Annotated in this window: 818 protein-coding genes, 19 tRNA genes, 2 rRNA genes, 1 other RNA gene, 11 pseudogenes, 1 CRISPR repeat array and 3 riboswitches (2 of these 855 running past the window's edge); of the genes and pseudogenes, 530 read left to right on the top strand and 321 right to left on the bottom strand. The window is 58.7% G+C overall.

Translation table 11 applies throughout. The annotated features are described in order from the left end of the window. Both JOE56_RS05095 and JOE56_RS05100 read right to left on the bottom strand, forming a co-directional pair. A 23S ribosomal RNA gene (locus tag JOE56_RS05095) occupies nucleotides 1–2,276 on the bottom strand; it reaches 813 nt to the left of the window's first position. Nucleotides 2,277–2,585: 309 nt separating this feature from the next. After that, a 16S ribosomal RNA gene (locus JOE56_RS05100) occupies nucleotides 2,586–4,109 on the bottom strand. The 16S and 23S rRNA genes sit together here, the layout of an rRNA operon. Before the next feature lie 518 nt (nucleotides 4,110–4,627). Between JOE56_RS05100 and JOE56_RS05105 the strand changes: the two genes are divergently transcribed. Together JOE56_RS05105 and JOE56_RS05110 are read left to right on the top strand one after the other, a co-directional pair. Further along, complete coding sequence (locus JOE56_RS05105) at nucleotides 4,628–5,182, top strand: hypothetical protein (RefSeq protein ID WP_204515121.1); 555 nt, start codon at nucleotides 4,628–4,630, stop codon at nucleotides 5,180–5,182. 125 nt (nucleotides 5,183–5,307) lie between these two features. Next, nucleotides 5,308–6,351, top strand: coding sequence for an LLM class flavin-dependent oxidoreductase (locus tag JOE56_RS05110; RefSeq protein WP_204515122.1), 1,044 nt, complete (start codon nucleotides 5,308–5,310; stop codon nucleotides 6,349–6,351). A gap of 37 nt (nucleotides 6,352–6,388) precedes the next feature. Here the strand turns inward: JOE56_RS05110 and JOE56_RS05115 are convergent, their stop codons facing one another. Continuing rightward, nucleotides 6,389–7,906 (bottom strand): glutamate-cysteine ligase family protein, encoded by a 1,518-nt coding sequence (locus JOE56_RS05115; protein WP_204515123.1) that lies wholly within the window; start codon nucleotides 7,904–7,906, stop codon nucleotides 6,389–6,391. A 106-nt stretch (nucleotides 7,907–8,012) separates the two neighbouring features. On the opposite strand from JOE56_RS05115, the gene JOE56_RS05120 reads away from it, so the two are divergent. Both JOE56_RS05120 and menC read left to right on the top strand, forming a co-directional pair. After that, nucleotides 8,013–9,146 carry a M20 family metallopeptidase gene (locus JOE56_RS05120; protein ID WP_204515124.1) on the top strand — a complete coding sequence of 378 codons (1,134 nt, stop codon included), beginning with the start codon at nucleotides 8,013–8,015 and terminating at the stop codon, nucleotides 9,144–9,146. Between the two features lie 69 nt (nucleotides 9,147–9,215). Beyond that, nucleotides 9,216–10,340 carry an o-succinylbenzoate synthase gene (menC, locus tag JOE56_RS05125; RefSeq protein ID WP_204515125.1) on the top strand — a complete coding sequence of 375 codons (1,125 nt, stop codon included), beginning with the start codon at nucleotides 9,216–9,218 and terminating at the stop codon, nucleotides 10,338–10,340. A gap of 64 nt (nucleotides 10,341–10,404) precedes the next feature. Here the strand turns inward: menC and JOE56_RS05130 are convergent, their stop codons facing one another. Together JOE56_RS05130 and JOE56_RS05135 are read right to left on the bottom strand one after the other, a co-directional pair. Further along, the gene (locus JOE56_RS05130; RefSeq protein ID WP_204515126.1) at nucleotides 10,405–10,935 is read right to left on the bottom strand and encodes a hypothetical protein; all 531 of its coding nucleotides are present in this window, start codon (nucleotides 10,933–10,935) and stop codon (nucleotides 10,405–10,407) included. A gap of 61 nt (nucleotides 10,936–10,996) precedes the next feature. Beyond that, nucleotides 10,997–11,449: a DUF3817 domain-containing protein gene (locus tag JOE56_RS05135; protein WP_204515127.1), complete on the bottom strand. Its 453-nt coding sequence runs from the start codon at nucleotides 11,447–11,449 to the stop codon at nucleotides 10,997–10,999. Between the two features lie 125 nt (nucleotides 11,450–11,574). On the opposite strand from JOE56_RS05135, the gene JOE56_RS05140 reads away from it, so the two are divergent. The 3 genes from JOE56_RS05140 to JOE56_RS05150 all read left to right on the top strand — a co-directional run bounded on the left by JOE56_RS05140 (nucleotide 11,575) and on the right by JOE56_RS05150 (nucleotide 14,143). Continuing rightward, nucleotides 11,575–12,648 carry a VIT1/CCC1 transporter family protein gene (locus tag JOE56_RS05140; RefSeq protein ID WP_204515128.1) on the top strand — a complete coding sequence of 358 codons (1,074 nt, stop codon included), beginning with the start codon at nucleotides 11,575–11,577 and terminating at the stop codon, nucleotides 12,646–12,648. A 247-nt stretch (nucleotides 12,649–12,895) separates the two neighbouring features. Next, a complete protein-coding gene (locus JOE56_RS05145; RefSeq protein WP_204515129.1) occupies nucleotides 12,896–13,795 on the top strand; it encodes an aminotransferase class IV in 900 nt (299 codons plus the stop codon). 51 nt (nucleotides 13,796–13,846) lie between these two features. Further along, complete coding sequence (locus JOE56_RS05150; protein WP_102239516.1) at nucleotides 13,847–14,143, top strand: DUF4235 domain-containing protein; 297 nt, start codon at nucleotides 13,847–13,849, stop codon at nucleotides 14,141–14,143. Nucleotides 14,144–14,154: 11 nt separating this feature from the next. Here the strand turns inward: JOE56_RS05150 and JOE56_RS05155 are convergent, their stop codons facing one another. The 16 genes from JOE56_RS05155 to dcd form a co-directional block, all read right to left on the bottom strand. Then, nucleotides 14,155–14,946: a type I 3-dehydroquinate dehydratase gene (locus JOE56_RS05155; protein WP_204515130.1), complete on the bottom strand. Its 792-nt coding sequence runs from the start codon at nucleotides 14,944–14,946 to the stop codon at nucleotides 14,155–14,157. 25 nt (nucleotides 14,947–14,971) lie between these two features. Next, nucleotides 14,972–16,240 (bottom strand): Dyp-type peroxidase, encoded by a 1,269-nt coding sequence (locus JOE56_RS05160; protein WP_204515131.1) that lies wholly within the window; start codon nucleotides 16,238–16,240, stop codon nucleotides 14,972–14,974. Further along, nucleotides 16,233–16,940, bottom strand: a complete 708-nt coding sequence (locus JOE56_RS05165) for a copper chaperone PCu(A)C (protein ID WP_204515132.1) — start codon at nucleotides 16,938–16,940, stop codon at nucleotides 16,233–16,235. The genes JOE56_RS05160 and JOE56_RS05165 overlap by 8 nt, the downstream gene beginning before the upstream one ends. Beyond that, nucleotides 16,903–17,472 (bottom strand): hypothetical protein, encoded by a 570-nt coding sequence (locus JOE56_RS05170; RefSeq protein WP_204515133.1) that lies wholly within the window; start codon nucleotides 17,470–17,472, stop codon nucleotides 16,903–16,905. The genes JOE56_RS05165 and JOE56_RS05170 overlap by 38 nt, the downstream gene beginning before the upstream one ends. A 68-nt stretch (nucleotides 17,473–17,540) precedes the next feature. Beyond that, on the bottom strand, nucleotides 17,541–17,930 hold the full coding sequence (locus JOE56_RS05175) for a cysteine hydrolase family protein (protein WP_204515134.1): 390 nt from the start codon (nucleotides 17,928–17,930) through the stop codon (nucleotides 17,541–17,543). A 12-nt stretch (nucleotides 17,931–17,942) separates the two neighbouring features. Further along, nucleotides 17,943–18,620 carry a hypothetical protein gene (locus tag JOE56_RS05180; protein WP_204515135.1) on the bottom strand — a complete coding sequence of 226 codons (678 nt, stop codon included), beginning with the start codon at nucleotides 18,618–18,620 and terminating at the stop codon, nucleotides 17,943–17,945. Next, complete coding sequence (locus JOE56_RS05185) at nucleotides 18,617–20,083, bottom strand: sensor histidine kinase (RefSeq protein ID WP_204515136.1); 1,467 nt, start codon at nucleotides 20,081–20,083, stop codon at nucleotides 18,617–18,619. The genes JOE56_RS05180 and JOE56_RS05185 overlap by 4 nt, the downstream gene beginning before the upstream one ends. Before the next feature lie 8 nt (nucleotides 20,084–20,091). Next, nucleotides 20,092–20,823, bottom strand: coding sequence for a response regulator transcription factor (locus JOE56_RS05190; RefSeq protein WP_102239508.1), 732 nt, complete (start codon nucleotides 20,821–20,823; stop codon nucleotides 20,092–20,094). Beyond that, complete coding sequence (gene mnhG, locus JOE56_RS05195; RefSeq protein ID WP_338028627.1) at nucleotides 20,820–21,212, bottom strand: monovalent cation/H(+) antiporter subunit G; 393 nt, start codon at nucleotides 21,210–21,212, stop codon at nucleotides 20,820–20,822. The genes JOE56_RS05190 and mnhG overlap by 4 nt, the downstream gene beginning before the upstream one ends. An 11-nt stretch (nucleotides 21,213–21,223) precedes the next feature. Further along, nucleotides 21,224–21,625 carry a monovalent cation/H+ antiporter complex subunit F gene (locus tag JOE56_RS05200; protein ID WP_204515137.1) on the bottom strand — a complete coding sequence of 134 codons (402 nt, stop codon included), beginning with the start codon at nucleotides 21,623–21,625 and terminating at the stop codon, nucleotides 21,224–21,226. Further along, a complete protein-coding gene (locus JOE56_RS05205) occupies nucleotides 21,622–22,221 on the bottom strand; it encodes a Na+/H+ antiporter subunit E (RefSeq protein WP_204515138.1) in 600 nt (199 codons plus the stop codon). The genes JOE56_RS05200 and JOE56_RS05205 overlap by 4 nt, the downstream gene beginning before the upstream one ends. Further along, nucleotides 22,221–23,798 (bottom strand): Na+/H+ antiporter subunit D, encoded by a 1,578-nt coding sequence (locus JOE56_RS05210; protein ID WP_204515139.1) that lies wholly within the window; start codon nucleotides 23,796–23,798, stop codon nucleotides 22,221–22,223. Before JOE56_RS05210 ends, JOE56_RS05205 begins: the two co-directional genes overlap by 1 nt. Next, nucleotides 23,795–24,295, bottom strand: coding sequence for a Na(+)/H(+) antiporter subunit C (locus tag JOE56_RS05215; RefSeq protein WP_204515140.1), 501 nt, complete (start codon nucleotides 24,293–24,295; stop codon nucleotides 23,795–23,797). Before JOE56_RS05215 ends, JOE56_RS05210 begins: the two co-directional genes overlap by 4 nt. Further along, the gene (locus JOE56_RS05220) at nucleotides 24,292–27,318 is read right to left on the bottom strand and encodes a Na+/H+ antiporter subunit A (RefSeq protein ID WP_204515141.1); all 3,027 of its coding nucleotides are present in this window, start codon (nucleotides 27,316–27,318) and stop codon (nucleotides 24,292–24,294) included. Before JOE56_RS05220 ends, JOE56_RS05215 begins: the two co-directional genes overlap by 4 nt. Before the next feature lie 113 nt (nucleotides 27,319–27,431). Continuing rightward, on the bottom strand, nucleotides 27,432–28,298 hold the full coding sequence (locus JOE56_RS05225; protein ID WP_204515142.1) for a hypothetical protein: 867 nt from the start codon (nucleotides 28,296–28,298) through the stop codon (nucleotides 27,432–27,434). After that, nucleotides 28,295–28,885, bottom strand: a complete 591-nt coding sequence (dcd, locus tag JOE56_RS05230) for a dCTP deaminase (RefSeq protein WP_102239500.1) — start codon at nucleotides 28,883–28,885, stop codon at nucleotides 28,295–28,297. Before dcd ends, JOE56_RS05225 begins: the two co-directional genes overlap by 4 nt. 175 nt (nucleotides 28,886–29,060) lie before the next feature. Between dcd and JOE56_RS11440 the strand changes: the two genes are divergently transcribed. Both JOE56_RS11440 and JOE56_RS05240 read left to right on the top strand, forming a co-directional pair. Continuing rightward, nucleotides 29,061–30,923: an LPXTG cell wall anchor domain-containing protein gene (locus JOE56_RS11440; protein WP_204515143.1), complete on the top strand. Its 1,863-nt coding sequence runs from the start codon at nucleotides 29,061–29,063 to the stop codon at nucleotides 30,921–30,923. A gap of 7 nt (nucleotides 30,924–30,930) precedes the next feature. Continuing rightward, nucleotides 30,931–31,959, top strand: a complete 1,029-nt coding sequence (locus JOE56_RS05240) for a hypothetical protein (RefSeq protein ID WP_204515144.1) — start codon at nucleotides 30,931–30,933, stop codon at nucleotides 31,957–31,959. A 12-nt stretch (nucleotides 31,960–31,971) separates the two neighbouring features. On the opposite strand, the gene JOE56_RS05245 is transcribed toward JOE56_RS05240, so the two are convergent. Further along, nucleotides 31,972–32,991 carry an acyl-CoA thioester hydrolase/BAAT C-terminal domain-containing protein gene (locus JOE56_RS05245; RefSeq protein WP_204515145.1) on the bottom strand — a complete coding sequence of 340 codons (1,020 nt, stop codon included), beginning with the start codon at nucleotides 32,989–32,991 and terminating at the stop codon, nucleotides 31,972–31,974. Nucleotides 32,992–33,100: 109 nt separating this feature from the next. On the opposite strand from JOE56_RS05245, the gene JOE56_RS05250 reads away from it, so the two are divergent. Then, complete coding sequence (locus JOE56_RS05250) at nucleotides 33,101–34,054, top strand: hypothetical protein (RefSeq protein WP_204515146.1); 954 nt, start codon at nucleotides 33,101–33,103, stop codon at nucleotides 34,052–34,054. 43 nt (nucleotides 34,055–34,097) lie between these two features. On the opposite strand, the gene JOE56_RS05255 is transcribed toward JOE56_RS05250, so the two are convergent. Then, complete coding sequence (locus tag JOE56_RS05255; protein ID WP_204515147.1) at nucleotides 34,098–36,014, bottom strand: NHL domain-containing thioredoxin family protein; 1,917 nt, start codon at nucleotides 36,012–36,014, stop codon at nucleotides 34,098–34,100. Between the two features lie 139 nt (nucleotides 36,015–36,153). On the opposite strand from JOE56_RS05255, the gene JOE56_RS05260 reads away from it, so the two are divergent. From JOE56_RS05260 to JOE56_RS05285, 6 genes are read left to right on the top strand one after another with little or no spacing between them, the layout of a single operon-like run. Beyond that, a complete protein-coding gene (locus JOE56_RS05260) occupies nucleotides 36,154–37,461 on the top strand; it encodes a molybdopterin molybdotransferase MoeA (protein ID WP_204515148.1) in 1,308 nt (435 codons plus the stop codon). A 44-nt stretch (nucleotides 37,462–37,505) separates the two neighbouring features. Then, nucleotides 37,506–38,054, top strand: a complete 549-nt coding sequence (moaC, locus tag JOE56_RS05265; protein WP_204515149.1) for a cyclic pyranopterin monophosphate synthase MoaC — start codon at nucleotides 37,506–37,508, stop codon at nucleotides 38,052–38,054. Continuing rightward, a complete protein-coding gene (locus JOE56_RS05270; protein ID WP_204515150.1) occupies nucleotides 38,047–38,448 on the top strand; it encodes a TOBE domain-containing protein in 402 nt (133 codons plus the stop codon). Before moaC ends, JOE56_RS05270 begins: the two co-directional genes overlap by 8 nt. 39 nt (nucleotides 38,449–38,487) lie before the next feature. After that, nucleotides 38,488–39,237, top strand: coding sequence for a molybdate ABC transporter substrate-binding protein (gene modA, locus JOE56_RS05275; protein WP_204515151.1), 750 nt, complete (start codon nucleotides 38,488–38,490; stop codon nucleotides 39,235–39,237). 14 nt (nucleotides 39,238–39,251) lie between these two features. After that, complete coding sequence (locus JOE56_RS05280; protein WP_204516072.1) at nucleotides 39,252–40,067, top strand: ABC transporter permease; 816 nt, start codon at nucleotides 39,252–39,254, stop codon at nucleotides 40,065–40,067. Further along, the gene (locus JOE56_RS05285) at nucleotides 40,064–40,723 is read left to right on the top strand and encodes an ATP-binding cassette domain-containing protein (RefSeq protein ID WP_204515152.1); all 660 of its coding nucleotides are present in this window, start codon (nucleotides 40,064–40,066) and stop codon (nucleotides 40,721–40,723) included. The genes JOE56_RS05280 and JOE56_RS05285 overlap by 4 nt, the downstream gene beginning before the upstream one ends. Here the strand turns inward: JOE56_RS05285 and JOE56_RS05290 are convergent. Continuing rightward, nucleotides 40,720–41,874: a ThiF family adenylyltransferase gene (locus JOE56_RS05290; RefSeq protein WP_204515153.1), complete on the bottom strand. Its 1,155-nt coding sequence runs from the start codon at nucleotides 41,872–41,874 to the stop codon at nucleotides 40,720–40,722. The genes JOE56_RS05285 and JOE56_RS05290 overlap by 4 nt on opposite strands. Then, nucleotides 41,871–42,854, bottom strand: a complete 984-nt coding sequence (locus JOE56_RS05295) for a molybdenum cofactor biosynthesis protein MoaE (protein ID WP_204515154.1) — start codon at nucleotides 42,852–42,854, stop codon at nucleotides 41,871–41,873. Before JOE56_RS05295 ends, JOE56_RS05290 begins: the two co-directional genes overlap by 4 nt. A 39-nt stretch (nucleotides 42,855–42,893) precedes the next feature. Here JOE56_RS05295 and moaA point away from each other — a divergent pair, with 39 nt between their 5' ends. From moaA to JOE56_RS05320, 5 genes are all read left to right on the top strand, one after another. Then, nucleotides 42,894–44,036 carry a GTP 3',8-cyclase MoaA gene (moaA, locus tag JOE56_RS05300; RefSeq protein ID WP_204515155.1) on the top strand — a complete coding sequence of 381 codons (1,143 nt, stop codon included), beginning with the start codon at nucleotides 42,894–42,896 and terminating at the stop codon, nucleotides 44,034–44,036. A gap of 1 nt (nucleotide 44,037) precedes the next feature. Beyond that, a complete protein-coding gene (locus JOE56_RS05305) occupies nucleotides 44,038–44,331 on the top strand; it encodes a MoaD/ThiS family protein (RefSeq protein ID WP_239530375.1) in 294 nt (97 codons plus the stop codon). 72 nt (nucleotides 44,332–44,403) lie between these two features. Beyond that, nucleotides 44,404–45,249: a fumarylacetoacetate hydrolase family protein gene (locus JOE56_RS05310; protein ID WP_204515156.1), complete on the top strand. Its 846-nt coding sequence runs from the start codon at nucleotides 44,404–44,406 to the stop codon at nucleotides 45,247–45,249. After that, nucleotides 45,246–46,469 (top strand): MalY/PatB family protein, encoded by a 1,224-nt coding sequence (locus tag JOE56_RS05315; protein WP_204515157.1) that lies wholly within the window; start codon nucleotides 45,246–45,248, stop codon nucleotides 46,467–46,469. The genes JOE56_RS05310 and JOE56_RS05315 overlap by 4 nt, the downstream gene beginning before the upstream one ends. Further along, on the top strand, nucleotides 46,466–47,182 hold the full coding sequence (locus tag JOE56_RS05320) for a YggS family pyridoxal phosphate-dependent enzyme (RefSeq protein ID WP_204515158.1): 717 nt from the start codon (nucleotides 46,466–46,468) through the stop codon (nucleotides 47,180–47,182). The genes JOE56_RS05315 and JOE56_RS05320 overlap by 4 nt, the downstream gene beginning before the upstream one ends. A gap of 15 nt (nucleotides 47,183–47,197) precedes the next feature. Here JOE56_RS05320 and mmsB read toward each other — a convergent pair whose 3' ends face one another. The 10 genes from mmsB to rpmB form a co-directional block, all read right to left on the bottom strand. Beyond that, the gene (mmsB, locus tag JOE56_RS05325) at nucleotides 47,198–48,106 is read right to left on the bottom strand and encodes a 3-hydroxyisobutyrate dehydrogenase (protein WP_204515159.1); all 909 of its coding nucleotides are present in this window, start codon (nucleotides 48,104–48,106) and stop codon (nucleotides 47,198–47,200) included. A 70-nt stretch (nucleotides 48,107–48,176) separates the two neighbouring features. Beyond that, entirely contained in the window at nucleotides 48,177–49,061 is an 885-nt protein-coding gene (locus JOE56_RS05330) for a LysR family transcriptional regulator (protein WP_204515160.1), read from the bottom strand. Nucleotides 49,062–49,171: 110 nt separating this feature from the next. Further along, entirely contained in the window at nucleotides 49,172–49,936 is a 765-nt protein-coding gene (locus tag JOE56_RS05335) for a 3-hydroxybutyrate dehydrogenase (protein WP_204515161.1), read from the bottom strand. Next, nucleotides 49,933–51,282, bottom strand: a complete 1,350-nt coding sequence (locus tag JOE56_RS05340) for an MFS transporter (RefSeq protein WP_204515162.1) — start codon at nucleotides 51,280–51,282, stop codon at nucleotides 49,933–49,935. The genes JOE56_RS05335 and JOE56_RS05340 overlap by 4 nt, the downstream gene beginning before the upstream one ends. A 136-nt stretch (nucleotides 51,283–51,418) precedes the next feature. Further along, a complete protein-coding gene (locus JOE56_RS05345; RefSeq protein WP_204515163.1) occupies nucleotides 51,419–53,539 on the bottom strand; it encodes a bifunctional copper resistance protein CopD/cytochrome c oxidase assembly protein in 2,121 nt (706 codons plus the stop codon). Nucleotides 53,540–53,574: 35 nt separating this feature from the next. Then, a complete protein-coding gene (locus tag JOE56_RS05350) occupies nucleotides 53,575–54,441 on the bottom strand; it encodes a nitrilase-related carbon-nitrogen hydrolase (RefSeq protein ID WP_204515164.1) in 867 nt (288 codons plus the stop codon). A 140-nt stretch (nucleotides 54,442–54,581) separates the two neighbouring features. Next, on the bottom strand, nucleotides 54,582–54,866 hold the full coding sequence (locus JOE56_RS05355; protein WP_005882699.1) for an HU family DNA-binding protein: 285 nt from the start codon (nucleotides 54,864–54,866) through the stop codon (nucleotides 54,582–54,584). 60 nt (nucleotides 54,867–54,926) lie between these two features. Further along, nucleotides 54,927–55,232, bottom strand: coding sequence for a 30S ribosomal protein S14 (gene rpsN / locus JOE56_RS05360; RefSeq protein WP_102239482.1), 306 nt, complete (start codon nucleotides 55,230–55,232; stop codon nucleotides 54,927–54,929). A 3-nt stretch (nucleotides 55,233–55,235) separates the two neighbouring features. Beyond that, the gene (gene rpmG / locus JOE56_RS05365; RefSeq protein ID WP_005882695.1) at nucleotides 55,236–55,403 is read right to left on the bottom strand and encodes a 50S ribosomal protein L33; all 168 of its coding nucleotides are present in this window, start codon (nucleotides 55,401–55,403) and stop codon (nucleotides 55,236–55,238) included. After that, a complete protein-coding gene (gene rpmB / locus JOE56_RS05370; RefSeq protein WP_102239481.1) occupies nucleotides 55,403–55,639 on the bottom strand; it encodes a 50S ribosomal protein L28 in 237 nt (78 codons plus the stop codon). The genes rpmG and rpmB overlap by 1 nt, the downstream gene beginning before the upstream one ends. Nucleotides 55,640–56,035: 396 nt before the next feature. Here rpmB and JOE56_RS05375 point away from each other — a divergent pair, with 396 nt between their 5' ends. Then, nucleotides 56,036–56,851, top strand: a complete 816-nt coding sequence (locus JOE56_RS05375; protein WP_204515165.1) for a hypothetical protein — start codon at nucleotides 56,036–56,038, stop codon at nucleotides 56,849–56,851. A gap of 138 nt (nucleotides 56,852–56,989) precedes the next feature. Here JOE56_RS05375 and JOE56_RS05380 read toward each other — a convergent pair whose 3' ends face one another. The 6 genes from JOE56_RS05380 to JOE56_RS05405 all read right to left on the bottom strand — a co-directional run bounded on the left by JOE56_RS05380 (nucleotide 56,990) and on the right by JOE56_RS05405 (nucleotide 62,876). Then, the gene (locus JOE56_RS05380) at nucleotides 56,990–58,357 is read right to left on the bottom strand and encodes a dihydrolipoamide acetyltransferase family protein (RefSeq protein ID WP_204515166.1); all 1,368 of its coding nucleotides are present in this window, start codon (nucleotides 58,355–58,357) and stop codon (nucleotides 56,990–56,992) included. 9 nt (nucleotides 58,358–58,366) lie between these two features. Beyond that, complete coding sequence (locus JOE56_RS05385) at nucleotides 58,367–59,341, bottom strand: alpha-ketoacid dehydrogenase subunit beta (protein WP_204515167.1); 975 nt, start codon at nucleotides 59,339–59,341, stop codon at nucleotides 58,367–58,369. Nucleotides 59,342–59,343: 2 nt separating this feature from the next. Beyond that, nucleotides 59,344–60,480, bottom strand: a complete 1,137-nt coding sequence (gene pdhA / locus JOE56_RS05390; RefSeq protein ID WP_204515168.1) for a pyruvate dehydrogenase (acetyl-transferring) E1 component subunit alpha — start codon at nucleotides 60,478–60,480, stop codon at nucleotides 59,344–59,346. 142 nt (nucleotides 60,481–60,622) lie between these two features. Beyond that, nucleotides 60,623–62,065: a lipase family protein gene (locus tag JOE56_RS05395; protein WP_204515169.1), complete on the bottom strand. Its 1,443-nt coding sequence runs from the start codon at nucleotides 62,063–62,065 to the stop codon at nucleotides 60,623–60,625. Beyond that, nucleotides 62,065–62,625: a hypothetical protein gene (locus JOE56_RS05400; protein ID WP_204515170.1), complete on the bottom strand. Its 561-nt coding sequence runs from the start codon at nucleotides 62,623–62,625 to the stop codon at nucleotides 62,065–62,067. The genes JOE56_RS05395 and JOE56_RS05400 overlap by 1 nt, the downstream gene beginning before the upstream one ends. Beyond that, on the bottom strand, nucleotides 62,622–62,876 hold the full coding sequence (locus JOE56_RS05405) for a hypothetical protein (protein ID WP_204515171.1): 255 nt from the start codon (nucleotides 62,874–62,876) through the stop codon (nucleotides 62,622–62,624). Before JOE56_RS05405 ends, JOE56_RS05400 begins: the two co-directional genes overlap by 4 nt. Nucleotides 62,877–63,121: 245 nt before the next feature. Between JOE56_RS05405 and purB the strand changes: the two genes are divergently transcribed. Then, a complete protein-coding gene (gene purB, locus JOE56_RS05410; RefSeq protein WP_204515172.1) occupies nucleotides 63,122–64,540 on the top strand; it encodes an adenylosuccinate lyase in 1,419 nt (472 codons plus the stop codon). Nucleotides 64,541–64,633: 93 nt separating this feature from the next. Here purB and JOE56_RS05415 read toward each other — a convergent pair whose 3' ends face one another. The 5 genes from JOE56_RS05415 to JOE56_RS05435 form a co-directional block, all read right to left on the bottom strand. Next, complete coding sequence (locus JOE56_RS05415) at nucleotides 64,634–65,359, bottom strand: response regulator (protein WP_204515173.1); 726 nt, start codon at nucleotides 65,357–65,359, stop codon at nucleotides 64,634–64,636. Between the two features lie 103 nt (nucleotides 65,360–65,462). Further along, nucleotides 65,463–67,217, bottom strand: coding sequence for an ATP-binding protein (locus JOE56_RS05420; RefSeq protein ID WP_204515174.1), 1,755 nt, complete (start codon nucleotides 67,215–67,217; stop codon nucleotides 65,463–65,465). After that, nucleotides 67,214–69,367: a heavy metal translocating P-type ATPase gene (locus tag JOE56_RS05425; protein ID WP_204515175.1), complete on the bottom strand. Its 2,154-nt coding sequence runs from the start codon at nucleotides 69,365–69,367 to the stop codon at nucleotides 67,214–67,216. Before JOE56_RS05425 ends, JOE56_RS05420 begins: the two co-directional genes overlap by 4 nt. Then, nucleotides 69,368–69,574: a heavy-metal-associated domain-containing protein gene (locus JOE56_RS05430; protein ID WP_005882667.1), complete on the bottom strand. Its 207-nt coding sequence runs from the start codon at nucleotides 69,572–69,574 to the stop codon at nucleotides 69,368–69,370. A gap of 67 nt (nucleotides 69,575–69,641) precedes the next feature. After that, complete coding sequence (locus tag JOE56_RS05435; protein WP_102239468.1) at nucleotides 69,642–69,899, bottom strand: hypothetical protein; 258 nt, start codon at nucleotides 69,897–69,899, stop codon at nucleotides 69,642–69,644. A 46-nt stretch (nucleotides 69,900–69,945) separates the two neighbouring features. On the opposite strand from JOE56_RS05435, the gene JOE56_RS05440 reads away from it, so the two are divergent. From JOE56_RS05440 to JOE56_RS05450, 3 genes are all read left to right on the top strand, one after another. Beyond that, a complete protein-coding gene (locus tag JOE56_RS05440; RefSeq protein WP_146004689.1) occupies nucleotides 69,946–70,566 on the top strand; it encodes a hypothetical protein in 621 nt (206 codons plus the stop codon). Between the two features lie 68 nt (nucleotides 70,567–70,634). Further along, nucleotides 70,635–71,435, top strand: a complete 801-nt coding sequence (locus tag JOE56_RS11575) for a response regulator transcription factor (RefSeq protein ID WP_102239466.1) — start codon at nucleotides 70,635–70,637, stop codon at nucleotides 71,433–71,435. A 45-nt stretch (nucleotides 71,436–71,480) separates the two neighbouring features. Continuing rightward, nucleotides 71,481–72,686 carry a sensor histidine kinase gene (locus JOE56_RS05450; RefSeq protein WP_338028628.1) on the top strand — a complete coding sequence of 402 codons (1,206 nt, stop codon included), beginning with the start codon at nucleotides 71,481–71,483 and terminating at the stop codon, nucleotides 72,684–72,686. Nucleotides 72,687–72,704: 18 nt separating this feature from the next. Here JOE56_RS05450 and JOE56_RS05455 read toward each other — a convergent pair whose 3' ends face one another. Continuing rightward, the gene (locus JOE56_RS05455) at nucleotides 72,705–73,277 is read right to left on the bottom strand and encodes a hypothetical protein (protein WP_204515177.1); all 573 of its coding nucleotides are present in this window, start codon (nucleotides 73,275–73,277) and stop codon (nucleotides 72,705–72,707) included. A gap of 112 nt (nucleotides 73,278–73,389) precedes the next feature. On the opposite strand from JOE56_RS05455, the gene JOE56_RS05460 reads away from it, so the two are divergent. Genes JOE56_RS05460 through JOE56_RS05475 form a run of 4 tightly spaced genes read left to right on the top strand, consistent with a single transcriptional unit; the run spans nucleotide 73,390 to nucleotide 76,137 of the window. Continuing rightward, nucleotides 73,390–74,034, top strand: coding sequence for a hypothetical protein (locus JOE56_RS05460; RefSeq protein WP_204515178.1), 645 nt, complete (start codon nucleotides 73,390–73,392; stop codon nucleotides 74,032–74,034). A 25-nt stretch (nucleotides 74,035–74,059) separates the two neighbouring features. After that, entirely contained in the window at nucleotides 74,060–74,632 is a 573-nt protein-coding gene (locus tag JOE56_RS11580; RefSeq protein ID WP_204515179.1) for a winged helix-turn-helix domain-containing protein, read from the top strand. Nucleotides 74,633–74,668: 36 nt separating this feature from the next. Then, nucleotides 74,669–75,718, top strand: a complete 1,050-nt coding sequence (locus tag JOE56_RS05470) for a serine hydrolase domain-containing protein (protein ID WP_204515180.1) — start codon at nucleotides 74,669–74,671, stop codon at nucleotides 75,716–75,718. Continuing rightward, the gene (locus JOE56_RS05475; protein ID WP_204515181.1) at nucleotides 75,715–76,137 is read left to right on the top strand and encodes a hypothetical protein; all 423 of its coding nucleotides are present in this window, start codon (nucleotides 75,715–75,717) and stop codon (nucleotides 76,135–76,137) included. The genes JOE56_RS05470 and JOE56_RS05475 overlap by 4 nt, the downstream gene beginning before the upstream one ends. A 45-nt stretch (nucleotides 76,138–76,182) precedes the next feature. Here the strand turns inward: JOE56_RS05475 and JOE56_RS05480 are convergent, their stop codons facing one another. From JOE56_RS05480 to JOE56_RS05490, 3 genes are read right to left on the bottom strand one after another with little or no spacing between them, the layout of a single operon-like run. Continuing rightward, entirely contained in the window at nucleotides 76,183–76,593 is a 411-nt protein-coding gene (locus JOE56_RS05480) for a Rieske (2Fe-2S) protein (RefSeq protein ID WP_204515182.1), read from the bottom strand. A gap of 31 nt (nucleotides 76,594–76,624) precedes the next feature. Beyond that, complete coding sequence (locus JOE56_RS05485; RefSeq protein ID WP_204515183.1) at nucleotides 76,625–77,698, bottom strand: phosphotransferase; 1,074 nt, start codon at nucleotides 77,696–77,698, stop codon at nucleotides 76,625–76,627. 14 nt (nucleotides 77,699–77,712) lie between these two features. Then, the gene (locus tag JOE56_RS05490) at nucleotides 77,713–78,546 is read right to left on the bottom strand and encodes a trimeric intracellular cation channel family protein (protein WP_204515184.1); all 834 of its coding nucleotides are present in this window, start codon (nucleotides 78,544–78,546) and stop codon (nucleotides 77,713–77,715) included. 152 nt (nucleotides 78,547–78,698) lie between these two features. Here JOE56_RS05490 and udk point away from each other — a divergent pair, with 152 nt between their 5' ends. Next, nucleotides 78,699–79,304, top strand: coding sequence for a uridine kinase (gene udk / locus JOE56_RS05495; protein ID WP_204515185.1), 606 nt, complete (start codon nucleotides 78,699–78,701; stop codon nucleotides 79,302–79,304). Between the two features lie 23 nt (nucleotides 79,305–79,327). Here udk and JOE56_RS05500 read toward each other — a convergent pair whose 3' ends face one another. Then, nucleotides 79,328–79,936: a MerR family transcriptional regulator gene (locus tag JOE56_RS05500; RefSeq protein ID WP_204515186.1), complete on the bottom strand. Its 609-nt coding sequence runs from the start codon at nucleotides 79,934–79,936 to the stop codon at nucleotides 79,328–79,330. An 83-nt stretch (nucleotides 79,937–80,019) separates the two neighbouring features. Between JOE56_RS05500 and JOE56_RS05505 the strand changes: the two genes are divergently transcribed. Further along, nucleotides 80,020–80,559 carry a DUF2306 domain-containing protein gene (locus JOE56_RS05505; RefSeq protein ID WP_204515187.1) on the top strand — a complete coding sequence of 180 codons (540 nt, stop codon included), beginning with the start codon at nucleotides 80,020–80,022 and terminating at the stop codon, nucleotides 80,557–80,559. Between the two features lie 50 nt (nucleotides 80,560–80,609). Here JOE56_RS05505 and JOE56_RS05510 read toward each other — a convergent pair whose 3' ends face one another. Then, nucleotides 80,610–80,933: a hypothetical protein gene (locus tag JOE56_RS05510; RefSeq protein ID WP_204515188.1), complete on the bottom strand. Its 324-nt coding sequence runs from the start codon at nucleotides 80,931–80,933 to the stop codon at nucleotides 80,610–80,612. Further along, complete coding sequence (locus tag JOE56_RS05515) at nucleotides 80,912–81,100, bottom strand: hypothetical protein (RefSeq protein ID WP_204515189.1); 189 nt, start codon at nucleotides 81,098–81,100, stop codon at nucleotides 80,912–80,914. Before JOE56_RS05515 ends, JOE56_RS05510 begins: the two co-directional genes overlap by 22 nt. 290 nt (nucleotides 81,101–81,390) lie before the next feature. Between JOE56_RS05515 and JOE56_RS05520 the strand changes: the two genes are divergently transcribed. The 3 genes from JOE56_RS05520 to JOE56_RS05530 are packed head-to-tail and all read left to right on the top strand — an operon-like array spanning nucleotide 81,391 to nucleotide 84,649. Next, nucleotides 81,391–82,557 (top strand): DUF1611 domain-containing protein, encoded by a 1,167-nt coding sequence (locus JOE56_RS05520; RefSeq protein ID WP_204515190.1) that lies wholly within the window; start codon nucleotides 81,391–81,393, stop codon nucleotides 82,555–82,557. Then, a complete protein-coding gene (locus JOE56_RS05525; RefSeq protein WP_204515191.1) occupies nucleotides 82,544–84,154 on the top strand; it encodes an ABC transporter transmembrane domain-containing protein in 1,611 nt (536 codons plus the stop codon). Before JOE56_RS05520 ends, JOE56_RS05525 begins: the two co-directional genes overlap by 14 nt. Before the next feature lie 42 nt (nucleotides 84,155–84,196). Further along, nucleotides 84,197–84,649, top strand: a complete 453-nt coding sequence (locus JOE56_RS05530; RefSeq protein WP_204515192.1) for a hypothetical protein — start codon at nucleotides 84,197–84,199, stop codon at nucleotides 84,647–84,649. 23 nt (nucleotides 84,650–84,672) lie between these two features. Here JOE56_RS05530 and JOE56_RS05535 read toward each other — a convergent pair whose 3' ends face one another. The 6 genes from JOE56_RS05535 to JOE56_RS05560 all read right to left on the bottom strand — a co-directional run bounded on the left by JOE56_RS05535 (nucleotide 84,673) and on the right by JOE56_RS05560 (nucleotide 92,143). Then, nucleotides 84,673–85,353, bottom strand: coding sequence for a response regulator transcription factor (locus JOE56_RS05535; protein ID WP_204515193.1), 681 nt, complete (start codon nucleotides 85,351–85,353; stop codon nucleotides 84,673–84,675). A gap of 5 nt (nucleotides 85,354–85,358) precedes the next feature. Beyond that, on the bottom strand, nucleotides 85,359–86,798 hold the full coding sequence (locus JOE56_RS05540) for a sensor histidine kinase (protein ID WP_204515194.1): 1,440 nt from the start codon (nucleotides 86,796–86,798) through the stop codon (nucleotides 85,359–85,361). Between the two features lie 79 nt (nucleotides 86,799–86,877). Next, nucleotides 86,878–88,251: a replicative DNA helicase gene (gene dnaB, locus JOE56_RS05545; RefSeq protein ID WP_204515195.1), complete on the bottom strand. Its 1,374-nt coding sequence runs from the start codon at nucleotides 88,249–88,251 to the stop codon at nucleotides 86,878–86,880. A gap of 50 nt (nucleotides 88,252–88,301) precedes the next feature. Beyond that, nucleotides 88,302–89,810 carry an ABC transporter permease family protein gene (locus JOE56_RS05550; protein WP_204515196.1) on the bottom strand — a complete coding sequence of 503 codons (1,509 nt, stop codon included), beginning with the start codon at nucleotides 89,808–89,810 and terminating at the stop codon, nucleotides 88,302–88,304. 12 nt (nucleotides 89,811–89,822) lie between these two features. Then, on the bottom strand, nucleotides 89,823–90,635 hold the full coding sequence (locus JOE56_RS05555) for an ABC transporter ATP-binding protein (RefSeq protein WP_204515197.1): 813 nt from the start codon (nucleotides 90,633–90,635) through the stop codon (nucleotides 89,823–89,825). 107 nt (nucleotides 90,636–90,742) lie between these two features. Continuing rightward, nucleotides 90,743–92,143, bottom strand: a complete 1,401-nt coding sequence (locus tag JOE56_RS05560; protein ID WP_239530376.1) for a DUF445 domain-containing protein — start codon at nucleotides 92,141–92,143, stop codon at nucleotides 90,743–90,745. Between the two features lie 161 nt (nucleotides 92,144–92,304). Here JOE56_RS05560 and JOE56_RS05565 point away from each other — a divergent pair, with 161 nt between their 5' ends. Next, entirely contained in the window at nucleotides 92,305–93,225 is a 921-nt protein-coding gene (locus JOE56_RS05565; RefSeq protein ID WP_204515198.1) for an endonuclease domain-containing protein, read from the top strand. A gap of 96 nt (nucleotides 93,226–93,321) precedes the next feature. Here the strand turns inward: JOE56_RS05565 and rplI are convergent, their stop codons facing one another. From rplI to JOE56_RS05605, 8 genes are all read right to left on the bottom strand, one after another. Then, nucleotides 93,322–93,780, bottom strand: a complete 459-nt coding sequence (gene rplI / locus JOE56_RS05570) for a 50S ribosomal protein L9 (RefSeq protein ID WP_204515199.1) — start codon at nucleotides 93,778–93,780, stop codon at nucleotides 93,322–93,324. A 17-nt stretch (nucleotides 93,781–93,797) separates the two neighbouring features. Continuing rightward, nucleotides 93,798–94,037, bottom strand: coding sequence for a 30S ribosomal protein S18 (gene rpsR, locus JOE56_RS05575; protein WP_040347790.1), 240 nt, complete (start codon nucleotides 94,035–94,037; stop codon nucleotides 93,798–93,800). A 24-nt stretch (nucleotides 94,038–94,061) separates the two neighbouring features. Continuing rightward, nucleotides 94,062–94,712: a single-stranded DNA-binding protein gene (locus JOE56_RS05580; protein WP_204515200.1), complete on the bottom strand. Its 651-nt coding sequence runs from the start codon at nucleotides 94,710–94,712 to the stop codon at nucleotides 94,062–94,064. An 88-nt stretch (nucleotides 94,713–94,800) separates the two neighbouring features. Continuing rightward, nucleotides 94,801–95,091 (bottom strand): 30S ribosomal protein S6, encoded by a 291-nt coding sequence (gene rpsF, locus JOE56_RS05585; protein WP_102239448.1) that lies wholly within the window; start codon nucleotides 95,089–95,091, stop codon nucleotides 94,801–94,803. Nucleotides 95,092–95,243: 152 nt separating this feature from the next. Continuing rightward, on the bottom strand, nucleotides 95,244–96,488 hold the full coding sequence (locus JOE56_RS05590) for a hypothetical protein (RefSeq protein ID WP_204515201.1): 1,245 nt from the start codon (nucleotides 96,486–96,488) through the stop codon (nucleotides 95,244–95,246). A 24-nt stretch (nucleotides 96,489–96,512) separates the two neighbouring features. Further along, a complete protein-coding gene (locus JOE56_RS05595; RefSeq protein WP_204515202.1) occupies nucleotides 96,513–98,837 on the bottom strand; it encodes a transglycosylase domain-containing protein in 2,325 nt (774 codons plus the stop codon). A 215-nt stretch (nucleotides 98,838–99,052) separates the two neighbouring features. Next, on the bottom strand, nucleotides 99,053–100,765 hold the full coding sequence (locus JOE56_RS05600; RefSeq protein ID WP_102239445.1) for an AMP-binding protein: 1,713 nt from the start codon (nucleotides 100,763–100,765) through the stop codon (nucleotides 99,053–99,055). A gap of 42 nt (nucleotides 100,766–100,807) precedes the next feature. After that, a complete protein-coding gene (locus JOE56_RS05605; protein ID WP_180965391.1) occupies nucleotides 100,808–102,325 on the bottom strand; it encodes a CCA tRNA nucleotidyltransferase in 1,518 nt (505 codons plus the stop codon). A 107-nt stretch (nucleotides 102,326–102,432) separates the two neighbouring features. Between JOE56_RS05605 and JOE56_RS05610 the strand changes: the two genes are divergently transcribed. The 7 genes from JOE56_RS05610 to JOE56_RS11585 all read left to right on the top strand — a co-directional run bounded on the left by JOE56_RS05610 (nucleotide 102,433) and on the right by JOE56_RS11585 (nucleotide 111,736). Then, nucleotides 102,433–102,924 (top strand): NUDIX hydrolase, encoded by a 492-nt coding sequence (locus JOE56_RS05610; protein ID WP_102239443.1) that lies wholly within the window; start codon nucleotides 102,433–102,435, stop codon nucleotides 102,922–102,924. After that, nucleotides 102,921–105,044 (top strand): DUF6049 family protein, encoded by a 2,124-nt coding sequence (locus JOE56_RS05615; protein ID WP_204515203.1) that lies wholly within the window; start codon nucleotides 102,921–102,923, stop codon nucleotides 105,042–105,044. The genes JOE56_RS05610 and JOE56_RS05615 overlap by 4 nt, the downstream gene beginning before the upstream one ends. A 54-nt stretch (nucleotides 105,045–105,098) precedes the next feature. Next, nucleotides 105,099–106,712, top strand: coding sequence for a murein biosynthesis integral membrane protein MurJ (murJ, locus tag JOE56_RS05620; RefSeq protein WP_239530626.1), 1,614 nt, complete (start codon nucleotides 105,099–105,101; stop codon nucleotides 106,710–106,712). Nucleotides 106,713–106,809: 97 nt separating this feature from the next. Beyond that, on the top strand, nucleotides 106,810–109,188 hold the full coding sequence (locus tag JOE56_RS05625) for a hypothetical protein (RefSeq protein ID WP_204515205.1): 2,379 nt from the start codon (nucleotides 106,810–106,812) through the stop codon (nucleotides 109,186–109,188). Nucleotides 109,189–109,258: 70 nt separating this feature from the next. Then, entirely contained in the window at nucleotides 109,259–110,197 is a 939-nt protein-coding gene (gene trxB / locus JOE56_RS05630) for a thioredoxin-disulfide reductase (RefSeq protein WP_204515206.1), read from the top strand. Between the two features lie 14 nt (nucleotides 110,198–110,211). Then, the gene (trxA, locus tag JOE56_RS05635; RefSeq protein ID WP_204515207.1) at nucleotides 110,212–110,532 is read left to right on the top strand and encodes a thioredoxin; all 321 of its coding nucleotides are present in this window, start codon (nucleotides 110,212–110,214) and stop codon (nucleotides 110,530–110,532) included. A gap of 82 nt (nucleotides 110,533–110,614) precedes the next feature. After that, complete coding sequence (locus tag JOE56_RS11585; protein WP_338028670.1) at nucleotides 110,615–111,736, top strand: N-acetylmuramoyl-L-alanine amidase; 1,122 nt, start codon at nucleotides 110,615–110,617, stop codon at nucleotides 111,734–111,736. Nucleotides 111,737–111,791: 55 nt separating this feature from the next. Here JOE56_RS11585 and JOE56_RS05645 read toward each other — a convergent pair whose 3' ends face one another. The 8 genes from JOE56_RS05645 to rpmH all read right to left on the bottom strand — a co-directional run bounded on the left by JOE56_RS05645 (nucleotide 111,792) and on the right by rpmH (nucleotide 116,935). Next, nucleotides 111,792–112,901, bottom strand: a complete 1,110-nt coding sequence (locus JOE56_RS05645; RefSeq protein WP_204515208.1) for a ParB/RepB/Spo0J family partition protein — start codon at nucleotides 112,899–112,901, stop codon at nucleotides 111,792–111,794. Then, the gene (locus tag JOE56_RS05650; protein WP_239530379.1) at nucleotides 112,894–113,790 is read right to left on the bottom strand and encodes a ParA family protein; all 897 of its coding nucleotides are present in this window, start codon (nucleotides 113,788–113,790) and stop codon (nucleotides 112,894–112,896) included. The genes JOE56_RS05645 and JOE56_RS05650 overlap by 8 nt, the downstream gene beginning before the upstream one ends. A gap of 163 nt (nucleotides 113,791–113,953) precedes the next feature. Then, nucleotides 113,954–114,583 carry a 16S rRNA (guanine(527)-N(7))-methyltransferase RsmG gene (gene rsmG / locus JOE56_RS05655; protein WP_204515209.1) on the bottom strand — a complete coding sequence of 210 codons (630 nt, stop codon included), beginning with the start codon at nucleotides 114,581–114,583 and terminating at the stop codon, nucleotides 113,954–113,956. A 2-nt stretch (nucleotides 114,584–114,585) separates the two neighbouring features. Next, on the bottom strand, nucleotides 114,586–115,089 hold the full coding sequence (locus JOE56_RS05660) for a Jag family protein (protein WP_102239433.1): 504 nt from the start codon (nucleotides 115,087–115,089) through the stop codon (nucleotides 114,586–114,588). 6 nt (nucleotides 115,090–115,095) lie between these two features. Continuing rightward, entirely contained in the window at nucleotides 115,096–116,052 is a 957-nt protein-coding gene (gene yidC / locus JOE56_RS05665; protein ID WP_204515210.1) for a membrane protein insertase YidC, read from the bottom strand. A gap of 11 nt (nucleotides 116,053–116,063) precedes the next feature. Continuing rightward, entirely contained in the window at nucleotides 116,064–116,363 is a 300-nt protein-coding gene (gene yidD / locus JOE56_RS05670; protein WP_239530627.1) for a membrane protein insertion efficiency factor YidD, read from the bottom strand. 89 nt (nucleotides 116,364–116,452) lie between these two features. After that, nucleotides 116,453–116,797: a ribonuclease P protein component gene (gene rnpA / locus JOE56_RS05675; RefSeq protein WP_102239430.1), complete on the bottom strand. Its 345-nt coding sequence runs from the start codon at nucleotides 116,795–116,797 to the stop codon at nucleotides 116,453–116,455. Beyond that, nucleotides 116,798–116,935, bottom strand: a complete 138-nt coding sequence (gene rpmH, locus JOE56_RS05680; RefSeq protein ID WP_102239429.1) for a 50S ribosomal protein L34 — start codon at nucleotides 116,933–116,935, stop codon at nucleotides 116,798–116,800. It abuts the gene before it with no gap. 454 nt (nucleotides 116,936–117,389) lie between these two features. Here rpmH and dnaA point away from each other — a divergent pair, with 454 nt between their 5' ends. From dnaA to JOE56_RS05725, 9 genes are all read left to right on the top strand, one after another. Then, on the top strand, nucleotides 117,390–118,820 hold the full coding sequence (gene dnaA, locus JOE56_RS05685; protein WP_204515212.1) for a chromosomal replication initiator protein DnaA: 1,431 nt from the start codon (nucleotides 117,390–117,392) through the stop codon (nucleotides 118,818–118,820). A gap of 471 nt (nucleotides 118,821–119,291) precedes the next feature. Further along, the gene (dnaN, locus tag JOE56_RS05690; protein WP_239271231.1) at nucleotides 119,292–120,431 is read left to right on the top strand and encodes a DNA polymerase III subunit beta; all 1,140 of its coding nucleotides are present in this window, start codon (nucleotides 119,292–119,294) and stop codon (nucleotides 120,429–120,431) included. Nucleotides 120,432–120,443: 12 nt separating this feature from the next. Continuing rightward, on the top strand, nucleotides 120,444–121,562 hold the full coding sequence (recF, locus tag JOE56_RS05695) for a DNA replication/repair protein RecF (RefSeq protein WP_204515213.1): 1,119 nt from the start codon (nucleotides 120,444–120,446) through the stop codon (nucleotides 121,560–121,562). Beyond that, the gene (locus JOE56_RS05700; RefSeq protein WP_204515214.1) at nucleotides 121,562–122,083 is read left to right on the top strand and encodes a DciA family protein; all 522 of its coding nucleotides are present in this window, start codon (nucleotides 121,562–121,564) and stop codon (nucleotides 122,081–122,083) included. Before recF ends, JOE56_RS05700 begins: the two co-directional genes overlap by 1 nt. Before the next feature lie 206 nt (nucleotides 122,084–122,289). After that, nucleotides 122,290–124,284 carry a DNA topoisomerase (ATP-hydrolyzing) subunit B gene (gene gyrB, locus JOE56_RS05705; RefSeq protein ID WP_204515215.1) on the top strand — a complete coding sequence of 665 codons (1,995 nt, stop codon included), beginning with the start codon at nucleotides 122,290–122,292 and terminating at the stop codon, nucleotides 124,282–124,284. A gap of 60 nt (nucleotides 124,285–124,344) precedes the next feature. Beyond that, nucleotides 124,345–126,993, top strand: a complete 2,649-nt coding sequence (gene gyrA, locus JOE56_RS05710) for a DNA gyrase subunit A (RefSeq protein WP_204515216.1) — start codon at nucleotides 124,345–124,347, stop codon at nucleotides 126,991–126,993. Then, entirely contained in the window at nucleotides 126,990–128,279 is a 1,290-nt protein-coding gene (locus tag JOE56_RS11590; protein WP_338028629.1) for a DUF3566 domain-containing protein, read from the top strand. Before gyrA ends, JOE56_RS11590 begins: the two co-directional genes overlap by 4 nt. Before the next feature lie 164 nt (nucleotides 128,280–128,443). Next, a tRNA-Ile gene (locus tag JOE56_RS05720) sits at nucleotides 128,444–128,517 on the top strand. A gap of 163 nt (nucleotides 128,518–128,680) precedes the next feature. After that, nucleotides 128,681–128,753 (top strand) — tRNA-Ala (locus JOE56_RS05725). Between the two features lie 226 nt (nucleotides 128,754–128,979). Here the strand turns inward: JOE56_RS05725 and JOE56_RS05730 are convergent. Both JOE56_RS05730 and JOE56_RS05735 read right to left on the bottom strand, forming a co-directional pair. Further along, entirely contained in the window at nucleotides 128,980–129,570 is a 591-nt protein-coding gene (locus JOE56_RS05730; protein WP_204515217.1) for a dihydrofolate reductase family protein, read from the bottom strand. Between the two features lie 174 nt (nucleotides 129,571–129,744). After that, nucleotides 129,745–132,021 (bottom strand): 5'-nucleotidase C-terminal domain-containing protein, encoded by a 2,277-nt coding sequence (locus JOE56_RS05735; RefSeq protein WP_204515218.1) that lies wholly within the window; start codon nucleotides 132,019–132,021, stop codon nucleotides 129,745–129,747. 288 nt (nucleotides 132,022–132,309) lie between these two features. Between JOE56_RS05735 and JOE56_RS05740 the strand changes: the two genes are divergently transcribed. Beyond that, entirely contained in the window at nucleotides 132,310–132,993 is a 684-nt protein-coding gene (locus JOE56_RS05740) for a metal-dependent transcriptional regulator (protein WP_204515219.1), read from the top strand. Here the strand turns inward: JOE56_RS05740 and JOE56_RS05745 are convergent. Genes JOE56_RS05745 through JOE56_RS05755 form a run of 3 tightly spaced genes read right to left on the bottom strand, consistent with a single transcriptional unit; the run spans nucleotide 132,969 to nucleotide 135,549 of the window. Then, entirely contained in the window at nucleotides 132,969–133,871 is a 903-nt protein-coding gene (locus tag JOE56_RS05745) for a metal ABC transporter permease (protein WP_204515220.1), read from the bottom strand. The genes JOE56_RS05740 and JOE56_RS05745 overlap by 25 nt on opposite strands. After that, nucleotides 133,868–134,623, bottom strand: coding sequence for a metal ABC transporter ATP-binding protein (locus JOE56_RS05750; RefSeq protein WP_204515221.1), 756 nt, complete (start codon nucleotides 134,621–134,623; stop codon nucleotides 133,868–133,870). Before JOE56_RS05750 ends, JOE56_RS05745 begins: the two co-directional genes overlap by 4 nt. Then, nucleotides 134,620–135,549: a metal ABC transporter substrate-binding protein gene (locus JOE56_RS05755; protein ID WP_102239403.1), complete on the bottom strand. Its 930-nt coding sequence runs from the start codon at nucleotides 135,547–135,549 to the stop codon at nucleotides 134,620–134,622. Before JOE56_RS05755 ends, JOE56_RS05750 begins: the two co-directional genes overlap by 4 nt. Nucleotides 135,550–135,773: 224 nt before the next feature. On the opposite strand from JOE56_RS05755, the gene JOE56_RS05760 reads away from it, so the two are divergent. The 5 genes from JOE56_RS05760 (at nucleotide 135,774) to JOE56_RS05780 (ending at nucleotide 140,732) form a co-directional block, all read left to right on the top strand. Continuing rightward, nucleotides 135,774–135,926, top strand: a complete 153-nt coding sequence (locus JOE56_RS05760; protein WP_204515222.1) for a hypothetical protein — start codon at nucleotides 135,774–135,776, stop codon at nucleotides 135,924–135,926. A 102-nt stretch (nucleotides 135,927–136,028) separates the two neighbouring features. Next, the gene (locus tag JOE56_RS05765; protein ID WP_204515223.1) at nucleotides 136,029–137,156 is read left to right on the top strand and encodes a hypothetical protein; all 1,128 of its coding nucleotides are present in this window, start codon (nucleotides 136,029–136,031) and stop codon (nucleotides 137,154–137,156) included. A gap of 117 nt (nucleotides 137,157–137,273) precedes the next feature. Further along, nucleotides 137,274–137,915, top strand: a complete 642-nt coding sequence (locus JOE56_RS05770) for a hypothetical protein (RefSeq protein ID WP_102239401.1) — start codon at nucleotides 137,274–137,276, stop codon at nucleotides 137,913–137,915. Nucleotides 137,916–138,150: 235 nt separating this feature from the next. After that, the gene (locus JOE56_RS05775; RefSeq protein ID WP_102239399.1) at nucleotides 138,151–138,936 is read left to right on the top strand and encodes a YcnI family copper-binding membrane protein; all 786 of its coding nucleotides are present in this window, start codon (nucleotides 138,151–138,153) and stop codon (nucleotides 138,934–138,936) included. Continuing rightward, nucleotides 138,933–140,732, top strand: a complete 1,800-nt coding sequence (locus JOE56_RS05780) for a copper resistance protein CopC (RefSeq protein WP_102239398.1) — start codon at nucleotides 138,933–138,935, stop codon at nucleotides 140,730–140,732. The genes JOE56_RS05775 and JOE56_RS05780 overlap by 4 nt, the downstream gene beginning before the upstream one ends. A gap of 24 nt (nucleotides 140,733–140,756) precedes the next feature. Here JOE56_RS05780 and JOE56_RS05785 read toward each other — a convergent pair whose 3' ends face one another. Further along, on the bottom strand, nucleotides 140,757–141,146 hold the full coding sequence (locus tag JOE56_RS05785; RefSeq protein ID WP_005886114.1) for a DUF4870 domain-containing protein: 390 nt from the start codon (nucleotides 141,144–141,146) through the stop codon (nucleotides 140,757–140,759). 126 nt (nucleotides 141,147–141,272) lie between these two features. On the opposite strand from JOE56_RS05785, the gene JOE56_RS05790 reads away from it, so the two are divergent. After that, on the top strand, nucleotides 141,273–141,755 hold the full coding sequence (locus JOE56_RS05790; protein WP_102239397.1) for a mycothiol transferase: 483 nt from the start codon (nucleotides 141,273–141,275) through the stop codon (nucleotides 141,753–141,755). A gap of 102 nt (nucleotides 141,756–141,857) precedes the next feature. Here the strand turns inward: JOE56_RS05790 and JOE56_RS05795 are convergent, their stop codons facing one another. Next, nucleotides 141,858–142,469, bottom strand: a complete 612-nt coding sequence (locus JOE56_RS05795; RefSeq protein WP_204515224.1) for a TetR/AcrR family transcriptional regulator — start codon at nucleotides 142,467–142,469, stop codon at nucleotides 141,858–141,860. A 182-nt stretch (nucleotides 142,470–142,651) separates the two neighbouring features. Here JOE56_RS05795 and JOE56_RS05800 point away from each other — a divergent pair, with 182 nt between their 5' ends. Beyond that, complete coding sequence (locus JOE56_RS05800; protein WP_204515225.1) at nucleotides 142,652–143,362, top strand: GAP family protein; 711 nt, start codon at nucleotides 142,652–142,654, stop codon at nucleotides 143,360–143,362. A gap of 210 nt (nucleotides 143,363–143,572) precedes the next feature. Here JOE56_RS05800 and JOE56_RS05805 read toward each other — a convergent pair whose 3' ends face one another. The 3 genes from JOE56_RS05805 to JOE56_RS05815 all read right to left on the bottom strand — a co-directional run bounded on the left by JOE56_RS05805 (nucleotide 143,573) and on the right by JOE56_RS05815 (nucleotide 145,143). Continuing rightward, complete coding sequence (locus tag JOE56_RS05805; protein WP_204515226.1) at nucleotides 143,573–143,833, bottom strand: hypothetical protein; 261 nt, start codon at nucleotides 143,831–143,833, stop codon at nucleotides 143,573–143,575. Beyond that, on the bottom strand, nucleotides 143,830–144,093 hold the full coding sequence (locus JOE56_RS05810) for a hypothetical protein (protein WP_204515227.1): 264 nt from the start codon (nucleotides 144,091–144,093) through the stop codon (nucleotides 143,830–143,832). Before JOE56_RS05810 ends, JOE56_RS05805 begins: the two co-directional genes overlap by 4 nt. A gap of 135 nt (nucleotides 144,094–144,228) precedes the next feature. Continuing rightward, the gene (locus JOE56_RS05815; protein ID WP_204515228.1) at nucleotides 144,229–145,143 is read right to left on the bottom strand and encodes a DUF1206 domain-containing protein; all 915 of its coding nucleotides are present in this window, start codon (nucleotides 145,141–145,143) and stop codon (nucleotides 144,229–144,231) included. Nucleotides 145,144–145,241: 98 nt separating this feature from the next. Between JOE56_RS05815 and JOE56_RS05820 the strand changes: the two genes are divergently transcribed. Further along, complete coding sequence (locus JOE56_RS05820; protein ID WP_204515229.1) at nucleotides 145,242–146,252, top strand: hypothetical protein; 1,011 nt, start codon at nucleotides 145,242–145,244, stop codon at nucleotides 146,250–146,252. Nucleotides 146,253–146,290: 38 nt separating this feature from the next. Further along, the gene (locus JOE56_RS05825; protein ID WP_204515230.1) at nucleotides 146,291–146,650 is read left to right on the top strand and encodes a GntR family transcriptional regulator; all 360 of its coding nucleotides are present in this window, start codon (nucleotides 146,291–146,293) and stop codon (nucleotides 146,648–146,650) included. Nucleotides 146,651–146,756: 106 nt separating this feature from the next. On the opposite strand, the gene JOE56_RS05830 is transcribed toward JOE56_RS05825, so the two are convergent. Continuing rightward, entirely contained in the window at nucleotides 146,757–148,883 is a 2,127-nt protein-coding gene (locus JOE56_RS05830; RefSeq protein ID WP_204515231.1) for an MMPL family transporter, read from the bottom strand. 212 nt (nucleotides 148,884–149,095) lie between these two features. Between JOE56_RS05830 and JOE56_RS05835 the strand changes: the two genes are divergently transcribed. From JOE56_RS05835 to JOE56_RS05860, 6 genes are all read left to right on the top strand, one after another. Then, nucleotides 149,096–149,743 (top strand): hypothetical protein, encoded by a 648-nt coding sequence (locus tag JOE56_RS05835; RefSeq protein WP_204515232.1) that lies wholly within the window; start codon nucleotides 149,096–149,098, stop codon nucleotides 149,741–149,743. A gap of 280 nt (nucleotides 149,744–150,023) precedes the next feature. Beyond that, nucleotides 150,024–151,355 (top strand): M20 family metallo-hydrolase, encoded by a 1,332-nt coding sequence (locus JOE56_RS05840; protein WP_204515233.1) that lies wholly within the window; start codon nucleotides 150,024–150,026, stop codon nucleotides 151,353–151,355. Nucleotides 151,356–151,471: 116 nt separating this feature from the next. Beyond that, a complete protein-coding gene (locus JOE56_RS05845) occupies nucleotides 151,472–152,602 on the top strand; it encodes a hypothetical protein (protein ID WP_204515234.1) in 1,131 nt (376 codons plus the stop codon). After that, the gene (locus tag JOE56_RS05850) at nucleotides 152,586–154,199 is read left to right on the top strand and encodes a substrate-binding and vWA domain-containing protein (protein WP_204515235.1); all 1,614 of its coding nucleotides are present in this window, start codon (nucleotides 152,586–152,588) and stop codon (nucleotides 154,197–154,199) included. Before JOE56_RS05845 ends, JOE56_RS05850 begins: the two co-directional genes overlap by 17 nt. After that, complete coding sequence (locus JOE56_RS05855) at nucleotides 154,196–155,011, top strand: hypothetical protein (RefSeq protein ID WP_204515236.1); 816 nt, start codon at nucleotides 154,196–154,198, stop codon at nucleotides 155,009–155,011. Before JOE56_RS05850 ends, JOE56_RS05855 begins: the two co-directional genes overlap by 4 nt. Before the next feature lie 31 nt (nucleotides 155,012–155,042). Then, the gene (locus tag JOE56_RS05860; protein WP_204515237.1) at nucleotides 155,043–156,257 is read left to right on the top strand and encodes a toxic anion resistance protein; all 1,215 of its coding nucleotides are present in this window, start codon (nucleotides 155,043–155,045) and stop codon (nucleotides 156,255–156,257) included. Nucleotides 156,258–156,407: 150 nt separating this feature from the next. On the opposite strand, the gene JOE56_RS05865 is transcribed toward JOE56_RS05860, so the two are convergent. After that, the gene (locus JOE56_RS05865; RefSeq protein WP_204515238.1) at nucleotides 156,408–156,947 is read right to left on the bottom strand and encodes a PadR family transcriptional regulator; all 540 of its coding nucleotides are present in this window, start codon (nucleotides 156,945–156,947) and stop codon (nucleotides 156,408–156,410) included. Between the two features lie 105 nt (nucleotides 156,948–157,052). Between JOE56_RS05865 and JOE56_RS05870 the strand changes: the two genes are divergently transcribed. Next, the gene (locus tag JOE56_RS05870) at nucleotides 157,053–157,931 is read left to right on the top strand and encodes a CPBP family intramembrane glutamic endopeptidase (RefSeq protein ID WP_204515239.1); all 879 of its coding nucleotides are present in this window, start codon (nucleotides 157,053–157,055) and stop codon (nucleotides 157,929–157,931) included. Between the two features lie 346 nt (nucleotides 157,932–158,277). Next, a complete protein-coding gene (locus tag JOE56_RS05875; RefSeq protein WP_239530380.1) occupies nucleotides 158,278–159,012 on the top strand; it encodes an NYN domain-containing protein in 735 nt (244 codons plus the stop codon). Between the two features lie 9 nt (nucleotides 159,013–159,021). Here the strand turns inward: JOE56_RS05875 and JOE56_RS05880 are convergent, their stop codons facing one another. The 3 genes from JOE56_RS05880 to bioB form a co-directional block, all read right to left on the bottom strand. Beyond that, nucleotides 159,022–159,867 carry a hypothetical protein gene (locus JOE56_RS05880; protein ID WP_204515241.1) on the bottom strand — a complete coding sequence of 282 codons (846 nt, stop codon included), beginning with the start codon at nucleotides 159,865–159,867 and terminating at the stop codon, nucleotides 159,022–159,024. Between the two features lie 37 nt (nucleotides 159,868–159,904). After that, on the bottom strand, nucleotides 159,905–160,135 hold the full coding sequence (locus tag JOE56_RS05885; RefSeq protein ID WP_204515242.1) for an amphi-Trp domain-containing protein: 231 nt from the start codon (nucleotides 160,133–160,135) through the stop codon (nucleotides 159,905–159,907). Nucleotides 160,136–160,278: 143 nt separating this feature from the next. Beyond that, nucleotides 160,279–161,670 (bottom strand): biotin synthase BioB, encoded by a 1,392-nt coding sequence (bioB, locus tag JOE56_RS05890; protein ID WP_204515243.1) that lies wholly within the window; start codon nucleotides 161,668–161,670, stop codon nucleotides 160,279–160,281. A gap of 180 nt (nucleotides 161,671–161,850) precedes the next feature. Here bioB and JOE56_RS05895 point away from each other — a divergent pair, with 180 nt between their 5' ends. From JOE56_RS05895 to JOE56_RS05915, 5 genes are all read left to right on the top strand, one after another. Next, nucleotides 161,851–163,308, top strand: a complete 1,458-nt coding sequence (locus tag JOE56_RS05895; RefSeq protein ID WP_204515244.1) for an APC family permease — start codon at nucleotides 161,851–161,853, stop codon at nucleotides 163,306–163,308. A gap of 64 nt (nucleotides 163,309–163,372) precedes the next feature. Next, nucleotides 163,373–164,989 carry a serine hydrolase gene (locus tag JOE56_RS05900; protein ID WP_204515245.1) on the top strand — a complete coding sequence of 539 codons (1,617 nt, stop codon included), beginning with the start codon at nucleotides 163,373–163,375 and terminating at the stop codon, nucleotides 164,987–164,989. 266 nt (nucleotides 164,990–165,255) lie between these two features. Continuing rightward, complete coding sequence (locus JOE56_RS05905; protein ID WP_204515246.1) at nucleotides 165,256–166,593, top strand: Fic family protein; 1,338 nt, start codon at nucleotides 165,256–165,258, stop codon at nucleotides 166,591–166,593. 73 nt (nucleotides 166,594–166,666) lie between these two features. Beyond that, nucleotides 166,667–167,575 carry a DUF2268 domain-containing putative Zn-dependent protease gene (locus JOE56_RS05910; protein WP_204515247.1) on the top strand — a complete coding sequence of 303 codons (909 nt, stop codon included), beginning with the start codon at nucleotides 166,667–166,669 and terminating at the stop codon, nucleotides 167,573–167,575. 27 nt (nucleotides 167,576–167,602) lie between these two features. Beyond that, entirely contained in the window at nucleotides 167,603–168,382 is a 780-nt protein-coding gene (locus tag JOE56_RS05915) for a MerR family transcriptional regulator (RefSeq protein ID WP_204515248.1), read from the top strand. A 62-nt stretch (nucleotides 168,383–168,444) separates the two neighbouring features. On the opposite strand, the gene JOE56_RS05920 is transcribed toward JOE56_RS05915, so the two are convergent. The 3 genes from JOE56_RS05920 to JOE56_RS11245 form a co-directional block, all read right to left on the bottom strand. Next, nucleotides 168,445–169,611 (bottom strand): GTP-binding protein, encoded by a 1,167-nt coding sequence (locus JOE56_RS05920; protein ID WP_204515249.1) that lies wholly within the window; start codon nucleotides 169,609–169,611, stop codon nucleotides 168,445–168,447. A 122-nt stretch (nucleotides 169,612–169,733) separates the two neighbouring features. Further along, the gene (locus JOE56_RS05925) at nucleotides 169,734–170,222 is read right to left on the bottom strand and encodes a DUF4411 family protein (protein WP_204515250.1); all 489 of its coding nucleotides are present in this window, start codon (nucleotides 170,220–170,222) and stop codon (nucleotides 169,734–169,736) included. After that, nucleotides 170,222–171,010, bottom strand: coding sequence for an ImmA/IrrE family metallo-endopeptidase (locus JOE56_RS11245; protein WP_338028630.1), 789 nt, complete (start codon nucleotides 171,008–171,010; stop codon nucleotides 170,222–170,224). The genes JOE56_RS05925 and JOE56_RS11245 overlap by 1 nt, the downstream gene beginning before the upstream one ends. A gap of 524 nt (nucleotides 171,011–171,534) precedes the next feature. Between JOE56_RS11245 and JOE56_RS05935 the strand changes: the two genes are divergently transcribed. The 3 genes from JOE56_RS05935 to JOE56_RS05945 are packed head-to-tail and all read left to right on the top strand — an operon-like array spanning nucleotide 171,535 to nucleotide 173,892. After that, a complete protein-coding gene (locus tag JOE56_RS05935) occupies nucleotides 171,535–172,161 on the top strand; it encodes a hypothetical protein (RefSeq protein WP_204515252.1) in 627 nt (208 codons plus the stop codon). Next, nucleotides 172,158–173,420: an NAD(P)/FAD-dependent oxidoreductase gene (locus JOE56_RS05940; protein WP_204515253.1), complete on the top strand. Its 1,263-nt coding sequence runs from the start codon at nucleotides 172,158–172,160 to the stop codon at nucleotides 173,418–173,420. The genes JOE56_RS05935 and JOE56_RS05940 overlap by 4 nt, the downstream gene beginning before the upstream one ends. A 4-nt stretch (nucleotides 173,421–173,424) precedes the next feature. Beyond that, nucleotides 173,425–173,892, top strand: coding sequence for a DUF488 domain-containing protein (locus JOE56_RS05945; RefSeq protein WP_204515254.1), 468 nt, complete (start codon nucleotides 173,425–173,427; stop codon nucleotides 173,890–173,892). Between the two features lie 149 nt (nucleotides 173,893–174,041). Here JOE56_RS05945 and JOE56_RS05950 read toward each other — a convergent pair whose 3' ends face one another. Next, the gene (locus JOE56_RS05950) at nucleotides 174,042–176,588 is read right to left on the bottom strand and encodes an ExeM/NucH family extracellular endonuclease (RefSeq protein WP_204515255.1); all 2,547 of its coding nucleotides are present in this window, start codon (nucleotides 176,586–176,588) and stop codon (nucleotides 174,042–174,044) included. Between the two features lie 212 nt (nucleotides 176,589–176,800). Between JOE56_RS05950 and JOE56_RS05955 the strand changes: the two genes are divergently transcribed. Both JOE56_RS05955 and arsB read left to right on the top strand, forming a co-directional pair. After that, nucleotides 176,801–177,220: an arsenate-mycothiol transferase ArsC gene (locus JOE56_RS05955; RefSeq protein WP_204515256.1), complete on the top strand. Its 420-nt coding sequence runs from the start codon at nucleotides 176,801–176,803 to the stop codon at nucleotides 177,218–177,220. A gap of 115 nt (nucleotides 177,221–177,335) precedes the next feature. After that, nucleotides 177,336–178,337 (top strand): ACR3 family arsenite efflux transporter, encoded by a 1,002-nt coding sequence (gene arsB / locus JOE56_RS05960; protein WP_239530381.1) that lies wholly within the window; start codon nucleotides 177,336–177,338, stop codon nucleotides 178,335–178,337. Nucleotides 178,338–178,389: 52 nt separating this feature from the next. Here the strand turns inward: arsB and JOE56_RS05965 are convergent, their stop codons facing one another. Next, complete coding sequence (locus JOE56_RS05965; RefSeq protein ID WP_204515258.1) at nucleotides 178,390–179,022, bottom strand: DUF6891 domain-containing protein; 633 nt, start codon at nucleotides 179,020–179,022, stop codon at nucleotides 178,390–178,392. Nucleotides 179,023–179,219: 197 nt separating this feature from the next. Then, the gene (locus JOE56_RS05970) at nucleotides 179,220–179,606 is read right to left on the bottom strand and encodes an iron chaperone (protein WP_204515259.1); all 387 of its coding nucleotides are present in this window, start codon (nucleotides 179,604–179,606) and stop codon (nucleotides 179,220–179,222) included. 367 nt (nucleotides 179,607–179,973) lie between these two features. Here JOE56_RS05970 and JOE56_RS05980 point away from each other — a divergent pair. Next, a pseudogene (locus JOE56_RS05980) lies at nucleotides 179,974–181,210 on the top strand (IS3 family transposase). A 450-nt stretch (nucleotides 181,211–181,660) separates the two neighbouring features. Here the strand turns inward: JOE56_RS05980 and JOE56_RS05985 are convergent. Then, a tRNA-Leu gene (locus JOE56_RS05985) sits at nucleotides 181,661–181,744 on the bottom strand. A 268-nt stretch (nucleotides 181,745–182,012) separates the two neighbouring features. On the opposite strand from JOE56_RS05985, the gene JOE56_RS11595 reads away from it, so the two are divergent. The 7 genes from JOE56_RS11595 (at nucleotide 182,013) to pknB (ending at nucleotide 191,669) form a co-directional block, all read left to right on the top strand. Beyond that, complete coding sequence (locus JOE56_RS11595) at nucleotides 182,013–182,948, top strand: FhaA domain-containing protein (RefSeq protein WP_204515261.1); 936 nt, start codon at nucleotides 182,013–182,015, stop codon at nucleotides 182,946–182,948. After that, complete coding sequence (locus tag JOE56_RS05995) at nucleotides 182,945–183,475, top strand: FHA domain-containing protein FhaB/FipA (protein WP_204515262.1); 531 nt, start codon at nucleotides 182,945–182,947, stop codon at nucleotides 183,473–183,475. Before JOE56_RS11595 ends, JOE56_RS05995 begins: the two co-directional genes overlap by 4 nt. Then, entirely contained in the window at nucleotides 183,472–185,055 is a 1,584-nt protein-coding gene (locus tag JOE56_RS06000) for a BofC C-terminal domain-containing protein (protein ID WP_204515263.1), read from the top strand. The genes JOE56_RS05995 and JOE56_RS06000 overlap by 4 nt, the downstream gene beginning before the upstream one ends. After that, the gene (locus JOE56_RS06005; RefSeq protein ID WP_204515264.1) at nucleotides 185,052–186,632 is read left to right on the top strand and encodes an FtsW/RodA/SpoVE family cell cycle protein; all 1,581 of its coding nucleotides are present in this window, start codon (nucleotides 185,052–185,054) and stop codon (nucleotides 186,630–186,632) included. The genes JOE56_RS06000 and JOE56_RS06005 overlap by 4 nt, the downstream gene beginning before the upstream one ends. Continuing rightward, a complete protein-coding gene (locus tag JOE56_RS06010) occupies nucleotides 186,625–188,094 on the top strand; it encodes a peptidoglycan D,D-transpeptidase FtsI family protein (protein ID WP_204515265.1) in 1,470 nt (489 codons plus the stop codon). Before JOE56_RS06005 ends, JOE56_RS06010 begins: the two co-directional genes overlap by 8 nt. After that, the gene (locus JOE56_RS06015; RefSeq protein WP_204515266.1) at nucleotides 188,091–189,734 is read left to right on the top strand and encodes a protein kinase domain-containing protein; all 1,644 of its coding nucleotides are present in this window, start codon (nucleotides 188,091–188,093) and stop codon (nucleotides 189,732–189,734) included. Before JOE56_RS06010 ends, JOE56_RS06015 begins: the two co-directional genes overlap by 4 nt. A gap of 78 nt (nucleotides 189,735–189,812) precedes the next feature. Beyond that, the gene (gene pknB / locus JOE56_RS06020) at nucleotides 189,813–191,669 is read left to right on the top strand and encodes a Stk1 family PASTA domain-containing Ser/Thr kinase (protein WP_204515267.1); all 1,857 of its coding nucleotides are present in this window, start codon (nucleotides 189,813–189,815) and stop codon (nucleotides 191,667–191,669) included. A 24-nt stretch (nucleotides 191,670–191,693) separates the two neighbouring features. Here pknB and JOE56_RS06025 read toward each other — a convergent pair whose 3' ends face one another. From JOE56_RS06025 to JOE56_RS06035, 3 genes are read right to left on the bottom strand one after another with little or no spacing between them, the layout of a single operon-like run. Continuing rightward, nucleotides 191,694–192,344 carry an anthranilate synthase component II gene (locus JOE56_RS06025; protein WP_204515268.1) on the bottom strand — a complete coding sequence of 217 codons (651 nt, stop codon included), beginning with the start codon at nucleotides 192,342–192,344 and terminating at the stop codon, nucleotides 191,694–191,696. Further along, a complete protein-coding gene (locus JOE56_RS06030; protein ID WP_204515269.1) occupies nucleotides 192,341–192,565 on the bottom strand; it encodes a hypothetical protein in 225 nt (74 codons plus the stop codon). The genes JOE56_RS06025 and JOE56_RS06030 overlap by 4 nt, the downstream gene beginning before the upstream one ends. Further along, on the bottom strand, nucleotides 192,565–193,860 hold the full coding sequence (locus JOE56_RS06035) for a class E sortase (RefSeq protein ID WP_338028631.1): 1,296 nt from the start codon (nucleotides 193,858–193,860) through the stop codon (nucleotides 192,565–192,567). Before JOE56_RS06035 ends, JOE56_RS06030 begins: the two co-directional genes overlap by 1 nt. A 211-nt stretch (nucleotides 193,861–194,071) precedes the next feature. Between JOE56_RS06035 and JOE56_RS11600 the strand changes: the two genes are divergently transcribed. The 6 genes and pseudogenes from JOE56_RS11600 to JOE56_RS06065 form a co-directional block, all read left to right on the top strand. Further along, nucleotides 194,072–194,836: a cell division protein CrgA gene (locus tag JOE56_RS11600; RefSeq protein WP_338028632.1), complete on the top strand. Its 765-nt coding sequence runs from the start codon at nucleotides 194,072–194,074 to the stop codon at nucleotides 194,834–194,836. Nucleotides 194,837–194,905: 69 nt separating this feature from the next. After that, nucleotides 194,906–195,520: a membrane protein YczE gene (gene yczE / locus JOE56_RS06045; protein WP_204515270.1), complete on the top strand. Its 615-nt coding sequence runs from the start codon at nucleotides 194,906–194,908 to the stop codon at nucleotides 195,518–195,520. A 102-nt stretch (nucleotides 195,521–195,622) separates the two neighbouring features. Then, nucleotides 195,623–196,660: an IS481 family transposase gene (locus JOE56_RS06050; RefSeq protein WP_204515271.1), complete on the top strand. Its 1,038-nt coding sequence runs from the start codon at nucleotides 195,623–195,625 to the stop codon at nucleotides 196,658–196,660. Nucleotides 196,661–196,811: 151 nt separating this feature from the next. Further along, a complete protein-coding gene (locus JOE56_RS06055) occupies nucleotides 196,812–197,114 on the top strand; it encodes a hypothetical protein (RefSeq protein WP_204515272.1) in 303 nt (100 codons plus the stop codon). Nucleotides 197,115–197,178: 64 nt separating this feature from the next. Beyond that, nucleotides 197,179–197,400, top strand: a pseudogene (locus JOE56_RS11265) (FAD-dependent oxidoreductase); the annotation flags it as partial. Nucleotides 197,401–197,587: 187 nt separating this feature from the next. Further along, a pseudogene (locus JOE56_RS06065) lies at nucleotides 197,588–198,358 on the top strand (IS481 family transposase); the annotation flags it as partial. Here the strand turns inward: JOE56_RS06065 and JOE56_RS11605 are convergent. Together JOE56_RS11605 and JOE56_RS06075 are read right to left on the bottom strand one after the other, a co-directional pair. Then, nucleotides 198,355–199,077, bottom strand: coding sequence for a rhomboid family intramembrane serine protease (locus JOE56_RS11605; RefSeq protein WP_204515273.1), 723 nt, complete (start codon nucleotides 199,075–199,077; stop codon nucleotides 198,355–198,357). The pseudogene JOE56_RS06065 and the gene JOE56_RS11605 overlap by 4 nt on opposite strands. Before the next feature lie 8 nt (nucleotides 199,078–199,085). Then, complete coding sequence (locus tag JOE56_RS06075; protein ID WP_102239340.1) at nucleotides 199,086–199,619, bottom strand: peptidylprolyl isomerase; 534 nt, start codon at nucleotides 199,617–199,619, stop codon at nucleotides 199,086–199,088. Between the two features lie 230 nt (nucleotides 199,620–199,849). Between JOE56_RS06075 and JOE56_RS06080 the strand changes: the two genes are divergently transcribed. Both JOE56_RS06080 and JOE56_RS06085 read left to right on the top strand, forming a co-directional pair. Continuing rightward, nucleotides 199,850–200,728, top strand: coding sequence for a hypothetical protein (locus JOE56_RS06080; RefSeq protein WP_204515274.1), 879 nt, complete (start codon nucleotides 199,850–199,852; stop codon nucleotides 200,726–200,728). Between the two features lie 448 nt (nucleotides 200,729–201,176). After that, nucleotides 201,177–203,054, top strand: coding sequence for an acyl-CoA dehydrogenase (locus JOE56_RS06085; RefSeq protein ID WP_204515275.1), 1,878 nt, complete (start codon nucleotides 201,177–201,179; stop codon nucleotides 203,052–203,054). A 231-nt stretch (nucleotides 203,055–203,285) separates the two neighbouring features. Here the strand turns inward: JOE56_RS06085 and JOE56_RS06090 are convergent, their stop codons facing one another. Both JOE56_RS06090 and JOE56_RS06095 read right to left on the bottom strand, forming a co-directional pair. Further along, nucleotides 203,286–204,467, bottom strand: a complete 1,182-nt coding sequence (locus JOE56_RS06090) for a phosphotransferase family protein (protein WP_204515276.1) — start codon at nucleotides 204,465–204,467, stop codon at nucleotides 203,286–203,288. Then, nucleotides 204,464–205,255, bottom strand: a complete 792-nt coding sequence (locus JOE56_RS06095) for an SDR family oxidoreductase (protein WP_204515277.1) — start codon at nucleotides 205,253–205,255, stop codon at nucleotides 204,464–204,466. The genes JOE56_RS06090 and JOE56_RS06095 overlap by 4 nt, the downstream gene beginning before the upstream one ends. A gap of 219 nt (nucleotides 205,256–205,474) precedes the next feature. Here JOE56_RS06095 and JOE56_RS06100 point away from each other — a divergent pair, with 219 nt between their 5' ends. From JOE56_RS06100 to JOE56_RS11610, 5 genes are all read left to right on the top strand, one after another. After that, the gene (locus JOE56_RS06100) at nucleotides 205,475–206,110 is read left to right on the top strand and encodes a TetR/AcrR family transcriptional regulator (RefSeq protein WP_204515278.1); all 636 of its coding nucleotides are present in this window, start codon (nucleotides 205,475–205,477) and stop codon (nucleotides 206,108–206,110) included. Between the two features lie 248 nt (nucleotides 206,111–206,358). Continuing rightward, on the top strand, nucleotides 206,359–206,613 hold the full coding sequence (locus JOE56_RS06105) for a type II toxin-antitoxin system Phd/YefM family antitoxin (protein ID WP_204515279.1): 255 nt from the start codon (nucleotides 206,359–206,361) through the stop codon (nucleotides 206,611–206,613). 2 nt (nucleotides 206,614–206,615) lie between these two features. Beyond that, nucleotides 206,616–206,879: a Txe/YoeB family addiction module toxin gene (locus JOE56_RS06110; RefSeq protein WP_204515280.1), complete on the top strand. Its 264-nt coding sequence runs from the start codon at nucleotides 206,616–206,618 to the stop codon at nucleotides 206,877–206,879. A 136-nt stretch (nucleotides 206,880–207,015) separates the two neighbouring features. Beyond that, on the top strand, nucleotides 207,016–207,873 hold the full coding sequence (locus JOE56_RS06115; RefSeq protein WP_239530382.1) for a crotonase/enoyl-CoA hydratase family protein: 858 nt from the start codon (nucleotides 207,016–207,018) through the stop codon (nucleotides 207,871–207,873). Between the two features lie 24 nt (nucleotides 207,874–207,897). After that, the gene (locus JOE56_RS11610) at nucleotides 207,898–208,833 is read left to right on the top strand and encodes a 3-hydroxyacyl-CoA dehydrogenase NAD-binding domain-containing protein (RefSeq protein WP_204515281.1); all 936 of its coding nucleotides are present in this window, start codon (nucleotides 207,898–207,900) and stop codon (nucleotides 208,831–208,833) included. A 5-nt stretch (nucleotides 208,834–208,838) separates the two neighbouring features. On the opposite strand, the pseudogene JOE56_RS11730 reads toward JOE56_RS11610, so the two are convergent. Beyond that, nucleotides 208,839–212,121: pseudogene (locus JOE56_RS11730) on the bottom strand (proline dehydrogenase family protein). Between the two features lie 666 nt (nucleotides 212,122–212,787). Further along, complete coding sequence (locus JOE56_RS06130) at nucleotides 212,788–212,949, bottom strand: zinc transporter permease (RefSeq protein WP_239530383.1); 162 nt, start codon at nucleotides 212,947–212,949, stop codon at nucleotides 212,788–212,790. Between the two features lie 175 nt (nucleotides 212,950–213,124). Between JOE56_RS06130 and mgtE the strand changes: the two genes are divergently transcribed. The 6 genes from mgtE (at nucleotide 213,125) to JOE56_RS06160 (ending at nucleotide 219,499) form a co-directional block, all read left to right on the top strand. Continuing rightward, complete coding sequence (mgtE, locus tag JOE56_RS06135) at nucleotides 213,125–214,489, top strand: magnesium transporter (protein ID WP_204515283.1); 1,365 nt, start codon at nucleotides 213,125–213,127, stop codon at nucleotides 214,487–214,489. An 18-nt stretch (nucleotides 214,490–214,507) separates the two neighbouring features. Next, on the top strand, nucleotides 214,508–215,548 hold the full coding sequence (locus JOE56_RS06140; RefSeq protein ID WP_204515284.1) for a beta-eliminating lyase-related protein: 1,041 nt from the start codon (nucleotides 214,508–214,510) through the stop codon (nucleotides 215,546–215,548). Between the two features lie 139 nt (nucleotides 215,549–215,687). Further along, nucleotides 215,688–216,104, top strand: a complete 417-nt coding sequence (locus JOE56_RS06145) for a hypothetical protein (RefSeq protein WP_204515285.1) — start codon at nucleotides 215,688–215,690, stop codon at nucleotides 216,102–216,104. A gap of 240 nt (nucleotides 216,105–216,344) precedes the next feature. Further along, nucleotides 216,345–217,817, top strand: coding sequence for an MFS transporter (locus JOE56_RS06150; RefSeq protein ID WP_204515286.1), 1,473 nt, complete (start codon nucleotides 216,345–216,347; stop codon nucleotides 217,815–217,817). Between the two features lie 21 nt (nucleotides 217,818–217,838). After that, nucleotides 217,839–218,459, top strand: a complete 621-nt coding sequence (locus tag JOE56_RS06155; RefSeq protein WP_204515287.1) for a universal stress protein — start codon at nucleotides 217,839–217,841, stop codon at nucleotides 218,457–218,459. A 95-nt stretch (nucleotides 218,460–218,554) separates the two neighbouring features. Continuing rightward, on the top strand, nucleotides 218,555–219,499 hold the full coding sequence (locus JOE56_RS06160; protein WP_204515288.1) for an acyl-CoA thioesterase: 945 nt from the start codon (nucleotides 218,555–218,557) through the stop codon (nucleotides 219,497–219,499). Between the two features lie 84 nt (nucleotides 219,500–219,583). Here the strand turns inward: JOE56_RS06160 and JOE56_RS06165 are convergent, their stop codons facing one another. Continuing rightward, nucleotides 219,584–221,065 carry an MDR family MFS transporter gene (locus JOE56_RS06165; protein WP_204516081.1) on the bottom strand — a complete coding sequence of 494 codons (1,482 nt, stop codon included), beginning with the start codon at nucleotides 221,063–221,065 and terminating at the stop codon, nucleotides 219,584–219,586. Between the two features lie 248 nt (nucleotides 221,066–221,313). Then, nucleotides 221,314–221,934: a TetR/AcrR family transcriptional regulator gene (locus JOE56_RS06170; RefSeq protein ID WP_239530384.1), complete on the bottom strand. Its 621-nt coding sequence runs from the start codon at nucleotides 221,932–221,934 to the stop codon at nucleotides 221,314–221,316. Nucleotides 221,935–222,144: 210 nt separating this feature from the next. On the opposite strand from JOE56_RS06170, the gene JOE56_RS06175 reads away from it, so the two are divergent. Continuing rightward, nucleotides 222,145–223,788 carry an MDR family MFS transporter gene (locus JOE56_RS06175; RefSeq protein WP_204515290.1) on the top strand — a complete coding sequence of 548 codons (1,644 nt, stop codon included), beginning with the start codon at nucleotides 222,145–222,147 and terminating at the stop codon, nucleotides 223,786–223,788. Nucleotides 223,789–224,075: 287 nt separating this feature from the next. Next, nucleotides 224,076–224,672: a TetR/AcrR family transcriptional regulator gene (locus JOE56_RS06180; protein ID WP_204515291.1), complete on the top strand. Its 597-nt coding sequence runs from the start codon at nucleotides 224,076–224,078 to the stop codon at nucleotides 224,670–224,672. Between the two features lie 78 nt (nucleotides 224,673–224,750). Here JOE56_RS06180 and JOE56_RS06185 read toward each other — a convergent pair whose 3' ends face one another. Both JOE56_RS06185 and JOE56_RS06190 read right to left on the bottom strand, forming a co-directional pair. Further along, the gene (locus tag JOE56_RS06185; RefSeq protein ID WP_204515292.1) at nucleotides 224,751–226,025 is read right to left on the bottom strand and encodes a dicarboxylate/amino acid:cation symporter; all 1,275 of its coding nucleotides are present in this window, start codon (nucleotides 226,023–226,025) and stop codon (nucleotides 224,751–224,753) included. A gap of 35 nt (nucleotides 226,026–226,060) precedes the next feature. Next, nucleotides 226,061–226,669, bottom strand: a complete 609-nt coding sequence (locus JOE56_RS06190) for an RraA family protein (RefSeq protein WP_204515293.1) — start codon at nucleotides 226,667–226,669, stop codon at nucleotides 226,061–226,063. A 130-nt stretch (nucleotides 226,670–226,799) separates the two neighbouring features. On the opposite strand from JOE56_RS06190, the gene JOE56_RS06195 reads away from it, so the two are divergent. After that, nucleotides 226,800–227,975: a pyridoxal phosphate-dependent aminotransferase gene (locus JOE56_RS06195; protein ID WP_204515294.1), complete on the top strand. Its 1,176-nt coding sequence runs from the start codon at nucleotides 226,800–226,802 to the stop codon at nucleotides 227,973–227,975. A gap of 73 nt (nucleotides 227,976–228,048) precedes the next feature. On the opposite strand, the gene JOE56_RS06200 is transcribed toward JOE56_RS06195, so the two are convergent. Both JOE56_RS06200 and JOE56_RS06205 read right to left on the bottom strand, forming a co-directional pair. Further along, entirely contained in the window at nucleotides 228,049–229,248 is a 1,200-nt protein-coding gene (locus tag JOE56_RS06200) for a M14 family metallopeptidase (protein ID WP_204515295.1), read from the bottom strand. A gap of 310 nt (nucleotides 229,249–229,558) precedes the next feature. Continuing rightward, complete coding sequence (locus JOE56_RS06205; protein ID WP_204515296.1) at nucleotides 229,559–232,393, bottom strand: choice-of-anchor M domain-containing protein; 2,835 nt, start codon at nucleotides 232,391–232,393, stop codon at nucleotides 229,559–229,561. A 249-nt stretch (nucleotides 232,394–232,642) separates the two neighbouring features. Here JOE56_RS06205 and JOE56_RS06210 point away from each other — a divergent pair, with 249 nt between their 5' ends. The 3 genes from JOE56_RS06210 to JOE56_RS06220 all read left to right on the top strand — a co-directional run bounded on the left by JOE56_RS06210 (nucleotide 232,643) and on the right by JOE56_RS06220 (nucleotide 234,434). Further along, the gene (locus JOE56_RS06210) at nucleotides 232,643–232,888 is read left to right on the top strand and encodes a hypothetical protein (protein ID WP_204515297.1); all 246 of its coding nucleotides are present in this window, start codon (nucleotides 232,643–232,645) and stop codon (nucleotides 232,886–232,888) included. 144 nt (nucleotides 232,889–233,032) lie between these two features. Then, on the top strand, nucleotides 233,033–233,692 hold the full coding sequence (locus JOE56_RS06215; RefSeq protein ID WP_204515298.1) for an SMI1/KNR4 family protein: 660 nt from the start codon (nucleotides 233,033–233,035) through the stop codon (nucleotides 233,690–233,692). A 124-nt stretch (nucleotides 233,693–233,816) separates the two neighbouring features. Beyond that, complete coding sequence (locus JOE56_RS06220; protein ID WP_204515299.1) at nucleotides 233,817–234,434, top strand: hypothetical protein; 618 nt, start codon at nucleotides 233,817–233,819, stop codon at nucleotides 234,432–234,434. 42 nt (nucleotides 234,435–234,476) lie between these two features. Here JOE56_RS06220 and JOE56_RS06225 read toward each other — a convergent pair. Together JOE56_RS06225 and JOE56_RS06230 are read right to left on the bottom strand one after the other, a co-directional pair. Beyond that, a pseudogene (locus tag JOE56_RS06225) lies at nucleotides 234,477–234,692 on the bottom strand (type I restriction enzyme endonuclease domain-containing protein); the annotation flags it as partial. 504 nt (nucleotides 234,693–235,196) lie between these two features. After that, nucleotides 235,197–235,658: a hypothetical protein gene (locus tag JOE56_RS06230; protein WP_102239362.1), complete on the bottom strand. Its 462-nt coding sequence runs from the start codon at nucleotides 235,656–235,658 to the stop codon at nucleotides 235,197–235,199. A 210-nt stretch (nucleotides 235,659–235,868) separates the two neighbouring features. Here JOE56_RS06230 and JOE56_RS06235 point away from each other — a divergent pair, with 210 nt between their 5' ends. Both JOE56_RS06235 and JOE56_RS06240 read left to right on the top strand, forming a co-directional pair. Next, a complete protein-coding gene (locus JOE56_RS06235; protein ID WP_338028672.1) occupies nucleotides 235,869–236,204 on the top strand; it encodes a DedA family protein in 336 nt (111 codons plus the stop codon). 41 nt (nucleotides 236,205–236,245) lie between these two features. After that, on the top strand, nucleotides 236,246–237,436 hold the full coding sequence (locus JOE56_RS06240; protein ID WP_204515300.1) for a L,D-transpeptidase family protein: 1,191 nt from the start codon (nucleotides 236,246–236,248) through the stop codon (nucleotides 237,434–237,436). Nucleotides 237,437–237,531: 95 nt separating this feature from the next. On the opposite strand, the gene JOE56_RS06245 is transcribed toward JOE56_RS06240, so the two are convergent. After that, nucleotides 237,532–238,239: a DUF1345 domain-containing protein gene (locus JOE56_RS06245; RefSeq protein WP_204515301.1), complete on the bottom strand. Its 708-nt coding sequence runs from the start codon at nucleotides 238,237–238,239 to the stop codon at nucleotides 237,532–237,534. Between the two features lie 185 nt (nucleotides 238,240–238,424). On the opposite strand from JOE56_RS06245, the gene JOE56_RS06250 reads away from it, so the two are divergent. Next, nucleotides 238,425–238,586, top strand: coding sequence for a hypothetical protein (locus tag JOE56_RS06250; RefSeq protein ID WP_204515302.1), 162 nt, complete (start codon nucleotides 238,425–238,427; stop codon nucleotides 238,584–238,586). A gap of 110 nt (nucleotides 238,587–238,696) precedes the next feature. Here the strand turns inward: JOE56_RS06250 and JOE56_RS06255 are convergent. Beyond that, nucleotides 238,697–239,933, bottom strand: a pseudogene (locus JOE56_RS06255) (IS3 family transposase). 504 nt (nucleotides 239,934–240,437) lie between these two features. Here JOE56_RS06255 and JOE56_RS06265 point away from each other — a divergent pair. From JOE56_RS06265 to metE, 13 genes are all read left to right on the top strand, one after another. After that, nucleotides 240,438–241,871: a purine-cytosine permease family protein gene (locus tag JOE56_RS06265; RefSeq protein ID WP_204515303.1), complete on the top strand. Its 1,434-nt coding sequence runs from the start codon at nucleotides 240,438–240,440 to the stop codon at nucleotides 241,869–241,871. Between the two features lie 343 nt (nucleotides 241,872–242,214). Further along, on the top strand, nucleotides 242,215–243,951 hold the full coding sequence (locus JOE56_RS06270) for an alanine/glycine:cation symporter family protein (protein ID WP_204515304.1): 1,737 nt from the start codon (nucleotides 242,215–242,217) through the stop codon (nucleotides 243,949–243,951). A 283-nt stretch (nucleotides 243,952–244,234) separates the two neighbouring features. Next, nucleotides 244,235–245,929, top strand: coding sequence for a urocanate hydratase (hutU, locus tag JOE56_RS06275; protein ID WP_204515305.1), 1,695 nt, complete (start codon nucleotides 244,235–244,237; stop codon nucleotides 245,927–245,929). A 7-nt stretch (nucleotides 245,930–245,936) separates the two neighbouring features. Next, complete coding sequence (gene hutI, locus JOE56_RS06280) at nucleotides 245,937–247,250, top strand: imidazolonepropionase (protein WP_204515306.1); 1,314 nt, start codon at nucleotides 245,937–245,939, stop codon at nucleotides 247,248–247,250. Nucleotides 247,251–247,290: 40 nt separating this feature from the next. Further along, entirely contained in the window at nucleotides 247,291–248,877 is a 1,587-nt protein-coding gene (gene hutH, locus JOE56_RS06285; protein ID WP_204515307.1) for a histidine ammonia-lyase, read from the top strand. 103 nt (nucleotides 248,878–248,980) lie between these two features. Continuing rightward, nucleotides 248,981–250,201 carry an allantoate amidohydrolase gene (locus JOE56_RS06290; RefSeq protein WP_204515308.1) on the top strand — a complete coding sequence of 407 codons (1,221 nt, stop codon included), beginning with the start codon at nucleotides 248,981–248,983 and terminating at the stop codon, nucleotides 250,199–250,201. Continuing rightward, entirely contained in the window at nucleotides 250,198–251,571 is a 1,374-nt protein-coding gene (locus tag JOE56_RS06295; RefSeq protein ID WP_204515309.1) for a formimidoylglutamate deiminase, read from the top strand. The genes JOE56_RS06290 and JOE56_RS06295 overlap by 4 nt, the downstream gene beginning before the upstream one ends. Then, entirely contained in the window at nucleotides 251,571–252,332 is a 762-nt protein-coding gene (locus JOE56_RS06300) for an IclR family transcriptional regulator (protein ID WP_204515310.1), read from the top strand. Before JOE56_RS06295 ends, JOE56_RS06300 begins: the two co-directional genes overlap by 1 nt. A gap of 348 nt (nucleotides 252,333–252,680) precedes the next feature. Beyond that, nucleotides 252,681–259,085 carry a YPDG domain-containing protein gene (locus JOE56_RS06305; protein ID WP_204515311.1) on the top strand — a complete coding sequence of 2,135 codons (6,405 nt, stop codon included), beginning with the start codon at nucleotides 252,681–252,683 and terminating at the stop codon, nucleotides 259,083–259,085. A gap of 94 nt (nucleotides 259,086–259,179) precedes the next feature. After that, a complete protein-coding gene (locus JOE56_RS06310; RefSeq protein WP_204515312.1) occupies nucleotides 259,180–260,358 on the top strand; it encodes a folylpolyglutamate synthase/dihydrofolate synthase family protein in 1,179 nt (392 codons plus the stop codon). Between the two features lie 158 nt (nucleotides 260,359–260,516). Beyond that, nucleotides 260,517–261,605, top strand: a complete 1,089-nt coding sequence (locus JOE56_RS06315) for an isopenicillin N synthase family dioxygenase (protein ID WP_204515313.1) — start codon at nucleotides 260,517–260,519, stop codon at nucleotides 261,603–261,605. A 7-nt stretch (nucleotides 261,606–261,612) separates the two neighbouring features. Further along, nucleotides 261,613–262,620, top strand: coding sequence for a methylenetetrahydrofolate reductase (locus JOE56_RS06320; protein WP_204515314.1), 1,008 nt, complete (start codon nucleotides 261,613–261,615; stop codon nucleotides 262,618–262,620). Continuing rightward, entirely contained in the window at nucleotides 262,617–264,956 is a 2,340-nt protein-coding gene (gene metE, locus JOE56_RS06325; protein ID WP_204515315.1) for a 5-methyltetrahydropteroyltriglutamate--homocysteine S-methyltransferase, read from the top strand. The genes JOE56_RS06320 and metE overlap by 4 nt, the downstream gene beginning before the upstream one ends. Before the next feature lie 3 nt (nucleotides 264,957–264,959). Here metE and JOE56_RS06330 read toward each other — a convergent pair whose 3' ends face one another. The 3 genes from JOE56_RS06330 to JOE56_RS06340 are packed head-to-tail and all read right to left on the bottom strand — an operon-like array spanning nucleotide 264,960 to nucleotide 267,289. Then, nucleotides 264,960–265,616 carry an HdeD family acid-resistance protein gene (locus tag JOE56_RS06330; RefSeq protein WP_204515316.1) on the bottom strand — a complete coding sequence of 219 codons (657 nt, stop codon included), beginning with the start codon at nucleotides 265,614–265,616 and terminating at the stop codon, nucleotides 264,960–264,962. Between the two features lie 46 nt (nucleotides 265,617–265,662). After that, complete coding sequence (locus tag JOE56_RS06335; protein WP_204515317.1) at nucleotides 265,663–266,499, bottom strand: glutamate racemase; 837 nt, start codon at nucleotides 266,497–266,499, stop codon at nucleotides 265,663–265,665. Next, on the bottom strand, nucleotides 266,492–267,289 hold the full coding sequence (locus JOE56_RS06340; RefSeq protein ID WP_204515318.1) for an HAD domain-containing protein: 798 nt from the start codon (nucleotides 267,287–267,289) through the stop codon (nucleotides 266,492–266,494). The genes JOE56_RS06335 and JOE56_RS06340 overlap by 8 nt, the downstream gene beginning before the upstream one ends. Nucleotides 267,290–267,377: 88 nt before the next feature. Here JOE56_RS06340 and JOE56_RS06345 point away from each other — a divergent pair, with 88 nt between their 5' ends. Beyond that, a complete protein-coding gene (locus tag JOE56_RS06345; protein ID WP_204515319.1) occupies nucleotides 267,378–268,844 on the top strand; it encodes an amidase in 1,467 nt (488 codons plus the stop codon). A 60-nt stretch (nucleotides 268,845–268,904) separates the two neighbouring features. Here JOE56_RS06345 and JOE56_RS06350 read toward each other — a convergent pair whose 3' ends face one another. Together JOE56_RS06350 and JOE56_RS06355 are read right to left on the bottom strand one after the other, a co-directional pair. After that, nucleotides 268,905–270,380, bottom strand: coding sequence for an APC family permease (locus JOE56_RS06350; RefSeq protein ID WP_204515320.1), 1,476 nt, complete (start codon nucleotides 270,378–270,380; stop codon nucleotides 268,905–268,907). 117 nt (nucleotides 270,381–270,497) lie between these two features. Then, nucleotides 270,498–271,811, bottom strand: coding sequence for a DNA methyltransferase (locus tag JOE56_RS06355; RefSeq protein ID WP_204515321.1), 1,314 nt, complete (start codon nucleotides 271,809–271,811; stop codon nucleotides 270,498–270,500). Nucleotides 271,812–271,942: 131 nt separating this feature from the next. Here JOE56_RS06355 and lhgO point away from each other — a divergent pair, with 131 nt between their 5' ends. The 4 genes from lhgO (at nucleotide 271,943) to JOE56_RS06375 (ending at nucleotide 275,557) form a co-directional block, all read left to right on the top strand. Further along, nucleotides 271,943–273,172, top strand: a complete 1,230-nt coding sequence (lhgO, locus tag JOE56_RS06360; RefSeq protein WP_204515322.1) for an L-2-hydroxyglutarate oxidase — start codon at nucleotides 271,943–271,945, stop codon at nucleotides 273,170–273,172. A gap of 430 nt (nucleotides 273,173–273,602) precedes the next feature. Then, complete coding sequence (locus JOE56_RS06365) at nucleotides 273,603–273,992, top strand: universal stress protein (RefSeq protein ID WP_204515323.1); 390 nt, start codon at nucleotides 273,603–273,605, stop codon at nucleotides 273,990–273,992. 280 nt (nucleotides 273,993–274,272) lie between these two features. Beyond that, on the top strand, nucleotides 274,273–274,629 hold the full coding sequence (locus JOE56_RS06370; protein ID WP_204515324.1) for a hypothetical protein: 357 nt from the start codon (nucleotides 274,273–274,275) through the stop codon (nucleotides 274,627–274,629). A gap of 7 nt (nucleotides 274,630–274,636) precedes the next feature. Further along, nucleotides 274,637–275,557 carry an inositol monophosphatase family protein gene (locus JOE56_RS06375; RefSeq protein WP_204515325.1) on the top strand — a complete coding sequence of 307 codons (921 nt, stop codon included), beginning with the start codon at nucleotides 274,637–274,639 and terminating at the stop codon, nucleotides 275,555–275,557. Between the two features lie 65 nt (nucleotides 275,558–275,622). Here the strand turns inward: JOE56_RS06375 and JOE56_RS06380 are convergent, their stop codons facing one another. From JOE56_RS06380 to JOE56_RS06395, 4 genes are all read right to left on the bottom strand, one after another. Then, nucleotides 275,623–276,375, bottom strand: a complete 753-nt coding sequence (locus tag JOE56_RS06380; protein ID WP_204516083.1) for an ATP-binding cassette domain-containing protein — start codon at nucleotides 276,373–276,375, stop codon at nucleotides 275,623–275,625. 251 nt (nucleotides 276,376–276,626) lie between these two features. Then, entirely contained in the window at nucleotides 276,627–277,661 is a 1,035-nt protein-coding gene (locus tag JOE56_RS06385) for an iron chelate uptake ABC transporter family permease subunit (RefSeq protein WP_204515326.1), read from the bottom strand. Then, nucleotides 277,658–278,770: an ABC transporter permease gene (locus tag JOE56_RS06390; protein WP_420867784.1), complete on the bottom strand. Its 1,113-nt coding sequence runs from the start codon at nucleotides 278,768–278,770 to the stop codon at nucleotides 277,658–277,660. The genes JOE56_RS06385 and JOE56_RS06390 overlap by 4 nt, the downstream gene beginning before the upstream one ends. Nucleotides 278,771–278,795: 25 nt before the next feature. Beyond that, nucleotides 278,796–279,776 (bottom strand): siderophore ABC transporter substrate-binding protein, encoded by a 981-nt coding sequence (locus JOE56_RS06395; RefSeq protein WP_204515327.1) that lies wholly within the window; start codon nucleotides 279,774–279,776, stop codon nucleotides 278,796–278,798. Between the two features lie 138 nt (nucleotides 279,777–279,914). Here JOE56_RS06395 and JOE56_RS06400 point away from each other — a divergent pair, with 138 nt between their 5' ends. From JOE56_RS06400 to JOE56_RS06425, 6 genes are all read left to right on the top strand, one after another. Then, on the top strand, nucleotides 279,915–281,573 hold the full coding sequence (locus JOE56_RS06400; protein WP_204515328.1) for an amidohydrolase: 1,659 nt from the start codon (nucleotides 279,915–279,917) through the stop codon (nucleotides 281,571–281,573). Between the two features lie 118 nt (nucleotides 281,574–281,691). Then, nucleotides 281,692–281,783: riboswitch (glycine riboswitch) on the top strand. A gap of 102 nt (nucleotides 281,784–281,885) precedes the next feature. Next, a complete protein-coding gene (gene gcvP / locus JOE56_RS06405) occupies nucleotides 281,886–284,858 on the top strand; it encodes an aminomethyl-transferring glycine dehydrogenase (RefSeq protein ID WP_420867785.1) in 2,973 nt (990 codons plus the stop codon). A 27-nt stretch (nucleotides 284,859–284,885) separates the two neighbouring features. Then, nucleotides 284,886–286,022: a glycine cleavage system aminomethyltransferase GcvT gene (gcvT, locus tag JOE56_RS06410; protein WP_204515329.1), complete on the top strand. Its 1,137-nt coding sequence runs from the start codon at nucleotides 284,886–284,888 to the stop codon at nucleotides 286,020–286,022. Between the two features lie 101 nt (nucleotides 286,023–286,123). After that, nucleotides 286,124–286,513, top strand: coding sequence for a glycine cleavage system protein GcvH (gene gcvH / locus JOE56_RS06415; RefSeq protein WP_204515330.1), 390 nt, complete (start codon nucleotides 286,124–286,126; stop codon nucleotides 286,511–286,513). Between the two features lie 111 nt (nucleotides 286,514–286,624). Further along, nucleotides 286,625–288,154, top strand: a complete 1,530-nt coding sequence (locus tag JOE56_RS06420; RefSeq protein WP_204515331.1) for an L-serine ammonia-lyase — start codon at nucleotides 286,625–286,627, stop codon at nucleotides 288,152–288,154. After that, the gene (locus JOE56_RS06425; protein ID WP_239530646.1) at nucleotides 288,154–288,795 is read left to right on the top strand and encodes a DNA-3-methyladenine glycosylase; all 642 of its coding nucleotides are present in this window, start codon (nucleotides 288,154–288,156) and stop codon (nucleotides 288,793–288,795) included. Before JOE56_RS06420 ends, JOE56_RS06425 begins: the two co-directional genes overlap by 1 nt. Nucleotides 288,796–288,962: 167 nt before the next feature. On the opposite strand, the gene JOE56_RS06430 is transcribed toward JOE56_RS06425, so the two are convergent. Genes JOE56_RS06430 through JOE56_RS06465 form a run of 8 tightly spaced genes read right to left on the bottom strand, consistent with a single transcriptional unit; the run spans nucleotide 288,963 to nucleotide 295,753 of the window. Then, nucleotides 288,963–289,616, bottom strand: coding sequence for a hypothetical protein (locus JOE56_RS06430; RefSeq protein WP_204515333.1), 654 nt, complete (start codon nucleotides 289,614–289,616; stop codon nucleotides 288,963–288,965). Between the two features lie 27 nt (nucleotides 289,617–289,643). Continuing rightward, nucleotides 289,644–290,822: an aminotransferase-like domain-containing protein gene (locus JOE56_RS06435; RefSeq protein WP_239530386.1), complete on the bottom strand. Its 1,179-nt coding sequence runs from the start codon at nucleotides 290,820–290,822 to the stop codon at nucleotides 289,644–289,646. Between the two features lie 59 nt (nucleotides 290,823–290,881). Beyond that, nucleotides 290,882–291,865, bottom strand: a complete 984-nt coding sequence (locus JOE56_RS06440; RefSeq protein WP_204515334.1) for an asparaginase — start codon at nucleotides 291,863–291,865, stop codon at nucleotides 290,882–290,884. Further along, entirely contained in the window at nucleotides 291,862–292,743 is an 882-nt protein-coding gene (locus JOE56_RS06445; protein ID WP_204515335.1) for a prenyltransferase, read from the bottom strand. Before JOE56_RS06445 ends, JOE56_RS06440 begins: the two co-directional genes overlap by 4 nt. Then, on the bottom strand, nucleotides 292,743–293,087 hold the full coding sequence (locus JOE56_RS06450; RefSeq protein WP_204515336.1) for a lycopene cyclase domain-containing protein: 345 nt from the start codon (nucleotides 293,085–293,087) through the stop codon (nucleotides 292,743–292,745). Before JOE56_RS06450 ends, JOE56_RS06445 begins: the two co-directional genes overlap by 1 nt. Continuing rightward, nucleotides 293,084–293,395: a lycopene cyclase domain-containing protein gene (locus tag JOE56_RS06455; RefSeq protein ID WP_204515337.1), complete on the bottom strand. Its 312-nt coding sequence runs from the start codon at nucleotides 293,393–293,395 to the stop codon at nucleotides 293,084–293,086. The genes JOE56_RS06450 and JOE56_RS06455 overlap by 4 nt, the downstream gene beginning before the upstream one ends. Next, nucleotides 293,392–294,906 carry a phytoene desaturase family protein gene (gene crtI, locus JOE56_RS06460; RefSeq protein WP_204515338.1) on the bottom strand — a complete coding sequence of 505 codons (1,515 nt, stop codon included), beginning with the start codon at nucleotides 294,904–294,906 and terminating at the stop codon, nucleotides 293,392–293,394. Before crtI ends, JOE56_RS06455 begins: the two co-directional genes overlap by 4 nt. Beyond that, complete coding sequence (locus JOE56_RS06465; protein WP_204515339.1) at nucleotides 294,899–295,753, bottom strand: phytoene/squalene synthase family protein; 855 nt, start codon at nucleotides 295,751–295,753, stop codon at nucleotides 294,899–294,901. Before JOE56_RS06465 ends, crtI begins: the two co-directional genes overlap by 8 nt. Before the next feature lie 58 nt (nucleotides 295,754–295,811). Here JOE56_RS06465 and JOE56_RS06470 point away from each other — a divergent pair, with 58 nt between their 5' ends. Together JOE56_RS06470 and JOE56_RS06475 are read left to right on the top strand one after the other, a co-directional pair. Further along, on the top strand, nucleotides 295,812–296,360 hold the full coding sequence (locus JOE56_RS06470) for a hypothetical protein (RefSeq protein ID WP_204515340.1): 549 nt from the start codon (nucleotides 295,812–295,814) through the stop codon (nucleotides 296,358–296,360). 54 nt (nucleotides 296,361–296,414) lie between these two features. Further along, the gene (locus tag JOE56_RS06475; protein WP_204515341.1) at nucleotides 296,415–296,966 is read left to right on the top strand and encodes a hypothetical protein; all 552 of its coding nucleotides are present in this window, start codon (nucleotides 296,415–296,417) and stop codon (nucleotides 296,964–296,966) included. A 19-nt stretch (nucleotides 296,967–296,985) separates the two neighbouring features. Here JOE56_RS06475 and JOE56_RS06480 read toward each other — a convergent pair whose 3' ends face one another. Beyond that, the gene (locus JOE56_RS06480) at nucleotides 296,986–297,705 is read right to left on the bottom strand and encodes a DUF2568 domain-containing protein (RefSeq protein WP_204515342.1); all 720 of its coding nucleotides are present in this window, start codon (nucleotides 297,703–297,705) and stop codon (nucleotides 296,986–296,988) included. Nucleotides 297,706–298,000: 295 nt separating this feature from the next. Here JOE56_RS06480 and JOE56_RS06485 point away from each other — a divergent pair, with 295 nt between their 5' ends. Beyond that, entirely contained in the window at nucleotides 298,001–300,145 is a 2,145-nt protein-coding gene (locus tag JOE56_RS06485; RefSeq protein ID WP_204515343.1) for a RecQ family ATP-dependent DNA helicase, read from the top strand. A gap of 70 nt (nucleotides 300,146–300,215) precedes the next feature. On the opposite strand, the gene JOE56_RS06490 is transcribed toward JOE56_RS06485, so the two are convergent. Together JOE56_RS06490 and JOE56_RS06495 are read right to left on the bottom strand one after the other, a co-directional pair. After that, nucleotides 300,216–300,992, bottom strand: a complete 777-nt coding sequence (locus JOE56_RS06490; RefSeq protein ID WP_204515344.1) for a DedA family protein — start codon at nucleotides 300,990–300,992, stop codon at nucleotides 300,216–300,218. Continuing rightward, nucleotides 300,989–302,560 (bottom strand): carboxylesterase/lipase family protein, encoded by a 1,572-nt coding sequence (locus tag JOE56_RS06495; protein ID WP_204515345.1) that lies wholly within the window; start codon nucleotides 302,558–302,560, stop codon nucleotides 300,989–300,991. The genes JOE56_RS06490 and JOE56_RS06495 overlap by 4 nt, the downstream gene beginning before the upstream one ends. Nucleotides 302,561–302,882: 322 nt before the next feature. On the opposite strand from JOE56_RS06495, the gene JOE56_RS06500 reads away from it, so the two are divergent. After that, on the top strand, nucleotides 302,883–303,440 hold the full coding sequence (locus JOE56_RS06500) for a peptidoglycan-binding protein (RefSeq protein ID WP_102239279.1): 558 nt from the start codon (nucleotides 302,883–302,885) through the stop codon (nucleotides 303,438–303,440). 84 nt (nucleotides 303,441–303,524) lie between these two features. On the opposite strand, the gene JOE56_RS06505 is transcribed toward JOE56_RS06500, so the two are convergent. Both JOE56_RS06505 and JOE56_RS06510 read right to left on the bottom strand, forming a co-directional pair. Beyond that, entirely contained in the window at nucleotides 303,525–304,196 is a 672-nt protein-coding gene (locus JOE56_RS06505; RefSeq protein ID WP_338028636.1) for an HXXEE domain-containing protein, read from the bottom strand. A gap of 179 nt (nucleotides 304,197–304,375) precedes the next feature. Further along, nucleotides 304,376–305,612: pseudogene (locus tag JOE56_RS06510) on the bottom strand (IS3 family transposase). Between the two features lie 411 nt (nucleotides 305,613–306,023). On the opposite strand from JOE56_RS06510, the gene dnaK reads away from it, so the two are divergent. The 4 genes from dnaK to JOE56_RS06535 all read left to right on the top strand — a co-directional run bounded on the left by dnaK (nucleotide 306,024) and on the right by JOE56_RS06535 (nucleotide 310,181). Further along, the gene (gene dnaK / locus JOE56_RS06520; RefSeq protein WP_204515346.1) at nucleotides 306,024–307,892 is read left to right on the top strand and encodes a molecular chaperone DnaK; all 1,869 of its coding nucleotides are present in this window, start codon (nucleotides 306,024–306,026) and stop codon (nucleotides 307,890–307,892) included. Continuing rightward, a complete protein-coding gene (locus JOE56_RS06525) occupies nucleotides 307,892–308,617 on the top strand; it encodes a nucleotide exchange factor GrpE (RefSeq protein WP_204515347.1) in 726 nt (241 codons plus the stop codon). Before dnaK ends, JOE56_RS06525 begins: the two co-directional genes overlap by 1 nt. Before the next feature lie 70 nt (nucleotides 308,618–308,687). Then, on the top strand, nucleotides 308,688–309,725 hold the full coding sequence (locus JOE56_RS06530; protein ID WP_204515348.1) for a DnaJ C-terminal domain-containing protein: 1,038 nt from the start codon (nucleotides 308,688–308,690) through the stop codon (nucleotides 309,723–309,725). Nucleotides 309,726–309,788: 63 nt separating this feature from the next. Next, on the top strand, nucleotides 309,789–310,181 hold the full coding sequence (locus tag JOE56_RS06535; RefSeq protein WP_239530652.1) for a heat shock protein transcriptional repressor HspR: 393 nt from the start codon (nucleotides 309,789–309,791) through the stop codon (nucleotides 310,179–310,181). Nucleotides 310,182–310,213: 32 nt separating this feature from the next. Here JOE56_RS06535 and JOE56_RS06540 read toward each other — a convergent pair whose 3' ends face one another. The 10 genes from JOE56_RS06540 to JOE56_RS06585 form a co-directional block, all read right to left on the bottom strand. Beyond that, nucleotides 310,214–310,963: a maleylpyruvate isomerase family mycothiol-dependent enzyme gene (locus JOE56_RS06540; protein ID WP_204515349.1), complete on the bottom strand. Its 750-nt coding sequence runs from the start codon at nucleotides 310,961–310,963 to the stop codon at nucleotides 310,214–310,216. A 72-nt stretch (nucleotides 310,964–311,035) separates the two neighbouring features. After that, nucleotides 311,036–312,676 (bottom strand): DASS family sodium-coupled anion symporter, encoded by a 1,641-nt coding sequence (locus JOE56_RS06545; protein ID WP_338028638.1) that lies wholly within the window; start codon nucleotides 312,674–312,676, stop codon nucleotides 311,036–311,038. 179 nt (nucleotides 312,677–312,855) lie between these two features. Beyond that, nucleotides 312,856–314,556: a hypothetical protein gene (locus tag JOE56_RS06550; RefSeq protein WP_204515350.1), complete on the bottom strand. Its 1,701-nt coding sequence runs from the start codon at nucleotides 314,554–314,556 to the stop codon at nucleotides 312,856–312,858. Nucleotides 314,557–314,761: 205 nt separating this feature from the next. Further along, nucleotides 314,762–316,888: an HNH endonuclease signature motif containing protein gene (locus tag JOE56_RS06555; protein WP_204515351.1), complete on the bottom strand. Its 2,127-nt coding sequence runs from the start codon at nucleotides 316,886–316,888 to the stop codon at nucleotides 314,762–314,764. A 333-nt stretch (nucleotides 316,889–317,221) separates the two neighbouring features. After that, nucleotides 317,222–318,646: an LPXTG cell wall anchor domain-containing protein gene (locus JOE56_RS06560; RefSeq protein ID WP_204515352.1), complete on the bottom strand. Its 1,425-nt coding sequence runs from the start codon at nucleotides 318,644–318,646 to the stop codon at nucleotides 317,222–317,224. Between the two features lie 199 nt (nucleotides 318,647–318,845). Then, nucleotides 318,846–320,030 (bottom strand): hypothetical protein, encoded by a 1,185-nt coding sequence (locus tag JOE56_RS06565; RefSeq protein ID WP_204515353.1) that lies wholly within the window; start codon nucleotides 320,028–320,030, stop codon nucleotides 318,846–318,848. Between the two features lie 193 nt (nucleotides 320,031–320,223). Continuing rightward, nucleotides 320,224–321,642, bottom strand: coding sequence for a hypothetical protein (locus JOE56_RS06570; protein ID WP_204515354.1), 1,419 nt, complete (start codon nucleotides 321,640–321,642; stop codon nucleotides 320,224–320,226). A gap of 128 nt (nucleotides 321,643–321,770) precedes the next feature. Further along, on the bottom strand, nucleotides 321,771–323,087 hold the full coding sequence (locus JOE56_RS06575) for an MFS transporter (RefSeq protein ID WP_204515355.1): 1,317 nt from the start codon (nucleotides 323,085–323,087) through the stop codon (nucleotides 321,771–321,773). A gap of 36 nt (nucleotides 323,088–323,123) precedes the next feature. Next, nucleotides 323,124–323,519 carry a MarR family transcriptional regulator gene (locus JOE56_RS06580; protein WP_204515356.1) on the bottom strand — a complete coding sequence of 132 codons (396 nt, stop codon included), beginning with the start codon at nucleotides 323,517–323,519 and terminating at the stop codon, nucleotides 323,124–323,126. A gap of 192 nt (nucleotides 323,520–323,711) precedes the next feature. Beyond that, complete coding sequence (locus JOE56_RS06585; RefSeq protein ID WP_204515357.1) at nucleotides 323,712–324,839, bottom strand: diacylglycerol/lipid kinase family protein; 1,128 nt, start codon at nucleotides 324,837–324,839, stop codon at nucleotides 323,712–323,714. A 92-nt stretch (nucleotides 324,840–324,931) separates the two neighbouring features. Here JOE56_RS06585 and serS point away from each other — a divergent pair, with 92 nt between their 5' ends. Together serS and JOE56_RS06595 are read left to right on the top strand one after the other, a co-directional pair. Continuing rightward, entirely contained in the window at nucleotides 324,932–326,218 is a 1,287-nt protein-coding gene (serS, locus tag JOE56_RS06590; RefSeq protein WP_204515358.1) for a serine--tRNA ligase, read from the top strand. A gap of 25 nt (nucleotides 326,219–326,243) precedes the next feature. After that, nucleotides 326,244–327,077, top strand: coding sequence for an HAD-IIB family hydrolase (locus tag JOE56_RS06595; protein ID WP_204515359.1), 834 nt, complete (start codon nucleotides 326,244–326,246; stop codon nucleotides 327,075–327,077). On the opposite strand, the gene JOE56_RS06600 is transcribed toward JOE56_RS06595, so the two are convergent. From JOE56_RS06600 to JOE56_RS06610, 3 genes are read right to left on the bottom strand one after another with little or no spacing between them, the layout of a single operon-like run. Then, nucleotides 327,032–327,598 carry a hypothetical protein gene (locus tag JOE56_RS06600; RefSeq protein WP_204515360.1) on the bottom strand — a complete coding sequence of 189 codons (567 nt, stop codon included), beginning with the start codon at nucleotides 327,596–327,598 and terminating at the stop codon, nucleotides 327,032–327,034. The two genes, JOE56_RS06595 and JOE56_RS06600, sit on opposite strands and share 46 nt — an antisense overlap. Nucleotides 327,599–327,601: 3 nt before the next feature. Further along, nucleotides 327,602–328,315, bottom strand: coding sequence for a proteasome activator (locus tag JOE56_RS06605; protein WP_204515361.1), 714 nt, complete (start codon nucleotides 328,313–328,315; stop codon nucleotides 327,602–327,604). Continuing rightward, on the bottom strand, nucleotides 328,312–329,328 hold the full coding sequence (locus JOE56_RS06610; protein WP_204515362.1) for an NAD(P)H-quinone oxidoreductase: 1,017 nt from the start codon (nucleotides 329,326–329,328) through the stop codon (nucleotides 328,312–328,314). The genes JOE56_RS06605 and JOE56_RS06610 overlap by 4 nt, the downstream gene beginning before the upstream one ends. 55 nt (nucleotides 329,329–329,383) lie before the next feature. Between JOE56_RS06610 and ilvA the strand changes: the two genes are divergently transcribed. Continuing rightward, a complete protein-coding gene (gene ilvA / locus JOE56_RS06615) occupies nucleotides 329,384–330,685 on the top strand; it encodes a threonine ammonia-lyase IlvA (RefSeq protein ID WP_204515363.1) in 1,302 nt (433 codons plus the stop codon). Between the two features lie 69 nt (nucleotides 330,686–330,754). Then, nucleotides 330,755–332,986: a maltokinase N-terminal cap-like domain-containing protein gene (locus JOE56_RS06620; protein WP_204515364.1), complete on the top strand. Its 2,232-nt coding sequence runs from the start codon at nucleotides 330,755–330,757 to the stop codon at nucleotides 332,984–332,986. A gap of 33 nt (nucleotides 332,987–333,019) precedes the next feature. Here JOE56_RS06620 and JOE56_RS06625 read toward each other — a convergent pair whose 3' ends face one another. Beyond that, on the bottom strand, nucleotides 333,020–335,716 hold the full coding sequence (locus JOE56_RS06625) for an alpha-amylase family glycosyl hydrolase (RefSeq protein ID WP_204515365.1): 2,697 nt from the start codon (nucleotides 335,714–335,716) through the stop codon (nucleotides 333,020–333,022). A gap of 170 nt (nucleotides 335,717–335,886) precedes the next feature. Between JOE56_RS06625 and JOE56_RS06630 the strand changes: the two genes are divergently transcribed. Beyond that, nucleotides 335,887–335,974 (top strand) — tRNA-Ser (locus tag JOE56_RS06630). Between the two features lie 129 nt (nucleotides 335,975–336,103). Continuing rightward, nucleotides 336,104–337,198 (top strand): C45 family autoproteolytic acyltransferase/hydrolase, encoded by a 1,095-nt coding sequence (locus JOE56_RS06635; protein WP_204515366.1) that lies wholly within the window; start codon nucleotides 336,104–336,106, stop codon nucleotides 337,196–337,198. Nucleotides 337,199–337,215: 17 nt separating this feature from the next. Here the strand turns inward: JOE56_RS06635 and JOE56_RS06640 are convergent, their stop codons facing one another. Further along, nucleotides 337,216–338,181, bottom strand: a complete 966-nt coding sequence (locus JOE56_RS06640; RefSeq protein ID WP_204515367.1) for a hypothetical protein — start codon at nucleotides 338,179–338,181, stop codon at nucleotides 337,216–337,218. Between the two features lie 50 nt (nucleotides 338,182–338,231). Beyond that, a complete protein-coding gene (locus JOE56_RS06645) occupies nucleotides 338,232–339,005 on the bottom strand; it encodes a TetR/AcrR family transcriptional regulator (protein WP_204515368.1) in 774 nt (257 codons plus the stop codon). A 197-nt stretch (nucleotides 339,006–339,202) separates the two neighbouring features. Between JOE56_RS06645 and JOE56_RS06650 the strand changes: the two genes are divergently transcribed. Then, nucleotides 339,203–341,968, top strand: a complete 2,766-nt coding sequence (locus tag JOE56_RS06650; protein ID WP_338028639.1) for an MMPL family transporter — start codon at nucleotides 339,203–339,205, stop codon at nucleotides 341,966–341,968. Continuing rightward, on the top strand, nucleotides 341,968–344,601 hold the full coding sequence (locus JOE56_RS06655; RefSeq protein ID WP_204515371.1) for a YhgE/Pip domain-containing protein: 2,634 nt from the start codon (nucleotides 341,968–341,970) through the stop codon (nucleotides 344,599–344,601). Before JOE56_RS06650 ends, JOE56_RS06655 begins: the two co-directional genes overlap by 1 nt. A 6-nt stretch (nucleotides 344,602–344,607) precedes the next feature. Here JOE56_RS06655 and JOE56_RS06660 read toward each other — a convergent pair whose 3' ends face one another. Both JOE56_RS06660 and JOE56_RS11620 read right to left on the bottom strand, forming a co-directional pair. After that, nucleotides 344,608–346,548 (bottom strand): FAD/NAD(P)-binding protein, encoded by a 1,941-nt coding sequence (locus tag JOE56_RS06660; protein WP_239530389.1) that lies wholly within the window; start codon nucleotides 346,546–346,548, stop codon nucleotides 344,608–344,610. After that, nucleotides 346,548–348,653, bottom strand: coding sequence for an LCP family glycopolymer transferase (locus tag JOE56_RS11620; protein ID WP_204515373.1), 2,106 nt, complete (start codon nucleotides 348,651–348,653; stop codon nucleotides 346,548–346,550). Before JOE56_RS11620 ends, JOE56_RS06660 begins: the two co-directional genes overlap by 1 nt. 272 nt (nucleotides 348,654–348,925) lie before the next feature. Between JOE56_RS11620 and JOE56_RS06670 the strand changes: the two genes are divergently transcribed. The 7 genes from JOE56_RS06670 to JOE56_RS06700 all read left to right on the top strand — a co-directional run bounded on the left by JOE56_RS06670 (nucleotide 348,926) and on the right by JOE56_RS06700 (nucleotide 357,317). Continuing rightward, nucleotides 348,926–349,014: transfer RNA gene (locus JOE56_RS06670), tRNA-Ser, on the top strand. A gap of 582 nt (nucleotides 349,015–349,596) precedes the next feature. Further along, the gene (locus JOE56_RS06675) at nucleotides 349,597–352,326 is read left to right on the top strand and encodes an esterase-like activity of phytase family protein (RefSeq protein WP_204515374.1); all 2,730 of its coding nucleotides are present in this window, start codon (nucleotides 349,597–349,599) and stop codon (nucleotides 352,324–352,326) included. A 208-nt stretch (nucleotides 352,327–352,534) separates the two neighbouring features. Further along, on the top strand, nucleotides 352,535–354,007 hold the full coding sequence (locus tag JOE56_RS06680; protein WP_204515376.1) for a hypothetical protein: 1,473 nt from the start codon (nucleotides 352,535–352,537) through the stop codon (nucleotides 354,005–354,007). A 163-nt stretch (nucleotides 354,008–354,170) separates the two neighbouring features. After that, the gene (locus JOE56_RS06685) at nucleotides 354,171–354,662 is read left to right on the top strand and encodes a hypothetical protein (RefSeq protein ID WP_204515377.1); all 492 of its coding nucleotides are present in this window, start codon (nucleotides 354,171–354,173) and stop codon (nucleotides 354,660–354,662) included. Continuing rightward, complete coding sequence (locus tag JOE56_RS06690; RefSeq protein ID WP_204515378.1) at nucleotides 354,662–355,438, top strand: ATP-binding cassette domain-containing protein; 777 nt, start codon at nucleotides 354,662–354,664, stop codon at nucleotides 355,436–355,438. Before JOE56_RS06685 ends, JOE56_RS06690 begins: the two co-directional genes overlap by 1 nt. Continuing rightward, nucleotides 355,438–356,742: a hypothetical protein gene (locus JOE56_RS06695; RefSeq protein WP_204515380.1), complete on the top strand. Its 1,305-nt coding sequence runs from the start codon at nucleotides 355,438–355,440 to the stop codon at nucleotides 356,740–356,742. Before JOE56_RS06690 ends, JOE56_RS06695 begins: the two co-directional genes overlap by 1 nt. Then, the gene (locus JOE56_RS06700; RefSeq protein WP_204515381.1) at nucleotides 356,739–357,317 is read left to right on the top strand and encodes a hypothetical protein; all 579 of its coding nucleotides are present in this window, start codon (nucleotides 356,739–356,741) and stop codon (nucleotides 357,315–357,317) included. The genes JOE56_RS06695 and JOE56_RS06700 overlap by 4 nt, the downstream gene beginning before the upstream one ends. Nucleotides 357,318–357,462: 145 nt before the next feature. Here the strand turns inward: JOE56_RS06700 and JOE56_RS06705 are convergent, their stop codons facing one another. Beyond that, complete coding sequence (locus tag JOE56_RS06705; RefSeq protein ID WP_204515383.1) at nucleotides 357,463–359,292, bottom strand: phosphoenolpyruvate carboxykinase (GTP); 1,830 nt, start codon at nucleotides 359,290–359,292, stop codon at nucleotides 357,463–357,465. 343 nt (nucleotides 359,293–359,635) lie between these two features. Between JOE56_RS06705 and JOE56_RS06710 the strand changes: the two genes are divergently transcribed. From JOE56_RS06710 to JOE56_RS06720, 3 genes are all read left to right on the top strand, one after another. Beyond that, a tRNA-Arg gene (locus JOE56_RS06710) sits at nucleotides 359,636–359,711 on the top strand. 70 nt (nucleotides 359,712–359,781) lie between these two features. Next, nucleotides 359,782–360,642, top strand: coding sequence for a hypothetical protein (locus JOE56_RS06715; RefSeq protein WP_204515384.1), 861 nt, complete (start codon nucleotides 359,782–359,784; stop codon nucleotides 360,640–360,642). Between the two features lie 142 nt (nucleotides 360,643–360,784). Further along, the gene (locus JOE56_RS06720; protein ID WP_204515385.1) at nucleotides 360,785–362,167 is read left to right on the top strand and encodes an NAD-dependent succinate-semialdehyde dehydrogenase; all 1,383 of its coding nucleotides are present in this window, start codon (nucleotides 360,785–360,787) and stop codon (nucleotides 362,165–362,167) included. A gap of 103 nt (nucleotides 362,168–362,270) precedes the next feature. Here JOE56_RS06720 and JOE56_RS06725 read toward each other — a convergent pair whose 3' ends face one another. Then, nucleotides 362,271–363,038, bottom strand: a complete 768-nt coding sequence (locus JOE56_RS06725) for a nuclear transport factor 2 family protein (RefSeq protein WP_204515386.1) — start codon at nucleotides 363,036–363,038, stop codon at nucleotides 362,271–362,273. A 182-nt stretch (nucleotides 363,039–363,220) separates the two neighbouring features. Here JOE56_RS06725 and JOE56_RS06730 point away from each other — a divergent pair, with 182 nt between their 5' ends. The 3 genes from JOE56_RS06730 (at nucleotide 363,221) to JOE56_RS06740 (ending at nucleotide 367,710) form a co-directional block, all read left to right on the top strand. Beyond that, a complete protein-coding gene (locus JOE56_RS06730; protein ID WP_204515387.1) occupies nucleotides 363,221–364,711 on the top strand; it encodes a malate:quinone oxidoreductase in 1,491 nt (496 codons plus the stop codon). Nucleotides 364,712–364,873: 162 nt separating this feature from the next. Continuing rightward, nucleotides 364,874–366,505 carry a PrsW family intramembrane metalloprotease gene (locus JOE56_RS06735; protein WP_239530390.1) on the top strand — a complete coding sequence of 544 codons (1,632 nt, stop codon included), beginning with the start codon at nucleotides 364,874–364,876 and terminating at the stop codon, nucleotides 366,503–366,505. Nucleotides 366,506–366,507: 2 nt separating this feature from the next. Beyond that, nucleotides 366,508–367,710: a MarP family serine protease gene (locus JOE56_RS06740; RefSeq protein WP_338028640.1), complete on the top strand. Its 1,203-nt coding sequence runs from the start codon at nucleotides 366,508–366,510 to the stop codon at nucleotides 367,708–367,710. 35 nt (nucleotides 367,711–367,745) lie between these two features. Here the strand turns inward: JOE56_RS06740 and JOE56_RS06745 are convergent, their stop codons facing one another. The 3 genes from JOE56_RS06745 to upp all read right to left on the bottom strand — a co-directional run bounded on the left by JOE56_RS06745 (nucleotide 367,746) and on the right by upp (nucleotide 370,327). Beyond that, nucleotides 367,746–368,651: an endonuclease/exonuclease/phosphatase family protein gene (locus JOE56_RS06745; protein WP_204515388.1), complete on the bottom strand. Its 906-nt coding sequence runs from the start codon at nucleotides 368,649–368,651 to the stop codon at nucleotides 367,746–367,748. Nucleotides 368,652–368,763: 112 nt separating this feature from the next. Further along, nucleotides 368,764–369,543 carry a winged helix-turn-helix domain-containing protein gene (locus JOE56_RS06750; RefSeq protein WP_239530391.1) on the bottom strand — a complete coding sequence of 260 codons (780 nt, stop codon included), beginning with the start codon at nucleotides 369,541–369,543 and terminating at the stop codon, nucleotides 368,764–368,766. Nucleotides 369,544–369,691: 148 nt separating this feature from the next. Continuing rightward, a complete protein-coding gene (gene upp, locus JOE56_RS06755; protein WP_204515390.1) occupies nucleotides 369,692–370,327 on the bottom strand; it encodes a uracil phosphoribosyltransferase in 636 nt (211 codons plus the stop codon). An 85-nt stretch (nucleotides 370,328–370,412) separates the two neighbouring features. On the opposite strand from upp, the gene JOE56_RS06760 reads away from it, so the two are divergent. From JOE56_RS06760 to JOE56_RS06770, 3 genes are all read left to right on the top strand, one after another. Then, nucleotides 370,413–370,952: a tRNA adenosine deaminase-associated protein gene (locus tag JOE56_RS06760; RefSeq protein WP_204515391.1), complete on the top strand. Its 540-nt coding sequence runs from the start codon at nucleotides 370,413–370,415 to the stop codon at nucleotides 370,950–370,952. 16 nt (nucleotides 370,953–370,968) lie between these two features. Then, entirely contained in the window at nucleotides 370,969–371,427 is a 459-nt protein-coding gene (gene tadA / locus JOE56_RS06765) for a tRNA adenosine(34) deaminase TadA (RefSeq protein WP_275577333.1), read from the top strand. 43 nt (nucleotides 371,428–371,470) lie between these two features. Next, nucleotides 371,471–371,558, top strand: a tRNA-Ser gene (locus JOE56_RS06770). Nucleotides 371,559–371,615: 57 nt separating this feature from the next. Here the strand turns inward: JOE56_RS06770 and JOE56_RS06775 are convergent. Next, nucleotides 371,616–373,157 carry an AMP-binding protein gene (locus JOE56_RS06775; protein WP_338028642.1) on the bottom strand — a complete coding sequence of 514 codons (1,542 nt, stop codon included), beginning with the start codon at nucleotides 373,155–373,157 and terminating at the stop codon, nucleotides 371,616–371,618. Nucleotides 373,158–373,272: 115 nt separating this feature from the next. Further along, nucleotides 373,273–374,292 carry an alpha/beta hydrolase gene (locus JOE56_RS06780; protein ID WP_204515393.1) on the bottom strand — a complete coding sequence of 340 codons (1,020 nt, stop codon included), beginning with the start codon at nucleotides 374,290–374,292 and terminating at the stop codon, nucleotides 373,273–373,275. Between the two features lie 77 nt (nucleotides 374,293–374,369). Between JOE56_RS06780 and JOE56_RS06785 the strand changes: the two genes are divergently transcribed. Then, on the top strand, nucleotides 374,370–375,473 hold the full coding sequence (locus JOE56_RS06785; protein ID WP_204515394.1) for a histidinol-phosphate transaminase: 1,104 nt from the start codon (nucleotides 374,370–374,372) through the stop codon (nucleotides 375,471–375,473). Further along, nucleotides 375,470–376,888: an FAD-binding oxidoreductase gene (locus JOE56_RS06790; RefSeq protein WP_204515395.1), complete on the top strand. Its 1,419-nt coding sequence runs from the start codon at nucleotides 375,470–375,472 to the stop codon at nucleotides 376,886–376,888. The genes JOE56_RS06785 and JOE56_RS06790 overlap by 4 nt, the downstream gene beginning before the upstream one ends. Here JOE56_RS06790 and JOE56_RS06795 read toward each other — a convergent pair. After that, a complete protein-coding gene (locus JOE56_RS06795) occupies nucleotides 376,854–377,705 on the bottom strand; it encodes a GDSL-type esterase/lipase family protein (protein WP_204515396.1) in 852 nt (283 codons plus the stop codon). The genes JOE56_RS06790 and JOE56_RS06795 overlap by 35 nt on opposite strands. Further along, nucleotides 377,695–379,827: a M3 family metallopeptidase gene (locus JOE56_RS06800; protein WP_204515397.1), complete on the bottom strand. Its 2,133-nt coding sequence runs from the start codon at nucleotides 379,825–379,827 to the stop codon at nucleotides 377,695–377,697. The genes JOE56_RS06795 and JOE56_RS06800 overlap by 11 nt, the downstream gene beginning before the upstream one ends. Nucleotides 379,828–379,849: 22 nt before the next feature. Between JOE56_RS06800 and JOE56_RS06805 the strand changes: the two genes are divergently transcribed. Next, nucleotides 379,850–381,115 carry an MFS transporter gene (locus JOE56_RS06805; RefSeq protein WP_204515398.1) on the top strand — a complete coding sequence of 422 codons (1,266 nt, stop codon included), beginning with the start codon at nucleotides 379,850–379,852 and terminating at the stop codon, nucleotides 381,113–381,115. A gap of 4 nt (nucleotides 381,116–381,119) precedes the next feature. On the opposite strand, the pseudogene JOE56_RS06810 reads toward JOE56_RS06805, so the two are convergent. The 3 genes and pseudogenes from JOE56_RS06810 to ffs all read right to left on the bottom strand — a co-directional run bounded on the left by JOE56_RS06810 (nucleotide 381,120) and on the right by ffs (nucleotide 384,194). Then, nucleotides 381,120–382,367 (bottom strand): annotated as a pseudogene (locus JOE56_RS06810) (APC family permease). A gap of 94 nt (nucleotides 382,368–382,461) precedes the next feature. Then, entirely contained in the window at nucleotides 382,462–383,991 is a 1,530-nt protein-coding gene (locus tag JOE56_RS06815) for an Ig-like domain-containing protein (protein ID WP_204515399.1), read from the bottom strand. 107 nt (nucleotides 383,992–384,098) lie between these two features. Continuing rightward, an RNA gene (gene ffs / locus JOE56_RS06820) (signal recognition particle sRNA small type) lies at nucleotides 384,099–384,194 on the bottom strand. Between the two features lie 62 nt (nucleotides 384,195–384,256). Between ffs and JOE56_RS06825 the strand changes: the two genes are divergently transcribed. The 3 genes from JOE56_RS06825 (at nucleotide 384,257) to JOE56_RS06835 (ending at nucleotide 387,825) form a co-directional block, all read left to right on the top strand. Next, nucleotides 384,257–384,341: transfer RNA gene (locus JOE56_RS06825), tRNA-Ser, on the top strand. Between the two features lie 688 nt (nucleotides 384,342–385,029). Beyond that, nucleotides 385,030–386,820 (top strand): BCCT family transporter, encoded by a 1,791-nt coding sequence (locus JOE56_RS06830; protein ID WP_204515400.1) that lies wholly within the window; start codon nucleotides 385,030–385,032, stop codon nucleotides 386,818–386,820. Nucleotides 386,821–386,934: 114 nt separating this feature from the next. Beyond that, a complete protein-coding gene (locus tag JOE56_RS06835) occupies nucleotides 386,935–387,825 on the top strand; it encodes an alpha/beta fold hydrolase (protein WP_204515401.1) in 891 nt (296 codons plus the stop codon). 59 nt (nucleotides 387,826–387,884) lie between these two features. On the opposite strand, the gene JOE56_RS06840 is transcribed toward JOE56_RS06835, so the two are convergent. Next, nucleotides 387,885–389,507 carry an inorganic phosphate transporter gene (locus tag JOE56_RS06840; protein ID WP_204515402.1) on the bottom strand — a complete coding sequence of 541 codons (1,623 nt, stop codon included), beginning with the start codon at nucleotides 389,505–389,507 and terminating at the stop codon, nucleotides 387,885–387,887. Between the two features lie 212 nt (nucleotides 389,508–389,719). On the opposite strand from JOE56_RS06840, the gene JOE56_RS06845 reads away from it, so the two are divergent. After that, nucleotides 389,720–390,541: an aldo/keto reductase gene (locus JOE56_RS06845; RefSeq protein WP_204515403.1), complete on the top strand. Its 822-nt coding sequence runs from the start codon at nucleotides 389,720–389,722 to the stop codon at nucleotides 390,539–390,541. A gap of 2 nt (nucleotides 390,542–390,543) precedes the next feature. Beyond that, nucleotides 390,544–390,873 (top strand): DUF4190 domain-containing protein, encoded by a 330-nt coding sequence (locus JOE56_RS06850; RefSeq protein ID WP_102238390.1) that lies wholly within the window; start codon nucleotides 390,544–390,546, stop codon nucleotides 390,871–390,873. A gap of 32 nt (nucleotides 390,874–390,905) precedes the next feature. Here the strand turns inward: JOE56_RS06850 and JOE56_RS06855 are convergent, their stop codons facing one another. After that, on the bottom strand, nucleotides 390,906–391,367 hold the full coding sequence (locus tag JOE56_RS06855; RefSeq protein WP_102238391.1) for a flavodoxin family protein: 462 nt from the start codon (nucleotides 391,365–391,367) through the stop codon (nucleotides 390,906–390,908). Nucleotides 391,368–391,419: 52 nt separating this feature from the next. On the opposite strand from JOE56_RS06855, the gene JOE56_RS06860 reads away from it, so the two are divergent. Then, the gene (locus tag JOE56_RS06860) at nucleotides 391,420–392,274 is read left to right on the top strand and encodes a Sir2 family NAD-dependent protein deacetylase (protein WP_204515404.1); all 855 of its coding nucleotides are present in this window, start codon (nucleotides 391,420–391,422) and stop codon (nucleotides 392,272–392,274) included. Nucleotides 392,275–392,291: 17 nt separating this feature from the next. Then, complete coding sequence (locus JOE56_RS06865) at nucleotides 392,292–392,900, top strand: TIGR03085 family metal-binding protein (RefSeq protein WP_204515405.1); 609 nt, start codon at nucleotides 392,292–392,294, stop codon at nucleotides 392,898–392,900. Between the two features lie 16 nt (nucleotides 392,901–392,916). Here JOE56_RS06865 and JOE56_RS06870 read toward each other — a convergent pair whose 3' ends face one another. Next, nucleotides 392,917–393,237, bottom strand: coding sequence for a hypothetical protein (locus JOE56_RS06870; protein ID WP_204515406.1), 321 nt, complete (start codon nucleotides 393,235–393,237; stop codon nucleotides 392,917–392,919). Nucleotides 393,238–393,309: 72 nt separating this feature from the next. Between JOE56_RS06870 and JOE56_RS06875 the strand changes: the two genes are divergently transcribed. The 7 genes from JOE56_RS06875 (at nucleotide 393,310) to JOE56_RS06905 (ending at nucleotide 401,965) form a co-directional block, all read left to right on the top strand. After that, nucleotides 393,310–395,958 carry a DNA polymerase III subunit gamma and tau gene (locus JOE56_RS06875; protein ID WP_204515407.1) on the top strand — a complete coding sequence of 883 codons (2,649 nt, stop codon included), beginning with the start codon at nucleotides 393,310–393,312 and terminating at the stop codon, nucleotides 395,956–395,958. Then, complete coding sequence (recR, locus tag JOE56_RS06880; protein WP_180965306.1) at nucleotides 395,955–396,569, top strand: recombination mediator RecR; 615 nt, start codon at nucleotides 395,955–395,957, stop codon at nucleotides 396,567–396,569. The genes JOE56_RS06875 and recR overlap by 4 nt, the downstream gene beginning before the upstream one ends. 123 nt (nucleotides 396,570–396,692) lie before the next feature. Continuing rightward, nucleotides 396,693–397,988, top strand: a complete 1,296-nt coding sequence (locus tag JOE56_RS06885; protein WP_204515408.1) for an aspartate kinase — start codon at nucleotides 396,693–396,695, stop codon at nucleotides 397,986–397,988. Continuing rightward, nucleotides 397,985–399,019 (top strand): aspartate-semialdehyde dehydrogenase, encoded by a 1,035-nt coding sequence (locus JOE56_RS06890; protein WP_204515409.1) that lies wholly within the window; start codon nucleotides 397,985–397,987, stop codon nucleotides 399,017–399,019. Before JOE56_RS06885 ends, JOE56_RS06890 begins: the two co-directional genes overlap by 4 nt. A 96-nt stretch (nucleotides 399,020–399,115) precedes the next feature. Beyond that, complete coding sequence (locus JOE56_RS06895; RefSeq protein WP_204515410.1) at nucleotides 399,116–400,258, top strand: metal ABC transporter solute-binding protein, Zn/Mn family; 1,143 nt, start codon at nucleotides 399,116–399,118, stop codon at nucleotides 400,256–400,258. Continuing rightward, a complete protein-coding gene (locus JOE56_RS06900) occupies nucleotides 400,245–401,072 on the top strand; it encodes a metal ABC transporter ATP-binding protein (RefSeq protein WP_102238398.1) in 828 nt (275 codons plus the stop codon). The genes JOE56_RS06895 and JOE56_RS06900 overlap by 14 nt, the downstream gene beginning before the upstream one ends. Continuing rightward, a complete protein-coding gene (locus tag JOE56_RS06905) occupies nucleotides 401,072–401,965 on the top strand; it encodes a metal ABC transporter permease (RefSeq protein ID WP_102238399.1) in 894 nt (297 codons plus the stop codon). Before JOE56_RS06900 ends, JOE56_RS06905 begins: the two co-directional genes overlap by 1 nt. A 163-nt stretch (nucleotides 401,966–402,128) precedes the next feature. Here JOE56_RS06905 and JOE56_RS06910 read toward each other — a convergent pair whose 3' ends face one another. Next, entirely contained in the window at nucleotides 402,129–402,407 is a 279-nt protein-coding gene (locus tag JOE56_RS06910) for a recombinase family protein (RefSeq protein WP_239530393.1), read from the bottom strand. 183 nt (nucleotides 402,408–402,590) lie between these two features. On the opposite strand from JOE56_RS06910, the gene cmtR reads away from it, so the two are divergent. The 7 genes from cmtR to JOE56_RS06945 all read left to right on the top strand — a co-directional run bounded on the left by cmtR (nucleotide 402,591) and on the right by JOE56_RS06945 (nucleotide 408,724). Next, complete coding sequence (gene cmtR, locus JOE56_RS06915; protein ID WP_204515411.1) at nucleotides 402,591–402,950, top strand: Cd(II)/Pb(II)-sensing metalloregulatory transcriptional regulator CmtR; 360 nt, start codon at nucleotides 402,591–402,593, stop codon at nucleotides 402,948–402,950. Continuing rightward, nucleotides 402,951–403,544 (top strand): cadmium resistance transporter, encoded by a 594-nt coding sequence (locus JOE56_RS06920; protein WP_204515412.1) that lies wholly within the window; start codon nucleotides 402,951–402,953, stop codon nucleotides 403,542–403,544. It abuts the gene before it with no gap. A gap of 190 nt (nucleotides 403,545–403,734) precedes the next feature. Next, entirely contained in the window at nucleotides 403,735–404,631 is an 897-nt protein-coding gene (locus tag JOE56_RS06925) for a metallophosphoesterase (RefSeq protein WP_204515413.1), read from the top strand. A 57-nt stretch (nucleotides 404,632–404,688) separates the two neighbouring features. Next, on the top strand, nucleotides 404,689–407,016 hold the full coding sequence (locus JOE56_RS06930; RefSeq protein WP_204515414.1) for a transglycosylase domain-containing protein: 2,328 nt from the start codon (nucleotides 404,689–404,691) through the stop codon (nucleotides 407,014–407,016). 76 nt (nucleotides 407,017–407,092) lie between these two features. Continuing rightward, nucleotides 407,093–407,254, top strand: a complete 162-nt coding sequence (locus JOE56_RS06935) for a Sp36 family protein (RefSeq protein ID WP_180965307.1) — start codon at nucleotides 407,093–407,095, stop codon at nucleotides 407,252–407,254. Between the two features lie 2 nt (nucleotides 407,255–407,256). Further along, nucleotides 407,257–407,712 carry an Atu1372/SO_1960 family protein gene (locus tag JOE56_RS06940; protein WP_204515415.1) on the top strand — a complete coding sequence of 152 codons (456 nt, stop codon included), beginning with the start codon at nucleotides 407,257–407,259 and terminating at the stop codon, nucleotides 407,710–407,712. Nucleotides 407,713–407,803: 91 nt separating this feature from the next. Then, nucleotides 407,804–408,724, top strand: coding sequence for an NUDIX hydrolase (locus JOE56_RS06945; RefSeq protein WP_204515416.1), 921 nt, complete (start codon nucleotides 407,804–407,806; stop codon nucleotides 408,722–408,724). Between the two features lie 23 nt (nucleotides 408,725–408,747). Here JOE56_RS06945 and JOE56_RS06950 read toward each other — a convergent pair whose 3' ends face one another. Both JOE56_RS06950 and JOE56_RS06955 read right to left on the bottom strand, forming a co-directional pair. Beyond that, a complete protein-coding gene (locus tag JOE56_RS06950) occupies nucleotides 408,748–409,554 on the bottom strand; it encodes an MBL fold metallo-hydrolase (protein ID WP_239530394.1) in 807 nt (268 codons plus the stop codon). 201 nt (nucleotides 409,555–409,755) lie between these two features. Beyond that, nucleotides 409,756–410,433, bottom strand: a complete 678-nt coding sequence (locus JOE56_RS06955; protein ID WP_102238405.1) for a Crp/Fnr family transcriptional regulator — start codon at nucleotides 410,431–410,433, stop codon at nucleotides 409,756–409,758. 196 nt (nucleotides 410,434–410,629) lie between these two features. Between JOE56_RS06955 and nth the strand changes: the two genes are divergently transcribed. After that, the gene (gene nth, locus JOE56_RS06960) at nucleotides 410,630–411,391 is read left to right on the top strand and encodes an endonuclease III (RefSeq protein ID WP_204515417.1); all 762 of its coding nucleotides are present in this window, start codon (nucleotides 410,630–410,632) and stop codon (nucleotides 411,389–411,391) included. After that, entirely contained in the window at nucleotides 411,384–412,073 is a 690-nt protein-coding gene (locus JOE56_RS06965) for an NUDIX hydrolase (protein ID WP_204515418.1), read from the top strand. The genes nth and JOE56_RS06965 overlap by 8 nt, the downstream gene beginning before the upstream one ends. Nucleotides 412,074–412,140: 67 nt before the next feature. On the opposite strand, the gene JOE56_RS06970 is transcribed toward JOE56_RS06965, so the two are convergent. Further along, nucleotides 412,141–412,548 carry a phage holin family protein gene (locus JOE56_RS06970; RefSeq protein WP_102238407.1) on the bottom strand — a complete coding sequence of 136 codons (408 nt, stop codon included), beginning with the start codon at nucleotides 412,546–412,548 and terminating at the stop codon, nucleotides 412,141–412,143. Nucleotides 412,549–412,663: 115 nt separating this feature from the next. Then, a complete protein-coding gene (gene acs / locus JOE56_RS06975) occupies nucleotides 412,664–414,592 on the bottom strand; it encodes an acetate--CoA ligase (RefSeq protein WP_204516095.1) in 1,929 nt (642 codons plus the stop codon). Nucleotides 414,593–414,804: 212 nt separating this feature from the next. On the opposite strand from acs, the gene JOE56_RS06980 reads away from it, so the two are divergent. From JOE56_RS06980 to JOE56_RS11295, 9 genes are all read left to right on the top strand, one after another. Continuing rightward, complete coding sequence (locus JOE56_RS06980) at nucleotides 414,805–417,495, top strand: hypothetical protein (protein WP_204515419.1); 2,691 nt, start codon at nucleotides 414,805–414,807, stop codon at nucleotides 417,493–417,495. Nucleotides 417,496–417,710: 215 nt separating this feature from the next. Beyond that, entirely contained in the window at nucleotides 417,711–418,739 is a 1,029-nt protein-coding gene (ssd, locus tag JOE56_RS06985) for a septum site-determining protein Ssd (RefSeq protein ID WP_204515420.1), read from the top strand. 6 nt (nucleotides 418,740–418,745) lie between these two features. Further along, complete coding sequence (locus JOE56_RS06990; RefSeq protein WP_204515421.1) at nucleotides 418,746–419,885, top strand: TadA family conjugal transfer-associated ATPase; 1,140 nt, start codon at nucleotides 418,746–418,748, stop codon at nucleotides 419,883–419,885. Nucleotides 419,886–419,922: 37 nt separating this feature from the next. Next, the gene (locus JOE56_RS11625) at nucleotides 419,923–420,747 is read left to right on the top strand and encodes a type II secretion system F family protein (RefSeq protein WP_204515422.1); all 825 of its coding nucleotides are present in this window, start codon (nucleotides 419,923–419,925) and stop codon (nucleotides 420,745–420,747) included. An 11-nt stretch (nucleotides 420,748–420,758) separates the two neighbouring features. Further along, complete coding sequence (locus JOE56_RS07000) at nucleotides 420,759–421,415, top strand: type II secretion system F family protein (RefSeq protein ID WP_338028644.1); 657 nt, start codon at nucleotides 420,759–420,761, stop codon at nucleotides 421,413–421,415. 169 nt (nucleotides 421,416–421,584) lie between these two features. Next, a complete protein-coding gene (locus JOE56_RS07005) occupies nucleotides 421,585–421,770 on the top strand; it encodes a DUF4244 domain-containing protein (protein WP_102238411.1) in 186 nt (61 codons plus the stop codon). Nucleotides 421,771–421,961: 191 nt separating this feature from the next. After that, on the top strand, nucleotides 421,962–422,303 hold the full coding sequence (locus JOE56_RS11630; protein ID WP_204515423.1) for a TadE family type IV pilus minor pilin: 342 nt from the start codon (nucleotides 421,962–421,964) through the stop codon (nucleotides 422,301–422,303). Between the two features lie 52 nt (nucleotides 422,304–422,355). After that, complete coding sequence (locus JOE56_RS07015; RefSeq protein WP_338028645.1) at nucleotides 422,356–422,742, top strand: Rv3654c family TadE-like protein; 387 nt, start codon at nucleotides 422,356–422,358, stop codon at nucleotides 422,740–422,742. Between the two features lie 286 nt (nucleotides 422,743–423,028). Then, nucleotides 423,029–425,488 (top strand): HNH endonuclease signature motif containing protein, encoded by a 2,460-nt coding sequence (locus JOE56_RS11295; RefSeq protein ID WP_239530395.1) that lies wholly within the window; start codon nucleotides 423,029–423,031, stop codon nucleotides 425,486–425,488. A gap of 272 nt (nucleotides 425,489–425,760) precedes the next feature. On the opposite strand, the gene JOE56_RS07025 is transcribed toward JOE56_RS11295, so the two are convergent. Continuing rightward, entirely contained in the window at nucleotides 425,761–428,040 is a 2,280-nt protein-coding gene (locus tag JOE56_RS07025; protein WP_204515424.1) for a DEAD/DEAH box helicase, read from the bottom strand. Nucleotides 428,041–428,113: 73 nt separating this feature from the next. On the opposite strand from JOE56_RS07025, the gene JOE56_RS07030 reads away from it, so the two are divergent. Beyond that, on the top strand, nucleotides 428,114–429,697 hold the full coding sequence (locus tag JOE56_RS07030; RefSeq protein WP_204515425.1) for a DUF7059 domain-containing protein: 1,584 nt from the start codon (nucleotides 428,114–428,116) through the stop codon (nucleotides 429,695–429,697). Nucleotides 429,698–429,763: 66 nt separating this feature from the next. Beyond that, nucleotides 429,764–432,580, top strand: a complete 2,817-nt coding sequence (topA, locus tag JOE56_RS07035; RefSeq protein ID WP_204515426.1) for a type I DNA topoisomerase — start codon at nucleotides 429,764–429,766, stop codon at nucleotides 432,578–432,580. Here topA and JOE56_RS07040 read toward each other — a convergent pair whose 3' ends face one another. Then, complete coding sequence (locus JOE56_RS07040; protein ID WP_204516099.1) at nucleotides 432,581–433,330, bottom strand: lipoate--protein ligase family protein; 750 nt, start codon at nucleotides 433,328–433,330, stop codon at nucleotides 432,581–432,583. A 51-nt stretch (nucleotides 433,331–433,381) separates the two neighbouring features. On the opposite strand from JOE56_RS07040, the gene tmk reads away from it, so the two are divergent. Next, entirely contained in the window at nucleotides 433,382–435,862 is a 2,481-nt protein-coding gene (gene tmk / locus JOE56_RS11635) for a dTMP kinase (protein WP_338028646.1), read from the top strand. Next, a complete protein-coding gene (locus tag JOE56_RS07050) occupies nucleotides 435,859–437,052 on the top strand; it encodes a DNA polymerase III subunit delta' (RefSeq protein ID WP_204515427.1) in 1,194 nt (397 codons plus the stop codon). Before tmk ends, JOE56_RS07050 begins: the two co-directional genes overlap by 4 nt. Here JOE56_RS07050 and JOE56_RS07055 read toward each other — a convergent pair. Further along, a complete protein-coding gene (locus tag JOE56_RS07055; RefSeq protein WP_204515428.1) occupies nucleotides 437,039–438,181 on the bottom strand; it encodes a M20 family metallopeptidase in 1,143 nt (380 codons plus the stop codon). The genes JOE56_RS07050 and JOE56_RS07055 overlap by 14 nt on opposite strands. Before the next feature lie 112 nt (nucleotides 438,182–438,293). Here JOE56_RS07055 and JOE56_RS07060 point away from each other — a divergent pair, with 112 nt between their 5' ends. The 7 genes from JOE56_RS07060 to JOE56_RS07090 all read left to right on the top strand — a co-directional run bounded on the left by JOE56_RS07060 (nucleotide 438,294) and on the right by JOE56_RS07090 (nucleotide 443,009). Then, nucleotides 438,294–438,914 carry a DUF4178 domain-containing protein gene (locus JOE56_RS07060; protein ID WP_204515429.1) on the top strand — a complete coding sequence of 207 codons (621 nt, stop codon included), beginning with the start codon at nucleotides 438,294–438,296 and terminating at the stop codon, nucleotides 438,912–438,914. A 1-nt stretch (nucleotide 438,915) separates the two neighbouring features. Next, nucleotides 438,916–439,521, top strand: coding sequence for a DUF2617 family protein (locus JOE56_RS07065; protein ID WP_204515430.1), 606 nt, complete (start codon nucleotides 438,916–438,918; stop codon nucleotides 439,519–439,521). After that, nucleotides 439,518–439,841 (top strand): hypothetical protein, encoded by a 324-nt coding sequence (locus tag JOE56_RS07070; protein WP_204515431.1) that lies wholly within the window; start codon nucleotides 439,518–439,520, stop codon nucleotides 439,839–439,841. Before JOE56_RS07065 ends, JOE56_RS07070 begins: the two co-directional genes overlap by 4 nt. 41 nt (nucleotides 439,842–439,882) lie before the next feature. Beyond that, a complete protein-coding gene (locus tag JOE56_RS07075) occupies nucleotides 439,883–440,308 on the top strand; it encodes a DUF350 domain-containing protein (RefSeq protein ID WP_102238423.1) in 426 nt (141 codons plus the stop codon). Beyond that, nucleotides 440,305–441,897, top strand: a complete 1,593-nt coding sequence (locus JOE56_RS07080; RefSeq protein ID WP_204515432.1) for a polyamine aminopropyltransferase — start codon at nucleotides 440,305–440,307, stop codon at nucleotides 441,895–441,897. The genes JOE56_RS07075 and JOE56_RS07080 overlap by 4 nt, the downstream gene beginning before the upstream one ends. Nucleotides 441,898–441,939: 42 nt before the next feature. Further along, nucleotides 441,940–442,012 (top strand) — tRNA-Thr (locus JOE56_RS07085). A 79-nt stretch (nucleotides 442,013–442,091) separates the two neighbouring features. Further along, entirely contained in the window at nucleotides 442,092–443,009 is a 918-nt protein-coding gene (locus tag JOE56_RS07090; protein WP_204515433.1) for a universal stress protein, read from the top strand. Between the two features lie 44 nt (nucleotides 443,010–443,053). Here the strand turns inward: JOE56_RS07090 and JOE56_RS07095 are convergent, their stop codons facing one another. Further along, nucleotides 443,054–443,659, bottom strand: coding sequence for a TetR/AcrR family transcriptional regulator (locus JOE56_RS07095; RefSeq protein ID WP_204515434.1), 606 nt, complete (start codon nucleotides 443,657–443,659; stop codon nucleotides 443,054–443,056). Between the two features lie 98 nt (nucleotides 443,660–443,757). Here JOE56_RS07095 and JOE56_RS07100 point away from each other — a divergent pair, with 98 nt between their 5' ends. The 9 genes from JOE56_RS07100 (at nucleotide 443,758) to JOE56_RS07140 (ending at nucleotide 454,594) form a co-directional block, all read left to right on the top strand. Beyond that, nucleotides 443,758–445,371, top strand: coding sequence for a carboxyl transferase domain-containing protein (locus JOE56_RS07100; protein ID WP_204515435.1), 1,614 nt, complete (start codon nucleotides 443,758–443,760; stop codon nucleotides 445,369–445,371). A 7-nt stretch (nucleotides 445,372–445,378) separates the two neighbouring features. After that, a complete protein-coding gene (locus tag JOE56_RS07105; RefSeq protein ID WP_204515436.1) occupies nucleotides 445,379–447,349 on the top strand; it encodes an acetyl/propionyl/methylcrotonyl-CoA carboxylase subunit alpha in 1,971 nt (656 codons plus the stop codon). Continuing rightward, the gene (locus tag JOE56_RS07110) at nucleotides 447,346–448,521 is read left to right on the top strand and encodes an acyl-CoA dehydrogenase family protein (RefSeq protein ID WP_204515437.1); all 1,176 of its coding nucleotides are present in this window, start codon (nucleotides 447,346–447,348) and stop codon (nucleotides 448,519–448,521) included. Before JOE56_RS07105 ends, JOE56_RS07110 begins: the two co-directional genes overlap by 4 nt. Before the next feature lie 40 nt (nucleotides 448,522–448,561). Further along, nucleotides 448,562–449,449 (top strand): polysaccharide deacetylase family protein, encoded by an 888-nt coding sequence (locus tag JOE56_RS07115; RefSeq protein WP_204515438.1) that lies wholly within the window; start codon nucleotides 448,562–448,564, stop codon nucleotides 449,447–449,449. 19 nt (nucleotides 449,450–449,468) lie between these two features. Next, nucleotides 449,469–449,984, top strand: a complete 516-nt coding sequence (locus tag JOE56_RS07120) for a MaoC family dehydratase (protein ID WP_204515439.1) — start codon at nucleotides 449,469–449,471, stop codon at nucleotides 449,982–449,984. A gap of 5 nt (nucleotides 449,985–449,989) precedes the next feature. Then, a complete protein-coding gene (locus JOE56_RS07125) occupies nucleotides 449,990–450,814 on the top strand; it encodes an HpcH/HpaI aldolase/citrate lyase family protein (protein WP_204515440.1) in 825 nt (274 codons plus the stop codon). 100 nt (nucleotides 450,815–450,914) lie between these two features. Next, on the top strand, nucleotides 450,915–452,945 hold the full coding sequence (locus tag JOE56_RS07130; RefSeq protein ID WP_204515441.1) for an N-acetylmuramoyl-L-alanine amidase: 2,031 nt from the start codon (nucleotides 450,915–450,917) through the stop codon (nucleotides 452,943–452,945). A gap of 72 nt (nucleotides 452,946–453,017) precedes the next feature. Beyond that, complete coding sequence (locus JOE56_RS07135; RefSeq protein WP_204515442.1) at nucleotides 453,018–453,662, top strand: type IV toxin-antitoxin system AbiEi family antitoxin domain-containing protein; 645 nt, start codon at nucleotides 453,018–453,020, stop codon at nucleotides 453,660–453,662. Nucleotides 453,663–453,796: 134 nt separating this feature from the next. Continuing rightward, nucleotides 453,797–454,594 carry a nucleotidyl transferase AbiEii/AbiGii toxin family protein gene (locus tag JOE56_RS07140; RefSeq protein WP_293879358.1) on the top strand — a complete coding sequence of 266 codons (798 nt, stop codon included), beginning with the start codon at nucleotides 453,797–453,799 and terminating at the stop codon, nucleotides 454,592–454,594. Between the two features lie 62 nt (nucleotides 454,595–454,656). Here JOE56_RS07140 and JOE56_RS07145 read toward each other — a convergent pair whose 3' ends face one another. From JOE56_RS07145 to cas3, 10 genes are all read right to left on the bottom strand, one after another. Further along, nucleotides 454,657–455,049 carry a hypothetical protein gene (locus JOE56_RS07145; RefSeq protein WP_204515444.1) on the bottom strand — a complete coding sequence of 131 codons (393 nt, stop codon included), beginning with the start codon at nucleotides 455,047–455,049 and terminating at the stop codon, nucleotides 454,657–454,659. Between the two features lie 175 nt (nucleotides 455,050–455,224). Beyond that, nucleotides 455,225–455,551 (bottom strand): transcriptional regulator, encoded by a 327-nt coding sequence (locus tag JOE56_RS07150; protein ID WP_204515445.1) that lies wholly within the window; start codon nucleotides 455,549–455,551, stop codon nucleotides 455,225–455,227. Between the two features lie 85 nt (nucleotides 455,552–455,636). Next, a CRISPR array of direct repeats spans nucleotides 455,637–458,655; the repeat unit is 29 nt; unit sequence GGGCTCATCCCCACGGGTGTGGGGAACAC. Between the two features lie 66 nt (nucleotides 458,656–458,721). Next, on the bottom strand, nucleotides 458,722–459,084 hold the full coding sequence (cas2e, locus tag JOE56_RS07155; protein WP_102238436.1) for a type I-E CRISPR-associated endoribonuclease Cas2e: 363 nt from the start codon (nucleotides 459,082–459,084) through the stop codon (nucleotides 458,722–458,724). Further along, nucleotides 459,081–460,028 carry a type I-E CRISPR-associated endonuclease Cas1e gene (gene cas1e, locus JOE56_RS07160; RefSeq protein WP_204515446.1) on the bottom strand — a complete coding sequence of 316 codons (948 nt, stop codon included), beginning with the start codon at nucleotides 460,026–460,028 and terminating at the stop codon, nucleotides 459,081–459,083. The genes cas2e and cas1e overlap by 4 nt, the downstream gene beginning before the upstream one ends. A gap of 2 nt (nucleotides 460,029–460,030) precedes the next feature. Continuing rightward, the gene (gene cas6e, locus JOE56_RS07165) at nucleotides 460,031–460,738 is read right to left on the bottom strand and encodes a type I-E CRISPR-associated protein Cas6/Cse3/CasE (protein ID WP_204515447.1); all 708 of its coding nucleotides are present in this window, start codon (nucleotides 460,736–460,738) and stop codon (nucleotides 460,031–460,033) included. Continuing rightward, entirely contained in the window at nucleotides 460,738–461,442 is a 705-nt protein-coding gene (gene cas5e / locus JOE56_RS07170) for a type I-E CRISPR-associated protein Cas5/CasD (protein WP_204515448.1), read from the bottom strand. The genes cas6e and cas5e overlap by 1 nt, the downstream gene beginning before the upstream one ends. A gap of 1 nt (nucleotide 461,443) precedes the next feature. Next, the gene (cas7e, locus tag JOE56_RS07175) at nucleotides 461,444–462,586 is read right to left on the bottom strand and encodes a type I-E CRISPR-associated protein Cas7/Cse4/CasC (protein ID WP_204515449.1); all 1,143 of its coding nucleotides are present in this window, start codon (nucleotides 462,584–462,586) and stop codon (nucleotides 461,444–461,446) included. Between the two features lie 26 nt (nucleotides 462,587–462,612). Beyond that, nucleotides 462,613–463,206, bottom strand: coding sequence for a type I-E CRISPR-associated protein Cse2/CasB (gene casB / locus JOE56_RS07180; protein WP_204515450.1), 594 nt, complete (start codon nucleotides 463,204–463,206; stop codon nucleotides 462,613–462,615). After that, nucleotides 463,206–464,849, bottom strand: coding sequence for a type I-E CRISPR-associated protein Cse1/CasA (gene casA, locus JOE56_RS07185; protein ID WP_204515451.1), 1,644 nt, complete (start codon nucleotides 464,847–464,849; stop codon nucleotides 463,206–463,208). Before casA ends, casB begins: the two co-directional genes overlap by 1 nt. After that, entirely contained in the window at nucleotides 464,846–467,884 is a 3,039-nt protein-coding gene (gene cas3, locus JOE56_RS07190) for a CRISPR-associated helicase Cas3' (RefSeq protein ID WP_204515452.1), read from the bottom strand. Before cas3 ends, casA begins: the two co-directional genes overlap by 4 nt. A gap of 293 nt (nucleotides 467,885–468,177) precedes the next feature. Between cas3 and JOE56_RS07195 the strand changes: the two genes are divergently transcribed. From JOE56_RS07195 to JOE56_RS07220, 6 genes are all read left to right on the top strand, one after another. Next, nucleotides 468,178–468,891 (top strand): peptide deformylase, encoded by a 714-nt coding sequence (locus JOE56_RS07195; RefSeq protein WP_204515453.1) that lies wholly within the window; start codon nucleotides 468,178–468,180, stop codon nucleotides 468,889–468,891. A 51-nt stretch (nucleotides 468,892–468,942) separates the two neighbouring features. Continuing rightward, a complete protein-coding gene (locus tag JOE56_RS07200) occupies nucleotides 468,943–469,803 on the top strand; it encodes a hypothetical protein (protein ID WP_204515454.1) in 861 nt (286 codons plus the stop codon). After that, nucleotides 469,800–470,336 carry a peptide-methionine (S)-S-oxide reductase MsrA gene (gene msrA / locus JOE56_RS07205; protein ID WP_204515455.1) on the top strand — a complete coding sequence of 179 codons (537 nt, stop codon included), beginning with the start codon at nucleotides 469,800–469,802 and terminating at the stop codon, nucleotides 470,334–470,336. The genes JOE56_RS07200 and msrA overlap by 4 nt, the downstream gene beginning before the upstream one ends. After that, a complete protein-coding gene (locus JOE56_RS07210) occupies nucleotides 470,333–471,586 on the top strand; it encodes an MFS transporter (protein ID WP_204515456.1) in 1,254 nt (417 codons plus the stop codon). Before msrA ends, JOE56_RS07210 begins: the two co-directional genes overlap by 4 nt. 106 nt (nucleotides 471,587–471,692) lie before the next feature. Further along, entirely contained in the window at nucleotides 471,693–475,058 is a 3,366-nt protein-coding gene (locus JOE56_RS07215) for an efflux RND transporter permease subunit (protein WP_204515457.1), read from the top strand. After that, a complete protein-coding gene (locus tag JOE56_RS07220; RefSeq protein ID WP_204515458.1) occupies nucleotides 475,048–475,827 on the top strand; it encodes a CPBP family glutamic-type intramembrane protease in 780 nt (259 codons plus the stop codon). Before JOE56_RS07215 ends, JOE56_RS07220 begins: the two co-directional genes overlap by 11 nt. Nucleotides 475,828–475,854: 27 nt before the next feature. Here the strand turns inward: JOE56_RS07220 and JOE56_RS07225 are convergent, their stop codons facing one another. Next, nucleotides 475,855–476,499, bottom strand: coding sequence for a VOC family protein (locus JOE56_RS07225; protein WP_204515459.1), 645 nt, complete (start codon nucleotides 476,497–476,499; stop codon nucleotides 475,855–475,857). Nucleotides 476,500–476,600: 101 nt separating this feature from the next. Further along, nucleotides 476,601–477,089: an inorganic diphosphatase gene (locus JOE56_RS07230; RefSeq protein ID WP_204515460.1), complete on the bottom strand. Its 489-nt coding sequence runs from the start codon at nucleotides 477,087–477,089 to the stop codon at nucleotides 476,601–476,603. 132 nt (nucleotides 477,090–477,221) lie between these two features. Between JOE56_RS07230 and dacB the strand changes: the two genes are divergently transcribed. The 16 genes from dacB to JOE56_RS07310 all read left to right on the top strand — a co-directional run bounded on the left by dacB (nucleotide 477,222) and on the right by JOE56_RS07310 (nucleotide 494,783). Beyond that, a complete protein-coding gene (dacB, locus tag JOE56_RS07235; RefSeq protein WP_239530397.1) occupies nucleotides 477,222–478,646 on the top strand; it encodes a D-alanyl-D-alanine carboxypeptidase/D-alanyl-D-alanine endopeptidase in 1,425 nt (474 codons plus the stop codon). Then, nucleotides 478,643–479,641, top strand: a complete 999-nt coding sequence (locus JOE56_RS07240; RefSeq protein ID WP_204515461.1) for a zinc-dependent metalloprotease — start codon at nucleotides 478,643–478,645, stop codon at nucleotides 479,639–479,641. Before dacB ends, JOE56_RS07240 begins: the two co-directional genes overlap by 4 nt. After that, entirely contained in the window at nucleotides 479,634–480,614 is a 981-nt protein-coding gene (gene tilS, locus JOE56_RS07245; protein ID WP_204515462.1) for a tRNA lysidine(34) synthetase TilS, read from the top strand. Before JOE56_RS07240 ends, tilS begins: the two co-directional genes overlap by 8 nt. Before the next feature lie 36 nt (nucleotides 480,615–480,650). Then, nucleotides 480,651–481,202, top strand: coding sequence for a hypoxanthine phosphoribosyltransferase (gene hpt, locus JOE56_RS07250; protein ID WP_204515463.1), 552 nt, complete (start codon nucleotides 480,651–480,653; stop codon nucleotides 481,200–481,202). Between the two features lie 43 nt (nucleotides 481,203–481,245). Beyond that, a complete protein-coding gene (ftsH, locus tag JOE56_RS07255; protein WP_204515464.1) occupies nucleotides 481,246–483,492 on the top strand; it encodes an ATP-dependent zinc metalloprotease FtsH in 2,247 nt (748 codons plus the stop codon). Continuing rightward, nucleotides 483,492–484,058, top strand: coding sequence for a GTP cyclohydrolase I FolE (gene folE / locus JOE56_RS07260; protein WP_102238456.1), 567 nt, complete (start codon nucleotides 483,492–483,494; stop codon nucleotides 484,056–484,058). The genes ftsH and folE overlap by 1 nt, the downstream gene beginning before the upstream one ends. Before the next feature lie 5 nt (nucleotides 484,059–484,063). Then, nucleotides 484,064–484,855 (top strand): dihydropteroate synthase, encoded by a 792-nt coding sequence (gene folP, locus JOE56_RS07265; RefSeq protein ID WP_239530399.1) that lies wholly within the window; start codon nucleotides 484,064–484,066, stop codon nucleotides 484,853–484,855. Beyond that, nucleotides 484,848–485,786 (top strand): 2-amino-4-hydroxy-6-hydroxymethyldihydropteridine diphosphokinase, encoded by a 939-nt coding sequence (folK, locus tag JOE56_RS07270; RefSeq protein ID WP_204515466.1) that lies wholly within the window; start codon nucleotides 484,848–484,850, stop codon nucleotides 485,784–485,786. The genes folP and folK overlap by 8 nt, the downstream gene beginning before the upstream one ends. Then, nucleotides 485,783–486,244 (top strand): DUF3180 domain-containing protein, encoded by a 462-nt coding sequence (locus JOE56_RS07275; protein WP_204515467.1) that lies wholly within the window; start codon nucleotides 485,783–485,785, stop codon nucleotides 486,242–486,244. Before folK ends, JOE56_RS07275 begins: the two co-directional genes overlap by 4 nt. Then, nucleotides 486,241–486,705, top strand: coding sequence for a PH domain-containing protein (locus tag JOE56_RS07280; RefSeq protein WP_204515468.1), 465 nt, complete (start codon nucleotides 486,241–486,243; stop codon nucleotides 486,703–486,705). Before JOE56_RS07275 ends, JOE56_RS07280 begins: the two co-directional genes overlap by 4 nt. Before the next feature lie 8 nt (nucleotides 486,706–486,713). Continuing rightward, a complete protein-coding gene (locus tag JOE56_RS07285) occupies nucleotides 486,714–488,438 on the top strand; it encodes a PH domain-containing protein (protein WP_204515469.1) in 1,725 nt (574 codons plus the stop codon). 8 nt (nucleotides 488,439–488,446) lie between these two features. After that, nucleotides 488,447–489,340, top strand: a complete 894-nt coding sequence (locus JOE56_RS07290; RefSeq protein WP_204515470.1) for a Rossmann-like and DUF2520 domain-containing protein — start codon at nucleotides 488,447–488,449, stop codon at nucleotides 489,338–489,340. A 33-nt stretch (nucleotides 489,341–489,373) separates the two neighbouring features. Continuing rightward, nucleotides 489,374–490,876, top strand: coding sequence for a lysine--tRNA ligase (lysS, locus tag JOE56_RS07295; RefSeq protein ID WP_204515471.1), 1,503 nt, complete (start codon nucleotides 489,374–489,376; stop codon nucleotides 490,874–490,876). 247 nt (nucleotides 490,877–491,123) lie between these two features. Continuing rightward, nucleotides 491,124–491,450 (top strand): histone-like nucleoid-structuring protein Lsr2, encoded by a 327-nt coding sequence (locus JOE56_RS07300; RefSeq protein ID WP_204515472.1) that lies wholly within the window; start codon nucleotides 491,124–491,126, stop codon nucleotides 491,448–491,450. Between the two features lie 119 nt (nucleotides 491,451–491,569). Beyond that, complete coding sequence (locus JOE56_RS07305; RefSeq protein ID WP_204515473.1) at nucleotides 491,570–494,173, top strand: ATP-dependent Clp protease ATP-binding subunit; 2,604 nt, start codon at nucleotides 491,570–491,572, stop codon at nucleotides 494,171–494,173. 43 nt (nucleotides 494,174–494,216) lie between these two features. Further along, nucleotides 494,217–494,783 carry an amino-acid N-acetyltransferase gene (locus JOE56_RS07310; protein ID WP_204516102.1) on the top strand — a complete coding sequence of 189 codons (567 nt, stop codon included), beginning with the start codon at nucleotides 494,217–494,219 and terminating at the stop codon, nucleotides 494,781–494,783. Here JOE56_RS07310 and JOE56_RS07315 read toward each other — a convergent pair. Next, complete coding sequence (locus JOE56_RS07315) at nucleotides 494,757–495,581, bottom strand: HhH-GPD family protein (RefSeq protein ID WP_338028647.1); 825 nt, start codon at nucleotides 495,579–495,581, stop codon at nucleotides 494,757–494,759. The two genes, JOE56_RS07310 and JOE56_RS07315, sit on opposite strands and share 27 nt — an antisense overlap. 152 nt (nucleotides 495,582–495,733) lie before the next feature. Here JOE56_RS07315 and JOE56_RS07320 point away from each other — a divergent pair, with 152 nt between their 5' ends. After that, on the top strand, nucleotides 495,734–496,498 hold the full coding sequence (locus tag JOE56_RS07320) for a hypothetical protein (protein WP_204515475.1): 765 nt from the start codon (nucleotides 495,734–495,736) through the stop codon (nucleotides 496,496–496,498). A gap of 99 nt (nucleotides 496,499–496,597) precedes the next feature. Here the strand turns inward: JOE56_RS07320 and radA are convergent, their stop codons facing one another. Further along, nucleotides 496,598–497,938: a DNA repair protein RadA gene (radA, locus tag JOE56_RS07325; protein WP_102238469.1), complete on the bottom strand. Its 1,341-nt coding sequence runs from the start codon at nucleotides 497,936–497,938 to the stop codon at nucleotides 496,598–496,600. Between the two features lie 35 nt (nucleotides 497,939–497,973). On the opposite strand from radA, the gene JOE56_RS07330 reads away from it, so the two are divergent. Next, nucleotides 497,974–498,291: a putative quinol monooxygenase gene (locus tag JOE56_RS07330; protein WP_204515476.1), complete on the top strand. Its 318-nt coding sequence runs from the start codon at nucleotides 497,974–497,976 to the stop codon at nucleotides 498,289–498,291. Here JOE56_RS07330 and JOE56_RS07335 read toward each other — a convergent pair. From JOE56_RS07335 to JOE56_RS07350, 4 genes are all read right to left on the bottom strand, one after another. Then, a complete protein-coding gene (locus tag JOE56_RS07335; protein ID WP_204515477.1) occupies nucleotides 498,288–499,067 on the bottom strand; it encodes an energy-coupling factor transporter transmembrane component T family protein in 780 nt (259 codons plus the stop codon). The two genes, JOE56_RS07330 and JOE56_RS07335, sit on opposite strands and share 4 nt — an antisense overlap. After that, nucleotides 499,057–500,442, bottom strand: coding sequence for an ABC transporter ATP-binding protein (locus tag JOE56_RS11640; RefSeq protein ID WP_204515478.1), 1,386 nt, complete (start codon nucleotides 500,440–500,442; stop codon nucleotides 499,057–499,059). The genes JOE56_RS07335 and JOE56_RS11640 overlap by 11 nt, the downstream gene beginning before the upstream one ends. Continuing rightward, entirely contained in the window at nucleotides 500,439–501,053 is a 615-nt protein-coding gene (locus JOE56_RS07345) for an ECF transporter S component (protein WP_204515479.1), read from the bottom strand. Before JOE56_RS07345 ends, JOE56_RS11640 begins: the two co-directional genes overlap by 4 nt. Nucleotides 501,054–501,078: 25 nt before the next feature. Beyond that, nucleotides 501,079–501,181: riboswitch (TPP riboswitch) on the bottom strand. A 69-nt stretch (nucleotides 501,182–501,250) separates the two neighbouring features. Then, on the bottom strand, nucleotides 501,251–501,790 hold the full coding sequence (locus tag JOE56_RS07350) for a DUF4916 domain-containing protein (RefSeq protein ID WP_102238829.1): 540 nt from the start codon (nucleotides 501,788–501,790) through the stop codon (nucleotides 501,251–501,253). A gap of 182 nt (nucleotides 501,791–501,972) precedes the next feature. On the opposite strand from JOE56_RS07350, the gene JOE56_RS07355 reads away from it, so the two are divergent. The 9 genes from JOE56_RS07355 (at nucleotide 501,973) to JOE56_RS07395 (ending at nucleotide 511,926) form a co-directional block, all read left to right on the top strand. Further along, nucleotides 501,973–503,268, top strand: a complete 1,296-nt coding sequence (locus JOE56_RS07355; protein ID WP_204515480.1) for a purple acid phosphatase family protein — start codon at nucleotides 501,973–501,975, stop codon at nucleotides 503,266–503,268. 201 nt (nucleotides 503,269–503,469) lie between these two features. Next, a complete protein-coding gene (locus JOE56_RS07360) occupies nucleotides 503,470–504,966 on the top strand; it encodes an MmgE/PrpD family protein (protein ID WP_204515481.1) in 1,497 nt (498 codons plus the stop codon). Next, nucleotides 504,966–505,871, top strand: a complete 906-nt coding sequence (gene prpB, locus JOE56_RS07365; protein WP_204515482.1) for a methylisocitrate lyase — start codon at nucleotides 504,966–504,968, stop codon at nucleotides 505,869–505,871. Before JOE56_RS07360 ends, prpB begins: the two co-directional genes overlap by 1 nt. Next, a complete protein-coding gene (locus JOE56_RS07370; RefSeq protein WP_102238478.1) occupies nucleotides 505,868–506,986 on the top strand; it encodes a bifunctional 2-methylcitrate synthase/citrate synthase in 1,119 nt (372 codons plus the stop codon). Before prpB ends, JOE56_RS07370 begins: the two co-directional genes overlap by 4 nt. Nucleotides 506,987–507,091: 105 nt before the next feature. Next, nucleotides 507,092–507,862: an enoyl-CoA hydratase/isomerase family protein gene (locus tag JOE56_RS07375; RefSeq protein ID WP_204515483.1), complete on the top strand. Its 771-nt coding sequence runs from the start codon at nucleotides 507,092–507,094 to the stop codon at nucleotides 507,860–507,862. Nucleotides 507,863–507,915: 53 nt separating this feature from the next. Continuing rightward, complete coding sequence (locus JOE56_RS07380; RefSeq protein WP_102238480.1) at nucleotides 507,916–508,887, top strand: Ppx/GppA phosphatase family protein; 972 nt, start codon at nucleotides 507,916–507,918, stop codon at nucleotides 508,885–508,887. Between the two features lie 2 nt (nucleotides 508,888–508,889). After that, nucleotides 508,890–509,798, top strand: coding sequence for a sugar phosphate isomerase/epimerase family protein (locus tag JOE56_RS07385; protein WP_204515484.1), 909 nt, complete (start codon nucleotides 508,890–508,892; stop codon nucleotides 509,796–509,798). An 11-nt stretch (nucleotides 509,799–509,809) separates the two neighbouring features. Further along, complete coding sequence (proC, locus tag JOE56_RS07390) at nucleotides 509,810–510,625, top strand: pyrroline-5-carboxylate reductase (protein WP_204515485.1); 816 nt, start codon at nucleotides 509,810–509,812, stop codon at nucleotides 510,623–510,625. Next, nucleotides 510,622–511,926 carry a DUF2079 domain-containing protein gene (locus JOE56_RS07395; RefSeq protein WP_204515486.1) on the top strand — a complete coding sequence of 435 codons (1,305 nt, stop codon included), beginning with the start codon at nucleotides 510,622–510,624 and terminating at the stop codon, nucleotides 511,924–511,926. Before proC ends, JOE56_RS07395 begins: the two co-directional genes overlap by 4 nt. Nucleotides 511,927–511,947: 21 nt before the next feature. Here the strand turns inward: JOE56_RS07395 and JOE56_RS07400 are convergent, their stop codons facing one another. Continuing rightward, nucleotides 511,948–512,622: a potassium channel family protein gene (locus JOE56_RS07400; RefSeq protein WP_102238484.1), complete on the bottom strand. Its 675-nt coding sequence runs from the start codon at nucleotides 512,620–512,622 to the stop codon at nucleotides 511,948–511,950. Further along, nucleotides 512,615–514,012, bottom strand: a complete 1,398-nt coding sequence (locus tag JOE56_RS07405; protein WP_308409938.1) for a TrkH family potassium uptake protein — start codon at nucleotides 514,010–514,012, stop codon at nucleotides 512,615–512,617. The genes JOE56_RS07400 and JOE56_RS07405 overlap by 8 nt, the downstream gene beginning before the upstream one ends. A 48-nt stretch (nucleotides 514,013–514,060) precedes the next feature. On the opposite strand from JOE56_RS07405, the gene JOE56_RS07410 reads away from it, so the two are divergent. The 14 genes from JOE56_RS07410 (at nucleotide 514,061) to JOE56_RS07475 (ending at nucleotide 528,901) form a co-directional block, all read left to right on the top strand. Beyond that, nucleotides 514,061–515,254 carry an acetoin utilization protein AcuC gene (locus tag JOE56_RS07410; RefSeq protein WP_204515487.1) on the top strand — a complete coding sequence of 398 codons (1,194 nt, stop codon included), beginning with the start codon at nucleotides 514,061–514,063 and terminating at the stop codon, nucleotides 515,252–515,254. Nucleotides 515,255–515,375: 121 nt separating this feature from the next. Further along, complete coding sequence (locus tag JOE56_RS07415; RefSeq protein ID WP_005504750.1) at nucleotides 515,376–515,474, top strand: 30S ribosomal protein bS22; 99 nt, start codon at nucleotides 515,376–515,378, stop codon at nucleotides 515,472–515,474. A 61-nt stretch (nucleotides 515,475–515,535) separates the two neighbouring features. Next, nucleotides 515,536–515,811 carry a glutaredoxin family protein gene (locus JOE56_RS07420; protein ID WP_204515488.1) on the top strand — a complete coding sequence of 92 codons (276 nt, stop codon included), beginning with the start codon at nucleotides 515,536–515,538 and terminating at the stop codon, nucleotides 515,809–515,811. A 79-nt stretch (nucleotides 515,812–515,890) separates the two neighbouring features. Beyond that, the gene (gene hemC, locus JOE56_RS07425) at nucleotides 515,891–518,353 is read left to right on the top strand and encodes a hydroxymethylbilane synthase (RefSeq protein WP_204515489.1); all 2,463 of its coding nucleotides are present in this window, start codon (nucleotides 515,891–515,893) and stop codon (nucleotides 518,351–518,353) included. Then, complete coding sequence (locus tag JOE56_RS07430) at nucleotides 518,350–519,945, top strand: uroporphyrinogen-III synthase (protein WP_204515490.1); 1,596 nt, start codon at nucleotides 518,350–518,352, stop codon at nucleotides 519,943–519,945. Before hemC ends, JOE56_RS07430 begins: the two co-directional genes overlap by 4 nt. Beyond that, a complete protein-coding gene (gene hemB, locus JOE56_RS07435; RefSeq protein ID WP_204515491.1) occupies nucleotides 519,945–520,916 on the top strand; it encodes a porphobilinogen synthase in 972 nt (323 codons plus the stop codon). Before JOE56_RS07430 ends, hemB begins: the two co-directional genes overlap by 1 nt. Further along, the gene (locus JOE56_RS07440; protein WP_204515492.1) at nucleotides 520,913–521,407 is read left to right on the top strand and encodes a MarR family winged helix-turn-helix transcriptional regulator; all 495 of its coding nucleotides are present in this window, start codon (nucleotides 520,913–520,915) and stop codon (nucleotides 521,405–521,407) included. Before hemB ends, JOE56_RS07440 begins: the two co-directional genes overlap by 4 nt. A gap of 18 nt (nucleotides 521,408–521,425) precedes the next feature. Beyond that, nucleotides 521,426–522,754 (top strand): glutamate-1-semialdehyde 2,1-aminomutase, encoded by a 1,329-nt coding sequence (gene hemL, locus JOE56_RS07445; protein ID WP_204515493.1) that lies wholly within the window; start codon nucleotides 521,426–521,428, stop codon nucleotides 522,752–522,754. A 2-nt stretch (nucleotides 522,755–522,756) separates the two neighbouring features. Then, nucleotides 522,757–523,416 (top strand): histidine phosphatase family protein, encoded by a 660-nt coding sequence (locus JOE56_RS07450; protein ID WP_204515494.1) that lies wholly within the window; start codon nucleotides 522,757–522,759, stop codon nucleotides 523,414–523,416. Further along, on the top strand, nucleotides 523,413–524,000 hold the full coding sequence (locus JOE56_RS07455) for a TlpA family protein disulfide reductase (protein WP_204515495.1): 588 nt from the start codon (nucleotides 523,413–523,415) through the stop codon (nucleotides 523,998–524,000). The genes JOE56_RS07450 and JOE56_RS07455 overlap by 4 nt, the downstream gene beginning before the upstream one ends. Then, nucleotides 524,000–524,779: a cytochrome c biogenesis CcdA family protein gene (locus JOE56_RS07460; RefSeq protein ID WP_204515496.1), complete on the top strand. Its 780-nt coding sequence runs from the start codon at nucleotides 524,000–524,002 to the stop codon at nucleotides 524,777–524,779. Before JOE56_RS07455 ends, JOE56_RS07460 begins: the two co-directional genes overlap by 1 nt. Beyond that, complete coding sequence (gene resB, locus JOE56_RS07465; RefSeq protein WP_239271385.1) at nucleotides 524,779–526,320, top strand: cytochrome c biogenesis protein ResB; 1,542 nt, start codon at nucleotides 524,779–524,781, stop codon at nucleotides 526,318–526,320. Before JOE56_RS07460 ends, resB begins: the two co-directional genes overlap by 1 nt. Further along, nucleotides 526,320–527,345, top strand: a complete 1,026-nt coding sequence (ccsB, locus tag JOE56_RS07470; RefSeq protein ID WP_204515497.1) for a c-type cytochrome biogenesis protein CcsB — start codon at nucleotides 526,320–526,322, stop codon at nucleotides 527,343–527,345. Before resB ends, ccsB begins: the two co-directional genes overlap by 1 nt. Nucleotides 527,346–527,557: 212 nt before the next feature. Next, complete coding sequence (locus tag JOE56_RS07475; protein WP_204515498.1) at nucleotides 527,558–528,901, top strand: MFS transporter; 1,344 nt, start codon at nucleotides 527,558–527,560, stop codon at nucleotides 528,899–528,901. Here JOE56_RS07475 and JOE56_RS07480 read toward each other — a convergent pair. Next, on the bottom strand, nucleotides 528,894–529,331 hold the full coding sequence (locus JOE56_RS07480) for a hypothetical protein (protein ID WP_204515499.1): 438 nt from the start codon (nucleotides 529,329–529,331) through the stop codon (nucleotides 528,894–528,896). The two genes, JOE56_RS07475 and JOE56_RS07480, sit on opposite strands and share 8 nt — an antisense overlap. Nucleotides 529,332–529,420: 89 nt before the next feature. Further along, nucleotides 529,421–529,759 carry a PLDc N-terminal domain-containing protein gene (locus tag JOE56_RS07485; protein ID WP_204515500.1) on the bottom strand — a complete coding sequence of 113 codons (339 nt, stop codon included), beginning with the start codon at nucleotides 529,757–529,759 and terminating at the stop codon, nucleotides 529,421–529,423. A gap of 65 nt (nucleotides 529,760–529,824) precedes the next feature. Between JOE56_RS07485 and JOE56_RS07490 the strand changes: the two genes are divergently transcribed. After that, nucleotides 529,825–530,109, top strand: coding sequence for a DUF4229 domain-containing protein (locus tag JOE56_RS07490; RefSeq protein ID WP_204515501.1), 285 nt, complete (start codon nucleotides 529,825–529,827; stop codon nucleotides 530,107–530,109). A gap of 190 nt (nucleotides 530,110–530,299) precedes the next feature. Here the strand turns inward: JOE56_RS07490 and JOE56_RS07495 are convergent, their stop codons facing one another. Genes JOE56_RS07495 through JOE56_RS07505 form a run of 3 tightly spaced genes read right to left on the bottom strand, consistent with a single transcriptional unit; the run spans nucleotide 530,300 to nucleotide 533,450 of the window. Continuing rightward, nucleotides 530,300–531,235, bottom strand: a complete 936-nt coding sequence (locus JOE56_RS07495; protein ID WP_204515502.1) for a 1,4-dihydroxy-2-naphthoate polyprenyltransferase — start codon at nucleotides 531,233–531,235, stop codon at nucleotides 530,300–530,302. Nucleotides 531,236–531,257: 22 nt separating this feature from the next. Beyond that, the gene (locus tag JOE56_RS07500; protein WP_204515503.1) at nucleotides 531,258–532,517 is read right to left on the bottom strand and encodes an AMP-binding protein; all 1,260 of its coding nucleotides are present in this window, start codon (nucleotides 532,515–532,517) and stop codon (nucleotides 531,258–531,260) included. 15 nt (nucleotides 532,518–532,532) lie between these two features. Next, nucleotides 532,533–533,450: a 1,4-dihydroxy-2-naphthoyl-CoA synthase gene (locus tag JOE56_RS07505; RefSeq protein WP_204515504.1), complete on the bottom strand. Its 918-nt coding sequence runs from the start codon at nucleotides 533,448–533,450 to the stop codon at nucleotides 532,533–532,535. Between the two features lie 30 nt (nucleotides 533,451–533,480). Between JOE56_RS07505 and JOE56_RS07510 the strand changes: the two genes are divergently transcribed. Then, nucleotides 533,481–534,491 (top strand): o-succinylbenzoate synthase, encoded by a 1,011-nt coding sequence (locus tag JOE56_RS07510; RefSeq protein ID WP_204515505.1) that lies wholly within the window; start codon nucleotides 533,481–533,483, stop codon nucleotides 534,489–534,491. Here JOE56_RS07510 and JOE56_RS07515 read toward each other — a convergent pair. Both JOE56_RS07515 and JOE56_RS07520 read right to left on the bottom strand, forming a co-directional pair. Beyond that, nucleotides 534,488–535,204, bottom strand: a complete 717-nt coding sequence (locus tag JOE56_RS07515; protein WP_204515506.1) for a sensor domain-containing protein — start codon at nucleotides 535,202–535,204, stop codon at nucleotides 534,488–534,490. The genes JOE56_RS07510 and JOE56_RS07515 overlap by 4 nt on opposite strands. Nucleotides 535,205–535,280: 76 nt before the next feature. Next, entirely contained in the window at nucleotides 535,281–536,261 is a 981-nt protein-coding gene (locus tag JOE56_RS07520; protein ID WP_204515507.1) for a CPBP family intramembrane glutamic endopeptidase, read from the bottom strand. 35 nt (nucleotides 536,262–536,296) lie between these two features. Between JOE56_RS07520 and JOE56_RS07525 the strand changes: the two genes are divergently transcribed. Beyond that, nucleotides 536,297–537,862, top strand: a complete 1,566-nt coding sequence (locus tag JOE56_RS07525) for a thiamine pyrophosphate-binding protein (protein ID WP_204515508.1) — start codon at nucleotides 536,297–536,299, stop codon at nucleotides 537,860–537,862. On the opposite strand, the gene JOE56_RS07530 is transcribed toward JOE56_RS07525, so the two are convergent. Further along, a complete protein-coding gene (locus JOE56_RS07530) occupies nucleotides 537,846–539,216 on the bottom strand; it encodes an isochorismate synthase (protein WP_204515509.1) in 1,371 nt (456 codons plus the stop codon). The two genes, JOE56_RS07525 and JOE56_RS07530, sit on opposite strands and share 17 nt — an antisense overlap. Nucleotides 539,217–539,268: 52 nt before the next feature. On the opposite strand from JOE56_RS07530, the gene JOE56_RS07535 reads away from it, so the two are divergent. The 3 genes from JOE56_RS07535 to JOE56_RS07545 are packed head-to-tail and all read left to right on the top strand — an operon-like array spanning nucleotide 539,269 to nucleotide 542,318. Continuing rightward, on the top strand, nucleotides 539,269–539,988 hold the full coding sequence (locus tag JOE56_RS07535; protein WP_204516104.1) for a demethylmenaquinone methyltransferase: 720 nt from the start codon (nucleotides 539,269–539,271) through the stop codon (nucleotides 539,986–539,988). Next, entirely contained in the window at nucleotides 539,989–541,284 is a 1,296-nt protein-coding gene (locus tag JOE56_RS07540) for a geranylgeranyl reductase family protein (protein ID WP_204515510.1), read from the top strand. It begins immediately after the preceding gene. Further along, nucleotides 541,281–542,318 (top strand): polyprenyl synthetase family protein, encoded by a 1,038-nt coding sequence (locus JOE56_RS07545; RefSeq protein WP_204515511.1) that lies wholly within the window; start codon nucleotides 541,281–541,283, stop codon nucleotides 542,316–542,318. The genes JOE56_RS07540 and JOE56_RS07545 overlap by 4 nt, the downstream gene beginning before the upstream one ends. A gap of 31 nt (nucleotides 542,319–542,349) precedes the next feature. On the opposite strand, the gene rarD is transcribed toward JOE56_RS07545, so the two are convergent. Continuing rightward, entirely contained in the window at nucleotides 542,350–543,312 is a 963-nt protein-coding gene (gene rarD, locus JOE56_RS07550) for an EamA family transporter RarD (RefSeq protein WP_204515512.1), read from the bottom strand. 159 nt (nucleotides 543,313–543,471) lie between these two features. Between rarD and JOE56_RS07555 the strand changes: the two genes are divergently transcribed. Further along, a complete protein-coding gene (locus tag JOE56_RS07555) occupies nucleotides 543,472–544,872 on the top strand; it encodes an FAD-dependent oxidoreductase (RefSeq protein ID WP_204515513.1) in 1,401 nt (466 codons plus the stop codon). A gap of 17 nt (nucleotides 544,873–544,889) precedes the next feature. Here JOE56_RS07555 and JOE56_RS07560 read toward each other — a convergent pair whose 3' ends face one another. The 4 genes from JOE56_RS07560 to solA are packed head-to-tail and all read right to left on the bottom strand — an operon-like array spanning nucleotide 544,890 to nucleotide 549,074. Continuing rightward, nucleotides 544,890–545,633: an ABC transporter ATP-binding protein gene (locus JOE56_RS07560; RefSeq protein WP_204515514.1), complete on the bottom strand. Its 744-nt coding sequence runs from the start codon at nucleotides 545,631–545,633 to the stop codon at nucleotides 544,890–544,892. Next, nucleotides 545,630–546,703: a FecCD family ABC transporter permease gene (locus JOE56_RS07565; RefSeq protein ID WP_204515515.1), complete on the bottom strand. Its 1,074-nt coding sequence runs from the start codon at nucleotides 546,701–546,703 to the stop codon at nucleotides 545,630–545,632. The genes JOE56_RS07560 and JOE56_RS07565 overlap by 4 nt, the downstream gene beginning before the upstream one ends. Next, the gene (locus JOE56_RS07570; protein ID WP_204515516.1) at nucleotides 546,700–547,869 is read right to left on the bottom strand and encodes an ABC transporter substrate-binding protein; all 1,170 of its coding nucleotides are present in this window, start codon (nucleotides 547,867–547,869) and stop codon (nucleotides 546,700–546,702) included. The genes JOE56_RS07565 and JOE56_RS07570 overlap by 4 nt, the downstream gene beginning before the upstream one ends. Nucleotides 547,870–547,874: 5 nt before the next feature. After that, nucleotides 547,875–549,074 (bottom strand): N-methyl-L-tryptophan oxidase, encoded by a 1,200-nt coding sequence (solA, locus tag JOE56_RS07575; RefSeq protein WP_102238516.1) that lies wholly within the window; start codon nucleotides 549,072–549,074, stop codon nucleotides 547,875–547,877. 224 nt (nucleotides 549,075–549,298) lie between these two features. Between solA and JOE56_RS07580 the strand changes: the two genes are divergently transcribed. Continuing rightward, a complete protein-coding gene (locus JOE56_RS07580) occupies nucleotides 549,299–550,465 on the top strand; it encodes an LLM class flavin-dependent oxidoreductase (RefSeq protein ID WP_102238517.1) in 1,167 nt (388 codons plus the stop codon). Between the two features lie 5 nt (nucleotides 550,466–550,470). Beyond that, nucleotides 550,471–551,130 (top strand): NAD(P)H-dependent oxidoreductase, encoded by a 660-nt coding sequence (locus tag JOE56_RS07585; RefSeq protein WP_102238518.1) that lies wholly within the window; start codon nucleotides 550,471–550,473, stop codon nucleotides 551,128–551,130. Between the two features lie 15 nt (nucleotides 551,131–551,145). Here JOE56_RS07585 and JOE56_RS11645 read toward each other — a convergent pair whose 3' ends face one another. From JOE56_RS11645 to JOE56_RS07600, 3 genes and pseudogenes are all read right to left on the bottom strand, one after another. Next, on the bottom strand, nucleotides 551,146–552,345 hold the full coding sequence (locus JOE56_RS11645) for an amidase family protein (RefSeq protein ID WP_204515517.1): 1,200 nt from the start codon (nucleotides 552,343–552,345) through the stop codon (nucleotides 551,146–551,148). Continuing rightward, complete coding sequence (locus JOE56_RS07595) at nucleotides 552,342–553,643, bottom strand: MFS transporter (RefSeq protein WP_102238520.1); 1,302 nt, start codon at nucleotides 553,641–553,643, stop codon at nucleotides 552,342–552,344. Before JOE56_RS07595 ends, JOE56_RS11645 begins: the two co-directional genes overlap by 4 nt. A gap of 129 nt (nucleotides 553,644–553,772) precedes the next feature. Continuing rightward, nucleotides 553,773–554,263, bottom strand: a pseudogene (locus JOE56_RS07600) (YajQ family cyclic di-GMP-binding protein). A 130-nt stretch (nucleotides 554,264–554,393) separates the two neighbouring features. Between JOE56_RS07600 and JOE56_RS07605 the strand changes: the two are divergent. The 13 genes from JOE56_RS07605 to JOE56_RS07665 all read left to right on the top strand — a co-directional run bounded on the left by JOE56_RS07605 (nucleotide 554,394) and on the right by JOE56_RS07665 (nucleotide 563,974). Beyond that, the gene (locus JOE56_RS07605; protein ID WP_239530401.1) at nucleotides 554,394–555,386 is read left to right on the top strand and encodes a Bug family tripartite tricarboxylate transporter substrate binding protein; all 993 of its coding nucleotides are present in this window, start codon (nucleotides 554,394–554,396) and stop codon (nucleotides 555,384–555,386) included. After that, entirely contained in the window at nucleotides 555,383–555,973 is a 591-nt protein-coding gene (locus JOE56_RS07610) for a tripartite tricarboxylate transporter TctB family protein (RefSeq protein WP_204515519.1), read from the top strand. Before JOE56_RS07605 ends, JOE56_RS07610 begins: the two co-directional genes overlap by 4 nt. Then, entirely contained in the window at nucleotides 555,973–557,499 is a 1,527-nt protein-coding gene (locus JOE56_RS07615) for a tripartite tricarboxylate transporter permease (RefSeq protein ID WP_204515520.1), read from the top strand. The genes JOE56_RS07610 and JOE56_RS07615 overlap by 1 nt, the downstream gene beginning before the upstream one ends. Nucleotides 557,500–557,581: 82 nt before the next feature. Continuing rightward, a tRNA-Tyr gene (locus JOE56_RS07620) sits at nucleotides 557,582–557,663 on the top strand. Between the two features lie 135 nt (nucleotides 557,664–557,798). Then, nucleotides 557,799–559,139 carry an NADP-specific glutamate dehydrogenase gene (gene gdhA, locus JOE56_RS07625; RefSeq protein WP_204515521.1) on the top strand — a complete coding sequence of 447 codons (1,341 nt, stop codon included), beginning with the start codon at nucleotides 557,799–557,801 and terminating at the stop codon, nucleotides 559,137–559,139. After that, nucleotides 559,139–559,939: a glycerophosphodiester phosphodiesterase gene (locus tag JOE56_RS07630; protein WP_204516105.1), complete on the top strand. Its 801-nt coding sequence runs from the start codon at nucleotides 559,139–559,141 to the stop codon at nucleotides 559,937–559,939. The genes gdhA and JOE56_RS07630 overlap by 1 nt, the downstream gene beginning before the upstream one ends. A 149-nt stretch (nucleotides 559,940–560,088) precedes the next feature. After that, nucleotides 560,089–561,315, top strand: coding sequence for an amidohydrolase family protein (locus tag JOE56_RS07635; protein WP_204515522.1), 1,227 nt, complete (start codon nucleotides 560,089–560,091; stop codon nucleotides 561,313–561,315). A 104-nt stretch (nucleotides 561,316–561,419) separates the two neighbouring features. Then, a tRNA-Thr gene (locus tag JOE56_RS07640) sits at nucleotides 561,420–561,492 on the top strand. 27 nt (nucleotides 561,493–561,519) lie between these two features. After that, nucleotides 561,520–561,596: transfer RNA gene (locus JOE56_RS07645), tRNA-Met, on the top strand. A gap of 109 nt (nucleotides 561,597–561,705) precedes the next feature. Then, the gene (locus JOE56_RS07650) at nucleotides 561,706–561,912 is read left to right on the top strand and encodes a hypothetical protein (protein WP_204515523.1); all 207 of its coding nucleotides are present in this window, start codon (nucleotides 561,706–561,708) and stop codon (nucleotides 561,910–561,912) included. A gap of 67 nt (nucleotides 561,913–561,979) precedes the next feature. Beyond that, a complete protein-coding gene (locus JOE56_RS07655) occupies nucleotides 561,980–562,435 on the top strand; it encodes an FAS1-like dehydratase domain-containing protein (RefSeq protein WP_204515524.1) in 456 nt (151 codons plus the stop codon). After that, nucleotides 562,428–562,901 (top strand): MaoC/PaaZ C-terminal domain-containing protein, encoded by a 474-nt coding sequence (locus tag JOE56_RS07660; RefSeq protein WP_204515525.1) that lies wholly within the window; start codon nucleotides 562,428–562,430, stop codon nucleotides 562,899–562,901. Before JOE56_RS07655 ends, JOE56_RS07660 begins: the two co-directional genes overlap by 8 nt. Further along, nucleotides 562,898–563,974: a UDP-N-acetylmuramate dehydrogenase gene (locus tag JOE56_RS07665; protein WP_204515526.1), complete on the top strand. Its 1,077-nt coding sequence runs from the start codon at nucleotides 562,898–562,900 to the stop codon at nucleotides 563,972–563,974. The genes JOE56_RS07660 and JOE56_RS07665 overlap by 4 nt, the downstream gene beginning before the upstream one ends. A 35-nt stretch (nucleotides 563,975–564,009) precedes the next feature. Here JOE56_RS07665 and JOE56_RS07670 read toward each other — a convergent pair whose 3' ends face one another. Further along, a complete protein-coding gene (locus JOE56_RS07670) occupies nucleotides 564,010–565,065 on the bottom strand; it encodes an adenosine deaminase (protein WP_204515527.1) in 1,056 nt (351 codons plus the stop codon). A gap of 131 nt (nucleotides 565,066–565,196) precedes the next feature. Here JOE56_RS07670 and JOE56_RS07675 point away from each other — a divergent pair. The 6 genes from JOE56_RS07675 to JOE56_RS07700 all read left to right on the top strand — a co-directional run bounded on the left by JOE56_RS07675 (nucleotide 565,197) and on the right by JOE56_RS07700 (nucleotide 573,157). Beyond that, a tRNA-Trp gene (locus JOE56_RS07675) sits at nucleotides 565,197–565,269 on the top strand. A 36-nt stretch (nucleotides 565,270–565,305) separates the two neighbouring features. Next, nucleotides 565,306–565,566, top strand: a complete 261-nt coding sequence (gene secE, locus JOE56_RS07680) for a preprotein translocase subunit SecE (protein WP_204515528.1) — start codon at nucleotides 565,306–565,308, stop codon at nucleotides 565,564–565,566. A gap of 49 nt (nucleotides 565,567–565,615) precedes the next feature. Continuing rightward, nucleotides 565,616–566,428 carry a transcription termination/antitermination protein NusG gene (gene nusG / locus JOE56_RS07685; RefSeq protein WP_204515529.1) on the top strand — a complete coding sequence of 271 codons (813 nt, stop codon included), beginning with the start codon at nucleotides 565,616–565,618 and terminating at the stop codon, nucleotides 566,426–566,428. A gap of 177 nt (nucleotides 566,429–566,605) precedes the next feature. Then, complete coding sequence (gene rplK, locus JOE56_RS07690) at nucleotides 566,606–567,043, top strand: 50S ribosomal protein L11 (protein WP_005885886.1); 438 nt, start codon at nucleotides 566,606–566,608, stop codon at nucleotides 567,041–567,043. Between the two features lie 59 nt (nucleotides 567,044–567,102). Then, nucleotides 567,103–567,798 (top strand): 50S ribosomal protein L1, encoded by a 696-nt coding sequence (rplA, locus tag JOE56_RS07695; RefSeq protein WP_102238536.1) that lies wholly within the window; start codon nucleotides 567,103–567,105, stop codon nucleotides 567,796–567,798. 253 nt (nucleotides 567,799–568,051) lie between these two features. Next, the gene (locus JOE56_RS07700) at nucleotides 568,052–573,157 is read left to right on the top strand and encodes an LPXTG cell wall anchor domain-containing protein (protein ID WP_204515530.1); all 5,106 of its coding nucleotides are present in this window, start codon (nucleotides 568,052–568,054) and stop codon (nucleotides 573,155–573,157) included. A 182-nt stretch (nucleotides 573,158–573,339) separates the two neighbouring features. Here JOE56_RS07700 and JOE56_RS07705 read toward each other — a convergent pair whose 3' ends face one another. After that, on the bottom strand, nucleotides 573,340–574,131 hold the full coding sequence (locus JOE56_RS07705; protein WP_204515531.1) for an MBL fold metallo-hydrolase: 792 nt from the start codon (nucleotides 574,129–574,131) through the stop codon (nucleotides 573,340–573,342). A 300-nt stretch (nucleotides 574,132–574,431) separates the two neighbouring features. On the opposite strand from JOE56_RS07705, the gene rplJ reads away from it, so the two are divergent. The 6 genes from rplJ to JOE56_RS07735 all read left to right on the top strand — a co-directional run bounded on the left by rplJ (nucleotide 574,432) and on the right by JOE56_RS07735 (nucleotide 580,776). Further along, complete coding sequence (gene rplJ, locus JOE56_RS07710; RefSeq protein ID WP_102238539.1) at nucleotides 574,432–574,968, top strand: 50S ribosomal protein L10; 537 nt, start codon at nucleotides 574,432–574,434, stop codon at nucleotides 574,966–574,968. A gap of 57 nt (nucleotides 574,969–575,025) precedes the next feature. Next, nucleotides 575,026–575,415, top strand: coding sequence for a 50S ribosomal protein L7/L12 (rplL, locus tag JOE56_RS07715; RefSeq protein WP_102238540.1), 390 nt, complete (start codon nucleotides 575,026–575,028; stop codon nucleotides 575,413–575,415). Nucleotides 575,416–575,626: 211 nt separating this feature from the next. Beyond that, nucleotides 575,627–576,826: a cobalamin-independent methionine synthase II family protein gene (locus JOE56_RS07720; protein ID WP_204515532.1), complete on the top strand. Its 1,200-nt coding sequence runs from the start codon at nucleotides 575,627–575,629 to the stop codon at nucleotides 576,824–576,826. 145 nt (nucleotides 576,827–576,971) lie between these two features. Further along, nucleotides 576,972–578,018, top strand: a complete 1,047-nt coding sequence (locus JOE56_RS07725; protein ID WP_239271368.1) for an ABC transporter substrate-binding protein — start codon at nucleotides 576,972–576,974, stop codon at nucleotides 578,016–578,018. Beyond that, complete coding sequence (locus JOE56_RS07730; RefSeq protein WP_338028649.1) at nucleotides 578,015–579,697, top strand: ABC transporter permease; 1,683 nt, start codon at nucleotides 578,015–578,017, stop codon at nucleotides 579,695–579,697. Before JOE56_RS07725 ends, JOE56_RS07730 begins: the two co-directional genes overlap by 4 nt. Then, nucleotides 579,694–580,776: an ABC transporter ATP-binding protein gene (locus JOE56_RS07735; protein WP_204515533.1), complete on the top strand. Its 1,083-nt coding sequence runs from the start codon at nucleotides 579,694–579,696 to the stop codon at nucleotides 580,774–580,776. The genes JOE56_RS07730 and JOE56_RS07735 overlap by 4 nt, the downstream gene beginning before the upstream one ends. A 17-nt stretch (nucleotides 580,777–580,793) precedes the next feature. Here the strand turns inward: JOE56_RS07735 and JOE56_RS07740 are convergent, their stop codons facing one another. Further along, the gene (locus tag JOE56_RS07740; RefSeq protein WP_204515534.1) at nucleotides 580,794–583,835 is read right to left on the bottom strand and encodes a hypothetical protein; all 3,042 of its coding nucleotides are present in this window, start codon (nucleotides 583,833–583,835) and stop codon (nucleotides 580,794–580,796) included. Between the two features lie 47 nt (nucleotides 583,836–583,882). On the opposite strand from JOE56_RS07740, the gene JOE56_RS07745 reads away from it, so the two are divergent. From JOE56_RS07745 to JOE56_RS07755, 3 genes are all read left to right on the top strand, one after another. Continuing rightward, on the top strand, nucleotides 583,883–584,128 hold the full coding sequence (locus tag JOE56_RS07745) for a hypothetical protein (RefSeq protein ID WP_204515535.1): 246 nt from the start codon (nucleotides 583,883–583,885) through the stop codon (nucleotides 584,126–584,128). Between the two features lie 426 nt (nucleotides 584,129–584,554). Then, nucleotides 584,555–588,037 (top strand): DNA-directed RNA polymerase subunit beta, encoded by a 3,483-nt coding sequence (gene rpoB / locus JOE56_RS07750; RefSeq protein ID WP_204515536.1) that lies wholly within the window; start codon nucleotides 584,555–584,557, stop codon nucleotides 588,035–588,037. A gap of 42 nt (nucleotides 588,038–588,079) precedes the next feature. Continuing rightward, a complete protein-coding gene (locus tag JOE56_RS07755; protein WP_204515537.1) occupies nucleotides 588,080–591,955 on the top strand; it encodes a DNA-directed RNA polymerase subunit beta' in 3,876 nt (1,291 codons plus the stop codon). A 148-nt stretch (nucleotides 591,956–592,103) separates the two neighbouring features. On the opposite strand, the gene JOE56_RS07760 is transcribed toward JOE56_RS07755, so the two are convergent. After that, on the bottom strand, nucleotides 592,104–593,129 hold the full coding sequence (locus JOE56_RS07760; RefSeq protein ID WP_204515538.1) for a 6-phosphofructokinase: 1,026 nt from the start codon (nucleotides 593,127–593,129) through the stop codon (nucleotides 592,104–592,106). An 84-nt stretch (nucleotides 593,130–593,213) separates the two neighbouring features. After that, on the bottom strand, nucleotides 593,214–593,975 hold the full coding sequence (locus JOE56_RS07765) for a DUF1707 SHOCT-like domain-containing protein (protein WP_204515539.1): 762 nt from the start codon (nucleotides 593,973–593,975) through the stop codon (nucleotides 593,214–593,216). Between the two features lie 402 nt (nucleotides 593,976–594,377). Between JOE56_RS07765 and rpsL the strand changes: the two genes are divergently transcribed. The 24 genes from rpsL (at nucleotide 594,378) to rplO (ending at nucleotide 608,522) form a co-directional block, all read left to right on the top strand. Beyond that, on the top strand, nucleotides 594,378–594,752 hold the full coding sequence (gene rpsL / locus JOE56_RS07770) for a 30S ribosomal protein S12 (RefSeq protein ID WP_005881551.1): 375 nt from the start codon (nucleotides 594,378–594,380) through the stop codon (nucleotides 594,750–594,752). Next, nucleotides 594,752–595,222, top strand: a complete 471-nt coding sequence (rpsG, locus tag JOE56_RS07775) for a 30S ribosomal protein S7 (RefSeq protein ID WP_005881550.1) — start codon at nucleotides 594,752–594,754, stop codon at nucleotides 595,220–595,222. Before rpsL ends, rpsG begins: the two co-directional genes overlap by 1 nt. 73 nt (nucleotides 595,223–595,295) lie before the next feature. Further along, the gene (fusA, locus tag JOE56_RS07780) at nucleotides 595,296–597,401 is read left to right on the top strand and encodes an elongation factor G (protein ID WP_204515540.1); all 2,106 of its coding nucleotides are present in this window, start codon (nucleotides 595,296–595,298) and stop codon (nucleotides 597,399–597,401) included. A 97-nt stretch (nucleotides 597,402–597,498) separates the two neighbouring features. After that, nucleotides 597,499–598,692, top strand: coding sequence for an elongation factor Tu (tuf, locus tag JOE56_RS07785; protein WP_204515541.1), 1,194 nt, complete (start codon nucleotides 597,499–597,501; stop codon nucleotides 598,690–598,692). Nucleotides 598,693–599,085: 393 nt separating this feature from the next. Then, nucleotides 599,086–599,394 (top strand): 30S ribosomal protein S10, encoded by a 309-nt coding sequence (rpsJ, locus tag JOE56_RS07790; RefSeq protein WP_040347502.1) that lies wholly within the window; start codon nucleotides 599,086–599,088, stop codon nucleotides 599,392–599,394. Nucleotides 599,395–599,408: 14 nt separating this feature from the next. Further along, nucleotides 599,409–600,083, top strand: a complete 675-nt coding sequence (rplC, locus tag JOE56_RS07795; RefSeq protein WP_204515542.1) for a 50S ribosomal protein L3 — start codon at nucleotides 599,409–599,411, stop codon at nucleotides 600,081–600,083. A 6-nt stretch (nucleotides 600,084–600,089) separates the two neighbouring features. Continuing rightward, nucleotides 600,090–600,761, top strand: a complete 672-nt coding sequence (gene rplD / locus JOE56_RS07800; RefSeq protein ID WP_204515543.1) for a 50S ribosomal protein L4 — start codon at nucleotides 600,090–600,092, stop codon at nucleotides 600,759–600,761. Further along, the gene (rplW, locus tag JOE56_RS07805; protein ID WP_102238555.1) at nucleotides 600,758–601,057 is read left to right on the top strand and encodes a 50S ribosomal protein L23; all 300 of its coding nucleotides are present in this window, start codon (nucleotides 600,758–600,760) and stop codon (nucleotides 601,055–601,057) included. Before rplD ends, rplW begins: the two co-directional genes overlap by 4 nt. Before the next feature lie 30 nt (nucleotides 601,058–601,087). Continuing rightward, complete coding sequence (gene rplB / locus JOE56_RS07810; protein ID WP_102238556.1) at nucleotides 601,088–601,924, top strand: 50S ribosomal protein L2; 837 nt, start codon at nucleotides 601,088–601,090, stop codon at nucleotides 601,922–601,924. A gap of 15 nt (nucleotides 601,925–601,939) precedes the next feature. Further along, nucleotides 601,940–602,221, top strand: a complete 282-nt coding sequence (gene rpsS, locus JOE56_RS07815) for a 30S ribosomal protein S19 (RefSeq protein ID WP_005881532.1) — start codon at nucleotides 601,940–601,942, stop codon at nucleotides 602,219–602,221. A 37-nt stretch (nucleotides 602,222–602,258) separates the two neighbouring features. Continuing rightward, nucleotides 602,259–602,633, top strand: coding sequence for a 50S ribosomal protein L22 (gene rplV, locus JOE56_RS07820; protein ID WP_005881530.1), 375 nt, complete (start codon nucleotides 602,259–602,261; stop codon nucleotides 602,631–602,633). Continuing rightward, a complete protein-coding gene (gene rpsC / locus JOE56_RS07825) occupies nucleotides 602,633–603,439 on the top strand; it encodes a 30S ribosomal protein S3 (protein WP_102238557.1) in 807 nt (268 codons plus the stop codon). Before rplV ends, rpsC begins: the two co-directional genes overlap by 1 nt. Nucleotides 603,440–603,442: 3 nt before the next feature. After that, a complete protein-coding gene (gene rplP, locus JOE56_RS07830) occupies nucleotides 603,443–603,859 on the top strand; it encodes a 50S ribosomal protein L16 (protein ID WP_102238558.1) in 417 nt (138 codons plus the stop codon). Nucleotides 603,860–603,861: 2 nt separating this feature from the next. Then, nucleotides 603,862–604,113, top strand: coding sequence for a 50S ribosomal protein L29 (rpmC, locus tag JOE56_RS07835; protein ID WP_005881525.1), 252 nt, complete (start codon nucleotides 603,862–603,864; stop codon nucleotides 604,111–604,113). Beyond that, entirely contained in the window at nucleotides 604,113–604,397 is a 285-nt protein-coding gene (gene rpsQ, locus JOE56_RS07840) for a 30S ribosomal protein S17 (RefSeq protein ID WP_102238559.1), read from the top strand. Before rpmC ends, rpsQ begins: the two co-directional genes overlap by 1 nt. Before the next feature lie 137 nt (nucleotides 604,398–604,534). Beyond that, nucleotides 604,535–604,903 (top strand): 50S ribosomal protein L14, encoded by a 369-nt coding sequence (rplN, locus tag JOE56_RS07845; RefSeq protein WP_005881521.1) that lies wholly within the window; start codon nucleotides 604,535–604,537, stop codon nucleotides 604,901–604,903. A gap of 2 nt (nucleotides 604,904–604,905) precedes the next feature. Beyond that, the gene (gene rplX, locus JOE56_RS07850) at nucleotides 604,906–605,271 is read left to right on the top strand and encodes a 50S ribosomal protein L24 (RefSeq protein ID WP_102238560.1); all 366 of its coding nucleotides are present in this window, start codon (nucleotides 604,906–604,908) and stop codon (nucleotides 605,269–605,271) included. Further along, nucleotides 605,271–605,843: a 50S ribosomal protein L5 gene (gene rplE / locus JOE56_RS07855; protein WP_102238561.1), complete on the top strand. Its 573-nt coding sequence runs from the start codon at nucleotides 605,271–605,273 to the stop codon at nucleotides 605,841–605,843. The genes rplX and rplE overlap by 1 nt, the downstream gene beginning before the upstream one ends. 66 nt (nucleotides 605,844–605,909) lie before the next feature. Continuing rightward, a complete protein-coding gene (gene rpsH, locus JOE56_RS07860; protein WP_102238562.1) occupies nucleotides 605,910–606,308 on the top strand; it encodes a 30S ribosomal protein S8 in 399 nt (132 codons plus the stop codon). Between the two features lie 17 nt (nucleotides 606,309–606,325). Next, nucleotides 606,326–606,862 (top strand): 50S ribosomal protein L6, encoded by a 537-nt coding sequence (gene rplF, locus JOE56_RS07865; protein WP_204515544.1) that lies wholly within the window; start codon nucleotides 606,326–606,328, stop codon nucleotides 606,860–606,862. A gap of 2 nt (nucleotides 606,863–606,864) precedes the next feature. Further along, nucleotides 606,865–607,245, top strand: a complete 381-nt coding sequence (gene rplR, locus JOE56_RS07870) for a 50S ribosomal protein L18 (RefSeq protein WP_204515545.1) — start codon at nucleotides 606,865–606,867, stop codon at nucleotides 607,243–607,245. Continuing rightward, nucleotides 607,242–607,886, top strand: a complete 645-nt coding sequence (gene rpsE / locus JOE56_RS07875) for a 30S ribosomal protein S5 (protein ID WP_293877765.1) — start codon at nucleotides 607,242–607,244, stop codon at nucleotides 607,884–607,886. Before rplR ends, rpsE begins: the two co-directional genes overlap by 4 nt. Next, the gene (gene rpmD, locus JOE56_RS07880; protein ID WP_102238566.1) at nucleotides 607,886–608,068 is read left to right on the top strand and encodes a 50S ribosomal protein L30; all 183 of its coding nucleotides are present in this window, start codon (nucleotides 607,886–607,888) and stop codon (nucleotides 608,066–608,068) included. The genes rpsE and rpmD overlap by 1 nt, the downstream gene beginning before the upstream one ends. A 1-nt stretch (nucleotide 608,069) precedes the next feature. Beyond that, on the top strand, nucleotides 608,070–608,522 hold the full coding sequence (gene rplO / locus JOE56_RS07885) for a 50S ribosomal protein L15 (protein ID WP_102238567.1): 453 nt from the start codon (nucleotides 608,070–608,072) through the stop codon (nucleotides 608,520–608,522). Between the two features lie 122 nt (nucleotides 608,523–608,644). On the opposite strand, the gene JOE56_RS07890 is transcribed toward rplO, so the two are convergent. After that, a complete protein-coding gene (locus JOE56_RS07890; RefSeq protein ID WP_204515546.1) occupies nucleotides 608,645–608,869 on the bottom strand; it encodes a hypothetical protein in 225 nt (74 codons plus the stop codon). Nucleotides 608,870–608,976: 107 nt separating this feature from the next. Here JOE56_RS07890 and JOE56_RS07895 point away from each other — a divergent pair, with 107 nt between their 5' ends. The 7 genes from JOE56_RS07895 (at nucleotide 608,977) to JOE56_RS07925 (ending at nucleotide 618,498) form a co-directional block, all read left to right on the top strand. Further along, nucleotides 608,977–609,804, top strand: coding sequence for a hypothetical protein (locus JOE56_RS07895; protein WP_204515547.1), 828 nt, complete (start codon nucleotides 608,977–608,979; stop codon nucleotides 609,802–609,804). A gap of 162 nt (nucleotides 609,805–609,966) precedes the next feature. Next, nucleotides 609,967–611,268 carry a preprotein translocase subunit SecY gene (gene secY, locus JOE56_RS07900; protein WP_102238570.1) on the top strand — a complete coding sequence of 434 codons (1,302 nt, stop codon included), beginning with the start codon at nucleotides 609,967–609,969 and terminating at the stop codon, nucleotides 611,266–611,268. A gap of 20 nt (nucleotides 611,269–611,288) precedes the next feature. Further along, the gene (locus JOE56_RS07905) at nucleotides 611,289–611,852 is read left to right on the top strand and encodes an adenylate kinase (RefSeq protein ID WP_204515548.1); all 564 of its coding nucleotides are present in this window, start codon (nucleotides 611,289–611,291) and stop codon (nucleotides 611,850–611,852) included. Continuing rightward, a complete protein-coding gene (gene map, locus JOE56_RS07910; protein ID WP_204515549.1) occupies nucleotides 611,852–612,676 on the top strand; it encodes a type I methionyl aminopeptidase in 825 nt (274 codons plus the stop codon). Before JOE56_RS07905 ends, map begins: the two co-directional genes overlap by 1 nt. Before the next feature lie 90 nt (nucleotides 612,677–612,766). Next, nucleotides 612,767–615,622: an alpha/beta hydrolase gene (locus JOE56_RS07915; RefSeq protein ID WP_204515550.1), complete on the top strand. Its 2,856-nt coding sequence runs from the start codon at nucleotides 612,767–612,769 to the stop codon at nucleotides 615,620–615,622. A gap of 67 nt (nucleotides 615,623–615,689) precedes the next feature. Next, nucleotides 615,690–616,115 carry an META domain-containing protein gene (locus tag JOE56_RS07920; RefSeq protein ID WP_239271427.1) on the top strand — a complete coding sequence of 142 codons (426 nt, stop codon included), beginning with the start codon at nucleotides 615,690–615,692 and terminating at the stop codon, nucleotides 616,113–616,115. 169 nt (nucleotides 616,116–616,284) lie between these two features. Further along, nucleotides 616,285–618,498 (top strand): LPXTG cell wall anchor domain-containing protein, encoded by a 2,214-nt coding sequence (locus tag JOE56_RS07925; RefSeq protein ID WP_204515552.1) that lies wholly within the window; start codon nucleotides 616,285–616,287, stop codon nucleotides 618,496–618,498. Between the two features lie 117 nt (nucleotides 618,499–618,615). Here the strand turns inward: JOE56_RS07925 and JOE56_RS07930 are convergent, their stop codons facing one another. Continuing rightward, nucleotides 618,616–619,590 carry a C2 family cysteine protease gene (locus tag JOE56_RS07930; RefSeq protein WP_204515553.1) on the bottom strand — a complete coding sequence of 325 codons (975 nt, stop codon included), beginning with the start codon at nucleotides 619,588–619,590 and terminating at the stop codon, nucleotides 618,616–618,618. Nucleotides 619,591–619,777: 187 nt separating this feature from the next. Between JOE56_RS07930 and infA the strand changes: the two genes are divergently transcribed. The 6 genes from infA to rplQ all read left to right on the top strand — a co-directional run bounded on the left by infA (nucleotide 619,778) and on the right by rplQ (nucleotide 622,850). After that, a complete protein-coding gene (gene infA, locus JOE56_RS07935) occupies nucleotides 619,778–619,999 on the top strand; it encodes a translation initiation factor IF-1 (RefSeq protein WP_019159374.1) in 222 nt (73 codons plus the stop codon). A gap of 65 nt (nucleotides 620,000–620,064) precedes the next feature. Then, a complete protein-coding gene (gene rpmJ / locus JOE56_RS07940; protein ID WP_005885790.1) occupies nucleotides 620,065–620,178 on the top strand; it encodes a 50S ribosomal protein L36 in 114 nt (37 codons plus the stop codon). A gap of 163 nt (nucleotides 620,179–620,341) precedes the next feature. Continuing rightward, nucleotides 620,342–620,710, top strand: coding sequence for a 30S ribosomal protein S13 (gene rpsM, locus JOE56_RS07945; protein ID WP_102238576.1), 369 nt, complete (start codon nucleotides 620,342–620,344; stop codon nucleotides 620,708–620,710). Nucleotides 620,711–620,737: 27 nt separating this feature from the next. After that, the gene (gene rpsK / locus JOE56_RS07950; protein WP_102238577.1) at nucleotides 620,738–621,139 is read left to right on the top strand and encodes a 30S ribosomal protein S11; all 402 of its coding nucleotides are present in this window, start codon (nucleotides 620,738–620,740) and stop codon (nucleotides 621,137–621,139) included. Between the two features lie 88 nt (nucleotides 621,140–621,227). Then, nucleotides 621,228–622,226, top strand: coding sequence for a DNA-directed RNA polymerase subunit alpha (locus JOE56_RS07955; protein WP_204515554.1), 999 nt, complete (start codon nucleotides 621,228–621,230; stop codon nucleotides 622,224–622,226). Nucleotides 622,227–622,247: 21 nt separating this feature from the next. After that, on the top strand, nucleotides 622,248–622,850 hold the full coding sequence (gene rplQ / locus JOE56_RS07960; protein ID WP_204515555.1) for a 50S ribosomal protein L17: 603 nt from the start codon (nucleotides 622,248–622,250) through the stop codon (nucleotides 622,848–622,850). 64 nt (nucleotides 622,851–622,914) lie between these two features. On the opposite strand, the gene JOE56_RS07965 is transcribed toward rplQ, so the two are convergent. From JOE56_RS07965 to JOE56_RS07980, 4 genes are read right to left on the bottom strand one after another with little or no spacing between them, the layout of a single operon-like run. Then, a complete protein-coding gene (locus JOE56_RS07965; RefSeq protein WP_204515556.1) occupies nucleotides 622,915–624,018 on the bottom strand; it encodes a hypothetical protein in 1,104 nt (367 codons plus the stop codon). Next, nucleotides 624,015–625,193, bottom strand: coding sequence for a hypothetical protein (locus JOE56_RS07970; RefSeq protein WP_204515557.1), 1,179 nt, complete (start codon nucleotides 625,191–625,193; stop codon nucleotides 624,015–624,017). The genes JOE56_RS07965 and JOE56_RS07970 overlap by 4 nt, the downstream gene beginning before the upstream one ends. Continuing rightward, nucleotides 625,190–625,678: an antibiotic biosynthesis monooxygenase family protein gene (locus JOE56_RS07975; RefSeq protein ID WP_204515558.1), complete on the bottom strand. Its 489-nt coding sequence runs from the start codon at nucleotides 625,676–625,678 to the stop codon at nucleotides 625,190–625,192. The genes JOE56_RS07970 and JOE56_RS07975 overlap by 4 nt, the downstream gene beginning before the upstream one ends. Before the next feature lie 32 nt (nucleotides 625,679–625,710). Beyond that, a complete protein-coding gene (locus JOE56_RS07980) occupies nucleotides 625,711–627,315 on the bottom strand; it encodes a phenylacetate--CoA ligase family protein (protein ID WP_239530403.1) in 1,605 nt (534 codons plus the stop codon). 98 nt (nucleotides 627,316–627,413) lie between these two features. On the opposite strand from JOE56_RS07980, the gene JOE56_RS07985 reads away from it, so the two are divergent. The 3 genes from JOE56_RS07985 (at nucleotide 627,414) to JOE56_RS07995 (ending at nucleotide 631,082) form a co-directional block, all read left to right on the top strand. Then, entirely contained in the window at nucleotides 627,414–628,565 is a 1,152-nt protein-coding gene (locus JOE56_RS07985; protein ID WP_204515559.1) for an acyl-CoA dehydrogenase family protein, read from the top strand. A 355-nt stretch (nucleotides 628,566–628,920) separates the two neighbouring features. Further along, the gene (gene glyA / locus JOE56_RS07990) at nucleotides 628,921–630,204 is read left to right on the top strand and encodes a serine hydroxymethyltransferase (protein ID WP_204515560.1); all 1,284 of its coding nucleotides are present in this window, start codon (nucleotides 628,921–628,923) and stop codon (nucleotides 630,202–630,204) included. Beyond that, nucleotides 630,201–631,082, top strand: a complete 882-nt coding sequence (locus JOE56_RS07995; RefSeq protein WP_204516109.1) for a bifunctional methylenetetrahydrofolate dehydrogenase/methenyltetrahydrofolate cyclohydrolase — start codon at nucleotides 630,201–630,203, stop codon at nucleotides 631,080–631,082. The genes glyA and JOE56_RS07995 overlap by 4 nt, the downstream gene beginning before the upstream one ends. A gap of 603 nt (nucleotides 631,083–631,685) precedes the next feature. On the opposite strand, the gene JOE56_RS08000 is transcribed toward JOE56_RS07995, so the two are convergent. Further along, on the bottom strand, nucleotides 631,686–632,171 hold the full coding sequence (locus JOE56_RS08000) for a GNAT family N-acetyltransferase (protein WP_204515561.1): 486 nt from the start codon (nucleotides 632,169–632,171) through the stop codon (nucleotides 631,686–631,688). A 104-nt stretch (nucleotides 632,172–632,275) separates the two neighbouring features. Here JOE56_RS08000 and xth point away from each other — a divergent pair, with 104 nt between their 5' ends. Beyond that, complete coding sequence (xth, locus tag JOE56_RS08005) at nucleotides 632,276–633,094, top strand: exodeoxyribonuclease III (RefSeq protein WP_204515562.1); 819 nt, start codon at nucleotides 632,276–632,278, stop codon at nucleotides 633,092–633,094. A gap of 101 nt (nucleotides 633,095–633,195) precedes the next feature. Here xth and JOE56_RS08010 read toward each other — a convergent pair whose 3' ends face one another. Then, nucleotides 633,196–633,399 carry a YbdD/YjiX family protein gene (locus JOE56_RS08010; RefSeq protein ID WP_204515563.1) on the bottom strand — a complete coding sequence of 68 codons (204 nt, stop codon included), beginning with the start codon at nucleotides 633,397–633,399 and terminating at the stop codon, nucleotides 633,196–633,198. Continuing rightward, the gene (locus JOE56_RS08015) at nucleotides 633,392–635,629 is read right to left on the bottom strand and encodes a carbon starvation CstA family protein (RefSeq protein ID WP_204515564.1); all 2,238 of its coding nucleotides are present in this window, start codon (nucleotides 635,627–635,629) and stop codon (nucleotides 633,392–633,394) included. The genes JOE56_RS08010 and JOE56_RS08015 overlap by 8 nt, the downstream gene beginning before the upstream one ends. Nucleotides 635,630–635,815: 186 nt before the next feature. Between JOE56_RS08015 and trpS the strand changes: the two genes are divergently transcribed. Together trpS and JOE56_RS08025 are read left to right on the top strand one after the other, a co-directional pair. Continuing rightward, on the top strand, nucleotides 635,816–636,829 hold the full coding sequence (gene trpS, locus JOE56_RS08020) for a tryptophan--tRNA ligase (RefSeq protein ID WP_204515565.1): 1,014 nt from the start codon (nucleotides 635,816–635,818) through the stop codon (nucleotides 636,827–636,829). Between the two features lie 36 nt (nucleotides 636,830–636,865). Then, a complete protein-coding gene (locus tag JOE56_RS08025) occupies nucleotides 636,866–637,900 on the top strand; it encodes a phosphatase domain-containing protein (RefSeq protein WP_204515566.1) in 1,035 nt (344 codons plus the stop codon). Nucleotides 637,901–637,921: 21 nt separating this feature from the next. On the opposite strand, the gene mobA is transcribed toward JOE56_RS08025, so the two are convergent. Genes mobA through sdhC form a run of 6 tightly spaced genes read right to left on the bottom strand, consistent with a single transcriptional unit; the run spans nucleotide 637,922 to nucleotide 643,161 of the window. After that, on the bottom strand, nucleotides 637,922–638,524 hold the full coding sequence (mobA, locus tag JOE56_RS08030; protein ID WP_204515567.1) for an NTP transferase domain-containing protein: 603 nt from the start codon (nucleotides 638,522–638,524) through the stop codon (nucleotides 637,922–637,924). Next, the gene (locus JOE56_RS08035) at nucleotides 638,521–639,741 is read right to left on the bottom strand and encodes a D-alanyl-D-alanine carboxypeptidase (RefSeq protein ID WP_204515568.1); all 1,221 of its coding nucleotides are present in this window, start codon (nucleotides 639,739–639,741) and stop codon (nucleotides 638,521–638,523) included. Before JOE56_RS08035 ends, mobA begins: the two co-directional genes overlap by 4 nt. A gap of 1 nt (nucleotide 639,742) precedes the next feature. Then, nucleotides 639,743–640,537: a succinate dehydrogenase iron-sulfur subunit gene (locus JOE56_RS08040; protein WP_102238594.1), complete on the bottom strand. Its 795-nt coding sequence runs from the start codon at nucleotides 640,535–640,537 to the stop codon at nucleotides 639,743–639,745. Further along, nucleotides 640,537–642,297, bottom strand: coding sequence for a succinate dehydrogenase flavoprotein subunit (gene sdhA / locus JOE56_RS08045; protein WP_204515569.1), 1,761 nt, complete (start codon nucleotides 642,295–642,297; stop codon nucleotides 640,537–640,539). The genes JOE56_RS08040 and sdhA overlap by 1 nt, the downstream gene beginning before the upstream one ends. A 31-nt stretch (nucleotides 642,298–642,328) precedes the next feature. Then, nucleotides 642,329–642,778: a succinate dehydrogenase/fumarate reductase transmembrane subunit gene (locus JOE56_RS08050; protein WP_204515570.1), complete on the bottom strand. Its 450-nt coding sequence runs from the start codon at nucleotides 642,776–642,778 to the stop codon at nucleotides 642,329–642,331. Between the two features lie 5 nt (nucleotides 642,779–642,783). After that, nucleotides 642,784–643,161: a succinate dehydrogenase, cytochrome b556 subunit gene (gene sdhC / locus JOE56_RS08055; protein WP_102238597.1), complete on the bottom strand. Its 378-nt coding sequence runs from the start codon at nucleotides 643,159–643,161 to the stop codon at nucleotides 642,784–642,786. A 234-nt stretch (nucleotides 643,162–643,395) separates the two neighbouring features. Between sdhC and JOE56_RS08060 the strand changes: the two genes are divergently transcribed. From JOE56_RS08060 to JOE56_RS08075, 4 genes are all read left to right on the top strand, one after another. Continuing rightward, on the top strand, nucleotides 643,396–644,502 hold the full coding sequence (locus JOE56_RS08060; protein ID WP_204515571.1) for a mannose-1-phosphate guanylyltransferase: 1,107 nt from the start codon (nucleotides 643,396–643,398) through the stop codon (nucleotides 644,500–644,502). A 114-nt stretch (nucleotides 644,503–644,616) separates the two neighbouring features. Continuing rightward, nucleotides 644,617–645,783, top strand: coding sequence for an amidohydrolase (locus JOE56_RS08065; RefSeq protein ID WP_204515572.1), 1,167 nt, complete (start codon nucleotides 644,617–644,619; stop codon nucleotides 645,781–645,783). Nucleotides 645,784–645,800: 17 nt separating this feature from the next. Further along, nucleotides 645,801–646,907, top strand: a complete 1,107-nt coding sequence (locus JOE56_RS08070) for an adenosine deaminase (protein WP_204515573.1) — start codon at nucleotides 645,801–645,803, stop codon at nucleotides 646,905–646,907. Further along, nucleotides 646,904–647,365 (top strand): hypothetical protein, encoded by a 462-nt coding sequence (locus JOE56_RS08075; protein ID WP_204515574.1) that lies wholly within the window; start codon nucleotides 646,904–646,906, stop codon nucleotides 647,363–647,365. The genes JOE56_RS08070 and JOE56_RS08075 overlap by 4 nt, the downstream gene beginning before the upstream one ends. A 102-nt stretch (nucleotides 647,366–647,467) precedes the next feature. Here the strand turns inward: JOE56_RS08075 and JOE56_RS08080 are convergent, their stop codons facing one another. The 4 genes from JOE56_RS08080 to JOE56_RS08095 all read right to left on the bottom strand — a co-directional run bounded on the left by JOE56_RS08080 (nucleotide 647,468) and on the right by JOE56_RS08095 (nucleotide 650,819). Beyond that, nucleotides 647,468–649,030, bottom strand: a complete 1,563-nt coding sequence (locus JOE56_RS08080; protein ID WP_204515575.1) for an AbgT family transporter — start codon at nucleotides 649,028–649,030, stop codon at nucleotides 647,468–647,470. A 190-nt stretch (nucleotides 649,031–649,220) separates the two neighbouring features. Then, nucleotides 649,221–649,409: a hypothetical protein gene (locus JOE56_RS08085; protein WP_204515576.1), complete on the bottom strand. Its 189-nt coding sequence runs from the start codon at nucleotides 649,407–649,409 to the stop codon at nucleotides 649,221–649,223. A gap of 122 nt (nucleotides 649,410–649,531) precedes the next feature. Continuing rightward, nucleotides 649,532–650,248, bottom strand: a complete 717-nt coding sequence (locus JOE56_RS08090; protein ID WP_204515577.1) for a hypothetical protein — start codon at nucleotides 650,246–650,248, stop codon at nucleotides 649,532–649,534. 82 nt (nucleotides 650,249–650,330) lie between these two features. Continuing rightward, on the bottom strand, nucleotides 650,331–650,819 hold the full coding sequence (locus JOE56_RS08095) for a MarR family winged helix-turn-helix transcriptional regulator (RefSeq protein WP_204515578.1): 489 nt from the start codon (nucleotides 650,817–650,819) through the stop codon (nucleotides 650,331–650,333). A gap of 338 nt (nucleotides 650,820–651,157) precedes the next feature. On the opposite strand from JOE56_RS08095, the gene sucC reads away from it, so the two are divergent. Together sucC and sucD are read left to right on the top strand one after the other, a co-directional pair. Next, the gene (gene sucC / locus JOE56_RS08100; RefSeq protein WP_204515579.1) at nucleotides 651,158–652,324 is read left to right on the top strand and encodes an ADP-forming succinate--CoA ligase subunit beta; all 1,167 of its coding nucleotides are present in this window, start codon (nucleotides 651,158–651,160) and stop codon (nucleotides 652,322–652,324) included. Nucleotides 652,325–652,344: 20 nt separating this feature from the next. Next, a complete protein-coding gene (gene sucD, locus JOE56_RS08105) occupies nucleotides 652,345–653,244 on the top strand; it encodes a succinate--CoA ligase subunit alpha (RefSeq protein ID WP_204515580.1) in 900 nt (299 codons plus the stop codon). Nucleotides 653,245–653,609: 365 nt separating this feature from the next. On the opposite strand, the gene JOE56_RS08110 is transcribed toward sucD, so the two are convergent. The 3 genes from JOE56_RS08110 to JOE56_RS08120 all read right to left on the bottom strand — a co-directional run bounded on the left by JOE56_RS08110 (nucleotide 653,610) and on the right by JOE56_RS08120 (nucleotide 654,464). Then, nucleotides 653,610–653,682 (bottom strand) — tRNA-Lys (locus JOE56_RS08110). A gap of 154 nt (nucleotides 653,683–653,836) precedes the next feature. Further along, entirely contained in the window at nucleotides 653,837–654,181 is a 345-nt protein-coding gene (locus tag JOE56_RS08115) for a GroES family chaperonin (protein WP_338028650.1), read from the bottom strand. Nucleotides 654,182–654,185: 4 nt separating this feature from the next. Further along, complete coding sequence (locus JOE56_RS08120; RefSeq protein WP_102238610.1) at nucleotides 654,186–654,464, bottom strand: DUF3618 domain-containing protein; 279 nt, start codon at nucleotides 654,462–654,464, stop codon at nucleotides 654,186–654,188. Between the two features lie 74 nt (nucleotides 654,465–654,538). On the opposite strand from JOE56_RS08120, the gene bcp reads away from it, so the two are divergent. The 6 genes from bcp (at nucleotide 654,539) to JOE56_RS08150 (ending at nucleotide 662,884) form a co-directional block, all read left to right on the top strand. Further along, on the top strand, nucleotides 654,539–655,009 hold the full coding sequence (gene bcp / locus JOE56_RS08125; protein ID WP_204515581.1) for a thioredoxin-dependent thiol peroxidase: 471 nt from the start codon (nucleotides 654,539–654,541) through the stop codon (nucleotides 655,007–655,009). A gap of 101 nt (nucleotides 655,010–655,110) precedes the next feature. Next, a tRNA-Leu gene (locus JOE56_RS08130) sits at nucleotides 655,111–655,192 on the top strand. Nucleotides 655,193–656,347: 1,155 nt separating this feature from the next. Then, nucleotides 656,348–657,826, top strand: coding sequence for a SpaH/EbpB family LPXTG-anchored major pilin (locus JOE56_RS08135; protein ID WP_204515582.1), 1,479 nt, complete (start codon nucleotides 656,348–656,350; stop codon nucleotides 657,824–657,826). Nucleotides 657,827–657,940: 114 nt separating this feature from the next. After that, nucleotides 657,941–658,945, top strand: a complete 1,005-nt coding sequence (locus JOE56_RS08140; protein WP_338028651.1) for a class C sortase — start codon at nucleotides 657,941–657,943, stop codon at nucleotides 658,943–658,945. Between the two features lie 19 nt (nucleotides 658,946–658,964). Beyond that, nucleotides 658,965–659,753 carry an isopeptide-forming domain-containing protein gene (locus tag JOE56_RS08145; protein WP_204515583.1) on the top strand — a complete coding sequence of 263 codons (789 nt, stop codon included), beginning with the start codon at nucleotides 658,965–658,967 and terminating at the stop codon, nucleotides 659,751–659,753. Next, a complete protein-coding gene (locus JOE56_RS08150; RefSeq protein ID WP_204515584.1) occupies nucleotides 659,750–662,884 on the top strand; it encodes a SpaA isopeptide-forming pilin-related protein in 3,135 nt (1,044 codons plus the stop codon). Before JOE56_RS08145 ends, JOE56_RS08150 begins: the two co-directional genes overlap by 4 nt. 253 nt (nucleotides 662,885–663,137) lie before the next feature. Here the strand turns inward: JOE56_RS08150 and JOE56_RS08155 are convergent, their stop codons facing one another. The 3 genes from JOE56_RS08155 to JOE56_RS08165 form a co-directional block, all read right to left on the bottom strand. Next, complete coding sequence (locus JOE56_RS08155; protein WP_204515585.1) at nucleotides 663,138–664,109, bottom strand: class C sortase; 972 nt, start codon at nucleotides 664,107–664,109, stop codon at nucleotides 663,138–663,140. A 233-nt stretch (nucleotides 664,110–664,342) separates the two neighbouring features. Next, nucleotides 664,343–665,986: a hypothetical protein gene (locus tag JOE56_RS08160; RefSeq protein WP_204515586.1), complete on the bottom strand. Its 1,644-nt coding sequence runs from the start codon at nucleotides 665,984–665,986 to the stop codon at nucleotides 664,343–664,345. Between the two features lie 71 nt (nucleotides 665,987–666,057). Further along, nucleotides 666,058–667,707 carry a hypothetical protein gene (locus JOE56_RS08165; RefSeq protein ID WP_204515587.1) on the bottom strand — a complete coding sequence of 550 codons (1,650 nt, stop codon included), beginning with the start codon at nucleotides 667,705–667,707 and terminating at the stop codon, nucleotides 666,058–666,060. 187 nt (nucleotides 667,708–667,894) lie between these two features. On the opposite strand from JOE56_RS08165, the gene JOE56_RS08170 reads away from it, so the two are divergent. The 3 genes from JOE56_RS08170 to JOE56_RS08180 all read left to right on the top strand — a co-directional run bounded on the left by JOE56_RS08170 (nucleotide 667,895) and on the right by JOE56_RS08180 (nucleotide 669,746). Further along, nucleotides 667,895–667,970, top strand: a tRNA-His gene (locus tag JOE56_RS08170). A 159-nt stretch (nucleotides 667,971–668,129) separates the two neighbouring features. Next, nucleotides 668,130–668,242: riboswitch (SAM riboswitch) on the top strand. Nucleotides 668,243–668,281: 39 nt separating this feature from the next. Further along, nucleotides 668,282–668,803 carry a hypothetical protein gene (locus JOE56_RS08175; protein ID WP_239530406.1) on the top strand — a complete coding sequence of 174 codons (522 nt, stop codon included), beginning with the start codon at nucleotides 668,282–668,284 and terminating at the stop codon, nucleotides 668,801–668,803. Between the two features lie 172 nt (nucleotides 668,804–668,975). Continuing rightward, the gene (locus JOE56_RS08180) at nucleotides 668,976–669,746 is read left to right on the top strand and encodes a polysaccharide deacetylase family protein (RefSeq protein ID WP_204515588.1); all 771 of its coding nucleotides are present in this window, start codon (nucleotides 668,976–668,978) and stop codon (nucleotides 669,744–669,746) included. 457 nt (nucleotides 669,747–670,203) lie between these two features. Here JOE56_RS08180 and JOE56_RS08185 read toward each other — a convergent pair whose 3' ends face one another. Both JOE56_RS08185 and orn read right to left on the bottom strand, forming a co-directional pair. Next, entirely contained in the window at nucleotides 670,204–671,958 is a 1,755-nt protein-coding gene (locus JOE56_RS08185; RefSeq protein WP_204515589.1) for a glycosyltransferase family 2 protein, read from the bottom strand. 127 nt (nucleotides 671,959–672,085) lie between these two features. Then, nucleotides 672,086–672,679: an oligoribonuclease gene (gene orn / locus JOE56_RS08190; protein ID WP_239530716.1), complete on the bottom strand. Its 594-nt coding sequence runs from the start codon at nucleotides 672,677–672,679 to the stop codon at nucleotides 672,086–672,088. Between the two features lie 222 nt (nucleotides 672,680–672,901). On the opposite strand from orn, the gene JOE56_RS08195 reads away from it, so the two are divergent. The 3 genes from JOE56_RS08195 to JOE56_RS08205 all read left to right on the top strand — a co-directional run bounded on the left by JOE56_RS08195 (nucleotide 672,902) and on the right by JOE56_RS08205 (nucleotide 677,368). After that, nucleotides 672,902–674,623, top strand: a complete 1,722-nt coding sequence (locus tag JOE56_RS08195) for a DUF8094 domain-containing protein (protein ID WP_204515591.1) — start codon at nucleotides 672,902–672,904, stop codon at nucleotides 674,621–674,623. Nucleotides 674,624–674,720: 97 nt separating this feature from the next. After that, entirely contained in the window at nucleotides 674,721–675,695 is a 975-nt protein-coding gene (gene trxA, locus JOE56_RS08200; protein ID WP_204515592.1) for a thioredoxin, read from the top strand. Further along, nucleotides 675,695–677,368: a DUF8094 domain-containing protein gene (locus JOE56_RS08205; RefSeq protein ID WP_204515593.1), complete on the top strand. Its 1,674-nt coding sequence runs from the start codon at nucleotides 675,695–675,697 to the stop codon at nucleotides 677,366–677,368. The genes trxA (JOE56_RS08200) and JOE56_RS08205 overlap by 1 nt, the downstream gene beginning before the upstream one ends. A 28-nt stretch (nucleotides 677,369–677,396) precedes the next feature. On the opposite strand, the gene JOE56_RS08210 is transcribed toward JOE56_RS08205, so the two are convergent. Beyond that, entirely contained in the window at nucleotides 677,397–677,858 is a 462-nt protein-coding gene (locus tag JOE56_RS08210; RefSeq protein WP_204516113.1) for a hypothetical protein, read from the bottom strand. 11 nt (nucleotides 677,859–677,869) lie between these two features. Then, complete coding sequence (locus tag JOE56_RS08215) at nucleotides 677,870–678,220, bottom strand: hypothetical protein (RefSeq protein ID WP_102238623.1); 351 nt, start codon at nucleotides 678,218–678,220, stop codon at nucleotides 677,870–677,872. A gap of 34 nt (nucleotides 678,221–678,254) precedes the next feature. Between JOE56_RS08215 and JOE56_RS08220 the strand changes: the two genes are divergently transcribed. From JOE56_RS08220 to ligA, 4 genes are read left to right on the top strand one after another with little or no spacing between them, the layout of a single operon-like run. Then, a complete protein-coding gene (locus tag JOE56_RS08220) occupies nucleotides 678,255–679,487 on the top strand; it encodes a cysteine desulfurase family protein (protein WP_204515594.1) in 1,233 nt (410 codons plus the stop codon). Continuing rightward, complete coding sequence (gene mnmA / locus JOE56_RS08225; protein WP_204515595.1) at nucleotides 679,484–680,647, top strand: tRNA 2-thiouridine(34) synthase MnmA; 1,164 nt, start codon at nucleotides 679,484–679,486, stop codon at nucleotides 680,645–680,647. Before JOE56_RS08220 ends, mnmA begins: the two co-directional genes overlap by 4 nt. Before the next feature lie 4 nt (nucleotides 680,648–680,651). Then, the gene (locus tag JOE56_RS08230; RefSeq protein WP_204515596.1) at nucleotides 680,652–681,710 is read left to right on the top strand and encodes a hypothetical protein; all 1,059 of its coding nucleotides are present in this window, start codon (nucleotides 680,652–680,654) and stop codon (nucleotides 681,708–681,710) included. Further along, on the top strand, nucleotides 681,707–683,929 hold the full coding sequence (gene ligA, locus JOE56_RS08235; protein ID WP_204515597.1) for an NAD-dependent DNA ligase LigA: 2,223 nt from the start codon (nucleotides 681,707–681,709) through the stop codon (nucleotides 683,927–683,929). Before JOE56_RS08230 ends, ligA begins: the two co-directional genes overlap by 4 nt. Before the next feature lie 4 nt (nucleotides 683,930–683,933). Here the strand turns inward: ligA and JOE56_RS08240 are convergent, their stop codons facing one another. Beyond that, the gene (locus JOE56_RS08240; RefSeq protein ID WP_204515598.1) at nucleotides 683,934–685,559 is read right to left on the bottom strand and encodes a penicillin-binding transpeptidase domain-containing protein; all 1,626 of its coding nucleotides are present in this window, start codon (nucleotides 685,557–685,559) and stop codon (nucleotides 683,934–683,936) included. A 108-nt stretch (nucleotides 685,560–685,667) separates the two neighbouring features. Between JOE56_RS08240 and JOE56_RS08245 the strand changes: the two genes are divergently transcribed. The 9 genes and pseudogenes from JOE56_RS08245 (at nucleotide 685,668) to JOE56_RS08280 (ending at nucleotide 698,055) form a co-directional block, all read left to right on the top strand. Further along, complete coding sequence (locus JOE56_RS08245; protein WP_204515599.1) at nucleotides 685,668–686,447, top strand: tRNA threonylcarbamoyladenosine dehydratase; 780 nt, start codon at nucleotides 685,668–685,670, stop codon at nucleotides 686,445–686,447. Then, on the top strand, nucleotides 686,444–687,268 hold the full coding sequence (locus tag JOE56_RS08250; RefSeq protein ID WP_204515600.1) for a TatD family hydrolase: 825 nt from the start codon (nucleotides 686,444–686,446) through the stop codon (nucleotides 687,266–687,268). Before JOE56_RS08245 ends, JOE56_RS08250 begins: the two co-directional genes overlap by 4 nt. 47 nt (nucleotides 687,269–687,315) lie before the next feature. Beyond that, nucleotides 687,316–687,621, top strand: a complete 306-nt coding sequence (gene gatC / locus JOE56_RS08255) for an Asp-tRNA(Asn)/Glu-tRNA(Gln) amidotransferase subunit GatC (RefSeq protein ID WP_204515601.1) — start codon at nucleotides 687,316–687,318, stop codon at nucleotides 687,619–687,621. A 3-nt stretch (nucleotides 687,622–687,624) separates the two neighbouring features. Further along, on the top strand, nucleotides 687,625–689,127 hold the full coding sequence (gene gatA, locus JOE56_RS08260) for an Asp-tRNA(Asn)/Glu-tRNA(Gln) amidotransferase subunit GatA (protein WP_204515602.1): 1,503 nt from the start codon (nucleotides 687,625–687,627) through the stop codon (nucleotides 689,125–689,127). Between the two features lie 9 nt (nucleotides 689,128–689,136). Further along, on the top strand, nucleotides 689,137–690,615 hold the full coding sequence (gene gatB, locus JOE56_RS08265; RefSeq protein ID WP_204515603.1) for an Asp-tRNA(Asn)/Glu-tRNA(Gln) amidotransferase subunit GatB: 1,479 nt from the start codon (nucleotides 689,137–689,139) through the stop codon (nucleotides 690,613–690,615). 383 nt (nucleotides 690,616–690,998) lie between these two features. Further along, nucleotides 690,999–692,644: pseudogene (locus JOE56_RS11650) on the top strand (adhesin domain containing protein); the annotation flags it as partial. 216 nt (nucleotides 692,645–692,860) lie between these two features. Next, a complete protein-coding gene (locus tag JOE56_RS08270) occupies nucleotides 692,861–696,007 on the top strand; it encodes a G5 domain-containing protein (protein ID WP_338028673.1) in 3,147 nt (1,048 codons plus the stop codon). 337 nt (nucleotides 696,008–696,344) lie between these two features. Next, nucleotides 696,345–696,899 (top strand): hypothetical protein, encoded by a 555-nt coding sequence (locus tag JOE56_RS08275; protein WP_239530408.1) that lies wholly within the window; start codon nucleotides 696,345–696,347, stop codon nucleotides 696,897–696,899. 118 nt (nucleotides 696,900–697,017) lie between these two features. Then, nucleotides 697,018–698,055, top strand: a complete 1,038-nt coding sequence (locus tag JOE56_RS08280; protein WP_204515605.1) for a hypothetical protein — start codon at nucleotides 697,018–697,020, stop codon at nucleotides 698,053–698,055. A 98-nt stretch (nucleotides 698,056–698,153) separates the two neighbouring features. On the opposite strand, the gene def is transcribed toward JOE56_RS08280, so the two are convergent. Further along, entirely contained in the window at nucleotides 698,154–698,735 is a 582-nt protein-coding gene (def, locus tag JOE56_RS08285; protein WP_204515606.1) for a peptide deformylase, read from the bottom strand. 175 nt (nucleotides 698,736–698,910) lie between these two features. Here def and cysK point away from each other — a divergent pair, with 175 nt between their 5' ends. The 5 genes from cysK (at nucleotide 698,911) to ilvD (ending at nucleotide 704,047) form a co-directional block, all read left to right on the top strand. After that, nucleotides 698,911–699,843, top strand: a complete 933-nt coding sequence (gene cysK / locus JOE56_RS08290; RefSeq protein ID WP_204515607.1) for a cysteine synthase A — start codon at nucleotides 698,911–698,913, stop codon at nucleotides 699,841–699,843. Continuing rightward, nucleotides 699,840–700,496, top strand: coding sequence for a serine O-acetyltransferase (gene cysE, locus JOE56_RS08295; RefSeq protein WP_204515608.1), 657 nt, complete (start codon nucleotides 699,840–699,842; stop codon nucleotides 700,494–700,496). The genes cysK and cysE overlap by 4 nt, the downstream gene beginning before the upstream one ends. Nucleotides 700,497–700,591: 95 nt before the next feature. Then, a complete protein-coding gene (locus JOE56_RS08300) occupies nucleotides 700,592–701,245 on the top strand; it encodes a DUF998 domain-containing protein (protein ID WP_204515609.1) in 654 nt (217 codons plus the stop codon). Nucleotides 701,246–701,282: 37 nt separating this feature from the next. Then, complete coding sequence (locus JOE56_RS08305; RefSeq protein WP_204515610.1) at nucleotides 701,283–702,236, top strand: 2-hydroxyacid dehydrogenase; 954 nt, start codon at nucleotides 701,283–701,285, stop codon at nucleotides 702,234–702,236. 104 nt (nucleotides 702,237–702,340) lie between these two features. Beyond that, nucleotides 702,341–704,047: a dihydroxy-acid dehydratase gene (gene ilvD, locus JOE56_RS08310; protein WP_204515611.1), complete on the top strand. Its 1,707-nt coding sequence runs from the start codon at nucleotides 702,341–702,343 to the stop codon at nucleotides 704,045–704,047. A gap of 74 nt (nucleotides 704,048–704,121) precedes the next feature. On the opposite strand, the gene JOE56_RS08315 is transcribed toward ilvD, so the two are convergent. The 6 genes from JOE56_RS08315 to JOE56_RS08340 all read right to left on the bottom strand — a co-directional run bounded on the left by JOE56_RS08315 (nucleotide 704,122) and on the right by JOE56_RS08340 (nucleotide 710,251). Then, nucleotides 704,122–705,360: an ABC transporter permease gene (locus tag JOE56_RS08315; RefSeq protein WP_204515612.1), complete on the bottom strand. Its 1,239-nt coding sequence runs from the start codon at nucleotides 705,358–705,360 to the stop codon at nucleotides 704,122–704,124. After that, complete coding sequence (locus tag JOE56_RS08320; protein WP_204515613.1) at nucleotides 705,357–706,043, bottom strand: ABC transporter ATP-binding protein; 687 nt, start codon at nucleotides 706,041–706,043, stop codon at nucleotides 705,357–705,359. Before JOE56_RS08320 ends, JOE56_RS08315 begins: the two co-directional genes overlap by 4 nt. A 14-nt stretch (nucleotides 706,044–706,057) precedes the next feature. Continuing rightward, a complete protein-coding gene (locus tag JOE56_RS08325; RefSeq protein WP_204515614.1) occupies nucleotides 706,058–707,311 on the bottom strand; it encodes an efflux RND transporter periplasmic adaptor subunit in 1,254 nt (417 codons plus the stop codon). Nucleotides 707,312–707,316: 5 nt separating this feature from the next. Beyond that, nucleotides 707,317–708,234, bottom strand: coding sequence for a hypothetical protein (locus JOE56_RS08330; RefSeq protein ID WP_204515615.1), 918 nt, complete (start codon nucleotides 708,232–708,234; stop codon nucleotides 707,317–707,319). Between the two features lie 127 nt (nucleotides 708,235–708,361). Further along, nucleotides 708,362–709,027 (bottom strand): hypothetical protein, encoded by a 666-nt coding sequence (locus JOE56_RS08335; RefSeq protein WP_204515616.1) that lies wholly within the window; start codon nucleotides 709,025–709,027, stop codon nucleotides 708,362–708,364. Between the two features lie 33 nt (nucleotides 709,028–709,060). Beyond that, nucleotides 709,061–710,251, bottom strand: coding sequence for a methyltransferase domain-containing protein (locus tag JOE56_RS08340; RefSeq protein ID WP_204515617.1), 1,191 nt, complete (start codon nucleotides 710,249–710,251; stop codon nucleotides 709,061–709,063). A gap of 287 nt (nucleotides 710,252–710,538) precedes the next feature. On the opposite strand from JOE56_RS08340, the gene JOE56_RS08345 reads away from it, so the two are divergent. The 3 genes from JOE56_RS08345 (at nucleotide 710,539) to ilvC (ending at nucleotide 713,975) form a co-directional block, all read left to right on the top strand. After that, the gene (locus JOE56_RS08345; RefSeq protein WP_204515618.1) at nucleotides 710,539–712,365 is read left to right on the top strand and encodes an acetolactate synthase large subunit; all 1,827 of its coding nucleotides are present in this window, start codon (nucleotides 710,539–710,541) and stop codon (nucleotides 712,363–712,365) included. 2 nt (nucleotides 712,366–712,367) lie between these two features. Continuing rightward, a complete protein-coding gene (gene ilvN / locus JOE56_RS08350) occupies nucleotides 712,368–712,877 on the top strand; it encodes an acetolactate synthase small subunit (RefSeq protein WP_204515619.1) in 510 nt (169 codons plus the stop codon). Nucleotides 712,878–712,946: 69 nt separating this feature from the next. After that, nucleotides 712,947–713,975 carry a ketol-acid reductoisomerase gene (ilvC, locus tag JOE56_RS08355; protein ID WP_204515620.1) on the top strand — a complete coding sequence of 343 codons (1,029 nt, stop codon included), beginning with the start codon at nucleotides 712,947–712,949 and terminating at the stop codon, nucleotides 713,973–713,975. Between the two features lie 217 nt (nucleotides 713,976–714,192). Here ilvC and JOE56_RS08360 read toward each other — a convergent pair whose 3' ends face one another. Then, on the bottom strand, nucleotides 714,193–715,746 hold the full coding sequence (locus tag JOE56_RS08360) for an acetolactate synthase large subunit (protein WP_204515621.1): 1,554 nt from the start codon (nucleotides 715,744–715,746) through the stop codon (nucleotides 714,193–714,195). 48 nt (nucleotides 715,747–715,794) lie between these two features. Continuing rightward, a complete protein-coding gene (locus JOE56_RS08365) occupies nucleotides 715,795–716,472 on the bottom strand; it encodes a TetR/AcrR family transcriptional regulator (RefSeq protein ID WP_204515622.1) in 678 nt (225 codons plus the stop codon). Nucleotides 716,473–716,584: 112 nt separating this feature from the next. Between JOE56_RS08365 and JOE56_RS08370 the strand changes: the two genes are divergently transcribed. After that, on the top strand, nucleotides 716,585–717,496 hold the full coding sequence (locus JOE56_RS08370) for an NAD-dependent epimerase/dehydratase family protein (protein ID WP_204515623.1): 912 nt from the start codon (nucleotides 716,585–716,587) through the stop codon (nucleotides 717,494–717,496). 152 nt (nucleotides 717,497–717,648) lie between these two features. On the opposite strand, the gene JOE56_RS08375 is transcribed toward JOE56_RS08370, so the two are convergent. Continuing rightward, nucleotides 717,649–718,905, bottom strand: a complete 1,257-nt coding sequence (locus tag JOE56_RS08375; protein ID WP_204515624.1) for a CPBP family intramembrane glutamic endopeptidase — start codon at nucleotides 718,903–718,905, stop codon at nucleotides 717,649–717,651. Between the two features lie 92 nt (nucleotides 718,906–718,997). Here JOE56_RS08375 and JOE56_RS08380 point away from each other — a divergent pair, with 92 nt between their 5' ends. Beyond that, nucleotides 718,998–720,284: a GNAT family N-acetyltransferase gene (locus tag JOE56_RS08380; RefSeq protein WP_204515625.1), complete on the top strand. Its 1,287-nt coding sequence runs from the start codon at nucleotides 718,998–719,000 to the stop codon at nucleotides 720,282–720,284. Nucleotides 720,285–720,442: 158 nt separating this feature from the next. Here JOE56_RS08380 and JOE56_RS08385 read toward each other — a convergent pair whose 3' ends face one another. From JOE56_RS08385 to JOE56_RS08400, 4 genes are all read right to left on the bottom strand, one after another. Continuing rightward, entirely contained in the window at nucleotides 720,443–722,929 is a 2,487-nt protein-coding gene (locus JOE56_RS08385; RefSeq protein ID WP_204515626.1) for an ABC transporter permease, read from the bottom strand. Next, the gene (locus JOE56_RS08390) at nucleotides 722,926–723,672 is read right to left on the bottom strand and encodes an ABC transporter ATP-binding protein (protein ID WP_204515627.1); all 747 of its coding nucleotides are present in this window, start codon (nucleotides 723,670–723,672) and stop codon (nucleotides 722,926–722,928) included. Before JOE56_RS08390 ends, JOE56_RS08385 begins: the two co-directional genes overlap by 4 nt. Before the next feature lie 193 nt (nucleotides 723,673–723,865). Further along, nucleotides 723,866–724,531 (bottom strand): response regulator, encoded by a 666-nt coding sequence (locus JOE56_RS08395; RefSeq protein WP_204515628.1) that lies wholly within the window; start codon nucleotides 724,529–724,531, stop codon nucleotides 723,866–723,868. Beyond that, entirely contained in the window at nucleotides 724,528–725,745 is a 1,218-nt protein-coding gene (locus JOE56_RS08400; protein WP_239530410.1) for a sensor histidine kinase, read from the bottom strand. The genes JOE56_RS08395 and JOE56_RS08400 overlap by 4 nt, the downstream gene beginning before the upstream one ends. Nucleotides 725,746–725,909: 164 nt before the next feature. Here JOE56_RS08400 and serA point away from each other — a divergent pair, with 164 nt between their 5' ends. Continuing rightward, the gene (serA, locus tag JOE56_RS08405; protein ID WP_204515630.1) at nucleotides 725,910–727,493 is read left to right on the top strand and encodes a phosphoglycerate dehydrogenase; all 1,584 of its coding nucleotides are present in this window, start codon (nucleotides 725,910–725,912) and stop codon (nucleotides 727,491–727,493) included. 1 nt (nucleotide 727,494) lies between these two features. On the opposite strand, the gene JOE56_RS08410 is transcribed toward serA, so the two are convergent. After that, nucleotides 727,495–728,352: an HpcH/HpaI aldolase/citrate lyase family protein gene (locus tag JOE56_RS08410; RefSeq protein ID WP_204515631.1), complete on the bottom strand. Its 858-nt coding sequence runs from the start codon at nucleotides 728,350–728,352 to the stop codon at nucleotides 727,495–727,497. A gap of 90 nt (nucleotides 728,353–728,442) precedes the next feature. On the opposite strand from JOE56_RS08410, the gene JOE56_RS08415 reads away from it, so the two are divergent. The 6 genes from JOE56_RS08415 (at nucleotide 728,443) to JOE56_RS08440 (ending at nucleotide 734,895) form a co-directional block, all read left to right on the top strand. Further along, the gene (locus JOE56_RS08415) at nucleotides 728,443–729,483 is read left to right on the top strand and encodes a 3-isopropylmalate dehydrogenase (RefSeq protein ID WP_204515632.1); all 1,041 of its coding nucleotides are present in this window, start codon (nucleotides 728,443–728,445) and stop codon (nucleotides 729,481–729,483) included. Between the two features lie 48 nt (nucleotides 729,484–729,531). Beyond that, nucleotides 729,532–730,623 carry a branched-chain amino acid aminotransferase gene (locus JOE56_RS08420; protein ID WP_204515633.1) on the top strand — a complete coding sequence of 364 codons (1,092 nt, stop codon included), beginning with the start codon at nucleotides 729,532–729,534 and terminating at the stop codon, nucleotides 730,621–730,623. Nucleotides 730,624–730,834: 211 nt separating this feature from the next. Beyond that, a complete protein-coding gene (locus JOE56_RS08425; protein ID WP_204515634.1) occupies nucleotides 730,835–732,217 on the top strand; it encodes an MFS transporter in 1,383 nt (460 codons plus the stop codon). A 65-nt stretch (nucleotides 732,218–732,282) separates the two neighbouring features. Further along, on the top strand, nucleotides 732,283–733,362 hold the full coding sequence (locus tag JOE56_RS08430) for a lipoate--protein ligase family protein (protein WP_204515635.1): 1,080 nt from the start codon (nucleotides 732,283–732,285) through the stop codon (nucleotides 733,360–733,362). Between the two features lie 68 nt (nucleotides 733,363–733,430). Beyond that, a complete protein-coding gene (gene thyX, locus JOE56_RS08435; RefSeq protein ID WP_204515636.1) occupies nucleotides 733,431–734,216 on the top strand; it encodes an FAD-dependent thymidylate synthase in 786 nt (261 codons plus the stop codon). A gap of 13 nt (nucleotides 734,217–734,229) precedes the next feature. Beyond that, entirely contained in the window at nucleotides 734,230–734,895 is a 666-nt protein-coding gene (locus JOE56_RS08440; RefSeq protein WP_204515637.1) for a maltokinase N-terminal cap-like domain-containing protein, read from the top strand. Nucleotides 734,896–734,897: 2 nt separating this feature from the next. On the opposite strand, the gene selB is transcribed toward JOE56_RS08440, so the two are convergent. From selB to JOE56_RS08460, 4 genes are all read right to left on the bottom strand, one after another. Continuing rightward, complete coding sequence (gene selB / locus JOE56_RS08445) at nucleotides 734,898–736,670, bottom strand: selenocysteine-specific translation elongation factor (RefSeq protein ID WP_204515638.1); 1,773 nt, start codon at nucleotides 736,668–736,670, stop codon at nucleotides 734,898–734,900. Nucleotide 736,671: 1 nt separating this feature from the next. Continuing rightward, a complete protein-coding gene (selA, locus tag JOE56_RS08450; protein ID WP_204515639.1) occupies nucleotides 736,672–738,018 on the bottom strand; it encodes an L-seryl-tRNA(Sec) selenium transferase in 1,347 nt (448 codons plus the stop codon). Nucleotides 738,019–738,032: 14 nt separating this feature from the next. Beyond that, a tRNA-Sec gene (locus tag JOE56_RS08455) sits at nucleotides 738,033–738,127 on the bottom strand. Nucleotides 738,128–738,158: 31 nt separating this feature from the next. Next, a complete protein-coding gene (locus tag JOE56_RS08460) occupies nucleotides 738,159–738,344 on the bottom strand; it encodes a hypothetical protein (RefSeq protein WP_204515640.1) in 186 nt (61 codons plus the stop codon). Nucleotides 738,345–738,468: 124 nt separating this feature from the next. On the opposite strand from JOE56_RS08460, the gene selD reads away from it, so the two are divergent. Next, nucleotides 738,469–739,470 carry a selenide, water dikinase SelD gene (selD, locus tag JOE56_RS08465; RefSeq protein WP_204515641.1) on the top strand — a complete coding sequence of 334 codons (1,002 nt, stop codon included), beginning with the start codon at nucleotides 738,469–738,471 and terminating at the stop codon, nucleotides 739,468–739,470. A gap of 127 nt (nucleotides 739,471–739,597) precedes the next feature. Next, nucleotides 739,598–741,304, top strand: coding sequence for an ABC-F family ATP-binding cassette domain-containing protein (locus JOE56_RS08470; protein WP_204515642.1), 1,707 nt, complete (start codon nucleotides 739,598–739,600; stop codon nucleotides 741,302–741,304). A gap of 38 nt (nucleotides 741,305–741,342) precedes the next feature. On the opposite strand, the gene nrfD is transcribed toward JOE56_RS08470, so the two are convergent. Genes nrfD through glsA form a run of 7 tightly spaced genes read right to left on the bottom strand, consistent with a single transcriptional unit; the run spans nucleotide 741,343 to nucleotide 752,525 of the window. After that, the gene (gene nrfD, locus JOE56_RS08475; RefSeq protein ID WP_204515643.1) at nucleotides 741,343–742,431 is read right to left on the bottom strand and encodes an NrfD/PsrC family molybdoenzyme membrane anchor subunit; all 1,089 of its coding nucleotides are present in this window, start codon (nucleotides 742,429–742,431) and stop codon (nucleotides 741,343–741,345) included. Beyond that, nucleotides 742,428–743,510 (bottom strand): 4Fe-4S dicluster domain-containing protein, encoded by a 1,083-nt coding sequence (locus JOE56_RS08480; RefSeq protein ID WP_204515644.1) that lies wholly within the window; start codon nucleotides 743,508–743,510, stop codon nucleotides 742,428–742,430. Before JOE56_RS08480 ends, nrfD begins: the two co-directional genes overlap by 4 nt. Beyond that, entirely contained in the window at nucleotides 743,510–746,797 is a 3,288-nt protein-coding gene (fdnG, locus tag JOE56_RS08485) for a formate dehydrogenase-N subunit alpha (protein ID WP_239530411.1), read from the bottom strand. Before fdnG ends, JOE56_RS08480 begins: the two co-directional genes overlap by 1 nt. 28 nt (nucleotides 746,798–746,825) lie before the next feature. Continuing rightward, nucleotides 746,826–747,713 carry a 3-methyladenine DNA glycosylase gene (locus JOE56_RS08495; RefSeq protein WP_204515647.1) on the bottom strand — a complete coding sequence of 296 codons (888 nt, stop codon included), beginning with the start codon at nucleotides 747,711–747,713 and terminating at the stop codon, nucleotides 746,826–746,828. Between the two features lie 3 nt (nucleotides 747,714–747,716). Next, entirely contained in the window at nucleotides 747,717–748,709 is a 993-nt protein-coding gene (locus JOE56_RS08500; RefSeq protein ID WP_204515648.1) for a malate dehydrogenase, read from the bottom strand. A gap of 52 nt (nucleotides 748,710–748,761) precedes the next feature. After that, complete coding sequence (locus JOE56_RS08505) at nucleotides 748,762–751,218, bottom strand: ATP-dependent RNA helicase (protein ID WP_204516114.1); 2,457 nt, start codon at nucleotides 751,216–751,218, stop codon at nucleotides 748,762–748,764. Next, on the bottom strand, nucleotides 751,218–752,525 hold the full coding sequence (gene glsA, locus JOE56_RS08510; RefSeq protein ID WP_239530412.1) for a glutaminase A: 1,308 nt from the start codon (nucleotides 752,523–752,525) through the stop codon (nucleotides 751,218–751,220). The genes JOE56_RS08505 and glsA overlap by 1 nt, the downstream gene beginning before the upstream one ends. Before the next feature lie 19 nt (nucleotides 752,526–752,544). Between glsA and JOE56_RS08515 the strand changes: the two genes are divergently transcribed. The 3 genes from JOE56_RS08515 (at nucleotide 752,545) to JOE56_RS08525 (ending at nucleotide 756,224) form a co-directional block, all read left to right on the top strand. Next, entirely contained in the window at nucleotides 752,545–753,354 is an 810-nt protein-coding gene (locus tag JOE56_RS08515) for a fumarylacetoacetate hydrolase family protein (protein WP_204515650.1), read from the top strand. A gap of 117 nt (nucleotides 753,355–753,471) precedes the next feature. After that, nucleotides 753,472–754,890 (top strand): glutamate--tRNA ligase, encoded by a 1,419-nt coding sequence (gene gltX / locus JOE56_RS08520; protein WP_239530727.1) that lies wholly within the window; start codon nucleotides 753,472–753,474, stop codon nucleotides 754,888–754,890. Nucleotides 754,891–754,955: 65 nt separating this feature from the next. After that, nucleotides 754,956–756,224: an alpha/beta fold hydrolase gene (locus JOE56_RS08525; protein WP_204515652.1), complete on the top strand. Its 1,269-nt coding sequence runs from the start codon at nucleotides 754,956–754,958 to the stop codon at nucleotides 756,222–756,224. 175 nt (nucleotides 756,225–756,399) lie between these two features. Here the strand turns inward: JOE56_RS08525 and JOE56_RS08530 are convergent, their stop codons facing one another. Continuing rightward, nucleotides 756,400–756,678 (bottom strand): hypothetical protein, encoded by a 279-nt coding sequence (locus JOE56_RS08530; protein ID WP_204515653.1) that lies wholly within the window; start codon nucleotides 756,676–756,678, stop codon nucleotides 756,400–756,402. A 154-nt stretch (nucleotides 756,679–756,832) separates the two neighbouring features. Between JOE56_RS08530 and JOE56_RS08535 the strand changes: the two genes are divergently transcribed. Next, nucleotides 756,833–756,904: transfer RNA gene (locus tag JOE56_RS08535), tRNA-Gln, on the top strand. 16 nt (nucleotides 756,905–756,920) lie between these two features. Continuing rightward, nucleotides 756,921–756,993 (top strand) — tRNA-Glu (locus tag JOE56_RS08540). A gap of 84 nt (nucleotides 756,994–757,077) precedes the next feature. Here JOE56_RS08540 and JOE56_RS08545 read toward each other — a convergent pair. Together JOE56_RS08545 and JOE56_RS08550 are read right to left on the bottom strand one after the other, a co-directional pair. Further along, nucleotides 757,078–757,716, bottom strand: a complete 639-nt coding sequence (locus tag JOE56_RS08545; RefSeq protein ID WP_204515654.1) for a DUF4282 domain-containing protein — start codon at nucleotides 757,714–757,716, stop codon at nucleotides 757,078–757,080. A gap of 107 nt (nucleotides 757,717–757,823) precedes the next feature. Continuing rightward, complete coding sequence (locus JOE56_RS08550) at nucleotides 757,824–758,543, bottom strand: IclR family transcriptional regulator (protein ID WP_102238688.1); 720 nt, start codon at nucleotides 758,541–758,543, stop codon at nucleotides 757,824–757,826. A gap of 138 nt (nucleotides 758,544–758,681) precedes the next feature. On the opposite strand from JOE56_RS08550, the gene leuC reads away from it, so the two are divergent. From leuC to JOE56_RS08585, 7 genes are all read left to right on the top strand, one after another. Beyond that, a complete protein-coding gene (leuC, locus tag JOE56_RS08555; RefSeq protein WP_204515655.1) occupies nucleotides 758,682–760,085 on the top strand; it encodes a 3-isopropylmalate dehydratase large subunit in 1,404 nt (467 codons plus the stop codon). Between the two features lie 32 nt (nucleotides 760,086–760,117). Next, entirely contained in the window at nucleotides 760,118–760,717 is a 600-nt protein-coding gene (leuD, locus tag JOE56_RS08560; RefSeq protein ID WP_204515656.1) for a 3-isopropylmalate dehydratase small subunit, read from the top strand. Nucleotides 760,718–760,784: 67 nt separating this feature from the next. Continuing rightward, entirely contained in the window at nucleotides 760,785–762,104 is a 1,320-nt protein-coding gene (murA, locus tag JOE56_RS08565; protein ID WP_204515657.1) for a UDP-N-acetylglucosamine 1-carboxyvinyltransferase, read from the top strand. Further along, entirely contained in the window at nucleotides 762,101–762,835 is a 735-nt protein-coding gene (locus JOE56_RS08570; protein ID WP_204515658.1) for a lysophospholipid acyltransferase family protein, read from the top strand. Before murA ends, JOE56_RS08570 begins: the two co-directional genes overlap by 4 nt. Next, nucleotides 762,832–763,836, top strand: coding sequence for an NAD(P)H-dependent glycerol-3-phosphate dehydrogenase (locus tag JOE56_RS08575; RefSeq protein ID WP_204515659.1), 1,005 nt, complete (start codon nucleotides 762,832–762,834; stop codon nucleotides 763,834–763,836). Before JOE56_RS08570 ends, JOE56_RS08575 begins: the two co-directional genes overlap by 4 nt. 31 nt (nucleotides 763,837–763,867) lie before the next feature. Next, the gene (locus JOE56_RS08580) at nucleotides 763,868–764,416 is read left to right on the top strand and encodes a YbhB/YbcL family Raf kinase inhibitor-like protein (protein WP_102238694.1); all 549 of its coding nucleotides are present in this window, start codon (nucleotides 763,868–763,870) and stop codon (nucleotides 764,414–764,416) included. Between the two features lie 2 nt (nucleotides 764,417–764,418). Next, nucleotides 764,419–765,528, top strand: a complete 1,110-nt coding sequence (locus JOE56_RS08585; RefSeq protein WP_204515660.1) for a D-alanine--D-alanine ligase family protein — start codon at nucleotides 764,419–764,421, stop codon at nucleotides 765,526–765,528. Nucleotides 765,529–765,550: 22 nt separating this feature from the next. On the opposite strand, the gene JOE56_RS08590 is transcribed toward JOE56_RS08585, so the two are convergent. Further along, nucleotides 765,551–766,060, bottom strand: a complete 510-nt coding sequence (locus JOE56_RS08590) for a DUF3515 domain-containing protein (protein WP_204515661.1) — start codon at nucleotides 766,058–766,060, stop codon at nucleotides 765,551–765,553. Nucleotides 766,061–766,079: 19 nt separating this feature from the next. Between JOE56_RS08590 and thiL the strand changes: the two genes are divergently transcribed. The 9 genes from thiL (at nucleotide 766,080) to mutM (ending at nucleotide 774,362) form a co-directional block, all read left to right on the top strand. Next, nucleotides 766,080–767,066, top strand: a complete 987-nt coding sequence (gene thiL, locus JOE56_RS08595; RefSeq protein ID WP_239530413.1) for a thiamine-phosphate kinase — start codon at nucleotides 766,080–766,082, stop codon at nucleotides 767,064–767,066. Beyond that, nucleotides 767,063–768,562, top strand: coding sequence for a DAK2 domain-containing protein (locus tag JOE56_RS08600; RefSeq protein WP_204515662.1), 1,500 nt, complete (start codon nucleotides 767,063–767,065; stop codon nucleotides 768,560–768,562). The genes thiL and JOE56_RS08600 overlap by 4 nt, the downstream gene beginning before the upstream one ends. Before the next feature lie 2 nt (nucleotides 768,563–768,564). Continuing rightward, the gene (locus tag JOE56_RS08605) at nucleotides 768,565–770,766 is read left to right on the top strand and encodes an ATP-dependent DNA helicase RecG (protein WP_204515663.1); all 2,202 of its coding nucleotides are present in this window, start codon (nucleotides 768,565–768,567) and stop codon (nucleotides 770,764–770,766) included. Further along, on the top strand, nucleotides 770,767–771,312 hold the full coding sequence (gene rsmD / locus JOE56_RS08610; RefSeq protein ID WP_204515664.1) for a 16S rRNA (guanine(966)-N(2))-methyltransferase RsmD: 546 nt from the start codon (nucleotides 770,767–770,769) through the stop codon (nucleotides 771,310–771,312). Between the two features lie 3 nt (nucleotides 771,313–771,315). After that, nucleotides 771,316–771,810, top strand: coding sequence for a pantetheine-phosphate adenylyltransferase (gene coaD, locus JOE56_RS08615; protein WP_204515665.1), 495 nt, complete (start codon nucleotides 771,316–771,318; stop codon nucleotides 771,808–771,810). 161 nt (nucleotides 771,811–771,971) lie between these two features. Then, nucleotides 771,972–772,481 (top strand): YceD family protein, encoded by a 510-nt coding sequence (locus JOE56_RS11300; RefSeq protein WP_005884974.1) that lies wholly within the window; start codon nucleotides 771,972–771,974, stop codon nucleotides 772,479–772,481. 2 nt (nucleotides 772,482–772,483) lie between these two features. Further along, complete coding sequence (rpmF, locus tag JOE56_RS08625; RefSeq protein ID WP_040348679.1) at nucleotides 772,484–772,687, top strand: 50S ribosomal protein L32; 204 nt, start codon at nucleotides 772,484–772,486, stop codon at nucleotides 772,685–772,687. Between the two features lie 10 nt (nucleotides 772,688–772,697). Beyond that, the gene (gene rnc / locus JOE56_RS08630) at nucleotides 772,698–773,390 is read left to right on the top strand and encodes a ribonuclease III (RefSeq protein ID WP_204515666.1); all 693 of its coding nucleotides are present in this window, start codon (nucleotides 772,698–772,700) and stop codon (nucleotides 773,388–773,390) included. 30 nt (nucleotides 773,391–773,420) lie between these two features. Beyond that, on the top strand, nucleotides 773,421–774,362 hold the full coding sequence (gene mutM / locus JOE56_RS08635) for a bifunctional DNA-formamidopyrimidine glycosylase/DNA-(apurinic or apyrimidinic site) lyase (RefSeq protein ID WP_204515667.1): 942 nt from the start codon (nucleotides 773,421–773,423) through the stop codon (nucleotides 774,360–774,362). Here mutM and JOE56_RS08640 read toward each other — a convergent pair. Continuing rightward, on the bottom strand, nucleotides 774,289–775,521 hold the full coding sequence (locus tag JOE56_RS08640; RefSeq protein ID WP_204515668.1) for a sensor histidine kinase: 1,233 nt from the start codon (nucleotides 775,519–775,521) through the stop codon (nucleotides 774,289–774,291). The two genes, mutM and JOE56_RS08640, sit on opposite strands and share 74 nt — an antisense overlap. Nucleotides 775,522–775,645: 124 nt before the next feature. Between JOE56_RS08640 and JOE56_RS08645 the strand changes: the two genes are divergently transcribed. The 4 genes from JOE56_RS08645 to JOE56_RS08660 all read left to right on the top strand — a co-directional run bounded on the left by JOE56_RS08645 (nucleotide 775,646) and on the right by JOE56_RS08660 (nucleotide 779,545). Continuing rightward, nucleotides 775,646–776,407: a hypothetical protein gene (locus JOE56_RS08645; protein WP_204515669.1), complete on the top strand. Its 762-nt coding sequence runs from the start codon at nucleotides 775,646–775,648 to the stop codon at nucleotides 776,405–776,407. 74 nt (nucleotides 776,408–776,481) lie between these two features. Beyond that, nucleotides 776,482–777,702, top strand: coding sequence for a hypothetical protein (locus tag JOE56_RS08650; protein WP_204515670.1), 1,221 nt, complete (start codon nucleotides 776,482–776,484; stop codon nucleotides 777,700–777,702). 17 nt (nucleotides 777,703–777,719) lie between these two features. Continuing rightward, nucleotides 777,720–778,907, top strand: a complete 1,188-nt coding sequence (locus tag JOE56_RS08655; RefSeq protein ID WP_204515671.1) for a hypothetical protein — start codon at nucleotides 777,720–777,722, stop codon at nucleotides 778,905–778,907. After that, on the top strand, nucleotides 778,904–779,545 hold the full coding sequence (locus JOE56_RS08660) for a response regulator transcription factor (protein WP_204515672.1): 642 nt from the start codon (nucleotides 778,904–778,906) through the stop codon (nucleotides 779,543–779,545). Before JOE56_RS08655 ends, JOE56_RS08660 begins: the two co-directional genes overlap by 4 nt. A 53-nt stretch (nucleotides 779,546–779,598) precedes the next feature. Here the strand turns inward: JOE56_RS08660 and JOE56_RS08665 are convergent, their stop codons facing one another. Both JOE56_RS08665 and JOE56_RS08670 read right to left on the bottom strand, forming a co-directional pair. Continuing rightward, complete coding sequence (locus JOE56_RS08665) at nucleotides 779,599–781,179, bottom strand: SLC13 family permease (protein ID WP_204516116.1); 1,581 nt, start codon at nucleotides 781,177–781,179, stop codon at nucleotides 779,599–779,601. A 103-nt stretch (nucleotides 781,180–781,282) separates the two neighbouring features. Continuing rightward, on the bottom strand, nucleotides 781,283–781,666 hold the full coding sequence (locus JOE56_RS08670; protein ID WP_204515673.1) for a hypothetical protein: 384 nt from the start codon (nucleotides 781,664–781,666) through the stop codon (nucleotides 781,283–781,285). A gap of 137 nt (nucleotides 781,667–781,803) precedes the next feature. Here JOE56_RS08670 and smc point away from each other — a divergent pair, with 137 nt between their 5' ends. The 6 genes from smc to JOE56_RS08700 all read left to right on the top strand — a co-directional run bounded on the left by smc (nucleotide 781,804) and on the right by JOE56_RS08700 (nucleotide 789,772). Next, nucleotides 781,804–785,316, top strand: coding sequence for a chromosome segregation protein SMC (gene smc, locus JOE56_RS08675; RefSeq protein ID WP_204515674.1), 3,513 nt, complete (start codon nucleotides 781,804–781,806; stop codon nucleotides 785,314–785,316). A 195-nt stretch (nucleotides 785,317–785,511) separates the two neighbouring features. Further along, the gene (locus JOE56_RS08680; protein WP_204515675.1) at nucleotides 785,512–785,892 is read left to right on the top strand and encodes a hypothetical protein; all 381 of its coding nucleotides are present in this window, start codon (nucleotides 785,512–785,514) and stop codon (nucleotides 785,890–785,892) included. An 83-nt stretch (nucleotides 785,893–785,975) separates the two neighbouring features. After that, entirely contained in the window at nucleotides 785,976–787,109 is a 1,134-nt protein-coding gene (gene ftsY, locus JOE56_RS08685) for a signal recognition particle-docking protein FtsY (RefSeq protein WP_204515676.1), read from the top strand. 81 nt (nucleotides 787,110–787,190) lie between these two features. Then, nucleotides 787,191–788,870: a signal recognition particle protein gene (ffh, locus tag JOE56_RS08690; RefSeq protein ID WP_204515677.1), complete on the top strand. Its 1,680-nt coding sequence runs from the start codon at nucleotides 787,191–787,193 to the stop codon at nucleotides 788,868–788,870. Nucleotides 788,871–789,062: 192 nt separating this feature from the next. Next, nucleotides 789,063–789,536, top strand: coding sequence for a 30S ribosomal protein S16 (gene rpsP / locus JOE56_RS08695; RefSeq protein ID WP_204515678.1), 474 nt, complete (start codon nucleotides 789,063–789,065; stop codon nucleotides 789,534–789,536). Nucleotides 789,537–789,538: 2 nt separating this feature from the next. After that, entirely contained in the window at nucleotides 789,539–789,772 is a 234-nt protein-coding gene (locus tag JOE56_RS08700) for an RNA-binding protein (RefSeq protein ID WP_204515679.1), read from the top strand. A gap of 78 nt (nucleotides 789,773–789,850) precedes the next feature. On the opposite strand, the gene JOE56_RS08705 is transcribed toward JOE56_RS08700, so the two are convergent. From JOE56_RS08705 to JOE56_RS08715, 3 genes are read right to left on the bottom strand one after another with little or no spacing between them, the layout of a single operon-like run. Next, a complete protein-coding gene (locus JOE56_RS08705; protein ID WP_204515680.1) occupies nucleotides 789,851–791,344 on the bottom strand; it encodes a PQQ-binding-like beta-propeller repeat protein in 1,494 nt (497 codons plus the stop codon). Between the two features lie 51 nt (nucleotides 791,345–791,395). Further along, nucleotides 791,396–792,862, bottom strand: a complete 1,467-nt coding sequence (locus JOE56_RS08710) for an outer membrane protein assembly factor BamB family protein (protein WP_204515681.1) — start codon at nucleotides 792,860–792,862, stop codon at nucleotides 791,396–791,398. 10 nt (nucleotides 792,863–792,872) lie between these two features. Beyond that, entirely contained in the window at nucleotides 792,873–794,357 is a 1,485-nt protein-coding gene (locus JOE56_RS08715; RefSeq protein WP_204515682.1) for an outer membrane protein assembly factor BamB family protein, read from the bottom strand. Nucleotides 794,358–794,461: 104 nt separating this feature from the next. On the opposite strand from JOE56_RS08715, the gene rimM reads away from it, so the two are divergent. From rimM to JOE56_RS08770, 11 genes are all read left to right on the top strand, one after another. Continuing rightward, nucleotides 794,462–794,959, top strand: a complete 498-nt coding sequence (rimM, locus tag JOE56_RS08720; protein ID WP_204515683.1) for a ribosome maturation factor RimM — start codon at nucleotides 794,462–794,464, stop codon at nucleotides 794,957–794,959. Nucleotide 794,960: 1 nt separating this feature from the next. Continuing rightward, nucleotides 794,961–795,803: a tRNA (guanosine(37)-N1)-methyltransferase TrmD gene (gene trmD / locus JOE56_RS08725; protein WP_204515684.1), complete on the top strand. Its 843-nt coding sequence runs from the start codon at nucleotides 794,961–794,963 to the stop codon at nucleotides 795,801–795,803. 181 nt (nucleotides 795,804–795,984) lie between these two features. Beyond that, nucleotides 795,985–796,326 carry a 50S ribosomal protein L19 gene (rplS, locus tag JOE56_RS08730; protein ID WP_102238717.1) on the top strand — a complete coding sequence of 114 codons (342 nt, stop codon included), beginning with the start codon at nucleotides 795,985–795,987 and terminating at the stop codon, nucleotides 796,324–796,326. Nucleotides 796,327–796,337: 11 nt separating this feature from the next. Continuing rightward, nucleotides 796,338–797,030: a signal peptidase I gene (gene lepB / locus JOE56_RS08735; protein WP_204515685.1), complete on the top strand. Its 693-nt coding sequence runs from the start codon at nucleotides 796,338–796,340 to the stop codon at nucleotides 797,028–797,030. Nucleotides 797,031–797,041: 11 nt separating this feature from the next. Next, nucleotides 797,042–797,764 carry a signal peptidase I gene (lepB, locus tag JOE56_RS08740; protein WP_204515686.1) on the top strand — a complete coding sequence of 241 codons (723 nt, stop codon included), beginning with the start codon at nucleotides 797,042–797,044 and terminating at the stop codon, nucleotides 797,762–797,764. After that, complete coding sequence (locus JOE56_RS08745) at nucleotides 797,761–798,456, top strand: ribonuclease HII (RefSeq protein WP_204515687.1); 696 nt, start codon at nucleotides 797,761–797,763, stop codon at nucleotides 798,454–798,456. Before lepB (JOE56_RS08740) ends, JOE56_RS08745 begins: the two co-directional genes overlap by 4 nt. Nucleotides 798,457–798,501: 45 nt before the next feature. Beyond that, nucleotides 798,502–798,816: a DUF2469 family protein gene (locus JOE56_RS08750; RefSeq protein ID WP_102238721.1), complete on the top strand. Its 315-nt coding sequence runs from the start codon at nucleotides 798,502–798,504 to the stop codon at nucleotides 798,814–798,816. Between the two features lie 145 nt (nucleotides 798,817–798,961). Then, nucleotides 798,962–800,233 carry a dicarboxylate/amino acid:cation symporter gene (locus tag JOE56_RS08755; RefSeq protein WP_204515688.1) on the top strand — a complete coding sequence of 424 codons (1,272 nt, stop codon included), beginning with the start codon at nucleotides 798,962–798,964 and terminating at the stop codon, nucleotides 800,231–800,233. Nucleotides 800,234–800,380: 147 nt separating this feature from the next. Beyond that, nucleotides 800,381–800,734, top strand: coding sequence for a YraN family protein (locus JOE56_RS08760; RefSeq protein ID WP_204515689.1), 354 nt, complete (start codon nucleotides 800,381–800,383; stop codon nucleotides 800,732–800,734). Further along, nucleotides 800,731–802,260, top strand: coding sequence for a YifB family Mg chelatase-like AAA ATPase (locus JOE56_RS08765; protein ID WP_204515690.1), 1,530 nt, complete (start codon nucleotides 800,731–800,733; stop codon nucleotides 802,258–802,260). Before JOE56_RS08760 ends, JOE56_RS08765 begins: the two co-directional genes overlap by 4 nt. After that, nucleotides 802,257–803,441: a DNA-processing protein DprA gene (locus tag JOE56_RS08770; RefSeq protein WP_204515691.1), complete on the top strand. Its 1,185-nt coding sequence runs from the start codon at nucleotides 802,257–802,259 to the stop codon at nucleotides 803,439–803,441. The genes JOE56_RS08765 and JOE56_RS08770 overlap by 4 nt, the downstream gene beginning before the upstream one ends. 181 nt (nucleotides 803,442–803,622) lie before the next feature. Here the strand turns inward: JOE56_RS08770 and JOE56_RS08775 are convergent, their stop codons facing one another. Both JOE56_RS08775 and JOE56_RS08780 read right to left on the bottom strand, forming a co-directional pair. Next, nucleotides 803,623–804,966 carry an MFS transporter gene (locus JOE56_RS08775; protein ID WP_239530414.1) on the bottom strand — a complete coding sequence of 448 codons (1,344 nt, stop codon included), beginning with the start codon at nucleotides 804,964–804,966 and terminating at the stop codon, nucleotides 803,623–803,625. A gap of 50 nt (nucleotides 804,967–805,016) precedes the next feature. After that, a complete protein-coding gene (locus JOE56_RS08780) occupies nucleotides 805,017–806,045 on the bottom strand; it encodes a hypothetical protein (RefSeq protein WP_204515693.1) in 1,029 nt (342 codons plus the stop codon). Between the two features lie 150 nt (nucleotides 806,046–806,195). Between JOE56_RS08780 and JOE56_RS08785 the strand changes: the two genes are divergently transcribed. Then, nucleotides 806,196–807,071 carry a LysR family transcriptional regulator gene (locus tag JOE56_RS08785; protein ID WP_204515694.1) on the top strand — a complete coding sequence of 292 codons (876 nt, stop codon included), beginning with the start codon at nucleotides 806,196–806,198 and terminating at the stop codon, nucleotides 807,069–807,071. A gap of 109 nt (nucleotides 807,072–807,180) precedes the next feature. Here JOE56_RS08785 and JOE56_RS08790 read toward each other — a convergent pair whose 3' ends face one another. The 5 genes from JOE56_RS08790 to JOE56_RS08805 form a co-directional block, all read right to left on the bottom strand. Continuing rightward, on the bottom strand, nucleotides 807,181–807,345 hold the full coding sequence (locus JOE56_RS08790) for a hypothetical protein (protein WP_204515695.1): 165 nt from the start codon (nucleotides 807,343–807,345) through the stop codon (nucleotides 807,181–807,183). Between the two features lie 164 nt (nucleotides 807,346–807,509). Further along, entirely contained in the window at nucleotides 807,510–808,220 is a 711-nt protein-coding gene (locus tag JOE56_RS08795) for an ASCH domain-containing protein (RefSeq protein ID WP_204515696.1), read from the bottom strand. Nucleotides 808,221–808,765: 545 nt separating this feature from the next. Next, on the bottom strand, nucleotides 808,766–808,900 hold the full coding sequence (locus tag JOE56_RS11480) for a hypothetical protein (RefSeq protein ID WP_275577224.1): 135 nt from the start codon (nucleotides 808,898–808,900) through the stop codon (nucleotides 808,766–808,768). Between the two features lie 46 nt (nucleotides 808,901–808,946). Beyond that, nucleotides 808,947–810,206: an MFS transporter gene (locus tag JOE56_RS08800; RefSeq protein WP_204515697.1), complete on the bottom strand. Its 1,260-nt coding sequence runs from the start codon at nucleotides 810,204–810,206 to the stop codon at nucleotides 808,947–808,949. Nucleotides 810,207–810,345: 139 nt separating this feature from the next. After that, nucleotides 810,346–810,504: a hypothetical protein gene (locus tag JOE56_RS08805; protein WP_204515698.1), complete on the bottom strand. Its 159-nt coding sequence runs from the start codon at nucleotides 810,502–810,504 to the stop codon at nucleotides 810,346–810,348. Between the two features lie 402 nt (nucleotides 810,505–810,906). Here JOE56_RS08805 and JOE56_RS08810 point away from each other — a divergent pair, with 402 nt between their 5' ends. The 7 genes from JOE56_RS08810 to JOE56_RS08840 all read left to right on the top strand — a co-directional run bounded on the left by JOE56_RS08810 (nucleotide 810,907) and on the right by JOE56_RS08840 (nucleotide 815,125). Beyond that, a complete protein-coding gene (locus JOE56_RS08810) occupies nucleotides 810,907–811,494 on the top strand; it encodes a type IV toxin-antitoxin system AbiEi family antitoxin domain-containing protein (RefSeq protein ID WP_204515699.1) in 588 nt (195 codons plus the stop codon). Between the two features lie 47 nt (nucleotides 811,495–811,541). Further along, nucleotides 811,542–812,303 carry a nucleotidyl transferase AbiEii/AbiGii toxin family protein gene (locus tag JOE56_RS08815; RefSeq protein WP_204515700.1) on the top strand — a complete coding sequence of 254 codons (762 nt, stop codon included), beginning with the start codon at nucleotides 811,542–811,544 and terminating at the stop codon, nucleotides 812,301–812,303. 42 nt (nucleotides 812,304–812,345) lie between these two features. Continuing rightward, on the top strand, nucleotides 812,346–812,861 hold the full coding sequence (locus JOE56_RS08820) for an EXLDI protein (RefSeq protein ID WP_204515701.1): 516 nt from the start codon (nucleotides 812,346–812,348) through the stop codon (nucleotides 812,859–812,861). Between the two features lie 201 nt (nucleotides 812,862–813,062). After that, nucleotides 813,063–813,476, top strand: a complete 414-nt coding sequence (locus tag JOE56_RS08825) for a BlaI/MecI/CopY family transcriptional regulator (protein ID WP_204515702.1) — start codon at nucleotides 813,063–813,065, stop codon at nucleotides 813,474–813,476. Continuing rightward, nucleotides 813,469–813,708: a hypothetical protein gene (locus JOE56_RS08830; protein WP_204515703.1), complete on the top strand. Its 240-nt coding sequence runs from the start codon at nucleotides 813,469–813,471 to the stop codon at nucleotides 813,706–813,708. The genes JOE56_RS08825 and JOE56_RS08830 overlap by 8 nt, the downstream gene beginning before the upstream one ends. Before the next feature lie 56 nt (nucleotides 813,709–813,764). Then, nucleotides 813,765–814,448 (top strand): FtsX-like permease family protein, encoded by a 684-nt coding sequence (locus tag JOE56_RS08835; protein ID WP_204515704.1) that lies wholly within the window; start codon nucleotides 813,765–813,767, stop codon nucleotides 814,446–814,448. Then, on the top strand, nucleotides 814,382–815,125 hold the full coding sequence (locus tag JOE56_RS08840; RefSeq protein WP_204515705.1) for an FtsX-like permease family protein: 744 nt from the start codon (nucleotides 814,382–814,384) through the stop codon (nucleotides 815,123–815,125). The genes JOE56_RS08835 and JOE56_RS08840 overlap by 67 nt, the downstream gene beginning before the upstream one ends. A gap of 205 nt (nucleotides 815,126–815,330) precedes the next feature. Here the strand turns inward: JOE56_RS08840 and JOE56_RS08845 are convergent, their stop codons facing one another. The 3 genes and pseudogenes from JOE56_RS08845 to JOE56_RS11735 all read right to left on the bottom strand — a co-directional run. Continuing rightward, entirely contained in the window at nucleotides 815,331–815,582 is a 252-nt protein-coding gene (locus tag JOE56_RS08845) for a hypothetical protein (RefSeq protein WP_204515706.1), read from the bottom strand. A gap of 77 nt (nucleotides 815,583–815,659) precedes the next feature. Beyond that, nucleotides 815,660–817,969 carry an ATP-binding protein gene (locus JOE56_RS08850; RefSeq protein ID WP_239530415.1) on the bottom strand — a complete coding sequence of 770 codons (2,310 nt, stop codon included), beginning with the start codon at nucleotides 817,967–817,969 and terminating at the stop codon, nucleotides 815,660–815,662. Between the two features lie 90 nt (nucleotides 817,970–818,059). Beyond that, nucleotides 818,060–818,971, bottom strand: a pseudogene (locus tag JOE56_RS11735) (AfsR/SARP family transcriptional regulator); the annotation flags it as partial. On the opposite strand from JOE56_RS11735, the gene JOE56_RS08855 reads away from it, so the two are divergent. From JOE56_RS08855 to JOE56_RS08865, 3 genes are all read left to right on the top strand, one after another. Beyond that, nucleotides 818,876–819,634: an ABC transporter ATP-binding protein gene (locus JOE56_RS08855; protein WP_338028654.1), complete on the top strand. Its 759-nt coding sequence runs from the start codon at nucleotides 818,876–818,878 to the stop codon at nucleotides 819,632–819,634. The pseudogene JOE56_RS11735 and the gene JOE56_RS08855 overlap by 96 nt on opposite strands. A 29-nt stretch (nucleotides 819,635–819,663) precedes the next feature. Then, nucleotides 819,664–822,180: an FtsX-like permease family protein gene (locus JOE56_RS11305; RefSeq protein WP_204515708.1), complete on the top strand. Its 2,517-nt coding sequence runs from the start codon at nucleotides 819,664–819,666 to the stop codon at nucleotides 822,178–822,180. 113 nt (nucleotides 822,181–822,293) lie between these two features. Next, complete coding sequence (locus JOE56_RS08865) at nucleotides 822,294–823,283, top strand: tyrosine recombinase XerC (RefSeq protein ID WP_204515709.1); 990 nt, start codon at nucleotides 822,294–822,296, stop codon at nucleotides 823,281–823,283. A 68-nt stretch (nucleotides 823,284–823,351) separates the two neighbouring features. On the opposite strand, the gene JOE56_RS08870 is transcribed toward JOE56_RS08865, so the two are convergent. Both JOE56_RS08870 and JOE56_RS08875 read right to left on the bottom strand, forming a co-directional pair. Next, nucleotides 823,352–824,014, bottom strand: coding sequence for an SDR family oxidoreductase (locus JOE56_RS08870; RefSeq protein WP_204515710.1), 663 nt, complete (start codon nucleotides 824,012–824,014; stop codon nucleotides 823,352–823,354). 80 nt (nucleotides 824,015–824,094) lie between these two features. Next, nucleotides 824,095–825,093, bottom strand: a complete 999-nt coding sequence (locus JOE56_RS08875) for a D-alanyl-D-alanine carboxypeptidase family protein (protein ID WP_204515711.1) — start codon at nucleotides 825,091–825,093, stop codon at nucleotides 824,095–824,097. A gap of 381 nt (nucleotides 825,094–825,474) precedes the next feature. Here JOE56_RS08875 and rpsB point away from each other — a divergent pair, with 381 nt between their 5' ends. The 9 genes from rpsB (at nucleotide 825,475) to JOE56_RS08920 (ending at nucleotide 833,119) form a co-directional block, all read left to right on the top strand. Further along, a complete protein-coding gene (rpsB, locus tag JOE56_RS08880) occupies nucleotides 825,475–826,431 on the top strand; it encodes a 30S ribosomal protein S2 (RefSeq protein ID WP_204515712.1) in 957 nt (318 codons plus the stop codon). A gap of 54 nt (nucleotides 826,432–826,485) precedes the next feature. Continuing rightward, nucleotides 826,486–827,313 (top strand): translation elongation factor Ts, encoded by an 828-nt coding sequence (tsf, locus tag JOE56_RS08885; RefSeq protein ID WP_204515713.1) that lies wholly within the window; start codon nucleotides 826,486–826,488, stop codon nucleotides 827,311–827,313. A 198-nt stretch (nucleotides 827,314–827,511) separates the two neighbouring features. After that, entirely contained in the window at nucleotides 827,512–828,144 is a 633-nt protein-coding gene (locus JOE56_RS08890; protein WP_204515714.1) for a peroxiredoxin, read from the top strand. Between the two features lie 84 nt (nucleotides 828,145–828,228). Next, entirely contained in the window at nucleotides 828,229–828,981 is a 753-nt protein-coding gene (pyrH, locus tag JOE56_RS08895; protein WP_239530416.1) for a UMP kinase, read from the top strand. Between the two features lie 95 nt (nucleotides 828,982–829,076). Next, a complete protein-coding gene (frr, locus tag JOE56_RS08900) occupies nucleotides 829,077–829,598 on the top strand; it encodes a ribosome recycling factor (RefSeq protein ID WP_420867794.1) in 522 nt (173 codons plus the stop codon). Then, entirely contained in the window at nucleotides 829,588–830,535 is a 948-nt protein-coding gene (locus JOE56_RS08905) for a phosphatidate cytidylyltransferase (RefSeq protein ID WP_239530417.1), read from the top strand. Before frr ends, JOE56_RS08905 begins: the two co-directional genes overlap by 11 nt. A 75-nt stretch (nucleotides 830,536–830,610) precedes the next feature. Beyond that, complete coding sequence (rlmN, locus tag JOE56_RS08910) at nucleotides 830,611–831,942, top strand: 23S rRNA (adenine(2503)-C(2))-methyltransferase RlmN (RefSeq protein WP_420867786.1); 1,332 nt, start codon at nucleotides 830,611–830,613, stop codon at nucleotides 831,940–831,942. A 9-nt stretch (nucleotides 831,943–831,951) separates the two neighbouring features. Continuing rightward, on the top strand, nucleotides 831,952–832,509 hold the full coding sequence (locus tag JOE56_RS08915) for a DivIVA domain-containing protein (protein WP_204515716.1): 558 nt from the start codon (nucleotides 831,952–831,954) through the stop codon (nucleotides 832,507–832,509). Then, a complete protein-coding gene (locus JOE56_RS08920; RefSeq protein ID WP_204515717.1) occupies nucleotides 832,502–833,119 on the top strand; it encodes a hypothetical protein in 618 nt (205 codons plus the stop codon). Before JOE56_RS08915 ends, JOE56_RS08920 begins: the two co-directional genes overlap by 8 nt. A 100-nt stretch (nucleotides 833,120–833,219) precedes the next feature. Here JOE56_RS08920 and JOE56_RS08925 read toward each other — a convergent pair whose 3' ends face one another. Next, nucleotides 833,220–834,413, bottom strand: a complete 1,194-nt coding sequence (locus JOE56_RS08925; RefSeq protein WP_204516120.1) for an acyl-CoA dehydrogenase family protein — start codon at nucleotides 834,411–834,413, stop codon at nucleotides 833,220–833,222. A 154-nt stretch (nucleotides 834,414–834,567) separates the two neighbouring features. Here JOE56_RS08925 and dxr point away from each other — a divergent pair, with 154 nt between their 5' ends. The 6 genes from dxr (at nucleotide 834,568) to JOE56_RS08955 (ending at nucleotide 840,473) form a co-directional block, all read left to right on the top strand. Further along, nucleotides 834,568–835,767, top strand: coding sequence for a 1-deoxy-D-xylulose-5-phosphate reductoisomerase (dxr, locus tag JOE56_RS08930; protein WP_204515718.1), 1,200 nt, complete (start codon nucleotides 834,568–834,570; stop codon nucleotides 835,765–835,767). Continuing rightward, nucleotides 835,764–837,251 (top strand): M50 family metallopeptidase, encoded by a 1,488-nt coding sequence (locus JOE56_RS08935; protein WP_204515719.1) that lies wholly within the window; start codon nucleotides 835,764–835,766, stop codon nucleotides 837,249–837,251. Before dxr ends, JOE56_RS08935 begins: the two co-directional genes overlap by 4 nt. Nucleotides 837,252–837,332: 81 nt before the next feature. Further along, nucleotides 837,333–838,478, top strand: coding sequence for a flavodoxin-dependent (E)-4-hydroxy-3-methylbut-2-enyl-diphosphate synthase (gene ispG, locus JOE56_RS08940; RefSeq protein WP_204515720.1), 1,146 nt, complete (start codon nucleotides 837,333–837,335; stop codon nucleotides 838,476–838,478). A gap of 38 nt (nucleotides 838,479–838,516) precedes the next feature. Next, nucleotides 838,517–839,308 (top strand): GNAT family N-acetyltransferase, encoded by a 792-nt coding sequence (locus JOE56_RS08945; RefSeq protein ID WP_204515721.1) that lies wholly within the window; start codon nucleotides 838,517–838,519, stop codon nucleotides 839,306–839,308. Nucleotides 839,309–839,383: 75 nt separating this feature from the next. Beyond that, nucleotides 839,384–839,554, top strand: coding sequence for a hypothetical protein (locus JOE56_RS08950; RefSeq protein WP_204515722.1), 171 nt, complete (start codon nucleotides 839,384–839,386; stop codon nucleotides 839,552–839,554). Continuing rightward, complete coding sequence (locus JOE56_RS08955) at nucleotides 839,496–840,473, top strand: cytochrome b/b6 domain-containing protein (protein ID WP_420867787.1); 978 nt, start codon at nucleotides 839,496–839,498, stop codon at nucleotides 840,471–840,473. The genes JOE56_RS08950 and JOE56_RS08955 overlap by 59 nt, the downstream gene beginning before the upstream one ends. Before the next feature lie 15 nt (nucleotides 840,474–840,488). Here JOE56_RS08955 and JOE56_RS08960 read toward each other — a convergent pair whose 3' ends face one another. After that, complete coding sequence (locus tag JOE56_RS08960) at nucleotides 840,489–840,881, bottom strand: RNA-binding S4 domain-containing protein (protein ID WP_239271650.1); 393 nt, start codon at nucleotides 840,879–840,881, stop codon at nucleotides 840,489–840,491. Between the two features lie 84 nt (nucleotides 840,882–840,965). Between JOE56_RS08960 and JOE56_RS08965 the strand changes: the two genes are divergently transcribed. Together JOE56_RS08965 and JOE56_RS08970 are read left to right on the top strand one after the other, a co-directional pair. Continuing rightward, nucleotides 840,966–842,795, top strand: a complete 1,830-nt coding sequence (locus JOE56_RS08965; RefSeq protein ID WP_204515724.1) for a proline--tRNA ligase — start codon at nucleotides 840,966–840,968, stop codon at nucleotides 842,793–842,795. Between the two features lie 2 nt (nucleotides 842,796–842,797). After that, a complete protein-coding gene (locus JOE56_RS08970; RefSeq protein WP_204515725.1) occupies nucleotides 842,798–843,628 on the top strand; it encodes a TSUP family transporter in 831 nt (276 codons plus the stop codon). 541 nt (nucleotides 843,629–844,169) lie between these two features. On the opposite strand, the gene JOE56_RS08975 is transcribed toward JOE56_RS08970, so the two are convergent. After that, nucleotides 844,170–845,363, bottom strand: a complete 1,194-nt coding sequence (locus JOE56_RS08975) for a YbfB/YjiJ family MFS transporter (protein WP_204515726.1) — start codon at nucleotides 845,361–845,363, stop codon at nucleotides 844,170–844,172. Next, nucleotides 845,350–845,583: a carboxymuconolactone decarboxylase family protein gene (locus tag JOE56_RS11655; RefSeq protein WP_338028655.1), complete on the bottom strand. Its 234-nt coding sequence runs from the start codon at nucleotides 845,581–845,583 to the stop codon at nucleotides 845,350–845,352. The genes JOE56_RS08975 and JOE56_RS11655 overlap by 14 nt, the downstream gene beginning before the upstream one ends. A gap of 317 nt (nucleotides 845,584–845,900) precedes the next feature. On the opposite strand from JOE56_RS11655, the gene JOE56_RS08985 reads away from it, so the two are divergent. Continuing rightward, nucleotides 845,901–846,263: a VOC family protein gene (locus JOE56_RS08985; RefSeq protein ID WP_204515728.1), complete on the top strand. Its 363-nt coding sequence runs from the start codon at nucleotides 845,901–845,903 to the stop codon at nucleotides 846,261–846,263. A gap of 2 nt (nucleotides 846,264–846,265) precedes the next feature. Here JOE56_RS08985 and JOE56_RS11740 read toward each other — a convergent pair whose 3' ends face one another. The 4 genes from JOE56_RS11740 to JOE56_RS09000 form a co-directional block, all read right to left on the bottom strand. Continuing rightward, the gene (locus JOE56_RS11740) at nucleotides 846,266–846,919 is read right to left on the bottom strand and encodes a Gfo/Idh/MocA family protein (RefSeq protein ID WP_420867788.1); all 654 of its coding nucleotides are present in this window, start codon (nucleotides 846,917–846,919) and stop codon (nucleotides 846,266–846,268) included. A 12-nt stretch (nucleotides 846,920–846,931) separates the two neighbouring features. Beyond that, nucleotides 846,932–847,183, bottom strand: a complete 252-nt coding sequence (locus JOE56_RS08990; protein WP_204515729.1) for a Gfo/Idh/MocA family oxidoreductase — start codon at nucleotides 847,181–847,183, stop codon at nucleotides 846,932–846,934. Nucleotides 847,184–847,995: 812 nt separating this feature from the next. Next, nucleotides 847,996–849,015 carry an aminoglycoside phosphotransferase family protein gene (locus JOE56_RS08995; protein ID WP_204515730.1) on the bottom strand — a complete coding sequence of 340 codons (1,020 nt, stop codon included), beginning with the start codon at nucleotides 849,013–849,015 and terminating at the stop codon, nucleotides 847,996–847,998. Between the two features lie 8 nt (nucleotides 849,016–849,023). Then, the gene (locus JOE56_RS09000) at nucleotides 849,024–849,956 is read right to left on the bottom strand and encodes a hypothetical protein (RefSeq protein ID WP_204515731.1); all 933 of its coding nucleotides are present in this window, start codon (nucleotides 849,954–849,956) and stop codon (nucleotides 849,024–849,026) included. 107 nt (nucleotides 849,957–850,063) lie between these two features. Between JOE56_RS09000 and JOE56_RS09005 the strand changes: the two genes are divergently transcribed. From JOE56_RS09005 to JOE56_RS09070, 14 genes are all read left to right on the top strand, one after another. Continuing rightward, nucleotides 850,064–850,525, top strand: coding sequence for a ribosome maturation factor RimP (locus JOE56_RS09005; RefSeq protein WP_204515732.1), 462 nt, complete (start codon nucleotides 850,064–850,066; stop codon nucleotides 850,523–850,525). Between the two features lie 94 nt (nucleotides 850,526–850,619). Next, nucleotides 850,620–851,582: a transcription termination factor NusA gene (gene nusA / locus JOE56_RS09010; RefSeq protein ID WP_204515733.1), complete on the top strand. Its 963-nt coding sequence runs from the start codon at nucleotides 850,620–850,622 to the stop codon at nucleotides 851,580–851,582. Nucleotides 851,583–851,633: 51 nt separating this feature from the next. Continuing rightward, nucleotides 851,634–851,861, top strand: a complete 228-nt coding sequence (locus tag JOE56_RS11745; protein WP_420867795.1) for a YlxR family protein — start codon at nucleotides 851,634–851,636, stop codon at nucleotides 851,859–851,861. A gap of 129 nt (nucleotides 851,862–851,990) precedes the next feature. Then, nucleotides 851,991–854,996, top strand: a complete 3,006-nt coding sequence (infB, locus tag JOE56_RS09020) for a translation initiation factor IF-2 (protein ID WP_204515735.1) — start codon at nucleotides 851,991–851,993, stop codon at nucleotides 854,994–854,996. Between the two features lie 17 nt (nucleotides 854,997–855,013). Then, nucleotides 855,014–855,451, top strand: a complete 438-nt coding sequence (gene rbfA, locus JOE56_RS09025; protein ID WP_102238762.1) for a 30S ribosome-binding factor RbfA — start codon at nucleotides 855,014–855,016, stop codon at nucleotides 855,449–855,451. Between the two features lie 107 nt (nucleotides 855,452–855,558). Beyond that, the gene (locus JOE56_RS11310; protein WP_239530419.1) at nucleotides 855,559–856,389 is read left to right on the top strand and encodes a VldE C-terminal domain-containing protein; all 831 of its coding nucleotides are present in this window, start codon (nucleotides 855,559–855,561) and stop codon (nucleotides 856,387–856,389) included. A 3-nt stretch (nucleotides 856,390–856,392) separates the two neighbouring features. Beyond that, the gene (gene truB / locus JOE56_RS09035) at nucleotides 856,393–857,355 is read left to right on the top strand and encodes a tRNA pseudouridine(55) synthase TruB (RefSeq protein ID WP_204515736.1); all 963 of its coding nucleotides are present in this window, start codon (nucleotides 856,393–856,395) and stop codon (nucleotides 857,353–857,355) included. Nucleotides 857,356–857,420: 65 nt separating this feature from the next. After that, the gene (locus JOE56_RS09040) at nucleotides 857,421–858,044 is read left to right on the top strand and encodes a MarR family transcriptional regulator (RefSeq protein ID WP_204515737.1); all 624 of its coding nucleotides are present in this window, start codon (nucleotides 857,421–857,423) and stop codon (nucleotides 858,042–858,044) included. Continuing rightward, entirely contained in the window at nucleotides 858,034–858,486 is a 453-nt protein-coding gene (locus JOE56_RS09045; RefSeq protein WP_204515738.1) for a hypothetical protein, read from the top strand. The genes JOE56_RS09040 and JOE56_RS09045 overlap by 11 nt, the downstream gene beginning before the upstream one ends. Before the next feature lie 61 nt (nucleotides 858,487–858,547). Then, complete coding sequence (locus JOE56_RS09050; protein ID WP_204515739.1) at nucleotides 858,548–859,498, top strand: bifunctional riboflavin kinase/FAD synthetase; 951 nt, start codon at nucleotides 858,548–858,550, stop codon at nucleotides 859,496–859,498. Nucleotides 859,499–859,642: 144 nt separating this feature from the next. Continuing rightward, a complete protein-coding gene (gene rpsO / locus JOE56_RS09055) occupies nucleotides 859,643–859,912 on the top strand; it encodes a 30S ribosomal protein S15 (RefSeq protein WP_204515740.1) in 270 nt (89 codons plus the stop codon). Nucleotides 859,913–860,137: 225 nt separating this feature from the next. Next, nucleotides 860,138–862,390, top strand: coding sequence for a polyribonucleotide nucleotidyltransferase (locus JOE56_RS09060; RefSeq protein WP_204515741.1), 2,253 nt, complete (start codon nucleotides 860,138–860,140; stop codon nucleotides 862,388–862,390). 16 nt (nucleotides 862,391–862,406) lie between these two features. Next, a complete protein-coding gene (locus tag JOE56_RS09065; protein WP_204515742.1) occupies nucleotides 862,407–863,696 on the top strand; it encodes a M16 family metallopeptidase in 1,290 nt (429 codons plus the stop codon). Nucleotides 863,697–863,800: 104 nt separating this feature from the next. Beyond that, nucleotides 863,801–864,427: a superoxide dismutase gene (locus JOE56_RS09070; RefSeq protein WP_102238770.1), complete on the top strand. Its 627-nt coding sequence runs from the start codon at nucleotides 863,801–863,803 to the stop codon at nucleotides 864,425–864,427. 65 nt (nucleotides 864,428–864,492) lie between these two features. On the opposite strand, the gene JOE56_RS09075 is transcribed toward JOE56_RS09070, so the two are convergent. Further along, entirely contained in the window at nucleotides 864,493–865,776 is a 1,284-nt protein-coding gene (locus tag JOE56_RS09075; RefSeq protein WP_204515743.1) for an MFS transporter, read from the bottom strand. A gap of 42 nt (nucleotides 865,777–865,818) precedes the next feature. Here JOE56_RS09075 and dapB point away from each other — a divergent pair, with 42 nt between their 5' ends. Next, entirely contained in the window at nucleotides 865,819–866,562 is a 744-nt protein-coding gene (gene dapB, locus JOE56_RS09080) for a 4-hydroxy-tetrahydrodipicolinate reductase (protein ID WP_204515744.1), read from the top strand. Next, nucleotides 866,562–867,014 carry a tetratricopeptide repeat protein gene (locus tag JOE56_RS09085; RefSeq protein ID WP_204515745.1) on the top strand — a complete coding sequence of 151 codons (453 nt, stop codon included), beginning with the start codon at nucleotides 866,562–866,564 and terminating at the stop codon, nucleotides 867,012–867,014. The genes dapB and JOE56_RS09085 overlap by 1 nt, the downstream gene beginning before the upstream one ends. An 11-nt stretch (nucleotides 867,015–867,025) precedes the next feature. Here the strand turns inward: JOE56_RS09085 and JOE56_RS09090 are convergent, their stop codons facing one another. Beyond that, nucleotides 867,026–868,312, bottom strand: a complete 1,287-nt coding sequence (locus tag JOE56_RS09090; RefSeq protein ID WP_204515746.1) for a heparan-alpha-glucosaminide N-acetyltransferase domain-containing protein — start codon at nucleotides 868,310–868,312, stop codon at nucleotides 867,026–867,028. Nucleotides 868,313–868,404: 92 nt separating this feature from the next. Between JOE56_RS09090 and dapA the strand changes: the two genes are divergently transcribed. Genes dapA through JOE56_RS09105 form a run of 3 tightly spaced genes read left to right on the top strand, consistent with a single transcriptional unit; the run spans nucleotide 868,405 to nucleotide 871,743 of the window. Next, entirely contained in the window at nucleotides 868,405–869,322 is a 918-nt protein-coding gene (gene dapA / locus JOE56_RS09095; protein WP_204515747.1) for a 4-hydroxy-tetrahydrodipicolinate synthase, read from the top strand. Between the two features lie 56 nt (nucleotides 869,323–869,378). Beyond that, entirely contained in the window at nucleotides 869,379–871,064 is a 1,686-nt protein-coding gene (locus JOE56_RS09100; RefSeq protein ID WP_102238776.1) for a ribonuclease J, read from the top strand. Between the two features lie 52 nt (nucleotides 871,065–871,116). Further along, a complete protein-coding gene (locus JOE56_RS09105) occupies nucleotides 871,117–871,743 on the top strand; it encodes a helix-turn-helix domain-containing protein (RefSeq protein WP_102238777.1) in 627 nt (208 codons plus the stop codon). Here JOE56_RS09105 and JOE56_RS09110 read toward each other — a convergent pair. From JOE56_RS09110 to JOE56_RS09120, 3 genes are all read right to left on the bottom strand, one after another. After that, entirely contained in the window at nucleotides 871,702–872,208 is a 507-nt protein-coding gene (locus JOE56_RS09110) for a DUF2938 domain-containing protein (protein WP_239530420.1), read from the bottom strand. The genes JOE56_RS09105 and JOE56_RS09110 overlap by 42 nt on opposite strands. Nucleotides 872,209–872,323: 115 nt before the next feature. Then, complete coding sequence (locus tag JOE56_RS09115; protein WP_204515748.1) at nucleotides 872,324–873,052, bottom strand: IclR family transcriptional regulator; 729 nt, start codon at nucleotides 873,050–873,052, stop codon at nucleotides 872,324–872,326. 9 nt (nucleotides 873,053–873,061) lie between these two features. Beyond that, entirely contained in the window at nucleotides 873,062–874,972 is a 1,911-nt protein-coding gene (locus JOE56_RS09120; RefSeq protein ID WP_204515749.1) for an L-lactate permease, read from the bottom strand. Between the two features lie 294 nt (nucleotides 874,973–875,266). Here JOE56_RS09120 and JOE56_RS09125 point away from each other — a divergent pair, with 294 nt between their 5' ends. The 6 genes from JOE56_RS09125 to JOE56_RS11315 all read left to right on the top strand — a co-directional run bounded on the left by JOE56_RS09125 (nucleotide 875,267) and on the right by JOE56_RS11315 (nucleotide 883,340). Continuing rightward, nucleotides 875,267–876,631 (top strand): FAD-binding oxidoreductase, encoded by a 1,365-nt coding sequence (locus JOE56_RS09125; RefSeq protein ID WP_102238781.1) that lies wholly within the window; start codon nucleotides 875,267–875,269, stop codon nucleotides 876,629–876,631. Nucleotides 876,632–876,677: 46 nt separating this feature from the next. Continuing rightward, complete coding sequence (locus JOE56_RS09130) at nucleotides 876,678–877,097, top strand: GlcG/HbpS family heme-binding protein (RefSeq protein WP_102238782.1); 420 nt, start codon at nucleotides 876,678–876,680, stop codon at nucleotides 877,095–877,097. A gap of 73 nt (nucleotides 877,098–877,170) precedes the next feature. Continuing rightward, the gene (gene aceB, locus JOE56_RS09135) at nucleotides 877,171–878,766 is read left to right on the top strand and encodes a malate synthase A (protein ID WP_102238783.1); all 1,596 of its coding nucleotides are present in this window, start codon (nucleotides 877,171–877,173) and stop codon (nucleotides 878,764–878,766) included. Between the two features lie 208 nt (nucleotides 878,767–878,974). After that, a complete protein-coding gene (locus tag JOE56_RS09140; protein WP_102238784.1) occupies nucleotides 878,975–879,382 on the top strand; it encodes a (deoxy)nucleoside triphosphate pyrophosphohydrolase in 408 nt (135 codons plus the stop codon). Beyond that, complete coding sequence (locus JOE56_RS09145) at nucleotides 879,375–882,494, top strand: DEAD/DEAH box helicase (protein WP_239530421.1); 3,120 nt, start codon at nucleotides 879,375–879,377, stop codon at nucleotides 882,492–882,494. Before JOE56_RS09140 ends, JOE56_RS09145 begins: the two co-directional genes overlap by 8 nt. A gap of 48 nt (nucleotides 882,495–882,542) precedes the next feature. Beyond that, nucleotides 882,543–883,340, top strand: coding sequence for a DUF3152 domain-containing protein (locus tag JOE56_RS11315; protein WP_102238785.1), 798 nt, complete (start codon nucleotides 882,543–882,545; stop codon nucleotides 883,338–883,340). A 57-nt stretch (nucleotides 883,341–883,397) separates the two neighbouring features. Here JOE56_RS11315 and JOE56_RS09155 read toward each other — a convergent pair whose 3' ends face one another. Beyond that, nucleotides 883,398–884,885, bottom strand: a complete 1,488-nt coding sequence (locus tag JOE56_RS09155; RefSeq protein ID WP_102238849.1) for a DUF1846 domain-containing protein — start codon at nucleotides 884,883–884,885, stop codon at nucleotides 883,398–883,400. Nucleotides 884,886–885,073: 188 nt separating this feature from the next. Then, a complete protein-coding gene (locus tag JOE56_RS09160) occupies nucleotides 885,074–886,342 on the bottom strand; it encodes a hypothetical protein (protein WP_102238786.1) in 1,269 nt (422 codons plus the stop codon). Nucleotides 886,343–886,619: 277 nt separating this feature from the next. Here JOE56_RS09160 and JOE56_RS09165 point away from each other — a divergent pair, with 277 nt between their 5' ends. The 10 genes from JOE56_RS09165 to dapF all read left to right on the top strand — a co-directional run bounded on the left by JOE56_RS09165 (nucleotide 886,620) and on the right by dapF (nucleotide 896,654). Beyond that, the gene (locus tag JOE56_RS09165) at nucleotides 886,620–889,490 is read left to right on the top strand and encodes an FtsK/SpoIIIE family DNA translocase (RefSeq protein WP_343833380.1); all 2,871 of its coding nucleotides are present in this window, start codon (nucleotides 886,620–886,622) and stop codon (nucleotides 889,488–889,490) included. Between the two features lie 24 nt (nucleotides 889,491–889,514). After that, on the top strand, nucleotides 889,515–890,321 hold the full coding sequence (gene pgsA / locus JOE56_RS09170) for a CDP-diacylglycerol--glycerol-3-phosphate 3-phosphatidyltransferase (RefSeq protein WP_102238787.1): 807 nt from the start codon (nucleotides 889,515–889,517) through the stop codon (nucleotides 890,319–890,321). Beyond that, entirely contained in the window at nucleotides 890,311–890,826 is a 516-nt protein-coding gene (locus tag JOE56_RS09175; protein ID WP_102238788.1) for a CinA family protein, read from the top strand. The genes pgsA and JOE56_RS09175 overlap by 11 nt, the downstream gene beginning before the upstream one ends. Before the next feature lie 100 nt (nucleotides 890,827–890,926). Beyond that, nucleotides 890,927–891,253: a helix-turn-helix domain-containing protein gene (locus JOE56_RS09180; RefSeq protein WP_102238789.1), complete on the top strand. Its 327-nt coding sequence runs from the start codon at nucleotides 890,927–890,929 to the stop codon at nucleotides 891,251–891,253. 71 nt (nucleotides 891,254–891,324) lie between these two features. Then, nucleotides 891,325–891,555, top strand: coding sequence for a DUF3046 domain-containing protein (locus JOE56_RS09185; RefSeq protein WP_102238790.1), 231 nt, complete (start codon nucleotides 891,325–891,327; stop codon nucleotides 891,553–891,555). 178 nt (nucleotides 891,556–891,733) lie between these two features. Next, nucleotides 891,734–892,786, top strand: coding sequence for a recombinase RecA (gene recA / locus JOE56_RS09190; RefSeq protein WP_102238791.1), 1,053 nt, complete (start codon nucleotides 891,734–891,736; stop codon nucleotides 892,784–892,786). A gap of 6 nt (nucleotides 892,787–892,792) precedes the next feature. Beyond that, nucleotides 892,793–893,344: a regulatory protein RecX gene (locus tag JOE56_RS11320; protein ID WP_102238792.1), complete on the top strand. Its 552-nt coding sequence runs from the start codon at nucleotides 892,793–892,795 to the stop codon at nucleotides 893,342–893,344. A gap of 39 nt (nucleotides 893,345–893,383) precedes the next feature. Next, complete coding sequence (gene miaB / locus JOE56_RS09200) at nucleotides 893,384–894,850, top strand: tRNA (N6-isopentenyl adenosine(37)-C2)-methylthiotransferase MiaB (RefSeq protein ID WP_102238793.1); 1,467 nt, start codon at nucleotides 893,384–893,386, stop codon at nucleotides 894,848–894,850. Nucleotides 894,851–894,852: 2 nt separating this feature from the next. Further along, nucleotides 894,853–895,755, top strand: a complete 903-nt coding sequence (gene miaA / locus JOE56_RS09205; RefSeq protein ID WP_102238794.1) for a tRNA (adenosine(37)-N6)-dimethylallyltransferase MiaA — start codon at nucleotides 894,853–894,855, stop codon at nucleotides 895,753–895,755. After that, nucleotides 895,752–896,654, top strand: a complete 903-nt coding sequence (gene dapF, locus JOE56_RS09210; protein WP_204515750.1) for a diaminopimelate epimerase — start codon at nucleotides 895,752–895,754, stop codon at nucleotides 896,652–896,654. The genes miaA and dapF overlap by 4 nt, the downstream gene beginning before the upstream one ends. On the opposite strand, the gene JOE56_RS09215 is transcribed toward dapF, so the two are convergent. Then, complete coding sequence (locus JOE56_RS09215; protein ID WP_102238796.1) at nucleotides 896,626–897,255, bottom strand: class I SAM-dependent methyltransferase; 630 nt, start codon at nucleotides 897,253–897,255, stop codon at nucleotides 896,626–896,628. The two genes, dapF and JOE56_RS09215, sit on opposite strands and share 29 nt — an antisense overlap. 63 nt (nucleotides 897,256–897,318) lie before the next feature. Here JOE56_RS09215 and hflX point away from each other — a divergent pair, with 63 nt between their 5' ends. Both hflX and JOE56_RS09225 read left to right on the top strand, forming a co-directional pair. Then, a complete protein-coding gene (gene hflX, locus JOE56_RS09220; protein WP_239530423.1) occupies nucleotides 897,319–898,794 on the top strand; it encodes a GTPase HflX in 1,476 nt (491 codons plus the stop codon). A gap of 5 nt (nucleotides 898,795–898,799) precedes the next feature. Further along, nucleotides 898,800–900,821 carry an ATP-dependent DNA helicase gene (locus tag JOE56_RS09225; RefSeq protein ID WP_102238797.1) on the top strand — a complete coding sequence of 674 codons (2,022 nt, stop codon included), beginning with the start codon at nucleotides 898,800–898,802 and terminating at the stop codon, nucleotides 900,819–900,821. Here JOE56_RS09225 and lexA read toward each other — a convergent pair. Further along, nucleotides 900,805–901,479 (bottom strand): transcriptional repressor LexA, encoded by a 675-nt coding sequence (gene lexA / locus JOE56_RS09230; RefSeq protein WP_219722381.1) that lies wholly within the window; start codon nucleotides 901,477–901,479, stop codon nucleotides 900,805–900,807. The two genes, JOE56_RS09225 and lexA, sit on opposite strands and share 17 nt — an antisense overlap. A 282-nt stretch (nucleotides 901,480–901,761) precedes the next feature. Between lexA and JOE56_RS09235 the strand changes: the two genes are divergently transcribed. Genes JOE56_RS09235 through JOE56_RS09265 form a run of 7 tightly spaced genes read left to right on the top strand, consistent with a single transcriptional unit; the run spans nucleotide 901,762 to nucleotide 906,520 of the window. Continuing rightward, nucleotides 901,762–902,055, top strand: coding sequence for a LysM peptidoglycan-binding domain-containing protein (locus JOE56_RS09235; protein WP_102238799.1), 294 nt, complete (start codon nucleotides 901,762–901,764; stop codon nucleotides 902,053–902,055). Between the two features lie 9 nt (nucleotides 902,056–902,064). Further along, nucleotides 902,065–903,195: a histidinol-phosphate transaminase gene (locus JOE56_RS09240; protein WP_102238800.1), complete on the top strand. Its 1,131-nt coding sequence runs from the start codon at nucleotides 902,065–902,067 to the stop codon at nucleotides 903,193–903,195. Next, complete coding sequence (gene hisB, locus JOE56_RS09245; protein ID WP_102238801.1) at nucleotides 903,192–903,791, top strand: imidazoleglycerol-phosphate dehydratase HisB; 600 nt, start codon at nucleotides 903,192–903,194, stop codon at nucleotides 903,789–903,791. Before JOE56_RS09240 ends, hisB begins: the two co-directional genes overlap by 4 nt. Then, a complete protein-coding gene (locus tag JOE56_RS09250) occupies nucleotides 903,788–904,384 on the top strand; it encodes a hypothetical protein (protein ID WP_102238802.1) in 597 nt (198 codons plus the stop codon). Before hisB ends, JOE56_RS09250 begins: the two co-directional genes overlap by 4 nt. Further along, complete coding sequence (hisH, locus tag JOE56_RS09255; protein WP_102238803.1) at nucleotides 904,381–905,004, top strand: imidazole glycerol phosphate synthase subunit HisH; 624 nt, start codon at nucleotides 904,381–904,383, stop codon at nucleotides 905,002–905,004. The genes JOE56_RS09250 and hisH overlap by 4 nt, the downstream gene beginning before the upstream one ends. Beyond that, entirely contained in the window at nucleotides 905,001–905,744 is a 744-nt protein-coding gene (gene priA / locus JOE56_RS09260) for a bifunctional 1-(5-phosphoribosyl)-5-((5-phosphoribosylamino)methylideneamino)imidazole-4-carboxamide isomerase/phosphoribosylanthranilate isomerase PriA (RefSeq protein ID WP_204515752.1), read from the top strand. Before hisH ends, priA begins: the two co-directional genes overlap by 4 nt. Next, a complete protein-coding gene (locus tag JOE56_RS09265) occupies nucleotides 905,741–906,520 on the top strand; it encodes an SseB family protein (protein WP_102238805.1) in 780 nt (259 codons plus the stop codon). Before priA ends, JOE56_RS09265 begins: the two co-directional genes overlap by 4 nt. Here JOE56_RS09265 and JOE56_RS09270 read toward each other — a convergent pair. Next, on the bottom strand, nucleotides 906,498–907,988 hold the full coding sequence (locus JOE56_RS09270; protein ID WP_102238806.1) for a catalase: 1,491 nt from the start codon (nucleotides 907,986–907,988) through the stop codon (nucleotides 906,498–906,500). The genes JOE56_RS09265 and JOE56_RS09270 overlap by 23 nt on opposite strands. A 152-nt stretch (nucleotides 907,989–908,140) precedes the next feature. Between JOE56_RS09270 and JOE56_RS09275 the strand changes: the two genes are divergently transcribed. Beyond that, complete coding sequence (locus JOE56_RS09275) at nucleotides 908,141–909,514, top strand: M20 family metallopeptidase (RefSeq protein WP_204515753.1); 1,374 nt, start codon at nucleotides 908,141–908,143, stop codon at nucleotides 909,512–909,514. 81 nt (nucleotides 909,515–909,595) lie between these two features. After that, nucleotides 909,596–911,176, top strand: coding sequence for an AbgT family transporter (locus JOE56_RS09280; RefSeq protein WP_102238807.1), 1,581 nt, complete (start codon nucleotides 909,596–909,598; stop codon nucleotides 911,174–911,176). Between the two features lie 118 nt (nucleotides 911,177–911,294). Here JOE56_RS09280 and JOE56_RS09285 read toward each other — a convergent pair whose 3' ends face one another. The 3 genes from JOE56_RS09285 to ykgO all read right to left on the bottom strand — a co-directional run bounded on the left by JOE56_RS09285 (nucleotide 911,295) and on the right by ykgO (nucleotide 912,465). Then, nucleotides 911,295–911,735, bottom strand: coding sequence for a hypothetical protein (locus JOE56_RS09285; RefSeq protein WP_146004648.1), 441 nt, complete (start codon nucleotides 911,733–911,735; stop codon nucleotides 911,295–911,297). After that, nucleotides 911,732–912,217: a hypothetical protein gene (locus JOE56_RS09290; protein ID WP_102238809.1), complete on the bottom strand. Its 486-nt coding sequence runs from the start codon at nucleotides 912,215–912,217 to the stop codon at nucleotides 911,732–911,734. Before JOE56_RS09290 ends, JOE56_RS09285 begins: the two co-directional genes overlap by 4 nt. A gap of 125 nt (nucleotides 912,218–912,342) precedes the next feature. Next, complete coding sequence (gene ykgO / locus JOE56_RS09295; RefSeq protein ID WP_005883678.1) at nucleotides 912,343–912,465, bottom strand: type B 50S ribosomal protein L36; 123 nt, start codon at nucleotides 912,463–912,465, stop codon at nucleotides 912,343–912,345. A gap of 168 nt (nucleotides 912,466–912,633) precedes the next feature. On the opposite strand from ykgO, the gene JOE56_RS09300 reads away from it, so the two are divergent. Next, on the top strand, nucleotides 912,634–913,668 hold the full coding sequence (locus JOE56_RS09300; protein WP_102238810.1) for a GTP-binding protein: 1,035 nt from the start codon (nucleotides 912,634–912,636) through the stop codon (nucleotides 913,666–913,668). A gap of 20 nt (nucleotides 913,669–913,688) precedes the next feature. Here the strand turns inward: JOE56_RS09300 and JOE56_RS09305 are convergent, their stop codons facing one another. Continuing rightward, complete coding sequence (locus JOE56_RS09305; protein ID WP_239271609.1) at nucleotides 913,689–914,111, bottom strand: DUF1844 domain-containing protein; 423 nt, start codon at nucleotides 914,109–914,111, stop codon at nucleotides 913,689–913,691. Nucleotides 914,112–914,337: 226 nt separating this feature from the next. On the opposite strand from JOE56_RS09305, the gene infC reads away from it, so the two are divergent. The 8 genes from infC to pheT form a co-directional block, all read left to right on the top strand. After that, the gene (infC, locus tag JOE56_RS09310) at nucleotides 914,338–914,997 is read left to right on the top strand and encodes a translation initiation factor IF-3 (protein WP_239271608.1); all 660 of its coding nucleotides are present in this window, start codon (nucleotides 914,338–914,340) and stop codon (nucleotides 914,995–914,997) included. A gap of 71 nt (nucleotides 914,998–915,068) precedes the next feature. Continuing rightward, a complete protein-coding gene (gene rpmI, locus JOE56_RS09315; protein ID WP_102238812.1) occupies nucleotides 915,069–915,275 on the top strand; it encodes a 50S ribosomal protein L35 in 207 nt (68 codons plus the stop codon). Between the two features lie 70 nt (nucleotides 915,276–915,345). Continuing rightward, nucleotides 915,346–915,735, top strand: a complete 390-nt coding sequence (gene rplT / locus JOE56_RS09320; RefSeq protein ID WP_102238813.1) for a 50S ribosomal protein L20 — start codon at nucleotides 915,346–915,348, stop codon at nucleotides 915,733–915,735. A 538-nt stretch (nucleotides 915,736–916,273) separates the two neighbouring features. Next, nucleotides 916,274–917,527 carry an MFS transporter gene (locus tag JOE56_RS09325; protein WP_146004649.1) on the top strand — a complete coding sequence of 418 codons (1,254 nt, stop codon included), beginning with the start codon at nucleotides 916,274–916,276 and terminating at the stop codon, nucleotides 917,525–917,527. A 681-nt stretch (nucleotides 917,528–918,208) separates the two neighbouring features. After that, a protein-coding gene (locus JOE56_RS09330; protein WP_204514702.1) for an IS3-like element IS3502 family transposase occupies nucleotides 918,209–919,401 on the top strand; the annotation gives its coding sequence in 2 pieces (ribosomal slippage) (nucleotides 918,209–918,497 and nucleotides 918,497–919,401; 1,194 coding nt in all). Nucleotides 919,402–919,490: 89 nt separating this feature from the next. Next, the gene (locus JOE56_RS09335; protein WP_180965400.1) at nucleotides 919,491–920,414 is read left to right on the top strand and encodes a TrmH family RNA methyltransferase; all 924 of its coding nucleotides are present in this window, start codon (nucleotides 919,491–919,493) and stop codon (nucleotides 920,412–920,414) included. Between the two features lie 66 nt (nucleotides 920,415–920,480). Then, nucleotides 920,481–921,527 (top strand): phenylalanine--tRNA ligase subunit alpha, encoded by a 1,047-nt coding sequence (pheS, locus tag JOE56_RS09340; RefSeq protein ID WP_102239613.1) that lies wholly within the window; start codon nucleotides 920,481–920,483, stop codon nucleotides 921,525–921,527. Beyond that, nucleotides 921,527–922,746 carry the 5' portion of a phenylalanine--tRNA ligase subunit beta gene (gene pheT / locus JOE56_RS09345; protein WP_102239612.1) on the top strand. 1,339 nt of this gene lie beyond the right edge of the window, so the window shows 1,220 of its 2,559 coding nt (coding positions 1–1,220); its start codon is at nucleotides 921,527–921,529; its stop codon lies beyond the right edge, outside the window. The genes pheS and pheT overlap by 1 nt, the downstream gene beginning before the upstream one ends.

The following is a 922,746-nucleotide window of genomic DNA, read 5'->3' on the forward strand; positions in this document are numbered from 1 at the left end:
GGTCTCGGGGTCTTTCCGTCCTGCTGCGCGTAACGAGCATCTTTACTCGTAATGCAATTTCGCCGAGTTCGTAGTAGAGACAGCAGAGAAGTCGTTACGCCATTCGTGCAGGTCGGAACTTACCCGACAAGGAATTTCGCTACCTTAGGATGGTTATAGTTACCACCGCCGTTTACTGGGGCTTAAATTCTCCGCTTCACCCAAGGGTTAACGGGTCCTCTTAACCTTCCAGCACCGGGCAGGCGTCAGTCCGTATACATCGACTTACGTCTTCGCACGGACCTGTGTTTTTAGTAAACAGTCGCTTCTCTCTGGTCTCTGCGACCACCACCAGCTTTCACCGCAAAAGGCTAATACCAGGATGGTCCCCCTTCTTCCGAAGTTACGGGGGCAATTTGCCGAGTTCCTTAACTACGATTATCTCGCTCGCCTTAGTATTCTCTACCTGACTACCTGTGTCGGTTATCGGTACGGGCGGATCAAACCTCACGTCGATGCTTTTCTTGGCAGCATAGGATCACCAGATCACTCCACCACGTGGAGTGCCCATCAGCTCTCAACCATAAAGTCATCCGGATTTACCAAGATGACGGCCTACAACCTTAGACTGCGACAACCATCGCGCAGCCTGGCTACCTTCCTGCGTCACACCTGTTAACACGCTTACCTACAACACGCTCAGGTCCTACCCACACCCACAACCACACCCCGAAAGGTGTTCGGTAAGTGTGAGTAGTTAGTCTCACATGATTCGGTATGGACGGTTTTTCACCGGTACGGGAATATCAACCCGTTATCCATCGACTACGCCTGTCGGCCTCGCCTTAGGTCCCGACTTACCCAGGGCGGACGAACCTGCCCCTGGAACCCTGAGTCATCCGGCGGACGGGATTCTCACCCGTCTTTCGCTACTCATGCCTGCATTCTCACTCGTATAGCCTCCATCACTCGTTCACACGGCAACTTCACCGGCCACACGACGCTCCCCTACCCAACACCACGGCCGTTAAACCTTTTAACGTGGTGTTGCCACAACTTCGGCGGTGTACTTAAGCCCCGCTACATTATCGGCGCGGAATCACTTGACCAGTGAGCTATTACGCACTCTTTCAAGGGTGGCTGCTTCTAAGCCAACCTCCTGGTTGTCTTCGCAACTCCACATCCTTTCCCACTGAGCACACGCTTAGGGGCCTTAGTTGATGGTCTGGGCTGTTTCCCTCTCGACTACGAAGCTTATCCCCCGCAGTCTCACTGCCACGCTTACACTTACACGCATTCGGAGTTTGGCTGACGTCAGTAACCCGATAGGGCCCATCAGCCACCCAGTAGCTCTACCTCGCATAAGCAACACGCAACGCTGCACCTAAATGCATTTCGGGGAGAACCAGCTATCACAGAGTTTGATTGGCCTTTCACCCCTAACCACAGATCATCCCCCCAGTTTTCAACCTAGGTGGGTACGGGCCTCCACGACGTCTTACCATCGCTTCACCCTGCCCATGGCTAGATCACTCCGCTTCGGGTCTAGAACACGCGACTATACCGCCCTATTCGGACTCGCTTTCGCTACGACTACCCCACACGGGTTAACCTCGCCACGTATCACTAACTCGCAGGCTCATTCTTCAAAAGGCACGCCATCACCCCAACTTGGGGGCTCTGACGGATTGTAAGCACATGGTTTCAGGTACTATTTCACTCCCCTCCCGGGGTACTTTTCACCATTCCCTCACGGTACTATCCACTATCGGTTACCAGGAAGTATTTAGCCTTACCAGGTGGTCCTGGCAGATTCACACAGGATTACACGAGTCCCGTCCTACTCGGGAATCAGTCACACCACAACACACGCATTTCAGCTACAGGACTCTCACCCACTACGGTTAGCCATCCCAGACTATTCACCTACACGCACACTATGGCACCACTCCATGCTGAGAGCAGAAAAACCAACCCCACAACACCATGCATGCAACACCAGCACGCTTACACACACACGGTTTAGGCTCATCCACGTTCGCTCGCCACTACTAGCAGAATCATTATTATTTTCTCTTCCTATGGGTACTGAGATGTTTCACTTCCCCACGTTCCCCCCTACCACCTATACATTCAATGGCAGGTCACTACACATCACATGCAGCGGGGTTCCCCCATTCGGACACCCTCGGATCACCGTCCGTTCACCAACTCCCCGAGGCTTATCGCAGGTCACCACGTCCTTCATCGGCTCCTGATACCAAGGCATCCACCATGCGCTCTTACACACTCACCACACTTTATAAACGTGCAGCAAACCAGATAACACACAACAACAAACAATCACGACGATCATTCATCAGATGCTCGCGTCCACTATTCACAAACAAAAACAACAACAAGAAAAACACACAACAGTCTGTTCCCCCACAACCCAACAACGTGCCCACCCATGCACTACATGCCCCATCCAAAGAGCACACAACACACGCACACAACACACCACAAAGAATGCACTGTGAGAGTTTTTGTGACGTTCCACCCAAAAATAAGCACCACACACAACACGCGTGGCTTACCCACCCAAACGGGTGGTTGCTCCTTAGAAAGGAGGTGATCCAGCCGCACCTTCCGGTACGGCTACCTTGTTACGACTTAGTCCCAATCACCAGTCCCACCTTCGACGGCTCCCCCCACACAGGTTAGGCCACCGGCTTCGGGTGTTACCGACTTTCGTGACTTGACGGGCGGTGTGTACAAGGCCCGGGAACGTATTCACCGCAGCATTGCTGATCTGCGATTACTAGCGACTCCGACTTCACGTAGTCGAGTTGCAGACTACGATCCGAACTGAGACCGGCTTTAAGAGATTCGCTCCACCTCACGGTATCGCCACCCTCTGTACCGGCCATTGTAGCATGCGTGAAGCCCAAGACATAAAGGGCATGATGATTTGACGTCATCCCCACCTTCCTCCGAGTTGACCCCGGCAGTCTCCCATGAGTTCCCACCATCACGTGCTGGCAACATAGAACGAGGGTTGCGCTCGTTGCGGGACTTAACCCAACATCTCACGACACGAGCTGACGACAACCATGCACCACCTGTACACCAGTCAAAAAGAAAACCACATCTCTGCGATGGTCTAGTGCATGTCAAGCCTTGGTAAGGTTCTTCGCGTTGCATCGAATTAATCCGCATGCTCCGCCGCTTGTGCGGGCCCCCGTCAATTCCTTTGAGTTTTAGCCTTGCGGCCGTACTCCCCAGGCGGGGCACTTAATGCGTTAGCTACGGCGCAGAATCCGTGGAATGGACCCCACACCTAGTGCCCAACGTTTACGGCATGGACTACCAGGGTATCTAATCCTGTTCGCTCCCCATGCTTTCGCTCCTCAGCGTCAGTAACAGCCCAGAGTCCCGCCTTCGCCACCGGTGTTCCTCCTGATATCTGCGCATTTCACCGCTACACCAGGAATTCCAGACTCCCCTACTGCACTCTAGTCCGCCCGTACCCACTGCACGCGCACCGTTAAGCGGCACGTTTCCACAGCAGACGCGACAAACCACCTACGAGCTCTTTACGCCCAATAATTCCGGACAACGCTAGTACCCTACGTATTACCGCGGCTGCTGGCACGTAGTTAGCCGGTACTTCTTCTGCAGGTACCGTCACTTTCGCTTCTTCCCTACTGAAAGAGGTTTACAACCCGAAGGCCGTCATCCCCCACGCGGCGTCGCTGCATCAGGGTTTCCCCCATTGTGCAATATTCCCCACTGCTGCCTCCCGTAGGAGTCTGGGCCGTGTCTCAGTCCCAGTGTGGCCGGTCGCCCTCTCAGGCCGGCTACCCGTCGTCGTCTTGGTAGGCCATCACCCCACCAACAAACTGATAGGCCGCGAGCCCATCCCTTACCAAAAAATCTTTCCTACACAACCATCCGATCACGCAGAATATCCGGTATTAGACCCAGTTTCCCAAGCTTATCCCGAAGTAAAGGGCAGGTTACTCACGTGTTACTCACCCGTTCGCCACTAATCCACCCAGTGCAAGCACCAAGCTTCATCGTTCGACTTGCATGTGTTAAGCACGCCGCCAGCGTTCGTCCTGAGCCAGGATCAAACTCTCCACAAAAAACAAGAAAGAAAAACCCCAGCACCCAAAAAGAAAAGACAAGAAAAATAATCAAGCCAAATCAATCTGAGAACCAGAAAAAATAAAAAAACTGGCATCACAAAAACAAACAAACACGCTATTGAGTTGAAAAAGAACAGACGCACAGCAACCTTCTCACCAGGAGTTTTGGTGTTCCAGCCGCGGCGGCCGAGTCACTACTCTAAACCATTTAGATCTCATTTCGCAAATCAGCTGAAAGTGAGTAAATGCACACAGCTAAATTCGTCGATTCATCGAATCTATCGAAATGGAATCTGCTTGATTGGCGCTCGGTTCCAGTGGAAGCGGGGCCACGCTTAATTCTGATCGAATTTTGTCTTGGGGCCCGCTCGCTTCGGTGTTTTCCCGCCTGAGCAGTGGTAACTAATTTACACACGTCCGACGCCCAACGCAACTCGAAATCGTGTGATCTGCACCTCACTGGATTTCGGCCCTTACATGCGTGCCAATTTATATCTATTGGGTATTCTATCTGCATGAAAATTAAATCACTTTCGGGCCTTGTCGCCGTGGCCCTCATTGGCGCCCTCTCAGCGTGCTCTTCTGGCGACCCTGTACCAGCCGAGAACGCGGTTGCAGAATCGACTCCTGAATCAGATTCCCAATCTGATCCCGTTCAGTTTGGCAATGAGCTAGAGATTGCTGGGGCAACAGTAAAGGTAACTAATCCAAAGAGGGTTAAAGCAACCGACGAGTTCAACCCCGAGGCCAACGTGGGTGACGAACTAAGCATTATTCATGTGAAGCTCGATACCGCCTCCAGCTCTGCTGATACCTACATGTCAACTATCACTGTGTATGCCGGTGAGGATGGCGAAGAAGTTGAATCCGTGTGCGATGGCGCAGTCGGTACCGAGAACTGCGGAAATGTTGGGGCAGAAACGCCGCCGGGAATCGTGACAACGTCGAAGTTCGGCTACAAGGTCTCGGTCAAAGAGAAACTGACAGTCATGGTGTCAGTGGACAAGAAAATCGGGCCTAACGAAATCGAGCAAGTTGGTGTCGCAACCTTCACTGGCTTCGCCAAGTAGCTAACGCGCACAGTAAGCGCTAATTACCCTCATGTGCTCTGGACTGAAACACGATCCAGAGCACATTTTTTGGGAACGCCTACGCCCGAGCGCCCGCCCTTGATTCCCACACCTTTAGTGACACCATGAAGAGTATGAGTGCAACCACAGCAGACAACAGTTACGAGCCCAGCCCAGACAAAACACCTTTGTCCCTGATCGACTTTGCAACGATCTTTTCCGGAGAGCGCCCCGCAGACTCCTACGCGCGCTCGGTCACTCTTGCCCAACGCGCCGAAGAACTCGGTTACTCACGCATCTGGTACGCCGAACACCACAACATGTCCACGATCGCCTCGGCGGCCCCCGCGGTTCTTATTTCGCACGTGGGCGCACACACATCGCGCATCCGCCTGGGCGCTGGCGGGGTCATGCTCCCCAACCACTCGCCACTCGTCGTTGCGGAACAGTTCGGCACTTTGGCGGAGCTGTACCCAAACCGAATCGACCTCGGCCTTGGACGTGCCCCCGGCACCGACCAACGCACCCTGCTGGCACTTCGCCGCGACGCCAGTGCAGCCGACCACTTCCCCTCAGACGTCGCCGAACTCGCCGGTTATCTAAGCGACGAATCGCGCATTCACGGCATCAGTGCCGTCCCCGGGCAAGGCACGCACGTGCCACTCGTCATCCTGGGGTCATCGCTGTTTGGCGCCAACCTGGCCGCGCAAATGGGACTGCCGTACAGCTTCGCCTCGCACTTTGCGCCGCAGGCACTCGAAGAGGCCGTGGCCCACTACCGCGGCAACTACCAGCCATCAGAGCGCTTCCCGGAACCGTACGTCATCGCTGCCGTCAATGTGACGGCCGCAGATACCACCGAGGTCGCTGAAGAGCACGCTGAGCACGTCCGTCGAGGTCGTGTCAAGGCGTTCTTGGGACGGCAGGTTGGGCGTCGGCTTTCCGACGAAGAAATCGACATGCTGGTCGAATCACCACAGGGTAAGCAGATTATTGCCATGCTCAAGTACTGGGCGATTGGTACCGGTGACCAGGTGCGTTCGTACCTTAAAGACTTCACTCAAACGGCGCGCGCAGATGAACTCATGATCTCGCTCCAGTCCCCGGACACCGACTCAACCATGCGCTCCCTCGAGATCTTGGCCGACGCGTGGGGCATCAACAGCTAACTGGAGCGAGCTCACTGCCTGCGGCCCCTAGCGACGCTCAGTTGGAACGGTGCTCCGGATCAATAATGGGCCACGTGTGTACCGGCTTGCCTGACTCCTGATTTTCAATGTACAGATCCACCAGGCGGGCCAGCGCGTCACGGCGAGTCTCGGTGTCGGGTTTCGACACGCTAGGGTTCATCGCTGACAACGTGCGCATCTGCCACACCGCACCGTTTTGGCGTGTGGCGGCACGTTGCTCGATGATACCCAAGTAGTAGTCGATGAGGTCCTGGTCGACTTTGAGGTCTTGAAGACCCTTCTGTGCCCGCTCAAGCAGGTGGTTGCGCACCAACTTCGCCACGTCGATCTTGCCCAACGTGGGCCATGTGATGCGCGCGAACATACCGTTGCGACACCCCTCATAGAAGTTGGAGCGCGCTTCGTTGAACGACAGTCGCGACCACACCGGCCGGTTCTGCTCACTTAGGTAATTGACCATGCCGTAGTAGAACGCGGCGTCGGCAACCATGTCGGTTGCGGTGGGCCCTGCTGGGAGCAGACGGTTTTCCACCCGCACGTGCGCGGTTCCGTCTCCTGAATCGCTGGGCGCATAGATTGGCCGGTTCCACCGCCACACAGTTCCGTTGTGCAGGTTCAAGTAGTGCAAAGCAGGTGCTTTGCCCTTCATGATGGGTGAGCCTGACTCTTCACGCGACTCCGGCAGCAACGGCGGGAAGTACCGGACGTTTTCTTCGAAAAGGTCAAAGATCGACGTGATCCAGCGTTCCCCAAACCACACCCGAGGTCGTACACCCTGGGCGACGAGTTCCGGGGTTCGCGTGTCGATGGACTGCTCAAACACTGGGACCCTGGATTCGTGCCACAGCTTGCGTCCCATGAAAAGTGGGGAGTTAGCACTCAGAGCTGCTTGCACACCCGCGATCGCCTGCGACGCGTTCCACGCGTCGGCGAATCGGTTGGGTGCTACCTGCAAGTGCAACTGCATCGATGTACACGCCGCTTCCGGGGCCACGTCATTGAACTCTGCCGAAAACGATTCGCGGTTGCTTAGGTCAATGTGAACGAGTTCTCCACGCGACTGCACCACCATATTGGACAGTGCCCGGTATCGGTTTTCATCCGTGATCCACTCCGGAGCGTCCAAGAACTCCTGGGTCAGCGTGGGCAACGTGCCGATCGATGCAACGCGCGCGCCACATTTCTTTGCCCCAGCACGCGCAGCCATGAGCCTGGCATCTAAGCCATTCTCCAAATTCTTCAACCCTGCACCAGCAACCGACAACACAGGGTGGTTGAGCTCGAAGTTGAACGAACCGATCTCGGTCTGAAAGTCAGGGTTGTCGATGACGTCCAACACCTGCTGGTTCACGGGAGCAGGCTGCTGGTTCTCATCCACCAAGTTGAGTTCGAGTTCCAAGCCGATCGTTCCCCGTGCCAAAAAATCCGCGTCCTGCAAGTACGCGTCAAAAGTTTCGAGGTCGTGGCCAAGCTGTTTGCGATAGTCAGTCCGCTGGCGGGGCGTGTAGCTCTGCGCGGAAATTGCGTCACCCATACTCATAGCCTTGCATAACTTGTCACGAATGTGGGACCCACAACATTAAAGAAAACCGCGAGACTACTATGAAGAGAGCGACGTTTGACAAGGGAGGAAACCGAACATGAATTTTGAAAACATTTTGCAACAGTCACACCACCGACTCCCCCAGATGCTCGCCGACATCGAACGAGTCATCAACATCGAAACCCCGTCCTCGGACAAAGAAGCCGTCAAACGCGGGGCAGAAGACTTCGCCGCACTCATGCGTGAACGACTGGGCGTCGAACCGGATCTCATTGACATCGACGGTGTGACCCACGTGCGCTTGCGATTTGGCGACGGAGACCGCAAAGTCATTCTGGTCAACCACCAAGACACCGTGTGGCCCCACGGCACCTTGGACCGCCTACCCTTCAGCAATAAAGACGGTGTTCTGCGCGGCCCCGGCGTTTTCGACATGATCACCGGCGCCATCATGAGCGTCCACGCCACTGCAGTTCTACAGGAAAACGGAACAGACTTAAATGGACTCACCATCCTGGTCACGGGAGATGAAGAAGTGGGGTCGACCACCTCGGCGGACTTCATTGTCAACGAAGCGAAAGGCGCGTCCGCAGCGTTCGTCTTGGAAGCCTCCCAACACGGCGCACTCAAGGTGGAACGCAAAGGCTCGTCAATCTACACGGTGAACGTCCACGGAAAGGCAGCCCACGCTGGACTCGAACCAGAAAAGGGCATCAACGCCGGACTCGAACTTGCCCACCAAATGCAGGTCATCGCAGGATTTGCCAACCCCGAGGCCGGCACCACCGTGACACCCACCGTATTTTCCGGCGGGACCACCACCAACACCGTGCCCGCACACGCGAAAGTCAACGTGGACGTGCGCGCGAAGACCGTAGAAGAACAAGAACGCGTGGACGCACTCATGCGCGGGCTCACGCCGTCCATGGAAGGCGCGCGGATCGAACTCGAAGGTGGCATCAACCGACCCCCAATGGAACGCAACATGGCGCAAGGACTGTTCGACCGGGCGGTTGAGCTGGCCCAAAAACTGGGCATCGAAACCCCAACTGCGGTTGCCGTGGGCGGCGGCTCAGACGGAAACTTCACCGCCGGTGCCGGCGTCCCCACACTGGACGGCCTGGGCGCGGTAGGAGACGGCGCCCACGCTGAACACGAACACGCGCTGGTCGACCAGATTGCACCTCGGACGGCTCTGCTGGCCACCCTGATCGCAGACCAGCTCGCCTAACGGGCACGACCGCCAGAACTTCTCACCCATTCAACCACCTACTCAAGCACCCACACCTCAGGAGGAACCGTGAAACTGTCATCCATCCGACTGCACAACGTAGCCGTACCGCTCGTCACCCCGTTCGAAACGTCGTTCATGCGCGAAACCGAAAAAGAGTGCTACCTCATCGAGGCGACCTTCGATACCGACTCTGGCCAAATCACCGGCTGGGGCGAATCCGTAGCGATGTCGGCGCCGCTGTACTCCTCCGAGTACGTGGAAGGCGGGATCGACGTGACCCGCCGATGGATCGCCCCCATCTTGTTTGATGTGGAAGACCTGCGCGCCGAGCGCGTCGCCTGGCACCTGCGCCACATCGTTGGCCACCAGATGGCCAAGTCAGCCATGGAAATGGCGGTCCTGGACGCTCAACTGCAGGCCACGGGGCTGTCCTTCAAGGACTACTTGGGTGGCGTGACAGACACGGTTCCATCCGGTGTGAGCGTGGGAATCCAAGACTCCATCCCCGAACTCCTCAAGGTCATTGGCGGGTACATGGAAGAGGGCTACGCCCGCATCAAGCTCAAGATCAAGCCGGGCAAGGACATCGAACCCGTTGCGGCTGTGCGAAAGGAATTCGGTGACGACTTCCTGTTCCAGGTCGACGCCAACGCCGCGTACACCCTGGTTGACGCCGCTCACCTGAAGAAGCTGGACGACTTTGGGCTTCTGCTCATCGAACAGCCACTGGGCGAGGCCGACATCCGCCAGCACGCGCTGCTTGCCAAGCAGATGAGCACGCCCATGTGCCTGGACGAATCGATCGTGTCCGCCGAAGCCGCCGCCGACGCGATCTCGCTGGGTGCCGCCGATGTCATCAACATCAAGCCTGGCCGCGTTGGTGGTTACCTCGAAGCGAAGAAGATCCACGACTTGGCATCGGCCCACGGTGTCGCGGTGTGGCACGGTGGCATGCTGGAACTGGGAATCGGGCGTGCTGCCAACGCGGCAATGGCATCTCTGCCCGGGTTCACGCTGCCCGGTGACATTTCTGGATCCAAGCGCTTCTTCCACGAAGACATCACGGAAGAAATCGTTCAGCACGACGGTGTTGTCGACGTTCCTACCGGCCCAGGGTTCGGTGTCACCGTCAACCGCGAAACGCTTGCAAAGTTCACTCGCGAAACAATCGACATCACGCCTCAGAAGTGACGGGTTGAGTGGGGCGAAACGGCGCAAAGTGAGCGAGACGACGCGTTATATTGCGTAGTTTTGCTCACTTTGCGTCGTCTGAGTCGTCCGGTTCGTCTTCCGGACCATCCTCAGCGCGACCGGTGTCGTCGGAGTCCTGCCCGCCGCGACCTCGGCGGTCACGTTCCGCCAGCGCGTCGCTGATGAACTTAGCTATCTCAGCCGCACCCGGGTATGAGTGTGGGCGGGGCTCCTGTTGCGACTCCGGTTGTGAGTCTGAGCGGGATTCCGGCCGAGGTGGTTCCTGGGGTTCCGCGGAGAAACCCGCCCTGCGTGATGGGCGCGGGTCTTCTCCTTGGGCAAACGGGAAGTCTCGCAGGAAATCACCTAGGAGTTCCTGCATGTGTGCCGACGGCGTACACCAATCTGAGTGGGTTTGAGGTTCGCGCTGGTCTGCGACTGACTCGCCCGTCTTGCCTGCCCCGCCCGACTTCTCGCCACTATCTGCCTGATCCACGTCTCCCAAGTGGCGTCGCAGGGAGGCTACTTCGCGACGGAGTGACTGCAGTTCTGCTCGGATGTGCGTGAGTTCATACATGATGTCGTTGGAGTCCATGCCTCAAGGCTCCCACATGCACCCGGCACTCGCGATGCAGTTTTCCTCCGTTTAACGCGAATCAGTTTTGCGGAATGGGTGGCCCCAGAATGAGCAGAACGGTAAACAGAACGGCAACACCCACGAACCCAACAAGAACTGCCAGGAATGGGTGGGTGATTGCCCAACCGCACAGACGTTCAAACCAGTTGCGCGCCTGCCGGTTGTGGGGCAGTTGCCAGTCGCCATCTAGAACGCCAGCCTTGTTGACGTTGATTTCAAACGGAATGGTTGCGTACGGCACAATCGCGCTCACCAGTCCAAGCAAGGTCCGCCCCAGCTTCCAGCGCTGCGAGGTTCCCACCAGAACCGTCACCACGCAGTAGGCCAGGAACACGAAACCATGGATACTTCCACCGATTCGCACGCCCACTTCCGTCACGCCGGTGTACTTCAGGATCATCCCGGCGATCAACAGCGTCCACGTTACGGCTTCAGCAAAAGCGAAGAGAGAAAAGAGTTTTTTCGGAGTCACGCAGATAAGTATGACGGACCTGCCTGACAACCGGATCAGCCAAACGGTTGATCTCCGCAACTCCACTACATTTAATCAATTGCGCAAATGTTGAAATCATTAACCAATGCTCATACAGTTATGCCGTGAGCACTCAAGCCCAAGACATTCGTCGATGGAAAAAACACCTAGCCAATGAACGCGTCGAAGAGCGCGTATACCGCTCCCTAGCCCAAAAGCGCCAGGGCGAAGAACGTGAAATCCTCCTCGAGCTGGCCGACGCCGAACGGCGTCACCAAGACCACTGGATCTCCCGACTGGGCGAACACGCGAATGACACGGTGCGCCCGTCACTCGACATTCAGCTCCTTGCCCTCATGGCGAGGCTGTTTGGGTCGATTTTCGTGCTCGCCCTTGCTCAGCAGGCAGAAACCCGCTCGCCCTATGAAAGTGAATCCGGCGCCACACCTCAGATGGCTGCTGATGAGAGGGTGCACGCCGAGGTCGTTCGGGCTCTCGCAGCCAAGTCGCGCGCCCGAATGTCGGGAAACTTTCGAGCGGCAATCTTTGGAGCTAACGATGGGCTAGTGTCCAATGTGGCCTTGGTGCTGGGTGTGGGCGCCGCCGGCGTGAGCCCGCACATCGTTCTGCTCACGGGCGTGTCCGGCTTGCTGGCAGGCGCGCTTTCAATGGCGGCCGGGGAATATATTTCGGTGTCTTCACAACGTGAACTCATCGAAGCGGGAAACCCTGACCCACGGGCTGCTGACGGTCTGACCAGTCTAGACATTAACGCGAATGAACTGGCATTGGTGTTCCGCGCGCGAGGCATGGACGCCGAGGAATCTGACCTAGCAGCGCGAACCGCGATCAGCAAAGCGAACTCGCACCGCAACCCAACGTTTCTACCGAAAAACATGACATCGAATGACACTGAGGACTTGGGCACTGCGATGGGTGCAGCAATGAGTTCGTTCGTGTTTTTCGCAACCGGAGCAATCATCCCCATCCTGCCCTATATCTTTGGCATGCAAGGGATCCCGGCGATGGTCGTATCCGCTGTTCTGGTGGGAATTGCGCTCATGTTCACAGGTGGAGCGGTAGGCGTGTTGTCCGGGAAGGCACCCACACCTCGGGCATTCCGCCAACTTGCGATTGGCTATGGCGCAGCCCTGGTGACGATTCTTCTGGGCATGCTTTTTGGAACCGTAGCGGGATAAGACAGTAGGGACAACACAGCAACGGGACAAAAGCGCAAAGTGTGACGGCGCAAAGCGAACAAAACTACGCAATATAACGCGCCATATCGCTCGCTTTGCGCCATCTGGACACTAACGACCACACAAGCTCGCGCGTCAACGCCCCAAAAAAGACCGCACCCGAAGACAAACCTCACCCGGCACACCTCACGCCATCAACCCGCAAACCCACTCGTCTATCAGCCCTTCACCTGCTTAAATGAGGCGTATGACCGTGAAAAACACCGCTGCACTCATCGACGTTGAAGCGAACACCTTCATCCTCAGCGATCCGTCACATTTGTTGCTTTCTCTTGACGATTTGGCCGCCCATCGCGGTGACGGCATCTTTGAAACTGTCCTGGTGACGTATCGCGATGACAGCACGCTCATTCACAACCAAGCACTACATTTTGAACGCTTCATTGAGTCGGCCCGTACGCTCGAACTCCCCACCCCTGACCCCAAACTGTGGGAAGAAGCCCTACGCGCCACGGCCAAGCAGTTCAAAGAGCTCAACCCAGACGCCCACACCGCATCGATTCGCTACACCTTGAGCCGTGGGCACGACAGCGACACCACAACCCACACTCCTCACGGATGGACAGTCACTTCCCATGTACCGCGCCCCGAACCCACGGAAATCACCGTGGTCGCTTTGAACTCTGGTTTCACCTCGGACATTGCAGAAGCCGCACCATGGCTACTCCGCGGCGCAAAAACCCTGTCGTACGCCACCAACCAGGCCGCAAAACGGTACGCACTCAACAACGGCGCTGACGACGCGCTCTTCCACACCAGCGACGGCTACGCCTTAGAAGGCCCCAACTCCACACTTATCCTGCGCGTAGGCGACCAACTCATCACCCCGGACCCCAAAATCGGAATCCTGCACGGCACCACCCAGCGCTGCATTTTTGAAAACGCAAGCAAACAGGGCCTCCTCACCCAATACAGCAACGTCAGCATGGACGACCTCGGCAAGGCCCAGGCAGCGTGGCTCGTATCCTCAATCCGCGGATGCCGGCCCATCTCAACGATCGTCACCACCGCCTCGGACACAGCCACCCACATCCCCGTGGATCACGACCTCACTGAACACATATTGCAGTGGGTTCTGTCCAGCTGACAGAACGCGATAGCCTGGGTTTGTACAGACATCGATTCAAGAAGGTCTCTCATGGGAAAACTTGCGTATCAGTTGCTTGGTGTTGGTGGAGGCGCGCTGGCAGCTCTGGCTGCACGTAAAGCGCTCACGGTCGTGTGGGAAAAGACCATGGACCGCCCAACTCCTAACCAGGACACCGACGACGACTCGACCCTGGCTGAAGCACTCGCCTGGACCATCGTTTCCGGTGTGGGCGTTGCCGTGGCTCAGCTGGTCGTTCAGCGTTACGCAGTCCAGACTGTGCGTAACAACTTTGGCGAAAGCGCGCTGCCAAAGAAGCTACGCAAGAAGAACGAAGACGAGGCTTAAGCCTCCAAATCTTACGGCTTCAGCACCTGGGCTAGTTGTCGCACCTGCGCAACTGAGTACTGCCCAGGAGCCGAAGCCCCTTGCGGTCCTGTTGCAAACGTTGCGCAGGACCCAAATTCGGCACCCATGAGGCGCGTGACGGCGCCCATCCGCCCCATGGAGATCGCTATTACGGGGATGGCCAGCTCTGCCTGCGCCCGGTGAGCCACGCGCAAAACGCTGAGCACATCGTCCATGTTGGTGGGTGTAACCGCGATTTTCGCTACGCTCGCACCGGCCTGCTCCATGGCGTGCATGCGTTCAAGCAGGTCCGGTGGCGTGGCACAGAAGTCGTGAAATGACGCGATCACGTGCGAGCCCTGTGCGCGTGCCTTCTCGATCAAGGCGCGCGAATCGGGTCGCGCCACCTCCACGTCTAGCGCTATCTGGACGCCTGTTGCTCCGGGGTTGCCCCCGCGTGAGTCGTTACCTTCACCCGCGCACTGTATGAGTGCCTCCACCGCCGAGGTGTACGCCCCTTCCGCGCACTGCCCACCTTCCGCTTCCGACCGCACGGTGAGAATCAGCGGAAGTTGGGTGCGGGCACGCAGGGCTGTGGCCACCTCGGCGATTTTCCCACCGAGGTCACCCCCACCTGCCGTCAGCGCGCTCACCAGAGGATCAACCCGCCACTCCAGAACGTCAGGACTGGTGGTGCCGGGAGTGAACCACATGCCATCCACGGCGTGAACGTCCTCCACACTCATGCACGTAACTGACGAAATGATTGCGGGCGTGCGCGAACAGAACGGGAGCGGTTTCATACCCATAGCCTACGTGGCGACGCAACTACGCAAACAGGGTCTGCCCCACAAATCCGCCCTCGCTGGCACCGGGCGGAATCAACCACACGGTAGAGCCCACAGGCGTGGTCCACTCGTTAAGCAGGTCCGCTTGTGCTAATCGCTGCTGGATGGGCAGGAACTGGCGGTCGATGTTTGCCTGGTATGACGCAAAAATCAGCCCGGTCGCACCCAATCCTTCCTGGTAGGAGTAGACGCGCCGGTAGATCTGCTCCGCTGGGTCTTGAGAGTTTCGTGACCGTGCCACGTGGCTCACGGGCGAAATCACCGACAGGCCCAGCTCGTTCTTCGCGTCCAAGTCAGGGATGTCGTGTTCGTCCGTACCCGTCAGCGGTGCGCCGCGCGCCATGTCTCGGCCAACGGCGAACTCGCGGGCTGGACGGTCAGCCTGGTCCCACGTAGACATGTTCATTTCGATGTCGCGGATCACCAGAGTGGTTCCGCCTTCTAGCCATGCGGGGTAATGGTCGGCAAGGTCCCGAGGTGGTTCCCCGCGGGCGGAAAACACCGCCGGGGTTGCCCCAGTAGTTGTACCCCACACAAGACGGGCGAAGTCCTCTGAGCCGGGACCGGGGTTCGCGGTTCCGTCGACCTGCCCAAACGGGTTGCGCACCGTGGTCCCTTGCGGGTCCGAGCCATACGCACGACGGAAACCTTCGCGCGTCCACGCCACATCGGTAAAGGCGCGGGCGTCCTTTATGAGCATGCGCACTGCGTGGGCCACAGTGGCTGGGTCGTCACTGCACACTTGTAGCAACAAGTCCCCGTCCGTGCGACCCGGTTGGAACCGGTCAAAGTCGAAGCGCGGTAGGGGTTTTAGCCAGTCGGGTGCAGAACGCACGCGCTCCACTAAACGTTTCCCGAACCCAAACGTGACGGTCAAGCGCGCCGGCCGTTCTGTCAGTTCCGGTTCGGTATCTCCCAGTGGCGGTTTCCCCTGCGTGAGGGCCGCCGCATCATCCGACAGTAAGGTCAGCAGGCGACGCACACCGTCACGGTCCACGTTTTCACGAAGTGTGAGCGCAATAAACATGCCGTGTGCTTGCGGAGGTGTTTCCACTCCCGCTTGATGTTCACCGTAGAACGGGACGGTCTCTTCACCGTTTAAACCGCGGGTATCCGGGCGGGGGCGTTGGGGTTCTGCCGGTGCGGTTGCGCGTCCAGTTCCGAATCCCACCGCCCCGGCAACTCCCACGGCCCCCACAACCGTCGCACCCATCAGGGTGCGACGGTTAGGAGTGGGCTGATTAGCCATTGTGCTCGTCGCCACCTTCACCGTGGTCGTGCCCACTGCGCTCCCCATGTTCACTATGGTCACCAGGAGCGTAGTTCTCTTTAGCCCCCGCGAATTCCTTTGCCGTGAACTCGAGCGGGATGTCACCTTGCGTGGACGTCACTGTAATCGTGACCTTCTCACCAGGCTCGATCGCCTTGGTCATCTTCATGAGCATGATGTGATCCCCGCCGGGCTCAAACGTCTTTGATTCCCCCGGTTTGATGGTGAATCCGTCTTCTTTGTGCTTCATCTCCATTCCACCGGCACCGTCCGACACGGTTTCGTGCATTTCCACGACGTCCGCATGGTCGGACTTTCCGCCGGTGAGTGTCAGGTCTTCGTCCGAGGTGTTTGTCACCGTTCCGAAAGCGGCTGTCATACCGTCTTCGGCGGCTTTAATCCACATGTCTTTTGTTTCAACTGGCGAAGAGTTCGCCTCCTCGTGAGCGCTCGTTGACGCCTGATCTTCCGGCTTCGACGAACCGCATCCAGCCAACGCAAGGGCCGATCCGGCAACGACGGCAACAGGAATGAGGGCAAGTTTTTTAAGGTACATGATGTCTCCGTATGTTGAGGTTGCGCGGATTCGTGATCCACGCATGAGAGTGCGGATGAACTGATCCGCGTCAGGAATGTGAAGGTTAAACGGAGACAGGTGGAGCTCGAGGCTGGAGCTCATATGAGCTGGCCTGCGAGCGCAACACCGCCACTTCACCGACAACCGCCGTGTACACTACTCCCACTGCGGGACGTACCCACGTAACACACGAGAGCGCGGTACCTGCCACCTCGGCGGCTACAGCGGCAAGGAGCTTTTCACCCCAACGGAAAATCGCAACTGTCACGACTGTTGCGAAAATGTGTGCGAACAGCATGGCATTACCGCCACCCGCGTGGTGGCTTGCGTTGCTCAGGGTGTGATCGTGGAAGAGGTGACTGCTCTCAATAATTGCGCCGGTTCCAGCGGCATGCGCAGGAATGAAACTCATGAGCCAGTGCATCGCGAACTGCGCGACACCCACGATGAACGTGAGGGCGACAGTCCCCCATGCGCGCCCGGCAAGCAGGACACTCAACCACAGAGTCACCACAAACGTCACGGCTACGGACAGGACGCTGGAGGCTCCTCCACCCGAAGCGTGAAACGCCCACGCAACGATCGTCGCAGTCATCGCTGCGACCGTTGCGCGCACAATTCGGGTCTGATTCACACTGCGAATTCTACTTGATGTCGCACTAAACGTAGGGCACCGGGCTCACTGTCACCGGCACCACACTGTTACATGCGTAGCCACACGTCAGTGCTGATTTGCGCACCCGACTCAACGGCCTGCTTTACGTGTTCGCTGGTTTCTGCCACGATGACGGCTTCAAAACCAAGCACAATCGCCGCAGTTGCAGTCTGGTCTATCGCCTCATCAGCAACATCGCCAACAAAAATCACACGGTCGACGCCCATCGACTCCAGGCCAGGAGCAAGGTCATCAACGCCGTCGAAAACATCGGGGACCTTGCTGTGTACCACCAGAGTGTCGAAGTCCTCGTCAGTCACGCTTTGTGGCTCGAGGTCGCCTGTGAAGGCTTCGACGACCACGCCTCCGGCGACAACCGCCTTGTTGAGAAGTGGAGACGTGGAATCAGTGACATTGATGAGCATGAGAGCGTCCATGCTCACAGCATGTCACATATCTTTCCAGTCGAGAGTCTTGAGCTTGTGCCCATCGACGGAAATGTGGTCAATGACGGTTTGGTGTTTCTTGGTTCGCGCCTGGTCGCCCCAAATGCTGGTCCCCTCGACCTTCAATTCCCATAGCGCGCCGTCGGCATAACCCACGTAGATCGTGCCCACCATCTGCACGTCTGAGGACGTGGCGTAGATTTCACCTTTAGCCAGTTTCACTTGGAATACACCAGCAACCGCACCGTCGACATCGTACCTGTTCTGCAAAAGTACGTCTGACTCCGGTTTATTTACCAGATAGTCCATGTGACTGTCGCGGGCCTCGTTCAGCGATCGGCCAAAGGACTTCTTACAGTTAACAACGATCTTCTCGTCCAATTTGGTGAAATCGTCGGTGTAGACCGCCAAGCCTGTCACTCCGCCAGTCGATTTGTAGTCATCGGGCATCACCATTGAGACATCGAACGGGCAGTCACCCTCATAGGTTACTTTTTCGAACCCGTCCGGAACTGGTTCTTCGGTTGGTTCTGAGTTCGAAGCAGGGCCCTTCTGCGCGGAAACGCCCACTTTGACAGGGCCGCCGTCGTTCTCTGCGACACGTATGCCGAGGCTTCCACAGCCAGCTAGAAGGGCCGCGCATGTAAGCGCTAAGGCAGACCTCACGATTCGTTTAGTCACTGCTGCTCCTCATTCGACCGTGGCTGGGGCGGGTTCGAAGGCATTGGTGGCGCAAAGTGCGGGTCAGTCCGGTTGCTGTACTCACGCTCAACGTGCGCTGGTCCCTGTGGCCCGCGAGGATGCTGCCCATAGTCCTGCTGGCTGGGCTGCGTCCACTCCTGTTGCCCGTGGTAACCGTGTTGCTCAGGCCCGCCGAGGTGTTGGCCGGGTTGCGCACCTGGCTGCTCTCCTGGTTGCCCGCCGGCTTGTGGGCCAGGCTGGCCACCGGCATGAGGGCCGGGTTGCGCACCTGGGTGGGCGACGTGGCTTCCGGGATGACCTTGGACGCCTGGACCGCCGTGTCCACCCGGGGCACCTTGAGGACCGGGCCCTCCAGGTGCACCGGGGGCCTGCGAATCAGGAATGACCGGGTGCGGATCGTCAGGGGTTCCAAACGTCTCACCCGTATTGGTATCGGTGAGCTGCCCGTCGATCATCTGCAGACGACGCTTCGACGTACGGCGCGGAGTACCCAGAACCTCACCGGCCTTCTTCGCAGCACGCGCGTTGCGTTGCCCTGCAACTGCCTGTGCCACGCCGTGCGTGGACTGATCGGGTGCCAAGACCGGAAGGATAACGCGAACTGAAGTCCCCACGCCTTCCTGGCTGTACAGTTCAACCGACCCGCCGTGACGCTGAATGATCGACCGCACAAGCGCCAAGCCCATACCGGAACCAGGCACGGACCGCACGTGCTTTCCACGCGACAGTTCTTCCCACACGTTCGCCTGCTCGTCCACAGGGATTCCAGCCCCGGTGTCGGCAACTTCAATGACGACCCAGCGGTGGTTATCGATCACCTGTTCATTTGCACGCAACTCAACGACATCGGTGTCAGACGAGTACTTGATAGCGTTCGCAAGCAAATTCAGAATTGCCGACAGCAGCAGATCTTCCTCACCTGCCACCTCGGGAAGCTTCCACGGCGCACGCGCAACTGTCACCACAATCATGCGGTCTTCCGCACCTGGGGCGGTCCGCGCGTCTTCCACCGCCTGATGCACCAGACGGTCCATGTCGATGCGCTGGAAGTCGATGTGGCGCGACTCGACATCAGCGAGTTTGCGCAGATCAGCAAGCAGACGAGCGACCCGCCTGGACGACACGTCAAGCTGTTTCACGGAGTCCAGGGTGGCGTCGCGGTCTATAGGCTCGTCCTGGACAAGGGACCGCACGGTTGCTGCCGAGGTGCGCAGGGCTGTCAGCGGGTTCTTCAGTTCGTGGTCCAAGCGGATGAGCATCCGGTTGCGGTTGGCAAGGGCCTCGGCCTCGGCAGCTTCGTGCGCCTGAGCACGAATGTTTTCTTCCCGCTTCTTCCACCAGCGCCACGCGAAGAAGACGACCGCGGCAAGTGCTATCAGCCCCAAAAACAGAAGGAGCAGAAAGAGCCAAATCTGGATTTCAAAAACAAGGAACTGTCCCATGCTTAGTCCTACTCGTGCGATCCGGTGACGTCAGCGACAAACTTGTACCCACGACCCTGAACTGTAGCGATCCAACGAGGCTCGGTGGCATCTTCGCCCAGGACACGGCGGAGTTCTGCGACACGCGAATCCACTGCGCGTGTACCCACGGCGTCGTCGAAGCCCCACAGAACTTCCAAGAGGCGTGACCGCTCAATAAGTTCGTCCTTGTGAACCATGAGGTATTCCAGAAGCGTGAAACCCTTTGGCGTGATGACCAGTTCGCGGTCACGCAACCATGCACGCCTACTCACCCGGTCAATCTTGAGCCCAAACGTTGACGTCAGGATGCTTGCCGTGGCAAGCGGTGGTTCACCTGCCCGGGTACGACGGAGAACAGCACGCACACGAGCCACGAGTTCATGCGGGTCAAACGGCTTGTTGATGTAGTCGTCCGCGCCTTCTTCCAACGCCATTGCGCGTTCAACCGCTTCGCCCACCTGGGTCAGAAGAACCACAGGCACCCAGTTTTCTTCGCGGCGCAGTGTACGTAAGACTTCACGACCGTCAGCGCCGGGCATCAAGACGTCCAAAACACAGGCGTCTGGGTTGTGCCGACGAATCTCGTCAAGCGCGAGTTTTCCATCGCTGGCACTGATCACACGGAAACCAGAACGGCTCAAGAAGGGAACGACAGCCCCCAGAACGTCGGGTTCGTCGTCGGCCACCAACACGAGTGGTCGAGTATCTTGTTCGCTCATCGCTCTCCCTCTGATTTCTCTGCTGCACGATCGCGTGACTTAGGCGACCGCTGAGCAATGTCACGAGCATCTGCTTTCGCAACAGCTTCCGCTAATTGGTCTTGGTACAGCATGGAACGCCGCAAGTGCTTTGTCCTGTACCCTGCTCTTCCTACCATATGAGTACCAACAGGTGTTGTCGCCATCTGAAATAGAACAATAAGAAATAAAGTGGTGACAACCCCAAACACGGGCGCTTGGATGGCAATTGCAATCATTGCCAACACGAGCCCCAAAATCTGTGGCTTGGAACCGGCATGCAAACGCGACAGGAAGTCAGGAAAACGCAAGAGTCCCATGGCCGCAACAATGCTCAACAACGCGCTGAGCACCAGCAAAACAGCTGACACGATGTCCAGTATCACAAGCGCACCTGCTTTCCGTCGGCTCCACGAGCAGATGCGTGATGGGGCGATTCGCTGTGGTCGAATTCGTCAGCATCAAGGGCGTCGTGCGCCGTCCCTCCGGCGAAGTCGGTGAGTTCCGAGGTGGGTGTACGACTCACATAGCGTGACACTGAAACGGATCCAACGAATCCAAAGAGCGAGAACACCAGCAACACCACCAAGAGGTCGTGCCTGCCAGTGAACGCGATATATCCGCCCAGCCCGCACATGATGGTGGCCAGCAGAACGTCTGTTCCCACCACACGATCCAGAATGGCTGGGCCACGAATGATTTTGATGACTGCAGTGATGGCCGCAACAGAGAAGAGGATGCCTATTACGGGCCCAAAAAATTTGGCTACTTCCGGATCAATCATGAACGCCTCCTGCGGTTTGCCAGCGACCAGCTCTTAAGGATTGGTTCTTTGCCTTCGCTCACCAAGTAGTCGTTCATCACTTCGATGTCGTGAGGCGAGCCCATTGCTTTGATGAGTAGGACTTCAATTTTTCGGGTCTGTTGAATGTTTGCTTCGATCGTTTCAGGGGTGTTGCAGTTGAGCACGTGCAGGTACAGAACTGAGTGAGCGCGATCAATTTCCGTGACAAAGGTGCCCGGGATGAGCCCGGAGATCTGTCCGACAAGTGTTGTGAGTAGATCTGAACGGGTGTGCAGTTCCACTGCGATAACACTGCCCGGGTTTACCGGCTTAGGTCGCACCGCCACCCACGCGACCTGAAGGGATCCATGGACCATGGACACAATGAACCAGCCCAGCAAGTAGACAAAGTGGAAAACGTTAAATCGTGCGGGAAGTTCGACCGGTGGCAGGTAAAACAGTCGCGTAGTCAGGATGGCCACAAGCAGACCCGTGACCACGTGCGTGAAGGTGAACGAATCCCACAAGAAGATCCACAGTGCTACCAGAAGCACGACAAGAAGAAGCTGCCTGACGATTTCTCGTACTTTGCTCACTACCGCTCCTCTACGTGGGACGTGAGTGAGGTCGATACGTAGTTCCCGGCGTCACGCATATTGTCCCCGGCTCGCTGCGAGAAGTCCCACAGCGGCCCGGCCACCACGGTGAGCAGGCAGGAAACGACGACTATGGTGGCCGTGGCTCCCACCATCATGGTGGGAAGGCGCGGACCCCGAGGTCGTTTCTCGTTCTTCTGGATGGCTGAGGTGACCTGTTGGAATTCGGTAACCAGTTCGGGGGTTGGAGATTCGACCTCGGCAGGGTCGTTCCAGAACGCCAGACTCCAGGTTCGAGTCACCACGTACAGCGTGAGAAGTGACGTCAGGGTACCGACGATCACCACCACGATTTCCAACCAGTTTCCACCGGAGATCGCGGGAGTGAAGAGCCCGATCTTGCCCAGGAACCCTGAGAACGGCGGGATTCCACCCAGGTTGAGCGCTGGAATAAAGAAGAGAAGTGAGATAAATGGAGCCAACCGTGCGAGCCCACCCAGTTTGCGGGTAGACGTCGTTGATACGCGCTGTTCGACCAAGCCCACGGCAAGGAACAGGGCTGTTTGCACAATGATGTGGTGAACCGTGTAGTAGACGGTGGCCGAAAGTGATTCGACCGTTCCCATCGCAACCCCAAAGAGCAGGTACCCGATGTGGGAAATGAGGGTAAACGACAGCATGCGCTTCATTTCGGTTTGCGCAATGGCACCCAGAATTCCCACGATCAAGGTCAACGCTGAGACGACAAGGAGTGGCACCTTCATCGATGACTCGTGGAACAGAAGGGTTTCTGTTCGGATGATCGCGTAGATCCCCACCTTTGTAAGCAGTCCGGCGAAAACGGCGGTAACAGGTGCCGGTGCTGTGGGATACGAGTCGGGGAGCCAAAAGGACAGCGGGAACACCGCGGCTTTGATCCCAAACCCAATGAGCAGCGTAACGTGAAGGAACAGTTGAACGTCCGGCGGGAGTTCCGCAATGCGCTGTGACAATTGCGCCATGTTGACCGTTCCGGTGGCACCGTAGATCAAACCGATCGCAGCCAGGAACACGATTGAACTCAACAGTGACACCACAATGTACGTGGCTCCGGCTCGAATACGACCGGGGGTTGCTCCAAGCGTGAGTAGAACATAGGACGCGGACAGAAGCATTTCAAAGCCAACGTAGAAGTTGAACAAGTCCCCTGCCATGAACGCGTTCGATACACCCGCACACAGAATGAGGTACGCCGGGTTAAACACGCTCACGGGCGATTCTCGGTTGGTGTCTGCCATTTCCTGGCTGATGGCGTACACCAAAACGCACAGTGTCACGATCGAGGACACCACCACCATGATGGCGCTCAAACGGTCTACGACGAGGGATATTCCAAAGGGAATTCCCCATCCGCCCACGGCGACCACCTGAGTGCCGTGCGCGTCGACGTGGAACATCATATTGATTTCGAAGCACAAGGTGATGACGATCGTAAGAACCGTCACGATGTTTTGGACTCGTGTCTTGCCCAGCAGAAGAAGTGAGAGTCCGGCTCCTAAGAGTGGCAGAACAACTGGAAGAGGCACTAAAGCTGTCATGTGCTCTCACCTCTTTCTTCCGGTGTTCCGTCATCGTCCAAATCAACCGCACCAGGAACCGGGTGGTCGGCTTCGTCACCGAATTCGGTGTCGTCCTGGTTCTCGCTGGTCTGTGCTTCTTCAGCAAGGCGGAGACTCTGTTCTTGAGCCGTTGCCAAGTCTTCGATGTCGTCGTCGATGGTTTCGGCACGCACCAGACGCCATGACCGGTAGATGAGCGCGAGCATGAACGCTGATATTCCGAACGTGATGACGATCGCGGTGAGGATAAGCGCGTGTGGAAGTGGGTCACTCATACCGACGGTAGATAAGTCAACACCGTCGGTAATTGGCGGGTTTCCCGGTGGTCCTGCCGTCAGCATGATGAGGACGTTCACTCCGTTCCCCAAGAGAAGAAACCCAATGAGAACGCGCGTGAGTGAACGGTCCAGCATGAGGTACACACCGCACGCCATGAGGACTCCCATGGTGATGAGGAGAATCAATGAGGTGCTCACAGACCATCACCTCGTCGATCGATCCGGTCACGCAAACTGTCGATTCGGCCCATAATCGCAGAGAGCTTGCGCCTGTCTGCCTGTTCGTCGCCTTCGGCAAGAACCTCGGCCAAGCGCTGCTCATCTGCTTCTTGGTGGCGATCGACTTCAGCGCCCAAGGAACGCAGGATGTCGAGCATGAGACCCATGACCACAAAGTACACGCCGATGTCGAACAGAGTCGACGTGCCCAACGACAGTTCTCCTAGAACCGGCAGAGTGGCTGACCAGTATTCCGATTGCAGGACCGCCTCACCCCAGAAAAGTCCTCCCAGAGCCGTGAGCATGACTATTGCGAGGCCCGTACCCAGTAGACGGCCGGCGTCGAAGACTGCCGCTTCAGCCAACTCATATCGCCCACCTGCCAAGTACCGCACGGTGAACGCCAGGCCAGCCACCAGTCCGGCAGCAAAACCTCCGCCTGGCGCGTTGTGTCCTGCAAACAGCAGGTACACGCTGATTACCAGCATGGCGTGGAAGATCAGGCGCACAAGAACTTCCAACATGATGGACCGGTTACGCGGGGCTAGCGTTCGACCGGCCATGAGCCAGGCGTTGCGTTTGGATTCTTGGTCGCTATTGTTTGGTTTGTCGTCGGCTGTGTCGTCTGAGTTCTTTGGCAGGATGTCCTCTGCGACCGGGACGGTAAACCGACGAAAGCCTGATGGGATATCGGTTGGGAAGTCGACACGCTGAAGTTTTCGTTCACGCGATTGAACAAAAATGAGGCTCGCAATTCCCGTAGCAGCAACGACGACTACGGATAGTTCGCCCATGGTGTCCCAAGCGCGAATATCGACCAGCGCGACGTTGACGATGTTCTTTCCGTGACCCACGTTATATGCGAGTTCACCCCACGCATCTGACACCGGCGTGTGAATGCGGTTGCCCATCGCTACGACCACGCCCACCATCATGAGAATCCCGAATGAGGCACCGATGATCGCACGCACTGGCGGGGAGAAGTTCTTCGCAGGGTCACCGGCCATGTTTACTGGCAGGCGCCGCAAGACCAGAATGAACACCACAATCGTGATGGTTTCGACCAGTGCTTGTGTCAAAGCGAGATCCGGCGCACCCTGCATAGCAAAGAATGCGACCATCCCGTACCCCGTGACCCCAACAATCAAAACGGCTTGGAACCGCTTCCTGGCGATGGTCGCAGCAAGCGCTGCTGGAACAATAATGGCCGCGACTGCAACCTGCCCCCACGACTGCGCAAATTCAGGCACCACACCCCACGAATTGTTTGCAAGAAGCGTGATGCCCATTCCAGCGATCGCTACCGCGTAAATCACTGATTGGTAGAACGGCATTGAACCACGTTGGGTACGTGAGGTGACATAGGCGGCCGTCGACACAAGTCCCTGGATAATCCTGCTATACGCCCGCGGAAAGTCGATGATGGTGGGCATGTGGCTTTGGAACTGTGAAACGTACGGTCCCGCATAAATGAGCACTGCACCTACCGCAAAAATGGCGCCAGACAACGCGAGTGCTGGTGTGAAACCGTGCCACAGAGCCAAGTGATAGCTGTGGCCGGAAAAATCATGTGTGTACGCTGCAAACGGACCGTTGAGAACAAAGCTCAAGGGACCCAAAACAGTAAGCGCGACTGCGAGGAAAACGGGTGAAACCATGAGGAGTTTACTGGTCGAGTGCCCGGATACGGGTTCGATGTTTTCCTGGGTGGCAAAGGCTCCGTAGACAAAACGCCACGCATAGCCCACGGTCATGACTGAGCCTAAGAGGATACCGGCGAGCGCGATGTATCCGGCTTTCGACTGGGTAGCCAAAATGGTTTCGATAACTGCTTCTTTTGCTACAAAACCGTACAGGGGCGGGACACCAGCCATCGAGGCTGCTGCCACGATTCCCACACCCGCAAGCCACGGGTCACGCTTGCCGTACCCAGACAGCTTCCTCAAGTCACGCGTACCCACCGCGTGGTCAATGATTCCCACGGTAAGGAACAAGGTGGATTTGAAAAGTGCGTGGGAGACCAACATGGCAAGAGCCGCGATGGTCACACCTCGGGTACCAAACGCAGACACCGCTGTGAGGAATCCCAGTTGGGACACGGTCCCGTATGCCAATACGAGTTTGAGGTCGAACTCTCGAAGCGCCTGCCACGCCCCAATCAGCATGGTTCCAACACCTACTGTGACGAGCACAGGCACCCATCCTGGCATGGTGTAGAAGCTGGGAGAGAACCGCAAAATGAGGAAGATTCCGGCTTTCACCATGGCAGCGGCGTGAAGGTACGCACTGACCGGGGTGGGCGCGGCCATGGCACCTGGAAGCCAGAAGTGGAAGGGAACAAGCGCAGACTTCGAAATCGCGCCAATGAGGATCAGGTACATGGCAATAGCGACGACCACGTTGCCCTCGAGATAACCGCGCGTCGTGATGTCTGAAATGCGACCCGTACCGTACTCATGGCTGAGCATCAGCATTCCCAGCAACATGATGAGCCCACCGAACGTGGTGACGACGAGAGCCTGAAGTGCGGCACGACGACTTTGCTGACGGGTCGATGAAAACCCGATGAGGAGATAGGAAAACACCGTGGTGCCTTCCCAGAACATGAACAAGACAAGAAGCTCATCGGCGAGCACGAGCCCGTACATCATGCCGGCAAACGCGGTCAGATTAGCGGCGAACTCACCCAACCCCGGATCGCGCTCGCTGAAATAGCGGGCGCAATACACAAACACCAACGTCCCCACACCGGTCACCATGAGGCTCAGGATCCAAGACAGCGTGTCCATGCGGAAGATGATGCTCATGTCCAAAACGGGGAGCCAGTCGTAGAGCTCCCACGGTGGCCGACCTGCCAAAACGGCCGGCGCTTGGATGATCGAAAACATGAGGCCAGTAAGTGGCACCGCCGCCAGAAGCAGGAACGCGTTACGGCCCAGAAATCGAAACAGGAGAGGAGCGAAGCACGCGGCGACAAAGAAGGTCGAAAGGATTGCGCCCACGTGTCACCCTCCTCTCAACTCGTCGAACCCCTATTTTTTCACACTTTCCTTACGACCAACTGACTCGTTCATCATGCGAGGCGTGAAATAGATGTTCGAAATAAGCGTCACGTTCAAGTTCCGCTGAGTTGTGATTCGGTCACCAAAAAGCCGTCGGCGTCGATTCCAATTCCGGCCGTTGCACGCATGAGCGCCCCGGCAATCCGCTCCAGTTCGACCACTACTTGGGCCCTCACGTGCGGCTCCAGCTGGGGATCCCCCATGGAGTCCGGTGAGATCCACCTGACCAGGTACGAAATCAGGGGCGCCTGCGCGTACTGGTCCACAGCGGGAGGTAACCGGTCTTCCACCAGGACGACGACCTCGGCGGGGTAATCCGGGCCAGCCGTCAGGGTGGCCGTCACCGAATATCCGTCCAGCAAGATGGGTTCGTCAGCCGCGATGGTGGACGCGTCCAGGGTGAACTGTTCGTGGGATTGGACGTCCGGCATCACCTGTCGCACCGTGTCCGCGCACACTCCCGGGTCCAGCCAGTAGCTCGAAAACACGGTGTAGACGGGGTGTTGGTCAGGGTCTGGGGTCACCGTTCGGGGCGCCGAGGTGTCCCCCGCCAAACGCACCGACCCGTGGAGGCGGCGCGCAAGTGCCATGAGGAGGTCGATGTTGCGTTCTTCTTCTTTGACAGGCAAGCCGTGCGGGAAGAATGTGTCGAGGGGGCCGTCACCCACGGGAGGTGTGGCCTCACGGTCAGTGGGTCCCCACAGGGCGAACACCACGCTGTCAGGTTCGCACCCAAGCTGGGCACAGTCCTGCTCACTGAGTGCGATGGGCCCTTCGAGGCGCGAGTGACGCGACAAATGGACTGTTCCCGTGTCCGCGTCGACGTCTATACGCGGGCGCACGTTCCGGATCAGTGTGAAGACGTCCGTGGGTTCAGTATGGGCGTCTGCGATCAACACGTGGGCAGACGTGTAGGTCATACCGATGGGCTCCGGTAGAAGTTCTGGAAACTGCGCGAGGCGGTGGGGCCCCTCTGACCCTGGTACCGGTTAGCGGTGGCTGGGTTGGAGCCGTACGGGTTGTTTGTGGGCGAGCTCAAGTTAAAGAAACACAGCTGACCAATTTTCATGCCCGGCCACAGTTTGATGGGCAACGTGGCCATGTTGGAGAGTTCCAATGTCACGTGGCCCGAGAATCCAGGGTCAATGAAACCTGCCGTTGAGTGGGTGAGAAGACCCAAACGACCCAGCGACGACTTGCCTTCCAAGCGGGCGGCGACGTCCGTGGGAAGTGTCACCACCTCGGCCGTGGAGGCCAACACAAATTCGCCCGGGTGCAGGATGAACGGCTGGTCGGTCTCAACTTCGACGAGCCGGGTGAGTTCGGGCTGTTCGACCGAAGGGTCAATGAACGAGTACTTGTGGTTGTCAAACAGACGAAACGATCTGTCTAAGCACACGTCCACGCTGGCCGGCTGAACAAGCACGGGGTCGAACGGATCCAACGCGATCCGGCCGGCTTCAATCTGGGAAATAATGTCGCGATCTGAAAGCAAACTCACAACCATAGAGTACCGTTTTTGCTTCGACATGCGCGGAAAACACTTGGACACGAAGCCGGGTGTGCTCTACAGTTGTCGTGTACTACGCCCGCGCTTTCGGTGCCTTCCCCCTTAGCCAACGCGGATTCGGTGGGTAGTGCACTGGCTTTGCGGTCGACTCTACAACCGAAAGGCCAATACTGTGAAGACTTTACCGAGTCTTGTGCTTGCCCCCGCAGTTGCAGCCGCGGTTACCGGCATGATTGCCGCGCCCGCTGTCGCTACTTCTACGAGTCCTGCACCAAACCAAGATCCAACGAGTGACGACGCATCAGCAGCGTCGAATGAATCCTCGCCGAAAAAGATCACTGTCACTGACACCACAGTGTCTGTTGCTGACATTTCAGACTCCAAAAAGGGTGTGACGTTCAAGGGCGAAAACTTCAAGCCCAACACGACCGCCCGCGTGTTTGCTACCGGACCTAACGGCCAGCAGTACCCTGCCAACACCGAACTGTCCGTAAACGACAAGGGCGAAGTCAACGGAACCTACTACTTCACCGTCGAAGAAGGTGCTGAAGTACCCGTTGGTCGGTACTCGATCGCTTTGCGTTCGATGGCAGACGAAAAGAACACTGATCCTGCAACATTCAGCGTGACTCAGGACGGCGAAGAGCCTGCTCCAGAGGCAACTCCAGCTCCGGAGCCAACGCAGGAAGAGACGCCTAAGCCTGAAGCAACACCGGAGCAGACACCGACCGAACAGCCAACCCCGGAAGAGACGAAGACCCCGGCAGAGACGCCAACCGCGGAGCCTACGCCGGAAGCACCAGCGACCGAGACCCCGTCGCCAGAAGCAACACCGGAAGAGACACAGACCCAGGAACCAACACCTGAGCCTAAGCAGACACCAACTGAAACACCGTCTGCACAACCTTCCGAAACTCCAAAACCGGAACCAACCCCGAAAGAGACACCAACCCAGGAACCGACACCGGAAGCACCAGCGACTGAAACCCCGTCGCCAGAAGCAACACCGGAAGAGACACAGACCCAGGAACCAACACCTGAGCCTAAGCAGACACCAACTGAAACACCGTCTGCACAGCCCTCCGAAACTCCAAAACCGGAACCAACCCCGAAAGAGACACCAACCCAGGAACCGACACCGGAACCTAAGCAGACACCAACTGAAACACCGTCTGCACAACCTTCCGAAACTCCAAAACCGGAACCAACTCCAGAAGAGACACCGACCTCGGAAGCAACCCCAGAAGCACCAGCTGCTGACGCTTCACTGTCGATCTCGCCGACGAAGATTTCGGCTGAAGCCTTTGGTGACAAGAACAAGGGTGTCAACGCAACTGTGACCGGCTTGAAAGCAGGTTCGAAGTACACCTTTAAGTTCGAACACAGTAAAGGCAAGACTTCCGCTTACGAAGTCACCAAGACTGCCGATGAGAAGGGTGTAGCTACTGCCGGTGTGGCCGCTGGAGAAGGTTCAGAAGTACACCCAGGAACGTACACCGTGACGGTGACCGGGGATGACCTCGACAAGCCACTCACTGGTTCGTTCACGGTGCTTCCTCCTCAGGACGACGCGCCAGACGACAAACCTGAGGACAGCAAGCCTGAAGACAAACCTGAGGACAGCAAGCCTGAAGACAACGCGCCCGAAGACACACCCGGAACGTCAGATGACGGTGGGCACTCCACCGAAATCGACAACTCTCGGGATGACCAGGGTGACGCGTCAGAGGACGAGCAGGAAGACTCGGAAGCTCCCGCTGAAGACGACTCTTCAGGTGAAGACACCGACGCAGCTGACAGCGACGAGAGCTCGGACTCAGGTGAAAGCGAAGACTCGACTGACACCTCGCGCCGTCCTGCGGAAGAACGCGCGCCACGTCACGGCGAGAACACGCCAGCGCCAGAGTCGAACAATGACCTGCCACGCACCGGTACTGAACTGACCGGCCTGGCATTGGGTGTTGGTCTGATCGTCGTAGGTGGGGCGGCTGTCGTTGTGACTCGCCGCAAGGCCGCGACGGACGGAACCTTCTAAACCAACAGTGGCCATTTCTGAAGGGCTCCCCCAGGACCTTAGCGACCTCAACCGAATCGTTCTCATGGGGCAAAGTGAGGACGTTGACGTCGCTTCGACGCTCCTGGGGGAGCGCCCGTATGTCACCCCCGCGATTACTCCGAAACCTCGGTATTCCGGGGCCCGTGTCGCGCGCGTCATCCGTGACGCGTGTCGCGCACACGTGTCCGCCAGCACCCAACTCGACCGCGCAATCGACGCGACATGCACGCTCTGGGGCGTTCCACCTCGGGCGCGGGTGCGCGACGTCGACGCCCGGTTGCTTCCATTGATCGCCGGATTCGCACATGCGCAAGCGACGAGCGCGACCCATGTGTTACTCGCCGACCCACTTCACGGACTCACGTCGAGCGCTCGCACGTCCCTGCGTAACCGCATTCTTGACACGTGCGAACGGCTGCACCTGGGGCTGATCATGTCGACGTATTCACTCACCGACGCGCATGTTATCGGCGGGTGGACGATCGTGGTGGAGAAGGACCAGGTGGCCGATCAGGGGCCGTTAGAGGCACAGCTGGCCACGCCGAGGTCGAACCTGGCAGCCGCGCACCGGCGGGTGAACGTGTTTTCAGGTTTGGCGCGCAAAGGGTGGCTTTCTATTGGGCATTCGCAGGTCCGGGCCCGTACCCAGTTGGATGGGAAGGTGTTTGTCACTATCCCGGTCAACGCTGTTGCGTTGTCATTCGACGAGTTTGACCCGATTTTTACTGACGAAACGGTATTCGAAGCGCTCATTACGCAGGTGCGTGACGCTGGCGAGCGCGTCCAGGTGGTCCTGTCCCCTGTGGATACCGAGGTGGGTCTTGCTATGACTGCCGATCTGTGGGATTTCTCGGGTCAGGGTCAGCCGTCCTCGGTCTTGCACCCCGCTTTAGGTACCGAGGTGAGCGAGCAAGCCACGCGTGTGCGCGCCGGCACGCACGTTTTTGTGCAGGTCGATACGGAGCACATGGAAGCGTACCCAGTTGAAGACGCGGCACCTACCGCCGTGACGTGACGTTGCGCGACGTTACCTACCCGCGTGCCACTCCGACAACTTCTTGATGACTAAATCCATCGACTCGTTGGCTGCTTTCGCATTGCCGTCGACGGTGCCACCAAACATGATCTGCCAGCCGTTGCCCATGGATTCAATATCTTCCACGAACAAGTGTCCGGCGCCGGGGTAGATGACGCTTTCGAATGCAGGCGACTGCTCAGCGAGTGCTTTAGAAGCTACTTCGCCCTGCCACATTTTGTCTTGGTCACCGGCAAGGAACAGCGCGTTGCCGTCAAATGAAGACAGGTCGATTGCCGCGTGGTCATGGGCATGTTCGGCCGCGTTTTCGTAGGTGGGGCGGTACTCGGGTGGGTATGCGGTGATCATGTCCCACATCATTTTCATCCCCACTGAGACGTTGCCACTCCTGAAGGTTGCGAAGGGAACCGGTTCACCGTTGTGCGTAAATGACGGCTGTTCCTTTTGAGAGCTGAAGTCCAGCCCGGAGTAACTGTAGTGAGCCGGCGTGAAGTTGATGAGGTTGTCCACCGGGTAGCCATGAGCGGCCAGGTTCGCCGTGAACTCTGCGCCTTTAGACGTGCCAATGACTGTAATGGGGGTTGGGTTCTCGATGGAGTTTTGGGCGTACTCAACGACTTCGTTGAACTGCTCAAGAGGCACCTGGGCAAGCGACGGTTTCTGGTTGTCTTGCCCAAAGAAGTAGAGAGCCAGGACTTCAAAGCCCTGTTCGCTAAGAGCTTTCGCTTGTTCGTATGCGGGCGATCCTTCGGACCCGCCGTAGACCACCACAGTGCCCTTATGCGAACGTTCTTGGGGTTTGAAGTGGAATCCGTTGAGGTACTCCCCTTTTATTGGTCGAATGCGGTCATTCGTGGGGTAACCGTTCTTGTCGTGGAGGTCAGCGCTGGCCTGAGTCACTGGGTACTTCCTTGTGTTGTACATGCGAAGACCAAAAATGGTGGCACCACACACCGCCAAGGTGAGCACCACGCCACCGGCAATACGACCCGTCCACTTCCGAAACTTCACACGCTCATTATAGGTTTCTCGTGCGGTTATGCATTTGTTCTGTAAGCTCTACCTGATGGTCTAAAGGATTACTGCAGGCCCGCAGACACAGCTTTCGGAGGGGGTGAGCATGCGGCGGAAATGGCCAATCGCACTGATCTGCACCGGAATCGTTCTGTGCTTGAGCACCATGCTCTCCGTGCCCATCCTCAACTTCACGGTTCACGTGCCTGGCAGAGCCGTGCTCACGTATTTCAAAGCACTCGAAAAACACGACACCAACCGAGCGTTGACCATGCTGGACATCCCGCATGAACGCATGTTGGACGGTGTCAGCGACGACATTCTTTCCGGTGCGGCCAGTGTGCCTAAGCAGGCGAAAGTCCTTGACTCAAAGCGTGTGAACGAGAACGAATACGACGTGAAAGTCTCGTATGTCCAAGGTTCCGACACACGTGAAACCACGTTCCGGGTGAAGCGTGACGCGCGCACCTTTGGCACCATCCAAAAGTGGTCCATCAAAGTCGATCAGTGGCCCGTTATCGCGATCGACGCTGGTGGCGCACCCACCGCGCAACTCAACGGCGTATCCGTGCCCGCGGGAGAAACACGCGTCCTGTTCCCCGTCACCTACACGGTGGGCTTCAACAGCACCTACCTACGTTCGGACTACCAAACGGTCGATGTGACGGAGCCTGCTACCACCTCGGACGTCCATTTGACGGGCAAACCCACGAAGGAACTCACCAAGAAGGTCGCTGACATTATCAAAAAGCAGATCGACGAATGCATGCAAGCCACGACCCTCATGCCCGCCGGCTGCGGTTTTGGGAAAGAAACCAACAACCAGATCCTGGGCGACGTGAAGTGGAAGGTGAAGTCCTACCCTCACGTCACGTTAGAAAACGGTGCCTCAGGAATCGAGATGGCGCCCACCAACGTGGAATTCACCGTAAGTGGAAAGCAACGCGACGCCGTCACGGCGTTTGAATCCACGTTTACCGACACGGTCACCACTCGCATGAGCGCCAAGGTCCGCATCGAAGGTAACAACGTCACCGTGATACAGGAAGAAGCGAAGTAGGCGCCGGCCCACAAAAACCCCGCCGGCGCGCCTAAGCCCCGCCTTACGCCCCGCGCAAGTCCAGCGCCAGGTCGTTTGGCCCGTCCGGCACCACCGCAACCGGGATTCCCCAGTCCTGTTGGTACAGGTGGCACGCAGCGTGGAGTGGAATCTCTCCACCGGGTTCGCCATCGCAGGCCGCCGCGCGGGCGGTGACGTGCAGAACACCGGAGGTCACCTCGGGGTTGAGGGTCACCGTACGCTGGGTGCCCTCCTTGCCACCTGCCCCGTCGACAATGAGGTTCTCAGGGGTCGAGGACACCTGCAGAAACGTGGGGTCACCCCAACGGTCATCGAGCTTCTGACCTGCGGGAACGGTAAACGCGACAGTGATGTCCAACGGTCCGGGACCGATCTCCGTGACCGGCCTCTTGGTCTGCTGAGCCCCTTCGTTAACCTCCAGCGCCTCTTCCGGAATGGGCACGGCGGTGAGTTGGTGAGCCGCGGATTCGGCGACCAACAGGTAGCCCGAGGTGGTGTCGTCTCCCTGCACGACCAGGATGTCCGAGGGTTCCTTCAGGCCGCGCGCCAGGGTGGACACGGTGTTGGCCTGGGGGTCGAAGCGACGGATGGCGCCGTTGTAGGTGTCGGCAATGGCGACGGTGCCGTCTGGAAGTTCGAGCGCACCCAGCGGGTGTTGCAGACGGGCGGATTCGGCTGGCCCGTCCTGGAATCCGAAGTCGAACAGCCCCAGGCCCACGTATGACGTGACGGCTCCGGTCGATGGGTCGAGTTTGCGCAGTGCCGAGGTTTCGGAATCCGCCACCCACACGTCACCGTCGCTGGCCAGCCGCACGCCGGACGGTTGGGCGAACCATTCGTCTAAGTCAAACGGGGTTGCCGCGTCCGAGGTGTCCCGCAGCCCTTCGTTAAGAGACCCGGAAATGTGCGCGACGGTTCCGGCTACCGGGTCGAAGGTCCACATGGTGTGGTTACCTGCCATGGCGATGACCACATTGGACGTCTTGGGCGCGTACACCACGTCCCAGGGGCTGGAGAGTTTCACGGCCGTGGCTGGACCGTCGTAGCGTCCGGAAAAACCGGGCTGATCAGGAACGTTGTCGCTGGCGCCCACCATGTATTGTTCGCCAGTTCCGGCCACGGTGGTTACGGTTTGGGTCTCTAGGTTGATTCCGCGCAGCGTGTGGTTGACCGTGTCTGCTGCGACCAGGTGGTAGCCCACTTGTTGCGCGATTTCTGGCGGAAGTTGGGCCACGCCACCGGGTTCTGAGAACTGGGCGGTGGCGAAGTCGCCGTCGGCGTTTCCGCGTTCACCGGAGCCGATGCGTCCCAGCAGGTTCGCGCCTTCGCTGTCGTAGAGCGCGTAGCTGTGGTGGCCGGAGTCGGCGACGATCAACCGGCCGTCGTCCAGGCGCACCACCTTGCCGGGGTAAAACAGGTCCCCTTCCCGAGGTGCGGGAGGCACATAGGGGGCGTCACCTCGGCGGAGGGTCCCTTTGGCTTCGTGCTCCGCGGCGACTTCTTCGATGAGGCTGATGAGGCCCGAGGTGTGCCCCTCCCCCGACATGGACGCGACGATGTAGCCCTCTGGGTCGATGACGACCAGGGTGGGCCAGGCGCGTGCGGTGTAGGCCTTCCAGGTCTCGAGGTTGGGGTCGTCGAGCACGATGTGTTCGACTTGGTAGCGTTCGACTGCCCGGTCGACGGCTTCGATTTCGCGTTCAAACTCAAACTTGGGTGAGTGGACACCAATCGTGACCAGGACATCCGCGTATTCTTCCTCGAGCGGGCGCAGTTCGTCGAGCACATGCAGGCAGTTGATGCAGCAGAACGTCCAAAAGTCGAGGAGGACGATCTTCCCGCGCAGATCTTCCAGGCTTAGGTTTTCTCCGCCGGTGTTGATCCAGCGTCGGCCAACGAGTTCGGGGGCACGCAGTCTTACGCGGTTCGCATTGCTCATGCTCTCATTGTCCCAAACTCTTGAGGGAGCGTGTGTTTGTGTGTCACACATGGACATGGAGGGGCGTGCTCTGCGGCGTGCGGACTGGGCGGCGAGGCACGCTCTGGCGCGCGTGCGATACGGGCCGTAATCTACTGACATGGTCTCGATTGCGGATTATCGCGAAAAGCTTTTCGACTTCCTCCTGCTCCTGAGTAGTTGGGAGTACCGCGATCTCGCTCAGGTGGCCACCCACCCCATGCCGTTGCGGGCAGCCCAGCACGTTAAGTCCGCTGAGCAGGTTCCCCGGTTCAACAACTCCCAAATGGACGGGTTTGTTGTGCATCCCAACGATCCCGAGGTGGTAGCAGGTAAGCCCGTTCCTCTCCTTCCCATGGTTGCCGCCGGGCACAACCCCGAACCGCTCACACCGGGCTTTGCGATGCCCATTATGACGGGGGCGAAGATTCCCGAATGGGATGGCCCGGCGTTCGACGATGACGGATGCGATCTGTGTGTGGTTCCGGTGGAAGAAACGGTGGCTGGTTTCGATGACCTGACACATGTGACGTTTACGCCCCAGGCGACTTTTGAGTCGGGTAGGTTCGTTCGGTACCGGGGTAGCGACATCGACTATGACGATGAGTTGTGCGCTGTTGGTGATCACCTCACGCCGGCGCGAACCGGGTCACTCGCGTCCGTGGGGCTCACACAGATTGCCGTGTTTAAACCATTGCGGGTTCTGGTGGTGTCCACGGGTGACGAAGTGTGCCAGCCGGGTCTGCGCCCGGGTGCGGCGCAGATCTACGATTCCAACACCTCGGCGGCGGTGGCGGCACTTTCAGTAGCGGGAGCCCACGTGGTAGGCACCCTGCACGCCCCCGACCATCCAGACTTGCTCCTGGATGCGGTGCGTTCGTGGCAGGCAGATGACACCCGGCGCGCCGATGTGGTTGTGTCGATGGGCGGCATTTCCATGGGGGCACGCGAAGTCATTCGATTGGCCTCAGAGCTGGAGGTACAGCAGGGAGTCGAGAACTGGTACGGTGGCGCGCAGTCTCCCAGGCTCCCAAACAGTGGCATGGAGTTCTGTCGCCTTCCCATGCAGCCGGGAGGCCCACAAGCAGTGGGCCAATTGGCAGGGGTTCCGTGGGTGGGGTTGCCCGGAAATCCGGTGTCCACACTGGTGAGCATTGAGGTGTTATTGCGTACCTCGATGTTTGGAGCACCGCCCCGCAACCGCATGAGCGTCACGGTACACACTCCCGACGGTGATCCACTGAGCAGTCCCGTGGGCAAAACCCAGATGCGATTCGCGCGCCTTGATGCTGATGGAAGCGTTCGGTTGGAATGGAGCAACAGTTCCCACTTGTTACACATGCAGGCTGATGCGACCGTGCTGGTGATGATTCCCCAAGACGTCTCGGCCATCGAAGACGGTGACACGTTTGAGGCGCTCGCGCTCTGAGCTAACGGGGTTTGCAGGCACCGGAACCTGCTAGCGTGTGCCTCATGACAGGGAGTTCTGAGCACAGCGCACCCCAGTTGTCCCACGTAGACGAATCCGGGGCCGCGCGCATGGTAGACGTGGGCGGCAAATCCGTGACAGCCCGCCGGGCCGTAGCAAGTGGCACGGTGATCACCACGCCCGAGGTCATGGAGCTGATTGCGTCGGGAAACCTACCTAAAGGAGAAGCCCTGCCCATTGCTCGCATTGCTGGAATCATGGGGGCAAAACGCACATGGGACCTCATTCCGCTGTGCCATCCGCTGGACCTTTCCGGAATCGACGTGACGTTCAGCCTTGAGCACGACCGTGTACACATTCAGGCTGTGGTGAAAACTTCGGGCAAAACAGGCGTCGAAATGGAGGCGCTTACGGCTGTTTCGCTCACTGCGCTGACCATCTACGACATGATCAAAGCCGTTGACAAGCACGCGGTTCTCACGAACATCAAGGTTGACGCGAAGTCCGGTGGTAAATCGGGCGACTGGTCCCGTAAAACCGAGCACCACCTCGGGCACAACCACCCATCACTACCCCAGGATTCACATGACTGACACACCTATGTACCGCGTTTCCGAAGCTGCCCGCTTCCTCGACGTGAGTACCGACACGGTACGGCGCTGGATCGCAGCCGGCACGCTCACCCACCGCACTGACTCAGCGGGGCGCACGGTTGTCGACGGGGTGGAGCTGGCTCGCCACGCCCGCAAAATCACGGCCCTGCCCGAAGACCCGCGTCACGTATCCACGAGCGTGTCGAACCGGTTTTATGGCATTGTCACCGACGTGAAGCGCGGTGATGTCATGTCGATGGTGGAAATCCAAGCTGGCCCGCACCGGATCTTTTCCCTGGTGGGCACCGACGAGATTGATCGGATGCAACTAACCCCGGGGAACGCTGTGATCGCCAGCGCCCTGGCACAAGTGATTGCACTGGAACGGATTTAAGGTGCGCTTGGCGTGTACCCGCGCCGTACCATCGGAAGCATGACAATGATGAAGCCACTTGCTGCAGTTGTAGCCCTCACGCTGACGTGTTGCGCGCTCACTTCATGCGGTAAGGCAGATCCAGAAACGTCCCTCACCGTTTTCGCTGCAGCTTCGTTGAAGAAGTCGTTTGAAACAATCGGGAAGGATTTCGAAGAGGAAACCGGCACCGATGTGACCTTCAGCTTTGCTGGTTCGTCTGGGTTGGTTGAGCAGATGAAGTCCGGGGCTCCGGCCCAGGTTTTCGCCTCCGCCGATGAGCCCACCATGGACACAGCTTCCCAAGCCGGGCTTGTTCAGGAGCCCCAGATTTTCGCTACGAACACCCTCACGATCGCCGTGCCTGAAGGCAACCCTGCGAACATCGCGAGCCTGGAGACGCTTACACGGCCGGGCGTCAAGGTCGCCGTGTGTGCCCCCGCCGTTCCGTGCGGGAATGCCACCAAGCAGGTGCTTGATCGTGCTGGCGTGACTTTGACCCCGGCAACGGAAGAGTCCAAGGTGACGGCCGTGCTCACAAAAGTGGAGTCTGGTCAGGTTGATGCGGGGCTAGTGTACGTGACTGACGCCCGCGCGTCAGACAAGGTGGAGGCGGTGGATTTTCCGCAGGCCGCCGAGGTCGTCAACCGTTACCCTATCGCCGTCACCTCCCACGGTAAGAAGACTGCGAGCGCTGCGCAGTTCGTTGAGTTTGTTTTGTCTGATCGTGCTCAGCAGGTGCTTCACGCGAACGGTTTTGGGCAACGGTGAAACCAGACGCTGACATGCGGTCGCGGGCTGACGTGCAGTCGCGGGCTCAAACACCGTTTCCTCGGTGGATGTGGGTGCCGGCTGTTGTTGCGGCGAGTTTCGTGGTGCTCCCCGTTGTGGGCTTGGTGGTTCGGGCGAATTGGCCGGAGTTTTTCTCACTGATCACGGCCCCGTCCGCACTTCAGGCGTTGCGCCTGTCGCTCATTACAGCCACGTGCGCAACAGTGTTTTCGGTGCTATTGGGCATTCCCTTGGCGTTGTTGACGGTCCGCGAGTTTCCGGGTGTGCGGTTGTTGCGCACGGTGGTGCTTTTGCCTTTGGTTCTTCCGCCGGTTGTGGGAGGCATTGCTCTTCTTTCGACGTTTGGGCGCGCGGGGCTCATTGGTTCTTCGTTGGAAGCTGCGGGTGTTTCGATCGCGTTCACCACGGTTGCGGTGGTTGTGGCCCAAACCTTTGTGGCGATGCCGTTCGTGGTGCTCACGGTCGAAGGCGCGCTCACCTCGCTGGACCCTGGGTTCGCCAAAGTCGCGACGACATTGGGCGCTGGCCCAACCCGCACACTTTTTCGGATTGTGTTGCCGCTCATTCGTCCCGCACTCATTTCTGGCGCGGTGTTAGCTTTTGCGCGTGCTCTGGGCGAGTTCGGTGCCACCGTGACGTTTGCGGGTTCCCTCCAGGGGGTGACGCGCACGCTTCCGCTCGAGGTGTACTTGCTGGCCGACTCCGGTGACACGGCCGGGGCGGTAGCGGTGTCCGTGGTTCTCATGGTTGTGGCGTTCGTGGTGGTGGCCACCATGTATCGCAAGACGTTCCGAGGTGTCCGCCAGTGACCCTCCATGTTGCGTTTTCGTTGCCCCAGCGGGGTATGGACATTGATTGTGACGTCCCGCTTAGCGGTATCACTGCGGTGATTGGGCCCAATGGTGCGGGGAAGTCCACCACGTTCGACGTGATCGCCGGTCTACTTCCGGTGCGTGGTGCCACCGTGCGTGTGGGGCAACGGGACTTCACCTCCGCCCAGGTCCCGGCGCATAAGCGCAGGATCGGCTATGTCATGCAAGACCCACATGTGTTTCCCCACATGAACGTGGAGGCGAACGTGGCTTTTGGGTTGCCACGTGGTGAGAAGGCGCGCGCGATTGAGGAACTGAAGCGTTTTCACGTAGACGACCTGCGCGCACGCATGCCCAGCACCCTGTCTGGCGGACAAGCAGCCCGAGTTGCCCTGGCCCGCGCACTTGCTCCACGTCCGGAACTGCTGTTGCTGGATGAACCGTTCGTGGCTTTGGACGCACCGGCACGAACCGAGCTTCGAACTCACCTGCGCTCGCTCAGCACTCCCGTGCTTCTCATCACCCACGACCGAGCCGATATTAAACTCGCAGATCACATCGTGGTTCTTGAGGCCGGGAAGGTTGTGCAAGTGGGCACCACCGCCGAGGTCGCCGCCCAGCCCCGCGGCATCGCCACCGAGCTCGTGGGTTAGTTGCCTGCGTCTTCCTGCACAACCGGTAGCCCGGCCCCCGTCCATGCGTACATACCGCCGATCACGTTGGTGAGGCGGACGTGCTGCACGCTCGGTTGAGAGTGGAACATCTGGATCGCGTATTGCGAGCGCACGCCGGCCTGACACATGACAAAAACGTGCGGGTCCGGCATGTGTTCAACCTCTAACGCAAGTGCGTGTGCCGACCCTTCCGGGTTGTCCATGATCGTTGACAACGGCAACAGACGGGCACCCGGCGCGTGCCCCGAATCGAACTCGGATTCTTCCCGCACGTCCAGAACAAAGGCGCCGGCGGGAATTTCCGCAGGAACGACCTCGGCAGCGCGGGTCTGCGCAGACTCCTCCCGGGACGTTGAGCCAGTCTCAGGCTGCGGCGCCCCACCGGAGCCAACCAACGGCACATATTCCCACATGCCTGTGAGCATGTCGTAGACTCCCACCTGCCCCACTAAAGGCTGACCCAGGCCGGTAATGAGTTTGAGGGCCTCGGCCGCTTGAGCCACCCCCAGCTGACCGGGAACAACCCCCAGAACCCCGGCTTCGGCGCACGTGGGAACATCATTAGGGGCAACAGGGTAGAGGTCGCGGTACGTGGGCCCGTCAGGCATGAACACCGACATTTGCCCGCCGGTCGTCAGCACGGCCGCCCACACGTGTGGAATCCCTACGTCCCGGCAGGCGTCTGAGATGACGTAGCGGGTGTCGAAGTTGTCGGCCCCGTCCAGGACCACGTCATAACCCTGCAGAATCTGACGAGCGTTGTCCGCGGTGAGCCGTTCACGGTGCGTCACCACGTGGACGTCTGGGTTCAGGGCCGTTAAATGCGCCGTCGCCGATTCGACCTTAGGTTCCCCCACCGACTCAGTCATGTGGAGCGGCTGGCGGTGCAGGTTCGACATCTCAACTACGTCGTCATCGATGAGCCCCACCGTGCCAACACCCGCGCTGGCCAGGTAAATCGCCGCCGGGGAGCCCAAGCCACCAGCACCGACGACCAGCACGCGAGCCCGCGCTATCGCCTGCTGCCCGGTCAGGCCCACAACGTTGAGCTGCCGCATGTAACGCCCGCTCACACGGGTCTGCCCTTCAGTCACGCCCGCAGCCGCGCCCGCTGCCATTTCATCCGTCACTGTAGGCCCACCCAGTCGTGTCCGCCGGTGTCGTAGTGCTGCTGCTTCCAGATGGGCACACGGGCTTTGACCTGGTTGACCACGTCTTCGCAGCAGTCGAACGCGGCCTTCCGGTGCGCCGCGGCCACCGCAACCACGATCGCCACGTCGCCCACCTGCAACGATCCCACCCGATGTTCGCACAAAACCCGAGTCCCCGGGTGCGCTTGAGCGACCTCGCCCACCACCTGCGCGAGCACCTTTTCCGCATCCGGGTGGCACGTGTAGTCCAGGCCCACGACGCCACCTCGGCCGGAGTCGTGGTTACGGATGACTCCGCTGAACTCCACGACCGCCCCGCATTCTGGGGTGACGACCGCGCTGGCCGCGTCGGTCAGGCACGGGTCCCGGGTGATCCGGGTTGCCACCACCGCCGAGGTGGTGACCGGCTGGGCGGGCGCGCCCCCGGAAGCCTCCACCGAGCCAGGCGCGTCCAACGCGGCCTCGTCGACACCTCGGCCGTGGGTGCGCACATCCGCAATCTGCTCACACGCGTGCGGCACCACAGGCGCAAGCGTGACCATGGCGTCGCGAACAGCCGACCGCGAACCCGGAAGATTGATGACCAGTGTCGACCCCGCGACCCCGGCGATTCCTCGACTCAAAGCGGCATGAGGAGTGTGTTCCAGACCCTGCGCGATCAACGCCTGCTCAATCCCAGGAACCCGGCGCTCAACAAAACGGGCCGTCATCTCAGGTGTCACATCGTCCGGGGTCAGCCCGGTTCCACCCGTCGTGATCACCACGGCAGGCGCGTCACGCAAGATCCGCTCAAGCGCATCGGCAACCGCGTGCCCGTCGCTCACACGCACCGGGTCAGGAGTCGCAAAGCCAAGCCCCCGCAACCATGCGGCGAGTTCGGGCCCCGTGGTATCAGTCGCGTCACCGCGAGCAACTGAACTCGACACCACCAGAACATACGCAGCGTCATTTTTCCTCATGCGCTTAACACTACCTGCGCTCGCCGATACCCTAGTGAGATGAACGTGTCACTGGGAATGCCGTCGATCCGCACAGAAAGTGTCGCCGACCGCGCCTCGCACACCCGGGACACCTTGGAGCGACGGGCGCACGACGCCCCCACCTCGGGCCCACTGGCCGACACCTTCGGGCGCACAGGCACTGACCTGCGGGTTTCGCTCACGGATCTGTGCAATCTGCGCTGTACGTACTGTATGCCCGCGTCCGGAATGACGTTCCTACCCAAGGACGCTGTCCTCACCGCCGCCGAGGTGGTTCGGCTTGTCCGTGTCGCAGTAGACGTTCTGGGGGTGCGTGAGCTTCGGCTCACCGGCGGAGAACCGCTGTTGCGTCAAGATCTGGCACACATAGTTGCGAGTATTCGTGGCAACCACCCGGACCTGCCGATCGCCATGACCACCAACGCTATTGGTCTTGAAAAACACCTACCCACGCTTCACCAAGCCGGCCTGAACCGCATAAACGTTTCGCTGGACACCGTTGACCCCGCGACGTTCGCGCAACTGTCCCGGCGCACCAAGTTCTCCGAAGTCATGGACGGGCTCAACGCGGCCCTGCGCCTCCGCGACCAAACCGCCGGGGATAGCGCTCCATTTGGGGTGAAAATCAACAGCGTGCTCATGCGAGGCGTAAACGACCACCAGGCTGTAGACCTTGCCCAGTTTGGAATCGACCACGGAATCACGGTGCGGTTCATTGAACAGATGCCGCTCGACGCCGACCACGGTTGGACCCGCCAGAATATGGTCACCGCCCACGATACCGCCACCCAGCTACAACAGCGGTGGGGGCTACGACCTCGGGCGGGGCGCGGGAGCGCACCTGCGGAACTCTTCGACCTGGTGGACTCCCGCGGAGTTGCCGGGCAGGTGGGGATCATCGCGTCGGTGACTCGTCCGTTCTGCTCAGCCTGCACGCGCACGCGCATCACGGCCGAAGGCAAGATCCGGTCGTGCCTGTTTTCCCACGAAGAGTTCGACCTGGCTGCGCTACTGCGCTCCGGGGCCAGCGACGACCAGATTGCGCAAGCGTGGCGGCAAGCCATGTGGCTCAAACCCAAGGCTCACGGAATGGGTGAGGCTGGCCTAGATTCGGACGCATACGAACAGCCCAACAGGTCCATGAGCGCGATTGGAGGATGACATGAGTGAAGGTGCCCAAAATCAGGTGTCAGTTCGCTACTTCGCCGCTGCCCGGGCCGCAACTGGCGTCGAACAGGAAGACGTTACTCTGGACGGTCAGTTGAGTAGCGGCGCAACCCGTGAACAGTTCATTGAACTGCTCGTCTCCCTTCACCCCGAGGTGCCCTCCGGCGAACCGCCACTGTCACGAGTTCTGCCACAATGTTCGTTCCTGGTTGACGGTGTCGCGTTGACCGACGGCACCGTGGCGACTGGGAACCGCGTCGATGTTCTACCCCCGTTTGCGGGCGGCTGAGCACCCGCCGTGCCCGCCGGCGATCGACGCCCGGATGCCTCTACCCCACCCCGTACTCGTGAAGGAGAACTCATGGAACTCATGCGTGTTGGCCCGCGTGGCCAGGAAATCCCTGTAGTGAGGCTCAGCGACCGCCACTACGATGTGCGGCCTCTCACCGGCGACTTCAACGCTGAGTTCTGGGCGCACGGGGTGAACACCCTGACCACGGCCCAAGTCAAAGACTGTCAAGAAATCAACATTGACGCCAGGCGGATCGGAGCCCCCGTAGCCCAGCCGGGCGCGATCATCTGCATCGGCACCAATTACGCCGCCCACGCCGCCGAAGCGAACCTCCCCACACCAACCCACCCCGTGGTTTTCCTCAAAACCCCCAACACGGTCGCCGGCCCCTACGATGAGTTGGAACCACCTCGGCGATTTTCCCAACTGGACTGGGAAGTTGAACTTGCCGTGATCATTGGCCGGGCCGCCCACAACCTCGACTCCCCCGAACAGGCACGGGAACACATTGCCTCGTACACGGTTGCCAACGACCTGTCCGAACGGGTGTTTCAAACCCAGGAATCCGGCGGGCAATGGTCTAAAGGCAAGTGCTTCCCCGGGGCGCTGCCACTGGGTCCGGTCGCGGTGAGCGCCGACGCATTCGACCCTACGAACGCCCGTCTGACCAGTCATGTGAACGGGGAGCCACGCCAGGACTCGTCCACGGCTGACATGATTTTTGACGTGTTTCACCTGGTGTATGACCTGTCGCAGTACATGCGGCTGGAACCCGGGTACGTGATCGCGACGGGAACGCCGCAGGGTGTCGCCATGTCCGGGCAGTACCCCTACCTGGAAAGTGGCGATGTCGTCGAGGTAGCGATCGAAGGACTAGGTACACAACGCACACAGATTGGCATAATGGCCCCATGAGCTACGACGACATCACAATTGACTCCCTTATTGAAAAGGGAAGCTTCAAATGGTCTGCCTACCCCGGCACGATTGGCGCCTGGACGGCAGAAATGGACTTTGGGGTAGCGCCAGCGATCCGCGCCACTCTTGAACAGTTGGATGCCAGCGACCTGTACGGCTACTCCACGCCTGCGCTCATACGCGACATGGCGCAGGCGACCGCACAGTTCTACAACGACACCTACGGCTGGGACGTCAATCCCGAATGGGTCTCGCCCGTGTCTGACGTGCTCACCGGTATGCAAGCGGTGCTGAGCTTCTACACCGAACCGGGCGCCAAACTGGTGCTACCCACTCCTGCGTACATGCCGTTCTTGACCATGCCTAAGATTCATGGTCGCGAAATCGTCGAAGTTCCCATGTTGCGGAATGAATTCGGGTCTGGCGACGCTAAGCCCACGTGGACCATGGACTTCGAGGCGATCGACCGCGCACTGTCCACCGCAGGTGCCGACGGCGGGTCCGGTGGTCTGCTGGTGCTGTGCAACCCGCACAACCCCATTGGTCGCGTGTACACCCGTGGTGAGCTGGAAGAACTGTCCCGTATCGTTGAAAAACACGGGGCCCGCGTGTTCTCCGATGAAATCCACGCACCACTGACCTTCACCGGTCACACCCACGTGCCGTATGCGTCAGTGAACGACGTGGCCGCGAACCACACCGTCACGGTCACCTCGCACTCCAAGAGCTTCAACACCCCCGGGCTCAAATGCGCGCAAATCATCTTCTCCAACGAAGCCGATTTCGCCATATGGGGCACACACGGCATGTTCACCGGAAAATCGGCCGCCAACCCAGGGTTGCTGGCAGCCGTGGCAGCCTACCGCGACTCGCGCGACTGGCTGGCGGACACCTCGGCGTACTTAGAACGCAACCGCGACGCACTGCCCGGCCTTTTGGAACGCCACCTGCCACAGGCCGTGTACGAACCACCAGAGGGGACGTACCTCGCCTGGATTGACCTGAGTGCCTACGACCTGGGCGATGACCTGACGTCGTTCTTTGTGGACCGGGCGCGCGTGTCCATCATTGACGGGGCGCTGTGTGGAGAAGCCGGCCGAGGCTTCATCCGACTCAACATGGGGACGCCGCTTCCAATCCTGGAAGAGATTGTGGAGCGGCTGGGTGCGGCTGTCGCTGGCAAGCCCGTTGCTCCGGTTGGGGAGGGGTCCGCGTGAGTGAGCCGGTAAGTGCCCACCAAGCTGAGCAGATTCGGAGCAAACTAGACGATGTGGCAGAGCGTGTGCGGGCGGCGAGTGAAGCGTCGAAACACGTCGACCGCGTGCAGATCCTGCTGGCCACGAAAACGCAGCCGGCGAGCAAAATCCGGGTTGCGTTGGAGCACGGGTTCACGTTGATTGGTGAGAACCGGGTGCAGGAACTCAACGAGAAATTCGACGACCTGGCTGATATTCCGCACGAAACGCACCTCATTGGCCCGTTACAACGCAACAAGGTCAACCACACGCTGGGTCAAGCGTCGTGTATTCAGTCGATCGATTCGATGAAGCTCGCCACCAAGATTCACAACCGTTTGGAGCTTCTAGACCAGACCGTCGAGGCGTTTGTGCAGGTCAACACCAGTCGTGAGGACACCAAATCAGGGGTGGCGCCGGAGCAGCTGGGCGAATTGCTCACGGAGATTGCGCCGTTAGAGCGGATTCGGTTGCGCGGGCTCATGACGATTGGGCTACCAGGGTCAACCGAGGCCGAGGTGCGTCCGTCGTATGCCGACCTTCGGAACCTCCGCGACACCCACCTTGATTCCGGGCTTCTACCAGAACACGCGACCGAACTGTCCATGGGCATGAGCAACGACTTCGAGCTTGCGATTGCCGAAGGCGCCACCATGGTGCGGATTGGCTCGAGTGTTTTTGGTGCGCGGGCCTAAGCCCGCGCACACGGTTTAGTCCTGGGGCAGGCCTTCAGCGTTCTCGTCGACCAGCCCGATAATCGCGGAGCAGTCGAGGTCGCCGTTTCCGTCGTCAATGAGCTGCTGGAGTCGGCTGTAGACCAATTCAGCCGCTGACAAGGTGACGCCCTGGGTCTTCGCACCGTCGAGCGCCAAGCCCACGTCCTTGTGCATGAGCATGGTGGAGAACCCGGCCTCGAAGTTGTTGTTTGCAGCGGCCGTGTCGACCACGCCCGACACTGGGTACCAGGTGCGCAGTGGCCACGAGTCACCCGATGAAACCTTTGCAATGTTGTAGAACACTTCTGGCTTAAGACCAAAGCGCTGCGCCAGAACGGCACCTTCGACAACACCCTGCAGGCTGATCGCCAACAACATGTTGTTCACAATCTTGGCTGCCTGACCAGCGCCTTCACCGCCTGCGTGGAAAATGTTTCCGGCCATAGGCTCAATAAATGTCTTCGCGTTTTCAACATCGACGTCATCCCCACCGAGCATGAAGGTCAACGTTCCAGCTGCTGCACCGGAAACACCACCGGAAACCGGACCGTCAACGAATTTGAATCCACGGTCGCGTGCTTCTTTGTGAAGTTCCGTTGCGGTGTCGAAGTCGATCGTGGACGAGTCAACGAGCAGCGTCGAGGTGGACGCGTTTTCAAATACGCCGCCCTCACCCAAGTACACAGTCTTAGCGTGCTCGCCTTTAGGCAACATCGAGAAGACAATGTCGGCACCTTCAACGGCTTCTGCGATTGAACTCTTAGCTACAACACCGTGGCCCGCAGCCGCTTCAACCGCAGCTGGGACAACATCGAATCCGTTGACTGTGTGACCTGCAGCGATCAAGTTCTTTGTCATAGGGCTTCCCATACGACCGAGCCCGATCCATCCGATTACTGCCATGTTTGCCTCCTTGCAGGGACTTTCTTCTTTTGACGACTACCTTATGCCGTAGGTCACACCTTGAGACTCATCAGGACGGCGGAACTTGCGCACTACGTGTGTGCGCAAGTGCACGAACCACCTCGACGACCACCTGGCGCCGCGCCGATTCGTTCCGCACAACCGCCCAATATTCCATGGGCGCGGAAAACTCGGAAACCACCCGCACCAGACCCTGAGATGCGAAGTCCGGGAGCAGACCCACACCGATTCCAGCTCGGGTGGCAGCTACATGCAGACGCACAGAATTTGACCGGAAGAAGCCAGCAGGACGTGGGAATCCAGCCGGTGCCCCTTCGAGCCCCTCAACACCCAAGGAGTGCTCCGGATAAAACACAAACCGGTGCTGGCTTAAGTCCTCGATCGTTTCAGGGACTCCTCGCTCACGCGCATATTCCTGGGAGACGTATAGCCCCAAAGAATAATTGCCCATCCGTTGTAACTGCGAGTGAGGCGCAGACGGTTCTCCCACCACAATCTCAATATCAACACCCGACCTGTACTTACTGGCTCGTTGCGTGGCCGTCACCAAGTCGATCTGCACATCCGGATACGCCTTCTGCAGGGCCATGATTCGATCAAAGCCCCCATAATCCACGAACCCTTCCGGGGCAGCGATCCGAACAACACCGCTCACCCCCGACATTCCACGCACTTTGCCGGCCTCTTCCAGGGCGGTCTCAACGGCCTCGGCCGCGGAAATCAACTGCTCCCCCGCCTGGGTGACTTCCCACCCGTCAGGCGAACTTGCCAACACAGGCTCGCCAACCGATTTTTCCAGCGCCGCAATGCGCCGAGACACGGTGGTGTGATTCACTCCCAGCACTTGAGCAGCAGCCGTGTACTTGCCCAAACGGGCCACAGTCAACAGGGTGAGAAGGTCGTCGGGAGCAATCCGACTGCGAGCGCTGATCATGCCCAAAGTTTATCGGCACGGTGGCTCGAACTGTGACCTAGTCAATACCTTCCGCGTGTATGACATGGATATACGCCACGCCGAATACTGGGCGCTTGCTTACTGGGCTACTACTGGGCGGCCCACCCTCCGTCAATCGAATGTGCCGATCCGTTGATCACACCGGCAGCGTCGGAACACAAGAACAGGGCCAGGCGAGCCACTTCCTCTTCAGTCGCCAATCGCTTGACCGCCGAGTGGCCCAAGAACACCTGGTCCAACACCTCGTCTTCAGAAATGTTTCGCGTGCGCGCTTGGTCAGCGATCTGCTGTTCAACCAGTGGCGTCATGACGTAGCCAGGGTTGATCGCATTACATGTCACGCCCTTGGGCCCACCCTCAAGCGCAGTGGTCTTGGTCAGGCCCATGAGCCCATGCTTAGCGGCAACGTACGCGCTCTTGAACGCTGAAGCACGCAAACCGTGAACCGACGACACGTTGACAATCCGACCCCACCCGCGCTCATACATGCCGGGAAGCACCGCTTTCGTCAGCACGAACGGAGATTCGAGCATGAGCCGGTTGATCAGGCGCCAATCGTCGAGCGGAAACTCCTCGACCGCGTGGATACGTTGGATACCCGCGTTGTTGATGAGGATGTCGGTGTCGATCCGTGTGCCGTCCAGGGCGTCAGTGTCACTGAGGTCGACTTCCCACGCCTCGCCTTCGATCGCGCTCGCTACTTCACGGGCAGCCTCGCCGTTGAGGTCGGCTACCGTCACCTGGGCGCCCGCTGATGCGAGCGCGTGCGCCATGGCTTTCCCCAATCCCGAGGCGGCTCCCGTGATGAGCGCAGATCTTCCGGTTAGATCTGCGATTGGTTGGCTACCGGTCATCCGATTCGCACCTCACGGTTCTCTCGGTCTGCGGCGTCAATCTCAGCAAAGTCGACGCCTCGGGTCTCACGTGTGAATACCAACGCCACGATGGAGATTGCACAGGCGATAAGCAGGTAAACCGCAATAGGTACGGACGATTCAAATTCGCGCAACAGGAACGTCGCAATGATGGGGGCGAAGGATCCCGCAACAATCGACGTCACCTGGTACCCAGTGGACACACCTGAGTTGCGCATGCGGGTGGGGAACATCTCAGCCATGATTGCAGGCTGGCCCGCGTACATCAGAGCGTGGAACAACAGGCCGATCACCAGGGCAATAAAGATGTTGAGTGGTTGCGCCGTGTCGTACAGCGGGAAGGCGAAGAAGCCCCACGTTGCCGTCAGCACGATCCCAATGAAGTACGGAGGTTTACGGCCAAAGATGTCAGCTAGGCGTCCCACGAACGGAACACACACGGCGTGGATCGCGTGGGCGCCCAGGAGCAAGCCCAGGATCTCGTGCGACTTGATGCCCACCTGAGTGCTCAGGTACGTAATCGAGAAGGTCACTACCAGGTAGTAGTGGATGTTCTCCACCAAACGCAGACCCATTGCGCAGAACACTCCGCGCGGGTAGCGCTTGAACACTTCGAAGAATCCGTAGGACTTGTCTTCGTGGTGGATTTCCTTTTGGGCTTCCTGGAAGATCGGGGCATCAGATACTCGGGTGCGAATGTACCAACCGATCAGCACAATGATTGCGGAGAGCCAGAAACCGACTCGCCAGCCCCATGCGATGAACTGTTCGTCAGGAAGAACTGCCGTGAGCACGAACAGAACGGCCGTCGCCAGGAGGTTACCCAGTGGAACCCCAGATTGCGGCCATGAGGACCAGAACCCGCGGCTTTCTTTAGGCGAGTGCTCTGCGACAAGGAGAACAGCTCCGCCCCACTCGCCACCTACCGCGAAACCTTGAACAAAGCGCAAGAGGACCAGAAGGATCGGTGCAATTGCACCAATCAAGTTGTAGGTGGGCAAGCATCCCATGAGGAACGTCGAAACACCCACCAAGATGATCGACAGCTGGAGCAGCTTCTTGCGCCCGTGCTTGTCGCCGAAGTGGCCGAACACAATACCGCCGATAGGGCGGGCGATGAAGCCGACTGCGTAGGTTGCAAACGCGAGAAGAATAGGTGTAAGCGGGTCGTCGGCTGGTGGAAACAGAATCTTGTTAAACACCAAGGTTGCGGCCGAGGCGTACAAGAAGAATTCGTACCATTCGACGACGGTACCTGCCATGGATGCCGCAACAACGCGCGAAAGCGTGCTTGTATCGGCCGTCTTTTGAGTAGGCGTGCTCATTCAAACTCCATCACGTCATTGTGCACACGCACATGTTTGTACAGCTGCACATAAAGCTAACCCCACAGGCCATGTGATGTCAGCAACTTCACGCACTACTAATTCGCAGAACCAGTGTGCTTATGTGCGCAGCGGGTTACTTCTTCTGCGCTTTGTTGAGGCGTTCGAGCATTTCGTTGTACGCGCGAAGTTCCGCGTCGCCTGTGCGGTCTTCCGACCTGTCCCGGCGCTTCGCTTCACGTTCGGACTGCTGGTTCCAGTGGACAGCAGCGATGATTGCCATGAGTAACGTTGGAAGCTCACCGATTCCCCACGCGATACCGCCACCCAGTTGCTGGTCGTCGATCGCCGAGATCCACTCTTGTCCCATGTTTCCGAACCAGTCACCTTCGATGAGCACTGTGGCGCCCATGATCGAAATACCAAAGAACGCGTGAAACGCCATGGTGATAAGCAGGATGAGGAACGAAATCGCCGGTGGGTAACGCTTTGTTCCCGGGTCAATTCCCACCAGAGCAGCCGAAAACAGGTACCCCGCCGCCAAGAAGTGGACGATCATGATTTCGTGACCCACGTGCGTTTTGAGTGCCGGCCACATAAGACCGCCCCAGTAAAACACCACCAGGGAGCCCGCAAAGTTGATTGACGCGACAATCGGGTGGGCCCAAAACCTCAAATAGCGGGAGTGGATGAGTAGCAAGATCCACTCGCGGAAACCTCGGGACCCATCTTGCCGAGTAGGGGCCGCCCGCATGAGGAGCGTGATTGGCGCGCCCAGAACCATGGGCAGGGGAACCACCATAACCAAAAGCATGTGCTGGATCATGTGTCCAGAGAACAGCACGCGACCGTACACTACGGGACCACCGCACGTGACGTACACCAACAGCGCCATACCGGTAATCCACCAGATCACTCGCATAACGGGCCATTCGCCGCCCTTCTTACGAATTGCCAGATAACCGCGAATGTACAGGTACGAGGTGCCTACCGCGACGACCAGCCACAGCGGATCCCACAACCATTGGGTGAAGTAATTGGAGAAGGTGGGTTCCGGGGGAAGCGACTCGTAGGACAAAATTTCCGCCGGCGTGGGAGCAGGAGGTGCTTCCTGAGGAATGGGTGGTTGCGATCGGGCCAGTGCGATCCCAGCCCCCAACGTTGCTGCCAGGAGCGCCGTTTCAACCAGGAGAAGTCGCCAGAACTCTACCCGTGCCGACACCTGGTCATCGGTGGGTTGAGCACCACGCTTCGCACGAAGCTGAGCTCGCGTGTTGAGCGACTCACCCAAACGCCCGATCACAAACTTCCTGTGCCACAGACCAATCACAGCGACTGCGATGGTGGCGACGGTTTTGGCGATGATGAGCATGCCATAAGGTGTTTGCCAGTCGCTCAAGGATTTCACGCGCAGAATTGCGTTCATGAAACCCGAAAAGCCCACCACCAGAACCGCGGCCAGGGCCAGCTGCGAGTAACGTTCCACGATGTTGCGCAGATCCGCCCGGTGAATCAGGCGCGGTGCCAGAAGCGCTAAAACAAGGATTCCGCCCACCCACATGATGACGGCCAAAAGGTGCAGGCCCAGACTGTTGACAGCCTGCGTGTGCCCGGACGCTCCAACCGTGTGACCCATGAGCGCCAATGGGATGAGGGGGAAAAGCGAAAACGCGGTGGCCCATGCAATACCGGCAAAACTCCGCACCGCAAAAATCACCGTGGAAGTGACAGCTGAGGCGAGGACAATCGTGAGCCACAGACGCCCCGAATCCACCTGGCTCACGTACTGGCCCAACTGTGCAGAAAAGTTGCCAGCATACGCTTGCCCACCGGCGGTTGAGACATAGGTCAGCACCAACACCGCAACACCGGCCACGGTCCACACAACGGATGCCACCTGCGCGATCTGCACAGACCCCAACCAAACCGGGTCGAGGTTGTCCTCACCAGTCGTAGCGCCCTTGCGATCGCGGGTTATGGCGTCGGTGCGAGGGAACACCATGGAGGCCATGATGAGGCTTGCCAAGGCGAGTGTCATGGCGGAGTTAAAGACGAACTTGGCAACCGGCAGACCAAGCCTGGCTAGCGGTCCGGCATCACCGATGAGGGTGGGTGCCCACGCACCGGTGAGGACCATCGCAGCAGCCCCACCCAGCAAACCAAATACCACGTAAATGGGCATGACCCATGTGCGTGCGCCCTTTCCCGAGGCGGTCGCAGTGGTTTTCGTGTCAGTCCGGGTGGTCAGTGTCGTCATTCAGTGAGTGTTGTCGTTGAGTCAGAAGGTGGTCGTTAGTTGAGCGTGTAGTTGAGGCGACGGTCGTCCAGCGCGGGGAATCGTTCGCGGCGGGTCTCGGTCGCGTCGAGGTCAATGGTCGCAGTGATGATGGTCTGCGCTTCGCCTGCTTCTGCCAACGGTAGGCCAGCAGCGTCGAGAATCACCGAATGCCCACCCATCTGCGTACCACCGTGGTACCCGGCGGTGTTGACCGCGACGATGGGGAACAGGTTTTCAATGGATCGGGCGCGCAAGAGTGCAGACCATTCGCGCACGCGGGGTGCCGGCCATGCAGCCGGAATGATAAGACCTTCTGCGCCCTGGGCGACCATTTGGCGGAACAGTTCTGGGAACCGCAGGTCGTAGCACGTGGCAAGTGCGAATTTGGTTTCCCGGCCGTCGATGTTGAGCGTGGGAATCACGATTTCGGTTCCGGGTTGTAAGAGTTTAGGTTCCCCGGATCCGAATCCGAACCGGTGGATCTTGCGGTAAGTCGCCTGGATCTGCCCGTCAGGGTTAATAAGGACCGAGGTGTTCCACAGTCCGCGTTCGTCGTCAGGAAGTACTGGGAGGGCTTTGACGTCGTAGTTGGCTTCTTTGAGCCGGTCCAGCGCGTGGGGGCTTGCTTCGATGATGGATCCGGCGTGTACATATGCGCCCACTGAGCGCGCGGCGTGGGCGATCCGTTCGATCACAGGGCCGTCTACTGCTTGAGCTGCCTTACCCCACTTGGTGTAGTCGAAACCTGTGGGCGCCCACAGTTCCGGAAGAACGATCAAATCAGCTTCACGTTGAGATTCCACCGCGTGGGCGGCGCGCACAACGCGATCCTCGAGGCTTTCACTGTCCGAATAACCGAGCTGAATAGCAGATACACGCATGCATACCAGGATACCGCGCCCGGTTTTGGCAGAGCCAAACGGCGCAGGAACGCCCCAGCAACCACCTCGGCGGGAAACAAAAGTTGCTCCCCACCAAGAGGCGGGGAGCAACTCAACACAAAACCGTGGAGGTTTACATATCAGGGCTTGCCAGCAGCAGCCTTGAGCTTGGAGCCAGCCGACAGCTTAACGGAGTAGCCAGCTGCGATCTGGATTTCTTCACCGGTCTGTGGGTTACGACCCTTGCGAGCTGCACGTTCGGTGCGCTCAACGGAGAGCCAGCCAGGAACGGTGAGCTTTTCACCCTTGGAAACAACGTCTGCGAACGAGTCGAAAACGCCGTCGAGGACGTCAGAAACCTGCTTCTGGGTGAGGCCAGTCTTTTCTGCTACTTCAGCTACGAGTTCGCTGCGGTTCTTAGCCATGTAAGTGTTCTCCTCTTATAGGACGGTTAATCGGCTTCTCCGATAGTAACGGAGTTCAGACTACCAGCTCGACTTAGTAACACCAGGGAGTTCGCCTCGGTGTGCCATCTCGCGGAAGCGAACACGGCTGAGACCGAACTTACGCAGGTAACCGCGTGGACGACCGTCTACCTGGTCGCGGTTGCGCAGACGCACTGGTGAGGCATCGCGAGGAAGCTTCTGGAGACCCAGGCGTGCTTCTTCGCGCTGTTCGTCTGTGGAGTCGGGGCTGACCAGCTGACGCTTCAGTTCAGCGCGGCGCTCCGCGTAGCGCTCAACGATTTCGAGGCGCTGCTTATTACGAGCGATCTTTGACTTCTTAGCCATGAATTAGCGCTCCTCTCGGAAATCGACGTGCTTGCGGACCACTGGGTCGTACTTCTTGATGACGAGACGGTCGGGCGTGTTGCGACGGTTCTTGCGCGTCACGTAGGTGTAACCCGTGCCAGCGGTTGACTTGAGCTTGATGATTGGGCGTACGTCCTGTGCTTTTGCCATTAGAGCTTCACTCCCTTGGCCAAGAGTTCAGTGACAACCGCGTCAATTCCGCGGCGGTCGATGATTTTGATTCCGCGTGCGGACACGGTCAAGGTGACGTTGCGACGCAGGGACGGTACGTAGTACTTCTTCTTCTGAATGTTCGGATCAAACCGGCGCTTGGTGCGGCGGTTCGAGTGGGACACATTGTGTCCAAAACCGGGGGTGGTCCCGGTTACCTGGCAGACAGCTGCCATGTCTCTCCTCCAGTTCACTAATTAGACATCAGGTTCACCGGGCCGAATCCTTCACGCGAAAGCATGACTATGGTTTCTTGCGGTGATGTGTATGCCCGGTGAGGGCCGTGTTTAAGCAAGTTGGATGGCTCGCTTAAAACAGATGTCACACCAGCGGGGAAAAGCTGATGGCCTGTGAGAGAGGGCCGAGCTCGTTGTTCGCCGTGTGAGCACAGTTGACCATTGGTCAACACAACAGTCATTCATAATAAGTGGAAAGCCACATACCCCGCAAGTTGGCACATAACAACTCAACACGCCACGGGTGTGGTTCGTTGGAGCGGGGTTCACCTGCGACACACTCCTATTACTGGCCGGTAGTTGCTCATTGCCTCGGGGCGTGCAAAAGTTGAAAGCATGCACAACGGTGACGGCTCACGGCCTCGGATCCGTCCAGCAGTCAGCAATCGGTTCGACAACTCGTCCTACTACGAGTACCTCGAAAAGCTAACCGCGAACTCGGATCAACAGGCCCAACCTGCTCAGCACAAGCAGGTCGCACAACCGTCCCAAATCTCACAGCAACAACCCGCCCCACACCCACAGAATCAGCAGCAGGGGCCATCACACGGCCAGCCGGAGCCGGGCAATCAGCAGCAACCACCTCGGCGATCTAAGACCTTTATGTGGCTCACTGGCATCGCAATACTTGCGATCGTCGCGCTTGTTGTCACGGTGGTTTTCGTGCTCCTGGGCCCAAACAAAGGTGTGGAGCCCACAGCACCTCGGTCGGCCCCCACAACAGAGCCAAACGACTCAGCAAGCTCTTCCCAAGAAACCGAGTCCCCCAACGAACGAGCCAAGAGCGAGCTCGAAACAATTGTCGCTGATAGCGAAGCTGAGCTGAGCAAGATTGAAGAGAAGTGGGTCATACAGTTGTCCGCCAAACGCCCCGGTGAGGGCACCGGTGACGACGAGTGGAACTACGCAAAAATTCTGCAAGAGTACCGCGACAACGAAAAGCAGTACGGCAAAGTCGCCATGCTGAAAAGTGAAAAATGGTCGTCGTTCCGAGTCAAGGATTTCTGGGTGACGGTCATTCCCACCGGGTACGACTCCCCCGAACCGGCGTTGAAACAGTGCGAAGAGTTCAAGCTCGACCGCGATAACTGCTTTGCTAAGCGTCTCAGCCACACGAAGGGCCCAGACGGCTCCACCAAACTGCGCGAATAGACGCCTGCCGGCCGCACAGACACACATAGACGCTACCGGCTAAAAACGAACAAACACATGTGGGCCACGGGAATCAATCCCGCGGCCCACACACGTAGTTAGCAGAGTCGCCCTAGCAAGAGCGACTTTGGCGCACTCTTACACCATCAGAAGCGTGGGGTCTTCCATGACGCGAGCTACGTCGGCCAAGAACTTCGAAATCACTTCGCCGTCGACAACTCGGTGGTCGGCGGAGACTGCCAGCGTGGTGATCTCGCGTGGCACGATGTCGTCGCCCACGACCCATGGGCGCTTGCGGACCTGGCCAAAGGCCAGGATCGCTGCTTCGCCCGGGTTGATGATAGGAGTTCCGGTATCGATTCCGAACACCCCAATGTTGGTGATCGAGATGGTTCCACCCGCTTGAGCCGCCGGTGTGGTCTTTCCGGCACGCGCGGTGCGGGTGAGCTCGCCCAGTTCGGTAGCCAGCTGGCTCAGTCCCATGGCGTGCGCGTTCTTGATGTTTGGCACGATGAGTCCGCGTGGCGTGGCCGCCGCAATGCCCAGGTTTACGTACTTCTTCACGACGATCGAGTCACCGTCAAGAGCCGAGTTGATCCGCGGATTGCGCGCAACAGCCCAGCACACAGCCTTGGACAGGATGAGCAGTGGCGAAACCTTGACGCCTTCACCCAGGGTTTCGTTGGCCTTGAACTTCCGCACTAGGTTCATGGTTTCGGTGACGTCCACGTCCACAAATTCGGTGACGTGCGGAGCGGTGAACGCGGAGTCGACCATGGCCTGGGCCATGAACTTGACGACTCCCTTGAACGGGATGCGTTCTTCCGTGCCGTCCAAAGCACCGCTTCCAACCGGGGTAGCCGCCTGGGCTGGGCTTTCCGTGGCTCCCTGCGCCGAGGTGGTTCCATGGTTGAGGACGTCATCGCGAGTGATCTGGCCGTTGGGTCCAGTTGGCGTGACGTCGCCTAGGTCGATTCCCCGGTCCTTTGCCAGTTTGCGCACCGGCGGTTTGGCCAGTGGCTTGTCCGGTGTTGAGGTGCGGGTCTCCGCGGACGCGCTTGGGGTGGCTGCGGGTGCCTCCGGTGCTGGCGCCGGGGTTGCTGGTGTGGCCGAGGTGGCCGCAGCTGGCGCTGCACCTCCCTTGCGTGGGCGACGCTTTGTGGAGCTGGCTTTGGTTCCGTACCCCACGAGGTTGGGGCCACTTTCCTCATCGCCCGCGGATTGGGTTTGGTCGACGTCCTTGGCGGTGTCGGGGGTTGCCACTCCCTGGGCGCCACCGAAGCGGATGATTGGCGTGCCCACTTCCACGGTTTCGCCTTCTTCCACCAGGATCGCTTCAATGGTGCCGGCCTGTGGGCTGGGGAGTTCGACAAGCGATTTGGCGGTTTCGATTTCGACCAGGATTTGGTTGACGGTCACGGTGTCGCCGGGGGCTACTTTCCACGAAACGATGTCAGCTTCAGTGAGCCCTTCTCCGACGTCGGGAAGGTTAAATTCGTTAGACATGTAGTCCTCTCAGTATGCGAGGGCGCGGTCCACGCCATCCAGGATGCGGTCGAGGTCAGGGAGGTAGTGTTCTTCGAGTTTGGAGCCCGGGTATGGAGTGTGGAATCCACCCACGCGGATGACGGGGGCTTCCAGGTTGTAGAAGCATCGTTCGGTGATGCGGGCGGCAATTTCTGACCCCAGCCCCAGGAACACAGGTGCTTCGTGGGCGACAACCAGGCGTCCAGTGCGCTTAACAGAGTCTTCAATCACTGAGAAGTCGACGGGGTTAAGACCACGAAGGTCAATGACTTCGAGCGATTTACCTTCTTCTTCAGCAGCTGTGGCCACGTCCATTGCGGTGGGCACCAGCGGACCATACGTGACAAGCGTCAGGTCGTTTCCTGGGCGCACAATCTGCGCGCTGTATGGGTCCAGACCACGGTTTGCTTCGTCCACATCGCCACGCAACCAGTAACGGCGCTTGGGTTCGAAGTACATGACCGGGTCGGGGCTGTGGATCGCTTCTTGGATCATCCAGAAAGCGTCGTGCGCGTTGGACGGGCTCATGATTTTAAGTCCAGCGTGGTGCGCAAAAACTGCCTCTGGGCTTTCCGAGTGGTGTTCGGGGGATCCGATTCCACCGCCGTAGGGCACGCGAATGACGACAGGCAGGTTTTCTGTCCCGCGGGTGCGGGCGTGCATTTTTGCCAACTGGGTGACGATCTGGTCGTAGGCGGGGAAGATGAACGCGTCGAACTGGATTTCCACTACGGGGCGGAAGCCACGCTTTGCCATCCCGATTGCCGAACCCACGATCCCGGATTCAGCCAGTGGAGCGTCAATGACGCGGTGCTCACCAAAGTCTTTTTGCAGACCTTCTGTCACACGGAAAACTCCTCCGAGCTTTCCAATATCTTCACCGATCAGCACAACCTTGGGGTCGTCTTCCATGGCCTTGCGCAGACCGGCGGTAATGCCTTTTGAAAGGGGCATTGTTGTCATTGTTAGTTGTCCCCTTCTACGTCTTCGAACGAGGCCAGGTATTCCTTGTATTCGCGCTGCTCTTCTTCGATCATCGGGTGTGGTTCCACAAAAACCGAGTCGAAGATTTCGTCAACCGGTGGCGGTTCCATGTTGACGCACGCGCTTCTGATGCGTTCTGCCAAGGCATCAGCTTCGTCGTCGATTGCAGTGAAGAATGCTGCGTCTACGTCGTTGGTGTTTTCCAGGTACTTACGCACGCGCAGGATTGGGTCCTTGGGCTTCCACGCGTCGACTTCGGCGGAGTCGCGGTACTTGGTTGGGTCGTCGGCGGTGGTGTGTGCGCCCATGCGGTACGTGTATGCCTCGATGAGCATGGGGCCCTGTCCCGAGCGGATGCGGTCGGCGTATGCGCGGCACACGGAGTACACAGCCAGGATGTCGTTTCCGTCCACGCGCACACCTGGCACACCAAATCCCTGACCACGTGTGTAAAGAGGGACCGAGGTCTGCACCGTGTTGGGTTCGGAAATAGCCCACTGGTTGTTCTGGACATAGAAGAGGACTGGCGACCGGAAAGCGCCCGCGAAGGTCAGCGCTTCAGAGACGTCACCCTGGCTGGTGGCACCGTCACCGCAGCAGGCCACGGCGATGGTGTCGCGGTCCATGTCACCGGTTCCAACTGCGCCGTCCATTTGCACACCCATGGCGTAACCGGTCGCGTGCATGACCTGTGAACCGATCACGATCGTGTACACGTTGAAGTTGTTGTCCTTGGGGTCCCAGCCGGAGTGGTTCTGTCCGCGGAAGATTCCCAACAGCGTTTCTGGTGCGACACCTCGGCACCATGCGACACCGTGTTCGCGGTAGGTGGGGAAGACATAGTCTTGTGGGCGCAGTGCGCGTCCCAGTCCGATCTGCGCGGCTTCCTGACCCAACAGTGGCACCCACAAGCCCAGCTGGCCTTGGCGCTGGAGGGCGTTGCCTTCGGCGTCAACGCGACGGATCAGCACCATGTCGCGGTAGAAGCCTTTGAGGTCGTCAACGGTGAGTTCGTGAGCGTATGCGTCGAAATCGCTGTTGGGTACGCGAGTTCCGTCGGGCGTCAACATCTGGACTACATCGTCCACACCCATTGTTGGATTAGACGTCGATGTCATGCCTTCTCCTTAGCGTCAGGGCTGGGTCTTGGGTTAAGTCAGCCAAACGAGGTGGACTATGCAGCTTGTGGCGCGCAAGTCCAAAGTGAGCTATTTCATAAGGTGATACATAATCTAACGGAAAGTTGTGTTTCACACCACTCTACGGACGGGTTCCTTCATATTGGTGTGACTCTGTTACAGTCCCCGCAAAAAATTCACCTCGTTTGCGTTTGAACGCCTGCACATCTGGGTCGTTTTCGATCCCTGCAATGGCCTCCGCATAAACGTCACCGCTGTGTGCGTCTTGGGCTTGCTGGCCGGTCCCGAGGTGGGGCGAAGTGGTCACGGTTGTCCAGTTGTGCTGGTCGGGGTTCTTCCGTCCGTCGAGTTGGGGAACCAGGTCGTGGTCGTGTTCGATCGACAGCACTTCCACACTGTCGGGAACCCTGTAATCCGAAACGGGGGACCCCACGGTCACAACTGTGGTGACGTTGTATTTTGACGCGAACTCAGCGTCATCCGCCAGTGACATCGCGACGATCCCGCCCTGGGAGTACCCCACCAGCATGATCTCGGTTGAACCGTCTACACCAGCGTCTTCAAGTGCTTGCCTCACGACCTTTCGCATGGCGGAATCCTTGCCCGCTATGGTTTCCAGGTTCGTTTGCATATCGGTTCCGTTTCCGCTTCCAACCGACCAGTCCGTTGTCGCCGGAACGTACACAACCACACGTTCAACACCATCAGCACCACGGACCTTATCGACCCGGACTCGGCCATTGTCACGGCCGGAATGCACTGAACGTTGACGCGCATAGAGTTCACTCAAGTCTGTGGGGTGAACCTGCCTCGCGAGCGACTGCTCGACCTTAGTTACCGTGACGCTGGAGTCAAACACGCCCACCGTGTATCCCGTGTTCACCATCATGGTGGTGACCTGTTCTGAGGAGTGAGGTGTGCGAAACAGGTTTTGGATATTGGGAGGAAATCCCGCGAAGCCTCCGACAAAGCCGGGGATCACATGCTCGATGACCCGCCGGCTTACGCCGGGATGCGTAAATGCCTTCTGAGTCAGGTTGTCAATGCCACGTTGCGCAATATCACGAGCGTTTTTTGCAAGTGCTCGCGTCAAAACGAAGTCCGGACCCTCAACCCCTAGAAATCTGCGCACGAAATTCACCTGAAGATCCACCGCGAGAATCGGTAGGTATGCAGATATGACAAACGAAGGAAGTAAGACAAGCGCACCTCGCACTGCATGCCCCGCGATGTTGCCCACGGCAGTCAGGGCGTCATCAATGATGCGTTCGCTGGCGCGCTGGGCCTGGCGGTACGCCATCACACTCGCCCGCAACGCCACTGCGGTCGCTTCCAGTCGCGTAGCACTAGCCCCCACAAACACTGTAAATTCGCTCATGCTCTTACGCACTTCAAACCAGGTGGGAGCAGACGCAATGACACTAACCCCCAGTTCAGGGTCCCTTTGAGACACCAGCGACCGCGTCCCGACATGCGCTAACTCACGCGCCAAACGCTCCAGTTCGTCTGCTGTTTTCTCCATGTCGTCGAGGTGGGCGCTCACACCTCGTGCTCCACCGCTCATCACGTGCTCGCATGGTTCACGGTGTCGACGTACATTCCCACGTTGCGCATGTGAGTGCGCACCGCAGCTTCAACTAAAAATTCCAGAGCTTGTGCCTCACCATTCGCTACTAAAGGGGTATCGGACCACGGGATCTTCTGCCCGGCTCGTTCCAGAACCGCCGGCCCAGGACGGATCAAACCCGTGACGTTCATATGTCCCTGAGGCGGGACGTTTTCAGAACACAGGACGGGAAAGTACGCAGGCTCAATCGCGTAGCCCACCACCATGCGACGTTTTTCCACACATTCGGCACAGTCGTCACCGGCGTATTGCATGAGCGCCACACATATCGGGCCAGACATATACGCGCAGCACCTGAAGTCATGTTCGCCTGTGAACCGCACGTGAGCGACGATGTCCGCTGCGTTCATGACAGCCAAAAAACCGTAGACCACGTCATGGTGGTACTCGCGCGGGCCGTCACTTTTAGGGTTCTTAGGTCGCATCGACTCCGGCCAACACTGCGTCAAGTCATCTGGAAAGTCTGCCAAAACATCTGTGTTGATCCCTAGGATCATCTGCCCAGCACCACCTTCGAGACCGTTTCAACGGCTTGTCCGTGAACCGCAAGCGCATGACTCACGTTTTCCGCAAGGTTCGCCGCCGTATGAAAATCCGTGGCCCGCGCTGCAACGTCACGCCTAAACGCGTCTGCTGAAATCGAGTGCCAAGCGATCCCTTGAAAGCTGCTGGTCTGATGAGCGTGTGTGCGCAAAGTGTCTGCGATGTACATCCATTCCTTAATCGCAGTTTCAAACGAAGTATCCATGCAAAACAGAATCCGCCTGCACGCCCAAGAGCACCACCGCACAATCACCGCCTGTGGAAAACCTCCACCCATCCACAGACCGTGTGCCACCCACACGCTCGCCCGGGAACGACCTCGGCGGGACAAAACCCCACCTCACCCCACCGACCCTGGCGCTCGCTTGCCCGCTCCACAGGAACGCGCCACCGCAACACCGCACAATCCACACGCGACTGGCCACTCAAGAGCCATGAAACAATGGCGGTATGACTCGTGTGACACTTGCAGATCTCGAACCCGCAATCGCTCTGGGCCCACTCGATGGCCGTTACCGTGGCGACGCCGCCCCACTCGTTGACTACCTGTCAGAAGCAGCACTGAACCGCAACCGGATTCACGTCGAAGTTGAGTGGTTCATTCACTTGCTCGAATCCAATGTGTTCGAAGGTGTCCGCACACTCCACGACGACGAGAAACGCCAGTTGCGCGGACTCGTCGAAACGTTCGACCACACAACAATTTCGCAGTTGGCGACCTTTGAAGCGGTCACGGTACACGACGTCAAAGCCGTTGAATACCTCATCAAGGAATCGCTGTCGCAGATCGGCGCCGACGACCTGAGTGAACTCGTCCACTTCTGCTGCACATCAGAAGACATCAACAACTTGTCCTACGCCGTAGGTCTCAAAGGCGCTATCGAAGACGTGTGGCTCCCACGCGCTCGCGCCCTGATCGACACGCTGGCCCAAATGGCTGAAGACCTGGCTGACACTCCCATGCTCAGCCACACTCATGGTCAGCCGGCAACCCCGTCCACGATGGGTAAAGAGTTCGCCGTGTTTGTTCACCGCCTGGCCCGCCAGTACCGTCGCATCGAAAACACTGAGTACTTGGGCAAGATCAACGGGGCTACAGGCACCTACGCTGCCCACACCGTGGCTGCTCCTGGCGTTGACTGGCCACACGTTGCGCAGACGTTTGTCGAGAAACTGGGCCTGACCTTCAACCCGTTGACCACCCAGATCGAATCCCACGACTTCCAAGCGGAGCTCTACGCTGACCTGGCACGTTTCAATCGGATCGCGCATAACCTGGCCACGGACATGTGGACGTACATTTCGATGAACTACTTCATCCAGATTCCCGTCGAAGGGGCCACTGGTTCGTCCACGATGCCACACAAGGTCAACCCCATTCGTTTTGAAAACGCGGAAGCGAACCTGGAGCTCAGCTGCGCGCTTCTTGACTCGCTGGGATCCACGCTTGTCACCAGCCGGTTGCAGCGCGACCTCACCGACTCCACCACGCAGCGCAACATCGGTGTGGCGTTTGGCCACTCGGTGCTGGCGCTGAACAACCTGGTCAAGGGCTTGGGCCGCCTGGCAATCAACACTGACGCGCTCAACGCCGACCTCGACTCCAACTGGGAAGTCTTGGCTGAGCCCATCCAGTCAGTCATGCGCACGGCGTACCTTCAGGGTGTTCCCGGAATGGACAACCCGTACGAAAAACTCAAAGAACTGACTCGCGGTCACCGCATTACACCGGAGCAAATGCGTGAGTTCGTCGCGGACCTGGGCCTTCCGGCGCACCTTGAAGAAGCGCTAGTCCAGTTGACGCCTGCAACGTACACGGGTGTTGCTGCTGACCTTGCCCGGGCCGAGGTCGCTGCCTGGCGCGCGTGACACGCACCTTAGCGCGTCACCGCCACCTTAGGGTGTCAACCGGGGGCATCGGAAACTTCCGAGGCGGTGACCACCCCGGGTGATCCACCTGGGTTACTCTTCTTCGTCGTCCGGCAGGGTGTATTCCAATACCGGCCGGCCGGCAGAGCCGTACCGGGGTTGCCGTTTCAGAATTTCGGCGTCGGCCATCGCTTCTAAGTACCTGCGAGCGGTTACGCGAGATACCCCCATAAGATCGCCCGCCTCGGCCGCGGAAAAAGCCCGCCCACCCTTCATCGCAGCGAGGACGGCGTGCTGGATGTCAGCCGGGACTTTCTTGGCAAGCCGGACTTTGGGCTTGCTTGCAAATGAGGACATGAGGGCGTCAATGTCTTGTTGTGACGCTTCTTCTGGTGAGTCTTCCAGTGAGCGTCGGTACGCAACATAGGCTTCCAGTTTGGCCTGGAAAACCGGGAACGTGAACGGTTTGACGATGTACTGGAATACGCCCAGGCTCTTCGCGTTATGAACCACGTTGACTTCACGTGATGCGGTCACTGCAATCGCATCGACGTTGACGCGGTGTGTGCGGAATGCTCGCAACAGCTGGATTCCATGGCCGTCACCCAGGTTCATGTCCAGGAGAATCAAGTCGATTGCTTTCGCGTCGATTGTGGGAACCTGGCCCAGCATGACAGCCAGCGCCTGGCTGGCATTCTTAGCAATACCGACGACGTAGAAGTCATCTAGTCGACTCACATAGTTCGCGTGTGCCCGTCCGGCGATGGCTTCGTCCTCAACGACAAGTACGCCAAACTTTTGTTCACTACTACGCGACATCGGTTCCTACACTTTGCACGACCAGTTGTTCTTGTTTCGAACTATAGCCAACGGTAGTAGTAAAGTCTGCCATTTTGTGTGGCAAGGGCGACACATCTGACCATCAATCGGTCACATCTGACTCGCTCGGTAACCATACTGAGAACTCCGCTCCGCGTAGTTCACCGTGCTCTGCTTCGTCGCCAAGTCCTCCGTCTACGTCGATTGCGCCACCCAGCCGTTTGACGGCCTGAACCACAATGTCGAGCCCCACTCCACGCGATCCGTCGCTTTTGGTCCCCTGCCCCGTATCGTGTTCCACGCCGTCGTGCTTGGTTGACCAGCCACGTTCAAAAATTTGGTCCACGGCCTCGTCCGGGATTCCGGGTCCGTCGTCGCGTACGGTCACAATGTATCCCGAGGCGGAAGACCCTGACATGGTAAGTTCCACCTGCTTGCGTTCGGCTGGAATATCGGACCGGCTTACCGCATCAAAAGCGTTGTCGAGCAAGTTGCCAATGACGGTCACCAGGTCGCGTTCATCACCGGGGATTCGGCTTTCCAAATTGGACGCATCAACGTGGAGATCGATGTTGTCTTCTTTAGCTTGAGCAAGCTTGGTGTACACAAGCGCCGCGATAACAGGCTGGTTAAACCCGCCCAGCAGGTCTTCCGGCGCAGTCGAGGTGTGAGCCACAGACTGGGTGGCAAACTCCAGCGCTTCGTCCGGGCTTCCCGTCTCGATGAGGGACGCAATGATGTGCATCCGGTTAGCGAACTCGTGAGTCTGCGAGCGCAACGAGTCCGAGAACGATCGAATGGACACCAGCTCACCGGTAAGTTTGCGCAGTTCAGTGTGGTCACGAACCGTGACCACCCACGTGTCAACGTCCAGCTCTTCTTGCATGTGCTCTCGTGCCGGCTGCTGATTGACCAAGAGCACCCGGTTTGAGGTGTAGTGGATTTCATCGCGTACAAACCGGCCCGAGGCAATCAAGCTACGAAGCGTTTCAGGCACGGGCAACTGGTCGAATTGAATGGACGTTTCGGTTTCCGGCAGCCCCAAAAGTTCACGCGCCGGGTCGTTATACAGAACGATCCCCTCGTTACGGTCAACCAACAGCAACCCGTCGTTCACTGCTTCAAGAACGGACCTGTAATACGCAATCAGGCGCGCCAACTCAGTTGTTCCATAGTCGCCGGTGACGCGTTTAAGCCCGCGTGACGTCAGCCAAATCGCCGCGGTGCCCAACACGAAAGTGAACGCACCACTGGCAATGAGAAGGTTCCCAACCGGTTGAAAACTCGCCCGGACCGTTGACCTGTCGATCCCGGCCACAATCACCGCGCGCTTATAACCCGGCGGAGTGGGTTTGACCGGCACCAGCGTGTAAAGCGTTCCACCGTGTTCATTGGCCAAATACACGGTAGCCGTGTGCCCGGCTTCCACTTGCTTGACAATGCTGGGGGAAAAATCGGGCAACTGGTCCAAGTTGTCACCGGTGGGTGACTGGGTTCCAATCCGGTGAACATTCTCGTCCCCCACCACGTCTTTAGGATCGCTGACACTGAGTTTGCCGCTTTCAAGTTCGTTAAGCGGAACAGATGCCAACAGATCAAGCTCATTGAGCCGCTTGAACTCAGACAAAGTTCCCGAAAGCTGGGCACGCCCCATACCGTGCAGATCAGTGGTGGTGGCGACGACCTCGGCGGTGGCAATCACGCGCTCTTCTTCCTCATGCGCATGCCGGTCCGAAAAGAAAATATACAGCACCGTGGAGATGACAATCACGATCCCCAGAAGCAAAACGGACGACGCCAGCAGGATTCGCCCAGCGACACCCATGGGCAACCAGCCCGTTTTTTGCGTGGTGCTCACGCGTTCCCCTGCATGGTTTTCGCAAGCACGCGTGACATCGGAACCACAGAAACAAGGGACATAAGAACCACCAGGATCGAGCTCATCGCCATCGCTTGACCCGCGAGCATGGGGTCGAGTTTTCCGAACATCGCGAATGGGATCATGACCAGGTTATAACTAAAGGCCCAGAACAGATTGATTTTGATGAGTGCAACGCCCATGCGGGCTAGGCGGATCGCGGCCGGAATGGCGGCGGGGTCTGAGCGGGTGAGGGTGACGTCCGAGGCGGCAATTGCCGCGTCTGTCCCCTCGCCCATGGCTACCCCCAGGTTGGCCTGGGCTAACGCGGCTGCGTCGTTGACTCCGTCGCCCACCATGGCCACGTGCTCACCAGACTTTTGTAGCTGATCAATGTGGTCGAGCTTGTGCTCAGGCCGAACGTCCGCGATCACCGTGTCAATGCCCAGTTCGTTGGCAACGGCGTTGGCGGGTCCAGGGGCGTCGCCAGTGAGCATCACGGTTTTCAGCCCCAACTTATGCAGGCTGGCAATCGCGTGGGCTGAACTGTCTTTGATGGTGTCGGCCACGTCAATCGCACCCGCGTATTTCCCGTCGATAGCAACTGCCACTCGCGTGGTGTCGCTTGGCGGAATCTGCGCGCCGGTTTCTTCGCTCACAAGTTGCGGGCGGGCCACCAAAACGGAATGCCCGTCCACCGTGGCGCGCACTCCCCCACCCGGGATACTGGTGAAGTCGGTGACGTCGAGTTCTTCCGTGCTGGCTTCGGCCAGCGCACGCGCAATGGGGTGCTCGCTGTTGCGTTCAGCGTTCGCGGCAAGGGTGAGCTCACGCTCGCCGAGGTCGTGGCTGACGACCTGCATGTGTCCCCGTGTGAGCGTGCCGGTTTTGTCGAGCACAACGGTGGTCACTTTGCGTGCGTGCTCCATAACCTCTGGCCCAGAGACCACAATTCCGTTTTCAGATCCCAGCTGAGAAACGGTGACGACAGCAATGGGGGTTGCCAGTCCCAGAGCACACGGGCACGCAACGACCAGGACGGCGATCATGGCGTAGAGGCCACCGGTCCAGTCTCCCTTGACGCCCCACAAAATAAGTGTGAGGAGGGCAATGACAATGACGACGGGGACGAAAATTCCGGAGATTTTGTCGGCCAGCCGTTGCATAGCTGGTTTGCTGGTCTGGGCGCGGGATACCAGCTTGGCGATGTGAGCAAACGCGGTGTCCTCCCCCACGCGTGTTGCCCGCACAACCATGGACCCAGTGGTGTTGATTGTTGCACCGGTGACGGTGGACCCCGGACCTACGTCAACCGGAGTGGGCTCACCTGTCAGGGCGGATTCGTCGACTGCGGATTCGCCACTGATCACTTCACCGTCAGTGGCAATCGTTTCGCCTGGACGCACGCGGAACTCGTCACCCACGCTGAGCTTTTCGACCGGGACTTTCCATTCGCGTCCGTCACGAATGACGTTCGCAGAGCTCGCTCCCAGTTCAAGTAGCTCTTTGAGTGCGCGCGTAGCGCGGTTCTTTGCTCCTTCTTCGATCAGGCGTCCCAGCGTGATGAACACGATGATGGCGACAGCAGATTCAAACCACACATATTCGTGGGGTGAAATCGCAAAACCCTGTGTGCTCACTGCCCGGATAAGCCGGTAGAACGAATATCCGCAGGCTGCCCATACACCCAAGGTGATGAGCGTATCCATGGTCCCTAAACCACCTCGGGCGGCTTTATACGCAGCCACATAGTATGGCCAACCACCCCACGTAATGATGGGCAGGGCGAGTGCAAGAACCACCCACTGCCACCCGGGGAAGTGGACGAACATCGAAATGACGACCACGGGGATACCCAGAATGAAGCCCACGAGTAACCGAGGCCTGAACCCTCGGGGGTCAGGGTTGTCCGGGACTGGATCGACTGGGTTGTGAACCGTGGCCGAATATCCGGCTTTTTCGACAGTCGCGAGGAGCAGGTCGTTGGGAACGTCTGGACCGACTTCCACCAAAGCGGAGTTCAGAGGCAGGTTGACGGTAGCCTGAACCCCGTCGAGTTTGTTGAGTTTCTTTTCGATTCGATTGGCACACGACGAACACGTCATTCCTGTGATGTCGAGTTCAACGTCGCGTGTACGCGTGCCAGACATTTAGACGACCTCGTATCCGGCCTCGTCGATTGCCGCTACAACGTCCTGGTGACTGATGGGTTCCGTCGACTGCACGGTCACGGTCGACGGGGTGCCCAGCTCAACCTCGACCTGCGTGACGCCACTGATGTCACCGACTTCTTGTTTCACCGCACGTACGCAGTGCTCGCAGGTCATTCCGGAAACTGAAAAAGTACTGATTGGCATATCGCTTACTCCTTTTAACTTGTGTGCTTCACATGTGTGCCACTCATCGTTGCTGGAGCGCGGGTCTCTAGTGCAGCACGGGGCCGTCTTGCGTGTCACTCTCATGGCGCTGCTTGGCGACCACCGCGTTGAGACCCATAGCGATCAGCGTGACCACAACGAAAGTTCCGGCGGAAAAGCCCACGGCGAGCAACAGTGCCTGAGACGATTTCCACGCGCCCATCGAAACGATCGTCACGATCAAAACAACCCAAGCGCAAATCACTCCAAAAATCACTGCATGTTTGTACGGAGCTGCGACCGGACGCTTGTGCGCGGAAGTCATACCTTCACCATTTTCTCTTGACATGTTTCGTCACTACACTGAGAACATGGTATCGACGCCGTATATTCCCGCGCACTTCAAGGCGTCTTTCCGCTCTTCTTATCGAACTCTCGTCACCCTTGTTTGCACGCTGGGACTGGCTGGTTCACTCACGGCGTGCGGACCCGATACCAGCCTGCGTGTCGAAGAAGAGCACGTCGACAACGCACCAGAAGCTCCTCCCACCTCGGAGGCGGGACCCCGCGACCAACCCTTCAGCGCCACCCAAATCCGCGACGAACTCCTACAAAACCCGTCGGTGAGCAATGTCAAGGGCTTTGATGAGATTCACGACATTGTGCTGGCGTGTGAATCATGTATGGAAATGGACCCGGCTCTGGTTGTTCTTGGCGACAAGTTTCAAATGGCCAAAATCAACACGCCGGCTGACCGAAAGTCTTTTGCCACTGTGGTGATTGGAGAACGCGAAGGGCAACCCAATATCGAGCTCATCTTGGTGGGCAACGAACTCACCGTGACACCCGGGCGGGGTGGCACGCTGGTTGCGCAAGAGTCCGTGTTCAAGCCCAATGACGAACCGTGTTGCCCGTCTGGATGGGCCGTTCGAGTGTTCCGCTACCACGACGGAAAGTTTGAAGCGGGTCAGCGTATCAGCCGGCTTGATTAAAACTTGACGCCAACTCAACTAGACTCGGCTGGACTAGTATTAGTTAAAGCTTGTGAAAGGGGGCGCGCGTGCACATTGTTCTTGTCGAAGACGACGAGGTGATTCGTGAGACCACGCAGATCGCTCTCGAACGCTTTGGGTACACCGTCACCGGATTTGAAGATGGCCGCGACGGATACGAATTCATTGCGTCGCAGGGCGCCGACGTTGTTTTGCTGGATCTGATGTTGCCCACCATGAACGGCGCGTCCATCACTCGCGCTATCAGGGAACGCTCTAACGTACCCATCATTGTCATCTCTGCGCGCTCAGAGCCCATCGACATTGTTCAGGCGCTGGAAGCAGGCGCCGACGACTATCTGACCAAACCGTTCGACATGCAGGTGCTCAACGCTCGCATTCGCACGGTGGTGCGACGCTTCATTACCGCGGAAAGCGCGCAGATGGGTTTTTCTCCACAGTCGGAGGACCCGGAAGAAGAGAGCTCCGTGTCACTGGACACGCAGGGTATCCCGGAAGTCTTAGGACCCACGCCGGGGCACACCAACCCCACGCCGCGCCAGCAGTCGTCTACGGAAATCCGTGTAGAGAACCGACTAGGCACCTTGGTTTTGGACACCGCTCGTTGCATGGTCTACGTCAACGGTGAAGAAATCCACTTAACACCCACCGAACTCCGGATCCTCATGTTGCTGACCGAAGAAGTGGGGCACGTGTCTTCGCGCGAAAAGATCGCATACACCGTGTGGGGCTACGAATGGGGTGGCGACTCCCGCGTGGTAGACGTTCACATTCAGCGACTCCGCAAGAAGATCGGTGCCGCCATGATCGAAACCGTGCGCGGTTTCGGCTACAGGTTCTGCGCGTAACCCATGCGACTTCGCCCTGCCTCACTCAGGTTCAAAATCCTGATCGTGATTGTCACGAGTGTGGTCATCGCGGTGCTCACGTGCGGTCTTATTGTGCGCCAAGCCGCCGCGCGCGCCGAAGACAACCGCATGCGCGACAACATTTCCAGCCAGTTGCGCGAAGCCTCATCGATCTACTCTGAAACCGGTGTTCTCACGCTCAACGCAGCAATCGATGACCCGGCGTTGCCACAGGCGGCCAAGGAAGCTGCTCTCAATGGTCAGTCCGTGACCATGCGGTCAGAAATTGATAACACCGAGGTCGTGTGGGCTGCCGCTCCCATCAAGGTGGGTTCGCACACGGCGGTCATTTCGGTGCGGACAACGACGGCGGAGTCGCGTGAGTTGGTTGGCGACATCGACCGCGCGATCCTGATTTCCATGCTGGTCTCAGCTGTGGTGATTGGTGGAATTGGGTTTGTTGTTGCAGGTCAGATTAGTCGCCGCCTGACGCTGGGGGCACAGGCCGCACGTCGGATCGCTTCAGGTGACACCACGGTCCGCATTTCTGATGTGGTCGAACACGGCGACGATGAGGTGACCGCGTTTGCAGAAGCTGTTGATACCGCGGTCGAGCGCCTTGCTGAACGACTCGATTCTGAACAGCGGTTTACGGCAGACTTGGCGCACGAAATGCGCACGCCTTTGACGGGTCTGGTGAATGCGGCGAATCTTTTGGAGGAGGATTCTCGTCCGGCTGAGTTGGTGCGTGAGCGGACTGAGCGTCTGCAGACCCTCGTTGAGGATCTTCTGGAGGTGTCGCGCCTGGACTCCGGGAGCACCACGCCGGATTTCGAGACGGTGAACATCAACCACATGCTCAAGTCCTTACTCCTGAATCTGCGGTCGTCAGGGCTCATTGTGGATCACGAGATCCAGGAAGTGTATGCAGATCCGTCCCCGCAGATCACTACAGATCCGCGTCGCTTTGAACGCATCGTGTCTAATCTGATCGCCAATTCGATCAAGCACGGGGCCGACCCCATCCGGATCGAAACCACGCCACATTCAGTGATTGTGACCGACACCGGCCCGGGCTATCCGGCGGACATCATCGCCAAGGGGCCCACCCGTTTTGTGTCCTCCGGCGGTGGAGGTATGGGCTTGGGCCTGGTGATTGCGCAGGGCCAGGCGAAGCTGTTGGGTATGCGCATGGAGTTCAGGAACGCTCCTGAAGGGGGCGCCCAGGCCGAGGTGGTTTTCCCCGAGTAGGGCCACGCTAGTTGGCGGTTAAGAGTCTTTGTGGCCCTGTTTGCGTCGCGTGAGTCCCCCCAGAATGTACAGGACACCTGCGATAAGGACGGCCGCCGAGGTGAAACCGATGATGGTGAGGGCTCCGAAATTGTTGCCGAACAGTAGGAGAATTCCCAAGAGCGCGTGTGCAATTCCGGAGTACAGGTAGTCTGACGCTGACGCCGTTCCGCGCATGTCTTTGTACATCCACAGTTCAAGTGCCGCGTGCAGGAGTGCCCACCCCATAACGGCTGCGCGGAGTTGACCAGGGTAGCTGGCGAACATAAGGAAAACCAGGGCCGGGATCGCAATGACGGCTTGACCCCACAGGTGAGTGCGTAGCGGTTTCGTGGCGGAACCCTGGCCCACCAAAAGGAGCGCATTCAGCCCGATGTAGCCCATGAGCAGATAGTCGACAAAGTCGACACGGAGGGCCAGCTGAGCAACGGAACCTAACTGTTCACGAGGCACGAACGCGGCGACGATTGCAAAGATAACGCCCAAAACACCTCGGGCGATCATCCACGGGGCGGTGGCAAGCTGAACTTCTTTTTCTGACGTTTGGGTCACCCCACTAGTGTAGGGCCCACTGAAGTTCACCGGAGCGACCCCTGAGGTTTGCGATCCGGTCGTGTGGCATCACTAAACTTTCGTCGAATCCACCATGTGACGAGTGATAACTGTGCGCGCAAATTCTTCGACAGACTTCAGCCGAAACCTGCCATTGGGCCGGTCGGCGCTGTGGTTGTGCGTGGGTTACGGTTTAGGCGCGGTCATCGGATGGGCCGTCCACGTTCTGTTCAACGTGGGGCATCCGCAGTACTCATCAGCTCTCACGCTCACGTGGCCACTGCTCATTGGTCTGATGGGCGGGGTTCTCCTGGTGATTGGAACCATGCCGGCTTCGCGAATTGCGATCAGTATGAGCACTGCGAACGCGATCGAGCAGGAGGGCACGCCGGGACTTGCGCGTATTCGCTACCTGAACTCCACAACGAACGGGTCATTTAAGACTTTGACTGTCTCCCTGGACGTCGCAAGTAGCTCGAGCCGGGTCTATAGGTCGGAGCTGGTGTGGAAACTGTCAGCGGTTGACGCATTGAAGTTACGGCCGGGAGCCACGATCCCGGTGCGCATTGACCCGCAAGCGCCATCCCGCGTGGTGTTTGATACACGCGCTACCTCGAACGATTTGGGCCCCGACCCCAACGAAGTGTTTAGCGTGCGCAACCGCTTCCGTCGCAGGCTGTCGATGATCCGGCCGGCTTCGTGTATCGCCACGCTGGTGGGATTCGTTATCGGACTGGGAATTGGGCTATTTACGTAATTACGGAATTATGTATTATTAGTGTGTGAGCACTTCTTCCGATGAACTGCGCGCGCTGCGCGAAGAGATCACGCAACGACTGTCCCGGCTCGATGCACGCTTACGCGATGTTGAAGAACGGCTGAGCGGTGAACCCCGTGAGACGCAGCCGCGTTCACATGACGCTGGAGTCACACAGTCGCAGCTGCCCACGGAATCTGGCGATCCCGAGTTTTGGGCGCTCAACGAACTGGCTCAACGCTACGACCAGCCTGCTGTCATGTTCGCTGGAACGGCAGAAACCAAAGGCGGCCCGGTCAAGTGGCAGTACGAACGCTTTGCTGACAACCTCATGGACACCGATGCCTTTGCGGTATCGCCTGCTCTCGAGGCCATTGCCCACCCCATCCGCCTCACCCTCCTGCTGGCGATCATCAACGGGACCACCACCTCGGCGAAATTGGCAGAACTTGAACAGGTTGGCACGTCAGGGCAGGTGTACCACCACTTGAGCCAGCTCAACGCAGCGGGGTGGATCCGGTCCGTGAAGCGCGGCCAGTGGGAGGTCCCCGCAACCAAAGTCATTCCCCTTCTCACCATCATTTTGGCCGCCCAGTAATAACAGGACTCACCTCAACCACCCCAAGGAGCACTCATGAAAAGAACACTCATAGCTGGAGTCGTAGCGTGTGTCGTTGTCGCCGTTGCTGCGATCTGCGTGCCGTGGTCGTTTGGTTTTCCGCACCGCGGATCCGGCGATCAGCACGTGCTTGACACCACCGGACCATACTTGTCACACGGGTACCGACGTGAAGCCGCGGTAGCGATCATTCCCCCGTCTGGCGAACCGTCGTTCGCAGGTTGGGGAGCCGATGAGAACACGGTGTTTGAGATCGGTTCGATCACGAAAACGTTCACAGCACACCTGCTTGCTGACGCGATTGAGCGTCAAGAAATCAGCGCGGATACCCGAGTTGACAACGTTTTCGACGAACTGAAGGGGACTTCCGCAGGGAAGGTGACCATGGAGCAGTTGGCGACGCACACCTCGGGACTCCCCCGCATTACCAACGTCAGCATGAGTAGCAACTTCACGCGAAAAGACCCGTACACCGCTGACTTGGGCGAATTCCTCGACACGGTTTCCGATCTTGAAGTCACACCGGGTGAGATTGCGTACTCGAACACGGGATATGCGCTGCTGGGGCAGGCGGTTGCCAAGAAAGCCGGCAAGGACTACCCCACCCTGGTGCGCGAACGGTTGCTGGAACCGTTAGGCATGGACCAGACAACGGTTCCCAGTACGCCGGAAGACTTGCCAGCTGACCACCCCACGGGGTACACCGCTAAGGGTCTTCCGGCAGGAGCGTGGACCATGCACGCGTACGCTCCTGCCGGGTCAATCCGGTCAACAACCAAAGACATCAGCACGTGGCTCATTGCGGTCAGGGACGGGAAAGCGCCGGGGTCGTCAGTTGAACCTACAAAGGTCCGAGCTGAAGAAGATACAAAGAAACTGGGCCTGGCATGGAACACAAAAGAAGAGGATGGTGCAACGGTGATTTGGAAAAACGGAGGAACCGGCGGATACACGTCATTTGCCGGATTCAACGCAAACGGCGACGGCGTGGTCGTTCTCAACAACACCGCTACCAACTCTGACGATGTCATTGACTACTTGTTCGATGCGGAGGACAAGAAATGATTCAGCTTCTTATTCCCTTTTTTGGTGTCATCGTTCTGCTTGTGGGTTTAGGTTCACACGCTTGGCAAGTTCGCCCCACACGAGGTGAACATAAGCCCAAAGCCCGCAAACACCTCACCCGCGGTGGGCTCTTGGCGGTAGGTGCCGGTGCGGTTATGTACTTTGTGCTGGTTCGTATCTTCTTTATGTTTGACGGAGTACTGGGTATTGCCTGGATCGTGGCGATTCTGTTGCTGGGCTTCATCGCGTTCCGGGTGGTGCAACTGTGGCCGTCTAAAGAAGACAACGCGCAGTTGGTGGCATCGCTTCAGGGCGACGGCGTGAAGGTGAGTAGCTACCTGGGTATTGGCACAGTCATCGCCGCTGCAGTTCTTGTGGTGCTTGCCGTTCTGTACTGGTTCGCACCAGTGATGTTTTAGCGCTGGAACCGTTCTTAGCGCGGGCTACTCTAGCGCTGGAGCGGCTTAGCCTTCCAGCGGCCCCACTTGCAAGGAGTCGCCGTTATCAGCGACCTTGGCTTTCTTCAGTCCATCATTCGCGGGGCCGTACAGCTTGGCTCCATCTTGGGTTGAGAAGCCAGAAGAGTGGCACGGACACACGATCTCTTCTTCCGTGATGGTCCGCACCAGGCACCCTTGGTGCGGGCACACCGCGGTGTATGCCTTGAACTCGCCTTTCGTGGGTTGAACCACCACGTAGCTTCCGGCAACAACCCCGGAGCCCTCCGGCACTTTGTCTTTTGCGACGGTTTCCGGTTCAGCGTCCTCGGTCTTCGATGAGTCGCTAGCGCACGCTGAAAGCCCACCGGCGACCGCAACGGTTGCGGCAACGCCGCCCGTGGCTTTGAAAACTTGACGTCGGCTGTGCTGGTTCATCTTGTTCCTCTCTGATCACTGGTCCGGATGTTTACTGCGCCAGTTGTTCGATGACGGGCCACGTGCGGTCCAAACGCTTCTGGCCGTATGCGTGTGCAGGTTCTTGGGGTCGGGTGGTGAGCACGCGCGCAGCCCACGTACACGCACCCAAACACAGCCGGGCGATCGCCGCTGTTTCTAGAGCGTCAAGCTCCGTGCTGGACAAGTGCTGATCGGTGCCCTGGGTGGCAGCTTGGTAGGCGGTCGCTACGCGGGAAATAACGTCCCGAGGTGGTTCCCCGCCCCCGCTCCCACGCACCGTAAGGACGTAGGAGGAAGCGATTGCCACCTCGGCCATTCGAGCGGCAACCCGGCAGTCCCCAAAGTCCAGCAACCCGGTGATTTTTCCGTCGCTGACCAGCACGTTCAGGTCGTTGATGTCTTGGTGGAGGACCTGCTGCGGGAAGTCGTTCAGCACGGGTTTGACGGTGGTTTCGAAGTCGTGAGCCGCATGGCGTGAGAATGCGAGCACGCGGGTGAGCGACGTGCCGATATCGGCGGGAACGTGCCCGGAGGCCTCCCAGGTTTGGAGTCGTTCGGACGCGAACTTGGCGTTCACGCCGGTGGATTCGAACGCCCACGGGTGCAGGATCATGTCGGGGGCCGCGGGCACACGTGCCAGGGCGGTTGCCACGTGGCCGGCAAGGGTTCCCACCTGGGTTGGGTAGTCATCGGTCAGCTGTGCCGTGGCCGCTTCTGTTCCGGCGAGGAAGCTTTGTAGGCGCACAACCACCGGTTCGTCATTGACGTGCGCGAGCGAAACGAACCCGGACGACTGTCCCGAGCTCGCCTGAAAGGGTTGTGTGGCCGGCATTTGCTGAGCCACCGGAACGCCCGATTCATATGCAGCCTGGTGGACAGTGCTCAGCCAATCGGCGTATTCGGGGGTCATGGTGCGTGACGGGTATTCGGCCTTAAAAACAAAGGCTGTGTTTTGAGATGTGACGCGAGCATTGATCGCAGTTTCGCCAGACAGAAAGCGTTCCAAATGGACGTCGAGGCCAAAGTTGTCGCTGACGAGCACACGGATGTCTTCATCGGTGAGTGTGCGAAGTGACCGGCTCATACTACAAGACTACGTCACTGGGGCGGTTGGTCTGGGTTGGACAGGTCTGGGTTAGTTGGGTCTGGGTTGGTCGGGCCGGCTGCGCCGGGCCCTCCGTCACCATCGACCCGCCGAGGTGGGAGATGCTGCTGACTGGAACGACCTCGGGCAGGGTTGGTTGCGCGCCGTAAGCGCGCCAAATCACGCAGGCGGCGGGCTTTTTCAGTCAACCGGGGATACGTCCAGCCACGAACGGTGGACGGCAGTTGCCAGCGAAAGTAGATGGCCAGAAGGCGCACGGTGACAACCAGAACGATCATGCCGAACATGATCCAGTACGACCAGATTCCGTTGGAGTACAGGATCGCGGTGAGCAGGGCACCGATAAACGCAGGTGTGAGGTACAGGTCGGAGGCGTTGAACAGGGCGGGGTTCTGGTTGGCGACGACATCGCGCAGTAGTCCACCGCCCGTTCCGGTGACGATTCCTAAGAACACTGCCGAGACCAGGTGGAGGTCGTGAGTAAGCGCAATAATGGTGCCGGACACTGCGAAGAGGCCCAGCCCGCATGCGTCGAAGAAGATGATGGATCGGCGGGTGCGCAGAGCGGGTGTGCCGATCAGGTACACGAGGACGGTAGCGATTGCCGGTGGCAGCAAGTAGATGGGTTGTTGGAGAGAAGCAGGGACTTCGTTGAGCATGAGGTCACGTGTAATTCCGCCGCCCAGGCTGACCAGCAGACACAGCATGAAACTTCCCGTGATGTCGTAGTTTTGGCGTGCTGCAGTGACCGCTCCGGACAGAGCGAAAAAGAACACGCCAACGAGGTCAGCGAGGAGAAGAACAAGCTGCGCGCTGGGAAGATCCATGTGTTCCTTTGGGTGTTGAAGGCGGGTGAGCGGGCTGTGGCGTGGCGGTTCACTGTGAGGCGACCGGAGCCGGCAATGCTTTCGCGTGGCGCATTAAGTGTAGTGCAGTAGATTGGTTGCAGTTAAATGCTTACGCGGGGTGAGGAGCGGGTGTGCCTATCGTCATTGGAATTGCTGGTGGAACCGGCAGTGGGAAGACCACGCTGACGCAGGCTCTGGCGGAAAAGTTTTCTGGACGCACCACAGTGATCTATCAGGACAACTATTACAAGCGCCAGGATCACTTAACGTTTGAGGAGCGCACGCGCGTCAATTACGACTCACCCGAGGCATTCGACATCGACCTCATGGCTGCGCACATTGAGGACCTCAAGGCGATGCGTCCAGTGCAGGGGCCGGTGTACGACTTCAGTAATCACAACCGCACAGATGAAACGGTGGATATTCAGCCGGAAAGCGTGATTCTGGTTGAAGGGATTTTACTGTTACACGAACCGCGCTTGTGTTCCCTTTTGGATATCAAACTGTTTGTGGACGCCGATGCTGATGTGCGTATTCTTCGACGGATCAAGCGCGATGTGTTAGAGCGTGGCCGGTCGATCGAGTCGGTGGAGAAACAGTACTTGGAAACTGTGAAGCCCATGCACGAACTCTATGTCGAAACCTCAAAGCGCAATGCCGACCTCATTATTCCCGACGGTGGTCACAACCTGGTTGCTTTGGACATGCTGGTACACCGGCTGTCACGCGAATTGTAGGGTTTTGTTGTAGACCGCGCGAGCTAACGACTTAGGCTGCGGGAGGTGTGGGCGAGCGCGCTGATTGCGTTTTCGAGGTCACGGCTCAGGCGCACTCCGCGGATGACCTGAATAGCCAGTTCGTCCGGTTCGCGGGCCGTCAAGGCGTAGGCCACGTTGTGTGACGCGACTTTCGCAAACGCACGCGCGTGCTCCAGCAGGTAGTCGTTGTCAACGTTTAGTCCCTTATCACCGAGCCTACGTAAGACCACCACCAGTTCCTCCCGCGCCCAAGAGGGCACATCGGGCCAGCCCAGCTGTTCGCTAATGGCGCGCACGCGTTGGTGCTCTGGCGAGTCTTGGTTCTGTGGCGGATGTGTCAGCCGCAGCGCTAAGCACTGACTCTTTTCCATGATGCGGGTGTTGGGAGCGTGCGTGTCTATGAGGTGGGTGAGCTCTCGGATTTCATCAATCGGGGTGTCGAGGTCGTCGCGTAGCAAGTGAATGAGATTCAGGCGTGCAAGGTGTCTGTCTGTGTAGTCGGCTGTGGTCGCGTTGCGTTTAACCCCCGCAGGCAAAATCCCGGCTCGGATCCAGTATTTGATCGTGGCGACACTGATTCCGCTACGGGTGGCGAGTTCGGCGAGTTTCATTTGTCACGCTCTCAATCAGATAGTAGAAGTTCGTTCGACTATCTACGTTGGCACCAGTTGGATAGTGCAATTATCTTATAATCATGAACAGCATTTTCACCGGGCTCACGCTGGCCACGGTCACGGTCCACCCCGGTTTCACTCATACCGTCATCACGATTCATGCCATCGCGGCTTCCCTTGTTGTTCTCATCGGTCCCGTCAACGTGCTGCGCAAGAAAAAAGACTCTAAGCACAAAGCGTTGGGTCGCTCATGGGTTGTGGCTATGTACGCCACGTGCGTTTCCGGCATGTTCATATACACCATCTCAGGTGGCTTCACAATTTTCCATGCACTCGCGATCTTAACCTTCATCACAACAACTCTGGGCGTGATAAGCATTCGTCGCAACCGGGTAACGGCACACGTGGGGAACATGGTGGGAGGCTACGTAGGCGCGTTGATCGCTGGCGGGTTCGCCGCGTTCGTTCCGGGCCGATTTATTCCCGTGCTCGCGGTCCAGAATCCGGTTCTTTTGTGGTCGGTGATCGTGGTGGTTGTGGTTCTTGCTACAGCTTGGGTGCTCTACGTTCTGACGCTGTTCAAGCCTCGCATAACGCGTCGACGTGGTCTTGCCACATAGCAGGTAGGTCGTTGTCTCGGCCTGGCACCGCACGTCTTTGTACACCGCACTCATAGTGCAACCACCTCGTAGCGGAAAAGAGGGTCTGACTCTGCGCCTGGCCCGGCTACTACTGCTACAGAAGATTTCAGAACCTTCAAGTACGAATTCTCGCTGTCCCACGAACACGTATAGCATACGGTCAACGTAAGTGACGCACCCCGCTTAGCTTTGACGCTCACCCCTTTGCCACGGTTCGTGACAACACACTTCTGTGTTTCTTCGTACGTAATTGCGCGTAGTTCAACATTTGAGTCAGCAAATGCTGAGAGACTACGTGCAAGTTGTCCGGCAAATTCCTTAGCGACTTTTTCTAATTCATCGATCGAAGCCACTGCAAGTCTTCGATTCTGCAAAGGATCCGGAATTTGTCGGCTTCCAAGACATGAGCCTGAGCCATCGCTTTGGCAACGTCTAGCGGCATGCCTAATCGGTCCTTAAGCCGCACAAGCTCATCCTCAAGCTCCTCTTTGGACAGTGATTCGAAAACTACTGATCCCATGACTCTCCCCTCTTTTCTACTATGACACAGTACGTCCAGGGTCTGACACAGTTTTGAGAACACCTGCTCCCTACCGTGACAACCTCTCTCTGAAGGAACCTCCCCGATCGCTTGGACGGTCTGGGTAGGAAAACCAGTACTCTTGCTAGACGCCGGGGCAAAACACGCAATCGTTGCACACATCACTTACATGAAATCTTTTTAATTTGGCCCTCATTGCAGTTTCATCTGCGGGTACTTGACTGAAATGTGAAAGATGTTCCACCACCTCGGTCAAAAGAGAGGCCCCGATGACACTTACTGACGTTCCACACGTAGCTCCACAGTCAATGGCACAGGACGCAACCCTGGTCGACCCTCAGGCGGCCCTCAAGCGAGCAAAGTACGCATACTCAACCCGCTTCATCCACGCTACGAAAGACGACAGCGACTTCGTTGTCGATCCAGACAAAACTCAGAAGCCCAGCGCTGGCGATGTCGTGCTTGCCCGTGTCACCGAAATTGGGAAGCACAAGCGTCTCGAAGGACACAACTCGCGTAGGCAAACGCTGTTTCTTGGCGACACGATTGTCGTGTCATACGGAAGCCGCTACGCCGCAGACCAGTTTCTCGCCGTCCTGCCTAACGACCTCGGCCCTTGCAACTTGGCAGCCGCAGGGGGACTGGCTGCAGAAGTCATTGAACAGCACGATCGGATTGACTTCGCAACAGAGCTCGAACCGATCGGGCTCTTGAAGCGTGCCGACGGACAACGCGTAAACGTGCGCGATTATGCACCCCACACGATCGGCACTTCTTCACTCAACGCTCTTCCAGCCACTGATAACTCGTCGACTGTGCCCGTTGTCAGTGTGCTTGGCACGTCCATGAACTCTGGTAAATCGACAACCCTGGCATGCCTTGCACGCGGGCTCGTTGAGGCTGGACTACGCGTTCACGTTGGTAAAGCAACGGGAACTGGCGCGGGTAACGACACTCACCTGTTCGCTGATGCAGGAGCTCATCGCGTTCTCGACTTCACGGACTTTGGTTTCTCAACCACATTCGGACTTTCGTTCACAGAGGTTGAAAAAGTCTTCACGTCTCTTGCAACTGAACTCTCGAAGGACACGGGCGAGGGACGCCCAGACATCGTCCTCATCGAGATTGCCGACGGAATTTTCCAAGGCGAAACTCGCGAACTCCTCACCAGCACAAACTTCGTAAACCGCGTCAACAAGGTTCTCTTTTCCGCTGGCGATGCGCTGGGGGCAGTTGGAGGAGCCTCAATCCTGACGGATCTGGGACACCGACCACTCGCAGTATCCGGAGTGCTCACGGCATCGCCTCTTGCAACTCGTGAAGCCACAGCGGCCCTCGACGTTCCCGTACTTCCCACTTACGACCTCTGCGAACCGCACGTGGCCTCTTCATTGATCGCGAATCTAGACAACCTAATCCGGAATGACACCAAATAAGATCACTTCCACTAACACGCTTGTTCGACTGTGGCACGGTGTTCGCCGAAAATGGTTCGCGACCCTCGTTGCTTTAGGAATCGGACAAGCCGCGTTGAGCATGATCATGGCGTGGGCCATGATCGAGCTCAACCGCTCGAACGGTGCAGCGTCTATCGTGCTGTCACTTGTGACCATGGCGCTCGTTGCTCTGGGGATTGGAGCATTACGGGTAAATGAACGTGTCGTGGCTGAGCGTTTGGGCCAAGATTACGTTCACGACATTCGACGCGAACTGGTGCGCTCTGTTCTTACACCTGGTGATTCCAGTTCGCTGGGGATCACTGTTGCACGGACAACGAACGACCTGTCATCTGTGCGCAATTGGATCTCGCAGGGGATCGCGCCTTTAGTAGTCGCCGTACCGCTACTGAGCGGAGTGCTTATCGCTTTCGCGATACTTGACTGGCGACTCGCGATCGGTGCGGCCATTCCCCTTGTGGTCCTGGGGGTAGGTGTCGCTCTATGGACCCGCGACGCATACGCGAAATCACGTGCGCTACGACGCACCCGTGGCGCAATGGCTTCGCGGATAGCCGAAACCACCCTGGCAGCAGAATCAGTTGTTTCCGCAGGTGGCGCACACCGCGAGTTAAAAAACATTGACACGATCGCCAAGCGACTCATCGACCGCGCTGTCACTCGTGCAGAGACACTAGGTCTGCTACGTGCAACCGGTCTCGTCGCCGGGACTCTCATGACCATGGTCGTTGCTACATTGGGCATCATCCTGGAAATGCCACCGGAAAAAGTGGTGGCCGCCTTGGCAATCGCTGGTATCGCCACCACCCCACTCATGGACATGGGTCGGATTGTGGAGTTCCGGCAGAGCTACCTTGCGGCTTGTGCCGTTCTCATTCCTTCTCTTGAAGACGCACGTGCAAGGAGGTCTCAAGCTCAAGAACACCGCGAGCGAGCGGTGCCACACATCGAAGCGACTTCGAGCCGTCACGTGTACCTCGACATTTCAGACCATCTGATCTCACCGCTGGACTTGGCCCCACGAGATCGGGTTGTGTTCACCGGCGACCAACGTGCTGTGACGGAAATGCTCATGCGAACTCAAGGTCTACTTGTACCTTCGACGTCCAGTTCTGACGTGGTTGCTGTAGGCGATAAAAACCTTGTTGCGCTACAAGCGCGTGAAAGAAGAGCGTACATTGGCCACGCCCATTCAGGTATGACCTTTGAACGCGGGACTGTTCTGCGTGCGATCCGGTATCGCAATCCCTCATTGGATAAGCAACTGGCCGTTGACTTGTTCAATCGAGTGGGACTGGATGAGTTAGAAGACGGGACACAGACTTTCCTTCGACGCGGAGGTGAAGCATTAACACCGAACCAGCGAGCCCGACTATCACTTGCTCGCGCTCTGTACGGCGAGCCACCACTTCTGATTATTCAGGGGCTCGAAGCTGACCTTGACGACAACGGACGCGAACTGCTGTGCAAAACCGTACAGCAATACCCCGGCGTGGTAATTCTCGTAAACTGCCCACACACAGCCTCGGAACTCGAAACGCGTTCAGTTCCAGTGATGAGCACGCAAGCAGCCTAAGTAAGCCCTCGCTCACGAACTGATTTTTAGGAGCACATCACCATGCGTACCACCTTGACTGTCTTCGTCCTTGCTCTTGTTGCCGTGAGTAGCACCTTGCTCATTACAACCCGGAACAATGAACCTGACCGTGGCCCTAAAACCGGTGTCAACGTGCAACATGAGCCTCACCAAGACGCCTCACCCAAACCAAGCCCTTCAGCTGATACCAAGGAAGTAGATACCAAAGACAGCCACGACTCTGAAACCCACAACAACCCTGCTTCCGACCACAAGAAGGAAAAGGCTCAGGCTGAACTTTCAGATCCAAAGAAGAACAGTGACTCCAAGCAAAAGTCGACCGCTCCTAAGCCACGCAAAGAGTCAGAACCGAAGAAAAAGAACAAACCTAAACCCCAACGTCCAGCACCCCCGCAAGGTCTCTGCGAATGGGACGACGACGAATGGGAATGTGAAGACTCGGACGACGACGATGACGACGAAGACGACGACTGAAAACCGACAGTAGACACAACCGCCTAAACGTCGATCAGTTTGTACCCGGCTCCACGAACCGTGACAAAACGTTCTGCACCTAACTTTGCGCGCAGTGATTTCACGTACACATCGACGACGTTTGATGAGCCGTCGTGGTCGTGCCCCCACACCCGCGACAGTATTTGAGAGCGGGTGAGAATCTGATTGGGGTTCTCCAGAAACATACACACGAGCCCAAATTCACGGCTCGAAAGTTCAACACGCTCTTCACCTGAACCACCACTGACCGTTGCGGTCCGATTCCGGACATCAACCGTAAGGCCACCAAGACTCAAGGTGCTCTGGTCTTCATCATCGGAATCTTGAGCATCTGCCAACCGCGCTTGAATGCGCGCGAGCAACTCTTCAAATCTAAACGGCTTGGAAATATAGTCGTTTGCCCCGGATGCAAACCCTTGAACAGTATCTTCGACTGCGGTCCGAGCGGTCACCATAATGACCGGGGTGTTCACACCCAGCGAACGCATGTTCTTCAGCACAGTGAAACCGTCCATACGCGGTAGACCCACGTCCAGGATGACCAGGTCAATGTCGTCCGCCGTCGCTTGATCGAGCGCGTGAATCCCGTCGGAAACAACTGCACAGGTGAATCCGTGAGAAACGAGCCCCTTCTTGATAAACCGTGCAATTCGTTCTTCATCTTCTGCAATCAAAATGTGCATAGCGTCTATCCACTCATTCCTTTCACGGGGACCCGCGGAACCACGATGCTAAACCGAGACCCCTTACCCAAAGCGGATTCCACCTCAACCGAACCGCCGTGCGCATCCGCAATCGCGCTCACAATCGACAATCCCAAACCTGAGTTACCGAGCGAGCGTGATTGCTCCACTCGAATGAAACGTTCGAAAATCCTTTCGTGATCCTCTGGGCTGATTCCACACCCATAGTCACGAACGGAAAATACGACATGTCTTTGATCGTCTTGCGTTTCTATCGACAGTTCAATGTCAGAGTTCGCATCACTGTACTGCACCGCATTCGTCGCTAGCTGTACTATCGCCTGCATCATTCGTTGTCTGTCGAAATAAGCGGTCGTATCGACAACGGAAGAGAGTTTCCACGGGCGGTCGTCAATTCTTTTCACCGTGGATAGTGCCGCCTCGGCGAAGCTACGAGTGTTTTCGGATTCGAGGTGCACAAAGTCCGGTTGTTCGGCCTGCGCCAGAACCGAGAGATCTGCGACAATGCGGGCCATCCGATCAAGCTCTTCAAGCACAATCTCTTTCGACTCATCAAAATCTTCGTCATCTGCGTCGAGCACCTCGACTGTTCCACGAACGATCGTGATTGGTGTACGTAGTTCATGCCCGGAATCACGCAAGAACTGTCGCTGGTTGATGTAACCCGCCTCCAACCGTTCCAGCATGCTGTTGAATTGGGTGGCAAGAACCGTAACCTCATTGTCCGCGTTCGGCACCTCTACACGCTTTCCGAGGTCGTCGACAGTGACGTGCTTCGTGGCCTGGGTTAGGCTCTCCAGCGGGCGAATAATCTTCCCCATCACGATCCATGCAGCGGATCCCACCAAGAGCAAAGTCAGAAACGAAATCACTCCGTAGAACGACGCCGTTTGCCACAACACTTGGCGCTCTTCTTCAACGGCATATGCAACGACATACGTCCCGACCGTGGGGTCGCCGTCGACCGTGACGGAAGCGATGATCAGCTTGAGTTCTCCATACTGGGGACTGTGGGCCGTAGCAAAAACAGTTTCCCCTGGAGTGTGTTCTTCACGGATAACACTGATAACCGCGTCAGTTGTGAGGTCAAAGTCTTGTGGCTGGGGACGAAACTTGGGCTGTTCGTTAGTCAGAGCCAGGACTGACTCATGACGACTTGGAACCGCCGCTTTCGTTGCTGTTTCCAGCAGGGATGTGACATCCCTAAAAGGATCTCCAGCGGCAGAGCGTTGATCCGCAATTGCCTGGAGTTCATCGATCTCTTGTTCCAGCTCACGCACAACGCGTTCTTCGTAGCGGTTAAACATAGTCGAGAACGTCAAAGTTCCCGCTACACCGAGCCCCAACACAGTAAGCACGATCGCAACACACACGATGCGCAGACGTAAACTGCGATGCGGTTGGAACGACTTAAACCAGGGCATAATACGAGCTTAGTCGTCCGGTAAAACGAACTTCGAACCACGTAGCGCAAACCTTCTGCGCTACGTGGCACGGCCTTCCCTACCTGGGCATGTTCGCAAACCGCGAGCGCGCACCTTGGAACGCCACAGTGATTTCACCAGTGGGTCCGTTACGGTGCTTTGCCACCATGATGATGGCCTCACCGGCGTGCGGAGACTCCTTGTCGTACATGTCTTCACGGTGAATCAGCAGCACCATGTCCGCGTCCTGTTCGATCGAACCCGATTCACGCAGGTCCGAAACCATGGGGCGCTTGTCATTACGCTGTTCCGCCGAACGGTTCAGCTGCGACAGCGCGATCACAGGCACTTCCAGTTCCTTCGCCAGCAGTTTGAGCGAACGCGAAAACTCGGAAACTTCCTGCTGACGCGACTCGACTCGCTTACCGGAGGTCATCAGCTGCAAGTAGTCAATGACGACCATCTTCAGATCGTGCTGTTGCTTGAGGCGGCGACACTTTGCACGAATCTCAGTCAGCGCCATGTTGGGCGAATCATCAATGAACAACGGTGCGTCGTTGATCTTGCCCATGGTGTTGGCCAGTGTGGTCCAGTCGCGTTCGTCGTCCAGTTTCCCCTGGCGCAACTTCTGCAACGGGATACCAGATTCCGCCGACAACAAACGCGTGGTCAACTCGATGCGTCCCATTTCCAGTGAGAAAATCACCGTTGTCTGTTCATGGTGAATCGCTGCCGCCCGTGCAAAGTCCAACGCCAAGGTGGATTTACCCACACCAGGACGCGCTGCAATCACGATCATCTGGCCGGGGTGCAGACCATTGGTCAGCTCGTCGAACTCATAAAATCCGGTGGGCACCCCAGCGGTGTCGCCGTCGTGCGACCCCGAGCGCTCAATCTCTTCGATCGTGGGCTGCAGTGCTTCCGACAGACGCACGTAGTCTTCCGTGGTTCGCCGTTCGGTGACTTGGTAGACCTCGGACTGTGCACGGTTGATGAGGTCGTCGGTGTCGCCCTGTGCGTCGTACCCCATCTGCACGATTCGGGTTCCTGCTGTCACCAAGCGGCGTAGAAGGGCAAGTTCCCGCACAATCTCGGCGTAGAAAATGGCATTCGCCGAGGTGGGAACCGACTGGATCAGTGTGTGAAGGTACGCTGCCCCTCCGATCCGAGCTAGGTCACCGGACTTCGACAAAGCGTTCGATACGGTGACCGCGTCAGCTGGTTCACCAGACGCGTACAGGTCCAGGATCACGTCGTAGATCGTTTCGTGGGCCGGCTTGTAGAAGTCTTCACCACGTAGGTGTTCGACCACGTCAGCGATAGCGTCCTTGGACAACATCATGGAGCCCAAAACACTGGTTTCTGCATCCAGATCCTGCGGTGGAGTGCGTACACCCGATTCGGCTCGTTGCCAGTTGTCCCCGGACCACTCGTTACCCTGTTGCGAACCCACGCCTCACCTTTCTCCCGATTGCCTACTCATCGTAGCCGACCTCGGGAAGGTCAGGAACGGGCAATAACTTTCGCAATAAGTGGGTTTGTAATGGCCAAACCAGCACGTACCACAAGCGCTCCAACAAGCACCATGCTGACGATCGTGAAGAACGAATACGGCGACAACACCGCCGCGATCCCGGCAGAGGGAAGCGCGAGGAACAGGCCCAGGCCAGCAGAGATGGCGCTTATCCACACAACCGGCAACATCACAGATGCCACCGAAATTTTCCGGATGGTCCTGTTATCCATTCCTGCTGCATTGAGCTCCTGGAATGTGCTTGCACGGTCGTAAACATCAGCAGCTTGATTGATCACCGCAGACACCGTGATGAACACGAACGCGATACCTAATGTGAGGAGAATCCCCGTAAATGTATCTGTTAGCAACAGGGTGTCTTCACGGGTCAGTTTATCGGCTCCCACTCCCGTCTTGACTGTCTGCATTAACGCAACTCCACTCCCGCAGAACGTGGCAATGAACGAAGTTAAAGCTAAACCGGAAACCCGTCGCCAGTACGGCTTAGGAGATGCACTGACCAAACGCGAGGCCACCATCACGTGGATCTTTTTACTTCCTCGGCGGATACGAGCTACTAGACGCAACACAAGCACACCAACAACGTCGATCACCAGAAGACCAGCAAGCACCATGCCAAAGAACCCAGTAAGTACGATCGTTAAAGTGCCACCCATTCTAGACATTCCGAACCCAGCTGCAACGCACATCATGAGCACAGCACAGGCCACAATTCGACCCCACGGGAACGAAGGTTTTAATGATTTAGTGCGTACACCCAGTGGTGAAATGACCACCTTTCGCAGTCCCATCAGAGCTGCCAAAGTACTGACTCCGATGAGAGCAACAACAGTCGCCAGGATCATCCACCACGGCAGAATCATGTTGCCGTACCCCAATGGTTCGCCACGCAAATGCATCATGCTCATCGGAAGGGCTAATACGAAGTAGCCCACAACTCCGGCCAATGCTCCCACAGTCGCTGCCACCAACGGTTCGGTGAGTGCCGCGGCCACGATTGTTGACCTCGGAGCTCCTAGAAGCGCCAGCGTTGACAGCTGTTCGTCCTGCCTGCGCGTAGCCAAGGTCGCTGCCGATTGACCCAGAGTGAACGCCGGCACCACCAGTAGGGTCGTTGCTAATGCAGCTAGCAAACGATAGCTGCCAACAACTTCGTCGGAGGTGTCCCATGCAAAAACTGCGAAAGTTCCAGCGGCCACTGTCAGTAACAGCGCCGAGGTCGCCGCAAACGCCAGCATCATCAGCACCGTTGGGGTGCGCTTGAACCTGCGGAGCGAGAACAGGGCTGGGAGGACTCGGGCTGTGAGTGTGAAAGGTGAGGTGCGGGTTGGGACTGGCGGGTTTGAGGTTGGCTCTTTAGTATCCACGTTTGATCGTGTTTCGTTTCTAGGTGCCGGTTGCGTCACTGATGTTGTCTGCGAGTACACGTGGTCTCCGTACTGGTAGTCGGGCTCTGCGTAGGAGTTCTGCAATTTCATGGCCGCCCCTGGTTAAAAGCTCTGGTGAGCCGAGTAAAAGGTGGTTGGAGCCGGATGGTTCTGTGGTTGATGGGGCACCTGCGCCGAGGTGGTAGCTGGCCCGCTGTGAGATGCAACTGAGCCGGTGGGTGGGGCGGTGTCTGAGACAATCTGCCCGTCGCGTAGACGCACGGTTCGCGTACACGTGGCAGCAACATTTTCGTCGTGCGTCACCATAATCAAGGTGCGGCCACGGCCGGTGGTCGTGGAAAGGAGAGTGTGCAAGACCTCGGCGCCGGTTTGCGAGTCCAGCGCACCGGTGGGTTCATCCGCGAAAACCAGAGCAGGATCAGTGACCTGAGCGCGAGCAATCGCAACACGTTGCGCCTGCCCGCCGGAGAGCTGCCCGATGAGTTTGGAACTGTGTTCCGCAAGGCCCAGGCGGTTGAGCCAGTCACCGGCCATTGCCATGGCTTGCGGACGCGGGGCGCCTTTGAGCATGGCGGCCATGGCCACGTTTTCGACTGCAGTGAGTTCGGGCAACAAGAGGCCCTGCTGGAATACAAACCCGAACACCTCGCGACGCAAACGGGTGCGGCCAGATTCGTTGAGAGCGGTGATGTCGGTCTGTTGTGTGTGGGCAGTCGCACCCAACTGGACGCGACCGTGGTCAGTCGAGATCATGCCGGCCAGGGCGTGAAGCAACGTAGTTTTACCGGAACCAGACGGCCCCATGATGGCAAGTGATTCACCTTCGCGAACGTCCAGACTGACACCGCGCAGAGCGTGAGTATTACCGTAGGATTTTCCGAGTTCAGAAGCAGTGATAACCGATGAAGTATTCATGCTTCTATCGTTGTACGTGGCCCAGAACACCACTACGAAGATGACCGTCAGGTTGAGGTGGGGAAAACCTCCGTGGCTGGATGCGGGAATCCTGCGCGGGTGTTGCTCTACAGTCCGGGCACCAGCACCGTAATCGCGTGAATGAGCAGACCCACCAACGCGCCCACAACGGTTCCGTTGATGCGGATGTACTGCAAGTCTTTGCCCACGTAGAGCTCGATCTTGTTTGCAGCTTCCTTAGCGTCCCAGCTTGCGATCGTATCTGAAATGACTGACGCGAGCTCAGGACCGAACGACTCCGTGAGATCCCCAGCCGTCGTGGCCAACTTCTGGTCAAGCATGGTGGCAAACTCAGTGTCGTTCTGCATGCGGTCTGCGGTTTCAGTAAGAAGCTGGCGAACGCGAATCTTCACTTCACCGTCGCTGTCTTCAACAGCCGCATACAGCAAACGCTTGAGAGACGTCCAGATGTCCAAAACAGACTCCACCACGCCATCCTGAGCCAACAGATCATCAAAAACGACCTCGGCGCGCTGGGCGATTGACGTATCCTCACCCAGGTCACGCGACAGCTCAAGCAACCATCGATCTAAGGCCTGCCGTGCCTGGTGGTAGCGGTCGTCGCGAACGTCAGCAACCCAGCCCAACACCTCGGTCTGAAGGCGGGAGGCGACCGTGCGGTTGACGAACTTGGGCATCCACTCCGGGGAGCGATCGCCCACAATCTGTTCAATGACCTGCGGGTTACGCTCCAGCCATACGTGGGCTTCGTACACCACCAGATCCACCAGCCGATGGTGCGCGCCGTCCCGCACGATTTCGGTCAGCAGCCGCCCCACCACAGGCGACTTGTGCGTAGCGATGAGTTTAGGGACCAGCACGTTACGGGTGAGCGACTCGATTGCAGAATCATCGACCCTGGCCAGCACATAGTTGATGCCCTGGCCGGCCCGCTCAACCACAATGTCCTGGTTTCGCTTCACCGACAACCACGCGCCCACACGCTTCGTCACCTGCGCGGAACGGATCTTGGGGGCAACGGTTTCAGCGCGCAAGAAGTTCATGGCCACAAACGTCGACATGGACTCTCCCAGCACGTCCTTCTTGCGCGGAATGATCGCGGTGTGCGGGATGGGAACCCCAAGGGGGTGCCTGAACAGTGCGGTGACGGCGAACCAGTCGGCCAAGCCACCGATCATCGCCGCTTCAGACGCCCTGGACACGAACCCCCACACACCGGTCTGGTCAGTGAACAGGTGGACGGTGATGAAGATTAGGGCTGCCAGGATGAGCAACCCCGTTGCGACCGCGCGCATGCGGGATAGCGCCGCGCGTCTGGCTTGTTCGTCTTCGGGTGTCTCCCCCGGCGGAGTGGCCAACGACGGTGGGGTGTTCTGGTTCATGTGTTCCGCGTCCACTCCACCAACTCTAGTCCTTGGGGTGGGTTTGGGGTCGTAGCGGGGTTCATTCCATTCGTTTCGATACACTCCACGAGCCAGTTCGAACATGAGTGTAGCCAAAAGCGCCCAAATTCACGGTTTTACCCCTAAAAACACTTAAATTCCGTTCATTTGGCTACACTCCACGTTTCGGAGTGTAGCCAAATGAGTTATCCACAGAACCAAGACACCCCCTAGTAAGCAACCCCGGATAGCGCTAGCTTCAGTGCATGGAACACCACACCAGCAGGCAACGCGAACTCGCGATTCCACTGAAGCTCTCTAACGCCCAAGCGCTTGGCTTGCGCCAGTCAGACATCAAACCAGTGACCTTGCACGGGCAAAAACTGCACGGTGTTTACACGTCTAAACGGCACACGCAAACGATCACTGTCCCGCAGTGGGCTACTGAAAACCCGCTCTGGTGGACACTATTTACCCAGCTCAGAGCGGTAACGGCTGGTCTTCCTCATGCGATGGTCACCGGGAATAGTGCCGCATATTTGCGTGGGCTCCCGGTCAAACTCAGGCCACAACTCGACATCGCCGTGCCCAAACGTTCAGGCGTCATCAAACGTCCTGGCGTCAATACTTTCCGCGTCTCCAACACGGCGTCAGTGGAGAAAGCAGGCCTGCGGGTTCACGACCTCGGCGGGATTCTCAGCATCATTGCACGGCAGGAACCTGTGGAAAACCTAGTCACAGTTCTTGACGCGGTCCTGGGTCCGTGGCGCAGGCCAGCTGAAATGACGCGTGCTGAACTTCAAGCGCTCATCAACTCTCTCCCCCGAGGCCCCTCCTTGTCCACGCTCAAACAGGCGTGTGCGTTAGCGCGCGAAAAGGTCGCGTCACCACAGGAAACTCGGTTGCGGCTGGCATTGGTGCGGGCTGGCGTACCGGAGCCGGAGGTGGCGCCCCCGGTGTGGATTGAAAAGTTTGGCCGGTTCGTCCACCCGGACTTAGCCTTCTCGTTTGCAAAGCTCGCAATCGAATACGAGGGTCGCCACCACTTTGAGCTCACCCACCAGGTACTGAGAGACACTGAGCGGTACTACGAGCTCAGCCTGCTGGGGTGGACGGTAATCCGGGTGACGTCGTTGCACAGTTTCGACTCAGTGGTGGCCAAGGTGAAGGATTTTTTGGGGCTGTAATTCGCCGAGGTGGCAGCCGGCTTTAGAAACGCCACGGGCGTCACAGCACCTGCTGTGACGCCCGTGGCGTTTCCCGTATGTGGGTAAGTTGGCTCGTTAGGCCTTACCGATCACGTCGAACTTTGCGTTCGCGGTGATTTCGTCGTGAACGCGCACGGTTGCAACGTAGGATCCAGAGGTCTTGACGTGGCCGGTCAGGGCTACCTGACGGCGGTCAAATTCGTGACCGGTGGATTCTTTGAGTGCGTCGGCAACGAGGACGGGGGTGACGGCACCAAAGAGGCGTCCGCCCTTTCCGGCCTTCATTTCGATGCGTGCAACGGTGGACTCGAGCTTGTTCTTGAGTTCCACAGCGGCTTCGCGGTCAGCGATCTGGCGTGCCTGGCGTGCTTTACGCAAGGTCTCAACCTGCTTTTCTGCGCCTGCGGTCCATGGTGAAGCCCAGCCGCGAGGAATCAGCAGGTTGCGTGCGTAACCAGCCTTGACGTCGACGACGTCGCCAGCTGCACCCAGTCCATCAACTTCCTGGTTAAGAATGACTTTACGAGTAGGCAATGTTCTTCCCTTCTACCTCAGCGGTTTGAGCTCGTGTAGGGCAGAAGTGCCATTTCGCGAGCGTTCTTAACTGCCTTGGCGATCAGGCGCTGTTCCTGGACGGATACACCAGTGACGCGACGCGCACGGATCTTTCCGCGGTCAGAAATGAACTTGCGCAGAGTTGCTGTGTCTTTGTAGTCGATCGAAGCGGCTTCGCCCGGCTTGAGCGGGTTTGCCTTCTTCTTGATCGGCTTCCGGATTTCCGGCTTTGCCATTTTTATCTCCTGTTGAAAAGTTTGTTAGAACGGTGGTTCTTCGTTCGTGGGGTTGCCCCATCCGCCTTGGTTGCCCTGTGGCCGTGATGACTGCCACGGGTCGTTGTCCTGGTTTCCGCCGCCACTTGCTGAGTTGTTCCAGCCTCCGCCGGACTGCCTCTGGCCGTCATAGCCACCGGCCCCGCCGGAGTTGTTCCAGCCAGAGCCACCCTGGTTACCCCAGTTGCCCTGACCACCCTGGCCGCCTTGGCCGCCTTGGCCGCCTGCGCCACCGGGTCCGCCCTGGTTTCCGCCTCCGTATCCACCGCTACGTTCGTTGCGTGACACGTTCGCGGTTGCGTATCGAAGGCTCGGACCCATTTCGTCGACGTCGAGTTCGAAGACGGTGCGTCGGTCTCCCTCTTTCGTGTCGAACGTGCGCGACTTAAGTCGTCCCTGTACCACCACTCGGGTGCCGCGGGACAATGACCCAGCCACGTTTTCGGCGAATTCGCGCCACACTGAGCAGCGCAAGAAGAGGGTTTCTCCGTCTTTGAACTCGCCCGAGGCGCGGTCAAAGGTGCGTGGAGTTGATGCCACGGTGAAGTTGGCTACTGCAGCACCGTTGGGGGTGAATCGCAGTTCAGGGTCAGCGGTCAGGTTTCCTACAACGGTGATGACGGTGTCGCCAGCCATGGGCACTCCTTTGAGAAGACGTTTTCAGTTAATCTACGCTCGTTTTATCAAACGATAGTGAGATTAAGCGGATGTGTGCGAGCTAGTTTTACTTAGCGTCCGGGCGAACAATCTTGGTACGTACCACGGTTTCGTTGATGCCGAGCTGGCGGTCAAGTTCCTTCGTGGTGTCTGGGGTTGCAGTGAAGTCGATAACCACGTAGTAGCCTTCTGACTTCTTCTGGATTTCGTACGCGAAGCGACGACGTCCCCAGATGTCTACGTTGTCCACGGTTCCGCCTTCTGCGGGGATGACGTGGAGCAGCTTTTCAACAGTGGATTCTACGGAACGCTCGTCGAGTTCCGAGTCCAGAATGAGCATCAGCTCATATTTACGCACGTGTAACCCACCTCCTTTGGTCTTTACGGCCATGGTCGGTCCATGGCAGGAGGGTAAATGCGTGTATGTGGGCCCTCAATTGCCAAGAGCACACAGACCTGTCAATTCTAGTTGGCTTGTGAATATAGGGCAACCGCCGAGGTGGTGGTCACCTAGGAGCCTACTTTCGGCCTCACAGAGGTCGCGGGCTCGGAGTCCACGACAGTGCGAACGCGGCCCCCACGTTCACTGCACACGTACGACACCATGACACCAACTAGCCCCAATCGCACGATCGTCAAAAACGCCAGCCACGCGTCACTGAGTCCTGTGGCTTTTTCCATATGAAACGCAACGTTGAGATTCACCGCAATAAGGAGGGCCACCTCGGCGAGATTCCATGCCAGATGCGCCCACACCTGCGGGACAATCAACGCAAAGAACGGCAGGGCCCACAGCGCCAAGCTGGTTGGCGACGATGGCAGGGCCAGCAACCCCCACCCCACACAGACGCTGACAAGCAACGGAAACGATGGTCGGGCCACACCGACTCTCCGCAACAACACCACCGTCAGCGCCACGGCCACTACCCACGCCACGAACGACACCACCACAAGCACGCTGTGATCAATCCGTGAGCCCACCAAGGAGCCCACCGAACCCCACGTGACAGCAGTCGAAAAAGCCTGCCGAATCCGCTCGGTGAGTGCGGCGTCGAGCATCACCAAAAGACCCAAAAGAATGGTCGCCACGCCAGCGAGGCTCATCGCATCGCTCTTTCGCCCAGCCCACAAAAGCCACGAGACAAGTGCGGCCCCCACAAACAAAGCGAACGGTTGCACGAGGATCGCCACCATGACACCGATTCCGGCCACAATGGCCGCCCCGTCGCGCCGCTCCAACAAAAGAAACCACGCACCAACAATGAACGTAATTCCCACTGGATCGAACGACTGACCAAGCGTCAGCGCAATCATCGGCGAGGCAAAAACGAACACCAGCCATTGGCGCCCCACAACCGCAAAGATCCGAAACAGCAAACACCCCGTGACGATCCACGCCACTGCGTTCACCCCCACGACCAGCATCATCGCTATAGTGGCACCACCGTCTGATCCAAACGCGCGCACAAAGTAATCGGTGAACACACTTGTTGCGATCAACTGTTTAGTGGCATCCGTGTTGGGGATGCCGGGTGCGCCCAGGGCTGTAGCCAACGGCGACTGACACACTCGAAACACCGCGCCGGGAAGTTCGTATCCGTTGCCAAAGCACGGTGCCTGTTTAAAAACACCCGCAATTACGTTGAGGAACAACAACGCCAGCAACGTAACCGCATTCGTGATCGAGTAGCGGCGGTCCGCCGGACCTACGAATTTTCCTCGCGGTATGCCCGCAAGTTCAGCAGGTGAGTACATGGATGTCGCCTTCACTCGTTACTTCTACTCCGAGGAAGTTGAAGATTTCGAGGACTTCGATTTACTACTGGAGCTACTCTTGGATTTTGACTTCTTAGGTTCCTTTTTCTTAGGCGGAGTGTTACCTTTTTCGCCACTCGACTTGTCTCCACCCGACTTCTTCTTTTCGGAACCGCTATCTTCGGACCCACCAAAGTCGCCCGACTCGCTACCCGAGTCCTTACCCTTGTCACCCGAGTCTCCGGAATCGCCGGAGTCATCCGAATCGTCCGATTCCTTCTGGTCCTCTTCAGGCTTCTTTTCCTCGTCCTTCTTGCCCTCGTCGTCCTTCTTGTCTTTCTTGCTGTAACGCTTCTTGTTAGACGAACCAGACGAGCCGCTATTAGACGAAGACTTAGACACACCAGACTTGTTCTTTGGTCGATCCTTGTCAGGCAGATCAGGTCGCTTAGGGAATTTGCTCTTGGGCTGCCCCTCCAAAGCGTCGCTCATGTAACGCGTCCACACTTGGATAGGAAACGACCCACCTGTCACTTCACCGCGTCCACCGTAGGAACCGATCTTCTGCCAACGTCCCTCTTCGTCTTCACGGAACAGCGACACGGCAGTCGCGAGTTCCGGGGTATATCCCACGAACCATGCGGAATACGCATCCGACGACGTACCCGTCTTACCGGCCGCTGGACGTCCCAGGTTCTGCGCGTACGATCCCGACCCACTCTGAACCACCTGCGACAGGGCATAGGTGGTTTCAGCCATGATGTCTTGTTCGAACTTGCGTTCACCCTTGGTGTCGGGTTTGTACAGCGATTCACCGCTCGAATCGACGGCTTCGCGCACAAAGTGAGGTGACCGGTACACCCCTTCAGCTGCGAAGGTAGAGAAAGCCGAAGCCATTTGCAGCGTCGTTGGGCTGGCAGTACCTAGCACGTTTGAAGCATTGTCGTCGAGCCCGGGCGTGTCTTTAGGCAAGCCCGCACGAACAGCTACATCCCGGGTCTTATCCGGTCCAACATTGATGTTGAGCTGCGCGTACGCCGTGTTGATGGAGCTCTGTGTCGCCTTGAGCAACGTCACCGAACCATAGGACGCACCACCGTAGTTCTTTGGCGTCCACGGGCGACCGTTGTTGGGGAAGGTGACGGGCGATCCGCGGAACGAGTCATTTAGGCGGTAGCCAGCTTCCAACCCCGCTACTAGCGCAAACGGCTTAAACGTGGACCCCGCCTGTGCGGTGTCCTGCGTGGAGTTGTTCTGCATCCGCTCAAAGTACTTGGGCCCACCGTAAAAGGCTTTGACCTCACCAGTTGCAGGGTCAATCGACGTCAAACCTGCGTGCATACCCTTTTTCATCTTGGGTAGCGTGTCGATCGCGTCCTGAGCGTCACGCATCCGGTCACGGTTGAACGTGGACGTGATCTTCATTCCGCCACGGTCAATCTGGTCGTCGGTCATCCCCTGGTTCTTCAGTTCGGAACGAACGGCGTCCATCATGTAGCCAGCCTGTCCCAAACGTTCGTTGTCAGACCGCGGCTTTTTCACCTCGGGCAGTTGCGCGTTCTTCGCGTCTTCCTTGGTGATGTAGCCGTTTTCAGCCATGTTGTTCAGCACGTACCGGAAGCGGTCTTCGTACCGTTCCGGATTTTCGGACGGGTCGGCCAGGTTGGGTCGCTGGATCATCGCTGCCAGCAGGGCGGACTGCTCTACCGTAAGTTCTTTCGCCGAGGTGTCAAAGTAGTTGTGTGCCGCGACTTCAACTCCATAGGACTTGCGTCCCAAGAAGATGGTGTTGAGGTAATCGGCCATGATTTGGTCTTTTGACTTCTCTTGGTCGATCTTGATCGCGATGAACATTTCTTTGAGCTTACGCGTAAGCGTTTTTTCGTTCGTCAGATAGTAGTTCTTGACGTACTGCTGAGTGATTGTGGAACCACCACCGGCGTAGTTGTCGGTGATAACACCCACGGCGGCACGAGACAGACCCTTGACACTGATACCGCGGTTTTCATAGAACGACTGGTCTTCAGCAGCGATCGCGGCCTGTTGCATGGTGGGTGAAATGTCCTGAATGTCTACGCTCTTCCGGTCTTCAACTTTGAAGGTACCGATCACGGTTTTACCGTCGTCGTAGTACACGGTCGACGTCTGCCCGGCAGCCGCGGCGTTGGGCTCAGGAATTGACGTGCTGAGGTAACCAACAGTGAAAAGACCAATGATCAGAACGAAACCGGTCAAAATACCCAAGCCAATCAGGCGCAACGACGGGAACCATTTGGCCAATCCCGTGTACCCGGCCCGCGGGTAGTTCAGCAGGCTCTTGGTCTCATCTTTTCGTGTCCGCGTCCCCACGCGTCTCCCTTCACCACAACAGTCAGTGCGTTTAGCCCCACTACTCTGCCATTCAAAGTTGAGAGTTTACTTGGTTTAACTTTGTATGAGTCTTGGAGCGTGTTCGGGACCCGGTACAACACAAGCGGTCCACTCACATTGTCTCATGTGAGTGGACCGTTTGGTGATTAAGTGACCCCCGCCGAGGTGTGTGTCACCTTACGTTGAAAAGCGAGCTAGCCCTTGAGTTCCGGGAAGTCGGTGTCCGCGTATTCCTGTCCCGTCACGGTGGGGTCACCGAAGTCTGGGTGCAACTGCTGTTCGCGTGTGCGCAGTTCAACACGGCGGATCTTTCCCGAAATGGTCTTGGGGAGTTCTGTGAACTCGATGCGGCGGATGCGCTTGTATGGTGCCAGTTCCGCGCGGCAGAAGCGCAGGATTTCCTTTGCGGTTTCTGGACCAGGTTCAATTCCGGGAGCCAGCACCACGTACGCCTTAGGCACAGCGAGTCGAACTGGGTCAGGCGAAGGAACAACCGCTGCTTCGACCACGTATTCGTGTTCGATGAGCACGCTTTCGAGTTCGAACGGTGACAGACGGTAATCCGACGCCTTGAACACGTCATCTGCGCGGCCCACGTAGGTGATGTAACCATCAGCGTCCCTGGCTGCGACGTCACCGGTGTGATAGACACCGTCAGCAAAAGCCTCAGCGGTCTTGGCTTCGTTGTTCCAGTAACCCTGCGTGAGGCCCACTGGGCGAGGGTCGAGGGTCAAGCAGATTTCACCTTCGTCACCCAGTTCCCCTGTGGCAGGGTCACGCAGCACCACATTGAAACCAGGCAACTGGCGTCCCATGGATCCGGGTTTCATGTGCTGACCTGGGGAGTTACCGATCTGCAGAGTCGTTTCCGTCTGACCGAAACCGTCGCGAATGGTGACGTTCCAGTGGTCTTGAACGCGCTGGATAACTTCCGGGTTGAGCGGTTCACCGGCACCCAATGCCTTGGTGGGCGGGGTCTTCAGTTCGCGCAAATCAGCCTGGATGAGCATGCGCCATACGGTGGGAGGCGCACAGAATGAGGTCACTCCCACCCGCTCCATGACGCTCATGAGCTTGGAGGCGTCAAAGCGCGAGTAGTTGTAGAGGAATACACACGCTTCCGCGATCCATGGGGTGAAAATGTTGCTCCACGCGTGCTTGGCCCATCCGGGGGAGGCGACGTTGAGGTGAACATCGCCGGGTTCCAGTCCCATCCAGTACATGGTGGAAAGGTGCCCCACCGGGTAGGACACGTGGGTGTGTGCCACCATCTTGGCTTTCGATGTGGTTCCCGAGGTGAAGTACAGCAACATCAGATCGTCGGCTTTGCTCTGACCTTGGGGGTCGAACTGGGTTGGCGCGTCCACATAGTTCGCGTATGCGAAGTCACCTTCGCGTGCAGGTTCGGCTCCTACCACAATGCGTACGAGTGGGTGTTCGACGTCGTCGAACTTGGCGCAGTCCTGTTCGTTGGCAACGACGAACTGAGCCTCTCCGCGTTCTGCACGGTCAGAAAGGTCAATGGGCCCCAACTGTGTGGTGGTAGGCATAATGACGGCGCCCAGTTTGATCCCTGCGAGCATGGTTTCCCACAGTTCTACCTGGTTAGTGAGCATGACCATGATGTGGTCGCCGCGCTTGACCCCACAACTGCGCAGGTAGTTTGCCAGTTTGTTGGATCGCTCAGAAAGCTCCTGGTAGCTCCACTTGCCTTCTGCTCCGTCTTCTTCCACGATCCACAGGGCAGGGTTGTTGTTGCCTTGAGCGATCTGGTCAAACCAGTCGAGAGCGAAGTTGAAGTTTTCAAAGCGTGGCCAGCTGAACTGTTCACACGCCGCATCGTAATCTTCGCGAAGTTTGATTAGCAGGTCACGTGCCTCACGAAACTGCTCTGTTTGTGGGTTCATCCGGCTCTCCTATGACGAATGTGCTCTAACGCACAATATACCTTACGGGTTCCGCTCCGCCTTTGAGTCAGGTTCTACAGTTTCCCACCAGTTGAGAAGCTGAACCCGAGCTTCGTCATACGACAGTGGCCCGTGTTCCATCCGAATCTCGAGCATGTGCTTATATGCACGACCAACGACCGGCCCCGGAGTGATCCCCAGGATCTCCATGATTTGCTGACCGTTGAGATCTGGGCGAATCGCACCAATCGCTTCCTTCTGTGCGAGCGCTTCGATTCGACGCTCAAGATCGTCATACGCAAAGGCTAAACGTTCAGCCTTACGACGGTTGCGGGTCGTGACATCCGACCGGGTCAGGATGTGTAACCGAGTAAGCAGGTCACCGGCATCGGTGACATAACGTCGTACGGCTGAGTCGGTCCAGCCTGCGTCGCCATAACCGTAGAACCGCAAGTGAAGTTCAACCAGGCGAGCCACCTTGGTGGTGGTTTCCTTATCGAAGTTCAAGGCCTTCATGCGGGAGCGTGTGAGCTTAGCGCCCACCACATCGTGATGGTAGAACGTCACCGCTCCCCCAGGTGCAAACTTCCGGGTTGCAGGCTTCCCCACATCGTGCATGAGCGCTGCAAAGCGAACAATGAAGTCAGGGGCCGTGAACTCGGGATCCACGGTGGCTTTCTTCGCGGTGTCTTGAGCCTGCTCAGCTACCGACTCACCCACGTCGCCTTCGGCGTTGCGCATCGCACGCTTGGCGTACTCTGTTTCAAGCTGAACCGCTTGCCGCAACACCGTGAGGCTGTGCTGATACACGTCCTTGTGGCGGTGGTGTTCATCGCGCTCCAAACGCAATCCAGACACCTCGGGAAGAATATGGTCAGCCAAACCTGTATTCACAAGGGCGTCAATTCCAGCCCACGGTTCAGCACCCACAATGAGTTTGGTCAACTCATCGCGCACGCGTTCAGCTGAAACGATCGCAATGCGGTCTGCCATATCGGACATAGCCGCACGCACCTCGGGCGCCAATGAAAAACCCAACTGCGACACAAACCGCGCCGCCCGCATCATGCGCAACGGGTCATCAGTAAAACTGGTCGTAGCACTCCCAGGGGTAGTGATTGTGCGACTCTCTAGCGCACTCAGTCCGTTGTACGGGTCCACGAATGTGCGGCTCGGCAGGCGCACCGCCATGGCGCCGATCGTGAAATCCCTGCGCACCAAATCGTCGTCCAGATTGTCGCCAAATGCCACGGTGGGTTTACGGGATTGCGGGTCGTAAGAATCGGCACGATACGTGGTGATCTCTACCTGATAACCCCGCTTCATCATGCCAATCGTGCCGAACTTCCGGCCAATGTCCCAGTAGGTATCGGCCCACGGTGCAATGATCTTCTCAATGTCATCGGGGCGGGCGTCAGTGGTGAAATCTAAATCTGGGATCTCCCGCCCCAGCAACGCATCGCGTACCGAACCACCCACCAAAGCAAGCTCAAAACCTGCCTGGTCAAAACGGTTACCAAGCTCGCCCACAATTGGATCGAGTGAGTCCAGTACATCCATGAGCCGGACATGAGCTTCCGCAGCAAACACGAGGTTCCTTTCTTCCTGCGTCCCATGAAAGATTACACGCCTAGGGAATCTTCAAACTAGCAACGTAGGGTGGAAGCATGAGCAGACCACGTCCACGACCGGGCCATTTCCCGGCCCTGTCACGCACAGTGGAGGAAACCTCCGCTGGTGGAATCGTGGTCAACCTCAACTCTCCAGCGCTTGAAGTCGCAGTTATTGCGCGAATTAACCGTGCCGGTCGCCTTGAATGGTGCCTACCTAAGGGACACTTGGAGGGTGAAGAAACACCCGCCCAAGCAGCAATGCGCGAAGTCGCAGAAGAGACCGGAATAGTGGGAAAAGTTTTAGCGCCCTTAGGCAGTGTGGACTACTGGTTTTCCGCGGCAGGTTTCCGTGTACACAAGGTCGTCCACCATTTTCTGCTCCGCGCAATCGGTGGCGAACTCACCATTGAAAACGACCCCGACCAAGAAGCTGTTGCCGCCGCATGGGTGCCATTCGACGAACTGCCCCAACGCTTGTCATTCGCTAACGAACGACGCATCGTCATCGCAGCCCGCCACACTCTCCCGCGCTTCGACCTGTCATGAAAATCCTGACCACGCTAGGCTCACTGCTTCTAGCCTTACTGCTCATCGTCACGCCTTCCACCGGGGCCATAGCACAGCCCAACACCCCCACCCCAAAGCCCACTAGTAGCGAAGAGGCGGCCACCACCTCGGCGACCATTCACATCACCGACGTCACCCCGTGGATGGACGAAAACGGCACCTTTAAACTTGCCGGAAAGATCGAAGCGAAAGCCAACATCAAGGACCCACGGCTGAGCTTGCGTATGACCCGCAACTCACTCCCAAGCGTGGACTCAGCACGGACGTGGCAAGAAGGAAAGATCACCGGGACCCGCCAAATCGCCACCGCCCAAAAACTCCCCAACGAACTGCGGGCGGGCACCACCACCTCGTTCACCTTCGAACTCAAACCAACAGAGATGGGGCTGCGCGAAGGGAGCCCCTTAACCTCGTGGGGCGTTCGCGGGCTGGCAGTCACCTTGAGCGGCGACAGCGAAGACGACACAGTTGCGAAACCTCGGACCACATTCACCACGTGGTACCCCCACCCCAAAATCGACCCCACGCGCATCAACATGCTGGTGCCCATCACCATGACCGGGTACAGCGAGGACGGGCTCATCAGCCAAGACGAACTCGCCAGTGCCACAGAAAGCGGACCGCTCAAGACCGCACTAGACGTCGCCCGTGCCTACCCAGACACCACGCTGGCGATCGACCCCAGGGTGATCGAGTCGGTCGATCGGGTCCTCAACCCGCCACAGGTTGAACAACCGGAACAAACTGCGGAACCACAGGACCCGGAAGAACCGCCCAGCAGCATCTCTACCTGGTGGGACGAGCTGAAGAAAGAAGCCGAATCTTCACAGGTCATAGCCCTCCCCTGGGCCGACGCCGATCTGGTTGGCCTGCAACAACAGGGCTTAGACAACTACCATAAGGAAGCCCTGCGCTCACGCTCCGTCGTGAAAGACCACTTCCCCAACGCCCTCGACTCCTGGGCGTGGGCCGGGACGGGGAGCGCCAGCATGCAAGGTCTGGCCCAGTTCGCCAACGACGGCGTCACCAACGTCATGCTCAGCGACGCTCAGCTCCCCACCCGCGACGGTGGATCCGTGAACGCCGTCCAACACCTCTGGAAACGCGACAGCGCAACCGTCCCACTCACTCCCGTTCCACGAGAACGCAAGCCGGACATGACAACCGTTGCCACCTCGGCGAGCTTGGGCGAAAGTTTTGTCACCCCCGATTCCACCCGAGCCACCCGCGTCGCTGAACTCACAGCCAAAAGCGCACTCATCACCAACGAGCGCCCATTTGACCAGCGGTCCCTGGTTGTAGCGCTCCCCCGAGGTGGCGCCCAGAAAACGTGGACCGACCAGGTTCGCACGCTGTCGTCCCTGCCGTGGGTCAAGCCACAGTCATTTGACGACACCCTAAAAGCCGAACCCGGCACTCGCCTTCCACTCGAAGACGGCAACGTGCCGCCCAACATCAGCACCGCACTCAACGACCTCAAGGAACCGGGGGCACACTTGAGTGAATTCTCGTCATTGTTCACGGAACGCGAAGACGTGCGACGGGAGTTCAACCGGTCGGCTCTGACGTGTGCATCGGTGTCCTGGCGAACCCAACCCAGTGTGAAGACGTGTGCCAAGAACTTCAAGAAGTCGGCAGACTCCATCATGTCGGGGCTCAGCATTGAACGCGGGTCGAACGTCCTTTTGGTCACGGGCGAGAAGACCACTATCCCCGTCACGATTCACAACACCACCCGACACTCAGCCCGGTTGCGCGTGCGCATCAGTTCCGCGTCCCCGCAACTGAAGGTGGGTGACTCTCCCCTGGTTGACATTCCGTCCGGGCAACGAGCTCGTGTCGAAGTACCCGTCACGGGAATCGCAAACGCAAACCTCAACACCACGATCCATATCGTCGCGACCGACGGCTACACCGTGCGTGACTCGTCTCCCCTGCAAGTCCAGGTGCGAGTTGACTGGGAAAACATCGGTATAGCGGCCATTGGTATTTCGCTGTCGGTCGTTTTTGTGGTTGCATTGTTCTTCTCTGTGCGTCGCGGTCGCCCCAAGATTCCAAAGAGTCAGCTCGAGGCTGCTCTGGCCCGCGCCGAACAGTAGCTGTAGTTTTTACTCACGTTTTTCTGACAGTCGAAAGGGCAGTCCGTGGCATCGATGTCATCGCTTGCGAAATCCTCAGCGCTCATGACCGCGGGTACGCTGGTTTCGCGCGTTCTGGGTCTGGTGAAGACTGTTCTCCTCACCGCCGCGATCGGGTTGGCAATTGGTGGTGCCGCTGACGCTTTCGACGTCGCCAACAAGGTGCCCAACAACCTGTACATGTTGCTGGCTGGCGGTATTCTCAACGCGGTTTTGGTGCCGCAGATTGTCCGCGCGTCGAAGCAGGCTGACGGTGGGGCCGACTACATCAATCGCCTGCTCACCCTGTCGATTCTGCTTCTGGCCGGTTTCACCGCGATCGCTACTCTGGCGGCGCCTCTTCTTGTGCGCATATACGCCAGCCCCACGTGGGATGCCGACAAGATCGCACTGGCGGTCGCCTTTGCCTACATTTCTCTGCCCAAGATCTTCTTCTTTGGTCTGTACACCATGTTGGGTCAAGTGCTCAACGCAAAGGAGAACTTTGGGCCGTACATGTGGGCTCCCGTTCTTAACAACGTGGTGTCCATTGCGGGCCTGGGATTGTTCATTTTCTTGTTTGGCCCCGGCGACATGGGGCAACACGCGGTGGGGACGTGGGATGCCACCAAAATTTGGGTGATTGCCGGAACCGGAACCCTGGGCGTTGTGGCCCAGGCGCTCATTCTCATTTGGCCGTTGAAGAGGATCGGCTTTAAGTACACCCCTACTTTCGGGTTCCGAGGTGTGGGTTTGGGTACCGCTGGCAAGGTAGCCGGATGGACGTTCGCCGCCGTGCTGGTGGGTCAGTTGGGCTTCATTGTGACCTCGCAGGTTGCGTCTACCGCGTCGTCCACCGGCACCGAGGTGACCCCCTCCTTGGCGGCGTACACGGCGGCTTACATTACTTTCATGCTTCCGCACTCGCTGGTCGCGGTATCACTTTCTACCGCTCTGTTTACTGATTTGTCGCAGTCGGCAGCTGACTACAACGACGAGAAGCTGGTTGATACGTATACCCAGGGTGTACGGGTTGTAGGGTTTGTCAACACGTTCTTCACCGTGGCGTTTATTGTGCTGGCGGCCCCCATGTCCATGGTCATGGCCGGTGCAAACCAGACGCAGGCACACGCGGTGGGGCTTATTGTCATCGCCATGATTATTGGGCTCATTCCGTTCAGCGGGATGTACCTCACGCAACGTGTCTTCTATGCGTATGAAGATGCTCGGACACCGTTTTGGATTCAGGTCCCCCAGATGATTGTCCAGTCGGCTGGAGTGATCGCATCGGCTTTCCTCCCCAAGCAGTACATCGTCGCTGGAATTGGTGCGTCTATGTCCGTGGGATACATTTTCGCCCTGGCTCTGGCCGTGTGGTGCTTGCGCAAACGTCTGCCGTCACTTCCGATTGCACCTACCCTGTTTGCGCATATTCGCTTTGGACTCGCTGGTGTGGTCAGTGGCGCGGTTGGGTTCGCTATGATGTGGTTCCTCCCAGACCCCATGTGGGCTGGGCGTGGACGCGCGTTCATTGTGTGCGCTGTCATCGGTTGTGTCATGTTGGCGGTGTTCATGCTGGCTGCGTGGCTGATCCGGGTTCCGGAAATGCGTTCTTTGGTCACAACGGTTCGCGCCAAGTTAGGGCGATGAGCAGTGCCTTGCGCGACGGGGCGAAACTGTTTGCCATGTTCAGCTCAGTGGCGGGACGAACGGCGTTTGCAGTCCGTTAAGATGACATGAGCAGGAGGTGAGGAAACTGCCACAGATTCAACGAGGCACAGCCATTGCGGACCGGTACGTCGTGTCCGAAATTCTGCGTCCCTGGCTGGTGGATTTCCCCGAACGCGGATCAATCCTTTTAGCACTCGACGCCATCTTGGATGTTCCTCGCATCGTCTATGTTTCTCCTACTGAATACTCCGGGCCACTGCTCGAACGGGCCGGGCGTAGCGCGCTCCTCACTGACCCTCGTGTGCCAGCCATTGAAGACGCGGGCACGTGGAATGACTTCGACTATGTTGTGGTCGAACGCACCGGTGGCACATCGCTTGCCCGCGTACTCGCCCATGGCCCATTAGACGCGTCCGTTGCAACCGCCGTGGTAGGTGAACTCGCCACTGTTTTGACGCACGCAGCTTCCCGAGGTCTCCACCACGGAGTCCTAGGACCTGAGTCTGTTGCAATCACCGCCGACGGTGACGTTGTCATCCGGGGAATCTCCATCGATTCGGCCGTTGCCCAGGAACCCCTCAACCTGGGCACCGAGCACATGACCGAATCCGAACTCAGCCGAACGGACGCACGCTCGCTCGTCGCTATCCTCTACGCGTGCCTCACTGGAAAATGGCCGGGTGACGAAGAACGGGCGGGACTTGCCGCCTCGGGACGCAAGAACAACAGAATCTTGCCCGTGAGCCACTTTGTGGACACGGTGCCCGAATCAATCGAAGAGTTCGCCTCCGGAGTCATGGGTGAACAGGACCCCGGGCCCCGCTCCCCCAGTGAAGTTGTGCGGTTCTTAGAGCCGTGGGACGCCAGGCTCCTCACCACGATCGACCAGTCTTCACGCACTGAAGATGAACTTTTTTCGGTTCGTGACCACGACTCACAAACCGTTGTGGCGCCCGAAACGGAAGGCGACGCAAAGTCCGACCACTCCCCCGGCGCGTCACCGGCCCAACTTGCGGTGGCGCTGGAACGCATTGGGCTCACTCGTCCCGGAATGCACGGGGCGGCCGCCGGAGTTAACTCCAGTCACCCGGAACGCTACGCCGACCGCATCCAGATGCGACGCGCAAGCACGTTCCCCATTGCTGCCGACAAGTTGCCGCAAGTCGACGAATGGTCGGAAGAACACCCGCAAGGGCCCGGTGACGTGTCAGAGACCGACCCGCACCAGACCGCACGCATTATGGATCGCGATGCAGCGTTTGGCGACCGTGCCGATAGTGACCGGGGTGACGTCGACTGGTCAGACGGTGACTGGGAGACCAGCAGTGAGGTTGACGACGCGGGTGTTGCGTCTGTCGACGGTGCCGTAGCAGAGGCGGATGCTCTCGGGGACTCCGTTGATGCCGGTCCTGCGTCTGAGGACGCCCAAGGCGATTCCGACAGCGGAAACGACTGGTTCATGGGTGGCGTTTTCCAAACCCGTGAACAGGTCTTTGCTCGGCAACAAGCCGAATTTGAACGCGAACGCCAACTGGAACGGCAGGCACGAGAACGTGCCCAGCAGGCACAGGCGGCGACCGCCTCGGCGGCGGCCACACCGGCTAACGACAATGGGGACAATGAGACCGAGGTGGCTCACGCCTCTGAGAACGACCGCGACGCACGGCCCGCTGGTGTTGCTTCCGCTGGCGCGGGTTCTGCCGAGGTCGCAGCAGCAAGCACTTCGAGCGCCAAAGCCCAGAAGTCAGCAGAGCAACCGGCTGGTTCGGAGCCTGCTCACACATCCCAGGCGCACCCCGACAAACGTGGGAAGCGTCGTTTTGGTGTGTTGTTTGGGGTTGTCGCAATCATCGCGGCGCTCGTCTTGGTAGGCGTAGTGATTGTGCGATCAGTGGGGTCAGGGTCTGACGAATCCGCTACCGCACCACAGGAGAACCACCAAGAGCCTCAGGAAAAGGGCCAGGGAGACGACCAAGGTGACGACACTGGCGAGCAGGAACCGCCTGCGGAAGAAGAACCACAGGGCCCTGCACCTCAGATCAAGAAGGCCACTCCCCTAGATCCCGAAGGTGATGGCAAAGAGGGAAACTCGAAAGCGAAGAATCTGATCCCTGGTGAGCGTGGCAGTTGGGAGACCGACCGTTACAACTCCAAGGACTTTGGCCAGCTCAAAAAGGGAGTGGGAATTGCCCTTGAGCTGAAGGAACGCACCAAGGTGAAAGAAGTTGGTGTTGAATCTGAAGTCGGCGGTGGCTCCTTCGACATCCTTGTTGGAACCGACAAGGATGTCGACAAGGCTCAAAAAGTGGGGTCCGGCGAGTTCCAAAAAGGTAAAGTGACCACTGTAAAGATTGATGAACCCGCTGAAGCTACCCACGTGTTCATCTGGGTTTCCGAACTTCCCAAAGCCGGCAACGGTTACCGAGCCGTCATTCCCAACGTCTCACTGTCTTAAGTTGTTGGGTAGCTGGTATACGGAATAACTCGGTAACGCACAGTGTTGCCTTGAGCGACAAAGGAGATCAATGACTCAGACACAACTCGTCATCGTAGGTTCAGGGCCAGCCGGCTACACCGCTGCCGTCTATGCTGCCCGTGCCGGCCTATCCCCCGTCGTTATCGCTGGATCAGTGACAGCCGGTGGTGAACTCATGAACACCACTGATGTCGAAAACTTCCCCGGGTTCCCAGAAGGTATCCAGGGGCCGGACCTCATGGAGAACATGCGCCAGCAAGCTGAGCGCTTTGGTGCACAGGTCGTGTATGACGACGTAGCTTCGATTGACTTCGCACCAGGAGCACACAAGCTGACCACCGCACTTGGAAGCGAATACACAGCGCAAGCAGTCATTCTGGCTACGGGTTCGGCCTACCGTCACTTGAACGTACCCGGTGAAGACCAGCTATCCGGACACGGTGTTAGCTGGTGCGCCACCTGTGACGGTTTCTTCTTTAAGGACCAGCACATCGCGGTTGTAGGTGGAGGCGACTCCGCACTTGAAGAAGCGACCTTTCTGACCCGTTTCGCTTCAAAGGTGACACTCATCCACCGCAGGCAGGAATTCCGCGCTTCAGTGGCTATGCAAAAGCGCGCTCAAGAAGACCCCAAGTTGGAGTTCCTCCTGGATTCCGAGGTGGCAACTATCAACGGTGACACCTCCGTGACCGGACTGACCATTCGCAATACAGTCACCGGGGAAGAATCTGAACTGCCCGTCACGGGTCTGTTTGTAGCAATCGGCTCAGACCCACGCACTGATCTGTTCAAAGATACTCTTGACCTGCGCGAAGACGGCTACCTGGCCGTTGATGGACGTACTTCCAAGACGTCCGTCGAAGGTGTTTTCGCAGCAGGTGACGTCATTGACCCCGTCTACCGTCAAGCAGTCACAGCAGCAGGATCTGGCTGTGTGGCAGCCCTTGATGCTGAACACTACCTAGCCCAACTCACCGACCAGTCATAAGCAAAGGAGAAAACATGGCACAGGAAGTTACTGACGCAACATTCAAGGAAGAAGTCCTTTCGAGCGACCTTCCTGTTCTTGTGGACTTTTGGGCTCCATGGTGCGGTCCATGCCGCATGGTGAGCCCAATCGTTGACGAAATCGCCCAGGAACAAGCCGACAAACTCAAAGTCGTGAAGTTGAACACCGACGAGAACCTGGAAACCGCCTCGGCGTACGGCATCACCTCCATTCCAGCGTTGTACGTTTTCAAGGGTGGCGAGGTCGCCAAGACCATCGTTGGAGCACGTCCAAAGCCGGCATTGGAGCAGGAACTGGCCGAATTCATCGGCTAGTTCGTTGAGAACTCTTTCAGGGTGCCTGTTATAAACTCAACAGGCACCCTTCTTCACGATAAGGAGCACGACAGTTTTCACCATCCGTCCGGGCGATTCGAGCCCGTTAGTCGCAACAGTCAAAGCCCAGCTTCAGCGGTTGGGTTATGAGTGCGACCCCTCGTCGGAATTATTCGATCACCAGTTCGAATCTGTCATTTGTAGCTTCCAGCAATCACGTGGAATCGTTGTCGACGGCGTTATTGGACCCGAGACGCACAAAGAGCTTGATATTGCGCGCTACAAGCTGGGTGACCGTGTCCTTCGATATGACCCAGTGCGCCCATTGCAGGGTGACGATGTCACTGAGCTTCAACACCGGCTTTCGCGTTTGGGTGTCTATACCGAATCAGTCAGTTTTGAGTTTGGTCCTGCTACGTATAACGCAGTGCGGGAAATCCAGAAGGAACTGGGCCTCTCCCCCGATGGCGTCGTTGGACCGTCCACGTTGTCGGCCCTTTCGGCTGTGTATCGCCAGTCGTCGCATGGCAATCTGTGGGCACTCCAAGAACGCGCACGTGTGACTGCTTCGGGCGAGTCATTGAGCGGGCGCACTATTGTGATTGAGGCCGGCACAACTGCACGCGATTTTGTAAATACTACTGCCACCTCAGAAGCTCTCGAACAGGAGAGAATCTGGAGTGGCGACATCGCTTCACGTGTAGAGGGCAGATTGGGTGCTCTTGGAGCGTCGATCGTACACATCCCAAGTGACAAGCCGCATCTGGCGGATGATCTCGACGCCGCTGCGGTCGTCACCGTGAATCAGGACCACGCCCTCTCCCCTGCCCCAAACGGCATTGCTACCTTCTACTTTGGCCAGCACAAGGATTCCAATATGGTCTCCCCTATTGGCCGTTCTCTGGGTGGTCTCGTTCACCGCGAAGTCGTAGCTCGCACATCGCTTCTGGACTGTGGCGTTCATGCTCGCACATGGAAGAGCTTGCGAAACGTCGATGCTCCTAAGGTCCAGGTGTTTGCTGGATACATGTCTAATGCACACGACTGCGAACTGCTTTCTCAAACTTCAGTGCGCGACTCGATCGCTGAAGGCGTTTCAGTCGCCGTTCAGCGGTTATTCCTCCACAAAGATAATGACCACGACACAGGTACGCTCAACGTTCAAACGATTCGTGAGATGCGTAACTTGTTCGCTAAGCGATAGTACACAATAGAGAAACCGCCGGTCGCTATGACCGGCGGTTTCTTGTTGCCTGCGTTTACTTACTAAGTCCTAAGACCTTCAAAATTCGCTCTAGATCCTCTTGATTAGCGAAGTCGACGGTGATCTTGCCCTTCCGCTTCCCCATCACAATGTTCACTTTCGTGTCGAGTTTGTCCCCGACACTCTGTGCGAGTGTAGCCAGTTCTGGGTCCTGCTTCCGTGTTTCACGTGAAACATTCTTCTGTTCTCCACGATTCAGCAGAATAACTGCTTCTTCAGTTGCGCGAACAGAAAGTCCCTCTGCGACGATCCGTTGTGCAAGTTCTTCCATGTGTGACGGGTCGTCCAGCCCAAGCAACGCGCGCGCGTGCCCTTGAGACAAAACGCCTGCTGCTACTCGACGCTGCACCAATCCCGGCAGACGAAGAAGGCGGAGTGTGTTAGCAATTTGCGGACGCGACCGCCCGATCCTTTCCGACAGCTCTTCCTGTGTGCATTTAAAGTCGTCTAGCAGTTGCTGGTATGCCGCGGCTTCTTCAAGCGGATTGAGGTCTGATCGGTGCAGGTTCTCAAGCAGAGCGTCGCGCAACAGGTCGTCATCACTGACTTCCCGGACAATAGCTGGAATTTCAGTCAGCCCAGCTAACTTGGAGGCGCGAAGCCTTCGCTCACCCATGATCAGCTCATACGCTGGCTTCTTTGTATCAACAACTCGAACCACTACGGGCTGCAGAACTCCCACCTCTTGGATCGAGGTGACAAGCTCGTCGAGGTCATCTTCGTCGAATACTGTACGTGGCTGACGTGGGTTTGGCGCTATGGTCTCCAGTTTCAGCATTCCGAACACAGTGCCGGGAACTTCCACTAACTCTGTTTCACGTGAAACATCGCGGCTATTCGACGATTTCGATGGTGATCTCGTCGAAGACTTGGACTTTGACGCAGTCTTGGTTTCCGGTTTTTGGACCTTCTCGTCGGACTTGCGGGGGAGTGGCTTCTTTGAAGCGCGAGACTGTCTCATCGACTCCGCGGGGTCCTTGGATGTTTCACGTGAAACATTCTTTTTGGATTGAGGAAAAAACACATCGACAGGGCGGTCCTCGTTGATCACATCAGGAATGAGCGAACCGATCCCGCGCCCTAGTCCTCGTTTACGCTCAGCCATTCTGTGCTCCTCGTTCAGCTATTTCCTCAGCTACCTCTCGATATGAGAGCGCTCCGGAAGAGTTTGGGTCATAAGTTATGACGGTCTTCCCATAGGAAGGCGCCTCTGAAATACGTACGTTGCGGGGGATAGGGGTGTTCAGCGTCTGCTGAGGGAAGTGCGCGCGAACGTCTTCCGCTACTTGCGAACTCAAGTTTGTGCGTCCGTCATACATCGTCAAAAGGATCGTGCTCACCGACAGCTGTGGATTCAGATGCTTCTGAATAAGCTGGATGTTCTTAAGCAGCTGGCTAAGGCCCTCCAGAGCGTAGTATTCACACTGAATCGGAATCAGCACTTCTTCCGCAGCGACAAATGCGTTAACGGTGAGCAACCCCAGGCTTGGGGGACAGTCAATGAACACATAGTCCACTGGGTTTCCGTCTGCTTTTCGCAGTTCCAAGTAGTCTTCAAGGGCCCGCTTCAGGCGGAATTCACGCGCGTGGACCGATACCAGCTCAATCTCTGCTCCTGCAAGATCAATCGTTGCTGGCACACCGCTCAAGCCTTCAATGTCCGGGCACTCACTGACAACCTCGGCCATGTTCATGCCATCAAGAAGCACCTCATATACCGAATTCACGTCCGTTGAGTGCTCGATCCCGAGGGCTGTGCTCGCATTGCCTTGTGGATCAATGTCGATGACCAAAACCTGCAACCCGTGCTTAGCTAATGCAGCCGCAATATTTACAGTTGTCGTCGTTTTTCCGACTCCACCTTTTTGGTTTGCGATGGTGAAGATGCGTGTACTCTGCGGTTTGGGGAAGCGCTTCGCCGCTAGACGCTCAGCTCGCTTGTTGTTGCGAGCGATCTCGGCGCCTAGGGGAGTCGAATCATCCAAAATGGGCATTTTGACTCCGTTCGTATCGTAACTACTCCATTCTAAGCCACGTGCAGAGCCATGTTTATGACAGTTCAATCAGGAAATGTTTCACGTGAAACACTGAAAAATGGAGCGTCAAAGCCTCACCGCAAAGCGAGCCACGCAGTACTCGTTTAGAACATATATTCTATTATCGACGAGTTGTTTCCACTACTCGTGTAGGGATCTCGAGGAACTCTGCACCCATCTGCTTAATCACCGGGGGAGTCATCTTGTGTCGCTTAAGAACCTTCTTGGCTTTATCGATCTCTTCTTGTGCCTTCTGTCCCTTGAGCGCCAGCAACCTGCCGTTAGGGCCAAGTACTGGCGCGGCCCATTCAACGAGTACGTTCAAGGCTTTGACAGCGCGTGCAGTCACAACTGTGAAGACTTCTTCGTCAACTAGCTCTTCAACGCGACCTCGGACAATACGAACGTTGTCGAGGCCCAAGTCGTCGACAACCATCCGTAGCCAATCCACGCGCCTTTCCATAGCCTCAATGAGCACGAATGAGGCTTGCGGCTGTGCAAGGGCCAATACAAGGCCAGGTAGACCAGCACCCGAACCAATATCACCCACAACGTCATCATCGTGGATAAGGGGAACAACAACTGCGCAGTTCAGAATGTGACGGGTCCACAACCTATCGAGCTCTCGCGGGCCAATAAGGCCCCATTCCACACCAGTGGTCGCCAAGTGTTGGGCATAGGTGCGGGCAAGGGGGAGACGTTCTCCAAAGATCTGTTCCGCGCACGCGGGTACTGGTTCTACCTGAGACATCATTATTCAGCGGAGATAACCACGTGCCTGCGGTCGCCTTCGCCTTCCGATTCGGAAACCAAACCGGCTTTGGAAACCTGATCGTGAATGACCTTACGTTCGAACGAGTTCATGGGCTTAAGCGAAATTGGTTCGCCTGATGCCTTCACCTTTTCGATGTATTCGCGCGCCATTTCCTTCAACGCGTCACGGCGACGGTTGCGGAAACCGTCGATATCCAGCATCATCCAAGAGCGCTGACCGGTGGCAGACTGAACGGCCAACCGAGTCAACTCCTGAAGGGCTGCGAGTGTACGACCCTCCTTGCCTACCAAAGTGGAAAGGTTCGAGTCCTTCTCATCGCAGATAATGGCGACCTGTGGGCGACCCTCTTTGACGTCGATGTCAATGTCTCCGTCAAGGTCAGCGATGTCGAGCAGTTCTTCGAGGTAATCAGCGGCAATGTCGCCTTCTTCTTCAAGAAGTTCGGCGCGTGTGGGCTTCTTTTCAACGATTTCGTCAGTCATGCTTCTCTACTTCTTCTTTTTCTTCTTTTGACGAGCCTTGCTCATGGGTTGTTGACGCTGGCCGGACTTAGGCTGTGTTTCCGACTCAGCGGCCTTCTTCGGCTGCATTGATTTAGGAAGCGGTTTGCCCTGGCGTTCACGGCGAGCAATGAGTTCTTTTTCGGCCTTGGAACCGGGGGTAGGCATATTGCGAATCACGATGAACTGCTGAACCATGGTCCATACGTTTGAAACGAGCCAGTACACAATCAAACCAAGTGGGAAGTAAATACCACCCACAGCGAAGATAATCGGCATCATGTACAGAAGCATCTTCTGCTGTTGCATGAACGGGTTGTTCATGGCTGCTTCCGACATGTTCTTCGCCATGATCTGGCGTTGCGTGATGAACTGGGTAACACCCATAATCACGATCAGGATCGCAGTGAGGACCTTGGTTCCAAGGTCGCCCTGAAGGAAGGTGTCAGAAAGCTCTACACCGAAAATCGAGGCGTGCGTTGCTTGGCTTGCAAGCTCCTGTGTTAGACCACCGATGGGTGGAATGTCACCGTTACCAATTCCTTCAGTGTTGCGAATAACGCGGTACAGCGAAAAGAAGATTGGCATCTGAACCAAGAGTGGCAAACACGAAGCGAATGGGTTAGTCCCGTGCTTCTTGAACAGCGCCTGCTGTTCTTCTGCCATCTGTTGCCTGGAGAACTGGTCGCGCTTACCCTTGTACTTCTTTTGCAGCTCCATCATTTCTGGTTGCAGAAGCTGCATCTTGCGCTGCGCCTTAATCTGGTAGACAAACAGCGGAATCAGCACAGCACGCACAACGATCGTCAAGCCTGCAATCGATGCGACCCACGTCCACCCGGCGGTTGGGCTCATTCCCAATGCGGTGAAAGCCATGTGGAAGAATGCAAGAATCCAAGCGACGACCCACTCAATGGGCAGAAGTAGCTTGCCTAGCCAGTCCATGTAGTAATCTCCTAGACGCTGCGAGAAGCGTCATCTGTAAAAGCGTCAGGCACCATTGTGCCATTGTTCGCTCGCTTCATTTCCAAACTCCGCTGGTGAAGCACCGACCCGTGTACATAGTCGACGCCACCTTGCGAAAAGGGGTTACACCTGAGCAGTCGCCATACTGTCATGGCCGACCCCATAAACAAACCTTTAACTTCGAACGCATCCAGTGCGTATTTGGAACACGTGGGGTAGTACTTACACACGTTCCCGTATAGTTTCGACACAGTTCCGCGATACCCGCGCATAAACCATACCGCCGGCATCCGTGGCGCTATCACGCACGCATGACCGATCTTCGCCCACACGCCACGTGGCCACGGAGGAAGCGATGACGGCGTGGTTTCCAAGCTCTTCACTGGTGGTCCTCTGGCAGTACGCGACTCAGCGCTACGTCGAAGTCACGTTCTAAATGAATGAACTCACTGCGAGATGACTGGGGGAGCGCACGTACCACGTAAATGCCTGGAGACATCTGCGTTAATCGTTCGTGTGCAATGGCACGTAGCCGACGTTTCACACGGTTACGGGTAACCGCATTTCCAATACTTTTAGAGACAACAAACCCCACGCGCGGGGCGTGGGATTCCGAGTCGAGTGCTACGTGAAGGATCAGGTTCCGGGTCCCGGCCTTCAGACCGGAGCGAAATGCGCGCCGAAAGTCCTCAGAGCTCCGAACCCGGTTCCCGACCGGTAACACTTAGGCTGAAAGGTTAGCGCGACCCTTGCGACGACGAGCAGCAAGAATGCTGCGTCCGGCGCGGGTACGCATACGCAGGCGGAAGCCGTGGGTCTTGGCACGCTTACGGTTGTTTGGCTGGAAGGTACGCTTGCTCACTTTAGTTCTCCGTCTATGTCGAAACTGTTTTGCGGTGCCATGGGCTGGCACGGTGCGCTATCTACGGCGCTCCTGCGACCAGGCCGAATCAGTCACATCATGCAAAGGCCCGCAACACAGGACACTCAAGCATAAAGCGTGTGCGACTGGTTGGTCAAACCATACGGGCTCAAAGGTGCGTAGGTTCACATTTTCGTCATATGAGCTTTGCTTGAGCGGTTCTCGCTTTACCTGATGTACACATCAAGTCTTCTTTTCAATTACATCAGTGTAGTTAAACAGGGTTATAAACACCGACTTCCACAAATGACAACCATGTAGTTATCCACAAACTTGTCCACCGATGTGGATAATTCAAGGGTGACGGGTTGAGAATTCCACATTGTGTGGAAAACTATGTGGAAGTAGAACTATCTCTATCCACACGTGTGTTCACGCACCCTTTAGGAACCACATGAGCAACGAAAACGAGAACCTTCAACAGATCTGGACGGATGTCGTTGAAGGAATGCGCGCCGACTCTCAACTTCAACCCCGCTTGAAAGGCTTTTTGGGACTAGCAGCACCCAAAGCGATCGTTGAAGACTTGGTGGTGATCTCGGTCCCCAACGACCTGACCCGCCACACGTTTGAGCGGGAACTCCGACAACCGCTGGGGCAGGCTTTCAGCGAAGCTCTGGGAAGGCACGTGTCGTTCGCGTTCGCGCTTGATTCCAACATGAACACAGACCCCGCACCTGCAGAGGAACCTGCGACGACCTCGGCGCCGGAACCCCAGGCCGTGGCACCCGCTGAACCTACGCTGGCAGCGCCTGCAGACTTTCCCGAGGTGGGAAGCTCAGATCTGAACCCCAAGTACACGTTCGACAGTTTCGTTATCGGTGCGTCCAACCGTTTCGCTCACGCAGCCGCATTTGCGGTAGCCGAATCACCCGCCAAGGCGTACAACCCGCTGTTCATTTATGGGGATTCGGGACTGGGCAAGACCCACTTGTTGCACGCTGTGGGGCACTATGCACTCCAGCTGTATCCCAAGATCAGGGTGCGATACGTGTCCAGTGAGGAGTTTGTGAACGACTTCATTAACACGGTTGGATCGCAGGTGACCTCGAACACGTTGCGTCCTGCGTTCCAGCGCCGGTACCGGGAAGTCGACATCCTCATGATTGACGACATCCAGTTCTTGCAAGGCAAAGACGCGACGGTAGAAGAGTTTTTCCACACCTTTAACGCGCTGCACGCGGAAAACAAGCAGGTCATCATCACGTCTGACCAGCCACCAAAAATGCTGAAAGGCTTTGAGGAGCGTCTGCGTTCAAGGTTTGAGTCTGGGCTTCTTACCGATGTCCAGCCGCCGGACCTCGAAACTCGTTTTGCGATTCTTCGGAACAAAGCCGCTAATGAGAACCTGGCCGTGCCAGATGAGGTCTTGGAATTCATCGCCTCGCGAGTTTCCTCAAACATTCGAGAACTGGAAGGGGCTCTCATTCGTGTCACCGCGTTCTCGAACCTCAACGAACAAGTCATTGATGTGGGACTTGCCCAAACAGTTTTGAAGGACTTCATCACCCATGATGAAACGCCTGAAATCACTGCGACCGACATCATGGGGCAGACCGCCCAGTACTTCAACCTGTCGATCGAGGATTTACAGGGGTCGAGTCGTTCGCGCACGTTGACTACTGCTCGGCAGATCGCCATGTACCTGTGTCGTGAACTCACGGATCTGTCGCTTCCCAAGATTGGTGAAGCCTTTGGCGGGCGCGACCACACAACGGTCATGCACGCCAACCGCAAGATTGGTACGCAGATGGCTGAACGTCGTGCGATCTACACACAGGTCACGGAACTCACCAACCGGATCAAGCAACAGCACCGGCTTTAGGGTTCATACTCGCGTCTGCCCGGGGCAGTCCCCGGGCAGGGGCGACCTCTGTAAACGTGCGCACGCACGCAATTAACACAAACAACACGTTGTTCACAATTGTGGAAAAGCCTGTGCATAGTAGTTGTTTTCCTGTGGGGTTATGAATGAACTTTTCACTACCGTCGGTGGATGTCTGTGTAACTACCTCGATGTAACTCACAAGCGTCCACTGGTACGTGGATCTTTACGCACACACGTGTACACACGGCACAAATCTCGTTTGAGCGCATAAACGCTCGATGACATTCATGTAATTCCACAGTTTCCACAACGCCTACTACTGCAAATATTTTCAAGTTGAGTAACAAGAAGCGACGCCGCGCCCTGCTGAGAACCGAACTGCGAGCCACGAATTACAAAAAATTGCCCGGGGTATAACCGGCGTGTAAAGTTGCAATCTGCGAATAAGTACGAACTTTGGGGAGAGACGTGAACGCAGACAACACCGTTAAGTTCAAAGTTGAACGTGACGTCTTTGCCGACGCAGTTACTTGGGCAGCCAAGAACTTGCCTCAGCGTCCAATCATCCCTGTTCTCACAGGTGTTTTGGTCACTGCTGAAAGCGACGGAACTGTCCGCTTGGCGTTCTACGACTGGGAAGTTTCCCAGCGCATCACGATAGAAGCTGAAGTTGACGCGCCTGGAACGTTCCTGGTTTCTGGTCGCCTTTTGGCTGATATCGCGCGTGCGTTGCCACCTCAGCAGGTAGTTCTTGAACTGAACAACGGCAAAGTGGATATTTCGTGTGGTTCCTCGCGCTTCTCGCTCATGACCATGCCGGTTGAGGAATACCCTGACCTGCCAACAATCCCTGACACCACGGGTGTTGTGAGTGCATCCACATTCCAGCACGCAGTGTCACAGGTTGCTGTGGCTGCTTCTCGTGACGACACTCTGCCTATTCTGACGAGTGTTCGTATCGAGATTGAGGGTGACAAAGTCACGTTGCTGGCAACTGACCGTTACCGTCTGGCCGTTCGCCAGTTCACATGGAACCCACGCACACCGGACTTCTCTGCAAACGCTTTGCTTCGCGGTAAGACGCTCACCGAGGTTGCCAAGTCAATGTCGGGCGATGTCGAAATCTCGCTGGCGGAATCCAACGGCAAGGAAATGCTGGCGTTTTCGTCTGAAGGCCGAGTAGTGACTTCGCTTCTCATCGAAGGTGACTACCCCAAGGTGCGTTCGTTGTTCCCCAAGGAGTCGACAATTTCGGCTGTTCTGCAGGTGGGAGCGCTCCGCGAAGCAGTTCGCCGTGTGTCACTTGTCGCTGAACGCAACACTCCTATCAAGTTTGAGTTCGCTGATGGCTCTCTTGTTCTTCGCGCCGGCGCTGGAGATGACGCGCAGGCGAGTGAAGCGCTTCCGGCCACAATCGAGGGCGGCGACATTCTCACGGGCTTCAACCCGAACTACATTTCCGAGGGACTCAACGCAATTGATACCCCGTATGTGCGCTTCAGCCTGACTGACCCTAAGAAACCAGTGGTGATTTCTGGTATGCAGGAACCGGACGGTGAAGTCGATTCGGCTTACCGCTACTTGCTCATGCCGATTCTGCGTTTCTAAGCGAGGTTAAACATGTGGGTTTCGCAGCTGCGTCTGCGTAACTTTCGATCTTACGAGTCCTTCGACGTTGCTCTAGAAAAGGGCGTAAGCACGTTCGTGGCCCCTAATGGGTGGGGAAAGACCAACCTTGTCGAAGCGTTGGCTTATGTTTCGCATTTGAAGTCACACCGGGTTTCCCAGGATCTGCCGTTGGTGAGGTCTGGATGTAATGAGGCAACGGTTGCCGTTCTTGCTCACCGAGGTGCCCGTCAGTTGGCCTTAGAAGTCACCGTTCGTGCTAAAGGGGCGAATTCGGCTCGTATTCAGCGGCAGTCGGTGCGGCCACGTGAGTTGGTTGGTCTTTTGCCATGTGTGGTGTTCGCGCCCGAAGACTTGGGCCTGGTGAAAGGGGAGCCGGCCCAGCGCCGGGACTTCCTCGATGATTTACTGGTGACTCAGTCGCCTAGATTCGTGGCCGTGCGAGCCGACTTTGACCGAGCGCTCAAGCAACGCAACGCCTTATTAAAGGAACTGAAAAATAACCGCGATCCAGGTCTTGAAGCAACGCTTGCCATTTGGGATGAGGCATTTGCCGAGGCTGCGTCCCAGCTGGTGGTGGGGCGAATGGACTTGGTGAAGCGACTGACTCAACCTTTGCAGCAGGACTTTGCCACCCTGGCGCAGGATGCCAACGCGGACCGCAAAACCGTGAGCGCAACCTATTCCTCACGGATCGATTATTTGGGTATCGAAAATACCACTGATGCCAAGAACGCAGTTATTGAAGCGCTTCAGGCCAGGCGGGTTCCCGAAATTGACCGTGGGCTGACCCTAGTCGGGCCACAACGCGATGACCTTGAACTGGAGATCGGCGGAGTTTCGGCTAAACACTACGCTTCGCACGGTGAGTCGTGGTCGGTGGCGTTGGCGTTGAAATTGGCCGGCTGGCACGTATTACAAGAGGACAACAGTGGCCCAGACGACTCCGCTGTTTTGGTCCTCGATGACGTTTTCGCTGAACTTGATGAAGGTCGCCGCAACAGGCTGGCGGGAATGCTCGAACCCGCGCAACAGGTCCTTATCACGGCAGCCGTCCCCGGTGACGTTCCAGAGTCCTTGCACTCGACCATCATTGACCTGCAGGACGCGTAGTGGGGGAGTACACCCTGGGGGATCCAACCACCTCGGTGGCGGTTTTGGAGGCGTTGGACCGGGTGCGTCGAATGGGAGACGGGGCGGACTTGGCAGCTGGCGTACAGCGTTCGTGGCGTAGTTATACCCGCGCCGAGGTCGTTTATTCCGGACCCGGTAAGGATCCCCGGGATCCGCAGAAGTTGGGGGCCAGCCTGGCTGCGCTGACGAAGAAGTTTGGGTGGAAGACCCAGCTCGATGTGGGTGAGTTGATGGGTAGGTGGCCGCAACTTGTGGGCGCCAACGTTGCCGAGCACTGCGTGCCGGTGATCTGCGAACCACCCAAGCTGGTGGTGCGCGCAAGTTCGAGCACGTGGGCCACGCAGATGCGCGTGATGTCGGCCATGCTTTTGGACCGGCTGGAGAAAGAGCTGGGCCGGCGAGTCATTGATGAGATTGAGATCATGGGGCCTGCGCAGAAATCGTGGAAACGTGGTCGCCGTTCGGTCAAGGGCAGAGGTCCCCGGGACACGTACGGGTAACAGGCGTGACTAACACGTACGGATAGTCCGCAATTTGTGAAAGCTCTGAACGCCCAAATAACGGCCGCACACCCGTAGAGCTAAGGGGCGGTGTGTGAATCGGGATAAACTTCCAAATTTGCCCGGTTTAAACGCCTTATATAAAGGTGTGAGGGTCGCGAACACGATACTATTGAGCAGTACGTATTGTTCAGACGAGGAGACCCATGACAGCGGACGACAACCGGCATTATGACGCGGACGATATTACCGTCCTAGAAGGTTTAGAAGCGGTTCGTAAGCGTCCCGGTATGTACATCGGGTCAACATCCGAACGAGGTCTGCACCACCTGGTTTATGAAATCGTCGACAACGCGGTTGATGAAGCTTTGGCCGGGTTTAACGACACGATTCACGTCACCATTTTGGCTGATGGGGGAGTGCGGGTAGAAGACCGAGGTCGTGGTATCCCGGTTGCCATGCACTCCACTGAGAAGGTCCCCACCTTGCAGGTGGTTCTGACGATCTTGCACGCCGGAGGTAAGTTCGGTGGCGGTGGATACGCAGTGTCCGGTGGTTTGCACGGTGTAGGTTCTTCCGTTGTAAATGCGCTGTCGAAGAAGATGGACGCAGAAGTCCACCGTGACGGGTATGTGTGGCGCCAGAGTTACGAGCGCGGTGTTCCCACAGGCGAGGTCACCAAGGGTGAAGTCGCAGATCACACCGGAACCATCATTACGTTCTGGCCGGACGAGGAAATTTTTGAAACCGTCCAGTTCAACTTTGAAACGCTTCGCGCTCGCTTCCAGCAGATGGCGTTCTTGAACAAGGGACTCAGTATTACTCTGCGCGACGAACGCGCAGAACAGGTCAACGACGACGACGTTCAGCTAGAAGAACAAGAAGAAGAGTTCAAGCCACGTGAAGTCACGTTCAAGTATGACAACGGACTCTTTGATTACGTGCAGTACTTGAACTCTACGAAGAAGTCCGAGCCCGTTCACGAAGACATCATTTCTTTCGAGGCTGAAGACACTGAAGAAACCATTGCGCTCGAAGTGGCCATGCAGTGGACGTCGAGTTACGCAGAATCCGTTCACACGTACGCGAACACGATTAACACTCACGAAGGTGGAACCCACGAAGAAGGTTTCCGAATTGCGTTGACCAACCTGATCAACGCGTACGCGCGTGAGCAAAAGCTCCTCAAGGAAAAGGACACGAACCTCACTGGTGACGATGTCCGTGAAGGACTCACGGCTGTCATCTCAATCAAGCTGGGTGAGCCTCAGTTCGAAGGTCAGACTAAAACCAAGCTGGGGAACTCTGAAGCTCGCGGGTTCGTGCAGCGGGTAGTCCGCGACCACCTCGGCCACTGGCTGGAATCCAACCCCATGCAAGCCAAAGAGGTTGTACGTAAGGCCATTCAAGCATCCCAAGCACGGATGGCTGCCCGTAAGGCACGCGAAGCGACGCGCAGGAAGTCGCTGCTGGAATCTTCGGGTCTGCCCGGAAAGCTCAAGGACTGCCAGTCGAAGGACCCGTCGATTTCGGAAGTGTTCTTGGTGGAGGGTGACTCGGCTGGTGGTTCGGCGGTGCAGGGTCGTGACCCGCTGACCCAGGCGATTTTGCCTCTGCGTGGAAAGATCCTCAACGTTGAAAAGGCCAGGCTGGACCGCGCGCTGTCGAACCTGGAAGTGCAGTCGATGATTACGGCGTTCGGAACCGGAATCGGCGACGAATTCGACATGGAGAAACTGCGCTACCACAAGATTGTGCTCATGGCCGACGCCGATGTTGACGGCCAGCACATCACCACGCTGTTGCTCACGCTGATTTTCCGTTACATGAAGCCGCTTATTGAGCGTGGTCACGTGTACTTGGCGACTCCGCCGCTGTACCGCATCAAGTGGTCGAATGCGTCGGACGAATTTGCGTACACAGACCGGGAACGTGACGCGCTTTTGGCCGATGGGCGTGCCAACGGGAAGCGGTTGCCAAAGGAACTGGGTATCCAGCGCTACAAGGGTCTGGGTGAAATGAACTACCACGAACTGTGGGAGACCACCATGAACCCTGATAACCGTTTGCTCAAGCAGGTCACGCTGGATGACGCGATGGTGGCCGACGAGATTTTCTCGGTGCTCATGGGCGATGACGTAGATTCGCGCAAACGCTTCATTCAAGAGAACGCGAAAGACGTTCGCTTCCTAGACATTTAAGACATACGACGTTGCCAGCTCGCGGGTGCGAGTCAGCGTTCAGACACGAGGAGGGCTTAAGTGGCCGACGAAACTCACGGTGAGGACCAGACACCAGAAGAATCGCAAGGTGTAGTGGCCTCACGGGTTGAAAAGGTTGACCTCAACCTTGAAATGCAGCGTAGTTACTTGGACTACGCAATGAGTGTGATTGTGGGGCGTGCGCTTCCCGACGCCAGGGACGGTTTGAAGCCGGTTCACCGTCGCGTTCTCTATGCGATGTACGACGGTGGGTACCGTCCTGACCGCAACTACTCCAAGTGCTCACGTGTTGTGGGTGACGTGATGGGTCAGTACCACCCACACGGTGACTCCGCGATCTACGACGCATTGGTGCGTTTGGTTCAGCCGTGGGCCATGCGCTACCCGCTCATTGACGGGCAGGGTAACTTCGGTTCGGCTGGTAATGACGGGGCGGCTGCTCCTCGTTACACCGAATGCAAGATGGCGCCACTGTCCTTGGAGATGGTGCGTGACATCGAAGAAGACACGGTCGACTTCCAGGACAACTACGACGGGCGTAACCAAGAGCCTGTGTACTTGCCGGCGCGGTTCCCTAACCTGTTGGTCAACGGTTCGGCCGGTATTGCGGTGGGTATGGCCACGAACATTCCGCCGCACAATCTGCGGGAAGTAGCAGCAGGTGCTCAGTGGTTGTTGTCGCACCCGGATGCCACAAACGAAGAGGCGCTTGAAGCGCTACTGGGCATTATCAAGGGGCCAGACTTCCCCAATGGCGCCACCATTTTGGGGCGCAAGGGGATTGAAGACGCTTACCGTACTGGTCGTGGGTCGATCACACAGCGTGCAGTTGTGGAAGTGGAAGAGATCCAGGGGCGCACGTGCCTGGTGGTGACTGAACTTCCGTACATGGTGAACCCGGATACGTTGGCCAACAAGATCGCGTCGTATGTCAAAGACGGCAAGGTGGCCGGTATTGCTGACCTGCGTGACGAGTCCTCTGGACGTACCGGCCAGCGCTTGGTCATCGTCCTGAAGCGCGATGCGGTTGCCAAGGTCGTGCTGAACAACCTGTACAAGCACACGCAACTGCAGGAAAACTTCTCGGCGAACATGCTGGCGCTGGTGGACAACGTGCCGCGTACCTTGTCCATTGACGCGTTCTTGCGCCTGTGGGTGAAGCACCAGATTGACGTGATTGTGCGTCGTACGCGCTTCCGTTTGAAGAAGGCAGAAGAACGCGCGCACATTCTGCGCGGTTACCTCAAGGCTCTGTCTGCTCTTGACGAAGTGATTGCTTTGATTCGTCGTTCGCCGTCTTCAGATGAGGCGCGGACCGGCCTGATGGAACTGCTGGATGTCGACGACATCCAGGCAAATGCGATTTTGGACTTGCAGTTGCGTCGTCTGGCAGCGCTTGAACGTCTCAAGATTGAAGAAGAAGCGCAGAAGATCGAAGAGCTGATCAAGGACTACAACGACATCCTGGAAACGCCTGCGCGTCAGCGTGAGATCGTGTCGGAAGAGCTTGACGCGATTGTGCAGCGCTACGGAGACGACCGCCGTACCAAGATTCTGGCTGGGTTCGACGGGGATGTGTCCATGGAGGACCTCATCCCTGAAGAGGAAGTTGTCGTCACCATTACTCGTGGAGGGTATGCAAAGCGCACCCAGTCTGCGTTGTACCGGGCCCAACACCGAGGTGGTAAGGGCATCACGGGTGCCCGCCTGCGTGGGGACGATGTGGTGGAGCAGTTCTTCGTAACGTCGACGCACAACTGGTTGTTGTTCTTTACCAACACAGGGCGTGTGTACCGGGCAAAAGCTTATGAGCTGCCAGAAGGTATGCGTGACGCTAAGGGTCAGCACGTTGCGAACCTGTTGGCGCTCCAGCCGGATGAAGAGATCGCGGAAGTCCTGTCGATCCCGGACTATGACGCGGCGCAGTACTTGATGCTTGCCACGAAGTCTGGTCTGGTGAAGAAGACACGGTTGTCCGAATACGACTCCAACCGTACGGGTGGTGTCATTGCGATCAACCTGCGCGAAATGGCAGATGGAAAGCCAGACGAACTGGTTTCAGCGCGCTTGGTTGACGCTGACGACCACCTGCTTCTGGTGTCCCGTAAAGGTATGTCGATCAGGTTCGCCGCGGACGACTCGACAATCAGGCCGACGGGGCGTGCCACCTCGGGCGTCACCGGAATGAAGTTCAAAGGTGACGACACCTTGCTCACCATGGACGTCCTCACCCCAGGCACGTACGTGTTCGTAGTGACGGAGGCCGGATTCGCAAAACGCACCCCGGTTGAGGAATACCGTTTGCAGGGACGTGGCGGATTCGGAATCAAGGTCGCTAAAATCACTGAGCAGCGCGGAGATCTGGTGGGCGGACTGATCGTGTCTGAAGGTGACGACGTGTTCGTTGTCATGGAAATGGGCAAGGTCGTGCGTTCTAAGATCGACGAGGTTCCCGCGAAGGGACGCAACACGATGGGAGTCGTGTTTGCGAAGCCGGGTAAGAAGGACCGTATTATTGCGGTGACTCGGGGACCGGAAGCTGAAGACATTCTGGATGAAGTCGAAGAAGGTACGGTTTCTGACGCTGAGAATGATGGCCAGTCAGTAGACTCGGACCAGTCAGAGGCAACTCAAGACGGCCAGTCAGCGGAAACCCAATCAGCAGACGAAGGTGATGGACACCAGTGAGCGATAACGAGAACAAGCCAAGGATCCTCAGGACCTCAGCAGGGAAGACCCGCTTGACGGCAGGGTCGTCTGACACTGGGCAGTCGCAGAGTGGTGCTGCTGAAAACAAGCGCGAAACGTCTGTGGCTGGCAGTGCTCAGCCGGCGCAGGCACAGCAGCCGGCGCAGGCTGGGCAAGCTGGTCAGCGTGGCCAGGTGGGGAAGCCGACGGAGAAGCCTGGACAGGCTGGGCAGCCGGTAGCAAAGCCAGCGCAGGCTGAGAAGCCAAAGCAGGCGGGGCAAACTGGGAAGACTGGTCCGGTAGGGCAGGCCGGTCAGTCCGCAAGGGCGGCACAGCCCGAGAAGCCAGCAAAACCTGCCCAGGCGCCGAGTGGTGGTGCATCAGGCAACCCCCAAAACGTTTCTGACGCGAAAACCTCTGACGCTTCCAAACCAAAGAGCTCGGGTGTGCGTTCCACGTCGCAAGGTGTGCGCTTGGGTGGTTCCAAGTCAGACGCCGGGAAGACACCGGTGGTTGCGACCTCGGCCGGATCTGGTAGTGGCGGTACTGGTGGTACCGGTGGGGCCGGCGCGACCGGAGCTGGCGCTGGTGGTACCGGTGGCGGTGCCGCCGGACGTGGCTCCGAGGTGCCAATCCAGCAGGGTTCGGGGCCGGATACGTCCCGTGACCGAGGTGGCGAATCGCAGTCGTCCTCGCAGGCTGAGCGTGGGTCCGCTCCAACGCAGGTCGGTGGTGTGGGTGCTGCAGCCGGGGCAGGCGCGGGTGCGTCTGCGACGGCAGGTGCTGCGACCTCGGCGACGGCAAACCAGACAGGGTCCGGGCCGGACCACTCCAACGTTGCACAGACAAGCGGCGCGAAGAAGTCCAAGGATGGCGTGCGCGCAAGTTCTGCCGGCGTGAAGATGAAGGGCAACAAGAAGTCCGGGCCGCGGAGCGTGAACCTGACGGTTGCGAGCGTTGACCTGTGGTCGGTGTCGAAGATGGCGCTGTTGCTGTCGGTGGCGTTGGGTATTGCGACGATTGTGGCGTTCATTATTCTGTGGCTGGTGATGCAGGCGACGGGAACGCTGGAGAGCATCCGTGGAACCATGGGTGAGATTGCGGGTCCTGAGTCGGCAGAAGAGATGCTGAAGCTGCTTGGGTTTGGGCCGGTTGTGAGCTTTGCGGTGATTCTGGCCGTGGTGAACGTGGTGCTCATGACGGCGCTAGCGACGCTGTTTGGGTTCTTGTACAACATCGGTGCGAAGATGGTGGGCGGATTCCGCTTGACGCTGGTCGACGACTGAGGTTGATTGTGTGGCTGTGGCCCTGGCCGGCGGTTGAAGCTGGCTAAGTTTGTGAGCTCTCGCTCGGATGCTGTGTGCAGTGTCCGGGCGAGAGTTGTTTTTGGGGGTGCGAGAACGTATTTTGCAAAGTGCTTGAAACGTGTGTATATTAGATTTTCGGTTCAGGGCCTATAGCTCAGGCGGTTAGAGCGCTTCACTGATAATGAAGAGGTCCCTGGTTCAAGTCCAGGTAGGCCCACGTAACCACATCCGATCGGAGGAAACGACGTGAAGAAATGGTTGCCGGTCACACTGTTAGCGGCCCTTCTGGGTTGTGTGTTGCGACTAAGATCACAACGCCAGCGTGGCCACCAGGAGTGGAAATCTTACACCGACTCGGTATAGAGTAGATTTCACCGCTTGGGGGTATGGCGCAATTGGTAGCGCATCTGCTTTGCAAGCAGAGGGTTAGGGGTTCGAGTCCCCTTACCTCCACTCGAGAAGCTAGTGAGACAGCACTCGTAGAACAAAAGCCCTGGTGGGTTATCCCACCAGGGCTTTTGCGTTTCGTATGTGAGTTTTTGGGTTAATGCGGGTTAATGCTCAAAATGTGTGTATGGGTCGGACGTGTCAACGGCGCAAGCTGATCGTTACGGCGCAATATATTGCGCAGTTTCGCTCACTTTGCGCTAGCTTCTGCACGGCCCTGGTCTTCGAAGCCTCAGCTCTTGGCTCGGTAGGTCGCGATAATTACACCTGTCGTGGTGATAGTGGGCTCTCCAACAAGCTCCAGATCCTCCGAAACCGCTCCGTCAGGGAACTGTCGCAACCCCTTGCCGAGCACCAGTGGATGAATCATCAGCTGGTACTCATCGATAACCCCGGGTTTAGCGCGCAACGACTCAACCAGTTTGTTGCTTCCCATGATGAGCAAATCTGGCCCGTCTTGCTGCTTAAGTTCCTCCACGGCCTCAGTCACATCGCCCTTAAGCAGAGTCGAATTCTCCCAGATCAACGGCTCTTCAGCGGAGGTAGAAGCGACATACTTGGGTGTGTTATCAAGCACTTGGGTGAAGGGATTTCCAGTTTGCCCGTGCCACGCAGAATAGAAGTCTTCATAGGTGCGTCGGCCCAACAGGAGTTCGGCCCCACTGGCCATGCCGGCACCCATAGCCGCACTCTTCACGTCATCGTTGTATTCTTGCGCCCATCCGCCACGATCGAAGCCGTTCCGTTCATCTTCGTCGGGACGTCCAGGGGCTTGCATTACGCCGTCCAAGCTGACGTTGTTAAGCACGATTACTTTGCGCATATTTTCCTCCAGAAATCGTATTACAAGCATAAAGGAGGCCGTCCACTCCTCAAGAGAGAGCGGACGGCCTCGTAACCAGAACTAGCTACCGAATCTCGCTGGTGAAACCGAGATAGTGCCGTCGAGACGATGAACAACTATGCTTGACGACCTAGCTTCATCGTTCGAGTACTGTCACTTGCGAGTTCTGCGAGTCCAAGCAACGGTGACTACACCCATGCTGATCAGAATGAGAGCCACGGTAGCGCTTTGAACGATGTTGGCACCTGTGCGTGGCATGTCACCGCTGTCCTTTTCAGCGTGAGCAGGAGCGTCAGAGGACTGATCATCGGAGGGTTCGTCACCTGGTGTTTCTGACGGGCCAGCGTCTGAACCGTCTTTGTCGTCATCCCGGGAATCCCCATCATCGGTGGGGCGTGGTTGCGTTTCCGCGCCACAGTCGATCTCCGTTTTGAGCTGGTCAGGTGAGACCGAGGGGCCAAAGTCGGTAGCCACGGCGACAGAGAAATCTTGCCGTCCTGTGCGAGTGCCACAGACCTCTTCCTTCTTGAACGACACCTGAGCTTGTCCGGCGCCGTCAGTGGTGATGATCGAGTCCGTTGTGTTGGCCTTCGGTTCGACAAGCGAGTTATTCACGTCCGCTGTGCGCTCCACGTCACCGATGGTAACCGTGACCTTTTTAGTCACGCCCGGACCTTCTGAGAAGGAAAGTCCGCGCATGTCGACTGGAATGTCACCCTGTTTATTAGGAGCACCGACAGTGACTCCCACAGAGGACTTCTGGGCTCGCGGTTCGCGCACCTTTTCACCCAGATACTTCGCCAGCTGGTCACGGTCCAGGTTACCCATGTTCACAAGGTTCTTGCCTGCGGTGAGAGCGTCAAACGAGTCTCCACCTTCAAGCAGGAACGTGACAGAGCCGATCGTGTACTTGCGTTTAAGGTCCAATGGCTCGTCATTGACGTACACGGAGGTAATCCGCTCACCGTACTTGGCACTAGGGTCGTAGGTGTATCGCACATTGGAAGAGAGACCCAGCTTGAGAAGTGGTCGCGAGTTCTGCGAATTGAGATCCGTCTTCCATTGCTGCTCGAGTGCCTTCTTGAAATCGGCGCCACTCACAGTGACGTACCCCAATTCGTTGCCAAATGGAGCCACGTCGAATACCTGACGGTAGCTGATTGAGCCGTCTTTGCGCGGACGCAGATCTTCTCGCAAACCACCAGCATTGATAATCCCAATGTCGACCTTGGAGCCGTCCTTGGTGAGTACGGTGTCTTTCATCGAGTCGGCGACCATGTCACCCAGGGTGGATTCGATTCCGCGGTTTGAACCCGGGACGGGGTTTTCTTTGTCGTTCGCGGCGAAAACTCCACGCGCAAAGCCTTGCTTGTACCCTTGGGCAACGGGCTTTTCGCCTTCTTTGTCTGCCTTCTTCTTAGCGGTCGCAACCATTTGCGCGACGCTTGCGTCCTCGCCACACTCGGCTACCTTCGCAGCAGGAATCAGTTCGACATCAGACGACAGGACCTTCTTGGTTTTGGTATCAAACTGAACAGATACTTTGGACAGATTGTCCATGTATGAACCGGAGGCCGTGGCTACCAGGGTATTGCCCTGTGAACCCTTGACGTTCTCAAACTTGTACGGCACGTGCGTGTCACCGCCCATGAGGGCATCGACGTACTTGCCCATCTTAGGGTAGGTGTTTGCCGCATCGTCATCGATCATGGCGACAACGACATCCGCTTTTCCAGATTCCTTCAGTTCCTGCGCCTGCTTGTTTGTCACTTCTGCTGGGTCGGCGAACTTCATGCCAGCGGTTGTGCCCGGGGACAGCTTGTATGGCACGTCTTGTGCGATTCCACCAATGAAAGCAACGCGGACGCCAGCAGCGGTGGTAACGATTTTGTGGTCACCGAGCACGTCATCAAGCGATCCGCTGACGTTGGCGGCTAAATAGGGAAACCCAAACTTGCTGTATGACACACCGTTGACGGTTGCGCCCTTTGTTCGCGCACGGAATACGTCCTGGCCGTCGTCCAGTTCGTGGTTTCCAATTGTCGAGGCGGCAGGGTTGAGGGCGCTGAGCGCGTCGACTGTGGGGTTGTCGTGGAGGATGCCCGAGGTGAAGGTGGAGGCACCGATGTTGTCCCCAAGCAAAGTGAAGGTCGAGTTGGGGTTGGTGGTGCGGGCGCGATCAAGATAGCACTTCATAGATGCTGCGCCAGCCTCGACGATGTTGCCGTCGTCGTCCGTCTTTTGTTCGATATGACCATGCACGTCCGTAAGGTTGTACAGGTCCAGCGATACAACGTCAGCTGACGGGGTAGCTGAATCGGCAGCTGCTGTAGGCGATGGAACGCTAGCTGCGTGAGCGGCGGTCGGTCCCATGGCCACAGCGAGCGCGGCGATCCCGGCGAGCACAGACCGGTAGACAGGTAATTGCACGAGTACTCCTGGAGTCGAATGCTTTGTCATGTGTACGAGCTGTGGACCGAAGGGGCCAAATACTTCAGGTAATGCCACCGAGATCGATAGCCCGCAAAAAAATAATACGCCACGGCGAACTTCTATGTTGTTGAAGAGATGTACTGTAAGTTACTAATTAACAAACTTATGAAAATGGGTGGCCATGGCGTCCCGTCCCACTGTGATACGTCGGTATCATCAGCGCGCTTTTCGAGACCATCGCGTGTGCGTAGCTCGCTCCGTGCGTTCTGACGGTAACCTGGAGGTATGTCTGTCTCTGAGCTGTCCACGAGTGCCCAGAATTACCTAAAGGTAATCTGGGGTTTGACGGAATGGAGTTCGGAGCCCGTTACACCTACACGGATCTCCGAACGCATTGGCCTAAAACTTTCATCGGTTTCCGATGCTGTTCGGCGTCTGGCCAGTCAAGGTTTGCTGACCCACGCACCCTACGGATCTGTTGAACTAACGGAGTCTGGTCGCAAGTATGCGCTTGCGATGATCCGCCGGCACCGGCTCATTGAGACTTTCCTTGTTGAAACGCTGGGCTATACCTGGGACCAGGTACATGACGAGGCTGAAAGCCTCGAACACGCCGTTTCGGACTTCCTCATCGACCGCATTGATGCACTTCTCGATCACCCAACACGAGACCCTCACGGTGACCCGATCCCGTCCAAAGAGGGTAAGCTCGATGTCCCTGATGCTCAAACATTGTCCGAGGTCGGCCCGGGGAAAGACGTTATAGTTGAGCGAATCTCCGACAGTGACCCCGCCCTTCTGCAGTATTTTTCCGAGCAGGAAATCTGTGTAGGCGTGCGTCTTGCAGTCGCCGAGGGTGGTCCTTTTTCTGACGCGTTGCTGGTGACTCCTGCCCGCCGAGGTGCCAAGACCGTACCGCTGGGTCGCTCGGCTACCGATGTGCTTTACGTATCGCTTGCGGCCAGCTGAGGTTTGGTCGTCGACTGGGTAGCGCGAGCACTTAGCCGACTTCGGCGCCAGTTCGCGATGAGTCCGTGCCGTGGTGCGCATAAATAAGCACATGTGAACACGCAACCCTGAGTGAGGACGATAAGGCCACCGGGCGAGGCGTCAAACCAGTAGCTCAGGTAGATGCCCGCAATTGAACAGCCTGCCGACAGCGTCGGGGCAATGACCAGCATTCTGCTGAACTTTTCGGTCACTAGACGAGCCGTTGCACCGGGGATGATGAGCATTGCCACGACGAGCACGACCCCCACAATCTGAAGGGCAATGACGGTTGTCAGCGCGAGGACGCCGAGCAGGAGAGCTCCCAGGCGCCGGGGAGAGATACCAATGACACGCGCGTGAGTCGGATCGAAGGCGAAGAGAGTGAGATCACGCCGTTTGATGACAAGGATGGCTAAAGCAACTGCCGCAAGCACACCAATCTGTACGAGATCACTGGTAGAGATACCCAGAATGTTGCCGAACACAATGTGACCGAGGTGGGTTTGGCTGGGCGTCACTGAAATGAGCACAAGTCCACCTGCGAAAAGCGTCGTGAACACGATGCCTATGGCCGTGTCCTCTTTGATCCGGGTGTTAAACCTGACTGCACCTATGAGACCAACGGTGATAAACGCGAAGACAACTGCTCCCAGGGCGAAAGGAAGACCTAAAATATAGGCCAGAACAACGCCTGGTAGCACCGCGTGCGACACCGCGTCCCCCATGAGCGACCACCCAATGAGCACTAACCAGCATGAAAGGAGCGCACACACCACTGAAGCAATAACAGTAGCCACAAGAGCGCGACTCATGAATTCGTAGGAAAGCGGCACCAACAGCAGATCGTAGATCGTCATGCTACCACCTGACCGTCCCACGAACCCTTGCCCAGGGGATTGAGCCCAAAAGCCTCGGTGAGCCGCTGAGGTGAGAGCACCTCGGCGACAGAACCCGAATACAGAACCGTGCGCTTGAGCAGGATCGCCTCGTCAGCAAGACCAGGTAAGGAGTGGAGGTCGTGCGTGGAGACCAACACCGTTCCGCCTGTGGCTGCGAACTCCCGGAGCAGCCGCACGATTGTTGCTTCAGAGCGCTTGTCGACCCCTGCGAACGGTTCGTCAAGAAGCACAATGTCTGCGCCTTGGGCCAGACCACGAGCCAAGAACGCGCGCTTTCGCTGGCCACCGGAAAGCTGCCCAATTTGCCTCTTGGCGAAAGGTTCGAGGTCAACCCGGTTGAGCGCTTCGGTGACGGCTTCACGGTCAGCTGCTCGCGGCCGGCGTGTGAGTCCGAGGCGACCATAGCGACCCATCATAACGACCTCGGCGACGGAGAGGGGGAAGGACCAATCGACATCTTCGCTCTGAGGAACGTACCCGAGGAGCCCCTTGCGGCGGGCCCGTGCTGGTGTTTGACCATCGAGCAGGATCGTTCCGGAGGTCGGCTGGACCATCCCGGTGAGTGCTTTGAAGAGCGTCGATTTTCCCGAACCGTTCATGCCGATGAGCCCCGTGACTTTGCCGGCAGCGACTGTCATCGACGCGTTTTCAAGAGCACGAACGCTGCCGTAATCGACAGTTAATTGTGAGGTTTCAATTGCGGTGGTCATGAATTCTTCCCCGTAAGCCCAGCGGCAATGGTGCGGACGTCGTGACGCATGAGATCCAGGTAGGTGGGAACAGGGCCGTCAGCCTCGGACAGCGAATCGACGTACAGCGTTCCTCCGAACTTTGCTGGGGTCGCGTCGACAACTTGCTGCATGGGTTTGAGCGAGACGGTCGATTCACAGAACACTGCTGGAACGGAGTTCTTTTTAACGAACTCAACGGCGCTCGCCACCTGTTTTGGAGTTCCCTCTTCTTCCGCGTTGACCGGCCACAAGTACTTTTCGGTCAGACCTGCATCGCGGGCCAGGTAGGAAAACGCTCCCTCGCATGTCACAAGAGCACGCTTCTCTTTGGGAACGTCAGCGAGTTCGTGCGTGAGCTCGTCATGGATTCCCTGCAGGGACTTCTTGTATTCCTTGGCGTTGCTGGCAAAGTCGTCAGCGTGCTCAGGGTCAAGCTCGCTGAAGGCCTTCACCATATTGTCCACATAAAGCTGGACGTTTTTTGGACTCATCCAGGCGTGTGGGTTTGGCTTGCCCGCGTAGGCGTCCTCGCTAATGTTCATCAGTTCCACGCCTTCAGAGACAACTGCGTGGGGCACCTTTGCTTCTTCAACGAACTGTTCGAACCAACGTTCGAGGCCAAGTCCGTTGTCGAGGATGAGGCTGGCCTGTGAAGCCTTCCGCACATCACCGGGTGTCGGTTCGTAGTCGTGGATCTCCGCACCTGCCTTAGTGATCGACTCGACCTGCAGATGGTCACCCGCAATGTTCTGCGCTATGTCCTGTAGCACGGTGAAGGTTGTAAGCACCGTTGGCTTCCCGCCGTTCGATGCTTTCGCTCCATTCTTGGCGTTGCCACAGCCGGTGAGTGTGAGTGCCAGGATGGCGCAGATGGCCACCAGAACTGTTCCGATTTGTTTCCGCATTCCGAACCTTCTTTTCCAAAACTGCGTGAAAGAAACGCAAACAATATGTATAGACGAATCATAATGTTCGTCGAGGCGTAGTTACAACCCTAGTGTATGCGAAGTGACAGTCGGGATAATGAACCTGGTTGATACTGAAACAGCACAGTGATCGACGGCTGGGGTCTACACGAGGCCTTGGATAACACCACGTATCAGCCACCTCGGCCCGCTTGGTGCGGGGTGTGATCGCCGCTGTTTTTGCTACATTCACCGCACTGTTTGCACACGTAGTGGGTGGCGCCCCCATGCCTGGATGGTTGGGTATTGTCGCTCCGCTCATTCTGTCGATCTTCTTGTGTACTGTGCTGGCGGGCCGTCACGTTGACCGGTCATGAACGCGAAACCACTCACTGCCTCAGCAAGAGTGCCGAAATCGAGAAGTGGGCTGAGCGCGTGCCCAGTTTTGAGGAAACTGTGTCCCTGTTCATACTTGTTTCATGCATGAACAGGATCGCCAGCACCGCTTGGCGGATGCGTTGTTAAGCGGCCCACGCGGTCGGCGGCTGTTACTGGAATACGCGCTCGCCTCGGAACGGATCGAGGGCAAGGATGAGCGAGACGATTCACTCAGCTTGGCGGTGTTCATCGCGTCCTATCACCTCGATTTGCGCAGTGGATCGACTTCAGGCGCGCTGATGGGTCCAGGTGCCGAGGAGATAAGAAAAACGGTGGTGACGCCGGAGGAGACTGCCGCACGTTTAGAGGGCGTGGTTTTGGCAGAGGTGACGCCGAGGTCTTTGCTGTCGAGCCTGTTGCCGGCGGTGGAGATGGCGGCATATTGGCAGGAGCCCCAAGGTGACGATGTTCTGGCTGCGACCGACCCCATGCGGGCCGGACTGCGCCGGGTCGCCGAACACCTTGCAGCTTCGACGCACACAGACTGGTGGACCACTCCAGTGGAGGAGTCCTCACAATGCACTGTGCAGTGGGACGGTGAACTTCGCAGGGTTCCGGCAGACCCGTTGCGCGTGTTGCGCAAAGCGCGGGCAAAAGACGGAGACGAGGAGAAGTTGGCTGCCCGCGAGCGCCCCACGGATCCAACAGCATCGTGGAGCGGGATTTGGTGGTCTACGCCTCCACGGGAACTCCCGTCGTCGACTCGGGAGATGTTCGATACGAGCCCGGTGGGATTGTGGCTGGTAGAGGACAGTATGGGGTGGGAGACCGCAGAAACCCTACGGCTGGAAGTTCCTGAGGGACTCCGCGTGTATGAGATCGATTCGGCAGAGGCGTGGGCTGAACTGTGCAGGCGGTTCCCGTTTGAGCAAACGGCACAAAAGCGTCATGACTGGTATCTGACCACCGGGCGAACCGGAAAGTGGGTGGTCCCAGACTGGTCAAAGGTCGCTGAGCATTACGATGCAGTACACCTCCAGGTCGCTGCGTACCTTGCGGTTGCGGGGACAGCGATCCCTGTTGATGCTGACACAGCGACAGTGATCGCTGGGTGGGGGCCAGACGAAACCTATTGGTTCACGCCGCGTGTCAACCACCTCGGCACCCCTACCGAGTGGATCCTTACAGAAGACAGTGCCGACTACCTTTGGGAGCGCCGGTCCACCTAGCGGCCACCTCGGCCCTATTGGTGCCGTATGCGTAACGCAGTTCGCGCTCGCGTGTGACTAATTGCCCGTCAGGGTCTCAGTTTGGTGGGGAACTGTGCGAGAGTTCATACTTGTCCCATGCAAAAACAGGCTCGAGTGTTCCGCTTGGTGCGGGGTGTAATCGCCGCTGTTTTTGCTACGTTTATTGCGCTGTTTGCCCACGTGGTGGGTGGCGCCGAGGTGCCTGGATGGTTGGGTATTGTCGCTCCGCTCATTCTGTCGATCTTCGTGTGTACTGTGGTGGCGGGCCGGATGTTGCCGTTGTTGCGACTGTCCGTGTCCGTTATCGCGAGTCAAGTGTTGTTCCACTGCCTGTTCATGTTGGGCACGCCAAGCTCAACTTCTTCGGGTCCCACGAACATGGCGATGGGTCACCATCATCACGGGCATGGAGCAATGTCCATGCCAGAATCCATGTCTGGAGTCGCGGACCATGCAGCGCACATGCACGCTGGTCCGAGCATGTGGATCGCCCACTTAGCGGGTGCGGCGTTTACGATTCTTTTTCTTCACAAGGGTGAGCAGATCCTGATCCACCTGTGGACGCTGGCCATTCGGCTCGCGCGCAAAGTGGGGCTTGGACTTCCGTCACCTTTCCGGCCGCTCATTCCGCTGTTTAGCGCGCGGATTCGGCCTCCTGAGACACGGCACCTCGCGCCGGTTTCGCAAATCTCCATTTCTCTTCTGTGGTGGCGTGGACCACCCATGGGTGTGCGCTAGCAAGAACCACCTCACCCGAGGTGCGCTAGATACTTATCCCTCGCTGGAGACAAGACCTCCTGCGAGATGTGTGTGATTCATCCCGAGGACGCTGCCCGCACCGGGACTCGTTTGCGTGCGACGGTTCGTGCGCAGAAAGTTCGTATGCACGCGTTGTGCGTGTGCTTCTGCGTCGTCGATTTCCACCTCGGGATCCACAGCAAACCCATCACGAATTTCAGAAAGATCAAGAAACATGCACAAGAAAACTCTTAATAAAAAGTCACTGTTGTCCCGCACTTTAGGTGTCACTGCTGCGGCCGCGGCTCTATCCATCGCGGGTGCTATGCCTGCAAGTGCTCATGTGACTGTGAAAACTGACAATGCCGCTGCCGGTTCGTACACGGTCTTGCAGGTGAGCGTGCCACACGGGTGCGACGGTTCCGCAACCACGAAGGTCTCTATCAAAATTCCAGAGGGCATCAACATGGTGACCCCAACGCGCAATGGTTTCTACTCGGTAGAGAAGGTGATGAAGGATCTTCCTGAGCCAATCACCGATGGACACGGAAACAAGATCACCCAGCGTGTGGACGAGGTCGTGTACACGGCTAAGACGCCATTGCCAGCAGACCAGCGTGACGTTTTTGAGCTGTCGACCAAGTTGCCCGAGGACGCAGCCGGTAAAACCCTGTACTTCCCGACAGTGCAGAAGTGTGAAAAGGGAGAAACCGCTTGGGTGCAGATACCGGCTGAAGGGCAAGACCCGCACGAGCTTGAAAACCCGTCACCGGAACTTGAAGTGACTGAAGCCGTTGAAGATGGTCACGGACATGCACACGGTGCTCATGGGCACAACCACGCTGACGGCCACGACCACGGACATGAGCATGGCTCTGATGAGAAGTGGGTAGACGCTCAGCCAGCGAGCCAGAGTGGGGAAGGAAACAATACGCCTCTAGTGGTGACCTCGCTCATCGTGGGCATCCTAGGTTTGGCAACCGGCGTCTGGGCGCTTCTGCGGGGCCGTAAGAAAGCATGATGAGAACCGTCGCTGGAAAACAGATGTCTCGCGTGGAAGTGCGGCTTTCAGTGTCGCGGGCGCTGGCTGTGGTGTTACTCGGCACGCTTTTTATGTGGCTGGGAGCGGCGCCAAGCTTTGCTCACGCACAGTTGTTGTCCACGGATCCAGCCGATGGTTCCAGCTTGGAGGCTGCTCCATCGCAGGTTCGCTTGACGTTCAACGAGCCCGTACAGGCAGTTGAAGGTGCGACGCGTTTGTTTTCCAGCGACGGTAACTCCACAGTCATGACGGCTCACGCCGTTGACTCCACGGTCACCGTTGACTTGCCTGAGGACTTGCCGGACGGTGGGTACTCGCTGACCTATCGCATCATTTCTGCTGATGGGCACCCAGTGGGTGGATCGGTGACCTTCGAGGTGGGGCACGGTGAGCACCCGAGTCCCCACCCTTCTGGTGGTGATCCCAATGACAGCGTCAACACTGTGGTTGCTTCACTCTTAACTGGAGTGCACTATCTTGGCCTGCTCGTGCTTGCTGGGCTTGTGTTTTTCGAGGTCCTCATTGCTCGAGTCCATGTTCCGCCGGTGACTAAGGTGCTTCGCTACGCCTACGGTTGCGCGTTAGCTTCCGCGGCTCTCCTGTTGCCCGTGTCAGGCGCCAATGTTGCCGGAACTGATCTTGTGAACACCGCGCTGGGAGCGGACACCCCGTTGTTCCTTCCCCTGGATCGTTGGGTGCCATTTGTTCCTGTGCAGCAGTGGGTGTCTACCGGAGTGGTGTTTGTCGCTGGGTTGGGAGCGGTAGTCTTCACCGCACTCTCTGCTGTGCGTTCGAGTAACGTCATCTGGCGAGTTTTCGCGCTGATCTGCGCGGTGGGGGCACTCATGACGCCTGTTCTTACCGGTCACAGTCAGACTCAGAAACCTCTGTGGGCGATGATGACTTCGGATGTCGCTCACCTCGTAGCGGGAGCAGTGTGGTGTGGCGGTCTCGTGGGGCTCGTGTTCATGATGACTCGTACGCAACTGGGGGCTCGGAACCAACCCGGTGCCACCTCGGCGGGGGAACCCAAAGTTTCGCCCACCGTGCCGGCAACGTGCACACCGGAATTTACGGCCGAGGTGGTGCGCAGGTTTTCGGGGTGGGCGCTCGCCTGTGTTGTGGGCGTTGCTCTGACTGGTGTGGTCATGGTTTTGCTTATCGCTGACGACCTGGTTGCGCTGGTGTCTTCGAGTTATGGCCGACTTTTGGTGCTTAAGTTGGGGCTCGTGGCTGTTGTCGTGCTGTTGGCAGGCTGGAATCGTTTTCGGCTTTTGCCTCGCGTCATCAAGGAGCCTACGGTTCCGTTGCGCTGGAGTGCGTTGCGGCGTGTAGTTGCTTTGGAAGCCGCCGTGCTGGTTGCGGTGCTGTTAGTTACCGGGTTCCTGAGTAATGCAAACCCCTTTGTCGACAGTGGTTCGAAAGCAGGTTCGGCGGGTGGTTCTGAGGTTTCTCAGGAGGCACGTTTTGAGGCGGAATCACAGGGGTTGCGGATTGCCGGCGACGTGAAACCTGCAGCTGTTGGAACGAACACCATGACGTTCATATTGGAGTATGAGGGAAAGCCGATTACCAGCGACGATGTCACCGTGACGCTACGACTACCTGAACAGAACCTCGGCCCGCTAAACGAAGAAGCCCACTGGGACCCGGACGCGGGTCATTATGAAGCTAGTATGCAGGTTCCCGCATCCGGGAAGTGGAGTTTGCAGGTCGCGGCTCGAGTTGATTCATACACGGAGCCGATTGTTGTGGTGCCCTTCGAGGTTCGGTAGTGGCGGGTCTGGTGTCCGCCGAGCTTAGCGAAGCAACGGGAGCGTGAGTGGGTAGCGGTACATTTCGTGGCGGGAAGCAGCCATCGCTGCCAAGATTGGGATCACGATGCTGACGATGTAGACGATCGCCCAGATGATGAAAGACACGGGCAACAAAATGACAGTGAAGGCGAGGACAGTGGCGGCCGCTGAGGCGAGCGCCAGGGTCACTGCAAAATTGAAGGATCCTGCGGCCGCATTGCGCACGAAGTCGCTTTTGTCTTTGTAGATGAACCACACGATGAGCGGTCCCACGAAGGAGAGCATTCCCACACTCACCACCGAGGAGATGATGAGTGAAAGGTGGGACAAGATTGCCCAGGTACGTTCGGTCGACGGGTCGGTGGTCTGGTGAGTGCTGTATGTCTCGTTCATGTCTTCTATTCTTCCGTGCGCGGCTGGGTGTGACTATGCGGTTTTCCTCCAAGTTCTAGCGGATGCAACCCGGAAAAGACGTGCCTGCGGTATCTTTGGGCGCAATACACGCTGGAGGAAAACGACATGCCCACCACTGCGAAGCCCTTTTCCGCGCTCACTGATCAGATCCAGCGCCAACTCGAATCGATCGTCGAAATGGCCGTTCAAGTCGACCGATCAGGTGTGACTCATGTTCCCCTTCGTAGTCACTGGACCGTTGCGGGGCTTCTGAACCATCAGCGGTACGTCATTCGCTTTTGGATCGCGAATGTTGTGGTCGGAGCTGATCTTCCGGTCCCGTGGACCGATGACTCGCCACATAAAGACTGGAATGCCGACCCTGAGGTCGCACTCGAGACCTTCGTCAATGCCCTTCAACAGGAGTGGAAGGATGCCTTGTCTTTGCTTGCCGCGTACCCACCGGGAGAGCTTGCGTCCCAAGCTGACGATGACGGCAACCGCCCCACGGTCGACTGGGTGTTATCCCATCTACTAGCCGAAGTAGCCCGGCACGCCGGCCACATGGACGCCGTTTGCGAGATACTTAAACTTTCACCCGCCGAATAAAATCCAAAAGTTGGTGAAGGGCACAGTGTCTCAGCACCGACATGGATCGGCGGATTTCCTGAACATGAAACGACATGCTTGTCTTCCAGCCCGCCTGCTGTTTCAGCTCTTAGGCGACCCGGGTTCCACAATCAGCGCGAGTCCTGAAGCGAGGTCTTCTAACAGCTGCATCGCTGAGTCCACAGGAGCGTTGAGGTAGTCGATCGTCAGGCCGTTGACCAGTGCAGTGACAAGACGAGCTCCTTGCTCAGGCGACAGCCCGCGGGCCAGCTTTCCAAAACGTTGCGCTGCTTCGAGACCTTCAGATACGCGCGCTCGAAAGCTCGTCACCTCAGCGTCATATAGGTCAGCCAGCCATTCGCGTGTCGAGGCGGCAGCCCCCACAATGACCCACACAGCGGAATCCTCGCGTTGGACGGGTCCAATCGGCAAAAGCTCGGCCAAGCGACCGTGGATAACCGCGTGAAAATCCGTCGCATCCGTTTGCGTGAGGGCCCGCGACTCCTGGCGCTGCAACGACCTGACAATAGCTTTCGCGATGATGTCGTCCCGTGTACCCATCTGGTATTGGACGGTCCCAGGGGCCACGCCCGCTTCCGCGGCGACATTGCGCACGCTCAGGGCATCGAGGCCCTGGCTGACCATCACGCGAATGGCGGCATCAGCGACCACTGCGGCGGTGCCGGTGATGAGTGTATTGCGATCGACGGACATGGGGCTCCAATCTTCCGTGGCTCCGGTGCGGTGAGTCACTCATGAGCGTAGTTGCACTCGCTTTTGGCGTCTTATACGATCGTATCAATTCGTGTTCATACGAACGTATTAAAACGAGGTCAAAGCCTTCCTTGAAGCTGAGGCCAACCCCTCGCGTGAACATCCGATTATTGGAGAATGCCATGACAGACTTCCTTCCTCTTGCCGGCCTTGCACTCGTAGATAGTTTGAGCGCAGGTACCCTTGTCATTCCGATCGCCCTGATTTTTATGTGGCGACGAGTCCGGGTGGGCCTGTTGGGCACCTACCTCGCGACGATCGCCACGGCCTACTTCGGCCTCGGGGTTGCGTTGCTACTGGGGTTCGATGCGGCAGTTAGACGGTTTTCTGGAGTGAGCGAAACTGACTGGTTCCGGTGGGTGACGCTTGTTCTTGGCGCGGGACTTTTCGTCTTCGGCGTGTTCTCGCCAAACCCCAAAAAGCACACGGCCACGCAGTCCGCCGGCGCCGAGGTGCCGGAGGGTCGGGCTTCTCGCCTCGCCAAGAGTGCGTCGCTGAGTGTGACCGGCATGGCGGGGCTGGCGCTGGGTGCTGCAGTCGTCGAGGCGGCGACGATGTTGCCCTACTTAGGCGCGATGGGGATTATCCAGTCTATGTCCTTTGGATTTAGTGGCAAGGTCGCGCTTATTGCGGGTTATTGCCTCATTATGATCCTGCCGGCGATTCTCGTGGCTGTCATTGCCGGTGCCGCGGGACCAGCCATTTTTCCGCGGTTGGAGCGCGCAATGCGACGGTTGGAATATGAAGCGAAGGTGACGTTGCTGTGGATCGCGGCAATTGTGGGAGGCTACATGGCGATGTCGAGCGCAGTAAGGCTCGGACTGATCGGTTGAGTGTCAGGTTCAGCTTTGAGCGGTGTCGTTGACAGCAGAGCTCTGAGCAAAGGAATCCGACACAATGAGACTGGGCTACGAGGTGTTTCATCCTGATGTGAACACAGTCGTTCGTTTCTGGTGCGATGTACTGGAGTTTGAACTGGTCCCTCGCTCAAAGGTTTAGTTGGCGAGTGGAGAAACTCTGTGACGATTTCTGTACCTGTGGCTCTAGGCGCTGAGGCTACGGGTTAGTGCTTCCCTCGTGTATTCACTTGTAGACATACCACGGCGCTTCGCTTCGCTCTCAACGAGCTTCCAGAGGCGTGCTGGTACCCGCACGCTATGTACTTCCATGGGGTCAGTTCGCACCCAGGTCGGTGTTTCTTTGGTCAACGTTGAGTTGGGGAATCCTGCTTCGGCCTCGTCTGCCCAGCGTTCCACGTCAGCGTCGGTAAATGCGACGCCGTTGACATCAGTGTATTTCGTCATCGTGCGTTCCTCATTTCTTGCTCGAAGCCCTTTGTGAGGTAGTTCGCGTGAATGACGAACACCCCGCCGGGGACATGGATTACTACTAATTCGACGCTACGGCCAACGTGATCGAAACCGATCACACCCCAGCGTTGCGGTTCCGTGTTGGCATCACGGCGCCTGATTCGCGCGAAATCCATACCCGTTTCGATCGCCGTGACGATCTGCTCTTCTGTCAGTCCATGTTTAAAGGACCGTGGGTGGATGCCTATTCGCACACTTACAGTTTACAGAACGTAATACGCACAGTAAACACCACTAGTGACTAGCTAATCTCTTCTTTCAATATCTTTAGAGAGGACTTTCCTAGGTTAAAAGCTTTAGCGCACTGTCCTTTGCGAGCCTCGTGCCAATCATTCTGCTTTTTCATGCCGGGCATTAAACGCCCACACCAAGCAGAAACATCCGAAAGCGACGATCCCTAACGCCATTACCGTCAGCAAGTACGGTCCGAACGGCTGATCGACCAACGTGCGCAATGCCGAATTCGTGCCGCCGGCCGCCTCGGGGTCATGCGTGATTGATGACCACATGAACAGACCGCCCACAAAAATGATCGCGGTCCCTTTAGTGATGTAACCGACCTGGCCCAGACGCTTCACCCACTGAGCGACGCCCCCATCCAGGTCATCCTCAAACGACTTTTTCACCCCAGAAACAATCTGGCCCACACCAACGGCAGCAATCACAACACCGGCCACAGCGATGATCACGACGCCGCCAGGCATGCCCAGCACCTGGCCCACCATGGACTCTTGCTTTTCTTCACTACCCCCACCAGTACCCGCAACGGCTTGAACGGCACTGGCACACAAGAACGCGTACACGGCACTGCGACCCACTGACGCAATCCTTTTGAACAACCGCTTTGCACCCGAATACTGCTGATTACCAATCGCCGCTTCAATGAGCTGCCACACCACCAGCGCAGCCAGTCCAACCGCACACACAATCAGCACCACGTATCCAAACGGTTGTTGTGCAATTTGCTGAGTCGCCCCGGAGTTAGACGCCTCCTGTCCGCTGGCACCTCCGCCCCACGCGATCTGCACACAGATGAACGCAATGACCAAGTGCACTACGCCGTAGGCAAGTAGACCTACTGTGACAAACCCGCGATACACCGGATTCTGTTGAATCACCTCACCGGCTTTTTCGGCCGTCTCACTATGCGCGTCACCTGCTTTGTGGGCGACGTTTTCCGCTTTGTCTGCAACGTCTTGTGCCTGGTCAGCCACGTCTTTGGACTTGTCTGTGAGGTCGCTCATGCCTCTAATTTACTGAAGCATTGCGGAAAACCACTTGCAATCGAGTTTGTATCAGTACATACTATGTATTGATACATACAGCTATGGAAGGAAGTGACATGAACACCGCGATCTGGTGGATCATCATTTCGGTTGGGGTTCTCTTTGCTACAGCCCCCGTCACTGGCGGTATGCGCAAAGTGAATGAAAAAGAACTCGCCAAATACGCAAACAAACAGAAACTTCCAACCCCTAACCACCTCCGCCCTGCGCTCATTGAACGAATCACGCAACGTGAACGCGCGGCCCTCATTTGCGGAATTGCTGGAATCGTCATCAGCTTCGTGATCGGTGCCATTCTGCAGACCGCGTTCGGTGGCTGGGACGCCGACATGCCAATCGCTGGCCCAATCACCCTCATGGGTGTGGCTTTCGGTGGAGGACTGGGCGGCCTCGTCGCCACCTACCGAACCAAACCGCTCGCCCCTGAACAACCTCGGGTAGCCCGCCCCATTGAAACAACCCTTGGCGACTACGTCAGCAAAGGTGAGCGGATCGCACTGTGGCTCGCGCCCGTCAGCATCGCTCTGAGCACCGCCACCATGTGGATCATCGCCGCAAGTACCCCTGGAGTGATTGCGGAATACAGCAACCAGTTCGTGATGCTCACCGTTGTTGCAGGGTTCCTGCTGTTGCTGTGGGGAGCCATGCTGTTCGCCTGCACGCACATTCTCAACCGCCCACAGCACGCCGGCGATGACCTGGAACTCGCCTGGGACGACGCCGAACGTACCGTTGCACTACGCGGACTCATCGACAATGCAATCGCTATGGCGATGGTGTCATCCCTGGTGACATTGGTGGGCGTTGCCAACGTGATCATCAGCCCTCAGGTGCGCGAAGGCGCCCAAGACCTCACCGCTGGACTGGGAGGACTGGCGTTCATTACTGGTCTGGTCTGCTGGGCGATCGTCCTGATTCCCTTCCTCACCGGTCGTTTCAACCCCACACCATGGCGCAAACTGTGGGCCGGAAAAGACTTCGGAACCACCTCGGGGGAAGCAGCTCACACGGACGTAGCCGGTACCCACGCTGCGAACACCGCAACCACCTCGGACGATAACGCCTGACGACCACCCTGCCAGACCTGACAGAAAGGACGGATGCCATGTTGCGCATTGACCCCGCAGGTGCGACACCTCCGTACGAGCAGCTTCGTTCGCAGCTCATCCAGCAGATCGAGTCCGGAGAACTCCCGCCCGGTTCCCGCCTCCCAGCCGTGCGACGTTTAGCTAGCGACCTGGGAATCGCACCCAACACGGTCGCCCGCACCTACCGCGAACTCGAAACCCAGGGATATGTGAAAACCGCGGGCCGAAGGGGAACGATCGTGAGTGAAGACACCTCGGCCACGCCTGCACTCACGGCCACCCGTGACTTCGCCCGCCAGCTTGTGGACATGGGTATTGATGCGGAGTCGGCGGTGAGGATGCTTCGCCGGGCCTTCGCCGAGGTGGCACAGCGTTAAGTGCCTCCCTTACGTGAGTGCCCCGTGAGTGGGTAGTGCCCCCGAGGTGGATGTTCCGCCTCGGGGGCACTGGGCTTTTTGCGCGGTTGTGTGGGTGGGGTGCGGGTTAGCGCGCGCTGGCGTTGGGCGCTTTGCTTGGCCACCAGATCTTGTCGCCCATGAGGGTGAAGATCGACGGCACGATCACTGCGCGCACCACCAGGGTGTCGACGATAACGCCTACTCCCACGATCAGACCCAGCTGGCCCAGTGTGACAAGCGGCAGGATTCCCAATGCCGCGAACACCGCTGCCAGCACCACACCGGCGCTGGTGATCACGCCACCGGTGTGGGTGATCGCTTCGACCATGCCATCGCGTGTGCCGTGGACCTTCGCTTCATTCCGGGCCCGGTGGACAAGGAAGATCGTGTAGTCGATCCCCAACGCCACAAGGAACAGGAACGCAAGCAACGGCACCTGCAGGTCAAGGGCTTGCTGACCGAGGAAAACTCGGCTGAGCCACGCGCCGGCACCAATCGCTGCAACCGTACTTGTGAGGTTGACCAGCAACAGCAGCACTGGCGCCACGATTGAACGCAGCAACACCAGAAGCACCACGAAGCATACGCCCAGAATCAGTGGGGCGATCAGGAACAGGTCTCGCTTATTTCCGTCGCGCGCATCTAAGTCCTCAGCGACAGCGCCGCCGACGACCGCCTCGGCGTCAGAAACCTCATGGACAGCCTCACGCAAGTCCCGGATCTGGGCCAAACTTTCCGCAGTGCTTGGCGCGTATTCACTGGTCACCATGACTTTGGTGAGCGTGCCGTCCTCTGTTTCGTCAACCGGGTGCGCACGCACGATGCCCTCAACCGTCTCCGCTTTGTCGACGACGCCCTGGGCCTTGTCGCTGTTGGCGACCACCCAAATGGGCTGGGCCTCGCCCGGTGCGTAGTGCTGGGAAAGGACCTCGAACCCGGTGGCCGATTCGGACTTCACCCGGAATTTTTCAATCTGATCCAGCCCCACCGAGGTGCCCAGCAACCCGGTCGCCATGATGCCCAGGAGTGCCAGTCCCGCAAGCAGGCTCACGGCAGGTTTGCGCACCACGTTGCTGGCCGCCCAGCGCCAGAAGGACCGTTTCTGTGTTGTGGCGTTCTGTGAAGTGGCGCGGGCCCCGCCCGAGGTGGTTGCTGGGGTGTCTAATGTCGTTGCGTTCTGTTCCGGCTTTGGAATGAACGGCCAGAACGCTTTTCGCCCACTGACGGCAAGCAGAGGCGGGAGCAGGAACAGCACCGCTGCGAGCGCGATCACCAGGCCGATCGCTGAGGCAATCCCAATACCGCGGGTACTTGGAATCACTGCGACCACCAAGATCAGGAGCGCCAGAACAACAGTGAAGTTCGAGGCCAGAATCGCCGGCACTGTACCGCGCCACGCGTTGCTCAAAGCGGTTCGGTGGTTTGGCGTGCACAGGAGCTCTTCGCGGTAACGAGAGATGAGGAGCAGCGCGTAGTTCGTTCCGGCACCGAACACCAAAACACTAATGATCCCCGCATCGAACTGCAGGTCCCACGCGGCGCCGGCGGCTGCGGTGACTCGGCCAGCAAGACCGTCGGCCATGCCCACTGCGAACAGCGGCAAGAGCCACAGAATAGGGGAGCGGTAGGTCAGGATCAGCAGAACCGCCACGATCCCAATCGTGATCGACAACAGCAAGAAATTCGCGCCATCGAACGCGCCAGCCACGTCCGCACCAAACGCCGGACCACCCGTGACCTGCAATGACAGACTGGCCGGCACCTTGTCAGCCAGGGTGGCACGCAGGCCGTTAACGACCTCGGCGTTTTCAGTAGACGCCTCACTTACCTGCATGTCAGTGACTAGCAGGGCTGCCTTCTTGTCTTCACTGGGCAGCGGTCCGCTGGATTCAGCGCCGAGGTGGTCATCAAGTACCGGCAGAAGTTCCTTCAGCTGGGCGAGCTGGTCCTCAGTGAGCTCGGCGCCGTCGTCACGCGTTGCTACGACCAGGATCGTGCCGCGATCCGCTTCTGGGAACTTTTTCATGAGTTCGGCCGTTTGCATGGATTCGGAGTCAGCGGGGGCGAGGTTCGTGCCCACCGGGGCCTTCGCCTTTCCGAACACGCCAAACAGGGCCACGAGTATCAACAGCGAAACGCCCAGTGTGATCCACGCGCCGCGGCGGGATGTGAGGCGATCCGCAAAGGATTGAGTGTTAATTGAGGTAGTCATACCTCCAGCTCACCAAGGTTTGCGCGTGGGCACATCGCGCCAGTGGTTGAACGTGGAATCCACCAAAAGGTTGATTGGGTGCGGGTTTTGGGTGGTGGTTTGGGGTGGGCTGGGGCCGGAGTTTTAGGGCGGGTTTGGGTCCGGCACCCCGAATAAAAAGTGCCGACAACACATGGGGTGAAAGCACAAGTCTATTTTGCAAAGGAGAAATAATGCTTTCACGTAAAAACCTCAACACGATCATTGGTCGCCTGGCAGATGCAGAACCTGATGTGGTTGCCGAAGCCTTAAGTGAGCAGTTCGGTGTCCTTGTCATGTGTGTGGGCGATAACTGGAACAGCCCAATCTTGTATGTGGGGTCGGATGGGGTTCAGAAGAACCTGCTCCTTCCCGTTATCGATGCAGACGAGTGCGGTCCGGATCAAGACCTTTCCGAAGTTGCTGCGCACTACTGGAATGAGGTCAGTGAGAAGCGTCTGTGCCACACCGATGGTGAGAAGCGCAAAGAGGACCGTCCCCGCAGAACCGACATTGAGGTTCTGGTGTCACTTCTGGAGGAAAAAGAGCTTCCCGAGGTGCTTTCCGGCCTCAGTGCTCTCACCATGCTGAACTATGTGGACTTTGGTGATCGTGAAGGTGACCTGTACGTTTTGGTGCGCGATGGCCAGGTCATCAATAGGCCACTGTTGTTGATGGTTCTCTCAGAGGACACTCCTGAAGCGGACGATTCTACGGGCTGTACTGGGGAGGAGCTCACCTTGGACCCGGACACGTGGCTGGATGTTGAAGAGTTTGCGCACCGGAACCCGCACTTGGAGAGTGAAGAACTCAAAGAAGCGCTGCGCTATTTGAAGGAGTGAAAACTGCGTTTGGCTACAGTCCAGTTCTTGGAGTGTAGCCAAACGACCGGTTTTGTTCGCTCAGAGTGAAAAAACTGGGTGTTTCGCTACACTCGACTCGAACTCCGGTGCTCGAGTGTAGCGAAACGCACCCACGAGACTCGCACCCCCACGACTTAGACCCCATACACAAAGCACATCAAGAACTACAGTCTGGACACGAACCTCGCTTGGATCCGCTCATGGTTACGATCGGGAACCAATACCCAATGAGCCCAGGCCACGTCAGTGAGGTTGTGCAATGTCGCAGAGTCATGAGTCCAGAACCCCCAGCTCTGGTGCAATAAAGCCCAGCATCCACAACACCCGTCCCATTGAACCGGATGCGGAAGCGCTGGAATCAGCCATCAACCAACTGTCCACTTACACCGACTCCGCACAAGACGGCTGGACCCGTCAAGTACTCAGCGAACCGTACAAGGCAGCCCGCGAATTCGTGGCTAACCGCATGAAAAGCGCGGGCCTGGAAGTCCACACTGACGGTGCGGGAAACATCATCGGTCGGCTGCCTGGTCTGGCTAGCGAACGTGGTGCCAGGCTCAAACCGCTGGTGACGGGTTCGCACACGGACACAGTTGCCTCAGGTGGCCGGTTCGACGGAATCGTGGGCGTGCTGGGTGCCATTGAAATGGTCGAAGCCATGCGACGCACAGGAAGTCGTTTCGAACGCGACCTCATTGTCATCGACTTCTTAGGCGAAGAAGCCAACGACTTTGGAACCATGTGCGTGGGATCAAACACCCTGGTGGGAGGCGTCACCCCGGCCATGCTGGACTACACCGACCCCACTGGCGCAAAGTTCGGCGACGCCCTGGCACGCTTTGGTGTGGATCCCAACGCCGCGCTCAACAACGCGTGGCAACCGGGTTCCTTCCACGCCTACATCGAACTGCACATTGAGCAGGGGCCACAGCTGGAACGGCACAACACCCAGATCGGTGTGGTTACAGCGATCACGGGCATTTCGCGTTTCATCGCTCAGTTCAGCGGCCGCAACGACCACGCCGGAACCACACCCATGGACGTGCGCCACGACGCTCTCATGGCCGCGGCCGCCTCGGCTTTGACGGTCGAACGGGTCACGTGCGGCGCACCCAATCACGGAGTGGGAACCGTGGGGCGGATGGACGCATGGCCTGGCGCGCTCAACGTGGTGCCTGGCCGGGCAACGCTCGAAGCTGAGTTCCGCTCCGTTGACAGCGACTGGCTGGGCGTTGCTCAGCGCAACATCGCTGAACAGATCGCCCAGGAAGCCCACACCCGAGGTGTCGAAGTGGATCTCGAGTGGCTCGCCACCATGGAGGCGGTCCCCACCGTTCCGGCTATCCGCGACGAGATTGCCAACGCCGCCCAAACTGCCGGTCTCACCTGGGAAGCGATCCCTTCCGGTGCTGGGCACGACGCGCAACACATGGCCGCGCTTGGTCCCATGGGCATGATTTTCGTCCCCAGCGTGGACGGGCGCTCGCACTGCCCTGAGGAGTTCAGCCACACCTCGGACATTGCCAACGGCGTGCGCGTCCTTGCCGCCGCCCTTGCCCGCCTTGACGCTATGGACGTCATTCGCCAGTAGCCTGGGACGTCCGCAGCCCCGCCCGAGGTGGTGGCAACCGGCCGTGCACCGCCGCCTCCTTGGGGGAATTTCGTTCACACACTATTCACCAAGCGTCTTTAAGCTTCAAAAGTACTATGAAAAACAAAAAGATCGCTGCCATTGCAGGTGCGGCCATCATCGTTGTTCTTGTTGCGGTGCTTGGCATAGCTGTTGCCAGCCGATTCGGCTTTAGTCTCTTTGGCAAGCCCAAAACTGAAGTCACTGCGGTTGTAGGTAGCGAGAAGGAAGCCTTCTTTAAAGACCAGCGCGTGGTCGAAGCGTTCGCTGACAAAGGCTTCACAGTGAAGGTCTCAACTGCTGGCTCACTTGCAATGGCGAAGAGTGATTCCACAGCTAACAACGACTTCGCTTTCCCATCATCTGAATCCGCTGGTCAGGCGGTTCAAAAAGCGTTCAAAGACAAAGCGCGTAACTCGTACACGCCATTCTTCTCACCCATCGCAATTGCAACGTTCGAACCCGTCGTTCAGGTGTTAGCCAAGAACGGCGTTGCCCACGAAAACCAGGGCATTTGGGAAATCGACATGGCCAAGTATCTTGAACTGGTCAAAGACAACAAACGGTGGAGCGACCTCAAAGACAACAAGGCGTACAAGCCCCAGCGCAACGTGCTCATCACCAGCACTGACATCCGGAAGTCTAACTCCGCGGTAATGTACATGACGCTGGCCAGCTACGTCATGAACAACAACTCGGTTGTCACTGACAAAGGTGCGGCTGAATCACAAGTCGATGACCTATCCAAACTCTTCCTCAACCAGGGGTATGCACAAGGGTCATCAGCCGCTCCGTTTGAACGCTATTTGAGCCGCGGAATGGGTGAAGCGCCCATGGTCATCGCCTACGAAGGTCAGTTCCTGGGAGAAGAAACCGCACAGAACTCACGTATCCGTGACAACATGGTGCTCGCCTACCCAAGTCCAACGGTCTTCTCCACGCACACCGCTGTGACGTTTACGGAAAACGGCGACAAGGTCATGGACCTGTTGTCCAACGACGAAGAACTGGCCAAACTCCTCGCCGAACACGGGTTCCGCAGCAACGGTCCGCACTCCGCTGCGTTCGATAACTGGGTGCAAGAAAAGAACTTGAGCGACCGGTACCGCCCAGCAGGCGACTTTGTTGAGCTTGCGCAGATACCGTCCAGCGAAATCACCACGTTCCTCGTCGACAACATCGGGAGACGCTATGACTTGGCCAACTAGGTCTGCAACCAGCACGAAAACCAAGCCCTGGCACATCATCCGCACCCTGATCGCTGTGCTCACCGTGGGTATGCTCACGTTCGTGACCGCTGCGTGCGACGGCGGTGGCTTCGGAGGAAACGCAAACAGTCTGAAAGTTTTAGCAGGTTCCGAAGTCAAAGACTTAGAGCCGATCCTTAACGACATGGCCAAAGAAACCGGTGTAAGTTTCGACATCACCTACGCCGGAACCCTTGAAGGCACCGAAAAACTGGTCAACGAAGGTCAGGGCGATTTCGACCTCACATGGTTCCCATCCAACTACTATCTGTCGTTGTTTGAGCAGTCGAAATCACTCGTTGGTGAAGAAAAATCAATCATGTCTTCGCCAGTAGTTCTGGGCCTCAAGCCTGAAAAAGCTAAGCAACTCGGCTGGTCAGAAGACAAGCAACCAGCATGGGCTGATGTTGCACAAGCCGCAGAAAAAGGCGATCTGAAGTTCGGCATGACCAGCCCGCTGTCGTCCAACTCCGGTTTCTCAACTGTTCTGGAAGCTGCAACAGCACTCTCTGGTTCAGGTAACGCGCTACAAACCAAAGACGTTGAAGCTGCCACAGAAGGACTTTCCAAATTCTCCAAAGGAACCTCTCTCACCTCGGGAAGTTCCGGGTGGCTAGCGGAAGCCTTCGCAAAAGACCAGTCCAAAGCAGACGGAATCATCAACTACGAATCCGTACTCAAAGGCATGGACTTTGGGGGCCAACCACCCGTGCTGATCGCACCCTCAGACGGCGTGGTCACTGCTGACTACCCACTGACCCTGCTTGACGGGGCAGACGGCGACACCAAGGAAAAATTCAACAAGGTCACCGAACACCTGCTCAGCGATGAAGTCCAGCAACGCATCACGGACGAAACACACCGTCGCACAAAGGTCTCAAACCCAGACGAATTCCCCACAACCTTTGAAACCCCGTACCCAGCAACCCTGGACACGGTCCAGAAACTGCTGGAAGCGTGGGTGGCAAACGGACGCAAACCCGCCACGATGTTCTTCCAGATTGACACCTCGGGCTCCATGCGCGGGGAGCGGTTGGAACAACTCAAAACAGCGTTGGGAATCTTGAGCGGAACCAGCGCAAAGAACGACACCGAACGCTTCCTTGCGATCCAGCCACGTGAAAAGCTCAAACTGGTGGAGTTCTCGCACGAAGTCAAGAGCACCGACGGATACAGACTGACTGACAACGGTAGCGCTGACAAGGTGCGCAAGGACCTCGACACCAAGATCCAGACGCTGACGGCTGAAGGCGGAACAGCCATTTACTCCACGTTGCAAACCACGCTGGAATCGGCGAAAAAAGAAAAGTCGGATGACAAGATCACCTCAGTGGTGGTGTTCACCGACGGCATGAACGAACACGGCATCTCATTCCGCGCGTTCAAAGACTGGTACAGCAATAACCCGGACGTCCAGGATATCCCCGTGTTCGCGGTGAGCTTCGGAAATGCCGACTCAGACGAACTACAGGAACTGGTCTCACTCACTGGGGGCCGCGTGTTTGACGGCAACGCCGACCTCACCGCCGCGTTTAAGGACATCCGAGGCTACCTGTGAAAACTCGTACGCAGGCCATGATCGCTGGCGCCAGTGGAGTGCTGCTGGGCGCAACCAGTGCTGTCTTGGGGCTGGGTAGTTTTGCCGGCGCGGTTGGGGTTGCGGGTGTCGCCGTGGCTGCAGGAGGCGCAATGGCTGCCGCCGTTGGTGTCTTTCTCCACGCAATCACTCCCGCGCCCAGCCTGCTCGTAACCACCTCGGACGGGGTCAATGAAAGCACCGCCACCATCCTGGAAAACGTGCTGAACTCCACCCGCGACATAAGGCGCAAACTCGACGAATGGCGCAGCGAACTGCCCCGGATCGAACGGAACCTGCGCGGACAGCGAGGGGCGGGTGGCACCTCGGCGGGGATGGCCCCAGGGGTCACCTCCGGAGTTGAGGCGGCGCCGGGAGTTGGGGCGACCTCGGGCCGGTATGGGGGAGCCTCACGGCCGGCCGAGGTGTTAGACCAGCTGGCAGGGATCCTCACCCGGATCGACGGGTTAGCCCAGACCGAAGCCGTGCAAGAACGCGACCCCAGCGACGGGGACCTGCTCATGTTGGAGGGGATCGCCTGCCGGTACATTCCGGAGCTCATGGACGCGGTTGATGACACATTCGACTTCCTGGCTAAGTTCAGCGGGGATGCGCTTAAGGACGTGCAGAAGAACCTCGAGACGATTCACAGTGAGTTCGGCGTCATGAGCGAGACTCTGGAACAGCTGGAACAGGACGTGGTGCGTGGCGTGAGCCACTCCCTGGAAGTGCATTCGGAGTTCATGCGTAGGCGCCTGAAAGCTTCTGACACCCCATCGATTATTGATATCTAGCTCTCATCTAAACCCACCCGAAAGGACCGTCATGACTCTGCAACCACCAGAACCAGCTCCAGCTCCCGTAGCTGAACCACCCGTTGAAGAAGTTAAAGACGACAAAGCGCTTTCCATGCTGGAGCCGCTTGACCAGGCGGTTTCCACGGAGCTGAGCCAGCGTGCCGAAAAATGGTTGAACACCGTGGCAGCTTTGAACCCGCACAGCCAGGAGTTCCAGACGCAGATTATTGCGATTGGGAACGTGGCGCGTAAGACGTTTGAGTCTACCGCGCAGACGTCCAGCCGGTTCATGGAGAAGTCGCTGCGTGACGCCAAGGCAGAAGGCAGCAAGAGCCAGCAGCAGGTGTCGAGTTCGCTGCTGGAACTGCGCACTGTCATGAACGACCTGGCGCCGTCGGATAAGACGTTTGCGCAGAAGGCCCTGGGGTGGGTGCCTGGGTTTAACGCGATCAAGAAGTACTTCAACAGTTTTGAGTCGAACCAGAAGCAGTTGAATTCGGTGTTGCGGTCTTTGGACGCAGGTCAGGAGCAGTTGCAGCGCGACAACGCGGAGCTTGCCGTGGAGCGTCGCAACTTGTGGGAGGACTTGCACGAACTGCAACGTGCGGAAGGTCTGTTGGAGCAGATCGACGGGCAGGTTGTGGGCAAGATTGAAAGCCTGAAGTCTGAGGGTCAGGCTGAGCAGGCAGGGATCCTGGAGAAGGACCTGCTGTTTGCTGTGCGTCAGCGTCGTCAGGACATTCAGACGCAGATCGCTGTGACCATTCAGAGCTACCTGTCCATGGGTATCATCGACGCGAACAACCGCCAGCTCATCCAGGGTGTGGACCGTGCCAAGACCACCACGGTGACGGCGCTGCGCACCGCCGTGATTACGGCTGAGGCGCTGGAGAACCAGAAGCTGGTGCTTGACCAGATTGACGCGGTCAACAAGACCACGAATGACCTGATCAACCGCACGTCTGACATGCTGGCGCAGAATTCGGTGCGCACGCAGAAGCAGGCTGTGGAGTCCGGTGTTGCTGTTGAGACGCTCAACCGGGCGTTCGATAGCGTGTTCAAGACTATGGACGGGATTGACCAGTTCCGCATTGAAGCGAACAAGAACTTCGCACAAACCATTGACGTGCTGAAGTCGCAGGTGGACCGCGCGCAGCCGTACCTGGAGCGCCAGAACGGTAATGCGCAGGTTGACGAGCTGGTCTCAAACCCCGACAACGCCCAGAACCTTCTGGAGATTTAATGGCTGGTTGGGCTGGTTCCACCTCGGGCTGGCCCTCTTGCCCGGAAAATCGTTTGGCTACAGTCCAACTTTTCGACTGTAGCCAAACGAAGCGAAACTACCCTTCCCGAGGTGTAAAAGAGTTTCCGTAGAGCCTGCGGCTTTGCGCCTTTATTTCAAGTCAGCCCGTGCCTGCACGATGAGCTCTGCCAGCCACGTGAGCGCGGTGTCGTGTGCGCGGATCCCAAAGTCCAGCGTGGCTGTGCTGTAGTGCGCAACTGAGGCGAGTTCGGCTGGTACGCTTTGGCCCGCCACCTGTGTTTGAGTGTGCGCAAGAGTCGCGGCAGAACGAGAGACCGCGTCACGAATCGATTCCAGGACGGAGATGCGTTCGGGTTCGTCCAAAAGCCCCAAGAAGTAGATGCGGGTGAGAGCCGCCGAGTCCAGGTCCGCGTTTTCCGGCGGTGACATCATCCAGGTGTGAAAACTTGTGCGTCCCTGTGGTGTGATGCCGTAGATTTTGCGCTTGCGGCCCGTGGTTTCTTGGGATACCACGTGGACGTCATCGCGTTTGAGGAGGCCGTCGAGCGCGCGCTTAATGCTGCCGGCGCTGGCCGAGTAGAACAACGAAGTTCCTTGTTCCATAGCTTTGATGAGGTCGTAGAGACTCATATTGCCCAAGAGAAGTAACCCCAGAATCACATGTGCCATGACATCAAGAGTACCTCTTGTGTCGCTTAAACATGTCTGATAGACATATCTCATAGAGATATGCGAGTAAGGGTCTCGCGCTCAAAGCTCTGGGGAGGGCGCGTCATGAATTGGTTTATTGGAATCACAATCGTCACATTGGCTAGCGGATGGATCGGTGCAGGTATCAACGAACTTCTGGGGCAACCAAATTCCGTGGACTCACTGGGCTCACTGATCTGGCTCACCACCCCGTTTGTGCTGGTGGTGGTCGCGCGAGTGACAAAGCAGGTGAGTGCGCCGGGTCGGTGGAAACCTCGGCTCAAACAGTCATGGCCGTGGTACGTGCTTGGGCTGTTGGTGTACCCCGCCATCTGTGTGTTTTCGAGTGTCGCAGGCGTGGGTTCGGGTATCGCCACGTTTAATGGGATTGACATTAGTGCCCTCAGTGGAGCAGTGGCCGTTCCATTTATCGCGATGTTCGTGAAAAACATTTGCGAAGAGTCCGTGTGGCGTGGCTTCTTTGTGGGTGAAATGGATCGCCGTGCCAGTGACTGGATGGTGTACGCGATCAGCGGTGGTGTGTGGGGCCTGTGGCACTTGCCGTACTACCTGTTCTTCCTGCCGGAAGAGCAGATGCGCACCGTAATGGACGTGTCACGTCCCGTGTTTGCGCTGTTCGCGTGCGGTGTGATGGTCCTGTGGGGCGTGCTGTTCGCAGAACTGTTTCGGCTCGCGGGGTCGATCTGGCCGCTGGTGTTGCTGCACGCAGTTGAGGACGTCACGGTTAACCCGCTGGTCTTGGAAGGTCGTTTGGTGATCCGGCCGGGCTTTGAGTGGCTGATCTCGCCTGTGGTGGGGATCCTGCCGGCACTGTGTTTGTGTGGTCTGGGACTTGTATTGCGTTGGTACCGCATTAACCGGGTTCGTGGTTCGGAAATCAGCCCGAGGTCGGAGTCCCTTCCGCGTGTTTCGGAACGTTCGGAACAGGGTGCGGCTGTGTGAGGAAAGCCCAGACGGCGCAAAGCGAGCAAGACTACGCAATATAATGCGCCGTATCGCTCGTTTTGCGCTGTTTCGCCCTACGGCCCTACGGCAAATACAACCGGGCTGTAGCTGGTGGTTGGTATGCGACTGTGGATCGCGCATTGCCGAAATCTTACAAGGTTTCGGGGCTCCTTCATTGTCTGAATCTTGGATGCATGGAGCTTATGCCATAAAATATGACACATCAGCTTCAGCCGTTGACCCTCCACGATAAGGAGAGCGCCGATGACTGAAGCTTTTCTATAACGATGGAGTTATGGTGAAAAACCAGAGGCGTTCAAAAAAGCAAAGTCACCGACTACCTATGCGTGCAATCACGACCGCAATTTTGGTTGATGGTGGGTTCTACAGACAGCGTGCATTAAGACTGTTCGGAAAAAAGACGCCCGAAGACCGCGCCAAAGAGCTTGCAGAGTACTGCCGTCGCCATATTGCAGCATCCCAAGCATGCTTGTATCGAGTCTTCTATTACGACTGCCCGCCGTCAGAGAAAGTGGTTTTTCATCCACTGACTGGGGAACACGTCAATTTGGCGAAAAGCGATCAATACAGGTGGGTTCGATCGTTTCATCAGCAGCTCGTGCGGAAGCGAAAGTTTGCTTTCCGGCGGGGTGAAGAGCTTGAGTCGCAAAATCACTTTTCACTCAAGTACGACAAACTGAAAATACTCTGCAGTGGCAAAATTTCAGTTTCTGATCTGAAACCTGAAGACTTTGATTTGGATATCACGCAAAAAGGCGTTGATATGCGAATCCGTTTAGACATTGCTTCACTTGCTGAACGGAGACTGGTCAATCAGATTGTCATGATTTCCGGCGATAGCGATTTTGTTCCTGCTGCCAAGCATGCGCGTCGCTCCGGAATTGACTTCATTCTGGATCCAATGTGGGCCAAGATTACTGACAGCTTGAACGAACACATTGATGGAATCCGAGAGTGCGTCCGTGCCGAACCACAGAATCGCAACGACCCGCTCCACGTTGAGTATCGTTCTGAGTCTGGCAAGTCTGAATTAGACACGTGTGAAGATGACTACTAACCAAGCGCCCTACGGCAGCTGAAGACCGTCGATATCGACCTTGGTGCCCGCCTTCAACCACGCTGGGCTGGACGTGTAGATGATGCTGAACGGCACCTCGGCGCCTTTTTCCGTGAACCACAGAACCACGGGCCCGCGCTCGCCAAACGTGCGCTCCGGCGGAGGTGTGAGCGAGGCACTAGCGAACATGGCCGTCTGCGCGATCACACGAGCTCCCGTCTCATCGAAAGCCGCCGCGAACTTCTGCAGCACACCCGTCAGATCCCAGTCATCAACGTGGCTGACCTGGGGTGACGCCATATACGTGAGCTGCTGGGCAGGGATCGTGACCAGGGCGGTGTAGCGCTCAGCCTTCTCCCACCTGTCTCGCGTGCGCAAAGCCAGATCGGTGAGCGCGCGGGCATCGGCGCTGGTGAGCTCGTTGGGAAGTTCCGCGAACCACACGGTGAGGGCCTCGTCGTTCTCAGTGAGCATGTCCACGCAGGTGACTCGCGTGTCACCCATGTCAGCGACGGCCAGGCGGCCCAGATCCACCCCGTACTTTTCCTCACCCGTGTAGTCCGTGAAATCGACCGCCTTGGGTGTAAACGTGCCCCGGTCCCAGCGCAACCGGCGGGTGTCCACGGTGGCCACGACCGAGGTGGGAATTCCCTCCGCTGGCTCGGTCGCCACCGTGGCGAGCTGGGTGAGGATGGGAGACTGCGTGCCGGCCACGTTGGGCAACAGGTGGACGGTGCCACCGCGGTCAGACAAGGCCTGGGCGGCCAGTCGCAGGCTCACCGGGTCAAACGCGGCCACGCCACCGTCGATGGGGAGTTCCGTGTCAACGTTTTCGAGGTCGTACTTCAGGCTCACGCAGTTTCTCCTGTCCGCGAGTTGCGTCTACAAAGGCTTACTTCCAGGCGAGTTTGACCTCGATTTCGGACTTCCCGCCCTGCTTCACTTCGATTTCGTACTCGTAGCTAACGGTGTCGGGGACGTCTACGGTGACGTCGTGGTCGCCCGTCTGCACGCGCACTTCGTTCTGGCGTTCGATCGCATCGGCGAGTTCGCGCAACTTCTTCGCCGCCTGCTCGCGGGTCATCGATTCTTCTGATTCGTGTTCAAACAGTTTTTCGCTCATGCCGATATTCAATCAAGCGAGTCTGAACGGAAGATGTCCCAGCGAATTGAAGGAGTCCCAGCGGCCCACTCTCGGCACGGGAACCGTCGGTAACGGAACCCTCGGTAAGGGCGGGCCGCCTGAACATGCGCGTTGGGTGGGAGTTATGCGTTGGGTGGGAGGTCGGTGCCGGCACCTCGGCGGCGGATCACTGGAACGGTGGGCGTTCCCGGTACCTCTCCGCGGCTCTTGGGGCACCCGCCCGAGGTGGGAGCGGTTCCGTTTGCCGCCTCGGCGGAGGTTCCCGCAGGGATCGCACCCGGCTGACCTGCAGACCCACCGGCCTGCGCACCAGCACCACCGGCGCACGGCAAACCAGCCCCGGCCACACCGGAAGCCCCGCCAGCAGGGCCGGTCCCACCAACCTCAGTGCCACCCTGGGTGCCGTTGACCGCAGCCAGGTGGGCGTTCTTGCTGGCCAGGATCTGGTCGCGCAGCGCCTCGGTGTCCTCTTGGCCCAAGATGGAGAAGCCGCCGTCCACAATCATGTCGAGGTCGGCGATGGCGTCTTGGCCTTCACTGGTCAGGTAGTCGCCCAGGAACAGCGAGTTGGCCACGTGCAGGCTCAGCGGCTGCAGCGTGCGCAAGTGCATTTCACGTCCACCGGCGATGCGAAGTTCCTTGTCAGGGCACATGAATCGCACGGCAGCCAGGATGCGCATCGAGTGCTGTGGAGTCAGGTGGTGCACGCCTTCCATGGGGGTGCCTTCGAATGGGATGAGGAAGTTCACGGGGATCGAATCGGAGTCGAGTTCGCGCAGGGAGTCGATCGCTTCGATGACCTGTTCGTCCGATTCGCCCATACCCACGATCAGGCCCGAACACGGCGACAAGCCCCCAGCCTTCGCCTTCTTCACGGTGTCCGTGCGCTGTTCAAACGTGTGGGTGGAGCAGATTTCTTCGTAGTTCGATTCGGCGGTGTTGAGGTTGTGGTTGTACGCGTCTACGCCGTATTCCTTGAGGCGTTCGGCCTGGTTGTCCTTGAGGAATCCCAGGCACGCGCACACTTCCAGCTGCGGGTTGTTGTCCTTGATTGACTTGGTGATTTCACCCACCCGGTCGATGTCACGGTTCGACGGCCCGCGTCCGGAGGCCACGAGGCACACGCGACCCGCGCCACCTTCCATCCCGAAGGTCGCCTGGCGGGTGGCGTCCTTGGTGCTCAGCCACGAGTACTTGAGGATTTCCGTGTCAGATCCCAGGCGCTGTGAGCAGTACCCGCAGTCTTCGGGGCACAGGCCGGACTTGAGGTTGACCAGGTAGTTCACCTTCACGGTCATGCCAAAGTGCTTCCGGCGCACTCGTGCCGCGGCGGCGACGACGTCAAGGAGGTCTTCGTCGGCTGTGCGCAGGATGGCCAGCCCCTGTTCCGAGGTGGCAGGGGTCCCAGCGAGCACCTGCTTGGCAAGTGCGTCGGGGTCGATGGGGGCAGGGGAGTGCGAGGTTACAGTGCCCGGCTCGGCTGATGTGGCCGGTGAAGCGTTATCTACAGACATGGAACAAGTCTTGAACACTGTTCAACCGAATGCAAGTGGGGTGCGGTGTGCGTCGCCTGCGCATCCCGCTCTGCAGTACCAAGTTTTAACAGGTGAAACTTTTCATTCGCGATGTATATTCTGGGGTGTGACGTAGGTAATATCGATCGGTCACTGTCGACCCACAAGAAGGACATAAACATGGCGGAACTCAAGAAGTCGCTGAACATGTTTCAGCTCTTAGCCTTCGGCGTCGCCGGCGTCGTGGGCACCAGTTGGATTTACACCAACTCCAAACTCTTTGCCGAATACGGTGCTGGCGGTGTGGTCTTTGGTCTGATTGCTGGTGTGCTGCTGGCTGCGTGCGTGGCGCTCGCATACTCGGAACTGACCACCACGTTCCCGCGTGCCGGTGGTGAGGTGGTGTACTCCTACACCTCCATGGGCCGAGGTGCCGCATTCCTTACCGGCTGGATGCTGTTGGGTGCGTATGTGTCGTCCTTGGCGTTTTACGTCACCGCGTTCGGATTCCTGTTGGCGAAGTTCGTGCCGTGGGTCAACACGATCCCGCTTTACACCATTAACGATGAAACCGTGTATCTTCCGGTCCTGCTCATTGGTATCGCCCTCACCGCCGTCTTCTTCCTGCTCAACTGGTTTGGGATCGAAGTGGGCGCGCAAGTGCAGATGGCCATGTTCGCTGCGATCGTTGTGATCGGTGTGGCGCTGGTCGTGGTCGGGTTCACGACCGGATCACCGCAGAACTTCTTCCCTGCCTACGCGCCTGATGCGCAACCGGTGGCGGACACTCTACGCTTCATCATCCCGGGCATGACTTTCTTGGCAGGTTTCGGTCTGGTGGCTGTTTTAGCCGAGGATGCGAACATGTCCGCGCGTAAAGTCGGCCGCGCCGTGGGGTTCACCGTGCTTGCAGCGGGAGGTTTCTACTGCCTGGTGCTGGCAGCTACCGCTTGGGTTCTGCCGTGGCAAGACGTGGCAGAGATGGACTTGGGAACCGTGTCGGCCTTCCGTGAAGCTGGGTTCGCTTGGCTGGGTGCTGGTGCCTACCTCATTGCGTTCTTGGGTCTGCTGACAAGCTTCCTCGGGCTGTTCGTAGCCAGCTCCCGCATCATGGTGGCGATGGGGCGCGCCCACTTGCTGCCACCTCGGCTGGGGGATATTGACCAGCGCACAGGAACCCCGCGCAAAGCCCTCATTGCGACCGCGGTCGTCACGCTGGGACTGGGATGGTTGGGACCCGGCGCGGTGGTGTGGTTCCTGGACACCGGAGGCGTGTACTTGGGGATCGTATGGTTCATGGTGGTGTTGGCGAAGTACCTGATGCCTCGGCGGTATCCGGAACTGGAGCGCCCCTACCGCACCCGGTTGAGCTTCCTGCCCGCGATCGGTGGAGTGGGTGCGCTGCTGGTGATCGTGTGGGCGATTGTGCCGGGTACGGGATCGTCGCTGGTGTGGCCGTCGGAGTACATCATTCTGGGTGTGTGGTGTGCGATCGGTGCCGTGCTCTATGTGGTGGCGTCCAAGAAACAGATCAGCCGATCCGAAGGTCTCAAAGCGCTTTTGGGTGACTCGTACGCTCACCTTCACCGGCACGAGGTCGAGGCTCAACAGCGCAAGACGGAGCCGCCACAGAAGTAAGCGCAAACATCAGCCCTTACGTCCATAACTGAAACACTCGCTCCTACTTACGAAAGGATTTACTGTGTCATTCGCCCCGTCCGTGCTCACTCAGGTGTGCGAAGAGTTAGAGGCTGAGGCATCAGCGGGAGGTGTCACGCAACTTGCCTACGGGATTGTGTCCGGTGGCCAGTTGGTTGCTCAGCGTGACCCGGATGCGATTTTCCGGATCGCGTCCATGACGAAGTCTTTTACGGCGGCGACGGTATTGGGCGTGTGCCGAGGTGTCATCCCGGTGACGGGTGTGGCACCTTCGTTGGATGACGAGTTGGTGGACTGGTTGCCTGACCTGCGGGAATCGGCGTGGGCTGACGGGATGACGGTGCGTGATGCGTTGACCATGTCGACTGGTCTACCCAATGACGACCCGTGGGCGGACCGCTTGGAGTCCTTGAGCGACGCCGGCATGCGTGATCTGATGAGGCGGTCTGCGGGCACCAACTTCGTGACGGGTACCGGGTATGAGTACGCCAACTACGGGTATGCGTTGTTGGGTGCGTTTGTGGAGGCGGCCACGGGCCGGGAGTTTACCGAGGTGGTCGCCACTCATCTGCTCACGCCCCTGGGGTTGGAGTCCACAGGGTTTGATGTGCGTGAGCTGGACCAGGACAGGCTGGTTACGGGGTATCGGAAGAATCTGGCGGGCGAACTGGAGCCGCAACCGTTCACGTTGCCCGGTGCGTTTTCGGCGATTGGTGGGTTGGCGTCCTCGGTGAGTGATGTTGCCCGTTGGATCAGTGTTCTCATGACGGCCGTGGACGGAACCGCGGTAGCAGGTGAGTCGGCTGGTGACGCCGCTGGGCTGGCTACCGCGGCAGGTGAGGCCAGCGGGGAAGGTGGGAACGACCTCGGCGGTTTTCCCTTGGGTGCCAACCCGCGCGAGCAGCGCGCGTGGCGCCGGATTCTGGCCGACCTGCAACAAGCGCACCGGCTCATCAGTGTCACGCGCAACGAACGTGACGCCGTGGTGACCGCGGGTTACGGGTACGGGCTACGGTGTTATTTCGACACGCAGCTGGGGCACAGTGCCGGGCATTCGGGCGGGTACCCCGGGTTTTCGCTGCACATGAGGTGGCATGCGGCAAGTGGCACGGGGGTCGTGCTGTTGGCGAATGTGACTGGTTTCCCCGCCGAGGCGGTCGCCACCAACGCTTTAGACGCGCTGGTTTCGGATGTGCGCGACCGAGGTGACGGTTCGGTTGCGTGGCCCAGGGCTGAAACGGTGGAGGCGACTCCGGCACGCAAGGGTGCGGGTGCCTCTGGGGCTGGTGTCGTGTATGCGGTGGACCCGGTGTGCAGTTTTGCGCCGTCTCAGGTGGCGCGTGAGCGGGTTGCGCAGGCCGAACGGATGATTGCTGCGTGTGATGATTCGGGGGCTGACCAGGTGTTTTCGGCCAACATGGACATGGATGTGCCCCGGGCTGAGCGCCTGACGCACTGGGCCGAGGTGCGTGAGTACGTGGGCGGTGAAGGTTCGGTGGCTGCCGGGCTGGAAGGCGTTGAGGTCACGTGGATCAATGCGCACGAGGCCACCTGGAAAGTGTGGGGCGAGGAGCGTGACGGTCAGCAGTGTGGGCGCGAAGTGACCATGAAACTTAACGCAGCCGGGCTGATCCAAAAGCTAAAGGTGAAGAAGCTTTAGCTGGGTAGTGTTTTCAACTTCCCACTTAACTTCCCACTCGACTTAACACTTTGGGAAGCTGAGTGGGAAGTTAAGTGGGAAGCTGTGGGAAGTTCGAAAATTCGACGCGGAAAGGCTTCCAAGCCACCTTTCCAAAGATCGTGTTTAACCTGGGCGGGATGAGCTAGAAACCAAAGGATAATGCTTATCCTTTGGTGTACGCGCGCTTAATCCAAGGATAGACATTATCCTTGGATTCAATGGTGGTTGATGAAAGGCTTTCGCGTATGTCTTGGTCAGTTGGGGAGTGGACTCCGCCCGACGACGAGCGGCGTCCACGCGACCGCTGGGGCGGGACGTACTGGTCGTATCAACCGTTTTCGCTCATTGAACCTGACTGGCGTATTGATCCCGAGGCGGCTACTGAAGCCAGTCGGGTAGAAAGACGCATCCGAGCTCAGAAGTTCCATGAGTCAACTGGAAAGCTCGAAGCAATATCGCGTTACCTCCTGCGGAGCGAAGCAGTATCGAGCTCCTACATAGAGGGCCTGCGCTCTAATGCTCAGAACATTGTCTTCGAAGAACTCAAGCGGCTCGAGCGCACCGGGACTGTCGTTACCAACTCCGGGAACACCTCGGCGGCGGCTGAAGTTGCGGACAACATCGCCGCACTCACAAGCGCTGTTAATCGCCTGGGCGCGGCGGAGAGCATCACGTGGTCCGACATTGAGGCGTTGCAGGCAGAACTTGTGCCCGAGCTGAGTCAGCCGGGTACGCGCGACAGACAGAACTGGGTGGGTGGCAGCGACATCCACCCAGGTCAAGCGGAGTTCATTCCGCCCGCACCGGCGGATCTCATGCCGGCAGTGCAGGACCTGGTGGAGTTTATGAACGGCGCGGCGACGGGTTCTCTTATTCAGGCTGGAATGGTACACGCGCAGTTCGAAACTTTGCACCCGTTTGCTGATGGCAATGGGCGTATTGGGCGAGCGCTCATTCACACTGTGTTGGTTCGCGGTGGTCTGACGGAAGGTTCGGTGTTGCCGATCAGTCAGGTGCTTCTGACCCGTTCAGATGAATATGTCACCGGGTTGATGGCTTTCCGTGGCATCCCGCATGGTGCCGATTTGGCTACCGAGTCTGAGCCTGCGCGTGAGTTAAGCATCAGTGAAGGCGTCAACGCGTGGCTTGCGCACTTCATCTCTGCGGCAGATGACGCTGTGAATTTAGCGACCGCGCTTAAGGCTGAGCTCGATGAGTTTGACCGTGATAGCCGTGAGATCATTGCGGCCCATGCGCAACGGACCGGGACCAGAATTCCTCGAAGCGATTCAACCGTGTGGAAGATCCTCGATGTGTTGCCGAAACTTCCAGCGTTGACGATCGATGTGGCCGCTCGGCTGACCGGCACAACAGCAACGTCGGCGCAGAGCGCCCTTGAACACCTTGTGGTGGCCGGCGTTTTGGAGAAGCGAAGTGTCGACAAGGGTAAACGCGGATACGTGTCTAACGACCTCTTGAACTTGCTGAACTCAACTCAGCGGAAGTGGGCGAGCACACGGTTCGATACACGAATAAGCCCACCGGGAAGGCCAGCGCCGGGAAGTCTGCCTGAGAGGCGCTAGTTGTAGTGACCGGGGACGTTGATTGAAGCGGTGGTTGACCTTGTCCCAGCGTCAATGTTTACAGTCAAGCGTTATGACCATTTCATTGATTGACAGCGCCTCTGCGATGGCGCAGATTTTGGATGTAGCCCCCGATCTGCGGGCGGATCTAGTGAGAGAGATGTGGGCGCCCATGGCCGGCATGTACCACTTCATTCCTGACGGGCTAGATATGGCGTCCGTCCACCGTCAAAACCTCGGTTTCGACTGGGAGAACACTACGGACCAGCTACACGAGGGTTTGAAGGTACTGGTGGAGGCTGATGCGTGGAAGCGAGTCGCTGGGGCGCTTGAGGCGGGAGTCGCCGCTTTGCAGGACGCCGATCCGAGCGTGATCGTGCCGGATCTCAAGGTGTTGCTCCTGCTCGGCGATCCAACCAACGACCATTTTCTCAATGAGGTTCAGGGCTTGTCGGGGTTCGGCGGAATCAGTGGCTACATAGCAATCACGGTGTGGCCCACCCAGCGCGTCCTCGACCGGCTCGAAGCCATCGCCGTCCATGAGCTCCATCACAATGTCCGCTATTCGCCCGGCGGTATCGTATGGAACCCCAACACAGTGACGGTTGGGGAGCACATCATCTCCGAGGGCCTCGCAGACACATTCGCCGCAGAACTCTACGGCGACACTGGATACACTCACTTCGTGGCGGATGCGACCCGCTCTGATGACCAGGTTCTTGCGAAGGTCGCGACCGGGCTTGATATCACCGGGATGCAGGACTTCGCGGCGTGGGTTCTCGGCGATGCCACAGCCCAACGTTTCGGTGGTTCGCCGGTGGGCCTGCCCACCGGCGCTGGGTATGCTGCCGGAGCGAGGCTGGTTGCCGCGTACGTCGAAGCCGAAGGCACGACCGCGGCGCAAAACGTACGTACCCCCGCGGCGGAAATCCTGTTGCAGGCTCTGCCTCGCCTTGGTCTTGCACCGTCCGGGCGCGGCTGACGACTAAGACGTGATGAGGAGTACGTGATGGAGTGGACCGTTAAGGAACTCGCCGAACGAGCAGGGATAAGCGGTCGCGCATTGCGCTACTACCATCGCATCGGGCTGCTTCAGCCCGACCGTGTCGGGTCCAACGGCTATCGCTACTACGGACGCGAGTCGGTCGCACGCCTACAGCACATCCTTCTCCTTCGAGACACAGGGATGGCTCTTACCGAGATTGCCACGGTACTCGACGCGCAGGATACCCCCAACGCTGAGATAGAAGCGCTTCAGGCCCACCTTCGGCGACTAGAAGCGGACAGGCAGACACTTGAGCGTCGCATTACCGCAGTTCAGCACACGTTGAAGATGCGCCGAGAAGGTCGCGCGCCTCAGATGGACGTGATGCTCCAGGGCTTCAACGATGACTACGAAGCCGAGGTTGTTGAACGTTGGGGACGCGACGCGTTCGAAGCATCAAATCAGTGGTGGCATGGTAAGTCCGTTCGCGAACAACAGACATGGAAGGCTGACACGGAGGCACTCCTGGCGCGCTGGCGCGAACTCCAGGAAGCTGGCCACGAGCCCGATTCCACAGCCGCCCAAGAACAGGCGTCCGCGCACATGAACTGGTTCGCTCAAATCCCTGGAACGCCAACACATTCCGGCGACAAAGAGAAGTCCACCGCGATGGTTCTCGGAGTCGCGGACCAGTACGAATCGAATCCCGATTTTCATCTGACTTTCGGTAGCGAGGCTGCTGCACGATTCGCTGCCGACGCGCTCCGCAATCACATAAGGCACCTGCCGGAACACCGTGGCTAAGACGGCGAGCAGGAACGCTGCGATGCGTTCAAGAACAGGTGGCCTGTACCGAACCTGACACGCTAACTGTGGAGTCGCACCAGGGTACGCAAACGCTCCAGCCCAGGGGAGGCGGGGCCGTGAGCGGGAAGTTCCGTTAGAGCGGTCCGGGTTGCCACCTCGGCGGTGTGTTCATCCAGGTCAGCGCCGATCACCACCAGCGCGCTCCCGGCCACAGTGTCTTTTGCGCGAGAAGCAAAAACGTTGGGCCCCACCGCCTGCACCACGAACGCTTGCGTGCCCCGGCCGGTGGGCACGGTGACAAACCCCTTCGCCCGATACGCACCCGGCGGAAGATTCTCAAGGAAGTCGAGAATCACCTCGGCGTTGACCGCCCCAGGCACCTCCACGGTGACGGAGTGGGCGTGCGTGTGGTCGTGAGCGGGTGCGTCGATTGCGGCAAGGCGCGCTTCGTCGCGCTCGCGGTAGGAGGCCATGAAGAGGTCGTGGAGGGGAAGTTCGGTTTGTTGCCACTGGGGGTTGGTGGGGTTGGTTTCCCCGGCCGAGGTGGTAGCGGCTTTGGTGTTGGGTCCGGATGAGCCGTCAAAGAGGAGGTGCGGGTCGATCCTGCCCAGGACGGTGCCCACGACGTGTGCGCGAGGGTTGCGACTGTGCACACGGTCGCGGATCTTGCTCATGTGTGCGTCGCGCTGACCGGGTGGAATCAGGTCGAGTTTGTTGACGAGCAGCAGGGTGGCCACTGCATAGCGAAGAGGTGGGATGCCGCCGTGATCGACGGTGGAAAAGTGTTCGGACGCGTCGATCACGTCGATGACGCCGCCTAAGCGGAAACGACCTCGGCCCCAGCGGGAGACCAGGCGGGCTAAGGTGAGTGGTTCGGCGAAACCGCTGGCTTCAACCACGATCGCGTCGAGTTGATGTTTGGGTGCGGCCATGGCGGCGAGGGCGTCCTCGAGGCCACCGGCATCGGTGAGGCAACAGATGCAGCCGCCAGAAATGGCGACTGGTTCGTTGACCTGATTGCTGATCAGTCCGGCGTCGATGTTGAGTTCACCAAAGTCGTTGACAATCACTCCCACTCGCGCGCTGGGGTGACGGAGCAGGTTGTTCAGCACGCTGGTTTTGCCGGCACCCAGGTAGCCGGTCAGCAGGATCACCGGGACGGGTGAGCGCACGTGGGTGAGGTGCGTGGCGGAGTGGGTGCCGTGGCCCTGGTTCGTGTGCGTCACGCGATACAGGGTAATGAATCGCTAGTGTGGGGGCTACCAGGTGCGGTGATGGGACATGCTTGGCGGTGAGTGTGCTCATGCGTTTGGTGGTGGCTACAGCGCAGGAACTCGCTCGCAGCTTACTAAGGCTGCAGAATTAGTCGCGCGCCAGTCTTTCTGAGCATCCCAAACGTATCGACAGTGTTTACTTTCATTGCCTTACACACGTCGGGTATGAGGATTCGTCTACGTGCCTTTGGTTGCGGTTTTTCCATGGTGACAATTGTGTGTCCGTGTGCCATGGCATACGCAATTAGTAGGTAATCGGCATGATTGCTAGTGAACTCCGTGACTGCCGAAGGCTTGAAATTCTGCGAATGTGCCCAGGTTGAAAGATGGGCAAAATGTTGTGTGGTTTGTTGGTCGATCTGCCTGAAGAATGAGGCATGGGTGTCTGCCCATTCGGCGAGCTCGTCATCGCCTACGAGAAGTTCACTACGCACCGCCTCGATACTGCAGGCAATAGATTGCTGATGAACCAGCTCAAGCCACGTCCAAAAACCAGGAGCGATATCAGCTGCGTAGTATCGGTTCTTGGCCTCGATGAAAACATTGGAGTCGAGCAAGTACATTAGGCAATCCCCAGTTCGCTTGCCATGGTGTCAAACGTCGAGCGTTTCTTTGTGCCTAGTAATTGATACGCCTGACGATATGCCGTGGACCCTTCCATAGCACTTGCAATAACGGCGCTGGCAAACGTGCGACTAAGCCGAGTGAGCTGAGTGTTGTAGAAATTACCCCCAGGTTTTGAAGGTTTTCGGGAGGCTAAAATCTCACCGATTCTCTTTTGTTCGGTTACATAGCGTGCGCGGTACTCTTCCCACGTAATCAAGTGGGCGTCGAAAAGCCGCTTGAGAATAACCAAGGTACTGACCTGGAACGTGTTGGACAAACGTTCGAGCTCCTCAACAGATTCTTCGCCGGAAAAGTCATGTTCTAGAGCATCGAGCGGTACTAGAACTTCGGCGGCAACCTGATTGCACCACTCTTCTTCACGCATGCCGTTTTCCAGGTGCGTGGAAGCGTCAGACAAGGCGCTGGAGCCCAGAATGATGTGTGCGAACTCGTGAATCAGGGTAAAAATCTGTGCCGCTTTTGTGTCAGCACCGTTGACGAAGATCAACGGTACTAAGGGGTCTGCAAGTGCAAAACCTCGAAACTCTTGCGGGTTGAGTTTACGGTGGGTGTTCGTACCAACAACGCCGTTGATCATGACTAAGACCCCAAGGCTTTCAATACGGTCAATTAGTTGGCGAATCGTCTGCTGCCGACTTAGGGCACTGTTGTGATCTAGGCTCGGCAGACCTAGCTTCTCCCTCATGTGACGTGCCACAACTGTAGCTGGTGTTGCAGTAGTCACGTGTGGGATGAGGCTTGGCGGTTCTACATCGTTCGTCTGCGCGTATGTGCGGTACCAGTCCTGTCGATCCTGACACGAATAAATCGTGTCGAGCAGATCCACCGAGGGCCGTGGTACTTGCTTATTGCCAAACGTTCGCATGTCGGGAATGGGGACGGTTTCTTCCGGCGGTTCCGGTAAGAACATGAGTCCTATGGGAGCATGAGTATCGCGAGCGAACTTTTCGAGTTGTTTTAGTGTGGGTTTTTTCACTCCAGCGACCCAGTCGCTAAAGTTTGGTGCGCGACTGATTGTAGTTTCGCGGTCCCATCCCGCTCGTTCGACTGCCCACTTCAAAAGCCTGGGCTGAACTTCAACTCGAACGCTCATCGTTTGCACCTCCCTTCATGACTCTGTGTAGTGTGCGTGCCTCTTCAATGCGCATAACTTTACCGGCCCAAAAACGGCAACACCGGGTTTTCCACAGGCCAGTGGCAACTAGACAAACCATTCCCTCATGGACCACATTTAGCTACGCTTTTCGTATGGGACTGACAACATCACTGATCCTCACAACAGAACCCGTAACGGCTGAGCAGCTCGAGGCCTGGGGACTGACCCCCACACAGGACAAAGGCGATCTGTGGACTGCATTCCATGACCCGGCGAACCAGTTCTTTGCGGTGGCACGCCCCAGCGACTGGACCATCCTGTGGGACCCGGAAATGCTGATCGCGCCCCACTTCGAAACCGACTCGATCACCCTGCCTGGCACCTGGCACGTCGCGAGCACCGTGTCCTCCATGAGCTTCGTGGATTACCGGGTGTTCGTCGATGGCACACTCGTCAGACACCTGCTTGCCGGTGATGAGGAGCTCAACGAAGGCACTCCGGTCGTTGATGAGTCTGCGTTCGTGTTCCGTGAGGAAGGTGGGGAAGAACCGGCCGAGGTGGATGGCGACCTGCTTATCCAAGAACTTCCGCGCGCCGCGGGTGCAGTGGGCTCAGGCGAAGACGTGTTTGCCGTTGAAGGGCAGTACTTCACGTACCAGAAAACTGAGCCGGACCCCAACGCAGAGCCGTTTGCGGACCCGCAAAGCGAGGGCGACCTCGGCGGCGGGGAAAAGCCCCAGAAACAGTCCTTCTTTGGCAGACTGTTTGGTAAGAAATGAGCTCGCGCACTACGCCTAACCTGCCCAACCCGCGCCCCACGCCCAACCAACAGTCGATCATCATCGTTGGTGGCGGAATCGTCGGCAGTTATCTGGCGTATGAGTGCGCGCTCGCCGGGTGGGAAGTGGACGTTTTTGACCCCCAGCCAGAGCCGGTCGCCTCGTACGCGAACGCCGGCATCATGGCGCTCAGTTACGCCCAACCTATGTCCAATCCGCGTGCTCTTGTCACCGGAGCCAGGGCCGTTCTTGCAGGTGGGGGAGGCATCGAGCTCGCCACCCCGATGCCACTGAGCACGCTGGGTTGGTTGTCGAAGCTCGCGTGGGCCTCACGCCCCGGACACGCCAAACGCCACATCCGCACCATCTACAACATGGCACGCACCAGCGTGGACCTCTACGCCGAACTCGAGCAACGCGAATCGACCGACCTGCACCTGCGCCGAACCGGCTGGCTCTACGTGGCCACCTCGCCGAAAGCCCTGCGCGCTCAAGCCCGCGAAGCCGCCACCGTGGCCCCCGCCGGGGTTCGTAGCCAGTTCCTCGACGCCGCTGAAACCCGCGCCTGCGAACCCGCGCTCGCCAGTGACATCGCCGGAGGAGTGTTCTACCCCGACGACGTTTCCTTCCACCCCGGCCACGTCACCGCAACCGTGCGCAACGCCGCCCAATCCCGAGGCGCCCGCTTCCACACAGCGACTGTCACCTCGGGGCGTGCAGCTTCAGATGGGAGAGTGGCGTGCGTGGAGACCGACCTCGGCGAGCACCACCGCGCCCGCCACGTCGTCATTGCTGCCGGTGCGCAAAGCGACGAGGTTGCCCGCCTTTTTGGCGGTCGCGTAGCGGTGGAACCCGGCGTGGGCTGGAGTGTGGAGATTCCCACTGACGGGCCGGTGGCCTCGCGGGCGCTCATGAGTATTGAGGACCACGTGGTAATCAACCCAGCGGCCACGTGTGTGCGTTTATCTGGTGGAATGCGGTTTGGCGGTAAGCCGCGTACGGCACCAACGCCTGCCGAGATTGACGCTCTGGTACGTGCGGCCACCCGCGTTGTCCCGGCGGTGGGTGAGCTGGACCGGGAGGCTGCGGTTGCGCGGATCGGTAGCCGTCCCATGACCGCGGACGGGTTGCCAATCTTTAAAGAAATCGGCCGAGGTGTCGCTGTCCTTACCGGTCACGGCACCTTGGGAATGACGTTGGCGCCGTTTACGGCTCGGCGGGTGTTTGATCTGCTGTGTAATGCCACGCGCCTAGACTGAAGTCATGAAACGGGTTGAAACAGCCAAGATCCATGACCTGCGATCCGGTGAGGTGGATTACCGGGGCACCGAAATCCTGGTAGACCGTTTGTGGCCACGCGGGGTGAAAAAGGACTCAGTGAATCTCCTCGCGCACCTTCCCAAGGTAGCGCCGTCACCTGAGCTACGTAAATGGTTTGGGCACGACCCAGATAAGTTCGAAGAGTTCAGTCAGAGGTACTGCCATGAACTCGGTCAACAGCTGGCCGAACTCAACGAAACTCAGGGCCCTCACCAACCGAACACCAGCGCGAACACTAACGCGGGCCCACGAAACATAGATATACCCGACGACGACCTCGGCCAACTATCCATTCTCATCGATACAGTGCGCACCAGCGACACCCCAGTGGTGCTTGTGTATGCAGCCAAAGACCGCACTCACAACCACGCCAACGTGCTCGCCGAGTGGCTCAACGAACACATTTCGTAGCAACGGCTTCACCGAAACACTCCGCGGAAACTGCGACGACCTCGGGCGGATAATGCCCGAGGTCGTCGCAGGTAGTCAGTCGACTTCTGTCAGAGTAGGGTCGGGCCAGCTGCCTGCGTGGCAGCCAACCAACCCGCCCCCGTATCCCTCTACTTCAAGTCGAAGTCCACGATCGTTGGGTCGTGGTCGGATGACCTAAACGGTGATGGGTCGTAGAAGTTGGTCACGTTGTAGTTGTAGCGGGAGTACTCCAGAGCCACGGACTCGCGCGAGTTGATGGTCCAGGTGTACGCCCCCTTCAACCCCTTGGCAGCGGCTTCGTTTGCCAGCACGTGGTCCAAGCTGCCCAGCTGACCGCCGAACACGTAAGTCGGCTCAGCTTCAAACTTTTCGCCTGCGTCAACGTAGCCGGCCTTGTAGAACTCCTGCATGGGGTCTTCCTGCGTGTAGGAGTTGAAGTCACCCAACAGGAACACGTTGTTAGTCTGTGCCTTCTTCTTCATCGCGTCAGCGAACGTGACCAGGGCCTTAGCCTGCTTCACACGGTCAGCGTTGGAGTTGCCCTGACCGTCACCAGAGTCCTCGTTGCCCGGTCCTTTACCTGAACCCTTCGACTTGAAGTGGTTCACGACCGCCACGAACGATTCCCCCGTTGCCTTCCCGTCCTTCTTCAGCACGAACTCCTGCGCCAGCGGTGCGCGCGCGTTCGAGAACGCCGGGTCATCCAGGATCTCCGAGGCGCCCTCAGTGTCCGCCAGCGCCGGCTGGTAGATGAAGCCGGTGCGGATCACGTCGTCACCTGTAGCTGGCACCGACTTAGGCGACGTCACAGCCGCCCACTTGCCGTACCCAGCCTGCTTGTTCAGCTGACGCACCAGGTAGGTGATCGCGAAGTCGCGGTTCTTGCCGAACTTCTCCGAGTTCTCCAACTCCTCCAGCGACAGCACCGCAACGTCCATCTGGTTGATCGCGTTGAGGATCTTGATCTGCTGGCGGCTCAGCGACTCGAGGTTCGCCGCACCGCGCGCGTCACAGCCTCCGTTGACCGTGACGGGGTTGCCTTCGCGGTCCTTGTAGTAGGAGCAGCCGTTGAGCTGGTCACCGGTGGTGGGGAAGAAGTTGAGCACGTTGAAGCTCGCGAGCTTCCCGCCTTGCAGTTCGGGGGACCCGTGGCGACTGTTGCCGAACTTAGCAGGTTCGTCGACCCCCGCCTCGGCGTCCGTGAGTGCCCCCACAGGCTGCAAGCGCCAGGCTTCGTGGCCGTAGCTGAACACTGCCGCCGAGGTGAACGTCACCTCAGCGCCGACCCTCACCGGCCGTTCGTTGTCCAGGTAGGAAACCGGGGTGCCCTGGCCCTTGGTGAGGAAGTTCAGGGTGGATCCGTCGTCCAGCAGGTAGCTGCGCTCGCTGTTGCGTTTAGCGAGGTCGGTGGCTTCCTTTGAGCCCGGACGGAACTTGTCCGTGGGCTGGTAGAGCGCTTTCTTGCCGTTGACGAGCGCAACTTCGCCGAACTTATTCGTCGAGTAGTTGTCCGTCACCGTGATGTCGCCGGTGGGCTGTACCAGCATGCCTTCGAGCGATTCGCGGTTCTCGTCACCGGTTGGGATTTCGCCTTCGAACGGTTTGACTTCCGGTGCCGCTTCCTTCAGCTGCTTCATGCCACCAGCCTTCACGGAGATCTGGGTGAGCCCGTAGAACTCGCTCACTTGCCCGTTGACCTGCACAAAGTCGCCACGCTTGACGTCCTTGACGGTGTCTGAGGAGTAGACGAAAAGCCCGTCAGATGGCCCGCCGAGGTCGTGCTCAGCCCCTCCTGTCCCCGGGGTTTGGATGTAGTACCCGTTGAGCCCACCGGTGGGGTAGGTGGCGGTGACGATTCCGCGGGTGGTCACGGACTTGCCCACCATGGGGCTCTTGTCGCTGGTGCCCTGAATGTCGCGGATCGGTGTCACGTCACCTGGTTCGCTGGGGTCTGGGGTCGGTTTTGGAGTTGGTTCAGCAGTGGGCTCGTTTGTTGGTTTCGGGGATGGTTCTTTCGTAGGTTCGTCGGTCGGCTTAGTTGTCGGCTCGTCTGTTGGTTCAGGTGTGGGCTCTGGTGTGGGCTCCGATGGGTTCGGGTTGCCTGCCCCTTCAGGTAGCGTGCCTGGGGTGGGGTTACCTTCGACCCATTTCCCGTTGATCAGCGCGATGGACTTCCCCTTGCCGGCGGTCGCGCCGGTGGAGGTGGCGCGGTTGCCGGCCAACACCTCGGGCGTGTGGGCGCTGGACCCGGCTTCTACGCCGGGCTTACCCGCGTTGCCACCGATCGTGTCAAAGGACACGATCTTGCTGTCAGGGCTGATCAAGAATGCCGAGGCGCCATAAGCTCCGTCGGTTTGCGCCCCGCTTTTGACGGTGTTGGTGATGGGGATGTCTACGGTGACAGCCCCGGACTCGCCCACGATGGTGTTGGCGAGCGTGCGAACGTTGGTGGCGTCTTGGACGGTACCACCTCGGGTGACAGAGCCGACCTTCCAGCCGTCCAGCTTGGTGCCTGCAGGGGCTGCGATTTCGATGAAGTCGCCGGTGTTGTCGGCGTATGCGATTTCTGAAATGTAGATTTTGTTAGCCGCCAGAGCTGGTAGCACAGGAAGTGCTACTGAAGCGACCACCAGGGCTAACACTGCGAGCAGTGAGCGGGTTTGTGTGTGCGACATGAGTGTCCAAATCGTCGGTGATGGGGGATGGGTGCCTGAGTTTTGACGTCTCGACGCTAATCGATTCCGCGCCCAGGTAGGTGGTGTGATGTTCAACCTCAGTTGAACAGTTGGTTACGTGAGGTGATCGGTTCGACAGTGTGTCGAGTGCCCGGTCATTACAATGACACTAGGTGTTTTAGAGTCGACCCATTCGCCATGTGAGGAAATCCATGAAGAAACCAAGCGTTCTTTTTGTGTGCGTCAAGAACGGTGGCAAGAGCCAGATGGCTGCAGCGTTGACACGCAAAAAAGCGGCGCACGCGATCGATGTGTTTTCAGGCGGAACCCAACCGGGGGATTCCTTGAATGAGGAATCGCGTAAGAGTGTTGAAGCGGTAGGGGCGTCGTTCGACGGTGAGTACCCCAAACCTATTGACCCTGATCTTCTTCGGTCGGTGGATCGTGTTGTCATCGTCGGTGGAAGTGCCAAGGTCGATCAGGTTGAAGGTATGCGTGGATCGGTCGAAACGTGGGACATCGCCGAACCTTCTCTACGAGGAATAGAGGGCGAAGAACGTATGATGCTCATTCGAGATGAAATCGGTAAGCGAGTCGATACCTTGATCGCTCAACTTACACCGCGCCGCTAAACTACACTTCTGCTTCAATATGAATCCTGTGTCTACGCCGTCTACACCGTCTGCATCTGAAACTCCAAAACTTTCCACACTAGACCGCCTGCTTCCAGTTTTTATCCTGTGTGCAATGGGGGTGGGTGTCGCTCTAAGCGTGTGGGTCCCTCAGAGTTCAGATTTTCTTAACCGTTTCAAGATCAGCGATATTTCGCTTCCGATTGCACTTGGCCTGCTCGTCATGATGTACCCGCCACTTGCAAAGGTGCGCTTCGACAAAGCGCGGGAAATCGCGCGCGATCGCAGATTGATGGTTCTTTCTCTGCTTCTCAATTGGGCGGCGGGGCCGTTACTCATGTTTGTTCTTGCGTGGGTGTTTCTGCCTGATGAGCCGGAACTACGAACTGGTCTCATTATCGTTGGTCTAGCGCGATGCATCGCCATGGTGCTTGTGTGGAGTGATCTGTCCTGTGCAGACCGTGAAGCAACCGCCGTGTTGGTAGCCATAAATTCAGTGTTTCAGCTACTCATGTTTTCGGTTTTGGGCTGGTTTTACCTGCAGATCCTTCCGGGCTGGCTTGGTTTGGACACGGCCAGTGTCGACTTCTCGTTTTGGGCAATCGTGAGAAGTGTTTTGATCTTCCTTGGAATCCCGTTGGCTTTGGGAGTCCTTTCGCGAGTATTGGGTGAGCGGCTGAAGGGAAGACAGTGGTTTGAAAACCACTTCATTCCACGTGTTTCACCGTTGGCCATGGTGGGACTTCTCTACACGATCGTTGTGTTGTTCTGTCTTCAAGGAACACAGGTTCTGAACAATCCGTTGAGCGTGGCGCGTGTTGCTGTGCCGTTGTTGGTGTATTTCGTGGGCATGTTTGCTGTAGCACTGATTGCGTCTCGTGCAGCAGGGATGAACTACGCGCAGAGCGCGTCGACGGCGTTTACTGCCGCGGGTAACAACTTTGAGCTTGCAATCGCGGTGACGATCGGCACGTTTGGTGCCACGTCACCGCAAGCCCTTGCTGGAACCATCGGACCATTGGTTGAAATTCCCGTTTTGGTTGGCCTGGTGTACGTGATGCGTGCGCTTGGCCCGCGCCTGTTCCCAGGGGACGCTTCGGTTCCGTCCCCGAGGTGACACCCACCTCGGCGGTGGGAGGCACGCTTAGCGGTCCGGTGGCCCTACCGGGTCACTGAGACGGGAAGTCGTCAGCGAGCGCGAGCTCAAAGCGCAGGCCCGAACATTCGATGCGCGCTCCCGTATTGCCGTCCCACACGGGGTGAAGGCCTTGTTCTTTAAGCACTTCGCACACTCGGTGGCCGATGGTGCGGGTTTCTTCTTCCTGCCCGCTGACGGCGGAAAAGCCTACGTAGAGTGTGCCGGTGTGAATGAGCCGGTCAATGTCTTGCAGGGTGCAGTAGGCGTAGCCGTCGGCGTTGATTTCGCGGGCTTTTTCTACGCCCTCATCTGCGGCTTCACCTTTGTCCCAGCCTTCGTCAAAGGACCAGGCGAGGTTGCGTTGTTTGAACGCGTCCTCAAGGCCCGCGATTTTTGTGGCGTCCTCCGAGGCATGCGGGACGGCCCGTTTGTACTCCTCGCTGACCATACGGATGAGCTTTTCGAGAGATTCCGGTTTGGGGTCGATGTCCGATTCCCGGTCCTGCCACGGGTCATCCTCAGGGTCTTGCGTGTAGTAGGCGTGCACCTCGTCGTAAGGGTCGCCATGGCACAGCATGAGCGCGATGTCTTGCTCGATGGTTTGGGGGAAGTAGGAGTCTTCAGATGGGGGATATGCAGAGTTCAGCATGGCATGAGGGATCATGCTTTGATCTTACGCCGGGGGGCTTTCGGTTGAGTTACCCAATTACTCAACTACCCAACACAGCTGACTGGATTGCCCCAAGTTGTGGTGGGTAACTAGCCGATTTTCACCCAAAAACGTGAACAAAACGAACAAAAGTGGTGTTTACTCAACGAATCGATTCGAGTTGTGGTGGGTAAACGGGTTCAGCCCGCTTCTCACGCGTCGTTAGGCATCCAGAAACTGGTGACGTCTTTCTTGGCCTCAAGCTGGTAGTCGATGAACGCGGTGGCCAGTTCGTAGTCGAACGGTTGCGTCCACGGGTGCCGGGTCAACATTTTGCCGTGATCAGTGCCCCGGCTTTTTAGCAGCTCTTCAAAGTGGATCATGGTGAAGCGTTCAGGAGACATTGCCATGTGCTTCGACGCGGCTGAAAATCCGATGATGAACGTCCCGTGGTGGGTGAACATGGGCTGGCTCCAGGCGATGCGCAGCTCAAGTTCTGGGTAGGTGGACGCGACCCAGTCGAGGACTTCGACCATGCGGTCGCGCTTGTCGTCTTGAGGAATCGTGTCGAGGAATTCGTCCAGTGTTTTCAACGCCATGGCTCAAACGTATATGAGAGATGCCGTGCCAGAGTTAAATCGCATGGCGGTGGGGTGTTAGTTGTGCGGGGTTCGCCTCCACTCAACTACCCAACACATCGAACTGGTTTTCCCCGAGCTGTGGTGGGTAATGAACAGATTTTGGGCCGAAAACGTGAACAAAACGAACTAAATTGGTAGTTAGTCAACACAGCATTTCTGGACTGCTCCCCATTAGTTGGACTGACGAGGATCAGTTGTTTACTAGTGAGGAGTATTTCTATGCGTGCAGATAGTACGTTGACTGCGAGTCAGCGGGAAGAGTTGGTGGCCTTGTTTGAGCAGGGTTTTAGCTACGGTGCTGCGGCTAATCGTGTCGGGGTTCGTCATGGTCCTGCTAAGAACTTGTACCAACGGTTTAAGTTGCGTGGCAGGCTATGTCTTGTGAGGAAACGTAGAAAGCAGGAATACTCCTTCGAGGTTAAAAAAGCAGTCGTTGAGCGTTATCTCGCTGGAGAGGCCCAGCTGGATATCGCTCGTGAGTTTGGTTTGTGGTCTGATCAGCAGGTTAAAGATTGGGCAGTGAAGTGGCGTAAGGGCGGCGATGAAGCGTTAAAACCTAGGCCCAAAGGCCGACCAAGAAAGTCAGGCAAGCCGAAGGTGCTTACTGAAGAAGACGCGCTACGGCGTGAAAACGAACTGTTGCGGGCGGAGAATGCGTATCTAAAAAAATTGCGGGACTTAAGGGATCAGGGACACGCCTAAAGGTCCAGGCGATCGTCGCCCTTAAGTCTGACCACCGTTTAAGCGACCTTTTGTCTGTTGCCGGTATGGCCAGATCGACATTTTTCTACCACCAGAAACGTCTCACGAGCCCTGATAAACACGCAGTCCTTAAGACCGCGATTCGGCACAGCTTCGAGTCCAACAAGCACCGTTACGGGTACCGCCGCGTGTGGCGCGACCTGCGCAACAAAGGCTGGGTAGTCAATCACAAGCTGGTATACAAACTCATGGACCAGATGGGGCTGAAAGCCAAGATCAGGCGCCGTCGATCGTATGTCTCCTACGCGGGCACGGTCAGCCGTATCGCCCCAAACATCCTTGATCGCAACTTCACCCGGGATAAACCCAATACCGCCTGGGTCAGTGATATCACCGAGTTCAACATTACCGGCCGCAAAGTGTACTTGTGCCCGGTCATGGACCTGTTCGACCGCACAATCATCTCCCACACCGTGTCAACCTCAGCAGCGACAACATTTGCCGTGTCATCGCTGAAAGAATCGATCACGGCCCAGGCCCCGGAACCTGGATGGATCATACATACCGATCAAGGATTCCAGTTCCAGCACATAGCCTGGCGCACCTTGGTCGAAAAACACGAGGGCAAAGTATCGATGTCTCGCAAGGGCAACTGCTACGACAACGCCGTAATAGAGAACTTCTTTAGCCACCTGAAAACAGAGATGTACCACGGCGAAACCTTCAACAACATCAAAGAGTTCACCAACGCAATCGATGAGTACATCAACTGGTACAACAACCAACGACTACAAGAAAGACTCAAAGGCCAAACACCCATGCAATACCGAAACCAAACCCTTCAAGCCCTAACCGCCTAAAATAAAACCAGTCCAACTTTCAGGGGCAAGTCCAGATCCAGTGTGTTGACTACACACCCTTTTTGTTCGTTTTGTTCACGTTTTCGGCCCAAAAACAGCCAGTTACCCAACACATCACACGAAAAACAACTCACGTGCGGTGAGTAACCCGCGATAACCGCATTAACACGCGGGGCCTCCCCCACCTCGGCCCCTAGAACGCATTTGGATACACTCCAATTTGTGGACTGTAGCCAAACAACCCCAAAACACCCCTAAATAGTGACCCACACCACAGTTTTAGGCTCTTTTGGCTACACTCGAGCCCCAGCATCGAACTCGACTGTAGCCAAATGACGCATCCCGGCGACTCCCGCACAGGCGACTCCCCGACCCCGGGCAACGCGATTTCGCACGTAAACACAAAAATTTCGGGGCCTCACCAACAGGTGAGACCCCGAAAAAATTTTGTGCGCGAGGGGGGACTTGAACCCCCACGATCTTGCGATCACTGGCACCTGAAGCCAGCGCGTCTACCAATTCCGCCACTCGCGCGAGCGACAAGTGATAACTGTACACGTACAGGCTACAAACAACAAAATCCAGTGCTTTATCCAACTAATTGGCTACCATAAACATTTGAAGCACTGGTGATAGCGCCATGCGGCCATGCGGGAGCATTCGCACACACAGCTACACACAGCTATACACAACTGAAAGCACAGGCACAGGCTGATGAGCGAAACCATCCGCACGTCACATCACAATCGTGACGCGGTTATACTATTCGCCCAGCAGTGCAGTTACTACCGAGTTACTACGTGTGGCAGAAACAGCTAACGGCACACAGCCTGACAGCGAACAGGGGGAAGCGAACGTGGGCGTACTAGACCGATTCGAAAAAGGTATCGAACGCGTCGTCAACCAAACCTTCGCAAAAGCCTTCCGCTCCCAGGTTGAACCCGTTGAACTCGCCGGCGCACTCAAGAAGGAAGCAGACACACACGCCGCTGTGGTGTCCCGCGGACGCACGCTCACCTCGAACAACTACGTGATCGAACTGGCCGCCAGTGACTTCGAACGCCTCGACTCCTTAAGCGACGAACTCACCGCCGACCTGCGCCAAGTCGTTGGCGAACACGCCATTGAACAGGGCTACAGCTTCGTTGGCCCCGTGACCGTCACACTCGAGCCAGCAGAAGACCTGGACACCGGCATCTACCGCGTGCGCGCCTCAACACGCCGCCCAGACGGCACGTTGGCAGCGCAACCTTCCGGCCGAGGTGGCTACGACCCACCCAGCCGCTCCAACCCCATCGTGCCCGAGGTGTACGAAAGCGCCCAGAACGCGCACCGCACGGGCGCCAACCCGGTGGTGGCCAGCTCCGCTGCGACAGCGCCAGCCGCTTCCACCTCGGGAATGACCGGCCGAGGTGGCGCCAACCCCGCCCGCGGACGCACCGCACCACGTTTCGGAGTGAAGGTCAACGGACAGTTCACCCCGCTTAAGCAAGGCACCACTGTGTTCGGACGCAGTTCGCAGTCCGCTGACTTCGTATTGGACGACCCGGGAATTTCGCGCCGCCACTTCGAAATCACCATCGACGGAACGCACGCAACTGCCACCGACCTCGGATCCACCAACGGCACACTTCACAACGGCCACCGCATCACCTCCATCACACTCACTGACGGCGTGACTCTCACCGCGGGTGATACTTCGGTAACCTTCTGTTCCATGGAGATAGGACGTCGATGACCGAATTTACCGTTGTCGCGCTACGGTTCGGCCTGTTTATCGCCATGTGGGTGTTCGTGTTCATGGTGGCAGGCGTGCTCAGTCGTGACTTGTTCGGCCCGCGTAAAGTCAAGGCCGGCAAGCGTCGCAAGCGAGCCAAAGCACAACAATCCGCCCAGGCAACCAAGCAGCCTGTAGGCGCAGGTGCCACCCACGGCGACGCCTCGGACTCCTACGCTCACCAAGCCTCCGATTTCGTCAGCGAACTGGTGGTCACCTCGGGCCCTCTTTCTGGGACGGTTATTGCATTAGGCGATGCGCCCATTACGCTTGGACGTAGCCGCGAGAACACTCTGGTCCTCGATGATGACTTCGCAAGTGGTTTTCATGCCAAGATCGCCCCGGACGGCCGAGGCGGTTGGTATGTGGAGGACCTGGGGTCAACGAACGGCACGTACATGGGGCAACATCAACTTGAGGCGCCCACCTCGCTGGGAGTACATATGCCGGTGACAATCGGTAACACCACTGTGGAGTTACGTTCGTGACCGATTTTGTATTCAACAGCGCTGTACGGTCCAACGTGGGTCTGGTTAGGAAGAACAACCAGGACTCCGGATATGCGGGCCGTAACTTTCTTCTCATTGCCGACGGCATGGGCGGCCATGCCGGCGGTGATGTCGCGTCTGCAATTACTGTTGCGCGCCTAGCGTCGCTGGACCACCCGGACCACAACGGCGAAAGCCTGGACTCGTTGCGCTCCACCATCCTGGACGCAAACGACCGGATCGCTCGCGCGGTTGACGACGAACCGCAGCTGGGTGGCATGGGAACGACTGTCACCGCGCTTTTGCGTTGCAACGACCGCCTGGCCCTGGCTCACATCGGTGACTCGCGGGCGTACCTGTTGCGCGACGACTCGTTCACGCAAATGACCACCGACCACACATTCGTGCAGATGCTGGTCGACGAGGGTCGCATCACCCCTGAAGAGGCTGAATACCACCCGCAGCGCTCCGTTGTGATGCGCGTTTTGGGTGACGTTGGTGCCCCACCTGAACTTGATATGTCCGTGCGCGAGGCGCGAATTGGCGACCGTTGGATGCTGTGTTCTGACGGCCTCACCGGCTTCGCCGACCTGGACGTCATCGAAGAGGCCCTGCGTTCGATCGACGACCCGGGTGACTGCGCTGAGAAGCTGGTCAACATGGCGCTTGAGGGCGGGGGCGCTGACAACATTACGGTGGTGATCGGCGATGTCATCGACGCGACCGACCTCACCGCTGAAGACCTGGCTGCGCCCGGCGCGTTCGGCGGTTCGGTTGAGATCAACCCGCAGTATGCGCAGCTGGGCTCGACTGACAATGACACCCAGCCCGTCAACGAGCCCAAGGCTGTTGAGGACTTAGAAACTGAGGCGTTGCCTCAGGTTGATGAGAAGACCGCCGAGGTGTCATCCGACTCGGCGAGTGCGCCCGAAGAAACCAAGGAAGGCGCTGACACAAACCCGGCCGAGGCGGCTTCGGCTACCGCTGTTGGTGCGGCCGCAAGTTCGGCCGCGTCGGTTGCTGATGCCAGTAAGCGGGGCGGTCGGGGAAAAGCGCGAGCGACCTCGGGTCGCAAGCGTAAGGAACTTGGCGCTGACACCGACGATTTTGACGATTTCTCTGACGAGGAACCTCGCCGACACTGGATTCCGTGGGCGATCGCTGCAGCCGTCATTGTTGTGCTCATAGCAGCCGGATTCGCTGGAAAAGCATTTATACAGTCGCAGTACTACGTCACCGAAGAAGACGGCAAGGTTGCAGTCTATCAGGGCATTTCGCAGAACCTCGGCCCTTTTGAGCTGTCCAATCTGCGCGAAACCACTGACATCGAAGTCCAGTACCTTCCCGCGTACTCACAAAGCAGGCTAAAAGAGACGATCCCTGCGTCCAGTGAGGACGAAGCAAAGAAGATCGTTGAAAATCTGCGCTCCTCTGCCGAAAAAGCGCGCCAGCAAAGCGTGAGCGGCGGCGCCACCGACGGCAACAGCAGTGACCCTGCACCGTCGGCACCGGGTCAGCAGAACCAACCGCAGCAGCAACAACAGCCTGCGCAGCAACAAGAACAGGGTGAAAACCCATGAGTGTTGCCACGTGGAATGTCGACGCCGGTGAAAACCAGGGTACGCATCACAACGAGCACGCCCCGTCACCTAAAACCAAGGGCCCTCGCACGTACCGAATAGCGGAACTTTTTCTGATTCTGCTCGCTATCGCTGTGTCCGCAGGTGCGTACGCACTGGTGGGCTTGGGAACCGACAAGCAGATTCCAGCCAACGTCATCGAATACTCAGTGTGGTTGGCCGCACTAAGCATCATTCTTCACGTGGTGACGTGGTGGCGCGCCAAGTACGCCGACCCCGTGATCGTCCCCATCGCCGTGTTGCTCAACGGCTTGGGCTTGGCCATGATCTTCCGGCTTGACCAGGCAAAAGGCACACACGTGGCCGTCAACCAGCTCATCTGGATGACACTGGGTGTACTCCTGGCCACTGCCACAGTGATCTTCGTGCGCGACCACCGCATTTTGCGTCGCTGGACCTACACGTTTGGCCTGGCAGCGTTGTTTCTCCTAGTGCTACCCCTGGTTCCAGGTCTTGGGAAGACCATTAACGGTGCCCGCATTTGGATCCACCTGGGACCGTTCAGCTTCCAGCCTGGCGAGCTCGCCAAAATTTTCCTGGCCATTTTCTTCGCCGGGTACCTTGTGACATTCCGCGACCAGCTCACCGCGGCCGGCAAGAAATTCCTGGGGCTGAGCTTCCCCCGTTTGCGCGACACCGGCCCTATCGCAATCGCGTGGGTCGCGTCAGTCGGAATTTTGGTGTTCCAACGTGACCTGGGAACTTCCCTGTTGTTCTTTGGACTGTTTGTCGCCATGCTCTACATCGCTACGAACAAGAAGTCGTGGATCATCATTGGTCTGTCGCTGTTCGTGGTCGGTGCGGTCGTGGCTTCGCAGATCTTTTCGCACGTCAACCAGCGTCTGAGCGGTTGGCTCAACGCCTTGAGCCCCGAGGAATACAACAAGTCCCCCGGTGGCTCCTACCAGCTGGTCCAGGGCTTGTTCGGCATGGCTAAAGGTGGCCTGGTGGGCACTGGCCTGGGCGAAGGACGCCCCAACGTGGTGCCCTACGCCGAATCCGACTTCATCTACGCCTCCCTTGGCGAAGAACTGGGCCTGATCGGGCTCTTCGTAATCCTGATCCTGTACGTGATCCTCTTCCAGCGCGGGTTCAAAACCGCGTCCGAACTGCGCGACGGATTCGGCACCCTGCTTCTTGCGGGCCTGTCGTTCACTGTGGCTCTGCAAACGTTCATCGTGGTGGGTGGCGTGACTCGCCTGATCCCGCTGACTGGTCTGACCACGCCATTCCTGGCCGCCGGTGGTTCGTCCCTGGTCGCCAACTGGATCATCATTGGCCTGTTCCTGCGCGCCTCGGACAACGCCCGTCGCCCCGCTGAAGAACTCGCTACGGGCGTGTTGCGGGTCGCGCGCGTGAGTGAGCCTGAGAATGAGTCGGGTTCCAACGCCGAGGTCGCCCCCTCTTCCAGCGCACGTTCCGCTTCCGCTGACGAGGACGCCCCGACTGTCCAGACTGACCAAGCTGGGTCGGAAGCACCCACCACCGTTTTGAACCAGAGGAGGTCGAATGAATAAGCCACTCAAGCACGTCGCTGTCGTGGGCTTTGTCATGTTCGCCTTCCTGTTTGGTTCCACCAGCTACGTCCAGTACTTCGCAGCAGAGTCCCTGAATGAAAACTCGCTGAATAACCGCACGGTGATCGAGGAACTGTCACGCAACCGCGGTCCAATCCTGGTCGACGGCGAACCCGTGGCTCTGTCCAACCCGGTCGACGACCAGTTCAAGTTCCAGCGGACTTACGGCTCCAAACAGCTTCCCGCCAAGATGTACAGTCCCGTGACAGGTTTCTTTTCAATCACCTCGGGCGCTACCGGACTTGAACGCACGGAAGGCAGCCTCCTGGCTGGGACCGACGACAAACTTTTCTACGACCGCATCTCCGGCTGGCTCACCGGGCAGGAACCCACGGGAGCCGCGGTTGAGCTGACCCTCAACCCCAAGGCCCAGCGCGTTGCGTACCAGGCACTGGAAGGCCAGAAGGGCGCGGCCGTGGCCATGAACCCCAAGACCGGCGAAGTGCTGGCTATGGTTTCCACCCCTGGGTTCGACCCCAACGACATGGCAACGCATGACCGGAAGGACGCCGAGGCGGCGTACAAGTCGGCGTTGAAAGACCCCGACAAACCGCTGTACAACCGTGCGATCGGCGGTAACTTGTACCCGCCGGGAAGTGTGTTCAAGCTGGTGACAGCGGCGGCGGCACTCGAGTCGGGCGATTACACGGAAGACACTGAGATCGACGCGCCCAACGCGCTGAAACTGCCTCAGACCAGCCACACCATTAAGAACGCCGGTGGTTCTACGTGTGCCGACGGGAAGAAGGCCACGCTTAAACACTCGATCATGAAGTCGTGTAACACCCCCATCGCCAAACTGGGTATGGATCTGGGTGCCGACGCGATGAACAAACAAGCCGAAAAGTTCGGATTTGGCGACAACTTCACCATGCCGCTCAAAGTCAGCGCATCGACCTTCCCCGAGTCGCCGAACGAACCAGAACTCGCACAGTCAGCAATTGGACAGTTCGAAGTGAAGACCACTCCTCTACAGGTGTGCATGGTGACCGCGGCGATCGCCAACGGTGGCACAGAAATGCGCCCCAACCTGATCTCCGAGGTTCGCAATGCGCGCACGCTCGAAACCATTGATAAGCCCAAGCCTCGCGAATACTCGCGCCCGATCTCTAAGGACACGGCACGTCAGCTCTCCGACATGATGGTCGACGTCGTGGAGAAGGGAACCGGAACGGCTGCGTCGATTTCGGGCGTGAAGGTGGCAGGAAAAACCGGAACAGCCCAGCACGCACAAGGAGCAGCACCACACGCGTGGTTTACCGGCTTTGCTCCAGCAGATGACCCGCAAGTGGCTGTCGCGGTTGTCGTAGAATCCGGTGGAAACGCGGGTAACCAGGCGTCTGGCGGTCGAGTAGCGGGACCAATTGCGAAGAAAGTCATGGAAGCGGTGGTGAACGAATGAGGCCTCAAAAGGGAACTCGACTGGGTAACAGGTACGAGCTCACCGGGCGGATCGCCGTCGGTGGAATGGGTGAAGTCTGGCGTGGTGCAGACACCGTGCTCGACCGTGAAGTCGCCGCCAAGATCATGAAGGAAGAGTACCGGTCAGAACCGGGCTTCCTGGCACGTTTTAAGTCCGAAGCACGCTCCATGGGCTCGGTTTCCCACCCCGGAATCGCCGCTGTGTACGACTACGGCGAAGAAGAGGGCGCACCGTACCTGGTCATGGAGTACGTGCCCGGTGAAGCACTCTCCACGATCCTGGAACGTAACGGTGGCCTGCCCGAAGGCGACGCGCTTGAAATCGTGGCGCAGGCTGCCGAAGCACTGGACGCTGCGCACAATGCCGGGGTTGTTCACCGCGACATTAAGCCGGGCAACCTGCTCATCACGCCTGATTTCAAAGTCAAGATCACCGACTTTGGGATCGCGCGTGTGGCTGACCAAGCTCCGCTGACCAAGACCGGCCAGGTCATGGGTACCGCACAATACCTTGCGCCAGAACAGGCCACCGGTAAGGGGTCGCGCCCGCAGTCCGACCTGTACTCGCTGGGCGTCATCTTGTACGAAGCCCTAGCTGGAGTGCGCCCATTCACCGGCGAATCTCAAGTCGAAATCGCGATCGCGCAGGTCAACCGCAAACACCCACCGCTTCCGCAGTCGGTGTCCGAACCGGTGCGCCGCCTCGTCGACGCGACTCTGTCGAAGAAACCAGAAGGACGCCCAGAAAGCGGTAAGGCTCTCGCAGCTGCGGCTCGCGCGCTCATCGCCGGTGACGTCGCTGCCGCCGAGGCCGCGGTTCCGCAGATGAACCCGCGTCCCGAAAGCGCCTCGGAAGCGGTCACACGGGTTTTCAACCAACCCACACCTACGCAAGCCAACCAGGTCCTCCCCCAGACCGCAGTCAACCCGGTGGTGGAAGACCCTGAGGAAACGACCTCGGGCAAGGAAGAACCCCCAAGGAAGTCCAAAGGTGCCGCGATTGCGATCGTCATTTTGTCGATCCTGGCGATCGCAGCGATCGCGTGGGCCGTATGGCAGTTCGCAAAAACAGACGAAGAACCACAGCCAGGCGCCACCGCAACAGCGACGCCCACGGAAGAAACCAAGACCGTCACCATCAACCCCGACGACTACGTGGGTCAAACAGCGACCACCGCTGAGCGTAACCTCGAGAACCTGGGGCTGAAGGTCAAGCACGTGGATGTGGAATCCTCGGAGCGCTCCGGGCGCGTGGTGAGCGTGCGCGAAGGCAACCAGGGGTACACGTTCGAAGAAGGCGACACCGTCACGCTCGAAATCTCCACCGGACCTAGCGAACCGGAACCCGAGCCCGAACCTACCAAGGAAGAAAAGCCCGAACCCACGGAAGAAGCGCCAGACGAGGGTGAAGACGAAGGCGATGACACCTCGGGCGACGATGGCGGAACCGGCGGAGTTGAAGGCTCCGAACCCGGCGGCGACCAGGACGACACCGGATCCGGAAACAACGGTAACGGAAACGGTAACGGCAAGGATAAAGGCGGCAACGGAAACGGCAACGACAACCCTGGTGGCAAAGACAAAGCGCCAAAGCCTGAAAAGACAGCAGGTGGAAACTAGGCGTGGTCAACAGGCAAAACGTTTCTGAACATGACACAGTAAAGTTGAACATTCACAAAGTTTGGTTAGGAGGTCAGCATGAGCACACCGCGCGTCTTGTCGGGTAGATATGAGATCAAAGAGCTACTCGGCCGCGGAGGCATGGCGGAAGTTCACGCTGGGTGGGACACCCGGCTGGGACGTCGTGTCGCGATCAAACTGCTGCGCTCCGACCTGGCACGTGACCCTTCGTTCCACGAACGCATCAAGCGGGAAGCACAGTCAGCAGCCCGCCTGAACCACCCGGGCATTGTGGGTGTCTACGACTCCGGTGAAGAAACGTTTACCGAAAGTGGTGGCGGGGAAGTTCAAGTTCCCTTTATTGTCATGGAGTTTGTTGAAGGACAAACTCTGCGCGAAGTCATCACGCAGCACGGACCGCTCACCACGCAGGAATCGCTTGACGTGATCGCCGGTGTTCTGGCTCCGCTCGATTATTCGCACCGCAAGGGCATTGTTCACCGTGACATCAAGCCCGCCAACGTCATGCTTACCCCTGAGGGCGACATCAAAGTCATGGACTTTGGGATCGCGCGTGCGCTCGAAGACACCAGTTCACTGACCCAGACGCAGTCGGTTGTGGGTACAGCGCAGTACCTGTCACCTGAACAAGCAAAGGGTGAAGTGGTTGACGCGCGGTCTGACCTGTATTCAACCGCGTGCCTGCTGTACGAACTCCTCACCGGGCGTCCACCGTTCGTGGGAGACTCGCAGCTGGCCGTTGCGTACCAGCACGTGGGCGAGACGCCTAAGGCCCCCTCCGAGCTCAACCACAAACTGAGCCCGGCCATTGACCGTCTGGTCATGCACTCGTTGCAGAAGGACCGGGACGCGCGCTACCAGGACGCGTTCACGTTCCGTGAGGACGTGCTGTGTGCGCGCGATGGTCGACCCATGAGCATCGACGACGAAGCGACCACCCAGGTCATGTCGCAGCCGTACTCGCAGGAGCCGGCTACGCGGGTGATGTCTTCGCCTGCCGAACACCAACCGGACTACGGTTCCCAGCCGGGGGCAGAGCCAGGGATTATGACCTCGGCGGTGGCGACCGTTAAGGAAGACCAGCCGAACCCTGACCAAGACCGCAAGAGGCGCGGCCTCATGTGGACCGGAATCGCCATGATTGTTTTGGTGCTTGCCGGGTTGGCGTTCTGGATTTACCAGACGTCCAAACCGCCGGAGATCGTCACGGTTCACCTGGCTGACCTTTCCGACAAGCCAGCAGCTGAAGCGAAGAAGTACCTGCAAGAGAACAACCTGGTGGCAGAAGAGAAAGAGGTTGCCGACAACGAGGTCAAGGAAGGCAATGTTGTCAGCACTGACCCCGGCCCGGGTACCGACGTGCCCGAAGGTGAAACGGTTGTTCTAAAGGTGTCGACCGGCCCCGAGGACGTTAAGGTGCCTGATTTGAAGGGCATGAGTGAAGCTCAAGCCAGGCAGGAACTGGAAAAGGCTGGGCTCAACGCTGGGTCCAACATTGAAGAGAACTCACCCGATGAAGACAAGGGCACAGTTCTCAGTACCGAGCCTAAGAAGGACTCGACCGTGAAGGCTGGGTCTACCGTGGACCTGGTGCTGTCCAGCGGAAAGGTCGAAGTGCCTGACGTGGTTGGCATGACCAAGGACGACGCGTGCAAGGCCCTTGAAGACAAGAAGACGCAGCTGAAGTGTGACGTTAAGGAAGTCGAAACCAGCGATCACGCTGAAGGTGAAGTCTTCGAGCAGTCGCTGCAAGGCGGGTCCACGGCCGAACAGCACTCGACGGTGACGATCCGTATCGCCAAGGCGCCACCACCGCCTCCTTCGCCGTCACCGTCGCAGGCACCGGAGCCATCACGCCCGCCGTTCTTCCCGCCGGCACCTTCAGAGAACGACGTGCGGCAAATAGTTCCATAGGGTCTTGGGGCGGTCGCTTTGCGCCTACTTGTTCAGCGACGCACTGGCTACAGGTGACCTGCCCGAGGCCTTGGCAGGCGCATCTTCATGCCCGCACCGGGCCAAGAAGTTCCCCACCATGAGGTAGCCGTCTTCCGTGCGCACAGACTCGGGGTGGAACTGCACTCCGGCAAGGGGTGCGTGGCGGTGCTCGATCGCCATGATGACACCGTCGTCGGTGTGGGCGGTCGCTTCGAAAACATCAGCAGGAAGCGTGCTGTCGACAATCGCCAGCGAGTGATACCTGGTCGCAGTCAATGGGTTCCTGCACCCGGCAAAAATGCCCGCCCCGCTGTGCCGAACAAGCGACGTCTTCCCATGCATCAGAACAGGTGAGTGGGCAACGGTGGCGCCGAACACCTCGGCCAGAGCCTGGTGCCCCAAACACACCCCAAACATGGGCAGGGAATGCGCCTCACACCAACGGATCACCTGGGGGCACACGCCCGCATCCGCCGGCGTGCCCGGTCCGGGCGACACCAAAACCCCGTCGAACTGGGGAAGGTAGTCATCCAGCTGGTCGGCATCCACGTGGTCGTTGCGGATGACCGTGGTCTGGGCACCCAGCTCCTGTACATAGCCCACCAGTGTGTACACGAAACTGTCGTAGTTATCGATCACCAAAATGTGGGTCATCGCAGCAACCCCGTCAGGTGCTGCGCCAGCCCCTGCGCCGGCCCCTGCGCCGGAGCGAACGCGCCCTCTTCAACCGTGGCGTCGTTAAACGGCATGTACGGCGCGATCACCGGGAACACGTACTGCATGAGCACAAACACGATCCCGGCGATCAAAATGAGCGAGATCAGAGTCTTCACAAACCAGTTGCCCGGCAGAATCCGCCAAATCAGTTCATACATCACTGACCACCAGCCTTCTTAAATGCTGCGGAGTCCTTAATCGCATCAGGAGGTCCCTCAGACGCGGGACGCCATTCGGTGAGCTCAGCGTAAATCACGTACCGCTCACGCGCCGAGAACATGGGGTTGCACGCCGTCAGCGTCATCAGCCGCTCCTTACCCTTGTACTCAGGGAAGGCGGGAACGGGGGCGAGCACCTCGGTCGCATCAGGCAGAATGATTTCAAAGTTACGCATGGTGTACGTGTAGAAACCTTCTTGGGTCTGAATCACCACGGGGTCGCCGGGGCGCATTTCAGCAATGAGGTTCAGGGGCTTACCGTAGGTCACTCGGTGCCCGGCCATGGCAAAGTTGCCCACTTCACCGGGTCGCGCGGTGGACGGGTAGTGGCCCATTCCCATGCGGTTCAGAACGGGTTCCAGCTGCACACCTTCAGCAATGGTGCGGTAGTAGTCATCGCCGAACCGCGGCACGTACATGATCCCGAACGCCTTGTTTTCTTCAGGCGTCTGAGCGACCACGGGAGTGTCTGGGTCGTTAGGGAGTTTGTCGCGCGGGTTGTCTTTCCACTGGGTGACCAGGGTCGATGCCAGGTTTTCGTTGTCGCGGTTGGCTTCGATGTCGGTCCACCACAGCTGCCACACCACGAACAGAATCATGATGAGCCCGGCGGTGATGCACAGTTCGCCGAACGTGCGGATGGTTCCGCGCACCACTCCCAGAGGTTGGCGTTCGGGCTTCTGCTTGCGGTGGTGGCCGCGGGTTTCCGCGCGCTCTTCCGCCTGGTCCTGGGCGCGCTTTTGGGCGCGGGTGGGAAGGGGTTCGTCCTGCACGCGCGGCTGGACTACGGTTTGGGTTGTGTATTCCCCGCCCGAGGTGGCCCCCGCCGGGCCAGCGTGCGGCGCCTCTTGCGGAACGCCGTGGAAAGGTTGAGATTGGGCGCCGTATTGGTTGTTGGGGGTTCCCGAGGTGGCGCTACGTTCGGCGGGTCGGATGAAAGGGCGCGAGGCAGCTGGGGCCTGGTAGGCGGTCTGTGGCAAGGTCACCGGTGCGAACTGTTCGGTTGGCTGGTCCGACTCCGGGGTTGGCTGACTTTCGTGGGGCGCCCGCTGACTGCCGCCTGCCTGCGCAAAGGCTGGCTGGTGTACCTGGGTTTCTTGATCGTGCGAGGGTGTGGAGTTCTGCGCAGGCATCTGGACTGTAGCGTCGGGTTGTGATGCTTGGCGAGCTTGCTCGGCTTCTGCGCGGGCACGCTCCATTTCGCGACGTTCCCTGCGGGTTCTGGGCTGTTCCACGAACACCTCACCATGCCGGGGACCGGCATTTCCTGTTAGACGACCAAACGCGAACTCAGTATGTTCTCATCACCGAATGGTCTACAGAGGTCTACACACCGAGTTTCTCCCCATATATATTACGGTCTACTCTTAGAAGTCGGTGTAAACATGCGGTAATTCGACTCGTACCAAGTACAATCTTTGAGGACTTAACGAAAAGAGGAGAATCGTGGCTAAGCCCAACCGAGTGCAAAGGACTTCGCGAAACAAGGCAACGCAGAACTCGCGGGATGCCAAGGCAAAGGACACCGCGAAGCAACCGGTCGATTCCTCCATCGCTGAGGACACTGAGAACGTAGAGACCGCCGAGGTGGAAGACACGGACGTCGAGCCTGCAACTGACGCTGAAGCGCCCGAGGTGAAAGACGCTGACGCTGAGCCTGAGGCCGACGCTGATGAGGCTTCCGACAAAGGCGCCTCTGGCGCCGACGACTCTGCTGACACTGGCGCCGGCAGCACGGCCGTAGGTGCCAAGGCCGCCAAGGAAAAGGCTGACGGGAAGTCGAAAACGACCTCGGCGAAGAAAGACACCTCAGCAAAAAAGGACTCAGCTTCGAAGACTTCTAAGTCCGCGTCCTCCAAGGGTGGCAAGAACGCCAAGGGCAGCACGGACGACAAGGGCAGCAAGGGCGACAAGGGCGAGGCGAAGAAGGGCTCCGCGAAGCGCACCTCGCGGTCGGGCAACCCGGCAAAGCGCGCCTCGGGACGCAAGACGTCCACCTACTCCTCTGCCGACCACGGCAAGGTAACCCGCCCCAACCCGCGCTGGTTCCTGCCTGTCATGCTGGGGATCCTGTTGCTGGGTCTTGCGTGGCTGATCGTGTTCTACATTTCGAGCGGTAAGTGGCCGGTCGAGGCGTGGGGTAACTGGAACCTGCTGGTCGGGTTCGGCATCATGGTCGTGGGGCTAGGCATGTCGACTAGATGGCGATGACCAGCACCGTTTAGACTTCCCCTCGTGGGAGCTTCCGGAAAAAACTTCAGATTGCTAGCAAGCGCACCGATGTGGGTGCGCTTGTTCGCGTTGTACGGCGGGCTGGTGTTGTACGGGCTGTCGTGCCGGTTGTTGCTGCAATCCGATCTGGGAAACATGCCGTGGGACGTTCTGCACCAGGGCATGGCGAAGCGCCTTGGAGTCAGTGTTGGGACCTGTACCATCACGGTGTCGATGCTGGTCATGTTGCTGTGGATTCCCATCCGCAAGCACCTGCGCGTGGGATTGGGGACGATTTCAAACGCCCTGCTGGTGGGGATTTTTGTTGACCTGTGGGGGCTCGTTATTCCGGTGGCGCCAAATCTGGTGTGGGCAGTGGTGCTCATGGTTGCAGGAATCGTGGTGAATGCGCTTGCCACGGCGTTGTACATTGTGCCCAACTTTGGGCCAGGGCCACGAGACGGCCTGATGACTGGCCTGGTCAGCGCCACGGGGCGGCCGGTGTTCTTGGTACGTTCCGTTATCGAGGTCTTGGTGATGGGGCTGGGGTTCCTGATGGGCGGACGGCTGTTTATTGGAACGATTCTGTACGCGTTGTTTGTTGGGCCGTTGACCCAAGTGTTCTTGCGCATGGGCGAACAGATGATTGGTCCTGCCAGCCCGTTTGACTCCGACGACGCTTAGCTAGGTGTAGTTCCTCGGGAGGTTGTGAACGGGATTTGAGGTCAGAGAAGACCCCCGGTATCGAGGTGGGTAACGACACGCACCCTGACCCGGAGGTCTTCCATGACACACCGTAACGCCCCGATGACCATCGAGGGTAGGCGCCGGCTCGTCTGTCTTGTTGTCGATCACGGCTGGCCCCAGCGACGCGTTGCTGAACGCTTCCAGGTGTCCCCGGCAACGGTGTCTCGCTGGGTGAGCCGGCATCGGGCAGGGACCGGTTTGGCTGACCGCTCGAGCCGTCCGCACTACAGCCCGAACAGGCTCAGCGCACGTACCGAGCGACGGATCATCGCGCTGCGGTTCAACCGCCGATGGGGGCCGCACCGGATCGGCTATCACCTGCGCGTGCCACGCTCGACCGTCGGGCGGGTCCTGGCCCGCTACCGGATGCCGAAGCTGGACTGTATCGATCAGGCCACCGGCCTGCCGGTCCGCCGGCCGGCACCTCACCGGTATGAGGTCGATCAGCCTGGCAAGCTGGTCCACGTCGACATCAAGAAGCTTGGCCGCATCCCTGACGGTGGCGGCTGGCGGGCTCATGGCCGCGGATCGGGCCAGGACCGGAAGGTCCAGTCCTCACGGGGCAAAGCCGCGCGTGCCGGGCAGCCTTCGTCGCGGGGGTATCGGTACCTGCATCACGCCGTCGATGACTACTCCCGGCTGGTGTACTCCGAGATCCTCAATGACGAGAAGAAACACACCGCAGCAGGCTTCTGGAAGCGGGCGAACAGGTTCTTCACCAGTATCGGTGTCGCGATCGAAGCAGTCATGACCGATAACGGGGCTTGTTACCGGTCCGGAGACTTCCAGCAAGCCCTCGGAGATGGGGTCAGGCACAAGCGGACGAGGCCTCGCCGTCCGCAGACGAATGGGAAAGTCGAGCGGTTCAACCGGACGCTGATGAACGAATGGGCCTACGCGAGACCGTATGCCAGTGAGAGTGCTCGCGAGGATTCGTACGCAGCGTTCTTACATGACTACAATCACCACCGAGCCCACACCGCCATCGGGGGACTCTCACCAGCCGACCGCGTTCACCCTCGCCGATCGAAGCATCGTCCTCGAGGACGGCCGGGTCGGGGCGTTCGGGGATCATGATTCACTCATGCGCGAGAACGATCTCTACCGTCGGCTGGTGAGCGAGTCGACCGACGCCGGCGCTGATCGATGAAGCGATCCGCCCGGTTGAGTTCGCCCACTGTTCACTCTCGCGGCGGTGCTGCCCGCAAAGCCCGGGTGTAATCTGACCGTGACGGAAATTGCAGGTATCGCCCGGTTCGGGCATGTGATCCCGGCAGGCATGTACCGCTCCCCTCGCTCGAAAGGTTCGACCATGGCCAAGAGTCCCTACTCCACGAAGAACGCAGCATGGATCGTCGTTCTCATCGTCATCGGCATCGCCGTCGTCAGCATGTTCTTCGGCATCGCCGGTGAAGAGCTTTGGCGGCAGCTCCTCGGTGCCGGCATCCTCATCATCGTCGCACTCGTCGTCATCTACTTCTGGCGCCGCGACACCGGAAAGCGCTCGCGCACCGACGACACCACCGTGTGAGTTCCATCCTGCTCTGTCAGGTGCTGCGGAGGCTCGGGGGTCTAGCTGTGAATGACGGCCCGCAGTGACGTCCGCGATCGTCGTCGGCAGCGGTCCGAACGGACTCTCCGCCGCTCTCACCCTTGCCCGCAGCGGCATCGAGGTCACCGTGCTCGAGGCCGCTGCGCAACCGGGCGGGGGTGCCCGATCGGCGGAGGCAACGCTCCCCGGACTTCTCCACGATGAGTGCTCCGGCTTCCATCCGCTGGCCGTCGACAACGCCTTCAGCCGCTCCGTCGACCTCGCGGCCCACGGTCTAGCCTGGGAGTGGCCGGAGATCCAGTACGCCCACCCGCTCGACCACGGCGGGGCGTCGGCGGTGCGCGATGTCTTCGCGACCAGCCGGACCCTGTTCGATGACGGCAGCGCGTGGGCCCGGGTGTTCGGAACCGCAGCCGGCGATTTCCGCGGCCTCACCGACGACCTACTCCGCCCGATGCTCCGCATGCCGGGGAACCCGGCGAGCCTCGCTCGGCTATCACCTGCGCGTGCCACGCTCGACCGTCGGGCGGGTCCTGGCCCGCTACCGGATGCCGAAGCTGGACTGTATCGATCAGGCCACCGGCCTGCCGGTCCGCCGGCCGGCACCTCACCGGTATGAGGTCGATCAGCCTGGCAAGCTGGTCCACGTCGACATCAAGAAGCTTGGCCGCATCCCTGACGGTGGCGGCTGGCGGGCTCATGGCCGCGGATCGGGCCAGGACCGGAAGGTCCAGTCCTCACGGGGCAAAGCCGCGCGTGCCGGGCAGCCTTCGTCGCGGGGGTATCGGTACCTGCATCACGCCGTCGATGACTACTCCCGGCTGGTGTACTCCGAGATCCTCAATGACGAGAAGAAACACACCGCAGCAGGCTTCTGGAAGCGGGCGAACAGGTTCTTCACCAGTATCGGTGTCGCGATCGAAGCAGTCATGACCGATAACGGGGCTTGTTACCGGTCCGGAGACTTCCAGCAAGCCCTCGGAGATGGGGTCAGGCACAAGCGGACGAGGCCTCGCCGTCCGCAGACGAATGGGAAAGTCGAGCGGTTCAACCGGACGCTGATGAACGAATGGGCCTACGCGAGACCGTATGCCAGTGAGAGTGCTCGCGAGGATTCGTACGCAGCGTTCTTACATGACTACAATCACCACCGAGCCCACACCGCCATCGGGGGACTCTCACCAGCCGACCGCGTTCACAACCTCACGGGGAAGTACAGCTAGGGGTGTTCAGGTGGCCACAGCCTCAGCGCACCCAAAACAAACCCCACGATCAGCCCACCAAGGTGAGCTTCCCACGCGATGTTGGGCTCAACGAAGAGCATGAGCGCGTTCAGCAATACGAACCCCACGACTCCGCCCCAGTTGCGGTCCAGCCGTTTGGACGGCACAAGCAACACGCCCACGAGCCCAAAAACCGCACCAGACGCACCCACGTACAACGCGAACGGGTGCGCGATTCCCGCCAGGGCAAGCAGCCACACCATGACCGAGCCGCCCACTCCAGACAACACATACGTCACGGCAAAGAACACCGAGCCCAACGTGCGCTCCAAGAACGTCCCAAACAGCAGAAGCCCCATCATGTTGAACAGCACGTGCGCGGGGCTGGGCTGAGAGTGAACCAGCATGGTGCTGACAAAACGCCACGGCTCGTCCAACGCCCACAGCGGAACAAACGCCAGCTTTTCCTGCACGTGCCACGCGGGAACGAACTGGGTCAGCCACACGGTCACTGTGACCACGGCAATGGTCACAGTGACCGGGCTGCGCCGAAGCGCCTGCACAGCGGGCGAGCGCGGGGCAGTCTGAGCCTGCCCCACCTGGGGCCAATCCCGAGGTGTCCGCCCACTTCCGGCCGCACCCACCTCGGGAGAATTCTGCGAAAACGAAGACCGCCCACCATTGGTGGGCGGCTCGTTGTGATCAGGATGATCGGTCACGGTCGGTTTTACTTGATGATTTCAACCGACTCGATGACGACTGGTTCCTGTGGGCGGTCCATTGCGCCGGTGGGGGTTGCTTCGATGTCAGCGACGACCTTGGCGGATTCTTCGTCAGCAACCTCGCCGAAGATGGTGTGCTTGCCGTTGAGCCATTCGGTCGCAACGGTGGTGATGAAGAACTGTGAACCGTTGGTGCCCTTGCCGCCGCGAGTTCCAGCGTTGGCCATTGCCAGCAGGCCAGGCTTGGTGAACTGAAGTTCAGGGTGGATTTCGTCGTCGAACATGTATCCGGGGCCACCGGTTCCCTGACCCAGTGGGCAACCGCCTTGGATCATGAACTGCTTGATGATGCGGTGGAAGCCCAGGCCGTCGTAGTAACGGGTGGGGTTGGTGCGGCCCGCGTCGTCCTTGTATTCGCGGGTGCCTTCGGCCAGTTCAACGAAGTTGGCCACGGTCTTTGGCGCGTGGTTTCCGAACAGGTTGAGTTTGATGTCGCCCTTGTTGGTGTGCAGGATCGCCTGCTGCGTTGCAATACTCATGGCTTCATTGTGTCATGACCAGCCTGTGACGTTGTCAAGTTTCATTCAGGGTGGTGGGTTGAGGTTTTCGCCTGGGCCGAGCTGGACTCAGCCGGGCCGAGGTGCGCCCGACGGCATGCAGTTGGCACACAGCAAAGACTCAGTCTCAGATGACTCGATCAGGTGGCACTGCACACTCAAACACGTAGGATAAAGACAACGAGTTTTTATTCTCGAGCTTGAGAGGGGCCATGTTTAAGAAATCACCGGCTAAAAAAGTAGCTAAGAAGTCGACTACAACCGCAAAATCATTCTTGGAAGAGGTTAGTGACGTGGCATCGCAGATTGGTAAGACTGTTCGAGAAGGTTCCGCACAGGCCATTGAGGCCACCGGCCCAGGCCTGGAACGTGCCAACGAATTCATTCACGACATCACCGACGCAGCTGGCCCCAAGCTGACTCAGACCAGCGACCGTCTTCACGAGGTTGCCGACCGTGTCCGTTCCCAGGCTGGCCCTCGCCTGCAGGAACTGTCCGAACAGGGTCGCGACCGCGCGGCTAAGGCAAGCGAACGCGTAACTGGTTACTCCACCAAGGCAGCTTCCGACGCAAGCAAGCGTTTCGCTGACACATCGTCGCAGGTCGCTGGCCTGTTGGCTTCCGCATCTGCTCCTAAGGGAGTAGAAGAACTCGTGGGTCGCGTGACCGGCGACAAGAACACTGTCAAGAAGGCTCAGAAGGCTGCGGCTAAGCGCGCTAAGGACCTGTCCAAGCAGGCGTCTAAGACCTCGAAAGAACTGGCCAAGTCCAACAAGAAGAGCAACGGTTGGAACTGGGTCGTGTGGGTTCTGGCACTGGGTGCCATTGGCGCGATCGGTTACTACGTGTGGAAGAAGCTCCAGCCAGTTAACGACCCATGGTCGGAACCACTGCCTGGCAACCGTCCAGCCGACGCTCGCCCGCTGGGTTCGCACGACGCTGAAGAGTCCACCGCGACCGCTCCTATCGTGTCCGAGGTGGAAGTACCTGCAGGTCACGGCGACGAAGAAGAAAAAGACGCCGAGGTGGTCGCATCCGACCTCGAAGACGTCAAGGACGCTGACGCTTCGGGTACCCCTGGCAAGCACTGAGTGTGAAGGGCTTGGGTGACTAGCCCTTAATCACTGGCCGGCCGTGTGCATGTGTTGCACACGGCCGGTTTGTTGTGTGTGCAAGTTCGGCGTGCGCTTGTCTCATCTGGCCGTTCCAGTCTTATGATCAATTCGCGTAGCGTCGTTTAGCTACACTCCAATTCAATTTTGTGCGTCGAGTGTATCTAAAAGCCCCCAAAAGAGTGATGTAGGTCACTAAATGGGGGTGTAATGAGGTCGTTTAGCTACAGTCAAACTTTTCGAGTGTAGCTAAACGGCTTTCCGGGTGAAGAGCTCCGGGCAACCTAGCCAAGCCCACACGGCGCAAAGCGAGCGAAACTACGCAATATAAAGCGCCGTCTTGCTCACTTTGCGACGTCTCGACTGGCGCCACCGCCAAAAACTGTAGGATGACCCCATACTTAACAATCGATCGCAAAGGAGCGACATGTCTAAGTCCGTCATTTTCAACGAACGCGACGCACAGTTTCTCTTGTACGAATGGCTCAAAGTCGATGAGCTCACCCAACGCCAAAGGTTCAAGGAACACTCACGTGAAACGTTCGACGGAATCCTGGACGTGGCAAAGCAGATCGCGCTGGAGCACTTCGAACCGCACTACCAGAAGCTCGACGCGAACGAACCGCGCATGAACGCGGACGGGAAAGTCGAACTCATCGACGACGTGAAGAGCGCACTCGACGCGTTTTCCGCGGCAGACCTGATGTCAGCAGCCATGGATGAAGAGGTGGGCGGGTTCCAGTTGCCCATGACCGTGACTCGCGCGGTGTACATGTGGTTCCAGGCTGCGAACGCCTCGACCTACGCCTACGCCGGGCTGACCACCGCAGCCGCCCAAACCCTCTACCAGCACGGATCGCAAGAGCTGATTGACCGGTTCGTGCCACACATGGCCTCGGGCCGCTTCTTTGGCGTGATGGCGCTGTCCGAACCAGAAGTCGGCTCGTCCCTGGGCGACCTCACCACACGTTGCGAACCGCAACCGGATGGCACGTATCGACTGTTCGGCACCAAGATGTGGATTTCGGGTGGCGACCAGGAAATCTCGGAAAACATCGTGGCCCTGGTGCTGGCCCGCCACGCAGGTGAGAACGCACAGCCCGGACCAAAGGGCTTGAGCCTGTTCGCAGTACCCAAATTCATCACTGACGACAACGGCGACCTGGGCGAACGCAACGCGATCACCCTGGTGGGGCTCAACCACAAAATGGGTAACCGCGGAACCACGAACACGCTCCTGGAGTTCGGCGACGACAAACACAGGCCGGCAAACGCGCAAGGTGAGCCCACCTCGGGCGCGGTGGGATACCTCATTGGACGCGAAGGCGAGGGCCTGGCGCTGATGTTCCACATGATGAACGAGGCGCGAGTGTTCGTGGGCGCCGCGGCGGCCTCAGTGGGGCAGCGCTCGCACCTGACTGCCGTGCGGTACGCGGGCGAGCGGCGCCAGGGTCGCCTCCCGCAAGACAAGGGGCAGGGCGGGCCCATGGTGCCCATTGTGGAGCACGCAGATGTGCGGCGAATGTTGCTGGCGTCGAAGTCCTACGCCGAGGTGTCAGTCGCGTTGGTCATGTACTGTTCCCGGTTGCAGGATGAGGCGCAGACGGCGGAGCGTGCGGAGGACCGTGAGGCGGCGGCGCTGTTGCTTGATGTGCTGACACCGGTCGCTAAGTCATTCCCGTCGCAGTACGCGGTTAAGGCGTCTGACCTGGCCATTCAGGTACATGGTGGGTACGGGTACACGCGCGATTTCCCGGTGGAGCAGTTGTATCGGGACAATCGGCTCAATCCGATTCACGAAGGCACGCACGGCATTCAGGCCAACGACTTGTTGGGGCGCAAGGTGGCCATGCGTGGCGGGGCCGGGTTGGATCTGCTGGTCAGGCGCATCGCGCAGACGTGTGAGGCCGCTGGTGGTGGGGCTGATGGCGCTGGGGCCGGTGGGGCCGGGGCCGCGGCCGCGGCTGACACTCAGGCGTGGGCTACCAAACTGCGCGGCGCGGTCGAGCGGGCAGTTCAGGTGACGCGCAAGGTCCACGGTAGGGACAGTGCCAATGCGGCATTGAAGGACGCCGCGCTGTACTTGGAGGCGATGGGGCACATCGTTGCTGCGTGGCTGTGGCTGGACATGGTGAACACGATTGACGGAGCCTCATCCACTGGAAGCGACGCCTCTTTCTACGCAGGGAAGCGGGCGGCAGCGCAGTACTTCTTCGAGTATGAACTCCCCCACGCGATGACGCTGCTCGCTGTCATGGAAAACGCCTCGGACATCTTGCTCGACGTAGATCCCAAAGGCCTGTAACGCTTAGACCTTCCAGCATGTGGCACGTTTTCATACCCACCGAAGCCCATGCACTAGAACTCGTTTAGCTACAGTCCAATTCGTGGACTGTAGCTAAACGCCCCCTTTTCACCCCAAATGTGTGACCTGTGCCACATCTTTGGGCACTTTTAGCTACAGTCGAGACTCAACATCCAACTCGACTGTAGCTAAACGAAACGGAACCAGCCCACTAAAACAAGAAGCGTCGCCTTACACCCACCCAAGCCCGCGGGCGGCGAGTTGCGGAACTCCTTGCTCCAACCTCGGCGCAAAATCATCACCGGGACGCTCGCCAGCCTTCCACCGAGTGAACATCGCCTCGAGGAACACACACGACTTGAACAGCGCCAACGCCTTATACCAGTCGATCCGAGACAGGTCAGGGGCGCTGCCTGACACCTCGGCGACCCCTGCGCTATACCGCTCCACCACCTGGTCTGGGGACAGATACCCCTCCGAGGTGGTCACGCGCGACAGCTCCATGACGGTCATCTCTCGGCCGCCAGGTTGCCCGGCCCCGGGCTCAGCGTAGGTCGCCAGGAAGTACCCCAGGTCGGCCAGCGGATCACCCAGCGTGGCCATCTCCCAGTCCAGAATCGCCATGACGTCCGGCATCCCTGACGGCCGCACCATCACATTGCCCAGCCGGTAGTCCCCGTGAACAACTGCGTGGCGCTGCGAGGTGGGGATGTCGGCGGCAAGGCGGCGGCCCAGCTCAACAACATCGGGCACCTCGCGCTTGGAGTTGACCTCCCACAGGCGCGTGAACGTGGCCACCTGACGCTCCAGGTATCCCTCCGGCTTGCCCAGGCGAGCAACATCGGGGTCCGCCACGTCCACCGAATGCAGCTTTACCAGCGAATCCACAAAAGACTCCATGACGTGCGCACGATCCGCAGGCGCGGTGACGTTCGCAGGCTCGGAGGAATCGATCACGAACCCGTCCAGGAACTCCATGATGTAGAAGTTCACGCCCAGGATCGACTCGTCTTCACCCACCGCCAAAATCTTTGGCACCGGTACGCCCTGCGCGGCGACGGCCTGCTGCACGCGCGCCTCACGCACCATGTTGTGCGTGCCCTTGGGCAGTGGCGGCCGAGGTCCGCGTCGCAACACGAACTTCTCCCCACCGCGCGACAACACGAACGTGATGTTCGACTGCCCGCCACCCACGCGCTCCCACTCGACGGGCCCTGCGCCCAGGCCGTGCTCGTCCAAGAATGCTTCGATCCGGTCCAGCACCAGCACAGGGGCCGCGGACCCGGTGGGGACGCCGTCAAAGGTGGGAACGACCTCGGCCGAGGTGGCCTCAGACTTCCCCGGGGTGTCCGCCTTGGGTGCGTGTTGGTTGGTCGTGGGCGTGTTCTGCGAGTTTGAGGTGGTGTGGCTCATGCTGTGCCTCCCGCTGCGGTGAGGCCGCCGTCGACCAGTAGCACCTGTGCGGTGATCCAGCTGGCGTTGTCGGAGACGAGGAATGCGACGGCTTGGGCGATGTCGGCGGGGACGCCCAGGCGGGCCATGGGGTAGGCGCTTGCGACTTCTTCTTCCTTGCCTTCATACAGGGCTTTTGCGAAGTCGGTTTTGACTACGGCGGGGGCGACGGCGTTGACGCGGATGTCGGGCCCGAGTTCCACGGCAAGTGTGCGGGTCAGGTGCGATACGGCGGCCTTGGTGACGCCGTAGAAACCGATCCCGGGCGGAGGTGTTTCGCCCGCGACGGACGACAGGTTCACAACCGAGCCCTTGCGTTCGCGAAACTTCAGGTCCGGGTGCTTGAGTGCTGCCTGCACCCACGCCAGTTGCGCGAGCACGTTGACTTCGAAGATTTTGCTGGCGGCGCCCAGGTCCAGGTCTTCGAGCTTGCCGTAGACCGGGTTGATGCCGGCGTTGTTGATGAGGATGTCCAGGCCGCCGAACTCTTGGGCGGCGGTGTTGAGAACGTGGGCGCGGTGTTCGGGGTCGTGGGCTTTTCCGGCGATTCCCAGGGCTGAGCCACGTGGCATTGTGCTCACTGCTGCGTCGAGGTTTTCTTGGCCGCGCGCGGTGATGATGACGCGAGCGCCTTGTGAGACCAGTTCTTGTGCGATCGCCAATCCGATTCCGCGGCTACCACCCGTGACGACCGCGACCTTGCCGGCCAGGGTGCCTGAAGTGTCTGCAGCGTTTGAAGCGTTGTCCATTGCAAATCTCCCTTGTTTTGCTGTGCCTGGCGCGGGTGCGGAAACGCCCACCCCATCTACACCGATCGATCAAACACTACACCGATCGATCGCTCGGTGTTCTTCAAATACCTATACTTTGACCATGGGGTTAACGCCTTGTCAACCGGTGATTGCCAGTCAAACGCTTGGGAACCGCCCCTCTTTTGCCGCACGGTCACACGTCTAATCGAGAAATGAATGAACAACGAAACCAGCTCAAACGAAGCCAGCTCTAGCGCAATGTGGCGCGACTACAGCGACAACCCGTGGACCCCAGTGCAGGGGGCGGCACTTAGGTGCTTTGCACGAGCTGGGTATCACGGCACCTCGATCCGCAACATCGCAACTGAAGCGAACTTGTCCGTGCCTGGGCTGTATCACCACTGGCGGTCCAAGCAGGCGATCCTGCAGGCACTCCTATCGCAGGGCATGGAGGAGCTGTGGTGGCGCACCGAGCTTGCGCGCGAAGAGGCCGGGGCCGACGATCCGCTAGCCCAGTTCACCAACGTCATGAACTGCATGCTGTGGTTCCACACTGTGCGCAAAGACGAAGCACTGGTCAACGCTTCAGAAGCCAGGTCTTTGGATGCGGAAGGTTTAGCGATGCACCGGAAGAATCGCTTGCGGCAACAGAAGCAGATCGACGACATCGTGGTGGCCGGGGCCAAGGCTGGTGTGTTCACTGCACCGTACCCGCTGGATGCGTCACGAGCCGTTGTGTCCATGTGTGTTTCGGTTGCGTCGTGGTTCCAACCGGACGGCGACCTGAGCGCAGCCCAGGTTGTGGACCGTTACACGGATCTGTGCCTGCGCACTGTGGGTGCGGTTCGGTAGGTCGGCGAGGCTCGTTGGGGCCAAGTGAGTTTCCCGACGGTTTTGTCTACAACCCAATGCGCTTTGCCCCGAGGGTTGTAGAGTAATGCACCGATTTTGGGCCAAAAACGTGAACAAAACGAACAAAAGGGGCGTTTACTCTACACGCCAGTTCGAGGTTTGTAGAGTAATGCGGCTCCGCGTCGATCGACACCCAAAAAGCTACTGTACAATTATCTGTACATCTATCTGCTTGAGGAGCCGCCAGCATGAAAACGATGAGCTACACGGAGTCCCGCGCAAACTACGCAAAAGTCCTTGACGCCGTGGTAAACGACCGCGAAGAAACGATCATCACGCGCGCGGGCCACGAACCCGTCGTGATCGTTTCTCTCACCGAGTACGAGTCGTTGCGCGAAACCGCACACCTACTTCGAACACCAGCCAACGCCCGTCGCCTGCTCGATTCAATCGAACGGCTTGAAAAGCGTGGTGGAACAAGGCATGACCTCATCGAGGACTAACCATGGCACTCCTAGTGTGGGATGAAAACGCATGGGATGACTATGTGTGGTGGCAGAAAGAAGATCGCCGGACACTCAAACGCATCAACCAGCTCATTCGCGACATCGCGCGCAACGGAAACGACGGGATCGGTAAGCCTGAAGCCCTCAAGCACAGCCTGTCAGGTTACTGGTCACGCAGGATCACCGGTGAGCACCGGCTCGTTTACAAGGTCATCAATGATGAGATTCGCATAGCAAGCTGTCGGTATCACTACGAACCCTAGCCGGGACCACACAAACTGGCCCACACCTCGGCACCAAACCCACCCCAGCACACTCTGTGAGACAGCGCACAGAAAAATAGCTCGGGGCGCAGCTCAACGCATAGGCTGGACGAAACCCGCGATCGAAGGAGATCCAATGACCCAGAACGAATCCTCGGCAACCAACCCGGCAACTAACCCAGCGACCACCTCGGCGGACGCCCCTGCGAACACCGCCCCAACCACCCCAGAAAACCAGGTGGTACTCACCGAGGTCGTTGACAACGTCCTCGTCATCACCCTCAACCGCCCCGAGGCAAAGAACGCCGTCAACCAGGACGTGGCCCAGGGTGTCGCCGCCGCGATTGACCGCTTCAACGACGATGACGCACTGGCCGTGGCCGTGATTACGGGGGCTGGTGGGACGTTCTGTTCGGGCATGGACCTCAAGGCGTTCGTGCGCGGGGAGTCCCCGTCCGTTGAGGGTCGCGGGTTTGCCGGGCTGACCGAGGCGCCCCCAGCCAAGCCGCTCATCGCAGCTGTCGAAGGGTTCGCGTTGGCGGGCGGGTTTGAGACCATGCTGGCGTGCGACCTGGTGGTGGCCGCGGATAACGCTAAGTTCGGGCTTCCCGAGGTGAAGCGCGGTCTGGTTGCTGCGGCAGGTGGCGTGTATACGCTTCCGGAACGCACGCACCGGGCGATTGCGATGGAGATGGCGCTGACCGGTGACCTCTACCCCACTGAGTTTGTGGCCGGTCACGGGCTGATCAATCGGGTCGTTCCCGCAGGTCAGGCGTTGGAAGGTGCACTTGAGTTGGCACGTACGATCGCTTCGAACGGGCCGTTGGCGGTGCGCACGTCCAAGCAGATCATCGTGGAATCCGCTGACTGGGCGCGCGACGAAAAATCGGCCAAGCAGGAACCGCTCACACGCGACGTGTTCAACTCGCACGACGCAATCGAAGGATCAAAGGCGTTCGCTGAAAAGCGTGCACCTCGCTGGACTGGTAAGTAGCCCTCCCACCCCAAAGGAGTTCTTGTGAAGAAAGTCGCTGTTGTAGGTTTCGGAGTCATCGGTCAATCGTGGGCACGTTTATTCGCCAAGAACGGACTCGACGTCACAGTGTCTGATGTTCGTGAGGACCTCGACCAGGTCATCGCCAACATCAACGCAGACCTCCCCGACGACGCGCAGCTCACAACTGCGCCCCTCGAGGAAGCCGTCAAAGACGCCGACCTGGTTCAAGAGTCCGGCCCCGAACGCGAGCAGATCAAAAAGGACCTGTACGCAACCATGACGCAGGTGGCCAAGGATTCCACGGTCTTCGCTTCTTCGTCCTCGGGCATCCCATCCTCTGTCGTGGCACAGGACCTGCCCGCTGACATGGCCGCCCGCATCCTCATTGCCCACCCCTTCAACCCACCAGAGCTCCTGCCCCTGGTCGAAATCGTGCCCAACGACCACACATCGGAAGACGTACTCAACACCGTCACCGACTTCTACACACAACTGGGCAAGGTGCCGGTCCGACTCAACCGCGAAATCCCCGGCTTCGTCATCAACCGCCTGCAGTGGGCCATCATGAAAGAAGCGTCCTACCTGGTCAAACAGGGAATCGTGAGCCCCGTCCAGCTGGACACCGCGGTGCGTAACTCGGTTGGTGCGCGCTGGGCATCCGTTGGGCCTTTTGAGGCATTCCACCAAGGCTCGGATCACGGCTTCCGCGGCCTGGTAGAACACGTCTTGTCCACATTCGACTCCTTCGAAACCGAAGCCACCACGTTCGGCGACGACTCCTACACCCCCGTCGTCGATGCCGTCGAAGAATCGTACGGCACCACCGCAACAGAAGAGTCAAAGGCAGCCCGCGACCGTCGCCTCATCGCGGTCAGCGATGCGCTGACCAGGGCCGACGGCAACAATCGCCTCGTCGCAGTCACCGAAACACAGAGCCAGGCAGAAAGCGAAAAGTAGCGCCCCTACCTCAACCGCTTCGCCAGCTCCTGGAAGTCGCGGTCCGGGTTTCCAAACCGGTGCATGGTCATCGACACGGCCTGTTCACGCACGTAGTACCGCTGCTCCACCCGGCCACTCACGGTCACCGGCTCGGTGATCAGCGTGACGTTGATGTGACGCGCCGCCGCCTCAACCAGCTCCTGTGGCACCTCGCCGATCATCCGCACCCGCACACCCATCGGGTCACTCACGGAATCCAAGCGAGAGGCAAACGTGTCAGCGTCGCTAACGTCCACCTCGGGCGCCATCAGACCCTCATCCACGCCCGCGCGAATCTTCTCAATCACGCCCTTGACCTGGGAAAACACGTCCGCGTCCACTGACCACTCGATGGGCGCACCTACCCGCGCAGCCGCGAGCGCACACCGGCGCATCTGCGCCTCCAGGCCGGCCGCCACCTCGGCCGTAGCCCCAGCCGCACCCGCGTCGCCAGGAGCCCCAGCCGCACCCACGGCCCCGGCATCCTCCGCACTCACGCGCAGGATCACTGGGCAGGGCCGGTAGCGCAGAATGTTCGCCTCGGCGTCGAAGCCGTTGGGGTCGTGCGCCACGCCAAATTCGGTGTCCCACGCCTCCCGGTCGCTCTCCAGCGCCCGGTCCAGCCACGCCGAGGTCGCCGCCGCCCGGTCTGTCCACGTACCGAACATCATGAGGTAGTTCGGGCCCCCGGCCTTGGAACCGAGCCCCACCGTGGATTTCTTCCACCCGCCAAAGGGTTGCCGCTCCACGATGGCGCCCGTGATTGACCGGTTGACGTACAGGTTGCCCGCGTCCACACGGTCCAGCCAGGTCTCGACCTCGGCGGTGTCCAGGGAATGAATACCTGCCGTGAGCCCGTATTCCACAGCGTTCTGGAGTTCGATCGCGTGGTCCAGCGAGTCGGCGCGCATGAGCCCCAGCACCGGCCCAAAGCATTCGGTGAGGTGGAAGAACGACCCCGGCTTCACTCCAGTTTTCACACCCGGCGACCACAGGCGCCCTGAGTCGTCCAACTGCCGCGGCTCAACCAACCACTCTTCACCCTCTTCAAGCTGGGTGAGCGCGCAAGAGCTTATCCGTCGCATCGACCGTGAGCGGCCCCATTTCCGCACGCAGATTCGTGGGCACGTCCACCACCAGCGACTTCGCGGCATCAACCAGCTGCTTCCGGTAGCGTTCGGACTCATACACCGACCCCACCATGATCCCCAACGAGGCCGCCGAACACTTCTGCCCCGCGTGCCCAAAAGCGGAATACACCAGGTCGGCCACGGCCAGGTCACGATCGGCAGACGGGGTGATCACAATCGCGTTCTTCCCACTGGTTTCCGCGTTGACCGGCAACCCCGGACGGAACGACTTGAACAGCAACGCCGTGTCAGACGCACCCGTCAGGATCACCCGGTCGACCGCCTCGTGCCCAATCAGTGCCCGCCCCAGGTCGCCTTCCATCGACGGCGCCAACTGGAGCGCGGACTTGGGCACGCCGGCCTCCCACAAGCATTCGGCAATCAGGGCGCCGCAACGCGCAACTGCTCCGGCTGGTTTGAGGATCGCCGAGGCGCCCACCGCCAACGCTGCCACCGCACCTCCCGTGGGGATCGCCACCGGGAAATTCCACGGCGGAGTCACGATGACGACGCGGTCGGGCTCGAAGTGGACGCCGTCGCGTTCCTGGATGCGTTCGAGTTCGCACGCCTGCCGCGCGTAGTAGCGGATGAAGTCGATCGCTTCGGAGACCTCGGGGTCCGACTGCGCCAAGGTCTTACCCGCCTCATGCGCCATGACGCTTAAGAACTGCCCACGTTTGGCGGCGAAAATGTCTGCCGCCCGATCCAAAACTTCCAACCGTTCCGTAGCGCTCATGGCGCGCCATTCGTGCTGGTCACGGGCGGTCTGGACGCACCTGTTAACGTCCTCAACCGAGGTGAACGGCTCGGCTTTCGGTTGCTTATCCAGCCAGCCTGGCGCGCTCGACTTCTCCATGAACTCCCGCACCCACGCCTGGTTGGCCGGAAGGGAAATGTCGGTGTCGGGTTCGTTGCTGAAAGTGACGGGGCTGGTCTCGCTGGACCCCGCACCTTCCTTACCCCGGTCTTGGGTGCGGTTGGGGGTGGGCGGTTCGCCTGTGGCCAGCAACTCGCCGAGGTCGTTCACGGACGCTCGGAACCTCGCCTCCTCCTTTTGGAAGGCGGGGCTGCCGTTGGCGATCTCGAAAATTGAGGCCATGAAGTTCTGTGGCGAAGTATTTTCTTCAAGCCTGCGCACCAGATAGCTCACGGCCGCGTCGAACTGGTCGGGATGGACTGCCGGCACGTAAAGGAGCAGGTCTCCAACGTCAGCCGAGATCACCTCGGCCTGCTTGGTGGCCATCCCTTGCAACATCTCAAACTCAACGCGGTCCGTGAGCCCCCGAGCCACGCTGAGCTCATGCGCGAACGCGATGTCGAACAGGTTGTGCCCGGCGACCCCTAAGCGCAGTCCGGCAGTGTTTTCCGAGGTGAGCGTCCAGTGGAGGATGCGTTTGTAGTTGGCGTCGGTGGCCTGTTTGGTGGGGTTGACGGTAAGCGGCCAGTTTGCGAGTTCCGCGTGGACGCGCTCCATGGCCAGGTTTGCGCCCTTGACGAGTCGCACTTTGATTTCCGCGCCACCAGCCTCAACACGTGAGCGCGCAAATTCGCTCAGGCGCTGGATCGCAGGCAGGGCATCCGGGAGGTATGCCTGGATGACGATCCCGGCTGACAGTTGGTGGAACTCTTCTTCCGACAGCAGCCGCATGAACACATCGATGGTGAGGTTGAGGTCGTTGTACTCCTCCATGTCGAGGTTGATGAACTTGGCGCCTCGGGCCGCCTGCTCTTCACTGCGCGCCTGCTCCATTGCTTGCCGGTACAGCGGACGCAACCGGTCCACAACGTAGGTGACCGTTTCGTCGTAGGACCACATGTTGATGCGGCTGGCCACGGACGACACCTTAATCGACACGTAGTCAACATCGTCGCGGGCTAGCAGATCGTGGGTCTGTTCCAAGTGGTTGTCGGCTTCTTCTTCACCCAGGACGGCTTCGCCCAGCAGGTTGATGTTGAGCCGGTGGCCGCCGCGTTTCAGCGTGGCCACAGTTTTGCCGAACTGTTCCGGGCGCGCATCGACCACCATGTGTCCCACCATGTTGCGCAGGCGGGCCCGTGCTGCGGGGATGACGAGGTCGGGCATTGCGGTGGCAAGTGTGGCACCTGCTTGGATCTGCGCGCGATCCGCAAGTGACATGCTCTCTGGGGTCAGGCGCGCCACTTCAGTGAGTGCGCGTGCGGCGGCTTTGGTGTCTTCGATCCGGATCACACGGTCCACAAATCCGCTGGTGAACGGCAACCCGTTGGGATCAGACAGCACGGCAGCCAGGCGTTGTTCTTGTTTGAGCGCCTGGGTGCTTGCGTGCCGAGGTGGTGAAGACTTCGCGCGCCCTGCTGACTTTGCGGTGGACAAGCGCAACCAGCGTCGCACCCGGTCAACTGCCTTGTTTGCCAACTCGGCCAGTTCGCTGTTGGCCGGGTTGACCAGATCGGTTGGGTCCGTTTGGAGGTCGCCCTGCGTGTGTGGAGCGTGATTCACAGTGCATCCTAACTGGGAAACTCACCCCGCTGAGCACAGCCAGCGAGCAGGGCCTGCTGGTGTTTAAACCAGCAGTCCTACCAGCGACTTTGCCAGCAAGAGCAAGCGTCCCGTAACTCGTTTATTCGTCTTTGAAAATCGATTGTTAGAACGTTCGCTTTTCGTTCGGTGATCCCAGGCTACCCGCCGCACGGCGCAAAACGAGCAAAACTACGCAATATATTGCGCCGTATTGATCGCTTTGCGCCGTATCGCCCAACCAAAAAGCTCAAGCCCGACACATCGCGTGCCGGGCTTGAGCTTTTATCTAAAGATCAGTGCAGATCAGTGCTCGTCGTAGTGACCTTCGTGTTCTGCGTGGCGGTGTCCGTCGTGAACGTAGTCAACGTGGTCACCGTGCTGAACGGCTTCGTGGCCACAGTTTTCGCCGTGCTTGTGGTCTTCAACGGTGTGTTCTGCCTGGTTGTGTTCGGTTCCAGCGATCATGACTGCCTCCATGTAGTCAGTTACCTAAGTCAGCTCGGGCGAGCTGTTCTCACACCTCAATTCTGACACACTTATAAGCGCATGGCAATATGTTTATACAAAATCATCGCGCACCCCCACTCCCACCCACTCAACCGACCCCTAAAATGAATGTGGTCCAGTGGGAGGAGCCAACATGACTGTTAATGTGCACGACGCAATTGAGCAGCTCGAAGACGAACTCGCCAGTTCGCATCTGGATTCGGCGCACCTGGATGTCATCAACAGTCTGGCCAAACAGATTCCCACTCACGAACTCACGCGCCTTGTCAGCAACCGCCCCATCGTCCAGTCCGCGGTCCTGTTCCGGGTGCTCAAGAAGGACGAAGCCCTCACGGTCTTCGAAAACCTCCCACCCAGCTACCAAGCTGACTTAATCCAGGCGCTCCGTGGCCCCGACGTCACCGAAATCATCGAAGGCCTAGACCCCGACGACCGCGCCGAACTCTTCGGCGAACTCCCTGCCATCGTCGTGAAGTCCATGATGAAGGGTCTCTCGCACGACGAACGCACCAAAACCTCGATCGTGCTGGGCTACCCACGTGACGCGATCGGCCGCTACATGTCGCCGGAAGTCCTGTCACTTCACGAAGATTGGGACGCTCGCCGCGCCTTAGAGGTTGTGCGGGAACGCATTTATGAACCAGAAACCGTGTACCTCCTACCCGTCCTCGCCCGAGGTCGCACCCTGGTTGGCGTCGTGTCCCTCCGTACGTTGGTGGGGGCTTCACCTGATACACCCGTCACCGAGCTGATGCGTGAACCGTCGTCTGTTGAAGCCATGACCGACCGTGAAGATGCAGCGCGTAGTTTCTTGGATCAGCGGCTCATTGCGATGCCCGTGGTTGACGCTGAAAACCGCCTCTTGGGCATCCTCACTATGGACGACGCCCTGGACATTATTGACGAAGAAGACGCCGAGGACGCCGCCCGCGGATCCGGTTCGGAACCTCTGGACCGTTCCTACATGTCCTCGAGCATCATGAAGATCGTCAAGAGCCGCATTGTGTGGCTGTTGGTGTTGGCCGTTTCAGCCGTTCTGACGGTGCAGGTGCTTGACCTGTATGAAGATCGCCTGGCTCAAGTCGTGGCTCTGGCCCTGTTCATCCCGCTGCTCACGGGTACCGGTGGTAACGCTGGCAACCAGGCGGCAACCACGGTGACGCGCGCGCTTGCCGTTGGTGAGGTGCGTGTGCGTGACTTGATGATGGTGATGTGGCGTGAGGTTCGCGTGGGCGCCTCTCTGGGGTTGGTGCTGGGAAGTCTGGGCTTCCTGATCTCTGGTCTCATTTACGGGTTCCAGCTGGGTTCCGTCATTGGACTCACCCTGTTGTGTATCTGCACGATGGCCGCGTCCGTGGGCGGGCTCATGCCCATCTTGGCGAAAAAAGTAGGCGCCGACCCTGCCGTTTTCTCCAACCCGTTCATTTCGACATTTTGTGACGCAACGGGCCTCATCATTTACTTCACGATCGCTACTGTAATTTTGGGCCTGCACTGACCCCATCAGGAGGAAACCGTGAAACAACTACACAACAGCGAACTCGTTCACTTTGGGTCAGACAACTATGCGGGAGCGCACCCCGAGGTGCTCGATGCCTTGAGTGTCGCCTCGGGCGGGCATGTGCCTGGGTACGGCGAAGACCCGTACACGGAACGTTTGCGCGAGTGGGCCCGCGAAACCTTTGGAGCCGACGCCCTGATTTTCCCCGTATTTAACGGCACGGGCGCCAATGTCGTTTCCCTCGCCGCGCTCAACCCCAGGTGGGGGCACGTGATCGCGGCCCCCTCGGCGCACATCAACACTGATGAAACCGCGGCCCCGGAGACTTCGATCGGCATCAAGGTCAAGCCGGCGCCTGCCATTGACGGCAAGCTCACCCCCGAGGCCGTCACCGGCGCACTGTCTAGCCGGAATTTCGTGCATGAGGCTCAAACGACCTCGGTCAGCGTGTCCAACTCCACTGAGTTGGGCACCGTCTACCAGGTGGAGGAGTTCCGGGCCATCGCCGAGGTGGCCCACACGTCGGGCTTGTCGGTCCACCTTGACGGCGCGCGGCTTGCGTGCGCGGCGGCCGCCACGGGGGCGGGGTTGGAAGAATTGACCCGTGGCGCTGACGTCATTTCTTTGGGTGCGACGAAGAACGGCGCGTTTGGCGCGGAGGCGGTCGTGGTGCGCAATCCCGAGGCGGTTTCTGGGATTCAGTATCTGAATAAGTCGCTGTTGCAGTTGCCGTCGAAGGCTCGGTTTATTTCAGCGCAGTTGCTGGCCCTGTTCGATGGTGATTTGTGGTTGCGCAACGCCGAGCACGCGAATGCGCAGGCGGCGAAGTTGGCGAAGGGTCTCATTGAGGCCGGTTTCAGTGTGCCGGTGAAGACGCAAGCGAACGCGGTGATTGCCAGCGTTGAGCCTGACGTGGTGGAGCGTGTGCTGTCGCAGGGCGTGATTTTTTATGCCTGGCCGTTTGTGGAAAACGGGATTCGCCTCATGACTGCGTGGGACACCCCGGACTCTGCAATTGATGAGCTGATCAGCACATTTGTTGCCGCACGGGGTTAGAGGCCAGGGCCCGCAAGGGGTTCAGTAGCGGATTGCGTAGCGGATGGTGTGAAAAACTGTGTCAGTGCCACGTGTTTAGATCCCACATGTATAGGTGATGGCCTTTAACCCGAAGGCCACGGACTTGATTGGAGTCACCATGCCCGCACAGAAGAATCAGCCAGTTCACCAGTCCACACCCATGTTTCACAGCTTCGAAGCTTGGGAAGAGCAGCCTCTTGAGAACAAGTGGGTCTACACGTTTGACACACGAAACTTCTACCCGCTCAAGAGCGCGTCACAGATCATGGACTTGATCCAGGGTCTGCAACACGACGAATTCCTGACCATTGAGAATGTCCAAGACCCATCGCGCTTCACCCAATGCAAGCGTCAGGACAGCGGATTCATGGCCGAAGCAGCCATGCCCCACCAGCTCACCGGCTTTGGAGACAGCCCTGAACGTCTAGTTGTTTCCATGGCCACGTGCTACCAGATCATGTCCCATTACGTGACGTCTAACGGGAGCGCACCGGCGTTTGATTCGCTTTACACGTTCCCCATTGACACGTACTAGCCAAAAGGTGGGTTGTAGCGACCAGCCTCACCGGGAGTGACTGGTCGCTACAACCCATCTGGCTGGCATTAGTTGGGTGCTTTGATTGAGTCCCTAACTCGAATGTGTGACTTATCACGTTTGTGTTGAGTTTTACGTGCTATATCTAGAAATTACTTCGTCGCGCCAGTAACCCCAGTCACATGACGCGACGAACACAACCGAACACTCCCATCTGAGAAGTCAGCAGAAGGTGATCGCATGTCGACAGCGCAGTCAGCGACCGACAAGCCAATCAAGACCAGCATCCCCATCCGCATGCACGATATGCCGTGGTCACGGTTCCACTGGATGGTCATCGTCGGCTTGGGTACCGCATGGATTCTTGACGGCGTTGAAGTCCAGATTGTTGCAGCCGGAGGTTTCGAGTCCTCGCTCAACATGACCACGTTGCAGGTCACATTCGCTGCGACCATCTACCTGCTTGGCCAGGTCACGGGAGCGCTTCTGTTTGGGCGACTCACCGACACGCTGGGTCGCAAGAAAATGTTCGTACTCACGCTGTTCTTGTACCTAATCGCATCACTGATCTGTGCGGCTTCCCCAGCACCGTGGTTCTTCTATATTTTCCGGTTCATCGCCGGTATGGGAATCGGCGGTGAGTACTCCGCTGTGAACTCCGCGATCGACGAACTGATCCCCGGCAAACAACGCGGACGCGTTGACCTCGCGATTAACGGAACGTATTGGTTGGGTGCGGGTATTGGCGCTGCGGTCAGTAGCGTGTTCCTCAACGAGGGGTACTTCGACCAAAACATTGGTTGGCGTCTCGCGTTCCTTGTGGGCCCAATCCTGGGTCTGGGAATCATTTACCTGCGCCGTCACATTCCGGAAAGCCCGCGCTGGTTGGCCAAGCACGGTCGTGAAGAAGAGGGCGAAAGGATCGTGCAAGCCATTGAGCAGGAGGTCAAAGACTCCGGCCGTGAACTCCCCCAGCGCACTAAGGACGACTACATTTGGCTTCGTCGCACTGAGGGCCTGAACTTCAAGCAACTCATCTGGGTGTTCTTCAAGCTCTACCCCACGCGCACAGTGTTGGGTGCAACCCTGATGATCACGCAGAGCTTCCTCTACAACGCCATCTTCTTCACGTACTCGTTGGTTCTGCAGAACTTCTATGACCTGGAGGCGGCGGAGGCCGCACTGTACTTCTTCCCGTTCGCGCTTGGTAACCTGCTGGGCCCCGTACTGCTTGGCCCACTCTTTGACACGGTGGGTCGCAGGAAGATGATCGCCGGGTGCTACAGCATCTCCGGCGTGGTATTGGCAGTCTCGTCACTCATGTTCGTCAACGACATGCTTAACCCGCTGACCCACACATTGTTCTGGTGTATATCGTTCTTCTTCGCATCCGCCGGCGCTTCAGCGGGATACCTGACAGTGTCTGAAATCTTCCCTCAGGAAGTCCGCGGACAAGCGATCTCATACTTCTTCTCGATCGCCCAGATCGCTGGCTCGTTGGGACCCGTCTTATTTGGTGTCCTTATTGGTGACGGAACCTCGCGCGAACCCATGATGTGGGGATACCTGCTGGCAACCGGTGTCATGCTCATTGGTGCCGCAGTCGCCGCCGTGTGGGGAGTCGACGCAGAAGGTAAGTCGCTCGAAGAAATCGCGCCACCACTGATCGAATTCGACGATGATGGTAACGAGATCTCACACCTGCCCAAATAAGTTTCATGAAAGGGTAAAGCTATGACCACCGACCCACGCTCACAAAACATGCAGAACCAGGCAGAGAAGACCTCGGAACCACCTGCCACGGGAGTCACCGAAGAGTCCCGCGAATACGTGGTGGTTGTGGGGGTGTCAGACACGTCGAATTCACCCACAGCACTGGCGTGGGCCATGGATATGGTCCGCGCCCGAGGTGGTCGACTGATCGCGGTGCGCGCATCTACCGCTGGGGGCGGGTTCAATGCGTACGCCTCGGCGCCGGCTACCGGCCGCAGGCCCTTGGAACCGGAAGTGGCGAAGCTGAAGGCCGATGTGATTTCGGTTCTTGGCGCGGAAGCCGTCGAAGGCCCTGATTCTGTGGTTGACGTGCACGTTTTCCGTGGTGAAACGTCACGGGTGCTGCGCAACGTGAGTAAAAACGCCAGCCTGCTGGTGCTCGATGCGCCACGCAACCCCGTCACCCAGCCACTGTTGGCGCCGCGGGTGGTGTACAACGTGGACTGCCCTGTGGTGATGATGCCACCTACCATTTCTGGCGACCGCCCCAGTCGCTGGATGCGGGCGTTTGACTCGATGGGTCGGGCGATTGCACGAGGCACTGGCACCGCGGGCCGTCCCGGATTGGGTGGACACCTCTAGGTCGCCGTCCCGAACTAGGTGGGCACCTCTAGGAACGGGCGCTCCTCGTGGCACAATAGTCGGAACTTCCGTATCCACAGTCAGAGGATTCCCCTATGCACGACCGCATCACTCTCCGGTTTCTTGCGGCCCCCACAGATGAAACAAAAGACGGCTTAAGCATTCAGGCGGGACGAGTTCTCGAGTGGATCGACAAGGCGGGATTCGCGTGTGCGGCCGGGTACAGCGGACGCTATTGCGTCACTGCGTACGTGGGTAATGTTCACTTCTCACAGCCCATCCGCCCTGGTGAGTTAGTGGAAGCGTCTGCGCGGATCATCTACACGGGACGCACCAGCATGCACGTGTTGGTCACGGTGGAATCGGCGAACCCGCGCACGGGCGAGTTTGCGTTGGCAACGCACTGCCTTCTGGTGTTCGTGGCCATGGACGACAACCGCAAGCCAGTCGAGATCCCTAAGTGGCGCCCGCGCACACGTGAAGACGAAGAGCTGTCAAAGGATGCGTTGGAACGGATCGAAGCGCGCAAAGCGATTCACGACGTTACGCTCGCCCAAACCTTCAGTAATGAAGGCACGACACCGGAGCTGACGTTGCGGTTCTTGGCGAACCCGTCGGACGTGAACTGGGGCGGTAATGCGCACGGTGGCATTGTCATGCGTTGGCTGACCGAATGCGCGCAGGCACTGTCCACCAGTTTTGTTGGGCAACCCACCGTGTGCGTGTATACCGGTGGTGTGCATTTCCACGGCCCCGTTCACATTGGTGATGTCGTGGAAGTCGACGGGCGAATCATCCACACCGGGCCTCATTCGGTACACATTTCGCTGCGCGTGCGTTCTGCGAACCCCCGCGATATGAAGTTCCGGCTGACCACCCGTTGCACCATGATTTTTGTTCACATCAACGAACACAGAAAAGCGTCCGAGGTGCCCCAGCTGGAACTCAGAAGCGAAGAGGACCGGCTACTGGATGCTCACGCCCTGGATCTGATTGCGCGCCGCGAGCGCCTCCCTCGCCTGCCACTCCCCAGGCGGTGACCCCCGCCGAGGTGGTCCGCGGGGCGCAGAGGTGGGGCACCTGGGTGTCTGACACCTCGGGACACTGCCCGGAGAATTACACGGCTACTCGTCCGCGATGACGGCGCGGTTTTGCGGTTCGTCTTCTTCGGGCTTGCGCACAAAGATGGAAAGCACCACGGCGACCATCGCGATGATCATGGCGAGGCGGAAGGCCGAATGTGCTCCCGGTTCGCCAGCTTGGACCACGGTCAGACCGGCGGTGGCACCCGAGTTGAGTGAGGCCGAGTAAATGCCGATGAGCAACGCGGTTCCTGCCGCACCGGCCACTTGTTGCAACGTGTTGAGCACTGCTGATCCGTGCGAGTACAAGTGGCGTTGCAATGAGCCCAGAGAAGCCGAAAACAGTGGGGTGAAGGATCCGGCCAGGCCAAGGGCCATGACGATCTGCGTGGATACGATCCACCACACGGGGGTTTGCGAGCCCACGGTCGAGTATGAAAACAGTGCGGCGGCAACGAAGATAGTGCCGGGGATCAGTAGGACCTTGGGGCCTCGGGCGTCGTAGATGCGTCCCATGAGTGGGCCCAGTAGGCCCATCAGGATTGAACCTGGAAGCATCACCAGGCCGGACTGGGTTGCTTTCAGCCCCACGACTGACTGCAGGTATAGGGGTAGGAGTGAGAACGTTCCGAACATGGACAGCGCGATGATGGCCATGATGGCTACGGAGACCACGAAGTTGCTGGACAAGAACACGCGTAGGTCCAAAAGCGCGCCGTCGCGTTTTTGCAGGGACAGTTGTCGCAAAATAAACAGCACCAAGATCAGGAGGCTGGCGCCAAGAATCGTCCACGTTCCAAGTGGTGAGGAAAGGAAGCTACCCAACTCTCCCCCGCTGGAGCTGCCGGGGGCAGATTCGGGTGGGGTCACCTCGGCGGCGGAACCTCCCTTTGCGAACTGGTTGAGAGCAAACACGATCCCGCCAAACGCGAACGCGGACAACACCACGGAGAGCACGTCAATGGGCGCGGTGGTGGTTTCACCCAGGTTGGCGAGCCAGCGCCAGCCCAGGATGAGCGCGACGATCGCGATGGGCAGGATGATGCCAAAAAGCCAGCGCCAGCCCAGGGTGTCCAGCACGATGCCCGACATGGTGGGGCCGATTGCGGGGGCGAGTGAGATGACCATGCCTACTCGGCCCATCATGCGTCCGCGCTGGTGAGAGGGCACGACTTCCATCATGGTGGTCATGAGGAGGGGCATCATGATGCCGGTGCCGGAGGCTTGGATGACGCGGCCGGCCAGCAGAGGGACGAAGCCGTGGGACACCATGCACACGGCGGTTCCCAGACCGAATAGGCTGGCGGCGGCCAGGAACACTTGGCGGGTGGTGAAGCGTTGGATGAGGAACCCGGTGGTTGGGATCACCACTGCCATGGTGAGCATGAATCCGCTGGTGAGCCACTGGCCTTGTTCAGGTGGGATGCCCAGGGTTTTGTTCAGGGTGGGAATGGCGATCGCCATGGTGGTTTCGTTGAGGATTGACACGAAAGCGGCGACGAGAAGCAGCCAGATAGCGCGCATTCCGGCAGGGTCGATCGCATCGTTGTGTTGGTTGGGTTGACTGCGGTTGGTGGAATGGTTGCGGTCAGGGCCGGGTGAGTTGTTGCGACGACGCGATAGCACAAACAAACTCTACGCCACTGGCGGGCTAGGTTGCTTGGTGACGCTCAACACGCGCCGAACACGCACCTAAAAAGATCCAGCCCACTCCCAACGAATGTCGGGGTGGGCTGAACGATTGCATTAAGTATAGCCCCGCCCGCACTCACCTACGCACGTGAAAACGCAAGCAACCCGTCCGCCCGGTAGGCGTTGATCCGTGCGAGCGCTTCGAACAAGTCGATGTCATGTCGCATGGACAGAGCAAAAGCAGCGCGGACAGTTGCAAACATGTCGTATATGGCAACGGTCGCCAAGTCATGTGCAACATCCTGGTCAAAGTCGGCTTCCAAACGCCCAGCCAGGGTTTCAATCAGTGACCGCTGCACATCGTTGTGGTAGTTGATTGACATTTGTGCCAGTTGCGGTTCGCGCCGCATCACCTTGCGTTTGAGTGTGCGGATAGATCGGTCTGGAGTTGCGGATTCAAGGTACGCCCGTTGCACTACTGCCAAGGATTCGGCAACGTCTTCGTCTGCCGGGCGGCCCTGCAGAACTTTGACAAGTGCCACGTCCGAGGCGGGCTCGGCTCCCAGTACCACGGCCTCTTTACTGCCCCAATAGTTGAAGAGGGTGCGGGCGGACACACCTGCGCGTTCAGCGATCTGTTCAACCGTGACGTTGCTCAACCCGTGTGCGCTGACCAGTTCGAGTGCCGCACGGTGCATGGCGTCGCGGGACTCACGTTTCCGTTTCTCGCGTAGACCCTGGGGTTGTTCTTGAGTGTCCATGTTGTTCCTCGCACTCATGCTAGACAAGCACCTGTTCATGCGTGGCATTCGCTCCCCGGCTCAGTGGCGAACTCAGCCGAACGGTCGCGCAGAAGCAAGCGTTTCGTTCGTCACAATTTTGGGTGCTACTACTTCACTTTTCAACCACGCAGGCATAAACTCAATCCGTCACAAACTTTCAGAGACTGCAAGTTTTTCAGGACGGAGTTCATGGCCGAACGTTCCCACGCACCGCAAACCAACGAACGTACCCAAAGTGCAACGAGTCGCACCCGCATTGAGCTTCCTGACGAGACCACTGCCCCCGACACTGCTGTCCGTGGCTCCACCCAAACCCCGCGCGAGTTCACGGGGCTTGACCGCCAAGGCAAACTCGTCATCGCAGGGCTCATGTTGGGGATGTTCGTGGCTGCGATTTCCCAAACCATCGTGGGGCCCGCGTTGCCAAGGATCGTCGCTGAGCTCGGTGGCATGGAGCACTACTCGTGGATCGCTACCGCCGCAATGCTGATGTCAGCGGTGACCGTGCCCATCGTGGGAAAACTGTCAGACATGTACGGGCGCAAAACCTTCTACATCGGCGGTCTGGTGGTGTTCATGCTGGGAGCAGCGCTTGCAGGAATGGCCACCAATTTTTGGTTCCTCGTGTTCGCTCGCGCCCTCCAGGGCGCGGGGATGGGAACCCTCATGCCGCTGAGCCAAACGATCATCGGCGACATCATCCCACCTCGGCAGCGGGGCAAATACCAGGGACTGATGGGGGCGACGTTTGGGATCGCCTCGGTCGCGGGGCCCCTCTTGGGTGGCTGGGTGACAGACACGCTGGGGTGGCGCTACTTGTTCTACCTGGCGTTGCCCATTGGGGTCGTGGCCCTGCTGTTTCTGGCAAAGTTCATGCACGTGCCTCAGCAGCGGTCACAGGGCAAACTAGACTACCTGGGCATCATCACCCTGACGCCGGGGCTGGTGATTGGGTTGCTGGCGATCTCGTGGGGTGGAAACACGTACGAGTGGACCTCACCGGTGATTCTTGGCATGGGTGCCGTGGCCGTTGTGTTGCTGGCAGCGTTCGTGTGGGTTGAGACCCGGGTGGAAAACCCGCTGATTCCGTTGCGCATGCTGCGGAGTTCTACCGTGTCGTTGTCGATTCTGGCATCGTTCTTTATTGCGGTGGCCATGTTTGGGGCGATCATTTACATCCCGGTTTATGCGCAGGGTGTGTTGAGTGTTTCGGCTACGCAGTCGGGGGCGATTCTGATTCCGCTGAACGTGGCCATGATTGTGACGTCGATTCTGATGGGCGTCGTCATTACCAAGACTGGCAATTACAAAGTGATTTTGATTGCCGGCGCCATGATGCTGTTGGGCGGGTACGTGCTGTTGTCGATGCTGACGTGGCAGTCGAACCTGTGGGATCTCACGCTTGCGATGACGGTTGTGGGGATGGGCTTGGGCATGTCCATGCAGACGTACACCCTGGTGGTGCAGAACGCGGTTGATCGCGCTGAGCTTGGGGTGGCAACTGCGGCGGTGCAGTTCTTCCGCAACGTTGGGTCAACGATTGGGATTGCGGTGTTGGGGTCGATTATGAGTTCGGCGATGGTGCCCAAGATTCAGGAGCACCTGCCTGCAGGGGCCAAGGGGATGGGCGGTGCCATGGGTGCGGACTCAGGGGTGGGTTCGGCTTTGGATCCGGCAAAACTTGAGTCCTTGCCAGGGCCAATTGTCGATGCCATTCACCAAGGCATGGGTGAGGCCATGCACTTGGTGTTCGTCAGTGGCGTGCCTTTTGTTGTGGCCGCCCTTGTGCTGGCGTTGTTCGTCAAGCAGCTGACTCTACGGACAACCCACTGAGGGGGTTTGCTTCTTCTCTACTCAACTTAACCAAAAATCGTGGCAACGAATTCATCACGCTCGGTTGCTCACCAGTTTGTGGTTGGTTTGGTCCTGAATACTACATTTCGCCCAGTTAGTCGTCTTGTTGGCTTAGTACTGGTAACAGTCATTGAAGACGATCACGTTGGGGTAGAAACGTTACTGTTTATGTGACGCTCTTTTCTGTGGAGTGACCCTTCGGGACTAGGCGGGTGGCTACTCAGTACGGTTGATAGTTAACAGTTGGCAAAGTAGAGGACGTGGCCATGGCGGAGCAACGCAGTAAGCGTAGGATTGACGCGGTACGCAACCGAGCACGTCTGATTGATGCGGCAGGTTTCTTGTTTCGTGATCATGAGAACGCAACAATGCCTGAAATCGCAAAACGCGCCGAGCTGTCCGTGGCAACTGCATACCGATTCTTTCCGAGCTTAGATGACCTACGTACAGAGTATCTACGTCTTGTGATCGTGGAGCTCGCAGAGTACAGCCAAAGCTGTAGCTCAGTAGGCAAAGACCTCTTTGCCGATGTGCTTGGGGAGTGGCTACGTATGCAAAGTACGTATGGGGACGCAATTATCCGTCTGCGTTCCCGCGAAGGGTACCTGAGTCGCCTTCATGCAGGAGATCCGGTTATCACTACTGTCCGTTCTGCATGGGAGCGTCCAATATCGCACCTTCTTGACGCATTGAAGTTGAATTCCATCGACCTTGAGGATGCGCTATACCTACACAACATCATGTTTGACCCGCGAGAGCTTCGCGACCTGCGTATGCAACGTAAGTGGTCAAACCAGGAAATCGCAACGCGTCTTTCGCATTCCTACTGTGCGCTTCTTCGGTCGTGGACTAGCAATGATTAAGCCGAGACCGCACCTTAACTTGATAGCAAATGTTTCATTGGTACTCGGACGGCCTCGGCTGAATCACAACCGAACGTTTTACTGTTGACGCGCATCAGATTTTGCGGTTGTTTGATGCATACCGACAGTTGGAGCGTTCAATATTTTCCGGTCAAGTTCATTCGTTTGCGCTGCTACTGTTGCGGTGCCGGCCAGGTCGCTGGTTATGTTCAAACCTGTATGCGCGACGTCGATGATGGGCCAAATTGCTGCCAACAATGGGATGAGATCCAAGGGCAATCCAAGGGCTTCAAATAGTACCGCGGACATGACGATTCCAGCGCCACGTACACCGGCCGCACCGAGCGACAAAGCCAGGCCCAAAAGGATGATTTGCACGATAAGGCCCACTGTAATTTTCATGTCAAAGGCATCGGCCGCGAAGATCGAGATAACACCAAGTGCAACGGCAAATCCATCCATGTTTGCGGTGGCACCGAAGGGGACAGTAAAGCCGTAGATTTTCCTAGGTACCCCAAGGTTGTCCTGCGCAACCCTCATGGATACTGGGATCGTGGCCGCACTACTAGACGTGGTCATGGCAAACATCGTTGAAGGCCACGCTTTGCGATAGAAACGCAACGGATTTATTCGAGCGAAGGTCATCAAGACAGATGGGTACACAACAACGGCTACCAACAAAATGCCGGCCACATCTGCGACGACAAATTTTGTTGCAGCCTCAAGCATTTCGGTGCCGGTTGTTCCGACAAGTACCGCGAGTAGTGCAAACACACCATAAGGCGAAACTTGGATGATCATGTTAGTAAGTTTGAGCATGACCTCGGTTCCCTCACGGACCATCGCAAAGATACGTGGCAACCGCTCCTCTCCGATGAGCATCATCGCAATCGCAAAAAGGATTGTGCCGATGATCAGTGGGATCATGCTTGTTTCGGACATTGCGAGAAAAAAGTTGTCTGGCACCCAGCTAAGTAACTGCTCAGCAAAACTGAAGTCTTCGGTTTCGACTTCTTCGGCATCGATCGACGCCAAATCTAAACCCTTTCCTGGGCGCAAAAGTAGCGCCATTCCAACACCAAATGCGGATGCGATGAGCGATGTGACTGTTAAATACGCAAAAAACCTAGCCCCAACGTTGCCCAGCTCACCAACAGAGCGCATCTGCAAGACTCCCGACATGAGAGTTGCTATTACAAGTGGCACCACAAGGAATTTCAGCAAACGCAGGAAGATTTGCCCAATTGGATCGAGGATCATTGCGTTTTCCCGTAGAGCAATACCCGCGATAATTCCCAATACTGCGCCTATTAGGACTTGTGTGTGTAGCTTTTGACGGAACCACCACTTCATAAGTTGCCTCTTTCTGATTGTTTAGCAGGTCAGCTTCATCGCAGACCAAGAAGATCTACTGTTCGTGCGCCACGACCGATTTGCTCAACCCAGTCGGCCTCTTTATCCTCGCGAGCTTGCGCGGCCTCCAGCGTCTTTGTGACTGAGTCCTGTGGTACCGCGACAACACCATCAACATCACCAACAATGAGGTCACCGGTACGAATGTTGACTCCATCAATCGTTACGGCTTCGCCGATAACTCCATCATCGAGTTTTGTTGTGCCCTTGATGGAAAGCGCTTTTGCAAACACTGGAAATTTGAGTTTCTTGATCGTAGCTGCGTCACGGGCTGCACCATTGATAACAACCCCTGCGAGCCCAATCTGCTGTGCAGCGGCAGTAAGCACATCGCCCCACACGCCTGCTTCCTTCCATCCCCAAGCATCAATAACAAGTACGTCACCTGACTGGGCTTCCAGTAGAGCAAGGTGCAATGCGCGATTATCTCCAGGGCGGGTAAGAACAGTTAAGGCGCGACCGGCCAAGGATAAGGACGGGTCTAGGGGTTTGATCTCATGAGACAGTGCTCCAGCTTTTCCCTGAGCTTCATGAATGGTGGCCGCTCCTAGTTCGGCTGCAGCTGTGAAAACGTTGTTGTTCATCGTGGTCTCCATTGGTCACATTCCGATAAGTAATAGCTAACTCTCAAATGAGAGAGTACTCTATGTTACGTCATTTTGTAACCCACGCCACAGAAAATGTTCCGCTCTGAGCACTAAGCAAAGGATTACTATGAACCCACTCATCTCCCCCGCACTTCAACGAATCCGTGAAACTTCCTTGCGCCCCGCCGGCACCCGACCATTGCCAGGCGCGGTCGACCTTTCAATGGGAGAGCCGGATTTCGACGCCCCACGGCCGGTCATAGAAGCCCTCTATCAGGCACTCTTGGATGGCCACACACACTATGGAAATTTAAACGGTGACCCAGAGTTGCGTTCTCTGATCGCTCAGCAGGCAACTGACGCGCGGAGGCAGACGAGCATTGCCGTCGATTCACACGAACGAACCGCGGTAACACCAGACCAAATCTCTATTGGGCATGGTGCTACCGGCATCTTGGCGGCAATAATCCTCGCGCTTATTGGAAAGGGCGATCGGGTTGCATTACCGGAGCCTACATATTCGCTGTACAGCGATCTGGTTGAAATGGTTGGTGGCGAAGTTGTGTGGGTACCGCTCGACCACAATCAGCATGTGGTACTCGAAAGCACATTGGCTGCTGCCCGCACAGCGAAAATGCTCATCCTATGTAACCCAGGAAATCCAACGGGCGCAGTTGTGCCAAAAGAAACACTTGAAGCGTTAGGGAAAGGACTTGCAGATACCGACACGATTATTGTGAGCGATGAAGCTTACCGGGCTTTTACATACGGCACCAGCTTCACCTCCGCACTTGAAATCCCAGAACTAGCGGAGAGACTGATCCAGGTAGACACCTTGTCGAAAACATACGCGCTTACGGGTTTTCGGCTTGGATGGTCTGTGGCACCAGAACCAATTGCCAAGGCAATTTCACAGGTAGGACGAACCATCGCTGGCGCCCCAAACGCAGCAGTTCAAAAGGCAGCTATATCCGCGTTGCGGTCAGGCAAAGAACTCTACGCGCCAATGTTGAGGGAGTACGTTTCTCGACGAAACGTAGTTGTGAAAGAACTCAGCGAAGTGCCGGGTGTGGAGTTCTCTGATCCGGAAGGTGCCTTCTATGTGTTCTTTCGCCATGGGCTTTCCATTCCATCCGCTGAAGTATGTGCAGCCTTAGCGAATAAGGGTGTTCTTTTGCGTGCAGGAAGCGAATACGGGCCGTCAGGTGAAGGGTACTTGCGTATGTCGTTTGCGACTTCCGTGCCGCAAATTCAAGAAGGAATTCATCGGATCAAACAAGGTCTTGCTGAGCTCAAAAAGTGATGCTTAGACATTTTTCAAGGGGTTGGAGAGAATCCTCTCCAACCCCTCTGGCTCAAGTTAAGGACTTGATGCCTTAGTTCTCCGGATAGGTGGTCTCAGGGATACTGTCGTAGTCCTTAGGCTCGTAGGATTCCACTGAACCATCAGCGACGCTGTGGACAATTCCGGTCAGCCCAGTTTCAACCGCCTTCACCAACTGCCCCTTCTTTTTGGCACCCCATGATTGTGTCTGCCCGCGGACTTCGAAAAGAACTGTTCCAGAGCCGTTGAGAGCGAAAGAACCAAGGGCTGTTCCTGGAAGGTCAATGTTCTGGTCGTAAAGCGAGATCGTGCCATACGGTGAGTTTCCCCGGTTGTTAAGAGAGTCCTCTGCCGCGAGGACCAGCTGTTTGGAGTAGTCGATGCGGTAATTCTCGGCGTAGTCCGAGTGACTATCGATTTCCACGAACTTGCCGGACAACGACAATGTGACTTGCTTTCCTGTGTCACCAGCCTCGTAGCAGGGTCCCTGGTGGTGGAGGTCGACAAAGGTGTCAACATTTCCGAACTCGCCCTTCAGACTCTTGTACAGATCCCGGATTGCTTGCGACTCAGGGTGGATGTACCACCCAGAGTCTGCCGAGGTTCCAGGGAAGTCCTCTGCTTTAGGCACATAGTCAAGGTTGGGGTTGAAATCACGGTTGACGTCAAAGCCAGGTTTCGTCGCGTAGTCATCCCCCTGAACTTCTTTCTGGTAGTAGTTCCACGGTGACTTTGCGTTCTTGAGCTGCGGGAAGTCGGCGACGACTTCTTCCCATGTCCGTTCGTTGGCACGACGGTCAAGCTCGGAAGCATCAGGATTCATCATCGGAACGGCAACAACGGTCACCTGTTCGCGAAGCTCCTGTGCTTTTCGAGTATTGCTTGTAAGTGTCTTCAAAAGGTTAAGAAGTGCAACGGTTCCGGTCTTTTCATTGCCGTGAATCTCACTCTGAACAAGAATCACTTTTGGCCCGGTACCAACGCGAGCCGCCTTTATTGAACGACCCTGATTAGATTCGCCAATTGTGAAAAGCTTCATGGCGCCCTTTGACTGGCGCTCCAGTTTGGTGAGTTCTTTCTGAAGCTCGGAATAACTGGTCCAAGCTTTGGTTCCTGTGTCTCCGGTTTCGGTTCCGCAGTGCGGGACGCCGGTCTTCCCTTCAGCAAGAGCTGGTGAACCTATAGCGAGTCCTCCGGCGAACAGCCCGAGGGCAAGAGCACTGGCAGACAGCCTAGTTGCGGGGTGTCGCATCGTTTCTTCCTTGAAACGGTGGGTTAAAGCGGGAGTGTGGAACCAGTTTAGAAGTCATGTTTGCATTCCACATCCTGGCGTGGCTGTATCCCACGGAGTAAGAAGTGCTTCGTACCGCAAAAAGCGTCTAATCTGTACATTTTTGCAATCACGTCTCGTCGATGCTTCGGATCAGATCAATCTGTCACTGAGGAGAGTCACGAAGCTCAACCGAATAAGAGGAACGAAGGTCACAAAATAAAAAGACAGTGCTTCGGGCGAACCTACCCGGAGCACTGCCTTTAACTATTCAGTTGCGCTTAAGCCTGTCTCATGAGCGACGGCGCACAGCTGCAATTAGCGCAGCACCAGTGACAACGAGCAATCCCGCAGTCAGGCCGATCGGCAGGACCGACGCACCCGTACGTGGCAGGAAGCCACCGTCGTTCGAAGCTGTGCCGTTCGAACCATTCGAGCCGCTGTCACTTGAACCGCCCGAGGTGTTGTTCGCACCGCTGTCCGAACCGCCCTCGTTGACATCGGCAGGGGCTTCAGTCTGCTTGTCATCAGGCTTACCAGTGTCGTCAGTGTCGGACTCACCAGGCTTGGCCGGGTCGTTTGGTTCCTGCGACGGATCCTTACCTGGCTCCTCACCAGGCTGCTCTTCCGAAGGTGCTTGAGTTGACCCCTCACCAGGTTCTTCACCCGACTGCTCCTCACCCGGCTCTTCCGAAGGCGCCTGAGTTGGTTCCTCACCGGGCTCCTGCGAAGGTTGTTCACCTGGTTGCTCCGTAGGCTTTGGTGCAGGTTCCTGCGTTGGTTCGTCAGAAGGGGCCGGTGCTGGCTCCTGCGAAGGCTGTTCAGACGGCTCCTGCGACGGCTGATCGCCGGGCTTTTCACCTGGTTGCTCGCCTGGCTCCTCACTCGGCTGTGCGCTTGGCGCCTCGCTTGGCTTTTCACCGGGCTCCTCACTCGGAGGAGTCGAACCGTCACCGTCATCACCAGCTGACTTGTGGTCCACGACGAACGTGAGCCGTTGCGTCTTAGCTGTCGCGTCACCACCGGCGCTTCGCGCACCACCTGTGGCCTGCTTTGCGCGCGCCGTCACATCGATCGTGTACGTTCCAGGCTTGGTGAACGCCCATGCGGTGTGCATGTGTGTGCCAGGTGGGAGTGGAATGTCAGAAGCCTTGTCGCTCGACGCGTACATGGTCTGAATGGCACCCAGGGTCTCTGTGTAGGCAAACCACTTGCCACCCTTAGGAGCGCTCACTGGTGTGAGAGTCATCGTCGCACCATCGGGATACTTCGTGCGGTCCAGAGTTTCGCTTGAGAAACCTGGCCACACACGACCTGGCTGTTGAGCCTGCGGAAGAATGTAGAGCTCGGCGCCTTTAGGACCAAGGACGTCGTAGCTTGGGTTAGCGAGCACGTCGCCTTCACGCTTAACTTTCGCAAGCTTCGTCACTTCCAAGGTCGTTGAGTCGATCGTACGGTTCACGGACTCCGTGGCGTGCTGGCGCGAATCGTCACCAAGCGCTACCGAAAGTTCGCCATTGACGTCCATGGCGCGCAAGTCCACATGCCCGTTGTTGATAGTGACAGGCGTATTCAGGAGACTTTCGTCAGAACCGTCGTTTCCGTCATCCGGGTTGGGCGTTTCGTTGCCCTCTCCTGGGTCCGGGGTGGTGGTAGCTCCGCCGTCAGAGAACTGGGTCTGGACAGGTTTGCCCGTGCCACTGACTTGTCCAAGGTCAATAGTTTCCGTATTGCCAATGGTGGCGCGTGGCTGCGGCTCCAATGTCAGCCGGAGCGTGTACTGATCTCCCTTGCAGTATTCGCGATCTACCTGGAGACTGCGACGCCCAGGACCACTTACGACATCCACCGAACAGGTCGGTTCGTCGAAGCCTTTTTCGTAAAAGCCACCGGTCACGTTGTAGATGAGCGAGTCATCTGCGGGCTTCGTGTCGATTGTGACCAGATTGCCGTCACCTTGCGTGTGCGCGTTGACGGACACGTCACGCGAGCTGACCTGCACTTCGCCAGTAGAGAAGTCACCGGCGGGTGCGTCGGGGGTTTCCTTGGGGAACTGCCCTGCGTTCTGTGTGGTCACTGCTTTTTGCCCGGTGCTTGATGTTAGAGGCGCACTGATCCAGCGTGCTGCCCCCTTGGTGGGCACAAAGACGGCCTGGAATGCCGAGGTGTTGGACCCGATCATTTCGCTCCACGTTGCCTTGCCACCTTTGACGGGGATTTCGGCGAGGTGGTAGCCGTCGATGTAGAACACAACCGTACCTTCAGCGGCGTCGTTACCGGCGTTGAAGGTGAGGTCGGTGAGGTTCTTGTCGCCGTCTTTTTCGCTACCGGCGTGTGGGGCGATGGTGAAGCTCGGAGCGGAAGGACCGGTGACGCCTGCGGCTTTGTCGTAGGCGGTCTTAACGTCGCCGAGTTTTTCGTCAGCAGGGTTCGTACCGCCCACGCGCCACACAAGCGTGGTTGGTTTCGAGGCGGTGAAGGCACCGGCAGTCGTCCGCGCACTTGCGTCGAAAGTGACTTCGTAGCGGCCCGGCTTGGTGAAGGTCGTGATGTTGTGGGTGTGCGTACCCGGGTCGAGCCACACGGTACGTGAAACCTTGTCGTGGGAGGAGAACAAGCGAGTGACGGGCAGGTTGCCGAACGTCGAGTAGTTAAACATGTTCATCTCGCCGGGGCCGTTGAAGCCTACGAGTTCCAGGGCAAAGTTCTTGTCACGGAACTTTTCAATAGGAACGCCGGTGTCAGCGCCAAAGCCTGACCAGATGGGGCTGTTACCGGGCCCGGGGACCTGTGGCGCCATGTAGAGAAGCTGGCCGTTCTTGCCAAGGAAGCCGAGGCGGTGGTCGTCTGTGACCGGGAAGATGTAGTTCTGGCTACCGTCGTCGTTGTAGCCACGGCCGACCCAGTTGGAGGTCTTGTCCAGCGGAGCTGTTTTCCCGTTGGACTGTGAGTTGATGTCGAATGTGTTCGTCGCTTTGTTCCAAAAAACTTTGGGCGCGTCAATGTGTGCCTTCGTCTCGACGCTGCGATCGTCATCTGGCCCCGCGAAGGCAGGAACAGCGGCGAACGAAAAAGCAGTGATCGCAACAGCCGCGAGCGAGGCACAGGCTGCACGAAGTGCGCGCATGAACCCCTCCTTTAGTGGTAAGAACTCTCACTGACAAGAGCCAGCGAAATAACATTATCTTGACACAAGGATCCTTGCCACATAAATAAGTACCCACGAATGCTATGCAGGGTTGCTTATACGCCGTGCTGAGCAGATCGGCAGGTGAGTGAAACGCACCAAAATTTCACTCAAAAGTACCTGCCGTTCACCCTCGTTATATACGTTCAAACCAGGAGAACTCCCAGACGTGAGCAGCGAGGAGCACGCATGGATATGCTTAGTGAACCGATCATGATCGGTGTCGCCGCTGTTGTGGCGATTGTTCTGCTCATGCTGGCTGTGAAAGCGTTCCGCTCTACAAGCAGGGATGACGCGGAAGTTCGCGAGTTGGAATCGGTGGCCGTCCAGGGAACGAACAAGGGGAAATCCGGCGTGCTCGCGTCTTGCACCAAAGCCGTATTGCCCGCGGGCTTTCGGAACCAGCCTCTCCAGAGCTTGAGCCCTACGGTGTGACCGCTCAGTTCTCAAGAATGTCCACGTGGGCATGGTAGTTCCTGTTGTGAAGTACCTGCCACAGGACCGCTCGAAGTTTATGATCGAAGTTCCCTTTAACCAGTAAGATCCCTTTCAATAGCGTGTGTGAGGTCAGGAGCATTCATGACAAACGTGAGCGATTTCCAAGCAGTCTCCGCTCGGTACTCCCGTGAGTGGCCGACTGAGTTTCTGCGCCTGGTAGCAGACGGGATGCTGGACGTGTCAGCTGATGAGCACGCCATTCCGTTGCTGCACTTCAGCACCAACTATGAGCTGCTCGATCCCACCCAGATTGCCAAACGACTTGACATGATGGCCGAGCCGGATGACTACCGCCACATTGACCCGGACCTGGGGCTCTTGCCTTTCGCCATGGAACCCGGGGGCAATCTGTGCTGTTTTCTTACTCAGCAGGCACACGGCGACTCCGCTCCTGTGGTTGTGCTGATCAACGACGAAGATGAAGACGAATACCTCGCCGACGATCTTGCGGGATTCATTTTCTCTGACATGGTCACATCCGCCAGCGATTTCTATGATGATGACCCCGTGGGCGAAGGCAACCCTGCGGAGAACGCGCAGGCATGGCTAGCGAAGTACCGGCAATACATGAAGCCTGAACAGGTGAGCGCACTAGAAGACCTGTTCGCGAACCCGGTTGAGGAACGCGATGACGATTCGCTGGGCTTTATCAGCTATGAGGACGCAGAAGAGCTGATCGCACGCGTCCTGGGCGGTGGCGCTCGTGACGAAGAACTAGTGCTGTGGGAGCGCGACATTTAACCACGTGAACACATCACGTGCGGTGATGGAGACGGAGACAGCAGTTTTCTCAAACATGATTAACCGTAAAGTAGTGCAGGCTTCAGACCTGCACCTTAAGTGGAAAGCCTGATTAGGGGAATACGTGGCTCTTACATCGCTGACTGTACTGCAGGCAAATAAGCAGTCGGACAAGAAAGCATTCCTGCGGATTGTTCCTGAAGGTGAAGACCCCTTCGTTCTTCCCCACGAGGACGCTTTTCGGGCAGTTCAGTTACCCAAGGGTCTGGTGGTGGGGCCGCTCTTGGCGATCAGCTTGGGTATTGTTGCGCTCGTTGTGGTGCTGAGTTGGGATGGCATTTCACAAAGTTTCGGTGATGATTCTTTGACCGTGACACAGAGGGTTCTGCCTCTGCTCCCTGTGGTTTTGGCCGTGGTGGTGACGGCGTTGTTGACGGTACTGGTCCTTGTGAGGAAGCCATCGGACCAGGCCAGCAAGAAGAACTTCTTTGAGGTGTATAGGACTGCCGGACCTAGTATTCAGCCTGTTCCGGCTCGAGCGGTGAAGGTGTGGACCAATGTGGCGGAAGGTTCACTGCTCATTTATGCGGTGTTGCTTCAGTTGCCGGGTGGGCAGTTATTGGTGCGACACACTACGGGTGGGGCTCAGCCATTCGAGGCTCCCACACAAGATGCCACGTTTTACGTGTGGGAACTGCCCGACGGTTGGAAAGTTGTGCAAGTAGCCAAACGCACGGCGTAGCGGCCAAACCAACCCAGACCGTGCGCCTAGCCCTTCTACCCGCTACGCCACATCCGACCAGCGGGGAGCGAAGCGCTCCATCTGTTCCATAACCAAAATGACGGCCCCGGTGCGTTTTTCGATCGGATAGCCGTACTTGCGCAGGAGAGTTTTGATTGAGCGACGCAGCTTAGCCCGCACGTCATCGCGCACAGTCCAGTCGGTTTTCGCATCACGGCGCAGGGTTGCCACCAGGTCGCGGGCAATCTGGGCGAGGAGGGGGCCGGCTACGGGCCCGCCACATATGACCTGGAACTCTGCGACGAAGGGTGGCATCCGCTGCTGCCGGCGCCGGCAGCCCAGAGCTCCGATGTGGCCTGGGAACTCGTCCGGGAGGCGGGCACGGCACCTGCGTCCGTGGTTGCTCCGAACGGCAGGGCTTCTGTGCCAACGGACTGGTCCGCTGCCGCCGAGGTCACGGTGAGCGCCCCCGTGCTGGTGTGCGCGGGCCGTCCCGCCGGTTGTGGGGTCACGGCCGCCCGTGTGGAGACCCCGGGACCGGTCCCGAGCAGAGCCGCGACGTCGCCGTAGGAGACCAGCCGCCCGGGCGGCACCAGCTCCACTGTGCGCAGCACCAACTCGGTGAGGGTCTCGTCCATGGGTCGACGCTACCGCTGTCGCCAGACGCTACCCCTGTCTGCAGGCACTGCCGCTGTGTGTAAAGCCCGCCGGTATGCGGGCGGGGTCTGAAGCGGACGGTAGCTTCTGGAGCCAACGGCAACGTCAGCGAGTCGGAGCATCAGGAGTACGCGCAGCGAGGATCTTCACCAAGGCGTGAGTGCCGACCGAGATGGCCGGGACCAGCAGGACGGCGGTGAGCATCCAGATTCCCAGGCTCACGAGCATCTCGGAGGCTTCGGCCTGCACCCCCGTCGCCCATGTCAAGACGAGCACCACGGCCACGACTGCTGCCAGTAGAGCGATCCAGCGCCAGGGTGAGGGCGACACCCTGCGCAGCTCGCGCAGCAACTTCGTCTGCCACCAACTGGCAATCGCCAGCAGCACCAGACACAGCACCAGCATCGTGCCGAACGCGACCCGGACCGCGAGGACCCTGTCGCCCGGCCACGGCATGGTCAGCGCGGCGAGCACCAGCCCCATTAGCAGGCAACCCAGGTACAGGATTATCCAGAGTAACGGAACCTGCTGCTCAGATGTCCATCGAGGGTTTGCGTAGTTGGTCACTGGCCCATTATGTCACGCCCTGAGTCCAGGCTCCTGAACCTGTCGGGTGGTACCGTTTCTGGAATGGTTCGTGGAGGAGAAGGGCAACCTTGAGGACGCCGAGACTGCAGTGCGGGGCGTCCACTCATCGACGAGTGCCATCCAGTTCAATGTTGCGGCCGACACCAATCTTGCTGCCGTGAACGCCGTCTGTTCAAGGACGACGCCCGCATCTTACGCACCGACAGACTCGCCACCGCAGAAGCATTCTTCAACCGCCGCGGCCCTCTAGCCCTGGTCATTGGCCGATTCGTTCCCATCGTGCGCACCTACGTGCCCGTCGCAGCCGGCACCGCCCAGATGCCATACCGCAACTTTGTCATCTGGAATGTAGGCGGGGCCCTCGCATGGGTGGGTTCAATGGTGCTGATCGGCGCCCTCCTTGGCCACATCCCAGGCATCACTCACTCGATCGACGGGATCATTCTCCTCATCCTCGGAATCTCCATGCTCCCCGTAGCAATCAGCGCCACCACCTCATACATCAAGAAGCGACGCGCCACATAACGCTCCCCGCCCACCATCCGCAGAATCTATACACTTTCCGTATGAACACGCTTCCCCATCGTTCTGTTGTGCTGACTATTGCCTTCTGCGCCCTGTTCGCACTTTTCACACCAGCCATTGCTGCAACGCCTGCCCACGCTGCAACACCTCGGCAGGCCACCAGCCAGATCAACGCCGCGGCAAAGAAACACGCAAAGAAGTTAGGCAAAGCAACCGGCAGCATCCGCTGCGGCCTCCCCCGAGGTGGTTGCTACCGCGCCTTTAAGAACGGCTCCATCCATTGGTCACCTAAGACCGGCGCCCACCCCACGTGGGGCGGGATCCGAAACGAGTGGAAACGTACCGGCTGGGAACGCGGCAAACTCGGCTACCCAGTGTCCAGCGAGCGCTGCGGCCTACGTGGCGGCGGGTGCTACCAGAAGTTCCAATACGGCTCCGTCCACTGGTCACCAAAGACCGGCGCCCACGCCACGTGGGGTGCGATCCGCTGGATCTGGCAGAACAACAACTGGGAACGCGGCAAATACGGCTACCCCACCGGTAGCGCGTGGATCGGCAACGACGGGAAACTCCGCCAAAAGTTCCAACACGGAACCATCACCACTGGCGTGCTCGCATACGGCCTCCCACACGGAATCAAACCCAAAGGCGGCCGGCAGCTCGTCGTCGCACACACCTCGGCCCGATCTTCCACAACCGGCACCGTGGAACTGTGGGAACTCCGCAACGACGAACGCTGGCACCGCACACACACCTTCAAAGACGCCCGGTTCGGGTACAAGGGGCTGGCGACCGCCTCGGGCAAACGCGAAGGCGACGGCAAGACGCCCATGGGGCAATACCGCATCCCCTTCACCTTTGGAACCAAAGCAAAACCCAAGGGCACCAAGATCGAATACCGCCGCGCCGACCGCAACGACCAGTGGTGTGCACGGTCTGGCTCGCGCCACTACAACACCTGGATGAGCGCGCCTAACCGTAGTTGCCCCGCAAAGCACGCCGAGGTGTTCTCCAAAATCCCGCAGTACAGTCACGTGGCCGTGGTGGACTACAACTCGGCGAGGAAGGCGGGGCGCGGTTCGGCGATCTTCGTTCACAAGCACGGGAAAGGTTCGACCGCCGGGTGCGTATCCGTGACCGAGAAGCAGATGGTCACGCTGGTTACCTGGTTGCGGCCGCAGTACAACCCGCGGATTGTAATCGCTCCCCGGGGTGAACTGAAGAACCAGTAGGGGCTGCGGGGGCTGTACATCGAGCACTAGACGATCCAGCTCGAACACCCCGGGCACCGTCGTGTGCGGCACACAGGTGCTCGGTGGCTGACCCGTCACCGAGTCAGGGCGGAGATGGTGACCGAGACGATCATCGCGAGCACGAGTGAGTTGAACCCGAAGGCGACGATGACATTGGTGCGCATCTGCTTCCAGGCAGCCTTCGTGCGGATCTCTGCTGAAAGGCCGGCGGCCATGGTCGAGGCGAGCACTGCCAGGGTGAGATAGTCGTCGAAATCCTCGGGCGGTTCGCCGTGGAAGCGGATGTGGCGCTTCTCGGCATCGGGCAAGTTGAGGTGCATGTAAGCAGCGGCGAAGGCAAAGATCATGAACACCCAGGCGGCGGCAACGGCGTGGACACCGAGTGCGAGGTACAGCGGCGACTGGCGCACCATCTCAGTCTGGGCGAGCACAACGGTCAGGAAAATGGCGAAGGCGGCAGCGGTGACGGCGAAGTTCGTCGCACCAGTGAACCCGAACGCCCGCGCCCACCAGCGCTTCTGCGTCCGGACTTCGCGACGCACCTGGCCGATGAGCGCCGATCCGCTTAGGGGCTTGTAGCACCGCATCGTCCACGAGACGTAGATGATAACGAAAAGGTTCCAGAAGAGCAGATAGAAGAGGACGAGGAGCTCTGTCCGCAGCGATCTGCCCGGCGGGTCCGGGCGCAACAGGTAGACCCAGGCCGTTTCGATCAGCACGCTCAGGAGGATCGCCGAAACGGTCGAAACGAAGTAGCGGACGGCATCGGTCGCACTCTTCAACGGCTTATCCTCACTCGCATCGCAGATTCGGTGCTGAGAACAGTGTAGCAAGGTAGGAGCGCTGCGCCGGGCAACAGCAGACCTCTATAGAGGCCGGTGCGCACCACGGTGAAGAGACCTCGGTCTCATCCGGAGCGACTAGAGTACTTCCGTCGACATCAGGCGTCGGCGCAGGAAGGAGGACCATGGGCCTGGTCAAGTTCTACGGGCAGCAGTTCGTCATCGCCGTGCTGATGCTCCTGCTCTTCGCGGCCCTGGCCACCGGTGTGGCCACGCCCGTGCCGGAGCTCGCCGGGAGGGTGGCCGCCGCCGGCCCCCTCGACCTGAGCAGAACCCGCGGATTGTGATCGCACCCCGAGGTGAGTTGAAGAAGCAGTAGAGGTGTGGGTGCGGGCTGAACCCAGTTACCCACCACAACTCGAATGGACTTGCCCCTGAAAGTTGGACTGGTTTTATTTTAGGCGGTTAGGGCTTGAAGGGTTTGGTTTCGGTATTGCATGGGTGTTTGGCCTTTGAGTCTTTCTTGTAGTCGTTGGTTGTTGTACCAGTTGATGTACTCATCGATTGCGTTGGTGAACTCTTTGATGTTGTTGAAGGTTTCGCCGTGGTACATCTCTGTTTTCAGGTGGCTAAAGAAGTTCTCTATTACGGCGTTGTCGTAGCAGTTGCCCTTGCGAGACATCGATACTTTGCCCTCGTGTTTTTCGACCAAGGTGCGCCAGGCTATGTGCTGGAACTGGAATCCTTGATCGGTATGTATGATCCATCCAGGTTCCGGGGCCTGGGCCGTGATCGATTCTTTCAGCGATGACACGGCAAATGTTGTCGCTGCTGAGGTTGACACGGTGTGGGAGATGATTGTGCGGTCGAACAGGTCCATGACCGGGCACAAGTACACTTTGCGGCCGGTAATGTTGAACTCGGTGATATCACTGACCCAGGCGGTATTGGGTTTATCCCGGGTGAAGTTGCGATCAAGGATGTTTGGGGCGATACGGCTGACCGTGCCCGCGTAGGAGACATACGATCGACGGCGCCTGATCTTGGCTTTCAGCCCCATCTGGTCCATGAGTTTGTATACCAGCTTGTGATTGACTACCCAGCCTTTGTTGCGCAGGTCGCGCCACACGCGGCGGTACCCGTAACGGTGCTTGTTGGACTCGAAGCTGTGCCGAATCGCGGTCTTAAGGACTGCGTGTTTATCAGGGCTCGTGAGACGTTTCTGGTGGTAGAAAAATGTCGATCTGGCCATACCGGCAACAGACAAAAGGTCGCTTAAACGGTGGTCAGACTTAAGGGCGACGATCGCCTGGACCTTTAGGCGTGTCCCTGATCCCTTAAGTCCCGCAATTTTTTTAGATACGCATTCTCCGCCCGCAACAGTTCGTTTTCACGCCGTAGCGCGTCTTCTTCAGTAAGCACCTTCGGCTTGCCTGACTTTCTTGGTCGGCCTTTGGGCCTAGGTTTTAACGCTTCATCGCCGCCCTTACGCCACTTCACTGCCCAATCTTTAACCTGCTGATCAGACCACAAACCAAACTCACGAGCGATATCCAGCTGGGCCTCTCCAGCGAGATAACGCTCAACGACTGCTTTTTTAACCTCGAAGGAGTATTCCTGCTTTCTACGTTTCCTCACAAGACATAGCCTGCCACGCAACTTAAACCGTTGGTACAAGTTCTTAGCAGGACCATGACGAACCCCGACACGATTAGCCGCAGCACCGTAGCTAAAACCCTGCTCAAACAAGGCCACCAACTCTTCCCGCTGACTCGCAGTCAACGTACTATCTGCACGCATAGAAATACTCCTCACTAGTAAACAACTGATCCTCGTCAGTCCAACTAATGGGGAGCAGTCCAATCGAGCTGTGTTGGGTAAACGGTTTGTGTGCGTGTGGCGGGGTGGCATCTGCAGGGTGAAAGTGCGGCTGGTTTTCGCTCGCTTTGCGCCGTTTCGCCTGCGGTGGGGGTGCCTGCGGGAGACTCGGGTCATCCCGGACAAGCCCCAATAACACGCAAAACCTCGCACCCCCAACCAATAAAGCAACTTCTGTCCGGCAACATGGATAGTTTCTTGTGTCGGACAAAAGTTACCGTCTGGACCCTCTAGAAATCGGGATTTGTGAGCCCCATCACGTGCTAGCATTAACCGTTCCTAATGCGTAAATGCGCGTCCAACACCAGTGAGGAGTGCTCATGGCAGACACAAAGTCCACGAGCGGTCTCGTTGAAAACCGCACCATTGACTGGGTCCCCCCAAATGAGCGGCACGGAACCCCGTTTTCGCAGTTCACCCTGTGGTTTGGGTCGAACACGCAGATCACCGCAATCGTCGACGGCGCGCTCGCGATCGCCGTCTTCAAGTCCGACGCCCTGTGGGCCATCATTGCCTTATTAATAGGGAACATCCTGGGTGGAACCATCATGGCGTTGCACTCGGCGCAGGGTCCCACGCTGGGCTTGCCGCAGATGATTTCGTCACGCGCGCAGTTCGGTGTGATCGGTGCGATCTTCCCGCTGGTGTTGGTTGTGCTCATGTACATCGGCTTCGCATCCACGGGTGCGGTGCTGTCTGGCCAGGCAGTCAACGGCATCTTGGGTATCACCGCTAAAGAATTCAGCTGGGTGGGTATCGTCATCTTCGGTGTGCTCACCGCGATCATTGCCTTGCTCGGGTACAAGTACATCCACTTGCTGGGCCGCATTTCTTCGGTCACCGGCTTGTTGGGCTTCCTGTACCTCACAGTGATCGTGCTGGTGACAGTCGACATTCCAGCTGTCCTCGCCAACAACCAGTTCAGCGCACCAGTGTTCTTGAGCGTGGTTGCGCTGTCAGCCGGATGGCAGCTCACCTACGGCCCATATGTCGCTGACTACTCCCGCTACCTGCCAGAAAACACTCCCCGCCGAGCCACCTTCTGGTTCACCTTTGGTGGTTCGGTCATTGGTTCGCAGTGGTCCATGACCCTAGGCGTCCTCATTGCGGCAACGGCGTTGTCGCAGGGTGGCGAGGCGTTCCTGGACAACCAAGTTGGCTTCATCGGTGACCTGGCCGGCGGTGGCGTGCTAGCTCTCCTCATCTTCATTGTGATCCTCCTGGGTAAGCTCACGGTCAACACCCTGAATGCGTATGGCGCATTCATGTGTGTGCTAACTATCGTCACGTCGTTCCGCAACCGAGTGAGCGTCACCAAGGTCGCCCGCGCGATCTTCGTGGTCACCATTGTTGCGCTCACCATCGTGGTCGCCCTGCTTGCGTCCGCTGACTTCCTGGCCAACTTCAAGAACTTTGTTCTGGCGCTGCTCATGGTGTTCACGCCATGGAGCGTGGTGAACCTGGTGGACTACTACTTTGTATCTAAGGACCGTTTCGATATTCCCGCGTTGTATGACCGCCGAGGTCGTTACGGGGATTGGAACGTCGGCGCCTTGGTTGCGTACGTAGTGGGTGTTGCGGTGCAGATTCCGTTTATGGATCAGACGATCTACACGGGCCCTTTGGTGGAGGTGCTCGGCGGTGCCGATGTCTCCTGGATTATTGGCATCATCGTCACCACGGCGATCTATTACCCCTGGGCCATGAAGACCAACGTGGCACCTGCGCACACGATCTACCCAAAGGCAGACTGACCCCGGAAGTTAGCTACCGCCTCGGGTGACCTACCCGGAATGAAACCACCACCTCGGGAAGGGTAGCCAAGTCCAGACAGCGCAAAGCGAGCAAAACGGCGCAATATAACGCGCAGTTTCGCTCGCTTTGCGCCGTTTCAGCCTCGCTTATGTAACGAAAGCGTAACAACAGTGCGTTCGTCGTGTTCCGCCTCACACTGGGCCAAAGCCCAACTGCAACCGCGTGAAAATCGGGCAATGAAGCGGATTCGCGGTGCCAAACTCTAGGCGATCGTTAAGATTGGGAGCGGTGCCCGAAGCCGGATCAACCCTTCGGCCGTAAATCTACCCTCGCACCGATTTTATGAGTCATCATTTATTTGCAACCGCGGCAAACGCGGCTCCGTTTGGTTCGGAAAACCTACTCTCGATTGACGTTCTCGCTGAGTCTGCAGCTGCAGCTGAAAAGTCGGGCATTGACCAGTTCCTCGACAAGGTCTTCGCCCCATTTGCTCAAGTTCTTTCAGACATCGTGTTCTTCGCGCTACCGCTCCCCGGTGGTGCTGAACTCCCCTTGATTGTTGTGTGGCTGATGGCCGCAGCTATCTTCCTCACCGTGTACCTGCGCTTCCAGCCCATTACCGGTTTGACGCACTCGCTTGAAGTAATCCGCGGAAAGCTGACGCGTAAGACTGACCCGGGTGAGGTTTCATCTTTCCAGGCTTTGGCAACTGAGCTGTCTGGAACCGTGGGACTCGGAAATATCGCCGGTGTGGCTGTCGCTATTTCCGTCGGTGGACCGGGTGCAGCCCTGTGGATCATTTTGTTTGGTCTTCTAGCCATGAGCGTGAAGATGGCTGAAGCCACACTGGGTGTGAAGTACCGCGTGGTTCGTGAAGACGGAACCACGGCCGGTGGTCCCATGTACTACCTCAAGGCCGGTCTTGCGGAAATCGGTCGCCCAAAACTGGGTAAATTCCTTTCGACGTTCTACGCAATCGCCGCTCTGATTGGTGTGTTCGGTGCAGGTAACCTGTTCCAGGCCAACCAGGGTGCTGCGGTTCTGGTCAACGCTACCGGTGGTGAGTCCAGCTGGTTTGCTGACAAGCTGTGGCTCATCGGTGTGATCATGGCTGTTCTGGCTGGTCTTGTGATCATCGGTGGAATTAAGAAGATTGCTGACTACACCTCGGCTATTACTCCGCTCATGGCGATTCTGTACATGATCGGAACCATCGCTGTGATCCTGGTGAACATCACCAGCGTGCCCACGGCTTTCGTTGAGATGTTCTCTGGCGCGTTCACGGGTCACGGTGTTGCCGGTGGTTTTGTTGGTGTGGCCATCATTGGTATCCAGCGTGCGTTATTCTCGAACGCTGCCGGTGTTGGTTCCGCTGGTATGGCCCACTCGGCGGTGAAGACTTCGCGTCCGGCGACCGAAGGTTACACGGCTATGTGGGAGCCTCTGGTTGACTCGGTGATCGTGTGTACGCTGACTGCGCTGGCCATCATTACCACTGGCCTGTACAAGCAGGAGAATGACGGTTCGGACGCTGCCGGTGTTGAGTTGACCTCGAGCGCTTTCAGCACTGTTGCTAGCTGGTTCCCGGTTCTGCTCACCATTTGCGTGGTTCTGTTCGCGTTCTCGACTGTTCTGTCGTACTCCTACTACGGCCAGAAGGCGACTGACTTCTTGACTGGTGGTAGTGAAGTTGCTCAGCGCGTATTCCAGGTTGTGTGGATTCTGGCGATCATTGTTGGTGCGTCGATTGGACTGGAGAGCGTTGTGATGTTCTCCGACGCCATGTTCTTCCTGATGAGCGTGCCTAACCTGCTGGGTATCTACTTCCTTGCGAAGGTTCTGCGCCAGGAGATTCTGCACCACAAGGTTCGTGCTGACACCGGCACGCTGCCTGAGATTCCTGAGGATCTGCAGGTGGGTCTTCGCGACCACGAGCCCACGCAGGAACAGGTTTCCTCGGAGGCTAAGCGCATTGCCAAGAAGGAAGCCCGTGAGGACGCCGTGCGTCAGGCCTTCCATGAAAAGACTGAGGAACGCGCCCGAGGTCGTCGCATGTGGAAGCGCGGTCGCAAGGACTGACCGTGTGGCTGAGTTTCGATAACTCGCCAATTCGCATGGCTGTGTGCAGCTAACCGCGCGACCAAACAGCGCGGCCAAGCAGCGCAAAGTGAGCGGTACGGCGCAATATAATGCGCCGTACCGCTCGTTTTGCGCCATGTGGACGTCCAGCATTTCGGACACTTACAGTGTGGCTCCCGTCGCATTTTCAGCGAAAACCGGAGACGATTGAACAAACTCCATGTGGTTTGCTCGGGTGCGTGAGCACAACCGGCACAACCAGAGAACAGCAGAAAGGTTCATCATGTCCTTTACACGTCACGACCCTTCGCGTGTGATCCGCGCGCCTCGTGGTTCTGAAATCACTGCTAAGAACTGGCAGACCGAAGCCGCTAAGCGCATGCTCATGAACAACCTGGACCCAGAGGTTGCTGAACGCCCTGAAGACCTGGTGGTTTACGGTGGCACCGGCCGCGCCGCCCGCAGCTGGGAGGCCTACGACCAGATCGTGTCCACTCTGGACGACCTGGAAGCAGACGAAACTCTGCTCATCCAGTCGGGTAAGCCTGTTGGTGTTCTCAAGACTCACGAATGGGCGCCTCGCGTGCTGATCGCTAACTCGAACCTGGTGGGTGACTGGGCTAACTGGGAGCACTTCCGCAAGCTCGAAGCTGAAGGTCTCATGATGTACGGCCAGATGACGGCCGGTTCCTGGATCTACATCGCAACCCAGGGAATCTTGCAGGGAACCTACGAAACCTTCGCCGCAATCGCTCGCAAGCGTTTCGACGGCACTCTGGCTGGAACCCTGACTGTAACCGCCGGTTGTGGTGGTATGGGTGGTGCGCAGCCACTGGCTGTCACGCTCAACGGCGGTGCCTGCCTCATCATTGACGTTGAGAAGGAGCGCCTGGAACGCCGTAAGGGCAAGCGTTACCTGGACGAAGTTGTGACCGACCTGGACGAAGCGCTCAAGCTGGTCATTGACGCGAAGAAGGAACGCAAGCCACTGTCCGTGGGTCTGGTTGGCAACGCAGCTGATGTTCTGCCTGCCTTGCTGGACCGTCCCGAGGCGGCAGAAGTTGACATCGTCACTGACCAGACCTCGGCTCACGACCCACTGTCCTACCTGCCCGTTGGCGTGTCCGTTGACGACTGGCAGACCGAAGCAGAAGACGACCCAGAGAAGTTCACTCTGCGTGCAGAAGAGTCCATGGCTAAGCACGTGCGCGCCATGGTCGAGTTCCAGGACCGCGGTGCTGAAGTATTCGACTACGGTAACTCGATCCGTGACGAAGCCCGCAAGGCTGGCTACGACCGCGCGTTTGAGTTCCCAGGCTTCGTTCCTGCCTACATCCGCCCACTGTTCTGTGAAGGTCTTGGACCATTCCGCTGGGTAGCCCTGTCTGGTGACCCTAAGGACATCGAAGTCACCGACAAGGCGCTGAAGGAACTGTTCCCTGAGAACGAATCTCTGCACCGCTGGTTGGACGCGGCTGCTGAGTACGTGGAGTTCGAGGGTCTGCCTGCACGTATCTGCTGGTTGGGCTACCGCGAACGCGAAAAGGCTGGTCTGCTCTTCAACAAGCTGGTTGCTGAAGGCAAGGTTTCGGCACCTATCGTCATTGGTCGTGACCACCTCGACTCCGGTTCGGTTGCATCGCCTTACCGTGAAACTGAAGGCATGCTCGACGGCACCGACGCCGTGGCTGACTGGCCACTGCTCAACGCTCTGGTGAACACCTCGTCCGGTGCTAGCTGGGTGTCCCTGCACCACGGTGGTGGTGTGGGTATGGGTCGTTCGATCCACGCCGGTCAGGTGTCGGTTGCTGACGGAACTGAGTTGGCGGCTGAGAAGCTTCAGCGCCTGCTCACCAACGACCCAGGTATGGGTGTTCTTCGCCACGTGGACGCTGGTTACGACCGCGCTGTTGAGGTTGCCGAAGAACGTGGTATCCGCGTCCCTGCAGTAGAAAAGTTGAACAAGCGAGCAGACTGAGGCATTCATGCTGATCATTACGAACATTTCGGAACTGGTCACCAACAACCCGGCCCCTAACGCAACCCCCGCTGACCCGCACAGCGACTTCCTGGGTGTCGTCACTGACGCCACCCTGGTCGTTGAGGAAGGCAAGGTTGCGTGGGCGGGTCCCACTTCGGGCCTGGAAGCGGGTCACCCGCAGGCCGCCGAGGTCGTTGCCACCCAGGCGCGGCAGGCACCTTCCGCGGTCACCGCGGAAGGGCAAGAAGACGGCCCGGCAGACAGTGATGGTCACCGCGTGATCGACGCGGCGGGCCGGGCGCTCATCCCAGGGTTTGTGGACTCCCACAACCACACGGTGTTCGCCGGTGACCGTTCCGAAGAGTTCGCGGCACGCATGGCGGGGGAGTCGTACTCCGCCGGTGGTATCGCCACAACGGTGAAGGCCACGCGCGCTGCAAGTGATGATGAGCTGGAAGCGAATCTGGTACGACTCATGCGTCAGGCCCAGCACTCGGGTACCACCACGTTCGAGGTGAAGTCGGGGTATGGGTTGGACGTTGAGTCGGAGCTCAAGGCGCTTGAGCTGGCTGCGCGTCACACGGATGAAGTGACGCTCATGGCGGCTCACGTGGTGCCTGCTGAGTTCAAGGATGATCCGGACGCTTACGTGGACCTGGTCATCAACGAAATGATCCCTAAGGCCACCACGCACGCCAAGTGGATCGACGTGTTCTGTGAAAAGGGCGCGTTCACAGAAGAACAGACCGCCCGCATTTTGCAGGCCGGTATTGAACACGGTTTGCGCCCGCGTTTGCACGCCAACCAGCTCACTGACGGTGGCGCCCTGCAGTTGGCGGCCAAGTTCAAGTGCGCGTCTGCTGACCACGCGACCTTCGCCAGCGACGCAGATCTGGCCGCGGCTGCCGAATCCGGCACAGTGCTGACCTTGTTGCCCAGCATCGAGTTCTCCACCCGCCAGCCCTACCCTGACGCCCGCCGGTACTTTGAGGCCGGCGTGACGGTTGCGATCGCCTCGGACTGCAACCCGGGAAGCGGGTTCTCAAGCTCCATCCCGTTCTGCCTGGCAATCGCGGTGCGCGACATGCACTTCACGGTGGACCAGGCGCTGTGGGCAGCCACTGAAGGCGGGGCAAAAGCCCTGGAACGTGAGGACGTTGGACACTTGCGCCCGGGCGCACGCGCCGACTTCTCAATCCTGGATGCCCCCAGCTACCGGTACCTGGTGTACCGCCCGGGCGTGCAACAGATCGGTGCGGTGTTCTGTGAAGGCGAATTGATCGCGTCCAACCCGCAACCGTACAGTGTTTCTGCATAAGTTTGCATGATGTAGTGCACCCCAACTGTCAGGAGTTTTGATGAACCCAATTGCGCTTGAACCCGATGAGCTAACGTTTGCGCAGGTGGTTGCCGTTGCGCGTGAGAACGCGCCGGTCGAATTGCCTGAGCACGTCCGCGAAGAGGTCGCAAAGACGCGCACCCACGTGGATGACCTGGCTCAGGCCCCTAAACCGGTTTACGGTGTGTCCACTGGGTTTGGTGCCTTGGCGCAGCGTCACATTCCGCACGATCTGCGCTCGCAGCTGCAGAAGTCGCTGATCCGTTCCCACGCCGCGGGTATGGGGGAGCCAGTGGAGCCCGAGGTGGTTCGCGCCTTGATGCTTCTGCGCGCCCGCACGCTGGCTACCGGGCGTACCGGTGTGAAGGTTGAAACGCTGGAAGCTTACGTGAACCTGCTCAACGCGGGCATCACCCCGTGGGTGTACGAGCACGGTTCGCTGGGTTGCTCAGGTGACTTGGCGCCGTTGTCCGCATGCGCTCTGGTGGTCATGGGCGAGGGTTATGTCCACGATCCTGAAGGCGGTTCGGAACCGGTTGAGGCGGGTCCTGTTCTTAAAGCAGCGGGCATCACGCCGGTTGAACTGGAAGAAAAAGAAGGCCTAGCGCTCATTAATGGTACGGACGGCATGCTGGGAATGCTCATCATGGCGTTGTATGACTTGGAGAAGCTGCTCACCACTGCTGACCTCACAGCCGCGATGAGTGTTGAGGGTCAGTACGGTACTGACCAGGTGTTCCGCGACGAACTGCACCACCCGTTGCGCCCGCACCCAGGGCAGACGGCCAGTGCGCGCAACATGCTAGACGCTTTGCGCGCTTCCCCAATTGTGAAGTCCCACTTCGATTCCACCCACTTGGTGCAGGATGCCTACTCCTTGCGGTGTTCGCCCCAGGTGACCGGTGCTGCCCGTGACGCCGCAGCCTTCGCGGCTCAGGTGGCTGCACGCGAAATCCGTGCAGCTGTTGACAACCCAGTGGTTTTGCCTAACGGGGAAGTGTCGTCTAACGGTAACTTCCACGGCGCCCCTATTGCGCACCAACTGGACTTCTTGTCCATTGTGGTGGCCGATGTCGCCTCAATTGCCGAACGTCGCACTGACCGTTTCATGGACCCTGCGCGTAACCAGGGACTCAACTCGTTCTTGGCCGATGACCCAGGCGTGGACTCCGGGCTCATGATCGCCCACTACACGCAGGCTGCCATGGTGGCTGAAACTAAGCGTTTGGCCACACCGGCCTCGGTTGATTCGATTCCGTCCTCAGCGATGCAGGAAGACCACGTATCGATGGGATGGGGAGCGGCCCGCAAACTGCGCACCGCGATTGAAAACCTCACCCGTGTGCTCGCGGTTGAACTGTACGCGGCAGCCCGTGCCATTGAGTTGCGTGAACCAGAACCGGGAGCTGTGACCGGTGCAGTGATCGCAGAACTCCGCAAAGACGTTCCAGGACCAGGCACTGACCGTTTCATGTCACCAGAGCTGGCTACAACGTACGAGTTTGTGCGTTCGGGCCGTGCCCTTGAAGTCGCAAGCGGGGTGCACCAGTTTGTGCATACGCTCACCGACACAGACGGAACTGTTCTTAACGGTTACGCACTGTAAATACTTAACGGCCCACTCCCACAGGGGTGGGCCGTCACCATTTATCCAGTCACCTTTTAACCACACATACATCCGCTTGATGCGCTGATAATTCGGAGGATCCATGTCAGACGTAGTTTCCCTTCTCAACGACATTTGCGATGTGGGGCGCGATCCGCGTGGCCCCGGATACATGCGACCCGGATTCAGTTCCACCGAACTCAACCTGCGCGAATGGTTCGTGGGCGAAGCGCAGGCGCGTGGCTTGGACATCGAAATTGACCGCAACGGGATCACGTGGGCGTGGGTGACCGCCCCGGGCGACAATGCTGTGGTGACCGGTTCGCACCTGGACTCTGTTCCAGGTGGAGGTGAGTTTGACGGGCCGCTGGGGGTCGCCTCGGCGTTGGCAGCCGTTGACCAACTGAAGGCGGACGGCCGGCTGGAACAGCTTAACCGCCCACTGGCGTTGGCAGTGTTCCCGGAAGAGGAAGGGTCCCGGTTTGGGGTCGCGTGCCTGGGGTCACGGTTGATCACTGGCGTGATCGAACCGGATCGTGCGTTGGGGCTCAAGGATGCTGAGGGGAAGACTTTCGCCGAGGTGGCTTCCGAGGTGGGTCTGAACCCGGACTCGGTGGGGCAGGATAAGGAACGGTTGTCAAGGATTGGTTCGTTCCTTGAGCTTCACGTGGAGCAGGGTGTGGGTCTGATTGATATTGGGCAGCCGGTGGCCATTGGGTCCTCGATTGTGGGGCACGGCCGTTGGAGGTTCACGTTCGCGGGCCAGGGTAACCACGCCGGAACAACACCGATGACCAAACGTGCTGACCCGGTTGTTGCTGGTTCACAGGTCATTGGTGCGATCCCAGCTGTGGTGGCCGGTGTGGATGGTAAGGCCGTGGCGACTGTGGGTCGGACCATTCTGCACCCAGGCGGTACCAATGTGATCGCGTCGAGCATGGATTTCTGGCTGGACATTCGCCACCCGGATGACGGCGTTGTGGGTGCAGTGTTGCGCGCAATCACGCAGCGGGCGCAAGAAGTTGGGCACGACTTGGGTGTCGAGGTGACGGTAAGCCAGGAGTCATATTCGGCGACAACGCACTTCAACAGCGCGTTCAACCAGCGTCTGCAGGGAGTGCTGCCGGAGGCGCCGATTCTGGATTCGGGTGCGGGGCACGACGCGGGAATCTTGGCAGGGTTTGTGCCGTCTGCCATGCTATTTGTGCGTAACCCTACGGGTGTTTCGCATGCGCCAGAAGAAGCCTGTGAAGAAGACGACCAACGTGCTGGTGTGAAGGCGCTGGCTGATGCGTTGGCGATGGAAGCAGGAGTGCAGGCGTGAAAACTCTGTGGTTTGAAAACCTGTATGTAGACGGCCAGGTGATCAACAGCGTGGCCGTGCTTGTTGCCGATGACGGGTCTGTGGCAGAGATGCGGGCTGGAGTGAGCGCGCCACCTGAGGCTGTTACCTACAGTGGTTTGGCACTGCCGGGTGCGAACAACGCACACTCGCACGCGTTTCACCGGCTGTTGCGCGGGCGTACCCACGCCGACGGCGGGACCTTTTGGACGTGGCGAAAAGTCATGTACCGGGCCGCCGAACAGCTCACGCCAGAAAACTACTACCTGCTGGCACGCGCGGTGTACGCGGAAATGCTCACGGCGGGGTACACCTCGGTAGCGGAATTCCACTACGTCCACCACCAGGTAGGCGGCACTCCTTACGGTGGCCACGACATGGAGCTGGCGTTGGCGCGTGCAGCCCGTGACGTGGGGATTCGCCTGGTGTTGCTGGACACGTGTTATCTGACCGGTGGCATTGGGCAGGAGCCCAACGAGCAGCAGGCGCGGTTTAGCGACGGTTCGATCGACGGTTACCTGGAACGTCACGCGGGGCTTGCGACCGCGTTGGCAGATGACCTGGGTGGCGCTTTTGGCGGGCATTCGACGGTTGGGTACTCCGGTTCAGAGGACCCGCTGGTGACGCTGGGTTCGGCGATTCACTCCGTGCGTGGTGTGGCTAAGCCTGATCTGCCCGCGTTTGCTGGGCTGGACGGGCCGTTGCACGCTCACTTGTCTGAACAGCCGGCAGAAAATGAAGCGTGCCTGGAGCACTACGGTGTGACTCCGACCCGTTTGTTGGCCGATGCTGGTGTTGTGACTGACCGGCTGTCAGCGGTGCACGCCACCCACTTGACGGATGAGGACATCAGGTTGTTGGGGGATGCGCGTTCCGCTGTGGTCATGTGCCCTACGACCGAGGCGGATCTGGCCGACGGTATTGGGCCGGCTTCAGCTTTGGCTGGGGCCAGTGCGGTGATTTCGCTGGGTTCAGATCAGCATGTGGTGCTTGATCCGCTGTTGGAACTCCGGGCTTTGGAGGCTGGTGAACGGCTGGGTAGTGGTGAGCGTGGGCGCTTCAGCCCCGCTGAACTGATTGCTGCACTGACTTCTGGTGGTGCGTATTCGATGCACATTCGCCCGGGGGTGGGTGCTGGTGAAACTCAGGTGGCTGATTTCGTTGTGGTGGACACGGAGTCGGTACGCACGGCTGGTTCGGTTGGCGAACAGGTGGTGTTGGCTGCGACTGCCACGGATGCGACTCACGTGATCGTGGGTGGGCGCGAGGTGGCAGCTCATGGTGAGCACGCGCAACTGGGTGACGTGGCGCAGTTGTATGGTGCTGCGTTGCGTGAGTTTGAGCTGGACTGATGTCTCAGGTTCCTGCGCTCAGGCGTGCCGTGGCGATTCTGCGTCATTTAGCGGCGTCGAACCGCCCCATTAGTGCAGGCGCAATTGCGCGGTCTGGGAATGTGCCCAGGTCTTCTGCATATGAGATTTTGAATGTGTTGGAAGAGCTGGGTCTGGTCACCAAGGTCGATGCGGGCTACTTGCTTGGACCCGGGGTTGCGGAGTTGGGGAGCGCGTATTTGCGGATCAACCCGTTGCAGCGCGTGGCGCAAAAGGACGTGCGTGCGCTGGCTGAGCGTGCGCGAGGGGTGGCGCAGCTGGCGGTGATCCGTGGGTGGGAGACCGTGTATGTGCTCAAAGAGCAGTCGGTTCATTCGATGGCGGTGATTACGGCGGCTGGTGTGCATATGCCAGCGTATTTGACTGCGACGGGCCGGGCCATCATGGCGACGATGGAAAAGCGGGATGTGTTAGCGGCGTTGTCGCGTGAGGTGGCGTTTGTGAACCGGACGGGGAAGGGGCCAAGGTCGGTTCATGATCTGATGGGCGAACTGACGCGGGTGCGTACGCAGGGCTACGCGATTGAAACCGGTGAGGTGACGCCAGGAGTGTGGACGGTAGCAGCGCCGGTTTATGACGCGGCTGGACGGGCCGTGGCAGCTGTGGGACTGACGCTGCCGGACAGCGACTATTCACAGGACCGGGTCAGTGAAGCAGCAACGATGTGTACCCGTGCGGCATCCAACGTCACGCAACTCATTGGCGGGGGTTTGAAGACGTAGAGGCGGGAGTTTTTCGCTGGCTTGTTACCCGCGAGGAAACTTTTGGTCATTTTGTTCACATGATGGACGTTGACTGTGCGTTCCGTGGCGAAGACGGCTCGTTGCCTGCCCGTTACCCTTCTGACCAGCAAGTTTACTGATCGGTAAGGAGGTGAAGGTTGCTGTGACACCGCTGGGATCGCCTGTTTTATGCGGTTTGGGTGGCGGTTATTCATGAGCTGTTCAACATCTCCGCGGGTGAAGCGTCTTTATTTTGTTACGATTATGAACGACGTTTAAAGAAGTTTGTGCATTCACTGTGTGTGGGCATTGAGCAATGGTGCCCCGGCAAGAATGGGAAGGAAAAGAATGCGTCCAATATCACGTAAGCGGAGTCTCCGCGTTGCGGCAACTGGTCTGACTCTCGCAATGGCAGCGGCATTCGCGCCCGGTGCTGTCCCGTCTGCACTTGATGCCCCAGCGGCTGCGAATACGCTGCTCGAGCCAGACGCTGTCAATTCGCCTGGTGAAAGAAATGCACGGCAGACTGTCAACGGCAACGTCTACTGGGACCGTGAAGGAACCCAGTCGACTAAGTCGGGAATCGACACTCCTCTTGAGAACGTCACGGTCTACGCCCAGTGGATGGATGAACGTGTCAAGGGCTATACCGTTTCGCCTGTCTACAAGACGACTACCCGTGCAGACGGCTCATACACGGTGCACTTCCCAACCTATAAGGATGCGGCCGGTGTCGAGCACAAGTTCACCGCAAATCCATATCAGAAGCTACGAGTGTGGATCGAAAATCCAGATGCCGATCGCTTTCAGGTTTCCTTCCAGGAAGGCGACGGAGTATTCAAAGACTCCGTCAACCGGTACAACTCCACGTGGGATGTTGCAACGAACCGAGTTAACGAGCAAAACATTGCACTGACCGAACGGCCACAGACCTGGCTAAGCCTGCCTGAAGCGCAGCGTACCGAATCAGAGGCCGAACAGGACCGTGGAAATATCAAAGGGCGTGTCTTCTGGGATCAGCAAAATTATATTGGTGGCGGAGATGTTCCTTCATACAACTTTGCTCACGGCGACGTTGCCATTCCCAAAGCTAAAGTTATCGGGTCGTACCTCCGGGACGAAGTAGTCAATGTTCTGGAAAAGTGGAAGAAAGACAACCCTGGTTACACTCGCGAACAGTTTGTCCAAGCGCAGAAGGACGCAATAGCTAAGTTTGAGACCGACAATCCGGGTAAGTCGGCAATTGCTGAAACCGTGACAGCTACTACGGACGCCCAAGGACGGTACGTTCTTCAGTTCAAGGGTACGTATGGAGTCTCATCGACGAACATCGGGACTCTTCCAAATGAGGAAGCCAAGAAACTCTTCCACACCGTCGCCGACTCTGCCGCCGCTGGACGATGGGCCACATCGGGAGGAGACGTTGCTCAAGGCGTGGGTGCAGGGAAAGTCTCAAAGCACATCAACCGCGACTACGTATACGTGTATCTGGAGACAGATGAGTCTGCGAACGTCAACCCAGATAACTTCCGTCAAGCCTACTTCCAGGATCCAGCATGGGATGCACGGTATGCAACAAAGCCTGAGTATGGTGACATCGAAAACTCAGACTTTGCACTGAAGCCCTCAAAGCCGGGCTTTGATGTTGTTGATTACAACACCACCGACAAGCCTGCTTTCAAGGGCACCACGGTGCAGACCAGGACTGTTGGCCTCGTGCCGAATTCGCCGTACACCATCCAGTGGTACGACGCCGCCGGAAATAAAGTCGGAACCAAGTGCGATGTCACCACCGATAACTTCGGCGCAGCTAAGTCGTGTCCGCTGACCGTTCCGGACACTGCTAAGGCCGGAGACGTCTACACCGCTATGGTGCTTCTCCCTGACGGTACGCCGTACCTGGATGATTCGTTTATCGTCCAGGACCCGATTGCAAATTCCATAGACCCCGAGTACGAAGGCAAGTTCGTTGTTCCGGGTGAGGAAACGAAGTCGTCTCCGACATTTAAGGACAAGGACGGTAAGGACGTCAAGGCTCCTGAGGGTTCGAAGTTCTCGATTCCTGAAGACTTCGAGGTTCCTGAGGGCTACGAAGTTTCGATTGATGAGAACACTGGTGAGATCACCGTTACGTTCCCGGACAAGTCGAAGCTGAACAAGGACACTGTCGAAGAGTTCGATGTTCCTGTCACGGTGACCTACCCTGACGGCAGCACCGACAAGACGGATGCGAACTTCAAGCTGGACACCGATGGTGACGGTGAGCCTGACGTTACGGATCCGGATGATGACGGTGACGGCATCCCGGATGATGAGGACAGCAACCCGAAGGTTCCTAACCAGAACACCATCTACGAGCCTGGTTACGAAGATGGTTCGGGTAAGCCTGGTGAAGACGTCAAGATTGACGAACCGACCTTTAAGGACAAGGACGGTAAGGACACCAAGGCTCCTGAGGGCACCAAGTTCACCCCTGGTGAGAACGCTCCTGAGGGTGTGACCATCGATGAGAACACCGGTGAGATCACGGTTCCGATCCCTGAGGACGCTAAGCCTGGTGACAAGATCACTGTTCCTGTGGAAGTGACCTACCCAGACGGTTCGAAGGACACTGTTAACGTCACTGTGACCGTTGAGAAGCCTGACACTCCTGCGCCTTCTGAAAAGGACAACGAGAAGTTCGAGCCTGGTTACGAAGATGGTTCGGGTAAGCCTGGTGAAGACGTCAAGATTGACAAGCCTGAGTTCAAGGACAAGGACGGCAACCCAACTGAGGCTCCTGAAGGAACGAAGTTCACTCCTGGTGAGAACGCTCCTGAGGGTGTGACCATCGATGAGAACACCGGTGAGATCACGGTTCCGATTCCTGAGGACGCTAAGCCTGGTGACAAGATCACTGTTCCTGTGGACGTGACTTACCCAGACGGTTCGAAGGACACTGTTGACGTCACTGTGACCGTTGAGAAGCCTGACACTCCTGCGCCTTCTGAAAAGGACAACGAGAAGTTCGAGCCTGGTTACGAAGATGGTTCGGGTAAGCCTGGTGAAGACGTCAAGATTGACGAACCGACCTTTAAGGACAAGGACGGTAAGGACACCAAGGCTCCTGAGGGCACCAAGTTCACCCCTGGTGAGAACGCTCCTGAGGGTGTGACCATCGATGAGAACACCGGTGAGATCACGGTTCCGATTCCTGAGGACGCTAAGCCTGGTGACAAGATCACTGTTCCTGTGGACGTGACTTACCCAGACGGTTCGAAGGACACTGTTGACGTCACTGTGACCGTTGAGAAGCCTGACACTCCTGCGCCTTCTGAAAAGGACAACGAGAAGTTCGAGCCTGGTTACGAAGATGGTTCGGGTAAGCCTGGTGAAGACGTCAAGATTGACAAGCCTGAGTTCAAGGACAAGGACGGCAACCCAACTGAGGCTCCTGAAGGAACGAAGTTCACTCCTGGTGAGAACGCTCCTGAGGGCGTGAAGGTTGACGAAAACACCGGTGAGATCACGGTGCCGATTCCTGAGGACGCTAAGCCTGGTGACAAGATCACTGTTCCTGTGGACGTGACTTACCCAGACGGTTCGAAGGACACTGTTGACGTCACTGTGACCGTTGAGAAGCCTGACACTCCTGCGCCTTCTGAAAAGGACAACGAGAAGTTCGAGCCTGGTTACGAAGATGGTTCGGGTAAGCCTGGTGAAGACGTCAAGATTGACGAACCGACCTTTAAGGACAAGGACGGTAAGGACACCAAGGCTCCTGAGGGCACCAAGTTCACTCCTGGTGAGAACGCTCCTGAGGGTGTGACCATCGATGAGAACACCGGTGAGATCACGGTGCCGATTCCTGAGGACGCTAAGCCTGGTGACAAGATCACTGTTCCTGTGGACGTGACTTACCCAGACGGTTCGAAGGACACTGTTGACGTCACTGTGACCGTTGAGAAGCCTGACACTCCTGCGCCTTCTGAAAAGGACAACGAGAAGTTCGAGCCTGGTTACGAAGATGGTTCGGGTAAGCCTGGTGAAGACGTCAAGATTGACAAGCCTGAGTTCAAGGACAAGGACGGCAACCCAACTGAGGCTCCTGAAGGAACGAAGTTCACTCCTGGTGAGAACGCTCCTGAGGGTGTGACCATCGATGAGAACACCGGTGAGATCACGGTGCCGATTCCTGAGGACGCTAAGCCTGGTGACAAGATCACTGTTCCTGTGGACGTGACTTACCCAGACGGTTCGAAGGACACTGTTGACGTCACTGTGACCGTTGAGAAGCCTGACACTCCTGCGCCTTCTGAAAAGGACAACGAGAAGTTCGAGCCTGGTTACGAAGATGGTTCGGGTAAGCCTGGTGAAGACGTCAAGATTGACAAGCCTGAGTTCAAGGACAAGGACGGCAACCCAACTGAGGCTCCTGAAGGAACGAAGTTCACTCCTGGTGAGAACGCTCCTGAGGGCGTGAAGGTTGACGAAAACACCGGTGAGATCACGGTGCCGATTCCTGAGGACGCTAAGCCTGGTGACAAGATCACTGTTCCTGTGGACGTGACTTACCCAGACGGTTCGAAGGACACTGTTGACGTCACTGTGACCGTTGAGAAGCCTGACACTCCTGCGCCTTCTGAAAAGGACAACGAGAAGTTCGAGCCTGAGTACAAGGATGGCTTCGGCCAGCCTGGTACCAAGGCTCCGATTGACGCTCCGACCTTCACTGACAAGGACGGCAACAAGGTCATCGTTCCGGAAGGCACCAAGTTCGGCACCGACAAGGACGGCGTGGAAGTTGCTGAAGACGGATCACTGAAGGTCCAGATTCCGGCTGACGCTAAGCCTGGTGACGAAATCAAGGTTCCTGTGACCGTGACTTACCCAGACGGTTCGAAGGACAACGTCGACGTGACAGTTACTGTCACCGACCCTGACAAGAAGCCTGAATGGGGCGACGACGAAGGTGCACCCGGTGACAAGGTAACTGTCCCGAACGAAGGTGGCGACGTTCCAGAAGGTTCAACCACTGAAGTCGAGGGTCCTGGTAAGGCCGAAATCGATGAAAACGGCAACCTTGTCGTTGACATCGAGGAAGACGCCAAGCCTGGTGACAAGATCGTTGTCGAGGTGAAGGACCCAGAAGGCAACACGATCGACGAATCGACCGTGACTGTTACCGAACCGCCCGCCCCTGCTGAAAAGGACAACGAGAAGTTCGAGCCTGAATACGAAGACGGCTCGGGTAAGCCTGGTGAAGACGTCAAGGTCGAGAAGCCTGAGTTCAAGGACAAGGACGGTAAAGAAACCAAGGCTCCTGAAGGAACGAAGTTCACTCCTGGTGAGAACGCTCCTGAGGGCGTGAAGGTTGACGAAAACACCGGTGAAATCACCGTTCCGATTCCTGAGGACGCTAAGCCTGGTGACAAGATCACTGTCCCTGTGGACGTGACTTACCCAGACGGTTCGAAGGACACTGTTGACGTCACTGTGACCGTTGAGAAGCCTGACGCTCCTGCTGAGAAGCCGGACTGGAAGGACGACAAGGGTAAGCCTGGCGACAAGGTCGAAATTCCGAACACCGGTGGCCCAGTCGAGGACGGCACCACCGTTGAAACGGAAGGCCCTGGTAAGGCTGAAATCGATGAAGACGGCAAGATCGTTGTTGACATCAACGATGACGCTAAGCCTGGTGACAAGATCAAGGTTGTTGTTAAGGACAAGGACGGCAAGGTGATTGATGAAGTCACCGTGACCGTCGAGAAGCCTGGCGACAAGAAGCCTGAGGCTCCTGCTCCTGCTGAGAAGCCGGACTGGAACGACAACAATGGTAAGCCTGGTGACAACGTTGTGATCCCGAACGAGGGTGGCAAGGTTGAAGATGGCACCACGGTTGAGGTCGAAGGTCCTGGTAAGGCTGAAATCGACAAGGATGGCAACATCCGCGTCGGTATCGACAAGGACGCTAAGCCTGGTGACAAGATCAAGGTTGTTGTTAAGGACAAGGACGGCAAGGTGATTGATGAAGTCACCGTGACCGTCGAGAAGCCTGGCGACAAGCAGCCTGACGCTCCTGCTCCTGCTGACAAGCCGGACTGGAACGACAACAAGGGCAACCCTGGTGACAACGTTGTGATCCCGAACGAGGGTGGCAAGGTTCCTGACGGCACCACGGTTGAGGTCGAAGGTCCTGGTAAGGCTGAAATCGACAAGGATGGCAACATCCGCGTCGGTATCGACAAGGACGCTAAGCCTGGTGACAAGATCAAGGTTGTTGTTAAGGACAAGGACGGAAAGGTGATTGACGAAGTCACCGTTACCGTCAACGATCCAAAGAAGACCGACGCTGAAAACTACCAGCCTAAGTGGAACGACAGCACCATCAAGCCAGGTGACACCATCACCTTGCCAAACATTGGTGACAAGCTCCCGAACGGCACCACCCTTGAAATCAAGGGCAAGGACCTGCCAAACGGCTGGGGTGTACAGATCGACAAGAATGGCGCCATCAAGGTAACTGCCCCAAGCTGGGCGAAGCCAGGCGACAAGGTCACGATCCCTGTCCACGTCACGTACCCAGACGGATCGACTGAAGTTGTATACTTCACCGTCACCGTTACAGGCGACGCAGACAAGGGCGGAAGCAACGACAAGGGTGGCCCACTGCCACGAACCGGTGTGGAAGTTGGAGCAGCACTTGCTGCAGCAACCGCACTGATCGCAGGTGGTATCGCACTCATCGCGCGCTCACGCCGTCGCAACAACTAAAAAGCCACGGCGCAAGCCATAGCTAACAAACCTTAGGGCGTCCCTCACACGAGGGGCGCCCTAAGCGCTTCCAGCCACCCATAAACTAAACACCATGGTTGCCACAAACGACCCCCACGACGAACCGTTCTTCCGCGAATGGAACGCCCACAAACAGCTCACCCGGTCCCGTACCAGATCAACCCAACTCCAACAAGCACTCGACCTCACCCGCACACTGCCCGTCCCAGCCATCCTCATCGTTGGCTCCAAAGGCAAAGGAACAGCGACAGCGGCAGCCACCTCGGCGCTGGCAAAAAACGCCACCGTAGGCACCATCACCAGCCCACCACTACGCCACAACCGCGAACGCATCCGCATCAACGGCCGCGCAATCAGCCACGCAGAATACGCGTGCATCTCCGAAATCGCGCACAACGCAATCCACTCCCTGCCACCCGTCACCGACGGATACCTGCCACCATCGGGCATATACACACAAGTGGGCATCGCATACCTACTCCAACAAGGCGTCGACTATCTGGTCATCGAAGAAGGACTGGGCGGACTCAGCGACGACGTCTCCCTCTTCGACTACCCCACTGTTGGGATCACCCAAATCTTCATGGAACACGGCGACATCTTGGGCAACTCCATTCGTGCGATCACCCGTGACCTGCTGGGAACCATCACACCCGCAACCACCAACATCGTCACCCACTACAACCAGCCACAAGAAGTGTGGGACTATCTAGAGGGACGCGAACCTGAACTGCCAGAACTGGAGCTACCGGAACCAGAACTTGTGCACGCGTCCACCATGACAGCGACGAACCTTGAAATCGGGGCACGGGCCGCCGCCACGCTCACCGGGCGATACGTGCCGATCGGTGAACAGGAGCTCATACTGCCTGCCCGCGCATCAACACACACGCCACCGCAATCTGACGCCCTGTGGATGGTGGACGCTGGAATCAACCCCGAAGGCATCCAGCACGCACTCACCCGTGCAACAGAAGAGCTAGGCCACTTCCACGTGCTCGCAGGACTCCCAGATGTCAAAGACGTAGACGCGTGCCTGGAAGTCCTGGAGCCACTGCCTGTCACGTTCGTAGGTGCAGGACGCGACTACCTGGACTACACGCACCTGGCCACGTACGGGCCAGTGCTCACGGTCGAAGGCGCCTGCGAACAAGCCCTGGCATCAGGGAAAAACATTCTGGCCGTGGGCACCATGTCGTTCGCGGGGGCAGTCCTTGAGTTCCTCGACGCCCCCACCCACTTCTGGTGGTAAGGGGATCCGGGCGTGATGGCCCGTTTTTGACGCTACGTGACACACTGTTGCACGCATGTGACACCAAAAGACGCGGTGTGACACCACTGCCAGCGCACCTGCTTCTCTAAACCTAGCGTAGGCTCCACAGTCACTCACCTCAGACCAAGGAGCACGCAATGTCACTGTCTAGCCTTCCAATCCTCGATCTGTCACTGGCTGACGATCCACAGCACGCGGACGACTTCCGTCGACAACTCCGCGACGTCACCCACTCAGTAGGGTTTTTCTACCTCACCGGGCACGGCATTCCCGCCTCGGACTTCACTGATCTCCTGGAGACCGCCCAGCGGTTCTTCGCCCTGCCAGAAAAAGACAAACTCAGTATCGAGAACACCAATTCGCCCCACTTCCGCGGCTACACCCGCGTGGGCGGGGAACGCACGCTGGGTAACGTGGACTGGCGCGAACAGATCGACATCGGCCCACACCGTGAACCCATCAGCGAACCACTCCACACCTACGACCGGCTCACCGGCCCTAACCTGTACCCGGAATCACTCCCAGAGCTCAAAACCGTCACCGACGCATGGCACAAAAAACTCACCGTCGTAGGCGAACGCTTGCTGTCTGAATGGGCTCTGAGCCTGGGGCAGCCCGCAGACGTTTTCGCCTCTGCTTTCGCCCACGACCCAGAGTCGTTCATCAAAATCATCCGCTACCCGGCACCTACCGTGACGCCTGCTGAAGTGACCGCCGAGGCGGCAGCGACCAACGCTTCCAAAGAAGGAACCGCTGAGGAAAGTGCGATCACGCAAGGTGTGGGTGCGCACCGTGACGGCGGTGTGCTCACCTTGCTGTACCCTCAACCCGGCACCACCGGGTTGCAGGTGAACTACCAGGACACATGGATCGACGTCGAACCCATCGAAAACACCTTCGTGGTCAACATTGGCAAACTGCTGGAAGTGGCCACCGGAGGGTACTTGCGCGCAACCGTCCACCGGGTGCTGCCCACACCTCCTGGCCAAGACCGCATCTCCGTTCCGTTCTTCTACAACCCGTCCCTGCGTGCCAGCCTGCCAGAGCTCACACTTCCTGAAGAGCTCGCCTCCCAGGCACGCGGCGTAAGTGCTGACGAACGCGACGCGCTCTACGCCGTCTACGGCGAAAACGCGCTGGAATCCCGGCTCCGTTCCCACCCGAACGTCGCCGCCATCCACCACGCAGACCTCCTTGACACCCCCACCCGTACCCACGCGAGCTGAGGTACCAGTGACCACACTATCTGCTTCAGCACCCCTCGATACCCACACCTCGGGACCTTCTGCGGGAACCACGCTGGTGGGCGCTTCGCAAGAAAAGGTCCGCCAGCAAGCGGAATCACGTCTGGCCTTGTCCTTCGAGGTCATGCCACCCAGGAGCGCGGAACAGAAGGAACGGTCAGGGGAACTCCTGGACCTCCTGGCGTCCTATGACCCCGACTATGTGGCGGTCACCTCGGCGGTGCGTACCGGATGGTCAGCAGGAACAGCTGCGTTCATTTCGCAACTGTCAGCCACCACGCGCCTGCGCCCACTAGCCCACCTGGCATGCACCGCAGCGCCACGCGAAGAACTGGTCACCTGGATCGAACGCTACATTGACTCAGGTGTACGCGGGTTCTTGGCGATCCGCGGCGACTTGGCGCCGGGGGCTACCGCTCCTCCCGCCGGGCACTTGGCGCATGCCGACGCGCTGGTCACGCTGTTGCGCTCGGTCGAACGCAACCAGGTGGCCCGCCTGTGCGCAGGTCGCTTCGCTATTGGGGTCGCCGCGTACCCCAGCGGACACCCCGAGTCCAAGCGGCCAGAAGAAGACATCGATGTGATGGCTGCCAAACAACGCAACGGCGCCGACTTCGCCATCACTCAACTGTTTTTCAACCCCGCCCAGATCACCACAATGTCCCGCCGAGCTGACCTAGCCGGCGTCACCCTACCGATCATTCCCGGCATCATGCCCATCACCGGAAGTGCCCGGCTCACACGCATGTGCCACCTGTCAGGCCTCACCCCGCCGGCGTACATCGCGCAGGCTTTGGCCGCGGCGGGTAGCCCGGCTGAAGAGTACGAAATTGGGTTGAGCCTGACCGCCGACTTCGTCGAAGCCTTGGTCGAGGTAGGGGTTCCCGGCCTGCACTTCTACACCTTCAACGACCCAACAACTATCACCGAACTACTGGCACGCCTGAGCCCCCAAACCCGCGCCAGGCTGACAAACAACCGAAAGGACACACCATGACCAGCACCTCGAGCACCCCATTCCCTCACGCAACAGTGACCGGACTTCCACGGATCGGCCCACGCCGTGAACTCAAGCGCGCACTTGAAGCGCTGTGGGCCGGCACTATTGACGAAACCGAATACGCAGAAGCAGCACACAGCCTGCGCCTGTCCTCCTATGACCGGCAGCGTGACCTGGGCCTTGTGGCCGACTATGCGATCCCCGGCGACTTCTCCGCCTACGATCAAGTTTTGGACGCGGCACTGACCGCTGGGCTCGTGGGGGAGGACCCCACCGGCACTGACCTGGGTGAGTACTTTGCGCTGGCCCGTGGCACGGCCCAGCAGGCGCCATTGGAAATGACCAAATGGTTCGACACGAACTACCACTACCTAGTGCCCGAGGTCGCTGACGACCGCACGTTCACCGCCCGCCCCCAGCGGATCCTGGAACTCGTCGACGAAGCGCGCCAGGCAGGGCACACGATTCGCCCCGTCCTGTTAGGGCCGGTGACCCTGTTGGCCCTGTCGAAACCAGCTGAGGACGCTACCCGGCAACCACTTGACCGGCTCGACGAACTGGTAGACACCTACGCTGAACTGCTCACAGCCCTGCACACCGCTGGGGTGGAATGGGTGCAGATCGACGAACCGATCCTGGTGACCGACCTCGACGAGATTTCAGACGAGGACCTCGCACAGCGCGCAGGCCAGGCGCACGCACGGCTGCTGGCCGCTACAGACCGCCCGCAGGTCCTCATCACCGCCCCCTACGGTTCCCTGCGCGCAGGGCTGGACAAGCTACTTGAGGCGGGCCCCGAGGCGCTCGGCGTTGACCTTTCCGCTGCCACCCGCCGTGTTGACCCTGACTGGCTAGACCGGTTGAAGGCCACGGACTTTGGGGATGCCCGCCTGGTCGCCGGCGTGATTGACGGCCGGAACATTTGGGCAGCCGATCTCGAAGCTGAGCTTGCCGTACTGACATCCTTGCAAGGTGGCGGCCACGATGTCTCTGTGTCCACCTCGACCTCCTTGCTGCACGTCCCGTACATGGTGAGCGCGGAAAAACGACTCCCCGTGGACGTGGCCGGTTGGTTGTCCTTTGCAGAAGAAAAAGTCACGGAAATTGAAGCGCTCGCAGCTGCCTTGGATGCCCATGGTGAGGGTGCTGCGGACCCTGTCAGCGTCCGTGAGGCTGCTTTCAGCCGCTCAGCCCGGGCGGTGCGCACGCGCGCCGAATCCGAACGCGTGGTTGATGAGCAAGTGCGGGCGCGGGCGGCTAGCATTGGTGAGCGCCGCACACGCGTTGGCAGTGTTGAAGAGCGCCGTCAGGCCCAGGAGTCCCTTGGCCTGCCGCTGTTGCCCACCACAACGATTGGGTCGTTCCCTCAAACGCCCGAGGTGCGCCAAGCTCGCGCCGCCCTGCGCAGTGGCCGTATTTCTGAGGACGAATACACGGAAACCATGCGTGCAGAGATCGCTCAGGTCGTGAAGTTACAAGAGGAGCTTGGGTTCGACGTCATTGTTCACGGTGAACCCGAGCGCAACGACATGGTGCAGTACTTCGCTGAGCACCTAGCTGGTTTCGCAGTGACCGATAACGGTTGGGTGCAGTCATACGGAAGTCGCTGTACCCGCCCACCCATCCTGTTTGGTGACGTTCACCGGCCAGAACCCATCACGGTTCCCTGGTCGACCTATGCTGCCAGCTTGACCGATAAACCGGTCAAGGGGATGCTCACCGGCCCGGTGACGATCCTGTCGTGGTCGTTCGTGCGCGATGATGTGCCACTGTCAACGGTGGCTGAGCAGATCGGGTTGGCACTGTCCGACGAGGTTGCTGAACTGGAATCGGCTGGAGTGCGGATCATTCAGATTGATGAACCGGCGCTTCGCGAGTTGCTACCGTTGCGTGCAGATAACCGTGCGGACTACATCGCTTGGGCAGTGGATGCGTTCCGCTTGTCGAGCATCAGTGTGGATCCAGGTACGCAGATCCACACGCACTTGTGCTATTCGGAGTTTGGCCAGGTGATCGCTGCGATCGACGCTCTGGACGCGGATGTCACCAGTATTGAAGCTGCTCGGTCACGCATGGAACTGTTGGCCAGCCTGGACCCTGAGGAGTTCGATCGGAGCGTGGGCCCAGGTGTCTATGACATCCATTCGCCACGTGTGCCTACGGTAGAAGAACTCACTGGTTTGCTCGAGGCTGCGATCACGCACGTGCCACGTGAGCGTCTGTGGGTGAACCCGGACTGTGGTCTTAAGACTCGTAAGTATGAAGAAGTGCGCCCAGCGTTAGCGAACCTGGTAGAAGCGCGTAACGAGGTGCGCGCCAAACTTACGGTGTGAACGTTAGCGATTGATCTCTGGCGGGGTGTCGTCGTTGCCCGTGTCTTCTACGGTGCCTTCGATGACGTCGCCTCGGCCGTCATTGTTGGGGTTGGAGTACGCGCGCTCACGGTCTTCCAGGTTCTGCGCGGTGTTGCCGAACTTGAAGCCCAACGCCAAGCACGCAGCGCCAACGAGGAGCAGGACCACGGACACCAGTGTCAGCAACGCCAGAGTGCTTTCACGTGGGAACATCAAGATCACGACCGAACCCACGAATGCCAACACGCCACAGACCACAAACGCGATCCACGAACGGTTCCCCGTAGGTTTAAGGACCAAACCGGTCATGAGCAGTCCCGCACCAATGAGGAACACAGCCAGGGACACGATCACCAGAATGATCGACGCGAAAACACCGGGCATCATGGCGATGATGATGCCCAGGAGGATTTGAATGATCCCCTTACCCACTGACAGTTGAGCACCGGGCATGCGCCGTGCGCGCCACCATAAGAAGAGCGAAAAGAGACCGTCAGCGAACAACCAACCGGCGAAAATGTATGCCACGACAACAAACGACTGCCCCGGCCACACCAGGATTGCCAACCCGGCTAGTACTGCGAAAATACCCTGCGCTAAGAAAAAGTTACGCGCCTGACGGTAAATCAGCGAGAACATGTCACTCCTTTAAGCATGTACCTGTAAAGCGCTATACGACTCTGAATTATTCCGTTTTATCCTGTAACGCCAACAGCTCACGCCCCACACCGTAGGCCCCCACTGCTGGGGGTAAATGCCCTGGTCGGCCGGACAAAAACACGTGTGTGAGCCGGCCAGCCGAACTACTCGAAAGGGGAAGGGGCGCGGGTGCTGGAACGACCTCGGCGGGGCCCTCAGAAACCACCTCAACGGCGAGCCTGCGCGCCAACTGACGGGCAACCGCCTGGGGTGAATCAAACAGGGTGACGGGACGGTCAAACGCTGCCTCAATGCGGTCTGCCACCAGCCCGTAGTGCGTGCACCCCAGCACAATGGACTGGGCTTCCCGAGGTGTCGCGGTGACGGCGGCGGAAAGGGCGATGTCGATGGTTTCCGGGCCGGCGGAGTCGATGGCCTGGGCCAGTCCGGCGCACGCCACCGGGTACACGTTGATATCGCCCGCGTACATGCTGATGAGCGAGCGTTGGTACGCGCTCCCCGTGGTGGCTGTTGTGGCCCACACCGCGAACGGAGCGCCGGTGGCCGCCGCAGGTTTCACCGCTGGGACCGTGCCGATCACCGGGATGTCGGGTTCGAACTGTTCACGCACCGCCGATAGCGCGTGCACACTGGCCGTATTGCACGCGATCACCAAGGCGCGGGCTCCCGCGTCAACGAGCGTGCGGGCGGAAACCAGTGCGCGTTCCTCGATCTGTGCCGAGGTGAGCGCGCCATACGGGGCAAAGTCAGGGTCCAGCGCAAGGGCCAGGTTCACAAGGGGGAGTTCATGGTGTACGGCCACCGCGAACGGCACCAAACCCAGGCCCGAGTCCAACAGGCCGACGGTGGGGGAGCTACTCATTTGAGCTCGGAGCGGTAGGTGTGTCCGGGTCTGGGCCCGCGTGCGGGGTGCTGGCCGAGGTCTCTGGGTCCGGTCCCGCGTGCGGGGTGTTGGCCGGGGTCTCCGGGTCTGGGCCCGCGTGCGGGGTGGGCTCCGGGTCGAACGTAGGTTGGGACGTGTCCGATTCGCGTTCAGCGTCAGTGTCGCTGTCTGCGTCATGCGCCGGGGCAACCACGAAGTCACTGGTGTTCATGGGCTCCGAACCGCTAGGGCGCGGGTACGAAAAATCTTCAATCGACGTGACCTGCTCTTCAGTTAACCCGAACTGAAACTCCGGTGCGATCAACAGCATCCGGTTCCGATACGTCTGCTCGAAATACTGGCGCGTGTTCTCATGCGCCAAGTCGTCATCGACCCACACCGCGCGCTTGCCCGGGTTGTCAGCCAGCCACTGTTTTATGGCAAGGGACTTCCACCACTTGGTGTGATCCCCGGCGTGACGGTTATACGTGGCATCCGGCATCTCGATGATGGGATAGGAGCGTTCAAACTTGAGCTTGGGCTCAATCTCAGTGCGACACAACGCCGACCACGTTGACAGCCACACGATGTCAGCGTCGCGAGTCTTCACGATCTTCTCTAGCGCCTTAATGATCTTGGGCCGAAAATGCAGAATGTAATTCCACGCCTGCACTTCTTTACGGCCCTCTTTTTTGAACCGCTTACCTTCAACGGGAAACGAGTTCAGCACACCGTCCACATCCAGAAAAATTGTGATGTGACGCGCCCTGCGACGGGCAGAATCCTTCATGTGCGACTCCGAGCGAATTTGGCAGGCTTAGCTTCCAGTGTACGGGCGATAATGCATGGGCAGTGAACGAATATGCCACACTACGTGTATGAGTGACCTACATTACATGGGCGTAAAAGAAGTTCTCCAGGCATATCAGCAAGGATTGTCACCCGTTGAGCTCATTACGCACCTCCTTGAACGTATCAAACACGTCAACCCCCACATCAACTGTGTCATTGATACTCTGCCTGACTTGGCACTCGAAGAGGCCCACCGTGCCGAGGCGGTGCTCCGCTGGCAGTCGGAAGGCACCTCGGGCGCGAGGGAAGGGGGAGTGGGGGACACCTCGGCGGTATTTGCTGACAAACCCCTTCTGGGCGTGCCATTCCTTTTGAAGGAGCAGCATGACCTGGCCGGGTACTCAGCAACGCGCGGGTCCCAGACGCTGGCCGGCGCGGTGGCGGAGGCCGACCACCCGATCGTGGCGCGACTGCGGGCAGCCGGTGCGATCCCCCTGGGACGTACCACCACGCCGGAGTTTTCCTGCGCCACGTTTAGCCACACGCGCGAATGGGGGATCAGTCGCAACCCGTTTAACCTCGATAAGACGCCGGGTGGTTCGTCCGGTGGATCAGGGGGTGCGGTGGCTGCCGGGTTGGCGCCGTTTGCCACCGCGTCAGACATTGCGGGTTCCACGCGAATCCCCGCCGCGTTCAACGGGTTGCCCGGGTTTAAGTCGCCTTTTGGGTCCACGCCGGGGACGCACCCTTCGAACAATGACTGGTACCGTGGCGACCACGTTTTGGCGCGCAGTGTTGCCGACACCGCTTATGTGTTCAACGCGATCGCCGGGGTTGATCCGTACGACAACGCGACGGTCCCGGTAGAGGACTACCCGCACGAGTTTGGTGAGGCTGGGCAGTTGCTTGCTGGTAAGCGCGTGGCGGTCAGTGCTGACCTGGGGGCGTACACGCTCGACCCAGTTGTGGCAGCGGGTGTCGACCGCGTGGCGCAGGCGCTAGCCGGTGCGGGTGCGGTGGTTGAGACCGTGGACGTGGGGCTTGACTTGGAGACCATCACACGGGCGTCGATGAGCCACTTCGGGCACATTTTTGGGGCGAAGCTGTTCCAGTCCGTGGATGGGTATTTGAGTGGTTTCGAGCCTTACACGCGCCTCATGGTCGAGTCGACCACGCAGGCCGCCCGTGAAACCAGCCTGGTGGACAGCCTGGCGTTGGAGTCCCAGATCCAGGACACCCTCACCCGCGCCATGGAGGGGTACGACGTGTTGGTGACGGCCACCTCGGCGATTGAGGACCTGGACGCCGGTTGCGACTACCTAGGTGAGGTGGAGCGCGAGGCCGGGAACCTGGACTTCTACTGGGAAGGGCACATGACGGTGCCGTTCAACATTGCCAACCGCAGGCCAGTCATGGCAATGCCCAGCGGCGTGGGGAGCGCGGGTGTGCCCACGAGTGTGCAGATCGTGGGGCACCCGTATGACTGCGCGCCGGTGTTTGAGGTTTCGGCGGCGCTTGAGCAGTTGGTTCCTGTGCCGCGGCCTGAGGTGTAAGAGGTAGCTAGGTGAATGTGTGGGTACACGGTTGGTGCCACCGTGTACCCACACGTCTCGTTAGTGGTTCTTGCCCAGTTTGGCGAGCAGATCGTGCTCCGCGTTAGGACCTGGTGTTACACCGCCCGGGAGGCGGAACATCATCACGACTCCAGCAATGAGCCACAGTCCGAACATTGTCCACGACGGCCACGCCAGCTCAGCTGACCACGGTGTCACCGGGAGGTAAAGGACAAACAAGAGCAGGCACAGGACCGCAGCGATCGCACCCACCACGATTCCGACATTGCCTTTGCCTCCAACTCGCATGGGGCGTTCCATGTCAGGTTCACGCTTGCGGAGCAGAACAAACGCTACTGACACCAGGAAGTACGTGATGACAATCATGGGTGAACCGGCATCCACGACCCAACCCAACATCTTCGAACCCAAGAACGGTGTCACAACCGACAATGCCCCGATAAACAGGAGCGCATTGGCTGGAGTGCGGTAACGTGGGTGAATTTTGCCGAACCACGCAGGGATCATTCCCGAATTAGCCATTGCCCACATGAGTCGTGACGCACCCATCAGGAACGCGTTCCAACTGGTAATGATCCCGGCGAGCCCTCCAGCGATCACGATTTTGCCCCAAATGGGGTGGCCCAACATCGCGGTGAGGGCATCGGCTGTGACCAGACCGTCTTCTGCGTTGAGTGCAGCAATTTCGTCGTGGGGCATGGACACCGAGGTGGTGAAAATAATGACGACGTACCAGGCCACGGCCATGAGAACCGCGAACACGACGAGTTTGCCGATCTGGCGCGGTTTGACGTTGATCTCTTCTGCGGCTTGGGGGAGTACGTCAAAGCCCACGAAGAGGAATGGAACGGCCACGAGCACCGTGACAAAGCCGCTAAAGCCCCCAGAGTAGAGGGGTTCAACATATTCCATTTCGCTGCCGGTGAAGGACCCGAAAACCAGAAGCAGACCCACGATCAGCAAGAACGAGACGACAAACGTCTGAACAAGTGAAGCGACTTTGACGCCTCTGATGTTGATGTACGTCAGCACAACCGCGGTGATGACACCCACGAGTGCCCACGTGAGATAGACATCGAATCCCGCGATTGTCCACAGGTAAACCTTATTGAGGTCAGGGAACAAGTACAGTGCCGTTTTGGGTACGGCTACGGCTTCGAACATCACCACCGTGATGTATCCGCCCACGATGCACCACGAGCCAATCATGGCGATCTTTGGCCCCATGCTGCGCATCAGATAGTTGTGCTCTCCACCGGCCAAAGGCATGGCAGCGACGAGTTCGGAATACACGACACCAACAAATGCCATGATGACACCGCCACCAACAAACGCGAGAAGCGCTCCTACAGTGCCGGCCTGTTCAATCCACCCTCCAGCGAGAACAATCCAGCCGAAGCCGATCATGGCGCCGAAGCCTACAAACAGTGCATCGAGACGGCCCATTGCTTTGTTGAAAATTGAGTCACGTGACTCATGTGTGTAGCTACCGGGATGTTGGTGTGGCTCACTCATGCGTATCTCCTTTGATCCTGCCGTGGGGCACACACTAGTTCGGTTTACGCATGATGTGTGCAGTGGCTCACACGTTGATATCGAATTGTTTTGTTCAGTTCGGGCGCACGCCTGTGGTCAGTCAAGGCGCACATCTGTGAGAGCCGCCGGGTCGCAACCCGTGGCCTTCGCAGCAGCCACCACTCTGCGCCTCGCCAACTCACTGATGGTGATGGAGTCTGGGGTGGCGGCCTCTTTCGAGTCCAACTCGCCAGCGGAGGGCCGCAACACCTCGGGCTTTTGTACCAGGATGAACTCACGCCGTCCGCCGTCTTCAGCGTTGAGCTCCATGACAGCCTGCCCCGTAGTCCCGGAACCGGCAAAGAAATCCAGGATTACCGCCTCGGGATCAAAGAACGTGCGCGAACGCACCAACGTGCGCATGAGCGACACCGGTTTGGGGTACGTGAACAGGCCGCCCAACCCCAGGGCCACCAGGTCGTTGCGCCCCTCATGCCCCAGCGCGCGCACGATCGAATACATTTTGGACGCCGCCTGTTCCGCGGGCGTGATCCGCACGACCGCATGCTTGCCATCACCCCACGGCCGCAAAATGTGAGTGCCGGCAGCCAACCACGCATCGACCTGCGCCTTCTTCGCCGGGCCGCGCACCGCCTCGATGTCCTCATACATCAGCCGCCGCTCCGTGCCACGCTCATACCGGCCAAACGTGGTGCGCAAAACATCGTCCTCAACCAGGTAGCGCGCACCGTCGATGGTTTCGTACTTGGCAGGCGGGCGTTTTTCCTGCCAAAACCCGTCCACCAGTGACGCGTCCTTGGCCCACACCGCGATGTAATCGTGCCCGCGAATCCACGTCCGAGCCTGGCCTCCACCCCTGGCGCGCTGGTGCACAAACGACCCCAAGAAGTTCTCTTCCCCAAAAACCTGGTGGCCCACCAGCGTCAAAAACGCGTGCTCACGGTCGTCAATGGACACGAAAATGACACCGTCTTTACGCATCAGATCACGGGCAACAATAAGCCTGGGTAACATCATCGACATCCACCCCGCGTGCCCAGCCACCCCAAAAGTATCGCGGTACGGCAACGCGTTTCCCGTGTTGTACGGCGGGTCGATGTACACCACTGATACGCGGTCTTTGTGGGTTTGGCGCAGGTGCTTGAGTGCGTCCAGGTTGTCGCCCTCGACCACCATGGAACCCGTGGACGGAAGTGTGGGGGTGGGCCCGCTGGGAGTTGCGGTTCCGGCGGGGGCGGGTGCCGCCTCGGTACTGGTTCCGCTGGGAGCTGCGGTTCCGGCGGGGGTGGGTGCCGCCTCGGCCGAGGTGTCCCCCAACACCCCCACATACCCCACCTCCGCGCGGGGAGGGGTGTGGGCGGCCGCTACTGCGTCAGCGCGGCCGGTCCAGTCGAGTTCGTAGGTGCTCACGCCCCAAAGTCTATTCAGTTCGTGTTGAGCGGGGCCAAAAGGCAGGCGAAACGGCGCAAAACGAGCGAAACCGCGCAATATACTGCGCAGTTTCGCTCGTTTTGCGCCGTCTGGGCTGGCACACTTGAACCATGGAGCTAAAGCGCATTGCAGTTGTTGGCGGCGGAATCATCGGAACGGCAGTTGCGCGTGAACTTACGCGCAAACAACCACAAGCACACATCACCCTGATCGAAAAAGAATCGCAGTTGGCGCAGCACCAGTCGGGCCACAATTCGGGCGTGGTCCACGCGGGGCTGGACTGCGAACCTGGTAGCACGAACGCCAAACTGCACCGGCGAGGCGTCGAACTCCTCACCGCGTACACCACGCAGAACGGGCTGCCCTTGAACGAGTGCGGGAAACTGGTCGTCGCACAAGACATGGACGAGCTCGAACGCCTGGACACCATGTTTGAACGTGCGCAAGCCGGCGGCGTGCCCGGCGTGCGCATGCTTGACCGCCCCCAGATGCGCGAAGTCGAACCCGGCGTGCGCGGAATCGCCGCCCTGCACTCGTCCCACACGGCCATCACCGACTACAGCAAGATCACTGACGCGTTTGCCCGCGACCTCGAAGCCGCCGGCGGCCGAATCATGTACGACTCGGAAGTCAAACGCATCGACGCCATGGGTAATGAGGCGCGCATCCGCCTGGCCCTGCCCGGTGCGCAGGAATCGACCATGACCGCAGACGGTGGCACATATGACCTGGTCATCGCCTGCGCCGGCCTGCAAGCAGACCGCTTGGCCGAACACAGCGGACTGGACCCGTACCCCAAAGTCGTGCCGTTCACGCGCGACTACTTCGAGATCAACGGCGAATCCACCAAGGCAGTCCGTGGCCTCATCACCGCAGTGCCCGGCACCCCCAACCCGGTCCACCTGACCCCCACCACGCACGGCGCACTCATGGTGGGCCCGTACGCGTCCTTGTCACTGGGCCGTGAAGGCTACTCACGCGGGCTGTCCGGCTTCAAGTTGGACGACGTCGCGTCCACGCTGGGCTTTGGCGGGTTCTGGAAGTACGCGTCCAAGAACTTTCAGAGCGCGGCCCGCGAAGCGCGCACAGCCGTCTCGCCCAGTTCGTATTTGGAAAGCGCGCGCAAGTATGTGCCGGACCTGAACGTGTCCGCCGCGCGCCCCGGCCCCCGAGGTGTCCGCGCCCGAGCCATGACCGCTGACGGTTCGTTGGTGGATGACTTTGTGGTTTCTGCCCGAGGTCGCCTCACCCAAGTGCGCAGCGTACCTGCTGCTGGGGCCACCTGCTCGATGGCGATTGCTGAGCACGTTGTAGACCAGGCGCTTGCGCAAGTTTCGTAAGGCGACTCGCTGAAGAGTGCGTGTCCTGAGAGCGCTGCGCCCTGCGGTGCGGAACGCGTTTAGCTACAGTCCAGAAATTGGACTGTAGCTAAACGCGCCCAGATCAAACCATTTAGTGACCTATGTCACTGTTTTGGGGTCCTTTGGCTACAGTCGGAGCGCAAGATCGAGCTCGACTGTATCCAAATGACTCGGCCCCCACCCGCCGAGGTGTGAAGAAGTGACCCTGGACGTGCAGTTGCGGGCAGGTGTGGTTGTCCTGTGGGGTGGGCGCCAGGGCCAGACGGCGCGAAACGAGCGAAACTGCGCAATATAATGCGCCGTATCGCTCGTTTCGCGCCGTCTCACCCGCCTCAAGTTCCCCAAATGTTAAACCCGGACGCACGCTGAGCGCGCTAAGTGGGAAACATGTCATCGATATACTGAACGTATGACTGTTCTCATCGGCTACCTCCCGGCTCCAGAAGGTAAGGCTGCACTTGAAGTGGGTTTTCGTGAAGCCCACGTGCGCGGAACTGACGCGATCGTGATCACGTCGCCTCGCAAAGGAGCCCCGGACGTTATCACGAATCTGAACGAGCAAGCACGTGAAGACATCCTCGCGGTGGCCAAAAAGCACCAGGTGCAAGCGCGAATCGAACAGCCCACACACGAAGACGACCTGGTGGGAACGTTTAACGACTTCGCCGCTGAACACGGATGCGACCTGATCGTGATTGGCCTGCGCAAGCGTTCAGCAATTGGCAAGTTCATTCTGGGCTCGCAAGCCCAGCGGATTCTCCTCGAAGCTGACGTGCCCGTGCTGACCGCAAAGGCGTAGCGGGCGCAAGCGCCTGCAAGTCGTGCGCCACTCGTCTCAAAAAATGTCTCGCGCAACGTTCGCCATCCACCATTGTGCAGTGATGTGTAATAGTTGTTCACTGTGGGTGTCTTAGTGTTTGAACAGTCTCAAATTGCAGACACGCACGGTGTCAGTAAGAAAGAAATTTGGGGTAGCTCGCGGGGAAGCGGGCCACGGAAGCTCCACGAGCAAGAAGCGGGAGTGTGAAGAACGAATGTCACGCCGTCCTAAACCGCTGTCTACCGAGCAAAAAGCGCTCGTGTCTTCAGTCCGTCGGATTTCAAAACAGCGGTCGCGTATCAACGCCGCCTACATTGCGTCCGTTGTGAAGGCGCGAGAAGCAGGAGTGACTTTTTCGGTCATCGCCGAAGCTGCAGGCATGTCATCGCAAGCAGCACAAGAGATCGTGCGGCGTCACGGCTCAACCGGCAAAACTTCCTCAACCGACCAAAGCCAGGACCCAAACAAGGACCCAGGCGACCCAGACCCAGCCAACCAAGACACCAACGAAAGCAACGAAAAGTCCATCGGAAGCACCAGCGGAGTACAAAGTGGCGTGCCTCAAGGCGCCGCAGCTGTTAGACATGAGGTAGGAACTCAAAACCCTAGCGAATAGGACGCACGTGGATCAGCCCACCGCCACTCACACCTCGGCCCACCAAAACCCCTACGCGCCCCTCCTCGTCATCGCCCGCAACGCCGCCGTCATGGCGTGGGAACGGATGAACCATTGGTCCGCCCAACTCAGCGACGCAACCGTCGACGCGAAAGACAACCCAAATAACCTTGTCACAGTGGCCGACGCCCAAATCGAAAGCATCGTTACCGGCTACCTCAACCACGTTCGCCCAGGTGACACGGTTGTTGGCGAAGAGAAGGTGGAGCCCACGCCGTTCGACCCGTCCGCATGGCCCGGCCTCCTCGACATCCCAGACCACACCCACATCCCGGCCTGCGAATGGCACATCGACCCCATCGACGGGACCGTGAACTTCGTCCGTGGCATCGAGCACTACTGCTTCTCGGCCGGCGTGCGCCTCGCCAGCCCTGACCACCCGGCCCAGGGCACGTGGCTCGCCGGTCTCGTCGCCGCGCCAGTCATGAACACCACCTGGTTTGCCACCTCGGGGGCGGGCGCGTGGATGACCGCAGGTCTCCCTGACATGCAACGGATTCTCACCCCCGCCGAGGTGGGAGTCGCCCGCCTTTCCGGCACCCCCGCGGGGAGGCGAGGCAGCGTGGTGGCCACTGGATTCGGTTACGGGAAGGAGCGGCGTGACCGGCAATTCCGTGCACTGATCGACATTATGGAACGGTTCGACGACGTTCGGCGCATGGGCTCAGCGGCAATCGACCTGTGCCAAGTAGCGCAAGGGCGCGTCAACGCGTACTACGAACGGGGCCTGGGCGTGTACGACTGGGCCGGGGGAGCGGTGATCGCCCGCGAAGCCGGCTGCCACGTCCACATACCCACGGAACGGGACATGCCAGTGGTGGCGGCTGACACCTCGGACCTTTTGGAGTTCCTCACCAGTACGGCTTGAGGCCAGGCGCGACGCACGGCGCCAAAACCTGCAGCGCCGCTACCAAGCCAACTCAGTCCACGTACTTAGTGGTACACCGCGATCTTGCCGCGCGGCCCGTCCAACACCTGGATGGGGGTGTTGAAAACGCCGGTGAGGATGTCGTCGCGCATGATCTGTTCCGGAGTGCCGAACTCCACCACCTGACCGTCTTTCATGGCACAAATGTGGTCCGCGTAGGTGGCGGCGAAGTTGATGTCGTGCAGGACAATCACCACGGTGCGACCCAGCTCGTGCGCAGCCTGGCGCAAGTGCTTCATCATGGTCACCGAGTGCTGCATGTCCAGGTTGTTCAGCGGTTCGTCCAACAGAACGTAGTCCGTGTCCTGCGCCAACACCATGGCAACGTACGCGCGCTGGCGCTGACCACCGGACAGTTCGTCCAAGTAGCGACCCTCAAGTTCCGTCAGACTCAGAAAGTCGATCGCGTCGCTGATGATCTTTTCATCGTGCTTGGTGAGGCGGCCCTTTGAGTGGGGGAAGCGCCCAAAGCTCACCAGCTGTCGCACTGTAAGGCGAGTGACGAAGTGGTTTTCCTGACGCAGAATCGACACCACCTTGGCCAATTCTTTAGACGGGGTTGAGGTCACGTCGAAGCCACCCATAGAAATGGTGCCCGTGTCCATGCCCATGAGGCGCCCCATCATGGTGAGCAACGTGGATTTTCCGGCCCCGTTGGGGCCTACCAGCGCGGTCACGCCGCATCCGGGGATCACCTGGGAGACCGGGCCGATCGCCACCGAGTCGGAATACCGGCGTGTGACGTTCTCAATCCGAATGGCCAGGCTGGGGTCCGGGCCACCAAACTCGCACGAGTCGCACCCGTCGCCAGCGCACGCCCCAGGCTTAGCCAAGGATGCCGCGGACCCCGTGGATCCCTTGGACTCCCTGGGCTGGAGTGACAGGATGGTGCGGCCCTGAGGAGGTGTCACAGCCTCGCCCTGGCCCGCGCCCGCGCCCGCGCCTGCATCAGCAACCGCGCCCGCGCCTTCGTGTTCAACCTCACCTCGGTTCGCCTGTTTGCTTAATGTCACAGTCGTCCCCTCTTGAGAATGTATGCCAGGAAGAACGTGCCTCCCACCAGCTCAATGATGATGCCCACGGATCCTTGGGCGTAGAAAATGTTTTTCAAAATAAAGTGCGCTCCTCCCAAAACCACGAACCCGGTGAGCCATGAAACAGGGAAGACTCGGTAGTGGTCGTAGGTGTCGGCGAGTTGGTACGAAATCATGGCCACCAGGAACCCAAAGAACGTCAGTGGCCCCACAAGTGCTGTGGTCATGGCCATGAGCACGCTGACCAGGCCCAGCACCATGATCAAGTTTTTCTTGTAGTTCAGCCCCAGGTTTACAGCAGTGTCACGCCCCAGGCCCAGCAGGTTCAGTCGCCCGCTCATCAGCACCAAGAGCGTCACCGCTACCAGGCACACGGGCACAGCGATCGCCAGGTATTCCGCGTGGGCTGACGCAATCGACCCCACCAGACGCGCCGTCAGCACGTCGAATTCGCTGGGCGTGAGCAGTCTCTGCATGAACGTCGAAGCAGCGCCCAAGCCGCCCCCAATGACCAACCCGATGAGCAGCGTTGTCTGGAGGTCACCTCGGCGGCCGGACAGCAACCACGAATACAGCAACACCGCGAATACCACCATCACCACGGTCTGCAGAACAAACTGCGGCGTGCCACGCAGAACCGACCCTCCAGCGATCCCAAACAAGAACACCGAACCGGTCTGGATGAGCGTGTACAAGGACTCAAAACCCATGATCGACGGGGTCAGAATGCGGTTGCCGGTCACGGTCTGAAACGCCACGGTCGCAGTCGAGTGGCACAGCGCCACCAACGCGATCACCAGCAAGTTCTGGACTCGCAGCTGCGCGATCAGCCAGAACCCCTCGGAGCCAAACGGCATGGGGTTGTCCCACGAAAGTGTGCCAAATGTGATCCCTGCAGTCAGCGCAATCAGCACCCCAACGATGATGGCGTACCGGCGCCTGGCTCGTGGGGTGGGAAGTGGGTGGGTTGAACGGGCCGAGGTGTCCGTCACCTGAGTTGTTTTGCTCACCGTCCGCGCCTCCTTTGGAGGAGAAGGGCCACGAACACGATCGACCCGATGATGCCCAGGATGAGTGACACGGGAACTTCGAACGGTGCGATGATGGTGCGTCCTACCAGGTCGCATATGGTGACCAGGCTGATTCCGGCCAGGCACACCCACGGCAGGTTGGAACGTAGGTCATCGCCACGGAACAGCGACACCACGTTGGGCACTACCAGTCCCAGGAACGGCAGGTTCCCCACGACCACCGTGACCAGGCCAGAGGCCAGCGCAACCAGTGCGGTTCCCAACAGGATGATGCGGTTGTAGTTCAGGCCCACGTTGGTGGCGATGTCTTTACCCAGGCCAGCAACCGTGAAGCGGTCTGCAGCAATGAAAATAGCGATGACCACGGCAACCACAATCCACAGCGGTTCGTACTGGCCACGCAAGACCGAGGTGAACGACCCGGCAAACCAGATCCCCAGGCTTTGGAGCAGGTTGGTTTGAAGAGCAATGAAGTTCGACAGCGCACCCACAACCGCGCCCAGCATGAGCCCCACAATGGGCACAATTACTGAACTGCGAAGCTGGATGCGACTCAAGAACGCAAAAAAGATCAGCGTTCCCACAAAAGCAGACGCCACCGCGATGACCATGCGGGTGAGAACACTGGCGTCCGGGGCTATCACCATGGTGAGCAGGAGGCCCAGGCCGGCCCATTCGGTAGTTCCGGTGGTGGTGGGTTCCACGAACCGGTTCTGCGTGAGCATCTGCATGACCAGACCACTCATGGCCATGGCCGCCCCGGCTAACACCAGAGCGATCGTGCGGGGGATACGGGTGATCTGGAAGATCGACGCTCCGTCTTGGCCCGAAAAAATGTCATATTCGCCCACGAACAGACTGACCGTCACCAAGGCTGCGGTGACAATGACGCCAATAATGAGTGGCCACGTAAACAGCCTTCCCGCCGGGGCGCGGTTGCCCTTGTCAGCACGGTTACCCTCACCGGCACGGTTGCTGGCACCACCTCGGGAGCTTGTACCACCTCGGGCGCCTTTAGAAACGCGACTACCCGCGGTGGGAGCCGTGCTCCGTTCCGCGGGTGTCGCTGATTTGTTGTGAGACTTCACTCAAAGTCTCCGCAGTTGGTGTGCATTACTTCTTTTCCATTGCATCGGCCAGCTGGTTGTAGAACTCGGTGTACGTCTGCAGGCCTTCGTTGAGGTAGGTGTCCTGCGGCATGTACACGATGTGCTTGTTCTTCACCGCGTTGACGTTCTTCAGGGCCTCCGACCCTGCAATGAGTTCGTTTGCAGGAGTGTACTTTTCGCCTTTGTTTGCGCTAATCGACGCGTCACGGTCCATGACCATGATCCAGTCTGGGTTGGATTTAGCGATTGCTTCAACCGAAATGTCGTCGCCTTGGTGATCACTCGATGAGTCTTTCACTTCCAGGGACGGAGTAAGCCCCAGCATGTCATATGCCGGTCCCAATGTGCGACCGCTGTGCGGGGCCGCGAAGTTGATGTTGCCACCAGTTGTGATGACGGACAGGACTTTTTCGTCCTTGTTGTATGCGTCCTTGACGCGCTTGACGGACGCGTCAAAGTCCTCGTTGAGCTTCTTGGCTTCGTCCTGCTTGCCAAAGATTTCGCCCAGCGTGGTGGTCTGGCGCTTGAGCTCTTCGCCCAGGTCTTCGCCTTCGCGTGGTTCAAGGTTCACAACCGGAGCGTCGCCAGCGTACTTCTTGACCTCTTCACCGTGGTCGCGGAAGCGCTGGCCGGTGATGACTAGGTCGGGCTTGGAGGCCACGATCACTTCGAAGTTGGGCTCACGGTGGTTTCCCACTTCTTGAATGGAGTCATCTTTTTTCTGTGGGTTGTCCGCCGGCATGAGCTTCTTTGCAGCAGCGACAGGTTTGATTCCCCAGCTTTCCAGCGTTTCAAATGAGCGGTTGTCCAGAGCGACCACGCGCTTAGGGTCTTTGGGGACTTCAACTGTTCCCGAGTTGTCCTCAATCGAGATGGTTTCCCCGGACGCGTTTTCTTCTCCTGGGGTGCCCGAGCCGCACGCGCTCATAGTGAGGGTGAGCGCCGTGGCGGTCGCAAGTGCCGCTGTGAGCCGGCGAAGTTTCATATCGTCTCCTGATGATCTGACGTGTAAGTAAGGTTAGGTTATCCAAACTTTAGTGAATATAGCAATTCTTTTGTGCGCTAATTCGCATTTCGGTTGAGTGAGACGGCGCAAAGCGAGCGGGAGCCCTACACTGGCCCCATGACCCAACTTTTCGTCAACGCGAACATCCACACGTTCGACCCCGCCAACCCGCACGCCACCGCTATCCTCACGGACGGCGAAACCATCACAGCGGTGGGCGATGCGAAAGATTTGAAGGCGAACACCTCGGGCGTGGAAACCGTTGACTTAGGCGGCGACACGGTCATTCCCGGCTTTGTGGACGCCCACCTGCACGCGCTCGCCCACGCGGAATCCCTAGCGGAACTCAACGTTTCTAAAACCACCTCCCTGCCCGAGGCGGTCGAGGCTATCCGCGCATTCGCCGCGATCCTGCCCCAGGGTCAGTGGGTGACCGGCGGACGTTGGGATTACAGCAAGTGGGGGCTGCGGCACCAGCCCGATAGGTCGTTGCTGGATGTGGCGTTGCCGGATCGGCCCGTGGCGCTGTGGTCGATCGACTTCCACACGCTGTGGTGCAACGGGGCGGCCCTACGTGCCGCCGGAATTGACCGCAACACCCCGGACCCGCGCGGTGGAAAAATCGTGCGTGACGAACACGGCGAACCTACCGGGATTCTGCGCGAAGACGCGGCCACGCTGGTTGAGCGCGTCATTCCGCACCTGCCAGAAGAGACGCTGGGCGAACTCATGCGCAACGCACAAAAGCAGTGGTTGCAAGAAGGTCTGACCGGGCTGCACGACATCGACGGTGAGTTCTCCAAACGCGCGTGGAACCAGTTGCGCGCAAGCGGTGACCTGAACATGCGCGTAGTGAAGTACCTGCGCCTGGACGAATACGACTGGGCCAAAGATACTGGGTGGACCACCGGATCGGGTGACGACTGGTACCGCCACGGCGGGCTCAAGCTGTTTTCTGACGGGGCCCTGGGATCACGATCCAGCTACATGTCCTCCCCATATCCAGCCGAAGGTGAACTGTATGAGACCGGAAGTGACGCCGGGCAGAACTATGGCATGCAGATCACCACGGAAAACGTGCTGATTGAGCAGATGCGGGATGCGTACGCTCACGGAATTGTGCCAATCGTCCACGCAATTGGCGACCAAGCGAACCATCACGTTCTCAACGCATTCGAGCAGACACAAACCGACCGCCAAGCCGCTGAAAAGCGCTTAGGGTATCCATTGCGCGCCCGGATCGAACACGCGCAGTTCGTGCAACCACAGGACGTTGCCCGGTTTGCCAAGCTCGACATCATCGCATCTATGCAGCCACGGCACTGTATTTCGGACCTGCACCTGCTCAACGCGCTGCGCCCAGACCCCAACCTGGCCGCATACGCATGGACCGCGCTCCTGGACGCAGGCGCACACGTGGCCTTCGGTTCCGACGGGCCGGTGGAACCCACCACCCCATTCGCGGCGATCTACGCCGCCATGACACGCGCCGACATCGCCGGTGACCCCACCACAACATTCCAAGCCCAGAACCGCATGGGAGCCTACCAAGCGATCAGGTGCCATACAGCGGGACCGGCGTTCGCCTCGGGCATGGAAACCCGGGCTGGCGCACTCAAGCCGGGCATGAACGCAGACTTCATCGCCATCAACCACGACCCCTTAAGTGTGACCGAGTTTGGCGACGACGACGCCCTGTTCGAACACGCAACCGCGATCCGCGACACCGTCGTCAACACCACCGTGGTGGGCGGTCGCATTCAGTTCCGCAGATGACGCCCGTTCCGCAGGTGAAGCGCGCGAAACCCCGCACGCGCCAGAACGTGATTAAGATAGACAGCAACTAAGATAAGTGAACAACTGACAACTGAATAACCCAACTCAATAGCCGTTTTAACGTGCTTGGGGAGAGGCGCACACGCTGCGTCGCCGAAGGGGCAATTCCCTCCCCCGGAAACTCTCAGGCCAACACACCCAAGCACAAAGGCATTCTGAAGCCCGATCCACGCCAGTCATCGAAGCACGTGCGCGGATCAGGTGACAGAGCGGGGAGGAAACCGATGTAATCGTTCCTACGTGAGGACTCATATGACCACCGGTTCCCACCAACCTGCAACATCGATGGCCGTCACTTCCGCCGTAACAGGGGATGCACCTCGGCCATTTTCTGACCGCCACATTGGCGCCCGTGCCCACGAAACCCAGCAGATGCTCGACGCGATTGGCGTGGACACGCTCGAAGATCTGGTTCGTCAGGCGTTGCCACAAAACGTTCAGTTCGAAGGCGAACTTGATCTGCAACAGGGTCTGGATGAGCACGTGGTTCTGGAGCAGTTGCGGGAAATCGCGGGCAAGAACCAGATGCGTGTGCAGATGATTGGTCAGGGGTACTACGACACCATCACCCCAGCCGTTATTCGCCGCAACGTTGCCGAAAACCCAGCCTGGTACACCGCATACACCCCGTACCAGGCTGAGATCTCCCAGGGTCGTCTGGAAGCGCTCATGAACTTCCAGCAGGTCGTCATCGACATGACTGGTCTGCCCATCGCCAACGCTTCGCTCCTGGACGAAGCCACCGCAACCGCAGAAGCTGTTTTGCTCATGCGCCGGGCCAACAAGAAGGGCTCCACGGTTGTTCTGGACTCCGAACTGCACCCGCAGGTCATCTCGGTTGTGCGCACCCGTGCGCATGCCATGGACTTCCAGGTGCAGGTCGCTGACCTGTCCCAGGGGCTGGTGGGTGACGACGTGTTTGGCATCGTGTGCGCCCAGGTGGGTACCTCGGGTGAAATCCGGAACTTCGACGACGCTGTGCGGGGTGCCAAGGAACGCAACGCGTTGGTGGTGTTCGCGACCGACCTTCTGGCTCTCACCCTCATGAAGTCGCCTGGTGAGCAGGGCGCCGACATCGCCGTTGGGTCCGCCCAGCGCCTGGGTGTGCCGCTGTTCTTTGGTGGGCCGCACGCCGGTTTCCTATCAGTCACCAGCAAGCTGCGCCGTCAGCTGCCAGGTCGTCTGGTTGGTGTGTCAACCGACCCTGAAGGCAAGGCCGCTTACCGCCTCGCCCTGCAGACGCGCGAACAGCACATTCGCCGCGAAAAGGCCACCTCGAACATCACCACCGCGCAGGCTCTGCTCGCTGACATGGCCGGGTTCTACGCGGTCTACCATGGGCCGGCCGGGCTGACGCGCATTGCCAGCCGCATTCACCGTTTGGCGCACGCGTTCGCACAGTGCGCGGCAAGTATTTCCGGCGCCGAGGTGGTAACAAGTACGTTCTTTGACACCGTGACGCTCAAGGTTGCAGACGCCGCGGCCGCTGTCGCAGCCGCGGATGAAGCAGGCATCAACATCCGCCACATCGACGCCACTCACGTGGGTGTGTCATTTGGTGAGTCACACGACGTGGCTGTGGCAAACACCCTGCTTGAAGCACTGGGTGCCAGCGAATCCATTGACGCTGACGAGTTCGACAAGGCCGGCGAAGGAACGTTCGGGCCGGGGCACGTGGCAGCGCCGCAGTTGCCGGAAAACCTGGTGCGCACCTCGGAGTTCCTCACCCACCCAACCTTCAACTCCTACGGCTCCGAATCCGACATGATGCGCTACATGCGCGAACTCGCCGACCGCGACCTGGCGCTGGACCGCACCATGATTCCGCTAGGTTCATGCACCATGAAGCTCAACGCGGCAGTCGAGATGGAACCCATCACGTGGCCGGAATTCGCGTCCATCCACCCGTTCGCACCAGCCCAGCAGACTCAAGGCTGGACCCAGTTGCTCACGGAACTGGAAGAGATGCTGGCCGAAATCACCGGGTACGACAAAGTATCCCTGCAGCCCAACGCGGGATCACAGGGTGAGCTTGCGGGTCTGCTTGCGTTCAAGGCGTACCACGAAGCAAACGGGCAGTCACAGCGCGACAAGATCCTCATTCCGGCTTCTGCTCACGGAACCAACGCGAGCTCCGGTGCGTTGGCTGGGTTCGACGTGGTGACGGTTGCGTCCGCTGAAGACGGGTCGATCGACGTGGAAGACTTGGGCGCCAAGATCGCTGAACACGGTGACCGGGTCGCCGGAATCATGATCACCTACCCTTCCACCCACGGGGTTTTCGAAGCTGACGTGCGCAAAGTGTGCGACATGGTTCACGAAGCCGGTGGCCAGGTCTACATCGACGGGGCGAACCTCAACGCCACGATCGGTTGGGCCAAGCTGGGTCAGATCGGCGGGGATGCTTCGCACTTGAACCTGCACAAGACCTTCGCTATCCCACACGGTGGCGGTGGCCCCGGTGTTGGGCCTATCGCGGTAGGTGCTCACCTGGCCGAATACCTTCCAGGCAACCCACTGGACGAACAGTACGTGGACGGAAGCAACGCGGACGGACTGCCTGTCTCCGGTGCCTTCCAGGGCTCGGCTGGTGTGACCCCGATTTCCTGGGCATACATCAAGCTCATGGGGCAGCAGGGACTGCGCGTAGCAACCGAGCACTCACTGCTCACCGCCAACTACGTGTCTCGTGAACTGCAGGACTACTTCCCAACCCTGTACACCGGTAACACCGGGTACGTGGCACACGAATGCATTCTGGACTTGAAAGAGATCACCGCTCAGTACGGGGTGACCGCTGAAGACCTGTGCAAGCGCCTCATGGACTTTGGGTTCCACGCACCAACCTTGGCGTTCCCCGTTGCGGGAACCGTGATGTTCGAACCAACCGAATCCGAATCTAAGACCGAACTGGACCGCTTCATTGTTGCGATGAAGAAGATCCACCAAGAGATCACGGCGATTGGTTCTGATTACAGCTACGAAGAGTCGCCTCTGGCACACGCCCCACACACTGCAACCGTGGTGTTGGGCGAAGAGTGGGACCGCAAGTACAGCCGTGAGCAGGCCGTGTACCCAGTGTCCAGCCTCAAACGCAACAAGTACTTCCCACCTGTGGGACGTATCAACAACGCGATGGGTGACCGCAAGCTGGTGCCGTTCTGCCCGCCACTCGAAGCGTTCGACGTCGATGCGAACTTCGACCTCGTCGCAATCTCGATCTAATCAACCTCACACTCAAAGGAGTCGACGATGACCAAACACACTCCGCTGTATGACATCCATGAAAAGCTGGGCGCTTCGTTCACCGACTTTGGTGGCTGGGAGATGCCACTGAAGTACCAGAACGAACTGGACGAACACCGCGCAGTGCGTGGCACCGCCGGTCTGTTCGACCTCTCCCACATGGGAGAAGTCCGCGTGAAAGGTGCCCAGGCTGGGGACTACCTGGACTACGCGATGTTGTCCAAGTACTCCTCCATGAAAGTGGGCAAGGCTAAGTACGGTCTGCTCATTGATGAAAACGGGCACCTGATGGACGACCTCATCACGTACCGTCTGGCAGAAGACGAATACCTGATCGTGCCCAACGCGTCGAACACCCCGGCTGACGTGGAAGCGTTCACGAAGCGAGTAGATGCGTTCCTGGCCGCTAACCCCGGTGCCGACGTCACGGTAACCGACGAATCGGCCGACACCGCATTGATCGCAGTGCAGGGGCCCGCTTCTGAAGACATTCTGCTGTCCACGCAGGACTCCGACGAAGCCCGCAACGCCATCAAGGAACTGGCCTACTACGCATGGGCACCACTGAAGGTAGGTGGCCTGGACATTCTGTTGGCCCGCACCGGGTACACCGGCGAAGACGGATTCGAACTGTACCTGCCCAACGCAGGCGCAGAAGAGCTGTGGAATGTGCTGACCGAGGTCGACGCAACGTTCGATCTGGTGCCAGCCGGCCTGGCTGCGCGCGACTCACTACGCCTGGAAGCCGGAATGCCACTGTTCGGCAACGAACTCACCAACGACATCACCCCAGTCGAAGCAGGCATGGGTGGCATGGTCGCAGGTGCGCTGAAGAACAAGACAGAATTCGTAGGACGCGAAGCACTCGAGAAGCTGGACACGTCGAAGGTCAGTCGCACCCTGGTTGGCCTTAGCTCGTCCGGCCGTCGCGCCGCCCGCAGCGGTGCCGAAATCAAAGCTGGCGAAAAGACGGTAGGGACGGTCACCTCGGGACAGCCTTCCCCCACCCTGGGACACCCCATTGCCCTTGCATACGTGGACGTGGACCAGGCAGAAGCGGGAACCGAACTGGAAGCCGACATCCGCGGCAAGCGCTACCCCTTCACCGTGGTAGAAACCCCGTTCTACCGTCGCGAATCCTGACCCGAAAAGTTAGAACTTTTTGCACTGAACAACCCATACATGAGGCACACTTGAAGTGATGCCCATCGTGCCCCAGCTCGGGCACCACGAAAGGAACACACATGGTTAACCTTCCAAAAGAACTGTCCTACTCCGCAGACCACGAATGGGTCAACGCAGCTCCTGACGCAATCGCTGGGGCGACCGTGCGCGTTGGTATTACCGAAGTCGCATCGGATGCGCTTGGTGAGGTCGTATTCGTAGACGCACCCCAGGTTGGTGACAGCATCACCGCTGGTGAAGCGTGTGGTGAAATCGAATCGACCAAGTCGGTGTCCGACCTCATCTCACCAGTTTCCGGTGAAGTTGTAGCCGTCAACGAAGCACTCGAAGACAACCCAACCCTGGTAAACGACGACACCTACGGTGAAGGCTGGATCTTCGAAGTCGCCGCAACTGAAGCCGGCGAACTCATGGACGCAGCCGCATACGCAGAACAGAACAAGCTCTAAAACGTTCACAGGGGGTGCGAGACTCGCTCACGCAGAGTCCCGTACCCCCTTTTTGGTGCTTGTTTTGAGAGTTCGGCGTGGAACCGTCGAGGTGGAACAGGGAGGACAACGATGCCAGTAAGTGTTTTCGAACTTTTCTCAGTAGGAGTGGGGCCATCGTCGTCACACACGGTAGGGCCCATGCGTGCCGCAGCCAGTTTTGTTGAGCTGGTGGGGGAACGGGTAGACGAGCTCGCCTCTGTGCGTGTGGACGTGTTCGGGTCCCTGGCGGCAACAGGGCGTGGCCACGGCACATTCGACGCGATCCTGCTGGGACTCGAAGGGTGTAAGCCCGAAGAAGTCGAAGCCAACGACATGGACCAGCGCAAAGCGCGCATGGCCCAGACGGGTGCCGTCCGCTTTGGCGACGTGCGCGACATCAAACTCACTGAAGACGACATGGTGAAACGGCCACTCACCGTGCTCGAACGTCACACCAACGCCATGACGCTCACCGCGTTCGACGCCGCTGGAGAAGAACTAGCGAAGGAAACGTATTACTCCGTTGGTGGCGGGTTCGTGGTCGCAGAGTCCGACGAAAACGAACCCATTGGTGGTGAACTCCACACCCCCGACGTCATCCACGAAACCCACGACCACATCGCTGGAACCACCGTCCTCGGTGAGGACCTGTCCCAGCTTCCAGAAGAAGATGCGGCTACTGAACCCACCAACGCGGAAGCCGGGGGTGCCGGGTCAGAGGGAACGACCTCGGCGCCGGTATACGAATACACTTCCGCAGCCGACCTTCTGCGCATTTCTAAGGAAAACAACCTGGCGCTGTGGGAGATCGTGATGGCCAACGAGCTTCAAGAGCGCACAGAGGAGGAGATCCGCGAAGGGCTGCTCCACATTTACTCCGTGATGGACGAATGTGCGATGTCGTCGCTGGACCGCACCGGGTACCTGCCGGGCGGGCTGAAGGTGAAGCGGCGCGCCCACGACTGGTTCCTGCGGTTGAAAGCCGAGGACCCCAACAACGACCCCAAGTTCTACCAGGAGTGGGTCAACCTGATCGCGTTGGCGGTGAACGAGGAGAACGCGTCCGGCGGGCGGGTCGTGACTGCGCCCACCAACGGGGCTGCCGGGATCATCCCTGCGGTGATGTACTACGCGCTGCACTTTGTGGACCGGGTCGTGGACGCTGGGCCGCAGGGGCGCGCGGACGCGATCGTGGAGTTCCTGCTGACCGCGGCCGCAATTGGCGGGTTGTACAAGGAAAAGGCTTCGATTTCTGGCGCCGAGGTGGGATGCCAGGGTGAGGTAGGTTCGGCTTCGTCGATGGCGGCTGGGGCGTTGGCACAGGTCATGGGCGGGACCCCTGAACAGGTGGAAAACGCGGCCGAGATCGCCATGGAGCACAACCTGGGGCTCACATGCGACCCGATCGCCGGCCTGGTACAGGTGCCTTGTATTGAACGCAACGCAATTGCTGCCGGCAAGGCCATTAACGCGGCCAAGATGGCGCTGTGGGGCGACGGGACGCACCGGGTGAGCCTCGACGAAGTGATCGAAACCATGCGGTCCACCGGTGAAGACATGAGCCACAAGTACAAAGAAACCGCGATGGGTGGTCTGGCGGTCAACGTCGTCGAGTGCTGATGGACGCGGGTGGTCCTGTGGGGAGCCGGCCGGACGGGCCGGTGGGCGCGTGCGATTGGCTCAGCCCTGACGCGCGTGCCAGTGCGCGTTTGTTGCTCGGGTGCTTTTTGGCCACCCCAGATGTGACGGTCCGGATCACCGAGGTCGAAGCGTACGCGGGCACCGACGATCCCGCGTCTCACGCGTACAAGGGCCAGACTGCGCGTAACGCTGTCATGTTTGGGCCTGCGGGGCACTTGTACACGTACACCATGCATGGGCACACGTGTTGCAATGTGGTGTGTTCCCCCGCTGGTGTGGCGCAGGCGGTGTTGATTCGGGCCGGTGAGGTGGTTGACGGGGCCGAGGTGGCTTACAGTCGGCGCCGGCCTGGAGTGAGTGCTACGCACCTTGCGCGGGGGCCGGGAAACTTGACCCGCGCGCTGGGTGTGACCATGGATCACTCTGGGGTTGATTTGTGTGATCGTGGCTCTGAGGTGAGGCTTGTGCGTGGCGAGTTGCGCGCAGGTGAGTTGGTGGCTGTGGGGCCGCGTGTGGGAGTGAGCCAAGCGGCCGATGACCCTATGCGTTTCTGGATTGAGGGTGATCCAACGGTTTCGGCGTATCGGCGCTCGCCCCGGGCGCCTAAACCTTCGCGTTGAACAGGTGTGCGAGGGCGTTTACTCTACACTCCTCGAAGTAGTCTGTAGAGTAAACACCCTTTTTGTTCGTTTTGTTCACGTTTTTGGCCCAAAATCGGCGAGTTACCCACCACCCCTGAGAGGAAACAACTGACTTGTGGTGGGTAATTGGGTGGGGGCAGCCCCACCTAACCCAGGCCCTTGAGCCGCTTGGCCAACTTAAACGCCCGCGCCCGCCGGAACTGTTCACTCACCGCCCGGCGATCCGGCTCCATCCACCACTCCTGGCAATACTGCTCATACAACCCACGCCACGTGTCCACGAAATGCGCGCGACACACCTCGGCCTGCGAATCCCACAACCGCACCAAAAGCGCGTCACCGGTCACCAGCTCATAGCCACGCTCAGCCTTCTCATCCACGTGCGACGACACGGGCTTAAACGCGCGCACATCATTGCTGACCAGCACATCCATCCTGCCCTGCCACGCGGCAACATCAAGGTGCGCATCGTCGGGGTCCTTGACGAAACCCCTCCGAGTCATGTCCATGCTGGCCATATCCAGGTGCTGCATCGACTGCCGTCGCGCCTCAAACGCGCCCCCAATCTGTAGGCGGGTCCGCTCCCGGTACACGCGCCTGAGCGCCGGCCGTAGTTCTTCTAAGATCGCCGAGGTCGTAAACAGTTCCAGCGCGACGCCGCCCCGCGCGCCGTCACCCCGGCCACCACCTCGGCCGCTTCCCTGGGAAACACCACCCAGTTCACGCATCGTGAGCAACCCCAGCCACAGAAGATCCGACACCAGCACGCTGGTGTCGACCAACGCCCGAAGCCTCGCCACTAAACCGACCCCACTACAACACCCGCACTAGAACACTGTGGCCAGACGTGCCACGCCTTCTTCGATGACATCCGGTTCCGCAGAAACGAACGTTAAACGCATGGACTGGTAATTGGGGTTTTCCATGTAGAACGGTGCCCCCGGCACAAAAATGACACCAGCGTCAATAGCCTTGTACACCAGTTCAGACGTGTCGTAGCGCTCCGGCAGGTACACCCACACGAACATGCCACCTGAGGGTTCGGCAATGTAGGACCCGGTGGGCAACACCCGGTCCAGCGCATCAACCTGGGTGCGCATGCGCTGGCGGTAGGTTTCACGCACCGGCTCCAGTTTCTTGTCCAGGTCGTTCGTCTCCAAGTAGTGCGCAACCGCTAACTGGTCAATCGTTGAGGACTGGATGACGGTACCCTGCTTGGTCACGGTGACACGTTCCAGGATTTCGTCGGGCCCGTGGATCCACCCAATACGCACCCCAGGCGAGAGCACCTTAGACAAAGACCCCAGGTAGAACGCCCGGTCAGCAACCCGCGGGTCGGCACTAATCGGTTGCACCCGCTCGTCCGTGAACCGCAACTCCGAATACGGGTCGTCCTCAATGAGCCACATGTCCGACTCGGACAGCACCTGCGCAATGTGATCCCGCCTGGACGCCGGCATGGTGATCCCGGTGGGGTTCTGAAACGTGGGAATCGTGTACAGCGCTTTGGGGCGGTAGTAGTGGATCGCCGCCTCAAGGGCTTCGGGCACGATGCCACCTTCGTCGGTGTCGATCGCCACGAACTCGATCCCGTGCATCCCAAACGCCTGCAGGGCAGACATGAACGTGGGATTTTCACACAAAAGAACGTCACCCGGGTTAAACAGGGTGTGCGCCAGCAGGGAAATCCCCTGCTGAGAGCCCGAGGTGATAAGGACGTTGCTCGCTTCTGCACTGATCCCGGTTCCGCGAATCCGCTGCGCTGCGGCTTGGCGAAGTTCCCATTCTCCGTCGGTGACACCGTACTGCATGGCGCGCCCACCTTGCGTGTCGAACACGTGTGAGTACGCGGCCTTCATCCCTTCAACGTCGAAGAGTTTTTCGTCTGGGTGCCCACCGGCGAAACTAATGATGGCCGGGTCGTGCGCGATCCTAAACAGTTCCCGAATAGGGGACGGTGGCATCTGTGAAATGCAGTCATTTAGACGCGCTCGAATTGGTTCCATGTGAGTCATGGTAAACCGAAAATCCGAGGTGTAAAGAATCCGCTAAGGGCGGCAAAAAACTACTGTCTGAAGTAGCTAAATACGTCCTCAATTTTTGTGCCCGACTCCAACGCCAGAATGGTGAGAATTCGGGCTTTTCGGGCGTCCAACCGGCCGGCGGGAATCATGCCGGCAGCCTGCAAATCGAGTTCCGCGCCGGGGTATCCGTAGGTCGTCTCCAACGTGCGCCCCGCGCCGGTTCGCGCGCAGTACACCACCGGCATCTGCGTGGCCAGCGCCGTGACCCGCTCAAGCACGTTGACGGAAACGTGCCCGCCACCCACACCGGCGAGCACCGCCGCGCTGTACCCGGCCTGCTTGAGGAAGTCGACATAGGCCAGCGAGTCGTCCAGCGTGGCCTCCACGAGTGCCACCTGCGCCTTTTGCCCCGAGGTTGCGCGAGTGAGCGTGCCCGGCAGGGTCGCGGGCATGTGGAGGAACACCAGGCGGTCTTCGCTCACCCAGCCCAGTGGGCCTGCCCCGGGACCGGAAGAAAAGGGCGCGGCCGAGGTGGTATGAGTCTTGCGTACGAGCGACGGGTCGTGGACCTCATCTGCGAAAACGAGAACGGCGGGCAACATGTGAAGGCGCGGGTCCGCTGCTGTGATGATGGCTGAACGCACGTTCGCCGGGCCGTCAGTCCCGGGAAGCGTGGGGTTGCGCATCGCGCCGGTGGTCACGATAGGAATACCCGAATCGTTCATGAGCGACAGCGCGAACGTGGTCTCTTCTAACGTGTCGGTGCCTTGCGTGAGTACGACCGCCGTGGCGCCTTCTTCGCGCGCTTTCTTAGCCGACTCGACAACCTGACTCACGTGGTCCAGCGTGATCGACCCGGACCCCACCTGCGCCACTTGTTCGTACGTGACGTCGACGGGGAAGGGGAGCGTGTCGATCCGAGCGGTTTCGACGATCGCCTGCGCGGTTGCGCTGGGCGCGACCCCACCAGTGTCGCTGGCCGTTGACGCGATGGTTCCACCAAGAGCAGCAATGTGAATCCTCATGCTCTCACCATACTGCTCCAGATCATGAGCATGGTGACGAAGAATCCCACGGCGTAGTTGAGCGGAATGAACAGTTTCCAGCCCGCATTGGCCGCCCCCGAGGTGGTATCAGTGACCTGCCAGAACCGTCCCGTGTTGAGAATGTACGGAATGGCAAGGAGCGCGCCCAACCACACGGGGAACGGCGTGAACAACACCAGCCCGCCAGCCACAACGTAGAGCACAACCGCTAACCGGACCGTGGCACGAGCCCCCAGTACTGTGGCAATGGACGCTAAACCACCCTCACGGTCAGGCACTACGTCTTGAACCGCGCCAAGCGCATGGCTGGCACATCCCCACAGGAAGAAAGCAAGCAGGGTGAGAACGACCTCGGCGGTGGGGGTGGCCCCCACCAGCGCCAGACCAAACCATGCGGGGGACGAAAAGTGGGTGGACGAGGTGAGCGAATCAAGGAACGGGACCTCTTTAAACCGCAGGCCCGCCACCGAATATGCCACCACCGCGAACATGCTCAACACGAAGACGCCCAGCGCCCACCAGTTCCCCTGCTCCAGTCCCACGATTATGGACCTGACCAGGAAATACGCCACAAACGGCAGGGCGCTCACAGTGGCTGAGACCAGGATGAAACGGTGCCGTGCGGGGTTGACGAGCGCGCCTTCGACCCCGCCTTTGCGCGGGTTGTGGACGTCCGAGGCGTAGTCGAACACGTCGTTGACCCCGTACATCACCAGGTTGTACGGGATTAAGAAGAACAGGCAGCCCAGCCACAGGTCCAGTCCCAGGGGCCCGCCGGCCAGCACGTACGCGGCGCCGAATGGGAACGCGGTGTTGATCCACGAAATCGGGCGGCTGACCTCGAACAACGTGCGCACTATGAGTCCTTCCGGTCGTGGCGGGCTGTGGTGGGGGTGCCTGCGCGGTCGCCACCTGTGCCCAGCAACTCCCACAGGGCGGGTAGTGCCAGTGCAGTGAACACCACGTAGGCCAGGTCTTCGACCGGCATGAGGCCCAGGCGGATCCCCAGCGTGTGTTCGTTGGCGTAGAAGAACAGGCCCGCGGCGATCATGAGGTTGTCGAAAATCACCGTGAGTATCACCAGTCCCACCAGGCACGCCCAAAAACCGCCCCGCGAGTAGCCCGGTGTGCGTGCCCTGGCCAGCATCAGGAGCGCGACCGCGGGAATGAGGAAGAACACGTTGAAAAGGGTGTAGGTCATGGGCGGGCCACCAACTTCGCCAAACCGTAGAGGTTCATGGTGAGCCAGCACAAGAAAAACAAGAAGAACAGCTCTTCGACCGGCAAGTGCGGGGCCACGTTTATCCCGGTCATGTAGGGGGAGTCGCCTCGGTGGAAAACGCCTGCGCCGATTCCCACGAAATCCCACGCCAACAAGCTGAAAAACCCCGCCCCGTGGACCACGGCAGCTCGGCTGGGGTGCGCGAACCAAAACAGCTTAAACCGCGCATCCAGGATCGCCATTCCGGCGATGGAAAATAACAGGAAGCCCAGATACGCCCAGCTCACAGCGCCTCCACCGCGTTGTGCGCGCTGATCAGACACATGGGCAACCCAACCCCGGGGGCCGCGAACGCGCCCGCATGAACCAGGTTGTCCACGTGCGGTGCGCGCACGGGATACCGGAACATCGCCGACTGAAACAGTGTGTTCGCCGGTCCCAACGCCGTTCCTTGCCACGCATTGAACTGCGTGGTGAAGTCCCCCGGCCCCCTCACCTTCTTCACCAGCAAGTGCGACTCCAAATCCGGCACACCCACCCGCTCACCCAGCGACTCGATCACCCGGCTGGCATAGTCACCCAACTGTGCGCCCGTAAGATGTGCGCTCGCCGGTGCAGGAATGAGCACGAACAGGTTCTCACACCCCGGCGGCGCCACCGTGGCATCCGTGCGACTGGGCGCGCACACATACGCCGAGGCCGGCTCCGGCAACTGCCCATCGACGAAAATCTGGTCGAAGTTCGCGTCCCAGTCGCGAGTGAAAAACAGATTGTGATGCTCCAGCGCGTCCAGTTTGCGATCCACTCCCAGCAGAAGCGTCACCGCACCAATCCCCGGGTCGCGTTTACCCCAGCCGCGGACGCTGCGGGTGCGCCTACCGGGTGGCAAGAACGCGGTGTCCAGGTGGTGCAGATCGCACGCCGCGATCACGTTCCGAGCCGGAAATACCTCCAGCCCAGCCCCGCCCGAGGTGGTACCCGGCACGGTCCTGGCGACCACCTCGGCGATGGTGCGACCTTCCAACGAAAGCGACACCACCTGGGTTGACGTGCGAATATCCACCCCGCGGGCCCTAGCCAGGCGAGTGAGTGCCCGCACGATCTCATACATGCCACCGCGGGGGTAGCGCACGCCGTCCACCAAATCCAGATAACTCATGAGGTGAAACAGCGACGGGGCGCGGCGCGGTTCGGTTCCCAAAAACACCGCCGGGTACCCCAAAATCTGGCGCAAAAGCGGGTGTGTCACGGTGCGCGAAACCATGGTGCTCAGCGGGGTGGCCAGGAACCTCGGTAGTCGGTGGGCACGCCGTGCCACCTGGGGTGACACGAACTCCCGCACGGATGCAAACCGGGTGTACAGGAAGTGCTCAAGCGCTAAGTCGTGGGTGTCGCGCGCGGACTCAACGTAGGCGTCCAACGCCGGACCCACGCCCGGCTCCAGCTGCTCAAACAGCGCGCGCACGCCCGCGTAGCCGTGCGGAACATCGACGGTGAGTTGGGGTGCGGAGTCCAAGAGACCTCGGTCGCTCACCCGGTACCCGGGATCCAGGGTGACCAGGTCAAGGTGCTCAGCAATATCCTCACCCACCGCGGCGAAGAACCGCTCAAACACCTGCGGCATGAGGTACCAGCTGGGCCCGGTATCAAACGCGAACCCGGCCTCGTTGCGCAGCCCGGCACGGCCACCCACCTGCGGATTCTTCTCCAGGAGCGTCACCTGATGTCCCCGGTCAGCGGCCAGAATTGCGCTCGCCAGCCCGGCAACCCCGCCACCAATGACCACGGTGTCACTCATGTGCCCGCCCCCGCCGAGGTGTCGCCCGGCTCATCGCTTTCGCGGCCAGTGCCGCTTTTTTGGCTGACGGGACTGAGATGCGTGTGCGCATGAGTTCACTGGCGGGAACCTGTTCGATGCGGTCGGTGAGTTCAGCGAAAAGGTCGTGTGCGATGAGCACACCCAAACGGGCGCGACCGGGGAGCAGGTCGATTGCCGGGCGGGCCACCGCGAGTTTCTGTCTGATGCGCGCGATCTCTTCACGTTTCACCTGGTCAGTGAGTTCTTGGGCCACATAAGTGCGGTTGAGTACGCGGGCGTCGTGCCCGTAATCGCGTAGGAAGTTGATCCGTTGGAACGCGTTACCCAAGGCCCGCGCACCTTCTTCCACTTGTAGCGATTCTGGAGGTGCGCCACGGAAAAAGATACGGACGCACATGAGGCCGACGACCTCGGCGGACCCATGGATGTACCTGTCCAGATCCAGGGGCGGCTGACCTTCGATGTCAGAACGCATCGCGTCAAAGAACGGGGCCCACAGTTCGCGGGTGATACCGCACTGCCGGGCAGTGTGCGCGAACGCGTGAACGGGCATGTCCGTGGAGAAGCCGGTGCGTGCTGCGGACTCGAGCCGGTCCTGGAAGTCATTGACCAGCGTGAGCTGATCGTGTGGGGAGGCGGGGGCTGCGCCGTCGACGATCTCATCGGTGATGCGCACAATCGCGTACAGTGCGCGAATGCGGTCGCGGTCGGGGTTCTTCAAGGCCGAGGTGGCTAAAGAGAAAGACGTGGAGTAGCCACGGATCACGCGGCTGGCAACCGAATAGCTCACCCGCGTGTATGTATCGAACCCGGAACCGAAACTCATGGCCCCATCTTTTCATGTGCCCGTACAGTGGAGACGGAGCACTAACGAAAGGACTGGAATGCGGCTGGCCGGAAAGATCATTTTCTTCATAGGAATTATTGGGCTCGTGCTTGTGATTGGCGGCGCGATTTTCATGGGTGTGTTCAGCTTTGGCAAAATCTCCTCAACGACTGACAGCCTGAAAACGTTCAATACTGAGACGACCATTGATCACGACGGTGAATCGAACCTCACGGTCTACGCACGGTCATCTGGGGCAGCGACTTCGGTGTCGACCGACTGCACGGTCGAAGGGCCAGGTGGCGAAGCCATGTACAAGGGTGGTTCGTCAGGCCATTACTCCAGCGGTTCGGATGGAGAGTGGCACTACGCCGGTTCGTTCGAAGCGAAAACCGCGGGGAAATACACCGTCACTTGTGGCGGAGCGTTGAGCGATGAACAGCTTATGGTGGGTCCTCCGATCGGGCTAGGGTCAATCTTTGGTCTAACAGGGGCCGTGCTGATTGGAATTTTTGGCGGCTTTGCCTTTGGTGGTCTGACCATCCTGGGGCTCATCTTGTGGATCGTAGGACGCAACAAGCAGAAGAAGCAGTTTGGCCCTGCCTAAAGTACAGCGTTTCTTCATGCGCGGTCACGCGGGCACAAGTTTGAAAGGAAAACTGTGGAAAAAGCCGGACGGATCTTCTTCTACGCAGGAATCATTGGGCTTCTGCATGTGTTTGCTGGCGCGAACATCGTGGGCGGTTTCTGCGGTGTGGTATTGGCAGCGCCCGGTGCCCAATTGAAGCCGTTCACCAACCAGATCACCTTCGAACACGATGGCGAATCGTCCTTCGCTGTTTACGGGTCATCGCGTGCTGCAGCGGATGCGGTGTCAAAAGAATGTAAGGCCCAAGGGCCAAAATACAGAGCCAAACATTGGGGTTATGGGTCAGGCACAGTCATTAGTGTTCGTGGCCAAGGGTGGCACTATGACGGCAGTTTCTCTGACAGCGCTCCTGGAACATACACCATCACGTGCGGTGGGGTATTGAAAGATCAGCAGCTCATGTTTGGTCCCCCAATGCATTGGGCAGCCAAAGTGGGAAGAGTGATGAACATGGTGGCCGGCGTGACCGGAATCGTTGTGTTCGCCGGGGTCACCGCCTTGGGATTCATCATGTGGATTAGAGGGCGCGAAGCACTGGATCAACCGTCACCGCTATTTGGGTAAACATCAGCGTTTCAGATGTTCAGCGTTTCTTCTTGCGCGGCCGCTTAGGCGTTTCACCAACGATGCGGGCGGAGGTCGATCCACCGGTGTGCTCGTTGCCGGCTTTACCGTTGCCGACTGTACTGTTTCCGTTTTGCCCGTTGCCGGCTTTCACCTCACCAGCCTGCGCCGTTGATTCTGGCTTCCCACCGGCATCAGCTCCGCCGTCCTTCGCTTGAGCCTCGCGGGCCAATCGGGCTTCACGCCGGGACATGAACTGCCCGGTTCGTTGCTCACCCGAAGTCGGCTGCACCCCAGGCACAATGCGGGGGCCACGGTTGGAAGGCGCGCGACGTTCGGCAGTTTTAGGGTTCCCGTCTGACACCAACCTAGCCTGACCGCCACTGTGCGGGTGTAAGGCCGGGTGGGCTTTAAACCCAATGAGGATTCCTTCTGTGAGCACCAGAAGAACAGCCAAAATGATCGCTTCGATATGTAACCCGGCTACTACTAGCCCTGCAACAGCTAACGCGTAAAGCAGTACACGTGATGCCACGACCGCGATGGGGCTGCGGAAAAATGCGCGAGACGACGCGAACAGAGACCACACCGAGGTAGTAGCGATCAGCGCCAAACCTCCACACAGAATGCCTAACCATCCGCGCCCAAAAATGAGGAACGCAGAGTACGTGATGGCTCCCCAGCTGAGTGCCTCGGCAAAGTAGTGGAGCGTGTGAACGACCTTAATGAACTGCGTCATATCGCGCATTCTACGCTCTCACATGTGCTCAAGCACGGCCAGGGTATTTAGAGCCGCGGGTATGGCTTCGCTACCCTTATCTTCTGACGCCCCGGGTCCACCGGAAGATCTCCACATCCACCGCGTTGCCACAACGGCAACGGGTGCTGACTGCTTAACGATGATCCAGATTTTGACCGTCGGTCTCGGATTTTCACCGTCCCCGGAACTTGTGGATAAACATAGCCCTGTAGCCAGGGGAAAGCAATTCGTGTGTAGCGCGGCGAGTAGTGTGGAGATAACCGGGAGGAACCACATGACAGCATCTGAGCCCCTGCACCAGAGAGCGCGCGCGATCCTGACCGAACTCACGGGCAACCCTGGCGCCCAGTTCCGTGACGGCCAATTCGAGGCCATCGAATCTCTGGTGGATCAGCGCTCCCGCGTGTTGGTGGTGCAACGCACCGGGTGGGGTAAGTCTGCCGTGTACTTCGTGGCTGCCCGCCTGCTACGCGAACAAGGCGCGGGCCCCACGCTCATCATTTCACCGCTGATTGCGCTCATGCGCGACCAAGTGAACGCGGCCACGCGGGCCGGAGTAAAAGCCCTCACTATCAACTCGGCCAACGCCACCGAATGGGATGACGTGCTCCACCAGGTGCGTGCCGGTGAGGTGGACGTGCTCCTCATATCGCCCGAACGCCTCACCAACCCCACGTTCGTCAACACGGTGCTCACTCCGCTAGAAAACACGCTGGGCATGATCGTGGTCGACGAAGCACACTGCATTTCCGACTGGGGACACGACTTTAGGCCCGACTACCGCCGAATCGGAGCCCTCCTCGAACACCTGCCAGCCAACACCCCCGTGCTGGCCACCACCGCAACCGCCAACTCTCGCGTCGTTGACGACGTCGCCGCCCAGTTAGGCCACAACACCCGCGTCATCCGTGGACCCTTGTCCCGCGCAAGCCTGCGCTTAGGGGTAGCCCAGACCACCTCGGCGGCCCACCGGATCGCGTGGCTCACCGAACACCTCAACGACTTCACCGGCAGTGGAATCATCTACACGCTCACCAAATCCGCGGCCCAAGACATTGCCACGGCGCTCAGCCACGCGGGCCACACGGTCGCCGCATACACCGGCGGGACCGACCCGGAAGAACGGGTCGAACTTGAGGACGCTCTCAAGGGGAACGCGCTGAAGGCGCTGGTGGCGACCTCGGCGCTGGGGATGGGGTTCGACAAACCGGACCTGGGGTTCGTCATCCACGTGGGTGCGCCCAGCTCAGCGGTCGCGTACTACCAGCAGGTGGGGCGCGCTGGGCGCGCGACCGACTCCGCGGACGTGCTCCTGTTGCCCGGGCACGACGACGAAAACGTGTGGGAGTACTTCGCCAACGCCACTATGCCCAACGAGCAGGACGCCACCGCGGTGTTGGATGCGCTGGGGGATGAGCCGCGGTCAGTCCCCGCACTGGAACCACTGGTGGGCATCAAACGCAACCGGTTGGAGCTACTGCTGAAAGTGCTCACGGTGGACGGGGCGGCCCAGCGGGTACGTGGGGGATACGTGCGTACCGGGGTGCCGTGGACGTATGACGCTGGACGTTACGCAGCCGTGGCCCAGACAAGGGCGGACGAGGCCCGCGAAATGCTCGCGTACGAAAAGACCACGCAGTGCCGAATGGTGTTCTTGGCGGGGACGCTGGACGACGAAACGGCCACGGCGTGCGGGCGGTGCGACACATGCGCTGGCGTGTGGTGGAACGAAACCGTGAGCGCGCAAGCACAAACCGTGGCCCGCAGTGAACTCGACCGGGTGGGCCTCATCATTGAACCGCGCAAACAGTGGCCGGCGCACCTGAACCGGATCGGCGTGAACCTCAGCGGCAAAATCCCGGTGGACCAGCAGTGCGAGCCGGGGCGTGCCGTTGCCCGGCTCAGCGACCTGGGGCCGGGGCAGGTTTTGCGCGAATTCCTGGCACCCGGCGCGCCCGACCAGCCGATCCCAAACCACATCGGCCAGCTGGTGACTCAAGTCCTCGCGCAGTGGGGATGGAAGGCCGGCGGGGGCGAGGGAGGTGGCAACGGAAGTGGTCCGGGAGGCGGCGCGCCACCTCGGCCCGAGGTTGTTGTAGCCGTGCCCGGTTTCACCCGCCCTAACACGGTCGAATCCCTGGCCCGAGGCATCGCCACCACCGGGCGCATGGAATACGCAGGAGCCCTGGGCGCGTTGAAAGACCCCGGCAGTCCGGACGTCAACTCGCCTTTCCGGGTGAAAAACCTGCATGACGCCTTCGCGGTGAGCCCGGAGCTGGCAGCGCGTGTGAATGGGCGGGCGGTGTTGCTGGTGGACGCCGAGGTCGTTTCCCGCTGGACCTTCGCCATCACCGGACGCTTGCTACGGGAGGCGGGGGCCACCTCGGTATTGCCGTTCGCTTTGGCTCAGAGAGGGTAGGGCTTCCCAGCAGACGGGCGCCAGGAGGGCGCGGACAGGAAGGTGCGCCAACGCTCACACCGGCGCTTGTTTAGGAAGCCTGGCGCTTCTTGTTGCTACGGATGCTGGACCAAGCAACGAGCCCAAAGATCAGCGCCAAGGAAATAAAGATTGCGTACTTATCGACGACTTTGAGCACGTCGACGGCAGGCTGACCAATCACGTAGCCCAATGTGGCGAGCGCGATCGAAATGACGAGTGCCCCGGCGGCGGTGACGAGGAAGTACGGCAAAAAACGCACGCGGCTCCAACCTGCGATGAGCGCGATGATCGGGCCTGGAACACCAGGGAAACGGCTGAGGAACAGCATGATGTAGAGCAGCCACCGTGGCATGCGCTTGATTTTTTCGAACTGGCGCTTTTGTGCAGGGGTCGTGGCGTACAGCCTGAGCACACCTTCGCCCCACATTTTGCCGGCCAACCAGAACAGCCAGTCGAACTTCAGCATGCCAACGAGCCCGGCCAGAATCACCAGGGTGAGTGAACGGCCTTCAACTGCGGCGAATGCCCCAGCGCCTGCGATGACTGTTCGCGCACCAGTGATGAGGGCCAGAACGGTGGGGATTTTCGCAATGAGGAAGGGGCGGAACGGCAGCAGCACCATGTAGAAGGCGGGTACCCCGAAGAGAAACCACAGGAGAACCTTGTCGCCAGTGCGGGCCTCACCTTCCCACGGTTTCAAGTCTTTGAACGACTGTGGGCGTGGGTCAGTCTCGTGCGACTGCTCTTGTTCTGCCTGCGCGTCTGCCTGCGCCTGAGGCTGCGAGCCTGGCTGTTCTTCTGGGGTTGTGTTGTTCGGTTCGGTCATGAGGCCCTCTCGTTACTACCCAGTAAGGGTAAAGCGCGCGAAGGCGCATGGTCAAAGGCCGTGAACCGATCCATGAACGGGTGGGCACGCGTGCGGTCCTCGTGGCCAAAGACTCGGGTTGTGGGCTGCTCGCGCGTCCAGGGTTCCCAACCCGGGTCGCCGGTGCGGGCAAACTGAACCCACGCCTCCCGCATGCGCTGACCCAAGGCGTGGTCCGCGTCAGAAGGGTTGGGGTACAGCAACTTGCCGTGGAAGGAACGGAACGAACCAAACAGCGGCGGAAGGTCGGCCACGTGGGGTGAACCCATGCCACCGTCCGGGTCGACTGCCAGCAGGTACGAGTACGCGGGTGCGCCTCGCTTCTGCGCGGCATCGGCGACCAGAAGGGTGGGCACGGTAAACATGTAGTCGGTTTGGACCCATTCGAACAGCTGCTCAGGTGTGACATCGCCCAGAGCCTTGACGTATTTCATGCTCAGTTCGCGCGCCTGTGACTGGGCGGCCTCAAGATCCCCGGTGTCGCCCTGCGCGTCCTCCAGGAGCTGCGAACCCGGCCCCACCATGCCGACCCGCTCATACGCGCGCTCCTTGGTCACCTCGCCGCTCATTAGGTTGGTGAACAGCCGGAACTCGTCGCGCGTGTGCCCCACCAGAACATCCACGCCGTCAGGGAGGGACAGCGACCACGGATCGGCGGGCAACACAGTGCCGTCGACCACTGGAACCAGAGGTGGGGTGAACGCGGCCGCTTTGCCCCACCTCGGGAAATACCGGCCCTGACCCTGCGAAAACGCAACCATGAGTTCTTCGCCCTGCTCAGGCGTGAGGTTGGCAAAAGACTGTGCGGTGGGTTCCGTGACGGGCAGGCCCATCTGGGCGGCGTGGGCGGCGAATTCCGCGGTCACGTCTTGCGCTAGTTCTTTTTCCAGCACCATGGCGGGCGGACTTTGGAGGATTGCGCGGTCGCACAGCCCCTGGGCTTCAGGCATGACCAGCAGGCAGTGAATAGAGCCGGCGCCGGCGGACTCACCAAAGACCGTCACGTTCGCTGGGTCCCCGCCAAAGGCCTGGGCGTTCTCCCGTACCCACCGCAGCGCTTGCGCCTGGTCGAGTAAGCCTCGGTTCGATGGTGCGTCCGGGAACTCCATGAAACCTTCGATGCCCAACCGGTAGTTCACCGACACGAAAACCACGCCCATCTGCGCAAACACCGCGCCCATGTACAGCGGGTTCGCCGCCGAGCCTTCCACGTACGCACCCCCGTGGATCCACACCATCACCGGGGCATTTTCAACCGGTTCGAGCGGCGCCCACACGTTGACGGTCAGCCAGTTGGGGTCCTCGGTCCGCTTGGGTCCGTCGCCCATGGGGTTGAACTGGGGGACAGGGTTAGAGAACCGCGTTGCGGGGAGGGGGTCGTTGTTTGTGGGGGCTTCAAAAGGCCGAGGTGTTTGAAACCGGTCTGCTCCCACCGGCGGGTGCGCGTAGGGGATTCCGGACCAGCGTCGGGTGTCGCGTGAGGTAGTTCCTTCGAAAGTGCCCGAGGTCGTTGTCACGGTGAGGTTCATGTGTCTAAGCCTACGCGGGTGAGGGATTCATTGAAGGTGCGGACAATTTTCAGGTGAGGGCCAGGGAGCATCTCAAAATGTGATGGGCTTTCGTGTGTGTTTCGCATGTGCAAGCTGTGCGTGGTGGTGGTTCGGGTTTCGCACGGTCATTGATCGGCCAAGAAACGGTGAGATTCCTTTGATGAAAAATCGGTTGTTGAGGCCTCTGACCTGTGTGAACGTAGACATTGGCTCCGAGATTCGGTTCCTCGACTTCCCCGGCAGTTCAGCATGAGCGCACTGCAGATGACGCGAACTGGGGCCAAGGAAACGAGAACAATCCATGACAGGAGCGAACATCGTGAAGACCATTACCCGCATCACAACGAGCACCGCTATTGCAACCGGAATTCTCGCTGCAGGCGTCCTGGCAACGGGCCCAGCCATGGCAACCGAAGGCACCAAGCCAGCTTTCCCCGACGCGCAGGCTGTTGCCGCTGCTGACCTCAGCCCAGAGCAGGTTGAGAACGCAAAGACCATCATTCAGGTGGGTAAGGAAAACGGCATCAGCCGTCAGGGCATCAAGATCGCCCTCATGACTGCATCGCAGGAGTCCAACCTCATTAACGTCAACTACGGTGACCGTGACTCCTTGGGTCTGTTCCAGCAGCGCCCATCGGCAGGATGGGGAACTCCTGAGCAGGTTCAGGACCCAGTGTTCGCTGCCAAGTCGTTCTACGGCGTGAACCCTGAAGTATCGCCAAACGGTCTCCTTCAGATCCAGGGGTGGGAGCAGATGGCACCTGGTGACGCTGCTCAGGCAGTTCAGGTTTCCGCCTTCCCTGACGCTTACGCCAAGTGGGAAGGTCAGGCTGAAGAGCTTCTCAACCAGCACTTCTAAGTTGTGCTTTAAGGCGAGCGGCCCTGCGCAGAGTGTTGCGCGGGGCCGCTTGTTTTGTGTTTTGGGATGTATCAGTGCTACGTGTCAGCACTGGTTTGGGCGACGCGGTGCGAAACGATCTTCGAGTGCACGTGCGGGTCCGAGCGAGCCTTCTTGCAGTAACGCGGCGGAGATCAAGTGGACGCCTACGGTGAGGGGAATAGCGGCAAGCGCGGTGGCGATGACTCCCCGCGTGGAACCCTCGACTCCATTCTGTTGGAGAACACGTTGAGCGATGAACCAGTAAGGCAAGACGACCACCGGTGCGGTCGCAACGCCAGTCGTGTAACTGCGTGTGGCGACACTACTGAGCAGGTGGGTAAATCCGTGTACTCCAAAAGCGAGTAGTCCGCCTCGGAACCAAGGAGATTTGCCGTTCGTCTTGACCCCTGCGACGGCCGATAGTGCTACGGGCACGGCCATGAGGCCAAGTGACACGTTCACATGTTTCTGAGATAACCCGCGCTCGCGAAGTGATTGTGGGATGGGGAGAAAATCGGGCAGCTGGCAAAAGACTCGGCGGGACGTAGGTGCCATCGTCACTAACTCTTCTGCGTCGTGGACAGCCCAAGCGGCGAACAATCCCAGACTGATTGCTGTCGTTGGTTTGAGAAGTCTCGGGACAGTGTTCGGCCGATGTCCCGAGACTTTTATCTGTGTATGTGTGTTGATGTGTCGCGTCATAGTTCCCTTTTGTGGGTGGGTGTTTCGGGACATTGTTCCTCTTTTTGGGTATACAACCCCTCGGTTACTCACCACAAGTGAGCTGTTTTTGGGTGTGCTGTGTTGGGTAACTAGGCGATTTTGGGCTAAAAACGTGAACAAAACGAACAAAAAGGGTGTGTAGTCAACACACTGGATTTGGACTTGCCCCTGAAAGTTGGACTGGTTTTATTTTAGGCGGTTAGGGCTTGAAGGGTTTGGTTTCGGTATTGCATGGGTGTTTGGCCTTTGAGTCTTTCTTGTAGTCGTTGGTTGTTGTACCAGTTGATGTACTCATCGATTGCGTTGGTGAACTCTTTGATGTTGTTGAAGGTTTCGCCGTGGTACATCTCTGTTTTCAGGTGGCTAAAGAAGTTCTCTATTACGGCGTTGTCGTAGCAGTTGCCCTTGCGAGACATCGATACTTTGCCCTCGTGTTTTTCGACCAAGGTGCGCCAGGCTATGTGCTGGAACTGGAATCCTTGATCGGTATGTATGATCCATCCAGGTTCCGGGGCCTGGGCCGTGATCGATTCTTTCAGCGATGACACGGCAAATGTTGTCGCTGCTGAGGTTGACACGGTGTGGGAGATGATTGTGCGGTCGAACAGGTCCATGACCGGGCACAAGTACACTTTGCGGCCGGTAATGTTGAACTCGGTGATATCACTGACCCAGGCGGTATTGGGTTTATCCCGGGTGAAGTTGCGATCAAGGATGTTTGGGGCGATACGGCTGACCGTGCCCGCGTAGGAGACATACGATCGACGGCGCCTGATCTTGGCTTTCAGCCCCATCTGGTCCATGAGTTTGTATACCAGCTTGTGATTGACTACCCAGCCTTTGTTGCGCAGGTCGCGCCACACGCGGCGGTACCCGTAACGGTGCTTGTTGGACTCGAAGCTGTGCCGAATCGCGGTCTTAAGGACTGCGTGTTTATCAGGGCTCGTGAGACGTTTCTGGTGGTAGAAAAATGTCGATCTGGCCATACCGGCAACAGACAAAAGGTCGCTTAAACGGTGGTCAGACTTAAGGGCGACGATCGCCTGGACCTTTAGGCGTGTCCCTGATCCCTTAAGTCCCGCAATTTTTTTAGATACGCATTCTCCGCCCGCAACAGTTCGTTTTCACGCCGTAGCGCGTCTTCTTCAGTAAGCACCTTCGGCTTGCCTGACTTTCTTGGTCGGCCTTTGGGCCTAGGTTTTAACGCTTCATCGCCGCCCTTACGCCACTTCACTGCCCAATCTTTAACCTGCTGATCAGACCACAAACCAAACTCACGAGCGATATCCAGCTGGGCCTCTCCAGCGAGATAACGCTCAACGACTGCTTTTTTAACCTCGAAGGAGTATTCCTGCTTTCTACGTTTCCTCACAAGACATAGCCTGCCACGCAACTTAAACCGTTGGTACAAGTTCTTAGCAGGACCATGACGAACCCCGACACGATTAGCCGCAGCACCGTAGCTAAAACCCTGCTCAAACAAGGCCACCAACTCTTCCCGCTGACTCGCAGTCAACGTACTATCTGCACGCATAGAAATACTCCTCACTAGTAAACAACTGATCCTCGTCAGTCCAACTAATGGGGAGCAGTCCAATTGAGCTGTGTTGGGTAGATGGTTCTTCGCATCTGCGGGGTGGGGCAGTCCAGGTGAAGAGCTCCGGACGATTAAGCCCATGGCCAAACGGCGCGAAGAAAAGTTTTTGCGTAGCGGAATAAAAGGCGCGCCTCCAAAGTTGAGTCTAGTGAACGCAAGTTTCCTGATATGTGGTTTGACATGTCAGGTAGAAGGTTTAAGGCTTGAGTCAAAAGCACTCAACTCTGAGGAGGAATGATTTTATGGCACGCGCAGTTGGTATCGACCTCGGTACAACAAACTCAGTAGTGGCTGTCTTGGAAGGTGGAGAGCCCAAGGTTATTGCTAACGCCGAAGGTGGACGCACCACCCCATCGGTCGTGGCTGTCAACAAGAACGGTGACTCGCTGGTTGGTGAAATCGCAAAGCGCCAGGCAGTCATGAACGTCAAGAACACGGTTGCTTCAGTTAAGCGCCACATGGGAACTGACTGGACCACCGAACTGGACGGCAAGAAGCTCACTGCTCCAGAAGTTTCGGCACGTATTCTGCAGAAGCTCAAGCACGACGCTGAAGAATACCTGCAGGAAGAAGTCACCGACGCAGTGATTACCGTTCCCGCATACTTCAACGACGCTCAGCGTCAGGCAACCAAGGACGCAGGTCAGATCGCTGGTCTGAACGTTCTGCGCATCATCAACGAGCCAACCGCGGCAGCTCTCGCATACGGTCTGGAACGCGGTAAGGAAGACGAACTCATTCTGGTGTTCGACCTCGGTGGCGGTACCTTCGACGTGTCGCTTCTGGAAGTTGGCAAGGACGATGACGACTTCTCCACGATTCAGGTGCGTGCCACCTCGGGAGACAACAAACTGGGTGGTGACGACTGGGACCAGGCGATTGTTAACTGGCTGGTTGAAAAGGTCAAGAGCGGATACGGCGTTGACCCAACCAAGGACTCCTCGGCAATGCAGCGTCTGAAGGAAGCAGCTGAACAGGCCAAGAAGGAACTGTCCAGCGCAACCAGCACCAACATCAGCCTGCAGTACCTGTCCATGAGCGAAAACGGCCCAATCCACTTGGACGAAAGCCTGTCCCGCGCCAAGTTCGAAGAACTGACCCACGACCTACTCGAGCGCACCAAGGCTCCGTTCCAGGCAGTCATCCGTGACGCTGGTGTGGACGTCAAGGACATCGACCACGTTGTTCTGGTTGGTGGTTCGACCCGTATGCCAGCAGTCGCTGAAGTCGTGAAGGACCTGACTGGTGGTCGCGAACCTAACAAGGGTGTGAACCCAGACGAGGTTGTCGCAATCGGTGCAGCTGTTCAGGCTGGTGTGCTCAAGGGTGAACGTAAGGACGTTCTGCTCATTGACGTCACCCCACTGTCCCTGGGTCTGGAAACCAAGGGTGGCGTGATGACCAAGCTCATCGAACGCAACACCCCAATTCCAACCAAGAAGTCGGAAACCTTCACCACGGCCGAAGACAACCAGCCTTCGGTTTCGATCCAGGTGTTCCAGGGTGAGCGTGAGTTCACGCGCGACAACAAGGCACTGGGAACCTTTGAACTGACCGGAATTGCGCCTGCGCCACGTGGTTTGCCACAGATCGAGGTGTCTTTCGACATCGACGCCAACGGTATCGTCCACGTGTCCGCAAAGGACAAGGGCACTGGTAAGGAACAGTCCATGACCATCACTGGTGGTTCGGCTATTCCTCAGGAAGACATCGAACGTATGGTGCGTGAAGCTGAAGAGCACGCGGAAGAAGACAAGAAGCGTCGCGAAGCAGCCGACAAGCGCAACGTTGCTGAAAACATGGCTTACCAGACCGACAAGCTCATCAAGGACAACAACGACAAGCTTCCTGAAGACGTGAAGAAGGAAGTTCAGGCCGACGTTGACGAGCTGAAGGAAGCGCTCAAGGGCGACGATGACGCAGCTGTTGAGAAGGCACTGGAGAAGCTCCAGACCTCGCAGACCAAGCTGGGTGAAGCACTCTACGCACAGCAGTCTGCTGACGGTGCCGCAGGTGCCGACGCTACAGGTGCCGGTGCGGCTGACTCCGCAAACGCGGACGACGACGTGGTAGACGCTGAAGTGATCGATGAGGACGAGGAGAACAAGTAATGTCCACCGAGAAACCGTTCGACAGCGCTGGGGAGCCTGCTGAACAGGGCTTCTCGTTTACCGACAAGCGCCGTGTGGACCCCGAAACCGGTGAAGTGCGCGCCCCTAAGGACGCGCAGGAACCGGCAGGCGGACAGCCAGTAGGCGAAGAACCAGCGGCCGAGCCCGCTGGGGCCGAAGCCACAGAAGCTGGAGAGCCAGCAGCTGGGGAACCGGCAGCCGGAGAGCCAGCGGCCGACGCGAGCGACCTCGGGGTAGATATCCCCGAGGACGCCTCGGAACTCAGCGACAGCGAAGGTGTGGAAGTGTCAGCGGAAGCTGCGCAGCACCTCGAGGATCTGCAGCGACTCAACGCCGAATACGCGGCGTACCGTCGCCGTTCCGAACGTGAGCGCGACCGCGCCCACGAAAACGGAATGGTCAAGGTGACCGAGGCGCTCATGCCGATCCTGGACGAAGTGCGCCTGGCGCGCGAGGCCGGCGACGTCGAAGGGCCGTTCGCAAAGCACGTCGACAGGCTGTTCGAAGCCCTGAACAAGCTGGGCATTGAACAGTACGGCGAAGTCGGTGAAGTGTTCGACCCGAACGTTCACGAAGCGCTTATGCAACAACCAAGTGAGGAAGTCGAAGAACCCACGGTTTTCCTAGTTATGCAGCCGGGATACCGGATGGGCGAACGAGTCCTCAAAGCCGCACGTGTGGGAGTTCACGTACCCGCAGAGTAAGACGGGCGCGTGCTACGGCCTAAGGTGCCGTAGCACGCGAGCGGCAATGTAAGAAGGAAGGAGGTGCCAGATGAACTCGGGACCTCAGAACGAATGGTTTGAAAAGGACTACTACGCAACCCTGGGGGTCTCTAAGGACGCCTCCGCCTCGGAAATAAAGAAGGCCTACCGCAAACTGGCCCGCAAATATCACCCGGATGCCAACCCGGGCGATAAAGCTGCGGAAGAGAAGTTCAAGGACGTCAGCGCCGCTAACCAGGTGCTGTCGGATCCGGAAACTCGAAAGCAGTACGACCAGGTTCGGGCCATGGGGTCCGGCGCACGTTTCAGCGCCGGATCCGGTGGCTCCGGCCAGGGGTTCGAGGATATTTTCTCTGGCCTGTTTAACACCGGTGGTGGCTACACGACCCGTGGAACCGGCGGTCCTGGTGGACCTGACCTGGGAGACATCTTCGGAAACTTTGGCGGGGGAAACTTTGGCGGAGGATACTCGCCGGGAGGCTTTTCCGGTGGAGGGTACTCACCAGGTGGATTCTCCGGTGGAGGATTTGGCCCGCAGAAGGGTGGCGACTTCAAAGCTTCGACGCGCTTGTCGTTTAAAGAAGCGGTTGAAGGCGCAACGGTGAAACTGACGATGCCAGGTGGTAAACCGCTGACCGTGCGCACCCCGGTGGGGGTGAGTGACGGGCAGAAGGTTCGCTTGGCAGGCAAAGGCAAGCCGGGAACCAACGGTGGCCCAAATGGAGATGTGATCCTCACGGTTCACGTTGACAAGCACCCCGTGTTCACCCGCGATGGCAACAACCTGCGCATGAACTTGCCGGTGACGTTTGCGGAAGCGGCTCTGGGTGCGACGGTCGACGTTCCAACCTTGGGCGGCGGTTCCGTGCGCATGCGGGTGCCGGCGGGCACGCCGTCTGGACGGGTTCTGCGCGTCCGTGGCAAGGGGATCAACGGTAAGCAGACCGGTGACTTGCTGGTCACCATTGAGATTGCGGTGCCACGCAACCTGAACGCGGATGCAAAAGCGGCCGTGGAAGCCTTCGCAAAAGCCACGGAAGGCGAGGACCCGCGTGAGGGACTCGCATCCAAGGCAAGCCGAGGATGATGCGCCGTGATTAGTTCAAGCGCAGCAGTGTATGTCATTTCGGTGGCAGCGGACCTTGCTGGGATGCACCCGCAGACGCTTCGCCAATATGACCGGCTTGGCTTGGTGATCCCTGAGCGGACTGCCGGCCGAGGTCGTCGCTACTCCGCTGACGACGTTGCCAAGTTGCGGCTCATCCAGCAGCTGAGTCAGGACGAAGGCATCAACCTGGCCGGTATCAAGCGGATCCTCGAGCTTAGAGAGGAAGTTGACGAAGCCCGTCGCCAGCTCAGGGCCATGGAAGAGAAAGTAGAGGCCGCGCGTCAGCATGCCGCCGCGGTGGACCGAGTGTTCGCCGCCGGTTCAGCGGGAGACGTGGTGTCGATTCTCAAGGGGGAACGACCTCGGACGCGGATTGCGGGAGCATTGCTCCCGCCAGCACGTTCAGGCCGACCCACGCTAGTACACAGGCGGTAGGTAGAGCCTTAGATAGATAGAGCCTTAGAACCTTACAGCCACTGAGGGGGCGCAGGGAGATCTCGAGGAGTCGAGTCACCCGCGCCTCCTTTTGCGTTGTCATCGCGCCCGGACACTGGCCAACCGCGGCCCAGCAGGTGTTGGAGAACCTCGGCTTTGTGGCCGGTCACCTGGACCTGTTGGGTGTCTTCGCTGGTGCACATGTGTAGGTCTTCGCCCGTGTCGGTGAAGTGAAGCAGATAGTTCACGGGTTCGCCCCGGTCCTCCCATGTGGAGGTGACGTCGGTTAGGAGCCGGTCGGTCACCTCGGCGGGGAAGTCCAGCGCAGTCATCCCAATGTTGAGGTCAAGCGCGTGGATAAAGCACTCACGGGCACGCAGCCACGGAATGTCAGAGGCGGGGATAGTGGCCCCGCGTCCGCTGACCACCTGGGTTTCCCAGCGGTCCTGGGGGAGGAGGCCGAGGTCGTGGGCGAGTTCGTCTGCAACCTCGTGTGACATGGTGATGACGTCACCGTTTTCGAGGTGTTTGACGTCATCTTCGATGGCTTGGTCGCGGGCGTCGCGGGACGGGTACATGGGGGTCTTTTCGCCGGTGCGCGCCCAGTGGAGCAGACGCATGAATCCTTCTGCGTTGTGCATCATGTGTACGGCCACGTGCTTGCGTGACCAGTCTGGTAGGAGTGACGGTTCGTCCAGGTTGGCCCTGGAGAGCTGGTCGAGGGTTTGAAGGTAGAACGCTTCAGCCAGCGTGCGGAAGTCGAGGTCTTTTTGAAGAGACATGAATGTACCTTTGTGAGGTGGGTTGGTTGGCCGTGGGCCGGAGCGCCCGGGGTGGGCGCCCGGGCGCGTGCCTTAGACCAGGCCGATCCACTTCCAGTAGGTGGCTGAAAGTAGCAAGACCAACAGGTACCCGACCACGGTGATGGGGATACCGGCCTTGAGGAACTGCTTGGCTGTGAACGCACCGGTTCCGTACGCCAGCATGTTCTGTGGCGCGGAGATGGGGAGCAGGAAGCCGAAGCAGATGAGGAACTGCTGGATGATGACGAATCCGATGCCCCCGTTTGCCGCGCCGGGTACGGACTGCGCGAGTGCGATGAACACGGGGATGAGGGCGGAGCTGAGCGAGGTCGCTGAAGCGAAGCCCAAGTGGATGAGAATGGTGAAGAGGCCGACGATTGCGATCATGGCGAGCATTGGCATGTTCGTGATGCCGATTGCGCCGAAGGTCTTTTCTGACAGCCATTCTGCGGCGCCGGTCTTAAGGAGAAGGCTACCGAGCGAGATTCCCACGGCGAACACGATGAGGGTTCCCCAGTTGATGAGCTTTTCGGCGGTCTTCCACGAGAACACGCCAACCTTGGGGAGGAGCAGGAAGCCGATGGCGACGATGGTGACCGTTGCGGAGTCGAATGGGTGGAGGGACTTTTCGGTTGCCCACAGGAAGAGCAGGATGACCGCGACGATGATGAGGCGGATTTCTTTACCGGTGATGGGGCCGAGTTCTTTCAGATTGCGTTCGATGACTGCGCGACCACCTTCGATGTGGTCGACTTCGGGTTTGATGGCCCATCGCATGATGAAGTAGAGAGCGATGCTCATCAGGACCGACCATGGGGCGGCCCACATGAACCACTGACCCCAGGACACCTGCTGTTGCATTGAGGTCTCGATGAAGTTGGTAGCGACAATGTTCTGTGCGGCCGCGGTCTTGATGCCGACATTCCACACGGAAACCGCTTGAGCGGCGGTGATGATCAGCAGGGCTCCCAAGCGGGAGTTGGTCGCCAGGCCGAATGCGGCGACCATACCCAGGAGGATGGGGACGACTGCTCCGGCGCGTGCGGTGGCTGAGGGAACGAAGAACGCCAGGATTGTGGAAATGGCGATGGCACCGATGAGGACGTTGCTGGTCTTTTCACCGGCGAATTTGAGGACGAGGAGGGCGAGGCGTTTGTGGAGGCCGGTGGCCTGCATGGCGGCGGCCAGTGCGAGGGCGGCTGCGACGAGGGCTACTGCTGAGCTGGCAAAGCCGCTGAGGGCTAATTTGATGGAGTCACTTGTGCCCATGGCATCTGCGGTTTCGCCTGTGAGTGGCGGGGCGAACGACAGAGCAATCGTGATGATGCCGACGATGAGAATTGAGGACACCGTGTAGCTGACGGCTTCGGTGACCCACATGATGATGGCGAACGCCAGGATGGCGAGGGCTTGTTTACCTGCGAGGGTGAGGCCATCGCCGGTGGGGATGAGCAGGATGCCAAAGAGGGCGATGAAGGAGACGGCAAACCAGATGGGTTTGAGGTTGAGGTGGGCTAGGAAGCCGTCGGGGTGTTTGTTGGATTCTTCTGCGCTTGCGCGTGCTACCGCCTCTTTTTCGCGTTTGACCTCGGCGGAGGCTTGCGAGCGTTGTTCAGCCTTTTTACGAAGTGAGCTTTTGGCGGGCTCGGCCATGGCGTTCCAATCTTTGGGTGCGGGTGTTCCTGCAGTCACCGAAGAGGATACGCCCCGTGCGTGACATTTTCGTGAACTGTCACATTGTGGGTGAGGGCTTCTACGTATGTGGGCAGGCGCTGAATTTGGGGTGTGGATGTGCAAGAGGGCCGAGGCTGTTTTGTGTGCCCCGGCCCTCTTGCGTGCCGTATTTAGTTGTTGCGTTGCTTTACTGGGTTTTACTTGGTGCGACGGCGGGTGATCAGCACGGTTGCTGCGCCTACGGTGAGGAGTGCCCCACCGGCGAGCAGGCCTGTGAGTCCTGCACCGGTGCGTGGGAGGTCCGAGGAGTTGCCGGCGCTGGAGTCGTTGCCGGAACCTGAACCGTTATCCGAACCGCTGCCCGAGCCGTTGTCGCCTGCTTCAGCGTCATCGTCGTTGTCGCTCTTCTTGCCGTTGGTGACGGTGAAGTGGTCGGTCAGTTCGCCTTGTTCGCTCTTGATGGTGACCTTGTACTTGCCGACGAAGCTTTCAATGCTTTGGCCCCTTTGAACACCGTTAAGCGTGGTTCCCCAGCGGCCTTCTTTGTCAGCGGTTGCTTCGTTTTCGTAGTCTTCGACCTTGCCTTCGCCGTCAACTTTGGTGACCGAGTAGGTGAACTTCTCGTTTGACTTGAGGCCGATGACACCGATCTGAACGCCGGATTCCTTGTCGAGGAATTCTTTTGCGGTCAGTTCGTGGCGGTCCAGTTTCAGTTGGTACCGGACTTCGTGTTCGTCCGGGTTGCCACTGTCTTCACTGTCTTTGACTACGGTGAACTTGGTGACTGAATCCAGGGTGGTGCCGTTTTCATCCTCGAGTTTCACCGTGTATTCGCCAGGGAGGACGCTTTCGTCGGTGTCGCTAGGAACTTCGACGTAGAACGTGCCATTTGCTTCTTTGGCGGTAAACGTGCCGGTGGAGCTGATTTCTTCGCCACCGTGGATGCTCCAGGTGTACTTCTTGCCAGGTTCCAGGTTCTTGTACTCGACGGCGTGCCCGTTGTCGCGGAACGGTGTGGCGCGTACCTTGTCGTGTTTAACCGAGATTTCTGGTTTTGGTGCGTCAGGGTTGTCGCCGTCGCCTGGGTTCTCGTCACCTGGGTTCTCGTCGTCACCGATTACTGAGAACGTGGCGGTGCCGACGGTCTCACCGTTTTCGTCCTTGACGGTCACGGTGTAGTTAGCGATCAGGGCGTCTGCCGCTCCATCCTGGTTTGGAGGTGTGACAGTGAAGTTCCCGTCGCTGTCTTTGGCGGTGAAGGAGCCTGGGTGTTCAATGTTGTGGTCGCTGGTGAGCGTCCACGAGTACTTCTTGCCGGATTCCAGGTTCTTGAAGTTGACGGTTTGCCCGTTGTCGCGGAAGTCGGTGGCCTGCTTCTTCTTGTTCTCAACTGAAAATTCAGGCTTGGAAGCGTCTGGGTTGTCACCGTCGTCTGGGTTCTCGTCACCTGGGTTCTCGTCGTCACCGATTACTGAGAACGTGGCGGTGCCGACAGTCTCACCGTTTTCGTCCTTGACGGTCACGGTGTAGTTAGCGATAAGGACGTCTGCCGCTCCGTCCTGGTTTGGAAGTGTGACAGTGAAGTTCCCGTCGCTGTCTTCGGCTGTGAAGGAGCCTGGCTCTTCAATATGGTGGTCACTGGTGAGCGTCCACGAGTACTTCTTGCCGGATTCCAGGTTTTTGAAGTTGACGGTTTGCCCGTTGTCGCGGAAGTCAGTGGCCTGCTTTTTCTTGTTCTCAACTGAAAATTCTGGCTTGGGTGCTTCCGGCTCGTCTGTTGCTGAAGCGGGTGCGGAGCCGGGGTTTGTGGCCTCTGGGGTTGCGATTGCCGCGGGGCCAGCAAACGCTACAGATCCCGCTACGATTGCAACGGCTGGGGCGAGGATGATTTTCTTCATGACATTCCTTCCACAGTTCTTTCGCGTGTAATACTCACTATGGTTTTCTTCTGACGTCGCAACAATATTTGTAAGTTTTGTTCGTCACATTTTTCGCGGTCTCCAGTGAATCTTCAGTTGTTAAGCAGGTCACACGGATTGCGGGTTGTGTTACTGAGAAGCGCGTGTGAGCCCACAGGGCAGCCGGACGACGGGAGCCAGGCAACTAGAACGGTGGCGGGTCATCGCCGGGCTGCGGGCTAAACGCTTCCCATGGATCCATGGGTGCTGATATTGGCGCTTGTGCGGTGGCGACAGCTGCATGCGGGGCGTGGATGACAACTTGCGGGACGTGCTGGGTGGTTGTTTCTGTGGTTGTTTCTGTGGCCCCCGTTCGTTCACGAGCTTCGCGCTCCTCGGCAAGGAACTTGTCGATGCTGTGGCTGACGTCGACCTCGCCGGTGTCAAAGTATTCAAGGAGCTGCTCAAAGTGAGCCTGGTTGATTCGTGATTCCGGAGGGTAAACCAGCGTGGTACCAATCCGAGGGAATTCCCAAGCGAGTGCCCCGTCCTCTCGTCTAGTCACGCTGATTCGTTTTTGTGTTTTCTCTTGATGGTGCTTCTTGCAGAGTGGGTGTAGGTTTTCGAGCACGGTCTGCCCGCCTTGCGTGGGCTTAGCGTGATTGAACGGCTCGATGTGGTCTTTTTCACACACTCTGGCTGGTACAGGGCACCAGGGCACAGAGCAGTCATCCCACCTGGCTTCCAAGGTGCGTTTCAGTGGTGCGGTTACTCGGTATTTGGTGGGCGTCGATTCGAGTACCACGCCGGTTTGCGGGTCAGTGAAAAGTCGGTACACCCATGTTGCGTCCATGAGCACTTGGTCTGCAGTTTGCGGGTCGATGGGTATGCGGTTGTTCAGCATGACTGGCACATGCACTCGATCTTTAAGCGCTGGCTGAAGCGCGTGCTCATCAGGCACGATTCCATGTATTGAGTTTTCATCGAGTCGCATTAATTGAAGGTGTTTACCCGGCGGGCTTTCCTTGTTGAGCCCTTGGCGTGAGACTTTGCCAGGTGGTTTTTCTCTGACCATGTGTATGAGGGGAACCGTCAGGTTGATGCTGGCTTGGGATTTCAACCACTCTTCGTCGGTGGGCATCGAAATGTACAGCTCGAGTTCGTGTACGTTCTGTGCCCGGTTCGCTTCCCATCGATCTTCGAACACGGGCATCTGGGTGAGTCCCGAAGCTCCTTCGCGACCGCTCTTGCGCTCGGACTTTTCAACGCGTGCGGGTGCCTGCTGGCGAGTGGGAATGATCCGGGCCCGCACAGTAGTCGATGGTTTGGAGCCGAGAAGCAAATCAAACATCAGCTGGTTCATCAGCCGCTCGTCGTCGATCACTACCTTGCCGAGATCACCCACTCGCATCTCGGTCTTTCCGCTCGATGGGCGTGTGAAGAATACCTTGTGGTCTTTTTCGTCAAGGGTCGTGGTGAACGGGTCGATGTGGTTGGATTTGATCGCTTTGGCGGACCCGCGAAGTCGTTGAAAAAACGCTTGAACGCGAAGCGTGGGACCGGTGACTCTGAGCGTGGAAGTGCCGTCGCCGTTGTCCCAGCACTGGACAGTTCGGTTTCGTGTGGCGTCATCATTCCGCGACTGTGGCGACGTGAGCATCGCGAGGATCTCATTGACATGTTTCCGGTACGTCTTGTTGGTGACATCGACGCGCTTGGCGGTCAGTAATTCATCAAAGCGAGGGATGCATACGCTGGTATAGCTGACCCGGCTGACGGTGTACATGAGCCGGTCAAAACTGACCACCCCTTGCTTCACAAGAGACCAGAGCTTGGGCATCAAAAGCGTTGCGGTTATTATTTTCCGCGCTCGAGTTATCACATTTGGTCCGGTGCAATCCATGATTTCGGCTAACGCGCCAATCGTGGATGACGGCAGTGTCTCCACCAGTTTTTCTATTGCTTTAACGGCGAATGTTCCACGGTTGGGTACGACCACGCACGCCACCGTGTCTTCCAGGTAAACAGTAGGTCGATGTTTGCTCTTGAGTCCGAACGCGGCTCCTTGGCCCGAATCGCTGCCGGCCCCTGTGGTAGCAACTTGGCCGGTGATGGTAGGTGCGACGCCAGGTTCGGAGTTAAACACGGCCCGCAGTTCCGTGGAGTCTTGGTTGAGTGGGGAGAGGTGAGAAATAAGGATCTCGCTGAGTGCTTCTGCGCGTTGGACCTCTATTAAATGGGCCTCACGCTCAACTTCCCTAAATGCATCGAATACGCCGTCGTCCGGGTAGTTGTATGCATCCTCAGTCGATTCGTTGTGTGCGTATAGCATCTTTGCTCACCTCCTTGTGTGTACATTCTATTATCGTTCTAAAATGATGTCAACTCACTATAGCGCTAAAATTAATCAGGTTCGAATCTCATTCGAATTATCTCCTGCGCAAACCGAGCAAAACGGCGCGTTATATTGCGCCGGAACGCTCACTTTGCGCGGAACAGAAGTGGGGCTCGAGCATTCCGCTCGAGCCCCATAACAGACTCCGCCACTTTCGCAGCGGTTCACTCACTCGTTCACTTACTCCCGCGACGTTAAACGGGGGAGGTGGCTACCACCTCGGCGGGGGCGGGGAAGCCGGCTCACCCACCCGAGGCGGCAGACGCACGCCTACTTGTTACGGCGGCGCGTCACCAGGACGGTTGCCGCACCTACCGTGAGGAGTGCCCCACCGGCGATCAGGCCAGTGACACCCATACCGGTGCGGGGCAGGTCGCCAGCCTCGCTAGCGTCACTGCCGGCCCCACTGTCTCCGGCCCCACTGTCCCCAGAGCCACTGCCGTCGCCGGCCTCGGCATCTTCCTCTGAACCAGAGCCGTCACCGGAGTCACCACCGTCGCCACCCTCGGCATCGCCACCTTTGCCTTCGTGGACAACCGTGAAGGTTTCAGTCAGTTCGCCTTGTTCGCTCTTCACCGTGATTTTGTATTTGCCGGCGAAGCTCTCGGCGCTCTGACCTTTCTGAACGCCGTGAATGGCGGTGCCACCGCGGCCTTCTTCATCGGCGGTCCCTTCGCCTTCGAAGTCCTCAACTTTTCCGTCACCGTCAACCTTGGTCACGGTGTACGTGAACTTCTCGTTTGGCTTCATGCCCACAATGCCCACCTGAATGCCAGAATCTTCGCTCAGGAACTCCTTGGTGGAGATCTCGGGGCGGTCAAGCGACATCATGTAGCGCGGTTTGTCTTCGTTGTTGTTACCGGCTTGCTCATCGTCCTTGACGACCTGAAACTCAGCGGTCGTGTCCACCGGTTTGCCGTTTTCGTCGTCCAAGGTCACCGTGTAGTTGCCCAGCAAGGCGTCCAGCTCAGTGTCGGACGCGACCTCAACGTAGAACGAGCCACTGTTCTTTTCAGCGGTGAAGGTGTCGGAGTTTTCGACCCCCGCTTCGCCACCCTTGAGGTTCCACGTGTACTTCTTGCCTGGCTCCAGGTTCTTGTAACGCACGATGAAACCTTTATCGCGGAACGGCGTCACATGGATTTTGGTGTCTTCAACCGCAATGCCTGGCGTAGAGCCGTCGGGTCCAGAACCTTCATCGTCGGTAACCGTGAACGTCTCTTCGAGGTTCAGGTCGCTACCCGTGACAGTGACGATGTATTCGCCGGTAACGTCCTCGAGGTCGTTGAAAATCGAGTGGGCAGTGAAGTTTTCCTTGACCTCTCCCGATGGGCCACTGCCCAGGGTCTTGGTCCACGGCTTAACGTCGCTTCCCTTCTTTGTCACCTTGTAGGTCACCATCTCGTTGGGAGACAGGCCGGTGATGTTAATGGTTACGGTTTTGTCGATGTCCTGGAAGTCCACCGCCGAAATGTTCTTCGGCGTAATCTTCAACTTGGGTTCGGACGGTTTTTCGTTTTCGCCCGCCGGCTCTGAGCTTCCTTCGTTTCCTTCCTTGGAGGTGGGAGCGTCAGTTGCCTTCTGTTGGGCGGGTGTTTCGTTAGGGGTCGCCGAGGTGGCAACGGCTGCGGGACCTGTAAATGCTACGGATCCAGCAACGACTGCGACAGCTGGTGCGAGAAGTAGTTTCTTCATCACTATCCTTTGCTCGTGGGTACAGGTTCCCTTTCACCATGCGCATGGATGTGTGACGCAAACAACTTTTGTAAGTTTTGTAGGCGCGAAAAATGCGGGGTCTGAGCGAACACTCAGACCCCGCACACTGTCGCTTAATGTGGCGACGAGTTTTGTGCTAATAGCCCCGTACTGCGAATGACAGGACTGGTGCTTTGCCTTAGTTGGTGCGGCGGCGGGTGACCAGAACGGTTGCTGCACCCACGGTGAGGAGCGCTCCACCTGCGATCAGGCCGGAGAGTTCCATACCGGTGCGTGGCAGCGTGTTCGAGGACTTTCCGTCACCCTTAGCGTTGTTGCTCTTACCGGAGTCGTTGCCGGTGTTCTTTGCGTCGCTGTTACCGGAGTTGTTGTCTCCGCCCTTAGCCTCGCCCTTACCGGTGTTCTTACCGTCACCCTTGTCGCCTGGCTTTGCTTCGTCCTTCTTACCAGGGGTGTTGGTGACCGTGAAGGTGTCGGTGAGTACGCCTTCTTCGCTCTTAACGGTGACCTTGTAGGTTCCCAAGAAGCCATCGATGCCAGCGCCAGCTTCGCGACCGTAAACGGTGTATGCCCACACGCCGTCCTTGTTGGCCTGAACATGCTTGAAAACGTTTTCGACTTTACCGTTACCGGCCTGCTTGGACACCGAGTAGGTGAACTTCTCGTTTGGCTTCAAGCCGGTCACAACGAGGTCCACACCCTTGTCCTTCTTTACGAAGTCACCAGGGGTTACTTCCTTAGGCGAAACCTTCAGACCGTACTTTGTGGCTTCCTTTTCAGGCTTGTCACCTTCACCAGGCTTAGGGGCCTCTGGCTTCGGAGCTTCAGGCTTAGGTGCCTCTGGCTTTGGCTTCTCAGGCTTAGGAGTGTCGTCCTTCTTGCCGGAGGTGTTGGTGACTTTGAAACTGTCGGTGAGTGCGCCTTCTTCGCTCTTGACGGTGACCTTGTAGGTTCCAACAAAGCCCTGCAGGTCAGCGCTACCTTTTTGACCGTATACGGTGTATGCCCATACGCCGTCCTTGTTTGCCTGGACGTCGTTGAAGAGGGTTTCTACCTTACCGTTACCGGCCTGCTTGGACACCGAGTAGGTGAACTTTTCGTTTGGCTTCAGGCCAGTGACAACAAGCTTGACACCCTTTTCCTTCTTTACGAAGTCACCAGGGGTTACTTCCTTAGGCGAAACCTTCAGAGCGTACTTAGCGGCTTCTTCCTTAGGCTTGTCACCTTCAGCAGACTTAGGGGCGTCTTGCTCGACTTTTGGTGCTTCTGGAGTCGGGGCGGTAGCAGCGAATGCCACGTTACCAGCGAGGGTCATGGAACCGGCTACAACTGCAACCGCTGGGGCAAGCAAGAACTTTTTCATCTCTGTCCTTCGTTATCGCTAAAAATTACTTGGAAAGCATATGAGCATTATCCAAATATCGCGACTTTTGTAACTTTTGGTCGCACAAGTGCTGAAAACGGCCAGTGGCCCGAGCGCGATGCTCGGGCCACTGGCCGTGGTTGCTAGTGCCGTTTGGGTTGCCTTGTGTTACGAGTTACGGCACTGTTTTGTCTTATTTGGTGCGACGGCGGGTAACCAGAACGGTTGCCGCACCCACGGTGAGGAGCACTCCACCAGCAACCAGGCCGGAGAGTTCCATACCGGTGCGTGGCAGGGTGTTCGAAGACTTACCGTTGCCCTTAGCGTTGTTGCTCTTACCGGAGTTGTCGCCGGTGTTCTTTGCGTCGCCCTTACCGGAGTTGTTGTCTCCGCCCTTAGCGTCACCCTTGTCTTTACCGTCACCCTTGTCGCCTGGCTTTGCTTCGTCCTTCTTACCGGGGGTGTTGGTGACCTTGAAGGTGTCGGTGAGTACGCCTTCTTCGCTCTTGACGGTGACCTTGTAGGTTCCAACGAAGCCCTGCAGCCCAGCTCCAGCTTCGCGACCGTAAACGGTGTATGCCCATACACCGTCCTTGTTTGCCTGAACGTCGTTGAAGAGGGTTTCTACCTTACCGTTACCGGCCTGCTTGGACACTGAGTAGGTGAACTTCTCGTTTGGCTTCAGGCCAGTGACGACAAGCTTGACACCCTTTTCCTTCTTTACGAAGTCACCAGGGGTTACTTCCTTAGGCGAAACCTTCAGAGCGTACTTAGCGGCTTCTTCCTTAGGCTTGTCACCTTCACCAGGCTTAGGGTTGTTCGGCTGTGGTGTACCAACATCTTCACGGTCACCGACCACAGTAAACGAAACTGAAGCGTCAAGCGTCTTACCCGACTCATCCTTCAACGTAAGGGTGTACTTACCTTTGAGTTCAGAGTCGGACATCTTGTCAGCACCTTCTACCTTGGCATAGAAGGTGCCACCATTCTTTGAAACACTGTTTGAGTTGAAGGTTCCAGTCGAAGTCTTACCGGATTCCTCGTGCTTGAGAACCCAAGTGAATTCCTTGCTACTCTCGAGGTTCTTGTACGACACCACCATTCCGGCTGCGCGGAAGGCGCCCACGTGGTACTTGTCGAACTGAGCCGACAGCTCAGGGTCACCGGCAGCTTCCTTGTCCTTGTCGATGTAGCGAATAACACCGGCGTTGACCTTGGTGCCGTCTTCGAGGGTGACAGTGACGGTGTAGTCCCCGTTAGGGTTCTTAACGCCGTCGCCACCGCCCGTGACGCCGTCCACGCCGTAAACCTCGAACGTCGGTGTTTCAGCAAGTTCGTCAACGCGAGTGACCAGCTTGAGGCTTGGGTCAGCGCTGTTAGGAGCGTCCACCGACTTGATCTTGGCGCCCGCAGGCAGGTTCGAAACGCTGATCGAAACCTTCTGAGCTTGAACCTTGTCAGCGTCAAGCTTGATGGTGCACTGTGCCCCCTGCTTAGCGTTCAACGTGTTGTTGGAGCATTCGGCAGTGGGGGCGGCGAATGCAGGAGTGCCGGAAAATGCGATAGCACCAGCGACCAAAGCAACGGCCGGTGCAAGAACGAGCTTCTTCATGCGAGTCCTTAGGTTCAGTGAGTAGTAGATTCGAGGGGTCAGAAGTGACTTCTCACACTTAGCATCAACCCGTCGCCAGATCTGCGCAACTTGTGGTCATTTTGGTCACAGCTGAGCGTGTTCGCGTGCTAGACCTCGTCGCCCGCCGTAATAGCTGAAGCCTCTTCTTGTGAGGTGACGTGCGGGCGGCCGATGTCCGTAAAAAGTCTGCGTCCGCTGACGAGAATAGCCATTGACCCAAGCACAGCGACTGTTGCTACGCAGTAGGGTGCTCCCGCACCTGCCATTTCTGCGAGTGGGCCAGTAACGAGAGGCGCGACTGCTCCACCTAAGAACCGGACGCCGGAGTACGTTGAGCTTGTGATGCTGCGTGGAAGGTCAGTGGCCTCCATGACCGCCTCAGTGAGCGCAGTGTTGAGAACGCCGAGAAATAATCCGGCCGCGACGACTGTGCTAACAAGTGTCGGCAAGCTATGGGCTCCAATTGCCATGGTGATGAGGCACGCGGCAAACATGGCAAAGTTGATCGAAAGTACCGGGAGGAGTCCGAACCTGCGGGTCAAGCGCGGAGCTGCGAGCACCGAGGTGAAAGCAAGTGCAAGACCCCACCCAAAGAACACCAGCCCCAGCTCGTGTGCACCAAACGAAACTCCGACACTCTTTGCGGCTGCTTCGAGAGGGTACGGCGAGTAGGCGAGGAGTGTGAAGAATCCGAAGTTGTAACACAAGGCTACGATGCTCAAGAGGAGTAGTTGCGGGCGACGAAGCGCTTTAAACCCTGCCCAAAGAGAAGCTTTTGTCGCCGTGTTGGTGGGTTTTGGTAAAAGGGCGATAACCGCAGCAAGCCCAATCGCCATAAGCGCTGCTGTACCAAAGAACGGCATTCTCCACGAGATCGAACCGAGTGCTCCCCCGACAAGTGGGCCGACTGCTAAGCCAACTCCGAGCGCTGCCTCATAGAGGATGATAGCCTGGCCCGCTCCTCCTGAAGCCGCGCCAACGATTGCCGCGAGCGCGGTCGAAATAAAGAGTGCGTTGCCGAGGCCCCAACCGGCTCGGAAACCGATAATCGCGTCGACGCTCCCTGCGGTACCCGCGAGTGTCGCGAAAAGCACGATGAGAGCCAATCCTGCAGTGAGCGTGCGCTTCACGCCTAGCCGGCTTGAAATGAAGCCGGCGAAGAACATTGCAGCGGAAGTGACTAGAAGGTAGCTCGTAAACAGGAGCATCGTTTGGGAAGGAGTCGAATTCAGTTCGCGGCTGATCGCGGGAAGAATCGGGTCGACGAGACCAATTCCCATGAACGACACCATGCAGGCGAAAGAAATTGCCCACACAGCGATCGGCTGATCGAAGATTGATGGCTGTTTTCCTTTCTTCTGAGCTTCTGTGTCGCGGAGTTTGGTGCTGTTTGGCTTTTTGGAGTTAGGGGGTGTGGGTGACATGCGGATATGGTCTCCAATCGAAGTGCGTGGCTTGCGTTATTCGGAGAGGGCGTCGCCGAGTTTGCCGAGGAGGTTCGCTGCGCGTTGAAGGATTTCGATGTCGTCGGGGCTGAGAGTCTCGAGCGCAGGGCGTACGGATTGAGCGGCTGCAGTGCGAGCCTGCTCGAGTTCCTGCCGACCGGCATCTGTCAGCGTGACCGCGCTTGCGCGAGCGTCCTGGGCGTCGGCGCGACGTTCCACGAGGTTATCGGCTACAAGGCGGTTGACAATCCCGGTCATTGTGGGCTGGGTGACCGCTTCACGCGTGGCGAGTTCGCCTATGCGAAGTGGCCCTCCGGATTGCAGATTGGCAAGGACCCGAATTGCAATGAGGGAGCGCCGTCCATCTAGTCCGCGTGCGTACGCACGTCGAAAACTTGAACTGTGCGCCACCAGCTCATAAGCGAGGCTGTCCAGTGTTGTCCCGTCGTGGTTCAAAGGCGTCCGGCAGTATGCATAGCGACACTATATAGGGAGGCTATGTAAATTATCAATCTTGCTCGGCGCAGATAATTGACGTTAAAAACGTTTAGCGCTGGGCATTCGAAAAACTACGCCCAACACAATCGACTCAATGCCAGAGAGCTACCTACCGATTCCCAGCGACAGTGAGTCCAAACGGATGTTGCGTTCCTGCTCAGGGCTGGGCGTGCGCACCGTCAAAGCGTTCGGCAGAACCGACAACTCCAGGTAGTCGGTCTCGCCCAACACGTCTCCGTCGACCTGCACATCCAGTTCCTTCTCCGTGCGTACCTTCACAGCAGCGCACTTCGTCACATCGGCGTGCATACCTTTACGAGAACGCCCAGCAATCGACGTGACCACGCTGACCCACTCAGCTACATTGCGTGGCGTCACCGTCAGCACGTCCAAGTGCCCGTCATCGATCACCGCACCGGGAATCAACTCAATTCCACCCTGCACTTTTCCGCAGTTTCCACCCAGAATGGACCGGATCTTCCGGGTCTCTTCTTCTCCGTCATCAAACTGGATACGCACCTCGGTGGGCTTGCCCAACAACTGGCGCGACCCTTGCCGCACGTACGCCCACCAGCCCATGCGCGACTTGGCATCTTCGCTGGTATTTGACATCACCGTGGCGTCGTACCCGATCCCCGCCATCACGGTAAACAGCGTGTCCTCACCGTCCGGCGACGTGCGCAACCGCGCCGCATCAATCACCCGATCCTGCCCCCACAGGGCCACACGCATAGCCCACTCGAACCGGTTGAGCGGAATCGACAGGTTCCTCGCGAGCAGGTTGCCCGTTCCCATCGGAATGATGCCCATGGGGACGTCGGTGTCAGCCAACGCCTCCGCGATCGCACGCACGGTGCCGTCTCCGCCGGCCGCGATCACCACCTCGGCGCCCTTTTCACGCGCCTCATGCGCCATGGACGTTCCGGGGTCATCCTTTGTGGTCTCAATGAACAGCGGCTCGTCCCACCCTTCGTTGCGGCACACGGTCGTGGCCACGGACTTCAACGTGTCCATCTCGTTTTTTGTGGGGTTGTAAATGATGGCGGCTCTGCGCCGTGGCGGCTGGGGTGCGGTGTCCGGGGTTTCCACCGCCGAGGTGGTCGCCGCCGTGGTCTGCTCCGCCTCCTGGGGGGCGGGGCGGGCGCTCTTGCTTCGCGTGCCACCTACGAGGTAGCCCACGACGAACGCAACAACAACAGCAACAGCCAGAACGATCCACGCAGTGAGGGTCATAGTCGCTAGTACATCAGATTTGTCTGAGTGCTTGCCTGGGGTTTTTGTGATGTGGTCACCAGCCGTATGGGCTGAACAGGTAGGCTAAAGACGTGATCGATCTAGTGCAGCTCAGAGAGAACCCGGAAATTTTCAAGGCTTCACAGCGTGCGCGTGGGGCCAGTGTCGAACTCGTCGACCAGATTTTGGCAGCCGATTCAGCGCGACGATCCGCTATCGCGGAGTTTGAAGAGATCCGTGCTCAGCAAAAAGCGTTCGGCAAGAAGGTCGCGTCTGAAAAAGACAAGGACGCAAAAGCCAAGCTCGTTGCTGAAGCCAAAGAGATGTCGGACCGTGTCAAAGCTCTGCAGGCTGACAACGACGAAGCTCAGCAGAACTTTGAACGCATCCTCATGAAGCTTCCCAACCTCATCATCGACGGTGTGCCATCCGGTGGCGAAGAAGATTCGGTTGAACTGCGCCGGGAAGGCGCTGTCCGCGACTTCTCTGCCGACGGTTTCGAGCCTGCCGACCACTTAGAAATCGGCGAACGCCTCCACGCCATCGATACCACCCGCGGCGCCAAAGTTTCCGGTTCACGCTTCCACTTCCTCACCGGTTTTGGTGCGCGCTTGGAGATGGCGATCCTCAACCTCGCTATGGACACCGCGCTGAGCGCCGGTTTTACCCCCATGGTTGTGCCTACCCTGGTGAAACCAGAAGTCATGGGTGGCACCGGGTTCCTGGGCGAACATGCCGATGAGGTATATCGCCTGGAAGCTGACGACCTGTTCCTGGTCGGAACCTCCGAAGTTCCACTGGCTGGTTACTTCATGGACGAAATCATCGACCTGTCAGACGGGCCCATTCGGTTCGGCGGCATTTCGTCCTGCTACCGTCGCGAAGCCGGCTCCTACGGCAAAGACACCCGGGGAATCATTCGCGTCCACCAGTTCCAAAAGGTCGAAATGTTCGCCTACGTCCACCAGGACGACGCCGAAGCCGAACACCTCCGCATGTTGTCACTTCAAGAACAAATGCTGCAGGCATGCGAACTGCCTTACCGCGTCATCGACATCGCTGCCGGTGACTTGGGTGACTCCGCTGCCCGCAAATACGACTGCGAAGCCTGGGTCCCAACACAGAACACGTACCGTGAACTCACCTCAACCTCGAACTGCACCACGTTCCAGGCGCGTCGCCTCAAGATCCGTGAGCGCACCTCGGAAGGGCAGACCATTCCCGTGGCCACACTCAACGGAACCATGGCCAACACGCGCTGGCTGGTCCCTATCCTGGAAAACCACCAGCAGGCCGATGGCTCTGTCGCAATCCCCGCCGCCTTGCAGCCATACCTGGGTGGAATGAAGGCATACGGCCCCGACGGCGAAATTTTCTAGTTCCCACTCATCCCCAGGAGGCTTTGTGACACCGCACCTGATTGCGCTCGACATCGACGGCACGATTGTCGACTATGACGACAAACTTTCCGATCGTGTCCGCGGAGTCGTGCGGGCCTGCCGGGCGCAAGGTCACCACATTGTGATCTCCACGGGTCGTTCGCTCTCTGGCGCGTTAGATGTGGCGAACAGGCTGGGCCTCACTGAAGGATTCGTCGTGGTGTCCAATGGTGCGGTCATCGCCTCCCTCAACCCGGACACTGAAAACGGCTACGAACTGGTCCACGTGGAGACCTTCAACCCTGGCCCGGCGCTTACCCGAATGAACCACGCTCTGCCCACCTCGCTGTGCATGGTGGAAGACGCGAACCTGGAACGCTGGGCGTCGGCAGATTTCCCCGTTGGTGATCTGGCAGCCGGCGATGACCTCAACATCGTGCGGTTCGCAGAACTCAAGACCCTACGCGCCACTCGCATCGTGTTGCGGGAACTGCACGGGTCCCGCGAAGAGTTTGCAGACGCGGTCGAAAAGATCGGCCTTCACGGCGTCACCTATTCGGTGGGCTGGAGCAACTGGTTGGATATCGCTCCCGAAGGCGTTTCCAAAGCCAGCGGACTCGCCCGGGTCGCAGTAATGCTGGGCATTGACAAGCAACACACCGTGGGCGCAGGCGACGGCACCAACGACCACGAAATGATGGAGTGGGTCACGCACGGAATCGTCATGGGACAGGCCGGGCAGAAGCTCAAAGACCTGGGGACGGTCATCACCGGGACCGTTCAAGAAGACGGCCTGGCCACGGCGCTTCAGGATTACTTCGAACTGTCAGAGGACGCGATCCGTTCCGCCATGCGGTGACATTCCTCCGCCAACCTGGCCGCGTCGCCCACGTACCTGCAGGCCGCGCTGACCCCAGCCACCTGACCCGGGACTGTCTCGCTATTTTCAGTTACCCCGCCCGAGGTCGTCCGCACCTGGGCGCGCACCATCGCCGCAGCTTGGGCCGCCTCGGCGACCTTGGTGGCCGCGCGAGACATAAGCTCCGGGAGCGTACCCACCTGTGTGCGTACCTGCGCGGGAATCGTCTGCTCATTGACGGGCACGTGCGTGTGAAGCGTGCGCGCACAATCGTCGACCTGTTGCGCCACCTGGTTCAGCGTGTGCGTGAGCGCGGCCAGGCTCTCAGTGGCCTGTACGTGCGCCTCCTGGGTGCCCGCGCCCGCGTTGGCCTCTTCATGTAGCCGGCTCGCGGTGACAAAAAACCGGTCCACTGCACGGTTGAACCGGTCGCGGTGTTGCCGCCAGACACCCGTTCCGTACAGGTCGTCCGGTTGCGGCTCCTTCTTCCGCAACCCCTGGAAGAATCTCGCTATCCCCACGGTTTACAGGTAGTTGCCCGGGCCGTAAGCGCCTTCGGGGTTGTGCTTCACCGGGTGCTCAGGGTTCGCAGGCGAGTCGTCGTGCATCGCCTGACGCGCCATGATCGCGGTCTGGATCGACTGGAGCAACCCTTCGATCCACCCCACCAGGCCCGCTTGCGCTACCAGCAGTTCGCTGTGGCTTGGCGTGGAGTAGGACGACAGCTTAGGCGTGAAACTCAAGAACTCATCCTCGAGGTCCTGACCCAACGCCTCCTTCATCGCCTCGATCGTGTTCTCGTGGATCTGTGCCAAACGTTTGCGCCCCGCCGGGTCGGTGTCCGCCGACTTGAGCTCCTCCAAGATTTTCGCGTGCATGTGCCCCAAGCGCACGAGCTTGCCCGGGTTCGTAATGTCCGGCTCGTCCTTCTTGTCGTCAGCGTCCTTGCTGTCGCTGTCGTTTTCGTCGCCGTCAGCTTCGCCAGCGCTGTCCGCGTCCCCGGCATCGTCGGGTTGCGCGGTCTCGTCAGTGGTGTCACCTTGGGCTTCGCCCGGCTCGGCTACCGTCTCACCTTCATCGTCCCGAGGTGGTTCCGGCTGTTCGCCCGCCTCGGCTGTCGTGAGGTCCGGAAGGATCGCCTGTTCCTCGTCTTCGGGGATATCCGGCTGGTCAGCGTTGGTGGTCTGGACCGCCTCCGACGTTACGGCTTCGTCCTGCTGTTCAGGGTGCTCGCTCACGGGTTTACCTCCAAAACGATCTTGCCAAAGTGTGGCTGGTCCATGTGTTCGTGCGCTTGCACGCAATCGTCAAGCGCAAACACGCGATCCACAATGGGGCGAATCTTGCCACTGGCCACGGCCGGCCACACGTGTTTGCGCACTTCAGAAACAATATGTGCTTTTTGCTCGTCTGGACGCGCACGCAACGTAGTCCCCATGACCGAACGCCGCAAGGGGAGCAGGTCACCAAGGTTAATCTGGGCCTTGGTTCCGCCCTGCATGCCAATGATGACCAAACGGCCGTCAGCCGAAAGCGCCTGAATGTTGCGCTCCAGATACTTCGCACCAATGATGTCCAAAATGACATCCGCGCCCGGAACACGCGCAGCCGCAGAACCGTCCGCACCTGCACCGTCACCCGTGATCTCACGAATCCGCTCAACAAAGTCTTCTTCGCGGTAGTTGATCACTGCGTCGGCGCCCAGATCAGCGCACTTGCGCGCACGGTCGTCACTGCCAACTGTTACCGCTACGCGCGCCCCCACGTGTTTCGCAATCTGGATGGCCATGGTGCCAATCCCGGACGCGCCCCCGTGGACCAAAAGCCAGTCGCCCTCACTCAACCCCGCCGCCATGACGACATTGGAGTACACGGTGGCAACGACCTCGGGTAGGGCCGCAGCCTCTATAAAACTCATCCCTTCAGGCACAGGCAAAACCTGCCCTGCTGGGACCGGCACGTACTCCGCGTACCCGCCACCGGTGAGCAACACGGCCACCCGGTCACCCACCTGCCACTCCTCAACCCCGTCACCAACCTGGTGGACGGTCCCGGCGGCTTCGAGGCCCAGGATCTGCGTGGCGCCCGCAGGGGGAGTGTAAAAGCCCATGCGCTGGAGGACGTCGGCGCGGTTCACACCAGCGGCCTCCACCTTCACAACAACCTCGCCAGGCTGGGCGGAGGGAACGGGGGAATCGGAAAGTTTCAGGGCGTCTGGACCGCCCGGCTGAGGAGCTGTAATCGAGCGCATACGAACCACCCTACCTGTACGATTGGCGGACGCGACCGGCAAACGCGCCTTTTTCATGCACAATGGAGGAGTGCTAGTAGAGGGACAGAAGACGACAAATCCACCCACCGTGTCTGACATCGAAGACGCCGCCAAGCGAATCGCTGACTGCGTCATCACCTCCCCGTTGCACATTTCCGAACGGCTCTCCGACCTCACCGGTGCCACCGTGTACCTCAAACGCGAAGACCTGCAGCCGGTGCGCTCCTACAAGATCCGAGGCGCGTTCAACTTCCTCCTGCAACTCGACGCGAAAGAGCGGGAACACGGCGTTGTCTGCGCATCCGCCGGTAACCACGCGCAAGGATTCGCGCGTGCCTGCAACACACTGGGCGTCGAAGGACGCATCTTCGTCCCCAAGACCACGCCTAGGCAGAAGATCGACCGGATCCGTCACTTCGGCGGCGACCGGATCTCCATCACGGTAGCCGGTTCCACCTACGACGACGCCTCTGAACTTGCAAAGAAACACGCCGCCACCTCGGGGGCGCTGGTCGTATCCGCGTTTGACGACCCGCGCACCATCGCCGGTCAGGGAACCATTTCCGCTGAAATCACCGACCAACTGGGCTTTGCTCCAGACACCGTGGTGGTCCCGGTAGGCGGGGGTGGCCTGCTGGCTGGAATGGCCGAATACTGTCACCACCGCACCCCGGACACTCGCGTGATTGGTGTTGAACCGGCAGGGGCGGCGTGCATGACCGCAGCGCTCGCAGCGGGAGCCCCCGTGCAACTGGGCACTGTGGACTCCTTCGCCGACGGTGCCGCGGTACGCCGGGCCGGTGACCTGACGTACGCGATGGTCCGCGACCTCGGCCTGCCCATCACCACCGTAGACGAGGGCCGCGTGGCAAAAGAAATGGTGGACCTGTACCAGGTCGACGGGATTATCGCCGAACCCGCCGGCGCCATTTCACCGGCCTCCGTGGGGCCTGCTGACGCTGAAGTGCCGGTGCCCATTGAAGCCGGATCAACTGTCGTGTGCGTCATCAGTGGTGGTAACAACGACCTGTCCCGCTACGCTGAAGTGCTCGAACGTGCCCTGGTGTGGGAGGGGCTACAGCACTACTTCATCGTGAACTTCCCACAAGAACCCGGGGCGCTGCGCCGCTTTTTGGACAATGTGTTGGGCCCTGACGACGACGTCTCCATGTTTGAGTACGTGAAACGATCCGACCGCGAAATTGGTCCCGCGTTCGTGGGCATCACCTTGGGTCGCGCTGAGGACCTCACGGGGCTCCTCGAACGCATGGACGAATCGCTGCTCGAAATCGAACGCGTTTCGCAGGACTCGCCGCTGTTCAGGATGTTCGTCTAATCGAATACCAGGGCAGATAAAGTGGTGACGTGACCGTCATCGTTCGATATCAAGGAAGAGGGTTCGCTCATGGCGATGAGCAGTGAACTCGAAGGTCTGCTTGCGCAATGGTTGCCACGCCAGGCCTGGTTTCCAGTGACGTCTTTTGAGCTGGTCGGCACACCGGACGTCGTCCCAATGTCCGACACCCAGGTCTTTGAGCTGGACTTCCCGCTTCAGGACGATGAAACGCTGACCGTCCAGGGCTGGATCGCAGTCGTGGGAATTGGGAGTGGTGACAACGTTCGCCGCATCAGTGTTCCGCTGACCCTGCGCACGCGCGAGGAAGGGCCTCTGCGCGAACATCTTATTGGCCAGATCGACGACTTCATGTTGGGGCCGTGCTACGTATACGACGCGGTCGCCGACCCTGTTTTCGTTCTTTTCGCCGCTACCGCCATGGCCACCGGTGACGCCAGCTTCGCGTTGGGGCGCGAGGCGGCTTTCGACGACCTCGGGACGCCTTCTGAGGATGGCGAAGAACACAAGGACCCCATGGCCGAGGCGGCCGCCGGGATGCGTGCCGACGCGGACCTGAGTGCGGAGCCGGTGAGTGTCAGCGAGGCCTTTGACAGCCAGTTTGAGAACTCCGACCACTCGCAGCTGACTGCGTTGCGCGTGGGGCGTGGCGGGCGCGACTTTAACGACCTGACGAACATTTCGGTGCTGTGGCACCGCGCCACCACCACACAGCTGAAGTTCGACAATTCGCGCAAGGGTGAAACCGCGGTTCTGATCGACGACCACGCATTCCCTAGCGTGCTGACGTTTTTCAGGACACTCGACATCAGTGACGTGCCCGAATCAGTGCGGTTGCCCATCATGCTCACGATCGCCGAATCACAAGCCGTTGCGCCCGTTCTGGGGTGGATGGCGTCGCGGTGGTTCGACGGCACTGACCTACACACGCACACTGCTCCAGTTGCTATGCTGACCCGTTCGGAAGCTAGCGCGGTGAGCGCATGGAACGAAGCCGTAGGAGCGGCGCGGAACGCTGCGGAGGCGACGGGGTACGCGCGACAAGCGCACGACCTCGGTGGCCGGGTTGCCAGCCTACACGTAGACCTGGGCCGTGAACTTGGCAAGGCTGAAGGCACCGGCGAACCTACCGCGAACTGGATCAAGAAGTGGTCCGACCGCGTGGACTGGGCGCTGGCCCGCGCCACGCTGGCACTCAAGCCTCTAGAGAAGCAGCTGCGCGCCCACAAACGGGCATTGGCTGACATGTCATCAGTGGGGAACCTGCAACGGATTCACGGCGGGCTCACCCTCAATCACGTGGTGAAAGCACCGGTCCACGGGTACACGGTTGCAAACTTTTCGGAGACTTCGGAACTGCGTCCACCAACATTCGACCTAGTGGCGCTGTTGCGTAGTTTGGACTACGCGGCAGGGTACGCATTCTTGGCTCGCACAGGAGCCCTTGACCCCAAGGCCACGCCCAGCACCCTGGGTGCGACCGGACTGGTGGACGACGACCTGATTGCTCAAGTCGACGGGGCGCCCGAAGCCCGCTGGTCACACGAATCCCAAAAGGCTCTCTTGGCCGGGTACTCACATGTTGGCGGCGCCGATTTCAGCATGAAGGACCCCGTGTTGCGGGCCATGCTCATTGACCGCCTGCTCGTTGAGGGCGTGAGCGAGTTGCGCAACCGGCCCACGTGGCTGATCGTGCCACTGTCCGAACTCAGGCGCCTTCTGACCACCGACACTGAAGTGGCTACCGAACCGGCACGTCTCAACCCACGCACGTCCACCGAGGCGACGCGCGCTGGAATTGAAGAACGCCTAGCCGAACACCGAAAAGCACAAGAAGAAAAGGTTGCGCACGCGCGGGCGGCTGCGGCCAAGGCGCGACAGGAGAACGACAGACTTGTCGAAGCGTCACAGGTCGCGAAGAAGGCCGGCCACGGGATTGAGGCGCCAGTTGCCAGCAACGCTGAGACGAAAGTGCAGGACGCCGAGGTGGCAGTCGGTGTCACTAAGCGCAAAGCTGGCGTGGCCGAAACCGCGGAAACTGTGCCCGCCGAGGTGGCGGATTCAGTGGAACCCACCACAGAGCCCCAAGGGGCGGGTGGCTCTCGCGCAGTGACACCTCGGCCTTCTTCCGAGACGCCCGCTACACCCACTTCCGGTGACGAAAGCACGGCGGTTCCTGCAACGTTCGACCCTGCCGATGATCCAGCGGACGACATTGTCGACGACACGGACGGAGAAATCGAGCCGCCCTTCGCACCTAAATCGGCGCGCACGCTACGCTAGCCCCGCGCCAAAGCGGGCGCTAGCCCCCGAACTCTAAACCCGCTCAAGGACGGTAACAGGGTGGGTGCCAAACACCTCGGCGACGGAGAAATCCAACCCCGTCCACGTGCGGCCAGAAAGCACGTCACGCCACGTGGGTTCAACCTCCTCGCGGATCACGGGCAAGGCCATGGTTTGCATCGTAGAAGCGGTCTGCGCCGGCTCCTCTTCGTCATTGACCGAGGTGGGTATGTGGAACCGCGTGTCACCCCACCCGCCGGTGGCGCGCAAGGTGATGGGCAAGCGTTCGACCACAACGACGACCTCGGGGAACTGTGTGTCGCCAAAGTGCGCCAACCCAAACGCGTGTTCAGCGCGCTCGCCGGTGATGGCAACGCGGGTGGGCGAAGTGGGGTTTGTGAAGATGTGCGGGTGGCGCGCGCGAACTGTCAAGCCCGCTCGAAGCAACAGGTCGCCAGGGTTGTTGTCGACCAGCCGTTCGCGTGGGCTCAAGAACAGCGGGTCGAACACCTCGGGGGTGCCAGGGGAGAACAGCTGCAACGCGCGTGCCACTTGGCTGTTGCGGTCACCTGCGTGACGCACGATGGCGACCATGCGGTCGATCCGGGCAACGACCTCGGGCGTCGTGAGCGCCGTGTGAACGGCGTTGCGCACCGACTCAACGAACCGCTCATCCGAGCCACCATGCCGCCGGGCTGCTCGAACCGACCGTTTGATCAGCCGGTCCACGTTCAAGTGCGAGTCCCACGCGCCCATCACGGACTGCCACAGCAGAATGTCGAAGCTGGTGTCCGAGGTGGCGGTGGCTGGGGCGTCTGAGTTGCCTGCGCCACCTGGGGTGCCGGAGACGTCCGGCTGCGTGACCGTGTAGTCCAGCGGCACCAACTCCCGCATGTCTGCAACGAACTCCATGAACTTCTGGGGGATCTCAGACAGTGCGAGGATCCGGCAGCGCTCCGCCCGTGAGTATTTGGTAACCGGGCTGGTGAGCCCGTTGATGACCGGCGCCGAGGTGGTAGAAGTTTGGATTTTAAACTCATCCAGAATGCGGTCGGGGTGGCCGGGTTCGGACGGGAATCCACCCACTTCGTTCAGCGCAGCGAGCGTGCAGTAGCGGTAGTGCGCACGTTCCGTCACACCCAGGTTGAGCACCTCGCTGGTGGTCTGCGAAAACAGGGTGCTCACGGGGCATGACGGGGTGGTGAGCAACAGGCCAACATAGGCCAGGAGGCGGTCTGAAGCCGTACCCGAAGGCACTGTTGACCGCACTTTCGCCAACGCCCTCGGCACCACCATGGAACCCGCGGTCATGACCGGGACTTCACCTGTGCTGTTCCGGCCAAGGAAGTCGTCCGGATCCGACTCTGACAGGGCTGACAAGAACCCCTCGCGAACGACCTCGGCATCTTCATCCAAACCGAGTTCAGGGCGCGCAACGGTCACGGACGCCACAACGATCCCCAAAATCAGAGCCAGCGTATCCACGTCCACCTGGGCGGTGGGGTCGGTGCGGATGCTGGCGCGGGTGGACTCGTCCAGGCTCGCCCATGCGTTCTTGGTGGTGATAGCCAGGTCCACCATTTCGTTGTGCATGAGCGTGTTGGTGACTTCTTTCTTGCACCGCGCTTCCTCAAGCGTGAGCAGCCCGGTCACCGAGGTGGGGTTGAAGCGGAGCTGCTTTGCGGTAGTGGACAGTTCGCGGCGGTCCCGTGGGTCCAGGCCTGCAGCCAAGTGCTGGCGGAACGATTCGAGCTCGTAGAAGCCGATAGGGTGCGTGAGCGCACCGTCGATTGCCGAGATGAGCGGGTACGTGGTGGACGCGGCACCTGGCCACGACGAGGGAGTTACTTCGCGCTGGCCTTCAGGGTTGAGCGTGAAGCGTTTCTCCGTGATGATATAGCCGCCGGTGAGGTCCTGCAGCTGGTCGAGGTACGCCTGGGGGTCTGCGATCGAGTCGATGTGGCGCACACTCACCCCGTCGATGAGGCCGGTGTCGAACCAGCGGGCGAGCTCGCGGTGAGTTTCCGTGAAAACGCGCGGGTCGTTCACCCGGATGGTGGCCACGTGCGAATCGGCGTTGACGCGACGGTAGTTGAGCGTGCGTGTGGTGCTTGTCTTTTCAACGCACGTGTAGTTTTGTGCGGCCAGGAGCTGCTGGGGGTCTTGGTGGTTTTGGGGCTCTTGTGGGTCTTGGGGCTGCAGGGTTTCCGGGTTGACCGGGTAGATCGAGGAGCCGATCTGGAGTACCGGTTCGTTTGTTGCGGGGTTGGTGGTCAGGGTTGCCGTGCTCGTGGGCTGGTCGACCACCACCGTGACTTTGCCTTGTGCCCACTGGATGTCGAACCAGTCGGCGTATTGGGACTCTTGGCCGTGCAACAGCACATCCCACCAGTAGGGGTTCATGCTGGGGTGCGCGACGTGGAGTGCGCCAGGCACAAAGTCGACGATGACGCCCATGTTCGCGTTGTGCGCGGTTGTTGAGAGGGCTTCCAGCCCTTCGATTCCGCCGAGGTGTGGGTCAATTGCGTTGGGATCTGTGGGGGCGCCGGTTTCGTTGGCGGTGCTGGAGGCCGTAATGGGGCTGATGCGAATAGCGGTGAAACCGAGTTCAGCGATGTCCGGGATTACGTTTGTGACGTCAAAAAGAGTGACGTTGCGGTCGACCGGCACACGGTAAATCGATGTTGGGCGCCAGCGGTTGCGACCTGTTCTGTGGAGGTGTCCGCTCATTGTGTCCCTTTCATCGACAGCCACATACGACGATACCCGTAAACCGGTGCCACTGAGGTGTAAGAGACGATTTTTGACACTGCATTCAGGAGGTGTTCAACCGGCGAGATTGTTGCCCTCGCGCGAAGTGTGGAATAATCGTTTTTTGCGTCGCGTACTTGTGGCGCCTAGGTGAGTTGACAGAGCGGCCGAATGTGACGGTCTTGAAAACCGTTGTAGGGCAACCCCCTACCGTGGGTTCAAATCCCACACTCACCGCGTTGTGAAGTCTCGGGACATCGTTCACTCGATGTCCCGAGACTTTTGCGTAAACGACTTGGGTGCACCATTTCGTTACAGCCAACGACTCCCATGTATCGTGTCCAGAAAGTGCCACTGGGAGGATCAATGAAGAAAAACCAACCGCACCTGGTTCGAACCGAGACGATCTACGTAGAAGGAAACGACCCCAGGCAACGGGGAATGGCCAGGGCATCGCAGATTGCTCCCCACATCCGCTCCACTGTGCGCGCGTACAGCGAGCTCTACTCCTCGCTCGGTATCTCCGAATCAGACGCCACCGCAGCCGCGCGCACCTCCATGGACGCAATCCGTGACTGGGACCCTGACCAGCACCTCGAACTTCTAGGCGTCGCCGCCGGATCCGGTATCACCGCAACAGACCTGGGCCACATTGTGGGGCGGACCGAAATCCTCACGCTTGCCAAACAGCAACCACAAGAATGTAGCACGGTGACGTTCCAGCAACCCGGCCGAACCATGTCGGCCCAAACCTGGGACTGGAAACCTGAACTGGTGCGCAACTGGCACTTCCACCGCGTAGCCGCACTCCCAGGTGGTCACGCTTATGCAGGCTTCGCAGAACACGGCATGACCGGAAAAATCGGGCTCAACTCCGCCGGCATAGGCGTCCACCTCAACATCCTCAAGAACACTGACGACGCTCCCGGCGGCGTGCCCATCCACGCGGTGCTTGCCCGGATTCTCGGCACTGCCGGCTCCGTCGACGAGGCCATCAACATCGCCAAGGACGCGCCCACCTCGGCGTCCTCAATCATCACCGTCCTCGACCGCGACCGGGCCGTCAACATGGAAATCAACCCACACCAGGTGGCCCTCAACTCTCGCGACGGGTGGGCTCTGCGCACCAACCACTTCGCGTGCCCCAGCCAAGCGGACGGCGCGCAACTCCTCACACCCGACTCCAACACGCACGACCGTATGGACTACCTGGAGTCGGCGACCACCTCGGCAGGGGAGCCACACGACCTGGACGACATGCTGCAGGTTCTGTGCTCACCGCTGGAAGATGGCCTGGTGAGCGTGCTCCCGGACCCGGCCGCGCCCAACAAAGGCGCCACGCTGGTGACCGTCCGGATCGACCCGGCAAACCACACAATCGAGATGAGCCCGGGCGCACCCCAATACGCATCGGCCATGACCGTGCGCTTCACCGTGCCGCAGGGCCACCCAGGCCACTAGCTAGGGCTCACGCCCTCTCATTCGGAAGCAGTGCCCCCGGCGCCCACTTGCGAACGCAGTGCGTCTAGGGCCTCGGCGGATGCTTGCGTGTCTTTGAACGCCGAGGTGAGAATCGCCCACGGAACCACGTCCACCTCGATCTGGGAGAAGTGGACGTACGGCTGCTTCTGTCGCGGGTCGTCGTTGTCAAACCGTGTTCCGTAGCGCCATGTGCCCTTGCCGGTTCGGCGGAAGGTCTCGCCCGCAAACCGCAGGGCGCCTTGAATGTAGAAGTCCGACCGGTCGGCGAGCATCTCGTTCACCGTTGAGTACCGTGCCACCAGCTGCTTGCTGAGTTTGAGCAGGCCGTCGCCGTCATACGACCACTCGTTCGGTGCTGCCTGATCCTGAATCCACGCGGCAACCCCGGACTCAACCGTGGGGAGGAACGTGCCCAAGAATTCGCGTTCCTCATCTTCCATGGGGGCCCCACCGGCGGCACTGTCGTCCACTGCTGAAGACGAGCGACGCGGACCGTCTTCCCCGAACTTCTCCAGCTCCTGCGCATAGCGGCTGACGAACACCTGCCCGTTGCGCGCCTGGAGCGCGGTCATCACCAGGCCGATCATCGAAATCGGTTCACCCTCACAGTCCCCGTCTTGCGAATCTGGGCGAATAAACGGGAAGCCTTCGCCCACCTCGCCGGATTCGTCGTAGTCCCACGCGCCACCCAGCCCGCGCAAGAAAACTTCGCCCACATACCGCATGAGGTTTTCCGTGAACTTCTGGTTTTCCGGCGCTACGGCCACCGCGGGTGAAGCCAATGCAGAATTGGCGAATGCCTCGACCCACGGGAGCGAGGCAGGGGAGAGGTCTTTGCGGAACTCGCGCGTTTCGTCGTTCTCAAGCGTCACCGATTCGGGTAGGTCAGACTCGATGAACGTGGAAAGTCGCAGGGGCATGCTTGCCATGAAGGCCGAAAATTCATTCGCGTGATCACTCATGTTTTCAGCCTAACTGGGTTGCGCGCCTAACGCGGGTTTGCGCCGCGCCCCTAGAACTCCACCATCATGCTGAGCAGGTCCAAAACGGGGCCCAGTTCGCGTTCGACCGGGTGCAAAAGCGAATCTTCAGGCAACTTCGACGTGTCGAACTCTGCTCCCGGCTGGCCCATGATCTCTGCGATCAGCTCGCTGGCGTCCGGCGTTGGTGCGTTTTCAACCGCCCGAGGTGGAATGGACTGCCGTGCTGCCCGTATATCGGTTGCGGCGAGGTGTCGGATTGCGGTTTGGGTGGGGATCGTGGTGCGTGCCCCGTGCCTTGAAAGGAGCTGTTCAACTTCCACTCCCACAGCGCGCACCTGTGCGTTCTGCAGCTCCAGGTAGCGGGAACGCACGTCTGGGTTGCGGATTGAGTACAGTTCGATCTCCGCTTCCGTGATCGCCCACGCGACCGAGGTGGTCCAGCCCAGGCGCTGCGTGGCAAAGGCGGTTTTGGCGGATTGGCGCAGGTTGGTGAATCGGCAGTGTGGGTCCGAGGTGTTTGTAGTCCGGTCTGTTGAGTATGTGTCTTCGGTGGTCGCGATGATTCCGCGGATTCCGGCGATCGTGTGCTCAACGGCACAGTCAATGAGATTGACCACCAATTCGTCGATCGATTTGAAGTTCGAGTAGAACGCCCCACGTGTCATTCCTGCTTCTTCGCAGAGTTCTTCGATGGGCGTGCTGACGATGCCACGGCGGGCGAAAGCGATCACAGCGGCACCCAGAAGGCGGTTGCGTGTGCGCTGTCGACGGGCGGTTGGTGCCGCGTCAGGGGCGATGGTCATTGGGGTTCTTTCTGAGTGATTCTTCAAAACAAAAATGTATTCGATACAGTATTGTATTCAGTGGAATCTTAAAGTTCACAACCAGTGGTCGAGTCCGCTTGGCTCGATCTCCCCATGCAACCGAAAGCGAACTTGTGTCTTCTTTTCTCTATGGATTAGGTCGCGCAACATTCCGGCACCGCCTGTCAACTGCCGGAGTGTGGCTGCTGATCATCGTGTTGATGGGTGCTTTTGTTGGGCTCTTCGCCAACAAGTTCGACGACAAGTTTGAACTGCCAGGCGCGGAGTCACAGGAAGCCCTCGACTCGATGAGACTGACGTTTCCGCAAGCGTCCGGTGCTCGCGGAGACATCATTGTGGTGAGCGCAAACAAGGAGCGCGTGGATCAGGGCACCTATAAAGAAGAGATCGAAAACGCGGTTGAGCGACTCGAAGACGTGGGCAACGTTGAGGGCGTGACGTCGCCGTTCAATGAACACGTACATGGCAATATCAATGACGACAAGAACGCGGCCATCATTAACGTGTCGTACGACTCGCCTGTTGAAGAACTCACAGACGAAGACCGTGAAACCCTGCACAAACAAACCGAACAACTCCGCGACGCGCTCCCTGAAGGATCCACAGTCAGTGCAGGTGGAGAAGTCTTCAAAACCACCAGCGTTCACGTTTCGTGGGTAGAAGGAATCGGTGTAGCGATCGCGTTCTTCGTATTGCTTTTCACCTTTGGCTCTGCACTGGCCGCCGGTGTTCCTCTACTCACCGCAGTCGTAGGTGTGATGATTGGACTCTTGGGAATCGTGGGGCTCACAGCGTTCTCGACCGTGTCATCCACCGCCCCCATGCTGGCACTCATGCTGGGACTAGCGGTGGGTATTGACTATGCGCTGTTCATCATTTCCCGCGCCCGTTCCTTCATGCTCGAAGGCCACGACGCAGAAGAATCGGTAGCGCGCGCAAACGCTACAGCTGGATCGGCCGTGGTGTTCGCGGGGATCACCGTGATTATTGCTCTTGTGGGGCTTTCGCTCACCGGAATGCCATTCCTGGCAGTCATGGGATTCGGTGCCGCTGCGACGGTGGCGGTTGCGGTTGGAGTGGCTCTGACTCTTGTTCCCGCAATCCTGGGCTTCATTGGCGAACGCATCAACCCGCTACGCAAGGCTCAGAAGAAAGCCCAGAAGAAAGCGGCCAAACGCAACGGCACCCAAAACCGCCAGAACGAGTACACCAGCTCAGCAACCACCTCGGCGGAGGAATCCCACACCGCCCAGAAGGAAACATTCGCAACCAAGTTCTACCGGGGCTGGGTGACGGTGGCGACCAAGTTCCCACTCATCACCATCATCGTGATCGTGGGTGCCTTGAGCGTTTTCGCGATCCCGGCGTCCAAACTGCAACTCGCGCTACCGGACAACGGGGGCCAACCAGAGGGGACCCCGGCGCGTACAACCTTTGACTTGATCGACAAGGAATTCGGCCCCGGCCACAACGGGCCACTGGTCATGACCGCTGAGATTGTCACCAGTGACGACCCGCTGGACGATGTCGAAAAGATCGAAGACGAAATCAAGAAGATCCCCGGGGTCAAGCAGGTCATTCTGGCCGTGCCTAATGAAAACGCTGACACGGCCATGTTCCAAATCATTCCCGAAACCGGCCCCAGCGACCCTGAGACCGAAAAAATCGTTGAAGCGCTCCGTGACATGGAGCCCAAGATTAAAGACGAATACGGCTACCAAACCGCAGTGACAGGTGCGACGGCTGTTGCGATTGACGTGTCAGCTCAGCTGGGGCGCGCGCTTGTGCCTTTTGGTCTGTTCGTTGTGGGGCTGTCGCTGGTGCTGCTCATGATGGTGTTCAGGTCGCTGTGGGTGCCCATTAAAGCCACCGCAGGGTTCCTTTTGTCGGTGGTCGCCGGCTTTGGTGTGGTGGAGCTGGTGTTCATTGAGGGCCACGGCGCAAGTGCCTTCAACCTGGACCACATTGGCCCGGTCATCAGCTTCTTGCCCATTATTCTCATGGGTATCTTGTTTGGTCTGGCCATGGACTATGAAGTGTTCTTGGTGTCGGGTATGCGTGAGGCTTATGCGCACGGTACGCCTGCTCGTGAGGCTGTGAAGAAGGGTTTCATGAGTTCGGCGTCTGTGGTGACTGCCGCTGCGGTCATCATGTTCTGCGTGTTCGCGGCGTTCGTGCCCGCTGGTGAGGCGATCATTAAGTCGATCGCGTTGGGCTTGGCCGTTGGTATTGCCGTCGATGCGTTCCTTGTACGCATGACCCTGGTCCCGGCGGTCATGACCTTGTTGGGCGAACACGCATGGTGGTTGCCCAAGTGGCTCGAACGCATCCTTCCACACTTCGACGTGGAAGGTGAGGGCCTGTACCACCAGGTGAAATTGCAGAACTGGCCAGAAACCGACACCGAATACCGGATCTACGGCGAAAACCTGAGCGTGTACGGCACCGGTGGGCCTCTGTTTGAAAACGTCAATGTGGCGTTGCAACCGGGTGAGCTGTTGGCGGTCAGTGGCCGAGGTCGTTCCGCCTTGCTTTTGGCACTCGCCGGGCGTGCGCCGCTGGAAGATGGGGAACTGAAGGTAGGCGAGTATGTTTTGCCGGAGCAGGCGAACAAGGTTCGTCGTTCTACCCCGTTCTTGACGTTGCGACACAGTGAGGAATCTTTGGTGCCTAAACCGGAGTACATCCGCGGCTTCATTAAGAAACTTCCACCCGTGGTTGTCATTGACCACGCTGATACCCCGCACGACCACGCCACTGCGAAAGCAGTTAAGAACCTGGTGGACGTTGCGGCCGCCCGTGGGTCCGCGGTGATTCTGGGGCTACACAACCCTGACGTTGACTGGATGATCCCCAGTGGAATGGACTACACCTTGTTGAATTTGGACGATCACAACCGTACCGAACACGTTCCCGCTCATGCGTTTGGAGGAGCACAGTAATGCCAATCCTAGAAAGAGCAGCTTCAGGGAAACGAGTGACCCTGTGGTCGCTTGTTGGCCTCATCCTTGTGCCGGTACTCATTGCGGGTGGCTTTGTTCTGGCCACTCGCGGCGCCGACACCCGTTTTGGTGAGATCACGGCGGCCATTGTGAACAACGACGATGGAACCGAAGTCAACGGTAAGCGGGTACCCATGGGGCGCCAGCTTTCCGCTGCGCTGGTCGACCTGGATACCGAGAACTACCGCTGGGTGCAATCAACCGACGAAGACGCCCAAGAAGGGCTCGAAAACGGTAAGTACGCCGCAGTCGTCACGATCCCAGAAGGTTTTTCACGCGAAGTTCTCTCCACCGCAAAAGACGACCCCATGGACGTCAAACAGGCAACGATCCAGGTGCAAACCTCGGACGTGTCCCCGGTGAACAACGCAGTGGTTTCGCGTGCTCTGGTCGATGCGGCGCGCACCAAGTTCAACACGGACATGAGCGAAAAGTTCCTGGACAACGTGTTCGTCGGTTTCAACGACATGAAGGACCAGATGCGCACCATGGGTGACGCGGCAGCTGAGCTCGACGACGGTGCCGGGCAGTTGTCCAACGGGACTTCAGAACTCGCTGACGGGACAGGGGAACTGTCTGACGGCCTCGGCAAACTTGACGCCAACGGCGGCAAGCTCACTAGCGGTGCGACACAGCTTGCCAACGGTGCAGGGGAACTCTCCAAAGGTGCGGGAAGCCTCGCCGACGGGGCAGGGGAACTGTCTGACGGCCTCGGCGAAATGAAGACCAAAACCCAGGACCTACCCAAGCAAAGCAAGCAACTTGCTAACGGTGCAAAGGACCTGTCAGACGGTGTTGAGAAATACACCGGTGGAGCAGACAAACTTGCTGGCGGGGCGGGCGAACTGTCCAAGGGAGTGAACGAGTACACCGGCAACATCGACGAAGTCGTGCTCAAAGTCCGTGATTTCACCAATGAGCTCGACAAGATCGACCTGGATGAGCTGCGTAAGCTTCGGGGCTCTGACAAAGCTAACAAGCTCGAAGACACCGAAACGCACCTGGACCGGTTTAAGAAAGGCGTGGAGGGCCTCAAACGTGAGGTCAAGGACTACCAGAAGGAACTCCGCGCTCAAGCGAAGAAAATCGAGTCCAGCGATGTTGCGAGCCTGAACCAGGCTGTGAAGCTGGGCATGATTTCGCAGGATCAAGCGAAGCAAATTCGCGGCAAGATCTGTAAGAAACTCCCTGATGGCGCAAAAGACCCAGCCTGCGATGTGGTTGAAGGCGCATACGTGTCTGGTCTGGCAACTGGTTACGTCAAGGGACTGAAGTCGGCGGCAGACGCGCTCGACAAGAAGGACCCGTCAACAGGCGAGTCAATCATCGACGGGTGTGACTCCTTGGATGAGGCAGCTAAACGCATCAATGACCGCGTCGCTGAGATCACCAAGGTGCTCGAAAAGTACAAGAACCTGGACCTGGATAAGGTCGGCAAGAACTTGGACGAACTCGAGAAGAAACTGGACAAGTTCAAGGCCGGCACCGACAAACTTCTGGACGGTTCCAAGAAGTTGCGCAAGGGGGCCAGCGACCTGTCTGACGGTGCAAACGAACTGTCCGACAACGGCGACAAGCTGGTGGACGGCTCCAAGAAACTGGCTGACGGAACCGACAAGCTCGCGAAGGGCACCGGCCCGCTGGTCGACGGAATCGGAAAGGCCGCAGACGGGTCTAAGAAGCTGTCAGACGGCGCTGTGAAACTCTCCGATGGTGCGGACAAGCTCTCAGACGGTGGCCACGAACTGTCCCGAGGTCTGCGCCAGTATGTCTTTGGTGTTTCGCAAGCCTCCGACGGGGCGCAGAAGCTCAACACCGGAGCACGGCAACTGGCCGACGGTGCTGACAAACTCTCAGACGGCACCGGCAAGTTCGCTGAAGGAATCGAAGAAGGTAAGGAAAAAATCCCAAGCTACACCGCGCCGGAACGCGACAAGCTGTCTGCTGCAGTGTCATCTGCGATCGACGGGTCTAGCACCAAGTTCGTGAACGCGGCACTGGCCCAATCCGTTGCGCTCATGCTGATTCTTGCTCTGTGGGTGGGCTCGCTCATCACTTACACAGTGGTGCGCGCGGTCTCAGCGACCGCACTGACCTCGCGCCGGAGCAACGTGGCGATCATGCTACGCGGTCTGGTTCCCGGCCTGGCAGTTGCTGTCGTGCAGGCGTTGCTGGTGACGGCGCTCGCGGTTCCAGTGATGGACATTCCGCTTTCTAACGGCGTTCACCTGTTCGCGTTTGCACTGTTTGCCAGCGTGGTGTTTACGGTGCTGAACTTCGCGCTCGTGGGACTTTTTGGCGCTGTTGGGCAGATGATTTCACTGTTCATGATTGTGGTAGCCGTGGCAGCGCACTTGTTTACTACCCCGCCCGAGGTGCTCACCAGCTTGGCAGGGTTCACCCCGCCTGCCACCGGAATTGAGGGTGCGGTTGCGATTGTGACCGGTACACCGGGCGCCGGTGGCGCCTGGGGCACGTTGTTCCTGTGGCTACTGCTAGGTGTTGGTGCGTCGATTGTTGCAGTTGCGCGCGCCCGCAGTGTGAAGTCAGCAGCGTCGATCGCTCATGCGTAGTCAGAACTAACGGTCGGCCAGCCCGTAAATGTGGCGGGCAATGCTGTGGGCATCGCGGAGGGTCCGGGCGTTCGTGTTCGGATTTGCCGCGATCGCCAAGCCCAGCTGCAGTGACGACAACTGAATCGACATGACGTACCGGTGTGGGTGGACCCGGCCACGGGAGTCGACCGTGCGTAGGGTGTCCCGTTCGACCAACGGTCCCGAGGTGGGTAACAGGGTTCCTTCATCGCTGGTGATCGTGGCGACAGTGAGTTGCCCGCGGTCCAGCATGGACGTGATTAAGTTGTCGTCGGCTAACCGGATGTGGTTCGTGGGCGATGCCGCGTCGATGAGGTTCCGGGCGACGATGTCCCCGTCTACGACCGGTGTCGAGGCAATAAACGCTGGTTCGTCAGCGCTGGTGGCGATTTTCACCTGCGGACCCACATAGGTGACGAGGCCTGCTCGGCTCAACGCCAGCAGTTCAGCGAACCGTTGCGGTGGAGGCCCATCACAGATGCCGGAAACAAAGGACTCAAACCAGCCACGCACCTCGGTCGCAAAACTAGTGGGGCTAATCCGGCTGTCAGCCACTAGTTCCTTCAAGAAACCGCGTGCGGTCCACAAAACCGCGAAAATCGCTTTACTTGGAGCCAGCTCCGGGCCCGCGTACGCATCCCGAAGCTCCTGTTCCAGAAAACTGTCGATCCACGCGGTCAGCTGCTCTCGGTTCGCAAACTGTTCTTCGTTGAGCGGGCGCAAGAGCGCCTGGAGATCCAACTGGTGCTCGCGGGGGACAACTGAGTCGAGAACCTCGTGAAGCGCGGGAGCCTCATGAGTCTCACGTCCAGTGGCACGCCCCTGGGTTTCCGCGCCAGAGCGACGGGCAAGGTGACGGTCGACCGCCTCGGTCAGGGCCTCCTTCAGTGGGGCCGGGTCACGCAAGAACAACTCCGGCCGGCTGCGGTACAAGGCCGCGTACCACGCATACCGCAAGTCGGTGAGGATGAGCGGCCACAGCTGATCGTCAAAGTGCAGAAGCTTACCGCTGGAAAGTTTGGTGACGTTGTCTTCCGTGAAAAACCGCAACGGGTACGGCTTCATAGGGTGGCTGGGCGTGACGGGTTTACACCGGTACGGAATACCCCGTCGTGAACTGGGCGCAAGAACAGGTTCCCGGCCACTGGGGACATATTCCAACTCCCAGGGCTCGCACTCGCCAGGACGGTCAGGGGAGGGTTCGCGCGGGACGAAAGTGCCGCCTCGGCCGTGGGTAAACAACGCCTGCAAGTCAAAATAGTTGAGCCCGAACCCGCGAAAAATCACGGTCTCACCTGCGGGTACCCGGTCAACGGGAGTTTCTGCCGGGAGTGAGGGCGGACAGTAGTTCAGGTCGTTGTCCGCGGCGTAGCGCTCCAACTGGATGCGCTCATCGGTGAGGCGGGACGGAATGTGACCCACGCACAGCACCACCGCGTCGACCGTTACCGAGGTGTCATCGGACAGGCGCACAATCTGGGTCACCTCCACTGGGGACCCCGGGTCAGCGATACGCAGGGCCTGTGCGCGGTGGACCTGGATGGTGACGTTTTGGGGCGCGTTTTCGCGGACTCGGGTGAACGCGTCAGCCAGGTATTCGCCGTACAGGGTGCGCGAACAGAACGTGGTGTCAGGGTCGTCTGTTCCGTCCGTGGCTAGGTACCATTCGCGCATGGACGGCCCGGTGTTGGTGGGGGAGACGTCGCACGAGTTGTCGGGGAAAATGGTTTGCTCACTGATGGTGGTGTTCATGAGCAGCTCAGGGGACTGCTCGGTGTCCCACACGCGACCCGGACCCGGTGCATACGGGTCGATCACGTGGATCGTGACGGGGTGCTTGTACTCAGGTGCCAGCGCGGTCAAGCGTTCGCACACGGACAGACCGCGTGGACCGGCACCAATCACAGCGACGCTGAGATGTGCCATCAGTGCTCTCCGTGGTTACCTGGCCCAGGGTAGCCGGGCCAAGGGTCACCGGGGTTGTAGCCGGACGGGTAGCACTTACCCTCGTTGTCTTCGATACCTGGTGCTGGGGCACCGGTTTCTTCAGTGGGTTCCTCGGTGGGTTGAGGCTCTTCTTCTTCCTTGTCGCCGCCGCCTTTGGTTTCTTCTTTTTGGCTGGGCTTTTGTGGGTCGATCTGGTCCTTGACCCACTGGTGAAGTTTGTCGTAATCCGGCCGATACGTGGGGGTGACCTCGTTGTTGATCTGCGCGGACTTGATCTTAGTGTTCTTCATTTCCCACGCCAGCTCCACAAAACCGCCCAGTTCCTTCTGGTTGACGTCCGTGGCGACGTTCTTCGTGGAGGAGTTCGCCAGCTGGGGGAACTTCAGTGCGAGTTCGGACGGGTTGACTTGCTCCAGCGTGGTTTTGAGCATGCGTTGTTGGCGGCACATGCGGTCATAGTTGTCTGAGCCGTCACGTGAACGCACGTACCACAGGGCCTGCATCCCGCTGAGTTTTTGTTCGCCAGGGTCGATCCAGCCGAAGATCCGGTTCTTGGCTCCCGTGTGCTGGTTCTCGCCACCGCCCATGGGGATGGGGCGTTCGACGTCAATCTTGACCCCGCCCATTGCGTTGACCAGGTCACGGAAGCCCTGCATGTCTACAGAAGCCCAGTAGTCCAGGTTGATGCCTAGCGAGCCTTCGACTGCCTGCATGGTTGCCCACATGCCGGTTTCCAGTCCGTGCGGGTCGCCCACTGATTCAGGGTTGTCTTCTGCCCACGACCACACCGAGTTGATAAGGCTTTCCTCGCCCAGAGCGTTGAAACCGTCAGGGAATTCTTGCGCCAGTTTCGAATCTTCCGGGAAGACGGGGTACGTGAGGTTACGTGGCACGGAAATGAGCGTGCTCTTGCCGCTTTGAGTATCGATCGATGCGACCAGCATGGTGTCTGGGCGCGTTCCGGTGCGGTTTTCACCGTTGTCTCGTCCAATAAGGAACACATTGATCCGTGGTTTGTCAGCCCATATCTGTTCTTTGCTTGGTCCCACTGGTGCGCCGCCGTTGCCGAAGATCTTGGACACAGTGTGACTGGAGACCTTTGAGTAAGCGCCACCCACGCCCAGGGGGATCGCGACGATCAGCATGAGTGACACCACGAGCACGCCGGACAAGATCCGTTGCTGATCCGACATCTTGGTGCCACGTGAACTGACGATGTAGGACCGGATGATGACCAGCACCCAAATGATCAGTCCCGCCAGAAGCAGGAACGCCAGGATGTTCAGGATAGTAGGGCTGGAGATGACGCGTGCGACGACGCGGATTGGTCCCAGCGCCAAGGTCATGATTCCGGTAACGAGGATTCCTGCGAAGAACCCAATGAGCAAGAACCAGCCGAGTTTGCTGTTGCGGTTCTTACGGATCATCGCGAGACCAGGAAGCAGGGTTCCCAGACTGGTCCATCCCACAACTTTAGGGAATGCGTCGTAACGCTGTTTCGTGTGGCGCTCGCCTTCCGTGGGTTTGCGAGTGCGCAAGTTGTCCAGCGTGGAGCGCGTGCGGGTGCGCAGGTTGCCTACTGTTGCGCGGGCACGTGAGCCTGCAGAGGGACGTGGCTGCTGCGCATTGACGTGGTCCTGTGCGTTTACAGACTGTGGTCGGTTGCGCGGTGCCGGCGGTTCCGGTTGGTGGGGCGCACTAGGTGCTTGGGGGGTTGATGCTTGTGGTGCAGTTTGTGCGGCGGCAGGCGTTGTGGTGGCCTGCGGGGGAGACGCCGGCGGCGGTGTCGTGGGAGTGGGTGGTGCGCTAGGCGCGTTTGGTGCGTGGGCCGAGCGGCGGTTTTCGTTAGCCAGCCGTTCGCGCCGGGTGCGGAACTGAGGCGTAGCGCCACTGTTGCCAGCGGAGTTTGCAGACGCGTTGTTGTTTGTGGAGTTTGATGTTGAGCCGTGGTTGGGGTTGTTGCCTGCACTCTGGCTTGCTGATGCCGAATGCTGACCGCGAAAGCTGGGCCGTGACGAAGCGCGGAACTGCTTGACGGGTTTTGACGTGCCCGATTGAGGTTGTTCCTCGCTATTTTTCGTCACACGTACTCCTCGATTGACAAAACACAACTCAAACTACTTTAGGCTCTTTGAGTCCACGGGTATTTTAGTCGCTTTTATTGCGAACTGTATGAATACGCTCCGTGTGGATGCAAAGCGTCCATTTTGGTGACTGGGGGTGCCGGATGGGGTGAAGATGGGGCATGTCCGAGGTGCTGTGGGTATCGCGCGTTTTGCTCGATGCGGAGCCCTTGGGTAACCTTTATGTGGTTACGCGCTTTTTCGACCCCGTGTTGATGGGCGTTGTGGCACTTGGAGTCGTGGCTGAGCGGCCGAAAGCACCACCCTGCTAAGGTGGAGTCCCTTGAACTGGGGACCGTGGGTTCAAATCCCACCGACTCCGCGTTGTGAAATCTCGGGACATCGTTCACTCGATGTCCCGAGTTTTTTTTGTGTTCAGGGTGTTGATGTGTCACGTCATCGCGCTCTCTTTTTGATCCGCAACCCAGTTACCCACCACAAGTACGAGGTTTGCGCATAGGGGTGGTGGGTAACTGGCCGATTTTGAGCCGAAAACGTGATCAAAACGAACAAAAAGGGTGTTTACCCACCAACCCTGTTCGAGGGGTGGTGGGTAAACGGTTTTTGTGCGCGTGGCGACGTGGTATCTGATTGGTGTGTCACATCTGCTCGGAAGAGCAGTCCAAGTGAAGCACTCCGGGTGATTTGGCCAGGTCCAGACGGCGCAAAGCGAGCGAAACTGCGCAATATAATGCGCAGTTTCGCTCGCTTTGCGCCGTTTCGCCTGGTGCCAGCACCAATTCGAGTCTGTTAACCCCAGTGCAAGATCTATGCAAGGAACCGTTCACCGTCGCTAGATAAAAACGTGTGATGAAGTGACTGCGATGTGTCCACAGCGAGGCGCGTCGCTCACACGGATCCAGCTAACACGTAGGGCGCACACGCCTGTAGAAGGAGCACATAGATGTCGCGCAAAATCAGCACCAAACTAGTGGCCAGCGGACTGGCCTGCGGAATTGTTGCTTCGGGAGTTGCTTTTGGCACCCCAGCTCTTGCAGAGATTGTTGACCAGAACGGTGCAAACAACTCAATGGCAGGCCCATTCGTGCGCACCGCAACCTACCCCGTGTACCAGAACGTGCCTAAGGGTGTAGACCCTGCAGACGAAACCGTAGCTGAAATCTCAAGCGTCAGTGGCGACGGAAAAACCATGATCTACACCGATGCTGCGGGGAAGCGCATCGGATTCCTCGACATTTCCGACCCGGCTAACCCTAAGGGTAAGGGGAGCCTCGACCTCGCAACCTTGGGCAACGCGGACGACCAACCCACCTCGGTAGCGGTAGCCGGCGACTACGTGCTGGTCGTCATCGACGAAACCGGCGGAAACTTCACCGAACCAAAGGGTCGTGTGGACGTCGTCAAACTCTCCGACCACTCCCGTGTGGCATCGATCGATCTCAAGGGACAGCCTGACTCCATCGCCATCAGTGAAGACGGTAAGCACGCCGCTATCGCAATGGAGAACCAGCGTGACGAGGAAAATGAAGAAGTCGACGGAGGTCTTCCACAGCTCCCCGGCGGATTCGTTCAGACCCTGAAGCTGGACGGCGACCCAAGCTCGTGGGCAGCTACACCTGTCATGTTCAATGATGAGGACGGTAAGCCACTCCCAATCGTCGAAAAGGCTGGCCTGGACACCCCAGAAGACTTGGAGCCCGAATACGTCTCGTTCAACTCGGGCACCAAGGTGGCAGTGACCCTACAGGAAAACAACGGGATTGCGATCCTGGATGCTGCAACCGGTGAAATCGAGTCAGTATTTAGCGCCGGCGACGCCACCGTCAAGGGTGTCGACGCAACCAAAGACGGACTGATCAAGGCAAAAGACTCCATCTCAGGGCCACGCGAACCTGACGCAATCGGATGGATCGACGACTCGCACATCGCCACGGCAAACGAAGGTGACTGGAAGGGCGGAACCCGCGGCTGGACCGTGTTCGACACCGAGGGTAACACCGTGTGGGACGCTGGAAACTCGCTGTCTGAAATTGCAATCCAGCATGGTCTGCACAACGAGAAGCGCGCAGAAAAGAAGGGGTCAGAGCCTGAAGGCATCGCGCTAGCGACCATGAACGGTAAGCGCTACGCGTTCGTCGGTTCAGAACGCTCCAACTTCGTGGCCGTGTATGACGTTGACACTCCAGCTAAGCCAAAGTTCGTACAGCTGCTCTTCACCACCAACGGCCCAGAAGGCATCCTGCCTATCCCAGAACGCAACATGCTCGCCGTGTCCTCGGAGGTGGACGAAGCTGACAACGCCGTGCGCTCCTCGGTGGGCATCTACCAGCTGGACGGCGACCAGCCGGAAGTTCCGCAGCCATCCATCGTGTCGGACAAGGCGGAAAGCCAGTACATCGGCTGGACCGCGCTGGGCGCTCTGACCGCAGACCAGAAGGACGCAACGAAACTCTTTGCCGCCTCGGACTCCGCGCTGTCACACGGGCAGGTCTACACGGTTGACGCTTCCCAGACACCAGCGCGCATCACCGAAGCTCGTACGGTGATGGACCAGGGCAAGCCAGCTGAAGGCTTGGACATCGAAGGCCTGGCAACCCGCAAGGACGGCGGATTCTGGCTGGCCTCCGAAGGCAAGACCGGTGCTGAAAACGCGCTGATCCGCACCGACGACAAGCTCAACATCGAAGAGCGTGTGTCGCTACCGGAAGAGATCTCGAAGCACATCGGCAAGTGGGGTCTGGAAGGCGTGGACAGCCACGTCAACGCGGCTGGCGAAGAAGAAGTGTTCTTCGCTGTGCAGCGTCCGCTGTGGGAAGACCCGGAAGCTGATGACCGCAAGGCGCTCGAAGGTGAAAACACCACGCGGATTGGTAAGTACAACGTCAAGACCAAGGAGTTCGACTGGTTCAGCTACGAACTCGAAGGCACCGACACCAAGGGTGACTGGATGGGACTATCCGAGATCACCGTGATCGACGACAAGACCGTTGCAGTTATTGAGCGCGACAAGCTCAACGGGCCAAACGCCAAGGTCAAGCGCGTTGTCAAGGTGACGCTGCCAGACGTTCCTGACGCAGACGCCGGCGGAGTCCCACCAGCACAGCCGGTCACCAAGGCTGACGCTGTTGACGTGCTCCCATACCTCAAGGCCACAAACGGCTGGACGCAAGAAAAGCTCGAAGGGTTCACCATCGCAGCTGACGGCCAGGCCTACGCTGTGACTGATAACGACGGACTGGACGACGCGACCGGTGAAACCGTGTTCTTGCGCCTGGGCAAGATTTTTGACGCCGAGGAGCCTCCCGCAGAAGAACCGGGCGACGACGCAACGGACGAACCTTCCGACGCACCTTCGGAAGCTCCAGGTGAGGAGCCGGGCGAGGGCCCATCTGAAGAACCGGGCGAGGACGCAACTGACCGCCCATCTGAAACCCCGGGTGAAGAACCGGGCGAGGACGCAACCGACAAGCCCGCGCCATCGGACGACCCTTCGGAAGCCCCAGCCCAGCCGGGTGACGGTTCGGAAGATGATTCCACCTCGGGACAGGGAGACAGCAACGACGGCAAGCCACTTCCACGCACGGGTGTGAGCGTGGCCGTGAGCCTGGGACTCGCCGCCCTCCTGGTAGGAGTCGGTGGGGCCGCTGTGCTCCTGGCACGTCGCAAGAAGTAAGTAGCGCTGGCGTAACGCTTAAAGGCTCGCCCCGCACTGGGTTAGTAGTGCGGGGCGAGCCTTAGCGTATTAGTGGGGCGGTTGGCGTCTCCGCCGGTGCGGGGCGCCTCTCAGAACAGCCCGAGGTGTACCCGACTGATGACGTACGTGCCCGTTTGGGAACAGGCGGCGACACCGATTGTGGCCGGGGTCGCCATAACCTGAACACATGAGAGCAAAACTGTGGGCACGAACTCGAATCGTCGCGATTGCCATGAGTGTGTTTCTGGTGGCTACGGCAGGGACGGCATGTGACGTGCTGGTGCCCGGACGTGATCCTGGACCCCACCCTGCGCCGCTGCCATTTTCCACGAGCGCGCCTCAGCACATGACCCGTGAAGAGTTCCGCGACTTTGCGAAGTCGCAGAAAGGCATCAAAGATGCCGAGGTCAAGGGTGACCACATTCGCATTGAGGTCGATGAGAAGGCTTCGCCAGGGGAGCTTTCGTCGACCATGGACAAGCTTGAGGAAAAGTATCGCAATGCGAGTATCGGCAGTGATGTGAACCTTGTGATTGTGAGTGGCGTGTTTGAAGCTAAGGTGACGTACGTTGACCCAACGAGCTCCCCGTCTATTCCGCGCCGTGCTTTTCCCTCATTCGACCTTGTACATAAGCTTGCGGGGCACAAACACATCACTAGTGGCACGATCCAAGGAAAAAGCGTGTCTGCAACTGTGGATAAGGACCCGTTTGACTGGATGCGCACTGAAGCAAAAGACGTCGACGGTGTTTTCACCGCGACGAACGGGGAGAAGGAAGAGGCAAAACTCACCACTGTCACCATGAACCCGCACGATGCGGCTCAGCAACGCCTCGCAGATGCGCTTCACGGGGAGGTCAAAAATAACGGCGGGGAGTTGCGGGAGCTTGTGGTGGGATTCGAACCCCAGACCAGCTCCGATCATGTATCCGTGAACGCGAGCTTCCCAGATGCGAAAGCTGTGGACAAAGTGAGCGGGGCATTCGCAAAGGACCACAAGGACGTGTCAACCAGTTTTACCGCCTCGGGCCTCCAGGTTATCCAGAGCGCTGAAGGTTCGTTGCCGCATTACCGCAAACATATCGGCTCCGAACAGGCGCTGGGCGTGTATCGCCAGTTGACAGCAAAGAACATCAATGTGGAGATAGTTGACCTGTCAGAGGCGCGGTTTGAGGTTGCTCTAGAGACGTCGCAACAGATAAGAACAACACTTTCGGAAGTGAACGGACTTCCAGCGGGCGTGGGCTCCGTGTCCGTGCGGCACAAGGATCAGAGTGCGGACAGGGACACGTATCTGAACCGCGATGAATGGGGTCAGTACGAATCCGTTGTTGCGAACATGTGGGATGCCGGGTTCTACGATTTCACGTTGTCTGCGCGTGGCGAGCGGAATGCGAAGTTCAGCGTGGATTTCGAGACTCCAGTGGACGGGCCGGCCTTGAGGCCGAGTCACGCGCGAGCCGGTATCCAAGCCCTGCGCGCAAGCGGGTACGACGGGTTGGCCTACATCAGCGTGAACGAGGGTAACCACCTGGACTTTGTATCTACCGTGTGTGGCAAAGCGAAGAAAGCGCGGAACGCGCTCAGTGGCGCGCCATCCAAACCTGACGGTGCTGAACGCGCGTTCCTTGACGAATGGAACCGCACGGCTACGTGTTAGTGGCCCGAGGTGGTCCCAAGTGGGGGCTGTCACGGCACCGTACTGCTGGCCGCGGGACGGATCATGTGAGCGAAACTTGCGACGACCTCGGCGGGAGAATGGGGAGCGACAACCTCTTTTCAAACACGACAGTGAAACGAAAGAGAACAAAAGATATACAAAGATGGCTGATTCTTCGCGTGCGAGGGCTTTTCCGTCCGAAAATCGTGTATTCTTTTTTCAGTTTCACTTCGTGGAGGTATTTATGAAACTGCCATCGATTCTCTCTGCCACGCTCATCGGGGTGCTCCTTGCGTCTGTAAGCGTGACCCCAGCATTTGCAGAAGGAAGCTGGAGCTCTCACATCAAGGGTTGGGCAACCGGCATAACGTCTCGTAATTGGACCGACCGAGCTACTGACAAAGCATCCACCCGTACTGTACTTTCCAAGTGCAGCCAGGAAGGCGGTGCCAGATTCAAGTCAGTTACCTTGCGCCTTTATGCGAAACGCGGTCTTTTGCCTGACAGAAACCAAGGAGACCGGACAATTTCGTGTGGCACTGCAAGCTGGGGTGCAATGCCGAAGAAAGATGACTTTTACTTCAAATTGGTGAAGATAAATGGTTCAGAGAGAGGCTACAAATTTTCAGCTAAATCTGTGAAGCAATACTACTGATGGCCGTTGTTGGCATTGAAGGACTGTCATTTTCGCGGTCGCGTTCACGTGAGGTCTTCGTAAACTTCTCCGCTCGCTTCGAACCAGGAAAAACACTGTTGTTGGGTCCGAACGGTGCCGGGAAGACCACGCTCATTGAAATTCTCGCGACCGTGCTACGTGCCCAGCGAGGTGATATTTCGCTTGTTTCGTCCAAAGGGTCGATAAGCATAAAGAACGATGTGCGTCGCTATCGGCAGGCTGTTGCATGGATGCCTCAGCACTTTTCGCCAGTCCGAGGGCTCACCGTTGAAGAACACGTTCAGTATGTCGCTTGGTTGCACGGTGCGCAGAGTCAAGAAACGAAGCCCCGCGCAACGCATGCATGTGATCTCGTTGGTTTAGAAGGGATGAAAACTGCACCTGTGACCGCTCTGTCAGGTGGTCAGAAACAACGGTTGGGTCTCGCTGGTGTTCTGGCCACTGGTGCAGACGTTCTTTTACTCGATGAACCAACTGTCGCTTTGGATCCGGCCAGTCGCGAACGATTCATGGAAATACTTCGCGAGCTACCTGAAGATAAAACAGTCATTCTTTCAACGCACCAAACTGACGACGTTGCGCAAACTTTTGACCATGTAGCGGTGTTGCAATCAGGCAACTTGCAGTTTCAAGGAAACATACATGAGTTTCTTCAGCGTGGTCGCGTTGCCTCCGAACCTGAGTTGACGGTGAAGAATGCTCACGCCGAAGACATTGGCCGGTCGTATGTGGCCATCATCCAGAGGGAACTCTAGTGCTCAGGCTGAAGCGAAGGCCAGCATGGTGGATTGCTGGGGTCGCCGCAGCTTTGGCAACCCTTTATCTGTTGGCGTATGCGGACAGGGATTTTCTTGTAGCTAACCGCATAGCGTCCGTGACTACCGGGTCATTTATTTTGCTGTTTTCCTGCGCTACCGCTTCCCTGTCAAGTGCGATCGAGGCGGGACGCGAACGCGAAAGCCGAGGCGTTTTCGAGAATTCGCGCCGACCGTTCACCACGCAGGTTATAGAAAGAACCTGGCCAGGAGTTCTTTCCGGTGTTCTAGTTCAAGTTGCTGGCGTCGCAATTCTTCTAGTGCTTGCGGGCAGTTCTGACCGGGGAATCCCGTGGCTTCTCATTGTGGGTCAGGTTCTTGCTGTGGTTATGCACGGAATGTTGGGGTATGCGCTTGGAGTTTGGCTCCGGCCAGTCTTAGCAATTCCACTCAGCGTTGTGGTTCCATACGTGTGGATTGGGGCAACGTGGTCAATTGACTTTTTTGGAATCCGGTATTTAGCGGGACTGGCGTTTGAAGGATGTTGTACTCCCACCTCGGTGCTCGATCCCAAAGCCGTGGCGGGCTTCATAGTGTTTTCAGCAGTCGCGACCGTAGCGTGCTTTCTCGCTATCAATAGTCACCGGTATTCAAGACAACGCGACCTTCCGCGCTCGTGGGTTCGAGCCTCTGGTTCGGCGCTTGTGCTGATAGTAGGACTTGTTCTGGGCTTAGGCTTGACCGCTGGTGTGGGCCCTGACCCAGATAACCCGCGACCTACAACTGAATTGGTGTGTGACCAGTCCGAGCCACAGGTGTGTTTCTTTCCGGGGCAGTTTTCACGAAACGACAACCGCGCGGTGTACGCGCATGTTTTCAGTCAGGCGAATGAGACAGGGCTACCGAAAGTGGTGCGCATCGAATCGACCGCGGACCCCTCAATCTTGATGGCTGGTCCAAACGGCGACTGGACGGTGAACGTTGTCGCTCAACCAACGTTTGACGTTTATGACTCTGCGCTGGCAGCGGCAAGTTCTTATGCTGCGCATGTTGTTAACACCGACTGTTCTGACGACAACGTGCACGCTCAGATGAGTGCGGTGACCGCCTGGTTGTGGACCAAAGGTTTGCAGGCTTCAGGGGTTCGCGCAGATGTTGAGGATGCAAAGGCAATTCTTGATCCATCCGCTGAAACAACCTTGCAGCGACTCTTACAAGCTAGCAAGTCAGAAGCAGGTGCGTGGGTTGCTCAGACTTTTGATTCGGCCACGCGCTGTGAACGTCCAAAGCCATTCGCATCGTGACGTACCTTCTGAAGGCTCGCCAGTGGCCAGTTCTGCTTGTCATCAGCGTAATTACGGGTGTGATCGCGGGAGGTTTCGCCGAGGTCGATATTCCACTGCCGTTATTGAGCGTCGCTGGTTTACCGCAACCGGTGCTTCCTGCACTTGGATTTGTCATCGTTGTGTCCGCATGTGTTCACCGCGCTGAGGAGTCCTGGAGTTGTGCATCGGTTCGTAACACGTTCGCGCACTCTCACGTGGTAGTGGTAGGTGCGCTTGTGTTCGCGGTTCTTGTGGGCGTGGTGTCTTCAAGCTTCTCTGCCCAAAACTCAGTATTGATCCTGCGCGATTTTGTTGGTCTTACCGCGCTGGCGCTGGTAGGGCGTCTAATGATCAACGGCCGTTACGCGAGTTTGATCCCTTCTACATATGTGATCGTCGCAGGCGCATTTGCACGTGATCGATTGGGTGAAATACGTGCCTGGTGCTGGATTGTTGACCGTGACATTTCCAACCCGTGGGCGTGGCTCACGTGTTGTATAGGGGCGGTTGCTGCTATCGCTTGTCAAACACGGCGCATGCCCATCTTTAACTGACGAGCGGACCTCGCTACGACCTCGGCGGGGGAGTGGGGTGCGCGGGCGCAACGGGGCAGCAAAGCCGCCCCGGGAACACAGAAGCGGGCACTGTTCTGGCTCAAGAACAGTGCCCGCTTCTTCGATCAGCGCTGACGCGGGGGCTTTACAGTCCCAGACGCGTCCGCAACTGGTCGACTTCGCCCTGCAGTTCTGCAGGAACGTCATTGCCTAGCTGGGCGTACCACTCTTCAATCGATTCGAGTTCGTCAGCCCACTCTTCTGGCTTGATCGCAACAGCCTTGGCGATCTGCTCAGGCGTAACGTCGAGGCCGTCGAGGTCAAGAGCGTCAGCGGAAGGAGTGTTTCCAACTGGGGTTTCTTCAGCGTCAGCCTTGCCGTCGATGCGCTCAAATACCCACTTGAGCACGCGCGAGTTCTCCGAGAACCCTGGCCACAGGAACGAGCCGTCTTCATCGCGACGGAACCAGTTGACGTAGAAGATCTTAGGAAGCTTCGCGCCTTCCGTCTGACCAATGTTGAGCCAGTGCTGGAGGTAGTCGGTGACGTTGTACCCGATAAACGGACGCATTGCCATTGGGTCGCGACGAACCACGCCGACCTTACCGGTAGCGGCAGCCGTGGTTTCAGACGACAGGACCGAACCCATGAACACGCCGTGCTGCCAGTCGCGGGTCTCCGTGACCAGTGGCATCGTGGTCTTGCGACGGCCACCAAACAGGATCGCCGAAATTGGCACACCGTTAGGGTTGTTGTACTCCTCAGCCAGCGTTGGCACGTTGGTGATAGGCGTGCAGAAACGCGAGTTCGGGTGAGCGGCCGGAGTTTCGGACTCAGGGGTCCAGTCGTTTCCGCGCCAGTCAGTGAGGTGTGCAGGCGTTTCGTCCGTCATGCCTTCCCACCACACGTCACCGTCGTCGGTGAGCGCGACGTTCGTGAAGACGTTTCCGCCTGCTTCGATTGCGCGCATAGCGGTTGGGTTGGTGGAGTAGCCGGTTCCTGGTGCTACACCAAACAGCCCGTATTCAGGGTTGACGGCGTACAGCTGGCCGTCTTCACCAAAGCGCATCCACGCGATGTCGTCACCCAGGGTTTCAGCCTTCCAGCCAGGGACCGTGGGTTCAATCATGGCTAGGTTGGTCTTACCGCACGCGCTTGGGAACGCGGCAGCGATGTACTTGGATTCGCCTTCAGGGTTAGTGAGCTTGATGATGAGCATGTGTTCTGCCATCCAACCCTCTTCGCGAGCAATCGCTGAAGCGATGCGCAGCGCGTAGCACTTCTTACCAAGCAGAGCGTTACCGCCGTAACCGGAACCGAACGACCAGATCGCACGGTCCTGCGGGAAGTGGGTGATGTACTTAGTTGGGTTGCATGGCCACTTGACGTCTTCCTGGCCTTCTTCGAGAGGCGCACCTACCGAGTGGACACACTCCACGAATTTGCCGTCGTGGTTCTCGATCGCACGCAGAACTTCGTTGCCGCAACGTGCCATGACCAGCATGGACAGGACCACGTATGGGGAGTCGGTGACCTCGATGCCGAACATGGGCTGGTTAGCTTCCGTGTGTCCCATGACAAATGGGATCACATACATGGTGCGACCCTTCATGGACCCGGTGAACAGGTCGTTGAGGATCTCCTTCATCTTGGCTGGGTCCATCCAGTGGTTGAGCGGGCCAGCGTCTTCTTCCTTTTCGGAGCAGATGAAGGTGCGGTCTTCGACACGGGCGACGTCGTCAGGGTCAGAAGCCGCGTAGTAGGAGTCTTTTTGCTTATCGAGCTTTACCAGGGTCCCAGCTGCGACCAGTTTGTCAGCGATTTCGGTGCGCTGTTCTTTGCTCCCGGTGATCCATTCGATCTGGTCTGGGGTGCTGAGCGACGCTACACGCTTAACGAACTGAAGGATCGTTTCGTTCTGGGTTGGTGCGTTCTTGAGAAGGTCTTCGACTGAGCCAGGGTCGAGGACGGTCATAAGTGACTCCAAACTGTTGAGTTGTGAAATGTTGCCTATTCACCGTACGAAGTTGAGAGAATGGGAATAGCTGGTTTGAGGGCTGTGTGGCTGAGCGCTAGATCACAATGTGGTGGGTTATGGCGTATGTGAATCATTTGTGTGACGTGTTTTTTCATGAGCTGGCATATTTGTGTCACAGGCGCTGTGGGTCACGGCTTTCCCGCCGAGGTTGCCTGCCCTTTCTGGGTATGTGGCGCGTTGCGAGTGAGGGGTGCGTGGGTTGGTGTGCGGAACGTCACTTGAGGCGCGTTGTGAAGTTGGGAGAAGTTGTGTAAAGTAGTCCGAGTTGGTTTACCAACGGGCGCCACTAGCTCAACGGATAGAGCATCTGACTACGGATCAGAAGGTTGGGGGTTCGAATCCCTCGTGGCGCGCCAACTGAAATCGCGCTGTACAGCACCGACTGTATCGCGCGATTTGTGTTTCAACGCAATTAGTATTGGCAACATGATCCGTCGTGGCCAGCAGAAGAAGCGTGACCTTCGACGCGCCAAGAAAGTAGCCGATGAGCAAATTAGCCAAACTCGAGGGACGTACCAGCCGCCACCTAGGAAGGACTGTGCGGAAAGGCGCTACGAGCGCCCCATTGGTGACGAAGGGCTCTTGCAACTCCTCGTAATGTTTTGGCGGCATAAAGGTAGCACCGTAGACTTCGCACTCATTATTCAGAAAAGGACTTGGGAAGCGTGGGAAAATACCGCACGAATAGACTGTGCACACGGAACCTGCCATGTCCACTACAGTGATGATGCTCCGGCGTCGAAGCATCTGTTGACGCTTAATTCAGCAACGGACGTTGAGACAGCGATGGCCCTAGCCTTAAAAGAGATACACAAGATCGCAGATATGATAATGCAAGGGAGGAGGGAAGCGATGACTAGTAAGACTGCTGAAAAACTGAAAAAGTTTACCCACGAAATTGATAAACAGTTAGCGTTCGGGATGTGGGCGGATAAGGATTTGCCAGTCGTAGGCAACGACGGCAACAGCAAAGTAGTCACCGCGCTTGCTGAGGAGAAGCTGTTTCACCTGTTTAAGCGCGTGGAAAATGTTGGCGGTAACGCAAACATTTTTATTGACATGGGTGATTACGTCACGCTGATAACCTCCGTGCAAAGCGTTTGCGCTATCGACGCTCGTAATGCAGACGATATGACTGGCGACGACCGCCCTTCACTCGACGCTCCGGTGGGACTGTTCGTGGAATATCTATCTAGTCAAGATGGTGCCGGAGTAAAGTTGCCGAGTTTCAACAGTTACAACCAGCAGGAAGTAAAAATACAAGAGCGACAGCTATCGCACGCCTAGCGTCCTGCGCGTGGTGGTGCCACAGACCCGCAGGAAACCTCCCCACTCAAAGAAGCCTCAGAACCAAGGCTCAGCCCCTCCACACTGCTAAAGCGCGGTGTTAGCCTGACCGTACATGCGAGTCAACCTTCAAGGAGATGTGATGGCTAACGGTTACCGCGTAGAAAACCCCGAAACTAGTGACGTTGTTGAAACCTTCGACAACGCAACCGACGCACAGATTGAAGAAGCTCTCGCCCTCGCGCACGACGCGTATAAAGAATGGTCGGCACGCCCCATGTCAGAACGAGCTGACATCGTGGCTAAAGTAGCCACCCTGTTCGACGAGCGAAAAGACGAACTCGCCGACATCATCGGCCAGGAAATGGGTAAGCGCCACTCTGAAGGCGCTGAAGAAGCCGAATTCTGCTCCGCCATCTTTGGTTACTTTGCCACCAACGGTGAAAAGCTCACCGGCGACCTTGACCTTGAGGTCGACGGCGCACACGCTGTCCTGGAGCGTCGCCCAATCGGAACGATCCTGGGCATCATGCCGTGGAACTTCCCCTACTACCAGGTCGCCCGCTTCGCCGGACCTAACCTGGTGCTGGGTAACACCATCCTGCTCAAACACGCTGAAATCTGCCCCAAGTCAGCCGCCGCAATCCAGCAGATCATGGACGACGCTGGCGTACCAAAGGGCGTGTACCAAACCCTGTACGCAACCCACGACCAGATTTCCACCGTGATCGCTGACAACCGTGTTGCAGGCGTTTCCCTCACCGGTTCGGAACGCGCCGGCGCCATTATCGCGGAGCAGGCCGGTAAGGCACTCAAGAAGGCCGTGCTTGAACTCGGTGGCTCCGACCCATACATCATTCTCGACACCGACAACGTCAAGGAAGCAGCAGCCAACGCGTGGGCTACCCGCATGTACAACACCGGTCAGGCCTGCGACTCGAACAAGCGCATGATCGTCATGGACGACATCTACGACGAATTCGTCGCCGAACTCGAAGCACTCGCCTCCAAAATGACCCCAGGCAGCTACACCTCGGACGACGAAACCGTGTTCCAGCCACTGTCCTCACGCTCAGCCGCTGAGCGCCTGGCCGGACAGCTGGAAGACGTCAAGAAGGCCGGCGGCAACATTCGCGTGGGCGGTGAGCTCTCCGACAAGGGCGCGTACATCAGCCCCGCTGTTGTCACCGACATTCCACGCGGCTCCGACGTGTACTACGAAGAGTTCTTTGGCCCAATCGCCGTGGTCTACAAGGTGTCCAGCGACGAAGAAGCCCTGGAACTCGCTAACGACTCGCAGTTCGGCCTGGGCGGTTCCGTGTTCTCGCAGGACAAGGAACGCGCAGAGAAGGTCGGTTCCCAGCTCGAAGTTGGTATGGCCAAGATCAACACCCACGCTGCTGAAGGCGAAAGCATTCCGTTCGGTGGTGTGAAGCGCTCCGGTTACGGACGCGAACTGGGACCCGTTGGTATGGACGAATTCGTCAACAAGCGCCTGTACTGGGTTGGCGATGAAGGCGCCTAACCGCGCCCCGGCTTCCAGCCGCCCCCACCAGTACCGCGCATAGAAGAACGGGCCCGAGGTCGGAGCAACGACCTCGGGCCCGTTGGGTTTGTGCGGGAATGGGTTAGAAAACCCCGTGGTTGTGAACAGCTTGGTCGTCTGCAGGGACCTCACTGATTGCGTCCCACAGTTCGACGATCGCGCCGTCTTCAACGCGCCACAGTTCGCAGTACGCGTGACGGGTGCCGGCGATGCTGCCTTCCGAGTGGGTGAGCACGAAGTCGCCCTGCGCTACCGTGCGGTGGATCCTGTCATATTCCAAACCTTCGCCAGCGTCGCGGAGCTTCTCCAGGAAGTCGATAACGGCCGTAACGCCGTCGGCGATGTCGGGGCTGTGCTGGTCGAAGCGCCCGTCCTTGCTGTACGTCTCAAAGCCGGAGTAGTCGCCACCCACCAGGGTCTTTTCGAAGAATTTGACCACCAGGGCGCGGTTCGCTTCCGTGTCAGAAGACATATCCGGGTCAGTTGGACCGTCTAGCTGTGTGCGCCCTGATGCGTTGGGGGCAGCTTCAGGAACCAAGCTGTCCCAGTGTTCAGCAATCTTGCCGTCGTTCACCCGGTAAATGTCGAAGCCCACCAGAACGTCTTCATCAAGTCCCGTGAACTTGCCGTGCAAAGCAACGAAGTCACCGTCTGAAATCACACGTGCGTTTTCGTATTTCAGGCCCTCACCGGCTTCTTCCACCAGCTTCTTCAGGCCCGCGCGGTCACCGGCCACGAGTGGTGAGTGCTCCACGAAATCGTCCGTGAAGTGCGTGTCTAGAACTGACGTGTCGTGCTGGTGAAACAGTCGGGTGTGAGTGTTGAGTACGAACTGTCCATGGTCTGCCATGACTTACGTCCTTCCACGTAGCGGTGCAGAGTGAACTGCTTGCTCTTGCAGTGTAAACACATGAAGATGTGCGGTGGAACCCTCAGACCTGAGCCAGTGTTTAGCCCGTGGCGTTAAAGGAGTAGAGTTTGTTGAGGAAGCAAGCCCTATACACAGGGTCACCCGGCTTGAGAAGGGTAAACATGTCCTACACGAAAGAAAACGTCGACGTTGTGCTGATCGGCGGTGGCATCATGAGCGCCACCTTGGGCACAATGCTTGCCGAACTCCAGCCCGAATGGTCTATTCGTGTTTACGAACGCCTCGACTACGTTGCGCGCGAAAGCTCAGACCCATGGAACAACGCGGGTACCGGCCACGCCGCTCTGTGCGAGCTGAACTACACGCCACAGCAGTCAAACGGTGACATCGACATCACAAAGGCTGTCAACATTAACGAACAATTCCACGTGTCACGCCAGTTCTGGTCGTACCTGGTAGACGAAGGCGTTCTGACTACCCCGTCGTCTTTCATCAACCAAGTTCCACACGTGTCCTACGGCCGTGGCGAAAAGGGACGTGACTACATCCGCGCCCGTCGCGAAACACTTGTGCAGAACCCACTGTTCCGGGACATGGAGTTCACCGACGACCCTGCTGAGCAGGCCGAGTGGCTACCCCTCATGTTTGAAAACCGCGGCCCAGGTCAGGTCAACGGTCTTTCGCGTATCAAGGAAGGTACCGACGTTGACTTCGGGTCGCTTACCCGTCAGCTTCTGACCCACATGGGAACGCGCGGAGCACAGATCCGCACGGGCCACTCCGTATCCGACCTCGAACGCACCGCTGATGGCTGGAAAGTCAGCGTTCACGACCACACTGGCGCGGAATCGTTCGATGTCAACGCCAAGTTCGTGTTCATCGGTGCTGGCGGTGGAGCACTTCCACTGCTCCAGAAGTCCGGAATCGCTGAAGCCCGTGGCTACGGTGGATTCCCCGTTTCTGGTTTGTTCCTGCGCACCGCAAACCCAGACCTGGTTGAGCGTCACCACGCTAAGGTTTACGGCCAGGCATCGGTCGGTGCTCCACCCATGTCGGTTCCTCACCTGGACGCTCGCGTGGTTGGCGACAAGAAGTACCTCATGTTCGGCCCCTACGCCGGATTCAGCCCCAAGTTCCTCAAGGGCGGATCGATTCTGGACCTCCCATTCAGCGTGCGTGGCAACAACCTGCCCGTCATGCTCAACGTGGCTAAGGACAACTTCGACCTCGTCAAGTACTTGGTCACTCAGCTGGCTGAAACCAAGAAGGGACGCTTTGCAGCTCTCGCTGACTTCACCCCAGACATCAACCGTGACGACTGGGAGATGCTGGTGGCAGGTCAGCGCGTTCAGGTCATGAAGCGTGACCCCAAGAAGGGTGGCGTACTGGGCTTCGGTACCGAAACCGTCGCAGCCGCCGACGGTTCACTCGCCGCACTGCTGGGTGCATCCCCAGGTGCTTCCACCGCAACACCCATCATGGTGGAACTGCTCAAGCGTTGCTTCCCACAGCAGTACACCGGTTGGGAAGCTAAGCTCAAGCAGATGATTCCATCGCTGGGTCGCAAGCTACACCAGGACGAAACCCTGCTCAACGAGGTGTCCGAATACACCGCCCGCACCCTGCAGATCCAGTCACCTGACAATGACTAATTTGTAGGCCCTACTTACAGATCACGCCGAGGTCGTAGCGACTACCGCTACGACCTCGGCGTTCTTGTGGCAAAAGAAGTAGCGGACCTGTTACCTCCCAGTTCACGGCTTGTTGGGTGAAAGCACTTATGCTTGTGTCAGCAACCAACGTGAAGGAAATGAATGTCGCACCAGTACGATCCTTACGGTCAGGGAAACCAGGGCAACGGTAACCAGCCGTTCGGCAACCAACCCGGTGGTCAGCAGTACGGGTCCCAACCCGGCGCCCAGCAGTTCGGTAACCAGCAGTACGGCTCGCAGCCTGGTGGCCAGCAATACGGTGGCCAGCAGTACGGTTCGCAACCGGGAGCCCAGCAGTTCGGTAGCCAGCAGTACGGTAGCCAGCCAGCTGACAACCAACGCTTCAGCCCCGGCGGCCAGCAACAGCAGCCGGCCAACTTCAATCAGTACGGCGGTCACCAGTACGGGTTCCAGGATCACACCTCGGACCAGGTACACCAACGCACATACGACGAAGGACGCTTCGCACCTTCACACACGCAGGCTCTCCGTATCCAAAACCGCGTTGAGACCCACCAGGGGGCGCCCGCGCAAGCCCCGTGGACCACGCAAGCGATCAGCGTCACCCCAAGCGTTGTAGAGAAACCCAGCGACACCGGCGACATTGTCCGTTTGGTCATCGCGCTAGCCTTGGGTGGCCTGCTTCTGCTGGGCTTTGCCATCATTTTCTTGCTCATGACTCTGTCGTCGGGTCTCGTGACGTTTGTGGCGATGTTCCTGTCGTTCTTCCCGCTTCTCCTCATCATCGGAATGGTGTTGTGGTTTGACCGCTGGAAGCCACAGCCTAAAGTCGCAATGGGCTTGTGCGTTCTGTGGGGTGGCGTGGCCGCGGTCATTTTGACGCTGGTTTTCCAGTTCCCGCTACAAGTCGTGATGGCGGGCGCAGGTGTTACCGACGACAGCGGTGCGATTGGCGCGGTTGTCATGGCACCGATCTTTGAAGAAACCACCAAGGGCATGATCTTGGTGGCGATTGCGCTGGCGGCCCGCCGCTACTTTGAAGGTCCTCTGGATGGTTGGGTATACGGTTCGCTAGCTGGGGCCGGCTTCGCCTTTACCGAAAACATTTTGTACTTGTCGGGCGCGTTCGTGGAGGGCTCGCAGCAGGGCCAAGGTTTTGGTACGGCCGCACTGATCATGACGTTCATTGTGCGTTGCTTGCTGTCACCGCTCCTGCACTCCACGTTCACCATGTGCGCAGGTGTAACTATTGGTCTGGCGGCTCGCCGCGGTCAGTGGTGGGCGATCATCCTCATGTGGATTCCTGGTCTGCTCGCCGGAATGCTGCTCCACGCGCTGTGGAACGGTCTGGCCACGTTCTTGAACCCAACAACGCTCCTCCTGGGACTCGTATGCATCATCGTTCCGTCGTTGCTTATTTCGTCGATCTGGTTCGCTCTGGCGATCTTCCTTCAGTTCAACGAAACCAAGCAGACTCGCGCCAACTTGGGTGACTACGCAAACGCTGGTTGGCTCACCCACGCCGAGGTGGAAATGCTTGGCACGTGGAAGGGCCGTCGCGCTGGTAAGCGTTGGGCGGGCCGATACCCGTCGGGCAAGCCTCACATGAAGAAGATGATTAAACTGTCAGCTGCCTTGGCGACCACTCGTATGCGTATCATCGGTGGAATTGGTGGCACCGGCGAGCAGGAACGTGAGCGGTACCTGCTGGATCAGTTCACCAAGGAGCGTTCGGCACTCATGCACGCTGCCGGCCAACCCGGTGGTTTCTGACGGTGCATTCACCTGACCTCGTCCTCGCCATCGTGGGCGTTTTTATGGGCTTCGGAGGGTGGAGACGAGGTCTGGTTGTTTCGCTGTGTTCCCTTGCCGGGTTCGTTGCCGGGTTTGTGCTGGGCCGGGTTCTGGCAGGTCCAGTTATCGGTTGGGTGAATGAAAGTTCCAACGCCGAGGTCATTCCCTCCTGGGTTGTTCCGCTGGCCCCGCTGATTGTGGGTTTTGTGGTTGCCGGTGTTGGTAGCGGGCTGGGGACGTGGCTACGGCGTGCTTTGCACAAGACTCCTGGGAAATGGGTAGATGCAGGGTTGGGCGCGTTTGTTGGTGTCGTCGCGTTTTTGCTGTGCGTGTGGTTAGCCGCCACATGGATTAGGACGACACCTTTTGTGCAGTTGAACCGCGCTGTGGCCGAATCACGCATTGTTGCGATCGCTGACTGGATTATGCCGGCTGATCCGAGCGTGGTTGTTGGCACGCTGGATAAGGCTCTTGTGGACTATGGGTTCCCCACGGTTTTCAAGGGGCAACCGGAGCGTATCCGCGGGATCGGTGAGCCCAACCCTGAAATGGTTGATGTGGGTAAGTCGGTTAGTGCATCAGTTGTCAAAGTGAGAACTGAAGAGACAGCGTGTGACAACCTGCAGTCCGGAACTGGTTGGGTGTTCGCGCCGGAACACATTGCGACGAATGCTCACGTGGTTGCGGGTTCGTCTGGGGTCACGGTCCAGGTGAACGGAAAAGGGAAGGTGTTCGACGCTGAACTGGTGGCATTTGATGCCAAACGTGACGTCGCTGTTCTGCGGGCACCTGGTCTGAGTGCGACACCTTTGCAGACCGGCGCAGACCTCAGCGCTGGTGCCGACGCTGTTGCTGTTGGTTTCCCCGGCAACGGGGCCTACACGATCTCGCCGGCGCGCACGCGCGAAACGTTGAGGGCCCGCGGCACAGACATTTACGACGACGAGTCGGTTACCCGTAATGTCTACTCGCTTAGAGCGATCATTCGCCAAGGGAATTCAGGTGGCCCGTTGCTGGATGACAAGGGGCAAGCCGTGGGAATGGTTTTTGCCACGTCGCTGAACGACGAAGAGACTGGTTACGCGCTGACAATTGGCGAGGTCGAATCTGTTCTGCGTGACGGGCGCGATGCGGAAAAGCCCGTCCCGTCAGGGAAATGCCCCTTGGTGAAGGGGAAAGGTTGATGTTGGGGCGTGGGCCCTGGTCCCGGCCCGGCGGGTTACTTGCTCAGGTTGATGCCCGCAACGATTGCTCGGTGATCTGACGTCCCGCGCGGCAAAACCGTGTCCGACACTGGGTCCATGCCACGGACCATGATGTGGTCAAGGCGCGCCACCGGGAACGTGGCCGGCCACGTAAATCCGAAACCTCCACCGGTTGCGCGCCGAGTATCGGTGAGCGAATCGTTGAGGTCAGCAAAGTAGCGGTCAGTGCTGGTTGAGTTGAAATCGCCAGCAACAATAACCCTTTGGGCCGGGTCCTCCGACACTTTTTGCGCCACCGTCTGGAGGGCAGCGTTACGTAACGACTCCCGACCTGGGCGCACCGACGGCATGTGAACCGAATACACGCGCACGCTCCCGTGGTCCGTTTCAACCGTGGCGGCGAACGCGCGTGGCCAGGACAAGCCCAAATCGATTTCTTCGGTGTCCTTGATGGGCCACTTGGACCACAGGCCCACGGTGTCACTCACTTTGTTGTGCTTGAAGTTCTTGTCCATCTGTTCTCGAATGATCTTGCCGGAAAGCGACTCGATCTCCTGGAGCGTCACGATGTCGGGTTTGCGTTCAATAATGCGTAGCGCTGTCGCTGACGGCTCTGGCAAGCGCGCGCCCACGTTTTGGGTAGCAACAACAATGTCTGTGTGTTCGGGCTCGCTGGAAGGCTTAAGGTACGCGCCAAACACCTGCCCCCACACAAGCGCTGGAACCACCACACCAATGATCGACCACACAGAGAACCTGATAAGCCCCACGATCAGAAGTATGACGATCAAAGCTCCCGTCCACGGGAGCACGCTTTCCACCACCAAAGCGAGCCCACGGGTGGTGGGAATTAGATGGTGGAGCAAAAGCAGGGCCGTGAGCCCCGCCCCGATGAGAAAAACAACAGTCCCTTTGCGCATTGCCCTTCAACTCTACGGCCACACTCTGACCGCGGTTATAAGAACTTTTGCAGGGTTTATAAAGGTTGGCCGGCGCAACAACAGGCGCTCGGCACTCGCACCTCGCTGACGATTACTTCACTGCTGTTGCGAGCCACACGGAAACATCCGGGTGCTCGTCGAATCGGTAACCCACACCTCGGAGGGTCCGCACCACGCCGGAGTAAGGGCCCAGACGGTTCCGCAGGCGGCGGATGTGTACGTCAACAGTGCGTTCGTCGGTGTCCTGGCCGGCCCACACCTGTTCGATGAGTTCCTCGCGTGACAGCGACTCACCTGGGTGGCTCACCAAGGTTGCCAACAGGTCGAACTCTTTAGCCGTGATCTTCTGCGGCTCGCCGTCCACGTAGATCTCGCGGCGGGGAATGTCGACTCGCAGGCCCAAGTCCTCGCGCGTGGCTGGGGGCTGGATGCGGGAGGGGATACGCGTACGAAGGGGCCCATGCCGACCGGCCGTTCCGCCAGTCGCCGCTGGGGACCCACTCAAGGCGGCGCGCACCGCTTCCAGGTCACGACCTCGGCCTTCAGGGGCCAACGCAATGACCGCCGAGGTCTCAGCCTGGGATGCGAGCTCCTTTGCGTAGTCCTGGAGGGCCTGAGCGATCTGGGTGAGGTTGGTTCCGTCCTGTGCGGCCTTTTCTTCGTCCAGGCCGATGTAAATGGCGATGCCTCGGGCAGCGTGAGGGGTTTGAGTGACGCCAGCAGGGCCGAACGTGCGGGGTGCCTGTTCGGCGTCGACCGGTGCAAGGCGTGACCCCTGGCGACGCATCGCAACGGCGCTTCGAGGGTGCGCTGCGCTTGCTGATGAGGGACGACGCTGGGGGAGCGGTCCGCTGTTCCGTTGCTGTGTCATATCGTCATTGTTCTTCATACGAGGATCCGAGGCTCATTCACCATGTCATAAATGATGACTTTATGAAGAATTGTGACACTATGTGACATCCCGAGGTGGTGCCGGGTAGGTCTGGTGCGCGCCCTGAGCGTGTTGGCTGCGGGTGTGGTTACACGACGCCGTACAAGCGGTCACCGGCGTCGCCCAGCCCTGGAACGATGTATGCGTCGTCGTTCAGGCCCTCGTCATATGCGGCGGTGTGAATTGAGATGTTTGCGCGTCCTTCAAAGCGGTCGCTGACAGCCTTCACGCCCTCAGGTGCCGATACCAGGCACACTGCTGTCACCTCGGACACCCCGCGTTCCAACAAGTACTCAATAGCCATGATGAGCGTGTTTCCAGTGGCCAGCATGGGGTCGACAACGTACACCTGGCGGTTCTTCAGGTCGCTGGGCAGTCGTTCCGCGTACGTAGTCACTTCGAGGGTTTCGTCGTTGCGCACCATGCCAAGGAACCCCACTTCTGCAGTGGGGATCATGCGCATCATGCCGTCGAGCATCCCCAGCCCAGCGCGCAGAATTGGCACGACCAGTGGGCGTGGGGTGGCCAGCTCGACACCCACAGTTTCTTGAACGGGTGTGCGAATGTGCTTGTCCGTCACGCGAATGTTGCGGGTCGCTTCGTATGCGAGGAGCGTGACGAGTTCGTCGGTGAGCTGACGAAAACGCGCGGAATCGGTTCGTTCGTCGCGCAGAACAGTGAGCTTGTGGGCAATCAGGGGGTGGTCGGCAACATGAAGTTCCATGTCAAAAATTATGCCTTATATGCATTGCGTAATTCGCGTCACTCGCGGGGGTGCGCCAAGCAGAATCATGGGTAACAATTGGGGTATGTCATATTTCACTGCAGCCGTTGCTCAGGCAGGCGACGAATACCGCCCCGTAGATATCGACGTTGAAGAATGGTCAGACCTGGACGAACTGGCCGAAACCCTCCGTTCTGTTGCAGGTGAGGACTGCGAAGTTGTCGCGATTGTCGAACGCGAAGACGAATGGTTCGCCATTGTGCGCCTCACCGAAATCGACAACATCAAAGTGTTTATTTCTGACATCGAAGCCGCGCAGGCCAGCCCATATGCCGATCTCTTCGAGGACTACCTGGACTCACCCCTTGATGAGTATGAGCTTGAAGACGGCGACGACTTTGACGACGACTACGAAGAGCCCAGTGACGATGACGAAGCTGAGTCCGCCATGTTCCCTGACGAGGACTCCACGTGGGGTGGCGACTCGGACATTTTCGACGACCTCGGGGTCAGTGCTAGCGACCTGCTGGACCAGTGCGAAAAGCACTCTGCCGACCCAGCCCGAATCGTCGCCCACGTAGGTGAAATCGTGGGCTTCGACGAAGCCCTTGAGGCGGCCCGCTAAGACCCTGGTGAGCCCCCTGCAGAGTCGGTCTGACCACCGCACGTGGATGCAGATCGCGCTAGACGAAGCCCGCGCATGTGCCGCCAGCGGCGATGTTCCGGTTGGTGCTGTTGTTGTGGTGGACGGTGAAGTTGTGGGGCTGGGGAGGAATCGTCGTGAAGCTGACGGGGACCCCACCGCCCACGCCGAGGTCGTAGCTCTGCGCGCTGCGGCTGCCCGGTTGGGGAGGTGGCGGTTGGATGGCGCGACCCTGGTGGTCACTCTTGAACCGTGCGCAATGTGTGCGGGCGCAGCGGTAGGTGCGCGCGTGGACGCGATTGTTTTTGGGGCGTTTGACGAAAAGGCCGGGGCCTGCGGGTCCCAGTGGGATCTGCCGCGCGACCGCGGTTCCTTGCACCGGCCCCAGGTCTATGCGGGCGTCCTGGCGGATGAAACTGCTCACGTGTTGGAGGAGTTCTTCGCAACCCGCAGGTGAGCGGGTTTGACTTGAATGCAGCGCTCACAATAAAGTATTCCGCGGTAGCGTGTCCGAGCGGCCGAAGGTGCAACACTCGAAATGTTGTGTAGGGCAACCCCCTACCGTGGGTTCAAATCCCACCGCTACCGCGTTAGAAAATCGCGCGACACAGATTGTTCTGTGTCGCGCGATTTCGTGTTTCGCCCTCAGTCTTCGCGCTTGCGCAACTCCCCGCGGCGCAGTTTGCCGCTTGGCGTCTTAGGCAGCGCATCCACAAAGTGAACTTTGCGTGGGTACGCGTGGGCGGAGTACCCTTCCTTGACCAAGCGCTTGAGCTCTTCAGCCAGCTCCGGGGTAGCCTCAACGCCGTCACGCAACACCACATACGCTTCTGCGAGTTCACCTCGGACGCCATCCCGGTCCGGTTTACCCACAACCCCAACATCAACCACGTCAGGGTGCGTGATCAGCACGGACTCCACGTCGAATGGCCCAATGCGGTAACCGGCCATGAGGATCACGTCGTCGTCGCGGCCTTCGAAAAAGAAGCTGCCGTCGTCGTCCTTGTACCCGGCGTCACCGGTGAGGTACCACGTGCCGTTTTCGCTGAAACGCTCAGCCGATTTCTGCGGGTCGTCCTGGTAACCCGTGAACCACAGGAGCGGGCTGTTAGGAACGTTGATGACGATTTGGCCGTTCAGAATGTCAGCCTGGTACCCCGCAATCGGTTTACCCATGGATCCAGGCTTGAGTTCTTTACGTACCTCGTCGTTCCACTGGTTGCAGATCACCATGCCCAGTTCGGTCTGGCCGTACTGGTCATAGACTTCGGTGCCCAGCTGTTCTTTAGCCCAGTCGATTACATCAACCGTGAGCGGTTCACCCGCGGAAGATGCCCGGCGCAATGTGAACCCGGTTTCCAGCCCGGACTTAGAAAGCGTGCGGTACACGGTGGGCGCGGACGCGTAGTTGGTCACGCCCTGGTCGCGCATGAGTTGCAGAGTTGACTCCGCAGAGAACTTCTCCTGCTGCATGAGGTTGGGCAGGCCAATGACCAGTGGCCCCAGCACTCCGTAGTACAAGCCGTAGGCCCAGCCTGGGTCGGCTGCGTTCCAGAACACGTCTTCGGGGCGAACGTCCAGGGAGTAGTGCATGTAGCAGTGGAAGCTGGCCAGTGCGCGTACCGGGACTGCAACCCCTTTGGGGTTGCCGGTGGTGCCCGAGGTGAACAGCTGTACCAGCGTTCCGTCGCCTCCCAGCGCAACCGAGTCCTCGTATGGTTCCGGTTCGGTTTGCATGCGGTCGTAGTCCTCACCTGTGGTGATGACGTTGAGCCAGTCGAGAGGCTTCACCTTGTCTTCTTGCGACGGTTCGGTGATGACGAGTTTGCTGTTAGCACCCTCCATGCGCACCTTGATCGCGCCGGTGGCAAACGCTGTGAACAGCGGAACGTACACGGCTCCAAGCCGTGCCAGCGCTAGCAGCGTGATGGGCATTTCGGGGCACTTGGTGAGCAGGACACCCACGCGCTCGCCCTTCTCAACACCCTTGTCCTTGAGCGCCGTGGCAAGTCGCTTGGACCTGTCCGACAGTTCACCATAGGTCAGCTTCGATACCGTTCCGTCGTGAGCGATGAACGTGAAAGCCGTGGCCTGTGGATCGTGACGGTCGCACAGAAGATACGAAGCATTTGCGTCTTCTGCAGCGTAGGTTTCGAGCCATTCTTGAACGAGCTGATCCGATTTCACTCGTGCCTCCTGGGTGTTGGGTTTCCTTGTTGTGTTCACCATAGCGCTGGGGATTTTTCGACTTGCGCGCAGGGTAACCTAAGCCACATTTTTGGCCCCCACAATCAGCACGCCCTCACGCGCACACGTCGCCAAGATACCCGCGAACAAACTGCATGATGTGCTTAAACGCCTGGTCACGCACGGCTTTTTCAGACAGGTACACGTCGTGCATAGCGCCTGGAACACGGTCCACAACAACGGTGTCGGCAAGGTCAAGAGCCCGTTTGGCCAGGATGTCCACGTCGAGCACAACATCGGCGTGCGCCATTTGTGGCGCGTAGTTCACGGAACGCAAGGAGGCTCGTGACATCTGCACCAGCACGGGCACGTCCAGCCCAAGCCCTCGTTCCACCCGCTTGTGCCCATCAAACACCGCCCGGAGGAACTGCGGATACACGGGGAACGACTCGGGTGGTTTGAGTCGAAGATCGAACGGCGTATCCCCGTGGGCTTGCGCAACCGCCAACACGTAGTAGTTAGGTAGGGCAATACGAAGCGGGCTCACCGGATTCCTCGCCGCCATGAGTGGCCCTAAAAGTTTTCGCACACTGGCGGAGTATTGAAACTCCAACCACGGCGAGTTCAGCACCAGGCCCGCGACTCGCCCAGGGTTGTCCGCGGCCCACAGCGCGGCCGTGAGCCCGCCCGTCGAGTGTGCGCTCATTACCACCCGGCAGTGGGGGTGAAGCTCCGCGATCACGTTCAGGCAGGCGGAAATTTCTTCGTCATACGCCCCGAGGTCGTCGATGAGTCCCGGGGTTCGTTCGGGGTCGGAAAGGTCCAGGTTTCTGCCGTAGTTGCGCAGGTCCACGGCGTAGAAATGGGCGCCCATGTGGGCCCAAAATCGTGCCAAGTCGCGGTGGTAGAAGTAGTCTGACCACCCGTGAATGTAAAGAACGGCAGTGTTGTGTAGCTCCACGGGAGGGGCGCCGGCCAGGTGGGGGACACCTCGGGAGGGGTTTCTATCAACCTGGGGCAGGTACCTCACCAGGGTTGCCCGGTCCCCGCTGGGCAGGTTGAGGGGCAGGGATTCGAACCCCGGGCCAAGAATGTCCGGAAGCCACTGCGACTGCGTAGGTGGGTTGGGGCTCATGCCCCTATTGTGCCAGGTGAGACAACTGCGCAACAGGGTTCTGGGAACGTACTTGCCACGGTGTTTACTATGGTCGTATGGAGTTTCGAGTACGGTCAGCAGTCGCTGACACCCCCGCGTATGTGCCCGGCAAGCCTGCTGCTCCCGTGGCTGGACAGAAGGCGTACAAACTGTCATCCAATGAACACTTCATGAGCCCGCTTCCCGCTGTTGTCGAAGCGGCCACGAAGTCCTTGGAGACCATGAACCTCTATGGCGACCCAGGTGTTTTCGACCTCACTGAAGAGATGGCGCAGCACCTGAGCGTTGAGACGAACCAGCTGGTCTTTGGGGCCGGTGCCTCTGAGATCCTGGCTGCGTTGGTACACATCACTGCAGAACCCGGTACCGAGGTGGTTTTCCCCTGGCCGTCGTTCGAAATGTATGTGCCGCTGACGTTGCTCGAAGGGGCCACCCCGGTCAAAGTGCCGTTGCGCGATGACTTGGGGCACGACCTCGGCGCGATGGCAGACGCTATTAACGACCGCACCCGCCTAGTGATCCTGTGCAGCCCCAACAACCCCACCGGTGGCCCGGTGGAGCGTGAAGAATTCGAAGAGTTTATGGCGAAGGTGCCCCGCGATGTGCTCGTGGCCCTGGACCAGGCGTATTTCGAGTACATGGTCGAAGGTGGTTTCGACGGAATGGACGCGCTGCCGTCGCACCCCAACCTGGTGGTCGTGCGCACGTTCTCGAAGGCCCACGGCATGGCGGGTCTGCGCGTGGGATGGGCAGTCGCCCACCCCGATGTCATCAGTGCCATGCGCACCGCAATTCTGCCGTTTAGTGTGTCGCGAGTCGCGCAGGCCGCTGCTTCTGCGTCCTTGCGTTTGGCCTCGGATGTGGATGTGCGGGCAAAGGAAGTTGCCCGGATTCGTGACGACATGCAGGCGCGGTTGCGGGAAATCGGTGTCCCGGTGGCTGAGTCCCAAGGCGGGTTCCTGTGGCTCCCTCTTGAAGACAAAGCAGAAGAGTTTGAACTCGCATGTCGCGAGGTGGGTGTGGCTGTTCGCCAACTCACCGGGGGAGTACGTGTGAGCATCGGTGAAGAAGAAGCGATGGACCGTGTCGCCCATGTAGCCGGCGAAATGGTTGCCCGCGGACACGCAAACGGGGAGACGACCTCGGGCCAGGACTCATGAGTACCCGCGGACTGCCAGACCTCAACGAACTCGCAACCGAATTAAGCTCCAACGCGCTGGTCACGGACACTGACGTCATCGCAGCTCACTCCAGTGACCGCGCGCTGTTCTCACCCGTGGGGAATGCGCTCGCGTTAGTGCGTGCCACGTGTGTTGAAGACGTGCAGGCGACCGTGCGGTTCGCGGCCAAACACGCGATCCCCATCATTCCCTCGGGTGCACGTACTGGGCTTTCGGGAGGTATCAACGCGCTCGACGGGTGCATCCTGTTAAGCGTTGCCAAAATGAACCGGATCCTGGAAGTGAACACGCTGGACGGCACCGTGACGGTGGAACCGGGGGTCATCAACCTGGATCTGAAGAAGCACCTAGCCGAGTTCAACCTGTCGTACCCACCAGACCCCGGTTCGGTAGCGATTTCCACAATTGGCGGGAACGTGGCCACCAACGCGGGCGGTATGTGCTGTGTGAAATACGGCGTGACCAGGGACTTTGTGCGCAGCCTCAAAGTGGTGACCGCAGACGGTGAAGTCACCACGGTGGGGCGGAACACGGCAAAAGGTGTCGCCGGGTTCGACCTCGCGCAGCTGTTCATCGGTTCGGAAGGCACGCTGGGCGTGATCGTCGAAGTCACGCTGCGTACCGTGCCCAAACTGGCCGACCCGCTCACCTCCGTGGCGCTGTTTTCCGATCCCGTCCACGCCGCCCGCACGGTCACCGATTACTTGGGCGCGGGCGCCACCCCGTCGCTACTGGAGTACATGGACGGCGGCACCATCGAAGCGGTCAACGCGTACCAGAACTTCGGGTTGCCAAGCGGCGCGGGCGCCATGCTGATCGTGCAGTCGGACGGTTCGGGCTCCATGACGCGCGCTCAGGAAGACCTGGAACTGTTCCAACAGGTGGCGCAAGATAACGGCGCAACAGACGTGATGTACTCGGACGATCCGCGTGATTCGGAGTCTCTGGTTGCCGCGCGCCGCGCGGTCGCCCCGGCAAATGAAAAGTTGGCCCACTCCCGAGGTGGTGGCGAGCTGGTCGACGATGTGTGCGTTCCGCGGGGTCGCCTTGCTGAGTTCTTTGAACGCCAAGCTCAAATTGCACAAAAGTTCCCCGACATTCTGGTGATCGCGTGCGGTCACGCGGGTGACGGAAACATGCACCCCAATGTCATTTTTGACGCCAGCGACCCAGTTTCGACCCAGCACGCGAAAGAAGCCTTTGGCATGATCATGCAGGCCGGCTTGGACCTGGGCGGAACCATCACCGGGGAACACGGCGTGGGAGTTCTGAAGGCTGAGTGGTTGGCACGCGAACTGTCGCCGTCAGCGCAAAAGATGCACGTGGCGATCAAACAGGCGCTGGACCCGCAGGGGATCTTCAGTCCTGGGAAGATGCTTTCGCACTTAGGTTAGAAGCTTGGGCTTCTTCTGCCTCCCGTGCCTCCTTCGCAAGCGCGCGCTTGGCGGCTCGTCGGACAGCCGGCCACAGGGCAGAGGCCCACGCCACGTACCCACGCTCTGACGGGTGGAAAATGTCGCCACCCGTGTACAGCAGGTAGCGCCACAGGCCCAGTTCGTGGGTGGTCGAAAACAGATCCGCCAGTTCCAAGTCGTACAGGCGTGCCTCACGTTCGATGATCGCGTTGGCGGCACGCACTTTTGGCTCGAGCCACGGAAGGCCAAAACTGGGGATCGTTGACACGACGGTGCCGGCAGGAAGGCGCTTGTACAGGCGCGTTGCCGTCCACTCGAACCCCTCAAGCGTGTAGGCCGGGTCGATCAAGTCATTAGCCCCAATAACGCACATGGTGATGTCGGCTTGAGGCAGGTCGTCCAAGAGCGGCAGTTGCTTTTCCATGAGTAGCCAGGAACTGGCCCCGGGAACAGATATGTTCGTGACGGAAACTCTGCGACCGGTCTCTTCTTCCAGCCGCTGTTTCAAAAGGCCCACGTACGCGCGCTCGGGTTTGGACGCACCCACGCCGCTCGCTGCCGAATCTCCCAGAACGTTAACCGTCAGCGGTGGAAGCTCCTGCAAGGATTCGTCCAGCTCAAGCTGCGTGCGTGCAGACTCAGCCCAGAACTTTGGGAACAACGCCGATTGGATACGCACGCGCACAACCGCGATTCCGTAACCGGCCCCCAGACCCAGGGTCACACCGCCCACAGCCGTGGCGGCCTTTAAACCGGCCTTCAACACCGATTTCCCGGCACCCACGTCAGTCTGCACCCTCTACCAAGTCACCATCCACCTCGGGCGAACCATCAGCCACCTCGGGCTGGTTGTCTGGCAAACCTCGACGCCGCAACAGTGGCTCTACACCCGGCTGCTCGCCAAAGAAATCTACGATCGTTTCGCCCGGGTCTGTCGAGTACCCAGGAGCCAAAACCGCGGTGCGGAATGCGTCGCCAGCATCAGGGTTGAGCCCGCCCTTGGAGTTGAACCATTCGGTGACATACGCGGCGAGCTTCTCCGACCACAAGTACGAGTAGTAGCCGGCAGAGTATCCCAACGCGAACGTGTGCTGGAAGTACGGCGTGCGGTACCGAGGTGGCACCAGCGGGTTGAAACCGGTGCCAGACAGCACGTCGCTTTCGAAGTCGAGCACCGACTCCACCTGCTCACCAGGTTCCAACGAGTGCCAGCTGAGGTCCAGAAGGGCTGCCGCGAGGTACTCAACCGTGGCGAAACCCTGCCCAAACGCCTGGGACTTCTTGATGCGCTCAACGAGTTCGTCTGGAATCGGCTCGCCCGTGTGAACGTGGACGGCGTAGTGGGGGAGCACCTGCGGGTGCAACGCCCACATTTCGTTGAGTTGGGACGGGAACTCCACATAGTCCCTGGGCACCGAGGTGCCTGAGCGGGTTTCGTACGTGGAGTTAGCGAACAGCCCGTGCAGCACGTGCCCGAATTCGTGGAACAGCGTGCGCACGTTGTCCAGGCTCAGCAGGGCAGGTTCGCCGGCGGCCGGTTTGGGAATGTTCATGGTGAGGCTGATGACTGGGCCCAAGCCGGAAACTCGGCCCGGGGACACCAACTGGTCCATCCACGCCCCGCCACGCTTTGACGAACGCGCAAACGGATCCACGCAAATCACGCCCAGCGGACGGTCGCCGTCGAACGCGCGGTACACAACCACCTCGGGATGCCAGGCGGTTTCATCCGTGCGCTCAAACCGCACACCGTACAGCTGACTTGCCGCAAACAGCACGCCGTCGTTGAACACCTTCCACAGATCGAAGTACTCAGCGACCGAACCCAGCTGGTACGTATCCTGTTTGTACCGCTTCAGGTAGTACGCGACGTCCTCAGCTTCCAAGCGCTGGGGCTGGTAGGTGGTGCGGATCGTGTCCAGCTCGGATTCGAGCTGCGCGAGCGCTGGTTCCAGCAAGTCCACGACCAGCGCGGTCGCGTTTTCGCCGTTGCCTGCGTCCTGTTGGGAAATCACGTAGTCCTTGTACGACTTGTATCCCATGAGGCCAGCCAGGCCAGCGCGCAGTGCCGTGAGGTCGGAGACCACCCCGCGGGTGTCGGTTTCAGTTCCGCGCGCGCCTCGGTTGGTGGAGGCGTGGAACACCGCTGTGCGGGTTTCCGGGTCGTCCAAGTCCGAGGTGATGGGCTGTTGCGTTGTTGACTCCAGGGTGATGAGTGCCCCCGTGAGGCCACGCTGAGCTGCGTGGGATTCGACAGTGCCCAGTTTCGCGTCAGACAGGCCTTTAAGTGACAGCTCTGACCCGTGTGGAATGTGGACGGCTGACTCTTGGGTTTCTGCCAGCACGCACTGGCCGAATTCTGTTTCTAGCGCCGAAATTTCTTCCGCGAACGCCGCGACGCGCTCTTGGTTGTCTTCGGTAAGGCGGGCACCAGCATGGGCGAAGTCGGCGACCATGAGGTCATGGTGACGGGCGTCTTCTGGGTTTAGGGCGGCGGTGCTGACGCTTTCTAGACGGGCGAAAAGTTCCGCGTTGAGGAACACGTCAAGTTCCGCGCGGGTAAGCACAGCGGCCGCGTCTGTTGCCATGGACTCTACGGCGTCTGACCACAAGCTGGATTCGTACAAGCGAATAAATGGCTGCAAACGGAACACCAAGCTACGGGCCGCGTCGATCGCCAGAGTGGTGTTGTTGAAGTCTGCCGGCTCAGAGTTTTCCAGGATCGCGTCAATGGACTGTTCTTGGAACGTGATGGCCCTGGCCAGAGCATCCATGACGAGTTCAGGTGTGACGCGGTCAAAATCCGGTAGCGTCAAGGGTTCCGGCTGGCTCACAAAGTTCCACAGATGATTAGGTGATTCTGTTTCTGGGACGTGGCCGGGATGAAGGTCTTCGGCACCCAAAACTTTCTCCTGCACTGTTGAGGTCTATGGTGAAAGGGTGAGCGAATACATGGGTACTGGCGCAGGCGATCCACGCACTCGACGAATCAAGGCCGGGATCATGCTAGCCGGTCTCGCTACCTTTACACTGCTCTACAATACCCAAGCAATCTTGCCGGACCTCACACGCGACTACGGAATTACGCCATCTGTGGCCGCGATGTCGGTGTCCATTGCCACTGCTGGGGTCGGTTTAGGGCTGCTGGTTGCGGTGCCTATTAGTGAACGGATCGGCCGAGGTCGTTTAATTCGCTGGTCTGTCATTGTCGCTGGCGTCATGGCCGCTGGGGTGGTTTTCATCTCGGATTGGAACCTGTTCTTGGTGGCCAGGTTCGTGATGGGGTTCATCCTTGCGGGGCTGCCCGCGACTGCCACGGTGTACTTGCGTGAAGAGATCCACCCGTCGATCGTGTCCTCAGTCATTGGGGTGCACATTTTTGGAAACACCTTGGGTGGTTTGGGAGCCCGCATTATCCCTTCCACCACGATCGAGGTGTTCGACTGGTTAGGGATCGAAGGCATCCTGGGTCTAGATAAGTCGCACTCAGCCATGTTCACTGCGTCACTTGTGGGGCTGTTGGCGGGCATTGGGTGCTTTTTCTTGTTGCCACCGGCGCAAGGGTTCGTGCAACACCGCGACTCGTTTAGCGTTCTGGTGAAGAAATTTGGGCGGGCGTTCACCGACCCTGTTCTGCTGGGGCTTTTCGTTGTGGGGTATTTGGGTGTGGGCTCGTTCATTGGTGCGCTCAACGTAATGGGTTTCCGCCTAGAAGGCGATCCGTATTTCATTCCGATTGGGCTCATTGGGCTCATCTACTTTGTGTACCCGTTGGCCGGGTGGGCATCTGCGATAGCCGGCAAAATCGCTGACCGCACATCGCTTCGCGCGGTCATGTCCTTTGGCCCGCTCATTGGGCTAGTAGGTGTTGCGCTCATGATGATTCCCAACGTGGTGTGCATCGTCGCGGGCCTGGCGATTCTTGCAATCGGGTTTTTCACAGGGCACTCCATCGCGGCGTCCTGGGTCGCTGGCCGGGCAAGCCGATCGGTAGGCGTGCCCGCACAGGCCGCCTCCATTTACATGGTGTGCTTCTACCTGGGTTCGTCCGTGACCGGGAACCTCACGCCACTTGCGTGGACACACGCCGGATGGGGTGGTGTCACCGCGATCATTGGAAGTCAGATGGCCCTGCTTCTGATCCTTGCGCTCATTCTCAAACGCACACCAGTCGCACCCGCCGGCACTCGGGCGGTCCAAAAATAACCAACTACGAACGACCTCGGCGGTTGGAAACCAACGCCACCCCTGCGATCACCACAGCCGCGCCTGCGCCCAGGAGCAGGCCGGGCAACGAAACGGTGAACCCGATCGCAACGCACAACACCACACCCAGAACCTGGAGGGCTCTGGGGTACATGCGGTGTTCGCGGTCTTGCGTGAACGCGGCCAGGTTGGCGATCGCGTAGTAGAGCAGCACGCCGGTTGACGAGAAGCCAACGGCCTGCGTTACGTCGACCGAAAAGACCAGAGTGATGGCCAGGACGCAGAACAGGATTTCGGCGCGGGCAGGGGTGGAGTGGCGCTCGCTCACGTGGGCGAAAAACGTGAAGTGGCGTGAGTCCCGGGCCATCGCCAAACACGTGCGTCCCAAACCGGCCATGAGCCCCAACAAGGCGCCCAGACACGCCAAGGCCGCAACGACCTGGACAACCAGTTTCATCCACGGCACCTGCACGGCGTCAAAAATTGGAGCCGTGGAGCCGGCGAGGGTTTCCTGATCCAACGTGTGGGTCAATGTGAACGTGATGACAACGTACACGACCAACGTCAGGCCCAGTGCCCACATGATGGCTCAAGGGATTGTGCGGGTGGGGTTGGTTACCTCTTCACCCAAGGTCGCTACACGGGCATAGCCAGCAAACGCGAAAAACAAGATGCCCGCACCCTGCAAGATACCCAACGGAGCGGAAGGTAAGTAGGACGCGGAAGGGGCGGCGACCTCGGCGGGGGTACTCAACCACGACGTAGCCACGAAAAGCGCAAGCCCGGCCAGCACGATCAGCACGATGACCTTGGTGACCGTGGCCGTTTTAGACACTCCCAAAATGTTGACGGTGGTGAGCGCGATCAACGCGAGCGCCGCCGCACAGGACAGCATGAGCGGGGGAGCGCCAGGCAGAGCGTAGTGCGCGAACGTCATTGCCATCGCAGCGGCTGAGGCGGTCTTCCCCAACAGGAACGCCCATCCGGCCGTAAGCCCCCACGCGGGGCCCAACTGTGCCCGCCCATACGCATAAGTGCCACCGGCAACTGGGTATTGTGCGGCCAGTTGACCCGAGGACGTGGCGTTGCACAAGGCCACCAGAGCGGCCAGGCCCAGGGCGATGTAGATGCCTGACCCGGCGTGGGCAGTAGCTGGGGCCACGGCGACGAAAATGCCGGCGCCCAGCATGGAACCTAGGCCAATCATGATCGCGTCGCTTAACGTGAGCGAACGCTTAAGAGAAGACATCATGACTGTGTAGGTACCAGGCCAAGGCAAACACCAGGTGACCTGGTGTCATGGCGGGGTTGGGGTGCCTGCTGGCGCGGGGCTGGCCCCATGCCCGCTACTTCTTGATGGAGCTCATCTTCTGCCACTCTTCCCACGTGTACACCCAGTCCTTGATGTCACCAGAGCTGGTGGTCAGGGAAACGCGGGAGCCGGTCACTTCAACCGGATCGCCAAAGAGTGCGGAGTTGAAGTATTCCGTGGCGTTAGCCGTAGACAGGTTGACACATCCGTGGGACACATTTGCCCGTCCCTGCGAACCTACCGACCATGGAGCCGCGTGGATGAACTCACCGTTGTTGTGGATGCGGACGGCGTGGGTGACGGGGGTGGAGTAGCTCCAGCGTTCGGATTTCATGGTGTAGTTGCGGGACTTGGACATCACGATGTGCATGCCGTTGTACGACGGGGAGCGTGCAGCCCCCAGCGACGCCGGGAAGTCCATGACAGTTTTTCCGGAGCGCTTCACGGTGAGGCGGTGCTTCTTGGCGTCGGCCACGGTGATCTGCTCGCGGTCGATTTCGAAGTCCAGCGTCATGTCCTTCGCGCCAAAAGTGTCGTCGGAGAACGGCACGTCTTTCACAGGTGCGTCGACGTGAATCTTGGAGTGTTCTGGCCAGAACTCTTTGGGGCGGTAGTGGATGCGGGAGTGCCCGTCGTCGTCTGGCAACCATGCCCATGAGCCTTCGACCTTGCGTGGCTTGTCGTCCTTGTCGGTGACTTCCACGCTCAGGCGGCTTTCGATGCCCGGGCGGTATTCCTTGGGGATCTTGTGCGCGAAGTTGAAGATGATGGGAGCGCCCACGCCCACTTTCATGTCGTCGTCGAGAAGGGTACGCATGCGTGCACCTTCGCCGTTAGGTTCAGGAGTGTCCACGGTTCCGGTGGATTCGTGGGTCTTGCCGTCGGGTGAGACGGTTGTGGCTTTCCACGTGTAGGACGAGGAGCCTGCGAGCGTGAAGTTGGACTCCCACGACGTGCCCTTGGGGTTGTTGTCGGCCGCGCCACCTTGTGCGCCGTCCTGTGGGTCGTCGGTGGAGTCGGGGTCAGCTGACGGGTCGTCGCTGGAGTCGGGGTCAGCTGACGGGTCGTCGCTGGATTCGTCGGTTGCGTCGTCCGCAGGTTCGTCAGTCGCCGAGGTGTCCTCTGGTTGATCTGTTTCCTCAGCTGCTTCGTCTTCTGAGTTTTCGCTGTCCTGTGAGTTAGCGCCGATGTTGCCACCGGCTTCTGCGCTGTCGTCGGCGTCTTCGTCGCTGTCTGCGTTGTCGGTCGCGGGGTCGGATGCAGAGTCGGTCGCGGGGTCGGATGGGTCCGCGGATGCCGAGGTGGTTTCAAAGGTGCCAGCGTCTACTGGGATTTCTTTGTGGTCGTCATCGGTGAGCTCAACAGAGACGAACTCGCCCTTGTCGACAGAGAGCTGGAGCTTCTCGCCAGGAGCGGCCTCGGAAACTACGCTGACAACCGGTTCTGGGTCGGGTTCCTTCTCTTTTGGAGCAGAGTTGTTGCCACCGGGCGCGCTTACGGAACAAGCAGAAGCGGCCACGAGACTCAGAGCGATAGTCGACGAGACGAGAAGACGACGAAACACGAGCTTGAACCTTCGGTAGAGCTGTTGAAAATTCGACTGCCCTTCGAATTTAGGAGGGCGTGAGATATAAGCATACCGGAATGCATCAGGAAACATTTCGTGTTTATAGGAAGGACCCTCCGTGCACCCGCCAGAGCCTCCTTACCCTTGCTACCTTCCGGTCCTGGGGGATTCGCAGGATAAACGCCACACGAAGGGCCACCGATAGTGTAGCCGAGACAGGTGCGATTAGTAAAAGTCGCATGAGTCCGTTAAGCTACTCTGCGGAGGATTCGCCTAGCGGCCTATGGCGCACGCCTGGAACGCGTGTTGGGTTAACGCCCTCAGGGGTTCAAATCCCCTATCCTCCGCGTTGTGAAGTCTCGGGACATCGTTCACTCGATGTCCCGAGACTTTTGCTTTGCGCCGTTGATGTGTCGGGTCATCGTCCCCCCTTGCATGCCTCCCCCCAGTTACCCACCACAAGTACGAGGTTTGCGCATAGGGGTGGTGTGTAACTGGCCGATTTTGAGCCGAAAAAGTGAACAAAACGAACAAAAAGGGTGTTTACCCACCAACCCTGTTCGAGGGGTGGTGGGTAAACGGTTTTTGTGCGCGTGGCGACGTGGTATCTGATTGGTGTGTCACATCTGCTCGGAAGAGCAGTCCAAGTGAAGCACTCCGGGTGATTTGGCCAGGTCCAGACGGCGCAAAGCGAGCGAAACTGCGCAATATATTGCGCAGTTTCGCTCGCTTTGCGCCGTCTATAGCACCTCTATAGGACCTCATAAGGACCGTGTTTGGCGGGCGCCTCGGTATGCCACTGGGTCACGTCTCGGGTTTTCATCGTTTAGCTACAGTCGGCAGATTTGACTGTAGCTAAACGCGCTTCGGGGTCCGAGGTGGCGTGCGGCTTTTGCTCACTTTGCGCCAATCTATAGAACCTCTTTAGGGCCGTGAACTGCTCCTCGTCAGTGAGTGAAGCAGTTTTTTTTAGCGTATTCCCAAGGTTTCGTTAGACTCGATGGGTTATTTGTGACTCCAAACTGGGAAGAGTTTATGTCTTCAGCACTCGGTGAAGAACACGAAATTGAGCATCAAGTTCAGGACCAAGTAAAGAACAAAGTCCAAGAGGGTGACTCGGACGAAGTCATCATTGAAAAACTGAAGCGCCAGGGTGTGCGGATCTCGAAAGGCGGAGTGACCCCCTTCGTCTTTTGGCCTTCGCTCATCGTGGTCCTTGCGGTTGCCATCATCGCAATCGCTGCCCCTGAAGCCACCGGTGACGCACTCGGCGCCATGCAGGGATGGATCGTAGGCACACTGGGCTGGTGGTACATGCTGGTGATCGCCGCCTTCATTGTGTTTTCCCTGGCCGTAGCGTTTTCCAAGTACGGTTCCATCAAACTGGGCCAAGATGACGACAAGCCAGAATTTGGTCTCTTGTCGTGGTTTGCCATGCTGTTCGCAGCTGGTATGGGAATCGGTCTGGTGTTTTACGGTGTGGGTGAACCGCTCATCTACGCAACCGTTGACCCTAAACCAGGCTGGCCAGAAAACCAGGCCATGCGTGGCCAGCTCGCGATGGCACAGACCTTCGTGCACTGGGGGCTCCACCCGTGGGCGATCTACGCCGTGATTGGTCTTGCGCTTGCGTACGCGGTACACCGTCGCGGTCGTCCCGTTTCGATTCGCTGGGCACTGGAACCAATTCTGGGTGAACGCGTTAAAGGCTGGATGGGTGACGTCATTGACAACCTCGCGGTGTTCGGAACCATCTTCGGTATTGCCACCTCGCTGGGTCTGGGCGTTCAGCAGATCGCAACCGGTCTGGCAGAACTCGGTGTTGTCGGTGAAGCTGACAACCGCCTCCTCGTCATCCTGATCGTTGCTATCACGTTCCTAGCCACCATGTCTGTTGTGAGTGGTCTGGGAGCAGGTATTCGTTGGTTGTCGAACATCAATCTTTCTCTCGCGGGAATCCTGCTCATCAGCGTGCTTTTGGTGGGTCCCACCCTGTTCCTGTTCCAAAACTTCATCGAATCGATCGGCGTGTACTTGGCCAACGTGCTCAACATGACCTTTGACGTGGGCGCGTACACCGGTGAAGAAGGTGCCACGTGGAACTCATCGTGGACCATCTTCTACTGGGGTTGGTGGATTTCCTGGGCGCCATTCGTAGGTGTTTTCATCGCCCGTATTTCCCGAGGTCGTACCGTCCGCCAGTTCATCGCCGGTGTGCTCCTGGTTCCGTCGATCGTGGGCTTCTTCTGGTTCTCCGTCATGGGCGGGGCGGGTATTTACCGCCAGTTCTTTGGCGCAGGCGATCTGATCAATGAAGAAGGCAAAGTTGTGGCTGAAGCAGCGCTGTTCCACGTGCTGTCCGACCTTCCATTGGGCTCGATCCTGTCAGTGATCGCGATCATTTTGGTGACGATCTTCTTCATCACATCCTCCGACTCCGGTTCGCTGGTTGTAGACATGTTGGCATCGGGTGGTCACCCCAACCCACCTGTGTGGTCGCGCGTCCTGTTCGCGGTCCTGGAAGGTGCACTTGCGATCGGGCTGTTGCTGGCTGGTGGCCTGGCATCTCTGCAGGCGGCCGCACTTGCCACAGCTCTCCCGTTCAGTGTTGTGCTGCTATTCATGTGCGTTGCAACGCTACGTAGCTTCAAGGCTGACGTTTCGGCGATTGAGCGCGAACGTCTACGCGATGTTTACCGAAGCATTAGCGAATCCCTGGTGGATGACTTCGACGAGAAGTTCGGTCGCCCGGTCGATGCGCGTATTGACGAACGGATCGACTACCGAATCAGTCGTACTCGTAGCGGCTTCGAACGAAAGAAGTAGCGCCTAAGCTGTTCAGTTAAACAACCGGACACATAAAAGCGAGCGTTACTGCACGTTATAGAGTGCAGTAACGCTCGCTTTGTTTTTGTACCGTCACGATCTCAAGGAGGAGACATGACCAGCCAAGCGCACCCGTATGCCGACCTGGCCGCCCGGCTCGGCGGCCACGCAACCACCTTCAACACGCCGGAAGGCAAACTCACCGGCTACACGGCCGGCGACCTCGGCGCTTCAACCCCGGTGATCCTGGTCCACGGCTGGCCGGAGTTCGCGTCATGCTGGGAGCCCATTGCAACCGCACTCCTTAACGCCGGCCACCCCATCCTGGCCTACGACCAGCGCGGATACTCACCCGGCCTGCGCCCCGATGCGCTGGAAGAATACACGGTCGAAAAACTGGTCAACGACCTCGGCGAGGTTGCCAATGCGGCAGGCATCAAACGTTTTCACCTAGTGGGCCATGACTGGGGCGGCGTGATGGGTTGGGCGGCTGTTCCCCACATGCCCCGCCGGATCCAGACCTTCACGTCGCTGGCCTCGGCGCACACGCGGGCCCACGGCGAGATAATTGCGCGCGACCCCGACCAGTACGAACGCATGGAGTACCTGCGCAAGATCCGCCACCACCCGGAGCAGATCGTGACCAGTATGTTGCGGGATGACGCCGCGAAACTTCGGGCCGTGTACCAAGGTGCGATTCCGCGGCACATCGAAGATGCGTACGTGCAACGCCTCAATGACCCCGAGGCGCTAGCCGCGAGCCTCAAGTATTACCGCGCGCTGGGGTTGGGAACGGACATGCCCACGCAACCCATCACCGTCCCTACGCTGTACGTGTGGGGGAGTGAGGATGCGGCGTTTGCGCGCAGTTCCGCTGAGCTCACCGGCCAGTATGTGGAAGGGCCGTATGAGTTCGTGGAACTCACCGGGCGCTCGCATTGGCTGCCGGAAGAAGCGCCCGAGGTCGTTGCGGCTCATCTGCTCAAACACTTTGCGCGGGGATAGCCACCTGGCTACCCCCGCGCGTACGTGTTTGGTTGTGTGCGCTTTTACTTGTGTGCGTTTTAGCCGAAGACTGCGCGCAGAGTCAGAACACCAACCGCACCAATTGCAGCCGCTGCAGGTACCGTGATCACCCAGGCGAGCGCGATTGGTTTCATGAGGTTCCAGTTCGCTGCCTTGTTCACGATTCCCACACCCAGAACCGCACCAATGAGGATGTGAGTCGACGACACCGGCAGACCCAGCACCGAAGCCAACATGACCACACCTGCGGCAGCGAGCTCCGCGGTGAAACCGGAAGCCGGGTGCATTTCGGTGAGTCCCGATCCCACGGTCTTGATGACGAATCGACCAATGAACCACAGACCCGCGATCAGCGCCACACCGGCGGTGACCATCACCGCTGCGGGCACTCCCGCTTCGTCGTTAATGCTGTTGGTCTTGAGCACGTCCAGAATCGCTGCGAACGGTCCAATCGCGTTTGCGATGTCATTAGATCCGTGGCTGAACGCGAACGCCGATGCCGTGAACACCTGCATCCAGCTAAACAGCAGGAACGTGGAGCGTGACAAGTCCTGCTTCTTGAGCGTGCGAGCAAAAATGAACACTGCCATCCATACGGACGCAGCGATCATGCCCAAGATCAAGAAGTTACCCACCGAACCCAAGTCCAAGTGCAGGTTCTTCAAACCCTTGAACAACAGCATCGAACCAATGACCACAGCACCGAACGCAGCCAGCAGAGGAACCCACGTTTCCAGTGCGCGGTGGGCGTTGATTTCCTTTGCGCGTTCTTCAATCTGGTGAAGATCGCGGTAGTAGTCGGATTCGAGCTCTTGCGGGTCGTAGTTGTCCCGCAAGTACACTTCAGCATCACGTGCCATGGCGTTGGTGTACGAAATCTGCTGAAGTTCGTCCAGTCGTTCGAACGCCTGCTTGTGCGTGGTGCGAAGCTCAGCGCGTTCACGCTTGAGCTCGCGCAGCTTCTCATCCATGCGGTCGTTGAACACCAGAATGTGCTTCTTGATTTGGCCAAATAGGAGCCACGCAACCAACCCACCCAAGAGAGGTGACAGCACCCACGACATAACGATCTTGCCGATTTCTGACCACTGCACCATGGACCATCCACCGGTGCCGGTAACGAATCCCAGCGTGAGCGAGGCACCCACAATACCGCCCACAATCGAGTGGGTGGTAGACACTGGCCACCCCATACGGGTTGCAACCAGTAGCCACAGTGCCGCTCCCAGCAAAGCAGACATCATGATGAACACGAAGTCCATGGGTGCGAGGTCAAACGCGTTCAAGTCCACAATCCCTGAACGCACGGTTTCGGTGACTTCACCACCGGCCAGCACGGCACCACTCACTTCAAAGATCGCCGCGACAACGAGCGCCTGCTTCATGGAAAGCGTTCCGGCACCCACACTGGTTCCAAACGAGTTTGCAACGTCGTTACCACCGATGTTGAAGGCCATAAACAGGCCAAAGAGAATTGTGGTGATGAGGAGGATGCGGTTTGCGCTTGGGTCGACGTAGCCAAACGACCAGAGAGTGAACGACACCAGTGCGATCGCCATAAGAGCACCGAACGCGATGTGCCACCAACGGTCAGGTCCTAAGAAACCAGACGTTTTTGGTTTGGCTGACGTGCCTGACTTTTGGTCAACAGATTCAGACATAACAAACCTTTCGTAGTACGTACACATCGTGGCGCTGGTGGTTAACCCAAAAGACAGAAAGGGGTGAATACTGAGTGACGAATGTGTTTACTTTTTGCGCTTTTCGAATAGACACGTTCGTGGTGAGTATCAGACTGTTACACAGGGCATGAAACCAACGCCGGTGAGTGGTAAAAAGAGAATCCGGGGATCTCGTTGAGAAAGGAACGGTCATGACAGTCCCACAGCTGACGTTGAACGACGGAAACACCATCCCGCAACTGGGATTTGGCGTGTGGCAGATTTCCACTGACGACATCGTTCCGGCCGTTACCACCGCGTTGGAGACCGGATACAGGCACATCGACACTGCTGCGATCTATAAGAACGAAGAGGGCGTTGGGCAAGCCATTGCCCAAAGCGGAATCGACCGTAAAGACCTCTTCGTGACCACCAAACTGTGGAACAACCGCCACTCGGATGCGCGTGTTGCACTCGAAGAAAGCTTGACCAAACTGGGCCTGGACTACGTAGACCTTTACCTCATCCACTGGCCAGTACCCGAGCAGAACAAGCGACTCGAAGCATGGTCGGCACTTGAGCAGGCGCAAGCTGACGGTCTGGTGAAGTCACTTGGCGTGTCCAACTTCCGTGAAAGTGACCTCTACGAACTGGCAAAACACGCTTCGGTTCGCCCGGTCGTCAACCAGATTGAGCTCCACCCCACGTTCACGCAGGTTGAGCTGAGCGCGGACAACGCACGATACGGTGCGGTGACCCAAGCGTGGTCGCCACTGGGCCGGGCGCACGACCTGGAGAACCCCACCGTTACACAGATCGCTGAACGCATCGGTCGCACGCCAGCACAAGTGGTGCTTCGTTGGCACCTGCAAGCCGGCCGGATCGTCTTCCCTAAATCCGCGACGGAAAGCCGCATTCGCGAAAACTTCCAGGTGTTCGACTTCGCCCTGTCAGACGGCGACATGGCCGCGATCAGCGGGCTCAACACTGACAACCGAATTGGTCCTCACCCCATGGACCTAGGCGCTGAGTAAACATGTCAGACGACTCACCCGAAAAGCTCGACGCACGTGAAACTGACCCCCACGCGCCCTTGGGGGTTGTCGCGTTCGTCGCGTCGCTGTCCTGCCTGATCGGGTTTGCGTTCATTGGGCCAATCGCCGGAATCATCATGGGTGGAATGGCGCGCAAGCGTTCGCGTGAAGACGGTTTTCCGGACAATAAGTTCGGGCGCTGGGCCGTGACCTGGGGAATCATCTTCCTCATCGTGAGTGTGGTGCTCACGGCCGTGATCGTGGGAATCCTGATCGTGTCGTTCGTTCAAGACCCATACGGGGCTCCCGGCCCCGGCACGCCAGCCAAGTAACCAGTCCCAGTCACCCGCCCCAGCCGCCAGCGTTACATGACGGTGGCAGCTACGGTGCCGGCGACCTCGGCGATGGCGTCCGTGTGCGACTCCTCAACTTCACCGGTAAACGTCACGGGCTCTGCAACCAACTTCCACCCCAGACCGGTGGTGATCGCTTCCATGGCACGCTCTGCGCCCGTGGTGTCAAAGCCACCGTGGATGAAATAGCTGAACGGGCGTCCCGAGGTGGGCTCCCGGACATCGTTGTACGTTGTGTCGAAGAAGTGCTTGAGTGCCCCGGAAATGTATCCGAAGTTCGCGGTGGTGCCCAGAATGTAGGCGTCGGCGGACAGAACGTCCTCAGTCGTTGCCTCGAGCGCAGGTTTCTCAACGAGCGTGACGCCGTCGAGTTCGGGTAGCGTGAAGACATCGCGCACCGCTTGGGCGAGCTGCTCCACACGCGGACTGGGCGAATGGTGGACGAACAACACAGTTGGTGTAGTGCTAGGCATAGTGCCACGGTACAACGGACGTGAAAGACGTGCGCACGCGACAGGAGAACTCATGGCCCGCATCAAGGACCCGCTAGCCGGGCTCACCAGGCCAAACCCAAGCCACACTGATGAACAGATCGCAACGGTTTTGCACTCGATGCCAGCCAGCGACTGGGTGGTCCTGACCGGTGCGGGAGTCTCCACGGACTCCGGCCTACCCGACTACCGCGGCCCCAACTCTCCCCGCCGCACCCCGATGACCATCCAAGCTTTTCGCGCCTCGGCCAGTAACCGCCGCCACTACTGGGCCAGGTCGTTCTTAGGCTGGGACAAAATCCTGGACGCACGCCCCGGCCCGGCGCACCACGAACTTGCACGCATAGCCCCGGGCGGACTCATCACACAGAATGTCGATGGACTCCACCAAGCCGCAGGCAGCGAAAATGTCATCGATCTGCATGGACGCCTGGACCGGGTGATCTGTCTGCGGTGCGAAAACCTGTTCGACCGCCAGTGGGTCCAAGACGAACTGCACGCCCTCAACCCGGACTTCGCGCGCCAGCTGGGCGTATCGGCCGAAATGCTCGAAACCGCACCGGATGGCGACGTGGCTGTTGACGACACGCAAGGCTTCGTTGTCCTGCCGTGTCCCGTGTGCGGAGGTGACCTCAAACCCGATGTCGTGTTCTTTGGTGACTCCGTTCCAGCGGAACGTAACCGGGAAGCTCACGCTATTGCCGGCCGAGGTCGCGGCCTGGTTGTGTTGGGGAGTTCCCTTGCCGTGTTGTCGGGGTTGAGGTTCGTGAAGAACGCGTTTAAAGAAGGCAAACCCATCGTGGTTGTCACTGATGGCCCCACGCGGGGCGATGAACTGGTGACGTATCGGTCAGTTTCGCGGGTCAAGGACTTCCTCCCGCTGTGGTAAGGCTCTAGGCTTGAAATATGACGAACTTTGCTCGCGCAGAACGCCTGTCAGTCGCCGCTCTACTTCGTGAAATTGGCCCCGATGCCCCCACCCTGTGTGAAGGGTGGACCACCTTGGATCTTGCGGTTCACCTGGTGATCCGCGACCGTTACCCAGCAGCGTTGCCAGCCAACGCCAGCGACAAAGCGGGCAAAGTCGAATTCTTTGCCAAGCGCACCGCGATGCGCGAATCAGAATTGAAGGCTCTCCCGTGGGACAAACTGGTGGGCATGGTTGCCGCCGGGCCGGGCGTGCTTTCGCCTATGGGGTGGACCCCGGTGGATGTGCTGACCAACACCGGCGAGTTCTACGTCCACCACGAGGACATTCGTCGCGCACGCAAAGGTTGGGAACCACGCAATATCCTTCCTGAATTGGAAGCCCAGCTGTGGAACGTGTGCAAGCCGTTGGCACACTCGCCCAGCGTTCGCAACGAGGGCCCGCTGATTGTGCGCGCTCCCGGGCACGGTGAGCTTCACGTGGGAAATACTGACGAGGGTGCGGCGGTGCTGGAGGGTAAGCCGTCGGAACTGGTGATGTATCTGTTCGGGCGTAAGGACCACGCGCAGGTTTCGTTGCGCTCATAAGTGGGTGGGCGCGGTTTTAGCCCGAGGTGTCCGGCCTGTCTGGCTTCCCCGCAGTTCCGTTTGTGTTGGGTGGCACGTCTGCGCGAGGGTCGTTCGGCAACAGGTGCTCTGATCCCTCCTGTTGCCGGCGCATCTCTTCTTCGCGCTTGACCATTTTCGCCCCAATGTAGGCGTCTGGTCGGTTCATGGTGCGGTGAATGAGGTACCAGCCACCAAAAAATGCCACCGCGAAGCAGGCGGCCACAATGATGACTGCAAGCATTTGAGGCTCGTCCACGGTCTCTCCTTGGGTGGGCTTCGGGGTGTGCGCCCGAGGTGGTTCGCTGATGGACATCATACGCCCCCTTTTTGCGGGGCGGGAGGGGCTACAGACTCCACTGTGTCAGTGGGTGGCATTAGGCTAGTAAATGTGTCTACCGCTCTTTACCGTCGCTACAGGCCCGATACGTTCAATGACGTTATTGGGCAAGACCATGTCACTGGTCCGCTGAAGGCTGCCCTCGACAATGGGCGGGTCAACCACGCGTACCTCTTCTCTGGTCCGCGCGGGTGCGGAAAAACCACCTCGGCCAGAATCCTTGCCAGGTGCCTCAACTGTGAACAGGGACCCACGTCAACCCCGTGCGGGCAGTGTGCGTCGTGTCGCGACCTGGCCACGGGAGGGCCGGGGTCGCTCGATGTGGTGGAGATTGACGCGGCCAGCCACAACGGTGTGGACGATGCGCGTGATCTGCGTGAACGAGCGGTGTATGCGCCGGCGCGTGACCGGTTCAAAGTGTTCATTTTGGACGAAGCCCACATGGTCACACCGCAGGGATTTAACGCGCTTCTGAAACTGGTGGAGGAACCGCCTCCGCACGTGAAGTTCGTTTTTGCGACCACTGAGCCGGAAAAAGTCATTGGAACCATCCGTTCGCGTACCCACCATTACCCGTTCCGGTTGGTGCCACCGGACATCCTCACGTCTTATCTGACGGAACTGTGCCAACGCGAAAACGTAGCGGTGGGCAAAGGTGTCCTGCCGTTGGTTGTGCGTGCAGGTGGGGGATCGGTCCGTGACACCCTGTCTGTTTTGGACCAGCTCATGGCCGGTGCGGGCCCTGACGGTTTGGATTACACGACGGCCGTGGCGCTGTTGGGATACACGCCGGAGTCCCTGCTGGGCGACATTGTCGACGCGTTCAGCGCAGGTGACGGGGCAGCCGTGTTCCGCGTTGTCGACCGCGTGATTGAGTCGGGGCAGGACCCTCGCCGTTTTGTCGAAGACTTGCTCGAACGATTTAGGGACCTCATCGTGGTGGGCACGGCACCTAACCAGGCTCGTGCGTTCCTACCGGAAGCCCCGGACGACCTTCTTGAACGGCTCATTTCACAGTCCCAACAGTACGGAGCGGCTGAACTTTCGCGGGCCGCCGACATGCTCAACGAAGGCTTAAGTGAAATGTCGGGCGCAACCTCCCCGCGCCTGCAACTGGAACTCATGTGCGCGCGGGTTCTACTGCCGTCGGTGGAGTCGGCCCGGCGCGCAGTTGTGTCCCGTGTGGAGCGTTTGGAACGCCGGGTGGGTATGTCGCCCACCGGCCGTGCAAGCAACGTGCCACCCGAGGTTCCAGCGCAGGCTGAGGGGAACGCGCCCGAGGTGGCCCAGACTCCCGCTGCTACCCAGTCACCTGCGGTTCCTCAGTCAGAGGGACAGGGAGGCGCTCAGTCTCAGGGGAGTGCTCAAAAACCACAGGCCGATCTCGACTCGATTGCAGACTTCGCATTCGCCGCTGAAGAGCTCGCAACGGCCGATCAGCAGACTGATACTCAACAGACGCCGGAGCCACAGAGGCAGGCTGAACCACCTCGGCGGGAAGAGCCACAGCGCCAGCCGCAACCACAGCAACACTCTGAACCGCAGCGCCAGCCGGAACCAACTGCGAACGCTGGCAATAACGAGATCGATGCGATCCGCAGGAGCTGGCCACACATTCTCGATGCACTCACCGGGAAGAGTCGGTTGGTGCGCGCGATCCTGTCTGGCAACGCGGTTCCGCAGGCGTTCCGAGACGGTGCGCTGGTGTTGGGATTCAATAACCAGTGGTCAGTGGCCAGCTTCGACCGGCCCGGAAACAGCGACAAACTTGCGCAAGCGATCAACGAGGTGCTGGGAATTCGGGCGAATGTGGTGATCGGCGATGTGGGCGTAGATACGGAGGTTCGCGCGCAGCAGCCTGAACCCGCTCACAGCCAACCCGGGCCTGGTCCACAGAACTCGTCGCAACCAAACCGGCCACGTCCAACGCAGGAAGAAGTCGATGCGGTGGTGGGGCCGCGCGCGGTCGACCAAGCTCCGGTAGACCGTGAAAAATACTGGAACCTCGACGCCGAAACGCCTCCTAACCGTAACCGAGAGTCCTCCGATTCACCGGAGGGCGACCATACGGACGATACAGGTCATGAAAGCTCCGGCGGTAGGAAAACTGGGGGAACAGGCGACATAGCTGACAGCCAACCGGCGAGCGCGGAACCGAAACACGAGCCAGCTTCCGACACCCACAGTTCGTACGGCGATTACACCGAATCTGACACCTCGGCGGGGCACGGAGCCGTTGATGTGCCACAGGTTGTGGTCCCGCCCCCAGTCGACGAACCCAACGAACTCGAAGACTACCTAGGCGCCTACGCCGACCCCAACCTGGGCTACGACGAGCCAGGGCCCGCACCCAAGTCCCAGCCCAAGCAGGAGTCCAACAACGAGCCATGGGCAGACCTGGGGAAGCGTGAACCGAAAAAACACGTCCCCGGATCCACCTCGGGAGAGGAGACCGTGGCGACAGCGGGTGTGGGAACAGAGTCAACCACCGCTTCGGAAGCGGAAGGCCCAGAGCACACTGACGCTCAACCGGCAGGCGCGCAGGCAACCGAGAACCCCGCGACCGAGGGGCCGGACGTCACCAACTACGACGACTACGACACCGAAAGCGACCCAGAGATCACAGAGGCCCGCGACATAGGGGTGCCCGTGTTCTTAAGAGTGATCGGTGGCGAGATTTTGGAGGAAGTTGACGAATGAGTGCCATCTACGACGGTGCCCTCGCCGACCTCGTCGACGAACTGGGAAAACTGCCAGGAATCGGACCCAAATCTGCGCAACGCCTGGCATTTCACATCCTGCAGTCTCCCGCTCAGCAAGTCGAAAAACTAGCCAGCGCGCTCACTGAGGTGAAACGGCGCGTCAACTTCTGTGAAATCTGCGGAAACGTCGCCGAGGGTGAAAAGTGCGCGATCTGCCAAGACTCACGCCGTGACCAGAGCGTAATCTGTGTGGTCGAAGAAGCCAAAGATGTCGTCGCGATTGAGCGCACTCGCGAATACCGAGGGCTCTACCACGTGCTGGGCGGGGCAATCGACCCCATGGCTGGGATCGGCCCAGACCAGTTGCGTATCAAACAGCTCCTCACCCGGCTCCAAACCGGCGACGTGCGCGAATGCGTGATCGCAACCGACCCCAACCTCGAAGGCGAAGCGACCGCAACTTACGTGATCCGCCTGCTTTCTACCGTGGGTGTCAACGTCTCCAAACTGGCCAGCGGACTACCCGTAGGCGGTGATCTCGAATATGCCGACGAAGTGACTTTGGGCCGCGCCTTCCAAGGACGTACGCAAGTACACACCAGCGAATAACCCGGCGACCACCTCGGGCAACGCAAAATTCACAAGTGTGACACGAGTACGCCCGGCACAAACGCGTTCCTCTACAATGGAGCCATTGCGCAAGCGTCGTCCTATTACACAGAAAGAACAAGTGTGAGCTTAGTTGTTCAGAAGTTCGGTGGATCATCGGTTGCCGACGCCGAATCAGTCAAGCGAGTAGCTCGCAGGATCGTCGAATACCGCAAAGCTGGTCACGACGTTGTCGTAGTCGTATCAGCTATGGGAGATTTCACCGACGACCTCATCGACCTGGCAAACCAGATTTCGCCACTTCCACCGGCCCGCGAACTCGACATGCTGCTCACTGCGGGCGAACGCATCTCCATGGCAGTACTCGCAATGGCGATTGCCAATCTAGGTTTCGAGGCGCAGTCCTTCACCGGCTCCCAAGCTGGAATGATCACCGACGAATCTTTTGGTCGTGCACGGATCGTTAACGTTACACCAATGCGTGTTAAAGAGGCGCTCGATAACGGCAACATCGCAATCGTTGCCGGGTTCCAGGGGGTCTCGCACACCACCAAGAACATCACCACCCTAGGCCGAGGTGGTTCAGATACTACCGCTGTTGCGCTCGCCGCATCGCTGGGCGCGGATGTGTGCGAAATCTACACCGACGTAGACGGAGTGTTCACAGCTGACCCGCGGATCGTGTCATCTGCCCGTCGAGTCAACCACCTGAGCTACGAAGAAATGCTCGAAATGGCCGCCTCGGGTGCGAAGATCTTGCACCTGCGAGCCGTCGAGTACGCCCGCCAATACGATGTGCCACTACACGTGCGTTCATCCTTTAGCCACAACCGCGGAACCTGGGTTAGCGACTCGCCCATTCCCCCTAAATTCGCTCCTGAAGAAGAGGAAACAAGCATGGAACAGGCTGTAATCTCTGGTGTTGCCCACGACCGACAAGAAGCGAAACTCACCGTTGTGGGCGTTCCCGACATCCCCGGTAAAGCCGCAGAGATCTTCCGGGTGATCGCGGAAAACGAAATCAACATCGACATGATCGTGCAGAACATTTCCACGCGCGATCCTGGGCACACGGACATTTCGTTCACATTGCCCATGTCTGACGGCGCGACTGCCACGCGAGTGCTCAACGACGTGCAAGAAAGCATCGGGTTTGATCACCTGCGCTATGACGACCAGATCGGAAAGCTGTCTGTGGTTGGAGCAGGTATGCGTTCCCACCCGGGTGTCACCGCCACACTCTTTAACGCACTTTCGGAAGCGCACATCAACATCGACATGATTTCCACATCAGAGATTCGGATCAGTGTTGTGACGCGCGCAGACCTGCTCGACGACGCAGTGAAGGCTGCGCACACGGCATATGGCCTGGACAGTGACTCAAACGAAGCGATTGTCTACGGAGGTACCGGACGATGAGCCTGAAAGTTGGCGTGGTCGGAGCAACCGGCCAAGTTGGTCGTGTCATGCGCGAACTCTTGGCCAACGACCCTGGCTTTGACATTGATGACATCCGTTTCTTCGCCTCTGCCCGCTCAGCTGGCACGGAACTGGAATTCAAAGGTCGCACGGTTGTCGTTGAAGACACAGCGACCGCTGACCCGTCAGGTTTGGACGTGGCCCTGTTCTCGGCTGGGGGCGCCACGTCTAAAGCCCACGCGCCACGCTTTGCAGAAGCCGGCGTCATCGTGGTGGATAACTCGTCCGCATGGCGCTCTGACGACCAGGTGCCACTGGTGGTCTCTGAGGTCAACCCAGAAGCGTTAGACCGGATCCCCAAGGGGATCGTTGCCAACCCGAACTGCACCACGATGGCGGCCATGCCTGTGCTCAAACCTCTGCACGAAGCCGCCGGATTGACTCGCCTGGTCATCAGCACGTACCAGGCCGTGTCAGGTTCCGGAGTTGCCGGTGTCGACGGGTTGGTGAGTGAAACTGAGGCCGCCGTTCCCAATGCACGCGGTCTTGCCCTGGACGGTAAGGCGGCCGGCTGCGCCGCGACCGTGTACACCGAACCGATTGCGTTTAACGTGCTGGCGCTCGCCGGTGACATGGTGGACGACGGTGACGGCGAAACCGTCGAAGAGAAGAAGCTGCGTAACGAATCACGCAAGATCCTGAACATCCCGGAACTTTTGGTGTCCGGTACGTGCGTGCGCGTTCCCGTTGTCACTGGCCACTCACTGTCCATCAACGCGGAGTTTGAACGCGACATCACACCTGACGAGGCAGCCCAGATCTTGGCGCAGGCGCCAGGCGTGGAACTTGAAGACGTGCCAACGCCACTCAAGGCGGCCGGCGGTAACACCAGCTTGGTGGGTCGAATCCGACGCGACCAGTCAATCCCCGGGAACAAGGGCTTGGCCCTGTTCGTGTCGAACGACAACTTGCGCAAGGGCGCTGCCCTGAACACAGTGCAGATCGCTGCCCTGCTCGACCAGCGCAAATAGAGCTTCACGCATAGAGGCATGCTTATATAACTATTTGTCAATAATTGGGGTGTGCGGCTACTTTCTGGTTGTTTCATTTAGCTAGAAAGGTCTTCTATGAAGTCGCTTCGCGCTACGTCAGTTGCGATCATTGCAGCAGGTGCCCTCGTTTTGTCCGCGTGCGGATCCCAGTCTGGTGATTCCGGCGATGACAAGCTCAACGTGGTGACATCGACCAACGTCTACGCCGACATTGCTCAGACGGTTGGCGGTGACGCTGTAGATGTCACGCCGATTATTGACGACCCGTCGAAAGACCCGCACTCCTATGAGGCGACTACTGAAGACCAACTTAAGCTGTCCAAAGCAGACGTAGTTGTGCAAAACGGCGGTGGTTACGACGCTTTCATGACCACGCTGTTGGAGGCTTCTGACTCCAAGCCCGAGGTGGTTGACGCAGTTTCGATCTCCGGCCTCCCGGGTTCGGAGGGACTGAGTAACGAACCTCACGACCACGGCCATGACCACGAGCACGGCGAAGAGGGCCACGAGGGTCACGACCACGAGCACGGCGAAGAGGGCCACGAGGGTCGCGACCACGAGCACGGCGAAGAGGGCCACGAGGGTCACGACCACGAGCACGGCGAAGAGGGCCACGAGGGTCGCGACCACGAGCACGGCGAAGAAGGTCACGAAGGTCACGACCACGAGCACGGCGAAGAGGGTCACGACCACGGCGCGTTCAACGAGCACGTGTGGTACTCCGTGCCCACCATGATCAAGCTGGTTGACGAAGTCGCTGCAACCATGAGCGAGAAGTCACCTGAGCACAAAGACGAGTTCGAGAAGAACGCCGACGACCTGCGTGGCAATCTTGAAGATCTGAATACAAAGATTACTGACGCCAAGTCGCAGAATGAAGGCAAGAAAGCTGCAGCAACTGAACCAGTGCCTCTGTGGCTGTTTGAAGACATGGGGCTCGAACCAGCGACCCCACCAGAGTTCTTGTCTGCAATTGAAGAAGGTAACGACGCACCTCCTCTGGTGTTCAAGAAGGCTCAAGATCAGCTGAAGAACAAAGAGGTTGTCATCCTGGGCTACAACACGCAGGCAACTAACGAACAGGCCGAATCTCTGAAGAAGGCAGCTGAAGAAGCTGGTATTCCTGTCGTGGACATGGCTGAAACCATGCCCAAGGGCTCAAACTACGCCGATTGGATGTCCGGCTACGTCGACGAAGTAAACAGTGCCCTCAAATAAGCACGAGAGTCCGTCGCGAACCTCTGTTTTGGAGATTCGCGACGGACTCCTCAAATTTGGTGAGCGCGTCCTGTGGCATGGCCTCGACCTTGCGGTAGAACCGGGAGAGTTCATCGCCGTTCTAGGACCAAACGGCAGCGGTAAGACGTCCCTGCTCAAAGTGCTACTGGGACAGTACAAACTGTCTGGCGGCTCGATCCGCGTGGGCGACCACGGAGTGCGCAAAGGCGACCCGGATATTGGCTACGTGCCACAACAGCGGTCCGTTGACCCGGCTACGCCGTTGCGCGCTCGTGACATTGTGGCCCTGGGTGTAGACGGGCATCGTTGGGGGCTGCGCCTGCCATCTTCGAAGTTCCGGAAGCGTATCGACCACCTTCTTGATCTCGTGGGAGCCGGTGACTACGCAGACGCACCCGTGGGCACCCTATCCGGCGGTGAGATGCAGCGCCTGCGTTTGGCGCACGCGTTGGCCAGTAGCCCGCGCTTGCTCTTGTGCGACGAACCTCTTCTGAGCCTGGACATCCCACACCAGCACTTGGTGGCGTCGTTGTTGGACAAAGAACGCAAAACAAACGACACCGCGATCCTGTTTGTCACCCACGAAATCAACCCGATTCTTCCCTACGTGGACCGCATTATTTACATTGTGGGCGGTCACTTCTTGGTGGGCACGCCCAACGAAGTGATGAATTCTGAGGCTCTTTCGCACTTGTTCGACAGCAAGGTAGAAGTGCTCAACATCGGTGGCCGCGTGGTTGTTGTTGGTGGCGAGGATCAACATCACCATCCCGAACCAGAAAGCGTCGAGTAGTGGAACAGCTGACTCAACTTTTTACGTTCGAACACTACGGTGAGCTCGTGGTTCTCCTGCGCAACTCCATTCTGGCGTCGGCGGTGCTGGGAATGGTGGGTGGCTTGGTGGGCTACTTCGTCATCATCCGTGATATCCCGTTTGCTGTTCACGGTGTTGCCGAACTGTCTTTCGCAGGTGCTGCTTTTGCGCTCTTAGTGGGATTTGACGTGGTGTTCGGGTCCATTTGTGGATCGCTCATCGCGGCTTTCCTCATTGGTGCAGGTGGCGTTCGCGCGTCCGATAAGAACTCGATCATCGGCGTTCTGATGCCGTTTGGCCTGGGCTTGGGAATTCTTTTCTTGGCGCTGTACCAGGGTCGCGCGGCTAACAAATTTGGCCTGCTCACCGGTCAGATCGTGGCGGTCAACCCGGGCCAACTCAAAGTCCTCATGGTGTGTGCCGCTGTTGTGGTTGTCGTGTTGGCAGTGATCTGGCGCCCGTTGGCGTTCGCGTCTATTGACGCCGAGGTCGCCCGCGCCCGAGGTGTCCCAATCGGCTTCCTGACGATCACCTTCATGCTGGTGTTGGGTCTTGCTGTCGCGTTGAGCGTTCAGGTTGTTGGTGTGTTGTTGGTGATGGCACTGCTGGTGACCCCAGCGGCTGCGGCCACGCAGATTTCTTCGAACCCGTACCTGGTGCCGGTGTTGTCGGTGGTGTTTGCCACGGTGTCCTCGGTGGGTGGTGTGCTGATTGCTCTGGGTTCGCCCGTCGTGCCTATCAGCCCGTTTGTCACTACCATCAGCTTCCTCATTTATGCGGTATGCAGATTGATCGGTCGTAGTCGCGAAAAGCGATACGCGCGCCAACGCAATCGTCGTTTGGCTGAGCTCGATGCAGAACACCGGGTGTAAGCGTTGGGTGTGCTGTCAGAGCCAGAAGTCGTTGGCACAGATTCCGAGAGTCATCCTGTCGCAATGCCCGGTTATGTGGACTTCGAGGGGTCCTTCTGCCGCGTAGGTAATACCCCAGTTTCTTTGCGCAGCGCCCGCCGGAGGAGGAAGTGTCGATGTTTTCCTACAGCGACCGAAACTCCACTCCCCGCTCCTGGTGGCCGGCGAGTTGATCAATCAGATGCCTAATTGACCGGCCCAATCTATCCAGGCGCCAGACCACCAACGTGTCACCGGGGCGAAGTTGATCGAGCAACTTGTCGAGTTCAGGACGCGACTCCAACGATTCGGAAGCGGTGTCGGTGAAAATCCGGTAGCAGCCGGCCGCGGTGAGAGCGTCGTGTTGGAGTCGGGCGTCCTGGTCGCCGGTGGAGACCCGGGCGTAGCCGAAATCATGTCCCATACTCAAAAACGTAACGCACCCACCTTTACGCATGGGGCCATTTCGGAAACCGGGTTTTTGCGTCAAGAACGAACGATTTCGACACGGGCAGTACCGAAGGGTGCCGCCTGTGTCACACATCACCGTCGGGCCGACGTTCGATTCTCGTTGCAACAGTTCAGCAGCCGCTGTATAGTTCAGTACATGCTGACTATTGCTTCGCGCTTGGACGTGATGAACCGATTGGGTCGAGCGATGGCCGATCCCACCCGATCCCGTATTCTCCTGACCCTGCTGAGCGGCCCGGCCTACCCGGCCGCTCTCGCCCGGGAGTTGGAACTGACGCGGTCAAATGTGTCGAACCACCTCACTTGCCTACGGGACTGCGGAATTGTGGTCGCCGAACCGCAGGGGCGGAAGACCCGCTACGCGATCGTCGACGCCCATCTTGTCCAGGCGTTGAACTCACTGCTGGATACCACTCTGGCTGCCGACGAGAATGCCCCGTGTATTGACTCGGCATGTGACGTGCCCGGGTGCGCCACCGGAGAGGGGAACAGGTAAGTGGTAGCTGGTCTCCTGGGGGCGGTTGGTCTGTTTATCGCTACCAATATCGACGACATCATCGTGCTCTCGCTGTTCTTCGCCCGTGGGGCCGGCCAAGCAGGGACCACACTTCGGATCCTGGCCGGGCAGTACCTTGGTTTCGCGGGCATCCTCGCAGCCACGATCCTGGTCACCCTAGGGGCGGATGCTTTCTTGCCCACCGAGGCGATCCCCTACTTCGGGCTAATCCCCCTGACCCTGGGACTGTGGGCGACCTGGCAAGCCTGGCAGGGAGACGATGACGACGATGACGCGAAAGTCAGCGGAAAGAACGTAAGCGTCTTGACCGTCGCCGGGGTGACCTTTGCCAACGGTGGCGATAATATCGGCGTCTATGTCCCGGTTTTTCTCAACGTGGATACCGCCACTGTTATCATCTACTGCGTCGTCTTTCTGATCCTGGTGGCGGGCCTGGTCCTGTTGGCGAAGTTCGTGGCCACCCGCCCACCCATCGCGGAGGTTCTCGAACGCTGGGAGCATGTGCTGTTCCCGATCGTTTTGATCGGCCTGGGTATCTTCATCCTCGTCAGCGGCGGCGCCTTCGGCCTTTAATAAGCTCATCCCCGTGCTCCCAGGGCCTCTCTAGGTTTCCTCACCGGCATCAACTGAACCGCCTATGAAGTTGTGAAAGGCCGCTGCCGCAGGGACTCGACCACGCTAGGGCGACAGAAATTCTAAAACTGCCCTATTGGGGTGTAACTCGCACCAACATTCGCCCGTCATTTCGGGGTAGCGTAAAAGGGTGGACACAAAGAACATTCTTCGCTTGGCCGTGGGTGTAGGTGGAACGTGCGCCGTCGCAGCAGGTGTGTGGGGCGCGTGTATCGAGCCGCACCTGTTTACAGTGCGCCACTTGACATGCCGGGTTCTGCCTCAAGGAAGCGCGCCTTTGAGGGTTTTGCACATCAGCGATCTCCACGTTGCGCCGTGGCAAAAGCACAAGATCAACTGGGTTCGCGCGCTGGCAAAACTCCAACCAGACCTGGTGATTAACACGGGCGACAACTTTGGGTTCAATTCGCTCGACACCGTGATCCACACGCTTGCCCCGCTCACAGCGTTCCCCGGAATCTTCGTGTTTGGGTCAAACGACTTCCACGGCCCTGCTGTGAAAAACCCGGCCAGATACCTCATGGGTCCTAGCGAGGTAAAAGAGGCTGAGCCTGACCTTCCGGCTGACGACCTTCGCCGGGCGCTCACATTGCGCGAGTGGAACTTCGTGGACAACTGCAACGCAACTCTCGAGGTCAAAGGGGTGAAAATCAGCGTCTCTGGTCTGGGCGATGCGCACATGAACAACGCGCACATCAGTCAAGAACACCCACACTTCGAAACCGGTGCCGATCTCAACGTGGGCGTGACCCACTCACCTTATTCCACCTCGGTCGACGCACTGATCGACGCGGGAGCTCAGATGGTCTTTGCCGGTCACACCCACGGCGGCCAGATCCGCATCCCCGGATACGGGGCGCCCGTCACCAACTCTGACCGACCTCGGGACGAAGCGCGCGGCCTGTTTACACGCTCAGGAGTCCCTGTTCACATCAGTGCAGGACTGGGCTTTTCGATCTTCGCGCCGGTGCGATTTGCATGCCCACCCGAGGTGACTCTCATGGAGCTTGTGGCACGCGAATCCTGAGCGGATACTCAGTTTCAGCTGAGCCCAAGTATTTGCGGTCGTCGGTACAATGATCGCATGGTGTCTTCTGCGTCCAACATAAAAACCAACGGAATGTCTCTGATCCTGCAGTTCATTGCGGTCAGTGCAATCGCGGGAATTGTGGGTGCCGGTTTGGCGATTCCTTCGGTGGGTGTCGCCTCGGTCGGTGCTAAGAACGTTGCCGAAATCTTCGAGTCGCTCCCGGCTGAGCTGGAAGAGCGGCCGTTGGCTGAGCAGTCCAAGATGCTCGCCGCCGACGGTTCGGAGATCGCTAGCTTCTACTGGCAGAACCGTAAAGAAGTTCACGTCGACGACATTTCGCAACACATGCAGGACGCGACTGTCGCGGTTGAAGACGAACGCTTCTTTGACCACGGTGGTGTGGACCTGCAGGGTATTTTCCGCGCGTTGGTACACAACACGTTTTCTGATTCCAAACAGGGTGGTTCCACGCTGACGCAGCAGTACGTGAAGAACGTGCTGTCAGAAAACGCGCACTCGCAGGACGACTCCGACGGTGTGGAAGCAGCGACAGAAGCCGACGGCGCTGCCGGTTATGCGCGTAAGTTGCGCGAGATTAAACTCGCAACCGCACTTGAAAAGAAGTACCCCAAGATTGAGATTCTCAACCGCTACCTGAACATCAACAATTACTCCGGTTCGCCACGTGTGTACGGTGTTGAGGCAGCTGCCCACCACTACTGGGGCATCAAGGCAAAAGACCTGAATATCGAGCAGTCGGCCCTGCTGGCTGGTGTGGTGAAGAACCCTGCGGCATACAACCCAGAACGTTTCCCCGACCGCGCGCTACAGCGCCGAAACATCGTGTTGGGGCAGATGCTCAAGTACGAGTACATTTCGCAGGAAGAACACGACAAAGCGGTCAAGACTGACCTTGGCCTGAAGATTCACAACACGCCTAACGGTTGTGCTGCGGCTAAGGACGCTGCGTACTTCTGCGACTACGTTCAGCGCGTCATCGAAAACGACCCGGTTTTCGGTAAGACTAAAGAAGAGCGCGCTAACGTCCTGGCCCGAGGTGGTTTGACGGTCAAGACGACCCTCAACCGGGACATGCAGAAGGCTGCCGATAGCACCGTGAAGAAACGTATTCCGGTTGGTGACCCATCGGGTGCGGGGCACTCGATCGTGTCCGTTGAACCAGGGACCGGAAAGGTCCTGGCAATGGCCCAGAACCGTAACTACTCGGTGACTGAAGGCAAGAAGAACTTCGACACCCAGCTGAACTACAACGTGGACCGTAAGCACAACGGTGCGAGTGGGTTCCAAGTGGGTTCGACGTGGAAGCCGTTTGTGCTGGCTGAATGGTTGCGCGAAGGTAAGAAACTTAACACCACGGTCAACGCGACCAAACGAACCTTTTCAGCGGGTTCGTGGAAGTACGACGGTTGTCCTGCTGTTGGTGGTAGCTGGAACCCAAACAACGCCGGTGACGGTCTCGGATCCAGCGGCATGAGTGCATTGCAAGCCACCAAGAAATCGGTGAACACTGGTTATGCGGCTATGGGTAACCAGCTCAATATGTGCGGGATCATGAAGACCGCGCAGTCGTTGGGCTTGAAGTACGGTAACGACGAACCGCTCGACCAGCCGCAGGAAAACTGGAAAAAGGAACGGAACCTCTACATTTCCACGATGCCATCTTCGATCCTGGGAACCACGCCGGTTGCTCCGATCGACATGGCTGCGGCATACGCGGTGTTTGCCTCAGGTGGTACGTACTGCAAACCATCACCCATCGACAGCATCAAAGATGCTGACGGTAAAGACGTTAAGACTCCAGACCCCGACTGTCACGAAGCAATCGAACCTGATGTCGCTAAAGGTGTGGCTTACGCGCTTACACAGACCTTCCACGGAGGTACTACGACACGGTTGAAGATTGGGGCGCCTGCAGGTGCCAAGACCGGTACTACTAACTTCGAGGTTGGTCACACGTGGTTGTTGGGATTCACATCCAAACTGTCGACAGCAGTGTGGGTAGGTGACCCTGACGGTGTGCGTGACTGGCGTAAGAACTCTAAGGGTAAGGTTCGCGGGCGCATTTACGGTGGAACCATCGCTGGACCTTCGTGGCAGGCGTATATGAACAAAGCCATTAAGCACACGAAAGGTAATGAAGGGTTCCGTGCACCCAGCTCCATGATGGGCTCCGGCGGTGGAGGCGGAGGTGGCAACGGCGGCGGAGGTAACAGTCGCCCCGCCCCTAAGCCAAAGAAGAAGCCGTCCAACAAGGGCGGTGGCGGCAGCAAAGGCGGCGGCGGTAACGGCGGCGGTGGAAACAAAGGCGGCAACGGTGGCGGAGGTGGCGATGGCGGTGGCGCAAACACCATCGTTGGCTAACCTCGCCGGCTACACACCGGGGCCCTAGGCCCTGACAACCGAGCGTCCTGCGGGGCGCACAAAGAAAGGTGACGACATGCAAAAATGGGAATACGCGACTGCCCCTCTTCTTATCCACAACACCAAGCAGATCTTGGACATGTGGGGCGAAGACGGTTACGAACTGGTTCAGGTTGTCCCAGGCCCTGATGGTCAGGGACTGGTTGCATACTTCAAGCGTCCTAAACAGGAGGGCTGAACGTGACGGTCGCGGAAAAGCTCGCGGAGCTGGGCATCGAACTGCCCCAGGTGCCAGCGCCTGCCGGTGCGTACGTCCCGGCCCTGGTCGACGGTGACCATGTGTACACCTCGGGACAGTTGCCGTTTGTAAGCGGTGAACTGGTCAACCCTGGTGTTCTGGGCGACTCAGTTACGGTAGAGGAAGGCTATGATGCCGCCAAGCTGTGCGCTATTAACGCGCTTGCAGCGATCAAGTCGGCCGTGGGTGATCTGGAACGTGTCAAGCAGGTGGTGAAGGTTGTGGGGTTTGTTGCATCAGCTCCCGGCTTCGACCAGCAGCCGCGTGTGATCAACGGTGCATCCGAACTGTTGGGCGAAGTGTTCGGTGAACGTGGTCAGCACGCACGCTCGGCCGTGGGTGTGTCAGCGTTACCATTGGGCACCTCGGTCGAAGTTGAAGTCACGGTACGAATCTAGGGTCAGCGCCGAGCTACCCACGTAAGGACATCCCCTGCCACACCGTTCACACACGATCCCCGCGTCACAGGGGCTCGCGAAGATCTTGAACATGTTCGAAGGTGGACAGCGAACGCTGACACCTCCTCAACCGCTACCCGCTGCAGCGATTGTTTTGATTCGCGACTCTGCGCATGGCGTCCAGATGTTTATGACTCGCAACGTCGACGAACCGGGGCAGGATGACCGTAACCGGTGGGACTTTCCTAGTGGGCACGTGCGCCCGTCTGACTCTCGGTGGTTGCCCATGGCTGGGGCCAGCCCGGAACGGTGCGCGCGTATGTTGCGCAAAACCAACGTGACCCGTTCGCTGGCGTACTTCGTGGCGGCCGGGCGGGTTGCGCTGGAGCTCGCGGGAGTGCTTGTTGCGCAGAGTGCGGATGGAACGATCGCAACGGACACTGACGTGGCGTATGTGCGTGACGCGCGGGCAAAGTTGTTCCAGAAGAAGGTGGCGTTTCGCGACGTGCTGGAGACGCGCAACCTGGAGTTCCGCCCGGACATGTTGCGACCGTGGCTACGGTGGGTCAACACCGAATGGCAACTCAAACGCTTTGACACGGTGTATTTCACCACCGTGATGCCACCTGATCAGAGCGTGAACTTCGAGTCGATCACAGGCGCGTGGGGCGGTTGGGTGAGCCCGGCCGAAGTTCTGTCGATGTGTGGTGAACATTCCAGCGACTTCATCAGTGGTCCCGTGCGACTCATCTGCGAATCGTTACTGGGCGTGCCCAGCGTGGCTGCGGCGATGTGCAAGATCCGCAATGTCACCCCCATTACCCCCGAGGTGTTTAAGAGAGACGGGACATGGTGGGTGTCCCTGGATCCGCTCGCGGACCCATCCGAGCGGGGACGGACGCGGCAGACCGAGGTGGTTGACACCTCGGGCGACGAAGAAGGCGAGGACCCCCAGTCCTTGACTTCAGAGCTGGAAGAAGTCGAAAGCCCGGCAAGCCCCACCGAGGTGTGAGTGGGCCGGGCCCGCGGTCGGGGCTAGCCTTCCAGCAGGTACTCCAGTTGCGCCGACACTGACGACAAGACGGCGGGGCGCAGTTTCTGAGGTACGTCCGCGTAGACGAGGTCGGCGACCCGGCCGGCGTATTCTTGCGAGATAGCGTCGGTTTCATCGAGCTCAATGGTGCCTACGCGCTCAACGGCCGCGATGACCTGGTCGAGGCGTTCTTTGCGGTGCGAAATGTAGTAGTCGACAACCGCGCGGGGGTTTTCGACGGTGGGGCCGTGGGCAGGCTCGATGGTCTCAACGGTGTGATCGACCAGGTCAGAGATCCGTTGCATGGAGTCCAGATACTGTCCTACGGAGCCTTCCGGGTACATGATGACGGTGGTGCCTTCACCCAGGATGGTGTCCCCAGAGAACAGGGTGTTGCCGTGGAGCACGCTGATGGAGTCCGCGGTGTGGCCCGGCGTGGGAATGAGGGTGAGGCGGTCGCTTTCGTGCGAACCGAACTCGACCACGTGCCCTTCAGGCGGTAACGACGTCAGGGCCGGTGCTCCCTTTGCGAAGGCTTCATCGACTGCGTAAATGGGCACACCCGGGGCCCATTCGTGGGCGGTGCCCAGCATTTCGGAGTGGTCGGCGTGGTGGTGGGTGAGCACGATAGCCGTGAGCGTGGCGCAGTCGACGGCGTTCTCGAGTGCTCGCTTATGTGAGCTGAGCTCAGGACCCGGGTCGATCAGGGCAACAGAACAGAGGTCGCTCGACGGGACGATGTATGAGTTAGTGCCGTCGAGCGTCATAGGGGACGGGTTTTGGGCTGTCACGCGGATGTGTGGCTTCATTGCCTCTCTCTCCTCACGTGGACGATCAGTGCTTTCATGGTACGTACACGTTCCACGATTACTGAACTGGTGTCCACAGTGTGACTATCGCAAGGCGGGGTGCCGGGTGTGTGGCGGGGCCGAGGTGGCAAGAGCACCCGCTCGCGAGGCAAGCGGGTGCTCCATTAGTTGTGGGTGCCCGGACGCTTTTTGGGTAGCGCGTTAGTGGGCGCGGTGGGTCAGGCGCTCCAGGTCAAGGATGACGACCGAGCGTCCTTCGAGGCGGATCCAGCGACGTTCCGCGAAGTCAGCCAGTGCCTTGTTCACGGTTTCACGGGAAGCGCCAACGAGCTGTGCGAGTTCTTCCTGGGTGAGGTCGTGCGGCACCAAGATGCCGTCTGGTGCAGGCTTTCCGAAGCGGTTCTTCATGTCGAGGATGGCCTTAGCGACACGGCCAGGAACGTCGGAGAACACCAGGTCGCCAACGGTTTCGTTGGTGCGACGCAGACGCTGTGCCAACGCCTTCAGCAGATTCATTGCGGCCTGTGGGCGTTCTTCGAGCCAGCTGAGCAGGTCTTCGTGCTTGAGGCTCAAAACCTCTGACTGTGACACGGCGGTTACCGTGGATGAACGCGGGCCCGGATCGAACAGTGCGAGCTCACCGATGATTTCGCCGGGGCCCACAACCGACAGCAGGTTTTCGCGTCCGTCTGCGGATTCGCGACCCACCTTGAGCTTTCCAGTGGACACGATGTAGAGCTCGTCTCCGCTGTCGCCTTCGTGGAAAAGGGGAGTGCCGCGACGGATGCTGCGCGGTTTCATAAACTTCATGAGGGCGCTGGTCGATTCTTCATCTAGTCCGGCGAACAGGGTCGCACTGCGGACGACTTCGATGTCCACTATCTACCTCCGTGTGAAAATGTCCTTGATACAAACCTACCCCCTTTGAGGCGCTTGTCACATGTCAACAGGCGATTTGTAGTTTTCTTTTAAACGACGTTCGCTTGAGGCGTACAACTCAGGCTCACGTCCTTGCCTCTGATCCCTTGTCTGTTTCTTTCTCTGCTTCCGGTGTCGTATTGCATAAGCTGGAGGAATGAAGTCACTCATCCCAGCCCGCAAGCGACGCCAGTTCGCCCAGGAAACACGTTTGGCAAAGGTACGCCGAGCGCGCAAGATCGACAGGATCCTGGCGAGGGTGTTCCCGAATGCACGCGCGGAGCTCGACTTCACTAACCCATTTGAGCTGCTCATTGCCACGGTGCTGTCGGCGCAGACCACGGACGTGAGGGTTAACCAAGTGACGCCGGAACTGTTCGCACGTTATCCCGGTGCGCATGAGCTGGCCGTGGCTACGCGCGAAGACGTTGAGGCGATCATCCGGCCCACGGGCTTCTTCCGATCCAAAGCAGCCAACGTCATCGCGCTGGCCATTCAGTTGGTTGAGCGCCACGGCGGCGAGGTGCCACGCACGCAAAAGGAACTGGTCAAGCTTCCAGGTGTGGGCGTGAAGACAGCGAACGTGGTGTTGGGCAATGCGTTCGACACCCCGGGGCTCACCGTGGACACACACGTGGGGCGCCTGGCCCGGCGCATGGGGTTCACAACTAACACAGATCCGCTCAAAGTCGAGGCGGACCTACAAGATCTCTATGACCCGCGGGACCTCACCCTGGTGTCGCATCGGCTGATCTTCATGGGACGCCGAATCTGCCACGCGCGCAGGCCCGCGTGTGGCGCGTGCCCAATCGCGAACCTGTGCCCCAGCTACGGTGAGGGTGAGCTCGACGAGCAAACGGCCGCATCACTGTTCGCATACGGCCTGACGTATCCGGAAGGCGGGTGGGACTTTGACTGACGACGCGCACTTGCGCTCGCTGCTGAGCGCGCTGCCCACCACCATTACCGAACCGCACTGGCTGGGCGCTCGCCTGGCCCGAGGCGGGTTCGAGTTGCGCGACGCGGCGGTCCTCATGCTGTTCGCCCGTGGACAGAAACCCAGAACGCTGGCAGGTAAGCGGGAGGTAGCCAGGTTGGACGACCTCGGCGTGGGGGATGTGGACGTGCTGCTTTTGCAACGCGCGGCGACCTTGCGTCAGCACGCGGGGCAGCCGGCGTTTCCCGGTGGGAAGAAGGATCCCGAGGACGTGTCGCCTGTTGCTGCCGCGTTGCGAGAGGCACGTGAAGAGGTGGGGGTGGAGCCCGGGTCGGTGGATGTGCTGACGCAGATCGACCCGATTGCGGTGCCCGTGAGCCGGCACAGCGTCACGCCCGTGGTGGGTGTGTGGACGCAGCCGGGGCCGGTCAGGGTGGTTGATACTGCGGAGTCGACGCGGGTGTATAGGGTGTCGGTTGCGGATCTGGTGGCGCCTGCTAACCGTGGAGTGTTTTATCCGGCGAATCGGGCGTATACGTCGCCGGTGTTTGATGTGGGCGTGTTGCAAATCTGGGGTTTTACGGCCGGGTTGTTGGATTTTGCGCTCACCGAGCTGGGGTGGGCCACCGAATGGGACCGCACGTACATGCACATTGACGTGTAAAACGGCGCAAAGCGAGCGTCACGGCGCGATATAACGCGCCGTGACGCTCGCTTTGCGCCGTTTGGTATCAGTAACGAGGGCCGGTGGGGTTCTTCAGGGCGCGCAGAATAGCGTCCTTGACAGAGTTTCCGCGGTCGATCGCAGCGGTAGGCGTGGGGTTGCCCTTCTTGAAGAGCGGAATTGCCACACCCACCAGGATTCCTGCAATGACAACAAGGATCCCGAACACGATCAGGAAGCTCGCCCACCAAGGCAGGTGCGCGACCTCGTGGAAAACAGCGGAGAGGGCGAAAATTGCCATGAAGCTCGACAGGAACAGAAGGAACAGGGCCGCAACGGCGAGCCCGCCACCGATTCCCAGGTTCTTGGCACCGGCCTGCGCTTCGGTCTTCGCTAGAGCGATTTCCTCTTGCGCCAGGGCTTGACTGTCATCCTTAATGTCTTGGATGAGCTGAGACAGGGACCGTTCGGTCATGGAGTGTCCTCCTGCAGAAGGCTTCTTACGAATTTCTTTTTCAAGGATATGCGCTATTTACTCCCGAGGTGAAACCGCGCCTGATTTTGTGCTGAAACCAAGGTGAATGCTTGGTTTACTTTTTGTCGCGGTTGACCGACGCTGCGATCGCGTCCATGACCGAGGCGTCGGCCAGGGTGGAGGCGTCGCCGGCTTCGCGGTTTTCGGCGAGGTTCTTCAGGAGTCGGCGCACGATCTTCCCTGAGCGTGTCTTGGGGAGTTCGTCCACGATGTACACGCGCTTGGGTTTGGCGATGGGGCCGATTTCTTGGCCCACGTGGGCGCGGAGTTCCTGCTCGATCGATTCGGAGTCTTGTGCGTCGCCGCGCAGAATGACGAACCCGATAACTGCCTGGCCGGTGGTTTCGTCCGTGGCACCCACGACTGCGGCTTCGGCAACCGATGGGTGGCTGACCAGTGCGGATTCGATTTCCGTGGTGGACAGGCGGTGCCCGGATACGTTCATCACGTCGTCGACGCGACCCAGGAACCAGATGTCGCCATCTTCGTCGTAGCGGGCTCCGTCGCCGGCGAAGTACATGCCGTCGAAACGTGACCAATAGGTTTCCTTGAAGCGTTCAGGGTCGCCGTAGACGGTGCGCGCCATGGAAGGCCACGGTTCTTTGATGACCAGCAGACCCACCTGGTTGGGGCCGATCTTCTGGCCGTTGTCATCCACGACTTCCACGGTGATCCCGGGAAGTGGGGTTTGCGCTGAGCCGGGCTTCAGGGCGGTGACGCCAGGAAGAGGCGCGATCATGTGCGCACCGGTTTCGGTCTGCCACCACGTGTCCATGATGGGCAGTTCGTCACGGCCAATGACGCGGCGGTACCACATCCACGCTTCGGGGTTGATGGGTTCGCCCACGGAGCCCAGCAAGCGCAGGCTGGACAGGTCGTACTTCTGTGGGATCTCTTCGCCCCACTTCATGAACGTGCGGATTGCGGTGGGGGCGGCGTACAGGATCGTGGCCTTGTACTTTTCGACGATTTCCCACCAGCGACCCTGGTGAGGAGCGTCCGGGGTGCCTTCGTAGATCACCTGGGTGGCACCCGCGGCAAGGGGGCCGTAGGTGACGTAGGTGTGGCCGGTGATCCAGCCGATGTCGGCCGTACACCAGAACACGTCGGTCTCTGGTTTGATGTCGAACACGGCGCGCATGGTGTACGTGGCTTGCGTGAGGTACCCGCCGGACGTGTGCAGGATTCCCTTGGGCTTGCCTGTTGTGCCCGAGGTGTAAAGGACAAAGAGCGGATTTTCGGCTTCGAAGAATTCGGGGGTGTGGGTGGTGGGCTGGTCGCCCACAACGTCGTGGAACCACTGGTCGCGGCCTTTGACCATGTTGGTGTCTTCGCCTGTGCGCTTGACGACCAGGACGTGCTTGACGGAAGTTTCTGACTTGTCCAGGGCGGCGTCGACCGTGCCTTTGAGGTTCGAAGGCTTCCCGCGACGGAACCCGCCATCAGCGGTGACGACGACCTCGGCCTGGGCGTCTTCAATACGGGAGTGCAGAGCGTCAGCCGAGAACCCGCCAAACACCACAGAGTGCGCCGCACCCAGGCGGGCGCACGCAAGCATGGTGATGACCGCCTCGGGAATCATGGGAAGGTAAACCGCAACCCGGTCACCCTTCTTGACGCCCAGGGAGGCGAGCGCGTTGGCGGTCTTGCAGACTTCTTCCGTGAGCTGAGCGTAGGTGTAGGAGCGGGAGTCACCGGGCTCGCCTTCGAAGTGGATGGCGACACGGTCGCCGTTGCCGGCTTCCACGTGACGGTCAAGACAGTTGTATGCGACGTTGAGGGTGCCGTCGGCGAACCACTTGGCAAAAGGCGGGTTGGACCAGTCGAGGACCTGGGTGAACGGCGTGTCCCACGACACGAGTTCGCGTGCGTTATCCTCCCAGAACTTGAGTCGGTCTGCTTGTGCGCGTTGGTATTCGTCTTGGGTGACGTTCGCGACCGAGGTGGTCTGTTGCGAAGGGGGGAAGGTTCGGGTTTCGTCCATCAGGCTGGAGCTGTTCTGCGTAACGTCGTTGTTCGGTGCCACTGGTTTCTCCTTCGTCGTTGAGGTGAATGGGGCCTGTGTAGTCACCCTACATGCGGACAAATGAGGGCGTCCATGGTCACCATATAACGAAACTTTTGAAACTTTTCTTAGTGCGATCGCGCAAATTCTGACAGTATGAGACTGAACGTCCGATTAAGGAGTATCCCTGTATGAGTCATCCAAACCCGTCATCCCCGTGGGGCGCACCCGGCCACGGACAGCAGCCTGGCGTACCGCAACCAGGTGGGCAACCTGGTGGAGCGCAGCCAGGAGCACACCCTGGCCAGCCGCAGTCCGGTGCGCAGCCTGGCGGGGTACAGAATCCAGGTAGTACACCCGACGCTGCATACTCAGGCGGCCAGTACGGTCAGCCGGGTGGGCAGTACCCAGGTGGGCAGGCCGGTCAATCGGCGCCTGGTCAGGAAAGTGGCTACGCCGGAAGCCCGTGGGGCGCCTCGGGATCCGGTCAGCAACACGGTGGAGAGCACGGTGGTGCATGGCAGGCTCAAGGGTCTGCGCCTCAGGAAGCCGGTTATGGCTCAGCACCTCAGCAACCTGGATACGGTAGCGCGCCGCAGCAGCCCGGGTATGGGTCCGCGCCACAGCAGGCAGGTTATGGAAGTGCGCCGCAGCAGGCAGGTTATGGAAGTGCGCCGCAGCAGGCAGGTGGCTTCGGTGGTCCCAACCCAGGTGTGCCTATGCCGGAAACTGTGGGCAAGAAGGCTAAGGGACCCAAGAAACCTAAGGCGCCGGGAGCGGGCCTCATTGGGCCGTTGACCCTGCGTGACATTTTGCTTTTGGTGGCTGGTTTGTTTGCGCTGGTAGCGCTGGCCACCCCGGGGTTCGCCGTTCGTGTGCAGGGAATTTCGGGGAACGCCGAATGGTTCGTGCAGCGGTGGTCGGCCTCGACGATCGGGTACGTGGTGCTGGGAGTCCTGCCGATTCTGGCAGCCGCAGTGCTCACATTGGTGAATAAGCTGACGGGAAGCATTCGGTTGATCGGATCGCTGAGCGTAGACCAGCTGATTTCGGTGCTGGCCTCGGTAGCGTTCGCGATGAACTTCGTGTGGCTCGCGACGATGGCGGTTAGTTTCCACGTGGGGTCCGTGTTTGGCTTCTTGGCCGCGATCATCGCTTTTGTAGCTGGAACGCTGACCGTTATTCCGGTGTTTGGTAAAGAGTTCGCGTACCGTGCGGCTACAGATGCGCACCCCAAGGCTCGCCCGTACAGCAAGAGTGGTGCGGCACAGGGGCCGGTTGTGGGCGCGCAAGGTGGACCGAACGCTCAGGTTTCTCACGTGGCTCAGCCGGGGATTACGGGCCAGGAGCAGGGCGCAGGCCAGGCGCACGGTGCGGGTCAGGCGCATGGTGTGGGTCAGGCGCAAGCCGGATCGCAGCCAGCCGGTGGCTTTGGTTCGCAGCCGGGTTCACAGTTCGCACCTGAGCAGGGTTCGCAGCCAGGTTCAGAGTTCGCGCCCGGTCAGGGTTCGCAGCCGGCTTCGCAGTCGGGTGCTGGTGCTGATGAGTCGGCATCACAGCCCGCTTCCGGTCCTAGCCAGCCGTGGGCACAGCCCAGCGGTCAGCAGGTGACTGCCGGTGGTGGCGCGGGATACGGTGCAGGGCACGGTGCGTTTGCGCCACAGAACGACAGCCAGAGCGCTGGAGCTCAGCCTGGTCAGGCTCAGCACGATGGCCAGGCAGCTCAGGGCGAAACCCCGGGACAGCCGTGGGCACAGCAGAGCCAGCCTGGCGAACAGACCAGCCAGCCGTGGGCACAGAACGGCGGACAGCCTGGCGAGCAGACCAGCCAGCCGTGGGCACAGAACGGCGGACAGCCGAACCAGCCAGGGGATCACGGCCAGCAAGACCAGGGCGACAAGGGTCAGAGTGGCCAGGGTCAGAAGGACGAAGACACGTTCTACACCTCTGATGACGAGCAGGCGTACCTGGGCCGTCACAGCGCCAAGGAACCTCGCTACGCGCAGAACCAGCCCACACAGGCATTCATGACCGGTGGTAAGGAAAACCAGACGAGTGACCAGCCAGGTGGGCCGTGGGCGCAGAGTGCTGCGACCTCGGGCAGTGCGGTAGGCGAGTCGCACAAGACCGACGCGTCACGGAACACCGACGCATCGCAGGAGGCAGACGAGCCACAGAAGGCTGACCAGTCTGAGGCCGCCGCAAAACCCAAGGACGCTTCTGTGGCAGACGGTGCAGAGGGCGCAGGATCGCGTTCGGCCGGAGCTGCCGCGGGAGTCGCCGGAGCAGGTGTGGCCGCAGGAGTGGCCGGTGTTGCGGGTGCGGCGGGAGCCTCGGACGCTACTGGTTCGACGGGCGCTGCAGGTGCCACGGGCGCGACCGGGGATGCGCAACCGCAGAACCCATGGGCCAAGCCAGGAGCGCCAACCGAGGCGGGTCGTGAGCATGAGGTGGCGAACACCTCGGGCGCGGGAGCGAACGCTCAAGATGACGCACCACGCGAGCCCGATGCGCGCGGCGACGCGGCGTCTCGCGTGGCCGATGACAACGAGCCAACGCAGTACTTCCGCCCGTATGAGTACTCGGAGCAGGGCTTTGAGCCGGTGGACGGGTCGGGAGACCAGGAGACGCAGCTGGCACACGCCGTGCAACCACAGCAGGGCAATGAGGCGCAGGCGCAGGCGCCGGCTTCCGAGCCATTCTGGTTTGCGGTGCCGGAACCGCGCCCGGCCGTGGACGAAACCACGGGCGAGACCGTGTTCATGGTGACACCTGGCGAGTGGTTCTTGGCACAGGAGGACCGTGGCACGTCATACGTTGTGCACAACAGTGCGCAGCAAGAAGGAATTTTGCACAATGTGTCCGATGTGATCCTTCCGTAAACACGCACTAGAAGCACCCGCACTGTGGATAACTCCCAGTGCGGGTGCTTTTTTGTGCGCTCGCGGGTGGGGCCGGCCCGCGAATTGCCAGGGCGTGCGCGACTCCTTGGCACAGACTTACGACTGATGTACACAATCGGTGGGTGCCACCTCGGTTTTCCACAGATGTGTGACCGGCTCTAGAAAGCGAAGGCACGGCGTCACACAGTGAAGCTATGCAAGTAGTTTTATTCACGCACGTGCGAAGTCTGATTGAACATTGTTCCGCGCTGGCCGACGGGGTGGGAGTGACGCTGGAAGTCCGTAGCCCCGACAGCGGTGGGTGGCAAAATGCCGTCCTCATTCTGGTGGGCGAGGACGTCACCCACGCGCCCGCGACCCCCGGAATCCCGAGTGTGCTGGTGGGAGCCGAAGGCGCTGGGGATGACGTGTGGCGGGCGGCGGCTCGGCTGGGGGTGGACAACGTGGTGGTGCTGCCCGCCGGTGCCGAGTGGTTGTCGCAACGCATGATCCAGGCGGTCGAACCACCTCGGAAGCCGGCGCTCACCCACGGGGTGATTGGGGGAACGGGAGGTGCGGGCGCGTCGGTGTTGGCGTGCGCGGTGGCCAGGCAGAGCGCGGAGTCCGGGGTGTCTACGGTGCTGGTCGACGCCGATGCGTTAGGTGGCGGGCTCGACGTGGTGCTGGGGTGCGAAAACATTGAGGGGCTGCGGTGGCCCGCGTTGGCGAGTTCACGTGGGCGTTTGCGACCGTCGACGTTGCAGGATGCGTTGCCCAGGCAGGGGAATCTGTCGGTGTTGTCGTGGGATCGGACGCTTGAAGCGGACGCGTCGAAGATCACGGAGGGTGTGTTCGACGCGGTGATTGCGGCGTCGCAGCAGGCGTTCGACTTTGTGGTGATCGACCTGCCCAGGCACGCGCCGATCGAGTGGGCGGCCACATGCCACAGCATGACGGTGGTGACGCCGGGGCGGGTGCGGGCCGCGGTGGCAACGGCGGCGGTGGCGGGTCGGCTCACGCAGGTCCACTCGTCGATCCGGGTGGCGGTGCGGGAAAGCGGACGCGGTGGGGTGGACGCGGATCTGCTGGCTAAAGCGGTGGGCGTGGACTTGGCGGGCACGTTCCGGGACGATGCGGCGCTGGGGGAGAAGCTCGACCGAGGTGAGGGGCTGCCTCGCGGGCGCACGCACCTGGCGAGATTCGCCAGTTACCTGTTTGACGACGTGTACGCCGAGGAGCGGTGAGTGGTCATGAAGGAGTGGCTTGATGACGACCTCGTAGCCGAGGTCCGCGACTACTTGCTGGAAAATCCAGGGCCGGTGACCACCTCGGCGGTGGCGAGCGCGCTTGCGCGATCCGGGAGGGTCTTGGGGTCAGCGGCGGTGCTGGAACTGGTGGCGAAGATCTCCGCGCAGTTGGCGGGGGCGGGGCCGTTGCAGCCGTTGTTGGACGACGCGTCGACGACGGACGTGTTTGTGAACGGGCCGCGGGATGTGTGGGCGGACCACGGTGAGGGGTTGTGCCGGGTGCCGGTGTCGTTGGGCACCGAGGCGGATGTGCGGGCGCTGGCGGTGCGGTTGGCGGCGTTGGGCGGGCGGCGGTTGGACGACTCGCAGCCGCTGGTGGACGTGCGGTTGCCCGACGGGGTGCGGTTGAACGCGGTGATCCCGCCGTTGTCGGGGGATGTGACGGTGTTGTCGTTTAGGATTCCGCGGCATCGGGGGTTCACGTTGAGTGAGTTAGTGGGGTCGGGGACGGTGGTGCCGGACGTGGCCGACCTGCTGTTGCACGTGTTGGAGCGGCGGAAGAACTTCTTGATTTCTGGTGGGACGGGTTCGGGGAAGACGGCGTTGTTGGGGGCGTTGTTGGCCGAGGTGGATCCGGGGCAACGGTTGTTGGTTGTGGAGGATTCGCGGGAGTTGAGTGTGGCGCATCCGCATGTGGTGCAGTTGGCGGCGCGACAAGCGAACGTGGAGGGCATGGGTGAGGTGTCCATGGCTGACTTGGTGAAGAACGCGTTGCGGATGCGGCCGGATCGGCTGGTGGTGGGGGAGTGCCGAGGGGCCGAGGTGCGCGACATGCTCACCGCGCTGAACACGGGGCATGAGGGTGGGTGCGCCACGATTCACGCGAATGCTGCCAGTGCGGTGCCGGCGCGGTTGGAGGCGCTGGGGGCGTTGGCGGGGATGGCGCCGGAGTCGGTGACGTCGCAGGTGAGCACGGCGTTAGACGTGATTGTGCACGTGACGCGGGGGCCTAGGGGCCGGGTGGTGTCGCAGGTGGCGGTTCCGGTGTTGGAGCGGGGCGTGCTGTCGACGGTGCCGGCGTGGGAGCTGGGCAGTGGCCGAGGTGCCGGCTGGGCGGATTTGGCTGCGCGGTTGCGGGAGTAGGGATTTGGACTAGGGCTGGGGCTAGGACTAGGGCTGGGTGATTGGTGTGTTTGCGTTGGTGGCGTTTGGTGCGGGGCTGTGTGTGGCGGCCGCGGTGTGGCTGTTTATGGGGCCGGGTGCGGGGGTGCGGGTGCGCCGGATCTTTGGTGGGGGCGTTGGTGAGGCTGGCCGGGGCCTCGGTGGGGCTGGCAGGGGAGCTGGGACTCTGAGCGGGGGCTTCGGTGAGAGCGGGGCCGGCCGAGGTCGTTTCGGGGACCGCCTGCGCGCGTTCGTGATGCGGGTGCGCGGAAGGGGAGACGGTGCGGGCGCGGGTGGTGAGAGCGAGGATTCGCCCATGATCGCGGTGATTGACCGGGCGGTGCAGTTGTTGAAGGTGGGGATTGAGCCGGCGCGGGCGATGACGCTGGTGGCGGACTTGCCGGACAACGAGGTCGCGGAGCGGGTGTTGCGCAAGGTGGCGAGGGCCATGGAGCTGGGTGAGAAACCGGATCAGGCGTTGCGCATGTACGCCGGTGAGCTGGGTGATGAGGATGCGCGGATTCTGACGGGGATGGCGTCGGTGTGGTTCGTGTCGGAGCAGGCGGGTGCGCCGGCGGCCGAAATGCTGGCGTCGTATGCGTCGACGTGTAGGGATCGGGCGGATGCGATGCGGGAGCGCGATGTGGCGTTGGCGGGGCCGATTTCGTCGGTGATGGTGTTGAGTTGGCTACCGATCATGTCCTTGGGGTTGGCGGTGCTGGTGGGTGCCGATTTGGTGGAGTTGGTGACGTCAGTGCCGGGTGCGCTGAGCATTTGTGGTGGTTTGGTGCTGTTGATTGTGGGGCGGATCTGGATGCGGTCCATGTTGGCAGGAGCGAGGTAGAGGTGGGCGTTGTGGCTGTGTTGAGTGTTGCGCCGGTGGGTGCGGGAGCGCTGGGGCCAGTGGCTGTTCTTGTTGCGGGGGCGTGCGCCGGGTGCGTGGTGTGGCTGTTGTGGCCCAGGTCGTCTGGGAGGTTGAGCCAGCTGTCGCAGCCGAGGCGGGTGCGCCGGGGCAGTGTGCTGGTGCGGATCTGGAAGTGGGCGTTTGGGCAGCTCACGCTGGGTGAGAGCCAGGTGGAGCAGTTGGCGTTTGATTTGGACTTGGTGGCGATTTGTCTGCGGGCGGGGTTGCCGATTCCGCGGGCGTTTGAGTTGGCGGCGAGGGCTACGCAGGACCGGTCGGGGTTGGGGCGGTTAGGTCGTTCTTTGGCACTTGGGTCTGTGGATAACGCGTACGTGGGAACGCAGGATTCTGTGGCCGAGCACCGCACGGTGGTGTCGTTGGTGGAATTTTCGAGGTCGACGGGGGTGGCGTTGGCGCCGCTGCTGTCCGGATTGGCGTCCGATATGCGGCGGGCAGAGCGTAGGCGCCGACAGATGGCGGCTGCGAAATTGGGCGTTCACCTGGTCATTCCGTTGGGAGTGTGCGTTTTGCCGTCGGTGATTCTCACGGGTGTGGTGCCGGTGGTGATCACGCTGGTGGGCGATATGTCGGCGATTTTTGTGCGGTGAGCGTTGGGCGGTTGTGGGGTGCATGACCTGTGGATACTGCACGCGTTGGAGTGGCCCGCGGCATGTGGAAGAAATGGCGTTTTCCACAGTTGCGAATGGGGCTCTTTCTGAGGGGGAGTGCGGTGCGAGACGCTCAAAGTCCATCGCACACAAAGAGAAAGGAAAGACGATGGAGTCGAAAGAAATCATGCGAGTTGACCTGCGTGACGAAACCGGGGCGACCACAGCTGAATACGCGATTACGACGTTAGCTGCGTGTGGCTTCGCGGCGTTGCTGGTGGTGTTGCTGAAGAGTGAACCGATCAACAACATTCTGCTCAACCTCATGCAAACCGCATTGGGAATGGGGCAGTAATGCGATGGCTCGTCCCACTGCGAGGATCGGTGCAGGAATGGGTTAAGCATATTGGGTGCTGTGCTGGGTTCGGCGGGCACGAGGCTGTGGCATCGAGCGGTGTGCTTGGTGATCGCAGGGGTGTGTCGGGTGAGCGTAGGACAGGCTCTGGCCAACGCAGGGCAAAGGTGCGGAGCAGTGAACGTGGCACGGTGACTGCTGAGTTCGCTGTGGTGCTTCCTGCGTTGGTGTTGGTGCTGATCCTCGTGGTGGGTGCGGGCGTCATTGGGATTGCGCAGGTGCGGGTGTACGAGGCGGCTCGGGCGGGCGCCAGGGAAGCGGCCCGAGGTGAGCCCTCGCAAGACATTGAGAAGGCGGCTAAGCGTAAGGCTGGGCCGGGTTCGACAGTGACCGTGTCGCAGGGTGGAGGATACGCGAAGGTGCATGTGAAAACTACGTTACCCAAAGCGTTGCATCCGGTGATGAAGGAAGTTGAAGCGTCAGCCGAGGCCCGGACGGAAGGTGAAAGCCATGGTTCGCTCGATGGGCATTAGAGCCGAGGCGGGTGGTTTGCGTTCTGTGGCGGGAATGTGGAGAGCGCGTTCTGTGAGGCGAGAGAGCGGTTTGCGTGAGCGGGGGCGTGGCACACATGAGCGGGGGACCGCGACCGTGATGGCCGTAGCGCTGACGGCGTTTGCGTTGGTGCTGATGGGCGCGGTGGGGTTCGCTGCGCGAAGTGCGTTGATCAAAGCGCATGCCGAGGGGACCGCGGACCTGGCGGCGTTGGGTGCGGCTGATGCGGTGCGCGGCAAAGTGCCCGGCGAGCCGTGCCAGGTGGCCAAGGAGATGGTGAAACGTGAAGACCTCGAGATGGTCGACTGTGTCGCGCGTACTGACCTGGGCACTGTGAAGGTGGAAGTGAAAGCTGAGATGCCCAAACCGCTCAAGGCCATCAAGGTGACCGCGGTTGCGGGAAACCCACAGGGTAACTGAGGGCGGGGTGTTGCTTCGGTCGCGCGAGAGACGACGTTGGTTGTCTAAGGGGCTGCCGAGCGCGGGTGTTTGCGCACTTCGAAGCTAGGGGTCACTTAGGGGATCGACGTCGATTGCGCGCGGAACTTTATATCACCTCGGCGCCGGTCTTCTAGGGTTCGACCGATTTAGCTCCTATTGCGCGTAAGTCGAACATATATCGAATAGTAGTAAACAAATGGTGATCTAGATATTGAATATGTGTTCTAATAGTGGTAAGATTGAACCACGAAGGAGGTGAGAAGCGATGTTTCATCCAGGCTTAGAAGAAGACACGGCCCTCTATTGCGAACCCAGCGATGCGGTATTTGAGGCTTTCGGGCAAGTTGAGCGCGAGGTCAATGACGCGACCATTAAGCGCGCCGAGGCCTTGGTTTCTGTCATCGTTGCTCACCTCGACCCAATGCCGGATGACTCATTGGAGCTACGTACAGTTTTCGATGCCGAGGCGGGCGCGGCTCCTACTGTCGTCGGGAAGGTGCCCAGTTTCGCTGGTGAAACTCGGGTAGATGCGTTTGGCCAAGTGCGCGAACAGGCACCCAGGGTGTCGATTGATGACACTGTCGTGTGCGTAACTAGGCCGAGTGGTGGTGTGGTTTCAGTAAAAGACGTGGAACGGTTGCTTGACTCGTTGCCTTCCCCAACGGTGGGAGTGCTTTCGCAGTTCATGGACTGCACTGGACCGCAGGTGGTCACTGAGGCTCGCCGGGTGGTGACAGGGGCGCTGTTCATGCCCAAGCTGTGGGCGTTGGCGAAAGCCGGTGTCGTCGGATACGACCGGGTGTCATATGTCGCCCGAAGGTTGTCGCACTTGGGGATCTGTGTTCCACAGTTTGATGAGCTGCTCACGTCACGGCGACTGGACGTGACCTTCAAAACGTTTAGAAAACACGTCAATGAGATCATTGCGATGCTGACCACCCCAAAGAGCCGAAACGAAGACGCGGTGCGAAACCGGTGCGTGCGGTACTGGGACAACGGCGACGGTACGTCCACGGTGACGATGACCGGCCCAACCCTGGTTATGCACGCGTACTTCGCGCGTTTAAGTGGTTGCGCGCGGGCGGTTAAGAAAAACGATATCGACCCGTTCATCGCCACGCTTTCGGACAAAGACCGCGAAATCCTTGTCCCCGGCGAATCTGGTGAAAAGGTTAAACTCCGAGTCGGTGACCTGGGTGACGTGGAAATCGACGACGACCGGTTGATGGACCAACTCTTATTCGACATGGCTGTCGGCGCTATTCCCAGTACTGAAGTACGCGCAAAAGTTGTACCCACGGGGCAACGGAAACCGGCCAGCGTGGAGCATGAGGAAAGCGTTGACGTTGCAGGTGAAGGAGCCAAGGGGCTAAGTAGCGTTCCCGTGTTTAATGACAAATGGGAAGCCAACAATGCGCAGCGCGTGTATGAAATGGAACTGTGCATCTCCATGCCAATCAACGAGGAATGGTTAAAAGCTCAGGCCAACATCAACGTCACAGTCCCCGTGGTCCACTTCCTCAAAGATCAAATGCCGGGACTCATTGAGCTGGATCTGGAAGCTAATGGCGTGAAGATGCCTGGTGGTGACGGTCGGGCTTCGGGAGATCGGCCACCGGGAGGAACGGATCCGGGTGGTGAAGCGCCGGGCGTGCAGCAATCAGCCGGAATGAACACAGACGGTAAACCACAAGCTGAAGATCCTCCGGATAGAAACGGTTTAAGCGGAGCCACTCCGGTTGGAGATCCGCCTAATGACAGTGCGCTCGCGGGCAGTGGGCCAAATGAAGGTGCGCAAACTGATAGTGCGCAAGGTGGCAATGCGCCTAATGAAAGTGTGCAAGGTGCGAGACCGCCAGAAGAGGATGGTTCGCACGAGACTGTGACGCGCGAGAGTGACGGGAATATGGCTCGCCCAGTTTTGGTACGGGAACGCCTGAACGTGCCCGCGATGGTGAATAATCGCACTCCGATTGATGACCAGACCGCTGATGAACTGATCTCCCGGGCAACGTGGGTGTATCGGATGTTTACCGATCCAGACACTGGTGTCGTGCTTCAATCGACCCCCACAAAGTACCGCGTGACAGCGCCACTCAAACGCGTGATTGAAGCTCGGTCAGTGATGTGCTCGGTGCTATGGTGTCCGGTGCCGGCTCGGGTGTGCGAAAAAGACCACATAGAGCCGTTCAACCATGCGGATCCTAAACGTGGCGGGCAAACTGTGCTCGAGAACCTGCACCCGTTGTGTAAGAAGCACCACCAGGAGAAAACCAACAGGCGCATCAGCATCACCACACGTGACGACGGAGGACTGGCGGTTGAGTTCCCGCACATCGGCACGACGCTGGTGTATCCGCCGGAGTCCAGAATTAATCAGGAGCAGTTCGAGCAGTTGGTCCAGTTCTTCGACGCGGGGAAGTTGGATGTGAGTCGCTCGGTGGGTGGCTTTCTGGACGCTGAACATGCAAAGGCGGGGGTTGCGGCTTCGAAGCAGTTCGTGACGCAGAAAGAAATCACCAAGCCAGTCGAGACAGAAGAGGTAGATGAGTCGGCAGACGACGGGGTAAACCCTGGGGTAGGAAGATCTGCTGAGGGTGCAGAACGGAAGCCTGCTGGCCAATCGAGGACACCCCGGGAAGGCAAAGCTAGGTGTGACGAGAGGTCCGTCTGGGAGTATGCGCCGGTGCCGGGAGAGCTGGTCGGCGATGCGCCACCGTTCTGAGAAGACAGTTTTCCTTAGGAAAGTGTTTGCCTCAGTAGGGCGTCACCAGCTAGGGGGGGATTTGAAGGACCTTGGTAGGGGAATCCGAGGTCGGTAGAACTGGTTGGTGACGCGCCACCGTTCAGACGTTCTGACCTTAGTAGAAGCCGGGTTGGTGACCTCCCGTCGTTCTGAGAAAAGGCCAGCTGGCAACTCGAAGAACTGGGCTAGGGGAAGCTAAGGCCAGGCTAGGGAACCGGCTGATGTTGCGAAGGCTCGTCTGGCCTCAAAACTTACCCCAGCACCTCCCGCAGCAACCGTAGCGACGCGTCCTTATCAAGAGGCTCGTTGCCGTTGCCACACTTGGGGCTCTGCACACAGGATGGACAGCCAGCAACGCACTCGCAGGCGTCAATCGCATCCAGCGTGGCCCGTTGCCATTGCTCAAAAACCTCAAAGCCACGCTCGGCAAACCCAGCACCGCCGGACTGGCCGTCATACACAAACACTGTCGCCTGCCCGGTGTCGGCGTGCCGGGCGGTAGAAACCCCGCCAATGTCCCACCGGTCACACCCCGCAAACAACGGCAACAGCCCAATCGACGCATGCTCAGCCGCGTGCACGGCGCCGGGCACGTCACCGGCAACCACCTCGGCGTCCTCCACCACCGAATCCGGCGCCGTCCACCACACCGCATGCGTGCGCAACGTCTGCGCCGGCAAATCCAACGGCCGCTCACCCAACACCACGCCCGTGCCGTTCTGCCGCATGATGTACCCCGTCACCTGGGTCGTCACCTCAACAGCCCCACGAAACACCCGGCACCCACTGGGCAACCCGCGCGACCCCTCGGTGCCCACCACACGAATCTCCGTCACCGACCTCGCCTGTGTCGTGTAATCCACCGTCGCGGGCGCCACCAACGCCACCCGCTCGGCCAAATCCAACTCCAACACCGAAAACGTCTCACCCTGATGCACATACACCGCACCCGGGAAACTCTGCCGGGGCGCAGCCGCATCATCCACCGTGCCCAACAACATGCCCGTCGCCTGATCCACCAGCCGCACCTGCTCGCCACCAGACCCGCGAATATCCGTCAACGCCGCCGCCGACTCCGCCTTTGCCCAAAACCACCCCGTGGGGCGCGCACGCAAATACTTCGCCTCGGCCATCTCGCGCGCCACCTCAACGGCCCGCTCGCCAAACCACAACCGGCAGTCATCCTCCGTCAACGGCTCCTCAGCAGCCGCCGCCAACAAATGCCCCGCCATTACATACGGGTTCTCCGGGTGAATCACGCCGGCCTCAACCGGGGCGTCAAACACATGCTCCGGGTTATGCACCACAAACGTGTCCAACGGGTCGTCCCGGGCGATCAACACCGCCAACCACTCGTGCCCGGCCCGGCCCGCACGCCCGGCCTGCTGCCACAACGACGCCAACGTGCCCGGCCAGCCTGCGATCACCACCACGTCCAAACCGCTGATGTCGATCCCTAACTCCAGCGCGCTCGTCGAGGCCACCGTCCGCAACTTGCCCCCGCGCAAGCCCATCTCCAAGGCCCGGCGCTCCTCCGGCAAGTACCCGCCCCGGTACGCCGCGACCGAGGTGGTCAACTCCGGCGCTATCTGCCCCACCTGGTTACGTACCGAGTCCGCTAACGCCTCGGCTCCCGCGCGCGACGCAATGAACGCAATCGACCGAACCCCTGCGCACGTCGTATCCACCAGCATGCTCGTGGCCTCACTGATCGTCGACCGGCGCTGCGCCTCCTCACCAGCCACCAACGGCGGCTCCCACAAAAGAAACGTGCCAGCAGCCTTAGGCGACGTATCCTCCGTCACCGCATACGCCTCCCGGCCCGTAAACCGGCCAAACGCTCCCGCCGGGTCAGCCATCGTCGCAGACGCCCCCACAACTACAGGCCGCGCCCCGTACAACGCCGCCACCCGCAACAACCGGCGCAACACCAACGCCACATGCGACCCGAACACGCCTCGGTACCTGTGCGCCTCGTCAACAACCACAAACCGCAAATTCTTAAACCACCGGCGAAACCGCTCATGACCAGGCAAAATGCTGCGGTGCAACATATCGGGGTTGGTGAAAATGATGTTGCCGTGCTGCCGGGCCCACTGCCGGTCCGCCTCCGAGGTGTCGCCATCGAAACTGCCCGCCCGCACCCCCTGCAACGGCAGCGCCACGAGCTTCGACAACTGATCGTGCCCCAACGCCTTCGTAGGGGAAATATATAGAGTCGTCGCCACCTTGGTAGGCAATGCACCCCGACACTCAAACGCCGCCTGCGTCACCGGCAACCAAAACCCCAGACTCTTCCCACTGGCCGTGCCCGTAGCGATGACAACATCATCGTTCTCCCACACCCGCTGCGCTGCCTCCACTTGGTGCCGCCACGGACGCTCGATGCCTGTGACCTGCCACGCGTGAACGACCTCGGGACTCACCCACTCCGGCCAATCCGCAAACTGCGCCTCCCGGGCAGGAAAACTGCGCGCATGCGTCACGCGGTCAGCCCGCTCGCCAAACGCAGTCACCAGATCAATCAGCACACCCCAACCTTAGCTGTCACGCCAAACACAGCTCCGTAGCCCGCACCCCAAACCGCCCCGTAGAGTAGTGCCCGTGCTCACGATTGATCAGACCACCGGCAACACCCTGCGCCACGCCCTGAACCACCACCGGTTCACCCCCACCGGCCTGCGCGAACTGTGGGGCGCAGACATCGACGACGCCCTCACCCGCAACAACGCCGCCCCCGCCCGCTGGTTCCTGACCGGTCGTACGGACCCGCTTTCGGTGCTGGCGAACCTTTTCGTGTGCGCGACCACCATGGACGCCGAGGTCGTCCGCACCTCCCTTGGCGCCCACCTTTTCGACTCGGCAGCCGCAACCGGCGCTCTTCTCGAACGCGACGGCACAGTACACGCCCCCTTCGCCCTCCGCGCCATCGAAGTGCCACCGGGGCTAAGCGACCAAGCAAACGAACCCACCCCTGACAGCGCATCAGACCACATCTGGCTCTTCTCCGACCACGGAACCCTCACCCGCGACGAACCCGTCGCCGGTGACTTCGTGTTAGGCGTGGGCGGTGCCGGGCGCACCCTCCTCAACATCACCCCACGCACCCCCGCGCGCACCGCGCTTGACCTGGGTGCCGGGTGCGGCATTCAAGCCATCGCGCTAGCCCGCCACTGCGACCACGTCATCGCCACCGATATCTCGCCCCGCGCGCTCGCCTTCACCCGCGCCAACGCCACGCTCAACGGCGCCCACAACATCGAAACCCGCCAAGGCTCCCTCTTCGAACCCACCCCAGAACAATTCGACCTCATCGTCTCCAACCCACCCTTCGTCATCACTCCACAAGGCCATACCACCACACTGGAATACCGCGACGGCGGCCACACCGGCGACCAACTGATGCGCACGCTGCTAGCCCAGCTGCCGGACCATCTCACCACCTCGGGCGTGGCATGCCTGCTGGGCAACTGGGAAATCACGCACGCCACCAACGAAGACCCCGCAAACCCCACAGACCCCACCGAAGCCCCCACCCACTGGGTCCCCAACACCGTCGACATCAGCGTCATCGAACGCGAACAACTCACCCCCGCCCACTACGCTGAAACGTGGATTCGCGACGGGGGAGTGGTGCCCGGCAGCTCCCGCTGGAACGCGGACACGGACGCGTGGCTTGACGACTTCGCCTCCCGAGGTGTCACCCGGATCGCGTTCGGGTGGATCCAGGTGCGGGCCCGGGCTGCGGAAGCCGAAGGTGCAACAGGTGCCCCCATCCGCCACTTCGAATTCCGCCCCGGCCCGCTGGGCGCCAACCCCGGAGGAATCGCACAGTTCCTCGACGTGCGCTTCGACCTCATCCAGTGGCTCAACCAGGCAGACGACAACGAACTGCTCGACACCGCGTTCATCCGCAACGAAGGCGTTGTCGAACACCGCCACTTCACCCCCGGCGACGAATCCCCCACCACCATCACCATCGAAGTCGGAACCGGGTTCGCCCGCGAAATGACCGTGGACACCGCGTTCGCCGGTTGCATCGGAGTCGCAGACGGCAGCCTCACCCTCCGGGCAGTGGCCCACGCCCTCGCCCAGTTGCTTGACGTGGAGCCTGATATGCTCGCGTCGCAACTCGTAGCGCAGGTTCGTGAAGCGGTTGTCAGTGGTATCTTGTACCCCAACTCATAAAACCGCGCACATCACTAGTGCTACATTCAAGTGGACGCGTACACACTTGCGTGAGAAAGGACTCTCGTGCCAACCACTCAGCCACGTCGCCTCGTTATTGTGGAGTCACCCACAAAGGCCCGCACAATCGTTGGATACCTGGGCGACGGCTACGATGTGGAAGCGTCCGTAGGCCACATCCGTGACCTGCCCCAACCTTCAGAACTCCCGGCCGACATGAAAAAAGGCCCCTACGGCAAGTTCGCCGTCGACGTGGACAACGGCTTCGACCCCTACTACCGGGTGGACCCCGGCAAGAAGAAAAAGGTCACCGAACTCAAGAAACTCCTCAAGGACGCCGACGAACTCTACCTCGCAACCGATGAGGACCGCGAAGGTGAAGCCATCGCATGGCACCTCATCGAAGTGCTCAAACCAAAGATCCCCGTCAAGCGCATGGTCTTCCACGAAATCACACCGGAAGCCATCAACCGCGCACTAGAAAACACGCGCGAACTCGACATCAACCTCGTCGACGCCCAAGAAACCCGCCGCATCCTCGACCGTCTATACGGCTACGAAGTATCGCCGGTTCTGTGGCGCAAGGTCCGCGCCGGGCTGTCCGCCGGTCGCGTCCAGTCCGTTGCCACCCGCCTGGTCGTTGAGCGTGAACGTGAACGCATGAAGTTCATCCCCGCCGACTACTGGGACCTCGACCTGGCACTATCCCTGCCCGACGCCGCCGACGGTGAAGAATTCGCCGCCAAACTCACCACCTACCTGGGCCAAAAGGTCGCCGCTGGGCGCGACTTCGACGACGCCGGTCAGCTGAAAAAGGCCAGCTCACAGGTGGTCGTGCTGGGCAAGGACGACGCCACCAAACTCGCCACCGTGCTCAACGCCGGCGCGCCTCTGAGTGTTTCCGGGCTCGAAACCAAACCGTACTCACGCCGGCCCGCCGCCCCGTTCACCACCTCAACCCTGCAACAGGAAGCCGGCCGTAAACTCCGCATGAGTTCCCGCCAGGCCATGCGCGTTGCCCAGTCGCTGTATGAAAACGGGTACATCACATATATGCGTACGGACTCCTCGGCCCTGTCCGCCGAGGCCGTCGCCGCGGCCCGCAAGCAAGTCACCGAACTCTACGGGCCCGAATACGTCCCCGGCTCCCCACGGATGTACGCCAAGAAACAGAAGGGCGCGCAGGAAGCGCACGAAGCGATCCGTCCCGCAGGTGACTCGTTCCGCACGCCCGCCCAGGTGCAGGGCAAACTGTCCAGCGACGAGTTCAAGCTCTACGACCTGATCTGGAAGCGCACGGTCGCCTCCCAGATGGCCGACGCAAAAGGCTCCACCGCCACCATGAAAATCACCGCCGACCTCAGCACTCACCTCGGGGACGGGGCAACGGCGGGCATGACCGCCTCGGGAACGGTCATCACCTTCCGCGGATTCCTCGCAGCCTACGAAGAAGGCCGCGACGCAACCCGCTACGACTCCGGTGACGCCGGTTCACGCCTCCCACAAGTCACGGAAGGCCAAGAACTCGCCGTCCACTCCGCAGAAGCCGCGGGGCACACAACCGCGCCACCACCTCGGTACACGGAAGCCAGCCTGGTCAAACGGCTCGAAGAACTGGGGATCGGGCGCCCGTCCACCTACGCCGCCATCATCTCCACGATCCAAGACCGCGGATACGTGCGCCCGCGCGGAAACGCTCTGGTGCCCAGCTGGCTCGCGTTCTCCGTGGTCAGGCTGCTTGAAGAACACTTCGGCGGGCTGGTGGACTACCAGTTCACCGCCGACCTGGAAACGGAACTTGACCACATCGCCGCAGGTGAACTCGACCGCACGCAGTGGCTCTCCGACTTCTACTTTGGAACCGGTGCCGCCGGCGCTACGGTCACTGACGGCCCTGGCGGTGACCAGCCCGCTGGCGACCACCCGGGACTCAAACCAACCGTGGACGACCTCGGTGACATTGACGCCCGCGAAGTCAACACAGTACAGATCGCTGACGACGTGACCCTGCGCGTGGGACGGTACGGACCATACCTGGAAGTCCCCAGCGACGACCCAGAAAAACCCAAGCGCGTTTCCGTGCCAGACGACCTGGCTCCGGACGAACTCACGGCCGAAAAAGCCCGCGAACTCATCGAAACCCAGGGCGACGGCGACCGCGAACTTGGCGTGGACCCGGAAACCGGGCACACGATCGTTGCTAAGAACGGGCGCTTTGGCCCCTACGTCACCGAGGTGCTACCAGAATCAGACACCCCCGCCAAACGCGGCACCAAGAAGCCAAAGCCACGCACCGCCTCGCTGTTTAAGTCCATGGACCTGCAGACCGTGGGGCTCGAAGAAGCACTGAAACTTCTGAGCCTGCCCCGGGTTGTTGGCCAGGACCAAGAAGGCGTGGACATCACCGCGCAAAACGGACGCTACGGGCCGTACCTGAAGAAGGGAACCGACTCGCGATCGTTGGAATCCGAAGAGCAGATTTTCAGCATCACAGTCGAAGAAGCACTGGCGATCTACGCGCAACCCAAGACGCGCGGCGGGCGCAAAGCGGCGACTCCGCTCAAGGAATTCGGCGAAGACCCCGAAACCAAGAAGCCCGTCGTTGTCAAAGACGGTCGCTTTGGCCCCTACGTCACCGACGGCACCACCAACGCGACCCTGCGTAAAGACGACTCGGTAGAGACCATCACCGCAGAACGCGCATTCCAGCTCCTAGCCGAAAAACGCGCCAAGGGGCCCGCCAAGAAGCGCACCACCGCGAAGAAGACGACTGCAAAGAAGAGCACAGCGAAGAAGACCACCGCGGCCAAGAAGTCCACTACCCGCAAGACCACAGCGACTAAGACCACTGCCAAGAAAACAGCAACCACCAAGAAGAGCTAATCACTCCACCCGGTGCCTCTCGTCATATGCGCGGGAGGCCTGGGTGACATCGCTGGTGAGCGCAGTTTCGCGAATATCCCACTCCGTGGCGTAGGCGGCCAGGAACGCGTCTTTGACGTCCTCAACCGTGATGCCCGGGTGGAGCTCACTCAACGCACCACCGGTCTGCGGGTCCCAGTCCACGCCCAGGGCGGCTTCGACATCGGTCAGACACGCGCGGATGGGCTGCGGGTCCGTCACAATCACCGAGGACGAAAACAGCCACCCCTTGTTGGTCACCCGTTGCGCTGTACCAATGATCTTGATGCGCCCGGCCGCGTTGACCGAAAACTCGCCCGGGCAGTACTCACCCGGAATCTCGCCAATGCGCGCATCCACACCCAGCGTGCGCAACGCTGAGGCGTAGAGATCACCAAACTGTGTGAACCGCTCCTGGGTCTTGCCGTACAGCGTGCTGGCCGGTTCCAAATGGTCAAGCACTAAACTCCCGAGGTGGTACGCCGCCGCGCGTCCCCCAAGGGTCCGCAGTGCAGGGGTAAAACCGTGAGCGCGGGCCGCCTGGGTTGCCTGTGGGAAACCGTCTGCGAACCGGTCCCGGGCACCAAACGCCACCGTGGGTTGGGGTTGGTAGATCCTCAGGGTAGGTCCGCGGGTTCCGTTTCGGATGTCGTCAAGAAGGGCCCGGGCAACGCCGAGGTCGCGAATAGCTCCCGCGCTGGTGTCCGCTATGTAATCCAAGTTCTGTGACATCACTGCTTAACCTTACGCGGTAACGTGGGCTGGGCGAGTAGGCTTAGCCATGTGGATACTCAAACTGTTCTATCTAAGCCACACGCCGGAACTATTGGCCACGCTGCGCTCGAAGTTGGGGCGTGGCTCGTCGCACTGAGTTCAGCGGCGATTTCGTTCGCAATCGTGGGTATTCACGGGTTCGGCGGGGCCATGGAGATCAGCCGCTACGGCGAACTCACCCAGCTCCAACGTGACGGCGGGTTCAACTCCTCATTTGCTGTGCCAGGCCTGCTCGCGTTCTTCGCGCTTTCAGTAGTGGGCGTTCTCATTCCGCCTAAAAAACTGACGCAACTGAAAGAATCCATCCGCTCTCAGCTACTTACGCTCTTTGCGGCAGCAACTGCGTGTGTATCAGTCGTTGTCGTATTCATCCCCACGTACTGGCTGACCTTGGTCGTGGCCGCACTGCTGGGCATGTTGGTGGGCGTGCTCGCGGCCCACGCGCCTGAACTTCACACCAAACCGTGGCGCACCGGTGGTCTGGCTGTTGGTATCTTCCTGCTGGTCACGTACTACTTTGAGCTCGAACACGGTGTCCCAGCCGGCGCCCACGCTCTGCGCTGGCTGTTGTTCGTAGGTGCGATCCTGCTCATCGCAGCAGCACTCATGGTGCTGGTGTTCCCGCTGTCCTCAAACCGCGACATCGACGACCTTCACACATTCCCGCACACGCTGGCCATCAAACGCTCCCGCGGTCACATGTCGATCGCGTTCCCATGGGCCTGCTACGCACTGTTTGCTGTCCTGGGTGCGCTGTTCATTCTTCCTCTGCCTGCCACCGTGGACGGTGGTTACGGGCAGGGTGCTGTTGGGTTGATGATCGCAGCCGTGCTCTTGGGATGGGCCGCCGGATACGAATCAGGCCCGACCTTCGCACCCGGCATGACCCGGCCACGTCTGACAGCGTTCGCGCTGGTCGCTGCCGGTCTGTTCATGATCTTTGCGGGTCTCATCAACGAACTGTCCGGAAAAGCCGTCGTCATGGCACTCACCGCGTTCAGCGTAGGCGTGGGTGTACGTGCGCAAAAATACGAATTCTCACGACGTGTAGGCCTTGCCGTGGGCATGCTTTTGGCCACGCTACTCTGTGGCCTCAACATCACGTTCGACCTCAACTTGTCACCCGTGACCACCTGGGTGCTCTCGGCATCGGGAGTTGCCTTCAGCGCGATCGGACTTCTGGCCTTTGCAACCGGAATCTTGGCGATCTTCTTGTTCTCACCCATGGGCGTGCGCGGAATGGGTGTTGACCTCATGAACGCGTTCCAAGTGCCCGGCGACACCTCATCCAACGTCGCACCACAAGCCCTCGCAGTCTCTGAAGACCAAGAAACACGCGTGCTGCCAGGTGCTACCGCCTCGGCGGACGAACCTAAGGAAACCGGCGCCAACTCACTGGCGGTTCCAGAACCCGTCGCGCCCTCCACTGGGCTGTTCATCGCGATCGAAGGTGGGGACGGGGCCGGCAAAACCACCCAGATCCGCAACCTAGTCGACCACCTGGAATCCCGCGGATTTGAGCCTGTCATTGCGACCCGCGAACCCGGTGGCACACCTGTGGGGCAGTCGATTCGCAGTGTGCTGCTCGATGGTGAAGCCGTTTCGCCGAAGTCTGAAGCGCTGCTCTACGCAGCCGACCGCGCGCACCACGTCGCGACCCTCATCAACCAGCACCTGGACCAGGGTGGGGCTGTCATTACCGACCGCTACATCGACTCCTCGCTTGCGTACCAAGCCGGAGGTCGTGAGCTGTCTGAGGACGATGTGTTGTCGCTGTCGCGGTGGGCGACCTCGGGGCTGGTGCCAAACCTGACGCTGGTTCTGGACATTGACCCGCGGGTGGCCGCCGAACGCATGGGTAGCCGTGAGGACGCAAACCACCTGGACAAACAGAGCCTGGAATTTAAGGACCGTGTGCGCCAAGGGTTCTTGCGGTTGGCAGAAGCCGAGCCTGAAAGGTACGCGGTGATTCCGGCGGGACGCTCAGTCAACGAGGTAGCCGAACACATCCAGCGCGTCGTCGACGCCGTGATCGACGGGGGTGAATCCGCAGACGTCGCCGACACGTTTGAACCGATCGCCCCCCGCGGCGTGTTCGAAGGTGTTCCAACCGAACGGATGTCACCTGAAGACGCCCAAAAAGCAGTCGACGAAAACCGTTACGCTGAACCTCCACAGTTCCTCACCGAACCGATCGACGTTGACGGTGCTGAAGACGCTGACAGCGCGGAAGGTACTGGCAGCACTGAAGACACAGAAAATGCTGCCACCACCGTTCTGCCACAGCGACCCAAACCTGAGGTCGTGCCAAAATCTGCGGGATCAAAGGGATCAACTCGCGCTATGGCAGAGCCGGAAACGCCAGAGACTCCAGAGAAACCTAAAAACACGGCAGAGTCCGATGAAACCTACCGCGCCAAGTTGCAGCGACAGTCCATGATCGAACAGCAGGCGCGTCAACGCCTGCGTGATGCGCGCCGGAATTCATGACGGCTGACACTCACTCCCAAATGGCCGGAACCGTGTGGGCCGACCTCGTGGGCCAGGACGCGGCGATCGCAACCTTGGCACGAGCCGCCAGCGAACCGCAGGCCATGACGCACGCGTGGCTGCTCACTGGGCCGCCAGGATCGGGTCGGTCGAATGCGGCCAAAGCGTTCGCCGCTGCACTCCTGACCCCAGATCACGGCGCAACACTAAGCGCACAAGCCAAACGCGCGCTGGCGGGCACCCACGAATCCATGACGGTGATGTCCACGCAAAAGTCGGTCATCTCAATCGACGAAGTCCGGGATATTGTGGGGCAAGCGCAAGCCTCGCCGGTAAACGCTGACTGGCGTGTGGTCATCATTGAAGACGCCGACCGCATGACAGAACGCACGTCGAACGTGCTACTCAAAGCAATCGAGGAACCCCCACCGGCTACCGTGTGGATCCTGTGCGCGCCCAGCCCCCAAGATGTTCTGACAACCATCCGCTCACGGTGCCGCAACGTGAACCTGCGTATCCCGCCGGTTAAAGCGATCGCACAGTTGCTCAGCACACGCAACGGCATCGACCCGGAAGTGGCGGCGTGGGCGGCATCGGCAGCCCAAAACCATATTGGGCGCGCCAAATACCTAGCGACCAACGCTCAAGCACGTGAGGTGCGGGAACAGATCCTGCGGATCCCACTCAAACTCGACTCCCTGGGCGCTACCGTGCGCTTGGCTGGCGAAATCCTGGACCAAGCAGCAACACGCGCCAGCGACCGCACCAAGGACCGCAACGCCAAGGAAAAAGAAGAACTCCTGCACACGCTTGGAGTCGAACCGGGCAAGAACCCGCCGCCGGCAGTGCGCTCGCAAATCAAACGCCTAGAAGATGAACAGAAGCGACGCGATTCGCGCGCCCGAAACGACGAACTCGACGCCATGTTCCTCGAACTGCTCGCGCTTTACCGCGACGTCCTCATGTGGGGGATGGGCGAAAAAGAGAACCTCATCAACGTGGGAGATGAGCAACTGATCTCGAGAATTGCAGACTCGTCAGACCCAGTGACAACGCTCAAGCAGATTGAAGTTCTGCAACTAGCCCGCACCCGCCTGCAAACAAACACGGCACCGCTCCTCATCGTGGAAGCCGCGTTCATCGGGCTGTCTCGTCCGTGGAGTCCCGCCGCGCAGGCTACCGGTCGCTAGTCAGCAGGTCCACCACCAGTCCGGCAGTGAGGTCGATGCGCGGCAGAATCGAATCGATGCGCGCGTGCTCGTCCACCGCGTGCGATCCGCCACCCACAGTGCCCAAACCGTCCAGGGTGGGCGTGCCCAGCGCGGCCGTGAAGTTCCCGTCGGAACCGCCGCCCACCATGATGGGTTTGAGCTCGTCCTGCCCCAGCTCTTGGGCCACTTTGCGGGCTCGCGCAAACAGGTGCGCGGACACCTTGCGTTCCCACGGTGGGCGGTTGATCCCACCGTCGAGGTGGAGCTGTGCGCCGGGGATGACGGGGCGCAGCCTGCGTAGTGCCTTGTCTACGCGTTGTTGTTCGCGCGCCGAGGTGGCTCGTGAGTCAATCGACAAAGTCGCCTTTGCGGGCACCGTGTTGGTGGTGGTTCCGGATTGCATGAAAGAAGGGACCACCGAGGTGCCGGCTTCTGGGTTGTTGAGTCCGGCGATCTTGACGACCTGCGATGCGATTTCGGTGGTGGCGTTGATGCCTTTTTCTGGTTCAACACCCGCGTGGGCGGCGCGTCCAGTGACGTTGAGGTGGTAAATCGCCACACCCTTACGGGCCACCTTGACTTCACCGTTGGGCCCACCGGATTCAAAAACCAGTGATGCGCGCGCGTGAGCGGATTCGCGTTCGATGAGGTCCCGGGAGGTCAGGGAGCCCAGCTCTTCGTCACCGGTGATGAGAAGCGTGACGCCGTCCAGAGTGCCCAGCCGCTCTTTCACTTTTTTGAGCGCGTGCATTGCGATGAGCACGCCACCCTTCATGTCGTCGGTACCGGGCCCACGAATGATCCCGCCAGAGATGGTGAAGGGCATGTCGTCAATGGTGCCCATGGGCCACACGGTGTCGTGGTGACCAACGAGCACGACGCGCCGGGGACCGTTGCCAAACCGCCACACCAGGTGAGGGAAGCCGTCGATGACTTCCATGTGCGCGGCTTCGCCCATCAGGCCCTCGCCTAGTGCATCGAACAGGCGAGCAGAACGGTGAAGTGCGGCCTTGTCGTTTGAAGGGGACTCAGTTTCCACCGTTTGGTGGAACTGGTGAATAAAAAGCTCTAGATCAGCGGTCGTGGTTAAATTCGGGTGAGCAGACATTAGTCATTACTGTACCGAATGTGACACATCCCTCTGCGAGCGAGGTACCAAGCGATCGCGACAGAGTACATTGGTTGTGAAACAGCCAGCCACAAGCAGGATCAGACTAGCCATGAAATTTTTCTTGCTCTTTATCCTCATTGCGCTCATCATCGGTTCAGTGATTTACATTGTCACCACCATGAGAAAAGCCCGGCGCCGCGAGGAAACAGAGGAAACATACGGGGCGACTGAACGGACACCTCGGGACCCTTTTGCCACCGAGCAAGACACAACCGGCGACCCCTTCAAAATCCGGGCCGGGGACATGCTCCAGTTTGGTGACGACAAGTATTTTGTGCGCGGTTCCATCCACTTCTCTGAGGGTGTGTACACGTGGCACGAGCACTTCTTTCAGGCGGATGCGAACGCTACGCGGCGGTGGCTGTCGGTCGAAGCCGACCCCGATCTTCAGATGGCACTGTGGCAGGATGCGCCTGGTTTGAGTGCTCAAGCGGGCGCCGCAGTGGTGACGTACAACGATAAGCAGTTCCGGTTGGACGAATCGGGGCAGGCGAATTTCACAACAGAAGGCACCACGGGTCTGCCACAATCCGGAGTTGCGCAGTATGCCGACTATGAGTCGGACGACGGGACACTCTTGAGCTTTGAAAAGTTTGGCAACGGGGAATGGGAAGTGAGCATTGGCCGGCCGTTGCCACGCGGAAGCTTCACCATTTACCCGGGGTCCTGACATGGCAGTGACGACTTTGGAGACGGGTATATACACGGCCCCCGCCCATATTGACTTCGTTGACACCAGGGCCGACCAGCTGGTGTATTCGCTTGATGAACCCAGGATCACGCCCGTGCTGGCCCGCGACTTCACGTTTACTCACGTGGGGGTGCCGCTGGAGGTCGAACTCGCAGTGTTGGGATGTTCACACCAGGTCACAGTGCGCAACGAAGGACGGGAGTTGGTGCGCGAAACCCTAGCGTGCATTTCGGACCGCGAGCCGTGGGTGCCGTCAACCAGTTCCCATGTGTTGGCCCGCGGTGGTCAGCTCACATTCGACTCCACTGTCGTGAAACCGGCAGATTTCTTGAGTGAAGTCGGCCGCCTCGAAAGCCAACTTGCGGACTCTTACGCCCAGTGCAGCGTGAAGTTTCCGGGCCAGCCTGGCGCGGTTACGGCTCTGACATGCTCTGCTAGTAGCAACGGGCTCGAGTGGCGCACATGGCACTGCTATCCGCAAAACGGCGAAGTGGTGGAAACCCGGTCGGTGCTGAGCGTCGATGCAGCGCTGAGCATCGATGAACAACACGTCCAGCGCGTGCCGGGAAGTGAGCACGTGCGATGAACATGTACTCGTTGATGCCGTACTACCTCAGCGAGCAAGAAAAGAGAGGCATCTGGATCGCGATCCGCGTGATCATAGTGAGCTCCATTGCAGCCGTATGGATCCTTGCTACGACGGGGACTGGCTCGAGTCAGTGTGGCGACTACACGTTGAAAAACGGAAGCTACATCTACACCAAAGACCGAGGCGAATACGACCGAGAAGGCACCAGCTACTTTTACGTCGGGTGTAAGAAGTCGCGTGGCGGGTGGTTCTTTGGGGTCCCAGGTTCCGGCTCCGGTTCCGGGTACCGAGGTGGCGGCCCGGGGACCGGTAAATAACGGTGAGGGTATAGGAACGAGAGAATAGAGAACGGGGAGCTATGTGGATTGATGTGCTTCGCGACAGCGCGAGCGTGGCCATGTATTCGGTGATTGGGTTGCTGTTGATGATGGCGGGATTCTTCATCGTTGACCTGCTGACACCGGGGAATCTGAAGAAACTGCTGTGGGAAGAACGCTCAAAGAACGCCGCGCTGTTTGTGGGGTCAAAAGCGCTGGGTGTATCCATCATTGTGTGTGCAGCGATCTACGCAAGCGCTCACGACCTACTTGCAGGACTGGTTTCAACACTGGTGTACGGGGTCATGGGCATCATTGTGATGGCCGTGAGCTTCCTGCTGATCGACCTGTTTACGCCGGGCAAACTGGGCGACTTGGTACACGACCCTGAACTTCACCCTGCCACGTGGGTGTCAGCGGCAACCCACCTCGGGGTGGCGCTCATCATTAGCGTGGCGCTTTTGTGACTACTGAGCGGACGCAGTCTCCCGAACCCACATTCCCGTCCACTCCCGTGAAGCCGGGTTGGGCGCGGTTCACGATCCTGTTTGCGGTGTTCCTGTGCGCCGCCTGCGGCATGGTGTACGAGCTTGCGCTCATCGCGCTGGGTTCGTACCTGCTGGGCAACACGATTGTGCAGGCGTCCATTGTCCTGTCCGTGATGGTGTTTGCCATGGGCGTGGGCTCGGTTGCCACCAAACGCTTGGTCCGGTGGGCGGCAGTGTCGTTCGCTCTTATCGAGGTGCTGCTCAGCGTCATTGGTGGGCTGAGCGTGCTCCTGCTGTACCTGGCATTCGCCTACATGGACCTGTACATGGTGGCGCTGGTGGTGTGTGCGTTCACCATTGGTGCGTTGATTGGTGCAGAAATCCCGTTGCTCATGGAGCTGGTCCAGTCCATTCGCAAGCAACGCGCCTCGAGTGCCGTGGCGGATCTGTTCGCCGCGGATTACGTGGGTGGCCTGTTGGGTGGGCTGGCGTTCCCGTTCCTGCTTTTGCCACTGCTGGGGTTGGTGCGGGGCACCATTGTGACTGGTGCGATTAACGCGCTCACAGGTGTGGTGATTGTCCTGTGGCTGTTCCGTCGTAGCCTGGCGCGACGTGCCACGGTCGCGGTCTCAACCTGTCTGGTGGTGGCGCTGGGTTTCCTAGCGGTCGCGTGGGCGTTGGCCGACACGATCGAGGTGTCAGCGCGTCAGAAACTCTACCGGGACCCGATTGTGGCGGCGGAGCGCAGCGACTACCAAGAGATCGTGCTGACAAGGGACCCGCGCACATCTGACACCCGCCTGTTTCTCAACGGTGATTTGCAGTTCGCATCCCTGGACGAGCACCGGTACCACGAATCTTTGGTGCACCCGGTGATGAACGGGAAGCACGCAAAGGTGCTCATCTTGGGTGGTGGCGATGGGCTGGCTGCCCGAGAAGTGCTTAAGTATCCGGACGTGGATGCGGTGACGTTGGTTGATCTGGACCCTGCGGTCACCGGTTTAGCTAAGAGCGACGATCGTCTGCGTAAGTTCAATCAAGACGCGCTCAACGATCCGCGCGTGAAGGTGATCAACGCGGACGCGTTTTCGTGGGTACGCACCGGCCCGCCGCGTGAGTTTGACGCGGTGATCGTTGACCTGCCTGACCCGGACGACGTGCCCACCGCCAAGCTGTACACGATCGAGTTTTACGACTTGGTTTCGCATGTGATGGCACCTGGCGCTCGGATGGTGGTGCAGGCGGGGTCCCCGTATTTCGCACCTGAAGCATACTGGGGGATAGGGGAGTCTGTTGCCCAGGCCGGGTTCACCACGACGCCTTACCATGTGGACGTGCCCAGTTTTGGGGACTGGGGGTATTTCTTGGCGGGCAAGGGTGCCACCCCGGAGGTGAAGGTCAGTGACGCGGTTGCCCCGCAGGTTTCTTTTATGACGCCCGAGGTGGCCCGTGCTTCCGTTGTCTTCCCACCTGACCGTGATCGTGGGTCGGTGAAGAACGTGGAGGCGTCCACTCTTCTTCGCCCTAAGGTGCTAGATGCGGAGCGCCGAGGCTGGGTGGGGTACTGAAGTTTGACGAGCTGAAGCCACCCCACTAGAATCTGTCTGGTTGCCTCCTTAGCTCAGTCGGCAGAGCGTTTCACTCGTAATGAAAAGGTCGTCGGTTCGATTCCGACAGGGGGCTCTCTTTGACTCCTCACAGCGTGATCGTCACCACTCGGCTAAGCTGGGCATAATCCGGTTGTTCGACTTCGAGGTGGATCATGAAACTGTCGCGTGACAGCGTCGTTGTGGGTATTGATGACTCGGATTCCGCACGTGAAGCGGCCCATTTTGCCCTAGCTCACTTCGCAGACGCACGCGAAATCGTGCTGGTGGCCGTGATCCCAGACGGAACGCGCCCCGTGTTGCCCGCACCTAGTGACGTAACCACCCCGTATACCGGCTCCCTGCCTGCAGTTCAGCCAGCAACACCCAGCGAAGAAGATCGCCAAAAATGCCAAGCCATGCTGGACGATCTACGCGCTCAACTCGAAGCCACACGCGAAGACTCCGAAACCACCTCGGCGCCCATCAAAACCCGCGTCCTCGCAGGCGACCCTGCAGAACAACTCGCCACGCTGGGTGACGACGCAGGCCTCCTGGTGATCGGCCACCACGGTGCGGACCAGGAATTCGCCGGCCGAATCGGACGCACCAGCCGTGGACTCCCCGGCCACTCGCTGTGCCCCGTGCTCATCTACCGGCCAGGCGACACCGGCGACTCGGTCGTCGTGGGCATGGACACCTCCGAATACTCCAGCGTGGCCGCCCTGGACGCCGCCGACTTCGCCGTCAACGCCGGCCTGCCCCTGCGCGTGGTCGTGGGCGTCGACCCTCTGGGCGACAGCGAACGCACCCACGCGCAAACGGAGTTCGACCTCACCTGGTTGCGCTCGGAAGTGCCCGGTCTGGACGTGTCCGTTGAGTACGCGCAGGGTCCCGCCGCCGAGGTGCTCATCGCCGCATCCTCAAACGCCCGCCTCCTCGTCATGGGTAAGCGCGGCCTGGGTCTCTTCGCCGGAATGGCAGTTCAACTGGGTCGCACAGCCAGCCAAGTGATCGACGCCGTCAACACCTCACTCATGCTGGTGTCGTTCCGCGACGACCCGCGCCTAGCCAACCGCCGGATCGTCGACTAAAGGCACGCCACACCTCGGGGATGCCACCTCAACCAGCCAGCCACTCACGCATCCGGGTCGATCTCAAGCGACGCCAACGCCGCCCGGCGCAACTGTTGCCGAATCACTTCCTCCGGCTTGCGGCGCACCACATACGGCGTGGAGTTGAGCATCCCAAAAATCGCGTGGACCCGCACAGTGGCTTCATCACGAGTCAGATCAGACATCGCGGTCACCACGCTCACCCACCGATCGACATATGCCCGCTGCAACGCACGCACGCGGTTCTGCCCATCAACAGGCAGGCTTCCCAGGTCGCGATCGTGAATCCGAATCAGCTCAGACTCCGTAACCGCGAACGTCAAGTGGAAATCGATCAGCTTAATCAAGATGTCTTTGGACGAGGGAGCCTTCCAATTCTCAACAATGTGCCCGCCACCTGCTTTGAGGTAGTTGGAGATCCCCACCAGCAGTTCTGACAGTATTGCTTCCTTTGACGGGAAGTGCCGGTACACCGCAGGACCCGACACTCCTGCGCCGTGTCCAATGTCGTCAATGCTCACCGCCAAGAAGCCGTGACGGGCGAACAGCACCTTCGCCGATTCCATGATCGCTTCGCGTCGCTGCGCCTTTGCAAGCTGGCGGGAAATTCCCTTGTCTGACGTGACCATGCGAGCTAGTATAGCTTTCAGTTAGTGATCATTCACTGAATGATCGTATGGTGAACGTTGCTGGCCCCGGTGCCGGCACAAGAACACAGGAGTTCACAATGCGCGCCATTGGTACACCTCCGGACCCCAGCACAGCGGAAGAATTCGCGCACGCGCACAGCCAGCTCATCGACGAACTGCGCGCTCGCACTGCCCAGACCGCGCTGGGTGGTTCGGAACGGTCCAGGCAAAAACATCTGGATCGCGGCAAACTTCTCCCACGTGACCGCGTGGAACGTCTGCTGGACCCCGGTAGCCCTTTCCTCGAGTTCTCCGCGCTGGCAGCCAATGGCATGTACAACGACGACTCGCCAGGTGCGGGAATCATCACCGGAATGGGGCTAGTCAACGGGCGTATCTGCGTGATCGTGGCCAACGACGCCACGGTCAAAGGTGGAACGTACTACCCCATGACCGTCAAGAAGCACCTGCGCGCACAAGAAATCGCACGCGAAAACAAACTCCCATGCATCTACCTCGTGGACTCCGGGGGAGCGAACCTACCCAACCAAGACGACGTGTTCCCCGACCGTGAACACTTTGGTCGCATCTTCTACAACCAGGCCACCATGTCGGCGGCCGGAATCCCTCAGCTCGCCGCGGTCATGGGGTCGTGTACCGCCGGTGGTGCATATGTGCCCGCCATGGCAGACGAATCCATCATCGTCAACGAACAAGGAACCATCTTTTTAGGCGGCCCACCCCTGGTGAAAGCCGCCACCGGTGAAGTCGTCACAGCAGAAGAACTCGGCGGGGGAGCGCTCCACGCACGCACCTCGGGCGTTGCCGACCATCTGGCCGCCAACGACGACCACGCGCTCGAAATCATGCGCGACATCGTGGCCACCCTGCCCGCAGCACCTGCCCCCGCATGGGAACGGGCTGAACCACAAGAACCCAAATACACCTCGGACGAACTCACCCACGTGGTACCCGCGGACCTCAAAACCCCGTACGACGTCCGCCAGGTCATCGCACGCATCGTTGACGGATCTGAGTTCCACGAGTTTAAAGCCGAATACGGCAACACGCTCATCACCGGGTTCGCCCGCATCGACGGCCACCCGGTAGGCATCATCGCAAACAACGGTGTGCTGTTCGGCGAATCTGCACAGAAGGGCGCACACTTCATCGAACTGTGCGACCAACGTGACACCCCACTGGTGTTCCTCCAGAACATCACCGGATTCATGGTGGGACGCGACTACGAAGCCGGCGGAATTGCTAAACACGGCGCCAAAATGGTCAACGCTGTGGCCACCGCGCGCGTACCTAAGTTCACCGTCATCATCGGCGGGTCCTACGGCGCCGGAAACTACTCCATGTGTGGTCGCGCCTACTCGCCTCGGTTCCTGTGGATGTGGCCCAACACGCGCATCTCGGTCATGGGTGGTGAACAGGCCGCCAGTGTTCTGGCAACCGTCAAACGCGACCAGATGGAAGCCCGTGGCGAAGACTGGCCAGTCGAAGAAGAAAACGCGTTCAAGGCCCCCGTACTCCAACAGTACGAAGACCAAGGAAACCCCTACTACTCAACCGCTCGCCTGTGGGATGACGGGATCATCGAACCGTCGCAGACCCGTCAAGTGCTAGCGCTGGCACTCGAGGCTGCGCGCTACGCCCCACTTGAGCGTCCGCTTAACTCTGCTGGCTACGGCGTTTTCAGGATGTGACATCGACATGTTTACCAAAATTCTTATCGCCAACCGCGGTGAAATTGCACTCCGCGTCATTCGCACGTGTCAGCGTTTGGGCGTGCAAACCGTGGCCGTGTACTCCGACGCCGACGCCCACGCCCCGCACGTCAAACTCGCCGACCAAGCCGTGCGCCTGGGCCCAGCTGCTGCTAGCGAGTCGTATCTGAAGATCGACCGAGTCATTGAAGCCGCCCAGTCCACCGGCGCGCAAGCGATCCATCCCGGCTACGGCTTCTTGAGCGAAAACGCCCAGTTCGCAGCGGCCTGTGAAGACGCCGGCATCGTGTTCCTGGGCCCCACCGCCAGCGCAATCCGCACCATGGGTGACAAGATCACGGCCAAGCAGGCCGTCGCATCCCGAGGTGTCCCGCTGGTTCCCGGTGTCGCAGAGTCCGGCTTGAGTAACGACCAGTTGGAAAAGGCAGCACTCGATGTGGGCATGCCGGTGCTCATCAAGCCATCAGCCGGTGGTGGTGGAAAAGGTATGCACGCCGTGTTCAAGCAAGAAGACCTGCGCGAATCACTCGAGGCCGCACGCCGTGAGGCTGCCAGCTCTTTTGGTGACGACACCCTGTTCCTTGAACGCCTCATCTCCACCCCACGCCACATTGAGGTGCAGGTTCTGGCAGACGAGCACGGAAACGTCATCCACCTAGGCGAACGCGAATGTTCGCTCCAGCGCCGCCACCAGAAGGTCATCGAAGAAGCCCCCAGCGCGCTGCTCGATGAGGAAACCCGCGCCCGGATCGGCCAGGCCGCGGTAGAGACCGCCCGTTCCGTTGGATACAGGGGCGCGGGAACCGTTGAGTTCATCGCATCTGCTGACAACCCCGATGAATTCTTCTTCATGGAGATGAACACGCGCCTGCAGGTCGAACACCCCGTGACCGAACAAGTCACCGGGGTCGACCTCGTGGAATGGCAGCTGCGGATCGGTGCTGGTGAAGAACTCACCCTGAAACAAGAGGACATCACCCTCACCGGGCACTCCATCGAAGCGCGTATCTACGCCGAAGACCCCGCCCGCGGCTTCCTTCCCACCGGTGGTACCGCGATCGACGTGGTGTTCGGCAACGACAACGACCCAGGGCTGCGTGTCGACGCGGGCCTGGAGGCCGGCCAGACGATCGTGAGCGACTACGACCCCATGATCGCCAAGGTCATCACCACCGCGCCCACCCGTGAAGAAGCGCTCGCCAAGTTAGATGACGTGCTCGCCCACTCCGCAGTGCCGGGAATCGTGACCAACATCGATTTCCTGCGCATGCTCATCACCCGCGACGACGTCATCGCAGGTGACCTGGACACAGGGCTGATCGACCGCCTCACGGAAGACGACCTGGCCCACGCCCCACAACCCGTCGACGCCCTGCTCGCAGCGGTTGCGGTCACCCATGGCGTAGGACAGCGCACAACCACCGCACAGCGGGGGCAGGCAACGACCTCGGCCCCTTCAGCCTGGAACGTCACCGGCTGGCGCAACGCCAGCCCCATCAACGAACGCGTGGACCTCACCTACCAGGGTGAGCCCGTGGACGCCGTGTACGCGGGGGAGCCCGCGCGGGTGCGTCCAGTAGGAACCGGCGCCGAGGTCGTCGTCACCTGCTGCGGGTCCGACCACCGGGCGCTCGTGTGGGTGACACCGGCAAACGTGTGGGTGGCGAGTACGCGCGGCGTGTTCATGTTCGGACGCCCGCAGGCCGACACCACCCTGGGTGCGGCCGGTGCAGGCGCCTCGATCACGGCTCCTATGCCGGGGGCCGTGACATCGGTGCGGGTTGCCGACGGCGACACAGTAGAAGAAGGCCAGCCAGTGCTGGTACTCGAAGCCATGAAGATGGAGCACGTCCTGCGTGCGCCGGTCACAGGGGTGGTGCAACTGGCAACGGCTGCGGGCACCCAGGTGGCCTTGGACGAAGTTTTAGCAACGGTAGTTGAAGAGGAAGAACAATGATCACATTTATGCCCGGCCAATTGCCGGAAGAATACGAATCCCTACGTCAGCAGGTTGCGAAGTTCTCAGACGAAGAAGTCGCACCGGTCAGCGCGGAACTCGACGCCAAGCACGAATTCCCCTACAAGCTGGTCGCAAAAATGGGCCAGATGGGTCTGTTCGGTCTGCCTTTTGACGAGAAGTACGGCGGAATGGGCGGAGACTACTTCGCCCTGTGCTTGGCGATTGAAGAGCTGGCGCGCAACAACCAGTCGCTGGCCATCACGCTGGAGGCTGGGGTTTCGCTGGGTGCTATGCCCATCTACCGCTTTGGAACCGAAGAGCAGAAGCAGGAATGGCTGCCAAAGCTCACCGACGGTTCCGGGTTGGCTGCGTTCGGGTTGACCGAGGCCGAGGCCGGCTCCGACGCCGGTGGCACCAAGACGAAGGCTGTTTTGGAAAACGGCGAATGGGTCATCAACGGATCCAAGCAGTTCATCACGAACTCCGGAACCGACATCACCCGCCTGGTCACTGCCACCGCAGTCACCGGGACCCGTACGGGCCGTGACGGTAAGGAAAAGCCAGAAATTTCGACCATCATGATCCCTACCGGAACCTCTGGTTTCACCGCTGAACCCGCATACGACAAGGTGGGGTGGAACTCCTCAGACACCCACCCGCTCACCTTCGACAACGTGCGTGTTCCTGAAGAAAACCTGCTGGGTGAACGCGGCCGAGGTTACGCGAACTTCCTGCGCATCCTGGACGAAGGTCGTATTGCAGTGGCCGCTCTGTCCGTGGGTGCCGCGCAAGGGTGTGTGGATGAGTCGGTGCGGTACGCGAAGGAACGTGTGACCTTCGGTAAACCGATCGCCAACTACCAGGGAATCCAGTTCAAGATCGCACGTATGGAAGCCCGCGTCGTGGCAGCCCGCGCGGCGTACTACCTGGCTGCTTCACGCATGGAATCCGGCCTTCCGTTCAAGAAGGAAGCTGCTGTTGCCAAACTGATCGCCGGTGACGCGGCGATGGACAACGCACGTGATGCCACTCAGATCTTCGGTGGCTACGGCTTCATGAACGAATACCTGGTTGCACGCCACTACCGTGATTCCAAGATCCTGGAGGTGGGCGAAGGAACCACTGAGGTCCAGTACATGCTCATTGCCCGCGAACTGGGCCTTGCATAAGCGTTTGAAAGCACGTTCCGTTTTTGGAAACAATATGAGCGTGAAACGCGCAATTTTTTCGAGTGTGGTTGTCGGAACCTTGGTCCTGTCAGGGTGCGGGTCCAACGGTTCCGAAACCACCTCGGGAGATGGGCAGGGAGCCCAGACCACCTCGGCGGGCCCTGAAAGCACGCCCACCCCAAGCCCAACGCCCGACCCCACTGAGCTGAAGCCGGGAACCAACCATTCGTACGAGGCGGCGGAATACGCATACGAAGCCAAAGACGTACACAACTGGTTGCACGGGGAAAAGACCCAGGCGGCCAACTACCCTGAGAAGAAGATCGCCTTCCTCACGTTCGACGACGGCCCCACGAACATCACGCCAAAGGTGCTTGAGGAACTCAAGAAGGCTGGCGCTCCTGCCACGTTCTTCGTGATCGCCGGCGAGCTGGGAGTCGAAGGGCCCGACGGCGATAAACACCTCAAACAGACCATTGAGGACGGGAACTCGGTGTGCATCCACACGTACTCGCACAAGTACTCGTACCTGTACCCAGGGCGCCGGGCCAACGCCGAAAACATCTCAAAAGACTACGACAAGGCCCTTAAGTCCGTGCGCAAGGTTTTGGGTGAGGACTACGAGGTACACGGTTACCGTTACCCGGGCGGACACGGATGGCGCAAAATGGGGGCTGCGGACAAAGCTCTCGAAAAGAAGGGTTCGTACTGGATCGACTGGAACTCTGAAAATGGGGACGGTACCGATTCGGCGAGCTCAACGGGTGAAGGCCGTGCCAAGCGAGCCCTGTCGACCTTGTCGGACTCCCCGAACGTCGCCGTCATCCTCATGCACGACTACCAAGACAACGACGCGACCGCCGAAGGAGTAGCCCCGCTGGTCAAGGAACTCAAGAAGCGGGGCTACGAATTCGGGGTCATCAACTAAGCACGGGTAATGTGAAGATATGACGCACAACACACATGAAGAACATGGGTCGGCAGTGGTCCAGCAACGTGGACTGTGGTTCGACGAAATGGAAGTGGGCACCGTTTACAAGCACGCCCCGGGCCGTACCATCACCGAAGCAGACAACACGTGGTTCACTGCGGTCACCATGAACACGCAGGCGTTGCACTTGGACGCGGCTTTTGCTGGGTCGGAGCCGTTTGGTGAGCGGTTGGTGAACTCCATGTTCACGCTGGCCACGTTGGTGGGGCTGTCTGTCAGTCAGCTGACCCAGGGCACCATCGTGGGGAACCTGGGGTTCTCCGAGGTGGCATTCCCTAAACCGCTGTTCCACGGGGACACGCTGTATGCGGAAACCAAGATCCTGGACAAGCGTTTGTCGCGGTCACGCCCAGGGCAGGGGATTGTCACCCTGGAACACATTGGACGTAACCAGGACGGTGCGATCGTAGCGAAAGCCGTGCGTCAAACAATGGTGTTTACATCTGACCACGCAGAACAGAACGAAGGGTAAGTGACATGGCAACAACAGTGAAGCCCGCTTGGTTGTTCGTCCCCGGTGACCGTAACGACCGTTATACCAAGGCGGCGGAACGCTCAGACGTGGTGATCGTGGACCTTGAAGACGCCGTCTCACCTGCCCACAAAGCCGATGCGCGCAAGGCGTTCCTGGACTTCCAGAACAGCGACCAAGCGCTCGACCCCACCACGACCGTGGTGCGCATCAACCCGGTGGGGTCTGAATGGTTCCACTCGGACCTCAAGTTGCTCTCTGAACTGCCCGGTAGCGGGTATTCGGTTATGTTGCCAAAGGTCGAGGACACGGAAGCGCTGGAGCACATCCGTGGGCTCAAGGTGTATGCGCTGATCGAAACCGTGAAAGGTGTCGTCAACGTAGACACCATCGCGGCACACGAAGGCGTGACCGGACTGATGTGGGGTGCCGAGGACCTGTTCGCGTCCTTGGGCGGCGGTCACTCCCGCACGGCGGCCGGCGACTACCGGGCACCAGCGGTCTACACCCGTGCTCGGGTGCTCATGGCCGCTAAGGCGCACGGAAAACTCGCCATCGACTCGGTGTGGACGGACATCGATAACTTGGACGACCTCGGCGTGGAGGCCGATGACGCAGTCAACTGCGGTTTCGATGCCAAGGCGCTCATCCACCCCAAGCACGTGGAAGTTGTGCGGGATGCGTTTAGGCCTTCAGGCGAACAACTCGAGTGGGCGCGAGGCGTGATCCAGGCGGCTTCGAATGCGGACGCCGGTGCGTGGACGTACCAGGGCCAGATGATTGATGAGCCGTTGCTCCAGCAGGCGCGGAACATTTTGGCACGCGCGTAAGAGCCACGCGCATAAAAGCGTGGTGTAGCCCACACGCGGGAGCTGAAGCTACAATAATCGAAGAAACATTGTAGGTCATGAGTGACAGGAATTTGCTCCTATGGCGTCTTCACTCCCGCGCATTCTTACGTCAATTGCCCTTGCTATTGGTCTCGTCGTTGCACCGCTACCCACCGTGGTGACTCAAGCCAAGGGGCCCGAGACAAAAACACGTGAAATCAGCGTTTCACGTGGGCAAACAAAGAAGGTTGAAACCCCCAAAGCCAAAGTGTCTGTAGTGGGCGCTACCTGGCGGGGCAACACCGGGGTCGAAAAGGCCGAGTACCGTTCCAAGGACAACAACGGCCAATGGAGCGGGTGGAAAGAACTGCCGGTTGACGACGCAGACGGGCCGGACGCCGGTACGGGTGAAGCTGGGAAGTCACTCCAGGGTACTGAGCCGCTAGTCGTGCCAGAGGGTACGTCGGTTGAGATTCGTACCGCGCAAAAGTCTGACCTGTATGTGGCCGAGACCGGGATAACTGGCAACGTGCGACCAGGTGGGGCTGTCGCGGGCGCTGCGCCGGCGCACGCTGCAGGCGGATCGAAGATTGGTGGGTTCACGTACACCTCCCGCAAGGACTGGGGAGCGAAGGGGCCACGCAAGGGTTGCCCGGTGGAGAAGACCAAAGTTAACAAGGCAGTGATCATCCACCACACCTCGGGATCCAATTCCTACTCACAATCCCAGGTGCCATCCATTCTGCGCGGTATCCAGGGGTACCACCAGAACGGTCGCAAGTGGTGCGACATTGGGTACAACATGATTGTCGACAAGTGGGGCAACATTTATGAGGCACGTTCCGGCGGGCTGACCGACGCAGTGATTGGGGCGCACGCCGGTGGGTTCAACACCAGCACGTTTGGTGTTGCGGTGCTGGGTACGTACAGCAAGCCGGTGAATTCGTCGACGTTGAACTCGCTGAAGAAGATCGTGCGTTGGCAAGGTGAGCTGTGGGGGTATGACCCTAGTGGCAAGGTCAAACTGACGTCCAAAGGTGGCACGTCAAAGTACAAGAAGGGTACGGAGCGGACTCTGCCGCGCGTGTTTGGGCACCGAGACGTGGGGAACACGGACTGTCCGGGTAACGGGTTGTACAGCCAGTTGCCAAAGTTGCGGATTTCCCAGCCGGTGAAGCCGGGCGCACCTATCGTGTCGGATGGGATTAAGAAGTACTACAGCAAGCACAAGGATGAAACCGGGCCACCGCAGAGCCCGCAACGCAAGACCGGTAAAGGTGTGTTGCAGAACTTCAAGAACGGCGTGGTGTACCAGTCAAAGCAAGGCGTGTACTTCACCGCGTACTCGGCGCCCATGCGTAAAGTCTGGTCGCAGCATGGCTGGGAAAACGGACGGTTGGGATTCCCCAAGTCGGACCGTTACAAGTTTGGTCACGGGTGGCGACAGAGTTTTGAAGGTGGCGCGATCATTGAGCACTCGCGTGGCACCTACCCCGTGTGGGGCGGGATCCAGTCCAACTGGGAGCGCAACAAGGGGGCTGTGAAGTATCCCGTGAGTGTTGAAAAGAAAATTGGTGGGAAGAAGCCTGGCTCGTACCAGCACTTTGAAAACGGGAACGTCCACTGGTCCAAGAAGACCGGTGCGCACTACACGAACGGCGGGATCCGTAACACCTGGAGTAAACACCGGTGGGAGCAGGGACGGTTAGGTTATCCCACCTCGGACCCATTCAAGAGTGGGGACCGCGTGCGTCAGAACTTTGAAGGTGGCGCCATTATCCACTCCAAGCGGGGAACGCACCCGCTCTGGGGAGGTATGAAGGCGAACTGGGAGCGAAATAAGGCGACGTTGCGGAACCCGGTGAGCACTGAGAAGAAGATCGGTGGGAAGAAACCCGGTGCGTTCCAGCACTTTGAACACGGGAGCGTCCACTGGTCTAAGAAGACCGGTGCGCATTACACGAACGGTGCGATTCGTAACACCTGGAGCAAACACGGATGGGAACAGGGTCGCCTGGGCTACCCCAAGACAGACCCATACAAATCAGGTGACGAAGTGTGCCAAAAGTTCCAAGGTGGAACGGTTGTGTACCACAAGAATCGGGGCACCTACGTGGCGTGGGGCCGCTGAGCGAGCTGTAGCTGGGGAGACCACTGCTGGCGGGGCGGTTCCGTTAATGCCTGCTGGCGGTATCATTGTGATATGTCGTATGGGACTATCGTAAAAATCGGTCGACTTGCGGAGACTCGTCGTGGCCTCATCACCGCCGAATGGCTCAACGAAGCAGGGCTGTCAGCATCGCAAAAAACTGCCCTGGTTAAATCCGGCTACCTTGAACGGGTCACGCGCGGTGTATATAAGGTTGCAGGTGCCCCGTCGACGCGGTTCACGGAAATACTGGCGCTGTGGATGAGGCTTGGAGACAACGATTACACGTCAGATCCGCCCGTGCTTGTTGCTGCAGGTGCAACGGCGGCGTACCTGCACGATATCGGTGACATGTGGCCCGACCCATACGACTTCATCACGGCGCGTCCCTTGCGCACGCGAGAACCTGGTGTGGTGCTACGACACGAGACTGTTGATCCGCGTGATGTTGAAGTCGTTGAAGGTATCCCGTGTTTGAGTCCCGTGGCTACGCTTGTTGACTTGATTAAGGACCATGGAGATCTTTCGCTTGTTGGCGATGCCGTGGTCGATGCGCGCACACGTAACTACCTGAATGCACACACTGAGCCGGATTTTGTGCGTCGGTTGGGGCCGCTCGCTGCGGAAAATGATCTACCAGAGGGAGAAGGCGAGAAGCTTTTGGAGCTTATCACCCAGTACCACCAGGGGGTAGCGTGAGCCGGCCTGGAGAACCGTACCATGATGACCACGCGTTTGTTCAGGCGCTGACGCATGCTGCAAAAGTGGAAGCTAGTGCAAACGGAAAGCCCGTCAATAGAGTATTGACAGAGGGGTACTTTGACCGAGTCTTGGTGCGAATCTTCAAAGATCCCAAAAGGGAGTGGTTCGTAAAAGGCGGGACTTCTCTACTTGCTCGTGAGCCTTTGGCCCGGGAAACCAGGGATATTGACCTGGCTACGAGTGAGTCTGATTTCGAAACTGCGCTTGTTGAACTACAAAATGCCGTTCAGGAAGATGCAGGTGACCATCTCAGAATAGTTGCGAAATTCGATAGGCCTCTCGCTATGCCGACTGCCTCACAGGGCACGGCGGGTGGGAGGCTTATTGTTACGATTTCAGCCGTGGGAAAGGTCGTCTCCCGTTTCGGCATTGACATGGTGGTGTCTGAGCCTCCTGTTGGGGAGATCGAAACAATGGCTCCTCGAACTCGCCTTCACCTGCCTCGGCCTGTGTTTACCGCGGAATACAGGCTTTATCCGATACCGGATCAGATTGCAGACAAAATTTATGCCACGGTCGCGCCACGTAAGAACTCTCCCGTTCCATTTAGTACTCGCGTTAAGGACCTCGTTGATTTGGCAATCTATGCGCGTACGCAGACTGTGTACATGCGCCCGTTGAGGGCTGCGTTGAAGCAACGACTAGCGACATTTCAAACGCCGCCGACGCAGTTCAGCGTCCCGGAAGACTGGCGCCGTCGCTTTGGGTCCAGAAAGTTGCGCACGCCGTTGGTTGACCCAAACGATTATGACGGGGCTGTCCGCGTTGCTACAGAGCTATCTGCGGCCGTGTTCGACGAATCAGTTTCGGATGATGCGGTGTGGACTCCTGAACAGGGGTGGACGCTATCGCCACGTGGTTCCGGATAGGCGGCATATCTAGGAGAGTTTTCCAATGAATGCGTCAGTCAGTGTGGCTGTCAGCATCTGTTTTATGCGCGCGAAATTCCCCGGAAGGTGACAAAGATTCCGTGTTTGCGGAATCCAGGGACGCCGTCGAACTGGGCCTCTGTTCGGTCGAACTCAATGAGGTCGGGAAACCACGGGTCAGTGAACCGCTCAGAGTTATTTAACCAGTCCGGTGGCGTCCATCCATCAGTTTGTGCCAAGTGCTCTGCCAGGCCTGCAAACGCAGCATCGATTCTGCGTGAACCTGTCAAAGGTGGTTCGGCGTCGAAAACGCTCTTAGCATGGTCGACGCCCCCGTGTTTTAGGGCGCTACGATAGTTGTCTAATGTTTGGAGAATCGCAAACCGCCAGGCTTCGTCGTCACTCAGTCCCGCGCGAATATCCTCGGTGACCTGTAGAGCGTTTCTTGCCGCCATTCCGTAACGGGACTTTGCTGGTAACGGAACACATGCGTGATCGAGCGGGTCATCTGTGAATAAAGATGATAGGTCAACCCGTGTGCCCGACATCTTTGTATACCTCCACAACGGTTAACCACAAGCCACTGCGACCTACGCTACGTCACCATCACTCTTGTCGCCATCGCGTGGGTCATCCCCACGGGTGTGGGGAGCACCTCAGCTCAGGGAAGCGCCCTTCCCACAGGTCCCGTACACGGGAATCGAGAATCAAATGTGGCCATACCTGAAGCAATCTGTCTTTGTTTATCAGTTGCGCCTGGATCTCGGCGGTACCTTCTGCAAGAAGGGCTTGATAGGCGAGGCGCGCTCCGCCGAGCTCAGTCACATCAATGTCGCCGTCGTCAATCCACCGAACCCAGATCGGCAGGCGGATAGGCTCGTGCAATGGCCCTTTCAAGTCGTCGAGACTGTCAACGACCTCATATGGTTTCAAATCCCGGAAACGTACTCGATCCACGTGTACTCCCTAACTTCATAAAAAACCAAAGGAAACCCCGGCACCTTCCACTCGATCCACGTGTACTCCCTAACTTAGCGTGACTGGGCTCATCCCCACGGGCGTGGGGAACACAAGCACCGCTGGCCTACCGGGCAAGAAGCACCGGGCTCATCCCCACGGGTGTGGGGAACACTCCTGTGTTAGTTCTGATGCAGCAGATGTTGTGGGCTCATCCCCACGGGTGTGGGGAACACTCAACAGGCGCTGGTACGTCGTGTATCGAGATGGGCTCATTCCCACGGGTGTGGGGAACACGAGGGTAAAGCGAACGAAGGACAGCCATTCCTGGGCTCATCCCCACGGGTGTGGGGAACACCTGTCAGTGTTCCGGTCGCGCCGAGTTTCATGGGGCTCATCCCCACGGGTGTGGGGAACACGGGCTTCAACGTGGTTTGAAAAGACCCCGCCGGGGCTCATCCCCACGGGTGTGGGGAACACGATGATCCCGAAAGTGGATATTGGTACTGGTACGGCTCATCCCCACGGGTGTGGGGAACACCGCCACGTTGAACATGCCCGGCTGGTTCTGTGGGGCTCATCCCCACGGGTGTGGGGAACACCGGTCCCGATAACGCCACTGCTCCAAAGTCTGGGGCTCATCCCCACGGGTGTGGGGAACACTACCCGTGCTGGTTGGTGGACGAACAACGTCGGGGCTCATCCCCACGGGTGTGGGGAACACACGCACTTACTGACACCATGCAGGACAACAACGGGCTCATCCCCACGGGTGTGGGGAACACGAGTCGCCACCACGGGTCTGCAGAATCGCACTGGGCTCATCCCCACGGGTGTGGGGAACACGGGCTTCAACGTGGTTTGAAAAGACCCCGCCGGGGCTCATCCCCACGGGTGTGGGGAACACTCACCCGCGCACTTACCGACATCACCGAAGCCCGGCTCATCCCCACGGGTGTGGGGAACACCCCAAGACGTTCTTGAAGAACCAGACGAGTGCGGGCTCATCCCCACGGGTGTGGGGAACACACCATGATTTTGTGCTTGCTCAAAAGCTGACCGGGCTCATCCCCACGGGTGTGGGGAACACGTTTGAGCTAAATCAGCCATTTGTTCACGAGTGGGCTCATCCCCACGGGTGTGGGGAACACGCCGACAGGTCGTGGCGCACCGTCACGAACCAGGGCTCATCCCCACGGGTGTGGGGAACACCTTGAAAACAGCTTGGACTGCTCCAGCGGCCTGGGCTCATCCCCACGGGTGTGGGGAACACCTATGCGGTCAGCCGGCGCGATTACCGGCATCGGGCTCATCCCCACGGGTGTGGGGAACACGTCGCATGGTGTCGCTGACCCGCGTGTAAATCGGGCTCATCCCCACGGGTGTGGGGAACACGTGTGGTGAGTTCGTCTAAGAGTTGCTGGTTTGGGCTCATCCCCACGGGTGTGGGGAACACGATGTTGATGGTGTCGAGTATGAAGACGTCGAGGGCTCATCCCCACGGGTGTGGGGAACACTGTTCCAGGAAATGCGCCGTTCGGACGGGCAAGGGCTCATCCCCACGGGTGTGGGGAACACTTGGAACTGGGGGACGTGCAACTTCTGCGCGCGGGCTCATCCCCACGGGTGTGGGGAACACCCGGGCATTGTGCCCTGGTAGCACTTGTCCCTGGGCTCATCCCCACGGGTGTGGGGAACACACCAGGACATCGCGGACGCGCTCGACATCAACGGGCTCATCCCCACGGGTGTGGGGAACACGCAGATCACCGACCGAATCCGATTCGCGTGGGCGGCTCATCCCCACGGGTGTGGGGAACACGCGGCGCGTTCTGTTGCGAGGTATTCGAGCACCGGCTCATCCCCACGGGTGTGGGGAACACAGTGACTGGCCCGACGCCGTAGCTGGCGCGTACGGCTCATCCCCACGGGTGTGGGGAACACTCTGGTGAGGCACCGCCGTTGAACCCTTCGTAGGGCTCATCCCCACGGGTGTGGGGAACACCGCCTGAAGCCTGGCGATCAGGTGAGGTACACGGGCTCATCCCCACGGGTGTGGGGAACACTGCCGGAAGAATACCCAGGCGTTCTGTTCGTCGGGCTCATCCCCACGGGTGTGGGGAACACGTCACTGACACTGACGGTATGGATCAGATCACGGGCTCATCCCCACGGGTGTGGGGAACACTGATCACGGGGCCGTCTGGGTGGCGGCCCCTCCGGCTCATCCCCACGGGTGTGGGGAACACGCGAGCTCTGCGACGTCCTGGCCGAAGTCTTTGGGCTCATCCCCACGGGTGTGGGGAACACCCCAAGACGTTCTTGAAGAACCAGACGAGTGCGGGCTCATCCCCACGGGTGTGGGGAACACACCATGATTTTGTGCTTGCTCAAAAGCTGACCGGGCTCATCCCCACGGGTGTGGGGAACACGTTTGAGCTAAATCAGCCATTTGTTCACGAGTGGGCTCATCCCCACGGGTGTGGGGAACACGCCGACAGGTCGTGGCGCACCGTCACGAACCAGGGCTCATCCCCACGGGTGTGGGGAACACACCACACCTGGGGCGCGCTGACTGACACGCTGGGGCTCATCCCCACGGGTGTGGGGAACACCACAAGCATGGAAGCCGCATGGTAGGCGATGTGGGCTCATCCCCACGGGTGTGGGGAACACCGTTTTGCGATGATTTTTGACTCGGTGTTTTCGGGCTCATCCCCACGGGTGTGGGGAACACGGTGGGGTTGTTGGTGGTGGTGGAACAAGTTTGGGGCTCATCCCCACGGGTGTGGGGAACACCCCGTCGCTATTTTCTCGGTAGTAATCGCGCCAGGCTCATCCCCACGGGTGTGGGGAACACGGATCACCGAAAACCACCCAACCCGCGTCAGAGGGCTCATCCCCACGGGTGTGGGGAACACCCCACGAAGGACATGAAGCAGGGTGACTTGTGGGGCTCATCCCCACGGGTGTGGGGAACACACGTAGGGCAACGCACCGAAACCTATAGGCGCGGGCTCATCCCCACGGGTGTGGGGAACACGCTTTCACGCCGTCTCTGAACCATGCGCATTTGGGCTCATCCCCACGGGTGTGGGGAACACACTAATTGATCAGCAACGATACCAGGATTGCATATCTAGCTCATTCACTTTCGGTTGAAGAAAGACCTACCTATATTTGGAGTACTTAGACGCGTTTCTAATGGCACGCGCTTTGCTCCAACCGCCTTGCATGGTTTTTCGCCCGTACCCGGACTCTGGTGCGGGTCGTCTCATAAAAGTGAGCCCGTCTAAGTCGACAGGTTCCCATTTGTGTTCTTTTGTTCTGAATTGCAACCGTTGCTCGTTTTGCGCTGGCCACACCATGAGCGCTTGCCCGGTGCCTGCTGTTTCTTCGATCCGTTGCCACAGCAGCTCCCTGACTCGCGCACTCACGTTGCCAACGAAAACGCCTGCTGAAACCTCAAGCGCCCACTTGGTTAAGTCGCCTCGTAAGCCGGTTGGGCATGACGAAAGCACAATGACAATCATGAGAACCGCTCCCAATGGTTCTCGCCGCTGGGCAAACGCTGTTCGCCTCGACCAGACCACAGCGACAGCTCATCGTTGTAGAAGTACTCTGGTTCGTCTTCAACCTCGCTAGCTTCTAAAAACAACAACTGCAAGATTTTTACGAGCCTGTCCATCACGCCAGCCCGCACTAAACGGTCACGAAGCAACGCCCTTACCGTACGATCTGGTTGACCGTCTGCATGCGCGACAGCATCAAACGCGGCCGGAATACTCGTCTCTGCTTTCACTAGGTCAGCTACGTCATAAGTAAAACTCTGCGTGTTTCCAACGTGCACGAAACCGAGCCCAGGCGTCATTCCCAGTGCATTGATTACAGCTGTAACTGTTCCGTATAGGCATGCATTCGCTGCTGACAGTGCGCGGTTAATGTCGTCCCCAGCGTCGAACGCCGTGGGGTCGAAGTCACGCCTATCCCACTCAACACCGGTCCGAGCGGACTCATTGCGGTAAAGCGCACGGACTCGAGCTCCTTCGCGCCCCCGCAACTGCTGCATCGTAAGTCCAGATACGTCTTCACCGGGAAACCGCAACTCATACATTTGCCTCGCGACACGCAAACGTTCTGACTGGTTTGAAAACGCTCGAGCTTGAGCTTCAAGCATCCGCGATGATCGGGCAAGGGGCCGGCCGGTGGCATAGCATCGGACCGCCCCTTCCCCAATCCACGCAACGGTGACACCGCAGCTACCTAGCAACGCCACGGCTGCATGGGACGCACGAACCCCGGGCCCGATCAGTAGCGCCCCCACCATTGCAGCTGGAATGTGTACGGTGCCTTGCTGATCTGTTGCCGTAATTGCGTTCGAGTCACGATGTAAGACACACCGCTCGACATACACAAACGACAGCCGATCACGAACTCTGCCTAGCTCCTTTACAGAAGGCGGAACGATCTCAGCCATTGCTACACGCGAGCCAATGTCATAAGACCGCATCCGTACGCTTTAGCTCTCCCCATTCCGTGACAAAGTGCGTGCCTTAACTGTTCGGCATCAGTTACCTCAAGAAGACCCTCGAACGTCGCCACCCGATGCACAACGCGGTCACGGCCTGCATGGCTGTTCTTCCGGTTGAACCGCAGTTCTTCACGACGCACAATGTTCACATTTGCTGGGATTCCGTTCAGCGAAGACTCTTCTCCCACCGCTGTGTTCTGATCATCATGGGTAGAATTTGCGATTCGAAAACCCCACCCTTCTACGCGGTCGAGAAACCACTGCATTTGGTGTTTCGCTGAAACATGCGGAACCTTGTGGCGTCTGCCCTGCTCGTCCTTGATCGCTTTCACCGGATTCAATGTCACTTTGAAAGCAAACTCCTGACCACGCGTCAGACTGTCAAGGAGCCGGACGTAATCCGTAGTCTGGGCAGGGGCTGAAGGCCACCCAACTTGCTCCACAATGTGGTCGAGCCTGGGCAGTACAGGGGTAACTAAATACAGTGCTGTCTCGGTGTCATTGCGGTCAATTCTCCACAAGATTCGACCATCGTCAGAGCTTTGCAAGTGCGGTGGGACCGCCTTTGTCGCCATCCCGTGAGTGATATGTGGATCGGCCAGCATAGCGCGACTCTTCCGCAGCTCAGGATTAATCAGTACTTTGCTGAAATACATCACGCCTCCTGCACTGTCTGGAAAAACGGATCTGCGTACTTCACGCCTACGTCGTTGCGTACGAGCACTGGCTCCGGTCGCACCACTATTCGCGCGTCATACTTGCGATGGCGCGGATCAAAACTCACTGGAACGTCGTAGACTGACTCACCGATTTCACCTGGACGAGCATCACGAGCAATCGGCAATCGCACCTCTGTAGGAGCATTCTTGCGGTACTGCTCAGAGGCTTGCCACGGAGCGGCGGAAAGGTCACGTAAGACCTCCTCGGCATCACCCTTATCTACAAGGCCGCCTACCAGGTTCAGAGGCGCGGGGCATGAACGCCGTCCCATATAGAGCGGAAACTTGGGCTCTCTGAGTGCATCTGACAGGCCGGCTACGAGCTCGTCGTTACCCGTAACAGTGGCCACATAAGCGGCATCAGACCGGTAGTGACGCCACGAAAGGTTCGAGCTCTGGGAGCGCGGAGCGCGTGCAGTGTGGAAGTCTTCGACTAGCTCACCTGGCATGTCGACTCGCACTGCCAAAGAAAGTGCTGCCAAGTCGTCAAGAGATGCTTCACGAGGTCGTCCTTGCGCTGCTGCCAGCAGTCCAAGCACGCCTGATTTGCTGGGCTCTGTTTGCGTCGAGCGTCGACTAAACCGTGATCCCACCCCCCACGACTGCAGTGGACCACTGAGGTTGAGTACAAGAGTTTTCATCTTACTCACCAGCGCGGTCGTTAAGTACCTCAGCAACCGTTTGCGAAATGTCAGCGATGAGCGCTTCAAAGTTCGTTGACTCGCCGAGGTCGTTCAAGCTTTCGTTGGTTGCGTCAGGGGCGATGTACCACGAGTGGCTTGGCACGTAACCGTATAGGTGTGAGACCTGCTGTGCTTCTTTGGCCATTGCACGACCAGCCTTTGTGGCGGTGCTTTCGTCTCCGTCGGGTTTGATTGCAAGTTCGAAAGCGTTGACATAACTGACCGGACGCTTCCGTACGGCTACGCTCACTACGTCAGGAAGTGTGTGTGCTGCAAAGGAATTCTGGTAGCCAGTTGGCAGAGATTGGATGAAGGTGCGGGCGTACGCTTCCACTGCGCGCAGTGTCGCCTCGACGGAGCCGAGGTTGTGCACGAGCTGGTCAATATTCAACGTTGAATAACGGTAGAACGTTGACGACATCATTTCGATAGTGCCCATCATGCCTGCGCCGGTTTCTTCTTCTCGCTCACTTACATCATCGACCGCAGTAAAGAAGTCGAAGTCTGGCTGAGCTTCGGTAACCCCAATCGCGTGTGCTGTCTGGACAGCAGCATCAACGTTAAGTGAAGCGTCATCAGCGAGCATGCGGCCAAACAAGGACACGTCTACGGCATGCTCTGTGTCAATGATTTCCACAACCTCTTTTTTGCTGAATGCTTCCCCATTTTTCTTCACAATGGCATCTGCGAGGCGGTCGAGCTGGTGATTGCCGATGAATACGAGGTAACCAGTTTGTTCGGCGGTAGGAGCGCTGTCTTCGTCGTCGCTCTTCGCGCTTGGTTTGGGAACCGTTAGCTTCAACCCTGCTTTCTTGAATGCGTCGGCTGCCCGTTTCTGTGCGTCTTCCAGACTCACATCTGGGTTGAGTTTAATAACTCGGTCTGCAACCTCGGCGGCGATCTGCTTAGTGCGGATGCCCAGCTGTGAATCGTCGAGCAAGTCTTTGAAATCACGCCGTTGTGCTGATTTCAATGCTTGTGAAGAAATCCTTTGGCGCCGTTTTCCACCAAAAACGGCGCTCTTGGGTGCACCGTCTTCTCCTCGGTTGATGTTTGAAGGAGGAAGGGTTTGAAGTGCGTGAAAGTCGATAAAAGTAGTCATTTTTGAGGTACCTTTCTTTTCTTGTGTTACTTAGATTCGTTCTTTGGAGTAAAAGCGTAGGACTGGTAGAACTGTCGCCCCCATTCGCGCTGTATACCGGGCCGACTGTCTGTGCGCTGTAGGTGTACGAGGTCGTTTGCGAATCGCCCATAATCGAAACCGATGCCGTCAGTACTGAGAAGGCCGACGAGCGAGCGAAGGTGATAGCGCTGAGCATCAAATGTTGTGGCTGTGAGAACGGCATCAAACCGCCTCTTCATGGATGCCGTCCGCTGACGAACAAGCTGTCCCGTGGCCTTTGCGAACGGTATTCCTGGCACGTGCATGGGAGTGTTCTTTCCACGTTGATGCACGGCATAAAGTGTTAACGCGGTGAAAGCTGCCAGTTCGCTGTAGTTGGGTTTGTCAGATGTTCCGGTCCACCGCTCTGGTACAGCTTCCATAGTCATAAACCAGACGTGTGGATTGATACCCGGTTCTTCGTCTACGGCTTTGCGAAGTTCTGCAAGCGCACCGCGTGCGCTGGGGACTCCTGCCAGGTATTGCGCCTGTAGCTTGTAGATCTGTTCGCTGACACGTGACTGCAATGAGTCATCTTTATCTTGGTGCTGCATTCTCATCAGTCCTCATTCTTTTGTGTTAGAGGTTTTTCAACTTGTGTAAGCTCTCGGATTCTTGCGCGAATCCACAGTTCGTACCGTGCGGCATTGTGAAGTGTTTCGTTACCGTTTTCATCGGTAATAACTACTCCAATAGCTGCTCTAGGTCCGGCTGCTTCAACTGCGGCTCGGACTGTTTCAAGCGTCACTGTTCTAACAATTTCAAGCCATCGTTTGAGTGCTTCTTCGGCGTCAAAACCAAGGTTGAGGGTCGAAAGCCAGTGCGTGAACTCAGCTTCTAGTCGGGACATCCACGCCCCTAGAGGAGCTTCGAAGTCGTGGTCAGAAGAGCCACCTAAACTGTGCTCTAAACCGCGGTAGAACCACCGCAAATTGCCACGAAGTTTGAAAACGATGTCGATCGCTTCAAGAGCACTTTGACGCAGACGCTGTCCGTCGTGTGTGAGCAATCCCAGATGGATAGGAAGCGTTTCTGAGATTTCATCTGCGAACGAAGACTGTTGCGCGCCATACGTCATCCCCACTAGCCACAGTCCCACGAGTTTGCCGGCATATGCCTCACCTATCGCAGCTCCAACCTCGCCTCTCAACTGTTCAACCGCAGGCGCCACTTTGTCATTCTGCTGTTGCCCACCGCTCATCAAAGTCGCTTGTACGCCTCGCCATACTGTTAAGTCGGGGTCCAGGTCTCGCGCAAAGTAGACATCGACGCCCTTTTTCGACTTTGCTTTTGAGTAACGCTGGGCGGAGTAGGGCTCACCAAAGCAGTTTTGTGGATTAATACGGTCACCATTTGCGATGAGTACCTCATTCACTGTGGTGCCGTCTGCCGACAGAAAGAGGCGAATGCGACGCTGTTGCCACGTGAGAATATCTACAACCCCGTTAGGCTCAGTGAAGTCCGCCAATGTGCGCGGGTGTGCAGTATCTGGTTCTCTTTCCCACGGTGCTAAATCTTGCGCAATCGCGGATGTGCCATCGGGGAAAATTGCCCTAACTGGCAGGTTGAGAAGTAAAAGGTCTTTGAGCGTAGCTCCGGTAAGTACGGTATGACCTAGATTCCCTGCCCATCCGGGGCCAATTGGGTAACCTTTTCCACCCTTAATCCGTGGGTCGCCTTCGACGCCTGTCTTGATTCCAGAAAAGTCATAAGCTTGTCGGTGCACTAACAAACGTGCTGCTAAATCAAGGGGGAGCTGGTTGGCGGTTTCGCGTGTTTGAGTGGAAAAAAGAGAAGGACCAGCGTCGGGCACGAGCTCTGCTGCTGACTTGTACTCGCCCTTTTTCGTGTGGAGATCAGCCACTTGGAAGAACGGGGTGACTGGCGAAATCAGCCAGAACCTGTCTCGGTGTTCCTCTAGGTACGCGCAAACTTCGTCACCCATTTCGGCGTCGTCGGAGACCGCCTCCCACAGTTCTTTTTCGGAAAGGTCTGCCCATGCGTCGAACTGCCGGATCGTCTGAATACAGATGGTCATGAGAAGACGGAAAATAGCGACGTTTTGAGTCGGCGTCTCTCCGTCGAACGTCGCGAGCTTGTCCCACCTCTTAAATAATTCTTTGAGGCCCACGACCTCGGCGTCTCCGTGCAGGGTTCTCACTTTTATCCATGGCTCATCCAGCAGGTTAAATGTCGGTTTCATGAAAGATCGCCTCCGCAGTCGTAGGGATAGTCGAGGTGTTCGTCATAGAAATCTCCTTCGGGTGCTCGCGTTACAAAATCAAACTCATTAACGTGATCAGGTTGGACGAATCCAGTAGCAGGTAGATAAAAGAAGTTTCGGCCCAAGAGTTGTCCGCTGAAATCATGTCCGACGCGCAGCAATAGCTGGCCTCTCAGACGAAAATCGTCTTGCCACGCGGCAACGCCTTGTGCCTCTAATTCGTCAATCGCAGGATCAATAGACCACTCGGGCACTAGCCAGTGCGGAATCTTGACTACTGATTCGGCGAGCAGACGGGAAATTTTCCGAGGTGGCAGTTGGGTTTCGCTTAGTGGCACCAGTTCTGTTTCGTTGTCGAGTAGCCATGGCAACGGGTAAATGTATCCGTCGTTTTCCCAAAGCAGGATTGCTTCCAGCGTAGGCTGGATATCGCGCACACTTGCGACGGCTTTACGTTGATCTCGATCAGCATCGAGCTTGCTAGCAGAGCCAAGCGCTTGTGTCAGATCAGCTCCAGCTTTCCGCGGAGTCGGCATCTGAAACTTTTCCGCGCGTACTCGTGCTTCCTTCTTATCGTGGTCGTAGGCTTTCTTGGCCTCTTCAAAACGAGTGGCCCACACTTCTGGAATGTCTGGTGTATGCGTATAGACGGCTTCAATTTTCGGATAAAGGTCGTGCCTAATGCACCAAGGGGAACCGTTAACGTGAGTACGCAGAACAGCAGCTGTGGCGAGGAGCAAGTACTGCCCATAAATTTTCTGTGCACCTGATTCGAATTCTGGAACGGTGGCAGACGAAATTCCATCGCGGTCGAGTCCTCGCACTAGCATTTCGGGTTCTCGCAAGGTCAGGGGCCGGTCGTGCGCAGGTCTCCCATGACGATGGAGTCGTCCAGCACGTTGGGCCAACAGGTCAACCGGCGCGAAGTCTGAAACTAGCAGGTCGAAGTCGACGTCAAGAGACTGCTCTAACACCTGTGTGCCAACCACAAGGCGCCGGAAAGGCCGTTGAGTTTGTGCGTCAGAAGGTTGCCTGCGCCCATTTTTACCGAGGTCGTTTACAAGTTGGCGTTCAAGGCTCGATCTTTCGGCGATGGTAAGTTGCGAATGAAGCAATACGACATCTTCGCCGTATTCCTTCCTGAGCGCAGAGAACGCTTGTTGTGCCCTAGAGACGGTGTTGCATACAACTCCCACAACCCCTCCGTCCCTTAGCCGGGTGGAAAGCGCGGACTGCAAATCCTCCAATGAGTCTTCAAGAGTCGTCAGGCGTACCTCTCTGGACTTCTTTTCAGCCTCGACGGGCATACGTTTTGTGCCAGCCTGTGAGGTGACGGAAACTGATGGGAAAGTGAACGTTTCAGTCGGTTGGGGCAGTTCAACCTTTCGTTTCACCCGCTTGCCCTGCGTGGGCTTTTTCTGCTCGACTCCCTCCGTATAAGCTTTCTCAAATTCAGACTGAACCGACGACGCGAGGGTCGCAGACAACAAGATGACGCTGGTTCCGTGAGCTGCGAGCCATGTGAGGGTTTTCTCCAGGTACGAGCGGGTGTAGTGGTCATACGAGTGAACCTCGTCAATGATGACGATTTTCCCCGCAAGTCCAAAATGCCTGAGCGCGACGTACCTGCTTTGGAGCGCCAGCATGAGGACTTGATCTACCGTCGAAACAGTAAATTCAGAAAGTAGCCCTTTACGCCCGCTGAACCATTGATGGGCAATCACTTCATCATGGTCGGTCCCGTCACTAATCGCACGTGTGCGATGGATGAGCGACTCAAACTCAGGACTCAAATGCGCGTTTGAGTGCATGAGGCGAAGAGAATGTGGTGACTCTTGATCCAGCGACTCCACCCAGTGAGTAATGCGGGGCAACATTGCATTTGAGGTCACTTGGCTAGGCAAAGCGAAGGCAGTTCCACCTGCGCCCGTATGCCCCGCTGAAATTTCGGCTGCGAGTAGCGCGGCCTCAGTCTTCCCTCGCCCCATTTCGTCGCAAATGATGAATAGCGCGGGTCCCGTTTGTTCCATAGCTGCTTCAACTGCGACCTGCTGACACTCACGCAGATGAGAGCCTTGGGGCCACCCAAACCGTCGTTCAAATGGTGGCACGGCGTCGCGTTTTGCTCTCCACGGAGGTGTAAGAGCAAGCTGTTCCAAAGCATCGCTTGCGCGTGACTGGTCGGATGTGTGGCGCCCACTTTCGGTAAGTTCGAACAGTTCTTGGTTCGACGCGATCCAGTCTGCAATGCTTACGAGCCCGGCCAAAAGCATCTGGTCGGTGATGTCTAGACCGCCTTGGTTCAGAACCTGTGCAAGCGCCGAAGTTGCCTGTGTGCGTTCGAGGATGTCCTCGACGAGTTCGCTCCATGCGTGTGCCCATACGGGGCCATGACGGTCAAGGTACTGGTTAACGGTAGTTAGACGTTCACCACCTAATGGGCCGTCATGCATGGGTAGTTCGCTGGGGCGGCCATGATGAGCGCCAGCCGCCGAGGTGAGAGTGCAGATCGCTGTGTACTCAGCCTCAGGGAATATGCGGGCGAGCTCTCGTCTGAGAATGGCGTCAGAGGCCAAACTGTGTGGCGGTTTAAAGGCAGGGTTCACAAAAGGGGTGAAACTGTCGTGTGACATAGCGCGCCGAGCTTGATTCGCCAACCACTCCAGTTCGGGGACGTCCGCAATTTGATCCGTAAACGTTTTTGTCGCTTTACCGGCATCATGCGTTCCCGTGAGAAATCCGATCAGGGACGTAAGTTGTTTTTGAGTGAGTCGGTTTTTCCGGCAAAGGCGCTCACGTACTGACTCCGGAATCCAAGAAGCAGAAAGGGTCATACCTACATCTGCGCTGTCACGCAAATGCTGTGGAACCGAAAGCCAAAGAGACTCGCGCAGGTGTGCGAATGACGGGTCAGCACTATTGAAGGTCTTAGCCCAAAGCAAAAGCGCTGGACTCGTAGGGGATAGTGCCACATCTGCCTCCGGTTGCTTCGTTTCCGGGATGTTTAGAATCATCGTACACCAAACATTGATATTGGACTTCGTCAAACACTAAAGAGTTAAAAAATAATTTAGTTCGAGGTTACCGCATGACTTGAACCGGAAACGAAATGCGAACGGGCGCCTTGAAAGTAGGCGCCCGTATCCCCACAGAGGTGGGGAGTAGATCGTCTTTGGTACTTCTTCAAAAACGAAAGATGGCTCATGCCACGTGCGCGGCAAAAGAAACGCGTGGTTCCATATATTCAGTAGCCATGCTTCCCCAGCGTCTCAAACGTTCTTTGCTCAACACAAGTAGAGTTACACCCGTGAATACTTCCATGACTCAGCCACGCTCCAATGACGGAAGCCATGGCAACGAGATCTCGGCGCAGACCATCCGCGAACAAGTCGACCGGGCCCTAACCGCGGCTGCGAACAACGACGGCGTCATCCCCATCGTCACCGCAGGTGACCCCGTTTTGCGCACCACCACCGCGCGCTTTGACGGCCAGATCGACGACGCGACCCTGCTGGAACTGCTCACCGCCATGCGCACCACCATGCTCGCAGCCCCCGGCGTGGGACTCGCTGCCCCACAAATCGGCATCAGCCTCAGACTCGCCGTGTGCGAAGACCCGGGCACCACCTCGGCCGAACATGCGACAGCCCGCGAACGCACACCCCTGCCATTCACCGCACTCATCAACCCCACCTACAAGCCCGCCACCGACCAACTCGTCGCCTTCTACGAAGGGTGCCTCTCCATCCCCGGCTACCAAGCCGTCGTGGCGCGCCCGCGCACCATCGCCCTGACCGCACACGACCACGAAGGCGCCACCATCACCAAGGACATCACCGGCTGGGCCGCGCGCATCATCGCACACGAAACCGACCACCTCGACGGCATCCTCTACCTGGACAAAGCCGAAATGCGCTCCCTGGCCACCGACGAACAAGTCGCGCGCTGGTGGAACCAACCCACCACACAACAGGCAGCTGCCGCTCTGGGCTTCGAACTGCCCGCCCCACCGGCCCTGTAAACCACCAGCCCGCCAGCCCTCCACGCCGCCCCACAAACTCAAGGACACTCCATGACCACATACATTCCCGACGACGTTCCGCCGTCGCGCGCACTTGACCGCGTCCTCGACATCGCCAACGCGGGGCTGTCCGCGGTCCGCTCACATCACGTGCCCGCCAAATACCAGCCCGCGCTGCGGCTAGGCACGTCACTGGCTACAGGGCTCGTGGCAGCCGGTTACGTGCTCAACACCCGGGACATCTGCCGCACCTCCGCTGGCACCATCGCAGGTCTTGGCGCAGCCACGGCCGCCCTCACCTACGCCACCTGGGGGCTCTCCGACCGCGTTGACAAGGCTGTGGACCGGCGCCTGCGCGCGTGGGGTATCCCCGCTCCCGAGGTGGCAACCGGCCTGGCAGCGTTCATCGCCTTGCGAGCGTTTTCGGCGTGGGATGAACGGCAAGAAAGCGACTTCGAATGGATGGCGGTCGCTGGCGAGGGCTACGAACGTGACTTGCCCAGTGACCTCCGCGACTTTCTCACCGGTTTTGCGCACCCTGAACTCAACCTCACTCCGGGTGCGGCCCAGGCGCTTGCCACTCAGGTCCAGGTCTTGCGTGCGACCATCTATGTCCCGTCGGACCAGGACTTTTCAAACTTCCTCGACGACTGTTACCTTGAACTCACACTTCCAGCAGATGCAGACGTCAGCTTGATTACCCCGCGAACACACACTTACCCCGTTTACGCCCGCGCTACTTTCAACGGTGTTGAACACCGCCTGAACCTTGAGGTGCGCGAAGGCTACGCATCCGAGTTGCAGCTTGCTGAATTTGACGAAGAGTCGCCTACGCTGTCCGAGTGGATTACCGCATACCGCGCCGGCGCAGTTGAGTTCATCAGCGAGTTCGAAGAGGAGACCGCCCAGTGACCCACGATCATTACCGCACCATCACCTTGGCGAACGGGTGTTTCTGGTGCTTCGACGCCGTGGTGCGCCGCGCACGTGGCGTCATCGACGCGGTGTCCGGGTACACCGGTGGCCACGTGGACAACCCCACCTACCGCCAAGTCTGCGCTGGTACCACCGGTCACGCTGAAGCCGTCGCTGTCACCTACGACCCAGACATCATTCCCGAACACGTCATCCTTGGCATGTTCTTCACCACCCACGACCCCACCAGCCTCAACCGCCAAGGCCACGACGTGGGCACCCAGTACCGGTCCGCCATGTTCTACCAGGACCGGGACCAAAAGGAACGCTTCCAGCACGCCATCGACCAGGCCCAGCAGTTCTACGACCGCCCAATCGTGACCACACTCGAACCACTGAGCACGTTCTTCCCCGCAGACTACATGCACCAGGACTTCTATAGTCGTAACCCCAGCAACGGGTACTGCTCATTCGTCATCGACCCCAAACTGGCGCAGGCACGCCAACAGTGGGCAGACTGGATCCAATGACACAAAAGCAACCCAAAACCGCCATCCCAGCCGACATCTGGGTCATGGTCATCGCCGCGTTCATCGTGGCTATTGGTTACGGAATCATCGCGCCGGTCTTGCCGCAGTTCGCAAGCTCGTTCAACGTTGGCGAAACCGCCGCCGCGGTTGTTGTCAGCGCGTTCGCATTCTTCCGCTTAGTGTCCGCCCCAGCAGGCGGCTCCCTAGTAAACCGCCTGGGCGAACGCCCCATCTACGTCACCGGCCTGCTCATCGTGGCCGCATCAACCTACGCCGTAGCGTTCGCCCAGACCTACTGGCAACTCCTCATCTTCCGTGGCCTAGGTGGCTTGGGCTCCACCATGTTCACGGTGTCGGCCATGGCTATCATCGTGAAACTCGCCCCACCTCACGCCCGCGCCCGAGCCACCGGCCTCTACGCCACCTCATTCCTTATCGGCAACATCGCCGGGCCCATCGTGGGTGGTCTGCTTGCCGGATTTGGGCTCAAGGTTCCCTTCATCATTTATGGCACCGGACTGGTGATTGCCGCCGCCGTCGTCCACGTGAAGCTGGCAAGCTCCACCCGGGTTGCCCGCGCCGAGGTGCGCGCCACCGTATCCCCAGGCGACACCTCCCAGCGTGACACCTCCAGTGCCACCCTGGCGCCCATGCGCGTGCGTGAAGCGTGGCAGGTGCCGGCCTACCGTGCCGCCCTCCTTGGTGCCACAGTGTCCGGGTGGTCGGCCATGGGGATCCGCGTCGCGATCTACCCGCTGTTCGCCCTGAGCGTTCTCAAGGTGGGCCCCGAAGCCGCCGGGCTGGCTCTCACATTCTTCGCACTGGGCAACGCAATCGCCATCAACGCCTCGTCCCGATTCGCCGACACCTACGGCCGCGTCCCATTTGTATCCGCCGGTTTCGCTGTCATGGGAATTGCCACCCTGCTCTTAGGAGTCTGGCCCAACCTGCCCATGTTCCTTGCCTTGTCTACCGTTGCCGGTATGGGCGCAGGACTCATTATGCCCGCGCAGCAAGCCGCAATTGCCGATGTCGTCGGCAGTGAGCGCCCCTCTGGAAAAGTGCTTTCACGTTTCCAAATGGCCATGGACTTCGGCTCGATCGTGGGCCCAATCGCCACCGCTGCACTCGCCCAGAACGTGTCCTACGCGGTGGCATTCGCCGTTGCCGGCGCGTTCTGTCTACTGGCAAGTGTGGTGTGGCTGTGTACGCCCGAACCCATGAACAAGCCGTCCCGCAACAAGCGGTAGCGCAGAAATGCAGACAACCTGATGTGAAGTGTGGGGAAAACCGCACCATGTGACGCCCGCCCCAAACATAGGATTGAGCTGAAGCCCAGATCTGAAAGAGGAACTTGTGAAACATCTTGTGAGACTGAGCTTGCGAAACCGCTCGCTCATTGCGCTTGTCACTGTCGTCGCCATCATCTTTGGAACCATCGCCACGTTCAGTCTCAAGAAGGAACTTTTCCCTTCCTTTAACGTGCCGCAGGCGCTTGTGCTCAGTCAGTACCCTGGCGCCGCCCCCGAGGCGGTCGAACGGGAAGTGACGGACCCTCTGGAGTCCGCTCTGGCTGGCGTGCAGTCGGTGGACGAGGTGTCCTCGTCATCGTCCACGGGAAACAGCCAGATCACGGTCGAAACGAAGTACGGTACCTCCTCGGACGACGTCGTTCGCGAGCTCCAGCGTGCCGTTTCGCAAGTCGAAAGCGAACTTCCCGACGGCGTGACCCCCACCGTGGTCGCCGGGTCAGTTGATGACTTCCCAGTCCTCGTCATGTCCGTGTCCGGTGACGACGTTGAAAAGCTGTCGAAGGACCTCGAGGACATCGCTGTCCCAGAGATCAAGAAGATTGACGGTGTTCGCGACGCCTCCGTTTCGGGCCAAAAGCAAAAACAAGTTGAGATCCGCGTCAAGTCAAAACAGATGAAAGACAAGGGCGTTCAGCTGGATGAACTCGCCCAGATCCTCAAAACCAATGGTGTTCCGGTTTCTGCCGGTGAGCTCAAGGCATCGAACGGCGCCGCGCCCGTTGAAGTGGGAAAGCGTCTCACCAGCGTTGAAGACATTAAGAACCTCTACGTCACGGGTGAAATGAACGGCAAGCCAAAGCCCATCAAGGTCCGCGATGTCGCCGACATTGAACTCAAGGACGAACCCACCACGTCGATCTCTCGATCAAACGGTAAAGACGCTCTGACGCTTCAAGTGCTCAAGAAACCGGACGCCAACACGGTAGACGTGGCTGAAGGCGTTCAAGACGCTTTGCCTGAGCTGGAAACGAAGATCGGCAACAATGTCGAGTTCACCACGGTCTTCGACCAGTCGCCGTTCATCAACCAGTCCATCGAAGACCTGGTGCGCGAAGGTGGCCTGGGCCTGATCTTCGCCGTCCTGGTCATCCTGGTGTTCCTGCTGTCATTCCGCGCAACCGCAATTACAGCGATCTCCATTCCGCTGTCCTTGCTGGTCACCATGATCGCGATCTGGCGCACCGGCTACTCGCTGAACATGCTCACGCTGGCAGCACTGACCATGTCGATCGGTCGTGTTGTGGATGACTCGATCGTGGTCATTGAATCTATCCGCCGTCGCCAAACCTTGGGTGGTACAAAGTTCGCGAACATCTACGCCGCCGTATCCGAGGTCGCCGGCGCCATTACCTCGTCCACCCTGACCACGGTCGCGGTGTTCATTCCGCTCGCGTTCATCACAGGACAGACCGGTGAGCTGTTCCGTCCATTCGCGCTCACCACCTCGATCGCGCTGTTGTCCTCGCTGCTGGTGTCACTCACCATCGTTCCGGTGCTGGCGTACTGGTTCCTGCGTGCGCGTGAATCGCGCGTCAAGCTCACCCGCTCGGACAAGAAGGAAATCCGTTCCCTGCGCAAGGAAAACCTCAAGCAGTGGAAGAAGGAACGCAAGGAAAGCCGCAAGCGTGCGCGCGCCGGGGGAACCGGGCCGCGCAGGGCCACCTCGGAAATGCCCGTGGTTGGCAAGACCGCGGCCTCTGTGTTGGGTGAAGATGAAGGTTCCGCCGCCGAGGTCGACGAACTCGCCAGCCTCAAGCCACCTGTGACTCGCCTCCAGAAGACCTACACGCCCGTAGTGGGTTGGGCTACCCGTCACCCAGTCATCACGATTGTGGTCAGTGTGGTCCTGCTCATTGGAACCTTGGCCATGACCCCGCTGCTCAAGACCGAATTCTTGGGTGACACCGGCGAAGACACCGTTCAAGCTCAGCAGACGTTTGAGCCCGGCGTTGGTCTAGAGGAAGCCGGCAAACAGGCAGAAAAAGTCGAAGAAGTGCTTTCGAAGACGCCTGGTGTGGAGTCCTACCAGTTCTCCATCGGTGACGCAGGACTGTCGTTTGGCAGTGACGGAGGCGGACTTTCTGGAGACTACTTCATCAACCTCGAAACGGGGGCAAACACCTCGGAGGTATCTGCCGACATCCAAAAACGCTTCGACGAACTTGACGGTGTAGGCGAACTCGAAGTCAGGTCCTCCAACGCAGGACCCGGTGGGGACTCGATCGACCTGACACTCACCTCGAACGACTCGAAAGCCCTGGAAGACGGTGTCAAGAAACTGACGGAAGAGCTTAAGGACGTCGACGGCGTGCAAACCGTCACCAACGACCTGCAAGCCGTGCAGCCAATTGTTCAGGTCACTGTTGACGTGAAGAAGGCTCAAGAAAAGGGCCTGACCGAAGCTCAAGTCAGTGAGTACGTACAGCGTGCGGTGGAAGGTCAGGACATCGGTGACCTCATCATCGACTCGTCAACACGAAGCGTGAAACTGTTTGACGGATCCGCTGATACCGTCGAAAAACTGGAAGACCTCAAGATTCCGTACACGGAGCAGACGGTTCAGGCTTCTCCAGTTCCGGGAATGCCTGGAACGCCAACGACGAAAAACAAGAAGATCAAACTGTCCAAGATCGCCAAGGTCGAAGAAGTGAAGACCGCGCCGGTGATTCGCCACTCTGGTGGACTGCGATCCGCGCAGGTAAGCGTCACACCTACAGGCGATAACCTGGGTCAGGTTGTTCAAAACGTCAACCAGAAAGTCGACGAAACCGAACTGCCCAGTGGCGTAACTCAGGCCACGTCTGGTGTGGGTGCCGAACAGGCCGATGCGTTCAAGCAGATGGGTCTGGCCATGCTGGCCGCGATCCTGATCGTGTTCGTGATCCTTGTGGCAACGTTTAAGAGTCTGATCCAGCCGCTCATCCTCCTGGTCTCGATCCCATTCGCGGCCACCGGATCGATTGGGCTTCTGTTGCTGACAGACACTCCACTGGGACTGGCCTCGTTGATTGGTCTGCTTATGCTGATCGGTGTCGTGGTCACTAACGCGATCGTGTTGATCGACCTCATCAACCACTTCCGTGCCCACGGCGTGGACCTGCGTACCGCGGTGATCAACGGTGCTCGCTTGAGGTACCGCCCCATCATCATGACCGCTGCTGCGACGATCTTCGCGCTGATTCCGATGGCACTTGGACTCACCGGCGGTGGTGGCGTGTTCATCTCCAAGCCACTTGCCATGGTGGTGATCGGTGGACTTGTGAGCTCGACCCTGCTGACCCTGATCCTGGTGCCCGTGCTGTACCAGCTGATCGAAGGCTTCAAGGAACGTCGACGCGAAAAGAAGATCATCAAGGAAATGGCCCGGTCCAGCGTGATCGACAAGGCCGAAGCACGTAGTGAAAGCTGACCGTTCCCGCTGGGGAACTGAGCTCGCGCTGATCGCGGCTGTCTCACTGGGGCAGTCCGCGATCTACGCGATTGTGCGCTTAGTCGACATCACCACCCGTGGTCCCATCTCTGACGCACAGGCCAAACTCAACACCTCGGAGTCCGTCCGCCCGTTCTTTGACCTGGTGTACCAGCTACTAGGAATCGGGTTTGCGGTGGTGCCGGTTGTCTTTGCGCTGTGGCTCATGAACCGCGACCGGGACACCGCCCCATCCACCCCGTCACTGCGGGCGCGCATGGGGTGGCCCGGCAGTTCACGCGACTGGCTGGTTCAAGTTCTTTGGGGTGTGGGCCTGTTTGTGGTGATCGGGGTGGGCACTCTGGGCATCTACTTCCTTGGCCGCACCCTGGGGATCACAGCAGAGATCAAGCCCAGCAACTTAGGCGCGTACTGGTGGACCGTTCCCGTGCTCATCTTGCACGCACTCAAGAACGGGGTTTTAGAAGAGGTCCTGCTTCTGGGCTACGCAACCGACCGTCTACAGAAAATGAGCATAAGCCCGTGGGTGACACTTGTCGCCCTGGCACTGTTCCGAGGTTCCTATCACCTGTACCAGGGGATCGGACCCTTTGTGGGCAACGTGCTAATGGGCCTGCTTTTTGGATACCTGTTCTTCTTTGGCCCACGGTCCGCCCGCGGAACCGTGATGCCTTATGTGTGGGCGCACACGTTCATCGACGCGGTGGGCTTCATCGCACCTGGGATACTGCAGGCTGTGGACGCGTAAAACGCCTCGCTTTAAACGGCGCTTGTCTTAAACGACAACCTCGCCCTGCGGTGTGGTGAACGTCACCGAAATGAGTCCAGGCGCCGCATTGGGTGCCGTCCAGTCGATCCCAATTTCTGGAATCGGCTTAGGGTCGTCGGTACCCAACCAGTCACGCACCCTGTCGCGGTTACCCGCAATCTGCAAGGACTTGATCGCAACGTCGCTGCTAGGTGATTTCCAATGCGCCGGGTGATCAGCTGTAGGGGACAGCCAGTGAATGAAGTACGGCAACTGAGGGTCTGCCATGAGCCCCTTGACGCCGATCTGCTTCCACTCGAGTTCCGGCCCGCCCACGGCCTGACGGTTACCGTCAACAGCCTTGCGTCCCAAACGCTCTTCTACGCTGGACAGGTCGTCGGTGCGGACACACCAACCCATCCAGCCACCACCCAGTTCAGACCGTGCTCGCACAGCCTGCCCGTACGGAGTTGCTAGAGCTGCTGGGTGCTCAAGGGCTTCCACCACTTCAACGTAGTGACCACGCGTGAGCGGGAAGATGAGGTTACGAGTTCCGAACCGTGGATGCACTCCACCGTCGTAAAAGGACAATCCAAGTTTCTCAGCCAAACGTTCTGCCGTTGCCTGATATCCGTCTGACTGTGCCGCAAACGAAAGATGATCCAAGTGCATGTGTGTACTGTGACACACGGCATTTGGATCATCTTGTTAGGTCACCCTAACTATGAGACTGTCTGCTGGCGCTCCGCGTGAGTGAAGCGCGAACCTTTAGCTTAGTGACCTTCGGACTTGAAGCGTTCGATCGATTCGTTCACGATGCGCTCAGCCTCTTCACGGCCAGCCCATTCGGATCCCTTGACGAACTTGCCTGGCTCAAGGTCCTTGTAGTGAACGAAGAAGTGCTCAATCGCGTCGAGCTGGAACTTCGAAATGTCCTTCACGTCAGTGATGTCTTCGAAGCGTGGGTCGTCAGCGAGAACGGCCAGAACCTTGTCGTCGCCACCAGCTTCGTCAACCATCTTGAAAACGCCAATCGGACGAGCGTCGAGCTGGCAACCAGGGAACACCGATTCGTGGAGCAGAACCAGAACGTCAAGCGGGTCACCGTCTTCACCCAGGGTGTCTTCGAAGTACCCGTAGTCCGTGGGGTAAGCCATTGAGGTAAACAGGTAACGGTCCAGCTTGACCCGTCCGGTTTCGTGATCCACTTCGTACTTGTTGCGCGAACCGGCAGGAATTTCAATTGTGGCCAAAAGCTCCATGAATGCTCCATTTCTGGCTAGTAGGCATGCGCGAAAACGCGCCTGAGAGGTACCTCCCTTAGCATAGAGAATAATAAGCGGAGTGTACTGGTGAAAGCACCACCCCTCACCCACAATCCCAAATGGAAGAGTATGTCCAGTCGAAAAGCCCGTCGTCACCAAGCGCGCAAGCGCAGAACAGGTCTGATGATCACAAGCGCCGGAGTGGTCGTCGCGCTCGCCGGTTACCTAGCCCTAGACGTGGCGGACATCGCTCCCGGTTTCCTCACCACCAAACCACCCATCGAAGTGCAAGCGCTTCCGCAACCCGGGCCCGAATCCCACAGTTCGGTGGACATGCCAGCGCTTGCCGACGACGCGCCCGTGCCACACGACCTCAGGCAACGGCTCGACCCCATCTTTGGCTCTGCAAAGGACCCCTCAAAGTTCTCCGCTGAAATCCGTGACGCCAAAACGGGCGACACACTCTATGACAAGGACGCCAACCGGGCCAGGACCCCCGCCTCGGTCACAAAAGTCCTCACCGCCACGGCAGCCCTGGACGCGCTGGGACCTTCAACACGGTTCACAACGGAAGCCCTCCTCGACGGCGACACCCTGTTCCTCAAGGGCGGGGGAGACGTCCTTCTTGGAGCCGGCGAATCCGACCCCAACTCCATCATCGGACACGCGGGGTTGGGCACCCTGGCAGAAACCACCTCGGCGTTCTTAAAAGACCGAGGTCGCACCTCCGTGACGCTACGCGCGGACGTCTCCCGGTATGAGGGCCCGGACTTCCGTAAGAAATGGGACCGCGCAGACATAGGCAACGGCTATATTTCTCCCGTCAAACCACTCATGGTGGACGCAGGTTTGGTGAAACGCGCGCGTTTTTCTACGCGCGAACAGGACCCTGTGAACCGTGCCGTCAAGGACTTTGAGAAGGCCCTCAAGGACCGCGGGATCGACGTGAAGGTGGAAAAGCCCCAAACAGCGCCGGAGTCGGCGGAAAAAGCAGCCCAGGTGGAATCGGCCCCGGTCAGTAGCGTGATTCGGTACATGCTGTTGCACTCCGACAACGTAGTTGCCGAAAACCTGGGCATCGAAGTGGCCGTCAAGCGTGGAGACAAGCCCGGGCTCGGGGCCTCGCCTCAAGCGGTGCTCAACCAGCTCAAGGACATGAAACTCGACACCGCGTCGATCACCCTGGGTGACACGTCGGGGCTCAACTACGACAACCGCATTTCGCCCAACGAACTCACTCAGATCATCACCAGCGTTGCCCAGCGTGAAGACCTGGCCGAACTCCTCCCCAACATGCCAGTTGGGGGTCTGTCCGGAACGCTCATCAAGCGGTACAACGACCCAGAAACCGAGCCAGCGGCAGGAGTCGTCAGCGCCAAGACTGGAACGCTGGCCACCGTCACCAGCCTGTCAGGTGTGGTCACCACCAAAGACGGTCGCCTCCTCACCTTCACCATCATGGCCGACGGCCTTGAACGCGGCAGCTCCAACGAGGCGCGCAAAGTTGTAGACCGGGCTGTGACCGCACTAGCCGAATGCGGGTGTACCGGGTGAACGAAAAACCTTTCCACGTGCCCACGATCGTGCGCACCGGACGTGAACTCACAGCCCCGGGCCCCATCCCAGACGCCCACACCGCCCGCACTCTGGTGCAGGATCTACGCGAAGCGGCGGACACCTCGGTCGATTTGGTTCTTCGCACCGTCAACCTGCCACGGGAGTGGGAGGACAACGTCCGCAACACCGTCACCGGCGACACCGTTCTAGTGGTCGACCGCGTGGGGTGGCTCACCGCTAACGCGCAGACATTCGCCGAGCTGGGCGCCAGCCTGATGACCCCGCCCAAACCGTCAATGTTTCGCATCAATCCGGTGGTCCGTGTGGGTTCGGCGCAACTGGGCACAGTGCTCGCCGTTCTTGCCGGGCGCGTGCTGGGTCAGTTCGACCCGCTGGGCTCCCACCGGCGACTCATGCTGGTGGCACCAAACGTGCTGGAAGCCGAAAAGCGTCTCGAAGTCGACCCCCGCGACTTCCGCCTGTGGGTCACCTTGCACGAAACAACCCACCGCGTGCAGTTCGCCATGGCCCCGTGGCTACGCGACTACATGATCGAGCGGGTGAGCGTCCTGGTACGTAAGTCCACACAGGACGAAAACTGGATCGAAGCACTCAAAGGCGGATCCCTGCTCGACGCCATCACCACCCCCGACAAACGCCAAGCAGTCAACGAAATCACCGCCGTCATGAGCGTGCTCGAAGGCCACGCGGACGTCGTCATGGACTCGTGCGGACCTTCCGTGATCCCCACCGTCGCCAAAATCCGCCGCGCATTCGACCGCAAACGCGCCACCAGCGTCAACGGGCTCAACCGCCTGCTGGGTTTCCAAAACAAACTGGAGCAGTACACCACGGGTGCCGCGTTCATCCGCGGAGTCGTCAAACACCGCGGGCACGCCGGCCTGCACCCACTGTGGCAAAGCCCGGAAAACCTGCCCACCCAAACGGAACTCGACAACCCCGAACTCTGGCTGGAGCGCATCCGTGCCTAGACGACCCAGGCTGGACCCCGCCTCGGCGAAAATTCGCAAGGCCGTCGAAGACGCGCTGGAACCCGGACACACCTACCTCATCGCGGTATCCGGGGGAGCGGACTCCATGAGCCTGGCCGCCGCGTGCGCGTTCCTGACCCGCAAGGACTACCAGTTTGTTGCGGTCACCGTCGACCACGGGCTACAGGAAGGAAGCGCCGAGGTCGCAACCCGCACACAGCGCGCGCTCACCGACCTGGGGCTCACCGCAACTGTCGAAACGGCGGAGGTGACGGCAACCTCGGACGGCTTGGAAGCTGACGCGCGCACTGCCCGATACGCGGCCCTGGACCGGGCAGCCAAGGTGCATGGCACCTCGGGGATCTTGCTGGCCCACACACAAAACGACCAGGCCGAAACCGTGCTCCTGGGGCTTCTTCGTGGCTCCGGCGCGCGGTCCTTGGCTGGCATGAGGCCCCGCACCGGCCCGTACATCCGCCCGCTTTTGGGCATTACCCGGGCCGAAACCGAAGCTGCCACCACCGCCCAAAACATCCCCGTGTGGAACGACCCCATGAACACGGACCCCAGCTTCACACGCGTGAAAGTTCGCACCCAACTGATGCCTGCGCTCGCCGAGGTCGCAGGCCCTGGCGTGTACGCCAACCTGGCGCGCACTGCCCACCTTCTGGCTATGGACTCCGACGAACTCGAATCCCAAACGGATGCCCAAGCGCACATCCGCGGCGACACACTTGTGAGCACCGCAGCTAAGTTGCCCGCAGCGTTGCGCACGCGCGTGATCCGTGACTGGCTGTGGCAATTCTCACCCACCAACGAAGCGGGCTTCCATCACGTCACCGCCATCGATGACCTTCTGACGGGAGCGCGGGCTGGGGCGGTGTCGTGCCCTCCCGCCGCCGAGGTGGTCCGCACCCGCGCCGGCGACGTGCAGTTCCGCAGGCGTGACGGGCGAGCACCCATTTACAGGTAAGCTAAAACGAGCAGCGAAAACAAGAAAGGACGCAACGTGGATCAGCGCGACCTGGGCGATGACATCGAAGAGATCCTGGTAACCGAAACACAGATCAAACACCGACTCACTGAACTCGCAGCCGACATCGACCGGGACTACGAAGGTAAAGACCTTCTGGTAGTGGGAGTCCTCAAGGGCGCTGTCATGGTGATGGCGGATCTAGCGCGCGCTTTGCACTCGCCTGTGCGCATGGACTGGATGGCTGTATCTTCCTACGGCTCCGGCACCAAGTCCTCCGGTGTTGTCCGCATTCTTAAGGACCTGGACACTGACCTGAAGGATCAGCACGTTCTGATCGTTGAAGACATTATTGACTCCGGTCTGACCCTTTCGTGGCTCCTAGCTAACTTGAAGTCCCGTGGTGCAGCGTCAGTCGAAATCTGCACCATGTTGCGCAAACCTGAAGCACTCAAGGTTGACATTGATGTGCGTTATGTAGGCTTTGACGTTCCTAACAAATTTGTTGTGGGATACGGGCTAGACTACGCCGAGAAGTATCGCAACGTGCCATTCGTCGCAACACTCGCGCCACACGTCTACAGTTAATAGACCCACACAACTGACCCGCAAGTACGTACAGAGAGAATTAATGACGGACAAGAACAACGATCTGAAGCGTCGGGACCCTAAAGGATCCGACGACAAGGATTCCAATAAGTTCGGCGTGAAGAAGCTGACGCGCGGACCCATCGTTTGGATCGTGCTGGCAATTGTCATCGTTTCTATTGGAATGCTGTGGTTGTCCGGTGGTGGCTACCAGCGCATCGACACCAAACAGGGACTCGAACTGCTCAACGGCAAGACCGTGGAGCAGATCAAGGTCGTTGACGGTGATCAGCGCGTCGACATGGTGCTGACTGAAGACTACAAAGTCGACGACCGCAACTACGGTAAACGGGTTCAGTTCTTCTACGTTGAGCCTCGTGGCGATCAGGTCATCAAGGCGATCAACGACGCGGACATCAAGAAGGGCTACACGGACGAGGTTCCTAAGCGGTCGTTCCTCACCTCTCTGCTTCTTAACGTCATTCCGTTCGTCATCATCCTGGCCATCTTCTGGTTCCTGCTTTCGCAGATGTCCGGAGGCGCCAAGGGGATCATGAACTTTGGTAAATCCAAAGCCAAGCTGGTCAACAAAGAACACCCCGATGTCACGTTTAAAGATGTCGCCGGTGTAGACGAAGCATTGGAAGAGCTCCAAGAAATTAAGGAGTTCTTGGCTGAACCCAAGAAGTTCACCGACTTGGGAGCCAAAATCCCTAAGGGTGTTATGCTCTACGGCCCTCCCGGAACCGGTAAAACGCTTCTGGCCCGCGCCGTAGCTGGAGAAGCGGGCGTACCGTTCTTCTCCATCTCTGGTTCTGACTTTGTTGAAATGTACGTGGGTGTGGGTGCCTCACGTGTCCGTGACCTGTTTGAGCAGGCCAAGAACAACTCACCCGCCATCATCTTCATCGACGAAATCGACGCAGTGGGTCGTCAGCGCGGTGCCGGAATGGGTGGCGGTAACGACGAACGCGAACAGACACTCAACCAGTTGCTGGTGGAAATGGACGGTTTCGACGCCACCACCAACGTGATCCTCATTGCGGCAACCAACCGTCCGGATGTCCTGGACCCAGCTCTGTTGCGTCCTGGACGTTTTGATCGCCAGGTCAATGTGGAAGTACCCGATATGAAGGGTCGCCAGCACATCCTGGGAGTCCACGCGCGCAACAAACCGCTCGCGCCTGAAGTGGACCTCGCTCAAATCGCTAAGCGCACCCCCGGTTTCTCCGGTGCTGACCTGGCGAACGTCCTCAACGAAGCGGCCCTGCTCACGGCGCGCTCGGGTCGAACACAGATCGACAACCGTATCCTGGACGAAGCGATTGACCGTGTCATCGCCGGGCCACAGAAGCGCACCCGTTTGATGAACGACAAGGAACGTCTGGTCACCGCATACCACGAAGGCGGCCACGCGCTTGTGGCTGCTGCCATGAACCACACCGACCCAGTCACAAAGGTCACTATCCTTCCACGTGGTCGTGCACTCGGATACACCATGGTGCTTCCAAGCGAAGACAAGTACTCCACCACGCGCAACGAACTCTTGGACCAGCTCGCGTATGCGATGGGTGGGCGCGTGGCAGAAGAAATCGTGTTCCACGACCCAACCACCGGTGCCAGCAATGACATTGAAAAAGCCACCAGCACGGCCAAGAAGATGGTCACGCAGTACGGCATGACGCAAAGCGTTGGAATGGTCAAGATCGGTGACGTGTCCTCTGAGCCGTTCGCCGGACGCGGACCAGGAACAGAAGCCCACGCATCCGACGAAACCTACCGCCAGATCGACTTGGAGATTCGCGCGCTCGTCGACGCGGCACACGCCGACGCCTACCGCGCGCTGAATGAAAACCGCGACATTCTGGACCGTCTGGCCCACGAACTCCTCGAAAAGGAAACCCTGGACCAGGCGCAGTTGGCAGAAATTTTTGCCGAGGTGAAGAAGGCCCCCAAGCGTGATGTGTGGCTGGCTGACCCGTCGCGTCCGGTTTCCAACATTCCGCCTATCGAGGTTCCGGAGCGTGTGCGCCCCGAGAACCCCGAGGTGTGGGAGGCGCCTCTCGACGCTCCTGAAACCAAACCAGGGGAGCCGGAGCAACCGCCCATTGACCCGCACCCAACCCCAGGTAACCAGCCACCTCAGGCAGGCCCGGGCACACCGGAGCCGGGCGCACCTCAGCCGCCGGTGGACTCGCCCCAGGAACCACCTCGGCCACCTCAGACTGGCCCTGGCGACCAGCCCGGGGCCAACCCTGGCGACCAACAACCACCGTGGACTGACCGCTAATGGTGGACCAGCCGCGCATTGAGGCAGCGGTCCGCGAAATCCTGCACGCGATTGGCGAAGACCCGGGCCGCGACGGGTTGCAGGAAACACCCGGGCGGGTTGCCCGCGCGTATGCGGAACTGTTCGCCGGAATCGGACAAGACCCGGCAGAAGTGCTGTCGACTACGTTCGAAATCGGGCACGACGAAATGGTGCTGGTGCGCAACATCGAAATGTTCTCCACGTGTGAACACCACTTGTTGCCGTTCCACGGGATCGCCCACGTGGGCTACATCCCCAACACATCAGGACGCGTGACCGGGCTATCAAAACTGGCGCGCTTAGTCGAACTGTACGCGCGCAGACCACAAGTCCAAGAACGGCTCACCGGCCAGATCGCCGACGCGCTCATGGAACACCTTGAACCCCGGGGTGCAATCGTGGTGATCGAAGCTGAACACCTGTGCATGTCCATGCGCGGGGTCGACAAAGCCGGTGCGTCCACAATTACATCAGCGGTGCGCGGTAGCTTGCGCAAACCCACATCGCGCGCCGAAGCTATGAGTTTGATCCGAGGCACAACATGAAAATCATGGGGATTTTGAACGTCACCCCAGACTCGTTCTCCGACGGCGGACGCTACTTCGACACCACAAGCGCGCTCGACCACGCACACCAGATGGTGCAAGACGGCGCGCACATCATTGATGTGGGAGGGGAATCGACACGCCCCGGTTCGGCTCGGGTGGGCGAAGAAGAGGAACAGCGTCGCGTGCTTCCCGTGGTTACAGAGCTTGCCAAACAGGGGATCGCGGTCAGCGTGGACACCATGAACGCCTCCACCATGCGCGCCTGCCTCGAAGTGGGCGCGCGCTATATCAACGACGTGTCAGCCGGTCAGATGGACCCAGATATGTTGCGCCTGGCGGCCGAAACGCACAGTGAAATCATCCTCATGCACTGGCGTGGCCTGTTGTCTGACGCCGGTGCTGTGTTCCACTACGACGACGTGGTAGAAGAAGTGCGTGAAGAACTGACCCAACGCGTCGACGCCGCCGTGGACGCTGGTGTGAATCCCGGTCGCATCATCGTGGACCCGGGGCTGGGCTTTTCGAAGAACGCACAGCACAACTGGACGCTCATGTCTCACCTCGACCGGTTGGTCAGCATTGGCCCCCGGCTGCTGGTGGCAGGTTCGCGCAAGCGTTTCCTGTCCTCGCATCTGGAGGAAACCGCCGCCGAGGTGGACGAACGCAATCTGGATACTGCCACCTCGGCGTTGACCGCCCTTGCCTGCCACGCGCGCGCCTGGGGCGTGCGCGTCCACGATGTGCGCACCTCGGCGGTGGTCGCCAGCGTCACCGAACGGGTCCTCAATGACTGACGACCGCATCACGCTGACCGGGTTGAAAGCGCGCGGTTACCACGGTGTTTTCGACTTTGAAAAACGCGAAGGTCAGGACTTTGTGGTCGATGTGGTGTTGCACACCGACCACACGCAAGCTGGGGAGTCGGACCGGTTAGAGGACACCATCAACTACGCGGACGTCGCACAGATTGTGGCAGACCGCATCACCGGTGAGCCCTTTGACTTGATTGAAGCTCTGGCGTGGGCAATTGCCGGGGACTTGTTGCGTGTGGCGGGCTCGGTGGAGGTCACGGTTCACAAGCCCCAGGCGCCCATTGACCAGGACTTCCAGGATGTTTCAGTCACCGTGCGCAGGTCTGGTGCGGAGTGGCAGGGTGAGCGGCAGGGTCAGCAGCGTGAGCGGTTGGTGCGCGGTGGGCAGGCCGTGATCGGTGTGGGCGCTAACATGGGGAAGCCTGCTGAGACCGTTCAGAGTGCCATGGATGCGCTTGATTTGCACCCGCATATCACGGTCTTGCAAAGGTCCTCGCTATATAGGTCCGCGCCCGTTGGAGGAGTCGAACAAGACGACTTCATCAACGCGGTGACGACGGTTGAGACCACGCTGTCTGCGTATGAACTGTTGGGCGTGTGCCAAGGTGTTGAACTGGCGCACGGTCGCACGCGCGACGTGCGGTGGGGGCCACGCACATTGGATCTGGACCTCATTCGGTTCACTCCGCATGAGGGGCTGGGCCGGGGCGCGGGCTTAGGCGATGCTGGCGCCCAACTGACACTTAACGACCCGGTGCTCACACTGCCTCACCCAGAAGCTTGCAACCGGGCATTTGTGCTCACACCCTGGCATGAAATCGATCCCAGCGCGACAATAGAGGTAGACGGCACAACGCTGACGCTTCGTGAACGACTGGAAGAACTTGGCGACCAGGGGGTTGAACGAGCATGAGCCAGACCAAACCCAAGACGCTTGCGATTGCAGGTTTACTTGGGCTGGCACTTGCCTACGTGTTCAACTTCATGTGGGAATCCTACGGGCAAGTGTTGCCAGGAATCCCGTGGCTGGCAATCGTGGGAATGATGATCCTGTCGGTTGTTCTTCTGATTGTTGGCCTTCCCATTAAAAAGTGGAACGAAGGCGACCGAACCCGCGTCCTCGACCCACTTAAGGCCGCTCGCGTGGCCATCATGGCCAAAGCTGCGGCACTCGCCGGGGCGAGCCTCACCGGGTGGTACGCGGGAAGCGCGGTGTATTTGTTGACTACCGGCGGTGGTGCGCGCAGTTCTAGTGGGGCTGGAATGCTTCTGGCAGTAGCCGCCGCAGCTGTTTTGATGATCGTGGGCCTTATCGTAGAGTCATACTGCCAGTTGCCGCCCGATGACCCAGAAGGAACCGAACCGGCATGAATGATCAGATTGTTCCAGTAAACAGCAAACTGTTCTACGTGTGGCTGGTGAACGGTCTGTGGTCCATTGTCGTCGCTGTTGTTGCGTGCGTGATGGCAGCAGTTTTTCTTCCCTGGTGGGTTCCAATCGCTGTTGGTGTTGCCGCTGTCATCGGAATCGTCTGGTGGGTCATCGTCGCCTACCGGCAGGTGAAGAACCTGGGGTACGCAATCCGGGAAAATGACCTGCTCATCCAGCGGGGGATCATGTTCCGAAGCACCACGGTCGTGCCCTTTGGACGCATGCAGTTCGTCGACGTTTCTTCCGGGCCGGTGAGCCGTTTCTTTGGGCTGGCAACAGTGGAACTTCACACCGCCTCGGCATCCTCAGACGCGACCATCCCCGGGCTTCCTGCTCAAGATGCCGACCACCTGCGCGAACTTTTGGCGCAGCGCGGTGAAACTCACCTGGCCGGATTGTGAGGCCACCGGTGTCACAGGAAAACCTAGACGCACAGAACGCCCCTGCCACAGAGGTAGACGCGCAGCCAGACCACCTCGACTGGCACCGAGTCCACCCCGCCACCCCGTTCCTCGACGTGGGACTGGGGCTGATCGCGCTCGTCGTGGCGTTCGTGTCCTTCTCGTTCAACCAAGTTCAGGACCTGATTGAACTGGTGGTCTTTGCCGTCGAACACGGAACGCTCGACTTTATTGTCAAGAACCTCGCCTGGTTGCTGGTGGTTGTTCTGGTGTTTGCAGGGATCATTGCCCTCAACTGGTGGTCGTGGCGGGTGCGCGCATACGCGATTGATCACAACGCGGTGTATTCGCGCTGGGGAATCCTCAACAAGCAACTGCGTAAAGCGCGCTTGGACCGCGTACAGTCGATCGACATCCGGCAACGGTTCATGCCACGCATCTTCGGTATGGCCGAACTCACCTTCGACGTGGCCGGTGGTGAAGGCTCGGAAGTCACCATCAAGTTCCTCACGAAACGACAGGCCGAAGACCTGCGTGAAGACATGCTCGCGCAAGTCCGTGCCGCGAAAAGTGAGAAAGCCGCGCCTGTGGAATCACCGGCCGAGGTCGCCCCGACTGACCCCGCCACTGAAGGTACCCCCGCGCACAGTCCTCACACCGAGGCCCCGGGAACGACCTCGGCGGACCACGAGAAAGCCCACCGCCACGGCGCACCTGCCGGAAGCCGCATCACCGCGAGTCTGAGCACCGGGATCAGCACGGTCGCGGAAGATTTAACGGAGACCGTGGACTCCGTCCTCATGCCGTACCGCATCAAATCCAATGTGAGCGCCGACGGTCGGTTGCTCATGGTGCCGGCGCACCGCGTGATTCTTTCGCGCCTGGTTTCTACGACGACGCTTGCGTTGGTCCTCTGCACGTTGGCGGTCCTCGTGGCCATTGCTGTGATTGCGCTGCTTCCCAACACGTCGTTCAGCTTTGGTGGGCTGGCCGGTCTCGCCGGTCTTGTCGCAGGTCTTGCCTCAGTGGTGAAAAAGGGTTTTGCTGAATCCAACTTTGCTGTGTCGATCACTGGTGACGGCCTGGCGATCACCTCCGGGCTGCTGGATACGCGCCGGAGCATGATCCCTTTGGACCGTATCCAGGCGGTGGAGCTGAACCAGAGTCTGCTGTGGCGACCATTCGGGTGGTGGCGTGCCACGTTCAACCTGGCCGGAACATCTGAGACTGGCAAAGAATCTGTTCTTTTGCCCGTGGGAACGCTCGATGAAGTAATGGTGCTTCTGGGATTGGTGCTTCCCGACCCCGGAGTTCCTGAGGACATTCACGGTGGTGACCTGATCCGTGAAGCGGCCCTGAAGAAGTCCAAGGGTGAGCCGGTGGGGCCGGCCGCGCGCATGTTCACGCACCAGCCTGCGTCGTCCAAATGGCTGGACCCGATTTCGTGGAAATCCAACGTGTTCGCTTTCACCGACACCATGCTTGTAGTGCGTAGGGGAGTGTTGGAGCGCACGGTTCAACTGGTGCCGCACGCCCGTGTGCAGTCGCTGGCGTTAGAGGAAGGGCCGCTTCAGTCTGCGCTGGGGCTCAAGTCGATCAGTATTCACTCCACCAGCGGCCCGGTTCATCCGCACATATATCACTTCGATGGCTCCAACGGGCACGCTTTGCTGAATGACTATGCGGAACGTACCGTGCGCGCACGTCGTGTGCTTGACGGAGTCGAAGCTTAGAAGGACATATGGACCAGACACGTTTAGGCGTTGGCATCGTTGGAACCGGTCGCGTGGGTGCCGTGATGGGGCGCGCGCTGCGTGAAGCCGGGCACGCGATTGTGGGATGCACTGCTAGTTCTGATGCGAGCCGTGACCGTGCTTCTGCCATGTTGCCCGACGTCCCCATTTTGGACGTTGAAACGGTGGTTGAACGTAGCGAGCTGGTGTTGTTCACGGTTCCAGATGACATCCTCCCTGAGCTGGTGTCTGGGTTGGCTAAGTTGGGGAAGTTCAACTCTGGTCAGATTGTGGCCCACTGCGCGGGCCGCTACGGGACCGAGGTGTTAGAACCTTCTGGCGCCATTCCCCTTGCGTTGCACCCGTCTTTGTCGTTTACCGGGACCAGTATTGACTTACCGCGTCTTCGCCAGGCCACGATCGCGGTAACGGCACCCAAGCCGGTTTTGCCGATTGGGCAAGCGCTCGTGGTGGAGATTGGGGCCGAGCCAGTGATTGTGGCTCCTGCGGACAGGCCGTTGTACCACGCGGCTATTTCACACGCGGCCAATCACACGGTCGTGATCCTCAGCCAGGCGTTAGAGCTGTTGACGAGTGTGGGGTTGGATAACCCGGCTCAGGTTCTGCACTCGCTCGTCGACGCGAGTGTGAACAACACTCTGCAGTCCGGCCCTAGAGCGCTCACCGGCCCGGTCTCTCGTGGAGACATCGGAACAGTGGAAGCGCACCTGGGCGCCTTGTCCGAGTTCAGCCTTGCCCAAGAAGGCGTGGCTACCCGTGACACGTATGTGGCCATGGCGCGCGCAACTGTTGCTCGTGCTCTCACCAACGGCACGATCTCTGACGCACAAGCCACCGCTTTGCTGGATCTGTTGCAGTCCTCTAGCGCAGATCCCAAATAGGAGCTGAACATATAAACGCGGTAGCCTAAGACCATGCCTACCGATCACGAAGAACACCTCGACCCTGAACAGTTGCGCATCCGCAAAGAAAAGCGTCAGCGCATGCTCGATGCGGGTGGTGAAGCGTACCCCGTTTCTGTTGCACGCACCCACACCCTGGAAGAAATCCGCCAGGCGTATCCGCATCTGGAAGCCGGAGAAGAAACTGACGACCGGGCTGGAGTCGTTGGTCGTGTCGTGTTCTTCCGCAACACCGGAAAGCTCTGCTTTGTGACCCTGCAGTCAGGTGACGGCACCCGCTTGCAAGGAATGCTGTCACTTGCCGAGGTGGGTCAAGAGGCGCTGGACGCCTGGAAAGCCGACGTCGACTTGGGTGACCACGTTTTCCTGGAAGGGCGCGTGATTTGCTCTAAGCGCGGCGAACTGTCGATTTTTGCCTCCCGTTGGGAGATGGCAGCCAAAGCGATTCGTCCGTTGCCACCGCAGCACACTGAGTTGGGTGACGAAGGGCGCATGCGCCAGCGGTACCTGGACCTGATCATGCGTGACGATGCGCGCAAGACGGTTCACATTCGTTCGGACGTGATGAAGTCACTGCGCAAAACATTCGACGAACGCGGGTTCCTCGAAATTGAAACCCCTATGTTGCAGACAATTCCATCTGGAGCGGCGGCACGTCCGTTCTCAACGCATATGAATGCGTACGACATGGAACTGTATTTGCGTATTGCGCCTGAGCTTTTCCTCAAGCGTGCTGTTGTTGGCGGATTGGAAAAGGTTTTCGAAATTAACCGCAACTTCCGAAACGAAGGTGCTGACTCTACACACTCTCCGGAATTCGCAATGCTTGAAGCGTATGAAGCATATGGCGATTATTCGACAATCGGGGAATTAACCAAAAAGCTTGTTCAGAATGCTGCTTTAGAAGCGACTGGTTCTCTTCAAGTGACTCTGGCCGACGGAACCGAATACGACTTCGGTGGCGAGTGGGCTACCGTCAGCATGTACGAAACACTTTCCGAAGAGTGCGGGGAAACTGTTACGCCAGAAACCACCGTCGACGAACTGCTGGCAATTGCTAAGAAGTGTGACATCGACGTGGAGGGTGTCTTCCGAGGGCACGGAAAACTCGTGGAAGAAATGTGGGAGCACTTCTACCAAGACAAGCTGTGGGAGCCTACGTTTGTCACAGACTTCCCCGTCGACACTTCGCCCTTGGTGCGTGAACACCGCGATAAGCCGGGCGTTGTTGAAAAGTGGGACCTCTACGTGCGTGGATTCGAGCTGGCCACGGGATATTCAGAGCTCGTGGACCCAGTCATCCAGCGGGAACGTTTTGAAACGCAGATGCGTAATGCCGCAAAGGGTGACGACGAAGCGATGCCTTTGGATGAAGATTTCCTCACGGCAATGGAATTCGGAATGCCTCCTACTGGCGGGATGGGTATGGGAATCGACCGACTCCTCATGGCTCTTACCGGTTTGGGAATTCGTGAAACAATTCTTTTCCCGCTTGTGAAGCCAATTGAAAATTAGTAATTCCTGAAAATAGAGACGGAAGTCTAAGCGCTAGGATAGACAGTGGAATACATTAAAGTATTGCTTCCTTCGATCGTTGTCGGATTGATTTTTTGGTACGTAATTCGAGCCATTATTCGATCGGACAGCATCGAGCGCAAACAAATGGATAAGTATTACGCTCAGCTAGCTGAATCCGAAGGAGCTTCACCGGCACGTTCAGGCTCCCACAGGGATCAGACTGACCAATCGGAAGGTGACTCACATGGCGCGCACGATGAAGGTCGTTCTCACTGACGACATTGACGGAACCCCCGCAGACGAAACTGTCGAATTTTCAATTGACGGCACTGACTATGAAATTGAACTGAACAGCGACAATGCTGCGAAGTTCAGGGAAGTGCTTGAACCATATATCTCTAAGGCGCGACGAGTCAGTGGCTCGCGCACGTCCAAGAAGAAGGCAACAAGCAGCCGTTTCGACCCAGTGAAGGTCAGGGACTGGGCCCGCGACAACGGGCTCGAGGTCTCGGAACGGGGCCGCCTGTCCAGCGAAGTGATCGAGGCATACGAAAAGTCGCTGACCAACTAGGTCACTGAGGATCCACAAAATTTCGCCATCAGCCGAACTGTTTCGGCTGATGGCGAAACTGCAAATAAAACACTGGCCCGCATGGTTACAGTCTTAGAAATCCAGAAACAGGAGGGCAAATGTTTGAACGGTTTACAGATCGTGCCCGTCGAGTCATCGTGCTGGCACAGGAAGAAGCCAAGCTTCTTAAGCACAACTACATCGGAACCGAACACATTCTTTTGGGGCTCATTCACGAAGGTGAAGGAATCGCTGCCAAAGCGCTCGAAGGAATGGACATTTCCCTCGAGGGTGTACGCGAACAGGTAGTCGACATTATTGGTGAGGGTCAACAGGCTCCCACCGGTCACATTCCTTTCACACCGCGTGCAAAAAAGGTGCTAGAGCTCAGCCTGCGAGAAGCCCTGCAGCTGGGTCACACCTACATCGGTACCGAACACATTCTTTTGGGCCTCATTCGCGAAGGTGAGGGCGTTGCCGCCCAGGTGCTTGTGAAACTGGGCGCCGACCTCGGCCGGGTGCGACAAGAGGTCATCAAACTCATTTCCGGTTACCAGGGCAAGGAACCTGCTTCTACTGGTGCGCGGGAAGAAGGAACGCCGTCTGGCTCGCTGGTTCTTGACCAGTTTGGGCGCAACCTCACCGCAGCTGCTCGGGAAGGCAAGCTGGACCCGGTTATTGGTCGCGAAGAGCAGATGGAACGCGTCATGCAGGTGCTGTCGCGTAGGACCAAGAACAACCCCGTTCTCATCGGTGAACCCGGTGTAGGTAAGACGGCTGTGGTTGAAGGGCTTGCGCAGGCGATCGTGGCCGGCAGCGTTCCTGAAACGCTCAAAGACAAGCAGCTCTACACCTTGGACTTGGGGTCGCTCGTTGCAGGCTCCCGCTACCGCGGTGACTTTGAAGAGCGCCTCAAGAAGGTCCTCAAGGAAATCCGCACACGCGGAGACATCGTCCTGTTCATCGACGAAATCCACACCCTGGTGGGTGCAGGTGCGGCCGAAGGTGCGATTGACGCCGCGTCGATCCTCAAGCCCATGCTGGCTCGTGGTGAACTCCAAACAATCGGTGCCACCACGTTGGACGAGTACCGTAAGAACATCGAAAAGGACGCGGCTCTGGAACGTCGTTTCCAACCCATCCAGGTGCCTGAACCTACGCTCGATATCGCTGTCCAGATTCTGCGTGGACTGCGTGACCAGTACGAAAACCACCACAAGGTGACCATCACTGACGGTGCACTCGAAGCAGCAGTCAACCTCTCTGACCGCTACATCAACGACCGCTACCTGCCGGACAAGGCGATTGACCTCATTGACGAAGCTGGTGCCAAACTGCGCATCACCCGTATGAGCGAACCGCAGGAAATTAAGGATCTCAACGAGAAGATCGCAGAAGCTCGCAAGCGCAAAGAAGTTGCAATCGACAAGCAGAACTTCGAGCTCGCAGCCGATGAACGCAACACTGAGATGGAACTCACAAAGGAACGCGACAAGGCCGAAAAGGCGTGGCGTTCAGGTGCCCAAGGTGGCGGAGCGATCGTTGACGAAGAACTGATCGCTGAAGTGCTGGCGAAGGCCACAGGCATCCCAGTGTTCAAGCTGACGGAAGAAGAGTCGTCACGACTTCTGCGCATGGAAGACGAACTGCACAAGCGCATCATTGGTCAAAACGATGCGATCAAGTCAGTATCGCGGGCGATCCGTCGTACGCGCGCTGGGCTGAAAGACCCCAAGCGTCCATCCGGTTCGTTCATCTTCGCCGGACCTACCGGTGTGGGTAAGACTGAGCTCGCTAAGGCTCTTGCCGAGTTCTTGTTCGGTGACGAATCTGCGCTGATTAGCCTGGACATGAGTGAGTTCTCTGAGAAGCACACCGTGTCGCGTCTCTTCGGTTCACCTCCCGGATACGTGGGATACGAAGAAGGTGGGCAGCTCACCGAGAAGGTGCGTCGTCGCCCATTCTCTATCGTGCTGTTCGACGAGGTTGAAAAGGCTCACGCAGACATCTTCAACTCGCTGTTGCAGATTCTGGAAGACGGCCGTTTGACGGACTCGCAGGGTCGTGAGGTGGACTTCAAGAACACCATCATCATCATGACCACGAACCTGGGTACCCGCGACATCAACCGTGGAACCCCCATGGGATTCCAGGCTGACAACGACACGGCCACCAGCTACGACCGCATGAAGCAGAAGGTCAACGAAGAGCTCAAGCAGCACTTCCGCCCTGAGTTCCTCAACCGTGTCGATGACACGATCGTGTTCCCGCAGCTCCAGAAGGACGAAATCGTCAAGATTGTGGACCTGTTCTTGACCCGTCTGGACACGCGTCTTGCTGACCAGGGCATGAGCATCGAGGTGTCTGCAGACGCCAAGAACGCTCTTGCTGACCGTGGGTTCGACCCAGTTCTGGGTGCGCGTCCTCTGCGTCGCACCATCCAGCAGGACATCGAAGATCCGCTGTCGGAAAAGATCCTGTTCAACGAGTTGCACTCGGGACAGCGCATCTACGTTGACGTGGAAGGCGAAGGGCCTCTGGCCACGTTCACCTTCCGCGGTGAAATGGACGACCGTGTGCTCACTCGTTCCAAGGACGAAAAAGACAACACGGGCGCGATACCGGAAGCTGGTCCCGCTAACGACGCGGCCGGCAAGCCGGAAGCCACGGAAGACTCGGACGGAAAAGCGGTAGCACAGGCTAACCAAACGACCGAAGAATAAGAGGATCTAGCATTGGTGTGTGACTTCTTCTGAACCCACCAAGCTGGAACCCCACGGTGCGGGTACCGGCCAACGATGCCAGCAACTGACATCCGGTTTGCTTATCAGGCCGGCCCGCACCTCGGACGTGGCCGCTATCCGGGCGCTGTGCCAGCCGCTCATTGACGAGCGGATCCTGGTGCCCAAAGACCACGTGAACTACTTTGAGAACATTCAAGAGTTCATGGTGGTGACAGACCCAGACGGCACTTTGGCCGGCTGCGCCGCCCTCCACGTGTTTTGGGAAGACCTCGCAGAGGTGCGGACCGTGGCAACCAGCGCACAGTTCCGTCGCCGAGGCGTGGGTCGCGCGCTCATCGAAAGTCTCCTTCAGCGCGCAAAAGACCTGGGCGTGGACCGCGTATTTTGTTTAACATTCGAACGCGATTTCTTTGCATCCCTGGGGTTTGAACAGATCACAGGAACCCCGGTGTCTCCTGAAGTGTTCGCTGAACTGTTGCGTTCACAGGATGAAGGTACGGCCGAATTCCTGGACTTGGCCCGCGTAAAACCCAACACGCTGGGCAACTACCGGATGATGATTTCACTGGGGCAAACTGAGAACACCTGAGTCTCGGGTGGCAAGTCCGTCGCTCACCAGGTCATCGATGAGCCGGGCAATCCGGTCATGCGTCCCCAAAGCCCGCACGCGCGTCAGGGACGAACCCACCGGTTCGGGAAGCTCTGTGATGACGGTGTCCTCAAAATCAGCGGCAGGAGCCGTAAAGTAATCTTCCCGCAGTGGACACCCCTGCACGGTGGATTCTTTGAGCGTTGCCATGATGGCGCCACGTAGCTGACGGTCGGTGCCGTGCCACGCTTGGGTTTTAGGTCGGGCGCCACTTGCCGGTCGCCCGGATTCAAGCCACGCGCAGTGCTTGGCCAGCGGGCAACCGTCACACTTAGGGTTGCGGGACGTACAAACCAAGGCGCCCAACTCCATGGCCGCGGCGTTGAACTCAACGTGGTGGTCCTGGGGAACGAACTGCCTGGCCCACGCATGCTCTTTCTTACTCAACGCCGGCTTGGGGTGGTCAACGCCGGCGAACACCCGCGACAACACACGCCGCACGTTCACGTCGAGCACGATCGTCCGCTGGCCAAACGCAAACGACGCAACCGCAGCTGCCGTGTACGGGCCCACACCTGGTAGGGCCAACAAACCTTCTTCAGTGCGCGGAACTTCGCCGTCCCCAATCGCCCGGGCACACTCCTGCAAACGCAACGCCCGCCTGGGGTAACCTAACGAACCCCACGCGACTAGCACCTCGGCGGTGGGGGCGTCAGCCAGCGCGCGGGGAGTGGGCCAGCGTTCCATCCACGCCCGCCATACCGGTTCCACCCGGCTCATGGGGGTCTGGTGAGACATGATCTCAGAGACAAGCACCGCCCAGGCCGAGGTGTCCGCGGCTCTCCAGGGGAGGGGTCGCTGTGCGCTGGCGAACCAGTGAGTGAGTGCGCGAGCGACTTTTTGGTGTGTCAAGGTTTAACATCTCCGGCTGGCGGTTTAGGCTTCAAGTGATGTCTCAGAATAACAACTCCCGTCCTGGTCGACTGCCCGCGTCTGTGTACCGCAGGCGGCGCATTACTGTGCTTGGGTTGGCGGTTGTTGTTCTGGCCCTGTTTACCGTGGGTATTGTGCTTTTGGCGCAAGGGCTCACCAAGAACACGGCCGGGCCCGGGGAGCCACAGGCACAGACCCAGCCCGGTGAAGAGCAGGGCCAAGGTGGGCAGGAAGGTGAGTCGGATGGCTCGGGTGAGGCAGGGGAGTCTGGCGAATCCGGAGGTTCTGGTGACCAGCCTGCTGGACCGGGGCCCGATGAGTCCTCAGGCAAGTGCCCAACGGAAGCTGTTGAGATCTCTGCCAAGACCGACAAGCCCAGCTATAAACCCAATTCGGTGATCAAGCTTGAGCTGGGTGTGACGAATAAGCACAAGGCGTCGTGCGCAATCGACGTGGGGCCCCAGAAGCAGACGTTCACCGTGAAAAAGGACAAGGACACCGTGTGGAGTTCCGCGTTCTGTGTGAGCGGTCAGCAAAAGGACCAGACTCAGGTGTTTGTGTCGGGTGCCAATAAGAAGTCGGTTTTGCCGTGGGACATGATCCCCACGGACGACAAGTGCAACCGCACAAAAGACACGCTGGACCCCGGCGAATACACGCTGGTGACCAAGCTAGGCGACATCGAGAGCCAACCGGCTAAGTTCGTGGTCGAAAAGCCGGAAGCGAAGAAGCCCGAAGGTGGGGATAAGCCTGAGGGTGAGAAAAAGACCAAGGGCAACTGAATCTTGCCACGAAACGTGGCGCGAAACGGCGCAAAGCGAGCAAAACTACGCAACATAATGCGCCGTATCGCTCGTTTAGCGCTGTCTGGTCCGGCTCACCTACCGCTTCAGCGTCAACTCGATCGCTTGAGCCAGGTTGCTCACTTCCTTCACCCGAATACCTTTGGGCAGGGTCACATCGGCAAGCGACCCGCTAGCAACTACGGCAGTGTCGATTCCCATGCGCGCAGCCTCTGCCAGCCGTTGCCCCACGTTGGGCACGCGCCTGATTTCGCCGGACAGGCTCAATTCGCCAATCGCCACCAAACGTGAATACTGAGGTTTGTCCGCCGCAGCCGACGCCAGCGCCAAAGCCACTGCCAGGTCAGCCGCCGGTTCTTGAATCTTCGCCCCACCCACGGTCGATACGAAAACATCAGACCGGGCCAGATTCATGCTTTTCGAGGCCACCGCAATGAGCATGGCCACACGGTTGAAATCCATTCCACTCACGGTTCGCCGAGGATTCCCACCGGCAGCCTCCATAGTGAGGGCCTGCACCTCGATGACCAAAGGCCGTTTACCGTCCAGCGTCACCGTCAAACACGTGCCCGGCGCGTTAGTTTGCGACCGGGAAAGGAACAACCCAGAAGGGTCGGATTCGCTGGTGATACCTTCCTCGGTCATGGCAAAACAGCCCACTTCATCGGTTGGGCCAAAGCGGTTCTTAATCGCCCGCAACATGCGTAGACGCGTGTGCTTATCGCCTTCGAACGAACACACCACATCGACCAAGTGCTCCAAAAGCCGAGGCCCCGCGACCGTCCCGTCCTTGGTGATGTGCCCCACCAGCACGGTGGGCAGGTTGCGCGCTTTCGCGGCCCTGATCACCGCGGACGCAACTTCGCGCACCTGCGTGACACCGCCGGGCACGCCTTCCACCCGGTCAGAGGCCAGGGTCTGTACGGAATCCACGATGAGCAGTTCCGGGTCTTCCACCTCGATGAGCCCCAAAACCGCCGCCAAATCAGTTTCGTTGGCCAGCAGCAGATTGTCTGACAGCGCCCCTGTGCGTTCAGCGCGCAGACGTACCTGCCCCTGCGATTCCTCGCCGGTGACGTACAGGACGCGCCTGCCCGCCTTCGCGGCCTTCGCGGACACGTCGAGCAACAGCGTGGACTTACCCACCCCAGGTTCGCCGGCCAGCAGGATCACGGCACCTGGCACCAGCCCGCCTCCCAGCACGCGGTCAAGTTCGCTCACCCCCGTTGATGTCGCCGAGGCGGTCGTTGCGTCCACCTGTGTGACCGGGGTGGCGCGTTTGCCAGAAAAAGTGGCTTGGGTTTTGACGGACACACCTGGGCCGGCGTTTTCTTCCAGGGTTCCCCACGACTGGCACTTGGGGCACTTGCCCATCCACTTGGGGGTTGAAGATCCGCATTCGCTACACGTGTACGCCATAGATCTATGTTCCCACGACACCTACACTGGGGACTATGTACTTCATTGTCGTGAAATATGACGTCAAACCAGAATCTGTAGACCAGTGGCCTGAAATCGTTCGTGAGTTCACTGAGGCCACTCGTGCTGAAGAAGGAAACCTGTTCTTCGAGTGGTCCAAGAGCCTGGAAAACGACAACCAGTACGTACTGGTTGAAGGGTTCACCGACGAAGGCGCTGAACCTCACGTCACCAGTGACCATTTTGCCAAGGGCCTCGAAGCTATGCGCCCGCACCTGGTTTCGACCCCGCAGATCATTTCTCGCCAGGTCGAAGGCAACGGCTTCGAAGATATGGGCGAACTGAAGATCTAACTCAAAATAAAGTTCCAATGCCCGGTGACCACGGTCGCGGTGATGCATGTAGCCGCCAGCACAGCGGCACACCCCATCGCAACCCAGTCACCGACACCCAGGCTTACACGCCGGGTCCACGTGCGACCCTTGGTGCCAAACGCACGCCCCTCCATAGCCATCGCTAAGCGCACTGCTCGCCGGATCGCCTCGGTGAGCAGTGCGAACGCGATAGGGAAGAAATCGCGAAGGCCACCCAAGAAACCTCCGTGGGAGACACCTCGGGCACGGCGGGCAAACCGGATCGTCTCCAACTGTTCTGACAACAGCCCCGCCAACCGCGCGGCTCCCAACGCCCCCAAAACGAATCGTTCAGGCATTTTCCATAGCTGAACCAGGGAATCAGCCAGTTCAGTGGAATCGATCGAAAACGCTAAAACAACACACGGCAACGCCATTGCCAGCGACCGCAAGAACAGCGCAAAGCCCAGTTCAACAGACCTGCTCGTCACCTCATACGGTCCAAAGGTGAACAGGACTGGGCCAGCCCCTTCAGCCAACAGAACAGTTGCCCACCCCGTTGCAAACGCGGCCAGCGGAATGAACCACAAATGGGTAAACAACCGCTTCACCGGAAACCCAGTCAGCGGGAAAAACACAATCACAAACACCATCATGAGTGACGCGCTGACCACGTCAATCGACAGGACAACCCCCACCGTAATCAGCAACATAATGGCGATCTTGGTGAGCGGGTTGGTGCGCGTGAGCGGAGTTGAACGAACCTCAAATCCCATACTCGTCAGCCCCCACTGCGTGAATAAAATCCGGGTCGTGCGTGACCGTCAGCAGGGCCGCCCCGCCATCAACCGCTTCGTTGAGTAACCGGGCCAGCTCGCGCCAGCTGTGCGCATCTTGCCCAAACGTGGGCTCGTCCACAATGAGAACGGGCGCGGCCAGCATGCACGCGACACTCAACCGCCGCTTCTCGCCACCGCTGAGTGTCGACGGGTGCGCTAATGCCACATGGTCAAGTCGTAACCGCTCCAACACCGAGTCCGGGTCCACCCCGCCCAACACCAACTCGTCACGCACCGTGCGAGTGACGAACTGGTGCTCAGGAGTCTGAAACACCTTCCCAATCCTGCGCGCCAACGCCCGCGCTTTCCACTTTTGTGGGCTGGCGCTACGTACGGGAAACTCTGGCGCCCAGGCTTGTAGTTCAGGGCTTGCTGTGACCTGCCCCGCCCGAGGTCGTAAAAGCCCAGCCGCCGTCAGGGCCGCAGTGGACTTCCCGGCCCCGTTGGCCCCCGTGATCGCTAACGCTTGGCCTTGGGCCAGGGAAAACTCCACGTGGTTGACGTCCGTTTGACGTCCCACGGTGGCGTCGACTTCCAGCATCTGCGGACCAGTGGCCTCGCGTAACTTGCGACGCTTTGGGCGCACGTGGCTGAGCCACAAGCCGGCGTCTTCCAACTCCTGACGATGTGTTTCCATGATCTGATGCGGTGGACCATCGGCAATCACCCCGGTGGGGGAGAGGACCACCATACGATCCACATGGTCTGCCCACAGATCCAGCCGGTGCTCCACCACCAAAAGCGTCGCGCCGGTCTCATCGGCAGCCCTGATAACAGCGTCCCTCAATCCAGGAGCTGACTGCGGGTCAATGTTTGCCGTGGGCTCATCCAACAAGATGATCGACGGGCGCATCGCCAGTACACCAGCGAGAGCCACCCGCTGTTTCTGCCCACCCGACAGTTTGGACGTGGGCCAATCCTGCGGAAACGGCAACCCCACCGTGTCTAGAGCCCACTGCACGCGGTCAGCGATCTCCCCGACTGGAACACGCAGATTCTCGGCCCCAAACGCAATGTCAGGGCCAATCCGCGACAATACTGCCTGCGAATCGGGATCCTGCAATACCAGGCCGGTACGACCTCGGGTAGGGTCCGGAGCCGTTCCGTCGATAAGCAACTGCCCAAACTGAGTTCCCGACTCGCTGGGCAGAACACCGGCCACAGCGTGCAAGAACGTAGACTTGCCGGCCCCGGACGCCCCTGCGATCAGAACACGCTCGCCAGCCTCAATCTCCACCGAAATCCCGGTGAGGGCGGCACGTTTACGGCCGGCGTGCTTCCACCCAAAATCGGTTGCGCTGAGGTGACTCACACCTCGCGCCCGGTGTTGCCAGACGCAAACGCGTTAAGCGCTCCAGCTGATGCGAGCATGCGCGTGAGCAACCACGGGATCACCCCAGCCAAAACTGCTGATGACAGCACGGCAAGACCGGTGTAAGCAACCCGGAAGCCTAGCGACCATTCCGCAAGGTAGATGATCGATTCGTGAACACCCATGAACAGTCCCGCGAGCATGGCAGCCAGAATGCTCACGGGGAGCGTGAACTTGCGGTACCTGAACGCGGCAAAAACGAGCTCTGCGCCGAGCCCCTGTAGGAACCCGGAGAACACCGCAACCACACCAAAGTGGGAGCCCAAAACAGCCTCGAAAATCGCGGCCAGCAGCTCACAGAACAGCGCGGCACCAGGCTTGCGGATGATCATTGCGGCCAGCGGGCCCGCGAGCACCCACACGCCACCAAACAGGGCCACAGCAGGCGGGAAAGTCGTGGCAAATAGCAACTCAAAACCACTCCACAGAGCTGCCCACAAGGCAAACAAAAGCCCGACCGCAACCGCGATTACGGCGCACACAACAATGTCAACAACTCGCCACGAGTACGTGTGAGCCTGAGTCTTTTCAGTCGCTGTCGTCGATGACATGTATCCTCCCAAGGATTCAGGAGGGGTAAAGAGAATCTCGACTCCCTTCGGCGGTCCTAACCGCATCAGGTTCGAGGGTCTGCATAAGCACTCTCAGCGCCCCTGATGGCGCTCCCCTGTCGCGGATCACACATTACACATAAACGGAGTATGAATAAACTTCTGGGAAGAAACTGCCCGAGGTGTTCCCCGGCTTTCTAAGGCAGGATCCCCAGGTGCGCAAGGGCTGCCTTGACGATGTGGTGCTGGCCGTGGCACATGTCGGCGATGATGTCGTCGCGCAGAAGTTCTTGAGGGGTGAACCAGTCGAAGCTCAACGCGTCTTGGCGGGGAGTGCATTCGCCTCGCACCTGCAGGATGTAGCACAGGGCCACTGCGTGCTGGCGAGGGTCGTAATAGTTGCTCACGCCTTGAGTGGGGAAGTATTCGGCCACATGGAACGGGGTAAGCGAGGTGGGAAAAACCGGTAGCGCAAGAGGGCCCAGGTCCTGTTCGCAGTGCCGGGCGAGTGCACTGCGCAGAGTTTCGTGGAAGCGGACACGACCACCGACGATTTCGCGGCCCAGGGTCTGGTCTGGAAGGGTGCGCAGGAGCAGACCAATCCGTTCAACCTCGCCACTGTCACTCACTTGAACGGGTACTCCGTGTACATATGTGAGCGGGAGCTTGCGCCTGAGGCGGTTGAGCTCTTCAGGTTCGAGCCAGTTTTCGTCATAGTCCAAAGCGGTGCGCGTCATACCGGCAATTTTTGCACAAATTTCGCTCACAGCGTACAAGCGTTTCACCGCGAAAACATCACGTGACTGCGCACAGGTCACCTGCGGTGCACCCAAAGGTCGAACGCAGTTAACCCAAAACGGTCACTATATGGGCCGTTGTCAGTTGTTGTAGCTAGACGCCTGCCCAGAGGAGCTTTCGAATGAAGATCAAGTCGCTTGCCACCACGCTCGGACTCGTTGCATTGCTGTCATCCGGGGGTCTGAGTCCCGCCCTGGGTACGGGCGCCGAGGCGACGAAAAAGGCCGACATCTACAACCTCGGCATGCAGGTGGGCGACCGCAACACCGACCGCGCCTTCACGTGGTACACCAAGAAGATCGGCGAACAGAGCGTCAAGATCGCTCCCGTCAAGGAAATGGTGGGTGGCAAACTTCCGGAAGGCGCTCGCACGGTCAAAGAAGAAAAATCGGGAGTGTCAATTGACCGCGCTCGCCTCTACCACCAGGCGCACGTCATGGGGCTGAAAGCGAACACCCGGTACGCATACCAGGTTGGGTCCGACAAAAACGGATGGTCGGACGTCTACACGTTCTCGACCCCAAAGTCTTTCGCCGCTGACAACGGTGAATTCCTAGCGGTAGGCGACCCACAGATCGGCTCCGGCAACGGAAAGCCCAACGATGCAGAAGGCTGGAACCGGACAGTCACCTCGGCCGCTAAGGCACACCCGAACGCACGATTCCTCTTGAGCCTCGGCGACCAGATCGACACCGGCACGGGCAAACAGTACGACGCGTTCTTCGCGCCAGACGTCATGCGCACACTCCCGCACATGACAATCAAGGGCAACCACGAAATGCTCAACCCCGTTAGCCACATCCAACACTTCCGCCAGCCAAACCAGAAAGGCATTGGCGACTACTGGTACAAGGACGCTGGGGTGCTGTTTATCGTCCTGGACAGCAACAACCCCAACTGGAAGAAACACGGCCAGTTCATCAAGGACGTCAAAGCCGACCAGGGGCGTGACGCAAACTGGACGGTCGTCGCCTTCCACCACGCGCCATACTCGTCCGGCCCGCACCGCGACGACGCTGACGTGAAACTGTTGCGCGAAAAGCTTCCAAAATATATCGCCGAGGCCGATGTCGACCTCGTGATGAATGGCCACGACCACGTGTACACCCGTAGCTACCTGACAAACGGAGACGGTGCCAAAGTCGCAGGCGCGAAGGGTGGTAGCAAGCAGGTCAAGAAGAAGGGCGAGGCGATCTACATGACCGCAACCTCATCGAGCGGTTCTAAGTTCTACAGCAACAAGGATGGCGCCGACTGGGCTGCTGTGGCCAAAGGCAACAAGGTGCCCGGCTACGTGGGTGTGAAGGCACAACGTTGCTCGTTGCGCGTGACTGCGTACGAGGTTTCAACGACAGGCAAGCGGGGAACGCTCGACACCTTTACCCTGACTGACCGGTCAAACCGCGGCTGCAAGTAGGCCGACAAATTCGACGACAAATCCGACCTGCATTTGGGAAACGCCGACCGCGTCGTTTATCTTGATGTCGAGATACTTGTGAAGTGCCTCACTGATGTTCGGGCCACAACCAGGGGCCCGGTGCTATGACGCTTCTCATAGGTAATAGAGTGGTAGACACCACATACGAATGCGGACCAACCCGCGCGAAGGAGACCTCGCATGATCAATCACGAAGTTCGTACGTACAAGTCCTCAGAGAACCTGCCACGTGAAGAGCAGCTGGCCTACAAAATCGCCCAGGTTGCTGCTGACCCGGTAGAAGTTGACGCCGATGTCACTGACATGGTGATCAACCGCGTTATCGACAACGCCGCTGTTGCCGCCGCATCCGTGTTCCGTTCGGCCCCTAAGCACGCACGCGAACAGTCCCTCGCCCACAAGCTGGAGCCAGGCTCCACCGTATTCGGTGTTTCCAACGACACCCACATCTCACCTGAATGGGCGGCATGGGCAAACGGTGTCGCCGTTCGTGAACTCGACTTCCACGACACCTTCCTGGCAAAGGAATACTCCCACCCAGGTGACAACATCCCAGCGATTCTGGCTGTTGCACAGCACAAGGGAATCGGCGGTAAGGACCTGGTCAACGGTATTGCTACCGGATACGAAATCCAGGTCGACCTGGTCAAGGGCATCTGCCTGCACGAGCACAAGATCGACCACGTCGCTCACTTGGGCCCATCCGCGGCTGCCGGAATCGGTGCGCTTCTCCACCTCCCAACCGACGTCATCTACCAGGCCGTAGGCCAGGCTCTGCACGTCACCACGGCAACCCGCCAGTCACGTAAGGGTGAAATTTCGTCCTGGAAGGCTCACGCTCCAGCATTTGCAGGCAAGATGGCCGTTGAAGCTGTTGACCGCGCTATGCGTGGCGAAGGCGCTCCAAGCCCCATCTACGAAGGTGAAGACGGCGTTATCGCATGGATCCTTTCCGGCCCTGAAGCCCGCTACACCGTTCCGCTGCCAGGTGAAGGCGAATCGAAGCGCGCGATCCTGGACACCTACACCAAGGAACACTCCGCGGAATACCAGGCTCAGGCACTCATCGACTTGGCTCGCAAGATGGGTCGCGAAATCGATGACCTGTCGCAGATCGAAAAGATCACCATCCACACCTCACACCACACGCACAACGTGATTGGTACCGGTGCGAACGACCCACAGAAGATGGATCCAAAGGCGTCGCGTGAAACGCTCGACCACTCGATCATGTACATCTTCGCGGTCGCTATGGAAGACCAGGGCTGGCACCACGAAAAGTCCTACGCACCTGAGCGTGCGGGACGCCCAGAAACCGTTGAACTGTGGCACAAGATCGAAACCCGCGAAGACCCAGAGTGGACCCGTCGCTACCACTCCACCGACCCCAACGAACTGGCATTCGGTGGTCGCGTGGAAATCGTGTTCAAGGACGGCTCCACCAAGGTTGACGAAATCGCTGTTGCCGACGCTCACCCCAACGGTGCTCGTCCGTTCGTGCGCGAAAACTACGTTCAGAAGTTCCGCACGCTTGCCGAAGGCATCGTTTCGGAAGCAGAGCAGAACCGCTTCATCGAACTCGCCGAAAACCTGCCAGACTTGAGCGCTGACGAAGTTCGCCAGCTCAACTTCGTGGTTGACGGTGCAGACGAAATCACATCGAAGGGTATTTTCTAATGCTAGGTGCACAGACTCCCGCTCACGTTCGTCGTGAGAAGTTCCGGGAGCTGCTGGCCGGCGACAAGCTGGTCCAGTTCCCCGGCGCAATCAACCCCATCAACGCGCAGCTCATTGAGCAGGCTGGCTTTGAAGGCGTCTACATTTCCGGTGGTGCGTTCTCGGCAGCCCAGGGGCTGCCTGACATTGGGTTGACTACCCTGACCGAGGTCGTCGACCACGGCCGTAACATCTCGCGGGTGACGAACCTGCCCACCTTCATCGACGCTGACACCGGATGGGGCGAAGCGATGAACGTCGCTCGTACCGTTCAGGAGTTTGAAGACGCCGGTGTTGCAGGGATGCACCTGGAGGACCAGGTCAACCCCAAACGCTGTGGCCACTTGGACGGAAAGGAAGTCGTTTCCACTGCTGAGATGGTTAAGCGAATCTCGGCTGCAGTCAAGGGGCGCCGCGATTCGAACTTCGTCTTGTGCGCACGCACCGACTCGCGCGCCAAGGAAGGTCTGGACGCGGCAATTGACCGTGCGAAGGCGTACGCCGACGCAGGTGCCGATCTCATCTTCCCGGAAGCAATGAGCGACCTCGGCGAATTTGAAGCCATGGCAAACGCTCTGGACGTTCCGATCCTTGCGAACATGACCGAATTTGGGAAGAGCGAACTGTTCACCACCGAACAGCTCGCTAATGCTGGTGTGAAGCTGGTGATCTACCCGGTGACCACGTTGCGTATCGCTATGGGAGCCATCAAACGTGGCCTCGAAGTGATCCGCCGCGAAGGAACACAGGAGTCGTTGGTCGAGGGAATGCAGACACGCGCCGACCTCTACGACACGATCGACTACGCTTCCTACAACGAATTTGACGCTGCCGTATTCAACTTTTCACAGGAGAACCACTCATGACCGAAGACATTAAGAAGGGGCTTGCCGGCGTCGTCGTCGACAGCACCGCTGTATCGAAAGTCGTTCAGGAAACCAACTCGCTCACCTACCGTGGTTACCCGGTTCAGGAACTCGCAGCGAACTGCTCGTTTGAAGAAGTCGCCTACCTGATCTGGAACGGTGAACTGCCTAACGCGCAGCAGCTCGAAGAGTTCGTTGCCCGCGAACGCGGTCAGCGCGCAATCGACCAGGAACTCGTCGACATCATCCTGGCTCTGCCCAAGGACACTCACCCCATGCACGTTGTGCAGACAGCCGTGTCATACCTGGGTGCCGTTGACGAACAGGCCGAAGACAACTCTCCAGAAGCCAACCAGGCAAAGGCAGAGCGCCTGTACGCCCAGCTGCCCACCATCGTGGCAATCGACCACCGTCGTCGTCACGGCCTGGACCCGGTCGCACCTACCAGCGACCTGAGCTACGCAGCTAACTTCTTCAAGATGGTGTTTGACGAAGTCCCAGCCGACGAAGTCGTGCGCTGCTTCGACATCTCGATGATCCTGTACGCAGAGCACTCCTTCAACGCATCCACCTTCACTGCTCGCGTGATCGCTTCCACCACCTCGGACCTCCACTCTGCAGTTGCCGGCGCCGTGGGCGCCCTCAAGGGACCCCTGCACGGTGGTGCCAACGAAGCGGTTATGGCCATGCTCGAAGAAGTTGGAACCGCCGACAAGGCATCCGCATGGATCGACAACGCGCTTGCCAACAAAGAAAAGATCATGGGATTCGGACACCGTGTCTACAAGAACGGTGACTCGCGCGTTCCAACCATGCGTGCAGCGTTCGAAGACATGGTCAAGGTCAAGGGCGCAAACGACCTTCTGGACCTGTACAACACGTTCGAAGAGGACTTCGTGGGCCGCAAGGGAATTTACCCCAACCTCGACTACCCATCGGGTCCTGCATACCATCTCATGGGCTTCGACACCCCACAGTTCACGCCCATCTTCGTGATGAGCCGCATCACCGGTTGGACCGCACACATCATGGAACAGCACGCCAACAACGCGCTGATCCGCCCGCTGAGCGCGTACCACGGTGAAGCTCAGCGCGAGGTTCCAGCAGAACGCTAAAACCCTAAACGCAACGAGGCGGAGATCTACCTAGGTCTCCGCCTCGTCGCGTAAGAGCTACTTCCACATCCCTGGCCACAGCTGGCCCCTGTCCGAGGAGACACCATGACGCACGATGTTCCGCTCGTCCCAGGTTTTGAGTACAGCGTTGAAAACGGAATCGCTGTTCTGACAATTTCGCGTGTTGAAAAGCGCAACGCCCTGTCGCGGGAAATGTGGAAGGCTCTGCCCGGAATTGCGAAAGCAATCGACACCGACCCAGATGTCGACGTGCTCATCATTACGGGCGCGGGCGGGCACTTCTCTGCAGGGTCGGACATCAAAGACCTCAACGTGCCGCTGGAAGAGTTCTGGCAGACCAACTCCCAAGCAGAAGAAGCCATCGCCAGCCTGGACATTCCCACGATCGCTGCGATCGAAGGCAACTGCGTGGGCGGTGGAACTGAGATTGCGGCTGCCTGCGATGTGCGCATTGCAAAGCCGGGCTCAATTTATGGTGTGACGGCGGCGCGTCTGGGCCTTGTGTACCCGCCGGGGCCCACTAAGCGCCTCGCGCAGATCATTGGCACGTCGTGGGCCCGCTACATCCTGCTGTCAGCTGAGATCGTCGATTTCGATCAGATGAACCAGCTGGGATTCTTCCACCAAGTTGCGGAAGATCCGTTGGCTGCCGCCAAGGAGCGCGCCGAGGTGATCGCCAGCAGGTCTGCCCTGTCACAGACGGGTGCTAAGCGGATTCTGCGCGGTGACACGTTTGAAGCACAAGGTTGGGTGAGGGACGCGTACGCAGAAGAAATTGTGCGCGGCCAAGAGGCGTTCTTTGAACGTCGCTCGCCTGAGTTCGCGATCAACCGAACCGACTGGCCCACGGACTAGATCACGCCGGGCCCGAACAAGACCACTACACGACTCGGGGTAAACTTTCGCATATGCGTTTAGCCGTCCTAGACATCGGATCCAACAGCATCCACCTCCTCGTCGTTGACGCAGGAGTAGGTGCCCCGCCACTTCCCGCTACTTCCCACAAAGAAGTACTGCGCCTTGCAGAACACTTAAAAGAAGACGGATCGATCACCACATATGCGCGTGAACGTCTCATGCAGTTCTGCAAAGAAGCAATCGAAATCGCAGAAGAACAAGGTGCCGAACAGATCCTGGCGTTTGCCACCTCGGCACTGCGGGACGCACCCAACGGCGAAGCCACCATCGAAAAGATCTACAAGGAAACCGGGCTCACACTCAACGTCATGAGCGGTGAGGACGAAGCCCGCGTAACATTCCTGGCCGCCCGCCGCTGGTTCGGATGGTCAGCCGGAAAGCTACTCTTGCTCGACATCGGTGGTGGATCCTTGGAGATGGCAGCCGGGCAGGACGAATACCCAGACGCGGCGGTGTCCGTCCCCTTGGGTGCTGGACGCATGTACTCCGAATTCCTCAACGGGGGAGAGGTCACAACCCCCGACCAGATTGCGGCCCTTCGCCGTCACGCCCGCCAACTCGTTGGTCGCTACGCCGGACTCATCAACCGGGTCGGCAAACCAGACAACGTCGTGGGATCGTCCAAGACCTTCCGGTCGCTGGCCCGTCTGGGCGGAGCAGCCCCCAGCGGAAGCGGAATTTACGTACCGCGCCAGCTCCACCGCAAGGACCTCCCAGGCATCATTGATCAGCTGGCCAGCCGCAACGCTGCTCAACGTGCAGAACTCCCAGGCGTATCCGAATCGCGGTCCGGCCAGGTGCTCGCAGGTGCCGTGCTCGCAGAAACCGCATTCACGATTTTCAACATCGACACCATGCTCATTTCGCCGTGGGCTCTGCGTGAAGGCATCATCATGCGTAAGCTCGACCTGCTCGATTCCTCAGAGACGCTGTCGCGCCCCGCTGTGGCACTCCCACGATAAACATGCCTGATCGCAAGGCGTTTACACGCAAGAACTCGGCTAAGAAGAGTTCTGTGCGCCACCGCGAACACTTCGCACAGAACCCCGTGTACGAACACGGGGTCACACACGTCTCAACCGAGCGGATCAGGGTCGCCCTATCCACGTCCTCGGTCTACCCCATGGATGTGCCCACGTGCTTCAACGTGGCACACGAACTGGGGTACGACGGGGTCGAAATCATGATCACCCACAACCGCACAACCCAGAACCCGCTACTGATCCAAAGTGAAATGCGGCGCACGGGCCTGCCGGTCGTATCGTTCCACGCACCCACGTTGTTGTTCCTACCTGGCGTGCTGGATAAAGACCACTGGACGAAACTGCGCAAGACCTGCGACCTTGCGCTCGAATGTGGGGCAGAATCGGTTGTTCTTCACCCGCCATTTAGGTGGCAAGGTGACTACGCAAAAGGGTTCGTGGACGGCGTGCGTGAACTGGTGAAAGAAACCGGGCTGAAAATCGCTGTAGAGAACATGTACCCGTGGCGCGCGGGCCTGCGGGAAGTCCTGGTGTACTACCCGGACTGGAACCCGCTCGACGAAGACTACGACCACATGACCTTCGACTTTTCCCACGCGTCAACCGCAGGCATGAACGCGCTTGAAACCGTCGCTGACATTCAGGACAAGCTCGCAATCGTCCACCTCACCGACGGATCCGGCTCTCTGCGTGACGAACACCTGGTGCCCGGACGCGGCAAAATGCCGGTCGCCGAAACCCTGCAGTACTTGGCCAAACACAACTGGTCCGGCGACGTTGTTGTCGAAGTGAACACACGGCTCGTGGCCAAAAAATCTACGCGCACCGCTATGCTCAAGGAGTCCCTCGAATTCGCCCGAAAACACTTAGGGCTCAACGAAGCAACGTAAGGAGCTAACGCGTGCGTATTGCCTTTGTCGGAACCGGATCCATGGGATCAGCTCTTCTGGAAGGCGTACAAGCCTCCACCGATGCGCAGATCGTCGCAACATGCGCATCTGCTGCCTCAGCAACCCGCCTTCACGAACGGCTCGGGATCGACACGCTGGCAGTTGAAACGACCTCGGACGCTAACCTCCAAGCCATCCGTGGCGCCCAATTCGTATTCGTGGGAGTGAAGCCGTGGATGCTAGCGCAGACGCTGAAAGAAATCGCACCTCACCTGGAACCGCAGGCAGTGGTGATCTCCATGGCCGCAGGGTTCTCGCTCGCAGACATGGTCAAGCACGTGCCCAACAACCCCGTTGTGCGCATCATGCCCAACACGCCCTCGCAAGTGGGCCGAGGTGTCATTGCGCTGTCCGCGGGTCAGGGAGTGAGTGATGAGCAGGTGCAGACGCTCACCGAACTGCTCACTGGCGCCGGGCTGGTGTTCCCGCTTGAAGAAGAACAGATCGGGGCGATGACCGCGATTTCCGGTTCTGGTGTTGCCTATTTCTTCCTGCTGGCCGAATCGCTTGCGAAAACTGGCGTGGAATTGGGTTTGGACGAAGAAACCGCAAACCGCATGGTTGCCCAAACCGCACTGGGAGCCGGGTTGCTGTTGGACTGCACGCCTGAACCCGCTGATCTGCGCAAGGCCGTGACCAGCAAGGGCGGGACCACTCACGCGGCAATCGAAACCTTCCGCGCGCACAACTTCGACGACATCGTTTTCAGAGCTGGAACAGCGGCCGTTGAACGTGGAAAAGAAATGGAAAGAGAGAACGCTGAATGAGCAAGGACGCCCAGGTTCAGCGACTTGGAGTGGCTGGCGCTGTATGTTTGCTAGGTTTTGCCCTCTACGCCACCCTTTCGGTCATGATGTGGCGGGGCTTCATCAGCCCGTCGTGGGACTTGGGCATTTTCACGCAACTAGCTGATCAGTACGCGCATTTCCGTGCCCCCGTGGTGAATATTAAGGGCGACGGGTACAACCTTTTAGGTGACCACTTCCACCCCATCCTGATCTTGCTTGGACCCATCTTTCGGATCTTCCCGTCAGGGCTTACGCTGCTCATCATCCAGTCTGCTCTGTTCGCGCTTTCGGCATGGCCACTCACGCGCTTAGCTCTTGAGCGATTTGGCACGACCGGTGGCTCGCTTTTGGGGGCTTCGTACATTCTGTCCTGGGGTTTCATTAACGCAGTGTGGTCCCAGTTCCACGAAATCGCATTCGCAGTGCCACTAATCGCGTTTGGACTGGTGTGGTGGATGCGCGACAAACGCATCCACGCAGCTGTCGCGATTGGTCTGTTGGTGTTCGTGAAAGAAGACCTGGGCCTGACGGTTCTGATGTTCGGGCTTGCTGTTCTGTTGAAAGACCGCAAGGACTGGCAGTGGGCAACCGGCTTCGCCACGTGGGGAATCCTGTGGTTCGTGCTCACGGTGAAGGTCATTCTTCCCGCACTCAACCCAATGGGACAGTACGACTACACCGACAACGTGTCCGTTGCTGAAACACTCACGCAGTCGGTCGACACCAAGTTCGCCGTTGTGTGTGTACTGGTTCTGGCCGCTGGTGTGATCGGGATAAAGAGCCCCTTCATGCTCATGATGCTTCCCACCCTGGCATGGCGCTTTGTTGGAAACGTCGAGTACTACTGGGGCTTTGACTTCCACTACTCCGCCGTCCTCATTCCAATTGCCGTGGCGTCGATGATTGACGCCGCTCCTCGCCGGTTCTTCAAACTAGCGCCAGCGGTTGCGCTGGTGACTGCGTGCGCAATGTTCGCCCAGTCGCAGATCAACCTGTTGTGGAAATACGACCGCTACGCATCACCCAGCGCGCAGAGCGCAATCGAAGTTGCCTCGGAATACGACACGGTGGCCACCGACATTTACCTGCTCGCATACACGGTTCCGCACACCAACACGTACTGGTTCGGAACCATTGGTGACGTTCAACCCGACGCAGTGCTCTTCAACACCACCAAAACCGACTACTCACCGGAATCGTGGGCGCAAAGCAAGTACGGTGGCGTGTGGAACATCGTGTTCGACGACGGCACCTACAAGGTGGCCGCGCGCCAAGAGTGAGGCTTACGGGCCGTATTCGGTTTACGGGCGATCGGCAAAACGGGCCAAAAGCTCCACATGGCCTGCCACGATGAGCACATCGTGTGGCCCAATCCGGCTCGACGGTTCGGCGTACGTAAAGTCTCGTCCCGGTCCTTTCACACCCACAACGGTGACACCGTACTTTTGGCGAATATCGGACTCTTCCAGAGTGAAGTCTTGCACCTCTTTAGGCGGACGCATCTTCACAACAGCAAACTGACCGTCGTCGAATTCGATGAAGTCAAGCATGCGCGAGGACACGAGGTGGGCCACACGCGCTCCAGCTTCTGACTCTGGGTACAGAACGTGTTCAGCACCAATGCGCTTGAGGATTTTTCCGTGTGCCAACGAAATGGCTTTTGCCCAGATCTGCTCAACACCCAAGTCAACCAAATTAGCCGTGGTGAGCACGCTCGCCTCAATGGACGTTCCGATCCCTACAACCGCAGTATTGAAATCCTGGGCACCCACCTGACGCAGAGCTTCAATGTTGGTGGAATCCGCCTCAACAACGTGGGTGAGCTTCCCCATCCACTCACTGACGACCTCGGGGTTGCGTTCCACCGCCATCACCTGCCGGCCCAGCTTCATAAGATTGGACGCAGTGGAAGCGCCAAAACGACCCAGCCCGATGACCAGGACGGAACTGTTGTCGCGGGAGTCTTGTTTAGCCAATGATCGGCCTCTCTTCTGGGTACCTGAACAAGCGCTTTGTGGATCGGCTGGACACTGCCGCAGCGAGGGTAATCGTACCTAAGCGACCCAATAACATTAGCGAACTGAGAATGTACAGGCCAGAATCCGGGGCTGTGCTGGTGATCCCTGAAGACAGGCCCACGGTGCCAAATGCAGAAATCACTTCGAACAGCACCATGTCCAGTGACTCGTGGGTGACTTGGAGAAGCGCAATCGTGCCAACAAGAACCAAGGCCAGACCTGCGAAGACGACTGAGATCGCGACTCGGACCACGTTGTGTCCGATCCTGCGACCAAACGCAGTGACATCGTCATAACCGCGTGCTTCAGCCCACGCCGCCATGACCAACACAGCTAGAGTCGTGACTTTGACACCACCTGCGGTTGACGACGAACCTCCACCAATGAACATGAGAATGTCTGTGACCAAGTGGCTCGCCGGGCTCAGAAGAGCCATATCGATCGTGTTGAACCCGCCCGATCGGGTCATCACCGACATGAACAACGTTTCCCAGAAAGTGGCCCCGAACCCTTTGTTTCCAAGCGTGTCAGGATTGTTGTACTCGAGGCCAAAGTAGAGGAAAAAGCCCACGGCCACCAAGACCGCCGAGGTGGTGAGAGTGAGTTTGGTGTGCAGATCCCACGAGCGCGGCTTGTTCCACAAAATGGTTGCTACCAGGATGACCGGGAAGCCCAAGGAGCCCACAAACACCGAAAGCATGAGTGTGAACAGGATCCACGGGTCGTCGGCAAAATAGGCAATGCCTCCTGGGTGGATTGAGAAACCCGCGTTATTGAACGATGACACGGAGTAGAAAACTGAGTACCAGACAGCTGTGCCCACTTCCTCACCTCGCATGAGGAAGCGTGGGAAAAGCATCGCAAAAATCACGCTTTCGACAGCGAGCGCTGTCATGATGACCGCGCGGAGAAGCGACCCCACTTGCCCCAGTGATCCTGTATTCGTCGCTTGCATGGCAATGAGGCGTTGTCGAACCCCGAGGCCCTTGGACACAACCATCCCAAGGACTGATGCCAGAGTGAGGATTCCCAAGCCACCCACCTGCACCGCGACAACAATAGTGACCAGCCCAAACCCAGTCCAATAGTCTTGAAAATCAACCGGTGTTAAGCCCGTGACGCACACTGCTGACACAGTCACAGTGAGCGACCGTGCAAATGAAATTTCGCCAGGGTTCTGATGCGCAATGGGCAGCAACAACAACACAGTAAAAAGTGCGACTACCGCTAGGAACGAAAAGATCGCCAAACGCGCCGGCGACGCTTCGGCAACCCGGTCAATGAAGTCGCGCGTGCGTCGCCCTGGCGAAAACACAACCTCAGAAAAGGTTCGCTTGGGAGAACTCACGAATGACAGCATAGTGGGATCGGCGCACTGAAGGGCTAGAGTGGTGACATGAGCCACGATGTTTTTGTTGTCTGGGACGAATCAGTGACCGAATACAACTTTGGTCCCTCCCACCCTATGCATCCGTTGCGCTTAGATTTGACCGCCAAGCTGGCAACGGATCTCAATATTTTTGACCACCCCCGCGTCCACCTCGGCGCAATTCCTCAGGTTGACGACGTCGCACTGAAGAAACTGCACTCTGCCGACTTCATTGAGGCAGTGAAAGACGCCGGACGTACCAGTGAACTTTCGAAAGAGATCATTGAGGCCTACGGGGTGGGTACGGAAGACGTTCCACGGTTCGACGGAATCCACGAAGCCTCCGGTCGCCTTTACATGGGGTCGATCGCAGCCGCTCAAGCCGTCATCAAGGGCTCATATGTGCGGGCCGTGAACTTCTGTGGCGGAATGCACCACGCGATGCCCGGCAAAGCCGCAGGATTCTGCGTGTACAACGACGTGGCTGCCGCGGTCCAAGAGTTCCTCGACAACGGGTACGAACGCGTTGCCTACATTGACCTCGACGCTCACCACGGAGACGGGGTCGAACACTTCTTCTGGGACGACCCGCGGGTACTCACCGTTTCCCTCCACGAAAACGGTCGGTTCCTGTTCCCCGGGACCGGTTTCGCCGCCGACATCGGAGGCCTCCAAGCAGCCGCGAGTGCCATGAACGTGGCGCTCCCACCTCGGACGTCCGACTCAGACTGGTTGCGCGCACTCGACGCCACCGTCCCGCACGTACTCCGGGAATTCAAACCGCAAGTGATCGTGTCGCAACACGGGTGTGACGGGCACAGACTGGACCCTCTCACGCACCTGCGCCTCTCCGTTGACGCGATGCGCCGAGGTGCCGAATGGGTGCGTGACCTCGCCGACGAACTGTGCGACGGAAAGTGGGTAGCAACCGGCGGCGGTGGGTACGCCATCATCGACGTTGTGCCACGAACTTGGTCACAGATCGTTGCGATAGCCGCCGGAATCGACCTGGAGCCCGGCACGGAAATCCCGCAACGGTGGCGCGACTACGTCATGACACTCACCGGCAGGGAAGCCCCCGTTCGCATGACGGATGGTGGCACCAACGACTACCAACCGTGGACGCAAGGCTACGATCCGGAAGCGGACATCGACCGCGCTGTCATTGCCACGCGCAAAGCGATCTTCCCGTTCTACGGCCTGGACCCGTACTACGACTGACCGCGTTATTTTGACCACACTCGTTTGAGATGGATACCCGCCTACCGATACACTAACGTGGTTATGTTCAGCTCGTGGGCACCTAAAGTTCACGAGAAGTTGCCGAGTATTGAGGTACCTTATGGGTTCAGTCATTAAGAAGCGTCGCAAGCGGATGTCGAAGAAGAAGCACCGCAAGCTTCTGCGTAAGACGCGTCACCAGCGTCGCAACAAGAAGTAATCTACGTGTCACAAATCCCCGTCGATGAAGCGTCGGCGGGGTTTCGTGCGTAAACGAAACCATGTCGGGAAACACAGTGACGTTTGTGGACCGCGCAGGTTGTCACCTGTGCGACGAAGCAAAAACAACAGTCACTCACGTCATCGACCAAGTGGCCCAAGAGACGGGGCACACATGGACGCTCAATGTGGTCGACGTTGATAGCGACAGCGAATTGCTGGAACGCTACGACTGGGAAGTTCCGGTCGTGCTGGTCAACGGTCGGCAACACAGCTTTCACCGAGTAGATGCGCGTCGGTTGAAGGCCTCGCTCATTCGCGCATCCAACACAAACTAAAGCTAGCCAGATTTAGTCCGCACAAGATCTAGTCCACACAACATATCCGCACAACCTAGTTGCGTTTGAGGGGTTCTCAGTGTCGTTGCTCGTCCTAGGTGTTTCACACCGCACCGCTCCTATGAGCGTGCTCGATGCGTTCGCCTTTGACGCGCCCGCAGTCGAGCAATTGCGCTCGCGGGTCTGTGCAGGCGAATACGTCATGGGTGTAGTTGTGCTGGCGACGTGCAACCGAGTCGAAATCATCGCCGATGTCTCCGGCTTCCACGGCGGGCTCGCCGATCTGGGTTCCGCCTTGGTCGACATGACGTCTTTCGACTGGAAAGAGCTGGCCGGTCACCTGTTCGTGCGCTACGAAACGGAAGCGTATGAACACCTGTTTGAACTCACCACGGGCCTGGACTCAATGGCGATTGGTGAGGCGCAAATCCTGGGCCAAGTGCGCACTGCACTCAACGAAGCCCGCACTGCTGGCACCTTGACTGGTGATCTGGAACGCGCGGTCAGTCGAGCGTTAGAAATCGGAAAGCGAGCCCACACCGAAACCGCACTCGACACCGTCTCAAACTCGCTTTTGGACACTGCTCTCTTTGCCGCCCGTGAACACCTGGGCGAAATCAGTGGAGCCCGCGCACTCGTCGTGGGTGCCGGTGCCATGTCAGGACTGGCCGTCGCCACGTTGGTGCGCTCAGGAGTCTCATCACTCACGGTCATCAATCGGACATCAGAGCGTGCCCTTCGCCTGATCGAACACGCCGAAGAGCTCGCACAACAACTGGGCACGTACCTCACCACCTCGTTCACCGAGCTGTCAGAAGGCTCACTCGTCGACGAAATCCGCCACTCCAACCTGATCGTCAGCGTAACGGGTGCGCGCGGAACCGTGATCAACACCGACACCGTGGTGAAAGCCATGAGCTCCACCCCGGAACCGCACAAGCGTGCGTTCATCGACCTCGCAATGCCCTTCGACATTGAGCACAGCGTTGCCGACATTCCGCACGTGAGCCTCATGGGGCTGGAACAACTGTCCATGGAATTCGCACAGAGCAACCTAGCCGCGGACTCCCGTGCGGTCGACGCGCTGGCACAAGTGCGCGCACTCATCCGCCAAGCCATGAACCAGGTCGCAGCAGATAAAGCGGCGTCCAAGATCAACCCCACCGTGGTTGCCCTGCGCAAACGCGCCAGCCAAATCATCGATGCTGAATACACCCGCCTGGTGAACAAACTGGGGGATGACGTCAGCGAAGACGTGCAAGCCGAAATTCGTAAATCCCTCAACCGCACAGTCGACAAGATCCTGCACAACCCCACCGTCCGGGTGAAGGAACTCGCGCTCACCGAAACCAGTACGGACTACGCGGCTGCGCTGTCCACGCTTTTCGACCTCACCGCAGCACCTGAAACCTCAGAGCTCCCAATCGTCAAAGCCAAGAACCACAGCACCAACCAAAGCAAGGCCAAGAACAACACGGCGAAGAGCAGCCCAGCCAAATCCACCACAACCGACGGAACCACACCAGTTGGCGACCACACGCTCGACGTGGTGGAGCCAGAAGGATGGACACGAACGGTCCGGCTGGGAACTCGCCGATCGAACCTGGCGCGCTCGCAGTCAGTGGGAGTCGCTCACGACATTGCCGCACACACCGGGTGGCGCGTGGAAATCGTCGAGGTCGTCACAGAAGGCGACGTCAACATGACCCCGTTGGCCAACATGGGCGGAACGGGCGTGTTCGTGTCTGCAGTGCGGCAGGCCCTGCTGTCAGGCAAAATCGACATCGCCGTCCACTCACTCAAAGACCTTCCCACCGCGCAGGCGCCGGGAATTACCTTGGCGGCTGTACCACCTCGGGTAGACCCGTCCGACGTCCTTGTGGCCCGCGACGGACTCACCTTCGACCAGCTTCCCCAGGGCGCGATCGTGGGAACCGGTTCGCCGCGCCGTGCCGCGCAAATGCGTGCAGTCCGCCCGGATCTGGACATTCGTGGTGTGCGCGGAAATGTGGGCACCCGCATCAAGTACGTCACTGACGGCCGCATCGACGCCGTCGTTCTGGCCGCCGCCGGTATGCGCCGGTTGGGGCGCCTAGCCGAGGTGACCGAGACCTTGGCGACCGACCTTATGTTGCCAGCCCCGGGGCAGGGGGCGCTGGCGATCGAGTGCCGCGCAGAAAACGCGGACCGCGACCCGTTCGACGCGAAACTGCGGTCAGGGCTGTTGGCAATCCACGACGAAACCACGTACCGCGCGGTCGTCGCTGAACGCGCCATTTTGTCGCGTGCGCAGGCCGGATGTTCAGCTCCGATTGGTGCGCTTGCGAACGTGACTGAACGGTCCATTGAACTGTCTGCCGTGATGGCCGACGATGCTGGTAAGCTGGCGCGAATTACCCGGTCAGTGGCTAACACGGGTGTCAACGCCGCGATCGACGTGGGAACCCAGATCGCCGATGAACTTCTCGACACCTTGGGCGTTGTTCCAGATACGTTGACCGGTGCGAATGCTCCGAAAGCTCAACTTGAGGTAAAACCATGAGTGCTTCAACGGTGTTTCCACTGATCCCGCAAAAACCGCTGGTTGTTTTTATGGGAACCGGGCCGGGTGACCCCGGACTGCTACCTGTGCGTTCCGCCGACATTCTGGCCAGCGCGCAGGTCGTTGTGTATGACCCGGCTTTTCACACTGACATTGTCGACACGTACGCGCCTTCTCAGACCGCGCGGGTTGAAGAGACGTCGTTGGGTCAAACGGCGTCCACACGTGGTCGGAAGATGGGTGAACTGGCCAAAGAGCATGGCCTGGTTGTGCGGTTGTACGCGGGTGACGGCGTTCTGTTTTCGGCTCTGAACTCTGAAGGTGTTGCCGTGCGTCGCACGGGCACCGGTATCGAGGTGGTCCCCGGGGTTGGCCTGTCGGCCGCCGTGGCATCGTTTACGGGAACCCCAATCACCACCAACCGCGTGCGGTCCCTGCGGTTTGTCGAAGCCGGAGAAATGACCCACACGGATGTGTCCAAGCACCGCAACACTGCCCACGTTTTGTCTGGTGACAGCGAAAACACGGTCGCTGCGATCCGGTCGCTCCTCAACGACGGGTGGGACCCGGCCACACGCGTGCTCGCAGTTGTGCGGGTGTCCCGCGTGCGTCAGGTGTCCGTGGACACCACTTTGGGTGCTTTGGAACAGCGTCTGGAGAACGAGCCCGTTCCACAGGAAACGATTGTCACGATCCTGGGCGCGGGAATTGAGGACCGCGGCCCGCTTTCGTGGTTTGAAACGAAGCCCCTGTTCGGATGGAACGTGCTGATTCCGCGCACCCGTGAGCAGGGTGAGATCACCGCCCAGGTGCTCCATGAGTACGGCGCGGAGTCCGAGGTCGTTCCCACGATCGCTATCCAACCACCTCGGACGCCGGGGCAGATGGAGCGCGCGATGCGCGGGCTTGTCGACGGGGACTACCAGTGGGTTGGGTTCACGTCGATCAACGCGGTGCGCGCCGTGCGGGTCCTGTTGGGTGACCTGGGGCTGGACGTGCGCTCCTTAGCTGGCGTGCGCGTTGCCGCTGTGGGGGCGCAGACCGCGGCTGCCTTGCGGGAGTGGGGGATTGAGCCGGAGCTCGTTGCTACGACCGAAGAGTCCGCGCGCGGGCTGGCCGCTGACTGGCCGGTGTTTGACGACGTAGAAGGTTTCAACCGTGTGTTGTTGCCGCGGGCGGATATTGCGACCGAGGTGTTGGTCAACGGCCTGCAGGAAAAGGGTTGGAAGGTCGACGATGTGACGGCCTACCGGACCGTCCGTGCCGCCCCGCCACCGGCTCCTACCCGTGAGGCGATTAAGCGTGGCGATTTCGACGCTGTTCTGTTTACGTCGTCATCGACCGTGCGCAACCTTGTGGGTATCGCAGGTAAGCCACCGGCAACCACGGTCGTCGCCTGTATTGGACCGGCCACTGCGCAAACTGCGGAGTCTCACGGGCTGGTCGTCGACATTGTTTCTCAGGAAGCTAACGTCAAATCTTTAATTGAGGACCTCGCTGAATATGCGCGCGATCTGCGGGATCGTGCGGAAGCTCAAGGCGAGCCCGCTCTTCGGCCCTCGGAGCGTCGCCGTACCAGGAGAAAGTCATAATGTTCCGTCCACGTCGTCTTCGTAGCACGCCAGCAGTACGCAGGCTTGTACAAGAGAACAGGCTTCATGCTGCTGACTTGATTGAAACGCTCTTCGTCAAGGAGTCGTTGACCGAGCCGGCTCCATTGACGTCCATGCCAGGGGTTGTGCAGCACACGCTCGATTCACTTGTGGAAGCGTCACGCAACGCCGTTGACGCGGGCGTGGGTGGCATCATGCTGTTTGGGATTCCGAGCCACCGTGATGAAACGGGTTCTCAGGCGTTGGCTGAAGACGGGATTCTGAACCGTGCAATCCGTGCGGTCGTGGAGGCCGTGGGTGACCAGACGGTGGTCATGGCGGATCTGTGCCTGGACGAGTTCACGTCACACGGCCACTGTGGTGTTCTCACGGACACGGGTGAAGTGGACAACGACGCCACGGTTGAGCTGTATGCCCAGATGGCAGTGGCCCAGGCGCGTGCGGGCGTTCACGTGATTGGCCTGTCCGGCATGATGGACGGTCAGGTGGCGCGAGTGCGCGAAGCGCTTGACGAAGCTGGTTTCATCAACACAATTATTATGGCGTACGCCGCTAAGTACGCTTCGGCGTTCTACGGGCCATTCCGGGAAGCAGTTGACTCGCAGCTGAAGGGTGACCGCCGTACATATCAGCAGAACCCGGCTAACGGTCGCGAAGCTCTCACGGAGGTCGCGTTGGACGTCGACGAAGGCGCCGATATCGTCATGGTGAAACCTGGCATGCCGTACTTGGACGTGCTCGCTGAAGTGAGTGACGCAGTGACCGTTCCCGTGTGGGCGTACCAGGTCTCTGGTGAGTACGCGATGATCGAGTTCGCGGCCGCCGCGGGAGCGATCGACCGCGACGCCGCAATCATGGAAAGCCTGACTGCGTTTAAGCGCGCAGGAGCCGACGCGATTTTGACCTACTGGGCGACCGAGGTTGCTTCCCGGTTGAATGGCCAATCATGACGGCCGCTCAGAGTCCAGTAAATTCTGACGCAAACACTGTCCAATGGCTTGACGATTCTGAGCAACTCGCATGGCGCCACATGGTTGAGTCGTGGCGCTTGATGATGGCTGTTTTGGATAAGGACTTGCGCGTCGCGTACGGGATCGGGATTCCGGAGTACGAGGTGTTGGTCCGCTTGTCGGAATCCGAGGACTGGTCGTGTCGCATGTCGGAGTTGGCGTACGAGATCGGTATGTCGCGTTCTCGCCTGACCCACATTGTTGCCAGGATGGAAAAGCGGGGTCTGGTAGAGCGGGAGTCCGCAGTGGGTGACGGCCGAGGTGTCCGTTGCTGTATGACGGACGCCGGCTGGGAACTGTTACAGGAGGCCGCTCCCACACATGTCACGGGTGTGCGAGAAAATTTTGTTGATGTGTTGGACCCGGTTGAGCTTAAAGCGCTGGGCGAAATGTACGAGAAGGTTCACACACACCTTCGCGAGTTAGCCTAGATACGAGGAGGATTTTTCATGTCCCACGTAACTTCTGAGTCGGAACGTCTATTTGCCCGAGCCCAGTCTGTTATTCCTGGCGGAGTGAATTCCCCGGTTCGTGCGTTTAAAGCAGTAGGGGGAACGCCACGCTTCATCCGTAGCGCTAAAGGCGCGCTGTTGTACGACGCAGACGGCAACGAGTACGTCGACCTCATTGGTTCGTGGGGCCCCATGATCCTGGGACACTCGCACCCGCAGGTTCTCGACGCGGTTCACGCGGCTGCTGACCAGGGTTTCTCTTTTGGTACCCCGTCTGAAAACGAAGTCGCGCTGGCAGAAGAAATCGTTGCTCGCGTAGACCCGGTTGAGCAGGTGCGCTTGGTGTCGTCAGGAACCGAAGCGACCATGAGCGCGATCCGTTTGGCCCGCGGTTTCACTGGACGGTCACGCGTGGTGAAGTTCGCTGGTTGCTACCACGGGCACGTCGACGCTCTTTTGGTTGCGGCCGGTTCAGGTGTCGCTACCTTTGGTCTGCCCGACACTCCTGGCGTGGTCGCCGGGGAAGCGTCAGAGACCTTGGTTGTTCCGTACAACGACGCGCAAGCGCTCACGGAAGTGTTCGAGAAGTACGGCGACTCGATCGCATGCGTCATCACGGAGGCCTGCCCCGGAAACATGGGTATTGTGCCACCTCGGGACGGCTTCACCCAGCTCATTCGCAAACTCACACGGGAACACGGTGCCCTCATGATCTCGGACGAGGTCATGACAGGTTTCCGCGTGTCTGAGGCCGGATGGTACGGCTATGAATCTGGTCTAGGTGAGGGTTACCCGGACGGACCTGCCGATCTGTTCACGTTCGGAAAGGTTATGGGTGGCGGTTTCCCCACGGCTGCTTTCGGTGGACGCGCCGATGTCATGGCACACCTCGCCCCAGCCGGTCCCGTGTATCAAGCGGGAACCTTGTCTGGGAACCCTGTTGCAACGGCCGCAGGTTTGACCACGTTGAAGCTGACCAAGGAACTCGATGTGTACAGTCACATCGAATCGGTTGCCGACCAGTTGCGCGCAGCAGTGACCCAGGAGCTGACACGGGCCGGTGTGCCTCATACGGTGCAGAGCGCGAACTCCATGTTCTCGGTGTTCTTTACCGACCGCCCCGTGATCAACTACGCTGACGCTCAGTCACAGAACAGTGACGCGTATGCGGCGTTCTTCCACGCGATGCTCGACCAGGGTGTGCACTTGCCACCAAGTGCGTATGAAGTGTGGTTCTTGTCGTTGGCACACACTCCCGAGGTCGTTGACCGGATTGTGTCCGCGTTGCCTGCCGCTGCACGTGCCGCCGCTCAAGCGAAAGGCTGAAAATGATTATCCGTGTTCACCTGAATCGACACGGCGAAGTCCACAACCCTGAAGGTATTTTGTACGGTCGCCTTCCCGGTTTTGGATTGTCTGAAGTTGGCCGTCTCATGGCTCAACGCGTCGCTGAGCACTACACCGGGCCGGATTTTATGGTCCGGGACCTGGTGCGTTCCCCGCTTTTGCGGACTAAGGAGACCATCGCTCCGCTTGCTAATGCGGTGAACATCGAACCTCTGGTTGACGAGCGGGTCATTGAAGCGGAAAACCAGTTCGAAGGCACCAAAGTGGACCGCCATTCGCTCATGCAACCGCAGAACTTGCAACGCTTGTACAACCCGCTTAAACCGTCGTGGGGTGAACCGTATGTCAATCAGGTGCGCCGAATGCGAGCGGCTGTCGCCAGTGTGCACCGCCGTTTAGAGGACATCGCGCGAAGCGAGAAGCTTGAGGTGGTTGACGGCGTGATCGTGTCGCACCAGCTTCCCATTTGGGTGACTCGCTTGGACGCGGAAGACCGTCCGCTGGTCCACGACCCACGCCACCGCGAATGCTCGCTGGCTTCATCCACGACTCTCACATTTGAAAATGGTTCACTCGTCGATGTTGGGTACAACGACATCGCGAAGGATCTGCAACCGGTGAAAGGGGTTGCTGGGGCATGACCGTGAACCGTCGTAAGGCTCTCACTGCAACGTTGGCGACAGCAGTGCTGGTGGCCACCAGCGCCTGTTCAACGGAATCCGATTCGCTTGCCGATCAAGCTGGATCCGGCCAAGGCTATGTTTCTGGTTCAGGTGTTGTCACGCAGATTCCGGAAGCGGAACGCGGAGAACCCGTCGATTTCGACTTCACGCTCTTGGACGGAACAGAAGGCTCGGTCAAGGACTACAGGCCCAAGCTCGTGGTGGTGAACTTGTGGTACGCGTCGTGCCCGCCGTGCCGTAAAGAAGCCCCTGCACTCAATGAGGTTGCCAGCAAGTTCGCCGACGATGCGGAGTTCTTGGGCGTTAACGTCCGGGACGGAAAAGCGGCAGCAGAAGGCTTCACCAAGACCTTTGATGTGAAGTACGCAAATACCCTCGATACTGACGGTTCGATTGTTGCGTCTCTTTCCAAAGTGCTACCCCCACAAGCCACTCCGTCCACGGTTATCCTCGATAAGGAAGGACGGCCGGCAGCACGCGTTGTGGGTGCGGTAGAAGAATCGACGTTGCGAGGTTTGATCGAAGAAACCATGGGCCATTGATGCCCGTGAACCTAATCGCGTCTGCCGGACAGTCGTTCGCCGACACCGTTCTCAACGGCCCCATTCTGTTAGCAATGGCGGTCGCGCTCCTGGCTGGACTCGTGTCGTTTCTTTCGCCCTGTATTCTTCCTTTGGTACCCGGCTACGTGGGCTATGTGACCGGGCTGACCGGAACGCACGTCAAGGACAAGAAAACCTGGACAGTACTCGCAGGCGTGGGACTGTTCATCCTGGGTTTCGCCACCGTCTTCGTGGCGATTGGGATCCTGTTTTCCGGACTGGGTGCCTTGGTATCACAGTGGATTGATGTCGTCACCCGGATTTTTGGTGTCATCGTCGTGATCCTGGGAATCGCTTTCCTGGGCGGTTTCCAGCGTCTGCAGAACGATGTGCGGATCTCGAAACGACCTCGGGCGGGGCTCTTAGGAGCGCCCCTTTTGGGCGCGACCTTCGCCTTAGGCTGGACCCCGTGTATTGGGCCCACGCTGGCAGCGGTGCTGGCCATGTCCACCAGCTTTGGAGGAACCGGAAACGTGCTTCGCGGAGCGGTGCTGACCTTTGTGTACTGCTTGGGAATCGGGATACCGTTCCTCATCGTCGCGTTTCTCATCCACAAGGGAATGGGCAAGCTCGAATGGGTTCGCCGTCACCAACGGGGTATTGTGCGGGCAGGCGGAATCATGCTGATCGTGCTGGGCCTGGCCATGGTGACTGGGCTATGGAACCTCATGATGAGCTATATGCAACTGTGGGCTAACGGATTCGAGTTGGTGGTGTAGTGAGTAAGAACACGCAAGCTCCTGCAAACATTGGTGCGGTAGGAATGCTGCGCTGGGCATGGCGACAGCTCACCACCATGCGTTTCGCCCTTATTCTGCTCTTGGTACTGGCCATGGCAGCGGTTCCTGGCTCCCTGTTGCCACAACGCATTCAAGACCCCGGCAAGGTGCGCACGTTCATTGAGGACAACGGCACTTTGGGTGAGGTGCTCGACAAACTGCAGATGTTCGACGTGTATTCGTCGGTGTGGTTTTCTGCCGTGTACATCCTGCTCATGGTGTCGTTGGTGGGCTGTATTGTTCCCCGGTGCGGCCAGCACTTTAAGGCCATGCGCATGGCCCCGCCCAAAGCACCGCGCAGGCTCACCCGTATGCCTGCTCACCAGGAGTGGGAACTTGAAGATAGTGACACTGACGACTTCTTGGACCGTGCGCAGCGCGTCTTGAAGAAGGCCGGGTACCGCACAGTGCGCAACGATGACCACGTTGCGGCTGAACGCGGGTACTTGCGCGAAACCGGAAACCTGTTGTTCCACTTTTCGATCTTGTGGGTCGTTGTGGTATTCGCTCTGGGTGCGCTCGTGTCGTATTCGGGGCAACGGATTCTGGTTGAGGGTGAAACGTTCTCCAACTCGCTGGTGTCCTATGACGACTTCAAACCGGGCACCTACTACAACCCGGACAATCTGGACGACTTCCGCATCACACTCAACCGTTTTGACGCCACGTTCGACAGTGAGTCGGTGGGACCACAGTTTGCTCAGCCCCGGCACTTCGCCGCAAATGTGACCACTAACTACCAGGGTGTTGAAGAGACCAAGGTTCTGCAGGTCAACGAGCCCGTGCGCTTTGGTCGCACCAGCGTGTATCTCACGGGTAACGGTTACGCTCCCGAGGTGACGGTGAAGAACGCGAAGGGCGACGTCACCTTCTCCGGTCCCGTTGTGTTCCTGCCGGTTGACGGAACGTATGCCTCCCGAGGTGTCGTCAAGGTTCCGGATACCGGTGGCGAACAGTTGGGATTTGGGGGAGTGTTCCTCCCTACGGCGGGATTCAATGACCAGGGTGAGCTGATTTCGACGTTTCCCGCGGCCGATCAGCCGTACTTGGTGATGAGCGTGTACGAGGGCGACCTGGGATTGGACGACGGGATCGCTCAGAACGTGTATGAACTCGATACCTCGAAGATGCGCGCGGTCACTGGCAAGGACGGTAAACCCGTCACGCTTCAGATGGCACCGGGAGAGACCGTCGAGTTGCCAGACGGTAGGGGCACGGTGACGTTTGATGGCGTGAAACGCTTCGTCGCTGTCGACATCCACTCCAACCCCACGCAGGTTGTGCTCTTGGTAGGTGCGGTTCTGCTCATGGTGGGACTGGGGCTGTCATTGTTCATTCCGCGCCGTCGTATGTGGGTGCGCGTCACTGATGGGCGAGTCGAAGTTGCGGCGCTTGCACGTGGCGAAGACCCCAGGGTCAAACACGCAGTAAAAACGCTTGCCGTACACTTGAATGAATCTGCGCGTGAAGAGGAAGATTAATGGACGTTTCTGTTGTTTGGGCTAGCTGGTCCAATCTGCTGATTTATTCGGCCATGGCGGTCTACGCGATCGCATTCATCATTTACTCTCTGGACCTTTTTGGCGACACTGCTCAGGACAAGAGCCAAGTAAAGAACAACACCAAGACCACCGCAAAAGCCAGCGCGGTTGCACGTACCTCACGTAATCGCGGTGGCGGGGTAGCGGTAGCTGAACGCGACGAGGATTTTCCAGTTCCGGTAGCTGAAACACATGACTTCAGGCGCTGGGCACGCGTTGGAACGGCGCTCACAGTCCTGGCTGTTCTCATGCACGTGGGCGCCGTCGTCACACGCACCATTGCAGTCATGCGTGTCCCGTGGGGCAACATGATGGAGTACGCGCTGGTTGCGTCCGCCCTGGCTGTCATCACGTACCTGGCCGTGTTGAAGTTCCGCGACCTGCGCTTCATGGGAACGTTCGTCGCAGGTTTCGCGCTGATCACTCTGGGCCTGTGCATTACGGTGTTCTACACTCCGGCGGCTCAGCTCATTCCTGCTCTTCAGTCGTACTGGATTTACATCCACGTACCCATTGCGATCCTGTCTACCGCCCTGTTGACCGTGTCCGCCGTGATCGCGATCTTCCAGTTGCTCACCATCAACTACGAAAAACGTGTGAAGGAAGACCGGCCCATTCCTAAGGCACTGCGGTTCTTGGCTCGTACGCCGGCTTCTGACCGTATTGAGATCGTGTCGTATCGCTTGGCCGCGGTTGGGTTCATCACATGGACCTTCACGCTGATCGCTGGAGCGATCTGGGCCGAGGTCGCGTGGGGCCGTCCGTGGGGCTGGGACACCAAAGAGATCTGGACGTTTGTTGTGTGGGTCATCTATGCCGCGTACCTCCACGCACGTGCAACCCGAGGTTGGTCGCAACGCGCAATCGCGATCCTCAACCTGGTCGGTTTCTCTACAGTTCTATTTAACTTCGCGGTGGTCAACATCTACTTCAACGGTCTCCACAGCTATTCTGGGCTCAAGTAATAAAACGAACACAGTATGTGTAAACCCTGGGAGTAGGAAACACTCTCAGGGTCGTTTTATTTCGTAAACCGTGGTTTACGTGCAGTGATGGCGGTTTTTGTAGATTTCCGTTCCTTAACAAAACTTGTGCAAACATGGCTTTCCGTTGAGAAAACAGTGAGCAGTTGAAAGCGTTGATATCTGGATAGCTACATCGCACATGAGGAGTTGTTGTGAGTCAACCGCAGTTGAAGGAGCCGGACACCTCTACTGTTCGAAAGGCCGTCGCGGCTTCTGCAATCGGTAACGCGACTGAATGGTTCGACTACGGTATCTACGCCGTTTCCGTCACCTACATCACGCAACACTTTTTCCCGGGTGAGTACGGAACCATTCTGGCGCTCGCGACCTTCGCGTTTTCATTCCTGGTGCGTCCGCTGGGAGGTATCTTCTGGGGGCCAATGGGAGACCGCCTCGGGCGCAAGCACGTCCTTGCACTCACCATCCTGATGATGGCAGGCGCCACCTTCCTGATTGGTGTGCTCCCCACTCACGAAACCATTGGTATCGCAGCCCCGATTCTGCTTGTGATCCTGCGCGCCGTGCAAGGGTTCTCATCCGGTGGTGAATACGGTGGTGCGGCCACCATGATGGCCGAATACGCACCCCGTAACCGCCGTGGATTCTGGGGAAGCTTCCTGGAGTTCGGAACCCTGGCTGGTTTTGCCCTGGGCTCGCTCATTGTGTTGATGGGTGAACTGACGATCGGTAACGAAGCAATGATGGATTGGGGATGGCGCGTGCCGTTCCTGATTGCCGGTCCGCTGGGAATCGTGGGTCTGTACTTGCGAAGCAAACTGGGCGAATCGCCAGTGTTCGAAGAAATGGACGAAAAAGGTTCCGACGAAGGATCGACAGGCAAGGTCTTTGGCTCACTGTTTAAGAACCACTGGCAGCAGATCCTCATTATGACCGGGCTGGTCACGGCCGTAAACGTCGTGAACTACACGCTCTTGTCATACATGCCCACCTACTTTGAAAACAGTGTAGAGCTGTCCTCGCAGACGACGCTGACCATTATGTTCCTCGCGCAGTTCGGCATGATGCTGCTGATGCCTATTGGCGGGTTCTTGAGCGATAAGTTTGGGCGTAAGCCTATGTGGGCATTCTCCATGATCGGACTGATTGTGGCTTCCGTGCCCATGTACATGATCATGCCAAACGGTTTCTGGTTTGCTCTGCTGGGTATTTTCGTCCTGGGAGTCCTGTACATCCCGCAGCTGTCGTCGATTTCTGCGACATTCCCAGCCATGTTCCCCACCCAGGTGCGTTACGCAGGTTTCGCTATCACGTACAACGTTGCCACCGCAGCGTTTGGTGGTACCGCGCCTTCCGTGAATGAATGGTTGATTGGGGAGACCGGTTCGCCGCTGGTGCCCGCTTTCTACATGATGGGCGCGTGCGTGATCGGTTTGATTGCAACCCTGTGCATGAAGGAGACTGCGGGGGCTACGATCCGCGGAAACCAGCTCCCCGAGGTGGGTGTCGAGGCGAAGTTCGAAGCAGACGCTAAATAGTCTGGGCACGCTCGATGTGAGCGGTGATGGCTGCGTAGACCTCTTCCATGGGGTCACGCAGCACCGCTTGCCCGTACGCGCGACGACGGTACCCGGGGCATTCGAGGGTTAGAGTTCCAAAGCGACCACGCTTGAAGCTAATGCGCGTCTGTTCCAGGGGCCATGATTCAGCGGCTCTGATGCGGCCGATTTTAGGGTACTCGACCGTGGTGCCGGTGACCGTGAAATGCACGCCAGATTCCAGCGGTCCCGTGGACATTGACCGCTTCATACGCGCCGCAAATATGGAGAGCGCAGAAAGCGAAAACAACACCAAGCACGCGACACCTGATTCCACCCAGTTACGTGATTCGGGCTCCGTGGCGAAAGTGACCCACACGATGAAGATGCCCAGCAGGCCAAAAATCACTGCTCCAGTCCACAGCAACATGAGGTTGAAAAACCTGGAGACTTGCAGGTTTTTCGAAAGTGATTCTCTAACCCGAACTTCGTACCGTACGTGAGGGGAGTGTTCCACGGTCACTCCTCGCTATGAGGTTCGCCGGTCTCACCGGGTTCATCAGGGTTGTTGCGTCCCTGCTTCTTGCGACGCTCCCAGTCCAAGTCTTCTGAAATTTTGCGTAGGTAGTCCGGGTCGTCATCGGGGGCCACTCCGCGGGCGGGTGCGCTCGCGGTCGTGCCTCGGCCAAACAGGAACCACAAGAGCAGCCCCACCAGTGGGACCAGAAGAATGACGGCAATCCACGCGATCTTGGGCATGATCCGAATCTGGTCTTTGTCACGGAGCGCGGCATCAAAAACCGAGTACAGAGCCACAGCGACGTAAATGACGATGGCACCTAGCAGGATTCGAGACATGCCACCCAGTTTATGTGATGGGTGATCTTCGCCGGCTACGTGGACTGAAGTAAACTCGTTACATCATGCGTGACTATGTGCTGTACTTGCTGGCCCGCCTGGCCGTTCTGGTTATTGTCGTGGCGCTGACTATTTGGATTTTTGGGTTCAACCTGATCTCGATGATTTGCGCGATCCTCATTTCAGCGTTTGTGAGCTACCTTGTTCTGGCTGGCTTGCGGATGCGCGCCACTGACGGGCTTATTGAGCGAAACAAGAACCGGAAAGCCCGCGCGCCTAAGGCCAAGAAGGTCAAGAAAGACTCTGACGAAGCCATTGAAGACGCGCAGATAGACGGGTCTCAGGAATAAGCGCAGGTTCGCGTCTAGCGTGCTCATTTAAAGGGCGCCCGCCCAGTACCCACCACAAGTGAGAGGTTTGCGGTTAGGAGTGTTGGGTAAAGTGCCGATTTTGGCCTGAAAACGTGAACAAAACGAACAAAAGTGGTGTTTACTCACCACCCCTGTTCGAGGGGTGTTGGGTAAACGATTTTTTGCTCGCTTACAGAGCGAGCCCCAAACCGACAAGCGCCCCATATGCCAAGGCGGTAAACCCGGTGGACTTAATGCACGGAATGAGGTCCAACCCGGAGCGACCGTTTAATACGGTGCGTAGCGGGGCAATGACCAGGGCACATGATATGACCGCGATGAGCGCTGCGATGTGCCCGTCAAGAACAGGGAAGAGCAACAGTGCATACGGAACAAGCACCATGACGGCGTAGGTGACGCGGGCACCTCGGTCTCCCAAAACTACCGCCAGCGTTGTCTTGCCTGCTTGCGTGTCAGTGGGGATGTCGCGCACGTTATTCACCATGAGAACGGCGCATGCGAACAGGCCAACCCCCACAGCGGCCGCCCACATGGACAGTGTCATTGTTCCTGCTATTGCGTACCCGGTTCCCACTGTGGCGACCAGACCAAAGAAGATGAACACAAACACTTCACCTAGTGCGTAATAGCCATACGGGTGGGAGCCTCCCGTATAAAACCACGCTGCGAGAACCGCTAGCACGCCCACTGGGATAAACCACCATGCTTGTGCAACCAGTGTGAGTGCAAGACCAGCAACACCGGCTGTGGCAAAGGAAAGCATGGCGGCACGCTTGACTCGCTGCGGGGGAACAAGGCCACTGGCTGTTAAGCGGGTGGGGCCCACACGTACATCGTCAGTACCGCGCACACCGTCGGAGTAGTCGTTAGCGAAGTTCGAGCCAATCTGCAGGGCCAGTGCCACGATGAGTGCCAAAACAACGCACACAATCACGTGGAGGTAGTTGATCGTGGGGGAATCGCCCTGCAGTGGCGAACCTATGATCAGGTCCGACACTCCGCCCAGCGCGCCAATAGCCGCCCCCGCTCCCGCCAGTACCGGCGCAAATGCTAGCGGCAGAGTGCGCAAGCGGGCACCTTCAACCCACTGACCAAATGTGGCCATGACCTACCTCCTCGAAACTTCTCTAGTCTACCCGCCCGGCTGCCAGCGTTTGGGCCAGGTCACGGGCCGCTCTGCGGTCTGGCTTGCCGATCCCTTTCAGCGGAATCCGGTCAACCAACCATGTGCGGTGAGGAAGATCAGCAGGTCCCAGTTCCGTGCCAGCCAGCAGCGACTTCACGCGCGCACTCAACTGGGTGTGAGACAACTGCGCGAGCGAACTCGACGAACCGGCCATGAGCAGGACGGCCCGCTCACCAAACTCGAGGTCGGGCAGGGAGGTGAGGACCACCTCGGCGACCCCCAACGGCTCCAGTTGTCGCAACGCCACATTTTCTACCCGCAACGGCGACACATTGACGCCGCCGGAAATAAATACGTCGTCAGCCCGACCCATGATGCTCAAAACACCGTCGGTGATGGACCCCAGGTCCGAGGTGAGGAAAGTGTCGCCGTAAAACCCACTGGGCGCTCCCGGGGGAACCGCGCCGGCCGGGTGGTCGATGGGCGTGATTGTGAGGCTGCTATCAGCTCCACCGCCACGGCCAGCCCCATTCTGGCCGGGGTCGCGTTGCTCAATCCGCACGTACCCGTCGGCAAGAACGGGTCCAGAAATCATCACGCGCGACTGGGCGTCGAGCGTCAGGGTCACCGCGTCGAACGGCACTCCGTCATACACGCACCCGCCGCCGGTTTCACTCATGCCGTAGGTACGCACGATGCTCAGCCCCGCGTCGTGCGCGCGCTCCAGCAAGGCCGGCGAAATCGCTGCACCGCCCAAAAGGATCGTGGCGAAGCGACGGGCGACTTGGGTGGCCCGGGGTGACTGCAGAATGCGCACCAGCTGGGTGGGCACCAGCGACACGTACAGGGGGAGGTCACTGGTGAGCTTCTGGGCAGCCTGGGCGAACGAGTCCGCCGAGAACGCGCCTGTGTGGACGACCGGCTCGGTGCCCGCCTGCAGGGATCGGAGGATCACCTGCGCGCCGGCAATGTGGGTGTGGGGGAGTGCCAAGAGCCACTGGCCGGGGCCGTGGAGGAACCGTTCGGTGGAACGCGCCGAGGTGGTCAGCGCTGACGCTGAAAGTGCGACTGCCTTGGGTGTCCCCGTGGAGCCCGAGGTGTGAACGACCAGCGCTGGACCGGGGGTTGCGCCCGAGGCGGGGGCGCTGGCCGGGTGAGTAACCGCGGTGAGTTTGGTGACGGGCCCACCTGGTAGCACGAGTGTGTGCGTGCCGTCCAGGGCCCCTGCGAACAGGTTGAGGACAGACGAAAAGTTGGTCACTGGTTCAGTGGTGCCTCAGTAGTACCACGGGAAGGGGGACCAGTCGGGGTCGCGCTTTTCCAAGAAAGCGTCGCGACCTTCAACGGCTTCGTCAGTCATGTAGCCCAAACGTGTGGCTTCACCCGCGAACACTTGCTGACCAATCAGCCCGTCGTCAACTAGGTTGAACGCGAACTTGAGCATGCGTTGCGCGTTGGGGGACTTGCCCATGATTTCGCGCGCCATGTGCAGGGCTGCGTCTTCAAGCTCAGCGTGGGGCACAACTTCGTTGACCGCGCCCATGTCATACATGTCTTGAGCAGAGTACATGCGGCCCAGGAAGAAGATCTCGCGGGCACGTTTCTGCCCCACCATCTTGGCCAGGTACGCCGACCCGTAACCGGCGTCGTAGGAACCCACGTCAGCGTCGGTCTGCTTAAACTTTGCGTGTTCCTCGCTGGCGATTGTCATATCGCACACCACGTGCAGACTGTGTCCGCCACCGGCCGCCCAGCCGGGAACCACGGCGATCACCACTTTGGGCATGGTGCGAATCAGGCGCTGAACCTCAAGAATGTGTAGCCTGCCCGCACGGGCCGGGTCGACGGTTTCAGCAGTTTCTCCACCGGCGTATTGGTAGCCGGAACGACCTCGGATTCGTTGGTCTCCACCGGAACAGAACGCCCACCCACCGTCCTTGGGGCTGGGGCCGTTACCTGTGAGTAAAACGCACCCAACGTCGGGTGTTTGGCGTGCGTGGTCAAGTGCCCGATACAGTTCGTCGACTGTGTGCGGGCGGAAAGCGTTGCGCACGTGTGGTCGGTCAAATGCGATGCGCACGCACCCGAAGTCTGAGCCGTCGGGGTTGATGGCGCGGTGGTAGGTGATATCGGTGAAGTCGAATCCCTGAACCTCACGCCACTTGGTGGGGTCGAAAATGTCTGAAACAGTCATGAAGCCAGCATAGTGGCTACAGTTCTGTGCATGGACGCACGCGATCTTCCACTCGAACCCGGCGAACTGTTCAGCGAAATGCACGTGGTGACCCTTCCCATGGTCACACGGTTCCGCGGAATCACTGAGCGGGAACTCATGGTGGTCAAGGGGCCAGCCGGGTGGGCGGAGTTTTCGCCGTTTGTGGAGTATCGCGTGGATGAGGCGTCGCAATGGTTGCGTGCCACGGTCGAAGCGGCCACGACTGAGTTCCCCACGCCTGTCCGTGACACGGTGCGCATCAACGCGACCGTGCCGGCATGTCCCGCACATGAGGTCGGCGGGATTTTGGGTAGGTTTCCCGGCGCCGAGGTGGTAAAAGTGAAGATCGCTGCTCGCGGTCTTGACAGTGTGGAAGAGGACGTGGAGCGGGTGAGCGCCGTGTTGAGGCTCAGTTCCGCGCGGATCAGGTTGGATGCCAACGGGGCGTATTCCGTTTCGGAAGCCGTGAATGCCATACGAAGGTTTACTCACGTTCCCGGGTTTGTTGAACGGGTGGAGTACATCGAACAGCCGTGCGCACGTGTAGAGGACTTAGTGGCTGTGCGTGAACAGGTGGAGGGTGTGCGGATTGCTGCCGATGAGTCGATTCGTAAAGCCCAAGACCCGTTGCGGGTTGCGCGGTTGGGGGCCGCCGATCACATCGTCGCCAAGGTGCAGCCGTTGGGCGGTGTGCGAGCAGCTATCCGCGTTGTTGAGCAGTGCGGGTTGCCGGCCACAGTGTCTTCCGCTCTTGAGTCCTCGGTGGGGCTCAGCGCTGGGGTAGCGCTCGCAGCGAGCCTCGAGGACGAATCGGCCGCAGGTTTGGGCACGGCAGCGCTGTTGTCAGCCGATGTGGTGACGAATCCGTTGCGCGCTCGCGAAGGCGTGTTGCCGGTTGGGCGGGTGGAACCGTCGCAGCTCTTGTTGGAAAAGCATCGTGCCCAGCCCGCGCGTACCGAATGGTGGGTTCGGCGATTGCGCGCGTGCTGGGCACGGTTGCGTGAGAGGCGTGAGGACTAGCCTAGTTTTTCGAGAATAGTTTGAACTTCTTTCGACATTTCAGCGTCGTCAGAGCCACTGCCAGCGGACCCTGTGCCGAACGTAGTACCACTCACCAGCACGTTACCTTTACGGGTGGTGACTGTAGAGATAGGGCCACTGCCTATGTCTTTGAGTTCCATGCTCATGACCAGAGCCTCGTCAGCACCGTCTACTGAACCGTCTTTTGTCTCCGTTGTAACGGTGAGCTTTTGGCCACCAACGTCCATGGTGATGGTGGAGCACTTGCTTATGCCGTCTTTGGAGTTCGCCAGTTCTTTTTTGGCTTCATCTTCAGAGCCATAAACAACTCCAGATGCGGCTGCCTCCTGACCTTTAGTTCCCACAATCGTTTTGTCGGAAGTTGTTTCGTCGATGCGCTGAACCTGATTCAAGAGAACCCCTTTACATTCTTCGGGTTCAACCTTTGCCTGCTCCAAATTTTTCATGGTTGGTGGCTGCGAGTTGGCCTGGAGCTCATATCCCGCGTCTTTGAAAGCCTGCTCGACCTGTTCCTTGGTGTAGGCGCTGTTTTGTGCCTGATCGTCACTTGAGTCTTGGCTCTGATCCTGGCCTTGTTCTTGGCCCTGGTTGTTGCCTTCTTGTGGGGCGCCGGGCTCACCTGTTGAGCAGGCGGCCAGAGTAAGGGATGCGCCGATCGCGACGGTTGCAAATGCGGTTCGAATGGTTTTCATGTTGTACCTCCGCGAAAAACGATAGCAATGGGTAGAGACCTACGGCACATTGTTCATGCGAAATTGGTGCGATGTTTCAGGGTTGGAACACGCGCTGTTCGCGCTTGACCGAAGGCTTGAGCATCCCGTGGGTGCGTGCGAGAACCAGCATGAGGATTCCAGCGGAAAGCGCGATGACAATAGTGATCACGGACGCTTCAACCCCCATGTCGCCACCGGTGAGCCATGCGGGTCCTTCCCACTTTGCGTTGAGGAGCCCCGCGGTGTCGCCGGTTCCAGAAACGTCAGAGCTGAAGATGCCAGCTTGCGCGAAATTCCACCCCGTGTGGATTCCGATCGCCAGCCACAGGCGACGGGTCAGGAAGTACGCGGCGCCCAACAGAACTCCTGCTTCAAGGGCGATTGCGAACGCCCCAAAAAGCGAAGCCTCGGGGTTTGTGATGTGGACGAGTCCAAAGGTCAGCGAGGTCACCAGCAAAGCCGGGAGCCATCCCCACCACGCGTCCAGAATGCGTAGCCCGAAACCTCGGAACAGGATTTCTTCCATGAAACCCGGCCCAAGTCCCATCGCGACAGCAACCAGAAGAGCGGGCAACAGAGTTGCGCCCACATGGATGCCGGTCACCGAATATCCGCCCAGGATCCAGATCACGGCCACGGCCAGGGCGATCAGAACGATTCCCGTTCCCACCCCCAGAATGAACTCCAGGAACTTACGTTTACCTTTCATACCGTTGCCTGGGGTGCCACCCACTTTGCCCACGATGAACAGGTATCCACCCACCGAAAACGCTATTCCGAGTGCCACTCCCACGCACAGAAGAACCGTGGGAAGAAGTTCAGGGGATCGCCCGCTGAAACCAATCATGTTGGGAATCTCTTCAGGCTGCCCCACGGCGGTCGCGTACACCGCAACCGGGATGACCATCAGGGTCTGCGAAACAACGAACAGCACGATCCCCAGAACGAGTTGCACACCACGCCGATTGTCGTTTCTGTGTACCGCGGGTTCGTGTGGCACAGCCGAGGGGGCGTACGGGGAGGGAGGGTATTTCATGTTTCAAGTCTAGCGAAGCGTGATTGAATCGAGACGTGAACATCTCCACTGCTACCGCCCGCGAAATTGCACGTGACTGCGTGCGTTTAGGGATGAAACACGTTGTTGTGTGTCCCGGTTCTAGGTCCGCGTCGCTCACGTACGCTTTCGCCGAGCTGGACCGGCAGGGCATCATCACGGCCCACGTACGCATTGACGAACGGTCGGCTGGATTCCTCGCTTTGGGGATCGCCAAGGGTCTGCGAGCGCAGCAGGTTCCGGGGCCGGTTGGGGTGGTCACCACCTCGGGAACGGCGGTGTTGAACCTGGGGCCCGCCATCGCCGAGGCCGCCTACAGCCACGTGCCCATCGTCGCCTTGACGGCGGACCGGCCGGCGCGCCTGCGGGCAACGGGAGCTAACCAGACGCTGGATGACCAGTCTCGTGCTTTGCCGGAGGTGTTAGCCGCCTACGATGTTCCGGCAGGTGAGCCTGCCCCGGTTGCAGACGCGTTGTCGGTGGCAATGGGTGAAACGGGTCTGCCGGGGCCGGTGCAACTGAACGTGCAGTTCGATGTTCCTCTGGTGCCAGAAGCAACGGACTTCCCGTGGGACGTGCCTGTGGAGAGCGCCAGGGCCTTCCGCGTCCACCCGGGGGAACAGGACATTCAGGCGCTCGCAGATGCGTTGGACGCACTGAAGAAACCGGGAACTGTTGCAGTAGTGGGTGACTGTTCAGGTTTCGACGTTCCTCACGGAGTGGTGCGGGGCATGCTGGCGGGGGTTCCGGTGTTTGCCGAGCCCACCTCGGCGCTCATTGACATGTCCGTGCCCGTGCCACACCGGGTGCTGGACGCGCGGGGTTGGGAGGACGTGACCACCGTGGTGCAGTACGGAAAAGCCACACTGTTTAGACCTACCGCCAAACTGTTGGCCCAACGTCCGGTGCTCACAATCCCGCTCAACGTGGAGTGGTGGCCGGAGGAAGCGATTGAGCGGTCGCGGGCCTTGAGCGCGGAGCCTGGGGAAGGTTTAGACAGCCGCGAACCGCGGGTGGAGTTCGCGGGGAACTGGCCGGCAGAACTCAGCGTGGCTGAAAGTATCGTGTCAACGATCGCGGCGGGCAGTTCCCACATGTTGGTGGGAAGCTCGAACGCCGTGCGGTACCTAGCGAATGTGCCTCCCACCGGCTGTTACATTCACGCATCTCGGGGGCTGGCTGGGATCGACGGGCTCATTTCGACCGGGATCGGAATCGCAAAGGCGGGGCAGAACAAGCGCCCCCAGCGCGGCGACCCCCTGGCAATCGTGATCGGAGACGTGACCGCCCTACACGATATCGGGGGACTTCTGCTGGAAACAGGTGAAAACCTGCCACCGGTACAGATCTTCATTCTCAACGACGACGGCGGGTCCATCTTCGCTGGACTGGAACACGGCCAAGACCACCTCGCGCCGTACTTTGACCGGTTCTTCGCTACCCGCCACGGCCGGAACTTCGACCACTTGGCCACCGGCTACGGCTGGCCCTACCGGTACATCAACACCATGAGTGACCTGCAGGTTGCTGTCGACGGCAAACAGCCTGGGGTGTATGAAGTGGTGTTTACACCTGATCAATAAGGTGGGCCACACCCAGCGCGGTCATCATGGGGGTGAGCTTGGCGCGGGTTTCAGCAAGTTCAGAAGCCGGGTCAGAATCCGGCATGATCCCGCAACCGGCCCACAGACGAATCCTGTTTCGGCTTTCTAACTGACCGCATCGCAATGCGATTCCCAACTGGCCATCCCCGTTGCCATCGATCCATCCGACGGGACCTGCGTAACGACCTCGGTCTGTTTTCTCCACATGAGCGATGTGCTCCCAGGCCGCTTCCCGAGGCGCCCCACCCACCGCGGCAGTAGGGTGAACGGCTTGCGCAACGTCCAGCAACGTGTGGCCCGGCTTCACAACCCCGTGGGCATCGGACGCCAAGTGGATGACGTTCGACAAGGCCAGCAAGTGTGGCTCAGGGTCCACCTCGAGCTCAGAGCACAAAGGCGACAGCGTCTGGGCCAGCGAGTCAATCGCGTAACGGTGTTCTGCCGCGTCCTTCGCCCCACCCAACTGGGCGCGGGCGGCCGCCAGTTCCGACCTCGGGTCATGTGCCACCCGGTACGTGCCGGCCAGCACCCGGGACTCAACTCGGTTGCCAGAACGGGAAATGAGGAGCTCCGGGGTCGCGCCCACCATGCCGGCCACGCAGAACGTCCACGTGGACGGGTATGACCGGTTTAGCGCACCTACCAGGGCACGCACGTCAATGTCGTTGCTGGTTTCGACCACGGCGTCCCGGGCCACCACGATCTTGCTGGCACGCCCTGACTGCATGATCTCGATGGCCTGGGTGACGGCGCGCGTGTAGCGCTCGCCAGACACATGCCCGTCGTGTACCCGCGGGGCCCGAGGTGGTTGCAGCGCCGCGTCGCGAAGTTTGAGTTCCGTGTGGGGAGCGCCGGTGACGTTGACGGCGGTGAGCCACACACGCCCGTCACGCCTGCCCATAATGAACTGGGGAATGTCGATAACGGATTCGGCTTGCGAGTCCTCAGCGAACGCGATCGTGGTGAAACCCACTAGCCCGGAACCCGGCAAGCGAACCGGGTTGTCGACCGTGGCGTTGTCAGAAATCGAGCGCCACACGGTAGACAGATCCGAAAACCGGCTACCACCTCGGGCGCGGATCCGCACAGCGCGACCAAAGCCCACCAACCCACTGTTGCCCCGCACCCAGCAGGCCAAAGTGTCCGTGGGCAACTGGGTGAGGAACTCGATGCTGGTGGCGGGGAGGCCACCCACGAAAGGGGCGGGTGCTTCTGGGGTGACACCGTCGACAAACCACGACCGGACAGACAGCGTGGGCGCTGTGTCGCCGGGTCGCACTGTCAGAGTTTCTGCCAGGGTTTCTGCGTTTGTCTCACCGTTCACGTCCTTCATGGTATCGGGAAGGAATTTCGCTAAGCCACGCCAGACCTGCGAAGATAAAGGAATGAGCCGCGCCCACTTAGATAAACAGAAATCGGACGTCGCATCGATGTTTGACGCCGTTGCCCAACGCTACGACCTCACGAACGATGCCATGACGTTCGGTTTGTCGCGGTGGTGGCGCGTGGAAAACACGCGGTCGGTGGACCCGCAACCGGGTGAAAAGATCCTGGACTTGGCAGCCGGTACGGGGTCTAGTTCCGTTCCGTATGCCCAGGTTGGCGCGCACGTCATTGCCGGCGATATCTCTGAAGGCATGTTGGAAGTGGGGCGCAAACGCCACCCGGACATTGAGTTTGTGTATGCGGACGCGCTGGACCTGCCGTTTGAAGACAACGAATTCGACGCCGTGACCATCACCTACGGGTTCCGCAACGTGCAGGATCCCGCGCGTGCGTTGTCCCAGATGCTGCGGGTGCTCAAACCGGGTGGGCGGCTGATCATCACGGAGTTTTCCACGCCCACGTTTGCGCCGTTCTCAAAGTTGTACAAGCAGTACATCATGCGCGCGCTTCCCGCTGTGGCCAAAGTCGTGTCCTCCAACCCGGAAGCGTACGTGTACTTGGCGGAGTCGATCCGCGAATGGCCCGCGCAGTTGGACCTGTCGTACATGATTCGCGACGCTGGCTTTGACCAGGTTAAATACCGCAACCTCACGGGTGGGATCGTTGCGATCCACCACGCTGTTAAACCGGGGGCTATTCAACCGGGAGGCCAGTCGTAAGTGGCTGACTTTGACGTCATTGTTGTAGGTGCCGGCCCGGGTGGTTCAGCGGCTGCCACACATTTGGCCCGAGGTGGGTTACGTGTGGCGCTGGTAGAAAAGGCCGGTTTCCCGCGCGACAAGATTTGTGGTGACGCGCTGACCCCGCGGGCGGTGCGTGAGCTGGGGTATCTAGGTTTTGAGAACCCGGGGTGGCACGAGAATCGGGGCCTGCGCCTGTTTGGTGGCGGGCACCGGGTGGAGCTCGAATGGCCGCGCGTGTCCGGCATGCCCAACTACGGGCTCACCGCCCCTCGCGTTGTTTTGGATGAAGCCTTGGCCCGTCACGCACAGTCCAGCGGTGCGCACCTATTTGAGAACACGCAGGTGACGGAGGCGTTCTTTGAAAACGGTTGGGTTGCTGGCGTCTATGCGGAAGTGACTGATGACCGAGGTCGTCGAACGGGGGAGCGGGTGACGTTCCGGGCGCCATTGGTAGTTGCGGCTGACGGGGTATCGTCCAGGACCGCGGTGAAAATGGGTATCCGGAAGCGTGACGACCGGCCCATGGGTGTCGCGGTGCGCACGTACTTCGAGTCCCCGCGCCATGACGACGACTTCATCGAATCGTGGCTCGAACTACGAGCAGACGCAGGCAGTGGGGGCAGTGGTGAACCGCTGCCCGGTTATGGGTGGCTGTTTCCCCTGGGTGACGGCACGATCAACGTGGGACTGGGCATGCTGAACACGTCCCCCGATTTCCGTAGCGTGGACTACAAGAAGACACTGCACCGGTGGGTGGGGTCCGTGGGTCAACGCTGGGGCATCGACCCCGACGCGGCGCTCACAGACGCGAAGAGCGCTGCATTACCTATGGCATTTAACCGCACACCGCACTTCAAAGACGGAGTCATGCTGGTGGGGGATGCCGCGGGAATGGTGAACACATTTAACGGCGAAGGCATCGACTATGCAATGGAGTCGGCACGCATTGCAGCCGATATTGTGGTGACCCACCACGGCTACCCAACCGGGGCGTGGAAGTCGGCGGTGAGTGCGTACCCGGCGATCGTGCGGGAAGCGTACGGGTCGTATGTGACGATGGGTCGAGCGTTCGCAAACCTGATCGGACATCCCCAGATCATGAAACTGGGGCTAAAGTACGGTATGAGCAGTTCCACGCTGATGAAGTTTGTGGTGAAACTGTTTGCAAACGTGTACGAAGAACGTTCCGGCAAGGACATCCTCGACCACGTCATTGCAGGCCTTGAACGGGTGGTGCCTGCAACAAGCAACGAAACAGGAATGGGGACATGACAAGCACCTCGACGCCAAAGAATCACGGGCGACTCGCGCTTGATGCTGTGGGCGGGTCTCTGTCCGACGACGTGTCGAACATGCTTGTCGACGAACTCCAGAAAGTCGAAACGGTCCTTGACGCCTCGGTGAGTCAGACCTCGGCCTTTGCTGACGAAACCTCCCACCACCTCATGCGGGCCGGAGGAAAACGCGTACGCCCCATGCTGGTTTTGCTGTGCTCACTTTTGGGCGATGGAGTTTCACCCCGCGTGCATACGGCAGCGGCCGCGGTGGAACTGGTCCACTTGGCCAGCCTGTACCACGACGACGTTATGGACGAAGCCCCCAAACGCAGGGGCGCGCTGTCTGCCCACGAAAAATGGGGTAACAACGTCGCGATTCTGACCGGCGACTTGCTGTTTGCCCGAGCTTCGCAGCTGAGCCTGGAAGTGGGCGCAGAAGCCATGCAGGTGCAGGCCGAAACGTTTGAGCGCCTGGTCCTGGGGCAGTTGCACGAATTTGTAGGAGCCACCGAATCGGACGATTCGATTGAGCACTACCTGTCAGTCCTGGCCGACAAAACGGGGTCCCTGATTTCTGCGTCGTGCCAGTTCGGAGTGATCGCGTCTAACGGGCCAGCCGAGTTGCGCCCGGTTGTGAAAGAGTACGGCGAGGCCGTGGGGGTCGCGTTCCAGCTTGCTGACGACGTCATCGACCTCACTGTAGACGGAAAGGACTCGGGGAAGACCCCGGGTACTGACCTGCGTGAAGGGGTGGCAACGCTGCCTGTTCTGTTGGCGCGCAAGGCGGCAGAAGCCGGGGATGAGTCCGCCGCCGAGGTCGTCGCCAAGGTGGACTCCGACCTCACCGAAGATGCGGCGCTCGAAGAAGCCCGCCAAGCTTTGGCCGGACACCAGGTGCTTGAACAGACCCGGGCAGAAGCGCGCGCATGGGCCGACCGTGCGGTAGAAGCATTGGCCCCGTTGCCCGACGGCGAAATCAAGGACGCACTTTCTACCTTCGCATACGGGACGGTTGAGCGGGCGCGGTGAACCACCTCGGCGGCGGTTAGCGGAGCGTCAATTAGCGGAGCCGGCGCCTACGGCGGGCGGCCATCACGCCGTCCACACATACCAGCACCACGGTCACCCAGATGATGCCGAACCCTGCCCACCGCGACGGTGTCATGTGCTCACCCATGATGATGACTCCCGTGATGAACTGCATGGTGGGGGTCACGTATTGCAACATGCCCACCCAGGACAGCGGGATGCGTGAAGCCGCGCTTCCGAACAGGATCAGCGGGATCGCGGTGACGGGACCCAGACAGAGCATGAGGATGACGTGCAGTGGGCCGTTGGTTTCGAACTGCGACTGCCCCTGTGAGACCAGGTAGAGGACGTAGACCAGGGACGGGATGAACAAGACGATCGTTTCGATGGTCATCGCTTCGAGAGCTCCGGCGCGGCTACCCACACGTTTCTTGATAAGGCCGTAGAGGCCAAACGACAAGGCGACGCCCACGCCCAGGAGGGGGAACCGGCCGTTGCCTACCGCGATAACCACGACGGCGACCGCGCCGATTCCCATGGCTAGCCACTGGAGTGGGCGGAGTTTTTCTTTCAGGAACAGCACGCCCAAGAGCACGGAGATCAGAGGGTTGATGTAGTAGCCCAGGGAGACTTCAACCACGCGGCCGATGTCCACGCCTAAGACGAAAATGAACCAGTTGATGGCAACGGTGATCGCCGCCAAGGTGAGGAGTCCTAGGATGCGCGGGGTGCGCAACAGGCGCCACAGGCGGGGGAAACCGCGTGCGAGCAGGAGCAGGATCAGGCAGAAGAACAGCGACCAGACGATTCGGTGGGCCAGGATTTCCAGTGGGCCTGCCGGTTGGATGATCGTGAAGAACAGGGGCAGGGCTCCCCACATGAGGTACGCGCCGAGGCCAAAAAGGAGGCCGGCCTTTCGGCGGGCCTGTTCGTCATCCGGGATGCCTTGGTTTGGTTCCGGGGTGTTTGGTTCGTTGTTTGGGTGCGCGTTCACACGGGAAGTTTATACACAAGTTTCGCCGAGGTGTGTGCCGTGTTTGCGGTGTGAGTTTGGGATGTGAGTCCGCGCACGAATGCTGGCTCTGAGCGGGAAAAATTAGCGGGCTATCAGGCAATGTACTTAGACTTGGGTGCGACTGAAGAAAGGTGTGACATGAATCGACCACTTCGCGTAGCAATTGTGGGCGCAGGGCCGGCGGGAATCTACGCCGCTGATCTGTTTACAAAGGCAGAGCGCGATTTTGAGGTCAGCATTGATTTGTTCGAACGCCTCCCAGCACCGTTCGGTTTGGTGCGCTACGGAGTTGCTCCTGACCACCCGCGAATCAAGGGAATCACCAACGCATTGGTGAAGATTCTTGACCGTGGGGATATTCGCCTGTTCTGCAACGTGGATTTTGGATCCGACATCCACTTGGAAGACCTGCAGAAGCTCTACGACGTGGTGATCTTCTCAACGGGTTGTTTCATTGACGCGAACTTGCGCATTCCGGGTGTTGAACTGCCTCGGTCCTATGGGGCAGCAGAGTTCGTCAACTGGTATGACTCACACCCAGATGTGTCCCAGGAGTGGCCGCTAGATCAGAAGAGCGTGGCTGTCATTGGTAACGGAAACGTGGCGTTGGACGTGGCGCGCATGCTGGCCAAGCAAGCTGATGACTTGTTGACGACCGAGATTCCTGATCATGTGTATCAAGGGTTGAAGAAGTCCCAGGTGACGGATGTGCATGTGTTTGGACGCCGTGGGCCTGCGCAGGCTAAGTTCACGCCACTGGAGATCCGTGAGCTGGGCCAGGTAAAGGACGTGGACATCATTGTGTACCCGGAGGACTTTGAGTTCGACGAAGGGTCAATGAAGTCGATCAAGGAGTCCAACCAGGTCAAGCAGGTGACCAAGACGCTCACCGACTTCACGCTCCGTGAACCAACTGGAGCCAAGCGTCGCCTGCACTTGCACTTCTTGCACTCGCCCGTTTCGATTCTGGGTGACGAGGAGACTGGAGTCACTGGCCTGCGTACCGAGCGCCAGGAGCTGGACGGTACCGGCAACGTGACCGGAACCGGTGAGTTCCACGACTGGGACGTGACCGCGGTGTACCGCGCGGTTGGATACTTTGGAACGCCTCTGCCACAGCTTCCGTTTGATGCCCGTAAGGGTGTGATCACCAACGTTGAAGGTCGCGTGGTGGACGGCGAGAGCCAGATGACTGCGGATGAAGCGCCGGTTGTGCCGGGTGTGTATGTCACGGGGTGGATCAAGCGTGGCCCGGTGGGGCTCATTGGTCACACCAAGGGTGACGCACTGGAAACGATTGGGCATGTGATTACCGACTTTGTCGAAGGGAAACTGCCGGAGCCAGACGACGCGTCCGAGGACGCGATTGTTGAGTTGCTGAAGGGTCGGGGAGTGGGCTTCATCGACTGGGAAGGTATCCACCGGCTTGAGGCGGCGGAGCGCGCATTCGGTGCCCCGCACGGCCGCGAACGTATCAAGGTAGCGACTCGTGAAGGCATGCTCGCGGCCGCCCGTGAAGCAGTGTCGAACGAGGAGTAGTTTGAAAGTGAGCCGGCTTAGAGGGCTTTAGAAACGTCGATGCTTAGGCCACCGTCAGGGCAACTATCCACACGAGAGTGCACTCGGTAGACATCTCTGAGCATCGGGGGTGTGATGACATCGCGGCCCGGTCCTTCTGAATGCACCGATCCTTGATGAAGCACTACCACGTTGTCGGCGAAGCGGGCAGCATGGCTTAAATCGTGGATTGCGACGATCACCACGGCAGGTTGCTCTCGCGCGAAAGTCAGTACGTGGTCGAGCAAGACGAGTTGATTTCGCAAGTCGAGCGCACTGCTTGGCTCATCAAGCAAGAGAACGGAAGGTTTTCTCACGACAGCTTGCGCAAGGCTTACTAGTTGTCGCTGGCCACCAGAAAGTTGGTCCATTGCACGGTTGGCAAATTCAACTAGACCTAAACGTTCAATGACCTCCTGAACGCGACAACGCGCAGAATGAGTAACGCGAAGATGCCCAATACCGGATTTTCCTTGTTGGTGCGCAACTAAAACGGATTCAAAAACTGACAGCGACGATGGAGGAGGCGGATCTTGTGGAAGGTACAAGATCTCTTCCGGATGTGCGGGACGGTAGTTCTTTTCCAAACCTGCCACACAACGTAAGAACGTCGACTTTCCTGCGCCGTTGGGCCCAACAACAGCCGTGACAGATCCGGGCTGACATGGTTTGATGCTGACGTTGTGAAGAATCTGAGTCTTTCCGCGTCTGCACGAAACGTTTTGGATCGTCAGTTCGTTCATGACCAAACCTTTCTTCTTCGGCTCAAAATCAAGGTGAGAAAGACGGGTACACCTACAACGGCTGTAATGATTCCCACGGGTAGAATCACTCCGGGCTGAATGATTTTTGCCACCATCGATGCAGAGGTAAGAAGCAATGCGCCAGTCATGGTTGAAGCAGGCAAGAAGAATCGCTGATCTTCGCCTACCAAAGTCCGGGCTATATGAGGGCCAATCAACCCGATAAAACCAATTGTTCCGGCCATAGATACTGCGGTCGCAGCTAATAACGAAGCTACTAGTAGGGCCTGAGAGCGTGTGCGTTCTACAGGTATGCCCATCGAGCGGGCGCGATCGTCTCCCATTCGGAAGGCGGTCAGTGTCCACGCCTTTGAGACAAAAAAGAATCCCCCAATCGTCAGCATGACTCCCATGAGTGCGATTTGTGGCCATGTCGCACGGGTCAAGCTGCCAAGCGTCCAAAAGACGACCTGCTCAAGTTCAACAACGGATGCCATGTACTGCATGAGGGCCAGGAGTGCGTCAAAAAAGAACACGATGGCGATTCCCACAAGAATCATGCTTTCGGCGCTCGGGCCGCGTAGTTTTGCGATTCCCAGGATGATGCCATAGCCAATAATGGCGAATACCCAAGCGGATCCTGCGACGCCCAGGACTGACCCAAGTGCGGTAGAACCAAATCCCGTGACTACCGCCAATGATGCGCCAAAACTTGCCGCCGAGGCGATGCCGAGCGTGTACGGCTCTGCCAGGGGATTTCCTAAGGTTGTTTGCATCTGTGCTCCGGACATCGCCAAGGCGGCGCCGCAGGTTATTGCTGTTGCGGTCATGGGCAAGCGCACATCCCAAACGATTTGGGTATCGATTTTTTCGCTGGTCGCGGGACTTATCAGCGCATGGAAAAATGCCTCGGCGGGCATTGGGGCGCCCCCAATCCAAGCATCTGCACATCCAACAACAATAAGAAGTGCGGCAAGCAGACCGAGGACGCCCAAACGTCGTTGTGTAGAGCGAATATGAGCATGTACCGAAGCGCCCTGTTCAGTTGCTGTTCTGCTATGAAGAATCACGGTAGACCTGTCCAGAACGTTCCGTTTGCGTCAACGGGGAGAAAACGTGTGTGTAGCTCTTGGAAGTCTCGTTCGGGCTCTAGGTCCGCGAACTCGCGTGGATGAATCGCTTGTGCAAACCATTCGACGGCAAGGAAGTTGTATGGGGAGTCGTAGAAGTGATGCCACGCAACATACGCGCGCTTGTTTTTCACCGCTTGAACTTGGTTGATGACAGTCTGCTTTTCAAGTACCGTTTTCCACTCTTGGGCTACGCTCTTCGGGTCTGCTGAATATCCGAGAGGAACATACGTGCCCGGCTTTGCGGGGCTTGACTCGCTTGACCAGTTTGCTCCTGTTGCAATGACGACATCGGGTGCCGCTTTTGCTACTGCTTCTGGCGAAAGGGTGCCCTGCTGGCTACTGAGCAGGTTGTCACCTAGATTCTTGCCTCCTGCTGCCGTGACAATTTTTGCGAGGTTAGACTCTTTAAAGGTTTGGCAACAGTCAAAGTAGCCTGGGGCGCGCCATAGAAAAACGCGTTGTTCCTGAGGCTTTGTGCGTTCCAACGTGTCGGTGACATTCTTGATTTTGCTTTCGTAGAACTTGACGAATTCTTCAGCGCGCTGTTGCTGTCCAAACAGTTGACCCATGATCCGGATGCTTGGCACGGTGTTCTTGATTGGTTCAACAAAGTAGTCAATGACGACGGTTGGGATTCCAGCCTTTTCGAAACCGCTGATGATGCCTGCTTCTTCAGCGGCTTTAAAGCTTGAAGCGCTGATAACGAAAACTTGCGGTCGGGTTTGCAATGCTTGCTCAAGTGAAAATGAGTTGTCCCAGATTTCGCCTGTCGTCTGTATCTCTTTGAGCTTTGGAAACTTTTCGGCGTATGCGTGGTAAGTGTCGGGGTCATTTTCAAGCAAATCATTGGGCCAAGCGACGATCTTGTCGAGGGGATTGTCCGGGTTAAGGATGGCCGTGGTGTACAACTCCCGCTGTCCACCAAGCAGAATTCGGTCGGGGTTCTTAGGTATTTCGACGGTTCGACCAAGCGCGTCGGTCAGTGTTTGGGTGCCGGTAGCCGAATCGGCCGATTTCTGTGGTGAGCAGGCCGTGAGGGTAAGAACGAGGGCCACAATAGTGGCGATGATGGTCCTGATGGACGAGTGTTTTGATTGTGTCATAGTGATCATGCCTCGGTTGGTTGGAATAACGGTGTTGCGGGTGTGCTCCAGCGAAGGTGGCGCAGACGTTTGGGTGAGAATGCCGAGATGTCGGTCTCAGTTGAGCTATCCAAAGCAAGGAGAGCGCCAAGTTCGCCGATAGCGGGGGCATACTTGAACCCTTGACCGCCAAACCCTGCCAGAACCGTGGTGTTCGGGTAGTTCTGTGCTGGACCGACGATGAATTGGCCGTCTGGTGTTCGTGCATTCATGCATGGATGCCCCGAAGTCTGTGCATCTGCGAGTTCTGGAATAGCTTGGGCGCATGCCTCGATCGCAGGGGCGATATCGGAGGGGCGGGCAGGTGTCCAGTTGTGTTCGACCTCGGTGAGCCACGGTTTTTGGGCGTTCTTTACGCCGATCTTGACTCCCTGGCCGTCAACGTCGGGAATTCCCCACAAGTTGATTTGGTGGCTGTCGCGGATAAAGAGCGGAAAGTGTTGTGGGCCGTAATCATGTGTACGATCGGCCGATGTGCGGAAGTGAACTGGGACAGTTCGTTGTACCCGAATCGGCATGTGTTCGTCTGGGAGGAGCTGTGTGCTCCATGCGCCCGCGGCTACGATGACGCGCCGGGCAGTTATGGTGTGGGTTGACGTGCTGATAACGCAGTGTGATTTCCGTGCAGTCAGAGAAGTGACGTGTGCGTCGGTTAACAATGTGGCGCCTGCACGCGTAGCAGATTCAACGGCGGCCCGAATGCTGTGCTCGGGATGAAGCACGCAGGCGTTCGGTTCAAACAGGCCGCAGTCGTCTGAAAAGAGCGCATGTTGAGGGAATCTCGCGCGTAATTCCTCGCGACTGAGTAACTCCACTTCTGCTCCGCCTGCGTGGGCAGCTCGTTGAGCGTCATTCAGAAAATCGCTATTGGCAGCACCGATGGTCAAGCCGCCAGTCTGAATGCGCAACTGTGAAGTGGATGACTTGTCGAGCTCGTCCCACAGCTCGAGTGCGCGACGTGCGAGAGGGACATAGTGGGACCCTTCGAATACAGTGCGTCGGAAAATTCGCGATCCTCCGTGAGAAGATCCCCTGTCATGGCCCGGTTCGAACCTTTCGATTCCAACGATGGAATCGTGCGGTGCTAAGCGAGTGATCTGCCACAGCGCCATGGATCCCATTGCACCAAGCCCTATTACGGCGATATCAAAATCAGTTGCGACCATGTATGGCCAAGGCCCTTCCTTTGTCTCGTGTCGTGTGAAAAACGATCGTGGTTTAACTTAGCTTAGGCTAACCTAACTCATTGAGAAGGGAAAGTGATCACTCGAGCGGAAGTCGAATGGTCGATATCGATTCCGCCGATTAGCATTGCGGGCGACGCGCGAGGGAATAAATCACAGCAGACAGCGTTGATTGAAGTATCAACTATGTGCGTGATGGAGGTGCCATGGAGTTCGGGCTGTTTTCGGTCAGTGATGTGACGCGTGATCCTGTTTCGGGAGAAACCCCAAGCGAAGGTGAGCGGATTCGTAGCCTGGTTCAGCAAGCGGTGTTTTCTGAAGAAGCCGGCTTCGACGTCTATGCGATCGGTGAGCACCACAATCCGCCGTTCGTGTCGTCAAGCCCAACCACGCTGTTGGCCACGATCGCTGCGAAGACAACGCGCCTGAAGGTGTCCACGTCGACAACCCTCATCACCACCAATGACCCGGTGAAAATCGCTGAAGATTACGCCATGCTCCAGCACTTGAGTGACGGGCGCATGGACCTCATGCTGGGGCGCGGAAACACGGCACCCGTATACCCGTGGTTCGGACAAGACATTCGCGAGGGGTTGCCGCTTGCGCTGGAAAACTACAACCTGCTCCACCGCTTGTGGCGTGAAGACGTGGTCGACTTTGAAGGTTCGTTCCACACGCCGCTGAACGGGTTCACCTCAACACCTCGGCCACTGCACGGCGTGCCACCGTTTGTGTGGCACGGGTCCATTCGCACGCCCGAAATCGCTGAGCAGGCCGCCTATTACGGCAACGGGTACTTCGCCAACCACATTTTCTGGCCGTCCGAACACTCGCAACGCCTGGTCAACTTCTACCGTCAACGATACGAACACTACGGACACGGCTCGGCAAAACAAGCCATCGTGGGGCTGGGAGGGCAAGCGTTCGTTGCGCGGAAGTCACAGGACGCGTGGAATCGCTTCCGACCGTACTTCAACGAAGCTCCCGTGTACGGGCACGGGCCATCGCTCGAAGAATTCGTCAACCAAACGCCCCTGAGTGTGGGAAGCCCGCAGGAAATAATCGAGAAGACTTTGACGTTCCAAGAAACGTTTGGAGACTACCAACGCCAAATGTTCCTCGTGGACCACGCGGGCATGCCCCACAGCATGGTCATGGAACAGATCGAACTACTGGGATCAGAAGTCCTGCCCGTTTTGCGGGCAGAGCTCGAGTCCCGCCGCGACCCGGAAGTCCCCGATGCCCCAACCCACGAAAGCCTGGTGCGGGCCCGCTACGGTGACAAACCACCTCGGGAGCCACGACCTCGGGCCAACCGAGGTGACAACGTCACCGGAGGTTCGCCATATCTCGATACTGAGCAGGAAGGATAGCCGCGATGCAGGACGCCACGGTGGTGGTGATCAACGCAGGAACCAGCGAAACATCGTCGACCGCGACGTTGCTTTCGCAGATCGCGAAGAGTGTTCACGGCGCGGAAGACAACGTCACGTGTACGTTCATCAACGTGCGCGACGTGGCCCAGGACGCGATGACTGTGCTGGTGAGCGGGCACAAGTCACCTGCGCTTAAGGAAATCGAGGCCACGTTGCTCGACGCCGACGCGCTCATCGTGGGTACGCCGGTGTTCAAAGCCGGCGCCAGTGCCGTTTTTATGGCGTTCTTCCAAGCGCTGGATAACGACCTGCTCATTGGCACCCCGGTTCTGCTGGCGGGCACGGCTGGAAGCCAACGCCACGCGCTGGTGGTCGACGACCAGATCCGCGGACTGTTCGCCTACTTGCGCACATACACGACACCTACCTCGGTGTTCGCGGCCCCAGAAGACTTCAACGACCCCAAACTGCGTACCCGGTGCGCACGGGCGGCAGGCGAGTTGCTGGCGCTCATCCGAGCTGACGTGCGCGGGGCCGCGCGGAACAATACGTGGGACCACTACCAGCATTCGTATGGTTCGGCCGGTGATACGGAGCTGTCGATCGACCTGGGCAGCGACCTCATGCGACTGGCCACCGGCAACGGGTACAGCGGGCAGTAGCGGGGGCGTGCGCTCTTAGTTGCCCGCCCCGGCAAACGCCATAGCGAACGTGAGCAGCTCAGCGTCCTTTCCAGGGTGGGCCACAATCTGTATCGACTGTGGGTACCCGGCACTGTCGGTGGTGTGCCACGGAACCACAACGGCCGGCCAACCCACAACGTTAAACGGCTGACTGTAATGCATGTATGCCCCGCGCACGCCAGGGTCCGAATCTGCTAGCTCCCACGTGGCGAGCGGCCCATCGACAGCGGGGGTGACAATGAAGTCGACGCTGGCGAACACCTCGGCGGCCTCATCTTGCAGACTGCGCACCTGGGTGAGACCCTGCTGGTACTCTTCTTCGCTGACGTCGAGGGCGTCTTTGAACTTCGCCAAGACCTGCGGCTGGTAGTCGTGGGCCTGCGTGTTCATGAGGTCGCGGTGAACCTGGGCTGACTCGAACTTGCGCACCACGTCGTAGATGTGGGCGGCGCGGGTGCAAAGTTCCTCGCCCGAGGTGGTGAGGTTGTGCGCGTCCGGCAGGTTCCCGGTGACGGCGCGGATGGTGCCGCGGGCGTCGACGAACCCGATCCGTGGCTGGTCCGGTGCCGGGGGTGCTTCACGTCCGGTGAGCGCGGAAAATACGCGAGCGACCGTGGCCGGCTCGCGGGCGAACAGACCTGCGGTGTCGAAGGTGGGGGAGAGCGGGAAGATGCCGTCGACGGGGAGTACTCCAAATGTGGGTTTGAAGCCGGTGACGTGACAGCACGCGGCGGGCACGCGCACGGACCCGGCGGTGTCGGTGCCCAGTGCGACGTCCACCACCCCAGCTCCCACCAACGCGGCCGAACCAGAGCTGGACCCGCCCGTACACAGGGCGGGGTCAACGGGGTTGATGACCCGGCCGAACGCGCTGGCGTCACCCAGGATCCCGTGCGAGAACTCTTGGCAGTTGGTCTTGGCAACTGCGACCGCGCCCAGTTCGGTGAGTTGGGAGACGATCGGCGCCGAGGTGGTCGCCGGTTGAGTGCCGGGAACCGTGACGTTCGAGCCCATGGAGGTGGGCACACCGGCGACGTCGATGACGTCCTTTACCGCGAACGTGAGCCCGGCCAGCGGGCCAGGCTGCTTTGTGTGGGCGTTGGTGCTCTGGCTGGTTTGTGGGTCTGTGGAAGGGTTCAGGAATGCGGTGACCGCGTTGAGTTCAGTTGCGCGGGTGGATAGTTCAGTGTTCACGATTCGTCCTTATCTGCCAGCGCACAGAACGCGGCTGCTATGAGGTTTGCGACTACAAGGTATCCTGCGACTGCAGCCCACGTTCCGAACTGAGCGTAAAGCAGGGTAGAAATCACCGGGGCAGGAGCCGATGAAATGAGTCCACCTACTTGATACGCCACAGAAGAACCGGTGTATCGCACTTTTGGTGGGAAGAGGTGCGCCACGAAGCCCGATGACGTTGCGTACACGATCGAGTGAGCAATTGGGAATGCGAGCATCATCGCCAGCATCGCACCCCACACGGTTCCGGTCGACATTGCGAGGAAAATGGGGTACGCAGCTAGCGCCGTAACGATATTGCCCACGACCATCATGGTTCGGCGCCCGTGGCGATCTGCAAAGGTGGCTACGGCTGGAATTGCGATAACGTCGGCGGCCGCTCCCACGGCGATGGCGAGGAGGACGTCGCCTCGGGACAAGTTAGTGTTAGCTGGTGCCCAGGACAAAAGGTACACGGTAGCAAGGTAGAACAACGTGTTAGATCCGACCAGGCAGAAGATTCCAATGAGCAAAGACTTCTTGGAAGTGCGAACGACTTCGAATACGGGAACCTCAGCTTCAGAACCCGTGTCTTTTACCTCAGCGAATTCGGGTGACTCTTCAAGTTTCATACGGATGAAAAGGCCGATTCCTACCAGAACTGCTGACAGCAGGAATGGGATTCGCCAACCCCACGCAAAGAACTGTTCGTCTGGCATGAGCTGCACGGTGAAAAACACCAAGCTCGAAAGTACTGACCCTGCGGGTACACCGGCTTGCGGCCAGCTTCCGTAGAACGCGCGTTTGTGCTTGGGTGCGTGCTCGACGGCCATGAGAATGGCCCCGCCCCACTCACCACCGACGGCAAAACCTTGAATAATGCGAAGCACAACCAACAGGATCGGTGCAGCGATGCCGATGGTTTCATAGTTTGGCAGCGCACCGATCAGGAAGGTGGAGGAGCCCATCATCAGAAGGGACAGCACCAGCATGCTCTTGCGGCTGAGGCGATCACCAAAGTGGCCAAAAATCAGTCCGCCCAAAGGTCGGGCGACGAAAGCAACACCAAACGTGGCAAGGGACGCGAGCTGTCCAGCTAGCGGATTGAGCGACGGGAAGAACTGGGTATTCAGTACCAGCACGGCGGCGGTGCCGAACAGAAAGTAGTCGTACCACTCAACGGTTGTTCCTATGAAGCTAGCGAACGCGACTTTTGCTGGATTGTCACCGGTCTTGCGGTCTGGGGGAGCAGTGGTGCCGGTTGGTGAGTGAGTCATTGTTCGTCCTTGAGTGTGTTTTCGGTCAGTGTGAATCAGCCCGAGGTGGTCAGGAGTTTTCGTTTAGACCGTGAGACGGGCATAAAACAGCGCGAGGCGGTTTCCCACCTCGCGCTAGGGGGTATGGAGTCAGCGGTAATTCGTGAACTGCAGGTCCACATCCAAGTCCTGGGACTTGAGCATGGCGATGACGGCCTGCAGGTCGTCGCGCTTCTTAGAGCTCACACGCAGTTCATCACCCTGAATCTGCGCCTTGACGCCTTTGGGGCCCTCTTCGCGAATGAGCTAGCGATCTTCTTGGCATTCTCCTGGTCGATGCCTTCTTTAATGGCAGCTTCCAGCCGGTATTCCTTACCGGACGCATACGGCTCGCCCGCGTCCAGTGACTTCAACGAGATGCCGCGACGTACCAACTTCGACTGGAACACATCCAAGACAGCCTTCACACGGTCTTCGCTGACTGCCTTCATCATGATCTTTTCGCCAGACCACTCAATCGAAGCGTCAGTGCCTTTGAAGTCGTAGCGTGAGTTGATTTCTTTCGCCGCCTGATTCAGCGCGTTGTCCGCTTCCTGCCGGTCAACCTTGCTCACAATGTCAAAACTCGAGTCGCTCGCCATGTTGTCTCCTCTTCAGCGTGATCAAACCACAGTGTAACCTGTCTCACCGTAGCGAACAGGTGCTGCAAATTTTGACGAAACTCTCAGGGTGATCTACGCTACTTGCACTTTTGAACAGAACGGAAACCTAATGAAACAACGCAAACGCCCTGTTGGGCTGCTGGTCTTCGCGGTGATCACCGCGATTGCGCTGGTCGCCGCCATGACGGTATCGATCCAGCGCGCCAGCGCATCAGATAACGTGCGCGCTAACCTCACCCTCATCGCACCGGCAGGTGCCGGCGGTGGATGGGATGGGTTCGTGCGTGAACAGCAACAGGCCATGCGCCAGGCAGGCCTGGTTGGAAACGTGCAAGTCGTCAACATCCCGGGAGCGGGAGGAACCATTGGCTTGGGGCGTTTCTCCACCATGCACGAACGATCCGACACCCTCCTTGCCACTGGCTCGGCCATGACGGGTGGAATCCTCATCAACAATTCCCCGGTTGGATACGACGACGTGGTGCCACTTGCCAAAATCGCTGAAGACTACGACGTGGTGATCGTTCCTGCGGACTCCCCGCTTGAAACCATTGACGATCTGCTCAACGAGTGGAAAGAAGACCCCAAGGGACACCCGTGGACCGGTGGGTCGGCAGGGTCCATGGACCACCTCGTGGTCGCCAACCTGGCCCAAGAAGCCGGACTGAAAGGATCCGAAACCACGTTCATCCCTAAGTCCGGTGGTGGTGAAGCAATTGCCGCGCTACTCAACGGCACCGCTGACTACGCGGCGACCGGGTACAACGAAGTAGCTGACCAGGTCGGAGCAGGCCGTGTGAAGGCATTGGGTGTGACCGGCCCTGAACGGATCGAAGGTGTTGACATTCCCACTATCTCGGAACAAGGCCACGACGTGGTTTTGGCGAACTGGCGCGGCATGTTGGCAGCCCCAGGAGTCAGCGACGAAGTTGCTAAACAACAACTGGAACTACTCAAGGAAATGCGCGACACCCCCGAATGGCAGGACGCTCTGAAACGCAACGCGTGGGCCGACGCGTGGGAAACCGGGGACGAGCTTGCGAAATTCCTCGAAGAAGACCAGAAGAAAACCGCTGAACTACTGAAGGAGCTGGGCCTGTGAGCGGATCACGCGCAGTTGACCCGGTTAAACCGGGCGAGGATGACCAGATCGAGATCCTGGGGTACGAAAACCTCAAGGACCGAGGTTGGTGGACCGGCCGTGCGGGACTAGTGATGCCCGCGCTCATGGCAGCAATTGCCACGTACATGTTGCTTGGCCAGTTTGCGATGAAAGTCCCGGAAAGTGTGGACCTCCCAGGACCACAGTTCTTCCCGTGGATCGTCATTATTGCCCTGTACGTGCTGGCCGCTGTGCTCGCGGTTGACATCATCCGCAAGCCACAGCTCCCTGAGCTCGCACCCGCAACCGAACCAGAAGACCTAGAAGAACGTGCCTGGTACACCGACTGGCGTGCCCTGGCCTGGGCCGTAGGCGGGCTGGTTCTGTTCATCGCACTAATCGTGCCAATCGGATGGATCATTTCAGCCGCCTTGATGTTCGTCATGGTGGCCCACGCGATCGGTTCACGACGCTGGCTCATGGACGTGCTAGTTGGGTTCTTCTTATCAAGTGTTATCTACCTGATTTTCGCAGTGCTCTTAAGCGTTGACCTGCCATCAGGACTGATTTTTGCAGGAGGCCGCTGATGGATGCCGTAAGTTCACTCATTGATGGGTTCGGTTCCGCACTCATCCCAATCAACCTGGTCTGGGTGCTGGTTGGATGTTTGCTGGGTACCGCGGTGGGAGTGCTCCCTGGTTTGGGTTCGTCAATGGCAGTGGCGCTGTTGTTGCCCATGACCTTTGCGCTCGAGCCCACCGGAGCTTTCATCATGTTTGCCGGTGTGTACTTTGGTGGGTTGTTCGGGGATTCGACCATGGCGATTCTCATGAACACGCCAGGGCAGTCCTCCGCGATCGCCTCAACGTTCGAAGGTCACAAGATGGCCACCTCGGGCCGGGCGCCGCAGGCGCTGGCGACCGCCGCGATTGGTGCGTTCATAGGTGGAATGATCGCCAGCGTCCTGGTGGTGTTCTTGGCACCGACCCTGGCAAACCTGTCCACGTACTTTGGCCCGGCCGAATACTTCGCGCTCGCCTTGTTCGCGTTTGTCGCAACGTCGTCGGTGGTCTCGGATTCGGTGGTCAAGGGGCTGGGCTCGCTGGCGTTGGGCCTGGCGATCGCGGTCGTGGGAATCGACTCTGTGTCCGGTGTTGAGCGGTTTACCGCTGGCGTGCCGGAGCTGTTTGACGGCATCTCGATTGTGACCGTGACCGTGGCTGTACTTGCCCTGGGTGAGATCCTGCGGGTTGCTGGCCGGGCCAGCCGTGAGCGAGACCAGTTCAAGGTGCTGGCTGCAGGGCGTCCGTTTTTGTCCCGCGCCGAGGTGCGTCAGGCTTTGCCTGCATGGTTGCGCGGTACTGCGATCGGGTTGCCGTTCGGTGTCGTGCCCGTGGGTGGTTCCGAGGTGCCGACGTTCATGGCGTATGGGCTGGAGCGCAGGATTGATAAGAAGTCTGGGCGCAACCAGTTTGGTAAGGGTGCGATCCAAGGTTTGGCTGCTCCCGAGGCGGCAGGTAACGCGACCACGGGTATGGCCATGGCGTCGCTGTTGGCTTTAGGGTTGCCGGTCACCGGAACCGCGGCGATTCTGTTGGCGGCTTTTAAACAGTATGGTCTGCAACCTGGGCCGTTGCTGTTTGACCGCTCACCTGAACTGGTGTGGGGTCTGCTGGCAAGCTTCTTCATCGCCATGGTGGTGTTGCTGGTTCTCAATCTGCCGTTTGCCCCACTGTGGGCGAAACTGTTGCTGATCCCTAAGCCGTACCTATACGCGGGCATCACCATGTTCTGTGTGCTGGGTATTTGGGCGACGTCGAACTCGGTGTTCGACCTGGCCATGCTGTTGGGCATTGGGATCATCGGTTGGATGATGCGACGCTTTGGCATGCCCATTGCGCCACTGATGATCGGAATGGTGTTGGGGCCGTTAGCGGAAACGAACCTGCGTGACGCTCTGCTCAGCTCGAACGGTGACGTGTCTGTCCTGTTCGGATCCAGCATCACGATCGTGCTGTACGTGGTTCTAGCCCTAGTCGTTGGAGCCGCCATTTACAGCCGAGTTCGCAAGAAGGGGACGTTCGAAGAACACCCGGAAACCACCTCGGCGTAGGTAGGGGAGTGGGGCACCTGGGTGCGGATTTTTAGTTTGGTGAAACTTCCGCTAATATTGCTCAGGTGCTTCACGCACTCCTGGCAGGTTGCCCGAGCGGCCAAAGGGAGCTGACTGTAAATCAGCCGGCATTGCCTTCATAGGTTCGAATCCTATACCTGCCACAGGAAACAGGGGCCCGATCAGACTTAAAACTGGTCGGGCCTCTTGGCATTCATGCACAAAATTTGAGACCGAAAAGTGAGCGACCCTGTTTTCTCATAGATTGAGAGCCTAAGTCGAATCCAAAAGGGGTAGCCATGTTAGACGACGCAATCGATGAACTCTATAGCAAGGTTCTCAAACGCAACCCGGCTGAACCGGAATTCCACCAGGCGGTAAAAGAAGTTCTCGCCAGCCTTCGAGCTATGGGCGACCGCCACCCCGAATACGCTGACGCGCGCATCGTCAGCCAGATGTGCGAACCGGAACGCCAAATCATCTTCCGCGTCCCCTGGATCGACGACAACGGCGTCATCCAAATCAACCGCGGATTCCGCGTCGAGTTCAACTCCGCCTTGGGGCCATACAAGGGCGGTCTGCGTTTCCACCCGTCGGTCAACTTGGGAATCATCAAGTTCCTGGGCTTCGAACAGATCTTCAAGAACTCGCTGACCGGCCTGCCCATCGGTGGCGGTAAGGGAGGCTCCGACTTCGACCCACACGGCAAATCCGATGACGAAGTCATGCGTTTCTGCCAGTCATTCATGACCGAGCTCTACCGGTATATCGGCGAATACACCGACGTCCCTGCAGGTGACATCGGTGTGGGCTCACGCGAAATCGGGTATCTCTTTGGCCAGTACAAGCGCATCACCAACCGGTACGAATCCGGCGTGCTCACCGGAAAGGGCCTGACCTGGGGCGGCTCCTTGGTGCGCACCGAAGCCACCGGATACGGTGCAGCCATCTTCGCCAACGAAATGCTCAAGTCCAAGAACTCCAGCCTGGACGGAACCACTGTAGCCGTCTCCGGAGCCGGAAACGTCGCCATCTACGCGATCGAAAAAGTCCACCAGCTAGGCGGGAAAGTCGTGACCGCCTCCGACTCATCCGGGTACGTGTACGACAAACAGGGCATCGACCTCGACCTCCTAAAAGACATCAAACTCAACCGGCGCGGACGCATCGGCGAGTATGTGGAGACCCGCACTTCGGCTCGGTTCGTTCCCAACAACTGCCCGTGGGACGTGCCCGTGGACGTGGCCCTGCCATGCGCCACCCAGAACGAACTCCTGGGCTCCGACGCAAAGAAACTCATCAAGAACGGCGTGCAAGCGGTAGCAGAAGGCGCGAACATGCCCTGCAACGAAGAAGCCGTCGAAGCGTTCCAGAACTCGGACGTCCTCTACGGCCCAGGTAAGGCCGCGAACGCAGGTGGGGTTGCCACCTCGGCGTTGGAAATGCAACAAAACGCGCAACGCGACTCCTGGACCTTCGACTACACCGAAGACCGCCTCACCCAAATCATGCAGAACGTCCACCGTCGTTGCCTTGAGACCGCTGAAGAATATGGACACCCCGGCGACTACGTCATGGGTGCAAACATCGCAGGATTCCGTAAAGTAGCAGATGCCATGCTTGCATTCGGAGTTGTGTGATGTTTTCTGACTATCTGCGTGAACGTGAAATCGATGAAGTTCCCGGCCGAGGTGTCAAACCCTGGGTGATCGCCCACCGCGGGTATTCGGGGGCGGCGCCTGAGAACACTATGGCAGCCGTGGATGCTGCCCGGCTGATCGGGTGCGATTTCATTGAGGTCGATCTTCACGTCACCGCAGATGGTGTGCCCGTTGTGGTGCACGACCCCACGTTGCAACGCACCACCGACATTCAAGGCACCATCGCGCACATGAGCTACGACCGAATCTCGCTGGCAGACGCGGGATACGGTCGCGGTCTGGGGTACGCCGGCCAGCGCATCCCACGTTTGGACGCCATGCTGAAGAACGTTGCGGAAATGGGCGGTCGGATGCTGTTGGAACTCAAAGGCGAATGGAGCCCGGGCGCGGTGGCCCGGGTTGGGCAAGAAATTGCCGAGGTGGGAATGGCTGACCGTGTCATCCTCCAGAGTTTCAACGTGCGTTCAGTAGAAGTGTGCCGGGATATTGCTCCGCACGTGCCGCGTGGGCTGTTGCGCCTGATTCCGCGTGAAGAGGACATGGGGATTGCCCAGCGGCTTGAAGTTGTCGCGGTGAACCCGTCGATTCGTGGGTTCCACGCGCGCCGGGATTTCGTTGAAGAAGTGCTGGGCCGTGACCTGGCCGTTTTTGTCTACACCAGTGACACCCCGCGCGACTGGGAGAAGCTCGTGGGTGCCGGTGTCACAGGGATCATCACTAACCAGCCGGGGCGCCTCCAGGGCTTCTTGGCCGCAAAGTACGACATCGCGCATTCATAAGGGGGCGCTCCCTCGCATGTCATAAGGGGTGCGCTCGCATGTCATAAGGAGGCGCGCCCGCCCATTTCACATGGGGATACCCTCGCGCACGGATCTTCACACCTGCCTAATATGACTGCCAACGCATAGGTTGTTTCGAAGGAGAAAACGTGGCACACAAAGCAGACGTGTTGGTGACGAACGTTGCACTGTTCGACGGGGAAACGTTTAAAGACGGAACCTACGACGTGCGCGTCGAGAATGGGCGTTTCAGTGCTGTTGAACCCGCGGGAACGCTTGCGAAACGCGAGTCAGAAACAGTTGTGGACGCAACGGGCCACACCATGACCCCAGGAATCATCGACTGCCACATTCACTCGCTCGTCAACAATGCGGGGTCGCTCGAAGGGTTCACTGAACCGTTCTCCCTCCAGTTCTACCGAGGTGTCGAAAACTTGCGTGTGACGCTCGAGGCGGGTGTCACCTCGGCCAGAGACGCCGGCGGAGCCGACGCTGGTGTGCGCGAAGCCTTGGAACGCGGGCTAGTCCGTGGGCCGCGACTCAAAGTGGCCGTCACCATCATGAGTCAGACCGCTGGGCACGGCGACGGAATGCTGCCCTCAGGTGCGTGTACACCCATGCTGATGGCCCACCCCGGGCGCCCGTCCGGTGTGGCCGACGGCGTCGCTGGTGTGCAGGTGAAAACGCGTGAGCTGATCCGCGCGGGTGCTGACCACATCAAAATCTGTTCAACCGGGGGAGTGCTGTCTGCAGCCGACGACCCGCGCCACTCACAGTTCACGGTGGACGAAATCTCCACGATCGTTGCAGAAGCCACCGCGCAGGGACGCCGGGTCATGTCGCACGCGCAGGGGACCGCAGGCATCAAGAATGCGGTGCTGGCTGGGGTCGCGTCGATCGAACACGGCATCTACTTGGACGACGAAACCATTGATCTGATGCTTGAACGCGACTGCGTTTTGGTTCCCACGTTGCAGGCTCCGCTGGCGGTGATTCGCGCAGCTGAGTCTGGTGTGCCGATTCCTGAGGCTATGGTCGAGAAAGCGCGCCGAGTGGCGGAGCGTCACCGCGAATCCGTTGCTATGGCTCACCAAGCGGGTGTGCGGATCGCCATGGGAACCGACGCCGGGGTAGGCGTTCACGGGCAGAACTTGGAGGAGCTGGAACTCATGGCCGGTGTGGGGATGAGCACCGCCGAGGTGTTGCGCGCCTCCACGGTCAACGGCGCGGACTTGATGGGTGATGACTCGGTGGGGCGGGTGCGTGTGGGTAACCACGGTGACTTTGTGCTGTTTGAGGGAAGTTTGGAAGAGCGCGGTGTTGGACAGTTGCGCACTGTTGATACACGTGTCTTCCAAGGTGGCGTGGCTGTTTAGAACGTGGCATTTTCGCTGTGCGAGGTGATGCGAATACGGGGCTGTGAAAGTACGTCCCCAAATTTTGCATCACCCCGCGCGGGTGTGTATAGTTTTCTTTCGTTGCCCCAATAGCTCAGTCGGCAGAGCGTTTCCATGGTAAGGAAAAGGTCAAGGGTTCGATTCCCTTTTGGGGCTCTCGTGCGAATTACGATTCGTGCCTATGGCGGGGTAGCTCAGCTGGTTAGAGCGCACGACTCATAATCGTGAGGTCGCGGGATCGAGTCCCGCTCCCGCTACCACATAAACAAGGTCAGCTCGAAAGCGAGCTGACCTTGTTTTGTTTCGTCCAAACGCGTCGAACTCCCACTTGCGCTAGTGTGAAACCATCCCCAACACTAAGGACTGAGCATGATCGCTACTCTTCTTGCCGTCGACATCCCCCTCATCATATTCATCGGGATAGTAGTCCTTCTAGCGCTCGGATTTATTGTGGGAGTTTGTTTCCTCTTTTTTGTTCTCCCCGGCAAATCTGAAGCCAGGCGTCGACGCGAACGGCGTGAAAACCGTCGTCGCATGCTCGCTGAGTTCGTGTTTGACATCCTTGACCGCAGGTAGTCGAACGCGTCACCCCTCGAGGACCAACCAACCTGACCTCCGAGAGGCAAAACGATAGGCTTAAGTTATGTCAGTGAATACAGACCTCCAAGGGTCCAGCTACCAGTTGGAAAACCCGGTTGAAGTGGGCCAAGAAAAGATCGCAGAGTTCGCGCGCGCAGTCGGCGCCACCCACCCCTCGCACTTCGACGCTCAAGCCGCGAAAGACCTCGGCTACAGCGCCCAGGTAGCCCCACCCACCTTCCCGGTGACGATCGCGCAGCGAGCGGAGGCTCTTTACATCGGGTCAGAAGAGGCGGATATTGACTTTTCGCGTGTTGTTCACGGTCAAGAGCAGTTCACGTACACCCGCCCGGTTGTTGCAGGTGACCTGCTGAACGCGGAGTGCTTTGTCGACGGAATCCGGGAAGCCGGTGGTCACGCAATGATCACCACTCGCACGGAACTCACCGACGCACGCACGGACGAACCAGTTGTGACCGTGGCGTCCACGATCGTTGTACGAGGAGGCGAGGATGCCTAACATCACCCCAAACGTCCAGGTTGAGGCTGCTTCGGCAAGCACGCTGGAAGTGGGCCAGGAAGTGCTCACTGCGACCGTTGAACTTTCCCGCGCTGACCTGGTGAAATACGCTGGCGCGTCCGGTGACTTCAACACGATCCACTGGAACGAACGCTTCGCAAAAGAAGTGGGGTTGGACAACGTGATTGCACACGGCATGCTCACCATGGCCACCGCTATCACACCTCTGACCGACTGGCTGGGCGACCCGGGCGCCATCCTGGACTACCGCACCCGCTTCACCAACCCAGTAGTGGTCCCTGACGCAAAATCCGGCAGCCCCGAACAGCCAACGGTGACTCTCACCTCGGCCATTCGCGTGGGCGCAGTCGACGCCGAAGCTGGCACTGCGCGTTTTGACGTGGATGTCAAAGTAGACGACACCGCTGTTCTGGGCCGTACGCAGGTGAAGGCTCGAATCAAGTGAACCTGTCTGAACTGACCACGTTGCGGGTGGGAGGTCCGGCGCCACGGCTGACCACGGTCACCACCCGCGAGCAACTCATTCAGTTCTGTTCTGATCATCCTTTGGCGCCTGGCTCGGAACCCGTTTTGTTCATTGCTGGCGGGTCAAACCTGCTGATCAGCGACGACGGATTCGCCGGTCCCGTGTGCCTTATTCGTACCCAGGGCATCACTGAAACCCCTGGTGAGAACGAGCGTGTGCGTGTGCGCGCCCAGGCTGGGGTCACGTGGGACGAATTCGTGAAGCACACGGTTGATTCTGGGCTCAGCGGGCTAGAGGCTCTGTCTGGGATTCCCGGGTCTGTGGGTGCCACACCCGTGCAGAATGTGGGGGCTTACGGCGCCGAGGTCGCAGAACTGATCTGTTCCGTCACCCTTTTCGACAGGTTCGAAGGCGAGGTACGTGAGTGCGCACCGGACGAACTGGAGTTTGGGTACCGCACGAGTCTGCTGAAGACTACGGCAGCCCAGTTGGGGCAGCCACGCTACATCGTCCTCGACGTCGAATTTGAACTCGAGCGGGCCGTGGAGTCCGCTCCGGTCCGATACGGGCAATTGGCGTCAGCTTTGGGTGTGGAGATCGGTGAACGTGCCCCGCTGGCTGGGGTGCGCGAAGCGGTGCTGCAGTTGCGCGCCTCAAAAGGCATGGTGCTCGACGCCCAAGACCACGACACGTGGTCGGCCGGGTCGTTCTTCACCAACCCCATCCTGCCCGCCAACCCCGAACCCGGTGACCCGCACGTGCCTGAAGGTGCACCCACCTACCCAGTCCGTAACCCCACCACAGGTGAGGTGGACGAAAAAGTGGTGAAGACCTCGGCAGCGTGGCTCATTGACCACGCGGGATTCGACAAAGGATTCGCGCTCAACGACCGCGCATCCCTGTCCACTAAGCACACGCTTGCGCTGACTAACCGCGGTCAGGCGAAGGCGGAGGACATTGTGGAGCTCGCGCGGCACATCCGCGACGGAGTGGCCCAGACTTACGGCATCACGATGCACCCGGAACCGAACTTCGTGGGCTGCCAGATTTAGGGGTTGCGCTTGGTTGTGAGGGCCTGTGGCAGTGCTTACTGGCCCTGGCCGGTCACGCGCGCTTCCCATGCGTCGATGTCGGCGTGTGCGCGGGTGACGATGTGGCGGGGTGCCGTGGAAATGGTGAACGAGTCGCGTGCCAGTTGCGCCAACTCCGAGGTGGTAAACCCCATCCGGTGCGCGATCGCGTACTGTTCGGTGATGCGCGGGCCAAAGATCAGTGGGTCGTCGGCGCCCAGCGCCACCTTCGCGCCTGCGCGTACCAACGTGCGAAGCGGGACGTCCTCGGCAGTGGGATACACCCCTAACGACGCATTCGAGGACGGGCAGACTTCCAAACCCACACCTCGGGAAACCAGGGCGTCTAATAACTGTGGGTCTTCTGCTGCGCGGACTCCGTGCCCCAAGCGGGTGGGGTTCAGGGCGGTTAGTGTGGTGCGGATGTGATCCGGGCCCAGGAGTTCGCCACCGTGCGGAAATGAGGCAAGGCCAGCATTGCGGGCGATCTCAAAAGCACGGGCGAAAGAGGCGGTGTCGCCGGAACGTTCGTCATTGGACAGGCCAAAACCAACAACAGAGCCGGGTCCTTTACCTGCGTGTCGGGCGGCCAACCGGGCCAGCGTGCGGGCGTCCAGCGGGTGTTTCATGCGCGAGGCGGCGACGATGATCGCCACCCCAAAGGTGTCATCCGACTGGTTGCAGGCTTCGTCGAGGACGACCTCGAGGGCGGGCGTGATGCCACCCATTTTGCCCGCGTAGCCCGTGGGGTCCACCTGGAGTTCGAGCCAGCGGACACCTTCGGCCCTGTCTAGGGCGGCGGCATTTGCCACGACTGCGCGCAAAGCGTCTTCACCTTGCACGACCGTGCGGGCCGAGTCGTAGAGGCGCTGGAAGCGGAACCATCCGCGCCGGTCAGGCGAGAGGCGCATAGGGTCGTGGCGCATGAGGACCCGGGGGAGGCGCACATTGCGGGCCTGAGCCATCTCCTGGAGTTTCGCTACCGTCAGGGAACCTGTGAAGTGCAAGTGCAGGTGGGCTTTGGGAAGCTGGTTCAGCTGTTCGGTAGTGACGGGTGCCAGATCATTCACCATGGCCCCAGTGTAGGCGGTTGGGTGTCGTGGGAGCGGGCCGGTTCGACGAAACGGCGGTAAACCATGTAAGCTTTCAGTTCGGTAGATTCACTCGGTGTGTATCGGGTGGGTTTCTCAGCCGCACAAGGCTTAGGGGTGTGGCGCAATTGGTAGCGCAACGGTCTCCAAAACCGTAGGTTGCAGGTTCGAGTCCTGTCACCCCTGCTCAGGAAAGCAAATCGACTACATCAGTGAGGACGCGTGGCAGAATCAGGCAAAGGCTCCGAAGCCGTAGACCACAAGCGTCGCGGTTTCTTCGGTACGATCGCTCGTTTTTTTGCGGAAGTCATGTCGGAGCTGAAGAAGGTCGTTACTCCAACCCGCAAAGAACTGATCAACATGTTTGGTGTAGTTCTGGGCTTCGTCGTTGTGATGATCGTGATCGTCTTGACAGTTGACTTCGTCTTCGGCAAGCTCATTGGCTTCGCGTTCGCACGTACGCCTATCTGGCCGCTGTGGTAAGCGACTGCGACTGCCACACCACCCTAAGTAACTCATAAAAGGAGAAACGTTGTCGGAGAACATCTCGGAAGCTGACGAGACCGCACAGGCCGCGGAAGCGACGGAAGTTGCCGAGACCGCGCAGGATGTCGAAGCTCAGGCACCTGCGGACAGCGTCACGGAAACCACCGCTGACGAGACCAACGCTGATGACACCTCGGACGCGGACAGTGCTGACGTCAGCAACGCTGATGACACCTCGGACGCCCGCGAGGAATTCCTGCGAGAACTTCGCATGAAAGAAGGCGACTGGTACGTCATCCACTCCTACGCGGGATACGAAAACCGCGTAAAGGTGAACCTGGAGAACCGTACCGTCAGCCTGGACATGGAGGACTACATCTTCGAAGTCCAGGTCCCCATGGAAGAAGTCGTTGAGGTCAAGAACGCTCAGCGCAAGACCGTGCGTCGCGTGCGTATCCCCGGATACGTGCTGGTGCGCATGGAACTCACGGATGAGTCATGGGGTGTCGTTCGCCACACGCCAGGAGTTACTGGATTCGTGGGCAACGCGTACGACCCGATCCCGCTGACCATGGACGAAGTCGTTTCCATGCTTGCGCCGGTTATTGAAGAACACGAAGCTGAGCGTGCGGCTGAAGAAGGCGAAGCTCAGAAGGTTGCTGAGGCTGCGAGTGGTTCCGAGATCGTTGTCGAGTTTGAGGTCGGCGAAACGGTCATGGTTAAGGAAGGTTCCTTCGAAGGCCACCCTGCAACCATTCAGGAAATTCGCCCCGAACAGCAGAAGCTCACGGTACTGCTTTCGATCTTCGAGCGCGATGTCCCAGTTGAGTTGGGCTTCGGACAGGTTTCGAAGATCTAACCAAAGTTTGCGCTGTTTTAAGCGCCGAGGTCGTGCAACTGTGAGTTGCACGACTTCAGTTTCCATTCCCGCGTGATACGTGGAATAATGTTGGAGTTTGATTGTGAGGACTATCGGATTCTCGCAATCACACCTTCACGTCAGAAGGCGTGAAGACAGTCAAGATTAAGGACCACAATGCCTCCCAAGAAGAAGGTAACCGGTCTGATCAAGCTGCAGATCCAGGCAGGTGCTGCTAACCCGGCTCCTCCAGTTGGTCCAGCTTTGGGTCAGCACGGTGTCAACATCATGGAGTTCTGCAAGGCGTACAACGCTGCGACAGAAAACATGCGTGGAAACATCGTTCCGGTTGAAATTACTGTTTACGAAGACCGTTCGTTCACGTTCATTACCAAGACTCCTCCTGCAGCTCAGCTCATTAAGAAGGCTGCTGGTCTGAAGTCCGGTTCGGCAACTCCTCACACGGTTAAGGTGGGTCACCTCACTAAGGACCAGGTGCGTGAAATCGCTGAAACCAAGATGCCTGACCTCAACGCGAACGACATTGAAGCAGCATCGAAGATCGTTGCTGGTACTGCACGTTCCATGGGTATCACCACGGACGTAGAAGTCTAAGAAGTTTATTTAGTGGTAGGGCCAGCGCGGCCCAGACCACAACTGCAAGGAGATAGCAGATGGCAAAGCGCTCAAAGGCCTACTTGGCCGCAGCCGAAAAGATTCAGGCTGAAACATACTACGAGCCAGCGCAGGCAGTTGCGTTGGCAAAGGAAACCTCGGTTGCAAAGTTCGACGCAACCGTCGAAGTTGCTCTGCGCTTGGGTGTTGACCCACGTAAGGCAGACCAGATGGTGCGAGGCACCGTCAACCTCCCGAACGGAACTGGTAAGACTGCTAAGGTCCTGGTATTCGCTGCTGGTGACCGTGCGGAAGCTGCCCGTGAAGCAGGTGCCGACTACGTTGGCTCCGATGACCTGCTTGAAAAGGTAGCCGGTGGTTGGACTGACTTCGACGCTGCTGTTGCAACCCCCGACATGATGGGTAAGGTCGGTCGTCTGGGTAAGGTTCTGGGTCCTCGTGGCCTCATGCCTAACCCTAAGACCGGTACCGTGACCATGGATGTTGCTAAGGCAGTGTCCGACATTAAGGGCGGTAAGATCGAGTTCCGCGTGGACAAGCACGCGAACTTGCACTTCATCATTGGAAAGGTGTCCTTCACCGAAGAGCAGTTGCAGCAGAACTTCAAGGCTGCAATGGACGAGGTTCTTCGTTTGAAGCCTTCGTCTTCGAAGGGGCGTTACATCACCAAGGCAACCGTGACCACTACTAACGGTCCTGGTGTCCCGATCGACACTGGTGAACTGCGCGCATAAGACGCTTATTTAAGAGTGCCCCGAACCTGTTTTGGTTCGGGGCACTTTTGTGTTTTGGGGTGGGAAGTAAGTATGAGTGAAGTCATGGGCCGCCCGAGGTGTGGGATACGTTGTGTGGCCTGCCAAGTCCAACCCCGCCACAGCATCAGCGATTGACGTTCATGCAACGTTAAGGTTCGCAACGAACTGGGTTCACGGTGCCCTGAAATATTAGGGGTGACTACGTACACCTTCTCGACACTGAGGACACATCATGCACCGCTCTTCACGTCTCAGCGCAGCAGTTCTCGCTACTGCACTCGTCGGCACGCTGATCCCCGCCGTAACAGCGTTCGGAACGCCCGCCTCGGCCCACGCTACGGTCGCCGCAGACCGCGGCACCGCCGACGTCCGCGTCTTCCAAGACAGCAACCACGACAAGAAGTACGACGACGGTGAGCAACCTCTCCAGCCCACGTACCTCAACAAGACCCTGACCTTGAAGAACAAGGCTACCGACAAGTGGTATGTCATCAGCCCGGCCAATTTAAAGAAGTTCGGTCTACCTGCAGGCGAGTACACGCTTTACGTGGAAATGAACAGCACGTTCGGCCACTACGCGATCGTTGACACCGCCACCGGCAAGCGCCTGCCAGACACCAACCTAAAGTTGAACGTCCCAGCGACCCGAATCGGAGACAAAGGACAGGAAATCACGAACGGTGTGACAGCAGGTTACGGCCGCCACAGCTACACCGACATCAAGCTGGAGGCCGGCAAGCCTCTTGACTTGTCGTACGCAGCGACCTCGATTGGCGCAAACGTTTCGGCCGTTGAAACGAAGGACGGCGCCGAGGTCGCAGCCCCTGACGCTGCTTCGGTGACTTTCAAAGACGGAAGCTCGACTGTCAAGTCTTCCAATGTGGATGGTCTTTACTGGGCTGGTAAGGGCGATGCGACATGGGACAAACACCTTTTTGCCAGCGGCAAGGTAACCGCACGCATTTCACCAAAGGTCAATTACACGATCGACAAAGTCGAGGTACGTTTCCATCAGGAAGAAAAAGCTCCTTTTAACACCGAGAAGCTTAGCGATCCGTTGAACGTCACAGCTGACCCGGCCAACCACACCTACACCGTCAATTCGCCTGACGCTGGAGAAGCGTGGGGGAACTTCGAATACAAAGCGTTCCTCAAGCCGGTTGAAGTTGGTAAAGCAACGGTTCGCCTGTTCGGTGACGAAAACGTCGACAACAAGTACTCAGGTCCTGAAGAGAAGGTCAGCAGTAGCTACATCAACCTCAAAGATGAAAACGGCCGCTGGTTCAAGCTAACCCCGGACGCACTGAAAGAGCAGGGGCTCCCTGCTGGTAAGTACACCGCGTACGTTCGCAACGCAAGCGTCGCTGACGGATTCGGTGTGGTCGTCGACAGTAAGACCGGAAACCGCATGGAAACCGTGCGCCTGGACGAGTCACACGACGCAACGTACGTTGACGAAAGCACAGGCGAAACTCTGCCAACAGCGACCGACAAAGGACGCTTCGTCAAGACTTCTTTCGCCGTGGCACCCGACAAAGACACCGTTGTCGACATGGCTGCGACCCGCATCGATGCGAGCGCCAAAGTAACGGTTGACGGTGAAGCGCTCGACTCCAAGGTGTACTTCAAGGACGGAGACGCTCGCCTGGAAAGCTTCGTTTCGAAGACCTCCACCACAACCGAGCACCTCGCCTCTGACGACGCGGACAAAAAGACACGCCACTTCTTCTCCGACGAATGGGTGACTGTTGGTGTGGAAAACATCGACGGACACAAGGTAAAGAGCGTGACCGTGGGCGGAATTGCCGGCGGTAAGACCGTTGAAGCAGAAAAGGTTTCTGACACCGAATACCGCGTCAAGCGTTCCGTGCTTGGCGATGACTTTGGTCGTTTGAAGTTCGACGTGCAGCTCGAAAAGGTTGTTCCCACGGGTAAGGTGAACTTCCGCCTGTTCGGTGACGAAAATCTCAACAACACGTTTGAAGAGGACACTGACAAGCTCGAAAGCCGTTACGTCAACCTGGTTGATGAGCAGGGTAACTGGTACAAGGTGATGCCAGAGGCCTTGGCGCAGCAGGGGTTGCCTGCTGGTAAGTACACGGTTTACATGCGTGATGCTTCCGTGGCTGACGGTTTTGGTGTGGTTGTTGATTCGGACGGTAAGCGTTTGCCATTCGCTGAGTTGAAGGGCAAGAAGGACGCTACCTACATTGATGCGAAGACCGGTGAAAAGGCTGAGACAACCACTGATGAAGGACGTTTCGTTACGACCGAGATTGAAATCAAGGAAAACGAGACGGTTGAAGCTAACTTCGCCTCAACTCGCATTGACGCGACAGCAAAGGTGACCGCTGACGGCGAAGCAGTTGACTCGAAGGTGTACTTCAAGGACGGCGAACAGCGCCTTGAGACCTACAAGTCTGACTCAGTTGGTTACGTTGCCTCCGATGACGCTGGTGCTAAGACACGCCACTTCTTCTCTGAAGAATGGGTCACTGTTGGGGTGGAAGAGATTGACGGTTACACAGTCAAGGGTGTGACTGTACGTGGCTTTGGCGGTGGTAAGACCGTTGAAGCAGAAAAGGTTTCTGACACCGAATACCGGATCAAGCGTTCCGTGCTTGGCGATGACTTTGGTCGTTTGAAGTTCGACGTGCAGCTCGAAAAGGTTGTTCCCACGGGTAAGGTGAACTTCCGCCTATATGGTGATGAGAACCTCAACAACTCGTTCGACGAAGACACTGACAAGCTCGAAAGCCGTTACGTCAACCTGGTTGATGAGCAGGGTAACTGGTACAAGGTGATGCCAGAGGCCTTGGCGCAGCAGGGCTTGCCTGCCGGTAAGTACACCGTGTACATGCGTGACACATCCGTTGCTGATGGCTTTGGTGTGGTTGTTGATTCGGACGGTAAGCGTTTGCCATTCGCTGAGTTGAAGGGCAAGAAGGACGCTACCTACATTGATGCGAAGACCGGTGAAAAGGCTGAGACAACCACTGATGAAGGACGTTTCGTTACGACCGAGATTGAAATCAAGGAAAACGAGACGGTTGAAGCTAACTTCGCCTCAACTCGCATTGACGCGACAGCAAAGGTGACCGCTGACGGCGAAGCAGTTGACTCGAAGGTGTACTTCAAGGACGGCGAACAGCGCCTTGAGACCTACAAGTCTGACTCAGTTGGTTACGTTGCCTCCGATGACGCTGGTGCTAAGACACGCCACTTCTTCTCTGAAGAATGGGTCACTTTTGGGGTGGAAGAGATTGACGGTTACACAGTCAAGGGTGTGACTGTACGTGGCTTTGGCGGTGGTAAGACCGTGGAAGCAGAAAAGGTTTCCGACACCGAATACCGGATCAAGCGTTCCGAAATGGGCGATGACTTCGGCCGTTTCGAATTCGACGTACAACTCGAAAAGACCTCTGAGGAACCGACGCCGGAGCCAACTCCTGAACCGACTGAGGAGCCTACGCCGGACCCGACCGAGGAGCCGACTCCTGAACCGACGGATGATCCGACTGAGGAGCCTACGCCGGACCCGACCGAGGAGCCGACTCCTGAACCGACGGATGATCCGACTGAGGAGCCTACGCCGGAACCGACGGATGATCCGACTGAAGAGCCGACACCGGAGCCGACTGAAGATCCTACGGAAGAACCAACTCCAGAACCAACGGATGACCCGACTGAGGAGCCAACTCCAGAGCCGACGCCGGAGCCGACGGAGGAGCCGACTGAGGAACCGACGGAGGAGCCAACTCCTGAACCGACAGAAGACCCTACGGTTGAGCCAACACCTGAGTCGAACGGAAAGGTTAACTTCCGTCTGTTCCGCGATGAGAACTTGGACAACAAGTACTCGGGTGACGCGGAAGAGGTCCACGACGGTTACGTCAATCTGGTTGATGAGCAGGGCAACTGGTACAAGGTGATGCCAGAGGCCTTGGCGAAGCACGGTTTGCCTGCAGGCAACTACACCGTGTACATGCGTGATGGTGGACTTGAACAGGGTAACGGTATTGCAGTAGACGCCCAAGGTAACCGTCTGCCGTTCACCAAGCTGGAAGATCAGAAGGAAGCCACCTTTATCGACGTTGACACCGGTGAGAAGAGCAAGACAGAAACTGATACCGGTACGTTCGTTGTCGCTGACATCACTGTGAAAGCAAATGAAACCACTGAGGCTAACTTCGCTACGACACAGATTGATGCGTCGGCCAAGGTGAACAAAGACGAAGTAGAAAGCGTGTACTTCAGGGACAGTGACCAACGTCTAGAAGCCTATGAATCTGAATCTGGCGGTTTTATGGCTTCCGACGATGCGGAAGCTAAGAAGCGTCACTTCTTCTCCGGCGACAAGGTCACGCTTGGCGTCAACGTGAAGGAAGGCCGAAAGGTCACGAAGGTCGAAGTTAAACCTTCCGCGACCAACGGTGGTGACACCATCGTGCTCTTCGATGAGGCGTCAGGCGGAGCGAATGCTGGCGTGGAAGCAGTCGCGCCTGGTGCAGGACTGAGCGTGGGTATGGCCACTCAGGTGCGGTTGGCTACTGTAAACGCAGGCATCGTGCCAGTATCGAGTGTGGCAGCGGCAAACGCTGGCGCTCAGGAGTTCAGTGTTGACCGTTCAGCAATGGGAGACGACTTTGGTCGCTTCGAATTTGTGGTGACGACGGCGCCTGCAGACGACCCAACACCAGAACCGACCGAGGACCCAACCGACGCTCCTTCGGAACAGCCGACTGAGGAACCGACCGAAGAGCCATCCGAACAGCCAACCGAGGCTCCTTCGGAACAGCCGGGTGAGGAACCTTCGGACGCTCCTTCGGAAGAGCCGGGTGAGGAACCTTCGGACGCTCCTTCGGAAGAGCCGGGTGAGGAACCTTCGGACGCTCCTTCGGAAGAGCCGGGTGAGGAACCTTCGGACGCTCCTTCGGAAGAGCCGGGTGAGGAACCTTCGGACGCTCCTTCGGAAGAGCCGGGTGAGGAACCTTCGGACGCTCCTTCGGAACAGCCGGGTGAGGAGCCATCGGACGCTCCTTCGGAAGAGCCAGGCGAGGAACCGACCGACGCTCCTTCAGAAGGTGGTAACGACGAAACACCTGGCGATGACGGTGACAACGGTGAAAGCGACGGTGGCGACACTGACGCTGGAGACGAGGAAGCTGAAAACGAAGGCGACTCCTCTGACAACGGTAGCGACAACAAGGGTAGTGACAGCTCCAAGGACAACAGTCCATTGCCACGCACGGGTGTCAACGTGGGCGTGAGCCTCGCAGTTGGTGTCGCGCTGGTGGCTCTGGGTGCGGGACTGGTGTTCCGTCGCCGCAAGAACTAGCAGCAACGCTCACCGTCACCTGACGGGGAGGCGCGCGCACCAACACCTCTAGAAGCGAAGTGCGGGCGGGAACCATCCCGCCCGCACTGCGTTTTCCCAGTACAAACCTTCTGTGACAAACCTCAGGCTCGCGCCCACGGACCCGCCCCACACCAAAACCACAGTGCGCAACAAGTCCGGCCTCACAGAATCCTGGCTACCCCCTCGGGCAATCCAGGCGTAGCCAGCGTGAGGTCACGTGAAAACGGAAGTGCTGCCACCTCGGCGTCTTCCAACCCAGCCTGCGCAATCACCCCGGCCTGCCGCGTCACATACTCCCGATCCACCGGACGCCCATGGCCCGGCGCAAACACGGTAAGCTGCGAATCCTCCAACAACCGCTCCAGGTTCTGCGCCCACCGAAACGGGGTCGCGTCATCACCCAACGCCGGGGGAGCGCCCTCCTCCACAAGGTCACCCACCAGCGCCACGTGCCCGGCAAGCAGCACAAGGTCGCCTTCCGTGTGGCCTGGAAGAACCCGGGCGGTTACGTCCAGGTCCGCAAAACCAACGCCGAGGTCGTTAAAAGTGACGCTGTCAGTCACCTCGGTCATGGGGACAAGAAGCTCAGAAGGGTCCGCGGGTAGGTCAGGCTCAAGGCTGCTGGGCACTTCGTGAAACTGCACCCACGCGCTGGCCTGCATGTCCCGGATGCATTGCGGTGAGGCGAAAAACTCGGTGACGCCCGCGCGAGCGAACGTGGCGTTGCCAAAGAAATGATCCCAATGGTCGTGCGTGTTCACAACACTGACCGGCACATCCACGAAGAGGGCGCGTCCAGACTGGGTGAGGGACGCCTCGGCAAAGGTCGTCAGAATCCTCGACGCCTGCCGCGGACCGGACCCCGTGTCCACAATCACAGCCCGGTCATCGCCCAGAATCAGGTACGAATTGAGCGCCACAGGGTCTGATGTGAAACTGAAAATACGCGTCATAACGGCAAAAACACCACCCGAATACATGCGACCGCGCTCCTCAACAGGAATGCGCCACCCGATTTGGACTTACCCGAAACTCTACGTTAGACTCATCTGGTGCCCAAGACCGTTGGTCTCAGCGTAAACGTCTAACACCTGTTAGAACGCACACGTTGACGAAGACTCGGAATGAGTGACCCGCGCAGGTGATACTGAACTTCATGAAGTCCCGTAAGGGATGTATTTGTGAGCGTTCCGTGCCTGCTGCGCGGAACGCTTTTTTCGTGTTCGCGCACCAACATGTACGAAAGGAATACCATGGCGAGGCCAGACAAGGCAGCTGCGGTACAGGAGATCAAACAGCTGTTTGAAAACTCCTCGGCCGCTGTGCTGACCGAGTACCGCGGTCTCACCGTTGCGCAGATGAAAGAACTGCGCGTTGCACTCGGTGGGAACGCCTCCTACGCCGTGGTAAAGAATACGCTGACCGCCATTGCAGCTAAAGAAGCTGGACTGGATGCGTTCAACGCAGACAACCTCAAGGGTCCATCTGCGATCGCTTTCATCTCCGGTGATGTTGCTGACGCTGCAAAGGCTCTGCGTGACTTTGCCAAGGCGAATCCTCAGCTGGTCATCAAGGGTGGACACCTCGAAGGTGCCGCACTTTCAGCTGAAGAAGTTACGAAGCTGGCTGACCTCGAATCCCGCGAAGTTCTGCTTGCCAAGGCTGCTGGAGCGCTCAAGGGAAGCCTGTACAAGGCTGCCTACGCGTTCACCGCACCTCTGGTCAAGACGGTACGTACCGTCGATGCACTGCGTGCAAAGCAGGAAGAATCCGGATCCGAAGCAGCGTAAGTTTCACCCCCATAAACCACGGTTGAACCCAACCACTCACGGAAGGACGTAGCCACCATGGCTAAGCTCACCCCTGAAGAGCTCATTGAAGCGTTCAAAGAGCTCACCCTGATTGAACTGAACGACTTCGTTAAGAAGTTTGAAGAAGAATTCGAAGTTGAAGCTGCTGCTCCAGTTGCTGCTGTTGCTGCTGCTCCTGGCGCTGGTGGCGGAGACGCTGGCGGAGCCGAAGAAAAGGACGAATTCGACGTTATCCTCGAATCCGGTGGAGACAAGAAGGTTCCTGTTATTAAGGAAGTTCGTGGACTCACCAGCCTTGGTCTGAAGGAAGCTAAGGAGCTCGTTGACGGTGCTCCTAAGCCTGTTCTGGAAGGCGTTAACAAGGAAACCGCTGAAGCTGCTAAGGAAAAGCTCGAAGCAGCTGGCGCTACCGTATCGCTTAAGTAATTTGGTAGCTCGGGTGCGGGGTCCAGTGATCCCGCGCCCGAGGTCGTTCCACATTGCCAACTGGCCGTCACCCTGCGTGGGTGGCGGCCAGTTTTGTGTGGGGTGGTAGCTGATGTGGCGCAAAGTGTGCATTGCGAATCATGACGAACTGCAGACATGCGCATACGCATATGTGATGTGGTGGACTCACTGTCTTATGAAAGGAATCACCATGTCATCAATCCGCGTGTCTCACGCAGGTTCTTTACCTCGCACGGAACAGCTCATCGCGGCCAACGCAGCTCGCTTTGACAACAACTTCAACAACGACGAGTTCCAGCGCCTTCTGCAGGACTCCGTTGTGGACCTGGTCGCTAAGCAAAAGGAACTGGGCATCACCGATGTCAACGACGGCGAATACGGTCACGCAATGGCCGCTGCCAAGGACTACGGTGCATGGTGGCACTACTCCTTTGAGCGCACCGGGGGATTGGAACTGCGCGACGTGGACTTCTTCAACGCCAAAGCAGTTCGATCGGAACCCGGCAACGTGCAGCTCACCAGTTTCCCTGACCGCCGCGACCGTAACCTGTTCCCAGGGGTGTACACAGATGGAACAGCGGGTGCTGACACTGGAACACAGCCTCAGTTTCCCACAGCAACGGGACCCGTGACCTACATCGGGCAGGACAAGGTTCAGCGTGACATTGAGAACCTGCGCGTGGCCTGCGAAAAGGCAGGCGTTGACCCGTCGACTGCATACATCAACTCTTTGGGGCCAAGCTCAGCCGCTCGTATCACCAACGAGTACTACGACAGCGACGAAGAGTTCATCTGGGCCATGGCCGATGTCTTCCGTGAGGAATACCTCGCAATCACAGAGGCCGGTTTCATCGTGCAGATTGACGACCCGTCAATCGCGGAAAACTTCGACCAGATCAACCCCGAACCGTCATACGAGGACTACCGCGCCTTCACGCGTCCACGTATCGAAGCACTCAATCACGCCCTGCGCGGAATTGACCCGCAGCGAGCCCGCTTCCACACATGTTGGGGATCGTGGCACGGCCCTCACGTCACCGACCTGCCGTTTGCAGAAATCGTCGACGACGTGCTTGGCATCAACGCTGCCGGAATCACCTTCGAAGCAGCGAACGTGCGCCACGAACACGAATGGCGGATCTGGGAAGACACCAAACTTCCTGAAGGCAAGTACCTGATACCCGGAATCGTGTCCCACTCAACCAACGTGGTGGAACACCCGGAGCTGGTAGCAGACCGCATCGAACGCTTTGCCCGTCTTGTTGGGCCAGAAAACGTTGTCGCTTCCACGGACTGCGGACTGGGTGGACGTGTCCACCCTGAAATCGCATGGGCCAAGCTCGAAACCCTGGCACAGGGAGCCGAAATTGCGTCCAAGCGACTGAGCTAACCAGAGGGGCGACGAGGTTCACCGAGGTGCAACCTGGGTGACACTCCGCGTTTGGAATTGCGGGGGATGATGTGGCCGTTGTTCGGCGCGAGCGATTCACACAATCGCTCGCGCACTCGGTCCACACTTTCTGAACTGGAGAGTTATGAAGTCTCTTTTCCGCAATGCACGGTCTGTTGTCCGTGGCACCGCCCTTGCATCAGCCTTGGCCGTCTCCACACTGATGTTCACCGCGTGCGATGTTTCCGACGCCGGTAACGGTGGAGACAAGGCTGAGGGCAGCGGTGAAATCAACCTCTACACCTCAGAACCTGAAGCAAAAATCAACGAAGTCATTGACGCGTTCAACAAAGAAAACCCAGACATCCAGGTCAAGGTCTTCCGCGCTGGAACCGGTGAACTAAAGACACGTATCGCCTCAGAGAAGAAGTCGGGAAAGATCGGCGCTGACGTACTCCTGGCCGCTGACGTTCCCACGTTTGAAGGGTTCAAGAGCGAAGACGAACTGATCAAACTCGACAACGTCGAAACAGACGGAATCGAAAAAGAGCAGGTCGACGCGGACGGGTACTACGTGGGAACTCGCATCATCCCCACCGTGATCGCATACAACAAGGACAAGGTAAAGGAAGCTCCAAAGTCCTGGGCAGAACTCACCGACCCTAAGTTCAAAGAACAGATTGCAATGCCCAACCCGGATGTTTCCGGCGCGGCAGCGTTCAACACCGCACTGTGGCTTGACCAGCCAGAACTGGGCGAGGACTGGCTCAAGAAGCTCGGCGAAAACAAGCCAAAGGTGCTGGAATCTAACGGTCCGGTCGCGCAGGCCGTTGCTGATGGTTCGTCACCTCTGGGCGTTGTCGTGGACTACCCAGTGCGCGACCTCGCCGACAAGGGTTCACCCGTTGCAGTGAGCTACCCTTCAGACGGCGTACCGTATGTGAACCAGCCTGCCGGTGTGTTCAAGGACTCGGAGAACCCGGATGCGGCGCAAGCGTTCGTGAGCTTCCTGGTGTCCAAAGAAGGGCAGGAGTTGGCAGTTAAGCAGAACTACGTGCCGATTCGCTCTGACGCCGGCGCACCTGAAGGCGCACCTGCTCTTACCGACATCAACCTGATCCAGCCGGACTACGCCAAGGTGAAGGAACAGCAGGACGGTGCAGTAGAGAAGTTCAAGGAGATCATGGGGTGAGTTTGACTCACCACAGTTCCGACTCCCGGGGATCCACGTCCGCGCAGAGTTCAAAGCGCGGTAAGGTCTCGCGGGAGTCGGGGCTTCGTGTCCCAGGGCTACGACTCGCAGTTTGGGTCGCTGTCCTGGTGACGATCGCTCTTCCACTCACAGCGGTGGTGTCAACGGGCCTGAGCTCTTCCGGGCTGGAAGTGTTCCGCAACCCCGACCTGTTGACAGCCATAGGCAACTCGCTGGTGAGCTCCGGGTGCGCAGCACTGGGCGCAACTGTGGTGGCGCTCGCGCTTACGATCGCACTCGACAGGTTCAAAGTTCCGGGCGCTAGCGTCTTGCGTTGGCTGTTCCTGTTGCCGTTCCTGATCCCGCCGTTTATCAGCGCGATGTCGTGGATCGCCCTGTTTTCACCGTCGGGTCCACTCCGCTCGCTCTTAGGAACAGTACTCCCGACCAACATTTACGGCGCCGGGGGAGTGATCCTGCTACTGACCATCACGTCGTGGCCCATGGCGTATTTGCTCATCAGCTCTGCCATGACGCGTATCCCCAGCCAGCTCGAAGAGGCCGCGCGCGTGTCCGGCGCATCGACAGCCCGCATCTACACCACGGTCACGCTCCCGCTGCTACGACCCGCACTCATGGCGTCGCTGGTCCTGACGTTTGCCAGTAACCTGTCGGACTTCGGAATCCCCGCGCTTTTAGGACTTCCCGCCAACTACACCACCCTCACCACGCTGGTGTACCGGTTCATCGCGTCGCACTCAGTGCACAACCCGCTTCCGGCCGCTTCGGCTGTCGGAACGATTCTTCTTGCACTCGCATGCCTGGCAGTCTTCGTTCAGCGCTCTACCGGAACGACCTCGGCGGCGGCATCCACACGAGTCACCCAACCGGCCGCGCGCACCCCACTTCTCTGGGCGCTCACCGTGGTCCTCTGGGCGGGAGCTATCATCGCGACCGTGCTACCTCTCCTCGCGCTCATCCGCCAAGCGATCCTGCCAGCCCCAGGCGTACCACTGCGAGCAGACACCGTCACGTTCGCGAACTTCACGCACGCACTCTCTAACCCTTCTGTACTGTCCGGCGTGGGTAACTCAGTGCTCCTGGCCTTAGGTGCCGGTCTCGCATGCACTGTGCTGGGGTGGGTGATCGCACTGCTCTTGACCCGTACCCGCAGCTTCGACAATGTGGGACTCGACATCTTCGCACTCCTCCCGCAGGCGCTCCCGGGTCTGGTCGTAGCTGTCGCGTGGCTCTTGGTTTCCCCGCTACTGGGAATCTTCAACACGCTGTGGGCGATACTCGCCGCGTACGTCATGGCGTTCAGCGCGATCGTCGTCCAAATGGTCCGCCCCACCTCCGCGGCCTTGAGCCGGTCCTTCGAAGAAGCCGCGCAAACCGCAGGTGCCAGCCCCACCCGAGCCCTTTTAACCACCTCGGGCCGATTCACCCTCCCCATTGCCGTCACAGGGGGAGTGGTGGTCGCCCTCACCGCCGTTCGCGAACTCACCATCTCGATCCTGCTGGTAGCCCCCGGCACCCGCACCTTGGGAGTGGTCATCTTTAATCTGCAACAGGCGGGCGACTACTCAGCGGCCAGTGCGCTCGCGGTCTTGGTGTGCCTGGCCGGCATCCTGGGGTTGGGCCTCGTCACCGCCCACAACCGAAAGGCCAAACCATGACAGCCCTTGAACTCAACGACATCAACGTGCGCTACCCCGGAGGTGGCGGCTTGTTCGACATCTCGCTCACGGCGCAGACCGGTGAGTTCATCTGTCTGGTGGGCCCATCTGGGTCGGGTAAGACTACGCTGTTGCGCACCATCGCGGGGTTCTTGCGTCCCGTGTCGGGCGGTATGCGGATCAATGGCGCCGAGGTCGTTTCCGACTCTGCGTTCCTGGGCCCTGACAAGCGCGGGCTGGGTATGGTGTTTCAGGATCACGCGGTGTGGCCGCACATGTCGGTGGGGCAGAACGTCGCCTACCCGTTGCGGGTGAGTGGGCTCAAGGGCGCCGAGGTGCGCGACCGTGTCGCTCAGACTCTCACCCAGGTGGGGCTTGCCGGGATGGCGGACAGGAAGCCAGACTCTCTGTCTGGTGGGCAACGGCAGCGTGTGGCAATTGCCCGGGCAATCATTGCGAAACCGAACGTGGTGCTGTTTGACGAAGCGCTTTCGTCTCTGGACGAGCCGTTGCGTGCGGATTTGCGTGGCCAGCTCAAAGCGCTCACTGAAGAGCTTTCGCTGACCGCCGTGTATGTAACGCACGACCGCTCTGAAGCCCTTGCACTGGCCGACAGGATCGCAGTGCTCAAGTCCGGGCGAATCATCCAGTACAGCGACCCTCAACAGGTGTTGAACGCTCCGCAGGATCCGTTTGTTGCGCAGTTCATGTCCGATGCCGGCCTGTTTCCTGTCACGCTTGCAGGCGGAGACGGCGAGAGCGAGCGTGATGGCGATGGCGGTGGGGCCGTTGCTCTTGAAAACGGGTCACGGGTCACCGGTTTCACCCGCATGCATGCCGAGGTGGACCCCATCCTCGCTGTAGGTGAGGGTGACGCGCGTGTGTGTTCTACCGGGGAGGGACACGTGGACGGAACGGTTGAGTCTGTTCTGTTCGACCGCGCGGGCTGGCTAGTGCAAGTGAGCGTGGGGGATCAGGCGCTGACCGTTTTGACTGCGGGTGATCGTCCTCGCGTGGGCGATACGGTTGGCGTTAGGTTCACGGGCGGGACGCTGTTTTCACGCGAAAACCCGCGCTGATCTGGCCCTTCGAACCTTCACGAGTTTGGCGGCCGGAACCTGTCGCTTGAGTTCCACTCCTGGGGAGCGGGCCGTCCGTTATCAGCCTGATGTTGCGGAGCCTGCGGTGGAGCGTTGAATGGCTCCCGCGTCTGCGGAGGTTGCGGCACCTCTCGTTGGGGAGGGTGTGGCTGTTGCCGTTGCACCTGCGGAGGTTGTGGCGCCTGCGGCGGTTGTGGCACATCCCGCCGAGGTGCCTGTGGTGGTTGAGGGTGTTGCCGGTCCTGAGCGGCCCCGAACGGCTGACCCGGCTGATCTGCACGTGCATCATCTACGGGTTTCCGGTTGCCACGTAGCAGCATCCACACAACGACCCCAATGATGATGAGCGCAAGAACAACGAGTACCAGCCACACAACATCACGCAGCAACCACACGGCTGAAAGAGCCAACGTTCCAACGGAACACCACACCAAAACTGGTCGGTTGGTAAGCGCCCCCATGATGAGGAAGAACACCAGCCACGACAAGAACACGGCCGTGTAGAAGCCACCCGAGATCAGCGCCACCAGCAGGCCAATGAACGTCATGAGCCCGAACGTGACATACAACCTCACCTGCGTACCAACGCGACGGGAGGCAAGCCAGGGGAAACCACCTCGGCCACCATAGATCCACGCCCAAAACAGTGCGGTGAGCGCCACGATGTGCAACGGCACATAGAAATTCCAGCGCACCAGACCGCTTAACGAAACCGCCAGCCCCAAAGCGCCCACATAACTGGCGATCTCAAAGAACACCGCACGGTGACGACTCACCCGCACAGCAGTCATGACTGTGGCAGCGACTGCCAACAGAATCAGGCCAACGACAACCCTGGCAAACGACGGAATCGGCACCGCGGAACTATCGATGAAGGCTGCAGGTAGCAACGCGCCCAGCAAGATCAGCGTCGCGGCAACCAAGCTTGCAAGAGCTTTCCGCTTAACCAGCACCTGCACCCAGTGAACCGCGTACAAGATGGCCCACGCAATAATGTTGGCCAGTACAAAGTGGTTGACCCCCTCCAGGAACGGGGACGTCACAGATCGTGCAAACGTGGGGACAGTGGCCATAGTGGCCAAAATGAACCACTGAACCCGCATCACGTGAGTCACGTACACAATCACTGCGGTCGCCAAGACGCTCGCTATTGTGAAGAAGTACCAGTCTTCGAACTTAGGCGCTACAGCCCCAACCGCGTGTACGCACACGGCGGCCGCATACAAAATAACAAACACTGGAGCCGGAGACGGCTCAAACTGTGCGACCGGACCATTCTGAGCACGTTTTGCGTGCTCGGACTTCGCAACCTCAACCCGCCGCTGATGCTCGGGCCGCGTCAAGCGACGTGCCACATCAAATCCGACAAGCAACGCCACCAGATCAATCGCGGTCGCAGACACAAACAAGGTCGCATAAGGGAAATTTGGGGCAAGCGCGATCGTCAATACATTGATCGCGCCCAAACCAGTCACAATCAGACTCGCAATTGCTGCATACTGCGCTCGCCGGTAACGGCCACGCGCATAGCGACGCGCATAAACAATCATGAGGCCCGCCGCTAATAGCGCGAAAAAGGTAAGCGAAAGAGGACGCGAGAAGATCCATCGCCATGAGTCGCGACTACCCGCAATGACCGCGTCAACACCGAACGAAAAAGCAAACAGCAACGGAACTGTTGACAGTGTGAAGAGGCCCGAACGCACGAGGAAAGCCAGCCCCACTAAAACCAAAACCAGCACAGACAGGACGACCAAGTGCCACGCCTGCATCCCATAGAACAGGGCAAGAAATGCCGGGGCGAACGCGCTCGCAGGGAAGATCGCCGTGTAAAACGGTGAGGAAATGCGCAAACGGCGGCGACTACGACCTCGGGGACTGACAATCCACCCGGTGAACAGCGCGTCAGCCACGACAAAAACACCCACTGCAATGACGTAGCAAATGACGACGGTGGACTTATCGCCGCCAATGAAATGAGCAACAACGCACGCAAGTGACACGGCGAACATCACGGCTGACCCGTATCCCAAAGCGCGCTGTAGGGGAGTGTCTGTCGTAACAGCAAACACCAAGTGCATCGCCGCGAGCAAAGCAAAGATGATCCCGGCCGGGATATAGAGCCTGCCGTCAGTGCCCTCGATCCGGAACCCCGTGACCGCTGTGCCCACCAGGAAACACGCGGTCGTCACGATGTGCGTTGTTAAGCGGAAAGCGGTGTTAGCTCGACGAATAAGCGCTTCCACCACATGCCACAGTCCCACGACAAGGAACGCAAGGCCGGTGGCGAATCTGATCGCATCGTCTGTATTGCTGATCAGTTTAGCGATGGCGTTTGCTGTTAGGGCAATCGTGAGCGCTCCAGTCACGCGGGCAACAATGGCTTGCCATCCCCAACGGTTCAGGCTGGCAGAAAGGACATAGAACACGGTCAAAAGACCAAACAGGATTGCCCACTGGTATGTGACTGGGAACGGCTGCACGAACAAGCACGCGACAGCAGACGCCGGTGCCAGAATCTCACCTAAGAGCATGTGCGGGCGCACGAACCTCTTGGGTAGCCGGTTGCGTGCCAAAGCCCCGACAAGCGCGAAAACTGTGGCCGTCGCCATGAGCCCGTAGAAGAACGCCACAGGTGGCAGTGCCGCGAAATTCACGATGGACAACACCAATGAACCCACGAACAGCAGGCCGAACCACATGATGGTTTCGGACTTCAGCAAGATCGCTGCCAGCACATACGCGATCACGCCCACCAGCGACGCCGCGAACCACGCAACTGAACCTGGAATCGAGTCACTGGCTCCTAACAGCCCGGTCGCAATGGGAAGAAGCGCGATTCCAAGGGCCACCAACGCAAAACCAACAGGCTTGAGCCGGGCAGACAGGGCGTGAATAACAAGACCCGCTACATAAGACAGAGCCGCGACAACCCCAATTGCCACCGCCCGCACGATCGGTGACCCCGTCACACTTGCGAACGTGATCGCCGCAGCGATGAGGAATAAACAAGCAACACCCAGAAGAATGTTAGGCATCCACGCGGTAGAGGATTGCTGTTTCTGAACCGACTGGTGGGGGAGCTGTGGTTGCTGCTGGGCTGGCTGGCTGGGCTGACTGGGCTGGCTCGCCTGTAGAGAGCTGTCAGCGAAACCTGGGTAGCCGGAATAACCGGAGTTCTGTTGGTGCTGCGGGGCTCGTTGGTGGTGCTGCGCGACGGGCTGTTGCGGTGCCTGCGGTTGCTTCGGCGCCTGTGCATGATGGGGGACAGGTTTCTGTCGCCGAGGTCGTGCCCGGCTACCCGTTCGTGTTCGGGCTGACGCGGTCGTAGCGTTCAGGACGATGCCGGCCACAAGTACGGTAAATACGCTGATCCACGAAAAGAATAGTAGCCAACCTTGTGTCACGACAGTCACTCCCCTCTCAGCAAGAAACATAGCACCGGGGTTGTGCCGAAAATGAGTTATCCACAGGGGGAGTGAGGCTTCGTTGCAGATTTGTCTCATAGTGTGCGAGTTTCCACAACCGGGTGTCGCATCAACGGCCGTGGCCGGTTCACCAGCGTGAACACCATGTGTGAAAAAGCGCGAGCCAAGAGACGAGAGCAAAAAGAAAGAACTCTACCACAAGGCTCTTGCGTGGTTTGGCATTTGTGGTTAAACTGGTGGTTTGCGTTGCGGTGACTTCATTTTGCCTTCATATAGCGGTGGGCGTGAACTGCAACGCTCGGAGATACAACCACTGTGGAAGGATCCCATTGGCCGTCGCCAACGAAAACACAAGGACCGCTAACCCGCCCAAGCGCGTTTCCTTCGCGAAGATTCACGAACCACTCGAAGTTCCTAATCTGCTTGGTCTGCAGATCGACAGCTTCGACTGGCTGGTCGGAAACGAACGCTGGCAAGACCGTGTTGCTGAAGCGATTGAGAACGGAGACGACTCAGTTGCCACCACCTCGGGTCTTGAAGACATTTTTGAAGAAATCTCGCCGGTAGAAGACTTCTCTGGAGCGATGTCGCTGTCGTTTAGCGACCACCGCTTCGAGCCACCAAAATACTCAATCGACGAGTGTAAAGAACGTGACATGACGTACTCGGCGCCACTTTTCGTGATCGCCGAATTCATGAACAACAACACGGGTGAAATCAAGTCCCAGACCGTGTTCATGGGTGACTTCCCACTCATGACCGACAAGGGAACGTTCATCATTAACGGAACCGAACGTGTTGTCGTTTCCCAGCTGGTGCGCTCGCCAGGTGCGTACTTCGAGTCCGTGCCGGACAAGACCTCGGACCGCGACATCTACACCGCGAAGATCATCCCGTCCCGCGGTGCTTGGCTGGAGTTCGAAGTCGACAAGCGCGACCAGGTTGGTGTCCGTCTGGACCGTAAGCGTAAGCAGTCGGTCACGGTTCTTCTGAAGGCGCTGGGCTGGACCGATTCACAGATCCTTGAAGAGTTTGGCGAGTTCGACTCCATTAAAGACACTCTGGCCAAGGACACGGTCAGCACCCGCGAAGAAGCACTCCTGGACATCTACAAGAAACTGCGTCCAGCTGAACCTGCAACCGTCGACGCGGCTGAGACTCTTCTACGCAACCTCTACTTCAACCCCAAGCGTTACGATCTGGCCAAAGTCGGTCGCTACAAGATCAACCGCAAACTGGGTGTCGACGAGGCTCTGACTCAATCAGTTCTGACCGTTGACGACATCGTGGCAACCATCCGCTATATTGTCAGCCTGCACGCTGGCAAGGAAACCATGCCAGGTGTTCGCGGTGGCGAAAAGACCGACATCCGCGTAGCACTCGACGACATCGACCACTTTGGTAACCGCCGTATCCGCGCGGTTGGTGAACTGATTGAGAACCAGGTGCGCACCGGTCTGTCGCGTATGGAACGTGTGGTCCGCGAACGCATGACCACGCAGGACGTCGAAGCGATTACGCCTCAGACGCTGATCAACATTCGCCCGGTTGTTGCTGCGATCAAGGAGTTCTTCGGAACCAGCCAGCTTTCGCAGTTCATGGACCAGAACAACCCGCTTGCAGGTCTGACACACAAGCGTCGTCTGTCTGCTCTGGGTCCTGGTGGTCTTTCACGTGACCGCGCAGGTATGGACGTGCGTGACGTTCACCCGTCGCACTACGGCCGTATGTGCCCCATTGAAACCCCGGAAGGCCCCAACATTGGTCTTATCGGTTCGCTCGCGTCCTACGCACGCATCAACCCGTTCGGTTTCATTGAGACCCCGTACCGCAAGGTTGAAAACGGTGTTGTCACTGACAAGACGCAGTACTTGACTGCCGACGACGAACTCGAATACAACATCGCGCAGGCTAACGCCCCACTGACCGATGACCAGAAGTTTGAAGAAGAATTCGTTCTTGCCCGCCCAATGGGTGGTGGCGGTGAAGCGGACCTGATTCCCGCTGACGAAATCCACTTCATGGACGTTTCTGCACGTCAGATGGTGTCGGTTGCAACCGCGCTGATTCCGTTCCTGGAGCACGACGACGCTAACCGCGCCCTCATGGGTGCGAACATGCAGCGCCAGGCTGTTCCGTTGGTTCGTGCGCAGGCACCATACGTTGGTACGGGTATGGAGTACCGTGCGGCAGTTGACGCTGGTGACGTCATCGTGGCTGAAAAGGCCGGTGTGGTGACCGAGGTGTCCGCCGACTTTGTGACCGTCATGAACGACGACGGAACCACCACCACGTACAAGGCTGAGAAGTTCCGTCGCTCCAACCACGGAACCTCCTACAACCAGCGCATCATTGTTGACCAGGGTGACCGTGTTGAGGTTGGCGCTGTTCTTGCTGACGGGCCGTCCACCGAAAACGGTGAAATGGCTCTGGGTAAGAACCTCCTGGTGGCATTCATGTCCTGGGAAGGTTACAACTTCGAGGACGCGATCATTCTGTCCCAGCGCATGGTGCAGGACGACGTTCTTTCGTCGATCCACATTGAAGAGCACGAAATCGATGCTCGTGACACCAAGCTGGGTGCTGAAGAGATCACGCGCGATATCCCGAACATTTCCCCTGACGCGCTGGCTGAGCTCGACGAACGAGGAATCATCCGCATCGGTGCTGAAGTCACCGACGGTGACATCTTGGTCGGTAAGGTCACGCCTAAGGGTGAAACCGAACTTACTCCAGAAGAACGCCTCTTGCGTGCGATCTTCGGTGAGAAGTCCCGTGAAGTCCGCGACACCTCGCTGAAGGTGCCACACGGTGAGACCGGTACCGTCATTGGCGTCAAGGTCTTTGACCGTGAAGACGACGACGAACTGTCGCCGGGTGTTAACCAGCTGGTTCGCGTGTACGTCGCTCAGCGCCGCAAGATCACCATTGGTGACAAGATGGCTGGACGTCACGGAAACAAGGGTGTTATCTCCCAGATCCTTCCGGTTGAAGACATGCCGTTCATGGAAGACGGAACCCCTGTCGACGTCATCCTGAACCCGCACGGTGTTCCTCGTCGTATGAACATCGGTCAGGTTTTCGAAATCCACTTGGGTTGGATCGCAAACCAGGGATGGCGCATCGAAGGTAACCCCGAATGGGCCAAGGAGCTGGCCGACGGTAAGTTCGAACTCGAAGCGGAACCGGGCACGAACGTGGCAACGCCAGTGTTCGACGGTGCGCACCAGCACGAACTTCGTGGTCTGCTCGACTCGACCCTGCCCAACCGTGACGGTGAACGACTGATTGACTCCACCGGTAAGGCGCGTCTGTTCGACGGCCGTTCCGGTGAACCGTTCCCGTTCCCGATCTCGGTCGGTTACATGTACATGCTTAAGCTGCACCACCTGGTCGACGACAAGATCCACGCGCGTTCGACCGGACCGTACTCCATGATTACCCAGCAGCCACTGGGTGGTAAGGCACAGTTCGGTGGTCAGCGCTTCGGTGAAATGGAAGTGTGGGCACTGGAAGCTTACGGTGCCGCCTACACACTCCAGGAACTGCTCACCATCAAGTCCGACGATATTCCTGGCCGTGTCAAGGTCTACGAAGCAATCGTTAAGGGCGACAACCTTCCTGACCCTGGAATTCCGGAGTCCTTCAAGGTTCTTATCAAGGAAATGCAGTCCCTGTGCCTCGACGTGGAAGTGCTGTCCTCAGACGGCCAGTCAGTTGAGATGCGAGACGACGACGAGGTGTACCGCGCAGCTGAAGAGCTGGGCATCAACCTCTCGCGTAACGAAGCAAACACCGTCGAAGAAGTCTGATCTACCTGAAATTTTGGCCTAACGGCAAGAAAGAGGATTCACGTGCCTGACGTCAATTTCTTTGATGAGCTGCGCATTGGCCTGGCGACCGCGGACGACATCCGTCGCTGGTCACACGGCGAAGTCAAAAAACCTGAAACCATCAACTACCGCACCCTGAAGCCGGAAAAGGACGGTCTTTTCTGTGAAAAGATTTTCGGTCCTACCCGTGACTGGGAGTGCTACTGCGGAAAATACAAGCGCGTTCGCTTCAAAGGCATCATCTGTGAACGCTGTGGTGTGGAAGTAACCCGCGCCAAAGTACGCCGCGAACGCATGGGACACATCGAGCTCGCCGCTCCAGTGACCCACATCTGGTACTTCAAGGGTGTTCCATCACGCTTGGGCTACCTGCTCGACCTGGCCCCGAAAGACCTCGAAAAGGTCATCTACTTCGCGGCCTACATGATCACGTCTGTGGACGAAGACTCGCGTCACCGCGACCTCCCTACTCTGCAGAATCAGATCGACGTCGAAAAGAAGCAGATCAGCGACCGCTTGGCTGCTGACCTGGACCGTCGCGCCAAGAAGCTCGAAGAAGACCTCAAGGTCCTCGAAGACGAAGGCAAGACGGCTGCCACCAAGAAGAAGGTCGAAAACCAGGCCAACAAGGAAATGGCCAACCTGCGCAAGCACGCAGACCGCGAACTCGACCGGGTCGAAAAGGTATGGGACCGCTTCAAGAACCTGAAGGTCTCAGACCTCGAAGGTGACGAGGCGCTCTACCGCGACATGGTTGCGCGTTTCGGTATCTACTTCACCGGTGCGATGGGTGCTGAAGCTATTCAGCAGCGCCTGCGCGAGTTCGACCTCGAAGGTGAAGCAGAATCACTGCGCGAACTGATCAAGACCGGTAAGGGACAGCGCAAGACCCGTGCCCTGAAGCGTCTGAAGGTTGTCAACGCGTTCATGACCACCGACAACTCTCCAGAAGGAATGGTGCTCGACGCCGTTCCTGTCATTCCGCCGGAACTGCGCCCCATGGTGCAGCTCGACGGTGGTCGCTTTGCCACCTCGGACCTCAACGACCTCTACCGCCGCGTGATCAACCGCAACAACCGTCTCAAGCGGTTGCTCGACCTCGGCGCCCCCGAAATCATTGTCAACAACGAAAAGCGCATGCTGCAGGAAGCAGTCGACTCGCTGTTCGACAACGGACGTCGTGGACGCCCAGTCACCGGACCCGGTAACCGTCCGCTGAAGTCGCTTTCCGACATGCTCAAGGGTAAGCAGGGACGTTTCCGTCAGAACCTGCTTGGTAAGCGTGTGGACTACTCGGGTCGTTCCGTGATCGTTGTTGGTCCTACGCTGAAACTGCACGAATGTGGTCTGCCCAAGGCCATGGCTCTTGAACTTTTCAAGCCGTTCGTGATGAAGCGGTTGGTTGATCTCAACCACGCGCAGAACATCAAGTCAGCAAAGCGCATGGTGGAACGCCAGCACCCTCAGGTGTGGGACGTTCTCGAAGAGGTCATTACCGAACACCCAGTACTGCTGAACCGTGCACCTACTCTGCACCGCTTGGGTATCCAAGCGTTTGAACCTCTTCTGGTTGAAGGTAAAGCTATTCAGATTCACCCACTCGTATGTTCCGCTTTCAACGCGGACTTCGACGGTGACCAGATGGCTGTTCACCTTCCGCTTTCGGCTGAAGCTCAGGCAGAAGCTCGCATTCTGATGTTGTCAGCGAACAACATTCTGAAGCCTTCCGACGGTAAGCCTGTGACCATGCCTTCGCAGGACATGATCATTGGTATTTACCACCTGACCTCGCAGGTTGATGGTGCTGTTGGTGAAGGACGCGAGTTCTCGTCACTGGCTGAAGCCATCATGGCGTTCGACCGTGGAGAGCTGGACCTGCGTGCTAAAGCACATATCCGGGTTGAAAACCTGGTGCCAGCCAAGGACATGGAACTGCCTGAAGACTGGACCGAAGGTCAGCCACTGACCATCGAAACCACGTTGGGACGCGCACTCTTCAACGACACGCTTCCGGACAACTACCGTTACGTCAACACCACGGTCAACAAGAAGCTCCTGTCGAAGATTGTTAACCGTCTTGCTGACTACTACCCCAAGGTGGAAGTTGCAGCGACTCTGGACAACTTCAAGGCAACCGGTTTCTACTGGGCAACTCGTTCTGGTCTGACCGTGGCGATGAGTGACATCGTGTCACCCGACGCTAAGGAAGGCCTGCTGGACGAAGCTGAAGAGCAGTCGAGCACGGTTGAAGACCAGTACGCTATTGGTGCGCTCACCGACGACGAACGTCGTTCTGAACTGGTGAAGATCTGGTCGGACACCACCGACCAGGTCGCCAAGATCATGCAGGACAACTTCGACTCCGACAACTCGGTGTACCGCCTGGTTGAGTCGGGTGCTTCCGGTAACTGGACCCAGGTGCGTCAGTTGGCAGGTATGCGTGGTCTGGTGACCAACCCTAAGGGTGAAATTATTCCTCGCCCCATTAAGTCGAACTACCGTGAGGGTCTGTCTGTACTTGAGTACTTCATCGCCTCGCACGGTGCTCGTAAGGGTCTGGCCGACACCGCTCTGCGTACCGCAGACTCCGGTTACCTGACACGTCGTCTGGTCGACGTTTCGCAGGACGTTATTGTCCGCACCGAAACCACCGACTCGAAGAAGGGCATTACGCTCCCGGTTTCGCAGGAAGCTGCTGACGGAACGCTCGAACCACACGAGTTCGTGGAAACTTCGGTTCTGGGCCGTCTCACGGTTGCCGACGTTGTTGACGCTGACGGTAACGTGGTTGTTCCAGCTAAGACCGACATTTCCACCGACGTGATCGACCTTCTCGTTGAAGCAGGAATCCGTGAGGTCAAGGTTCACTCGGTTCTCACCGCTGACTCCGACGTGCAGATCTCTGCTCAGCACTACGGCCGTTCGATGGCTACCGGCCAGCTGGTAGACATTGGTGAAGCCATTGGTACCGTTGCTGCTCAGTCGATTGGTGAACCAGGAACCCAGCTGACCATGCGTACCTTCCACACCGGTGGTGTTGCTGCCGGCGGTGGTGGTGACATTACGCAGGGTCTGCCACGTGTGACCGAGCTCTTCGAAGCACGTACACCTAAGGGATTCGCACCAATCGCCGAAGCAACCGGTCGCGTGAAGATCGACGACTCCCGTAAGACGCGCTACGTGATCGTGGTGCCTGACGACGGATCGGACGAAATCGAGCACGCTGTTGGTCGCCGTGCACAGCTCCTTGTTGAAGAGGGCCAGCACGTGAAGGCCGGCGAGAAGCTGCAGATGGGTGCGGTTGACCCCAAGCAGGTTCTGCGTATCCGTGGTCGTCGTGAAGCTGAACGCTTCTTGGTTGACGAAGTACAGAAGGTGTACCGCTCGCAGGGTGTGGGCATCCACGACAAGCACATCGAAGTTATTGTGCGTCAGATGTTGCGCCGCGTGACGGTAATTGAATCTGGTGACACCAACCTGTTGCCAGGTGAGCTGGTCGACCGCAGCCGTTACCAGGAAGAGAACAAGCGCGTCGTCGCTGAAGGCGGTCAGCCCGCTTCAGCACGTGACGAACTCATGGGTATCACCAAGGCGTCGCTTGCAACCGAATCCTGGCTGTCAGCCGCATCCTTCCAGGAGACCACGCGCGTTCTTACGGAAGCTGCGCTTGAAGGTAAGTCCGACCCACTTCTGGGTCTGAAGGAGAACGTCATCCTCGGTAAGCTCATCCCAGCTGGTACCGGTATGCACAAGTTCCGCGACATGATCGTGGAGCCAACGGAAGAAGCCAAGCAGGAAATGTTTGCTAACTCCTACGGTGACTTCTACCCAGCTCTGGGTGGCGACACGTCAACGATTCCGCTTGAGGACTACGACTTCGACTCGTTCGGAGGCTAGTCCCGGCCGGCTCTAGCCACTGACGGCGGCTAGAGCCGGCATAGAGCGCAAGAACTGAGCGCCCCTGACCAAACACGGTCAGGGGCGCTCAGTGTTTGTCTTTAATTCGCGTTTGACTTTAGGACGGAAGAGTAACCTGAATGTTGCTTTACCCCAAGAGCACCTGAAGTTCGTCCCAACGGGACTGCGGAACGGTCTTGAGGTTGTCGACAGCATGTGCCATTTGAACTGATGTGATGTCCACACCTGAAAGGCTTGTCATGTATCCCCACTTTTCTTGGTGCGCCAGTTCAACTGCGGCCATACCCAGACGGGTGGCAAGCACACGGTCGTACGCGGTAGGGGAGCCACCTCGTTGCAGGTGACCCAAAATCGTCGCTCGGGTTTCCACCCCGGTTGCCTCTTCAATCAGAGGAGCCAAGTGATTAGCGACCCCACCCAGACGCACACGGCCGTGCTTGTCACGCCCGGCGTCCGAGACCTGCTCATCGAGGTCCTCGGGCACAAAACCTTCTGCCACAACAACAATGGGGGCACGACCTCGGTCCCGGGCAGAACGCACCCACGTATAGATCTGCTCATAGGGGACCGGGAACTCAGGGAGCAAAACGGCCTGCGCACCGCCAGCCATTCCCGCGTGCAGAGCGATCCAACCCACGTTGCGCCCCATCACTTCCACAACCATGCAGCGGTGGTGCGATTCAGCTGTTGTGCGCAAAGCGTCCAGCGACTCAGTGGCAATCGAAGCGGCCGTGTCGAACCCGAACGTGTAGTCCGTGTTGTTCAGATCGTTGTCAATGGTCTTGGGGACACCCACAACTGGCATGCCTTCGTTGTCGGCCAAACGGGCAGCACCGGCCAGCGTGCCCTCACCACCAATCGCGATGATCGCGTCGATGCTGTGTTCCTCCATGACACGTTTCATCTGGTCCGGCCCACCCTGGGAATACGGGTGGGTGCGGGACGTACCCAAGATGGTTCCACCTCGGCCGGAAATTCCACGGACGTCATGCGTGGTGAGCGGGACGTAATCAGCTTCCAGCAAGCCACGCCACCCGTCTTTAAGGCCCACGAACGTGTCGCCAGTTTCACGCACGCCCTTACGCACCGCTCCACGAATGACGGCGTTGAGCCCGGGGCAGTCGCCGCCGGAGGTCAAGATTCCAATGTTCATACCGGTCTCCTTAGGTCTACTGCTGTTGCTTCTAACTGACTGGTTGTTGGATGGTCTTGCTCATTGCGGCGTAACTGCCCGCTACTAGCCTTCGCGGTATCCGCGTGCCAGCATGACGTCGTCGCCACCTAGCAGGTTGAAACCACTGATGATGAGCGTGCCGTTGGAACCGTCGCCGCGTGCGTTCTGCGCAATGTCCACGCCACCCAAGATCGAAAAGCTTTTGTTGATTACACGTACGCCTGGGGGCACGTAGATATCGTGGCCACCCATAAAATTGATGCTCTCAATGGTGAACTCAACGCCAGGACCCATCACGTCGCACAGGTCGTAGTCATTGCCACCCAACATTGCCACCGCGCTGACCTTGGGGGTGTTTGGGGCGACGACCTGGTTGGAACCACTCAGAATGCAGATCGCGGTGTCGCTTTTGCCTGTTCCCGGCTTGGAAGGTTGGATGGGACCGCTGCGTTGGTTGTTATAGGGGCCGAGGTGTGACCCGGGTTTGGTTGCTAGTTCTGTGCCTTCGCGGCGCAACGTGTCGCGTGACCGAAGGTCCTTCTCGAGCTCGTCGGCTTCAGGGATGTCTTCGACGAGCGCGGGGAGCTGGTCGATGTACATGGCCTTGAGGGCTTGCGAATGGCGCTCGTCGAATTCGACTGTAGTGAGCTGACCACGCGAAAGGGCGTCAGACAACGCAGAGACGACTGTGTCGCGGTCGGTGTCGCTTGCGCGGGTCCGGCGGAGCTTGGGCTGTGGTGCGGATATTTCAAGGGAGCTGTTGGTGTCTGGCTGGACCTTTTCGAGGTCCTTGCTTTCGCCTGAGTGTGCGCTGGAGTTGGACATATTCTGATCCTATCGATTTTGGTTTCAGTCTAGTCCGTTGGTATAGCTTTCTGCTGGCTGTGCAGGGTGTTTAAGAGCCGTCTAAGGTGAACAACCTCTGAACGATTGTGACTCAAATTGACGCTGACCGTTCGTGGCGTTTACGCTTGACTGTGGTTGTTTTTAAAACGACCGTGCTTGTGTGCGTGCATTCAAGCAATCTCATGCGCGAAAAGCGTCTATCAGATGGAAGCGGTTCTACGTTTTATCTGGAATATGCCAGTTCGACACACCCGAGCGCGGGGGTGGAGGAGGCGCGTGAGAACTGTGATTGGGCAGGTAGCTTCACCCAGTTGCAGATGGACATGTCCATCACTCATAAGGGTGGTGGAATTAGGAATATTGAGAAGCAATGGAGAAGTAGTGCCAACTATTCAGCAGCTCGTCCGCAAGGGACGACACGACAAGGCCGCGAAGAACGCGACGCCTGCCCTTTTGGGTAGCCCGCAGCGTCGCGGCGTGTGCACCCGTGTGTACACAACAACGCCGAAGAAGCCTAACTCAGCCCTGCGTAAGGTGGCTCGTGTGAAGCTTTCTTCCCAGATTGAAGTAACCGCCTACATTCCGGGTGAAGGACACAACCTGCAGGAGCACTCGATCGTGCTTGTGCGCGGTGGACGTGTGAAGGACCTCCCTGGTGTTCGCTACAAGATCGTGCGTGGTTCGCTTGACACCCAGGGTGTCAAGGGACGCCAGCAGGCACGTAGCCGTTACGGAGCCAAGAGGGAGAAGAAGTAATGCCACGCAAAGGACCCGCACCTAAGCGCCCGGTAGTTATTGACCCAGTTCACAACTCACCGCTTGTTACCCAGCTCATCAACAAGGTTCTGCTTGACGGTAAGCGTTCGACTGCAGAGCGCATTGTTTACGGAGCACTGGAAGGTGCAAGCGCAAAGGCCAACATGGAGCCAGTTCAGTTGCTGAAGAAGGCGCTGGACAACATCCGCCCGGCCCTTGAAGTTCGTTCCCGCCGTGTTGGTGGTGCCACGTACCAGGTTCCAGTTGACGTGCGTCCTGCGCGTTCGACCACGCTTGCTCTGCGCTGGCTCGTAGGTTTCTCCCGTCAGCGTCGTGAAAAGACCATGACGGAACGCCTCATGAACGAAATCCTTGACGCAAGCAACGGCCTCGGCGCCGCTGTGAAGCGTCGTGAAGATACTCACAAGATGGCCGAATCCAACAAGGCCTTCGCTCACTACCGCTGGTAGTCGCTAATCTGGGGTAAGGGTAACTACTCTTACCCCAGATCCGAGCAAGTCAACGAGACGAGAGAGAGACACCGTGGCACTCGAAGTGCTTAGCGACCTTAAGAAAGTTCGCAACATCGGCATCATGGCGCACATTGACGCCGGAAAGACCACCACAACAGAACGCATCCTGTTCTACACGGGTGTGAACTACAAGCTCGGCGAAACCCACGACGGTGCGTCGACCATGGACTGGATGGAACAGGAGCAGGAGCGCGGTATTACGATTACCTCCGCTGCAACCACCTGCTACTGGGAAGACAACCAGATCAACATCATTGACACCCCAGGCCACGTTGACTTCACCGTTGAGGTTGAACGCTCATTGCGTGTTCTCGACGGTGCCGTCGCTGTGTTCGACGGTAAGGAAGGTGTTGAACCACAGTCCGAAACCGTGTGGCGTCAGGCTGATAAGTACAACGTTCCACGTGTGTGCTTCGTCAACAAGATGGACAAGCTCGGTGCTGACTTCTACCACACCGTAGGCACCATTAAGGACCGCCTTGGCGCGAAGCCTCTGGTGATCCAGCTTCCAATTGGTGCTGAATCAGACTTTGAAGGTGTCGTCGACCTCATCACAATGAAGGCGTACGTCTGGCCAGACGAAGAAAAGAAGGGCCAGGACATGACGGAAATTGAGATCCCTGAAGATCTCAAGGACCGCGCCGAAGAATACCGCGCCACCCTCGTTGAAGACGTTGCTGAAGCGTCAGACGAACTCATGGAGAAGTACCTCGAAGAAGGCGAACTGCCAATCGAGGACATCAAGGCTGGTATTCGTAAGCTCACCATTAACTCGGAAGCATGCCCAGTGATGTGTGGTTCGGCCTTCAAGAACAAGGGTGTTCAGCCAATGCTGAACGCCGTTATCGACTACCTGCCGTCACCTCTTGATGTTCCTGCGGTTCAGGGACACCCTGTTAACGACGAAGAAACCGTTATTACGCGTGAACCAAAGAAGGACGGCCCATTCGCCGCTCTTGCGTTTAAGGTTGCGACCCACCCGTTCTTCGGTTCGCTCACCTACGTGCGTGTGTACTCTGGTTCCGTGAAGCCTGGTGACCAGGTTCTTAACACCACCACCGGGAAGAAAGAACGCGTCGGTAAGCTGTTCCAGATGCACTCGAACAAGGAAAACCCTGTTGAGGACGCATTCGCTGGACACATTTACGCGTTCATCGGTCTGAAAGACACCACTACTGGTGACACGCTCTGCGATGCATCGAACCCTATCGTTCTGGAATCGATTTCGGTCCCAGAGCCAGTGATCTTCGTGTCGATTGAACCTAAGACCAAGGGCGACCAGGAAAAGCTTTCGACTGCGATTCAGAAGCTCGTGAAGGAAGACCCAACGTTGACGGTTAACCTGAACGAAGAAACAGGTCAGACTGAAATCGGTGGTATGGGTGAACTTCACCTTGACGTTTTCGTCGACCGTATGAAGCGCGAGTTCAAGGTTGAAGCAAATATCGGTAAGCCGCAGGTTGCCTACCGCGAAACCATCCGCCGTACGGTGGAAAAGCAGGACTACACTCACAAGAAGCAGACGGGTGGTTCTGGTCAGTTCGCAAAGGTGCAGGTAACCATCGAACCTATGGAGGTCGACGGCGACACGATTTACGAGTTCGAGGACGCTATCACTGGTGGTCGCGTTCCCCGTGAATACATTCCAAGCGTTGACGCTGGTATCCAGGACGCCATGCAGATGGGTGTTCTCGCTGGTTACCCGCTGGTCGGCATCAAGGCCACACTTGTGGACGGTGCTTACCACGACGTCGACTCTTCGGAAATGGCGTTCAAGATCGCTGGATCCATGGTCCTGAAAGAGGCTGTGCAGAAGGCGAACCCGGTTCTTCTCGAACCTCTTATGGACGTTGAAGTTCGTACTCCCGAGGAGTACATGGGTGACGTCATCGGCGATCTGAATTCGCGTCGCGGTCAGATCCAGTCGATGGAAGACGCCACCGGCATTAAGGTAGTCAAGGCACTCGTGCCGCTGTCCGAAATGTTCGGTTACATTGGCGATCTGCGCTCGAAGACTCAGGGACGCGCCGTTTACTCGATGCAGTTCCAGAGCTACTCTGAGGTCCCGAAGGCTGTTGCCGACGAGATCATCCAGAAGACCCGCGGCGGAGAGTAATCTCCGACGTTCGTCTGGCCGGTAAATCGCCGGCCGGACAGCAAATTAAAGGAAAGGCGCGGCCACAAGGGCCGCACCAACCACGAGGAGGAACCCAGTGGCAAAGGCTAGTTTCGACAGGACTAAGCCGCACGTCAACATCGGTACCATTGGTCACGTTGACCACGGTAAGACGACTCTGACCGCGGCAATTACCAAGGTTCTGGCTGACAAGTACCCCGACCTCAACGAGGCACGGGCATTCGACCAGGTTGACAACGCTCCAGAAGAAAAAGAGCGCGGTATTACCATCAACGTTTCACACGTTGAATACCAGACCGAAAAGCGTCACTACGCACACGTTGACGCCCCTGGTCACGCCGACTACATCAAAAACATGATTACCGGTGCGGCACAGATGGACGGTGCGATCCTTGTGGTTGCAGCTACCGACGGTCCTATGCCGCAGACCCGTGAGCACGTTCTCTTGGCTCGCCAGGTTGGTGTGCCTTACATCGTTGTCGCACTGAACAAGTCCGACATGGTTGACGATGAAGAACTGCTCGAACTGGTTGAAATGGAAGTTCGTGAACTTCTGTCCAGCCAGGAATTCGATGGTGACGACGCACCTGTTATCCGCGTTTCCGCTCTCAAGGCTCTTGAAGGCGAAGCTGAATGGGTCAAGTCGGTTGAAGACCTCATGGAGGCAGTCGACGAAAACGTTCCTGAACCAGAGCGCGACATCGACAAGCCATTCCTGATGCCAGTTGAAGACGTCTTCACGATTACCGGCCGTGGAACCGTTGTTACCGGTCGTGTTGAGCGCGGTGTGCTTCTGCCTAACGAAGAGATCGAAATCGTTGGTATCAAGCCACAGTCGTCCAAGACCACCGTTACGGCTATCGAAATGTTCCGTAAGACCCTTCCTGACGCACGTGCAGGTGAAAACGTGGGTCTGCTTCTCCGCGGTACCAAGCGTGACGAAGTTGAACGTGGACAGGTTATCGTGAAGCCGGGGTCAATCACCCCGCACACCAACTTCGAAGGACAGGTCTACATCCTGGCCAAGGACGAAGGTGGACGTCACAACCCGTTCTACTCCAACTACCGTCCTCAGTTCTACTTCCGTACCACGGACGTGACCGGTGTTATCACCCTTCCAGAAGGAACCGAAATGGTTATGCCTGGAGACAACACCGACATGTCGGTTGAGCTGATTCAGCCAATCGCTATGGAAGAAGGACTCCGCTTCGCTATCCGTGAAGGTGGACGTACCGTTGGTGCTGGTCGAGTAACCAAGATCACCAAGTAATTTCTTCACTCAAACGCTCCGCAGCCTTCGGGTTGCGGAGCGTTTGTGTTTTGTTGAAGCGAGTTGTCGGGGCAGCGGTTACCCGCGGGCTCCAGCAGTCAATGAGCTGCTGAATTTGCATGCCTTTGGTTGCGTATGACAAGATAGACAAGTTGCAATTTTGGGCCACGACCCCTGCACTGCGCTGAGGCGCGAACGGCTCAAGACTCCGGGACGAATCTATGAGGTTCAATCAACCGGCAACATAATGAATGGAAACGTGAAATTTTGTCCGCGAGGACAAGACGACACGCCCGACCTCGGGGGTCGGTCACGCTCAGCTGGCGCAGACCGCGCGATCCGCAAGGACCGTGGTTGATGGCCAGGAAAACCGACAGATGGAGAAACGACGCCATGGCGGGACAGAAGATCCGCATCCGGCTCAAGTCGTACGACCACGCAGTCATCGACAATGCAGCACGCAAGATTGTCGACACAGTGACTCGCGCTGGCGCTACGGTTGTGGGCCCCGTGCCGTTGCCGACCGAAAAAAACGTGTACTGCGTTATCCGGTCGCCACACAAGTACAAGGACAGTCGCGAACACTTTGAGATGCGCACTCACAAGCGTCTCATCGACATTGTTGACCCAACACCAAAAGCCATCGACTCGCTCATGCACATCGACTTGGCTGACGACGTCAACATCGAGATCAAGCTCTAAGGGAGGGACTAGAAATGGCTAACACCCGTTCTAAGGCCCTTCCGACAACACTCAACGTCAAGGGCTTGATGGGAACCAAACTCGGCATGACCCAGGTCTGGGATGAAAACAACAACCTGGTGCCAGTGACCGTGATTTCGGCTTCCTCAAACGTAGTAACACAGATTCGTAACGAAGAAGTTGACGGCTACAGCGCCGTTCAGATTGGTTACGGCGAGATCGACCCACGCAAGGTCAACAAGCCTGCAAAGGGTCACTTCGAGAAGGCCGGCGTTGCACCGCGCCGTCACCTCGTTGAACTTCGCACCGCAGACGCTGGCGAATACGAACTCGGACAGGAACTTTCCACCGAAGTTTTCGAAGCTGGCATCAAGGTAGACGTGACAGCAAACACCAAGGGTAAGGGTTTTGCCGGTGTTATGAAGCGTCACGGATTCGGTGGTGTGGGAGCTTCGCACGGTCAGCACCGTAACCACCGCAAGCCCGGCTCGATTGGTGGAGCTGCCACCCCGGGTCGCGTTTTCAAAGGTATGCGCATGGCCGGACGCATGGGTAACGTGCGCCACACCACGCAGAACCTGACTATCCACTCAATTGACTCCGAAAACAACCTGCTCCTCATTAAGGGTGCAGTGCCCGGACCAAAGGGTGCAGTTGTTCTCGTTCGCTCTGCTGCGAAGGGGGCCTGAGTTTAAATGTCTGAAAACCTAACCGTTGACATTCTTGACGCAAAGGGCAAGAAAGCTGGTTCAGCTGAACTGCCTGCGTCTATCTTTGACCAGAAGACCAACGTTCCGTTGATCCACCAGGTTGTCGTTGCACAGCTTGCTGCTTCACGTCAGGGAACCCACAAGGCAAAGACCCGCTCCGAAGTACGCGGTGGTGGACGTAAGCCATACCGCCAGAAGGGTACGGGTAACGCACGCCAGGGGTCGATCCGTGCACCTCAGTACGCAGGTGGTGGAATCGTACACGGTCCAGTGCCACGCGACTACTCGCAGCGCACACCTAAGAAGATGAAGGCCGCTGCTCTGCGCGGTGCTCTTTCTGACCGTGCTCGTATGGGCCAGGTATTTGTCGTTAAGAACCTGATCGACTCGGACGTTCCTTCAACGAAGGCAGCGCGCCAGGCTCTCGAAGCTCTTTCGGACCGCGCGCACAAGCTGGTTGTGACGGAACGCGAAGACAGCGTCACCGCGCTGTCCGTGCGTAACCTGCCAACCGTGCACGTGCTTACCTTCGATCAGCTCAACACCTACGACGTGCTCATGGCTGACGACATTGTGTTCACCGAAGCAGCTCTGAACAGCTTCCTTGAATCCGCACGTGGCGCTAAAGCTGGCGAAGCTCAGGAGGTTGCAAAGTGAGCGTAAAGATCAAAGACCCACGCGATGTCATCATCGCGCCGGTAGTTTCGGAAAAGACGTACGGTCTCATGGACGAAGGTAAGTACACCTTCCTCGTGAACCCACGTTCGAACAAGACTGAAATCAAGTACGCAATCGAATCCATCTTCGACGTGAAGGTAGCTTCCGTGAACACCTTGAACCGTCAGGGTAAGCGCACACGCACCCGCGCCGGATGGGGCAAGCGCAAAGACACCAAGCGTGCAATCGTTGCCCTGAAAGAAGGATCGATCGACATTTTCGGCGGATCGCTCTAAGCGATTCTCCTTGAAGAAGGAATAGGACTCATGGGAATCCGTAAGTACAAGCCGACGACCCCGGGCCGCCGTGGCTCCTCGGTCGCCGACTTTGTCGAAGTGACCCGGTCTACGCCGGAAAAGTCACTGCTCCGCCCTCTTCCAAAGAAGGGTGGTCGTAACAGCCAGGGCCGTATCACGACTCGTCACCACGGTGGTGGACACAAGCGCCAGTACCGCGTGATCGACTTCCGTCGTCACGACAAGGACGGTGTCGTCGCTAAGGTCGCACACATCGAATATGACCCTAACCGCACAGCTCGAATCGCACTTCTGCACTACGTAGATGGCGAAAAGCGCTACATCATTGCGCCTAACAAGCTGAAGCAGGGAGACCGTGTCGAAGCTGGTATTGACGCAGACATCAAGCCAGGTAACAACCTGCCACTGCGCAACATCCCAGTTGGTACCGTGATCCACGCTGTTGAACTCCGTCCTGGTGGTGGCGCCAAGATCGGTCGCTCAGCCGGAACTTCGGTTCAGCTTGTCGCACGTTTTGGTCGTTACGCTCAGTTGCGTATGCCTTCAGGCGAAATCCGTAACGTCGACGCTCGTTGCCGTGCAACCGTTGGCGAAGTTGGAAACGCCGAGCAGACCAACATCAGCTGGGGTAAGGCTGGACGTATGCGCTGGAAGGGCGTTCGTCCAACCGTCCGCGGTGTTGTTATGAACCCGATCGACCACCCACACGGTGGTGGTGAAGGTCGTACCTCAGGTGGTCGCCACCCGGTCAGCCCCTGGGGTCAGAAAGAAGGACGCACACGTCGTCCGAAGAAGGAAAGCGACAAGTACATTGTGCGTCGTCGTCGTACTGGCAAGAAGCGTTGATAGGGAGCCTCAGACATGCCTCGTAGCTTGAAGAAGGGCCCCTTCGTAGACGAGCACCTCTACAAGAAGGTTGCTGCTCAGAACGAAAAGGGCACCAAGAATGTAATCAAGACTTGGTCCCGTCGCTCGATGATCGTCCCAGACTTCCTGGGTCACACGATCGCCGTGCACGACGGACGCAAGCACGTACCGGTGTTCATCACCGAATCTATGGTCGGGCACAAGCTCGGCGAATTTGCCCCCACGCGGACGTTCCGCGGCCACGACAAGGATGACCGTAAGGGTCGTCGCCGCTAAGGCGACCGGCTCCTAAGGTCTAAGAAAGAAGGAAACGATGGAAGCCAAGGCGAAAGCGCGCTACCTGCGTGTTACGCCCCAGAAGGCTCGGCGTGTCGTTGACCTCGTTCGTGGTCAGCAGGCAACCGAAGCCCTCGCGGTGCTGAAATTTGCTGAACAGTCAGCGTCAGAGCCGGTGTACAAACTGATCGCCTCCGGTGTTGCTAACGCACGCGTTCTTGCAGACAAGAACGGCGAAGCATTCAACGAAGACGACCTGTACATTTCGGAAATCTACGTTGATGAAGGTCCCACTATGAAGCGTTTTAGGCCACGTGCCCAGGGCCGTGCCTTCCGCATCAACAAGCGCACCAGCCACATCACTGTGGTGCTGTCTGACGAACAGGGCGCTTCACGAAAGGAGAACGCCTGATGGGTCAGAAAATTAACCCCAACGGGTTCCGTTTGGGAATTACCACCGACCACAAGTCAAAGTGGTTCACGGACTCCAACAAGCGCGGTCAGCGTTACGCAGACTTCGTAGGAGAAGACGTTCGTATCCGTGAAATGCTCCAGAACAACCTGGAACGTGCTGGTCTTTCCCGCGTAAACATCGAACGTACCCGTGACCGTGTGCGTGTGGACATCCACACCGCTCGTCCCGGTATCGTAATTGGTCGCCGAGGTGCGGAAGCCGACCGTCTGCGCGGTCAGCTTGAGAAGCTCACCGGCAAGCAGATCCAGCTAAACATTCTGGAAGTAAAGAACCCAGAGATCGATGCTCAGCTCGTTGCTCAGGGTGTTGCTGAGCAGCTCGCAAGCCGTGTGGCATTCCGCCGCGCGATGCGTAAAGCTATCCAGTCCGCACAGCGTGCAGGTGCCAAGGGTATCCGTGTGCAGTGCTCGGGCCGTTTGGGTGGCGCTGAAATGAGCCGTTCCGAGTTCTACCGTGAAGGTCGTGTGCCACTGCACACCCTGCGTGCAAACATCGACTACGGCTTCTACGAAGCACACACCACTTTCGGTCGCATTGGTGTCAAGGTCTGGATCTACAAGGGTGACCTGACAGACAAGGAACTGGCTGCACAGGAAGCCGCACAGCCAAGTGGTCGTGGACCACGCGGCGGTGGACGTGGCCGAGGCCGTGGTGGCCGTGGACGCGGAGGCGACCGTGGTGGACGCCAGCAACAGAATGACAACAAGACCGAAGCAAAGGCTTCGGCAGGATCGGAGGGCTGACCCGTGCTGATCCCACGTCGTGTTAAGTACCGCAAGCAGCACCACCCAAAGCGTCGCGGTCTGGCAAAAGGTGGTACCGAAATCGCATTCGGTGACTGGGGTATCCAGGCTCTCGAACCTGCGTACGTGACCAACCGTCAGATCGAAGCCGCACGTATTGCAATGACCCGTCACATCAAGCGTGGCGGTAAGGTCTGGATCAACATTTACCCAGACCGTCCACTGACCAAGAAGCCTGCTGAAACCCGCATGGGTTCCGGTAAGGGTTCACCTGAATGGTGGGTTGCAAACGTTAAGCCTGGTCGTGTTCTTTTCGAACTCGCCGGTGTGAGTGAAGAGGTGGCACGCGAAGCTCTTCGCCTCGCAACCCACAAGCTGCCACTTAAGGCTCGTATTATTTCTCGTGAAGGTGGTGAGTGACCATGGCAGTAGGTTCAAAGGACCTCTCAATGGACGTCCTCGACGGCTATGACAACGACCGCCTCGTCGAGGAACTCAAGAAGGCTAAGGCCGAACTTTTCAACCTGCGTTTCCAGTCCGCTACCGGCCAGCTGGAAAGCCACGGTCGCCTCAAGGCCGTACGCCGTGACATCGCGCGTATCTACACGGTCCTTCGCGAGCGTGAGCTGCAGATCCGCACCAACCCGGCCGACGCAAAGGAAGAGGGTAAGTGATGGCTGAGCAGAACGAAACGCCAGAAGTTGTCGAACGTAACAGTCGCCGGACTATGCGTGGCTACGTGGTTTCTGACAAAATGGACAAGACCATTGTCGTAGAAGTCGAAGACCGCAAGAAGCACCGCCTGTACGGCAAAGTGATGCGTACGACCTCGAAATACAAGGTTCACGACGAGATCAACACCGCTGGTGTGGGTGACCTCGTTCGTATCGTCGAAACCCGCCCGCTTTCGGCAACAAAGCGCTTTAGGTTGCTCGAGATCATCGAGCGCGCCAAGTAAGCACTTTTACAACACCTCGGTCCCTCCCGGTCCCAGCTTTTCCAGGCTGGCTACCGGGACCCGAGGTGCGGGCATTTTGTCAATAACCGTTCCGTCAGGCTCATTACGAGAACCGACGAGACGACAGGAGAGAATCAGTGATTCAGCAGGAGTCGCGACTCAAAGTCGCTGACAACACGGGTGCGAAGGAAATCCTCGCAATCCGCATCCTCGGAGGATCTGGGCGTCGTTACGCGGGCATCGGTGACACCATCGTTGCAACCGTGAAGGACGCTATCCCCGGTGGAAATGTCAAGAAGGGCGATGTTGTCAAGGCAGTAGTCGTCCGCACACGTAAGGAACGCCGTCGTCCAGACGGCTCATACATCAGCTTCGACGAAAACGCAGCCGTCATTCTGAAGAACGACGGCGAGCCTCGTGGAACACGTATCTTTGGGCCAGTTGGCCGCGAACTTCGCGACAAGAAGTTCATGAAGATCGTTTCGCTTGCTCCGGAGGTGTTGTGAGTATGCCGAAGATGTACATCAAGAAGGGTGACCTGGTTCAGGTTATTTCCGGTGCACGCCAGTCCCGCGGTGGAGACCGTGGCAAGCAGGGCAAGGTTCTCAAGGTTTTCCCTGAGCAGAACCGCGTTCTGGTAGAAGGCGTCAACCGCGTCACCAAGCACAAGAAGCCAGCACAGACCGCAACCGGCGCTACCGCTGGTGGAATCGAAATCCAGGAAGCACCGATTCACGCGTCGAACGTCATGCTCGTTGACCCTAAGGACAACAAGCCGACTCGCGTGGGCTTCCGCGAAGAGAAGGTCGAGCGCGACGGTCGCACCAAGACTGTTCGCATCCGCTACTCACGTCGTACTGGGGAGGACATCTGATGACAGAAGCAACTGTGTCAAGCCGTCCGTTGCCACGTCTGAAGCAGGTGTACCGCGACGAAATCGTCCAGAAACTTCAGGACGAATTCTCGTACGCAAACCCCATGCAGGTTCCAACGCTCACCAAGGTTGTTGTCAACATGGGTGTTGGAGACGCGGCACGTGACTCGAAGCTCATCGAAGGTGCGATCCGTGACCTCACCATGATCACGGGTCAGAAGCCTGTTGTGACTCGCGCCAAGAAGTCGATCGCGCAGTTCAAGCTGCGTGAAGGACAGCCCATCGGTGCTCACGTAACCATGCGTGGAGCTCGGATGTGGGAATTCCTGGACCGCGTAGTTTCGCTGGCCCTGCCACGTATTCGTGACTTCCGCGGTCTTTCGGACCGCCAGTTCGATGGAAACGGTAACTACACGTTCGGTCTGACCGAACAGTCGATGTTCCATGAAATCGATCAGGACTCAATCGACCGCGTTCGTGGTATGGACATCACCGTCGTAACCACAGCAAAGAACGACGACGAGGGCCGTGCGTTGCTTAAGCACCTCGGCTTCCCCTTCAAAGCAAACTGAACTACTACGTTGTAGGTCTGCGCGTTCACACGCGTAGAAACCCCAACGAGGAAGGGCACAAGCCCAATGACAATGACCGATCCGATCGCAGACATGTTGACACGTCTGCGTAACGCAAACTCGGCGTACCACGAGGACGTCAGCATGCCTTACAGCAAGCTGAAGTCAAACATCGCCGAAATTCTTAAGGCTGAAGGTTACATCGCTGACTACCGCGTCGAAGACGCTCAGGTTGGAAAGAGCCTCCAGCTCGACCTCAAGTTTGGTCCGAACCGTGAACGTTCGATTGCCGGTATCAAGCGTGTTTCGAAGCCAGGTCTTCGTGTGTACGCAAAGAGCACCGCACTTCCTAAGGTCCTCGGTGGACTTGGAATCGCAATCCTGTCAACGTCCTCGGGCCTCTTGACTGACAAGCAAGCCGCAAAGAAGGGCGTGGGTGGGGAAGTCCTCGCCTACGTTTGGTAGGAAAGGAGAGAAAGCAGATGTCACGTATTGGCAAACGGCCCATCTCCGTTCCGTCCGGCGTCGAGGTGAAGATTGACGGCCAGAACGTCTCGGTTAAGGGACCTAAGGGTGAACTCGCGCTCACTGTGGCTGAACCAATCAAGGTCAGCTTGGATGACGCTGAGATCACTGTGAGCCGTCCTGACGACGAGCGGGAAAACCGTTCGTTGCACGGTCTTACTCGTTCCCTGATCCAGAACAACATCGTTGGTGTCACGGAAGGTTACTCAAAGAACCTCGAAATCGTTGGTACCGGTTACCGTGTTCAGGCTAAGGGTAAGAACCTGGAGTTCAATCTGGGTTACAGCCACTCGATCACCGTCGAACCACCTGCAGGTATCGAATTCAAGGTTGACGGCCAGACCAAGCTGAGCGTCAACGGAATCGACAAGCAGCTGGTTGGCGAGGTTGCGGCTAACATCCGTAAGTTGCGTAAGCCTGAACCGTACAAGGGTAAGGGAATCCGCTACGCCGGCGAAGTTGTTCGCCGCAAGGTTGGAAAGGCTGGTAAGTAACCATGGCCTTTGGAAAGAAGCAAAGCTATGGCAAGGGCAAGGCTGCTGCGCGTGCCCGTCGCCACAACCGTCTGCGCAAATCTGTGTCGGGTACCGCTGTGCGTCCACGTCTTTCCGTGACGCGTTCGGCACGCCACATGTTTGTTCAGGTTATCGACGATGTCGAAGGCAAGACCCTCGCATCTGCTTCCACCATGGAAGCTGACGTGCGTGCGATGTCCGAGGACAAGACCGCTAAGGCGCGCAAGGTAGGCGAGCTCGTCGCTGAACGCTCCAAGGCCGCCGGCATCGAAGCTGTTGTGTTCGACCGTGGTGGTAACGCTTACCACGGACGTGTCGCAGCAGTTGCTGAAGGTGCACGTGAAGGAGGGCTGAACCTGTGAGCGAAGAAAACAAGAATCAGCAAGCACAGGCTGAGCAGAACAACAAGTCTGACGAACGCGGTCGCGGCCGAGGTCGTGGCGAAGGTGGCGGACGTCGCGGTAACCGTGGCGACCGTGACGACAAGAACCAGTTCATCGAGCACGTTGTCACCATTAACCGTGTGTCCAAGGTTGTGAAGGGTGGACGTCGTTTCTCCTTCACGGCTCTTGTGGTCGTCGGTGATGGCGATGGCATGGTTGGTGTTGGCTACGGCAAGGCGAAGGAAGTTCCTGCCGCTATCGCTAAGGGTGTTGAGGAAGCGAAGAAGAACTTCTTCCGCGTGCCTCGCATCCAGAAGACCATTCCTCACCCTGTTCAGGGTGAAGACGCTGCCGGTGTAGTTCTGTTGCGCCCTGCGGCTCCTGGTACCGGTGTTATCGCCGGTGGTCCTGTCCGCGCGGTCCTCGACTGTGTCGGTATCCACGACATTCTGTCCAAGTCGCTGGGTTCGGCTAACGCGATCAACATTGTTCACGCAACGATTGCGGCTCTGAAGCAGCTGGAACGTCCTGAGGAAGTTGCTGCTCGTCGTGGCCTGCCTGTTGACGAGGTTGCTCCTCACGCCCTGCTTGTTGCGGCGCAGAAGGGAGCTGCTTCCTAATGGCAAAGCTCAAGATTACCCAGGTGAAGTCAAAGATTGGTGGCAAGGAAAACCAGCGCCAGACGCTTCGTACGCTTGGTCTTCGTAAACTGCACGACACTGTCGTGAAGGAAGACCGTCCGGAGATCCGTGGCATGGTGAACACCGTTAGCCACCTTGTAACGGTCGAAGAGGTGGACTGATATGGCCGACAACAAGGCACTGAAGCTCCACGATCTGCGTCCGGCTCCCGGTGCAAAGACCGCTAAGACTCGTGTGGGTCGCGGTGAAGCATCGAAGGGTAAGACTGCGGGTCGCGGTACTAAAGGTACGAAGGCACGCTACCAGGTTCCGGAGCGCTTTGAAGGTGGTCAGACACCACTGCACATGCGTCTTCCTAAACTGCGTGGTTTTAAGAACCCGAACAAGGTTGAATACCAGGTCGTGAACCTCGACAAGTTGTCGCAGTTGTTCCCTGAAGGTGGAACGGTGACTGTTGACGACTTGGTTGCTAAGGGTGCTGTGCGCGCTAAGCAGCCGGTGAAGGTTCTGGGCACTGGTGAAATCACCGTGAAGCTCGACATCACGGCACACAAGTTCTCGAAGTCGGCAGCTGACAAGATCGCTGCGGCAGGTGGCTCTGCTACTAGCTTGTGATGAGTGAATAAGAATGGGGAGGAACTTCGGTTCCTCCCCATTTTTCTTTGCCCGCTTCCAGCGGAACTGTCCTCAGCGGAAGTGGCCCTCAACGCCCGAGGTGGGTGGCACCTCGGCCGGGGTCATGCCTTGGGTTTGCTGAGTGAGAATGTGATGTACGCGGCGATGAATGCGCACGAAAATGTGAGCAGTCCAATGAACGCCATCCACACAAGGATGTTTGGCACCGGCAGTGCGGCAATTCCGAAGGCGATGCATGTGATGATGACGGCGACGCTCATGGCAGCTAGTGCTGAAATGAATGCTTTGGCGCCGTTGGCAAGTTTGTGGACGGATTCTGCTTGCATGTTCAACTCCTGTGTTGGGTAGGTGAGAGAAGTAGGGGTGTTATTCCACACTGATGGTATTGTGACCAAGAACTCACAAGAAATTCCTCCCGTTTCACGGAGAAAATGTGGCAAATAGATACAGGATCACTAGACCCGGATTCGACGTTGTTTCGGTTTTCGGTAGCTTGTGGGCTCGCGCTTTACCCATTCCCGTAATCGTGGCGATGCTGGGGGAGCGGGGGTACTCCGAGTCTTCGGTGCGCAATCAAATCGGGCGCATGATTTCGCGTGACGCGTTACGCGCGGAAAAGGTCGGCAAGTATTCGGTGGTGTCGTTGGCGCCTCATGTCGAGGCGAATTTTTTGCAGGTCTCGCCGGCCGCGGTTGCGCCTGTGTATGACGGCACGTTGTCGCTGTTGTTGTATGAGGTTCCCGAGGTGTCCCGCACCTGCCGCGACAAGTTGATTTATATTGCCGCGCACCACGGGTATGGGAAGCTGCGGTCTGGAGCATTGCTGGGTGTTGTGGACCGTTCGCATGAAGTGTTGCCGTTTGTGGAGTTGCCACACGATGCTTGGGCTACGGCGACGACGCTCCACCCAGTTTCACAGTGCCAGGCACAAGAGCTTGTTGAGCGCGCGTATGGCGTGAGTGAAAAGGTGCAAGTGATAGAAAGTGTGAGCACACAGGTTTCAGAGCTTGAGCGCTCGTATCAGTCATCGAGTGAGGTTTCATCGTCGAAGTATTACGACGTGTTCTTTACCGCCTCAATGTTGGGGTTCCGGTTACCGTCTCTACCCGACGAAGTGACGACGGGCCCCAACTTGGCGGTCGTGCAAGCAAAACTCATGAAGGCGCTCTCGGAATTGCACAGAGTCGCATTGCGTGACGCGGAAACGGCTGTGGCACGTATGGTGCCTAGCGCTGAGCTGATTGAGTACCGCGACAGTTGAACATGGGGGCGCATGTACCGTATAGGTAGGGTGCTTGCGCGTTCTCGGTAAAAGTTAACGTTCGCGTTACAGTCATTGCCCGACTTACTGATAAAGTGCTCTGGTACTGTAATCGGACTTCTGCGCCACGGTGCGAACCGTGGCCACTATTTTGGAGGACTCTTGCTCGGCGCAATTGGGCGGGCCTTTCGTACGCCTGACTTGAGAAACAAACTCCTCTTTACCCTTGGGGTAATCGTTTTGTTCCGGCTCGGAAGCTTCATTCCCGCGCCTGGTATTGACTATTCGCAGGTGCAAACCTGTGTTGCTTCGCCCGCTCTTGGTCAAGGCGCATTCGGGCTCATCAACCTGTTTAGTGGTGGTGCGCTCCTCAAGCTTTCGATCTTTGCCTTGGGAATCATGCCGTACATTACGGCCAGCATTATTACGCAGCTTCTGCGCGTAGTCATTCCTCGTTTTGAAGCGTTGCACAAAGAAGGCGCGTCTGGGCAGGCTAAGCTCACCCAGTACACCCGTTACATGACCATTGCCTTGGCGATTCTGAACGCCACCACACTGGTGACCACTGTTCGCACCGGTGCCCTGTTCGGCAACGTGGACGCATGTATGAACCTGATTGCAAATGACTCGTGGTGGGGAATCTGCATTATTGTTCTGACCCTGACTGCTGGTACCGCACTCATCATGTGGATGGGTGAGCAGATCACCGAACGCGGTGTGGGTAACGGTATGTCGATCCTGATTTTCACCTCGGTGGCTGCTGGATTCCCCGCCGCTCTGAACTCGATCCTGACCTCGAAGGGTATCGACATCTTTGCGATCGTTTTGGCTGTTGGTCTGCTGGTCATCCTGGCCGTGGTCTTCGTTGAGCAGTCACAGCGTCGCATCCCGGTTCAGTACGCAAAGCGCATGGTTGGGCGCCGCATGTTCGGTGGTACTTCCACCTACATTCCAATCAAGGTCAACCAGGCCGGTGTTATCCCGGTCATCTTCGCTTCCTCGGTTCTCTACTTGCCAACGTTGATTGCTCAGTTCGGTGACCCGGAAGCCGGGTGGGTGCAGTGGATTAACGCTCACCTCACGCGCGGTGACCACTGGATCTACATTGTTACGTACGCGGTGCTCACGATCTTCTTCGCCTACTTCTATGTTGCGATTACCTTCAACCCAGAAGAAGTCGCCGACAACATGAAGAAATACGGTGGATTCATTCCGGGTATTCGTGCGGGACGACCCACGGAGCAGTACTTGAGCTTCGTCCTGACGCGTATCACGTTCCCCGGTTCGCTGTACTTGACAGTGGTTGCATTGATCCCGCTCATCGCGTTGATCTTGATCGACGCAAACCAGGACTTCCCGTTCGGTGGAACGTCGATTCTGATTGTGGTGGGTGTTGGTCTTGAAACCGTTAAGCAGATCAACAGCCAGATGCAACAGCGTCACTACGAAGGTTTGCTCAGGTAGTTCAGAAAGGTAGCTAAAGCATGCGCATCATTTTGATTGGTCCCCCTGGGGCAGGAAAAGGAACTCAGGCCGCTCGTTTGAGTGAAAAGCTGGGCATTCCCGCTATTTCGACGGGTGACATTTTCCGTGCCAACGTCAAGAACGAAACTGAGTTGGGCAAGACCGCTAAGCGTTACATGGACGCTGGCGAGTACGTTCCTGACGAGGTGACGAACTCCATGGTGCAGGACCGTCTCAACCAGGACGACACGGCAAATGGGTTCATGCTCGACGGTTACCCACGTACCGAAGCGCAGGTTCACGAACTGGACCGCATGCTCAAGGAGTCCTCGCAAGAACTGGACCACGTTGTTGAGCTCACCGCTGACACCGACGAAATCGTGGCGCGTCTGTTGGCTCGCGCACAGATCGAGAAGCGCGCCGACGACACTGAAGAAGTGATTCGTCACCGTCTGGACGTCTACGTAGAACAGACTCAGCCGCTGACAGACATCTACGAAGAGCGTGGACTGTTGCGCAAGGTCAACGGTCTGGGTGAAATCGACGAGGTCACCGACCGCGTTCTCAAAGCATTAGGAGTGTAATGTTCGGTTCCAAAGTGGAACTGAAATCGGACAAAGAAATCGCGCTCATGCGGAAAGCTGGGCTCGTATCGCGGGCGGCTCTGGAAGCCGCCCGTTCGGTTTTGGTTCCGGGTGTAACTACCGCCGAGGTCGATGCGGCTTCCGCTCAGGCGATCGCTGACGCTGGGGCCACGTCCAATTTCTTGGGGTATTACGGTTATCCTGCGACAGTCTGTGTTTCAGTGAACGAAGAGATTGTTCACGGGATCCCCGGTGATCGGGTGATTCGCGAGGGCGACCTCGTTTCGATTGACGGTGGCGCGATTGTCGATGGTTGGCACGGTGACAACGCCTTCACCACACTCGTCGGGGACGGAGGTGACCCCGACGACCAGCGTCTGTCTGATGTGACCGAGGAATCTATGTGGGCGGGTATCGCCGCGTTCGCCTCGGCTAAGCGGGTCGGCGACGTCGGTGTCGCAATTGAAGACTACATCATGGATGTGGCGCCCGATCTGTCCATTGTGGAAGATTTCACTGGCCATGGAATTGGCACGCAAATGCACATGGAGCCCGAGGTTCTTAACTACGGGGCTAAGAACCGTGGCCCCCGGGTTCGTCCCGGAATGGTGATTTGCATCGAGCCAATTGTGGTCCGCGGTAACCAGGCCAACACCACATTGGACGACGAATGGACCGTTGTGACGAACGATGGTTCGCGTGCCGCGCACTGGGAGAACACGGTCGCAATGCACCAGAACGGTATCTGGGTTTTGACCGAACCCGACGGGGGAGAAGCGCGACTGGCGCCCTATGGCGTTACCCCTGTGCCACTTTCTGAATGAAAGCGGGTATAAAACACCTCGGGCGAAAAATTTTAAAAAAGTAGTGACGAGGTTCACATAAATTGATCAGAGTGTCTTAAGATCAAACCCATGACACAACATCAATTGCAACGGCGGAGGCGCGGTGTCGGTGCCTTCGCCTTTATTTCGTCCTTGTCCCTCGCAGTAACCATGGGTGCGCTCCCCGCGCAGGCACAGCCCACCGAAGATGCACCGACGCAAGATTCGGCAACGGAAGCTGCACAGGCCCCTGCCGCCTCGGAAGAAGCACAGGAAATCGCCGAACCCCGCGCCCCGGAGGAAACGGCGGCACCTGAAGCCACCTCGGACGCGGAACCAACCGAACCCCCCACCGACGCTGACGCAGAAGGCACAGAAGAACAGCCAGCCCCCGTTGGCGAAGGTGAAGAACCAGCCGAAGACGCTCTGGACAAGTACTACCCAGAGCTCGCCAAGAAGATGTTTGACGCCGACGGTGACGGCAAGTACAAGATCACCGAACCAGTCGAAGGCGGCAAAGGTGCCGGAAACATCGCGCCTGGACTCGAGAAGTTCTACAACCAGAAGGTCGACTTCTCGCCCGAAAACTGTGAAGCACTGGGCTACAGGACTTACGAGGATGTCGTTGGGCGTAAGGCCGAATGTGGCTACATGATCGCGCCCATCGATGTGAAGGATGCCAGCAAGGGCAACATCGCTATTGCGGTCATGAAGGTCAAGTCGGGGAAGCTTGATAAAGACGGCAAATTCACGCCAACGAAGGCCAAGGGTTCGGTTATGTGGAACCCAGGTGGCCCAGGTGGCTCCGGTATGACCATGTCGGTCGCCGGCGCCAAGTTTGACCCAGAATTGGCTGAAGACTTCGACATGATCGGTTTCGATCCACGTGGAACCGGTTCCTCGATGCCGTTCTCACAGTGCTCGTCCGACAAGCAGGTCGACAGGGACCGTGAGTCCAACTCGTTCGGAATGGACCGCGACGCAGCGGAAGAAGACCTGAACAACCGTGCGAAGCGTTACACGGACGACTGCTTCAGCAACACAGGAAAGCTCTTCGACCTGGGTAAGGCTACCCAGGAAGACGTCATGAAGCACCTGGGAACCTGGGACGCTGTTGGTGACCTGGACCTGCTCCGCTCTATCACCGGTGACGACAAACTGAACTACGTGGGATTCTCCTACGGAACGCGCCTTGGTTACGTGTACGCGCAGAAGTACGGCGCGAACGTTGGGAAGTTGGTTCTCGACGGTGTTGTTGACCCGGGTAACGTAGACAAAGCTGCGATCGAGTCTCTGAAGCAAATCAACCAGCGCTCTGACCGCTACCTCACCAAGAAGGTCACGGCCAAGGCTCCTGTTGACGACTCGGACTTCACCGACGACCAGAAAGACACGATTGCGCAGGGTGCCGGATTCCAGGGCACGTTCGAACAGTTCGCGCTGGACTGTTCAGAAAAGGGTGCAGAAAAGAAGACCTACGGTGAGCTCTGGCCAGAGTTTGCGGGCTCGGATCTTGCTGACCAGCCGTTCTCGTGTGCTTTGGGTGACGGAATTACCGATACCAAGAAGCTCACTGAAGCTAACGCTAAGCTCCTCCAGACCCTGGAAACTGCAAACGATGGAAAGGGTCTGCCAACCGGACAGCCAAACGACAACCGTATGGTGTCATTTGCTGACGGACGTCAGGGTGTATTCCAGGCCCTGTACTCCGAGTCCCTGTGGTCGCAGCTCAACGTTGCTCTGAACGAACTGAAGGCCGGAAAATCTGCCGGTGGTCTGATGATCCTGGCTGACCAGTACATGGACCGTGACGAAAATGGTCACTACGCGCCAATGCTGCAGGCGTTCACCAACATTCGATGCACCGACTCGAACTCGAAGGGCGACGAACCGTCGAAGGACCTGCTCCGTCGTTTCGCTCAGGCGTATGACGACGCTGCCCCGTTCCAGGCTGCAACCGTAGCTCCTGGTGTGTACGACTACTGTGACTTCTGGAAGTTCAAGGGAACTCTGCCTGGTCCTGAAAAGCTGACCAAGGTCCCGAACATTCTGGTTATCTCGACATCCCACGACTCAGCCACTCCGTACGACTCGGGTGTGAAGCTTGCACGTCTGATCGACGGAACCCTGCTGAGCGTTTCGGGAGCGTCGCACACCTCGTTCATCTCTGGTGAAGAAGAGAAGATGTGTGTTGACGAAACTGTGAACGACTTCTTCAAGAAGGGCAGTGTTCCAGAAGACGGTGACTTTGGTGCCAAGCTCAAGAAGCCGGACACCGCCAAGGATGACTTGGGCAACACCGTTACGTTTAACACCCGTTGCAAGGTCGAAACGTTCCGCGAATCGTCGTTCTCAACCTCGACGTCGAAGGCACACGCTGGTGAAAAGATCGGTTTCATGTTTGGCCACTACACTTCGGAAGCTGAGTACAGCGTCCGTGTGGGTGACGAAACGGTTGCGACCGCGAAGTCCGACAACGGTGGTAACGGTGCCGGCACCTTCACCCTTCCTGAAAGCCTGGAACCAGGAAACGTCAAGGTTTCACTGGTGGACGCCAAGGGCAAGGTTCTTGCCACACGCGACCTTGAAATCATGAAGAAGGAAAAGCCTAAGGAAGAAGAGCCTGAAACCGGTGGAAACGTCGACAATGGAAAGGATGGCTCGTCCGACGAGGGAGGGTCTGACAAGGGCGGCTCCTCTGACGAAGGCGACGGTAAAGACGGTTCCGATAAGGGCGGTTCGTCTGACGAGAGCGGCTCTGAAAAGGGCGGTTCGTCCGACGGTGGCTCCGATAAGGGCGACGGCAAGGGATCTAAGGATTCCAACGCCAACGGCTCAATGCCACGCACTGGTACTGAACTTGGATTCCAAGCAGGAATTGCTCTGATCCTGGTTGCAACTGGTGCAGGTGCAGTCGTTGTTGCACGCAAGCGCAGGCAACAGTAAAAAATAGTTAAAACAGTCAGTGGACCCAAGCGATATGCTTGGGTCCATTGATGCGTTAGGGGCGAAAATGCGTGGGGTATGGGCCGTACTGATTTCAAGCGTTTTACTTTTAGTGGGTTGCTCGCAGGGTAGCGGAAGCAATCAGTTTGGTGGAACCGGGGAGACGCAAGGAGCTGAAGGAACCCCAGACACCAACCAGACACGGATCTTAGGACGATGGGAAGCACGCGACAAGAGTGGAGCGTTTCTAGAATTCCATGACGATGGGCGAGTCGAAGGAACGACTGGTTGTAACGGGATAGTCACCCAATACACAATGAACAGTAACCCGGATCGCAACGCTGCACGACTCGAGGACTACGCCACCACGGCGCGCGGTTGCCCAGGTGTCGATGAGTGGTTGGCCCATGGGCGCGAAGTGGAATTCGACGACACTCAGATGACGGTGAAGGACCACAGCGGTAAGGAAGTTGGAAAGCTGTTCCGCTCGTAAAGTAACGCACTTGATCGCAAATGACCTTGGCATTGTGAAAGTCATTTCGTGAACAAAATGAACTCAAGTTTTCTCTCAGTGACTTACATGACACCATGAACTGGTCCAACAAAAGCATCGAGTGGTGCGCACATAAAATACTGATCGATATAGATGTGGAGAAAACCCTATGGGTGTAACGCCTTCTAAGCGACTGTTTTCGGTTGGTGCCGTTCTGGCTATTGGATTCGCCGGCGTCGCTACAACAGGAACAGCATCATTTGCTTCCGAGGCCGCAGTAGCGGGCGCACAGTTCGAAACGAACGGTGACAAGCTTGCGAAAGACTCCAAAGTAAAGGGTTATGCCCAGGGTGAAGACGGAAAGGTTCTCGTCTTCAAAGTCAAAGGCGACAAACTCAACAAAGACTCTGAAAAGTTCATTCGTAGCCACAAGAACGTCAAAGTCGTTGAGCTCGAAAAGCCTGCATCATTTGCTTCTGGTGGTCAGGTAGTCGGAGGACACCCCACCATCTTGTCGAATGACGCGCAAACGGAATCGGCTATCTGTTCGACCGGTTTTGCGTTGCTTTCAAAGAAGTTCTCACCGCAGATTTCAACTGCTGGTCACTGCACCGCAGCCAACATTGCTGTAGGTGACAACATGACACCTGGAACAGCCACAAAATTGCACTGGGCTGACCCCACGCAGTCGCTTGCAGCGGGTGGCGAATTCGAGACTCCGAACGACCAGGTGCAAGGTAAGCTCAAGAAGTTCCAGATGGGTGCCCCTGGACAGATTGATCCGGACAAAAACTTGCCGGGCAACACAACAGAATTCCCAAATGGGCAGAAGTACATTGACTTCGGCATCTACGACCTGACCAAGCACGACGGTGTCTATCCACGAGTCACCAAATGGACCAACCCATCTGACCTGGTTGCCGACAGTATTCCGGTTCAGAAGGTCAAGGATGCCAAGATCGGCGACACGGTTGCGCGATCGGGACGCACCACCGGCTACCACTCAGGAAAGGTCCTTGCAACCGGCTGGTTCAATGTTCAGGGCCGTATGGTTAAGGGCTTTGGCGGGTACTTGGAAGGTCAGCCTGGAGACTCAGGTGGACCGGTCATCACTCAAGACGGTGGCGCGGCCGGTGTCTTCTCCGCCTACGCAAATACAGCAGACGGAAACTACGCGTGGTTCTCTGACCTTCGCAACGACCTCGACCAAATTGGTGACGGGTCTCGCGTTCTCGTGGAAAAGGAGCCTGGATTCGAAGGAGCGAAGGCTGCCGCCAAGTCTGCTCCTAAGGGACTGCCAAAGGGCGGAAAAGCTGCAGCTGAACCAGTTTCCACGAAGGTTGAAGAAGGTGGAAGCCTGAGCGGCAAAGCCGACTCGATGTTCACAGAGGGTACCTTCGTGCTCGAAGATGGCACCGAGGTTCCAGTAACTGTGAAGGACGGCAAGTGGTCATTTAAGGCCCCAGGTAAAGCAGGCGACAAGGCTACCGGTAACCTCTTCCTGCACACCAAGTATGAAGTCTCCCTGCCTCTGGCACTTTCGTACACGGTGACCAAGGCTTCAGACAAGCCGACGCAGGAACCAACTCAGGAACCTTCGCAGAAGCCAACTGAGGAGCCTACGCAGAAACCGAGCCAGAAGCCTTCGCAGGAACCTACGCAGAAGCCTTCACAGAAGCCGACCCAGAAGCCCACGCAGGAACCTACGCAGAAGCCTTCGGAGAAGCCTTCGCAGACGCCAACTCAGAAGCCTACGCAGAAACCAACCCAGGAACCTTCGGAGAAGCCAACCGAAGCTACTGAGCCTAAGCTGACGGTTGACCCTGAAAGCATCGACGTTGACAAGTTCGCCGGTGACGGTGAGAAGGACGAAAACGTTGGTGTTACGTACACGGTCAAGGGTCTCAAGCCAGGAACTAAGGTGACGTTCCAGACCAAGTCGGGTGGCGAAGTTGTTCGTGAAACCACCGGTGATGCGGATGAAAACGGCGTAGCTGTCGCCCGTGTGTGGGGCGAGTCCGGTCCACGTGAAGGCTTCCTCGGGAAGTACTCGGTGATCGCGAAGTTCGACGAGTCTGAACTGACGGGCGGATTCGAAGTTGTTGACGAAAACGCTAAGCCTGGCGACAACGGTAACGACGATGCCAAGCCTGGTGACAAGAACGACAACAACAACGACAACAAGCCTGGCGACAAGAATGACAAGCCAAGCAACGACAAGTCCGGCAACAACGACACCAAGCCAAGCAACGACAACAACGGCAAGGGCAACAACGTACTGCCTCGCACGGGTACGTCTGCTCTTATCACTGCAGGTGTAGCAGTGGGAATGGTTGCAGTTGGTGCTGGTTTGGTTGTGGCTTCGCGCCGTCGTAAGGCGTAATGCCACACACATAAGCCGCGCACATGCGCACATATAAGAGGTGGGAAGACAAGTTCTTCCCACCTCTTATATATTCACCAAACGCACGCCCAATCTCATTCAGCGAGGGCGCGCAACCTACAGAACCGGCCCTACATTGACGCTCAAAAACGTGCGCCTGAACTGCGCGGCTGAAAGATAAAGGTCGGTGCGCCGGGGTTCCCCTTCTGTACCACCCAGTGGGTTGTGTACGTGAACCCGCCACGGCTCATCGGCGCCAGTGCGGCCGTCCTCATCACACCTTAGGACACCGCGCACAACGTACACGTGCCCCGCCATCACACCCACCCACCGGTCAGGGTTGTCTTCACGCGGAAGGCGACGGGCACCTCGGCGGTGGATGAGCGTTGACGCAACCACGGGACGCCCGCTGTCCAGCCAGCCCCGCACAACGCCGAGGTCGCGGGGGACCGGCCGTGCCGGGCACCACGAACCTGTGAGAAGCCACAGTGCTGTTCCTGCGAAGTTGAACTGGATGCGCACATACGAGTGGACCAGGGCGGCGACCGCCTTTTCGACCAGGCTGGCGTTGTTGGCGCCGAGGTGGTTGTCGCCTGCTCGGTGGCGGCGTGGAACCCTGTGGGTTACGGCGACTTTGCGGAGTCTGGGGGAGTGGAGGCGCACGGCGCTGGTGTGGGTGTTGTGGGCGCTGTGTTCGATGAGGCCCGAGGTGAAACCAGGTTTGGTGTTCTCGCACGCGGCCAGCGCTGCGATGAGCCAACAGTCGCCCAGCCTGCCTTGACGCACCTGGGTGACGCCGTCGTTCAGGGACGCGCGCTCACTGGTGGCGGGGCCGCGGAAACGTGGCTCAACGGCGGGGAGGTGATCCAGCGGGTAAGCGAGTTCCGGTTTGCGAGTGTGGATGTGATTGACCAGTCGTGCGCACAGGGCCCGCTTGGAGGTGAGGAGGGTGTTGAGGTTCCCGAGGTCGGCCCGGACTGACGCGAGCCCGTGGAGGTTGGCGAGTGAGTGGATTTCTTCCAGCTCTGCTATCGCATGGCGAAGTGTACTGTGATTTGGCTTCCAAGTGGAGTATTTAAACTTGAACAGCATAGGGATTCCATGTAAAGTGTTCAATTGGTCTATGGCTGTCGTGCGCTCAAAAACAAGCTACTTCGCTAGATAATAGCGGAGTCTATGCTTATTTGGCTCATGGCACAGGCCGCGGTAAAAGAACTCATGCTTTGGGTTCTCATTCAATACGCGGATTATCCGCGGGAAAATGGGGTTAGCGAACGATATGGCCAAAAAAGAAGGGGTCATTGAGATCGAAGGGACCGTTGTTGAAGCGCTTCCGAACGCATCGTTTCGGGTTGAGTTGACGAACGGTCACAAGGTGCTCGCTCACATCTCTGGAAAGATGCGCCAGCACTACATCCGTATTCTTCCCGAAGACCGTGTCGTAGTGGAGCTGTCTCCATACGACCTGTCGCGTGGACGAATTGTTTACCGCTACAAGTAAAAAGATCTTTTCGACTACTCGGTAAGAGCGCACCACTGTGCTGTTGCCGATATGAAGGAATAGCGATGAAGGTTAAGCCCAGCGTCAAGAAGATCTGCGAAAGCTGCAAAGTCATCCGCCGCAACAGCCGCGTGATGGTTATCTGCACCAACCCGCGCCACAAGCAGCGTCAGGGCTGATCAACGCAGATCACGGATTCGCACTGCTTAGCAGGCGAACCCACACCCAAGCAGGCCTCGCCCCCCGCGCAAGCGGGACGACACCCTCGGTTCAGGGGCCGGGGACCCGAAAGGGAACAGGTCTGAGTAAGTACCTCTGATCAACTACAGGAGAACCGCAAATATGGCACGTCTTGCCGGAGTCGACCTCCCACGTGAAAAGCGTGTGGAAGTCGCCTTGACATACATTTATGGTGTGGGCCGCACTCGTGCGAGCCAGACCCTGACGGAGACCGGGGTAAGCCCGGACACCCGTGTGAAGGACCTGACTGACGATGAACTCGTGCAGCTGCGCGACTACATCGAAGGTACTTTCAAAGTAGAAGGTGACCTCCGCCGTGAGGTTGCCGCCGACATTCGCCGCAAGGTGGAAATCGGTAGCTACGAAGGCCTCCGCCACCGCCGCGGACTTCCAGTGCGTGGTCAGCGCACCAAGACCAACGCGCGTACCCGCAAGGGACCAAAGCGCACCGTGGCCGGTAAGAAGAAGTAATCAGGTTTTCGTAAGGAGTTTTCACACATGCCACCCAAGTCACGCGCAGCAGCGCGTTCTACGCGTCGCAAGGTCAAGAAGAGCGTTGTCAATGGCCAGGCGCACATCAAGTCCACTTTTAACAACACCATCGTTTCGATCACCGACCCAACGGGCGCTGTGATTTCATGGGCTTCCTCAGGTGAGGTTGGCTTCAAGGGATCCCGTAAGTCCACCCCTTACGCAGCTCAGATGGCTGCTGAGTCTGCTGCTCGCCGAGCTCAAGAGCACGGTCTGAAGAAGGTAGACGTATTTGTTAAGGGGCCGGGTTCTGGTCGTGAAACCGCGATTCGTTCGCTCCAGGCTGCTGGTCTGGAACTGGGAACCATCCAGGATGTCACCCCAGTTCCACACAACGGTTGCCGCCCTCCAAAGCGTCGTCGCGGCTAATTCCCTAACAGGTTGCGTCACGAGTAAATCCCTCCACTGAGTGCAATGCGAGCGTCAAATAGCGGTTGCTCGCTGAAAGGAAGCCAACGTGCTAATTGCACAACGCCCCACGCTTAACGAAGAGGTCGTATCCGACTACCGTTCACGATTCATCATTGAACCTCTTGAACCAGGTTTCGGTTATACCCTCGGTAACTCACTTCGTCGCACCCTGCTGTCCTCAATCCCTGGCGCTTCTGTCACAAGCATCCGGGTGGACGGTGTCCTGCACGAGTTCTCAACCGTGCCTGGAGTTAAGGAAGACGTCACCGAGTTCATCTTGAACCTCAAGTCACTGGTCGTCTCCTCGGAATTCGACGAGCCTGTCGTCGCCTACCTGCGCAAGCAGGGTCCTGGCGAAGTCACGGCCGCCGACATTTCTGCGCCTGGCGGTGTAGAGGTCCACAACCCGGACCTGCACATCGCCACGCTGAATGACGAAGGTCAGCTCGACATTGAACTGACGATCGAACGCGGACGCGGATACGTTTCTGCTGCGCAGAACAAGAACGCGGATGCTGAGATCGGTCGTATTCCTGTCGACTCGATCTACTCGCCCGTGCTGAAGGTCACCTACAAGGTTGAAGCTACGCGTGTTGAACAGCGCACTGACTTCGACCGCCTGATCATCGACGTGGAAACTAAACCATCGATTCTGCCACGTGACGCAGTTGCATCGGCCGGTAAGACTCTTGTCGAACTGTTCGGTCTCGCTCGCGAACTCAACGTGGAAGCAGAAGGTATCGACATTGGACCGTCGCCGGTTGACGCTGCTCTGGCAGCTGACTTGGCGCTTGCGATCGAAGACCTCGATCTGACGGTTCGTTCGTACAACTGCCTCAAGCGCGAAGGTATCCACACTGTCGGTGAACTGGTTGCTCGTAGCGAAGCTGACCTCATGGACATCCGTAACTTCGGTTCGAAGTCCATCGACGAAGTCAAGCAGAAACTTAATGAACTGAACCTGAGCCTCAAGGACAGCCCGAACGGATTCGGTGAAGCTAACCTCGACTCAGACGAATCGTTCGTTGAGGACGAACAGTTCTAAGAATTCCAAGGAGAAATATCCATGCCTACCCCTACTAAGGGAACCCGTCTGGGAGGTTCCCCGGCGCACGAGCGGGCGTTGCTGAACAATCTGGCAGCCCAGCTCTTTGAAAACAAGTCAGTGACCACCACGGTGACCAAGGCAAAACGCCTGCGCCCCGTTGCTGAACGTCTCATCACGTTCGCAAAGCGTGGCGACCTCGCGTCGCGCCGTCGCGTGCTTGCTTCGATTTCCGACAAGGGAATCGTGCACGAACTGTTCACCTCGATCGCTCCTGCTGTTGCTGAGCGCCCAGGTGGATACACCCGCATCACCAAGATCGGTCCTCGCCGCGGTGACAACGCTCCAATGGCTGTCATTGAACTGGTTCTTGAGCCTTACTCACCTAAGGAAAAGACCGTCAAGGAAGCCGAAGCAGTTGCTGAAACCGCTGCTGCTGAAGAAGCTGACGTAGCTGAAGAGAAGGTCGACGAAGCCGATGAGGCTAAGGCTGAAGCTCCTGCTGACGTTGACTCCGGTGCTCAGGAAGACGAAGCACAGGCTGAAGCTGACGAAGAAGCGCAGGACAAGGCTGAGGACGCTACTGAAGAAGCAGACGAAAAGGCTGAAGAAGAAACCAAGTAAGGTTTCTCACGCAAGAGCCCGTTCACCGTTTGGTGGACGGGCTCTTTGCTTTGCGCCGTTTCGACTAGGTCTGATTCTCCACCAAGCGGTGCGACTTGGGAACCTCGCCCGCGGACTCACCCACTGAGAACACGGCAAACGGCACAAAGTTGCCGTGAGGGTCGGTGCGACGCAAAACATCGCACAGCATGGCAGCAGACAAAGGAGTGTCCTTGAGCTGAGACTCAACGGCGACCCGAAGCCCGTTGCGCGCAAGAACCAGCCACAGGCGCAACAGGTCGCGGCCGGCCTGCACCCACTCTTCCGCGCTGACCTGCGACGCGTGATCGCGGTGCAGCGCCAACACCAGCCTGTCCGGTGCTTTGCGTGAAGCGAACGTGGGCAGCATTGTGCTCCACACACCGGTGCGGGACACCGTGTTCAAAAGTGTGTCGCTTCCGGCCTTGATGAGTCGGGCGCCTGTGCGCGCCACTGCCCGCGGGATCCGCAACGTCTCCGCGGTGAGCCCGTCCTGGTAGTAGCGCGGGTCAGTGTCGTCAAGGCGCAGCCATTCCAGGGTTTCGTCCAATGCTTCCCGAGGTGACAGTGCCGCCGCCTGCGCGTACCTTGAGGCGTCGCTCCAGATGGACTCGGGGATCTGCGCGCTGGCAATTGGGCCCGAGGTGTACGCGAAGTTGGTTTGAGCGAACTGGGAGAGTGCCTCCTCCAGACGGTCGGTGCGCGGCACTAACTTGCCACGGTCCACCTGACGGTTTAACACCTCGGCGGGTTCAAAACCGGCCCTGCTGTCAGTTTCATGCGTACCCATGCCCGCGCCCAGGGACGGGCCAGTCGCGCTGTCAGCGCCACGTTCACCGACCTCGGCGACGTCCAACTCCAGCCAGATACCGTGACCCTCACCCAGCACCCGCACCTGCTCAATGCGCGCGCCATCCGCACCCAGGGCGATGTTGGCCGCCTCAACCCAGCAGCCCAGGGAGAGGCCGAGGTCCATGGCGTGTGGGTCGGTCACGGGGAGCGTGCGCTCAGGGTCGACGCGCACGGTAAGCGAAGCGTGCGAGTTCGCCAGGGAGCTTACCTGGGGCACCCACGGTTGCGTGTTGTGCGCGCTGGGCGCCCAGCCTGCGGTTGCGAAAACGCGTTCGAAAGTGGCCTCGGAGAAGCTCACGTGTACACCTTTCGGAGGAAGAATCGGATGTCGTGGAGCGGGTGTCCGCCGGCCTTGCGCGGGATTGCCTCGGAGCCGGGGTTGTCCTCGCCTATAAACGTAATTCTAAGTCGGCGGTAGTTCTTCTGGATCAGGGTGGACAAGAGTTGGCGCGCTAGTAGCGACACGACTCCGCGCCCCTGTACGGACGGGCGGGAGCCCTGGATGATGAGGACCGCGTCCTTCGCCGAGGTCGTTAGCCGCTGCCGTGAAAGGCGCTCCCGTAGCAACCGCGCGGCGAAGGTGGGGGAGAGGGCGCCGTTGGTTGCGCGAAGATGCTCGACTGGGTCGGGGACGGTGAGAATGAAACCGGCGACAGGGGTGGCGCTGCTGGAGTCTGCGCTGGCATCTACTTCTTGGGCCGCCACGATCAGTCCGGGGTCCATAAGCAGTTCCAGGCCACTGGTCTGCGATGCGAATTGTTCCTCAGAAATGGGCGTGTAGTAGGGGAGCGGGTCGAACGCTTCGTTGAGCGTGGGCAACACGCGGTTTAAAACCTTTCTCACACCCAACCGGCCGGGACTCAGTAGCTCGACTCCCACCTCGGCGAACTCTTGCGGCGCGGGCGCCGTAGCCCGTTTTGCCGGCACATTACCCAGGTCCACTTCCCACGTGCGGCCGCCGCTGAACGGGGTGAAGCCGCTGGTCTCGAACGCGTGGGACACCATGGGCGAGTTCCAGGCGGAGTCAAAGAACCCCGGGTACTCGTGGCCGGCGACAACAACGCCACCGGTCTCGTTGGGCAGTAGCGAAACGGGTCCCATGATGTGCGTCTTGCCGGTGCGGGCGGCGTGTTCTTCCACCGTGGACATGAGCGCTTCGAACGCGTCCCGGTGCGCAAACTCCAGGGCCCCAAACAGCAGGGTGGGGGAGCCGAGCTTCGCGTCCATATCGGGGTGCGCATGCACGGTACACCGGCCCACAACCGCGCCACCAGCGTCACGGGCCAGTAACAACGTCACCGGGCTGGGAAACCACGACTTGCCCCGGTGCCACGCCACGATGTCGGAACGTAACAGCGGAACCCGGGAGGCCACCTCGGCGGGGGTCATCCACGCTGGAACTGCGCAGAACTCACGCAACTGAGCGCGCGTTTCCACCTGTTCGACTGTGATCATGGTAGCCACGCCGGTCACGGCGATTCGGTGCGGGTGCTGGGTGCGGTGGTTTCGCTGGGCAGCTCAGTGCGTGGCGTCGAAGCTTCACCAGACAGTTCAGTGAAGCGGTCGATCATGCCGGTGCGTCCGTCCTCGGCGCGGAAAATGCCGTTCGAGTAGCCCCATTCGTTGGCCTCGTAGATGCGGATAAACCCGCCTTTAGCCGGGGACTTGTCGCCCTTGCCCACAAGCCAGTGCATGATTTCGTGGTGCTCCTGCGTGCGGGCAAACCGCATGAGGTCATCAAGGGACTGGAACACCACAACCAGGCCGATCCGCTTGGGGAACTCGTAGTAACTGCGGTGCCACAGGTAGCCGGGGGCGTGCTTGAGGGCCCGGGCCAGTTTGGTCCACCGGCGCACCTGATCAGCCATGTCCAGAACCGAACGGTACTCATTGCATCCTAAGAACAGAGCGTTGCCCTGCCCCTGGGGTGGGGTTTGCGAAAAGTCACGTGTACGCATGTGTGCTCCTGCTTGTGTTCGTGTTTCTGCTGTTAGGACTTCATCAAATAGGTGTTCTTGATCTTCTTGGTTGCCTCCGCGAACGGTCCGGTGCCGTGGTCGTGAAGTTCAATGCGAATGTCGGCCGCCGACGGGTCCTCCTCCAGCGACTGCTTGAAGTCACGCGACACCGCGGACAAGTGCTCAAGAATCCCCGTGGTGAGCGCGGTGCGCATCTGTTCGCGCTGGTCAGCGTCCAAGTTCTCCGCCGCCGAGGTGTCCCGCAGCTGGATATGTAAAGTGGGCCGCATCTCCAAGGCTCCAGTGTCCTGAAGCTCAATGCGGAACGAATCAATCAATGGTGCGTAACGCTCATCGCGGTACAAACCATTCTCAACGTCCAACGGGTAAATGTTGGCGCCCATGTACGAAATCGTGGAATCCGACCGACCAAACAGCAACACGAACGGCAGGCGCATTCCCTGACGCTTGAACGCATCAGACAAGCGTTTTGCTAAATGCGGGAATGCGCGCGTGATACCCACCATGTCGTCAAAGCTGATGAGCGTGGCCTCATCACCGATGTTGTAGCGAAGCCGGGGGCTCATCACCGCTGCTGAGTTAATCGTGACAATAAGCTCATTGTCTTCAGTTGTTTCCAAGAAGGTCTCAAGGGGGTTGTACTGGAAAATCATAGGAACGCGCGACTCGTTGTCGCCCAGCAGGGCCGTGCGGAAGTCGTTGTTGCGTGTCAGCTCTTTACGGATCTCAACAGCCACATCGGTTTCGCCAGCCATACCGATTGTCAGATCAGAGGCCCCGTAACCGGAGTACACGCGGTTGAACCGCTTCTCCACGTGCTCACGTAGACCCTCTGTCATGGCCTCGCCACCCACGAACCCGTTCAGAGTGAACTGGTCCCAGTACTCCGAACCACGCTCCGTGTCGTTGTCCATGTAATCGACGAGGTGTTTGAGGAACGGAGGATACGCACTGATCAAATACGTGTGATCCGGCCCAAAATGGGTCAACGTGTCAATGATCTTCTCGAGATCAGGGCCCGTGTTCTTCACCATGGCGACCTTGGCCATAGCCAGTCCCGTGTTCGTTCCCGTGGCCCACGCGCCCATGGAGAACGCGTTGATACAGAACAGGTCACGCGCACCGAACAAGAACGTCACGTACCCAGCCACATTACGGTGGACCGTGTCCAGTTCCTTTTTCGAGCGCATCCAGTTAAACGGCTTACCTGATGACCCGGACGATTCGTCCACGACCGTGCCCACGGTCTCAATGGAGCCGTTCCAGCACCGGTCGTCTTCGGAATACTGCGTGACGTAGTCGTGTTTATTGGTCGCAGGGTAGTTCTGCAGATCCCACCACGTGAACTCGTAGTCGTTTTCAACCAAATAGTCTTGGTACGCCGGAACGTCCAGGGACGCCTGTTGACAGATCATCCACGCGTTGAGCCGGGCAATGCGTTCGAGGCCCGGCTGGTAGTTGCGCGCCGTGAACCGCCAAATGGCCGGGTGTACACGATACGCCTTGTACGCAGTGGTCAAGCCCATGTTGGTCAGACGCAACAGGGTCTGGCGGGCGATATTGATGGCTCCACGTTTGATGTCGGGCTTGCGCAGTGCTGGACGCTTGTCTCTCATATGACCAAACCTAGTGTGCAGGTGTGAGATTTGACTAGATGTCACTTGCCAGAACTGTCACACGGGTAACGTGGGACGTGAAACGAAAGGAAACCTTCATGAACGAAATTCTGTCTCCCCAACTTCTTGACACGCTACGTGAACGCGCACCCCGCTATGACGCGAATAATGAGTTCTGTTTCGAGGACATGGAAGACTTGCGGGCAGCCGGTTACCTCACCATGTTGGTTCCTGAATCCTTTGGAGGGGCGGGCATGAGTGTCGCCCAGGTTTCTCGCGTTCAGCGCACGCTCGCCCAGGCCGCGCCGGCAACTGCGCTCGCCTTCAACATGCACCAGATCATTGTGGGACTGTGCGCGCGTTTGCACCGTGCGGGCGATTCGACCACCGACTGGGTCTTGCGCGACGCGATGGAAGGACACATTTTCGCGTTCGGTATCAGCGAAGCCGGTAACGACTCTGTTCTGTTCGACTCCACCACCGAGGCCGTCCCCACCGATGACGGCTACAAGCTCACGGGCACCAAGATCTTCACGTCCCTGTCGCCAGTGTGGACGCGTCTGGTTGTCCATGCTCGCGTAAAAGACTCAGACCAGCTGGTCTTCGGTTTCATCGACCGAGACTCCGAAGGAATCGACATCAAGGACGACTGGGACACCTTGGGCATGCGTGCCACCCAGTCGTGTACAACGGTCCTGAACAACGTGGTCCTGCCATCCGACCGCGTTGCCACACACACGCCCGTTGGGCCCAACGACAACCCGTTTGTGTTCGGGATTTTCGGGTGCTTCGAACTGTTCTTGGGCAGTGTGTACAACGGTATTGGTGAACGCGCTGTTGCCCTGGCCAGCGAGATCGTTAAGAAACGCATGTCTCGGGCAAAGGGTGAGCCGTACTCCAAGGACCCCGACATTCGTTGGCAGATCGCCTCCGCCGCAATCCTCATGGACGGTGCCAGCCTGCAGCTTGAAAAGCTCACGGAGGACTTTGACCTGGTGGGCACTGACCGAGATCCCAACTACGGCATGAAGTGGTTCCTGCACTTTTCGGCGGCGAAGAATAGGTCGGCCGAGGCGGCAAAGAGCGCCGTAGATACTGCCCTTCGCGTGTGTGGGGGCTCCCAGTACTATTCGCGCAGTGAACTCCAGCGCTTGTACCGGGATGTCCTGGCCGGAATTTACCAGCCTAGTGACAACGAAAGCCTGCACACCGCGTACGGCAACGCACTGCTGGGGCCCATCGAAGATTAAGCACTCCCAACGGCGCAAAACGAGCGAAACGGCGCATTATATTGCGTAGTTTCGCTCGTTTTGCGCCTTCTGGACTTAGCTACTCCACCCGGTGCGTCCCAACTGCGCAAAGCTGCGCGTACAGAGTCACTTCCTCACACCTCGGCAGGGGTTTCTGACTCGTTTAGCTACACTCCAGCTCGATTTCGCCCGTCGAGTGTAGCTAAACGCACTCCCAGCCCGAGGTCATCGTCTCTTCCGCTGTCGCTTTCCCGCCCGTGTCCGGGGTCACTGTTAAGGTGAACATATGCCCGTAAAAACGGGTGGTCAGTGCCACAAAAATGCGTGCTGATCTGAGTTCTGCAAGGAGAGTTTAATGTCGTCAGTGCCCTCCATTCTGAGTGAGTCGCTCGAACAGGTCGATCCGGAAATCGCGCAGGTTTTGGATGACGAACTGCAACGTCAGCGAGACACACTCGAGATGATTGCCTCGGAAAACTTCGTCCCCAAAGCCGTTTTGCAAGCACAGGGGTCGGTCCTCACAAACAAGTACGCGGAAGGATACCCGGGGCGCCGCTACTACGGAGGGTGCGAACACGTAGACGTCGCAGAGAACCTCGCGATTGACCGTGTGAAGGAACTCTTCGGAGCGAACTTCGCTAACGTGCAACCTCACTCTGGTGCTCAAGCAAATGCGGCAGTGATGCACGCTCTGGCTCGCCCGGGAGACACGCTCATGGGGATGAGCCTGGCACACGGTGGTCACTTGACCCACGGTATGAAGATCAACTTCTCTGGTCGCCTCTATGACATCGCTGCCTACGGTGTGGACGAAGCGACCAACCGCCTGGACATGGACAAGGTGCGCAAGACCGCACTGGAAAGCAAACCCAAAGTAATTGTGGCCGGATGGTCCGCCTACCCACGCCACCTCGACTTCGAAGCCTTCCGCGAAATCGCCGACGAAGTTGGTGCAAAGCTGTGGGTCGACATGGCGCACTTCGCGGGACTCGTCGCCGCAGGACTGCACCCCAGCCCAGTGCCATACGCTGACGTGGTGTCTTCAACCGTTCACAAGACCCTCAGCGGTCCACGTTCGGGTCTGATTCTGAGCCGTGACGAAGACATCGCTAAGAAGATCAACTCAGCTGTGTTCCCCGGTCAGCAGGGTGGTCCACTCATGCACGTGGTGGCGGCCAAGGCCATCGCGTTCAAGATCGCTCAGTCCGCCGAGTTCAAAGAAAAGCAAGAGCGTACTCTCCGCGGCGCAAAGATCCTGGCTGAACGCCTCCTCCAGGACGATGTCACCGACGCCGGTGTCAGCGTTCTGACAGAAGGAACCGACGTTCACCTGGTGCTCGTTGACCTGCGGAACTCCGCTCTCAACGGTCAGGAAGCAGAAGACCTGCTCCACTCGGTTGGAATCACGGTCAACCGCAACGCAGTTCCTTTCGACCCACGGCCACCCATGGTCACCTCGGGCCTGCGGGTGGGAACCCCGGCGCTTGCTTCCCGTGGCTTTGGTGACGAAGAATTCACCGAGGTCGCCGACATCATGGCGCAGGTCCTCAAGCCCGGCTGCGACCTGGACGAACAGCGCCAGCGCGTGGCTCGACTGACCCAAGCATTCCCGCTTTATGAAGGACTGAAACAGTACTGATGGCGCAGATTCTCGACGGAAAAGCGACTGCAAAAGCGCTCAAGCAGGAATTCTCTGAGCGCGTTGCGAGGCTAAAAGAACACGGAGTGACGCCTGGCCTGGGTACCTTGCTGGTAGGCGAGGACCCCGGCTCGCAATGGTACGTGGCGGGTAAACACCGCGACTGTGCCGAAGTCGGCATCGAGTCGATTCGTGAAGACCTCCCGGAAACCGCGACCCAGCAGGAAATCGAAGACGCAGTTCAGCGCCTTAACGACAACCCTGTATGCACCGGGTTCATCGTGCAGTTGCCACTGCCCAAAGGGATCGACACCAACCGGGTTTTGGAGCTGATCGACCCTGACAAGGACGCCGACGGCCTACACCCCATGAACTTGGGTCGCCTGGTTTTGCGGGTAGGTGAGGACGTTGAGTCGTCCTTGCCGTGTACACCGGTAGGGATCGTTGAGCTTCTAGAACGCCACGGTGTTGACTTAAACGGTAAACACGTCGTGGTGCTTGGCCGCGGAGTGACCGTGGGTCGCCCCATCGGGTTGATCCTGACCCGCCGCGCCGTGAACGCCACGGTGACGCTCACGCACACCGGAACCACAAACCTCAAGGAACTGCTCCAACAAGCCGATGTCGTTGTCGCCGCCGCAGGTGTCAAAGACATCGTGGATGGCGACTCGGTCAAGGACGGCGTGGTGCTGGTTGACGTGGGAGTTTCGCGCGAAACCGACCCCGAAACCGGTAAGTCCCGGGTTGTGGGCGACGTTTCCGAAGAGGCGCGCGCTAAGTCGTCGTTCTACTCGCCCAACCCTGGGGGAGTGGGACCCATGACGCGCGTTGAACTGTTGCGTAACGTCATTGAGAGCGCTGAACGGTCACTTGCGTAGTGGGCTGTAACCCAGTTACCCACCACAAGTAAGAGGTTTGCGCATAGGGGTGGTGTGTAACTGGCCGATTTTGGGCCGAAAAAGTGAACAAAACGAACAAAAAGGGTGTTTACCCACCAACCCTGTTCGAGGGGTGGTGGGTAAATGGTTCTTGTGCGCGTGGCGACGTGGTATCTGATTGGTGTGTCACATCTGCTCGGTAGAGCAGTCCAAGTGAAGCACTCCGGGTGTTTTAGCCAAGTCCAGACGGCGCAAAGCGAGCGGGACGTCGCATTATAATGCGTAGTCTTGCTCGCTTTGCGCCGTTTCGTTTGGCCGCAGTCGGCAGATTCGACTGTAACCACTTACGTTTCGGACCCCGAGGTGACCGTACCTGTTCGGGGCACGATACTGGCCGTGGTGGTGGGTGCAGTAGCGTCATCAGTTCGGGAGAGCGGCTCAAAGGTAAAGGTTCGGGGTGTGAACGATGTCCTGAAACCGGACAAGGTGGTTCACTCCGAGCGGTCTAGCTGGCTAAGTTTGCGCGCACACAGAAAAGCGAGGGGATATGAAATCCCCTCGCTTTTGTGTTTGCCGTCTGTGGCTGGTGCGCGTGTCTGCGGTTTACTGCAGGGCGAGCGTGAGCTTGAACAGAATGCGGGGTTTGTCTTTACCTGCGTAGTTGTCCATGAGCACGCTTTCGAACCCGATGGACGAGTGGAAAGCTACGGCTGCTGAGTTTTCAGGCATGGTCGTTGCCTGAACCTCGGTCTTACCCTTGTTGCGTGCCAACTCGATGAACGAGTCGTAGAGCTTGCGACCGATTCCCTGGTGACGGAAGTCGTCGCGAGCAGCAACGAGGTGGATATAAGCGGGGCCGTCCAGGGGAATAACACCCAGCAGGTACCCAACGATTTCGTTTTTGTATCGAGCGACCAGGCCAGACGCAGCCAACTGGCGGAACCAGTATGGATCGTGGTCTTCGCTGAGGTCGCGTTCGCCCCAAAACTTCTGTTGTTCGTCGACCAAGAAGGTGCGGAGGTCGTCCGCGTCGACTTCGTCGAGTGGGCTTACGGCTAGACGTTCAATGTCGAATTCCGGTGTTGCCATGAGTCGTCTCCTTGTCATCTCAGGACTTCTAACTGTACCCAATTTTCATGACAGGGACGTTAGCCGAGTCACTTGTAAGACATTGTGCGTGAAAAGATGAACACATGATTACAGTCGCTAGCGTTAATGTGAACGGAATCCGCGCAGCTATGCGGAAAGGAATGGAACCCTGGTATAACCAGCACACGCCACAGATTCTGACGCTGCAAGAAGTCAGAGCAGCAAATGACATTGCGTACAGCGTCATGGAACCATTTGGCGGGAACGCCTACAGCGCCGATGCGGAAGCAAAAGGACGGGCAGGTGTCGCGATTGTCTCTCAGACTCCAGCACGTGAAGTGCGCGTGGGGATTGGAGACGAGTACTTTGAACGTTCCGGTCGCTGGATCGAATGCGACTACGACCTGTCTGACGGTTCCACGCTGGCCGTGGTCTCCGCCTATGTACACTCAGGTGAAGCTGGAACGCCTAAACAAGACGATAAGTACCGGTTCTTAGATCGCATGAAAGAACGTTTGCCACAGCTTGCTGCAAGTGCCGACTACGCCCTCATCACCGGTGACTTGAACGTGGGCCACACAGAACTTGACATTAAGAACTGGAAAGCTAATCAGAAGAAGGCCGGGTTCCTCCCTGAAGAACGCGCGTACTTTGACGAATTCTTTGGCGACCTGGGTTGGGTTGACGTCCACCGCACGCTATCCGGTGAAACCCCTGGCCCATACACATGGTGGTCAATGCGAGGCAAGGCCTTCGACAATGACGCGGGGTGGAGGATCGACTACCACATGGCCACGCCCAACCTTGCTGAGTTGGCGTCGAACGCACGCGTTCACCGGGCCGCGTCATGGGGTGAGCGGTGGAGTGACCACGCGCCACTCGTCATTGATTACGACCTGCCGGAACTGGTGGGAAACGAATAGCCCGTAGAACGAATAACCAACAGCTGTAGCTCAGAGTAAAAACAAGCGGGGGCACACGTGTGAAAACGTGTGCCCCCGCCTGTTCTCTAGTAGCAGTGCGCTTAGCAGCAGCGTGCTTTAGGGTTTCGGTCCTGTTCGTCGGTGAGGTCCCGCCAGAACTGGCGTTCTCCCATGGCACCCTCGCAGGTGCCGTGGCGCTGTTTGTAGGACTCGAGGTAGTGCTTGTAAGCGTTTTCGCCCATCACTTCCTTGATGTACCAGTGAACAGCTTTCAACGGTTTGAGGACTGCCGAAATCCTACTCATGCGCTTCAACCTTCTGAGTCTGTTCCTTTTGGAACGCGTCCCACTGAGCCTGAACTTCGCGTTCTGCCTTCGTAGGAATAAGTCCCTTCGGAGCGAAGATCTTCGTGGGCACTGCTGGTTCTTCCGATGTAGTCACCTTACCGGTCGTAACGGCCTTGAAACATTGGTAGAGCGCCATGAGGACGACCATGAGCACCAGAACAGCGAAGACCACCGACAAGGTTCCTTGGATGAACGTGTTGCGAACAACCGCGCGCATCGCTTCTTCGCCCTGAATGTTGCCCATCGAGGTTTCTCCCGCGGCCAGCTTTTCGCGAACGGCAAAGTGCTGTGCCCAGTAACCAAGTTTGGGGTTAGGGGAGAAGATCTTCTGGGCAGACGCGGTCATTGTCACGGCCAGGTCCCATGCGAGGGGGACACCTGGTATCCACGCGTACTTCGCGTATCCAGACTTGACCACGATCGCGAGCACAACTGATAGGGCAACCGCTGCAAGAAGCTGGTTAGAGATTCCGAACAGCGGGAACAACGTGTTGATTCCACCCAACGGGTCAGTCACACCGATGACCAGGATTGAACCCCAGCCGGCAACCATAATGAAAGTGGTGAGCCATGCACCGACATTCCATGACGGGTCACGGAACTTAGGCATGAAGTTACCCAGCAGGTCAGACAACATGAAGCGAGCAACGCGAGTACCGGCGTCAATCGTGGTAAGGATGAACAGTGCTTCGAACATCACCGCGAAGTGGTACCAGAAACTCATCCAGGCTGGCCCACCGAACACGGAGTGCAGAATGTGCGCCATACCCATAGCCAAAGTGGGAGCGCCACCGGTACGAGACACGATGGAGGATTCCCCGACGTCATGCGCGGCTTGTTCAAGCATCTCTGGGGTTACGTCAATGCCGGGCATTCCCAGTTTGTTCGTAATGAAGTCTGCTGCTCCCTGAGGTGTTCCACCGGTGAGTGGTTCAGCCGCGTTCATGGCGAAGTAGATTCCCTTGTCCAAGCTGACAGCTGCGACAAGCGCCATGATGGCAACGAACGACTCCATGAGCATGCCACCGTAACCGATGAGGCGGGCCTGCGACTCCTTTTCAAGAAGCTTAGGAGTGGTTCCAGACGAAATCAGTGCGTGGAACCCAGACAGCGCACCACACGCAATCGTGATGAACAGGAATGGGAACAGGGTACCTGCGAACGCGGGGCCCTGGTCGTTAGACGCGAATGGCGTGATGGCAGGCATCTGAACCTCTGGGTTCACCAGAATGATTCCCACCGCCAGTAGAGCGATGGTACCGATTTTCATGAACGTCGACAGGTAGTCACGGGGTGCCAGGAGCATCCACACTGGAAGAACTGCAGCAATGAATCCGTAGATCATGAGGCCCCATGCCAGCTGCACCTTGCTGAGGTGGAAGACCTCTGACCATACGGGGTCGTTGTGAACCCATCCACCTACAACAATCGCAAGGATGAGCAAGGTAATGCCGATTACCGATGTCTCCACGATCGCACCTGGACGCAGGTAACGCATGTAGAAGCCCATGAGGAACGCGATCGGGATGGTCATTGCGATTGAGAAGACACCCCATGGCGATTCGGCGAGTGCGTTAATGATGACCACACCCAGAACCGCAATCAGAATGGTCATGATGAGGATGATCCCGATGGAGGTGATAATGCCTCCGACGTTGCCGAGTTCGTCACGCGCCATCTGGCCCAGTGAGCGACCGTTACGGCGGGTCGAGAAGTAGAGGACCATGTAGTCCTGAACTGCGCCGGCAACAATCACACCCAGAACGATCCACAACGTTCCGGGAAGGTATCCCATCTGCGCGGCAAGGATGGGGCCAACAAGCGGTCCGGCACCGGAAATCGCAGCAAAGTGGTGTCCAAACAGAACGCGACGGTCGGTAGGCGTGAAGTCCCTACCGTTATCGTTGAGCTCAGCGGGTGTGGCGCGCTTAGGGTCAGGGCGGCACACTTTCCATTCGATGAACTTGGCGTAGAACCTAAAAGCAATGAGGTAGGAGCCCACTGCCGCGGCGACGAACCAGCTAGCACTGAGCTGTTCACCGCGAACGATCGCGATCATTGTCCAACCGAGACCGGCGATGAGGGCAATGGCTACCCATAAGACGATTTTGCCCGGCGTCCACCGGGGCTTCTCTTCCACTGCAACTGGTGGGAGAGCTTCATCGGTCTTGACGTACTCAACCGACATATGAGCTCCTTTTTGGGCTGGTTCGTCGCAAGCGACGAAGGTCGTAAATTAACATCCACACGGAGTGTGTTTGCGGTTCCTCCATCTTTGGAGGTAATTAGCATAATACTTTGATGTGACTCGGAGCACATACGATCAACGCGTGTTTTGCTAACTGAGACGGTTCCGTTGTCCTGAAGTGGCAGAATGGTGAACATGAGTCAATCAGCTGTCACCCGCCCTCGTTCACTCTCAGGTGTGCAAGCGACCTCGGGGTCCCTCCACCTCGGAAACTACATTGGTGCCCTCCAACAGTTCGTTGCGCAACAGGACACCCACGATGCCTTCTTCTTCATCGCAAACATGCACGCGATCACGGTGGAGCAGAACCCAGAAGAACTTCGCGAGCGCACACTGCGCACGGCAGCCCAGTTCATCGCTGCGGGACTCGACCCTGAAAAGTCCACGATCTTTGTGCAGTCGCACGTGGACGCTCACACAAAGCTCAGCTGGATTCTGGAATGCACCACGTCGCTGGGTGAAGCACAGCGCATGACCCAGTTCAAAGACAAATCAGCAAAGAACGAACACGTGTCACTGGGGCTACTCACGTATCCCGCTCTCATGGCCGCTGACATCCTCCTTTATCAGGCCGATATCGTTCCCGTGGGGGAGGACCAGCGCCAACACTTGGAGCTGACTCGCAACTTGGCAGAACGCTTTAACAACCGGTACGGCGAAACATTCAAAGTGCCTGAAGCGGGAATCCTCAAGCAAACGGCAAAGATCTACGACCTCCAAGACCCGTCGGCAAAAATGTCGAAGTCGGGGAAGAACCCAGCTGGTCGCATCGACATCCTTGATGAGCCCAAGGTTCTTCAGAAGAAATTTAAGTCGGCCGTCACCGACACCGACACCGTGATTGCCTACGACCCAGAGAACAAGCCGGGAGTATCTAACCTACTCACCATCTACTCGTCGCTGTCAGGCCAGAGCATTGACAGCATCGTCGCTGAGTTCGAAGGAAAGATGTACGGCCACCTCAAGGTCGCGCTTGCCGACCTCGCGGTTGAAGCTCTCACCCCCGTACGCACCCGCACCAACGAGCTCCTGGAGGACCGGGCGGAACTCCAGCGGATTCTTCTCAACGGTGCTAACAAGGCGACCCAGATCGCAGACGCCACCGTCAAGAACGCGTACGACCGCGTCGGTTTTCTCTAAACTCCCCACCCCACCACCACAAAGGAGCACCACCAGGTGGCCAAGAAGTACAAACCCAACAACATCGCCCCAGAAGTCATCCACACAGCCGCTCGTGTGGAAGACAAAGTCCAAGACTGGCTCCGCAAACAAGCGAACAACCGCGGATGGAAGCGCACAGTTATCGCGTATGACTCCTACGGAACTGAAACCTTCATTAGGGTTTTGGCCCGCACGGTTTTGACCAAGACCGGCCAACCGGCAGCAGACGTCCACGCGAGTATCCGAGGGTTCAGGTCGTTTGGGTCCATCCCGCTCAACGAGGCGACAGCGTGGGTGAGGGTGAACGGCCAGGAACACATGGTGTCCTCCGACCGAGGTGGCATTATCGACGCTGTCATTCCCGGCGACTTTGAGCCGGGGAAAGTGGAGTTGGAAATCTGGACCCAGGGTTCGCTTGTAGACACGGCAACCGCGTATGTGGTGGCAGACGAGGAGAAGTTTGGCATCATCTCCGACATCGACGACACGGTCATGGTGACCGCGTTGCCTCGCCCGTTCTTGGCTGTGTGGAACACGTTCGTGCTGGATGAACACGCGCGCTCGCCAGTGGCCGGGATGTCGGTTCTGTACGACCGCCTCACCTACCTGCGTCCGCACGCCCCCATCATCTACTTGTCTACGGGTGCGTGGAATGTGGCTCTGACGCTCAAGCGTTTCTTGTCTAGAAACCTGTACCCGGACGGGCCGTTCTTGCTCACAGACTGGGGGCCCACGGCTACGCGTGCGTTCCGTTCGGGCCAGGAACACAAACGCATCCAGTTGGAGCGGCTGGCCCGGGAGTTCCCCAACATCAAGTGGCTGTTGATCGGTGATGACGGCCAGCACGACGAAGAACTTTACGGCGAATTCGTCGAAAACCACCCCAACAACGTGGTCGCAGTATGCATTCGTCAGCTCACGGTTGGTGAAGCGGTGTGGGCCGGTGGGCGTTCAAAGAACTCCGGGCGTGGCCAAGGCGTTCCGTGGATCTACGCTCCAGACGGAGCGGGCCTCATGGAGAAGATGAACGACCGCGGAATCATCGTCTAAACGCAACAGCCATCACCCGGTTTAGCCCTCTACATCCACCCCAAAACACTGGGCATCCGCGAACGTGTCGATGTCCGCGGTCGTCGCCTGCTCAAGGTGAACGGGAACCCACGTACAGCGGTCGTAAAGGGTACGAGCGGGCCGGTGGGCCACCTCGGCGGTGGATACCACTTCAGCCAGCGCCCGGGCGCGCCACACGGCCGTCAGGTACTGCGCCCGCCCGGCGGGATCAACGGCAACCGCACAATCCGACTCACCTACCGCGTCGACGAGCGCGCGAATCGTGTGTGCGTCGATGCGGGGGAGATCGGCGGCAAGGACCGCCACAAACTCAGTTGTCACATGCGCCACCCCGGTGGCGATCGCCGCGGCAGGGCCAGAAAAGGGCGGGTCTTCGCGTAGGTGGGTGACGTGCCCGAGGTCGTCCAACCCTTCCGTGTTACCCACCACGACTGCGCGGCAGTGCGGGGAGACTCCGCGGACTGCGGTGAGAGCACGTTTGATGAGCGGAACGCCATCCACGGTGAGTGCGGTCTTGGTGAGGCCGCCCAGACGAGTGGCTTTCCCACCGGACACCAGAAGGGCACTGAGCGAAAGGTGATCAGTGCGTGAGCCTTGACTCACGTGCTGGAACCTTCCTGGTTCTCGGGCTTCCAATCGCCTGTGCGGGAGCGCTTGCGGCGCGAACGGTACATGAGCGCACCGCCCACAACGGCGAAAATGGCGACGGGTAGCCCAAGTGCAAGCCCTACGTTGTTAGGGATTGCGATTCCTGCGGCTTGGGACTCACCGGCTTCTTCACGCGGCTCACCAGTCGCGCCACCCGCGCCCCCAACAGACGCAACAGGCGACGGCGTGCTCAGATCCTCGAACGCCACGGTGCGCGTGACCTGCGGGTGCTTTTGGTTAAACGCCCAGTTGAGGAGGTCAGCGGTCGCCTGCCGGCTCTGCGTTTGCGCGCGCAGAACCACCGCAACGTACGTGGTGTCGCCTCGAGTGGCAGCCCCCACGAACGAACCACGGGCTTCTTGCGTGTACCCGTTCTTCAAACCGATAGCCCCGTCAACCAGCCCAACCAGGCGCGTGTGATTCTGGATCTGGTATCCCTGGACCTTCTCCTTTTTGTTGTGGTCATACCCACCGGGGAAGTCCAGGGTCTGGGTCTTGACGATTGTCATGAGGTACTTGTTCTTGATGAACTCATGGGAAAGCTTCAGCAGGTCATCCACCGTGGTTCCCTGCCCAGGCGCATCCAGCCCGCTTGTAGTGCCCACAGTGGTCGAGCCCATCCCCAACTGCGTGGCTTTGCGGTGCATGAGTTCCAGGGCCTTGTCTTGCCCGCCCACGGCTTCGCCTAACGCGTGTGCAGAGTCGTTGGCGCTGGCCATCAGCATTGAGTGGAAAAGCAGGTCGATTGAGTATTCGTTATCGCGCAACAAACCCACGCGGGTGCCGTCGACGTTTGTGGTCTCTTCCGTGATGCGCTGCTTTTTCTTGACGTCAGGGAGTTCGTCGACCAGGGCCAGCGCCGTGAGGAGTTTCTGCACTGACGCAGGCGAAGCGACCACGTCCTCGCCGCGGGACACCAAGACTTCGCCGGTGTCCAGGTTGGCTACGAGCCACGCGTCGGCCGCCGGGGTGGGTGGGGGAGTGCCGTCACCTATGTTTTCCGGGCTGGTGTATGTGGCCGAGGTGGGTTCTGCCGGTTGCGCCACAACCGTGTGCGCGCTCGCAGGCTTCGTTCCCGCAACGTTCACGGCCCCCACGCCAGTAAAGGTTGCGAGGGCAACAATGGCCGCCGCAAAAAAGCGACGGCCACATGTTAGGTGGTATAAAGCCACGTTAGAACGCTCGAGTGAGCAACGCCTGCTTAACTTCGGAAATTGCCTTGGTGACTTCAATTCCACGAGGGCAAGCTTCCGTGCAGTTGAAGGTGGTGCGGCAGCGCCACACACCTTCCTTGTCGTTGAGAACCTCGAGGCGCATGTCGCCACCTTCGTCACGTGAGTCGAAGATGAAGCGGTGTGCGTTCACAATTGCAGCCGGTCCAAAGTACTGGCCATCGGTCCAGAACACTGGGCAGGACGACGTACACGAAGCACACAGGATGCACTTGGTGGTGTCGTCGAAGATGGCGCGGTCTTCAGGCGACTGCAGGCGTTCGCGAGTAGGTTCGTGACCAGAAGTGATCAAGAACGGCATGATTTCGCGGTAGGACTGGAAGAACGGTTCCATGTCCACGATGAGGTCTTTTTCAAGAGGCAGGCCCTTGATCGCTTCCACCGTGATGGGCTTGTTGGTGTCCAGGTCCTTCAGCAGGGTCTTACATGCCAGGCGGTTACGCCCGTTAATTCGCATTGCGTCCGATCCACAGACACCGTGCGCACATGAACGGCGGAACGACAGGCTACCGTCGATTTCCCACTTGATCTTGTGCAGAGCGTCCAAGATACGGTCCGTGCCGTACATGGTGACTTTGTAGTCTTCCCAGTGTGGCTCGGAGTCAGCTTCGGGGTCGAAGCGTGCAATACGGATTGTGCAATCGAACGATGGGATTTCTCCGCCACCGCCACCCAGGTGATCTGGAAGATCAACCTTGGACGCTGGCTCAGCTGTCTTTACTTCTTTTTCACTCATCAGTACTTACGCTCCATAGGCTGGTACCGCGTTACGACAACGGGCTTCGTTTCCAAACGCATTCCTGCAACACCTTCAGCGGTTGCTGATTCGTCCAGGTAGGTCATGGTGTGGTGCATGAAGTTTTCGTCGTCACGCTTCGGGAAGTCTTCGCGGAAGTGTCCGCCACGCGATTCCTTACGGTGCAGAGCGGCAACCGTAACCACCTCGGCGATTTCAAGAAGGAAGCCCAACTCGACTGCTTCGAGGAGATCCAGGTTGTAACGCTTACCGCGGTCGTGGATGCCCACGTTCTTGTAGCGTTCACGCAAAGCGGCGATGTCCTTAAGCGCCGTGCGCAGGGTTTCTTCAGTACGGAACACCTGTACGTGGGTGTCCATGGTTTCCTGAAGGTCCTTACGGATCGCGCCGATCAGTTCTGAACCGTTGGAACGACGCATGGTTTCGATCATGTCGACCGTGCGGTCAGCAGCGCCTTCCGGCAGTTCAGGAAGCGTTGCGGTCTTGGAGTATTCCGCAGCCGCGATTCCCGCACGCTTACCGAACACGTTGATGTCCAGCAGCGAGTTGGTTCCCAGACGGTTTGAACCGTGGACCGAAACACATGCACATTCACCGGCAGCGTAGAGGCCAGGAACTACCGTGTCGTTGTCGGAAAGAACCTGCGATTCAACGTTGGTGGGGATACCACCCATGGCGTAGTGAGCCGTTGGGAACACTGGAACAGGTTCCGTGTAGGGCTCAACACCCAGGTAGGTGCGGGCGAATTCGGTAATGTCTGGAAGTTTCGCATCGATGTGTGCTGGTTCCAGGTGGGTGAGGTCCAGAAGAACGTAGTCCTTGTTTGGTCCACAACCGCGACCCTCGCGCACTTCGTTAGCCATGGAACGAGCCACGATGTCACGTGGAGCCAAGTCCTTAATGGTGGGTGCGTAGCGCTCCATAAAGCGCTCACCCTCGGAGTTACGCAGAACTGCACCTTCACCTCGGGCAGCCTCAGACAGGAGGATTCCCAAGCCTGCCAAGCCGGTTGGGTGGAACTGGAAGAACTCCATGTCTTCAAGCGGAAGCCCGTTGCGGTAGGTCACAGCAACACCGTCACCGGTGAGCGTGTGCGCATTCGAGGTGGTCTTGAAAACCTTTCCGAAACCACCGGTTGCGAACACAACGGCCTTCGAGCGGAACACGTGGATTTCGCCGGTTGCCAGTTCGTACGCAACGACACCAGCCGGACGGCGCTGGCCATCCACCTCGGTCATTACCAGGTCAAGAACGTAGAACTCGTTGTAAAACTCAACACCGTGCTTGACACAGTTTTGGTAGAGGGTCTGAAGAATCATGTGACCGGTACGGTCAGCGGCGTAGCACGCGCGACGCACAGGCGACTTACCGTGGTCGCGGGTGTGTCCACCGAAGCGACGCTGGTCAATCTTGCCTTCAGGCGTACGGTTGAACGGCAGACCCATCTTTTCCAGGTCAAGAACCGCGTCGATGGCTTCCTTTGCCATGACTTCAGCTGCGTCCTGGTCGACCAGGTAGTCGCCACCCTTAATGGTGTCGAACGTGTGCCATTCCCAGTTGTCTTCTTCAACGTTGGCAAGTGCTGCACACATACCACCCTGAGCTGCACCGGTGTGCGAACGGGTTGGGTACAGCTTGGTGAGAACAGCTGTGCGTGCGCGCTGTCCGGATTCGATCGCTGCGCGCATGCCGGCGCCACCTGCGCCGACGATGACAACGTCGTACTCATGTACCTGCATAGATACTCAATTCTCCTTTAAACGACTGTCACTAAGCGGTGCAGAAGGTGGGCAGAAGTTCAGCAGCGGTGTTCGCTGGGCAAGGGTCGAAGGTGAAGATCACCAGGGTTCCCAGAACCACAACGATGGCCGAAGCGATGTACAGAACCAGCTGTAGAACAACGTTGGTAGCTGGCTTTTCTGCGTAGTCGTTGATGATGGTGCGCAGACCATTGGTTCCGTGGATCATGGCCAGCCACAGCATAGCCAGGTCCCAGATCTGCCAGAAGGGGTTAGCCCACTTACCGGCGACGAAACCGAAGTCGAGTCCCTGCACACCTTCGCCCTGCCACAGGTTGACGAACAGGTGACCAAAAATCAGGAACACAAGAAGCAGACCCGAGATACGCATGAACAGCCACGCGGCAAGTTCGAACTTAGAACGGGTGTTCTTGTGGCGCTTGTATTCGCTACGAGGAGCGGGAATTGAAGTTGCCGTCACTATTCTCAACCTCCGAACGTGTGCATGAGGTGGCGGGGCAAGAACGCGATCATAACGATGAGCCACAGGATCATGACGGCCCAGAACATCTTGCGCTGGTTCTTGGGCCCGCCCTTCCAGAAGTCAACAAGAATCACGCGCACACCGTTGAATGCGTGGAAAACGATCGCTGCAACCAAGCCGATTTCGGCCATTGCCATGATGGGGGTCTTATACGTTCCGATGACAGCGTCGTAGGCTGCGGGCGATACGCGTACAAGGGCTGTGTCAAGCACGTGGACCAGCAGGAAGAAGAAAATACCGACACCTGTGACGCGGTGAGCGACCCAGGACCACATTCCTTCGTGTCCGCGGTACAGCGTGCCCGTTGAGGCTTTAGCCACGGGGCATCCTCCAGTTGAGACAGTTTTAATAACATATAAAAGCTACGCCGGGGGCGTCGCTTTAGCCAATCGAGCGAACCAGTGTCCAATAAATCCCGCGAGCTAACGCGTTCTTTATGAGATTCGCAGACATTACACATAATAACGCCACATTTGCGTTGGGTATCTCTCGGGTTTCATTTCGTGGCGCGTGTCTTGTGGAAGTGTGCCCGTGGTGCCCGCGACAATGAAGCAATGATTCCCAACTTTCATGCGGTGATCCCGGCCGGAGGTGCGGGGACCAGATTGTGGCCCCTGTCCCGTCGCGACCGCCCAAAGTTCTTGCACGACATCCTCGGAGTTGGCTCAACCCTGTTGCAGTCCACCTGGTCGCGAACGGTGCCCCTGGTGGACCCGGACCACATGTGGGTGGTCACGGGGCAGGCTCACGCTGAAGAGGTTTCGCACCAGCTCCCAGCCTTACGGGACGATCGGTTAGTCCGGGAACCTTCACCTCGGGATTCTGCGGCAGCCATTGGGCTGGCCGCCGCGCTCATTCACCGCACTGACCCAGACGCGGTCATTGGCTCTTTTTCTGCAGATCACTCAATTACTAATGCGGAAGATTTCCGCACGGTCATCACACAGGCTGTGGCGGCGGCGTCTGGCGGGGACATCGTCACGGTGGGGATTACTCCTACTTACGCGTCGACGGCGTACGGGTATATAGAGACCGGCGCGAACTTGGGGTTGCGGGCCGCACCCACGGCGAGGCGTGCGCTTAACTTTGTGGAGAAACCGGACGCAACCGCGGCGCGGAAGTACACGTTTTCGGGGCGTTATCGGTGGAACGCGGGCATGTTCATTGCGCGCACTGACGCGATGTTGGAGTTGTTCGCACAGCACGCCCCTGATCTGTATGCGGGGTTGATGAAGATCGCCGAGGTGTGGGGCACCGACCGTCAAGATGCTGTCTTGGGTGAGGTGTGGCCGCAGCTGGAGAAGGTGGCGATCGACTATGTGATCGCGGAACCGGCTGCGCGTGCTGGGCGCGTTGTCGTTGTCCCGGGAGACTTCGGTTGGGATGACGTGGGCGACTTCGATGCGGTGGCCAAGCTTCGGCAACCGGCACCGGGGGAGCGGTGCGCGGTGAAGGTCATTGGTGATTCGCCAGTGATTTCGGAGGACTCGTCTGGTGTGGTGATCTCGACCGGCGACCGGCCCGTGGCACTTGTAGGGCTTGACGACGTAGTGGTCGTGGACACGGATGACGCGCTTCTTGTCACCAGCCGTAGCAGTGCGCAGAAGGTCAAGAACGTAGTTGCGCGGTTGAACGATCAGGGGCTTACGCAGATTCTGTAGGTGTCTCGCGGGCACGTAGCCCGCCCACTTTCGTGTCATGCCGTGTCATGAACTGGCTCGGGTGGCGGTGAGCGACTACATTATTGCCACACACGAATTGGGAATGAGGACACGTTGATTGAGACAGTTGTAAATGAGCTAGTGGATGAGCTCATTGAGTTTCGTCGTGATATTCACGCTCACCCGGAACTGTCGAACGCTGAACACCGCACAACTGAGAAGATCGCGCAACGCCTCAAAGACGCAGGCCTTGAACCGGTGTTGTTCGAAGGCACAGGCTTGTACGTGGATGTGGGCGATGGGCCTATCGTGGGTGGTCTGCGCGCCGACATTGACGCGCTTCCGCTGGACGATCTGACCCGGACTGAGTTTGCTTCAACCGTGCCGGGCGTGAGCCACTCGTGCGGTCACGACGTTCACCTCACAGCGGCGATGGGGGCAGCGCTCGCTCTGTCACGGATCCACGAAACCAAAGGTGGTTTAGGTGGAACGATCCGCTGTATTTTCCAGCCTGCTGAAGAAGTAACACCCGGTGGCGCTTTGCAAATCATTCAGCAGGGCGCGCTGACGGGCGTCCCGCTATGCTACGCCTTGCACTGTGATCCAAACGTAGACGTGGGCAAGGTGGGTTCACGAATCGGCCCCATCACGGCAGCCGGAGACACAGTGATTCTGCGACTGCGCGGTCACGGCGGTCACACGTCACGCCCGCACCTGACAGAAGACTTGGTGTACGCGCTTGGTCGTCTAGCTGTGGACTTGCCGTCGACGCTTTCGCGCCTCATAGACCCGCGCCACGCGTTTTCCCTGGTGTGGGGTGCGATTGAAGCTGGCCACGCCCCAAACGTAGTCCCCAACGAAGGTTTGCTCATGGGGACACTGCGGTGCCTGGACGTTGACGGATGGAACAAGGTCGCGCAGGTGCTACCTGACTTGGTTGACCGGATTGCCGGCCCGTACGGCGTGGAAGTGGATTTGGAACACCGCCGAGGTGTCCCACCCGTGGTCAACACCGAAGACGAAGTGACGTTGGCCGAGCACGCGATCCGGCAGGAGCTGGGGCCGGATTCCGTGGAACTCACCCCGCAGTCGATGGGTGGGGAAGACTTCGCGTGGTACCTCACCCGGGTGCCGGGCGCTCTCATTCGTTTGGGTACGCGCACCCCTGGCGGCCACACGTACGACATTCACCAGGGCGACTTCCTGGTTGATGAACGCGCTGTGGGCATTGCGACGCGTGTGAACTGCGCGGTAGCACTGGAGGCTTTGAACCGCGCGTGATCCGCTAGGCTGGAAGGGTGGATACTAACCTTTTTCCTACACCTGTTGGCGTTGACGACCGTGACCCTATCCTGGAGCTTCCAAAGGTTTCGTTGCACGACCACCTCGACGGTGGACTGCGTGCTTCAACCCTGATTGAACTGGCTGATGAGGCTGGTTTTGAGCTCCCCTCAGGTGACCCCAGCGATATTCGTGCGCGCATTCTAGGTGCGTCGAATTCGGGAAGCTTGGAGCGTTACTTGGAGTCGTTTGCGTGGACGGTTTCAGTGATGCAGACGGCTGACGCTTTGACGCGCGTTGCACGCGAATGGGTGCTCGACCAGGCCGCTGACGGCGTGTTCTACGCAGAGGCCCGGTGGGCTCCGGAACAGCACGTGCAGGGTGATCTGGACATGGATGCGGCTGTCGAAGCTGTGCAAGCAGGGCTGAACGAAGGAACCGCACTTGTTGCTGAGGCCGGAAAGTTCATTCGCGTGGGGCAGATCCTCACGGCTATGCGACACGCGAAGAACTCGGTCGCAGTGGCTGAGCTGGCGTTGCGTCACCGTGACAACGGAGTTGTGGGCTTTGACCTCGCCGGAGCGGAAGCCGGCAACCCGCCAAGTGCGCACCTGACTGCGTGCGAAGCTCTGCACGCGGCGTGCTTCCCCATGACGATCCACGCGGGTGAAGGCGCAGGTGTCGACTCAATTTTTGAAGCAGTCCAGGTGTGCCACACCCAGCGGATCGGTCACGGTGTGCGCATCGTGGAAGACATGGACATCATTGACGGGCAAGGATCCTTGGGAGACCTGTCCTCGTGGATCCTGGACCGGCAGATTCCGCTGGAACTGTCACCCACCTCGAACATCCACACGGGTGCAGCGGACTCGATCGAAACCCACCCCATCACGGGACTGAAAGACCTGGGCTTCGCGGTGACGGTGAACCCGGATAACCGTTTGATGTCAGGTACGTCCGTGTCTAAGGAAATGCGTTTGCTCGTAGACCGCGCGGGCTGGGACCAGGCCGACCTCGAATGGGTCACGGTCAACGCCCTGAACGCGGCGTTCTTACCACTGGATGTGCGTGAACGTCTGCTTGACGAACTTCTGATCCCAGGGTTCGCCAGGATCGAGCTGTGACACAGACCAACTCGGTACCACCTCGGCCAACAACTTTGTGGATTGCCATAGGGGCACTGTGCGTGGAGGCGCTTGCCCTGGTGGGCGCGGGCGTGTGGTCGATTGTGCTGGCGGTTTCTGCCAAGGAAGAGGCCACGTCGCTGGTGGCGCTGGGGGCCATGTTCGTGGTGTTCGGCGCGTTGATGGTGGGCGTGATGTTCGGGGTTTCTCGAGGTGTCCGCTGGGCTCGTCCTGCAAGTGTGGCGTGGCAGGTTCTGCAGTTGATATCGGGGTTCGCGATCGTGGGGCAGGACCTGCGGATCGGTGGGCCGGCGATTGTTTTGGCGGCCGCGACGCTTGTGGGACTGTTCGCGCCACCCACTTTGACCTGGTATGAAGCACGGTTGAGTGAACACGAAGCGCACGAGGAAGAACGCCTGAAGGGCGTTCAGCAAAAGGCGCTGAAGAAGAAACGGTGAGAGCGACCTCGGCCCGGTTCCGCTAAGCGTGCGGTCCCACGGCCGAGGTGACTCGCGGGTGTCAAGGATGCACGACCTCGGCACCCGCGAGACTGCGGAGCGTTACGCGACGCCTCCTGTCCATCCGAGGGTGGTGAGCCCTAACATGAGTGCGGCGCTCAGAGCTAGGAAGATCCCAACCTTGGGTGCGACCCAGCGGACCCACGTGAGGTACGGAACTCCTGCGGTTACGCAGGACCCCACGAGCCACGCGAGAACCGGTGACAGAAGGTTGGTGAATCCGTCGCCCAGCTGGAACGCCTGGAGTGCGATTTGGTGGTGCATGCCCAGTGCGGTTGCGATTGGGGCCACCAGCGGGATCAAGATCGCTGCTTTGGCCGCCGTGGACGGGATGATGAAATTGATGACCGCGAATAGGAGCACCATGAGCACGGCCGACCAGCCCAGCCCCACACCGTGAAGCGGACGCGTGATGGTGTACACGATTGTGTCGAGCACGTGGGCTTCTTGCAGGATGATCGAAATTGCGCCAGCCATCCCAATGATGACGGATACGAAAGCCATGCTTTGGAGACCGCGGACGATCGATTCGGCAAGTTGGTTCCACTTGAAACCGGCGACTTTTCCGATCACGATCGCCGACACGAGGTTGACCGCGAACATCGCATCGATGGTTCGTTTGGAGTCGATAAAGAGCGAATACGCGACGATCACGCCGAACTGAAAAAGGAACAGTGCGATGACCATGACTGATCGTGCGCGGAGTTTTTCAGCGGCGACGGTGCTGTCGTCGGTGTGATCGTAAGGGCGCCAACCGTGCTTCCACATGGGGGAGCGGGTGGGGTCTTGCTGGATCTTGCGAACGTAGAGGAGAACGAAGGCCAGCCCAACTAGCATGAAACCGTTCATGATAAGCAGGCGCACACCAAAGCCGGAGTAGGGTGGCAGGCCGATCATCATCTGCGTAATGGCCATGTGCTTTGGCCCGGTGCCAAACCCGATGAGCGCTGCGAACGTTGTGACGCTGACCGCGACGATGCCGTCGAGCCCCAGCTTCCGGGCAAACAAGACGCCGATGGGTACGATTGCGATCAACGCGTCGCTACCGGAGAATCCGCCCAGATAGACCATGAGGCAGAACAGTCCTGAAATCAGCAGGGGTGTGCTCTTGTCTTGGAGCCGGTAAACCGTTGCATTGAGCAGATTTTCGAACGCCTTGGACTCCAGGACCACGTGGACGTTGGCTCCCACCATGAGTACGGCGAAGGCGATGGGGGCCATTTTTACGGCACCACTCAGCAGGAGCATGAGCGCGTCGATTGGGTTGACCGGTGTTTGGTCGCTGAGGAAGGAGAACGAGTTGGGGTCGATGGTTCCGTCGGGACCCTTTTCGAACTGCCCGGCTGGGATGAGGTAACCGGCCACAACGACCACGCCCAAGATGATGAGCATGAGCCACAAGAGGTGGGGCATCTGGAACCGTTTGGTCGATGTGTCCGCACTGTTTCCGGCGTCGTTGTTGCCTGTGTGTGAAGGTCCCGAGGTGTCGGTTGGGGTTGCGTGGTTGTCCCGGGTTGCCGTGGAGGGAGTGCGGGGGTTTTTGGGCGGGTCGATCGTTGCGGTTGAGCTGATGTCAGAATCGTTCAGCTGAGTGCTTTTGGGCATAGTGAAGCTCCTGTATGCGGATTGGATGAGGATGAATCACCGCGGTGCATCGCTTCTCGTTGCGGCTGTACTCAGCCTGAATCTGAATGTGTCTGAGGTGGCAGGCTAGGCGTGCGGGTTATGAAGGCACGGCCCGTTTGGGCAGGGAAACCCCTTGGGTGCTGGCCCGAGGCTCACGTGGTGTGAAAGGTCACTTAAGGGTGGTGAGCTGGGGCCCTGCGTGCCTGCCAAGGCCGAAGGAATTCGACAGCACCGCGCACATACACGGGCCGGCCCTGTCCAGTGGCTTGCGGGCAGCCACCACGTCGAGTTGTGGGAACTGGGGATCGTGCTTCTCTGCTGCGGGGGTTCGTGAGAACGCGGGAGCGTGTACGGTCACAGGTCCTCACTCCTTCCGATCCCTGCGTTTTGTGCTCAAAAGTTCCAGTAGTGTGCACTCTACTGCCTAAGGTGGGCGAACATGCAAACCAACGTCAAACTATGACAGTGGTTCGTAGGTGGTTACGACTGAACCGACTCACAGGCTTGGAAGAAGAAGTCACCTTCGGTCTCGCCGTTGGTTTCGCGCATGAGCACGGCACTTTGCTGAATCGCCCACCACAGTTCAGGTGCCGAAATCCAGGTCTTGCGCAGGTCCTCGCGCGTATCAGGGTCGTTCGCCAGCTTCTCAGCCGCCGCGCCAATCCGGTTGGCGCCTTCAGGGTCCGAACACTCCTTCTTCAGTTCCTTATTCTTAGGAATCAGGCCAGGAATCTCGTCCGTATTCGTGGTCTTCACATCAAACGCGCTGTCGCCCAGCTGTTCGGCTTCGAACGTGCCACGAATCCGGTAGAACCCAGGAGAGTTTTCGGAAACAGCTTTTTTATCGACCGTGACACTCACCGAGTCGGGGGTGTCGGGAGTGAGCGTCACACGGTCGCTGTCACCCACCTCGGCGCCGGTGTGTACAACCACATCCACGTACACTGGCTTCTTGTCGCCAGCCGCCTTGGCGAGCGTGTCCCACAGGGGGTCGTTATCCCGCGACCCGCCGGGGGAGGCGTCGACCACGGTGAGTTCGGGGGTGTCGGCAGGTGCGGAAATGGAAGGCACGGGGTCGGGGCTACCAGTTTCGTAGCTGTTGCCCGGGCGTTCGGTCTGGTTGACGGCGCACGCTGACAGGGTAGTGAGCGCGGTGGCTACCAACGCCGAGGTCGCAAGAGTTTTAGCTGGAATCACGGCTACTCCTTTAGAGAGTGGGAAGGGGCCGGACAGGGCCGATTGAGCTGATTCGGTTATGTGAGGTTGCGCGGGAACGGGCCTATGTGGGGCTGAACCCTGTTGATAACGAGCGTAGCAATTCTGCCAGTTTTCGTTTTTGAGCCTGGCTTAAGTTGGACAGCAGGGCGTGTTCGTGTTCGAGGAGTTCGGCGAGTGCGGTGTCGACTTTGGTTCGGCCCGAGGTGGTGAGCCGGACGTGGACCCCGCGGCGGTCCGTTGGGTCGGGGTGGCGACTGACGAGCCCGCGGGAAACGAGGCGGTCAATCCGGTTGGTCATGGTGCCCGAGGTGACCATCATTTCGTTGACCAGAGTTGACGGGCTGAGTTCGTAGGGTTTTCCGGCGCGACGCAGGGCAGAGAGGACGTCGAAAGCCCACACTTCAAGTCCGTGGGCTGCGAATGTTTCTTTGCGTGCTAGGTCCAGTTGCCGAGCCAGGCGCGAGACACGGGACAGAACAGCCATGGGTGTGACGTCTAGGTCTGGCCGTTCGCGTTCCCACGCGCTGACAATGAGATCAACCTCATCCATAGTGCAAGTCTAAGACATTTTAGGTTGGCATTAAGAATCTTTGTCATCAAGATATTTTGTGTGTGGTTGAGGTCTGGTTCGTTCGCGGCCAGTGCGTGTACGTGGACTGGCCCGTGCGCCGCATCACATTTGCCCGCAAATTTTCGTCCAGCACCTGACATGAGCGCTAAAACGACTAGAGTGAGGAATTGGGCGTAGAACCAGCTTCTTTCTTGCTGGGTGGACGCGGTTCGCACAGTCGTGTGGGCAGGGCCCACGGCGAGGACTAGGCTGGGATATGCGTAGGAGAACAACTTCCGCAAGGAAGTGGCCCAAATCTACAACTTAAGGAAATAGACGTGGATCTTTTCGAGTATCAGGCCCGCGACCTTTTCGAAAAGCACGGAGTGCCCGTGCTCAAGGCCAAGGTCGCATCAACCACGGAAGAAGCACAGAAGGCAGCTGAAGAATTAGGCGGCGGCACGGTCGTCGTAAAAGCTCAGGTGAAGATCGGTGGTCGCGGTAAGGCCGGCGGTGTGAAGCTTGCTCACAACCCTGCTGAAGCCAAAGAGCGCGCAGAAGAAATCCTGGGGCTCGACATCAAAGGCCACATCACTCACAAGGTTATGATCGCCGAAGGTGCCGACATCGCTGAAGAATACTACTTCTCCGTACTGTTGGACCGCGCGAACCGTACCTTCCTCGCAATGTGCTCGAAGGAAGGCGGAATGGACATTGAGACCCTCGCGGCTGAACGTCCTGAAGCCCTGGCTAAGGTTCCAGTAGACGCGATCGAAGGTATCGACGAAGCTAAGGCTAAGCAGATCGCTGAAGAAGCTGGCTTCGACGCAGAGACCGCTGGTCTGGTTGCACCCGTTTTGCAGCAGCTGTGGACCGTGTTCAAGGAAGAAGACGCAACGCTGGTCGAGGTTAACCCACTGGTTAAGACCGGGGACAACACGATCCTGGCGCTGGACGGAAAGGTGTCGCTGGACGACAACGCGTCATTCCGTCACGAAGAGCACGAAGAACTTCGCGACATCCAGGCTGAGGACCCACTGGAACTCAAGGCGAAGAAGCTCGACCTTAACTACGTCAAGCTCGACGGTGAGGTCGGTGTCATTGGTAACGGTGCTGGACTGGTGATGTCCACTCTGGACGTTGTTGCTTACGCCGGTGAAAAGCACGGTGGCGTGAAGCCAGCGAACTTCCTGGACATCGGTGGTGGAGCTTCCGCTGAGGTTATGGCCAACGGCCTGGACGTCATCCTTGGTGACGACCAGGTCAAGAGCGTGTTCGTGAACGTGTTCGGTGGGATCACCGCATGTGACCAGGTTGCTAACGGTATCGTCAAGGCCCTGGAAATCCTGGGTGACAACGCCACCAAGCCACTGGTTGTGCGCCTGGACGGAAACGCCGTTGAAGAAGGTCGCGAAATCCTGGCAAACGCCAACCACTCACTCGTCACCACTGTCGACTCCATGGACGGTGGAGCCGACAAGGCCGCTGAACTGGCTGCTAAGTAACCCGGAAAGGACTTACACTCATGTCGATTTTCCTCAACAGTGAATCAAAGGTCATTGTCCAGGGTATTACCGGTGGTGAAGGAACCAAGCACACCGCACGTATGCTGGCAGCCGGCACCCAGATTCTGGGTGGTGTGAACGCTCGCAAGGCTGGCACCACGGTGTCCCACAAGGACAAAGACGGTAATGACGTAGAACTCCCAGTGTTCGTTTCCGTTGAAGAAGCAATGAAGGAAACTGGTGCAGACGTTTCGGTTGCTTTCGTGCCACCAGCGTTCTCCAAGGACGCAGCATTTGAAGCCATCGACGCTGGAATTGGCCTGCTGGTGATCATCACCGAAGGTATCCCAGTTCAGGATGCTGCTGAGATTTGGGCGCACGCAACCGCAAAGGGAAACAAGACCCGCATCATTGGTCCTAACTGCCCAGGAATCATCTCGCCGGAGCAGTCACTGGCCGGAATTATCCCCGCGAACATCACCAAGCGCGGAAAGATCGGTCTTGTGTCCAAGTCGGGTACGCTGACCTACCAGCTCATGTACGAACTGCGTGACATCGGATTCTCGACCTGCATCGGTATCGGTGGTGACCCAGTTATTGGTACCACCCACATCGACGCAATCGCTGCGTTCCAGGAAGACCCTGAAACCGAAGCAATCGTGATGATTGGTGAAATCGGTGGTGACGCTGAAGAGCGTGCAGCCGACTACATCAAGGAGAACGTCACCAAGCCAGTCGTTGGTTACGTAGCAGGTTTCACCGCTCCCGAAGGTAAGACCATGGGTCACGCTGGTGCGATCGTCTCCGGTTCCTCAGGAACTGCTGAAGCGAAGAAGAAAGCTCTTGAGGCTGCTGGCGTGAAGGTGGGCAAGACCCCATCCGAAACCGCTGCACTCATGCGCGAACTTCTGGGCGCTTAAGTTCTTCTGAACGGCCTGTGTGTGGGCCGTGAAAAGCGCGTCACCCCATTGCGGGTGGCGCGCTTTCGTTTTGTGGTTAAGAGTGAAGCCTGTGGATGAATGCCCGCATGTTTCTGGGGCGGGTGTGTGGGAGCGTGAAGCCGTGTTGATCCTGTTCGCTCACCCCGCGAATGGGAGGCAATCATTCTCCCGGTGGGGTAGGACTTTAAGAAGCTGGTCACTTGGCCTGCAATTCTCAATCACGACCTTGAACGGTTGAGGTGTATTTGAGGATGGGGCCGACGCGGTAGCTGGTGAGAACGCAAAAGCCTCGCTAACTGAGCTTGTCCAGTTTAGCGAGGCTTTTGAGGAATAATCCTGATCCGTACACCCCCCGGGACTCGAACCCGGAACCCACTGATTAAGAGTCAGTTGCTCTACCAATTGAGCTAGAGGTGCGCAACGAAAAACTACTTTACATGGTCGAACCCCAGATGGGAAATCGGAGAAAGTGGATTTTCGTCTTTTGTGCGAGAAGTCACATTTGAAGGGTTTGGTTTAGCGTGATGGCCGTGCAGGTTGCGGGCCAATCACGCCTTGCCGGTGATTGGCCCTACAGGTAAAGCCCTGTCGAGCTGTCGTCTGGTTGATCGGCGATGCCATGGACGTCCCTCTCACGAAGGAGAGTGAACGTACGCGCATCCAATTCCACCTCGGCCTGTTCTTCAGGGTCAAACAAAACCGAGTCACCCAGCGAGACCTGTCGCACCAACGGGCCGGTAGCAACTACCGTGCCCCACGCCAGCCGGCGCCCAACCCGGGCGGTGGCCGGAATGACAATCCCAGCAGATGACTTGCGTTCGCCGGTTTCCTTATCTGGTTCAACGAGGAGACGGTCGTGCAACATGCGCACGGGGACCGACCCCAGGTTAGAACTGCGTGCCTGAGTGTCAGCCACGGCGTTACTTTTTGCGGGTAGCCAGGAAGGTGATCAGAGCGGCCGTGCCCAGGACGATGCCGCCAGCCAGTGCAAGGCGGTCGACTTTGGGGGAGCCGTCGCGGTTAATGACAATCCCTTTAGCTGAGTCCGTTGCGCGTGCGGCCAGAGCCTTGGGGTGAACCCGGCCAACAAGTTCGTCGATGTTGGCCGCGAGTCGCTGTTCACGCAGGCGGATCGATTCAATCAGTTGGTCTTTGTTTGCGTTATCTACAGTGACGTTAGACGTGTAAACGTTGCTCATGGTTTGAAGTTTACCTGGTGTAACCGACTATCGTGGAATGTGTTCTTCACAATATCTAAAAGGGGAGATGTGCCATGCCACGTTTGGAAATCGGCGACGTTGCGCCTGAGTTTGAACTGCTCAATGCGCAGGGAGAGACGGTGAAGCTTTCGGACTTCGCTGGGTCGAAAGTGATCGTGTACTTCTACCCCAAAGCCATGACTCCAGGGTGCACCACGCAGGCGTGTGACTTCCGCGACAACCTTGAGGCGCTTAAGGGTGCCGGGTATCAAGTGGTGGGGATCTCTCCTGACAAGCCCGAATCGTTACAGAAGTTCACTGACAAGGAAGGGCTGAACTTCACGTTGCTCAGCGACCCCGACAAGAAAGTGCTTGAAGAGTGGGGTGCGTTTGGTGAAAAGAAGAACTACGGCAAAGTTGTGCAGGGTGTAATCAGGTCCACGGTTGTGGTTGATGAGTCCGGCAAGGTTGAGCTGGCCAAGTACAACGTGAGGGCCACCGGGCATGTGGCTCGAATTCTGAAGGATGTTGGCCTGGCTTCGTAGGGCGTAGGTCGTCAGTCGTAACGGGCGCTGGCCGCGGCTTGGTGTTGCTGGGCGTCGATGATTTTTGCTCGCGCTGGGTTTGCACTATGCTGGATAGGCGCGCGCGAGTGGCGGAATTGGTAGACGCGCTGGATTTAGGTTCCAGTGTCTTTTGACGTGAGGGTTCAAGTCCCTCCTCGCGTACTTGTGTGAAGTCTCGGGACATCGTTCACTCGATGTCCCGAGATTTTTTGTGTTTTGGGGTGTTGATGTGTCGGGTCATCGTTCCCTTTTTGGAGGCGAGTTCGGGTATAGGCTCTCAGTGTTTAAGGGACAGGTGTGTCGCTTGTGCGGCAAACACGTCAGGTGGTTTTCTCTACACTCCAAGTTCATTTTTCTCGAGGGCTGTAGAGTAACAGGGCGATTTTCGCGCAAAAACGTGAACAAAACGAACAAAAGTAGCGTTTACTCTACACATTGGATCGAGGGTTGTAGAGTAAACGGCTTCCGTGTGGCTACAGTAGGCAGATTCGACTGGAGCCACTTACGCTTTAGGGGCCGAGGTGGGGGAGGCCCCGCGTGTTAATGCGGTTACCGCGGGTTACCCACCACGCGTGAGCTGCTATTCGTTTGTTGTGGTGGGTAACTGGCCGATTATGGCCCAAAAACGTGAACAAAACGAACAAAAAGGGTGTTTACTCAACACTTTGGACCGAGCTGTGTTGGGTAAACGGTTCCTGTGCGCGTGTTAGTGTCACTCGGCTTCACGAGTGCAGAGGGTGTAAACACGTCTGTTTTCTGTGTGTCTGGCGGCGTGGCATCTGCGTGGTGTGCCACATCTGCTCAGCGCACCACCTTTGCTTGCGCTGGTGGCCCAAGTGAAGTGCTCCGGGTGATTTAGCAAGCCCGTGTGGCGCAGTGTGAGGCATCGCGGAAGTCTGGATGCGCGTTCAGGTTTACGGCCGGAGGGCGGGGCAAGCATAGTGCGGAGCAGCGAGGGTGAAGCTCTTGCGACGTGCAATGCAACTTTAGTTAAGGATTTAGCTATTCGAATGAAATGCAGATAAGTAATTGAAAACTTTACTAAAATAATTGAATACTGAACTATGTGATTGAAATACTAACTACTGTAGTTGAGTGTTCAACCGTTTCTAAATGAATGTTCAACTATCCTGTGAGTTGTTGAGCATTTTTGCCAGATCCATAGGAAAAAGTTATTAAATGCTGAACATTGGGTGTATGTTTGTGAAGGGCGGTTCACTAACACTGAAGTTTCGTGCAGTGAACGCTGGGAGTGGATCGCCAGAAAAGGCTGAGGCAAAAGGCCTCATTTACAACTCATGTAAAGGATCTATCTCCATGACTACGTTCTCTCGGACCGCACGTGCGGTCACGGTCGCAGCCGTTGTGGGCCTCTCGATGGGCGTTTCCGCTCCTGCTGTTCTCGCTCAGCCCGACGAACCTGCTCCAACCCAGGTGCAGAAGGGCAACATTGACTTCTCCAAGAAAGGTTCACTGACCCTCTTCAAGAAGAAAGGTGCTGAATCCAACACTCCTGCCACCGGTGAGGAAATGAAGGATGTGCCCGGTGATGCACTCAACGGCGTAACCTTCAAGATCACCAAGCTGAACTTCGACCTTGAAAACGGCGACTGGACCACGTTCCCGAAGACCGCGGCTGACGTCCAAGAAGGCGACAAGACCACCACGACCTATGAAGAGACAACATCAGGTCAGGGTGAAGCCAAGTTCTCGGACCTGCCACTCGGCATCTACCTGGTGGAAGAAACCAACGCACCTGACGGGATCGTTTCCGGTGCCCCTTTCATCGTGTCCATCCCCATGGTGAACAAAGCCTCGGACGCGTGGAACTACGACGTCATCGCGTACCCCAAGAACTCGGAAACCAAAACCGAAAAGACCGTTAAGGATGCCGACCAGCACATCCAGGACGCCTACACCTACACCATCAACGCAGATGCTCCCACCTGGAGTGAAGGCAAAGAGCTGACAGCCTTCCGCTTTGAGGACAAGCTGGACAAGCGCCTCGACTTCCAGGAAGTCACCGAAGTCAAGACCGGTGACACCGTTCTCGGTGAAGGTGACTACACCGTCAACAACCCTGCTGAAAACGGCAACAAGCTCGTGGTCAAGCTGACCGAACAGGGTCTGGCGAAGGTTAAGTCCGGTGACAAGCTTTCGCTGACCTTCAACGTTAAGCGTAAGGAAGTTGGCGACACCACCGAACTGAAGAACCAGGCTGACGTCATCTTCAACAACCCAAACACCGGTAACGAAGTCAAGGACAAGACCAACGAAGTTGTCACCTACCACGGCAAGCTCAAGGTCATCAAGAAGGACGGCGAGGAAAAGGGCAAGGTCCTTCAGGGTGCTGAGTTCGAGCTGTACCAGTGCACCTCAGCTGCTGATCTTGGCGACAAGGTGACTGTTAAGGGTGACGACACATGGACCACCGGTGAGGACGGAACCATCAGCATCGACGGTCTGCACGTCACAGACTTCGCAGACAATGCCGAAGTTACCGATGTGAAGAAATTCTGCCTGAAGGAAACCAAGGCTCCAGCAGGTTACGCGCTACCCGAAAACCCCGTCACCGAGATCGAATTCACCCGTGACAACATCGCGGAAACCGGGGACCTCGAGGGCGACGACGAGATCACACTTGTAAGCGAGATCGACAACATCAAGCAGGACACCCCGAACCTGCCAATGACTGGTGGAGCCGGTGTTGGTCTCCTCGGTGCAATCGGTGCCTTGATCGCCGGTGCTGGTGTGTGGTTCGCACGCCGCAACACAAAGAAAGCACAGGCCGAGTAACACCTCGGGCACATCAGAGGCCGGCACGGCACTCTGACGCACGGGATAGTACGTGCGGAAGGCACGTACTATCCCGTCCACTCCACTTTTCGTGACATCGTTGGAGGCCTTTCCGTGGGCAAGCACTCAGCGTCAACTCTGAAACGAGTTGCACCAAAACGGCAGACTGCCAAAGCAAAGAAGAACTCTTTGCTGATGCCTGCCATCGTGGTGATCCTGGGACTGCTGGTGATGATGTACCCAGTAGTGTCCACGGCATGGAACAACTACGGATCCTCAAAAGCTGCGCAAGAGTATGCCAAGCTCGAGAAGTCTGTTCCTCAAGAAGTCAAAGACAAGAAGTGGGAAGACGCGCACAAATACAATGAGCGCCGTACGACCGGACCGATTCTAGACCCGTGGCTCAACCGCATTCACCCCGACAACCCCGAGTATGGCTACTACTTGGACCAGTTGGACAAAAACGAGGCAATGGCGCGGTTGATCTTCCCGGCAATCGACGCAGATTTGCCCATATACCACGGCACGTCTGACGAAACGTTGCAACGTGGGCTGGGGCATCTATACGGATCTGATCTGCCGGTTGGTGGAAGCGGAACGCATTCGGTCATTACCGGACACACCGGGCTGTCGAACGCCACCATGTTCGACAACCTCAACAAAGCACAGAAAGGTGATGTCTTTTATGTGCAAGTATCCGGTCACAAACTGAAGTACGAAGTCGACCAGGTCAAGGTGGTTCGTCCAGACGAAACGGACGATCTGCATGCGGTCGACGGTAGCGACTACATCACGTTGATCACCTGCACGCCGTATGGGATCAACTCTCACCGACTGTTGGTCCGAGGGCACCAAGTGCCCATGGCCGAATCTGAAGACACTGTCTTCGATCAGAACCACGCATCGAACTGGCAATGGTGGATGTACGCACTGGTAGCGGTTGCCCTTACGATTGCGGTCGCTTTTGCGTGGTGGTTGTGGCGCCAGTGGAAAGCCACACGTGGTAACGACAACAAGGCGGGAACAGCTTCGAAAGCTGAAGCAGGCACAACTGCCGGGGAAGAACCCAGCAGAAAGCCGAATGAAGGCGAAACACCGTCTTCACAAACGGGTAGATAGTTTTAGTAGGTAAGCAACGATGAAGAGAAATGCAGTGTCATTGCGGAAACTCACCGCACTGCTTCTTGTCGCGTGCTCTATGGTTTTTGCCTTCAGCACGGTAGGTGCCAGTGCTGCTTACGCCACCAGAGTCGTGGGGGGCCCAGAAGCTGCAAGCGCTGACGAGACAGACGGAACCGACGTCGTGAAAATCACGATCAGTCCTGGAAACCCAGACGATGATCACACGCCACCTTCAGGGTCAGTGGTGGGTGTGACTATTCACATGGACCGCCTCCGAGGTGTGTCAGGGACAGATGAAAACGACCGCAACCGTATTGAAGGTGCCTCTATTGGCGAGATCTCGTCATGGCCCAAAGACCTATCCTTTAGCAAAACTAGTGATCAAAACGGGACGGTGAAGTTCACCGGGCTACCCAAGGGCATCTACCTGGTCACGTCATCTGCACCCAACGACTCCTACCGGGCCATTAACCCGTTCCTCGTTTCCGTGCCTTTCTACGGCAGTGCACAGGGCACTAGTCCGGTCGAAGGTGTCATTGTCGCCAAAACACACACGCCGGCGGAAACCCCAACGCCACCTCGGGAAACTGAGACCCCGCCACCGGGATCAACCCCGCCACCAACGGAAACGGACACACCGGAACCTCCTCGAAAGCCGGGGGATGAGCCCCGAGGGAGCGACCAACCACTACCCGTCACAGGTGCCCAGGTGGCAGTGCTTGTGCTGATAGCAGCGGGTCTCATTGGTTGTGGATTCATCATCATCCTTGTGAGTAAAAGAAAGTCTGAAGGTGGGAAGAAATGATGCACGCACTTCCATTCCGCCTGTCGAAGAAACAGCACATAGTTATACGCCTGCTGGCTGTGTTCGCAGTGCTGGCGGCACTCATCGCCAGCGGACTCGCAGTCATTCCAGGTCCCACCCCGGCGCAGGCGCAGACGCAGAACATTCCGGTCAGCCCGGCAAAACAGGACTTTTCGAACACTGCTACGCAGAACACCTACACATTCACCGTCGACGCTGACGCAACGATGAACAGCCTCGACTTCAACGTCACCGGCAACTACTTCTTGCTTGAGTACAACCTAATGGTCAATGGCAGGAGTCTGAAGAAAGAGACGTTTTCTTCGTCGCAAAAGCTTCCGTATTCCAAGACGGTCAGTGGCCTGAACTCCCCCCTGAAGAAGGGTGACAAGATCGACCTGTACCTGAGGTTTAATTTCCCCAGGGAGCAGGGAACGGTGTCAATGACCCCAAAGGGGACTCTGGGCGGTAGCACACCAACTCCTACACCCACGCCAACTCAGCCCACACCTACGCCGACTCCAACCTCTACTCCGGATCCGTCGGACAAAACTGTGACGCCCGCAGCGCCCACAGCGGTTGACCCTGCCACTGCTCCTCAGTGTGTGGAGAAGGGCTACATCAACATTCCTGGCACACAGGGAGTTGACTATTACATTGCGGGGCAGAAGAAGCCTGCTGGCCAGCACTTTTTCGAAGGGACAAAGCCTGCCACCGTTAAGGTCACGGCCAAGGCACAGTCTGGCTACCAGATTGCTTCTGGGGCTACGACTGAGTGGTCGTTCAACATGAGTGGTGAGGTGAAGAACTGTTCGGGTGACCAACCGACCCCACCGCCAGACGGCCGCACATTCAAAGCCACCGGACATGGGTTTTCACTGCAGGGCGACCCGGTTGCTCCAAACAGGCCCGACACCTTCACGGCAAAAGTCGGTGAGGACGCGAAACTGAACTACATCACAGTGCGCATCAAAACCGACGCTACGTTCCTTGACCCGCAGCACTACCAGCTGACCGTCGACAAGATTGAAGACGGAGTGACGCTGCAGAAGCGTAACGTCAACATCGGCAACGGTTACATCACAATGGACGTTGTGCCGATGAAGGATGGCAAGCAGGTCGACTCGGCGTTTTTGCCTAAGGATGCAGTGTTCACGTTCACCAACAACCTCGCTCAGAACAAGAGCCTGGTAGTTGAGCTGGACGCTTACGGCACAAAGTCAGCAGATCCCACTGACCCGCCCATCATTTCACCGCCAGACGGTGCGGACTGGGTTCACGGGCGCGTTGCGAATCCACAGTTGCCGATGACTTGTGGCCTGCGCATTGCTGTTGTCGCCGACTTGTCGACGTCGTTGAACTACGCGGACAATACGAACGGTTTCGATGAGTCGAAGAAAGCTACAAACGCCTTTATCGACGCGCTCGCTGGCACTTCCGCTGAACTCGGTCTTTACAACTTTGCGAGCACCGCTCCAGCGAATGTTCCTGGCTCGACGCACGGCAATAACCCGCCGTACATTTCCATGTTGACGCAAGACGGGGTTACACAAGCTAAACGCGTGGTGTCGAACTGGAACTTCAACCAGAACAATAGTGCAACCAACTGGCAAGCTGGTTTGCAGCAGGTCAAAGCTGGAAACTATGACGTGGTGTACTTCATTACCGACGGTATGCCTACCACGTCGTCCACGATCAAGAGCAAAGGCATCGGTGGAGAGTTCGTTCAGGCAAGTGCACTCAACGATGCAATTGACGCAGCGAACGAGCTCAAAGCCTCTGGTACGCGCGTTGTTCCGCTCATGGTCGACCTGACACTTGGTGGGCGAACCAGTCAACGCCCTGTTGTAACGAATGATCTAGTGCTCAAAGACGCCAAACGCATTGGCTGGCAAGCAGATCCGGGACAAGCTCCAGGTTTGTACTACAAAATTCGAAGTGACCACCCGAAGGCTATACACGCCAATTACATTAACACCGATATTTTGGTGAATCTGAAAATGGCATATGACGGGGCCGGTAATCAGACCCTGCAGGTGGTTGAGCGTTTGCCTAATGGGAGACAGGAGACGATCACTTCCAAAATGTCTAGGTGGACCTACGGTACACGTGATGTGAAGGTGATGGGCGAAGACATCTCGGGCACAGGCGATACTGTTCGAATCACTAACTACAGTGGTCTGGCTGCGCAGATGAAGTCGATCGCTCAGGACCTAACCAAGAAGTGCGGCGGCGAAGTGATCGTCAAGAAGCGCATCGTCGATGAGGACGGCAAGGTTCTGTCCGACAGTGAGCCAGGCTGGGAGTTCACTCTGTCCGCTAACGGCCAAAAGGTCATTGATCCTGGAAATGGTGAACTCGTCACCCAGTGGCGTAAAGCCACCTCTTGGAGGGAAGAGGACAAGGGAACCGCACGCTGGGGAATCCAGAGTGAAACGGCGCAGGATCTCACGCTTACCGAAACACAGCAGGCAGGCTATACGCTGTTTAAACGTGATGGCAAGAACGCCGTCTGTCAGGAAACCCGCGATGGCAAAACCACGTCAATTGCCGTTCAAAATGACGGCGAGTTCGGCTTTAAAGTGCGAATGAACGAGAAAGACAAGGTGCTTTCACGTGTGTCGTGTGTGGTTGACAACTACAAGACGCCAGAAGCGACAGGAAAATTGACCTTCAAGAAGGCACAGTACGTTGACGGCGAAGTTGTCGAAATGTCAGATTTGGGCGGCGCGACCTTTGAGATCTATCCGGCTAAGGACGGCAAGCCTGACTACAGCGCTGGCAAACCGCTGTACACCATCAAGCCGGGGCAAGAATCCATTGAGGTGAAAACGACTGGCACGTTCTTCCTTGTGGAAACCAAAGCGCCCAACGGCCTGAACCTGCTACCCAAACCGGTTCCGTTTGAGATTGCATTCGACAAGGATGCCAAGAAGTACAGGGTCTCGACTGTGGGTAATCATCCTCAATTAAAGGCATCAGGATCTGGCGACGCCATGTTACTAGTCGTTGCAGACACTGCTTCTGGTCAGCTGCCCAAGACCGGCGGCAACGGAGTGTTGGTGTGGGCCCTGGGCGGCCTGGTGATGGCTGGCGGTGGCGCGCTCTGGATGCGCCGTCGTAAGTCGTGACAACGAGCATGGTTTGTATCTGACTCGGTTACACGCTGAGGCCCGTCTCCCCAAACGGAGGTGGGCCTCAGCGTTTCCGGAAAGTTGCTGGGGCGAAGCGCTTAAGTGGTTCGACTCGTTTCTCTACAAGGGTCAGATCATTTTTCGTGTGATGTGTTGAGTAATGCGTTGATTTTGGGCTGAAAACGTGAACAAAACGAACACAAGAGGTGTTTTCTCTACACCTTTGTTCGAAGGTTGTAGAGTAAACCGGTCATTCGTCGGAGCCGCCACCCGCGCTAGCCACACTTACCGCGCCAGCCGCGCCGACCTCGGCCCCTTCTCCTTCACTGCCCGTGTTAGCGGTACGCAAGGACTTGCGCCACCAGTAGATCATCAGCAACACAATCAAAACGGCCGCAGCCAAAATCGCCCACATCCACCACTGCCACTGCACACCAGAACCGTCAAAGACCGAATCGTCACTGGGGTCCATAGGAACCTGGTGGCCGGTGAGCAACAGTCGGTGTGTGTTAATGCCGTACGGGGTGCACGTAATCAACGTGACCAGGTCCTTACCCTCTTCACGCTTGAGTGAACTGGTGTCAGAAGGCTCCACTACACGGATGTCATCGACCAAGTACTTGAGTTTCTTACCACCCACAGCAATGTAGAAGGCATCACCCTTCTGAACCTTGTCGAGGTTGTCCCACATGGTCGCATCCTGCAAACCAGTGTGAGCCGACAACGCAGCATGTCGACCTTCACCATCGCCCTTGCCACCCACAGGCAAGTCGGTGCCGTAAAGGTGGCCGACACCTCGGGTCAGGGCTTTTTCTGAAGTTCCGTGGTAAATGGGCAGATCCGAACCGATCGACGGGATCACAATACGGCCCATCGCGTCCGTTTGGTCAAGAACAGATAGGTACTCTTCGTAGCGCTTGTATTCGGGGGAGTCCTGGTCGTCAGACGTGGTCCACGCATCGCTGACGCTGATCTGCCCCAACTCCTTGTTATATGCGTGCGCTTCATCCCACGCCTTATTTAGTGCCTCTGGCGGTGCGTGTTTCTCGAGCTTGGAGTACTCAGATGCCGCCCGGCTCTGCTGAAAATTGTTCCACTGTGTAGCCACAACCGGATACAACAGGACACCCAGGCCAACCACTACAAGCGCCAGTGCAATGTAGCCATTGGCGTTGAGACGTTTGCGCTTTGCGCCACCACGTTTACTGGAGTGTCGCCCCATTGCTCCTCATCCTTACAATGCGCCCTGACGACGCGTATTTACAGCGCGCCTTTCCAGCGCATGGGGGTTACCACCTCGGCCGCAAAACCCCAACGGCAACCAACCCGGTGCATCCCAAAACTTTCAGCGTTACCAGTCTAGTGGACCTGCTACACAAGCGCCCTCGAAAACCGCCCGCGTGTGGCGCCCTTCCGGGGAAACTTGCAACCTGCAACTCGCAGATACTCGCGCGTTTACTCCTCAGACTTTCTACGCGCAAAAATGAACACTGCCAACAGAAGCCCAATAACACCGGCTCCCAGAAGCACCGCTAGCGACCATGGGAACGACCCGTCCTCGTCACTGGCAGAGTCAGCTTTCTTGGCCTTTCCACTCTTAGAAGGCTCAGCGGACGCGCTTGTGTGGTTCTCATACGACGGCTCGGGGCCCGCGATGACGTCCTCACTCGCGTCACCCGCATCGTCGGGGTTGCGCGGCACCGGGTCAGAATAATCAGGCGCACGAGTCTGCTCATCACCCGAATTACCCGGCGCCCAGTCTGCTCCCGCCTGACCGGGAACCGTGCCGTTACCGGTATCCGGGTCTTGGGTACGGTCGTTGGCATCCGGGTCGCCGTCGCCGTCCTTGTTCTTGTCATCCGGTTTCTGTTGGCCATCCTGGTCGCCACCCTGGCCGTCCTGGTCGCCACCCTGACCGTCCTGACCATCCGGACGCTCGCCAGGCTGACGCTCGTCTTCACCCGGCGGAATCTGCTCAGGTGGTTCGTTGGCGGGTGGTTCTGTTACCGGTGGCTCGTCAATAGGTGGATTCGGCCGAGGTGGCTCCTGGTCATCGCTGTCGTCTCCAGGTGGCGTTCGGCCATCGTCTGGGGGAGTCGTGGGGCTCGGTTTTGGTCTGGGGGACGCCGGAGGCTCAGGTGTGGGCTCATTAATGAACTCCACGGACCCGTTTTCGACCTTCAGCTTCACAACCCGCGGGTCGACCTGTTCACCTTTATTTTGAGGCTTTCTGGTATCGACGTGGAAGACTCTGCCATCCTCGCCGATGATGAAGTCGTGCGTCCGCACCGACCCGTCCTCTGCGCGCTCAACCGCGCTGAACGTGCTTCCTTCAGTTGCGGGTTTGCCGTCCACATACACCTGGTACCACTCGCCGCGGTTCTTCATCGACGAAGGTTTGACAGGTTTTTTCGGTTCCTCAGTAGGCTCGTCTGAGGGTTCTTCGGAGGGTTCGTCCGCTGGGTCGGGAGTGGGCTCCTGTGTTGGCTCAGACGTGGGCTCGTCTGTTGGCTCCGTGGTCGGTTCTGGCGTTGATTCTGATTCCGAAGAAGTCTGTTTGTCCGGCGTCGGCTCCGCGGTAGGGGTGGGCTCCGCAGTAGGCGTCGGCTCCGCAGTAGGCGTCGGCTCCGCAGTAGGCGTCGGCTCCACGGTAGGGGTGGGCTCAACGATAGGTGCCGGCCCAGTTTCTGCCTCCGTTGTGGAGTCAGGTTTCTTCGTTGGTTCCGAGGTGGGTGTTGGTTCCGGCTCGGAAGTCGGCGCGTCCGTAGGTTCCGGGCTGGCCTCGGAGGTCGGCTCTGCAGTTGGTTCAGGCGAAGGCTCAGCAGTTGGCTCAGCGGATGGTTCAGCCGTCGGCTCAGGCTCAGCAGTCGGTTCCGGCGTGGGCTCGGCATTTGTGACCGGCTCCGGCTCAGGCGCAGGGCTGGCCTCAGGACTAGAATCCGGGCTGGTCTCCGGCTCAAGAGCAGGGCTAGGCTCTGGGCTCGGTTCCGCCCGCGTTTCCGAGGTGGTGTCAACGGGCTGTGACGTGGCTGCAAGTGCGGGCGCACCACCGAGCATCACAGCGACGCACGCTGTGGCAAATAGTGCTGTAATCCGCATGTTAAACATTTCCTGCCCGTGTGGTTCTTCCGGTCATTTATGCTACCTAATTTGCCGTGGTCCGCATGGTTTTACTTGGTGTATCCGCTGATTGTGTCTGGATTGCTACGCACAATGGCGAAGCTTTCGTCTTTGCCGACTGCTAAAAGTTTCGCACTTGATTTGTACGCCACGTTGTTCGCGATGAGTGCTTGTGTGCCGTTCACTGTGGCGGGGGTGATGTTGCCACGTGGTTCGTTAAAGGCAACATCGTCTACAGTACCGTCTTGAACAAGCAGCCCGTCTTCCATTGAGAACATGTACGGGCCGAACGTGGCCAACTGGTATCCCTGTCCGCGCACCCAGTTCGCTTCGCCAACTGCATCGGTGCTTGCTGCCACTGTTGAGGCGATCTTCCCGGTATCCAACTGGTGAACGACCACCTGAATTCTGTGCCCACTGGAAACAGACGAACCGGCCTCGCCCCACAAGGTGACCACTTTTCCGTGCCCCGCGCTCACCCAGCGAATGACGTGGAGGTTCTCATCTGGCTTTTCGAGCTCAACCTTCTTCACCTCGCCGTTTTCCACGTTTGTCACCGAAAGCGGTCCGGCAAACCTCGCGGATATAAGCGAATCACCGTCGAGCGCCATAGGGGTGGACCCTGGGTCAGGTGTGGGAAGTTGTTTCAACCCGTCCATGCCGAAAGTCGACAACTGGTTACCTGACTTAATCAGCACGTGCGTCCCAGCCGACGACATCCGCGCACCCTCCGGCAGCTTGTATTCGCGTGCATCCTTCTCGCCATCGATCAGTGCGTGCGCGGTATCGCCAATACGCCAGACAAGCGCGGCCTTGGACTCGATATGGGTGTCCACGGCGAACTCCAACTGCCCGTCAGCGGTGGATTCGTACTTCGTCTCCCCGTTACTGGGGTCCAGAACTGTGAGCTTCTTCCCGTCGATGATCAGCACGCCTCGGTCTGAGGCAGTCACGGACGCCCCGGCCGGCACCTTGTGCTCCCAGGCTGCGCGCTGGCCAAAACCGGGCACGGGCTCTCGCTGGTCTTCCACCGAACGCAATCCGGTGGGGTTTTGGCCCCCCGACGACTCGATGCTTTGTGGCGAACCATTGTCCGGCGACCCGATGAAATGCGGTGCAAAGTACGCCGCAACCACACCCACGAGCAGAACCGCCAACACGATGCCTGGGATTGTCAGCCCACGTTTTGATTTGCGTGTCGCTTTGTTGGACCGTGGCTCCTTTGCTGGGGTAGCCCCATTTGTTGCCCGAGGTGTCCCCTGGGTCTTACTTCCACCCGCACCTGCCGTTGCTGCCGGTGAGGGCTGTGGCGCGGGTCCGGAGAATCTGTCCGGTCGGCCGGCAGGCGCACTGTCAGCCCAGTTGCCACGCGGGGGAGGGGTGATTGGTTGGGTTGGTTCTGTTGGATCCGCCGGCGCGGTTGGTTGCGTTGGCGGTTGTTGTGGTTTGGGTGGGTGCGTTGGTTTATTGGACGCCCGAGGTGGTTCCCCGCTGGGTGCCAGTCGCCCTTCCGGTGTGAAGGTGAGGTCGCGTGAGGTGTCGCCGTCTTGTACTGAGATGTTGACCGGCTGTTGCTTGTGCCGCGCGTACCGTGCGAGTTCGCTCATCGCCGCGCCGAGGTCGGGGAAGCTCTGCTCGGTCCCATCGAGCGTGAGATGCGCCGTGCGGTCGGCGTCGACAGTCACCTCAACACGTGGCATAGAAATGGGACCTCGATTTCTTCAAGCGGGAAAGCGTTCTTAAAGCCTAGCTATCTTTTTGTTGTAAGCGTGTTGCTTTCGCCAAACTGTTACCGGGTTTAATTGAATCGTGACTCCGTGAACGTATTTGCAAATGGTGCGCGAGCGGGTCTAAGATTATCTCTGCTGTCTGTGCAAGACGGTAATGGTGGCTATAGCTCAGCTGGTAGAGCACCGCGTTGTGGTCGCGGGGGTCGCGGGTTCAAGTCCCGTTAGCCACCCCAGGTGAAATCTCGGGACATCGTTCGCTCGATGTTCCGAGATTTTTGCGTTTTGGAGTGCTGATGTGTCGGGTCCTAGTTCGGGTTAATGCTCAAAAGCCCGTGACAGATTGTGACTGGCTCCGCTCGAACGCCCTCTGACCCGGGGTATATTCTTTGCAGGTTCAAGAGTTGTAGCTTTCAGTACCTGGCTGGCTGCACGGCAACCCTCTCCACCGAGCGGGGTGCCCCAGGGGAAGAACCGGCATGATCAACCGTTCATGCAAGTCGATGGATACCCGCGCGCACGCTGGGATCTGGTAAGGAACATTCTCATGTCTAAAAACCGCAATGGCGCAGGTGCTAGCACATCTAACTACCGCAAATCCTCGGACGGATGGGGTGCTGTCCCTGAAGGTGATCGCCCTCTGTGGTCTCGCTATATGCTCGACTACTGCCCTTGGTTTCCTGGAGCCACCGTTATGACGCTGATCGCAGACGGAATCGTCAATGGCGGTACCCGTGCCCCTCAAGTGTGGAAAGAGACGGCCCAAGAACTGCATGGCGCCGGCTTCACCCCGCTCCGCTACTTCTTGCTCGCTGAACTGTTGTCAGGTGCGCGAAAGAAGGGCGAACTAAATGAAGAAGCGCATGGTCATCTGTTTAAACAGTGGTACCAGGAACCATTTCCAGCTTTCCAGCTCGAGGCCCAAGCTTGGAAGCCCTGGCTCGAACGACTCCAACAGGCGCAGTCGCCCACCCGGGCGCTCAGCCACATGCTCAACGGGGCGAAACAGGCCCCGCTAGGCATGGTGATCAGTCTTTCTGGAGCGCCCACACGCATCGTTTCTGACTGACCATATGTGGAGTGTCTCGCCACGCCAAGCGGGTCGACGGCGATCTCTGCCGTCTGTGCAAGACAGCGCAAAACGAGCGAAACTACGCAATATAATGCGCAGTTTCGCTCACTTTGCGCCGTCAGCAACCCCTTCGCCTTTACACCGCACCTCATGCCGTTAGGCTAATTGTGTGAGCCGATTGTTTCGCCTGATCTACCACCCGCACTTTGGGGTGCGTTCGCGTGCTTGGGCTAAGCGCGTCATGGCCATTGCTGCCTTACTGTCGCTCCTGGCAGTTTCAATTCCGATTGCAATGGAGAAAATCTCCACATCGCGCAACTACCAGCTTTTTGGCGGACTCATTAACCACGTGGACACTGAAAAGAAACTCATCGCGCTCACATTCGACGACGGCCCAGATGAACACACCGACCAAATCGTTTCGATGCTCGACGAACTCGATGTTCGCGCCACCTTCTTTGTCATTGGCTCAGCCATGGAAAAGTACCCGGAATACGGGCGCAAACTGGCACACCACGGCCATGAGCTAGGAAACCACACGTTCAACCACCGCCCCATGCTAGGTGTTTCATACACCACGGTGGCCAAGGAACTCTCAGCCTCAGATGCCCTGATCCGTAAAGCGGGCTACTACGGCCCCGTTCACTTCAGGCCCCCATATGGCAAGAAGGGTGCGGTCCTTCCCATGTACTTGCGTGCCCATGAACGCACCACAGTGATGTGGAGCAACCACCCTGAAGACTTCACCCGGCGCAAGCCTCAGTCCACCACCGAAATCGTCAACTACGCCGTCAAGCACGCGAAACCTGGCGACATCATGATCCTGCACCCCTGGTACGGACGCGAAAACATCCGCAGCGCCATTCCTTACATCGTGAAAGAACTACGCTCGCAAGGCTACGAGTTCGTCACGCTGTCTGAGTTGCGTGCCCGCGCGTAAGTTCATACAGCGCAAAGTGAGCATGACGGCGCATTATTTTGCGCTGTTTTGCTCACTTTGCGCAGAACCCCGCGCAGAGTCACGCCCATCCATGACGCAATGGCGTAATAGGGCTCATGTTTTTCACCTCAGTGTGTTGCTGTTGACGGCACGTTGCCGAGGTGAAGGCTGGCGTTTAGTCTCCGTCTGCCACTTGTAGCGCCCCTGGACTTCTGTGCAGACCCCTGCGTAGATTTCGGGGTGAGTTCCAGTTCGTTTAGCTACAGTTCACAGGTTGGACTGTAGCTAAGCGTCTACGTAGTCCGTTACTTACAGAGTGAGGCAGTTCTGAGTCGCTCCCTATTAGTTGGACTGAAAAACCAGTCACACAGTGGGGAGTATTCCCATGCGCGCGGCATGCTCGATGCCTGAATGGCGCGCCCGCGCATGCAGTAGGGGAGGGCGCCGAGGCCGTCTGTTACTTTTCAGCGCCCGTGGACTTCTGCGCAGAATTCCGCGCAGAGTCACGCCCAGAGTCGTGTTCGTTGCGCGCAAGCAACGAGGCACGCCGGTGAGCACCGGCCGACGTCATCTGCGCAGTCGCCAGGTCAGAGTCCGCATCGGCAACGATGGACTTCTCGGTCACATCGAACTTCTCACGGTACTTGCCCAGCAACAACCGGCCCTGCGAATACAGAGCAGTCGATGCGTTGAACGTCATGATGGTGAACGGGTACAGGAACCACTGCCCAATCATCATGAACGACCGCATACGTCCGTAGCGCACTGGCCGTGGCGTCAGTATCGACAAGAACACCAGCATGGACACCAACAGCGAAATCATCGCGACCTGCTGGATCACACCCACAACAAACGGCATGTTGGCAACGAACGACGTCTTCGACCCGCCGCTTTGCAGCAGCGCAATCACAGGCACCCAACCACCGAACGCAATGATGATGGACACACACGCCAGCGTGACGTGCCCTTCAAGCAACATAAAGAACCGCACGGCTGCCGGCCAAAACGGCGCCTTCTTATCAGCAATTCCCTGTGCGGCATACGGCACGTCGGACGCTCCATACGACCAGCGTGCAAGCTGCTTGAACTGCGCCACAATGGACTGCTTGAGGGTTCCAGCCAGAACGGCGTCCTGGAAAATGGGCACGTGAATCGCGGTCACCTTGTAGTCCCCACCAAAGTGGAAGTAGGAGCGCCAGTACTGGTGGCCGTCCTCAACAATGGTGCGCTTGGACCAAAAGTTCATTTCCACCAAAGCGTCAAGCGACTGCGAGTGCGACGCGAAGTTACGCAACGCAAACGGGCGTACCGTTGTCGTTAAGTTAAAGAAGCAGTTAGCTGAGGCGATCACGCGCGTAATCGCCGGGGCATCCCAAATGTTGCTCAAGTACAACGCGATGGGCTGGTAGGACCGACGCTTACGCTCAGGGTCAGCGATGTATTCGTACGACACGTAGTCGAAGTAGCTTTCGTACGGCTTGTTGTCACAGTCCAGGGTGGTAACAATGACGTTTGAGTAGTCAATCCCGTGCTCGTCCGCCCATTCCTGCACGCGATAACCGGCGTACGTAATGTTCGCACCCTTACCGGCGATCTCATCGGGGAGGTCACGCGGGTGCTTGATCAGTTCGAACTCACGGAACTTGTGCCCGTACTCATCTTTCAATCGGTTGACGGTCCGCTCGATCTCTTCACCGCCTCGTTCTTCGTATGCGAAGAAGATCGCCAGCTGTTCTCCCGGTGTTGTGGTGTACTGCAAACCACGCACGGTGGGCGCAATAACCTCATACGACTCGTTGTATGCCGCGATGATGACCGCGTGAACAATGTCGTTGGGGTGGATGTAGTCTTCCGGGTTGCTCTTCATCAGGTCGAGCAGTTCCCGGTGACGGTGTACGTTAAACGACCCAGGCGGGCTAGGTGGCACGCGCTTCCCGTCGAGCGTTAAACCAATGTCAGTGAGGCGCGACCCCCAGTCAACGCGCGCCGAACGCTTGTACCTGTTGTATCCGCGAACCAAGTCGAACGCACCGCGCACACCTCGGATGAACATAAACCCGACGACCAGCAACACGTAAACGGAACCCACAATTGGCGAAATCGCAGAAAGCACAATGAGAAGCACCAACGCGCCGTAGCTCATCAGCGCTGGAAGCAATTCGAAGAAGCGGTAAAGCGCTCTACGCTTTCCCAATGGGATTTCGTTGTCCACGTAATCACCTTACTTGAGTACAACAGGGCAACTTCTCATTATAAGAAGCACCTTGAGCGTTTGTGGCAGATGAGCTGTAAATAAGGTGGGGAGCTGTGTGAAACACCCCACGTTGGGCTGGCTACGGCTACTTCTGGGAGTCTGGTGAGGGGGCCTCGACATCTTGAACGCCAGTGACAGCGCGGGAGGCTTTGATCGCCGCGTCGGTGGTGACGTCCTCAACGAACGCCACGTTGCGGTAGTACTTGAGTTCCTGAATCGAATCGAGGATGTCCCCAAGCGCCCGGTGCCCGCCGGTTTTTTCCGGCGCGTTGAAGTAAGCCTTTGGCAACCATCTCTTGGCGAGCTCTTTAATGGTGGACACGTCGATAATGCGGTAGTGCAGGTAGTCCACGATTTCCGGCATCTGCTTCTGCAGGAACGCTTTGTCCGTGCCCACGGAGTTGCCTCCCAGCGGAGCCTTTCCCGCCTCGGGCACGTGCTTCATGATGTAGTCCAGCACAGTGGTGGCCGCGTCTTGGACCGTAGTTCCAGCGTCAAGTTCGTTAATAAGGCCCGAGGTGGTGTGCATGTTAGTGACGAATTCGTTCATGTTTTCGCGGGCCCGCTGCGATGGCTTAATGATGACGTCGACGCCTTCGTCGACGGGGTTGAGATCAAAGTCAGTCACTATCGCAGCGACTTCAACCAGTTCGTCGAGCCCGAGTTCGAGGCCAGTCATTTCGCAGTCGATCCATACAATTTTGTCTATAGCCACGCTTTGATTGTACTGACGGTTCCACCTTTAGCCACCAGACGCCACACACCCTGCAACCTGTGCCCCCACCACACCTGGGCAATGCCTGACAGCCAGCGCGCGAATCCTTAACTAGCGCTCAGAGTTGCGGTTTCAATGTTTCTATAGAATAGTTGTCGATCTTTGTTGCCGTCGTTAGGGGAAAGTGTGCGTTATGCCTTGGCAGGCGTCCTGATCGTCGTGGGTCTGATTACTGGTTTGATTGGTGTTGCCCAAAAGACTATCTGGGCTCCCGATGACCAAATCGTTGCCCAAGCTGATCTGGGAGACCCAGGCTCTGTTGTCGTTATTGAGCCTGGTGTATTGAACCTTTACGACGGTGCCGCTGATCTGAAGGTGGAACACGACGGACCCATCTCGATCGCACGCGCCAGCAAAGAGAACGTCGACGCCTGGGTCGACTCTGCAGCACACACTAAGGTCACCGGCGTGAAAAGCGAAACAGAACTTCGCACTGAAAAAGTCGACGGTGACGAAGAAACCCCTGCCGTGAACGACGCAGACCTCTTCACCTCGGTGGAATCCGGCGATTCCGAACTTAGCTTGCACTGGGAAGAAGACCCGGGACGCACCGCATTCTTGGTGAGCTCAGACGGTAAAACACAGGTCGACGGCAAGCTGTCAATTTCATGGCCAAACCCTGCTTCAACCCCATGGGCGATCCCGCTCATGGTGATCGGTGCGATCCTCATCATCCTGGGTATCGTGCTGGCATTCCTGGCCAACCGAACCGCTCGCCGTGAAAAAGAACGCCGCAAGAAGCGCGCAGAACGCCGTCGCAAGCTCGCGCAGATGGGAACCGCGTTCGTGATCGTTCCTGGCCTGGCGCTCGCCGGGTGTTCAGGGCCTGAACTTCCTGAACCCGAACCCGAAGAAGCCCCAGAAAGCCCCGGCGGTGTCATCTCGGATGACCAGTTGAACTCAATCCTGGAACGCATCTCATCGACCGTGTCCGGTGCGGACGAAAAGAACGACACCAAGGCCCTCGAAGAACGTGCCACCGGGCCGTTCCTCGAACAGCGCAAAGCTGCCTACGACATCAAGAAAAAAGACAAAGACTTCAAACTTCCTCCCGCTCTGGCAGCACAGAGCGTCAAGGTGAACTTCACCTCGGCGACGGACACGTGGCCCCGCGTCACCTCCGCGGTGACCTTCGACGAGAAGACTAACCAAACCCAGGTGTTGGTGCTTAGCCAGGAGTCACCTCGGGACAATTACAAGGTGTGGGCCCAAGCCGTCATGCTGGGCGGAAGCGAGTTCCCGTCCGTGAACGACTCACGCCAGGGATCGGAACTGTTGCCACCGGATGCGGACGGTCTGGCCATGACGCCCACCGACGCGGTGAACACGTACATCGACATTCTGAAGAACGGCGGCAAAGCGAAGAACGTCAAGTCCTTTGAGGACGACCCATTCCGCAAGCAGACCGCTGACGGCCAGCGCAAAGCAGCTGAGGCGCTCAAAGACGGAAACGCTGAAGTGAAGTTTGAGTACAGCCGAGGTGACGAACTGGTCGCGCAGAGGGCGGCAGATGGTTCGGCGATGGTTGTGGGATCGGCTGTGCAGAAAGTGACGTACTCGCCTGAAAAGGTTGACGACCGCAAGGGTCAGTTGTCGATTGACAAGCCGCAGAGCGAAATCGTGGGGAAAAAGGAAACTGACCAGAACCTCACCACTGAATACCGCCAGGTCTACGCGTTTATCGTTCCTAAGGGCGAAGGAAAAGCACGCCTGATTGGGCTGACTTCCGTGCTTTCGGGTGCAAAGATCGAAGAAGGCAACGACAGTAACGACGAAGGCAACAACGACGGTGGCGACAATGGTGGAGACGGCAACGACGAAGGCAACAACAGCGACAACGAAGAGTGACGCTGACGGCGCCTCGCCGACCACCGCACGCACGAGTGCAGGCGTAGCCGCCCGCACGCAAACGATAAGCTAGACGTTCACAGGGAAAGGTCACAAGGTGAGCAACGAAGGCGTATTCGACCCACGGCAACAAGAAGCACAATCACAGGGGCTCGATCTGTCAGCAGTTCGCACCCCTGCGCGGAACGCTGGCGCAGGAGCGCAGGCAGGAGCGCCAGCAGGTGCTCAGCAACAAGCTCAGCCTGCTCAGGACCCCAACACGGTGAACGTGCCGGCGCTGGTGTTCGACGTTGACGAGCAGTCATTTGAAGCTGTTGTCCAGCTGTCAACCCAGGTGCCTGTGGTGATCGACTTGTGGGCTGAATGGTGTGGGCCGTGCAAGCAGTTGTCGCCGGTGATCGAAAAGGTGACCAGGGATTACGACGGTCGGGTCGTTCTGGCTAAGATCGACGTCGACAAGAACCCACGCATTCAGCAGGCGTTTGGTGTTCAGTCCATTCCCACGGTTGTAGCACTGGTCAAGGGCCAGCCCGTTCCACTGTTCCAGGGTGCGACCCCCGAACCACAGGTCAAGCAGCTGTTTGACCAGCTACTCGCGGCAGCTGCTCAGGCCGGTGTCAACAAGCGAGCCGTCACTGGCGAAGCTACCCAGCAGCCCGCTGGCCCCAAGCACCCAGAAGCCATCGAGGCGCTTGAGGCAGGTGACCTGGAACGCGCAGCGCAGGTGTACCAGGACGCACTTAACGAAACACCTGGCGATGAAGAAGCAAAGAGCGGTCTAGCACGCGTTGAACTGCTGCGCCGTACACGTGGAAAAGACCTTGCCCAAGTCCGCGCCCGCGCAGCTGCCGACCCCAGTGACGTCGATGCCGCCCTTGAGTGCGCGGACCTCGACATCAGTGGAGGTCACGTCGAAGACGCGTTCGCACGCCTAATTGCTACCTTGACTAAGGTTGCAGGAGACGACAAGGAGCGTGTCCGCAAACGCATTCTTGAACTGTTCGAAGCTGTTGGCCCATCTGACCCGCGCGTGACCCAAGCGCGCGGCAAACTCATGCGCGCGTTGTTCTAATGGTTCGTCTGGTTCTATCTGGTCTGAGCGCTCTGGTTGGAGTGCTCAGTCTCATCTTGGTTATTTCGGCCCTGTCCGTTGTGGGGTTTGATGATGTCACGCAGACCAAACCCCACAAGGTCTCTGACGGCACGTACGCGGTTGTGTTTGACCAGCAGAACATTCCGTTTACCAAGACGACTGCCACAATCAGCGCCACGTCTGATGAGCCCATCATGCTGGGTGTGGCTAATGGGGTCGATTCCTCTAGCTACCTCACGGGTGTCAAGCACGAAGAAATCACCGAAGTGAAATTCCCCCGAGACATCACCACGCGTTCTGTAGCAGGGGAAGGCCAGCCGGCCAAGAATGCTCAGAGCCGCGACTGGTGGATCGACTCCACGGAAGGCACCCACGTGTCACGGTCCTTTGATGTGGACGGCGAACCTCAAACGGTCGTCATTGCTCCTACCGGAGATAACCCTAACCTCGACGGCACCACCGTAAACATCTCGGTAGAAATGAAGGGTGTCTTGGCGTTCTGCTTGCTGGGAATCGCACTGGCTATTATCACGTTTGCCGTGGCTTTCGCGCTCTTCATGTGGTGGAAGAATGAGCAACCTCGCGTGAAGAAAAAGACGAACGTAGCTCGTGATGCGAAGGGTGCCGAGGTGTCCGCAGGTTCCCGGATTGCACAAAGAGTTCGCGCGGCCTCCAAGAACCGTACTGCCCGAGGTGTGAGTGCCCTTGTCGTTGTGACGGCAGTGTCCCTCAGTGGTTGTGGGTTGCCGGTTGCTCAGCCTCAGCAACCTGAGATTGAGAAGTACACGCGTCCCGGTATCCGCCAGGGTGAAGCGTCTAAGTTCCTCAAAGACTATTCGGACCAGTTAGACGAGGCACTCAAAGGCGATCACAAGAAACTCGACCAGATTCAAACCGGACCACTTCTACAACGGACACGTGCAGAAGTCGCGATTGCCGACAAAACCGAAAATAAACTCTCGTCTCCGCGGTTCTCATCTGTTCTGGCCGCCAGCCCCAACTTTGACAAGTACCCCATGTGGTTCATCGCTTTTGGTGCTGTGGATAAAAAGGACGCCGGTTCGCAAGCACTTCTCGTGACCAGGGAGTCAGCGACAGAAGAATGGACTGTCACGCAAGCGCTTTTCGTTCCCGATGACCAGGTTCCCGGTTTCGAAGTTGACGAAGGCGGATCCGCTCAACTCGCCCCAGGTGGGTTCACTAAGAAACTTTCTGACACCTTGGACGCGGTTGCCAAATACTTAAGCGACGGCAAGAAGGAACACCTGGACGGCGCCAAGATCACAACCGAAGGTGATGCGTTTTCAGACTTCCGCAAGTACGTGGATAGCTACTCAAAGGGCGACAACAAGTTCGACAAGGTGAAAACCGAATGCAAGCCCTACGAGGACGTGAACCTCGCCAAGCACGCGCTCAAGACCACCGACGGGGCCGTGGGCTTTGGGGAGATTCGGTGTTCGCTCACCCTTGAAGTGCCGGCCGAATACGCGGTCACGCTTCCCAAAGCGGTTGAAGCGGTCAAGACCACGGAAGAAAAGGGTAACCGGATCACAATCGAGACCTCGGTGCCCATCATGGTGCGCGACGGCAAAGACACAAAAGCGGTGAGTACTGGGTGGTTCCTGCTGGAATCACGCACCGAAAAGAACTAGGCGTGTGCTGACCGCCCTGACTGCCCTTTTACGCCTGGGTGGAGCGGGCTCGTTTGCCTACGCGGAGCAACCAGAATAACCCCACAAACGGCAACACCAACGGCACGAACCCGTAGCCGATCCCAAACGTGGACCACACGGTGGCCGCCGGGAACAGTTCAGGGTCTAGAACAGTAAGCAAGCCCACGGACACAACTCCCACGAGCTCAACGGATACTGCGGCTACGGCAATGTGGTGCGTCACCTTGTTGCCAATGACCAGGCACACGGTGGCCACCACGTACACGACAGCCGCAAATAAACTGAGCGAGTAAGCAAGAGGCGCGTGCTCGAAGTCTCGGTAAAACTGGTAACCGGCCCGCGCGGTGGCAGACAACGCGAAAATCCCGTAGACCGCGGTGAGCACTCGGCCCGGGCCAGAGTGCATGGCCGAATACGGGCTCCGATCCGCTGGAGCATTGCCACCCTCAGCGTCGGCGCCACCACCCATGCGGTTCTTTCTTATTGCCAAATCTGATCCATCCTAAAAACCATGATGAAAGCGGTAAACGACGAAACGACTAAGACAAGCGGCCCCCATTTGGACAGTTCGGCAAACGCCCAGTAGCCGGAAGCAAGAACAACGGCAATCGCGGTGAGGGCGTAACCAAAGAACAAGATCGGGTCGGTGCCAGACTGGGTGGACCACATGGCGATCCCAATGATGAACTGCACAATCAGTAACAGCAACAACCCCGCGGTGGTCAACACCAGTGGGGGAGAGGCATGACGGTTACGCAGCGCGGTCACAATCGACCACACGAAGATCACCGCGCATACGGCATACTGGAGAACTGTATAGATGAAGAGCACCGAACTATTTTAGAGCACCTAGACTGGAAGTCTCATGCGCATCTATTTGGATTACGCGGCCACCTGCCCTATTCAACCGCAGGTTTTGGACGCATACGTTGAAGAACTTCGTCAGGTCGGCAACCCGTCGGCCCTCCACGCTTCTGGCCAGTCGGCCCGCATGCGCCTCGAGGCTGCGCGCGAAGAACTCGCGCAGTGCGTGGGTGCCCAGTCAGCGGAAGTAGTGTTCACCTCGGGCGGTACGGAGGCCGACAACCTGGCTCTGAAAGGCCTGTTCTGGCAGGCCAATAAAGCGCACCTCACCACCGGCGCCCCACACGAACGGCCCGTGGTCATGGTGTCGGCGATTGAACATTCGGCCATTTTAGAAACCGCAGAATGGCTCGAAACACAAGGCGCCACCATCATCACCCTGCCGGTCGATGAGCAGGGCGTGGTGCGGGTAGACGTGGCCCGTGAACTGCTCGAAATCCACGGCCCGCGCACCGCGGTGGTGTCGGTGATGTGGGCGAACAACGAAATTGGCGTGTTGCAGCCGGTCTCTGAAATCACCCAACTCGCCCACGCCCACGGCGCGCTCATGCACACCGACGCCGTGCAAGCACTGGGCAACGTTGACCTGAACTTCAGCGAAGCGGGCGTAGACGCGATGACCGTGACGGCGCACAAGCTGGGCGGCCCCGTGGGCATTGGTGCGCTGATCCTCAAACGTGGCGTCAACGCTGTGCCCGTGCTTCACGGGGGCGGGCAGGAACGGTCCGTGCGCTCCGGAACTCTGGACGTCCCCGGTGCTGTTGCGTTCGCCACGGCTGCTCGCCTGGCGACGGGTAACCGTGACGAAAACGTGCGTGTCGCCCGCCTGCGTGACCGTCTGATCGCGGGTATTGAGGAACGAATCCCGGAAGCGCAGCTGACCGGCCCCCGAGGTGACGGCCGCCTCCCCGGCAACGCCCACTTTGTGTTCCCCGGCTGCGAGGGTGACACGTTGCTGTTTGGCTTGGACATGGCGGGATTCGACACGGCTACAGGTTCGGCGTGTTCGGCGGGAGTAAATCGGCCCAGTCACGTGTTGTTAGCTTTGGGGCGTAGCGAGGACAATGCGCGTTCGTCCCAGCGGTTCACCCTGGGACCGGGTACCACTGAGGAACATATTGACGCGCTGTTGGACGTATTGCCCGAGGTCGTTGAAAACGCCCGCAAGGCGGGCATGGTGTCTGCGACACCGGCCTGGATGAGTACACATACAGAAGGGACTGAAACTTCGTGAAGATTTTGGCTGCCATGTCAGGTGGGGTTGACTCCGCCGTGGCTGCTGCCCGTGCGGTCGACGCCGGCCACGAGGTGGTGGGCGTACACCTGGCGCTGTCCAGAATGCCTGGCACCATGCGCACAGGTTCCCGAGGCTGTTGCACGATTGAGGACTCCCGTGACGCTCACCGTGTCGCGGGAATGTTGGGCATCCCGTTTTATGTGTGGGATTTCTCTGAACGGTTCAAAGAAGACATTGTCGATGACTTCATCGCGGAGTACTCGCAGGGCCGAACCCCTAACCCCTGCATGCGTTGCAATGAACGCATTAAGTTCGCGGCTTTGCTCGACCGCGCGTTGGCCTTGGGCTTCGACGCCGTTGCAACGGGTCACTATGCGGAAATCGTGTACGACCAGGACGGTCACCCGGAGTTGCATCGTGGCGTGGACATGAACAAGGACCAGAGCTACGTGTTGGGTGTGCTTACGGAAGAACAGCTGCGCCACTGCTATTTCCCTATTGGCGCATCTGCATCTAAAGCGGATGTGCGCGCGGAAGCTTCTGAGCGCGGGTTCCCCGTGGCCAACAAGCCAGACTCGTATGACATTTGTTTCATCCCAGACGGGGACACAAAAGCGTGGTTGGCTGACAAGATCCCTATGCGCCCAGGCCTTATCAAAGATCAAGAAGGCAACGCACTGGGTGAGCATGACGGGGCTATGACGTTCACCATTGGCCAGCGCAAAGGACTTGCGCTGGAACGTCCAGCGGCTGATGGCAAGCCCCGCTACGTGGTCGACATTGACGCTAAGAACAACACCGTCACCGTGGGTGGACGCGAAGCCTTGTCGGTTGATCGGCTCGAAGGTATCCGCGCCACGTGGTGTGGCCAGCCAGCGCAGAACATGGGCGACTCAGAAGACACCGCACTGGACTGCGAAGTGCAGATTCGCGCCCACGCCGAACCCGTTCCCGCCCGCGTGTGGCTCGGCGACGTAGTCACCCAGGCGCCGGAGTCCGAATACAACGTACCCACACCTCGGCCGGCAGGACAGACCCTCCACGTTGCGGTGAAGGAACCGCTTTCTGGCGTGGCACCCGGGCAGACCATGGTGATCTACGAAGGCACCCGCGTTCTGGGACAGGCCACGATCGACCGGGCAAACCGGGTGGCATAATCGCGTGCCTCATGACACCGAACTCTTAGCGACCGGTTGGGGCGCGTGGCCGGGCGAAGACCCGCGACAGGGCGCCTCGGCAGCGTTCAGCGAACTCGCTGCCGGCTACCCGCCAGTTCCGTACCCAAGCACCCCCGCTGTAGGCGGGACACGGTGGGCGTGTGACCTCATGGGCTTCGCCGTGACCCTGTGCGATGGCCTGCCGGTAGACCTCACCTCATACGGGTGGCGACTAGCCAAAGGCGCCGGCCGAGACGAATCCCGGGCTCGCTCTCGCCGGGCTCGAGCCGTCGAAGCGGCCGAAGAATACGGTGCCGGTTTTGACGGCCGCATGATGCTCACGGTGCCTGGCCCGTGGACGCTAGTGCGGAACCTGTCCACACCGGACGGGAACCGGGTGCTGGGCGATTCGGGTGCTCGCCGCGATGTCATCCAGTCCTATGCTTTTGGCCTGGCCGACTACATGAGCGCACTGGAACGCGCGCTGGGCCAAACCCCACGCATCATGGTTGTTGAACGCGCACTGGATCCGATCCTAACCGGCACCGTACCCACGGTTTCCGGCTACCGATCATTACCCGCATTGCCTGACCAGTTCGTCACCGCCGCGCTTGGTTCGTTCCTCAAGCGCGCAGGCGACGACCCGCTCCTTGCGCTCCCGGCGCTGAGCAGCGTGGCGATCGCCGGGAAGCGGATACCACACCTCCAGTTGGCGCGTGAAGCGGGGGCAAGCGGTGTTGTGGTTCCGCTGCCGGGCGCGGACCCACGCCGGTGGGAAAATCTCGCCGAGGCGGCAGATACCGGAGCCGAAGTGTGGCTCAGTCTGCCCGGTTCGGCTGGGGAGCAGCCTGACCGGGTGAAGCGGTGGGTGGCCACGATTCGTGAACCGTGGCTTCGAACCGGAATGAGTAGCGTGTCCTTGGCTAAGCTTGGGATTGTGGCCGGTTACGGGTTCCCCACAGACATTCCGCCGCTCCTCCCGCAGGAGGCGACGGATACGAACGGGCGAGGTGGATATGCGCTCGCTGCCCGGTTGAGTGAGGCACTCAAGGAGATCGAATGACACAGACAGACATTTCGCGTGTGCTTTCCGCAGACCCATCTGAGCTTGAACCGGCTGAACGCCAAAAGCTAGCCGTGGAACTTGCCGCTCAGATTGAAGAGCACCGCGAAGCTTATTACGTTCACGACGCCCCCAAGATCTCCGATAAAGAGTTCGACGAGCTGGTTCACACACTTGAGGAGTTAGAGAGCGCTTACCCTGAGCTCGCCAGGGACGATTCACCCACCCAAAAAGTGGGTGGCTATGCGGACACAGAAGCGTTCGCGCCCGTGCAACACGTGGCACGCATGTACTCCCTGGAAGACGTCTTCAGCGTTGAAGAACTCGACCAGTGGTTTGAGCGCGTCGCAAAGTCCGTTCCGGCTGGTACACCGTTCCTAGGCGAAGTGAAGATCGACGGCTTGGCGTGCAATCTGCTCTACGAAAACGGCCAGTTGGTGCGTGCAGCAACCCGAGGCGACGGATACACCGGTGAAGACATCACCGCGAACGTGCGCACCATTGAGGACATTCCAACCACGCTCAACGCCACGAACCCACCAGCGCGCGTAGAAATTCGCGGTGAAGTGTTCTTCCCCAGCGACAAGTTCGCCGACCTCAACGCGAGCCTTGTCGAACAGGGCAAACCACCGTTCGCCAACCCCCGTAACGCTGCGGCTGGGTCTCTGCGCCAAAAGGACCCCAACGTCACCGCTCAACGGCCACTGCACATGCTGGTCCACGGGATTGCCGCGTGGCAGTCGGGTGATGCGGGTGCGCAGGAACCCACACAGCAGTCCCAGGTGTATGACCTGCTGCGTGACTGGGGTATGCCCATCAGCCCGTACTACCGGGTCTGCACCACCCAAGATGATGTCCACGCCTACATCACCGAATTCGGTGAACGCCGCCACGAACTCTTGCACGAAATTGACGGGATCGTGGTCAAGGTCGACAACATCGCCCTGCAGGAAGAGCTGGGTTACACATCACGGGCACCCCGCTGGGCGTGCGCGTACAAGTACCCGCCGGAAGAGGTCACCACCAAACTGCTCGACATTCGGGTTCAGGTGGGCCGCACCGGCCGCGTCACGCCTTTTGCCGTCATGGAGCCTGTTCTGGTTGCTGGCTCCACGGTTTCGCGCGCCACTTTGCACAACGCTCATGAGGTCAAGCGCAAAGGTGTGTTGATCGGTGACGACGTGGTGATTCGGAAAGCCGGTGACGTCATTCCCGAGGTGTTAGGCCCGGTGACTGCCAACCGCGACGGATCTGAACGCGCCTTCGTCATGCCCACGCACTGCCCGGACTGCGGGGCAGAACTGTACGAGCAAAAAGAAGGCGACAAGGACCTCCGGTGCCCAAACTCAGAAACGTGTCCCGCACAGGTAGCTAACCGCTTGGCATATCTCGCCTCACGTGCAGCCCTGGACATTGAGCTGCTGGGTGAAGAAGCCTCACTCGCACTCACCCAGCCCCTGGGAGAACCCCCGTTGAAGTCCGAAGCCGGCCTTTTCGACCTCACTGTGGACGACCTCGGCGAGGTTGAAATTGAGCGCGAAGTGAAAAAGAACGGTGTGCCCACCGGCGAAATTGAGCGCGTTAAGTACTTCTTCACCAAGGAAGAACTGTACGCGTCCGGTGAGAAAAAGGGCCAGGTGAAGAAGCCGTCACAGCCGCGGGCCAACACCCTGGCGATGCTTGACGAAATTGAGAAGGCTAAAGGCCAACCGTTGTGGAGGGTGCTGGTTGCGCTGTCCATTAGGCACGTGGGGCCTACCGCGGCACGAGACATTGCGGCGTACTTTCGTTCTATGGACGCGGTACGCAACGCAACTGTTGAGGACCTTCTGGAAGTTGAAGGTGTGGGTGAGACGATCGCGCAGAGTGTGGTCGATTGGTTCGCAGAAGAGTGGCACGCGCACATTGTCGACTCGTGGGCCAAAGCCGGGGTGCGCATGGCAGATGAGCCGGTAGAAGAATCTACACAGCCGCAAACGCTTGAAGGGCTCACGATCGTTGCGACCGGTTCGCTCGAAAACTTCACGCGTGACGGCATTAAAGAAGCGATCGTGGGTGCGGGTGGAAAAGCGTCGAGTTCCGTGTCCAAGAAGACCGCCTATGTTGTTGCAGGTGAAAACGCCGGGTCCAAACTCACCAAGGCACAAGACTTGGGGGTGCCCGTGCTCAACGAAGAACAGTTCCAGCAGTTGTTGGCCACCGGTGAGGCGCCTGCGTAGATCATCACTTCGCCATTTGGGCGAAGAAATCCTTTGCAATCGGAACGGCTGACGTGGCGTTGCTATCTTCAACGAACAACGAAATCGCAAGATCGCCGTCATAGCCGGTGAACCACTGGCTCGCGGTGTCGTCCGTAAACGCCTCGCGCATGGTGTTCCGCACGTCCTTTACAGCCTGCGAGTCCAGGGGAGTGGCCGATTCGTTCGGGGCGTCCTCGGTGACCAGAACGGGTGAAACCGTGTGTCCGGCAGCGATAGAGGCGGCTACAGTGGCCATATTTAGCGGGCTGGCCAGCACCTCACCCTGACCGCGTGACGCTTCCTGTCGCGCTTCGGGCGAGTCGATGAGAGGAACCTGCCCTTTGGCCGCGTCCAAACCATTTAATGAGGACGTAAATCCCAACGCCTTGGCTGAGTCAGCAAGCGTGTGCGAATCGAGCACGCCGTCCTTTGCCAGGGCGTACTCCGTCACACATGTGAACGTGGCCCCCGGTGCATACTGGCCATAGAGCGCACGGTTTGGTACAGCGCCGGCGGGGTCATGGTTGGCTACCGCGAGCACGTGCCCGTCGCTGGGTCGGATCGCAACGAGCGAAGCGGGTGAGTCAGATGAGCTCAGCACGTCCTGCGCTACGTTTTGCGTGCGCACATCGAGTGTGGTGGTCACGTCCGAACCGGGTTCGCTCTGAATGGTGGTGAGTTCATGGGGAGGATCGAACTCCCCAGCGTCGGCAGGAATCCGTTCAACTGCAAACCCGCGGGTGCCACTGAGCTTCGAGTTGTACGCCCTTTGAATACCTGACTTCCCCACGGTATCGCCTTCACGCGTTCCGGTTAGTTTCTCAATGTCTTCTGCTGTCGCCGGGCCCACGGTTCCCAAGGTTTCTGTGGCAAAGTTTGCTTCGACCGTGATCGGTTGGCGTCCTTTCCTAAACACAACGCCAGGAATGGGCCGGAGAGTCTTTTCTAAACGGTTGTAGTCTTCCTGCCTGAGAGCCGAGACGTGCAGATACTGATCCTCAGGCGCGGATTCGACACGCTTTTCGAGTGCCTTCAACTCAAGGTCCAGAATCGACCGGAGCTCAGACACAAGTTTCTTAACGTCGGTGACCCGCCTTGGCTCAATCCCCACATTGACAACACGGGACTCCTGCATGAGCGCAATCCCGCCCGCACCTCGGATGGCACCGCGTGCAGCGACAAGTGACCGCACGCGCACCCGATCACCCAGGTTTAGACCGGGTGCAACCAGGGAATCTTCCGCAACGGGCTTCCACTTCAGTCCCACACGCTTCACCGTGATGCGCGTGCGGTATTTCCACGGCGTGATCGGTTGGGCAAAATCCCACGTCCACAACAGTTGTGCGTGTGCCACATCGCCATCGCGGCGTGTGGAGTCAAACTGAATGCGCGGTGTTACGCCCAGGCCTTCGACCAAGCCCGCGGACTCGAGCGAATCACCCGGTGAGCGGTTCGCCCATTCGTGTGTGACCGTGCCCGACATGAGGTCCTCGATCGCATTGTTGACCGCGGCGCGGGGCGTGTTGACAAACAGGGGGACCACAAGTGCCAAAGCAACTCCCACACACAGTCCAAGCGCTAAGGCGATACGAAACTGCCGTCGGTTCATCGTGTGCTCATGTGTTCTGGTCCCGGTACATGGGCACTATCCTAGTTGAGGCGCACACTGCGCTAGACCTGTGAAGAACCGACCGGCGACAAGGGTAGAAGCAACCACATGACCCACCAACGCTTTGCGCGACTCAAACTCATCCTGGGCGATGAAGGCCTGGAAAAACTCGCAGGTGCCACCGTGATGGTGACGGGACTCGGGGGAGTGGGGTCCAGCTGCGCGGAGGCCCTAGCGCGAGGCGGAGTTGGGACCCTCATTCTTATTGACCGCGATGTCATTGAGGAAAGCAACATCAACCGGCAAGCCCTGGCATTCGTGTCCACGGTAGGGAAAGTCAAAGCTCAGGTCATGGAAGCGATGGTCGCTGACATCAACCCGGACTGCACCACCTACGCCCGCAACGTGTCCCTCAACCGGGAAAACCTGAGTGAGGTTTTCGCTGAGCTGCCTCGCCCGGATTATGTCATCGACTGTATTGACGACGTCACCGGGAAGATCGAAATCGCGCAGTGGTGCGCAGAAAACCGTATCCACTTGGTGTCCTCAATGGGTGGCGGAAACAAACTGGACCCGTCGTACCTGAAGTTCGCAAAAGTTAACAAGACCCAGTACTGCCCGCTGGCAAAAGTGATCCGCCAAGTGTGCATTCGTCGCCGGATCCGCGGGCTGGAAGTTCTGTACTCGTCAGAAGTGCCCGTCCACATTGAGGACAAAGGCAGCGGCACCAAGGCTGAAACCGTGGGCACCATGAGTTACTTCCCGCCCATCATGGGGCAAATGTTGGCAGGGAAAGTGATCCGCCGGCTGGTTGGCCTCGAAGAAACCCCGCTCGCCCCGCGCATCGGCGGACCGGCAGATGCCAGCCAACCGCCAACGGAGTCATGACCACCCTGCTCGACACCCACTACCACTACGACTTCCTCCCGCCCCAAGCACGGACCGTGTTCCTGAATGAAATTGCCGAGGCGGGCGTGGAGGTCGTGGCGCAGACGCTCACCCCGTCTGGCTTTCTCGCGCTTGAGTCGGAAGAGAAACGCAGGGTCGAAGCCAGTAGTTCCGGTAGCCCCAGTAGCCCGCGGTTGTCCGTGGGTTTTCACCCGTGGAATATCGGGCGGGACTACCAACGCGAACTGGACATTTTTGCCCATGCGCTCACGCGGACCCGGTTTGTGGGGGAAGTGGGGTTGGATTATTTTCCGCGTCGCCTTCAGCAGGTGCCGGCTGAAACCCAGGCCGAGGTGTTCCGCAGTATTCTGGACATCCTCAGCTCCCAACGGACGGACGGCCCGTACGTCTTATCGATCCACGCTGTCCGCAGCGCGAGCCAGGTGTGTGACGCGCTGGAGGCGACGGACACCTCGGGCATGGTGCCCATCTTCCACCGCTTTGGCGGCTCCAGCGACGAACTCACCCGCCTCATTAAGCAAGGCTGCTACATTTCCGTCAATCCGGCGATGCTCGCCACTAAACGCGGACGCACCTACGTCACACAAGTGCCATTAGACAGACTGCTGTTAGAAACCGACTTGCCGGAGAGCAACGAACGCGGCGACCTCGGGAAGACCCACGCACGCGAACTCATCGAAACGCTGAACGCGACGGTGAACAGGCTCGCCACCCTGCGCCACCAGGACCCGGACGAACTCGCCGCCAGCATCATGCGCACTGCTCAACAGCTGTACGGCGCATGCCCCGCGGGCAGTTAGTACTACACTGAGCAACGAAGTTGATGCACACAGACGAAGGGGTGACGATGTCGGAGAAATCCGCAATCACACTCGAACAGGTTGAACACCTGGGCAACCTGGCACGAATCGCAATGAGCCAGGAAGAACTCGAACAAGTTTCCAGTGATTTGGGACAGATCCTTTCAAGCGTGGCAAAGGTGTCGGAAGTGGCAACAGACGACATTCCAGCCACCAGTCACCCCATTCCTCTCACCAACGTCATGCGCCCTGACACCGTGGCCGACCAGCTCACAGCAGAGCAGGCTCTGTCCGGTGCGCCGGCGGACGAAGACAACAAGTTCCTGGTTCCGCAGATCTTGGGGGAGGACTAAACAATGACTGACCTGACCCGCAAGACCGCGACGGAACTGGCACAGGGCCTGCGCGCAGGCGACTTCACCTCCACCGAGGTCACGCGCGCGCACCTGGACCGCATCGAATCGGTTGAACCCACCATCAACGCGTTCATCACCACAACAGCTGACGCGGCTTTGGCGACAGCCGCTGACGTTGACCGCAAGCGTGCGGCAGGGGAGACCCTGCACCCGTTCGCCGGTGTGCCTGTTGCGCTCAAAGACCTGGTGGTGACCCAAGGGATCCGCACCACCGCCGCATCCAAGATGCTGGAAAACTGGGTGCCACCCTATGACGCCACCGTGTACCAGAAGGTGCAGGAAGCTGGGCTTCCGCTGCTGGGTAAGACCAACCTCGACGAATTCGCCATGGGTGCCACAACGGAACACTCGGCATTTGGCAACACCACGAACCCGTGGGACACCACACGCACACCGGGCGGGTCCTCGGGAGGTGCGGCCGCCTCGGTCGCGGCATTTGAAGCCCCGCTGTCGGTAGGAACCGACACGGGTGGGTCTATCCGTCAGCCGGCAGCGTTCAACGGCCTGGTGGGAGTCAAGCCCACGTACGGTTCGGTTTCCCGGTACGGGATTATCGCCATGGCCAGCTCGCTTGACCAGGTGGGCCCGTTGGCTCGCACGGTCGAAGACGCTGCTGCCTTGCACCAGATCCTGGCTGGGCACGACCGCCACGACTCCACATCGCTCACCGACGAAGTCCCCGACTTCACCGCAGCCGCTCACGCGGGCGCACAAGAAGGGCTCAAGGGCAAGAAGCTGGGTGTTATCCGCCAGCTTCAGGGCGAAGGTTGGGACGCCGGTGTGATCGCGCGGTTCAACGAAGCGCTCGAACTGGCGCAGAAGGCCGGGGCGGAAATCGTTGAGGTGGACATTCCGTCCATCGGGTACGCGGTTGAGGCGTACTACCTCATCATGCCGTCCGAGGTGTCATCGAACTTGGCGCGTTATGACGGTATGCGTTATGGGTTGCGGGTTGAACCGTCGGAAGGTCCGGTCACCGCTGAAACCGTGATGGCAGCCACGCGTGCAGCCGGGTTCGGTAAGGAAGTGAAGCGTCGTATTCTCTTGGGAACCTACGCGCTGTCCGCCGGGTACTACGACGCGTACTATGGTTCGGCGCAGAAGGTGCGCACGCTGGTGCAGCGCGACTTCGCGGCCGCGTTCGACAAGGTCGACGTGCTCGTTTCGCCCACCGCGCCCACCACAGCGTTGCCGTTTGGAACCGAAAACGACGCCGACCCCATGGCCCTCTACATGGGTGACATCTCCACAATCCCAGCAAACCTCGCCGGAATCCCGGGCATGAGCCTGCCTTCGGGTCTGTCTGACGGCCTACCTACCGGGCTGCAACTGCTTGCACCTGCCCGTGAAGACGCTCGCCTGTACACAGTCGGAGGGGCGTTCGAAGCGGAACTCAACGGACACCTCGGCGGCCCTATCCTGGACCAGATTCCTCAGCTCTAAGGACACGAATTGAAGTACGAAGACGCAATTAAGAAGTACGACCCAGTTCTTGGAATCGAAGTCCACGTGGAACTGGGAACCGTGACAAAAATGTTTGACGCTGCCCCCAACACGTTTGGTGGCGGGCCCAACGAGAACACCACGCCGGTGTCGCTCGGTTTGCCGGGTGCGTTGCCGGTGGTGAACGAGACGGGTGTGGAGTACGCGATTAAGATCGGGCTGGCGCTGGGGTGCCAGATCGCTGAAACGTGCCGGTTTGCGCGCAAGAACTACTTCTACCCTGACCTGGCGAAGAACTTCCAGACCTCGCAATATGACGAGCCGATCGCATTTGACGGCGCGTTGGAAGTCGAGCTGGAAGACGGTCAGCTGGTGACGGTTGACATTGAGCGCGCGCACATGGAAGAAGATGCGGGGAAGAACACGCACGTGGGTGGGTCTTCAGGGCGCATCCAGGGTGCGGACTACTCGCTCGTGGACTACAACCGTGCTGGGGTTCCCCTGGTTGAGATCGTGACCCGGCCCATTACGGGTACGGGGGAGCGGGCGCCCGAGGTTGCAGCCGCGTATGTGCGCACGTTGCGGGACATCTTCAAGGCGTTGGGTGTTTCGGAAGCGCGCATGGAGCAAGGAAATGTGCGTGCCGACATCAACGTGTCGTTGCGTGAAAACCCGAACGCGCCGTTGGGCACCCGGACCGAGACGAAGAACGTGAATTCGTTCAGGTCGATTGAGCGGGCCGTGAAGTTTGAGATCGCACGCCAAGCCACCATCTTGGAGGCAGGGGAGAAAGTGCTGCAGGAGACTCGGCACTTCCACGAAGACACGGGTGAAACGTCGTCTGGTCGTGTGAAATCTGACGCTGACGACTACCGTTACTTCCCTGAACCTGATTTGGTGCCTGTCTCACCTGCCCGTGAGTGGGTTGAGCAGTTGCGTGAAGAGTTGCCGGAGCTGCCGGCTGCTAAGCGCCGCCGCCTCATTGGTGAGTGGGGATTCAGCGACCTGGAGATGCGTGACGTTGTCAACGCTGGTCTGCTTGAAGCGATTGAAGACACGGTGGCGGCAGGCGCTAAGCCCGGGGACGCCCGTAAGTGGTGGATGGGTGAGATTGCGCGCCAGGCGAAGGCTTCCGAGTCCGATGCTACGGAACTGGTGACGCCGGAACAGGTGGCAGAGCTTGCCGATCTGGTGAAGCAGGGCAAGCTCAATGACAAGCTGGCGCGCAAAGTGCTGGAAGGCGTGATTGCCGGTGAAGGTAACCCAGCTGCTGTGATGGAAGCGCGCGGACTGGAGATCGTGGAAGACGATGGAGCGTTGGAAGCTGCCGTTGATCAGGCGATCGCTGACAACCCTGATGTGGTTGAGAAGATCAAGGGTGGCAAGATGCAGGCGATTGGTGCGCTCATGGGGCCCATCATGAAGGCCACACGTGGCCAAGCCGATGCAGGTAAAGCACGCGAGATGATCATGTCTAAGATTCAATGACGAACGTTATGCCCCGCCCCAGTGGCGGGGCATTTTTCGTTGTGAAAACGGTGAGTGCGGCGAGTGAAAACCGTCACCAGATAGGTTCGCGGGGCCCGTGTTTGCGGTGTTCTTTGTGCAGTGTGTTACCGGGGGGGGTATAGAGGCCTAGCCGAATGTGTGAAACAATTGTGGCGCTTAATGAAGTGTGTGCATTGCATGAATGCCACCTCAACGGGCAATGATCGAACGTCCCATTGGTGTTGTTCAAACTTTCTAGGAAGGACTGAGGGATGGACTCCTCGAACAACAGATCAACGTGGAAGCGGTTAACGCGCTCGCGTATTGCCGGCTTGACGGCTATAGCACTTGCTGTTGGAACGTTCGGGGTTGTCCCCTGCCTGATGACCGATGACCATGCTTCCGTTGCCGCGGAGTACAAAGGTGGTCTCCGCGGAGCAGATGGCACGGGCGCTATTGAGAAGGACGCTCAGAAGGCGTCTGACCTCCCGGCAGGCACGTGTCTTGTTTCGAGTGGTGATTCTAGTGGATCCCAGGCGGGTTTTAGTTGGCAAAACCTGGAACCGAGCGCTACCAGCCCATCCAAAACTACGTGGGGCGTGAGCCTCGCATTTGATAACTCGCAGGACCGCACATTCGCGGACTGGAGCTTTAGTAACTCGGCAAACCTTGGCACCGTCTTGAACACTGGCACCGTTCCCTCGATGGGTGTCGGTACGGCTTTCCTGTCAACCCGCCTCTTTCGGTTACTCACAAAGCCGACGAAAGCATTAAAATTGATGGGTCTCGTAGTCAGAGGAATCTGAATCTCTTCGCCAACATGACCGACGCTGAGGTCAAGCAGTATGCAGAAGCCGATAAAAATAGCCCGGTGCGCTACGCCTGGAAGGGTGAATACTCCAAGGACGTTACAACCCAGAGCCTTCGGGCTACTGAGGGAGGTAGTACTCAGTTTCAGGCCTACGTGAACCCGTGGCCAAGCGAAAACATCCAGTGCGCTCCCATCACGGTGTCGTGGGAGGACTTCGAAAAGCATGTGATCGTCGAAGGTGAAGAAACCAAGGTCGGCCACATCAATATCCCGGGCCTTTGGAACGGTGAGGCAGGCGATTCGCTCGATCGTATGGTCGTTGAGGCCTACGACGGTGAGCACAAGTTTATTGGTACCTCGAACACGCGGGCCTCTGGTGGGGAACAGCGACTTCGTGTCGATGAAAACGGTGACATTTACTTCAAATGGCCAAACTACCGTGGTACGGACCTGGCGACTGATAAGAACGTAAGTTTCTCGGTGCTCGCACTGCCACGTACTGTGGATCAACTCAAAGCTGCAGTCGAGCACGAAAACGGTGGTTTCGGCTTTGTGTCTGAAAGCTCCAATGCGCTTGACCGTTACAACAAGCCAAACGTCATCGACTCGAAGTCGTTCTCCCTGGACGACACGGACTACCACTCCCCGAAGTACGACAAGACCGAAGCCAAGATCATCTCTGGTGTGGAGAGCAAAACGGGTCCGCTTGCGACCGAACCACAGAAGGTGACCTTCAAGCAGGTCCCGGACCTGATCAAGGACCTGGCCAAGAAAAAGGGTGACGGTGGCTTCGAGGCGAAGGTCGAGCTCGACGAGACTTATGTCTACGAGGGCTGGACTGTCGAGATGGACGATGACCACAATGTGACCGTCACGGCGCCAGAGAACCCGCGCCCAGGCACTTTTGCCCGCCCGAAAATCACAGTGGAGTACTCGAACGGATCAACTGACGTACTCGACCTACTCGTCGTCGTTGATCCGAACAACACGCAGGTCACTGACCTGGTGCGCCCAGGCCTTTCGAAGGGAAAGCTCAACGAAAACATCACCGCCCAGGTTGGCCTTAAGCCCATCATGAAGGGCCACAAGGCGGTCAACCCGGCAAAGTACGAAATTGACCCCGCCACTGTGCCCGACGGCTGGACCGTGACAGTCGATAACACCGGCAAGGTCACCGCGAAGGCTGACGACACGGTCGCACCGGGTACTGTCATCACCCCGAAGGTGAAGGCCACCTACCCGGACCAGACGACCGATGAGATCGAGGTCGAGTTCCAAGCCATCGTGGACATCAAGATCCCGACCTACGACACGGTGACCAACAAACCCAACGCACGCGTAAGCCTCAGGCCCACGATCCCCGAGCGTGGCTTGAGCGGCAACACAACCGACGAAGCCCCCAAGCGCTACACCTTCGAAGACGGCAAGACCGAGATGACGGTCACCGACGACAGTGGTACGTGGAACGTCAAAATCGACGAGAGCACCGGTGAGATCACCACGACTATCCCCAAGACTGCACCTGAGGGTTACATCCTGAATGTGCCGGTGCTCGCCCACTACGACAACGCTGACAAGCCGCAGCCGGTGAAGGGCACCGTCGTCGTACTGAAGGGCGATGTTGCACCGAAGTACGATATTCAGGTCACCGGTCCGAACCAAGCCGTGAACCACAACGTTACCGACGCTCCGAAGGGCTCGAAGTTTTCGTTCGGCAAGAACGAAGACGGCTCTCCCATCACTGAGCAGGACGTAGACGGATGGAAGTACAAGATCGATCCGAACACCGGTGTCGTTACCTCCACCCCACCGGCAGACGCCAAGCCTGGTGACAAGAAGACCGTTACTGTGACGGTAGAAACGCCAAATGGTGAGCGTCCCGAGGTGCCCGTCACCACCGTGGTGAAGCTGTCGAACAACTGGGAAGCAGATCCGACATACCCTGAAGAGACGGTCTACCCGGGCGACACCGCAACATTGCCGGTGACGATCGATAAGCCGGACAACGTCAACGTAGCAAAGGATAACCCCTACAAGCTGGGCAAGATTCCTGCTGGCTGGAACGTCACTATTGACGACAATGGCCAGGTCACCGCAACCGCACCAGCAGATGCCAAGCCGGGTACGCAGGTCCAAGTCACTGTCACGGTGACCTATGAAGACGGTTCCACGGACACGGCCAAAGCGGTTGTGAACGTCGTCGATGTGCCTAAGCGCGAGGTGCCCTTCGACGTCGAGTACAAGTACGACGAAACCATCCCTGCCGGTGAGTACCGGGTCCAGACCGAAGGCAAGCCGGGCGAGGAGAAGCAGAACAAGGACGGCAGCTGGGAACGCACCAAGGAGCCTGTCAACGAGGTTGTGCTCGTCGGCAAGAAGCCTGCCAAGAGCGCCAAGGAAGTCACATGGAAGGTTCCTATTCCGTACCCAACCGAGGTTCGCGAGAACCCGGACCTGAAGCCTGGTGAAACCAGGGTTGTTCAGGAAGGTGAGAACGGCGAGAAGACCTATACCGCTAAGTTCACTGCTGAGGGTGACAAGGCTGAGGTAGTAGAGGAAGAGACCACCAAGGAACCCGTCACTCGCATCGTTGAGTACGGTCCGCGCCTGGGCGCTGATGAGCTGGTGACCAAGACTGAAAAGCCGATTCCGTTCGAGACCGAGGTTGAGTTTGATCCCAACCTGCCGGCCGGTGAGAAGGTTGTCGACCAGAAGGGTGAACTTGGTACCGAGGTTGAGACCTCTACTCAGAAACTCGTCGACGGCGAGCCTTCGGGCGACCCGGAAGTCACGACTGAGCGCACCAAGGAACCAACAACGGAGAAGATCCGTGTTGGTACCAAGACTGAAGGCACTCACACCACCTCGTACGAAAAGGACGTGCCGTTCGAAACCGAGATCATCTTCGACGAGAACCTGGAAGCCGGAAGGCAGGAAACTGTCCAGGAAGGCGAGCTGGGTAAGGACAAGGTGACCACGACTCAGACCATCGTGAACTCGGAGGTCACGGACACGAAGACCGAGACCGAGCGTGTGACGGAACCGGTTAAGAGAATCGTCAAGGTCGGTACTAAGGGCAAGCCTGCCTCTACGACTGTTGAGTGGACCGAGAACACCCCGTTTGAAGTCGAGGTGCGCGTCAACCCTGAGCTGAAGCCTGGTGAAACAAAGGTTGTCCAAGAGGGCAAGCAGGGTGAAGTGAAGCACACCGTCAAAGTGAATGCCGAAAACGGTGAGATCTCCAAGGACGAATCAACTGAAGAGATCAGCAAGCCAACTAAGCAGATCATCGAGGTTGGTCCTGCCACGGAGCACCAGACTGAGCTGACGGACAAGCACACGGAGAACACTGCGTACGACACGATCATCGAGTACGACCCGAACCTCGAGGTCGGAAAGGTCGTTGAGGACCAGGCCGGTGTTTACGGTGAAAAGGAAATCACCAAGACCTGGAAGCTCAAGAACGGCGAGCCAGTAGGCGATCCAGAAGTATCCGAGAAGGTTATTAAGGATCCGCAACCACGCAAGATCCGCGTGGGTGCCAAGTGCAACTGCGACGAGCCAACTGAGGAGCCGACGCCGGAGCCAACTCAGGATCCGACGGATGAGCCATCCGAGGAGCCTTCGGAAACTCCGAGTGAGGAGCCATCCGAGGAGCCAACGGACGAACCGTCTGACAAACCGTCAGACGAGCCTTCCGAACAGCCTTCGGAGACTCCAAGTGAGGAGCCGTCGCCGGAGCCAACTCAGGATCCGACGGATGAGCCTTCCGAGCAGCCCTCGGAGACTCCAAGTGAGGAACCGACTGAAAAGCCAACTGAGGAACCGTCCGACAAGCCATCGGAAGAGCCTTCCGAACAGCCTTCGGAGACTCCAAGTGAGGAGCCGACGCCGGAGCCAACTCAGGATCCGACGGAAGAGCCATCCGAGGAGCCTTCGGAAACTCCAAGCGAGGAGCCTACGCAGGATCCGACGGATGAGCCATCCGAGCAGCCTTCGGGAACTCCGAGCGAGGAGCCAACCGAAGAGCCAACGGACGAACCGTCTGACAAGCCGTCAGACGAGCCTTCAGAACAGCCTTCGGACAAGCCATCTGAAGAACCAACTGAGGAACCGTCTGACAAGCCATCGAAAGAGCCTTCCGAACAGCCTTCGGAAACTCCGAGCGAGGAGCCAACTCAGGATCCGACGGATGAGCCTTCCGAAGAACCTGGTCCTGAGCCAACTGAAGAACCGTCTGATAAGCCGTCAGACGAACCTTCGGAAGAGCCAACTGAGCAGCCTTCGGACAAGCCTTCCGAACAGCCGTCGGAAGAACCGTCAGAAGAACCTGGTGAACCTGGTAAGCCTGGAGACTCGCCTTCAGACGAGCCAAACGATCCGGGCAAGCCTGGACAGCCTGGCGACGACTCCGACGGTCCCGGAACGCCTGGGGACTCCAGCGAGCCTGGTGATTCCGGCAAGACTGGTCCGCTCCCTCGAACTGGTGTCGAGGTGGCTATGGCAGTGGCCATGGGTCTGGGCATGATCGGTGCCGGTATTGCACTGACAGTGGCCAGCCGCAGGAACCGTCGTAGCTAACGGCTCTGACTGAGCGGGGTCGCGGCCTCGCACTGGCCTACAAAATGAGTGGTCCGGCGCAAGATTGCGCCGGACCACTCACTTTTCCATTCCCTCGATAGGGTGGCGTCGCTGGAAGCTGCTGCAACCTCGGGAGCGTCACATGCCGTTTGAAATTCGAATAGTAAAGCTCCAGTAAGGGACCTCTATATAGTCATTCGGAAACAGCGCTCTGCGCTTAGAAGAAAATGAAAATGGGGCCGATTTCGCCACCGAACCACCCCGAACGTTCCAGCACCGGCGTAGCGTGTTTCACGCCTGGAAATCCCCCCAGGATGTCTAGATTATGGAGAGTGACATGCTCAAGAAAGATCTAACACGTACCCTCACCCACGGAGCGCTGGCTATCGCAATCGGTGGTGGAAGCCTCCTTGCTGCGACCGGCGCCGCGCAGGCAGCCACGCCAGCTGACAACACCCCGGGCACTTCTACACAGGCCCAGGCAGCAGGCGAAGGCATCAGCCGCGACGAAATCATCAAGCGCGCTGAAGACCGCATGGCCAAGGCACCCTTCTACTCGCAGACCGACTTCTTTGAGGATTACCGCCAGGACTGCTCCGGATTCGTTGCTTACGCATGGAATTCTGGGGCGCCAGGTGACGTATCAGGCGGATTCGTTCCAAACGGTGTTGCTCACGACATCGCCTGGGAAGAACTCCAGCCAGGTGACGCAATCACCGGACCAGACCACATTGTGCTGGTTAAGGCTGTGAACCCAGACGGATCGTTCGAACTGCTCGAACACGGTGGGGGCGCATCAAGTACGGAACCTCCGAACACTCGCCACGCAACTCGAGGCGACCTCGAGAGCCAAAACGTTGGCGAACCAATCCGCTACAACGGAGTTGGCTAGTCACCACTAGCAACACGCAGACTTCTGTGGCCCGACCAAATGTGGTCGGGCCACAGCTTTATGCACCCAGCTAGATGTCAGGTCAGCTCACTACAATGAAGTATGCGGAAGGAGTCATATGGTTCACTGGCGTGAGTTGTGGAAACAAGAATGTCGCGGACACGTTCCGCGGTACCGTGTGCTCGTCCCGGGAAGCGTGCCCGAATCAGTCATCGACGTGTGGAAAGCCCGTGGCTACGACCTCACTTCATCTGATCTCGCACAACAGGTGTTTCCACAGCGCTACAGTCGCAACCTGATTCGCTCCAAGTTCGTTTTCGCAACGACCACCGGCGCCGGCGCGGCCACCACCGGATTCTTCGGATCTACAGCGCTCATCGCACTCGCATTCGCCGACACGGTTGCCATTGCCACCACCTCGGCACTCACCGGGATCGCTGCCATAGCAACAGCAGGCGTAGGCATTTTTACCGGGAGTCGGTTTCTGCGCGACCCCAAGCGGCTGACCGGCAAGCAACTGAAGCGCGCACCACACGTCCGCTGGGTCACGCCGCTCGATTTGGGTTACCTGCCGGGCGTCAACGGCCGTGACACTGACGAACAGAGGCTGTTCCACCTCGCGGTCACGATTTCCCAAGCCATCGTTGGTACCCGCGCATGGACGCACCCCGCGTTGGAAAGCCACGTGAGTCGAGTGGATCTGGACTATGCTGTCGCCTCCATTGGTGAACGGTTGCGTGAGCTGTACGAACTGCGTCAGAAGCTCGACAGTATCAGGCAGCCACACCTCGACGCTCGCATTGACGTGTACCAACGGAACCTGGCCAAAGCGTTCGCCTCGCTGGCCCGACGTGTTGAGTCGATGTACGGGTATTTGGAACAGTTGCGAACACTGTCAGTGCAGCTGGTTCAGCTTGACAGCACGGAAGAATCGCGTGAACTGGGCGATCAGGTGCTTGACGTGCTATCGCGTACCGTCAACGACGACACGGCGCAGAAGCAGTTCAGCGACCTCAACCTCGAAGCGGAGTCACACGCGGACGCGATCCGGGGCATGCTGGGTGAACTTGAAGAGTCGGTCGAAGAGTTTGAAAGCTTTGACGACCTGGACCGGAAGCTGGCGCAAGCCGAACGCGAAGGCAAGGCGATTAACTGAAACGGCGCAAAGCGAGCGGCACGGTGCATTATATTGCGTAGTCTTGCTCACTTTGCGACGTCTGGGCCTGTTGGGCCTGGTCTGCGTGGTCGATTTGGTTACTGGCCGTGGCCAAACGGGTCGGGGTCGGTGCCCGGTAGCCACGAGTTCCCGGGGACGTTGTACCCGTGCTTCTTCTGTTCTTTCTTCCACCGCTTGGCCCACCTGGTGTCCAACCGGTCCACGTACAGGGTTCCCTGCAAGTGGTCGAATTCGTGCTGCATGATCCGAGCGAACCAGCCCTCAACACTGAGCGACACCCGCTGGTTGTTCTCATCAACACCGGTGACGGTGACTTTATCGGCCCGTTTCAGCGGGTAGTCCAAAGCCGGAACTGACAAACACCCTTCCGTATCCTCGCTGGGATCCGGGTTGGTTGTGGGAACCTTCGACGCTACCAACACTGGGTTGATGAAAACGCCACGCCGTCTCACACCAGCGACCTCGTCGTCAGCGTCATACACGTAAATCTGCTTGCCCACCCCAATTTGCGGTGCGGCCAAACCGACTCCGTTAGACGCTGCGAGGGTTTCAAACATGTCAGCGACAAGCGTGTGGAGCTCATCGCCAAACTCCGTGACAGGGTCAGCTTTTCGGTGCAGAACAGGTTCGCCGTAGACAACAATAGGGTGGATAGCCATGGGTTACATCATAGTGCTGAAAAGACTTTTGCCAGCGTGGAATATAGTAAGAAGCTGTTGCGTTACACACGATGACGCATTAACAACAGCTGAAGCCATTGGCTGGTGTGAAGGACCGCCTGATCACCTCCATGCGCGGTCCGGGTACAAACAGACACCAAAGAAAGGACCGCTGGTGAACATTTACGCGAACGTTTCAGAAGTCGTTGGACGCACTCCACTTGTCAAACTTCAGAAGGCCAGTGAGGAAACTGGCGCGGAAATCGTTGGAAAGCTCGAATTTTACAACCCCGCCAACTCGGTTAAAGACCGTATCGGGGTTGCCATGATCGACGCGGCTGAAAAGTCAGGCGAACTGCGCGAAGGCGGAACAATCGTCGAAGCAACCAGCGGAAACACCGGAATCGCCCTGGCCATGGTGGGAGCTTCACACGGATACCGTGTGGTCCTCACAATGCCTGAGTCAATGTCCAAGGAACGCCGTGCCCTGCTTCGCGCTTTCGGTGCTGAACTCGTTCTCACCCCCAAGGCTGAAGGCATGAAGGGCGCTGTCGAAAAGGCTGAAGAAATCGGCTCACAAGACAACGCCGTTCTGGTCCGCCAGTTCGAGAACGAAGCCAACGCGCAGGTCCACCGCGATACCACCGCACAGGAAATCCTCAACGACACCGACGGTGAAGTCGACATCTTTGTTGCCGGAATCGGCACCGGTGGAACCATCACCGGTGTGGGCGAAGTCCTCAAAGAAAAGAACAAGGACGTCCAGATTGTCGCCGTAGAACCAGCAGCGTCACCGCTCCTGTCTGAAGGTAAGGCCGGCCCACACGCCATCCAGGGAATCGGTGCAAACTTCATTCCAGGTGTCCTCAACCGCGACATCATCGACGAAGTAGTCACCGTTGAAAACGAAGTAGCGCTTGAAACCGCGCGCGAAACCGCCAAGTCCGAAGGTCTGCTCGTGGGAATCTCCTCCGGTGCAGCCATCAACGCGGCCAAGCGCGTGGCCGCCCGCCCTGACAACAAGGGCAAGCGCGTAGTCGTCATCATTCCGTCGTTCGGTGAACGCTACCTGTCTACTCCACTGTTCGCGGAGTACATGGACGCATGAGTTTTTTCAAAAAACTCGCCGTGATGGCCGGGGTAGGGGCAGCGGCAGTTGTTGCCAGCTCGGCCACCACACTGGGCAAACGCGCCCGCGCTGCCCTACGCGAAGACCTGGACACCGCCCGCAGGCGCGACCCCGCCGTGCGCAGCGACTTCGTGACCGCGGTCAGCTACCCCGGCCTCCACGCCGTGTGGGCATACCGCGGGCTACACGAACTCAACAAGATGCCAGGCGGGGAAGTGCCTGCGCGGATCCTGTCCCAGGCCGTGCGCACGCTGACCGGGGTGGAGATCCACCCGGCGGCAAAGATCGGGCGTAGGTTTTTCATTGACCATGCCGACGGGATCGTGGTGGGGGCCACGGCTGAGATCGGCGATGACGTCATGCTGTACCAGCAGGTCACGCTGGGCGGCACCTCCATGGAACAGACAAAACGTCACCCAACGCTGGGGAACAACGTGCTGGTGGGGGCCGGTGCCAAGATCCTGGGGCCCATTACGGTGGGCGACGGCGCTTCCGTTGGTGCCAACGCGGTTGTGGTCAAGGACGTGCCCGCCAGCCACGTGGCAGTGGGTATTCCCGCCAAGAACCGTGCGCCCAAGGGAGCTGACACACCCCAGAACCACCTGCTTGAGGACCCCGCTATCTGGATTTAAGTGGTGCGAGGCTGGCCCGCCCTGGGGTACCTGCTCAAGCGACGCACTAACCCTGAAACACGCACACCCATCTACACTGTTTCGAGGAGGTGGGTGTGCGTTTTATCGTTGTGGCAGTTCTGTTCACGTTGAGCTATTCGACGTGGACGGTTCTTTTTGCGATCGACCCGCAACTGGACGTGCTGCATTCGTTCGTGTCCGAATACGCCGTGTGGGGCAGGCCCGGCGCCGTGCTCATTCGCGCGGGCGACGCGGTGGCCGGCGTGCTCCTGGTGGTGTTGGGCGTGTTCTTGCGCAGGCGGCACGCGCTGTCGCTCATGCTGTGCGCCGGTTTGATTGTGGCCGGCGCGGCCACGGTGGGGGACACCATGCTTTCGTATGAATGCGCGCCCAGTCTGAGTGCAGAATGTGCCACCGCCGAGGCGGAAGGCACCGTGGGTGTTGCCCACCAGTTGCACTCGGTGACCTCGGCGTTGGTGGGCTTTGGGTTTGCTGTGGCCGTGATTGCCGACATCGTGATGATGGTGCGGTCGGGGCGGAACGTGACGAGCCTGGCTGTTGTGCTCAATGTTGTGTTGCTGGTTTTGCTGGGGATCAGTGGCGTGTTGGCGCTGATTCCACACGTGGGATGGGCAGGTGCCGTGCAGAGGCTGTCCTTGGTCTTGATTTGCGCGTGGGTGATTGTGCTCAGCGTGCGTCACGCCCGTATGCGTGGCGGGAAGTTGAACGCCCGGCACGTGGACGCGTGATTGTGTGGGCCTTGACATGCCTGCCCATAATGGAAGCATGTCGACACTGGATATTCGCACAATCGCTTTCCCCGACCCTGACATTTTGGCCAAAGTAGATGGACGCATCACTGACCACCAGCAGACTGGAATTGAGTTTGTTGTGTGGTCGGCAGAACACCCCACGGTAGAAGTGAACCGCGCGGAGATCGACGCGATCATCCTGCCTTATATCGACGCCCAGCCCACCGTTGCCCGGCTGGGGGAGTTGCCCAACCTCAAGCTCGTACAGACGCAGACCACTGGGTATGACTTGGTTGCGGACCTGGTGGGCACAGACACCACGGTGGCAACCGCCTCGGGCGTACACGCGGCAGCAACAGCAGAATTGGCAGTGGGGCTCACCCTGGCAAGCCTGCGCGGAATCGACACGGCAGTGCGCAACATGACGGCGAGGTCATGGAACCACGCGCGTATGCGCTCGCTGGCAGACCGGCGCGTCATGATCCTGGGAGCCGGTGGGATCGGTGAAGCGATCCGCCAGCGCCTGGTCCCATTTGAAGCGCACATCACGCGCGTGGCTTCGCACGCTCGCACGGATGAGCACGGCCGCATCCACGGGCCAGAAGACCTGCCCAAACTGTTGCCACACACCGAGGTCGTTATTGCTGTGACGCCCTTGACTAAGCAGACCGAAAAGCTCATTGACGCGGAGTTCCTCAGCCAGTTGCCGGACAACGCGTTGGTGGTGAACGTGGGGCGCGGAAAAGTTGTCGATACTGACGCGTTGGTTGCCGAACTACGCGCCGGGCGCCTGTCTGCAGCGCTCGACGTGGTCGATCCCGAACCCCTGCCACACGAACACCCACTGTGGGGAACCCCAAACACACTCATCACACCGCACGTGGGAGGGGACACCTCGGCGTTTGAACCCCGCATTGAACAGATGCTCACGGAACAGGTGCGCCGCATCATCGCCGGCGAACCACTCATCAACGTCGTCGAAGGGTAAGGGCGCGGCCACTGGGTGAGGGCCGGCGCAGACTGAAGGCCCGCCCCCATACCACATGGTGATGCGACAAATGAGACACGTGGCGCGAGGGCTAGACTTCACGTATGAGTGCTTCAGACAACAAGGTAGACATCAAGCCACGGTCCCGCGACGTCACCGACGGCCTGGAACGAGCCGCCGCGCGAGGCATGTTGCGCGCCGTGGGAATGGGCGACGACGACTGGGATAAGCCCCAGATCGGTGTTGCGAGTTCGTGGAACGAAATCACCCCGTGCAACCTGTCGCTAGAGCGGTTGGCCGGGTTTGCTAAAGAAGGTGTGCACGCCGGTGGGGGATACCCGCTGGAGTTCGGCACGATTTCGGTGTCCGACGGTATTTCCATGGGGCACGAAGGCATGCACTACTCGCTGGTGTCCCGTGAGATCATCGCTGACTCGGTAGAGACCGTGTTTGGGGCCGAACGCCTGGACGGTTCAGTGTTGCTGGCTGGGTGTGACAAGTCGATCCCCGGCATGCTCATGGCGGCCGCACGCCTGGGGCTGTCCAGCGTATTCCTGTACAACGGTTCGATCATGCCGGGAACGGCCAAACTTTCGGACGGAAGCGAAAAAGAAGTCACGCTCATCGACGCGTTTGAAGCGGTGGGTGCGTGCCGTGCAGGCAAGATGACGGAAGCTGATGTCGACGCGATTGAACGCGCCGTGTGCCCTGGTGAGGGTGCGTGCGGTGGTATGTACACCGCCAACACCATGGCCAGTGCGGCTGAAGCGCTGGGCTTGTCCCTGCCGGGGTCGGCCGCGCCGCCGGCGATCCACCGGAACCGCAATGTGTTTGCACGTCAGTCCGGTGAAGCCGTTGTGGAGCTTCTGCGCAAGGGCATCACCACGCGCGACATCCTCACACGTGAAGCATTTGAAAACGCGATTTCTGTCGTCATGGCTTTTGGTGGGTCCACTAACGCGGTGTTGCACCTGTTGGCGATCGCCCACGAAGCTGGGGTGGACCTCAGCTTGGATGACTTCAACAGGATCGGCGACAAGGTGCCTCACCTGGGTAACGTGAAGCCGTTTGGCGAGTACGTCATGAACGACGTGTTCAAGATTGGTGGCGTGCCGGTTGTCATGAAGGCCTTGCTGGACGCGGGGCTGTTACACGGTGACGCCCTGACGGTGACGGGGAAGACCGTTGCTGAGAACCTCGAGTCGATCAACCCGCCTGACCCGGACGGCAAGATTCTGCGCGCGCTGAACAACCCGATTCACGCCACCGGTGGGTTGGCCGTGTTGAAGGGTTCGCTGGCCCCTGAAGGTGCGATCGTGAAGTCGGCTGGGTTTGACGCCGAGGTGTTCGAAGGCACCGCTCGCGTGTTTGACCAGGAGCAACCTGCGATGGACGCTGTGCTCAACGGTGAACTCAAGGCTGGCGATGTGATTGTGATCCGCTATGAGGGTCCTAAGGGTGGCCCGGGTATGCGTGAAATGTTGGCGATCACAGGTGCAATCAAGGGGGCAGGGATCGGCAAAGATGTGCTGTTGATTACAGACGGCAGGTTCTCGGGCGGGTCCACTGGGCTGTGTATTGGTCACGTGGCTCCCGAGGCGGTCGACGGTGGTCCTATCGCCTTGGTTGAGGATGGGGATACGATCCGCGTTGACATTGCCGCGCGCACGATCGAACTGGACGTGAGCGAAGAGATTCTGGCTGAGCGGAAGAAGTCGTGGGTGATTCCGGAGAACCCACGTCTGCACGGTGTGCTGGGTAAGTACGCCAAGTTGGTGCAGTCGGCATCTACCGGCGCGGTCACGTGCTGATCTAGGTTTCCGGTGGCGAAAAGGCGCAGGCATGGCCTGCGCCTTTTCGTGTGTTTGCTTTGTGCCGTTTGGGGTCAGCCCATGAGTGCTTCGACGGGATCAATTCGTGCCGCTTTAAGTGCTGGGTACACGCTTGAAATGCCTCCTACACACGCGCCCAAGATAATCCCGCAGGGAATAAGCCACAGAGGTATGACCGCAGTCCAACTTTGAACGAGGGCGAAGATGAGCACAGCGTTGAAACCGATTATCGCTCCCACTAGCCCTCCAAACGCGCCAATCATCACACCTTCTGTCACGATTTGGCTAACGATGTCGTGCGACGTAGCGCCGAGTGCACTACGGACACCGATTTCGTGGCGACGCTGGAATACTGACGACAGCATGGTATTGGAAATGCTCAGCGCCCCAATGATGAGAGCGACTATGCCGAATGCGTACACCATTGCTTGTGTGTCACCGGATACTTGTTCTCTCAGATTTTCAGGATCGGGCGGCACTTCACTTGTCAGGTCGTACCGTTGATAAGGGTCAAACGCGATGGGTGCCTCAACAGACACCTGGCGGGCAAATCCTGGTTCAGTTGACACAACGAACTGAGGGTAGGTGAACTGTCCGCCTGAGTCAGCACCACTCGTGAGGGGCAAAACGATTGCGTCGTCGAAGCCATCTCCGGGGTCTGGACTAGAAAACACCCCAGCTACCGCGTAAGAAGCATTTCCCACGTGTATTTGGCGTGGCGAATCACTGTTGTCGATTCCCAGCTGTCGCGCCACTGTTGTTCCTATGAAAGCAACCCGTGCGCTGCGCTGAACGTGCCCTGAGTCGAACGGTTGTCCCCAAACAGTATGTAATCTGTGTGCCACAAGAGTCTCGGCATCGGCAAGCATGACAGAAGAATTTGCTAGAGGTTCGGTCCCAGGAGCTGCACGAACTGGAAGTGGGTCGGATGATTTGAGTAGAAATCCGGCAGTTTTCACGCCGTTGAGCGCTCGCACCCGCTGTATCCCCGTCGCCAAAATTTCTTCATGCCGTGATGCCGAATCGGGTTGCGATGTATTGAAATGAGCTTGTGCTACCGCGGACGCTAACGAATCCGGGATCCCAGACACTGCTACCTTGGTCGCCATGAGATCAGTAAACCGACTCGATACTTGCGTTTGCACTGTCGTGGACATTGCGAGCATTGCAACGAGAGCGAAGATCCCCATCGCGACTCCAAGCGATGTGAGAATCGTGCCACGTTTGCGTCGGGTGACGGCTGTGAGCGCGGGCCGTCCAGATTTTGCCAGATAGCTCCGAAATAGTTTCACCGCAGTTCCGCCTCAGCGCGCAAGCGGCCTCTGTCGATCGTATAAATGACGTCTGACTGTTCTGCCACATTGTGATCGTGCGTAATAACGACAACTGCACGTCCTTGGACATGCGAAACATCCTTGAGCGTTGTGACGACGCGCTCAGAGTTTTCACGGTCGAGGTTGCCGGTAGGTTCGTCGCAGAGAAGCAGATTGGCTTCAGAATTGAGGGCGCGCGCAATTGCACATCGTTGCTTTTCTCCACCTGAGAGTTGCTGGGGCCACGCGTTAGCGCGGTGTGTGAGTGACACCGCTTCAATGAGTTCATCTACCCGGGAACGCGTTGAGGATGAATAGGTTTGCGTTAACGCGATGTTTTCAGCGACAGTCAAGTGTTCGATGAGGTGAAACGCTTGGAAGACAAAAGATACATGGTCTGCTCGAAACTGAGCACGTTCGTTAGTAGTGAGTTCTGTGACCTCAACACCGTCGATCATGACGCTACCGGTTGAGGGGGCAAGTAGCATGCCCATGATGCTCAGGAGCGTGGTTTTCCCTGAGCCAGAAGGGCCCACCACAGTGGCGAATTGTCCTGGAAACAGCGAGATGTTGATGTCAGACAAGACCGGTACGTCGCCAGCCTCAGTGCGGTAGGTGTGACTGATGTGCGTGAGAACGCTGCTTGCAGAAGTAGTGGTCATGCGTGCGGGTATTCCTACTGCGTGATTTCAACTGGATCGCCTTCGTGGAGCTCTGTTGTCTCGACTGCTACCACTCCGTCTGCTTCAAAAGCGACGGTGACGGAAACGCGGTGAATCTCTTGCCCAGGCATGTGAACGTTCACATAGGTTGAACCGTTTTGGTCGGTTCGAACAGCAGTGCTTGGTACTGTGAGCGCGTCTCTTGGACCCTCTTCGACTTCGATGCGTGCTGGTCCGGTATACGGTGAAAACTTGGCAGGTGTCTCCACAATGACATGCGCAGAATCAGGCTTTTTGGGTTGTGGCTCCCCATTTTCAGAGTTCTCATCGGTTTTCTGTTCGGCTGTCACATCTACACGTTTGACTTTAAATTCTTCGCTTGTTCCACTACTGTCAAGAAAAACTCTTTGCCCTCGTGAAACATCAGGCAGTTCAGTTGCATTGATGGTGCATGACAACACGTCTTTACCAGAGCTTGTTACAAGTTGGCCTTCTTGTGGCGTTTGGCCCACCGAAAGGTTCATTGTGGTGAGGGTTGCGGGCGTGCGCTTGAGATACAAGATCTCTCCGGCAGGGACCTCGGGTGTTGCTTTTTCGCGTGCCTCATCGTATTCGTCCTGTGTAGGGACTTCTTCATCGTCACCCAAGGTTCCACGTTTTGCGCGAGGAATTGTCTTTTCGAGTCGCGAAAGCTGTTTGACAGCATCCGGGTCTGAATACGTTGGGTCGTAGCCCGCTTGTTCGTACAGCTTTTTCACCGCGTCGCCTGTTTGCACGGAATACTTGGCGTGTAGATCACCGTGGTACATGCCCTGATCTTTTAGAAACGCGTGGAGTTGGTCTACATCGGCTCCTCGCGAACCAACCTTAAGTGTGCGAAACGCTGGCAGGTCTCCTTGGGCCACAATGATGGGGCGGGAAGACACCTCAGCGACTACCGTCCCTGCCTCAACACGGTCACCTGCCTTAAAAGGTACTGAGGTGACAATCGCCTCGTCTTCGCCCGAGGTGACGAACCGTGGTGTGTTTGTGAATTCTTTCGTGGTTGAACAGTCCGCAGTCACCGTGCGACTTACGGTTCCCTTTTCCACGGGTACTGTGATGGTTGAGGGCGACACATCGCTGGCTTGTGCGGCCTTTTGCACTTCGGTGCGTGCTTTACCGAGCCACAACCACGCAATGACGTTTGTGGCTACGAGCAGGACAATAACTGCGCAAACGATGACTTGCTTGCGTGACCACCTGGAGAACAGGCGAGGCTGAGCCATATGGGCTATCCAAATTCCTTTTTGGACCGATCGAGCGCTTCGCGACGAATCTCCAGCGCCCCGTGGATCTGCGATTCATAGAAGTCGGCGATACCGGTGAGATAGCGGTCCTCAATGAACGTCCGCTTGGTTCCGTATTCCAACGACTCTTGGCAAGTCGCGTCCGCCATTGCGATGTCGTAGGACTTTGCCGGATCTGTGGTAGCCCACACCTGCGCGACATCAGGCGTGGTGACTTCTTCGCCGTGACTGTCCTTTCCGAAACCCGCCTTTCTCATGCAAGTTGCCCACGAACTGTGCAGATCCTGCATTTCCTGATCGTCTAATGCGCCATTAAACGCGTCCAGAATAAGTTGTGAGCTAATAAAGTCGGCTTGGTCGGCCTTTTCGAGTGAACCAAACTGCTCTTCATCGGCTTTGTTAGAGCAGCCGCCGTTGGTGTTGCGCAGTTGCTCGTTCTCTTCAGCGTCAGCGGCCTCTTCAGCCAGCTCAGAGTCTTCTTTTGGCTCGCCCCGAAAGGCTTTGTTCCAGTCCTCGCGCTGGCTCTGAGGTGTCTTGGTGTACCCGGCGTTGTCGTGAGGGGCGTTTTCTTCGGATGGTTCGGTTGGGTAACCCCGGTTCTCCTTCACCTCATCTGTCGAAATGACATCGGTTTCATCGAGCACGGACGAAAACGAATTCGCATCTGTTGAAAGCTCTGGTTCGTATTGAAAGTGTGCTTGGTTCATGCAGTTTTGAATAAACCGCTGGTTGTAGTTGTGCAGAGCCATCGAATCTTTAAAGAGTCCACGGATCTCTGAACGGATTTCCTTGCGTGGTTGATCAGGGACGGCGAAACCACTGTCTTCGCTCTCTGACCCGCAACCGGTAACAAAGAGCGCTGTCGCACAAATAAATACTAGAGAGGTGACGGCTACTTTCACTGGTGGTTCTTTCTGTGAAAATGGTCAGCATCATCGCCAACCTAAAGTCATTCTAAACCCCGGTCGGGGGGGGCAAAACGAAACGGTGAAAGCGTCAGTCAGACGAGCCTGCCTGTGACCACCCCACTCACCGCAACAGCGAACCGAGGAAGTCGTCTTCCTTACTTTCTGGCTGGACGTCGTCGTACTGGGGCAAAGTTGCGCTGGTATCCATGGGCTGGTGCGGACCGCCCGGGTAGTCCTTGCCGAACAACTGGAACGTCCGCAGCCTCACTGAGTCGAACCCGAACCGTGCGATCTCGGCCATGGGAAGCGACAACGGGCTTGGATCCCACGAACCATTAGCCGAAATGCGGTCAAACGCCACAATCCGATTACGAATCTCACCAATGCGCCCACTGTACGCATCGATCTCATGCCCAGTGCCGTGCGAATACGTAAACAGACCCACAAACGCCTTCGCGTCGATCACCGTACGCGCCAGCGCCTTAGTCGACCCCAGCTCCAGTTCGTGAGCCGGCTGGCGTACCAGTTCCTTTCCCGTCTTTTCAGCAACCCGCTGAATCAGCGGTTCCGTCAACGGTGGGTCCACCCGTGTAATGTCGCGCAGGCGCACAGCATCAAACCCCTGCGCCTGCAACTGCCGGTTCACAGTCGCCACGAGCACCCACTTGTCGAAACCTGCCACCACTCCAACCAGCGGCCACATTTCAACGCCTTCACGCGTGATCTGTACAAGGGTCCCGTTGGTTTGTGACTCTTCTAGACGCGCCTGAATCTTCTTTAGTCGCATATCGTCCCCTCGCCTTGTACGCTCATTCCCATTCTAGTCCGTCCGCCCACCAGTCTGACGCGCCAACCTGACAACCACCTCGGCGTGGGACGTATGCGGAAACATATCCAAGAACCGCGCCTGCTCAATCCTGTACCCGGGCATTTTCGCAAGATCCGCCGCCAAAGTGTGCGGATTGCAACTCGAATAGATCACGTGCGGAATCCCGGACTGCTCGACCCACCTGGCCATGTCCTCACCCATCCCGCGCCGAGGTGGATTCACAATCAACACGTCCGGCACCTGTGTCTGTTGGTGGGCCCACTGGGCGGCATCGGCACAGATGAAGTTCAGCCCGAGGTCGCTCTCGCCTGCCGTGTCCAGCTCGGCTTTCTGCGCGGCTCCATGTGCGAGTTCCCGCGCCACCTCCCGCGCGGACTCGACCGCAGCAGGGGCCACCTCGACACCCGTGACCTGCCGGCCTGGCCCGGCGACGTGCAGAGCGAAACCGCCAACCCCACAAAACAAGTCCCACGCCCTGAGGCGACGGCCGTGGGAAGTGGCGGGCACCTGGGCGTTGGAAACCCACTCACGCACCTGCTCATACAGACCAGACGCCACCACAGTATTCGTCTGCACAAACGACTGCGGCCTAACCTTCAACTGCACCCGCCCCTGCGTCACCGGCAACCACTGCGGGCCATACAACGCGATCTCTTCGTCGCCCTCGATGATCGCCGTGTGAACAGGGTTGATGTTCGCGCTCACCGAAAACACCTCGACCCCCTCACACGCGTCCATAAAAGCGGGCAAGTGCTCCTGAATACGCGGCAGGGCAGACTGTGACGCCAACACAAACCGCACCATCACCCGGTTGTCATCACCAGCCGTGACAATCACGTGCTTGAGCTGACCCTTACGTTTGCGCACGTTATACGGCGGGACCTGCGCGCGCTTGATGAGCCAGGGGAGTGTGCGAATCACGGTGTGAATCGATTCGGGGTACAAGGGGCAGTCGGTTAGGTCAATCCCAGCCCCGTCGTCGTCCAAGATGCCCAACGTGGGGTGCTCGGTGGTTCCCGCGACCACCATCTTGACCTTGATACGGAAACCGGACTCCGGGCCCACAACCGGGGGCAACCAGCTTTGTTCTTCCTCCTGAGCCGCCCTTGCTGCCCCAGTTGCCCAAAACGGTGCCAACAGGTCAGCGACCTCGGCCTGCTGCGACTCCACGCGCGTACTCATGGGAACGGGGAGAAGCGTGCAGGAGCGGCACAGGCCGGCATCAAAATACGAACAATCCACGCCTCCCACTTTCTCATATCTCACACTATGGTCACTCCATGTCAATGTTTGACACCGCTCGGTGGGTGCCCCATACACTAAGTGACATGAACAACATTGTCGTCCTTATTAGCAAGCGCGCGGAGTTACTCCAAGCGTTCTAACAAGGACGAACCCGCGCGCCCCTTCCGGATAACGGTAAGGGGCGTTTTTATTGGTCACACGACCACCCAGACTAAGGAGCTATCTTGGCCACAACGCAACCGGCACCGGCTTCGGCCACCAGGGCCCACCCGGTACCAAAACGAACCTCGCCAGAGAACCTTACGGGCGCACAAGCCGTCATTCGTAGCCTCGAGCTCCTTGGTGTCGACACGGTATTCGGCCTTCCCGGCGGCACGATCCTCCCCACCTACGACCCACTGCTGGACTCCAAAACCATCAACCACATCCTGGTGCGCCACGAGCAAGGTGCCGGCCACGCCGCGGAAGGCTACGCCTCGGCGACGGGACGCGTGGGCGTGTGCATGGCGACCTCGGGGCCGGGAGCAACCAACCTAGTCACCGCGCTTGCCGACGCACACATGGACTCCGTGCCAGTCCTGGCCATAACGGGCCAGCAGTCCTCCACCCTGCTGGGAACCGACGCGTTCCAAGAAGCCGACATCGTGGGCATGACCATGCCCATCACCAAACACAGCTTCCTGGTCACGCGCGCCGAAGACATCCCGCACGCAATTCAATCGGCATACCACATCGCTTCAACCGGACGCCCCGGACCGGTTCTGGTGGACATCACCAAGGATGCGCAGAACGCCGTTGCAGAATTCGTGTGGCCCGACGCCCCCAACCTGCCCGGCTACCGGCCCACCACCCGGCCACACGCCAAACAGATCAAAGAAGCGATCAAACTCATCGAACAGTCCACCCGGCCTGTGTTCTACGTGGGCGGGGGAGTGATCCGAGCCCAAGCCAGCCCACAGCTGAAGGAACTGGCCGAAGCCACCCGGATCCCCGTTGCCACCACACTCATGGCACGCGGCGCCTTCCCCGACTCGCACCCGCTGCACGTGGGCATGCCCGGCATGCACGGGACGGTGAGCGCGGTGACGGCGTTCCAGAAGTCGGACCTGCTCATCGCCGTGGGTGCTCGGTTCGACGATCGCGTCACCGGCAACCTCGAAACCTTCGCTCCCAACGCCAAAGTCATCCACATTGACATTGACCCGGCTGAAATCGGGAAGAACCGCGCGGTGGACGTGCCCATCGTGGGAGACGCCGCCGAGGTGCTCGCCCAGTTGACGGCCGAACTCACCGCCTCGAAGTCCTCGGCCTTGGACAACGACCGAGGTGCGTGGTGGTCACAGCTGAACACGTGGAAGACCACCTACCCACTTGGATTTGAGCCCAACGATCAAGGACTGTGCGACCCGCAGTACGTGATCGAAAGGATTTCGGCCCTGACCGGGCCGGAAGGAACCTACGTCGCGGGTGTTGGACAGCACCAGATGTGGGCCAGCCAGTTCGTCACCTTCGACCGGCCAAACTCGTGGCTCAACTCAGGTGGGCTGGGAACCATGGGGTACTCCGTGCCTGCCGCTATGGGTGCGAAAGTGGGGCAACCCGAACGCACCGTGTGGGCAATCGACGGTGACGGGTGCTTCCAAATGACCAACCAGGAACTCGCCACCTGCGCACTCAACAACATCCCTATTAAGGTCGCGGTCATTAACAATTCGTCTCTGGGGATGGTGCGGCAGTGGCAGACCCTGTTCTACGACGGTAGGTACTCCCACTCCGACCTGAACACCGGGCACGAATCCGTGCGCGTCCCCGACTTCGTGAAACTCAGCGAAGCCTACGGGTGCTTGGGGATGCGCGTTGACCGCAACGAAGACGTGGACGCAGCGATTGCGACCGCTCTTGAAACCAACGACCGTCCCGTGGTGATTGACTTCACCGTTCCCGCCGACGCCATGGTGTGGCCCATGGTTCCTGCCGGCGTGAGCAACGACCAGATCCAGTACGCCCGCGACATGCAACCAGACTTCGACGACCCCATGGAGGAGTTGTGACAGTGAGCCGCCATACCCTTTCGGTTCTGATTGAAAACAAACCCGGCGCGCTCACGCGCTTCACCGGGTTGCTAGCCCGTCGCGGTTTCAACATTGATTCCCTGGCAGTGGGAACAACAGAAGTTGAAGAGATTTCCCGTATTACGGTCGTGGTTGACGTCCGTGATACGCCCCTTGAACAGGTGACAAAACAGCTCAACAAGCTGATCAACGTCATCAAGATCGTGGAGCTGGAGCCCGAACAATCCGTCAGGCGCGCCCACGTGATCTTCAAGGTCAAAGCTGATCCACAAGCGCGAGCACAAATCGCCAGCACATGCGAACTGTTCCGCGCCCACATTATTGATGTGTCGGCTGACGCAGTGTGTATTGAAGCAACGGGTGAACAGTCCAAGCTTGACGCGCTGCGACGGGTGCTCGAACCGTTTGGAATCAGAGAAATCGTGCAATCAGGAACCGTGGCAATTGGACGCGGCGGCAAGTCCATTTCGGACAAGGCCCTGCGGAACTAAACCAACCTCTTATACTCAAAAACCAACCCCATATACTCAAAAACACACGCACAAAAACAAGGAGAAGCAATGGTAGAGCGTTATTACGACGACAATGCAGATCTGTCAGTTATCCAGGGTAAGAAAGTTGCCGTAGTTGGATTCGGAAGCCAGGGCCACGCACACGCACTGAGCCTTCGCGACTCAGGCGTTGACGTTCGTATTGGTCTTGCTGAAGGTTCAAAGAGCCGCGACAAGGCTGCCGCGCAGGGCTTCGAAGTGGGAACCCCAGGAGAGGTTGCCGACTGGGCCGACGTCGTTGTCATCCTTGCACCCGACCAGGTTCAGGCCGACATCTACGACAACGAAATCAAGGACAAGCTTTCCGCCGGCAAGACCCTGGTGTTCAGCCACGGTTTCAACATCCGCTTTGGCTACATCCAGGCTCCTGAAGGTGTGGACGTCATCATGGTTGCGCCTAAGGGCCCCGGCCACATTGTGCGTCGCGAATTTGTTGACGGCCGAGGTGTACCCGTGCTTGTCGCTGTTGAAAAGGATGAAACCGGAAGCGCATGGGACACCGTTCTGTCCTACGCCAAGGCCATTGGTGGTCTGCGCGCAGGTGGAATCAAGACCACGTTCACAGAAGAAACCGAAACCGACCTGTTCGGTGAACAGGCCGTACTGTGCGGTGGTGTTTCGCACCTGGTTCAGGCCGGTTTTGAAACCCTTACCGAAGCTGGCTACCAGCCAGAGATCGCGTACTTCGAGGTTCTGCACGAACTCAAACTCATCGTCGACCTCATGGTTGAAGGTGGAATCGCTAAGCAGCGCTGGTCCTGCTCTGACACCGCAGAATACGGTGACTACGTGTCCGGTCCACGTGTCATCACTCCAGAAGTCAAGGTTTCCATGAAGGCGGTTCTGGACGACATTCAGAACGGTTCCTTCGCCAAGCGCTTCATGGACGACCAGAAGGACGGCGCAAAGGAATTCAACGAACTGCGTGCTAAGGAAGAACAGCACCCAATCGAGGCCACCGGTCGTGAACTGCGCAAGATGTTCGCATGGCTCAAGGACTCCGACGACGACTACACCGAAGGCACCGCTGCACGCTAAGCAGTAGCGCTTGCCCTTGCGACGCTTGTGGCCCTCAGCATTTTGCTGAGGGCCACAGTTGTTTTCGCTTCCGTTCTCACTTCCGCTTTGGCCCGGAAGAGGCAGGCGGGCCGAGGTGCCGGGCAGGCCGAGGTGCCGGGCGTGTGGGAGGTGCCCTGCCAGCCGAGGTGCCGGGCGTGTGGGAGGCGCTGCCACCTCGGCGGCGGTTGACCTTGTGTTACATCACGACTTCGATGAGGTACGGGCCTTGAGCGTCAAGACCAGCGCGGAAGGCGGTTGCGAGGTCGTCCATGTTGTCCACGGCCTGACCGTCCACGCCCATCGACTTGGCCAGTGATACCCAGTCGATCGAGGGGTTGGTGAGGTCCATGAGGGCTTCTGCGCGCGGGCCACCAAAGTCAGCGCCCACATTGCGCATTTCGTCGCGCAGGATCTGGTACTTGCGGTTCGAGAAGATCACTACCACGATGTCCAGTCCCTCGCGCGCGTACGTCCATAGCGACTGTGGCATGTACATGCCGGACCCGTCGGACTCCAAGCAGATCACCTTGCGGTCTGGGCAGGCCACTGCCGCGCCGGCTGCCGTGGGGAGCGCGTAGCCAATAGACCCGCCGGTTCCCAGCATGTAGTCGTGCGGTTGGGCGGTGGCTGCGGTGGAGAAGAACGTGAAGCCGGTGGTGATGCTTTCGTCGACCACGATGCCGTTTTCCGGAATCATGTTGGCCAGCAGGTCGCCCAGTTTCTCTTTGGTGATAGAGCCGGTGGGTAGGTCCGGTAGGTCCAGCGCCGAGGTCGTCGCCTCTTTCGCCGTGTCTGCGCCTACCGCTGTGACCAGGGCCTGGAGTGAGGCCGTGAGGTCGTGGCGTGGCTGGGCCAACTCCACCACGTGCATGGCTGGGGGAGTGAGTGCGCTGGGCCGGTTGGGGTAGGCGAAGAACCCGACTGGGGCCTTCGACCCCACCAGGACCAGCAGGTCGTAGTCCTTGAGGAAGTCCACGGCAGCAGGGGTGGCGTACGGGACGCGCTTGACTGGCACACGGCCAGCACCCTGGGTGACGCGAGCGACCATGTTGGGGCACAGCAGATCAGCGCCGGTTGCTTCTGCGATCAGGCCCGCGCTGCGCAACGGGACTTCGCGTAGAGCGTTCTTGCCCAGGAGAATTGCTGGGTTTTTCGCTTTTTTCAGGGCAGCTGCTGCGCCTTCGATGATGTCGTCTGCAGGGATTCCGGCTGCGGGCACGAACGCCTTTCTTGGTTCCTGCTGGTTCTCCACCGGGTTCCATGCGGAGTCGGCAGGCAGGATGAGCGAGGCGATCTGGCCCGGGTTGGTCAGTGACGCGGCGATTGCGGCGGCCGTGTCGTGGGAGACGGAGTCGGCGTTCGCGGTGGTACGCACCCAGTGGCTGAACGGGCGTGCGGCACCTTCGACGTCCGAGGTGAGCGGGGCGTCGTACTGGCGGTGGTAGATCGCGTGGTCACCAATGACGTTGACGATTGGGGACTGCGCGCGGATCGCGTTGTGCAGGTTGGACAGTCCGTTTGCCAGGCCAGGACCCAGGTGCAGGAGCGTTGCGGCCGGTGTGTCTTTCATGCGCGCGTAACCGTCAGCGGCTCCCGTGACCACGCCTTCGAACAGGCCCAAGATGCAGTTGATTTCCGGGGTGTCATCGAGTGCTGCAACGAAGTGCATTTCCGAGGTTCCCGGGTTTGCAAACACCGTGTCGACACCGTTGGCGAGCAGGGTCTGCGTCAGGCTGTGCGCACCGTTCATGGTTCTCCTTGTCTCAATAGATATGGGGCAAAAGTGGAGTGTGTCACATCAGAGGGTACGGCTTGTTTGGGTTCCAAGTAAATTCCGTAGCCACGAATCGAGCAGATCGCTTCCAAGGTCAGTAAGTTCCGGGCCAAGCTGGCCGAACTGAACCGCGTTAATCAGACCAATGAGAGATGTCCAGGCAAGCACCGCACCCGTGGCGCGCTCAGGCGACATTTCCGCGCCCAGGTCTGTGGCACCTCGGGCGAGTTCTTCTGTAAGTGCGGGTGAGGCAGGTGCCGTCCCGAGGTCGAAGTGGGCGACCGTGTGGACGAACAGGGTGAGGACTCGGGTGCCGGGATCGGTAGTGGACTCGGCGGGGGCGGCGTAGTTGGGGACTGGCGTGCCGTACATGAGGGCCCACTGGTGCGGGTGGCGTTGCGCCCATTCGAGTAGCGCGTGGGTGAGTGCGTGAAGGCGCGCGTGGGGTGTTGTGGCGGTGTGTGTCGCTTTCTCGACGTGGTCTGCTACGCGGTTGAAAGATTCGACGAGGAGGACGGTGAGGAGTTCGTCGCGGTTTTTCACGTGTCGATACAACGCTGAAGGGGCGACGCCCATGGACCGTGCGACTTCGCGAAGTGACAGTCCTGCGTGCCCATGCTTTTCGAGAAGTCGCGTGCCGTGCGTGATGATGCCGTTGCGCATCTGGGTGCGTGACTCCGCGTGGGGCTTTCGAGTGGTCATGTACACAGTGTGGCAAAGGTTGCGGTGAATTTTTGTGAACGGTGTTCACAATTGCGGATGGATGGGGTAAGTTAATTATGTGAACGGTGTTCGCTAAATTGTGGAGGGCGAAATGAAGTATTTGGTAGTTGGGTACGGCCAGATTGGGCAGGAGCTTGTTCGGCAGCTAACTGAGCGTGGGGATCGCGTCACGGTCGTGAAGCGGTCAGGTATGGCGCAGCGCAGGGGAGTCGAGGTTATTCAGGGTGATGTGCGGGAAGTGCTTCCTGAGTTGAGTTCGGATGGGTTCGACGGGGTGTTTAACTGTATGCACGCGCCTTATAGTGCGCGCGCCTGGCGGGACGTGCTGATTCCGCGTGAGAAACAATTGCTCGAATGGGCTGGTGGCGTGCCGGTGGTTTTCCCCGAGTCCGTGTATGCGTGGGGGACCGGAGCGCAGGTGCTGAAGGAAGGGGACCCAGTTGAGCCAGCGTCGCCTTTAGGAGAAGTGCGAGCTCAACTGCTACGTAATCGCGAGGCGTGCGGTGGCAGGACCGTGTCCGTTGTTGCCGCGGATCTCATTGGTCCCACTGCGTCATTGGCTGGGGCGGTGTTTCATCAGCTGGTGTTTGATCGCGTGATGAAGGGCAACCGCCCGCTTGGTATGGGTGACGTGAGGGCGCCTCGGAGTATTACGTATATCCCCGATCTGGTCCGTGGAATGATGTATGCGGTTGAAAACGCGCATGACCTGCCGTCTGTCGTTCATGCGCCGGCGCTTGATCCGATGTCGCAAGTTGAGTTGGCTCGTGCGTTTGCGCGCGTGGCTTCTAAGCCCGAGCCGGCCAAGGTGTTCCAGATTCCCTGGACTGTGATGAAGGTGGCGGGCGTGTTTTCGGAAACCTTCCGCGAACTACACAATCAGAGGTACTTGTGGGACTCGCCGCACGTTCTTCACACAGGGATGCTGGCCGATCTTCCGGTGACGAGCCTGGATGTTGCTCTTAAGAAATGCGTGTCTGGGAGGGAAGGTGCTTCGCGGTAGGGGCTGGCTATGTTCGTTTGTCTACATGAGTCCGCGGTTTTCCGTGAGCTGTGTAGAGTAACGAGCCGATTTTGGCTCGAAAACGTGAACAAAACGAACAAAAGGGGTGTTTACCCAACGCAGTGACTCGAGTTGTGTTGGGTAAACGCGCGCTACGGGTGTTGGCGGTTCGTCGGGTCCGCTGGAGGTTCGAACGACTGCTGAGGGCGCGCTTCAGGTTGGCCCGGCTGAGCTGGGGGCACTTGGCCATGCGGTTGACCAGTCTGGCCAGACTGAATCTGACCCGGCTGACCTGGCTGAACCTGCTCCGGCTGTCCTTGCGGAGCGTACCCAGGCTGACCTGGCTGTCCCGGCTGCACGCCCGCTTGACCTGGAGAACCCTGCTCCTGCATTCCATAGGGCACCTGGTCCTGCTTAACAGGACGAACGTGAACGGGGGCCACCGTCTCCACCTTCTTCCAACGCGCAACAAGCGTCAAAACACCAGCAATGACGAAAAGCGCCACCATGGGGAACAGCATGAACACGCCACCGGAGCCTTCGCCTCGTTCGAACGCGTTAGAAATATCGCCAGAGAACAACGCAATGAGGAACATGGTCACGTTGTTCACTGCGTGGACAACGACGGGGGCTTCAATACCACCGGAGAAGTGCGTGAGTGCAGCCATGACCAGCCCAAACACCGCGTAGTACGCCCACAACCATGGGTCGGAAGCGCCGTGCGCAAGCGTGAACAGGATCGTGGCAACAATGACACCAACTACCCCTCCCACGCGCGGGATCCACGAACCAAAGACGCGCGGAACGTAGCTACGGAACATGACCTCTTCAGCTGCGGCCTGAAACGGCGTGGTCAACACAATGATGAGCAAATACGCCAGCGCCGTACCGTCAAACGTGAACGACGAGTCACCCGACCCCATAATTGCGCTGTTGTCAAAGAGAAATCCGACTCCCATGTACAGCACGAACAACGGCACCGTACACGCTAGGCTCAACCCCCACCACTTCCAACGCATGCGCGGCAAAACCGAGAACATGCGCGACCACGGCTGCTTGTGCAAAATCCGGTGTGCGAGCCAAGCAACAAGACCACCCAAAATGAGCGACAGGTTCACCGTGAACAACAACAGCGGCGTGTTGGTGATCTTGCCGGCCATGGCGTCTTCTTGTGAAATCGCACCAGTCGCGATGTCGATCGCCACTGCAATAATGCCACCCACAACTGACACAACAAAGAAAACAACTATGGTCGCAATGATCCCCACGAGCCCCATCCACCAGCGGTCGTGCGCGGTGCGGTAATGGTTTTCGAACGGTTCGTTCCGTGGCTCTGGCGCAGGAGTTTCAAACGGCCCGTTGTGGGGATGAGGAATGTTCGGTGGGGTTTCGCCGTGGGAAGTAGTCATGCTTTAATGATATCCATTCCCAGGCCGTTGTGTGACGCCAAGCATTGGTTGTGCATGACATTTATTCCGCCAGGTGCGTTAGTCTGAAGTTTGTGACCGATTACATTTTTGAGACGTTCAAGCCCACCATCACCGACAACACCCCAGATGAAAAAACCACCAACTACATTCATGCGGTGCGTGCGGGGTTCCACGACAAACGCGTGTCGGGGGAGAAGCTTCTGCAGCGTGTGAAGCGTGCGATCGCTGACGATCGCGTGTTCACTGCCGCTTACAGCCAAGAGTCATACGACCACGCGCTGGATTCCGACATCCCAGTCGCGACTTTTGCGCACTTCGAAAAGAACGTGAACGTGGGCGGCGGAAAGCTCATTCCTGCTCACCTCATCACATGGGTGACGGTGCGCCCCACCCACCGCAGGCGCGGACTGCTACGTCGCCTCATGACCGAAAACCTCTCCAACGCAGCCGACGCAGGTTACCCATTCGCAGCGCTCACGGTCACCGAAGGTGGCATTTACCGTCGCTTTGGTTTTGGTGCAGCTTCCTGGCTCACGGATCTGGAAGTCGACACGTCACCTGGATTCCAGCTCATCTCCGAGCCTGACCGCCGTGTCGAAATGTGTGATGCGCGGGCCCTGCAAGAACTCGCGCCACAGATCTACGCAGAGTTCCAAAAGAAGTCACCGGGTGCTATTGGCCGTCAGCAGGCGCTCTACGACTTCGCTGCCGGACACGACATCGAGACCGGAGAAGCCGACGATGCCGTACGCGGCGCCCTGCACTATGACGAAAACGGAAAGCCAGACGGTTTCGTTTCCTTCAAGCACAAGGCAGGTGATGACTGGTCACACGGAACCCTGGAACTGCTTGACTTCATCGCAGTGAGCAACGATGCATACTCGGCCCTGTGGGCATTCCTGGGCGCCATCGACTTGAGCGTGAAGGTGAAGTTCAACAATGCAGCGCACCAGTCACCTCTGCCATGGCTTTTGACCGACCCGCGCCGTGCCAAGATCGTCAACGAAAACGACGGAATCTGGTTGCGTATCCTCGATGTGAAGAAGTCGCTCGAAGCGCGCGCGTGGCTGGTTGGTGGCGAACTGACGTTGCGCATCAACGACGACATGGGATTCGCCGACGGCACGTACCGCCTGGTGTCCGACGGTCAGGAAGCGACCGTGACCAAGCTGGACGACGGCGAACCTGCCGACCTGGAAATGAACGTTTCTGAACTGGGCTCCCTGTACCTGGGTGGCGCCGACCCTGTGGTGCTTGCCCGCGCCGGACGCATCACGGAAGTCCGCCCAGATGCGGCCCTGGAAGCTCGGTCGCTGTTCGCGCTGGAACGCGCGCCGTACACCCCGAACGACTTCTAAGCGTGAGGTCTGGACTTTGAGGTCCGTTTAACTCACCGGCTAACAGCACGAAAAAGGAAGCGTGGTCCCCACGCTTCCTTTTTCGTTTGCCGGTAGGAAACCTCGCCCGAGGTGGGAGGGCCACCCAGCCTGGACCACCTCGGCGGTTAACCTACGCCCTACCGCATTGCCACGCCTTGGGCCGGTTGGGTGCGGGAGGCGGCGATTGCCGGTAGCGCCGAGGCCGCCAGGGCCGCCACGAGCGCCACCACGGCGAGTACCCCAAACATGAGCCACGGAATCCCCAGCGGAACCGCGATGCCGTCGGCCGTCAGGAGAGACCGCACGCCGGTCCAGCCGAACAGGATCCCCAGCCCCAGACCAACGACCAGTGACGTGAGGGCCATGAGGACCGCCTCGGCCGCAACCATGAACGCCGCCGACCACCGCGACATCCCCATGGACCGCAACAGAGCCGTTTCCCGCTTGCGCTCCATAGTCGCCAGGGAAAGCGTGTTACCCACGCCCACGATCGAAATGATGACCGAGGTGGCTAACAGTCCCAGCACAATGCCCGTCATGATGTTGAGGATTTGAGAGAACTGCGCGCGCAGGCTGGCGCCGTCGACGTACGCGATCACGCCGGAGTTTTCCAGCTGAGCCTGGAGCTTGGAAATGTCCTGCGCGGATGCGGAGTTGGTGACACGCACCCACGTCTGACCGCTCGACTCTTCGAGGCCCAGGTCGGTGACGTCGGCCTTGTTGGCAACAACCGTGTTTGGGGGCACGCCTTCGACGGTCTTGAGTGTGAGGCTGACCTTCTTGTCGCCAACCGTGAGGTCGACCTTCTTGCCGTCGTGCTTCTTGGTGTCCGGAGTGTCACGCACGTTCACGGTGCCGGGTTCGGGCAGGAAGCGCGTGTCACGTGGCACGTCCTTGGTGGCTTGGTCATGCGTGTCGACGCCCACAACCTGGGTCAGGGAGTCGTCGTTTTCATCCAGTTGGTGCCCCAGCGGCACGGACGCTTTGGCCTGCACGCCAGGGAGGGTGACGAAGTTGTCCACGGCGTCCGACTTCTTGATGGTGTCGGCGGTCTTGCCCGAGGTCGATGTCGCCACCACGTCGATAGGGTCGTCCTGGTTGAGTTCGTTGTTGGCGGTGGTGCGGGCGGTCTGCGCCCCCACCAGGATGGTCGCCACCAAGGTGACGCCCACCAAAAGCGCCGAGGTCGTTGAGGCTGTGCGTCGCGGCGACAGTTTGACGTTGCGTGCGACGAGGCCCAAGGCTGGGGAGCGGAAGATCGCTTCTCCGGCGCGACCGATCAGGGCAACCATGGGCGGTACGAACACGCGGCTGAGCACCAGAACACCGCTGAAGGCGAGGATGCCGCCGGGCAGTGCCAGGAGGAGTTCTCCCATGGCGGCGCCTAGAAGGAGCACGGCGACTCCAACCACGGTGAGGAGAGTCCCTACTACCAGACGGATCCACGGGAACCGGGAGGCCGGGGCTGGGATGTCAGCGGGTGCCAGCGCGTCGATAGGGGACACGCGCGTGGCTTTGAGCGCGGGCCAGAACGAGGCGATGACAGTCACGGTGACACCCACGGCCAGTCCGAGAACGGCGGCGAGGAGGGTGAGCGGCGCCAACGCGAAGGTGGGTTGGAAGAAGGCACGTGCGGCCAGTGTGAGCAGGACCGCGAAGCCCCAGCCCACGAAGACACCGAGGATCGCGCTGATGAGACCCAGGACTGCGCCTTCAGCGAGGGTCGCGTTGCGGAGCTGGGAGCGGGTGGCGCCAACTGCGCGCAGGAGTGCCAGGGTGCGGGTGCGAGAGGCGACCAGCACCTGGAATGTGTTTGAGATGACCAGCCCGGCGACGAACAGGGCGACGATAATGAAGGCGGCGATGAAAGCGACTAGGGTCGTTGCTTCGCCGGTCATTTCCTTCATGCGTTGCTGCACGATTTGGTCAGTGGTGGAAACGTGGAGGCCGCCGGCTGATTTGGCACCGGTGTCCTCGGTCTTGACGTCCTTGGCGCCGGCCAGTGCTTTCGCGACGGCGTCTTGGACCTGGGCGACGTTAGACGGGTTGTCGACGAAAACGCGCATGTGGTCGGTGGCGGGGTACAGGTTCGAAACGTCTGTGGCGAAGAACATGGGGACGCTGGATGGAACCTGTGCCAGACCGGTGATTGTGAAGGTGTGGGTGTCTTCGCCTTCGCCGTCTTCAGAGGGCACGACGAGTTCGACCTTGTCGCCCACCTTCTTGTTCTGTTTTTCCGCCATCTTCGCGTCGTACAGAAGTTCGCCCTTCTTGGAAGGGGCCTGGCCTTCTGTGATTGAGATGCCGCTGTGCTTTGGCCACACTGAGACGAACGCGAATTCGTCCGAGGTGGTGAACACGGAGCCTTGGTCGATGATCTGAGTGTCTTTCACGCCGTCTACCGATGCGACGGTCTTCTGGGTTTTGTCCGTCAGATCGTTTTCGTCAGGGGAGACCAGGAGGTCGGCGCCGGAGTACTGCACACTGAACTGGTCGCGCATCGTGTTGTTAAACGCAGTGAGCAGGCTGACCACTGCAACGACGAATGCCACCGACACCATGACGGTGATTCCGGCAGCTACCAGACGCGAACCACCGGAACGAAGATTCGCTTTGACGATCATTTGGTGACCTCCAGAAGGGCCTGGGAAACCTCTTCAACGGTGGGGTCGAAGACCTCGCCGGCGATGTTTCCGTCAGCCAGTAGGACCACACGGTCGGCGTACGCGGCCGCGGCAGGGTCGTGCGTCACCATGACAACTGTCTGACCCATTTCGGAGACGCATGCGCGCAGAGTCTCTAACACCTCGGTCCCGGAACGCTTGTCCAGCGCGCCGGTGGGTTCGTCAGCGAAAATGACGTCAGGCTGGTTCACCAGGGCGCGGGCAACGGCCACGCGCTGTTGCTGGCCACCGGAGAGTTCGTGTGGGCGGTGGGTGAGGCGTTCGCTCAGGCCAAGATTTTCCACGATCGCGTTCTTGAAGTCCAGGTCGATGCTTTTGCGGGCGAGTTTGGACGGGAGCATGATGTTTTCGTCAGCAGTCATGGCCGGTACCAGGTTGAACGCCTGGAAGATGAAGCCCATGTGGGCGCGCCTGATGCGGGTGAGCTTGGTGTCGCTGATGCCTGTGATGGCGCGGCCGGCGAGCGTGACGGTGCCGGAGTCGGGGGTGTCGAGGCCGGCCAGGATGTGCATGAGCGTTGACTTACCCGAGCCGGACGGGCCCATGATCGCGGTGAACTGGCCGGATTGGATGTCGATGTCGAAGTGGTTGAGGACGGTGAGTTCCGCCTCACCGGTGCCGTAGGTTTTGCTGAGGCCGCGAGCCGAAATCGCGGGGAATGCTGATGACGTAGATGTGTTCATGTTTCTACTGTCGCTAAGTTGTGTGGCGGAAACATCAGCCTGCGGGATATGGCTTTGTGGGTACGACTCATCCTTGAGGATGAGATTTGGGTGGGGTGGCGGTTTTGAGGAGTAGTTCAGCTCAAACGGCGCAAAGTGAGCGAAACTACGCAATATAATGCGCAGTTTCGCTCGTTTTGCGCCGTTTCGCCTCTCACACGACGCCGGCCTCGTAGGCGAAGATGACAGCGTGGATACGGTCGCGCACCTCGAGCTTGGTCAGAATATGACCTACATGCGTCTTCACGGTGGGGGCTGCCATGAACAGTTCGCTGGCAATCTCGGCGTTGGACCTGCCTCGCGCCACCAGCTCAAACACCTCACGCTCACGGGCCGTGAGCCGATCCAACTTCTGCGCGTGATCACTCGGCACCGCTGGTGTAGCGACCACCGTCTCCAGCAACCGGCGCGTGGTCGTTGGCGCGATCACCGCACCACCCACGTGCGCCTGCCGGATCGAGTCCAACAACACCTCGGGCCGGGCGTCCTTCAACAAAAACCCACTCGCCCCCGACCGCAGCGCCGTCAACGCATAATCATCAGTATCAAACGTCGTCAACACAATAATGGTGGGCACCTGCGGCAAGGCCCCAGCATCACCCAACGCCACAATCTCCTGGGTAGCGGTCAGTCCATCCATGACCGGCATGCGAATATCCATGAGAACCACATCGACCGCATGTGCCCGCACCGCCTCAACCGCTTCACGACCGTTTTCAGCCTGCGCCACTACCCGCATGTCATCCTGCGAATCAATCACCATCGCAAGACCCGCACGCACCAACACCTGGTCGTCAACCAACAACACCCGAACCGTCATGCCACATCCTCCGGAAGAGTGAACTGAACAAGAAAACCAGTCTCAGTGGGCTCAGCAACCAGCGAACCCCCATGAATATGTGCGCGCTCCTTCATACCCTGGATGCCCGCCCCAGACCCAGGCGCCACAGCAGATTCGGCCCGCCCGGTAGAAACAACCCGCGCCACGATTCCCAACTCACCCGGCTCCACAGTGACTTCTGCACGCGCATCCGGCCCACCGTGCTTCATCGTGTTGGTGAGCGCCTCCTGCACAATCCGGTACACCGCCAACTGAGCCGCCGGCGCAAGCTCAGGCACATCAGGCGCAGTACTCAGCCTCACCTCAAGGCCCGTCGCCCGCACGTTTTCCACAAGGCTTCCGAGGTCGTGAATACCTGGCATCGGAGTAGTCTGGGCGCTGGCGCTGGGATCACGCAAAACACCCAACATCCCACGCAAGTTACCCAGCGCTTCACGACCAGTTTCTGCAATTGTTTCCAACGCGGTCACCGCGGCCCGTGGCGAAGCCTTCGCCGCATAGCGCCCACCATCAGCCTGCGTAATGATCACCGACATCGAGTGGGCAACAATGTCGTGCATCTCTCGTGCAATCCGCATCCGTTCAGCATCGGATGCAAGTCGAATTTCATTCTCACGTTCGCGCTCCAGTAGCGCGTTACGTTCGGCAATCCTTTGCGCATCATCACGCTTACGCCAATGAATATCCCCAAGCGTCCACGCGAGCGCCACCGTCACCATCGGAAAAACCAACGCCGCCAAAACTAGGAACAGCAGTTCACCAGCGGTGACATCCGAAAGCCTCGCACCAGACACATAGAAATACATGAAATTACTGGCCGCAAAAATAAACGCCGCCACAATTCCAATGCCCAAGAAGATCTTTCCCCACCGCCGAGGTGCATAAGCGGTGACCGCGTGCACAGTAATAGGGACGGTGACAAGGGCTGGGTGCGGGAATGCAAACGTCAACGCGTAGAGAAACCCAGTGGCCACGACAATCCATCCAGTGACCAGGGGCAGCGATCGCCTAATTACAAGCGATGCGCTCATCGCAACCAAAAACACGATCTGGAGAACCCCACGCAGACCGGGCTCATACGCCTGAAGCAGAATCGTAATGAGCACCAGTGGCGCCGCGAAGAAAAGCGAGTCCACCACCCACATGTGGGCCGACATAAACTGTGATGCCCTCACATGCCACGGTTTTCTCATGTCCATAAGTTTAGGTAGAAGGTGAGGGGTGCTCATCGTCCCGCGGTATGAAATGTTCGGCGGTGAACACGAGCCCCGCTGTAAAACATATTCATCGCCATGAATAAGATACGTATAGGCCCATATCCCGCACCTGGGTCATCAGCACGTGTTCAGGAGGCACAGTGAAACCCGTTGTCCTAATTGCAGAAGAACTCTCACCCGCAACCGTTGACGCGCTAGGGCCAGATTTTGAAATCAGGACATGCAATGGGGCAGACCGTGCCGAACTGCTGCCCGCCCTCAAAGACGTCAACGCTGTGCTCATCCGCTCCGCAACTAAAATGGACGCCGAAGCACTCGCGGCAGCGCCTGAACTCAAAGTCATCGCACGCGCCGGTGTTGGCCTCGACAACGTAGAGATCTCCGCCGCCACTCGCGCCGGAGTCATGGTCGTCAATGCGCCCACCTCCAACATCATCTCGGCAGCCGAACTCACCATGGCTCACATCCTGGGTTCAGCACGTAACTACGGTGCAGGTCACGCGTCCCTCAAAGCAGGGGAGTGGAACCGTTCCAAACTTTCCGGCGTTGAGCTCTACGAAAAGACCCTGGGCATCGTGGGCTTGGGACGCATTGGTGGTCTGGTCGCTGAACGCGCAAAGGCCTTTGGCATGAACCTCATCGGTTACGACCCCTACATCTCCTCCTCCCGCGCAGCCGCAATGGGCGTGACCGTCGTGAGCCTCGACGAACTCCTCGAACAGTCCGACTTCATCACCGTTCACATGCCCAAAACCCCTGAAACAATCGGCATGATCGGCGAAGAAGCATTCACCAAGGTCAAACCCACCGCGCGCATCATCAACGTTGCCCGCGGTGGCATCGTCGACGAAGCCGCACTCGCCAAAGCTATCGAAGACGGTCGCGTAGGCGGCGCTGGCATCGACGTGTTCACTCAAGAACCACCCGTGGACTCACCACTCATGGCCCACGACCGCATCAACGTCACCCCACACCTCGGCGCCTCCACCGCCGAAGCCCAAGAAAAAGCCGGCATCGCCGTCGCCCAATCAGTGCGCAAAGCCCTGGCCGGTGAGCTAGTGCCAGATGCTGTCAACGTTGCCGGTGGCGCAATCGACCCGCAAGTCCGCCCTGGCATCGCACTGACCGAACGCCTGGGACGGGTCGTGTCAGCCATGGCAGGCGACCCGGTCACTCACTTGCGCGTTGAGGTACGCGGCGAAGTGACACAAAAGGACGTCAGCGTCCTCAAACTGTCCGCTCTCAAGGGACTGTTCCTCGATGTGGTCGACGGCGCAGTGTCCTACGTCAACGCCCCACTTTTTGCTCAAGAACGTGGCGTCACCGTCGAACTCGCCACCGAACCCCTAAGCGAGAACTTCCGCAACGTCGTCACGCTCGTCGCTGCCACCTCGGCAGGGCAACAAATCCGCGTCGCCGGAACCGTCACCGGCCCCAAGGACGTGCAGAAACTCACCGAAATCGACGGCTACGACCTCGAAATGAAACTCAGCGACCACCTCGTCGTCTTCAAATACGACGACCGCCCCGGCGTCATTGGCCTGTTCGGTCAGGCGCTAGGCAACCTGGGCATCAACATTGAAGCCATGCAGGTCTCGCCCAAAAATGATCAGGCGTTGGCCGTGCTCGCAGTTGATTCGGAAGTGACGGCCGAGGTCGTTGACACCGTCGCTGCTGACTTTGGCGCAAGCTTCGCTCGGGTTGCGAACATCGAAGAGAAGTAACTTAGTTCTTCCACAGCCCGTAGGAGTCTGACAACTGCGCGATCTTCTTCGCGCGGGAGAGGCGGGGCAGGTAGGAGCCGTCGGCGATCGCGTCATCGCCGGCGGTTTCTGCTTCTTCCAGCATCTTGCGCGCCCACGTGCGGTCATCCTCACTGGGTGCCAACGCGTCGTTGATGGTCACCGCCTGTTGCGGACTCAAAATGAGCTTGCCCGTCATCCCCATCTTCAATGTCCAGCCACAGTCATGGAGCAGGGCCTTGGAGTTCGCACTCGCGGGGGAAGGGCCATCAATTGCGCCGGGCAAACCGCCCACGCGCGTGGCGACCACCAGCCGCGAACGCGCGTATGCAAGCGCCATTGGGTCATCGCCCACACCCGTGTCCTTGCGGAAGTCGTTGGTACCTAGGGCCAATCGGAACGTGCCCGGCGCCTGCGCGATGCGGGTCGCAGCCTCGATACCAATTGCTGTTTCAATGAGCGCTAGAACTGGGATGCCTGCACCGGCCCGCATCGCCGTCAGTGTGACCTGGTCCGGTTCTTCAGTGTTGGGCAACATTACCCCTTTGAGGCCCGGGAGCCCGTTGAGGGCATCCAAGTCTTTTTCCCACAGGGGCGTGTTGATCGGGTTGATGCGAACCCACCCCGCCATGTCGGTGGACAAAGCGTTGACAACGTTGTCGCGTGCTTGGTCCTTGGAGACTTCCGGGACAGCTGCTTCGAGGTCGAAGATCACCGAATCTGACTCGCTCGTCTGGGCAGTTTCAAAAGATTCGGGGCGAAGCGCGTTGACCAGGAGCCAACTCCGGGACAGTTTGGCGGGTAGTGCGGCAGCGCGTTTGTTGCGGATCGTTGTGGGCATATGAGCAGTGTATGAAACGAGCGCCCTCGAATCGACCAGTTTGTGAGATGTGTTACTGAATGGTGAGATGGAGGGGCTACTGTGAAACCTATGACTACGTTCAAGATTGCAGTAATTCCCGGCGACGGAATCGGAAAAGAAACAGTCCCTGAAGGGCTGAAAGTCCTCAAACGCGCAATTGAAGCAAGCGGCGACTCCGTTGAGCTCGACCTCAACGAGTTCGGGCCCTCTGCCGAACGCTACTTGGAAACCGGCGAAACCCTCACCGACGAAGAACTCGAACAGCTACGCACCCACGACGCCATTTTCTTTGGTGCAATCGGTGACCCGCGCGTACCTTCCGGAGTTCTTGAACGTGGCGTCATCATCAAACTGCGCTTCGAACTCGACCACGCGATCAACTTGCGCCCCTCCCGCTACTTCCCAGGCACCAGCTCGCCCCTGAAAGACCCCGGGAACATCGACTTCATCGTGGTACGTGAAGGAACCGAAGGATCCTACTCGGGACAAGGAGGATTCCTGCGCGCCCACACAGAACACGAAGTCGCCAACGAGATCTCCGTCAACACCCGCTACGGAGTTGACCGCGCGGTCCGCTATGCATTCGAACAGGCCAACAAGCGTCGCAAGAAACTCACCTACGTCCACAAGACCAACGTCATGGTCCACGCAGGAAATCTGTGGGAGCGCGTCGTAAAAGAAATCGCGCAGGAGTTCCCGGATGTAGCCGTCAACTACGAACACGCCGACGCCTGCACGATGTACGTTGTCAACGACCCACAGCGTTACGACGTGATCGTCACCGACAACCTGTTCGGTGACATCATCTCGGACCTCGCTGCCGCGGTGACGGGCGGGATTGGTCTTGCCGCCTCGGCGAACCTCAACGTCAACGAAACCGGACCGTCCCTCTTTGAGCCCATCCACGGATCCGCCCCCGACATCGCAGGTGAAGGGATCGCAGACCCCACCGCAACGATCCTCTCCGCAGCCCTCATGGCACAGAACCTGGGACTCGACGTCGTCGCCAAAGCAATCGAAACTGCGGTCGAAGCCGACATCGTTGAACGCGGCGATGCGAAGCGCTCAACTTCAGAAATTGGGGATGCGATCGCGCAACGCATCGGCTAAGGGAGTAACATCGGTCACAGAAGCGAATCGAGTTAATGGAGACTTACTATGAGCACATTTGTCCAGCAGAAGAACTCGCAGCCCGCTCCACAGGGTGTGCGCGAAGCAATCCTTGCTAAGCCAGGCTTCGGTGACTACTTCACCGACCACATGAGCCACATCCGCTACACCAAAGAACAAGGGTGGCACGCACACTCCGTGAAGCCCTACGGCCCTCTGGTTCTGGACCCAGCCGCCGCAGTCTTCCACTACGCGCAGGAAATTTTCGAAGGTATGAAGGCATACCGTCACGCTGACGGTTCGGTGTGGACCTTCCGTCCCACCAAGAACGCGGAACGCATGAACAAGTCAGCCGCCCGTCTGGCACTACCAGAAATTTCCGCCGAAGACTTCGTGGGATCACTCCGAGCGCTGGTCGAACTCGACGAAGCCTGGGTCGCAACCCCGATGGACGCAGCTGATGAAGTGTCGCTGTACCTGCGCCCCTTCATGATCGCTTCCGAAACGTTCTTGGGCGTTCGTGCAAGCCAGGAAGTCGATTACTACGTGATCGCGTCACCTGCCGGACCGTACTTCGCCGGCGGTATCAAGCCTGTCGACATCTGGCTGTCCCAGGACCTCAAGCGCGCTGGCACCGGCGGAACCGGTTTCGCTAAGTGCGGTGGTAACTACGCGGCGTCCCTGCAGGCCGGTAATCAAGCGGCTGAAAAGGGATGCCAGCAGGTCATGTTCACCGACGCTAAAGAATCCAAGTACTTAGAAGAGCTGGGCGGCATGAACCTCATGCTGGTCACCAAGGACAATGAACTCCTCACCCCAAACGTTTCCGAAACCATTCTTGACGGTGTGACCCGCCGTTCACTGCTGGAGTTGGCACCGTCGATTGGCCTGACCCCAGTTGAACGTGACATCGAGGTCGCCGAATGGCGTGAACGCGCCGCCGCCGGTGAAATTGTTGAAGCGCTCGCCTGTGGAACCGCCGCGGTGATCACGCCAATCGGGCGCTTGGTGTCAGATGACTACACAATTGAGCAGAGCACGGAACCAGGCGAAGTCACCATGAAACTTCGCTCGACCCTGCTTGACATCCAGTACGGCCGTGCAGAAGGCCCCGAAGGCTGGATGGTCAAGCTGGCCTAAGCACCTCCTAAAAGGTCGCACCATCTCACGCTTAGCGCTATCGCTTCACCCCACTCAAAAACGGAGTAAGCTATACCGCTAAGCGCGTACGGTGTGTGACCTAGCTCGTGGAAGGGCTCACTAGCCACTCAACTTCCAGGCCGCAGTGACGGCACACAAATTCCGGTCGGCAGATCTGATCGGCGCGCCACTTCAGATAGGAATAACTGTCATGAATCGTGTGGCAACGGAAGTGCCAACGGCACAACAGGTGGTATCAAACCTCCCCTGGAAATGGAACGTTCAAGGCGCAATCTTCATTGTGGGTGGTCTTGGTTTCATGTTTGACGCGTGGGACGTGGCCCTCAACGGGTTCCTCATCCCACTGCTGGCAAAAGAGTGGGGCTTAAGCATCGGGCAGGCGGCCTGGATCGCCACCGCCAACCTCATCGGAATGGCCCTGGGGGCGTTCATCTGGGGTGGTATCGCCGACCGCATGGGGCGCAAAAAAGCCTTCACACTCACCCTGCTCATCTTTTCCGCGTTCACGGTGCTGGGAGCGTTCGCACCCAACTACGCACTGTTCTTGATCTTCCGCTTCTGCGCCGGGTTTGGGCTCGGCGGGTGTATCCCAGTTGACTACGCCCTGGTAGGCGAGTTCACCCCCACCAAACACCGCGGACGCGTGCTCACGGCAATGGACGGCTGGTGGCCGGTGGGCGCGACCCTGTGCGCCGTTGTTTCAGCGTGGCTGGTGAGCTTCGCATCATGGCACACCATCATGCTGGTCATGGTGCTTCCGGCGCTGCTGATCGTTGCAGTTCGCTTCTTCATTCCAGAATCGCCCATGTACCTCCTGTCCCAGGGTCGCAACGCTGAAGCAGACGAAGTCATCCGAAAACTCGTCACACGCACCGGCGCCAACGTCACCGAATGGTCCCACGACGGCGTTGAAGAAGCCCCCAAAGCGGCACCTCTCATGCAACGCCTGCGCGCCATGACCGGTCAAGTGAATCTGCTGTGGCAGTACTCGTGGAAGATCACCCTCACCTCGTGGACCTTGTTCGTGTCGGTGCTTCTGCTGTACTACGCGGCCCTGACCTGGCTCCCTGGAATCCTCAAGAAACAAGGACTCACCGACCAAGCCGCGTTCATCACCACAGGCGGCATGACCGCGATTGGAATCGCCGGTGTCGTCGCTTCAGCGCTCCTCATCGAAGCCATTGGTCGCAAATGGGTTCTGGGCGCCTCGGCGGTTCTGGCAGCAGGATCGCTCGTGTGGTTTGCACTTGAACTCGAAAACTCCGGCACACAGCTTTCGCGCCCAGCCGTGATCGCAATCTTGCTGTTCGGATTCCTCATCCAGGTTTCGGTTCCCGCGCTCTACACCTATGTCACCGAGCTGTACCCCACGCGCCTGCGCTCGTCCGGATTCGGGTGGGCGTCCTCGGCCAGCCGCCTGGCCATTGGAATCGCCCCCATCGTGTTCGGTTCGCTCCTGTGGCCCAACATCGGACTGGTCAACACGTTCGCACTCACCGGCGCCCTGGTGGTGCTCGCCGTGATCGTCATGGTGTTCTTCGGCCGCGAAACCGCAGGCGAGGAACTCGACTAAAGCCGGCACCGACCTCGGCGGGCGGGGCTCCCGCTACCTGGTGCCAAGGCGGTAGGCTCGTCTGTATGAACACGTTTCACACGGAAAGAAAAGTTCCTGGCGGAAAACTCGTGGTGGTCGACGGTGAACTCACCGACGGTGTCATCACCCACGCGCAAGTGTCAGGCGACTTTTTCTTAGAGCCTGAAGAAGCGTACTTTGCGCTGGCCCCCGCCCTGGTGGGTGTGAGCACCGCGGACAGCCGTGAAGAGATCACTAACCGGTTGGATAAGGCTGTCACCCAGGCCGCCACCGAGGTGGGCGCCCAGGTGGACTTGCAAGGTTTCAGTACCGCTGATGTTGCGTTCGCGGTGCGACGCGGGCTGACAGGTGCCACCGATTTTTGGGACCACGAGTGGGAGATTTTCCACGACGAGTCACGCCCCACGGTTGAAAATGTGGCACTGGACCAGGTGCTCCTCGAAGAGGTCGCGGCTGGTCGCAGGAAACCCACCGTGCGGTTTTGGGAGTGGGACGACACCGCGGTGGTGATCGGCTCATTCCAGTCGTACTCCAACGAAGTCGAACCTGAAGGCGTTGCGCGTTATGACGTGCAGGTGGTGCGCCGGGTGTCCGGTGGGGGAGCGATGTTCATGGAAGGTGGCAACTGCGTGACCTTCTCAATCTACGCCCCAGACAGCTTGGTAGCCGGATTAAGTTACGAAGAGTCCTACGCATTCATGGACCAGTTCATTCTGGATGCGCTCACCCAACTGGGTGTCAGAGCAACCTATGAACCCATCAACGACATCGTTTCCCAGCACGGCAAAATCGGGGGAGCCGCCCAGAAACGGGTGTCCGCCGGCGCTGTCCTCCACCACGACACGTTGAGCTACGACATCGACGCCAACAAAATGGTCGAAGTTCTGCGCATCGGAAAAGCGAAAATCTCTGACAAGGGCGTCGCTTCAGCCAAGAAGCGCGTGGACCCGTTGCGTAGCCAAACGGGTGTAAGCCGTGAACAGGTCATTCACACCATGATCGACACGTTCACTCGCAGAACCGGGGCTAGCAATGGCTCTGTCACAGCTCAGGAATTGGAGCGAGCACGCGAACTCATCGACACGAAATTCGGCACTGAAGAGTGGACGAAACGAGTTCCCTGAACGTGCGTGAACCGCACGCATAAGCCACTAGACTGGCAGTCAATAGTACCACAACAGAAGGAGCCCACGTGCGCCCCGTTGAGCCCAGTGTTGAACTGATTTCACGCCCCAAAATCGACTGGGAAGAGATCACAGCCTACCTTGAAGAAGTGGGCGGAACCGCGTGGTCAGACCGCGTGCGCGACCAGGAGTCTCCTGACAGCGAAGACCTTCTGGAGTTCGCCGGACGCATGTGTTACCGCTCGTGGGAACCGGGGCTTAACCCAAACGTGGGTCGCGTGCGCACCGACTCCACACAGTACCTGGGCAACGTGGTCGCATCCCAGCACGGGTCCGTTCTGGAACACGCCAGCTACACGTTCATTCTGCACAACGTGTCGCGCGTCTTTACCCACGAACTCATCCGCCACCGCGCCGGCGCCGCATACTCACAAGAGTCCTTGCGCTATGTGCGCCTAGAAGACATTCCTTTCTGGTTCCCCGAATGGGCTCGTGAAGACGAAGAACTCATGAAGCGGTGCCTGGACCTACTTGACCGGATGGAAGAGCACCAGAAGTGGATGAGCGAACACTTTGGGCTTGATGAAGAAGGCCAGAACTTTACGCACAAGAAGCACATGACGTCGTTCATGCGTCGCTTCGCCCCTGAGGGCCTGGCTACGGGGATCGTGTTCACCGCTAACCTGCGTACGCTGCGCCACGTCATTGAAATGCGCACCGCTAAGGGCGCGGAGGAAGAAATTCGCCTCGTGTTTAACAAGATCGGTGAGATTATGAAGAAGGAAGCCCCCGCGATCTTCGCCGACTACACGGTAGAAGACGGCGAGTGGATTCCCGGCACACGCAAAGCATAGAAGGAGCGCCACAATGGCTCAGATCTACAACGCAGAACTCTCACCTTCTAAGAACCAGGTCATCGCTACGGTCTTAGGAACCGACGAAGCCGACATCGAGAAACTCACGAGCTACCGTTTCGACGACCCTGCTGGCCAGATCGGCATGGAAGTACACATTGTGCGTACCCCCGACGGCTCAGTTCTTCAGGTGCCACTGGTGTACCGCCCCGAACCGCTGGAAGATGCGGAAGAAGACGAACTCATCACCACCATGGAACATTCGGTGCTGGGAACACGCTACGTGTACCTGGGCATGTCAGACCCTGTTTTTGCTGAGGCACTCGACGTGACCATCAGTGAAGAACGCAGTGGCGCAGAACAGTTCCTGGTCGACGGCGACACGCAAACCCCCATCACGGAGGGCCTTGCAGACGTCATCGGAACCGGTGAGATTGAACTCGAAGAGGAAGAGGACGACGAAAACCTCATCGGCGTTCTTGAATTGTTCGCAGAACTCGACCTTGATGGCCTCAGTGAAGAAGAAGCAAATCAGCCAGGCCAGCTCATTGGTACGTGGGAAGGACAGGACACCCCTGTTCTGCTGGCCCACTCCGGTCTGGTGTACGTCGATGACGAAGAACTCGACGACGAAGACGGTGAAGAGGAAGACCTCGAAGAAACCGCCCAGGACAACTGAAACTAACCCCGCACACGCCTGAGGTTGCCATCCACACGGGTGGTCCAACCTCGGGCGTCTGTGTGTTCCAACAGCGGAATGGCAACCCTGCGGGTCGTGTCCAACGCTTGCCGTGCCTGACTCAACGTAAACGGTTGCACCAACCCAGCCAGCACCCGCATGGCGCGTGCCGGCGTAGACGGAAGCACCACCACGCCGTCGCTGAGACGCAACAGCCGGCCTGCCTGCTCGGCAGCGGCAAGCTCACGCGCACCCAAGCCCAGATCCTCCAGATCCTGGGCTTCCGGCGCGTCAAACGGGTGCTCAGACAAGCGCCGCTCCAACTCCGCGACACCAGCTTCTGCAGCCCCTAAAGAACCTGAGCCGGGCAGACGCGCAAACCCGGAAACCACCTCGGCGGGGGGCTCAACCAGCCCCTCAACCAACTCACGCGGGCACCCCACACTCTTCGCCAACTGCGCAAGCGGCACGCCCCGTGACAGCGGGTCACGGGTGTCGTCCTCAAGCACGCGCGCAACCTGGGCCACCCAGGTGCGCACAACGTCCTCCCGCACGAGCCACGCGCCCATGCGCTGAACGCCCGCCGGCAGCTGATCTGCCTCACCAGGCACTTCGTAGCCGAACGTGGTCAACGTGGACTCCCGCACGCACCCGCGGCGGGTCAGTTCAGCCGTGAAATCGGCAGGGGAGTAGTGCTCCAGGGCGTGGGCGCGCTCAGCGGCAGAACCACGCCGAAAAAGCTCGGGTGGGTCCACATCCAGCACGGTCAAACCACCCAGCACTGCACGCTCGCCGCTTCCACGCACCACCAGACGGTCACCCACCTGGACTGGAATCGAGCGGGACAGTTTCAGGCGCGCGTAGCGTTGGGACAAGGGCCGCACGTGCGCTTGCAGGCTGGCCGCGCCAATATGGACGGTGACGTCCGTGGGAATCGTGTCCACAGCCGTCCCAGTGACGTCCACAACGTCCGCCACATGCCAGGCATCCGGCGTGATGAGGGCGTCACCTCGGGAAATGTCCTGTGCAGAAACCCCGCGCAGGTTCAGCGCCACCCGGGATACCGGCGCGATGCTGCTGACTGCGGAGTTGTGATTCTGCAACCCCCGGACCGTGACGCGGGTGCGGGACTGCGCCGAGGTGAGCTCCAGGTTCTGCTCGGTAGCCACCGTGCCTTCGCCCAGGGTTCCCGTGACGATCGTGCCCGCGCCGGTGATAGAGAACGCGCGGTCGACCCAGATGCGCACCCGCCCGTCTGTATCTAGTGGGGGAGCGGCGCTGGTGACCGAGTCCAAGGCGTCGAGGAGTTCCGGCAGCCCGTCCCCGGTGACCGCCGAGGTGGTAACCAGGGGCGCATCGGTGAGGCAGCTGAGTTCGGTGCGGGCTTGGGAACTCGCGTGAGCGATCTGCTCAGGCGTTGCCGAGTCGCACTTGGTGAGCACAATGACACCTCGGGTGATTCCCAAGGCCTCGAGCGCGTCACGGTGATCAGTCGACTGGGCCGACCAGCCTTCATCAGCCGCCACGACGAAACACACAATAGGAGCCGGACCGAGCCCGGCCAGCATGTTGCCAATGAAGCGTTCGTGGCCGGGCACATCAACAAACGACACGTGCGTGCCACTGGGCAGCGTGCAGTGCGCGAAGCCTAAGTCAATCGTGAGCCCGCGCCGCTTTTCCTCATCTAACCGGTCTGGATCTGAACCTGTCAGGGCGCGGACTAGCGCGGACTTGCCGTGATCCACATGCCCGGCCGTGGCAATAACAAACGACATATCAGCGATCCGTGCGTTCAGTTTCCGCGCCTACAGCGTGGGCACACTCGATAATCCGGGAGGCAAGCACATGATCGTCCGCCGGTTCAACGCACCGCAGGTCCACCAGGCAGGCCCCGTCCTGTACATGCGTGACCACGGACGGTTCACCCACGCGTAACGGCTTCGCAAACGATTCAGGCAGCCGCACGGCCCAACCGGGAAGCTCCACTCCTGTTCCACCGCCGCCACCCACGCGACCTGCGTGGGGCGTGATCTCAACCGCCACCTCGGCGGCGTTGAGCGTTGCCGCCAGCGTGGCGGTGCGCTCACGGAGGTCCTTAGAGGACAGCCCTACATACGTGTGGACGGGCGGTTCCTCACCCACGACCGTGGCCGCCAAGGTGGCCAACACGAATTTACTGGCCCGCACCGCGCGCGCCAAAGGGTGAGTTGCAAGCTGTGTGACCAGCTGGCGCTTGCCCAGAATGATGCCGGCCTGCGGGCCGCCTAACAGCTTGTCGCCTGAAAACAGCACCACGTCTGCGCCGGCCTCCAACTCCGAGGTGGCATCGGGCTCGTTGGGCAAGTGCGGGTTGGGTGCCAAAAGGCCCGAACCGATGTCCACAACAAGCGGTACCTGGTATTCGCGCGCCAGTTGTGCGAGAGCCTGCGTGCTGGGGGAGGATGTGAACCCGGACTGTGCGTAGTTGGACGGGTGAATCTTGAGAATCGCGGACACCTCACCTGCTTCACACTCACGCCGATAGTCCGCCAGGTGGGTGCGGTTGGTGGAACCCACCTCGATGATGGTGGCACCCACCGAACGCATGAGTTCATGCAAACGGAAACCCGCCCCAATTTCCACGAACTCCCCGCGCGAAAGCAGGAGGCGGCCGGGCCGGCTCTGGGCTGCTACGAGCATGAGCGCCGAAGCGCAGTTATTCACCACCAGCGCGTCCTCAGCGGCAGGCACGTGGAGGGTGAGAGCGTCGGTGGTTTCGACACCTCGGCGCCCGCGCTTGCCGGACTCCAGGTCCATCTCAATGTCGACGTATGCGGCGGTGTGCTGGGCGACATCCGAGGCCCAGGGGCTCAACGGGGCGCGGCCCAGGTTGGTGTGGACCACCACGCCTGTCGCGTTGATGGTGGCGCGGTAGATGCCGGAGTTGAAGCGGGTGAGGTCTGCGACGAGGTCGTCACGGAAGGTCGCCGAGGTGAAGGAAGGTTGCGTGCGTGCGCGGTCTAGGTGCCGGCGGACAATGGCCCGCGTGGTAGTCGCGTTGAGGCGTGTTGAGGCTGTGCGAACCCAATCACTGGCCAACAGAGTATCGGTGCGTGGCAAGTTGCGACGCGGATCTTCAGACACGTGTCCCCTTCCTGTGGCGGAGGCGGACGGGAATCGAACCCGCCAAACCGAGCTACTCGGTTTCAACAGTTTTGAAGACCGCGGGGCCCACCAGGACCCGGACGCCTCCATGAGCAAAACCTACCATCGAAGGGCCTCACTTAGTTGTCTAACATTTCTTCGTAGAAGTCGAATTGCTCGTCAGTTCCGAATGGTTGAATCACCCAGTTCGAAGCTTTATGAGCGTGGAGCATTGCCTCGACACTGTCCACAAATTTCTCGTATTCAGCTGAATTGATTTTCACTGCAACGGTCAAGACAAAATTTTGTTCGTCGGCGTTCTCCATCGAAAACGTACTCCCACATAGCCGGTGCTTGGTTGAATGCGCGCTCACACGCACATTGAGAACATCGTTGCACACGTGAGGTGCGCTACGCGCATGATCTGTGAGCCTGGGATACGCTGAGCCCATGACTGCTCACGATCTTCCACGCTTAACGTCCCTAGCTCACGGTGGTGGGTGCGCCTGCAAAATCCCGCCGGGCGAACTCGAAGAAGCCGTGAAAGGCTTGGCTGGCCAAGACTACGACTCAGTTGTCGTTGGCCTGGACGACGGTGACGACGCGGCGGCGGTGAGTATTGGCAACGACACGATTGTGCTCTCAACAGCCGACTTCTTCACCCCTGTCGTTGACGACGCGTTCGACTGGGGACGCATCGCAGCAGCTAACGCACTGAGCGACATTTACGCGATGGGTGGTACCCCTGTGGTGGCCATCAATCTGGTGGGTTGGCCACGTGAAGTGTTGCCTCCGTCCCTGCTGAAGGATGTGCTGGCCGGTGGCCTCGAAGTTGGTAAACAGGCGGGGGTTCCCGTGATCGGCGGGCACTCGGTGGACGACCCTGAACCCAAATATGGCATGGCCGTGACCGGCACCGTGACCCCTAACGCGCTCATGCGCAACGACGCTGCTACGCCCGGCCTTCCCATTACGTTGACTAAGCCACTGGGCGTGGGAATCCTCAACAACCGCCACAAGGCAACCGGCGACGTGTTCCCTGAAGCGGTCGAATCCATGACCATGCTCAACCGTGAGGCAGCGGTTGCCGCGACACAAGCAGGTATCACCGCAGCCACCGACGTCACCGGATTTGGTCTGCTGGGTCACCTGTTCAAAATGTGCCGCGCATCCGGAGTAGGTGCCCGTATCGACATGTCCGCTGTACCCGTTCTGGACGCTGCCAGAACAAGTGTGAGCGAAGGGTTCATCCCCGGCGGCTCACGCAGGAACTTGGACTGGGTGAAGTCGAACCTGGCTGAACAGTTCCAGGTGGGCGCAGGCGTCAGCGATGACGACGTGATCCTGTTGGCTGACGCTCAAACCTCAGGCGGACTGTTGCTCGTAGGTGAAATTCCGGGCCACCCGGTCATTGGCTACACCACGGACGAACCGGGTATCCAGATCAGCTAAGAATAGCCCCTGCCACATATCTGGTGAAGTCCCTTGTGTATGATGGACTCATGCTCAAGTGATCTTCGTTCCGCTCCCGTGACCGAGGCTGTGCCCGGCGGGAGATCGCGCGACCACGAGGATCTTTATGTCTACCACCAACTCACCTGCGTCATCCCCTGCTCACCTTCGAGTGGAGGGGATCTCTAAATCATTTGGCGACCGTCGTGTCCTGACCGATGTCTCTTTCTCCGTTCCTGCTGACAGCCGTGTGGGATTGATCGGGGAGAACGGCTCTGGCAAGAGCACGTTATTGCGGATCATCGCCGGACACACTCAACCAGACACCGGAATTGTCCGCGTGTCTCGGCCAGGGGGATTGGCTACGGTGGGCCTGCTACACCAGCGCCCGCCTTTTGACATGGACGATTCTGTCGCTAACGCCCTCGAATCCGCCGTAGCCCATGCCCGGCGAGCTGCAAAAGCAGTTGAACAGGCTTCACAAGCGCTGGCTGAGGATCCACATACGCCAGGTGCTGCCGAACAACTTGCCACAACCTTGGAAACCGCTCAACGATTGGGAGCCTGGGAATTAGATGCCCGGATCAGCACTACGCTGGCAGGATTTGGGCTCGCTCACCTCGATCGTGAGCTTCCTACTGGATCCTTGTCAGGTGGCGAGCGCGCCCGCCTGTCCCTGGTGTGGCTGTTGCTTTCTCGACCGGACGTACTCTTGCTGGACGAACCCACGAACCATCTGGACGACGCAGCTTCCGAGCACTTGTGCCAAATGTTGGCCGAGTGGTCTGGACCTGTGTTGATAGCAAGTCACGATCGCGCGTTCCTCGATGAGTCTGTCACCGGCTTGGTTGACCTTGACCCCCGCCCAGTACCTCATAAGGCACAAGACACCTCGGCCGGTCCAGCTTCAGGCGTGGGCGTCACTCGCTACACGGGCACCTACACCGACTATCTAGATGAACGTCGACAGGTCCGAACCCGATGGGAGCTCCAATACGAAGAAGAACAAGCAGAGCTCAAACGGTTAAGCGCCGCGTTGCGTAACAGCCGGACGGTCGGCCATCCGGGCCGCGAACCTCGTAGTGAGATTCGAATGGCCAAAAAGTTCTACGCTGACCGGAACGCTAAAGCTGTCTCGCGCCGCGTGAACGACGCTTGTGCACGGTTAGAGGAGCTTCAACAACGACAAATTCGGCGTCCACCTCGAGAGCTAGAGTTCCAAGGTCTGACCGCCGCTAGTAAACCTGAACCGGCTAAAACGGGTACCGTTATCAGCGCCGTGAAGGTCAGCGTTGAGAACCGTCTTGCTTCGGTATCCCTGACTGTTGATCCGTCCACAAAACTGCTGGTCACTGGTGCAAACGGGGTGGGAAAGTCCACTTTGCTTTACGTGCTTGCTGGCGATTTATCTCCGTCCCGAGGTGTCCTGACTCGTCGTAGTGGTGTGCGCGTAGGCATGTTGGCGCAGGAGACCACTCTTCCCGACCCTCACCGCCGGGGGTCAGGTCGCACGGTAGCGCAGGCGTACGCAGACATGGTGGGAGTTGCACGGGCGGAGCAGGTTCCTCTGTCGACGTTTGGGCTAATCGCGCCCTGGGACCAAAATCGTCCCGTCGAAGCTTTAAGCGTGGGACAAAAACGTCGCCTGGCCCTGGCAAGCCTGCTGGCCGATCCGCCAGACGTGCTATTGCTGGACGAACCCACGAACCACCTCTCATTGGCGCTCGTCACTGAACTTGAGGCAGCCATTCCGGGGTACCCAGGTGCGGTCGTGGTTGCTTCACACGACAGGTGGCTACGGCGCAACTGGAATGGCGACGTTTTAAAGCTATGACGGCGGGCTGACGCAGTCTTTACGCTCAGCCAGTCACCTCACGTGACAATTGAGTCGTGCGTGATACCCGCCTCTTGACGCGCCCGCAACCGGGCTTTCTGCGGTTCCACCACATACTTGGGGTCCTGTGTGGACGCGTGCCCTGCGTCCATGACTCCGAACCTGGTCAGCGCCGAACCTGCCACCAGGCACGCGCCCGACACAATCGCACCCACCCGGTTGCGCCCCACCAGGGCAGTGCCCACACCGCCGGCAATCACACACGCTTCTGACAAGTGCATGAGCTTGCCCGCGTGCCCAATCTCCAGCGGTTCGGCTTCCAACGGGTGCATGTCCTTCTTGGTCCACGTCAGCGCAATCAAGTCCCCGGCCACACCCATGAGCGCTAAGAGTCGCGCTGGCCCCGCCTGCGCGGGGGAAGTGGTGACCATGGCCGCACCTCCGGCTGCCAAAGACGCCGAGGAGGCAAACACAAACGGCAACCCTCGCCTGGCCGCGTTCCAGGTGGGAACTGCTGTGTTGGACAAGAGCGCTGCCGTGTACACGGCAAGTGGCGCACCCAAAGCAGACGCGAGGAACCCTGCCGGGGTTTCCATGGCGAACAGAGCCTTCTTACCGGCCTTCACCAACGCAGTATCTTCGCCGGGGATGTGACCTTCCAACATGCGCACGACCTCGGCCGCGGCAGCTACACCCGCACCGGTGGAAAAACCACCCAAAATCCACGACCCCAAACTCATAGGGGACGTGACCTTCACGGTGCGCATCATGTTAAGAAAACGTTCGGGACGCCCCAGATCAGCAATCAGCGCCACCGCTCCGGCACTGATCGCGCCCAAAGCTGTGAGCCTGGCGTTACGACGAAGCTCGTGCAGCCCCGTCATGTGAGCGCCAGCTGCCAGCAAAGCGGAACCACCGGCAATGCCACCCAACACCAGGTACGCGCCAATCTCATGCTTCCACGGCGGGGCTTTTACAATCGGGCGACCGTAATACGACTCGAACTGTGCCTCATCCACCATGAGGTCTTCGCCACCGCGCTTTTTACGCTTGCCGCCTTGCCCAAAGAACTTCCGGAAACGCTTTTCGCGCTTTGGAGGCCGGTAGCTGTCGAACTCTTGCGTCACTTGCGACCTCCCAAGAACGCGACCGTAGCGGCCGCGAGCATACCTAACGCAGCCACTCCCGCACGCTTGTACATGCTGGGCAGATCCGCCGTGGGCACCCGCGGGTCGGGCGGCAAACCGTACACTTCAGGTTCGTCCAGAAGCAGGAACACCGAACCCGTTCCGCCCACACCGTCATTGGGGTTGGCGCCGTACAGCCGTGCCTCAGTCATGCCGGACTCACGCAACTCGGCCACGCGTTCTTGCGCGGTTTCGACCATCGAGTCATGGTCACCGAACTTAATTGACGTGGTGGGGCACGTCTGTGCGCACGCAGGAGTCTGACCCTCCACGAGCCGGTCGTAACAGAGCGTGCACTTGTTCGCCGTGCCTGGATTGGGCACTTCCTGGTCCAACGGTTCACGGTCCGGGTTCGTATTCACCGTGCCATCGTCACGACGCTCAATCACCCCGAACGGGCACCCAGCAACACACGTCCCGCACCCGTTGCACACGTCATTTTGCACCACGACAGTGCCGAACTCCGTGCGGAAAAGCGCACCCGTGGGGCACACGTCCAAGCATCCGGCGTGCGTGCAGTGCTTGCACACATCCGAACTCATCAACCAGCGGAACTCGGGGGTATCCGGCTGAGCGTCTGCGCCGGTGGGGGCACCCGCGCCAGCAGCGTCACCTTGGCCAGCCAGCCCACCCAAAACATCGACGTTAGACAGATCCTCTGACGGGGCAGGCAAGGTGGCCCGCGCCTCGGGAGAGCTACCTGCTGGGCGCACCTGCGGCATACCCAAGCTCACCAGCTTGCGGCCCGACTCCCGTGCGCTCGCAATATCGTCCTTGCCTTGCTCAACGAACTTCACGTGTCGCCACGTGTTCGCGCCAAGACCACCGGTGTTGTCGAAGGACGAACCCAGCATCTCCAACGAGCCGTCCTGCGGGTTCCGGTTCCACTCCTTGCACGCAACTTCGCACGCTTTACACCCAATGCAAATGGAGGAGTCGGTGAAAAAGCCCTTGCGTTCGTGGGAGGTGTGCCATTTGGCATCAGCAATCGGGTCGGTCGCTCCGGCTAGCTGGCCCATTACTTGTCACCTCGTTTAAATCGCGCACGCTTATCATCCCACTTTTGACTATCCCGCGTCGCCTCAGCTCCTTCGACCGGCGTAGGCCCTTCGCCTGGGGGCGGAACCGCACCTTCCTGCGCTGGGAGGTCGTGCCCGGTATCCAAGGTGACTCCCGCCTCGGCCCGGTACTTATCAACCAAATCCCGCAACGCTTCACCACGCGGCCTGCGCCCCGGTTTGATGGCAACCGCGATCGACTTGGACTCCTGAATCTGCGCGTTGGGGTCCATGGTGACACCAATGAGGTCGTTCGCCGAATCCCCGGACACCACCGCGTGCGAACCCTGCGCCCAGTGGTACGGCAAACCAATCTGGTGAACCGTGCGCCCGTTGATGTCCAGCGGCGTGAAGCGTTCACTGACCATCACGCGGGCCTCAATCGCTGAACGCGGCGTGATCAACGTGGCCCATTCCCCGTGCGTCAGGCCTTCAAGCTCAGCCAGCTCAGGGGACACCTCACAGAACATTTCCGGCTGGAGTTCCGCTAAGTACGGCAACCAGCGACTCATTCCACCTGCCGTGTGGTGTTCCGTGAGGCGATACGTGGTGAACACGTGCGGGTACACATCCTTGCCCGCTTCGCCACTGCCCGGCGAGTACAGGTTGATGTCGTCGGCGATCGTCATGCGCGCTGGGCTGTTCTGCGGGTCGTACAGCGGGTTCGGAATCGCCGACTCCGGCGGTTCGTAGTGCGTGGGCATCGGCCCGTCGACCACACCGGTGGGTGCGAAGAGCCAGCCCTTACCGTCGGCTTGCATGACGAACGGGTCATCACCGGCAAGAGCGGCCGGTCCCACAGCGTCTTCCGGCGGTTCGTAGTCAGGAGCGCGGTCGGCTGGGAAGTCCGGGATGTCGTGACCCGTCCAGCGCTGCTGCTCCTGATCCCACCACACGTACTTCTTACGTTCTGACCAGGGCTTTCCTTGCGGGTCAGCGGATGCGCGGTTGTAGAGCATGCGCCTGTTGGCCGGCCATGCCCAACCCCATTCGCGGGCTGCGATGTCCTGTTCCTGCCCCGGTTTGCGGTTGGCGGCGTGGTTGATTCCGTCGGCAAACACGCCGGTGTAGATCCAGCAACCGCCCGAGGTGGTTCCGTCCGCCCGCATCTCATTGAAGTTGGCGAGTGGCTCACCTTTGTTGGGGCCGTCGAGGTGGAAACCGTTGATTTCGGCAAGGACTGCTGAAGCGTCGGGCTCACCGTGTTCATCGACTGGGTAGTCCCACGTGAGGTCCAAGAGCGGACGGTCACGCGGGTCCGTGGAGTCAGCGAGCTTTGCGCGGATCCGGTTTCCTAAGTCGTAGAGGAACTCCAAGTCCGAGGTGGCATCCCCGGGCGGAGTGATGGCTTGGTGGCGCCACTGCACGAGGCGCTGCGTCTGTGTGAACGTTCCGGCCTTTTCCGTGTGGTTGGCCGCCGGCATGAAGAAGACTTCCGTACCGATGTCTTCTGTGCGCAGTTCGCCCGTTTCGATTTCGGGCCCTTCTTTCCACCAGGTCGCCGATTCGATCATGTTGAAGTCGCGCACAACCAGCCACTTGAGGTGCGACATGGCCATACGCTGCATGCGACCGTTCGCAGACCCCACCGCCGGGTTCTGCCCCAGCAAGAAGTACCCGTCAACCTTGTCCTCAAGCATCAACATGCACGACTGGTACGTGCCGTGCGGTCCGTTAATACGGGGGAGGTAGTCGTACGCGAAGTCGTTTTCTGGTGTGGCCTTGTCACCCCACCACGACTTGAGCAGGCTCACCGCGTACGCATCGCCGTTGGCCCAGAAGCCCTTCTTCTTTTTGTCGCCCACGGCGCCGAGGTATTGGTCCAGGGTGTCGTGCGTTCCGGCTTTGGGCATGGGTAGGTAGCCGGGAAGCAGGTGGAACAGGGTCGGGATGTCCGACGCACCTTGAATGGTGGCGTGCCCGCGCAATGCCATGATTCCACCGCCGGGGCGTCCCATGTTTCCAAGCAGAAGCTGGAGGATCGCTGCCGTGCGGATGAACTGCGTTCCCATGGAGTGCTGCGTCCAGCCCACTGCGTAGGCAAAGCACGTGGTGCGTTCCCGCCCGGAGTTCTGCGTGATGGAGCGTGCCACGTACTCAAAGTCTTCGCGCTTAATGCCACACATCTGTTCCACCAGCTTAGGGGTGTAGCGCGCGTAGTGGCGCTTAAGGATTTGGAAAACCGTCCTGGGGTGCTCATATGTGGGGTCGGTGGCTGGGCGACCCGTTTCAGGATCGATTTCGTACGCCCAACTGGACTGGTCGTAGGTCTTGGAGTCCTTGTCGAACCCAGAGAACAGCCCGTCGAGGTCCTCCGTGTCGCGGTAGTCCTCGTTGATGATCGTGGCGGCGTTGGTGTAGGCCTTCACGTACTCGGCAAAGTACGCGTCGTTTTCGATGACCCACCGGATGAGCGCTCCCAAGAACACAATGTCTGAACCCGCCCGGATAGGCACGTACTTGTCAGCAAGTGCCGAGGTGCGACTAAAGCGAGGGTCGATGTGAATGACGCGTGCCCCACGCTTTTTAGCTTCCGTCACCCATTGGAACCCAACGGGGTGAGCTTCAGCCATGTTAGAACCTTGGATCACAATGCAGTCGGCATTGGCCATGTCCTGGAGGTACTGGGTGGCGCCTCCTCGCCCAAATGAGGACCCCAAACTGGGGACCGTGGCGGAGTGTCAAATACGTGCCTGGTTTTCCATCTGAACAGCGCCGGCGGCGGTGAACAGTTTCTTAGCCAGGTAGTTTTCTTCGTTGTCGATCGTGGCTCCACCCAGGGACGCGATTCCCATGGTGCGGTTAAGCGGACGACCGTGTTCGTCAGTGTCTTGCCAGTGAGCGCGACGCGCTTCAATGAAACGTTCCGCGATCATGTCCATCGCGGTGTCTAAGCTGATCTTTTCCCAATCCGTGGAGTGGGGAGCACGGTATAGAACGTCCGTGACACGTCCAGGTGCGTTCACCAATTGTTCTGAGGCCGCACCCTTAGGGCACAAGCGTCCACGTGAAATAGGGGAGTCCGGGTCACCTTCGATCTGTACAACTTTGTTGTCTTTGACGAAGATTCGCTGGCCACACCCCACGGCGCAGTAGGGGCACACGGACTGAACGACTTTGTCAGCGGTCACTGTGCGCGGTTCAGTGTTCTGGGTCTTTGAACTGGTCACGGAAGGACCGCGACCAAAGGCGTCACCAGTGGTGAGCTGACGCACCACTGGCCACTGCAAGAAACTCAACCGACCCATGCCTGGGAGTCTAGCACCAGCCGGGCAACTAGATCAGCTCTAGTGCCTGGTCAATCTGGGTGATGAGACGCCGTCTTAAGTCTTGAGCCTGCAGGGAAAAATCCTCTTGCCGGCGCATGTATTCGGCCTTCCCCTGGGCGGTTTCAATCGCGACGATCCCGTACCCCCATGCGCGCACATCGTAAGGTGAGGCTTCCATGTCGAGAGTGCGAATCGCACGCGCCAGGTCGAACGCGTCCAACACTGTCGCCGATTCCACAATCGGTTCCAGCTTCATCGCCCACTTGTACAGGTCCATTCCGGCGTGCAGACACCCTGGTTGTTCGTTCGTGCGCATCCCTTGCCGTGTGGGTTGCAGCGTGTTCAGCGGGCGCGCCGGGGGAGTGAAGAACCTGAACGCGTCGTAGTGGCTGCACTGGATGCGGTGGTTTTCGACCACGCGGTCCGTCTCTTCTTGGCTCAACCGCAGTGGCACGTGCGAGTGGCGGTGTTCCTGCGCCGTCTGCTTGTACACCATGGCCCATTCGTGCAACCCAAAACACCCGAACGACGCCTCCCGGTCTACGGTCGCTTCCAACAGTTGCCGGATGAATGTGGCTCCCTGCCCGCGGTCGGCTTCCCACGCGCCCACGTCAACATGAGCTACCGTGTGGCCGGCGTGCTGGCTACGGGTGTACCAGCGCCGGTTGAAGTAGGTCTCATCCGCCGAGGTCTCAACCACCACCGCTCTTCCCGCACCCGGGTGCCATGTGGCGAGCTTGCCGGGTTTGAACGGGTAGTAGGTGAAAAGGAAGTCCTCAACCGGGTGCTTTTCGCCTCGTGACCGGCGTTCCAGGTGGGAAGCAGTGCGCTCATGAACGGCCCGTTCATGAGCGTCACGAAGTTCCCGCCATTCGCAGGGTGAAAGAACATGCACGGTTTAGTCGAGGTGTCCTTTGCCCGCTGCGGTGGAGCGTTCGTCAAGGAGTTCGTTGGCCGAGGCGGTAATCCGCTCCCGCTGAAGGTCGGTCAGTTCCAGCTGAGGTACCACCGTGTAAATGCCGTTCTCAATCGTCACCGGATAAGAGTAGACCACACCGGCGGGAACACCGTAGCGAGCCTCCTCGGGTAGCGCTTGAGTGGGGACCGCCATGGACACCCAACGGCCGTCCGTTCCCTGTTCCCAGTCGCGGAGGTGATCCAAGGTCGCTGACGATGCAGACACCACCGAGGAACCACCTCGGGCTTTAATCACGGCGCCACCGCGGGTGGCAACGGTGGGCACGATGGTGTCCAACCAGGTGTCCTTATCAATGACGTCCAGGGCAGGAGTGCCGCTCACGGTTGCGAACGTGAGGTCAGGGAACTGCGTGTTCGAGTGGTTACCCCACACGGCCACCTGAGCGATCTCACCCGCACTCACGCGGGCGCGCTGGGCCACTTGTCCAATCAGACGGTTGTGGTCCAGGCGGGTGAGCGCGGTGATATTGGCGGGGTTGAAGCCCTCTTTTTCTGCGTGGTGAGCGGCCACCAACGCGTTCGTGTTGGCAGGGTTTCCCGTGACCACGACTTTGCAGTCCGGGTGGGCGACCTGCCCCAAAACACGGCCTTGAGTGGCGAAAATGCCTGCGTTGACTTCAAGAAGATCAACGCGGGTCATGCCGTCCTTGCGGGGTGCCGAACCGATGAGCAAGGCCGCGTGAGCGCCGTCGAAGGCAACCTCGGGATCATCGGTGGCCACGATGTTTGCGATGCGCGGGGAGGCGTGGTCCACGAGCTCCATAATGACCCCGTCCAGAGCCTGAACCGCCTGCGGGACTTCGAGGAGGCGCAACTCGATGGGTTCGTCCCCGTAGACGTAGCCGTCAGCGAGCCGGCCCAAAACGTTGTATCCGATATTTCCTGCAGCACCTGAAACAGCGACGATTTTCATGAGCGCCCCTTTCTGAAGTCTGGAATTATTCTATCGGCCAAAGGCAGGTAGCTTAGCGAGGTGCTGACCGGTTAGTGAGCGCCGTGGGCACCGCGTTCCACGGGTCTTCAGGCCACGGGTGTTTGGAGTACTTGCCCCGGTTTTCGGCCCGCACATGCGCATATGCCCCATTCCAAAAACTGCGCAGGTCATCCGTGACCGCCAAGGGTCTGCGGGCTGGTGACAACAAGTGCATCAGCACTGGGCGCCCCAGAATGCTAGGCGTGTCAGCCAGACCAAAGCACTCCTGGAGTTTTACTGCCAACACGGGAGCTTCCGGCTGATCCCCGTGGGACTCCGGCGTGGGGTACGTGACCCGGACTTTGGCACCACTGGGAACCTCGAGCCGTTCAGGAACCAGCTCATTGAGCCGGGCCGCTTCCGGCCAAGGGAATACGCGTTGCAACGCCGCCACCAGGTCAATCTTGTGCCCACGGCCCAGCGCCTCCAGGTCAGGCTCAAGCCATGTGAGGTCCTGCAGGGCATTCAGCGTGACATCGGGCCACGGGTCGCCCACGACAGCATGCACAAAGCCCAACCTGCCACGCAAGGACTCAAACGCGGGATCACCCTCACCCGGCTGCTCGGAAATCCCGGGCACCACGGCGTGCAATCCACGTGTCGCACACGCAGCCCGCACAGCGTCCACTACCGCCTGAGCTGATGGCTGCACCGGGGTGGATGCGAGCTCAATCGCACCCAGTTCCTCCACCTTCCGGGCCTGCACCTTGCCGTCTGTAAACTCGGCGCGCTCAACCGTGCGGTGTAGCGCCCCGGCGGCCTCTAGCGCAGTCGCTTCATCGATCGACACGGCCAACTGCGCACGCGCCTCACTGCCCGCACGCGCTATGCTGGCAACCGCGATCCAGTCATCGAACCCATCCGCACGCACACCGGTTCCGGAGACAGTCAGGTAGGTGTCGCCTCGGCGGCGGGCAATCCACTCCGGGCGCGCCAACGCGGTCACCAACCCCACAACAGAACGTGGCACGGAACCCTTAGGTGCATCCACGCCGGCAATCCGGGAAAGCCTCGCCACCTCGCGCTCAAACGCCGTCGTGCCCGAAAGCTTCGACACCAACTCCGGCACATCCCGCGCCCTCTCATCAGCGGCCAGCGCGCACGCGACCCGCACCGCTTGCGGCCCCACCTTCTCCACGCCGTCAAACAGCGCGCGAGCCACATGCGGATCGGCCGGGACGCTCGCGAGTTTGTGCCCAACCGGGGTTGCCTCCCCGTCCTGGTCCAACGCCCCCAGCGCAGTGAGTGCCTGCACCGCTCGCTCCGTTGCCCGAGGCGGCAGCTCCGTTGGCATGTCCAGCCCGACTCCCAGCGGGGTTCCCCACACCGCTAAATCAAGCACAGTAGACGTGAGGTCTGAGGTTGTGATCTCTGGGGGAGTGTGCGCTGGCCGGGACGCGAAATCCGCTTGGCTCATACACCGGATGACCCGGCCCGGGGCTTCACGGTGCGCACGGCCCGCCCGCTGCACCATGGCCGCTTTTGACGCACCCACGGTGACCAGGCCGGACATCCCGCGCACGGAATCAAACCGTGCCTGCCGATCCAGCCCCGCATCGACTACAGAACGCACCCCTGGAACCGTGATCGCTGATTCGGCAATGTTGGTCGCCACGATCACCCGAGTGCTCTCAGGTACGTGACCGCGCACGATCCGCTGCTGGGCGGCAACACTGAGCCGGCCGGACAGCTCCTCGGTGGGGAAGTCACGGCGCACACTGGCCGCCACTCGCTCAATTTCGCGGGCACCAGGCACAAACACCAAAACGTCCCCACCGCGCTCGCCGCGGTGCCCAGCCTCGGCAACTGCGACACTTGCCACGTGGTCCAAGAAGTCCCAGTCCACGCCACGTTCAGTGAGCGGACGCGGCCCGGGCTCCCACACGGTCTCACACTCAAACGTGGGCACGTGAGCGGACAACAGCGTCGCCTCTTCACCCGTGGCTTGCGTGAGAAGGCCCGTCCACATGTCACTGTCCAACGTGGCCGACATCGCGTACACGCGCAGGTCATCCCGCATCGCCGCGACCTGAGCCACAAATGCACACGCCAGATCCGAATCGATCGACCGTTCATGGACCTCGTCCAAAATGACGGTCGAAACACCTGCCAACTCCGGGTCACGCAACAGCCTGCGGATCAACACCCCAGTAGTCACGAACTCCACCTTCGCGTCCGCTGGGACGTCGCGGTCACCTCGGACGGTGTACCCCACCGGCAACCCGGACAGTTCCCGCAACCGAGTAGCCGCCGCCTGGGCGGCGATGCGGCGAGGCTGCGTGACGATCACGCGCCCTGACCCCAGGTTGGCAACCGCGGGCGGGACCACGGTGGTCTTACCGGAACCCGGGGGCGCCTGGATAACAGCTACCCGAGGTCGTTGATCCGCAATCTGCTCCACGAGCGAGGCTGCGGGCAGGTTGGCAGAGATTCGGCCGAGGTCGAACATCACTTAGCGAACCAGCTCGAATCCACGGGTTCTTCGTTCGGTTCGATGTCGGACAGCGACGTGTAAACTTCGTCGCGCAGGTCCGCGAAGTGCTCGTTGGGGTCGAGGATGGTCACTGTGTGGCCGCGGCGCTTGAGCTCAAAGATTCCAGCGTGGAGCAGCTTGTACCCCACCAGGGACACCGACGGTACGCTCCTGAAATCGATGACGATGGGTTGCTTGTTCTCTGGCGTCTCAAGAATGGAGCGCAACGCTTTTTCAGCCAGGGAGAAGTCCATGCTTCCCTGAATGTGAATGTGCAGGCGGCCAGAGCTGTCCGTTTCTTTCTCCAAAACAGACGACAGAACAGGGCTGGGCGGCCTCATCATGTGCAGGCCCAGGTCTTCGCTCATGCGTTCAAATGCGTCCACGCCACGTACCGAGTTGCCGAACTTATCAATCGGAGGTGAGAACGCTGCCGCACCCATCTGGCCGGGCAGTGACCCCATAATGCAGCCAGAAACCCCGGACTTTGCAGGAATCCCCACATTGGTGAGCCAGTCACCAGCCGCGTCATACATTCCGCACGTGGTCATCACGGACAACACCTGCTGGGCCACCCACTCCGGAACTACACGCTCGCCTGTCTGCGGGTTCACCCCACCGGAAGCCAACGTCATGCCCATCACTGCCAGGTCTTTGGCCGTCACCGCAACGGAACACTGACGCGTGTAGCCGCGCACCACCTCGGCGGGATCACTGATGATGAGGTCATTTGCACGCACCAACGCAGCCAGTGCCAAATTACGCCACGCCTTGTCGATCTCAGACTCATACACGGCGTCGTCATAGGACAACTCCCGGCCAGCAAAAGCGCTCATCCCGGCAAGAATCCGCTTTTCGCGCTCCTCCCTGCTGGCGCCTCGCGAATGAACCAGGGCGTGAGTGGTCACCGCACCAATGTTGATCATGGGGTTGTCAGGGCGCCCAGTCGCTTCGTCCAGACTGATCGAGTTGAACGGGTCGCCAGATGGTTCCTCACCGACAGATTCGTTGACGCGCTCCAGGCCACGGTCGGCAAGCGCCATCGCGTACACGAACGGCTTGGACACGGACTGGATGGAGAAGGGCTTATCGGAATCTCCCACGGAGTAGACGACTCCTTCCGGGGTACACAGCGCCAGCCCAAACAGATTGGGGTCCTGATTGGCGAGTTCGGGAATGTAATCCGCCATGGCCCCACCGGTTTTTTGCAAACCGGCTATATGGATCGATCGCAAGTATTCGGTGACAGGGGAATACGCAGGATTCGAAGCGAGGGTTTCCATGGCTACTAGACTAGTGCCCATGCGAATCGTTCGTTTTGTTCACAACGACGCGCCACACTACGGCGTAGTTGAAGGAAACCTCCCTGAAGTTAGCGACGACGGAACTTTTGACACCTCGGAACTGGAGGTGGCGGTCCTAAGTTCTGACCCATTCTTTAGCCCTGCGCAATCGACCGGCGAACGCCTGCCTTATGACGAAGTGCGGATGCTGGCCCCGATCCTGCCCCGCTCAAAAGTCATTGGGGTTGGCCGGAACTTTGCCGATCATGCGCGCGAACTCGGAAACGAGGTCCCGGTGAGCCCGCTGACGTTCTTCAAGCCCAACACCTCGGTGGTGGGGCCCGGTGAGCCTATCCGGTTGCCTGCCATCAGTGAAGAAGTGTCCTACGAAGCTGAACTGGCCGTGGTCATTTCTAAGATCGCCAAGAACGTTACGCCAGAAAACGCGTACTCCTATGTTTTGGGGTACACGGCAGCAAACGACGTGACACTCCGTGACATCCAGCGGATCGACAAACAGTGGTCGCGGGCCAAAGGCTTCGACTCCAGCTGTCCTCTGGGGCCGTGGATCGAAACTGAATACGACCCAGAAAATGTGCGCATTCGTTCGTGGGTCGACGGCGAACTCAAACAAGACGGAAACACTGAAGACTTCATCTTCGACATTCCCACCGTCATTGCTCACCTCACCGAAGTCATGACCCTGCTTCCCGGTGACGTCATCTTGACGGGAACACCCGCGGGAGTAGGTCGCATTGAGGCTGGTAACCGCGTCGACATTGCCATTGACGGGCTGGGAGTTCTGTCCAACCCCGTCATGGACGTCTAACGTCGTAACGTAGCTTCACCACCACACTTACACACACGAACACATATACAAAGAAGGAACACCGTGACTGTACGAGTCCGCTTTTGCCCGTCACCAACTGGAACCCCGCACGTGGGAATGGTGCGTACCGCCCTGTTTAACTGGGCCTACGCCAAGCACACCGGCGGAACCTTTGTTTTCCGTATAGAAGACACCGACGCCGCCCGCGACTCAGAAGAGTCCTACGGCCAAATCATCGAAGCGATGAAGTGGCTGGGGCTGGACTGGGACGAAGGTATCGACGTGGGCGGACCACACGGCCCTTACCGCCAGTCACAGCGTGGCGACATCTACGCCGAGGTCATTGAGAAGCTCAAAGCTGGTGGCCACATTTACGAGTCGTACTCCAACGCAGAAGAAATCGAAGCGCGTCACCGGGCTGCAGGCCGTGACCCCAAGCTGGGCTACGACGGGTATGACCGTGACCTGACCCAGGAACAGATCGCAGAGTTCAAGGCGCAAGGCCGCGAACCTGTATGGCGTGTGCGCATGCCTGATGAAGACATCACGTTCACCGACATGGTGCGCGGCGACATTACGTTCAAGGCCGGTTCTGTTCCCGACTTCGTGGTCGTGCGCGCCAACGGGCAGCCACTGTACACCCTGGTCAACCCAGTTGATGACGCGCTCATGGGAATCACCCACGTGTTGCGTGGTGAAGACCTGTTGAGCTCAACCCCACGCCAGATTGTTCTGTACGAACACCTCAAGGCGATCGGTGTTGCTGAGCGCACCCCAGAGTTTGGCCACCTGCCGTACGTGATGGGCGAAGGCAACAAGAAGCTGTCCAAGCGTGACCCCGAATCGAACCTGTTCCACCACCGCGACAACGGGTTCATCCCCGAAGGTTTCATCAACTACCTTGCGCTTTTGGGCTGGTCGATCGCTGCTGACCGCGACATTTTCAGCGTTGATGAACTCATCGAAGCGTTCGACATCCACGACGTGTTGCCCAACCCGGCGCGCTTCGACGTTAAGAAAGCCACGGCCATTAACGCCGACCACATTCGCATGTTGGACGTTGACGACTTTGCGCAGCGTCTGGTGCCGTACCTGCAGGCGGCCGAGGTGTTGCCCCAGGAACCGACCGCCGAGCAGTTGGCAGTGTTGAAGGAAGCGGCGCCGCTTGTGCAGACCCGTATGAACCTGCTCAGCGAAGCTCCTGATCTTCTGCGTTTCCTCTTCGTGACAGATGCCAACTTCGAGTTCTACGAAGACGGCCTCAAGACCCTGAAAGACACCGCGCCACAGGTTCTGGACCAGGCAATTGCAACGCTGGAACCCATCACCGACTGGACCACAGACACCCTCCACACAGCACTGCAAGAAACCCTGGTAGACAAGGCCGGCATTAAGCCTCGTCTGGCGTTCGGGCCGCTTCGCGTGGCAGTTTCTGGGCGCCGAATTTCGCCACCTCTGTTCGAATCCATGGAGATTCTGGGCAAGGACTCGTCCATGTTCCGCCTCAACAAACTACGCGAACACTTGGCTGAGTAATCCGCAAGCACGCCCTGAGCCACGAAACCCGGCAACCACCTCGGCGAACAACGACAAGGAGACCCATGCTCACCCGCACGTACACGATCCCCGGACTCAACGTTGACGAACACACCGTCACGGTGTCGCTCGATCACTTTGGGGATACCCCAGGGGAGCTCGAGGTTTTCGCGCGCGTGTACTCCCTGCCGGGTTCCGCAGAAAAGCCGTACCTGGTGTACCTGCAGGGAGGGCCGGGATTTGAAGCCCAGCGAGTGACAGACCCATCTGGGTGGGTTGGGCGCGCACTTCGCGAATACAACGTGGTCATGTTGGACCAGCGGGGCACCGGGCAGTCCAGCCCTGTGGGGTTTGTTGACGGGCATTTCGTGGGTACGGGTGATAACCAGACACCGGCTACAGTGGCGGACTACCTGACGCATTTCCGGGCGGACGCCATTGTGGAGGACGCCGAGGTCGTTCGCGAGTCCCTGGGAGCGTCCACCTGGGCGGTGTTGGGGCAGTCGTTCGGCGGGTTTACCGCGTTGCGGTACTTGGCAGAACACCCTGAGTCCTTGGAGCGTGTCATGTTCACCGGCGGGCTACCACGGGTGCCAGGTGCGGCCGGCGGTGAAGCTGACGCTGACCCAGCGGTGGCGTACCAGGACACGTGGACGATCATGGCCGGGAAATCGGAGCGGTTCTTTCAACGCTATCCGCATGCGCGGGAGGCATATGAGCGTTTGTTTGAGCGTGCGACCGGTGGGATTGAGCTGCCGGATGGCACAGTGGCTACACAGGCTCATGTGCGTGGACTGGGCCAGTTCCTGGGCGCCAGCGGGGGAGCGGAACGCTTGAACTACCTGTTGGCACTGGGTGACTCGGTGGCCGGGCGTCACGACCTCCAGGACGCTTTGACATTTGGTGCGCGCAACCCAATCTATGCGGTATTGCACGAAAGCTGCTGGGCATCCGGTGTCGCTACGCGTTGGGCTGCTGAAAGGGCCCGTCCGGAACGGCAGTCGCCGTTCGCTCTGGCCGGTGAGCACGTGACGCAGGACCACTTTGAGTCCGGTCCTCTGGAGGCGTGGAAGGATGTGGCGCATCGGCTGGCAGACCACGAATGGCCGGTCATGTGGGACGCGGACAAGCTTGCTCACGCACGTGGCAAGGTTCCCGCGGCTGCTGCGGTGTACTTCGACGATGCGTATGTGCCGTGCAAACATTCCTTGGCCACTGCCAAGCTCGCGGGTGTTGAGCCGTGGGTGACCAACGAATATGAGCACAACGGACTGCGTGCGTCAGGGGAGCGGGTGCTGGACCGCCTGCTGGCCATGACGCGCGGCGAAGTGTGATGGCGCTACTGTAGCCACGCGCACAAAAACCGTTTACCCAACACCCCTCGCAAGGGGTGTTGACTACACACCCTTTTTGTTCGTTTTGTTCACGTTTTTGGCCCAAAATCGGCGAGTTACTCACCACCCCTAGACTGAAACTTCTCACTTGTGGTGGGTAACTGGGTGTGAGGAGTTAGCTCACAGCTTGGTTGCGTCGTTTGAGCGCGGTTGCGATGATGATCGCGATGATCGGCCCCAGAATGGGCACGAATACTGCTAACAGAATCAGCAGTGTCGTGTGTAGTGGTTTGAGCCGGGCGAAAACTACCAGGACTATCGCAGTGACCAGCAGTATGAGTGAAACAGGAGCCACGAACATCATCGCGACGAAACCGGCGTCGGCATAGAACGGAACTTGCGGCCCGGTATTCATGACAAGATGGGAGCACAACGCCACAGTTGATACGAACATTTTCGCCTCCTTGAAAACACCCGGTGAGGTGGTTTGATGATAGCGCCCCCCCTGTGATGGGCAACACAAATGCGAGTCCGTTTTGCACAAGAGCGCCGAGGTATGTAAAGTAGTCTTTCGTTGCCGACGCGGGCTTCAAGCCCGAGTCTTGCATTGGGGTATGGTGTAATTGGCAGCACGAGTGATTCTGGTTCATTTAGTCTAGGTTCGAGTCCTGGTACCCCAGCGCTATTTCAGCACAAGCCCCCGTCGTCTAGTGGCCTAGGACGCCGCCCTCTCAAGGCGGAAACGGCAGTTCGAACCTGCTCGGGGGTACATATTCCAAAACTTCATACAAATGAGGGGCGCATCTACACAGATGCGCCCCTCATGCGTGCCGTATGCGGTTGCTAGCTCCGACTAGTCGGTCAGAGCCCTCCGCATTTCGGTGGTGTTTTGAGCTGTACGGATATTGGCGACCATGAATTCGAGTGCAATACGCGACAAGATGATCTGCGCAAGAGCAGGAATCCACCCCAGGAAAATAGTGGGCAAGAACATCATGCTCAAGAGCCCACCGCCTGAACCAGAGAAGGCGTAGCTGAGACCGCTAGCAGCCGCCGAAGCGAGCGCGGTGATGACGATCCACAGAAGCCATGTTCCTACCGCTGTGATGATCGAGAGCGTATATAGGACGCTGGCAAAGTTGATCGTCACAAAGTTTTCAAACTTCAGATCAAACAATGCCTTGAAGAAGCGCGTAAACACGTTGCCTTTAGGAGCCTGCGCCTGCAACTGGCCCGTTGGCTGAACGTTTTGAACTGGAACCCCGCCCGTGTTGTAGTTGGCAGCTGGATATGGCTGGCCGGCGGCGGGTTGTGCGGGTGCAGAAGCATACTGCTGCTGCGGAACCTGGCTCGTCTGGGCCGATCCCTGCGGCGCGTTGCCCGGGGTTGCCTGCGGAGCGGAGCCATATGGGCTTGAACCGTACGCGCTCGGTGCGTTGGAGGGTGGCGTCGGGTTGTTAGGTGCGCCGTTTGAAGGGTAGTTGTCAGTCATGCTGGCATCCTTTGTCCATGGTGGTGCTACACCAAACATGTTACGCAATTCGGACATAAAAAGCGGGGCTGCCCCACGGAAGGGCAACCCCGCTTTGTAAAAGCGTTTTATGCGCGGTTTAGCGCATCCGTAAGCGCCTTCGCCGCCTCCAGAACGGACTGCGCGTGCAAGCGACCAGGCTGGCGGGTCAAACGCTCCACCGGACCGGAAATCGAGACCGCCGCAACAACCCGCGAACTCGGGCCACGGACGGGAGCGGAAACTGACGCCACGCCTCGTTCGCGTTCCGCGATCGACTGTGCCCAACCTCGGCGGCGGACACCAGAAAGAATCGTGGCAGAAAAACGTGCGCCACGCAGACCCGTGTGCATGCGGTCCGGTTCTTCCCATGCAAGCAATACCTGCGCGGCAGAACCTGCGCGCATACTCAACGTGGCACCAATAGGAACTGAGTCGCGCAGACCCACAGGACGTTCAGCTGCGGCGACGCACAAGCGCAAGTCACCCTGGCGACGGAACAGCTGAGCAGACTCACCCGTGCGGTCACGCAACTGGTTGAGAACAGGGCCAGCGGCCGCGAGCAGACGGTCCTCGCCGGCTGCGGATGAAAGTTCGGACAGGCGGGGGCCCAAAACGAAACGCCCCTGAAGGTCTCGCCCGACCAACCGGTGATACTCAAGAGCAACCGCCAGGCGGTGTGCGGTGGGGCGGGCCAGGCCGGTGAGGCTCACGAGTTCAGCCAGCGAAGCGGGCCCGGCTTCAAGTGCGGACAAGACGAGTGCGGCTTTGTCGATAACTCCAACGCCACTTCCATTTTGGTTGCTCATACCCTCAATTGTAGGTCTCACCATCTAAGATGCAAGTTCGGATGGTGGTACATCTGGCTAGTGTGAGTCTCGAAAATCGCATGTGAGCGCCGGCGTCACGTAGCAGGTGCAGGTTGCGTGTCGTGAAGGAGATCTACCGTGGGAACCACACTGGCGGAGAAGGTCTGGGCTGACCACATTGTCGCAGCCGGTCAAAACAACGAACCCGACCTCATCTACATTGACCTCCACCTCGTCCACGAAGTCACCAGCCCTCAGGCATTCGAAGGCTTGCGACTCGCAGGCCGCAAAGTACGTCGCCCCGACCTCACAATCGCAACGGAGGACCACAACACCCCCACCGTTGACATCGACAAACCCATCGCCGACCTCACCAGCCGCACCCAGATCGAAACCCTGCGGAAGAACGCTGAAGAATTCGGCATCCGCTTGCATTCCCTGGGTGACGTGGAGCAGGGGATCGTACACGTGGTGGGCCCTCAACTGGGTCTGACGCAGCCGGGAACCACTGTGGTGTGTGGTGACTCCCACACGTCGACCCACGGCGCGTTTGGCGCGCTCGCGTTCGGGATCGGCACCAGCGAAGTCGAACACGTGCTGGCCACCCAGACACTCTCCCTCAAGCCGTTTAAGACCATGGCCATTACAGTCAACGGAACCCTGCCCGAACACTCCTCGGCCAAGGACATCATCCTGGCTGTCATCGCAAAGATCGGCACCAACGGTGGCTCCGGCCACGTGCTCGAGTTCCGAGGCGAAGCGATCCGCAACCTGTCCATGGAAGCGCGCATGACCCTGTGCAACATGTCGATTGAAGCAGGTGCTCGCGCAGGCATGGTCGCACCCGACGACGTCACGTTCGAGTACCTGCGGGGACGTCCTCACGCGCCCACGGGGGACGCGTGGGATCAGGCGGTTGCATACTGGAAGACCTTGCGTACGGATGAGAATGCGGAATTTGACGCCGAGGTCGTTCTGGACGCCGCTGACATCGAACCTTATGTCACATGGGGGACCAACCCGGGTCAAGGTTTGCCACTTTCACAGTCGATTCCCGACCCTGCCCAGATGGTTGACGAAAACGAACGAATCGCGGCAGAAAACGCCTTGGCCTACATGGACCTGGAACCTGGCACCCCGCTGAAAGACATCGCGGTGGACACCGTGTTCTTAGGCTCGTGTACCAACGCCAGAATTGAGGACCTGCGAAGCGCAGCACATGTTCTCCGAGGTCGTTCAAAGGCTCACAATGTACGCATGTTGGTGGTCCCCGGTTCGGCTAAAGTGCGCCTGCAGGCTGAAGAAGAGGGTCTGGACAAGGTCTTCACCGACTTCGGCGCGGAATGGCGATTCGCCGGATGCTCCATGTGCCTGGGAATGAACCCGGACCAGCTTTCGGAAGGCGAGCGGTGCGCATCCACCTCGAACCGCAACTTTGAAGGACGCCAAGGAAAAGGCGGACGCACCCACTTGGTCAGCCCAGTCGTGGCCGCGGCCACCGCAGTCAACGGAACCTTGTCAACCCCGGCAGACCTGGCGTAGAGCCACGCAACGAAGAGCACATAGGAGTCATCGTGGAAAAGTTCACTTCACACACCGGCGTGGGTGTTCCATTGAACCGTTCGGCCGTTGACACTGACCAGATCATTCCGGCCGTGTACCTCAAACGCGTAACCAAAACTGGTTTCGACGACGCGTTGTTTGCGCGCTGGCGCAAAGACCCTGAGTTCGTTCTCAACCGCGAACCGTACACACACGGGTCCGTGCTGGTGGCAGGGCCCGACTTTGGGACGGGGTCATCACGTGAACACGCAGTGTGGGCACTTCGCGACTACGGTTTCAAAGCCGTTCTGTCATCACGCTTTGCCGACATCTTCCGCGGAAACGCAGGAAAGAACGGCCTTGTCGTGGCTCAGCTTGAGCAAAGTGACATTGACCTCCTTCTCAAGCGCATCGAAAACCAACCTGGGATCGAAGTCACCGTGAACCTCGAAACGCGGACGGTCCACTGTGATGACCTCACACTGCCTTTCGACATTGATGACTTCACGCGCTACCGCCTCATGGAGGGGCTGGATGACATCAGCCTGACACTCCAGCACGAAGGCGCTATCGACACGTATGAAGCCCAGCGACCAGGCTTCAAACCCACAACTCTTCCCGTCCCAGAGTGAGCAAACTGAAAACAAAGGAACCCTGCCTGGGCTAGCATTGCTCTAGTTGCCCAAAGAAAGGATTCCGATGCTGATCGTGCACGGAGGTACACCTCTGGCCGGCACAGTTCGCGTACGCGGAGCCAAGAACTTGGTGTCGAAAGCGATGGTGGCCTCGCTTCTGGGCGAGAGCCCGTCAGTTCTGCGTAGCGTTCCGCGAATTCGCGATGTTGAGATCGTGACCGGTCTTCTGGAACTACACGGTGTTCGCACCCACACAGCGCCAGACGGTGACCAGCCCGACGGCGAAATCCATATGGACCCAAGCAACATCGAGTCCGGTTCGATTCCCGACATTGATGCGCACGCAGGGTCTTCGCGTGTACCGATCCTCTTCTGTGGTCCGCTGTTGCACCGCTTGGGTCAAGCGTTTATACCTGACCTCGGTGGGTGTCGAATCGGCGACCGCCCCATCAACTTCCACTTGGACGTTCTACGCCAGTTTGGGGCAACCGTCGATAAGACACCGGGCGGTATCAAGCTCGAAGCACCTCGGCGACTTGCCGGCACCAAGGTGGAACTGCCGTACCCATCTGTGGGAGCCACCGAACAGGTCCTTCTCACTGCAGTCCGCGCAGAAGGCGCGACCGAGCTCAAAAACGCGGCGGTCGAACCGGAAATCATGGACCTCGTAGCAGTGCTACAGAAAATGGGCGCCATCATCTCCGTAGACACCGACCGCGTGATTCGCATTGAAGGTGTCGACTCCCTGCGTGGCTACACCCACCGCGCTCTGCCAGACCGAATCGAAGCAGGGTCATGGGCCTCGGCAGCCTTGGCCACCGGAGGTAGAATCTTTGTCGAAGGCGCCCAGCAAGAACCCATGATCACGTTCCTCAACGTGTTCAGGAAAATTGGGGGAGAGTTCGACGTTCGCGAAAACGGCATCCTTTTTGCCCACCCGGGAACCGAACTTCAACCGGTAGCCCTCGAAACCGATGTTCACCCAGGTTTCATGACCGACTGGCAACAGCCGCTGGTGGTCGCCCTCACGCAAGCAAATGGACTGTCCATCATCCACGAAACCGTGTACGAAAACCGGTTCGGATTTACCGACGCGCTAGTGCGCATGGGGGCCAACATCCAGCTCTACCGTGAATGCTTGGGTGGTACGCCATGCCGATTCGGTCGCATGAACTTCAACCACTCGGCCGTGATCTCCGGGCCCACCACGCTCACGGGCAAAGACATCGAAGTTCCGGACCTGCGAGGAGGCTTCTCACACGTCATCGCAGCGCTGGCTGCTCAAGGCACCAGCAATGTACACGGACTCCAGCTTCTGAACCGCGGATACGAGGACTTCACCCACAAACTCGAGTCGCTGGGTGCGCGAATGGAGATTCCATGAGCCAGAAACCCTACGATGTGACCTTCACGCCTGAAGACCAAAAGCGCACGCACCGCCTGGCCCGCGTGGTCGCGCCACCGCTGAAAACCGTGTACCGCGTTTTTGGCCGGTGGGTAGACGAAAACCCACACAACATTCCTCAAGACGGTCCAGCGATCCTGGCGGTGTATCACGCGAGCCTGCTCGACCCGGTGTTCGTTGCGCTGTCCCTGTGGTCGAACGGACGCATGCCGCGCTTCATGGCCAAGTCCCCACTGTTCACCGGCATTATCGGACGCCCCATGCGCGCGCTGGGACAGATCCCGGTTCTTCGTAACTCAGCGACCGCCTCGGACTCCTTAAAGTACGCCCGCAAGGCACTTGACGCGGGCGAATGCGTGGTCATCTACCCACAGGGGACCCTGACCAAGAACCCTGAACTCTGGCCCGAAAACTTCAAAACCGGTGTCGCCCGCCTCGCACTGGAAAGTGGAGTACCCATCGTGCCAGTAGCGCACTGGGGAACCAGCGCCCTCATGCCACCGGGGGCGAAAAAGCCTGCTCTCAAACCCGGCAACATCGTGCGTATCTCCTACGGCGAACCCATCGACATCTCGGGCATTGAAGCTACCCGCGAAAACTTGCGCACTATCACCAACCACGTTGAAGCCGTGATCGCACGCGACGTCGCACGGCTCAGCGGCAAACCACTTCCCGAACGCTACACGCACGCATTGGAGCTGTCCTTATGAAAATCGCGGTCATGGGCGCCGGGTCGTGGGGAACGACCTTTGCCAAAGTGATTGCTGATTCGGGTAACCCCGTTATGGTCTGGGCGCGCAAAGACGAGGTCGCCCACGAAATCAACACACAGCACACCAACTCCCGGTACCTGGGTGACATTGTGCTCAGTGACCTCATCACCAGCACGTCAGACCCGGCCCAGGCCGTTTCTGACGCAGATGTTGTGGTGCTGGCGATTCCCGCGCAGAGCATGCGCGCCAACCTGTCGCAGTGGAAGGACCACCTGAAACCGGACTGTGTTCTGGTGAGCCTCATGAAGGGGATTGAAGGTGCGTCCGGTAAGCGGATGACTGAAGTGATCGCCGAGGTAGCAGAAGTTCCGCTGTCCCGTGTGGCTGTTGTGTCCGGGCCGAATTTGGCAAAGGAGATCGCGGAGTCCCAGCCAACGGCAACGGTGATTGGGTGTGAGTCGGCTACCACGGCCGAGGCGCTTTCCGACTTGTGCGCCAACAACTACTTCCGTCCCTACACCAACGCCGATGTTGTGGGGATTGAGCTGGGCGGAGCCATTAAGAACGTGATTGCTTTGGCTGTGGGGATCGCAGACGGCCAGGGCTTAGGCGACAACTCAAAAGCGTCGATCATTACCCGAGGTCTGGCAGAGACGACTCGCCTCGCTGTCGCCATGGGGGCTCAGCAACACACGCTGTCAGGTCTGGCCGGATTGGGTGACCTGGTGGCCACGTGCGCGTCCCCACTTTCGCGAAACCGCACCTTTGGTCGCTTGCTGGGGGAGGGCAACACGGTTGACGAAGTTGCCGCCCAGATGACGCAAACTGCCGAAGGCGTGAAAACTGCACCCGCGGTTCTGGCACTGGGTGACGCTCACGGGGTGGAACTTCCGATCACACAAGCTGTGGCGGCGGCCCTGGACGGATCGCTGGCAGTCTCAGATCTGTCAGGTGTTCTTTTGGCGCGTAAACGTAAGGACGAAGCTCCAGTTCGTTAGGCTGAAAGAACCACAAAAGGAGGAGGAAGACATGTCCACATCAACCGACTATCTAAACTCACCATTTGCACGTATGAACGAAGTTCCCCGCTTCGATCTCACCAGCCCCGACATTACTGAAGGTCAGCCACTGGCGGTTGCCCAGACCTCGGGAATCATGGGAATCGACGGTGGCCAGGACCGTTCGCCTGCCCTGTCCTGGAGCGGTGCCCCAGAAGGTACCCAGGCATACGCAGTCACGTGCTTTGACCCCGATGCACCAACGGGCTCCGGATTCTGGCACTGGGTGCTCACCGACATTCCGGCAGACGTGACTTCCCTTGAAGCCAACGCGGGTGACCCCGATGCGGGACTGCTTCCAGAAGGTGCAGTCATGATGCGCAACGACGCAGGTTCTGCACGCTTCGTGGGTGCTGCTCCACCGGAAGGACACGGCCCACACCGGTACTACTTCATTGTTCACGCACTTTCCAAGCCTCTTGGTCTTGAACCTGACGCAACCCCAGCTTTTGTTGGATTCAACATGTTCTTCGCCTCGCTCGGTCGTGCCTGGATCCAGACCACATATGAAGTGAAGTGATAATGACGCAACGCCCCCTTGTCGCCGTGCTCTTCGGTGGCCGTAGCTCTGAACACTCAGTCAGTTGTGTAACGGCAGCCGGAGTGATGAACGAAATCGATCCGAACGCTTTTCGCCTCCTTCCCATTGGCATCACACAGGAAGGAAAATGGCGGGTTGTTAACGACTGGAAGTCCTTTGCCTTTGACCGGGACAACATGCCGCAGGTCGCAGACAACCAGACCGAAGTGTTCGTGTCACCATCGAGAAACGGCTCACTCATCGAGCGCGACGCACAAGGGGTGTTCACCGATTTAGGTTCTCCGGACATCGTGTTCCCACTCCTTCACGGAAAGTACGGGGAAGACGGTGCCATGCAGGGCCTCTTGACCCTCCTCGACGCGCCGTTTGTGGGCCCCGGAGTGTTTGCCTCGGCCGCCGGGATGGACAAGCACTTCACCAAAATGGTGCTACGCGCAGCCGGCATTCCCACAGCGGAGTGGAAAACCGTCACGCTGACTCAGTACAACGCTGACCCCAACGCGGCCATCGACTCCCTGCAGGAGCTGGGGCTGCCCGCGTTTGTTAAACCTTCGCGCGCTGGGTCTTCGGTGGGCATTAGCAAGGTCAGTGACACCTCGGGCTTTAAAGCAGCGCTTGACGATGCCTTCGCACACGACACCAAGGTCATCGTGGAACCATTTATCGACGGTCGCGAAATCGAATGCGCCGTGCTTGGGTCAGTCAACGACGCTGAACTCAAGGCATCTTCGCCAGGTGAAATCACCGTGTCGGGCGATCACGAATTTTATGACTTCGACGCCAAATACCTGGACTTGGACGCGACCACGCTCACGTGCCCAGCCGATGTCGAACCAGATGTGGCTGAGCAGGTTCGCGAGATCGCCTGCCAAACGTTCCGAGCGTTCGACTGCTCAGGCCTGACCCGCGTGGACACGTTTGTGAGGCCCAACGGTGAAGTGTTGGTCAACGAAATCAACACGTCCCCCGGATTTACTCCGTCATCTGGGTACCCGGTCATGTGGCAAAACAGTGGATTGCCGTACCGGGACCTCATTGCCGAACTGCTGACGATCGCCGTCGAGGACCACAAACGCGCAACGACCGCGTAAGGGTGCGCAGCCGTAGCGGTGGCTACGGTGTGGGCGATTCTGTGGCTATGGGGTTGTTGTTTTCATCAACGACCGTGGCGTCTTTTGTGCTTACGCACTCACCGGTTTTTTCCAGTGTGGACACCGCTCCTGAGACCGCGGTGAGGACATTCGCACCGGACACTTGTTTGGGGTCCACAATCACTTCGACGGAAGGCGTGCGGCCATAGGCCACGAAACGCCATGAGTCGTCCTTTTCTTCCACCGAAATCCAGTCCACGCCGTCCACATGGACGCAAGGGTCGGTGGTGGGTGCGGGTGGTTCCATTCCGCAGCGAAGAATGACCGAGGTGGGGTCGCCCCACGCGTCGGTGGCTTGCGTGGATGTTTTGCGGTTTTTGAAGTCGCCGATTGCGTCAGGGAGTCGCAACATGACATCGGCGCATGCTGCGGACGTCGCGTGCGGAGCCGGTTCCACCACAACGGTTGGGGTGCATGCACTTACACCTGCAAGAGTGAGGCCAACAAAACAGATCGACAGAACACGACGCATATGACCCAGGATAGCCGTTATGAAAATGCGTAAGCTGGTGGTTATGCAACAGTCGTTAGGATCCCTGGGAGAAGACCGCGTCTTAGAGCGCATCCTGTCACACGTAGACCCGGGAGATCACGTGTCGGTGGGACCCGGCGACGACGCGGCTGTTTCCACCTTGCCCGGCCCCACCGTCACCACAACCGACATGCTGGTTGAAGAAAGCGACTTTCTACGCGCGTGGCTAGACCCGTACAGATTAGGGGTCAAAGCGGCGGCTCAAAACCTTTCGGATCTCTACGCAATGGGTGCTACGCCTCACGGGCTCCTCATGTCACTGTCAGCCCCCAACGACACTCCCATCGACGTGATCGAAGAGTTCACGCGTGGGCTCAACGAAGAAGCCCAGCGGGCCGGTGCCGCCATTATTGGGGGAGACCTGTCAACCGGAGGGCTCATCACGGTAGCGATCACTGCTGTGGGGTACTTGCGCACAGAACCAATCCTGCGTTCCGGAGCACGCCCCCACGACGGGGTGTTCCTAGCTGGCACGGTAGGCCACGCCGCGGCCGGACTCGATCTGTTGTTTGCGGGCCACCGACTCGGAGACAGCGAAACCGACCCTTTCATCGAAACTCAGCTGGCACCTCGGCCGGACTACACCACAGCGGCCCGGCTGCCAGGGTGGGCGAACGCTGGAATTGACGCGAGCGACGGACTCAGTGGGGACTTAGGCAAGGTCGCGCGGAAGTCAGGGGTGGACATCCACCTGGACCCGGAAGCAATCGCGGGGCTGGCTAAACAGGTGCTCCCGGCCGCTCACATCCTTGGGGATCCAGACCTGGCGCTCAAATGGGTGCTCCACGGAGGCGAAGACCACGGGTACCTGGTTACTGGGCCAGCAGACACCGCTCCGGTAGGCTTGATCCGGATCGGAACATGCGTGACCGGGACGGGAAGACTCACGCTCGACGGAAAAGACATTCAGCCCGGAGCGTTCACCCACTTTTCGGAGGCACAGTGAAGGATTCGGCTCGCGTCAACGCAAGGCTCGCCGCACGGTGGGCCAGGCGCGCGGTTGAACGCATGAAACGGCGCCGTCACGAAATCGACGAAATCAACGTGTTTCCCGTGCCCGACGGTGATACCGGGACCAACATGTACGACACGGTCCGTTCCGCCTACCGGGCTGTCGAAGAACTCACGGGCACCGTGACCATGCACCGCGTGGTTGACGCCATGGCGACAGGAGCGCTGAGAGGAGCCCGAGGAAATTCCGGCTTGATCCTGTCTGTGGCCTTGCGCGGGGTCGCCGACGCGCTGGACGGTGTGGCCGAACTCGACGCACATACGTTCGCCGGGGCGATGGAGCTTGCAGCGTCTAGGGCCGAACAAGCGATTGCGACGCCTGTTCACGGAACCATGGTGACCGTGCTTCACGAAATGGCCCAGAAGGCGCGTGAAGAAGCTGATGCTGGGTCAGATCTGCTGACCCAGTTAGAGGCGGTGCGCAAACGTTCACGTGAAGCCCTGGGCGAGACCACGGGGCAGCTTGCGGTCCTTTCCGATGCGCACGTCGTCGATGCTGGGTCTTCTGGAATCGTGGAGATGTTTGACCTGCTCTATTTGACTGTTTCGGGGCGGTCGCCGGCCTCTGAAGGCGTGCGGTACGCGCCTGCTCAGGGCGTTGAAATGCGTGCCGAGGTTGGCCTTGAGCTAGTATTTTGGTGTGCCGAACAAAAAGACAAGACTCGGGAAGTGACGCGCGCGCTCACGAAGCTCGGGGGTACGTCCATTGTGGTGTCATGGCCCAAGATTCACGTCCACGTGCCTGACGATGAAACGGCCCGTTCGGTTTTGGCGGCGTGTGAGCCGTTGGGGATCGTGCAGTTACGCATGGAAGATCTCAGTGACGAAGGCGGTTCGCAGATTACGGTGGTTGGGCTGGCCAGCGGCATGGGTGTTCTCATGCAAACGGCACTCACCCAGGCGGTTGCCGTGAACGCGAATGTGCCCGGGTGGGCGGACCACGTGGACGAACTCATTGAGGACGGTGCCCACACAATCGTCAGTGGTGTTCCTTCAGTGACCCATGAACTTCTTACCGCGGCCCCGGCTGATGCTGTTCTCACCACTCCTGGCCCGGTCTCTTTGCTCGCCGCGATGGCCGTGTTCGACCCCGAGGTCGAGGCTCAAGACAGCAGGGACGACATGCGGGAAGCAATCGAGGGAACCCGGGAAGGCGTGATCACTCGCCCACACCCAGAAGGACCGTTCTTGTCCGAGGACGGTGAAACGCGAGCGGCGTCCGAATCGTTGTCTGAAACAGTTCTTGCGCTCGTGGAGTCCTTAAATCACGAACATTCAGCGGAAATTATCACGCTTGTGACCGGCCGGGACGTCCAGGCCACCGGGCTCGTGGCCACTGTCGCCCAGATGAAGTCGCAGTACCCAGGAGTGCGCGTGGATGTCATTGAAGGCGATGTGCCCGAATGCATCGTCGCTGTTGGGTGCGAATAGAGATGGCCGGACCAGCAGACACATTTTTTGACCACTTTGTTCACACACGTGAGCAGAAGACGGCGTTTTCAAACCTGGGGCTGGGCACAATCGACCAAGTGCTCCGGCACGTGCCTCGAACCTATCTGTTCCCCGGCGAGCTCACACCCATGGAAGAGCTTGAACCGGACACCACCGCCGTAGTCCTAGGTAAGGTGCTCTCGGTTGATCTGATCAGGCTGAGAGATCGTAAACGCTCACTGACCAAGGTAAAGCTTGGCGGAAGGTACACGGCGGTTGAGCTGACATTCTTCAACATGCCGTGGTTGGAAAAGAACCTGGCACTCGGACAAAACATCGCAGTTTCCGGAAAGGTCGTTGACACCCAGTACGGGCGACAAATCAACCAACCCAGAATCCTGGACAGCAACCTTGAGTTAGACGACGGAGAATGGGGCAGGGGTTCGGTGAGCATGCACCAGGAAATGCAGATGACCAAACCCATGCCCATCTACTCCGTCAAAGGAAAAACCAAGCTGTCTACGGTTACCCGTGTGATCCACCGAATGCTCGACCGCTTGCCCTTAGAAGCGTTTGCAGACACCATGCCTCAGCGCGTGCGGAGTGAGATGGGCCTGTACTCGTACAAAGAAGCATTGGAAGGTATCCACCGGCCACGCGACAAAGCCCAACTGCAGCAGGCCCGCGAATGGTTCGCATTTGAAGAAGCATTCGCGCTCCAAACCTACATGCTCAGCAACAAGCAGGTTCACGAAAAGGAAGCTGCCCCCGTGCTAGCCGGGGCAGCCATGGGCAAACTCGACCAGTTCGACCAACACCAGACTTTTGAACTCACACGGTCTCAAAAACAAGCGGGTACAGAAATCTCCCGTGACCTGGTGCGCTCAACCCCCATGAACCGGCTTTTACACGGTGACGTGGGTTCCGGAAAAACACTCGTGGCCCTGCGAGCCATGTTGCAGGCGGTGGACTCTGGGTACCAAGCCGCTCTTTTAGCTCCCACTGAAATTCTGGCCACTCAACACGTGGGAAGTCTGCGCTCGCTCTTAGGTGAGCTCGCCTCGGACGGATTTACCGACGGAGTGCGAATCGAACTTCTCACCGGCTCCATGTCCGGGCGCGAACGCAAACGCGTGGCCACGGAACTCGCCGCTGGAATCGTGGATATTGTCGTGGGGACACACACGCTCCTGTCCGACACCACCATCTTCGACAAACTGGGGATCGTTGTCATCGATGAGCAGCACCGGTTCGGTGTCGAACAGCGCGAACAGTTGCGCGAAAAAGGCGGCGGGAAGGTTCCGCACACCCTGGTCATGACCGCAACCCCCATTCCGCGCACCGTGGCGTTGACGGTGTATTCGGACCTGGATGTAAGTACTCTGCGGGAACTTCCCGGGGGTCCCAAACAAGTGAGCACCCACGTAGTACCGATGTACGAAAAGCCCCGATGGTTTAACCGCGTGTGGGAAGTGGTGTCTGAACAGGTGCAGAACGGGCACCAAGCGTTCGTGGTCACCAGCCGGATCGACTCAGAAGAAGACCCAGATGCTACGAACGATGGCACGCAAGGCGGGGATGCCGGGGAAACTGGGGGCCCGGATCCAGAACGGCCCCGGCTCTTAGGGGTAGAAGAGCTTGCAGAAAAACTGCGGTCCCACCCGGAGTTAAAAGACGTGCGCATCGAGACCTTGCACGGAAAATCGGAGCAAGACGTGAAAGAGACCGCCATGCAGCGGTTCAAGGATCACGAGTTCGACGTGTTGGTGGCAACCACGGTGATCGAAGTGGGGGTGGACGTCCACAACGCCCGCGTCATGGTGGTGTTCGACGCTGACAGGTTCGGGGTGGCGCAACTCCACCAGCTCCGCGGGCGTGTGGGACGTGACGGCAAACCAGCCATGTGCTTTTTCGTCACCCAGAACCGCGAGGACTCCGAATCGAGAGAACGCCTCGAATACGTTGCCTCGACAACGGACGGATTCGCGTTGGCCGAATACGACCTCAAAACCCGTAAAGAGGGTGACGTTCTGGGAACGAGCCAGTGGGGTGCGGCACGCTTACGTTTTGTGTCCATTAAAGACGAAAACCTCATCATGACTGCCCGAAACGCAGCCCAGGACGCTCTTGCGGACGACCCGAAACTCGCCCAAAGGCCAGCCCTCGCGCTGTACCTCACCGACATTATGCAGATTGAGGCATAAATGCGCGTCATCGCTGGAAAATACAAGAGCCACGCACTCACCGCGCCACAGGGCGCGGACACTCGACCCACCTCGGACCGGGTACGCGAATCCCTATTCGCAACCCTGGACATGCTGGGGATGATTGACGGTGCGCGGGTCTTGGATTTGTTTGCCGGGTCCGGTGCGCTGGGAATTGAAGCGCTTTCCCGAGGTGCCAGCGACGTTGTGTTCGTTGAAAAGGCTCACCGCGCTGTCGCCACCGTGAAGAAAAACTTGGCAGCGGTAGGGGAGAGGCGCCTAGTTGTGCAGGGGGATGCGACCGCGCCCGCGGTGACAGGGGAGTTTGACCTGGTCCTGGCCGACCCGCCATACCCCCTGGACGAAACCAGCATCACGCGAATGCTCACACGGGCAGAAGCGTTGCTCAAGGACGACTCGTCACTCATCGTGGTGGAACGTTCCGCGCGGTCACCGCAACCGGAAGCGCCGGAGACTCTAAGCCTGTTTAAGTCAAAAACTTATGGGGAAACTGCCATCTGGATGTACGAGCGGGCTAGGATTTAGGGCATGAAGGTAGTGTGCCCTGGATCATATGACCCTGTTACTCGCGGACACATCGACATTGTGGCGCGGGCGGCCCGCCTGTTCGACCAGGTCGTGATCGCCGTCGTTCACAACCCCAACAAAAACGGGACGTTCAGCGTGAGCGAAAGGCTCGAACTCGTCAAGGCCGGGTTACAGGAAGACCCGCGAACCACCTCGGCCGGCAACATTGAATTTGACGACGTCCCCGGCGGGCTCCTTGTGGACTATTGCGAATCCATTGGGGCAGTGGGCGTGGTGAAAGGGATCCGTTCCGGTACGGACTACGCGTACGAACTTCCCATGGCGCACATGAACCGGCATTTGAAAAACATCGAAACCATTTTCATTCCCGGCGACCCTCTGTACGAACATATTTCCAGTTCACTCGTGCGCGAGGTTCACTCGCTGGGTGGTGACGTTGAAGGCTTGGTTCCTGCCGCTGTGCTTGAAGCGCTTAACGAACGGGCGAAGAAATAAGCAGGTATGCGGGTGAACACGTAAGCGGATAAGCGGAACTATCGTGGGGAGTCCGCGGGGTCGGGGTGCGAGTTGAACATCGAGTTGAATATGCAGGTGCGCGTTCGGTAAACTGGTCAATCGCGTGTCAGTCGGGACCGCTTCCGTCAGGAGGGTGAGGCGTGAAAGAGCTTGTATTAGATCTTCGCTCGCTTGGGCTCTTCAAGAAACCTGGTGAGTGGATCAAGCACACCATGACGGTAGGCGCCCCGGAAGACCTGCGGAACGAAATGATCGGAGTCCCCACGGGTGACCCCCTGGACATTGAGTTGCAACTCGAAAGTGTCGACGAAGGCATTTATGTCACCGGCACCGTGAGCGCAACGGCCAAAGGACAGGACGCTCGGACGCTCGAAGACATGACGTTGCCACTGAACGTGGATATAACCGAACTCTTCGTGTACGACCGGCCCCAAGAGGACGAAGACTCGTACGAGATTGAGAACGGAATGCTCGATCTTGAACCGGCAGTCCGCGATGCTCTGGTGATGAGCTTGCCCTTCAGGCCACTGAAGTCTGGAGAAGAGGGTGAGTTTCACTACACCGTGGGTGACGTGGAGGAACCGGTTGATGATACCGATCCGCGATGGTCTACACTAAAGAGTTTGTTGACTGAAGAGAAAGAGAGCTAGACGTGGCTGTTCCAAAGCGAAAGATGTCGCGCAGCAACACCCGCCACCGTCGTTCGCAGTGGAAGGCAAAGGCACCTGCCCTTGTTAAGACTGTGGAGAACGGTCGCGTTGTGTACTCGCGCCCACACCAGGCCCGCGTAGTTGAAGACTCCGCAGGTACCCCGCTGTTCCTTGAGTACAAGGGACGCAAGGTAGCTGACGCCTGAGCGACTACCTATGAGCGAACTTAACAAGCGTCTCGGGGTCAACATTGACCCCGAGACGCTTCGTCTTTCTCTGACCCACCGTTCATACGCGTTTGAAAACGGTGGCATCCCCACCAACGAACGGCTGGAATTCTTAGGGGATGCAGTTCTGCAGCTCAAGACCACTAAATGGTTGTTTGACCACAACACGGATGCGTCTGAAGGCCGGCTGGCGAAGATGCGTTCCGCGGTGGTGAACTCACGTGCCTTGGCTGGGGTTGCTCGCACGTATGGAATCGGTGAGTTCCTGCTATTGGGCAACGGCGAAGAACGTACTGGTGGCCGTGACAAGGATTCGATCCTGGCCGACACCGTTGAGGCCATCATTGGTGCCTGCTATGTGTCCCAGGGTCCTGACGCTGCGAATGCTTTAGTTGAGCGCCTGGTTGGGCCGCTTCTTGAGGACGCCGTGAACCTGGGCGCGGGCATGGATTACAAGACTACGTTGCAGGAAGCTGCAGCGGACCTGAGTCTGGGTGCTGTGCATTACGACGTCACGGGCGAAGGCCCCGATCACGCGCGAGTGTTTACCGCCGTGGCGTACTTGGGCGAAACGCGATGGGCAACGGGTGAAGGCACGTCGAAGAAGAATGCTGAACTTGTAGCTGCGGAAATCGCGGTGAAAAAGATTCTTGAAAAGTACCCTGGGTGGCACCGGAATTAGTGGCTGGGCACGCAAAGGAGCGGGGCCTGAATGCCTGAACTTCCTGAAGTAGAGTCCGTGCGCCGAGGTCTTGCTACCTGGCTCACAGGCTCCACCATCACCCGTGCCCGGGTGCTCGATGCGCGGATACTGGGGACCACCTCGGCGAGGAATGTGCCTGCAGAGCGGGTGGTGAGTTTTGAACGGGCACTTGCGGGTGTGCGCGTTGTTTCAGTTGAGCGGCGCGGAAAGTACATGTGGATGCCGCTGGTTAGTGGCGGGCTGGCTGGTGACGGTGAGGCCGCCGAGGTGGGTGAACGGGCGCTTGCTATGCACCTGGGGATGAGCGGGCAGGCCAGGATTCACGAGGCAGATAACCCGTTGCACCCGCACACGCGGGCGGTGTTCGACGTGGCTGGGCCTGCAGGGGTGGCACAGTTGCGGTTCGTGGATCAGCGTATTTTTGGTCACCTGGGTGTTGAGCGTTTGGTGCCTGGTGTTGCTGGTGCGGCCGGTGAGCGTCGTTTGGTGGCGGAGTCGGCGCGTGGGGCAGGTCTGGATCCGTTTGAGGATGGGTTTTCGGTGCCGGTGGTGGCTCGGGCTATTGCGCGCAAAAATGTGGCGATAAAGTCGGCTCTGCTGGACCAGCGTGTGGTCAGTGGTGTGGGCAATATTTATGCTGATGAGGCGTTGTTTGAAGCGGGCGTGCACCCGGCAACGCGGGCTTCGCGGTTGCGGATTTCGCGGATTGAGCGGGTGCTGGAGGCGGCCAGTGACGTGATGGCGCGTGCCTTGGAGGTGGGTGGCACCAGTTTTGATGCGCTGTACGTCAACGTCAACGGCGAGTCTGGGTATTTTGAACGGTCGCTACAGGTGTATGGCCGGGAAGGTCAGCCGTGTGTGCGCTGTTCGACGCCCATTACGCGGGTTGTGCTGGGCGGGCGGTCGACTCACGTGTGTGTGAAGTGTCAGAAACCGCAGCGCTTGCGTTAGATGTCGTGGGGTTCTGCCCAGGTGTGTTGAGCGGCACGGTGGCTGTGACGGTGAACGACTCTGGTGTTGTGTGAAAGTCGGCGGTGCCGTTGAGCATAGTCACGCGACGCTCAACGGAGAACGCCGTGGTGGTAGGTGGCGTGTATTTTTCTGGCCGAGGTGTTAGCTGGCGGGGCGTGTTCTGTGCCGTGATCAGGAGGCCCCGGCCGTCGCATGTGACGTCGAGTGTTGCCGATTGGTCGTTGATGTCGCCGTGTTTGAGGATGTTGGTGGCGAGTTCTGTCAGTAGCAGCCCTACACCCGCTGTGCGCTGCGGTGGGCAAGGCTGGTCGGTGACTGCGCAGTTGATGCGAATGGGACGTTGAGCTGCTGAGAACGCTTCACGGATGTCGTCGCACACGGTTTCGACAGCGTGACTGAGGGCGACTGTGTTCGTGGTGGTGGAGTGGAGTCCTGCTAACAAGGAGCGCAGGTTTTGTTGGTTAGTTCTGTTGGCTAACAGGATTTCTGTGATGTCTTGGTTGAGTTCGCTTCCTGGTTCCGTTTTGCTCAGAGCGTTTCTGAGCATGAAGTTTTCTTTTGTGAGCCCGTGTGAAACGGTGTCGTGTGCGTCAAGCGCGAATTGGTTGCGTAGGTCGGCTTCTCGACGTTCGGATTCCGCGGCTTGGGTGGCTGCCTCTGCAATGAGCCGGGTGATTCGTTGTTCTGTGGTTCCTGCAGCCCAGCCAAGGGTGCTTGCTAATACGAAACTGCCTATTGAGATTGCGCAGTGGAAGAGCGAATAGTACTCAGACCCAATGAGCAGGTACGCGTTGAGAGCGATAAGGGACGCGAAAGGCAGGGATGTTAGTTTCCAGCGTTTGTAGGTAAGCAGGACGGCACTGGCAACTGACAGTGCTAGGTCGTTGATAACTGCGTTAGCGGTGAGTCCGACTGTCAGTGTGATTGAAACTGCGGTGATGATGAGTGCAATCGTGCGGGGAAAGTATGGGAGCGCAATGATGAGCAGGCCAAAAGCGATATCGAGCTGAGCGTTGAGGTCTGTGAGAAGCTCGAAGGAAGACGGTGCTCCAATGAAGAGTCCCACGATTAGAGTCGCCAGACGTATGTAGGGGTCGATGACCCTGGGGCCACACAAAGCGCGGATCATGGCACTCATGTAATCTCCCCGGAAGTGATCAAGAATATACGTTAAATGACGGATGTGAGAGCCACTTCGTGATCAGTACTTTCAAAGTGTGACCTGTTCAGAGGTTACATAGGTACTTCACTTTGGAGCTCTCATGAAGAAAACACCTTTCCTCGTGTCCACCAGCATAGTCGCGTTGCTTGTTGCCAGTGTTCTTAGTGGACCAGCTAATGCAACGACAAAAGATTCGTCGATGAGTACAGAAGAAGCAGTTGAACGTCTTGTTGAACTGAATCCAGGAACCACGGAAGAAGAAATGAGTGCCGGGCTTCGCGAATATGCGGAAGAAAACGGTCAAAGCTATGAGCAAGTCGTTGATGACGCGCTCCAGGCTGCTGAAGAAGAGGAAGCTCAGTGGCAGAAAGATAAAGCAGAGTACGAGTTCGATAGAGAAACCCGTGCTGCGAAAGCAGTTGGCAAGCTACCCAGAGTGCGGGTTGGTGGCGATATTTTCTATAACCCTGCTTCCACAGTTGGAATTAAACATGGACACGTTGGAGTATATTCCTCACAAACTCGAATAGTAGAAGCTCCTGGTATTGGACTGGTGAGTCGAGAAAGAGGTGTTGGCCAAGTTAGTGTCTACAAAACGAGCCAGCTGATGTATGTAAAAATCAGTGAATCGAAGCGAAAAGCAGCTGGTAGGTACGCAAAGAATAAGCTACTGAACAAGCCATACAACATTTACTTCGCAACGAATAAAAAGCCGTATGGCAAGAAGATGAACTGCTCGCAACTTGTCTGGGCGGCTTATAAGAACAGTGCGAAGGTAGATCTTGATGGTAACGGCGGTCCCGGTGTCTATCCTAAAGACATAGTTAAATCTAGTAAGACCAAGACTTGGAGAACTTACTGACCTCTGAACCGGCTGTGGCGTCATGACTATTCTGGCGCCACAGTTCTCACTTATATAGAAAGATAGTAAGCACTATGAAAAGGTCAATCGCCTCCGTGTGTGTTGTGGGGTTTGTTGCTGCATGTTTGTCGGGGTGTTCGTGGTTTGACCGTTCGGGGGTGGTGGTCAGTGAGGACGAATTCCGCATCACAGAAGATACTTTTTTTGCTACGCAGCTGAGTCCTATTGCACGGGAAATGGACACGGCGCCTGGCATCAACACGAGTTATTTGGTCACGTTTGATCGGGATGGCTCTGCTCAAGCGTTGAAGATCGAACCGATGGAGATAGCGGTTCCTGTGTGGCAGGGAGACACTCTTGTCGCGGTGGATCGGAAGTTTGACTATTTCGTGTCGGACCGGGTGGTCAAGGTTGATCATCCGAAGACGGAAGTGACAACGTTTTTGTATCCGAGTACAACTTCTAATGAAGTTTTTGCGCTGATGAATAATGGGTGGCGCGAAGATGGGTCGTCGTATCACGCGTCTACGGAAACCATCACTCCGCAGGGGTATTCCACTACGGATCTTGATGGAATTTTTCTGACTGGTTCGGAGTGTGATGGGGTTCTTTACGCTCTTGGCGATGCGACCGGAGAAACAGCGAAGCACGCTCCACCGGAACTACGTGATAACGCGACAGCTCTTGTGCAGGCCAGTGGCACTTCTGATGGGAAACAGCGGATTGTCGAAATGTCCCAAACGCACGAGGCTGAGACTTCCAGTCAGCCGTTGCCGTGTGTGAACGGCAGAGTTGTTCAATTATTGGACACTGAAATTGTGCAGAAGTCCAAGTCGGGTGAGCCTAGGTACACGTATAAGGCTTTTGTGCGTGTTCGGGATACCAAGACAGGTAAACATAAAGATGTTCCCATGAAGAATTCAGGCGGTTCGCCGTTTGTTTATGAAGATCTTCAGTTTCTTGCGAGCCCCTATTATGAGCTTGGTTCTCGTGATGGTTCATCAATTCGATGGCTTGCAGTGAATGGTTCGTTTTGGCAGACGAATATTGATACGGGAGTGACCGAGAAGTTGTTCCAGATTCAGGAGTCGGAACAGTTTTTTGCGGTTGGTAACGCTGCTTTCTCGCCTGAGGGTATTCACTATTTGTATGAGGGTGATGACGGCACGGTGATTAAGTCGTTTAGTAAAAAGGATGGGTCGTTAATTCGGACGTTGGAGGTTCCTGGGTTTGATGCGATCACGGCGCGTACACGGCAACACTGGACCTTAGCGGTTTCACCGAATGTCCCGTAAGGGTGGAGTCTTGTGTGATGAAAAGATCAATCGCCTCCGTGTGTGTTGTGGGGTTTGTTGCTGCTGGTTTGGCAGGGTGTTCGTGGTTGGGTCGTTCTGATGTGGTTGTCAGCGAGGACGAATTTCGCATCACAGAAAATACTCTTTTTGCTACTCAGCTGAGTCCGATTTATCAGGAAATGGACACAGCTCCAGGAATTAACACAAGTTATTTGGTCACCTTTGATAGGGATGGCTCTGTTCAGGCATTAAAGATTCACCCAATGGAAATTGGTGAGCCGATTTGGCAGGGTGACACTCTTGTTGCGGTGGATAGGAAATTTGACTATTTCGTCACGGACAAGGTGGTTAAGATTGACCATCCGAAGACGGAAGTGATGACGAACATTGTCCTGAGCTCCACTACGGATGAGGTTTTTGCGCTGATGAATGATGGTGCTACCGAAGACGGTTACCGTTCCGTGACAGAAACGATCACGCCGCAGGGTTATACGACAACAAATCTTGACGGTGCTTACCTCATGACGTCGGAATGTGACGGCGTTTTGTATGGCATCGGTGATGCGGAAGGTCGTGTTGCCGCGCAGGCGCCGAAAGAACTAGGGGACCACGTAACAGCTTTGGTGCAGGCCAGTGGAACGGCAAACCATCAGGAACACGTCATTTCATACACGAAGGCCCTTTTCAACGAAGGCGGTTCATCGCCCTTACCGTGTTTTGCCGATTCGATTGTGAACTTGATTCTTGATGAAGCTCCCCTTGATCAGCCTGAACCACATACTGGATACCTACGAATCAGAAATATCAAGGACGGATCCCACCAGGATGTACCGTTGCGACAACCTGATGGAAACAAACTTGAACATAAGCTCGTCGGTCCGTATTACGATCGGGTGGGTGTTGTCGGGCGAAACTTTAATTGGTTGGATCGTGATGGCTCATTTTTTCGGACGAATATTGATACGGGAGTGACCGAGAAGTTGTTTCAGATTCAGGAGTCGGCACAGTTTTTTGCGGTTGGTAATGCTGCTTTCTCGCCTGAGGGTATTCATATTATTGCTGAGCTTGAAGAGGGCACCGTGATTAAGTCGTTTAGTAAAATGGATGGGTCGTTGACTCGGACGTTGGAGGTTCCTGGGTTTGATACGATCACGGCCCGTACGCGACAACATTGGGGTCTAGCGGTTTCACCACACGTGCCATGACAGACGTACTTTTGTGTGATGACGACTCATGGGCGCTGAGAGGTCTTGAACACGTGCTTAGCGAGGCTCAAGGCTTTACCGTGGTTGGTTCGGCAAGACAAGGTGAGGATGCAGTTGCTCTCGCCGGCCAATTACGCCCTGACATTGTCCTCATGGACATCTCCATGCCACCGGGAATCAGCGGAATTACCGCAACCGCGCAAATCCGTGCAAACAACCCCAACCAAACTGTGGTGGCACTGACCACCACAGCATCAGGTCCAGGCATACGTCACATGCTCGAATCTGGGGCAGTAGCCGTCATGAACAAATCACTTCCACCTGAACGCTTTGTCGACGTACTAACTCATATCGTCCACGATGAACCAGCCCGCTACCTAGCTACCCTGCGCGAAGACCTGATCCTGACCCGGCCAGATCCTTCAGTGCCACTGACAGAAAAACTCACCCAAAAAGAAGAAGAAATCCTTCTTCTCCTATGCGACGGACTGACCTACGCCGACATTGCAAAGAGCGAACATTGCTCCGTGGCGACCGTTCGCACACATGCCGAACGGCTCCGAACCAAACTACACGCTCAAAGCGTCAGCCAGCTGATACTCCGGGCAATCCAACACAAAATCTATATTCCAAAGTGAAGTCCAGCCCGGCCCACACGCCACGTAAGGAGCTAACACCTCGGCCAATCACCTCATAAACCGAACACCCACGTCAGCAAGGTCGTGGACGCCAGCGTGATGAGCGCGATACCGATCAGGTTGAGCCAGATACCACCTCGGACCATTTGCCCGATCGTCACATAACCAGAACCGTACGCAACGGCGTTTGGCGGCGTGGCCACGGGCAACATGAACGCACACGTCGCAGCCAACGCAACCGGTGCAGCGAACAACAGGACATTGACATCCATACCCATTGCAATACCAGCAGCCACCGGAATGAACGTAGCGCCAGTCGCAGTGTTTGACGTCAGCTCCGTGAGGAACAAAATTGCACCCGCAAGCACCGCAATGACAAGAACCAATGGCACCCCAGCCATTCCGGCCGCCATGTCTCCGATCACCTTGGTAAGCCCAGACTTTTCAAACATGCTCGACAACGCAAGTCCACCACCGAACAACAACAGCACATCCCACGGCAGCTCCTTAGCGCTCTGCCAGTCCAGGAGCTTCACGCCTCGTTCCGCACCCGCAGGGAGCAAAAACAACAACAGGCCACTAGCCATAGCAATGCCTGCGTCATCAATAGGCGGTTTTTCAAAAATAAGCGGAATAGTAATCCACGCAAGCGCGGTCAGGATGAAGACGCACAACACTCGTATTTCACCGGAAGAGATGGGGCCCAACCGGTCGAGCTCTTTGCGAATGAGCTCGTTGCCACCGGGAATCTCGGAAATCTCCGGTTTGAACAACACCTTCACCAGCAAAAACCATGTGATCACCAGGAAGACGGCAGCAATTGGAACACCAACAACCATCCAGCCAACAAAGCTGATGGACACTCCTTGAGTCTCCGCCATGTATCCGGCTAGGAACGTGTTAGGCGGAGTACCGATCAGTGTTCCGAGCGACCCCAACGACGCGGCATATGCAATACCCAGCATCAGAGCGGTGCCGAACTTTGATTGAACGACATCCGCCACCGAGGTGGTTGACGACTTTCCTGTAGCCTCGTTTACCAGCGTGAGCACTGACATTCCGATGGGCAACATCATGACGGCCGTTGCGGTGTTCGACACCCACATGGACAAGAAAGCGGTCGCGATCATGAACCCAGCGATCATTGCGCCGGGACTGTTGGGCATGATTCGCAAAACACCCAACGCGATTCGCCGGTGCAGATTCCACCGTTGCATGGCAAGCGCAATAAAGAATCCGCCCATGAACAGGAAGATTGTTGCGTTTCCGTACGAGGCACCAACTTGGCTGAACGTGAGTGGTTTGGGTTCTGCGCCGTCTGCAGCGATGGGCTGCGCGAACAGCGGAAACGCAACGAGCGGCACCAACGCGGTTGCTGGAATTGGAATTGCTTCCGTCATCCACCACGTAGCCATGAGCCCTGCGATCGCAGCGGTCAAGCGAGCGTTGTGCCCCACCGTTTCAGGGAGAAGAAACCACAGGGCTAGGGCAATAACGAGTCCAATAGAAAAACCCGCCCAGCGAAATGCGTTCGTCTTAGCGGTAATCCCGGTTGCGCGTTCCCCCGGAGACTTGTAATCAACCTCACGGCCCTTATCAGGGTCTGGACGTAGATCGTCCAGGTAGTCGGGCATGTTCTGAGAATTCGAATCTGGAGTGTGCATATGAACCAGCCAATTCCAAACCACTAGAAAACACTTCGGCGTGTGCAACACACCCTACACAAATTTTCGTGATCTAAGTGCGCTTTCTACTGAACCATCCGAAAAAGCGCGCCATCTTCACGATGAAGATGACAAAAGCCACCGCAATCAAAATGAATGCCGAATAGTAGGTGATGCTTGAAGCAAACGTATTCAGATGCATAGGCGGGTAGCCATCTTGAAAACACGTGATTTGTGGCGGGGAATATGTCGTTTCAATTCGTGTCGCAGTTGAGTGACGAACTTCGTCTAAACCACTGACGGGGCATTTTGCCGTTCCTTCAATGTCATTGTCGGCTTGCCAGGTTTCGGCAAGAAAGGCCATGATCGACACGGCAAACATGGAGACGGCACCAAAAACAAAATTTCTGGTGCGAACTAAGCGAGAAACCCAGGTGGGTGCTTTGTCTTTAATCATAAGGCATCGGGTGGTTTGACTACGGTGTGATGGCTCTACGTTGCGCCTGAGATACAGCGCTTTGGAAAGACAACTGAACCACAGTAAACGCGGGCCCCATGCCTCAATGATCGCACACAACATAAAATAAGAAGGCTATGTTCCTCAAAACACTCACGATGCGCGGGTTTAAGTCGTTTGCTCATGCGACGACCCTTGAACTCGAACCCGGTATCACGTGTGTTGTGGGACCCAACGGTTCCGGTAAGTCCAATGTGGTCGACGCCCTTGCCTGGGTGATGGGCGAGCAAGGTGCCAAGAACCTACGTGGCGGCAAAATGGATGACGTCATCTTCGCCGGCACCGCCAAAAAACAAGGCCTGGGGCGCGCTGAAGTCAGCCTCACCATCGACAACACTGACGGCGCTATCCCCATCGACTACACAGAAGTCACCATCAGCCGCACCCTCTTCCGCAGTGGCGGAAGCGAATACTCCGTCAACGGTGCTCCTGCCCGCCTCCTCGACATTCAAGAACTCCTCAACGACTCCGGTCTTGGCAAAGAAATGCACGTGATCGTGGGCCAAGGACGCCTCGACGAAATCCTGCACGCCGATCCCGAAACCCGACGCGGCTTCATCGAAGAAGCCGCCGGTGTACTCAAACACCGTCGACGCAAAGACAAGGCCCTACGTAAACTCACCGGCCTGCAAACCAACCTCGACAGGGTCGGGGACCTACGGCATGAACTGTCCAAACAGTTAGGGCCATTAGCCCGTCAGGCCAAAGCCGCCACACGTGCAGCTACGGTGCAAGCCCAACTCCGCGACGCAACAGCCCGGCTCCTGGCAGACGACATCGTTCGCGTCCAAGCGAAACTCGAAGCCACGCACACCACTGAAGACGAAACAATCCGTCAGGAACTCGAAAACACTGTTTCCACCCTGGCAACCCACATCGAACAGTTCACCGCACGCGTGTCCCAACACGAAGCCCACACTGAACAGACCGAGAAAATGTTGGCACGCGTGACAAAAGCCGTGAGCAAAGCGAAAGCCCTGGCAGAACGCGCCCGAGACCGTAGCGAACTTCTCCTGTCCGTCCAACCATCCAGCCAGACTGGCGAAGACCCGCGCGCACTTGAAAACCGTGCCACCCACTACCTACGCGAACGCGACATCGCACGCGAAGACCTCGAGCAACGCGAACAGAAACTCCAAGACGCACTTGAAAAATGCCAACGGGCAGAACAAGAACTCGCCACGGCCAACGCGGAACTCGCCCAACAACGCGAACTCATCCGCACCCACCTCCGCGAACGCGCCAGCCTCGAATCCGAAGCCACCGTCGCCACCCGCGCACTCGAAGAAGCCAAAGAAGAACTGGCGACGCTACAGGATCAACAGATTGACACCTCGGCGGAGGAAAAAGCACTCACCGAAGCCCAAACCCGCGCACGCCAACTTGAACACAGCGAAACCGACCTGGACTCCCAGCACGAAACCGCCAGCGCAGCCACCCAGAAGGCCCGCGACCACCTCACCAACGTGCGCGAAAACCTCGCCGAAGCCCGCACCAACCTACGCCAAATCCAAGCCCGCATCGAAGCCCTCACGCTGGCCGCTACGTTCGCGTCCCACGACATCGGCGAAAGCGGAATCGATGGAGTGGGCGGCCCCGTCGCCGAATCGCTCACCATCACTCGCGGCCATGAACCTCACGTGACCGCCGTGCTGGGTTCCCTTGCGACGGCAGTGGCAGTGTCGACCATGGACACGGCCCAGCAGGTGCTCACGCAGTTTGACGGGGACGTTGACTTGGTGGTGTTGGGAGAGGACGCCGAGGTCGTTCCCACACCCGCCCCCGACGGCACCTCACTGCGCGGGCCGGCAGGCGAACACCCGGTGCGGAAGTTCGTGACGTCAGACTCCACGGTCATGAATAACCTCTTGGACCGTGCGCTCACAGGGGTTTATGAAGCCCCGGACAGTACGACCGCTCATACGTGGATGCGCGAGCACCCCGCGTGTACGTTCGTGACTTCGCGCGGGGAAGTGTTTTCGCAACACCGTATTCGGCGAGCAGGTGGCGAAGATTCTGCCCGCATGCAGGCAAAAGCGGAGTTGGAGAAAGCAGAACGCACGCAGGTGGAAGCGACCGAGGCGGTTGCGGCCTTGGAGAAGAACGAGCAGACCGCGCAGGCGGAGTTTGAGAAGGCTCATGCGGCTGAGAATGAAGCACTGGACGCCCTGTACGAGTCCGATGCGAAAATCATGGCGGCTCAAGCCGAGGTGGCAAAAGCTGCCACGGCGATCAACGATGTCAACGAACGCATCAGTGCCCGTGATTCGCGGATGCAAGTGCTCAAGGCCCACATCGAAACCGCAACCCAGCGGGCACACGACGCTTCTGAAAAACTCAATAGCAACACGCAAAGCGTCGACACCGAACCGGACACCAGCGTTGTTGAGGCACTTACGGCTAAGCATCGTGAACTCAACGAAACGGTCATGGAACTGAAAGTTTCGGTGCGAGCCGCAGGAGACCGCGTCAAGTTCCTCACTGACCGTGCTCAGGCGCTGACCCGCCAGGCGGAGCGCGAACGCGAAGCGCGGGAAAAAGCGCGGGAAGAAAAGGAACGGCGCGCACGCATGGCCCACGAGGCGAAAACCCTTGGCGAAACTGCGACGCGGTTAGCGGACCACTTTTCAGGTGTCGAAGAACACCTCACTGAACAGCTCACGACGCTCAAACACCAACGGCACACACACCGTGAAGAACTCGACCAGGCATATGAGCAACGCGCACAAGCCATGGAGAAACTGGCACAGCTCAAAGAAGCTCAACACGCCGCGAACCTCGCACGTGAACGACACGTATTGCAGTTGGAAGAGCTCACCCGCAGGGCCAGCGAAGAAGTGGGCCTAGGCGTGGAAAACCTCATCGAACAATTTGGCCCCCACGTGCCCGTACCAGTCGAGGGGGAGGACCCCGTGTCGTATGTGCGGGCCGACATGCAAAAGATCGCCAAACAAGCCAAGAAGGAAATCACGGCAATTGGTGCGGTCAACCCGTTGGCGCTGGAAGAGTACAACGCGCTAAAGGAACGGCACGACTACCTGGAAGCCCAGATCAACGACATTGAGAAATCCCGCGCGGAGCTACTGAAACTCGTTGACGAAGTAGACGCGCATGTGCGAGACGTTTTCGCTGAAGCTTTCGCAGACACCAAACGCGAATTCGAGCACATCTTCCAACGCCTGTTCCCCGGCGGTGAAGGTGAACTCACACTGACCGACCCAAACGACATGCTGACCACCGGGGTGGAAGTCTTTGCTCGGCCCGCCGGAAAACGTGTCAAACGGCTCTCGTTGCTATCAGGTGGAGAGCGCTCGCTGGTGGCCGTGGCGATTCTGGTAGCGATTTTCAAAGCCCGCCCCTCACCGTTCTACGTCATGGACGAAGTCGAAGCCGCCCTGGACGACGTCAACCTGTCACGCCTCCTTACCGTGTTTCAAGAACTTCAGGAGACGTCGCAGCTCATCGTCATCACTCACCAAAAGCGCACTATGGAAATTGCAGACGCTCTTTACGGTGTGACCATGAGTGGGGACGGAATCTCGAAGGTGATCTCTCAAAAACTCAGCCGGGAAACCACCTCGGACCACTGAGGGTGAGTGTGACGTGAGTCGCTCCCATTGCTCTTCTGAAACTCAAATGTTGAAGCGTTGTAACAAAGAGAACTGGTTCGTGACACTTTTGTTAGCCGTCCTTACCAGGTGACATAGCCACTGCGCTATAAGCTTGAGTGGTCAGTAATTCGAAGGGAGCGGTTGCCTCGAAATGAGAAATCAGGTGCGACGTACATGAGTGGTTTCATCGTCGTTCTTTTGGGGCTCGGCATCACCGTTGGAATCGGTCTTGTCATTGTGGTGCTTGTCGCCATGTCCGCTTCTGGACAAAACAAACAGGCACACACGCCGCAACGCTTCCGCCTACCCGCGGAATTTTTAGGACACGACAAGTCCGTCTACGGGTTCTTTGGCCATGACGACGACCACTCGCACCTGGCCACCCGCGAACAGGCCGCCGTCACCGCGATGCGCGACGAGTCCTATATTCTGCACCCTCAACCCCGCCGCCATGCCGCCCCGTCGATCTTCACTCTGCGACCTCGGACCCGGCACTGGAAAGTGCCCGCCACGGGAACGGGCATGCGCACGGCCTTCCACCTGTTGTTTCGCTAACTTATCCGCGTGGGGCCCGCGCGCTACGTGATTCTTGATCCGCAACGTAACCGTTTATTGTGGTGTGTGAGCACGGATAGGAGTTGATTGTGGATACGCAGGCGCTGATTGTTTACGGGATTCTCGGGCTGGTGGTCCTTGTTGCGCTGGGACTGTTCTTCCTGGTTCCATGGAAACCAAAGAAACCCGAACACACGCTTCCTGAAGACACCAAAGGCAGCACCCAAGTCGCGCCCGCGCCGGAGGAACCCACACAGGACGAACCACCTCGGGAAGTTCCTACCGAACCCACAACGCGCCTAGCCAAACTGCGTAACCGGCTTGCCAAATCAAACAACGCGATGGGCCGTGGCCTGCTGGCCCTGCTTTCGCGCGACACTCTGGATGAAGCCACGTGGGAAGAAATCGAAGACACCCTGATCGTCGCGGACCTGGGCGTAGACACGGCAACGGAACTTGTCGACAACCTGCGTGAACGCGTCCGCGTCCTGGGCACCCGCGACTTGTCCACCGTGCGCGCACTTCTGCGCGAAGAACTCATCAAAGTCGTCGACCCCACCATGGACCGCACCCTTCGTACCGAAACCGGCGGCGACGAACCGTCGGTGGTGCTGGTTGTTGGCGTGAACGGGGCAGGCAAGACCACCACGGTGGGGAAGATCGCTCGCGTGTTGGTCGCCTCGGACAAGACCGTGTTACTGGGTGCCGCTGACACATTCCGCGCCGCTGCCGCCGAACAGCTCACCACCTGGGGCGAACGCGTGGGCGTTGAAACCGTGCGCGGGCCCGAAGGTTCCGACCCCGCATCCGTTGCCTACAGCGCTGTTGAACGTGGCCTGAAAGACAACGTGGACGTCGTGCTCATCGACACGGCGGGCCGTCTGCAGAACAAAAAGGGCCTCATGGACGAACTTGGCAAGGTCAAAAAAGTGGCCACCCGTCCACTGGGGGAGGGTCACGAACTGGACGAGGTCCTCCTGGTTCTTGATGCCACCACCGGGCAGAACGGTATGCAGCAGGCCAAGGTTTTCGCCGAGGTCGTAAATGTGTCTGGGATCGTTCTCACCAAGTTGGACGGGACTGCCAAGGGTGGGATTGTGGTTGCCGTGCAACGCGAACTGGGCGTGCCGGTCAAACTGGTTGGCCTGGGTGAAGGGGCTGACGACCTGGCGCCGTTCGTTGTTGAAGACTTTGTTGACGCGCTCCTTGAGGACTAGCCGAGGTCGTGCATTTCCGGGCGTGTCTGCCTGGTTGGTATCCTAAGAGACTGACGAAACCACCGACGAAAGCAAATCTACGTGTTCAACTCACTGTCTGACAGGCTGACGTCCACTTTTAAGAACCTGCGCGGTAAAGGCCGCCTGTCTGAAGCGGATGTCGACGCAACCATTCGTGAAATCCGCAGGGCGCTTCTTGACGCTGACGTCGCGTTGCCCGTTGTGCGGGCGTTTACGGGTCGTGTGCGTGAACGCGCGTTGTCAGCAGAAGTGTCCGAGGCGCTCAACCCGGGCCAGCAGGTCGTCAAGATTGTTAACGACGAACTGGTGCAGATTCTGGGTGGTAAGACCCGTCGGATCCAGTTTGCGAAGAAGCCACCTACGGTCATCATGTTGGCGGGTCTGCAGGGTGCTGGTAAGACCACGCTGGCTGGAAAGCTTGCTCACTGGCTCAAGAGTGACGGGCACCGCCCTATGCTGGTGGCGGCTGACCTTCAGCGCCCCAACGCGGTGAACCAGCTTGAGGTTGTGGGTTCACGTGCGGGTGCGTATGTGTATGCGCCTGAACCTGGCAACGGTGTTGGTGACCCGGTTAAGGTCGCCCGCGACTCCATGGAAGTTGCGAAGTCCAAGCTGTATGACGTGGTGATCGTCGACACGGCTGGTCGTTTGGGTATTGACGAAGTACTCATGAAGCAGGCCGCCGATATTCGTGCAGCTGTGAACCCGGACGAAGTCCTTTTCGTCATTGACGCCATGATTGGTCAAGACGCGGTGTCCACTGCTCAGGCGTTCAACGAAGGTGTCGACTTCACTGGTGTGGTCCTTTCGAAGCTCGACGGTGACTCCCGAGGTGGTGCCGCGCTTTCAGTTGCCGAAGTCACCGGGAAGCCCATCATGTTTGCGTCCACGGGTGAAGGGCTCAAAGACTTTGAGCTGTTCCACCCGGACCGTATGGCCGACCGCATCTTGGATATGGGTGACATTCTCACCCTCATTGAGCAGGCTGAAAAGACCTTTGACGCGAAGCAGTCGGAAAAGCTCGCCAAGAAGGTGCAGTCGGGTGAGTCATTTGACCTCAACGACTTCCTCAACATGATGGAGTCCATCAAGAAGATGGGCTCTCTTAAGAAGATGCTTCGCATGATGCCGGGTATGGGGCAGTACAAGGAAGCGATCGAAGCGTTTGACGACCGTGAGATTGACCGAGTTGAAGCCATCATTCGGTCCATGACTCCCCAAGAACGCGCCAACCCCAAGATTCTAAACGGGTCGCGCCGTGCGCGTATTGCCCGCGGTTCGGGTAACTCCGTGACTACTATTAACCAGCTCATGGACCGTTTCGCTCAGGCTCAGAAAATGATGAAGCAGTTCGGCGGCGGTGGTCGTCGTATGCCGGGAATGCCCGCGATGCCAGGTGGCGGAGGTGCTGGCGGTGCCGGTGGCGGAATGCCGGGGATGCCTGCGATGCCAGGTGGAGGTATGCCCGGAATGCCTGGCATGCCTGGTATGCCTGGTATGCCTGGAGGCGGCGGACCAGGTGGTTCGAACCGCCGTAAGAAGGGTGCGTCAAAGAAGAAGGGCAAAGCCAAGTCGGGTAACCCAGCGAAGCGCGCGCAGGCAGAACGCGACGAGCAGCTACGTCGCGAAGGCAAGTTGCCTAAGAAGCAGGGCGCATCCTTTGGTGGAATCGACCTCGATGACGACGAAATCGACTTTTCGAAGTTGCCCAAGGGATTCGGCGGCGGGTTCGGCCGGTAAGGCTGGGCACTTACGCCGTTTCCGCTCTGATTGGAAACAGCGCAAAAAATTTGGCAAAATATTGGCTTGTACTTGACCGGTGAACAGGACCCTCTCAACCTTGATCCGGCCGAAGTTCATTCGGAAGAACTGATTTAACCCCACGAATGAGAACTTCCGAAAATCTGATGTGAAAAAGGAGACACCACCACCGTGGCAGTCAAAATTCGTCTGACCCGTATGGGTAAGATCCGTAAGCCGTTCTACCGTGTTGTTGTAGCCGACTCACGCACTCGTCGTGACGGCCGCGCAATCGAAGAGATCGGTGTGTACCACCCCACCGAAAACCCTTCGGTGATCAAGATTGACTCCGAACGTGCTCAGTACTGGCTGTCTGTGGGTGCACAGCCCACTGACCAGGTCAAGGCACTGCTGAAGCTCACCGGAGACTGGGGCAAGTTCAAGGGCGAAGGCTCGACCGAAAACACTGTTCAGGCACAGCCTGAAAAGGAAGCTTTTGTTGCTCCTGAAGCTAAGTCCGTCATCAAGGAAGCGATTACTCCTAAGGGTGGCGACGACAAGGCTGAAGAGTCTGCTGAAGACGCTCCTGCTGAAGAAGCAGTAGCCGAGGAAGCTCCAGCTGAAGAAGCTGCAGCTGACAACGCAGAAGAAAAGGCTGAGGCCTAATCGTGTTGCAGCAGGCTTTGGAACACTTGGTCCGCGGAGTTGTTGATTTTCCTGAAGATGTCAGTGTGCGTGAGCGCAACACTCACCGGGGTCTGACCCTGGAAGTTCGCGTTCACCCGGACGACCTGGGACGCGTTATTGGACGCTCTGGGCGCACGGCAAAAGCGTTGCGCACGGTCATCGGGGCGCTCGCTGGTCATGGTGAACGCGTTCGCGTGGATCTGATCGAAGCCTAATAAAAGTGCCACCTCGTATGAGGTGGCACTTTTGTATTCACATGGTGTTTGTTGAGGCCGCGCGTCCTATCACCTGACTTACTCGGTCCACACGCGCATGCGTGTAGGTGACTCACCTCGGCTCTCAACCACCTGGAACTGTCCTACGCTCCCTACCGCGTGTATGCCGGGTACGGAGTCCCGTGAGACTTCCTTGCCCGAGGTGGCATCGACAGTGACGAAGTCGTCACCTTCGACGTAACTCACCTGACCCGCTTTTGCGGAATGGGACGGGCGTGTGCCGGGTTTTTCGCCTTGGGTTTTCCACACCTCGGTCCCGTCAGTGAGCTGATACGCAACCACACCGCCGTCCGGTGAGGGCACAACCGCGAGGGGGTTCTTGGGGTCGGCGTCGATGATCTGGTTGTCACCGAAGTAGGCAAGCTGCGGGACCTCTGCGTCGTTATCTGTGAGGTCAGGTGCTGGTGCTTTCCACTCCGAGTATTTCGCGTCTTCTCCGTCGCCTGGCTTGGCGATGAGCTTGGCAACGTAGTCTTCTCCGGGTGCTGCAGGTGCCTGGAGGTTATACGCAACTCCGGTGCCGGTGATCATGATGCCAAGATCCCACGGGTTCTGGGATTCTTCTTTTCGAACGAGGAGTTTTCCTGTGTTGCCGTCAGGACCGTAGCCTTGTGCAAGGGCGCGAGCTGCTCCTCCTTCTTCTGTAATGATGAGAAATTCGTTCATCCCCACCGAGGCGAAGAATGCTTTCTTAAGTGACCACAAGTATTCAGGGGTAGATGCTCCAAGCCCCGCTTCGGAGAACTCGCCGGTTGTGATATCAATACGGGCGATACGCATTTCACCGCGCAGGTCCCACAACATGTACAGGTACTTGCCCAGTGGGTCTGATGCGTAGCCGCGGTAGCCGTACAGGTTTGGCGTACCCTCCATTTCCCACAGCTGTTCTCCGTTTTTGGGGTCGATCGCAAAGTTCATGGGGCTTGGCCCCATTTCACCGCTGGACACTTCCGAACATTCGGGTGGTCCGTAGGATTCGTCTGACTGTGTCGTGAAACCAAGAATCAGTGGGTTGTCAGCGTTGAGCCGGCGGTTCGCCGTATCGCCCGCACCCGGGTACAGGGTGTACTCCTTGGGGTCTGCGCACTTCGCTTTGTCTGCCACCGTGAACTTCCACGCTTGCTTTCCGGTGGCCCAGTCCAGCGCGATCACCGAATGGTCCTCTTCAAGCATGGTGTAGATGCGCTCGTCGTCGTAGTAGAGGGTCTCGTCTTCACCCTCAGTCATGGTCCCAGCGGGGAACTCCCACTTCTTCTGGCCTTGCGCGTCGATAACGTACGGGACGTCGCCGTGGGCTGGTTTGATCAGAGCAGAGTCACCGGAGGCACCTCGAACAACAGCGTTTTTGTCAATCTCAACCCAGTCACCCCATTTTCCTTTGGGTGAGCCTGCATTGCTGGAGCCACTACCGCCTTGTCCGCCCAGACCACCGGAACATGCCGACAATATGAGGCAGCACGTGACGGCTAACACCGTCATCGCGTGTGCAAATCTACGCGTGGTTTTCTTCATGGTTGTCCTTGTTGTTTCAGTGGTTGCGCGATCAGTGTTCTGACTGTGCGATCAGTGTTGTTTAAGGGCACGAATCGATGTGCCATCTGAGTGGTAGACCGCCATGACTCCGCCAAAGAAGTCGACACCGTACACGTCATCGCCAAACTTTTCCCGCAGCTTCTCTTCTCCGGTTTGGGCGTCCACGGCTACGGCTTCATCGTCGAGTGAGAAAATGACTTCGTCTGTTTGAGGGACATATGTGGTGCTCGAAATCTGGTCGCTCCCGTCAACCGACCACACGGGCTCACCGGTCTCATAGTCGAATGCGACAAGCGGAGACGAAGTTCCCGGTAGGACGATGAGGGGTGAAGCGCCTTCGCGTGGCACCAGCGGGTCGTTCCACAGATACGGTTCGTAGCCCTTCGCATCGTCACTGCCAGGAATTGCAGGTGCCTCCGGGGTGGGGTATGACTCGGAGCGCGGGCTAATGGTGTCGCTGTCCGGTTTGGTGAGGTTAAAGAAGTGGTACTTCAAATCCGAACCGTTGGGTTTCTGGGGACCCACGTTGAATCCGTAGATGTACCCGCTGCTCTGTGAGTTTCGCAGGTGGTAAGGAACTGGGAAGTCTGTAGTCGGATACGCTTTGTTGGGGTCACCGCCGGGTTGGTCAGACCACGTGTGGACCTCCACGAATTCGTTGGGCTCGCCACCGGCAATGACAAATCCTGTATCGGACACCTCGTGAGCGATTGAGAACCCCGGTGCATGTGCTTTTTCGACCGTGGCATAGGTGGTCTCTCCGGATCCGACCTCGGTGCGGCTCATCTGATATTGCATGTCCGTACCCCACGCGGCGTACTGGTATTTACCAGTGACGCTGGTGAACGAGGTAACGGTTCCTGAGTCTCCGTTAACGTTTGGTCCACGCCATTTTTCTTCACCCGTCTTTGGGTCGAAGGCGACCGAGCTCGGATAGTCGCCTGCCGATCGGCAACCGTTGTCGAGCGCATTCTGATCGAAAATGCCCAGCACGATTGTCGAGTCGTCGTAAACCTTTGGCTCGGTGCGTGACGCGACTGACCAATATGTTGCGTCGCCCGGGTCGCACCGGAGGATCTCAGCCGGGTTCAAACGCCACTTTTCTGCTCCGTCCGCCCAGTTGAAACCAACCAGGTCGCCGTTTTCCACCTCGGCGATAAACAACTCATCTGATGCCCACGTGTTGTACACGGACATGGTGATGGGCTTGAGTGTGGGAACGTCCCACACTTTGTTTCCCGAGGTGTCATACACCGCGTGCGTCATGTCATCTGAGTTGAGAAAGGCCGCGTAGGAGTCGTTGGCCAGTTCGAGGTTTGCGGTGAACCCTAGATCTACCCAGTCGCCCCACGTGTATACGGGTGTTTTTGCGTCGTTGGAGCCGTCGCCGCCCTGTGGGCCCAGGCCCCCAGGGTCGCCGGGGCCACCCGAACATGCCGAAAGTACGAGGCAACACGAGACAGCCAAGCCTGCCAGCACGTGTGAAAACTTAAGCATGGTTACTTACCTACTTTTCAATCACTCGGATGGACACGGATGCGCCTGACTCACCATCGTGTGTTGCAACCAAGAATGCGCCAGCTTGGTCCAGTACGCCAACGGGTTTGTCAAAGTCTTCAGCCCATTTCTCTTCTCCCGTAAGAGCGTCAACGGCTACCACACGGTTCTTCTGTCGGAACACGACTTCGCTCATCGAAGGGATGTAGGTGGTGTGATCGGCACGTTCACCGTCGTCAACGGTCCACACTGGTTTGCCGGTCTTGTAGTCAAAGGCTGCGAGCTTAGATTTAGTCCACGGCAGAACGATAAGAGGCGCTTTTCCGTCGCGGGGCACGATGGGGTCATTGCCGAGATACGGGTCGTACGTATCGCCCCCTTGATCGTCTGTATAGTCAGGCGCCTGTGGCATCGCATAGTCGGTGAGGTTGGGACTGATTTCCGAGGCGTTTGGTTTCGTGACATTAAACAGGTGGTACTTCAAGGCCGAGTCGAAATGGTGGTCGGGCCCCACCTCAAAGCCATACACATAACCGGTGCCTGGAGAATTATGTAGCTCGTACATGATCGGGTAATCGTCAGTGGGATTTGTCAGGATCGGCTCACCGCCCGGTGAGTCGGACCACGAGTCAACTTCAAAGTACTCGTCCGGTCCGAGTCCAGAAACGATGAACCCCTTGTCCGACACTTCTCTCAAAAAACCAACCGTCGCTTCGTCGGACGTCTCAAAGCTGGCATATGTGGTTTTCCCCGAACCAGTCTCTGTGCGACTCAGTTGGTAGGCCGTTCCATCTCCTGCCGTGGTGTACACATATTTCCCAGTGATGCTGTGGTGCCCTTCCACATCTCTACTGGTCACATTGACTTTGGGGCCCCTCCACTTTTCTTCACCCGTGCTGGGGTCAAAGGCGATGCTTCCAGGGAGTTCACGCTTGGACGCGCATTCAGTCACGTCAGCACCACTTGTAAAGATGGTGAGCGCGATGACAGATTCCTCGTCGACATTGGGAAATGTTCTCGACACTAACCGCCACATCCAGTCATCGCCTAGGTCGCACGAAAGTACTTCTTTAGCGTTCAAACGCCACTTTTCGGATCCATCCGCCCAGTTGAACCCCACCAGGTCACCATTTTTCACCTCGGCGATAAACAACTCATCAGACGAATACGTGGAGTACTTTCCGGGTCCCTCACTCGAAAGCTCCGGGATGTCCCACACTTTCTTCCCGGAAGTGTCGTACACCGCGTGCGGTGGGCCCGTTTCGCCTAAGAGAGCAACGTACTCGTCGTTGGCTCCACCTACCGTGTCACCGACCTCGCCAAGGTTCACCCACTCGCCCCATGCAGGATCCTTGGGTGGTTCGGCTGAGTCAGCGTCTGAGTCTGTACTGTCTGCGTTACTGGAGTCGGAGGGTTGGGGGTTGCTCGCACACGCCGACGTGGCGAGCAGGCACATAAGTGTGAGGGTAGAAACGAAAGCTCTGAACCGGCTCATGATGTGTCTTTCTCAAAACTAACTGTGTGTATTTAGTTTATCTTTCGAAAGAGCTGTTAGGGCGTTTAGTACCCTTTAACTGTTCCCGGACGTGAAAGAGGACCATGAGCCAAGTTGTCGCCCGCTTGGGCAAACCCCACGGAATCCGCGGTGAAATGACCGTCGAGGTCCGCACTGACGACCCCGACGAACGCTTCACACCAGGCGCGACCTTTGGCACCGACCCCGACATTGGCACCCTCACTCTGACGCGCGCTCGCTGGCACCGCGACCGCCTTATGCTGACGTTCGACGAAGTGCCGGACCGTAACCGCGCTGAAGAAATCCGCAACACCCTGATCACTGTGGATGCGAGCGAAACTGAAGATGAAGACGCGTGGTACATTGACGACCTTGTGGGCGCCGAGGTCGTCCACAGTGGATCTGTCATTGGTACTGTGAGCGCGGTGACTCCAGGGGCTGCACAAGACCTCATCCACGTGGAGCTTGCGGACGCTGGCCGGGAAGTGATGATCCCGTTCGTTGAAGAGATCGTGCCAGTGGTGGATCTGGACAACAATCGTTTGGAGATTGATCCGCCCGCGGGCCTTCTGGACATGTGACATGCGTATTGACGTTTTCTCGATTTTCCCCGAATACCTCACGCCACTACAGCTTTCCCTGATTGGCAAAGCGCAGGTCGACGGACTGTTGCAGGTCAATGTTCACGACTTGCGCGACTGGACACACGACCGTCACCGCACAGTAGACGACACCCCCTACGGTGGGGGCGCGGGTATGGTCATGAAACCGGAGCCCTGGGGTGAAGCGCTCGATTCCGTGTTAAACACTCGCCCTGAACCACAGGAAGGTGAGGGGCAGGATCAGGTGGGGGACACCTCGGCGACGGTCATTGTTCCCAGCCCCGCTGGAACCCCTTTCACACAAGCGCACGCGCGGGCACTTGCGGCAGAAGATCACCTGGTGTTTGCGTGCGGACGGTATGAAGGGATCGACCAGCGCGTCATCGACTGGGCTGGCGAGCGGGCGCGCGTGCAGATGTTCTCGATTGGCGACTACGTGCTCAACGGCGGTGAGGTCGCCACAATGGTGATGGTCGAAGCGATCGCCAGGCTGATCCCCGGAGTTATTGGCAACCCTGGGTCGCTCGATGAGGAGAGCTACGAAGACGGCCTGCTGGAATATCCCGTGTACACCAAGCCGGCGCAATGGCGCGGACACGAGGTGCCACCCATTCTGCTGTCAGGCAACCATGGGGCGATCGCACGGTGGCGACGCGATAAGCGACTGGAACGCACCCAGCGGGTACGGCCGGACTTGATCGAACAGTTGAACCCGGACGACCTCGACGCGCACGACCTGGAGGTTGTGCGGCTGGCGCGGGAGGAGCGCTGGGAACAAGAGGCTCGCGAGGCAGGGCAGGCTCGGGAAGGGCATGAGGCGTAACACCCTGTCGGCACTTGCCACCGTGCCCACCCGCGACTAAACTGGTGCCTTGCGTTTGCCGACTTTCGCCTGCCTCGGAGGGCAAGAAAGTCCCAGTGAGCAGACGACTCCATCTCTCTAGGTTAAAACCTAGACTGATCGTGCTTGAGTGATCCGGGGCACTGCAAGTAGGAGATTAACAATGCAGAAGCTTGATGCTCTTGACGCAAAGTCATTGAAGTCGGACCTGCCGGAATTCCGCGCCGGTGACACCGTGAACGTTCACGTTCGCGTTGTTGAAGGTAACCGCGAACGTATCCAGGTGTTCAAAGGTGTCGTAATCCGTCGCCAGGGCCAGGGTGTTTCCGAAACCTTCACCGTCCGCAAGATTAGCTTTGGTGTAGGTGTGGAACGTATTTTCCCCGTCCACTCACCTGTTGTCGACAAGATTGAAGTTCTGAGCCGCGGTATTGTCCGTCGCGCTAAGCTCTACTACCTGCGCGACCTGCGCGGTAAGGCTGCTCGTATCCGCGAGAAGCGCTAATTTCTGGTCGAATGACACAAACAACCACGGGTGTGCCTTTGCGGCGTCGCCCGTGGTTTTTGTTATCCGCCGTTGTTGTGGTTGCGCTGGTGTTGGCCGGGTTGGTGCGCGGATTGGTGGTCCAGACCTTCACGGTGCCCAGTGAGTCCATGGAACCCACGATTTCCGTTGATGACCGGATCGCTGTGTGGCGGCCTGACGCGTTAACGGGTTCTATTGGCCGAGGTGACATTGTGGTTATCGACGGTCGTGGGTCGTTCGTGTCGGGGCAGAATTCGTCGTTGGGGCAGAAAGTGGGTTCGTGGTTTGGGATCGGCCCGCGCGACGTGTTTTATGTCAAGCGCGTCATTGGGGTTGGTGGTGACCGCGTCAAGTGCTGTGACGACGAGGGGAAACTCTTGGTCAACGGCGAACCACTAGACGAACCGTACCTGGCAGGTGCGGGTGAGGGTGCCCCTGGAAGTGGGGCAGGCGAGGGAGGCACTCAAGCCGCCCGCACCTCGGGCGTCCTCCGCGCCTCGGACGTGGACTTCGACGTTGAAGTGCCACCGGACCGCCTGTGGCTCATGGGCGACAACCGAGCCAACTCAACCGACTCACGTAACCTGCTTAGCCGCCCGGGAGGGGGCATGATCCGCAAATCCGACGCTGTGGGCGTGGTCGTTGGGCACGGTTCGTCCATTGACAGAACGGAAGAAGGGTAGACTTCCCGGTGATGGAAGATACGGCGGAAGAACAGCACGAACCCAAGAAGTCCAAGAAAGCGAAGAAGGACTCACGCACGGCAACGCAAAAGTTCCTGGCGTCGCTCAGGGAAATCGCGATCATTGTGGTGATCGCGCTGATCGTGTCCACGGCGCTAAAAGCCTGGGTGGTGCGGTCGTTTTACATTCCGTCTGCTTCCATGGAAGACACGCTGCAAATCGATGACCGGATCATGGTCAACCAGTTGCCGTTTGCACACCCTAAGCGCGGTTCCATCGTGGTGTTTAACGATCCCGGCGGGTGGCTACCCCCTGGGACCGCAGACGAATATAAACCCAACCCGTTCCTTGAGTTCGTTGGCCTGGCACCCTCAAACGCTGGCCAGCAGCTGATCAAACGTGTCATTGGGGTGGGTGGTGACCATGTCGAATGTTGCGATGACCAAGGCCGAATCATGGTCAACGGTGTCGCGATCGACGAAACGTACATTAAACCTGGCACCCCACCGTCGGAAACGGAGTTTTCTGTCGACGTGCCGCAGGGTCATTACTGGGTGATGGGCGATAACCGAAGCAACAGTGCTGACTCACGCTTCAACGGCGACTCCGAAGGCGGGCCGTTCGTGCCAGAAGATGAAGTTGTTGGCACAGTGTTCGTGATTTCGTGGCCCACTAACCGGTTCTCGTGGGTGAGCGCTCCCGACACTTTCGACAAGGTCCCCGACCCATCGTGACTAACTCGCCGGCACCTCGGGGCCGGGGGACACCTCGGGGAGGGCTTTCTGATGTCACTGAGGAACGCACGTTGCTAGACGCCGGGGTTACCAGTGTCGTGGGCATGGACGAAGTGGGCCGCGGTTGCATCGCCGGGTCCGTGGGCGTGGGCGCCGTGTGGTGTGACCTGGAAACGCTGTGCGCCGGCGGGTTCCCGTCTGGGCTACGTGATTCGAAGAAGTTATCTCCACGGCCGAGGTCGTTAGCAGCTGAGCGCGTCCGTGTCACGTGGGAGCATGCGGCAGTCGCATATGCGAGCCCGGAGGAGATTGATGCGATGGGGATTTCTGCCGCGTTGAGCCTGGCCGGGCGGCGGGCGCTCGCCCAGTTGCCAGCGGCTGACCTGGTGATGTTGGACGGGAAGTTCAACTGGTTGGGCACCGACCCGGGCTTGCTGGGTGGCGACGTGAGCCATGTGGAAGTGCCACCGGTGCGCATGTATGTGGGTGGGGATGACCAGCGGATTCCAATCGCTGCGGCCAGTCTGATCGCCAAAGTCGACAGGGATGCGGTGATGAGTTCGCTTGATCGTGAATACCCCGGTTACGGGTGGGCGAACAATGTGGGGTACCCGTCGCCTGCGCACAAACAAGCGATTGCGGACTTGGGTGTGACTCCGTGGCACCGGAAGTCGTTTCGCTTAGGGAAGTAGCTTGCTGGGCGGCCAATTCGCTGACGCTATGGGTAAGCTGAGGGCATGAGCACGGAGGACCTCGAAGAGTACGAAGCCGAACTCGAACTGGCGCTCTACCGGGAATACAGGGACGTAGTTGGGCTCTTCACCTACGTGGTGGAGACAGAACGGCGTTTTTATTTAGCCAATCAGGTGGATCTCAAGGCTCATCAAAGCGATGGCGAAGTCTATTTCGAATTGACTTTGCGTGACGCATGGGTGTGGGACACGTGGCGGTCAGCCCGATTCGTCAAGAATGTTCACGTTCTGACGTTCAAGGACGTCAACATTGAAGAGATCGCCAAATCAGATTTCGAACCACCTCGCGGAATCCGGTAGGAGTCTAGTAGGAACCCGGTAGGTAACCGGGTAACTGTAGGCGACCTCAGGGCGCGTCACTGGCGCTAGTAGTGTAACCGCGGTTATTTTTGTAGGCACACCTCTGTGTTGAAGACCTACAACCCAGTCGCTAGGAGCACCACATATGACTGCGCAACAAGGTGGATGGAAGAACTACCGGTTCCCAATCTTGATCCTCACCGGCGTGGTCGTTGGTGCGATCGTGGGACTCATCATGGGCGAAAGCGCCACTGTTTTGAAGCCCTTAGGGACAGTGTTCATCAACATGATGTTCACCCTGGTGGTGCCCATGGTGTTCTTCTCGATTGCCTCTGCTGTTGCGAACATGAACTCAGCAACCCGGTTAGGGCGCATCATGGGGTCCATGATGGTGGTGTTCATTGCCACAGGAATCGTGGCGTCAAGCGTCATGCTGCTGGCTCTGGGGATTTTCCGACCGTTGAACAACGTACAGGTCAAGATGGACGAACTTCCTGAAGAGCAGGAAGAACTGTCCATTGGAGACCAGATCGTGGGTGCCTTCACGGTGGAGGATTTCAGTGACGTGATCTCCACGAAGCACATGTTGCCACTGATCGTGTTCGCTGTTCTGGTGGGACTGTCAGCCAACCTGGTCAAGGATAAAGGCGCGGTGTTCCGCAGTTTCCTCGACTCCGGTAACGAAGTGTTTATGAAGATGACCGGACTGGTCATGTACTACGCGCCCATTGGTTTGGGCGCGTACTTTGCGGCGTTGATCGGTGAGTTGGGTAGCCAGCTGGTTGGCGGTTACGTGCGTGCCTTCGCTGTGTACTACCCGGTGGCGATCGTGTATTTCTTTGTGGCGTTCACACTGTATTCGTGGCTCGCTGGCGGTGTGGCAGGTATGCGTCGCATGTGGGCAAACATTCTGGCGCCCACTGCCGTGTCCTTGGGAACCGGAAGCTCTGTTGCGTCGATTCCTAGCAACCTGCGTGCAGCTAAGCGCATCGGCGTTCCGGATGACATTCGCGAAACGATCATTCCTATTGGTGCGACCATCCACATGGAAGGGTCATGCCTGTCTGCGATTTTGAAGATCGCGTTTCTGTTCGCCGTTTTCGAGCGCGACATTTTCACCCCTCAAGCGCTCGCAATTGCGGTGCTGATTGCGCTGCTTTCCGGAATGGTGATGTCCGGGATTCCGTCCGGTGGGTTCCTTGGTGAGCTCATGATCGTGTCCATGTATGGGTTCCCTCCGGCGGCCCTGCCCATCATTTCGGTGATCGGTACCGTGGTTGACCCGCCAGCCACCACGGTCAACGCTGCCGGTGACACCGTGTCGTCGATGATGGTTGCCCGCGCGGTTGACGGTAAGGACTGGATGAAGAAAGAAACCCAGGCTTCTGATGGCGCTGACCTTGGGGAAACCGCCTGAACCAGAGGACGTTGCCCTGTGGATTGCGAGTTTTCCCTGGTAGCGGGCTCGTGTTGAGGTGGCGCTGTCCCTGTGGACGCCCGAGGTGTTTCCACAGCTAGCTGGGTACGTCTATGCGTGAGTGCGTTGTGCGTTCAGTGTTGAAGCATGAAACTCAATCAGACTCTTGGCGCGCTGGGTGAGCAGTTCGCAACGGACCATTTAAGAGGTCTTGGGTGGCACATCCTGGACCGCAATTGGCGGTGCCGGCGAGGCGAGATCGACATCATTGCACGCGACGGTGCCTCCGTTGTTTTTGTCGAGGTCAAAACCCGCAACACTGTGCGTGCTGGTCACCCGCTTGAGCACGTCAGTTACTTCAAGATGCGCACGTTGCGTGGGCTGGCGATTGCGTGGCTATCTGCTCAACCCGAATGGGTGCCTGAGTTCCGTGTCGATGTGATCGGCATTGTGTGGAACTCCGGCCAGCCTGTTCTCACCCACGTGAGGAATGCCCAATGAGTTTGCACGTAGGACGGTCTACTGCGGTCGCGTTGTGGGGGACCCAAGGCACCCCGATTGCCATTGAAGCAAGCATTAACAGTGGTCTGCCCGGAATTGACGTGGTGGGGTTGCCAGACACATCTGTGAATGAGGCAAAGAAGCGCGTGCGCGCCTCGGTGGCGAATCTGGGGTTCGCGATGAGTGCTCAACGCATCACCGTGAACCTTTCACCAGCCAGCGTGAAGAAGTATGGGACCAACTTTGACTTGGGAATCGCAGTGGCGATCCTCCAAGCAGAACGCAGAATCCCGCAAGCAACTGACCGGGTGGTGTTTTGCGCTGAGCTGGGTTTGGACTCACGGCTGCACCCCGTCAACGGTGTCGTGCCCACGCTCATCGCGGCTAAACAAGCTGGGCTTACCACCGTGGTGGTGTCCCAAGCGAATGAAAAAGAAGCGCGGATGCTGACGGGACTTAACGTGATCGCCGCTAACTCGCTAGGCGAAGTGGTGAACCACTTTGGTGGGGACGTCCAAGTCCCTCAACTGCCTCCAGTGGAACGGCACACGACTAAGGGACGAGAACCGCTGGCCGTGAACGACTTATCAGAGGTGCAAGGCCAGGACGAAGCACGATACGCGCTCGAGGTTGCGGCCGCAGGTGGCCATCACATTCTTATGATCGGGTCGCCAGGTGCAGGTAAAACCATGCTCGCGGGTTGCTTGCCGGGGCTTTTGCCAGCGCTGAGTGAAGAGCAGGCTATCGAAACCTTCTCACTGCGTTCCATCGACGGAACATTAAACCCAGAACACGGACTGGATACAACGCCACCATTTGAAGCTCCGCACCATTCAACGACCTCGGCGGCCATGGTGGGCGGATCCAAACCCACCTCGATAGGCGTGTTTTCGCGCGCACACCGGGGCGTGCTCTTCATGGACGAGGCCCCGGAGTTTCACCGCGACGTGCTTGAGGCGTTGCGGCAGCCGTTGGAGAACAGCCGGTGTGAGATTGGGCGGGCGTGGGGGACGGTGACGTTGCCGGCGGAATTTCAGTTGGTGTTGGCGGCGAACCCGTGTCCGTGTGGTTCGGCGGTGGGTGATGGGAAGGCATGTCGGTGTACGCCGATTGCTAAGAGACGGTACCGGGATCGGTTGTCGGGGCCACTGTTGGACCGGATTGACATTCAGATGGACATGTTGCCGTTGTCTGCTGCGGATGTTCATGCCCGCGAGGTGCGGGAATGTACTGCGGATGTGGCAGTTCGGGTGGCTGAGGCCAGACGCATCCAGGCCAGTAGGTATGAGGGTCAGGCGTGGTCGACGAATGCGCGGGCGCCCGGCAGCTGGTTGCGTGCTTTGTTCGCGTTTACGCCACAGGAAACCGCGCCGTTGGACGCAGCAATGGACCGAGGTGATCTGACCATGCGGGGCTATGACCGGATCGTGCGGATTGCAACGACGGTGGCGGACTTGGGCGGCCGGGAACGCCCAACGGGTGACGATTTAGCGCACGCCTACACGTTACGGACCAGGGAAGGGTGAGCGTTGTGGATGATGTGGTTTTGGCGATGGCCGATGTCATGCGTCTGTCCGAGCCGGGGGACCGGTTGCTGAGCATGTGCGTGGACGTGGTGGGGCCTGAAGAGGTGTTGGCGTGCGTGCGGGGAGAGGTTGCTCAGTCCCGGGTGGTGAGGGTGTTGCACGATGCCGGCGCCGAGGTGTCTTCTGCTGATTTTGCGACGGCTGTTGAGCGGTGGTCTGCGCGGGTGAACATGCTCGATGCGGCTAGGGATGTGCGGGTGATGGGCAAGTTGGGGTGCAGGCTCATTGTCCGAGGTGGTAGCGAGTGGGCGTCTGCGTTGGATGATCTGGGTGATGAGCGTCCGTTGGGTGTGTGGGTGCGTGGTGCTGGGTCGTTGCGGGTGATGGCGTCGAAGGCGATTGCGCTTGTGGGTGCGCGGGCGCCGTCTGACTACGGGGTGAGCGTGGCGAGGTCGTTGGGGTTTGAGTTGGCCAGGGACGGGTTCGCGGTTGTGTCTGGTGGGGCGTATGGGATTGATTCGGCGGCGCATGAGGGTGCGATGCGAGGTGCGAATGGGCCTGCGACTGTGGCGTTTATGGCTGGGGGAGTGGATTCGTTGTATCCCAAGGGCAATGTTGATTTGTTGCGGGCTGTTTCTGATGCGGGGTTGATTGTTTCTGAGTGTCCTCCTGGGGCGACTGCGATGAGGCACAGGTTTCTTGCGCGGAACCGGCTGATTGCTGCGTTGTCTGGTGCGACTGTGGTGGTGCAGGCGGGGTTTAGGTCGGGTGCGATTAATACGGCGCATCGGGCGGCTGAGTTGGGGCGCCAGGTGGGGGCTGTTCCGGGGCGGGTGACTGACCCTCAGTCTAGTGGGTGTCACCGGTTGTTGCGTGATGGGGCGGCGGTTGTGGTGACGTCGACCGAGGAGGTCAAGGAGCTTGTCGGTGGTTTGGACGCGGTGCGTGAGGGGGATTCGTATGCGTCGCAGGCGGAGTTGAGGATCACGGATGATTTGGATGAACGTGAGTTGCGGGTGTTTGCTGCGCTACCCACGGTGCGGGGTGCGGGTTTGGATTCGGTGGCTAGCAAGGCTGGGGTGACGGTGAACGAGGCGCGGTCGGTGGTTGGTGTTCTCATGATGAAAGGCCGAGCGGCAAAGGACACCCATGGGTGGAAGAAACATGGCTACGAGACGTAATACCGAGCTTCAGCATGCACTCAAAATAAGCGGTGCTGACTAGTCTTCCGATGTCCATACCGAATTGGAGTTCGTGTTAAGGCGCACATGCGTCGCTAGGCCTTGTTCACTGTGTGATTGACATGAGAAAGAAGGCCATAACATGATGGATTCCTGGTTGCTGTGGGGCTCATTCGGTGGCTCAGTTCTCGCCTCGTGAACGGTAGAAAGCTGGCAACATGGCTAGCAAGATTGCGATGAGTGCCACCTCGACGCCAGGTAGGAGGTATGCCAGAGGTGATCCCACTCCCGCTAGCGCGACACCGATTCCGAGTAGAAGACCTCCGGTCGCCACACCAGTGGATTGTCCCAATTGGCGACTTGCCGAGGCTGAGGATCCGGCGACACCTGAAATCGTCTTGGGTAAACTCGCCATAGCCAAATAGTTCACCGGAGTGTTGGCAGCGCCAAAGCCAAAGCCCATGCCACACGAGCCGACGACGAACATAATCACTGCTACCCAAAGTTTGGCGCTTGTCACCAACGTGACCGCACCGCCCGCGATGAGCACGCCACATAGAGTGGCGAGGGCCGCCGTCCGAATGGCTCCGCGGATCTGCTGCGCTCCTTTCGCCTGCCCAGACCAGGACGCTCCCACCGCGGTGGCAATTGCCAGCGGGACGCTCACTGCTCCTGCCACACCTGCCGTGAGACTGAACAAGTCCTGAAGAACGAAAGCAGAGACAAACAGCGTGGCACCGAGCCCAAGGTAGTTCACAAATGCGATGAGCATCGAGGCCGAAAATGATCGGTCGTGAAACGCCCGAGGTGGGATCACCGGGTGCGCCAACTTACGGTCACGCCATTGCCAAGCCGTGGCACACACGGGAACAGCACAGCCCAGTGCCACTTTTACCCAGGCAGGAGCGTCAGAGCGTAGTTCGATGAAGAATGCGGTCAGGGCAAGCATGCTACTACCCAAAAGGATGTGGGAGACGACGTCGACGTGGCGTTCTTTAGTGCCCGGTAGCTCTGGAAAACAAATAAGAACCGCGCAGAGGTACAGGGCACCGAGGCACGCCATTACGGTGAAGAAAGCACGCCACCCGAGCAGGTCCGTAACGATGCCACCTACCACAGGCCCCAAGGCCATGCCCAGGCCAACTGACAAGCCCCACAGTGACATGTAGGAAGCGAGCTGTTCGGGCGTCTGTGCAATTACCCGCAGGGCGGCCAATCCCACAGGCACAAGAACTGAGGCGCCAGTCGCTGCGCACATTCGGCTGAGAGTAAGCCAGATCCCGGAATCTGCCAACATACCTACCGTCGAGCCAAACGTGTAGATCAAGATCCCCGTTACGAGTACCGTACGCTTGTCGTAACGATCGCCCAGAGCGCCACCCAGCATAGTCAGGGCTGCGAGAATGAGGACATATGCGGCTGAAACCCACTGCATGGCGGCTAGGTCGAGGCCCAAGTCGTCACGGATGCGGGGAAGTACCAGGTTGAGGCCGGTGTTATTGATGTTGACGGTCAGAGTGCCCATGGCGCAGGTGGCAACCGTGAGTTTCCGGAACGGTACTCCATTTCTCTCGTTCAAAGGAGACATGGCTGGTCAAGTTGCTCAATAGTTTTGCTGAGGCTGTCCATATCAGCGGTATAACGGTCTTTTAACACATCAAAATGGAGGCCTTTGTTCACATCATTTTTCTCGGTAACTGCTTCGTAACCGTATTTGCGCATTTCCGTTGTGACGTCGATGAGTAGCTGAACGTTTCCGGCGAGAGCAAGACCGGTGGCGACGTCATAATGATATGGCGTGTCCTCCATGCCTGAACGGATGATATCTACTTGGGCATCCGGCTGGCATGCGTAATGAACGATTCGTTGGACGAGTGCAATATCTGGACGTTCGATACAAAACCGAGTTGCAAGATAGCTACGTTCAAGTTGAACCCATTCAATTTCGTGTGGGAGATAGAGCCTGTTGCGCTCGCTAATTCCACGACTCAATACGGCGAGCTGTGTAGCAGGTGAAGTGCTTCCATAGTTCGCCCCGTTGGCCGTAGAGAAGGCCACTAGTGACGCGTCGACTTCTTTCTGGGGTGGTACGTAGCTTGTGGCTAGTTCGCTGAACTCGGCGGAGCATGCGAAATCGCAATTCAGGGGTCCGTGCTGTCGTTCAAGGTCGATGATGACTTGGAGTTCAACAGCTGCTTGCGTAGTTACGAAGTGTGCGCCTCCCATATGAAGGGGCAATGCTGCTTGACTTACCCGTTCCCATTCTCCGAGGTGTCTGATGGCCTCCTTAACCTCAGGCCCATTGCGGCTGGCGCCAAAGCTAATGATTACCGCGTCGTCGTACTCTTGAACGCTGTTGCTGACCGATTGGTAAATTGAGTTAGATGTGGTCTGTTCGTTTGTTTTAGGGTTTCTTGCATGGTAGTGCCAATATCGGCATCCGAGGTCAGCAAGGCGTTTCGCTTCGTCGGTTACGTCTGTGAGGCGGTGCTTGATTGTCATCCCGGATGCGGCTGCGTCGATGACAGGATCTCGACTAGGTTGGTGGTTGCGTGGCGTGAATTTTGCTCCAGTGACAGCAGAACCAAGGATCATTCGATCCATTTGTATTCCTTTCCAGGCGTCACGCTGATTTAAGCAACAGAGTTGCTCGCTAGCGTTTCCGGAGGGACTCAGTAGATGCATTTTTAACGTAGTAATGTCTTGCGAAGGTAAGCAAGCAGATTTCGCTTATCAAGGAGATAAGGGATTCTCATGGAGTTACACCAACTGCGAGCATTCGCCCAGGTCGTCGAGGACGGGTCCTTTCGAGAAGCAGCTGAGACATTGCACCTCACACAGGCTGCGGTCAGTCACTCTATTAAGTCGTTGGAAGGTCGCGTAGGTGTGACACTTCTAAACCGTGGCCGTACAGGTGTCAGCCTGACTGAGGCCGGCGAAGTCTTGTTGCCCTATGCAAAACGTGTAGTGGAGACCATAGGCACAGCTTCGGAGGATCTCGCGTCCCTTCACGGTGCCGGTACTCTGAAACTGGCGACATTTGCGAGTGCATCTAATCACTATTTGCCTGCCGTATTGCAGGAATTCCACAGTCGTTTTCCTCGGATACGTCTTGATATCAAGGAGGGTAACGACCTTGACACACTTGAATGGTTACGAACTGGAGAAGTAGATGTCGCATTTGTCGTTGGTCACCCCCACAACGTGCAGTTTCAGCCGTTGTACGACGATGACTTCGTGCTCGTCGCAAGACGGGACCAAATGCCTGGCGTCGCAGAAAATGCTGTCCCCATTGAAATGATGGCAGATCAGCGAGTCATAGCAGCCTCAGGAGGGTGTGAACAAGTGGTTAGTGCAGCGTTGTCTGTCGCAAATGCTTCTGTCGTGTATTCGGCCGTGGTACGCGAACCCTCGACCGCTTTAGCGCTTGTGCAGGCAGGCGTTGGCATCACAATTCTTCCTCGTCTGTTAGTCCCGAAACTGCCAAGAACTCTCGTCTGCTTAGATATCATTCCGAGAATCTCTCGTCAGATCAGCATCGCTGTTAGGCGGGGCGAGAGACGGTCTCACGCTGTCGCATCCTTCATGGGACTCGTGGGTCAAATGCGCGGTATCCACAGTCAAGAGTAATCGGCTGACCTCACGCTGGCATTTCCAATGTAGGTAGTTTTTAATTTGGTACGGGACGCTGGCGCTTCTTAGAACTCAAGCGCGAGGGCACATCCCGGTTTGCTGTCGCCTAGAGCATTCGGTAGGCGGAGTTGAGGGTCACGGATGATTTGGATGAGTGTGAGTTGCGGATCTTTGCCGCGTTGCCCACTGTGCGGGGTGCGGGTTTGGATTCGGTGGCTAGCAAAGCTGGGGTGACGGTAAACGAAGCACGGTCGGTGGTTGGTGTGCTCATGATGAAAGGACGAGCGGCAAAGGACACCCGCGGGTGGAGAAAGAGCGGCTAGAGGCGCCGTAACGCTTGATGATTCTTTGTGATGTCGAATCGTGTGAGCCGTTCTCTGCTACCTGTACGGACAACTCGTGCGAAACCTGTTAATCAGTTGTTCGTGACAGGGGCTACTGGAGTTCGAACGTCACCACGTCTACCATGTCTTCACTCTCCAAGCCGGGGTAGTGAGTGTCGAGGGCTTCGTGGAGCTCCGTAAGCGACCCGAAACCGTCTCTTTGCGCCTGTTCGTCAGTGAGATCGTAACGGCGGACCGTAGCGATGGACGTGACTTGTGCCGGCATCGTAACGACTTCTCCGCTGTCTTTCTCGAAGACGAGGGTGGCCGGACCTTCGTGGAAAGGGTCGTCAATGCGAATCGTCTGGCGTTTGGCGCCGCTTCGGATCGAAGCCTCGTATCCTTCCCACATGTAGATGCGCTGCTGCTCTTCGGCTGCACGCCAGTCGTAAGCATGTGGCAGTAAGTCAGCAACGCTGATGGCCTCCAGACCGTTGCTGCTGCGCACCACGCACTGGATGGTGGGGTCCAGGTCGTGGAGAACCTGACGGCACTTGCCACAGGGGGCGATCACCTGGCTGGTCGGACCGTAGACGGCGACGACGGCGACCACCGGGTCTGACGGGTGAGTGGTTGCATGGTTGGCCAGGGCTGTGATTTCGCCACATGGGCCGCCGAGGAAGTGGTAGGAATTCAGTCCTAAAACGTGCTCTCCGGACGAAGTGAGCAGTGCGGCTGCAACGGTGTGGTCTTCGCCGTCATGAAAGCGTTCTGCGTGCGTAGTGGCGCTGGACACGAGCGCGCGGAGTGCCTGCGTGATCATGCCTCCAGCCTAACGGTCTGATGCGCAAAATGGTTGGCATCATGACAGCGTCTCCAAGGCGCGGATGATCGGAGTCTTGGCCCGGGGGAGCTGCAAGGCGATCTGAATCAGGCTGTTGGGCTTCCCTCCACGACTCAACCACTCCCTGAGCGAGTCTCGTGCGATCTCGTAGCCGAGCTGGCCGCGGAGACGGAACGCGTCGGCGATGCAACGTTCGGGGGAGTAGAGCCCGATCGATAGGTCTGCGCCTTCGACCGGCACTTCGTCGCGTCCGAGGTCGAAGGTCTCGGTGTCAAACTGGTGTCAGGTGATCGCCTGCTTGGTAATGGCCGGCGCGGAGTGGAAAGTGTACCTCCTTGAACAAGGAGAGAGCGCATGAACACATCGCGACACCAGCCAGGCGTCAATGCTCGTCCGGGCCGTACAAGTCGATCGATGGTCTATCCAGCCTACAAACAGAGCGGTCCCAAATCCCCTATGAGTCTCGAAGTGTTGCGCGTATGCAGGAAGCACGGTTTGCTCTGAGGTTCGTAAGTCTCGGGTTTTCAAGCGACGTTGAGAATGATGTCTTTGTTCGCTCTCCACTCGATGATGCCCTCATCCATCGCTTTCGCATCGATGCCTCGTTCACGCAACCACACGGCGGCTTTGCTCAGCCCAGACATATTCTTCACTTTCATGGAGTAAGGGTAACGCTTTCATGGTGGGAAGCAGTGAGCTTTCGCCTCAGCGCTGTTCGTTCCGTGCCCAGAAGAGAACGGGGATTAGGAGGGTAATGAGGGTGCCGCCGCCAATGGACAGCACCTGGTAGCTCGTGGCGTGCATGACGGCCCCGGATGCCACCCCGCCGCCGGCGCCGGCGAGCGCGATGAGCACATCAATGGTGCCCTGTGTCTTGGGTCGGTTCTGCGGCACTGTTGCATCGACCACGAGCGCTGTGCCTGCGACTAGGCCAAAGTTCCACCCGAGGCCAAGTAGTACGAGCGCGAGGATCAGCAGTCCGAGAGAATCGGCAGGAGCAAATGCTGCCAAGAGCCCGGCGAGCAACAGTGTGACTCCGCAGGCGATCACCATTGGGGTGCGACCAAGTTTGTCGACGAGGGTGCCGGTCAATAGCGAGGGAAGCCACATCGCTCCGATATGGAGTCCGATCACGAGACCAATCGCGTCCATTCCGTGGTTGTGGGCTCTCATATGCACCGGAGTCATCGACATGATCGCGATCATGACGATCTGAGTAAGCACCATCACCGTCGCGCCGATGTATGCGCTCACCCCGACTTTCGGTATTGTCGTGGCCTGATCACTCTGGGCGACTTGGGCTGTTTCGTGTTCGGCTATGTCACGTGCAAGCAAGTAAGGGTCTGGTCGGAGGAACGCGAACAGGAAGAGACCAGCCACGATATAGGCAACCGATGCCAAGATGAATGGACCCGCCAGAGTTGGCACGCCTATTGCGTCAGCGAAAACGCCCATTGGCTCGATGAGGTTCGGGCCCGCGACGGCACCGATTGTGGTGGCGACTATCGCCATGCTTGTTCCAAACCCGCGCCTGCTGGGCAGTGCCAGGTCTGTGCCAGCATAGCGGGCTTGCAGGTTCGTCGCGGTGCCTGAGCCGTAGATGAACAAAGCAACGAATAACAGGGGAGCGTTGTCTGCGATTGCGGCGATCACGACGCCGAGAGCGCCGATCCCACCGGTGATGAACCCGCAGGCCAAGCCCATGCGGCGACCGAATCGCTGTGTGGAGCGGCCCACAAGGTAGGCGGCGAGGGCGGAGCCGAGCGTGAATAGGCCAGTCGGCAAGCCGGAGAGAGCATCGGAGCCGAGCATGTCTTGCGCAAGTAGCGCTCCTACAGCGATCCCGGCAGTCAGGCCAGCACCCGCAAGGATCTGGCTCAAGATCACAACTGTGAGCGTGCGTTTGTGCACGCGGGCACGTTCGTGTTCACTAATCGGTGCGTGGAGTTTAGAACCGGTATTCATTCGGTATCTTTCGTGGAGAGTGACGGGCGTGGGTACAAAGTCCAGTTGGTGCCAACGCAAGTCGGAATGTCTCTGCAAGCTGAAATAGTGATTCGAGGTCAGTGACGTTTCGTCCCGGGGCGGTTTGGTGCTTGACGGCTCAGAACACCAGTGTCTTGTCAGAAGCGAAGGTGAGGTCGGCGAGTTCGTTTATCCTTGAGTGGCATCCGCCGATGATCTGAATCGCACCACCGATCTTGGTGACTTCCGAGCTCCAGATGAATTCGAGCTTCTTGTTGTCGAACGCGCGCTGTTGCATGATCTTCGATGATCGCGATGTTTTTGTCTCGAAAGAAGGAACTGTAGCGTGCTATTCCAGGGATCCATGGAATAGGACGCTATGGGACTTCTGTGCCGTACGCAAAAGGCAGTATTGCGAGTGGCTTCCCAAGCGCAAGGCCGGGCACGATCGTGACCAATACCTTCGCGCTGGTCGGCTGGTCCTGGTAGCTCTTAAGTTAAGTCTGACCGTTGCTGAAGCTCACTAGGTGGTTGGTGTGCTCATGATGAAAGGCCGAGCGACAAAGGACGGGCATGGGTGGAAGAAACATGGCTAGAGGCGCCGTAACGCTTGATGATTCCGGGTGGTGTTGCTAGTTGCCCTCACTCTCTTTTGTTTCTAACTGTTTACACACACACTTGATGTGTGTGCATTTAGGGGGTGATCGACGTGACGGCGATTAACCTGGCGCCGGTGTTCACACTCGAACAGGCCCGTGTGGCAGGACTGCGCAAGGATGAGGTATACGACCTGCTCGCGGCTGAGGAGATCGAGCGCGTGGGACGTGGCGTGTATTTGTACCCCGGCATGCTTGATGAGCGCTTTGTTTCTCTCGCCGCCGCGACCGCCCTGCGATCGGAGGCGACGATGTGCCTGACCAGCGCGCTCGCGAATCATGACCTCACCGACGTGATCCCGTTCGACACCGACATAGCCTTACCGCGCGGAACCAGGCACCCGGCCGGGTTCGACCACGTGACATGGCACAGCTTCGCCACCGACACCTTCACCCTCGGACGTGAAACACACCGTGTTGCTCCGGGTGTGACGTTGGCGATCTATTCGCCCGAGCGGACCATCATCGATTGCTTCCGACTCATGCATCACCTCGGTGGTGCGATTGCCTACGAGGCGCTCCGGCGATGGCTGCGTCGCACCGGGTCAACGCCGGGGAGGTTGCTGCGCATGGCCGATGCCTTCCCCAAGGCGAAGCCGCGGCTACGCCTGGCGTTGGAGGTACTGCTGTGACTCCGGCGCCGAACCGTAACACCCGCGCAGGTCAGGTGTATAACGACTTGCGCAACATCGCTCGCGCCCATCGTCGCGATCCGGCAGAGTACTTCACCCTGTACGCCCTCGAAGGATTCCTCGTCCGCCTGGTTGCTTCAAAGGTTTCGAACGACTTCGTTCTCAAAGGCGGCGTGCTCATGGCTGCGTTCGCCGCGCGCCGACCCCCCCGAGACATCGACCTCGCCGCCACCAGCGCCCGCCTCGCCACCGTTGGGCGGTTCGGCAGGCGCAAGGCCCGCGCCGAGCACCAGGAGGCGACCGACCAGACCCAGACGAGACGAGCACAGCTACGCGAGACCTGGGGCGAGCCGCCACGCACCAGCGAGGCACTGCCCGAGTGGGCGCAGCGGCAGGCCCAGCGACGCGCCGAACACCACCCCCGCGTGCACGACGCCGACCGCGCCGTCGAAGCGGCACAGGCCAAGCGGGAAGCCATGCGCGACCGGCACACGCAGGAACAGCGGGCACTGCTGGTCAGCGAGTACGGGCCGGAGCGAGTCCGCCGCGACCACCTCGGCATGCGCACCACCAACCCACGGTGCGACGCACGAGACGCCCGTACGCGAGCCGCGATGCTCCGCGCCGAGGCCGACGAACTCCGCAGCCTCCCCGTCAACGAAGCCGCCCGACGCATCGAGGACAAGCAGGCCGAGCGAGAGAACCAGCAACGACGGGCGGCGGAACGGGCGCGGCAGTTCGGCGACCCATTCGAGCACGACCCGCACCGCGGCGATCCGTGGCGCGAGGGGCCAGGACGAGCTCTCTGACCCTGAGTCCATCACTCAGAGGGTATGTGTATAGTTATGTTCATGCCCACGAAGAACGTGTACGTCTCCGAAGCTGACCTGCCCCTGTTCGACCGAGCGGCCGAACTCGCCGGTGGCATGTCACCGGCGATCGCTGCCGGGCTCCGGCTCTACGTGGCGCAGCAGGAGAAGAAACGGAAGGACACCGAGATGCAGACCATCGAACTCGCCGTCGATGAGGGCAACATCGTGACCACCAAGCGGTTCACTGGCCGCCAGGTGCTGCGCTCTCAGATCAAGGACGGACGGCGCGTGCAGACCTACCGCGCCTACCTCACTGCCAAGGGCCAGTACGCCGTCTACACCCGCGACGACCCGAACTGGTCGGCCCTGACCCGCACCGGAGACGACGCGCCAGGCGATGCCGAGACGTGGGAGGGCGAGTGGTGGCACACCGGTCAGCGCACGCTCCAGGTGTTCCCCGACCTCGCCAGCATGCGCGGCATCGTGCCCGACGACGTCACCGAGGCGTTGGCGAGCATCGGCGACCAGCCCACCGTCGAAGACCTCGACATCTGAACCGACAAGCGCAGTAGACTAGAAACCGCAGAAACAAGCCGATCAAGACGCGACTACTTTTGCGCCCCTACGGGGTGCTCACCTCCGTGTAGTTCGTTCGCTGTGGCGTGCTACCGGGATGAGCTCAACCAGACCGGACGGTGAGATATTGGCCCCTGCCGTGCAGCTGGCTCCACAGCCCATTCTGCTACACTGTGTAGCATGTCGTCGAGTGTTCGCCCCTCTGCCCTCGCAGGTCGATACGGGCCACTGGAGTTGCGCGTGATGGAGTGCGTGTGGCGTGACGCACTGCCCGATGTGCGGACGGTGCACTCGGTGCTAGTCCGGCACGGCTCAGAGGTCGCTTACAGCACGGTGAAAACGATCATGGAGCGTCTGGTAATCAAGGGTGAGCTGAGCCGGGAGCGCGAGGGCCGACGGTTCGTCTATGCGCCTGTCCGCACCCGAGCCGAGACGGAGGCGCTGGTCACGCGGGGCGCGGTCGATGAGTTGCTCGACCGGCATGGCGATCTGGCGGTGTCGTTCTTCGTGGATCGTGCCCGGCAAGATCCTGCGCAGTTGGCCCGTCTGCGACGGATGCTACGCGAGATGGAGGCCGAGGATGGCGATGGCTGAGCTGCTGCTGTACCCGCAGGTGGTGTTGCTGCTTGCGCCACTGCTGTTACGGGCGATCTGGGCGGCCGCTCGCCCGGCCTTGCTGGTGATGAGTTCGAGGAGTCGGGCTGCGGTGCTGTTCGTCATGATCGTGGTGCCGGTCGCGGCGCTCACTGGGGTGGGTTCCGGGTTGGACGCTGGTCAGGTGCTGGCCGGGATGCGTCAACCGGTGCGTGGGCGGGAGGTGCGGTGATGCTGCGTCATGTGGTGCGGATCCTCCGCAGCGACTGGGGTGGATGGGCGCCTAGCATGGGCGTTGTCGCCGCGGTGACGATCCTGGTGACGGCGTGCACGAATCAGTTCGTATGGATCAGCTCTCCCGAGTTCGTGGACGCGGCTCGGCGGTCAGGTCTCGACGGCGGAGAGTTCGCGATGGTCTCGATGACGATCTACACGGTGATCGCGTTGCTCGCGGTGTGCTCGCTGACTGTGGTGGGCTCCGCGACGGTGGAGCGCACTCGCAGCACATTCGCCAAGTGGCGGCTGATGGGCGCCTCGCCCCGACAGGTCCGCGCCTGCCTGTGGGCGCTGGTAGGTCTGGCGAGTGTTCTCGGGGCTGTTCCGGGGGTGGTGCTCGGGTCGGTACTGAGCTCTCTCGCGGTGCCGTGGTTCAACGAGATGGCCGGTGCGAGTTTTCCGGGTGGCACCGGTGACTTCGTTCCACCGCCCTTCACGCCGAGCGCTGTGGCGTGCGGCGCAGCGCTTGTCCTCTCGGTGGTGACGTGTCTTCTGGGGCTACCTGGCCTGCGCATCGTGCGGCGCTGGTGGAGCCCGTTGAAGCGATGCGTGGGCCCGCGGCTGTTCGGAGCCGGCGTGCGTGGGGGCGGTGGCTCGTTGGAGGCCTGTTGCTGGCCTGCGCTGTGGCGATGGCGGTCGCCACGTCCCGAACGCTGGATCCTGCGCAGGTCGGGCGGTCGACCACGGCGATGGTGAATGCGGCGACGTGGGTCGGCGGGTTGAGCGCCGCTGCGGTGTACGTGACGGGACCCGCTCTGGTGCATGTAGCTCTGAGCGTCGCGCACCAGGTCCTGCGTCTCCTTCGTGTCCCCGTGGGACAGGTGGCAGTGCGCTCGGCCCGGGCGCAGTTGGCGATGAACGCGAACTCGATCGCACCGTTGGCGGCAGCGATCGGGCTGGGTGGCGTCATCTTCACCGCGACCGGCTCTTACCTGGCGGTGATGACGCGGGCAGGTTTCCCGCTGGAGGATCCGAACCTGACTGACGTAGCTCTTCTCTCGGGGCTGTTCTGCGTGATGGCGATCGCGACGAGCATGGCGGTCATCGCGCTCAGCGGCCGCGACCAGATGCGCGAGCACACCACGCTGCGTGCATCGGGGATGAGCCCCGTACAGGTCTCTCGCTTGGTCGCGTGGCAGTCGTTCTGTCTGGCTCTATGCGCAGCCGGGATGGGGCTGCTTCCGGTGGCTCTGGTCGCGTGGCTGGTGGTCAGCTGCTCACTGGCGCTGGTGGGATCCGTTGTGCTGAGCGTCCCGTGGCTGGGACTGACCGCGGGCTTCCTGGTTTGCTGGTTCGTGTTGTGGGTCGTCCAGTTCAGCCAGGCGATGCCGTGGCTACGCCTTGAGGCAGCGGCGGGGCTGCGTCATGCCTGAAACACTGGCAAGAGTAATCATCAGCAGTCGAGTTCTGGGAGGATCGGACCATCATCGACTGTTTCCGACTCATGCATCACGAGGGCATCGAGACTGCCCACGAGACACTCCGACGCCGAGCCGTAACACCCGCGCAGGCCAGGTTTACAACGACTTTCGCAACATCGCCCACGGGTTCCCCGCGTTCAGGCTCGAGGGCTAGGCGTCATTTTCGGTTCTTCACGTAGTTGAGAACGAGGAGGACGATGCAAGCCAGCGTCGCCACGCCAATGAGTGCGCTGACAACAGGATGGAGGCCGCTGAACGTGGTTGCGGCGTTCGCTACGAGTCCTACCAGTACAAGTACCCAGAGCGTCACCCGTGTAGTCGACGCTGAGCGCTTCTCAACGGGTGCTTCCGATGCTCGATGAGGGGCCGGCTCGTCGACGATCCGGTAGTCATTCTCGCTGTATGCCATAGGTGTTTGCCTTCCGTCCTGTCGTCGTTGTCACCTTCACAGGTGACGCGGACATCCGACGGACATTCACCGGACGATCACAGCTGGTGCCGTCTTAGCGACGGAATAGACAGGGAGGGGAACCGGGTACTCTCACCCTCTCGATAGGTTCTTTCATATGTAGCGGAGCCGAGCGAAGCTAGGAGCATGCTCGTCATGGCGCGTACTCGGGGGCTCCCGTCATCTCGCAGGCCACGGAGACCGGTCGCGGTGCCTAGCATGCGGGCGGCTGCCTCAAACTCCTCGGCGTGGAACAGGGTGTCGGCGAGGAGCTCTGCAACTTCGGCCTGTGTACCCGCATCGCCTAGTTGCTCGGCCGCATGCCATGCCTGTTCCGCCAACTCGCGTGCTCGTTTCACATCGTCTTGTTGCAATGCGAGCGAGGCCTCCTGCTGGAGAAGCACGACGGTGAGGTAGTCAGGATCAGCTAGAGGGGTGGTGAGAAGGGCTCTCGCATCGGTCAGAAGTGCTGTTCCGCGGTAGGCGTCACCATGGTCGAGGGCGATCCGGGCAAGGCCGACCATGCAGATCAGACGCACATCATTACTGGGCGGCGTCGTCTCAAGTGCTTCTTCGAAGACGATCTTGGCGGCTTCGGGCTGTTCAGCGCGGAGGAGTTCCTTGCCCAGACGCACGAGGGTTACCGGTACCGCTTCGTGCAGATCGAGCGAGTGTTGCAGGTCGAGGGCGGTGCGAAGGTTGCTGATCGCGCCGTCGGCGTCGCCGTGCAACGACTGGAAGCCAGTCAGCAGAACGGCCATCTGCGCGGCCGACCACACGTCACCGACTTCTTGGAAGAGCTTGAGCGCGTGCGCGATTCCTTTCTCGGCGCGTTCGACATCGCCAGAGGCCTCATCGATCAGAGCTTCGGCGGCTATCCCCGCTGCATGTAGCCAGGGGTCGGGATGGTTGACCGCGACCGCTGCATCAACCCGTGCACGTTCGTGGTCTCCGAGGGAGAGGTGGGCCTTCGTAGCGATCTGCACCAGTGGCGGGAACACCGTCAGTGCTTCGTCATCCAGTGGCAACATCGGTGAGATGGGGGAACTGTTCGCGCTGTCCTGACGTGGGAGTACGGCGCGGATCGCTGCGATCACATTCCGGGTCGAGGGGTCGAGACCGTCTTGTGTACCGTCGAGCGCGGCCGTCCAGCGTTCGAGGTCGTCGTAGCGTCCTCGGATCAGCCAGTAGTAGCCCAGTGATGTGCCAAGCCGGGCTGCGCCAATGTGATCGTCGCGGTGGAGCATCCGCCGAAGGCTGGCGATGAGATTGTCGCGTTCGCTGTCGAGGATCAACAGCGCACGACGCTGGTCGCGTCCGAGTATCAGCGTCGACGCAGCGGTCGCGAGGGCCGTGAAGTAGCGGTCCGCGACTTCGATCGCCGCTGTCTCATCGCCGGTTCCTCGTAGACGATCCGCCAGGTAGAGGCGTGGTGTTTCCAATAGGCGGTACCGGGTCGGGCCACCCAGCGGATCGTCTGTGCGGTGCAGCAGTGACTTGTCCACCAGCGAGGACAGGAGGTACTTAGTTTCTGCCTCGTCCGTCTCATCACTCTGATGGAGGGCAGCGGCACTTGCTTCGGTGGTTCCGCCGGGAAGCAGTGAGAGTCGTGCCGCGAGGCGCCGCTCGGGTTCGGAGAGCAGGTTCCACGTCCAGTCGAGCAGGGCGATGAGCGTCTGGTGTCGCCGATCTCCGGAACGGCGGGTGCCGTCCAACAATCGGAACCGCTCATCGAGGTGCTGAGCGATCTCCTGAACAGACATGGAGCGCACCCGGGTTGCGGCAAGTTCGATCGCCAGGGGAAGCCCGTCGAGCCTCCGGCAGATCTCGACCATGCTCTCTTCGTCCGACGGGGTGAGACGCAGGCCCGGCCGAGCGAGAGTAGCAAGGTCGTGGAACATGACGACCGCCTCTCCGTGTGCATGTGAGGCGTCGAGGGGATCGACGCGCAGAACCGCCTCGCCTGCAACGCCCAGAGGTTCGCGAGTGGTCGCGAGGATTCGCACCTGCGGGCATACGGAAAGCACACGGCCCGTGAGCTCGGCGACGGAGGTGGCTAAGTGCTCGCAGGTATCCAGCAACAACAGCGTGGGCGTCGTTGAGAGGGCGGCGATGAGTCGCATCAGCCGGTCGCCTCCCGCACCGGCTATGGCTGAGTCTGACACTCCGACCTGCGAGGCAACGGCGTCGGCGAGATTGTCGTCCTCTCGTAGCATGCTTAGATCGACAAAACACACGCGTTCGGTGTCGAACTGGCAGGCGTACTCGGTTGCCAGCCGGGTCTTACCGACGCCTCCTGGCCCGACCAGAGTGACCAATCGGGCTCGGCTCATGAGGTCAGTGAGCATCGTGAGCTCCCGCTCGCGGCCGAAGAAACGCGTCAGATACGTGTTCGTCCATCGCGTTCGTGGCGCATCCTCGCCCCGGAGCAACCGCTCATGCAGTCTGCGTAGCTCGGGCGAGGGATCGGTGCCGAGTTCGTCAGCCAGCGTCCTCCGTACCTGTTCGTAGGCGCTCAGTGCTGCCGCGGTCTGCCCGTCTCGTGCAAGTGTACGGATCAGGAGCGAATGGGTGCGCTCACGGGTGGGATGTTCACGGCAGAGGTCATACAGCTCAGGCAGGATGCTACTGGTTTCTCCAGTGTCGGCGAGGGCGTGCAGGCGGTCTTCGACGGTGCGCAGACGGAGAGACTCCAACCGAACTCTCTCACGGTCGGCGAAATCGGCGTCGATCCCACCGAACAATGCTCCCCGCCACATGCTCAGAGCCTCGTTGAGCGCGGTGAGGGCTCGGTCGGCAGCACCAGCACTCAGTAGCCGTGCGCCCTCGGCAGCGCGTTGCTCGAACAGGTGGACATCGACCTCTTGTGGCGAGAGATCGAGCACGTATCCGCCACTTTCTGCGTAGGGGCCGATTGTGAGGCCGTGCTCTCCGAGCCGTTCCCGAGTGCGTGCTACAAGACGCCGAAGCGTTTGTCTACCGCCGTCGGGCGGATGCCCGTTCCAGAGATCCTCGAGGAGGACATCGGCGGCCACGGCCTTCTGCGGGGTTAGGGCGAGGCGGGCTAGCAAAACGGGCATGCGACGGTTGCCGAGCGGCACCGTCTGACTCGCTCCGCCATGTACCTCGAACGTGCCGAGAATCGAAACGCGCACCCTCTGATTTTCACATGCCCCTCTGAGCGTCACAAACTTGGTGTGACAACGTCTAGCGGTTGTCCTTCCACTGTCCGGCTCGATCGTCACAGTGGAAAAGTGGCTGGACACGAAGCGAAAACGATGGATCACGCAGGCTTGTTGACGATGCGCGGAGTGACCCGCACCTATGGCGTGGGCGAGCGCACCGTGCATGCGTTGCGCGATGTCTCGCTGTCGCTCGACGGCGGTAGCTTTACCGCGGTCATGGGGCCGTCCGGTTCGGGCAAGAGCACGTTGTTGCACTGCGCCGCGGGCCTGGACCGCCCCACAGCGGGGAGCGTCGTCCTCGGCGATGTCGATCTCGCGCAGCTCTCGGAGAAGAAACTGACCCGGCTGCGTCGCGAGCGAGTCGGTTTCGTCTTCCAGGCGTACAACCTGCTAGCCGCGTTGAGCGTTGAGGACAACATCACCATGCCATTGCGCCTGGCCGGTGCTCAGGTGGATCGGGCGTGGGCGAAGCATGTTGTCGAACAGGTGGGGATGAGTACACGTCTGCATCACAGGCCATCCGAGCTCTCGGGCGGACAGCAGCAGCGCGTCGCGATCGCACGGGCGCTGATCGCCCGCCCCGACCTCATACTCGCCGACGAGCCGACCGGAGCGCTGGATTCCCGCACCGGTTCGCAGGTGCTCGACCTCCTCGCTCATGTCACCCGCGACGTGCAGCAAACCGTCTTGATGGTCACCCATGATCCACATGCGGCCTCGTACGCCGACCGGGTGGTGTTCCTCGCCGACGGCGAGATCGTGGACAGCCTTGACGCCCCGACAACGGCACAGATCACCGAGCGCATGAATCAGTTTGGTGAGGCCTGATGTTCCACCTCGCTTGGAAGACTCTGCGGGTGCGCAAAGGATCGTTCGTCGCCGCGTTCGTCGTGTTGATGTGCGCATCGGCGCTGATAGCCGCGTCCGGGGTGCTTGCCGAGTCCGGTTTGCGCAGCACTGGCGAACCCCATCGGTATACGCAGGCCGATGCGGTCGTCATCGCTGACCGGTCCTTCACCCCTGACGATGGAGACTTCACCACGACCACGCGACTCACAGAATCACCGGGCCTCCCAAATGGTCTGATCGAGACGATCCAGGCTTTGCCCGAGGTTGAGACCGCCATTGGCGACGACGACCTCGACTTGATGCTCGGCACGCATGCCTCTGCTGAGCCGACCCCAGTCGAGGGCCACGCGTGGCAGACATCGGAATTCGGCCCCTACACACTCGTCCGCGGCGATGCTCCGAGCAGTCCAGGAGAGATCGTGCTCACCGAGTCGATCTCCGCCCGGTTCGGCGTCACCGCTGGCGATGCGATCACCGTGTACCACCAAGCGATGCCGCACGACTACCAAGTTACCGGGATCGTCGCTGATCCACTCGACTCCGTAGAGAACACCGACCTGGTGTTCCTGCACGACGCCGACGCGCACCTGTTCGCCCCGAGTCCGGATCGGGTCTCAGCGATCGCCATCATCGCCGCAGACCAGGTGAGCGATCGTGAAGTCACGGAAGCCCTTGATCAGGCGACGGCGCAGGATGGTGCCGAGGTATTGACCGGAGCGTCGATCAGCCGGGCAGAACACGGGGAACTGGAGCAAGGTCGGGGCCTGCTGTTGCTGGTCGCGGCCTCATTCGGTGGCTTCGCCGTGTTGATCTCGCTGTTCATGGTCGCAGGCACCCTGGCATTGGCGTTGAATGCGCGGCGACGTGAGTTTGCGGTGCTTCGTGCGATGGGAGCGACACCCGGCCAGGTGCTCTCGATGGTCGGAGCCGAAGCGCTCTTGCTCGCTGGACTCGCCTCGACGCTCGGGGCTCTGCCGGGCTTTGCACTGGCTGAGGGCATGCGCCGTGTCTTTGCCCGCGTCGGTGTCATGCCCGAATCGCTCGTCCTGTCTTTCAGCCCGATCCCGGTGCTCGTCGCTGTCGCGCTTACTGTGCTCACTGCCTGGCTTGGTGCCATCACCGTCGCCTCCGGGCCTGCACACATTCGTCCGGTCGAGGCGATGCGAGACGCCTCTCGCGAAGCCCGACAGCCAGCCGGGTGGCGCACGATTGTCGGCCTCATCTGCGTGGCGCTCGGCCTCGGTGCTGCGCTGATCCCGATCGGGCTACGTAGCGACGCCGGAACCGCCGGAACGAGTAGCGCCGCGCTCCTCCTCGTGATCGGGCTCGCCCTCGCCGGCCCGTTCGTGCTCCGTCCACTCGTCACCGTGGTCACACGGCCTCTACGTCGTTTCGGCGTCAGCGGGTTCCTCGCTGCAGAGAATTCCGAGGCTCAGGTGCGTCGTCTAGGGGGCGTTCTGATGCCGCTTCTGTTGGCCATCGGGTTTACGCTCCCGATGGTCTACAGCCAAACCATCCTCGCCCAGGCCGTCACCGACCAGATCGAAGAAGGCATTACCGCTGACGTCGTTATCGCCGACACCGGTTCGGGTGGCATTGACCCGGACGTGCTCGCCGCGATCCAGTCGCTTCCCGAAACCGGAACTGTCACGGCAGTGCAGGACACCCAGATACTCCTGCCGTACTCGATCTTCGGCGACCCTGACGTCACCCAGACCACCGCTCGTGGCATCAGTGCAGACGGAATCACCACGACGCTCGATCCCGACATCGTCAGCGGCGATCTCACCGACCTCACTGGATCAACGATCGCTGTCGACCGCTCCACCGCCCGCATCATCAGCGCCCAGGTCGGCGATGACATCGAGGTCGTTCTCGGCGACGGCACAAGCACGACGCTCACGGTCGTCGCGGTCTACGACCGGGGCCTCGGACTGGGCGGCGCGATCCTGCCCTCCCAAGTGCTCGACAGGCACGCCGCAGCACCTACACAGGCACTCATCAGTGCCGACGGGTCCGCCACCTCCGATGCGCTTCACGCGGCACTCGCAGACCTGCTCGCCCGGTATCCGACCCTGACTATCGCAGATCAGGCGACGTTGGCCGATCAATCACGCTCTGAAACCATGATGACCTCTTGGGTGAACCTCACCGGGCTGGTCGTGATCGTCGCGTTCATCAGCATCACCGTGGTCAACAACCTCGTCATGGCGACCCTCGAGCGGGCCCGCGAGTTCTCCCTGCTTAGACTCATCGGCACCACCCGCGCACAAATCCTCCGAATGCTCTGTTACGAAGCCCTGGTTATCACCGTCCTCGCCATCGTGCTGGGTAGCCTCATCGCAACGATACCCCTGACCGTGCTGAGCCTGGCGTTCCTTGGTAACCCCCTCCCAGCAGCCTCGCCTTGGGTCTACATCGGCGTGATCGCCACTGCCGCCGTGCTCGCGCTCACATCTACCCTCACTCCGGCCACTCGCATTCTCCGGCAGCCCACGACGTCGACGATCGGAATCCGCGAGTGAGGCTGACGGTTATTGCGTACTAGGCCTCATACGCCTCTCGCCGTTCGGCGCCACGCTTCACCAACCGTCATCGCGTCGTCGCTAGAGTTGCGAACCTGGCGTACCCTTGAAGAATGGCGACTTCCCCACACAACGCCACCGCAACTGGCGAACCTCAGCATGACCGGTTGAGTGCCCAATACGTCGACGCACTTAACCGCTTTCACAACGAACTGACGGTACACAAGAACGCATCGGAACACACCGTGCGCAACTACATCGCCGACGCCACCAACCTCATGCAATTCCTCACCCACGACGGCAACGGTGACCCCATCCCTTTGGCCGACATCGAAATCGGCAACCTCCGCCAGTGGCTACTCCACCTATCTGCCCAAGGCGCCTCGTCCGGAACCCTCGCCCGTCGCATCGCAGGCATACGGTCATTCTTCACGTTCACCACCCGGGCAGGCATCACCGCCACCAACCCGGCCAGCAGACTATCCACGCCCAAAAAAGCCACCCGCCTGCCCACCGTCCTTCAGCAGTCCCACACTGAAGACGTCTTCACTCAACCGTTTGAGCCACCTGCGGACGATGCGAAGCTCACCAAGACCCAACGTGCTACACGCGCACGCGACATCGCACTCGTCGAACTGCTGTACGCCACCGGCATGCGCGTGTCCGAACTCGTCAACCTTGATGCCACCGACGTCGACTGGACCGCCGGGCTCATCACAGTTCTAGGAAAAGGAAACAAGCAACGCCGCATCCCATTCGGCGGTCCTTCACAACGCGCACTCACCGAATGGTTAGAAGTCAGAAACCACCTGGCCAGTGACGGTCAAGAAGCCTTGTTTGTAGGCGTCCGAGGCGGCAGGATCAACCAGCGCCAAGTACGCGACGTGGTCCACAAGGCCACGGCAAAACGGGCCAACTCACCGGAAATCTCGCCCCACGGTCTACGCCACTCGGCTGCCACCCACATGGTTGAAAACGGGGCCGACATCCGCCAAGTACAAGAGTTCCTGGGCCACGCAACCCTGAGCTCAACCCAGATATACACGCACGTGAGCCTGGGCAAACTTAAGGACTCCTACACGCAGGCCCACCCACGCGCCTAAGCGTGTGAGTGGGCGTCACTATGCATACACTGCACCGGCGCCTGATCATCAGGCGCGACTATCGGGATCTAGGCAAGAAATGCGTTGAGTGAGTCCTCCATCGGGGTATCCCCGTCGAGGATGTCCAGGTCTTTTCCATACGTGCGCTCATCATTCAGGACGTGCAGAATGAAGTTCGCTACATCGGCACGCGCCGTGGTCGAACCCTTACGTACCTCACCCTGGGAAACCGAGAGTTTCCTGGTCTCGGGTTCATCTGTCAGACGACCAGGCTTGACAATCGTGAAGTCCAAGTCAGACGCCCGAAGCGAGTCATCGGCAATACGTTTGGCATCCCAGTACGCGGCAAAGACCGGGTCAGTGCCTTCTGCAGTTGGGTGCTCTGCTCCCACGAACGACACCTGTACAAACCGGGCCACGCCGGCTTCCTTGGCTGCCTGCTGAGAAGTGATCGCGGCTTTCAAGTCCGAGGTGTATTTCCGGAACACGCCCGAACCTCCACCCGCACCAGCGAGGAACACCACAGCGTCGTGACCTTTAACGACCTCGGCCAGTTCTGAAACCGCCACTGTTTCCACATCGAGAACAACTGGGTGAGCGCCCATTGCGCTGAGCTCATCGACATGATCAGGGTTTCTCACCACGCTGGTGATACTGACGTCACCCTTACGTTCTGTGACGAGACGAGCAATTTTTCCGTGTCCACCAATGATTGCAATACGTGTGCTCATACCCGCGAAACACACAGTGCGCGCGAACTATTCCATGTGTACTGCATCGCCATCAAGTTTGACGGTCTCAGCCCACCGGTTTAGCCCATGAACTCCCAGTGCCACGGCTCAGGCAATGACCCGCCTTGGCGTGCCCAGCCGGGGTGATCCCACCCGTACTTAGGGCCGTTTGTGCGCAACCACCGATGCTCTGATGTACCAAAGCGGTTGATGCCTCCGCCGAGGTCCACGGCAAGGCCCCACCCGTGGTTCGACCGACCTGGGGTCGCTGCCATTCTGCCTTTGCGTTTCTTCAGGATCACCTGCTGCTCATATGTGCGGTATGAGTCAGTCACTGAGATCGGCCGGCCGAACTGGGCCTTGAACGCAGCTGACAATTCATCGAAGGCTCGGGCTGCATCGCATCTGAGCATGTGCCCAGGCGCTGACTTCACAGCGCACATTGCGACTGCTGGGATTCGCCCGTTTTGGTGCCCACCCCACGGGCCTGCTCCTTTACCTTTGCCCTTATAACTCGGCTGTTGATCGACTGCCAAGGGTTTAGGCGCTTGCGCCTCTGGTAGAAGGATCGAAGCGCCAGAAGAGAAGAAATCTACCGGATTGAGGTAATCTTTCGCTCTGTCCTTACGCCATACACCCACATGCACGCACCCTTGCGGGCAATGCGACGGTGAGGACACCTTAGCCATGTGCATCCCCGGGGTAATGTCATCGCCCTTCTTCAAATCGCTGTCGACCGACTCATAACTCACCACATAGTTACCTACCTCGACACTCATCACGCGTTTCCCCGCGATCACTCCCACGAACCGCACCACCCCAAAACCTGGGGCACGCACGGGCTCACCTGGAAGCGCCAGGACATCGACACCTCGGTGCCCGGACTGCCAATTCTTGTCTGGCTTATCGAAACCACGAATCACTTCAAACCCAGGCACCGGAGTCATCCACGTGCCAGACGGTTCATCTGAGTGCTCACCGGGTGCCGCATACACCACGGAATCTGGAACATGTGTGGCACTCATCAGCGTCATCGCTAAAACGAGCCACGAAACTACAGTCAAAATTCGAGAAATCATGTACTTATAGCACTACGTGACCAGCACTGATAAAAGACCCGAATCCAAACCTGTGGAAACCGCGGAGTCTTCCACACAGCTCTTGCCACGGGAACGAAAAACAATCCACACGCGCGGTGCCATAAGTACCTATTTGGTTACTCGCGCGTGACCTGCATAAAATAGGGCCAGCAGGAGTGTCAGAACTCTTGACTACGCGTATCCGACACACGAGCGGTGCCTCAGGTGCGTTTTATCCACACATATTCCTCCAGCAGGACACGTGGGTGAAGCGTGGGCTTCCGCCACGGATACCAGGAACAAACCGAAATCCGCGCAGGGTCAACCCAGTTGGAACCTGCGCCCGAACGCGCGTAAGCGCCATGAAAGGAGGGCGTCGGCATGGCCGTCGTCACCACTCGCCAGTTGCTCGACTCCGGTGTTCACTTTGGTCACCAGACTCGTCGCTGGAACCCCAAGATGAAGCGTTTCATTTTCACGGAACGCAACGGCATCTACATCATTGACCTGCAGCAGACGCTGGGCTACATCGACACCGCATTCGAGTTCATCAAAGAAACCGTTGCGCACGGCGGATCGATCATGTTCGTCGGAACCAAGAAGCAGGCCCAGGAAGCTATTGCCGAACAGGCACAGCGCGTTGGTCAGCCATTCGTGAACCAGCGCTGGTTGGGCGGTATGCTCACCAACTTCCAGACCATCTCCGGTCGTCTGCGCCGTCTGAAGGAACTCGAAGAAATCGACTTCGACGACGTAGCTGGATCGGGTCACACCAAGAAGGAACTGCTCATCCTGTCGCGCGAAAAGGAAAAGCTTGAGCGCACCCTGGGCGGTATCCGCGACATGCAGCGCACCCCTTCAGCAGTGTGGATCGTTGACACCAAGAAGGAACACCTGGCTGTTGACGAAGCTAAGAAGCTTGGTATCCCAATCGTGGGTATCCTCGACACCAACTGCGACCCTGACGAAGTTGACTACCCAATCCCAGGTAACGACGACTCGATTCGCTCCGTAGCCCTTCTGACCCGCGTCGTTGCAGACGCAGTTGCCGAAGGTCTGCTCAAGCGCCACTCGTCTGACGAAGGTGAAAAGAACGTCTCCGCTGTTGACGTTGAACCAATGCCAGAATGGGAACGCGAACTCCTCGAAGGTAAGAGCGGGGACGACGCTAAGGCAGAAGACGCTAAGGCTGACGAAGCCAAGGCAGAAGAAACAAAGGAAGCCAAGGACGAAACCAAGGCTGCCGACGCTATGGAAGAACCCAAAGCAGAAGCAGCCCAGGAAGAATCCAAGGAAGAAGCCGCCGCTGACGCCGACGACAAGTCGACCGAAGCCTGACACGTTAGTGCTGTAACCCCACGCACGTAAATCCTCTCGACTATAGGAGATCACATGGCAAACTACACCGCCGCTGACATCAAGGCTCTGCGCGAAAAGACCGGTGCAGGCATGATGGACGTGAAGAAGGCTCTTGACGAGGCTCAGGGCGACCAGGCCAAGGCTGTTGAAATCCTGCGCGTAAAGGGCCTCAAGGGTGCCACCAAGCGCGAAGGACGTTCGACCTCGGACGGTCTTGTTGCTATCAAGACCGACGGTGGCGTCGGTACCATGATCGAATTCAACTCCGAAACCGACTTCGTTGCTAAGTCCGACAAGTTCATCAGCCTGGCTGACGAAATTCTGGAACTGGCAGTGGCGAACAACGCTTCGGACGCTGAAGAGTTCAAGAACGTGGAAATCGACGGCAAGCCTGTCTCCCAGATCATCACCGAAGGTGGTGCCTCCCTGGGCGAAAAGGTTGACCTGAAGACCGTTGCGCGCCTCGAAGGTGCCAAGGTCGCTTCCTACCTGCACCGCACCAACAAGGACCTGCCTCCACAGGTTGGTGTTCTGCTGGCATACGAAGGTGACAACGACCAGGCTGCACACGACGTAGCCGTGCACATCGCTGCTCTTGCACCTAAGTACTTCAGCCGCGAAGACGTTCCAGCTGAACTGGTTGAAAAGGAACGCGAAATCGCTTTGGAAACCGCAAAGAACGAAGGCAAGCCAGAAGCTGCTCTGCCAAAGATCGTTGAAGGCCGCGTCAACGGATTCTTCAAGGAAAACGTTCTGCTGGACCAGGGCTTTGCCAAGGAGCCAAAGAAGTCGGTTCAGTCCATCCTGGACGAAGCTGGCATCAAGGCAACCGGTTTCGCACGCGTGCGTGTGGGATCCTAATCTAAGCGCTAGCTAACAAAAACGTGCCACCACACTCTTGTGGTGGCACGTTTTGTTTTGCCGTGTGCCGGAGGGTTTAGGCCCAGCAAGTTCACGTGGTCTTTACCCAGGTAGGGGCGGGTCTTTACCCTCTCGCGAGTCCGTGGTTACACCCAGCGCTTACTGTGTGGGGAATACCCACAATCGAAAGGACTCATGATGACCCTCATGCTCGGTGACGTAGCCCCAGACTTCACCTCCGAAACCTCGGCTGGCGAAATCTCGTTCCACGACTGGGCTGGTGACAACTGGGTTGTGCTCTTCTCGCACCCAGCCGACTTCACCCCCGTCTGCACCACCGAGCTGGGTCGCGTCGCACAGCTGAGCGACGAATGGGCAAAGCGGGACGTTAAGCCAATCGCCCTGTCAGTGGACTCGAAAGAAGACCACGACAACTGGATCTCCGACATCAACTCCTACGGCAACACCACCGTGGAATACCCCATCATCGCCGACCCCAACAAAACAGTCGCGGAACTCTACGGCATGATCCACCCCAACGAAGGCGACACGTCATCGGTGCGTTCGGTGTTCATCATTGACCCGGCCAAGAAGATCCGCCTCACCATGACCTACCCCAAGTCAACCGGGCGCAACTTCGACGAAATCCTTCGCGTGATCGACGCCCTCCAAACCGCAGACCGCGCGGAAGTCGCCACCCCAGTGGACTGGAAGAGCGGCGACCGGATCGTCGTCCCACCAACCGTCACCACTGACGAAGCCCGCGAACGCTTTGACGACGTCCAGGAGTCCTTCCCTTACTTGCGCACCGCCCAGATCCGCGGAAACTAGGTACCACCTCGGCGGCGCTTACACAAACGCTGTGGGCGACCGTTAGTATTAGAGGTGGCCCGCAAGTTCTGACGTGAGGATCCCATGGAATCGCCTGTTCATTTTTCTAGCCACGCAATGCATCCGGTTCGTACTGATCGCAGGCGAGTGCTTCTGAAACTGTCAGGTGAAGTTTTTGGTGGGGGATCCGTTGGGGTAAACCCGGACATTGTGTCGGCAATCGCTAAGCAGATCGTGCCTACCGTGCCCGAGGTGGAAATCAGTATCGTCGTAGGTGGCGGCAATTTCTTCCGCGGGGCGGAACTGCAGCAACGTGGAATGGACCGTACACGTGCGGACTACATGGGCATGTTGGGCACCGTGATGAACTGCCTTGCTCTGCAGGACTTCTTGGAACAGCAGGGCGTGGACACGCGTGTGCAAACCGCAATCCCTATGAGCCAGGTGGCCGAGTCGTATATTCCGCGCCGCGCCATGCGACACATGGAAAAGGACCGTGTCGTGATTTTCGGCGCGGGTGCTGGACTGCCGTTCTTCTCAACCGACACCGTGGCTGCACAGCGTGCGCTCGAAATCCACGCCGACGAAGTTCTCATCGCCAAGAACGGTGTGGACGGCGTGTACACCGCGGACCCCAAGAAGGACCCGTCGGCCACCAAGATTGACCACATCACCTTCCAAGACGCACTTACCCGAGGCCTCAAAGTCGTCGACGCGACCGCGTTCAGTTTGTGCATGGACAACTCCCTTCCCATGCGTGTCTTTGGCATGCAGGGTGACGGCAACTTGCAGCGCGCGATCATGGGCGAAGACATCGGAACCGTAGTCAGCGCATAGAGTCTGCCGTCCAGGTCACCCCAGGTAGGATTGAACAGAACGTTCCCAAGGAGAAGACATTGATCAACGGAATTCTTAAAGAAGCTAGCGCCAAAATGGATGGTGCGATCGAAGCTACCCAGTCCGCTTTCGGTAACGTACGAACCGGTCGCGCCAACCCTGGCCTGTTTTCTAACATCCCTGTGGAGTACTACGGCACTGCCACACCTATGCAACAGCTCGCATCGTTCCAGGTGCCTGAAGCTCGCACCATTCTCATCACCCCATATGACCGCAGCGCGTTGACCGACATTGAGAACGCGTTGCGTAACTCCGACATCGGCGCCAACCCCGCTAACGACGGAAACGTTATCCGCGTGACCCTCCCGGAACTCACCGAAGAGCGCCGTAAGGAGTACGTCAAGATCGTCAAGGGCGATGCTGAAGAAGGTCGCATCTCAGTGCGCAACGTGCGTCGCAAGGCCAAAGAACAGCTCGAACGCATCCAGAAGGACGGCGAAGCTGGTGAGGACGAAGTCAAGCACGCTCTTGGCGAACTCGACGAACTCACCAAGAAGAAAGTCGACGAAATCGACTCGCTTCTGGCCGCTAAAGAAAAAGAGCTGCTTGAAGTCTGATTTGTCGTCTTACGACGAGCGCCAGTCGAAAACTTCGGCTGGCGCATCTTCGACTTCTCAGAACCCCGTCACGGGGGCTGAACCCAACCCGCAGGCACCTCAGCCACCAAAAAAGGACTACGGGCGAGCCGGGCGCAACCTTCCGGCGGCGATCGCCGTGGGTCTGGTGCTGGGTGGCGCTGTACTTGCCAGCCTGGTGTTCATTCCCGAAATGTTTTTGGTTGTGGCACTCATTGGTGTCGTGGCTGCGACCTGGGAACTGTCCAACGCACTGAGCCGATCCGGTTCTAAGGTGGCGCGTGTTCCCACCATGATTTCAGCTGGGTTCATGATCCTGGCCGCATATTTTCTGGGGCGTGAAGCGCTCTGGGTGACCTTCACACTGGGGTGTGGGTTCATCCTCATCTACAACCAGATCCGCCGGCACCGCCTCAACCCTGTAAAAGACGTGTGCTTGAGCATCTTCGCCCTCACGTATGTGGGGCTGATGGGCTCGTTCATCGCCTACATGTTGTCGTTTCCCATGGGCAATATGCTGGTGATCACCTTCCTGGCCATGGTCGTTGCTAGTGATACCGGTGGTTATACCTTTGGTGTTCTGTGGGGCAAGCACCCCATTGCGCCAAGCATTTCGCCTAAAAAGTCGTGGGAAGGCTTTGCAGGATCCGCGCTCTTCTCCACCGTTGTAGGCGTGTGCATGGTGGTGCTGGCGTTCGGTGCTCCGTGGTGGACCGGCCTTGTTCTAGGCATGGTCATTCCGGTTTTCGCCACACTGGGCGACTTCTCCGAATCCATGATCAAACGTGACTTGGGTCTTAAAGACATGGGCACGTTGCTACCTGGCCACGGGGGAGTGATGGACCGGTTGGACTCGATCCTTCCAACCGCACCAGTGGCTCTTGCGCTCTACCACTTCTTGCCAGGTCTTCTGTTCTAGGCGGACCGGTTCTAGGTGGACCGGGCAACACGCGAAGTGTCTGTCTGAGCTAATTCGTGCGATACTGGGAGGGCCATGGCCCAGAATTTAACACCTCGTCAGGTACGCCCTGTTGTCGAACATGAGGACGGAACGACCTCGAAAACCCCCATGCGGGACGGTCGGCCCCTCCTGAATTTTCGGTCACCTCGGGTGAAACAGCCGCCTCAGCACCTAGCCGACTTGTCGCTAGAAGAACTGACGCAGGCTGTCAAAGACAAAGGGCTTCCCGGGTTCCGAGCCAAACAGCTGGCCACCCACTACTACGTACACAACACCACTGACCCAGCTGACATGACCGACTTGCCGGCCGAACAGCGCGAAGAACTCGCTACAGAGTTCTTCCCACCACTGCTCACCGAGGTCAGGCGCCTGCGCACAGAAGACGGTGACACCATCAAATTCCTGTGGCGGCTGTTCGACGGTGCCATGGTCGAATCCGTGCTCATGCGCTACCGTAACCGCATCACCTTGTGCGTGTCCTCGCAGTGTGGGTGCGGAATGAACTGCCCGTTTTGCGCAACCGGCCAGCAGGGCCTCACCCGCAACATGTCCACGGCCGAAATCGTCGACCAAGTCATCCAAGCAAACCGCGTGATCGCAGCCGGGGAACTGGCCCCTGCCGCCGCAACGACCACCAACTACCTGGGTGAAGAGGCAGCTGAAGTCGGTTCCGAAGCCGACACCCCCGAAGGCGCCGCAGACGCGCCAGCAGAAACCGGCGCCGCAGACGCCCAAGCCGCTACCACCTCGGCCGGGGTACACGACCGTGTCGCCAACGTGGTGTTTATGGGAATGGGTGAGCCGCTGGCCAACTACAAGCGCGTCATGAACGCGGTGCGCCGCTTCACCACACCAGCACCAGCCGGCCTGGGCATGTCGCCGCGCCGCATCACCGTGTCGACCGTGGGCTTGGTGCCGGGCATCAAGAAACTCGCCACGGAAAACATCCCGGTGACGTTTGCGCTGAGCCTGCACGCACCGGATGACGACCTGCGTGACGAAATGATTCCCGTCAACACGCGGTGGAACGCCGACGAAGCGATCGACGCCGCGTACGACTACTACAAAACCACTGGCCGGCGCGTGTCGATCGAATACGCGCTCATTAAAGACATGAACGACCACGCGTGGCGTGCGGAGCTTCTGGCTAAGAAGCTCAACGCCCGAGGTCGTGGCTGGGTTCACGTGAACCCAATCCCGCTTAACCCCACGCCAGGGTCCGTATGGACGGCTTCCGAGCCCGAGGTTGCCGCTGAGTTCGTGTGCAGGCTCGTCAAGGCGGGGGTACCGACTACAATTCGAGACACACGCGGTAAAGACATCGACGGTGCGTGTGGTCAGCTGGCTGCTGAGGATGAGGACTAAGGAGACGCTTTGGAACAGAACTTCCCCAAGATGTCGGGGTGGAAGAACGGTTATGACCCGGCACAGGTCGACAGCTTCTTCAAGCGCGCCCGCGAAAGCTTTGAGCGCGAAACCCCTCAGCCTGGCGACCTGGATGCGCGTGCGGTGCGCACTGTTGGTTTTGACTTAAAGCGCGGTGGCTACCACGTGGGCGTTGTTGACGCGGCCCTTGACCGTTTGGAGGATGCGTTCGCCAAGCGTAGCCGTGAGCAGCTGGTCGCCACCTCTGGTGAGGACGCTTGGGTTGATGAGCTCACGCGCGCTGCCGGTTCGTTGCGTGGGCGTCTGAGCCGTGCGCCAGGTGAGCGTTTTAACTTGGCTGAGCGTGGCGCCATCGGCTACGACATCGAAGAAGTCGACGAACTGTGCGACAAGATCAACGCGTACTTCACCGATGGCCTGGCGATGAGCGTGGACGAGGTTCGTCGCGTCCTGTTCAAGATCCGCAAGGGCAAGAAGGCGTACAACGAAGACCAGGTGGATGCGTTCATCGACCGTGTTGTTGAAGTGATGGCATCGGTTGACTGATATCCACTGGTTTGCCCGGCCCGGCGTTCGCGGGGAGGGCCACCCGGGGCTCATGAACCCGGTGTATGAGCTGTTGGACTTCCCCGTGGCGATGGGTCGCGCTGATGACGTGTTTGTGCGTGACCGCAACTGTTTCGGGGAGTCGGTGGAGCTTACTTTCGCCGAGGTGTTAGACCGCTCCGCGAAGTTCGCTGGCGTTTTGCGCCTTATGGAGGTGAGCGAAGGGACGTGCGTGTCGGTTGCGTCCGACGTGTCCCCGCTGACTGCTCACCTGGTGAAGTTGGGTGCGTGGCGTGTGGGCGCGTGTGTCGCGTCCGCGGACTCCGGCGCCCCGGTTCGGATTGTGGCCGGCGAGACTCCAGCTCAGAGTCCCAGAGAACGCGGCGCCCACCAGGCGTTTTCCAAGCCTGTGAAGGCCCTACCCAGTCATTTTGAGGGCGCAGTTGCCCTGTTTGAAGGTAACGAGTTTGTTCTAGACACGGTTGTGCGTGACGCGCGGGTTGAACCGGCCGCTGTGGTGGAGCTTCGCCCCGACGCCGTTGTGCAGTGTTCCAACGCACCCAATACTCAGCGCCTGACAGCCTTGGAAGCAATCAAAGCATACGCATAGGCTACGTACCCTCTGGGCCTGAATGCCAAAACGCGAAAGTGGCCAGGAACAGCTCAACCGTTCCCAGCCACCTCACTTTAGACGACCTATACGTATCTCGTTACGCGAACGCGTTGATTCCGGTGAGCGAACGTCCCAACGTGAGCTGGTGAACCTCGTGGGTACCTTCGTACGTGAGGACGGTTTCCAGGTTAATGGCGTGGCGCAGCGGCGAGTATTCGCTGGTAATACCCGAACCACCGAACAGCGCACGCAAGTCACGGCAGATGTTCATCGCGGTGTCGGCGGTGACCATCTTGCCCAAGCTGATCTGTTCAGGGCGAACACCCGTGGTGTCCTTGAGCTTGCCCAGGTGGGCTGCCAGCAGGGTGATCTGTGAGTACTGACCAAAGGCCTTTGCCAGCTTCTGCTGCGTGATCTGGAATGCCGCGAGTGGCTTGTCGAACTGGATACGTGAACCGGTGTACATGAGCGCCTGCTCAAGTGCGTCGCGAGCAGCACCAGTAGCACCAAACACAATCCCAAAACGAGCTTCAGACAAGCACGTGAGCGGCCCGCGCAGACCCTTGGCCTTAGGCATCATGGCGTCAGCAGGGAGGCGCACGTTGTCCAGCACGATTTCACCCGTAATGGACGCGCGCAGCGACAGTTTGCGTTGAACCTTGGGGCACTCAACACCAGGTGTGTCGGTCGGAACCACGAAACCACGGATGACGGGGCGACCCTTTTCATCCTCTTCGTCGGTCTTAGCCCACACAACGGCAACATCCGCAACAGGGGAGTTGGTGATCCACATTTTTGCGCCGTTGAGCACCCAGTCGTCACCGTCGCGCTTTGCCACGGTGCGCATGTTGGACGGGTCGGATCCCACATCAGGTTCGGTCAGACCAAAGCACCCAATGGCTTCACCCTGAGCCATGCGTGGCAGCCATTCGTTCTTCTGCTCTTCCGAACCCCAGTGGTGGATTGCGAACATTGCAAGCGATCCCTGCACGGACACCAGCGAACGCAGACCGGAGTCCACGGCCTCAAGTTCGCGGCACGCCAGGCCGTACTGGGTTGCGGTTGAACCGGCGCATCCGTAGCCTTCCAGGTGCATACCTAGGACGCCCAGCTGGCCCAGTTCTTTGGCGAGCTCACGAGCCGGAATGGTGCCTTCTAAGTACCAGTCGCCGATCTTGTCACGCAGGTTGTCATCGGCCCATTGGCGAACAACACCGGCCCATTCGAGGTCTTCTTTGCTAAAAACCGAGTCGATTTGCAGAATTTCGTCCGGCGTTTGCGTCTTTGCCACGTTTGTCTCCTTGTTGTCGTTGGTGTAGATGCGCGACTGCGTATCCGATTCGTCTATTTGCACTGTACATTGCGTGTTCCGTGTCACTAAACCCGGCCCGAGGTTGCGGGGGCTGGCTCAGCGTCCTCTGCAGTTAGCGTGTCAAGATTGTCTGGTGGCTGTTCGACAAATCGCGATTTTAGGTTCAACTGGTTCGATCGGAACGCAGGCGTTAGAGCTCATTTCTGCTCACCCTGACCGGTTTCGTATATCGGCGCTGTCTGCGGGCACAAACGTTGAGTTGCTGGCCCGTCAGGCGGTTGAGTTCGGGGTGCCTGTCGTTGGGTGTGCTTCCCACACCGAGGCGGTAGTTTCCTCCGCGGTGGACGCAGCCGCCAGCGAAGCGGGTAAACCGAACCCGGTGCGTGAGATTGTGTGTGGTTCTGAAGCTGCTGCAACGATTGCGGCCATGCCCACCGGCACGGTTCTCAACGCGATCACGGGAGCAGCTGGTCTGACCGCCACCCATGCCAGCCTGCGGGCCGGAACGGACACGGCTCTAGCGAACAAGGAGTCCCTCATCATCGGGGGAACCATGATCACGGATTTAGCGGCCTCGACGGGCGCTCGCCTTCTTCCTGTTGACTCGGAGCACTCTGCCCTGTGGCAAGCTTTGCGCGCGGGCACCCACCTGGAGGTCGACAGGCTAGTCTTAACCGCCTCGGGCGGACCTTTCCGAGGCATGACCCGCGAACAGCTAGAACGCGTGACCCCGCAACAAGCGCTCAAACACCCCACGTGGGACATGGGACGGGTGATCACCACGAATTCGGCGAGCCTGGTGAACAAGGGGCTCGAAGTGATTGAGGCGCACCTGCTGTTTGACGTGCCGTATGACCGGATCGACGTGGTGGTCCACCCGCAGAGCAACATTCATTCCATGGTGCAGTTCGTGGACGGTTCCACACTGGCGCAAGTGTCGCCACCGGACATGAAACTTCCGATCGCATATGCCTTGGGGTACGAAGAACACATTCCTAAAGCAACGGCGCCTAATGACTGGTCGCAACCCGTGACGTGGACCTTTGAACCGGTCGACCACCAAGCGTTCCTCGCGTTGGGGTTGGCGGCTCGGGCCGGGCAAGCCGGGGGCGTACACCCCGCGTGGTACAACGCCAGCAACGAAGTGTTCGTGGACGCGTTCCATGATGGGCACATCAGCTTCACCGCAATCAGCGACGGCCTGGCTGCGGCCCTAGACAAGGCCGACCAGCTGAACGCAGACAACGCGGTACCTGGTGGCCTTACACTTGAACACGTCCTGGAAGCTGACGCACACGCCCGCGCTTGGGCTCACGAGTGGGTGAACGCATGACAATCCTTCTGTACATTCTGGGAGTCATTCTTTTCTTAGCCGCAATTGGCTTGTCGATTGGACTCCACGAAATCGGTCACTTGGTGCCTGCCAAGAAGTTCGGCGTCAAGGTCACCGACTACATGATCGGGTTTGGCCCAACCCTGGTGTCGCTTAAACGTGGGGAAACACGGTACGGGATCAAACTCCTCCCGTTGGGTGGGTTCATCGCGATGCCTGGAATGTACCCGCCCAAGGAAGCCACACACACGCGCGCACAAGACGTACCGGACGAAAAAACCGTTCGCGGCATCGTGCGCGAAGCAGCCAAGAAGCGTCACGCGAACCAGGAGCTCGCTGACTCTCAACAGCCCGTGGTGACCGACACGCGGCAGGACGGGACACCTCGGAAGGGGCGCCTGTTTGAAAACACCCTGGCCGACGCCCGCGAATTCTCCAACCGGGGGATCGAACCCGGTGAAGAACACCGCACGTTCTACGCGCTCAACCTGCCCAAACGCCTGGTCGTGATGTTCGGCGGGCCGTTCATGAACCTACTGCTGGGAATCGGGATCCTAGCGTTAGTGCTCTTAGGAATCGGGGTGCCCGGCCCATCCACCACCGTGGCGACCGTGGTCGAATGTGCCGTCCCCGCGTCAGAAGCTCAAGCGCGACAAGCGGCAGGCAACGACGACTGCACGCCCAAGGACCAGCTCACCCCCGCATGGGAAACCGGCATCAAACCAGGTGACAAAATCCTCGAAATCGGGGGCACCCCAGTTGAGTCATGGGACCACATGACTGAACAGATCCGCGCAGCCGCTGGAACCACGGTCCCCATCAAACTGGAGCGCGACGGCCAGGTGATCACAAAAGACGTGCCGATTATCACCTCGGAACGCCCCAAAACCGACGAACACGGTAGCCCCATCACCCGTGCCGACGGCACCCCCGAAACCGAACAAGCCGGGTTCCTGGGAGTCTCACCCACGCAAGAACTCACCCCCATCCCTGTGAGTGAATTTCCCGGCACGGTATGGTCCTCGATCACTCAGACCTTCAGCGCGCTTTTCCACCTGCCGCAACGCCTGGTCGAAATCGGGCAGATCGCCATCAGCGGGGGAGACCGGCCAGCTGACGGACCAATTGGCGTTGTGGGAATCGGGCGTGTGGCCGGCGAAATCGTGTCCACCGATCTGTTCGATGTGGTGGACAAGGTTCAACTGGGGTTGAGCCTCGTGGCCTCGCTGAACTTCTTCCTGTTCGCCTTCAACCTAGTGCCATTGCTGCCCCTGGACGGTGGTCACATCGCAGTCGCGCTGTATGAAGGCGCTCGCCGGCGAATCAACCTTGCCCGAGGTCGTGGCATCGTTGGTCCGTTCGACACCGCCCGGTTGCTACCGCTCACCTACGGGGTCGTGGGAGTCATGCTGGTCATGACGCTCCTTTTGCTGTACGTGGATCTGTTCAATCCGATCACGCTGCGCGATCTGTTTGGCGGTTAGGGCCAGTCGCGGACTAGGTCGAATAAGGACACCGAACACACGAAGACATAGAATGAACGTACATCGCGTGGAAGGGAAAGAATGCCTGCCGTAAATCTTGGAATGCCATCGACTCCCACTGTTTTGGCGCCGCGTCGCAAAACCCGCCAAATCAAAGTTGGAAGCGTAGGGGTGGGGTCAGACTATCCCGTGAGCGTGCAGTCCATGACCACCACCAAAACCACGGACATCAACGGCACGTTGCAGCAGATCGCCGAACTCACCGCGTCCGGGTGCGACATCGTCCGCGTGGCTTGCCCCAGCGCCGACGACGCTGAAGCACTCCCAGCGATCGCCCAGAAATCACAGATCCCCGTGATCGCTGACATCCACTTCCAGCCCAAGTACGTGTTTGCGGCGATCGAGGCCGGCTGCGCAGCGGTTCGTGTGAACCCCGGTAACATCCGCAAGTTCGACGACCAGGTGAAAGAAATCTCCCAGGCCGCCAAGGACCACGGCACCTCGATCCGCATCGGTGTCAACGCCGGGTCACTGGACAAGCGCATCATGGAGAAGTTCGGAAAAGCCACGCCCGAAGCCCTGGTCGAATCGGCCGTGTGGGAAGCCTCGCTGTTCGAAGAACACGACTTCCACGACTTCAAAATCTCGGTCAAACACCACGACCCCGTCATCATGGTGGAGGCCTACCGCCAACTTGCCGAACGCGGAGACTGGCCGCTCCACCTCGGCGTGACCGAAGCCGGCCCAGCTTTCCAGGGGACCATCAAATCTGCGACCGCGTTTGGGGCGCTTTTGGCAGAAGGCATTGGTGACACGATTCGTGTGTCACTGTCTGCGCCGCCGGTTGAAGAAGTCAAGGTGGGAACCCAGATCCTGCAGTCGCTCAACCTCAAGCAGCGCAAGCTCGAGATTGTGTCGTGCCCGTCGTGCGGACGTGCGCAGGTGGACGTGTACGAGCTGGCCGACAAAGTCACTGAAGGCCTCAAAGGCCTGGACGTGCCACTGCGCGTGGCCGTCATGGGGTGCGTTGTCAACGGTCCCGGCGAAGCACGCGAAGCCGACCTGGGTGTCGCATCTGGTAACGGCAAAGGCCAGATCTTCGTCAAGGGTGAAGTCATCAAGACCGTGCCTGAGTCCAAGATCGTGGAAACCCTGATCGAAGAAGCCCTGCGTATCGCTGAAGAGAACGGCGACCCGTCCGGCGAAGCAGAGGTTGTCGTCGGTTGATCCGGCTAGCGCCCCTGCTTCACCATCACACACCGTGGGTGCAGGGCGTATGCGCGGCCGACCCAGCCGGAACCATCACCATCCAGCGACTCGTTGACGGGGCTGGTACCGCTCAAATCGACGCACCGTCCGGTGTCCTGTGGGGTACGGTCAGCGAACAGGGGAGTGCCCTGCCACCAGAGGCGGTGTTTTGGATTGGGTACTCAGTCACCCCGCTCACCCCGTCTCTCAACGGGGTTGCTGACGTGGCGTCGCTTCTCAACCGCCGAGGTCGTTACCCGTGTTCACTGGTGGGGCACCGAGAGCCGGTATTGGATGTGTATCGCCGGCTAGTGTGGGGGCCACCTCGGGGAGTGCGACCGCACCAACCGTTGCTGGTGGCATGTGAACGGCCGGACGTTGACGAGATCCCGGTCCGCGTCGCCAGGGCCGACGAGTACACACAGGTGTATGACGCCTCCGTGGCGATGTTCAAAGAAGAAGTGGGATTCTCCCCTGAGCAGCCCAACCCCTCTGGGTATCGGGCGCGCGTGCGATCACTCTTGACCGGTGGGCACACGCTGGTGCTCAGCGACGGGAACACCCTGATCTTCAAAGCCGACCTGGGCGTGATCTCTAGTCGAGCAGTCCAAGTCCAAGGCGTGTGGGTCCACCCCGCCTACCGTGGCCAAGGAATCGCCAGCCGAGCCATGGTCTCCGTGACGCGACACGCCCTTGCGTACGCACCCACGGTGAGTTTGTACGTCAACTCATTTAACACCTCGGCGCTGGGTGCGTACGCACGCGCTGGCTACCGCCAAATAGGCGAATTCGCCACAGTCATGTACTGACGCGGCTCCCTGACGTGGCGGCTCAACAGGTGGGACGTGACGGCTCGCACAGTCGTAAAAGGTGACCCTGTGCACATGAAAATCTCAGAATGTTCTAGCATTGAGGTGTTTCAATACGGCCTTTGGCCGGAACCTGTCGGTCGAGGCGCACGCGCCTCCCTGAACATACGGACGTTTAAATATGATGATGGCAACTTCGAAAAAGAAGAAGAAAAAGAAGAAGGGAAAGAAGGGCGCGTCCTTTGATCCCAAGTCCCTGATCAAACCCGCAATCTGGGCGGGTGTGGCGATTGTCGCGATTGTCATCGTGGTGCTCATTGCCAACTGGCTGCGAAGCCTCGACGCTGTTGAGGCCTTCATTGAGAAGTACCCGGGCGAATACGAGCTGCCAGAAGGTGCGCCGGTCGGGTTCCCCGCATGGCTGAACTGGCAACACTTCCTCAACATGTTCTTCATGTTGCTGATTGTTCGTTCAGGATGGCTCATCCGTTCCACGCCTAAGCCGGACTCGTTCTGGACGCGCGACAACACCAAGTTCATCAAGACCAAGGGCGAACCTAAGAAGATCTCGATGAACCACCTCATCCACTTCTCGTTCGACACGCTGTGGGTGCTCAACGGTGTGATCTTCTTTATTCTGCTGTTCGTGACCGGCCAGTGGATGCGTATCGTCCCCACCAGCTGGGAAGTTTTCCCGAACGCGCTGTCTGCTGCCCTGCAGTACGCTTCCATGAACTGGCCAGTGGAAAACGGCTGGGTCAACTACAACGGTCTGCAGCAGCTTGCCTACTTCACCACCGTGTTCATTGCTACTCCGCTGGCCATGATCACTGGTCTGCGCATGTCAGAGGTGTGGCCCATTAAGGGTAAGTTCAACGACGTGTACCGCGTTGAGCACGCTGCAAAGGTCCACTTCCCAGTCATGATCTACTTCGTTGCGTTCACTGCAGTTCACGTGTTCCTGGTATTCGCAACCGCAATTGTGGCAGGCAAGGGACCGTTCGCGAACCTCAGCCACATGTTTGCGGCCGCACCGGACAAACCAATCCTGGGTCTGATCCTGTTCCTGGTTGCCGTGGTTGTCATGGCAGCTGCGTGGGTAGTCATCCGCCCAATCTTCGTAGCACCAGTAGCCGGCAAGTTCGGAAACGTGACAACCCGCTAGCAGCTCGGTTCCCGGCTAGAGGGAGGGCCGTCCGCGCAACTTATCGAGTGCGCGGCGGTCCTTTTTCGTGGGCCGGCCCATGCCCTTGTCGCGGCGTGGTACGGGAGCGCGCAACAGTGGGCTGGGTTCGGGGGAGTTGTCCACGTAACATGCGCGCGCAACTGAGGCGGGACCTCGGGTAGCTAGAAACCCTTGAACCACTAAAATCCGGTCGATTCCGTGACGACGGATGTGTACTTCGTCGCCGATTTTGACCTTGTACGACGCCTTGACCTTTTCGCCGTCAACCCGCACGTGACCGCCCTTGATAACAGAGGCGGACAGGGTGCGGGTCTTGAAAACGCGCACCGCCCACAGCCACGAGTCGATGCGCTGCGATCCGTGCGTGTCAAACGTGGGCTCAATCATGCATTCGAGCATAGAACACCAGGTGGTAATCTGTGCCCAGGTCCGGTTTTGGCCTGTCAATGAGTTAAATCAGGAGTTAGAGCTATGCCCTTGCGGATGTCCACGCTTTTTGTGCGCACCCTCAAAGAAGAGCCTGCAGATGCAGACGTCAAGAGCCACAAGCTGTTGCACCGTGCGTCCTACATTCGCCGTTCAGCTCCGGGAATCTACACGTGGTTGCCTCTGGGGCTGCGGGTGCTGGACAAGATCGAAGCTATTGTTCGCGATGAAATGAACAAGGCAGGGTCGCAGGAAGTTCACTTCCCTGCGCTGTTGCCTGCTGAGCCGTATGAAAAGTCCGGTCGCTGGGAAGCTTTTGGTGAAGGTATTTTCCGCCTCCAAGACCGCAAAAAGGCTGATTACCTTCTGGCTCCCACGCACGAAGAAGCCTTCACGCTTCTGGTCAAGGACCTGTACTCGTCGTACAAGGATCTGCCGGCTAACCTGTACCAGATCCAGACAAAGTACCGTGATGAAGCCCGGCCACGCGCGGGGCTGTTGCGCGGGCGTGAGTTCATCATGAAGGACGCGTATTCGTTCGACATTGACGACGCGGGCTTGGACGTTGCGTACGAAAAAATGCGTAAGGCTTACATCAACGTGTACAACCGGCTTCAGTTGCCGTTCGTCATGGTTGAAGCGACCCCTGGCGCTATGGGTGGTTCCGGTACCCACGAGTTCCTGTACCCGTCCGAGGTGGGTGAAGACACCTACGTGCGTACCGACGGCGGATATGCGGCAAACGTCGAAGCTGTCACCACGGTCGTGCCGGAAGATATCGACTACAGCGACGCCCCAGCTGCTCACGTCGAGGACAGCCCCGGGACCACCACGATCGCTACTCTGGTGGAATTCGCTAACACGCACCACCCACGTGAGGACCGTCCGTGGACCGCTGCCGACACGCTGAAGAACGTCGTGTGTACAGTCGTTCACCCAGATGGGAAGCGCGAAGTCGTTGTCATCGGTTTGCCTGGTGACCGCGAAGTTGACCTGGGTCGCGCCGCCGGAACTGGCATGTTGGGGTCCGGCGAAGTCGATCTGGTGGCTGCAACCGATGAGGACCTGGAGAACCACCCTGGACTGGTGAAGGGCTTCATCGGGCCAGGTAACAGCCTGGATCAGGCCGTCCTGGGTCTCGAAGGCTCCACGAAGATCCGCTACTTGCTGGACCCGCGCGTGGTTAGCGGCACCCGCTGGATCACGGGTGCGAACGAACCGGACAAGCACGTGTTTGACTTGGTTGCCGGCCGTGACTTTGTGGGTGATGAGTTTATTGAGGCCGCCGAGGTCGTCGCCGGTGACCCTGCCCCCGACGGTTCTGGTGAGCTTCAGCTGGCACGCGGTGTTGAAGTAGGTCAGATCTTCAAGCTTGGTACGCGGTACGCCGAGGCCCTGGGACTTTCTGTTTTAGATGAAAACGGAAAAGCCCGCGTGGTCACGATGGGTTCATATGGAATTGGTGTGTCGCGTGTTATGGCTTGCATTGCTGAAGAGCACGCGGATGACAAGGGACTTGTGTGGCCAGCTAACTTGGCGCCTGCCGATGTCCACATTGTTGCGACCGGAAAAGACGCCCAGGTCTTTGACGTGGCTGAAGAGCTGACGGCCCAAGTTGAAAAGGCCGGTTACACGGTTCTTCTTGACGACCGTCCAAAGGTCAGCCCAGGTATGAAATTCGGTGACGCTGAACTCTTGGGTATGCCCACGGTCGTCGTCGTGGGACGTGGACTCAAAGACGGCGTGGTCGAATTGCGTGACCGCGCCACCGGAGAAGCCACCAACCTGCCCGTTGAAACGGCCGGTCAGAAGATCATTGACGCAATCGCGCAGAAACTGGATGCGATCAACAGCATCGAACTGCTCGGACAGTAGACATGCTGACGGCGATCCTCAGCCAGCCAGGAGCTTTGGCCGTCGCACATGTCGACCTAGACATCACGACAATTCTGCTTTTGGTGTTCGCCAGCGCGTTGGCTGGTTGGATCGATGCTGTTGTGGGTGGCGGTGGCCTGATTCAGCTACCGGCGCTTTTGTTAGTGCCGGGGATGACTCCGATTCAGGCTGTCGCCACCAATAAGATTGGTTCGATCTGTGGCACCACTGTTTCTGCCACCACATACTTGACCAAGGTGAAGGTCGATAAATCGGTCACGGTGCCGGGCGCGATTTTCGCGTTGATAGGTGCCGTGATGGGTGCGCTGGTTGCTTCCCAGATTCCGGAGAAAGCGTTTACGCCCATCATTCTGGTTGTGCTCATTGGGGTGGGTGTTTTTACGCTGGCGAAACCGTCGTTGGGAGCCGAAGCGCGTTTGCGATTTAGTGGACGGCCCCGCATGCATCACGGGGTGTCGTGGTTGATTGGTCTGCTAGTGGGCATGTACGACGGCGCGCTGGGTCCTGGGACGGGTTCGTTCTTAGTGATTGGCCTGGTCGCGGTTGTGGGGTTCAGTTTCTTGCAGGCTTCAGCGAGCGCAAAGGTGATGAACTGGGCCACCAACTTTGGGTCGCTGTTGTTCTTTATTCCAGCTGGTTTCGTGGTGTGGAAGGCCGGGCTCGCAGTGGCTGTGGGGAACGTGATTGGCGGGTTCTTTGGCGCCAAACTCGCGATTTCTAAAGGTTCCAAGTTTGTACGCGTGGTGTTCGTGGTGGTGGTGAGCGCCCTGGTGCTCAAGCTGGGTTTCGACATGATCCGCGAAACCCTGTAACGGCTTCAAACGTCCGGGCGAAACGGCGCAAAGCGAGCGAAACTGCGCAATATAATGCGCAGTTTCGCTCGCTTTGCGCCGTCTGGTCTTGAACTCACTAGCCGAAATGTGTTGGTGCCAAGAAGTTGCCTGCCCAGTTTGGACTTGACGTTGGAAGTGACGAGCACATTCATCGCCCGGCATGGTTGGGGGTGCGAAAAACGGAGGGTCTTACGTAGTGGCCAGGTCAGCTCATAGCCATCGAGGCCGCGAGGTGGGTGAGACATCGGAACATTGATGAGACCGACTGTTAAGCCTTGTGCGTTCAACCACTCCCAGATCGTGTCGTAGCCGAAGTCGGGTGTTTCCAGAAGACGGTCACCGTAACCGGGGTCTTGCGTGTCGAAGAACTGATAAATGCCATGCCTCCGGGCTGGCGAGCGGTCATGAAGGATGCCCAACCGGGGGGCTCACACCGTAAGCAATATACGGTTCCCCTGCCGTTAGGCAGTTAGATAAAATCTCACGTGAAGAAAATCGGCATGCTCTGTGCTTTCCATTTTCACCCCTGCTTTCTACCGGTGCTGGAAACAGTAAGGTGGGCGCCGCGCAGCGTGAAAAACATCCCGACAATCAATGAACCAGCCGCCACTACGAAACTCAAGGTAGTTGAGTTACTAAACACCATGGCGATAACCGCAGGGCCCATAATTTGCCCCAAGCTGTACCACGTCGTCAGGGAAGCCGCCGCAACTGGGCTCCCCGCTTTGAGACCCGCTTCAATAGTCAGCATCGTTACCCCCATGAAGGTAGCTCCGAACAAAGACGCCGACACAAACAAGAGACCGGGCCCAGAGCTGAAGACTGCCACGATAGCACCAGTAACCTGCAGGAAATAGCATCCAGCAAGCGCTTTGAAGGTTCCCACTCGGTTTGCCGCATACGACCAAAACAACGGGGATGGAGCGGTGGCGCATCCAGCCACCAGCCACGTCGAGGCAGCGGCTGTTTGCCCGAAAACCGGCTGCGCTAGAACCACCAGATATGTACCGATGATGATGTAGCCTGCGCCTTGGAAGAGATATCCAGCAGATAGCCACCGCAATGGTTCAAGCGAAGATTCCTGTCCTTGGTCACTTCGTGGCCGAGTAGAAGAATCGGAGCGATTCTCACGTATTGGCCAATTCCATGCAAGAAGCGAAAGTACTGCACTCACTGCTGCGCAGATAAGCCACAGTGCCCGCCATGAGATGGCGCTTCCCCCCATGAGGACAATTCCTCCGGAGATGAGGATGCCTAGCCCGACTCCTGCGTAAATTATTCCACCATCATGGGCTCGGCGTTTGACCACGGGAATATTCTGCGTCACCGAGACGAAGACTAAAGCTGAGATGGCACCAGCCCAAAAACGGACCGCTATTTGCCACCACGGTGAGCCGGAGAAAGCAACCGCCGCCAGAAGCACTGTCGTCAACACAAGGGCTGCCCTGTGTAACCTTCTAGAAATCGGCAACCACCCTCGGGAGGCCGCCAAAGAACCCACAAAATACCCGGCGTAGTTTGAGGTGGCGATCCACGCGCTGGACTGTCCCGACCAGCCCAGGGAACCTACCATCAAAGGCAAAATGGGGGTATAAAAGAATCTACCCAAGCCCATGGCTACTGCTAGGCCGGCGGTACCACGCGACACCAAAAGAGCATCCCGGTGGGTAGTTTCTGTCGCGGCGGAGTGAGCGTCTCCTTCAGGCTTCCCCATTGTTTTCCTCCTGTGCAATGCCCTGGGCGATGTTTGCTCCTTCTACTGCAGCTGGCATTCCAGCGTATACCCCAGCATGGAGAATAGCTTCGATAATTTCTTCAAATGAGCACCCGTTGCGGCGCGCTCCTCTAATGTGTGTTGCGTGGTACCGCCGGCCTAGCAGCGGCAACGGCTGAACTGAATTCTTTGCTGGGGGGGGGCTGTGTGCACTGGCCACGTGGTTGCGCTCTCCCCGTACGCGGAAGTGCTAAGGAGCCGGGCCAGGTTTGGAAGGCGCCCAGCAGCTACGCCCCCTCTCAACGAAATCGAGGCTTCCCCCCCCATCGATGCCGAGAATTAGCGCGCGAGTGCTCTGGTTCGTCATGCCTGCCCCCGAATACCCGTTGGTACTATCAGTGGTCGAAAACTGACTGTCTGGACATCATACTCCGATCCTCCTGGTTGGTCGCAATACCTTGCGATGAGGTAGTTCTGGATGATGAGTCCTGTCACGTTCCGCTCACCATTCCAAGCGGTGTATGGGATGCTAGGGATATGGCGATCACTCTCAACGGACTCCGCACAGTCGTATATCCAACCGACGATCTCGCAGCGAGTAAAGCTTGCTGGTCGGAGTTGCTTGGCATGGATCCCTACTTTGACCAGCCGTTCTATGTCGGCTTCGAGGTGGGAGGCTATGAGTTGGCGTTGGACCCCGATGGTGATGTGAACGGTGGTCCTGTTGTTTACTGGGGCGTGGATGATATTGAAGACTGCCACGAGCGCCTCATCGCCAGCGGCGTTTCGTCGGTGGATGACGTTTCGGAGGTTGGCGACGGGATCCGTGTTGCTGTGGTCGGCTTGCCGGACGGTTCCAAGCTTGGACTCATTGAGAACCCTCATTTTAAGGTTTCCTGAAGTTATGGACTAGGAGCAGGCTGCCCGCCCATTAAGGAGATGTTCTCCGTTCCTATGTTGCAGCGGGGCTCCCGCTGCAACATAGGCTTGCTCCTGAGGTTCATTACTGCCCTCGCGTTGTGGGTCCAGCCGAACGGCCGGGGCACCCCTTGTCGCGCTTGATAGACCGCTGTGATCATGGCGTTGACCTGCTCGGTGTACTCGGAACCGGTTTGGTTCTCGAAAGAGTGGACCGTCGAAGCGGTCCCATCTGCGAGAACCAGTCGTGGTGCTGATTCTCTGTTTGGACTGAATCCGAAGGTGGTTTGTAGGTCCGCGGACCGTTGCGGTGTTGCGATTCGGAAGCGGGTGCAGTCATAAGTTACTTCGGAAGCCCAGGCCGTCGAGATGCGAAGAACGCTTCCATCGGCAAAGTGGACTGTCAGCCTACCCGCCACCTCGACATCACGCGCGGACGACGCCGTCGCCATGTCTGTACTGCGACGCCACCGCGCCGAGGCGCTGAGATTTGCCATTGGCGTCAGCTCGCATGTCACTCCGGTCATTGAAGCAGTAAACATTGCGTACGCGACATCAGCAAGGTGCCAGCCCAGATCTAGTAGTGCTCCTCCACCAGCAAATTTCCGGTCGGTGAACCAGCTATTTACACCGGGCACGCCCTCTCGGCGCTACCAGCTAGCTCCGATGTCGAATGGGCCAGGTCCGATGCTGTCCACCAGCAGGCGCACATCGGCGCGAAACACAGCCGACATCGCGGTCATGAGCACGGCGTCGGAGGACATCTGCTCTATTGCGGAGTCATACTCCGCAATGGCGAGACAGGAGGGCTTCTCTAGTAAATCAGAGCAGCCGCGGCGCGCCGCCTCTCTGGCGAGATGGCAGGGGGTATGGCTTGGGGTTCCAACGATCACGATGTCCATAGGGGGGCCCAGAAATCCTCAATGCTGGACAGGCGGTCCAGCGCCCCGGCCACCCCGGCCGGGGCGTAGCGCGCCACTACTCGGGCCGCCGGATGCTGAGCGAGACGGGGTTCCCAGACCTCTCGATTCACCCAGCCATATCCCAGCAGGCCAACACGCAGGGGGAGTGGAGAGCTCACCTGCGCACTCGAGACACAAGGTCTCCCACGAGCTCCCCCACGAGCTGGATGGTTGGGAGCTCCGCCAGCAGAGTCTTGTGTGCTATCCACAGCTCCCGGGCGGCAACATTCTCGGACTTCGGGCACATGCGGGCCATTTCGTCAACATTCAAATCCGGCCTCGGTCCGGACTGGAAAGGTCTTGGTCCGGTAGACGGGGGGGAAAGTCAACGCAGGCAGCGAGACCCGCGATCTTGAGCAACTCCACCAGGCGGTCCTGCTGTTCAGAGCTAAACGACTCATCGAGGGTGAACAAATGCACTAACGGGTGTGTGCCCCGTGGCATGCGCCTCGGGTCGAAAAGCCGTTTGGCTACAGTCGAATCTGTGGACTGTAGCTAAACTTCTCAGGATTACCTCCATTTAGTGACCTGCATCACCATTTAGGCGACTTTTGGCTACAGTCGACGTGCGAGTTGGGGCTCGGCTGTAGCTAAACGAATCGAAAGCCAGCCCGTCCCGAGGTGTCAGAAAGTTACGTTGCATGCATGGCTTGGTGCGAAGGAGCATCGGCAATCGTGGTGTTCGTGGTTGTGGTCAGCGCCCTGGTGCTCAAACTGGGTTTCGACATGATCCGTGAAACCCTGTAACGGCCTCACCCTAGTTTCTTCAGGTTGTGCGCATTGACGCCATAAGACCCCATGCCGGCTAGCGCGCGGGCAACCCACAAACTGCGGTCGGCGTCGCCGTAGGCTTTCTGGGTGCCACCTCGGGCGGATTTGAGGTACCAAAACATGTTGGCAACTTCGCGGGCGATCGACGCGCCCAACCCAAACTGCGGGTCAATCCCGGCGTGCTGACACAGCGAAACCGCGAAGTCATAGAGCCACTTGGCTTGCTGCGCGGGGTCGGGTGTGGGGATTTCGTAGAGCCGGTTCCACAGCATGGGAGCCACCATGTAGGCGACAGGCCCCAGAAGCGGTTGTGGGTCAATGGCCTTCCACGTGGAGATCCCGTTGGAGTCGGGGTGGCCGGCCAGAATGTTGTAGTAGTGCAGGTCGGCGTGAAGCAAGTACGACTGCTGCGACTGCGCCAACCGCGTGGTCCACATGTGTGCCTGGTCAATGACTTGGCGGTCTTCGGGGCGGAAGCTGCGGTAGTCGGCAAGCGCCTGCACGTTGCTGTTGAACTTGTTGAGCCACCCTTGCGCAATGTCCTGCACGCGCACAAATCCGCGCCCTCCGTGGACGGTGAGCACCCGCACCAGCTGACCCCAAATGGGCGGAACCTGGTCAAGCGGAACCGTGGACAGGTTTTCGGCAGTGACTAACCGCTCCTGCAAGGTGGCACGGAAAGACGAGTCCTCTTCAATAATCCGCACCGCACCGCGACCATTCCACGCACGCAGGGCCTCCAGCACCTGAGCGTGGACGTGCGGGTTCGCGGAGTTGGGAGAGGCGAAACGCACAATCGCTTGGTAGTTCTCCTTTGTGAGGACTGGAACCACCAGACTTTCGGCCCCGGCCCACGGCGATCCGGGCACGGGATCGGGTGTGAGCGACCACCGGTCACACAGCTCGTTGAACATGAAGGGGAGTGCTTTAGCCCATGCGTCGGCGCGTTCGGGCCCAATGAGCTCGCCAACCGCACCTAGTAGTGACTTCGGAACCTGCACTTCGTCTCCTAAAACCTCAACAGTTCAAACTTACCCGCCTTTTGGGTGGCGCGGGCGGATTCGTACAGGTGGCGCAGGGCAAACGCGTGTACTTCCTTTTCAGTCTGCGGATCTTTGGGGTATGCGAAGGTGAAGACGTTTGGGAGAGTCGCGGTGAGGAGGCTTTCGGCTTCGACCGCGAGTTTCTTAGTGTCGTGGGGGTCGCTGGGCAACTGCCACGCGGGTTTGTTTGCGGGCAGGTTCTCAACTCCCACCGAGGTGGCAAACGACCTGGCCTCCTCGGCCGCGTGGGCCAGGAGGTCGTGGCGGTCGCGGACGAACATGCCGTAGGGCGACTTCTCGTCCTCAAAGACCGCCAAGCGCTGGTAGGCATACGAGCTCTTGTGGCAGGCGGCAATGAACCCAGCCAAACCATCTGTCTTCTGTCCCTCTTCGTCGTCTTTTCCGTCACCGCCGGCGTCGCCTGAGTTGTTCCCGGGCGCAGGGTTGATGACGGGGGAGAAGGAGTCGGTGAGTTTACGTGCATCGGCTTTGAAGTCGCGCAGAAGAACTAGGGCTGTGCCCACTGCTACGTCAGCAAGGGTCGCCGAGGTGGCCCCTGCGAGGTTGGGAAAGACACCGGTGATTGCGGAATGGATTTCGGTCAGTGCGTCTTTGAAGTCGCGTTGTGGTTCAGGGGAGGGTGATTCGGTCGCAAGTTCGCTGGGCGGGGCCCACACCGGGCCGATAGCTTTGCTCAACCTGTCGCGAACCGATGTCTGGCCGCCGGTTGCTTGCGTGTTCTCAAGGATCCGGGCAATCCGGTTGCGCACTTTGTCGGTTGGGCTGAGGGTGGGAAGTTCGGGGTCGGAATCAACGCGGATTCCGCAACCACTTGTCAGCGCTACAGCGGCTGTGAGGGCCAAAAAACTCCGGCGGCCCAGCGTCCCTTTTCCTTGCATAATGGCAATCTTAGCGAAGGGACAGTCCCAGTGAAGTGAACCCAAAAGGTCGCTTGGTGTGCAGACTGCCAGTAGAGTCTCGTGTAACGGTTCTGGAAGGAGTCCACATGAAGAATGAAGCTCAACAGGTCACCGACCTGATCCGCACCCCACTGTCACAAGAGGGCCTCATCGTCGAAGACGTGAAGGCCCACGCGGCGGGACAGTACCGCAAGGTCACTGTCGTGATCGATTTGGATACCGACACCTCGGACCCGGTCTCTTTAGACACGATTGCCCAGGCCACAAAGATTGTGTCCGAACTCATCGACGGCGTGGAACTGTTTAACGACAAGCCCTACGACCTGGAAGTGACATCGCCCGGGGCAACCCGAGAACTTACTGAGAAACGTCACTTCCTACGGAACCGAGGTCGCAACCTGGATGTGCGCACCAACGGCCCCGCGTACACGGGCGAACTTGTCGATGTGACCGATCACGGCATCACGCTCGTAGACTCCAAGAAAGTGGACTATGTGATTCCTTTTTCGGACATTACGAAAGCAAAGGTCGTTTTGCGATTCCGCTAATCAGGTGAATCCATTAGGGTTACACCTACACGTTCATTTGTGAACAACTGAAATTTCAATAGCCGGGTAGGCGGCAAAACGGAAGGCCAGATACGTGGACATCGACCTGAGCGCGCTAAGAATGATCGAGCGAGAGCGCGAAATTCCTTTGAAAGTGCTCGTGGATCTGATCGAACAGGCCCTGCTTATCGCGTACCAGCGCACAGAAGGCTACTACCCGGACGCACGCGCTGAACTCGACACGAAAACCGGTAAAGCCACTATCTGGGCAGTCGAATTCGATGACGACGACAACCCCATTGGGGAATTCGATGACACTCCGGAAGGTTTTGGGCGCATCGCCGCACAGACCGCCCGCAATGTCATCCACCAGCGTCTGCGCGACGTCGAAGACGAATCGGTCTTGGGTTCCTTCAAGAACCACGAGGGTGAGATCGTCTCTGGCGTGATCCAGCAGGGCAAGCAAGAAGACATGGTTCAAGTGAACCTGGGTGACATTGAAGCCTTGCTGCCTCCGCACGAACAGGTGCCGGGGGAGACGTATGAACACGGTCGTCGTCTCCGCGTGTACGTTACCGATGTCCACAAGGGGCAGAAGGGTCCGTCCGTTACTGTTTCGCGTTCCCACCCCAACCTGGTGCGCAAACTATTTGCACACGAAGTCCCAGAAATCGCGGACGGTCAGGTGGAGCTCGTGTCACTTGCTCGCGAAGCTGGTCACCGCACCAAGATCGCAGTGACACCCAAGGTTCCCGGCCTCAACGCTAAGGGAGCCTGCATTGGTGAATACGGTTCCCGTGTGCGCGCCGTGATGGGGGAACTGGGCGAAGAAAAGATCGATATCGTCGACTACAGCGAAAACCCTGCCAAGTTCGTGGCTAACGCGCTTTCTCCTGCTAAGGCCGCCAAGGTGGAAGTACTCGACGAGTCCGCGAAGATGGCCCGCGCGTATGTGCCAAACGATCAGTTGTCGCTGGCCATCGGCAAAGAAGGTCAGAACGCTCGCTTGGCAGCGAAGCTCACCGGCTGGAAGATCGACATCGTAGGCACCGCATAGTCGAATTTGCCGAGTGTGTAGAATAGGTGGGTGTCTTGTGAACCTATCCGCATGTGTGTGGGGTGCAGAAAAGTAGAACCCATAAGCAAACTTTCACGGTTTGTCTCTGTACAGGGTTCGTTGACTGCAGATACCCAACGCACACTTCCCGGAAGGGGAATGTGGATTCACCCTACACAAGCGTGTTGGAAAACAGCGCGGAAAAAGAACGCGTTCGCACGGGCTCTTCGGGTGCGCAACCTAGAAGTTCCCGATCTACCGATTACGGAAAGTAGTTAGCGAAATGGAAACCACGTAGTGAGTGCTCAGAAATGACACCCAGAATTATTGGTTGTGAGCAGTGAAATGAGATCTGTTCACTTACGATGAGGTTCCTTCCTGTCCGGAAGGAGCCCGGACAGGAGAAATGTGGCTAAGCCCCGTGTCCATGAGCTGGCAAAACAGCTCGGCACTACCAGCAAAGATGTGCTGGCAAAACTTGAATCAATGGGCGAATTTGTTCGTTCAGCATCTTCGACAGTTGAAGCGCCTGTCGTTCGGCGTTTGAAAGAACTGTACGCGTCGAACAGTGCAGACTCCGCTGGCGACAAGCCCGGAAGTGGCGCCAAGACCGGTGCTAAGAAGACAGCGACCAAGACCGCTGCATCGAAGAGCGCAGCTGCCAAGACTTCGGCAACAAAAACCACGGCTGCAAAGCCCGGAGCGACCAAGCCTGCCGCTACTAAGAGTGGCGACTCTAAGACCGCGGCTTCAAAGACCTCGGCATCTAAATCAGCGGCACCTAAGCCGGGTGCGCCTAAGGAAGCAGCTAAAAAGGACACTGCGCCTAAAGAAACAACTGCAAAGAAGACCCCGGCTCCTAAGCCCGCTCCAGCCGCTGGCAAGCCTGGCGCCGAAAAGTCGGACGCACCCAAGCCAGCTGCTCCCACCTCGGCACCTAAGCCAGGTGCTGCCGTACCTAAACCCGCACCCAAGCCGGGCGCTCCAAAGCCAGGTGCGCCTGCCTCGGGAGCTAAGCCCGGACCTAAGCCGGGACGCCCAGGGTCACGCCCGGGCAACAACCCGTTCGCTTCCTCGCAGGGTATGCCAAAACCAGGCGCCAAGCCCGGACCTAAGCCGGGACGCCCAGGATCGCGCCCGGGCAACAACCCGTTCGCTTCCTCGCAGGGTATGCCAAAACCAGGCGCCAAGCCCGGACCACGCGGAGGCGACGACCGTGCGCCACGCCCCGGCCGCGGACCACGCCCAGGTGGCGGTCCCAAGCCAGGACAACGTTCAGGCGCACCACGCCCCAACCCGGCGATGCTCAAGAATTCCGCTATCGCTAAGCCAGCACCGTCACGCGGTGGTGGCCCCGGTGGACCAGGAGGTCCCGGCGGCCCTGGAGGCCCAGGTGGACCTGGCGGGCCAGGTGGCCCAGGTGGCGGTCGTCCGGGTGGCGGTGGCCGTCCCGGTGGTCGCGGAGGTCGTGGCGGCCGAGGTGGCACCCAGGGTGCATTCGGTCGCGGAACCGGACGCTCGAAGGGACGCAAGTCCAAGAGGGCAAAGCGCCAGGAGCTCGAAGAGATGCAGGCTCCCGTCGTCGGCGGTGTCAAGGTGCCCCGCGGCGACGGCGAAACACCACTGCGTCTGCGTCGCGGATCCTCACTGGCTGACTTCGCAGAAAAGATCAACACCGACCCAACCAACCTGGTGACCGTGCTGTTCCACCTGGGCGAGATGGCAACCATCACTCAGTCGCTGGACGAAGACACGTTCCAGATTCTGGGTGAAGAGCTGGGCTACAAGATCCAGATCGTGTCCCCAGAAGACGAAGACCGTGAGCTTCTTGAAGCCTTCGACATCGACCTCGATGCGGAAGCAGAAGAAGATGAAGAAGACATGGTTCCACGTCCACCGGTCGTTACCGTTATGGGTCACGTTGACCACGGTAAGACCAAGCTTTTGGACGCGATCCGTTCGTCGAACGTGGTGTCGCGTGAAGCCGGTGGAATTACCCAGCACATCGGTGCGTACCAGGTGAGTGTGGACCACGAAGGCGACAAGCGCCCCATCACGTTCCTTGACACCCCAGGTCACGAAGCGTTTACCGCGATGCGTGCCCGTGGTGCCAAGTCCACTGACGTTGCGATCCTTGTGGTCGCAGCCGACGACGGTGTGATGCCTCAGACGATTGAAGCGCTCAACCACGCTCAGGCAGCAAATGTTCCGATCGTGGTGGCAGTGAACAAGATCGATAAGGAATCGGCGAACCCATCCAAGGTCATGCAGCAACTCACGGAATACAACCTGGTTGCTGAAGACTATGGTGGTGACACCATGTTCGTGCCTATTTCGGCGCTTCAGCGCAAGGGTATCGACGACCTTCTCGAAGCTGTTCTGCTCACCACGGATGCAGCTCTTGACCTGCAGGCCAACCCAGACAAGGCTGCGCGAGGTATCGCGATTGAAGCCAAGCTGGACAAGGGTCGTGGTGCAGTGGCAACGGTTCTGGTGGAGTCCGGAACCCTGCGCCAGGGTGACGCGATCGTGTGTGGCACCAGCTTTGGTCGCGTGCGTGCCATGTTTGACGAAAACGGCCAGCAGCTGGAAGAAGCCGGACCTTCACGTCCGGTGCAGGTGCTGGGTCTGTCGAGTGTGCCTCGGGCTGGTGACAGCTTCTTGGTCACGGACGACGACCGTACGGCGCGCCAGATCGCTGAAAAGCGTGACGCGATCGAACGTAACGCCGCACAGGCTCGCAGCCGTAAGCGCATTAGCCTCGAAGACTTCACCAAGGCCCTTGAAGAAGGCAAGGTTGACATGCTCAACCTCATTCTTAAGGGTGACGTCTCCGGTGCGGTCGAAGCTCTGGAAGACTCGTTGCTCAAGATCGACGTGGGCGACGAAGTGGACCTGCGCATCATCCACCGTGGCGTGGGTGCGATCACCGAAAACGACATCAACCTGGCAACCGTGGACAACGCGATTGTGATTGGTTTCAACGTGCGCCCTGAAGCCAAGGCCCGCGACCTCGCGGATTCGGAAGGCGTGGACGTGCGTTACTACTCGGTGATTTACGACGCGATCAACGACATCGAGTCCTCGCTGAAGGGCATGCTCAAGCCAGAGTTCGAAGAAGTCCACACCGGATCCGCCGAAATCCGCGAAGTGTTCCGTTCGTCCAAGTTCGGAAACATCGCAGGTTGTATGGTCAAGGACGGTGTCATCAAGCGCAACGCTGGTGCTCGCGTGACTCGCGACGGGGTTGTTGTGGGCGACAAGCTCACAGTCGAATCCCTGCGTCGCTTCAAGGACGACGCAACCGAAGTTCGCGAAGGCTTCGAATGTGGTATCGGTCTTGGAAGCTTCAACGACATTCGTGAAGGTGACATGATCGAGACGTTCGAAATGCGCGAAAAGCCACGTGACTAGTTGGAAGGACGTTTCTCATGGCTGACTCCACACGTGCCCGCAAAATTGCGGATCGCATCAAGGTGATCGTTGCGCAGACGCTGGAAAAGCGTGTCAAAGACCCGCGTCTGGGCTTCATTACGGTGACCGATGTTCGTGTCACGGGTGATCTGCAGAACGCCACCGTGTTCTACACGGTGTTCGGGGATGACGAACAATTGGCGGCTACTAAGGCTGCTCTCAACTCCGCTAAGGGACTCATCCGTTCCGAGGTTGGGAAGGGTTTGCAGATTCGTCTGACGCCAAGTCTGGAGTTCGTTGCTGACTCGGTTCCTGCAGCTGCGGCTGAACTCGACACGCTTTTAGCAAAAGCACAGGAATCCGACGCTCGTGTGGCGGAACTCGCAAAGAATGCTAAACACGCTGGTGAGGCTGATCCGTATCGGAAGCCTCGCGAGGGTGAAGAGGATTTCTAAGAGAAATCTTTCACACAGAGGCCCCTTGTTGTTTGACAGGGGGCCTCTGCTCGTTAAACTTTTCATTGGTAACAAAACGATCACGAGCATGTTAAGGGACTGTAGCGATGGGTAAGCACTCAGCACCGAAGAAGTCGAAGACCTCGGTTAGCGACTTTATGTCGGCAGTCGTTGGCACCAAGCCTCGTGGTCGCCGAGCAGGTGACAAAGCGACAACCGCAACCGGCGTGATGCGTAGCGTCCGCCGTCGCCCCATGCTCGCTGCTGTTGTAGTTCCAGTGGCAGCAGGTGCTGCTCTGGTGACCACTGCCACCATGGTGGCCGGCGGTAACGACAGCAAAGACTCACAGGTAGTAGCAGAGTCGCACGCACCTGAGAATCAAGACTTCACCGCGTCGGAAGGAATTTCGGTCGACGGTAAGGATCAGGACATGTCTGCTTTTGCGTCCGGTCTGTCTAACGTTGGAGCAAAGTCGGCTCCAGAAGAAACGAAGTCCGCATCGTCATCCGGCTCGTCTGGATCAGCAGCTGGAGCGGGTTCTGGTGACTCGGTAGATCCTGGAAGTTCTGACAAGCCAGTGAGCGGTGCCCCATGTGGCGTCTCCGCATCCATTGAAAGTGGACTCACGCCAAACGCGATTTCCGCCTACCGTGCAGTGTGCGCGAACTTCCCGCAGGTCAAGTCCTACGGTGGGCGCCGTAACGACCCAGGCTCGGACCACAACTCTGGTCAGGCTGTTGACGCGATGATTCGTGGCCAGGTGGGTGACGAGATCACGTCGTTCCTCATTAAGAACCGCAAAGAACTCAACATCAAGTATGTGATTTGGGAGCAGAAGATTTACGCCCCTTACACCGGTTGGAAGGGCCGCCCCATGGAGAACCGTGGAGGCGACACTGCTAACCACTTTGACCACGTTCACATTTCGGTGAACTAATTCGTGGGCGCGTCAGCTCCCACCGGTATTCTCGTTGTCGACAAGCCTGGAGGCATGTCGAGCCATGCCGTTGTTTCGCGCGTCCGTAAATGGTTTGGCACATCCAAAGTTGGGCACGCGGGAACGCTTGACCCCATGGCCACAGGCGTTTTGGTTCTGGGCTTGGGAAAAGGAACTAAGCTTCTGACGTATTTGGTGGGTGCCGATAAAACGTATTCGGCCACCATCCGTTTGGGCGTTGGCACTCCTACCGACGATGCTGACTCCGCGCCCGACAGATTCGCCCCCGCGGACGCTATTCGTAACGTGGATCAGGCGTCGATTGCGCGTGGCGTTGAGCGCCTGACGGGGAACATTGAGCAAGTCCCCAGTGCAGTTTCTGCGATCAAAGTGGACGGCAAGCGGGCCTATGACCTGGTGCGCGCCGGAGAAGATGTGCAGCTCAAGGCGCGCACGGTCACGGTGTCGCGGTTCGAGGTTTCCGCGCCTGAACTCAGGGCTTGTGAGTACGACGCTTCACCTGCGTGCGAATGTGTGGACCTTGAAGCCAGCGTGGACTGCTCCTCGGGGACGTATATCCGCGCACTTGCGCGCGACCTCGGCGACTCCTTGGGTGTGTACGGGCACCTGACGCAGTTGCGCCGTGACCGGGTAGGGCCGTTTACTCTTGACCGGGCCGTGGAGCTGCCGTCGTACGAGGCGTTGGGGGAGCGTGTGGAGCCGGCGCCGTTGATTTCTCTGGCCGAGGTGGCAAGTGCTGTCCTGCCCACCGTTGAGTTGAGTCGTGAGCAGGCAGTCGATGTGGCTCACGGTAAGTTCATTGATGTGCCGGCTGGTAGCGGGGAGCGTGTGTGCGCGGGGTTGTACGACGGCATCTTGGTCGCAGTGCTGGAGTCACGAGCTGGCGGGCGTGCTCTAAAAGTGGCTACTGGTTTTGCTCAACCCGCAGATCTTAACAACCATTAGAGGTTGTAATTCAATTTACAACCGTGAAGGGTTGTAGGTGCGCAGTTGTGCGATACACTTCTACTATGTACGTTTTGACCGTCGACCAGCAGAGCTCGCGCACCCAACCTGATCGGGTTCCTGAGCTTCTGAGAGCCGTTGAGGACGTGTCGGCAGTCCTTCCATTCGTGCGAACCGTGGGCGATGAAGCTCAAGCGGTTTTAGATTCTGCGCCACACGTTGTTCGCGCGTGCATTGCGATTGCGCGAGCAGGTCAGTGGTCAATTGGAATTGGGCTAGGTGAGGTGGAGCACCCCCTCCCGGACAGTTCGGATCAAGCTCGAGGTCAGGCGTTTATTGCAGCGCGCACCGCCGTTGAGACGGCAAAGAACTCGTGGTCACCACTGTGCGTGGAAACGGCTACCACCAGTGAGGACCATGTCAAGGACGCCCAAGACGCACAAACAGTTCTGCGACTCATGTTCGACCTGACTGCACGTGCCACCGACGCGCAATGGCAAGTGATCAACGCGCTGCGGAATACGCCTGGAGCCTCTCAAACGCAGATCGCTCAAGACCTCAGCATCTCTCAACAAGCAGTGTCCAAATCTTTGCGAGCCGGGCGGGCTGAAGGCATCATGGAAGCGATTGACTGCGCTGAACGGTTACTCGACCGTGCTCACCAACCCTGGGAATCACATGCTCATTGATCTGCTTATCGCCGCTGGCGCCGCGCTTCTTGCGGCAGTTGCGGGTTTACCTGTGACTTCTGGAGTCTTGCGGCTGGCAGCCCGCGAGGATGGGGCGGGTGAGAACGACCTCGGCGAGCTAGAAGGCGAGGACAGCACTGAAGAAAGCACTGAAGAAAGCGCAGAACCCAACGTTCCGGACCCAACCCCAACCGCCAGCACGGGTGTGATGCGCGGTGGCCTCATGATTGGGGTGTTGGAACGTGCGCTTGCGGCGGCCGCCGTGGCGCTGGGGCGAGGTGAGGTGTTAGCCGTCATCATCGCGGTTAAAGGTCTGGGCCGCATTCCTGAACTGAAGAATTCGCGGGCCGCGGGGGAGCGGTTCATCATTGGCACCTTCGCGTCGCTGGGCGTGGGGTGCGCTGTTGGGGCGGTCGCATTCTGGCTGACCCAGGTTGTGTAAAGTAATTCCTGGCTAGCGCTAGGTAGCCGTCTTATGTGTGCGCAGAAGTTAAGGAGTGCGTGTGGAGGTTCTTCGGTCCGCTGACGAGGCCACCGATCTATGCGCGCTGACCTTGGGCAACTTCGACGGCGTACACATCGGCCACCAGGCGGTCTTGCGCACGTTGGTGCGCGTGGCTGATGAGCGTGGTCTTTCCAGCCTGGCCATGACATTCGATCCGCACCCAGCGGCCGTACATCGTCCCGATCACAAACCCCAGCTCATTACGGGGCTGGATGAAAAGCTGGCGCGCATCGCGGCAACCGGTGTTGATGCCACCTTGGTGCAACCGTATTCGCTTGAGTTTGCCGATCAGAGTGCTGAAGAGTTCATCGAGTTCTTGGCTCGTGACGTGGGCGTGCGTGCAATCGTGGTGGGACGCGATGTGCGGTTTGGTCGTGGAAACGAAGGCGACTTGGCCACCTTGCAAAACCTGGGGCAGCGCCACGGAGTCGAAACCGTGGTGGCGGTCGACGACCTCGGCGACGGTGAGGGCCTTTCGCGCGTGTCCTCCACCCACATCCGCTCCCTGTTGCTGGACGGCAATGTGGAAGGTGCCGCGCGCATGTTGGGCCGGCCCCACGTGGTGACCGGCACGGTGGTCAATGGCAACGCCCGAGGTCGTGAAATGGGGTTCCCCACGGCCAACATCGGTGGCGACGTGGCTGGTTTGATTCCGTCTGACGGCGTGTATGCGGGATGGGTGTACTTCGCTGATGGCCGGCAACAGCCTGGGGCGATTTCGGTGGGGTCGAATCCCACGTTCGACGGTGACGATCGTCGTGTCGAGGTCAATGTTGTGGGCGTTGAGTTCCCCGATATGGACGTGTACGGTGAGCCGGCGCGCGTAGAGTTTATAGCGCACATTCGTGGGCAAATCGAGTTTTCTGGCATGGACACGCTCATTGAGCAGATGCGTGACGATGTGAAGAACGTGTCGGCGGTCCTGGAAGCGGAACGCCAGAAGCCGTAGGAAGGCGTAGGGCGGCGATCGTTGAGTTCGCAGTGGTGGCGTGAATCGTGTTAAGGTAGTCCTTGCCGTTTTTCCGGCCGCGGTTCCATAGTGCTCGATGTAGAAGACTCGGGCGCCGCGCAACGAACGTGTAAGGAGTAGCCAATGGCTCTTGATCCTAAGATCAAGCAGGAAATCATCAAAGAATACGCAACCCACGAGGGCGACACCGGCTCTCCCGAGGTTCAGATCGCTGTTCTGTCGCGTCGTATCTCCGACCTGACCGAACACTTCAAGACTCACAAGCACGACCACCACTCACGCCGTGGTCTGCTGCTTCTGGTTGGTCAGCGTCGTCGCCTGCTCAAGTACCTGGCCGACACTGACATTGAACGCTACCGTGCGCTGATCGCACGCCTGGGTCTGCGTCGCTAAGGTTTCATCGTTTGCGTATGTGAATACATAGGTGAACGAACTGCTGAAATCCCTCACCTGTTCGGGTGGGGGATTTTTGTTGCCCTCTTGATAGACTGACCACGTCCATGTCGCGGGAGCATGATCCGGTGGTCGACAGTGGCCTCCGCGGTGTAAACATCGCGTGGGTCTCGATCGATGACCGGGTAGACGCGCATAGAAGAATAAGCGCCCCGCGGTCCATCAATGAACGGAGACATCTTGGGAATCAATCCCGAAACAGCTGTTGCAGTTATTGACAACGGCAAATTTGGAAAGCACGAAATCGAATTTGGCACCGGACGTTTGGCCCAGCAGGCCGCCGGATGCGCCACCGCAACTCTGGACGGCGAAACCACGTTGCTCTCAGCAACTGCCGTCAGCAAGAACCCACGTGAAGGGTTCGACTTCTTCCCACTCACCGTTGACGTGGAAGAACGCATGTACGCAGCCGGGAAGATTCCTGGCTCGTTCTTCCGCCGTGAAGGACGCCCAACCACCGACGCCATTCTGGCTTGCCGCCTGATTGACCGTCCTTTGCGCCCGTCCTTCGTCAAGGGACTGCGCAACGAAGTTCAGATCGTAGTCACGGTGCTGTCCATGCACCCGGACCACCTGTACGACACGCTCGCAATCAACGCAGCATCCATGTCCACGCAGCTGGGCGGACTGCCATTCTCCGGACCAATCGGTGGTGTGCGCATCGCCCTCATCGACGGTCAGTGGGTTGCGTTCCCCAACTACTCGCAGCTGGAAAACGCCGTATTCGACATGGCCGTTGCCGGTCGTGTTGTGGGTGACGACGTCGCCATCATGATGGTCGAAGCAGAAGCCAGCGAAAACTCCTGGGACCTCATCCAGGGTGGCGCGCAGAAGCCTACGGAAGAAGTTGTCGCTGAAGGTCTCGAAGCTGCTAAGCCATTCATCCGTGAGCTGGTGCGAGCTCAGCAGGAACTCGCCGACCGCGTAGCCAAGCCAACAGCAGAATTCGAACTCTTCAAAGACTACGAAGACGACGTTTACGAAGCTGTGCGCGAACTGGCGTGGGACAAGCAGACTCAGAACTTCCAGATCGCTGACAAGCAGGAACGCGAAGCAGCGGGAGACCAGTTGCTCGACTCACTGCTCAACGACCTCGGCGAGAAATTCGAAGGCCGCGAATCCGAAATCGTAGGCGCGCTGAACTCCATGACCAAGGAGATCGTGCGCAAGCGCATTCTGACCGAACGCGTGCGCATCGACGGCCGTGGCCTCAAGGACATCCGCCCGCTGTCGGCCGAAACCAACATTCTGCCTCGCGTTCACGGTTCGGCACTGTTCGAACGTGGCGAAACCCAGATCATGGGTGTCACCACGCTGGACATGCTCAAAATGGAGCAGCAGATCGACTCACTGACACCAGTGACGTCCAAGCGCTACATTCACCACTACAACTTCCCTCCATACTCCACTGGTGAAACCGGACGTGTGGGAAGCCCTAAGCGTCGCGAAATCGGACACGGTGCGCTTGCAGAACGCGCTCTTGTCCCTGTTATTCCGTCGCGTGAAGACTTCCCATACGCAATCCGCCAGGTGTCAGAGGCCTTGGGATCGAACGGATCTACATCCATGGGTTCGGTGTGTGCGTCAACCATGTCCCTGCTTTCGGCAGGTGTTCCACTGCGCGCACCCGTCGCCGGTATTGCTATGGGTCTCGTGTCCGACGTCATCGACACCGACCAGGGTAAGCAGACCGCATACGCTGCACTGACCGACATCCTGGGTGCAGAAGATGCCTTTGGTGACATGGACTTCAAGGTCGCCGGAACCAAGGACTTCATCACTGCGATCCAGCTGGACACCAAGCTCGACGGAATCCCAGCATCCGTGCTGGCCGCAGCGCTCAAGCAGGCTCGCGAAGCCCGCCTGGCGATCCTGGATGTGCTCGCGGAAGCGATCGCTGAACCTGGCGAAATGGCCCCAACGGCACCACGCATCATCACCGTCAACATTCCAGTGGACAAGATCGGTGAAGTCATTGGTCCTAAGGGCAAGATGATCAACCAGATCCAGGAAGACACCGGCGCTGACATCTCGATCGAAGATGACGGAACCGTGTTTATTGGTGCCACTGACGGTCCAGCTGCTGAGGCTGCACGTTCAGCAATCAACGCGATTGCTAACCCGCAGGTTCCAGAGGTCGGTGAACGTTACCTGGGTACCGTTGTGAAGCTCATGAGCTTCGGTGCGTTCGTCTCGCTCACACCAGGCAAGGACGGCCTGCTGCACATCTCTGAGCTCAAGAAGCTCAACGGTGGCAAGCGCGTCGAAGACGCAGAAGACGTCCTGGGCGTGGGTCAGAAGATCCAGGTGGAAATTACCAAGATCGACGACCGCGGCAAGCTCAGCCTGCAGCCTGTCATCGAAGAAGACGCTGAATCTGCTGAAGAAGAAGCAAAAGAAGAAGCTAACGAAGACTAAATCTGCTGGTTGACTATTGCTAACAGAATCTCTCCTTGGGGAGGGTAGTGGGATCTATCGCACTACCCTCCCCAACGGTATTCGCGTTATTTCAGAAACAATCCCCGGGATCCAGTCCGAGACCGTAGGGGTGTGGGTCGGTTCAGGTTCGCGCGACGAAACTGACGACAACGCCGGCTCGACGCACTTCCTTGAACACATGCTGTTCAAAGGAACGGCCACACGCAGTGCAAAGGACATTGCGCGCACATTCGACCGCACGGGTGGCGAAGCGAATGCGATGACGGCCAAGGAATGCACGGCCTACTATTCGCGGTGTTTGGTCACTGACCTGCCGGACGTGTGCGCAACCCTGTGGGACATGGTGCTCTCATCCACGTTGGACATCGACGAGTTTGAGCGCGAACGCACCGTGATCCTCGACGAACTGGCCATGGGTGCAGATGACCCGGAAGACGTCCTGTTCGAATCGTATGACGAACTGATCTACGCTGGGTCGCCTCTGGGTCGGCCAGTTGGGGCCACAAAAGAACGAATCCAGGCGCTGGTTCACGATGAACTTCTGCACCACTACCGGGATGCGTACGTGGGGCCCCGGCTGATCTTTTCAGCCGCTGGCGGGGCCGACCACGAAGACCTGGTGGACCTTGTCTGGCGCGCAACCCAGCACCTGCCGGAGGCTGCAGATCACGCAGCGACCACCTCGGGCCGGGAGACCCCCGTCTTTTCGCCGGGGGAGCGGCACATTGCCCGCCCCACCGAGCAACAGGGGCTCATCATGGGAGTCGCGGGGTTGCACGACGGCCACGACGACCGGTTCACGCTCACCGTCCTGGCGTCACTGTTGGGTGGTGGCATGTCCAGCCGTTTGTTCCAGACCGTGCGTGAGGAGCGCGGCCTGGCGTATGCGGTCCACACGACGGGGTCGCAGTATTCGGACGTGGGGGACTTTGGGATCTACGCCGGGTGCGCGCCCGCGGTTGCCCAGCAGGTAGTGGACTTGTGCATTGAGCAGTGCCAGCGGTTGGCAAGTGATGGCCCCATGACCGCCGAGGTGGCAGACACCGCCGCGCAAGTGTCGGCTGCCACTGTGTTGGGGATGGAGTCGACTGCGGTTCGGATGAACCGGCTAGCCAAGAGTGAGTTGTCCAACCGGCCCTTGGTCGATGCGGCAGAACTGGTTGAGCGGGTGCGTGGCGTGACGGCCGAGGACGTGCAGGCGCTTGCGCAGAGGTTGTTCAGTGGACCGTGGGCGCTGTGCTCCTTGGGGCCTGCGGACGACGTGCGGTTGAACTCTGAACTCTGACGATAGTCTCAGTTGCGCAAACGTTGTAACGTCCACGTTTGCGCGATAGGCTCAAATTAGTGGTGGTCAGACGACTACCAGCACGTTTTTTGAGGAGGAATAACATGGTTGAGCAGTACACGCTCCCGGACCTGCCCTACGACTACGCAGCACTTGAGCCACACATTTCGGCCAAGATCATGGAACTTCACCACGACAAGCACCACGCCACCTACGTCAAGGGCGCAAACACCGCTCTTGAGCAGATGGCTGAAGCTCGCGAAAAGGGCGACTTCTCCACAATCGGCAAGCTGTCGAAGGACCTGTCCTTCAACCTGGGTGGACACGTGAACCACTCCATCTTCTGGAACAACATGAGCCCAGACGGTGGCGACAAGCCAGAAGGCGAACTCGCAGCAGCAATCGACGACCAGTTCGGTGGCTTCGAAAAGTTCCAGGGACAGTTCACTGGTGTTGCTACCTCGATCCAGGGCTCCGGTTGGGCAATCCTGGGTTGGGACATGCTGGGTCAGCGCCTCACCATCGAGCAGCTGTACGACCAGCAGGGCAACGTACAGGTTGGATACGTGCCACTGTTGCAGCTGGACATGTGGGAGCACGCGTTCTACCTCGACTACCAGAACGTCAAGCCTGACTACGTCAAGGCATGGTGGAACGTTGTGAACTGGGAAGACGTAGCGGCTCGCTTTGACCGCGCACGCAACCAGACCAAGGACGTTTTGCTGGGCTAAGAGCTCATGCGCGACACGTGCCGGGAACCCTGCGGGGCTCCCGGCACGTTGTGTTTTGCGCTGTTTCAGTCGACAGGACGGCGCACCCTGCTGGGCAGCCCAATCTTCTTGGCGAACACGGCCATCCACACAGCCCCCGCGATTCCGGCTACACCAATTGCAACGATCCCAGCGCCCAGGGTGGCAAACGTGACAAACGCGGAAACCACTGCCGGTCCGCCTACTCGGCCCGTGTTGGAGAAAAGCGACCAGATGCCTAAGAACCGGCCACGGTTCTCGCTGGGGCACAGGTCGGCCCCTATAGTCATGTTGATCCCGGCGCCCAGCCCGTTGCCCAACGCCATGATCCCAACGGCCACGAACGCGCCGGTCACGTTCGGCCAGATCACCAGCGCTAAGAACCCGGCGCCAAAAATGCTCACGCACGCGATCAGCGTGGGTGCACGCCCCAGACTGTCCTTCGCATAGCCGCCGGGGAACATGATGACCAGCTCGATGGCCGCGCCCAACGCGATCAGCAACGACACCACGGACTCGCTCAGCCCAATCGAGTGCCCCCACAACTGCACGATCACCGGTTGCACAATCCGCAAACCCATCAAGACCATGACCGGAAGGCCGGCTAAGATGACCGCCGTCCAGTTGACACCGCGCAACCCGGGTGACGCCCCGCCCGAGGTGTCCGTCACCTCGGCCGCGTCTGACTCCTTGGAAGCGTCCGGTGCCTTGGAAGCGCCGGAGTTTGTCACCTCGGCGGAATTAAGACGCAACCCCGCACCCATGGGCGAATACAACAACGCAACCGCAACTGCCGCGCACACCGTGGCAAACACAAACACCGACCACAGCGGGAACACCATGACCAGCACAGCGCCGGCGAGCGGACCCGCCAAGTTACCCACGCGGATGGTGCCGCCCAAAGCGGTCATGGCGCGGCCGATGAAATGGGTGGGGACGTTGCGGGTGATGAACGACTGACGGGCAAGCGTCCACACCGCTTCGCTGGGTGCGCGCAGGAACAGGCTGGCCGCATACAACGTGACGGCGACGGGGGCGCCCAAAACGCCGGGCCCAGCCGCCATCGAAAGCACAGTCACACCTGAAACCGCGGTGACTAAAGCGGTGGCGATGAGCATGGTTGATCGGTCGCCAAACCGGTCGATCAGCACCCCGGCCGGAACAGCGAACGTCAGCTGTATGATCCCCATGACCGCCACAATCAGCGACGCAAACGACGGGGACGCACCCACGTTCAGCGCACCCAACACGTACACGGGCAAGGTGGCGCCTAGCCCCGTGTGAAACAGGAGCGAAGGCGCGTAAACCGGCCAGAAAAGTTGCTTATACATGTAGGGGTTAGCATAGAACCGAATCAAATCTGAGGAGTGTCGGTGTCTAACATTCGAGTCGCAGTGCTGGGAGCACAAGGTCGTATGGGGTCACACGCGGTGCGTGCCCTGGAAGCAGCGGACGGAATCGACGTGGTGGCCGCCCTTGGGAGCTCCGACTCCCTGGAACAGGTGGTGGAATCCGGCGCTCAGATCGCAGTAGAACTCACCGTTCCGCGCGCAACCGAAGACAACGTGCGCTTCCTGGTCAGCCACGACATCCACACAGTCGTTGGAACTACTGGGTGGGACGACGACCGTTTGAGCAGGCTCGAAAACCTGTGCGCCGAACACCCCAAGGTTGGCGTGCTCATTGCGCCAAACTTCTCGATTGGCGCGGTCCTGGCCATGCAGTTCGCGGAAATGGCAGCACCGTACTTTGACTCGGCTGAAGTGATTGAAATCCACCACACGCGCAAGCTCGACGCGCCTAGTGGAACGGCCGTGTCAACGGCTAAGCGCATCGCCGCGCAGCGCGCGCAGGCGGGCCTACCGCCAGTGCCAGACGCAACCGAAACTGACCCGCACGGCGCGCGCGGCGCGGTCATCGACGGGATCCACGTCCACGCGGTGCGCCAACTTGGCATGAATGCCAGCGAAGAAATCCACTTTGGTTCGGCGCATGAAGCGCTCACAATTCGCACGGACTCGCATTCGACCGAGGCCTTCATGCCTGGAATCGTCACAGCAGTAAACACTGTCGCTGACCGTCCTGGGCTCACGGTTGGACTCGAGAAGTACCTGTAATGTCGAAAGCGAAAATCGGCGCGATCATCATGGTCGTGCTCTTGGGTGCGTACCTTGTAGTGATGGTCAACCGTGGGTGGATCTTGCTCACGGACCCCGAGCCCATCGCCAAGATCATGGGGGTCGCGCTTTTTGTCCTTCCGGTGATCGCGGTGTGGGCGATTGTACGCGAGTTGTTCTTTGGTGCCTCCATGGAACGCTTGGCGAAGATTCTGGAAGAGGAAGGCGGGCTTCCGCCTGACAACCTTCCCCGCACACCCGGTGGTCGCATCATTCGCGAAGCAGCCGACAAAGAGTTCGAAAAGTACCGCTCAGAAGCAGAAGCAGATCCCGACAACTGGCGAAGCTGGTTTAGGCTCTCGTGTGCTTATGACGCCTCGGGGGATCGCAAACGTGCCCGGTCCACTATGCGCAAGGCGATCAAACTACACGCGGGGGATGAGAAGCGCTAGCCGGGCGCCCGCTAGCTACCCGCCCGCGCGGGAACCAACTTAGCCACACCAGAACTGGCCAGCGATAGCACCTGCTCAAGTGGGCCTCGGGGGAGTACGAACACCTTCCACAAGACGGCGGCGAACACGGCAACATAGATGTGAAGTACGTACTCAGGCCACGGCCCCAGCGGGAACTGTTGCGTGACCTCCAAGAACACCACGTGGCCGGAGTAGATGGTCAGTGGCATGGACCCTGGTGCAGATAGAACGAACAACCACAACCGCCCCGGGCCTTCACACAGCTGGTGCGTGGGGTTCTGCTCAAACGTGGTTCCAAACGAACCCAACGCGTTCGAAACCAAGCAACACACCCCAATGACCACAAGGGCGACGCCTATTGTCCCGGCGAGGTCGAGTGTGGTTCCTGTGTGCGGTGCTGAAACTGTGAGCCAACACCACGTGTCGGTGGGTGTCACCCCGTGAGTTCCTGTGATGAGCAGCTCTTTCAAGTCTTTGTCGTAGTTGTCGTAAGCAGATCCAATGAGGTCGAAGTACCCGGCGGGTGACGCCGTCATCAGGAGCCATGAAAAGGCTTTCGCAAGCAGGGCCAGACCTGTGCCAACGGCGACTGCGCTCCAGCAGGTGACAGAGCGGTACCAGTTGAGGTGACCCAGGGACATACCTATCAGAATGTATCCCAGCCACTGAAGGACGGGGTAGTAGCCGGTGAGGCCAATAGCGGTGAGCAGGTACCCCGGCTCGGCCAGCATAAAAAGGTTGGGGATCTCAAACGCCTGGGCCAACTGGAAGTGGTCTCGAACCGCAAAGCTGACGAGCGGCGTGACAATGACCCACACAAACGCGAGCACTCCCAGCGTGCGTGGCCCGGCGCGTAAGAACAGTGACGCGATCACGAACATGATTCCGTAGTTCACCAAGATGACTGCCACGTGAGTGGTGAACAACCCCAGGATCAAGCCCAGGACCACGATGCACAGTCCGCGCGTGATCAGTCCCGCGGCCGCCCGGCCCCACCCTCCACTTTCCAGTGTGCGCCGGGTGGAGAGGACTATCGAGATTCCGGCAATGACTGCAAAAAGGGCGGATGCGCGTCCGGCAAAAATGGAGGCCGAGGTGGCCTCGCCTGCGATGGTGACCAACGGGATGATGTGGGTTGCGATCATGCCGAAGATCGCGACGCCACGCGCGGTGTCGAGCCCGATGTTTCGGTTGGCTGGCGCTAGACGGTTGACAATGGCGTTCCCGAAGGAACGTGAAGAGCGCGAGGTGCCAAAACCTTCTGCGGGAAAAACCACACCTCGAGATTAACCTGATTGCTGGCCGTTGCGGGTGTGCCACGCGCGCAAACCTTGAGCGTTGGACTGTTGAGCGCTGTAGAGTAGGGGACATGGCTATGATTCATAGTGCGTACGCGCAGGTGGCACAGGACGCGTTCGGTACGGTCGGTACCGCGATGATCACCCCTTTTGCTCCTAACGGGGCAATCGATTATGACGCTGCGCAGGTTGTGGCCAACTATTTGGTGCAACAGGGCAACGACATGCTGGTGGTGTCTGGTACTACGGGCGAATCGCCCACCACTACCGATGAAGAAAAACAGCAGCTTCTCAAGGTTGTCCGCAGTGCAGTAGGCGAACACGTGAAAATTGTTGCCGGTGTAGGTACCAACGTCACGTCGCACTCGATTGAATTGGCAAAGCAGGCACAAAGTGCAGGCGCTAACGGCCTTTTGGTTGTCACCCCGTACTACTCCAAACCGTCACAAGACGGTATTCGTGCACATGTTGAAATGATTGCGGACTCAACTGAGTTGCCCGTCATGCTGTACGACATTCCCGGACGTTCCGGGGTTCCCATGGAGTCAGAAACGCTGATTCGCATGGGTGAACACCCCAGGGTTTTGGCAGTGAAAGACGCAAAGGGCGATATCGCTGCATCCACGGATGTGATGACGCGTTCCGACCTGGTGTATTACTCAGGCGAGGACGCACTGAACCTCCCACTCATGGCAGCCGGAGCTATTGGACTCGTGTCAGTTGTGGGGCATGTGGCCGCAAAGGACCTCGCACGTATGGTTGACGCGGTACACAACAATGACCTGATGCAGGCCCGCCATGTGGCCGCAAACCTGGTGCCCACCGTGGACGCCGTGATGAACCACATGCCGGGAGTCGTAGCAGCAAAAGCGGCTCTGGAACTGGCCGGAATTATTCAGCACCGTGGAACGCGTTTACCTGTTTTGCCTGCAACAGACGAGCAGATGGAGTTCTTGCGCTCCAAATTGGATGGATTTATAAACCCGTAGCGCGGGTGAAATGCGCTTGTTTTTTGATGAGAAAACGCATGTAGAAAGTACATACAGTGATTGATTTATTGTCCGAATTGAGTGACCCACCTAAGGCGGACCCAGAAGCGTTGCGCATTGTGGCGCTGGGCGGTCTAGGCGAAGTGGGCCGAAACATGACCGTGTTTGAGTACCGCGGAAAGATCCTGGTGATCGACTGTGGTGTGTTGTTCCCAGAAGAGGAACAGCCTGGAATCGACCTGATTCTGCCGGACTTTTCGTACCTGGAAGGCCGTGAAGACGACGTTGTGGGAATTGTGCTCACCCACGGGCACGAAGACCACATTGGTGCGGTGCCGTACCTGCTGAAGAAGCTGGGCGACGTGCCGATCCTGGGGTCCACGCTTACCCTTGCGCTGGTGGAAGCGAAGCTCAAGGAGCACCGGATTCGCGCAACCACCCGCATCGTTGCAGAAGACGACAAGGACCAGCTGGGCCCGTTCGACCTCGAGTTTGTGGCCGTCAACCACTCGATTCCAGACGCGCTCGCCGTGTGTGTGCGCACGGGTGCAGGAACCATTCTGCACACCGGTGACTTCAAGATGGACCAGCTGCCACTTGACGGTCGTATCACCGACTTGCGGTCGTTTGCGCGTTTGGGTGAAGAAGGCGTGGACCTGTTCCTCACCGACTCCACGAACGCCGATGTCCCCGGTTTCACCTCCATGGAAAAAGACATAGGGGCTGTTCTTGAAGCGCAGTTTGGTCGTGCTGAACGACGCATCATTGTGGCGTCCTTCGCCTCTCACGTCCACCGCGTCCAGCAGGTGTTAGAAGCAGCATCCGCGCACGGCCGTAAGGTCGCGCTGGTGGGCCGGTCCATGGTGCGCAACATGAAAATCGCCCAGGAGCTTGGCTACTTGAACGTGCCACCGGGCGTGCTCATCGATATCAAGCACGTGGACTCGCTGCCTGATGACCAAGTGGTGCTCATGTGTACGGGATCGCAGGGTGAGCCCATGGCCGCGTTGTCGCGCATGGCTAACGGTTCGCACCGCGTGACGGTGAATGAAGGCGACATGGTGGTGCTGGCCTCGTCCTTGATCCCTGGAAACGAAACCGCGGTGTTCCGCGTCATCAACGGGCTCATGAAGTTGGGCGCCAAGGTGATCCACAAGGGCAACGCCAAGGTGCACGTATCTGGTCACGCATCGGCAGGTGAACTGTTGTATGCGTACAACATTGTGAAACCCCGAGGTGTCATGCCGGTCCACGGCGAATGGCGCCACATGCTGGCTAACGCGAAGCTTGCGATCGACACGGGTGTTCCAGAAGATCACGTTGTCGTTGCCGACGACGGTTGGGTTGTCGACCTTAAGGACGGCAAGGCGCGCGTTGTGGGTGCTGTGGATTGTGACTACGTGTTTGTCGACGGATCGTCCGTGGGTACCGTCACCGAATCGGATCTGCAGGACCGCCGTATTTTGGCTGGTGAAGGGTTCGTGTCGATCTTTATGACGGTGGACAAGTCTGACAAGAAGGTGCTGGCGGGTCCGGTCATCCATACCCGAGGTGTCGCAGAGTCCGACCGTGTGTTCGACACGATCAAACCCAAGATTGAAAAAGCAGTTGCGGACGCCTTGGATGACGGAGTTGTCGATGAGCACAAGCTCCAGCAGATTATCCGCCGCACCATCGGGCGTTGGATCTCTTCGAAGCTTCGTCGCAAGCCCATGATCGTGCCCATGGTGGTCATCGTCTAAAAGACCGGGCCGTGGATGCTGGTCGAATGTACGAAGCTAGGAAGTCTCCCACATGCGAGATGAACACGGGCCGGTAGAAGACGTTCTCGCGGGCGTTGGGCCCCGGTTGCGACGCATTCGTCAAGCTCGTGAACTCACATTGGGAGACGTAGCTGATTCGACCAGCATCTCGGTGTCAACCTTGTCCCGTCTGGAATCAGGTGAGCGAAAACCTACCCTGGAGCTACTACTGGCACTGTCGGGTCTGTACGATCTGCCCTTAGATGATTTGGTGGGCGCCCCTCCTGTAGGAGACCCCCGCGTGTATCAAAGGCCAGTGAGCCGAGGTGGCATAACGGTGGTGCCTCTGACGCACTTTCCGGGACCTCAGCACGCGCTCAAGATGGTGATTCCGTCAACCAGGTCAGTGCCACACTTGTGCAGGCACAGGGGGTACGAATGGCTCTATGTCCTTTCCGGGGAACTTCGACTCATCGTTGGTAGCCACGACGTGGTGCTGACGGCAGGTCAGGCCGCCGAGTTCGACACCACGACTTTGCACTGGTTCGGCAGCACCGGAGAGTCACCAGTGGAGATTCTCAGTTTGTTGGGTCTGCAAGGGCAGCGGATTCATCTCTCAAGCGCGATACACGCTGAGTCACAAACAGCGACGAACGATAGTTCGAACGATGCGCCCTGAAAGCCAAAGCCCGGCTCCGTAGCTGGCGTGAGCTCGCAGGCTTCCCATGCGTGCCTGAGCGGGATTCGGGATTTTTGAAGCAGCGACACCCATGCCAAAACCAGGCTGCATGATTAGCCAGGGTGCGGCAACGGTACCCACGCCCCACGCGACAGCTGTGTCGAAGCGGGGGCGTTTCAGCCAACCGGGGTCAGCTACGGCTAAAGCCACGGCGAAACCGGTTCCGATGGCGTAGTGCGCTACCCAGCCAATCTCTTTCTCATGGGGGACCGGCTCAGCATGCATGATTGAAGTGTGCGCAAACTTGCCGTTGCGCATGTGCCCGATCCATCTGCCAACCATGGCGTAGTCCAGTGATCTCACACCTCGGGTACGGCGAAGCACTTCCGCAACTGCGTCCATCGTTATCGTTGCACCAATACCTACTGCTGACGCTTGGACAAGTTCCCCAAAACCAATGCGCATGCTTGACTCCTTTTGTTGGTAGGCACCCATTACCCCATGCCTACAAGAAGTCCAGCAACTCATTTTGCTGTTTCAGCAAACCTCGAATGTGGTGGCTAGTGATGACGCCGAGGTCTCAGTGCGACCCTGCCCAGCGGCGAGTGAGTTGGTGTGCAGCTGTGTGCAGAGTGTTGGCAACGTCGGCGTACTTTTCCGGCCCCAAGCGTGACGTGGGGGAGCTGACGGAAAGCCCCGCGAGGCTAGGCGCGCCTGGAACAAAAACGGCCAGGCACCTCACGCCCACTTCCTGCTCTTCGTCGTCGAGCGCATACCCGGTGTCCCTGCATGCGCTTAAGTCTTCGATGAGTGCGTCCCTGGACAGCAAGCGTGGGAGCCGGATCTTGTCCAGAAGTGAATGCACGTGCTCATCAGACATGGTGGCCAGAACAGCCTTCCCTACACCTGAGCCCCACACGGGAACATGCGCACCCACTTGCGTGAACATGCGCATGGACCGTTGGGACGTGGCCTGGGCGACGTAGGTCATGACGTCGTTCGTGAAGTACGCCAGGTTCACCGTTTCGCCCAGGGTGTTCGCGAGCTTGTCTAGAACAGGTTGGATCGTGTGGCCAGACTGTTTAGCCGCCTCGGTGCCCAAACTCACAAGAGCCGGACCCAGAGCGTAGCGCTTGTCAGTCAACTGCGTGACGTACCCGCGGGCAGCGAGGTTTGACACGATGCGGTGAATGGTGGGGGCCGGAATGTCCAGTGCGCTGGCAATGTCAACACTCCGGGCAACCCCTCCCATCGACCGCATTGTTTCAAGCACGTCGAGCATGCGGTTGACCGACTGAATCGTAGGCATTGTCAGTCCTCAGCGTCCTTCTGGCTGTTCGGAGCGGGACCCGGCGGCCACCTCGGCGAGTTCAGGGAACGCCGCCTGCTCGCTACCTGGACTTACCAGACTTTCGTTAGGCACGCTCTTCTTCTTAGCCGCCAACGTGATAGCGGTGGCGATGCCGGCCAGACACAGAACGAAGAAGATCGTGCCCAGGTTGAAGCCAATGCCCCATACCCACATGTAGGCGACGGAACCTGCCAGAAGCGAGTACACACCCATGGGGATGATGGTCTTGCGGATGATGTGGCCCTCCTTGCCCAACAGGCCAACGGTTGCAGCTGCTGCTACCACGTTGTGGACTGAGACCATGTTTCCTGCGGCACCACCAACGGCTTGGGCGGCGACGACGGTTTCGGGGCTGGGGGCACCAATTCCGGCACCGGTTGCGAACTGGAACTGCGAGAACATGTTGTTCGAGACCGTGTTGGATCCTGCCACGAACGCTCCCAGGGCACCGATGAACGGTGCGATGAGGGGCCAGTTTTCGCCCATCGCGTTTGCCGCAGCAGTAGCGAGGGTGACCGGCATGGAATCAAAACCGGAGTCGTTGAACGCCGGGCCGGAGTTGATGAACACGCGAACCATGGGCAGTGAGCACAACAGGGCGAATGCAGCTCCAGCGATTTGGCCACCGGCAATCTTCCACGACTCTGCAATCTGCTTAGCCGACATGCGGTGAAGCGCGTAGGTCATGAAGCACACAACCAGGAAAATCGCACCGGGGGAGAAGAGCAGGTCCATCTTCTGGGAAAGTCCTTCCTGACCCAGAATATTCTTCACAGTGAGGACTGCGTCTTGAGCGAGGAATTTCTTAATAGCAGGAACGTTGCGCGTAATCAGCAGCAGAGCGACCACAAGAAGGTATGGCAACCACGCCTGGATCAGAGGCATGCGCTTCTTAATGTTTGCCGCTTCAACCTGTGGGCGCATAGTGCCCATCCACTGCTGAGGCCAGGTGGCGCGGTTAGCGAAGTCCCACGTGTCGCGTGGGGCGAGGAAACCTGCTTTGGCGGCCGGCACCACGATTGCCAGACCAATGAGACCACCGATGAGCGATGGGAATTCGGGGCCCATGAAGGTGGCAACTGCCAGATAAGGCAGGATGAACGCCAGTGCCGCGAAAACTGCGAAGGGTGCGACCTTCAGCCCGGCCGCGAAGCTCTTGTTTTCACCAAAGAACCCGGTCATGAAGCAGGCCAGAAGAAGCGGGATGAAGATTCCGCACGTGGCGTGAATGAGGGCTACCTGGGCGGCTGTGTGGGACACGAACATGTCTTGAGCGACGGTCACGTTGTCAACGGGGATGCCCAGTTCGGTGAGACGTTCGATGAGTCCGTTAGTGGCGTCAATTCCGGAGTCGAAGATACCTTTTCCGATACCGGTGATCATGGGGGTTCCCACGGCGCCGAAGCTCACAGGAGTGGACTGGATAAGGAGACCGGCCAACACGGCTGCCATTGCGGGGAAGCCAAGCGCCAAGAGAAGTGGGGCGACAACGGCGGCTGGTGTTCCGAATCCGGCGGCACCTTCGATGAAGCTACCGAAGAGCCATGCCACGATCACCACTTGCACGCGACGGTCGGGGGAGATGGAGATAAAGCCGGAACGGATCGTGTCGATTGCCCCCGACTTGGTGATGGTGGCCAACAGGAGAAGTGCGCCAAAAACGATCCATAGAAGGCCAATGGCTACGAGAACTCCTTGGATGACTGAGGCCAAAATGGTCGTCCCGGAGATTCCCCACGCGAAGAACGCAACTGCGGCGGACGCGACAAGCCCGATGGGCATCGCAATGACGGCGGGGAGGCGAAAGCCTAAAAGCAGGGTACCGGCGATCACAATGGGAAGAATCGCCAGTAGGGCCTGTACACCGAGACTGTCCATACGAAAAACTTTCTGTGAAATACGTTACGTGATCTGATTCACATAAGTGTGACATAGAAGTGAAGGTTGTGGAGTGATTTTTTATTAAAAATGTTCGCGTGGTGAAAGCGGGTTTTCGCGCTGTGTTGGTGGGGTGGGGCCGGGTTCTGCCGAGGTGACCCCTACTAGTTTCGCTATGTGAAATTTGCGTTCTGCAGGACAAAATAATAGTGATATGGTTCACTTTTAAGAGTGCTCGACTCCGCGAACCCTGATGGGGTTCACGTGAAACAACGACGGATGGAAGGTTGTCGCATGTTAGACGAACTTGCGCAGCAGCTACCTGCTGAGGTTCTCATCACGAACCCAGACACCATGGAAGCGTACAGGCGCGACCGGGCGAATGACCCAAACGCGGGAATGCCTCAAGTAGTCGTGCGTGCCACCGAAGTTGAGCATGTCCAAACGGCGATGAAGTTCGCGGCAAAGCACAACATTCCGGTCGTGCCACGAGGTGCAGGATCCGGGCTTTCTGGTGGCTCGACTGCTGTGGACGGGTGCATCGTTATCTGTGTCGACAAGATGAAAGACATCGAGATCGATCCAGTGACGCGGACCGCTGTTGTGCAGCCCGGTGCTATCAACAACGAGGTCAAGACGGCAGCGGCTGAACACGGACTGTGGTACCCGCCAGACCCGGCGAGTTTTCAGTTCTGTTCGATCGGTGGAAACATCGCGACAAACGCCGGTGGCCTGTGTTGTGTGAAATACGGTGTGACGACTGACTACGTGTTGGGCCTTGACGTGGTGTTGCCCGATGGTCGGTTGGTGAAGCTGGGTGGCCCCCGTTTGAAGGACGTTGCGGGTCTGTCGCTGACCAAACTGTTTGTGGGTTCGGAAGGCACCTTGGGCATCATCGTGTCCATCACCTTGCGTCTCATCCCGGCGCAGCGCCAGCCCACCACGCTGGTGGCTACGTTCCCCACGTTGGAGGGAACTATGAACGCGGTTCTCGAGATTACCCGCAACATGCGCCCATCCATGTTGGAGTTCATGGACGACGTGTGTATCAACGCGGTTGAAGACCAGATGAAGATGGGGCTGGACCGCAGTGTGAAGGCCATGTTGGTGGTGCAGTCAGACGAACCTGCTCAGCACGCCACGGAAGAAATCCAGATGGTTGAAGAAATCTGTAACCGTAACGGTGCTTCCGAGTGTTACTACACGGCAGACCCCGACGAAGGGGAGATGTTCGCAGCAGCCCGTAGGGCCGCGATCCCAGCGGTTGAAATGACCGGGACCATCTTGCTTGAAGACGTGGGAGTTCCGATTCCACGATTGGGAGACCTGGTCGTGGGAATTGAGGAAATCTCAAAGAACCGTGACGTCACAGTGGCTGTCATGGCACATGCGGGTGACGGAAACACCCACCCGCTCGTAGTTTTTGATCCAACCGATAAGGATCAAGAGGAACGCGCTCACATCGCGTATGGCGAAATCATGGATCTGGCCATGCGGCTGGGTGGAACGATCACCGGCGAACACGGGGTCGGGAAACTCAAGCAGCCGTGGCTCACCAATTACCTGGGTGACGACGTGCTGGATCTCAACCACCGGATCAAGAAAGCAATCGACCCGCAAGGAATCATGAACCCCGGTTCGTGCTTCGTGATGGGTTAACGGCCAGCCGGAAACCACCTCGGCGACTTACTTAGGAAAGGCGCACATGAGTGCTTACACAACTGTCAATGTCGTGACGTATGAAACGGCTGCACGAGCCGTCGCACTGACATTGGAGGAAGGCGAAAAACTGGGTCTGAGGCTGTGCGCGACCGTGGTTGACCCGTCCTTGGGGCTGGTTGCGTATGGACGTGCCGACGGGATGACGCCACACAGCGTTGAAACGTCGAAGAGGAAGGCACAAACTGCTGCCTCGACGCGCAAACCCAGTGCGGCGATCCTGCCGGAGCTGGCAACCAAATTGGAGCTCGGATCGGGTGGGATTCTCACGTCGATCGCAGGTGGCGTGCCGCTGTCGTTCGATGGCGTGCACGTAGGTGGACTTGGAGTGGCAGGCGGTAAACCAGCCGAAGACGCTCAGGTCGCCCAAACAGTCCTCGCCCGTCTGGGCGCGGACAGTGAATAGTCCAGTCAAATATCCAGTCAACAAGCCGCTGATAACACATCCGTCAAAACTCATTTAACTGAAGGGAAAACCCATGGCAACGAAGCTTGATCTTCCGCAGGGAATGGAATTTACCGCCGAGGTCGCAGATGAGCACCTGAAGGTCCTCACCACAGATGCGTTGGAGTTGATCGCTGAACTGCACCGCAAGTTTGAGTCCGAGCGTCAGGCTCGGTTGGCTGCGCGTAAAGAGGTGCAGAAGTTCCTCGATGAGGGTGGCGAGCTGGACTTCTTGGAAGAGACTGCGCACATTCGCGAGGATGCTGAGTGGCAGGTCGCTGCTCCTGCGCCGGGTCTGGAGGACCGCCGGGTTGAGGTGACTGGTCCTACGTACCGCAAGATGACGATTAACGCGCTGAACTCTGGTGCGAAGGCGTGGCTGGCTGACCAGGAAGATGCGAACACCCCGGCGTGGGAATCGGTGCTGGGTGGGCAGGTGAACCTGCTCGATGCGATCAACCGTGAGATCGATTTTGTGGCAGAAGAAACGGGCAAGGAATACAAGCTGCGCCCGGATGAGGAACTGCCCACGATCATTGTTCGCCCACGTGGTTGGCACATGACTGAGAAGCACATTCTGGTGGATGGCGAACCGGTTTCGGGTTCGCTGGTGGACTTCGCGCTGTACTTTGCGACTGCTGGGCGTAGGCAGATTGAGAAGGGCCTGGGGCCATACTTCTACCTGCCAAAGATGGAGTCGTACCTGGAAGCACGCCTGTGGAACGACGTGTTTGTGTACGCGCAGAACAAGCTGGGTGTTGCACAGGGAACGATCCGTGCGACCTGCCTGATTGAAACGTACCCGGCTGCGTTCCAGATGGAAGAGATCCTGTATGAACTGCGTGAGCACTCGTCAGGGCTCAACGCGGGACGTTGGGACTACATCTTCTCGGTTATCAAGACCCACCGGAACAAGGGTGAGGACTTTGTGACCCCTGACCGGGCTGCCGTGACCATGACGGTGCCGTTCATGCGTGCGTACACGGAACTGTTGGTGCGTACGTGCCACAAGCGTGGAGCACACGCGATTGGTGGTATGTCGGCGTTCATCCCGTCAAAGGATGAGGCTGCGAACAAGAAGGCGTACGAGCAGGTCACCAACGACAAGACTCGTGAGGCGAACGACGGGTTCGACGGTTCGTGGGTCGCGCACCCAGGAATGGTCGACACGTGTAAGGAAGCGTTCACCAAGGTATTGGGGGACAACCCCAACCAGATCGAGAAGAAGCGTGACGACGTGCAGGTGACGGCGGCCGACCTGTTGGCTGTTAAGGACACACCTGGCGACATCACGGATGCTGGTCTGCGCGCCAACATTTCGGTTGGTATCCAGTACGTGCAGTCGTGGCTCAACGGAAACGGTGCAGCTGCGATCAACGGGCTCATGGAAGACGCCGCGACCGCCGAGATTTCCCGCACCCAGGTGTGGCAGTGGATCCAGTCAGGTTCGACCGTGTCTGACACCGGTGAGGTTGTGACCAAGGAATTGGTGCGCTCGCTGGTGGACGAGGAAGTAGCGAAGTTGCCTGAAGGTGACTGGGAGGCTGCGACCAAGCTGTTCGTGGACATGGCCACCGACGACACCTACCACGACTTCCTCACCCTCCCTGCGTATGAACTTCTGCCGTAAGGCAGGGCTGCCGCTGTAGGTGGCAGGGGAGACGCTCCCGTGGGAGCGATCCGGGTTGAGAAAGCGGGCTCCGTGACATGTGTCGCGGGGCCCGCATTCATGTGTGGAGCTTTCATGCCCGGCTTTGGGGTGGGTTGGGTAGGTTACCCCCGCCGAGGTCGTTGCCGATTGTGCGCGCTGTGTCAGTGCCTGCGGTTAGAGTACACACATGAGCACAATTCAAGTGGTGGGCGCTATTTTTATCGACGGTACTAAAGTTTTGGCATTTCGGCGCAAAGCAGGGAAATCGGCCGCCGGTAAATGGGAATTCCCAGGTGGGAAAGTTGAACCTCACGAGTCACCAGAACACGCCTTGGCCCGAGAGCTCGAAGAAGAGCTTGGGCTCACAAACGTCACCGTTGGCGAATGCCTCGACCGCTCTACCACGCCCGTAGGAGACGTTTCTATTGACCTTGCTTGTTATGAGGTAGACACCCACATTTTTCCAACCTCGAGCAGTGACCACGACATGATTCAGTGGGTCGAGCGTGAATCACTATCCTCGCTCGACTGGGCAGAGCCGGACCTACCTTCTGTGCACAAACTTATGAACGCGACAGGTGGTTCTCATGGGTAATGAACAGTTCGACGTCACTGGGCTGCGTGAGCAGCTTCTGACCGTTCAACAAATGGAATACGTGAATGCCAAAGCCGAGGACGGGGAGCTGAGATATCGGCATTCAAAGGTTCCACACGTCGACAGTGCCACCGCGGTGTCACGCTATGTAGCTCAACAGGTTCATGCCCATCTTTCTGCTCTCAAAGAAGATGAGCTTGTTGATGAGGCAAACCGGATCCTGAACCTCCTATCTGAGCCTGCTCACACTGACCCGCTTGAAGCAGGGCCACAACAATTGCTTTCCGTCTACCCCACATATATAAAAGAGCCGCCAACTGCACCCACAACGCCTTTATCTGATCTCGCGCTACTGACGAACGCAAAAGGCGACCCGCAGATTGGTTCGGAAGTGCGTCGTGAACTCGCAAGCGCTGACCGGGTGGACCTCATTTGCTCGTTCGTAAAGTGGAGCGGAATCCGCGTTCTCGAGAGTGAGTTGAAAGACCTCAAACTGCGCGGAGTGCCATTTCGAGTCATCACCACCTCCTATATGGAGGTAACAGAACCTAAAGCCCTCGACTTCTTGATCAACCAATGCGGTGCTCAGGTACGAGTCAATTACGACTCAAGCACTACTCGTCTACACGCGAAGGCGTGGATGTTTTTCAGGAACACTGGCTTCGACACTGGGTATGTCGGAAGCTCTAACCTGAGTAAGGCTGCTCAACTCGAAGGTCTGGAATGGAACGTTCGCGTTTCCCGCAACCAAGCGGGCAGCGTTCTAGGAAAATTTGAGGCAACTTTCGACACATACTGGGAGTCACCGCACTTCGAGGAATATGTGCCTGATCGTGATCGCGAAAAGCTCGAGCAGGCCCTTGAGATTAGTTCGCTGAGTCGTTCGACGGTCAACACAACGTTCTTTGACATCACCCCGCACCCACATCAGTTGGGAATTCTTCAAGACCTCCATGCCGAACGCATCATTAACGACCGCCACCGCAACCTCGTTGTGGCTGCGACCGGTACCGGCAAGACTGTTGTCGCCGCTCTTGACTACCGCAACTTGGCGGGTACGAGCAGGCCGCGTTTGCTTTTCGTTGCACACCGTGAAGAGATTCTGCGCCAGGCTATGGCGACGTATCGAGCCGTATTGAAATCGACAGACTTCGGCGAGCTTTTCGTGGGTGGTGAAACCCCCAGAAGAGGAGACCACGTGTTCGCGTCGGTCCAATCTCTCAGCAGGAGTTTTAACAACTGGCCGGCAGACCACTTCGACATTGTTGTCATCGATGAATTCCACCACGGTGCCGCGCGCACCTACAGAAGCATTTTCGACTATTTCAAACCAAAAGAGCTCCTAGCCTTAACCGCAACACCAGAACGCACCGATGGCATTAACATCGCCCAAGAATTTTTCGACGGTCGTTACGCCAGCGAAATTCGATTGTGGGACGCACTCGAAGCTCAACTTTTGGTTCCGTTCCACTATTTCGGCGTCAACGACGGCACCGACCTGTCTCAGATCCGTTTCGTTCGTGGAGACTACGATGTTCGTCAACTCGAAAACGTGTACACGTCGAACGATTCACGCGTGCGAATCATTCTCAAGGAGCTCGAGGATAAGGTCGAAAACTCTGCGAAGATGAAAGCCATTGGGTTCTGTGTGTCAGTGTCGCACGCGCAATTTATGTCACAGCGTTTTAATGCGGCCGGACTGAAATCGGCCTGGGTAGCAACGGGAATATCACGAGAAGAACGAGTCCGGGCCATAGCAGATTTGAACGCAGGGCGTATCAACTGCATTTTCACTGTAGACATGTTCAACGAAGGCGTAGACATTCCGTCGGTGGACACGCTCCTCATGCTTCGACCAACGCAGTCAGCGACAGTTTTCCTGCAACAGTTAGGTCGCGGTCTCAGGCACGCAGTTGGTAAATCCGTTCTCACAGTCCTGGACTTCGTAGGTCTTCAGAATCAAGAGTTCCGATTCGACACCAAGCTCAGAGCCATGACTGGGCTGACTCGCAAACGCCTCCTCAACGCTGTCGAAGAGGGCTTTCCATTCCTACCTCCAGGCACACAGATTGTTTTCGACCGAGTAGTCCAAGAAGCGGTGCTTAAAAATGTGAAACAGCAGATAGGCCGTACTGTTCCACAGTTACTCGCAGAAATACAAGAAATTGCTGGAGACCGTAGTCCCCTCGAACTCACTATGCGTGAGTACATGGACTCTTCAATGCGCCCTCTGTCTGCAATTTACGGTGGAAGAGCCAGCCGCAGCTATAAAACAATCAAAAGCTCTCCTAGCTGGCTTCAACTGCAACGCTGGGCCGCAGGCGACACAACAAACGTCGCAAACAGCCCCGCAGTTATGCGTGCGCAAGTTTTAACCCATGTCGACGATCCTGAACGGATGTCGGCATACCTTTCAATCGCTGACCCTCACGGGAGAGTTCCGGATCAGAACGACCCGTACTTGTGGATGCTGTACTACTCCTTATGGCCGTCTGGCCGTGTAGGAGGTATCGAAGAAGGTATTCGGCTCATTCGTGAGAAGGGCGAACTGCACAAAGAACTGCAACAGCTCTTTGACGTCCTCCGGAACGAAACCCGCGTTGTGCCGGAGCAACTGTCTGGACACGCAGGATCCACAGTTCTGAAGTCACACGCAAAGTACAAGCGTGAGGAAGTTCTGGCGGCAATGGGTATGGGGTGGAAGCGAAAGCAAACGCCCGGATCATTCGTCGAAGGTGTGGCTTGGATGGAAGAACACCAAACCGAAGCTTTGTTCATCACGTTAAACAAGTCGTCCAACCACTTTTCACCGGAAACCATGTACAAGGACTATGCGCTCAACGACAGTATGTTCCACTGGGAGTCTCAGAACCGTACAAGTGTAGAAAGCAATGCCGGACAGCGTTACGTCAATCAGCGGTCTAACGGAGTGAGCATCGTTCTTTTTGTGCGTGAAACCAAAGACTCGGAAAACGGGACCCAGGCTTTTACCTGTGTGGGCAACGCCGACTACATCAGTCATTCCGGGGCGAAACCAATGCAGGTGTTGTGGAAGCTCCAGCGCCCCATGCCTGCGCAGCTCCTCAGCGTGGCACAAGCCGTTGCGAGCTAGTCATCGATATCCTTTTAACTGTCTTGGCAGTTGAAGGTTGGATGAGTTGTGTTTGAGTCGAACTCTCGCGCGTACAAAATTGTGCTCGCATCACTAATCGTCGTGTGCTTTGTCGCCTCAGCGATCATCGCGTGGGACCTCACACGACCCAACGTGGGCACCGTCTCAACCCAACCTCAAGCACAAGCCACCCAAAACAACCCCACACCCGCCACCACTGACGAACCAACGCAAACAGCGACGACCTCGGCGACCCAAAAACCCAGCCCCACCCCAGAACCAACCCAGGCGAAAGACGGGGAGTTCACCACAGAAGACATCCCACGCAAGGGATCGCAAAAGTGGAACGTTAGCGAGAAACTTTCCCCCATCAACCACGACGGGAGGGCGTTCCGGGTCTACATCCGCATCGAAAAAGACCTCCCCTTTGACATCGACTCGACCACCGCGCGCATCATGAAAACCCTGCAAGACGAACGCGGATGGCAAAAAGTCGACAACGTCAGATTCATCCAAGTCACCAGCCCCAAACGCGCCAACGCCACCATCAACCTGGCCACCCCAAGCACAGTCGACAAAATGTGTGCGCCACTTCGAACAAATGGCAAGCTCTCATGCCACAACGGCAGCAGCGTCATGCTCAACGCCGACCGCTGGGTAGACGCCACCGACGATTTTGACGACCCCGAACAGTACCGCGACTACCTGATCAACCACGAAGTCGGACACGCACTTGGCCACGGTCACAAGTCGTGCCCAGGAAAAGGCGAACCCGCACCTCTCATGCAACAACAAACCAAAGGCCTACAAGGGTGCAAACCAAACGGCTGGCCATCCGTAGCGTGACCTCGCGTCAGGGTGATCACTCAGGCCAGCGCTCACCTCGGGCGCAAGGCCCTTACCCTAGCGGCGGTGGAACAAACTCTTCCGCTGGTACTTAGGTTCACTCGTCACCTGCATACCCAAACTGCGGAAAATCCCCTCGTCCACTGACCCCAAAATGGTCGTCGTGTGTACATCGCACCCACGCAACTGCGACAACTGCTCAATCGCCCGCCGTGAATCCTCGCTTGTCTCAGCTGAAACAGACAACGCAATCAACACTTCATCAGTGTGCAAACGCGGATTCTGGCTACCCAGATGCTTGGTCTTCACCGTCTGAATCGGCTTAATCGACTCCGGTGACAACAAGTGAACATCCGGGTCAATACCCGCCAGGTGCTTGAGCGCATTCAGCAACATCGCCGCGGAACACCCCAACAAGTCAGACGTCTTACCCGTAACCAACGTCCCATCCGCCAACTCCATACACGAAGCAGGACCGCCCGTCTGGGCTTCCAATTGCACCGCAGGCTCAATCACACGTAGGTCATCAACCGTGGCGCCAGCCTTACTCATCACAATGGCGGCGCGTTCCGAAAGCGTGTTATCCCAGTCATTGCGCGCCTCATCTACCAAAGCCTTGTAATAACGGCGCACGATTTCCTGCTTGGCAGCCTTGCGACATACCCCGTCATCCGTGATGCACGAGCCAACCATGTTCACACCCATATCAGTGGGGGACTGGTACGGCGAAGATCCAGCCAGCGTCTCAAGCAACGACTTCAGCAGAGGAAACACTTCTACATCGCGGTTATAACTGGTCACACGCTCGCCATACGCCTGCAGGTGATACGGGTCAATGACGTTAATGTCATCCAAGTCCACGGTGGCAGACTCGTACGCCAGGTTCACCGGGTGCTCCAATGGCAGATTCCAAATGGGGAAGGTCTCAAACTTGGCGTACCCAGACTGGATGCCACGCTTAAAGTCGTGATAAATCTGCGACAGGCACGTAGCCAACTTTCCTGACCCCGGCCCAGGGGCGGTGAGCACAACAACGTCGCGCTCCGTTTCCACATACTCGTTTTGACCAAAACCATCGTCACTGACGATCCTGCTCACGTTCGTGGGATACCCCGGAATCGTTCGGTGCTTAGCAACTTTGAGCCCCAAACGCTTTAACCGGTCGATAAACGCCTGAGCCAGCGTGTTCTCTTCATCCATCTGAGTGACAACCACCCAGTTGACCAAGAACCCGCGCTCACGGAACACGTCCACCAGACGCAAAACATCGTCTTCATAAGAGATGCCCAGGTCTGCTCTCACCTTGTGGCGGTGCAGGTCCTGGGCATTCATGGCGATCACAATCTCGATGTGATCGGCGATGCGTTGCAACATCTCTATCTTGTTGTCTGGGGTGAAACCAGGGAGGACACGTGAAGCGTGGTTATCGTCAAAGAGCTTTCCGCCCATCTCGAGGTAGAGCTTCCCGCCGATCTGGTCTCGCCTTTGCCGAATGTGCTCCGACTGCAATTCGACGTACCGTTCGCGATCAAAACCGGCTTTCATCCCGACCCCTTCTGTGTAGTTTTTCACCGCTGATAAGTCTAAACCGGTGAAATGTTTCGTGCGCGTTACCAAGGTTTCGTAAGCGTTTCCCGCGCCGTCCAACGCCCCCTAAGAAAAACGCGCGGAGAGACACAATGTCTCTCCGCGCGTGCACGTGAGGCTAACGCCTACGGTAGTGAGAAGGCTGCTTAGAACAGTCCAGCGTTCTTCTTGCCACCGTCGGTCAGAGTTACACCCTTTCGGGAGTCCTTCTTGTAGTCGTTGTAGCCGGTCTTGTCGTCCTTGAGGCGGCCAACCTGGCTAACCTCGATGTAGTTCTCGATACGGCCCAGCTTGGTCTTTCCGTCACCGAACTTCAGGTTCGCAACCAGTGCTTCGTCGCCTGGCTCAATAGCGTTCGACAGGGTCACCTGGAAGGTGCGGGTCGAAGTCTTCTTGTCGAATCCGAGGTCGCGGGTGTACGCACCGTTGAACTGACCTGAGGTGATGAGGCGGTCAACACCCTTTGGTCCCTTGTCAGTCTTAACCTTCAGCAGGAACGAGGTCTGTGGGAACTCCTGGTAGTAGGAGTCCGAACCGACGTTCTTCACGCGCAGAGCAACGTTTCCGGCGTAGCCAGGAACCTTACCTGCAGCAACGGTCAGGCGTGGCTCGAGGTCGTGCTTTGTTTTCTTGGAAGGCTTGGTGGTGTCAACCTTAGGAACCGAAGGTTCTTTGGTCTCAATGACGCGGTTAACTGGCTTGCCAGTTCCCTTGCCACCTTCAGCGCCGGAAGCCTTGTCGTACATGCGCACGCGAACTTCGTTCTTAATAGGTGCGAATGCGGTCCATGCGGTTGGGGTGGACCAGGTTCCGTTTGGCTTGCAGTGCTGCTGGGTACCGGTCATGGTGATGGTGCGGAAACCGTAGGTTGCTTCACCGGTGTGGCCAGCTGGAACGTCGTAAGGACCAATCTGCTGTCCAACTTCCCACGACAGTGAGTAGGAAGCTTCGCCACCGATGGTCTTAGCAAGCGACATTGCGATTCCAGCGTTGACGCTTCCCTTTTTGGCGTTTCCGGTTCCACCCATGTTGAATTCGGTGGATTCCGACTTGCTTCCGTTAACCGTCAGCGAGATGGTCTGCGAACGGCTCGTGGACTGTGTCAGTGGAATAGGGGACTTGGTCTTGTTGGTGGTGGAGATGGTTCCAACTGGAGCCCACGAGTCCTTCACCTTGTACACAACGGTGCGGTAGTCCTCTGCTGAGTTGCAGACTGGGTTGGGGTTAAGGACGTTGGCCTTGATGTGGTCCGAACCGTGCTTGGTGTGCACGATCGGCAGGTCAGGGTTCAGGGCAGGGGTTTCTGGGTAGGTTTCTTCGTGGGTTCCACCAGCGAATGCAGGGCTGGCGCCGAACAGGGCTGCAAAGACCGCGGTACCGGCCAGCGCAGCTGAAGCAGTGCGACGAATGTTCATTGAGGAGTCCTTTGTGAGTGAGATGTTGATCGTTCGTTAAGCGAATGCTGATTCACTTTTCAGTGACGGCAAACATGTTACTCACAGGTTTACGTGAGAGTAAACCCCCGAGTAACAATATGAACAAAACTCAGAAAACATTTAAAAAGCACTCAGAAACACAGCTGCTACCACCTCGGCGAACCCATCCCCACATACCGTGCCAACCGCCACAAAAGACGCGCCCACACAACGCGAAATCCCGGACTTTGCCACGCAAAGATTTAAGGTAAATACCATGGCGACCAGTACGACTTCCCCCGCTACTGGTACAGGACGCCGGAAGCGTGGAGCCCCCACGCAGGCTACTGAACCCGCGGGCGAACAGCAGAAAACCAACCCCGTAACCGGAGCATGGATGGGCATGTCACGCATGGCCGGAGACCGCGCACGCAAAGCATTTAGTGAAGACGTAGAAACTCCTACCCGTCGCGACGGCACAGGCTTCTTTCTCGTTGGCCTGGCAGTCGTTGTCGCGGCCTTCGAGTGGTGGAACATACCAGGCGTCTTTGGCAACGCGGTGCGCGGAGTATTTGAAGGGACCTTTGGGCGAGTAGCCCTGGTCCTTCCTGCTGTGTTCGTTCTCTACGCCGTTCGACTCTTCATGCGCGGAAACGAAACCCGCCAAAACAACCGCATCCTGGTAGGAACCATCGCTCTACTGGTCTCCGCCGCGGGCCTTGCGCACATCGCTGCCGGCAACCCCAGCTTCGTCAACTCGCGCGAAGCCATGGCCAACGGCGGGGGAGCGCTGGGCTACATCGTGTCCAGCCCACTCGTCACCGCAGCGACCGTGTACGTAGCCGTACCAATTCTGGTGCTCATCGCGCTCTTTAGCGTCCTCGTGATCACCGCCACGCCAGTCGTCAAGGTTCCCGAACGCCTCGTAGGCCTCTACAATCGCCTCACCGGGGGTGCCCCAGAAGCCAGCGGCGACGCCAAGGGCGACAACGCCAACGTCGACCTCGTCGCCACCAACCAGCGCACCTCGGCCCTCAAACCCATGGGACGCAAGCGCCGCTCAAAGAAGCAAGAAGGCGAAGAAGTTACCCGTGCCTATGACAAGGCAACTATTGATGACACCTCAGGTAAGGACGCCGAGGTCGCCCCACCTGCCACTGAAGACGCGCCTACCCGTGTGCTCAACAGCGAGATCTACGACGTCGATCAAGACGTAGACGAACCGAAGTACAAGCCCGGCCAGCGTCGCCCCACCAAGGCCGAACGCGAAACCGCGAAACTCAAACGCGACCAGGGTCTGGACGCCTCACTGCCCGGTGAAACCGCAGATGCTCAGGCAGAAGACGCCACCCGCGCGATCGACCGCAAGCCCGACCCAGCAAACACGGTGCCTACCGTCAACACGCCGGCACCCGCGGCCACCGGAGAGTTGCCACAGCGCGTTGAACAGCTGGAGCTCGCTGGCGATGTCACGTACACGCTGCCTGCCTCGGACATGCTCACGGCCGGGCCGCCGCCCAAGGAGCGCTCGGAGGTCAATGACCGCGTGGTCGAAGCGCTACGTGAAGTATTTGAGCAGTTCAAGATCAACGCCGCCGTCACTGGTTTCTCGCGTGGTCCAACAGTGACCCGTTACGAAATTGAACTGGAACCCGGCACCAAGGTCGAAAAGGTCACCGCGCTCGAAAAGAACATCGCCTACGCGGTGGCCAGCGCCGACGTGCGCATCCTGTCGCCAATTCCAGGCAAAAAAGCCATTGGTATTGAGATCCCCAACGCCGACCGCGAAACCGTGGCTCTGGGCGACGTTCTGCGCTCCCAAGCAGCACGTGGCACCGACAAGCCGATGGTCGTGGGTGTTGGTAAGGACGTTGAAGGTGGCTTCGTTGTTGCCGACCTTGCGAAGATGCCACACCTGCTGGTGGCCGGTGCGACCGGTTCCGGTAAATCGTCGTTTGTGAACTCCATGATCACGTCCATCATGATGCGTGCAACGCCTGATGAAGTGCGCATGATCCTGGTTGACCCCAAGCGTGTGGAACTGACCATTTACGAAGGCATTCCGCACCTGATTACGCCCATCATCACCAACCCCAAGAAGGCCGCTGAAGCCCTCGAATGGGTGGTGCGTGAAATGGATGCCCGCTACGACGACCTCGCCCACTTTGGGTTCAAGCACGTGCGCGAGTTCAACCAGGCCGTGCGCGAAGGACGCCTCACGCCACCTCCTGGTTCCGAACGCGTTTTGCAGCCATACCCGTACCTGCTGGTCGTTGTCGACGAGCTGGCTGACCTCATGATGGTTGCGCCACGCGACGTCGAAGCCTCGATTCAGCGCATTACGCAGCTGGCTCGTGCCGCCGGAATCCACTTGGTGCTTGCGACCCAGCGCCCATCCGTGGACGTTGTTACTGGTCTGATCAAGGCCAACGTGCCGTCGCGCCTGGCCTTCGCAACCTCGTCGCTGGCCGACTCCCGCGTGATCTTGGACATGCCCGGTGCCGAGAAGCTCATTGGCCAAGGTGACGCGCTGTTCCTGCCCATGGGTAAGTCCAAGCCCATGCGTGTGCAGGGTTCGTGGGTCAACGAGTCCGAAATTGAAGAAGTGGTCAAGCACGTCAAGACCCAGCTCGCGCCTAACTACCGCGAAGACGTGCAGACCAGCGCGCCTAAGAAGCAGATCGATGAAGAGATCGGCGACGACATGGACGTGCTGCTCCAGGCCGCTGAGCTGGTCATCACCACGCAGTTCGGTTCGACCTCGATGCTGCAGCGCAAGCTACGCGTTGGGTTTGCCAAGGCAGGTCGCCTCATGGACCTCATGGAGTCGCGCGGAATTGTTGGGCCGTCCGAAGGGTCCAAAGCGCGCGACGTGCTCGTCAAGCCCGAAGACCTGGCAAGCACCCTGGCGTTCATCCGCGGCGATGCCCCACCTGAAGATTCGTCTGCTGAGGGCGCTGACGGTGTTGGTGACGCTCAGGCTAATGCGCCTTACGCGCAGGCCGCCGAGGTCGTTAACCCTGGCGACGGAAGCGCTACCAGCGACAGGGGAACCGGCGAGTTGAAAGCCGGCGACATTGACCCCGAAACCGGGCTGGAAGTCGTAGAGGCTTCCAGTGAAGACGCCTGGGGCCTGACCGGACGCTAGTGATCGGTCGATAAGCTAAGAGATATGAGTACCCCAGACCGCAAACAGGGTCAGCCGGAAACCACCTCGGCGGGTCAGCCGGAAACCACCTCGGCGACGCGCAAAGAACGCAACCGCGCTGCTGCTACGCGCACACGCATGCAACACGTGCCAAACGCGTTGACGGTGTTGCGCATCATCATGGTGCCGGTGTTTGCCGTGCTTTTGCTCATGCACGGCGGGCAGGACCCAACCCTGCGCTGGTGGGCACTGGGCGTGTTCCTTGTGGCAATGTTTACCGACAAACTCGACGGTGACATCGCCCGCAAGTACAACATTGTGTCCAACTTTGGGAAGCTCGCCGACCCCATCGCCGACAAAGCCCTCATGGCCGCTGCGTTCATTGGGCTGGCGATCGTGGGGGCTCTGCCATGGTGGGTTCCCGTGGTGATTCTGGTGCGCGAAATCGGTATCACCGTCATGCGCATGTTCATGCTCAAGTACGAAGTCATGCCGGCTTCGCGTGGCGGAAAGATCAAGACCGTGCTCCAGACGGTGACCGTGGCGCTGTATATCGCCGCCTTGCCGCTGGCCGTGGTGGCCCCCGCCGGTTTCATGTTCGTCTACGCGATCATCGCCGGATTCGCGCTCACGCTCACCGTTGTGGTCACCGTACTCACCGGTGTCGACTACGTTCTGCAGGCCCAGAAAATCAAGAAGGAAGCGGGCCAAAGTGAGGCAGACGCCAACGCAACTAACACCTCGGGAGCGACCAGCAAGGACGCGAAGCCTGACGTAAACCCGGACGCAAACTCAACCGACACCTCGGGCAAGGCGCCGAATGGCCGCTGACACCGGGTACCTGGCCACGCGCGTTGTTCACACGTACACGCAGCGCGGGCTCACGGTTGCAACGTGCGAATCCCTGACAGCTGGACTGGTTGCGGGGACGCTGGCCACCGTGCCGGGCGCGTCGAAGGTTCTGCGTGGCGGTCTGGTAACGTACGCCAGCGATGTGAAATCTGCGCTGGCTGGCGTTGATGCTGGGCTTTTGGAAACGGTCGGGGCTGTGGATGCCGAGGTGGCCCTCCAGATGGCGCGGGGTGCTCGGCGGGCGTGTGAGGCGGATGTTGCGGTGGCCTGCACGGGTGTCGCCGGGCCTGACGCACAAGATGGCAAACCTGTTGGTACCGTGTTCATCGCCGTGGTGGCTGGGGATGACGAAAGCGTGTGCGAACATGCGTTTGAAGGGGACCGAGCGGCGATTCGACAGAAGACTGTTGACGCGTGTTGTGAAGCGCTGTTGCGCATCACTTCCTGCGGAGTTTCTTTAAATCCCGTGGAAGACGACCTCTGAGGTTTAGTGCGAAACCGAACGCACTGTAGGGTTGTTGGAATAAACCACGTACCGGTACGGTTACACCTCTACACGTACCACGTCGCCTGAGGAGGCTATTTTGACCCTGCTCCGTACCGAAATCGGCGACACCCTGCGCGTTGCGCGACGTCGTCAGAACCGAACTCTTCGCGATGTCTCGATGGATGCACGTGTGTCGCTGGGGTACTTGAGTGAAATTGAACGCGGGCAAAAAGAAGCATCGTCTGAACTGCTCGCGTCCATTTGTGAAGCCCTGGACATGCCCGTATCGGTTCTTCTTCGCGAAGTTGCCGACAAGATTGCCCTGTCGGAAGGTGTTCTCGTTCCCGACACGGTGCCAGACAACTTCGAACAGATCGATGTACCCGGTGGGGTAGCGAAGCGAGCCTTCGCACAACAGCGATAGTAATGATGACAGTGGGCCGGGGCGTTGTGTGCCCCGGTCGCAGGTAGTCGCATGTAACGGAAGGGTCTTCTGTGCGCCATAGTGTCTATTGGGAGCTGATGAACGACGAGTTCGGCTCGGTTCGTGCAGCGTCGCTCCATACTGATTTGGCGCTGAGTTCATTAGGGTCCCTCACCGCTCATGAAGCACTTGAGCGAGGAGATGACCCTAAAACTGTGTGGATCGCTGTGTGTGACGCAACAGGTGTGCCACAAAGTCGCCGTCTGGGGACAGATAAGAAACCGCGGTCGAATCCCTTTTGATTCGCGACACGCGGGTGGTTTTACACGCAATGTTCGAACGTGTGTTCAATTTTCGCGTACGATGGTTCTGTGACATTAAGTGTGGCAAACGGGAGAGTTTTCCACATTTTTCTTTGTGAGGAATTTCTGTGTCAGTGCCTCCTCATAGAGTGCAACTAGACCATCACGAGGAGGAACCATGGCGACAAAGTCAAGTAACGCAAACGCTGGTGCCGACAACAAACAAAGGGCACTCGAAACTGCGCTCAGCCAGGTGGAACGCCAGTACGGAAAAGGCTCCATCATGCGTTTGGGTTCGCAGGAACGCCAACCCATTGAAGCAATCCCGACCGGTTCGCTCGCGCTCGACGTGGCGCTCGGAATTGGGGGACTGCCACGCGGCCGTGTGATCGAAGTTTACGGCCCAGAATCATCCGGTAAGACAACCGTTGCGCTCCACGCCGTTGCGAACGCGCAGAAGGCCGGCGGTCTGGCAGCGTTCATTGACGCTGAGCACGCGCTTGATCCGGAATACGCGGCCAAGCTGGGAGTCGACACAGACCAGCTTCTGGTTTCGCAGCCAGACACCGGTGAACAGGCGCTTGAAATCGCCGACATGCTCATCCGCTCAGGTGCGCTGGACATTATCGTGATCGACTCGGTTGCGGCTCTAGTTCCTAAGGCAGAAATCGAAGGTGAGATGGGTGACTCGCACGTGGGTCTCCAAGCCCGCCTCATGTCGCAAGCACTGCGCAAAATCACGGGTGCTCTGGCGCATTCCAAGACCACTGCCATCTTCATTAACCAGCTGCGCGAAAAGGTGGGCGTGTTCTTCGGTTCGCCAGAAACCACCTCGGGCGGTAAGGCGCTGAAGTTCTACGCGTCTGTGCGCCTTGACGTGCGACGGATTGAAACCTTGAAAGAAGGTGCCGACGCAGTTGGTAACAAGACGCGCGTCAAAGTGGTGAAGAACAAGGTTGCGCCTCCGTTTAAGCAGGCCGAATTCGACATCATCTACGGTCAAGGGATCTCACGCGAAGGTTCCATCATTGACATGGGTGTAGAGAACGGAATCGTGCGCAAGTCTGGCTCCTGGTTCACATATGAGGGTGACCAGCTTGGGCAGGGTAAAGAGAACGTTCGTAACTTCTTGCGCGACAATCCTGAACTCGCCGACGAAATTGAGACCAAGATCCTCATGAAGCTTGGCATTATCGAAGACGAAACCGAGGAACAGAAGCCTCAGGAGTGATAACTCGTGAGTAGCGCACAGCTCATTGAATCGCTACAACAGTCGATCGACAAGATCGAGGCGCACAGCGCACAGCCGGAACCCGATCCACAGGCGCACGACCCGGAATATAAACAAGCCAAGAAACGGGCTTTGAACATTTTGAGTGTGCGTGACTATTCGGTTGACGAACTTCGAAAGAAGCTCATCGCGCGCGAACACCCTGAAGACGCTGTTGAACGTGTGTTGGCCAAACTGCAACGAGCAGGGTTACTCAACGACGAAGAGTACGCACAGAACTACGTGCGGGTACACCGCGAGAAGCGAAACCTGTCCACGTCTGCGCTGCGGCGTGAGCTCGCTAAGCGGGGGGTCGCGGACAAACACATTCGTTACGCTCTCGACCAGGTAGAAGACGAGCACGAGGTGGCTTTCGGGGTGGCGCTGAAAAAGGCGCGTTCGACCGTTGGGCTACCGCGTGAGACGCGCATGCGACGTATTCTTGCGATGCTTGCCAGGCGTGGGTTCCCGCAGAGCATCAGCATGGATGTGACCTTGCGCGCACTCGACGAAACCTGAGCGGTTGTGCAGTGGGCAGCCCTGTAGAATGTAGGTCTGATGACTGACGTACTAAACCGCACCTATGAAGTGAAAACATACGGGTGCCAGATGAATGTTCACGACTCTGAACGCCTCTCAGGTCTACTCGACGACGCTGGATATACGCCAGCCCAGCCCAATGAACAAGCCGATGTCGTGGTGTTTAACACCTGTGCGGTACGCGAAAACGCCGACAACCGCTTGTACGGGAACCTGGGCCGTTTAGCAGAAGTGAAAGAAAGCCACCCAGAACTGCAGATCGCAGTGGGTGGGTGCATGGCGCAAAAGGACCGCGACACCATCGTGGAACGTGCCCCATGGGTCGATGTGGTGTTCGGAACGCACAACATGGGCGCACTTCCCGTACTCCTGGAACGCGCGCGTCACAACAAAGAAGCTCAAGTTGAGATCAAGGAAAGCCTCGAAGTTTTCCCCTCCACGCTTCCCACTAGGCGCGAATCGACCCATTCTGGGTGGGTGTCGATCTCCGTGGGGTGCAACAACACGTGTACGTTCTGCATCGTGCCCCACCTGCGCGGAAAAGAAAAAGACCGTCGCCCAGGTGACATCCTCGCTGAAGTCGAAGCTTTGGCTGCACAAGGTGTCATCGAGGTGACCTTGCTGGGGCAGAACGTGAACTCCTACGGAACCGAATTCCGTGACCGCCAAGCGTTCAGCAAACTTCTGCGCGCAGTGGGCAAAGTGCCGGGAATTGAACGCGTGCGCTTTACCAGCCCACACCCGGCTGCGTTTTCCGACGACGTCATTGAGGCGATGGCCGAAACCCCAACGGTCATGCCACAGCTGCACATGCCACTGCAGTCAGGGTCGGACACCGTGCTGAAAGCCATGCGCAGGTCCTACCGCACCAAACGCTTCATGAACATTCTGGACAAGGTACGCGAACGCATTCCGCACGCGTCGATCACCACCGACATCATTGTTGGATTCCCCGGTGAAACCGAGGAAGACTTCGAACAGACCATGGACGTGGTGCGCCAAGCGCGTTTCACTCAGGCATATACGTTCCAGTACTCAATCCGCCCCGGTACGCCGGCTGCCACCATGGAAAACCAGATTCCAAAAGACGTTGTGCAAGAACGGTTCGAACGCCTGGTCGAACTCCAAGACCAGATCGCGTGGGAAGAAAACAAGGCGTGCGTGGGCAATCAGGTTGAAGTACTCGTCAACAGTGGTCCTGACCCGCAACACGGGCGCATGTCCGGTCGAGCACGCGACAACCGACTCGTTCACGTGCGGGCTCAAGAAGGACTGGACGCGCGTCCCGGCGACATCGTCACAGCAACGGTGACCGAAGCGAAACCGTACTTCCTCATCAGCGATTCGGAATACACCGTGAGGCGCACACCGGCGGGCGACGCGTGGGACCTCTCCCAAGCAGAAAGTTGCGGCACCACGGGAGGGGCTGCCACCTCGGGACCCACCAACCTGGGACTGCCCACCATCCGAGTAGGAGCAAACTAACCGTGACCGTCATCAACGTTGTGGGGGCCACCGCAACAGGCAAATCAGACCTGGCAATTACTTTGGCTCACCACCTCGATGGCGAAATCATCAACGCAGACTCCATGCAGTTCTACCGCGGCATGGACATTGGGACCGCGAAAGTGGCACCCGAACAACGCGCGGAAGTCCCACACCACCTGCTCGACATCCTGGATGTCACGCAGGACGCCTCGGTCAGTGAATACCAACGCAGTGCGCGTGCCCTGATCGACCAGATCCACCAGCGGGGGCGTACCCCCATCATTGTTGGCGGATCGGGACTCTACGTGCGAGCGGCAACCGATGTCATGAACTTCCCCGGAACAGACCCGGCGATGCGGGCTCGGCTGGAAGGAATTGCCGACGCCGGAGCGCTTCACGACATGCATACGATGCTCGAAGAGCTCGACCCCAAAGCGGCCAGCACAATCAAACCTACCGACGCACGGAGGATTGTGCGGGCCCTTGAAGTGATTGCGCTGACGGGCGACACGTTCAGCTCTGAACTGCCCGAATACACGTACTTTACGCCCACTATCCAGGTGGGGCTGGCTCAAGACCGCGAAACCCTGCACCAGCGCATTGCCGACCGTGTCCACCTTATGTGGGACGCCGGTTGGGTCGACGAGGTGCGCACGCTGCTCGACCAGGGGCTGCGGGACGGGAAAACCGCGCGGCACGCAATAGGGTATGCGCAGATCATTGACTACCTCGACGACAAAATGAGTGCCGACTTAGCCATTGACTCAACAGTGACGCGAACCCGCCAGTTCGCAAAACGACAAGAAACCTGGTTCCGGCGCGACCCGCGCATCCAGTGGTTTGACGCCACCGACCCGCACACGCCACAGAACGCGCTTGACTACATCAAGGAGACCGCATGATTGACGGACAACTCGTTAAAGGACACGGAACCGCCAACGACTTTGTTCTCCTCCACGACCCCAACGGTGAGCACGCGCTAGACCCGGCTGGCGTGCGCGCGCTTGCTGACCGCCACACCGGGATTGGTGGCGACGGGGTCATTCGCGTGATTCGAAGTGCCACACTGGGCGAAGAAGCCGGGGACGTGGCTCATGACGGTGGTGCCGAATGGTTCATGGACTACCGAAACGCGGACGGCTCAATAGCCGAAATGTGCGGAAACGGAGTGCGCGTTTTTGCCCACTACCTGCGAACGTACGACCTTGTGCAGTCGCAGTCGTTTGCGGTTGGAACCCGAGCGGGCATCAAGCACGTCACAGTGATTCCGGACCCACTGGGCGGAGACGAGCCCTGGTACAAAGTCGACATGGGCAAGTGGCAACTGCCAGGTGGCGGTGAAGCGTTCGACGCAACAGTCGAAACACCCGGAGTCCGCGTAGCCCGCCCAGGACTGACCGTGGACATGGGCAACCCGCACACCGTGGTAGCCCTGGCTCACGCGGAAGAACTCGAAGCCGCCAAACTGCACGAACCCCCGCACGTCGAACCCGAACCACCAGCGGGAACCAACGTCGAATACATCGTGATCGAACCGGACAACGACCCCACAACAGGAACGTTGCGGATGCGCGTACATGAACGTGGAGTGGGCGAAACCCACGCGTGTGGAACGGGCACGTGCGCCTCGGCGCTGGCAGCCTACGTGTGGGCCGGGCGCGGCCCACAAGCCCCAACCACATGGACGGTACACCAACCCGGTGGGGCAGTCCGCATCGACATCACAGGAGAAACCGTGGCGCTGTCAGGGCCGGCGGTCATCACTTACGAAGTCACACCTCGGGATCTTCCGGTTTTGTAACCACCAAAACGCGGAAGCCTTTGGCAGACGCCTCCTTGCGCACATCCCAGCCACCCGGCAGATTCTCTACCATCCACGTGGCCAGCGAGTCCGCACCCAGGTTCTTGGACACCACAAGCCACGCTTCACCGCCGGGAACCAAGCGAGGAAGCCACGTCAAAAGAAGGTCGTGCAACACGTCCTTGCCCACACGAATGGGCGGGTTCGACCAGATTGCTGAGAACTGGACACTGTCCGGAATGTCCTGGGCAAGAACGGGAGTGACAGACGTCAGGCCGGCGGCTTTCGCGTTCTCGCGGGTCAGCGACAAGGAGCGCTCATTGACGTCTAATGCCCACACGCGCACATCGGTGTCGTCATCACGTGCTTCGAGACCGGCTTGCAGACTGATGGGGCCCCAACCGCACCCCAAATCCAGAATGTCCCCGGTAGGAGGAGCAGGCAGATTCTTCAACAACACCGCGGTTCCCGGATCCAGTCGCGACGGGGAAAAGACGCCCGCATCAGTGGTGACGTCAACTTCGCGACCAGCAAGACGCACCGTGATGGTGCGAGGCTTCGACGCAGTGTGCGGTTGAGATGAGAAGTAGTGATCGTTCACCCCATCATGCTAAAGCACCAGTGTGAAACAATAATGTCTCTAGCTATCGACAGAAAGAGCTCAATGCAATCAGATAAGCACCGCGAAATGATCGACAGGGTGCTGTCCCGAGCCTCCGACTCACTGACGGATGACCACCTCGCAAGCGACGACTACAGTCAGCTTGATCTTCTAGAACGTGAAGCACTACGACGTGTCAACGGACTATCGACCGAACTCGAAGACATTACCGAGGTCGAATATAGGCAGATTCGACTTGAAAACGTGGTGCTCGCAGGAGTGTATTCAGGTTCAACCGAAGAAGCAGAAACCTCGCTCCGCGAACTTGCCGCCCTAGCTGAAACCGCCGGTTCGCGTGTACTCGACGGGGTGTTGCAACGACGCGATACCCCTGACCCGTCCACGTACTTGGGGCGTGGAAAGGCGCAAGAGCTCGCCCAGATCGTCGCCAACGTTGGCGCCGACACCGTCATTACCGACACTGAACTTGCGCCCAGCCAACGCCGTGCGCTCGAAGACGTGGTTAAGGTCAAAGTGATTGACCGAGTTGCCTTGATTCTGGACATTTTCGCCCAACACGCTAAGAGCCGTGAGGGTAAAGCCCAAGTGGAGTTAGCACAGCTGGAATACCTGCTTCCGCGTTTGCGTGGTTGGGGTGATTCCATGTCCCGGCAAGCCGGTGGTCGTGTCGCCGGGGGTGCTGGAATTGGGTCGCGCGGACCTGGTGAAACAAAAATTGAGCTCGACCGTCGTCGTATTCGCACGCGCATGGCTAAACTCCGCCGCGAGATCAAGGCGATGGCGCCAGCCCGCGAAACCAAGCGCTCCAACCGCACCCGCAACAAGGTGCCCAGTGTGGCCATCGTGGGCTACACCAACGCTGGCAAGTCCTCCCTGCTCAACAGGCTCACGGACGCCGGGGTCATGGTGAAGAACGAACTGTTCGCCACCCTTGACCCCACAGTCCGTCAGGCGCACACAGCCGATGGCCGTGTGTTCACCTACACCGACACGGTGGGGTTTGTGCGCAACCTGCCTCACCAGCTCGTTGAAGCCTTCCGCTCCACGCTGGAAGAGGCCTCGGATGCCGATCTCCTCCTACACATTGTCGACGCCTCACACGCGGACCCACTGGCTCAGATTCGGGCGGTACACGAAGTGCTCAACGAAGCCGAAACCGGAGACATCCCCGAACTCATCGTCTTCAACAAAGCCGATATCGCGAATCCAGACACCCTGGCGCGCGTGCTCAACACGTACCCAAACGCCGTCGTTGTGTCCGCGCACTCGGGGCAGGGAGTCGAAGAGCTTCGTGACCGCATCGATGACCTGTTGCCGCGCCCGTCCCACCACATCACCGCACTCATCCCGTTCGACCGTGGTGAACTCATTGCCCGGGCCCACGATGAAGGCACGGTTGAGTCTGAGAAATACACCTCGCAGGGCACTTTGCTGGTGGCCATGGTGGAGCCCGATCTTCTGCACGAACTCGAACAATTTCGACAGCCAGACATGGTCGACCCACATACCTTTGGGTGAACCACATGAGCTCAGACGTAGAACAACTCCTTGACGCAGCCGTAGATGCCCTAGGCGGAACCCACCGCGAAGGCCAGACCACCATGGCCCAAGCAGTATCGAGCGCCTTGGACAACCAGACGCACCTGCTGGTGCAAGCAGGCACCGGAACCGGGAAATCCCTGGGCTACCTGGTGCCCAGTGTCGAATACACGCTGCGAACCGGTGACCGGGTCATCATCTCCACCGCAACACTTGCCCTGCAGTCACAGATCATCCAACGAGACCTACCCCGACTTACGAAAACGGTAGGGGCCATCACCGGGCGGAAGCCCACCTCGGCGGTGTTAAAAGGACGGCGCAACTACGTGTGCCTCCACAAGCTGGGAGGCGGGTACCCGGGTGATGAAGAGTCCGCCCTGTTTGACGTTGGGGCTGACATTCAAGGGCACCGAGGCGGCTCAATGACCGCGACCGAAGCCGAGATCGCGCGGATCCGGGAGTGGGCCGACGCGACCGCGACGGGGGATCGGGACGACCTGGTGCCTGGCGTGTCCGACCGGACATGGTCGCTGGTGTCCGTGAACTCGTTCGACTGCCTGGGGTCCACGTGTCCCATGTTCGAAGAGTGCTTTGCCGAACGCGCCAAGAACTCGGCGGCGGACTCCGACATTGTGGTCACCAACCACGCGCTCTTGGCGATTGAAGCGCAAGGGGAGCAGTCGGTGTTGCCGGAGCATTCGGCGGTGGTGATCGACGAGGCGCACGAACTGCGCGACCGCGTGACCGGCGCGCTCACCGGGGCAATCACGCATGCGCTTCTAAGCGCTGTGGCGTCGACTGCTAAGAAGCACACGGCCGCCACGGCGAACACCATTCAGGCGCTCACCAGGGCCAGCGATCAGTTTGCGACTGCCCTGGAAGAGCACGAGCCCGGTCTGTTGCGCGTGTGGCCAGAAGACCTGGGCGACGCGCTGTCAGCCGTGCATGACGCGTTGCGGGACTTGAGTTCGCAGGTCGGGGGAGTGTCCAAGGAGTCCGAGCCCGACGCTGGACGGCACATGGCACGCGCGCGCATTGATGAGGCGTATGAGCTGGTGGAGCGGTTGTTGGACCGCAACAGCAACGATGTTGCATGGATTTCGACGAACACGTTTAAGGAAACCACCACTACGTCGCTCGTAGTGGCGCCGCTGAGTGTGGCGGGTACGTTGCGGAACGGGTTGTTTGCTGAGTCCACCGTGGTGGCGACATCGGCGACACTGGCGTTGGGTGGCAAGTTTGAACCGGTTGCGGCTGCCCTGGGGCTGGCTGGGGAGGATGCGCCCCGGTACGACGCGATCGACGTGGGTAGCCCGTTTGACTACCAGAAGCAGGGGATCCTCTACGTGGCCGGGCACCTGCCCAAGCCCGGCAGGTCAGGGGTCAACGTTCAGGTGTTGGACGAAATCGTGGAACTGATTGAGGCATCCCGAGGTGGTGCCCTGGGACTGTTTTCGTCCCGGCGCGCCGCTGAAGAGGCTGCGCAGTTTGTGCGGGAACGCACGCGGTACCCGGTGTACTTGCAAGGCGAGGACACGTTGTCGGTCCTGGTGAGGGACTTCGCCGCCGATGATTCGGCTGTTCTGTTTGGCACAATGTCGCTGTGGCAGGGCGTGGATGTGCCGGGGCTGACCAACCGGCTGGTGCTTATCGACCGGATTCCGTTTCCACGCCCCGACGACCCGTTGTCGCAGGCGCGCACTCAGGCTGCAGCAGCTAGAGGTGCGAACGGGTTCATGGCGGTGTCGGCAACGCACGCGGCGTTGCGGTTGGCGCAGGGAGCTGGGAGGCTGATCCGCACGTCACACGACAGCGGTGTGGTTGCGCTGTTGGACTCGCGTGCGCGCACAGCAGGCTATTCGAAGTTTTTGCTCGACTCGCTTCCGCCACTGTGGCGGACCACTAATTCTGGACTGGTGAAGCAGGCCTTGCAGCGCCTGGCAACGGGAGTTGCTACCGGGGAAGCCGGCGCTGGGGCCGCTGCAACTTCTACAGCCGACGAATAACGGCGGTGACCAGGCCCATGATGAGCGCGTGATCGCCGTCGATGGGTTCGTAGTCCTTGTTCTCAGGGAGCAACCACTGCTTGCCACCTTCGCGCTTGAGCGTCTTCACGGTGGCTTCGTTGTCGAGTAGGGCGGCTACGATTTCGCCGTTGTTGGCCGTGGACTGTTTGCGCACCACGACCCAGTCGCCGTCGCAGATGGCCGCGTCGATCATGGAGTCACCTACGACCTGCACGAGGAACATTTCGCCTGAGCCCACAACCTGACGGGGGAGTGGGAAGACGTCCTCAACGTGCTGTTCTGCCGTGATGGGGCCACCGGCTGCGATGCGTCCCACGACAGGAACCAGTGCGGTGTTCGCGGAGGTTTCTGGGGTGATGTTGTTGTTGTACTCGATTTCGTCGGGGTTGACGACTTCAAGGGCCCGAGGTCGTTTAGGGTCGCGACGGACGTACCCCAAGCGTTCCAGCTGGTTGAGCTGGTGGGCAACAGATGACAGCGAGGCCAGGCCGGCTGCCTGGCCAATTTCACGCATGCTTGGTGGGTAGCCGTTGGTGTAGACGGCGTGTTCGATGCATTCGAGGACTTGCCGCTGACGTGGAGTCAGTCGCCTGTCGGTGCGTGAGATTGAGTCTTCTGGTAGTGAGCGCGAGTGCAGTGACTCTTGCTCTTGAATGTCTGCGATGACGCTTTCGTTGCGTGGGCGCCCCCGGCCCCGCTTTGCCTTTTCTGCCACGTTTCCTCCCAATGTGTGACCTGCTAAAACGTGCGATCCAAAAACTGTGTCAGACCCTCCTGGAACAGTCAGGTGTGAAAGCGAAAGGGATCGCGTTTGAATCTATTTTCGCACATTTGTTCTAGAAACAGTAGACATTTGTTCGAATGTTGTGTTCAATAGAACATAGATTCGATAGAACATTAGTTCGAATGGAGGAATGAGATGACACGAGTGGCTCGCACATATGCGGTTCGTCGGCTAGTGGTTGTGCTTGCGTTGGTTGTCGCGGCGTTCGCTATTAGCTTGGCCGTGTTGCCGGCGCAGGCTTCTGAAGGTGGGGCATCAGCTCAGACCGTGACGGTGACAGTGCAGGAGGACCAGTCGCTGTGGACTATCGCACGTGAGCACAGTGAAGGTGTTCCCACCGACCAGGTGGTGAAGCAGATTAAGGCGCTCAACGGCCTCGACGGCTCGCTTGTTCGACCCGGACAAAAGCTCGAAGTGCCCTCACGTTAAACTCGTGGCGTGGTTGAAAATCTCCCGGTTCGAAACGATCTGCGCGGTGCGAAGCCCTACGGCGCGCCAGTGCATGATGTGCCAGTGCGCCTCAACGTCAACGAGAACTCGTATGACGTTCCACCAGTCGTGGTCGAGGCGTTGCAGAAGAATCTTGGGGAGCAGCTTCAACATCTCAACCGCTATCCGGACCGTGAGTTCACTCGCCTGCGGGAGCTCCTGTCGCAGTACCTGTCCACGGTTCTGCAAAAGCAGGGCAACGGTGAGCTCACTCAGATTCCGCCCGAATGGATTTGGGCAGCCAATGGCTCGAACGAGGTTCTGTCCCACATTGTCCAAGCGTTTGCGGGACCAGGGCGCACAGGACTCGGATTTGAGCCAAGCTATTCGATGCACCCGCTTATCACCACATCGACGGGTGCCACATGGATCAAAGCCTCACGCAACGACGACTTCACGCTTGATGTGGACACGGCAGTTAACGCTGTGCGTGAGAACAAGCCAGACATCACCTTCATTTGTACCCCCAACAACCCCACGGGTTGCTCAACTCCGATTCAGGTCGTAGAAGCAGTTCTTGAAGAGACGGCAGGTATCGTCATCGTCGACGAGGCCTACGCCGAATTTGCGCGGCCAGGATTCCAAACTGCGCTCGATCTTCTTCCAGACAACCCGCGTTTGGTGGTTTCGCGCACCATGAGTAAAGCGTTCGCTTTTGCCGGTGCGCGCGTCGGTTACGCCGTTGCGCATCCGGACTTCATTGATGTTCTGCGCCTGGTGCGTCTGCCGTATCACCTGTCACGCCTGACTCAGGTGGCGGCGTGTGCAGCGCTTGAACACACGCCAGCACTGCTGGAAAACGTGGAACGCCTTGTGGAATCGCGCAACACCATGAGTCAAGCGTTGACGGAACTGGGGTACTCGGTCGTGTCCAGTGACTCGAATTTCCTGATGTTCGGAAACGTCACGGACCCGCAGGCGATGTTCGAAGCGCTTCTCGCACACGGCGTCCTGGTGCGCAACAACGGTATCCCCGGGCACTTGCGCGTCAACGCGGGAACCGACTTCGAAACCACGGAATTCATTCGCGCAATCACCGACGTGACGCGCACCCACCCTCACCTCCAAGGACAGGCATGACCCGCACAGCAACGGTTACTCGAACGACCTCGGAATCCGACGTCACCGTCACCCTCAACCTCGACGGAACCGGAACCTCAACCATCTCAACGGGCGTTCCGTTTTTCGACCACATGCTCACGGCGCTGTCCAAGCACTCATGCATCGACCTTGAGATCAACGCAACCGGCGACACACACATCGACGTACACCACACTGTGGAAGACACAGCGATTGTGATCGGCCAAGCGCTCAAAGAAGCGCTGGGCACAAAAGCCGGTATCCGCAGGTACGGACACGCGTATGTGCCACTTGATGAAAGCTTGGCGCGGGCAGTGGTCGACATTTCCGGGCGCCCGTACTTCGTTCACACAGGAGAACCTGAGGGGCAGCAGTATCACCTGATCGGCGGGCACTTCACCGGATCGATGGTGGGGCACGCGTTAGAATCGCTAAGTATTTCAGCTGGGCTGACAGCTCATGTGACGTTGCTGGCGGGGCGCGACCCCCACCACATTGCCGAAGCCCAGTTCAAAGCGTTCGCGCGAGCACTGCGCACAGCAGTCGAACCTGACCCGCGCACCGACGCCATTCCATCCACAAAAGGAGCCTTGTGAGCCGGACTGTCATCGTCACCCCGTTTGGACTGCCCAAACAGCTTGCCGCTGCATGCAAACTCAACAACATCGACGGGTACGTCGTCCCGGTCGGTGACTTTTCAGCGGTCGTGCAGCAGTCGTCCTCAACCGAGGAAGGCAACCGGGCAGCCTCGGCGATTTCCAAACTGGCGGGGAAGCACGAAGTCTTGCTGCTGACCCGTGCGGATGAACACATCGACGCCGGACACTACCGCCATGGAAAGCGCGAAGCCGATGTTCCCGCAGGGCTTGCGTTGAACAACCTGCCGGACATCGTGGAGAAGCTACTGCTCGAAACGATTGAACCGAAAACTGCCGAGGGCGCCATCGACGTCACGGCGATGAGTAGGTACGAAGCCTCGGCGGCAACCATGACCCCGGAGCGCGCTGCCCTTGCGCGCACCGCGCTTTTGTGGATGGTCGTGGCGCTCGTCGGGTTTATTGGGATCGTGCTCGGTGCGCTCGTAGCGCTTAACATCAACCCAATCGCGTGGGCCGGTGTCGTGGTCGCGGCGGTGATCTTCGGGTTCTCGCTCTATCGCATCAATGCGTTGTTAGCGAGACGCAAATGACGCAGGTCGTGGTGCTGGACTACGGGTCGGGAAACGTCCGATCCGCGGTTCGCGCGCTCGAATCCGCAGGAGCGCAGGTCACGCTCACCGGTGAGCGTGACGTTGCGCTGGACGCAGATGGACTGCTGATCCCAGGGGTTGGAGCCTTCAGCGCCGTCATGGATGCGCTCGAACGCGTGGGTGGCCACGACATTGTGCGCACACGCCACCAGCAGAACAAGCCCACACTGGGCATTTGCGTGGGCCAGCAGATCCTCTTCCAGTCAGGAACAGAGCACGGGACAACCACCTCGGGCATAGCACTGTGGTCGGGCACGGTCACTCACCTCAACGCTCCAGTCGTTCCACACGTGGGGTGGAACACCGTGACCCCTGCACAAGGGTCAGCGATGTTCGCAGGTGTCGAACATGAACACTTCTATTTCGTCCACTCATACGCGGCACACACGCACGTGCCCGGAGCGCTCAACACCACGTGCACCCACGGCGAACAGTTCATCGCCGCCGTGGAAGACGGGCCCACTTGGGCAACCCAGTTCCACCCAGAAAAATCGGGAGACGCTGGACTCACACTCTTAACTAACTGGCTGAAGCACGTTCGCAGCAAGGAGAATCAATGACCAACCTCGTAGACTCAGCGAAACTCACCCTTCTTCCCGCCGTTGACGTAGCCGACGGGCGCGCGGTCCGCCTGGTGCAAGGCGAGGCGGGGACGGAAACCGAATATGGTTCGCCAATCGAAGTTGCCGGCACGTTCGAAGAGCAGGGTGCCGAATGGATTCACCTCGTGGACCTCGATGCGGCGTTTGGTCGTGGGTCCAACCAGAAGTTGCTGGAGCAGGTGACCAAGTCCCTGTCCATCAAGGTTGAGGTGTCGGGTGGGATTCGCGATACCGAAAGCCTCGAACGTGCGCTTGATACAGGTGCCGAACGCGTCAACATCGGCACTGCGGCGCTTGAAAACCCTGAGTGGACCGCGCAGGTGATCAACGAGTACGGCGACAAGGTCGCGGTTGGTCTGGACGTGCGCGGAACCACGCTGGCGGCTCGCGGATGGACCCGTGACGGCGGCGACCTGTGGGAAGTTCTGGCGGCGCTGGAAGAAGCCGGATGCTCGCGGTACGTGGTCACCGATGTCACCAAGGACGGCACCCTGCGGGGGCCCAACACGGAACTGCTCAAGCAGATCGCGGAAAAGACACAGAAGCCAATCGTGGCGTCAGGTGGAATCGCGTCGCTTGATGACATCGCTGCGTTGCGCGAGCTGGTTCCATCAGGTGTCGACTCGGCGATCGTGGGGAAGGCACTATACGCCGGGAAGTTCACACTCCCTGAAGCTCTGGACGTCGCCAGCGAATGAGCCACGAAAACCAGGGGAAGAACACGGCTGATTCCGCGGGAACGCCGTGGGCTGGACGCGACCTCAAACCCAACCCGTTTTCCGGTGACACGGGGGAGGCAGACCAAGCGCTCCTCGACGCCCTCGACGCAGTTCATGCGAGCCCGTTTGAGCCGGCGTTGCACCAACAGGTTATTGGGGCGCTACGTGAAAAACGCGTGTACGCGCCGGTGCTCCCCACCGCCGTCAAGCACACTACTGACGAACGCGGGCTGGTACACGACAACAAGAGCGAAATGGCCATGGTCAGGCTGGCGGCCGCCGACGGTCGTGAATGCACCCCGGCCTTCACCGGGATTCGCGCCTTGACGGCGTGGCATGGAAACGCCCGGCCGGTGCCCACACAGGCGGAACGCTTAGGCGCGGCCGCGGTTGAAGAGGGCGCGCAACTGGTGGTGCTCGATCCAGGAAGTGAACGGGCCTTCCTGATTCGTAGGCCAGCGCTGTGGGCGTGGCTGCAAGGGTTGGACTGGACGCCAGCGTGGGCGAACCCGCAGGTGGTGAACGCGGTGGCTCAGGTTGCCGGGCGTCACAGTTGGATTGAATCCGTGGCCGTGGGCGTGGGGTCGGCGAACGTGGTGACCTCCGGGCCCGAGGTGTCCCTCACCGTCCGTGTGAACCGCGAGCCCCAGCCGGAAGAAGTCCAGGCGTTTAACGCGGAATTGAGTCAAACGCAGCAGGTTGTTGAGCTGGTTGACTCGCTCACTATGAGTTTTACTGACGCTCAGCGCGCGTAGCGGTCACCACGGACTCCACGCGTGCGCCCAGTTCGGCGTCAACGTTGCGCCAGTACTGGAAGATGCGGGGGAGTAGCTGGTCGTCGGTCACCGCCATGACGTGTCCGGCGATGTTCCCCACAAGGCGGTCGCGAGCGGCGTCGTCGAGGACGTTGCGCACCAGGTCGCCTGCCTGGTTAAAGTCCCCGTCGTTCTCACGCAAGGTAGCGGCTGCGCGGACTGCGTCACCGGAGAACGCGGTGATGTTCTGTTCCGTGACCCGTTCTGAATCAGCCTGTGGGCCACCGTAGGTGTTGGTCGCGTATTCGCCCATTTCCTTGGGGTAGTTTTCATGTGTCATGGCACCGTCGCGGCTGTAGCTACGTTTGGTTGCTGCGCGTGGCTTGTTGACGGGCAGTTGTGCGTAGTTGGGGCCGATCCGGTGACGGTGCGTGTCCGGGTAGCTGAACAGGCGACCCATGAGCATTTTGTCTGGTGACAGTCCGGTTCCGGGTACCAGTGATGACGGGGAGAACGCGGCCTGCTCAATTTCAGCGAAGAAGTCTTCCGGGTTGCGGTTCAGTGTCAAGGTGCCCACCTTGATGCGTGGGTAGTCCTTCTTCGATACGGTCTTGGTGACGTCGAAAATGTTGGTGTGGTAGTTCAGGCCTTCTTCGTAGGGGATCACCTGAACTTCGAGGTCCCAGCTGGGGAAGTTGCCGTCTTGGATCGCTTCGAAAAGGTCGCGGCGGTGGAAGTCGGCGTCCACGCTGGCCATCTGGTCGGCTTCGTCTTGGGAGAAGCCTTCGTGGCCGTACTTTTCGATGAATGCGGACTTCTGCTGTGAAATGAAGTGGTATTTGATCCAGAAGCGTTCACCCTGTTCGTTGATCCACTGGAACGAGTGCGATCCGTATCCGTTCTGTTCGCGCCACGAACGCGGGACACCCCGGTCACCCATGAGGTACGTGACCTGGTGGGCCGAGGCGGGGTTCTGGGTCCAGAAGTCCCACTGCATAGTGTTATCGCGCAGACCAGAGTCTGACCTGCGTTTCTGCGAGTGAATGAAGTCGGGGAACTGGATTGCGTCACGAATGAAGAACACCGGGGTGTTGTTGCCAACGATGTCCAGGTTGCCTTCGGTGGTGTAAAACTTCAGCGCGAACCCGCGAGGGTCGCGCCACGTGTCAGGCGAGCCCTGCTCACCGGCCACAGTCGAAAACCGGGCTAACACCTCGGTCTTAGTGCCTGGCTGAAACACGGCCGCGCGAGTGAAAGACGACACGTCTTCAGTCACCGTGAACGTTCCAAACGCGCCACCGCCCTTGGCGTGGACAACACGTTCAGGCACGCGCTCGCGGTCGAAGTGGGCGAGTTTTTCGATCAGGTAATGGTCTTGGAGGAGGATCGGGCCGTCGGGGCCCAGGGACAAGGAGTGCCGGTCAGAACCAACGGGTATGCCAAAGTCGTTGGTCGTGAAGTTGTCCATGAACTCTCCTGCTGGTGGTTGGACCATTTTCGCGCGAACGAGTTTATCAGTGCGGTAGTGATGGTCGCATGTCCGCGATCAATAGGGTGTCGATGTATGAGACGCACCGAGCGACCGTTCCAAAATCGTTCAATTGAGAGTACGATCACACCATGGAAATTCGACGAACGAACCTTTCGGAGCCGATTCCACCGTCGACGCACTACGCCGACGAGATCGCCCGCGCCACCGCGGAACGGGCCGCACGGCGGACCTATGAACCACCTCGGGATGGGGGAGCGCCGGACGCGTTTGCGCAGGTAGTCAAGCAGGAGCTGGAGGCGGTGACTGACGACCTTCACCAGCTGTCCGCGCGGATTCACCAGTTGGCTGAGACCGCGTTTGAGGAGCGGGAGAGCGCCCAAGCGATCGTTGAGCTGTTGCGGGCGCACGGTATTGACGCGCAGACGGGAGTGTATGGGGTGGAAACCTCCGTGCTCGCCCAGGTGGGTGGAGATGCCGGGGCCGAGGTCGGTGACGGCGAGTCCACCGGGCGCACTATCGGCATCCTGGCAGAGTACGACGCGTTGCCGGAGATCGGGCACGCGTGCGGGCACAACGTCATTTGTGCGACCGGGGTGGGGGCGTTCTTGGTGCTGGCTCGCGCGCATGCGAAGGCGCAGTTGCCGGGGAAGGTGGTCCTGCTGGGCACGCCCGCCGAGGAGGGGCACACCGGCAAGGAGTACATGGCGCGGGAAGGTGCGTTTGATTCGCTCGACGCGGCCATCATGTTGCACGGGTACGGATACGACTGTGCCGACCAAGTGTGGCTGGGCCGGCGCACGCTCACGGTGACGTACAAGGGGGTGTCGGCGCACGCCTCGGCGCAACCGTTCATGGGACGCAACGCGTTGGACGCGGCCAACCTGTTCTACCAGGGGCTGGGGTTGCTCAGGCAGCAGATGCCGCCGATTGACCGAATCCACGCGGTTATTCCGGAAGGTGGCACGCGCCCGTCGATCGTCACCGAGGAAGCGCAGGTGCAGGTGTACGTGCGGTCGAAGTTCCCGGAGACGCTGAAAGACTTGTCGGAGCGTGTGCATGATGTGGCGCAGGGCGCAGCGTTGATGACGGGTACGGCGGTCGAGTTGCAGTGGGACGTACACCCGCCGAGCCTTCCGATTCGCACGAACCAGCCGCTGACCGACAGGTGGGTGAAGCACCAGAACACGGTGGGGCGGCAGCCGTTGCCGGCGGGTGTGCTTGACGAGTCGATTGCGGCGTCGACCGACTTTGGGAACGTGTCGTATCGCGTGCCAGGGATCCACCCGTTACTTAAGATTTCAGACGAATCGGTGGCGTTGCACACGCGGGCGTTTGAAGCGGCATCTGGGTCCCAGAGCGCGTCGAAGGGCGTTGTTGACGGGGCGTACGGCCTGGCCATGACGGCGGCTGACTTCCTGTTTGACGACGAGCTCGCGGCGAGCGTGACTGCCGATTTTGAAGCCGCCGGAGGGCGGATGGATGTGCCGAATTTCTTTAACTGACGATTCTTTCACTTGGGGCCACTTGGCTTCGACCGGAAGCCGTCTGGCTTTTACCACAGACCTACAAACCTTGGAGACACAATGAGTAGTGCCACCAACTCGGCTAAAGACGCCAAGCCTTCGCTGTCCGTGCGAATGCTTGAGGGTGTCGAGAAAGTCGGAAACAAACTTCCTGAACCGTTCACCCTGTTCCTGGGGCTGTTCCTCATTACTGGAGTCGTGTCCACCGCTATGGCGATGGCCGGTGTGTCCGTTGAGGTGCCAGGAAAAGAAGGCCCTGAAACTATTGCGATTAAGGGCTTGTTCACGGGTGAGGGGCTGTCGTGGTTCACCACGATGCTGGGTGATAACTACATTGGCTTCCCGCCGCTGGTGACCGTTTTGCCGATTCTGTTGGCGGTTGGTGTGGCTGAAAAGACCGGAATGCTCGCGGCTATGGTGCGCGTGGCGTTCGGATCCTCGCCGCGCTGGTTGTTGCCGTACGCGGTGGGGATCGTGGGTGTGACCGGGTCGATCATGGCTGACTCGGCGTTCGTGGTGATTCCGCCACTGGCCGCTCTGGTGTTCAAGGCGGCGGGGCGTCACCCGGTGGCTGGTCTGCTGGGAGGGTTCGCCGCAGTGGGTGCCGGTTACTCTACTGCACTCGTACCCACGTCACTGGACGCTCTGTTCGCGGGAATTACCACCTCGGTCATGAACACCCTGCCGGGGCAGGAGTACGCGGCGGTTAACCCGGTGTCCAACTACTGGTTCAACATCGCGTCGTCGATTGCGCTGGCGATTGTGTGTGGGTTCATCATCTCCCGGGTGTTGGAGCCGCAGCTTGAACGCATTAACTCTCCGCGTGAGAAGGTGGAAGAAGCCGAGGCTGGCGAGGGCGAGGAGATTTCGCAGTACCTGAAGCCGGCTGAGAAGAAGGCGCTGATTGCGTCGCTGATTTTCGGTGCGATTCTGACGGTGATCTTGCTGTGGGCCGTGCTGATTCCGAACTCGCCGTGGCGAAATGAAGAAGGTGGCTTCCTGCCGCAGTCGCCGCTGCTGTCGTCGATCGCATTTATTGTGTTCATCTACTTCATGGGGATGGGTGTGGTCTACGGTGTGGTCGTGAAGACCGTCACCAAGATGGCCGATGTGGTCGACATGATGGGCAAGGCGCTCATCGACATGATTAGCTTCCTGGTGCTGGCGTTCATTCTGGGGCAGTTCATTGCGCTGTTTAACTGGACGGGGATTGGGTCGTGGATTGCGGTGACTGGCGCCGAGGGGCTCAAGGCCGCGAACCTGACCGGGTTCCCCGTGATCATTGGCTTCATCCTGCTGGCCAGTGTGCTGAACTTGTTCATTATTTCTGGGTCGTCCATGTGGACGATCATGGCTGGTGTGTTCGTGCCCATGTTCGCTCTGATTGGGCTGGAGCCGGCGTTTGTGCAGGCGGCGTTCCGTGTGGGTGACTCGGCGACGCAGGTGATTACGCCGCTGAACCCGTACATGATTGTGATCCTGGGGCTGTTGCGCAGGTATGAGCCCGAGGCGGGAATCGGTACCTTGGTTTCGCGCATGCTGCCGTTTGTGATTCCGTTCTGGCTTACGTGGGCGGCGTTGCTGGCGATTTGGTACTTCCTGGATCTGCCACTGGGACCAGGAAACGGCATCTTCCTGTAGGGCCAAGTTGTTGTAGGCGCGTGTTCCTGTAGGTGCACGGTTCGCTTAACCCGCAAGGGCGTCTCCCCACTGGGGGAGGCGCCCTTGGTGTTGGCTGGTTTTGTCTTCTAGCTATCGGCTAAATCGAAGCCGCCAGGTCTTTTAATTCTTGCTGCTGGGAGTCAAGGTCTTTAATCTCCCACTTCTTGCGCGCGTCTAGCGTCTCGACGACCTGTGCCATTTCACCACTGTCGTGAAGTTCGTTCATATCCAGTTGCCAGAAAGTCTTAGTGTCCTGCGTTGAAACAACGAGTATGAATAGCTTCATTGTCTTGGAGCTTCGGACTGGCAAGCAAACCGGAACGACTACATGTTGCTCACCGCTTTGGAAATGGCGGTTGGCCGCTTCGCGAATGTTCGACGCCAAGGTATCACCCAGAGCCGGAATAATGACTGGCATAGTTTTAACGCCCAGTCGCTCCATGAGGCGGGCACGCTCGCCGTTTTCGTCAAGGAACGAACGAAACAGTTGCGCAACCGCCATACGCGCGCTGTAGTGTCGTTTTTGCACTTCGCTCATTGTTTACCGGCCTCCCAACGCTCAAGGTAGACAAACGGATACAACATTTCATAATAGTGCTTTTGGAACGTTCCGTGAACGACGCGGCGGGATTCATCCTTGTGGATACCTCCGACTAGCTTCGTGTGAAGTTGCCAATCACACTCGTCACAGTCGATGAAATATTGATGGCTGTGAATAGTGCTGTGCCACGTGTCAGTGCGTCTCACCTGCTCAAAATTTGCCATGCCGCCCTTGAGCTGCCGACACCGGTTATACGCTTCGTGTTCGGGGGAGACATTGAGCATGAGAGCAAACTGCTCCACCGTATCGTCAGAGCCACGCCACTCCCGAACATGCAAAACAGTGCCGAATTCAGCCATATCGATACGGTCCTCAATGACTTCGGCCGTTTCATCGGGGTCAGGGTAGGGTACCGCGTCATCTGGCGATAGGCTCATGTCTGCCAGACGATAATTCTTCTTATTAATGTTAGGCGGCATGTTTGGATATTTTAGTGGGCCTAACGTTACGTACTAAAACCAGCACTCCTCCCAATCACACCTTCGTGATTGGCACGCGCTCCACTGAAGGGTTAATGAGAGTGCAGGGCTAAGGGCAAGAATGCTTACTTCTGTCGGGCTTTCATGCGGGGGTTCTGCTTGTTGATCACGTAGATGCGGCCTTTGCGCTTAACAACCTGAGCGCCTTTTTGGTTCTTGATGGATCGCAGTGATGCTCGGACCTTCATGGGGTAGCTCCTCTAGTGCTAGTAGTGCTCGTGGACAGTCATAGAAAATGTCGAAAGCACACTCTAGGGCGCTCGGCTCCGCTTGTATAATGCCTGGTCACGCATGATATGAACACATATTTATCGGGCTCTTAGTCCCAGCGACAAAGTCTCGCTAAGATCCTCGCCATGACTCTTCTCCCAGTCGTAGCCGTCGTGGGTCGATCGCCAGACGCCCGCTACCTCACCGCCACCGACATCGCCCACAACCTCGGATACCGTTATCGCCCAATCGGAACCACCGACCCCGTCACAGCCGGCTCACGACTCATCGACTCACTACACGCAACAGACTCACTTCCAGAACCAAGCCCACTCCCGGAACTGGGCACTCACCCCGGAATTGTCGCCGACTACCCGCACTCAGCGCAGGTCGAAGACATCATCGGCTCCCTTTCGCGACCAGACGTCGAACTACGCGCAGTCGTCGTAGCCGTTGAAGCCCGCGCACTACTCGACGACCTCGCCAGTGACATTGACGTGCACCACGTCCGCTTCGAACACGGCATACCACTCGACGACTGCACCCCCGCCTGCCAATGCGCCGCCGGATGCATCGAATACGCCACCCACATATGCTTAGTAGGGGCGAAGCCCTTCGAATGGGAAATGGCTCAAGCCCTGCTGAGCCATCTCAACCCAACTGCACGCATAATCTGGAGCGACACCGAGTCAATCAGCGCAACCATCCACAGTAACCTGCCCATCAGCCCCGAACTCACCATGCCCGGGTGGGTGCAACTACTCAACTCAAGCCACACGCCACCGCGTACGCACCCTCGCGTCACCTCGTTCCTCTACGAAAACCTCCGCCCCTTCCACCCAGCCCGGCTCCACAGCGCCTTCGACCGTGTCATCACCTCGGGCATATGCGGAACCGTCATCCGCGTAGCAGGATTCGTCAGACTCGCAAGCCGCCCCGGCATCACGGGACTATGGAGTAACACCGGCCCCGCAGTATCCCTAGAACCAGCGGCACGCGACACCCCAGATCAACAACTGGCTTTTGGTCAAGAACTTGGCATCACAGGTGTTGACCTTCACGCCGCAGAACTCCGTGCAGTGCTCGACACCGCCACCCTCACCGACTCCGAACTCCTCGACGGAGTCCAAGCATGGGAAAACTACACAGACCCGTTCCCTGAATGGGTACTAGGCCACTAACCAACACGGCCAGCGCCGCACTAGCTCACAGGTCCAGTAAACTTCTCGCCCGGTCCCTTACCTGGCGCATCCGGAATCGACGACGCCTCGCGGAACGCCAACTGCAACGACCGCAACCCATCACGCAACGGGCGCGCATGGTGATCGCCAACCTCGGTCGAAGCCGCCGTAACCAGCCCAGCCAACGCAGTAATCAACTTGCGCGCTTCATCAAGATCCTGCAGATCCCGCCCACTCGACTCCGGTGTGTCCTCTGCAAGACCGCACTTCACAGCAGCTGCACTCATCAAGTGCACCGCGGCAGAAGAAATAATCTCAACCGCCGGCACATCAGCAATGTCGCGTAACGCCTGCTGTTCGGCGTCGTTGCTGTCAATGCTGTTGCTGGCGCCGTTATCATCGCCGGCATTAAAGTCACTATTGTCAAAACTGTGGGTCGTCATGACCACAATAGTGACATACAAGCCCACATTTCTCTTTCTCGCTTCAGTTCGTGTATGCTGGAGCCTGTGCAAAGCGGAGTTTCACTCCCACCTTGGTTATTTTCAGTAGCCGGGTTACCACCATTTGAATAGAAGATATGTATATCTGTGTTTCAGATGGATGCGTTCGTGCGAACGTTCATGTGGGCTCCCTTTGTGCAAAGGGGGCCTTTTTTGTGCCCCACTCGTGAACAATCATCTTGAGAAGGAGCAACACATCAGCGAGCCGCGTATTAACGATCGCATTCGAGTTCCAGAGGTTCGACTCGTCGGACCAAACGGAGAACAGGTTGGAATTGTCGCCATCAGGAAGGCACTCGACCTTGCTCGCTCGGCCGATCTGGACCTTGTAGAGGTTGCGCCTCAGGCCAAGCCACCTGTTGTCAAACTCATGGACTACGGCAAGTTCAAGTATGAATCTGCCCAGAAGGCTCGTGAAGCTCGGAAGAATCAAGCCAACATGGCTTTGAAGGAAATCCGGTTCCGCCTCAAGATCGATGACCACGACTACGAAACTAAAAAGGGCCATGTCAGTCGCTTCCTTTCCGGTGGCGACAAGGTCAAGGTCATGATCATGTTCCGTGGACGTGAGCAGTCTCGCCCAGAAATGGGTATGAAACTGCTCAACAAGTTGGCAGACGACGTCGCAGAATTGGGAACTGTCGAATCTGCACCGCGTGTCGACGGACGCAACATGGTCATGGTCATCGCGCCGGTCAAATCGAAGGCCGATGCTAAGGCTGAAAGCCGTCGCGCAACCAAAGGCGCGAAGGGCACGAAGGCTGAAGTAAAGTCGCGGCGCGAACGCGCAGCTCAGGCTAAAGCCGAAGCACGCGAAGAAGCTTAAAGCTCTCACACAGCTGAATAGAAAACGGCGCTCACGAGCGTCGTCGATGTAAAACGTAAGGAGACGGCACAATGCCGAAGCAGAAGACCCACAGCGGTACGAAGAAGCGCGTGCGCGTTACGGGTAGCGGAAAAATCATGCGCGAAGGCGTAGGTAACCGCCACCTCGCTGAACACAAGAGCTCGAAGCGTAAGCGTCAGATCTCCCAGGACCAGGTACTGGCACCGGGTGACGCAGCCAAGGCCAAGAAGCTTCTGGGTAAGTTCAAGGGCCGCTGACACGTACGTGGACCAAGCCGCTCGCTTGGCTCACTACCGCTGAACACATTTAGATTTTTAAGGAGAACACGTGGCACGTGTGAAAAGGGCGATTAACGCCAAGAAGAAGCGTCGGGTAATCCTCGAACGCGCAAAGGGATACCGCGGTCAGCGCTCACGCCTGTACCGCAAGGCAAAAGAGCAGGTCATCCACTCACTGGTATACAGCTACCGTGACCGCCGCCAGCGCAAGGGTGACTTCCGTCGCCTGTGGATCCAGCGCATTAACGCCGGTGCCCGCGCAAACGGCATGACTTACAACCGTTTCATCCAGGGCCTCAAGGCCGCACAGGTTGAGGTTGACCGCCGCATGCTGGCTGAACTGGCAGTGAACGACCCAGCAGTCTTCACCTCGCTGGTCGAGGTTGCAAAGTCGGCACTCCCAGCTGACGTCAACGCACCTAAGAACAACGCTGCATAAGTAGACGTTGGCCAGGTTGCTGGCTGGGTGCTGATACGCACTAGGTCTGTAAAAATCGGGGTGGACTTCAGTCCGCCCCGATTTTTTATGCGGATCTGTGAGAGAGGATCTGTCGCGCGCAGGGACGTTGTTGTGTTGCTGAGATTGCAACACTTTTGAGAACCACTGATTTTGAAGGTTTCATGGCGGTGCGCAAGAAAAGTGCGCAACGTCACAGTAGGATTGTCCAGTAGTTGATAATTCGGGAACGTGTAGCTCAGGCGCCTCGTAGAATACTCATTCTCGTACGTGACTCATTCAACGGATGTGTGTATAGGACGTTAAGCGTGATTGGACTGCGAAAAGCTGAGTGTCACTTTGAGGTGCTTGATGATGGGCGCGAGTCTCGGCTCACCGCTGAGTTGTATAGACCGGCCTCTTTCTGCCTCCTCAGTTCCTTTGTCGAATGCCGGGTCGGTCATGGCTGGAGTTTCCGAAAGTGGACAGTGTCTACAGATGAAAAGCTCGAGCGGCTTCCTCGCGGAATGTCGGATGTGTAATGAGTGCATCGCATAGACATCAGAATCATCAAAACGCTTTGGCGTTAAAAGCATTTTACTGCACTTCAAGTTGTGCCGAAGCAATGCAAGGTCTTGCTCTTATATTTTCTGTTTTTTCTGCAACAAGAAGTTCTATCTTAGTAGGAATTGTCGGTGCAACTGCATATCTACCTGGAGTTATTGCAAGCATTGTGTTCCGGTCTGTTGTTGACCGGAAAGGTACTGAGCGTCACCTATCAATCTCCAATTTCATATTAGTTGTTGGGTCTCTTGCCCTTCTTCTTAGTCAAGCAATGAGCGCATCGCTGATTACTTTTGTGGCAACAGTGTTATTGGTGCAATCAAGCTTAAGCATTGTAAAAGCGTTCAATAAAGCGTTTGTGGGTCGCGTAATAAGGTTAAAGTTTCCCGGCGTAGAAGGTGCGCTCGTGTTACAGAAATCGACCGCTTTGGGTATTGTCGGTGGGCTGGTCGGCGCTGGATGTGCAGGGCTGCTTATAGACGTTGTAGGAGTGGTGTGGTGTTTTGCTTTGACATGTGCTCTCTATTGCCTTTCGTTGTGCTTCGCTAATGTTGCGCTTTCGCATAAGGGTTCACGCCATCGATTTGGAGTTCATGATCGTATTAAGCGCGGAGTGGATCGCAGCGCTACAGAACGAAAAATAGAAACATCGGCTGGAAACTTGTCGCGAATAATGGTGATCGTTTTGATGTTTACCGTTCCAAGTAGCGCGTTCCTTCCGTACATTGACACGATGATTGCCCCACTAGCGGACTTGCTAGTCGATGGTTCGACGGCATCCTATCTTTCTCTTCTTTCGGTTTCCGTGTCCGTTGGAGGTGTCGTTGCGGGGGCATGCCTCAGTTTTGCTGCGGTTCCGTTAGTATCAATCTTGAAATGGTCATTACCGCTCGCGAGTGCGAGTTGTTTCGCGTTTGTGTTTGTTCGCTCGCCTTTTATCGCACCAATACTTTTGTTTCTATGCGCATTCTTCGGAACTGTAAATGTGCTTGCAATGCAGGTTTTAACAAACCAAGCACCGACGCCAAGTCGGGTGGGTAGTTTCACGCTGTTACGTAATGCATTTGCAGGGTTGGCTAAGGCTGGGGCATCGCTTCTGGCTGGAGTTCTCATCTCGGTAAGTGGTGTAACGCTTGCTTGGAGCGCCGCGACTTGCTGTCTTCTGCTCGTAGGTGGCTGCTGGTTCTTTGGAGTAAGAGACGATGAGGTTCGAGACGTGTTAGGTCAGTGATTGAACAAGTTCTGAACGTTTCGCAAGAAGAGATGCATGATTGGTTCTCGACAAAGAGAGAACAAGAGTTGCCGAGTGTGCTTCGTATAGATTTCTCCTCGTTGCAGTCGATGGTTCGCATGGCGGACACACACCGCGCGTTCTTACACATCAGTCCTGGAGTAATTGGTAGGCGTGATCGGTCAACTGTGAGTGCAAAAAGGCTGGTGTAGACCGACGAGACTGCTCATCATGTCCGCGTCCTGATAATGCAAAACAGATTCGTTGACCTTGGATCGGGTCAAGCGTTCCTTGGCAATCAGGTACTGTCCGTCTCGGCCGGGACAGAAAGCTTGCGACGCGCGGGCGCGCTTACATTATCCGTATAGCTGAGAGCCTCACTTTTGCTTCTGCAGGGGATCTTGAAGGGTGCAAAATCGAAAAATTGAAGCCCATAACTTTCGTCGAACTGGCAAGACTTGGCGACCACTTATGCTGTGGCTCAGGCCTACCATGAACGGTTACTAGGGTTAACCGTGTCATAGTCTGGTACGTGCGTTCCGTTGTCGGTTTTGGCTAAATGCATGGAGAAGCAAACGTTCAGTGAATGTTTGGCGCGATTTCTAGGCTGGGACCTGACCCCTGTTTGGTAGACACCTCTGATTCCGGCTGTGTTGAGTCGGGGAAAGGTAATCTACCTCCATGCCTAGGAAGGTTTATTCGGATCAGTTCAAGCTCGACGCGGTCGCGATGTACGAGAACGATCCACAGGTGTCGTTGAACGCTGCGGCCGCTGATTTAGGGATCAACCGCTCCACGCTTCGCGTATGGGTTGATAAGTACGGAACTGGCACGAAACCCCAGCTTTCAGCGGGCTTACGTGCTGATCGTGCGAGGCAACTGACCGATGCTGAGAAGCTACGTCAGCTGCAACAGGAAAACGCCCGCCTGAAAGAAGAACGCGATATTTTGTGTAAGGCAGCCAAATATTTCATGGAAGAGACGAACTGGTGATCCGCTTCCGGTTCGTTGATGACCACCGCACCGATTACTCGGTCAAGCGGATGTGCACCGTACTCGGGTTAAACCGCAGCTCCTACTACAAATGGAAAGCTAGCAGCGCCCAGCGGCACCGCAGACTGGTTGATGATGCCATACTCGGAGCCAAGGTCCAGGCCATCTTCGACGACAAGAGGCAGCTCTACGGCGCAAAACGCATTGCCGCCGAGCTGACTTTCAACGATGCGTACAGTAGCACCGGACCGGTCAACCATAAGCGCATCGCCCGGATTATGAGGAAGCTTCAGCTGCGCGGCTACACGAAAAAACGTAAGGTCACGACAACGCAGCGTGAGCGTCATCGCTTTATATTCGCTGACCTGGTCAAGCGTAACTTCACTGCGCCAGCTGCCAATAGGATCCTCGTCGGCGATATTACCTATCTGCCGATCGCAGACGGGTCGAATATGTATCTGGCTTCTGTGATTGACTGCTACTCGCGGATGCTCGTCGGCTTCGCGATCGCAGACCACATGCGCACCGACCTCGTCGAAGAAGCGCTCGAGCATGCTCGCCGTACCCGTGGCAGTCTCTCCGGGGCGATCTTCCACTCAGATCATGGCAGCGTGTATACCTCATCGCAGTTTCAGGCTGTCTGCCGAAGACTCAACGTCACCCAGTCGATGGGAGCAGTTGGCAGCAGCGCTGATAATTCACTCGCGGAGTCGTTTAACGCGGCGTTGAAACGAGAAGTGCTCAAAGACCAGAAAGTCTTTTCCAATCAGCTAGTCTGCCGGCGCGACGTCTTCGCATGGTGTGCGCGCTACAACACCACCCGAAGGCATTCCTGGTGCAAGTACCTCACACCCATTGAGTACGAAACTCACGCTTCCTAACAATGCGCTAGAGTAAAGCCAATAATTTCACCCCCACGGTGTCTACTTTCCGGGGGCCGGGCCCCTGCGACCTTGCTAGGGTTGCTAACATGTCAGACCCTGCCCACCCCCGCAACTCCGCCACCAATCTCACCGGCCCTCCGCTCACACCGCAATCCAAACGGCTACGCGAAGCGGTGAAACTGACGAAACGAAACTGGCGCACCAAAATGGGTCGCTTCATCGTTGAAGGCCCCCAAGCTGTCCGCGAAGCTCTCATCCACCAAGCCACCAAAAAACCCCACCGCGCAACCGTTGGCGTAGAAGACGGCCAAACCCGCCACCGCCCAACCGGCGCCATCCTTGACGTGTGGGCCACCTCGGAAGCGGCGGAACGCCACCCTGACATCCTCGAACACGCCAAGGCCGCCAACATCCCCATCCGGGAAGCCACCTCGGCGGCCCTTGCCGAACTCACCGACACCGTCACCTCCCAAGACATCGTCGCCATCGTCGAGCACATCGACACCGAACTCCCGCAAGCCATCACCAAGGACTCCAAACTCGTCGTGGTCCTGTCCCAAGTGCGCGACCCCGGCAACGCCGGCACCGTCCTCCGCGTAGCTGACGCCGCCGGTGCCGACTCCGTCATCTTTACCAACTCGTCCGTGGACGTGTACAACCCCAAGACCGTGCGCGCCACCGCCGGCTCCCTGTTTCACCTTCCCGTGGTGACCGGTGTGGGGCTTCCCGAGGTGGTCGAACTCGCCCGCGCCCGCGGGCTTCAGGTGTTGGCAGCAGACGCCCACCCACCGGCACACGACCTCCACGTCCCCTGGGACGCCGGCCTTGACTTGTCACAACCAACCACCTGGGTATTCGGCAACGAAGCCTGGGGTCTGCCAGAAAAAGACCGCAAACAAGCAGACTCGGCCGTGGCAATCCCGCTCTACGGCCAGGCCGAAAGCCTCAACCTTGCCACGGCGGCTGCCGTGTGCCTGTACGAATCGGCCCGCAACCACAACTACACCTAAAGCTGGGCGTTAAGATGGCGTTAGCCCGGCCCCGTGCACAAGCACCAGACAACAGAAAGAAGGCCCATGTCAGAGCATGCCTGTGACCCATTGGACGAAGCGTCCGTAACCGCTGCGGTTGAGACGGCGCTTCACGCATTTGAAGCGGCTCACACGCTTGACGAACTCAAAGACGCAAAAATTGCGCACATGGGCGACAAGTCCCCGCTGGCCCTTGCTAACCGGGAAATCGGCAAACTCGACAAGTCCCAAAAAGCGCAGGCAGGGAAGCTGGTGGGCCAGTCCCGAGGTCGTGTGAACAAGGCGTTCGCCGCCCGCCTGGCCACCCTCGAGGCGGAGCGCGACGCCCAGGTGCTCGTCGAAGAAGCTATCGACGTCACCCTCCCCAGTAACCGCGCCCAGACCGGTGCCCGTCACCCGCTGACACTTTTGCAAGAACAGATCGCAGACCACTTCGTTGGCCACGGCTGGGAAGTCGCCCAGGGCCCGGAAATTGAACACGAATGGTTCAACTTCGACTCCCTGAACTTCGGCCCAGACCACCCGGCCCGCCAAATGCAAGACACGTTCTTCGCCGACCCCAAAGAATCCGGCCTGGTTCTGCGCACGCACACCTCACCCGTGCAGTCGCGCTCCCTGCTGGAACGCGGCGTGCCACTCTACGTTGTGTGCCCCGGCAAGACCTTCCGCACCGACGAACTCGACGCCACGCACACCCCGGTCTTCCACCAGGTCGAAGGCATCGCAATCGACAAGGGCCTCACCATGGCTAACCTCAAGGGCACGCTCGACGAATTCGCCCGCGCCATGTTCGGCCCCGAATCACACACCCGTCTGCGCCCCTCGTACTTCCCGTTCACGGAGCCCAGCGCCGAAATGGACTTCTGGTTCCCCAACAAGGTGGGCGGTCCCGGCTGGATCGAATGGGGTGGCTGCGGAATGGTCCACCCCAACGTTCTGCGCGCCGCCGGAATCGACCCTGACGTCTACCAGGGCTTCGCATTCGGAATGGGTATTGAACGCACCCTCATGCTCAAAGAGGGAATCAACGACATGCACGACATGGTGGAAGGCGACCTCCGCTTTTCTCACACGTTTGGAGTAATGGACTAATGCGCGTATCACTGGAATGGCTATCTGACTACGTTGACCTTTCCGCGTCACCGGACGCTCATGAGCTGGCCGCGCAGTTCGCGTCAATCGGTCTGGAAGAAGAAGACTTTTTTGGTCCCGAGGTGACCGGCCCGCTGGTCGTTGCCCGCGTCCTTTCGTTGGAAAAGGAAAAGCACTCCAACGGTAAAACCATCAACTGGTGCAGCGTTGACGTAGGCGAGGACGAACCCCGCGGAATCGTGTGCGGTGCCCACAACTTTGTCGAAGGTGACCTGGTGGTCGCGTGCCTGCCCGGCGCAGTGCTCCCAGGCAACTTCGAAATCGCTGCTCGCAAAACCTATGGCCACGTTTCCGACGGCATGATCTGCTCGCTTAAAGAACTGGGTCTGGGCGAAGACCAGGGCGGCATCATCGTGCTCAAAGACCTGGGTCTCACCGGTGAACCCGGTGACGACGCCATCAAACTCCTAGGCCTTGACCACACCACACTCGACGTCAATGTCACCCCTGACCGTGGCTACCAACTGTCCATGCGGGGCATCGCACGCGAATACGCGCTACTGAAGAACCAAACCTTCAACGACCCCGCCAACATCGACGTCCCCGAACCGTCACTGGACGGCTACCGCGTGGACCTCGAGGACACTGCACCCATCCACGGCCAGCACGGTTGTTCGCGCTTCACGGCCATGCGCGTGGACGGAATCGATGCACAGGGTTCAAGCCCGTACTGGATGCAAAAGCGCCTCCTGGAAGCCGGCATGCGACCACTGTCCCTGGTCGTCGACATCACCAACTACGTCATGCTGGAACTGGGCCAGCCCCTCCACGCCTACGACGCAGACAAACTTGGCTCCAAAATCACGGTGCGCCGCGCCCGCGCCGGGGAAAAACTCACCACCCTGGACGACGTTGAGCGCAAACTCCACCCCGAAGACCTGCTCATCACCGACAACTACGCCGGAACCCCCGCCGGGGACCCTGAACAGGACTTCAACGAAGCCAACTATGGTCAACGCGTCATCGGGCTGGCCGGCGTCATGGGCGGGCAGGACACCGAGGTCAGCGAAACAACCACCTCGGTCATCATTGAAGCCGCCCACTTCGACAAGGTGACTATCGCCCGTAGCGCACGCCGCCACAAACTCCCCAGCGAAGCCGCTCGTCGCTTTGAACGCGGAGTCGACCCACACCTGGGACCAGCTGCCGCCATGCGTTG

The sequence above is a fragment of the Brevibacterium paucivorans genome, assembly GCF_016907735.1.
Lineage (GTDB): Bacteria > Actinomycetota > Actinomycetes > Actinomycetales > Brevibacteriaceae > Brevibacterium > Brevibacterium paucivorans.

Coding starts and splice junctions, on each gene's coding strand:
- JOE56_RS08415 (WP_204515632.1), top strand. CDS start 728,443: ATGACTACGTTCAAGATTGCAGTAATTCCCGGCGACGGAATCGGAAAA.
- rpmB (WP_102239481.1), bottom strand. CDS start 55,639: ATGGCAGCTGTCTGCCAGGTAACCGGGACCACCCCCGGTTTTGGACAC.
- JOE56_RS05440 (WP_146004689.1), top strand. CDS start 69,946: ATGGTATCGACGCCGTATATTCCCGCGCACTTCAAGGCGTCTTTCCGC.
- JOE56_RS06310 (WP_204515312.1), top strand. CDS start 259,180: ATGGTTGCCACAAACGACCCCCACGACGAACCGTTCTTCCGCGAATGG.
- JOE56_RS05315 (WP_204515157.1), top strand. CDS start 45,246: ATGAGCTACGACGACATCACAATTGACTCCCTTATTGAAAAGGGAAGC.
- JOE56_RS05485 (WP_204515183.1), bottom strand. CDS start 77,698: ATGAGCCGGTCACTTCGCACACTCACCGATGAAGACATCCGTGTGCTC.
- cysE (WP_204515608.1), top strand. CDS start 699,840: ATGAGTTTTTTCAAAAAACTCGCCGTGATGGCCGGGGTAGGGGCAGCG.
- rpsH (WP_102238562.1), top strand. CDS start 605,910: ATGACAATGACCGATCCGATCGCAGACATGTTGACACGTCTGCGTAAC.
- JOE56_RS08975 (WP_204515726.1), bottom strand. CDS start 845,363: ATGGGGAAGCCTGAAGGAGACGCTCACTCCGCCGCGACAGAAACTACC.
- JOE56_RS08960 (WP_239271650.1), bottom strand. CDS start 840,881: ATGATTGAGCCCACGTTTGACACGCACGGATCGCAGCGCATCGACTCG.
- JOE56_RS06105 (WP_204515279.1), top strand. CDS start 206,359: ATGAAAACGATGAGCTACACGGAGTCCCGCGCAAACTACGCAAAAGTC.
- JOE56_RS06645 (WP_204515368.1), bottom strand. CDS start 339,005: ATGACCATCGCCCCTGACGCGGCACCAACCGCCCGTCGACAGCGCACA.
- JOE56_RS08515 (WP_204515650.1), top strand. CDS start 752,545: ATGCGAATCGTTCGTTTTGTTCACAACGACGCGCCACACTACGGCGTA.
- JOE56_RS06735 (WP_239530390.1), top strand. CDS start 364,874: ATGTCGCACCAGTACGATCCTTACGGTCAGGGAAACCAGGGCAACGGT.
- JOE56_RS09325 (WP_146004649.1), top strand. CDS start 916,274: ATGAGTGCATCGCATAGACATCAGAATCATCAAAACGCTTTGGCGTTA.
- JOE56_RS05555 (WP_204515197.1), bottom strand. CDS start 90,635: ATGAATACTTCATCGGTTATCACTGCTTCTGAACTCGGAAAATCCTAC.
- JOE56_RS05120 (WP_204515124.1), top strand. CDS start 8,013: ATGAATTTTGAAAACATTTTGCAACAGTCACACCACCGACTCCCCCAG.
- JOE56_RS05905 (WP_204515246.1), top strand. CDS start 165,256: ATGTCTTGGTCAGTTGGGGAGTGGACTCCGCCCGACGACGAGCGGCGT.
- hutI (WP_204515306.1), top strand. CDS start 245,937: ATGCTGATCATTACGAACATTTCGGAACTGGTCACCAACAACCCGGCC.
- xth (WP_204515562.1), top strand. CDS start 632,276: ATGATTACAGTCGCTAGCGTTAATGTGAACGGAATCCGCGCAGCTATG.
- JOE56_RS08135 (WP_204515582.1), top strand. CDS start 656,348: ATGACTACGTTCTCTCGGACCGCACGTGCGGTCACGGTCGCAGCCGTT.
- prpB (WP_204515482.1), top strand. CDS start 504,966: ATGCTAGGTGCACAGACTCCCGCTCACGTTCGTCGTGAGAAGTTCCGG.
- JOE56_RS06340 (WP_204515318.1), bottom strand. CDS start 267,289: ATGAAGGATTCTGCCCGTCGCAGGGCGCGTCACATCACAATTTTTCTG.
- hemB (WP_204515491.1), top strand. CDS start 519,945: ATGTTCCGTCCACGTCGTCTTCGTAGCACGCCAGCAGTACGCAGGCTT.
- rpsM (WP_102238576.1), top strand. CDS start 620,342: ATGGCACGTCTTGCCGGAGTCGACCTCCCACGTGAAAAGCGTGTGGAA.
- JOE56_RS06850 (WP_102238390.1), top strand. CDS start 390,544: ATGTCAGACGACTCACCCGAAAAGCTCGACGCACGTGAAACTGACCCC.
- JOE56_RS08060 (WP_204515571.1), top strand. CDS start 643,396: ATGATTCCCAACTTTCATGCGGTGATCCCGGCCGGAGGTGCGGGGACC.
- JOE56_RS07725 (WP_239271368.1), top strand. CDS start 576,972: ATGAAGTCTCTTTTCCGCAATGCACGGTCTGTTGTCCGTGGCACCGCC.
- JOE56_RS06190 (WP_204515293.1), bottom strand. CDS start 226,669: ATGAACAACAACGTTTTCACAGCTGCAGCCGAACTAGGAGCGGCCACC.
- rpmI (WP_102238812.1), top strand. CDS start 915,069: ATGCCGAAGCAGAAGACCCACAGCGGTACGAAGAAGCGCGTGCGCGTT.
- JOE56_RS05830 (WP_204515231.1), bottom strand. CDS start 148,883: ATGACTACCTCAATTAACACTCAATCCTTTGCGGATCGCCTCACATCC.
- JOE56_RS08760 (WP_204515689.1), top strand. CDS start 800,381: ATGAAACTCAATCAGACTCTTGGCGCGCTGGGTGAGCAGTTCGCAACG.
- gcvH (WP_204515330.1), top strand. CDS start 286,124: ATGGTTAACCTTCCAAAAGAACTGTCCTACTCCGCAGACCACGAATGG.
- JOE56_RS05875 (WP_239530380.1), top strand. CDS start 158,278: ATGCGTGCAATCACGACCGCAATTTTGGTTGATGGTGGGTTCTACAGA.
- JOE56_RS07135 (WP_204515442.1), top strand. CDS start 453,018: ATGTCGTATGGGACTATCGTAAAAATCGGTCGACTTGCGGAGACTCGT.
- JOE56_RS06170 (WP_239530384.1), bottom strand. CDS start 221,934: ATGGACACTCAAGAACAACCCCAGGGTCTACGCGAGAAACGGAAACGT.
- ssd (WP_204515420.1), top strand. CDS start 417,711: ATGCAAGTAGTTTTATTCACGCACGTGCGAAGTCTGATTGAACATTGT.
- JOE56_RS06760 (WP_204515391.1), top strand. CDS start 370,413: ATGTCATATTTCACTGCAGCCGTTGCTCAGGCAGGCGACGAATACCGC.
- JOE56_RS07890 (WP_204515546.1), bottom strand. CDS start 608,869: ATGCAAGCAGAATCCGTCCACAAACTTGCCAACGGCGCCAAAGCATTC.
- JOE56_RS06990 (WP_204515421.1), top strand. CDS start 418,746: ATGAAGGAGTGGCTTGATGACGACCTCGTAGCCGAGGTCCGCGACTAC.
- folP (WP_239530399.1), top strand. CDS start 484,064: ATGGGGATTTTGAACGTCACCCCAGACTCGTTCTCCGACGGCGGACGC.
- JOE56_RS06745 (WP_204515388.1), bottom strand. CDS start 368,651: ATGCGCAAAGGGACTGTTGTTTTTCTCATCGGGGCGGGGCTCACGGCC.
- JOE56_RS05350 (WP_204515164.1), bottom strand. CDS start 54,441: ATGCGTGTATCTGCTATTCAGCTCGGTTATTCGGACAGTGAAAGCCTC.
- JOE56_RS08120 (WP_102238610.1), bottom strand. CDS start 654,464: ATGAGCAACGTTTACACGTCTAACGTCACTGTAGATAACGCAAACAAA.
- JOE56_RS08780 (WP_204515693.1), bottom strand. CDS start 806,045: ATGGATCGAATGATCCTTGGTTCTGCTGTCACTGGAGCAAAATTCACG.
- JOE56_RS06890 (WP_204515409.1), top strand. CDS start 397,985: ATGAGCCTGAAAGTTGGCGTGGTCGGAGCAACCGGCCAAGTTGGTCGT.
- JOE56_RS06270 (WP_204515304.1), top strand. CDS start 242,215: ATGAGTCATCATTTATTTGCAACCGCGGCAAACGCGGCTCCGTTTGGT.
- rpmG (WP_005882695.1), bottom strand. CDS start 55,403: ATGGCAAAAGCACAGGACGTACGCCCAATCATCAAGCTCAAGTCAACC.
- ftsH (WP_204515464.1), top strand. CDS start 481,246: ATGACGGACAAGAACAACGATCTGAAGCGTCGGGACCCTAAAGGATCC.
- JOE56_RS06860 (WP_204515404.1), top strand. CDS start 391,420: ATGGCCCGCATCAAGGACCCGCTAGCCGGGCTCACCAGGCCAAACCCA.
- rplK (WP_005885886.1), top strand. CDS start 566,606: ATGCCTCCCAAGAAGAAGGTAACCGGTCTGATCAAGCTGCAGATCCAG.
- JOE56_RS07380 (WP_102238480.1), top strand. CDS start 507,916: ATGCGTTTAGCCGTCCTAGACATCGGATCCAACAGCATCCACCTCCTC.
- rplF (WP_204515544.1), top strand. CDS start 606,326: ATGTCACGTATTGGCAAACGGCCCATCTCCGTTCCGTCCGGCGTCGAG.
- ilvA (WP_204515363.1), top strand. CDS start 329,384: ATGCACAATGGAGGAGTGCTAGTAGAGGGACAGAAGACGACAAATCCA.
- JOE56_RS08795 (WP_204515696.1), bottom strand. CDS start 808,220: ATGATCACGCAGGCACTCCGCGCGCTCGTGTCCAGCGCCACTACGCAC.
- rimM (WP_204515683.1), top strand. CDS start 794,462: ATGAGCCAAGTTGTCGCCCGCTTGGGCAAACCCCACGGAATCCGCGGT.
- cas6e (WP_204515447.1), bottom strand. CDS start 460,738: ATGTATTTCAGCAAAGTACTGATTAATCCTGAGCTGCGGAAGAGTCGC.
- JOE56_RS08790 (WP_204515695.1), bottom strand. CDS start 807,345: ATGAGCACACCAACCACCGACCGTGCTTCGTTTACCGTCACCCCAGCT.
- gdhA (WP_204515521.1), top strand. CDS start 557,799: ATGTTAGACGACGCAATCGATGAACTCTATAGCAAGGTTCTCAAACGC.
- gatA (WP_204515602.1), top strand. CDS start 687,625: ATGACTGACCTGACCCGCAAGACCGCGACGGAACTGGCACAGGGCCTG.
- trxA (WP_204515207.1), top strand. CDS start 110,212: ATGGCACAGGAAGTTACTGACGCAACATTCAAGGAAGAAGTCCTTTCG.
- JOE56_RS07125 (WP_204515440.1), top strand. CDS start 449,990: ATGGCAACAACAGTGAAGCCCGCTTGGTTGTTCGTCCCCGGTGACCGT.
- rplO (WP_102238567.1), top strand. CDS start 608,070: ATGGCCGACAACAAGGCACTGAAGCTCCACGATCTGCGTCCGGCTCCC.
- JOE56_RS07455 (WP_204515495.1), top strand. CDS start 523,413: ATGACCGTGAACCGTCGTAAGGCTCTCACTGCAACGTTGGCGACAGCA.
- modA (WP_204515151.1), top strand. CDS start 38,488: ATGACAATGATGAAGCCACTTGCTGCAGTTGTAGCCCTCACGCTGACG.
- JOE56_RS08250 (WP_204515600.1), top strand. CDS start 686,444: ATGACCACCCTGCTCGACACCCACTACCACTACGACTTCCTCCCGCCC.
- JOE56_RS08155 (WP_204515585.1), bottom strand. CDS start 664,109: ATGGGGCGACACTCCAGTAAACGTGGTGGCGCAAAGCGCAAACGTCTC.
- JOE56_RS08210 (WP_204516113.1), bottom strand. CDS start 677,858: ATGGGTGGTGGCGCCGACGCTGAGGGTGGCAATGCTCCAGCGGATCGG.
- yczE (WP_204515270.1), top strand. CDS start 194,906: ATGTGGGTGCGCTTGTTCGCGTTGTACGGCGGGCTGGTGTTGTACGGG.
- JOE56_RS07485 (WP_204515500.1), bottom strand. CDS start 529,759: ATGTCTCGAATCCTGCTAGGTGCCATCGTCATTTACGTCGCTGTGGCT.
- JOE56_RS08870 (WP_204515710.1), bottom strand. CDS start 824,014: ATGAGCACACGTATTGCAATCATTGGTGGACACGGAAAAATTGCTCGT.
- murJ (WP_239530626.1), top strand. CDS start 105,099: ATGTCATCGCTTGCGAAATCCTCAGCGCTCATGACCGCGGGTACGCTG.
- rpmC (WP_005881525.1), top strand. CDS start 603,862: ATGGCAGTAGGTTCAAAGGACCTCTCAATGGACGTCCTCGACGGCTAT.
- JOE56_RS09160 (WP_102238786.1), bottom strand. CDS start 886,342: ATGAACATTCGTCGCACTGCTTCAGCTGCGCTGGCCGGTACCGCGGTC.
- JOE56_RS06010 (WP_204515265.1), top strand. CDS start 186,625: ATGAATAAGCCACTCAAGCACGTCGCTGTCGTGGGCTTTGTCATGTTC.
- JOE56_RS07650 (WP_204515523.1), top strand. CDS start 561,706: ATGATCGCTACTCTTCTTGCCGTCGACATCCCCCTCATCATATTCATC.
- JOE56_RS08370 (WP_204515623.1), top strand. CDS start 716,585: ATGAAGTATTTGGTAGTTGGGTACGGCCAGATTGGGCAGGAGCTTGTT.
- bioB (WP_204515243.1), bottom strand. CDS start 161,670: ATGTCTGTAGATAACGCTTCACCGGCCACATCAGCCGAGCCGGGCACT.
- JOE56_RS07075 (WP_102238423.1), top strand. CDS start 439,883: ATGTGGATTGATGTGCTTCGCGACAGCGCGAGCGTGGCCATGTATTCG.
- JOE56_RS07395 (WP_204515486.1), top strand. CDS start 510,622: ATGAGCAAGGACGCCCAGGTTCAGCGACTTGGAGTGGCTGGCGCTGTA.
- bcp (WP_204515581.1), top strand. CDS start 654,539: ATGCCACGTTTGGAAATCGGCGACGTTGCGCCTGAGTTTGAACTGCTC.
- JOE56_RS06440 (WP_204515334.1), bottom strand. CDS start 291,865: ATGAGGATTCACATTGCTGCTCTTGGTGGAACCATCGCGTCAACGGCC.
- JOE56_RS05950 (WP_204515255.1), bottom strand. CDS start 176,588: ATGTCGCACACACAAACCCGCTCACTGCTCGCAGTGTTAGCCCTGGTG.
- JOE56_RS06785 (WP_204515394.1), top strand. CDS start 374,370: ATGGAGTTTCGAGTACGGTCAGCAGTCGCTGACACCCCCGCGTATGTG.
- JOE56_RS09040 (WP_204515737.1), top strand. CDS start 857,421: ATGTACGTTTTGACCGTCGACCAGCAGAGCTCGCGCACCCAACCTGAT.
- casB (WP_204515450.1), bottom strand. CDS start 463,206: ATGAGAATGCAGCACCAAGATAAAGATGACTCATTGCAGTCACGTGTC.
- JOE56_RS07930 (WP_204515553.1), bottom strand. CDS start 619,590: ATGCTGTTCAAGTTTAAATACTCCACTTGGAAGCCAAATCACAGTACA.
- JOE56_RS05505 (WP_204515187.1), top strand. CDS start 80,020: ATGAACAGCATTTTCACCGGGCTCACGCTGGCCACGGTCACGGTCCAC.
- JOE56_RS06490 (WP_204515344.1), bottom strand. CDS start 300,992: ATGACCGAACCGAACAACACAACCCCAGAAGAACAGCCAGGCTCGCAG.
- JOE56_RS06500 (WP_102239279.1), top strand. CDS start 302,883: ATGACAGGAGCGAACATCGTGAAGACCATTACCCGCATCACAACGAGC.
- JOE56_RS06555 (WP_204515351.1), bottom strand. CDS start 316,888: ATGCTATACGCACACAACGAATCGACTGAGGATGCATACAACTACCCG.
- JOE56_RS08865 (WP_204515709.1), top strand. CDS start 822,294: ATGGCGACTTCCCCACACAACGCCACCGCAACTGGCGAACCTCAGCAT.
- rpsK (WP_102238577.1), top strand. CDS start 620,738: ATGCCACCCAAGTCACGCGCAGCAGCGCGTTCTACGCGTCGCAAGGTC.
- JOE56_RS06195 (WP_204515294.1), top strand. CDS start 226,800: ATGAACCCACTCATCTCCCCCGCACTTCAACGAATCCGTGAAACTTCC.
- JOE56_RS08400 (WP_239530410.1), bottom strand. CDS start 725,745: ATGAGAAAACCGTGGCATGTGAGGGCATCACAGTTTATGTCGGCCCAC.
- JOE56_RS05915 (WP_204515248.1), top strand. CDS start 167,603: ATGGAGTGGACCGTTAAGGAACTCGCCGAACGAGCAGGGATAAGCGGT.
- JOE56_RS07305 (WP_204515473.1), top strand. CDS start 491,570: ATGTTTGAACGGTTTACAGATCGTGCCCGTCGAGTCATCGTGCTGGCA.
- coaD (WP_204515665.1), top strand. CDS start 771,316: ATGAAGGTAGTGTGCCCTGGATCATATGACCCTGTTACTCGCGGACAC.
- JOE56_RS05730 (WP_204515217.1), bottom strand. CDS start 129,570: ATGCGCAAAGTAATCGTGCTTAACAACGTCAGCTTGGACGGCGTAATG.
- JOE56_RS05895 (WP_204515244.1), top strand. CDS start 161,851: ATGGCGGAACTCAAGAAGTCGCTGAACATGTTTCAGCTCTTAGCCTTC.
- JOE56_RS07555 (WP_204515513.1), top strand. CDS start 543,472: ATGAATCGACCACTTCGCGTAGCAATTGTGGGCGCAGGGCCGGCGGGA.
- JOE56_RS07760 (WP_204515538.1), bottom strand. CDS start 593,129: ATGAACATTGGAATCTTGACCTCCGGCGGCGACTGCCCCGGGCTCAAC.
- JOE56_RS09130 (WP_102238782.1), top strand. CDS start 876,678: ATGAGTGCTTACACAACTGTCAATGTCGTGACGTATGAAACGGCTGCA.
- rpsC (WP_102238557.1), top strand. CDS start 602,633: ATGGGTCAGAAAATTAACCCCAACGGGTTCCGTTTGGGAATTACCACC.
- JOE56_RS05490 (WP_204515184.1), bottom strand. CDS start 78,546: ATGGATCTTCCCAGCGCGCAGCTTGTTCTTCTCCTCGCTGACCTCGTT.
- yidD (WP_239530627.1), bottom strand. CDS start 116,363: ATGCCGGCGGTATGGTTTATGCGCGGGTATCGCGGAACTGTGTCGAAA.
- JOE56_RS08805 (WP_204515698.1), bottom strand. CDS start 810,504: ATGCAACAGCGCGCGTTCGACAACAAGAAGCTCGAATTCATCTGGAGC.
- gyrB (WP_204515215.1), top strand. CDS start 122,290: ATGACAGCGGACGACAACCGGCATTATGACGCGGACGATATTACCGTC.
- map (WP_204515549.1), top strand. CDS start 611,852: ATGTTCGGTTCCAAAGTGGAACTGAAATCGGACAAAGAAATCGCGCTC.
- JOE56_RS05785 (WP_005886114.1), bottom strand. CDS start 141,146: ATGAACGAGACATACAGCACTCACCAGACCACCGACCCGTCGACCGAA.
- JOE56_RS06215 (WP_204515298.1), top strand. CDS start 233,033: ATGACAAACGTGAGCGATTTCCAAGCAGTCTCCGCTCGGTACTCCCGT.
- JOE56_RS06655 (WP_204515371.1), top strand. CDS start 341,968: ATGCCAATCCTAGAAAGAGCAGCTTCAGGGAAACGAGTGACCCTGTGG.
- JOE56_RS06585 (WP_204515357.1), bottom strand. CDS start 324,839: ATGACCCTCACTGCGTGGATCGTTCTGGCTGTTGCTGTTGTTGTTGCG.
- JOE56_RS05395 (WP_204515169.1), bottom strand. CDS start 62,065: ATGAGCGGTGGAGCACGAGGTGTGAGCGCCCACCTCGACGACATGGAG.
- JOE56_RS08470 (WP_204515642.1), top strand. CDS start 739,598: ATGTCTACCACCAACTCACCTGCGTCATCCCCTGCTCACCTTCGAGTG.
- pdhA (WP_204515168.1), bottom strand. CDS start 60,480: ATGACATCGACGTCTAATCCAACAATGGGTGTGGACGATGTAGTCCAG.
- JOE56_RS06345 (WP_204515319.1), top strand. CDS start 267,378: ATGAGTGACCTACATTACATGGGCGTAAAAGAAGTTCTCCAGGCATAT.
- hisH (WP_102238803.1), top strand. CDS start 904,381: ATGACGCAGGTCGTGGTGCTGGACTACGGGTCGGGAAACGTCCGATCC.
- JOE56_RS09045 (WP_204515738.1), top strand. CDS start 858,034: ATGCTCATTGATCTGCTTATCGCCGCTGGCGCCGCGCTTCTTGCGGCA.
- JOE56_RS07040 (WP_204516099.1), bottom strand. CDS start 433,330: ATGTCACAGAACTTGGATTACATAGCGGACACCAGCGCGGGAGCTATT.
- JOE56_RS05750 (WP_204515221.1), bottom strand. CDS start 134,623: ATGACCACCGCAATTGAAACCTCACAATTAACTGTCGATTACGGCAGC.
- JOE56_RS08825 (WP_204515702.1), top strand. CDS start 813,063: ATGTCGTCGAGTGTTCGCCCCTCTGCCCTCGCAGGTCGATACGGGCCA.
- JOE56_RS06750 (WP_239530391.1), bottom strand. CDS start 369,543: ATGACACAGCAACGGAACAGCGGACCGCTCCCCCAGCGTCGTCCCTCA.
- JOE56_RS08750 (WP_102238721.1), top strand. CDS start 798,502: ATGAGCACGGAGGACCTCGAAGAGTACGAAGCCGAACTCGAACTGGCG.
- JOE56_RS07345 (WP_204515479.1), bottom strand. CDS start 501,053: ATGTCATCGACGACAGCGACTGAAAAGACTCAGGCTCACACGTACTCG.
- trmD (WP_204515684.1), top strand. CDS start 794,961: ATGCGTATTGACGTTTTCTCGATTTTCCCCGAATACCTCACGCCACTA.
- JOE56_RS07090 (WP_204515433.1), top strand. CDS start 442,092: ATGAAACTGTCGCGTGACAGCGTCGTTGTGGGTATTGATGACTCGGAT.
- gcvT (WP_204515329.1), top strand. CDS start 284,886: ATGACCAAACACACTCCGCTGTATGACATCCATGAAAAGCTGGGCGCT.
- rplJ (WP_102238539.1), top strand. CDS start 574,432: ATGGCGAGGCCAGACAAGGCAGCTGCGGTACAGGAGATCAAACAGCTG.
- JOE56_RS08845 (WP_204515706.1), bottom strand. CDS start 815,582: ATGGCATACAGCGAGAATGACTACCGGATCGTCGACGAGCCGGCCCCT.
- JOE56_RS06150 (WP_204515286.1), top strand. CDS start 216,345: ATGTCGACAGCGCAGTCAGCGACCGACAAGCCAATCAAGACCAGCATC.
- cas3 (WP_204515452.1), bottom strand. CDS start 467,884: ATGATTCTAAACATCCCGGAAACGAAGCAACCGGAGGCAGATGTGGCA.
- JOE56_RS08335 (WP_204515616.1), bottom strand. CDS start 709,027: ATGCGACTAAAGAAGATTCAGGCGCGTCTAGAAGAGTCACAAACCAAC.
- JOE56_RS08890 (WP_204515714.1), top strand. CDS start 827,512: ATGACCCTCATGCTCGGTGACGTAGCCCCAGACTTCACCTCCGAAACC.
- upp (WP_204515390.1), bottom strand. CDS start 370,327: ATGGAACTTCATGTTGCCGACCACCCCCTGATTGCCCACAAGCTCACT.
- JOE56_RS05925 (WP_204515250.1), bottom strand. CDS start 170,222: ATGTACTTGCTCGACTCCAATGTTTTCATCGAGGCCAAGAACCGATAC.
- JOE56_RS05580 (WP_204515200.1), bottom strand. CDS start 94,712: ATGGCTGGCGACACCGTCATCACCGTTGTAGGAAACCTGACCGCTGAC.
- JOE56_RS05200 (WP_204515137.1), bottom strand. CDS start 21,625: ATGATTGATCCGGAAGTAGCCAAATTTTTTGGGCCCGTAATAGGCATC.
- JOE56_RS05340 (WP_204515162.1), bottom strand. CDS start 51,282: ATGAGCACGCCTACTCAAAAGACGGCCGATACAAGCACGCTTTCGCGC.
- JOE56_RS05145 (WP_204515129.1), top strand. CDS start 12,896: ATGACCGTGAAAAACACCGCTGCACTCATCGACGTTGAAGCGAACACC.
- JOE56_RS05115 (WP_204515123.1), bottom strand. CDS start 7,906: ATGGGTGACGCAATTTCCGCGCAGAGCTACACGCCCCGCCAGCGGACT.
- JOE56_RS07070 (WP_204515431.1), top strand. CDS start 439,518: ATGAACATGTACTCGTTGATGCCGTACTACCTCAGCGAGCAAGAAAAG.
- JOE56_RS07385 (WP_204515484.1), top strand. CDS start 508,890: ATGCCTGATCGCAAGGCGTTTACACGCAAGAACTCGGCTAAGAAGAGT.
- JOE56_RS07280 (WP_204515468.1), top strand. CDS start 486,241: ATGAATGATCAGATTGTTCCAGTAAACAGCAAACTGTTCTACGTGTGG.
- JOE56_RS06635 (WP_204515366.1), top strand. CDS start 336,104: ATGAAGAAAAACCAACCGCACCTGGTTCGAACCGAGACGATCTACGTA.
- JOE56_RS09175 (WP_102238788.1), top strand. CDS start 890,311: ATGGCCGCTGACACCGGGTACCTGGCCACGCGCGTTGTTCACACGTAC.
- JOE56_RS08665 (WP_204516116.1), bottom strand. CDS start 781,179: ATGCCCGACTACCTGGACGATCTACGTCCAGACCCTGATAAGGGCCGT.
- moaC (WP_204515149.1), top strand. CDS start 37,506: ATGACAGGGAGTTCTGAGCACAGCGCACCCCAGTTGTCCCACGTAGAC.
- JOE56_RS07355 (WP_204515480.1), top strand. CDS start 501,973: ATGAAGATCAAGTCGCTTGCCACCACGCTCGGACTCGTTGCATTGCTG.
- JOE56_RS05175 (WP_204515134.1), bottom strand. CDS start 17,930: ATGGACGCTCTCATGCTCATCAATGTCACTGATTCCACGTCTCCACTT.
- JOE56_RS05530 (WP_204515192.1), top strand. CDS start 84,197: ATGCGTACCACCTTGACTGTCTTCGTCCTTGCTCTTGTTGCCGTGAGT.
- JOE56_RS05815 (WP_204515228.1), bottom strand. CDS start 145,143: ATGAGCGACCTCACAGACAAGTCCAAAGACGTGGCTGACCAGGCACAA.
- mgtE (WP_204515283.1), top strand. CDS start 213,125: ATGACTGTTAATGTGCACGACGCAATTGAGCAGCTCGAAGACGAACTC.
- hutU (WP_204515305.1), top strand. CDS start 244,235: ATGTCCTTTACACGTCACGACCCTTCGCGTGTGATCCGCGCGCCTCGT.
- JOE56_RS05795 (WP_204515224.1), bottom strand. CDS start 142,469: ATGTCCGTCGATCGCAATACACTCATCACCGGCACCGCCGCAGTGGTC.
- JOE56_RS07975 (WP_204515558.1), bottom strand. CDS start 625,678: ATGCGTACACGTGACTTTTCGCAAACCCCACCCCAGGGGCAGGGCAAC.
- ykgO (WP_005883678.1), bottom strand. CDS start 912,465: ATGAAGGTCCGAGCATCACTGCGATCCATCAAGAACCAAAAAGGCGCT.
- rpsR (WP_040347790.1), bottom strand. CDS start 94,037: ATGGCAAAGCCGGAAATCCGGAAGCCGATCAAGAAGAAGGCAAACCCG.
- JOE56_RS08590 (WP_204515661.1), bottom strand. CDS start 766,060: ATGCGTCGTGTTCTGTCGATCTGTTTTGTTGGCCTCACTCTTGCAGGT.
- JOE56_RS06895 (WP_204515410.1), top strand. CDS start 399,116: ATGAAGTCGCTTCGCGCTACGTCAGTTGCGATCATTGCAGCAGGTGCC.
- JOE56_RS07415 (WP_005504750.1), top strand. CDS start 515,376: ATGGGTTCAGTCATTAAGAAGCGTCGCAAGCGGATGTCGAAGAAGAAG.
- trpS (WP_204515565.1), top strand. CDS start 635,816: ATGGTGAACATGAGTCAATCAGCTGTCACCCGCCCTCGTTCACTCTCA.
- JOE56_RS11310 (WP_239530419.1), top strand. CDS start 855,559: ATGGGTAAGCACTCAGCACCGAAGAAGTCGAAGACCTCGGTTAGCGAC.
- JOE56_RS07765 (WP_204515539.1), bottom strand. CDS start 593,975: ATGTCCAACTCCAGCGCACACTCAGGCGAAAGCAAGGACCTCGAAAAG.
- JOE56_RS07615 (WP_204515520.1), top strand. CDS start 555,973: ATGGATGCCGTAAGTTCACTCATTGATGGGTTCGGTTCCGCACTCATC.
- JOE56_RS05995 (WP_204515262.1), top strand. CDS start 182,945: ATGACCGAATTTACCGTTGTCGCGCTACGGTTCGGCCTGTTTATCGCC.
- radA (WP_102238469.1), bottom strand. CDS start 497,938: ATGGCGTACACGTGTAGCGAATGCGGATCTTCAACCCCCAAGTGGATG.
- metE (WP_204515315.1), top strand. CDS start 262,617: ATGACCAGCACCTCGAGCACCCCATTCCCTCACGCAACAGTGACCGGA.
- JOE56_RS08985 (WP_204515728.1), top strand. CDS start 845,901: ATGGCGATCACTCTCAACGGACTCCGCACAGTCGTATATCCAACCGAC.
- JOE56_RS08410 (WP_204515631.1), bottom strand. CDS start 728,352: ATGCCCACAACGATCCGCAACAAACGCGCTGCCGCACTACCCGCCAAA.
- JOE56_RS08095 (WP_204515578.1), bottom strand. CDS start 650,819: ATGGATGAGGTTGATCTCATTGTCAGCGCGTGGGAACGCGAACGGCCA.
- JOE56_RS07460 (WP_204515496.1), top strand. CDS start 524,000: ATGCCCGTGAACCTAATCGCGTCTGCCGGACAGTCGTTCGCCGACACC.
- JOE56_RS08430 (WP_204515635.1), top strand. CDS start 732,283: ATGAACACGTTTCACACGGAAAGAAAAGTTCCTGGCGGAAAACTCGTG.
- JOE56_RS06540 (WP_204515349.1), bottom strand. CDS start 310,963: ATGTCTCTTCAAAAAGACCTCGACTTCCGCACGCTGGCTGAAGCGTTC.
- JOE56_RS08245 (WP_204515599.1), top strand. CDS start 685,668: ATGACCCACCAACGCTTTGCGCGACTCAAACTCATCCTGGGCGATGAA.
- JOE56_RS06030 (WP_204515269.1), bottom strand. CDS start 192,565: ATGTATGAACTGATTTGGCGGATTCTGCCGGGCAACTGGTTTGTGAAG.
- JOE56_RS08145 (WP_204515583.1), top strand. CDS start 658,965: ATGAAGAGAAATGCAGTGTCATTGCGGAAACTCACCGCACTGCTTCTT.
- JOE56_RS09155 (WP_102238849.1), bottom strand. CDS start 884,885: ATGAAAGCCGGTTTTGATCGCGAACGGTACGTCGAATTGCAGTCGGAG.
- JOE56_RS11295 (WP_239530395.1), top strand. CDS start 423,029: ATGTTTCATCCAGGCTTAGAAGAAGACACGGCCCTCTATTGCGAACCC.
- JOE56_RS06005 (WP_204515264.1), top strand. CDS start 185,052: ATGAGTGTTGCCACGTGGAATGTCGACGCCGGTGAAAACCAGGGTACG.
- JOE56_RS08010 (WP_204515563.1), bottom strand. CDS start 633,399: ATGAGTAGGATTTCGGCAGTCCTCAAACCGTTGAAAGCTGTTCACTGG.
- JOE56_RS06315 (WP_204515313.1), top strand. CDS start 260,517: ATGTCACTGTCTAGCCTTCCAATCCTCGATCTGTCACTGGCTGACGAT.
- JOE56_RS08645 (WP_204515669.1), top strand. CDS start 775,646: ATGAAGAAAACACCTTTCCTCGTGTCCACCAGCATAGTCGCGTTGCTT.
- JOE56_RS06640 (WP_204515367.1), bottom strand. CDS start 338,181: ATGAGTGATCACGCGAATGAATTTTCGGCCTTCATGGCAAGCATGCCC.
- JOE56_RS08660 (WP_204515672.1), top strand. CDS start 778,904: ATGACAGACGTACTTTTGTGTGATGACGACTCATGGGCGCTGAGAGGT.
- lepB (WP_204515685.1), top strand. CDS start 796,338: ATGACACAAACAACCACGGGTGTGCCTTTGCGGCGTCGCCCGTGGTTT.
- JOE56_RS08955 (WP_420867787.1), top strand. CDS start 839,496: ATGGCAACTTCGAAAAAGAAGAAGAAAAAGAAGAAGGGAAAGAAGGGC.
- JOE56_RS07120 (WP_204515439.1), top strand. CDS start 449,469: ATGACGCACAACACACATGAAGAACATGGGTCGGCAGTGGTCCAGCAA.
- JOE56_RS08710 (WP_204515681.1), bottom strand. CDS start 792,862: ATGCTTAAGTTTTCACACGTGCTGGCAGGCTTGGCTGTCTCGTGTTGC.
- JOE56_RS09060 (WP_204515741.1), top strand. CDS start 860,138: ATGAACGGAGACATCTTGGGAATCAATCCCGAAACAGCTGTTGCAGTT.
- JOE56_RS09165 (WP_343833380.1), top strand. CDS start 886,620: ATGGCGACCAGTACGACTTCCCCCGCTACTGGTACAGGACGCCGGAAG.
- folK (WP_204515466.1), top strand. CDS start 484,848: ATGACTGACGACCGCATCACGCTGACCGGGTTGAAAGCGCGCGGTTAC.
- JOE56_RS06870 (WP_204515406.1), bottom strand. CDS start 393,237: ATGATGTCCATCAGCGAACCACCTCGGGCGCACACCCCGAAGCCCACC.
- rsmG (WP_204515209.1), bottom strand. CDS start 114,583: ATGTCTCAGGTAGAACCAGTACCCGCGTGCGCGGAACAGATCTTTGGA.
- JOE56_RS06095 (WP_204515277.1), bottom strand. CDS start 205,255: ATGGACAACGCTTCAAACGCTGCAGACACTTCAGGCACCCTGGCCGGC.
- JOE56_RS06950 (WP_239530394.1), bottom strand. CDS start 409,554: ATGAAGCCACACATCCGCGTGACAGCCCAAAACCCGTCCCCTATGACG.
- JOE56_RS08080 (WP_204515575.1), bottom strand. CDS start 649,030: ATGCCCAAAAGCACTCAGCTGAACGATTCTGACATCAGCTCAACCGCA.
- rpsB (WP_204515712.1), top strand. CDS start 825,475: ATGGCCGTCGTCACCACTCGCCAGTTGCTCGACTCCGGTGTTCACTTT.
- JOE56_RS07480 (WP_204515499.1), bottom strand. CDS start 529,331: ATGTTGCTGTGGACTGGAGCAGTGATTTTTGGCCTGCTGGGCATCTTC.
- JOE56_RS07320 (WP_204515475.1), top strand. CDS start 495,734: ATGTCTCAGAATAACAACTCCCGTCCTGGTCGACTGCCCGCGTCTGTG.
- JOE56_RS08605 (WP_204515663.1), top strand. CDS start 768,565: ATGGCCGGACCAGCAGACACATTTTTTGACCACTTTGTTCACACACGT.
- JOE56_RS08480 (WP_204515644.1), bottom strand. CDS start 743,510: ATGGGCCAGCTAGCCGGAGCGACCGACCCGATTGCTGATGCCAAATGG.
- JOE56_RS08375 (WP_204515624.1), bottom strand. CDS start 718,905: ATGACTACTTCCCACGGCGAAACCCCACCGAACATTCCTCATCCCCAC.
- JOE56_RS05255 (WP_204515147.1), bottom strand. CDS start 36,014: ATGAGCAATGCGAACCGCGTAAGACTGCGTGCCCCCGAACTCGTTGGC.
- JOE56_RS07060 (WP_204515429.1), top strand. CDS start 438,294: ATGAAATTTTTCTTGCTCTTTATCCTCATTGCGCTCATCATCGGTTCA.
- miaB (WP_102238793.1), top strand. CDS start 893,384: ATGACTGACGTACTAAACCGCACCTATGAAGTGAAAACATACGGGTGC.
- JOE56_RS09280 (WP_102238807.1), top strand. CDS start 909,596: ATGAGTAGTGCCACCAACTCGGCTAAAGACGCCAAGCCTTCGCTGTCC.
- JOE56_RS07570 (WP_204515516.1), bottom strand. CDS start 547,869: ATGACACAATCAAAACACTCGTCCATCAGGACCATCATCGCCACTATT.
- JOE56_RS05790 (WP_102239397.1), top strand. CDS start 141,273: ATGCCCACCACTGCGAAGCCCTTTTCCGCGCTCACTGATCAGATCCAG.
- cas1e (WP_204515446.1), bottom strand. CDS start 460,028: ATGGCTGAGATCGTTCCGCCTTCTGTAAAGGAGCTAGGCAGAGTTCGT.
- JOE56_RS07925 (WP_204515552.1), top strand. CDS start 616,285: ATGGGTGTAACGCCTTCTAAGCGACTGTTTTCGGTTGGTGCCGTTCTG.
- mutM (WP_204515667.1), top strand. CDS start 773,421: ATGCCTGAACTTCCTGAAGTAGAGTCCGTGCGCCGAGGTCTTGCTACC.
- JOE56_RS05935 (WP_204515252.1), top strand. CDS start 171,535: ATGGGACTGACAACATCACTGATCCTCACAACAGAACCCGTAACGGCT.
- murA (WP_204515657.1), top strand. CDS start 760,785: ATGCTGATCGTGCACGGAGGTACACCTCTGGCCGGCACAGTTCGCGTA.
- JOE56_RS06110 (WP_204515280.1), top strand. CDS start 206,616: ATGGCACTCCTAGTGTGGGATGAAAACGCATGGGATGACTATGTGTGG.
- JOE56_RS05835 (WP_204515232.1), top strand. CDS start 149,096: ATGCTTTCACGTAAAAACCTCAACACGATCATTGGTCGCCTGGCAGAT.
- JOE56_RS09225 (WP_102238797.1), top strand. CDS start 898,800: ATGAGCTCAGACGTAGAACAACTCCTTGACGCAGCCGTAGATGCCCTA.
- JOE56_RS09235 (WP_102238799.1), top strand. CDS start 901,762: ATGACACGAGTGGCTCGCACATATGCGGTTCGTCGGCTAGTGGTTGTG.
- JOE56_RS08220 (WP_204515594.1), top strand. CDS start 678,255: ATGCGCATCTATTTGGATTACGCGGCCACCTGCCCTATTCAACCGCAG.
- cas7e (WP_204515449.1), bottom strand. CDS start 462,586: ATGACTACTTTTATCGACTTTCACGCACTTCAAACCCTTCCTCCTTCA.
- JOE56_RS06395 (WP_204515327.1), bottom strand. CDS start 279,776: ATGAAACTTCGCCGGCTCACAGCGGCACTTGCGACCGCCACGGCGCTC.
- moaA (WP_204515155.1), top strand. CDS start 42,894: ATGAACGTGTCACTGGGAATGCCGTCGATCCGCACAGAAAGTGTCGCC.
- JOE56_RS06210 (WP_204515297.1), top strand. CDS start 232,643: ATGGATATGCTTAGTGAACCGATCATGATCGGTGTCGCCGCTGTTGTG.
- JOE56_RS07520 (WP_204515507.1), bottom strand. CDS start 536,261: ATGAAATACCCTCCCTCCCCGTACGCCCCCTCGGCTGTGCCACACGAA.
- lhgO (WP_204515322.1), top strand. CDS start 271,943: ATGGAGCTAAAGCGCATTGCAGTTGTTGGCGGCGGAATCATCGGAACG.
- JOE56_RS05400 (WP_204515170.1), bottom strand. CDS start 62,625: ATGATCCTAGGGATCAACACAGATGTTTTGGCAGACTTTCCAGATGAC.
- purB (WP_204515172.1), top strand. CDS start 63,122: ATGACTCGTGTGACACTTGCAGATCTCGAACCCGCAATCGCTCTGGGC.
- cas2e (WP_102238436.1), bottom strand. CDS start 459,084: ATGATTGTCATTGTGCTTTCGTCATGCCCAACCGGCTTACGAGGCGAC.
- JOE56_RS07545 (WP_204515511.1), top strand. CDS start 541,281: ATGACAAGCACCTCGACGCCAAAGAATCACGGGCGACTCGCGCTTGAT.
- JOE56_RS06780 (WP_204515393.1), bottom strand. CDS start 374,292: ATGAGCCCCAACCCACCTACGCAGTCGCAGTGGCTTCCGGACATTCTT.
- JOE56_RS05155 (WP_204515130.1), bottom strand. CDS start 14,946: ATGAAACCGCTCCCGTTCTGTTCGCGCACGCCCGCAATCATTTCGTCA.
- JOE56_RS06470 (WP_204515340.1), top strand. CDS start 295,812: ATGCGGCTGGCCGGAAAGATCATTTTCTTCATAGGAATTATTGGGCTC.
- JOE56_RS06330 (WP_204515316.1), bottom strand. CDS start 265,616: ATGTTCTCGCTGATTTACCGTCAGGCGCGTAACTTTTTCTTAGCGCAG.
- JOE56_RS06180 (WP_204515291.1), top strand. CDS start 224,076: ATGGCGGAGCAACGCAGTAAGCGTAGGATTGACGCGGTACGCAACCGA.
- JOE56_RS07605 (WP_239530401.1), top strand. CDS start 554,394: ATGAAACAACGCAAACGCCCTGTTGGGCTGCTGGTCTTCGCGGTGATC.
- JOE56_RS07420 (WP_204515488.1), top strand. CDS start 515,536: ATGTCGGGAAACACAGTGACGTTTGTGGACCGCGCAGGTTGTCACCTG.
- JOE56_RS05600 (WP_102239445.1), bottom strand. CDS start 100,765: ATGAACCCACAAACAGAGCAGTTTCGTGAGGCACGTGACCTGCTAATC.
- rpmJ (WP_005885790.1), top strand. CDS start 620,065: ATGAAGGTTAAGCCCAGCGTCAAGAAGATCTGCGAAAGCTGCAAAGTC.
- JOE56_RS07450 (WP_204515494.1), top strand. CDS start 522,757: ATGATTATCCGTGTTCACCTGAATCGACACGGCGAAGTCCACAACCCT.
- JOE56_RS08580 (WP_102238694.1), top strand. CDS start 763,868: ATGTCCACATCAACCGACTATCTAAACTCACCATTTGCACGTATGAAC.
- JOE56_RS09005 (WP_204515732.1), top strand. CDS start 850,064: ATGAAGAATGAAGCTCAACAGGTCACCGACCTGATCCGCACCCCACTG.
- JOE56_RS08395 (WP_204515628.1), bottom strand. CDS start 724,531: ATGACGGTTCGGGTGTTGTTGGTTGACGACCAGGTGTTGGTGCGTGCG.
- glsA (WP_239530412.1), bottom strand. CDS start 752,525: ATGGAAACCCTCGCTTCGAATCCTGCGTATTCCCCTGTCACCGAATAC.
- rbfA (WP_102238762.1), top strand. CDS start 855,014: ATGGCTGACTCCACACGTGCCCGCAAAATTGCGGATCGCATCAAGGTG.
- lepB (WP_204515686.1), top strand. CDS start 797,042: ATGGAAGATACGGCGGAAGAACAGCACGAACCCAAGAAGTCCAAGAAA.
- JOE56_RS09290 (WP_102238809.1), bottom strand. CDS start 912,217: ATGCCGCCTAACATTAATAAGAAGAATTATCGTCTGGCAGACATGAGC.
- dapF (WP_204515750.1), top strand. CDS start 895,752: ATGATTGACGGACAACTCGTTAAAGGACACGGAACCGCCAACGACTTT.
- JOE56_RS06265 (WP_204515303.1), top strand. CDS start 240,438: ATGGCAGACACAAAGTCCACGAGCGGTCTCGTTGAAAACCGCACCATT.
- JOE56_RS07290 (WP_204515470.1), top strand. CDS start 488,447: ATGGACCAGACACGTTTAGGCGTTGGCATCGTTGGAACCGGTCGCGTG.
- JOE56_RS08270 (WP_338028673.1), top strand. CDS start 692,861: ATGACGGTCACCGACGACAGTGGTACGTGGAACGTCAAAATCGACGAG.
- JOE56_RS07905 (WP_204515548.1), top strand. CDS start 611,289: ATGCGCATCATTTTGATTGGTCCCCCTGGGGCAGGAAAAGGAACTCAG.
- JOE56_RS07360 (WP_204515481.1), top strand. CDS start 503,470: ATGATCAATCACGAAGTTCGTACGTACAAGTCCTCAGAGAACCTGCCA.
- JOE56_RS08360 (WP_204515621.1), bottom strand. CDS start 715,746: ATGAACGGTGCGCACAGCCTGACGCAGACCCTGCTCGCCAACGGTGTC.
- JOE56_RS09125 (WP_102238781.1), top strand. CDS start 875,267: ATGTTAGACGAACTTGCGCAGCAGCTACCTGCTGAGGTTCTCATCACG.
- JOE56_RS06685 (WP_204515377.1), top strand. CDS start 354,171: ATGGCTGATTCTTCGCGTGCGAGGGCTTTTCCGTCCGAAAATCGTGTA.
- JOE56_RS05110 (WP_204515122.1), top strand. CDS start 5,308: ATGAAGAGTATGAGTGCAACCACAGCAGACAACAGTTACGAGCCCAGC.
- JOE56_RS08970 (WP_204515725.1), top strand. CDS start 842,798: ATGCTGACGGCGATCCTCAGCCAGCCAGGAGCTTTGGCCGTCGCACAT.
- JOE56_RS08705 (WP_204515680.1), bottom strand. CDS start 791,344: ATGAAGAAAACCACGCGTAGATTTGCACACGCGATGACGGTGTTAGCC.
- JOE56_RS08440 (WP_204515637.1), top strand. CDS start 734,230: ATGGCTCAGATCTACAACGCAGAACTCTCACCTTCTAAGAACCAGGTC.
- JOE56_RS09000 (WP_204515731.1), bottom strand. CDS start 849,956: ATGCAAGGAAAAGGGACGCTGGGCCGCCGGAGTTTTTTGGCCCTCACA.
- JOE56_RS06715 (WP_204515384.1), top strand. CDS start 359,782: ATGATCCGTCGTGGCCAGCAGAAGAAGCGTGACCTTCGACGCGCCAAG.
- JOE56_RS06085 (WP_204515275.1), top strand. CDS start 201,177: ATGTCTAAGTCCGTCATTTTCAACGAACGCGACGCACAGTTTCTCTTG.
- JOE56_RS06730 (WP_204515387.1), top strand. CDS start 363,221: ATGTCCTACACGAAAGAAAACGTCGACGTTGTGCTGATCGGCGGTGGC.
- JOE56_RS05345 (WP_204515163.1), bottom strand. CDS start 53,539: ATGACGACACTGACCACCCGGACTGACACGAAAACCACTGCGACCGCC.
- JOE56_RS08240 (WP_204515598.1), bottom strand. CDS start 685,559: ATGAACCGACGGCAGTTTCGTATCGCCTTAGCGCTTGGACTGTGTGTG.
- JOE56_RS09075 (WP_204515743.1), bottom strand. CDS start 865,776: ATGTATAAGCAACTTTTCTGGCCGGTTTACGCGCCTTCGCTCCTGTTT.
- JOE56_RS07200 (WP_204515454.1), top strand. CDS start 468,943: ATGACCACATACATTCCCGACGACGTTCCGCCGTCGCGCGCACTTGAC.
- JOE56_RS08385 (WP_204515626.1), bottom strand. CDS start 722,929: ATGATCGTCAAAGCGAATCTTCGTTCCGGTGGTTCGCGTCTGGTAGCT.
- JOE56_RS09285 (WP_146004648.1), bottom strand. CDS start 911,735: ATGAGCGAAGTGCAAAAACGACACTACAGCGCGCGTATGGCGGTTGCG.
- JOE56_RS05310 (WP_204515156.1), top strand. CDS start 44,404: ATGGAACTCATGCGTGTTGGCCCGCGTGGCCAGGAAATCCCTGTAGTG.
- rplV (WP_005881530.1), top strand. CDS start 602,259: ATGGAAGCCAAGGCGAAAGCGCGCTACCTGCGTGTTACGCCCCAGAAG.
- JOE56_RS08680 (WP_204515675.1), top strand. CDS start 785,512: ATGAGTGGTTTCATCGTCGTTCTTTTGGGGCTCGGCATCACCGTTGGA.
- JOE56_RS05500 (WP_204515186.1), bottom strand. CDS start 79,936: ATGAAACTCGCCGAACTCGCCACCCGTAGCGGAATCAGTGTCGCCACG.
- JOE56_RS09275 (WP_204515753.1), top strand. CDS start 908,141: ATGGAAATTCGACGAACGAACCTTTCGGAGCCGATTCCACCGTCGACG.
- priA (WP_204515752.1), top strand. CDS start 905,001: ATGACCAACCTCGTAGACTCAGCGAAACTCACCCTTCTTCCCGCCGTT.
- rsmD (WP_204515664.1), top strand. CDS start 770,767: ATGCGCGTCATCGCTGGAAAATACAAGAGCCACGCACTCACCGCGCCA.
- rpsN (WP_102239482.1), bottom strand. CDS start 55,232: ATGGCTAAGAAGTCAAAGATCGCTCGTAATAAGCAGCGCCTCGAAATC.
- JOE56_RS07105 (WP_204515436.1), top strand. CDS start 445,379: ATGTTTACCAAAATTCTTATCGCCAACCGCGGTGAAATTGCACTCCGC.
- JOE56_RS06495 (WP_204515345.1), bottom strand. CDS start 302,560: ATGAACCTCACCGTGACAACGACCTCGGGCACTTTCGAAGGAACTACC.
- JOE56_RS08785 (WP_204515694.1), top strand. CDS start 806,196: ATGGAGTTACACCAACTGCGAGCATTCGCCCAGGTCGTCGAGGACGGG.
- JOE56_RS06530 (WP_204515348.1), top strand. CDS start 308,688: ATGAACTCGGGACCTCAGAACGAATGGTTTGAAAAGGACTACTACGCA.
- JOE56_RS08545 (WP_204515654.1), bottom strand. CDS start 757,716: ATGACTGACAACTACCCTTCAAACGGCGCACCTAACAACCCGACGCCA.
- JOE56_RS05780 (WP_102239398.1), top strand. CDS start 138,933: ATGATGAGAACCGTCGCTGGAAAACAGATGTCTCGCGTGGAAGTGCGG.
- JOE56_RS06680 (WP_204515376.1), top strand. CDS start 352,535: ATGAGAGCAAAACTGTGGGCACGAACTCGAATCGTCGCGATTGCCATG.
- JOE56_RS06970 (WP_102238407.1), bottom strand. CDS start 412,548: ATGACCGAACGGTCCCTGTCTCAGCTCATCCAAGACATTAAGGATGAC.
- def (WP_204515606.1), bottom strand. CDS start 698,735: ATGGCTATCCACCCTATTGTTGTCTACGGCGAACCTGTTCTGCACCGA.
- JOE56_RS05755 (WP_102239403.1), bottom strand. CDS start 135,549: ATGCGGAAACAAATCGGAACAGTTCTGGTGGCCATCTGCGCCATCCTG.
- crtI (WP_204515338.1), bottom strand. CDS start 294,906: ATGAGTGACACCGTGGTCATTGGTGGCGGGGTTGCCGGGCTGGCGAGC.
- JOE56_RS08365 (WP_204515622.1), bottom strand. CDS start 716,472: ATGACCACTCGAAAGCCCCACGCGGAGTCACGCACCCAGATGCGCAAC.
- JOE56_RS08150 (WP_204515584.1), top strand. CDS start 659,750: ATGATGCACGCACTTCCATTCCGCCTGTCGAAGAAACAGCACATAGTT.
- JOE56_RS09115 (WP_204515748.1), bottom strand. CDS start 873,052: ATGCCTACGATTCAGTCGGTCAACCGCATGCTCGACGTGCTTGAAACA.
- JOE56_RS08775 (WP_239530414.1), bottom strand. CDS start 804,966: ATGGGCACTCTGACCGTCAACATCAATAACACCGGCCTCAACCTGGTA.
- JOE56_RS07050 (WP_204515427.1), top strand. CDS start 435,859: ATGACGGCTGACACTCACTCCCAAATGGCCGGAACCGTGTGGGCCGAC.
- rpsG (WP_005881550.1), top strand. CDS start 594,752: ATGCCACGCAAAGGACCCGCACCTAAGCGCCCGGTAGTTATTGACCCA.
- dapA (WP_204515747.1), top strand. CDS start 868,405: ATGGCTATGATTCATAGTGCGTACGCGCAGGTGGCACAGGACGCGTTC.
- JOE56_RS08570 (WP_204515658.1), top strand. CDS start 762,101: ATGAGCCAGAAACCCTACGATGTGACCTTCACGCCTGAAGACCAAAAG.
- JOE56_RS07530 (WP_204515509.1), bottom strand. CDS start 539,216: ATGAAGGACGTGAACGGTGAGACAAACGCAGAAACCCTGGCAGAAACT.
- cas5e (WP_204515448.1), bottom strand. CDS start 461,442: ATGAAAACTCTTGTACTCAACCTCAGTGGTCCACTGCAGTCGTGGGGG.
- JOE56_RS08160 (WP_204515586.1), bottom strand. CDS start 665,986: ATGCGGATTACAGCACTATTTGCCACAGCGTGCGTCGCTGTGATGCTC.
- JOE56_RS09300 (WP_102238810.1), top strand. CDS start 912,634: ATGACTCTTCTCCCAGTCGTAGCCGTCGTGGGTCGATCGCCAGACGCC.
- JOE56_RS05775 (WP_102239399.1), top strand. CDS start 138,151: ATGCACAAGAAAACTCTTAATAAAAAGTCACTGTTGTCCCGCACTTTA.
- JOE56_RS05335 (WP_204515161.1), bottom strand. CDS start 49,936: ATGACCGGTAGCCAACCAATCGCAGATCTAACCGGAAGATCTGCGCTC.
- JOE56_RS08670 (WP_204515673.1), bottom strand. CDS start 781,666: ATGATTAAAGACAAAGCACCCACCTGGGTTTCTCGCTTAGTTCGCACC.
- JOE56_RS05165 (WP_204515132.1), bottom strand. CDS start 16,940: ATGAGCTCCAGCCTCGAGCTCCACCTGTCTCCGTTTAACCTTCACATT.
- JOE56_RS07375 (WP_204515483.1), top strand. CDS start 507,092: ATGACGCACGATGTTCCGCTCGTCCCAGGTTTTGAGTACAGCGTTGAA.
- JOE56_RS07300 (WP_204515472.1), top strand. CDS start 491,124: ATGGCGCGCACGATGAAGGTCGTTCTCACTGACGACATTGACGGAACC.
- JOE56_RS07440 (WP_204515492.1), top strand. CDS start 520,913: ATGACGGCCGCTCAGAGTCCAGTAAATTCTGACGCAAACACTGTCCAA.
- nth (WP_204515417.1), top strand. CDS start 410,630: ATGAAGTCACTCATCCCAGCCCGCAAGCGACGCCAGTTCGCCCAGGAA.
- JOE56_RS05565 (WP_204515198.1), top strand. CDS start 92,305: ATGGAACACCACACCAGCAGGCAACGCGAACTCGCGATTCCACTGAAG.
- smc (WP_204515674.1), top strand. CDS start 781,804: ATGTTCCTCAAAACACTCACGATGCGCGGGTTTAAGTCGTTTGCTCAT.
- JOE56_RS06425 (WP_239530646.1), top strand. CDS start 288,154: ATGGACGCGGGTGGTCCTGTGGGGAGCCGGCCGGACGGGCCGGTGGGC.
- JOE56_RS06400 (WP_204515328.1), top strand. CDS start 279,915: ATGACCCAACTTTTCGTCAACGCGAACATCCACACGTTCGACCCCGCC.
- JOE56_RS05330 (WP_204515160.1), bottom strand. CDS start 49,061: ATGATCAGCGCTCGCAGTCGGATTGCTCCCGACGACCTTCTCACCCTG.
- JOE56_RS05845 (WP_204515234.1), top strand. CDS start 151,472: ATGAAAAACAAAAAGATCGCTGCCATTGCAGGTGCGGCCATCATCGTT.
- rpsJ (WP_040347502.1), top strand. CDS start 599,086: ATGGCGGGACAGAAGATCCGCATCCGGCTCAAGTCGTACGACCACGCA.
- JOE56_RS05280 (WP_204516072.1), top strand. CDS start 39,252: ATGCGGTCGCGGGCTGACGTGCAGTCGCGGGCTCAAACACCGTTTCCT.
- JOE56_RS05970 (WP_204515259.1), bottom strand. CDS start 179,606: ATGGCGTTGAAAACACTGGACGAATTCCTCGACACGATTCCTCAAGAC.
- JOE56_RS05305 (WP_239530375.1), top strand. CDS start 44,038: ATGAGTGAAGGTGCCCAAAATCAGGTGTCAGTTCGCTACTTCGCCGCT.
- JOE56_RS08505 (WP_204516114.1), bottom strand. CDS start 751,218: ATGTTCGACCTCGGCCGAATCTCTGCCAACCTGCCCGCAGCCTCGCTC.
- JOE56_RS11745 (WP_420867795.1), top strand. CDS start 851,634: ATGTGTGTGGGGTGCAGAAAAGTAGAACCCATAAGCAAACTTTCACGG.
- hflX (WP_239530423.1), top strand. CDS start 897,319: ATGCAATCAGATAAGCACCGCGAAATGATCGACAGGGTGCTGTCCCGA.
- JOE56_RS06930 (WP_204515414.1), top strand. CDS start 404,689: ATGGTGTCTTCTGCGTCCAACATAAAAACCAACGGAATGTCTCTGATC.
- JOE56_RS05885 (WP_204515242.1), bottom strand. CDS start 160,135: ATGAGCGAAAAACTGTTTGAACACGAATCAGAAGAATCGATGACCCGC.
- JOE56_RS07505 (WP_204515504.1), bottom strand. CDS start 533,450: ATGACTGTTTCAGACATTTTCGACCCCACCAAGTGGCGTGAGGTTCAG.
- JOE56_RS06185 (WP_204515292.1), bottom strand. CDS start 226,025: ATGAAGTGGTGGTTCCGTCAAAAGCTACACACACAAGTCCTAATAGGC.
- JOE56_RS11480 (WP_275577224.1), bottom strand. CDS start 808,900: ATGAAAGTGAAGAATATGTCTGGGCTGAGCAAAGCCGCCGTGTGGTTG.
- JOE56_RS05160 (WP_204515131.1), bottom strand. CDS start 16,240: ATGGCTAATCAGCCCACTCCTAACCGTCGCACCCTGATGGGTGCGACG.
- solA (WP_102238516.1), bottom strand. CDS start 549,074: ATGGTCGCAACTGATTTTGATATCGCCGTAATAGGGCTTGGTGCAATG.
- JOE56_RS06525 (WP_204515347.1), top strand. CDS start 307,892: ATGTCCACCGAGAAACCGTTCGACAGCGCTGGGGAGCCTGCTGAACAG.
- JOE56_RS07055 (WP_204515428.1), bottom strand. CDS start 438,181: ATGTCTGCTCACCCGAATTTAACCACGACCGCTGATCTAGAGCTTTTT.
- JOE56_RS06290 (WP_204515308.1), top strand. CDS start 248,981: ATGTCAGACGTAGTTTCCCTTCTCAACGACATTTGCGATGTGGGGCGC.
- dcd (WP_102239500.1), bottom strand. CDS start 28,885: ATGGTTGTGAGTTTGCTTTCAGATCGCGACATTATTTCCCAGATTGAA.
- ilvC (WP_204515620.1), top strand. CDS start 712,947: ATGGTAGAGCGTTATTACGACGACAATGCAGATCTGTCAGTTATCCAG.
- JOE56_RS06505 (WP_338028636.1), bottom strand. CDS start 304,196: ATGTCCCGAAACACCCACCCACAAAAGGGAACTATGACGCGACACATC.
- JOE56_RS06485 (WP_204515343.1), top strand. CDS start 298,001: ATGACAGCATCTGAGCCCCTGCACCAGAGAGCGCGCGCGATCCTGACC.
- JOE56_RS07410 (WP_204515487.1), top strand. CDS start 514,061: ATGAGCCACGATGTTTTTGTTGTCTGGGACGAATCAGTGACCGAATAC.
- ligA (WP_204515597.1), top strand. CDS start 681,707: ATGACACAGACAGACATTTCGCGTGTGCTTTCCGCAGACCCATCTGAG.
- orn (WP_239530716.1), bottom strand. CDS start 672,679: ATGACTGGCCTCGAACTCGGGCTCGACGAACTGGTTGAAGTCGCTGCG.
- JOE56_RS07655 (WP_204515524.1), top strand. CDS start 561,980: ATGTCAGTGAATACAGACCTCCAAGGGTCCAGCTACCAGTTGGAAAAC.
- JOE56_RS07490 (WP_204515501.1), top strand. CDS start 529,825: ATGCGTGACTATGTGCTGTACTTGCTGGCCCGCCTGGCCGTTCTGGTT.
- JOE56_RS06435 (WP_239530386.1), bottom strand. CDS start 290,822: ATGGAACCAATTCGAGCGCGTCTAAATGACTGCATTTCACAGATGCCA.
- dacB (WP_239530397.1), top strand. CDS start 477,222: ATGTCCAGTCGAAAAGCCCGTCGTCACCAAGCGCGCAAGCGCAGAACA.
- JOE56_RS06480 (WP_204515342.1), bottom strand. CDS start 297,705: ATGACGCAGTTCATTAAGGTCGTTCACACGCTCCACTACTTTGCCGAG.
- JOE56_RS07985 (WP_204515559.1), top strand. CDS start 627,414: ATGAACGAAATTCTGTCTCCCCAACTTCTTGACACGCTACGTGAACGC.
- JOE56_RS09270 (WP_102238806.1), bottom strand. CDS start 907,988: ATGGACAACTTCACGACCAACGACTTTGGCATACCCGTTGGTTCTGAC.
- JOE56_RS06835 (WP_204515401.1), top strand. CDS start 386,935: ATGACCAGCCAAGCGCACCCGTATGCCGACCTGGCCGCCCGGCTCGGC.
- JOE56_RS08830 (WP_204515703.1), top strand. CDS start 813,469: ATGGCTGAGCTGCTGCTGTACCCGCAGGTGGTGTTGCTGCTTGCGCCA.
- JOE56_RS05515 (WP_204515189.1), bottom strand. CDS start 81,100: ATGGGATCAGTAGTTTTCGAATCACTGTCCAAAGAGGAGCTTGAGGAT.
- JOE56_RS05355 (WP_005882699.1), bottom strand. CDS start 54,866: ATGGCTAAGAACCGCAGCGAACTCGTAGCTGAAGTAGCAGAAAAGACT.
- JOE56_RS06660 (WP_239530389.1), bottom strand. CDS start 346,548: ATGGCACATCTCAGCGTCGCTGTGATTGGTGCCGGTCCACGCGGTCTG.
- JOE56_RS05615 (WP_204515203.1), top strand. CDS start 102,921: ATGAAAATCCTGACCACGCTAGGCTCACTGCTTCTAGCCTTACTGCTC.
- JOE56_RS06560 (WP_204515352.1), bottom strand. CDS start 318,646: ATGAAGAAACTACTTCTCGCACCAGCTGTCGCAGTCGTTGCTGGATCC.
- JOE56_RS06145 (WP_204515285.1), top strand. CDS start 215,688: ATGCCCGCACAGAAGAATCAGCCAGTTCACCAGTCCACACCCATGTTT.
- JOE56_RS08500 (WP_204515648.1), bottom strand. CDS start 748,709: ATGAAAATCGTCGCTGTTTCAGGTGCTGCAGGAAATATCGGATACAAC.
- JOE56_RS07330 (WP_204515476.1), top strand. CDS start 497,974: ATGTACTTCATTGTCGTGAAATATGACGTCAAACCAGAATCTGTAGAC.
- JOE56_RS07535 (WP_204516104.1), top strand. CDS start 539,269: ATGAGCCGCGCCCACTTAGATAAACAGAAATCGGACGTCGCATCGATG.
- JOE56_RS06025 (WP_204515268.1), bottom strand. CDS start 192,344: ATGACCCACATTTTGGTGATCGATAACTACGACAGTTTCGTGTACACA.
- JOE56_RS05860 (WP_204515237.1), top strand. CDS start 155,043: ATGACTCTGCAACCACCAGAACCAGCTCCAGCTCCCGTAGCTGAACCA.
- JOE56_RS05590 (WP_204515201.1), bottom strand. CDS start 96,488: ATGTACTCACCTGCTGAACTTGCGGGCATACCGCGAGGAAAATTCGTA.
- JOE56_RS05185 (WP_204515136.1), bottom strand. CDS start 20,083: ATGGGACAGTTCCTTGTTTTTGAAATCCAGATTTGGCTCTTTCTGCTC.
- JOE56_RS07370 (WP_102238478.1), top strand. CDS start 505,868: ATGACCGAAGACATTAAGAAGGGGCTTGCCGGCGTCGTCGTCGACAGC.
- JOE56_RS05525 (WP_204515191.1), top strand. CDS start 82,544: ATGACACCAAATAAGATCACTTCCACTAACACGCTTGTTCGACTGTGG.
- ispG (WP_204515720.1), top strand. CDS start 837,333: ATGCCTGCCGTAAATCTTGGAATGCCATCGACTCCCACTGTTTTGGCG.
- JOE56_RS05385 (WP_204515167.1), bottom strand. CDS start 59,341: ATGACAACAATGCCCCTTTCAAAAGGCATTACCGCCGGTCTGCGCAAG.
- JOE56_RS05405 (WP_204515171.1), bottom strand. CDS start 62,876: ATGGATACTTCGTTTGAAACTGCGATTAAGGAATGGATGTACATCGCA.
- JOE56_RS07735 (WP_204515533.1), top strand. CDS start 579,694: ATGACAGCCCTTGAACTCAACGACATCAACGTGCGCTACCCCGGAGGT.
- rplD (WP_204515543.1), top strand. CDS start 600,090: ATGTCTGAAAACCTAACCGTTGACATTCTTGACGCAAAGGGCAAGAAA.
- JOE56_RS07595 (WP_102238520.1), bottom strand. CDS start 553,643: ATGACTCACTCACCAACCGGCACCACTGCTCCCCCAGACCGCAAGACC.
- JOE56_RS08175 (WP_239530406.1), top strand. CDS start 668,282: ATGTCTAAAAACCGCAATGGCGCAGGTGCTAGCACATCTAACTACCGC.
- lysS (WP_204515471.1), top strand. CDS start 489,374: ATGCCTACCGATCACGAAGAACACCTCGACCCTGAACAGTTGCGCATC.
- JOE56_RS08320 (WP_204515613.1), bottom strand. CDS start 706,043: ATGACCACTACTTCTGCAAGCAGCGTTCTCACGCACATCAGTCACACC.
- JOE56_RS06240 (WP_204515300.1), top strand. CDS start 236,246: ATGAACACGCTTCCCCATCGTTCTGTTGTGCTGACTATTGCCTTCTGC.
- JOE56_RS05940 (WP_204515253.1), top strand. CDS start 172,158: ATGAGCTCGCGCACTACGCCTAACCTGCCCAACCCGCGCCCCACGCCC.
- JOE56_RS05415 (WP_204515173.1), bottom strand. CDS start 65,359: ATGTCGCGTAGTAGTGAACAAAAGTTTGGCGTACTTGTCGTTGAGGAC.
- JOE56_RS06855 (WP_102238391.1), bottom strand. CDS start 391,367: ATGCCTAGCACTACACCAACTGTGTTGTTCGTCCACCATTCGCCCAGT.
- tsf (WP_204515713.1), top strand. CDS start 826,486: ATGGCAAACTACACCGCCGCTGACATCAAGGCTCTGCGCGAAAAGACC.
- JOE56_RS05130 (WP_204515126.1), bottom strand. CDS start 10,935: ATGGACTCCAACGACATCATGTATGAACTCACGCACATCCGAGCAGAA.
- recR (WP_180965306.1), top strand. CDS start 395,955: ATGAGTGCCATCTACGACGGTGCCCTCGCCGACCTCGTCGACGAACTG.
- JOE56_RS07740 (WP_204515534.1), bottom strand. CDS start 583,835: ATGCCTAACATTCTTCTGGGTGTTGCTTGTTTATTCCTCATCGCTGCG.
- JOE56_RS06160 (WP_204515288.1), top strand. CDS start 218,555: ATGCACGACCGCATCACTCTCCGGTTTCTTGCGGCCCCCACAGATGAA.
- pgsA (WP_102238787.1), top strand. CDS start 889,515: ATGAGTACCCCAGACCGCAAACAGGGTCAGCCGGAAACCACCTCGGCG.
- JOE56_RS07095 (WP_204515434.1), bottom strand. CDS start 443,659: ATGGTCACGTCAGACAAGGGAATTTCCCGCCAGCTTGCAAAGGCGCAG.
- JOE56_RS06550 (WP_204515350.1), bottom strand. CDS start 314,556: ATGAAGAAAATCATCCTCGCCCCAGCCGTTGCAATCGTAGCGGGATCT.
- trxB (WP_204515206.1), top strand. CDS start 109,259: ATGACTCAGACACAACTCGTCATCGTAGGTTCAGGGCCAGCCGGCTAC.
- JOE56_RS09140 (WP_102238784.1), top strand. CDS start 878,975: ATGAGCACAATTCAAGTGGTGGGCGCTATTTTTATCGACGGTACTAAA.
- JOE56_RS07225 (WP_204515459.1), bottom strand. CDS start 476,499: ATGCACTTGGATCATCTTTCGTTTGCGGCACAGTCAGACGGATATCAG.
- JOE56_RS06690 (WP_204515378.1), top strand. CDS start 354,662: ATGGCCGTTGTTGGCATTGAAGGACTGTCATTTTCGCGGTCGCGTTCA.
- JOE56_RS05480 (WP_204515182.1), bottom strand. CDS start 76,593: ATGAACCAGCACAGCCGACGTCAAGTTTTCAAAGCCACGGGCGGCGTT.
- JOE56_RS05650 (WP_239530379.1), bottom strand. CDS start 113,790: ATGCCCATTTTGGATGATTCGACTCCCCTAGGCGCCGAGATCGCTCGC.
- JOE56_RS08755 (WP_204515688.1), top strand. CDS start 798,962: ATGACTGCGCAACAAGGTGGATGGAAGAACTACCGGTTCCCAATCTTG.
- gatC (WP_204515601.1), top strand. CDS start 687,316: ATGTCGGAGAAATCCGCAATCACACTCGAACAGGTTGAACACCTGGGC.
- JOE56_RS05550 (WP_204515196.1), bottom strand. CDS start 89,810: ATGAAATTGCAGAACTCCTACGCAGAGCCCGACTACCAGTACGGAGAC.
- JOE56_RS07145 (WP_204515444.1), bottom strand. CDS start 455,049: ATGGCGGCAAGAAACGCTCTACAGGTCACCGAGGATATTCGCGCGGGA.
- pyrH (WP_239530416.1), top strand. CDS start 828,229: ATGGAATCGCCTGTTCATTTTTCTAGCCACGCAATGCATCCGGTTCGT.
- JOE56_RS05260 (WP_204515148.1), top strand. CDS start 36,154: ATGGTCTCGATTGCGGATTATCGCGAAAAGCTTTTCGACTTCCTCCTG.
- JOE56_RS07495 (WP_204515502.1), bottom strand. CDS start 531,235: ATGGCCACATTTGGTCAGTGGGTTGAAGGTGCCCGCTTGCGCACTCTG.
- JOE56_RS07065 (WP_204515430.1), top strand. CDS start 438,916: ATGGCAGTGACGACTTTGGAGACGGGTATATACACGGCCCCCGCCCAT.
- JOE56_RS06790 (WP_204515395.1), top strand. CDS start 375,470: ATGAGTACCCGCGGACTGCCAGACCTCAACGAACTCGCAACCGAATTA.
- JOE56_RS08165 (WP_204515587.1), bottom strand. CDS start 667,707: ATGCCACGTGTTGAGGTGACTGTCGACGCCGACCGCACGGCGCATCTC.
- JOE56_RS05870 (WP_204515239.1), top strand. CDS start 157,053: ATGAATTGGTTTATTGGAATCACAATCGTCACATTGGCTAGCGGATGG.
- JOE56_RS05660 (WP_102239433.1), bottom strand. CDS start 115,089: ATGACTGACGAAATCGTTGAAAAGAAGCCCACACGCGCCGAACTTCTT.
- JOE56_RS05800 (WP_204515225.1), top strand. CDS start 142,652: ATGACAGACTTCCTTCCTCTTGCCGGCCTTGCACTCGTAGATAGTTTG.
- JOE56_RS08305 (WP_204515610.1), top strand. CDS start 701,283: ATGTCGACACTGGATATTCGCACAATCGCTTTCCCCGACCCTGACATT.
- JOE56_RS05520 (WP_204515190.1), top strand. CDS start 81,391: ATGACACTTACTGACGTTCCACACGTAGCTCCACAGTCAATGGCACAG.
- rplB (WP_102238556.1), top strand. CDS start 601,088: ATGGGAATCCGTAAGTACAAGCCGACGACCCCGGGCCGCCGTGGCTCC.
- rplR (WP_204515545.1), top strand. CDS start 606,865: ATGGCCTTTGGAAAGAAGCAAAGCTATGGCAAGGGCAAGGCTGCTGCG.
- rpsO (WP_204515740.1), top strand. CDS start 859,643: ATGGCTCTTGATCCTAAGATCAAGCAGGAAATCATCAAAGAATACGCA.
- JOE56_RS08850 (WP_239530415.1), bottom strand. CDS start 817,969: ATGCTCACTGACCTCATGAGCCGAGCCCGATTGGTCACTCTGGTCGGG.
- JOE56_RS08275 (WP_239530408.1), top strand. CDS start 696,345: ATGCTCAAGAAAGATCTAACACGTACCCTCACCCACGGAGCGCTGGCT.
- JOE56_RS05225 (WP_204515142.1), bottom strand. CDS start 28,298: ATGACCTACACGTCTGCCCACGTGTTGATCGCAGACGCCCATACTGAA.
- JOE56_RS08800 (WP_204515697.1), bottom strand. CDS start 810,206: ATGAATACCGGTTCTAAACTCCACGCACCGATTAGTGAACACGAACGT.
- JOE56_RS06705 (WP_204515383.1), bottom strand. CDS start 359,292: ATGACCGTCCTCGACCCTGGCTCAGTCGAAGACCTTCTCAAGAACGCA.
- JOE56_RS06620 (WP_204515364.1), top strand. CDS start 330,755: ATGGCGATGAGCAGTGAACTCGAAGGTCTGCTTGCGCAATGGTTGCCA.
- JOE56_RS07430 (WP_204515490.1), top strand. CDS start 518,350: ATGAGTGCTTCAACGGTGTTTCCACTGATCCCGCAAAAACCGCTGGTT.
- hisB (WP_102238801.1), top strand. CDS start 903,192: ATGACCCGCACAGCAACGGTTACTCGAACGACCTCGGAATCCGACGTC.
- rpsS (WP_005881532.1), top strand. CDS start 601,940: ATGCCTCGTAGCTTGAAGAAGGGCCCCTTCGTAGACGAGCACCTCTAC.
- JOE56_RS08875 (WP_204515711.1), bottom strand. CDS start 825,093: ATGATTTCTCGAATTTTGACTGTAGTTTCGTGGCTCGTTTTAGCGATG.
- JOE56_RS06205 (WP_204515296.1), bottom strand. CDS start 232,393: ATGCGCGCACTTCGTGCAGCCTGTGCCTCGCTCGCGGCTGTTGCGATC.
- JOE56_RS05740 (WP_204515219.1), top strand. CDS start 132,310: ATGTCTGTCTCTGAGCTGTCCACGAGTGCCCAGAATTACCTAAAGGTA.
- JOE56_RS06200 (WP_204515295.1), bottom strand. CDS start 229,248: ATGCGACACCCCGCAACTAGGCTGTCTGCCAGTGCTCTTGCCCTCGGG.
- JOE56_RS09265 (WP_102238805.1), top strand. CDS start 905,741: ATGAGCCACGAAAACCAGGGGAAGAACACGGCTGATTCCGCGGGAACG.
- JOE56_RS05840 (WP_204515233.1), top strand. CDS start 150,024: ATGTCGCAGAGTCATGAGTCCAGAACCCCCAGCTCTGGTGCAATAAAG.
- arsB (WP_239530381.1), top strand. CDS start 177,336: ATGGGGGTGGGTGTCGCTCTAAGCGTGTGGGTCCCTCAGAGTTCAGAT.
- pheS (WP_102239613.1), top strand. CDS start 920,481: ATGTCAGAGCATGCCTGTGACCCATTGGACGAAGCGTCCGTAACCGCT.
- JOE56_RS09335 (WP_180965400.1), top strand. CDS start 919,491: ATGTCAGACCCTGCCCACCCCCGCAACTCCGCCACCAATCTCACCGGC.
- JOE56_RS08425 (WP_204515634.1), top strand. CDS start 730,835: ATGAATCGTGTGGCAACGGAAGTGCCAACGGCACAACAGGTGGTATCA.
- JOE56_RS06935 (WP_180965307.1), top strand. CDS start 407,093: ATGCAAAAATGGGAATACGCGACTGCCCCTCTTCTTATCCACAACACC.
- JOE56_RS09305 (WP_239271609.1), bottom strand. CDS start 914,111: ATGACGACCCACAGTTTTGACAATAGTGACTTTAATGCCGGCGATGAT.
- JOE56_RS05850 (WP_204515235.1), top strand. CDS start 152,586: ATGACTTGGCCAACTAGGTCTGCAACCAGCACGAAAACCAAGCCCTGG.
- JOE56_RS06720 (WP_204515385.1), top strand. CDS start 360,785: ATGGCTAACGGTTACCGCGTAGAAAACCCCGAAACTAGTGACGTTGTT.
- JOE56_RS05770 (WP_102239401.1), top strand. CDS start 137,274: ATGCAAAAACAGGCTCGAGTGTTCCGCTTGGTGCGGGGTGTAATCGCC.
- JOE56_RS06250 (WP_204515302.1), top strand. CDS start 238,425: ATGGGCCTGGTCAAGTTCTACGGGCAGCAGTTCGTCATCGCCGTGCTG.
- JOE56_RS05865 (WP_204515238.1), bottom strand. CDS start 156,947: ATGGCACATGTGATTCTGGGGTTACTTCTCTTGGGCAATATGAGTCTC.
- JOE56_RS05535 (WP_204515193.1), bottom strand. CDS start 85,353: ATGCACATTTTGATTGCAGAAGATGAAGAACGAATTGCACGGTTTATC.
- cmtR (WP_204515411.1), top strand. CDS start 402,591: ATGCTGACTATTGCTTCGCGCTTGGACGTGATGAACCGATTGGGTCGA.
- JOE56_RS07515 (WP_204515506.1), bottom strand. CDS start 535,204: ATGAAAACCATTCGAACCGCATTTGCAACCGTCGCGATCGGCGCATCC.
- JOE56_RS05150 (WP_102239516.1), top strand. CDS start 13,847: ATGGGAAAACTTGCGTATCAGTTGCTTGGTGTTGGTGGAGGCGCGCTG.
- JOE56_RS05190 (WP_102239508.1), bottom strand. CDS start 20,823: ATGAGCGAACAAGATACTCGACCACTCGTGTTGGTGGCCGACGACGAA.
- JOE56_RS09120 (WP_204515749.1), bottom strand. CDS start 874,972: ATGGACAGTCTCGGTGTACAGGCCCTACTGGCGATTCTTCCCATTGTG.
- JOE56_RS08765 (WP_204515690.1), top strand. CDS start 800,731: ATGAGTTTGCACGTAGGACGGTCTACTGCGGTCGCGTTGTGGGGGACC.
- JOE56_RS05435 (WP_102239468.1), bottom strand. CDS start 69,899: ATGACTTCCGCGCACAAGCGTCCGGTCGCAGCTCCGTACAAACATGCA.
- JOE56_RS06300 (WP_204515310.1), top strand. CDS start 251,571: ATGTCTCAGGTTCCTGCGCTCAGGCGTGCCGTGGCGATTCTGCGTCAT.
- JOE56_RS07720 (WP_204515532.1), top strand. CDS start 575,627: ATGTCATCAATCCGCGTGTCTCACGCAGGTTCTTTACCTCGCACGGAA.
- JOE56_RS08990 (WP_204515729.1), bottom strand. CDS start 847,183: ATGGACATCGTGATCGTTGGAACCCCAAGCCATACCCCCTGCCATCTC.
- JOE56_RS08585 (WP_204515660.1), top strand. CDS start 764,419: ATGACGCAACGCCCCCTTGTCGCCGTGCTCTTCGGTGGCCGTAGCTCT.
- JOE56_RS07915 (WP_204515550.1), top strand. CDS start 612,767: ATGACACAACATCAATTGCAACGGCGGAGGCGCGGTGTCGGTGCCTTC.
- JOE56_RS05105 (WP_204515121.1), top strand. CDS start 4,628: ATGAAAATTAAATCACTTTCGGGCCTTGTCGCCGTGGCCCTCATTGGC.
- rnc (WP_204515666.1), top strand. CDS start 772,698: ATGAGCGAACTTAACAAGCGTCTCGGGGTCAACATTGACCCCGAGACG.
- JOE56_RS07670 (WP_204515527.1), bottom strand. CDS start 565,065: ATGGTGAATGATCTGGCACCCGTCACTACCGAACAGCTGAACCAGCTT.
- JOE56_RS08835 (WP_204515704.1), top strand. CDS start 813,765: ATGGGCGTTGTCGCCGCGGTGACGATCCTGGTGACGGCGTGCACGAAT.
- JOE56_RS05560 (WP_239530376.1), bottom strand. CDS start 92,143: ATGTTCGAACTGGCTCGTGGAGTGTATCGAAACGAATGGAATGAACCC.
- casA (WP_204515451.1), bottom strand. CDS start 464,849: ATGAAACCGACATTTAACCTGCTGGATGAGCCATGGATAAAAGTGAGA.
- JOE56_RS06830 (WP_204515400.1), top strand. CDS start 385,030: ATGTCTTCAGCACTCGGTGAAGAACACGAAATTGAGCATCAAGTTCAG.
- rpmD (WP_102238566.1), top strand. CDS start 607,886: ATGGCAAAGCTCAAGATTACCCAGGTGAAGTCAAAGATTGGTGGCAAG.
- JOE56_RS05645 (WP_204515208.1), bottom strand. CDS start 112,901: ATGGCTGAGCGTAAACGAGGACTAGGGCGCGGGATCGGTTCGCTCATT.
- JOE56_RS06130 (WP_239530383.1), bottom strand. CDS start 212,949: ATGATCGCTGGAACCGAACACAACCAGGCAGAACACACCGTTGAAGAC.
- JOE56_RS06610 (WP_204515362.1), bottom strand. CDS start 329,328: ATGCGCTCGATTACAGCTCCTCAGCCGGGCGGTCCAGACGCCCTGAAA.
- dnaA (WP_204515212.1), top strand. CDS start 117,390: ATGAGCAACGAAAACGAGAACCTTCAACAGATCTGGACGGATGTCGTT.
- JOE56_RS08840 (WP_204515705.1), top strand. CDS start 814,382: ATGGCGGTCGCCACGTCCCGAACGCTGGATCCTGCGCAGGTCGGGCGG.
- rplL (WP_102238540.1), top strand. CDS start 575,026: ATGGCTAAGCTCACCCCTGAAGAGCTCATTGAAGCGTTCAAAGAGCTC.
- sucD (WP_204515580.1), top strand. CDS start 652,345: ATGTCGATTTTCCTCAACAGTGAATCAAAGGTCATTGTCCAGGGTATT.
- JOE56_RS08575 (WP_204515659.1), top strand. CDS start 762,832: ATGAAAATCGCGGTCATGGGCGCCGGGTCGTGGGGAACGACCTTTGCC.
- JOE56_RS08525 (WP_204515652.1), top strand. CDS start 754,956: ATGCTCACCCGCACGTACACGATCCCCGGACTCAACGTTGACGAACAC.
- JOE56_RS07920 (WP_239271427.1), top strand. CDS start 615,690: ATGCGTGGGGTATGGGCCGTACTGATTTCAAGCGTTTTACTTTTAGTG.
- JOE56_RS07100 (WP_204515435.1), top strand. CDS start 443,758: ATGCGCGCCATTGGTACACCTCCGGACCCCAGCACAGCGGAAGAATTC.
- JOE56_RS08715 (WP_204515682.1), bottom strand. CDS start 794,357: ATGAGCCGGTTCAGAGCTTTCGTTTCTACCCTCACACTTATGTGCCTG.
- JOE56_RS07630 (WP_204516105.1), top strand. CDS start 559,139: ATGTTTTCTGACTATCTGCGTGAACGTGAAATCGATGAAGTTCCCGGC.
- hutH (WP_204515307.1), top strand. CDS start 247,291: ATGAACCCAATTGCGCTTGAACCCGATGAGCTAACGTTTGCGCAGGTG.
- JOE56_RS07005 (WP_102238411.1), top strand. CDS start 421,585: ATGGAGTCGAAAGAAATCATGCGAGTTGACCTGCGTGACGAAACCGGG.
- JOE56_RS08950 (WP_204515722.1), top strand. CDS start 839,384: ATGAAAATCTCAGAATGTTCTAGCATTGAGGTGTTTCAATACGGCCTT.
- JOE56_RS07275 (WP_204515467.1), top strand. CDS start 485,783: ATGAGCCAGACCAAACCCAAGACGCTTGCGATTGCAGGTTTACTTGGG.
- pknB (WP_204515267.1), top strand. CDS start 189,813: ATGAGCACACCGCGCGTCTTGTCGGGTAGATATGAGATCAAAGAGCTA.
- JOE56_RS09110 (WP_239530420.1), bottom strand. CDS start 872,208: ATGCGCATTGGTTTTGGGGAACTTGTCCAAGCGTCAGCAGTAGGTATT.
- JOE56_RS05270 (WP_204515150.1), top strand. CDS start 38,047: ATGACTGACACACCTATGTACCGCGTTTCCGAAGCTGCCCGCTTCCTC.
- JOE56_RS06945 (WP_204515416.1), top strand. CDS start 407,804: ATGTTCGAAGGTGGACAGCGAACGCTGACACCTCCTCAACCGCTACCC.
- JOE56_RS05475 (WP_204515181.1), top strand. CDS start 75,715: ATGATTCAGCTTCTTATTCCCTTTTTTGGTGTCATCGTTCTGCTTGTG.
- ilvD (WP_204515611.1), top strand. CDS start 702,341: ATGAGTGCTTCAGACAACAAGGTAGACATCAAGCCACGGTCCCGCGAC.
- JOE56_RS06465 (WP_204515339.1), bottom strand. CDS start 295,753: ATGAGTTTCGGTTCCGGGTTCGATACATACACGCGGGTGAGCTATTCG.
- yidC (WP_204515210.1), bottom strand. CDS start 116,052: ATGGACTGGCTAGGCAAGCTACTTCTGCCCATTGAGTGGGTCGTCGCT.
- JOE56_RS06725 (WP_204515386.1), bottom strand. CDS start 363,038: ATGGCAGACCATGGACAGTTCGTACTCAACACTCACACCCGACTGTTT.
- JOE56_RS06625 (WP_204515365.1), bottom strand. CDS start 335,716: ATGAGCGGACACCTCCACAGAACAGGTCGCAACCGCTGGCGCCCAACA.
- JOE56_RS08205 (WP_204515593.1), top strand. CDS start 675,695: ATGGTTCGTCTGGTTCTATCTGGTCTGAGCGCTCTGGTTGGAGTGCTC.
- JOE56_RS08640 (WP_204515668.1), bottom strand. CDS start 775,521: ATGAGTGCCATGATCCGCGCTTTGTGTGGCCCCAGGGTCATCGACCCC.
- JOE56_RS06675 (WP_204515374.1), top strand. CDS start 349,597: ATGTCGCGCAAAATCAGCACCAAACTAGTGGCCAGCGGACTGGCCTGC.
- JOE56_RS05945 (WP_204515254.1), top strand. CDS start 173,425: ATGAAACGGGTTGAAACAGCCAAGATCCATGACCTGCGATCCGGTGAG.
- rplA (WP_102238536.1), top strand. CDS start 567,103: ATGGCAAAGCGCTCAAAGGCCTACTTGGCCGCAGCCGAAAAGATTCAG.
- rpsQ (WP_102238559.1), top strand. CDS start 604,113: ATGGCTGAGCAGAACGAAACGCCAGAAGTTGTCGAACGTAACAGTCGC.
- rplX (WP_102238560.1), top strand. CDS start 604,906: ATGCCGAAGATGTACATCAAGAAGGGTGACCTGGTTCAGGTTATTTCC.
- JOE56_RS06565 (WP_204515353.1), bottom strand. CDS start 320,030: ATGAAAAAGTTCTTGCTTGCCCCAGCGGTTGCAGTTGTAGCCGGTTCC.
- acs (WP_204516095.1), bottom strand. CDS start 414,592: ATGGACGAAACCCGAACCTTCCCCCCTTCGCAACAGACCACCTCGGTC.
- JOE56_RS06575 (WP_204515355.1), bottom strand. CDS start 323,087: ATGTCACCCACACCCCCTAACTCCAAAAAGCCAAACAGCACCAAACTC.
- JOE56_RS05745 (WP_204515220.1), bottom strand. CDS start 133,871: ATGACGATCTACGATCTGCTGTTGGTGCCGCTTTCCTACGAATTCATG.
- JOE56_RS06350 (WP_204515320.1), bottom strand. CDS start 270,380: ATGAGTGAGCCACACCAACATCCCGGTAGCTACACACATGAGTCACGT.
- JOE56_RS05430 (WP_005882667.1), bottom strand. CDS start 69,574: ATGCCAATCAGTACTTTTTCAGTTTCCGGAATGACCTGCGAGCACTGC.
- JOE56_RS06305 (WP_204515311.1), top strand. CDS start 252,681: ATGCGTCCAATATCACGTAAGCGGAGTCTCCGCGTTGCGGCAACTGGT.
- JOE56_RS08650 (WP_204515670.1), top strand. CDS start 776,482: ATGAAAAGGTCAATCGCCTCCGTGTGTGTTGTGGGGTTTGTTGCTGCA.
- JOE56_RS07350 (WP_102238829.1), bottom strand. CDS start 501,790: ATGACGCGCACCGCTTTGGACTATGACGAAAACTGGCTCGAACCTGAA.
- JOE56_RS06450 (WP_204515336.1), bottom strand. CDS start 293,087: ATGACCTACACCCTTTTCAACGTGTTCTTCCTCATTCCCGCGGTCGCG.
- rplC (WP_204515542.1), top strand. CDS start 599,409: ATGGCTAACACCCGTTCTAAGGCCCTTCCGACAACACTCAACGTCAAG.
- JOE56_RS08530 (WP_204515653.1), bottom strand. CDS start 756,678: ATGTTCGTATCAACTGTGGCGTTGTGCTCCCATCTTGTCATGAATACC.
- JOE56_RS08550 (WP_102238688.1), bottom strand. CDS start 758,543: ATGAGCAACCAAAATGGAAGTGGCGTTGGAGTTATCGACAAAGCCGCA.
- rplS (WP_102238717.1), top strand. CDS start 795,985: ATGCAGAAGCTTGATGCTCTTGACGCAAAGTCATTGAAGTCGGACCTG.
- JOE56_RS07560 (WP_204515514.1), bottom strand. CDS start 545,633: ATGAACGAACTGACGATCCAAAACGTTTCGTGCAGACGCGGAAAGACT.
- JOE56_RS08420 (WP_204515633.1), top strand. CDS start 729,532: ATGAGCACATTTGTCCAGCAGAAGAACTCGCAGCCCGCTCCACAGGGT.
- JOE56_RS08655 (WP_204515671.1), top strand. CDS start 777,720: ATGAAAAGATCAATCGCCTCCGTGTGTGTTGTGGGGTTTGTTGCTGCT.
- selB (WP_204515638.1), bottom strand. CDS start 736,670: ATGTCGTTTGTTATTGCCACGGCCGGGCATGTGGATCACGGCAAGTCC.
- JOE56_RS07230 (WP_204515460.1), bottom strand. CDS start 477,089: ATGGAGCTTTTGGCCACAATTGAAATTCCTGCCGGTTCGCGCAACAAG.
- JOE56_RS06845 (WP_204515403.1), top strand. CDS start 389,720: ATGACAGTCCCACAGCTGACGTTGAACGACGGAAACACCATCCCGCAA.
- JOE56_RS05805 (WP_204515226.1), bottom strand. CDS start 143,833: ATGACGAAATACACTGATGTCAACGGCGTCGCATTTACCGACGCTGAC.
- JOE56_RS07700 (WP_204515530.1), top strand. CDS start 568,052: ATGCACCGCTCTTCACGTCTCAGCGCAGCAGTTCTCGCTACTGCACTC.
- rplE (WP_102238561.1), top strand. CDS start 605,271: ATGACAGAAGCAACTGTGTCAAGCCGTCCGTTGCCACGTCTGAAGCAG.
- JOE56_RS05965 (WP_204515258.1), bottom strand. CDS start 179,022: ATGATCCCTCATGCCATGCTGAACTCTGCATATCCCCCATCTGAAGAC.
- dnaK (WP_204515346.1), top strand. CDS start 306,024: ATGGCACGCGCAGTTGGTATCGACCTCGGTACAACAAACTCAGTAGTG.
- JOE56_RS08390 (WP_204515627.1), bottom strand. CDS start 723,672: ATGAACACATCTACGTCATCAGCATTCCCCGCGATTTCGGCTCGCGGC.
- JOE56_RS07210 (WP_204515456.1), top strand. CDS start 470,333: ATGACACAAAAGCAACCCAAAACCGCCATCCCAGCCGACATCTGGGTC.
- recA (WP_102238791.1), top strand. CDS start 891,734: ATGGCGACAAAGTCAAGTAACGCAAACGCTGGTGCCGACAACAAACAA.
- JOE56_RS07510 (WP_204515505.1), top strand. CDS start 533,481: ATGGACGCACGCGATCTTCCACTCGAACCCGGCGAACTGTTCAGCGAA.
- sdhA (WP_204515569.1), bottom strand. CDS start 642,297: ATGCAGGTACATGAGTACGACGTTGTCATCGTCGGCGCAGGTGGCGCC.
- JOE56_RS06910 (WP_239530393.1), bottom strand. CDS start 402,407: ATGGGACATGATTTCGGCTACGCCCGGGTCTCCACCGGCGACCAGGAC.
- JOE56_RS06535 (WP_239530652.1), top strand. CDS start 309,789: ATGCACCCGCAGACGCTTCGCCAATATGACCGGCTTGGCTTGGTGATC.
- JOE56_RS07130 (WP_204515441.1), top strand. CDS start 450,915: ATGGCGTCTTCACTCCCGCGCATTCTTACGTCAATTGCCCTTGCTATT.
- JOE56_RS09105 (WP_102238777.1), top strand. CDS start 871,117: ATGCGAGATGAACACGGGCCGGTAGAAGACGTTCTCGCGGGCGTTGGG.
- mmsB (WP_204515159.1), bottom strand. CDS start 48,106: ATGGCAGTAATCGGATGGATCGGGCTCGGTCGTATGGGAAGCCCTATG.
- JOE56_RS06050 (WP_204515271.1), top strand. CDS start 195,623: ATGACACACCGTAACGCCCCGATGACCATCGAGGGTAGGCGCCGGCTC.
- gcvP (WP_420867785.1), top strand. CDS start 281,886: ATGACCACCGGTTCCCACCAACCTGCAACATCGATGGCCGTCACTTCC.
- JOE56_RS08040 (WP_102238594.1), bottom strand. CDS start 640,537: ATGAGTGAAAAAGAAGTAAAGACAGCTGAGCCAGCGTCCAAGGTTGAT.
- JOE56_RS05765 (WP_204515223.1), top strand. CDS start 136,029: ATGCATGAACAGGATCGCCAGCACCGCTTGGCGGATGCGTTGTTAAGC.
- JOE56_RS09145 (WP_239530421.1), top strand. CDS start 879,375: ATGGGTAATGAACAGTTCGACGTCACTGGGCTGCGTGAGCAGCTTCTG.
- JOE56_RS07110 (WP_204515437.1), top strand. CDS start 447,346: ATGATCACATTTATGCCCGGCCAATTGCCGGAAGAATACGAATCCCTA.
- hemL (WP_204515493.1), top strand. CDS start 521,426: ATGTCCCACGTAACTTCTGAGTCGGAACGTCTATTTGCCCGAGCCCAG.
- JOE56_RS06090 (WP_204515276.1), bottom strand. CDS start 204,467: ATGAGCCACACCACCTCAAACTCGCAGAACACGCCCACGACCAACCAA.
- JOE56_RS08935 (WP_204515719.1), top strand. CDS start 835,764: ATGACAATCCTTCTGTACATTCTGGGAGTCATTCTTTTCTTAGCCGCA.
- JOE56_RS06335 (WP_204515317.1), bottom strand. CDS start 266,499: ATGAGTAGCTCCCCCACCGTCGGCCTGTTGGACTCGGGCCTGGGTTTG.
- JOE56_RS08965 (WP_204515724.1), top strand. CDS start 840,966: ATGCCCTTGCGGATGTCCACGCTTTTTGTGCGCACCCTCAAAGAAGAG.
- thiL (WP_239530413.1), top strand. CDS start 766,080: ATGAAAATGCGTAAGCTGGTGGTTATGCAACAGTCGTTAGGATCCCTG.
- JOE56_RS08460 (WP_204515640.1), bottom strand. CDS start 738,344: ATGGAGAACGCCGACGAACAAAATTTTGTCTTGACCGTTGCAGTGAAA.
- JOE56_RS07315 (WP_338028647.1), bottom strand. CDS start 495,581: ATGTCTCACCAGACCCCCATGAGCCGGGTGGAACCGGTATGGCGGGCG.
- JOE56_RS09070 (WP_102238770.1), top strand. CDS start 863,801: ATGGTTGAGCAGTACACGCTCCCGGACCTGCCCTACGACTACGCAGCA.
- JOE56_RS05425 (WP_204515175.1), bottom strand. CDS start 69,367: ATGTCTGGCACGCGTACACGCGACGTTGAACTCGACATCACAGGAATG.
- aceB (WP_102238783.1), top strand. CDS start 877,171: ATGGCAACGAAGCTTGATCTTCCGCAGGGAATGGAATTTACCGCCGAG.
- JOE56_RS05910 (WP_204515247.1), top strand. CDS start 166,667: ATGACCATTTCATTGATTGACAGCGCCTCTGCGATGGCGCAGATTTTG.
- JOE56_RS06980 (WP_204515419.1), top strand. CDS start 414,805: ATGAGTCATCCAAACCCGTCATCCCCGTGGGGCGCACCCGGCCACGGA.
- JOE56_RS06420 (WP_204515331.1), top strand. CDS start 286,625: ATGCCAGTAAGTGTTTTCGAACTTTTCTCAGTAGGAGTGGGGCCATCG.
- JOE56_RS06080 (WP_204515274.1), top strand. CDS start 199,850: ATGTTTAAGAAATCACCGGCTAAAAAAGTAGCTAAGAAGTCGACTACA.
- JOE56_RS08325 (WP_204515614.1), bottom strand. CDS start 707,311: ATGGCTCAGCCTCGCCTGTTCTCCAGGTGGTCACGCAAGCAAGTCATC.
- JOE56_RS05825 (WP_204515230.1), top strand. CDS start 146,291: ATGTTGCGCATTGACCCCGCAGGTGCGACACCTCCGTACGAGCAGCTT.
- JOE56_RS07660 (WP_204515525.1), top strand. CDS start 562,428: ATGCCTAACATCACCCCAAACGTCCAGGTTGAGGCTGCTTCGGCAAGC.
- JOE56_RS07585 (WP_102238518.1), top strand. CDS start 550,471: ATGCAGGACGCCACGGTGGTGGTGATCAACGCAGGAACCAGCGAAACA.
- JOE56_RS05955 (WP_204515256.1), top strand. CDS start 176,801: ATGAAGAAACCAAGCGTTCTTTTTGTGTGCGTCAAGAACGGTGGCAAG.
- JOE56_RS09085 (WP_204515745.1), top strand. CDS start 866,562: ATGTCGAAAGCGAAAATCGGCGCGATCATCATGGTCGTGCTCTTGGGT.
- recF (WP_204515213.1), top strand. CDS start 120,444: ATGTGGGTTTCGCAGCTGCGTCTGCGTAACTTTCGATCTTACGAGTCC.
- JOE56_RS06015 (WP_204515266.1), top strand. CDS start 188,091: ATGAGGCCTCAAAAGGGAACTCGACTGGGTAACAGGTACGAGCTCACC.
- JOE56_RS08280 (WP_204515605.1), top strand. CDS start 697,018: ATGGTTCACTGGCGTGAGTTGTGGAAACAAGAATGTCGCGGACACGTT.
- JOE56_RS08000 (WP_204515561.1), bottom strand. CDS start 632,171: ATGGCAACACCGGAATTCGACATTGAACGTCTAGCCGTAAGCCCACTC.
- JOE56_RS06075 (WP_102239340.1), bottom strand. CDS start 199,619: ATGAGTATTGCAACGCAGCAGGCGATCCTGCACACCAACAAGGGCGAC.
- JOE56_RS08015 (WP_204515564.1), bottom strand. CDS start 635,629: ATGTCGGTTGAGTACGTCAAGACCGATGAAGCTCTCCCACCAGTTGCA.
- JOE56_RS07580 (WP_102238517.1), top strand. CDS start 549,299: ATGGAGTTCGGGCTGTTTTCGGTCAGTGATGTGACGCGTGATCCTGTT.
- JOE56_RS05380 (WP_204515166.1), bottom strand. CDS start 58,357: ATGTCTAACGAATTTAACCTTCCCGACGTCGGAGAAGGGCTCACTGAA.
- JOE56_RS05295 (WP_204515154.1), bottom strand. CDS start 42,854: ATGAGGAAAAATGACGCTGCGTATGTTCTGGTGGTGTCGAGTTCAGTT.
- JOE56_RS05250 (WP_204515146.1), top strand. CDS start 33,101: ATGCGGCGGAAATGGCCAATCGCACTGATCTGCACCGGAATCGTTCTG.
- JOE56_RS05210 (WP_204515139.1), bottom strand. CDS start 23,798: ATGACAGCTTTAGTGCCTCTTCCAGTTGTTCTGCCACTCTTAGGAGCC.
- JOE56_RS05540 (WP_204515194.1), bottom strand. CDS start 86,798: ATGCCCTGGTTTAAGTCGTTCCAACCGCATCGCAGTTTACGTCTGCGC.
- JOE56_RS05820 (WP_204515229.1), top strand. CDS start 145,242: ATGAACACCGCGATCTGGTGGATCATCATTTCGGTTGGGGTTCTCTTT.
- JOE56_RS06175 (WP_204515290.1), top strand. CDS start 222,145: ATGGCCGAACGTTCCCACGCACCGCAAACCAACGAACGTACCCAAAGT.
- JOE56_RS05470 (WP_204515180.1), top strand. CDS start 74,669: ATGAAAAGAACACTCATAGCTGGAGTCGTAGCGTGTGTCGTTGTCGCC.
- JOE56_RS07980 (WP_239530403.1), bottom strand. CDS start 627,315: ATGAGAGACAAGCGTCCAGCACTGCGCAAGCCCGACATCAAACGTGGA.
- JOE56_RS08340 (WP_204515617.1), bottom strand. CDS start 710,251: ATGAGTACGCGCGTGGAGTCGCAGCAGGCCGAGGTCGCTGACCTGTTG.
- JOE56_RS06365 (WP_204515323.1), top strand. CDS start 273,603: ATGACTGTTCTCATCGGCTACCTCCCGGCTCCAGAAGGTAAGGCTGCA.
- JOE56_RS06100 (WP_204515278.1), top strand. CDS start 205,475: ATGAACAACGAAACCAGCTCAAACGAAGCCAGCTCTAGCGCAATGTGG.
- frr (WP_420867794.1), top strand. CDS start 829,077: ATGGATGGTGCGATCGAAGCTACCCAGTCCGCTTTCGGTAACGTACGA.
- JOE56_RS06865 (WP_204515405.1), top strand. CDS start 392,292: ATGACGAACTTTGCTCGCGCAGAACGCCTGTCAGTCGCCGCTCTACTT.
- ccsB (WP_204515497.1), top strand. CDS start 526,320: ATGGACGTTTCTGTTGTTTGGGCTAGCTGGTCCAATCTGCTGATTTAT.
- JOE56_RS07705 (WP_204515531.1), bottom strand. CDS start 574,131: ATGACGCGTATTTTCAGTTTCACATCAGACCCTGTGGCGCTCAATTCG.
- JOE56_RS08820 (WP_204515701.1), top strand. CDS start 812,346: ATGCCCACGAAGAACGTGTACGTCTCCGAAGCTGACCTGCCCCTGTTC.
- JOE56_RS06115 (WP_239530382.1), top strand. CDS start 207,016: ATGACCCAGAACGAATCCTCGGCAACCAACCCGGCAACTAACCCAGCG.
- JOE56_RS06840 (WP_204515402.1), bottom strand. CDS start 389,507: ATGTCTGAATCTGTTGACCAAAAGTCAGGCACGTCAGCCAAACCAAAA.
- glyA (WP_204515560.1), top strand. CDS start 628,921: ATGTCGTCAGTGCCCTCCATTCTGAGTGAGTCGCTCGAACAGGTCGAT.
- rplQ (WP_204515555.1), top strand. CDS start 622,248: ATGCCTACCCCTACTAAGGGAACCCGTCTGGGAGGTTCCCCGGCGCAC.
- JOE56_RS05610 (WP_102239443.1), top strand. CDS start 102,433: ATGAGCAGACCACGTCCACGACCGGGCCATTTCCCGGCCCTGTCACGC.
- selD (WP_204515641.1), top strand. CDS start 738,469: ATGACTGCTCACGATCTTCCACGCTTAACGTCCCTAGCTCACGGTGGT.
- rlmN (WP_420867786.1), top strand. CDS start 830,611: ATGGCCCAGAATTTAACACCTCGTCAGGTACGCCCTGTTGTCGAACAT.
- folE (WP_102238456.1), top strand. CDS start 483,492: ATGGTGGACCAGCCGCGCATTGAGGCAGCGGTCCGCGAAATCCTGCAC.
- JOE56_RS06570 (WP_204515354.1), bottom strand. CDS start 321,642: ATGAAGAAGCTCGTTCTTGCACCGGCCGTTGCTTTGGTCGCTGGTGCT.
- JOE56_RS06165 (WP_204516081.1), bottom strand. CDS start 221,065: ATGCGCGCTATCTGGCTGCTTCTCGTCGCCGCTTTCGTGTCAATCCTC.
- JOE56_RS05375 (WP_204515165.1), top strand. CDS start 56,036: ATGCACAACGGTGACGGCTCACGGCCTCGGATCCGTCCAGCAGTCAGC.
- infA (WP_019159374.1), top strand. CDS start 619,778: ATGGCCAAAAAAGAAGGGGTCATTGAGATCGAAGGGACCGTTGTTGAA.
- JOE56_RS06155 (WP_204515287.1), top strand. CDS start 217,839: ATGACCACCGACCCACGCTCACAAAACATGCAGAACCAGGCAGAGAAG.
- gltX (WP_239530727.1), top strand. CDS start 753,472: ATGGTGCGTACCGCCCTGTTTAACTGGGCCTACGCCAAGCACACCGGC.
- JOE56_RS05605 (WP_180965391.1), bottom strand. CDS start 102,325: ATGGATGTACTGGACTCACTCGATCCAATTGTGGGCGAGCTTGGTAAC.
- JOE56_RS07335 (WP_204515477.1), bottom strand. CDS start 499,067: ATGGGATTTGAGGTTCGTTCAACTCCGCTCACGCGCACCAACCCGCTC.